The organism is Gilliamella sp. ESL0405, assembly GCF_019469205.1.
Taxonomy (GTDB): Bacteria; Pseudomonadota; Gammaproteobacteria; order Enterobacterales; family Orbaceae; genus Gilliamella.
Genome location: NZ_CP048265.1, coordinates 1,384,112 through 2,306,857, shown reverse-complemented (window position 1 = coordinate 2,306,857; position 922,746 = coordinate 1,384,112). Strand labels below are relative to the sequence as shown.

At 36.7% G+C, this 922,746-nt stretch carries 772 protein-coding genes, 18 tRNA genes, 3 other RNA genes, 10 pseudogenes, 11 CRISPR repeat arrays and 3 riboswitches (2 of these 817 only partly in view); of the genes and pseudogenes, 468 read left to right on the top strand and 335 right to left on the bottom strand.

Annotated features, from left to right (window positions below):
• Both lptD and pcnB read right to left on the bottom strand, forming a co-directional pair.
• On the bottom strand, positions 1-1,095 hold the start of the coding sequence (gene lptD / locus GYM74_RS10040; protein ID WP_220218078.1) for an LPS assembly protein LptD. It extends 1,254 nt beyond the left edge of the window; 1,095 of the gene's 2,349 nt are visible here — the first part of the coding sequence; its start codon is at positions 1,093-1,095; the stop codon falls past the left edge of the window.
• Between the two features lie 75 nt (positions 1,096-1,170).
• Positions 1,171-2,499, bottom strand: coding sequence for a polynucleotide adenylyltransferase PcnB (pcnB, locus tag GYM74_RS10035; protein WP_220219654.1), 1,329 nt, complete (start codon positions 2,497-2,499; stop codon positions 1,171-1,173).
• A 418-nt stretch (positions 2,500-2,917) separates the two neighbouring features.
• Between pcnB and oxyR the strand changes: the two genes are divergently transcribed.
• Together oxyR and fabR are read left to right on the top strand one after the other, a co-directional pair.
• Positions 2,918-3,847 carry a DNA-binding transcriptional regulator OxyR gene (gene oxyR, locus GYM74_RS10030; RefSeq protein WP_220218077.1) on the top strand — a complete coding sequence of 310 codons (930 nt, stop codon included), beginning with the start codon at positions 2,918-2,920 and terminating at the stop codon, positions 3,845-3,847.
• Between the two features lie 28 nt (positions 3,848-3,875).
• Complete coding sequence (gene fabR, locus GYM74_RS10025; protein WP_220218076.1) at positions 3,876-4,520, top strand: HTH-type transcriptional repressor FabR; 645 nt, start codon at positions 3,876-3,878, stop codon at positions 4,518-4,520.
• Between the two features lie 369 nt (positions 4,521-4,889).
• Here the strand turns inward: fabR and pntB are convergent, their stop codons facing one another.
• Together pntB and GYM74_RS10015 are read right to left on the bottom strand one after the other, a co-directional pair.
• On the bottom strand, positions 4,890-6,278 hold the full coding sequence (gene pntB / locus GYM74_RS10020) for a Re/Si-specific NAD(P)(+) transhydrogenase subunit beta (RefSeq protein ID WP_220218075.1): 1,389 nt from the start codon (positions 6,276-6,278) through the stop codon (positions 4,890-4,892).
• Between the two features lie 15 nt (positions 6,279-6,293).
• A complete protein-coding gene (locus tag GYM74_RS10015) occupies positions 6,294-7,826 on the bottom strand; it encodes a Re/Si-specific NAD(P)(+) transhydrogenase subunit alpha (RefSeq protein WP_220218074.1) in 1,533 nt (510 codons plus the stop codon).
• Positions 7,827-8,191: 365 nt separating this feature from the next.
• Here GYM74_RS10015 and rbsK (GYM74_RS10010) point away from each other — a divergent pair, with 365 nt between their 5' ends.
• Genes rbsK (GYM74_RS10010) through GYM74_RS10000 form a run of 3 tightly spaced genes read left to right on the top strand, consistent with a single transcriptional unit; the run spans position 8,192 to position 11,748 of the window.
• On the top strand, positions 8,192-9,385 hold the full coding sequence (rbsK, locus tag GYM74_RS10010) for a ribokinase (protein WP_220218073.1): 1,194 nt from the start codon (positions 8,192-8,194) through the stop codon (positions 9,383-9,385).
• A gap of 21 nt (positions 9,386-9,406) precedes the next feature.
• On the top strand, positions 9,407-10,363 hold the full coding sequence (locus tag GYM74_RS10005; protein ID WP_220218072.1) for a nucleoside hydrolase: 957 nt from the start codon (positions 9,407-9,409) through the stop codon (positions 10,361-10,363).
• On the top strand, positions 10,360-11,748 hold the full coding sequence (locus GYM74_RS10000) for an MFS transporter (RefSeq protein WP_220218071.1): 1,389 nt from the start codon (positions 10,360-10,362) through the stop codon (positions 11,746-11,748). Before GYM74_RS10005 ends, GYM74_RS10000 begins: the two co-directional genes overlap by 4 nt.
• 66 nt (positions 11,749-11,814) lie before the next feature.
• Here GYM74_RS10000 and GYM74_RS09995 read toward each other — a convergent pair whose 3' ends face one another.
• Entirely contained in the window at positions 11,815-12,537 is a 723-nt protein-coding gene (locus GYM74_RS09995) for a DUF4198 domain-containing protein (RefSeq protein ID WP_220218070.1), read from the bottom strand.
• A 394-nt stretch (positions 12,538-12,931) separates the two neighbouring features.
• On the opposite strand from GYM74_RS09995, the gene mukF reads away from it, so the two are divergent.
• From mukF to GYM74_RS09945, 10 genes are all read left to right on the top strand, one after another.
• A complete protein-coding gene (gene mukF, locus GYM74_RS09990; protein WP_220218069.1) occupies positions 12,932-14,254 on the top strand; it encodes a chromosome partition protein MukF in 1,323 nt (440 codons plus the stop codon).
• A 43-nt stretch (positions 14,255-14,297) separates the two neighbouring features.
• Positions 14,298-15,026, top strand: a complete 729-nt coding sequence (gene mukE, locus GYM74_RS09985; protein ID WP_366518671.1) for a chromosome partition protein MukE — start codon at positions 14,298-14,300, stop codon at positions 15,024-15,026.
• A 2-nt stretch (positions 15,027-15,028) separates the two neighbouring features.
• Positions 15,029-19,447: a chromosome partition protein MukB gene (gene mukB / locus GYM74_RS09980; protein ID WP_220218067.1), complete on the top strand. Its 4,419-nt coding sequence runs from the start codon at positions 15,029-15,031 to the stop codon at positions 19,445-19,447.
• A gap of 1,133 nt (positions 19,448-20,580) precedes the next feature.
• Positions 20,581-22,992 (top strand): type VI secretion system Vgr family protein, encoded by a 2,412-nt coding sequence (locus tag GYM74_RS09975; RefSeq protein WP_220218066.1) that lies wholly within the window; start codon positions 20,581-20,583, stop codon positions 22,990-22,992.
• Positions 22,992-23,873, top strand: coding sequence for a hypothetical protein (locus GYM74_RS09970; protein WP_220218065.1), 882 nt, complete (start codon positions 22,992-22,994; stop codon positions 23,871-23,873). Before GYM74_RS09975 ends, GYM74_RS09970 begins: the two co-directional genes overlap by 1 nt.
• 15 nt (positions 23,874-23,888) lie before the next feature.
• Positions 23,889-27,575 (top strand): toxin VasX, encoded by a 3,687-nt coding sequence (locus GYM74_RS09965; protein WP_220218064.1) that lies wholly within the window; start codon positions 23,889-23,891, stop codon positions 27,573-27,575.
• Positions 27,576-27,600: 25 nt separating this feature from the next.
• Positions 27,601-28,434, top strand: a complete 834-nt coding sequence (locus GYM74_RS09960; protein ID WP_220218063.1) for a DUF6708 domain-containing protein — start codon at positions 27,601-27,603, stop codon at positions 28,432-28,434.
• Positions 28,434-29,255, top strand: a complete 822-nt coding sequence (locus GYM74_RS09955) for a DUF6708 domain-containing protein (RefSeq protein ID WP_220218062.1) — start codon at positions 28,434-28,436, stop codon at positions 29,253-29,255. The genes GYM74_RS09960 and GYM74_RS09955 overlap by 1 nt, the downstream gene beginning before the upstream one ends.
• A gap of 23 nt (positions 29,256-29,278) precedes the next feature.
• Positions 29,279-29,551 carry a PAAR domain-containing protein gene (locus GYM74_RS09950; RefSeq protein WP_220218061.1) on the top strand — a complete coding sequence of 91 codons (273 nt, stop codon included), beginning with the start codon at positions 29,279-29,281 and terminating at the stop codon, positions 29,549-29,551.
• A complete protein-coding gene (locus tag GYM74_RS09945; protein ID WP_220218060.1) occupies positions 29,551-30,789 on the top strand; it encodes a hypothetical protein in 1,239 nt (412 codons plus the stop codon). Before GYM74_RS09950 ends, GYM74_RS09945 begins: the two co-directional genes overlap by 1 nt.
• A gap of 296 nt (positions 30,790-31,085) precedes the next feature.
• Here the strand turns inward: GYM74_RS09945 and GYM74_RS09940 are convergent, their stop codons facing one another.
• The 4 genes from GYM74_RS09940 to secG form a co-directional block, all read right to left on the bottom strand.
• Positions 31,086-31,457, bottom strand: a complete 372-nt coding sequence (locus tag GYM74_RS09940) for a hypothetical protein (protein WP_220218059.1) — start codon at positions 31,455-31,457, stop codon at positions 31,086-31,088.
• Positions 31,458-31,655: 198 nt separating this feature from the next.
• Positions 31,656-31,916, bottom strand: a complete 261-nt coding sequence (locus tag GYM74_RS09935; protein WP_220218058.1) for an EexN family lipoprotein — start codon at positions 31,914-31,916, stop codon at positions 31,656-31,658.
• Between the two features lie 599 nt (positions 31,917-32,515).
• Positions 32,516-32,600 (bottom strand) — tRNA-Leu (locus GYM74_RS09930).
• Positions 32,601-32,608: 8 nt separating this feature from the next.
• Positions 32,609-32,983: a preprotein translocase subunit SecG gene (gene secG, locus GYM74_RS09925; protein ID WP_220218057.1), complete on the bottom strand. Its 375-nt coding sequence runs from the start codon at positions 32,981-32,983 to the stop codon at positions 32,609-32,611.
• 177 nt (positions 32,984-33,160) lie between these two features.
• Here secG and thiI point away from each other — a divergent pair, with 177 nt between their 5' ends.
• The 4 genes from thiI (at position 33,161) to trmL (ending at position 37,366) form a co-directional block, all read left to right on the top strand.
• Positions 33,161-34,609 carry a tRNA uracil 4-sulfurtransferase ThiI gene (gene thiI, locus GYM74_RS09920; protein WP_220218056.1) on the top strand — a complete coding sequence of 483 codons (1,449 nt, stop codon included), beginning with the start codon at positions 33,161-33,163 and terminating at the stop codon, positions 34,607-34,609.
• 126 nt (positions 34,610-34,735) lie between these two features.
• Positions 34,736-35,446, top strand: coding sequence for a response regulator (locus tag GYM74_RS09915; protein WP_220218055.1), 711 nt, complete (start codon positions 34,736-34,738; stop codon positions 35,444-35,446).
• Positions 35,447-35,484: 38 nt separating this feature from the next.
• Positions 35,485-36,861 carry an envelope stress sensor histidine kinase CpxA gene (gene cpxA, locus GYM74_RS09910; protein WP_255556237.1) on the top strand — a complete coding sequence of 459 codons (1,377 nt, stop codon included), beginning with the start codon at positions 35,485-35,487 and terminating at the stop codon, positions 36,859-36,861.
• Between the two features lie 19 nt (positions 36,862-36,880).
• Complete coding sequence (gene trmL, locus GYM74_RS09905) at positions 36,881-37,366, top strand: tRNA (uridine(34)/cytosine(34)/5-carboxymethylaminomethyluridine(34)-2'-O)-methyltransferase TrmL (RefSeq protein ID WP_305054779.1); 486 nt, start codon at positions 36,881-36,883, stop codon at positions 37,364-37,366.
• Between the two features lie 114 nt (positions 37,367-37,480).
• On the opposite strand, the gene efp is transcribed toward trmL, so the two are convergent.
• Positions 37,481-38,047, bottom strand: a complete 567-nt coding sequence (gene efp, locus GYM74_RS09900; RefSeq protein WP_034882790.1) for an elongation factor P — start codon at positions 38,045-38,047, stop codon at positions 37,481-37,483.
• Positions 38,048-38,079: 32 nt separating this feature from the next.
• On the opposite strand from efp, the gene epmB reads away from it, so the two are divergent.
• From epmB to nudC, 6 genes are all read left to right on the top strand, one after another.
• On the top strand, positions 38,080-39,105 hold the full coding sequence (epmB, locus tag GYM74_RS09895) for an EF-P beta-lysylation protein EpmB (protein ID WP_220218053.1): 1,026 nt from the start codon (positions 38,080-38,082) through the stop codon (positions 39,103-39,105).
• A gap of 304 nt (positions 39,106-39,409) precedes the next feature.
• On the top strand, positions 39,410-39,550 hold the full coding sequence (gene rpmH, locus GYM74_RS09890) for a 50S ribosomal protein L34 (RefSeq protein ID WP_034944344.1): 141 nt from the start codon (positions 39,410-39,412) through the stop codon (positions 39,548-39,550).
• A gap of 11 nt (positions 39,551-39,561) precedes the next feature.
• Positions 39,562-39,918 carry a ribonuclease P protein component gene (rnpA, locus tag GYM74_RS09885; protein ID WP_255556127.1) on the top strand — a complete coding sequence of 119 codons (357 nt, stop codon included), beginning with the start codon at positions 39,562-39,564 and terminating at the stop codon, positions 39,916-39,918.
• Between the two features lie 47 nt (positions 39,919-39,965).
• On the top strand, positions 39,966-40,208 hold the full coding sequence (gene yidD, locus GYM74_RS09880; protein WP_255556236.1) for a membrane protein insertion efficiency factor YidD: 243 nt from the start codon (positions 39,966-39,968) through the stop codon (positions 40,206-40,208).
• Entirely contained in the window at positions 40,208-41,836 is a 1,629-nt protein-coding gene (gene yidC, locus GYM74_RS09875) for a membrane protein insertase YidC (protein WP_220218050.1), read from the top strand. Before yidD (GYM74_RS09880) ends, yidC begins: the two co-directional genes overlap by 1 nt.
• A 66-nt stretch (positions 41,837-41,902) precedes the next feature.
• Complete coding sequence (gene nudC / locus GYM74_RS09870) at positions 41,903-42,706, top strand: NAD(+) diphosphatase (protein ID WP_220218049.1); 804 nt, start codon at positions 41,903-41,905, stop codon at positions 42,704-42,706.
• A 31-nt stretch (positions 42,707-42,737) separates the two neighbouring features.
• Here nudC and GYM74_RS09865 read toward each other — a convergent pair whose 3' ends face one another.
• The 3 genes from GYM74_RS09865 to hemB all read right to left on the bottom strand — a co-directional run bounded on the left by GYM74_RS09865 (position 42,738) and on the right by hemB (position 45,823).
• Complete coding sequence (locus tag GYM74_RS09865; protein WP_220218048.1) at positions 42,738-43,634, bottom strand: hypothetical protein; 897 nt, start codon at positions 43,632-43,634, stop codon at positions 42,738-42,740.
• Positions 43,635-43,735: 101 nt separating this feature from the next.
• Positions 43,736-44,506, bottom strand: coding sequence for a hypothetical protein (locus tag GYM74_RS09860; protein ID WP_220218047.1), 771 nt, complete (start codon positions 44,504-44,506; stop codon positions 43,736-43,738).
• Between the two features lie 306 nt (positions 44,507-44,812).
• Positions 44,813-45,823: a porphobilinogen synthase gene (hemB, locus tag GYM74_RS09855; protein ID WP_220218046.1), complete on the bottom strand. Its 1,011-nt coding sequence runs from the start codon at positions 45,821-45,823 to the stop codon at positions 44,813-44,815.
• 183 nt (positions 45,824-46,006) lie between these two features.
• Between hemB and rpsU the strand changes: the two genes are divergently transcribed.
• The 13 genes from rpsU (at position 46,007) to ribD (ending at position 61,433) form a co-directional block, all read left to right on the top strand.
• The gene (gene rpsU / locus GYM74_RS09850; protein ID WP_024495180.1) at positions 46,007-46,222 is read left to right on the top strand and encodes a 30S ribosomal protein S21; all 216 of its coding nucleotides are present in this window, start codon (positions 46,007-46,009) and stop codon (positions 46,220-46,222) included.
• 134 nt (positions 46,223-46,356) lie between these two features.
• Entirely contained in the window at positions 46,357-48,138 is a 1,782-nt protein-coding gene (gene dnaG / locus GYM74_RS09845; RefSeq protein ID WP_220218045.1) for a DNA primase, read from the top strand.
• An 83-nt stretch (positions 48,139-48,221) separates the two neighbouring features.
• Positions 48,222-50,060: an RNA polymerase sigma factor RpoD gene (gene rpoD, locus GYM74_RS09840; RefSeq protein WP_220218044.1), complete on the top strand. Its 1,839-nt coding sequence runs from the start codon at positions 48,222-48,224 to the stop codon at positions 50,058-50,060.
• A gap of 64 nt (positions 50,061-50,124) precedes the next feature.
• Positions 50,125-51,096, top strand: a complete 972-nt coding sequence (locus tag GYM74_RS09835) for a bile acid:sodium symporter family protein (protein WP_220218043.1) — start codon at positions 50,125-50,127, stop codon at positions 51,094-51,096.
• 68 nt (positions 51,097-51,164) lie between these two features.
• Positions 51,165-52,679 (top strand): inorganic phosphate transporter PitA, encoded by a 1,515-nt coding sequence (pitA, locus tag GYM74_RS09830; protein ID WP_220218042.1) that lies wholly within the window; start codon positions 51,165-51,167, stop codon positions 52,677-52,679.
• A gap of 66 nt (positions 52,680-52,745) precedes the next feature.
• Positions 52,746-53,198, top strand: coding sequence for a universal stress protein UspA (uspA, locus tag GYM74_RS09825; RefSeq protein WP_220218041.1), 453 nt, complete (start codon positions 52,746-52,748; stop codon positions 53,196-53,198).
• A 178-nt stretch (positions 53,199-53,376) separates the two neighbouring features.
• Positions 53,377-54,129: an SDR family NAD(P)-dependent oxidoreductase gene (locus GYM74_RS09820; RefSeq protein WP_220218040.1), complete on the top strand. Its 753-nt coding sequence runs from the start codon at positions 53,377-53,379 to the stop codon at positions 54,127-54,129.
• A gap of 146 nt (positions 54,130-54,275) precedes the next feature.
• Positions 54,276-54,605 (top strand): hypothetical protein, encoded by a 330-nt coding sequence (locus GYM74_RS09815; protein ID WP_220218039.1) that lies wholly within the window; start codon positions 54,276-54,278, stop codon positions 54,603-54,605.
• Between the two features lie 291 nt (positions 54,606-54,896).
• Positions 54,897-57,353 carry a bifunctional aspartate kinase/homoserine dehydrogenase I gene (gene thrA / locus GYM74_RS09810; RefSeq protein ID WP_220218038.1) on the top strand — a complete coding sequence of 819 codons (2,457 nt, stop codon included), beginning with the start codon at positions 54,897-54,899 and terminating at the stop codon, positions 57,351-57,353.
• On the top strand, positions 57,354-58,292 hold the full coding sequence (gene thrB, locus GYM74_RS09805) for a homoserine kinase (protein ID WP_220218037.1): 939 nt from the start codon (positions 57,354-57,356) through the stop codon (positions 58,290-58,292).
• Between the two features lie 112 nt (positions 58,293-58,404).
• Positions 58,405-59,694, top strand: a complete 1,290-nt coding sequence (gene thrC, locus GYM74_RS09800) for a threonine synthase (protein WP_220218036.1) — start codon at positions 58,405-58,407, stop codon at positions 59,692-59,694.
• Positions 59,695-59,856: 162 nt separating this feature from the next.
• Positions 59,857-60,309, top strand: a complete 453-nt coding sequence (gene nrdR, locus GYM74_RS09795; protein ID WP_220218035.1) for a transcriptional regulator NrdR — start codon at positions 59,857-59,859, stop codon at positions 60,307-60,309.
• 17 nt (positions 60,310-60,326) lie between these two features.
• The gene (gene ribD, locus GYM74_RS09790) at positions 60,327-61,433 is read left to right on the top strand and encodes a bifunctional diaminohydroxyphosphoribosylaminopyrimidine deaminase/5-amino-6-(5-phosphoribosylamino)uracil reductase RibD (protein ID WP_220218034.1); all 1,107 of its coding nucleotides are present in this window, start codon (positions 60,327-60,329) and stop codon (positions 61,431-61,433) included.
• Between the two features lie 156 nt (positions 61,434-61,589).
• Here ribD and GYM74_RS09785 read toward each other — a convergent pair whose 3' ends face one another.
• From GYM74_RS09785 to GYM74_RS09770, 4 genes are all read right to left on the bottom strand, one after another.
• A complete protein-coding gene (locus GYM74_RS09785) occupies positions 61,590-62,027 on the bottom strand; it encodes a PTS sugar transporter subunit IIA (protein WP_220218033.1) in 438 nt (145 codons plus the stop codon).
• Between the two features lie 66 nt (positions 62,028-62,093).
• A complete protein-coding gene (locus tag GYM74_RS09780; RefSeq protein ID WP_220218032.1) occupies positions 62,094-63,497 on the bottom strand; it encodes a PTS fructose transporter subunit IIC in 1,404 nt (467 codons plus the stop codon).
• A gap of 11 nt (positions 63,498-63,508) precedes the next feature.
• Positions 63,509-64,432, bottom strand: coding sequence for a 1-phosphofructokinase family hexose kinase (locus GYM74_RS09775; RefSeq protein ID WP_220218031.1), 924 nt, complete (start codon positions 64,430-64,432; stop codon positions 63,509-63,511).
• A gap of 8 nt (positions 64,433-64,440) precedes the next feature.
• Complete coding sequence (locus GYM74_RS09770) at positions 64,441-65,295, bottom strand: tagatose bisphosphate family class II aldolase (RefSeq protein WP_220218030.1); 855 nt, start codon at positions 65,293-65,295, stop codon at positions 64,441-64,443.
• A 332-nt stretch (positions 65,296-65,627) separates the two neighbouring features.
• Here GYM74_RS09770 and GYM74_RS09765 point away from each other — a divergent pair, with 332 nt between their 5' ends.
• Entirely contained in the window at positions 65,628-66,452 is an 825-nt protein-coding gene (locus GYM74_RS09765; protein ID WP_220218029.1) for a DeoR/GlpR family DNA-binding transcription regulator, read from the top strand.
• Between the two features lies 1 nt (position 66,453).
• Positions 66,454-67,419, top strand: a complete 966-nt coding sequence (locus GYM74_RS09760) for a sugar kinase (RefSeq protein WP_220218028.1) — start codon at positions 66,454-66,456, stop codon at positions 67,417-67,419.
• 240 nt (positions 67,420-67,659) lie between these two features.
• Here the strand turns inward: GYM74_RS09760 and hemW are convergent, their stop codons facing one another.
• Entirely contained in the window at positions 67,660-68,793 is a 1,134-nt protein-coding gene (hemW, locus tag GYM74_RS09755; RefSeq protein ID WP_220218027.1) for a radical SAM family heme chaperone HemW, read from the bottom strand.
• A 203-nt stretch (positions 68,794-68,996) separates the two neighbouring features.
• On the opposite strand from hemW, the gene GYM74_RS09750 reads away from it, so the two are divergent.
• The 21 genes from GYM74_RS09750 to yfbR all read left to right on the top strand — a co-directional run bounded on the left by GYM74_RS09750 (position 68,997) and on the right by yfbR (position 91,694).
• Positions 68,997-69,869: a D-hexose-6-phosphate mutarotase gene (locus tag GYM74_RS09750; RefSeq protein WP_220218026.1), complete on the top strand. Its 873-nt coding sequence runs from the start codon at positions 68,997-68,999 to the stop codon at positions 69,867-69,869.
• 186 nt (positions 69,870-70,055) lie between these two features.
• Entirely contained in the window at positions 70,056-70,340 is a 285-nt protein-coding gene (gene rplY, locus GYM74_RS09745) for a 50S ribosomal protein L25 (RefSeq protein ID WP_220218025.1), read from the top strand.
• 182 nt (positions 70,341-70,522) lie between these two features.
• Entirely contained in the window at positions 70,523-71,983 is a 1,461-nt protein-coding gene (gene zwf, locus GYM74_RS09740; RefSeq protein ID WP_220218024.1) for a glucose-6-phosphate dehydrogenase, read from the top strand.
• Positions 71,984-71,995: 12 nt separating this feature from the next.
• Positions 71,996-72,694, top strand: a complete 699-nt coding sequence (pgl, locus tag GYM74_RS09735) for a 6-phosphogluconolactonase (RefSeq protein WP_220218023.1) — start codon at positions 71,996-71,998, stop codon at positions 72,692-72,694.
• A 371-nt stretch (positions 72,695-73,065) separates the two neighbouring features.
• Positions 73,066-73,512: a division/cell wall cluster transcriptional repressor MraZ gene (gene mraZ / locus GYM74_RS09730; RefSeq protein ID WP_220218022.1), complete on the top strand. Its 447-nt coding sequence runs from the start codon at positions 73,066-73,068 to the stop codon at positions 73,510-73,512.
• 15 nt (positions 73,513-73,527) lie between these two features.
• Positions 73,528-74,466, top strand: coding sequence for a 16S rRNA (cytosine(1402)-N(4))-methyltransferase RsmH (rsmH, locus tag GYM74_RS09725; protein WP_220219652.1), 939 nt, complete (start codon positions 73,528-73,530; stop codon positions 74,464-74,466).
• A complete protein-coding gene (gene ftsL / locus GYM74_RS09720) occupies positions 74,456-74,818 on the top strand; it encodes a cell division protein FtsL (protein WP_220218021.1) in 363 nt (120 codons plus the stop codon). The genes rsmH and ftsL overlap by 11 nt, the downstream gene beginning before the upstream one ends.
• The gene (gene ftsI / locus GYM74_RS09715) at positions 74,818-76,590 is read left to right on the top strand and encodes a peptidoglycan glycosyltransferase FtsI (protein ID WP_220218020.1); all 1,773 of its coding nucleotides are present in this window, start codon (positions 74,818-74,820) and stop codon (positions 76,588-76,590) included. Before ftsL ends, ftsI begins: the two co-directional genes overlap by 1 nt.
• Before the next feature lie 12 nt (positions 76,591-76,602).
• A complete protein-coding gene (gene murE, locus GYM74_RS09710; protein ID WP_220218019.1) occupies positions 76,603-78,156 on the top strand; it encodes a UDP-N-acetylmuramoyl-L-alanyl-D-glutamate--2,6-diaminopimelate ligase in 1,554 nt (517 codons plus the stop codon).
• Entirely contained in the window at positions 78,153-79,508 is a 1,356-nt protein-coding gene (murF, locus tag GYM74_RS09705) for a UDP-N-acetylmuramoyl-tripeptide--D-alanyl-D-alanine ligase (protein ID WP_220218018.1), read from the top strand. Before murE ends, murF begins: the two co-directional genes overlap by 4 nt.
• Before the next feature lie 22 nt (positions 79,509-79,530).
• Positions 79,531-80,613, top strand: coding sequence for a phospho-N-acetylmuramoyl-pentapeptide-transferase (mraY, locus tag GYM74_RS09700; protein WP_220218017.1), 1,083 nt, complete (start codon positions 79,531-79,533; stop codon positions 80,611-80,613).
• 24 nt (positions 80,614-80,637) lie between these two features.
• Entirely contained in the window at positions 80,638-81,972 is a 1,335-nt protein-coding gene (gene murD / locus GYM74_RS09695) for a UDP-N-acetylmuramoyl-L-alanine--D-glutamate ligase (protein ID WP_220218016.1), read from the top strand.
• On the top strand, positions 81,969-83,120 hold the full coding sequence (ftsW, locus tag GYM74_RS09690) for a cell division protein FtsW (RefSeq protein WP_220218015.1): 1,152 nt from the start codon (positions 81,969-81,971) through the stop codon (positions 83,118-83,120). The genes murD and ftsW overlap by 4 nt, the downstream gene beginning before the upstream one ends.
• Complete coding sequence (murG, locus tag GYM74_RS09685) at positions 83,120-84,172, top strand: undecaprenyldiphospho-muramoylpentapeptide beta-N-acetylglucosaminyltransferase (protein WP_220218014.1); 1,053 nt, start codon at positions 83,120-83,122, stop codon at positions 84,170-84,172. Before ftsW ends, murG begins: the two co-directional genes overlap by 1 nt.
• Before the next feature lie 169 nt (positions 84,173-84,341).
• Complete coding sequence (gene murC, locus GYM74_RS09680; protein WP_366518667.1) at positions 84,342-85,790, top strand: UDP-N-acetylmuramate--L-alanine ligase; 1,449 nt, start codon at positions 84,342-84,344, stop codon at positions 85,788-85,790.
• Positions 85,791-85,792: 2 nt separating this feature from the next.
• A complete protein-coding gene (locus tag GYM74_RS09675) occupies positions 85,793-86,701 on the top strand; it encodes a D-alanine--D-alanine ligase (RefSeq protein WP_220218013.1) in 909 nt (302 codons plus the stop codon).
• A gap of 14 nt (positions 86,702-86,715) precedes the next feature.
• Positions 86,716-87,549 carry an FtsQ-type POTRA domain-containing protein gene (locus GYM74_RS09670; protein WP_220218012.1) on the top strand — a complete coding sequence of 278 codons (834 nt, stop codon included), beginning with the start codon at positions 86,716-86,718 and terminating at the stop codon, positions 87,547-87,549.
• Between the two features lie 21 nt (positions 87,550-87,570).
• Positions 87,571-88,824: a cell division protein FtsA gene (gene ftsA, locus GYM74_RS09665; protein WP_220218011.1), complete on the top strand. Its 1,254-nt coding sequence runs from the start codon at positions 87,571-87,573 to the stop codon at positions 88,822-88,824.
• Between the two features lie 92 nt (positions 88,825-88,916).
• Complete coding sequence (gene ftsZ, locus GYM74_RS09660; RefSeq protein ID WP_370634068.1) at positions 88,917-90,044, top strand: cell division protein FtsZ; 1,128 nt, start codon at positions 88,917-88,919, stop codon at positions 90,042-90,044.
• Between the two features lie 65 nt (positions 90,045-90,109).
• The gene (gene lpxC, locus GYM74_RS09655) at positions 90,110-91,024 is read left to right on the top strand and encodes a UDP-3-O-acyl-N-acetylglucosamine deacetylase (protein ID WP_220218009.1); all 915 of its coding nucleotides are present in this window, start codon (positions 90,110-90,112) and stop codon (positions 91,022-91,024) included.
• 79 nt (positions 91,025-91,103) lie between these two features.
• The gene (gene yfbR / locus GYM74_RS09650; protein ID WP_220218008.1) at positions 91,104-91,694 is read left to right on the top strand and encodes a 5'-deoxynucleotidase; all 591 of its coding nucleotides are present in this window, start codon (positions 91,104-91,106) and stop codon (positions 91,692-91,694) included.
• A 111-nt stretch (positions 91,695-91,805) separates the two neighbouring features.
• On the opposite strand, the gene GYM74_RS09645 is transcribed toward yfbR, so the two are convergent.
• The 8 genes from GYM74_RS09645 to GYM74_RS09610 form a co-directional block, all read right to left on the bottom strand.
• A complete protein-coding gene (locus GYM74_RS09645; protein WP_220218007.1) occupies positions 91,806-92,477 on the bottom strand; it encodes a response regulator in 672 nt (223 codons plus the stop codon).
• Positions 92,455-94,098, bottom strand: a complete 1,644-nt coding sequence (dcuS, locus tag GYM74_RS09640) for a DcuS/MalK family sensor histidine kinase (RefSeq protein WP_220218006.1) — start codon at positions 94,096-94,098, stop codon at positions 92,455-92,457. Before dcuS ends, GYM74_RS09645 begins: the two co-directional genes overlap by 23 nt.
• Positions 94,099-94,217: 119 nt before the next feature.
• Positions 94,218-95,375, bottom strand: a complete 1,158-nt coding sequence (locus tag GYM74_RS09635) for an NADP-dependent malic enzyme (RefSeq protein ID WP_220218005.1) — start codon at positions 95,373-95,375, stop codon at positions 94,218-94,220.
• Between the two features lie 84 nt (positions 95,376-95,459).
• Positions 95,460-96,755 (bottom strand): 2-hydroxycarboxylate transporter family protein, encoded by a 1,296-nt coding sequence (locus GYM74_RS09630; RefSeq protein ID WP_220218004.1) that lies wholly within the window; start codon positions 96,753-96,755, stop codon positions 95,460-95,462.
• 814 nt (positions 96,756-97,569) lie between these two features.
• Positions 97,570-98,013: a hypothetical protein gene (locus tag GYM74_RS09625; RefSeq protein ID WP_220218003.1), complete on the bottom strand. Its 444-nt coding sequence runs from the start codon at positions 98,011-98,013 to the stop codon at positions 97,570-97,572.
• A 234-nt stretch (positions 98,014-98,247) separates the two neighbouring features.
• Positions 98,248-98,691 carry a hypothetical protein gene (locus GYM74_RS09620; protein WP_220218002.1) on the bottom strand — a complete coding sequence of 148 codons (444 nt, stop codon included), beginning with the start codon at positions 98,689-98,691 and terminating at the stop codon, positions 98,248-98,250.
• Positions 98,692-98,789: 98 nt separating this feature from the next.
• On the bottom strand, positions 98,790-99,374 hold the full coding sequence (locus GYM74_RS09615; RefSeq protein ID WP_220218001.1) for a hypothetical protein: 585 nt from the start codon (positions 99,372-99,374) through the stop codon (positions 98,790-98,792).
• A 190-nt stretch (positions 99,375-99,564) separates the two neighbouring features.
• Complete coding sequence (locus GYM74_RS09610) at positions 99,565-100,269, bottom strand: lipopolysaccharide core heptose(II) kinase RfaY (protein ID WP_220218000.1); 705 nt, start codon at positions 100,267-100,269, stop codon at positions 99,565-99,567.
• A 530-nt stretch (positions 100,270-100,799) separates the two neighbouring features.
• On the opposite strand from GYM74_RS09610, the gene GYM74_RS09605 reads away from it, so the two are divergent.
• The 10 genes from GYM74_RS09605 to GYM74_RS09560 all read left to right on the top strand — a co-directional run bounded on the left by GYM74_RS09605 (position 100,800) and on the right by GYM74_RS09560 (position 108,750).
• Positions 100,800-101,534, top strand: a complete 735-nt coding sequence (locus GYM74_RS09605) for a GntR family transcriptional regulator (RefSeq protein ID WP_220217999.1) — start codon at positions 100,800-100,802, stop codon at positions 101,532-101,534.
• 9 nt (positions 101,535-101,543) lie between these two features.
• Positions 101,544-102,392 carry a class II aldolase gene (locus GYM74_RS09600; RefSeq protein ID WP_220217998.1) on the top strand — a complete coding sequence of 283 codons (849 nt, stop codon included), beginning with the start codon at positions 101,544-101,546 and terminating at the stop codon, positions 102,390-102,392.
• Between the two features lie 22 nt (positions 102,393-102,414).
• Positions 102,415-102,873, top strand: coding sequence for a PTS sugar transporter subunit IIA (locus tag GYM74_RS09595; protein ID WP_220217997.1), 459 nt, complete (start codon positions 102,415-102,417; stop codon positions 102,871-102,873).
• 11 nt (positions 102,874-102,884) lie between these two features.
• Complete coding sequence (locus GYM74_RS09590) at positions 102,885-103,172, top strand: PTS sugar transporter subunit IIB (RefSeq protein WP_220217996.1); 288 nt, start codon at positions 102,885-102,887, stop codon at positions 103,170-103,172.
• 2 nt (positions 103,173-103,174) lie between these two features.
• Positions 103,175-104,521: a PTS galactitol transporter subunit IIC gene (locus tag GYM74_RS09585; protein ID WP_220217995.1), complete on the top strand. Its 1,347-nt coding sequence runs from the start codon at positions 103,175-103,177 to the stop codon at positions 104,519-104,521.
• A 200-nt stretch (positions 104,522-104,721) separates the two neighbouring features.
• Positions 104,722-106,254: an L-fuculokinase gene (locus GYM74_RS09580; protein WP_220217994.1), complete on the top strand. Its 1,533-nt coding sequence runs from the start codon at positions 104,722-104,724 to the stop codon at positions 106,252-106,254.
• The gene (locus GYM74_RS09575) at positions 106,232-107,266 is read left to right on the top strand and encodes a zinc-dependent dehydrogenase (protein ID WP_220217993.1); all 1,035 of its coding nucleotides are present in this window, start codon (positions 106,232-106,234) and stop codon (positions 107,264-107,266) included. Before GYM74_RS09580 ends, GYM74_RS09575 begins: the two co-directional genes overlap by 23 nt.
• A gap of 82 nt (positions 107,267-107,348) precedes the next feature.
• Entirely contained in the window at positions 107,349-107,720 is a 372-nt protein-coding gene (locus tag GYM74_RS09570) for a hypothetical protein (protein WP_220217992.1), read from the top strand.
• 14 nt (positions 107,721-107,734) lie between these two features.
• Positions 107,735-108,370, top strand: a complete 636-nt coding sequence (locus tag GYM74_RS09565) for a histidine phosphatase family protein (RefSeq protein WP_220217991.1) — start codon at positions 107,735-107,737, stop codon at positions 108,368-108,370.
• 83 nt (positions 108,371-108,453) lie between these two features.
• Positions 108,454-108,750, top strand: coding sequence for a GIY-YIG nuclease family protein (locus tag GYM74_RS09560; RefSeq protein WP_065734823.1), 297 nt, complete (start codon positions 108,454-108,456; stop codon positions 108,748-108,750).
• Between the two features lie 89 nt (positions 108,751-108,839).
• Here GYM74_RS09560 and GYM74_RS09555 read toward each other — a convergent pair whose 3' ends face one another.
• The 3 genes from GYM74_RS09555 to GYM74_RS09545 all read right to left on the bottom strand — a co-directional run bounded on the left by GYM74_RS09555 (position 108,840) and on the right by GYM74_RS09545 (position 111,729).
• Positions 108,840-109,826: a serine/threonine protein kinase gene (locus GYM74_RS09555; RefSeq protein WP_220217990.1), complete on the bottom strand. Its 987-nt coding sequence runs from the start codon at positions 109,824-109,826 to the stop codon at positions 108,840-108,842.
• Between the two features lie 12 nt (positions 109,827-109,838).
• Positions 109,839-110,450 (bottom strand): ribosome biogenesis GTP-binding protein YihA/YsxC, encoded by a 612-nt coding sequence (gene yihA / locus GYM74_RS09550; RefSeq protein WP_065562307.1) that lies wholly within the window; start codon positions 110,448-110,450, stop codon positions 109,839-109,841.
• Between the two features lie 67 nt (positions 110,451-110,517).
• Positions 110,518-111,729, bottom strand: coding sequence for an aspartate aminotransferase family protein (locus GYM74_RS09545; RefSeq protein ID WP_220217989.1), 1,212 nt, complete (start codon positions 111,727-111,729; stop codon positions 110,518-110,520).
• A 217-nt stretch (positions 111,730-111,946) separates the two neighbouring features.
• Between GYM74_RS09545 and GYM74_RS09540 the strand changes: the two genes are divergently transcribed.
• The 5 genes from GYM74_RS09540 to pflA all read left to right on the top strand — a co-directional run bounded on the left by GYM74_RS09540 (position 111,947) and on the right by pflA (position 117,725).
• Entirely contained in the window at positions 111,947-112,216 is a 270-nt protein-coding gene (locus tag GYM74_RS09540) for an oxidative damage protection protein (RefSeq protein ID WP_220217988.1), read from the top strand.
• 8 nt (positions 112,217-112,224) lie between these two features.
• Complete coding sequence (gene mltC, locus GYM74_RS09535; RefSeq protein ID WP_220217987.1) at positions 112,225-113,295, top strand: membrane-bound lytic murein transglycosylase MltC; 1,071 nt, start codon at positions 112,225-112,227, stop codon at positions 113,293-113,295.
• A gap of 200 nt (positions 113,296-113,495) precedes the next feature.
• A complete protein-coding gene (focA, locus tag GYM74_RS09530) occupies positions 113,496-114,344 on the top strand; it encodes a formate transporter FocA (protein WP_220217986.1) in 849 nt (282 codons plus the stop codon).
• Positions 114,345-114,408: 64 nt separating this feature from the next.
• Complete coding sequence (gene pflB, locus GYM74_RS09525) at positions 114,409-116,691, top strand: formate C-acetyltransferase (protein ID WP_220217985.1); 2,283 nt, start codon at positions 114,409-114,411, stop codon at positions 116,689-116,691.
• 257 nt (positions 116,692-116,948) lie between these two features.
• Positions 116,949-117,725, top strand: coding sequence for a pyruvate formate lyase 1-activating protein (gene pflA, locus GYM74_RS09520; RefSeq protein ID WP_220217984.1), 777 nt, complete (start codon positions 116,949-116,951; stop codon positions 117,723-117,725).
• A 53-nt stretch (positions 117,726-117,778) separates the two neighbouring features.
• On the opposite strand, the gene rarD is transcribed toward pflA, so the two are convergent.
• Positions 117,779-118,675: an EamA family transporter RarD gene (gene rarD / locus GYM74_RS09515; RefSeq protein WP_220217983.1), complete on the bottom strand. Its 897-nt coding sequence runs from the start codon at positions 118,673-118,675 to the stop codon at positions 117,779-117,781.
• A 78-nt stretch (positions 118,676-118,753) separates the two neighbouring features.
• Positions 118,754-120,046 carry a serine--tRNA ligase gene (gene serS, locus GYM74_RS09510; protein WP_220217982.1) on the bottom strand — a complete coding sequence of 431 codons (1,293 nt, stop codon included), beginning with the start codon at positions 120,044-120,046 and terminating at the stop codon, positions 118,754-118,756.
• 593 nt (positions 120,047-120,639) lie between these two features.
• Here serS and GYM74_RS09505 point away from each other — a divergent pair.
• On the top strand, positions 120,640-120,921 hold the full coding sequence (locus tag GYM74_RS09505; protein ID WP_220217981.1) for a DUF4190 domain-containing protein: 282 nt from the start codon (positions 120,640-120,642) through the stop codon (positions 120,919-120,921).
• A 496-nt stretch (positions 120,922-121,417) separates the two neighbouring features.
• On the opposite strand, the gene GYM74_RS09500 is transcribed toward GYM74_RS09505, so the two are convergent.
• The 8 genes from GYM74_RS09500 to recA form a co-directional block, all read right to left on the bottom strand.
• Positions 121,418-121,494 (bottom strand) — tRNA-Arg (locus tag GYM74_RS09500).
• A gap of 19 nt (positions 121,495-121,513) precedes the next feature.
• A tRNA-Arg gene (locus GYM74_RS09495) sits at positions 121,514-121,590 on the bottom strand.
• An 18-nt stretch (positions 121,591-121,608) separates the two neighbouring features.
• Positions 121,609-121,685: transfer RNA gene (locus GYM74_RS09490), tRNA-Arg, on the bottom strand.
• 20 nt (positions 121,686-121,705) lie between these two features.
• A tRNA-Ser gene (locus GYM74_RS09485) sits at positions 121,706-121,798 on the bottom strand.
• A 121-nt stretch (positions 121,799-121,919) separates the two neighbouring features.
• A complete protein-coding gene (gene csrA / locus GYM74_RS09480; RefSeq protein WP_220217980.1) occupies positions 121,920-122,120 on the bottom strand; it encodes a carbon storage regulator CsrA in 201 nt (66 codons plus the stop codon).
• 140 nt (positions 122,121-122,260) lie between these two features.
• Positions 122,261-124,894: an alanine--tRNA ligase gene (gene alaS, locus GYM74_RS09475; protein WP_220217979.1), complete on the bottom strand. Its 2,634-nt coding sequence runs from the start codon at positions 124,892-124,894 to the stop codon at positions 122,261-122,263.
• 204 nt (positions 124,895-125,098) lie between these two features.
• Positions 125,099-125,599, bottom strand: a complete 501-nt coding sequence (locus GYM74_RS09470) for a regulatory protein RecX (RefSeq protein WP_220217978.1) — start codon at positions 125,597-125,599, stop codon at positions 125,099-125,101.
• Between the two features lie 2 nt (positions 125,600-125,601).
• A complete protein-coding gene (gene recA, locus GYM74_RS09465; protein ID WP_220217977.1) occupies positions 125,602-126,645 on the bottom strand; it encodes a recombinase RecA in 1,044 nt (347 codons plus the stop codon).
• A gap of 518 nt (positions 126,646-127,163) precedes the next feature.
• On the opposite strand from recA, the gene GYM74_RS09460 reads away from it, so the two are divergent.
• Genes GYM74_RS09460 through GYM74_RS09450 form a run of 3 tightly spaced genes read left to right on the top strand, consistent with a single transcriptional unit; the run spans position 127,164 to position 130,642 of the window.
• Positions 127,164-128,411 carry a PqiA/YebS family transporter subunit gene (locus tag GYM74_RS09460; protein WP_220217976.1) on the top strand — a complete coding sequence of 416 codons (1,248 nt, stop codon included), beginning with the start codon at positions 127,164-127,166 and terminating at the stop codon, positions 128,409-128,411.
• Positions 128,412-128,421: 10 nt separating this feature from the next.
• Positions 128,422-130,065, top strand: a complete 1,644-nt coding sequence (gene pqiB, locus GYM74_RS09455) for an intermembrane transport protein PqiB (protein WP_220217975.1) — start codon at positions 128,422-128,424, stop codon at positions 130,063-130,065.
• Positions 130,058-130,642 (top strand): membrane integrity-associated transporter subunit PqiC, encoded by a 585-nt coding sequence (locus tag GYM74_RS09450; protein ID WP_220217974.1) that lies wholly within the window; start codon positions 130,058-130,060, stop codon positions 130,640-130,642. The genes pqiB and GYM74_RS09450 overlap by 8 nt, the downstream gene beginning before the upstream one ends.
• 66 nt (positions 130,643-130,708) lie before the next feature.
• On the opposite strand, the gene pabB is transcribed toward GYM74_RS09450, so the two are convergent.
• Positions 130,709-132,445, bottom strand: coding sequence for an aminodeoxychorismate synthase component I (gene pabB / locus GYM74_RS09445; RefSeq protein WP_220217973.1), 1,737 nt, complete (start codon positions 132,443-132,445; stop codon positions 130,709-130,711).
• A gap of 1 nt (position 132,446) precedes the next feature.
• Positions 132,447-133,022 (bottom strand): aminodeoxychorismate/anthranilate synthase component II, encoded by a 576-nt coding sequence (locus GYM74_RS09440; protein WP_220217972.1) that lies wholly within the window; start codon positions 133,020-133,022, stop codon positions 132,447-132,449.
• A 532-nt stretch (positions 133,023-133,554) separates the two neighbouring features.
• On the opposite strand from GYM74_RS09440, the gene GYM74_RS09435 reads away from it, so the two are divergent.
• From GYM74_RS09435 to GYM74_RS09370, 14 genes are all read left to right on the top strand, one after another.
• Positions 133,555-133,905: a hypothetical protein gene (locus GYM74_RS09435; RefSeq protein WP_220217971.1), complete on the top strand. Its 351-nt coding sequence runs from the start codon at positions 133,555-133,557 to the stop codon at positions 133,903-133,905.
• 162 nt (positions 133,906-134,067) lie between these two features.
• Positions 134,068-135,579: an MFS transporter gene (locus GYM74_RS09430; protein WP_220217970.1), complete on the top strand. Its 1,512-nt coding sequence runs from the start codon at positions 134,068-134,070 to the stop codon at positions 135,577-135,579.
• 556 nt (positions 135,580-136,135) lie between these two features.
• On the top strand, positions 136,136-137,350 hold the full coding sequence (gene manD, locus GYM74_RS09425) for a D-mannonate dehydratase ManD (RefSeq protein WP_220217969.1): 1,215 nt from the start codon (positions 136,136-136,138) through the stop codon (positions 137,348-137,350).
• 16 nt (positions 137,351-137,366) lie between these two features.
• Positions 137,367-138,380 (top strand): Zn-dependent oxidoreductase, encoded by a 1,014-nt coding sequence (locus tag GYM74_RS09420; RefSeq protein ID WP_220217968.1) that lies wholly within the window; start codon positions 137,367-137,369, stop codon positions 138,378-138,380.
• Positions 138,381-138,443: 63 nt separating this feature from the next.
• On the top strand, positions 138,444-139,790 hold the full coding sequence (locus GYM74_RS09415; protein WP_220217967.1) for an MFS transporter: 1,347 nt from the start codon (positions 138,444-138,446) through the stop codon (positions 139,788-139,790).
• A 27-nt stretch (positions 139,791-139,817) separates the two neighbouring features.
• Positions 139,818-141,302 (top strand): mannitol dehydrogenase family protein, encoded by a 1,485-nt coding sequence (locus GYM74_RS09410; RefSeq protein WP_220217966.1) that lies wholly within the window; start codon positions 139,818-139,820, stop codon positions 141,300-141,302.
• A gap of 182 nt (positions 141,303-141,484) precedes the next feature.
• Positions 141,485-142,168, top strand: a complete 684-nt coding sequence (locus GYM74_RS09405) for a GntR family transcriptional regulator (protein ID WP_220217965.1) — start codon at positions 141,485-141,487, stop codon at positions 142,166-142,168.
• Between the two features lie 199 nt (positions 142,169-142,367).
• Positions 142,368-144,062, top strand: a complete 1,695-nt coding sequence (locus GYM74_RS09400) for a ShlB/FhaC/HecB family hemolysin secretion/activation protein (RefSeq protein WP_220217964.1) — start codon at positions 142,368-142,370, stop codon at positions 144,060-144,062.
• A 740-nt stretch (positions 144,063-144,802) separates the two neighbouring features.
• Positions 144,803-147,976, top strand: coding sequence for a filamentous hemagglutinin N-terminal domain-containing protein (locus GYM74_RS09395; RefSeq protein WP_220217963.1), 3,174 nt, complete (start codon positions 144,803-144,805; stop codon positions 147,974-147,976).
• A 235-nt stretch (positions 147,977-148,211) separates the two neighbouring features.
• Positions 148,212-148,490 carry an acylphosphatase gene (gene yccX, locus GYM74_RS09390; protein WP_220217962.1) on the top strand — a complete coding sequence of 93 codons (279 nt, stop codon included), beginning with the start codon at positions 148,212-148,214 and terminating at the stop codon, positions 148,488-148,490.
• A gap of 83 nt (positions 148,491-148,573) precedes the next feature.
• Positions 148,574-149,140 (top strand): LPS export ABC transporter periplasmic protein LptC, encoded by a 567-nt coding sequence (gene lptC, locus GYM74_RS09385; RefSeq protein WP_220217961.1) that lies wholly within the window; start codon positions 148,574-148,576, stop codon positions 149,138-149,140.
• 3 nt (positions 149,141-149,143) lie between these two features.
• Positions 149,144-149,698, top strand: a complete 555-nt coding sequence (lptA, locus tag GYM74_RS09380; RefSeq protein ID WP_220217960.1) for a lipopolysaccharide transport periplasmic protein LptA — start codon at positions 149,144-149,146, stop codon at positions 149,696-149,698.
• A 1-nt stretch (position 149,699) separates the two neighbouring features.
• Positions 149,700-150,425 carry an LPS export ABC transporter ATP-binding protein gene (gene lptB / locus GYM74_RS09375; RefSeq protein ID WP_220217959.1) on the top strand — a complete coding sequence of 242 codons (726 nt, stop codon included), beginning with the start codon at positions 149,700-149,702 and terminating at the stop codon, positions 150,423-150,425.
• Positions 150,425-151,840 (top strand): RNA polymerase factor sigma-54, encoded by a 1,416-nt coding sequence (locus tag GYM74_RS09370; protein WP_305054795.1) that lies wholly within the window; start codon positions 150,425-150,427, stop codon positions 151,838-151,840. The genes lptB and GYM74_RS09370 overlap by 1 nt, the downstream gene beginning before the upstream one ends.
• Positions 151,841-151,952: 112 nt before the next feature.
• On the opposite strand, the gene GYM74_RS09365 is transcribed toward GYM74_RS09370, so the two are convergent.
• The 5 genes from GYM74_RS09365 to leuA form a co-directional block, all read right to left on the bottom strand.
• Positions 151,953-153,068 carry a hypothetical protein gene (locus GYM74_RS09365; RefSeq protein WP_220217957.1) on the bottom strand — a complete coding sequence of 372 codons (1,116 nt, stop codon included), beginning with the start codon at positions 153,066-153,068 and terminating at the stop codon, positions 151,953-151,955.
• 174 nt (positions 153,069-153,242) lie between these two features.
• A complete protein-coding gene (gene leuD / locus GYM74_RS09360; RefSeq protein ID WP_220217956.1) occupies positions 153,243-153,845 on the bottom strand; it encodes a 3-isopropylmalate dehydratase small subunit in 603 nt (200 codons plus the stop codon).
• A gap of 11 nt (positions 153,846-153,856) precedes the next feature.
• Positions 153,857-155,257 (bottom strand): 3-isopropylmalate dehydratase large subunit, encoded by a 1,401-nt coding sequence (gene leuC, locus GYM74_RS09355; protein ID WP_220217955.1) that lies wholly within the window; start codon positions 155,255-155,257, stop codon positions 153,857-153,859.
• A gap of 143 nt (positions 155,258-155,400) precedes the next feature.
• A complete protein-coding gene (gene leuB, locus GYM74_RS09350; protein WP_220217954.1) occupies positions 155,401-156,483 on the bottom strand; it encodes a 3-isopropylmalate dehydrogenase in 1,083 nt (360 codons plus the stop codon).
• A gap of 70 nt (positions 156,484-156,553) precedes the next feature.
• On the bottom strand, positions 156,554-158,101 hold the full coding sequence (gene leuA / locus GYM74_RS09345; RefSeq protein WP_220217953.1) for a 2-isopropylmalate synthase: 1,548 nt from the start codon (positions 158,099-158,101) through the stop codon (positions 156,554-156,556).
• A gap of 461 nt (positions 158,102-158,562) precedes the next feature.
• On the opposite strand from leuA, the gene nfsB reads away from it, so the two are divergent.
• Entirely contained in the window at positions 158,563-159,207 is a 645-nt protein-coding gene (gene nfsB, locus GYM74_RS09340) for an oxygen-insensitive NAD(P)H nitroreductase (protein ID WP_220217952.1), read from the top strand.
• Between the two features lie 53 nt (positions 159,208-159,260).
• Here nfsB and GYM74_RS09335 read toward each other — a convergent pair whose 3' ends face one another.
• Positions 159,261-160,112 carry a YcxB family protein gene (locus GYM74_RS09335; protein ID WP_220217951.1) on the bottom strand — a complete coding sequence of 284 codons (852 nt, stop codon included), beginning with the start codon at positions 160,110-160,112 and terminating at the stop codon, positions 159,261-159,263.
• A gap of 232 nt (positions 160,113-160,344) precedes the next feature.
• On the opposite strand from GYM74_RS09335, the gene ettA reads away from it, so the two are divergent.
• Entirely contained in the window at positions 160,345-162,012 is a 1,668-nt protein-coding gene (ettA, locus tag GYM74_RS09330) for an energy-dependent translational throttle protein EttA (protein ID WP_220217950.1), read from the top strand.
• A 137-nt stretch (positions 162,013-162,149) separates the two neighbouring features.
• Here ettA and GYM74_RS09325 read toward each other — a convergent pair whose 3' ends face one another.
• The 3 genes from GYM74_RS09325 to GYM74_RS09315 are packed head-to-tail and all read right to left on the bottom strand — an operon-like array spanning position 162,150 to position 165,720.
• Positions 162,150-163,784 carry a DUF2813 domain-containing protein gene (locus GYM74_RS09325; RefSeq protein ID WP_220217949.1) on the bottom strand — a complete coding sequence of 545 codons (1,635 nt, stop codon included), beginning with the start codon at positions 163,782-163,784 and terminating at the stop codon, positions 162,150-162,152.
• A gap of 15 nt (positions 163,785-163,799) precedes the next feature.
• Positions 163,800-164,603 (bottom strand): lipopolysaccharide core heptose(I) kinase RfaP, encoded by an 804-nt coding sequence (rfaP, locus tag GYM74_RS09320; RefSeq protein ID WP_220217948.1) that lies wholly within the window; start codon positions 164,601-164,603, stop codon positions 163,800-163,802.
• Complete coding sequence (locus tag GYM74_RS09315) at positions 164,596-165,720, bottom strand: glycosyltransferase family 4 protein (RefSeq protein ID WP_220217947.1); 1,125 nt, start codon at positions 165,718-165,720, stop codon at positions 164,596-164,598. Before GYM74_RS09315 ends, rfaP begins: the two co-directional genes overlap by 8 nt.
• Positions 165,721-167,526: 1,806 nt before the next feature.
• Positions 167,527-167,786: a CRISPR direct-repeat array (repeat unit 20 nt; unit sequence CTTTAAAGCTGCATAAGCTG).
• A gap of 577 nt (positions 167,787-168,363) precedes the next feature.
• Positions 168,364-168,691: direct repeats of the CRISPR family, unit length 28 nt; unit sequence CTTTAAAGCTGCATAAGCTGTTTAGAAA.
• A gap of 680 nt (positions 168,692-169,371) precedes the next feature.
• Positions 169,372-170,239: a CRISPR direct-repeat array (repeat unit 28 nt; unit sequence CTTTGCAGCCGCATAGGCTGTTTAGAAA).
• 473 nt (positions 170,240-170,712) lie between these two features.
• On the opposite strand from GYM74_RS09315, the gene GYM74_RS09310 reads away from it, so the two are divergent.
• Positions 170,713-171,651, top strand: coding sequence for a DMT family transporter (locus tag GYM74_RS09310; protein WP_220217946.1), 939 nt, complete (start codon positions 170,713-170,715; stop codon positions 171,649-171,651).
• A 205-nt stretch (positions 171,652-171,856) separates the two neighbouring features.
• On the opposite strand, the gene GYM74_RS09305 is transcribed toward GYM74_RS09310, so the two are convergent.
• Positions 171,857-172,783 (bottom strand): TIGR01212 family radical SAM protein, encoded by a 927-nt coding sequence (locus tag GYM74_RS09305; protein ID WP_220217945.1) that lies wholly within the window; start codon positions 172,781-172,783, stop codon positions 171,857-171,859.
• Between the two features lie 233 nt (positions 172,784-173,016).
• Positions 173,017-173,424: a hypothetical protein gene (locus GYM74_RS09300; RefSeq protein ID WP_220217944.1), complete on the bottom strand. Its 408-nt coding sequence runs from the start codon at positions 173,422-173,424 to the stop codon at positions 173,017-173,019.
• Between the two features lie 291 nt (positions 173,425-173,715).
• On the opposite strand from GYM74_RS09300, the gene glyA reads away from it, so the two are divergent.
• Positions 173,716-174,972: a serine hydroxymethyltransferase gene (gene glyA / locus GYM74_RS09295; protein WP_220217943.1), complete on the top strand. Its 1,257-nt coding sequence runs from the start codon at positions 173,716-173,718 to the stop codon at positions 174,970-174,972.
• A gap of 48 nt (positions 174,973-175,020) precedes the next feature.
• Here glyA and GYM74_RS09290 read toward each other — a convergent pair whose 3' ends face one another.
• Positions 175,021-177,198 (bottom strand): phage holin family protein, encoded by a 2,178-nt coding sequence (locus GYM74_RS09290; RefSeq protein WP_220217942.1) that lies wholly within the window; start codon positions 177,196-177,198, stop codon positions 175,021-175,023.
• A gap of 205 nt (positions 177,199-177,403) precedes the next feature.
• On the opposite strand from GYM74_RS09290, the gene GYM74_RS09285 reads away from it, so the two are divergent.
• Entirely contained in the window at positions 177,404-179,335 is a 1,932-nt protein-coding gene (locus tag GYM74_RS09285; RefSeq protein ID WP_220217941.1) for an ABC transporter ATP-binding protein, read from the top strand.
• A gap of 18 nt (positions 179,336-179,353) precedes the next feature.
• Here the strand turns inward: GYM74_RS09285 and GYM74_RS09280 are convergent, their stop codons facing one another.
• Positions 179,354-180,529, bottom strand: coding sequence for a sugar transporter (locus GYM74_RS09280; protein WP_220217940.1), 1,176 nt, complete (start codon positions 180,527-180,529; stop codon positions 179,354-179,356).
• 131 nt (positions 180,530-180,660) lie between these two features.
• Positions 180,661-181,173 carry a thiol peroxidase gene (tpx, locus tag GYM74_RS09275; RefSeq protein WP_220217939.1) on the bottom strand — a complete coding sequence of 171 codons (513 nt, stop codon included), beginning with the start codon at positions 181,171-181,173 and terminating at the stop codon, positions 180,661-180,663.
• 438 nt (positions 181,174-181,611) lie between these two features.
• Here tpx and GYM74_RS09270 point away from each other — a divergent pair, with 438 nt between their 5' ends.
• A complete protein-coding gene (locus tag GYM74_RS09270) occupies positions 181,612-182,352 on the top strand; it encodes a phosphatase PAP2 family protein (protein WP_220217938.1) in 741 nt (246 codons plus the stop codon).
• Between the two features lie 110 nt (positions 182,353-182,462).
• Here the strand turns inward: GYM74_RS09270 and apbC are convergent, their stop codons facing one another.
• On the bottom strand, positions 182,463-183,530 hold the full coding sequence (gene apbC / locus GYM74_RS09265) for an iron-sulfur cluster carrier protein ApbC (RefSeq protein WP_220217937.1): 1,068 nt from the start codon (positions 183,528-183,530) through the stop codon (positions 182,463-182,465).
• Positions 183,531-183,780: 250 nt separating this feature from the next.
• Between apbC and metG the strand changes: the two genes are divergently transcribed.
• Entirely contained in the window at positions 183,781-185,808 is a 2,028-nt protein-coding gene (metG, locus tag GYM74_RS09260; RefSeq protein ID WP_220217936.1) for a methionine--tRNA ligase, read from the top strand.
• Positions 185,809-186,305: 497 nt separating this feature from the next.
• Here the strand turns inward: metG and GYM74_RS09255 are convergent, their stop codons facing one another.
• Together GYM74_RS09255 and GYM74_RS09250 are read right to left on the bottom strand one after the other, a co-directional pair.
• Positions 186,306-187,094 carry an SDR family oxidoreductase gene (locus GYM74_RS09255; RefSeq protein WP_220217935.1) on the bottom strand — a complete coding sequence of 263 codons (789 nt, stop codon included), beginning with the start codon at positions 187,092-187,094 and terminating at the stop codon, positions 186,306-186,308.
• 38 nt (positions 187,095-187,132) lie between these two features.
• The gene (locus GYM74_RS09250; RefSeq protein ID WP_220217934.1) at positions 187,133-187,795 is read right to left on the bottom strand and encodes an NADPH-dependent F420 reductase; all 663 of its coding nucleotides are present in this window, start codon (positions 187,793-187,795) and stop codon (positions 187,133-187,135) included.
• A gap of 122 nt (positions 187,796-187,917) precedes the next feature.
• Between GYM74_RS09250 and GYM74_RS09245 the strand changes: the two genes are divergently transcribed.
• Complete coding sequence (locus GYM74_RS09245) at positions 187,918-188,790, top strand: LysR substrate-binding domain-containing protein (RefSeq protein WP_220217933.1); 873 nt, start codon at positions 187,918-187,920, stop codon at positions 188,788-188,790.
• A 127-nt stretch (positions 188,791-188,917) separates the two neighbouring features.
• Here GYM74_RS09245 and tolC read toward each other — a convergent pair whose 3' ends face one another.
• Positions 188,918-190,264, bottom strand: coding sequence for an outer membrane channel protein TolC (gene tolC / locus GYM74_RS09240; RefSeq protein ID WP_220217932.1), 1,347 nt, complete (start codon positions 190,262-190,264; stop codon positions 188,918-188,920).
• Between the two features lie 137 nt (positions 190,265-190,401).
• Here tolC and nudF point away from each other — a divergent pair, with 137 nt between their 5' ends.
• Together nudF and cpdA are read left to right on the top strand one after the other, a co-directional pair.
• Complete coding sequence (nudF, locus tag GYM74_RS09235; RefSeq protein WP_220217931.1) at positions 190,402-191,031, top strand: ADP-ribose diphosphatase; 630 nt, start codon at positions 190,402-190,404, stop codon at positions 191,029-191,031.
• A 183-nt stretch (positions 191,032-191,214) separates the two neighbouring features.
• Positions 191,215-192,033: a 3',5'-cyclic-AMP phosphodiesterase gene (cpdA, locus tag GYM74_RS09230; RefSeq protein ID WP_220217930.1), complete on the top strand. Its 819-nt coding sequence runs from the start codon at positions 191,215-191,217 to the stop codon at positions 192,031-192,033.
• Between the two features lie 70 nt (positions 192,034-192,103).
• On the opposite strand, the gene cls is transcribed toward cpdA, so the two are convergent.
• The 5 genes from cls to fldA all read right to left on the bottom strand — a co-directional run bounded on the left by cls (position 192,104) and on the right by fldA (position 195,714).
• Complete coding sequence (gene cls, locus GYM74_RS09225; RefSeq protein WP_220217929.1) at positions 192,104-193,567, bottom strand: cardiolipin synthase; 1,464 nt, start codon at positions 193,565-193,567, stop codon at positions 192,104-192,106.
• Between the two features lie 5 nt (positions 193,568-193,572).
• Positions 193,573-194,031 (bottom strand): acyl-CoA thioester hydrolase YciA, encoded by a 459-nt coding sequence (gene yciA, locus GYM74_RS09220; protein WP_220217928.1) that lies wholly within the window; start codon positions 194,029-194,031, stop codon positions 193,573-193,575.
• Between the two features lie 25 nt (positions 194,032-194,056).
• The gene (locus tag GYM74_RS09215; RefSeq protein WP_220217927.1) at positions 194,057-194,599 is read right to left on the bottom strand and encodes an inner membrane-spanning protein YciB; all 543 of its coding nucleotides are present in this window, start codon (positions 194,597-194,599) and stop codon (positions 194,057-194,059) included.
• 65 nt (positions 194,600-194,664) lie between these two features.
• Positions 194,665-195,123, bottom strand: a complete 459-nt coding sequence (gene fur / locus GYM74_RS09210; protein WP_220217926.1) for a ferric iron uptake transcriptional regulator — start codon at positions 195,121-195,123, stop codon at positions 194,665-194,667.
• 78 nt (positions 195,124-195,201) lie between these two features.
• Positions 195,202-195,714, bottom strand: a complete 513-nt coding sequence (fldA, locus tag GYM74_RS09205) for a flavodoxin FldA (RefSeq protein WP_220217925.1) — start codon at positions 195,712-195,714, stop codon at positions 195,202-195,204.
• A 177-nt stretch (positions 195,715-195,891) separates the two neighbouring features.
• On the opposite strand from fldA, the gene sucC reads away from it, so the two are divergent.
• From sucC to hslU, 11 genes are all read left to right on the top strand, one after another.
• The gene (gene sucC, locus GYM74_RS09200) at positions 195,892-197,064 is read left to right on the top strand and encodes an ADP-forming succinate--CoA ligase subunit beta (protein WP_220217924.1); all 1,173 of its coding nucleotides are present in this window, start codon (positions 195,892-195,894) and stop codon (positions 197,062-197,064) included.
• 23 nt (positions 197,065-197,087) lie between these two features.
• On the top strand, positions 197,088-197,957 hold the full coding sequence (gene sucD, locus GYM74_RS09195; protein WP_220217923.1) for a succinate--CoA ligase subunit alpha: 870 nt from the start codon (positions 197,088-197,090) through the stop codon (positions 197,955-197,957).
• A gap of 104 nt (positions 197,958-198,061) precedes the next feature.
• Positions 198,062-199,633 carry a cytochrome ubiquinol oxidase subunit I gene (locus tag GYM74_RS09190; protein WP_220217922.1) on the top strand — a complete coding sequence of 524 codons (1,572 nt, stop codon included), beginning with the start codon at positions 198,062-198,064 and terminating at the stop codon, positions 199,631-199,633.
• A gap of 18 nt (positions 199,634-199,651) precedes the next feature.
• Positions 199,652-200,788 carry a cytochrome d ubiquinol oxidase subunit II gene (cydB, locus tag GYM74_RS09185; RefSeq protein ID WP_220217921.1) on the top strand — a complete coding sequence of 379 codons (1,137 nt, stop codon included), beginning with the start codon at positions 199,652-199,654 and terminating at the stop codon, positions 200,786-200,788.
• Positions 200,789-200,797: 9 nt separating this feature from the next.
• Positions 200,798-200,908: a cytochrome bd oxidase small subunit, CydX/CbdX family gene (locus GYM74_RS09180; RefSeq protein WP_220217920.1), complete on the top strand. Its 111-nt coding sequence runs from the start codon at positions 200,798-200,800 to the stop codon at positions 200,906-200,908.
• Positions 200,909-201,086: 178 nt separating this feature from the next.
• Complete coding sequence (gene ybgC / locus GYM74_RS09175; RefSeq protein WP_220217919.1) at positions 201,087-201,482, top strand: tol-pal system-associated acyl-CoA thioesterase; 396 nt, start codon at positions 201,087-201,089, stop codon at positions 201,480-201,482.
• Complete coding sequence (tolQ, locus tag GYM74_RS09170) at positions 201,483-202,163, top strand: protein TolQ (protein ID WP_255556124.1); 681 nt, start codon at positions 201,483-201,485, stop codon at positions 202,161-202,163. It abuts the gene before it with no gap.
• 2 nt (positions 202,164-202,165) lie between these two features.
• Positions 202,166-202,585, top strand: coding sequence for a colicin uptake protein TolR (gene tolR / locus GYM74_RS09165; RefSeq protein WP_220217918.1), 420 nt, complete (start codon positions 202,166-202,168; stop codon positions 202,583-202,585).
• Positions 202,586-202,615: 30 nt separating this feature from the next.
• Positions 202,616-203,716, top strand: coding sequence for a cell envelope integrity protein TolA (tolA, locus tag GYM74_RS09160; protein ID WP_220217917.1), 1,101 nt, complete (start codon positions 202,616-202,618; stop codon positions 203,714-203,716).
• 159 nt (positions 203,717-203,875) lie between these two features.
• On the top strand, positions 203,876-204,403 hold the full coding sequence (hslV, locus tag GYM74_RS09155; RefSeq protein ID WP_220217916.1) for an ATP-dependent protease subunit HslV: 528 nt from the start codon (positions 203,876-203,878) through the stop codon (positions 204,401-204,403).
• 27 nt (positions 204,404-204,430) lie between these two features.
• Positions 204,431-205,759, top strand: a complete 1,329-nt coding sequence (gene hslU, locus GYM74_RS09150; RefSeq protein ID WP_255556123.1) for an HslU--HslV peptidase ATPase subunit — start codon at positions 204,431-204,433, stop codon at positions 205,757-205,759.
• A 106-nt stretch (positions 205,760-205,865) separates the two neighbouring features.
• Here hslU and asmA read toward each other — a convergent pair whose 3' ends face one another.
• From asmA to mltA, 3 genes are all read right to left on the bottom strand, one after another.
• On the bottom strand, positions 205,866-207,746 hold the full coding sequence (asmA, locus tag GYM74_RS09145; RefSeq protein WP_220217915.1) for an outer membrane assembly protein AsmA: 1,881 nt from the start codon (positions 207,744-207,746) through the stop codon (positions 205,866-205,868).
• A 33-nt stretch (positions 207,747-207,779) separates the two neighbouring features.
• Positions 207,780-208,361 carry a dCTP deaminase gene (gene dcd / locus GYM74_RS09140; protein ID WP_220217914.1) on the bottom strand — a complete coding sequence of 194 codons (582 nt, stop codon included), beginning with the start codon at positions 208,359-208,361 and terminating at the stop codon, positions 207,780-207,782.
• Positions 208,362-208,429: 68 nt separating this feature from the next.
• Positions 208,430-209,524 carry a murein transglycosylase A gene (gene mltA / locus GYM74_RS09135; RefSeq protein ID WP_255556121.1) on the bottom strand — a complete coding sequence of 365 codons (1,095 nt, stop codon included), beginning with the start codon at positions 209,522-209,524 and terminating at the stop codon, positions 208,430-208,432.
• Positions 209,525-209,683: 159 nt separating this feature from the next.
• On the opposite strand from mltA, the gene cycA reads away from it, so the two are divergent.
• Complete coding sequence (cycA, locus tag GYM74_RS09130) at positions 209,684-211,084, top strand: D-serine/D-alanine/glycine transporter (RefSeq protein WP_324099764.1); 1,401 nt, start codon at positions 209,684-209,686, stop codon at positions 211,082-211,084.
• A gap of 55 nt (positions 211,085-211,139) precedes the next feature.
• On the opposite strand, the gene GYM74_RS09125 is transcribed toward cycA, so the two are convergent.
• Positions 211,140-212,171: a TerC/Alx family metal homeostasis membrane protein gene (locus GYM74_RS09125; RefSeq protein ID WP_220217912.1), complete on the bottom strand. Its 1,032-nt coding sequence runs from the start codon at positions 212,169-212,171 to the stop codon at positions 211,140-211,142.
• Between the two features lie 184 nt (positions 212,172-212,355).
• Between GYM74_RS09125 and dacB the strand changes: the two genes are divergently transcribed.
• Complete coding sequence (gene dacB / locus GYM74_RS09120; RefSeq protein WP_220217911.1) at positions 212,356-213,792, top strand: serine-type D-Ala-D-Ala carboxypeptidase; 1,437 nt, start codon at positions 212,356-212,358, stop codon at positions 213,790-213,792.
• Positions 213,793-213,872: 80 nt separating this feature from the next.
• Here dacB and GYM74_RS09115 read toward each other — a convergent pair whose 3' ends face one another.
• Both GYM74_RS09115 and GYM74_RS09110 read right to left on the bottom strand, forming a co-directional pair.
• Positions 213,873-215,708, bottom strand: coding sequence for an ABC transporter ATP-binding protein (locus GYM74_RS09115; protein WP_220217910.1), 1,836 nt, complete (start codon positions 215,706-215,708; stop codon positions 213,873-213,875).
• A gap of 252 nt (positions 215,709-215,960) precedes the next feature.
• On the bottom strand, positions 215,961-216,644 hold the full coding sequence (locus GYM74_RS09110; protein WP_220217909.1) for a LexA family transcriptional regulator: 684 nt from the start codon (positions 216,642-216,644) through the stop codon (positions 215,961-215,963).
• Positions 216,645-217,303: 659 nt separating this feature from the next.
• On the opposite strand from GYM74_RS09110, the gene tatA reads away from it, so the two are divergent.
• Positions 217,304-217,486, top strand: a complete 183-nt coding sequence (gene tatA / locus GYM74_RS09105; RefSeq protein ID WP_220219647.1) for a Sec-independent protein translocase subunit TatA — start codon at positions 217,304-217,306, stop codon at positions 217,484-217,486.
• 14 nt (positions 217,487-217,500) lie between these two features.
• Positions 217,501-218,685 carry an FAD-dependent monooxygenase gene (locus GYM74_RS09100; protein WP_220217908.1) on the top strand — a complete coding sequence of 395 codons (1,185 nt, stop codon included), beginning with the start codon at positions 217,501-217,503 and terminating at the stop codon, positions 218,683-218,685.
• Positions 218,686-218,788: 103 nt separating this feature from the next.
• Here GYM74_RS09100 and GYM74_RS09095 read toward each other — a convergent pair whose 3' ends face one another.
• From GYM74_RS09095 to raiA, 5 genes are all read right to left on the bottom strand, one after another.
• Complete coding sequence (locus GYM74_RS09095) at positions 218,789-219,829, bottom strand: NADH:flavin oxidoreductase/NADH oxidase (RefSeq protein WP_220217907.1); 1,041 nt, start codon at positions 219,827-219,829, stop codon at positions 218,789-218,791.
• Positions 219,830-219,977: 148 nt separating this feature from the next.
• Positions 219,978-221,171 (bottom strand): MFS transporter, encoded by a 1,194-nt coding sequence (locus tag GYM74_RS09090; protein WP_220217906.1) that lies wholly within the window; start codon positions 221,169-221,171, stop codon positions 219,978-219,980.
• Positions 221,172-221,238: 67 nt separating this feature from the next.
• On the bottom strand, positions 221,239-222,279 hold the full coding sequence (mutY, locus tag GYM74_RS09085; protein ID WP_370634067.1) for an A/G-specific adenine glycosylase: 1,041 nt from the start codon (positions 222,277-222,279) through the stop codon (positions 221,239-221,241).
• 4 nt (positions 222,280-222,283) lie between these two features.
• Positions 222,284-223,435, bottom strand: a complete 1,152-nt coding sequence (gene pheA, locus GYM74_RS09080; RefSeq protein WP_220217904.1) for a bifunctional chorismate mutase/prephenate dehydratase — start codon at positions 223,433-223,435, stop codon at positions 222,284-222,286.
• A 104-nt stretch (positions 223,436-223,539) separates the two neighbouring features.
• Positions 223,540-223,869, bottom strand: coding sequence for a ribosome-associated translation inhibitor RaiA (raiA, locus tag GYM74_RS09075; RefSeq protein WP_220217903.1), 330 nt, complete (start codon positions 223,867-223,869; stop codon positions 223,540-223,542).
• 315 nt (positions 223,870-224,184) lie between these two features.
• Here raiA and trmJ point away from each other — a divergent pair, with 315 nt between their 5' ends.
• Positions 224,185-224,865, top strand: coding sequence for a tRNA (cytosine(32)/uridine(32)-2'-O)-methyltransferase TrmJ (gene trmJ, locus GYM74_RS09070; protein WP_370634066.1), 681 nt, complete (start codon positions 224,185-224,187; stop codon positions 224,863-224,865).
• Between the two features lie 54 nt (positions 224,866-224,919).
• Here trmJ and cysS read toward each other — a convergent pair whose 3' ends face one another.
• The 5 genes from cysS to mog form a co-directional block, all read right to left on the bottom strand.
• Positions 224,920-226,311 (bottom strand): cysteine--tRNA ligase, encoded by a 1,392-nt coding sequence (gene cysS / locus GYM74_RS09065; RefSeq protein ID WP_220217901.1) that lies wholly within the window; start codon positions 226,309-226,311, stop codon positions 224,920-224,922.
• Between the two features lie 204 nt (positions 226,312-226,515).
• A complete protein-coding gene (locus tag GYM74_RS09060) occupies positions 226,516-226,761 on the bottom strand; it encodes a GlsB/YeaQ/YmgE family stress response membrane protein (RefSeq protein WP_220217900.1) in 246 nt (81 codons plus the stop codon).
• A gap of 360 nt (positions 226,762-227,121) precedes the next feature.
• Positions 227,122-228,483 (bottom strand): lysine-sensitive aspartokinase 3, encoded by a 1,362-nt coding sequence (gene lysC / locus GYM74_RS09055; RefSeq protein ID WP_220217899.1) that lies wholly within the window; start codon positions 228,481-228,483, stop codon positions 227,122-227,124.
• A gap of 78 nt (positions 228,484-228,561) precedes the next feature.
• A riboswitch (Lysine riboswitch) is annotated at positions 228,562-228,735 on the bottom strand.
• 109 nt (positions 228,736-228,844) lie between these two features.
• Entirely contained in the window at positions 228,845-229,303 is a 459-nt protein-coding gene (argR, locus tag GYM74_RS09050) for a transcriptional regulator ArgR (protein WP_220217898.1), read from the bottom strand.
• Positions 229,304-229,489: 186 nt separating this feature from the next.
• The gene (mog, locus tag GYM74_RS09045) at positions 229,490-230,068 is read right to left on the bottom strand and encodes a molybdopterin adenylyltransferase (RefSeq protein WP_255556120.1); all 579 of its coding nucleotides are present in this window, start codon (positions 230,066-230,068) and stop codon (positions 229,490-229,492) included.
• Positions 230,069-230,275: 207 nt separating this feature from the next.
• Here mog and GYM74_RS09040 point away from each other — a divergent pair, with 207 nt between their 5' ends.
• Entirely contained in the window at positions 230,276-231,220 is a 945-nt protein-coding gene (locus tag GYM74_RS09040; RefSeq protein ID WP_220217897.1) for an ABC transporter ATP-binding protein, read from the top strand.
• Positions 231,213-231,983 (top strand): ABC transporter permease, encoded by a 771-nt coding sequence (locus GYM74_RS09035; protein WP_220217896.1) that lies wholly within the window; start codon positions 231,213-231,215, stop codon positions 231,981-231,983. Before GYM74_RS09040 ends, GYM74_RS09035 begins: the two co-directional genes overlap by 8 nt.
• A gap of 51 nt (positions 231,984-232,034) precedes the next feature.
• Here GYM74_RS09035 and GYM74_RS09030 read toward each other — a convergent pair whose 3' ends face one another.
• From GYM74_RS09030 to accB, 3 genes are all read right to left on the bottom strand, one after another.
• The gene (locus GYM74_RS09030; RefSeq protein ID WP_220217895.1) at positions 232,035-232,673 is read right to left on the bottom strand and encodes a bifunctional 4-hydroxy-2-oxoglutarate aldolase/2-dehydro-3-deoxy-phosphogluconate aldolase; all 639 of its coding nucleotides are present in this window, start codon (positions 232,671-232,673) and stop codon (positions 232,035-232,037) included.
• Positions 232,674-232,740: 67 nt separating this feature from the next.
• Positions 232,741-234,087: an acetyl-CoA carboxylase biotin carboxylase subunit gene (accC, locus tag GYM74_RS09025; RefSeq protein ID WP_220217894.1), complete on the bottom strand. Its 1,347-nt coding sequence runs from the start codon at positions 234,085-234,087 to the stop codon at positions 232,741-232,743.
• A 41-nt stretch (positions 234,088-234,128) separates the two neighbouring features.
• Positions 234,129-234,590: an acetyl-CoA carboxylase biotin carboxyl carrier protein gene (gene accB, locus GYM74_RS09020; protein WP_220217893.1), complete on the bottom strand. Its 462-nt coding sequence runs from the start codon at positions 234,588-234,590 to the stop codon at positions 234,129-234,131.
• 372 nt (positions 234,591-234,962) lie between these two features.
• Between accB and GYM74_RS09015 the strand changes: the two genes are divergently transcribed.
• From GYM74_RS09015 to GYM74_RS08990, 6 genes are all read left to right on the top strand, one after another.
• On the top strand, positions 234,963-236,006 hold the full coding sequence (locus GYM74_RS09015) for a rod shape-determining protein (RefSeq protein ID WP_220217892.1): 1,044 nt from the start codon (positions 234,963-234,965) through the stop codon (positions 236,004-236,006).
• 140 nt (positions 236,007-236,146) lie between these two features.
• Positions 236,147-236,989, top strand: coding sequence for a rod shape-determining protein MreC (mreC, locus tag GYM74_RS09010; RefSeq protein WP_220217891.1), 843 nt, complete (start codon positions 236,147-236,149; stop codon positions 236,987-236,989).
• Entirely contained in the window at positions 236,976-237,461 is a 486-nt protein-coding gene (gene mreD, locus GYM74_RS09005) for a rod shape-determining protein MreD (protein ID WP_220217890.1), read from the top strand. Before mreC ends, mreD begins: the two co-directional genes overlap by 14 nt.
• Positions 237,462-237,472: 11 nt before the next feature.
• Positions 237,473-238,948: a ribonuclease G gene (gene rng / locus GYM74_RS09000; protein WP_220217889.1), complete on the top strand. Its 1,476-nt coding sequence runs from the start codon at positions 237,473-237,475 to the stop codon at positions 238,946-238,948.
• Between the two features lie 104 nt (positions 238,949-239,052).
• Complete coding sequence (tldD, locus tag GYM74_RS08995) at positions 239,053-240,510, top strand: metalloprotease TldD (protein ID WP_220217888.1); 1,458 nt, start codon at positions 239,053-239,055, stop codon at positions 240,508-240,510.
• 29 nt (positions 240,511-240,539) lie between these two features.
• Positions 240,540-241,238 carry a DedA family protein gene (locus tag GYM74_RS08990; protein ID WP_220217887.1) on the top strand — a complete coding sequence of 233 codons (699 nt, stop codon included), beginning with the start codon at positions 240,540-240,542 and terminating at the stop codon, positions 241,236-241,238.
• A 1-nt stretch (position 241,239) separates the two neighbouring features.
• Here the strand turns inward: GYM74_RS08990 and rnpB are convergent.
• The 3 genes from rnpB to GYM74_RS08975 form a co-directional block, all read right to left on the bottom strand.
• Positions 241,240-241,629, bottom strand: an RNA gene (gene rnpB, locus GYM74_RS08985) — RNase P RNA component class A.
• 168 nt (positions 241,630-241,797) lie between these two features.
• Positions 241,798-242,160: an outer membrane protein assembly factor BamE gene (gene bamE, locus GYM74_RS08980; RefSeq protein WP_220217886.1), complete on the bottom strand. Its 363-nt coding sequence runs from the start codon at positions 242,158-242,160 to the stop codon at positions 241,798-241,800.
• Positions 242,161-242,372: 212 nt separating this feature from the next.
• Positions 242,373-242,654, bottom strand: a complete 282-nt coding sequence (locus GYM74_RS08975) for a helix-turn-helix transcriptional regulator (RefSeq protein ID WP_220217885.1) — start codon at positions 242,652-242,654, stop codon at positions 242,373-242,375.
• A gap of 178 nt (positions 242,655-242,832) precedes the next feature.
• Here GYM74_RS08975 and GYM74_RS08970 point away from each other — a divergent pair, with 178 nt between their 5' ends.
• The 15 genes from GYM74_RS08970 to cas6f all read left to right on the top strand — a co-directional run bounded on the left by GYM74_RS08970 (position 242,833) and on the right by cas6f (position 258,373).
• Positions 242,833-243,189, top strand: coding sequence for a DNA-binding protein (locus tag GYM74_RS08970; protein ID WP_220217884.1), 357 nt, complete (start codon positions 242,833-242,835; stop codon positions 243,187-243,189).
• 63 nt (positions 243,190-243,252) lie between these two features.
• Complete coding sequence (proQ, locus tag GYM74_RS08965; protein WP_220217883.1) at positions 243,253-243,789, top strand: RNA chaperone ProQ; 537 nt, start codon at positions 243,253-243,255, stop codon at positions 243,787-243,789.
• Positions 243,790-243,798: 9 nt separating this feature from the next.
• A complete protein-coding gene (prc, locus tag GYM74_RS08960; protein ID WP_220217882.1) occupies positions 243,799-245,877 on the top strand; it encodes a carboxy terminal-processing peptidase in 2,079 nt (692 codons plus the stop codon).
• A gap of 32 nt (positions 245,878-245,909) precedes the next feature.
• Positions 245,910-245,999, top strand: coding sequence for a YnhF family membrane protein (locus GYM74_RS08955; RefSeq protein WP_220217881.1), 90 nt, complete (start codon positions 245,910-245,912; stop codon positions 245,997-245,999).
• A 70-nt stretch (positions 246,000-246,069) separates the two neighbouring features.
• A tRNA-Ser gene (locus GYM74_RS08950) sits at positions 246,070-246,157 on the top strand.
• Between the two features lie 150 nt (positions 246,158-246,307).
• Positions 246,308-247,198 carry a 50S ribosomal protein L3 N(5)-glutamine methyltransferase gene (gene prmB, locus GYM74_RS08945; protein WP_220217880.1) on the top strand — a complete coding sequence of 297 codons (891 nt, stop codon included), beginning with the start codon at positions 246,308-246,310 and terminating at the stop codon, positions 247,196-247,198.
• Positions 247,199-247,230: 32 nt separating this feature from the next.
• Positions 247,231-248,298: a chorismate synthase gene (gene aroC / locus GYM74_RS08940; RefSeq protein ID WP_220217879.1), complete on the top strand. Its 1,068-nt coding sequence runs from the start codon at positions 247,231-247,233 to the stop codon at positions 248,296-248,298.
• Between the two features lie 2 nt (positions 248,299-248,300).
• On the top strand, positions 248,301-249,056 hold the full coding sequence (locus GYM74_RS08935; RefSeq protein WP_220217878.1) for a TSUP family transporter: 756 nt from the start codon (positions 248,301-248,303) through the stop codon (positions 249,054-249,056).
• A 288-nt stretch (positions 249,057-249,344) separates the two neighbouring features.
• On the top strand, positions 249,345-250,298 hold the full coding sequence (cas1f, locus tag GYM74_RS08930; protein WP_366939855.1) for a type I-F CRISPR-associated endonuclease Cas1f: 954 nt from the start codon (positions 249,345-249,347) through the stop codon (positions 250,296-250,298).
• On the top strand, positions 250,295-253,657 hold the full coding sequence (cas3f, locus tag GYM74_RS08925; RefSeq protein ID WP_220217876.1) for a type I-F CRISPR-associated helicase Cas3f: 3,363 nt from the start codon (positions 250,295-250,297) through the stop codon (positions 253,655-253,657). The genes cas1f and cas3f overlap by 4 nt, the downstream gene beginning before the upstream one ends.
• A 421-nt stretch (positions 253,658-254,078) precedes the next feature.
• Positions 254,079-254,402: a hypothetical protein gene (locus GYM74_RS08920; protein WP_220217875.1), complete on the top strand. Its 324-nt coding sequence runs from the start codon at positions 254,079-254,081 to the stop codon at positions 254,400-254,402.
• A gap of 70 nt (positions 254,403-254,472) precedes the next feature.
• Complete coding sequence (gene csy1 / locus GYM74_RS08915; RefSeq protein ID WP_220217874.1) at positions 254,473-255,846, top strand: type I-F CRISPR-associated protein Csy1; 1,374 nt, start codon at positions 254,473-254,475, stop codon at positions 255,844-255,846.
• Positions 255,846-256,769, top strand: a complete 924-nt coding sequence (gene csy2, locus GYM74_RS08910) for a type I-F CRISPR-associated protein Csy2 (RefSeq protein WP_220217873.1) — start codon at positions 255,846-255,848, stop codon at positions 256,767-256,769. The genes csy1 and csy2 overlap by 1 nt, the downstream gene beginning before the upstream one ends.
• A 30-nt stretch (positions 256,770-256,799) precedes the next feature.
• A complete protein-coding gene (gene csy3 / locus GYM74_RS08905; protein WP_220217872.1) occupies positions 256,800-257,804 on the top strand; it encodes a type I-F CRISPR-associated protein Csy3 in 1,005 nt (334 codons plus the stop codon).
• 5 nt (positions 257,805-257,809) lie between these two features.
• Positions 257,810-258,373, top strand: coding sequence for a type I-F CRISPR-associated endoribonuclease Cas6/Csy4 (cas6f, locus tag GYM74_RS08900; RefSeq protein ID WP_220217871.1), 564 nt, complete (start codon positions 257,810-257,812; stop codon positions 258,371-258,373).
• 668 nt (positions 258,374-259,041) lie between these two features.
• Here cas6f and GYM74_RS08895 read toward each other — a convergent pair.
• A complete protein-coding gene (locus GYM74_RS08895; protein WP_220217870.1) occupies positions 259,042-259,284 on the bottom strand; it encodes a hypothetical protein in 243 nt (80 codons plus the stop codon).
• 774 nt (positions 259,285-260,058) lie between these two features.
• Between GYM74_RS08895 and GYM74_RS08890 the strand changes: the two genes are divergently transcribed.
• The 5 genes from GYM74_RS08890 (at position 260,059) to GYM74_RS08870 (ending at position 266,828) form a co-directional block, all read left to right on the top strand.
• Entirely contained in the window at positions 260,059-260,982 is a 924-nt protein-coding gene (locus GYM74_RS08890) for a LysR family transcriptional regulator (RefSeq protein WP_220217869.1), read from the top strand.
• Positions 260,983-261,132: 150 nt separating this feature from the next.
• The gene (gene rpsO, locus GYM74_RS08885; protein ID WP_220217868.1) at positions 261,133-261,402 is read left to right on the top strand and encodes a 30S ribosomal protein S15; all 270 of its coding nucleotides are present in this window, start codon (positions 261,133-261,135) and stop codon (positions 261,400-261,402) included.
• Positions 261,403-261,711: 309 nt separating this feature from the next.
• A complete protein-coding gene (pnp, locus tag GYM74_RS08880) occupies positions 261,712-263,829 on the top strand; it encodes a polyribonucleotide nucleotidyltransferase (RefSeq protein ID WP_366518721.1) in 2,118 nt (705 codons plus the stop codon).
• 24 nt (positions 263,830-263,853) lie between these two features.
• Positions 263,854-264,705 carry a lipoprotein NlpI gene (nlpI, locus tag GYM74_RS08875; RefSeq protein WP_220217867.1) on the top strand — a complete coding sequence of 284 codons (852 nt, stop codon included), beginning with the start codon at positions 263,854-263,856 and terminating at the stop codon, positions 264,703-264,705.
• 353 nt (positions 264,706-265,058) lie between these two features.
• A complete protein-coding gene (locus tag GYM74_RS08870) occupies positions 265,059-266,828 on the top strand; it encodes a DEAD/DEAH family ATP-dependent RNA helicase (protein WP_220217866.1) in 1,770 nt (589 codons plus the stop codon).
• 38 nt (positions 266,829-266,866) lie between these two features.
• On the opposite strand, the gene GYM74_RS08865 is transcribed toward GYM74_RS08870, so the two are convergent.
• Positions 266,867-268,261 (bottom strand): MFS transporter, encoded by a 1,395-nt coding sequence (locus GYM74_RS08865; protein ID WP_220217865.1) that lies wholly within the window; start codon positions 268,259-268,261, stop codon positions 266,867-266,869.
• Between the two features lie 266 nt (positions 268,262-268,527).
• Between GYM74_RS08865 and GYM74_RS08860 the strand changes: the two genes are divergently transcribed.
• Genes GYM74_RS08860 through recB form a run of 3 tightly spaced genes read left to right on the top strand, consistent with a single transcriptional unit; the run spans position 268,528 to position 272,745 of the window.
• Positions 268,528-268,824, top strand: coding sequence for a YfcZ/YiiS family protein (locus GYM74_RS08860; protein WP_220217864.1), 297 nt, complete (start codon positions 268,528-268,530; stop codon positions 268,822-268,824).
• Positions 268,825-268,834: 10 nt separating this feature from the next.
• Positions 268,835-269,293, top strand: a complete 459-nt coding sequence (gene sixA, locus GYM74_RS08855; protein WP_220217863.1) for a phosphohistidine phosphatase SixA — start codon at positions 268,835-268,837, stop codon at positions 269,291-269,293.
• Positions 269,272-272,745 (top strand): exodeoxyribonuclease V subunit beta, encoded by a 3,474-nt coding sequence (recB, locus tag GYM74_RS08850; protein ID WP_220217862.1) that lies wholly within the window; start codon positions 269,272-269,274, stop codon positions 272,743-272,745. The genes sixA and recB overlap by 22 nt, the downstream gene beginning before the upstream one ends.
• Positions 272,746-272,926: 181 nt before the next feature.
• On the opposite strand, the gene GYM74_RS08845 is transcribed toward recB, so the two are convergent.
• Complete coding sequence (locus tag GYM74_RS08845; RefSeq protein WP_220217861.1) at positions 272,927-276,013, bottom strand: beta-galactosidase; 3,087 nt, start codon at positions 276,011-276,013, stop codon at positions 272,927-272,929.
• A gap of 429 nt (positions 276,014-276,442) precedes the next feature.
• Here GYM74_RS08845 and GYM74_RS08840 point away from each other — a divergent pair, with 429 nt between their 5' ends.
• Positions 276,443-278,164, top strand: coding sequence for a carbohydrate porin (locus GYM74_RS08840; RefSeq protein WP_220217860.1), 1,722 nt, complete (start codon positions 276,443-276,445; stop codon positions 278,162-278,164).
• A 110-nt stretch (positions 278,165-278,274) separates the two neighbouring features.
• Here the strand turns inward: GYM74_RS08840 and galR are convergent, their stop codons facing one another.
• Both galR and GYM74_RS08830 read right to left on the bottom strand, forming a co-directional pair.
• Entirely contained in the window at positions 278,275-279,282 is a 1,008-nt protein-coding gene (gene galR / locus GYM74_RS08835; RefSeq protein WP_220217859.1) for an HTH-type transcriptional regulator GalR, read from the bottom strand.
• A 350-nt stretch (positions 279,283-279,632) separates the two neighbouring features.
• Positions 279,633-281,750, bottom strand: a complete 2,118-nt coding sequence (locus GYM74_RS08830) for an alpha-galactosidase (protein ID WP_220217858.1) — start codon at positions 281,748-281,750, stop codon at positions 279,633-279,635.
• A 227-nt stretch (positions 281,751-281,977) separates the two neighbouring features.
• On the opposite strand from GYM74_RS08830, the gene GYM74_RS08825 reads away from it, so the two are divergent.
• From GYM74_RS08825 to GYM74_RS08795, 7 genes are all read left to right on the top strand, one after another.
• Positions 281,978-282,592 carry a TIGR04211 family SH3 domain-containing protein gene (locus GYM74_RS08825; RefSeq protein WP_220217857.1) on the top strand — a complete coding sequence of 205 codons (615 nt, stop codon included), beginning with the start codon at positions 281,978-281,980 and terminating at the stop codon, positions 282,590-282,592.
• Positions 282,593-283,690: a hypothetical protein gene (locus GYM74_RS08820; protein WP_220217856.1), complete on the top strand. Its 1,098-nt coding sequence runs from the start codon at positions 282,593-282,595 to the stop codon at positions 283,688-283,690.
• Positions 283,691-283,807: 117 nt separating this feature from the next.
• Positions 283,808-283,884 (top strand) — tRNA-Met (locus GYM74_RS08815).
• A gap of 35 nt (positions 283,885-283,919) precedes the next feature.
• Positions 283,920-284,004, top strand: a tRNA-Leu gene (locus tag GYM74_RS08810).
• Positions 284,005-284,029: 25 nt separating this feature from the next.
• A tRNA-Gln gene (locus tag GYM74_RS08805) sits at positions 284,030-284,104 on the top strand.
• A gap of 75 nt (positions 284,105-284,179) precedes the next feature.
• A tRNA-Leu gene (locus tag GYM74_RS08800) sits at positions 284,180-284,264 on the top strand.
• Between the two features lie 22 nt (positions 284,265-284,286).
• Positions 284,287-284,361: transfer RNA gene (locus tag GYM74_RS08795), tRNA-Gln, on the top strand.
• A gap of 346 nt (positions 284,362-284,707) precedes the next feature.
• On the opposite strand, the gene GYM74_RS08790 is transcribed toward GYM74_RS08795, so the two are convergent.
• Entirely contained in the window at positions 284,708-285,508 is an 801-nt protein-coding gene (locus tag GYM74_RS08790) for a YdgH/BhsA/McbA-like domain containing protein (protein WP_220217855.1), read from the bottom strand.
• Between the two features lie 317 nt (positions 285,509-285,825).
• Positions 285,826-286,443 carry a CoA pyrophosphatase gene (locus tag GYM74_RS08785; protein ID WP_220217854.1) on the bottom strand — a complete coding sequence of 206 codons (618 nt, stop codon included), beginning with the start codon at positions 286,441-286,443 and terminating at the stop codon, positions 285,826-285,828.
• 89 nt (positions 286,444-286,532) lie between these two features.
• Between GYM74_RS08785 and GYM74_RS08780 the strand changes: the two genes are divergently transcribed.
• The 8 genes from GYM74_RS08780 to era all read left to right on the top strand — a co-directional run bounded on the left by GYM74_RS08780 (position 286,533) and on the right by era (position 295,958).
• The gene (locus GYM74_RS08780; protein WP_220217853.1) at positions 286,533-289,025 is read left to right on the top strand and encodes a class I adenylate cyclase; all 2,493 of its coding nucleotides are present in this window, start codon (positions 286,533-286,535) and stop codon (positions 289,023-289,025) included.
• Positions 289,026-289,230: 205 nt separating this feature from the next.
• Positions 289,231-289,806, top strand: a complete 576-nt coding sequence (gene rpoE / locus GYM74_RS08775) for an RNA polymerase sigma factor RpoE (protein WP_220217852.1) — start codon at positions 289,231-289,233, stop codon at positions 289,804-289,806.
• Between the two features lie 42 nt (positions 289,807-289,848).
• The gene (locus GYM74_RS08770; RefSeq protein ID WP_220217851.1) at positions 289,849-290,409 is read left to right on the top strand and encodes an RseA family anti-sigma factor; all 561 of its coding nucleotides are present in this window, start codon (positions 289,849-289,851) and stop codon (positions 290,407-290,409) included.
• A 6-nt stretch (positions 290,410-290,415) separates the two neighbouring features.
• The gene (locus GYM74_RS08765; RefSeq protein WP_220217850.1) at positions 290,416-291,417 is read left to right on the top strand and encodes a MucB/RseB C-terminal domain-containing protein; all 1,002 of its coding nucleotides are present in this window, start codon (positions 290,416-290,418) and stop codon (positions 291,415-291,417) included.
• A 134-nt stretch (positions 291,418-291,551) separates the two neighbouring features.
• Positions 291,552-293,348 (top strand): translation elongation factor 4, encoded by a 1,797-nt coding sequence (lepA, locus tag GYM74_RS08760; RefSeq protein ID WP_220217849.1) that lies wholly within the window; start codon positions 291,552-291,554, stop codon positions 293,346-293,348.
• A gap of 20 nt (positions 293,349-293,368) precedes the next feature.
• Complete coding sequence (gene lepB, locus GYM74_RS08755; protein WP_220217848.1) at positions 293,369-294,370, top strand: signal peptidase I; 1,002 nt, start codon at positions 293,369-293,371, stop codon at positions 294,368-294,370.
• 11 nt (positions 294,371-294,381) lie between these two features.
• Positions 294,382-295,056, top strand: a complete 675-nt coding sequence (gene rnc, locus GYM74_RS08750) for a ribonuclease III (RefSeq protein ID WP_220217847.1) — start codon at positions 294,382-294,384, stop codon at positions 295,054-295,056.
• The gene (gene era, locus GYM74_RS08745; RefSeq protein ID WP_220217846.1) at positions 295,053-295,958 is read left to right on the top strand and encodes a GTPase Era; all 906 of its coding nucleotides are present in this window, start codon (positions 295,053-295,055) and stop codon (positions 295,956-295,958) included. Before rnc ends, era begins: the two co-directional genes overlap by 4 nt.
• Before the next feature lie 95 nt (positions 295,959-296,053).
• Here era and GYM74_RS08740 read toward each other — a convergent pair whose 3' ends face one another.
• The 3 genes from GYM74_RS08740 to idnO form a co-directional block, all read right to left on the bottom strand.
• A complete protein-coding gene (locus GYM74_RS08740) occupies positions 296,054-297,046 on the bottom strand; it encodes a substrate-binding domain-containing protein (protein ID WP_220217845.1) in 993 nt (330 codons plus the stop codon).
• Between the two features lie 296 nt (positions 297,047-297,342).
• On the bottom strand, positions 297,343-298,596 hold the full coding sequence (locus GYM74_RS08735; protein WP_220217844.1) for an MFS transporter: 1,254 nt from the start codon (positions 298,594-298,596) through the stop codon (positions 297,343-297,345).
• A 102-nt stretch (positions 298,597-298,698) separates the two neighbouring features.
• On the bottom strand, positions 298,699-299,463 hold the full coding sequence (gene idnO / locus GYM74_RS08730; RefSeq protein ID WP_220217843.1) for a gluconate 5-dehydrogenase: 765 nt from the start codon (positions 299,461-299,463) through the stop codon (positions 298,699-298,701).
• Positions 299,464-299,719: 256 nt separating this feature from the next.
• Between idnO and purH the strand changes: the two genes are divergently transcribed.
• The 12 genes from purH to GYM74_RS08670 all read left to right on the top strand — a co-directional run bounded on the left by purH (position 299,720) and on the right by GYM74_RS08670 (position 313,428).
• Positions 299,720-301,315: a bifunctional phosphoribosylaminoimidazolecarboxamide formyltransferase/IMP cyclohydrolase gene (gene purH / locus GYM74_RS08725; RefSeq protein WP_220217842.1), complete on the top strand. Its 1,596-nt coding sequence runs from the start codon at positions 299,720-299,722 to the stop codon at positions 301,313-301,315.
• A 44-nt stretch (positions 301,316-301,359) separates the two neighbouring features.
• Positions 301,360-302,652, top strand: coding sequence for a phosphoribosylamine--glycine ligase (gene purD / locus GYM74_RS08720; protein ID WP_220217841.1), 1,293 nt, complete (start codon positions 301,360-301,362; stop codon positions 302,650-302,652).
• A 525-nt stretch (positions 302,653-303,177) separates the two neighbouring features.
• Entirely contained in the window at positions 303,178-305,577 is a 2,400-nt protein-coding gene (rnr, locus tag GYM74_RS08715; protein WP_220217840.1) for a ribonuclease R, read from the top strand.
• Positions 305,578-306,324, top strand: coding sequence for a 23S rRNA (guanosine(2251)-2'-O)-methyltransferase RlmB (rlmB, locus tag GYM74_RS08710; protein ID WP_220217839.1), 747 nt, complete (start codon positions 305,578-305,580; stop codon positions 306,322-306,324). It abuts the gene before it with no gap.
• 13 nt (positions 306,325-306,337) lie between these two features.
• Positions 306,338-306,946, top strand: a complete 609-nt coding sequence (locus GYM74_RS08705; protein ID WP_220217838.1) for a hypothetical protein — start codon at positions 306,338-306,340, stop codon at positions 306,944-306,946.
• Between the two features lie 192 nt (positions 306,947-307,138).
• The gene (locus GYM74_RS08700; protein WP_220217837.1) at positions 307,139-309,226 is read left to right on the top strand and encodes a PTS sugar transporter subunit IIA; all 2,088 of its coding nucleotides are present in this window, start codon (positions 307,139-307,141) and stop codon (positions 309,224-309,226) included.
• Between the two features lie 27 nt (positions 309,227-309,253).
• Positions 309,254-309,556: a PTS sugar transporter subunit IIB gene (locus GYM74_RS08695; RefSeq protein WP_220217836.1), complete on the top strand. Its 303-nt coding sequence runs from the start codon at positions 309,254-309,256 to the stop codon at positions 309,554-309,556.
• Positions 309,557-309,577: 21 nt separating this feature from the next.
• Positions 309,578-310,867 carry a PTS sugar transporter subunit IIC gene (locus tag GYM74_RS08690; protein WP_220217835.1) on the top strand — a complete coding sequence of 430 codons (1,290 nt, stop codon included), beginning with the start codon at positions 309,578-309,580 and terminating at the stop codon, positions 310,865-310,867.
• Positions 310,868-310,881: 14 nt separating this feature from the next.
• A complete protein-coding gene (locus GYM74_RS08685) occupies positions 310,882-311,289 on the top strand; it encodes a hypothetical protein (protein WP_220217834.1) in 408 nt (135 codons plus the stop codon).
• A gap of 11 nt (positions 311,290-311,300) precedes the next feature.
• Positions 311,301-312,158 carry a class II fructose-bisphosphate aldolase gene (locus GYM74_RS08680; RefSeq protein ID WP_220217833.1) on the top strand — a complete coding sequence of 286 codons (858 nt, stop codon included), beginning with the start codon at positions 311,301-311,303 and terminating at the stop codon, positions 312,156-312,158.
• Between the two features lie 12 nt (positions 312,159-312,170).
• The gene (locus tag GYM74_RS08675) at positions 312,171-312,782 is read left to right on the top strand and encodes an AAA family ATPase (protein WP_220217832.1); all 612 of its coding nucleotides are present in this window, start codon (positions 312,171-312,173) and stop codon (positions 312,780-312,782) included.
• Between the two features lie 235 nt (positions 312,783-313,017).
• Complete coding sequence (locus tag GYM74_RS08670; RefSeq protein ID WP_220217831.1) at positions 313,018-313,428, top strand: hypothetical protein; 411 nt, start codon at positions 313,018-313,020, stop codon at positions 313,426-313,428.
• Between the two features lie 74 nt (positions 313,429-313,502).
• On the opposite strand, the gene GYM74_RS08665 is transcribed toward GYM74_RS08670, so the two are convergent.
• The 14 genes from GYM74_RS08665 to GYM74_RS08600 form a co-directional block, all read right to left on the bottom strand.
• The gene (locus tag GYM74_RS08665) at positions 313,503-314,963 is read right to left on the bottom strand and encodes a catalase (RefSeq protein WP_220217830.1); all 1,461 of its coding nucleotides are present in this window, start codon (positions 314,961-314,963) and stop codon (positions 313,503-313,505) included.
• Between the two features lie 234 nt (positions 314,964-315,197).
• Positions 315,198-315,743, bottom strand: coding sequence for a 5-formyltetrahydrofolate cyclo-ligase (locus GYM74_RS08660; protein ID WP_220217829.1), 546 nt, complete (start codon positions 315,741-315,743; stop codon positions 315,198-315,200).
• 28 nt (positions 315,744-315,771) lie between these two features.
• A non-coding RNA gene (gene ssrS / locus GYM74_RS08655) (6S RNA) lies at positions 315,772-315,952 on the bottom strand.
• Between the two features lie 65 nt (positions 315,953-316,017).
• A complete protein-coding gene (gene zapA, locus GYM74_RS08650; protein WP_220217828.1) occupies positions 316,018-316,302 on the bottom strand; it encodes a cell division protein ZapA in 285 nt (94 codons plus the stop codon).
• A gap of 7 nt (positions 316,303-316,309) precedes the next feature.
• Positions 316,310-318,166 (bottom strand): 1-deoxy-D-xylulose-5-phosphate synthase, encoded by a 1,857-nt coding sequence (gene dxs, locus GYM74_RS08645; RefSeq protein WP_370634065.1) that lies wholly within the window; start codon positions 318,164-318,166, stop codon positions 316,310-316,312.
• A gap of 20 nt (positions 318,167-318,186) precedes the next feature.
• Positions 318,187-319,062, bottom strand: coding sequence for a (2E,6E)-farnesyl diphosphate synthase (ispA, locus tag GYM74_RS08640; RefSeq protein ID WP_370633971.1), 876 nt, complete (start codon positions 319,060-319,062; stop codon positions 318,187-318,189).
• Positions 319,049-319,294: an exodeoxyribonuclease VII small subunit gene (gene xseB, locus GYM74_RS08635; protein WP_220217825.1), complete on the bottom strand. Its 246-nt coding sequence runs from the start codon at positions 319,292-319,294 to the stop codon at positions 319,049-319,051. The genes ispA and xseB overlap by 14 nt, the downstream gene beginning before the upstream one ends.
• Positions 319,295-319,410: 116 nt before the next feature.
• Complete coding sequence (rmuC, locus tag GYM74_RS08630) at positions 319,411-320,760, bottom strand: DNA recombination protein RmuC (protein WP_220217824.1); 1,350 nt, start codon at positions 320,758-320,760, stop codon at positions 319,411-319,413.
• Positions 320,761-320,762: 2 nt separating this feature from the next.
• Entirely contained in the window at positions 320,763-321,737 is a 975-nt protein-coding gene (epmA, locus tag GYM74_RS08625) for an elongation factor P--(R)-beta-lysine ligase (protein WP_220217823.1), read from the bottom strand.
• A 68-nt stretch (positions 321,738-321,805) separates the two neighbouring features.
• A complete protein-coding gene (mdoH, locus tag GYM74_RS08620; RefSeq protein WP_220217822.1) occupies positions 321,806-324,166 on the bottom strand; it encodes a glucans biosynthesis glucosyltransferase MdoH in 2,361 nt (786 codons plus the stop codon).
• A gap of 20 nt (positions 324,167-324,186) precedes the next feature.
• Positions 324,187-325,749, bottom strand: a complete 1,563-nt coding sequence (locus GYM74_RS08615) for a glucan biosynthesis protein G (RefSeq protein ID WP_220217821.1) — start codon at positions 325,747-325,749, stop codon at positions 324,187-324,189.
• A gap of 18 nt (positions 325,750-325,767) precedes the next feature.
• On the bottom strand, positions 325,768-326,436 hold the full coding sequence (locus GYM74_RS08610; RefSeq protein ID WP_220217820.1) for a hypothetical protein: 669 nt from the start codon (positions 326,434-326,436) through the stop codon (positions 325,768-325,770).
• A 177-nt stretch (positions 326,437-326,613) separates the two neighbouring features.
• Positions 326,614-326,856, bottom strand: a complete 243-nt coding sequence (locus GYM74_RS08605) for a YecH family metal-binding protein (protein ID WP_220217819.1) — start codon at positions 326,854-326,856, stop codon at positions 326,614-326,616.
• Positions 326,857-327,031: 175 nt separating this feature from the next.
• A complete protein-coding gene (locus tag GYM74_RS08600; protein WP_220217818.1) occupies positions 327,032-329,041 on the bottom strand; it encodes an exoribonuclease II in 2,010 nt (669 codons plus the stop codon).
• Between the two features lie 61 nt (positions 329,042-329,102).
• On the opposite strand from GYM74_RS08600, the gene GYM74_RS08595 reads away from it, so the two are divergent.
• A complete protein-coding gene (locus GYM74_RS08595) occupies positions 329,103-329,855 on the top strand; it encodes an alpha/beta fold hydrolase (RefSeq protein ID WP_220217817.1) in 753 nt (250 codons plus the stop codon).
• Between the two features lie 26 nt (positions 329,856-329,881).
• On the opposite strand, the gene GYM74_RS08590 is transcribed toward GYM74_RS08595, so the two are convergent.
• Genes GYM74_RS08590 through GYM74_RS08575 form a run of 4 tightly spaced genes read right to left on the bottom strand, consistent with a single transcriptional unit; the run spans position 329,882 to position 331,649 of the window.
• Positions 329,882-330,208: a prepilin-type N-terminal cleavage/methylation domain-containing protein gene (locus tag GYM74_RS08590; RefSeq protein ID WP_220217816.1), complete on the bottom strand. Its 327-nt coding sequence runs from the start codon at positions 330,206-330,208 to the stop codon at positions 329,882-329,884.
• A complete protein-coding gene (locus tag GYM74_RS08585) occupies positions 330,201-330,581 on the bottom strand; it encodes a DUF2509 family protein (RefSeq protein WP_220217815.1) in 381 nt (126 codons plus the stop codon). Before GYM74_RS08585 ends, GYM74_RS08590 begins: the two co-directional genes overlap by 8 nt.
• A gap of 28 nt (positions 330,582-330,609) precedes the next feature.
• The gene (locus GYM74_RS08580) at positions 330,610-331,179 is read right to left on the bottom strand and encodes a prepilin peptidase-dependent protein (RefSeq protein WP_220217814.1); all 570 of its coding nucleotides are present in this window, start codon (positions 331,177-331,179) and stop codon (positions 330,610-330,612) included.
• Positions 331,173-331,649 (bottom strand): prepilin-type N-terminal cleavage/methylation domain-containing protein, encoded by a 477-nt coding sequence (locus GYM74_RS08575; RefSeq protein WP_220217813.1) that lies wholly within the window; start codon positions 331,647-331,649, stop codon positions 331,173-331,175. The genes GYM74_RS08580 and GYM74_RS08575 overlap by 7 nt, the downstream gene beginning before the upstream one ends.
• 217 nt (positions 331,650-331,866) lie before the next feature.
• Here GYM74_RS08575 and dapD point away from each other — a divergent pair, with 217 nt between their 5' ends.
• The 6 genes from dapD to GYM74_RS08545 all read left to right on the top strand — a co-directional run bounded on the left by dapD (position 331,867) and on the right by GYM74_RS08545 (position 340,670).
• Entirely contained in the window at positions 331,867-332,691 is an 825-nt protein-coding gene (gene dapD, locus GYM74_RS08570) for a 2,3,4,5-tetrahydropyridine-2,6-dicarboxylate N-succinyltransferase (RefSeq protein WP_220217812.1), read from the top strand.
• Between the two features lie 109 nt (positions 332,692-332,800).
• Entirely contained in the window at positions 332,801-333,292 is a 492-nt protein-coding gene (locus tag GYM74_RS08565) for a YajQ family cyclic di-GMP-binding protein (protein ID WP_220217811.1), read from the top strand.
• A gap of 230 nt (positions 333,293-333,522) precedes the next feature.
• Complete coding sequence (bglX, locus tag GYM74_RS08560; protein WP_220217810.1) at positions 333,523-335,796, top strand: beta-glucosidase BglX; 2,274 nt, start codon at positions 333,523-333,525, stop codon at positions 335,794-335,796.
• 53 nt (positions 335,797-335,849) lie between these two features.
• Entirely contained in the window at positions 335,850-337,550 is a 1,701-nt protein-coding gene (locus GYM74_RS08555; RefSeq protein WP_220217809.1) for a sensor histidine kinase, read from the top strand.
• Positions 337,544-338,260, top strand: coding sequence for a two-component system response regulator BtsR (btsR, locus tag GYM74_RS08550; protein WP_220217808.1), 717 nt, complete (start codon positions 337,544-337,546; stop codon positions 338,258-338,260). The genes GYM74_RS08555 and btsR overlap by 7 nt, the downstream gene beginning before the upstream one ends.
• A 262-nt stretch (positions 338,261-338,522) precedes the next feature.
• Positions 338,523-340,670: a carbon starvation CstA family protein gene (locus GYM74_RS08545; RefSeq protein WP_370633969.1), complete on the top strand. Its 2,148-nt coding sequence runs from the start codon at positions 338,523-338,525 to the stop codon at positions 340,668-340,670.
• Between the two features lie 332 nt (positions 340,671-341,002).
• Here the strand turns inward: GYM74_RS08545 and GYM74_RS08540 are convergent, their stop codons facing one another.
• The 3 genes from GYM74_RS08540 to GYM74_RS08530 all read right to left on the bottom strand — a co-directional run bounded on the left by GYM74_RS08540 (position 341,003) and on the right by GYM74_RS08530 (position 343,119).
• The gene (locus GYM74_RS08540; protein ID WP_220217807.1) at positions 341,003-341,617 is read right to left on the bottom strand and encodes a hypothetical protein; all 615 of its coding nucleotides are present in this window, start codon (positions 341,615-341,617) and stop codon (positions 341,003-341,005) included.
• 36 nt (positions 341,618-341,653) lie between these two features.
• Positions 341,654-342,115 carry an NfeD family protein gene (locus GYM74_RS08535; protein ID WP_220217806.1) on the bottom strand — a complete coding sequence of 154 codons (462 nt, stop codon included), beginning with the start codon at positions 342,113-342,115 and terminating at the stop codon, positions 341,654-341,656.
• A gap of 101 nt (positions 342,116-342,216) precedes the next feature.
• Positions 342,217-343,119 (bottom strand): SPFH domain-containing protein, encoded by a 903-nt coding sequence (locus GYM74_RS08530; RefSeq protein ID WP_294832873.1) that lies wholly within the window; start codon positions 343,117-343,119, stop codon positions 342,217-342,219.
• A gap of 633 nt (positions 343,120-343,752) precedes the next feature.
• Here GYM74_RS08530 and GYM74_RS08525 point away from each other — a divergent pair.
• The 11 genes from GYM74_RS08525 to truB all read left to right on the top strand — a co-directional run bounded on the left by GYM74_RS08525 (position 343,753) and on the right by truB (position 356,885).
• Positions 343,753-345,315, top strand: coding sequence for an anthranilate synthase component 1 (locus tag GYM74_RS08525; RefSeq protein ID WP_220217804.1), 1,563 nt, complete (start codon positions 343,753-343,755; stop codon positions 345,313-345,315).
• Entirely contained in the window at positions 345,315-346,946 is a 1,632-nt protein-coding gene (gene trpD / locus GYM74_RS08520; RefSeq protein WP_220217803.1) for a bifunctional anthranilate synthase glutamate amidotransferase component TrpG/anthranilate phosphoribosyltransferase TrpD, read from the top strand. The genes GYM74_RS08525 and trpD overlap by 1 nt, the downstream gene beginning before the upstream one ends.
• Before the next feature lie 14 nt (positions 346,947-346,960).
• A complete protein-coding gene (gene trpCF / locus GYM74_RS08515) occupies positions 346,961-348,352 on the top strand; it encodes a bifunctional indole-3-glycerol-phosphate synthase TrpC/phosphoribosylanthranilate isomerase TrpF (protein WP_220217802.1) in 1,392 nt (463 codons plus the stop codon).
• A gap of 13 nt (positions 348,353-348,365) precedes the next feature.
• Positions 348,366-349,559, top strand: coding sequence for a tryptophan synthase subunit beta (gene trpB / locus GYM74_RS08510; protein WP_255556117.1), 1,194 nt, complete (start codon positions 348,366-348,368; stop codon positions 349,557-349,559).
• Positions 349,556-350,362, top strand: coding sequence for a tryptophan synthase subunit alpha (trpA, locus tag GYM74_RS08505; RefSeq protein WP_220217800.1), 807 nt, complete (start codon positions 349,556-349,558; stop codon positions 350,360-350,362). Before trpB ends, trpA begins: the two co-directional genes overlap by 4 nt.
• 207 nt (positions 350,363-350,569) lie before the next feature.
• Positions 350,570-350,646 (top strand) — tRNA-Met (locus tag GYM74_RS08500).
• 189 nt (positions 350,647-350,835) lie between these two features.
• The gene (gene rimP / locus GYM74_RS08495) at positions 350,836-351,297 is read left to right on the top strand and encodes a ribosome maturation factor RimP (protein WP_220217799.1); all 462 of its coding nucleotides are present in this window, start codon (positions 350,836-350,838) and stop codon (positions 351,295-351,297) included.
• Positions 351,298-351,313: 16 nt separating this feature from the next.
• A complete protein-coding gene (gene nusA, locus GYM74_RS08490) occupies positions 351,314-352,789 on the top strand; it encodes a transcription termination factor NusA (protein WP_220217798.1) in 1,476 nt (491 codons plus the stop codon).
• A 17-nt stretch (positions 352,790-352,806) separates the two neighbouring features.
• The gene (infB, locus tag GYM74_RS08485) at positions 352,807-355,467 is read left to right on the top strand and encodes a translation initiation factor IF-2 (protein ID WP_220217797.1); all 2,661 of its coding nucleotides are present in this window, start codon (positions 352,807-352,809) and stop codon (positions 355,465-355,467) included.
• A gap of 66 nt (positions 355,468-355,533) precedes the next feature.
• Entirely contained in the window at positions 355,534-355,911 is a 378-nt protein-coding gene (gene rbfA, locus GYM74_RS08480) for a 30S ribosome-binding factor RbfA (protein ID WP_220217796.1), read from the top strand.
• Positions 355,912-355,982: 71 nt separating this feature from the next.
• Positions 355,983-356,885 (top strand): tRNA pseudouridine(55) synthase TruB, encoded by a 903-nt coding sequence (gene truB, locus GYM74_RS08475; RefSeq protein WP_220217795.1) that lies wholly within the window; start codon positions 355,983-355,985, stop codon positions 356,883-356,885.
• A gap of 40 nt (positions 356,886-356,925) precedes the next feature.
• On the opposite strand, the gene GYM74_RS08470 is transcribed toward truB, so the two are convergent.
• Complete coding sequence (locus GYM74_RS08470; protein ID WP_220217794.1) at positions 356,926-357,975, bottom strand: LacI family DNA-binding transcriptional regulator; 1,050 nt, start codon at positions 357,973-357,975, stop codon at positions 356,926-356,928.
• Positions 357,976-358,153: 178 nt separating this feature from the next.
• Here GYM74_RS08470 and GYM74_RS08465 point away from each other — a divergent pair, with 178 nt between their 5' ends.
• Genes GYM74_RS08465 through dnaB form a run of 3 tightly spaced genes read left to right on the top strand, consistent with a single transcriptional unit; the run spans position 358,154 to position 361,423 of the window.
• Entirely contained in the window at positions 358,154-359,173 is a 1,020-nt protein-coding gene (locus tag GYM74_RS08465; RefSeq protein WP_220217793.1) for an aspartate-semialdehyde dehydrogenase, read from the top strand.
• On the top strand, positions 359,160-359,951 hold the full coding sequence (gene truA / locus GYM74_RS08460; protein WP_220217792.1) for a tRNA pseudouridine(38-40) synthase TruA: 792 nt from the start codon (positions 359,160-359,162) through the stop codon (positions 359,949-359,951). The genes GYM74_RS08465 and truA overlap by 14 nt, the downstream gene beginning before the upstream one ends.
• A 47-nt stretch (positions 359,952-359,998) precedes the next feature.
• Positions 359,999-361,423, top strand: coding sequence for a replicative DNA helicase (gene dnaB, locus GYM74_RS08455; protein ID WP_220217791.1), 1,425 nt, complete (start codon positions 359,999-360,001; stop codon positions 361,421-361,423).
• Between the two features lie 71 nt (positions 361,424-361,494).
• Here the strand turns inward: dnaB and GYM74_RS08450 are convergent, their stop codons facing one another.
• The 5 genes from GYM74_RS08450 to GYM74_RS08430 all read right to left on the bottom strand — a co-directional run bounded on the left by GYM74_RS08450 (position 361,495) and on the right by GYM74_RS08430 (position 367,504).
• Positions 361,495-362,334 carry a metal ABC transporter permease gene (locus GYM74_RS08450; protein WP_220217790.1) on the bottom strand — a complete coding sequence of 280 codons (840 nt, stop codon included), beginning with the start codon at positions 362,332-362,334 and terminating at the stop codon, positions 361,495-361,497.
• The gene (locus GYM74_RS08445; RefSeq protein ID WP_220217789.1) at positions 362,331-363,197 is read right to left on the bottom strand and encodes a metal ABC transporter permease; all 867 of its coding nucleotides are present in this window, start codon (positions 363,195-363,197) and stop codon (positions 362,331-362,333) included. Before GYM74_RS08445 ends, GYM74_RS08450 begins: the two co-directional genes overlap by 4 nt.
• Entirely contained in the window at positions 363,198-364,094 is an 897-nt protein-coding gene (locus GYM74_RS08440; RefSeq protein ID WP_220217788.1) for a manganese/iron ABC transporter ATP-binding protein, read from the bottom strand.
• Complete coding sequence (locus GYM74_RS08435) at positions 364,094-364,972, bottom strand: metal ABC transporter substrate-binding protein (RefSeq protein ID WP_255556233.1); 879 nt, start codon at positions 364,970-364,972, stop codon at positions 364,094-364,096. Before GYM74_RS08435 ends, GYM74_RS08440 begins: the two co-directional genes overlap by 1 nt.
• Positions 364,973-365,377: 405 nt before the next feature.
• Positions 365,378-367,504: an autotransporter outer membrane beta-barrel domain-containing protein gene (locus GYM74_RS08430; RefSeq protein ID WP_220217786.1), complete on the bottom strand. Its 2,127-nt coding sequence runs from the start codon at positions 367,502-367,504 to the stop codon at positions 365,378-365,380.
• 219 nt (positions 367,505-367,723) lie between these two features.
• Here GYM74_RS08430 and GYM74_RS08425 point away from each other — a divergent pair, with 219 nt between their 5' ends.
• A complete protein-coding gene (locus GYM74_RS08425; RefSeq protein WP_220217785.1) occupies positions 367,724-368,644 on the top strand; it encodes an L-lactate dehydrogenase in 921 nt (306 codons plus the stop codon).
• 292 nt (positions 368,645-368,936) lie between these two features.
• Here the strand turns inward: GYM74_RS08425 and GYM74_RS08420 are convergent, their stop codons facing one another.
• The 6 genes from GYM74_RS08420 to ilvG form a co-directional block, all read right to left on the bottom strand.
• Positions 368,937-369,926 (bottom strand): Gfo/Idh/MocA family protein, encoded by a 990-nt coding sequence (locus tag GYM74_RS08420; RefSeq protein ID WP_220217784.1) that lies wholly within the window; start codon positions 369,924-369,926, stop codon positions 368,937-368,939.
• Positions 369,927-370,030: 104 nt separating this feature from the next.
• A complete protein-coding gene (ilvA, locus tag GYM74_RS08415) occupies positions 370,031-371,566 on the bottom strand; it encodes a threonine ammonia-lyase, biosynthetic (RefSeq protein ID WP_255556112.1) in 1,536 nt (511 codons plus the stop codon).
• A 1-nt stretch (position 371,567) separates the two neighbouring features.
• Complete coding sequence (gene ilvD, locus GYM74_RS08410; RefSeq protein WP_220217782.1) at positions 371,568-373,418, bottom strand: dihydroxy-acid dehydratase; 1,851 nt, start codon at positions 373,416-373,418, stop codon at positions 371,568-371,570.
• 122 nt (positions 373,419-373,540) lie between these two features.
• On the bottom strand, positions 373,541-374,470 hold the full coding sequence (locus GYM74_RS08405) for a branched-chain amino acid transaminase (RefSeq protein WP_220217781.1): 930 nt from the start codon (positions 374,468-374,470) through the stop codon (positions 373,541-373,543).
• Positions 374,471-374,636: 166 nt separating this feature from the next.
• Positions 374,637-374,867, bottom strand: coding sequence for an acetolactate synthase 2 small subunit (ilvM, locus tag GYM74_RS08400; RefSeq protein WP_220217780.1), 231 nt, complete (start codon positions 374,865-374,867; stop codon positions 374,637-374,639).
• 3 nt (positions 374,868-374,870) lie between these two features.
• Entirely contained in the window at positions 374,871-376,547 is a 1,677-nt protein-coding gene (gene ilvG / locus GYM74_RS08395) for an acetolactate synthase 2 catalytic subunit (RefSeq protein ID WP_220219643.1), read from the bottom strand.
• 485 nt (positions 376,548-377,032) lie between these two features.
• Between ilvG and GYM74_RS08390 the strand changes: the two genes are divergently transcribed.
• The 4 genes from GYM74_RS08390 to GYM74_RS08375 all read left to right on the top strand — a co-directional run bounded on the left by GYM74_RS08390 (position 377,033) and on the right by GYM74_RS08375 (position 380,181).
• Positions 377,033-377,464 (top strand): hypothetical protein, encoded by a 432-nt coding sequence (locus GYM74_RS08390; protein ID WP_220217779.1) that lies wholly within the window; start codon positions 377,033-377,035, stop codon positions 377,462-377,464.
• Positions 377,465-377,829: 365 nt separating this feature from the next.
• Positions 377,830-378,717 (top strand): SDR family oxidoreductase, encoded by an 888-nt coding sequence (locus GYM74_RS08385; protein WP_220217778.1) that lies wholly within the window; start codon positions 377,830-377,832, stop codon positions 378,715-378,717.
• Positions 378,718-378,854: 137 nt separating this feature from the next.
• Positions 378,855-379,382, top strand: coding sequence for a hypothetical protein (locus tag GYM74_RS08380; RefSeq protein ID WP_220217777.1), 528 nt, complete (start codon positions 378,855-378,857; stop codon positions 379,380-379,382).
• 400 nt (positions 379,383-379,782) lie between these two features.
• The gene (locus tag GYM74_RS08375) at positions 379,783-380,181 is read left to right on the top strand and encodes a hypothetical protein (RefSeq protein ID WP_220217776.1); all 399 of its coding nucleotides are present in this window, start codon (positions 379,783-379,785) and stop codon (positions 380,179-380,181) included.
• A gap of 104 nt (positions 380,182-380,285) precedes the next feature.
• Here the strand turns inward: GYM74_RS08375 and GYM74_RS08370 are convergent, their stop codons facing one another.
• From GYM74_RS08370 to pgpB, 6 genes are all read right to left on the bottom strand, one after another.
• A complete protein-coding gene (locus GYM74_RS08370; RefSeq protein ID WP_220217775.1) occupies positions 380,286-381,527 on the bottom strand; it encodes an MFS transporter in 1,242 nt (413 codons plus the stop codon).
• 289 nt (positions 381,528-381,816) lie between these two features.
• Entirely contained in the window at positions 381,817-382,932 is a 1,116-nt protein-coding gene (locus tag GYM74_RS08365; protein WP_220217774.1) for a cupin domain-containing protein, read from the bottom strand.
• Positions 382,925-383,707, bottom strand: a complete 783-nt coding sequence (locus GYM74_RS08360; protein WP_255556111.1) for a YchF/TatD family DNA exonuclease — start codon at positions 383,705-383,707, stop codon at positions 382,925-382,927. Before GYM74_RS08360 ends, GYM74_RS08365 begins: the two co-directional genes overlap by 8 nt.
• A 12-nt stretch (positions 383,708-383,719) precedes the next feature.
• Complete coding sequence (lapB, locus tag GYM74_RS08355; RefSeq protein ID WP_220217772.1) at positions 383,720-384,898, bottom strand: lipopolysaccharide assembly protein LapB; 1,179 nt, start codon at positions 384,896-384,898, stop codon at positions 383,720-383,722.
• An 11-nt stretch (positions 384,899-384,909) separates the two neighbouring features.
• Positions 384,910-385,215, bottom strand: a complete 306-nt coding sequence (locus tag GYM74_RS08350) for a LapA family protein (RefSeq protein ID WP_220217771.1) — start codon at positions 385,213-385,215, stop codon at positions 384,910-384,912.
• 82 nt (positions 385,216-385,297) lie between these two features.
• The gene (gene pgpB / locus GYM74_RS08345) at positions 385,298-386,017 is read right to left on the bottom strand and encodes a phosphatidylglycerophosphatase B (protein ID WP_220217770.1); all 720 of its coding nucleotides are present in this window, start codon (positions 386,015-386,017) and stop codon (positions 385,298-385,300) included.
• Positions 386,018-386,115: 98 nt separating this feature from the next.
• On the opposite strand from pgpB, the gene ribA reads away from it, so the two are divergent.
• Positions 386,116-386,721: a GTP cyclohydrolase II gene (gene ribA, locus GYM74_RS08340; protein ID WP_220217769.1), complete on the top strand. Its 606-nt coding sequence runs from the start codon at positions 386,116-386,118 to the stop codon at positions 386,719-386,721.
• Positions 386,722-386,911: 190 nt separating this feature from the next.
• On the opposite strand, the gene GYM74_RS08335 is transcribed toward ribA, so the two are convergent.
• The 4 genes from GYM74_RS08335 to zipA form a co-directional block, all read right to left on the bottom strand.
• Entirely contained in the window at positions 386,912-387,100 is a 189-nt protein-coding gene (locus tag GYM74_RS08335) for a 4-oxalocrotonate tautomerase (RefSeq protein WP_220217768.1), read from the bottom strand.
• A 9-nt stretch (positions 387,101-387,109) separates the two neighbouring features.
• Entirely contained in the window at positions 387,110-387,625 is a 516-nt protein-coding gene (gene luxS / locus GYM74_RS08330; RefSeq protein WP_220217767.1) for an S-ribosylhomocysteine lyase, read from the bottom strand.
• Between the two features lie 66 nt (positions 387,626-387,691).
• On the bottom strand, positions 387,692-389,776 hold the full coding sequence (gene ligA, locus GYM74_RS08325) for an NAD-dependent DNA ligase LigA (protein WP_220217766.1): 2,085 nt from the start codon (positions 389,774-389,776) through the stop codon (positions 387,692-387,694).
• Between the two features lie 191 nt (positions 389,777-389,967).
• Positions 389,968-390,885: a cell division protein ZipA gene (zipA, locus tag GYM74_RS08320; protein WP_370634064.1), complete on the bottom strand. Its 918-nt coding sequence runs from the start codon at positions 390,883-390,885 to the stop codon at positions 389,968-389,970.
• A 404-nt stretch (positions 390,886-391,289) separates the two neighbouring features.
• Between zipA and GYM74_RS08315 the strand changes: the two genes are divergently transcribed.
• Positions 391,290-392,486, top strand: coding sequence for an efflux RND transporter periplasmic adaptor subunit (locus GYM74_RS08315; RefSeq protein WP_220217764.1), 1,197 nt, complete (start codon positions 391,290-391,292; stop codon positions 392,484-392,486).
• A 19-nt stretch (positions 392,487-392,505) separates the two neighbouring features.
• Entirely contained in the window at positions 392,506-395,721 is a 3,216-nt protein-coding gene (locus GYM74_RS08310) for an efflux RND transporter permease subunit (RefSeq protein WP_220217763.1), read from the top strand.
• Between the two features lie 300 nt (positions 395,722-396,021).
• Here the strand turns inward: GYM74_RS08310 and ruvC are convergent, their stop codons facing one another.
• Together ruvC and GYM74_RS08300 are read right to left on the bottom strand one after the other, a co-directional pair.
• Positions 396,022-396,510 (bottom strand): crossover junction endodeoxyribonuclease RuvC, encoded by a 489-nt coding sequence (gene ruvC / locus GYM74_RS08305; protein ID WP_220217762.1) that lies wholly within the window; start codon positions 396,508-396,510, stop codon positions 396,022-396,024.
• Positions 396,510-397,253 (bottom strand): YebC/PmpR family DNA-binding transcriptional regulator, encoded by a 744-nt coding sequence (locus tag GYM74_RS08300; RefSeq protein ID WP_220217761.1) that lies wholly within the window; start codon positions 397,251-397,253, stop codon positions 396,510-396,512. The genes ruvC and GYM74_RS08300 overlap by 1 nt, the downstream gene beginning before the upstream one ends.
• A 368-nt stretch (positions 397,254-397,621) precedes the next feature.
• On the opposite strand from GYM74_RS08300, the gene rbsD reads away from it, so the two are divergent.
• From rbsD to rbsR, 6 genes are read left to right on the top strand one after another with little or no spacing between them, the layout of a single operon-like run.
• Positions 397,622-398,041 (top strand): D-ribose pyranase, encoded by a 420-nt coding sequence (gene rbsD / locus GYM74_RS08295; protein ID WP_220217760.1) that lies wholly within the window; start codon positions 397,622-397,624, stop codon positions 398,039-398,041.
• 31 nt (positions 398,042-398,072) lie between these two features.
• The gene (gene rbsA, locus GYM74_RS08290; protein WP_220217759.1) at positions 398,073-399,575 is read left to right on the top strand and encodes a ribose ABC transporter ATP-binding protein RbsA; all 1,503 of its coding nucleotides are present in this window, start codon (positions 398,073-398,075) and stop codon (positions 399,573-399,575) included.
• Positions 399,575-400,525, top strand: coding sequence for a ribose ABC transporter permease (rbsC, locus tag GYM74_RS08285; RefSeq protein WP_220217758.1), 951 nt, complete (start codon positions 399,575-399,577; stop codon positions 400,523-400,525). The genes rbsA and rbsC overlap by 1 nt, the downstream gene beginning before the upstream one ends.
• A gap of 36 nt (positions 400,526-400,561) precedes the next feature.
• Complete coding sequence (gene rbsB, locus GYM74_RS08280; RefSeq protein ID WP_220217757.1) at positions 400,562-401,458, top strand: ribose ABC transporter substrate-binding protein RbsB; 897 nt, start codon at positions 400,562-400,564, stop codon at positions 401,456-401,458.
• Between the two features lie 46 nt (positions 401,459-401,504).
• Positions 401,505-402,434 (top strand): ribokinase, encoded by a 930-nt coding sequence (gene rbsK, locus GYM74_RS08275; protein ID WP_220217756.1) that lies wholly within the window; start codon positions 401,505-401,507, stop codon positions 402,432-402,434.
• A 26-nt stretch (positions 402,435-402,460) separates the two neighbouring features.
• Complete coding sequence (gene rbsR / locus GYM74_RS08270) at positions 402,461-403,444, top strand: ribose operon transcriptional repressor RbsR (RefSeq protein WP_220217755.1); 984 nt, start codon at positions 402,461-402,463, stop codon at positions 403,442-403,444.
• Between the two features lie 123 nt (positions 403,445-403,567).
• Here rbsR and fis read toward each other — a convergent pair whose 3' ends face one another.
• The 5 genes from fis to GYM74_RS08245 are packed head-to-tail and all read right to left on the bottom strand — an operon-like array spanning position 403,568 to position 407,452.
• Positions 403,568-403,864, bottom strand: coding sequence for a DNA-binding transcriptional regulator Fis (gene fis, locus GYM74_RS08265; RefSeq protein ID WP_034883623.1), 297 nt, complete (start codon positions 403,862-403,864; stop codon positions 403,568-403,570).
• A 7-nt stretch (positions 403,865-403,871) separates the two neighbouring features.
• Positions 403,872-404,879, bottom strand: a complete 1,008-nt coding sequence (gene dusB / locus GYM74_RS08260; protein WP_220217754.1) for a tRNA dihydrouridine synthase DusB — start codon at positions 404,877-404,879, stop codon at positions 403,872-403,874.
• A gap of 36 nt (positions 404,880-404,915) precedes the next feature.
• Entirely contained in the window at positions 404,916-405,782 is an 867-nt protein-coding gene (gene prmA, locus GYM74_RS08255; protein ID WP_220217753.1) for a 50S ribosomal protein L11 methyltransferase, read from the bottom strand.
• A complete protein-coding gene (gene panF, locus GYM74_RS08250; RefSeq protein WP_220217752.1) occupies positions 405,757-407,208 on the bottom strand; it encodes a sodium/pantothenate symporter in 1,452 nt (483 codons plus the stop codon). The genes prmA and panF overlap by 26 nt, the downstream gene beginning before the upstream one ends.
• A 7-nt stretch (positions 407,209-407,215) precedes the next feature.
• On the bottom strand, positions 407,216-407,452 hold the full coding sequence (locus GYM74_RS08245; RefSeq protein WP_220217751.1) for a YhdT family protein: 237 nt from the start codon (positions 407,450-407,452) through the stop codon (positions 407,216-407,218).
• A 177-nt stretch (positions 407,453-407,629) separates the two neighbouring features.
• Here GYM74_RS08245 and ilvC point away from each other — a divergent pair, with 177 nt between their 5' ends.
• Positions 407,630-409,108 (top strand): ketol-acid reductoisomerase, encoded by a 1,479-nt coding sequence (gene ilvC / locus GYM74_RS08240; RefSeq protein WP_220217750.1) that lies wholly within the window; start codon positions 407,630-407,632, stop codon positions 409,106-409,108.
• Between the two features lie 295 nt (positions 409,109-409,403).
• Entirely contained in the window at positions 409,404-409,985 is a 582-nt protein-coding gene (locus GYM74_RS08235; protein WP_220217749.1) for a cell division protein ZapC, read from the top strand.
• Positions 409,986-410,048: 63 nt separating this feature from the next.
• On the opposite strand, the gene GYM74_RS08230 is transcribed toward GYM74_RS08235, so the two are convergent.
• From GYM74_RS08230 to greB, 3 genes are all read right to left on the bottom strand, one after another.
• Positions 410,049-411,710 carry a hypothetical protein gene (locus tag GYM74_RS08230; protein ID WP_220217748.1) on the bottom strand — a complete coding sequence of 554 codons (1,662 nt, stop codon included), beginning with the start codon at positions 411,708-411,710 and terminating at the stop codon, positions 410,049-410,051.
• 75 nt (positions 411,711-411,785) lie between these two features.
• Positions 411,786-412,877: a YcbX family protein gene (locus GYM74_RS08225; protein ID WP_220217747.1), complete on the bottom strand. Its 1,092-nt coding sequence runs from the start codon at positions 412,875-412,877 to the stop codon at positions 411,786-411,788.
• A gap of 156 nt (positions 412,878-413,033) precedes the next feature.
• Complete coding sequence (gene greB / locus GYM74_RS08220) at positions 413,034-413,516, bottom strand: transcription elongation factor GreB (RefSeq protein ID WP_220217746.1); 483 nt, start codon at positions 413,514-413,516, stop codon at positions 413,034-413,036.
• 44 nt (positions 413,517-413,560) lie between these two features.
• On the opposite strand from greB, the pseudogene GYM74_RS08215 reads away from it, so the two are divergent.
• A pseudogene (locus GYM74_RS08215) lies at positions 413,561-415,726 on the top strand (Tex family protein); the annotation flags it as partial.
• A gap of 704 nt (positions 415,727-416,430) precedes the next feature.
• Positions 416,431-417,900 carry a hypothetical protein gene (locus GYM74_RS08210; protein ID WP_220217744.1) on the top strand — a complete coding sequence of 490 codons (1,470 nt, stop codon included), beginning with the start codon at positions 416,431-416,433 and terminating at the stop codon, positions 417,898-417,900.
• A gap of 217 nt (positions 417,901-418,117) precedes the next feature.
• On the opposite strand, the gene GYM74_RS08205 is transcribed toward GYM74_RS08210, so the two are convergent.
• From GYM74_RS08205 to GYM74_RS08160, 10 genes are all read right to left on the bottom strand, one after another.
• Positions 418,118-418,987 carry a YjjW family glycine radical enzyme activase gene (locus tag GYM74_RS08205; protein ID WP_220217743.1) on the bottom strand — a complete coding sequence of 290 codons (870 nt, stop codon included), beginning with the start codon at positions 418,985-418,987 and terminating at the stop codon, positions 418,118-418,120.
• Positions 418,962-420,509: a YjjI family glycine radical enzyme gene (locus GYM74_RS08200; protein WP_370633962.1), complete on the bottom strand. Its 1,548-nt coding sequence runs from the start codon at positions 420,507-420,509 to the stop codon at positions 418,962-418,964. The genes GYM74_RS08205 and GYM74_RS08200 overlap by 26 nt, the downstream gene beginning before the upstream one ends.
• 144 nt (positions 420,510-420,653) lie before the next feature.
• Entirely contained in the window at positions 420,654-422,339 is a 1,686-nt protein-coding gene (gene ushA / locus GYM74_RS08195; RefSeq protein ID WP_220217741.1) for a bifunctional UDP-sugar hydrolase/5'-nucleotidase UshA, read from the bottom strand.
• Positions 422,340-422,370: 31 nt separating this feature from the next.
• Positions 422,371-423,672: a pyrimidine-nucleoside phosphorylase gene (locus tag GYM74_RS08190; RefSeq protein WP_220217740.1), complete on the bottom strand. Its 1,302-nt coding sequence runs from the start codon at positions 423,670-423,672 to the stop codon at positions 422,371-422,373.
• Positions 423,673-423,839: 167 nt separating this feature from the next.
• On the bottom strand, positions 423,840-424,235 hold the full coding sequence (locus GYM74_RS08185) for a cytidine deaminase (protein ID WP_220217739.1): 396 nt from the start codon (positions 424,233-424,235) through the stop codon (positions 423,840-423,842).
• A gap of 29 nt (positions 424,236-424,264) precedes the next feature.
• Positions 424,265-426,241, bottom strand: a complete 1,977-nt coding sequence (locus tag GYM74_RS08180; protein WP_220217738.1) for a bifunctional 2',3'-cyclic-nucleotide 2'-phosphodiesterase/3'-nucleotidase — start codon at positions 426,239-426,241, stop codon at positions 424,265-424,267.
• Positions 426,242-426,265: 24 nt separating this feature from the next.
• Positions 426,266-427,435 carry an adenosine deaminase gene (gene add, locus GYM74_RS08175; RefSeq protein ID WP_220217737.1) on the bottom strand — a complete coding sequence of 390 codons (1,170 nt, stop codon included), beginning with the start codon at positions 427,433-427,435 and terminating at the stop codon, positions 426,266-426,268.
• 367 nt (positions 427,436-427,802) lie between these two features.
• Positions 427,803-429,047 (bottom strand): nucleoside permease, encoded by a 1,245-nt coding sequence (locus GYM74_RS08170; RefSeq protein WP_220217736.1) that lies wholly within the window; start codon positions 429,045-429,047, stop codon positions 427,803-427,805.
• 239 nt (positions 429,048-429,286) lie between these two features.
• Positions 429,287-430,003 (bottom strand): purine-nucleoside phosphorylase, encoded by a 717-nt coding sequence (gene deoD / locus GYM74_RS08165; RefSeq protein ID WP_220217735.1) that lies wholly within the window; start codon positions 430,001-430,003, stop codon positions 429,287-429,289.
• Between the two features lie 55 nt (positions 430,004-430,058).
• Positions 430,059-431,288, bottom strand: a complete 1,230-nt coding sequence (locus GYM74_RS08160) for a phosphopentomutase (RefSeq protein ID WP_255556109.1) — start codon at positions 431,286-431,288, stop codon at positions 430,059-430,061.
• A 584-nt stretch (positions 431,289-431,872) separates the two neighbouring features.
• On the opposite strand from GYM74_RS08160, the gene murB reads away from it, so the two are divergent.
• Genes murB through birA form a run of 3 tightly spaced genes read left to right on the top strand, consistent with a single transcriptional unit; the run spans position 431,873 to position 434,984 of the window.
• A complete protein-coding gene (gene murB, locus GYM74_RS08155) occupies positions 431,873-432,883 on the top strand; it encodes a UDP-N-acetylmuramate dehydrogenase (protein ID WP_220217733.1) in 1,011 nt (336 codons plus the stop codon).
• Between the two features lie 30 nt (positions 432,884-432,913).
• The gene (locus GYM74_RS08150) at positions 432,914-434,038 is read left to right on the top strand and encodes an MFS transporter (protein ID WP_220217732.1); all 1,125 of its coding nucleotides are present in this window, start codon (positions 432,914-432,916) and stop codon (positions 434,036-434,038) included.
• Positions 434,031-434,984, top strand: coding sequence for a bifunctional biotin--[acetyl-CoA-carboxylase] ligase/biotin operon repressor BirA (gene birA, locus GYM74_RS08145; RefSeq protein WP_220217731.1), 954 nt, complete (start codon positions 434,031-434,033; stop codon positions 434,982-434,984). Before GYM74_RS08150 ends, birA begins: the two co-directional genes overlap by 8 nt.
• Positions 434,985-435,059: 75 nt before the next feature.
• On the opposite strand, the gene GYM74_RS08140 is transcribed toward birA, so the two are convergent.
• The 5 genes from GYM74_RS08140 to GYM74_RS08120 are packed head-to-tail and all read right to left on the bottom strand — an operon-like array spanning position 435,060 to position 440,553.
• On the bottom strand, positions 435,060-436,175 hold the full coding sequence (locus GYM74_RS08140) for an ABC transporter permease (protein WP_220217730.1): 1,116 nt from the start codon (positions 436,173-436,175) through the stop codon (positions 435,060-435,062).
• Between the two features lie 19 nt (positions 436,176-436,194).
• Positions 436,195-437,313 carry an ABC transporter permease gene (locus tag GYM74_RS08135; RefSeq protein WP_220217729.1) on the bottom strand — a complete coding sequence of 373 codons (1,119 nt, stop codon included), beginning with the start codon at positions 437,311-437,313 and terminating at the stop codon, positions 436,195-436,197.
• The gene (locus tag GYM74_RS08130) at positions 437,310-439,040 is read right to left on the bottom strand and encodes an ATP-binding cassette domain-containing protein (RefSeq protein ID WP_220217728.1); all 1,731 of its coding nucleotides are present in this window, start codon (positions 439,038-439,040) and stop codon (positions 437,310-437,312) included. The genes GYM74_RS08135 and GYM74_RS08130 overlap by 4 nt, the downstream gene beginning before the upstream one ends.
• Before the next feature lie 11 nt (positions 439,041-439,051).
• Positions 439,052-440,041 (bottom strand): secretion protein HlyD, encoded by a 990-nt coding sequence (gene hlyD / locus GYM74_RS08125; protein WP_220217727.1) that lies wholly within the window; start codon positions 440,039-440,041, stop codon positions 439,052-439,054.
• A gap of 17 nt (positions 440,042-440,058) precedes the next feature.
• Positions 440,059-440,553: a MarR family transcriptional regulator gene (locus GYM74_RS08120; protein WP_220217726.1), complete on the bottom strand. Its 495-nt coding sequence runs from the start codon at positions 440,551-440,553 to the stop codon at positions 440,059-440,061.
• A gap of 331 nt (positions 440,554-440,884) precedes the next feature.
• Between GYM74_RS08120 and GYM74_RS08115 the strand changes: the two are divergent.
• Together GYM74_RS08115 and GYM74_RS08110 are read left to right on the top strand one after the other, a co-directional pair.
• A pseudogene (locus GYM74_RS08115) lies at positions 440,885-441,184 on the top strand (type II toxin-antitoxin system RelE/ParE family toxin).
• Complete coding sequence (locus GYM74_RS08110; RefSeq protein ID WP_065561131.1) at positions 441,181-441,483, top strand: addiction module antidote protein; 303 nt, start codon at positions 441,181-441,183, stop codon at positions 441,481-441,483. Before GYM74_RS08115 ends, GYM74_RS08110 begins: the two are co-directional and overlap by 4 nt.
• Before the next feature lie 247 nt (positions 441,484-441,730).
• On the opposite strand, the gene GYM74_RS08105 is transcribed toward GYM74_RS08110, so the two are convergent.
• On the bottom strand, positions 441,731-444,058 hold the full coding sequence (locus GYM74_RS08105; protein ID WP_220217725.1) for a zinc/cadmium/mercury/lead-transporting ATPase: 2,328 nt from the start codon (positions 444,056-444,058) through the stop codon (positions 441,731-441,733).
• 142 nt (positions 444,059-444,200) lie between these two features.
• Here GYM74_RS08105 and GYM74_RS08100 point away from each other — a divergent pair, with 142 nt between their 5' ends.
• Positions 444,201-445,409, top strand: coding sequence for an MFS transporter (locus GYM74_RS08100; protein WP_220217724.1), 1,209 nt, complete (start codon positions 444,201-444,203; stop codon positions 445,407-445,409).
• Positions 445,410-445,452: 43 nt separating this feature from the next.
• Here the strand turns inward: GYM74_RS08100 and surE are convergent, their stop codons facing one another.
• Positions 445,453-446,235, bottom strand: a complete 783-nt coding sequence (gene surE, locus GYM74_RS08095; RefSeq protein WP_220217723.1) for a 5'/3'-nucleotidase SurE — start codon at positions 446,233-446,235, stop codon at positions 445,453-445,455.
• Positions 446,236-446,246: 11 nt separating this feature from the next.
• Positions 446,247-447,113, bottom strand: coding sequence for a neutral zinc metallopeptidase (locus GYM74_RS08090; RefSeq protein ID WP_220217722.1), 867 nt, complete (start codon positions 447,111-447,113; stop codon positions 446,247-446,249).
• A 534-nt stretch (positions 447,114-447,647) separates the two neighbouring features.
• Here GYM74_RS08090 and proP point away from each other — a divergent pair.
• The 3 genes from proP (at position 447,648) to dld (ending at position 452,673) form a co-directional block, all read left to right on the top strand.
• Positions 447,648-449,153 carry a glycine betaine/L-proline transporter ProP gene (gene proP / locus GYM74_RS08085; RefSeq protein ID WP_220217721.1) on the top strand — a complete coding sequence of 502 codons (1,506 nt, stop codon included), beginning with the start codon at positions 447,648-447,650 and terminating at the stop codon, positions 449,151-449,153.
• Between the two features lie 242 nt (positions 449,154-449,395).
• The gene (gene rlmF / locus GYM74_RS08080; protein WP_220217720.1) at positions 449,396-450,361 is read left to right on the top strand and encodes a 23S rRNA (adenine(1618)-N(6))-methyltransferase RlmF; all 966 of its coding nucleotides are present in this window, start codon (positions 449,396-449,398) and stop codon (positions 450,359-450,361) included.
• A 617-nt stretch (positions 450,362-450,978) separates the two neighbouring features.
• A complete protein-coding gene (dld, locus tag GYM74_RS08075) occupies positions 450,979-452,673 on the top strand; it encodes a D-lactate dehydrogenase (RefSeq protein WP_220217719.1) in 1,695 nt (564 codons plus the stop codon).
• Between the two features lie 98 nt (positions 452,674-452,771).
• Here the strand turns inward: dld and mutS are convergent, their stop codons facing one another.
• Positions 452,772-455,330, bottom strand: coding sequence for a DNA mismatch repair protein MutS (mutS, locus tag GYM74_RS08070; RefSeq protein WP_220217718.1), 2,559 nt, complete (start codon positions 455,328-455,330; stop codon positions 452,772-452,774).
• 244 nt (positions 455,331-455,574) lie between these two features.
• On the opposite strand from mutS, the gene GYM74_RS08065 reads away from it, so the two are divergent.
• The 5 genes from GYM74_RS08065 (at position 455,575) to gapA (ending at position 461,358) form a co-directional block, all read left to right on the top strand.
• The gene (locus GYM74_RS08065) at positions 455,575-455,850 is read left to right on the top strand and encodes a hypothetical protein (protein WP_220217717.1); all 276 of its coding nucleotides are present in this window, start codon (positions 455,575-455,577) and stop codon (positions 455,848-455,850) included.
• Between the two features lie 532 nt (positions 455,851-456,382).
• Entirely contained in the window at positions 456,383-457,594 is a 1,212-nt protein-coding gene (locus tag GYM74_RS08060) for a DUF3644 domain-containing protein (protein ID WP_220217716.1), read from the top strand.
• A gap of 126 nt (positions 457,595-457,720) precedes the next feature.
• The gene (locus tag GYM74_RS12420; RefSeq protein ID WP_220219642.1) at positions 457,721-457,936 is read left to right on the top strand and encodes a DUF4365 domain-containing protein; all 216 of its coding nucleotides are present in this window, start codon (positions 457,721-457,723) and stop codon (positions 457,934-457,936) included.
• A 421-nt stretch (positions 457,937-458,357) separates the two neighbouring features.
• A complete protein-coding gene (locus tag GYM74_RS08050) occupies positions 458,358-459,743 on the top strand; it encodes a hypothetical protein (RefSeq protein ID WP_220217715.1) in 1,386 nt (461 codons plus the stop codon).
• A 619-nt stretch (positions 459,744-460,362) separates the two neighbouring features.
• A complete protein-coding gene (gene gapA / locus GYM74_RS08045; RefSeq protein ID WP_220217714.1) occupies positions 460,363-461,358 on the top strand; it encodes a glyceraldehyde-3-phosphate dehydrogenase in 996 nt (331 codons plus the stop codon).
• A 138-nt stretch (positions 461,359-461,496) separates the two neighbouring features.
• Here gapA and GYM74_RS08040 read toward each other — a convergent pair whose 3' ends face one another.
• From GYM74_RS08040 to yjgA, 3 genes are all read right to left on the bottom strand, one after another.
• Positions 461,497-461,706, bottom strand: coding sequence for a cold shock domain-containing protein (locus GYM74_RS08040; protein WP_025315032.1), 210 nt, complete (start codon positions 461,704-461,706; stop codon positions 461,497-461,499).
• A 395-nt stretch (positions 461,707-462,101) separates the two neighbouring features.
• Positions 462,102-462,632 carry an inorganic diphosphatase gene (gene ppa / locus GYM74_RS08035; protein ID WP_220217713.1) on the bottom strand — a complete coding sequence of 177 codons (531 nt, stop codon included), beginning with the start codon at positions 462,630-462,632 and terminating at the stop codon, positions 462,102-462,104.
• 72 nt (positions 462,633-462,704) lie between these two features.
• Positions 462,705-463,241 (bottom strand): ribosome biogenesis factor YjgA, encoded by a 537-nt coding sequence (gene yjgA / locus GYM74_RS08030; protein ID WP_220217712.1) that lies wholly within the window; start codon positions 463,239-463,241, stop codon positions 462,705-462,707.
• A gap of 77 nt (positions 463,242-463,318) precedes the next feature.
• On the opposite strand from yjgA, the gene pmbA reads away from it, so the two are divergent.
• From pmbA to uvrD, 13 genes are all read left to right on the top strand, one after another.
• Positions 463,319-464,671, top strand: coding sequence for a metalloprotease PmbA (gene pmbA, locus GYM74_RS08025; RefSeq protein ID WP_220217711.1), 1,353 nt, complete (start codon positions 463,319-463,321; stop codon positions 464,669-464,671).
• Between the two features lie 8 nt (positions 464,672-464,679).
• Complete coding sequence (locus GYM74_RS08020) at positions 464,680-466,419, top strand: SulP family inorganic anion transporter (RefSeq protein ID WP_220217710.1); 1,740 nt, start codon at positions 464,680-464,682, stop codon at positions 466,417-466,419.
• 43 nt (positions 466,420-466,462) lie between these two features.
• Positions 466,463-467,686, top strand: coding sequence for a CinA family nicotinamide mononucleotide deamidase-related protein (locus GYM74_RS08015; RefSeq protein ID WP_220217709.1), 1,224 nt, complete (start codon positions 466,463-466,465; stop codon positions 467,684-467,686).
• 141 nt (positions 467,687-467,827) lie between these two features.
• Positions 467,828-468,118, top strand: a complete 291-nt coding sequence (gene rpoZ, locus GYM74_RS08010) for a DNA-directed RNA polymerase subunit omega (RefSeq protein ID WP_220217708.1) — start codon at positions 467,828-467,830, stop codon at positions 468,116-468,118.
• Between the two features lie 19 nt (positions 468,119-468,137).
• Positions 468,138-470,246 (top strand): bifunctional GTP diphosphokinase/guanosine-3',5'-bis pyrophosphate 3'-pyrophosphohydrolase, encoded by a 2,109-nt coding sequence (gene spoT / locus GYM74_RS08005; RefSeq protein WP_220217707.1) that lies wholly within the window; start codon positions 468,138-468,140, stop codon positions 470,244-470,246.
• 5 nt (positions 470,247-470,251) lie between these two features.
• On the top strand, positions 470,252-472,345 hold the full coding sequence (gene recG / locus GYM74_RS08000) for an ATP-dependent DNA helicase RecG (protein ID WP_370634063.1): 2,094 nt from the start codon (positions 470,252-470,254) through the stop codon (positions 472,343-472,345).
• 1,619 nt (positions 472,346-473,964) lie between these two features.
• Positions 473,965-474,099, top strand: coding sequence for a lipoprotein (locus GYM74_RS12415; RefSeq protein ID WP_220217705.1), 135 nt, complete (start codon positions 473,965-473,967; stop codon positions 474,097-474,099).
• Positions 474,100-474,116: 17 nt separating this feature from the next.
• Entirely contained in the window at positions 474,117-475,364 is a 1,248-nt protein-coding gene (gene lysA, locus GYM74_RS07990; protein ID WP_220217704.1) for a diaminopimelate decarboxylase, read from the top strand.
• Positions 475,365-475,489: 125 nt separating this feature from the next.
• On the top strand, positions 475,490-476,314 hold the full coding sequence (gene dapF, locus GYM74_RS07985) for a diaminopimelate epimerase (RefSeq protein ID WP_220217703.1): 825 nt from the start codon (positions 475,490-475,492) through the stop codon (positions 476,312-476,314).
• 104 nt (positions 476,315-476,418) lie between these two features.
• A complete protein-coding gene (locus GYM74_RS07980; RefSeq protein WP_220217702.1) occupies positions 476,419-477,153 on the top strand; it encodes a DUF484 family protein in 735 nt (244 codons plus the stop codon).
• A gap of 9 nt (positions 477,154-477,162) precedes the next feature.
• Positions 477,163-478,086, top strand: a complete 924-nt coding sequence (gene xerC, locus GYM74_RS07975) for a tyrosine recombinase XerC (protein WP_220217701.1) — start codon at positions 477,163-477,165, stop codon at positions 478,084-478,086.
• On the top strand, positions 478,086-478,799 hold the full coding sequence (gene yigB / locus GYM74_RS07970; RefSeq protein ID WP_220217700.1) for a 5-amino-6-(5-phospho-D-ribitylamino)uracil phosphatase YigB: 714 nt from the start codon (positions 478,086-478,088) through the stop codon (positions 478,797-478,799). Before xerC ends, yigB begins: the two co-directional genes overlap by 1 nt.
• A gap of 198 nt (positions 478,800-478,997) precedes the next feature.
• Positions 478,998-481,220 (top strand): DNA helicase II, encoded by a 2,223-nt coding sequence (uvrD, locus tag GYM74_RS07965; RefSeq protein ID WP_370634062.1) that lies wholly within the window; start codon positions 478,998-479,000, stop codon positions 481,218-481,220.
• Positions 481,221-481,297: 77 nt separating this feature from the next.
• On the opposite strand, the gene cyaY is transcribed toward uvrD, so the two are convergent.
• The 6 genes from cyaY to GYM74_RS07935 form a co-directional block, all read right to left on the bottom strand.
• Complete coding sequence (cyaY, locus tag GYM74_RS07960; protein WP_220217698.1) at positions 481,298-481,609, bottom strand: iron donor protein CyaY; 312 nt, start codon at positions 481,607-481,609, stop codon at positions 481,298-481,300.
• A gap of 105 nt (positions 481,610-481,714) precedes the next feature.
• A complete protein-coding gene (locus GYM74_RS07955; RefSeq protein ID WP_220217697.1) occupies positions 481,715-482,254 on the bottom strand; it encodes a surface-adhesin E family protein in 540 nt (179 codons plus the stop codon).
• The gene (locus GYM74_RS07950; RefSeq protein ID WP_220217696.1) at positions 482,254-483,027 is read right to left on the bottom strand and encodes a hypothetical protein; all 774 of its coding nucleotides are present in this window, start codon (positions 483,025-483,027) and stop codon (positions 482,254-482,256) included. The genes GYM74_RS07955 and GYM74_RS07950 overlap by 1 nt, the downstream gene beginning before the upstream one ends.
• Positions 483,028-483,099: 72 nt before the next feature.
• Positions 483,100-483,735, bottom strand: a complete 636-nt coding sequence (locus GYM74_RS07945; RefSeq protein WP_220217695.1) for a thiamine diphosphokinase — start codon at positions 483,733-483,735, stop codon at positions 483,100-483,102.
• 19 nt (positions 483,736-483,754) lie between these two features.
• The gene (gene rimI, locus GYM74_RS07940) at positions 483,755-484,216 is read right to left on the bottom strand and encodes a ribosomal protein S18-alanine N-acetyltransferase (protein WP_255556107.1); all 462 of its coding nucleotides are present in this window, start codon (positions 484,214-484,216) and stop codon (positions 483,755-483,757) included.
• Positions 484,191-484,592, bottom strand: coding sequence for a DNA polymerase III subunit psi (locus tag GYM74_RS07935; RefSeq protein ID WP_220217693.1), 402 nt, complete (start codon positions 484,590-484,592; stop codon positions 484,191-484,193). The genes rimI and GYM74_RS07935 overlap by 26 nt, the downstream gene beginning before the upstream one ends.
• An 89-nt stretch (positions 484,593-484,681) precedes the next feature.
• Between GYM74_RS07935 and rsmC the strand changes: the two genes are divergently transcribed.
• A complete protein-coding gene (gene rsmC, locus GYM74_RS07930; RefSeq protein ID WP_220217692.1) occupies positions 484,682-485,719 on the top strand; it encodes a 16S rRNA (guanine(1207)-N(2))-methyltransferase RsmC in 1,038 nt (345 codons plus the stop codon).
• A 218-nt stretch (positions 485,720-485,937) separates the two neighbouring features.
• Here the strand turns inward: rsmC and hemN are convergent, their stop codons facing one another.
• Together hemN and yihI are read right to left on the bottom strand one after the other, a co-directional pair.
• On the bottom strand, positions 485,938-487,338 hold the full coding sequence (hemN, locus tag GYM74_RS07925) for an oxygen-independent coproporphyrinogen III oxidase (protein WP_220217691.1): 1,401 nt from the start codon (positions 487,336-487,338) through the stop codon (positions 485,938-485,940).
• A gap of 289 nt (positions 487,339-487,627) precedes the next feature.
• Positions 487,628-488,128 carry a Der GTPase-activating protein YihI gene (gene yihI / locus GYM74_RS07920; protein WP_220217690.1) on the bottom strand — a complete coding sequence of 167 codons (501 nt, stop codon included), beginning with the start codon at positions 488,126-488,128 and terminating at the stop codon, positions 487,628-487,630.
• Between the two features lie 165 nt (positions 488,129-488,293).
• On the opposite strand from yihI, the gene coaA reads away from it, so the two are divergent.
• The 9 genes and pseudogenes from coaA to ndk all read left to right on the top strand — a co-directional run bounded on the left by coaA (position 488,294) and on the right by ndk (position 500,550).
• Positions 488,294-489,229 carry a type I pantothenate kinase gene (gene coaA / locus GYM74_RS07915; protein WP_220217689.1) on the top strand — a complete coding sequence of 312 codons (936 nt, stop codon included), beginning with the start codon at positions 488,294-488,296 and terminating at the stop codon, positions 489,227-489,229.
• Between the two features lie 17 nt (positions 489,230-489,246).
• Positions 489,247-489,684, top strand: coding sequence for a DUF1090 domain-containing protein (locus tag GYM74_RS07910; protein ID WP_220217688.1), 438 nt, complete (start codon positions 489,247-489,249; stop codon positions 489,682-489,684).
• A gap of 256 nt (positions 489,685-489,940) precedes the next feature.
• Positions 489,941-489,985: riboswitch (PreQ1 riboswitch) on the top strand.
• Positions 489,986-489,987: 2 nt separating this feature from the next.
• Entirely contained in the window at positions 489,988-490,461 is a 474-nt protein-coding gene (gene queF / locus GYM74_RS07905) for a preQ(1) synthase (RefSeq protein WP_220217687.1), read from the top strand.
• A 27-nt stretch (positions 490,462-490,488) separates the two neighbouring features.
• Positions 490,489-491,148 carry a 7-cyano-7-deazaguanine synthase QueC gene (gene queC, locus GYM74_RS07900; RefSeq protein ID WP_220217686.1) on the top strand — a complete coding sequence of 220 codons (660 nt, stop codon included), beginning with the start codon at positions 490,489-490,491 and terminating at the stop codon, positions 491,146-491,148.
• Positions 491,149-491,169: 21 nt separating this feature from the next.
• Positions 491,170-491,487: pseudogene (locus GYM74_RS07895) on the top strand (heparan-alpha-glucosaminide N-acetyltransferase domain-containing protein); the annotation flags it as partial.
• A 153-nt stretch (positions 491,488-491,640) separates the two neighbouring features.
• Entirely contained in the window at positions 491,641-492,327 is a 687-nt protein-coding gene (locus GYM74_RS07890; protein WP_220217684.1) for a 7-cyano-7-deazaguanine/7-aminomethyl-7-deazaguanine transporter, read from the top strand.
• 279 nt (positions 492,328-492,606) lie between these two features.
• Positions 492,607-497,694 carry an alpha-2-macroglobulin gene (locus GYM74_RS07885; protein WP_220217683.1) on the top strand — a complete coding sequence of 1,696 codons (5,088 nt, stop codon included), beginning with the start codon at positions 492,607-492,609 and terminating at the stop codon, positions 497,692-497,694.
• 120 nt (positions 497,695-497,814) lie between these two features.
• On the top strand, positions 497,815-500,112 hold the full coding sequence (pbpC, locus tag GYM74_RS07880; RefSeq protein ID WP_220217682.1) for a penicillin-binding protein 1C: 2,298 nt from the start codon (positions 497,815-497,817) through the stop codon (positions 500,110-500,112).
• Between the two features lie 15 nt (positions 500,113-500,127).
• On the top strand, positions 500,128-500,550 hold the full coding sequence (ndk, locus tag GYM74_RS07875; protein ID WP_220217681.1) for a nucleoside-diphosphate kinase: 423 nt from the start codon (positions 500,128-500,130) through the stop codon (positions 500,548-500,550).
• 94 nt (positions 500,551-500,644) lie between these two features.
• Here the strand turns inward: ndk and GYM74_RS07870 are convergent, their stop codons facing one another.
• Genes GYM74_RS07870 through GYM74_RS07860 form a run of 3 tightly spaced genes read right to left on the bottom strand, consistent with a single transcriptional unit; the run spans position 500,645 to position 503,714 of the window.
• Entirely contained in the window at positions 500,645-501,406 is a 762-nt protein-coding gene (locus GYM74_RS07870; RefSeq protein WP_220217680.1) for a DeoR/GlpR family DNA-binding transcription regulator, read from the bottom strand.
• A gap of 31 nt (positions 501,407-501,437) precedes the next feature.
• Positions 501,438-502,418: a 4-hydroxythreonine-4-phosphate dehydrogenase PdxA gene (gene pdxA, locus GYM74_RS07865; protein WP_220217679.1), complete on the bottom strand. Its 981-nt coding sequence runs from the start codon at positions 502,416-502,418 to the stop codon at positions 501,438-501,440.
• 12 nt (positions 502,419-502,430) lie between these two features.
• Positions 502,431-503,714, bottom strand: a complete 1,284-nt coding sequence (locus GYM74_RS07860) for a four-carbon acid sugar kinase family protein (RefSeq protein WP_220217678.1) — start codon at positions 503,712-503,714, stop codon at positions 502,431-502,433.
• 227 nt (positions 503,715-503,941) lie between these two features.
• On the opposite strand from GYM74_RS07860, the gene GYM74_RS07855 reads away from it, so the two are divergent.
• The 6 genes and pseudogenes from GYM74_RS07855 to GYM74_RS07830 all read left to right on the top strand — a co-directional run.
• Positions 503,942-505,078: an iron-containing alcohol dehydrogenase gene (locus GYM74_RS07855; RefSeq protein WP_220217677.1), complete on the top strand. Its 1,137-nt coding sequence runs from the start codon at positions 503,942-503,944 to the stop codon at positions 505,076-505,078.
• Between the two features lie 25 nt (positions 505,079-505,103).
• Entirely contained in the window at positions 505,104-505,982 is an 879-nt protein-coding gene (locus GYM74_RS07850) for a dihydrodipicolinate synthase family protein (protein WP_220217676.1), read from the top strand.
• A 41-nt stretch (positions 505,983-506,023) separates the two neighbouring features.
• Positions 506,024-507,412, top strand: coding sequence for a sodium:solute symporter family protein (locus GYM74_RS07845; RefSeq protein ID WP_220217675.1), 1,389 nt, complete (start codon positions 506,024-506,026; stop codon positions 507,410-507,412).
• Between the two features lie 28 nt (positions 507,413-507,440).
• Complete coding sequence (locus tag GYM74_RS07840; protein WP_220217674.1) at positions 507,441-508,625, top strand: exo-alpha-sialidase; 1,185 nt, start codon at positions 507,441-507,443, stop codon at positions 508,623-508,625.
• A gap of 76 nt (positions 508,626-508,701) precedes the next feature.
• Positions 508,702-509,166, top strand: a complete 465-nt coding sequence (locus tag GYM74_RS07835) for a YhcH/YjgK/YiaL family protein (RefSeq protein ID WP_220217673.1) — start codon at positions 508,702-508,704, stop codon at positions 509,164-509,166.
• 25 nt (positions 509,167-509,191) lie between these two features.
• Positions 509,192-509,287: pseudogene (locus tag GYM74_RS07830) on the top strand (YhcH/YjgK/YiaL family protein); the annotation flags it as partial.
• Positions 509,288-509,480: 193 nt separating this feature from the next.
• Here the strand turns inward: GYM74_RS07830 and GYM74_RS07825 are convergent.
• The 16 genes from GYM74_RS07825 to GYM74_RS07750 all read right to left on the bottom strand — a co-directional run bounded on the left by GYM74_RS07825 (position 509,481) and on the right by GYM74_RS07750 (position 533,834).
• On the bottom strand, positions 509,481-510,026 hold the full coding sequence (locus tag GYM74_RS07825; RefSeq protein ID WP_220217671.1) for an imm11 family protein: 546 nt from the start codon (positions 510,024-510,026) through the stop codon (positions 509,481-509,483).
• Positions 510,027-510,311: 285 nt separating this feature from the next.
• A complete protein-coding gene (locus GYM74_RS07820) occupies positions 510,312-510,902 on the bottom strand; it encodes an imm11 family protein (protein ID WP_220217670.1) in 591 nt (196 codons plus the stop codon).
• Positions 510,903-511,169: 267 nt separating this feature from the next.
• Positions 511,170-512,438 (bottom strand): hemagglutinin repeat-containing protein, encoded by a 1,269-nt coding sequence (locus GYM74_RS07815; RefSeq protein ID WP_220217669.1) that lies wholly within the window; start codon positions 512,436-512,438, stop codon positions 511,170-511,172.
• 481 nt (positions 512,439-512,919) lie between these two features.
• The gene (locus tag GYM74_RS07810; protein ID WP_220217668.1) at positions 512,920-513,276 is read right to left on the bottom strand and encodes a hypothetical protein; all 357 of its coding nucleotides are present in this window, start codon (positions 513,274-513,276) and stop codon (positions 512,920-512,922) included.
• Between the two features lie 4 nt (positions 513,277-513,280).
• Positions 513,281-513,607, bottom strand: a complete 327-nt coding sequence (locus tag GYM74_RS07805) for a hypothetical protein (protein WP_220217667.1) — start codon at positions 513,605-513,607, stop codon at positions 513,281-513,283.
• Complete coding sequence (locus tag GYM74_RS07800; RefSeq protein WP_220217666.1) at positions 513,608-513,862, bottom strand: hypothetical protein; 255 nt, start codon at positions 513,860-513,862, stop codon at positions 513,608-513,610.
• A gap of 509 nt (positions 513,863-514,371) precedes the next feature.
• Positions 514,372-514,779, bottom strand: a complete 408-nt coding sequence (gene cdiI, locus GYM74_RS07795; protein WP_220217665.1) for a ribonuclease toxin immunity protein CdiI — start codon at positions 514,777-514,779, stop codon at positions 514,372-514,374.
• A 28-nt stretch (positions 514,780-514,807) separates the two neighbouring features.
• A complete protein-coding gene (locus GYM74_RS07790) occupies positions 514,808-519,646 on the bottom strand; it encodes a hemagglutinin repeat-containing protein (protein ID WP_220217664.1) in 4,839 nt (1,612 codons plus the stop codon).
• A 735-nt stretch (positions 519,647-520,381) separates the two neighbouring features.
• Complete coding sequence (locus GYM74_RS07785; RefSeq protein WP_220217663.1) at positions 520,382-520,750, bottom strand: hypothetical protein; 369 nt, start codon at positions 520,748-520,750, stop codon at positions 520,382-520,384.
• Positions 520,751-520,752: 2 nt separating this feature from the next.
• The gene (locus GYM74_RS07780; protein WP_255556232.1) at positions 520,753-524,151 is read right to left on the bottom strand and encodes a hemagglutinin repeat-containing protein; all 3,399 of its coding nucleotides are present in this window, start codon (positions 524,149-524,151) and stop codon (positions 520,753-520,755) included.
• Positions 524,152-524,383: 232 nt separating this feature from the next.
• Positions 524,384-524,731 (bottom strand): immunity 8 family protein, encoded by a 348-nt coding sequence (locus GYM74_RS07775; RefSeq protein WP_220217661.1) that lies wholly within the window; start codon positions 524,729-524,731, stop codon positions 524,384-524,386.
• A gap of 3 nt (positions 524,732-524,734) precedes the next feature.
• Positions 524,735-527,407 carry a hemagglutinin repeat-containing protein gene (locus tag GYM74_RS07770; protein WP_220217660.1) on the bottom strand — a complete coding sequence of 891 codons (2,673 nt, stop codon included), beginning with the start codon at positions 527,405-527,407 and terminating at the stop codon, positions 524,735-524,737.
• Between the two features lie 651 nt (positions 527,408-528,058).
• On the bottom strand, positions 528,059-528,658 hold the full coding sequence (locus tag GYM74_RS07765; RefSeq protein ID WP_220217659.1) for a hypothetical protein: 600 nt from the start codon (positions 528,656-528,658) through the stop codon (positions 528,059-528,061).
• A gap of 2 nt (positions 528,659-528,660) precedes the next feature.
• Positions 528,661-529,047 carry a hypothetical protein gene (locus GYM74_RS07760; protein WP_220217658.1) on the bottom strand — a complete coding sequence of 129 codons (387 nt, stop codon included), beginning with the start codon at positions 529,045-529,047 and terminating at the stop codon, positions 528,661-528,663.
• Between the two features lie 165 nt (positions 529,048-529,212).
• Positions 529,213-529,614 carry a hypothetical protein gene (locus GYM74_RS07755; RefSeq protein ID WP_220217657.1) on the bottom strand — a complete coding sequence of 134 codons (402 nt, stop codon included), beginning with the start codon at positions 529,612-529,614 and terminating at the stop codon, positions 529,213-529,215.
• A complete protein-coding gene (locus GYM74_RS07750) occupies positions 529,611-533,834 on the bottom strand; it encodes a hemagglutinin repeat-containing protein (protein ID WP_220217656.1) in 4,224 nt (1,407 codons plus the stop codon). Before GYM74_RS07750 ends, GYM74_RS07755 begins: the two co-directional genes overlap by 4 nt.
• A 99-nt stretch (positions 533,835-533,933) precedes the next feature.
• Here GYM74_RS07750 and GYM74_RS07745 point away from each other — a divergent pair, with 99 nt between their 5' ends.
• Entirely contained in the window at positions 533,934-534,089 is a 156-nt protein-coding gene (locus GYM74_RS07745) for a SymE family type I addiction module toxin (protein WP_220217655.1), read from the top strand.
• Between the two features lie 45 nt (positions 534,090-534,134).
• Here GYM74_RS07745 and GYM74_RS07740 read toward each other — a convergent pair whose 3' ends face one another.
• From GYM74_RS07740 to GYM74_RS07725, 4 genes are all read right to left on the bottom strand, one after another.
• A complete protein-coding gene (locus GYM74_RS07740; protein ID WP_220217654.1) occupies positions 534,135-534,524 on the bottom strand; it encodes a hypothetical protein in 390 nt (129 codons plus the stop codon).
• A 12-nt stretch (positions 534,525-534,536) separates the two neighbouring features.
• Positions 534,537-538,325 carry a hemagglutinin repeat-containing protein gene (locus tag GYM74_RS07735; RefSeq protein WP_255556231.1) on the bottom strand — a complete coding sequence of 1,263 codons (3,789 nt, stop codon included), beginning with the start codon at positions 538,323-538,325 and terminating at the stop codon, positions 534,537-534,539.
• A 329-nt stretch (positions 538,326-538,654) separates the two neighbouring features.
• Entirely contained in the window at positions 538,655-539,347 is a 693-nt protein-coding gene (locus GYM74_RS07730) for a hypothetical protein (protein ID WP_220217652.1), read from the bottom strand.
• A gap of 12 nt (positions 539,348-539,359) precedes the next feature.
• The gene (locus GYM74_RS07725; RefSeq protein ID WP_220217651.1) at positions 539,360-539,941 is read right to left on the bottom strand and encodes a hypothetical protein; all 582 of its coding nucleotides are present in this window, start codon (positions 539,939-539,941) and stop codon (positions 539,360-539,362) included.
• Between GYM74_RS07725 and GYM74_RS07720 the strand changes: the two genes are divergently transcribed.
• Positions 539,935-540,069 (top strand): SymE family type I addiction module toxin, encoded by a 135-nt coding sequence (locus GYM74_RS07720; RefSeq protein WP_220217650.1) that lies wholly within the window; start codon positions 539,935-539,937, stop codon positions 540,067-540,069. The genes GYM74_RS07725 and GYM74_RS07720 overlap by 7 nt on opposite strands.
• 51 nt (positions 540,070-540,120) lie before the next feature.
• On the opposite strand, the gene GYM74_RS07715 is transcribed toward GYM74_RS07720, so the two are convergent.
• From GYM74_RS07715 to GYM74_RS07705, 3 genes are all read right to left on the bottom strand, one after another.
• Positions 540,121-540,435: a hypothetical protein gene (locus GYM74_RS07715; protein WP_220217649.1), complete on the bottom strand. Its 315-nt coding sequence runs from the start codon at positions 540,433-540,435 to the stop codon at positions 540,121-540,123.
• Between the two features lie 3 nt (positions 540,436-540,438).
• The gene (locus tag GYM74_RS07710; protein WP_220217648.1) at positions 540,439-551,106 is read right to left on the bottom strand and encodes a hemagglutinin repeat-containing protein; all 10,668 of its coding nucleotides are present in this window, start codon (positions 551,104-551,106) and stop codon (positions 540,439-540,441) included.
• Positions 551,107-551,194: 88 nt separating this feature from the next.
• Positions 551,195-552,895 carry a ShlB/FhaC/HecB family hemolysin secretion/activation protein gene (locus tag GYM74_RS07705; RefSeq protein WP_220217647.1) on the bottom strand — a complete coding sequence of 567 codons (1,701 nt, stop codon included), beginning with the start codon at positions 552,893-552,895 and terminating at the stop codon, positions 551,195-551,197.
• A gap of 911 nt (positions 552,896-553,806) precedes the next feature.
• Here GYM74_RS07705 and GYM74_RS07700 point away from each other — a divergent pair.
• From GYM74_RS07700 to pmrB, 6 genes are all read left to right on the top strand, one after another.
• Positions 553,807-554,634, top strand: a complete 828-nt coding sequence (locus tag GYM74_RS07700; protein ID WP_220217646.1) for an ABC transporter substrate-binding protein — start codon at positions 553,807-553,809, stop codon at positions 554,632-554,634.
• Positions 554,635-554,636: 2 nt separating this feature from the next.
• Positions 554,637-555,362: an amino acid ABC transporter permease gene (locus tag GYM74_RS07695; RefSeq protein ID WP_220217645.1), complete on the top strand. Its 726-nt coding sequence runs from the start codon at positions 554,637-554,639 to the stop codon at positions 555,360-555,362.
• A 6-nt stretch (positions 555,363-555,368) separates the two neighbouring features.
• Entirely contained in the window at positions 555,369-556,052 is a 684-nt protein-coding gene (locus tag GYM74_RS07690) for an amino acid ABC transporter permease (RefSeq protein ID WP_220217644.1), read from the top strand.
• A gap of 248 nt (positions 556,053-556,300) precedes the next feature.
• A complete protein-coding gene (locus tag GYM74_RS07685; protein WP_220217643.1) occupies positions 556,301-556,837 on the top strand; it encodes a phosphatase PAP2 family protein in 537 nt (178 codons plus the stop codon).
• 130 nt (positions 556,838-556,967) lie between these two features.
• Entirely contained in the window at positions 556,968-557,630 is a 663-nt protein-coding gene (gene pmrA / locus GYM74_RS07680) for a two-component system response regulator PmrA (protein ID WP_220217642.1), read from the top strand.
• Between the two features lie 32 nt (positions 557,631-557,662).
• A complete protein-coding gene (gene pmrB, locus GYM74_RS07675; protein ID WP_220217641.1) occupies positions 557,663-558,751 on the top strand; it encodes a two-component system sensor histidine kinase PmrB in 1,089 nt (362 codons plus the stop codon).
• Here pmrB and GYM74_RS07670 read toward each other — a convergent pair.
• Positions 558,726-559,352 (bottom strand): YrbL family protein, encoded by a 627-nt coding sequence (locus tag GYM74_RS07670; protein WP_220217640.1) that lies wholly within the window; start codon positions 559,350-559,352, stop codon positions 558,726-558,728. The genes pmrB and GYM74_RS07670 overlap by 26 nt on opposite strands.
• A 277-nt stretch (positions 559,353-559,629) precedes the next feature.
• On the opposite strand from GYM74_RS07670, the gene rplM reads away from it, so the two are divergent.
• The 9 genes from rplM (at position 559,630) to GYM74_RS07625 (ending at position 573,101) form a co-directional block, all read left to right on the top strand.
• Complete coding sequence (gene rplM, locus GYM74_RS07665; RefSeq protein ID WP_220217639.1) at positions 559,630-560,058, top strand: 50S ribosomal protein L13; 429 nt, start codon at positions 559,630-559,632, stop codon at positions 560,056-560,058.
• 11 nt (positions 560,059-560,069) lie between these two features.
• Positions 560,070-560,462 (top strand): 30S ribosomal protein S9, encoded by a 393-nt coding sequence (gene rpsI, locus GYM74_RS07660; protein ID WP_034901366.1) that lies wholly within the window; start codon positions 560,070-560,072, stop codon positions 560,460-560,462.
• A 321-nt stretch (positions 560,463-560,783) separates the two neighbouring features.
• On the top strand, positions 560,784-561,416 hold the full coding sequence (locus GYM74_RS07655) for a glutathione S-transferase N-terminal domain-containing protein (protein ID WP_220217638.1): 633 nt from the start codon (positions 560,784-560,786) through the stop codon (positions 561,414-561,416).
• Positions 561,417-561,458: 42 nt separating this feature from the next.
• A complete protein-coding gene (locus GYM74_RS07650; protein WP_220217637.1) occupies positions 561,459-561,869 on the top strand; it encodes a ClpXP protease specificity-enhancing factor in 411 nt (136 codons plus the stop codon).
• Positions 561,870-562,061: 192 nt separating this feature from the next.
• Positions 562,062-563,018: an inorganic triphosphatase gene (locus tag GYM74_RS07645; protein ID WP_220217636.1), complete on the top strand. Its 957-nt coding sequence runs from the start codon at positions 562,062-562,064 to the stop codon at positions 563,016-563,018.
• A 422-nt stretch (positions 563,019-563,440) separates the two neighbouring features.
• Positions 563,441-566,323, top strand: coding sequence for an autotransporter outer membrane beta-barrel domain-containing protein (locus tag GYM74_RS07640; protein WP_220217635.1), 2,883 nt, complete (start codon positions 563,441-563,443; stop codon positions 566,321-566,323).
• Between the two features lie 160 nt (positions 566,324-566,483).
• Positions 566,484-567,422, top strand: coding sequence for a hypothetical protein (locus GYM74_RS07635; RefSeq protein WP_220217634.1), 939 nt, complete (start codon positions 566,484-566,486; stop codon positions 567,420-567,422).
• Positions 567,423-567,441: 19 nt separating this feature from the next.
• Positions 567,442-570,276, top strand: coding sequence for a bifunctional [glutamate--ammonia ligase]-adenylyl-L-tyrosine phosphorylase/[glutamate--ammonia-ligase] adenylyltransferase (gene glnE, locus GYM74_RS07630; protein ID WP_220217633.1), 2,835 nt, complete (start codon positions 567,442-567,444; stop codon positions 570,274-570,276).
• Positions 570,277-570,914: 638 nt separating this feature from the next.
• A complete protein-coding gene (locus GYM74_RS07625) occupies positions 570,915-573,101 on the top strand; it encodes an extracellular solute-binding protein (protein WP_220217632.1) in 2,187 nt (728 codons plus the stop codon).
• Between the two features lie 49 nt (positions 573,102-573,150).
• On the opposite strand, the gene GYM74_RS07620 is transcribed toward GYM74_RS07625, so the two are convergent.
• From GYM74_RS07620 to yeiP, 4 genes are all read right to left on the bottom strand, one after another.
• On the bottom strand, positions 573,151-574,374 hold the full coding sequence (locus GYM74_RS07620; protein ID WP_220217631.1) for an MFS transporter: 1,224 nt from the start codon (positions 574,372-574,374) through the stop codon (positions 573,151-573,153).
• Positions 574,375-574,388: 14 nt separating this feature from the next.
• Positions 574,389-575,216 (bottom strand): MBL fold metallo-hydrolase, encoded by an 828-nt coding sequence (locus GYM74_RS07615; protein WP_220217630.1) that lies wholly within the window; start codon positions 575,214-575,216, stop codon positions 574,389-574,391.
• A gap of 1,384 nt (positions 575,217-576,600) precedes the next feature.
• Positions 576,601-577,503: a tRNA 2-thiocytidine(32) synthetase TtcA gene (gene ttcA / locus GYM74_RS07610; RefSeq protein WP_220217629.1), complete on the bottom strand. Its 903-nt coding sequence runs from the start codon at positions 577,501-577,503 to the stop codon at positions 576,601-576,603.
• A gap of 8 nt (positions 577,504-577,511) precedes the next feature.
• Positions 577,512-578,084, bottom strand: a complete 573-nt coding sequence (gene yeiP / locus GYM74_RS07605) for an elongation factor P-like protein YeiP (RefSeq protein ID WP_220217628.1) — start codon at positions 578,082-578,084, stop codon at positions 577,512-577,514.
• 114 nt (positions 578,085-578,198) lie between these two features.
• On the opposite strand from yeiP, the gene GYM74_RS07600 reads away from it, so the two are divergent.
• Entirely contained in the window at positions 578,199-578,465 is a 267-nt protein-coding gene (locus GYM74_RS07600) for a YkgJ family cysteine cluster protein (RefSeq protein ID WP_220217627.1), read from the top strand.
• Positions 578,466-578,682: 217 nt separating this feature from the next.
• A complete protein-coding gene (locus GYM74_RS07595; protein WP_220217626.1) occupies positions 578,683-580,128 on the top strand; it encodes an amino acid permease in 1,446 nt (481 codons plus the stop codon).
• A 550-nt stretch (positions 580,129-580,678) separates the two neighbouring features.
• Here GYM74_RS07595 and infA read toward each other — a convergent pair.
• From infA to leuS, 5 genes are all read right to left on the bottom strand, one after another.
• Positions 580,679-580,897, bottom strand: coding sequence for a translation initiation factor IF-1 (infA, locus tag GYM74_RS07590; RefSeq protein ID WP_025315083.1), 219 nt, complete (start codon positions 580,895-580,897; stop codon positions 580,679-580,681).
• Between the two features lie 246 nt (positions 580,898-581,143).
• Positions 581,144-581,797, bottom strand: coding sequence for a nicotinate-nucleotide adenylyltransferase (nadD, locus tag GYM74_RS07585; RefSeq protein ID WP_220217625.1), 654 nt, complete (start codon positions 581,795-581,797; stop codon positions 581,144-581,146).
• Positions 581,791-582,795, bottom strand: a complete 1,005-nt coding sequence (gene holA / locus GYM74_RS07580) for a DNA polymerase III subunit delta (RefSeq protein WP_220217624.1) — start codon at positions 582,793-582,795, stop codon at positions 581,791-581,793. The genes nadD and holA overlap by 7 nt, the downstream gene beginning before the upstream one ends.
• A 9-nt stretch (positions 582,796-582,804) precedes the next feature.
• Positions 582,805-583,299: an LPS assembly lipoprotein LptE gene (gene lptE, locus GYM74_RS07575; RefSeq protein ID WP_220217623.1), complete on the bottom strand. Its 495-nt coding sequence runs from the start codon at positions 583,297-583,299 to the stop codon at positions 582,805-582,807.
• Positions 583,300-583,334: 35 nt separating this feature from the next.
• Entirely contained in the window at positions 583,335-585,917 is a 2,583-nt protein-coding gene (leuS, locus tag GYM74_RS07570) for a leucine--tRNA ligase (protein ID WP_220217622.1), read from the bottom strand.
• A gap of 239 nt (positions 585,918-586,156) precedes the next feature.
• On the opposite strand from leuS, the gene GYM74_RS07565 reads away from it, so the two are divergent.
• Positions 586,157-586,780 carry a hypothetical protein gene (locus tag GYM74_RS07565; protein WP_220217621.1) on the top strand — a complete coding sequence of 208 codons (624 nt, stop codon included), beginning with the start codon at positions 586,157-586,159 and terminating at the stop codon, positions 586,778-586,780.
• Between the two features lie 182 nt (positions 586,781-586,962).
• On the opposite strand, the pseudogene bamD reads toward GYM74_RS07565, so the two are convergent.
• A pseudogene (gene bamD, locus GYM74_RS07560) lies at positions 586,963-587,685 on the bottom strand (outer membrane protein assembly factor BamD); the annotation flags it as partial.
• Positions 587,686-587,778: 93 nt separating this feature from the next.
• Between bamD and rluD the strand changes: the two are divergent.
• Positions 587,779-588,753 (top strand): 23S rRNA pseudouridine(1911/1915/1917) synthase RluD, encoded by a 975-nt coding sequence (gene rluD / locus GYM74_RS07555; protein WP_220217619.1) that lies wholly within the window; start codon positions 587,779-587,781, stop codon positions 588,751-588,753.
• Positions 588,754-588,761: 8 nt separating this feature from the next.
• Positions 588,762-589,526 (top strand): peptidoglycan editing factor PgeF, encoded by a 765-nt coding sequence (gene pgeF / locus GYM74_RS07550; RefSeq protein ID WP_366915693.1) that lies wholly within the window; start codon positions 588,762-588,764, stop codon positions 589,524-589,526.
• A gap of 334 nt (positions 589,527-589,860) precedes the next feature.
• On the opposite strand, the gene GYM74_RS07545 is transcribed toward pgeF, so the two are convergent.
• Together GYM74_RS07545 and queD are read right to left on the bottom strand one after the other, a co-directional pair.
• The gene (locus tag GYM74_RS07545) at positions 589,861-590,475 is read right to left on the bottom strand and encodes a 7-carboxy-7-deazaguanine synthase QueE (RefSeq protein WP_220217617.1); all 615 of its coding nucleotides are present in this window, start codon (positions 590,473-590,475) and stop codon (positions 589,861-589,863) included.
• Positions 590,476-590,477: 2 nt separating this feature from the next.
• A complete protein-coding gene (gene queD, locus GYM74_RS07540; RefSeq protein WP_220217616.1) occupies positions 590,478-590,900 on the bottom strand; it encodes a 6-carboxytetrahydropterin synthase QueD in 423 nt (140 codons plus the stop codon).
• A gap of 3 nt (positions 590,901-590,903) precedes the next feature.
• Positions 590,904-590,949, bottom strand: a riboswitch (PreQ1 riboswitch).
• A 285-nt stretch (positions 590,950-591,234) separates the two neighbouring features.
• Here queD and clpB point away from each other — a divergent pair.
• A complete protein-coding gene (gene clpB, locus GYM74_RS07535; protein ID WP_220217615.1) occupies positions 591,235-593,805 on the top strand; it encodes an ATP-dependent chaperone ClpB in 2,571 nt (856 codons plus the stop codon).
• 100 nt (positions 593,806-593,905) lie between these two features.
• Here the strand turns inward: clpB and GYM74_RS07530 are convergent, their stop codons facing one another.
• Positions 593,906-594,499, bottom strand: a complete 594-nt coding sequence (locus GYM74_RS07530; RefSeq protein ID WP_220217614.1) for a hypothetical protein — start codon at positions 594,497-594,499, stop codon at positions 593,906-593,908.
• Between the two features lie 383 nt (positions 594,500-594,882).
• Here GYM74_RS07530 and GYM74_RS07525 point away from each other — a divergent pair, with 383 nt between their 5' ends.
• The gene (locus GYM74_RS07525; RefSeq protein WP_220217613.1) at positions 594,883-595,701 is read left to right on the top strand and encodes a Cof-type HAD-IIB family hydrolase; all 819 of its coding nucleotides are present in this window, start codon (positions 594,883-594,885) and stop codon (positions 595,699-595,701) included.
• A gap of 18 nt (positions 595,702-595,719) precedes the next feature.
• Here the strand turns inward: GYM74_RS07525 and GYM74_RS07520 are convergent, their stop codons facing one another.
• Entirely contained in the window at positions 595,720-596,481 is a 762-nt protein-coding gene (locus GYM74_RS07520) for a DeoR/GlpR family DNA-binding transcription regulator (protein ID WP_220217612.1), read from the bottom strand.
• Between the two features lie 726 nt (positions 596,482-597,207).
• Positions 597,208-597,474: direct repeats of the CRISPR family, unit length 27 nt; unit sequence TTTACAGCTGCATAAGCTGTTTAGAAA.
• Between the two features lie 681 nt (positions 597,475-598,155).
• A CRISPR array of direct repeats spans positions 598,156-598,484; the repeat unit is 23 nt; unit sequence CAGCTGCATAAGCTGTTTAGAAA.
• A gap of 622 nt (positions 598,485-599,106) precedes the next feature.
• Positions 599,107-599,495: a CRISPR direct-repeat array (repeat unit 28 nt; unit sequence GTTTAAAGCTGGATAAGCTGTTTAGAAA).
• A gap of 270 nt (positions 599,496-599,765) precedes the next feature.
• Here GYM74_RS07520 and GYM74_RS07515 point away from each other — a divergent pair.
• Genes GYM74_RS07515 through hisM form a run of 3 tightly spaced genes read left to right on the top strand, consistent with a single transcriptional unit; the run spans position 599,766 to position 601,993 of the window.
• On the top strand, positions 599,766-600,554 hold the full coding sequence (locus GYM74_RS07515; protein WP_220217611.1) for a lysine/arginine/ornithine ABC transporter substrate-binding protein: 789 nt from the start codon (positions 599,766-599,768) through the stop codon (positions 600,552-600,554).
• Between the two features lie 3 nt (positions 600,555-600,557).
• Positions 600,558-601,241, top strand: a complete 684-nt coding sequence (locus tag GYM74_RS07510; protein WP_220217610.1) for an ABC transporter permease — start codon at positions 600,558-600,560, stop codon at positions 601,239-601,241.
• A gap of 11 nt (positions 601,242-601,252) precedes the next feature.
• Positions 601,253-601,993: a histidine ABC transporter permease HisM gene (hisM, locus tag GYM74_RS07505; RefSeq protein ID WP_220217609.1), complete on the top strand. Its 741-nt coding sequence runs from the start codon at positions 601,253-601,255 to the stop codon at positions 601,991-601,993.
• A gap of 71 nt (positions 601,994-602,064) precedes the next feature.
• On the opposite strand, the gene GYM74_RS07500 is transcribed toward hisM, so the two are convergent.
• On the bottom strand, positions 602,065-602,445 hold the full coding sequence (locus GYM74_RS07500; RefSeq protein ID WP_220217608.1) for a hypothetical protein: 381 nt from the start codon (positions 602,443-602,445) through the stop codon (positions 602,065-602,067).
• A 51-nt stretch (positions 602,446-602,496) separates the two neighbouring features.
• Positions 602,497-603,123, bottom strand: a complete 627-nt coding sequence (lexA, locus tag GYM74_RS07495) for a transcriptional repressor LexA (RefSeq protein WP_220217607.1) — start codon at positions 603,121-603,123, stop codon at positions 602,497-602,499.
• Between the two features lie 361 nt (positions 603,124-603,484).
• Here lexA and coaE point away from each other — a divergent pair, with 361 nt between their 5' ends.
• From coaE to tsaD, 4 genes are read left to right on the top strand one after another with little or no spacing between them, the layout of a single operon-like run.
• Positions 603,485-604,102 (top strand): dephospho-CoA kinase, encoded by a 618-nt coding sequence (coaE, locus tag GYM74_RS07490; protein WP_220217606.1) that lies wholly within the window; start codon positions 603,485-603,487, stop codon positions 604,100-604,102.
• Positions 604,095-604,832, top strand: a complete 738-nt coding sequence (gene zapD / locus GYM74_RS07485) for a cell division protein ZapD (RefSeq protein ID WP_220217605.1) — start codon at positions 604,095-604,097, stop codon at positions 604,830-604,832. Before coaE ends, zapD begins: the two co-directional genes overlap by 8 nt.
• A 26-nt stretch (positions 604,833-604,858) precedes the next feature.
• The gene (gene yacG, locus GYM74_RS07480; RefSeq protein WP_220217604.1) at positions 604,859-605,077 is read left to right on the top strand and encodes a DNA gyrase inhibitor YacG; all 219 of its coding nucleotides are present in this window, start codon (positions 604,859-604,861) and stop codon (positions 605,075-605,077) included.
• The gene (tsaD, locus tag GYM74_RS07475) at positions 605,077-606,105 is read left to right on the top strand and encodes a tRNA (adenosine(37)-N6)-threonylcarbamoyltransferase complex transferase subunit TsaD (RefSeq protein ID WP_220217603.1); all 1,029 of its coding nucleotides are present in this window, start codon (positions 605,077-605,079) and stop codon (positions 606,103-606,105) included. The genes yacG and tsaD overlap by 1 nt, the downstream gene beginning before the upstream one ends.
• Before the next feature lie 91 nt (positions 606,106-606,196).
• Here the strand turns inward: tsaD and GYM74_RS07470 are convergent, their stop codons facing one another.
• Complete coding sequence (locus tag GYM74_RS07470; protein WP_220217602.1) at positions 606,197-606,541, bottom strand: DUF4282 domain-containing protein; 345 nt, start codon at positions 606,539-606,541, stop codon at positions 606,197-606,199.
• Positions 606,542-606,671: 130 nt separating this feature from the next.
• Between GYM74_RS07470 and ycaO the strand changes: the two genes are divergently transcribed.
• The gene (gene ycaO / locus GYM74_RS07465; protein ID WP_220217601.1) at positions 606,672-608,438 is read left to right on the top strand and encodes a 30S ribosomal protein S12 methylthiotransferase accessory factor YcaO; all 1,767 of its coding nucleotides are present in this window, start codon (positions 606,672-606,674) and stop codon (positions 608,436-608,438) included.
• 50 nt (positions 608,439-608,488) lie between these two features.
• Here the strand turns inward: ycaO and GYM74_RS07460 are convergent, their stop codons facing one another.
• Complete coding sequence (locus GYM74_RS07460; protein WP_220217600.1) at positions 608,489-609,319, bottom strand: shikimate 5-dehydrogenase; 831 nt, start codon at positions 609,317-609,319, stop codon at positions 608,489-608,491.
• Between the two features lie 72 nt (positions 609,320-609,391).
• Between GYM74_RS07460 and GYM74_RS07455 the strand changes: the two genes are divergently transcribed.
• The gene (locus GYM74_RS07455) at positions 609,392-609,718 is read left to right on the top strand and encodes a nitrous oxide-stimulated promoter family protein (protein WP_220217599.1); all 327 of its coding nucleotides are present in this window, start codon (positions 609,392-609,394) and stop codon (positions 609,716-609,718) included.
• 58 nt (positions 609,719-609,776) lie between these two features.
• Here GYM74_RS07455 and GYM74_RS07450 read toward each other — a convergent pair whose 3' ends face one another.
• Positions 609,777-611,924 carry a TonB-dependent receptor gene (locus GYM74_RS07450; protein WP_220217598.1) on the bottom strand — a complete coding sequence of 716 codons (2,148 nt, stop codon included), beginning with the start codon at positions 611,922-611,924 and terminating at the stop codon, positions 609,777-609,779.
• Between the two features lie 282 nt (positions 611,925-612,206).
• Between GYM74_RS07450 and alr the strand changes: the two genes are divergently transcribed.
• Both alr and mltG read left to right on the top strand, forming a co-directional pair.
• Positions 612,207-613,292 (top strand): alanine racemase, encoded by a 1,086-nt coding sequence (alr, locus tag GYM74_RS07445; RefSeq protein WP_220217597.1) that lies wholly within the window; start codon positions 612,207-612,209, stop codon positions 613,290-613,292.
• An 8-nt stretch (positions 613,293-613,300) separates the two neighbouring features.
• Complete coding sequence (mltG, locus tag GYM74_RS07440; protein ID WP_370634061.1) at positions 613,301-614,311, top strand: endolytic transglycosylase MltG; 1,011 nt, start codon at positions 613,301-613,303, stop codon at positions 614,309-614,311.
• 156 nt (positions 614,312-614,467) lie between these two features.
• Here the strand turns inward: mltG and GYM74_RS12410 are convergent, their stop codons facing one another.
• Complete coding sequence (locus GYM74_RS12410; RefSeq protein WP_370634060.1) at positions 614,468-614,767, bottom strand: YqcC family protein; 300 nt, start codon at positions 614,765-614,767, stop codon at positions 614,468-614,470.
• A 12-nt stretch (positions 614,768-614,779) separates the two neighbouring features.
• A pseudogene (gene ampD, locus GYM74_RS12405) lies at positions 614,780-615,337 on the bottom strand (1,6-anhydro-N-acetylmuramyl-L-alanine amidase AmpD); the annotation flags it as partial.
• 192 nt (positions 615,338-615,529) lie between these two features.
• Here ampD and ppdD point away from each other — a divergent pair.
• The 5 genes from ppdD (at position 615,530) to GYM74_RS07410 (ending at position 620,340) form a co-directional block, all read left to right on the top strand.
• Positions 615,530-615,961, top strand: coding sequence for a prepilin peptidase-dependent pilin (gene ppdD, locus GYM74_RS07430; RefSeq protein WP_220217594.1), 432 nt, complete (start codon positions 615,530-615,532; stop codon positions 615,959-615,961).
• A gap of 30 nt (positions 615,962-615,991) precedes the next feature.
• Positions 615,992-617,101: an ATPase, T2SS/T4P/T4SS family gene (locus GYM74_RS07425; RefSeq protein WP_220217593.1), complete on the top strand. Its 1,110-nt coding sequence runs from the start codon at positions 615,992-615,994 to the stop codon at positions 617,099-617,101.
• On the top strand, positions 617,098-618,273 hold the full coding sequence (hofC, locus tag GYM74_RS07420; protein ID WP_220217592.1) for a protein transport protein HofC: 1,176 nt from the start codon (positions 617,098-617,100) through the stop codon (positions 618,271-618,273). The genes GYM74_RS07425 and hofC overlap by 4 nt, the downstream gene beginning before the upstream one ends.
• Positions 618,273-619,052, top strand: a complete 780-nt coding sequence (locus GYM74_RS07415; RefSeq protein ID WP_220217591.1) for an A24 family peptidase — start codon at positions 618,273-618,275, stop codon at positions 619,050-619,052. Before hofC ends, GYM74_RS07415 begins: the two co-directional genes overlap by 1 nt.
• A 136-nt stretch (positions 619,053-619,188) precedes the next feature.
• A complete protein-coding gene (locus GYM74_RS07410) occupies positions 619,189-620,340 on the top strand; it encodes a M20 aminoacylase family protein (RefSeq protein ID WP_220217590.1) in 1,152 nt (383 codons plus the stop codon).
• A gap of 134 nt (positions 620,341-620,474) precedes the next feature.
• Here the strand turns inward: GYM74_RS07410 and ygfZ are convergent, their stop codons facing one another.
• Positions 620,475-621,368 carry a tRNA-modifying protein YgfZ gene (gene ygfZ, locus GYM74_RS07405; protein ID WP_220217589.1) on the bottom strand — a complete coding sequence of 298 codons (894 nt, stop codon included), beginning with the start codon at positions 621,366-621,368 and terminating at the stop codon, positions 620,475-620,477.
• Between the two features lie 286 nt (positions 621,369-621,654).
• Here ygfZ and ilvI point away from each other — a divergent pair, with 286 nt between their 5' ends.
• The 11 genes and pseudogenes from ilvI to GYM74_RS07350 all read left to right on the top strand — a co-directional run bounded on the left by ilvI (position 621,655) and on the right by GYM74_RS07350 (position 637,362).
• Entirely contained in the window at positions 621,655-623,373 is a 1,719-nt protein-coding gene (gene ilvI, locus GYM74_RS07400; RefSeq protein ID WP_220217588.1) for an acetolactate synthase 3 large subunit, read from the top strand.
• Entirely contained in the window at positions 623,373-623,870 is a 498-nt protein-coding gene (ilvN, locus tag GYM74_RS07395) for an acetolactate synthase small subunit (RefSeq protein WP_220217587.1), read from the top strand. The genes ilvI and ilvN overlap by 1 nt, the downstream gene beginning before the upstream one ends.
• A gap of 70 nt (positions 623,871-623,940) precedes the next feature.
• Positions 623,941-625,665: an IgaA/UmoB family intracellular growth attenuator gene (locus GYM74_RS07390; protein WP_220217586.1), complete on the top strand. Its 1,725-nt coding sequence runs from the start codon at positions 623,941-623,943 to the stop codon at positions 625,663-625,665.
• A gap of 320 nt (positions 625,666-625,985) precedes the next feature.
• Positions 625,986-628,187, top strand: coding sequence for an IgaA/UmoB family intracellular growth attenuator (locus GYM74_RS07385; RefSeq protein ID WP_220217585.1), 2,202 nt, complete (start codon positions 625,986-625,988; stop codon positions 628,185-628,187).
• A 229-nt stretch (positions 628,188-628,416) separates the two neighbouring features.
• Positions 628,417-628,551, top strand: a pseudogene (deoD, locus tag GYM74_RS07380) (purine-nucleoside phosphorylase); the annotation flags it as partial.
• 354 nt (positions 628,552-628,905) lie between these two features.
• Positions 628,906-629,598: a Crp/Fnr family transcriptional regulator gene (locus GYM74_RS07375; protein ID WP_370634059.1), complete on the top strand. Its 693-nt coding sequence runs from the start codon at positions 628,906-628,908 to the stop codon at positions 629,596-629,598.
• A gap of 78 nt (positions 629,599-629,676) precedes the next feature.
• On the top strand, positions 629,677-631,971 hold the full coding sequence (locus GYM74_RS07370; protein ID WP_220217582.1) for an IgaA/UmoB family intracellular growth attenuator: 2,295 nt from the start codon (positions 629,677-629,679) through the stop codon (positions 631,969-631,971).
• Between the two features lie 165 nt (positions 631,972-632,136).
• A complete protein-coding gene (gene pyrG, locus GYM74_RS07365; RefSeq protein WP_220217581.1) occupies positions 632,137-633,774 on the top strand; it encodes a glutamine hydrolyzing CTP synthase in 1,638 nt (545 codons plus the stop codon).
• A 47-nt stretch (positions 633,775-633,821) separates the two neighbouring features.
• Entirely contained in the window at positions 633,822-635,123 is a 1,302-nt protein-coding gene (gene eno / locus GYM74_RS07360; RefSeq protein WP_220217580.1) for a phosphopyruvate hydratase, read from the top strand.
• A gap of 229 nt (positions 635,124-635,352) precedes the next feature.
• Positions 635,353-636,297, top strand: a complete 945-nt coding sequence (locus tag GYM74_RS07355; RefSeq protein ID WP_220217579.1) for a VirK/YbjX family protein — start codon at positions 635,353-635,355, stop codon at positions 636,295-636,297.
• 159 nt (positions 636,298-636,456) lie between these two features.
• Positions 636,457-637,362, top strand: coding sequence for a lysine exporter LysO family protein (locus GYM74_RS07350; protein WP_220217578.1), 906 nt, complete (start codon positions 636,457-636,459; stop codon positions 637,360-637,362).
• Positions 637,363-637,995: 633 nt separating this feature from the next.
• Positions 637,996-638,323: a CRISPR direct-repeat array (repeat unit 28 nt; unit sequence CTTCACGGCTGCATAAGCCGTTTAGAAA).
• Positions 638,324-638,508: 185 nt separating this feature from the next.
• On the opposite strand, the gene GYM74_RS07345 is transcribed toward GYM74_RS07350, so the two are convergent.
• From GYM74_RS07345 to GYM74_RS07305, 9 genes are all read right to left on the bottom strand, one after another.
• On the bottom strand, positions 638,509-639,054 hold the full coding sequence (locus tag GYM74_RS07345; RefSeq protein ID WP_220217577.1) for a methylated-DNA--[protein]-cysteine S-methyltransferase: 546 nt from the start codon (positions 639,052-639,054) through the stop codon (positions 638,509-638,511).
• A gap of 312 nt (positions 639,055-639,366) precedes the next feature.
• Positions 639,367-640,131: a histidine phosphatase family protein gene (locus GYM74_RS07340; protein ID WP_220217576.1), complete on the bottom strand. Its 765-nt coding sequence runs from the start codon at positions 640,129-640,131 to the stop codon at positions 639,367-639,369.
• 15 nt (positions 640,132-640,146) lie between these two features.
• A complete protein-coding gene (locus GYM74_RS07335) occupies positions 640,147-641,484 on the bottom strand; it encodes an OprD family outer membrane porin (RefSeq protein WP_220217575.1) in 1,338 nt (445 codons plus the stop codon).
• A gap of 189 nt (positions 641,485-641,673) precedes the next feature.
• Positions 641,674-641,868, bottom strand: coding sequence for a hypothetical protein (locus GYM74_RS07330; RefSeq protein WP_220217574.1), 195 nt, complete (start codon positions 641,866-641,868; stop codon positions 641,674-641,676).
• A gap of 98 nt (positions 641,869-641,966) precedes the next feature.
• Positions 641,967-643,358, bottom strand: coding sequence for a glycoside hydrolase family 1 protein (locus tag GYM74_RS07325; RefSeq protein WP_220217573.1), 1,392 nt, complete (start codon positions 643,356-643,358; stop codon positions 641,967-641,969).
• Between the two features lie 3 nt (positions 643,359-643,361).
• The gene (locus tag GYM74_RS07320; protein WP_220217572.1) at positions 643,362-645,287 is read right to left on the bottom strand and encodes a beta-glucoside-specific PTS transporter subunit IIABC; all 1,926 of its coding nucleotides are present in this window, start codon (positions 645,285-645,287) and stop codon (positions 643,362-643,364) included.
• A gap of 192 nt (positions 645,288-645,479) precedes the next feature.
• Positions 645,480-646,322 carry a BglG family transcription antiterminator LicT gene (gene licT / locus GYM74_RS07315; RefSeq protein ID WP_220217571.1) on the bottom strand — a complete coding sequence of 281 codons (843 nt, stop codon included), beginning with the start codon at positions 646,320-646,322 and terminating at the stop codon, positions 645,480-645,482.
• A gap of 178 nt (positions 646,323-646,500) precedes the next feature.
• A complete protein-coding gene (htpG, locus tag GYM74_RS07310; RefSeq protein WP_220217570.1) occupies positions 646,501-648,375 on the bottom strand; it encodes a molecular chaperone HtpG in 1,875 nt (624 codons plus the stop codon).
• A gap of 278 nt (positions 648,376-648,653) precedes the next feature.
• On the bottom strand, positions 648,654-650,018 hold the full coding sequence (locus tag GYM74_RS07305; protein ID WP_220217569.1) for a sodium-dependent transporter: 1,365 nt from the start codon (positions 650,016-650,018) through the stop codon (positions 648,654-648,656).
• Between the two features lie 678 nt (positions 650,019-650,696).
• Between GYM74_RS07305 and ubiG the strand changes: the two genes are divergently transcribed.
• From ubiG to guaB, 3 genes are all read left to right on the top strand, one after another.
• Complete coding sequence (gene ubiG / locus GYM74_RS07300) at positions 650,697-651,401, top strand: bifunctional 2-polyprenyl-6-hydroxyphenol methylase/3-demethylubiquinol 3-O-methyltransferase UbiG (RefSeq protein WP_220217568.1); 705 nt, start codon at positions 650,697-650,699, stop codon at positions 651,399-651,401.
• A gap of 247 nt (positions 651,402-651,648) precedes the next feature.
• Positions 651,649-652,971 carry a gluconate transporter gene (gene gntT, locus GYM74_RS07295; RefSeq protein WP_220217567.1) on the top strand — a complete coding sequence of 441 codons (1,323 nt, stop codon included), beginning with the start codon at positions 651,649-651,651 and terminating at the stop codon, positions 652,969-652,971.
• Between the two features lie 499 nt (positions 652,972-653,470).
• Positions 653,471-653,857: a CRISPR direct-repeat array (repeat unit 28 nt; unit sequence CTTTACAGCTGCATAAGCTGTTTAGAAA).
• Positions 653,858-654,476: 619 nt separating this feature from the next.
• Positions 654,477-655,104: a CRISPR direct-repeat array (repeat unit 28 nt; unit sequence CTTCACGGCTGCATAAGCCGTTTAGAAA).
• Between the two features lie 367 nt (positions 655,105-655,471).
• Positions 655,472-656,938, top strand: a complete 1,467-nt coding sequence (gene guaB / locus GYM74_RS07290; RefSeq protein ID WP_220217566.1) for an IMP dehydrogenase — start codon at positions 655,472-655,474, stop codon at positions 656,936-656,938.
• Positions 656,939-658,219: 1,281 nt separating this feature from the next.
• On the opposite strand, the gene pgm is transcribed toward guaB, so the two are convergent.
• The 3 genes from pgm to GYM74_RS07275 all read right to left on the bottom strand — a co-directional run bounded on the left by pgm (position 658,220) and on the right by GYM74_RS07275 (position 660,659).
• A complete protein-coding gene (gene pgm, locus GYM74_RS07285; RefSeq protein WP_220217565.1) occupies positions 658,220-659,857 on the bottom strand; it encodes a phosphoglucomutase (alpha-D-glucose-1,6-bisphosphate-dependent) in 1,638 nt (545 codons plus the stop codon).
• A 91-nt stretch (positions 659,858-659,948) separates the two neighbouring features.
• Positions 659,949-660,452: a hypothetical protein gene (locus tag GYM74_RS07280; RefSeq protein ID WP_220217564.1), complete on the bottom strand. Its 504-nt coding sequence runs from the start codon at positions 660,450-660,452 to the stop codon at positions 659,949-659,951.
• A gap of 21 nt (positions 660,453-660,473) precedes the next feature.
• The gene (locus GYM74_RS07275) at positions 660,474-660,659 is read right to left on the bottom strand and encodes a hypothetical protein (protein ID WP_220217563.1); all 186 of its coding nucleotides are present in this window, start codon (positions 660,657-660,659) and stop codon (positions 660,474-660,476) included.
• A 167-nt stretch (positions 660,660-660,826) separates the two neighbouring features.
• On the opposite strand from GYM74_RS07275, the gene GYM74_RS07270 reads away from it, so the two are divergent.
• The gene (locus GYM74_RS07270; RefSeq protein ID WP_220217562.1) at positions 660,827-661,309 is read left to right on the top strand and encodes a glycine zipper 2TM domain-containing protein; all 483 of its coding nucleotides are present in this window, start codon (positions 660,827-660,829) and stop codon (positions 661,307-661,309) included.
• Between the two features lie 1,018 nt (positions 661,310-662,327).
• On the opposite strand, the gene GYM74_RS07265 is transcribed toward GYM74_RS07270, so the two are convergent.
• Positions 662,328-662,651 (bottom strand): hypothetical protein, encoded by a 324-nt coding sequence (locus GYM74_RS07265; RefSeq protein WP_220217561.1) that lies wholly within the window; start codon positions 662,649-662,651, stop codon positions 662,328-662,330.
• A 578-nt stretch (positions 662,652-663,229) separates the two neighbouring features.
• Positions 663,230-663,497: a CRISPR direct-repeat array (repeat unit 28 nt; unit sequence CTTCACGGCTGCATAAGCCGTTTAGAAA).
• Between the two features lie 619 nt (positions 663,498-664,116).
• Positions 664,117-664,445: a CRISPR direct-repeat array (repeat unit 28 nt; unit sequence CTTTAAAGCTGCATAAGCTGTTTAGAAA).
• A gap of 137 nt (positions 664,446-664,582) precedes the next feature.
• On the opposite strand from GYM74_RS07265, the gene gloA reads away from it, so the two are divergent.
• Positions 664,583-664,990 carry a lactoylglutathione lyase gene (gene gloA, locus GYM74_RS07260; RefSeq protein ID WP_255556104.1) on the top strand — a complete coding sequence of 136 codons (408 nt, stop codon included), beginning with the start codon at positions 664,583-664,585 and terminating at the stop codon, positions 664,988-664,990.
• Positions 664,991-665,094: 104 nt separating this feature from the next.
• On the opposite strand, the gene gmk is transcribed toward gloA, so the two are convergent.
• On the bottom strand, positions 665,095-665,724 hold the full coding sequence (gmk, locus tag GYM74_RS07255; RefSeq protein ID WP_220217560.1) for a guanylate kinase: 630 nt from the start codon (positions 665,722-665,724) through the stop codon (positions 665,095-665,097).
• A 304-nt stretch (positions 665,725-666,028) separates the two neighbouring features.
• Here gmk and GYM74_RS07250 point away from each other — a divergent pair, with 304 nt between their 5' ends.
• Entirely contained in the window at positions 666,029-666,724 is a 696-nt protein-coding gene (locus tag GYM74_RS07250; RefSeq protein WP_220217559.1) for an AzlC family ABC transporter permease, read from the top strand.
• Complete coding sequence (locus GYM74_RS07245; protein WP_220217558.1) at positions 666,721-667,044, top strand: AzlD domain-containing protein; 324 nt, start codon at positions 666,721-666,723, stop codon at positions 667,042-667,044. Before GYM74_RS07250 ends, GYM74_RS07245 begins: the two co-directional genes overlap by 4 nt.
• A gap of 54 nt (positions 667,045-667,098) precedes the next feature.
• Here the strand turns inward: GYM74_RS07245 and GYM74_RS07240 are convergent, their stop codons facing one another.
• The 8 genes from GYM74_RS07240 to GYM74_RS07205 all read right to left on the bottom strand — a co-directional run bounded on the left by GYM74_RS07240 (position 667,099) and on the right by GYM74_RS07205 (position 675,387).
• The gene (locus tag GYM74_RS07240) at positions 667,099-667,998 is read right to left on the bottom strand and encodes a heme biosynthesis HemY N-terminal domain-containing protein (protein ID WP_220217557.1); all 900 of its coding nucleotides are present in this window, start codon (positions 667,996-667,998) and stop codon (positions 667,099-667,101) included.
• 10 nt (positions 667,999-668,008) lie between these two features.
• A complete protein-coding gene (locus GYM74_RS07235) occupies positions 668,009-669,451 on the bottom strand; it encodes a uroporphyrinogen-III C-methyltransferase (RefSeq protein WP_220217556.1) in 1,443 nt (480 codons plus the stop codon).
• An 8-nt stretch (positions 669,452-669,459) separates the two neighbouring features.
• Positions 669,460-670,209, bottom strand: coding sequence for a uroporphyrinogen-III synthase (locus tag GYM74_RS07230; protein ID WP_220217555.1), 750 nt, complete (start codon positions 670,207-670,209; stop codon positions 669,460-669,462).
• A complete protein-coding gene (hemC, locus tag GYM74_RS07225; protein WP_220217554.1) occupies positions 670,206-671,126 on the bottom strand; it encodes a hydroxymethylbilane synthase in 921 nt (306 codons plus the stop codon). Before hemC ends, GYM74_RS07230 begins: the two co-directional genes overlap by 4 nt.
• A 136-nt stretch (positions 671,127-671,262) precedes the next feature.
• Positions 671,263-672,633, bottom strand: coding sequence for an adenylosuccinate lyase (gene purB / locus GYM74_RS07220; protein WP_220217553.1), 1,371 nt, complete (start codon positions 672,631-672,633; stop codon positions 671,263-671,265).
• Positions 672,634-672,684: 51 nt separating this feature from the next.
• Positions 672,685-673,335 (bottom strand): high frequency lysogenization protein HflD, encoded by a 651-nt coding sequence (gene hflD, locus GYM74_RS07215; protein WP_220217552.1) that lies wholly within the window; start codon positions 673,333-673,335, stop codon positions 672,685-672,687.
• Complete coding sequence (gene mnmA / locus GYM74_RS07210) at positions 673,328-674,455, bottom strand: tRNA 2-thiouridine(34) synthase MnmA (RefSeq protein ID WP_220217551.1); 1,128 nt, start codon at positions 674,453-674,455, stop codon at positions 673,328-673,330. Before mnmA ends, hflD begins: the two co-directional genes overlap by 8 nt.
• A 245-nt stretch (positions 674,456-674,700) precedes the next feature.
• Positions 674,701-675,387, bottom strand: a complete 687-nt coding sequence (locus tag GYM74_RS07205; protein ID WP_220217550.1) for a LexA family transcriptional regulator — start codon at positions 675,385-675,387, stop codon at positions 674,701-674,703.
• A 156-nt stretch (positions 675,388-675,543) separates the two neighbouring features.
• Between GYM74_RS07205 and GYM74_RS07200 the strand changes: the two genes are divergently transcribed.
• Positions 675,544-675,771 (top strand): helix-turn-helix domain-containing protein, encoded by a 228-nt coding sequence (locus GYM74_RS07200; RefSeq protein ID WP_220217549.1) that lies wholly within the window; start codon positions 675,544-675,546, stop codon positions 675,769-675,771.
• Positions 675,772-675,865: 94 nt separating this feature from the next.
• On the opposite strand, the gene tpiA is transcribed toward GYM74_RS07200, so the two are convergent.
• Positions 675,866-676,630: a triose-phosphate isomerase gene (gene tpiA, locus GYM74_RS07195; protein ID WP_220217548.1), complete on the bottom strand. Its 765-nt coding sequence runs from the start codon at positions 676,628-676,630 to the stop codon at positions 675,866-675,868.
• A 100-nt stretch (positions 676,631-676,730) separates the two neighbouring features.
• Between tpiA and zapB the strand changes: the two genes are divergently transcribed.
• From zapB to GYM74_RS07175, 4 genes are all read left to right on the top strand, one after another.
• Positions 676,731-676,976: a cell division protein ZapB gene (gene zapB, locus GYM74_RS07190; protein WP_220217547.1), complete on the top strand. Its 246-nt coding sequence runs from the start codon at positions 676,731-676,733 to the stop codon at positions 676,974-676,976.
• Positions 676,977-677,052: 76 nt separating this feature from the next.
• Positions 677,053-678,351: a DUF2868 domain-containing protein gene (locus tag GYM74_RS07185; protein ID WP_220217546.1), complete on the top strand. Its 1,299-nt coding sequence runs from the start codon at positions 677,053-677,055 to the stop codon at positions 678,349-678,351.
• Positions 678,352-678,355: 4 nt separating this feature from the next.
• Entirely contained in the window at positions 678,356-679,714 is a 1,359-nt protein-coding gene (locus GYM74_RS07180; RefSeq protein ID WP_220217545.1) for a DUF3482 domain-containing protein, read from the top strand.
• Position 679,715: 1 nt separating this feature from the next.
• Positions 679,716-680,195, top strand: a complete 480-nt coding sequence (locus GYM74_RS07175) for a C40 family peptidase (RefSeq protein WP_220217544.1) — start codon at positions 679,716-679,718, stop codon at positions 680,193-680,195.
• Between the two features lie 333 nt (positions 680,196-680,528).
• Here GYM74_RS07175 and nifJ read toward each other — a convergent pair whose 3' ends face one another.
• The 7 genes from nifJ to rsmE form a co-directional block, all read right to left on the bottom strand.
• Positions 680,529-684,071, bottom strand: a complete 3,543-nt coding sequence (nifJ, locus tag GYM74_RS07170) for a pyruvate:ferredoxin (flavodoxin) oxidoreductase (protein ID WP_220217543.1) — start codon at positions 684,069-684,071, stop codon at positions 680,529-680,531.
• Between the two features lie 334 nt (positions 684,072-684,405).
• Positions 684,406-685,443: a phosphoribosylformylglycinamidine cyclo-ligase gene (gene purM, locus GYM74_RS07165; protein WP_255556103.1), complete on the bottom strand. Its 1,038-nt coding sequence runs from the start codon at positions 685,441-685,443 to the stop codon at positions 684,406-684,408.
• Between the two features lie 100 nt (positions 685,444-685,543).
• Positions 685,544-685,954: a Holliday junction resolvase RuvX gene (ruvX, locus tag GYM74_RS07160; RefSeq protein WP_220217541.1), complete on the bottom strand. Its 411-nt coding sequence runs from the start codon at positions 685,952-685,954 to the stop codon at positions 685,544-685,546.
• A gap of 3 nt (positions 685,955-685,957) precedes the next feature.
• Positions 685,958-686,515: a YqgE/AlgH family protein gene (locus GYM74_RS07155; RefSeq protein ID WP_220217540.1), complete on the bottom strand. Its 558-nt coding sequence runs from the start codon at positions 686,513-686,515 to the stop codon at positions 685,958-685,960.
• Positions 686,516-686,534: 19 nt separating this feature from the next.
• Positions 686,535-686,987 carry a GNAT family N-acetyltransferase gene (locus tag GYM74_RS07150; protein WP_220217539.1) on the bottom strand — a complete coding sequence of 151 codons (453 nt, stop codon included), beginning with the start codon at positions 686,985-686,987 and terminating at the stop codon, positions 686,535-686,537.
• Between the two features lie 3 nt (positions 686,988-686,990).
• Positions 686,991-687,947 (bottom strand): glutathione synthase, encoded by a 957-nt coding sequence (gene gshB, locus GYM74_RS07145; RefSeq protein ID WP_220217538.1) that lies wholly within the window; start codon positions 687,945-687,947, stop codon positions 686,991-686,993.
• A gap of 203 nt (positions 687,948-688,150) precedes the next feature.
• Positions 688,151-688,876, bottom strand: coding sequence for a 16S rRNA (uracil(1498)-N(3))-methyltransferase (gene rsmE, locus GYM74_RS07140; RefSeq protein WP_220217537.1), 726 nt, complete (start codon positions 688,874-688,876; stop codon positions 688,151-688,153).
• A gap of 96 nt (positions 688,877-688,972) precedes the next feature.
• Here rsmE and folB point away from each other — a divergent pair, with 96 nt between their 5' ends.
• From folB to GYM74_RS07120, 4 genes are read left to right on the top strand one after another with little or no spacing between them, the layout of a single operon-like run.
• A complete protein-coding gene (gene folB, locus GYM74_RS07135; RefSeq protein ID WP_220217536.1) occupies positions 688,973-689,341 on the top strand; it encodes a dihydroneopterin aldolase in 369 nt (122 codons plus the stop codon).
• Between the two features lie 30 nt (positions 689,342-689,371).
• Positions 689,372-690,364, top strand: a complete 993-nt coding sequence (locus GYM74_RS07130) for an MBL fold metallo-hydrolase (RefSeq protein WP_220217535.1) — start codon at positions 689,372-689,374, stop codon at positions 690,362-690,364.
• Between the two features lie 59 nt (positions 690,365-690,423).
• Complete coding sequence (locus GYM74_RS07125) at positions 690,424-690,630, top strand: hypothetical protein (RefSeq protein WP_220217534.1); 207 nt, start codon at positions 690,424-690,426, stop codon at positions 690,628-690,630.
• Position 690,631: 1 nt separating this feature from the next.
• Positions 690,632-691,060 carry an EamA family transporter gene (locus tag GYM74_RS07120; protein WP_220217533.1) on the top strand — a complete coding sequence of 143 codons (429 nt, stop codon included), beginning with the start codon at positions 690,632-690,634 and terminating at the stop codon, positions 691,058-691,060.
• Here GYM74_RS07120 and moeA read toward each other — a convergent pair.
• The 3 genes from moeA to rsmI all read right to left on the bottom strand — a co-directional run bounded on the left by moeA (position 691,052) and on the right by rsmI (position 694,500).
• A complete protein-coding gene (gene moeA / locus GYM74_RS07115; RefSeq protein ID WP_220217532.1) occupies positions 691,052-692,278 on the bottom strand; it encodes a molybdopterin molybdotransferase MoeA in 1,227 nt (408 codons plus the stop codon). The genes GYM74_RS07120 and moeA overlap by 9 nt on opposite strands.
• Positions 692,279-692,434: 156 nt before the next feature.
• Positions 692,435-693,526: a redox-regulated ATPase YchF gene (gene ychF / locus GYM74_RS07110; protein ID WP_220217531.1), complete on the bottom strand. Its 1,092-nt coding sequence runs from the start codon at positions 693,524-693,526 to the stop codon at positions 692,435-692,437.
• Positions 693,527-693,666: 140 nt separating this feature from the next.
• Entirely contained in the window at positions 693,667-694,500 is an 834-nt protein-coding gene (gene rsmI, locus GYM74_RS07105) for a 16S rRNA (cytidine(1402)-2'-O)-methyltransferase (RefSeq protein WP_220217530.1), read from the bottom strand.
• Positions 694,501-694,870: 370 nt separating this feature from the next.
• Between rsmI and nlpD the strand changes: the two genes are divergently transcribed.
• From nlpD to GYM74_RS06910, 40 genes are all read left to right on the top strand, one after another.
• Positions 694,871-695,911, top strand: coding sequence for a murein hydrolase activator NlpD (gene nlpD, locus GYM74_RS07100; protein WP_255556102.1), 1,041 nt, complete (start codon positions 694,871-694,873; stop codon positions 695,909-695,911).
• Between the two features lie 117 nt (positions 695,912-696,028).
• Positions 696,029-696,781, top strand: a complete 753-nt coding sequence (gpmA, locus tag GYM74_RS07095; RefSeq protein WP_220217528.1) for a 2,3-diphosphoglycerate-dependent phosphoglycerate mutase — start codon at positions 696,029-696,031, stop codon at positions 696,779-696,781.
• 101 nt (positions 696,782-696,882) lie between these two features.
• Positions 696,883-697,461 (top strand): thymidine kinase, encoded by a 579-nt coding sequence (locus GYM74_RS07090; RefSeq protein ID WP_220217527.1) that lies wholly within the window; start codon positions 696,883-696,885, stop codon positions 697,459-697,461.
• Between the two features lie 121 nt (positions 697,462-697,582).
• The gene (locus GYM74_RS07085; RefSeq protein ID WP_220217526.1) at positions 697,583-698,791 is read left to right on the top strand and encodes an aldose 1-epimerase family protein; all 1,209 of its coding nucleotides are present in this window, start codon (positions 697,583-697,585) and stop codon (positions 698,789-698,791) included.
• Between the two features lie 295 nt (positions 698,792-699,086).
• A complete protein-coding gene (locus GYM74_RS07080; protein WP_220217525.1) occupies positions 699,087-699,680 on the top strand; it encodes a UbiX family flavin prenyltransferase in 594 nt (197 codons plus the stop codon).
• A 21-nt stretch (positions 699,681-699,701) separates the two neighbouring features.
• Complete coding sequence (locus GYM74_RS07075; protein WP_220217524.1) at positions 699,702-700,136, top strand: pyridoxamine 5'-phosphate oxidase family protein; 435 nt, start codon at positions 699,702-699,704, stop codon at positions 700,134-700,136.
• A gap of 424 nt (positions 700,137-700,560) precedes the next feature.
• Positions 700,561-703,089 (top strand): type VI secretion system Vgr family protein, encoded by a 2,529-nt coding sequence (locus GYM74_RS07070; RefSeq protein ID WP_220217523.1) that lies wholly within the window; start codon positions 700,561-700,563, stop codon positions 703,087-703,089.
• Positions 703,090-703,100: 11 nt separating this feature from the next.
• A complete protein-coding gene (locus GYM74_RS07065) occupies positions 703,101-706,457 on the top strand; it encodes an SH3 domain-containing protein (protein WP_220217522.1) in 3,357 nt (1,118 codons plus the stop codon).
• A 2-nt stretch (positions 706,458-706,459) separates the two neighbouring features.
• Positions 706,460-706,882: a hypothetical protein gene (locus tag GYM74_RS07060; protein WP_220217521.1), complete on the top strand. Its 423-nt coding sequence runs from the start codon at positions 706,460-706,462 to the stop codon at positions 706,880-706,882.
• 314 nt (positions 706,883-707,196) lie between these two features.
• The gene (locus tag GYM74_RS12320; protein WP_255556101.1) at positions 707,197-707,325 is read left to right on the top strand and encodes a hypothetical protein; all 129 of its coding nucleotides are present in this window, start codon (positions 707,197-707,199) and stop codon (positions 707,323-707,325) included.
• Between the two features lie 73 nt (positions 707,326-707,398).
• A complete protein-coding gene (locus GYM74_RS07055) occupies positions 707,399-707,554 on the top strand; it encodes a hypothetical protein (RefSeq protein ID WP_220217520.1) in 156 nt (51 codons plus the stop codon).
• A 53-nt stretch (positions 707,555-707,607) separates the two neighbouring features.
• Positions 707,608-708,147, top strand: a complete 540-nt coding sequence (locus GYM74_RS07050) for a hypothetical protein (protein ID WP_220217519.1) — start codon at positions 707,608-707,610, stop codon at positions 708,145-708,147.
• 153 nt (positions 708,148-708,300) lie between these two features.
• A complete protein-coding gene (locus GYM74_RS07045) occupies positions 708,301-709,770 on the top strand; it encodes a hypothetical protein (protein ID WP_220217518.1) in 1,470 nt (489 codons plus the stop codon).
• Between the two features lie 16 nt (positions 709,771-709,786).
• Complete coding sequence (locus tag GYM74_RS07040; RefSeq protein WP_220217517.1) at positions 709,787-711,205, top strand: hypothetical protein; 1,419 nt, start codon at positions 709,787-709,789, stop codon at positions 711,203-711,205.
• 327 nt (positions 711,206-711,532) lie between these two features.
• Complete coding sequence (locus GYM74_RS07035) at positions 711,533-712,486, top strand: hypothetical protein (RefSeq protein WP_220217516.1); 954 nt, start codon at positions 711,533-711,535, stop codon at positions 712,484-712,486.
• A 114-nt stretch (positions 712,487-712,600) separates the two neighbouring features.
• On the top strand, positions 712,601-714,091 hold the full coding sequence (locus tag GYM74_RS07030; RefSeq protein ID WP_220217515.1) for a hypothetical protein: 1,491 nt from the start codon (positions 712,601-712,603) through the stop codon (positions 714,089-714,091).
• 309 nt (positions 714,092-714,400) lie between these two features.
• The gene (locus GYM74_RS07025; protein WP_220217514.1) at positions 714,401-715,819 is read left to right on the top strand and encodes a hypothetical protein; all 1,419 of its coding nucleotides are present in this window, start codon (positions 714,401-714,403) and stop codon (positions 715,817-715,819) included.
• A 16-nt stretch (positions 715,820-715,835) separates the two neighbouring features.
• Entirely contained in the window at positions 715,836-717,254 is a 1,419-nt protein-coding gene (locus GYM74_RS07020; RefSeq protein WP_220217513.1) for a hypothetical protein, read from the top strand.
• 62 nt (positions 717,255-717,316) lie between these two features.
• Positions 717,317-717,748 (top strand): hypothetical protein, encoded by a 432-nt coding sequence (locus GYM74_RS07015; protein ID WP_220217512.1) that lies wholly within the window; start codon positions 717,317-717,319, stop codon positions 717,746-717,748.
• On the top strand, positions 717,712-718,056 hold the full coding sequence (locus GYM74_RS07010; RefSeq protein WP_220217511.1) for a hypothetical protein: 345 nt from the start codon (positions 717,712-717,714) through the stop codon (positions 718,054-718,056). The genes GYM74_RS07015 and GYM74_RS07010 overlap by 37 nt, the downstream gene beginning before the upstream one ends.
• A gap of 54 nt (positions 718,057-718,110) precedes the next feature.
• On the top strand, positions 718,111-718,653 hold the full coding sequence (locus GYM74_RS07005) for a hypothetical protein (protein WP_220217510.1): 543 nt from the start codon (positions 718,111-718,113) through the stop codon (positions 718,651-718,653).
• Positions 718,654-718,798: 145 nt separating this feature from the next.
• Complete coding sequence (locus GYM74_RS07000; RefSeq protein ID WP_220217509.1) at positions 718,799-719,008, top strand: hypothetical protein; 210 nt, start codon at positions 718,799-718,801, stop codon at positions 719,006-719,008.
• Between the two features lies 1 nt (position 719,009).
• On the top strand, positions 719,010-719,576 hold the full coding sequence (locus GYM74_RS06995; protein WP_220217508.1) for a hypothetical protein: 567 nt from the start codon (positions 719,010-719,012) through the stop codon (positions 719,574-719,576).
• A gap of 300 nt (positions 719,577-719,876) precedes the next feature.
• Positions 719,877-720,560, top strand: coding sequence for a hypothetical protein (locus GYM74_RS06990; protein ID WP_220217507.1), 684 nt, complete (start codon positions 719,877-719,879; stop codon positions 720,558-720,560).
• 447 nt (positions 720,561-721,007) lie between these two features.
• Positions 721,008-721,190 (top strand): hypothetical protein, encoded by a 183-nt coding sequence (locus tag GYM74_RS06985; protein ID WP_220217506.1) that lies wholly within the window; start codon positions 721,008-721,010, stop codon positions 721,188-721,190.
• Positions 721,191-721,250: 60 nt separating this feature from the next.
• Entirely contained in the window at positions 721,251-722,306 is a 1,056-nt protein-coding gene (locus GYM74_RS06980) for a T6SS immunity protein Tli4 family protein (protein WP_220217505.1), read from the top strand.
• 572 nt (positions 722,307-722,878) lie between these two features.
• Positions 722,879-723,328 (top strand): hypothetical protein, encoded by a 450-nt coding sequence (locus GYM74_RS06975; protein WP_220217504.1) that lies wholly within the window; start codon positions 722,879-722,881, stop codon positions 723,326-723,328.
• Between the two features lie 3 nt (positions 723,329-723,331).
• Complete coding sequence (locus GYM74_RS06970) at positions 723,332-723,646, top strand: hypothetical protein (RefSeq protein ID WP_220217503.1); 315 nt, start codon at positions 723,332-723,334, stop codon at positions 723,644-723,646.
• Positions 723,639-723,806, top strand: coding sequence for a hypothetical protein (locus GYM74_RS06965; RefSeq protein WP_220217502.1), 168 nt, complete (start codon positions 723,639-723,641; stop codon positions 723,804-723,806). The genes GYM74_RS06970 and GYM74_RS06965 overlap by 8 nt, the downstream gene beginning before the upstream one ends.
• A gap of 459 nt (positions 723,807-724,265) precedes the next feature.
• Positions 724,266-725,441 (top strand): pyridoxal phosphate-dependent aminotransferase, encoded by a 1,176-nt coding sequence (locus GYM74_RS06960; RefSeq protein ID WP_220217501.1) that lies wholly within the window; start codon positions 724,266-724,268, stop codon positions 725,439-725,441.
• On the top strand, positions 725,426-726,244 hold the full coding sequence (locus GYM74_RS06955) for a MetQ/NlpA family ABC transporter substrate-binding protein (protein WP_220217500.1): 819 nt from the start codon (positions 725,426-725,428) through the stop codon (positions 726,242-726,244). The genes GYM74_RS06960 and GYM74_RS06955 overlap by 16 nt, the downstream gene beginning before the upstream one ends.
• 2 nt (positions 726,245-726,246) lie before the next feature.
• Positions 726,247-727,266 (top strand): methionine ABC transporter ATP-binding protein, encoded by a 1,020-nt coding sequence (locus GYM74_RS06950; protein ID WP_220217499.1) that lies wholly within the window; start codon positions 726,247-726,249, stop codon positions 727,264-727,266.
• The gene (locus GYM74_RS06945; RefSeq protein ID WP_366518719.1) at positions 727,266-727,937 is read left to right on the top strand and encodes a methionine ABC transporter permease; all 672 of its coding nucleotides are present in this window, start codon (positions 727,266-727,268) and stop codon (positions 727,935-727,937) included. The genes GYM74_RS06950 and GYM74_RS06945 overlap by 1 nt, the downstream gene beginning before the upstream one ends.
• Positions 727,938-727,950: 13 nt before the next feature.
• Positions 727,951-729,309, top strand: coding sequence for an FAD-binding oxidoreductase (locus GYM74_RS06940; protein WP_220217498.1), 1,359 nt, complete (start codon positions 727,951-727,953; stop codon positions 729,307-729,309).
• 459 nt (positions 729,310-729,768) lie between these two features.
• Positions 729,769-730,989, top strand: a complete 1,221-nt coding sequence (locus tag GYM74_RS06935; protein ID WP_220217497.1) for an MFS transporter — start codon at positions 729,769-729,771, stop codon at positions 730,987-730,989.
• 358 nt (positions 730,990-731,347) lie between these two features.
• Positions 731,348-731,611, top strand: a complete 264-nt coding sequence (locus GYM74_RS06930; RefSeq protein ID WP_255556100.1) for an SWEET family sugar transporter — start codon at positions 731,348-731,350, stop codon at positions 731,609-731,611.
• Positions 731,612-731,987: 376 nt separating this feature from the next.
• Positions 731,988-732,212, top strand: coding sequence for a hypothetical protein (locus GYM74_RS06925; protein ID WP_220217496.1), 225 nt, complete (start codon positions 731,988-731,990; stop codon positions 732,210-732,212).
• 141 nt (positions 732,213-732,353) lie between these two features.
• Complete coding sequence (locus GYM74_RS06920) at positions 732,354-732,686, top strand: DUF1161 domain-containing protein (protein WP_220217495.1); 333 nt, start codon at positions 732,354-732,356, stop codon at positions 732,684-732,686.
• Between the two features lie 414 nt (positions 732,687-733,100).
• Positions 733,101-734,036 (top strand): hypothetical protein, encoded by a 936-nt coding sequence (locus GYM74_RS06915; RefSeq protein ID WP_220217494.1) that lies wholly within the window; start codon positions 733,101-733,103, stop codon positions 734,034-734,036.
• A 2-nt stretch (positions 734,037-734,038) separates the two neighbouring features.
• Positions 734,039-734,974 (top strand): hypothetical protein, encoded by a 936-nt coding sequence (locus GYM74_RS06910; protein ID WP_220217493.1) that lies wholly within the window; start codon positions 734,039-734,041, stop codon positions 734,972-734,974.
• Positions 734,975-735,268: 294 nt separating this feature from the next.
• Here the strand turns inward: GYM74_RS06910 and asnA are convergent, their stop codons facing one another.
• The 7 genes from asnA to allC form a co-directional block, all read right to left on the bottom strand.
• Entirely contained in the window at positions 735,269-736,261 is a 993-nt protein-coding gene (gene asnA / locus GYM74_RS06905) for an aspartate--ammonia ligase (RefSeq protein ID WP_220217492.1), read from the bottom strand.
• Positions 736,262-736,400: 139 nt separating this feature from the next.
• Positions 736,401-736,823: a hypothetical protein gene (locus GYM74_RS06900; protein WP_220217491.1), complete on the bottom strand. Its 423-nt coding sequence runs from the start codon at positions 736,821-736,823 to the stop codon at positions 736,401-736,403.
• Between the two features lie 1,058 nt (positions 736,824-737,881).
• Positions 737,882-738,931, bottom strand: coding sequence for an ureidoglycolate dehydrogenase (gene allD, locus GYM74_RS06895; RefSeq protein ID WP_220217490.1), 1,050 nt, complete (start codon positions 738,929-738,931; stop codon positions 737,882-737,884).
• Positions 738,932-738,970: 39 nt separating this feature from the next.
• On the bottom strand, positions 738,971-739,873 hold the full coding sequence (locus GYM74_RS06890; protein ID WP_220217489.1) for a carbamate kinase: 903 nt from the start codon (positions 739,871-739,873) through the stop codon (positions 738,971-738,973).
• A gap of 79 nt (positions 739,874-739,952) precedes the next feature.
• The gene (gene allE, locus GYM74_RS06885; RefSeq protein WP_220217488.1) at positions 739,953-740,732 is read right to left on the bottom strand and encodes a (S)-ureidoglycine aminohydrolase; all 780 of its coding nucleotides are present in this window, start codon (positions 740,730-740,732) and stop codon (positions 739,953-739,955) included.
• Positions 740,733-740,868: 136 nt separating this feature from the next.
• Positions 740,869-742,131: an MFS transporter gene (locus tag GYM74_RS06880; RefSeq protein WP_220217487.1), complete on the bottom strand. Its 1,263-nt coding sequence runs from the start codon at positions 742,129-742,131 to the stop codon at positions 740,869-740,871.
• 12 nt (positions 742,132-742,143) lie between these two features.
• On the bottom strand, positions 742,144-743,370 hold the full coding sequence (gene allC, locus GYM74_RS06875; RefSeq protein WP_220217486.1) for an allantoate deiminase: 1,227 nt from the start codon (positions 743,368-743,370) through the stop codon (positions 742,144-742,146).
• Between the two features lie 461 nt (positions 743,371-743,831).
• Between allC and fdrA the strand changes: the two genes are divergently transcribed.
• From fdrA to GYM74_RS06845, 6 genes are all read left to right on the top strand, one after another.
• Positions 743,832-745,499 carry an acyl-CoA synthetase FdrA gene (fdrA, locus tag GYM74_RS06870; protein WP_220217485.1) on the top strand — a complete coding sequence of 556 codons (1,668 nt, stop codon included), beginning with the start codon at positions 743,832-743,834 and terminating at the stop codon, positions 745,497-745,499.
• Positions 745,500-745,513: 14 nt separating this feature from the next.
• On the top strand, positions 745,514-746,770 hold the full coding sequence (locus GYM74_RS06865; RefSeq protein ID WP_220217484.1) for a DUF1116 domain-containing protein: 1,257 nt from the start codon (positions 745,514-745,516) through the stop codon (positions 746,768-746,770).
• Positions 746,771-746,773: 3 nt separating this feature from the next.
• A complete protein-coding gene (locus GYM74_RS06860; protein ID WP_220217483.1) occupies positions 746,774-747,730 on the top strand; it encodes a DUF2877 domain-containing protein in 957 nt (318 codons plus the stop codon).
• Between the two features lie 3 nt (positions 747,731-747,733).
• Positions 747,734-748,657 carry an HTH-type transcriptional activator AllS gene (gene allS, locus GYM74_RS06855; protein WP_220217482.1) on the top strand — a complete coding sequence of 308 codons (924 nt, stop codon included), beginning with the start codon at positions 747,734-747,736 and terminating at the stop codon, positions 748,655-748,657.
• Between the two features lie 65 nt (positions 748,658-748,722).
• Positions 748,723-749,955 (top strand): alanine--glyoxylate aminotransferase family protein, encoded by a 1,233-nt coding sequence (locus GYM74_RS06850; protein ID WP_220217481.1) that lies wholly within the window; start codon positions 748,723-748,725, stop codon positions 749,953-749,955.
• A 217-nt stretch (positions 749,956-750,172) separates the two neighbouring features.
• Positions 750,173-751,456: an MFS transporter gene (locus tag GYM74_RS06845; RefSeq protein ID WP_220217480.1), complete on the top strand. Its 1,284-nt coding sequence runs from the start codon at positions 750,173-750,175 to the stop codon at positions 751,454-751,456.
• Between the two features lie 223 nt (positions 751,457-751,679).
• On the opposite strand, the gene fabB is transcribed toward GYM74_RS06845, so the two are convergent.
• A complete protein-coding gene (gene fabB, locus GYM74_RS06840) occupies positions 751,680-752,891 on the bottom strand; it encodes a beta-ketoacyl-ACP synthase I (RefSeq protein ID WP_220217479.1) in 1,212 nt (403 codons plus the stop codon).
• Between the two features lie 281 nt (positions 752,892-753,172).
• Here fabB and GYM74_RS06835 point away from each other — a divergent pair, with 281 nt between their 5' ends.
• The 4 genes from GYM74_RS06835 to GYM74_RS12395 all read left to right on the top strand — a co-directional run bounded on the left by GYM74_RS06835 (position 753,173) and on the right by GYM74_RS12395 (position 755,722).
• A complete protein-coding gene (locus GYM74_RS06835) occupies positions 753,173-754,438 on the top strand; it encodes a putative DNA modification/repair radical SAM protein (protein WP_220217478.1) in 1,266 nt (421 codons plus the stop codon).
• Between the two features lie 3 nt (positions 754,439-754,441).
• On the top strand, positions 754,442-755,239 hold the full coding sequence (locus tag GYM74_RS06830; RefSeq protein WP_220217477.1) for a TIGR03915 family putative DNA repair protein: 798 nt from the start codon (positions 754,442-754,444) through the stop codon (positions 755,237-755,239).
• A gap of 86 nt (positions 755,240-755,325) precedes the next feature.
• Entirely contained in the window at positions 755,326-755,469 is a 144-nt protein-coding gene (locus GYM74_RS12400) for a DUF4130 domain-containing protein (RefSeq protein ID WP_370633948.1), read from the top strand.
• A gap of 112 nt (positions 755,470-755,581) precedes the next feature.
• Positions 755,582-755,722, top strand: a complete 141-nt coding sequence (locus tag GYM74_RS12395; RefSeq protein WP_220217475.1) for a DUF4130 domain-containing protein — start codon at positions 755,582-755,584, stop codon at positions 755,720-755,722.
• Positions 755,723-755,867: 145 nt separating this feature from the next.
• Here the strand turns inward: GYM74_RS12395 and GYM74_RS06815 are convergent, their stop codons facing one another.
• A complete protein-coding gene (locus GYM74_RS06815) occupies positions 755,868-756,626 on the bottom strand; it encodes an MlaA family lipoprotein (RefSeq protein WP_220217474.1) in 759 nt (252 codons plus the stop codon).
• A 125-nt stretch (positions 756,627-756,751) separates the two neighbouring features.
• Here GYM74_RS06815 and GYM74_RS06810 point away from each other — a divergent pair.
• Positions 756,752-756,823 (top strand) — tRNA-Arg (locus GYM74_RS06810).
• Positions 756,824-757,364: 541 nt separating this feature from the next.
• Here GYM74_RS06810 and GYM74_RS06805 read toward each other — a convergent pair.
• Positions 757,365-757,979, bottom strand: coding sequence for a type VI secretion system-associated protein TagO (locus GYM74_RS06805; protein ID WP_220217473.1), 615 nt, complete (start codon positions 757,977-757,979; stop codon positions 757,365-757,367).
• A 612-nt stretch (positions 757,980-758,591) separates the two neighbouring features.
• Here GYM74_RS06805 and GYM74_RS06800 point away from each other — a divergent pair.
• From GYM74_RS06800 to GYM74_RS06780, 5 genes are all read left to right on the top strand, one after another.
• Entirely contained in the window at positions 758,592-758,771 is a 180-nt protein-coding gene (locus tag GYM74_RS06800) for a hypothetical protein (protein ID WP_220217472.1), read from the top strand.
• A 3-nt stretch (positions 758,772-758,774) separates the two neighbouring features.
• On the top strand, positions 758,775-759,263 hold the full coding sequence (locus GYM74_RS06795; RefSeq protein ID WP_220217471.1) for a type II toxin-antitoxin system death-on-curing family toxin: 489 nt from the start codon (positions 758,775-758,777) through the stop codon (positions 759,261-759,263).
• Positions 759,264-759,748: 485 nt separating this feature from the next.
• Positions 759,749-760,354 carry a hypothetical protein gene (locus GYM74_RS06790; protein WP_220217470.1) on the top strand — a complete coding sequence of 202 codons (606 nt, stop codon included), beginning with the start codon at positions 759,749-759,751 and terminating at the stop codon, positions 760,352-760,354.
• Positions 760,355-760,954: 600 nt separating this feature from the next.
• A complete protein-coding gene (locus GYM74_RS06785) occupies positions 760,955-761,557 on the top strand; it encodes a hypothetical protein (protein WP_220217469.1) in 603 nt (200 codons plus the stop codon).
• A 146-nt stretch (positions 761,558-761,703) separates the two neighbouring features.
• On the top strand, positions 761,704-762,213 hold the full coding sequence (locus GYM74_RS06780) for a hypothetical protein (protein WP_220217468.1): 510 nt from the start codon (positions 761,704-761,706) through the stop codon (positions 762,211-762,213).
• 266 nt (positions 762,214-762,479) lie between these two features.
• Here GYM74_RS06780 and GYM74_RS06775 read toward each other — a convergent pair.
• A tRNA-Val gene (locus tag GYM74_RS06775) sits at positions 762,480-762,556 on the bottom strand.
• A gap of 293 nt (positions 762,557-762,849) precedes the next feature.
• Between GYM74_RS06775 and recQ the strand changes: the two genes are divergently transcribed.
• From recQ to ruvB, 7 genes are all read left to right on the top strand, one after another.
• Complete coding sequence (recQ, locus tag GYM74_RS06770) at positions 762,850-764,679, top strand: DNA helicase RecQ (RefSeq protein ID WP_220217467.1); 1,830 nt, start codon at positions 762,850-762,852, stop codon at positions 764,677-764,679.
• Positions 764,680-764,791: 112 nt separating this feature from the next.
• On the top strand, positions 764,792-766,009 hold the full coding sequence (locus GYM74_RS06765) for a hypothetical protein (protein ID WP_366518675.1): 1,218 nt from the start codon (positions 764,792-764,794) through the stop codon (positions 766,007-766,009).
• 169 nt (positions 766,010-766,178) lie between these two features.
• Complete coding sequence (locus GYM74_RS06760; RefSeq protein WP_220217465.1) at positions 766,179-767,357, top strand: M20 family metallopeptidase; 1,179 nt, start codon at positions 766,179-766,181, stop codon at positions 767,355-767,357.
• A gap of 466 nt (positions 767,358-767,823) precedes the next feature.
• Positions 767,824-769,914 (top strand): DNA polymerase III subunit gamma/tau, encoded by a 2,091-nt coding sequence (dnaX, locus tag GYM74_RS06755; protein WP_220217464.1) that lies wholly within the window; start codon positions 767,824-767,826, stop codon positions 769,912-769,914.
• 33 nt (positions 769,915-769,947) lie between these two features.
• Positions 769,948-770,286 (top strand): YbaB/EbfC family nucleoid-associated protein, encoded by a 339-nt coding sequence (locus GYM74_RS06750; RefSeq protein WP_220217463.1) that lies wholly within the window; start codon positions 769,948-769,950, stop codon positions 770,284-770,286.
• Between the two features lie 259 nt (positions 770,287-770,545).
• A complete protein-coding gene (ruvA, locus tag GYM74_RS06745; protein WP_220217462.1) occupies positions 770,546-771,154 on the top strand; it encodes a Holliday junction branch migration protein RuvA in 609 nt (202 codons plus the stop codon).
• 13 nt (positions 771,155-771,167) lie between these two features.
• Positions 771,168-772,172 carry a Holliday junction branch migration DNA helicase RuvB gene (gene ruvB / locus GYM74_RS06740; protein ID WP_220217461.1) on the top strand — a complete coding sequence of 335 codons (1,005 nt, stop codon included), beginning with the start codon at positions 771,168-771,170 and terminating at the stop codon, positions 772,170-772,172.
• Positions 772,173-772,271: 99 nt separating this feature from the next.
• On the opposite strand, the gene cysK is transcribed toward ruvB, so the two are convergent.
• The 3 genes from cysK to yfbV form a co-directional block, all read right to left on the bottom strand.
• Positions 772,272-773,237 carry a cysteine synthase A gene (gene cysK, locus GYM74_RS06735; protein ID WP_220217460.1) on the bottom strand — a complete coding sequence of 322 codons (966 nt, stop codon included), beginning with the start codon at positions 773,235-773,237 and terminating at the stop codon, positions 772,272-772,274.
• A gap of 188 nt (positions 773,238-773,425) precedes the next feature.
• Positions 773,426-773,935 carry a primosomal replication protein PriC gene (priC, locus tag GYM74_RS06730; RefSeq protein ID WP_220217459.1) on the bottom strand — a complete coding sequence of 170 codons (510 nt, stop codon included), beginning with the start codon at positions 773,933-773,935 and terminating at the stop codon, positions 773,426-773,428.
• Between the two features lie 12 nt (positions 773,936-773,947).
• Positions 773,948-774,403, bottom strand: a complete 456-nt coding sequence (gene yfbV, locus GYM74_RS06725; protein ID WP_220217458.1) for a terminus macrodomain insulation protein YfbV — start codon at positions 774,401-774,403, stop codon at positions 773,948-773,950.
• A gap of 194 nt (positions 774,404-774,597) precedes the next feature.
• Between yfbV and GYM74_RS06720 the strand changes: the two genes are divergently transcribed.
• The 4 genes from GYM74_RS06720 to GYM74_RS06705 all read left to right on the top strand — a co-directional run bounded on the left by GYM74_RS06720 (position 774,598) and on the right by GYM74_RS06705 (position 782,364).
• Positions 774,598-775,803, top strand: coding sequence for an acetate kinase (locus tag GYM74_RS06720; RefSeq protein ID WP_220217457.1), 1,206 nt, complete (start codon positions 774,598-774,600; stop codon positions 775,801-775,803).
• Between the two features lie 69 nt (positions 775,804-775,872).
• Positions 775,873-778,023, top strand: coding sequence for a phosphate acetyltransferase (gene pta, locus GYM74_RS06715; protein ID WP_220217456.1), 2,151 nt, complete (start codon positions 775,873-775,875; stop codon positions 778,021-778,023).
• 419 nt (positions 778,024-778,442) lie between these two features.
• On the top strand, positions 778,443-778,919 hold the full coding sequence (locus tag GYM74_RS06710; RefSeq protein ID WP_220217455.1) for a toxin-activating lysine-acyltransferase: 477 nt from the start codon (positions 778,443-778,445) through the stop codon (positions 778,917-778,919).
• Between the two features lie 136 nt (positions 778,920-779,055).
• Positions 779,056-782,364: an autotransporter outer membrane beta-barrel domain-containing protein gene (locus GYM74_RS06705; protein ID WP_220219638.1), complete on the top strand. Its 3,309-nt coding sequence runs from the start codon at positions 779,056-779,058 to the stop codon at positions 782,362-782,364.
• Positions 782,365-782,696: 332 nt separating this feature from the next.
• Here GYM74_RS06705 and GYM74_RS06700 read toward each other — a convergent pair whose 3' ends face one another.
• Positions 782,697-783,170, bottom strand: coding sequence for a MarR family winged helix-turn-helix transcriptional regulator (locus tag GYM74_RS06700; protein ID WP_220217454.1), 474 nt, complete (start codon positions 783,168-783,170; stop codon positions 782,697-782,699).
• A 3-nt stretch (positions 783,171-783,173) separates the two neighbouring features.
• Positions 783,174-783,605 (bottom strand): hypothetical protein, encoded by a 432-nt coding sequence (locus GYM74_RS06695; RefSeq protein WP_220217453.1) that lies wholly within the window; start codon positions 783,603-783,605, stop codon positions 783,174-783,176.
• A 308-nt stretch (positions 783,606-783,913) separates the two neighbouring features.
• Here GYM74_RS06695 and guaA point away from each other — a divergent pair, with 308 nt between their 5' ends.
• From guaA to GYM74_RS06680, 3 genes are all read left to right on the top strand, one after another.
• The gene (gene guaA, locus GYM74_RS06690) at positions 783,914-785,497 is read left to right on the top strand and encodes a glutamine-hydrolyzing GMP synthase (RefSeq protein WP_220217452.1); all 1,584 of its coding nucleotides are present in this window, start codon (positions 783,914-783,916) and stop codon (positions 785,495-785,497) included.
• A 1,492-nt stretch (positions 785,498-786,989) separates the two neighbouring features.
• Entirely contained in the window at positions 786,990-789,257 is a 2,268-nt protein-coding gene (locus GYM74_RS06685) for an AAA family ATPase (RefSeq protein WP_220217451.1), read from the top strand.
• Positions 789,258-789,260: 3 nt separating this feature from the next.
• Positions 789,261-791,408, top strand: coding sequence for an ATP-dependent helicase (locus tag GYM74_RS06680; protein WP_220217450.1), 2,148 nt, complete (start codon positions 789,261-789,263; stop codon positions 791,406-791,408).
• Positions 791,409-791,681: 273 nt separating this feature from the next.
• On the opposite strand, the gene GYM74_RS06675 is transcribed toward GYM74_RS06680, so the two are convergent.
• Entirely contained in the window at positions 791,682-791,978 is a 297-nt protein-coding gene (locus GYM74_RS06675) for a hypothetical protein (protein WP_220217449.1), read from the bottom strand.
• A gap of 640 nt (positions 791,979-792,618) precedes the next feature.
• Here GYM74_RS06675 and GYM74_RS06670 point away from each other — a divergent pair.
• From GYM74_RS06670 to GYM74_RS06625, 10 genes are all read left to right on the top strand, one after another.
• Positions 792,619-793,089: a YhcH/YjgK/YiaL family protein gene (locus GYM74_RS06670; RefSeq protein ID WP_220217448.1), complete on the top strand. Its 471-nt coding sequence runs from the start codon at positions 792,619-792,621 to the stop codon at positions 793,087-793,089.
• A gap of 26 nt (positions 793,090-793,115) precedes the next feature.
• Complete coding sequence (locus GYM74_RS06665) at positions 793,116-794,054, top strand: sugar kinase (RefSeq protein WP_220217447.1); 939 nt, start codon at positions 793,116-793,118, stop codon at positions 794,052-794,054.
• A 314-nt stretch (positions 794,055-794,368) separates the two neighbouring features.
• Complete coding sequence (uvrA, locus tag GYM74_RS06660) at positions 794,369-797,209, top strand: excinuclease ABC subunit UvrA (protein WP_370634058.1); 2,841 nt, start codon at positions 794,369-794,371, stop codon at positions 797,207-797,209.
• A gap of 45 nt (positions 797,210-797,254) precedes the next feature.
• Positions 797,255-797,860, top strand: a complete 606-nt coding sequence (gene plsY, locus GYM74_RS06655) for a glycerol-3-phosphate 1-O-acyltransferase PlsY (RefSeq protein WP_220217445.1) — start codon at positions 797,255-797,257, stop codon at positions 797,858-797,860.
• A gap of 262 nt (positions 797,861-798,122) precedes the next feature.
• The gene (gene recR, locus GYM74_RS06650) at positions 798,123-798,728 is read left to right on the top strand and encodes a recombination mediator RecR (RefSeq protein WP_255556099.1); all 606 of its coding nucleotides are present in this window, start codon (positions 798,123-798,125) and stop codon (positions 798,726-798,728) included.
• Positions 798,729-798,817: 89 nt separating this feature from the next.
• Positions 798,818-799,636: a pyridoxal phosphatase gene (locus tag GYM74_RS06645; RefSeq protein ID WP_220217443.1), complete on the top strand. Its 819-nt coding sequence runs from the start codon at positions 798,818-798,820 to the stop codon at positions 799,634-799,636.
• Between the two features lie 18 nt (positions 799,637-799,654).
• Positions 799,655-800,371 carry a tRNA pseudouridine(65) synthase TruC gene (gene truC / locus GYM74_RS06640; RefSeq protein ID WP_220217442.1) on the top strand — a complete coding sequence of 239 codons (717 nt, stop codon included), beginning with the start codon at positions 799,655-799,657 and terminating at the stop codon, positions 800,369-800,371.
• 298 nt (positions 800,372-800,669) lie between these two features.
• Positions 800,670-801,071 (top strand): DUF4878 domain-containing protein, encoded by a 402-nt coding sequence (locus GYM74_RS06635; protein WP_220217441.1) that lies wholly within the window; start codon positions 800,670-800,672, stop codon positions 801,069-801,071.
• A gap of 101 nt (positions 801,072-801,172) precedes the next feature.
• Entirely contained in the window at positions 801,173-801,778 is a 606-nt protein-coding gene (locus tag GYM74_RS06630; RefSeq protein WP_220217440.1) for a hypothetical protein, read from the top strand.
• A gap of 382 nt (positions 801,779-802,160) precedes the next feature.
• A complete protein-coding gene (locus tag GYM74_RS06625) occupies positions 802,161-802,574 on the top strand; it encodes a DUF4878 domain-containing protein (protein ID WP_220217439.1) in 414 nt (137 codons plus the stop codon).
• A gap of 345 nt (positions 802,575-802,919) precedes the next feature.
• Here the strand turns inward: GYM74_RS06625 and GYM74_RS06620 are convergent, their stop codons facing one another.
• From GYM74_RS06620 to GYM74_RS06595, 6 genes are all read right to left on the bottom strand, one after another.
• The gene (locus GYM74_RS06620; RefSeq protein ID WP_220217438.1) at positions 802,920-803,987 is read right to left on the bottom strand and encodes a tyrosine-protein phosphatase; all 1,068 of its coding nucleotides are present in this window, start codon (positions 803,985-803,987) and stop codon (positions 802,920-802,922) included.
• Positions 803,988-803,996: 9 nt separating this feature from the next.
• Positions 803,997-804,812 carry a PTS system mannose/fructose/sorbose family transporter subunit IID gene (locus GYM74_RS06615; protein ID WP_220217437.1) on the bottom strand — a complete coding sequence of 272 codons (816 nt, stop codon included), beginning with the start codon at positions 804,810-804,812 and terminating at the stop codon, positions 803,997-803,999.
• Positions 804,809-805,597 carry a PTS sugar transporter subunit IIC gene (locus GYM74_RS06610; RefSeq protein ID WP_220217436.1) on the bottom strand — a complete coding sequence of 263 codons (789 nt, stop codon included), beginning with the start codon at positions 805,595-805,597 and terminating at the stop codon, positions 804,809-804,811. The genes GYM74_RS06615 and GYM74_RS06610 overlap by 4 nt, the downstream gene beginning before the upstream one ends.
• A 43-nt stretch (positions 805,598-805,640) precedes the next feature.
• Complete coding sequence (locus GYM74_RS06605) at positions 805,641-806,114, bottom strand: PTS sugar transporter subunit IIB (protein WP_220217435.1); 474 nt, start codon at positions 806,112-806,114, stop codon at positions 805,641-805,643.
• A gap of 10 nt (positions 806,115-806,124) precedes the next feature.
• The gene (locus GYM74_RS06600) at positions 806,125-806,556 is read right to left on the bottom strand and encodes a PTS sugar transporter subunit IIA (protein ID WP_220217434.1); all 432 of its coding nucleotides are present in this window, start codon (positions 806,554-806,556) and stop codon (positions 806,125-806,127) included.
• 270 nt (positions 806,557-806,826) lie between these two features.
• Positions 806,827-807,669, bottom strand: coding sequence for a MurR/RpiR family transcriptional regulator (locus tag GYM74_RS06595; protein WP_220217433.1), 843 nt, complete (start codon positions 807,667-807,669; stop codon positions 806,827-806,829).
• Positions 807,670-808,069: 400 nt separating this feature from the next.
• Here GYM74_RS06595 and GYM74_RS06590 point away from each other — a divergent pair.
• Positions 808,070-808,143 (top strand) — tRNA-Cys (locus GYM74_RS06590).
• Between the two features lie 378 nt (positions 808,144-808,521).
• On the opposite strand, the gene GYM74_RS12390 is transcribed toward GYM74_RS06590, so the two are convergent.
• The 8 genes from GYM74_RS12390 to GYM74_RS06550 form a co-directional block, all read right to left on the bottom strand.
• Positions 808,522-808,773, bottom strand: a complete 252-nt coding sequence (locus GYM74_RS12390) for a GNAT family N-acetyltransferase (protein WP_370634057.1) — start codon at positions 808,771-808,773, stop codon at positions 808,522-808,524.
• A gap of 17 nt (positions 808,774-808,790) precedes the next feature.
• Positions 808,791-809,018, bottom strand: a complete 228-nt coding sequence (locus GYM74_RS06580) for a GNAT family N-acetyltransferase (RefSeq protein WP_220217432.1) — start codon at positions 809,016-809,018, stop codon at positions 808,791-808,793.
• A gap of 448 nt (positions 809,019-809,466) precedes the next feature.
• A complete protein-coding gene (locus tag GYM74_RS06575) occupies positions 809,467-809,670 on the bottom strand; it encodes a hypothetical protein (RefSeq protein WP_220217431.1) in 204 nt (67 codons plus the stop codon).
• A 638-nt stretch (positions 809,671-810,308) separates the two neighbouring features.
• Positions 810,309-811,211, bottom strand: coding sequence for a hypothetical protein (locus GYM74_RS06570; protein ID WP_220217430.1), 903 nt, complete (start codon positions 811,209-811,211; stop codon positions 810,309-810,311).
• Entirely contained in the window at positions 811,204-811,779 is a 576-nt protein-coding gene (locus GYM74_RS06565) for a hypothetical protein (protein ID WP_220217429.1), read from the bottom strand. The genes GYM74_RS06570 and GYM74_RS06565 overlap by 8 nt, the downstream gene beginning before the upstream one ends.
• Positions 811,780-811,856: 77 nt before the next feature.
• On the bottom strand, positions 811,857-812,060 hold the full coding sequence (gene yidD / locus GYM74_RS12330) for a membrane protein insertion efficiency factor YidD (RefSeq protein ID WP_220217428.1): 204 nt from the start codon (positions 812,058-812,060) through the stop codon (positions 811,857-811,859).
• Entirely contained in the window at positions 812,047-812,292 is a 246-nt protein-coding gene (locus GYM74_RS06555) for a DUF4177 domain-containing protein (protein WP_220217427.1), read from the bottom strand. The genes yidD (GYM74_RS12330) and GYM74_RS06555 overlap by 14 nt, the downstream gene beginning before the upstream one ends.
• A 386-nt stretch (positions 812,293-812,678) precedes the next feature.
• Complete coding sequence (locus GYM74_RS06550) at positions 812,679-813,014, bottom strand: helix-turn-helix transcriptional regulator (RefSeq protein ID WP_220217426.1); 336 nt, start codon at positions 813,012-813,014, stop codon at positions 812,679-812,681.
• Between the two features lie 126 nt (positions 813,015-813,140).
• On the opposite strand from GYM74_RS06550, the gene GYM74_RS06545 reads away from it, so the two are divergent.
• From GYM74_RS06545 to GYM74_RS06515, 7 genes are all read left to right on the top strand, one after another.
• Positions 813,141-813,350 (top strand): helix-turn-helix transcriptional regulator, encoded by a 210-nt coding sequence (locus GYM74_RS06545; protein ID WP_220217425.1) that lies wholly within the window; start codon positions 813,141-813,143, stop codon positions 813,348-813,350.
• Positions 813,351-814,074: 724 nt separating this feature from the next.
• Positions 814,075-814,533: a hypothetical protein gene (locus GYM74_RS06540; RefSeq protein ID WP_220217424.1), complete on the top strand. Its 459-nt coding sequence runs from the start codon at positions 814,075-814,077 to the stop codon at positions 814,531-814,533.
• 129 nt (positions 814,534-814,662) lie between these two features.
• Positions 814,663-814,896 carry a hypothetical protein gene (locus GYM74_RS06535; RefSeq protein ID WP_220217423.1) on the top strand — a complete coding sequence of 78 codons (234 nt, stop codon included), beginning with the start codon at positions 814,663-814,665 and terminating at the stop codon, positions 814,894-814,896.
• A 244-nt stretch (positions 814,897-815,140) separates the two neighbouring features.
• Complete coding sequence (locus GYM74_RS06530; RefSeq protein ID WP_220217422.1) at positions 815,141-815,647, top strand: hypothetical protein; 507 nt, start codon at positions 815,141-815,143, stop codon at positions 815,645-815,647.
• Between the two features lie 188 nt (positions 815,648-815,835).
• Entirely contained in the window at positions 815,836-815,994 is a 159-nt protein-coding gene (locus tag GYM74_RS06525; protein ID WP_220217421.1) for a hypothetical protein, read from the top strand.
• Between the two features lie 142 nt (positions 815,995-816,136).
• A complete protein-coding gene (locus tag GYM74_RS06520; RefSeq protein WP_220217420.1) occupies positions 816,137-816,403 on the top strand; it encodes a hypothetical protein in 267 nt (88 codons plus the stop codon).
• A gap of 44 nt (positions 816,404-816,447) precedes the next feature.
• Positions 816,448-816,645 carry a hypothetical protein gene (locus GYM74_RS06515; protein WP_220217419.1) on the top strand — a complete coding sequence of 66 codons (198 nt, stop codon included), beginning with the start codon at positions 816,448-816,450 and terminating at the stop codon, positions 816,643-816,645.
• 188 nt (positions 816,646-816,833) lie between these two features.
• Here GYM74_RS06515 and GYM74_RS06510 read toward each other — a convergent pair whose 3' ends face one another.
• Positions 816,834-817,979 (bottom strand): glycerate kinase, encoded by a 1,146-nt coding sequence (locus GYM74_RS06510; protein WP_220217418.1) that lies wholly within the window; start codon positions 817,977-817,979, stop codon positions 816,834-816,836.
• A gap of 16 nt (positions 817,980-817,995) precedes the next feature.
• The gene (locus GYM74_RS06505) at positions 817,996-819,297 is read right to left on the bottom strand and encodes a GntP family permease (RefSeq protein WP_220217417.1); all 1,302 of its coding nucleotides are present in this window, start codon (positions 819,295-819,297) and stop codon (positions 817,996-817,998) included.
• A gap of 312 nt (positions 819,298-819,609) precedes the next feature.
• Here GYM74_RS06505 and yegQ point away from each other — a divergent pair, with 312 nt between their 5' ends.
• Positions 819,610-820,953, top strand: coding sequence for a tRNA 5-hydroxyuridine modification protein YegQ (gene yegQ, locus GYM74_RS06500; RefSeq protein ID WP_220217416.1), 1,344 nt, complete (start codon positions 819,610-819,612; stop codon positions 820,951-820,953).
• 45 nt (positions 820,954-820,998) lie between these two features.
• Here yegQ and proA read toward each other — a convergent pair whose 3' ends face one another.
• The 7 genes from proA to gpt all read right to left on the bottom strand — a co-directional run bounded on the left by proA (position 820,999) and on the right by gpt (position 827,154).
• Positions 820,999-822,252 carry a glutamate-5-semialdehyde dehydrogenase gene (gene proA / locus GYM74_RS06495; protein ID WP_220217415.1) on the bottom strand — a complete coding sequence of 418 codons (1,254 nt, stop codon included), beginning with the start codon at positions 822,250-822,252 and terminating at the stop codon, positions 820,999-821,001.
• Positions 822,253-822,847: 595 nt separating this feature from the next.
• Positions 822,848-823,264, bottom strand: coding sequence for a hypothetical protein (locus GYM74_RS06490; RefSeq protein WP_220217414.1), 417 nt, complete (start codon positions 823,262-823,264; stop codon positions 822,848-822,850).
• A gap of 50 nt (positions 823,265-823,314) precedes the next feature.
• Complete coding sequence (locus GYM74_RS06485) at positions 823,315-823,584, bottom strand: hypothetical protein (protein WP_220217413.1); 270 nt, start codon at positions 823,582-823,584, stop codon at positions 823,315-823,317.
• 313 nt (positions 823,585-823,897) lie between these two features.
• Positions 823,898-824,188 carry a hypothetical protein gene (locus tag GYM74_RS06480; RefSeq protein ID WP_220217412.1) on the bottom strand — a complete coding sequence of 97 codons (291 nt, stop codon included), beginning with the start codon at positions 824,186-824,188 and terminating at the stop codon, positions 823,898-823,900.
• Between the two features lie 13 nt (positions 824,189-824,201).
• Positions 824,202-825,311, bottom strand: a complete 1,110-nt coding sequence (proB, locus tag GYM74_RS06475; protein ID WP_220217411.1) for a glutamate 5-kinase — start codon at positions 825,309-825,311, stop codon at positions 824,202-824,204.
• Positions 825,312-825,337: 26 nt separating this feature from the next.
• Positions 825,338-826,597: an esterase FrsA gene (gene frsA, locus GYM74_RS06470; RefSeq protein WP_220217410.1), complete on the bottom strand. Its 1,260-nt coding sequence runs from the start codon at positions 826,595-826,597 to the stop codon at positions 825,338-825,340.
• Positions 826,598-826,620: 23 nt separating this feature from the next.
• Positions 826,621-827,154, bottom strand: coding sequence for a xanthine phosphoribosyltransferase (gene gpt, locus GYM74_RS06465; protein WP_220217409.1), 534 nt, complete (start codon positions 827,152-827,154; stop codon positions 826,621-826,623).
• Between the two features lie 150 nt (positions 827,155-827,304).
• Between gpt and GYM74_RS06460 the strand changes: the two genes are divergently transcribed.
• The 6 genes and pseudogenes from GYM74_RS06460 (at position 827,305) to serC (ending at position 835,104) form a co-directional block, all read left to right on the top strand.
• The gene (locus GYM74_RS06460) at positions 827,305-828,771 is read left to right on the top strand and encodes an aminoacyl-histidine dipeptidase (protein WP_220217408.1); all 1,467 of its coding nucleotides are present in this window, start codon (positions 827,305-827,307) and stop codon (positions 828,769-828,771) included.
• 257 nt (positions 828,772-829,028) lie between these two features.
• Complete coding sequence (gene argC / locus GYM74_RS06455) at positions 829,029-830,039, top strand: N-acetyl-gamma-glutamyl-phosphate reductase (RefSeq protein WP_220217407.1); 1,011 nt, start codon at positions 829,029-829,031, stop codon at positions 830,037-830,039.
• A gap of 72 nt (positions 830,040-830,111) precedes the next feature.
• On the top strand, positions 830,112-830,891 hold the full coding sequence (argB, locus tag GYM74_RS06450; protein ID WP_220217406.1) for an acetylglutamate kinase: 780 nt from the start codon (positions 830,112-830,114) through the stop codon (positions 830,889-830,891).
• A gap of 105 nt (positions 830,892-830,996) precedes the next feature.
• Positions 830,997-832,214 (top strand): annotated as a pseudogene (locus GYM74_RS06445) (argininosuccinate synthase); the annotation flags it as partial.
• A 271-nt stretch (positions 832,215-832,485) separates the two neighbouring features.
• Positions 832,486-833,862, top strand: coding sequence for an argininosuccinate lyase (gene argH, locus GYM74_RS06440; protein ID WP_220217404.1), 1,377 nt, complete (start codon positions 832,486-832,488; stop codon positions 833,860-833,862).
• Between the two features lie 156 nt (positions 833,863-834,018).
• On the top strand, positions 834,019-835,104 hold the full coding sequence (serC, locus tag GYM74_RS06435) for a 3-phosphoserine/phosphohydroxythreonine transaminase (RefSeq protein ID WP_220217403.1): 1,086 nt from the start codon (positions 834,019-834,021) through the stop codon (positions 835,102-835,104).
• A gap of 64 nt (positions 835,105-835,168) precedes the next feature.
• On the opposite strand, the gene GYM74_RS06430 is transcribed toward serC, so the two are convergent.
• Entirely contained in the window at positions 835,169-835,528 is a 360-nt protein-coding gene (locus tag GYM74_RS06430; protein ID WP_220217402.1) for a DUF4156 domain-containing protein, read from the bottom strand.
• Positions 835,529-835,744: 216 nt separating this feature from the next.
• On the opposite strand from GYM74_RS06430, the gene GYM74_RS06425 reads away from it, so the two are divergent.
• The 3 genes and pseudogenes from GYM74_RS06425 to GYM74_RS06415 all read left to right on the top strand — a co-directional run bounded on the left by GYM74_RS06425 (position 835,745) and on the right by GYM74_RS06415 (position 836,960).
• Positions 835,745-835,821, top strand: a tRNA-Ile gene (locus tag GYM74_RS06425).
• 227 nt (positions 835,822-836,048) lie between these two features.
• Positions 836,049-836,270, top strand: a pseudogene (locus GYM74_RS12385) (P22AR C-terminal domain-containing protein); the annotation flags it as partial.
• Between the two features lie 93 nt (positions 836,271-836,363).
• Entirely contained in the window at positions 836,364-836,960 is a 597-nt protein-coding gene (locus GYM74_RS06415; protein WP_220217400.1) for a hypothetical protein, read from the top strand.
• 1,013 nt (positions 836,961-837,973) lie between these two features.
• Here the strand turns inward: GYM74_RS06415 and GYM74_RS06410 are convergent.
• The gene (locus tag GYM74_RS06410; protein ID WP_220217399.1) at positions 837,974-838,297 is read right to left on the bottom strand and encodes a YnfA family protein; all 324 of its coding nucleotides are present in this window, start codon (positions 838,295-838,297) and stop codon (positions 837,974-837,976) included.
• A 166-nt stretch (positions 838,298-838,463) separates the two neighbouring features.
• On the opposite strand from GYM74_RS06410, the gene GYM74_RS06405 reads away from it, so the two are divergent.
• The 8 genes from GYM74_RS06405 to GYM74_RS06370 all read left to right on the top strand — a co-directional run bounded on the left by GYM74_RS06405 (position 838,464) and on the right by GYM74_RS06370 (position 847,780).
• Positions 838,464-838,970, top strand: a complete 507-nt coding sequence (locus tag GYM74_RS06405) for a hypothetical protein (protein WP_220217398.1) — start codon at positions 838,464-838,466, stop codon at positions 838,968-838,970.
• Positions 838,971-839,252: 282 nt separating this feature from the next.
• Positions 839,253-839,786 (top strand): hypothetical protein, encoded by a 534-nt coding sequence (locus GYM74_RS06400; RefSeq protein WP_220217397.1) that lies wholly within the window; start codon positions 839,253-839,255, stop codon positions 839,784-839,786.
• A gap of 565 nt (positions 839,787-840,351) precedes the next feature.
• Positions 840,352-841,047 (top strand): hypothetical protein, encoded by a 696-nt coding sequence (locus tag GYM74_RS06395; protein ID WP_220217396.1) that lies wholly within the window; start codon positions 840,352-840,354, stop codon positions 841,045-841,047.
• Positions 841,048-841,451: 404 nt separating this feature from the next.
• Entirely contained in the window at positions 841,452-842,633 is a 1,182-nt protein-coding gene (locus GYM74_RS06390; RefSeq protein ID WP_220217395.1) for a nucleoid-associated protein, read from the top strand.
• Positions 842,626-843,864, top strand: a complete 1,239-nt coding sequence (locus tag GYM74_RS06385; protein WP_220217394.1) for a hypothetical protein — start codon at positions 842,626-842,628, stop codon at positions 843,862-843,864. The genes GYM74_RS06390 and GYM74_RS06385 overlap by 8 nt, the downstream gene beginning before the upstream one ends.
• Before the next feature lie 298 nt (positions 843,865-844,162).
• Entirely contained in the window at positions 844,163-844,783 is a 621-nt protein-coding gene (locus tag GYM74_RS06380; protein ID WP_220217393.1) for a carboxymuconolactone decarboxylase family protein, read from the top strand.
• A 572-nt stretch (positions 844,784-845,355) separates the two neighbouring features.
• On the top strand, positions 845,356-846,819 hold the full coding sequence (locus GYM74_RS06375) for a hypothetical protein (RefSeq protein WP_220217392.1): 1,464 nt from the start codon (positions 845,356-845,358) through the stop codon (positions 846,817-846,819).
• Between the two features lie 754 nt (positions 846,820-847,573).
• The gene (locus tag GYM74_RS06370; protein WP_220217391.1) at positions 847,574-847,780 is read left to right on the top strand and encodes a hypothetical protein; all 207 of its coding nucleotides are present in this window, start codon (positions 847,574-847,576) and stop codon (positions 847,778-847,780) included.
• An 82-nt stretch (positions 847,781-847,862) separates the two neighbouring features.
• Here the strand turns inward: GYM74_RS06370 and GYM74_RS06365 are convergent, their stop codons facing one another.
• Genes GYM74_RS06365 through nikA form a run of 6 tightly spaced genes read right to left on the bottom strand, consistent with a single transcriptional unit; the run spans position 847,863 to position 854,198 of the window.
• Positions 847,863-849,188 (bottom strand): MATE family efflux transporter, encoded by a 1,326-nt coding sequence (locus GYM74_RS06365; RefSeq protein WP_220217390.1) that lies wholly within the window; start codon positions 849,186-849,188, stop codon positions 847,863-847,865.
• Between the two features lie 4 nt (positions 849,189-849,192).
• On the bottom strand, positions 849,193-849,972 hold the full coding sequence (locus tag GYM74_RS06360; RefSeq protein ID WP_220217389.1) for an ABC transporter ATP-binding protein: 780 nt from the start codon (positions 849,970-849,972) through the stop codon (positions 849,193-849,195).
• Positions 849,973-850,839, bottom strand: a complete 867-nt coding sequence (locus tag GYM74_RS06355) for an ABC transporter ATP-binding protein (RefSeq protein WP_220217388.1) — start codon at positions 850,837-850,839, stop codon at positions 849,973-849,975.
• Positions 850,829-851,659, bottom strand: coding sequence for a nickel/cobalt ABC transporter permease (gene opp1C / locus GYM74_RS06350; RefSeq protein ID WP_366939815.1), 831 nt, complete (start codon positions 851,657-851,659; stop codon positions 850,829-850,831). Before opp1C ends, GYM74_RS06355 begins: the two co-directional genes overlap by 11 nt.
• A gap of 2 nt (positions 851,660-851,661) precedes the next feature.
• Complete coding sequence (gene opp1B / locus GYM74_RS06345) at positions 851,662-852,606, bottom strand: nickel/cobalt ABC transporter permease (protein WP_255556096.1); 945 nt, start codon at positions 852,604-852,606, stop codon at positions 851,662-851,664.
• 26 nt (positions 852,607-852,632) lie between these two features.
• Positions 852,633-854,198, bottom strand: coding sequence for a nickel ABC transporter substrate-binding protein (gene nikA, locus GYM74_RS06340; RefSeq protein ID WP_220217385.1), 1,566 nt, complete (start codon positions 854,196-854,198; stop codon positions 852,633-852,635).
• A 305-nt stretch (positions 854,199-854,503) separates the two neighbouring features.
• Here nikA and rhlE point away from each other — a divergent pair, with 305 nt between their 5' ends.
• Entirely contained in the window at positions 854,504-855,808 is a 1,305-nt protein-coding gene (gene rhlE / locus GYM74_RS06335) for an ATP-dependent RNA helicase RhlE (protein WP_220217384.1), read from the top strand.
• A gap of 26 nt (positions 855,809-855,834) precedes the next feature.
• Positions 855,835-856,176: a YggL family protein gene (locus tag GYM74_RS06330; protein ID WP_220217383.1), complete on the top strand. Its 342-nt coding sequence runs from the start codon at positions 855,835-855,837 to the stop codon at positions 856,174-856,176.
• 68 nt (positions 856,177-856,244) lie between these two features.
• Here the strand turns inward: GYM74_RS06330 and GYM74_RS06325 are convergent, their stop codons facing one another.
• A complete protein-coding gene (locus GYM74_RS06325; protein WP_220217382.1) occupies positions 856,245-857,837 on the bottom strand; it encodes an ABC-F family ATPase in 1,593 nt (530 codons plus the stop codon).
• A gap of 358 nt (positions 857,838-858,195) precedes the next feature.
• Between GYM74_RS06325 and GYM74_RS06320 the strand changes: the two genes are divergently transcribed.
• Entirely contained in the window at positions 858,196-859,056 is an 861-nt protein-coding gene (locus GYM74_RS06320; RefSeq protein ID WP_220217381.1) for a DMT family transporter, read from the top strand.
• Here the strand turns inward: GYM74_RS06320 and GYM74_RS06315 are convergent, their stop codons facing one another.
• Positions 859,057-860,016: an AEC family transporter gene (locus GYM74_RS06315; protein ID WP_220217380.1), complete on the bottom strand. Its 960-nt coding sequence runs from the start codon at positions 860,014-860,016 to the stop codon at positions 859,057-859,059.
• A gap of 18 nt (positions 860,017-860,034) precedes the next feature.
• Entirely contained in the window at positions 860,035-860,808 is a 774-nt protein-coding gene (yaaA, locus tag GYM74_RS06310) for a peroxide stress protein YaaA (protein WP_220217379.1), read from the bottom strand.
• Positions 860,809-860,884: 76 nt separating this feature from the next.
• Between yaaA and GYM74_RS06305 the strand changes: the two genes are divergently transcribed.
• Positions 860,885-861,112 (top strand): YccJ family protein, encoded by a 228-nt coding sequence (locus tag GYM74_RS06305; RefSeq protein WP_220217378.1) that lies wholly within the window; start codon positions 860,885-860,887, stop codon positions 861,110-861,112.
• A gap of 6 nt (positions 861,113-861,118) precedes the next feature.
• Positions 861,119-862,036, top strand: a complete 918-nt coding sequence (gene rnz, locus GYM74_RS06300; protein ID WP_220217377.1) for a ribonuclease Z — start codon at positions 861,119-861,121, stop codon at positions 862,034-862,036.
• Positions 862,037-862,060: 24 nt separating this feature from the next.
• On the opposite strand, the gene argE is transcribed toward rnz, so the two are convergent.
• The gene (gene argE / locus GYM74_RS06295) at positions 862,061-863,218 is read right to left on the bottom strand and encodes an acetylornithine deacetylase (RefSeq protein WP_220217376.1); all 1,158 of its coding nucleotides are present in this window, start codon (positions 863,216-863,218) and stop codon (positions 862,061-862,063) included.
• 267 nt (positions 863,219-863,485) lie between these two features.
• Here argE and GYM74_RS06290 point away from each other — a divergent pair, with 267 nt between their 5' ends.
• From GYM74_RS06290 to GYM74_RS06280, 3 genes are read left to right on the top strand one after another with little or no spacing between them, the layout of a single operon-like run.
• Positions 863,486-864,559: an HlyD family secretion protein gene (locus GYM74_RS06290; RefSeq protein WP_220217375.1), complete on the top strand. Its 1,074-nt coding sequence runs from the start codon at positions 863,486-863,488 to the stop codon at positions 864,557-864,559.
• A 13-nt stretch (positions 864,560-864,572) separates the two neighbouring features.
• The gene (rbbA, locus tag GYM74_RS06285) at positions 864,573-867,371 is read left to right on the top strand and encodes a ribosome-associated ATPase/putative transporter RbbA (protein ID WP_220217374.1); all 2,799 of its coding nucleotides are present in this window, start codon (positions 864,573-864,575) and stop codon (positions 867,369-867,371) included.
• Positions 867,372-867,376: 5 nt separating this feature from the next.
• On the top strand, positions 867,377-868,507 hold the full coding sequence (locus GYM74_RS06280; protein WP_220217373.1) for an ABC transporter permease: 1,131 nt from the start codon (positions 867,377-867,379) through the stop codon (positions 868,505-868,507).
• Between the two features lie 185 nt (positions 868,508-868,692).
• Here GYM74_RS06280 and GYM74_RS06275 read toward each other — a convergent pair whose 3' ends face one another.
• The gene (locus GYM74_RS06275) at positions 868,693-869,958 is read right to left on the bottom strand and encodes a Y-family DNA polymerase (protein WP_220217372.1); all 1,266 of its coding nucleotides are present in this window, start codon (positions 869,956-869,958) and stop codon (positions 868,693-868,695) included.
• The gene (locus GYM74_RS06270) at positions 869,958-870,401 is read right to left on the bottom strand and encodes a LexA family transcriptional regulator (RefSeq protein WP_220217371.1); all 444 of its coding nucleotides are present in this window, start codon (positions 870,399-870,401) and stop codon (positions 869,958-869,960) included. Before GYM74_RS06270 ends, GYM74_RS06275 begins: the two co-directional genes overlap by 1 nt.
• A 494-nt stretch (positions 870,402-870,895) precedes the next feature.
• Here GYM74_RS06270 and GYM74_RS06265 point away from each other — a divergent pair, with 494 nt between their 5' ends.
• The gene (locus tag GYM74_RS06265; protein ID WP_220217370.1) at positions 870,896-871,324 is read left to right on the top strand and encodes a hypothetical protein; all 429 of its coding nucleotides are present in this window, start codon (positions 870,896-870,898) and stop codon (positions 871,322-871,324) included.
• A gap of 248 nt (positions 871,325-871,572) precedes the next feature.
• Positions 871,573-873,915: a TonB-dependent hemoglobin/transferrin/lactoferrin family receptor gene (locus GYM74_RS06260; RefSeq protein WP_220217369.1), complete on the top strand. Its 2,343-nt coding sequence runs from the start codon at positions 871,573-871,575 to the stop codon at positions 873,913-873,915.
• A 124-nt stretch (positions 873,916-874,039) separates the two neighbouring features.
• On the opposite strand, the gene GYM74_RS06255 is transcribed toward GYM74_RS06260, so the two are convergent.
• Positions 874,040-875,953: a hypothetical protein gene (locus tag GYM74_RS06255; protein ID WP_220217368.1), complete on the bottom strand. Its 1,914-nt coding sequence runs from the start codon at positions 875,951-875,953 to the stop codon at positions 874,040-874,042.
• 725 nt (positions 875,954-876,678) lie between these two features.
• Between GYM74_RS06255 and GYM74_RS06250 the strand changes: the two genes are divergently transcribed.
• From GYM74_RS06250 to GYM74_RS06240, 3 genes and pseudogenes are all read left to right on the top strand, one after another.
• Entirely contained in the window at positions 876,679-878,202 is a 1,524-nt protein-coding gene (locus tag GYM74_RS06250) for a tannase/feruloyl esterase family alpha/beta hydrolase (protein ID WP_220217367.1), read from the top strand.
• Positions 878,203-878,529: 327 nt separating this feature from the next.
• A complete protein-coding gene (locus GYM74_RS06245) occupies positions 878,530-879,039 on the top strand; it encodes a ClbS/DfsB family four-helix bundle protein (RefSeq protein ID WP_220217366.1) in 510 nt (169 codons plus the stop codon).
• Positions 879,040-879,196: 157 nt separating this feature from the next.
• Positions 879,197-879,427 (top strand): annotated as a pseudogene (locus GYM74_RS06240) (aldo/keto reductase); the annotation flags it as partial.
• Positions 879,428-879,444: 17 nt separating this feature from the next.
• Here the strand turns inward: GYM74_RS06240 and GYM74_RS06235 are convergent.
• The gene (locus tag GYM74_RS06235; RefSeq protein WP_220217364.1) at positions 879,445-880,404 is read right to left on the bottom strand and encodes a YafY family protein; all 960 of its coding nucleotides are present in this window, start codon (positions 880,402-880,404) and stop codon (positions 879,445-879,447) included.
• A 126-nt stretch (positions 880,405-880,530) separates the two neighbouring features.
• Between GYM74_RS06235 and GYM74_RS06230 the strand changes: the two genes are divergently transcribed.
• Both GYM74_RS06230 and GYM74_RS06225 read left to right on the top strand, forming a co-directional pair.
• On the top strand, positions 880,531-880,911 hold the full coding sequence (locus GYM74_RS06230) for a VOC family protein (RefSeq protein ID WP_220217363.1): 381 nt from the start codon (positions 880,531-880,533) through the stop codon (positions 880,909-880,911).
• A gap of 242 nt (positions 880,912-881,153) precedes the next feature.
• Complete coding sequence (locus tag GYM74_RS06225) at positions 881,154-881,393, top strand: hypothetical protein (protein ID WP_220217362.1); 240 nt, start codon at positions 881,154-881,156, stop codon at positions 881,391-881,393.
• 340 nt (positions 881,394-881,733) lie between these two features.
• Here the strand turns inward: GYM74_RS06225 and GYM74_RS06220 are convergent, their stop codons facing one another.
• Complete coding sequence (locus GYM74_RS06220; RefSeq protein WP_220217361.1) at positions 881,734-885,258, bottom strand: AAA domain-containing protein; 3,525 nt, start codon at positions 885,256-885,258, stop codon at positions 881,734-881,736.
• Positions 885,259-885,879: 621 nt separating this feature from the next.
• On the opposite strand from GYM74_RS06220, the gene GYM74_RS06215 reads away from it, so the two are divergent.
• The gene (locus GYM74_RS06215; RefSeq protein WP_220217360.1) at positions 885,880-886,446 is read left to right on the top strand and encodes a hypothetical protein; all 567 of its coding nucleotides are present in this window, start codon (positions 885,880-885,882) and stop codon (positions 886,444-886,446) included.
• A gap of 710 nt (positions 886,447-887,156) precedes the next feature.
• Here the strand turns inward: GYM74_RS06215 and GYM74_RS06210 are convergent.
• From GYM74_RS06210 to GYM74_RS06140, 15 genes are all read right to left on the bottom strand, one after another.
• Positions 887,157-887,232: transfer RNA gene (locus GYM74_RS06210), tRNA-Gly, on the bottom strand.
• A 19-nt stretch (positions 887,233-887,251) separates the two neighbouring features.
• Positions 887,252-887,339: transfer RNA gene (locus tag GYM74_RS06205), tRNA-Leu, on the bottom strand.
• A 221-nt stretch (positions 887,340-887,560) separates the two neighbouring features.
• Positions 887,561-888,115, bottom strand: coding sequence for a CDP-diacylglycerol--glycerol-3-phosphate 3-phosphatidyltransferase (gene pgsA / locus GYM74_RS06200; protein ID WP_220217359.1), 555 nt, complete (start codon positions 888,113-888,115; stop codon positions 887,561-887,563).
• Between the two features lie 108 nt (positions 888,116-888,223).
• The gene (gene uvrC, locus GYM74_RS06195) at positions 888,224-890,059 is read right to left on the bottom strand and encodes an excinuclease ABC subunit UvrC (RefSeq protein WP_220217358.1); all 1,836 of its coding nucleotides are present in this window, start codon (positions 890,057-890,059) and stop codon (positions 888,224-888,226) included.
• Between the two features lies 1 nt (position 890,060).
• Positions 890,061-890,738, bottom strand: coding sequence for an arginine ABC transporter permease ArtM (gene artM, locus GYM74_RS06190; RefSeq protein WP_220217357.1), 678 nt, complete (start codon positions 890,736-890,738; stop codon positions 890,061-890,063).
• Positions 890,739-890,750: 12 nt separating this feature from the next.
• The gene (artQ, locus tag GYM74_RS06185; protein ID WP_366518659.1) at positions 890,751-891,479 is read right to left on the bottom strand and encodes an arginine ABC transporter permease ArtQ; all 729 of its coding nucleotides are present in this window, start codon (positions 891,477-891,479) and stop codon (positions 890,751-890,753) included.
• Positions 891,480-891,610: 131 nt separating this feature from the next.
• Positions 891,611-892,345, bottom strand: coding sequence for a transporter substrate-binding domain-containing protein (locus GYM74_RS06180; RefSeq protein ID WP_220217355.1), 735 nt, complete (start codon positions 892,343-892,345; stop codon positions 891,611-891,613).
• A 23-nt stretch (positions 892,346-892,368) separates the two neighbouring features.
• Complete coding sequence (gene artP / locus GYM74_RS06175; protein ID WP_220217354.1) at positions 892,369-893,097, bottom strand: arginine ABC transporter ATP-binding protein ArtP; 729 nt, start codon at positions 893,095-893,097, stop codon at positions 892,369-892,371.
• A gap of 440 nt (positions 893,098-893,537) precedes the next feature.
• Positions 893,538-894,185: an ElyC/SanA/YdcF family protein gene (locus GYM74_RS06170; protein ID WP_220217353.1), complete on the bottom strand. Its 648-nt coding sequence runs from the start codon at positions 894,183-894,185 to the stop codon at positions 893,538-893,540.
• A 1-nt stretch (position 894,186) separates the two neighbouring features.
• Positions 894,187-894,876, bottom strand: a complete 690-nt coding sequence (locus tag GYM74_RS06165; RefSeq protein ID WP_220217352.1) for a CidB/LrgB family autolysis modulator — start codon at positions 894,874-894,876, stop codon at positions 894,187-894,189.
• The gene (locus GYM74_RS06160; RefSeq protein WP_220217351.1) at positions 894,873-895,325 is read right to left on the bottom strand and encodes a CidA/LrgA family protein; all 453 of its coding nucleotides are present in this window, start codon (positions 895,323-895,325) and stop codon (positions 894,873-894,875) included. Before GYM74_RS06160 ends, GYM74_RS06165 begins: the two co-directional genes overlap by 4 nt.
• Positions 895,326-895,427: 102 nt before the next feature.
• Entirely contained in the window at positions 895,428-896,861 is a 1,434-nt protein-coding gene (gene sbcB / locus GYM74_RS06155; RefSeq protein WP_220217350.1) for an exodeoxyribonuclease I, read from the bottom strand.
• A 917-nt stretch (positions 896,862-897,778) separates the two neighbouring features.
• Positions 897,779-898,429 carry a S24 family peptidase gene (locus tag GYM74_RS06150; protein WP_220217349.1) on the bottom strand — a complete coding sequence of 217 codons (651 nt, stop codon included), beginning with the start codon at positions 898,427-898,429 and terminating at the stop codon, positions 897,779-897,781.
• 540 nt (positions 898,430-898,969) lie between these two features.
• Positions 898,970-899,476, bottom strand: a complete 507-nt coding sequence (locus GYM74_RS06145) for an SCP2 domain-containing protein (RefSeq protein WP_220217348.1) — start codon at positions 899,474-899,476, stop codon at positions 898,970-898,972.
• Positions 899,477-901,105, bottom strand: coding sequence for a Na+/H+ antiporter (locus GYM74_RS06140; protein ID WP_220217347.1), 1,629 nt, complete (start codon positions 901,103-901,105; stop codon positions 899,477-899,479).
• Positions 901,106-901,258: 153 nt separating this feature from the next.
• On the opposite strand from GYM74_RS06140, the gene recO reads away from it, so the two are divergent.
• Positions 901,259-901,951: a DNA repair protein RecO gene (gene recO / locus GYM74_RS06135; RefSeq protein ID WP_220217346.1), complete on the top strand. Its 693-nt coding sequence runs from the start codon at positions 901,259-901,261 to the stop codon at positions 901,949-901,951.
• A gap of 141 nt (positions 901,952-902,092) precedes the next feature.
• Here the strand turns inward: recO and GYM74_RS06130 are convergent, their stop codons facing one another.
• A complete protein-coding gene (locus GYM74_RS06130) occupies positions 902,093-903,181 on the bottom strand; it encodes a GntR family transcriptional regulator (protein WP_220219597.1) in 1,089 nt (362 codons plus the stop codon).
• 251 nt (positions 903,182-903,432) lie between these two features.
• Here GYM74_RS06130 and GYM74_RS06125 point away from each other — a divergent pair, with 251 nt between their 5' ends.
• The 15 genes from GYM74_RS06125 to GYM74_RS06055 all read left to right on the top strand — a co-directional run bounded on the left by GYM74_RS06125 (position 903,433) and on the right by GYM74_RS06055 (position 919,942).
• Positions 903,433-904,377, top strand: coding sequence for a sugar ABC transporter substrate-binding protein (locus GYM74_RS06125; RefSeq protein WP_220219596.1), 945 nt, complete (start codon positions 903,433-903,435; stop codon positions 904,375-904,377).
• 51 nt (positions 904,378-904,428) lie between these two features.
• On the top strand, positions 904,429-905,919 hold the full coding sequence (locus GYM74_RS06120) for a sugar ABC transporter ATP-binding protein (protein WP_220219595.1): 1,491 nt from the start codon (positions 904,429-904,431) through the stop codon (positions 905,917-905,919).
• A 2-nt stretch (positions 905,920-905,921) separates the two neighbouring features.
• On the top strand, positions 905,922-906,938 hold the full coding sequence (locus tag GYM74_RS06115; RefSeq protein WP_220219594.1) for an ABC transporter permease: 1,017 nt from the start codon (positions 905,922-905,924) through the stop codon (positions 906,936-906,938).
• 64 nt (positions 906,939-907,002) lie between these two features.
• On the top strand, positions 907,003-908,409 hold the full coding sequence (locus GYM74_RS06110; RefSeq protein WP_220219593.1) for a hypothetical protein: 1,407 nt from the start codon (positions 907,003-907,005) through the stop codon (positions 908,407-908,409).
• Positions 908,402-909,289 (top strand): carbohydrate kinase, encoded by an 888-nt coding sequence (locus GYM74_RS06105; RefSeq protein WP_220219592.1) that lies wholly within the window; start codon positions 908,402-908,404, stop codon positions 909,287-909,289. Before GYM74_RS06110 ends, GYM74_RS06105 begins: the two co-directional genes overlap by 8 nt.
• Positions 909,290-909,511: 222 nt before the next feature.
• On the top strand, positions 909,512-911,437 hold the full coding sequence (thrS, locus tag GYM74_RS06100; RefSeq protein WP_220219591.1) for a threonine--tRNA ligase: 1,926 nt from the start codon (positions 909,512-909,514) through the stop codon (positions 911,435-911,437).
• Positions 911,438-911,464: 27 nt separating this feature from the next.
• Positions 911,465-912,004 carry a translation initiation factor IF-3 gene (gene infC, locus GYM74_RS06095; RefSeq protein WP_065612958.1) on the top strand — a complete coding sequence of 180 codons (540 nt, stop codon included), beginning with the start codon at positions 911,465-911,467 and terminating at the stop codon, positions 912,002-912,004.
• Positions 912,005-912,088: 84 nt separating this feature from the next.
• Positions 912,089-912,286 (top strand): 50S ribosomal protein L35, encoded by a 198-nt coding sequence (gene rpmI, locus GYM74_RS06090; protein WP_065557738.1) that lies wholly within the window; start codon positions 912,089-912,091, stop codon positions 912,284-912,286.
• A 32-nt stretch (positions 912,287-912,318) separates the two neighbouring features.
• Positions 912,319-912,672 (top strand): 50S ribosomal protein L20, encoded by a 354-nt coding sequence (gene rplT / locus GYM74_RS06085; RefSeq protein WP_024496189.1) that lies wholly within the window; start codon positions 912,319-912,321, stop codon positions 912,670-912,672.
• 218 nt (positions 912,673-912,890) lie between these two features.
• The gene (gene pheS, locus GYM74_RS06080; RefSeq protein ID WP_220219590.1) at positions 912,891-913,874 is read left to right on the top strand and encodes a phenylalanine--tRNA ligase subunit alpha; all 984 of its coding nucleotides are present in this window, start codon (positions 912,891-912,893) and stop codon (positions 913,872-913,874) included.
• Positions 913,875-913,890: 16 nt separating this feature from the next.
• Positions 913,891-916,278, top strand: a complete 2,388-nt coding sequence (gene pheT / locus GYM74_RS06075) for a phenylalanine--tRNA ligase subunit beta (RefSeq protein ID WP_220219589.1) — start codon at positions 913,891-913,893, stop codon at positions 916,276-916,278.
• Between the two features lie 4 nt (positions 916,279-916,282).
• Entirely contained in the window at positions 916,283-916,576 is a 294-nt protein-coding gene (locus GYM74_RS06070; protein WP_220219588.1) for an integration host factor subunit alpha, read from the top strand.
• Between the two features lie 150 nt (positions 916,577-916,726).
• Positions 916,727-916,822: signal recognition particle sRNA small type (ffs, locus tag GYM74_RS06065), an RNA gene on the top strand.
• 192 nt (positions 916,823-917,014) lie between these two features.
• Positions 917,015-917,887, top strand: coding sequence for a protease HtpX (gene htpX, locus GYM74_RS06060; RefSeq protein ID WP_220219587.1), 873 nt, complete (start codon positions 917,015-917,017; stop codon positions 917,885-917,887).
• 111 nt (positions 917,888-917,998) lie between these two features.
• Positions 917,999-919,942, top strand: a complete 1,944-nt coding sequence (locus tag GYM74_RS06055; RefSeq protein WP_220219586.1) for a U32 family peptidase — start codon at positions 917,999-918,001, stop codon at positions 919,940-919,942.
• A 267-nt stretch (positions 919,943-920,209) separates the two neighbouring features.
• Here the strand turns inward: GYM74_RS06055 and GYM74_RS06050 are convergent, their stop codons facing one another.
• Positions 920,210-920,677 (bottom strand): hypothetical protein, encoded by a 468-nt coding sequence (locus GYM74_RS06050; RefSeq protein ID WP_220219585.1) that lies wholly within the window; start codon positions 920,675-920,677, stop codon positions 920,210-920,212.
• 1,126 nt (positions 920,678-921,803) lie between these two features.
• Between GYM74_RS06050 and fnr the strand changes: the two genes are divergently transcribed.
• Both fnr and GYM74_RS06040 read left to right on the top strand, forming a co-directional pair.
• The gene (gene fnr, locus GYM74_RS06045) at positions 921,804-922,517 is read left to right on the top strand and encodes a fumarate/nitrate reduction transcriptional regulator Fnr (protein ID WP_220219584.1); all 714 of its coding nucleotides are present in this window, start codon (positions 921,804-921,806) and stop codon (positions 922,515-922,517) included.
• A 53-nt stretch (positions 922,518-922,570) separates the two neighbouring features.
• A protein-coding gene (locus tag GYM74_RS06040; RefSeq protein WP_220219583.1) for a YdgH/BhsA/McbA-like domain containing protein crosses the window boundary here: on the top strand, positions 922,571-922,746 show its 5' portion. It continues 856 nt past the right edge of the window; only the first 176 of its 1,032 coding nucleotides appear in the window; it begins with the start codon at positions 922,571-922,573; the stop codon falls past the right edge of the window.

Sequence of the window (922,746 nt, the reverse complement as noted above, 5' to 3'; positions counted from 1 at the left end):
TTGTGTTAAATATCCAGCCGTTTGCGAAGCATAACGAGAGTTTAAGTCGGTTAAATATTTATTATCACTTACCCGTGTAACATCTGTGTAAAAACGCCAATTGTAGTTAATTAACTCATCATTTTTCCAATAGAATAACCATCGATTACTGTTATTGTCATAATTGTAACCGTTTAAATGTTTTTTTCTATCATGACGATACCGGTTATCATTTTGTAACCAATCAAATGCTAACGTACCTAAGCCTAATTCGTTTAAGTAGCGAAATTCAGTTTGTAGCTGTAATCCTCGATGTTGTAGTAATCTTGGGGTAATTGTCGCATCGTAATTTGGTGCAATGTTCCAATATACCGGCAAAGAAAAATCCACGCCATCAACACTGTCATACCCAAAATTTGGCATCAACAAACCTGAACGCCTTTTATCACCTGTCGGTAATTGTAGGTAAGGGGAGTATAATACTGGAATGTTACCCACTTTAAATATTGCATTCCAAACTTCTAAAAGCTCTTCTTGATTATCGTGAATAACTGTTGTTCCTCTTATACTCCAACTACTATCATCTACCGGGCAAGCGGTGAAACTGCCATTTTTTAAAATAATATACCGGCTTTTCTCCAGTTTTACTTCATCGGCATTACCACGTCCAAGTCGATTGACAAGATGATATTCACTCGGTTTGATATTGGCATCATTGTTATTTAAATTCATTGATGCATCTTCACCTTTCATTTTAATCAAATTATCTTGATAAGTAACATTGCCGTGTATGGTGACGATGCGATTATTTTTATCTTTAGTATCAATGGTAACTTTATTGGCAAGGACGGTACGATTGCCTTGTATTACAGACACATCACCCTCATAAATTGCCATATCCGGATAAATTCCTTCAAAACGATCGGCTTCGGCATTGACGGGTAGGGAATTGATGTCGCCATTGGCTAAAGCCCCTTCAAATCGAGGTATATTGATTAGACACTTAGGGTTAGTGGTATCATTTTTAGGTAAGCCTATTGCATAGCTGGGATGGTTATAAGCATATAAAGAAAATGTAACCGCTATAGCAATAAGTGAAGGCGCTAGTTTTTTCATCAATGATTAAAATGTCTTTATGATTATTTTAATTACGATATTATAGCGGTTATTTATAAAAGTGCGAATGAAAAATTAACGTTTGACTCTTCGCTTGTTTGTTTTGTTTAAATGTTTAACCATTGTTATTCTTTTTTCAACCGATGTATGTTGAAATTCATCCCACCATTTAGCCAGATCAAGCAGTTCACCTTTCTCAATGGAAGCTCGCATTTCCAGTAAGTCATAAGCTGCTCTGAATTTTGGGTGTTCTAAAATTGTGAAAGCTCGTTTACCTTCTCGCCTTTTCATCCGTAATTGTAAACGCCAAATATCACCCATAATGGTTGTTAAACGTCTTGGTATAGCAATGATACGACACTGTTCAGATAAAATATCATTGATTGCCATTGCAAAAGCGTCATGAAACTGTAAGCCACTTTCAAGGCAAGTTAATTGGGCTTGTTCGATAATTGGATACCAGAAAAATGATGCAAATAAAAAGGCCGGATTCACTCTTTGATTATTTGCTATACGGTAATCAGTATTTTTTAAAACCTGTTCGATGATTTTATCTAAATAACTATTTTGATTTTGAGTTGAGAATCGCTCAATCACCGGAAATAGCTGCTCAAACAGATGATGCGCTTTTAATAAGCCATAGGTTTTGAAACCGTTTCCAGACTGTAATAATTTTAGCGATTCATCAAAAAGTCGTGCTGAAGGAATATTTTTGAGTAATGGTGCCAGTGATTCGATTGGTTCAAGTGTCGCTTTATCAATTTTCATGTTGAGTTTAGCGGCAAAACGAATCGTTCTGAGCATTCGCACCGGATCTTCACGGTAGCGAGTTTGAGGGTCACCAATTAAGCGGATTATGCCATTTTTTAAATCGTTCAAACCGCCACAATAATCACGTATAGTGAAGTCTTTAATACTATAATAAAGCGCATTCATCGTAAAATCACGACGGATAGCATCTTGCTCAATTGTTCCGTAAACATTATCTCTTAATAACATTCCAGATTGCGAACGTTTAGATACATTCGTTTGCTCGTTTTGAGCACCATGATCACCACGAAAAGTCGCTACTTCAATAATTTCTTTTCCGAACATAATGTGGGCAAGACGAAAACGTCGACCAACTAATCGGCAATTACGAAATGTTTTTTGAATTTGTTCTGGCGTAGCGTTTGTTGCAATATCAAAATCTTTGGGGGTTTTACCCAATAAAAGATCTCGAATACAACCTCCGACTAGATAAGCTTCATATCCTTGTTTATTTAATCGATAAAGAACTTTTAGCGCGTTTTCACTTATGTCTTTACGAGAGATATTGTGTTCTTTACGGGATATGGAAACATAGTCTGATTGTTGTTCATTGCGAAAAATTCTACGACAAAATCGAGAAACTTGTTTAAAAATAGTTCACCTCAGAATTTTAATTGTCTTAATTGCAATCTAGCGCGGGATTATATCGCAATTACTTTTAACTTTCCATTTTTCTTGTTAACCGCCGTTTAAGCGGTGGTTGCAATGGTCAGTTTTTGTTAGATCACTTAAATATTCTATTTGATTTTTTGAACATAATTATCAACAATAGCAATTTATATAGTACAATTGACCATATTGGCTTTAAGGTAACAGAATCGATATTGCATATATTTTATCTGTAATTTAACTAGCTAATTAAAAATTAACAACACATATACTCTAAGTATTCTTATTTGATAATTTTTTTAAAACTCACTTAGTTTAAAAATATTTGATGTTATTTATTACTTTAATCTTAGATATAAGTTACTTAAGTATATACCATTAACGATAACTTATTGGGGACATTATGAATATTCGAGATTTGGAATATTTTGTTTCGTTAGCTGAATTTCGGCACTTTCGTAAAGCAGCTGATGCTTGTAATGTAAGTCAACCAACATTAAGTGGTCAAATTAGAAAGCTAGAAGATGAACTAGGCGTGATGCTATTAGAACGTACTAGTCGCAAGGTATTATTTACACAAACTGGAATGATGCTTGTTGAACAAGCTAAAGAAATTTTACGTAATATTCAAATATTAAAAGAAATGGCCAGTCGTCAAGGTGAAGAGATGTCTGGTCCGATGCATATTGGATTAATACCCACAATCGCCCCTTATTTGTTACCTCACGTAATTACTGTATTACATGAGTCTTTTCCACAATTAGAACTCTATTTACATGAAGCGCAAACAGCCAATATTGTTGCGCAATTAGAAAGCGGTAAGCTCGATTGTGCAATTGTTGCTCAAGTAAAAGAAACATCACAATTTATCGAACTTCCTTTATTTGATGAGCCAATGTTTTTAGCTGTTCCGGCTAACAGTGAATTAGCTAACCAAAAAACAGTTAAACTTTCGTCGCTAAAAGGTCAGAAATTTTTAATGTTAGAAGACGGCCACTGTTTACGTGAACATGCTATGGGATATTGTTTCCAAGTAGGCATTGATGAAGATAAGCAGTTTAAAGCGACCAGTCTTGAAACTTTAAGAAGTATGATATCAGCAGGAAGAGGTATTACATTATTCCCTGAACTTGCTGCACCAAATGAACGTATTAGGGATAATATTTGTTATATTCCTTGTACCGATCCTGTACCAACCCGTAGTATAGCGCTTATCTATCGACCTGGGTCTCCATTACGTGCGCGTTATGAAACTATCGCCAAAACAATTCGAGATCATATGCCAAAAGTGTTCGCCGAAAAAGAGCGATTATTAGAGCAAACCAACAAATAATTAAATCTACTTAAGTTAAAGTAACAGCATGAAAAATGTAAAAAACTGTGGAGTTCGAGCTCAGCAAAAAGAAAGGACTCGTCGATCGTTGATTGATGCGGCCTTTAACCAACTCAATGCTGAGCAAGGTTTTGCAAGTTTAAGTTTACGTGAAGTTGCTCGAGAAGCGGGGATAGCCGCAACTTCTTTTTATCGCCATTTTCGTGATATGGATGAGTTAGGTTTAGCGATGGTTGACGAAAGTGGTTTAACACTTCGTCAATTATTGCGCCAAGCTCGAAAGCGTATTGAAAAAGGGGGAAGTGTTCTTCGAACTTCAGTAACCACATTTATTGAATTTATTGATAAAAACCCTAAAGTATTTTTATTACTGCTTAGAGAAAAAGCCGGGACTTCTTCCGCATTCAGATCGGCAATCGCACGTGAAATACAGCACTTTATCGTCGAGCTTGTTGATTATTTAGATAATGCTAATCAAATGCCACATCATTATAATGAAGCTCAAGCCGAAGCAATGGTAACTATTGCATTTAATGCTGGTGCGGAAGCAATTGATTTTGACATTGTACAACGTCAAGAACTGATTGAAGATCTGATATTCCAACTTCGTATGGTTTCACGTGGTGCGTTTTATCTTTATCATAAAGAAAAAATCAAAAATGATAATGAATAATTATTATAAGTTGAAATCGGTAGCTTAATTTACAATCACCCCATTATATCACCTTGATTAAGATAGACTATTTACAACGATTTTTATGAAAGTTGTGATCATCTTAGCCTGTTATTTCAGATGTAATTCACTTTGGTTTTATACAAGTTGGTAAAACAGAAGCAATAGAGAATTTAAAGCAAGTATCGAAAGGAAAGGGCATTATTTGTTAGGCTGATGCGAGTAAAAGCAAAAACGAGATATATCACAAAGCAATAGAGTTAATATCGAATTTTTAAACTGAGCACAATTTGCCTTGAGACAATTATCTTTTTATTAAATTACTGCGGATAAACCGCAGTAATTTTTACTATCAACAATATAATGTTATTAAAGATTTTGTAGAACTTTTTCAACACTATCTTTAGCATCACCAAATAACATATAGCTATTTTCTTTAAAGAATAGTGGATTTTGTACTCCGGCATAGCCCGTATTCATTGAACGTTTAGAAATAATAACTGTTTTTGCTTTCCAAACTTCAAGAACAGGCATACCAGCGATAGGGCTATTTGGATCTTCTTCTGCCGCTGGGTTAACGGTATCATTTGCACCAATTACCCAAACAACATCTGTATCAGGGAAGTCATCATTGATTTCATCCATTTCTAATACAATATCGTAAGGTACTTTAGCTTCGGCTAATAATACATTCATATGCCCAGGTAAACGCCCTGCAACCGGGTGAATACCAAAACGGACTTCTATACCCATACCACGAAGTTTTTCAGTAATATTGCTTACCGCACCTTGTGCTTGAGCAACAGCCATACCATAACCCGGTACGATAATTACTGAACGTGCTTCTTTTAATGTTTGAGCAACTTCAGCTGGTTGCATTTCACGATATTCACCTTGCTCTTCATCAGAAGCGCTTGCTGAAGTACCGTCGCTACCAAATCCACCAGCGATAACACTGATAAATGAACGATTCATTGCTTTACACATAATGTATGAAAGGATCGCACCGGAAGAACCAACTAAAGCACCGGTCACAATTAACAGATCATTTTCTAACATAAAGCCGGCAGCAGCAGCAGCCCAACCAGAATATGAGTTAAGCATTGATATAACAACCGGCATATCAGCACCGCCGATAGATGCAACCAAATGGAAACCAAACACAAAGGCGATCACCGTCATTGCAATTAAGCAAAAACTCGCACCTGCGCCATTTTCTTGTTTGATAAAAATAAACATTAAAATAACAGAAGCAACAATAGCGGCTAAATTCCAGTAGTGTTTATTTGGAATAGATAATGCCTTTGAACTAATGCGACCGTTTAATTTACCGAAGGCAACAATCGAGCCGGAAAAAGTTACCGCACCGATAAAGACACCAACAAATATTTCAACAAGATGTACGGTTAATTCATTTTTTGGAATAAAATGGGTATTGAGATCCAAGAAACTATTGAAACCGACTAGTACCGCAGCCATACCGACAAAACTGTGCAGTAACGCCACAAGTTCCGGCATTTGTGTCATTTCAACTTTTTTGGCAAGATACAAGCCAATTGCCGCACCAATAATCATTGCAATAATGATCCAGTGTAATCCACCTTTGATACTTGCAACTGCTGCAATAAGCGCAATTGCCATACCAATCATACCGTAGATATTCCCCGATTTGGCTGACTCTTGATTAGAAAGACCGCGTAAACTGAAAATAAATAGTAATGCAGCAATAACATAAGCTGCTTGAATAATTCCTGACATTAGTGATCTCCTCCTTTACTTGCCACGTTGGAACATTTTCAGCATTCTTTGAGTAACAAAGAAACCACCAAAAATATTGATGCTAGCAATTAAAATAGCAACGAAGGCAATCGCTGTCGTTAGGCCATTATCATCACCGACTTGCAATATAGCGCCGACTAAAATAATACCCGATATCGCATTTGTTACTGACATAAGTGGTGTATGTAACGAGTGTGTCACATTCCAAACAACATAGTAACCAACTACGCAAGACAGGGCAAAGACAGTAAAGTGACCTAAGAAGCTTTCAGGCACTGAGTCTGCCAGCCAAAAATAAGCAAAAATAAGTAAGGCTAAAATGCCGTATTTTTTTTGCGGATCCATTGGTTTTGGTTCAGGCTTAGCAACAGGCGCAGCCGCTTTTTGTTGCGGTTGAGCAGATACTTGAATTGGCGGCGCTGGCCAGGTGATCTCTTTATCTTTCACGACCGTCACACCACGAAGAACAACATCATCAAAATTAATATCGATATTGCCGTCTTTTTCTTTGGTTAACAGTTTTAGAAGATTAACAATGTTAGTACCGTATAATTGAGATGCTTGTGCTGGCATGCGATTAGCTAAATCAGTATAACCAACAATTTTCACATTATTATCTGTTTCAAACACTTCACCTGGTTTTGTTAATTCACAGTTACCGCCAGTTAAAGCCGCTAAATCAACGATAACACTGCCTGGTTTCATTGATTCGACCATTTCTTTAGAAATTAATTTTGGCGCAGGTTTGCCCGGAATTAAAGCCGTTGTGATGATGATATCAACATCTTTTGCTTGCTCAGCAAATAGTGCCATTTCAGCTTCAATAAAAGCAGCTGACATCTGTTTAGCATAACCGTCCCCAGAGCCTGCTTCTTCTTCAAAATCGAGCTCGAGGAAGTCAGCGCCCATACTATTAATTTGTTCGGCAACTTCAGGTCGAGTATCAAAAGCTCTAACAATAGCGCCTAAACTCACAGCTGCCCCAATAGCAGCAAGTCCAGCTACGCCGGCACCAATGACTAATACTTTCGCTGGTGGTACTTTACCGGCAGCGGTAACTTGACCGGTAAAGAATCGACCAAATTGGTTAGCTGCTTCAATAACAGAACGATAGCCAGCAATATTAGACATTGAACTTAAAGCATCAAGAGACTGCGCACGGGAAATACGTGGAACACAATCCATTGCCATAACGTTAATATCTTTATTAGCTAATTTTTCTAACAGATCTTTGTGTTGCGCAGGATAGATGTAGCTGATAAGGGTTGAACCCTCTTTCATCAGTGCGATTTCATCATCATTAGGTGCATGAAATTTTAAGATTAAATCATTTTTCCAAATATCTTGGGTGTTTTCGATTGTGGCTCCTGCATCAATGAAAGCTTGGTCTTCAAAATTGGCAGCATGTCCAGCACCTTGTTCTACTGAAACTGTAAATCCAAGTTTTAACAGTTGTCCAACAGTTTGTGGTGTTGCTGCAACTCTTGCTTCATTGGCTAACCGTTCTTTAGGTATACCGATATGCATTGCGTTACATCCTTATGTTAAGTGAGTTTGTTCATGTTTTCCGATTTTAGCATAAATTAGCGTCAGTGCGAGTAGGGAATTTATATTTTATTATCGAAATCTTATTATAATTTTTTATGATAACTTGCTGCACATTTATCATTTAAATTTAAAATAGCGTTGTTTTGTTGATAACGATTAATAATCGATTAGGCAGTAATAAAATTAATGGTTTTTTTATTAAATTTTATTATTTTTAGAGCGCTCGATCGTGACCTGCCGTGGTTCCGTTTGCTTCTGTTTTATCTCATAAGATATGATTATCATCACTCTTTTTATGATTCAAGCAAGCTATACTTTGAATCAATCATTTAGAGGATTACTTGATGTTCTTAGAAGAAAGACAAAAAGCTATCTTAGCTTATTTAGATAAACATGAAAAAGGTAGTGTCCAATATTTTTCAGAAATATTTAAAGTATCTAAAGAGACGATTAGAAAAGATCTTGCAACGCTCGCTCAGCAATTGTTCGTTATTCGTTGTCACGGTGGTGCCATTATTAAAAGGCACAGATTAGTGAGTAATATTACTGATAAAGAATGTATTTCCTCGTTACTGACGGGATATGAAAAACAGAAAAGTAAAATACGAGGAGAAGTAATGAACGGTAACGTTTGTATTTTAGGCTCATTTAATATTGATATTGTTGCTCAAGTAGCAAGATTTCCAAAAGGGGGAGAGTCAATCCTTGCTCAAAAAAGTATGATTGGTCCTGGTGGTAAAGGGGCAAATCAAGCGCTTGCCGCAAGTTATGCCGATGCTAAGGTACATTTTGTTGCAAAAGTTGGCACTGACCAATTTAGTCAATTTGCCCATGAACATCTATCCTCGTCAAAAATTAATTCGTTTACTTTGTATCAATCCGATAAAGAGCCAACGGGCAGTGCGGTTATTTATGTATCTGAAGAAAATGGCGAAAATATGATTGCTATCTATCCTGGTGCAAATTTAACAATTACTGATAAAGAAATTGTAATGTTGGAAAGTTATCTTAAACAATCTGATATTCTATTAGTGCAACTTGAAAATAATATTGATGCTGTTTTAAATGCGATGAAATTAGCTAAAGCTATCGGGGTTAAAGTTGTGCTTAACCCGGCTCCTTATTCTCAAGATATTCAACAGCTATTAACTTATATTGATATCATTACGCCCAATGAAACTGAAGCAAGTTTAATGTCTGGAATTGAAGTTAATGATTTGGATAAAGCTAAGCTTGCAGCGGAAAAAATATACTCATATGGAATACAAACCGTCATTATTACTTTGGGGAGTAAAGGCGCACTCATATTTGATGGTAAACAACATCAACATATTAAGCCTTTCTTAGCTGTTCCTGTTGACACAACCGGTGCAGGTGATGCTTTTAATGGGGCTTTTTGTGCTTCATTGGCTAAAGGCGAGACGCTTTATCAATCCGCAGTATATGCTTCGGCTTTTGCATCTTTAGCTGTTGAGCGTGAAGGTGCATCAAATATGCCATCTCATCAAAATGTGCTCAAACGAATGGCAAATAAATAAATTTAGTAGAGGAACCGATTTATGATAAATCAGCCAAAAAAAATTATTCTTGATTGCGATCCCGGTCATGATGATGCTATCGCACTATTGTTAGCTCATGGCAATCCTAATATTGAATTGCTTGCGGTAACCACAGTTGTTGGTAATCAAACATTAGATAAAGTAACACGTAATGCATTATCTGTTGCACGAATTGCAAATATCACTAATGTACCTTTTGCGGCTGGTGCAGTAAGGCCTTTAGTGAGAAATATTGAAATTGCACCGGATATCCATGGCGACTCTGGACTTGATGGCCCGGTATTACCTGAACCAACCATTGAGTTGGATAACAGGCATGCTATTGATTTAATCATTGACACAATCATGTCTCATCCGCCTAAAACCGTCACGCTAGTTCCAACTGGTGGTTTAACCAATATTGCAATGGCGGTACGTAAAGAACCTAAAATTGTTGAACGTGTTAAAGAAGTTGTGTTAATGGGGGGCGGGTACCATGTCGGTAACTGGAGCGCTGTGGCAGAATTTAATATCAAAATAGATCCTGAAGCAGCGCATATCGTATTTAATGAAAAATGGCCATTGACGATGGTTGGATTAGATCTGACTCATCAAGCATTAGCCACGCCTGAAGTAATTGAGAAAATAGCTGCAATCAAAACCAAACCAGCTAAATTTGTATTGGAGATGTTAGAGTTCTTCGGAAAAATGTATAAACAAGCTCAAGGTTTTACTTATCCGCCTGTGCATGATCCTTGTGCCGTGGCTTATGTCATTAATCCTGAATTAATCAAAACTAAACGAGTACCGGTTGATATTGAATTGACAGGGACTTTAACTTTGGGAATGACAGTTGCTGATTTTCGTTTTCCTGCTGATGAGCGTTGCCATACACAAGTTGCAACAGAACTTGATCATACCGGTTTTTGGGATTTAATTGTTGATTCCCTAAAACGAATTGGTGAGGTAAATGTATGATTGAACAGAGTAAAGCTAAATCAAATATATTTACCCTAATGCTCGCTTTACTGGCTGCATGTGTTGCTTTCCAACTCAATGCAAGTATGTTAAGCCCCGTATTAGTTACCATTGCAAAAGAATTAGGGACAAATGATGCGGCGGTAGGGCTCTCCCAAACTTCTTTTTTTACCGCAGCAGCGCTATTTTCACTATTTTTGCCACGATTAAGTGATATAAAAGGAAGAAAAAAAGTACTAACCGGTATGCTGCTTATCATGACTACTGGTACGGTTTTAGCCGCTATTGCGCCAAATATTGAAGTTTTATATGCCGCACGGATTATTCAAGGGGTATCGGGACCAGTTGTGCCATTATGTTTGATAATGCTAAGTTATGAAGTTAAAGATGTAAAACAATACGGTATGTTAATGGGCATAATCACAGCCGTTAATGGCGGTATTGCTGGTGTGGATGCTATTGCAGGCGGATTCCTTGCTACTTATTTCGGTTTTCGGTCTGTATTTTGGGTTATTGCAGTTGTTGCCGCAATCTCAACTTTTTGTGTTCATCGTTTTGCGTCAGAATCTAAGCCATCTGAAGGTACCAAAATGGATTGGTTAGGCGTGTTGTTAATCGTTTTAACCATAGCAGCATTATTACTTGCGCTTAATGAAGCGGGTAAACTCGGTAATGCTAATTGGTTGGTTATTAGTGGATTAACACTATTTGCTATCTTCTGTTTTTTCCTGTTTTGGCAGGTGGAAAAAAGCAATAAACAACCTTTAGTTACCACCAATCATTTGAAAAAGCGTGCCACTTGGGCGTTATTATTAACCACCACATTAACCATGACAGGGGTTTTTGCCATTGTTAATGGTTTAGTCATGTCAATTGCTCAAAATCACGAGATAGGTTTTGGCTTAGAAGCGGATTGGGCATCATTAATATTTCTCACCCCTTATGCTTTAATTGGTTGGTTTGTCGGGCCATTTTCCGGAAGGTTAGCACCAACAATGGGCTATAACAAAGTACTTAAATTAGGTTTAGTCGGTTGTATTATCGGTATTTTGCTAATTATGTTTTATGGTATTCACTCTTTACCTATTTTATCGGTAGGTGTGATTGTACTAGGCATTTTCTATGCCGGAATGGCTAATATCATATTAAATGGATTAGGCGTTGTTTTATCTCCAGCAGAAAACCCGGGATTCTTACCGGGTATGAATGCTGGTGCATTTAACTTAGGTGCCGGTTTGAGTTTTGCGTTATTGCCTGCAATTCAAATGATGAATGGAAACTCAATGGATGGATACTTCAATGGTATGTTGTTAGGATTAATCATTACTATTTTAGCATTACTGTGTAGTTTTCTGATTCCAAGACCGACGAATGCTGAGGTTTAATTTAACTCAAAAAACGGGATAATACTTATCCCGTTTTTTTGTGGTTAATGCTAAACAGACACGCTTTTACTCTTCCGGCTGTAGGGTAAAGGTTAAGGTTGTGAAAAACTTATCTTGAGTAGCTAACTTGTTTGGTTCAAGTGGAAAACCAATTTCCACACCAATGACATTCAATCCTTGATTTGGAATGGTGATTGTTGCTTGACCTTTATCATCGGTATTGACCGTTTTATCTAAATTATTAATAACATCGACAATAACAGGCGTGTTAGTTAGCGGTTTACCATCTTTATAAACAGTTATCGGTAAATTGTCACCCCGTTTTAATTGGGTCGGATCCAAAGCCGGAACTATTTGTAACGGGATGTCTTCAATCATTTTCGGCTGTTCAACTGAAGATAAATAATTAACGCTGTATTTGATTGCATGTGTGCCAGCAGTTGCGCCTTTTACTTTATTCATTGGAAGATTGACATATTTTCCTTGCGAATTTTTAGTCCAATAGCCATAATCAAACCAAACTGCCACAACGGCTGTTTTTTCAGACGGGGTTATGGTGACAAAATTTTTATTGGCTTTTTGTGAAATAGACAGCGGTGACCAATTACTATTGTAAGCTCGAACTTTTTGGACATTTTGGGGGTTATAACCATTATCTAAAGGGCCTTCACCTAAAACAATCTGCTTTTGATCAACACGATTAGCAATCCAAATACCATGCGCCAATACGGAATTTGAAACCATTAAAGTTAGGCATCCTGATAATGCCACGAATATTAATTTACGCATATAACCTTCCTTTTTGAAAATGAGAATCATTATTATTTGAATGCCAAAGAAAAGTCAAGAAATTTGTATATTTATTGAGCGGGTATTTATTTAGACGAGAAAATCATTTAAAGTTTATATCAGGTATCATTTGCTAAATTTTATGGTACTTAAAATCTTTCCTACAGAAAAAATGACTAAACTTGTAAAATAAAACTAAAGTTTTAAATGATGAGAAACTTTTTTCATGAAATTCACCCTATTATAGACTAACTATTGTTAAAGTTAGCTATTTTTAACTACTACAAATTGTTATATAATCGGAAATATTTTGTTTTTAACACTATATATTGTGTTTATCAAATTGTTTTTAAGATATTTCTGCTGCGTTAATATCTTTAAATAAGGAACCCTTATGATGGATTTTTCCCAATCAGTGCCAGAACTGGTCTCTTGGGCAAAAAAGAATGATTTTTCGATCGCTTTACCAGTCGAACGTCTTGCTTTTTTATTAGCCATTGCCGTATTAAATAGCGAACGTTTCGATGGTGAAATGACGGAATCTGAGCTAATAGATGCTTTCAGACATGTATCACAAATATTCGAGCAAAGCGAAGATACTATCTCGGTGCGTGCTAATAATGCGATTAACGACTTAGTTCGCCAGCGTTTAATTACTCGTTTTGCCAGTGAGATGACTGACGGTTATTCTATCTATCGTTTAACGCCTTTAGGAATAGGTATTTCAGATTACTATATCCGTCAGCGAGAATTTTCGACATTGCGCTTATCAATACAGCTCTCTATCGTTGCTCAAGAGTTAAAACGAGCGGCCGATGCAGCGCTTGAGGGTGGCGATGATCTTCATTGGCATCGCAATGTTTTTGCACCTTTAAAATATTCGGTAGCGGAAATTTTTGATAGCATTGATATTACCCAACGGGTAATGGATGAGCAGCAGGCTGATGTAAAACAAAATATCTCAGCCTTACTAAGTCAAGATTGGCAAGCGGCTATTAGTAGTTGTGAAGGCCTACTGACTGAAACATCACAAACCTTACGTGAACTACAAGATACATTAGCTGCTGCCGGCGATAAACTTCAAGCCAGTTTGTTACTGATTCAAGATGCAACGCTTGATAATCCGGAGCTGGATAAAATTAACAATGTGGTTATTGATTTACAAGGTAAATTAGATCGAATTATTGGTTGGGGGCAAAAAGCCATTGACCTTTGGATAGGCTACGATCGGCACGTTCATAAATTTATCCGTACAGCAATCGATTTAGATAAAAATAGGGTCTTTTCTCAGCGCTTACGTAAATCGATACAAAGCTATTTTGATTTACCTTGGTCACTCACTTTTGCCAATGCTGAACGGCTACTTGATATGCGGGATGAAGAGTTAGCACTACACGAAGCTGAAGTAACCGGAGAATTGCCGTCCGAACTTGAATTTGAAATGATAGAAGAGATTCAAGAACATATTATTGCTCACATTGAACAAAACTTATTGATCTTTAAACAAGAAAATAAACCACTCGATATGAGTATTGCCATTCATAGTTATTTAGCACAGTTTCCTCGCGAACAACATTTTGATATTGCGAGGTTATTTATCGATCAGGCTATTCGTCTAGGTATTGCCGAAAAAGATTTGCTCGGTATTCCTGCTGAATGGAAACCTATTAACGATTATGGAGCTAAGGTACAAGCACATGTCATCAACAGATATTAAAGATTTAGAAATAGAACAAACCGCTCATCATCTTGATGAAGTCATGGGGCGCATTGCGGCCAGCTCTCAAGCTGCTATCGATAAATATATGCCAGTTAAATTGGCGCAAGCAATTGCTAATCCTCTTTTTCCAGAGCTTGATAGCTTATTACGTTCCGGGCGCCATATTGGCATAGATGAGCTTGATAATCATGCATTTTTAATGGACTTTCAACTCGAGCTTGAACAATTTTATCAACGCTATAATGTTGAATTGATTCGTGCGCCGGAAGGTTTTTTCTATCTTCGCCCACGTTCAACAACCTTAATTCCACGTTCGGTTTTATCTGAACTCGATATGCTGGTTGGTAAAGTACTTTGCTATTTATATTTAAGTCCTGAACGGCTTGCACATGAAGGTATTTTTACCTTACAAGAACTGTTTGATGAGCTTGTTTCGTTAGCCGATGAAAGTAAATTACTTAAATTAGTTAATCAACGTTCAACCGGTTCGGATTTAGATCGACAAAAACTTTTCGATAAAGTTAAAACGGCGCTTAATCGTTTACGTCGATTAGGAATGATATTTTTTATTGTGGGCAATGACAGTAGCCGTTTTCGCATCAACGAATCGATTTTCCGTTTTGGTGCCGATGTGCGCAGTAGTGATGATGCACAAGAAGCGCAATTACGCTTGATCCGAGATGGCGAAGCAATCAAAATCGAATCATCGCTTATGCTCGATGATAATAATGAAGAACAAGAAGACGATGTTAATGAGGAGATTGAATAATTATGATTGGACACGGTAAGTTTCACTCATTAACCCTAATTAACTGGAATGGTTTTTTTGCCAGAACATTTGAGTTAGATCAGCTCGTTACCACACTATCGGGGGGGAATGGGGCAGGTAAATCAACCACTATGGCAGCTTTTGTCACAGCGCTCATTCCGGATTTAACGTTATTACACTTTCGCAACACCACCGAAGCTGGTGCGACATCCGGCTCACGAGATAAAGGTTTACATGGTAAATTAAAACCGGGTGTTTGTTATTCAATGCTGGATGTGATTAATTCACGTAACCAACGAATTATTTGCGGCGTCCGCTTACAGCAAGTTGCCGGTCGTGATAAAAAAGTGGATATTAAACCTTTTTTAATACAAGGTTTACCGGTAGGAATCAGCCCAACTGAACTGGTCACTGAGCGATTAAATGACAAACAGGCAAGAATTTTGTCGTTACCGGAATTAAAAGATAAAGTCGAATCAATGGAAGGCGTTATCTTTAAACAATTTAACTCAATCACTGATTATCATTCGGTGATGTTTGACTTTGGTGTACTGCCTAAGCGTTTACGTTCATCTTCTGATCGTAGCAAGTATTACCGATTGATTGAAGCATCGCTTTATGGTGGTATTTCTAGTGCCATTACCCGGTCTTTACGTGATTACTTACTACCGGAAAACAGTGGTGTTCGTAAAGCTTTTCAGGATATGGAAGCCGCTCTACGTGAAAACCGAATGACGCTAGAAGCTATTCGTGTTACACAATCTGACAGAGACTTATTTAAACATCTTATCACTGAATCAACCGATTATGTTGCGGCTGATTATATGCGCCATGCTAACGAACGTCGAGTGCATATCGAATCGGTACTGGGTTTGCGTCGTGATATGTTTAAAACACAAGATTTGCTTATTAGTAATCAGTTCCGACAAGTTGAAATGGCAAAAGAACTCAAAGAGTATCAAGATGCACAAAACGACTTAGAGACCGACTTACAAGCGGCGAATGATCACCTTAATTTAGCGCAAACAGCGCTGCGCCAACAAGAGAAGATCGACCGTTATCAAGCGGATTTAGACGATTTGAATGTTAAACTTGAAGAGCAAAATGAAGTTGTCATTGAAGCAAATGAACAATATCAAACCTATCGTGATCAGGCTGAACATACCGAACAAGAAGTTGATGAAATTAAAACTCAGTTAGCAGATTATCAGCAAGCGCTTGATGTACAGCAAACTCGAGCCATTCAATATCAACAAGCTTTACAAGCATTGAAAAACGCCCAGTCTTTATGTCAGTTGCCTAAATTAGGTATCAGTAATATCGAAAATCACTTTGCGATTTTTGAAGAGAAACAAAAACAGATTACTGAGCAAGTTTTAGAGTTGGAACAACGATTAAGCGTCTCTGATGCGGCGATTAATCAATTTGACCGTGCTTATCAATTAGTTGTTAAACTGGTCGGCGATGTGGCACGTAGTGAAGCATGGAGTGCGGCTAAAGAAGCATTAAGACAATGGCCTTCTCAGTGTTACCAAGCTCAGCAAGCTGAACAATTACAACTGCAACTTGATGAACTGGAACAACGCTTTTTTGAACAAAAAGAAGCCGAGTCACTGTTAAGCCAATTTTGTAAACGTATTGGACGTCAGGTTGAGTATGATGAGCTTGACGAGTTGAAACAAGAGCTTGAAATGCAACTTGATGAAAATGCAGCAATGGCAAATGAATCGAGTGAAAAACGCATTGAATTTAGACAAGAACTTGAACAAATCCAATCAAAGATTGCCGACTATCGCCAAAAAGCACCAATGTGGTTAAAAGCGCAAGATGCGCTGATTGCTTTGCAAGAACAAACCGGGCAAAGTTTTACACACAGCCAAGCTGTCACCCAACACATGCAACAACTGCTTGAACAAGAAAGAGCGTTAGTTGCAGAGCGAGATCAAATCAATTTCAAACGGACGCAATTAGATAGCCAAATTGAGCAACTAAATCAACCAAGTGGCGTTGATGATGGTCGTTTATCGGCATTAGCAGAACGATTTAATGGCGTATTACTTTCTGAAATTTATGAAGATGTTACCATTGATGACGCACCTTACTTTTCAGCGTTATATGGTCCGTCTCGACAAGCTATTGTGGTGCCGGATTTATCACAAGTTAAAGCACAACTTGAAAACTTAACCGCAAGTGAAGAAGACTATCCTGAAGATATCTATTTTATTGAAGGTGATCCGTCATCGTTCGATGATAGCGTATTTGATAGTGAAGAGATGAACAAAGCCGTATTGGTCAAAACGGGTGATCGCCAATGGCGTTTCTCAAGTTTTCCAAAAGTGCCATTATTTGGGCGTGCAGCTCGAGAAGTTCACCTTGAAAAACTATCCGCTGAACGAGACGAACTGTATGAACGTTATGCGACTATCTCATTTGATTTGCAAAAATTGCAACGAATTGAGCAAAACGTAGGTCAATTTATAGGACAATACCTATCAGTCGCCTTTGATATTGATCCGGAAGCTCAAGCACAAAAATTAGCGGCAAGACGTAATGATATTGAACGTCAATTATCATCACAAGAAACCATTGATAAACAAAATCAACAGCAAGTGGCTAATTGTAAAGAGCAACTGGCAACCGTCAATCGGTTAGTTGCTCATATGCATTTATTGGCTGATGATGACTTAGCTGACAGGGTTGATGATTTACGTGAACAAGCAACAGAAGCACAAGACGCTGCCCAATACGTTAGCCGTCATCAACATACAATTAATGAGCTTGAGCCAATTGTTGCAGTTTTACAAAGTGATCCGCAGCAAAATGATGCCTTACGTGAACAATACAACACTGTTAAAGCTGAGCAACAAACTCTTCGCCAACAAGTCTTTGCGTTAACCGAAGTGATGCAGCGCCGGGCGCATTTTAGTTACGAAGATTCAGCGGGAATGTTAAATGAAAACAGTGATTTGAATGAAAAATTGCGTGCTCGATTAGAAGTGGTTGAAGCGCAGCGAACAGAGTCTCGCCGCCAAATGATGCAATATCAAGATAAGTATAATCAATATAATCAAACGCTTGCTTCATTAAAAAGTGCTTTTGAAACCAAACGTGATATGCTCAATGAACTGCATAAAGAGATTGATCAAATTGGTGTTAAAGCTGATGCAATCACCGAAGAGCGTGCCAGAGTTCGTCGGGATGAAATTCATCAAAAACTGAATAACAACCGTCAACATTGTACCTCGCTTGAAAAACAATTGATCATGTGTGAAAGCGAAATGACACAAATGCAAAAACGCTTAACACAAACACTGCGTGATTATAAACAACTACGAGAACAAGTAGTTGAAGCTAAAGCAGGGTGGTGCTTAGTCTTGCGTCTGGTTAAAGAAAACAGTGTTGAACGCCGATTACACCGTCGGGAACTTGCTTATTTAAGCGCTGATGAACTGCGTTCCATGTCGGATAAGGCGTTAGGTTCACTACGTTTAGCTGTCAACGACAATGAGCACTTACGTGATGTATTAAGATTATCTGAAGATCCAAAACGACCGGAACGTAAAATTCAATTTTATATTGCCGTTTACAAGCATCTGCGTGAACGAATTCGCCAGGACATTGTGAAAACAGATGATCCAATTGAAGCTATTGAGCAAATGGAAATTGAATTATCACGCTTAACTGAAGAGTTAACTTCGCGTGAACAGCAATTAGCTATCAGCTCAAAAAGTGTGGCCAATATTATTCGTAAAACCATTCAGCGTGAACAAAACCGTATCCGTATGCTTAACCAAGGTTTACAAGCGGTCGCATTTGGACAGGTTAATGGCGTACGATTAAATGTCACCATTCGTGAAGCTCACTCCACACTGTTAGCGGCATTAGCCGATGACCAAAATGAGCATCAAGATCTGTTTAGTAACAATCGCATTACCTTCTCTGAAGCGTTAGCAAAACTTTATCAGCGTTTAAATCCGCATATTGATATGGGACAACGTACAGCGCAAAATATCGGTGAAGAGCTGCTTGATTACCGAAACTATCTCGAGCTCGATGTTGAAGTGAATCGAGGTGCCGATGGATGGTTACGGGCAGAAAGTGGTGCACTATCAACTGGTGAAGCAATCGGTACCGGTATGTCAATTCTCTTAATGGTTATTCAAAGTTGGGAAGAAGAATCTAAACGCTTGCGTAATAAAGATATCTCACCATGCCGTCTATTATTCTTAGACGAAGCAGCCCGACTTGATGCCAAATCAATTGCAACGCTCTTTGAACTTTGTGAAAGATTAGAGATGCAACTTATTATTGCAGCGCCGGAAAATATCAGCCCGGAAAAAGGCACAACCTATAAACTGGTACGTAAAGTCATGAATAACCAAGAACATGTGCATGTAGTTGGTCTAAAAGGCTTTGCTTAATTTAATTAAACTTATTGTTTATGGTATAAATTCGCCGACATTTGTCGGCGGATTATTAATATGTAGTTATTAGTTTTATAATTCATAAAAACAGCGTTGTAAATGTTATCTATCTTTGACAAGAACTTTCAGAAAATATAGGTGTTTAAGTAAAAAAAACTAGGTAATTAACTTCTATTATTATCAACCATTAATAAAGCATTCTTCCCAATATAAAATAATCCAAACCTGACAAGAAGTTTCAGAAAATATAGGTGTTTAAGTATAAAAACCAGGTATCTTACTTCTGTTATTATCAACCAATAATAATGCATTCTTCCCAATATAAAATAATCCAATCTTGACAAGAAGTTTCAGAAAATATAGGTGTTTAAGTAAAAAACTAGGTAATTAACTTCTGTTATTATCAGCCATTAATAATGCATTCTTCCCAATTTAAAATTATCTAATCTTGACAAGAAGTTTCAGAAAATATATATGTTTTAGTATAAAAACTAGGTAATTAACTTCTGTTATTATCAACCATTAATAATCATTCTTTCCAATATAAAATAATCCAATCTTGACAAGAACTTTCAGAAAATATAGGTGTTTAAGTATAAGTCCGGCATGTCCTAACCCATTGTCCGATTATTTTATAAAAGCATTTCTATAATGCTTTTCAACTATAAGTAAACTCTAAGTTACTTTAAACTGAAATTTAGACTAATCTTTACCAAATGATTCATATCAATTAATTAAGATAACTTTTTATTTAGAATTGAAAAGTAAATGAAAAGCATATAACTCTTATATACTATTTTTGTTATCATTCCGGGTTATCGAATCAACTATAAAATATTTGGGTGTTATAAAATTAACTAAACTTGAGTCAGCCATAAAATAAGGATATTCAAATCGTTAGTCTGTCGATTTTGCAATGTATTGCATTAAACTCTAATTAATTTAAAAACTTTATAACCAACTAACATTAATATCCCTTCTTTGTTTATTGCTAAACAAATTTGCGACTCATCTTTTTTTATTTTAAATAGCCATTGATTGACCATGTCTGAAAATCGTTAATCAATAATAAATACACAAGGAGTTTCACCATAATTTAAGGTGAAGAAAGTGAATTAAAGGATTAAATAATGGCAAAAGGAATAAATAAAATTATTGACCAAATCGGTCATAGCTTAATAAACCAATCAATCGCTTCTATTAGCCATAATAGGTATACATTAACTGTCGATGAGCTCAATTCTCCCATTTCTATTTTGAATGTTACCGGTGAAGAACAACTAAACCACCCATGGCGTTATACTATTACTTTTACCAGTGTCGATAAAACAATATCAGTTGATAGCTTTTTAAATAAAAAGGCATCGTTTTCGTTCAATCCGGTTATGAGCGAAGCGTTAAGTTTAAATGCCGCTTTACGAGCTTTAGGGGATTTTATAGATGATGACAATGGCCGTAAGATTTATGGGATCATCACTGAATTTAGTCAAATATCGGTCAATAAAGACGAAGCGCATTATCAAGTTGTATTATCTCCAAGAGTTGCCAGATTAAGGCTTAATCGAAATTGCGCAATATTTCAAAATCAAAATATTGTTAGCGTCGTTGAAGAGGTACTTAGAAGCCATGAATTTACTGGCATAGACTACCGGCTGGAGCTGAAGGAACAATATCCAACAAGAGAATTTATCACCCAATGGCAAGAAAGTGATCTTGAATTTATCCAAAGATTGATGGCTGATGTTGGAATATGGTTCCGTTTCGAAAGCCATGCTGAACATGATTGCGAGGTCATGGTCATTAGTGATTATGAACAAGGATTTGAACACGTTGCAGAGATTGATTACAAACTACCAAGCGGCACGCATGACGGCAAAACAGAAAGTGTCTGGGATCTTTCTATGCAAAGTCAGATGGTCGAGTCGTCGGTACAAGTGCAGGATTACAACTATCGAAAAGCACGAACCGATTTACTCACCTCAGAAAACTCACAACCTGACGACCATACAACTTATGGTACTAACTATCGTTATGGTGAAAATCATAAAAATTTAAATAGTACTAATTCGAGCAATCAAGATAATAATATTACCGCTGAAAGTGGCAGTTGGTATGCACGTATTCGCCACGAATGTGCAATAAGTAAGCAGATAGTTATTACCGGTAAAACTAATCGTTATAATTTAGAACCCGGTCAAGTGATTCGTATTACTGATAATCAGCTAACCAATATAGATGAAGGTATCATCGTTTTAAGTGTAACGGGTAAAGGGAATCGCACCGATGCTTATGAACTTAGTTTTACCGCCATTCCGTTTAATGTATTAAAACCGTATCGTCCAGTACCAATTGTATATCCAAAAATTGGTGGAACATTACCTGCACGAGTAACAAGCCCCGACAATGATATCTATGGCTATATCGATACTCAAGGACGCTACCGGGTAAAATTTAATTTTGATTTAAAAAACTGGAAAAAAGGCAATGAAAGTTTATGGGTTCGGCTTGCCAAACCTTATGCTGGGGACACATATGGTTTCCACTTTCCCTTAATAGATGGCACCGAAGTTGCTATTGCTTTTACAGACAGTAACCCTGATCGGCCATATATTGCTCATGCCATGCACGATAGTGCTCATCCTGATCATGTTTCTGCTTTTAACAAACATCGAAACGTGATTCGTACTCCTGCCAATAACAAATTACGGATGGATGACAAACGTGATCAAGAGCATATAAAACTTGCCACTGAATACGGTAAAACTCAGCTTAACATTGGGCATTTAGTAAATAAAAATAAAGAAAAACGAGGCGAAGGGGTAGAACTTCGCACCGATGACTGGGGGGCTATAAGAGCGGGTAAAGGCCTATATATCACCAGTGAAGAACAGACACAAGCTGGTGGTTTGCAGTTGCAAATGGACAATGCTGTAAAAGAGCTCGCGCAAGCCTGTGAAATGGTAAAAAGGCTCAATGAACTTGCTCAAGCAGCTAAAACTGAGCTTGCGGATCTACAAGTTCAAAAACAGCTATTTGAACAAAGTTTAAAACAATTAAAACAACCCGGTATTCTCACTTATGCACCTGCAGGCATGGCTGATGTGACACCAAACTCAATTCAACACACCGCAGGTGAGAATATCATCCAAACCGCACAAAATAATATTGATGTCAGCGCCTTTAAACGTTTTATCGTAACGGCTGGCAACACAATAAGTTTATTTGCTAATAAATTGGGCATAAAAATCACAGCCTCAAAAGGTAATGTCGATTTACAAGCGCAGAATAATGAAATGTTATTAAGCTCTAAGCAAGACATGAAAATCACTAGTACTGACAGTGAAGTAATCATATCAGCCAAGAAAAAGCTCACCTTAGAATGTAATGGGGCTGCTATTATCATTGAAGGTGGTGGAGTAAAGATACTCGCTCCGGGGGATGTAAAAGTAGAAGCGGCAAGTTTTGGCGTATTTAGCCCATCAACTTATGATGTACCAAAAGTTAAATTACCTGAAGGGAAAAATTGTTCGGAATCAGCATAATGGAAAAACAATTATTAAACTTATTAGATAACCCAGACGCACGGAAACAATATCGATATTTACTCATTGATAATTTAGTATCTCTTAGCTATTTTCATATATTATCGATTCAAAGTTTGCAAGAAAATTTAGGAAAGGAAGCTGTCGAAGTGGTGCCAAGAACTGATCTTGCGCACGACTTGGCTCATTGCCCTAAACTTGTTGTTATTGCGAAACCCAATGAACCTATAAACAAAAAATTATTGCACCATATTAGTAATGAAATGCTGGACGATGGATCGATTGAAAAACGCTATATTTCGGCGTGTATTGTCAGTAAAAATGATCCGAAAAAGTTAAGCGAACAATTGATTAATATAGGATTAAAGTTAGCGAAATTAATTCAAACCAATTTTGTACCATTTTATGAACCATTCAAGACATTTCTGATGCTAGAAGGTAACAAAATTTGTCCTGAGTGGTTATCAACTTTATTAGGTTGCTGTAGTACATATTGTTTTACCTCATTTACCAATCATTTATATGTAATCCAATCATTAACCTATACCCCGAAACCACAAGATATTTTTGTTACCGAAGAAGTTAAATTCTATTTGAAAGAATCAAGCAATTTATATCATTTAGCTATCGCATGGAAAAATTTATGTGAGAGAAAAAATAAAAATGTAACAGATGATGACATTATACAATTAGCTGAATTTTATAAGACAGCAAAAGTATCGGGACTTGAGGATACTTACGACAGATTTTCTTTAGCGTTAGCGTTGATAAGTTATCCAAACTTATCTAAGCAAACAAAACTAAAAGATGCAATCGAAAAAGCGAAAGAAGAGCCTGGCACTTTAGCGAATTATTTAAGTGAAATAGACATAGCAGAATAATGTAAGGAATACTTTATGGAAAAGTTCGATATTAATATTTTGGGAGAAGCCAAGAATGCTTCAGGTATGACAAAAAACGGGTGCGGAACTTGTCAACGTAACGGCATGCCATTTTTTTTAGTTCGCCAATCGGTAATTAACCCAAGGATTGATACAAGTAAAGACTGGTCAGAAGGTGTACCCCAATTAACGGGTAGGCAACCTTCTGCACAATTAAAACAACATAAGTATGCACTAAGAATGTTACGTAAAGGTTATGTTTATGTATTAATGGAAAAAGATGGTGAAAGAAAATTACTTGGCTATGAAGTGACTTCAAAAGGCGCATTACGACATCGCTCCATTTATTATATGAAAAAGCATGAAATTGAAGATCTTGCTGAACAGTGTACAGCAATAAACCACTATGTTCCGGCCATTTTTGCCAATGTTGATATTTTAAATTCTACGGTATGGATAGCCTATAGTCGCCGTGCATGGTCAAAGAATGTGGAAGATTATTATCGTTCACCCGAAGCTAACTTAAAACGTTTTACCAAAGTCACTGTAAATGACAATACTCGTAAAGATCCAACTTTATTAACCGAAGGGCGGAGTTTTGCTTTCAGCGATTTATTAAACAATAATTCTGCCCCTTATTTGCCTGAATTTATATTCCAAAAAAAGGATTTTGATGTCAGATTTCCGAGCGCTCACGAATTTTATGACTATTCGCATAAAGATGATTTAGCAGCAATAAAACAGGTGTCGGAAACAATGGAAGAAAAATATCAATGTAAAATTGGTTGTATTGTTTTAGAAGACACTTTTGGCATAGCCGAAGAGCTTAATGCTCAACGCTTAAGAAATTTTGATCCAATCAATAATGCATTTTTAGAGCACGAACGAGCAATAGAAAAAGAATTAACCGATGCTTTCAATGAAAAAATAGCTGATTTTACTCCTTCAGACGAGTGGTTAACCTCGCCTGATAAAACTCAAGACTTATTTCCTTATGCTAAAGGTTATTTCGAAAGCATATTTACTCATAACATTGATAACGATCAAAGTGACACATCACAAGCGCAAACAACATCAGTTCCACTTAAACCTAATGAACATGAGCAAAAATATATTCATGAATACTTTTCCAGAGAGCGTGCTTACAAACGTAGGATTGTCTCTTGTATAGAGAGTTACAAAAAGGGATTAAAAAATCATTTTGCTAATAAAATAAATAAAGAAAATGAATTAACCGGTGCATATGATGAATCGCAATGTGAAGATTTATTTCAACCAATAATAGCCGCAACTCCTGAATCAGCTCTCGCATGGGAATCATACTTTAATAGGCTTCGACAGTTGAAATCACAAGGTTGGAAAGAAATTGCCTTATCCGATGAAGAAAAAACATCATTATTAAAGCAGAAAAATCATTACACTATTAAATATGATGATGTTCACCGATTTTTGTTGTCTAAAGAAGGCATAATACAATCAAACTTCGACAAAGAATGGGCTAAACTTGAAGCGCGATTAGACTTAAAAAAACTAGAGCAATTTTGTAAGGATGATAATCAAAAATTTAAAGAAATCATCGAAGATATCCGCAAAATATCTATCGATTATTTAATATATGTGACATGGCTTTTTGGTTCCAAAGATAAAACTTCTCAATATGCACCTTCTGAACTGACTGACTACAACCAAGTTGAGTTTTGGAAACATGAACAAGAAAACGACTATTCTAAAGATCACCTCGGCTATATGGAAGATATTATCACCATGCTTCAAGGAAATATTTCCATGGCAAATTTACCGGAACAGTTTGGTTTATGGGACAGCTTATTTAGGGATGAGAACTCGATCTACTTTTATGTGTTAAAAGGTCAGGATAATAATCTTTATGAATTGCTGCTAAAACAACGAATCGATGAAATGCAGCAAAATCAAAATTCTGCAAATAAAAATAGTAACGTAAGTAGTTTATATGATGTAGTTAGCACTATAAATGATGTTATGGATCTTCCGATTGATGCTAAAAATACAACCCTTTTTGTTGAGAGAATGGAAGAATTGTTTGATTGGAAAACAGCCGCTTTTGCTAATCGAGTTCAAAACGCTAAGCTAATTAATCAAGTATTAATGAAAGAGCAAAGCTTAGAACAACTTAAAATTTATTCCGGTGTGGAGCATAGGGTGATGAAAGTGCCGGTAAGAATTAAAAATTTGCCCAAAGTTTATGAATTTTTAATGGATAATTCGGATGTATCATCTGTCAGTATCGAAAAAAATTCCAAACTGTATGAACTATCAAGAGTATCTGATACTGATAAGCGCTGGCAATTCGAAAGCGAAATGACTAAATCACAGCTTGAAAAAACTGTAAATATGGAATTTATGATTGTGGCAGATGATATTGCTTCAATGGATGAAATGATTAATACTTTAAAAAAGGGGGGGAACTTGAAAGAAACAACACTTGCTAAAATCAAAAAAGTGTTAGGGGCTGAAATCAAGCACGCTCACCAATTTAGCGGAGAATTAACGATAGCTGATCTTGAAGCAGCGATTTCTCAACACCGAAAAAGAATTCGTTTTGATTCTACTAAAAATGTAGCTATTAATGCGTTAATGATTTTTCTGCAAGGCTATTTAGTCGGTGAAAATATGCAAATGCTAAACGAACAAGGGAATGATTTGCGGCAAGAAGTAAAAGAACAAATTCAAGCTGATATCGCCAAATCCTGTGTAATTTTATCATTAATATCAGCTGAAGTTGTAGCTTATACAATTAAATTAGTCGGTACTCTACCAAAAATAAATATTTTTAATACAATGATACCAAACTGTGACAAATTTTTAACAATAACGGGAAGAGCCTTAGCAATTATCACGATATTTGAGGGTGTGGCAAGTATTTATAAAGGATATTGTTACGGGAAAAATGGGGACAGTTCAGATGCAGCTTATTTGGTCTTTGGTGGTTTTCTGACAATGGGTTCCGGATATTTATCTTATATTGGTGCTAGTGGATCTCTTATACTGCCGTTTGCGTGTCTTGCTATCGTGATTGCCGTTATTGGTGCTATTTTAATTTATATTGGTTCTGAAGCAGATCGTTGGTCACCTATGGAAATTTGGTTTAACCGTTGCTACTTTGGTCAACAAAAACATCAAGAAAAAGGAGTACCTTATCCTCTTACAGCTGTTGGTACTAGTATGGTGTTAAATGACTATTTTGCCTATCTTTCAGGAGTTTATTTAGCTTTAAATTATAACTCAAATGATATAGGGCTATTTATTGAAGATATACGATCTGATTCTGATGAAAACTCTATTTTATTATATACTGGTGGGCTGCATGTACATCTCAAACTGCCCAATTTTGATGCGCAAAGTCGTTACACTTGTCTGGTCTCTGTAACTGACAATAGTGGCCAATCAGGTAGAGTCAAAATCCAGCAAGGTAAAGACAATCAATATTTGCAAGTTGAGATAGAATCTAATCAATGTGATCATAACCAAGTACGCTGGGTGGAATCGAAAGCTTATCCAATTATCTCAGACCCCATTAACAAGCAAACTGATTTATCAACCTTGGTAGTAGATCAAAAAGTTGCTGAATTACAGTCTAAAGCAAGAAAGGTCATAGGAATATTACATTATTGGCAAGGAAAAGACGCAAAATCACCATTACGTATTGAACATATTATTGATTAAAAGAATTAAAAAAGGAGAAATAGAAATGCACTCAAAATATCAACCTCAATTATCATGCTGGCGCGAAGATTTGCGTAAAGGTGTCTATACAACTAAATTGGCTTTAACAAGTAACAAAAAATTGCGTTATGCTAACGATGATTATTGTGAATTTTCAAGACAAACAGTTGGAATGAGAACAATAACCCGATCAAGTATTATTTTTTTTTCCGTTGTATTGTTAGGTATAGGGATTGGTATATTAGGAATGCTAATATACTTTTTGTTATTCATTGATGAAAATAAAGTATTATTTACATTTTTTATCTTCATATTAATAATATGCCTTCAGGCTTTTTCTCAAATCTTGTTGAATTTTGTATTTTCTCCTTTTGATTGCCCTATTCGCTTCAATCGTAAAACCGGTAAAGTTTATATTTATGATCATTTCATCTTATATCTTGGTTCATGGTCAACCTTTATACGTTCACCTTTTAGAGCTAAAGAAATAACCGTTAAAGAGTTTAATTGGAAAGATATTCAAGGCGTAATGACCTCTGTTTCTGCACCGATTGCCAGTGGAGGTATGGTTAGAAATTACCGTATAGAGTGCGTAGTATGCGAACCTAATACTACTTATGTTATCGACCATTTTTTATTGGATACAGGTAGCGCTTTGAATTACGACGTATGGATGTGGATAAATAGTTATATGGCATTTTCAGATAATAATTTGGATGCGGAATTTATGCCAGAGGAAGAATTTTCATGGCCAATAAAAATTAACTGGCCAGAAGAAATAGATAAAAAATCTAAAGCCAGCTCACTTGAAGAATATCAACGAATTGATGATGAATATAAAAAAATTAAGGAAGATTAATGCCGTCAAAGTACCAACCACAATTATCATGCTGGCGTGAGGATTTGTATAAAGGGATTTATACAACACAATTGCATTTAGGTAATAATGAAAGATTACGTTATGCAAATGATGATTATTGTGAATTCTCTAGGCGATTAACTGGAATGAACCCTTTACTTCGTCTACTTATGATAACTATTGCTTCCGGAATAATTTTAATATCGACTTTTGGATTATACATGGTAATACGTGATATTGTTGTCGGTGAAGAATATAGTCTCATGTTTTTACCATGTGGTTTTGTTGCAATATTTATTATTCATTTTTTTCTTTCAATGTCTTTAAATATTTTTTTCGCTCCTACAGATTTCCCAATTCGTTTAAATCGTAAGACGGGTAAGGTTTATATTTATGATCATTTCTTATTATATTTTGGTTCATGGTCTACCTTTCTTCGTTCACCTTTTAGAGCCAAAGAGATAACTATTAAAGAGTTTGATTGGATAGATATTCAAGGTGTAATGACTTCAGTATCTATGTCTTTAGCCAGTGGTGGTATGGTTAGAACTTATCGTATCGAATGTGTGGTATGTGAACCAAATAGTAACCATATAGTCGATCATTTTATTTTGTCTACTCATAACAGTTTATATTATGACGAATGGATGTGGATAAATAGTTATATGGCATTTTCAGATAATAATTTGGATGCGGAATTCATGCCAGAGGAAGAATTTTCATGGCCAATAAAAGTTAATTGGCCAGAAGAAATAGATAAGAAATCTAAAGCCAGTTCACTTGAAGATTATAACCGGATCAATGGTGAGTATAAAAATTAAGTATTAATAAGCAGGAAATAAAAATGATAAGTTTAAAAGGAATTATTCGATTAGGGGATTCGACAGATCACGGTGGTACAGTAATTACAGCTTCATCCACAATGACAGTTTTAGGTAAACCTGTTGCACGGGTGGGTGATTTAGTTTCTTGCCCTATTAAAGGTCATGGCGTTAATCCTATTATTGAAGGTCAGACAGCTTTTACTGACCAAGGTAAACAAGTTGCATTAGATGGACATAAAAGTGCATGTGGTTGTTCCTTAATTTCTTCATTATCAGAAGTAGGAATAGGATAATGTCTATAGATTTATCATCATTTACAAAGTCGGCGCCCAAAGTTAAAAAATTGAATTTGTGGTTGTGGGGACTATTGCTAATTATATTTATTTTGTTGGGATTTATTATAACCGGTACGCTAAGTTTTTTTCATAGTATGCCAAATGAGCTTTTTTTATCAGGTGTAGTTGGTTTTCCTGTTCTTATTTGGAGTGTGCTATTTGTATGTTGTTTTTTTGTCTATAAATATCGCAAGACTTATCATCAAGAATTGAATTTATTTCAACAACAGCGTAGGCAGGAACTGATAGATAAAGGCCAACAAGGGCTATATGTTTTGGGGTATTCTCTTACAACGGAAAGAGGAAGGCAGGGGAATGCGGCTGCTTTAATCAATAACAGTTTTTTAATAACTTCAAAGCCATATCCTACTTGCGCAGCTGTTATTCCTCATACTTCTTTATTTTTCAATAGCGAAATTGATATCAATGATATTAATGGATATTTAGCTTCTCTATTTAATCAATGGAAAAAAGATATCAAAAATCAATTTTCTAACCTATTATCACATAAAAATATTCACGTTCGTTTGTTTATTGAATTAGGTAAAAGTGTAGAAGTAGATAGATTAAAGACTTTATGGGCTGAAACAATCGGAACGGTTATTCTTTATCCGGCTAGCATTATATTTGATGAGCCAGGTAATTCGAATACATTTATAGAATCATGGTTAGATAATGAGGAATATAGTAACGATTTACTCTTAATACTAACCCTACACTTGTTCGATATTCCTACAAAAAATGAAGGTGAATTTGCTGCATGGTTTTTTTTAGCGGGTGAAAAAGTGAACCCTAAATTGTTATTGCACCGAGAACCAACATTAGTCAAAGTGCATCGTAGTGAACAAACTTCATCTTTAAATCAAACTATCAACAATGCGCTATTATGGGGTAGTACTGACAATACAAGTTATGATACCGTGTGGTATAACGGTGTATCTTCTGAGTTGAAAAATAATATTGTTAATCATTTTAATCAAATTGAATTTAAGCCAAAGAATCTTATGAATATTGAAGGTGCTTTTGGGTATGCGGGGCTTTGTTCCTATTGGTTAGGTTTGTCTTTAGCAATTGAAAATGCATTTTTGTCTAAAAATAACCAATTGATAGTAATAGGAAAACCAGAAGTTACCGCTTCTGCTGTTTCTTGTTTACAACAAAGTAATAGAAACAGTAACAATAATAGAAATGTTTAACATTTTTCAGATAGGTAAATTTGAAAGTTAACTAAAATGTAAACCCAAGTGGGTATAATTTTTTTTTACAAGCCTTTTGCTTGTGCTCTATCTATTCTAATTGTGTGATAGATAGCGCCTAAATAATTATTTAATGTTTGAATAGAATGCCCTATTGCTAGGGCATTAAAATTGCTTTAATAGATTTGTTAGATCTTTATGCTTGTTAACCTCATAACTGAAGCTTGTAGTTTTGTGATAATTTGATGAGTTTCGCTTTTCGTTTATTGTAAATCCAACTCATATCAATTAAAGTGTTATTTTTTGTAGGGCTTAAATTTCAATTTTCCCTCATGACTACTAGCGCCTGCGTTAATTATTCCATAATAGTTTTTATCCGTTGCCGATAAATCAATTTTTAAAAAAGCAGTTCCATAATCCTCGCAATGGAATCTTTGCTGCTCATCAATATAATCCCAAAATGTTGGGCACTCATCTTGACTGTTAAGCCATTCGCGATACTTATCAAGAAAAAGCGTTGCCGATAAAAACGCTTTATTATTTGTCTTTTTTTTCATTGAAGGGATTGGATGTGATAAAAATTCAGCCCCTAAATCAGAATAATCTAACAATTTAACAGGGCTAGGGTAATATAACTCTGAATTCTTACAATCTGATTCAATATTCAAAATAGAGTTATCTTTTATTGCTGCCACGCATGGCGATATATATTCACTGAAGTTTTCTTGTTAGGTATAATTCAATATATCCATTCTTGTCACTATTAAATCGCATTATTGATATAAATCTAGTGCTTTAAGTGAATTATCATACTTTTCGTGATCTAACCAATAAAATGTTTCCTTCGAATTTTTTATATTTAATTTTTATTTTTCTGAATCATATTCATTTAACCATTCTTTCCATTCTTCATAAGTATCTGGAAAAATTTTTATTTCAGAGCTAAAAAAAGCCTTTGAAAGATTTTTACAATTTCTAGAACGAAATATTCCTTGTTCATCTAAACATTTTTTTAAATATTTACTTCTCAATTGACGGTCATTTATGAATTCTTCAACTGAATATATTTTTTCACCACACCCAATAAGAAAAATACTCATTACTAAAAATAAATTAAATTTTTTCATGTATTAATATCTCTATTCAGGTTCTCAATCATCGCCAATCTGACAAACTCAGAACTGTTTTTATTGGCTGGATGACTTCTATTATGTTTAATATTACAGTCTATTTCATCATCTATTGATTGTTTAATCAATACAATTAACCTATACCTTGAAAATAACGATTAATCTTTTGATTTTTTGCTTCATTCTTTCCTAATGTATTTCTAAATTCTCAAGCTATATAGTACCATTGCTTTTTTATGTACTGACAAAATTATAATCCTAATCAGTCAGATGTAGTTACATTAATAAAAAAGTATTTTTTGTAAAAAGACGCTCTCTCATTAGAGGAGGGGATACTTTTGATTATTGAAAATGTAAATCAAATAGGATGTGCGTAGTGGTGTTAACAGTTCACTAGCTTAATTTTGCGCATTTGCAATAGTGGTAGTCCTAGTTAGGTATAGAGAATATAGATATATTCGAAGCATATAGCAAAAACATGCGGTTATAAATATGCTTATTGGATATTTTGAAAATAACAAATCAGGCTTTGCGCCTTAGCTTTTTTAATTTGATATGATTTTAAGGAATTGAAAGAATATTTCTGAATATTGATTTGGTGCCGTGGGCGGGACTTGAACCCGCACGCCGTGAAGCACTACCCCCTCAAGATAGCGTGTCTACCAATTTCACCACCACGGCGCCGTTATTTATTCAGGAATATCCGATGTAGGATTTACCGATTCCGGTTGTATAACAGGATCTGTTGTCGGTGCGGTTTCACCTGTGTTTTGTTGAGTCGTTGCAGGCGGTATATCATCGAAATTTGTAAATTCATCGCTAGAATTTATAGCACTACGACTACCAAGATTCGATAAAACGATACTTAGTATAAAAAACAAAACCCCAAGTATGGTTGTAGAACGTGTTAAAAAGTTCCCACTACCTGATGAGCCAAACAACGTCGCAGATGCTCCAGCACCAAAAGATGAACCCATGTCGGCACCTTTACCGCGCTGTATTAGCACTAAAACGATTATCACAACAGCGATAAGTAAATAACCTAGAATTAAAAGTTTATACATTTCAACCTGTCAATTTTATAAGTTATACAACAGAATTTATTGATGCGAAATATTAGCGAAAGAGTGAGCAACAAGCAAGAAGATTTTGTGATTTTCTGTATTTATCGTAATCAATTGTTCGTTTTTAAGGAAAAACCAGTATAATGTCGCCATTTTTATTCTAGTAAATTTAGTTGTATGAAATTCATTGTTAAGCTTTTTCCTGAGATTACCATTAAAAGTGAATCTGTTCGATTACGTTTTATAAAAATATTGACCAGCAATATTCGTAATATCTTAAAACATCATATCGAAGATGTCGCTGTTATACGTCATTGGGATTTTATTGAAGTACGCCCTAAAGTTGTAAATAGCGAAACTCAGATTTTACAATTACTCACCCGTATTCCTGGTATCCATCATATTTTGGTTGTTCAAGAGCACTCTTTTGTTGATATGCACGATATCTATGAAAAAGCTCGTGAGCATTATGCGCCTTTAATTGAAAATAAAACATTTTGTGTACGTGTTAAACGCCGAGGTAAGCACGATTTCTCTTCAATCGATGTTGAACGTTACGTGGGCGGTGGGCTTAATCAGTTTGTTGCCTCATCTAAAGTCAAATTAACCCGCCCTGAGGTTACTGTTAATTTAGAAATAGAGAAAGATGTATTATTGCTGGTAAAAGAGCGCCATGCTGGGATAGGTGGCTTTCCAACAGGTACACAAGAAGATGTACTTTCTCTTATATCCGGCGGATTTGATTCTGGTGTATCGAGTTATAAGCTAATTAGACGGGGTAGCCGGGTTCACTACTGCTTTTTTAATTTGGGCGGTAAAACCCATGAAATTGGTGTTAAGCAGATGGCGCATTATTTATGGGAGCGCTTTGGTAGTTCTCATAAAGTGCGTTTTATTGCGATCGATTTTTCAGATGTTGTTGGTGAAATTCTTGAAAAAATCGAGGATGGCCAAATGGGCGTTATTTTAAAACGGATGATGATACGTGCCGCTTCCAAAATCGCTCAACGATATAATGTTCAAGCACTTGTAACCGGTGAAGCACTAGGTCAGGTTTCAAGTCAAACGTTGACTAATTTACGTTTGATTGACAATGTGAGTGATACCTTAATTTTACGTCCGCTAATTACTCATGATAAAGAAACGATTATTAATCTGGCTCGTCAGATAGGGACTGAAGATATTGCTAAAACTATGCCAGAATTTTGTGGTGTAATTTCGAAAAGTCCAACGGTCAAAGCCGTTAAAGAAAAAATAGAGGAACAAGAGCTTAATTTTGATTTCTCAATTTTAGATAAAGCAGTGGAAGAGGCAGAAAATATTGATATTCGTGAAATTGCCAAACAAGCAAGTAACACGGTTATTCAAGTTGATACTGTGACTTCATTGGGTGATAATCAAATTGTGATTGATATTCGTGCGCCGGAAGAGCAGGAAGATAAACCGCTGGAATTAAATAATGTTGATATTAAAGTCATTCCATTTTATAAATTGGCTACACAATTTGGCGATTTAGATCAATCAAAACAATATCTTCTTTATTGTGCTAAAGGCGTTATGAGCAAGTTACAAGCACTCTATCTGATTGAGCAAGGGTTTTCGAATGTGAAAATTTTTAAAATATAATACTTAACAAATAGTTATGATATTGGTAGTATTTGGCTTTTATAATCATGATTTGATAAGATCAGATATTTTTTATAATCAAAATAATTACAAATTAATGATTTAATTAAGTTAAAGAGGAAGGCAATGAGTAAATTACTTGTAGTTGATGATGATCCTGAAATAGCCTCATTATTACGTGAATTACTTGAATTAGAAGGTTTTGACGTTGAAACAGCAAATAATGGAGTACAAGCTTTAGAAAAATTCGATAGTACCATTGATCTTATATTGCTCGATATAATGATGCCGGAGATGAACGGGCTTAGTATGTTATCTAAATTAAGAAATGACTTTACCGTTCCGGTTATTTTTCTGACAGCTAAAGACGACGAATTTGATAAGGTGATTGGACTTGAGTTAGGGGCTGATGATTATATTCTTAAACCTTTTAATGATAGAGAGTTGGTTGCTCGAATCAATGCCTTGCTACGAAGAACCCGTTGGGATAACTCAGAAGAAAGTGAAGAAAAACCGCTTCAACTTACTATTGATAAACTAACGGTTAATCGAAAGCAACAAACTGCTTTTTTTGATGACCAGTATCTCGAATTAACGGGTACTGAGTTCCAAGTATTACTTAAACTGCTTGAAAGTGCTGGTCAAACAATTTCCCGAGATACTTTAAGTGAAACTGTACTTGGTAAAGAGTTTATTCCGCTGGCTCGTTCAATTGATGTTCATGTGTCTAATTTGAGAAAAAAATTGCCACCACGCAGTGATGGGTTACCCTGGATAAAAACATTGAGATCGAAAGGCTACCTGTTTGTTGTCGATCAAAATGATAATGTACATTAAGGGTCGAATACATCTTATAAAGGTAAAATTATATGTGGATTTTTGACAGGTTAACTATTAGAATCTTCACAATATTTTTACTTACTATCGCTTTTTTTCTAATGTTGATTATGGCTTTGCCTAATCTTGACGCTCGAAATTTAACTTATTTAGCAAATAAAGATAAAGAAGCAGGCAATGTGCTTGCTAATCAAATAGAAAAAGAGCTTTCAAATGTACCTAAAGATAGTTTTCGTTGGTGGATGCGTTTTATCGTGGTGATGGACGGTCACCAAAAACCCGGGCAATTTTTATTCATTTTCACACCCAACAAACAAATAATTACCGCTGATACTAAAAATATTGATTTAGTTAGAAACTTTAGTGAAAAATCTAATAATGTCGCTGATCCGGCAAAGAAAATTTATGAATCTCAAGAGATTATAGGCCCTTTTCTGATTCATTATGCTAATGAAGATTACCAATTATACTTATTGCAACCAGCATCAGATATTCAATCTCAATTTGTTAACTTAATCTTTGATCATCCCTTTTTATTATTAACACTAACAATGTTAGCCAGCTCTCCTTTTTTGCTTTGGTTATCTTGGAGTATTGCAAAACCTGCACGTGGTTTAAAACTGGCAGCCGAACAAGTTGCCAAAGGGAATTTGCAACAATGGCCTGAGTTAGAAAAAATCGGATCTTATGAGTATAAAGCAACCGGAGCGAGTTTTAATCATATGTTAAGGGAATTAAAACGGATGCAGGAGTTACAACAACGCTTGTTTTCTGATATTTCTCATGAATTACGCACGCCTTTGACTCGTTTGCAATTAGCCACATCATTATTACGCCGCAAACAGGGCGAAAGTAATGAAGTGATTCGTATTAATGATGAAGCATTAAAACTTGATGCAATGATTGGTGAGTTGCTCTCTTTAGCCCGTCATCAATATGATAATAATGAAGTTCGCAACTACCATAAATTAAATGTTTTATTTAAAAATGTATTAGATAATGCTACGTTTGAAGCGGAGCAAATTGGCAAAACATTTTTAATTCAAAATCCGCCAACTAATCATGTTGTGTTGTGTTATCCGACTGCTTTATGTAGCGCACTGGAAAACGTTATTCGCAATGCATTTCGTTATTCTAAACACCAAATTGTGATTAATTTTATTCAACAACCACAACAAATGACAATTACCATTGATGATGATGGTCCCGGTGTGGCTGATAACGAACTAGAACAAATTTTCAGACCTTTTTATCGAACCAGTGAAGCACGAGATCGCCAGACGGGTGGTACCGGACTAGGATTAGCCATTGTAGCGAATGCGATCACTCGCGATCACGGAACTGTTAAAGCACAGAAAAGTCACTTAGGTGGGCTGAGAATTGTGATAGTATTACCGACAAGTCAAAAACATTAAAAAATAAAGAGTAGTAATTGTGTCAAATTCCGCATTGAATATTGTACTGTTTGAGCCAGAGATTCCTGCAAACACTGGCAATATTATTCGTCTGTGTGCTAATACAGGATATAATTTGCATATTATTGAGCCAATGGGATTTTATTGGGATGATAAAAAACTACGGCGAGCAGGGCTGGATTATCAAGAATTTGTCAATGTCAAACGTTACAAAAATCTTGAACAGTTCTTAGATGTTAATCAATTGGATTTGACTAAACAGGTTTATGCATTGACTACTAAAGGTCAAAAGCCGCATAGTGCCGTGAATTATCAATCAAATGATTTTTTAATGTTTGGGCCTGAAACACGAGGTCTACCAGCTGCAATACTCGATGCGTTACCACAGGATAATAAAATCCGCATTCCTATGTTAGCAACCAGTCGTAGTATGAACTTATCCAATTCAGTAGCGGTAGTTGTTTATGAATCTTGGCGTCAGCTTAATTATGCCGGGGCTAAGTAAATAGCTTTGATATTTTTAGGTCAATAATAGATAGCAGTTAGATAACAAAAAGAGAGGTAAGTCAATTCCTCTCTTTTTGTCGTGCAAGAAGCGTGATATTGATAATAAACACGTTTATTTTACACGTGAAACGTATTCACCTGAACGTGTATCAACTTTAAGCACTTCACCAATTTGTACAAATAGTGGAACACGTACAACGGCACCGGTTGAAAGTGTAGCAGGTTTGCCACCAGTTCCGGCTGTATCACCTTTCAAGCCCGGATCTGTTTCAATAACTTCAAGTTCAACAAAGTTTGGTGGTGTAACAGCAATCGGTTGACCATTCCATAATGTTAAAATACATTCAGCTTGATCGACTAACCATTTAGCATTATCACCCACTGCTTTTGCATCGGCAGAAAGTTGCTCAAAAGTATCGTTGTTCATAAAATGCCAGAACTCACCGTCGGTATACAAGTAAGTTAAATTCATATCGACAACATCAGCAGCTTCAACAGATTCACCTGATTTGAATGTTTTATCAACAGTTTTACCTGAAAGTAATTTTTTAATTTTAACGCGGTTAATTGCTTGCCCTTTACCTGGTTTATAAAACTCATTTTCAACAATTACACACGGCTCGCCATCTTGCATTATTTTAAGACCGGCTTTAAACTCATTAGTACTATAAGATGCCATAAAAGCTCCAACTATCATTCTGAATTACAAAAATGAGCCACATTATACAGCAAAAAGTTGAACAACCAAATAAAGAAGCATGGATTTTTGATCTTGCCAACGTTGTGACGGATATTAAAACCCTCTATCGTTGTTTAGATTTAGATCCTGATACGATTTCTTTGTCTATGTTACAAGCAAAGAAACAATTCCCGCTGCGTGCGCCTTTAGCTTTTATCAATCGTATGAAAAAGGGCGATAGTCATGATCCTCTTTTGTTGCAGGTGCTTTGTGATGATAACGAAATGTTGCAAGTCGCGGGATACAGTGATGATCCGTTACAAGAGCAAAATAATGCAATCCCGGGATTACTGCATAAATATCATAATCGAGCACTATTAATAACTAAAACCGCTTGTGCGATCAATTGCCGTTACTGTTTTAGACGTCACTTTCCTTATCATGAAAACCAGAGCAGCAAAAAAAACTTAAATATAGCGCTTAACTATATTGCCACTCATCCTGAACTCGATGAGATTATTTTATCCGGTGGTGATCCATTAATGGCGAAAGATAATGAGATCGCATTTTTGATAAGTGAATTAGAAAAGATTCCACATATCAAGCGGTTACGCATTCATACTCGTTTGGCAGTAGTGATTCCGTCAAGAATAACCCAACAATTATCTCGATTATTTGCGCAAAGTCGATTACAGATAATTGTGGTTACACATATTAATCACCCCAATGAGATTGATAATGAAGTTACCCGTGCGATTTGGCAATTAAAACAAAGTAATGTATTAGTGCTTAATCAAAGCGTGATGTTAAAAAATATTAATGATAATGTTGAGATTTTAGCCCAATTAAGTAATAAGCTGTTTGATAGCGGTATTTTACCTTATTACATTCATCTGCTTGATAAAGTTCAAGGCGCTGCGCATTTTTTCGTTGATGATAAAACCGCCAAACAATTGATGAAACAGCTTGCTGAAAAAGTATCCGGTTATTTAGTGCCAAAACTGGCTCGTGAGATTGGTGGAGAAAAAAGTAAGCGGGTACTTGCTGTTGCTGATTGATTTTGTTTTACTTATGGTATCAAATAATCTGGTGTTGATTGGATGATGATTTGTTCAATTGTCGCGCTGCTGATCGTCCATGCAGGTTAGCACTTACCGACATTTATTGATTAGGTATTATTCAATCGTCAGTTTTTATATTATTGTGCTATAAATAAATTTTAGATCGTATCTGTTACACTTAACTTTGAAAATCTCATTGACGAAAAATAAAATAGCTTCTATAATTCCGACCTCTTTAATTAATGATGTAGAGTTTTTACTCTGCAACCTGTTGATAAATTAGATTTGGATATAAATCGTCATGAAACGCACATTTCAACCATCAGTATTAAAACGCAATAGAACTCACGGTTTCCGTGCTCGTATGGCAACTAAAAACGGTCGTCAAGTTCTTGCTCGCCGTCGTGCTAAAGGCCGTGCTCGTTTAACTGTTGCTAGCTGATTTTAAGTTGAGTGATTAATTTCACTTTTCCTCGGGAGTTACGTTTGTTAACTCCCTTTGATTTCAATTATGTCTTTCAAGAGTCCGTTAGAGCTGGCTCACCCTTTCTTACATTAGTTGCACGAATAAATGATTTAGATCATCCTCGTTTAGGATTTGCTATAGCAAAAAAACAGGTTAAACGTGCACATGAGCGCAACCGTATTAAGCGTTTAACGAAAGAATATTTTCGTCTTCATCAACATCAGCTTCCTAATATTGATTTTATTTTAATGGCTAAACATTCTGTTATCGAATTGGATAATAAACAGTTAGTTGCAACATTAGATAAATTATGCCAACGAATTATCGCCAAACAAAAAGTTTGAATAAACTTAAATTGATTATCAAACAGCATGTCTATGCGGCTAAATCATTGATAATTAATTTTTTTATTTTATTTATTCGCGCTTATCAACGGATTATAAGCCCGTTGTTTGGTCCTAAATGTCGCTTTACACCTACTTGCTCTCAGTATGCAATAATTGCACTACGACGCTTTGGATTAGTAAAAGGTGGTTGGCTAACGGTCAAACGTGTATTAAAATGTCATCCTTTACATGAAGGAGGAGAAGATTTTGTTCCTCCAAAAACTAAAACCAATAGAGAAAAACATTAATGGGATCTCAACGTAATATCTTAGTCATTGCTTTACTTTTTGTCTCTTTTTTAATTTGGAAGGCATGGGTGGATGATCATGCACCTAAACCACCAATGACTAACCAAATGACTCAACAAATAAGTGATGATGATTCAACAGGCAATTTAGCTTTAGGTAAAACCATTACCATTAAGTCTGACGTATTGTTACTCACAATTAATACTTATGGTGGTGATGTTCAAGCAGCACAATTATTGAAATATGATCAAACGCTTCATTCAGGTACACCTTTCCAATTATTAACATCTCGTCCTGATTTTGTTTATATTGCTGAAAGTGGTTTAACAGGTAAAGACGGACCTGATAACGCTATTCAAGATGCGAAACGTCCGGTATACCAAACTGCGCAAACAGAATATGTGTTAGCTGACGGACAAAATGAATTACGTGTTCCGTTAACTTATCAGATTAATGGCATTACTTATACTAAATACTACATTTTACAACGTGGTAACTATGCTATTGATGTGCAATATGATATCAATAACCAAAGTAATGGACCGATTGATGTCGCGATGTATGGTCAATTGAAACAAACTATCAAATTACCAGAAGATGCTGTCACTGAAGGTGGGGGCGGACTTGGATTAAGCGCATTCCGTGGAACTGCATATTCAAGCTCAAGTACAAATTATAGCAAATATAGTTTTGATGATATTAAAGATAAAGCATTAGCGGTAGAAACGCAAACTGGTTGGATTGCTATGTTGCAACACTATTTTGCTTCAGCATGGGTGCCAACACAGGATCAAAATAACCTTTTTTATTCACGTGTAACTGCTAAAAATACTCAAGCAACTATTGGTTTCAAAGGTCAATCAACTGTTATCCCTGCAGGTGCTAGCCAATCAATTGGCGCTAAGCTATGGTTAGGTCCGGAAATCCAAAGTCAATTGAAAGAAACGGCAAATCATCTTGATTTGATTGTTGATTATGGTTGGTTATGGTTCTTGTCACAACCGCTATTTTACTTATTGAAATTTATTCAAGGTTTTGTCAGTAACTGGGGTGTGTCGATTATTATTATTACCTTTATTGTGCGTGGAATTTTATTCCCGTTAACACGTGCGCAATATCGTTCAATGGCTAAAATGAAGTTATTACAACCTCGTTTACAAGCATTAAAAGAGCGTTATGGTGATGATAGACAGAAGATGAGTATGGAAACAATGGCTCTTTATAAGCAAGAGAAGGTTAATCCTTTGGGTGGTTGTTTGCCATTGATTATTCAAATGCCTATCTTCTTATCGCTATTTTATATGTTAGGTAATACCGTTGAACTTCGTCATGCACCATTTGCGTTATGGATTCATGACTTGTCAGCGCAAGATCCTTATTATATATTCCCGTTATTAATGGGTGCGACGATGTTCTTAATACAGAAAATGTCACCAACAGCGGTCACAGATCCATTACAACAAAAATTAATGACTTTTATGCCGTTAATTTTCACTGTGTTCTTCTTATGGTTCCCGTCAGGTCTGGTTTTATACTATATCGTGAGTAATTTATTTACCATTGCTCAGCAACGTATTATCTACTGGGAGCTTGAGAAAAAGGGACTTCACGAAAAGAAAAAGAAATAGAAATCGTATTAGAAAAAGGAGGTGTTAAACCCTCCTTTTTTGTTTTGCTTTTAGGTAAGAATGGAAATGAATATACAGCAACAATTTAATTTAACCGGCAATGAAACCGGATACTGGTTTGTCAGCGCCAATGGACGATTGTGGTTACCTAATGGCGAAGTGCCAACGGGTTATGCTAAAGAGTTTGGTTTTACTAACCAATTAGCTCAGCCAATTGGCGAATGGAATGGTCAAACTGCTTGGCTGATTTGTCATGAAATGAAAAGCTCGATGAGTGTCATACGTCCACTGCTTAATAAAACTGATCAATCGCTATTTAATATGGCCGGTCGAGCGGTGCAATTGGCTGAGTTTTATCGCTCCCACAAATATTGTGGCTATTGTGGTCATCAAATGTATATTAGTAGTTCAGAATGGTGTTGTTTGTGCCATAACTGCAAAGAACGTTATTATCCTCAGATATCACCTTCTATTATTGTTGCAATCCGACATCAAAATAAAATTTTATTGGCTAAGCATGTCAGACATAATCAAGATGACTTATATACGGTTTTAGCGGGTTTTACTGAAATAGGTGAAACAATGGAAAATGCTGTTGAACGTGAAGTATATGAAGAGTCAAAAATCAAAATTAAAAATATCCGGTATGTAGGATCGCAACCTTGGCCATTTCCTAATTCACTAATGATGGCTTATTTGGCTGATTACGAGAGCGGTGAAATCTGTATCGACAAAAATGAGTTAGTACAAGCTGATTGGTTCCATTATTCTCAGTTACCTAAAATTCCAGAGTATGGGACGATAGCAAGGCGCTTAATTGAAGATACGATTGTATTATGCCGTGAATATGATGAGTTTGGTGAAGACTAATCATATTCACGAAGTTAATGGCCGTATTTGTTTACTGATAGTCGATAGTTCGGATTAAATTTGTTGTTTTTGATTCATCACCGGTTGTTACACAAACGGCCTTAGTCCAGTCGCTATAGACGGTATAATCAGAATATGAACAAGTTTCATTGATTTCAACTTCTTGTTCATTTTTATCGTTTACAATAATTTCACCACTTGATGAAAGTTTAAATGTTTTTGTAATCGATTTTTCTAACTGATTAATATTACTATAAACTAAAGTTTTCTCTTGTAGCAAAATAGGGAAATTGACTTTATTATCAACTGGCACATATGCGCTGTATAAAACTAGCTCAACGCGATCATATTGGTCATAAACAATTTTACTATTAAAAATGACATTATTTTCTGCAAAATGCGATAGTGTCATTTCAACCAAACGACCATCTTCATCAAATTCATTTCTTGCAACAATATCGCCTTTGCTATTTTTCATACCGAGTATATTTTTGCTGGCATCAAATGTGATTTTATAATCATTGCGGTTTTCTTTTGTTCCGTAAAAATATTTAGCGTTCTTATAATCGAGTTCGCCATAAAAACCTTCTAAATCATAATTAGCAACATAACCTTGTTCATTATAATTGATGAGCTTATCTGATGCTCCTTCAATTTTTTGTTGTTTAATTAATTTATGATTTGGTAGTAATTCCGGTTCATTATGGAAAAGATAACTATTGATTATAGTAACAGGTAAGTATGACAGGGATTGAACCTCTTCATCAAACGTGTCTGAACTTAGGCTATCAACATTTAAATTATTATTTTGGTTGTTGTTTGTTTGAGATGAAGATGCTATCTGCGATGACTGTTCTTCATCACATCCTGTTAATACTAATAAAAAGCTTAATGAACATATTGATAAATAAAATAATGATTTATTCATAATTTAGGCTTCTATTTCATGTTATTGTAAGAAAATGAATGTGATTAAACGTAGATTTTTTACCTAGTTCACTATTATGTTACTTCTATTAATGGCATTTATTAATGGCATTGACACCAATTTGCCAAATCTTCTAAGTTCCAACGTTTCATCATTTCACACCATGCGTTTCGCCAATGATTTACTGTATTACCATTAAAACCTAATTCAGTTTGGATTTGCATATTATTTTTTCCGGAAACAAGCAAATTAATAAATTCAATCCATAGTTCAGACTTAGGAAGACGATTAAGAATTGTGTCACTTAAAATGTTAAAGCTACGTCTGCAACGCTTACAACGATAACAAGTGCGTTTACCAACTTTGGTTGTTTCTGTTGAACTACAATATAAACAAACTGGCGATTGTTCATTTAATAAAGACGTGACTTTTTCAATCAGTGTTTGATGTTGTTTGGTAAGTGTCGGGGTGATTTTTAATTGTTTTGCACCGGTATACCATTTGTTTAGTAATGGATAGTAAGACTTCAAATGATCAACAATAGCTTGATCTCGCCGCATGACTTTTTCTAACGTACAGCCTAATTTTTTTGCAATAGTTTGGTAACTTTTGTTTGCTATACGGCTAGTAAATATCGTTTCTAACCAATCAAATGGTGATAATCGATTAAAAGAGGTGTTAGATGCTACATTGAAATATTTGTCACAAGCTTTGCAACGATAGGTATTTGTTGGTTTTGAACGAATCAGATAGAATTCATTTTGTTGGCAAAAAGGACAAACTTCTATATGTTGTGAAGCCATTTTTTCTAAATCATGACGAAATTTATTCAGTTCATCATGCAATTCAATTGGAACAAGTTCATATATCATTTTCTACTCCCAAATCGCTTAACTTTGTAAATATTATCAGATTTTTACACAAACATATAGTTTTACTGAAACTTTTTTACATTTAGAACTGCCAGATCGTTATTGAATTTAGGTCATTAACTAATTTGACTTTTAGGGCAGCTATTGGTGGGTTATTTATTTAAAAATGTTGAATGGATAATGTTAATAATCATTAGTCTAAAATTTAGTCATAAATAATAAACACTTTTTAGACAAATTTAGTTAATTTATGTAAAAAATCGACAGGGTTTTAGCCAGTCGATTTTAGTTTATAACTTGATGATATTATGGGCCCAGTAACCACTGGGCTGCTTGTTTGGCAAAATAGGTTAGCACGCCATCAGCGCCCGCTCGTTTAAAGCATAGTAACGATTCCATGATAGTCGATTTTTCATCTAGCCAACCATTTTCAATGGCAGCTTTGAGCATAGCGTATTCACCGGATACTTGATAAGCAAAGGTAGGTACGGCAAAAGTTTGTTTAACTTTCGTGACAATATCAAGATAAGGCAGCCCTGGTTTAACCATTACCATATCCGCTCCTTCGCTCAAGTCTTGATAAATTTCTTGTAGTGCTTCATCACTGTTAGCGGGATCGAGTTGGTAAGTTTTTTTATTGCCACCTTTTATATTCGATGCTGATCCGACTGCGTCACGGAAAGGGCCATAAAAGCTTGATGCATATTTGGCTGAATATGCCATAATTTGGGTATTCACAAATCCATGCGATTCAAGCGCATTACGTATAGCGCCGATGCGACCATCCATCATATCGCTAGGTGCAATAATATCGACGCCAGCTTGCGCTTGAACTAAGGCTTGCTTAATCAACGTTTCGACTGAAATATCATTTAGAACATAGCCTTGATCGTCAATAATGCCATCTTGCCCATGTGTAGTATAAGGATCGAGCGCAACATCGGATAAAATGCCTAGTTGGGGAAAGGCTTTTTTTAGGGCGCTAATTGCTCGGGGAACTAAGCCATTTTCGTTATAAGCTTCTTGCGCCAATAATGATTTTTTTGATGCATCGATAGCCGGAAATAACGCTAAAACAGGTATGCCTAATTTAACCACTTCTTCTGCTTCTTTTAATAATACATCGATACTCATGCGATTCACATTAGGCATTGATGAAACAGATTGAGTTATGTTTTTACCTTCAACAATAAAGACAGGATAAATTAAATCATTAACTGTTAAATGATTTTGAGCAACTAGACGGCGGCTAAAATCATGTGCTCGATTGCGACGTAAGCGGCGTTGAGGGTATTGACCGGTAAAAAATAATGACATAAAACACCTATTTATTTTGAATAACTATCGTTTATTATCTGACTGAGCTTGTAGATTAGCAAATTAATTTGCTCTGTGGTAATTATTCGATATTTTACTTTACAACATATATCGATTAGAGGTAAAATTGCGCACTAATTTTTAGTCCTTTGTGATATTAAACAAATTTGAGGTGAGAGGCACATGCCAGTAATTAAAGTACGTGAAAATGAACCTTTCGATGTAGCATTACGTCGTTTCAAACGTTCTTGCGAGAAAGCAGGGATTTTAGCTGAAGTTCGTAACCGTGAATTTTACGAAAAACCAACAACTATTCGTAAACGCGCAAAAGCAGCAGCTGTTAAACGCCATGCTAAAAAATTAGAAAGAGAAAACGCTCGTCGCACTCGTCTATACTAAGATTTATACTGAAAATTTTAATTGATACTAACTATCAATTTTATCTATTTTTAATATAAAGAGATTTTAACAAGCCGTACATTTCGATACGGCTTGTTGTCTTTGGGTAATACCAATATTGGTTGAATTTTATCATGAAAGGTCGTATTCCTAATGATTTTATTTTAGATTTAATTGCTCGCACAAGTATTCTTGATGTGATCAGTAAACGCGTTAAAATGAAAAAGAAAGGAAATAACTACTTTGGTTGTTGTCCTTTTCATGATGAAAAAACCGCCTCTTTTTCACTAAATGAAAAAAAACAAATTTACTATTGTTTTGGATGTGGTGCATCCGGTTCGGTAGTGAATTTTCTTATGCAGTACGACCGTTTATCTTTTCCCGAAGCAATTGAAGAAATCGCTAGCATGCAAGGGATACAAGTTCCTTATACTGATAGCGATAACAGCCAACTTGATAATTCAAAACAGATTGAATCGCGTAATGTTCGCCGTGACCTTTATACACTAATGGCAAAAATCACCAATTTTTACCAGCAGCAATTAACATTAACCACGTCAAAAGATGCGCAACAGTATCTTTTACAGCGAGGGCTTAACAGTGAAATTATTGCTCGGTACAAAATAGGTTACGCACCTAACGAATGGCGTTCAACTTTCCAAAGTGTGGCAAAAACGAAAGCGGAAACTCATCTTTATGATCAAGCTGGCATGTTAGTGACCAGTGACGGTGGTAATCAATATGATCGTTTTCGTGGTCGAATTATGTTTCCTATTCGAGACAGGCAAGGCAATGTGATTGCTTTTGGTGGGCGCACGATAATCAATGATTCGGCTAAATATATCAATTCGCCAGAAACCCCAATCTTTCATAAAGGATTCCAATTATATGGGCTTTATGAAGCACAAGAGATTAATCGTAACCCCGATAAACTCATGGTGGTTGAGGGGTATATGGATGTTGTTTCGCTAGCGCAATATGGCATTGATTATGCTGTGGCAGCATTAGGAACATCAACATCAGAACAGCACATCAAGTTACTATTTAGGGCAACTGATTCTGTCATATTTTGTTATGACGGTGATAAAGCGGGTCGTAGTGCAGCTTGGCGTGCGCTTAATGTGTTACTGCCTTGCTTGATTGACGGTAAACAAATTACATTTGTTTTTTTGCCACAGGATGAAGATCCGGATAGTTTTGTACGTAAAGTGGGCAAACAAGGTTTCGAATCGCATTTACAATCAGCGCCTAACTTATCTCAATTTTTATTTGATGAATTATTAAAACAAGTTGATTTAAGTAGTTCTGAAGGCAAAGCAAAATTGAGTGCACTTGCTATACCAATGCTTGAGCAAGTAAAAGCGAAAGCTTTCAGGTTAAATTTACTTCAACAACTGGGGCGTTATTTAGGCTTACTTGATGTTGCGCAAATTGAACAATTAATTCGTGATAATCGTCAAAAAAGTGAAGATAAGACGGCTGAAGTTAAGCCTTCAATTCAAATGAAATTAACAATTATGCGTATTTTAATTGGTTTGTTAATACAGTATCCAAACCTTGCTAAACAAGTCTCGGATATCAATATTATGCGTCAAGCCAAGTTAGCGGGGATTGATATTTTTATTGAATTACTTGAATTATGCCAACATTACCCAAATATAACTACAGCCCAGATATTAACGCAATGTATTGATAGACCGTTTTATAAGCAACTTAATCGTCTAGCAAGCTGGGAACACCATTATCAAGATGATGAAATAAGCACAATATTTTCTCATACTTTAAAAGAGTTATATGATAATATACTCGCCCAAAGGCAAGATGAACTGATCGCAAAAGAGAGAGTCTCCGGCTTAAGTACCGCAGAGAAAAAAGAATTAGCGACACTAATACTTGTTTTATCAAAAAAAGACTAAATATATAGGGTATATGGAGACAATATCATTTTGTCTTACATATATATTATACATTACCGAATAACTAAATGTGGATACCTTTTATGGAGCAAAATTCTCAATCACAGTTAAAACTTCTGATCATTCGAGGTAAGGAACTGGGATACCTGACCTATGCTGATGTCAACGATCACTTGCCAGAAGAAATTATTGATTCAGATCAGATTGAAGATATTATCCAAATGATCAATGATATGGGGATTCAAGTTCTTGAAGAAGCCCCTGATTCTGATGAGTTATTACTTTCAGATAATGTTCCTGATGAAGAAGCTGTTGAAGCAGCGACAGCATTGGTACTTTCTAATGTTGAATCAGAAATAGGTCGAACTACCGATCCTGTGCGTATGTACATGCGCGAAATGGGGGCGGTTGAACTTTTAACCCGTGAAGGCGAAATTGACATCGCAAAACGTATTGAAGATGGGATTAACCAAGTTCAAACCTCTGTTTCAGAATATCCAGAAGCGATTACTTATCTTTTAGAACAATATAATTTAATTGAAAGTGGTGAAGTACGTCTGTCTGATCTTATCACTGGCTTTGTTGATCCGAATGCTGAAGAATCAGCAGAAGAGTTACCGGAAGAGTTAGATGATAACGAAGAAGAGATCGAAATTGATGATAGCGACGATGAAAACGAAGAGGAAGACAGTGATTCTGCTGATGACGATGTCTCGATCGATCCGGAAGTTGCCAAAGCTAAGTTTGCTGAATTAAAAGAACAGCATGATAAAACTTCAGCCGCTATCAAAAAGTATGGACGTGCACATAAAAAAGCACAACAAGAGATCGAAAATCTATCCGAAATCTTTAAACAATTTCGTTTAGTGGGTAAACAATTCGATATTCTTGTAAATAATATGCGCAGCATGATGGATCGCGTAAGAGCACATGAGCGTGTGATTATGAAGATCTGCGTTGAGCAGTGCAAGATGCCGAAAAAACAGTTTATGACCCATTTTACCGGCAATGAAAATAACATGAGCTGGTTTAAAAAAGCCTTAACGGCTAAGGGTGCTTTTGCCGCAAATTTAAAAGAGTTTGAAGAGCCTATTGAAGCTGAAATTAATTGTTTGCAGCAAATTGAAACGGAAACTAATTTATCTATAGAACAGATTAAAGATATCAACCGACGTATGTCTATTGGTGAAGCAAAAGCTCGTCGAGCTAAAAAAGAGATGGTTGAAGCGAATTTACGTTTGGTTATCTCTATTGCGAAAAAATACACCAATCGAGGATTACAATTCTTAGATCTTATTCAAGAAGGTAATATCGGTTTGATGAAAGCTGTTGATAAATTTGAATACCGTCGTGGTTATAAATTCTCAACTTATGCTACATGGTGGATCAGGCAAGCCATTACTCGTTCTATTGCTGACCAAGCCAGAACGATTCGTATTCCGGTGCATATGATTGAAACAATCAATAAGCTAAACCGAATCTCTCGTCAAATGTTACAAGAGATTGGGCGTGAGCCAACTCCAGAAGAGTTGTCTGAGCGCATGCAGATGCCAGAAGAGAAAATACGTAAAGTGCTGAAAATTGCCAAAGAGCCAATTTCCATGGAAACGCCGGTCGGTGATGATGAAGATTCACACTTAGGTGACTTTATTGAAGATACAGCGCTTGAGCAACCATTAGATGCAGCGACATCAGAGAGTTTACGAAGCGCAACTCGTGATATCTTATCAGGATTAACACCGAGGGAAGCGAAAGTACTACGTATGCGTTTTGGTATTGATATGAATACTGACCATACACTTGAAGAGGTCGGTAAACAGTTTGATGTTACACGTGAACGTATACGTCAAATCGAGGCTAAGGCATTACGTAAATTACGTCATCCAAGCCGTTCTGATGTGCTTCGCAGTTTCTTAGAGTAAATCTTACTATCTTATCTATCGCCACTTTTGTGGCGATTTTTTTTAACTTATCACGATAGAAGCCATGAACTTACTACAACGTTTTAAAATCGATCCGTTTCTATTAATTTTAATTTGTGTGGTGCTGACTGCCAGTGTATTTCCTTGTGAAGGGCAAACTAAAGTTGTTTTTGAATACCTAACAACGTTTGCTATTGGCTTATTATTTTTTATGCATGGCGCTAAGTTATCATTTCAGGCCATCGTTGTCGGGATTAAAAATTGGCGACTGCATCTATTCATCTTTGCTACGACTTTTATTCTTTTCCCTATTTTAGGCGTACTAATGCAATTTTTAGTCCCTACTTTCTTACCTTATGAACTCTATCTTGGATTTGTCTATCTTTGTGTTTTACCCGCCACTGTTCAATCAGCAATCGCCTTTACATCCATAGCCAAAGGTAATGTTGCGGCTGCAATTTGTAGTGCATCAGCATCTACTTTATTAGGGGTATTTATAACGCCTGTATTAGTGGGTTTACTTATGCATACTCAAGCGGCAGGATCAATGAATTTGCTTGATGCTATCTCATCAATTATGCTCAAACTGATGTTACCATTTGTACTCGGTCATATCTCACGGCGATTTATTGGTAAATGGGTCGATAAATATAAAACAGTGATTGCTAAAACAGATCGCTTATCCATTTTGTTAGTTGTTTATGTTGCCTTTAGTGATGCGGTTGCTAACGGGATTTGGTCTAAAATTAGTTTGCTATCACTTATAGAGATTATCTTTTATTCTATCGTCTTATTAACCATTGTATTGTTGGCGACCACTTATGGGTCGCGACTATTAGGTTTTAATAAAGAAGATGAGATTACCATTGTGTTTTGTGGTTCGAAAAAAAGCCTTGCTAGTGGCATTCCAATGGCAAGTGTTATCTTCCCAATGTCGATAATGGGCATTATGATTTTGCCTTTAATGATTTTTCATCAAGTACAACTCATGATCTGTGCTGTACTGGCTGCACGTTATGCAAAGCGAAAAATGTAAAAATTGTTTTGCTCATTGCTTGATTCTCAAGGATAATAGCTGGGCTATTAACAACAGAAAGATATATTATGTTTCATCTATTTGCTGATTTAGAATTTACAACCATTGTATTATTAGTTTTGGCACTATTTTTTGTTCTTTTTTATGAGGCAATTAATGGTTTCCATGACACAGCTAATGCTGTGGCAACAGTAATATATACAAGGGCATTGAAAGAACAACTTGCCGTTTTTATGGCAGGTATGTTTAACTTTTTTGGCGTATTGCTCGGCGGGCTGAGTGTCGCTTATGCTATTGTTCACCTTTTACCGACAGATCTTTTACTAAATGTAAGCTCAGCGCACGGGCTTGCGATGGTATTTTCCATCTTATTTGCCGCAATCATTTGGAATTTAGGCACTTGGTATGTAGGTATTCCTGCATCAAGTTCACATACCTTAATTGGATCGATTATCGGTGTGGCACTGGCTAATGCCTTTATTACAGATACATCGATCATTGATGCACTTAATATACCTAAAATGATTTCAATCTTTTTATCATTGATTATTTCCCCTGTTGTTGGGCTTGTGATTGCCGGGTTGATGATCTTTTTACTAAGAAAATATTGGACTCGCAAAGGTCAAAGTAAAAAGAGCCGCAAAAAAAGAGAACGTATTTTCATGACGCCTGAACAGCGTGAAAAGCTTTATGGTAAAAAGAAACCGCCATTTTGGATCCGTATTATGCTAATTATTTCGGCGGCGGGAGTGAGTTTTTCTCATGGCGCTAATGACGGACAAAAAGGGATTGGTTTATTAATGCTGGTATTAATGGGTATTGCGCCGGCCGGCTTTATTGTTAATATGCAGGCTTCTACTTATGACATTACCAATACTCGTAATGCTATCCATAATATTGAAGAGTATTTTGTCACGCATAACCAAGAGCTTAATTCAGTGATTGGTTCACAAACTGCTGTTGATACAACTATTCCTGAAACTGATTTAAATAAATATCATTGCGATTATTCTCGCTCTTTTACCACCTTAGGTATTGCTAATAACTTATTTAATAAACTCAATGATTATGAAACGCTAACAGTAGACCAACGTTCACAAACCAGACGCATTTTACTATGTTTATCTGATACGGTATCACATGTGGCTAAACAACCTAATGTGTCTTCACAAGATAAGCAATACTTAAAATCATTAAACAATGATTTACTTAAAACTGTTGAATATGCGCCAATTTGGATCATTATTGCCGTTGCATCAGCGCTAGCTGTTGGTACCATGATTGGTTGGCGACGTGTTGCTATTACTATAGGTGAGAAAATTGGTAAAAAAGGCATGACTTATGCACAAGGCGTCTCAGCACAAATTACCACTGCTTTATCAATTGGGATTGCAAGTTATACCGGTATGCCGGTTTCGACAACTCAAGTGCTTTCATCATCAGTAGCCGGTACTATGATTGTTGACGGCGGCGGTGTACAAAGTAAGACAATAAAAAATATTGCGCTGACATGGGTTTTAACACTTCCAATATCAATTTTGTTATCTGGGTCACTTTTTTGGCTTGCTCAAAAATTGATTTAGTAGTAAAAATAGAGTACTGATTATCAATTTAACTAGGAAGTTAAAAATAGGAAGGAGTAAAGTATCATGGCTTATAAACATATATTAGTCGCAGTTGATTTATCACCAGAAAGTGAAGTGCTTGTCGAAAAAGCAGTTTCTATGGCCCGACCATATAATGCTCAAATCTCATTGATTCACGTTGGTATTAATTATTCAGATCTTTACACCGGTTTAGTTGATATCAATATGAATGATATGAAAGATCGTATTACTGAAGATGCGCACATTGCCTTAAATAAATTGGCTGATGAAGCAGGTTATCCAATTGCACATACCCTCTCCGGAAATGGTGAATTTGGTCAAGTATTAATTGAAGCTATCCACGAATATGGGGTTGATTTAGTTGTTTGTGGTCATCACCAAGATTTTTGGAGCAAATTAATGTCTTCTGCTCGCCAACTCATCAATAATACTCACATCGACACATTAATCGTGCCGTTAAAAGATGATGAGCCAGCGCAAGAGCCAGCAAAATGAAATGTTAAACATCAACCCGCTTTATAAGCGGGTTTTTTTATTAAAAAGATAATATTTTTGTCAAGAACTTTCAGAAATACTATACGTTTGAGTATAATTTAAAGAATAATTTTCTAGTTAACCTGTAAAGTATTCTAAAAAATACTCAGATAATTCTTAATATACAAGGAGATTGAGTATGAATATCGCTTTAGTTACCGGTGCATCTTCAGGGTTTGGTCAAGCAATCTGTCGTAAGCTTATTGCTGACGGTTATAAAGTTGTCGGTGCTGCTCGGCGTATAGATAAATTGCAAAAGCTGGCAACAGAGTTAGGTACCAATTTTTTTGGATTATCTTTAGATGTCACAAAGAAAGATTCGGTTGAGACAATATTATTACAATTGCCTAAAGAGTTTCAGCCAGTTGATATCTTGATTAATAATGCTGGACTAGCTTTGGGATTAGAAACAGCTGATCAAGCTAATTATGATGATTGGGAAACCATGATTGAAACCAATATTATTGGTTTAGTTCATTTAACCCATCAAATTTTACCGGGTATGGTTGAGCGTAATTTTGGTTATATCATTAATCTTGGATCGGTAGCCGGAACATACGCTTATAAAGGCGGTAATGTTTACGGCGCTACCAAAGCATTTGTTAAACAATTTAGTGCAAATTTACGTACTGACCTTTTGGGAAAAAAAGTCAGAGTGACAAATATTGAGCCGGGGTTATGTGGTGGCACTGAGTTTTCTAATGTCCGTTTCCATGGTAACAATGAACAAGCCGCAGCTGTCTATGAAGGTGTTGATTACATCACGCCGGAAGATATTGCCAATACGGTGTCATGGTTGGTTAACACACCTGCTCATTTTAATGTTAATTCCATTGAAATTATGCCTGTTGCACAAGCATCGGCAGGGTTAGCGGTGAGTAAATCACTGTAATAGTCAAACCAGCATTGGCATTTAGATTATGGATCTCGATGCTGTTAAATCGTAAAAAAATGGATTTTGTCAACAAAATAGACTTGCACTTATGCTAATGGATTGATATTCTTTCTTCTTGTAATTTTGATTGAGGTTTATGGGTAATGACATTTACTGAAGTAACAAATACATTTGCGACAAGTTTGCCAGGTACAGACAGTTATGTAAAACTGCGTAAAGCTATGCGAACTTTAATTCAAGAAGATCCAAAAAATGCATCGGTCTATTTTTTGATCTTTGGCTTTGCTCGCACTTATGTCATGTTATATGAAGATCAGGAAGTTTCGCCACAGTTTGCCGAAGATAATCAAAAATTGATGTTATCGTATCTCAATATTCTTGATGAAGCATTAAAGAAACAAGATGCTCAAAGTATCTACCAAGCTTTAAACAAGGTAGTCAATGAGTATGAAAACAGCAAAAAAGTTTTTTAATTAATACAGCCTGACATGAAAATGTCGGGCTGTTTTGTTTTAAGTTTAATATAGAATTTTATTCAAGGAAAAATAATGAACATTATCATGACCATTATTAGCATGATTGGCACCACAGGCACTATTATTAAATATAGGGCGGGTTGATTTTTCCTTAAAAATATTGAAAAACCCGCCAAAAAAGGCGGGTTTTTTACTTTATATACAAAATAGGTTCAAAATCTTAAAAGTTACAAACTAATATTTTGAATAAGAACTGGCATAAATTAGGATAATAAGTAAAGGTGTGATATGAAAGTTTTAAAATTTGGAGGTACATCTGTCGCTAACGCAGAACGTTTTTTGCGTGTTGCAGAGATTATTGAAAATAATGCAAAGCAAGAGCAGACAGCAACTGTTTTATCGGCACCCGCTAAAATTACCAATCATTTGGTTGCAATGGTCGAAAAAACGGTCGCAGGGCAGGATGTTGAAACTAACATTTATGATGCAGAGAAAATTTTTGCCGATCTATTAGAAGGTATCTCAAAAGCAGTACCTAATTTTGCCTATGACGAAATGAAACGGTTTGCACTCAATGAGCTTAATAATCTCAAACAGTTGCTAGAAGGGATTGGGCTATTAGGTCAGTGCCCTGACAGTATTAATGCTTCAATCATTTGTCGTGGTGAAAAACTTTCCATTGCTATTATGCAACAGTTATTAATAGCAAAAGGTCATGCCGTAACGGTCATCAATCCGGTTACAATGTTAATTGCTCAAGGCGATTACCTTGAATCGACTGTCGATATTGTTGAGTCATCACATCGAATTAGTGAAATGCATATTCCACCTGAAAATATTATCTTAATGGCTGGTTTTACAGCGGGTAATGACAAAGGTGAATTAGTCGTGCTTGGTCGTAATGGTTCAGACTATTCAGCATCCGTGTTGGCTGCATGTTTACGGGCAAGCTGCTGCGAAATTTGGACAGATGTTGATGGCGTTTACACTTGTGATCCTCGCATTGTGCCTGATGCTAAATTATTAAAAACAATGTCTTATCAAGAAGCAATGGAGCTTTCTTATTTTGGTGCTAAGGTGCTTCATCCAAGAACAATCTTACCGATAGCTCAGTTCCAAATTCCTTGTTTAATTAAAAATACCAACAATCCTGATGCACCCGGTACATTAATTGGGGCAAATGTTGTTGATTCAACAACACCGGTAAAAGGTATAACTAATCTCAACAATATGGCAATGATTAATGTATCCGGACCAGGATTAAAAGGTATGGTTGGCATGTCAGCCCGTGTTTTTTCAGCCATGTCCTATGCGGGTATTTCTGTTGTACTTATTACCCAATCATCATCCGAATATAGCATCAGTTTTTGCATTCCACAAACTGAGCTATATCGAGCGGAAGAAGCATTAAGTGATGAATTTTATTTAGAGCTTAAAGACGGTTTACTTGAGCCAATTGAGGTGATTGATAAACTAGCTATCATCTCCGTCGTGGGTGACGGAATGCGCACGTTGCGTGGTCTGTCGGCTAATTTCTTTACCGCATTAGCTCGAGCAAACATTAATATCGTTGCTATAGCGCAGGGGTCTTCTGAGCGTTCTATTTCAGTTGTTGTCGATAATGATGTGGCGGTAATGGGCGTTCGGGTCACTCATCAAATGTTATTTGGCACCGATAAAATGTTAGATGTTTTTGTGGTGGGTGTTGGTGGTGTTGGCGGTGCCTTAGTTGATCAAATTGGTCGCCAACAACAATGGCTCAAAAACAAACAGGTCGATCTGCGTGTCTGTGGTTTATTCAACTCTAAACATAGCGTACTTAATCGTGATGGTATTGATTTGACCAATTGGCGTGAGCAGATAAAACAGAGTCAAATACCTTATACATTAGACAGTATTATAGAGTTTGCGAAAAATAATCGATTACTAAATCCTATTTTAGTTGATTGTACTTCCAGTAATGAAGTTTCCGATAAGTATGCTGATTTTTTAGCAAACGGTTTTCATGTTGTCACCCCTAATAAAAAAGCCAATACCAGCTCCATGGCTTACTATTTACGCTTACGTCAAGAAGCGGCAAAAAGTAAGCGTAAGTTCCAATATGATACCAATGTAGGTGCTGGTTTACCGGTTATTGAAAATCTACAAAATTTACTTAACGCTGGTGATGAATTGATTAAGTTCTCAGGTATCTTATCTGGGTCATTATCGTTTATTTTCGGTAAGCTTGACGAAGGGATGTCATTGTCTGAAGCTACCAAATTAGCTAAGGAAAAAGGTTTTACAGAGCCTGATCCACGTGATGATTTATCGGGCACCGATGTGGCAAGAAAATTGTTAATTCTAGCGCGAGAAGCAGGATTACAGTTAGAACTTGATCAAATCAATGTCGAATCTGTTTTACCTGCAGAGTATGCGCAAGGTAGCATTGATGAATTTATGGCAAAATTACCTCAGCTCGATGCTCAGTTTAAAGCAAAATCTGAGCAGGCAGCCAAAGAGGGAAAAGTATTACGTTATGTAGGCAGTATTGATGGTAATCAATGTAGCGTTAAGATTGAAGCGGTGGATAGTGAAGATCCTCTTTATAAAGTCAAAAATGGCGAAAATGCATTGGCATTTTATACAAGATATTATCAACCAATTCCACTGGTTTTACGTGGCTATGGTGCTGGCAATGATGTTACCGCAGCAGGTGTTTTTGCGGATATTTTACGTACAACATCAGGTAAAATTGGAGGATAAATGAGCCATAAATCTATAACTGTCTACGCACCTGCATCAATGGCTAATATTAGTGTTGGTTTTGATATTTTAGGTGCTGCCATTAATCCGATTAGTGGAGCAATGCTTGGGGATTGTATAACGGTTGAATCGGCTAATGAATTTAATTTGATTAGCAAAGGGCAATTTGTAAAAAAACTGCCTCGTGATCCTAAATACAATATTGTTTATCAATGTTGGCAGCGTTTTTGTAAAGCAATGGGGAAAACGTTGCCGGTGAGCATCACACTTGAAAAAAATATGCCAATTGGTTCTGGATTGGGGTCGAGTGCTTGTTCTGTTGTCGGGGCATTTGTTGCTTTAAATACGTTTTTCGATAAACCTTTTAATGAGTTTGAAATGCTTTCAATGATGGGGGAACTTGAAGGACGGATATCCGGTAGTGTGCATTATGATAATGTTGCGCCTTGTTACTTAGGTGGCATGCAATTTATCCTTGATGAAATGGGCATCATTAGCCAAACCATTCCACATTTTGAAAATTGGTATTGGGTAATGGCTTATCCCGGCATTAAAGTATCGACAGCAGAAGCACGAGCCATATTACCTGCTCAGTATCAAAAAGCAGATTGTGTTGCGCATGGTCGTTATGTCGGTGGTTTTTTACATGCCTGTTATACTCAGCAACCAAAATTGGCCGCCGCGATGTTAGTGGATAACATTGCCGAGCCTTACCGTAAACAATTATTACCAAACTTTGATGAAACACAAAAACGGGTGAAACAACTTGGTGCACTTGCTTCGGGTATTTCCGGCTCAGGACCAACCATGTTTGTCATTACGGATAATCTTGATACAGCTGAGCAAGTAGAATCATTACTGAAAAGTGACTATTTGCAAAATGATGAAGGTTTTACACATATTTGTAAAATCGATACGCAAGGTGCAAGAGTTATTTAAGCTTGATTAAGAAAACAAAATATTAGTGAAATTAAAAGATTCCAATGGTTTTTGGTGAAGTTGAAATCCCAAACAACCCACAATTAAAGTATAAAGATAATCGGAACATATTATGAAATTGTATAACTTAAAAGATCACAGTCAGCAAGTTAGTTTTGCCCAAGCGGTTGAGCAAGGGCTAGGAAAAAATCAAGGTCTATTTTTCCCTGAGCAATTACCTAAATTCTCAGCTAATGAAATTGAGTCTCTGTTAAAACTTGATTTTGTTACTCGAAGTGCCAAAATTTTATCTGCTTTTATTGGCGATGAAATTAGTCATGAAGATATGCAACGATTAGTCAAAAATGCCTTTGAGTTTCCTGCACCAGTCAAATCAGTTGAAGAAGATATCGGAACGTTGGAACTCTACCATGGTCCTACCTTAGCATTTAAAGATTTTGGTGGGCGTTTTATGGCGCAAGCCTTAGTTCAAGTAGCTGCCGATAAAAAAATCACTATTTTAACCGCCACTTCTGGCGATACCGGTGCGGCAGTTGCCCATGCATTTTATCATTTACCAAATATTCGGGTCGTTATTTTATACCCTGAAGGCAAAATCAGCCCACTTCAAGAGAAACTATTTTGTACCCTCGGTGATAATATTCATACAATCGCAATTCAAAGCGATTTTGATGCTTGCCAGTCATTAGTTAAACAAGCGTTCGATGATGAAGCATTAAAATCAGCTATAGGGTTAAACTCAGCTAACTCTATCAATATCAGTCGATTATTAGCGCAAATTTGTTATTATTTTGAAGCGTATGCTCAGTTAACAACAAAACAGCGTGAGCAGTTAGTTATTTCGGTGCCAAGTGGTAATTTTGGCGACTTAACCGCAGGCTTATTGGCGAAAACCATGGGATTACCAGTTAAACGTTTTATTGCTGCCACCAATGCTAATGATACTGTTCCACGCTATTTAGACACGGGTAAATGGGAACCTCATGCTACTGTGGCAACTTTGTCTAACGCTATGGATGTGAGCCAACCAAACAATTGGCCTCGGATTGAAGAAATCTACAAAAGAGAAAACTGGGTGTTAAAATCATTAGGACACGCTGCCGTTTCCGATGAGGTTTCCAAACAAAGTGTCCGTGAATTAGCCCAAAAAGGTTATCTCTCTGAGCCACATGGCGCCATTGCTTATCGTGTACTTCGTGACCAGCTGCAAGAAGGTGAATATGGTTTATTTTTAGGTACAGCGCACCCGGCTAAATTTAAAGAGGTTGTGGAAGAGATTTTGGGGAAATCAATACCACTACCGAAAGAACTTGCTGAGCGTGCTGATATGCCATTACTTTCGCATTATATGTCCGATGATTTTACCAAATTACGCGATTTTCTAATTAAGTTAGATTGGTAGATTACTCTGAGATCGCCGCTAATTTAGCGGCGTTTTTTTATTATCACCATTCAAACAAAAGTTGAATAAACTAATGTGATGTGCATTAGATAACTGAAATCTTGTTTAAATCTATATTTTCAGCTATTGTAATGCCAATTATGTCATTATAAGGATATTATTATGTACTGTCCGTTTTGTAATGCAGATGATACCAAGGTGATTGATTCACGCCTGGTCGGTGAAGGATTTCAGGTGCGTCGTCGTCGGCAATGTGTGGTATGTAATGAACGTTTTACCACATTTGAAGTAGCTGAATTAATTATGCCGAATGTCATCAAAAGCAATAAAGTTCGTGAGCCATTTGATGAAGATAAATTACGTAATGGTATCAAACGAGCATTGGAAAAACGCCCGGTAAGTTTTGATGCAATTGAAGATGCAATAACCCGTATAAAATCAAAACTGCGTGCAACTGGCGAACGTGAAATTCCAGCTAAATTGATCGGTGATTATGTGATTGAAGAGCTAAAAAGTCTTGATAAAGTGGCTTATATCCGTTTTGCTTCTGTCTACTTTAGCTTTGATGATATTGAACAATTTAGTAATGAAATTGCCAAGTTACAACAGAAATAAACTGCAATATGACACTTATGAGCGATAAAGATCAGCATTACATGCAACAAGCTATCGAACTTGCTAAGCTCGGGCGCTTTACAACGACACCTAATCCAAATGTCGGTTGCGTTATCGTTAAACACGATCAGATTATTGGTAAAGGCTACCACTTTAAAGCAGGGCAGCCACACGCCGAAGTGTATGCGCTAAAAATGGCGGGCAAAGCGGCGCAAGGTGCAACTGTTTATGTCACGTTAGAACCCTGTAGCCATTATGGACGAACTCCACCATGTGCTGATGCTCTTATTAAAGCTGGAGTGGCTCGTGTTGTTATTGCGATGCAAGATCCTAATCCAACCGTTGCCGGTCAAGGCATAAAACGGTTGGTTGATGCGGGAATTTTGGTAACATTAGGTGTTTTGACCGAACAAGCCGAAGCGCTTAATAAAGGCTTTTTAAAACGCATGCGAACAGGTCGACCTTATGTACAACTTAAACTTGCCGCATCTTTAGACGGTAAGATCGCAATGGCTTCCGGTGAAAGTCAATGGATAACATCGATAGCTGCAAGGCAAGATGTTCAGCAATTTAGAGCGCAAGCAAGTTGTATTTTAAGCACCCGTGCAACAGTGCAAGCCGATAATGCTAGCCTCACTATACGCTATGCCGATTTGCCTAACGATATTAAACAGATCTATCTACCGGAAAACATCAGACAACCCGTTCGCGTTATTATTGATAGTCAAAACCAACTAACTGGCGATGAAAATATTTTTCAGCAGCCAGGTGAGACATGGGTTGCCCGCAAACAAGATATTGCCATTAATCAACCAAATACTCAGTTAATCATTGAATCATCAAACCATAATCATATTGATTTAACCCAATTATTCAAGCAATTGGCTGACAATCAAATTAATTCCGTTTGGGTTGAAGCGGGGGCTCATTTAGCTGGAGCTTTAATAGAGCAAGATTTAGTTGATGAACTTATTATCTATTATGCACCGAAACTATTGGGTCATCATGCACAAGATATGTGTATATTACCTAATTTACACCAGTTATCTATGGCGCCAAATTTCCAATTTGAATCAGTGGCAATGATTGGTGAAGATTTGCGTGTTATGTTGAAAAGAAAATAACGATCTTCTTTAAGAGAGTTAACAAATAACCTAGTATAGATTGGCATTTTTAAGCTTAATATTTTCTTTAACGGTTACTAAATAATATAAGCGATTTGAAATGTGACGAAAAAATCCCATGAGTATGAATAATTACGCTCATGGGATTATTGGCTATTAGTTGCCTTGAATAATCGCTAATAAATCTTCGGGTGTTTTAACCTGTTTGATTCTTTCAAGCGTATCTTCAGCAATCACAGCTCGGGTTAATTGACGTAATATATCTAAATGCTCATTCGCTTTAGCGGCAATACCAATCACAACGTATGCAGTATTATTGTCCTCATCCCAATTGATACCTTGCGGAAAGTAGATAACTTTCAATCCTGTTTTTAGCACACTATCACGCTTTTCTGTTGTCCCATGAGGGATAGCAATACCATTTCCTAAAAAAGTTGAGATTTGTGAATCACGGTCAAGCATTGCTTGAGTATAATCTTGCGCCACGAATCCGGCTTGAATCATATTGTTAGACACCAATTCAATTGCTTGTTGTTTGCTGTATGCACCTTCAATAATGGCGATATCCTCGGGGGTTAGTTTTAAATTACTCATATTTCCTTCCTTGTTTGAGTCGATATACCGATAAAATCGGCATATCGAATTGATTACCTAGCGAATTTATTCATTGCTCTTTCTTTTTTCATGAATACGTAATAAGCCTAATAAAATTGCGCCGACTAATGCACCAACAAAAATACAGCCTACCCATAATAGTGGTTTATTGACCAGTGGTAAGACTAAAAAACCTCCATGCGGAGCCGGCACTTGAATTTGACAGATAAAAGTTAATACCGATGCAATAGCTGAAGATAACATCATAATAGGGATAACTCGTAACGGGTCTTTAGCGGCAAATGGAATTGCACCTTCAGTAATGTGAGTCGATCCTAAAACGTAATTGACAATACCGGCTGCTCTTTCTTCTTCGTTAAAGGCTTTAGCACGAAATATTGTGGTTGAAAATGCAATAACAAATGGTGGGGCAATACAAGCAGCTGAAACGCCTGCCATAAAATAAAAATTACCTTCACCAAGTAACATTGTACCCGTGACATAGGCCGCTTTATTTACTGGTCCACCAAAGTCGAATGAACACATCGCACCAATTACAACACCTAACAAAATAGGGTTTGCAGATTGTAATGATTCAAGGAAAGATTTCATGGCATTATTAATACTGGCAATCGGTTCACCGAGTAAAAACATACCGCTACCAATCACAAATACACCAATAAGTGGCATTATAAAAATAGATTTTAAGCCTTCAAATGAACGAGGTAGGCCGTCTAATAATTTTTTGACAGCTAGCATTAAATAACCTGCTGCGAAGCCGGCAATAATTCCACCTAAGAATCCCGCTCCAGTGATATTGGCAATTAAACCACCAACAAAACCGGCAACCATTCCCGGTCTACCACTAATTGAATAAGCTAAGAAACCGGTAAAAATAGGCACCATAATACCAAATGCTTGCCCACCGATTTTCATTAGTAATGCGGCAAATTCATTATATTGTTCATTTTCTGGGTTAGCGGAATAGATACCCCATAAAAAAGATATTGCAATCAGCACACCACCTGCGACAACAAATGGCAGCATGTTTGATACGCCACTCATTAAATGTTTATAAATCTGGCGACCAATAGACTCTTTTACTTCGCTTTGATTGGCAGAATTAGATTGTTTGATACTTGCTTTATCTGCATTACGTATTGATACATTGCCTGAGGAAATTTGTTCAATTAATGCTGCTGCTTTGTGAATGCCGTCTTTAACGGGTACTTCAATTACGGGTAATCCATTAAAACGATCCGCATTGACATCTTTATCTGCGGCAATAATAACACCAATTGCGTCGGCAATATCAGCATCGGTAATAAGATTATCGATACCGCCAGCACCGTTTGTTTCGACTTTAATCTCAACCCCGGCTTTTTGCGCCGCTGATTTGAGTGCTTCTTCTGCCATATAGGTATGTGCAATACCGGTAGGGCAACCTGTTACGGCTAATATTTTTTTCATCGTCATCTCCCTTACTTGATTTGGGTAACTTCCAATTTATCCATATAAGTACTGATTTTATCTAATAGGCCTAATCCGTCGGATTCTGCAACATTAGCACCTGTTGCAGAGGCCTTTTTCATTGCTGTGGCAATGTTGTTTTGATCTGGCAGCCATTCGCTTAGAAATGCCGCAAGTGATGAGTCGCCTGCGCAGGCCGAACTGACCAGCTTTATGGCTACAGAATTACAAAACCAAATGTGTTCTCCATTTGAAAAATAAAGTCCTTTGTCTCCCATAGTTAATAAGATATTTTGCGCACCTTTCGCGTGAACAGACTCTAATGCCGAAACAACTTGTTGTGTTGTTTTACATTCAAAACCAAATATATCTTTTAATTCATCATCATTAGGTTTGATTAGTAGCGGTTGATAGCTCAGCAAGTTACTGAGTATTGGATGGCTAATATCTAAAATGACCTGAATATTTTTGTTTTTGCATTTAGCTAAAATTGTTTGGTAGTACTCTGGTTCAACATTATTTGGCAAACTCCCGCTTATGACTAAATAACTACCTGCTGTTAATGATTCAATCAAGGCTAACATTTCAGCTTTTTTATCATCCGGAACAAACGGTCCTTTACCCACTAATTTGTATTCATTTTGTCCGTCATTGATAAACACATTGATGCGAGTAATATCATCAATGAAACAAGGAATTGTTTGAATTTGCATTTTAGTTAGTTCATCAACAATGTATTTACCGGAAAATCCACCAAAGAAACCCAATGCGCAAGTTGGCTTGTTAAATTTATGTAATACAATTGAAACATTGACGGCTTTACCATTCGGACTGTATTGCGTGAGTGAAGTGCGGTTGACACAATTTGGATTGAGTCCGTCACAACGTATATTCATATCAATTGCAGTATTGAGGGTTAATGTGTAAATTAGCATATCGACCTCTATAATTTGCCAGCACATCCACAGGTAGTAATGATTTTTTTGACAATTTCTTTCATCGCCAATTTTGCCGGTTTCATATAATGGCGTGGGTCGTTAGCATCGGGATTTTCAATGAGATAACTTTTTAACGCATCAGCAAAAGCAATTTTTAGTTCGGTGGCAACATTGACTTTACAAATCCCTCGCTTGATACATTCACGTACATCTTTATCCGGCACACCCGATGCACCATGTAAAACAAGAGGTATATCAACTATTGAACGAATTTCAGATAAACGATCAAAGTCAAGCTTAGGATCTGACTTATAAAGCCCATGTGCTGTACCGATTGCGATAGCTAAAGAGTCAATTCCTGTTTTCTCAATAAATTCAACTGCCTGTTGTGGATTGGTATATAATGCATCTTTTGCATCAACCACTAGATCATCTTCAATACCACCAAGGCGACCTAATTCGGCTTCAACGCTAACATCGTAACGATGAGCATATTCAACAACTTGTTTGACAATATTAATATTTTCTTCAAATGGGAAATGGGATCCATCTATCATAACTGAGCGAACACCAGCATCAATTTTGTTGATAATATCTTGGTAACTTTCATGGTGGTCTAAATGGAGGGCTAACGGGACGTTATGTTTTTTGGAAAGTTCGTAGGCTATTGCGATGATATTTTCTGTCCCGGCATAGCTATAAGTTCCTGGTGTTCCCGCTAATATAACCGGCGATTGCAGTTCAGCGACTGTTTCGACCACAACTTGCATGGTTTCCAGATTGTGGATATTAAAAGCGGGGACTGCGTAGTTTTCCTTTTGGGCTTTTTTTAACATGTTATTGCTTGAAATAATAGACATTCGGCTACTCCTTAACTTTTTGTCAATACTATTTAAATTTTAATACACTCTTTCAAATCGAAAGTTATTTGGTCTAATTATTATTGCAAAATGAAGGTTATGCCAGCAGAATTAGAGTGATATAGATCACAAAATTGCACTTTTTATTGTCTAAAAAAAAGATTGATTACAAAATATCGAAAAAAAATTTACTTTCCTTTAACAAAAGTCAGCGCTCAAATATTAATATAAAAATAATATAATTTAGTAATTAAAGGTCTAGATTGTTTGTTATTGACCGCATGTATGTTAAATTTATTCGTACTATTTACCAATTACATAGGAAGTGAGAATTGGCTAGAGCATCTTCTACTCTATTAAAACGTCGATTGGATATCGCAGAAATTGTTCGAAAACAAGGTGAAGTTAAAGTCGACGAATTATCAGATCAGCTTCAAGTTTCGAATGTTACTATTAGACAAGATCTTACATATTTAGAACAGCAAGGATATTTAAAGCGCTCTTTTGGTGGTGCTATCTATATTTCTCCTAGCAAAATAACTAATAACTCAACTCTCCTAACGTCAAATTACCCTTCAGGTATTGAAGGTGGTGATATTGATTTAGTTAAAACTTGTTTAAATTATATCAATGATGGCGATACTATTTTTTTAAGTCATGGCGATTTAATTCGCAAACTTATCCCTTTTTTACATAGCAAAAAATCACTAAGAATCATTATGAATGATATTAATAATGCGCAATTGGTGAAAGAGTTCTCAGATGCAGAAGTGATTTTAATTGGCGGTGTATTACATGATGATATTGTGATTAAAAGTTATAATCAATTAGCGATTATATGTGAGCAATATCCTGTCACGCATTTTATTCTTGAGTTAGCGGCAATCAGTGTAAATAATCAATTAATTATTGAAAACATTGAACAAAAAGAAATTTATAAACGATTATTAAAACATGCTAATCATACAATTGGCATATTATCGCAAAGAGGTATTTCAGAAGATAATAATAGTATTGGAAAATTGAAACAAATGGATGTTGCAATCTTATCAAAACCAGCAGTGACAGAATATCATCAACAATTGTTAAAATCTAATTTTAAACAATATGCTATGAATAAATATTGCGTCAAGTATCATAATTTACCAGGAGCATAATATGAGTTTTAAAATTTGCACAATCGGAGAGCTACTTGTTGAATTTCTAGCTAAAAAACAACATCAGCGCTTTGATCAAACTGGTGAGTTTATTGGGCCTTTTCCAAGTGGAGCACCAGCAATTTTTGCCGATCAGGTGGCTAAATTAGGATTTCCTGTTGTATTTTTTAGTTGTGTCGGTAAGGACAGCTTTGGCCAGATGTGTATTAATCGGCTAAAAAAAGATGGTGTGAATATTGAAGGTATCACATCCCACAGCCGGGCTAATACTGGCAGCGCATTTGTAACTTATCAAGACTATAATGAGCGTGATTTCATATTCAATATACCTAATAGTGCTTGTGGCTTATTATCCTTTGATCATATCGATGAGGGTTTACTCAAAGATTGTAACCATTTACATGTTATGGGTTCATCGCTTTACTCATTTCGAGCGATTGATGCAATGCGCAAGGCTCTCGATAGAATCAAAAGAAAAGGTGGGACGATCTCATTTGATCCTAATTTACGCAAAGAGATGTTTAACATTCAAGAAATGGAACAATCTTTCGATTACATTTTGGAATATACCGATATATTTTTGCCTAGTGAAAATGAAGTCAGCTATTTTACTCATAATAATGAAAGCGAAGAGCAGACGATGAGAGCTTTACTCGAACGTGGTGTTAAGCATATCGTTGTAAAAAGCGGCGCTAAGGGCGCAAATTACTATGGCTTAGATGAAAATAGTAATTTAAAAAAACTTCATGTTGATGGTTTTCCTATAGATTCAATTGATCCAACTGGGGCAGGAGACTGCTTTTGTGCGACATTTGTTAGTTTGATGTTGGCAGGATTTTCGGTTGAAATGGCTTTACAATATGCTAATGCAAGTGGCGCTTTAGCGGTATCGAAAAAAGGACCAATGGAAGGCACTACAACATTGTTAGAGATCGAAGCATTCTTATCTAAATATCAAACCTGCTAAAATAGTTGTTTTCCTTATTTAAAAATTTTAGCGAAAAAAAATCCCAATAACAGAGTTATTGGGAAAACATAAGGAATAGGAAAACAATGAATTTATGCATTGTCGGATACTATTATGCACCCTTTTCCTCTAAAAGTATGTAAAGAGATACATATGATTGATTAAAAAGTAAGCGATTATTATGTAAAATTATAGTAAAGATTGGTTTTTGGCTTAATTAAAAAAACTTTTCAAGTGAATTTATAAAAAAAGCTCTAATAGCGAATTAAGAAATAACTTCCCATGATCGGTAATTTGCCAATGCTGGTTATCTTCAATAATATAATTTTTATCAATAGCTTGCGTTATTTGTTGATCTATAGTCTGTAAAGGTAAAAAAGTTCGTTGTTCAAATTCATGTTTCGGGGTCGGTTCAAATAGCCTGAAGCGATTCATAAAAAACTCAAATGGTAAATCGGCTTGTTCAACGGTATTTAGCTTATCTAAATAACGACCTTCAAGATAGCCTTTAGGGTGTTTGGTCTTCACTGTTCGAATTATTTTACCGTCAGATTGCGTTATTTTTCCATGTGCACCACATCCAATACCTATATAGTCACCAAATCGCCAATAATTAAGATTATGCTGACATTGATAATTCGTTTTTGCATAAGCAGATGTTTCGTATTGTTGGTAACCATTTTCCGTTAAAAGTTGATGACCTGCTTGATAGATCGCCCAAAGCATATCATCATCAGGTAAAACCGGAGGTTTAGATCCAAACAGTGTATTAGGTTCAATCGTTAACTGGTACCAAGACAAATGCGGTGGGGCAATATCAATTGCCTGTTTTAAATCATATAAAGCATCATCTAATGTTTGATTTGGTAAACCATGCATTAAATCTAAATTGAAGCTACGTAAATTTAAATTGTGTGCTAGTTTCCCGGCATCAATGGCTTCTTGTTGATTATGGATACGTCCTAACTTTAACAATTTATCTGCTTGAAAACTTTGTACACCAATTGAGATGCGATTTATCCCCGCTTGTTGGTATCCATTAAATCGTTCAACATCAACCGAATTTGGGTTTGCTTCTATAGTGATTTCGGCATCACTATCTATAGGAATAACTTTATTAATGTTCGCTAATAATTTATCGATCAGTTCGGCAGAAAAGAGGCTTGGTGTACCGCCACCAATAAAAATAGAATGAATAGATCGATTCTGACAAAGTGATACATCCTGTTTTAAATCGTTAATTAAATGATCAATGTAATTTTCATAGTCTGGGGTAGCTTTCAATGTATGAGAATTGAAATCACAATAAGGACATTTTTGTACACACCATGGCATATGTATATACAAACTTAAAGGGATTTTATACTCAAACATATACCTTTCCTGAAATCTTTTGACATGTTATTCAAATAGCCGCCTATATTACTCTAATTTACTAAAAAAAGCTGTTTTACATTTATTCCGTCTTTATAATGTGCCTAAAAAGCGTAAAATCAATGCCAGTTTTTAAATTTATTTTTTCAAGTTAACTTGCATAGTTAGCCAAAAAAGTTAGTAAAAATTATTCAGGAGTAGGTATGAGTATTATTAAGCAAATTTTAGAGAGTCATTCAGCAGAAAAATCATTAAGTCCGTCGGTTAATCAAATCACATTTGGTGAACTACCGGTATTAGTTATTACTCACAAAACTTGCCGTGCGGCTGTTGCCTTACAAGGCGCACATCTATTATTTTGGCAACCTTCAACCCAATCTTCCCCGGTTATCTGGTTGAGCCAAAAAACACATTTTAAAAAGCAAAAAGCTATCCGAGGCGGTGTGCCGATTTGTTGGCCTTGGTTTGGTCAACTAGGTGATCCTGCTCATGGTTTTGCTCGAATAGTTGATTGGCAACTTGATTCGTGTCATGAGGATGATAATGGCGTTGATTTAGTGTTATCGCTAACTAACAATCAGCAAACCGAACCATTTTTTACTAAACCTTTCCATGTTTGGCTAAATATTCATGTTGGACACACTTGTCATGTAACACTAAGTTGTCAAGGTGATTTTGATGCAACAAGCGCATTACATACCTATTGTGGTATTAATGATATTCATGATGTTGTGGTTGAAGGTTTAGGTGAAAACTATCAAGAACGTTTATCGGTTGAAAATAAACCAACAACGGCGGGTCAATTAACTTTCAATCAAGAAGTTGATCGTATTTATACTCACCCTAGTGACAAAATAACTATTGCGGATGGTAAAAGAACCATTGAATTGACCAATATCGGAGCCAGTGATGTGGTGACATGGAATCCATGGATCGATAAAGCCAAAGCTATGGCTGATTTTGCTGATGAAGAGTATCAATCAATGGTTTGTGTTGAAACCAGTTGTATCAACAAACCGTTAAAATTATCGCCAAACGCTAAAACAGCCTATGGTTTTAAGATTGAATTGATTTAACTGTTTTACCATTGCTTTTTAACGCAATCAAAGGTTAGCTTTATCTTGTTATGAGCTGATTATTTGATTGCGTTTATCAACATAACACTTTATAATCGCTAGCGCTTTTAAAGCACCAAATTGATAGCCAACTACTGGGTCGCCTGTAATTGGTTTTTTTATTTAAAATTATTAAGAGATTCAAACATGTTTAAATTTAAAGCAGAAGTAAGAAAAGAGCATGGTAAGGGTGCGAGCCGCCGCCTGCGTCACGCTGGTCAATTTCCAGCCATTGTTTATGGTGGAACTGAGCCTGCGATTTCTGTTGTGTTAGATCACAACCAAATTTTCAATATGCAAGAAAAACCAGAATTCTATTCTGAAGTACTTACTATTGAAGTTGACGGTAAAGAAATCAAAGTTAAAGTACAAGCAGTTCAACGCCACGCATTTAAACCAAAATTAGTTCATATGGACTTTGTGCGCGTTTAATCAACCGTTTGTTGGAATTTATCCAATATAGCTTCAAGTAAAGGTCACCTAAATGGTGACCTTTTGTTTTAGTGTAAAATAGGGCAAATACCTATTATTATGATTTATACTATTAACAGGGTGTATACTGGTAACAAAAAATAATAGAATAAGTCAATCAATACCATTTTTAGGAGAACACCATGTCTGATATCCCAGCCTGCGATTTAGTTATTTTCGGTGCAAAAGGGGATTTGACGAGGCGTAAACTTTTACCGTCTCTATACCAATTAGAAAAATGTGGAAAACTGCCAAAGCAGACCAAAATTTTAGGCGTAGGGCGAGCTGAGTGGGATCAAGCTGCTTACACTGAAGTAGCAAAAGATGCATTAACGACATTTATGTCAGAACCATTAGATGAAACAGTTTGGCGTCGTTTTAGTCAACGACTCAATTTTCATAAATTAGATGTAAATGACACCTCAGGTTTTCAAGCATTAAAAACTAAACTGGATCAGAATCATCCGGCTATCTTCTATTTTGCTATGCATCCAAATGCATTTGGCACCATTTGTCATGGTTTGGCTGAAGCTGGATTAAATCAATCCAAAAATCGCATAGTAATGGAAAAACCATTAGGGTTTGATTTACAATCTTCTCGTGAGATTAATGATTCTGTGGCAAAATTTTTCAGTGAATCACAAGTTTATCGTATTGACCATTATCTGGGTAAAGAATCGGTTTTAAATTTACTCGCATTACGTTTTGCTAACCCGATTTTTGCCTCTTTTTGGGATCGTAACTCAATTGATCATGTAGAAATAACCGTTGCTGAGCAAGTTGGTATTGAAGGTCGTTGGGGATATTTCGATAAAGCAGGTCAAATGCGGGATATGGTGCAAAACCATTTATTACAAATTTTAACTATGATTGCTATGTCGCCACCAGCTAATCTTGCCGATGATAGTTTACGCAATGAAAAAATAGCGGTATTAAATGCATTAAGGCCGATCAATAAAAGCAATCTTCATGAAAAAGTTGTACGTGGGCAATATACTGCAGGCTTTGTAAATGGTATTAATGTTCCGGGCTATTTAGAAGAAGACGGAGCAAATAAAGAAAGCCATACTGAAACATTTGTTGCTATTCGTGTTGATATTGATAATTGGCGTTGGGCTGGTGTACCATTCTATTTGCGAACCGGAAAACGATTGCCAAGCAAATGCTCAGAAGTTGTCGTTTACTTTAAGCCATTACCACTTAACTTATTTAGTGAATCTTATTCTAAGCTTCCACAAAATAAATTAACGATTCGGTTGCAACCAGATGAAGGCATGGATATTGAAATTTTAAATAAAGTGCCTGGTTTAGATAGTACTCATAATCTTCAAACAACTAAACTGGATTTAAGTTTTAGTGAGACTTTCCATCAACCTAGTGCGGATGCTTACGAGCGTTTATTACTGGAAGTAATGCGAGGGCGACAAGCTCTATTTGTACATCGTGATGAAGTAGAAGCTGCATGGAAATGGGTTGACTCAATCATTAAGGCGTGGAATGCTGATAACGAATCACCTAAAACCTATCAGGCTGGCACATGGGGCCCAGTTGCTTCAGTAGCTTTGGTTACTAAAGATGGTTATTCATGGCATGAATTTGAATAAAGGAACATAACTATGTTTACATTAAATAAATATGATAATAGCCAATTACTTAATAAAGACCTTATTTCACATATTGTCAATGCGTTAAAACAAGCGATTGCTGAAAAGGGGCATGCTTCTCTAGCTGTTTCTGGCGGAAAAACACCTATTCCTTTATTTACTATGCTCAGTGAGCAAGATTTAGAATGGAATCGTATTTTTATTACTTTGGTGGATGATAGATGGGTAGATGATACTGATGATGCCAGTAATGAAAAATTAGTGATGACTTATCTGTTGCAAAATAAAGCAAAACTGGCTAATTTTGTCGGCTTAAAAAACAGTTGCGATAACCCATTTGATGGTGCTCAATTGACTGAAAAAGAGTTAACTAAAGTGCCAATGCCTTTAGATGTAGTCATTCTAGGTATGGGAGAAGACGGGCATACGGCATCACTATTCCCTGGAGCGGCTAACTTAATGGCTGGATTGGATATGAACTCTGGCCGAAAAGTTATTGGCATGACTCCATTAACTGCACCTCTTGATCGCATTACCTTAACTTTACCAACCATTTTAGATAGTAAAAATATCTATTTACATTTAGTTGGTGAAAGTAAATTAGATGTACTTGAACGGGCAGAAAAAGGTGATGATATTGATGAGATGCCGATACGTGCAGTGATAAAACAAAATATAGTCAATGTTATTGGATTTTGGGCTGCTTCATAAATTAGTCAGATTAGCCGACAAAAGTCGGCTAACTAAATTAAATCCTCCTATCTCGATTGAACATTAAATCTAATCCAACTCTTTCTCATTAAGAAAATGTGATTTTTTATCTTGAATAAAATAGCCATTCGATATTTAGTAATATTTTGATTTTAAATAATTAATTTATAATTTATGTTTGAATTTTCTTAAATAAACATCAATCATGATCTTTATAAATAAAACGGCTGAAATTAATTGATTAAATACCTATTATTTTTGTTACTTTTGTGGTAAAAAGTGGGGTTAAGTGGTAAAAATATAAAAAATATTTAACTGTTTGATTTTAAATCATTTTAAAAATAATAAAATTAATAACAAATGGTGCTTTCATGTTTAGTGGTGCAATTTCGGTCAATTTAGATAGCAAAGGGCGAATGGCTATTCCCACTCGTTATCGTGAATTTTTGTCCGAAGGTATGGTATGTACCATTGGCTTATACCACCCATGTTTAACACTTTACTCACTTTCAGAATGGCAACAAATAGAGAAACAATTATCAACTTTATCCTCTGTTGTTGAAGCTGAACGGCGAATTAAAAGGTTATTACTCGGTTATGCAACAGAGTGCCCAATGGACAGTGCCGGAAGAATATTGTTGCCACCAACTCTACGCACCTATGCAAAATTAGAAAAACATACAATGTTTGTTGGCCAATCTAACAAATTTGAAATTTGGGATGAAGCGATTTGGTATCAACAAATTAGTGATGATATCGCTGCGATATCAGCAGATGTTGAAAACTTATCCGATAATTTAAAAAATTTAACAATTTAAAAGAGTAAAAGCGTGATGAATTATCAACATACAACGGTACTATTAAATGAAGCTGTTTCTGCATTAAATATCAAAGAAAATGGTATTTATGTTGATGGTACTTTCGGTCGTGGTGGGCATTCTCGTCTTATACTCGAAAAACTAGGTAAAAACGGAAAACTTATTGCGATAGATCGTGATGAGCGAGCACAGCAAGAGGCTGAAAAAATAGATGATCCCCGATTTCAATTTATTCGAGGTGAGTTTTCAAATATTTATCAATATCTCGATGATTTAGGATTAATCGGTAAAATAGACGGATTTTTGCTCGATCTTGGTGTCTCATCTCCACAATTAGATGATCCTCAAAGAGGGTTTTCATTTATGCGAGATGGTCCACTTGATATGCGTATGAATAATCATAAAGGCTTAACTGCTAGCGAATGGTTATTAAGAAGTGATGAAGATGATATTGCATGGGTATTGAAAACATTTGGCGAAGAAAAATTTGCCAAGCGTATTGCCCGAGCAATTGTGGAACAAAACAAAGTTACACCAATAACGCGCACATTAGAGTTAGCTAATTTAATTGAGAAAGCAACACCCAAAAAAGATAAGCACAAACACCCTGCTACACGTAGTTTTCAAGCTATTCGTATTTACATTAATAGTGAATTGGAAGAAGTTGAACAAGCATTAGATAGTAGCTTGTCCGTACTTGCCGATAAGGGAAGATTAGCCATAATTAGTTTTCACTCTTTAGAAGATAGAATTGTTAAACAATTTATTAATAAACAGAGTAAAGGGCCAGATATTCCTGCGGGATTACCATTAACTCAACAGCAGATAAAACAATATGGTACTGCTAAGTTAGCTTCACTAGGCAAAATTAAGCCAACTACTGTTGAAATTGATAATAATCCACGTTCACGTAGTGCAATATTGAGGGTAGCTGAAAGAAAACATGAACAGTAATCAAAATAATAGTCATTATGTAGACAACACAAAAAGACCAATTCAAAGTTTATTTGGTTTGATTGTAGGTGATCTTTTTGGTCACCAAAAATTGTCTCTATTATTGCTTATTTTTGTTGTTCTTTCTGCTGGTGCGGTTTTAATCACAACGCAACAAGTGCGTAAACAATTATTTGAAAGAGAGCAGCTTTTATTAGAACAGGATGTGCTAGAAAGCGAGTGGCGAAATTTAGTTATTGAAGAAAATGTTCTTGCAGATCCAAAACGAGTTGAAGATAAAGCGAAAAATCAATTAGGGATGTCTTATGTGACACCTCAAAATGAAACCGTTATTGTGATAAAGAGTAAATGATGAAATCTGTCACTAAACATAAAAAAGATAAGAACTCAGTAAGGACAAATAAACCGAATAAACTAAACAGTAAAAAACAGTTTTTTACACCTAATCGCTTTTATATAGTTTACGGTTTTATCATAGTTGCCATTGTTAGCTTGATTGTTCGAATGGCAATTTTACAGATTATTGAGCCTGAGAAATTAATTTCAGAAGGCAACAAACGTTCAATCCGTCATCAGGAAATGGACGCACCAAGGGCAATGATTACCGATCGTAATGGTCGAGCACTTGCTGTTAGTGTGCCTATGTATGATGTTTGGGCAGATCCAAAAATTGTTGTACAAAAAGGTGGTGTAAAAGCTGATGATATAAGGTGGCAAGGTTTAGCAAAAACATTAAATATACCTATGTCGACGCTTGAAGAGAAGTTAAGCAATCCCTCTATGCGTTTTGTTTATTTGTCTAAGCAAATAACACCGACAATATCGGATTACTTAAAAAAGTTGAAATTACCGGGAATTTCGTTTGCTAAAACATCAAAACGTTATTACCCCGCAGCGCAAAATATTGCTCAGTTAATTGGACTAACCGATATTGATCAAAATGGCACTGAAAAAGGTTCAGAAGGAATCGAAAAAAGCTTTAATAAGTGGTTAACTGGTGAGTCAGGACAACGTGTAGTTAGACGTGACCGACTGGGTCGTGTTATTGAAGAACTACAACGAACAGAAAGTGAAGTAGCTTCTGATTTAACATTAAGTATTGATGAACGATTGCAATCTTTAGTTTATAGCGAGCTTAGCCAAGCAGTTGAATTTAATAAAGCAGATAGTGGAACTGCGGTACTAGTTGATGTGCATACGGGTGAAATATTAGCTATGGCCACAAGCCCGTCTTATAACCCAAATAACCGATCATCAATTGATTATAGCTTACTGAGAAATCGTGCCGTAACAGACGCTTTTGAGCCAGGGTCAACAGTTAAACCTCTTGTTGTTATGGCAGCTTTAGAGAAAAAAATTGCAGATTTAAATACTGTCATTGATACCAGACCTTTTTTAGTTAATCGATATGAAATTAAAGATGTGTCATATCAGAAATCACTTAATCTAGCAGGTATTTTAGAAAAATCGAGTAACGTTGGCGTAAGTAAGTTGGCTTTAAAAATGCAGTCCGGTGACTTAGTCGAATTTTATAGTCGCTTTGGGTTAGGACAACCTACCGAGTTAGGCTTGGGCGGCGAAGTGAGTGGATCAATTGCAGCCGATAGAACGCGTAAATGGGCGGATATTGAACGTGCGACTTTTGCTTTCGGCTATGGATTAAGTGTAACTCCAGTGCAACTAGCCAGAGCTTATGCAACTATTGGCAGTTATGGTATTTATCGACCGGTTTCTATTTTAAAAGTAACGCAACCTGTTGAAGGCAAACGAGTGGTTTCTGAAAAAATTGCTAAAACGGTTGTTCAATTAATGGAAGCCGTAGCTGTAACTGGTGGCGGAACTAAAGCATCAGTGCCCGGCTACAGCGTTGGTGTAAAAACCGGTACAGCGAAAAAATTGTCGGGTGGCAGGTATGTTAATCAATATTTAGCTTATACAGCAGGTATTGCACCTGCTTCAGCACCCAAATACTCTTTGGTGGTAGTGATCGATAACCCAAAAGCCGGACAGTATTATGGCGGCTCAGTTTCCGCTCCAGTATTTAGTCGTATTATGGGCGGCGTACTTAGAACAATGAATGTAAAACCCGATCGCCAAGTCGATGGGCAAATGATTATATATTAATAGGTGGTAGTGATGGCTATAAACACTTTTAAAAATTTACTTAAATTATTGGGTGTAAATCAGAAAATCAAGGTCAATGATTTTCCACTCAATAATTTGAAAATAGATAGTCGCAATGTAAATAAAGATGATGTGTTTATTGCTATTAAAGGTTTCACCGTTGATGGTCGGGATTTTATACCGCAAGCTATTTCAGCCGGAGCAGTAGTTGTTTTAACTGAAACAAATAGAAAGTTGAATGATTTAAAAATCAGTTATATTAAACAAGACAACAAGCCAGTGGTTCCGCAAATTAGTGTTTATCGTCTTGCTCAAAAAGTTTCAACTATTGCTAATGATTATTATCACTCACCATCAAATCACTTATCATTGATTGGCGTGACCGGAACAAATGGCAAAACAACTATCACGCAGTTGATTGCTCAATGTACAGCATTATTAAATGAAAAAGTTGCAATTATGGGCACGATAGGTAATGGTATTTACGATAAACTTGAACCTTCCACTAACACAACTTTATCTGCTGTTGATATTCAATCTTTATTAGCTGATTTTGTAAAAAAAGATGTTACAGTTGCCACTATGGAAATATCTTCCCATGGCTTATCCATGAATAGAGTAAAAGGGTTACACTTTAGTGCGACTGTGTTTAGTAATTTAAGCCGTGATCATCTTGATTATCATAAAACGATGAATAAATATGCTAAGGCGAAATGGTCATTATTCAGTCCGGATGAGAAAGAAAGGCAAGTTATAAGTTCAGGAAAACCGATCATCAATTATGATGATCCGTATGGTAAACGCTGGATTGAAAAACTGTCACAGGTTACCGCTGTATCATGTCAACCTAAGTCATTACGACGATTAAAGGCACTTAATATGGAGTATGTTGGTGTGTCAATGATTGAATATCATGATAAGGGCGCCAAGATTCATATGGAATCGAGCTGGGGCAATGCAGTTATCAATAGTCGATTGTTAGGTGAATTTAATGTATCAAACTTATTATTAGCTGTCGCCACACTTTTAACGCTTAATTACCCATTTTATGCAGTTGTTAATATGGCTTCTTTTCTTAAACCTATCTGTGGGCGAATGGAAGTTATTCATGTTAACAATAGTCCAACAGTGATTGTTGATTACGCCCATACTCCTGATGCACTACAAAAAGCATTGCAAGCCAGCCGTATTCATTGCAAAGGAAATTTATGGGTGATTTTCGGTTGTGGTGGTGACAGAGATACTGGCAAAAGACCGCTGATGGCTCAAGTGGCTGAACAGTTTGCCGATAAGATTGTGCTTACTAATGATAATCCACGTACAGAAGATGAAATGAAAATTATCCACGATATTGAACAAGGTTTTCAAGCTGTTAAAAAAGATGTTCAAGTGATTACTGATAGAGTTCAAGCAATTAAACAAACATTGGCACAAGCGGATGTAAATGATGTGATATTAATTTCCGGTAAAGGACATGAAGATTATCAAATTATTGGTAAAACAAAACACCACTTTTCGGATCAACAAACAGTCAAACAGCTTTTAGGAGTAGAGAATCAAGTATGATTCCTTTAAATATTGAGCAGATTATAACAGTCGTTAATGGCGAAAGTTATGCTATAGAAGATCAAAGCGTTGCTATTGATAGTATATGCACTGATTCGAGAAAGATTGTTGCTAAATCATTATTTATTGCTTTAGTCGGGGAAAATTTTGATGGACATTTATTTGCCGAGCAAGCGATAAAAGCGGGTGCAATAGCTGTTATTGTCAATCATAAAATTGACAGTAATATTCCTCAAATTGTTGTAAAAGATACCCATTGGGCACTTGGCGCTATTGCTACTTATATTCGTCAACAATGCTCAGCTAAAATTGTTGCATTGACAGGATCATCCGGTAAAACTTCGGTTAAAGAGATGACTGCTGCTATTTTACAGTGTTGCGGGCCAACCCTTTATACACAAGGCAACTTTAATAATGATATAGGTGTTCCTTTAACACTATTTCGTTTAACTAAACAAGATCAGTATGCCGTAATTGAATTAGGGGCAAATCATATTGGTGAGATTGCCTATACCACCAAGCTAGTTAAACCTCAAACAGCATTAATTAATAATATTGCTGAAGCACATATTGAAGGTTTTGGTTCTCTTGCTGGTGTAGCAAGCGCTAAAGGCGAGATTTTTTTAGGACTACCAGAAAATGGCATAGCTATTATCAATTTAGATAGTTGCAGTGATAAATGGTTTGATCAGTTAAAAGAGAAAACAGTATGGACTTTTTCATTAAATAATTCATCAGCAAATTTTTATGCTAGCAATATTCAATTTGGTGAAAAGAGTCGGTTTACTTTACATACGCCTCAAGGTGAATGTGAAATTGTTTTACCTTTAGTTGGTAAACATAACATATCCAATGCTATTGCTGCTTCGGCTTTAGCGGTTTCTGTCGGGGCGAGCTTTTCTCAAATTAAGCAAGGTTTACAAACATTGCAACCGGTTAAAGGGCGGTTATACCCAATAAGATTAAAACAAAATCAACTAATTTGGGATGACTCTTATAATGCCAATGTTGGTTCGATGTCAGCAGCCATTGATGTTTTATCTACTCAACCAGGATTTAAAGTGTTAGTAGTTGGTGATATGGCTGAGCTTGGCAATGATGCAGCTAAATATCATCAACAAATTGGTGAATTGGCACAACGTCAAAAAATTGATTGTGTTGTGAGTGTCGGGCAGTTAAGTCAATATATTAGTGATTACAGTGGTGTTGGTCACCATTTTACCCACAAACAAGATGCTGTGAAATATCTGTTAACACTGTTACATCAACATTCCACTTTAACTATGTTAGTTAAAGGTTCTCGTAGTGCCAAAATGGAAGATGTGATAGAACAAATTAAAAATGAACAATAAAATATAAGTCAGGATTAAAACTATGTTGGTTTGGATTTCAGAATATTTAATTAAATATTTTTCCTTTTTTAATGTGCTCTCTTATTTAACAGTTAGAGCAATATTAGGGTTATTAACCTCATTAACCATTTCATTAATCTTTGGGCAAAAAGTTATTGATTGGTTGCAAAAATTACAAATCGGTCAAGTCATTCGTCATGACGGGCCTGAATCTCATTTAAGTAAAAAAGGCACACCAACCATGGGTGGAACGCTTATTTTAGCGTCAATTACATTATCCGTTTTTTTATGGGCAGATCTTCGTAATCCTTATGTTTGGGTAACGCTATTTGTTTTAATCGGTTATGGAATTATTGGATTTGCTGATGATTACTTAAAAGTGATTCGTAAAAATACTGACGGCTTGATTGCTCGTTGGAAATATTTTTGGCAATCGCTAATTGCATTAATTGTTGCTTTTGGACTTTATGCTTATGGTAAAGATACTTCAGTGACAGTACTGGTTGTGCCATTTTTTAAAGATGTGATGCCACAGTTAGGATTATGGTACATCTTATTAGCTTACGTGGTAATAGTTGGGGCTGGCAATGCTGTTAATTTAACTGACGGACTCGATGGGCTAGCCATTATGCCAACAGTTTTTGTTGCAGCCGGTTTTGCTTTGGTTTCATGGGCGACGGGTAATGTCAATTTTGCAGCCTATTTACATATACCTTATATCAAATTTAGTGGCGAATTAATGATTGTTTGTACAGCTATTATTGGTGCTGGATTAGGTTTTTTATGGTTTAACACTTACCCTGCAATGGTTTTCATGGGTGATGTTGGTTCATTAGCATTAGGTGGCGTGTTTGGTATTATTGCGGTTTTACTGCGTCAAGAATTTTTATTATTCATCATGGGTGGAATTTTTGTTATTGAAACCGTATCGGTGATTTTGCAAGTTGGTTCGTTTAAATTACGTGGTAAACGAATATTTAGAATGGCGCCAATTCATCATCATTATGAATTAAAAGGCTGGCCGGAGCCTCGAGTTATTGTCCGTTTCTGGATTATTTCGTTAATGCTGGTACTAATTGGTTTATTAACCTTAAAACTACGTTAGTAAAAACAAGAGTAGGATTGAATCATGGTGAGTTATCAGGGTAAAAATATTGTTATTATTGGATTAGGTATCACAGGGCTTTCTTGTGTTAATTATTTCCTTGCTCAAAATGTTATTCCAAAAGTAATTGATACTCGATTATCACCATCCGGTTTAGATCAACTAGATGAGCGTGTTATTTATCACTTAGGCGATTTAAATGTCGATTGGTTATATGAAGCTGATTTAATTATTGCCAGTCCCGGAATGGCTTTATCTACTCCAGAATTACAACTAGCTGCCGAAAAGGGAATTGAGATAGTCGGTGATATTGAACTTTTTTGCCGGGAAGTGAATCTTCAAACCAATAAAAAAATTGTGGCAATCACCGGCGCTAATGGTAAAACTACTGTCACTACATTAGTTGGCGATATTATCAAATCTGCAGGTATTAAAGTTGGAGTCGGTGGAAATATTGGTCAACCAGCTCTAACATTGTTACAGCAAAATTGTGATATATATGTGCTTGAACTATCGAGCTTTCAATTAGAAACCACTTATAGTTTGCATGCAACTGTTGCAACAATATTAAATATTACCGAAGATCATATGGATCGTTATCCGCAAGGATTGATGCAATATACACAAGCAAAACAACGTATTTATCAAAATGCAAAATATTGTGTCATTAACGCTGATGATAAACTAACTGTGCCTACGGTGAATCATCATCAATGTGTTTCTTTTGGGTTAATTCATGGCGATTACCACTTAGATAGTCAGTATCAACATTTAATTGCTCAACAATGTCCGGTGTTATCAACTAAGGATATGAAATTAATCGGTTGCCATAACTATCTTAATGCATTGGCTGCTTTAGCAATCAGCGATAAATTAAATATTCCTCGCACTTCAAGCTTGGCAACAATAGCTTCATTTCAAGGTTTACCGCATCGCTTTGAACAGGTATTTGAAGACAATGGTGTTATCTGGATCAACGACTCTAAGGCGACGAATGTCGGTAGTACTGAAGCCGCATTAAAAAGCGTTGTGTGTCATGGTAAGCTTTTCTTGCTCTTGGGTGGGGATGGAAAAGCGGCTGATTTTTCTCCATTAATTCCATACTTACAAAATAGAAATATTGAAATTTTCTGTTTTGGACGAGATCACAATTTATTAGCTAAATTATTGCCGGATAACACGACAGTTACCGAGACAATGGCTCAAGCGATAAAAATTATTGCTCAAAAAGTAGAAAAAAATGATGTGGTATTACTGTCGCCTGCTTGTGCGAGCTTAGATCAATTCAAAAACTATATTGATCGCGGAAATCAATTTACTCAACTTGCTAAGCAGTACGGTCACAGGAGTGGAAAATGACACTGTTTGCCATCAAAAAACAAGTTAATCCGAATATACCTTTTGATAACCAATTACTCTGGACGGTAATTGGCTTAATGATATTTGGGTTAATTATGGTGACTTCTTCGTCTATGTCATTTAGTGAAAGTAACCCTTTCTTTTATACGCAACGTGAACTTATTCAGCTGGGTATATCGCTGTTTTTAATGTTCATTACGCTCTATATCCCAATGCAACGCTGGCAACAATTTGGCTCAATACTATTAATTATCGCCATTATTATGTTAGTAATGGTGTTGGGGATTGGATCATCGATTAATGGTGCTTCTCGTTGGATTCCGCTTGGCGTTTTTAATTTTCAGCCAGCAGAACTTGCTAAGTTATCATTATTTATATTTTTAGCCAGTTATTTAACTCGAAAATCAGATGAAGTGCAAAATAGATTTTGGGGCTTTTTTAAACCAATGGTGGTTATGGCCGTCCTTTCTATTTTGTTATTAAAACAACCCGATTTGGGCACCGTTATTGTGTTATTTATGGTCACAATTGGTATTTTATTTATTGCTGGTGCACAATTATGGCAATTTATTGCGATATTATTAACAGGTGTTGGCGCCGTAATTTGCCTTATATTATATGAATCCTACCGTTTAACACGATTATTAACGTTTCTTGATCCATGGCAAGATGCAACCGGATCGGGGTATCAGCTTGTAGCTTCTTTAATGGCGATAGGTAGTGGCGGAATAAATGGCCAAGGCATGGGCAATTCTATCCTAAAATTAGGTTATTTGCCGGAATGCCATACAGATTTCATATTTTCAATTATCTCTGAAGAATACGGATATATCGGCGTAGTAGCGTTATTGTCATTATTATTTTTATTGACATTCAAAGCGCTAGCTATTGGTTACCGCGCACTCAATGAAGGTTCTCAATTTTCCGGTTATTTAGCTTGTGAAATTGGAATATGGTTTGGTTTCCAAACTTTTGTCAATGTCGGTGTGACATCTGGCATGTTACCCACTAAGGGGCTAACACTACCATTTATTAGTTATGGTGGTTCTAGTCTTATTGTAATGAGTATTGCGGTCGCAATCTTATTGCGAATCGATTTTGAATTTAGACAACAACAAGCGCAAGCAAGAATAAGGTCAATAAAATAATGAAAAAGTTATTAGTTATGGCTGGGGGTACCGGCGGTCATGTTTTTCCAGGAATTGCAGTTGCGCATTATTTAATGAAGCAGGGCTGGCAAGTCAGGTGGTTAGGTACCGCTGACAGAATGGAAGCACAACTCGTGCCTGAAAATGGTATTGATATTGATTTTATAGAAATTTCAGGCCTGCGTGGCAAAGGGATAATGGCATTATTAAAAGCGCCGTACAAAATATCAAAAGCGGTTTTTCAAGCTAGAAAAATTTTAAAAGCTTATAAACCCGACGTTGTGCTAGGAATGGGCGGGTATGTATCTGGACCCGGCGGTATAGCCGCTAAAACGTTAGGTATACCAGTTGTTTTACACGAACAAAATGGGATAGCTGGTTTAACGAATAAATCGCTCGCTAAAATTGCAACTAAGGTTTTACAAGCTTTCCCAACGGCGTTTGCTAATGCACAAGTCGTTGGTAACCCGGTGCGTCGTGATTTATTAACCGTTGCAGAGCCAACAGAAAGATTTAAACAGCGACAAGGTCCTATACGTGTATTAGTTATGGGTGGTAGTCAAGGTGCAAAAGTAATTAATGATGTTGTACCTCAAGTGATAACGAAATTGTCCGATAAATATATAGTCTGGCATCAAACCGGTAAAGGGATGCTTGATGAGGTCATTAAAGCTTATCAACATTGTGATATGACGAATAATAAAGTTACCGAGTTTATTACTGATGTGAAAGAGGCTTATAGTTGGGCAGACATTGTGATATGTCGTAGTGGTGCTTTAACGGTAAGTGAAATTGAAGCAGTGGGTATTGGTGCGATTTTTGTGCCATTTATGCATAAAGATCGCCAACAATTTTGGAATGCAAAATCGTTAGCCGATATTGGTGCAGCTAAAATAATAGAACAACCCGATTTTAATGTAGAGTCACTACTTAATTTACTTGCAAATTTGACTAGAGAAGATTTGCTTGAAATGGCGGTTAAAGCTAAAAGTTTGGCTGTCCTGGATTCCACAGAAAAAGTGGCGGAAACACTGGTATCAGTGGTAAAATAGTTAGTTTTATATCCAATTTTGTGTAATAATCTTGTCAAAAGATTTCAAGTTTAGTATATGTTTGAGTCAATAATAAATTGAGTTATCTCAAATAATAATTCTATAAATGCAAAATCGATTATATTAGATGAAAACTTCAGGCAAAAATAGACGAATTAGGGGTTAGATTGTGAATACAAAGGAATTAGCTGAATTAAGAGCAATTATTCCAGAAATGAAACGAGTCAAACATATCCATTTTGTCGGTATCGGTGGAGCCGGCATGGGGGGTATTGCTGAAGTTCTTGCTAATGAAGGGTATCAAATAAGTGGGTCTGACATCGCTCAAAATGCCGTAACAGAACATTTAGAAACTTTAGGTGCAAAAATCATTATAGGACATGCAGCGGAAAATGTACTTAATTCAAGTGTGGTTGTGATATCTTCGGCTATATCACAAGATAATATTGAAGTCATCGCTGCGCGTGAGGCACGTATTCCTGTCATTCAACGTGCTGAAATGTTAGCTGAGCTAATGCGTTTTCGCTATGGTATTGCTATTGCAGGTACACATGGTAAAACCACAACAACCGCAATGGTTACCGCCATTTATGCGGAAGCTAAACTTGATCCAACTTTTGTAAACGGTGGATTAGTAAAAGCGGCTGGAACGCATGCGAAATTAGGTACAAGCCGTTACTTTATTGCTGAAGCTGATGAGAGTGATGCTTCATTTTTGCATTTGCAACCAATGGTCTCAATTGTTACAAATATTGAACCAGACCATATGGATACTTACCAAGGTAGTGTTGAGAATCTTAAACAGACCTTTATTTCGTTTTTGCGTAATCTTCCTTTTTATGGTCTGGCAATTATGTGCTACGACGATCCGATTAATCGGGAATTATTGCCGGTAGTTGGACGTAAGATTATTACTTATGGGTTTAGCGAAGAAGCTGATGTTGTTATCAAAAATTACCGTCAAGAACGTGGGGTTAGTTATTACACGGTATGTCGTCCGGATCGTGATGATCTGCAAATTGAATTAAATGCTCCGGGTAAACATAATGCATTAAATTCTGCGGCTGCTATTATTGCCGCCACTGAAGATGGGATTGATGATCAATCAATTATCAACGCATTAGCAAAATTTGCCGGAACAAGTCGACGTTTCGATTTGATAGGCCATTTTCCACATGCTAATGGCAAAGATATTATGATGGTTGATGATTATGGACATCACCCAAGTGAAGTGAATGCTACGATTCAAGCAGCCAGAAATGGTTGGGCAGACCGCCGTTTGGTAATGATATTTCAGCCGCACCGATATACACGTACTCGAGACTTATTTGATGATTTTGCGCAAGTGCTTTCACAAGTCGATGCGCTGGTTATGTTAGATGTGTATTCAGCTGGTGAACAACCAATTGCTGGTGCAGATAGCCGATCATTATGCCGTTCGATTCGTAATCGAGGTAAAGTTGATCCTATTTATGTTTCTGACTTAGATCTGCTACCGGAAATAATGCAAGAAATATTACAAGGTGGCGATTTATTAATTACACAAGGTGCTGGTAGTGTTGGTCGAATTGCTCGCCAATTAGCCAACTCTCAATTATTTGCAAAAGAGGTTTTATAAAAATGGTTGATAAAGTTGCTGTATTGTATGGTGGAACCTCTGCTGAGCGAGAAGTATCGCTCAAATCGGGTAAGGCTGTATTAGCAGGATTATTAGCAAATGGTATTGATGCACATCTTATTGATACTAAAGATCACCCTATAACTAGCTTAAAAGATGAAGGATATACTAAAGCCTTTATTATTTTACATGGTCGTGGTGGAGAAGATGGAATTGCACAAGCCATTTTAACTTATCAAAAAATACCTTATACTGGAAGCGATGTTTTATCTTCAGCGCTTACAATGGATAAATTAAAAACAAAATTAGTCTGGAAAGCGTTAGGCTTGCCAGTAGCTAATTATGTCATGGTAGACAAGTCTCAATCTATAGATGTCAATGCTATTGTTAAACAACTTAATTTACCGCTATTTGTAAAACCAAGTCATGAAGGGTCAAGCGTTGGCATGACTCGTGTAAATGAAGTATCTGAATTAAAAGCTGCCATCGAGGTTGCTTTTCAATACGATGATGTTGTCATGGTTGAATCATTTCTAGCCGGTCCGGAATTTACTGTAGCAATAGTTGGTGAAGAAGTTTTACCTTCTATTTACATTAAGCCTGCTACAAATTTTTATGATTATGATGCAAAGTATTTATCTGACTCAACCCAATATTTTTGCCCAAGTGGTTTAACTGAAGATAAAGAGCGTGAAATACGCCAATTAGCACTTGAAGCCTATAAAGCTGTAGGCTGTCGAGGCTGGGGTCGAGTAGATATTATGTTCGATCAAAACGAAAAACCTTATTTACTTGAGGTCAATACTGCTCCGGGCATGACAGATCACAGTCTGGTACCAATGGCTGCAAAACAGCACGGTTGGTCTTTCAGTGAGCTTGTTAATCGTATTCTAAATTTGGCAACAATATAATTGGCTAAATCTTTATGAAACAAGTCAGACAAGCAGCGCATCGACGAGAAAGTAGAAATAGACGGCGGTTGCTTGTTTTTCGTAATACAGAACAGTTGATAGGTTTTTTGTTCTTTATTATGATTATATTTATCAGTACTTGGGTCGTACATAGTTTTAAAAATTGGATGGACGACCCTGAACAAATGGTTTTGTCCCAGTTAACACTAAGTGGTGAACATACTTATACAACCGAAGATGATTTAAGAGAGGCAATTTTAGGATTAGGATTACCCAATACCTATATTGGGCAAGATGTTGATGATATCCAGCAAGAAGTCATGCGATTTCCATGGGTAAAACAAGTAAGTGTTCGTAAACAATGGCCAGATAGATTAGTTGTTTACATCGAAGAGTACAAACCTGCTTTTTATTGGAATGACTTATTTTTATTAGATAAAAGTGGCAATGTGTTTAGTGTGCCACTAGATAGAATAGGTGAATTGCCATTACCAAGGATTTATGGGCCTGAAGGTAAGGCTAAGTCAATGCTTGAAACATATTATAGTTTAGAAAATCTTTCTAAGAAATTAGCTAATAATCAGTTAGCATTACAAATCACTGCTGCAATATCAGATGAACGTAATGCATGGCAACTGATGGTAAAACAATGTATAGCCGGTTTATGTTTAGAAAATCAGGATATTAAATTAATGCTAGGAAGCGAACATATTGAAGAACGTTATAACCGATTTATTAAATTATTCCCTGAAATTCAATCTAGAATACCGGTAGACGAAAAAATCACGGTGGCTGATTTACGTTATGAAAATGGTATATCAGTGCAAAGAGAAAAACTAGCGCAGTAAGGAATAAATAAAGGCTGAAGTATGAAAGCAACAGAAAAAAAATTGGTTGTCGGACTAGAAGTTGGTACATCCAAAGTTCTTGCCCTTGTTGGTGAAGTTCTTCCTGATGGTATTGTCAATATTATCGGCGTAGGTCATTGCCCATCAAAAGGTGTGGATAAAGGTGGTGTAAACGATCTTGAATCTGTGGTCAAGTCAATTCAACGCGCAATTGACCAAGCCGAGCTTATGGCTGATTGTCAAATATCTTCTGTTTATTTAAGCCTATCGGGTAAACATATTCGTTGCCAAAACGAAATTGGCATGGTGCCAATTGCTGACGAAGAAGTGACGGCTGAAGATGTCGACAATGTCGTGCATACTGCTAAATCGGTCAGAATTCTTGATGAACATCGGATATTACATGTAATAGCCCAAGAGTATTCAATCGACCTGCAAGAAGGAATTAAAAATCCAATTGGTCTTTCAGGCGTGCGGATGAAAGCAAAAGTTCACTTGATCACCTGTCATAATGATATGGCAAGAAACATTGTTAAGGCGGTTGAGCGTTGTGGACTAAAAGTTGATCAGCTCATATTTTCTGGACTGGCATCGAGTTATGCTGTATTGACCGACGATGAAAAAGAGCTAGGTGTATGTGTTATTGATATTGGTGGCGGTACAATGGATGTTACTGTCTATACTGGTGGCGCATTACGCCATTCGGTGGTTATTCCTTACGCTGGCAATGTTGTTACGAGTGATATCGCTTACGCATTTGGCGCACCGCCAATGGATGCGGAAAATATCAAAATTCGTTATGGTTGTGCTGTTGGTTCATTGGTCGGCAAAGATGAAGTTATCGATGTGCCAAGTGTTGGTGGACGACCTTCACGTTCATTACAAAGACAAACATTAGCAGATGTGATTGAGCCTCGTTATTCTGAGTTGCTTTCACTTGTGCAAAAAGAGTTACTTGTTTTGCAAGATGAACTGAAAAAACAAAATGTTAAATATCAATTGGCAGCAGGGATTGTTTTAACCGGTGGAGCAGCACAAATTAAAGGAATGGTTGAGTGTGCTGAAAAAGTTTTTCAAAATCAAGTTCGTATTGGGCAACCATTAAATATATCTGGTTTAACCGATTATGTACAAAAGCCTTATTGTTCAACAACAGTTGGGTTATTGCATTACGGAAAACAAAGTTTATTAAGTGATGATGCTAAAGATAGTCATAAATCATCATTAAAAGGGATAGCTAAACGATTGACCGGTTGGTTTAAAAAAGAATTTTAGCTAATATATTTAAGAACTTCGTGGACATTGTAGACCGTTATCTGTACAATGTTATTAGATCGTAAATTTGGAGATAAGTTATGTTTGAGCCTATGGTTGCAGATGATGAACCAGCAGCAGTCATTAAAGTTATTGGTGTCGGTGGTGGCGGCGGTAATGCTGTCGAGCATATGATTGCTGAGCATATTGAGGGTGTTGAGTTTTTTGCGGCAAATACTGATGCACAAGCATTGAAAAGAATAAAGGTAGGTCAAACTATCCAAATTGGTACTAATGTTACTAAAGGGCTTGGTGCAGGTGCTAATCCGGAAGTTGGTCGAAACTCTGCAGAAGAAGATCGTGAAGTCATTCGTAATGCGATTGAAGGTGCCGATATGGTTTTTATTGCAGCGGGTATGGGCGGTGGTACCGGAACCGGTGCAGCTCCAGTTGTCGCTGAAATTGCTAAAGAACTCGGTATCTTAACTGTTGCAGTCGTTACTAAACCTTTTGGTTTTGAAGGTAAAAAACGTATGGCTTTTGCTGAACAAGGTATCGCTGAATTAGCAAAACATGTTGACTCATTAATTACGATTCCAAATGATAAATTATTAAAAGTATTAGGTCGTGGTGTTAAACTGCTTGATGCTTTTGCTGCCGCTAACGGCGTATTAAAAGGTGCTGTACAAGGGATTGCCGAGCTTATTACTAAACCTGGTCATATCAATGTTGACTTTGCTGACGTAAGAACAGTGATGTCTGAAATGGGTTATGCTATGATGGGATCTGGTCGTGCAAGCGGTGATAACCGAGCCGAAGAAGCAGCTGAAATGGCTATTTCAAGCCCGTTACTTGAAGATATTGATTTATCTGGTGCACGTGGTGTTTTAGTCAATGTCACCGCTGGCTTAGATTTAGGTTTAGAAGAGTTCGAAACCGTTGGTAGTACAGTGAGAGCGTTTGCATCTGATAATGCAACTGTGGTTGTGGGTACAACTTTTGACCCTGACATGTCTGATGAGATTCGTGTTACTGTTGTTGCTACAGGTATTGGCATGGATAAACGTCCGGAAGCAAAAATCTCTAAGCCAATGGCTCATAATTCATTATTTACCCAAAGTAATACACTTGGGCAACAAGAAGAAAAATTAGCGAAAGTGGTTAATGAACCCGCTGTTTCTCCTCTTGAAGAACACAAAATTTTAGATATCCCTGCTTTCATCCGTAAGCAGGCTAATTAGTATTGAACTTATTTGGTTTTTTATTGTCAAATATCAATAGAAACAAATAAAAGAGTAGGTGCAAAGTGAAACAAAGAACCTTAAAAAAGACGATTCAAGCAACTGGTGTAGGTTTACATACCGGTAAAAAAGTTACTTTGACATTACGTCCTGCACCAGAAAATACAGGCGTTATCTATCGTCGTACAGATTTAAATCCGTATGTCGATTTTCCGGTTGATGCTAAATCAGTGCGTGATACTATGCTTTGTACTTGTTTAGTTAACGAAGATAATGTGCGTATTTCTACTGTTGAGCATATCAATTCGGCATTAGCTGGACTTGGTATTGATAATATTATTATCGAAGTTGATGCGCCAGAAATTCCAATTATGGATGGTAGCGCAAGCCCTTTTGTTTATTTGTTGTTAGATGCAGGCATTACTGAACAAAATGCACTGAAAAAATTCTTACGAGTTAAACAAACTGTACGAGTTGAGAACGGCGACAAATGGGCAGAAGTTAGACCATATAGTGGATTTAGATTAGATTTTACCATTGATTTTCATCATCCTGCTATCGATAGCAGTTCACAACGTTATCAATTGGATTTTTCATCTGAATCTTTTATTCGCCAAATTAGTCGCGCAAGAACGTTCGGTTTTATGCGTGATATCGAAGCATTGCAATCAAAAGGCTTATGCCTTGGTGGTAGCTTAGATTGTGCGATTGTAGTTGATGACTATAAAGTTTTAAATGAAGACGGTTTACGTTTTGAAGACGAGTTTGTACGTCATAAAATGCTTGATACTATTGGTGATTTATATATGAGTGGTCATAACATGATCGGTGAAGTGGTTTGTTATAAATCTGGTCATGCTTTGAATAATCAGTTATTACAGGCGTTATTAGCAAAACAAGAAGCTTGGGAATATGTTACTTTTACAGAAGATCAACCTGTTCCATTAGCATTAGGTACACAACAACTTGTTTTAGCCTAAATCAAATATAACGTTGATAACAATATAAACGCTTCCATTTGGGGGCGTTTTTTATTTTTAACCGCATGAGATAATTATTATGAATAATAGCCATTTTTTTGCTCATCTTTCACGATTAAAATTGATTAGCCGTTGGCCATTAATGCGAAATGTTCGTACTGAAAATGTTTCTGAGCATAGCCTTCAAGTCGCTTTTGTGGCACACGCATTAGCAATTATCAAAAATAAACGATTTAATGGCAAAGTCAATCCTGAGCGCATAGCATTGCTTGCTATGTATCATGATGCATCAGAGGTGTTAACCGGTGATTTACCGACACCCACTAAATATTACAATCCGCAAATCACAACTGAATATAAAAAGATTGAAAAAATTGCCCAACATAAACTTATCGATATGTTGCCACAAGAGTTACAAGACGACTTTAGAACGTTGATTGATGATGATTATTATGACGAGTCAGAGAAAAGTATTGTCAAGCAAGCTGATGCCTTATGTGCTTATTTAAAGACTATAGAAGAGCTTAGCGCTGGTAACAATGAATTTCGATTAGCCGAACAAAGATTGAAAAAAACATTATCAGAACGAAATAGCCCGGAAATGGACTACTTTTTGGAAGTATTTGTACCTAGTTTTAGCCTGTCATTAGACGAAATAAGTATGGAATAAATATGCCATTAAATAAGCGATTTTACCCACGAGTTAATTCAATTGTCATTGATTGAATCACTGATTATTATCATTGAATTCGTTCATAGGCAAATTGACAACATAAATACTTTATTTTTGATAAATATAACATTTAACCGGTCGGCCTATTGATAAGTAAGTTAAATGGCTTTCCAGTTCGCCAAGATCTTCCAAATAATCAAGATATTTTTTCAATGATATACGAGATAATGGGATTAATTCGACAATATCGCTCATTGAAAATTCTTTATTATATTCGATGATTACTTCCCGCACTTTTTTCAATGTCTGTCTATCAATCCCTTTGGGTAGACTTTTATTTTGGCTAACGGGTTTGGCAAAAATGCGATCATCTAACTGATCTTGATTTAATATTTTGCTTGAGGACAATAACCGTATCCGTTCTTGATAAGAAATAAGTGCTGTTCTGAGCCTGCCAAATGTGAATGGTTTTACGATATAATCAATCACGCCCAGACGTAAAGCTGCTTGAATATCATTGGTATTACAAGCGGCTGTTACCATAATAATATCAATTTTAGGGTAACTAATACGAATATGTTGTAATAGCTCAAGCCCGTTTAATTTGGGCATAAATACATCAAGCAAGATTAAGTCAACATGATTATCATGAATAAAATGTAAAGCTTGTTCACCATTAACCACATTAGCAACTAAATTAAAACCCGGTACCATATGCAAATACTTTTTATTTAATTCTGCCACCATTGGGTCATCTTCAACAATCAGTACGTCTACCATGACAGTTTTTTCCTCTATAAAGCTGTTTAAGTGGTAATGATACTTTAAAACACGTTCCTTTTTTATTAATTTGATCACATAATTGAATATGACCATTAAGCTCATCAATACTAGCTACAACTAAGTAGAGACCAATCCCTCGATTGTCTCCTTTGGTTGAAAAACCTTTTTTGAAGATATGCTGCATATCTTTTTCGCTAATGCCTTCTCCATTATCATTGACTTCAAAGATAAACGCTTCTTCATTAATCGATAAATTTACTTGAATCAGTTTATTATCTAAAAATTGGACTGCATCTAAGCCATTATCGATAAGGTTACCAAAAATAGTCACCAGACTATGGGTAACTTGAGAATCGGGAATCGGTGCTAAGATCCCACTCACATTAAAAGATAATGACACACCTAATTCACGTGCTCGACTAAATTTACTATTAAGAAAACCCGCCACGATCGGATCTTTAATTGCTTGGCTGATGATATTCGATTCAGCTTGTTTGTTACCAATTATCTCTTCAAGATAATCGATAAGTTCCTGTTTATTATTGTTAAATGCCAGTCCGTAAATTACATGTAATTTGTTATTGAATTCATGCGACTGTGAACGTAAAGCATCAGCATAACGATTGACGCCGGTAAGGTTTTCTGCCAGTGATCGAACTTCTGTCATATCTCTGAATGAGGCAATTGCCCCAACTAACGAATCGTTAACAAATAAAGGAGTACGATTAGTTAAAATTACAACCCCATTAATATTTTGTTCACAATCATATTCGGCTATGCCGGTCATCATAACTTCGTATAAACGGGTATTAGGGATCACATCAGCAATTTGTTGACCAATAATATTTTCTTTTTTACCTTCAATACGTAATATTCTTCTTGCCTCATTATTTATTTGAGTGATACAACCTTCTCGGTTAATTACAACAATTCCTTCTTTGACCGTTCTGATAATTGCATCTCTTTCTTCAAAAAGTTGAGCCATTTCTAACGGTTCAAGTCCATACAATATCTTTTTTATGTTACGGGATAATAATGAGGCTAATAAAATCGCAATGGCTAATGATGCAATAAGTGACAGCCATATAGGCTGACTTGTTCTGGCTACTAAATGATTAATTTTTTGCAGTGTTTGCCCAACTAAAACCGCTCCAATTTGTTGTTGTTGCTTATTATAAATAGGGCTAAATGCACGTATCGCATCACCTAACGTACCTTTGGCTATTGAAGTATAAGACTCGCCTTGTAACGCTCTTTGCTCGTCCCCGCCAACAATAAGTTGACCGATTTTATCTTTATTGGGATGAGAATATCGAATGCCTTGCATATTAAAAATAACGATATAATCTACTTGAGCAAATGTTCTGGCTTGCTCGGTATAGTTCTGAATAAATTCAAGATTATTGGCCGTCGGATTTTGTAAATTTTCAATAATGCTATCTGATGTAGAGATGATAGTGGCTATATTTTCGGTGCGCTGGCGAGAAAGGTTTAAGTATTCATCGTTAACAACATGAATAATATAAATATTCTGTGCAATAACTGATAATATAAAAACCAAACAAATTAAACTGATTAATTTGACTTTAAGCGATAACCGATTAAAAAAGTAGTTCATATTACAAACTCAAGACGAAATCCTTATGCATACTAATATAAACAGATTGATAAGAAAACCTACTAATAATTTGTTTTTATCAGTAGGTTTTTTTCAAGTTCAATTAAGGTCGGTAATGATTAGTCTACCGCTGCGTTTCTAACACTTTCGGCAACCACTTTGGCAACGTTAGGTTCAAATGCGTTAGGTAATATGCAGTTTTCGGATAATTTGTCTTGAGTAACAATATTGGCCAACCCTTTAGCAGCTGCTAGTTGCATAGCTAAAGTGATGTTTTTTGCTCTGGCATCTAAAGCTCCTCTGAAAATACCCGGGAAAGCTAACACATTATTGATTTGATTTGGATAATCGCTCCTTCCGGTGCCCACCACAAAAGCGCCTGCTGCTTTGGCTTCCTCAGGGAATATTTCTGGTGTTGGATTAGCCATGGCAAAAACTATCGATTTTTCTGCCATAGTTGATACCCATTCCGGTTTTAATACACCCGGCGCAGAGACACCAATAAACACATCGGCACCTTTAATGGCATCTTGTAAAGTGCCTTTTTGTTTTGAATGGTTGGTTCGACGAGCCATAGCCAAATGGTGTGGCGGTAACGATGCATCATCCTCCGATAAAATACCGATTTTATCGACAATTTTTAAATCGGTAACGCCTGCCGCCAAAAGCATATCAGCTATTGCTAAACCGGCTGCGCCACCTCCATTTATCACAATTTTTGCTGATTCAATCGTTTTCCCTGCAACTTTAAGTGCATTATGCAATGCCGCTAAAACTACAATTGCAGTGCCATGTTGATCATCATGAAAAACAGGGATATCTAGAATTTCCTGCAATCTTTTTTCTATTTCAAAACAACGTGGCGCACTAATATCTTCAAGATTGATGCCGCCAAAGGACGGGGCCAGCGCCGCAATATGGCTTACAAGTTCATCTGGGTCTTGAGTATTAAGCGATAATGGGATTGCATCAACATTGGCAAACTGTTTAAATAATATTGCTTTTCCTTCCATAACCGGAATTGCTGCTTCAGGCCCAATATTACCCAATCCTAATACCGCTGAGCCGTCAGTAATTACAGCAACTAAATTACGTTTGCTGGTATATTCATACACAGATTCGGGATTTTTAGCAATTTCGGTACACACCGCTGCAACGCCTGGGGTGTAAGCGACACTAAGATCTGACATTGAATTAACCGGTACTTTTGAGTGAACTTCAAACTTCCCGTGCATTTGTTTACTAATTGCTAACGCTTTTTCTTGAACTGTTGTCATGATTCTTCCCTTCTAATTACACTTAATAAATCCTAATCAAACTTAGAATATTTTACATTTAATCTACATTGTTAAATTTTGCTATTACATATGTAGGTATCTTAATAGCGCGGTAGTACAAATCACCATTAACGCTCCACCTAACCTTGTTGCAACCTGTGCAAAAGGCATTAAGTTCATTCGATTTGCGGTTGAAAGTATTGCTACATCACCTGTTCCGCCCATGCCGCTTTGGCAAGACGAAATAATAGAGGCTTCAACCGGATGCATTTTTAAGAAGAAGCTACAGACAAAACCAGTCATAGAAACGGTAAATACAACCGAGATAATGGTAATAAAATATGGGATGGTTAGTACTTTAACTACACTTGCTAGATCAATATATAACAAGCCTAATCCCGCCATTAATGGAAAGGTAAAGTTGCCTGAGATAAATTTGTACCATTGCTGGCTACCGCGCTCAACGCTTTGTGGTAATAAGCGAAAATATTTCACCACAGCCGTTGCAATAATCATTAACACTGGCCCCGGAAAGTGAGTGATTTTTTCTAAAATCATACCAAAAATAAATAGTGTAGCTAAAATCATAACAGCCCCACTCATTGCCCGAGCATCCAATGGTGTTTTGTCTTCTTTTAGGGCATCAGCTAGCCCGTCAAATTCGATTTTGACCAATTGACCTTGACCACTCAAATGAGGTTTAACTTCACCAATTCGGCTGATAATAGCGGTGAAGGTGATAGCAAAAAAGTTACCCACAACAGTTGCTGGTATTAATGCACTGACAAATGAATCATAATCTTGGTTTAAAATATTACTATAGGCATTAGAAAGTTGTAATACACCTTCACCAATTCCACCAGCCATAACCGGTGATACCGTATAGAAAAAAGCATGTTCCCACGTATCGCCAAACGCTACTGCGACTGACACCCCAACTAATGCTGCCAAGCACATGCCGAGCAACATTGGGATCATCATGCGAATAAAACCTTGTATCAAAATAACGCGATGCATGCCAAGAATACTGCCACAAACTAAACTTGCAATATAAAACAACAGAAAATTAGATTCCTTCATTAGCATTTTAGTTGCTGCTAAGGTATTGTCATCAAATACGCCATAATAGACTAATAAAGAGGGCACAATTAACGATAATATTGCAGGTGCACCAAATTTTTTGAAAAAAGGAATATTTTGTCCTAAGGTACCTAGGCACCAACCGAGTGGTAAAATCACCGCGAAACCACCAATTAATGTTCTTGGTAGCATATCTAATTGTGCGGCGATGATAACGATAATTGAACAAACGATAAAAATAGGTAGGGGTAATGATCCGATGTAGATTTTGTTTTCTTTTAACTGTTGCATCATGCTCATAGCTAAACCTCTTGTAAGATAGTTTTTTATAGTACAAATCTAGTATAGTTAAGGAACAAGAAATCAGAAGATTAAGAAAGTTAACTAACTAGTTTTGTAATTAATGTAAGTTAGTTTAAATAATTAGCAGCAGTAACAGTCATTAAAGTGGGTTTAATAAGTGTATAAAATTTAAATTAAATCAGAAAAATATTTAATTAGCCTGATTATTAGATGCAAAAGGAAAAGAGCAATAAGCTATATTTATATTGACAGTGCCAACTTGTTTTATCATAAGAGTGGCATAGGTGTTCGATTAATTTTATTACATGGTAATGGGGAAGATTATCCAATTTCTTAAAAAAAGATAAACATCAGAAACGAGAACGCATATTAGTCCATAATTTATACTGAAACGATTTTTTATAGCATGCAGTAAAGCAATGCAGAAAGAAATTATAAAAATAAGAAAGTTAGTATAATTAGTTAAGTAATTAAATTAAGTGTCTTATTAATTTTATGATTGATTTATCGAGACTTTTAAGTTTTAGCTATCTTTAAAATGGAAGAAATTAGTAATGACTAATGTAATAGAAAAGAAAGAGTGTTATAAGCATTTTAATTAAAAAATGGATTGATGCCTAATTTTGCCTATTTATCATTTAAAAACCATGCACCGCAAAATTTTAAATCAAATGTCCGACAGTTTTGCTTTTTTGTCCTGCAGATAATGAGTAATTAGGGAAGATGTAAAAATAGTTAAAAGTTTAGTTCAATTAATGTAAAAAAAAAGATATTTGCTTGCTTCTTAACTTATAACTGAATGACAAGTTTTTTATTCATCCCTTATTTTAATTAATTGAAAGCCATTTTCAGTTGGTTTAATTTCAAAGGTTCCTAAATCTCGAACTGTTTTATCTTCTACGCCTTCACAGTCGCCAGAACGCTGGAATAAATTGATCTGTAATCGAAGATGTGTTTCATCAATTTTTTCAAAAGTACCTTCCGAACCGGTAAAACAATCGTTACCACACCTAGCAGAGTATTTTGATAAGAAAGTACCATTAGTATTAAAAGTTAAAGAGTTACCGTAAATAAATTTCGTTCCATCCGAACTTATATGTAATCTTTCAGCGGGGGGATTGGATAACTCAAATAAATCCAATTCATGATTTACTACTTTATTAATTTGCCAAAGATCATTTTTCCAAAAGTCATTTATGTCATTTTGTGCAAAGCTATAAAATGGAAGCAATAATAAAAAAAGAATTTTTTTCATGATGAGTTTTACTTTTTAATAAGCCTTGATAAGAATTGTGTATAGATTTTAGACTAAAAAAACCGTTCCTCAACTTTTTATACATCAATGAATCAACTATTTTTGTATTATTTATCTAATAGATAAATAATAATTTAGGGAATAATAAATTAAGGAGTTAGTTTAATTAATATACTGAAAAGAAGGATATTACTTGCTTATTAGCTTCTTAGCTTATTATTTTATAGCTAGTCTTCATTCATCCTTTAATTTAACTAATTGATAGCCATTTTTAGTTGGTTTAATTTCAAAAGTTCCTAAATCTCGAACTGTTCTATCTTCTACGCCTTCACACCAGCCAGAACGCGCGAATAAATTGATTTGTAATCGAAGATGTGTTTCATCAATTTTTTCATAAATACCTTCCGAATGGGTAAAACAATCGTTACCACACCAGGCAGAGTATTTTGATAAGAAAGTACCATTAGTATTAAAAGTTAAAGAGTTACCGTAAATAAATTTCGTTCCATCTGAACGTATCTGTAATCTTTCAGCGGGGGGATTGGATAACTCAAATAAATCCAATTCATGATTTACTACTTTATTAATTTGCCAAAAATCATTTTTCCAAAAGTCATTTATGTCATTTTGTGCAAAGCTATAAAATGGAACCAATAATAAAAAAAGAATTTTTTTCATAATGAGTTTTACTTTTTAAAAAGTCTTGATAAGAATTTTGTATAGATTTTAGACTAAAAAACCGTTCCTCAACTGTAACTTTTTTTGAGGATGCAGTATTAATGTAATAAACAAGCTTGAATTTTATCGACTTCTTTATTGAGTGCATCAATAACTAAATCTGGGTGGGCTCTTTCTAAGGTTTTTACATTTTCAAACCCTTCATTGCCAATAGAACCAGTATATTGTTGAGCTTGTTTGATATTGCTAAATAGGTAACGGATATTTTTGGCATTGCGAGTTGCGGTTAATGTATAACTAACGAAGTATTTGGATTGTGATTGATAATTGGTAACAGCGTTAGCAACAACATTATTACCTTCAACTAACTTGATAGTATCGCCACCATTTATCGTAATTGCTTGTTGAGTGGGCATATTATAATATGGCCACCATGCTGAACTGAGATAGTTTTCACGGTTCAAAACCACTGGACTATTATCAAGTTCTTGCGCAATACAGAGTGATAAAGAAGAATGAAGGACGGTAATAGGTTGTGAAGTACTGTATTTATTTATGATATCCACACCAGACGTGTTTTGAGTAATTTCTACACCTTCTGTTTGATAGATTGACAGCATTTTCTGAGAAGAACAACCAGTTAGTAACGCAACTAAAACAGTAAAACCAATTAACTTTCTCATAACTCATCCTTCTTTGCTTGATTAGTTTAATTCTAAACGGTTATAAAAGTATTTACCAGTATTTAAAACAGAAGGATTTAGATATTTTTTAGCACTAGAAACTATCAAAAAAATTCTATTTATTATAGTGAATTAGTTATAATTTTTTAAAGAAAAATGAGAGAAGTTTGTTTTTCTCCCATTTGATTTATTAATCTTCTTTCCCGCGAATTTTACGTGATAACCGTTTAAATCCGTGAGTAAATTTTTTAATTGCCATAGCCAGGAAAGGAACGTTAATTTTAATGCCAAAACGCTCACGCAATTCGATTGCATCATTGGCTTTAGTTAACCAAATAAAACCGGAGTTAGTTAAGTCGATTGCTTTGATTTTACCCTCTGGAGTTAAAATAAAGTTACCACCATGAACATCGTTTGAAACAAGATTATAACTATGCAGTTTTTCAATACATGCTTTAACTTGCTCTCCATATTCACGCATTTCATCCCATGTTAATGAACGTCCTTCTATAAAATTAAAGATCATATAGTGGCGATTGGTGGTTTTATCAAAAGCGACTAAATAGAGTTCATAAGCGATATCGCATTTATCCAACGAAATTTTAGCCAGCTTACGAATTAGATTAAAATAAAAATCACCAGTGATTTTAGCGATAAGTCGACGTTCTAAACGATGCTCAACACCGCCATCTATTTTGAAAATAAATTTAGATTGATTGTGATTAATTAGATAAGTATATCTCTCAATTTTATCACTTGGATCGAGTAGCTCATGATGTCCTTCTTCGGACAAAAATTGGTCAAAAAGTTCCAAATAATTTATCTCATCATTTTGTACGTAAGCGAACTTCATATTGCCGCGCTCGATTTCAATAATGTTTGCAAAGTTATTCAAGTTTTAAAGTCCTAAGATACATCAAAAATGATGTTTATCTTAAACACTATCAAGCTTAAAGTAAATGAAACAGTCGATATTAACGGGCGATGCATACGAAAAGATATCGGTTACTAGCTAGCTCAAATGTAATTAGCTTAAAAATTGTTAAAGGTAAGTAACCCATTTGTTGGATGCCGTTTTTATTTATGCCTCCGTGTGTTTACTATTAATAATGTTAAATCTATCTTTAATCTGCCAAGTAATTTAGCCTGACTATCGAATAAAAATAAACTTATCGTTAAATAGCGCTTTGAAATATGACTTTTTTATTTGCAAAATAATTTTATTTCTTCAACAATTCCTTATTGTTATTTAGCATCTTATTATCTTTAAGTTATATCAGAACTAAATACAGTCAATTATCTAAATTTTATTGATAAATATTAAAATGTGATTAAACTCACATTTTGTTTAAAAACTAGTTGTCCATAGTTGTACATAGTTGTCTATGGATGTATATTTAACTTAACTAATATTTGGGGTAACCAATGAGTATCAACAAATTTTCTAGCACACCTCTTTATGTACAAGTCAAAGAGTGGATAAGAAATCAGATTTATCGTAATGATTTAAAAGCGGGCGACAGAATCCCGTCGGAAAACGAGATCATGAGCCTACTGTCTGTTAGTCGAGGCACAGTTCGAAAAGCGGTAGAGTTACTGATTAATGAATCTGTGCTGGAACAGATTCAAGGTAAAGGAACGTATGTAAAAGCTGAAAACATCTCTTATCAATTAGGTTATGGACTACAGTCATTTGCCGAATCGTTAGAAATGCAGCACGTCAAGTTCACCACCGAGGTTATCACCAAAAGAGTAGAGAAAGCAAACGAATATATTAGTGGAAAATTACAAGTTCCGCTTAACGCAAATATTTTTTATATGGAAAGGGTAAGAAGCGTCAATGGTGAAAAAATCATGTTTATTGAAAACCGAATCAATTTAGCTTTATGTCCTGAAATAGAGCAGGTCGATTTTACTAAACATAGTTTATTTAACCAAATTGAACGCATTACCCATAAAAAAATAGATCATTCGGACTGCCGTTATTCAGCCCGAGTGGTAGGTAAGGAGCGGGCAGATATATTAAATATTAGTGATATCTCCCCCGTTCTTCATTTAGAACAATTAGTTTACCTTGATAATGGTCTACCAATCGAGTTTGGTAATGTATGGCTAAAATCAAACGTAAACTACTTGGGGACAACACTTAGACGAAAGTAGGAGTTAGTTATGGCATTAGTCAATGGGTATACTTTATTAGGTGAAGCTAAAAAACAAAAAACATTAGCTGGCGCATTTAATACAACAAATTTGGAAACAACTTTAGCCATATTAGATGCAATTGAAGAGAGCAACATACCAAGCATGGTGCAGATTGCACCGACAAACATCGTGTTATCGGGTTATAAATATATTGTCGATATGGTTCGTAATCGAGCTAGTACCATGAAGACACCATTTTGTCTGCATTTGGATCATGGCAAAACTTTTGAAGATGTTAAGCAAGCGGTTGAGGCTGGTTTTACCTCAATTATGATTGACGGCTCTCATTTACCTTTTGAAGAAAATATTCAATTGACAAAAAAAGTGGTCGATTTTTGTGGTGGATACAACATTCCGGTAGAAGCAGAGTTAGGTGCCATCACCGGTAAAGAGGACGATGAAGTTAATGAAGCAGATCGTAAAACCGATCCTAATCAAGTTCAAGAATTTGTTAAACGAACTGGCTGTGCAACTTTGGCTGTATCAGTTGGTAATGTGCACGGTTTTGAACAACAGCCCAAAATAGACTTTGATTTACTTGGCAAACTATCCGACATATCCCCCGTATCATTGGTCATCCATGGTGGTTCAGGAATTGATGATCAAACTTTGCAAAAAATTAGCCAATATAATGTTGTTAAACTCAATGTCGGTGGTGATTTGCGTAGAGCTTATATCAGTTCAATTGGTAAACAATATGTCGCTAATAATAATGAATATAATCTTATTAAAGTATTGTTAAAAGCAAAAGGCGATGTGAAGCAAGTTGTTTACAACAAAATACTATCTATGAATTTATTAAACATTCATCGTTAAACTAACGTCATAGGTGGTAAATATGCAATTAGAACAATTGGATGACAATATTATTTTTTTAAACAAAAGCTTTGAAAGCCGTGAAGCAATGTTTGGAGCCATTAGCCATGTATTATTAGCAAATCATTATGTTACAGAACAATACTTACAAAAAGTTATTGAACGAGAAAATGAACATCCAACCGGATTTAAATTAAAAACCCTTAATGTTGCGATGCCTCATGTTGACAGTGAGTTTGTAAAAAAAGATGGCATGTTTGTTGTGACCAGTAAACAAGGCATTATTTTTAAAAATGCCGAAACTGATGAAGACCTCTCCGTCAATATCGTATTTGGTTTACTGTTAAAACGATCCGATACCCACTTAACTTTTTTAATGAAATTAGCATCATCGTTCAGCAATGATCAGATTTTGCAAAAAATAGTTGAAAGTAATAACAAATTTGAAATCAAAAAAATCTTAAAAGATATTTTGAAATAAGGAGCTTTATTATGAAAAAAAGAATCATTTTTGCCTGTACCAGTGGTATTGCAACTTCAACTATTGCAACTGAGAAAGTTAAAAATTATTGTGCCGAGCATGGTATCGAGGTTGAAAACATTCAGTCTGATGTCGCAACTGTACAATCTCAAGACGGTATGGCTGATTTAATTATCGTGACTTCTAAAGTGTCTTATCAATTAGAGAAAACACCAATTATCAATGGCGTACCTTTAATTACCACTATAGGTGAAGAAGAAGTCTTAGCCGAAATCGTTAGGATCTTGCAAGGAGATTGATTATGGCTGATAAGTTACTTGAAGTTGTCCAATATATTTTGGGCTTCGGGCCGACCGTCATGTTACCTGTTGTCATCTTTATAATGGCACTGTGTTTAGGGGTAAAAATAGGGCGGGCAATTCGTTCATCATTAACCATTGGAATGGGCTTTGTTGGTATCTTTGTTATTTTTGACTTGTTAGGAACCAGTCTTGGCAGTGCAACAACTGATTTAGTTGAACATGCCGGAATTGATTTACCCGTCATTGATCTTGGGTGGCCACCGTTAGCAGCAATTGCTTGGGCTTCACCGATTGCCCCTTTTGTAATTCCAATGACCATTATTATCAATATTGTGATGTTAACCGTTAATTGGACTAAAACTGTCGATATCGATTTATGGAATTTCTGGCATTTTACCTTTGTTGGTGCGCTGGTTTATAGCAGTACTGGCAGCTTTGTCTATGGATTGATTATAGCAGGGGTTACTGCTGTGATAACTTTTGTTTTGGCTGACTGGTGTGCGCCTATGATTCAAAAGTATTTTGAGTTACCCGGTATATCACTTCCGACACTATCATCTGTTATCTTCTTTCCTATTGGTGTGTTAGGTAATCTTATCTTAGATAAAATACCGGGATTACAAAAATTGCATGCCGATCCTCAAACGATACAAAAAAGATTTGGTATCTTTGGCGAACCGATGATGATTGGATTTGTCATAGGTGGCGCAATTGGTATAGCGGCGGGTTATGATGTTAAAGGGATTTTAAACTTAGCGATTAATCTTGGTGCTGTCATGTTAATTATGCCAAGAATGGTTAAATTACTCATGGAAGGATTGTTACCATTATCCGATGCAGTGAAGCAATTTTTAAATAAAAAATTTCCTAACCGGAAAAATTTATACATTGGTTTAGATATTGCTGTTGCTGTTGGGCATCCATCGGTGCTTTCTACTGCACTTTTACTTATTCCCGTTGGATTGATTTTATCAATCATATTACCCGGTAATAGGTTATTACCACTTGGCGATTTAACCAATATTTGGGTACCTATTTCCATGGTGGTATTAGCTTGTCGTGGCAATATTGTGAGATCATTTATTATCGGCATACCTTGCTTAATTGTGAATCTTTATGTTGCTTCAGCTGTGGCGCCGATAATTACCAACATTGCAAAAAGTATTAATTTCCCGGTAAAAACCGACGGTGAATTTTCAAGCTTATTAGATGGTGGTAATCCCTACCGTTTTTGGGCAGTGAAAGTATTTGAAGGAAATTATATCGCTTTAGCCTTAATTCCAATAATTTTCATCACTTGTCTTTTATTGTATCGCCACACTAAAAAAACATGGGATCTAGCCTAAAAAAATAACGTATACCCACTATAAATAACACTTTTAATTGAGGTAATGAATCTGATAAGGCAACTTATCGGAATGGAGACAGCTACACTTTTTTTCAAGATGAATAAATTTAACTATATGATTAATTTGTTATTTTATAGTGGGTGTGCACTCAATTTGCTTGAAAACTATCGAGCGAAAGGGTAAGTAAGGAGGTTAATATGTACTCGATTGGGATCGATATCGGGACAACAAATTGTAAATTATGTGTTTTTGAATTGCCTTCACTAAAACTGGTTGATAGCGTTGCTTTTCAAACCCCTAAAGTGATTTCAGAATATGGATCGGACTTTGATATTACATCGTTATATAAACAGCTTGAAAAGGCTATCATTACGCTTATTGGTTCATCTTCTCAAGCGCAAAATGTTAAAAATATCGTTATTGCAAGCGTAGGTGAATCAGGTGTACTGATTAATGAAAAAGGTGAGGTGGTAGGCCCGGCAATCACTTGGTATGACACCAGAACTAAGAAAAATGTAGCAGAAATTAATCAAAAATTCACCGATGATGAGCTTTATGCAATTACCGGTATTCCTGTGCATAGTAACTATAGTTTAACTAAAATTTTATGGATTCGAAAAAACATTGATTTGGATATCGATAAAGTTAAATGGTTATGTATTGCCGAATATATGGCTTATAAATTGACTGATGTAAAAAGAGCAGAGCCTTCACTTGCGTCAAGAACGCTGGTTTATGATCTGAAAAATCATTGTTGGTCACAAAAAATTGCGTCAGCTTTTGCGCTCAATCATCTATTTTGCGATCTTGTTCAATCCGGCAAAAATATTGCGAAACTTAAACCAGCGTTGGCCCAAAAACTCAATTGTAGTCAGTCAATCATGGTTTCAATTGGTGGTCATGACCATATGTGTGGTTCAATCGCAGCCGAACTTAAACCGGGTGAAATTTTAAACTCAACCGGCACCACTGAAGGATTACTGTTATTACGTAATCAAGCCAATTTTGACAACGGTTTTTTAGATAGTCATCTATCAAATGGGCAATATGTTATTGATGATTTATATACGCTTTATGCTTCTCTTCCGTCAGCGGGTTATAGCATTGAATGGTTTAAACGATCTTTTTCGGTGAGTGATGATGAATTTAATCAATTAATCGATTCATTGCTTGGCAAACTGACCGATTTACCTTACCTCAAAGCAAACCTATCAATCTTTATTCCGCATTTGCGGGGAAGTGGACCACCTAAGCGTAATATTGATGCCAAAGGGCTTTGGTATGGGTTTGATGAAAACAGCACTTTATCAAATATATTATTGGCTGTTTTTCAAGGATTGTGTTTTGAATTAAAAAATACCTTGACCACTATTGAGCAATTAACCGCAAGCTATCACCCCATAATAAAGGTAATCGGTGCGGCGGCAAAAAATCCACTGTGGTTGCAGTTAAAAGCCGACATTCTTGGTCGAGAAATCATATCGTGTAATATCAAAGAAGCGGTTTGCAAAGGTGCAGTCATGTTAGCCGGATATCAAAATCACTATATTGATAAAAATTCAGATAAGCAGAGTGATAACTATTTGGTTCGGTATATCCCCAATTTGCAAATAAATCACTATTACAATTCCGTTTTTAAACACTATTACCAGCCATTTTTTGATTTAAAAAACCGTTTAGAATTTAAAAGTAAAAAGGACAATAAAGATGAAAGCGTCAGTATGTTATAAACAAAACGATTTAAGAACAGAGGATCTTCCGATTCCTGATATTTCTGATAATGAAGTATTGATAAAAATGCTCGCCTGTGGTTTGTGTGGTACCGATATTCAAAAAATTAGGGGCGATAGTGTTAATAAGCCTACCGTGCTAGGACATGAAGTAGTCGGTGAGATTGTTAAAAAAGGCCAAAACGTTGATCGTTTTGAGCTAGGCGATAGAGTTATCACTGCAATACATGTTCCTTGTTTTACTTGCCACTATTGTAATAAAGGACATTACACAATTTGTGAGCAATTTAGAACAAATAATATCGATCCCGGTGGTTTTGCCCAATTTATTCGTATTCCCGAATTACATTTAAAGCATTTGACCCATAAGGTTTCCGATAGTGTTACAGATGAAGAAGCTACCTTAATTGAACCTATTGCTTGTTGTTTGCATGGTCTTAAGCAAGCAGATATTAGACCTAATGATAGTGTACTTATTATGGGCGCCGGAACAATCGGCATCTTACATGCGCAGTTAGCCAAAATTAAAGGCGCAAATAAAGTCATTATTAGTGATATGTCTGAATTTAAATTACAAACAACACTAAAAGTAGGATGTGATTATACAATTAATATTGCAGAGAAAAATATTTTTGAAGAAGTGAATAAAATTACCCATGGGCAAGGCGTTGATGTCATTGTTATTGCTGCCGGGGTTTCATCATTAGTGTCTGATGCAATTAATCTGGTAAGAAGGGCGGGGAAAATCATTGTCTTTTCCGGGTTTGATAAAAATAAAATGGTGAATATTGATGCCAGCCGTTTCTTTAAGGATGAAATTAGTATTATCGGCACTTATTCGGTGACACCTTATGAGTTCCCGGAAGCGTTAGATCTGCTTGAGAAGAAAAAACTCAACACTCAAGAAATGATAACCCACGTTTTTCCTTTAGATAAATTAAGCGAAGCGATTGATTTATCGACTGATCCTAAACAATCAGTATTAAAAGTTGTCATAAAAACTGAACTATAACAAGCCAATTACTTTGTTTAAAACAGCACAATCATTGGCAATGATGAGATGAGCAAAATTTAGTATTAATAAGGTAGAACAGATGAAAAAAGTATCGATTATTCTGATTTTAGTCGTGTTATTGGTTAACTTTTATTCTATCAGTTATGGTTTATATTCGAATTTTGCTCATTCTCAATTAGATGTTTTTTCAACACTGCTTTACTTGGTCATACTGTGCTGTATTGCGCTGTTGATTTATTTGATTATCAAAAAAAATCAGAACACGCCAATTTATCTCACTTTTTACTTTTTTCTTTGTTTAATTACCACAACGGTAGAGATTATCTATTTATCTTCACAGCAAATCGGTACAGGTAACAATATGATTTATTTTTTGATCTATTTTTCACTATTTATTTATGTCATCAAATCAATCAGCCTCAAAAAATATTTCTCTACTTCAAAAAAATGAAAGGGAACAACTTTATGTTTAAAAACATCAATCTTTATTTTGTCCGCCATGGTGAAACAAAATGGAATCAATTACAGTTATTTCAAGGATCATCAGATTCTCAACTCACTTTAAATGGTATTAATCAAGCAAAATTAACTGCTAAAGCAGTAGACAAGGTGAATTTTGTTAACGCTTACGTAAGCCCACAAAAGAGGGCTGTTGATACTGCAAAGCTTATTATTAATAACCGAGATATTTCCTTAAAGTTGCATGAAGGATTAAAAGAGATTGATTTTGGTCAATGGGAGGGTAAATTTGTGCCCGATTATTATGCTGACCCAAACTTTATCTATTTACAAACTGATGCCCAAAAATATTCAATAGCTGACAATCAAGGAGAAGATTTTAGAAGTGTATTTATGCGTTCCATACAGGCAATTGACGATATCATAACTGAAAATCATCATGGAAATATTTTAATTGTTTCGCATGGTTCATTGTTAAGACAACTGATTTATGTTCTTACGGGTGGAAATTGGCAAGAACATTTACAAAATACAGAAATTTTAGCAAATACCAGCATTAGCATTATTAATTATAAACAAGATGATATTGACTCGTGTGGTTATTTTACGTTGACATCGATTAATCAAACCGATCATCTCTAATAATAGGACGGGACTTTACTGATTAAATTGGTTAAACAGCGTATTATATCCATCTAAATTACATCTGCGTTTTAAATTTGGTTATGGGTAATCATTCTGCTATTTGGTTTTTGTATATTATCAGAACGGCTAAACACTCTTTATATACCGGTATCACAACTGATGTCGCCAGGCGTTTACGGCAGCATCAAAATGGTAAAGGTGCTAAACACCTTAAAGGGCATCATAATTTAACCGTTGTTTATCAAATCAGTGTCGGTGACAGATCAACCGCTTTGAAACTTGAGTATCGTATAAAACAGCTTTCAAAACAGAAAAAAGAGCAACTGGTAGCAAACGCCCCCGACTTAGTGAATTTATTAACCTTAATCAATCGATGATTTGCTCTCTTGCTGAATATTGAATGATACCATTGTCCCGATTTGCGATAGAGGTTATTTGGCGTGATTGATTCTTGATACTGCTCATTTTAAAACATTGACATCAATTGTAGCGGTGGTGCTTTAATGGCTTGACTTTGCCGATTAAATTCAGCTAATTGCTGATACCAAAAATCAGCATCGATTATCCAAGGAAATGCGATTGGAAAAGCTCTGTCTTGCCAACGCTGAACTATCCAAGCTAGGTAGTGCACCATTCTCATTGCTCTAAGTGGTTCAATTAAACTCAGTTGGTTCATATCAAAATGATAAAACTCTTGATAGCATTCAAGAATGCTATCAAGTTGCAATTGTTGCGCTTTTCGATCGCCATTGAGTAACATCCAAATATCTTGAATCGCTGGTCCATTACGTGCATCATCAAAATCGACAAACATGGCACTATCACGCCATAATATATTACCGGCATGGCAATCAGCATGCAGGCGAATTGGTTGCCAATCGGTATGCCAATGCTGCTCAACAATCTGTATTAAGTGGGTTAAACTGGTCTTGAGTTCGTCATGGATTTTCTTAGGGATCAAATTAGAGGTTAACAAAACTTCTTTAGGCTGATAAAGATATGCTTCCAGTCCAATTGTAGGGCGATAAATAAAAGGTTGTTTTGCACCAATTTGATGAATACGTCCCAGCAAAGTGGCTACCGATTCCATCTGCTCGATATTATCACTTTCATATTGCCGTCCTCCTACACTTGGGAACAGAGCAAATAGGTAGCCTTCATATTCATGCAAAGTTTGACCATTAAAGGTTAATGGCGCAGCGACAGGAATATCAGCTTCTGATAGTTGCTTAGTAAATTGATGCTCTTCAAGAATTTGTGCCTGATTCCAACGATAGGGGCGATAGTATTTGGCGACATATCGTATGCGATCCTCATCAGAAAATTGATAGACACGATTTTCATAACTATTTAAAGCAGTCAGCCCCGAATCAACCCGAATACCAACGGTTGCCAAACTAGCAAAAATAACGTCGGGTGATAATGATTGAAATGAAAAGGCTGAACTATCCATTTTAACGTTCCTTTATTGTTGGCTGAACCATTGGTCTAATTTCTGTTTCAAAGGCTCTAAGCCGATACGTTTTGGCGATGAAAACGGTGCAACAGTAATATCACCTTGAAAAGGTAAGATAGCTTCTTTAACCATGTTAACCTGTTTTTTTAATGCGCCTGAAGCGAGTTTATCGGCTTTAGTTAACAGTAGCATAACTGGAATATCAACTGATACAGCCCACTCAATCATTTGTTGGTCGAGATCTTTAAGCGGATGCCGAACATCCATTAATACAATTAAGCCTTTTAAACTTTCTCGTTTTTGCAGATATTCGCCTAATGATTTTTGCCATTTGCGTTTAATCGCTTCCGGAACTTGTGCATAACCATAGCCCGGTAAATCAACTAAACGACAATTTTCTTCCACTTCAAATAAGTTAATAAGTTGCGTTCGTCCCGGTGTTTTACTGGTTCTTGCTAAAGATTTTTGATTGGTTAATGTGTTAAGTGCACTTGATTTACCGGCATTAGATCTGCCGGCAAAGGCAACTTCAACGCCACTATCAATTGGTAAATGTGAAATATCGGGTGCACTTAAAATAAAATGCGTTTTAGCATAGTTTAATGGTCGAATGTCGGTCATAAAAAATGTCCTTTAAGTGCATTAACGGCACTTAATCACTTAAAATGCCGTTACTGTATAGAAAAACTTAGGAATTGACAACTTTTTCGACTGCTTTTGACAAGCGTTCCATTCCGGCTTGAATTTCGTTTTCACTGATAATTAAAGACGGTGTAAAACGCAATACATCCGGGCCAGCATTTAAAATCATTACTTTACATTCAGCTGCGGCATTTAAAAAGTCGCGGGCTTTACTGTGATATTCAGGTTGTAAGTAAGCACCTAATAATAGACCTTTGCCACGATACTCCCTAAATACGTTAAATTGTTGATTTATATTTTCAAGATGCTCAATAAATATTGCTCGACGCTTTTCTACACCTGCAAGTACTTCTGGTGAGTTGATAATATCAAACGCTTCACAGCCCACAGCGCAAGCTAAAGGATTTCCGCCATAAGTGGTGCCATGTACACCCGGATGCATAACTGATGCAATATCTTCGGTTGTTAACATCGCACTTATCGGAAAACCGCCACCTAATGCTTTTGCTGAAGTTAAGATATCGGGTATAACGCCATATTGTTGATAGGTATACAAGCTGCCGGTTCGTCCCATTCCGCACTGCACTTCATCAAATACAAGTAGCGCTTTATATTCATCGCATAACGCTCGAACGCTGGTTAAAAATTCAGTTGTTGCTGAATTTAAACCTCCTTCACCTTGTACCGGTTCCAGTACAACTGCACAAGTATGATCATCCATAACCGCTTTAACTGCATCAAGATCATTAAAAGGTACATGGATAATATCAGCCGGTTTGGGTCCAAAACCGTCGGAATATTTAGCCTGCCCACCGACTGAAACAGTAAAAAAAGTTCGCCCATGAAAAGACTGATTGAAAGCGATGATTTTGGTTTTATAAGGACTGTATTTTTGCGTGGCATAATAACGAGCCAATTTGAAAGCTGCTTCATTGGCTTCGGCACCTGAGTTAGCAAAAAAAACACGATCAGCAAAGGTATTATCGATAAGCTTTTTGGCTAAACTTAAAGCCGGTTCATTAGTAAACACATTGCTAACATGCCATAACTTTTCACTTTGTTGTTGTAGAGCTTTAATCAATCGTGGATGACAGTGCCCCAAGGCGTTAACTGCAATGCCACCGGCAAAATCAATATACTCTTCGCCATTTTGATCCCAAACACGACTACCACTTCCTTTTACCGGAATAAATTGAGCAGGAGCATAAACGGGTAATATCACTTTATCAAATAATTCTCGAGTCACATTGGATTGCATTATTCAGTCCTTATATTCTGTTTTAAGCCTTTTTATTCTATTTTATGCCTTTTTATAAGGGTGTAAAGTAAATATTTATTCATTTATTTTGAATTAAAATTCATTTATGTAACGATTCGGCATAAATTGAGATATTAAATAATTTTATTCTTTTCTCGATTTATTTTCGGTTATAATCAGCGCTTAACAAATAATAGTTTCTAAAACAGGATTAAATATGAGTCGTATTATTTATTGTCATTATTTAAAAAAAGATGCCGAAGGCTTAGACTTTCAGCTCTATCCTGGTGAGCTTGGTAAACGTATCTACAATGAGATTTCCAAAACAGCTTGGCAAGAATGGCTTAAAAAACAAACAATGTTAATTAACGAAAACAAACTTAATATGATGAATGCTGAGCATCGTAAAAAAATTGAATCTGAAATGGTTAAGTTTTTATTTGAAGGTGAAGATGTCGTTATTGATGGGTATAAACCAGAACATTGAGAGCTAACATGAAAAATAAAATAAAAATTATTACACTGCTGGTAACAGTAAGTCTTTTAACCGCTTGTCCCGGTCCTAATTCAAAGAAAGAAGATGAAGATTATTATGTTAAAGATACCAATGCATTTAATATCTTAATAAGTCAATATGCGAATAATATAGAACAGATTTGGGGACCAAAAGAAGTGCTTATTGCCGGGCCCAAAGATTATGTGCAATATGAAGATAATTTAAGAACACGGGTGCATATTAACTTTGTTTCCGGCGTTATTACCATTGAAACGTTATCCGATACGCCGGAAATTAATTTAAAAGAGGCAATTGTCTCAACACTATTGATGCCTGAACCGGTCGAGATTATTCGAAGAGATAAAGTTAGCCAAGATTTATCAGAAGAACCCTTTTTATATAATCAGGTATTAGACCAAGATCGCCAACCAATACGTTGGAGCGGGCGAGCCAATAGTTTTGCTGATTATCTAATAAGCAATAACATGAAAACCCGTAACTCCGGTTCACATAGAATCACTTACGTTGAAATTAAACTCGTTCCCAACCATATCAACCAACGTGCTCGAAAATTCCTACCGCTTGTCACTCAAGCTTCTAACCGCTACTTAATTGATGAGCGATTAATTTTAGCTATTATGGAAGTTGAATCAGCATTTAACCCATTTGCGGTAAGTCGAACTGATGCGCTAGGGCTTATGCAAGTTCAACAACATACCGCTGGTCGTGATATCTTCAAGTTACGGGGTAAATCGGGTGAACCGAGCCGACAATATTTACTTGACCCTCGTAATAATGTCGATATGGGAACAGCTTATTTGTCATTGCTGAAAACGAAATATTTAGCCGGTATTAATAATCCTATCTCATTAAGATATGCCATGATCACATCTTACAATGGTGGTGCAGGAAGTGTATTAAGAACTTTCTCAAGTGATCGTAATGAGGCTATTAATATAATTAACTCAATGACCCCACAACAAGTGTATCGAAAACTGGTAACATCGCACGTATCTCAAGAGTCACGTAACTATTTAATAAAAGTCAGTAAGATACTCGACAATAGATAATCTTTGCTAGTAACCGCCGTAAGCCATTTTATCTTCCCTAATCATGGTTAGATAAGGTGGTTATGCGGTTGAGCCTTGATTTTCGCTCTCACAATGTTTTTTTAAGTTTTAAAGTTTTTTAACAAAAAAAACGTGATCTGCTTCAAATTTTGAGTATACTATGCGTCTCATAAAACCCTAGTTTTTTTGAGGATGTCAACTTGAGTAATGATAAGCTTGTGGACTCGTTATCTCCCGCACAAATGACCCAAATTGCCGAAGAGATTGGCAATTACAAAGTAAATAAACACCCTAGTAGCACAATTCTTTCAGCCATCATTGCCGGTGTTTTCATTTCAATCGCTTTTGTTTTTTATATCACTGTTACAACCGGAACGGCAACCGTTGCTTTTGGTTTAGCCAAATTGGTTGGTGGTATCTGTTTCTCGTTAGGACTGATGCTTGTTGTTTGTTGTGGCGCTGATCTTTTTACTTCTACCGTACTGACAATTTTGCCGAGAATGACGCACAAAGTCAGTTGGTTTAAAATGATACGCAATTGGATTTTTGTGTATATTGGTAACTTTATTGGTGCTATACTGTTTGTTGCAGTTATCTGGTTTTCCGGACAGTATATGGTAGCTAACGGATTGTGGGGTTTGAATGTACTACAGACCGCTGATCATAAATTACATCACACATTTGTTGAAGCCGTATTTCTGGGCTTACTTGCTAATTTAATGGTGTGTTTAGCGGCTTGGATGAGCTATGCTGGTCGCAGTTTATTAGATAAGATGTTAATCATGGTATTACCGGTGGCGATGTTTGTTGCAAGTGGTTTTGAACATAGTATTGCCAATATGTTTATGATCCCTATGGGTATTGTGATTAATAATTTTGCTTCTCCTGAGTTTTGGACGGCAGTTGGCGTTTCACCCGATGCGTTTAAAGAATTAACAGTTGAGCATTTTATATTGAATAATTTAATTCCTGTGACAATCGGGAATATTTTGGGTGGTTTAGCAGTAGCGCTACCTTATTGGGCTTTATATTTACGTAAGCCACATTGATTTTATAATATCTGCCCTTATGTATGAGTAGATAGATATTTTTGTAAACCTGAGGTGAAAAACTATGAGTAATTTAAACGAAGTACAAGCAACTGCTTGGAAAGGATTTAAAGATGGTGATTGGCAAAATAATGTTAATGTCCGCGATTTCATTCAAAAGAACTACACGCCATATGAAGGTGATGAGTCTTTCTTAGCGGGCGCAACGGATGCGACAACTAAGTTATGGGCTAAGGTAATGGAAGGCATTAAAGTTGAAAATGCTACCCATGCTCCTGTGGATTTTGATACAAGTGTTATTTCGACAATTACTGCTCATGATGCAGGTTACATTGAAAAAGATTTAGAAAAGATTGTTGGCTTACAAACTGAAAAACCATTAAAACGTGCGATTATCCCGTTTGGTGGAATCAAAATGATCGAGAATTCTTGTAAAGCATACAACAGAACGCTTGATCCATTAGTCAAAAAAATCTTTACTGACTATCGTAAAACACATAACCAAGGTGTGTTTGACATCTATACTCCGGATATCCTTCGTTGTCGTAAATCAGGTGTTATTACTGGTCTTCCTGATGCTTATGGTCGTGGTCGTATCATTGGTGACTACCGTCGTGTTGCGCTTTACGGTATCGACTTTTTAATGCAAGATAAATTTGCACAATTCAACTCATTACAAGCTGATTTCGAAAATGGTGTTGACTTAGCTATGACTATGCAACGTCGTGAAGAAATCGCTGAACAACATCGTGCTCTTGGTCAAATCAAAGAAATGGCAGCTAAATATGGCTACGACATCTCTGGACCAGCTAAAACAGCTCAAGAAGCGGTGCAATGGACATACTTCGGTTACTTAGCGGCAGTTAAATCTCAAAACGGTGCGGCAATGTCTCTTGGTCGTACTTCTACATTCTTTGATATCTACTTCCAACGTGACCTTGAAGCAGGCTTAATTACTGAACAAGACGCTCAAGAAATTGTTGACCATTTCGTTATGAAATTACGTATGGTTCGTTTCTTACGTACGCCTGAATATGATGAATTATTCTCTGGTGACCCAATTTGGGCAACTGAATCAATCGCAGGTATGGGTGTTGACGGACGTACTTTAGTTACTAAAACTTCATTCCGTTTCTTAAATACACTATATACAATGGGTCCTTCACCTGAGCCTAACATGACTATTCTTTGGTCAGAACAGTTACCAAGTGGATTCAAAGAGTTCGCATCTAAAGTATCTATTGATACCTCATCATTACAATATGAAAATGATGATTTAATGCGTCCTGACTTCAATAACGATGACTATGCAATCGCATGTTGTGTAAGCCCGATGATTGTTGGTAAACAAATGCAATTCTTCGGTGCACGTGCCAACCTTGCTAAAACTCTTCTATACGCAATCAATGGCGGTGTGGATGAAAAACTTAAAATGCAAGTTGGACCAAAAGAAGATCCAATCACTGACGAATACCTTGATTTTGACAAAGTATTTGCTCGTTTAGATCACTTTATGGATTGGTTAGCAAAACAATACGTAACTGCACTAAATGCAATTCACTATATGCATGATAAATACAGCTACGAAGCATCATTAATGGCACTACACGATCGTGACGTTATTCGTACAATGGCATGTGGTATTGCTGGTCTATCGGTTGCTGCTGACTCATTATCTGCTATTAAATATGCAAAAGTGAAAACGATTCGTGATGAAGACGGTTTAGCTGTAGATTTTGAAATCGAAGGTGAATACCCACAATTCGGTAACAACGATCCACGTGTAGATGATATCGCAGTTGATTTAGTTGAACGTTTCATGAAGAAAATTCAAAAACTTAAAACTTATCGTAATGCAATTCCTACACAATCTGTTTTAACCATTACTTCAAACGTTGTTTATGGTAAGAAAACTGGTAACACTCCAGACGGTCGTCGTGCTGGCGCACCATTTGGACCTGGTGCTAACCCAATGCACGGACGTGACCAAAAAGGTGCGGTTGCTTCATTAACATCTGTTGCTAAACTACCATTTGCTTATGCTAAAGACGGTATTTCTTATACTTTCTCTATCGTACCAAATGCGTTAGGTAAAGATGATAGTGCACGTAAACGTAACTTAGCTGGTTTAATGGATGGTTACTTCCACCACGAAGCAACTGTTGAAGGTGGTCAGCACTTAAATGTTAACGTTTTAAACCGTGAAACATTATTAGATGCAATGGAACATCCTGAAAAATATCCACAATTAACTATTCGTGTTTCTGGATACGCAGTACGTTTTAACTCATTAACTAAAGAACAACAAAAAGACGTTATTACACGTACTTTTACTCAGTCAATGTAATTTAGTTAACTGATACTGACTTGAAATAGCGCCTCATTAAGGCGCTATTTTTTTATCAGCATAAGCTTAAGCTTTGCAAACACCATAAAAACGCTATAAAAAAATAGTGTTTTTTAACCGATATTGAGCGTTATTTTCATCATTGGTTTTAATAAGCGATTATCCGATTAATACAATTGGTGTAAGAAAGTATCATATGAGTTAAAATACCTAAAATGATAAAAAAAAGTAATATGAGCAATTACTAGAGAACTTTTATGGAACAAAATATTATTATGACAACAAAGCAACCAATCAAAGGTCGCATCCACTCCTATGAGTCATTTGGTACTGTAGATGGGCCGGGTATACGTTTCATTGTTTTTTTTCAGGGTTGCTTGATGCGTTGCTTGTACTGCCACAACCGAGATACCTGGGATTTAAAAGCTGGCCGTGAAGTCACTGTTGACGAACTGATGAAAGAGATCGTTACTTACAAAAGTTTTATTATGCCTAATGGCGGGGGCGTAACCGCTTCTGGTGGCGAAGCGACACTACAATCTGAGTTTATTACTGAATGGTTTAAAGCTTGTCATCAAGAAGGTATTCATACATGTTTAGATACCAATGGTTATGCAAGACAGTTAGATCACACAGTTGAAGCACTTATGGAAGTGACAGACTTAGTCATGTTAGATCTTAAACAAATCAATGATGAAATACATCAGAAACTAGTTGGCGTACCTAATAAACGTGTGCTTGAGTTTGCCAAATATCTACAAAAAATTAATAAGCGAACATGGATACGATATGTGGTCGTTCCGGGGTGGACTGATGATGATAATTCAGCACATCTTTTAGGGCAATTTATTCAAGGTATGGAGAATATTGAGCGAGTAGAGTTATTACCCTATCATAAAATGGGCGCTTACAAATGGGATACAATAGGGGATAAATATCAGTTACAAGGGGTAGAGGCGCCACCACGAGAAACCTTAGACAGAATACAACAGATCATAGAAAGTTATGGTCAATCGGTTACATTTAGTAAATAACATGATAATAAAAAAGGTACCAGCTAGGGTACCTTTTTAGTTACTGTCCTTTTTTATTTAATTCTTTTACGCTTTATTGCCCGCAAAACAAAAATCGTTCCCTCCAGCGCAAGTACACATACTGACAACCAAATAAAGCTGTAAGAGATAATATGTTGTGTCGAGATCGATTCATGCAAAAATAGGACTGACACAAGCGTTAATAAAACGGGTTCAACATATCCAAGCAAACCAAATAATCCCAAAGGTAATAGTCGTCTTGCTAAAAAGTACATAGCAAAAGCGATAGCAGTAATGATCCCCAGCATTGGGATAAAAATATGAAAGTGCGTAATATCTCTCACACTCTGGCTAAATGGGTAATTAAAGGCGAAATAAATCACGCAGCCAATAAATATAAAAAAGAAGTCGGAAAAGGTGCCACAAATCCCCTCTATTTGCAATTTACGGCGTGTAATAAAGTAAATGGGGTAACCCAATGCAACCACTGCTGTTTCCCACGAAAATGCGCCTGTGGTATAGATTTCAACGGCTACGCCGATAGCAGCAAGGCAAACGGCAATTTTTTGCAAAAAGCTGAGTTTTTCCTGGTAAAAAATCTGACCTGAAATCACCATGGTTAATGGTAATAAGAAATAGCCTAAAGAAGCCGATAATCCATGCCCATTAAGCGGTGCCCAAATGAAAATTAACATCTGAATAGTTAACAATAGGGAGGAAAAGATCAATCCGACTAAAATCATCGGTTGCTCTCTAATACGCTTAAATAGAGCTCCAATTGCAGGCCACTGGTGTTCAATAAAGACTAACACTACTATGGCTGGAAACGAGGTTAATAAACGCCAGCAAAAGATGTCAACCACAGGAAGAGGCTGTAGCAAAACCGGATAGTAGTAAAGTAAGCCAAAAAGGCATGATGCGAGTATTGAAAGAACAACACCTTTAATCATTTTTTCACCTTTCATAAAAAAATAGCGCTAATTAATAGCGCTAAAATGAAGTAAGCAAACTTTTAGTAAATAACAGGGTTAACCTATCACTTCAACACCATTCATATATGGCACTAAAACAGAAGGAACTTTAATGCTTCCGTCTGCTTGTTGGTAGTTTTCCATGATTGCCACTAAGGTACGCCCAACAGCTAATCCAGAGCCATTTAAGGTATGGACTAAATAGGTTTTGTTATCCGCTTTATTACGATATCGAGCTTGCATTCGGCGAGCTTGGAAATCCCACATATTAGAACAAGACGAGATTTCTCGATAAGTGTTTTGAGCCGGTACCCAAACTTCAAGATCGTAAGTTTTGCATGAACCAAAGCCCATATCGCCAGTACACAATACGATTTTACGGTATGGCAATTCAAGTAGCTGTAAAACCTTTTCCGCATGCGCTGTCAGCTCTTCTAAAGCTTTCATTGATTCTTCCGGTTTAACAATTTGCACAAGTTCGACTTTATCAAACTGATGCATACGAATTAAGCCACGGGTATCTTTGCCATAAGAGCCTGCTTCAGAACGGAAACAAGGTGTATGAGCAGTCATTTTCATCGGAAGCTGGCTTTCATCAAGTATCTCATCACGCACTAAGTTAGTTACCGGCACTTCTGCGGTCGGAATTAATGCATAATTACTGCTATCGGCCTCTTCATCTAAAGGTTTCGTATGGAACAGATCACCGGCAAATTTCGGTAATTGACCAGTACCAAATAGGGTTGCTTTGTTAACAAGGTAAGGTACATAGATTTCAGCGTAGCCATGTTGCTCAGTGTGCAGATCTAACATGAACTGTGTAATCGCACGATGTAAACGGGCAATTTGCGAACGCATTACAACAAAGCGTGCGCCGGTAAGCTTAACCCCTGCTGCAAAGTCGAGACCGCCAAAACGCTCGCCTAATGCGACATGGTCTTGAACAGGAAAGTCGAAAGTTCTTGGCGTACCAAAACGTGAGATCTCAACGTTATCATTTTCGTCTTTACCGTCCGGCACAGAATCATCAGGGATATTTGGTATGTTTGCGGCAATATCTTTGATTTGGTTAAGCAGGATTTCAAGCTCTGCTTTAGCGGTATTGAGTTTATCGCCGAGTTTATTCACTTCTTCACGTACGGCGGTAATATCCTCGCCACGTGCTTTAGCTTCACCAATAGCTTTAGAACGAGCATTACGCTCTGCTTGTAAGCTTTCAGTTTCAACTTGTAATACTTTGCGTTTCTCTTCTAGTTGACCTAGGGTATCAACATCTAACTTAAATCCACGACGTGCTAATTTTTTAGCGACAAGATCCAATTCATTTCGAAGTAAATTTGGGTCCAACATAAAAAAAGTCCATTATGATTAATTAAAGGTATCTATCTACTTTAATGGTTATTTTATTATAGCAACGAGTATATTTAAAATAAAAAAAGCAGACTAAATATAAATATTTAAAATGTGAGCTTAGTATACTCGATTTATATCGGGATTCAACCGAAGCGGTACACCCAAAAAAATCTAACTGATGTTCGTCAATCTATGTAGTTCAATTGGATAAAAATAATTTTTATAAAACTATTTTTTCTTACTTATACTGCTGAATATTTTATCTTGACTATTATTCATAAAAGAAAAAACAAATACAAGTTATTAACAATCATTTTTTAGTAAAATTTATAATACCAATGCTACATTCTGTAGTTGAAGTCTATTTTTCTGTATTTCAAAGTGTAAATCAACTTTTAACCCATTTATTTAATGTTATATGTATACTTTTGCTGATCCAAATCTTATAAAAATATTTAATGGAAAAAATAAATTATTATCATTTGCATTGGTAAAGTGGAATCTATCTTGAATTGATCTGCTAAACCGATAATAATATACTTAGTCACATTTTGTCTTACTTTTCGAAACCTTTACGGAGCAAAAGATAAGTGAATCAACGACACTATCAAGTAATAAGTGGTTTAGCTATAGCTGGGATGACTTGTGGAATTATATCACTAATTCCTCTCGGTCATATAAGCATTATATTAGCTGTTATAGCTATAGTATTAAGTGCAGTTGCTAAGAGTGATATAAAAGCTAGTAATAAAAGGGGTTCCGGTTTTGCAACGGTAGGAATAGTTTGTGGAGTCATTACCCTTGTATTTTGGTTTTTGTTCATTCTGGCAATAGGCAGTGTAATGCTTTCAGTTATTTCTTCTCATGCATAAAGAATAAAGTTACGGTGAATTAAAAGCTGACAACGTCAGTTTATTATAAATACAAGATTGTATTCTAATAAATACCCAACAGTTTCAGTGATAAATGCATTTCATATCAAATATTCAATATATTGGCTTCTCAATATTTAATTCTTTAATTTCATCATTGAAAGTATAAACAAAGCTTTTAAATAATTATTTTCGTTTGTCCTTGATGTTCTTTTTATAACTTTATTTTTTTAAGTCGATGTACTTTAATTTTATTATTGCCAATTTAAAATTTAAGCTTGTACGAAGCTTTTTAAGAGCGGGTAGGGTAATATTTAAGGGGAAACATAAAAAGCTTTGTATAGTGATTTATAGCATTCAACATTTTTAAAATAGTTTGTAGTCCTAATAAGCTATAAAAAGTAAATAGCATTGTTAATGAGTATAACCTTTTATGATATTCAATATAACGTTTAATTGGCATTATAAATCGAAGAAGATTTTTAGGATGCTTAAATGGCGCACCCGAAGGGATTCGAACCCCTGACCGCTCGGTTCGAAGCCGAGTGCTCTATCCAGCTGAGCTACGGATGCGTGCAAGTTCGTAAAAAAATGGTGCATCCGAAGGGATTCGAACCCCTGACCGCCCGGTTCGTAGCCGGGTACTCTATCCAGCTGAGCTACGGATGCGTTTTGAATTTTTTAAAATGGTGCATCCGAAGGGATTCGAACCCCTGACCGCCCGGTTCGTAGCCGGGTACTCTATCCAGCTGAGCTACGGATGCATATTTTAATTTTTTAAAAATGGCGGTGAGAGAGGGATTCGAACCCTCGATGCAGCTTTTGACCGCATACTCCCTTAGCAGGGGAGCGCCTTCAGCCTCTCGGCCATCTCACCAAAACAACTACGATTATGTTTGAACAAAATCATAATGTGTGGCGCACATATTACGTTCTAGAAAAAATAAGTCAAACATTTTTTCGCTTATGCGCGCTAGTTGTTTATTTCCTGCCCAATATTACTCTTTGGGCTCAGTAGATTCATCATTTTTGTCTTGCGATTGATGAATTCTATTGTAGATTTCTTCTCTATGAATAGAAACTTCTTTAGGTGCGTTAATACCAATTCTGACCTGATTACCCTTCACGCCTAAAATGGTAATAACAACATCGTCACCAATGATAAGTGTTTCACCTACTCTCCTAGTTAAAATTAACATTAGATCTCCTAATATCAGTTAAGTATATATCCAAACAATTTTAAGATATAGCTTCGTCAGCCTTCCATCAATAAGACAGAAAGACGGAATTTTACAGAATATACCCAATGTTTAATTAACAATCACTTAAGTATATCTGGCTAACTTGCTTGTAATTTATTACTGATTTCCTTTTTTACAGAAGATAACGCTTCTGGTAACGCCGAAAGATCCATTCCACCTGCTTGGGCGAAATCAGGCCGCCCACCGCCCTTACCACCTACTTTTAATGCTAATTGAGAAACTAATTCGCCAGCTTTAACAATACCGATTAAGTCATTGGTAACACCAGCCGCTAAATTGATTTTACCGTCGTTAACAGCCGCTAAAATAATAACACCGGTTTTTAATTGATTTTTAAGATCATCAATCATTGAGCGTAATAATTTAGCTTCGACGTTATCAAGTTTAGCAATTAGTATATTTTTATTATTAACTGTTATGCATTGATCCAGTAATTGCGCACTTTGTTGGCTAGCTTTTTGTGCTTTTAACTGTTCAATGGTTTTTTCTAACAGTTTTGTTTGTTCGAGCATTTGCTCAATTCGTGATAATAAGGCTGCTTTATCACTTTTTACCAATTGTCCAATTTGCGTTAACAAATGAGATTCATGGTGAATATAATCCATCGCATTTTGACCGGTTGTAGCCTCAATACGACGTACTCCTGATGCAATGCTTGATTCAGAAGTTATTTTAAATAATCCTATATCTCCAGTTCTATCTACGTGTGTTCCTCCACAAAGTTCAATTGAGAAATCACCCATTGTCAGAACCCTAACTATATCCTCATACTTCTCACCAAATAGCGCCATAGCACCTCTATCTTTAGCATCTTGAATTGGCATTAATTCAATATCTACTATCAAATTACGACGTATTTGTTGATTGACAAGGTTTTCAATTTCAGTGATCTGCTCCGGCGTAATGGCTTGATTATGTGAAAAGTCAAAACGCAGATAGCTGTCATTAACTAATGAACCTTTCTGATGAACATGATTACCTAAAATTTGTTGTAGTGCTGCTTGCAGTAAATGTGTTGCTGAATGATTACGACGAATACGATCACGTATTTCAATATCAATAGCTGCAGTCACTATATCACCAACTTTTAAAGATCCTTTAACGATCTTACCTATATGGCCAATGCTTTTACCATATTTTTGACTGTCGGTAACTTTAAACTCAAGGTTTGCAGCCGTTAGTAAGCCTTTATCACCCACTTGGCCGCCTGATTCGCCATAAAATGGCGTTTTGTCTAAAACAACAATGGCTTGTTCGCCGCTATCAATACTTTGAACTTTTTGGCCATTTTGGAAAATTGCGATCACTTTGCCGGATGCTTCTGTGGCTTGGTAACCTAAAAACTCTGTTTGGTCGTCGAGCTTAATGACGTTACTATAATCAACACTAAAAGAACTTGATTCACGAGCACGTTTACGTTGCTCTTCCATGCATCGATTAAATCCGTCTTCATCGATAGTGATATTTTTTTCTCGACAAACATCAGCCGTTAAATCTAATGGGAATCCATAAGTATCATAAAGTTTAAACGCCACATCGCCAGGTAAGACAGAATCTGAAATTTTACCTAGTTCTTGATCTAACATCAATAAACCGCGTTCAAGCGTTTTTAAGAACTGTTCTTCTTCAATTTTAAGGGTGTCTTCAACCAATTTTTGGTTTTTGGCTAACTCAACCGCAGCACTACCCATAACTTCAATTAGTGATTTCACTAATTTATAGAAGAATATATCTTTAGCACCTAGCATATGCCCGTGGCGTACTGCTCGGCGAATAATGCGACGTAAAACGTAACCACGACCTTCATTAGACGGCACCACACCGTCAGATACTAAAAACGCGCAAGAGCGAATATGGTCGGCAATAACACGTAATGATTTACTTTCTAAGTCGTTGGTCTGAATAATTTCAGCAGCATCTTTAATTAACTTTTTAAACAGGTCAATATCGTAATTAGAATTGACATGCTGTAAAACGGCGGCTATACGTTCTAAGCCCATGCCGGTATCAACCGACGGTTTAGGTAGTGGCTCCATGGTGCCATCTGGTAAGCGATTGAATTGCATAAACACCAGATTCCAAATCTCGATAAATCTGTCACCGTCTTCATCGGCACTACCCGGTGGACCACCATAAATATGATCGCCATGGTCATAGAAAATTTCAGTACAAGGACCACAAGGGCCGGTATCACCCATTTGCCAGAAGTTATCTGATGCATACGGCGCACCTTTGTTATCGCCGATGCGAATTATGCGCTCTTGTGGTACACCAATCTCATTTTGCCAGATATCGTAAGCTTCATCATCGGTAGCATAAACAGTGACGGTTAGTTTTTCTTTCGGTAAATTAAACCACTGTTTGCTGGTTAATAATTCCCAGGCGAAATGGATTGCGTCACGTTTAAAATAGTCACCGAAACTAAAATTTCCAAGCATTTCAAAAAATGTATGGTGACGAGCTGTATAACCAACGTTATCTAAATCATTATGTTTACCGCCTGCACGAACACAACGTTGTGATGTCGTTGCTCTGGTATAAGGGCGTTTATCAATACCGAGAAAAACATCTTTAAATTGATTCATTCCCGCATTTGTAAATAAAAGAGTTGGATCATTGTGTGGAACAAGGGAACTACTTGCGACAATTTCGTGTCCTTTGCTATGGAAAAAGTCAAGAAAACTTTGACGAATTTCTGCAGTACTTTTCATTTATGCTTCCATATTAAACGATAAATTTTTAAACATAGTAATATACCCGTTACAACTTAAGTTGAAAAGTAAATATTCTTATTACAGCGGTTGATCTAGTTACTTTTATAAGTAAATAAGGAATAAAATTAAATGATCTAGCGAGCTTTATTCGTAATGGGTACGGCTTAGTTTTATGTGTTGTATTGTAGGGACTATACTTATTTAAGTCAATAAAGTATACATAGTTTTTACATCACTTTGTGTATAACCACGGTAAATTAAAAACTGAATACTTTTTTGTTTTTGCAGATTATTTTTAAGATCGATTTGTTTAAACTTTTTCTGTAATTGTTGATAAGCCAGCGCTGCCCAATCAATATCCGATGCATTCAAAAGCTGACGGCTTACCTGTTCTGGTAAACCACGTTGTTTTAACTCAACTGCGATTTTTTGTCTGCCATAACCTTTGTTAGCGCGCATGGTAATGTATTTTTCGATATATTGTGTATCATTTATCCAATTTTGACAAATGCAATATTCAATTGTGTGGCTAATCTCTTGTTTTAATTGCTGTTTAAGTTCCGGATAATCTTCATCATCACGATTTAATTTTCGGGAAAAAAACAAGACGAGTTTTTGGGTTAATTCGTAGGATGAGTGATCACGCTGTGCAAGTAATTGCACAGCTTTATTTAAAATTGATTTATCGAGCTTTTGGTCCATTATTAAAAGCTTTCTTCCTCGGTTATTGTCTCTTGGTCGTCAGCAGAAAATACCGCTGGGCTGTTGAGTAATAAGTCACGAAGTTTGGCTTCTAGTTCGTTAGCAACTTCAGGGTGTTCTTGTAAAAACTTAATGGAATTAGCTTTACCTTGACCAACTTTTTCACCGTTATAGCTGTACCAAGCACCAGCTTTATCCACTAATTTATGTTTAACACCTAAATCAATTAATTCGCCTTCTTTGGAGATACCACAACCATAAAGAATTTGGAATTCAGCTTGTCTAAATGGCGCCGCCACTTTATTTTTAACGACTTTGACACGGGTATCACTACCAATCACATCTTCGCCTTCTTTAACAGCACCGGTACGACGGATATCTAAACGCACAGAGGCGTAGAATTTTAGGGCATTACCACCCGTTGTTGTTTCCGGATTACCGAACATAACGCCGATTTTCATACGAATTTGGTTAATGAAAACAACTAAGCAGTTGGCGTTTTTAATATTGGCGGTTAATTTTCGTAATGCTTGAGACATCAATCTTGCTTGTAAGCCCATATGAGAGTCACCCATTTCGCCTTCGATTTCGGCTTTTGGTGTTAATGCAGCAACGGAGTCAACAATAATGACATCAACAGCACCAGAGCGAACCAGTGCATCACAAATTTCTAGCGCTTGTTCGCCAGTATCAGGTTGTGAAACTAATAGATCATCAACTTGCACGCCTAATTTAGCAGCATAAATTGGATCTAATGCATGTTCAGCATCAATAAATGCACATGTTTTCCCTTCTTTTTGGGCTTGCGCAATAACCGATAAGGTTAGTGTTGTTTTACCGGAAGATTCTGGCCCAAAGATTTCAACGATTCTACCCATTGGCAAACCACCGATACCTAGTGCTATATCGAGTCCTAAGGAGCCAGTAGAAACCGCATCAACATCTAGCGTTTGAGTATCACCTAAACGCATAATTGAACCTTTACCAAATTGTTTTTCGATTTGACTTAATGCAGCTGAAAGTGCACGTTGTTTGTTTTCATTCATATTATAAAATTCCAATGAGTAAGGATATGAGGCATATTATACTGTATTGTTATACAGTATCAAGCTTTTTTTATACACATTAATCATTTAGTTAATGCTTATTGGTAAAGTAGGGGATTAATAGAGAGACAGGCTATATGTGATCTGACAAGCTAACGGATATTACGTGTAGAAAATCGAACCATTTTACCACAATTTGAACGGCCGTGATTGTAACAATATTTATCAACACGCCATTTAACCGTCACCTTTTATTGGTATTGAGATTGGATGAGCTAAAAGGTCGATAATCACCAAGCTAAAATAATCAATTTTGACGATTTTTACCGTTAACACTTTCTTTAAAAAACACCATTTGATATGATGAGTGAATAAGTTTTAATCATTTACAATCGATTAAAGTGGTGATCACTCTTCATTGCTGTATAAAATTTAATTATTCAGTTTTCTACATAAACGTTATACTATTCTGAAATATCTTTACATATAAATATCAATCTAAGAGATGAAATTAAATAATGGTCTTTGATAAACAACATTATGCTTTATGTTCGCATTGTGATTTAGTCATTGAACTGACAAATGTTGGTATGGGGCACAAAGCCATTTGCCCGCGATGTCATACCACCTTAGCCAAAAATAATATTCAGATGAAATTACGAGCAAGCATGTATGCAATTTGTTCTTTAATTATGATTATTATCGCCTGCGGCTTTATCTTTATTGATATACGATTAGTCGGTAATTTTAATGGCGTGAGTGTTTTAGACATTCCTCAGATCTTATATGTAGACAAATATAGTTATATTTCAGCGCTGTTTATTTTTTTCGTATTAGTTTTTCCTGTATTAAAATTATTAATTATTATTTTACTCTGCTCGAAGTTAACTTTAACAAAGTATCGTAAACGAGATTTTCTAATCGTTTATGAAAAATTTCAACACTGGTGTATGCCGGAAATTTTTCTGACTGGTGTTTTGGTGAGTTTTGTTAAATTGATGAGTTATGGCAATATCGGTGTAACCGGGACTTTTTGGGCGTTTTGTTTATTTGTCTTTTTTTATATTAAAGCCACGGTTATTTTTACGCCCGAAACGATTTGGAATGAGATTCTTACCAATAATTTTGCATCAGATACCTTAAAGACAGGCAAAACCGGTATTAGCCAACATTTAAAACTTTGTACCTGTTGCCAGGCTATTTTGCCGGCGCATTATGCTAAATGCCCAAGATGTAAACAAAAGAGTGAACTAAGAGGGCGAAGCAAAATACAGTGGACAATAGCGCTATTGGTTACCTCTTTAATTATTTACATCCCGGCGAATGTATTTGGGATTATGATAACTGTCGTGTTTGGCTCGTCATCTTCATCGACCATTATGGATGGGGTGATATATATGTGGCAAGCGGGCGATATCCCTGTTGCTTTGGTGATTTTTACCGCCAGTGTGGTGATTCCCATTTTAAAGATCATATCATTAAGCTGGCTTTGTTATTTTGCTTTAGCAGTGAAACATAAAAATAAACACGATTGCCTAAAAATGAAGAAATTATATAATGCGGTTGAATTTATTGGTAAATGGTCAATGATTGACATTTTTGTTGTATCAGTCGTCTGCTCATTAGTCAGAAGCCAACAAATGATGGGCGTTTATCCCGATATTGGTGTGACTTTTTTTGCAACGGTGGTCATTATTACTATGATCGCATCGCAAAAGTTTGATCCTCGTTTAATTTGGGATCACACCGATAAAAAAATAAAATAATAGGAACAATATGGTAACAACAAGTAAATCAGCAAAAATTATTAAAATTAGAGCCATTTCAGCAATATGGATTATTCCTATTGTTACAGCCATTGTTGGGCTTTGGATTATCTATTCTCATTTTGCTGACCGAGGCACCTCTTTTACTTTACTGGCAAAAGATGCAAGTGGCATTGTGGCCGGTAAAACGGTGATAAAAAATCGGAGTGTCGATGTGGGTATTGTCGATGAAGTTACCCTGTCTGACGATTTTAAACAAGTTGTCATCAAAGGTCGTATCTATAATGATATGGAACCTTTGTTAAAAAATGATTCTATCTTTTGGGTGGTTAAACCCGAAATTGGTCGCGATGGTGTGACCGGCTTAGGTACTATTTTATCGGGCGTCTATATTGAATTAGCCGCCGGCAATGATACGCATAATTTCAAAAATAATCCTTTTATCCTATCTGATAACCCGCCATTATCTGACCCAAGTATAAAAGGCATTCGATTATTTTTAGAGAGCGATCAAAATGGGGTTGTTCCTCGTGGTGCTTCGGTGATGTTTAAAGGTTATCGTGTTGGTAATGTCGAAACCTCTGAATTTGATGTCGAAAATCGAAGAATGAAATATCAAGTTTTTATCACTACACCTTATGACTCGTTAGTAACCGAAAATGTCAGATTTTGGAAAGAAGGGGGCGTTAATTTCTCGTTATCTTCTCAAGGTGCCAGCCTTGATTTACCTTCTTTAGATGTCCTTATGTCCGGTGGTATTAGTTTTGACTTACCTGACGGCGCAAAATTAGGCGACCCGGCTAAGCAGTACGATGTGTATAAATTGTATGAAGGTAAAAAATCAATTCAAGATTCTCAATATACCAATTATAAAGAGTTTCTTATCATGCTTAATGATTCAATTTCGGGATTATCTGAAGGAACATCCGTTGAGTATCATGGTATAAGACTTGGTACCGTGAGCAAAGTTCCGTTTTATACCCCGGATATGTTGAAAAACACGTCAATTTTAAATCAAAAAGTGCCGGTGTTAATTAGAATAGAGCCGGATCGTTTATCGGAATTAGTCGATGATAAAATTGACATTGCCAATTTGATTATTGAAGAGCAAAAAAATGGTTTAAGAGCTTCATTGAAAACCTCAAACATGTTCACTGGTGCGCTGTATATTGATTTGGATTTTTATCCTGACTTAAAAGATAAATACGATCCAAATTTAGCGCATCAATATGGTTATGATACCATTGAAGCAACGTCGACCGGATTTGCTCAAATACAAGCTAAAATATTGCATCTATTGGATAATTTTAATAATTTACCACTCAATAACACCATGACTGAGTTTAATCAATCCTTAGCGTCAAGCCAGCGTTTAATGGATTCATTAAATAAAATTATGGCGAGTAAAGAGATGCAAAATATGCCAAAAGAGTTACAAAAGACAATACGGTCTTTAAATGAAACCATGAAAGGATTGCAACCGGGTTCAGAACTGAATAACCAGATGAAAGAGAGTTTACAAAAAGCTCAACAGGTTATGGATGAATTAACACCGTTACTTAAGACGCTTAACAGTAAAAGTAATGCGTTGATTTTTTCAGCCCCAAATAAAAAAGACGAAGAACCTAAAGCAAGAGGAATAAACAATGAATAAATTTATCAAGACGTTAGTTGTCACGGCATGTTTAACGACAACCGGGTTATTAGCCGGCTGTTCATCGAAATCGATTGGTAAAAGTTATTATCAACTTTCCAGTAACATTAGTAATGTGCTTACCCAAACTATGCAAACCAAGAAAAACTTTATGTGGATTGAGTCAGTTGAAGTTGCTGATTTTCTCAATAAACCGGGCATTGTTTTGCAAACAAGAGACATAAATTATGTTACTGCCAATAACCATTTATGGGTATCAACACTTTCGCAACAATTACGCGATCGTTTAGAACAAGACTTAATGCGATTGTTGCCAAATTATTTGGTATCAAATCAAGCTATCGCAACGCCAACACTTAGAGTAAAACTCTATATTGATGCTTTTTACGGTAGTTATACCGGTGATGCAGTGATAAAAGGTCGCTGGGTAGTGGGTGATAGCAGAGATAGACTTTATACTAAAGCTTTTGAGCGCCATGTTCCACTAACAAGAAATGGTTATGATGCATTAGTTAAAGCCCTATCAAGAGGTTGGCAAGATATCGAGTTCGATTTTGCTAATTCGATTAGACAATAAACTAGCTCTAAACATTCCGTCAAGTGATTGACGGAATGTGCTACCTAATCAATATCCATTCAATTGTTATCGGTACGCTTTTTTAAACTCTTCAAACACGCTGTTATCAATCTCGACCCACTTTCTGACACTATTAATAAAGGCGATTTTTTCGGCTTGCAATAGTTCGTTTTTACTAATGGTTTTTTCCAATATTTTTTGGTTGTCTAAATAGTATTGCCGCATAGTACCCGGCAACAGCCCGCTACTGATTTTAGGGGTAAACCATTGTTGATTGATTAGTACAACAATATTGCCATTGACAAATTCGGTTATTTCGTCGTTTTGGTTGAAATTAATGTACTCTTTTCCTGTTGTTAACGTCGGGAAATGGTGGCGATTGCTGGTTTTGTGATAAAGATAAACATTATTGCTATTGACACACTGTGGTGCAAAAACCAGCTTATTGATCTGCATTGGCGCCGATATAGCATCGATAGTGATCAAAGCATTGCCTTGTGCAGGTTGCTCGATGCGCAATTTATAGCGACCTTGAGCATAACTATTAGCAATCTGAGCCAGTTGCTGGTTGATATTGGTAATATCACAGTTAAAGTCGAAATAATGCGCAGACTGAGTTAAGCGGGTTAAATGCTCATCCGGCAACCAAATTTGTCCGTTTTCAAGCAATAATGACTCGATAATCGCGTCCGGTGTGCAAGCGGTGCGAGTTAAAATGGCGCTTTTAGCCAAAACTTCGTCATATTCATCTTGTGATGTTGAATCCCAGGTGATCCCACCGCCGACGCCATAATGTAACTGCCCGTCATGTATGGTTAAGGTGCGAATAGGAATATTAAATATGGCTTTATTTTTTAACGGTTCAATATACCCAATAGTGCCACAGTAAACACCTCGTGCTGAGTTTTCAATATTAGCAATAATTTGCATGGTGCTGGTTTTGGGGGCGCCAGTAATTGAGCCACAAGGAAATAGCGCTTGAAAGATTTGATATAAATTGGTCTGCGGCTTTAATTGGCCTTCAACGGTAGAGGTTAGCTGCCAAACCGTTGGATATTTCTCGGCTGTAAACAGCTTAGGTACATGAACGGTACCGGGCTTGGAAATTTGGCTTAAATCATTGCGCAGTAAATCAACTATCATCATATTTTCAGCTTGATTTTTATCTGACATCAACAGCGCTAATTGTTGCTCATCGTGTTGATAACTCATGCCTCTTGGGGTTGTTCCCTTCATCGGTTTGGTGGTGATAGTTTGCTTATCTAACTTAAAAAAAAGCTCCGGCGAAATGGATAAAATACAATAATTATCAAATTCGATATAAGCACAATAACCAGCATGGTTATTTTTTTGCAAAAAATGATAATAATCAATAGGTTTATCATTAAACGGGGCAGTTAATTTAATCGTATAGTTAGTTTGATAAGTATTGCCGGAGGCGATTTGCTGTCGAATATAATCTATTTTTTGCTGATATTGATCAATCTTGGTATCACTGACTAAGTCAAACGCAGGCGGGGTATAGTCATCAAAATAGGGTGGTTGTTGGGTACTATAGCCGTCAAAAATACCAAATAGCACAAGAGGGGCATCATGCTTACAAGGGGATTTGGTTTTCATCGCCAAATTAAAACCTGTCGCACTTTCATAAGCCAGATAGCCAACCGCATAATAACCTTGATCGGTAAACTTTTCGATCTCATCAATCTGTTGTTTGATAGCGTTGGGATTATCGGTTTTAACTATTTTGATCGGATCGCAAAAATAACGACGCTCGCCTTCAAAATCGATATAAATTTTCATATTACGGTTGCTCATTAACAAAATTGTGGATCATTTGTAAACCAAACTCAGTTTTGATCGCTTCGGGGTGAAATTGTACCGATTCAATCGGCTGTGTTTTATGGCGCAATCCCATAATTAACCCTTGCTTATTTTGGGCGGTGACCATTAAAGGTGACTGATGAGGGGGTGCTTGATTATCCGCTATCAGTGAATGATAGCGCACCACAGACAATGGATTTTTAAGCCCTTTAAATAGTCCTTGCTCATCATGGACAATGGTATCAATCTTGCCATGCATTGGCATCGGCGCTTTGATAATTGAATAACCATAATATTGCGCAATGATTTGATGACCTAAACAGATCCCAAGTATTGGGCATTTTCCGGCAAACTCATCAACTACAGCCAGCGAGATGCCAGCACTATTTGGCTCGCCCGGTCCCGGTGAAATAACAATTTTAGAAAACGCGAGCTGTTTTAACTGTGCAATGGTTTTTTCATCATTTTTGATAACCCCAACATTGGCACCCGCTCGGCATAGGTAATCATAAATATTAAAGGTAAAAGAATCGTAGTTATCAATAAGTAGTATCAAAGTTTTATCCGTTGAAAATAGCAAATTAACGCGTTGTCGATGATTAATTTTATTTAATCCAAAATTAACCAGATAGCTTTCATTATACAAATAACGCCACTAAAAAAAGAGAGACGACCAATAATAAATACGTGTTTTATGGTTTTTTTACTTAAACGCCTATGTTTTCTGAAAGTTTTTGACAAGATTAGCGTCTTTTTTGTGATTGCTTTCACAAAAACATACAACTCTACTTGTATGGTAGTGTCTAGGTAGTTATTTTGTCATTGCTGAAATTGACACGAACGGTTTGAAATGAAACGGATCAACGCTGATAGCGCATCTGAAAGATTTGACTACTCTGGCATCGCTAAGTTACCTGCGTTTATCCCCAAATAACTGCTGTCTAAATATTAAATTGATTAATCAGGATTATTTGACAATTAACTCATCTTTCTGACGAATCAACCAAAGCGCAGATTGAAAAATAGAGGCGGTTTATTCATTTCATATTGAGTTAAAGAAAATGGTGAAGGTGTTAAAGGAGTAGGTTATGGCTTTTATTCATCAAACTTTTCGATTAAACAATCAAGTAGATCAAAAACCATGTCTGCCATTCCACCGACCTTTACTTCTGTTAGATTGCGGTTTTGATCGGAGCGTTAATTGTTACACAACCCCTATGGCTGATTTTCAAAAAATCAAAATAGCCAGATCGAACAGACTCAACCGTTCACAGCGGAGCTTTATTGATACTCAAACAACTGCGCAAACGCATTTCACCCTACTTACTGTTCCTAAACTATCGATGCCATATGTTCGCATGCGAACAGTGTTAGAGCGTTTAAGTGTTGGTGGTGCTGTTCAATATTCTCACTCAATTTTAGATAACTTTTTTAGATAAATAACTTTGTTGGTCAATTGGCTTGCGATTACCGCATTGCTTACCCTGACCGATTGCCTGGAAATACTCAAGCTGGTTTTACATTTTGAGTGGCTAGAGCAAGCAAAGCGATGAGAAGAGATAAATAGTCACAATGTTTTTGATAAACGGAAGGAATTAACAATGGACACTAAAATGATTAAAAATAGGAAAGTAACGCTTCCTATAGCAATTGGTTATGGTCTTACAGATATCATGGGCGGGGGCGCATTTACCATTATTGGTGCATGGCTACTGTTTTTCTACACAACCTTCGTTGGATTAACGCCACTTCAAGCGGCATCGATTGTGGCAATAGCAAGGATTGTTGATGCAATAATTAGCTTATTTATGGGGAGTTTTACCGATCACTTTTATCAATATAAATTGGGGCAAAAGTTTGGACGTCGGCGGTTTTTCTTATTAATTGGCTCGCCATTGATGTTACTTTATGCATTACTTTGGATAGTGGGCATGAACTTTTGGTTTTATCTTACTGCCTATCTCGTGTTTGAAATTGTAGCAGCAATTGTACTTATCCCGTGGGAAACACTCCCTTCAGAGATGACCAAAGATTATAATGACCGAACAAAATTATCTACCGGCAGAATGTTTTTATCTGCCTGCGGTACATTTTTAGCTACATTTGTTCCGGGGGTATTGATTCACTATTTGGGTGAAAATAATGCCTATGCCTATTTTATCAATGGATTATTATTTGCGGTTATTTTTGCCGTATGCGTCTTTATCTCATATAAAGTGACATGGGAAAGAGAGCCAACCGCCGAAATGTTAGCACAATTGAATAAAGCTCCCGTCAAAAAAAGCTGGGCAGAAAGATTGGATTTGTTAAAAAAACTATTTTCTCAATACTTTTCAACGTTAAATATCAAAGCATTTCGTCGCCATTTAGCGATTTATCTTTGTTCATTTACCGCAAAAGATGTGTTTAATACTGTCTTTGTATTTTTTTGCGTATATTGTTTAGCAGTCCCTTCATCTTTAGCCGCCAGTCTGCTTTCGCTCAGTATTATCGGCTTACCCATTACCTTAATTGCCGGTTTTGCCATGGTAAAATATGGTCCGGGTAAATTATATACATTCTCTTACTCGACAATGATTATTTGTCTCATCGGTTTTTATGGGGTTTATATCTTTAACCCGGACTCAAAAATATTACTGCTTTATGTGTTTGCGGTTTGTTATCAAGCAGGTCGAGCCGTTCTTGAGTTTACCCCTTGGAACGTGTTTCCATTTATTCCGGATGTCGATGAAATATTAACCCGACAACGACGGGAAGGATTATATGCCGCTGTAATGACATTCGGCCGAAAAACCACCGTGGCGATTGCAACCTTTATTGTCGGGCTGATTTTACAGCATGGCGGATTTGTTCAAGGTAGTGCTGTACAAAGTGATCAAGCTATCACCACCATTGGTTTACTGTTTTTAGGTGGAACAGGCGGATTATTATTGATCGCCCTAATCTTTGCCCTTACCTTCAGACTCAATAAACAGACTCATACCATATTAGTGCATGAGATCGACAGACTAAAAAACGGTGGTGCAAAGCAGGAAGTGACTGAAGAAACCCGAAAAGTGGTTGAAGATCTGACCGGTCACGAATATGAAAATGTTTGGCGAGCTGTTAAATAGTGCAAGAAAGTTTTAACCATTAACTTATTAAACTTGCTTTAGCGTATCGCTATACCGATACGCTATTTACTGAAAACCTAAACTATCGAACAATTTAATTAACTTATTGATAAAATTTTTTATTAAAAAGATCCATTATCAGCACATTCCTCTGTTTTTTACTTAAACGTCTATATTTTCTGAAACTTCTTGACAAGATTTGCTTGTTGTTTGAAATGTGTTTTACGCAATCAAAACAATCAAGCTTGCTCTAGCGCCCAACCTATTAATTGCGACATATCTTGCTTAAGCGTACGTGCTATACCGATACGCTATTTACTGGAAACCTAAACTATCGAACAATTTAATTAACTTATTGATGAAATTTTTTATTAGAAAGATCTATTATCAGCACATTCCTCTGTTTTTTACTTAAACGTATATATTTTCTGAAACTTCTTGACAAGGTTTGCTTGTTTTTTGTGATGCCTCTCACAAAAACATACAACTCTACTTGTATGGTAGTATTTATGTGTTTATTTTTATCGCACAGAAATCCAAAAAAAAGAGGTTTGAAATGAAAATAGTTAAAGCAGAAGTTTTTGTATGTAGTCCGGGAAGGAACTTTGTCACCCTAAAAATCACCACCGATGAAGGTGTGTATGGTGTTGGTGATGCTACGCTTAACGGGCGTGAGCTATCGGTTGCATCTTATCTTAAAGACCACCTATGTCCGCAACTCATAGGGCGTGACCCGCAGCAAATTGAGGATATTTTTCAGTACTTTTATAAAGGGGCTTACTGGCGCCGTGGACCGGTTACGATGTCGGCAATATCTGCCATTGATATGGCGCTGTGGGATATTAAGGGCAAACTTGCCAATATGCCACTCTATCAATTATTGGGCGGTGCTTCACGCACGGGCGTTATGGTTTATTGCCACACAACTGGCGCCAGTATTGATGAAGCGCTCGACGATTATGCCAAACACAAAGAAATGGGCTTTAAAGCTATTCGGGTGCAGTGCGGTATACCGGGTATGAAAACAACATATGGTCAAAGTAAAGGTAAAAATTTGGCCTATGAACCGGCAACACGTGGCAATTATCCGGAAGAGCAGTTCTGGGCAACCGATAAATATCTTGATTTTACCCCTAAATTGTTTGAAGCCGTTCGCAATAAATTTGGCTTTAACGAGCATTTATTACATGACATGCACCACCGCTTAACGCCGATTGAAGCCGCTCGTTTCGGTAAAAGTGTTGAAGATTACCGACTATTTTGGATGGAAGATCCCACACCGGCAGAAAATCAAGAATGTTTTCGCTTGATTCGTCAACATACTGTCACGCCAATTGCAGTGGGTGAAGTATTCAACAGTATTTGGGACTGCAAACAGTTGATTGAAGAGCAATTGATTGACTATATCCGAACCACCATAACTCATGCCGGCGGTATCACACATATGCGACGCATTGCTGATTTTGCTGCACTTTATCAAGTCAGAACTGGCTCACATGGACCGTCAGATTTATCGCCTATTTGTCATGCTGCGGCGCTACATTTTGATATGTGGGTACCGAACTTTGGCGTACAAGAATTTATGGGATATTCCGAGCAGATGCTCGAGGTGTTCTCGCCAAATTGGACGTTTAACGACGGTTATATGCATCCAAGTGACAAACCGGGATTGGGTATCGATTTCGATGAAAAACTTGCTGCTAAATATCCGTATAACCCCGCTTATTTACCGATTGCTCGTTTAGAAGACGGCACTTTATGGAATTGGTAATTTAACAGGAGCAAATATGAAAAGCGTAGTGATTAAACAACCTAACGAGTTGGTGATTGAAGAGCGAGAGCTGCCAAAACCGGCGAAAGGTGAGGTGAGAGTAAAAATCAAATTAGCCGGGATATGCGGTTCTGATAGCCATATCTATCGTGGTCATAACCCTTTTGCTAAATATCCAAGAGTGATTGGGCATGAATTTTTTGGTGTGATCGATGCGGTCGGTGAAGATGTAGATAGTAGCCGAATTGGTGAGCGAGTTTCGGTCGATCCGGTTATCAGTTGTGGACATTGTTATCCGTGCTCGGTCGGTCGTCCTAATGTTTGCACAAGCTTAACAGTACTGGGTGTTCATCGTGACGGAGGATTTAGTCAGTATGCAACGGTACCCAGTGCTAACGCCTACACAATTCCTGATGAAATAAGTGATGAATTTGCGGTTATGATTGAACCGTTTACTATTGCGGCTAATGCAACCGGACAGTTGTATCCCACCGAACACGATGTGGCATTAATTTATGGTGCAGGTCCAATGGGGTTAACTTCATTGCAAGCACTTAAAGGCGTATACAAGGTTAAACAAGTGATTGTTGTTGATCGCATCGATGAGCGTTTAAACATGGCGCAATTATCTGGCGCTGATCGCATAATCAATAACAGCAATTTAGCATTAAAAGATGAACTCGATAAATGCAATATCAAACCAACACTGATTATTGATGCCGCTTGTCATCCATCAATTTTACAAGAAGCTATCACCATTGCTTCGCCAGCAGCAAGAATTTTAATTATGGGCTTTTCAAGTGATCCTTGCCAAATCACTCAACAAGGGATCACCAGTAAAGAGCTATCTGTTTTTTCTTCTCGCTTAAATGCCAATAAATTCCCGATTGTGATTGATTGGTTGAAGAAGAAATTGATCGATCCGCAAAAATTAATCACGCATCAATTTGATTATACCAACGTGGCAGAAGCTATAGAGACTTTCGAGAAAGATCAAAAATCGTGTTGCAAGGTGTTATTAACCTTTTGAGTGATTTTAAACAAAGCCTAAAGCGTGACTTTGTTATATAGATAAATTATAAGTGAGTAGAATATGAGTAATATAGGAAATAATAAAAGTGAAAGAAACACTTCGGATCTGGTTAAAGCAGCGGTTTCTGGTTGGCTTGGTACGGCATTAGAGTTTATGGACTTTCAGTTGTACTCTTTAGGGGCAGCACTGGTTTTTCATGAAATATTCTTCCCTGAACATTCAGCAATCATGGCGTTGATTTTGGCAATGGGCACTTATGGTGCTGGTTATGTGGCTAGAATTATTGGGGCTTTTGTGTTTGGTCGAATGGGGGATGCCATTGGTCGAAAAAAAGTTCTGTTTATTACTATTACCATGATGGGCGTATGCACAACGTTAATTGGGGTTTTACCAACCTATGCGCAAGTCGGTATTTTTGCCCCGTTGATGCTGGTTATTTTACGTATTGTTCAGGGCTTAGGGGCAGGGGCTGAAATTTCTGGCGCCGGCACCATGTTAGCTGAATATGCACCAAAGGGGAAAAGAGGAATCGTCTCTTCATTGGTGGCAATGGGAACTAACTGCGGTACATTAAGTGCAACCGCAATATGGGCGTTGATGTTCTTTTTATTAGACAAAGATCAGTTAGTGGCTTGGGGCTGGCGAGTGCCGTTTATTGCCAGTGTTGTGGTGATGATTTTTGCCATTTGGTTACGCTTGAATTTAAAAGAAAGCCCGGTATTTGATGAAGTAAATGATAAACAGAGCCATCAACAAGTCGATAAGCAACCAGTTAAACCTATTTCTTTGCTTGAAATGTTTAAAAGCAAATCGTTCTGGTTGGCCACCGGACTGCGTTTTGGTCAAGCCGGCAATTCCGGATTGATTCAAACTTTTTTAGCCGGTTATTTAGTGCAAGCACTATTATTTAATAAAAGCATCCCAACAGATGCGTTGATGATAAGCTCGATTGTTGGCTTTTTTACCATTCCTTTATTAGGTTGGTTATCCGATAAAATTGGTCGCCGTATTCCCTATATTATTATGACGCTGTCAGCGATATTGCTTGCTTATCCGATGTTATCGATAATTGTTGATAAAGATAATTCAGTTAATACTATTACGTTATGTTTGATTCTTATTCATAATATTGCAGTATTAGGGTTATTTGCTCTAGAAAACATTACCATGGCTGAAATTTTTGGCGCCAGAAATCGATTTACGCAAATGGCGATTTCCAAAGAAGCCGGTGGTCTTATTGCGGTGGGATTTGGTCCAATTTTAGCCGGTATTTTTTGCAATATAGTTCAAGACTGGTGGCCAATTGTTGTCATGATTATTGTTTACTCGTGTATTGGTCTTATCTCGGCTATCTGTATGCCGGAAGTAAAAGATCGTAATCTAGCTGACTTAAATGATGCAGCGTAATAAAGTCAATTTTGGTGGAAAAGAACAATGAGATTATCAAATCAAACATTATCACAACTGCCACAACAAGTTGTGGTACCTAACTATGACAGAAACAAGCTGAAAACAAAAATTGTTCATCTCGGCTTTGGCGCTTTTCATCGGGCTCATCAAGCTGTTTACGCTGATATCCTTGCAAGTGAGCAGGGTAGTGACTGGGGCTATTGTGAAGTCAATCTGATTGGTGGTGAAAAGCAGATTGAAGATCTAAAACAGCAAGATTATCTATTTAGCGTGTGCGAGATGTCCTATGATGATTGGTCAACACGGGTGGTTGGCGTGGTTAAACAAGCGCTACATGCCGATGTCGACGGTATCAGTAAAGTTTTAGAGGTGATGACGCGCCCAGAGATCGCCATTGTCTCCATAACCGTTACTGAGAAAGGCTACTGTTACTTACCGACTACTGCATCAATCGATACGCATAACGAACTTATCAAGTATGACATAGCCAATCCTACCAAACCGAAAACCGTGCCGGGCGTAATTGTCGAGGCGCTACGTTTACGTCAAGAAAAAGGCTTACCTGCTTTTACGGTCATGTCTTGTGACAATATGCCTGAAAACGGGCATGTCACACGAAATGTGGTGTTAGCATTAGCCAAAATGCGTGATGCAAAATTGGCACAATGGATTGAAGAAAATGCCAGTTTCCCATCCACTATGGTTGATCGCATTGTGCCGGCTGCGACCAATCAAACTATGGAAAAAATCCAACAGCAACTTGGCGGCATTGACGATCCTGCCGGTATTGCGGGCGAACCATTTAAACAATGGGTTATTGAAGATAATTTTGTCGCCGGTCGTCCTCAATGGCAAAAAGCAGGGGCTGAGCTGGTCAATGACGTTTTACCTTATGAAGAGATGAAACTACGTATGTTAAATGGTAGCCACTCCTTTTTGGCTTACCTTGGCTATTTGGGTGGATATCGGCATATCGATGAATGTATGCAAGATGCAAATTATGTCAAAGCTGCTCGTCATCTTATGTTGCAAGAGCAAGCACCGACATTAAAAGTTAAAGGTGTCGATTTACAGGCATATGCTGATTCCTTGCTTGACCGTTATCGCAATACCGGATTGAAACATCGTACTTGGCAAATTGCAATGGATGGTACATTGAAGTTACCTCAACGTATGCTTGATTCGATCCGCTATCATCTGGCGCATAATACCGCTTTTGATTGCTTAGCTTTGGGTGTGGCAGCTTGGATGCGTTACGTCAGTGGCATAGACGATGCGGGTCATTTAATTGAAGTATGCGACCCTTCAGTTGATAAAATAAAAGCATTAGTTGCCAATAGCGCAGATAATCATGAACGGGTTAAGGCACTGCTTTCATTAACTCATGTGTTTGGTGAGGATTTAACTAATAACTCAAAATTCATTGATCACGTGACAGACGCTTACATTTCTTTACGTAATATTGGCGCTAAACAAACGGTTGAAAAATTGGCACAAAATTTCTCCTAGCGCCTAATTTCATTTCAAATAATGACAGTGTAATGCTCGCAAGACATTACACTTTTTATTTCGATGTAAATGGATCATGATTTATCTTCCAATATTTAACGCTATTGTTTAAAAAAACTTTTCTTATATTTAAAAATCCCCTACTATTCTCGGTTATCTAATCGCTTATATAAGAATGGTATATGTTTAAATCTATTGACTTAAATATTTCTGAACCTGTTAATCAACAAATTTATCGCACGTTAAGAAGAGCTATTATCACTTGTCAGGTATTACCGGGCGTTTTATTGTCAGAAAAAGAGATTTCGGGGCAATTTAATGTTTCACGGCAACCAGTTCGTGAAGCTTTTATAAAATTGGCTGAAGCGGGTTTAGTGCAGATCTTGCCTCAAAGAGGCACGTATGTAACAAAGATATCGATTAAAAAAGTGGTTGACGGGCAATTTATTCGTGAAGCGGTGGAATGTGCCATTATTAAACGAGTGGCACAGGAAATTAGCGATTTAGATATCGCTTTGTTACAGAAAAATCTTGATGAGCAAAAAGAGGCGAATGCACGTAAGGATATTCGTTTTTTCTTGCAAAAAGATGATGAATTTCATCAAATTTTAATGAATGTCATTGATTGCCAAATGGCATGGGAAACGGTTGAAAATATCAAAGCGATGATGGATAGAGCAAGATTTTTAACTTTAGGTGATATTTCCCAGCCGGAAGATCTGGTTAAACAGCATGAGAAAATTTTAGTTGCGTTAAAAAATCATGATCCGGAGCTTGCAGCGCAAGCCCAACATGAACATTTATCGGCAATATTACAAACAATTAAAATTATCTCACAGCAAAAAAATGAATGGTTTGTCGATTAGTTGATATAAATAAAATCATAAATATAAGTATTTAACTTATCGATATAACATATTTTTATTAATACATATATTAACGTTATACTTTTTCGTACTATTAATAAGGATTTCGATTCTTTACTTTTTTTTTATAGACTAAATGATTTAATCGAATTAACATAGGCACGCTCAAAAGTACAATATATTAATAATGGTAAATAAAATGGTAGATATCAGGAAGTTATCACTTATTTTAGCAGGTTTTTTTGCGTCATTTAATGCGGTAGCTGTATCTCAACCAACGGCACAAAATCAAAAAGTCAGCGATCAACAACTCATTTACCAACAAGAGAGGCAAAAAGCAACGGAAGAAGCTTTATCCACCAAAACACCGGATATCAATTTACAATCTCCCATGAAGAAAGTTCAAAGCATTGACTTTCCAGAAGAAAAGGTGTGTTTTCGTATTGATCATGTTAAGTTATTAGAACGTGATGCCTTACCTTTTTATATTCCTCTTAATCGTTTAGCTCAGCAAGCCGAAGGACGTTGTTTAGGTAGCAATGGACTTAATTTATTGATGACTGAACTGCAAAATCAGCTTATAAGTTATGGTTATATAACAACTCGCGTGGTGGCGCCTCAACAAGATATCACCAGTGGTACATTCACCCTATTAATCTTAAAAGGTACGGTTGGCAATATTAGCTACACTTCAGATAGTGATAGCCATTCAAGCTTATATACCAGTATTCCTTTAAAAACCGGGGATTTGCTCAATTTGCGTGCATTAGAGCAAGGATTAGAAAATTTACAACGCGTCCCTACATCGATTGCCAATATTGAATTAATACCTAGTAAAGAGCAGGGGCAAACCGACATTGTTATTAAACGTACCCAAGATAAGTATTGGCGATTAGGTGTTTCTTTAGATAACTCCGGCACTAAAGATACCGGGCGTTATTTGGGTGGTTTAACTCTTTATCTGGATAATCCGTTAGGACTCAGTGACACTTTTTATGTGTCTGGTGATCATGATCTGGAAAATAAACACAAATATGGAACACGTGATTATCTATTTTCTTATTCTGTTCCATATGGTTATTGGATGTTTGATGCCACTATATATGGCAACACCTATCATCAAAATATTCCCGGGATTGTCGATTATCAATATAAAGGAAGAAGTAAAAACTATAACTTCCAAATTAGCCGGATCATTCATCGTAACTCAACCCAAAAAACAACATTAAGTTATGGCATCAATTTACGAGAGTCACATAACTATATGGAAGATTTGGAGCTAGAGATTCAACGCCGAAAAACAACCAATTGGAAAATCGGGCTACAACATCGTCATTATATCGATAATATGACGTTGGATTTAGGGCTTTGGTACCAAAAAGGGGTACGCTGGTTTGGTGCGCAAAAAGCGCATGAAGAAGAAGTGGGTATTGCCAGTGCTTTGACCGATATTTTTAAATTCGATTTGTCTTTATATAAGCCCTTTAGCTTAGGTAATCAAAATTTTGCTTATATTTTTGAAACTCGTGGGCAAATGACTAGGCGCAATAAACTCACGCCGCCAGACCGTTTTTCAATTGGTAGTCGTTGGACTGTTCGTGGGTTTGACGGCGAGCGTATGTTAACAGCGGATAATGGGATATATATCCGTAATGAGTTAAATTGGCAAATGCCAACCAATCAGCAACTCTATTTTGGACTCGACGCTGGCCAGGTGTCTGGAGCGAATTCTGAAGATTTGGTTGGAAAACGATTGGTTGGCTCAGTGGTTGGTGTAAGAGGACGTCAGTTTGATATCTATTATGATCTGTTTGTTGGTGTACCACTTTACAAACCGAATAAATTCAAAACCAACCATTTAACTTTAGGGTTTTACTTGAATTGGACTTATTAATTAGTTAGTAAGTGTTTTTAAAAGGAAATAATTAAACTTAAAAATAACACTTTAGAAAATAATGAGTTATCATTTTTTTGACAAAGATTGTTATTTTTAATCAATAGATATTAGCATGCGAAACATGCAAAAGAAACTTTACATAAAACCTTTTGACCCGTTATTCATATAAAGATTATTATATGATAATGGCTATCAAATTGATGTAAAAGGTTTGATGATTTATTAGTGCAGTATGGTTAAAAATATAAGAATAAATACAAGTAGTTTGATTTTGGTAAAACAGTATTAAAAAGTGAATATGTGTTATATCAATTTATAACATCATAAATTAGTAACAAATCAGTTTTTAATGATAAGTCCGTAGGGCTTTAATACCTTTTTTGAGCAGCGAATTGAAGAGAATAGTTAACAATTAATTATACTCTAATTTACTTCATAGTTAACGTTGTTAACTTCACTAATAAATTTGGATTAAATGGCAACAATAATGCATTGATACTTATTCAGTTATTGAGTTGGCAGTTAATAGAATAAAATTCATTTGATTAATTGTACTTATACGATAATTAGTTGTTATATCAATTAGTTATAGTGTTTTTTATTGCGTTGAATAAATGATGTAACTGATTTTAGTTACTCAGTTAAGTCATTTGTGTTTGGAAATGGTTTTACTAAAACAAATTGCTCTTTAAATTCATAATTTGAGCAATATAAAATAGATGAAAGGTGAAAATACTATGAATAAAAATTTATATCGAATTGTTTTTAATCAAGCTCGTGGCTTGTTTGTGGTTGTGTCTGAAATTGTCAAATCACACCAAGCGGTTTCGGGAAGTGCTAAAAAAACAAAATCAATCAGTTCACAAAATGACTTAGCTGGTAAGAGTAAAACAAGTGCATTAAAGCCATTAGTATTCTTATCGTATGTTGCTTTAGGTCTGGTGAGTGTAGCCGGAACAAGCTATGCGTCAAATATTGTGGTGGATAAAAATGCAAGCCAAAATCAACGTCCAAACGTTCATCAATTAGGTAATGGTGCTACACAAATTGATATTGCCTCACCAACTAGTGGTGGTGTATCGCATAACAAATTTAACCAATTTGATGTTTCAAAAGAAGGGGTAATCCTTAATAACTCTCGTAATGGTTCAAATACTCAATTAGGCGGAGCAATAAATGGTAACCAATCATTAACCAATAGTGCAAAAATTATTCTTAATGAAGTTAACTCTAAAAATCCGTCTCAATTACAAGGTTATGTTGAAGTTGCCGGTCAAAAAGCACAAGTTGTTATCGCAAATACAGCAGGTATCACCTGTAATGGTTGTGGTTTTATCAACGCTGACCGTGCTACGTTAACTACTGGTAAACCAATAATCGAAAATGGCAGTCTGAAAGGTTATGACGTTCAAGGTGGTAAAATTGAAATCAATGGTAATGGTTACCGAGCATCTGGTCAAGATTATACCGATCTTATCTCTCGTAGTGTATCGATTAATGCTGAGTTATGGACTGATAATCAGTTAAATGTTGTCACTGGTAAAAATAAAGTCAGTGCTGATTTAAGCAAAATCGAAAAACAAGGTGCTGATTCGGCTTCCGGTAAGCCAGAATTCGGCGTTGATGTCTCAGCGCTAGGTGGAATGTATGCCAATAAAATCAAAATGGTCGGTACTGAGCTTGGTGTTGGTGTGCGTAATGATGGAAAAATTTGGACTAATGCTGGTGAACTCAATATTTCTGCTGACGGACAAATACTTAATCGAGGCTCAATTGATGTAGCTGACGATATAGTTATAAAAAGTGTAAGTAGAGGTGTTGAAAACCAAAATTATATCAGTAGCCGAAATGGCAGTGCTTCTTTTGCTAGTAACAAAGAGATTAAAAATAATGTGCATGGAATAATTAAAACAAGAGAGAATATTAATTTTAACTCAGGTGACTGGACAGGTAACGATGGTTTAATTCAAGCGGGGCAAACAGTTTCATCACAAGGTAACAATTTTACTAACGGTGAAGGTGGCACTACTAAGGGCAAAAATATTGAAGTTAAAACAAGAACTTCAAGAAATACCGGTGAAATGTATGCTGAAGATGAGATTAAGTTTGAAGTTACTCAAACATTATCAAGCCAAGGTAAAATGATTGCCGTCAAACAAGTCTCTATTTTAGCCAATGAGTTTTTTAATAGTTTCGAACCTGGTTTAATCGAAAGTGAAAATGTTCTTTTACAAGGTGTAATTTTCCGAAATGAAGGCAATATTAATGCTAAAAACCAAATAACTATTAAGGTCGATAATGCAGAAAATTATAGACAATTATTTGCCGGCAATAAGGTATCCATAGTTGCAAATCGTTTAATCAATCGTTGGGAAAACGGTAATATACTTGCAAAAGATATCGATATTAAGGCCAATATATTTAAAAACTATTTTAATGTTAAAGCAACCGATAAAGTAAATATTTTTTCTGATCATTTAGCTGTTATCTCTCATGGTATTATAGACGGTGAGAATGTTGACTTAAAAGGTCGCGAGTTTAATAACCAAGGTCAGGTTATAGCGAAAAATAATTTAAACATCAATATTTCGGATGTGTTAAATCTTAGCGGGCTAACAAGTGGCAATAAGATGTCAATCACTTCAGAAAAATTTGTCAATCGTTGGGAAAATGGGCAAATAACAGCTAAAGATATAGACATTCAAGCAGATACGATTGAAAATCATTTGTATATTTATGCAACAGACAGTATAAATATGAAATTTGATAGACTGTCAAATTATGCAACTTTATATACCGATGGGAAAATGAATCTTGAAGGTAAGATTTTTAATAATGATACTAACGGTAGTTTGCTTGGTAATCTTAATAACATTAATGTCTTAAAGGTAAAAAATGTTGGTATATTTAACGCGTTAGAAGGTATAAAAGTTAAAGGGAAAGAATTTATAAATTACGGTTTGATTAAATCTAAGGGGTATTTCGAATCTGAAGTATTGGAAGTTGAAAATGGTAAAGATGGAAGAATATTGGCAAATAAACATGCCACTTTAACCGGAGAAAAATTTCATAATGAAGGCGTAATACATACTAAAGATAATCTGACAATTAATACTGATCATGTTACCAATTGGAAGTCTCTGGTCTCTAGTAATGGCTCATTCAATCTAAAAGGCATCACCTTTAATAATGCATATGATTCTAAGATTGAAAGCGATAATGAGATTAATATTGATGCAGAACTTGTCGATAATTACGGAATAATGGAAGCGCCTAATTCGATTAAAATCAAAGCTAGCAAAGAATTCTATAACAGAGGTCGAGAAGGTATGGTTGATGGTGTTATGGAGAGTAAAGTGATTGATATTGATGCTGAAAACGCAAGTAATGACGGTCAAATGACTGGTACTGATAGAATTGTAGTGAAGGGCAATTATTTTATCAATAACTGGTTTGGTACCCTGAAAGGTTATGATATCAAACTTACCGGTAATAAATTCATGAATTTTGGCTCGGTTGATGCTACACATGAGATACTAATTGACGAAGTAGAGGCAGTAAATATTGGTAAACTTAATGCTAAAGACAATGTAATTGTTAAGTCGTCGGTAGAATTCAAAAATGCTTCAAAAGGTATAATTACGGCTGGTTGGCAAGCTGATTTTTCAGGTGGTTTGATAGAGAATGCTGGTTTAATTCAAACCGGTCATGCAATCAATATGAAAGCTCATGATATTATTAATGATGGCTTGTTAAAATCTGTAAAACATTTAAGGGTATCTGACGGCAGTTTTTTCAACCGAGATCTAGGTAAAGTTGACACTGAGACTGTTACACTCAAAAATGCTAAGTTAAAAAATAAAGGTGAAATAAATGGTAATATCGTTTATTTATCTAAACCAACTAATTAATTTTAATAAATTTTTATTTAGTAATTTTAATTAAATAATCGTAAGATCCTAGTCTGTTTGCATGAACCATAATGCAATAAACTAGGATCTTTTTTATCCATTTAGCGAAACTAACTTTTCAATAATCTCACCTTCAAACACTAGCACTATTTTATTAGATTGAAATTGATTTTAGTTTTACAATCTACCTAACAGTGGTTAACTTTTTATTAAACGTAGATGCAGTGGCGATATCATGATAAAACAAATTAAATTACAAGTAAGCGGTAGAGTTCAAGGCGTCGGATTTCGATTCTGTACCTATCAACAAGCCAAAAAACTTGGTTTAGTCGGTTATGTTAAAAATCTAGATAATGGTGATGTCGAAATTATTGCGCAAGGGGATACCACCCAGATAGCAAAGTTAATACAATGGCTTAACTGTGGCGGACCACGTTCTGCACGGATAGGGAATATAAATATAGATGAATTAATATCACTCAATGATTTAACTTCTTTTAATGTCCGATATTAATTTAGTGAAAAATAAAGTAAAATAAGCCAATTGTAGATGTTTCGAAAAACTGATTTATCTTCTTTGTGTGATTAACTTATGCCATGAATAAAAAAAATATAATCTGTTTATTGCTTCTGATTGTGGTTATCGGAGTTTATTATAATTACCAGAAAGGTGATGAAACTAAAGTTTTGCAATCTACTGCAAATTTATCTGACACGCCAATTTATCAGAGTGATAACATGGTAACCAATGTTTACAATTTAGAGGGTGAAATTGTCTATAAAATAGAATCGGGTAAGGTTAAACACTTTGACTCATCTGAAGTGACAGAATTTGATTTGCCCAATGTTACGCTTTATGATCAAGAAAATTCTGCTACATGGCATATTACTGCTCAAAGAGCAGCATTAACTAATGATAAAAAAATCTATCTGTATCGCGATGTTCAATTAACTAACTTAACACCTGATGCGCAATTACAGAAAGTACTAACTGATAATGCTGTTATTGATTTAACAACTCAACTTGTCACCTCAAAAGACCCAATAACGATCAAAGGGGTTGGATATTATTCAACCGGGCTAGGGTTGGCTGGTGATTTGCAGGCAAAAACAGCTAAAATACTTGAGAATGTCAAAACCTATTACCATACTGAGGCCGAATAAAACATGAGATCGCAAAAACAGATTATTTCTTCACTATTTTTAATTTTATTTGTTTCTTTTGGATCTATGGCTGTTGAATCCGCTAATAAAACGTCTGTTAATAAAGATGATCAAAAAGTATTTGTTGCCAACAAGCCTATTACGATTGATGCTGATAATCAGCAAATTGATATTGAAAAAAATATTCTGACATTTAGTGGTAATGTGCGCATTGTTCAAGACGGTTTAACCATAAACGCCGACAGAGTTACCATTACTGATATGCAAGATACATCAAAACAAAAAATTACCGGTTACGGTAATCCGGTTAACTTTAAGCAAATATTACCGAAAAATGACCGAATTGTTACCGGGCATTCTAATCAAATTATCTATAATGTAAAAGAAAATAGTGTTGTTTTACAAGGTGATGCCGAAATTATTCAGCAAGACAATCATATAAAAAGTTCTATTATTTCCTATGATGTTAACAAACAAGTGATAGTAGCTGAGCCCGGTAAAAATAATAGAGTAAAAACTACTATAATCCCAAGCCAAGTAAAAGGGATGAATAAATAATATGTCAATATTAAGAGCGGTTAATCTAGCAAAAGTTTATAAAAAACGACGTGTTGTCGAAGATGTGAGTCTGACAGTTAATTCAGGTGAAATTGTTGGCTTATTAGGGCCAAATGGTGCCGGTAAAACCACCACTTTTTACATGGTAGTGGGGATCGTGACGTTAAATGCAGGTAAAATTTATCTTGATGACCATGATATTAGTATTTTACCGTTGCATGAACGAGCTAAAAAAGGAATTGGCTACTTGCCTCAAGAAGCCTCCATATTTAGAAAACTCTCAGTTATAGACAATATCATGGCCATTTTGGAAACCCGCAATGATATCGATAAAAATGAAAAAATCGATCGGGCAGAAGAGTTACTTGAAGAGTTTCATATCACCCACATTCGAGACAGTATCGGACAATCCTTATCCGGTGGTGAACGTCGCCGGGTTGAAATTGCTCGAGCGTTAGCAGCTAACCCAAAATTTATCTTGCTTGACGAGCCTTTTGCCGGCGTTGATCCGATTTCAGTTATCGATATTAAAAATATTATTAAGCATTTGCGTGATCGCGGCTTAGGAGTGTTAATTACTGATCATAACGTACGTGAAACACTTGATGTTTGTGAACGAGCTTATATTGTCAATAAAGGACATTTGATTGCTGAAGGTACGCCAGATAGTATTTTAAGTAACGAGTATGTCAAACGCGTATACTTAGGGCATGAATTTAGATTATGATGAAAACTGGTTTACAACTGAAAGTCTCTCAACAATTATCGATGACCCCACAGTTGCAATTAGCAATTCGGATGTTACAGTTGTCAACTTTAGAATTAAGGCAAGAGATTCAAACTGCACTTGAAAATAATCCATTACTTGAAGTTGATGATCAATATGATGAAATTAACGTAGAGTCAGCAGAGTTAAATGAAAATATCGATACCAGAGAAGCTTTAGATAGTGAACAGATCCCGGAAGATATTCCGCTTGATGCTTCCTACGAGGATATTTATACTGCCGGAACGCCCTCCGGCACTAACTCGGATTATCGTAGCGATGAATTACCGATATACCAAGGTGAAACTCACGAAACATTACATGACTATTTAAATTGGCAACTTGATTTAACCCCATTTAGTGACACAGATAGAGCTATTGCAACCTCGATTATTGAAGCGATTGATGACCGAGGATATTTAACGGTTTCCGCTGAAGAAATTTTAGAAGAGCAAGGCAACGACGAGATTGAACTTGATGAAGTTGAGGCTGTGCTAAAGCGGATTTGGAATTTCGATCCTATTGGCGTGGGCGCCAGAACTTTACAAGAATGCTTAGCCATTCAAATTCAGCATTTAGCGACCCCACCATTAGTAAAACAAATCATTGATAACTATTTGGACTTGTTGGCCACACGGGATTATCGAACCCTTAAAAAGGTGTTAAATGCCAGTGATGAGCAATTAAAAGAAGCGGTGAATTTTATTCAACACTTACACCCTTATCCTGGTGATTCGATCAACACGACGCCGCCTGATTATGTTATACCGGATGTGATAGTGAAAAAAAGTGAAGGTAAATGGGTTGTTGATTTAAACAACGAAACCATACCGTCTTTACGCATAAACCAGCAATATGCCGCAATGGAAAAAGTAAGCAGTGAAAGTGATAGTCAATATATACGGTCACATTTGCAAGATGCTAATTGGTTTATAAAAAGTATTGAAAATCGTAATGAAACTTTATTAAAAGTCAGCCAATTTATTGTTGAGCATCAACAAGCTTTTTTTGAATATGGACAGGAATATATGAAACCGATGATTTTATCGGATGTGGCGTTGGCAATTGATATGCATGAATCGACAATTTCCCGTGTTACTACGCAAAAATATTTGCAATGTCCAAGCGGAATATTTGAACTTAAATTCTTTTTTTCCAGCCATGTTAATACCCAATCAGGTGGGGAAGCATCATCAACGGCAATTCGGGCGTTAATAAAAAAATACATTTCGGCAGAAGATAGTAAAAAACCATTGAGCGATAGTAAACTGGTCTCGATTCTTCAAGAGCAGGGTATTATTATTGCACGCCGAACTGTTGCCAAATATCGTGAAGCATTATCCATTCCACCGTCCAGTCAACGTAAACAACTTTAATGATATCATTTATTTTTAGCTATCACTTTATGAGTGATAGCTATACTTGCAAGTGATAAGTACAACCTATAAACCATTTAAAATGATCGCTAGATTGTTTAATCAAATTCAGTCATCGTGATATTTTATTGTTATATTTTTTGTAATTATTTATTACTATTAGTAGAGCAAATATCGCCGATATAACCCCAACTATTATCAAACCTATATCATATTCCGCTTCAAATAAATTAATAAGTATATAGATTGAGATTAGCAGTAATATCATTATCAAATAAGAGAATAGGATACTGGTTAAATAACGATAACCAGGAGCGACACAAGACGCTACTGAAACAGCTAATCCACAGGATAACATTAAGCCTAAAATGGCTTTTAAAGATATTGTTATTGGGTTACTTTGCGTATGTGTTAGGTTAGCAAAGATATAAAAGAATATTGAAACGCTCAAAAAACCGATTACACAGCCAATTATAAAACCAGGTAAAACACATAACCACCTTATCCAGGCTGGCCAATTCCTCATAAAATAAAGACCGCCATTGTCATCTAAATCTGCGCACCCTTTTTTCTTTGGTTCTAAATCAACAGATTCATTCCGTCTGGCATACTTATCTAACATTGCTTCAATATATTGATAATCAGCTAAATGATCAAAACACTCTTTGGTTAATTTATAGCGATCTGATTCTTGATTGATTGTTTTTTGTATTAAGCAAATGCTGTTATGGGTATGATTATATTCAATATTACACAAATTAAGATTTTCAATGCTCTGATCATGCTTCATTAGTTGAATTGTTTGATTGTCAATAACAACTTTACTAATGATTGGATGACGTTGAATGTGAATTGTATTTTCACACTCAATATTCTCATATCTTTTAAAGTAGACAATGTATTTATACACTATCTTGTTTTCTTGCAACTGAGCAATCTTGTTTACTCTACTGATTGTCAGCATTTCGCCTTCAATATTAAGCGTTTTACCGATATAAAATTGTTTTTTAAAAATTGAATCTTGTTTATTCGTTTGTTTCTGAAAGAATTTTGATTGGGCAATAATGACTTTTTGGTTTAACGACGGAATTTCAACAAGTTGCGTTTTGTATTCCACTTTTCCTTTTCGCTGTATCAAATAGATAATGAAAATAATGAGAAACAGAAGAACAATAGGAATTGATAGGTATTGGATATCATTCCATAGAAATTGTAAAGTTTGTTGCATGTTCCTTATTCCTTATAAACAGTTAATATTGGTATTTTTCTGATCTAAATGCCAGTGGTGGTAGTATATCTTGAAGTGGTTATCAGATAGAAGTTAAACTGAAGAACTGATGTGGAAAAAAGGTGAGATATCATCACTTAAATAATAGTAAGCGATGATATCTTAATTAAGCACTTATGCTAAAAAAGAGGGGATGTTATGTTCAAATGCACTAATGGCATCTTCATGTTGTAGCGTTAAACCAATATTATCTAATCCATTTAACAAACAATGGCGTTTAAACGCATCAATTTTAAATGGATATTGTTTATCGCCTGCAATCACAACTTCGTTAACCAGATCGATTGTAAATTCGATCCCCTCATTGGCTTCAACAATTTTAAAAAGTTCATCAATGTCTTCCTCTGAAAGATTGACTAACAATAATTGATTGTTAAACGAGTTGTTATAAAAAATATCGGCAAAACTCGATCCTATAATCGTTTTAAACCCATAATCTGCTAACGCCCATGGTGCATGCTCACGAGATGAACCGCAACCAAAATTTTCACGTGCTAATAAAATACTGGCGCCTTTATAACGGGGCTTATTTAAAACGAAATCGGGATTAGGTTGTTCGCCTAGGTCATCTAAAAAACGCCATTCATGAAAAGCGTGTTTACCAAAGCCGGTGCGAGTCACTTTTTGTAAAAATTGTTTTGGGATAATGGCATCGGTATCAACATTAGCCGCATCTAAAGGAACGACCAGTCCTGTATGTTTTGTAAATTTAGCCATGACCAGTCTCCTTAAAATGGTTTGCGAATATCAGTAAAATGCCCGGTAATGGCAGCAGCGGCAGCCATGGCCGGACTGACTAAATGGGTGCGAGCATCACGACCTTGTCGTCCTTCAAAATTACGATTACTGGTAGAGGCACAGCGATCGCCCGGTGCTAATTTGTCATCATTCATCGCCAGACACATTGAGCAGCCCGGTAATCGCCATTCAAAACCGGCATCAATAAAAATTTTATCTAACCCTTCCGCTTCCGCTTGTTGTTTTACTGGGCCGGAACCCGGAACGACCAGTGCTTGTACGCCTTCGGCGACTTTACGCCCCTTAGCAATTTTGGCTGCTGCACGCAAATCTTCTATACGTGAATTAGTACATGATCCAATAAAGACTTTATTGATCTTAATATCACTCATCTTAGTACCGGCAGATAATCCCATATAGGTTAAAGCACGCTGCGCCGAATGTTTTTCAATTGGATCAGCAAAATCATCAGGATTTGGTACCGTTGCATCAATCGATGTAACTTGACCGGGATTCGTTCCCCATGTCACTTGTGGGGCAATGTCTTTGCCTTCAAGGGTAACAACACTGTCAAAATGCGCCCCTTCATCAGTTTTTAAGGTTTTCCAATAAGCCACCGCTTTATCAAAATCCTCCCCTTTTGGTGAGAATTGGCGACCTTTTAGGTATTCAAATGTGACTTCATCGGGTGCTACCAGACCGGCCTTAGCGCCCATTTCAATTGCCATATTACATAATGTCATACGGCCTTCCATTGATAAAGATTTAATAGCTTCACCGCAAAACTCAACCACATGTCCGGTACCACCAGCACTGGTTGTTTTACCAATAATCGCTAAAATGATATCTTTAGCGGTAATGCCGTCGGCAACCTGACCTTTAACTTCAATTTTCATGGTTTTAGCTCGCCCCTGTTTTAACGTTTGGGTAGCTAATACATGTTCCACTTCCGATGTGCCGATACCAAAAGCAAGTGCGCCAAATGCGCCATGAGTTGCAGTATGTGAATCGCCACAAACAATTGTCATACCGGGTAGAGTCATACCTTGTTCTGGTCCTACCACGTGCACAATACCACGTAATGGGCTTTGTAATCCATATAAGGAGACGCCAAACTCTTCGGCATTTTTTGCCAATTCGGTTAACTGAATGCGAGCCATTTCACTACAGGCATTTAAATCATTACTTTTGGTTGAAGTATTATGATCCATGGTGGCAAACGTTTTGTGAGGCTGACGTACTTTACGATTCATGGCACGTAAACCGTCAAAAGCTTGTGGGGACGTCACTTCATGCACTAAATGACGATCGATATATAAAATCGGTGTTTCGTTCGGCGCTTGATAAACGACGTGTGCATCATATATTTTTTGATACAGTGTTTTCGACATTGCATATTCCTTGTTATTGTCACTACCGGTACTTAAAACATAGTTTTATCGTATTAATTTACTTAGATTAAGGTGACCAACATTGCGTATTTAAGGCCGATTGCCAACTAGCAAAATTACACAACTTGGTCACATAAAACGGTTTACGAAATAAATTTACAGATAATATCGCCCATTTCATCAGTCGATATAGGTTGCACATTACGGGCAAGATCTGCTGTACGATAACCTTTTTCTAATGCCTGATTTACTGCTGTTTCAATAGCGTTAGCAATATCGTCTCGTTTTAAGCTATAACGAACTAATAACGCCAAAGATAAAATTTGCGCTGCTGGATTTGCGATATTTTTACCGGCGATATCCGGTGCACTGCCGCCAGCTGGCTCATAAAGACCAAAGCCTTGTTCGTTAAGGCTTGCCGAAGGTAACATTCCCATTGAACCGGTGATCATGGCACATTCATCTGATAAAATATCGCCGAATAAGTTTGAACATAAAATGACATCAAATTGGGAAGGATCTTTAACCAGTTGCATAGTGGCGTTATCAATATACATATGTTCAAGCGCTACATCCGGATAATCTTTTGCGACTTGACTAACTACTTCACGCCATAAAATTGAGGTTTGCAACACATTAGCTTTATCAACTGAGGTCACTTTTTTGCGACGCAAACGAGCGGCTTCAAAGCCCATTTTGGCAATACGTTCGATTTCAAAACGGTGATACACTTCTGTGTCAAATGCTCGCTCTTGTGCACCGCTGCCTTCTCGACCTTTTGGCAAGCCAAAATAGATACCGCCGGTTAATTCACGCATACATAAGATATCAAAACCACGCGAGGCAATATCTGCACGCAATGGGCAAAGCTCTTCTAAACCTTGATATAAGCGAGCAGGGCGCAAGTTGGCGAATAATTTAAAGTGTTTGCGAAGTGGTAATAGTGCGCCTCGTTCTGGTTGCGCATCGGGTGGTAAGTGGCTCCATTTCGGGCCACCAACAGAGCCAAATAGAATCGCATCAGCCTTTTCACAACCTTCGAGCGTCTCTTTAGGTAACGGGCAACCATGAACATCGATAGCTGCACCGCCGACATCATACTCACTGGTGGTGATAGCAAGCTGATATTTTTGGCGAATCACTTCAAGCACTTTATAGGCTTGTTTCATCACTTCTGGTCCAATCCCATCACCCGGTAATACTGCAATATGGTAGTTTTGTGACATATTCTTATTCCTTAACAATCTAATTTAATTCTGCTATTTTGTTCCCGATGAACAAAACAATATTCGGTTTTTAATCATGATGTAATTTTTGTTTTTCTTGCGCAACTTGATTTGCTCTATAGACATTATTTAGAACATTGATTAATGCTAAAGCTGATGAATGAACAATATCGGTTGCCAGCCCCACACCATGAAATTTACGGCCTTTATAATCAGCCACAATATCAACTTGACCTAAAGCGTTCTCGCCTTGACCTTTTGAGGCTAATTGATATTTAATAATTGAAATTGGCTCGCCAGTGATACGGTTAATGGCTTGATACACTGCATCAACCGGACCATTACCGGTAGCTGCATCTGAAAATTTTTGATCGCCGATGATTAAACTGACCGATGCGGTTGAAACGACCGTCGAGCCGGATTGAACATTAAAATAGTCTAAAACATAATGCTCTTTTTCATCTTTTATTTGATTAATAAAAATTAAGGCTTCTAGATCGTAATCAAACACTTGTCCTTTTTTGTCTGCCAGCGCTAAAAACGCCTCATAGACTTGATCTAAGTTATAATCATTATCCTGATAACCTAACTCTTCTAAGCGATGTTTTACCGCTGCTCGACCGGAGCGGGAAGTTAGGTTTAATTGGATCTGATTTAAACCGATCGACTCGGGCGTCATAATTTCATAAGTTTCACGATTTTTTAAGATGCCATCTTGATGGATCCCAGAGGAGTGGGCAAATGCGTTACTGCCAATAACGGCTTTATTCGCCGGTATTGGCATATTGGTAATTTGGCTGACAATTTGACTGGTACGATAAATTTCCTGATGATTGATATTGGTGTGAACATTTAAGATATTTTGGCGCACTTTGATCGCCATAATCACTTCTTCTAAAGCGGTATTTCCTGCACGTTCACCTAATCCATTCATCGCCCCTTCAATTTGACGAGCACCTTCTTGAATCGCGCTAATCGAGTTAGCCACCGACATGCCCAAGTCATCATGACAATGAACAGAGATAATCGCTTTATCAATGTTCGGGACACGTTCAAATAAGGTATGAATAATGCCACCAAATTGATAAGGAACAGTATAACCGACAGTATCCGGGATATTGATCGTACTTGCCCCGGCTTTAATCGCTGCTTCAACAATTCGACATAGGTTATCAATTGGGGTACGGCCTGCATCTTCACAAGAAAACTCCACATCATTAGTATAATTACGTGCACGTTTAATACAGTGCACAGCCCTATCAACGACATCATCAAATGTCATTTTTAATTTATCTTGTACATGTAAGGTTGATGTTGCCATAAAAGTATGAATACGAAATTGGTCAGCAACCTTTAACGCTTCAGCTGCAACATCAATATCTTTATCTATACAGCGAGATAACGCACAAACACGGCTATCTTTAATCGTTTTAGCAATCGTTTGGACTGATTCGAAATCACCCGGTGATGAGATTGGAAAACCAACTTCCATTACATCCACACGCATTCTTTCTAAAGCTAGCGCTATTTGTAGTTTTTCTTTGACACTTAAACTTGCTTGTAAAGCTTGTTCACCATCACGTAATGTGGTATCAAAAATAATGACTTGATCGCTCATTGTTTATTCCTTATTAATATTTTGGCGCTATCTCGGTATTTCAAGTTATGAAAACAAAAAACCCGCACTTTTGCGCGGGTTCTTGTTTATTTTGTCGAGTTGTTTACTAAATTACTTATTTACTCCACACACAAGCTATCCGCGCAAATTGATGCGAGGAGGAGGCTGAGGTCGAGAGATAAAAATTTAGTAAACATAAAAACTCTAATTCCAGTTAACACTACAGATTTAATTGTTGATATTTTTACCAAATGATGTTTGTTATGTCAACGATTATTTACTCATGTTGTCGCTATTTTGTTAAAATCATGAATAATAAAAAAGAGATGCCATTAGTGTAAAACTGCTTTTTCAATTGACTATTATGACTAATAGTAAATCTATTAGATTAATAAGTTGAGCTAAGGTATATTCTTACTATAATTAATCGATAACTTATCAATGCTAACGAGGGCATAACGATGAATATTGTTGATATTTCGCAAAAACGCTATACAACTAAACATTATGATCCAACTAAAAAAATCCCGGCAGATGTGATAGAACAACTGTTAACCGTACTAAGAAACAGTCCGTCATCGGTTAACTCTCAACCGTGGCATTTTTATGTCATTGATAATGAAGCAGCCAAAAATAAAATTTTGCCGGCAATAGCTGATTTTAATCAACCACGTGTCACCGGCTCATCACATACTATTGTTTTTTGTATTAAAACCCCGTTGGACGAAGCCCATTTAGTTAATCTCCTTAATCAAGAAGAGAAAGACGGCCGTTTGCCTTCGGCGGAATTAAAGGCGTCTCAAGATCAGGGACGACGTTATTTTGTAAATCTAAATAGCAAAACACCTGAATCACAACAGTGCTGGGAAGGTAAACAAGCCTATATTGCATTGGGGCAATTGCTTTTTGCCGCTGCGGCAATTGGTGTTGATTCTACCGCAATAGAGGGTTACGATTCTGCTAAAATGGATGAAATCTTAGATCTTAAAAGCAAAGGATTGAAAAGCATTGTGGTTGCAACATTAGGTTACCGTGCTCAAGATGATGGTAATGCGCATCGTCCAAAATCACGTCTGCCGAAAGATCAAATCTTCACCTTTTTATAATCTGATTAACATCCCACCTCGTATTAGGTGGGATGAGTAATAAGGGTATGGTATTACTTCTGTGAATAATTGCTATAGTGTTTCAGTTTCTCTTCCAGCGCTTGTTGTTGTTCTAAACTAAACTCGTTATAAAAAAAGTAATACCCCGAACTCTCTTGTATGAAAAACACATAACCTTTTGATGTTTTCTCTATTTTATAAAATTCAGCATAGTTGATATTAGAAACTCCCACTTTTTTTATGTAACTGAAGGTTAGATGATCATTATAAAAAATACAGGTCATACTGCCAAAGCGTTCATTCAATGTTAAAACCTGCTTTTTTGATTGTTTTTTAAAATTAGCCAAAAATAAGGTAAGTAATAAAATAGGCAGTATGAAAATGAGTACTGATAAAGTAGGATTTTTTGGAAATAGCAACAAACTCAAAAATAAAAGGATAGTAGATAAAATAAACATCCTTTTTCTTGAATTTCGAAATTGATGACAAATAAACGCATATACACGTTGACAGTCAAATTGATAATTAATCATTGCTATTTTGGATTCTTGGTTTTTGCTCAAATAAGGCGCCAGATAATCTTTTAGGCGCTCTAACTCATCCGGTTGAAACAGATCATAACGAACAAATTCAAAAATAATCTTATTACTAAAAAAAAATAACCCAGTTTTAGCTTCATGTATTTGATACAGATCTGAGTAATAGAAAGTACTGACTTCGTTCTTATCGTTATTTAGCTGCACTATTTTTTCATTATCGAAGGTGAAGGTAAAATTACGCATATTATCAGCAATTGAATCATCTAATTTTTGTGTAAAATTATCATCCAAACAACCTTGCAGCGCGTAATAAGTATCGACTAAATATTGTCGATCAATATGGCAATGAACGGTGATGTTACTCATACTTGCTCCTAAAATGGTCTTTATCACTCATACTGTCAATTTAATAGGTTATTGATTATATATGAAACCGATTAAATTACATGTAAAAAACAAAACCGACAGTGAATAAATCTAATCAATTCGACAAATAACCCTAGACCCCATTGACAGAAACGTTACAATATACGGCATGACTTTTATAGCAAGTAAAATTAACTTAGCTATGATTAATTTAACAAACGGATGATGTTTTATGGCGCAATATGTTTATACCATGAATCGTGTTGGGAAGATTGTTCCTCCTAAACGTTATATTTTAAAAGATATCTCATTAAGTTTTTTCCCCGGTGCCAAAATTGGTGTTCTTGGCTTAAATGGGGCAGGTAAATCGACATTACTACGAATTATGGCTGGAGTGGATACCGAAATTGAAGGTGAAGCTCGTCCACAGCCGGACATTAAAATAGGTTATTTACCGCAAGAACCTAAACTTGATCCTAAGCAAACTGTACGTGAAGCTATTGAGCAAGCCGTTGGTGATGCCAAAAAAGCTTTGGCTCGTTTAGATGAAGTGTATGCGGCTTATGCTGATCCAGATGCTGATTTTGACAAATTAGCCAAAGAACAAGCTGAACTTGAAGCAATCATACAATCGCAAGATGCGCATAATTTAGATAACCAACTAGAGCGAGCAGCTGACGCCTTGCGTCTACCGGATTGGGATGCAAAAATCGAAAATTTATCCGGTGGTGAACGCCGTCGTGTTGCTATTTGTCAGTTATTGCTGGAAAAACCGGACATGTTATTAATTGACGAACCAACTAACCATTTAGATGCTGAATCTGTCGCATGGTTAGAACGCTTTTTACATGACTATGAAGGCACGGTGGTCGCTGTAACCCATGACCGTTACTTCTTAGACAATGTTGCTGGTTGGATTTTAGAGCTAGACCGTGGTGAAGGTATTCCATGGGAAGGTAATTACTCTTCTTGGCTTGAACAGAAAGATCAGCGATTAGCGCAAGAAGCGGCAACCGAATCGGCTCGCCGTAAGTCGATTGAAAAAGAGCTTGAATGGGTGCGTCAAAATCCGAAAGGGCGTCAAGCAAAAAGCAAAGCTCGTTTAGCACGTTTTGAAGAATTAAATAACAATGATTACCAAAAACGTAATGAAACTAACGAACTCTTTATTCCGCCTGGGCAACGTTTAGGGGATAAAGTCATCGAAGTCGCTAATTTAACTAAATCATATGGCGATCGAGTATTAATCGATAATCTTTCTTTTAGTATTCCTAAAGGCGCAATTGTCGGGATTATTGGTCCAAATGGTGCCGGTAAATCAACACTATTTAGAATGTTATCCGGCAAAGAACAACCCGATAGCGGTACAATTACGTTAGGAGATACCGTGCAATTGGCATCGGTCGATCAGTTCCGTGACAGTATGGATGATAAAAAGACCGTGTGGGACGAAATATCCAACGGACAAGATATTATGCGTATTGGTAATTTTGAAATCCCAAGCCGTGCCTATGTTGGTCGCTTTAATTTTAAAGGCGTCGATCAGCAAAAACGTGTTGGTGAGCTATCCGGTGGTGAACGTGGTCGGGTGCATTTAGCTAAATTACTTCAAGTTGGTGGTAATGTACTATTACTCGATGAACCGACCAATGACCTTGATGTCGAAACTTTACGTGCGCTGGAAAATGCGTTATTAGAGTTCCCGGGCTGTGCATTAGTTATTTCGCATGACCGTTGGTTCTTAGACCGCATTGCGACCCATATTCTCGATTACCAAGACGAAGGGCATGTTGAGTTCTTTGAAGGTAATTTTACCGAATATGAAGAGTGGAAAAAACGCACTTTAGGCGCAGAAGCAGTAGAGCCGAAGCGTGCCAAATACAAAAGAATCACAAAATAGCACTGATAATAATAAATCCCGCTGCGACAGACGGCGGGATCTCCTGCATGTTCAAGCTATTTTACATTGAGTTAAGATAACTTATAAACTCAATTCAAACCTAACCGATTAAGGTTAAATTTCCGATTAATCCTGCCTTATTTTGACACTAATTGCATTGAAGATTTTACAATTTTAGCAAAAGTATCAATCAATAAACGAGGAATGGCACCCACTCCCCGTGACTTAGCATCATCACAAACCGCTATGGCTAAATCGGGTTTTGAACGTCGATGAATTGCTTTTTGAATGATTTTTGGTACTGACATATCAATATGTTGCACTGTATTGTAAGCGGCGAGTTTATAAACATGACTAAAGCCATGTTTAAATAAAAAATTCTCAATATCTCGCGCCGGTAAGACCGTGAGGTACTCACTCGGATCTTTATCAGGCGGTGCCAGTGATTTAACAATATCGGCATACTTTTTACCCGCCATATCGCCGTCGGTGATGACATACCAATGGATGCCCATTTTATTGGCATATTTAATCAGCGGTTTTAAGCCACACTGAGCAAACTCAATAAATTGTACCCCTTCAGAGCTTAAGTGATAGCCACTTTGCTCGGCTAATTCTCGCAACAACCAAACTTCGGTTTCGCCTTCAACTAATAACCAACTACGGGCAAATATCGCACTGGCTCGACGGTAAAAAATATGGAACATAATTCGCCGGCTATCATCAACACTCAATGATTTAGGTGGAATATATTTTGTCACGATTTGATCGGGCATGCGAATCAATCGATAAATATTTTCCAGTGGGAATAATGCGACTAAATCACTTGAATTAGAGGTAATAATCTTTTGCGTCGGTAAGTTTTTAAGTAAACGAAACCCAACCGCTAAAATAATCGGATGAAGTTGGCTTTCCGGCTCTTCCAGTATCAAAATCGGCACGGCACTTTGTGACAAAGGATTATTGCCTTTGGCATCAATAATCGAGCCAAATATGCCTAACAACGCACTACGCAAATAGCTGTTATCAAGATCATCTAAAATATTGTTGATCCGCTCAAGCGAGTTCCAGTCCTCAATACGTGGACTGGCTTGTTTATTGGCTTGTTTGTAATGATAACGATGCTGATAATCGGCAAAATAGTACTCTAATAACGCACGAGCAGCATTAAGCCCACGACTTAATTCATCTTGACTCAATTGCGCACTATGGGTTTTTAACTGATTGGATAGTTGCTCGATATAGTATTGTGACAAAGGTTGATTGGTGATCGGCAAATTATCCGTATTTATCGAGTTTTTCAGCGCCATGACCGGATTAAGGCTAATTAAAATCGCAATTAATGGTTGCGATTGTTCAGTTGATAATGCCTTGCCGTGTGGGTCGATTAATCGATGCTGAGTGAAAATACCATTATCTTGTTTATCAGCGCTAATTTGGTAACAAAGACGGTACAAATGATCCGATTCGTTTGGCGAAGCCATTGGGCGTAAGCGGGCATACACTTCACTGTCGAGCTCAGTTGAATATGATTCGCAATAAGTGACGACAATACTGATCTTATCGCCATAGTTTTCATCTCTATCATGATAAAAATCGCTATCGACAAATTGATAAAATTTGTTATCGAGTGATAACAACTTTAAAGCGCTAATTAAGCTCGATCTTCCCCAACGGTTTTCACCAATAAGCACACTTGATTCCGGATTAAATGTTAAAGATAACTGACTAATCCCTCTAAATCCGGTAATCTCAATTTGTTCAATAAACATAGGATTTCCTTATTATTAAAGCTGATATTTTTCAGTTCGTTTTGCAATCCGCGCTGATTTTTTTTCCGCAGTTGTTAACAGTTTATGTTCATCATGCAAAATCGTTTTTAATGGTTTATTGAAATAAGTTTTTAAAAATAGCCAAATATCACGTTGAGTTAACCCGATTTTGGTCGATGAAAAATACAGCCCAATCAAATCTTTATCACGCCAACGGGTTGGCACTCGTTTTCGGGTTTGCGCCCGATGCAGATCAATGACGGATAATTTAATTTGCTGATGATGTTCAAATAACGGTAAATCCAATAAAAAATGGCATAAATAACAATCACGGTGATTGACCCCAGCGGCATGCATTTTGGCGGTCATTTTTGCCAGATAGATGATTAAAGAACGTTTCAGATGATAGCTAGGTGGCGTGGTTAACCAAGAGCGAGTAAAATCCTCTAAACTTACTGTCGGGTTAAGATCTTTGGTAATAATAAACGAGTGCCGTGTTAGTGGGTTTAACCCCTTACGACCAAAAGCTCGCCCGTCCATGGTATTTACCCCTGCTTGTGCTAAACGGTGAATGGCTGTCCATTCTTGTTTGGCGTCTAACACCGGTAATCTCAAGGACAATAAATTTTTGACGATCTCTTTTACCGTTATGCCACGGTGAATTTTAATAAAGTAAGATTCATCATCAAGTTTAAAATTTAACGTTTTGCGCTGTTTAACCGCCCGATAAACTTCACCGGAAATCTGCTCAACTTCGCTAAACGGATCTCTGCCTTTCCATAAATTCTCAAAAGGCGATTTGAGTATAATTTCATTCATAATGATGACAACCTAATATAATATCGGCAGCACGCTCAGCAAGGTGATATAAATCGGCGTTTTGCCCATATTCAATCGCATTATGATGCCATGCAGCTCGCTGTGCTTGATTAGTGATAGCATTTTCCAGTGTGCTATTTAATTCTGATTGATCAAAAGGCTCACTAAGTACCACACCTGCATTTGCATCTGTAATATGATAAGCATAACCGGCTATCCCGGTTACAATCACCGACACACCAGCAGCTAGAGCCTCGATTAAAACCATACCAGCGGCTTCTTGTCGAGCTGGGTGCAGTAGTAGATCTGCGCTAAAGAGAAAATCGGGGATATCATTTCGCCCAGAGAAAAAACGGACTTGATTAAAAATACCCAGCTGTTTCGCCATTTTTTGGTAATTATCGGGTTTATCTTGCCCGACAACCAAATAGCACACCTGTTTTTTTAACGCTTCGGGCAAAGCGGCAATCGCAATTAATGTGCGATCAACGCCTTTTCGTTTAAAGTCAGAACCAATTTGTACAATCACAAAAGCATCTTGCGCAATGTGATTGGCTTGCCTAAATTGCTGGCGTTTAATGGGTGAATCAATATGATATTGCCGATCTTTTGCTATACCGGGTGGCAGTAAAACAAATCTTGATGCTTGAGTATGGTAATATTTTTCAAAATCGCTAATTTGTTGCTTTGTTAGCACCATAATTTTGGTGTCATGCTGCGGATTAAATACCGCATCTTCAAATGCCAGATAGTGTTTACAGCGTTTAGACAATCTATAAAAAAAGCCTTTGTGGGAGACTTTCTCAGCAAAACACGTATCGCCGGCAAAATAGACATCTAACCCCGGCATTTTATTAAAGCCAACGACACAATCAACCGGATGTGTCTGTAAATGATCTTCGACCCAATGGTAATAAGCTAGATTCCGGCTATGATTTGATAGCCCCTTTTTCGGGACTAAAATAATGTCAAACTCAGTCGGTTTATCGCCTTGCCACTGCATAACATAAACACGAACTTTATGCCCTTTAGCGTGACAAGCTCGGGCAATTTGCAAGAAATCACGTTGCAAACCGCCGTAAGGAAAATATTTATAGATACAAAAAGCTAGTTGCATGCACATTGCCTCAAGTGTGAAAGGAGTATTATATACTTGTTGCTGCGCAAGGTACAAAAAATAGATTTGATCTTTTATTGGAAGTTGTCGCTTTTTGGTTTGTAGGTTTCGGACGCTGTTAGTTGGTTGATATTTTCATTTTGGTGTCTACGTCTGAATTAGGCGGATTTAGATATTTTAAAAATATCTTAAATTTTTGTTTTTATACTGAAACATGGGTGTTTTCTTAAACTTTTTGACAAGGGTTTGTGTTTTTTGCTTAAACACCTATATTTTCTGAAAGTTTTTGACAAGGTTTTTACTTTCTTTGTAAGGTGCGGGTTTTTAATCCGCAGGTTTCGGACGCTGTTAATTGGTCGATATTTTCATTACGATGTCAGCGTCCGAATAGGGGGATTTTATGCGAAATCCCCCTAATAACCCCCTCGCAGCACCACCCAAAGCGGTCTTCGACTGCCCTCCGCCTTCGTTCGGTCTTAACGCACCGGCGCTGATTTGTTCCGGACAAAGCAGCGCCTCGCCAAACATCCCTGTTTGGCGTGCTGACCTCTCTCAGTTGTCGGCGCTTTGTGAAGGTGCGGTCTGGTGCATTTGTTTGTTTTTGTGGGGAGGTAATGGTTAATCGTTTAGAATTAGTAATGAAGTTCAAAATACAAACTTTTTAAACCCTTTTTTTTAGCTAAAAATAAAACCATTAAAAATCAATATATTGTGGAAGCGTTAGAAAAAAGGGTTTTTAAACCTAAAATTGCCCTTTGTGTTTTTATAAACGATGTTTATAGTATGTAAGATTCTACTTCACGGCTGTATAAGCTGTTTAGAAAGGTAAAAAAAGTACTTCACTAAATGCATGTTCCTTCACGGCTGTATAAGCTGTTTAGAAAGATTGAAAGAGTGTTTTCACACGGCGGACTGGCTTCACGGTTGTATAAGCTGTTTAGAAAACGGCGTTTAGTTTTCGTTGGTACAACAAATCCTTCACGGCTGTATAAGCTGTTTAGAAAAGCAAAATGAAATAGCACCGAATATTGTATATCTTTAAAGCTGCATAAGCTGTTTAGAAAGCACCGTTTTCGGCATACATTAGCAACAAACTCTTGAAAGCTGCATAAGCTGTTTAGAAATCAGAACCTTTACCAAAAGCTTTATCTGGCATCTTTGCGGCTGCATAACGGATTTGGATATTTTAAAAATATCTTAAATTTTTGTTTTCATACTGAAACATGGGTGTTTTCTGAAACTTTTTGACAATAGTTTGTGTTTTTTGCTTAAACACCTATATTTTCTGAAAGTTTTTGACAAGGTTTTTACTTTCTTTGTAAGTTGCGGGTTTTTAATCCGCAGGTTTCGGACGCTGTTAATTGGTTGATATTTTCAATACGGTGTTAGCGTCCGAATTAGGGGGATTTGGTGCGAAATCCCCCTAATAACCCCCTCGCAGCACCACCCAAAGCGGTCTTCGACTGCCCTCCGCCTTCGTTCGGTCTTGACGCACCGGCGCTGATTTGTTCCGGACAAAGCAGCGCCTCGCCAAACATCCTTGTTTGGCGTGCTGACCTCTCTCAGTTGTCGGCGCTTTGTGAAGGTGCGGTCTGGTACACTTGTTTGTTTTTGTGGGGAGGTAATGGTTAATCGTTTAGAATTAATAATGAAGTTCAAAATACAAACTTTTTAAACCCTTTTTTTTAGCTAAAAATAAAACCATTAAAAATCAATATATTGCAAAATCGTTAGAAAAAAGGGTTTTTAAACCTAAAATTGCCCTTTGTGTTTTTATAAACGATGTTTATAGTATGTAGGTTTCTACTTTAAAGCTGCATAAGCTGTTTAGAAAATATTTTAGACACTCCGAGAACAGTGGGCGTTCTTTAAAGCTGCATAAGCTGTTTAGAAATTTAATGAACGTAGATTGAGAATATGCCCACGCTTTAAAGCTGCATAAGCTGCTTAGAAAATCGCTTTTTTAATAGCTAAATATCTATTTATCTTGAAAGCTGTATAAGCCGTTTAAAAATCAGAACCCTTACCAAAAGCTTTATCTATCATCTTTACAGCTGCATAAGGGGTTTAGGATATTTTGGAAATATCTAAAACTTTTGTTTTATACGAAAACATGGGTGTTTTCTGAAAGTTCTTGACAAGGTTTTTACTTTCTTTGTAAGTTGCGGGTTTTTAATCCGCAGGTTTCGGACGCTGTTAATTAGTCGATATTTTCAATACGGTGTCAGCGTCCGAATAGGGGGATTTTGTGCGAAATCCCCCTAATAACCCCCTCGCAGCACCACCCAAAGCGGTCTTCGACTGCCCTCCGCCTTCGTTCGGTCTTAACGCACCGGCGCTGATTTGTTCCGGACAAAGCAGCGCCTCGCCAAACATCCCTGTTTGGCGTGCTGACCTCTCTCAGTTGTCGGCGCTTTGTGAAGGCGCAATCTGGTGCACTTGTTTGTTTTTGAGAAAATTAATGGTAAGTCGTTTAGAAATAGTCGTGGAGTTTAAAATACAAACTTTATGAACCCTTTTTTTTGGCTAAAAATAAAACTATTAAAAATCAATATATTGCAAAAGCGTTAAAAAAAAGGGTTTTTAAACCTAAAATTGCCCTTTATGTTTTTATAAACGATGTTTATAGTATGTAGGTTTCTACTTTAAAGCTGCATAAGCTGTTTAGAAAATAACCAACTGAGTGCTGACTTTTCCGCTTTTCTTTAAAGCTGCATAAGCTGTTTAGAAAATTAGCGCCCCAGCTTCACGAATCGGATAACCCTTTAAAGCTGCATAAGCTGTTTAGAAAATTGTGACTGGGATAGTTTTTTACTACGAAAACTTTAAAGCTGCATAAGCTGTTTAGAAATCGCCTTGTTTTTTGCCAAATCCATTTATACCCTTTAAAGCTGCATAAGCTGTTTAGAAATTCTTGATATAGAGCGATTGCCATCTCCCTTACTTCACGGCTGTATAAGCTGTTTAGAAATGAAGCTGTTCACTGTCTAGGTCATGATATAGCTTTACAGCTGCATAAAGGGGTTAGGATATTTTTGAAATATCTAAAACTTTTGTTTTTATACTAAAACATGGGCGTTTTCTGAAACTTTTTGACAAAGGTTTGTGTTTTTTGCTTAAACACCTATATTTTCTGAAAGTTTTTGACAAGGTTTTTACTTTCTTTGTAAGGTGCGGGTTTTTAATCCGCAGGTTTCGGACGCTGTTAATTGGTCGATATTTTCATTACGATGTCAGCGTCCGAATAGGGGGATTTTATGCGAAATCCCCCTAATAACCCCCTCGCAGCACCACCCAAAGCGGTCTTCGACTGCCCTCCGCCTTCGTTCGGTCTTAACGCACCGGCGCTGATTTGTTCCGGACAAAGCAGCGCCTCGCCAAACATCCCTGTTTGGCGTGCTGACCTCTCTCAGTTGTCGGCGCTTTGTGAAGGCGCAATCTGGTGCACTTGTTTGTTTTTGAGAAAGTTAATGGTAAGTCGTTTAGAAATAGCAATGGAGTTTAAAATACAAACTTTTTAACCCTTTTTTTAAGCTAAAAATAAAACCATTAAAAATCAATATATTGCAAAAGCGTTAAAAAAAAGGGTTTTTAAACCTAAAATTGCCCTTTGTGTTTTTATAAACGATGTTTATAGTATGTAAGATTCTACTTTGCAGCCGCATAGGCTGTTTAGAAATGACGTTCTAGTGATTGATTTTCTAGTTCACGCTTTGCAGCCGCATAGGCTGTTTAGAAATTTCGACCCCAGAGAAGAGCCGAGCTTTCCTCCTTTGCAGCCGCATAGGCTGTTTAGAAAGCCTTCAACGTCTAATGTGCGATCGTCCGCCCCTTTGCAGCCGCATAGGCTGTTTAGAAAAATTTTGTCGGCTCGAAAGTGATATCTGTACCCTTTGCAGCCGCATAGGCTGTTTAGAAATGTGCGGTTTTTTATTGCCTTAACCCATTAAACTTTGCAGCCGCATAGGCTGTTTAGAAAAGGCTTTAAATCGTCTATCTAATAATTATAAACTTTGCAGCCGCATAGGCTGTTTAGAAAAACACGGAATCAGCTAAAACACAGTTTGGTGCCTTTGCAGCCGCATAGGCTGTTTAGAAAATGACCAGTAAAACCGCCCGGTTTAGCGCTGTCTTTGCAGCCGCATAGGCTGTTTAGAAACATACCGTTTGCTTTCGGTTTAAAAAACCATCCTTTGCAGCCGCATAGGCTGTTTAGAAATATCCAAATCAACAATGCGAAAATATGGAATTCTTTGCAGCCGCATAGGCTGTTTAGAAATTCCACCGCATCCCATGTTGCATTTAAAGATGCTTTGCAGCCGCATAGGCTGTTTAGAAAGCTTTGCTTCGGAAGAAGATAAGGGTCTGATCCTTTGCAGCCGCATAGGCTGTTTAGAAATATAAATAAAAGGGCACTTGATTTATCTCATTCTTTGCAGCCGCATAGGCTGTTTAGAAATTTTGGAGGCTTTCCAACCGCCTCAAAACTCTCTTTGCAGCCGCATAGGCCGTTAAGAAATCAGAACCTTTACCAAAAGCTTTATCTAACATATTTACAGCTGCATAAGGGGTTTAGGATATTTTGGAAATATCTAAAACTTTTGTTTTATACGAAAACATGGGTGTTTTCTGAAAGTTTTTGGCAAAACTTTATTTTTTTGCTTAAACACCTATATTTTCTGAAACTTCTTGACAAGGTTTTATACCTTAATTGAAAGTTGTAGGTTTTTAGTCCGCAGGTTTCGGACGCTGTGGGTTTGGTGGTTTTTTCATTACGATGTCAGAGTCCGAATAGGTGTATATTGAGCGAAATCTTCCTATACCCCCCCACGCAGTACCTTACAAAGCGTTTTGCTACAAAGTTAATTCATCGCTGAGATTATCATTATAGATAGAATTCAACTATTCAATATTTTTATAAGCTGACATAAACATCTATTTTATATTATATTATCGAGCATAGTGTTTACGAATGGATAAGTGAAGATTAGTATGAATAAGGAAATTTTTTTTAATAACAAATATGTTATTTTATTTCTCTTTCTGGTTGTGTGTTTTACATGGGGAACAACATGGATTGGGATAAAAATTGCTGTTGAAACGGTTAATCCACTTTTAGCTGCTGGTTTGCGTTTTGTTATTGCATTTCCTTTTTTAGTTTTAATTACAATTGTTGCTAAATCACCAATATTGTTTCCTCGAAAATCATTCCATTTTTTTCTACTTTTAACGTTATTTTATTTTACCATTCCTTATTATTTGATTAGTTTTGGTGAACAATATGTATCGTCAGGTTTAACGTCATTGTTATTTAGCACAATGCCGATTTTTTCAATTATTTTCGCTAAGATAATCTTAAAAGATAAAATATATTTAAATCAGGTGATTGGAATTACAGTGGGTTTTTTGTGTTTGATGTATATTTTAATCTCTGAAGGTTTTATTCTTTCCTATAGCGATTTTTGGGGCGTAATATCAATACTTTTAGCGGCATTGATGCATGGTTTTTTATATGTTTACTCCAAAAAAGCTGGCGAAGGTATAAATGTCTTTACCTTCAACACACTGCCAATAGGCGTTGCGGGTATCGCACTTTGTTTGTTGAGTTTTTCTTTTGAAGAAAATAATTTTCAAACTATCTCGTTAAATAGCTGGTTAGCATTAATTTATCTCGGTATTTTTGCATCCGTATTTGGCTTTATTGCTTATTTCTTTTTATTAAAACGAATGAGTCCGGTAGTATTGTCATTTATTTTCATTATTTTCCCGGTTGTTGCTATTTTTATTTCATCGATTTATGAGCATAAAATCATTTCAACTAATTTCATCGTTTGTACAATCATTATGTTGTGTGGTTTTGCTATAACAAAATTACCTGTCAATGTTTTTAAAAAGTGGATAAAGAGCGACAAAAATAGAGATAATCAATAAATCGTTACTTCAACAAAAAGTTAGTAGTAACTGAATTTTTGATTTAGCAACTCGATTGACTTTGCATTGTTTTATCAATTATCAACGTCAATGCTTATACACTACAAAATGGTGGTATCTTGATTGTTAATTATCTACATTATTTTAAATGATGATAGCGAGTTGTTAATAAATGATAGCTAAGTTTAGCTATTTGAATACGTTATTATAATTGGAAGTGATAAGTATCATTGATTGCACTACCTTGCGCACCAAATTGTCTTAAATTGTGATCGACCGCATTCATTGATTGCCAATGGTTTTCGCACCAATCAGGGGCAAGTAGGGTGGGTTTGCGGGCATTGGCGGAGATGCGGTGGTATAAAATATTGGCGGGTGTTTGTCTGATTATATCGCCAGCGATATCGACATACTGCTCTAAAGAGAGTATATCAAGTCGGCCTGCACGCCATGCCTTCGCCATGATGCTGCCTTCTACGATATGTAACGGGTGCAGTTTTAAACCATCTACTCCGCTGTTTAATACGCTATCAAGCGTAATTAAATTATCCTGTTTGGTTTCTTTAGGCAGGCCTAGAATTAAGTGAGTACAAACTTTTATGCCTAGCCTACGCGCTTTTTGCACAGTTTGATGATAGGCAGCAAACGTATGTCCACGATTAATATCGTGTAAGGTTTTATCGTGAGCGGTTTGTAAGCCAAGCTCAAGCCAAACTTCGAAGCCTTTGGCATGATAACTGGCAAGTAAATCCAACGCTTCATCCGGCACACAATCCGGACGAGTACCCACACAAAGCCCGACAATATCGGCGCTATTGAGCGCTTCTTCATACATATTTTTAAGTATTTCAACCTCGGCATAAGTGCTGGTATAGGCTTGAAAATAAGCAAGATAGCGTTTGGATTTTTTCATCTGGTTGGCTTGTTGGGCAAGTTGCTGTGTAATGGTTTTGACTTGAATGGACTCATCAATAATCGATGCGACATTACAAAAGGTGCAACCACCTACACCGATAGTGCCGTCCCGATTAGGACAGCTAAAACCGCCATGTAAGGTGAGTTTATAGATTTTTTCGCCATAACGGCGTTGCAGGTCAGCACCAAACGTATTGACCACTAAATGAAGTTGCATAATCAGCCAAAAATAAAATTTTGCCTATTTTACGAAGCGAATGAGTTAAATTCAACCGATGATAAATTTTTATATACAATTGACGTAACTTTAGTCGGCTTTTCTTTAAGATGTTTTGAAACGAACACTGTGGTGTAACATATTATGCCGTAATAAGTTTTATTGATGATTTTTAGAATCGCAATATTTTCAAAGCTTAATACTGAGAAAATTATACGAGTAATCTAATCTTTTTATTTTTCTGTAGCTAGAAAATAAGATGTTTCAGTTTCTACCTTACTATCATCTTTCCAATCTTCGATATCTCTTTCATATTGTATTAATTCGACCTGATCACCTTTTTTATAATTGCGTAATTGAAAGGCTTTTTCTAATCTTACTTCTAACTCGTAAGGTTTATCATTGGGTAAAAAACAACCATGATCTGCGCGCCCCCTCTTTTCCGATTTGGTAATTAACACCTTGATATCAAATACACTTATTTCATGTTCCTGTTCGCCTTCGCCAATAGAAAAAATACCGTGTTGTGGATCTTCTAATAATGTCCCGGTTAGCAAACAGAGATTTTGGAAAGAGGCAGTAGCTATCTGACTGAATAAAATACAAATAATAAAACTTATTATGCGGCAAATCGTTTTCATAGCGTTAATAGACTCGGTAAGACAAATTTTCAATATTATTCAATAAATTTAATTAAAAAAAAAGCGTTTTTCTGTCTAGTCCTGATACTTTTACAAGTCGTTTGATTTTTTATTAACTGGCTAAAAAACAATAATTGCGATCTTATGCTTTACTATAAATATTTTTTATAATTCAAAAAAAGGATTGAAATCGTTGGCTGATTAAGTAAGGATATTCGTTATGCTGTTTTCCATACTTGAAAACAATAATTAAGTCAAAAAGTCAATGTAATCCAAAAACAAGGAGTCAATATGTTTAGTAAAGAAATGACTATTGCCGATTATGATAAGGAATTATGGGACGCCATTAAGGGTGAAGAGCAACGTCAAGAAGATCATCTCGAATTAATTGCCTCCGAAAACTATACCAGTCCAAGAGTGATGCAGGCACAGGGTACTCAATTAACTAACAAATATGCTGAAGGCTATCCAGGTAAGCGCTATTACGGTGGTTGTGAATATGTTGATATTGTTGAGCAACTTGCTATTGAACGAGCCAAAGCGCTATTTGGCGCCGATTATGCGAATGTGCAACCCCATTCCGGATCGCAGGCTAATTTTGCTGTCTATAGTGCATTATTAAATATTGGTGATACCGTACTTGGAATGAATTTATCCGAAGGCGGGCATTTGACTCACGGTGCCCCGGTTAGTTTTTCCGGCAAGTTTTATAATATTGTCGCTTATGGCGTGGATGAAACAGGACATATTGATTATGACCAATTAGCGAAAATAGCGACTGAGTCAAAACCCAAAATGATTATTGGTGGATTTTCGGCTTATTCGGGCATCGTCGATTGGAAACGAATGCGTGAAATTGCCGATAGTGTCGGCGCCTATTTTTTTGTTGATATGGCGCATGTTGCCGGTTTAGTGGCTGCGGGCGTTTATCCTAACCCTGTTCCACATGCACATGTGGTAACAACCACAACGCATAAAACGCTTGGTGGTCCACGAGGTGGTCTGATTTTGGCGAAAGGTGGCAGTGATGAGCTTTATAAGAAATTAAATTCAGCGGTCTTCCCGGGCGCTCAAGGTGGGCCGTTAATGCATGTGATTGCAGCCAAAGCGGTCGCATTAAAAGAAGCAATGGAGCCGGCTTATCAAGCTTATCAACAGCAAGTGGTTAAAAATGCTCAAGCTATGGTTGATGTGATTTTAAAACGTGGTTATAAAGTGGTTTCCGGCGAGACACATAATCATCTATTTTTAATTGATTTAGTGGATAAAAAAATTACCGGTAAAGAGGCCGACGCCGCTTTAGGCAGTGCCAATATTACGGTTAATAAAAATAGTGTGCCTAAAGATCCACAAAGCCCGTTTGTCACATCCGGCGTGCGTATCGGTACACCGGCTATCACTCGCCGAGGATTTAAAGAAGAGCAGGCACGTGAAGTGGCTAATTGGATTTGTGATGTATTAGATAATATTGATGATGAACAAGCGATCCAATCTGTTAAACAAAAGGTGTTAGCGATTTGTCATCGTTTTCCGGTTTATCAACATTGATGTTAATCACTTTCGCCGGCAAGGTCGGCGAAAGTGAGGTATAAGCCATTATCGATATTGATTATTTTCTTCCTGTTGGCCATTTTGGGTTGATTGTGCTTGTGGCTGCTCAAAGTAACGCTGAAAATCACCTTGATACCATAACCAACCGGCAGTAATGCCAATCCCAAATACGATTGCACATAAAAGTATCATCATCGATTTTTTATTCTGGGTTTTTAACGGATCACGTAAATTCCGTTTGGCATTTTTCGGTAGCTCAGCTTTACTGGTCAGTAGTTTACCGAGTAAGAAGTTGATTTTAACTTGTCCGTTAATTGCCCAGCCCGAAGCTTCGAGCAGTGGACCAAGTGTTCTTCGTCTTAATTTCAACCATGCCAAAATAACCGAAGGCCCCGAAATAATCAGAAATAGCCCGATAAAGACCAGTGGGAATTGCCACCATGACAAGGAAAATATCGCTTGAAACAGTGTTGCTAAGGCGGTACCAATTGCCCCAATGGCTAAGCCGATAGCCGCAAAAATACCCACGCTTTTACCAATATCAAATTTATTTTCAGGCGATTGTAGAACCTGTGCACTGGATTTTTCGATATCCGCATCTTTACTGGTTGCCCATTTATTAATTTGTTCGGTAATTAAGCGACCAATACGCTGATAAGGTGCCCAAATAGCTTGTTGAATACTAATAGGTTTAGTGATCATCTTCACAACATTGGCATCCCAGTCATTGCCGTTATTATCGATAAATACGCCATTACGTCCTTCAATTAATAAATCGCCTTGACCGGCAGTCATCGCAGCTGCAATGAGCTGTTTTTGATCATGTCGGGTACATTCACAATAGAGTAAGCAAAGTTCTGAATAATTTGCCATATTGGAATGTTTAGCAATATTATCAACTGCTACGCAAAGCGTTGCACAGCGTCCGTCGATATAAAGTTTTCCTAGTTGGAAAGCCGCTCTTTTTTCTAACGAAAAGAAATCAGCAAAAGAGGCAACGTTAACCAGTAAGCGATAAAGATGTTTATGAAAAAGCACTAACTTTTCTAAAACAAGCACATCGGATGCTGAAATAGGGGTTTTATTATCTTGTTCAACCATTTGCTCAAAAACAGTTAATAAATCGCTTGATGCCAAAGAGTTAATTAACTTATTTGGGATATCTTCTAAACTTGAAGTTGGTTTGGTTGTAACATCTGCTTGCGCCATTTCCGGTTTTGCGGTAATTAAGCTGGTGTAAGCTTCAAGACTGTTTTGAATATTTAACCACTCTTGTTGGGTAAGCTGATCGGGATTTGCTAACTCAGATGCAACCAGCGTTTTAAATCGGCTAATTTTTGCTTTCCAAAGTGGATTAAGCCCGTTCACTAAATCGAGGGCGCTGACGGTATCAATCTTCGATAAAGGTAACTCAGCAAGGGCTTCATCAGATAATAAGCCGTTTTCGGTTGGGACAATATATTTTTCATCCACGTTTAAAGCGCCTTGTGCTTGTGGTGCGTATTGTGCCAAGGCTACACGAAGAAAATAGTCATCGATTTTTGGTTTTAAGGTTTGGACTAATTTCCATATTTCAGCTTGATTTTCACCAAACGGCGTTTGCGTATGACTAATATCGGTTTGCCACTTTTGCCACGTTTTTAAATTTTCAACAAACGTTTTAGCGATGTCCAAATCAATGCCGTCTTGCCCGCTCATATCTTTTTTGGCACCGGTGGTGTTTATCGCTGTTTGGATAAACGTTTGCATCTCTGATGACAACTCGGCAGAAGGGGGGAAAATTAAATCACCATTATACAGTTTACCAGCATTGATCTTGATCGATTGTTGCACATCTTCTTGCGTTAAATAGTCAGATTGGCTTTTGCCTAAGCTGGCTAAAATACTGTGTGCGGTAACCGATAGCTTTTTACCTTGTTCGCTCGATGTATCGATTTGCGATATCGGTAAGGTTTGCGATGATGCTAAAATACTTTTAAATGAGACGATGCGTTGTTGTGTCCAACTTATCGCATCTAATATATCGGGAATTCGGATCCGACCGTCCTTATCACTATCCAATAGTGCCAACGTTCTTTCATCAAAATCCAGTCCGGTTGTTGGGCAACTTAATGCTACCCATAATTTGGGATCTAAATTAGGTAAATTGATAATATCGTCGGCATTTTTAAATACAACTTGATCTAATCCGCCGACACGTTGAAATGTCCACATATGACTCATAATAACCTCCATACCCAAATATTATTAATATTTTCAAAGATTAATCAATATAGCTGTATATGTTTTTTATTAAAAAGAAGAGAAAATGGATTCTCACTCCTGTGAGGACTTAAAGTGTATCTTTGATAATTGATCTTAGTTGCTTACGACAACTTTGTGATAGAATAACGCCTTATGATTGAATATCCAAATAAAAACCACAAATATGTCATTAATTAATCTTACTAACGCTTATCTATCATTTAGTGATGCCCCACTGCTTGACCATATCGATATGTCGATTGAAGCTAATGAGCGAGTCTGTCTTGTTGGGCGTAATGGTGCCGGTAAATCGACCTTATTGAAAGTTTTAAATAAAGAAGTGCCTTTAGACGAAGGGCAAATTATTTATGAAAATAATGTTGTCGTTTCTCGCCTGCAACAAGATCCACCTCGAGATATTAAAGGCACTGTGTTTGATTTTGTTGCAGAAGGTTTACAACAGCAAGCTCAGTTATTAAAAGATTATTATGAGCTATCACATCAAGTTGAGCGTGATCCGAGTGAAAGTAACTTAGCCAAATTGGCTAAAATGCAAGAACAGCTTGATCAGCAAAATGGTTGGCAACTCGATAATCGAGTGCGAAATGTCATTTCATCCCTTTCTTTAAACGGCGATGATTTATTATCATCGCTGTCAGGCGGCTGGTTACGTAAAGCGGCTTTAGCGAAAGCGCTCGTTTGCCAACCTACAGTGCTATTACTTGATGAACCGACCAACCATTTGGATATCCAGACGATTAAATGGTTAGAAGAGTTTTTAAAAAGCTTTAACGGAAGTATTGTATTTATTTCGCATGACCGTTCGTTCATTCGTCAAATGGCGACACGGATTATCGATCTCGATCGAGGCAAAGTCGCTTCGTGGGGTGGTGATTATGATAGTTATTTGCTTGGTAAAGAAGAAGCATTACGGGTCGAAGAGCTACAAAACGCTGAATTTGATAAAAAATTAGCACAAGAAGAAGTTTGGATCCGTCAAGGCATTAAAGCCCGCCGAACACGAAATGAAGGGCGAGTTCGAGCACTAAAAGCGATGAGGCAAGAGTATTCACAGCGTCGTCAAGTCATGGGAAGCGCTAAAATGCAAATTGAAGAGGCGCTACGTTCAGGAAAAATTGTCTTTGAACTCGATAATGTGACATATCAAATTGAAGATAAATTACTGGTTAATCAATTTTCCGTACAAGTGTTACGGGGTGATAAAATCGCTTTAATTGGGCCGAACGGAATTGGTAAAACCACGTTATTAAAATTGATGCTAGGCAATTTAACGCCAACTTCGGGCACTGTTCACTGTGGTACCAAATTGGAAGTTGCCTATTTTGATCAATACCGTTTAGAGCTTGATCCGGAAAAAACAGTCATGGATAATTTGGCGGAAGGTAAGCAAGAAGTCATGGTCAATGGCAGGTCTCGGCATGTACTGGGTTATTTGCAAGACTTTCTATTTCCGCCTAAACGGGCAAGAACGCCGGTAAGAGCGCTCTCCGGTGGTGAGCGAAATCGTCTTTTATTAGCTAAACTATTTTTAAAGCCAAGTAATTTATTAGTGCTCGATGAGCCAACCAATGATCTTGATATTGAAACGCTAGAACTGTTAGAAGAGCTGGTTAATGATTATCAAGGTACGGTATTGCTGGTTAGTCACGATCGGCAATTTGTCGATAACGTCGTTACCCAATGTTGGTTTTTTGAAGATAACGGCAAAATTGGTATTTATGCTGGCGGTTATAGCGATGCTTTGCAACAACAGCAACAGGCAAAACCGGTTAATGCTCCAGCACCAACACCGGCAAATAATAGTGATGCTGCTAAAAAAACGGCATCCAACGGCGGGGCATCGGCCAGCGAATCGGTTGCGAAAAAGAAAGTGAAGCTTAGTTATAATGAGCAACGAGAGCTGGCGCAATTACCGGAAAAGATCGAAGCGCTTGAAACGGCGATTGATCAGTTGCAAACGCAAATTGGCCAAAGTGACTTTTTTAATCAACCGCATGAAGTAACCGGACCCATTTTACAAGCGTTAACTGACAAGGAAGCCGAATTAGAAGCGGTATTCGAACGTTGGGAGCAACTTGAATCGTTAAGCAAATAAGCGCTTGCTAAGCAGCGCTTATAATGGCTTTATCCAGGATTTTCTGGTCAAAACGAAAAACAGCAGTAGGGCGATGACAACAAAGATTGCGCCAATAAAGCCAATATAGTGAGTTGATAATACCACTAAAACTTGACTACCCACAAAGGCGCCGCCTCCTATACCGATATTATAGATCCCTGAATAGACCGATGTGGCAATATCTGCCGCATCCGGCGCAACATCAATCACTTTGCTTTGCATCACCATACCAATAATCGTGATCGCCAGTCCCCACACCATGCCTTGAATAATTGCGGTATAAAAGCTTAGCGCACAAACATAAAGCGATAATAAGCACAGCATTAAAAGTATCATTGGGATGACTAAAATGGCAGTCGGGTGTTTTTCAGCATATTTGGCAAAGATAACACTACCAATCATGCCCGAAAAGCCGACAGCCAGCAATAAGATAACCACCATATGTTGGCTAAAACCGCCCACTTTAAGCATAAAAGGGGTGATATAGGTGTAGGCGGTGAAATGACCCGTGATAATAATCGCCGTTAACAGATAGATATTAATTAAAACCGGGCGCTTTAACACCTTTGGAATATCTTTAAGGGAAATGGTGTTCATGCTTGGCACGCTCGGTAGTAAATAGAGCAGTAAAACCATAATACAAAACGCCAGTACCGCAATACATAAAAAGGTGATTCGCCAGCCAACTAATTGTCCTATCATGGTGCCAATTGGAATGCCTAAGACTGTCGCCATTGACGTGCCGACAACAATAAAGCCCATGGCTTTCGCTCGTTTACCGTTGGGGGCTAATCGTACCGCTAATGGCGTGGTAATGGCCCAAAACACGGCGTGAGCACAAGCAATACCAATGCGGGCGGTCATCAAACTGTAAAAATCCCACGCAAAGCCAGCTAAAATATGGCTGGAAATAAATAAACAGAACAGAAAAATCAGTAATTTTCGCCGTTCCATTTTCGATGTTAAAACCGTTAATGGAAGTGACAATAACGAAACCGCCCAGGCGTAGATAGTTAATAGCAATCCGGTGTGTGCCACATCCATTGAAAAGCTCTCGGCAATGTTGGGAAGTAATCCAACTGGCACAAATTCGGTCGTATTAAAAATAAATCCGGCAAAAGCCAGACAAAGAATCGATGACCAGATCCGGGAACGTTTATTGGCAGTATTCATGATTTATATTAAGTGGGGATAAATGATTGAATAATTATAACTGAATATTTCGGGTTGTTAAATGGTTTGCCACTACAAGCGAGAGTTAAAATGCCAACTTAAACAGCAAAGTCGGCATTGATTTGACTGATTTATTTTAAGGTGTTTATCACCGCTAACACTTTATCATAATCAGGCTCTTCGGATGTCTCTTTAACGTATTGGACATAAACAATGTTATCATTTTTATCCACCACAAAAACGGCGCGCGTAAGTAAGCGCAACTGTTCTATCACCACCCCATATTTTAAACCGAAATCGAGGTCTTTATGGTCTGACGTTACTTTAACTGCATCAATACCTTCTGCTGCACAGTAGCGATTAAGCGCAAAAGGCAGATCGACACTGACTGAAAATATCACCACATCTTTTAATTTCGCCGCTTGGGTATTAAATCGATGAACTTGGGCACTACAGACCGAGGTATCGATTGAGGGAACGGAATTAACTATTCTCACTTTACCTTTAAAATCGGATAATTTAACCGGCTTCATGGCTGAATCTTGAACAGTAAAATCTGGCGCCTTATCACCCACTTTAATATGCGTGCCCAATAGTGTAACCGGTACGCCTCGCATGGTGACTTGGTTGGTAATTTTTTGCATATGCCCCTCCCAAATATCGCTAGCAATAGTTAAGGTAAAATAAATCTTGTGCTACGGTTAATAGGTTTTTTTACTATAGACTGAGTTTTATTATACTGCAATGCACAATGGGCCGTGATGTCAATGATTTTACCGATTAATCAAATTGTGAATATTTTCTGTGATAAGCTATATTTATAAACCTTATTTTTAAATCTTATTGTGAATCTTTATTCTTTAATTTTAATGTGACGCTAGTCACAGCTAAATCAATATATTGTTTGTTTATTGCGCTATATCCTTTATGATTATCATTGTATTATTGCAGCAAAAATGAAAAATTGATCTAGATAAACCTATAATAACACCACGATTCCTTAGAAAATTTTTCACGCTATCGGTTTTAGTGCCGTAAACCCAATAAGCGCTCACTCATTTACTTTTCTTAAGGAGGTTATTATGCCTATACATTTTATTAAGCGTATTATTATTTGTAGTCTATTTTGTGCTCAAGCTTATGCCAGTGATGTGCTAGATGTGACAACTGATCCGACAAGTTTTTACCTTAAAGAGAGCGAAGCGCCGAATAGTTTACAACTATTACCGGCACCGCCCGACTTTACCAGCGTCGATTTTTTGCGAGACAAAGCAATGTATGATTGGGGTAAATCGATGCGTTCAACCGAACGGGGACATCAAGCTTATTTGGATGCTGATTCAAGTAAGGATAATGTCACTAAGCAATTTTCACCGTCGTTTGGTCATGATATTTCAGCAACCAGCACACCAGAAATTTATAAACTTATCACAACCATGAAAGAAGATGCCGGCGATCTGGCAACCCGTTCAGCTAAAAAATACTATAATCGAGTTAGACCATTTTCTTTTTTCAATGAATCAACTTGCCGACCAGAAGATGAAAAAGAGTTATCCACCAATGGTTCTTATCCTTCCGGTCACACCACAATCGGCTTTGCGATCGCACTGGTTTTGGCAGAAATCAACCCCGAACGACAAAATGAGATCTTAAAACGAGGTTATGATATTGGCGAAAGTCGGGTAATTTGTGGTTATCATTGGCAAAGTGATGTTGATGCAGCAAAAGTCATGGCTGCTGCGGTGGTTGCCAAATTACATACTAATGCTCAATTTACGGCGCAATTAGCCAAAGCTAAAGTTGAATTTAGTCAGTTAAAATAGCTTGTTATTGCCGATAAAAATGTAATTTGTATTGCTGTTATTAGCGTAAATGCGTGAATTATTATTTAACCATATTGGCTGTTTATAACAGCCAATATTGATGTTGCTTATTATAACGTTTTAAATGAAATATCGGGTAAAATCACCTCGCTTTGCCAATAGAGTTCGCTGGCAATCTGCCCGGCTATTTGTTGGTAAAGCTGGCTAAATTCGCTGTCGGGATGACTGATAACCGTTGGTTGACCGGTATCGAGATCCTGACGTAGCATTTTATGCAGTGGTATTTGCCCTAACAATTTAGTGTGATATTGCTGCGCTAACTGATTAGCTCCCCCTTCACCAAAAATAGCTTCGTGATGCCCGCAGTTCTCGCAGATGTGGTAACTCATATTTTCAACAATCCCCAGTGTTGGCACATTGACTTTATTAAACATAGCGATCCCTTTTTTAGCATCAATTAAGGCGATATCTTGTGGGGTGGTGACAATCACCGCGGCGGTTACCGGGATACTTTGCGCCAGCGTTAGTTGAATATCGCCGGTTCCCGGTGGCATATCAATCACTAAATAATCAAGTTCCGGCCAAAGGGTATCTTGTAGTATTTGCAACAGCGCTTTACTAGCCATAGGTCCTCGCCAAACCATAGCGCCGTCGGCTTCAACCAGATAGCCGATCGAGTTGCTGGCAAGCCCATGTGCCATAATTGGCGACATATGCTTATTATCCGGCGTCAAGGGCTGTGCGTTTTGAGTGCCTAACATGGTCGGGATAGAAGGACCATAAATATCAGCATCTAAAATCCCCACTTTTGCTCCTTGTGTTTGTAAAGCCAGTGCTAGATTAATTGCGGTTGAAGATTTACCCACGCCGCCTTTACCGGAACTAATGGCAATGATGTTTTTAATATTTTTGATCGCATGTTGGTTATTTGCCCGTTTTAAGGTGGCGATATTATAGTCAATTTGCCATTTAACCTCGTTAACGCCGTCAAGTTTAAGGAGCATTGGCGTTGTTTGGTGTTTTAGTGCATCAAAAGCCGTTTGCCAGGCAAACGGTAAAGTTAAATGAATCGATAAAACCTGATTATCAATTTCACAACGTTTTACAGCGCCAAATTCAATCAAATTTTTGGATAAAGTAGGATGAGTAAAATTCTCTAGAATTTTTTTTGCTTCCATGGTTATTAGCCTTAACTTTTATTAACGAGTTTTATACTCATAGTGCATCAAATAGATATGATTATCGATATTGTGTTAGGTTGTTATTGGTCAGAGTGATTCTTCTCTCTGATAAAATGATAACGATTCTGTGCACAATATCGCTCAAAGTCTATAAAGAATTTTTATCAAATTATGGCATAAATCTGGCGATAATCCCACGATTGATGTACTATTTCCGCCATTATGTAATAAAAGGTATTAATTCGATATGACAACTCAACGCAAAATATTGGTAACTTGTGCGCTTCCTTATGCAAATGGTGCAATTCACTTAGGTCATATGCTCGAACATATTCAAGCAGATGTATGGGTACGCTATCAACGTATGCGTGGCAATGAGATCTATTTTATTTGCGCTGATGATGCTCATGGTACGCCAATTATGCTCAAAGCGCAGCAATTAGGCATCACCCCGGAACAGATGATAGATGAAGTTAAAATTGAGCATCAACGTGATTTTGCCGGTTTCAATATTAGTTATGATAATTACCACTCAACCCATAGCCCCGAAAATCGTGAAATATCTGAAAAGATCTACAAACGATTAAAGGCTAATGGCTATATTAAAACCAAAGTGATATCACAGCTATTCGATCCCGAAAAAAAGATGTTTTTACCGGATCGTTTTGTTAAAGGGACTTGCCCTCGTTGCAAATCACCAGACCAATATGGCGATAACTGTGAAGTTTGTGGTGCAACTTATAATCCGATTGATTTAATTAATCCGCAATCGGTGGTATCGGGTGCAACGCCGATCATGAAAGATTCAGAGCACTTCTTTTTTGACTTGCCTGCGTTTTCCGATATGTTACAAGCGTGGATCCGATCAGGAACATTGCAAGATCAAGTAGCCAATAAAATGCAGGAGTGGTTCGAAGCAGGCTTACAACCATGGGATATTAGCCGTGATGCGCCATATTTTGGTTTTGAAATTCCCGATGCACCGGGCAAATATTTTTATGTTTGGTTAGATGCGCCAATCGGTTATATGGGGTCTTTCCTTAATTACTGTAATAAACACAATAAACCGATTTTTGATCAGTTTTGGAATAAAGATTCAACCACTGAACTTTACCATTTTATTGGTAAAGATATTGTCTACTTCCATAGCCTGTTTTGGCCGGCAATGTTAGACGGTAGCGAACATCGTAAACCTTCTAATATTTTTGTCCATGGTTATGTCACTGTCGACGGGGCGAAGATGTCAAAATCACGTGGCACCTTTATTCAAGCAAGTACCTATTTGAAACATTTAGATCCGGATTGTTTGCGTTACTATTATGCAGCAAAACTCTCGCCACATATCGATGATATCGATTTAAATTTAGAAGATTTTGTTCAACGGGTGAATAGTGATTTAGTTAATAAAGTAGTGAATATTGCTTCCCGTTCGGCTGGTTTTATCAGTAAACGTTTTGGCGGTAAATTATCCGACAATCTTGCAGAGCCGGAACTTTATGCTTTATTTGTTGAAAAATCAAAAATAATTGCTGATTATTTTGAACAACGTGAATCGGGTAAAGCGATTCGTGAAATTATGGCGTTGGCTGATGAAGCGAATCGCTATATCGATGAAAAAGCGCCATGGGTTGTGGCTAAACAAGAGGGGCAAGATCAGGCGTTACAAGATATTTGTTCTATGGGCATTCATCTTTTCCGCATTTTAATGACCTATTTAAAACCTGTCGTGCCGTCATTAGCGCAGCGCAGTGAGGCGTTTTTAAACAGCCAATTAACCTGGGACACGATTGATAAACCATTAACCGGGCACACGATTAACCAATTTAAAGCCCTGTTTAACCGTATTGATATGGATAAAATTACTGCTATGATTGAAGAAACTAAACAACAAGCCGCTTTAACAACCCCTGCCAAAGAAAAAGTTGCAGAGCCAATTGCTGACACTATCAATTTTGATGACTTTGCCAAAGTTGATATGCGAGTTGCGTTAATCAAAAATGCAACGGTGGTTGAAGGATCGGACAAGTTATTGCAGTTAACACTGGATATTGGTGATGAGACTCGCAACGTATTTTCCGGTATCAAACAGTTCTATCCTGATCCTGCAGTTTTAGTGGGTAAATTAACTATTATGATCGCTAACTTAGCGCCTCGTAAAATGCGCTTTGGTATTTCAGAAGGTATGGTACTTTGTGCAAGCGGTAAAGATGATAGTGAAGGTGTTTACCTATTATCGCCAGATAGCGGGGCAAAACCGGGCATGCGAATTTCGTAATCGGTTTTCCTCTAAATTATTGATATCTTAACAAGTTAAACACTTGTTAAGATGTATTTAAGATGATATTTGAATATAAAACTGGCTTTCGTGTTTAGCTAATTTGGTCAGTTTCATTAGAGATGTTGACTTAACCCGCTATCATGCAACCACTTTTGCGTTTGACGTCCAGCACGAATAAAGCCCCGTTCAACATCTCATTCAAACACCATGATCGTCTCATCGGGGGCAATAATTGTCCAGAAGTAAAGAACGGTGTTTAGATCACGGCATTTTACTTTCACACCGGTTAAACTCACTTTTTTCCCTCAACGATAATCTCTTCATCATGGGTATCTATCCAATTATTCTTATCGTTTTTTAGTCAATCCGGAGCATCAGTTTCAAGAAAGCTGAGCGTTATTGCTAATGCTTTATCTTTGCTTACTTGTGCTTTAGTGGATTGCTTTTGAGCGAAAAACCTCAACGATTATAGAGTGATATAAAATGTTATCCATTCACCTCTTTTGGTTTTCTGCCGGATTACCGGAATAAGGCAAAATGTTATCTTTTAGTGTAAACGAAAAATCTTTAGTGCTTATTTCACCTATGATTTTGTCACTTTCATATAGTGCAATTAAAAATTCGGCCATTTGAGTTGCGCTATGGTATTGGTTGAAACTTTTATCATAGTCATATTCAGTGACATTATTAGCTTTTTGTCCAAACTCCGTTTGCGTTGCCGCGGGTGCCAATACTTTTGCGGTTAATTTTGCATTAGCTTGTTTTAATTCCTGTGCTAATCCTTCGGTAAAAGCGCTTACATAAAATTTAGTTGCGCAATAGGTTACCGCATTAGGCACAATGGTATATCCACCTCTTGAAGAAATATTTATAAGTTGTGCGCCAGATTGGTTTTGATATTTCTGAACATAAAGCGTGGATAAAATGGTTAATGCTTTAATATTTACATGGAGCATGGTTTGTATTTTGGTTAAATCCTGATCCTGTACACTACCGTAATGACCAAAACCGGCATTGTTTATCCATGTTTCTATATTATAGCTCTCAAGCTCGGCAAAAAGCGTATATACACCTGCTGCTTGGGATAAATCACACACTTTGATAACAATATCAAGATTAGGATTTAATTCGGCAATTTTTTGTTTTAATGATTGCAATTGCGCTTCTCTTCTGGCAATTAAGATAAGGTTTTTATTGCGCTTAGCAAATTCAATTGCGGTTGCATAACCAATACCTGAGCTGGCGCCGGTTATCGCTGTGTATTTTTTATCATGATTATCCATTTTAGCTCCTTTTATTTTTTTACATGATGATTGTTAGGTTAGTTTTTCCATGAGTTATGAGGTAATTGTTGGTCTATTGATGTGTTGGTTAATGCGTCAATTAACTGGCTTCGATTCAGATAGACGCAATAAGCGGGCTTAGCTCGCTCAAATCGCCAGCTTTGAGCTAAATTGCCAACATCAACATAATCATATCCAATGTGCTTTAGTAAGTTGAAAATTTGCTGTTTGCTTGCCAGGTCATTACCTGCGACCGGAAGCGCTCGTCGATTAGCTTTATCATGCGGTTTGGCATCTTTTACGATATCTTTGGCTAAAATAGCATTAAACGCTTTTACTATTTTAGATTGATTAAGGTGCTGTGCGATAAGTTCACTGGTGGTGATTTGATGATTGTCTAATTGCTGAAAATTTCCGTCCCTATCCGGGTAGTAATTCATTGCGTCGATAATTATTTTGCCACCTAATAGGTCTACTGGTAACTGTTGGTAATTAGCCAGTGGAATAGCGACTAATATCATATCACTAAAAGCGATAGCTTCTTGCTGATTGCCGATTTGGCAACCTAATTGGCTTGCCACACTATAGAGTGTTTTTTTATCCCTTGAATTGCTTATCATCACTTGATATCCAGCTTGTAAAAATAATTTAGCACAAGCTTGACCAATAAATCCTGCGCCGATAATCCCTATCTTTTTCATATGACTATTTCCTTACTCTTAATAAATTCGTTTTATTATCTTTATAAAATAAAGGATAATAAATGGTATAAAAATTAATTGATTAACAACTGAGGGTTGATAATTTGGATCTGCTAAAATGTATGGAAGCATTTGTCTTGGCTGTGAAGACCGGATCTTTTGTGGCTACGTCGGTTTCGTTAAATACCTCTCCACAAATGGTGACCAAATATATCGCTTTTTTAGAGAAGCATTTAGGCTTAAAACTTCTTAATCGAACAACACGTTCACAACATCTTACTGAGTTTGGCAAACAGTATTACCAACGCTGCTTGTTAATTCTATCTGAAATAAATGAGACTAAAATATTAGCCCAACAGTTTATTGACGAACCAAACGGGCGATTAAGGATAAGTGCTCCGGTTAGCTTTGGACACTATAATTTGATTCCGGTAATTAGCCGTTTTATGAAACGCTATCCTAAAATTAATATCGATCTTCAATTAAATGATCGTTACGTTGATATGGTAAAAGAAGATTTTGATATGGTGTTTCGTATTGGACAGTTAAATGACTCTGGTTTGATAGGGCGAAAACTCAATGACTATCAACTTATTTTTGCCGCTTCCCCCGCTTATTTGGCGCAAAATGGTATTCCTGCGGTACCGGAAGAGATAAAACATCACCAGTGTTTGATCTATCAGTATGTTAATCGAAGTAAAAACGATTATGTTTGGCCATTTACGGTAAATGGCAAGGTTATTAATATCTCGATATCCGGCTCCTTACAAACCAATGATACTGCTGCTTTAGCGGTTGCGGCTGTTGAAGGGGTAGGGATAACAATGTTACCGCAATCGATGTTAGCGGAGTCTATCAAACAAAATAAGCTATTACCGATATTACAAAACTTTTTACCACCGGCTAGACCGGTGCATATGCTTTATACTGCCGATAGGCAGCGGTTACCTAAGATGAAGATGTTTATTGAATTTGTGGTTAATGCGATGTCTTAATTTGATAACGATGTGAAAATCAAAGTTTATTGGTGATGTAACTGAGAAATGACAGGGTGGGCTATTTTTAAATAAATAAGGCGATAATAAAATCGCCTTATTTATTTGGATATCGTTATATCATCTATTATTTTATTGTGGCTAATGTGCTCACTTCTTTACCTAACATATTGTTAAGGTAAACTAAATCATCAGCCGTTAAGGTACCAACAGCGTATTTTAACTGTAATAAACTGATTAAGTAGTTATATTTAGCATCCGATAAATTGCGTTTAGAGCTGTAAAGCTGAGTGGTGGCATTTAATACGTCCACAACAGTTCGCATACCTACATCATAGCCTGTAGTTGTTGCTTCTAACGAAGTTTGAGCTGATACAACTGCTTGTTGATAAGCTTTGATTGCGCTGATTGATGATGAAATATTATTGTACGATGAACGAACTTGATTATTCACGCTGCGATTAGTGCTCTCTAATTTTTCGCTAAAGCTGACATAGTTATGTTGTGCCTGATTGACTTTAGATTGAGTCGCACCACCGGAGAAGATAGGGAGGTTAACACTTACCCCAACATAATTACTACCTGAATAAGTTTTGCCATGACCGCCGTTTGCCGCATAATTATTACCATATCTATCGGTTTTATTAAGATTGGTTGAAGCATCTAAACTTGCAGTTGGTAAATGTCCGGCTTGTGATAGTTTAATCTGATCACGGGCGATTTCTTGGTTTAATTTCATTGTTAACAAATTGAGATTTGATTGCTCAGATTGTTTTACTAAAAGGTTTACTTGAGCTGGCATTTCAGTTTTGAAATTTTTAGTATCAATGCTAGCTAAATTAGAGTAAAAACGTCCACTGACCTGACGAAGATTTTCGATAGCATTATTTAGATCATTTAAAGCGCTAACTTCTTGAGCGACAGTTGAGTCATAGTTAGCTTTTGCATTTTCAATATCAACAGGCGCTTTTATACCCGCGTTAACTTGTTGACGAGTTTGTTCTAATTGACGACCAATAGCCTTTTTCTGCGCTTCAATAAAACTTAGTGCATCAAGTGATTTAAGCACATTAAAATAAGCAACCGATGTATTTAAAATTAAGGTTTGACCTTGATATTGATAAGCAATATCAGCAATAGTCGCTTGTTTTTTAGTAATATCTAAAGCTTTCCAATTGGAGAAATTAAAAATACTTTGTGATAGTGAAACTTGGTATAAGTTACCACTTTTTTGTTTTACACCGCTAGTATCTCTGCGACCATGGGTCACACCGTAAGAAGCATTTAAACCAATTTGTGGTAATAAACTTGCGCGAGAGCCAGAAATTGCTGAATATGCTTTATCTCTTTCAGCAAGAGAGCTCCGTAGATCCGGATTGGTTTGTTTTGCTTGTTCATAAACTTGAATTAAATTTTCAGCAAAGACAGATTGGCTTAATGCTAAGCCGATTAAAAAGGTTAAAGTTTTTTTCATCAATCTTCTCTTTAAAAGCATTAAAATATAATATTATTTTCAATTGCATAATTTTAACAGATAATTAGCATATAGTAAGTATTCAAGTTTGTTATTCGCACTTTTTATTAAAATTTAGCTTAAAATTGGGATTTGATATGAAATTTAAAAACACGCCAGTAGAGTTTGGTAAAAAAGATGTCTTTAATTTAACCAAAAAAGTGTTGTATAAAGGTTTTTTTTCGTTACTTGAATATCGTTTTAAATATCGAAAATTTGACGGTTCAATTAGCCAAGAGGTAACCCGTGAAATTCTAGAGCGTGGGCATGCGGTGGTATTATTGGCTTTTGATGCAAAACGTGATGAAGTTGTACTTATTGAACAGATTCGAATTGCAGCCATTGAAACGCAAGATAGCCCTTGGATACTTGAGTTGATTGCAGGTATGATGGATCACGAAAATGAGACTTTTGAACAAGTCGCACGGCGTGAAGCTATGGAAGAAGCCGGAATAAGTATCGGTCGATGTAAACCCATTATCAGTTATTTAGCTTCACCGGGCGGATTAACCGAGCAACTGCATATTCTAGTCGGTGAAGTTGATGCATCGACCGCAAAAGGCGTGCATGGACTAGCGGACGAGAACGAAGATATTAAGGTTCATGTGGTTAGCCGTGAACAAGCGTATGATTGGGTGGAGAAGGGTATAATTAATAATGCCGCATCGATTATTGCACTTCAGTGGTTACAATTAAATCATATAAAGTTAAAGAATGAATGGAAATAGTTTATTTTCACGAACATTACTATTTTATTTCTTTCATAAAAATGTGATCTACTTTACAATTTAATATAACGCTATGATTTAAAATAAAAATTGCAGCAATAGTTACAATGATATTTCATCTGCCAACATTATTGAGCATAATTATAGACTTATAAATTATTGAGGTAAATTTTGGAGTCACATTTGAAGCTTCAAGTAAGTAGAAAAAATTACGGAAAAATTTTGCATATTACCGATACTCATCTTTTTTCGGATGAGGAAGGTTGCCTACTTGGCATAAACTCAAACAAAAGTTTTTTATCGGTCATCGACGAAATTAAAAAAAGTAAGAAAAAGTTTGATTTGATTGTGGCTACTGGTGATTTTGTACAAGATGGCTCCCAAAAAGCTTACGCTCGTTTTGCTGAGCAAATAATTAAGTTTAATACTCCATGTGTTTGGTTAGCCGGAAATCACGATAATTATACTTTTATGCAAGATGTGTTTGCCCATTATCAGCTTGCCGATAACAAAATTGTTTTGTTTGGCGACAAGTGGCTTATCGTTTTATTAAATAGTCAAGTTGTGGGTCATGCTCATGGTTTTTTACCTGAGTCAGAACTGACATTTTTACAACATGCTTTGTTGCAGCACGCTGACAGACATGCCTTAGTCTTTTTGCATCATCATCCGATTCAGTCCGGTTGTCATTGGCTCGATCAACATACTTTAAAAAATAGTGAAGCGCTGGAGAAAATTATTCAGAGCCATACTCAGATAAAGGCTGTAGGTTGGGGACATATTCATCAACAGCAAGATCATCGTTGGCACCATTGTTTAGCGTTTTCAACGCCGTCGACCTGTTTTCAATTTAAACCGGCTTGTTATGATTTTCAATTATCGAATGACGATGCGCCTGGCTGGCGAGAAATAACGTTACACCTTGACGGTAGTCTCACAACCGAAGTTCATCGATTAGCCAATAACCCATTTGCCCCCGATTTGTCACAAAACGGCTATTAACTCTAGCTGTTATCGATGACATATCATCTTTTACCGATTTTAGATAATAAGTGATTTTGATTGCGTTGTTTTATAGCAACGGGGCGAAGAAGTAAAATAGCCGTTCAAACACATGTTGCCAGAATGGGCGTTTTTTCCATTCTTCAACATTAACTTCTTCTGATTGAGATAAATATTGCTGTAATAGCAACGATAAGGACTTAGCAAATTCAGCATCGTCAATAACCGTTGTAATTTCAAAGTTAAGCCATAAACTCCGCATATCTAAGTTTACGGTACCGACTAAACTCAATTGGTTGTCGATTAAAACGCTTTTCGTGTGTAGCAAATTATCATTGAATTGATAAAGTTTAACACCGCCGTCTAATAATTCAGAAAAGAAAGCACGGCTTGCCCATTTTACCATTAGTGAATCATTTTTCTTCGGAATGATAATAATCACTTCCACGCCACGCTGCGCAGCAGTACATACTGCATGCAAGATATCATCACTCGGGACTAAGTAAGGCGTTGTGAAAATTATCTGTTCTTGTGCAGAATAGATAGCGGTAAGTAGTACTTGGTGGATCATATTTTCCATATAACCCGGACCTGAAGCAATAAGCTGCATAATGTGTTTTTTCTCTTCCGGTGGTTCGGCAAAATCGGTAATTTTTGGTAAAGCAAGGTAATCGCCGGTTTCAAGTTCCCAATCACTGGCATAAATAGCGCCCATTAAGGTTGTGACAGGTCCTCGCATTCTTACCATAACATCAACCCATTCCCCAACATGCTTATTTTGTTTGAAAAATCTTGGATCGACAATATTCATACTGCCGGTATAAGAGATGTAATTATCAATGATGGCGACTTTTCGGTGTTGACGTAAATCAAGTCGTCTGAACATGAATCTTAGTAGGTTTACTTTCAGAGCTTCAACAATAATAATGCCAGCTTCACGCATCCTTTTGCTGGCATCCGTCCTAATAAAGTGTCGGCTACCGGCTGAATCGAGCATCAAACGGCATACTACCCCACGTTTGGTTGCTTGAATTAATGCCGCTTCAACATCATCGGCTCTTCCACCTTCATTCCAGATATAAAAGACCATTTCAATATTAGAGGTGGCTTGATTAATATCTTCGATAAGGCGATCAAAAATGGCATCGGTATCGCTCAATAGTTCTATATGATTGCCATTAATTCCTTCAAGTCCGGTTTGATGTTTGCAAAGTTGAAAAATTGGTTTACTGACTTGACTGACATTGCCAGTGAAAATGCCTTGCAATTCACTAATCTTATTAATAAAGTTAGCAATGGTTGGGCGCATTTTTTGCGCTCGTTTGACCCGTTGCTGCCCTAGATGCGCTTCACCGAGCGCAAAATAGAGAATGACGCCCAGAATAGGTAAGATATAGATAACTAACATCCATGCAACGACATACGTCGTCGGTCTACGTTTAAAGACGATACGTAATGTTGTCGCAACAATTATCAACCAATAACCAAGTAAGATCATTGTGCTAATTAATGCATGAAATGAAGTAAATTGCATAGTTGTTAACTGTGACTCAAGTTTAATTTGCTAATCGGATCTTTGTTACAGTCATAATGCTGAAATATTTCAGGCAATGGTTTTGGGTTGTTGTGTTTATCTACTGACACATAAGTGAATGTTGCATCAGTAATACAAAATCGCTGCGTTGCATCATCAGAATCGGTCAGTTTTTTTATCCAAACTTCAATTGCGATGGTAATTGACGTTTTACCCGTTTTAAGGCAACGAGCATAACAGCAAACCACATCCCCAACCATAGCGGGTTTATGAAAAGTGATACTACTAGCATTAACTGTAACAACTCTTCTTTTGGCTATCTCTTTGGCTAAAATACCGCCAGCAAGATCCATTTGCGACATTATCCACCCCCCGAAAATATGACCATGGGGGTTTGTATCAGCAGGCATTGCAAGGGTTCTTAGAACTAGTTGTCCATTAGGTTTGGTTGCGTTTTGTTTCATTTGTACGTACTCCTGCTAATAACTTTTACTCACTATCTGCATTTTTATTCATATTTTTATAAATGTAAATACCTGAAATTAAGGATAAGAGTAATGATGCGCCGGGTAAGACAAATACTTTAAAAATCCAGAAGACATAATCTGTCGCATAGTAAGTTGCTACTAAGCTTATGATACCGAAAACTACAAAAAAGCTTATCCATAATAAATTTAGTCTATTCCAAATATGGTTATCGAGTTGTAACTCTTTACCTAACATTTTTTGCAATAGATTTTTTTTGAAAAAATATTGGCTAACTAGTAGTGCTGATGCGAATAAAAAGTTGATGATTGTCACTTTCCACTTAATGATATTTGGCTCTCGGGTAAAGAGCGTAAAACCACCAAAAACCATAACCATTAAATAAGAGATAAGTTCAATTTTATCAATTTTTCTATACATTATCAGTATGGTAAGAAAACTTACCGTTGAGGCGATCATCAAAGCTTGAACGCCGACGAAAATATCATATATCGATAAAAAAATAAAAAAGATAACTAGCGGTATAAAATTGAGAAGTTGTTTCATTATGTTAATTAACCTAACAGAGAAATCACGATATTTATATAAATAAAAAGCCTATTAAAATAGGCTTATTTTTTTTGATGAAGTTCAGGGTGTGCTTTACAATTACCAGATTGACAGTGACCATAAAGATATAAACTGTGGAAAGTTAATTTAACACCATATTGTTCAGCTATCTCTTTTTGTCTTTTATTGATAATCTCATCACGAAATTCAAATACTTCACCACAATCAAGACAAATTAAATGATCATGATGTTGTTGTGTTGCAAGCTCAAAAACTGCTCTTCCGCCTTCGAAGTTATGGCGAGTTACGATCCCAGCATCATCAAACTGATTTAATACACGGTAAACGGTCGCAAGCCCGATTTCTTCACCCATATCCAGTAACTTTTTATAAAGATCTTCAACCGTGATATGTTGGCATGAAGGATCACGTAATAATTCTAAAATTTTTAATCGCGGTAACGTAACCTTTAAACCTGCGCTTTTTAACGCAGCATTATTATCATTATCATGATTTGTCATATTACATTCCAGTTTTGTTAATTAAAGGGAGACATTATAAGTATATGTACAGGAAATAAAAGAAATCATTGCAATAGATTAAATATTCATTTCAGTTTTAACTTGATTTACCCAATTATTAATACGGTCTTGAGTTAATTCTGGTTGACGATCTTCATCGATAGCTAACCCAATAAAGTGGTTATCATCAACAAGACTTTTAGACGCTTCAAAACTGTAGCCTTCAGTAGGCCAGTGACCGACAATTTTAGCTTCTTTCGGTTCAATAACATCACGGATAGTACCCATTGCATCACAGAAATATTCGGCGTAATCTTCTTGATCACCACAACCAAAGATAGCAACAGTTTTACCCTTAAAATCAATTTGTTCTAAACTCGGAAAAAAATCATCCCAATCAGCTTGTGACTCACCATAGTACCAAGTCGGGATGCCAAAAAATAGATAATCGTATTTTTCAATATGTTCTTTAGTGGTTTTTGCAATATCGAAAAGATCTGCGTTATCACTACCTAATATTTCTTGAATTCGCTGAGCTACCTTTTCTGTATTGCCAGTATCACTACCAAAAAAAATACCAACTTTTGCCATATTTTTACCTTTACTTTTATTACGCTATGAAAATATGTTTTGAGTATATCATTGTCACTTCTTATCAGCAATAATTCTCAATTACAATAAACAAGAGTTATTATTTACTACACAATTTATTCATCTTGGATTAGAATTATTACAATTTTATATCAATCTAAGTTGCGGAATTTATTTATGAACTTGCATGAGTATCAATCCAAACATCTTTTTAAACAATACAATTTACCTGTACCTGAAGGGTACGTTTGTAACTCAATTGATGAAATTCAAGATACATTAGCTGAATTGTCATCACAAACGCAGAAAGGTGCTTGGGTGGCTAAATGTCAGGTTCATGCTGGGGGAAGAGGTAAATCCGGTGGCGTAATATGTACCGAAGATTTTAACCAAATCAAAATTTTTGCTGAAAAATGGTTAGGTCAGCATCTGGTAACTTATCAAACAACCGCAAAAGGGCAACCGGTAAATAAAATCTTAATTGAAAAAGCGTCTGAAATTGTGAAAGAACTCTATTTAGGTGCCGTTATTGATCGTAGTACCAAACGAGTTGTGATTATGGCATCAACTGAAGGCGGGGTTGATATTGAAAGTGTTGCTGAAAAATCTCCTCATTTAATTCATAAAGTCTCCCTCGATCCACTTACGGGCGCAAATGCTTTTCAAGGTCGTGAGTTGGCTTTTAAATTGGGCTTAAGCGGTAAACTTATTAACCAATTTGCTAAACTTTTTGTCAATTTTGCTAACCTGTTTTTAGAAAATGATGTTTCACTGGCCGAAGTTAATCCGCTGGTGATTACTGGTTGTGAGCAGTTAATCTGTTTAGATGCTAAAGTGGTCTTAGATGATAATGCTATGTACAGACACCCCGATTTAAGCATTTTACGTGATACGACTCAAGAAGATGAACGTGAATCGATTGCGGCAAAGCAAGGCATTAGCTATGTATCACTTGACGGCAATATTGGCTGTATGGTGAACGGTGCGGGTTTGGCAATGGCGACTATGGACATGATCAAACTGTATGGCGGTGCACCGGCTAATTTTCTTGATGTTGGTGGCGGCACCACTAAAGAGCGTGTTGCTGAAGCCTTTAAACTGATTTTATCTGACCAAAATGTGAAGGCTATTTTAGTCAATATTTTTGGTGGTATTGTTCGTTGTGATTTAATTGCTGACGGTATTATCAGTGCAATTAAAGAAATTGGTCTGACTGTTCCTGTTGTTGTTCGGCTTGAGGGTAATAATGCGCAGCTTGCCAGAGAGATTTTAGCTGATAGCAAATTAAATGTTATTACCGCAGAAAGCTTAACCGATGCGGCACAAAAAATCGTGACGGTTGCACAATAAAGGAAGAGTGGAGAACAATAATTATGTCAATTTTAATCAATAAAGATACCAAAGTTATTTGTCAGGGTTTTACCGGCAGTCAAGGCACTTTTCATTCAGAGCAAGCGTTAGCTTATGGAACAAAATTAGTTGGTGGTGTTACACCGGGTAAAGGTGGAACGACGCATTTAGGTTTGCCAGTGTTTAATACTGTTAAAGAAGCCGTTTTAGCGACCGGCGCAACTGCTAGTGTTATTTATGTTCCTGCGGCATTTGGTAAAGATTCTATTTTAGAAGCAATTGATGCCGGTATTGAGTTGATAGTCTGTATTACCGAAGGCATTCCTACTTTAGATATGCTAGTGGTAAAAGAAAAACTCATTCAAAAAAATGTCACAATGATTGGTCCAAACTGCCCGGGCATTATTGTTCCGGATGAGTGTAAAATTGGCATCATGCCGGGACATATTCATTTAGCCGGTAAAGTTGGCATTGTTTCTCGCTCCGGAACGTTAACGTATGAAGCAGTTAAACAAACAACAGATATTGGATTAGGGCAATCGGTTTGCGTTGGCATCGGTGGAGACCCAATCCCGGGAAGTGATTTTATTTCTATTTTAAAATTACTTGAACAAGACCCTAAAACTCAAGCAATTGTCATGATTGGCGAGATTGGTGGTAGCGCTGAAGAAGAAGCGGCGCAATATATCAAACACAATGTTACTAAACCTGTTGTTGCATACATTGCTGGCGTATCGGCACCTGCCGGTAAACGTATGGGACATGCAGGCGCTATTATATCGGGTAACAAAGGCACGGCAGAAGAAAAAACGAAAGCATTACAAGCAGCAGGTATCACGGTTGTTAGTAGTCTAGCAGATATTGGTGAAGCAGTAAAAAAACGTATTAAATGATCAATTTTTGATATTTATCAATTTTTATTCTCTAAATATTGTTGTACAATAAGCGTAAATAACGTTATAAATTTTGTGGGCATTTAAAGGATTAGGGAGCACCTATGTTAGATATCGTAGAACTATCACGCCTTCAGTTTGCACTCACAGCAATGTATCATTTTATTTTTGTACCATTGACGCTAGGTCTAGCGTTTATGCTTGCAATTATGGAAACCGTCTACGTTGTTAGTGGTAAGCAAGTCTGGAAAGATATGACTAAATTCTGGGGTAAACTTTTTGCTATCAACTTTGCTGTTGGTGTGGCAACCGGTTTAACCATGGAGTTTCAGTTTGGTACCAATTGGTCTTATTATTCACACTACGTTGGGGATATTTTTGGCGCACCATTAGCTATCGAAGGTTTAATGGCATTTTTCCTAGAGTCAACTATGGTTGGTTTGTTCTTTTTTGGTTGGGACAGATTAAGCCGTGGTAAACATCTTATGGTCACTTGGTGTGTGGCATTTGGCTCAAATTTATCTGCACTTTGGATTTTGGTTGCAAATGGTTGGATGCAATTTCCAATCGGTTCAGATTTCAACCCGATCAACTCTCGTATGGAAATGGCGAACTTTTATGAGCTCATTACCAATTCAGTTGCGCAATATAAATTCGTTCATACTGTGGCCGCCGGTTACTTAACAGGGGCTATTTTTGTATTAAGTATTAGCGCCTATTATTTATTGAAAAAACGGGATGTTGGATTTGCTAAGCGTTCGTTTGCTGTGGCCGCCACATTTGGTTTTATCACCTCAATTGTTGTTGCTGTTATGGGCGATGAAGCCGGTCACGAAATGACGACCGTTCAGCCAGCAAAACTCGCTGCAATTGAAGCTGAATGGGAAACTCAACCCGCACCAGCATCATTTAATGTGATTGCTTTTCCTTCACAAAAAAATAAAGAAAATTTATTTGCTATTGAGATCCCATATGTAATGGGCTTAATGACAACGCGTTCAGTAGATACGCAAGTTATTGGTTTAAAAGATATCTTAGCAAGTAATGAAGCAAGAATTCGTAATGGTATTTTAGCTTATACCAATCTGGAGAAAATCCAACAAGGTAGCCAAGATCCTGAGGTTTTAAAAGCATTTGAAACTTATAAAGCTGACTTAGGTTATGGTTACTTAGTCAAGCGATTTACCGATCGTGATAACTTAACCATTCCGCAAGCAACCGAAGCGCATATTAAAGCGGCTACTGAAGACTCAATTCCGACCGTTTGGCCTTTATTCTGGGCATTTAGAGGAATGGTTGGCTTTGGCTTGCTGATGATTTTAGGAACAGGTCTGGCATTATGGACAACGTATAAAAACAAGATTGGCGAAAAACGTTGGTTATCTCGTATGTTAGTACTATTTTTACCATTACCATGGTTAGCTTGTGAATGCGGTTGGTTTGTGGCTGAATACGGTCGTCAACCATGGGCAATTCAAGATATTTTACCAACTGGTGTGGCAAATTCATCTTTAACACCGGGTGAAGTGTTATTTACTATGGTACTTATTTGTGGACTTTACACGCTATTTTTAGTTGCTGAAATGTTCTTAATGTTTAAGTTTGCTCGTTTAGGGCCTAGCTCTTTAGGAACGGGTAACTATCATTATGAAAAAACACAATCAGTAACAGAATAGGACATAGGAGTATACACAATGATTGATTACGAAATTGTACGCGTCATCTGGTGGGTGCTGATTAGTGTTGTTTTAATCGGTTTTGTTATCACAGATGGATTTGATATGGGCGTGGGTATCTTATTACCTTTTATCGGTAAAACGGATACTGAACGCCGAATTATGATAAATGCTATTGCTCCCCATTGGGACGGTAACCAAGTGTGGTTGATCACCGCTGGTGCCGGCATTTTTGCCGCTTGGCCAATGGCATATGCGGCTTCGTTTTCTGGTTTTTATATTGCGATGATATTAGTGCTTTGTGCGTTATTTTTCAGACCAATTGGTTTTGATTATCGCAGTAAATTAGAAAATTCGAAGTGGCGAAACATGTGGGACATTGCTATTTTTCTTGGTAGCTTTGTACCGGCATTAGTTTTTGGTGTGGCTTTTGGTAATTTATTAGAAGGTGTGCCGTTTAGATTTGATAACTCTTATCGAGTATTTTATGACGGCAATTTCTTCGGTTTACTTAATCCATTTGCTATCTTGACCGGTATTGTCAGCTTAATGCTATTTGTTGCTCATGGTGGTGCATGGTTACAAATGAAAACATCCGGTGAGCTCTATTTAAGAGCACGTAAAGCTACACAAATTGCCAGCCTTATTATGATAGTGGCATTTATACTAGCTGGAGTATGGGTAATATTTGGTATCAATGGTTATGAAATTACCAGTGTGATTGATTACAATGGCACTTCTCATCCATTAAGTAAAACCGTATCGACCGATGGTTCATGGTTAACCAACTATATGAATTATCCGATCTTATGGATAGTGCCTATTTTAGGTATTGTTTTACCATTGTTAACGATTTTATGCTCCGGATTAAATAAAAATGGTTTAGTGTTTTTATTATCAGCATTAACTATCGCTTGTGTGTTATTTACTTATGGTATTGCAACGTTTCCGTTTATCATGCCATCGAGCATCATGCCAAATGCTAGTTTAACGATTTGGGATGCTTCATCAAGTCAGTTAACACTTAATATTATGTTAGTTGTTGTTTTAATATTTTTACCAATAATTCTGCTCTATACCACTTGGTGTTATATCAAGATGTTTGGACGACTTGATAAAAATCATATTGAAAATAACAAGCATTCACTTTATTAAGGAGCAATTATGTATTATGTATTATGGTTTGTAGGTCTTATTGCTGCTTGTATGCTTGCTGTTGTAACCGGCCTGTGGGTTGAACGCAATAGTAATGAAAAAGAAGCTGACGATAAATAAACATTCATTAATCAGTTGAAAGGTGGCATTTTGTCACCTTTTTAATTTTTAACTGAGGTAAGATGAGAATAAGTTATAAATGATAATTGTTTTCATTTAACTATTTTTATATCATAGTGCAGCAAATTTTATATTCATATATAATGAGCGCTAAATTTTACGGGTTCAAATATTAAATATGAAACAGTTCGACTGGAATGCAAGAGTCTATTATGAAGATACTGATGCGGGGGGCGTAGTTTATCATGCTCGATATCTCGCTTTTTTTGAACGCGCCAGAACAGAAATGTTAAGAGCGATCGGTATCAGTCAGCAAAAGTTATTACAAGAAGGTATTGCTTTTGTGGTTAAAAAGTTGGATATTAGCTACGACTTTCCAGCTCGTTTAGATGACATGCTAACTATCAGCAGTAAAGTTGAGCTAATTCGCAAGGCGTCTATTATTTTTAAGCAGACTATTTTTAATCAAAATAAGCAGGCTATCAGCACCGCTGATGTGGTTATTGCTTGTGTCGACATGACAAAAATGAAGCCATGTGCGCTTCCTAAGTCATTAGTTTTGGAGTTTATATAAGTGGAAAATCTTAATATTATTGATCTATTTTTACAAGCAGGTTTATTAGTACAATGTGTAATGTTACTGTTGCTCCTGTTCTCGGTAATGTCTTGGGCTATTATTTTTCAGCGAAGTAAAATATTAAACAAAGCTAAAAAACAAGTAGAGCAATTTGATAATAGCTTTTGGTCTGCTGATGATCTAAATGTTTTATTTGACAGAGCAAAATTAAACAAAGAAGATATTTGTGGTACAGAACATATCTTTTATTCAGGCTTTAAAGAGTTTTCTCGTTTATATCAAATTAATCCTAATATGCCGGAAGCCGCTTTAGATGGCGCATCACGTTCAATGCGTTTAGCAATGAACAGAGAATTGGATAATTTAGAGTTACATATTCCTTTCTTAGGAACGGTTGGTTCTATCAGCCCATATATCGGTTTATTTGGTACCGTTTGGGGGATTATGCATGCGTTTATCTCTCTTGGTGCAGTAAAACAAGCAACGTTACAAATGGTTGCACCAGGTATTGCTGAGGCGCTAATTGCCACCGCTATCGGTTTATTTGCCGCAATTCCTGCTGTTTTAGCTTATAATCGATTATCACTTAGCGTTAGTCGAATGGAACAAAATTATCTTAACTTTATCGATGAGTTTTCAGCAATTTTGCAACGCCAAGCAGTGGCAGTTAGGAAATAATTATGAGTAGACGTTCACGTTATACAACTAAGTCTGAAATTAATATTGTTCCGCTATTGGATGTATTATTAGTTTTAGTACTTATTTTTATGGCAACTGCCCCAATTATCAGCCAAAGTGTTGAAGTTGATCTACCGGAAGCATCTGAATCTAAAACAGTTTCACCTACTGAGAATAAACCGATTATTATCGAAGTGTCAGGTGTTGGGATTTACACATTAATCATTGATCAAGATCGGCTATCAAACCTACCGGAAGAACAGATTGTTGCTGAAGTTAAACAACAAATGTCACTTAATGACAAAGCTGTTTTTTTAGTTGGCGGGGCTAAAAATGTTCCTTATGAAGAGATCATCAAAGCGTTGAATCTATTGCAATCTGCTGGTGTCAAATCTGTTGGATTGATGACTAACCCAATTTAAATAAACACAAACATATAAAAAGTGTCAGCGATGTCTAGTAAGTTAAACTCAAAATTAAGTGTGCCGGTTTTAATATCGATTATTTTGCATGGAATTATCATTGTTATTTTAGGTTACCGTTTTATGCAAGACAGCGATGCTAACTTTGGTAGCATTAATGGAAATTCTATTGATGCAATTATGGTCGATCCTTCGGTCTTAAATGAGCAATATCAAAGGCAATTACAATCACAGATTAATCAGCAAAGCGCTCATAATCAACGACAAGAACAAATTAATAGTCAGACTGACGAATTTTTGCAAAAACAATTCGAACAGCAAGAGCAGCTGAAACAGTTAGAAAAAGAGCGTCAAGAGCTTGCTGAGAAACAAAGGCTTGAACAAATCGCTGCCAATGAGGCCGCCAAAGAAGCGGAAAGAGCCGTCAAAGAAGCAGAAAAAGCAGTTCAAGAAGCAAAAGAAAGGGCTGCCAGAGAAGCAGAAAGAATCGCTCAAGAAGCAAAAGAAAAGGCCGAAAAAGAAGCGAAAGAAAGGGCTGAAAAAGAAGCAAAAGAAAGGGCTGAAAAAGAAGCAAAAGAAAGGGCCGAAAAAGAAGCGAAAGAAAGGGCTGAAAAAGAAGCGAAAGAAAGGGCCGAAAAAGAAGCGAAAGAAAGGGCTGAAAAAGAAGCGAAAGAAAAAGCCGAAAAAGAAGCGAAAGAAAAGGCCGCTAAAGAGGCAGCAGAAAAGGCAGCCAAAGAAAAAGCGGCCAGAGCAAGAGCAGAACAAGCTAAAAGAGATAAGGAGCTTAATCAACTTTTAGGCGGCCTAACTTCGGGATCTTCAAACTCGTCCAGTGGAACGCCTAATCGTAGAGGGGTTTCGAACGGGGAATTAGGTAAGTATATATCGTTAGTACAAACTGCTATCCGTAATAATTTTAATAATCCTAATGGGCTCTATAGCGGTAAAAATTGTATTTTAGAAATTCAAATTGCCCCTGACGGCTTACTTCTTAATGTCAATGCTAAAGGTGGAGATGATGCCCTTTGTCGGGAAGCATTAACAGCAACAAAATTAGCCGTGATCCCCAAACCAACCAGTGCGCTATATAATCAAGTAAAAACAATGACAATCGATTTCCAACCTAAATAGTTGTGATTTTTTTTACTTAAACGTAGAGTATTTCTGAAAGTTCTTGTCAAACAATAAAATTCAACATCTTGATTAACAGATGTTGAAAAACGATTAATCATCCCAATATATACGCTATTCATTCCAAATTAAGTTTTTATGTAAAAGAAGGAGCAGAATATGACAACAATTGTCAGTGTTCGTCGTAATGGGCAAGTAGTTATTGGTGGCGATGGGCAGGTAACATTAGGTGAACGTATTATCATGAAAGGTAATGCCAGAAAAGTTCGTCGTTTATACAATAACAAAGTAATTGCAGGATTTGCTGGTGGGACTGCCGATGCTTTTACACTATTTGAACTATTTGAACGCAAATTAGAGATGCACCAAGGGCACTTAACTAAAGCTGCCGTTGAGTTAGCGAAGGATTGGCGAACAGATAGAATGTTACGCAAATTAGAAGCTTTACTTGCCGTTGCTGATGAAACTGCATCATTAATTATTACCGGTACGGGTGATGTTATTCAACCGGAAGATGATTTAATCGCAATTGGTTCTGGCGGTCCTTATGCACAAGCCGCAGCACGCGCATTATTGGATAACACTTCACTTTCAGCGCATGATATTGTGCAAAAATCATTATCGATAGCTGGTGATATTTGTGTTTATACTAATAATTTCCAAACTATTGAAGAACTCAATTATTAATTAATCTGATTTAAGAGAACTACTATTATGTCTGAAATGACTCCTCGCGAAATTGTAAGCGAATTAAACCAACATATTATTGGACAAGATAAAGCTAAACGCTCTGTCGCTATTGCACTGCGTAATCGTTGGCGCCGTATGCAACTTGATGAAGCATTACGCCATGAAGTGACACCAAAGAATATATTAATGATTGGTCCAACAGGTGTTGGTAAAACTGAAATAGCAAGAAGATTGGCAAAATTAGCCCATGCACCATTTATAAAAGTTGAAGCAACAAAATTTACCGAAGTTGGCTATGTCGGTAAGGAAGTTGATTCTATTATTCGTGATCTAACTGATTCAGCAGTCAAAATGATTCGACAAGATGCGATTGAAAAAAATCGTAACCGAGCTGAAGAATTAGCTGAAGATCGTATTTTAGATGTCTTAGTGCCACCGGCTAAAGATGGTTGGGGACAAGTTGAAAACAATAACGATTCAACTGCAAGACAAGCATTCCGTAAAAAATTACGTGAAGGTGCGCTTGATGATAAAGAGATTGAAATTGAAGTTGCCGGCGTGAATATTGGCGTAGAAATTATGGCGCCTCCGGGAATGGAAGAGATGACTAACCAATTACAATCAATGTTTCAAAATTTAGGTGGACAAAAAACTAAACCACGTAAAATGAAAATTAAAGATGCATTTAAGCAATTGATTGAAGAAGAAGCCGCTAAATTGGTTAATCCTGACGATCTTAAACATGAAGCGATTGAAGCGGTTGAGCAAAATGGTATTGTCTTTATTGATGAGATCGACAAAGTTTGTAAACGTGGCAACTCATCTGGGCCGGATGTATCACGTGAAGGTGTACAACGTGATTTACTGCCTTTAGTTGAGGGTTGTACTGTTTCAACTAAACATGGTTCAGTAAAAACTGATCATATTTTATTTATTGCTTCCGGTGCTTTCCAAACTGCCAGCCCGTCGGATCTGATTCCTGAGTTGCAAGGTCGTTTACCGATTCGGGTAGAATTGCAAGCATTAACCAGTAAAGACTTTGAGCGAATTTTAACTGAGCCAAATGCCTCACTTACTGCGCAATACAAAGCATTGTTAGCCACTGAAGGTGTTAATATTGAGTTTACTGCAGATGGTATTGCAAAAATCGCTGAATCAGCATGGCAGGTTAATGAACAAAATGAAAACATTGGGGCACGTCGATTACATACTGTATTAGAGCGTTTAATGGAAGAGGTTTCTTTTGACGCCAGTGAACTTGGTGGGCAAACAATTACCATTGATGCTAAGTACGTCAGTGATCACTTAGATAAACTTGTTGCCGATGAAGATCTAAGCAAATTTATTCTATAAAACCTGATTTGTCAGTCATAAAAAAGGTGAGTTAAACTCACCTTTTTTTATATCTGATAAACGTTTATTTAATATTACCTTAAACGTTTACTTGGTTATCAAAACGTTACTTTTTAAGTAAACCACCTAAAATATCAAGCGCTTTTGATTTTGTATTTGATTTATCTTTAGATCCACCATTCTCAATTTTATTGCGTAGTTTTTCTAAACGATCTTGTAATTTATCGCTAAATACCTCAGTAAGCACTTTGGCGATATCGAGTTGATAACGTAAATTAGCAAATTGACCATAAATGCGTAATGGGATTGTTATTTTTTGTAGCTTGGCTATCGTATCGCTTTTACTGTTCCAGCCACCTAACATTTTGATATTTAAATTCACATCTAAATCTTTTGCCATAATGCCAATTCGACCCGATCCATTAACGATATCAAGTGTTTCAGAATTTGCATTGACGGTATTTAGTTGAATATTACCATTGCTTATCGATGCGCTGGTTGAAATATTATGAAACTCAGTATATTTTTTCTGATTTTCAGGCGTGATTGCATCTTTATTATATGCCGCTGCGGCATTTTCGATAATGCTTTGGATATTAAGATTATTAAGCCGAGCATTGTTAATACTAATATCAATATTACCTGCTAAAGAGCTGAGTAATTTTGCGCTTGAAAGTGTGCTGGCTTCTAATACCCCATTAGCGTTGACTGAACCTTCAAGATCATAAGCGGTTTGAATTTGATTAAAAAAGGTATTGAGATCAATATTAGTCGCTTTAGTGTTGAGTTTGATCAACGTATTTTTCTGTTTACCGTTAGCAACACCATTTGCCGAAACATGACCTTTGGCAAAGTCGAAATCGATATCTTTAATAGTTGCAATCCCGTCGTTATTTACCATATCAACTTTAAGATTATTTAGTGTAATCTTATCAGCGATAACTTGCTTAATATTAAGTTGTGCTTTGGCATTAAAACTATTAAGAAAGTCTAACTCATTACTGGATTTTGTAACTTGCGATACAACCGGAGGGGTTTGTTGGACGGCTACATTATCCTTCGATTTTTGTTTTTGCTGTGAAAAGGAAGCGACATCGAGCTTGTTAGAATTGAGTTGTAAATCGATATAAGGTTTACTCTCTAATTTTGCGATTAGTGCTCCGGCAAAATGGTTGTCATTAACAGAAAAAGCAATATTTTGACTGCTCAGTTGCATAGGCTCTTTTTGATAATTGATAACTGCATTCAAATTACCTTTAAACACTTGGTCTGAGCTGGTTACGCCTTTATAGGTGTAATCGAATCGATTTAATTTAATCGTTGCCTTTTGAGGAAATTGGCTCATCTCCACGTTAGCGTTAATGGAATAATATAAATCTTGTTGATTTTTATCAACGTTCCCGGTTAAATCTATCGAAATATTCTTATCGTTGGCTTGCTCAACTGTAAGGTTGATATTTCTAAAGTTTATCAAATCATCATTGCGTTGGAGCGCGATTGTACTATCTGCAACTTCAAATTTATTAAAGGCAAATTTCCAGTTTGACGCACTTTTTTCGTTATTAGTTGTTGATGATTGATCGGTTGAATTATTCGATGTGCTTTGCTCACGATTTTTGGCCATATCGCCTTTACTTTCATCGGTAATGTTGATCATTGCTGATTTAATAAAAACGTTTTTAATTTCTAATTTCTTAGAAAAAAGCGGCATGAGTTCAACATCTAACCGCATATTATCCGCAGTTAAAATAGGTTTTTGTGCACCATGATCAGACAATTTTACCGAATCGGTTAATATACTTACTTGAGGCCAGATATGCCAACGCAGATCGCCTTCAATAGTTAACTCATAACCTGTTTTATCTTTTATTGTGTTTGAAATAAACCCACGGAAATTGTTAGGATCAACAAAAACTATCAGTGAAGCAATACTGATTACAACAACCAGAATTAAAATTAATAAAATAACCAATATCTTTTTGATCATATTAATGTTCCTATAGTAAGGTTATAAACTGTATTAGTCTTTATCAATACGACTGGCGACTGCGCCATGTTGGTCTTTATATTTTGCATCTTCTCTACGATTGTATGGTCTTGCTGAGGGGCCTGTTAATGTTTCAAAACTTAATGCGCCAATGGTCATGCCGGGTCTTAGCGCTAATGGTAATTTTCCTGAATTGTAAAACTCTAATACGATTTGTCCTTGCCAACCGGGATCGATCCGATGAGCCGTGACGTGCACCATTAATCCTAATCTTGCCAATGATGAACGGCCGTCGAGCCAACCGACTAAATCATCGGGAATCGTCACTGATTCTAAAGTTACCGCTAATGCAAGTTCACCGGGGTGAAGATAAAAGGCATCACCTTCCGGTAATATCATTTCTTCGCTCATTACACGTTCTAGTACGGCGGATACTTCCTCCTTTGGACCACTTAAATCGATAAAAGGGGTGGTATGTTCCCTAAAAGTACGAAATTGATTGCCTAAGCGCACATCAACCGTTGCACCATTTATACAGCTTGCAGCTGGTTGTGGCGTAATTTTTAATTTACCACTTTGTAAATACGCTTCGATATCTCGATCGCATAATCTCATGAATTATCCTTAAATCTACTTTTTGGTCTATTTTAGCAGGTTCTTTAATTGGCGTCGATGCCGATAGTTTAAGGTTTTATTACCCATGCACGACCATAATGGTTATAAAATCCTGCAAGCTTGCCTGCTTTGTCGCCAATTCCTAGATAGAGATCAAAATGGTGTCCTTTAATCGCTCCGCCGACATCCAATGCCACCATTAAACGCACTTCACGTCTTCCTCGATATTGCCCGTCGCTATCGAGTAACGGTACATCGACTAACACCACTGATCCAGTTGGAATTAATGATTTATCTGATGCAACTGACGCATTAGCAATTAAAGGCACAGCAGCAGCCCCTTTAACTTCGGCGTTGTATTGTGGTTTGAAGAACACAAAAGATCGGTTTTGAATTAATAGCGCCTTAAGCTGTTTTTCATTTTTGGTTTTTGCCCAATTTTTAATTGCTTGAATTGACATCTTATCTTTATCAATTTCGCCTTGTTCAACCAGTAATCGCCCAATACTTGAGTAGCCATGCCCATTTTTGCCACCAAAGCAGAAAAATACTAAAGGTGTGCCATCTTCAAAATCAATATAAGCACTGCCTTGTACTTCCATAATAAAGTTATCCATTAGCGAGTCGCTGTAGGCAATTTCTAATCCTTTGCCATTTAAAGCACCATTATAGATCTGCTCACGGCTAGGTAATTGTCCTTTAAAACTATTGCTGGCTGGCATTTTATAGATTGGGTATTTAAATCTGCCTGTAGGTTTGTGCCGGGCTTTGATAACCGGTGTGTAATAGCCGGTTAAATGAACATTTCCATAGCCGTCTTGTCCGCCCATTTCGTAACTGTTTAGCCCAATTTTATCAAATTCATGTGCACCTAATGATCGGTTAATCCATGCATCAACCGCTTTATAAATATGTTCATTTTTTCGGTATAATGAAGGCGAGGTTAACTTTATTTTTTCAACTTGAATAATATAATCGGAAATATTAACTGGCGTATCTAATTTGGGGTGACTAATGTTCAAAGCTAACGGTAATTGACCGTCTTGATACTGCTTTGTTTGTTTACCTGAACCGCTTTGGCAACCGGTCAGAAGTGATAATACAAGTAAAAGACATACGGTATAAATACGGTAATAGTGGTTGTTTTCTTTCATCTTAGCCATTATTTTTAGTCAGTTATTAATCATAGTTAGCTATGCTACACAATTCCATTATAAGAAACTACCAATAATTATCATTGATCCATAAAAAGTTTTCATAACATTTCAGCTTGCGATCTGGCGCCATAGACTTTATAGTCCTATACTTCCAAAAATTCGAAAATTGTAAAACGAAAGGTAATCAAAGCAATGAGTATCACATCCACAAACAATGATCTTAAGCGTAATCTCTCTAATCGGCATATTCAGCTAATCGCAATTAGTGGTGCAATTGGTACCGGCTTGTTTATGGGTTCTGGTAAGACCATTAGCTTAGCGGGGCCATCGATTATTTTTGTCTATATGATTATCGGCTTTATTCTATTTTTTGTTATGCGGGCTATGGGAGAGATTCTTCTATCCAACTTAAAATATAAATCATTCAGTGATTTTGCCAATGATCTATTAGGGCCATGGGCTGGATTTTTTACCGGTTGGACTTACTGGTTTTGCTGGGTGATTACCGGCATTGCCGATGTGGTTGCAATTGCTGGCTATGCTCAACATTGGTTCCCGCAATTACAATCTTGGATCCCGATGCTGTTAACGGTTATTTTATTATTAACCTTGAATTTATTAACGGTAAAAATGTTTGGCGAAACCGAATTTTGGTTCTCGATGATTAAAATTGTGGCGATCTTAGCTTTGATTGCAATTGGTTTGGTTTTAATTATTACCGCTTATCATTCAGAACAGACCAATACGACAGCGGCGTTTTCTAATCTTTGGGATTATGGTGGGTTTTTTCCTCACGGCACTATGGGCTTTTTTGCCGGCTTCCAAATAGCCATTTTTGCATTTGTTGGAATTGAATTGGTTGGTACAACTGCTGCTGAAACCGTAGATCCTAACAAGAATCTTCCTCGTGCTATCAATTCTGTTCCGGCACGTATCATCTTTTTCTATGTTTTTGCATTAATTATTATTATGAGCGTAACGCCGTGGACATTTATTTCACCAAATAAAAGCCCATTTGTTGAGCTATTTACGTTGATCGGTCTACCTGCTGCGGCAAGTATTATCAATTTTGTTGTGCTCACATCAGCCGCCTCCTCAGCAAATAGTGGTATTTATTCAACTAGTCGGATGCTGTTTGGATTGGCTAAAAAACAAGATGCGCCTGAGCCTTTTGGTAAGTTATCACGTCGTTCAGTACCGGCAAATGGATTGCTGTTCTCGTGCATGTGCTTATTAGGTGGCGTCGTACTTATCTATCTGGTACCGAATGTAATGGAAGCGTTCACTATTGTGACCACTATTTCAGCTATATTGTTTATGTTTATTTGGTCGATGATTCTTATTTCTTATATTGCTTATCGCCGCAAAAAAGCCGATTTGCATCAACAGTCATCGTTTAAGATGCCCGGTGGGATTTTGATGTGTCTTATCTGTCTGGCATTTTTTGCATTTGTTATTGTGTTACTGACGTTAGAAGCTGATACTCGCCATGCACTAATTGCAACCCCTATTTGGTTTGTTATTCTTGGGGTAAGTTACTTTATTCGTTCATTAAAACGTCAATAAGCCTTTTTTGTATCGGCAGCTTAGCTGCCGATCGCCTTCAATAAGTTAGCAATTATCATTTATCTGTTTTAGGTGTTTTTTGTGGAAAGATAAAGCTTGCAACAATACCCATGGCTAATATTGCCAATACAACATAAAGGCTGACAGTTGGGCTAATATCTATACCATATCCGAAAAGATGATTGCTGGCATTTAGCGCTAATTTAATTGCAATAAAAAACAGTAGACAGACAACCGCTTTACCCAAATGCACTAAATATTGCTGCATTGCTTCGAGAACAAAATACATCGTTCTAAGCCCTAAAATAGCAAATATCATGGCACTGTACACAATTAAAGGTTCTTGGCTAACGGCTATAACGGCAGGTACCGAATCAAAGGCAAACATGACATCGCTCAGTTCGATAACCACAATACAGAGAAATAGAGGCGTTGCATAAAAACGGCTTTTCGGCAGTTTATCTTTTAATTGGCTATTTTCAGGTTTTGCCAGTTCAACCTTGACTTGCTCGCGTGTTAAAAAAAAGTGATGCCCAACAATTTTAGGAAAAGCAGGGAACAGGCGTTTGGCAATGCGATAAGCAAAATGGTTGGAGTAATCTTTTATCTGTTCATCATTGCCTTGATTTTTCAGCATCATAAAGCCCGTGAAAGCGACAATGACAGAAAACACAATTTCCATCCATGGTCCTAATGATAATAAACCGGTACCGATTATAACCAAAATAGCACGGAAGATAATTGCACCAATCACCCCCCAGTAAAGTAAACGGTGGCGATAATTATTTGGTACAGTAAACCATGAAAAAAGCGCCATGATCACAAAAAGATTATCCACCGAAAGGGCTTTTTCAAGTACATAGCCTGTGATAAATAGACTTGCCACTTCACCGCCATGATGAAGATATAAATAAAGCGCAAACACGAAAGCAACCGCTACCCAAAATAGTGACCATAAAATCGCATTGCTTAAGCTGATCGGTTTGTCTTTATGGTGAGCATATAAATCAATAATGATGGCAGTTAAGGCAAGCACAATAAATATAACAACCGTTTCTATTGGAAACCCTAATGAGTGTTGAATCATAATTTTATCACCTAATTTCGAATTCTTTTTTTGTAATAATTTAGCACGTTACGATAACGGATAATATTTAATTAAATATAATTATAAAAGTGGTTGAGTATATATTGATAGGCATATCAAAAAAAGATATATTTATTGTCCCTATTCCATTGTTTCATTTAATAAACTTTTCGAGCATATTGTAATGACAAATTTCAAAGTCTTTATTTTATTCCTGGTTTTATTCTTTTCTAATCTCTGTCTGGCTCAATCGGTCGAGCCGTATATTTCCACATTACCTAAGGGAAGTGATCTGTCAATCTTAGTGCAAACAGTGGATAGCAAACCTAAAACATTGGCAAAATATAAAAGCGACCAATTTAAACAACCGGCAAGCACCCAAAAAGTGATAACCGCTTTAGCTGCTGTACTTGAATTAGGCAACGATTATCGTTTTGTGACTAAAATGCAAACGAGTGGCAGTATTAGCAATAAGCAACTTAACGGCGATCTGATTGTGCAATTAAGTGGTGATCCAACGTTTAACCGAGAAAGATTGAAAGCAATGATTGGGCAATTACGTCAAAAGGGAATTGAAAAAATTTCAGGGAAAGTGATTTTAGACACATCAATCTTTACCAGTCACGATAAAGCAGAAGGTTGGTCGTGGAACAATTTAACCGCTTGCTTTAATGCACCGCCTTCAGCGGCGATAATCGATGATAACTGTTTTTATGCAACTGTCACGCCAAATAAAGTCGGTGCGACAGCTTCGGTTTCGGTATCGTCAGGTATTCCGGTTATTGTGACAAGTGAAGTTAAAACCATTGCGGCAAAAAGTAAAGATTTACAAGATAAATATTGTGAGCTTGACGTAAAATATGCTGATAAAAATCGCTATCATTTAAAAGGATGTATTGCTTCAAGCTCTGATAAAACCGCGTTAAAGTTTGCTGTCATCGATCCGGTTGATTACTTTAGCGCTGTTTTAAAAAGCGAGCTTCAAAAGCAAAAAATAAGCAACAGCGGGCAAATCATTGAAAGAAACCAAAAGAGTAATGCAAAACTTACCTTATTAGCTTCAAGCCAATCAGCGCCGCTATCTGAACTGTTAACCGTGATGCTTAAAAAGTCTAATAACTTATATGCTGATACTATTTTTAGAACATTAGGCGCTCATTACTATAATGTGCCGGGTACATGGCGCAATGGTGGTGATGCGGTGAAACAAATCTTACACAAAAAAGCGGGTATTGATCTGGAAAATCTGGTTCTTGCCGACGGTTCAGGCTTATCACGCCTCAATTTGGTAAGCGCTGATAAATTAATGGAAGTGTTGCAATATACTTTAGCGAAAAATAGTAGCTTAGGTTTGATTGAAAAACTACCGATTGCCGGCGTTGACGGCACATTGCAAAATCGTAAAAGTTTTAACCAGTCACCTTTCAAAGAGGCGATTATGGCTAAAACCGGTTATATACAAGGGAGCTATAATTTAGCTGGATTTATTAAAAAATCAGACGGTAAATATGTCGCTTTTGTGCAACTGCTAACCGGCTATCAAGCTGATACTAAAGGTGAGCCTAAAAATGGTGCGATTATGAAGTTTGAATCAGATTTTTATAAAAACTTTATCAAGTAATCTTAGCGAATAACTCAGAAAACATAGTTGTTTTTTACTAAAACGTATATGTTTTCTGAAACTTCTTGTCAAGCAGATGATTAAATGTTGTCTGCTAAAAATCCACCACTTTGATGTTTCCAAAGTTGCGCATAAAGTCCGTTTTTATCGAGCAATTGTTGATGTGTACCTTGTTCAATAATCTTACCTTGATCAAGTACGACCAATCTATCCATTGCCGCAATTGTCGATAATCGATGAGCAATGGCAATCACGGTTTTCCCTTCCATTAAAGTGTATAGAGATTCTTGAATGGCTTGTTCAATTTCTGAATCTAATGCACTGGTTGCTTCATCAAGCAGTAAGATCGGCGCATTTTTTAAGATCACCCGAGCTATGGCAATTCGTTGTCGTTGTCCACCGGATAATTTGATCCCCCGTTCTCCAACAAAGGCATCATAACCGGTTCTGCCATTCGCATCGACTAAGGTTTGAATAAAGTCATCGGCATGGGCTTTTTTAGCGGCGATGATCATCTCTTCTTCGCTGGCTTGATTATTGCCATATAGCAAATTTTCTCTCACTGAGCGGTGCAGCAATGACGTATCTTGGGTAACCATACCAATTTGTGAGCGTAAGCTCTCTTGAGTGACCGAAGCGATATCTTGCCCGTCAATGGTAATTTGTCCCTTTTGTAGATCGTAAAAACGCAACAATAAGTTAATCAGTGTTGATTTACCGGCACCTGAACGACCGACTAAGCCAATTTTTTCACCGGACCTGATTGTCAAATTAAGATCATCAATAATGGAGTTTTGAACTTTGCTATCATACGCAAAGTAGATATCTTTAAATTCAATTTTACCTTCAGTGACTTTAAGTGCTTTGGCATTAGGCTCATCCACCACTGTTTTCGCTGCTGAAAAGGTGTTAATGCCGTCTTTCACTACGCCAATATTTTCAAATAGTGAAGCCATTTCCCACATGATCCAGTGTGAAAAGCCATTTAATCGCAGTGCAACGGCTGTGGTAATGGCGATTGCGCCAATGCCGACAATTTGATTTGTCCAAAGCCAAAGCGCCACGCCTGTTGTGCCAAGTATTAATAATACTGAGAGTAAATGGTTGACGATTTCAAAACTGCTTACCAGTCGCATCTGTTTATTGACTGTGACTAGAAATTCATCCATTGACTCTTGAGCGTATTTGGCTTCATTGCCGGCGTGAGAAAATAATTTTACTGTCATAATGTTAGTATAAGCATCAGTTACTCGCCCGGTCATCGTTGAGCGTGCATCAGCTTGCATACTGGCAACTTTGCTTAAGCGTGGAATAAAGTAATACATCGAAATACCATAAAGCACACACCAAACTAAAAATGGTAGCAATAGCCACGGATCTAATTGACCGATGATAGCGGCCATGGTGATAAATGAGATCAGCACGTAGACAAATATATCTGCAACTAAAAAGCAGGTATCCCTAACTGCAAGCGCTGTTTGCATCACTTTTGCCGATATTCGTCCGGCAAATTCATCCTGAAAAAAGCGCATACTTTGGTTAAGGACTAAGCGGTGTAACTTCCAGCGCATTCTCATCGGAAAGTTACCGGCTAAAGATTGGTGTTTAATAATGGTTTGTAATGCAACTATGACGGTACTGGCTAAAATGATTAAGCTAATTAATATCAAGGTTGCTTTTTCTTGTTGCCAAAATTGGCTTGGATCAATTTCAGATAACCAGTCAACAACTTTACCCAGAACGGCAAATAAAAAGGCTTCAAATGCGCCACTTAACCCGCTAAGTATAATTAATAGCAGCATAAAAAGGCGTATACCTTTAGTCGATTGCCAAATAAAACTAAAAAAGCTGTTAGCTGTCGGTTGCGGTTCATCTTTTGGATAAGGTGACACCAATTTTTCAAAAAATCGATACATATAAGACCTAATGAGTAAAAAGGTTAGATATTGATGAGAGCATCAATAAAATAAAAACGTGAGAAAAGTGCAGATATTTTTCTAATTTACTTTTGCACTAATGAATATTATGAATTAAATAAAAAAATCAATTGAGTACACACCTATCATTACTGAAATTAAGAAAAATTAATGGCTAAGCGAGGAAAAATGTTTAATCTTTCCTCTTTAATTGATTATATATTCAAAGGCGATAGATTGCTAATTATTCTATTAATATACGTCTTTAATTATTTGTACCACACGACCAACGATATGATATTTTTCAAAAAGCGCTTTAGGTACTTCAATTGTTGGATATTGATCGTTATTACAAATTAAAATCCACTTTCCGAGGGTTAAACGTATTTTTCTTAATAGAGTAAAATTTTCATACTCGATTAAATAAATGGCGCCGTCAATAATTTCGGTCAGTTCAGTATTAATAATCAAGCCATTGTTATTTTCTATATCCGGTGCCATTAAATCACCTTTAGCCCAATAGATAATTAATTTTTTAATATCTAAGCCACGGTGAGAAGCCCAACCTTCAAGAACCGGATAATTCATAACTGGTGGTGTTTCACGCACATAGCGCTGACTTTGAGCCTCTTCTTTGGTGGGTAACTGTTTTTTATAAACTGGAATGCGATAGATATTTTCGTTGTGAACATCTTCATCATGTTTAGGATCTAATAAATCAAATTTATAGCCAGTTGCAAGCCAGTTAAAAGATACATTGCATTTTTCAGCAATCACCTCTAAACGGGTAAGCGAAGGGTAGGTTTTACCAGATAAATAATCACGTATGACAGTTTCTGACATATCACATTTTTTTGCGAAGGCAGAAACGGATAAACCTTGCATTGAGCTGTGTAATCTATCTTTAAATGTTTTGACATTGTTATTTTTAATCATACTCACTTCTATCTCGTTTTTCTTTTCTCATCCGTTCGTTAATTATAGTGCAAATTTTAGAACTTTTACATATTTGATTATATTAATAATTAAAAGATACGCTGTTTTTCTTAAATTTCTGTGATTAATTCGTTTTATATTGTGAGTTTTGGTGTTCTTTTCGTTTAAAAATAAAAAGTACCGAGTATTTTTAGAAAAAAATCGAATTATTTTTTTCCGTTCATAAAATTGTGTTTTTCTGTGCTTTTCAGGTTACTATATTGGTTTTTATTCTATTTTTGCTATTTATTTGACATTGATCAAATAATGTTGGGTGAATAAATCATCAAATCAAATATTTACAACTATATGTTTTTAAATAATTTATTTTGAATTTTGGCTGTTTTTATTAAATATAGCAAACATCAAAGAAAAAACGTTGACTTAAGCGAAAAAAAATGGATAATAAGCAGGGTAAGGATTTTTCATTGTTTTCTTTCCTTATATTCCTTATATTTCATGTTGGCCTGTATAGTTTTATACAGGTCTTTTTTTTTATTCTGTGTTAACTATTCCTGAAATCCTGCCCTAAAAAGAGTATAATCATTCACTTCATTGAAGATCTATTTTTCTAATCTAAACTCAAGCAAAATAGTGATATATCTTTATAAGAGGTTTTTATTATGTCATTTAGTATCCCACATCTTTTAGTGTTCCTTGCTGTAGTGGTATTAATCTTTGGTACCAAAAAATTACGTAATTTAGGAACTGACTTAGGTTCGGCATTAAAAGGCTTTAAAAAGGCATTAAATGATGATGAAACCGAAGTAAACAGTAATAATGATAAACTTGATAATAAATAACGATATTGCCGTTTATGAACAGACAATTTGATGTCGCTATTGTCGGTGGCGGTTTAGTTGGTTTAGCCACCGCTTGCGCCCTTAGCCACTATGATTTAACTATTGCTATCGTTGATAGCAAAATTGAGCAATACCAACATCTGGTTGCCGATAATTTGGGTGTTCGAGCTTCAGCTATTAATGGTGCAAGCCAACGCTATTTTGCTCAAATTGGTATATGGGATCAGTTGTATGCCAGTAATCGTGTTCAAGAATTTATTGAAATTGGCGTATGGGAAAAAAACGGTCAAGCTCACTTATCTGCGCATGCGAGTGATTATGGTTATCCTAATTTGGGTTACATCATCGAAAATCATGTTATGTGTCACTATCTTTATCAATATGCTAAAGCTTGCCCGAATATTGCAATTTATACCCATGAAGCTGTTGCCAGCGTTTTTGAGCAGGATAATGCGTTATTAACATTAGCTGATAATAGCGTTATACAAGCTAAACTTATAGTGGGAGCTGACGGGGCGCACTCATGGATTCGAAAACAAGAGAAGATTTCATTAATTGAACGGGATTATCTTCATCATGCTTTGATTACAACCGTTGAAACCGAATATCCACACCAATTGTGTGCAAGGCAAATTTTCTACCCTAATGGCATTGTTGCTTTTTTACCATTGTGGCAATCTAATAAAAGTTGTTTAGTTTGGTCAACAAAACCTGAAAATGCCGAAATGTTGAAATCAATGCAAGAATCGGTGTTTGCTGATGAACTGTTTCGCTTAACCGGTGATAAGGTTGGAAGATGTCAGTTGGTTAATCCAAGAATGATTTTCCCATTAAGAGCAAGGTTTGCTAAGCAATTTATTAAACATCGATTAGTGTTAATTGGTGATGCTGCGCATACTATTCATCCTTTAGCCGGACAGGGCGTTAATTTAGGTTTTCAAGATTCTGCGTTATTAGTTTCCACCATTAAACAATTGCAAGATGCCCGGCAAGATATTGGCTTAGTCGCTAATTTAAAAGCTTTCCAGTTCAAGCGCCGTAAAGATACGTTGATTATGTTAACTGCAATGCGCACCATTCAAGATATGTTTAATGGCGATAATTTATTGAAAAAGGCTTTAAGAACAGTTGGAATGAATGCTATTGATAACTGCTTACCGCTGAAAAAACAGTTAATTAAATATGCAATGCATATTTAATATCGTTTCTAAATTAACATCCTGTAGCCAACTATTAAGCTTAGTAGTCTAAAACTAAATAATACTAAGCAGCAGAGTTAGCAAGCTACAGGGGTAAATCAAACTATTTAAAAGCCACCTGATAAGATGACGGAATAAATGGTGATGCGGAGATTCGTAATGGCCAATAAGGATCACGTAGTAATCCCCGACCAATTGCCACCAGATCTGCATCGCCGGTACTTAATACGTAATCAGCTAAGTAAGGATCTTCAAGCATTCCTACGCAGATAATCGGTAAATTTGTGGTTTGTCGAACTGCGTGAGCTAAATAGACTTGATAACCGGCGTGAAAATCTGGCGTATTTACCGGATCAAGCTGTCCGTCGCCACCACCACTGACATCGAGCACATCAGCGCCGGCTTCCGAAAATCGTTTGGCGATCTGGCATCCATAATCTACACCATAGCCATTTTTTCCATATTCCTGCGCCGAAAAGCGAATAATTAATGGCATATCTTTTGGCATCACCGATTTGGCCGCTTTGATGACTTGCTCACCAAATAATAATTTGTCTTGACCATATTCATCGGTTCTTAAGTTGGTTTTTGGTGAGCTAAATTGATGAATCAAATAACCGTGAGCGCCGTGGATTTCAATTGCATCAAAGCCAGCTTCAACTGCGCGTTTGGTTGACTGTTTGAATTTTTCGATAATGTTGATAATTTCATCCTTTGAAAGCTCTCTTGGCATTTGATATTCCCACTGTTTATGCGCTTCGTTGGCGCCGTCATAGCGCACCGCTGAGCATGAAACAACATCATCACTCCCCAGCGCTTTACGACCCGCATGGGCAATTTGTATCGCAATTTTACCATTTTGTGCATGCACCGCATCGACAATCCGTTTAAATTGATCACGCTGCTCATCATTCCATAAACCGAGGCAGTAAGGCGAGATTCGCCCATTAGGCGCAACATTGGTCATTTCAACAATGATTAATCCTACACCGCCAACAGCTCGGGAGACGTAGTGGACATAGTGCCAATCATTAGGTAGGCCGTTGGTTGCTTGATATTGGCACATTGGTGGCATGACAATGCGGTTTTTTAATGATAAATTTTTGATAGTAAATGGAGTATTAAGATACGATATTTTAGCCATTTTTGACTCCTTCTCTAATCTTTTTGTCTAAAACTTATTTAATCTTGCTATCGATATAGTACACTGAGTTTGGCTATTTTAAATAGCTAAATGCCTATATTTTGATCGGCAAAAGAGAAATAAATCAGCCCGCATTGGTTAATTCTTGTCAAGAAGTTTCAGAAATTGTATATGTTTTAGTATAAAAATACCAAATAATAAGTCCTAAAATGCCTAAAATAGTGCCGGCTATAACAATGGCGATCCAACCATAATGACTAAAAAGATAAGTTGAGCCAACCGATCCCAGCATGCCTCCGGCAAAATAACTCACCATATATCCGGTATTGATTCGACTTCTGGCTTCGGGTCTGATTTGGTAGATTGCGCTCATACTTGATACGTGCGTCACTTGTACCGCAAAGTCTAATAAAATGACACCTAATATCAAAGCAATAATCGAATATTGTGCCAATGAAAGTGGTAACCATGAAGCTAACAAAAGCGCTAACCCGATAGTGGTTGCGGTTTTGCCTTTTCCTTTATCAGATAATTTACCGACTATAGGTGAGCCTAAAGCACCTGCTGCACCGGCTAATCCAAATAAACCAATAATAAAATCTGAATAGTGGTAAGGCGCATCGGTTAATAAAAAGGCTAGCGGTGTCCATAGTAGTGAAAATAGTGCAAATGAGGTAATGGCAAGTAAAGAGCGTATTTTTAATACTGGCTCTTGTCTGTATAGCGCACCAATTGATAATAGCAGTTGCAGATAATTGATACTGATATGATTGCGATAACGAGGCAGAGATAACCAAAGCAGGAAAGTAACAATGAGCATAATGCCGGTTGCAATCCAATAAACATAGTGCCAATCAGCAATGGTTGAAATGGCACCGGCAAAAGTTCGACCTAATAAAATGCCAAGTAGCATACCACTCATTAATGTGCCAACAATTTTGCCACGGTGCTCAGGTTTGGCTAAGGTTGCAGCAAAGGGAATCAATACTTGTGCAACGGTCGAAAATAGTCCGGTCATAGCCGTTCCGACAATAAGCATCCATAAATTTTGCGATGAGGCGCTGATGATTAATCCGCAGGTGGATAGCAGCATTAAAATTAAGATTAACCGCTTACGCTCTATCATATCGCCTAGCGGCGTAATAAACAGTAAACCAACAGCATAACTGAGTTGTGCGGTCATAATAATTGAGCCGGCGTGTTCAACAGCGATATGCAGATCATGGGTGATTGAGTGTAATAAGGGTTGCGCATAATAGTTACTGGCGATAGTCACGCCAATTGCAAAAGCCATTAGAAAAACTAGCCAGAAAGATAAGCCTTGAGAATGTGTGCTGTTCATAAATCTAAATATCTAAAATGATGAGCAATGTTATAGAAAATAAATAATCGATATATACCGGTTTTTATTACCTTGCTTGTTGTAATAAATTATAAATCGGCGTTGCTAAACCTATTTTACTATTTTCAGCCTTAAGATTGTACCAATAGCCGGCGCCGTCATCAAAACATGAGGTTATATTGGTTATCTTGCCGTAAATAGGGATAATGTCGAGATGAAAATGGCTAAAGGTGTGCCGAAATGCCACCAACTGTTTTAACGGGGTGGTTGTGATACCTCGTGCCACAAGCCAATCGACTAATGCTTGTTCGGTTGCAAATTGGGGTAAACAGTATAATCCTCCCCAAACTCCCGAAGGCGGTCTTTTTTCCAGCCAAATGGCATGATTATTTTCAAGCATTAAAAAATAGGCTGATTTTTCAGGTATGGTTGTTTTGGGTTTTTTAGTTGGGTATTGTTGCCAACTGTCGGTTTGGTAAGCGATACAATCACGGTGTAACGGGCATAAACTGCATTTAGGTTTTGATCGTGTACACACCATTGCACCAATATCCATCATGGCTTGATTGAACTTTGCCACATCTTGTTTGGGTGTGACTTGCTCACTCAGTTGCCATAGCTTGTTTTCTACCGCTTTATTGCCGGGCCAACCTTCGATCGCAAAATAACGGGTTAATACTCGTTTAACATTTCCGTCTAAAATGGCATAGTGTTGATTTTGTGACAGTGACAAGATAGCTCCAGCTGTCGATCGACCAACGCCCGGTAAGGCAACCACATCATCAAATTGAGTGGGAAACTGTCCATGGAATTTCTCACTGACTACTTGCGCAGCTTTGTGTAAATTGCGTGCACGGGCATAGTAGCCCAGGCCAGTCCAAAGATGTAATACATCATCGATAGGGGCGTGCGCTAAATCTGTGATCTGAGGAAAATGCTCGATAAAACGTTTAAAATAGGGAATAACTGTTGCCACTTGTGTTTGCTGTAACATAACTTCGGACAACCAAACGTGATAAGGGCTTTTTTCGATCTGCCATGGTAGTGTTTTTCTGCCGTACTGTTCATACCAATTAAGTACGGCAGTTGAAAATTTTTGCATATTGATAAATTTACATTACTGCTGTAATGGAATCACTTGGATAACAACCTAATACTTTACTATACAAAGTAATAGACGCTAACTCTTTAAGCGCAGTTTGCATTTCATCAGAATGGATATTACCTTGTAAATCAATATAAAACATCTCTTCCCACGGGGTGCCGTGTATTGGTCGAGATTCGAGTTTTGTCATCACTATATTATGGTTACGTAGCACCGATAAAGCATCAACTAATGCACCTGCTTGTTGACCTGTTTTCATTAATATCGTGGTTTTAGCTGGGATTTGATATGAAACATCAATCGGTTTTCGAGACAAGACTATGAAGCGAGTAATGTTCTGTTTTTGATTGGCAAAATCATGATCCAGTACTTGTAGCCCATAAAGTTCGCCGCCGTCTTTGTTGCCCATTGCGGCAATATTTGGCTTATTGAGTTTAGCCACGGTTTCGATCGCTGATGAAGTGCTATCACAGTAAACAATCTTCCAATGAGGGTAGCGCTCTAAAAAATTACTGCACTGTTGGAATGGTTGCGGGTGACTATAGATCGTATCGATTTGGTCTAGTTTGGCGTCTGCAATGGCAAGCACACAGTGATCAATCGGTAGTGACAGCTCACCTATAATGTGTAAATTGGTTTTTTGCAAAAGATCGTAAACTTCATTAATCGAGCCTGAACTTGAGTTCTCTATTGGTAAAATACCGTAGTCGACAACCTCTTTTTCGATCTGTTCAAAAACATCTTTGAATGTTTTACAGCTCGATTCGATCATTTTTTCAAGGTGAGCGCTTGCATAGCGTCTTGCTGCAGAATGCGAGTATGAGCCTATCGGACCTAAAAATGCTACTTTAGCCGTTGTAATCGTGCCCAAATTAAGTTTTTCTTGCAGAATTTTTTGTTGTAAAAGTACTGAGTCTTCAAAAATTATTTGATATAACCGCTTAATAAAAATATCGTCAAGATGATAACTTTTACCTTGCTCAATTAATGATTTTATTAGTGAACGCTCTCGCTCCAAATCACGCACAGGTATGTTAGCTTCTATTTTAGCTTCAATGATTTGAGTTGAAACTTCACGTCGCTCAGCGAGGATTTCTAGTATTTTACTATCTAGTTGGTTAATTTTATTACGTAAGGGCAACAAAGGATTTACAGTCATTTCAATTATATTTTTTTAAAAAATTTGAACAATATTATAGCAAGCAAAAAAATAAAGGCACCATTATTGTGCCTTTTTATTAGATGAATAACGTAAATTAATTATTAAATTTCTTCAGTTACTGTCCCTTTAATACTGTCAAACGCTCGTCTTGACTCGCCTTTATGTTGTATTTTATTGAGCTGTCTTTCCAGTTTTGCCACAAGATCATTGATTGCGGCATACATATCAATGTGTTTAGCTGAGGCAACTAATGGGCTTCCTTTGGTGGCAATGGTGGCATCAACAATAAATCCGTCAGGCTCTTTAGATAAAATAAAATGTGGATTAATCAACAGAGCTCTCCATTTGTCTAATTTCGAAAACTTATCTTCAAGATAGCTACGGATGGCTGGTGTAATATCCATTTGTTTACTGGTAATGCTTAAAGTCATATATGACCTCCATTATGTTTACTAACAAAAAAAGCTAACACAATTGAGTGTTTCCATAAATACATTGGCAAATTATTTTTGTTTCGTCAATAACTTATTTGTAATGAACTTAATTTTTGTGCGCTTTGTCTAAAATAATCTGATGTCTGTATTTGTTGGTTAACTGACATTGAAACTGCATTTAGATACATTTTTACGATATACTGTTTATCATTAAGTTATAAGATAAATGTGACACAAAAGTTTAATGAGGAAGCTGTGAGTTATTTAGATAATATAAAAATTGTTTTGGTTGAAACGTCCCATACCGGCAATATGGGGTCAGTGGCTAGAGCAATGAAAACCATGGGATTAACGAATCTTTGTTTAGTTAACCCAGTTATCAAACCCGATTCGCAATCGATTTCATTAGCCGCAGGGGCGAGTGATATTATTAAAAATGCACAGATTTTATCCTCGCTGGAACAGGCGATCGCCGATTGCCATTTGGTTATTGGCACCAGTGCAAGGCCACGCAGTTTACAGTGGCCAAACTTAACCCCTAAAGAGTGCGGTGATAAAATTATCCAGGAAGCCGCAACGGCGAAAGTTGCGTTAGTTTTTGGGCGTGAACGGGTCGGGCTAACCAATGATGAACTGCAAAAATGTCATTATCATGTCGGTATCCCAGCTAATCCTGATTATAGTTCGTTAAATTTGGCAATGTCGGTGCAGGTGCTGTGTTATGAGATTCGAATGTCGCTGTTAAATTTGCCAACGGATTTATCTAATCCAGTTGAAAATGATGATGCTATCACCTTCCCAAAAGATGGAGATATTGAACGTTTTTATCAGCATCTAGAGCAAACGTTACTTAAAACTGGCTTTATTAATTCCAATCATCCCGGTCAAATTATGGGAAGATTACGTCGGTTATTTACCCGTGCACGTATCGAGCAACAAGAGTTGAATATTTTACGCGGTATTTTAACCTCAATAGATAAAAAATTGGGATAAAGACTAAAAAAGGCATCGATGTAGCGATGCCTTTTTTGATGATTAACGATGTATTTAGCTCTTTTTACGCCACGTGGTGCCATTGGCGCTATCTTCAAGCACAATATTCATTGCATTAAGTTGATCACGAGCTTGGTCGGCTAGCGCCCAGTTTTTACTTGCTCTTGCTTCATTACGTTGTTTAATTAAAGATTCAATTAATTCACTGTCAACGTCATCTTGGTGTTCGCCCTGTAAAAATTTAACCGGATCTTGCTCTAATAGCCCTAGCACTGACGATAAATAACGCAATTCGGCAGCTAACTCATTGGCTTGTGCCATATCATTTTCTGCTTTTGCTTTATTGATTTCTCGCGCCAGATCAAAGAGTGTGGAATAGGCTTCCGGCGTATTAAAATCATCATTCATTGCTTGACAGAATTGGCGATAATAATTGCTGTCAGGCGTAGTGTGTGGATGATTAGGATCGGTGTCACGCAGTGCTGTATATAAACGCTCAAGCGCTACTCTAGCCTGTTTTAGATTTTCTTCACTATAATTGAGTTGACTACGATAGTGACCCGAAAGTAAAAAGTAACGCACTGTTTCAGCATCATAATGTTTTAATACATCACGAATAGTGAAAAAATTATTCAGTGATTTTGACATTTTTTCCTGATCAATCATCACCATACCCGAATGCATCCAATAATTGACATATTGGCCATTATGGGCGCAAGTTGATTGGGCAATTTCGTTTTCGTGATGTGGGAACATAAGATCCGACCCACCACCATGAATATCAAAATGGTGACCTAATTGGTAACTATTCATTGCCGAACACTCAATATGCCAGCCCGGTCGACCTTTGCCCCATGGTGAATCCCAACTTGGCTCATTCGGTTTTGACATTTTCCATAGTACAAAGTCCATTGGGTTACGTTTCACATCGACCACATCAACACGGGCTCCGGCTTGAAGTTGTTCTAAATTTTGGCGAGATAAAATACCGTAATTTGGATCGCTATCGACCGAAAACATCACATCGCCATTATCGGCAATATAAGCATGGTCTTTTTTAATTAACTCTTCTACCAGCGCAATAATTTGCGGCATGTGGCGGGTGGCACGAGGCTCAACGTCCGGACGTTTAATATTCAGTGCATCAAAATCTGCATACATCTCTTGTAACATTCGTTCGGTTAACTCTTCACAAGTTTCACCGTTTTCAAGTGCTCTTTTGATGATTTTATCGTCAACATCGGTAATATTACGAACATAAGTTAAATCATAACCTAAAAAGCGTAAGTAACGGGTGACAACATCAAACGCCACAAAAGTGCGCCCGTGACCAATGTGACATAGGTCATAAATGGTGACACCACAAACATAAAGACCAATTTTATTTGGCGTGATTGATTGAAAGGGTTCTTTTTCTCTGGTTAATGTATTGAATATTTTTAGCATTATGTTCTACAGTATTTTCAATTAAACTTTGCCTGTTAATATAGCAAAAATTAAGATAGGGCGGAATGATTTATTATAACCTTTAAGCTTAAAGATTTTAACCTAGGCATTCATCAATAGCGATAAAGGTTAAGGCTGATTTTAAAAGTGGTGAAGTTAGGAGAGAAGTTAAAAAAGGTGAGCACTTGCCCACCTTTTGCAAAGTTACTTAATAAGGCGATAAAGATAGATAAGTAAAATAGCGCCTAATACAGAAACTAACAGACTTGGAAAGTTAAACCCGGTTACACCACTTCCCCAATGGAAAAAAGTACTGATGTAACCACCTACTAACGCACCAGCAATACCAAGTAACATGGTTTTAATTACACCTACACGACCTAATGGCATAAAAAACTTGGCAATCCAACCGGCGATTAATCCTAAAATAATCCAACTCAAAATACCCATAATGATTTCCTTTGTTTGATTAAGTTTAAATTTATTTTACTTGCAAAGTTTTTAAAAAATTAACAGATGATAGTGATAGTATTGACTGTAATAGATGTAACCGATTTACTAAAACGTAAAATACTTAGCTATAAACTATTTATGACATTTGAAAAATAACAAATAAGAAGATAATGATTTTATCGAATGATTAAACTAACAATCATTTTAAGTTAGACATACAACAATATGCATAGCTGCATATAGCGCTAAGTCTACCTTTATTTTTGACAAGATGCCAGATTTTTTATAAGGCAATTTATTTAGCGCTAGCGTTTAAAAGTGTTTAAATGCGCACAAGAGGCATTCGCCTCTGTGTGATTATTCAAAAATTGTTTTATGAAGAATTTTTACAATGTTTTCTGCATCATGGCTTTTAGCTAACAAACATAGATTATGCGTACTTGCACCATAACAGCATAGCCTGATAACAAAATCATCTAAAGCACCAAATACCTCTTTTGCGATGCCTTTGGTTGTTGTTAAATTGTTACCAATAATGGCAATTAAAGCTAAATCTTCTTCAACATCGACATGACACAGGGTTGAGAGTTCATCAAACAGTGCTTTGGTTAATAAACTATTGCCATTGGTATTGGTGCCGGTCGTATCGATAGTTAAGGCAATGCTCACTTCAGAAGTTGTGACTAAATCCACTGAAATATTATGTTTGGCCAAAATCGTAAATACATTAGCTAAAAAGCCTTGAGCATGTAACATATTTAAGCTAGTTAATGTAAGCAATGTTTGCCTACGGCGAAGCGCTAACGCTCTAAAAGACGGCAGCTCGGATTTGATGCTATGGGTATTATAAACAATGGTGCCGCCGTCTTGTGGCGCTTTGCTCGATCCGACAAATACCGGAATATTACTTCTAACGGCCGGAACTAATGTGGCTGGGTGTAAAACTTTTGCACCAAAGGTTGCCATTTCGGCCGCTTCAGCAAATGAGATTTCGTCAATCCGTTTAGCGCCGTCAGTGATCCGTGGATCAGTTGTATAAATTCCCGCTACATCTGTCCAAATATCAATTTGTGTCGCATTTAATGCTTCGCCAAGTAATGCCGCGGTATAATCGCTACCGCCTCGACCTAAAGTTGTGGTTTTACCAGTGCTTTCACTACCGATAAAGCCCTGTGTTACAACAACATGGTTACTATTTAATGATTTTAAATGCGCACAGCATAGCTGTTTAATCTCTTCAATTTTTGGTACGGCTTTACCAAACTTGTCATCGGTACGCATCACTTTACGTACATCAAACCATAAGGCATTTTTTTGTTTTTGTTTTAATATTTCGACAAATAGTTTAGATGACATTATTTCGCCATGACTGACTAGCTCATCGGTTAATGCCGGCGAAGTGGCTAAACTGGCTGCTTCAGATAATGAAGCAATATTTGTGATAATTTGATCTATTTCAGCTCGTAATGAAGGATTTTCCGGTAGTTGTTCTAAAATTTCGTACTGAATAGATTGGATTTTTGCGATATGTTGCGCTCTAACTTCTGCATCACGACCTTCAGAGAGTGCGACCAGTAAATTTGTGATACCTGCTGATGCCGATAATACCACAACCCTAACACTGGGATTGGCGATAACAATATTTGCGCTATTTACCATTGCGCTATAGTTTGCAACACTTGTTCCACCGAATTTAGCTATTACAAATGATGTTTCCATGGATTCCTCATATTAAAAATTTTATTATTTTTAACAGAGATAGAGCGGGGTATGTTCTATTTACCGTTAAACAAATACACACCGCGAAGCGCTCCACCTGTTAAGGTGACAACCCAAGGGATTCAGCCCTTGCAGTCGATTTGATAACTTTCTGGAACGTTACCAAACCTCGGCATTACATCCCCTTAATCATTTGTTAGCAGTTCCAGTCCCTAAAATGATCTACCTGAGTAATGCGCCTCTTCGTTTTTGTAACTTAGGTTACAAAATCAGTGTTATATAGAATTAACGATTTAATCAAATGTGTCAATAGGTTAAACATTAAAAATTATCTAATTTTAACCCTTTTAGATTGATTGCGTTATAACGTTCGTTCAAACAGTTCGATAATAGTTTGATAAAGTTTTTTTACGCTGCATTCTTTGGTAGGGGTACTAAAAATGGTATCATCGCCGGCAATCGAACCTAAAATCCCTTCCGATTTACCAATTGAGTCCAGCAGTCGGGCAATAAGTTGCGCAGCCCCCGGACTGGTTCGAATCACCACCATTGAACTGTTGTAATCAATATCAATCACTAAATTTTTTAATGGGCTACTAGTGGTTGGTACACTCATTTCAGCCGGCAAACAGTAAACCATTTCCGCTTTTGCATTACGTGTTCTCACCGCCCCAAATTTGCTTAACATTCGGGATACTTTAGATTGATTAATATTTTCAAATCCCAGTTCTTGTAATGCTTGTACAATTTCAATTTGTGAACTGAATTTTTCTTGTAAAAGCATCTCTTTAAAGGCTTTAGTCAGATCTTTTTGTTTCATACTGTTCCTTGATATTTATTTTTTCACCCTGTGTGAATACCAAATAAAAGCATATATTTTCTTTAAAGCTAAGCTTGCCTTTAGAATTTTATGCATTTTTTATGCAATTTAAAATACCTAATATCGATGTGATGCAATTCAAACTGCTAAGTAATAGTGATAATTATGCATGAAATTTGCATAAGATTAAAGGTTAGACTTTATTGCATGTTTCGGACGAAAAGCTTTAACAATATGTTCATGGGTTTCTATATAGGGGCCTTCTAACAGATCAATACAATAGGGCACACTGGCAAAGATACCATGAACAAGCGTATTTCCTTTACTATCTTTTACCCCTTCTAAGGTTTCTTGGATTGATTTTGGTCTACCGGGTAGATTTAAAATTAGGCATTTTTTACGGATAACCCCAACTTGTCTTGATAAAATAGCGGTAGGCACAAAGTGCAAACTGATTTGTCGCATCTGTTCACCAAATCCTGGCATGACCCGATCAGCAATTGCTAAAGTTGCATCCGGTGTGAGATCACGTAAAGCAGGGCCGGTACCACCAGTTGTAAAAATGAGATCACATTGCAAATTATCGACCAGTTCACATAGTGTTTGCTCAATAATTGGTTGTTCATCCGGAATAACTCGACTTTCGGTTGCAAAAGGCGTTTTTAATGCCAATTGTAACCATGATATTAAAGATGGAATACCTTCGTCTTGATAAATGCCATTTGATGCTCTATCAGATACCGAAACTAACCCAATTTTAATCATAATAATTATTCCTTAATAAAAACACCTAAACTATTTAAACCCCATAAAGTTAAACCCGATAAAGGCTATAATAGCGAAGGATCTAATTTACATTCCACTGGTATTAAAAGTTATCTTTACAACCGCTCATTATATTACCAATATTGTCGATTGGCTAAACATGATATCATATCACTTAATCAGTCATTTATTTACTTAGGATATTTCATGTCATCAATTCCTGCACTTGAGTTAATTGCACTCAAAAAAATCTATAAAACGGGTGTAGAAGCGTTAAAAGGTATTAATTTGACCGTTGAGGCTGGGGATTTTTATGCGTTACTTGGGCCAAATGGTGCCGGTAAATCAACAACAATCGGTATTATCAGCTCGTTAGTGACCAAAACATCGGGGCAAGTTAAAATCTTTGGTTATGACTTAGATACCGATGTTGTTAATGCTAAAAGACAATTAGGGCTTGTTCCGCAAGAGTTCAATTTTAATCAGTTTGAAGAAGTGTTACAAATTGTGACAAATCAAGGTGGATATTATGGCTTACCCCGTAAACTAGCGTTAGAGCGAGCGGAAAAATATTTGCGAATTTTGGATTTATGGGATAAACGCCATAGCCGGGCTTGTATGTTATCCGGTGGTATGAAAAGACGATTAATGATTGCACGAGCGTTGGTGCATGAGCCTAAATTGTTAATTCTTGATGAGCCGACTGCTGGGGTAGACATTGAGTTAAGACGTTCTATGTGGGATTTTTTGCGAGAAATTAATCGTCAGGGAATCACGATAATCTTAACCACTCACTATTTAGAAGAGGCCGAAATGTTATGTCGGCATATTGGTATTATTCAACATGGTCAATTAATTGCTAACTCTTCAATGCGTGATCTGTTAGCCAAAAGCCAATCAGAGACGATTATCATTGATTATGTGCCAACTTCTAACCCAATCCAGTTACAAGGTTATAGTTACCATGATGTCGAATCCGGTATGTTAGAGGTGAAAGTTGATAAGCAACATGGATTAAATCAATTATTTGAACAATTGAATCAACAAAATATTAAAGTGATCAGTGTGCGTAATAAAGCTAACCGTTTAGAAGAGCTATTTGTTGATCTATTACATAATGATAATAAACAAAAAGGAGACATGGATGAATAGTTTATATTGGATCGCCTTAAAAAGTATTTGGCGTAAAGAAGTAACGCGATTTTTGCGGATCTGGATCCAAACATTGATTCCACCAGTTATCACCATGTCACTGTATTTTATTATTTTTGGTAACTTAATTGGTTCTCGTGTTGGTGACATGGGCGGCTTTAGTTATATGGCGTTTATCGTGCCGGGGTTGATAATGATGTCTGTTATTACTAACTCTTACACCAATGTTTGTTCATCCTTTTTTAGTGCTAAATTTCAGCGTAATATTGAAGAATTACTGGTTGCGCCCGTACCGACTCATATCATTATTTGTGGCTATGTGGGTGGGGGAGTAATGCGAGGTATTTTAACTGGCGTTTTAGTGACAATCGTTTCACTCTTTTTTGTTAGTTATCAAGTCTATTCATGGGTTTTTGTTATTTTTACCTTGTTGCTTACTTCGATATTATTTTCACTGGCTGGCTTATTAAATGCCGTGTATGCTAAGACTTTTGATGATATTAGTATTATTCCGACTTTTGTTTTAACGCCGTTAACTTATCTCGGTGGCGTTTTTTACTCAATTACGATGCTACCAACTTTTTGGCAATGGGTCTCTAAACTTAACCCAATTGTTTATATGATTAATGGCTTTCGCTACGGTTTTTTGGGCGTTAGCGATGTATCGTTATTGATTACTTTTTCAATGCTTTTTCTTTTTGTCATTGTGCTATATGCCATGGTTTGGCGGCTGATTGAAAAGGGTAAAGGATTAAGAAGTTAGTCACTCAATTAAAAGTGGAAAACCGCCGATGAGTTATCGGCGGATTGATGATTATTTAGCGCCAGCGACGGCTTCTTTCGCCAGTTGCGTAATTTTGGCAAAATCACCTTGAGCAATAGCATCAGTTGGAATAAACCAAGTCCCGCCAACACAAAGCACATTATCAAGTGCTAAATAGTCACGGTAATTTTTTGGATTCACCCCACCAGTAGGGCAAAATTTCATATAACCACATGGGCCAGCAAAAGCTTTTAGTGCTGCAACGCCGCCATTAATTTCGGCAGGGAAGAATTTTAATGCGGTTAACCCATATTCTTGCGCGGTTAATAGTTCCGAAATGGTGGCTATACCCGGAATCACCGGCACAGTTCCGGCAACGGCTTCTTTTAAGATAGAATCAGTAATACCCGGCGTAATGACAAATTTAACGCCAGCTTGAGTAACTTGTTTTAATTGTTCAACTGTTGTTACGGTACCGGCACCAACGACCGCTTCAGGTACTTCTTCAATAATTTTTTTAATTGCATCAAGTGCACATGCTGTTCTTAAAGTGACTTCCAATACTTTCACGCCACCTGCTATCAATGCTTTAGCTAGTGGTACAGCATCTTCTAAACGCTCAATAACGATGACTGGGACAACAGGACCCATTGTTAAAATTTCTTCAGCGCTTGTTTTCCAATTTTTCATCCGTTTTACCTATACTAATTTAATACTTCAATAAAACAATAATCCCCAATAAATGGGGATTATTTTGCTACTCGTAAATACCTAATTTCTTCTCTAAATAATGAATATTGGTGCCCCCTTTTTGGAAGCCTTCATCATTCATAATTTCAATGTGAAGTTCAATGTTTGTTTTTATGCCATCGATAACTAATTCGGCCAGAGCGTTTTTCATTCTTGCTATGGCAACTTCACGAGTTTCACCATAAGCAATGAGTTTACCAATCATTGAGTCATAATAAGGTGGCACAGTGTAGCCAGCATAAATATGCGATTCCCAACGAATACCAAACCCTCCCGGCGCATGGAAACGGGTGATTTTACCCGGTGAAGGCATAAATGTTTTTGGATCTTCGGCATTAATTCGGCACTCAATAGCATGACCATGAATGTGAATATCACTTTGCTTAATTGAAAGTGGTTGACCTGCCGCAATAAGAATTTGTTCACGAATAAGATCAACACCGGTAACCATTTCAGTAACAGGATGTTCAACCTGAATACGGGTATTCATTTCGATAAAATAGAACTCGCCATTTTCAAATAGAAACTCAAATGTACCTGCTCCACGATAACCAATTTCAATACAAGCATTGACGCAACGTTCACCGATAAATTTACGCATTTTTGGCGTAATACCAACGGCTGGTGCTTCTTCAACGACTTTTTGATGGCGTCTTTGCATTGAACAATCACGCTCACCTAAATAAACAGCATTGCCTTGACCGTCTGATAACACTTGAATTTCAATATGACGAGGGTTTTCAAGGAACTTTTCCATATAAACCATGTCATTATTGAAAGCGGTTTTTGCTTCAAGCTTAGTCATTTTAATTGATTGCTCAAGATCTTTCTCTTCCCGAACAATACGCATGCCACGACCGCCACCGCCACCGGATGCTTTGATAATCACCGGGTAGCCAATTTTTTTGGCGATCTCTTTATTGGTTTCGATGTTGCTGCTTAATGGACCGTCTGAGCCGGGTACGCAAGGTACACCTGCTTTTTTCATCGCTTCAATAGCCGATACTTTATCGCCCATTAAGCGGATAGTATCCGGTTTTGGTCCAATAAAAATAAAGCCTGAACGTTCAACTTGTTCAGCAAAATCAGCATTTTCTGATAAAAAACCATATCCCGGATGAATAGCTGCTGCACCTGTTACTTCGGCAGCAGAAATTAACGCCGGGATATTAAGATAGCTTTTGGCTGAAGCGGCAGGACCAATACAGACTGTTTCGTCTGCAAGTAACACATGTTTTAAGTCTTTATCTGCCGAAGAGTGAACAGCGACAGTTTTAATTCCAAGTTCTTTACATGCTCTTAAAATGCGAAGAGCGATTTCTCCGCGGTTAGCAATAAGAATTTTATCAAGCATATTCAATCTCTTAATCGTATAAGTTAATAAATAAATTCAGATTATTCAATGATGAATAGCGGTTGATCAAATTCAACTGGTTGACCATTTTCGACTAAAATAGCTTTAATTGTGCCTGCTTTTTCTGATTCAATTTGGTTCATCATTTTCATTGCCTCTACAATGCAAAGCACATCACCAACATTTACTGTCTGACCAACTTCTACAAAAGCCTTTGATTCTGGGCTTGGTGTACGATAAAACGTTCCAACCATTGGCGATTTAATTGTTGTGCCGCTGATTTCAACACTATTTGTGTCGCTTACCACTTCGGCTTGAACTGTTGGAGTAACAACAACTGGCGCAGGTTGTGGAATTTGAATATTTTGTACTGGCGCAGAATAGCTTGTAGTAGGCACAGAACGACTAATTCGAACTGATTCTTCACCTTCAGAAATTTCAAGTTCAGAAATACCTGACTGTTCAACAAGTTCAATTAATTTTTTGATTTTGCGTATATCCATGAATTACACCGTATTTATTTGATAATAAGTAACAATTATTTTAATGCATCCTTAGAATCTTAAAAGAAGTCTTTTAATGATAATAAGGCAGTAACTCAACATTAACGCGGAAGGATACACTGTAAAAGAACTTTTGTCATTATATATCTCTTTTACGATCACTTGATATACTATTTTCTAGGTATTATTTTATATTTGATATACAATAGTCACATTTAATAATTGTTGAGGCGGACTATGGTCTTAACGTGCTAAATAAGCTATTATTTAGCGACATGAAATGGCGATTATTTTATTTTCATTTTATGGTTTCCTTCTCAATATTCTAATACATACACTTTAACAAGATTAATTCTAGGAAGAGTTTTTATTATGTTCAAAAAAGTTCGCGGCTTGTTTTCAAATGATTTATCGATCGATTTAGGTACAGCAAATACCCTTATTTATGTTAAAGGGCAAGGTATTGTACTAAACGAACCCTCAGTTGTTGCTATTCGTCAGGATCGTACTGGGACGCCAAAAAGTGTCGCTGCTGTTGGACATGCTGCGAAACAGATGCTAGGTCGTACTCCGGGGAATATTGCTGCAATTAGACCGATGAAAGATGGTGTGATTGCAGACTTTTCAGTGACCGAAAGAATGTTGCAATATTTTATTCGTCAAGTCCATAGTCACAGTTTTTTAAGACCAAGCCCACGAGTGCTTGTTTGTGTACCTGTTGGTGCCACCCAAGTTGAACGCCGTGCGATTCGTGAATCGGCATTAGGTGCCGGTGCGCGTGAAGTGTATTTGATTGAAGAGCCAATGGCTGCCGCTATTGGTGCGGATTTACCGGTTTCTGCGCCTACCGGTTCAATGGTGGTTGATATCGGTGGTGGTACGACTGAAGTTGCGGTTATTTCATTAAACGGTGTGGTTTATTCTGCCTCTGCTCGTATTGGTGGTGACCGTTTTGATGAAGCGATTATCAATTATGTTCGCCGTAATTATGGTGCACTTATTGGTGAAGCAACTGCTGAAAAAATCAAACATTTTATTGGTAGTGCTTATCCTGGTGATGAAGTCCTTGAGATTGAAGTTCGTGGACGTAACCTTGCCGAAGGTGTACCACGCAGCTTTACCTTAAACTCTAACGAGATTTTAGAAGCACTACAAGAGCCATTAAGTGGCATTGTAAGCGCAGTTAAAGTTGCTTTAGAACAATGTCCACCAGAGCTTGCATCAGATATTTCTGAACACGGAATGGTGTTAACTGGTGGTGGTGCGCTATTACGTAATATTGATAAATTATTATCAGCAGAGACAGGTATTCATGTTGTTGTTGCTGAAGATCCACTAACATGTGTAGCTCGAGGTGGTGGTAAAGCCTTAGATATGGTTGATATGCATGGTGGCGATCTGTTTAGTGAAGATTAACTGATAATTTATTGTTAATCTGTTTGTTGATCAATATGATTAGAAGTTTAGACATCTCATTTATTTTCCGCCGACTTTGTCGGCGGAGTCATATCTTAAAATAATTAGATCTTGAGTATATAACAGGTAAATACCGGACAATGAAATTACTTTTTTCTAAACGTTCACCTCTTAGTGTACAGTTATTTATTTCACTTGCGTTAGCCTTAACGCTAATTGTAGTAGATTCAAATTATCGACCTTTCAAACAGATTCGTTATTATTTAGATACGTTAATTTCACCACTTTATTATATTTCAAATGCGCCTAAATCATCGTTTGATCTGCTATATGAAATGTCCAAAACACGTGACACATTGGTTAATGAAAACGAAAAATTGCACCAAACATTAATGCAACAAAAAAGCGAACTCCTATTATTGGAGCATTTGAAACATGAAAATGATCGGTTAAGAGGCTTGCTTGATTCCCCGTTACGCCATGATGAACATAAAATGGCGGCACAAGTATTATTGACTGATACCGATCCTTACGTGTATCAAGTCGTTATCAATAAAGGTAAAGATAACGGTGTTTATGTTGGGCAACCGGTAGTTGATGAAAAGGGCATTGTGGGTCAAATCTATGAGACTGCACAAAACACCAGTCGGGCTATTTTAGTTTGTGACTATCAACATGCAATACCAGTACAGGTATTAAGAAATGATATTTCAATGGTTGCAGTAGGAAATGGGTGTAGTAATGATCTAACCCTCGATTTTTTACCTAACAATGTCGATATTAAGGTGGGAGATGTTTTAGTGACTTCCGGTTTAGATGGGCGCTTCCCAGAAGGTTATCCGGTGGCGGTAGTCAGTTCAGTTAAGCTTGATATTAGTGATTCAACCCCCATTATCTCTGCAACGCCTACAGCTGATATAAAACGTTTACGTTATCTACTATTATTATGGGGAGATCAAGGAGCAACACATGAGGGGTCATAATAAAATAGTCATAATTTGGATAACGTTATTTATTGGTTTGTGCCTGCAAATCATCCCATGGCCACCAGCTTATGACATGTTTAAACCACATTTATTGATACTTGTATTAGCTTATTGGCTCATTATGGTTACGCATCGAATTGGTATGGGGACGGCTTTTGTTTTGGGTGCCATTATGGATCTTTGTTCCGGCTCAATACTGGGTGTGCATGCTTTTATTTTTTCAATTATCGCTTATTTATTAATGTTTAGGTTTCAATTGATACGCAATTTAGCACTATGGCAACAGTCGATTGTGATATTTGGCGTATCACTATGTTATAATTTATTGATATTTTTATTCCAAGTTGTCATTTATCACACTATAACGATTTCGCCTTTGATTTTACTCTCTAGTTGTGTTGATGGAGCATTATGGATATTTGTTTATTTAATGTTACGACTCATAGAACGGAGCTTTAATATCAATTAAAAGGAATCTTTATGTCTGTTGAACTATTGATGAATGTCACGCCGTCGGAGACTCGTGTTGCTTACATCGAAGATGGCGTATTACAAGAGATCCACGTTGATCGTGAATCAAGACGAGGGATCGTCGGTAATATTTACAAAGGTAAAGTGATTCGTATTTTACCGGGAATGCAAGCTGCATTTGTTGATATTGGCTTAGAAAAAGCGGCTTTTTTACATGCCTCAGATATCATGCCGCATACTGAATGTGTATCAGATACTGAACAAGAACAGTTTCAGGTGAAAGATATTTCAGAGCTGGTGCGTCAAGGTCAAGACTTAATGGTACAAGTAGTCAAAGATCCATTAGGTACCAAAGGCGCAAGGTTGACAACCGATATTACCTTGCCTTCCCGCTATTTAGTTCTTATGCCGGGACCAAATTCTGCCCATGTAGCAACTTCGCAACGTATTGAAAGTGAAGAAGAGCGAGAAAGGCTTAAAAAAATCGTTGAGCAGTATGTGACAGATGACGGTGGTTTCATCGTCAGAACGGCTGCTGAAGGTGCACATGCTCATGAGCTTGAACAAGACGCCAACTTTTTAAAACGCTTATGGAAAAAAATTCAAGAACGCATGGCTCGCCCAACCAGTAAAAACCTAGTTTATGGCGAATTAGCCCTGTCCCAGCGGGTATTGCGTGATTTTGTTGGTGATCCGATTGAACGAATTTTAGTGGATTCAAAGCAAACTTATGATCTATTACTCGAATTCACCCAAGAATTTATGCCCGAAGTTACCGATAAACTATCGCACTATCGCGGCAATATTCCAATTTTCGATCTTTATGACACGGAAAACGAGATTCAGCGAGCCCTTGATCGTAAAGTTAAATTGAAATCGGGCGGTTATTTGATTATTGATCAAACCGAAGCGATGACCACAATTGATATTAATACAGGTGCATTTGTTGGTCATCGAAATTTAGAAGAAACGATCTTCAATACTAACATTGAAGCAACGATTGCCATTGCCAGACAGTTACGTTTACGTAACTTAGGTGGTATTATCATTATCGATTTTATTGATATGCAAGAAGCCATCCACCGAGAACGAGTATTGCAATCGCTACAAGACTTTTTAGCTAAAGACCGTGCCAGAACAACGGTTAACTCGTTTTCAGCATTAGGGTTGGTTGAAATGACCCGAAAACGTACCCGAGAGAGCATTGGGCATATTCTGTGTGAACAGTGTCCGGCGTGTAAGGGGCGCGGGATTGTGAAATCGGTTGAAACTATTTGTAACGAAATTTTACGTGAAATAGTTCGTATATACAAAGCGCACCGCTCCGAATACTTTTTGGTCTATGCATCAGCAGCAGTGGCTAACGCATTAACCAATGATGAGTCGCATGCGCTTGCCGAGGTTGAAGTTTTCGTTGGCAAACGTGTCGAAGTTAAAGTTGAGCCGCTCTATATTCAAGAGCAATATGATGTAGTGTTGATGTAATTTTTTGACAAGAAGTTTCAGAAATACTATACGTTTTAGTAAAAAATGTACGAAATCTTCGGATAACAGTATAAATAGTAGGCAATATAGAAATTAAGGAATTTATGATAGTCAACCAAGTGAGTGAAAGGTTACTCAATCTTAATAACCTAAGCCAGAAAGATCTTATGCATTTACTTGATATGTTAAGTGCAAGGCAAATTGATTTTGGTGATTTATACTTTTTATCCGGCTATTACGAAAGTTGGTCGCTCGAAGATCGTATTATTAAAAGTGCTTCTTTTCATCGGGATCAAGGTGTGGGTGTTCGAGCTATTGTTGGTGAAAAAACAGGATTTGCTTATACCGATCAGCTCACTTTAGATCGTTTAGAACAAAGTGTCTCAGCGGCAAACTCAATAACTAAACAACAAACCCCTGTTGCTGTTACGCCATTTAAATCTGCTGACATTGTCGCAAAGTATCAATCCATTAACCCGATCAACTCGTTTTCTCAAGAACAGAAAGTGGCAATATTGAGACAAGTTGATCAACTAGCACGCTCAATTGATCCTAGAGTTATTGAAGTTTCGGCTAGTTTGACCGGTAGTTATGAAGATATCTTAATTGCCGCAACCGACGGTACATTGTGTGCTGATATCAGACCATTAGTGCGATTATCTGTTTCTGTAATTGTTGAGCAAGCAGGTAAACGTGAGCATGGCTCAAGTGGTGGCGGTGGGCGCTTTGGTTATGACTATTTTCTGACGAAAAACCCTCAGACAGGTGATAGCTATGTCGATAGTTATACCCGCGAAGCTGTTCGCCAAGCGTTAGTGGCTTTGTCAGCTAAAGATGCGCCGGCTGGCGCTATGCCTGTTGTGTTAGGTGCAGGCTGGCCAGGCGTATTGTTACACGAAGCAGTAGGGCATGGACTGGAAGGGGACTTTAACCGAAAAAATACGTCAGTATTTTCCGGCAAAATTGGTGAACAAGTCACTTCAACACTCTGCACCATTGTTGATGATGGGACGATTGATCATCGTCGTGGTTCGCTTTCGATAGATGACGAAGGCACACAAAGCCAAAAAACAGTGTTAATTGAAAACGGCATTTTAAAAGGTTACTTATTTGATAAACTCAATGCCAAATTAATGAATGCTCGTTCAACAGGTAATGGACGCCGGGAAAGTTATGCTTGTTTACCTATGCCAAGAATGACTAATACTTATATGCTGCCGGGCGATTCGACTTTTGATGAAATCATCAGTAGTGTTGATTACGGGCTTTATGCGCCTAATTTTGCTGGTGGACAAGTGGATATTACATCTGGTAAGTTTGTCTTTTCAACTTCCGAAGCCTATTTGATTGAAAAAGGAAAAATAACCACTCCAGTTAAAGGGGCAACGCTGATTGGTTCCGGAATTGAAACCATGCAACAAATTTCAATGGTCGGCAATGATTTGCAATTAGATTCAGGTGTCGGTGTTTGTGGTAAAGCCGGGCAAAGCGTACCGGTTGGTGTTGGGCAACCCACTTTAAAAGTCGATAATTTAACCGTCGGTGGTACTGTTAACCGCTAATAACTTAACATAATGAGAATTTAAAATAGATGGATACAATCATTACTCTTTATCAAGCATTTGTTAACATGGATATAGCAACGCTTTCAAATCCAAATGTGTTATGGATATTATATGGCATGCTATTTATCATCATTTTATTAGAAAATGGGGTATTACCGGCTGCGTTTTTACCGGGTGACAGTTTATTATTCTTGACCGGTGTATTAATTAGTCAAAATGTCTTTCACTTTGGATTGATTAACTTGATTTTGATTGCCGGAGCGGCATTAGGTACCTGGCTGGGTTATATTCAAGGTTTGTGGCTAGGTAATACTAAAGTTGTGCAAAATTGGATGGCACATATCCCGGAAAAATACCACAAAAAATCAGAAGTACTATTCCATAAATATGGTTTACAAGCGCTATTTATTGGTCGCTTTATCGCTTTTGTTCGTACAATCTTACCTATGATGGCGGGTCTATCGGGTTTACATAGCAAAAAGTTCCATATCTATAATTGGATTAGTGCAACTTTATGGATATTTTTGATTGTTACCTTAGGTTATTTATTTGGTCTATCGCCAGTATTTAAAGCCTATGAAAAACAAATTATGTCTTTACTGATGTTAATACCGGTGTTTTTATTAGTTATTGGCCTTATCTTCTCAATCGCACTGGCAGTTAAGCGCTGGTTAAATAACAAAAAGAAAGCTAAGAGTATAGCAAACGAGGCGAGCAAAAAGTAAAAGGTGAAATTAACCGATAAGCCGGGTTCTGTCGTGGACAATCATTCCTCTAGGCTAATACTCACGCATTAGCTCAAGCAGTCTACCCGGATTCAACGCGGGCCGCGCCAATGAATCCCTATTTGACCTTGCTCCGAGTGGAGTTTACCGTGCCACAACTGTTACCAGTTGCGCGGTGTGCTCTTACCACACCCTTTCACCCTTACCTGATCTTATATAATAAGCCATCGGCGGTATACTCTCTGTTGCACTAGTCGTGAATGTTCGCTCTCGCCAACACCCCCCAGGCGTTACCTGGCACTCTGCCCTATGGAGCCCGGACTTTCCTCCCCTCTGTTTGTCTCCCTTTTACAAAGGACAACAACAAAGCAGCGATTGTCTGGTTAATTTCGCAAACGAGTATAACTGAAAGTGTAATTTTGTCCAGTGTTGTCTGACTGTTTAAACGATAGACGGATAAAGTATAGACGTTTGAAAACGTTTTGAGCTAAATGAATTGGGTCAGGTATGTTGCCAGCACAATTTAGTTATGTGCTAGCAAATTGAGGTTAAAGACTGATTACCATTTTTTCTGTTTGATATTCTCATTATAATTAAACCAAATTACCATACCATTTGAAGTGATAACATCAAGTTTTCCTTCTAAAATATCGTACTGTGTTTCGCCAATAATAGGGTGACTGGTTGAACTTTTTTTGCTATACACATAGGTATACTGGGTTTCATTGTTTTTAAGCGCTACTTTGGTGGTTGGCTCACCAAAAAGCGACAATAGTTGAATTTCAGTAGTCGAGCCCTCAATAATTTTATTGACTTTTTGTTGGCTCAATGGCGTGCCTTGCTCAGAAAAATTTTTCTGAGTACAAGCAGATAATGCAACAAGTGAACATAAAACGATAAGAATTTTGGATACTTTTTTCATTGTGTTACAGCCCTTACATAATAAATTAGTCTTGATTGAAGCCAATGATAATAGCATATGTTTGATATCGTTCAAGATAGCGTTAAAAGTATCGTTCTAAAATAAGATCGATTTGGGACAGTGAAGGTGAATTGGCGAAATATGGAAACATTGATATTAATTTCTCTATGTTTCCATATGTTGATATTGAGTTGATAAATCTGTTTGTTATTTTAGTTGTGAATCTTTTTTAAATTATTTTTTTTTCTTAATACACGCTTGATCGGTTTTTGGGTAGATGGATTAATATAACGACTTGGCCAGATTTCTGAAGGTTTAACATTCAAAGCATCCGCTATAATTTTTTCACCTTTTGTCCATGGCCTAACTAACGTATTACTTAATGTCGATGAGCTTAATCCTGATTGGCGTGATAGTGCTGCAAGTGTTGTGCCATTCTTTTTCAATGCAGCGATAATATCTGCTTTATGCCAGTCCTTCAAGTTAATTTCCATTTTTTTATTCCTTCTTAGTTTATAACCTTTAATATCTATGTTATTCTTTCCTGTTATTAAAACCAGTAAGTTTATAATTTAACTTTAGTTACAGTAAAAATTTGTTTCTTAATATTGTATCAAAGTTTATTTAATTTCTATAACTTTTTTCTTGTTTCTTAAATGTAGGATTATTAAAATGAAAGAGTGGTTCTCATCGAAAGAGCTATTAAGCATTGCAGGGATGCCGTCAACGATACAAGGTATCAATCGAAAAGCAAGAGCTGAAAAGTGGACTGCCCGTAAACGTGCTGGAGTACGTGGTAAAGCACTGGAATACCATATTAGTAGTTTTTCTGTTGAGGTTAAAAAAGCGTTATCTATTGAAGAAGTAAGTGCCTCATATTTAGTTTCACCGATTGAACCCTTACAACTTTGGATCACGGCTTTTGAACAATTATCTACTGATGAGCAAGCAATTGTTTCTGCGTGGTTAATGCGCAATGGTATTAAAGATTTTATGTCATTTATTAACAAACACAAAAAAGATAGTTAGTGTTATTGTATAAGCTGATATATACTTTAACGTCACTGAAATTTAGATGCTATGGAATTACTAATGGAAAATCAGTTTCAATTAACAAATAGTAAAGAGATTATTGCTTATTTAGCCCAACAGTTTCCAAATTGTTTTACAATTGAAGGGGAAGCCAAACCATTAAAGATTGGAATTTTCCAAGATATCCTTTCTCAAATTGATAGCAATGAACTTTTAAGCAAAACCAAATTACGTGTAGCTTTGCGTGCTTATACCATGAGCTGGCGTTATCTATACTGTATTAAAGAAGGTGAATATCGTGTTGATTTGGACGGAAACAATAATGACATTATCACCAAAGAACAGATGGAACATGCGCAGCAACAGTTAAAAGAGAGCAAAGATAAAGCGAAAGCTCGAGCTAAAGAGAAACGTAAGTCATCTAAAGCACCTGTCAAAAAACCGAGAACTTTAAAAATCGGTGATTTTGTTAAATTATCTTTGGGTAACAAACCTGTAAAAGGGCAGATTATTAAGTTAGAGAAAGAACATATCAAAGTTAAAGTTGGGTCTGGTATGGAGTTAACTGTTAAACCAGAACATATCATTACTAAGTAGAGAATTTGAATGAATAAGTTATTGAAAGGTATTATTAGTCTAAGCTTTATTTTATCTGTTGTAAGTCCAAATGTTCAGGCAACATCGCCAGTTTATGAAAAAGTTCCTGTTTTAAAACAAGATGATATACATCAAATTGTCGCAAAACGTGTGACGAACTTTTTTACACAATCACATTATCGTGATTTTGCACTCAATGGAGCTTTTTCAGCTCAAATCTTTGATCGCTATTTTAAGCTATTAGATAGCAATAAAGCGATATTTTTACAAAGTGATATTGATAGTTTTCGAAGCAGACAAGAGTTGTTAGGTGAAGAGCTAATCAATGGCGATCTAAAAACAGCTTATGATATTTATAATCTTTCATTACAAAAACGCTACAACCGCTATAAGTATGCGCTTGATGTATTAAAACGTCCTATGGACTTTTCTGCTAAAGATGAAATCAACTTTAAACGTGAAGATTTAGCCTGGCCGAAAACTGAAAGCGAGCTTGATGAATATTGGAACAAACGTGTCAAATACGATGAGCTTAATTTGGCGTTGACCGGAAAAAATGAAGAGCAAATCCGTGAAGCATTAACCAAACGATATAATCGTGTTATAAAAACAATCATCCAATCGAATAATGAAGATGGCTTTCAAGTCTTTATGAATGCCTTTGCTCGAGAAATTGATCCCCACACCAGTTATTTAGCACCACGTAAAAAGCGTGATTTTGACTCTGATATGAGCTTATCTCTTGAAGGAATAGGGGCGACATTGGGTCAAAAAGATGATTATACTGAGATTATGTCATTTGTATCTGGTGGTCCAGCTGAAAAAAGCAAATCACTCGCTGTCGGTGATAAAATTATTGGCGTTGGTCAAAGTAATTCGCCTATCGAAGATGTCGTTGGTTGGCGTTTAGATGACATTGTAGATAAAATTCGTGGTCCTAAAGGCACTGTAGTTAAATTAGAAATTTTACCGGCAGACAATAATGGTAAACCTAAAGTTGTTGAGATCACTCGTGATAAAATTCATTTTGAAGATCGTGAAGCTAAATTAAAGATCATTAATAATGAACGCGGTAAAGTTGGTGTGCTTGAAATACCAAGTTTCTACATTGGTTTAACCAAAAAGGTTGAATCATTACTCATCACTGCCAATCAAGAAAATCTTCAAGGACTAGTGATTGATTTACGTGATGACGGTGGCGGTTCATTAGCCGAAGTTATTGAATTAACCGGTCTATTTATCGACACTGGGCCAGTTGTTCAAGTTCGCGACAATTTGCAAAAAGTGACGACCTATGATGACAAAAATCGAGGTATTGGCTTTAGTAAACCAATTGTTGTGATGATCAACCGTTATAGTGCATCGGCTTCTGAGATCTTTTCAGCAGCAATGCAAGATTATGGGCGAGCCTTAATCGTTGGTGAAACAACTTACGGAAAAGGTACAGTACAGACTTCTCGTAATATCTCCTATCCGGCTGATGCTCGATTACATCCGGATTGGCCAGAGTTAGGTGGCGCTCAGTACACAGTACAAAAATTCTATCGTATCAATGGCGGAAGTACCCAACTAAAAGGGGTTGATCCCGATATTGAAATGACTCAATCAAAATATATTGATGAAACAGGTGAGCGTTATTTAGATAATGCATTGCCATGGGATAAAATTGCGTCAGCAGATTATTTAACGGTTGCTAATATTAAACCATTGTTGCCGGAATTAAAATCGAAGCATATTGCTCGTATTAAAAAGAATCCTGAGTTTATCTATATCGAGGAAGATATTAAACGATTGAATGATAAAAAAGATCGTCAATATATCGTTTCCTTAAATAGAAAAGAACGGGAAACCGAGCAAAAAAGAGATGAAGATCGTGATTTGAAACGCATGAATGAGCGATTAAGTCGTGAAGGTCTCAAGCCGATTGCTAAATTAAGTGATTTACCTAAGGATTATAAAAAGCCCGATCCTTTTTTAGATGAAGCTGTAGAAATGCTTCTTGATTTGGCGCCTAACTATCCTGAAATAGAGGCAAATAAGTCATTAAGGGGTTTTCTACCACTTGATGGACCAATTGAAAGTGAATAAATTAGAATTAAGAAATTAATTGGAGAGAGAATATGAATACAGATTTAAAATACGGTTTAATTGCGACAGTACTTATTCTATCAATTATTGCCGCATTTGGCGTGATTGTTTGTATGAATTAAAATACTTGATTAATTGTGCTGAGATCATTATAGTATGCAGCCTGCTACAAAATGCAGGCTCTTAAATTAAGGTGAGGTGTCCGAGTGGTTGAAGGAGCACGCCTGGAAAGTGTGTATACGGCAACGTATCAAGGGTTCGAATCCCTTCCTCACCGCCATTATATTGATTTAATCACAGAAGGATGCGCACCACTGGTTTAAACTTAATTACCAGTTGGAACTTTCGACGTTTCTTTGGTAAAGCCTCTGTGGTAAATAAGCTCGAATAACCAGTAAACCCTTCCTCTCCTTGATCATTCGGAGCCAATATGGAAAACTTACGTACTGTTCAGGATTTTATTCGCTGGACTACTTCGCAATTTAGCCTGTCAGATATCTATTTAGGGCATGGAACAGATAACCCTATTGATGAAGCGAAGCAACTTATTTTATCTACTTTAGGCTTATCATTATTTATTCCTCCTGAATTTTACGCAGCTAATCTCACTAATGACGAAAAACTTCAGCTCATTGATTTAGTCAATAAACGAATTAATGATCGGGTACCTACGCCTTATTTGATCAATCAAGCTTGGTTTTGCGGACATAGTTTTTATATCGATGAGCGAGTATTAATACCCAGATCGCCAATTGGCGAGTTAATCGATAATCGATTTGAAACCCTATTAACAACTCAGCCACAAAATATTTTAGACTTATGCACCGGAAGTGGTTGTATCGGTATTGCTTGTGCGTATGCTTTTCCACAAGCACATGTTGATATAACAGATATCTCTTTAGAGGCACTCGATGTTGCCCAAACCAATATTGATTTGCATCAAATGATGTTTCAAGTCACGCCTATTTTGTCCGATCTGTTTAACGATATTCCAACTAAACAATACGATCTTATTGTGTCAAACCCACCTTATGTGGATGATGAAGATATGAATGATCTGCCGGAAGAGTTTGAGTATGAGCCTAAACTCGCGCTTGAAGCTGGTGATGATGGTTTGGATTTAGCAAAAAGAATATTACGTGATGCCGTTAATTATTTAGCACCAAACGGCGTGTTAGTTTGTGAAGTTGGTAATAGTTGGGTCAGTTTACAACAACAATATCCCGATGTACCGTTTAATTGGATTGAATTTGAACGTGGTGGACTGGGTGTTTTTTCCATAACACGTGAAGAGCTGATTAAATATCATCACTATTTTTAAGTAAGTTTTTCTCTAATCGGAATAAAAATATTATGTCAGGAAACTCAATCGGAAAATTATTTAAAGTGACGACTTTTGGTGAGTCGCATGGTACTGCATTAGGCTGCATAGTTGACGGCGTGCCTCCTGGTCTTAGCTTAACCGAAGCTGATATGCAACACGATCTTGATCGTCGCCGGCCGGGCACCTCCCGTTACACTACTCAGCGACGCGAGCCTGATCAGGTGAAAATTTTGTCTGGTGTTTTTCAAGGCATCACAACCGGTACCAGTATTGGTTTATTAATTGAAAATACCGATCAGCGTTCACAAGATTATAGTCAAATAAAAGATATTTTTAGACCAAGTCATGCTGATTTCACCTACCAAAAAAAATATGGTATCCGTGATTACCGTGGCGGTGGTCGCGCTTCTGCTCGTGAAACTGCTATGCGGGTTGCTGCTGGTGCTATTGCTAAAAAGTATCTATACGAAAAACTTGGTATACAAATTCGTGGCTATTTAGCGCAAATGGGTGATATTGAGTGTGAGCTTAAAGACTGGCAACAAGTTGAACAAAATCCGTTTTTTTGTGCTGATGAAAGCAAACTTGAAGCGCTTGACAGTTTACTGAGAAAGCTTAAAAAAGAGGGTGATTCAATTGGCGCAAAAGTGTGTGTGGTTGCGCAAAATGTTCCTGTTGGGCTGGGTGAACCTGTGTTCGACAAATTAGATGCAGAACTTGCCCATGCTTTAATGAGCATTAATGCGGTTAAAGGTGTTGAAATAGGTGACGGCTTTGCGGTAATTAATAAGCGAGGCAGTGAAAATCGTGATGAAATTACCCCTGAAGGCTTTTTATCTAACCACGCTGGCGGTATTTTAGGCGGTATTAGCTCCGGGCAAACCATTTTGGCAAGTATTGCTTTAAAACCTACGCCAAGTATTGAAATTGCCGGGCAGTCGATTAATGTTAATGGTGATAGCGTTGAAGTATCGACGCATGGTCGACATGATCCTTGTGTGGGGATCCGAGCAGTACCAATTGCTGAAGCAATGGTTGCAATTGTTTTAATGGATCATTATCTTCGACACCTTGCACAATGTAGTGATGTAAAATAATCATGAGTTACGAATTACTGGCTTTACTTTTTTTTATTGCCATGTTGGCTGGTTTTATTGATTCTATTGCTGGTGGCGGTGGGCTATTAACAGTACCGGCTCTTTTGGCGGTTGGCTTACCGCCAGCCAGTGCTTTAGCCACCAATAAATTACAAAGTACTGGGGGATCTTTTTCTGCCAGCCTTTACTTTATTCGTGAACGCATGGTTGATTTAAAACAGCAAAAATTCGCAATTACCTGTGCCTTTATTGGCTCGGCGCTTGGCACATTATCCGTCATGCATATACAAGCTGACTTCTTAAAATTACTCTTACCGATCTTAACTATTAGTGTTGGGCTCTATTTCTTACTCTCCCCGACCATTGGTGAAAATGATCGTAAAAGTCGCCTAACCATAATCCAATTCGCCTTATTACCAGCATTAGCTATCGGATTTTATGACGGTTTTTTTGGGCCCGGAGCTGGCTCATTTTACGCACTCGCCTATATCACTCTTGCCGGTTTTAATTTAACCAAAGCCACTGCACATACCAAAGTACTCAATTTTACCTCTAACTTAGCGGGCTTAATCTTTTTTATTGTTGGTGGAGAAGTGGTATGGTCAATTGGTCTTGTTATGCTTGTTGGTCAATTTATTGGCGCAAGATTAGGGGCCAAAATGGTTATCGCTAAAGGGCGAAAATTGATAAGACCAATGCTTATTACCGTTTCCACTATTATGAGTATCAAACTCATCTATGAAAACTTCTTCTCTTAGAGAATAAAAAGATACTTACGATTAATCACAAAACCCCGCTCCTGAAAATTTTTTGAGGAGCGGGGTTTTTGCGTTTTAAAATGCTCTTATTTTAATGGCTGGAATTGTCATTGTATTTTATTTAAACAACGAACATCTTAAACTGGTTAATAATTTATCATCTTATAATTAGTAAAGCGATTTATTGAATTAGCTTTTATAAAAATTGTTATTTAAAAAAACTCGTTTTTTACATAAAACAGTGTTAATTTGTCATTATGTAAAAATTGAATTTATTTTCTTATAATCATGGATTTGATTCACTCTTCTGATCTTAAAACCATTTTACATTCCAAGCGTGCTAATATTTATTATTTAGAACACTGCCGGGTTTTAGTCAATGGTGGTCGAGTTGAGTATGTCACCGATCAAGGGCAGCAATCATTGTATTGGAACATTCCGATAGCTAACACCACCTGCATTTTACTTGGTACCGGTACTTCATTAACGCAAGCTGCTGTCCGCGAACTTTCAAGAGCCGGGGTAATGATTGGATTTTGTGGTGGTGGCGGAACACCACTATTTGCTTCGACCGAATCAGAGTTTGCTTGTCAATTTTTTTCACCTCAAAGTGAGTATCGTGCAACTGAATACTTACAAAGTTGGTGCCAATTTTGGTTTGATGATCAGCGCCGATTACAAGCCGCTAAAATGTTACAACAGCATCGACTTAACATCATTCAATCGAGTTGGTTAGAATTTGATTGGACAGTAGATCAAAATCAATTAACTAACATTATCAACGATGCCAGAGAACAGTTTGATACGGCTAAAAATAGTCAATCTCTGTTAACAGCAGAAGGACGATTTAGCAAAAGATTGTATGCAATGGCAAATCAATTAACGTTGCAAGATGACAAATTTAAAAGAGAGCATGCCACTCGAGGTAACAGCCATGATCCTGCTAATCAATTTTTAGATCATGGTAATTATTTAGCTTATGGTTTAGGTGCTACGGCTTGTTGGGTATTGGGTTTGCCACATGGTTTAGCTATTTTACATGGCAAAACTCGACGTGGCGGCTTAGTTTTTGATGCTGCTGATATTATTAAAGATGGCATGGTTTTACCTCAAGCTTTTATATCTGCTATGCAAGGTGATGATGAGAAAACATTTCGTCAATCTTGTATTTCACAATTCGCGCAATTAGGCGCGCTCGATATGATTATTGATACGTTAAAACAAATTGCGGATAAAACATGAATATTTTACTTGTGAGCCAATGCAAAAAAAGAGCATTAACAGAAACCCGCCGAATCATCGATCAATTTGCTGAGCGTTGTGGTGAACGAACTTGGCAAACGCCGATGACTTCTGCCGGTTTACAAACGCTTTATAAATTATTACGAAAAACCGCTCGAAAAAATACTGCTGTTGCTTGCTACTGGACACATGGAAAAAATCTAACTGATCTCCTTTGGATTGTCGGCGATAAAAGCCAATTTAACCAGCAAGGACGAGTGCCGACTAATCGTACAAAACGAGATATTTTACGTAATAACTGCGAAGAGACTTGGCAATATACAACATCAATTCAACTTATTACCACCATTGCTGCTTTATTACATGATCTAGGTAAAGCGACTATCGGATTTCAAAATAAATTACGAGCGGAAACAGCAATAGCAGGTGATCCTTATCGGCATGAGTGGATTTCATTACAAATATTTTTATTAATGATTAAAAATTGTACTAGCAATCAAGCCGTATTGGAACGGCTAGCCAATTTTTCAGAATATCAAGAGCAAAATCCAAACTGGCATCAAGATTTAACATGCACCGAAAAAGGTGATTTAACTCAAATACCCTTATTAGCTCAATGGATTGCTTGGTTAATTGTTTCACATCATCGAATGCCTTTTTTATCAGAATCAATGGGTGGCGATAAGAAAAAAAAGCAGAAGAATGAACTATTACTTGCTAACTTCAAACAAGACAATTTTTATAAAACACTAAAAGCCGTTGAAGGTTGGGTTAAAAATAAAAATAGTCAACATGCTAATCCAAACTCTTTTTGGCAGCTTAAAGATGATATAACGTTAAGTAATGCATGGTTAAAAAAACTCTGTCGTTATGCAAGTAAAGCACTTAATCACCCGCCTTTAATGCAGCTAACTGCAATTGATGAATTTTTATTACATATATCTCGTTTGAGTTTAATGGTTGCTGATCACAATTTTTCAAGTTTATCTTTGGTAAATGATGAAGCAGGTAAAAACAAAGAAATCTTGATTGCCAATACCAATTATCAAAAAAAACCGAAACAGCGCTTAGATGATCATTTAATTGGTGTTGCTAACTTATCAGCTCGATTTGTTCGATTACTACCCAAAATGGCAATGGAATTACCAGCAATTAACCACCATAAAGCATTTACACAACGTACGACAATCAAACGTTTTCAATGGCAAAATCATGCATTTGATTTGGCTAAAAGTTATCAGCAAACGAGTGATGAAAACGGTTTTTTTGGGATAAATATGGCATCAACAGGTTGCGGTAAAACGTTAGCGAACGGCCGAATTATTTATGCATTAGCTAATCCTAAACGTGGTGTGCGTTTTACCATTGCGTTAGGTTTACGAGTATTAACATTGCAGACAGGTAAAGCACTTAGAGACAGACTACAACTGACAGATGAGCATGTGGCAACCTTAGTTGGTGGAAGTGCGTCAAAAACCTTATTTGAGTTAGAAAGTGATGCGAAATCAGAACAAAAGAGACGAGAAAATAACACCTATAACGAGCAAAATTCACAGAATCATAATCCTGAAAGTTACGGTAGCGAATCTATCGAATCTTTAATGGATGAATACGTTGATGTCGCTGAAACAGGCATTGCTGATACCGAATTGGGTACTATTATTGAAAACAGTAAAGCTCGTCAATTACTTTATACCCCAATTGTCACCTGTACTATTGATCATATTATTCAAGCTAGTGAAGGCACTCAAGGCGGTAAATATATTGCACCAACATTAAGATTGCTTACTTCTGATCTCATATTAGATGAACCCGATGATTTTGATCAACACGATCTTCCTGCTTTAGCTAGATTAGTTCATTTAGCAGGACTTTATGGTAGTAAAGTATTGCTTTCTTCTGCTACTTTAACCCCCGATCTGATAGCTGGTTTATTTGACGCCTACCAAGCCGGAAGGAAAATATGGAATCAAAATAATAGTAGTCAAAGCAGTAATCGTATTATCTGCGGTTGGTTTGACGAATATCATCAGTCAGTCATGCCAATTGATGATCTTAATCATTTCAAAAATGAGCATCAACATTTTGTTCACTCACGCATAATGCAGCTAGAAAAAGAAGCGATTCGTCGTCAAGGACATATTCTAAAATTACTGGATTATCAGAAAAATAAAAAAGCGAATGAAAAACTCAATTACCATATTTTAGCAAAGCAAATTCTGGAACAAGCAAGCCTATTTCACGAGCAATATCATCAGACTGACGAGACATCAAAAAAACAGGTCAGTATTGGTTTAATCCGATTTGCCCATACTGAAGATGTCATCGCAATTACTAAACAGATGTATCAGCAACAAACATTACCTGAAGATACTGTATTTCATATTGTAGTTTACCATGCCAGACAACTTTTATTGCTACGTAGCCAATTGGAAGAAAAACTAGATAGAATTTTAAACCGTAGCGATCCGAAAGCATTATTCAAGCAACCGGAAATTATTGAAGCAATAAAACACAGCAAAATACAGAATCACATTTTTATCGTCATTGGCACACCTGTTACTGAAGTAGGGCGTGATCATGATTATGATTGGGCAATTGTCGAGCCCTCATCTATGCGTTCAATTATTCAATTAGTCGGACGCGTTTGGCGACACCGTCCTGATAAATCTACGCATAGCCCAAATGTAGCAATCTTAGGCAGTAACATCGAATCGATAAAAAAAGGAAACAACTATGGTTCAGCGGAAGCCTGTTTTGCCAGACCGGGTTTTGAACAAGAGCCTAATTTTTTACTAAAATCACATAAAAGCGAAGAAATTATACCAAGCAAACAACTCGAAAATATTAATGCTATTCCACGCATAGTTTCATCACCAGAAGATGGTTTAACGCTTGCTGAATTAGAGCATAATGTCATGGCGGACTTATTTGCCATTAATGCTCATACAAGCAACTATGTTACTTGTTATTGGCAACCTAATTTGGCACATCATCATTGTGTGCATTTGCAAAAGATCTCGCCATTTAGAATGAAAAGCCCAAAAGAAGATGATTACGTCTGTCAGTTAGATGAAGATGGTAATCACAATTTTAGTTATGCTGAAAATGCATGGCAAAAACCAGATGAACAATGCCCTGAAACAGAAAATTACGCTATCCAATATCAAAATTGGCAGTTAGATAACCCAAAAGTACAAATATGGCTATCAAATACCGTACAACAAGCCATGGAAAAACTAGCCGAACATTTGCCAAATAAAAACCTATATCGGCTGGCAAACGAATTTTGCACAGTTAGTTTAGCAAGTGGAACACGCTGGTGCTTTAATCCTTGTTATGGGTTTTATAAAGAATAGAGGGTGGTCAAATCTTTTGAACCCAAAATTTAATGTAAGATATTTTCGTCTATCCAATAAAATATAGCTGTCATACCCTATGAAATGTAGTAATACAAAAGTAATTATTTTATAATAATTACTACTACCGCATAGGTAGCTTAGAAATATGAAATTACTATATATATATATCATAATTATAACCGCCGAATAGGCGGTTTTTCATTATTATTACTTACAAAAACTTTTAAAATTATTTTTAACATTGCCTATGATATTACAATAAAAGTTGACTTTGGTTTTTTATATTATTAATATGACAAACATGTAATCTAAATTACATAAAACAACATTTTTAATTAAATGTTGTAATGGAAAACCCCAGATGGACCAGATCTGAGGTTTAAAATTTTATCCAAACGAAGTTAATGAGGACAAAATTATGTCTAAAAATAAATCTAAGTTGATTCAATGTCAAATATCTATTGAAAAATTAGAAGTAAATGATTTACAGCAATTTGAAATTTATGGAAGAGCAGCGAATGATGAATCGTTTATCGTTACACAAGAACCTTCTAAATTTTACTCTATCAAAAAGTTAATGAATATTCTAGGTTGTTCAACAATTAAAGAAGTAGAATATTTAATAAAAAAATTAGGTTTAGATCATCCTAAATATAGATGTAATAATTTTTCTGATGAGTTGTTGTTTAATGAAAAAGCACTTAAATTGTTACATTTGTATATAAAATTTAAAGCATCATAATGGAGAAACTAAGGACTTATATTTAAATATAAGTCTTATTTATAATATTTTTATTAATATAGGAGGGCCAATGAATAGTATTTCTTGGCAAGATATTAGAAAGGTAATCATAAACTTTCTAACGCAACGGCTTGCTAATAATAGTAGCTACAAAAGTGAGCTTGTAAAATTAGCTAAAGCTAGAGAAAACAATGATTCATTAGCAATTACTGAATCACAACAAAAAATTAATGATTTATTAAAGCGTTATGATTTTGAAACTTGGATGGAAGATGCGGCAACCAGAAGGATATTCTGGATATCTATAGCTTCTCATATTAGCAAAGGGATCCATTCTTCAAGCCTCGGTGATAATTATTTGGCGCAAAATAATCCAATTAATCAGACAGTTATATCTTCCGCCACACTAACGGTGTTACCACTTGATTGTTCAGGCAATGCTGCAGCTTTAGATATATTTTCATTATTAAATCAAGTTGTAACCGGTGAAACAACACTATTGCAATTGATTGTAGAAGATCATCCTGCCGTTTTGGATGCTTTATCTGACGATAAACAAAAAGCATCGCTTTATTTAGCCAATTTAAAAAAAGCTATATTTAATGAATTTGAACATCCTAAAGCTTCAGAACTCAATAAACAATTTTATTGGCCAAATAGCCAAGAAAGCTATTTAGCTCATCTAGAAAATAATTATCGTTTATTAGTTCCATTGCATCCTAGTTCGTTATGTCATGTAGTTTATCAGAAAGTGCAAGAAAGGTTTTCCGAACAGAACAAAAAAGCCCGTGAACAAAGAAGGATAAAAGATGCAGTACATGAACCCTATTTTTCTTTTCAAAATTTAGCTGTAGTTAAGTTGGGTGGCAGTAATCCTCAAGGTGTGAGTCAATTAACAAGCAATCAAGGTGGTCGAAATTTCTTATTACCTTCAATACCACCCGAATTTAAAACTTCCAAATTTCCGTCGATTACCGTTCACAAACAAAATATTTTTGATAATTCAATGCAATATTTTTGTCGGTTTGGTTTTAGATTACTCTTTGATATGGTTCAGGCGCCTAATAATGTCGTTGAAGAAAGGGATAATCGTAAAGATGCTTTAGATATTATTTTATCTTATGTCCTTAAGTTTGCTAAGCATATCCAGCAAACCATGCCTGCTGGATGGAGTAGGGAATACTCTCTAGACTTAAACCAAAAGCTTTGGCTAGACCCTAAGCGAGCAGAGTTAGAAGATGAAGAAGATTTCAAACAATACTATGATAAAGGTGATTGGCTAGTTGGTATTAAACAAGATTTTGCTTTTTGGATTCAATGCGTGTTGAAAAATAAATTTAATGATATCAGTGAGCAATTTTCAGATCCTGAATTTAATGAATGGTGTAGCGAATTTAGCGCAGCGGTAAAAGCGAGTCAACGTAAAAAAGAGGGGATTTTCTAATGGCTTCGTTAAATTATTATCTACTTTTTGACCATGTTAAAATTCACAATGCTAATGCTATATCAAGCCCATTGACTTATGGTTTTCCGGCTATTTCTGGATTTTTAGGTGCTATTCACGCTTTAAATCGAAAAATTGAATCCAAAGAACCAATTTATCTTGACGGGGTATTAATTGCTTGTCATGAGTGTGATGTACAAGTTTATCGCCCTAATGATTATTCAGATTATATTTTTCGGTTAACTCGCAACCCATTAGCAAAAAATGGTGATACTCGCTCAATCATCGAGGAAGGTAAAGTTCATCTTGATGTGAGTTTATTAGTAGAAGTGAAAATCGAAAATATCGATACGCTCGATGATGAAGAACAACAACAAGCATTTGTTACGCAGATGAAGCAAAAACTTTATCAACAACGTATAGCGGGTGGGCACATAGTCTCAATTGAAAATGTAAAATTAATTTCTTCTGATGAATCAGATAAAACCTTAGCTAATATGTTGCTGCCTGCATTTGTTTTAGTTGAAGCACAACAAGAGTTAGAAGATATCACTGCTGAATTACAACAAAAGAATCCTAATGCCACGCAACTCGATGCTTTAGTTGAAACTGCAATGCTTCATCATCAACCGCAAGAAAAAGGTCATTGGCAAACTACTTCAATAAAGGAAGGGCGAGGTTGGCTAGTGCCTATCCCACTCGGATATCAAGCTATTTCACCACTATTTCCAGCCGGAATGGTTGAAAATGCACGTAGCAATGAATATGCAACACAATTTGTTGAATGTATCTATGGATTAGGTAAATGGGTATTTCCTTTGCGATTAAAGGGACATTTATCCCAAGCTTTTTGGCGTTATCAGTGTAGTAAATTGCAATCGAATAACGCAGACATTTATATGATTAATCAAAAAACTAATTAAAAATTTAGCATTACTAAAAAGGATGAAATTATGAGTAAAGATAAATTCGCAACCGCTTCAGTTTTAGCATTCGAACGCAGTTTTGATATTTCTGATGCCGTTTTTTTACAACAAGTTGATACAGACGATAACAATTTATATCCTGTTTTTATATCAGAAAAATCCGTTCGAGGGACAATTTCTAATCGCCTTAAAAATGCTGTTACTAATGATCCCGCAAAATTAGATGCCGAAATTCAAAAGGCTAATTTACAAACGGTTGATACCGCTGCGTTAGATACCGATAAAGATACATTAGTGGTTAAATGGAGTTGTAAAGTTCTGCCATTTTTAGGCAAACCATCAGTATGTAATAATATCGAGTATCAAGAAGAATTAATAAAAGTGACCAACGATTATATAAAATCTAACGGTATGAAAACGCTTGCTAAACGTTATGCCATTAATATACTTAATGGTCGTTGGTTATGGCGTAATCGCATGGCTGCTGAACAAATCACTATTTCGATCATTCACAATAATAAACCTGTTATTCATGTAAATGATGTTAAACAATATCAACTTAACTCATTTGAATACGAAGATAAAGCAATAGAAGATCTTGCTAAACTTATCGAAGCTGGACTATCTAACAAAGAATTTATTATCTTCGACATAGTAGCCAAATTAAAAATGGGCTTAGGTCAAGAAGTGTATCCTTCACAAGAGTTAATCTTAGATACTGGAAAAACAAAAAGTAAAGTACTTTATGAGAAAAACGAATGTGCAGCTACGCACTCGCAAAAAATCAGCAATGCTATTCGAACCATTGATACCTGGTATGATGAAAAAGCAGAGTTTCCAATTGCTATCGAACCTTATGGTGCCGTCACAACTATGGGGCATGCTTTCCGTCAACCTAAACAAAAACATGACTTTTACACGCTATTTGATAACTGGGTACTAAAAGGGGAAAAGCCATCACTTGAACAACAACATTATGTCATAGCGGTATTGATTCGCGGTGGTGTATTTGGTGCAAGTGGTAAGGAGTAATTATTATGCTCACTCACTATTTTGAACTAAGAGCAATCCCACAACTTGAGATAACCGAAACAGAAGTGATTAATCAAGTTATGCAATCACTTCATCAAGTTTTGGTTAATTATCAAGGTAATATTGCGGTCAGTTTTCCTTGTTATAATGTTAATCGCACATTAGGCGGAATTATTCGATTATTTGGTGATGAAGTTCAGTTACAACAATTTAAAACTGCCTTGCAGACGGTGGTTAGTGATTATACTATCGCCTTACCAATAACCCCGGTTCCAACTAATATTAAAGGTTACCTACGTTTAATTCGCGTTAATCCTAAAGGGCAAAGCGCTTTAAGACGAGCTGAAAAACGTTTAACCGCACAAGGTAAATGGTCAGATGAAGTAAAAAATAAAATGATTGAAAAGTGGGGTAGCGTTCAATTGAATTATCCTCATCTTCATTTCATTAGCAAAAGCACTGGTCAAAACTTTATCATGTGGATAAAACAAGAAAAATGTACAACACCTGTGCAGGGTATATTTAACAGTTATGGACTAAGCAAAACAGCAACCATTCCTGATTTTTAATTAAGTATTAAGGGTATTTTCATAATGCCCTTAACTTTTTTTATGCTCAGTAATATCAGCTTCGAAAATTTTTGAAGAAAGCTTCTTTTGAGTCCAAAAAATAGCTTAGCGTATTGCCAGTTACTTTAAACTAAGCAGCTTTTTAGGCGTTTAAGAGCTAAAAAGTTGAGGGGCGGGGGGTTGTGGAGTTTAAAATACACATTTTATTAACCCTTTTTTAGTTAAAAAATAAAATGATTAAAAATCATGATGTTGCAAAGGCATTAAAAAAAGGGTTTTTAAACCTAAAATTGCCCTTATCGGTTTTATAAACGATGTTTATAGTAGGTAGGATTCTACTTTAAAGCTGCATAAGCTGTTTAGAAAGTTGACTCGGCAAATGCTGCCTTTAAAGCTGCATAAGCTGTTTAGAAACGTTTTGTTCCTGAGTCAGATGTTAAGAGATTCTTTAAAGCTGCATAAGCTGTCAAGAAAATTAGAGTTTTTTATTTCATTCGATTCAGGTGCTTTACGGCTGCATAAGGGATTTTATGATATTTTGGAAATATCTAAAACTTTTGTTTTTATACTGAAACGCGGGTGTTTTCTGAAAGTTCTTGTCAATACTTTGTGTTTTTGCTTAAACACCTATATTTTCTGAAACTTTTTGACAAGGTTTTATACTTTAATTAAAAGCTACAGGTTTTTTGTCTGCGGGTTTCGGACGCTGTTGGTTGGTTGATATTTTCATTTCGGTGTCTGCGTCCGAATAGGGGGATTTTATGCGAAATCCCCCTATACCCTCTCGCAGCACCACCCAAAGCGGTCTTCGACTGCCCTCCGCCTTCGTTCGGTCTTAACGCACCGGCGCTGATTTGTTCCGGACAAAGCAGCGCCTCGCCAAACATCCCTGTTTGGCGTGCTAACCTCACTCAGTTGTCGGCGCTTTGTGAAGGTGCGGGTTGGTGCACTAGTTTGTTTTTGTGGAAGGTCATGGTAAGCCGTTTGAAAAAAGTAATGGAGTTCAAAATACAAACTTTTTAAACCCTTTTTTTTAGCTAATAATAAAAACATTAAAAATCAATATATTGCAAAAGCGTTAGAAAAAAGGGTTTTTAAACCTAAAATTGCCCTTTATGTTTTTATAAACGATGTTTATAGTATGTAAGATTCTACTTTGCAGCCGCATAGGCTGTTTAGAAAATGATAGTGCAACTCGTCACCTTTTTTTACAGCTTTGCAGCCGCATAGGCTGTTTAGAAAAGTGCAAAGCCATTGTAAGTTTGCGCCTGTTTCTTTGCAGCCGCATAGGCTGTTTAGAAAGTCAACCGCGGCTGATGCATCAGCAATGGCATCTTTGCAGCCGTATAGGTTGTTTAAAAATATACCATTTGCCACTGCGGCCGCTAGAGCTTCTTTGCAGCTGCATAAGCTGTTTAAAAAACGGTGATGCCACATCAACAATGCCGAACGGCACTTCACAGCTGAACAAGCCGTTTAAAAACATCGCTGTAGCACAGCAAGTTAGTAAAGTAACCTTAGGGCTGTAAAGCCCCAAAAGTTGAGTTATAAGTTTTTTAAAGCTCTAAAATCTCTGTGCTCGATAGCACAAAAATGCTATTTTGCTTTTTCTGTACAATTATTATTACAATGATTATAGTAGCTTATATTTTGAATTAAGATTAGTTTCGGTCGCTTGTAATATTATGAAACTTCAACAATTACGTTACATTTTAGAAATAGCCCGCTCAGGCTCGATTAATGAAGCGGCTAAAAATTTGTATATTACCCAACCCAGTTTATCTACTGCGGTCAAGGAGTTGGAGGCTGAATTTGGCATTGAGATTTTTGTGCGAACTTCAAAAGGCGTTTCGCTATCAACCGACGGTGTTGAGTTTTTAGGTTATGCCAAACAGGTTTTGGATCAGGCTGAATTATTAGAACAGCACTATGCAAAAAAAGAGCCGTCTAAACAGCTTTGCAGTATATCGACACAACATTATGCTTTTGCGGTTAATGCATTTGTTAATCTCATCAAAAAAAATCATACCGATGAATATGAATTTACCCTTAGAGAAACCCGAACTTATGATATTATTACCGATGTCGCTAATTTGCGTAGCGAAGTAGGCATTTTATATTTAACTGATTTTAACCAAAAAGTGATTTTACGATTGCTTAAAGAGCATCGTTTAACTTTTAATCCGCTTTTTGAAGCTGATCCTCATGTCTTTATTAGTACTCATCATCCTTTAGCAGCAATGAAATTGCTCACGCTTAACGATTTGGAAGATTATCCTTATCTCTCTTTTGAACAAGGTGAATATAACTCTTTCTATTTTTCAGAAGAGATTTTAAGTACCGTCTATCATAAAAAAAGCATTCATGTCAGTGATCGAGCGACGTTGTTTAACCTATTGCATGGGTTAAATGGTTATACAATTAGTACCGGTGTTTTAAGTACTGATTTAAATGGTTCTGATATTTTATCGATTCCGCTTGATGTCGAAGAAAAGATATTAATAGGTTGGATAACCTCTCAAAAAGCGCAATTAAGTCAGTCGGCGCAAAATTATATACAAGCACTTAAAAAATTGATTCAAGAAGAGTACGGTTTTAAACTTAAATAAGCTTGCTATTAAAGGAATAAATCGCATTGCTATTTCAATAATTTCAAGTATAATTGCGCACAATTCATATATTGATTATATGAATGCCGAGGAGTGTCTGAATTAGAGATCGGTCATTCCATTTTTTATTTTAATTTTAAGAGGTTTATTATGTCTCTAACTGTAGAAGCTAAAGCGAAAATCGTTGCTGAATATGGTCGCGGAACTAACGACACTGGTTCAACTGAAGTTCAAGTTGCTCTTTTAACTGCACGTATCAATGATTTACAAGGTCATTTTTCTGAGCATAAAAAAGATCACCACAGCCGTCGTGGTTTATTACGTATGGTTTCTAGCCGTCGTAAATTATTAGATTATTTACGTCGTAAAGATTTCGATCGTTATAACCAATTAATTCAAAGACTAGGTTTACGTCGCTAATTACTAATCTACTTGAAAAGAGGCTTAGGCCTCTTTTTCGTTGTGAAAAGTTTGGGCTCTGATATAATACTGAGCGCAAAAAATTAAGTTAATTTTTTTAAGAGTAAATCAATAAGGTAAAAGATTGTCTCCATGTTTCGCGCGACTAATGAGAGCTCTATAATTTATAGATTTGTCATTAGTCGTGACAGTGAAATAATCTTTTGTTGAATACCCCCACATTGTTGAAGTGAATATCCCTAAGTTCAGCTTGATGCTGCTTCCTGTCGAGATATCAAACTTCAGCATATATAACAAGAGGACATTATTTTGTTTAATCCGACATATCAAAAATTCCAATATGGTCGCCATACTGTTACTTTAGAAACAGGAATTATGGCACGTCAAGCAACAGCTGCCGTTATGGTTAATATGGATGATACTGCTGTATTTGTAACCGTTGTTGCGAATAAAAAAGTTAAAGAAGGTCAAGACTTTTTCCCGTTAACGGTTAACTACCAAGAGCGTACTTATGCCGCCGGTCGTATTCCGGGTGGATTTTTTAAACGGGAAGGACGCCCAAGTGAAGGTGAAACCTTAATTGCACGCTTAATTGACCGTCCATTACGCCCGTTATTTCCGGAAGGATTTGTTAACGAAATTCAAATTATTGCAACCGTTGTTTCAGTTAATCCTGAAGTAAGCCCTGATTTAGTTGCTATGATTGGTGCATCTGCTGCGCTTTGTCTATCTGGCGTACCATTTCATGGTCCAATTGGTGCTGCACGAGTTGGATTTATCAACGATGAATTTGTCTTAAACCCTTCAGTAAAAGAGCTTGCCAGCAGTCGTTTAGATTTAGTGGTAGCAGGAACTAAAAGCGCTGTTCTCATGGTTGAATCAGAAGCGGATATTTTAACTGAAGATCAAATGTTAGCGGCAGTGGTATTTGGTCATGAGCAACAACAAGTTGTAATTGATAATATTAACGAATTTGTTGCTAAAGCAAATCGTGAAAAATGGGATTGGGTTGCACCAGCTAAAAACGAAGCTTTATATGACGCCGTTTCACAATTGGCTAAAGCCCGTTTAGGTGAAGCTTATCGTATTACTGAAAAACAAGCACGTTATGCACAAATCGATCTGATTAAAGAAGAGGTTTTAGCAACTTTACAGGCTCAAGATGAAGAGCTTGATGAAAACGAAGTTTTCAATATTATTGTTGATTTAGAAAGCCAAATTGTTCGCCAACGTGTTATTGCCGGTGAACCACGTATCGACGGTCGTGAAAAAGATATGATTCGAGCGCTGGATATTCGTACCAATGTTTTACCAAGAACGCATGGTAGTGCTTTATTTACACGTGGTGAAACTCAAGCACTCGTGACAGCAACATTGGGGACTGAACGTGACGCTCAAATTATTGATGAGTTAACCGGTGAGTATACTGAACGATTCTTATTACACTATAACTTCCCGCCTTACTCAGTAGGTGAAACTGGTATGGTTGGTTCGCCGAAACGTCGTGAAATTGGTCATGGTCGTTTAGCTAAACGTGGTGTTGCTGCTGTAATGCCAAGTAAAGAAGAGTTCCCATATACTGTTCGTGTGGTTTCTGAGATTACTGAATCAAACGGATCATCTTCAATGGCTTCTGTTTGTGGTGCTTCATTAGCGCTTATGGATGCAGGTGTGCCAATCAAATCTTCTGTTGCCGGTATTGCAATGGGATTAGTGAAAGAAGGTGATAACTTTGTTGTGCTTTCTGATATTTTAGGTGATGAAGATCATCTTGGTGATATGGACTTTAAAGTAGCTGGTACCCGTGAAGGTGTGAGTGCTTTACAAATGGATATCAAAATTGAAGGTATCACTAAAGAGATTATGCAAGTTGCGCTAAACCAAGCAAAAGGTGCTCGTTTACACATCTTAAGCGTAATGGAGCAAGCGATTAACAAGCCTCGTCAAGAAATTTCTGAATTTGCACCACGTATTTACACCATGAATGTCAATCCTGATAAGATCCGTGACATCATTGGTAAAGGTGGCGCAACTATTCGTGCATTAACCGAAGAAACAGGTACAACAATTGAGATATCGGACGACGGTACAGTGAAAATTGCAGCTTCTGACGGCAATAAAGCCAAAGATGCTATGGCTCGCATTAATAATCTGGTTGCTGATGTCGAAATTGGCAAAATCTACACCGGTAAAGTGACACGTATTGTTGATTTTGGTGCGTTTGTTTCTGTTATCGGTGGCAAAGAAGGTCTTGTTCATGTCTCACAAATTGCTGACCACCGAGTTGAAAAAGTGGCAGATTATTTGAAAGTTGGGCAGGAAGTGAATGTAAAAGTTCTTGAAATAGATCGCCAAGGGCGCATTCGTTTAAGTATGAAAGACGCCGTCGAATCAACACCAGACGTTGCTCCGACGACAGCAGAATAAAAGATTATTCATCAGGAGTTCAATATGAGACTATTCAACCTGAAAATTATAGCCTGTTTATTGGCAGTTGCTATTTTATCAGGTTGTAGTAGTTCTTTTACTGTATTGGCTGTTCCGGAGCAAATTTCTTATGATGACGAATTGAAAATTGCTCAGCTCAGCCAACAGTTATCACGAAAAGATATTGACCCTGTGACACGAATGCAGCTTATTTTTGAACGGGGTATTGTTTACGATTCATTAGGTTTTAAAGCGTTTGCACAAAGTGATTTTAATCATTTATTAAGTATGAACTCTGATGTTGCAGATCTCTATAACTTTTTAGGCACTTATGCCTTAAGAGATGGGGAATTTGATACTGCGATAATGTTGTTTAATACGACTTTAGAGCTCGATCCTGCTTATGCTTTTGCTTATTTCAATCGCGCTATTGCGTTGTATCGTACCGGACATTATCAAACAGCTCAACGAGATGCAATAAAATTCCATCAATATGATGTGAATGAACCAATCCGAATTTTGTGGCTATATCTGATTGAAAAAGAGGCAGATAAACAAGCCGCACAAAAAATGCTACAAAAACGTTACGATCAAATTAGTGATAAAACTGTTTATAGTAGCGATATCGTTGCATTTTATTTAGGTAAAATTAGTCAATCTAAATTAATGCAAAATCTTCAACAAGGCGTTGAAAATAATCGGCAGTTAGCTGAGCGCCTTTGTGAAACATACTTTTACTTAGGTAAATATTATCAGAGTAAAGGTGACAACGAGCGTGCCAAAATGTTATTTAAATATGCTTTAGCCAATAATATTTATAACTTTGTTGAACATCAACAGGCACTTTACGAATTAAAGTTACTTGATGAAAAGTAACAAGGGTCATGCCAGTTTAAAAGTGAAAATATTGTTATAGCGTAGTTCTGATTTGCCAATTATATACACAACTATTTGATGATGCTGTTAATCCGTTTTATCTTTCATAAAGATTGTACCGATATAACTATGTTGCAAAAATTCGAATAGCCTTAAAGCGTATCGGCAGTTAGTTATTGGGGTGAGTTGTAAATTTTCCATTTAGTGAGCTGGCATAAATTGATTAAACTTTCTTTTTTAAAAGCAATACATCATTAAAAAACCTGACTGAGGGTTATCGTTATTGATAATCATCGGAATTGTTATTGCATAAAAAGTCAGTTTTGGTTTTCAAATTTTCAAAGCGAGTTTACATGACAACAGAAGTTTCTTTTACTGATCTTGGTTTATCCGAAGATATACTTAATGCATTAAATGATCTAGGTTTTACTAAACCATCACCTATTCAATCTGAATGTATTCCACTTTTATTAGCTGGAAATGATGTTTTAGGGATGGCACAAACAGGTAGTGGTAAAACCGCCGCTTTCTCAATTCCTTTTTTGATGAATATTGATGTCAATTTAAAGGCACCACAACTTTTAGTTTTAGCGCCAACTCGTGAATTAGCCATTCAAGTTGCCGATGCTTGTGCAGAGTACGCTAAATATATGAAAGGCGTTAAAGTATTACCACTGTACGGTGGTCAACGTTATGATGTGCAATTACGTGCTTTAAAACAAGGACCTCAAATTGTCGTTGGTACGCCAGGTCGTTTACTTGATCATTTAAATCGTAAAACGCTTGATCTTTCAAATCTTAAAGGATTAGTACTCGATGAAGCCGATGAAATGTTAAGAATGGGCTTTATCGATGATGTTGAAAGTATTATGGCAACCATTCCGGAAGATCATCAAACAGCACTATTTTCAGCGACGATGCCAGCGCCAATTCGTCGTATCACTAAGCGTTTTATGCATAACCCTAAAGAGGTACAAATCAAGGGTACGAATCAAACCGCTCCTGATATTGATCAAAGTTACTGGTTAGTTCGTGGTATGCGTAAAAATGAAGCGATTATTCGTTTCTTAGAGGCAGAAGATTTTGATGCTGCCATTATTTTTGTTCGTACTAAAACTGCAACTTTAGATGTTGCTGAAGTCCTTGAAAAACACGGTTATAGTTGTGCAGCATTAAATGGGGATATGACGCAACAGTTACGTGAACAAACACTTGATCGTTTGCGTAATGGTCGATTAGATATCCTTATTGCAACGGATGTTGCGGCACGAGGTCTTGATGTTGAACGTATTAGCTTAGTGATTAACTATGATATTACTTTAGATTCTGAATCTTATGTTCACCGTATTGGTCGTACTGGTCGAGCAGGGCGTGCCGGTCGTGCAATTTTATTTGTTGATAGCCGTGAACGTCGATTACTTAAAAATATAGAACAAACGATTAAAAAACCCATTCCGGAAGTGGGTTTACCGTCAAAAGAGTTGTTAGAGAAACGTCGTTTAGCTAAGTTTACTCAACAAGTACAAGCACAGCTTGAAAGTAGTGATTTGGATCAGTATCAAGCACTATTAAGCCAGATTCAAACAGAATGTGGCGCTGATCTTCAAACTATTTCGACGGCTATACTTAAATTAGCTCAAGGTGAACGCCCATTAATTTTACCACCTGATCCGGTGTTCAAACCTTCTCGCGATATGCGTGATCGTGATGGACGTAATGGCGAGCGTCGTTTACGTGGCGATAATCGAGAATCACCGAAACGCCGTGAACGTCGTGATGTTGGTGAAATGGATATGTATCGTATTGAAGTTGGTAAAGAAAACGGTATTGAAGTTCGCCACATTGTGGGAGCGATTGCCAATGAAGCGGATATTAGTAGCCGTTATATTGGTAATATCAAACTTTATGATACTTATTCAACCGTTGAATTACCAAAAGGTATGCCTAAGGATATCTTAAAACACTTTGAAAAAGTGAGAGTCCTTAATCAACCAATGAAGATGAGTTTAGTCAATGGCGCATCTTCTGATGCTAAGCGTGGTCGTCGTGGTAGTAGTAAAGTTGAATCGAAAGAGAAAGGCTTTACAAAAAAACGTGGTCGTGCGCCGGCACCTAAGTTTTAATTGTCAAAACCTCTGCTTAATGGCAGAGGTTTTTTTTATCAATGATTACCTCGAATATTTTCACCGGCACTTTTAGGAAGTGTCATAAAATCAATCATAGCGATAAGAGTTAACCCGGCAACCATTAATAATGCCAAACGAAAATCTTCAACTGTTAAATTGGTATTATTATGTCCATGAAAACAAGCTGCGATAAACAAGAATAATGCCCCTAATACTACCCCCAAAACATTGTTGATTTGTTGCGCAATAGTTGAAAGTATATTAGCGCTTTGTACTTCACTTTTATCAATTTGCGAAAAGCCTAAAGTATTTAGCGTTGTAAATTGAATTGATCTTGCCCCTCCGGATAGGAACAATACGGCTATCATCCATATCATTGGCGTTTGTGCCGTAAAAAAGGCGCATAAGACAAAACTGATTGATAACAATAGGCCGTTTATAATTAAGATATGACGAAAGCTATAGCGACGGATCAAACTTGTATTGACTAATTTAAGTGTGATGTTACCAGCAAATAAAACCAATAATAGCGATCCGGCCAATAATGGTGACCAGCCAAATGCAACTTGAAACATAAGCGGTAACAGAAAAGGTGCACTACTTAGGGCAATGCGAATTAATGATCCACCCAAAAAATTGGTTCGAAAAGTTCGTTTTGAAAATGCATGCAAGCTTATTAATGGATTATTTGAGTGGGTTAAATGATAACAAGCTATGGTCAATATCATACTGCCGGAAAAAACAATCGATAAGCACAGCCAGATACTGTTTTCGGTGTGTGAAATCATCTCCAGCCCGTAAACAAAAAGCAGTAAACCTAAACCGCACAATATAAAACCGATTCCGTCAAACGCCCGCTTTTGTGGTCGCTCTTTAGGAATTAATTTCCTTGCAAAAAATAGTGCGATAACCCCTAGCGGAATATTAAGAATAAAAATCCAATGCCATGTGAGATATTGGGCAAAAAATCCGCCAATCAAAGGTCCCATAACAGGCGCAATGAGACCTGGCCAAACTAAAATAGAAATAGTATTAACGAGTTGGTCTTTTTCGGTACGGCTTAAAACAACGGTTCGCCCAACCGGTACCATTAATGATCCGCCTAATCCCTGCAATAACCTTGCTGTGGTGAACATTGTCAGGTTAGTTGAAAGGGCACAAAATAATGAAGCTAACATAAATAGAACAATCGAAATGGAAAATACCCGATGCGCGGTAAAACGATTTGCCAGCCAACCACTGGCGGGTAGGCCAATAGCTAAAGCAAGCATGTAAGCACTAATGCCTATTGAAAGCGCTTGCGGGTTAACATAAAAAGATTTAGCCATATCCGGTATAGCCGTTGTGATGACGGTGGCATCTAAGTTTTCCATAAAAAATGTTGCTGCGACTAAAATCGCCATTTTTCGGACATGATTATTTTGCTGCATATGTTCACTAATAAAAAATAACTATAAATATATAGTACAAAAAATTTGAGTAATAAGAACGAGATTTTTAATTTCTTTATACACGATAGGATACTTAATTGCGCTTAGTTGGACTATTTTTTTGTTGGCACGATTAAGCCAATTTTTGGCAACCTTCCACGCTAATAAGCAAACAAATTGATAGGGTAAAATACTTGAGAATTTTGCCCTTAGATTTGATTGAGAGTATACTACTAGCAAATTAATCGGTATAACAGAGGTATAGCATGACAGATTCTTTAAATAAATGTAAAGCCAACGACACGCCAGCGTGTTGTTGTGTTGATGTGGGTACAATCATTGATAATGAAGATTGTAGCGCAGAGTACGAGCATGTTTTTGCAACACAATCAGAAGCTGAAGCTAAATTGGCATCATTAACTCAAGCTGCTAATGATGTTGCCTCAGAACCATGCGAAATCAATAGCAGCATTGATAAAGTTGAAAATGGTTTTAAATTAACAGCTAAGTTCACCTTTTGTTGTGGCGCTGAGTGCTTAATTTTTCAATTAAAATTACGCTAATCAGATATAAATGAAAGTTTGTATTATCAGACATGGTGAAGCAGGTTTTTCTGCTTCATCAGATGCTAGCCGTGCACTTACCGAGTTTGGTCAAAAGCAAGCAAAGCAAGCTGGCCTTTGGCTTAAACAGCAGGACTTTAGTTTTGACCTAGGACTAGTTAGCCCGTATTTACGTGCTCAGCAGACCTTTGCACAATTGTCTTCTCAAGTTTTTGTGGCAAAAAATGAAACTGAAAAGAATTTAGTGCCGGGAGGTAATCCGTCATATATCGCTGATTTATTAACTGCTCTTGCATCGACTCAATGTCAAAATGTTATGGTTGTATCGCATTTGCCATTAGTGGGCTATTTGGTTAATGAACTGTGTCCAGAAGTATCGCCCCCGATGTTCCCGACAGCAGCTATTGCTTGCGTTGATTTATCTTCAAATGCGGCAGGGAAACTTGAATGGTTTCATCAACCGGAATAAAAAAACTCAATCTATTTGATTTACCCTTAACTGGTCGAACGCTGATCGAAGCGTCGGCTGGTACGGGTAAAACTTATTCGCTTGCAATCATCTATTTACGATTGTTGCTTGGTATTGGGGAAAACAGTTATCCTAAACCGCTCGATGTTAGTCAAATATTAGTGGTGACTTTTACCAAAGCGGCAACACAAGAACTACGCTCACGTATCAGACAAAATATTCAGGAATTAAAACTAGCCATAATTGAAGGCAAGCATCAAGATCCGATTTATCAACAATTAATCGATCTTATTGAAAATAAACATATTGCTATCGAAAAGTTGACTCAAGCGCAACAATCGATGGATGATGCGGCTATTTATACTATTCATAGCTTCTGTCAACGTATATTAACCAGCCATGCTTTTGAATCGGGTGTTCTTTTTGAACAATCTTTGATTGCCGATGAATACGAACTAAAATTAAATGTAATTCAAGATTTTTGGCGCCAATATTTTATACCACTAGATAAATCGCTAGCTTATTTAGTGCTTGAAACATGGCAAGATCCAACGGCACTATTAACCGATTTAACGCCTTATTTAAATGTTGAGTTTGATGATTCAAATGATGAAGAACTGGAACTAATTGAGAAGATCAAAGCGTTTTATCAGCAAAATTTTGCAAAAATTGATGCTATTAAAAAAGCGTGGCTTACTTCGGTTAACCAATTGTCGGATATTATTACCCAATCCGGGGTAAATAAGAAATCTTATAGTAGTCGATATTTACCTAATTGGTTAAATAAGATCACATCTTGGGCACAAACAGCTACACAAACCTTTGGCTTACCAACAGAGCTTTCAAAATTTTGCCAATCTGTTTTGTTAGAAAAAACCAATAAAGGCCAAACAGCACCGACTCATCCAATTTTTGAACAGATTGAAGCACTGTGCAATAGTGTGCTTAATTTACGTAGCTTAATCTTAATGGACATCGTAAAAATTGTTCAAAAAGGGATCTATTACCAAAAGATTAAACGTGGAGAAATGAGTTTTGATGATCTGCTATGGCAACTTCATCGAGCTTTACGCGCTAAAAATGGTAAGCGATTAGCATTAAGTATTGCCAGCAAATATTGTGTTGCCTTGATTGATGAGTTTCAAGATACCGATCCGGTGCAATATAAAATTTTTGATTATATCTATCCTAAACATAGTTTAGATACTGGTTTACTGTTTATTGGCGATCCTAAACAAGCGATTTATAGCTTTAGGGGGGCTGATATTTTTACCTATCTCAAAGCGAAGCAATCCACTGGTGAAAATCATTTTACAATGCACATCAATCATCGCTCATCAGCATCAATGGTTGAAGCGGTAAATCAGCTGTTTGCCAATCATGATAATCCTTTTATTTTTGAAAATATCCCATTTCTAAACATGGATAGTGCTGAGCGTAATAGGCAAAAAGCGCTACTTATCGATAGTCAACCAACCAATGCGTTAACTGCCTATTTATTGCCTGAACAAGTGACAACGAAAACCGAATATCAGGAATATATGGCATCGTGCTGTGCTAAGCAAATTGTGGCGTGGTTAACTGATCAATCGATATCAATTCATGATGGAACTGCACCACGTAGAGTATCGACAGCTGATATTGCTATATTAGTTCGTACCGGGCGAGAAGCTGAAATTATTCAACAAAAGTTGCATCAAAGTGGTGTCAAAAGTGTCTATTTATCAAATCGCACTAGCGTTTTTCTATCCGATGAAGCGCAACAAGTTCTATGCTTATTACAAGCAGTGCTCATGCCTGAAAATGAATCAGCGTTACGCTTAGCATTAATGACCAAATTACTCGGGCAATCCATGGCAGAACTTGAGCAAATTAGCGATGATCAAGATAAATGGGAAAGCTTAATTGAGGAGTTTAAGCAATACCAAATTATTTGGCACTATTATGGCGTCTTAGTTATGTTACGCCGTATGATGAAAAAACGCCATTTGGCTGAAAATATTTTGGCAAGTGAAGGTGGTGAACGAATATTAACTAACTTTATGCATTTGGGCGAATTATTGCAAGAAGCCGCAGATGAATTAGACAGCCCTTACGCCTTGGTACGTTGGCTGACTAAACAAATTGTTAATCCGGATTTTAATATCGAAAATCATGAACAGCGTTTGGAAAGTGATGAAAATCTGGTCAAAATTATTACCATTCATAAGTCTAAAGGTTTAGAATTTCCGCTTGTATGGTTACCGTTTATTGCGCAATTTCGAGTCTCTGACAGTCGCTTTTATCATGATAAATCTAACGACTATCGAGCAACCTATGCCTGGCAGTTGACCGATGAAATTAAACAGCAGATAGAAGATGAGCGCTTAGCTGAAGATTTACGACTGTTATATGTTGCTATGACAAGATCGGTTTATCATTGTAGTATTGGTTTAGCCCCTTTGAAAAAAAGCCAATCTGCAATCAATTATCTATTGAAAGATGACTTAAATGCAGTAGGTAATTTTGCTCATTTGGTTAATGTTGAACTGCCAATTTCAACTGAGCAATATATTTCAACTCAACCATTGAATGAATCATTATCCGCAAATGTTTTTGAGCGTAAATTTACAACTAACTGGCGAGTGACTAGCTATAGTGAGTTGCAAAAACACTATACGGTTTTACCATATAATTCAGATGTGATTAGTAATTGGGATTTAGATCAAGAACAATCAATCGACAATCTTACTTACGAAGAGACGCAGTTGGATATTCACCATTTTCCTAAGGGTGCCTATGTTGGTACTTTGTTACATAAAATCATGGAAAATATTTCACCCACTAATATCAACCAATTGTGCGGTGATATGCTCAAAAAACTTAATTTAGAAGACAACTGGTTGCCGGTCATAACGACTTGGATTGAACGAATGTTAACCACTGAACTTCATCAAAAAGGTGCTACTTTAATGAATCTATTAAATGGTAAATGCATCAATGAATTACAGTTCTATTTGCCGATACGTCAAGCGGTGACCAGCGAGCAATTTGATAACTTATGTAAACAGTATGATGAGTTATCATTGCAGTGCCCCGAACTCGATTTTGAAACCATTAAAGGCATGCTAAAAGGTTTTATTGATTTAGTGTTTGAGTTCGAAGGGAAATATTATATCATCGATTATAAATCAAATTGGTTGGGTGAAAACGAACAAGCTTATGATCAAAATGCTATCAAACAAGTGATGTGTGAACATCGCTATGATTTGCAATACCAACTTTACTGTTTGGCGCTACACCGTTTTTTAAAAAGCCGTTTACCGAATTATCGCTATCAAGACCATTTTGGTGGTGTTTATTATCTCTTTTTGCGTGGAATGCCTGAACAAGGTGTTTTCTTCCATTTACCTCATCAACAGTTTATTGAAAAGCTCGATGAGCTATTTGACGGTCAAAATTCGCATTGTTAACAAAACTGAGTGTATGCACTAATTTATACTTATTATTTTAGTGCTGACATAACCAATATCCTTTTAATTTTCCCAATATCTTTTATAGTTTGCTCGTCGTTATGATCAAGTGGTAGATTTGTAAAAGGTAGTTAGAAGGCACAAAAATTGTGCCTTTTTATTTGGTTAAAATCGGCTTATCTCAACATCTAAATACCAGTTGATAACTATAATGTTTATCCGTGAGTAAATATTCTTGATGAACATTAGGTGTCCACGAGTCATCTCCGCCAATACCCATATGATAAGCATCGATACTCACATAAGCGGTGGTTTGCGGTTCGAGCAAGTGGCGATGTGATGTTTCCATTAGTTGTTTGGTACCGTATTGGTTAATATTAAATTTGAACTTTTGACCGGTGATAATCATGTCATTAAGTTGCAATTTCTTCACATCGCAACGTAAACCGTTTTCGCATGGATAAATATATGGGGTGTAGAGTGCTGAAAATGGTAATGACCACTGGGCAAAAATAGCCGAACTTTTACGGTCAGGGTAATTTTCATGAGGTCCTAAACCTAGCCATTTCACCTGTTTTGGTATCTGTCTTAATTGATAGGTCAGACCGATACGGGCAGGAGCCGGCATATCATTGTTTATATCAACGTGCACCGATATTGTTAAGTTACCTTGTGAATCAAATTGATGTAACCACCTACTTTGGATGACTCGCTGGTTTTTGACATAGTAGCCGTGCAAAGCTTCAATAACAATTTTATCAATTGATTGAGTAACATCAATACCTAAGCATTGGTGGGAAAGATTGTAGTAACCCGAAGCTTTCCATTGCTCAACCCAAGCAAACGGGTTATTGTTACTGTCAAAATCACCACTAATACCAATATCATTATCAATCGGAGCTCGTATAAATTGGTCAGCAAAAGGGGAGGCTAATAATGGCTTATTGGCTTTTAACCATTGACTTAATTGCCCGGTTTGTTTGTCAAATTGCCAAACTTGATTTTGAAAGTTGACCACATACAGATCTTGATTTTCGCTCAATTTGAGTTGATTTTTATTCGATACAAATGCGATCGGTGCAATGTAGTTATTTTTTAATTTCCACTGCTCCCATGCAACAATATGTTTAGCGGGTGACCAAGATGTCGCTTTGTTTTGTATCACCTGTACGGTTAAATATAAGTCTTCATCATTGAGCGCATCAGGTAATTTATCTAATAAAGTGATCGATACGCTGGCAGTTGGTTTAATATCGAGTTTAATTTTATTACTTAGTTTTTTCTTACCATTTAACGATAATTCCCAGTGCAAAACTTCATTATTGCTATGTTGGAATAGGTATTCGCTGGTAATTTCAATTATTAGTGGTTCTTGATTAATTAATTTAAATTGAAAAGGTTGTTGTATTTTTTTTGCCTCGATGACACTTGGGTGTAATTTGCGATCGGGAAAAACTAAACCGTCTAAGCAAAATTGTCTGTCATGGTATGCTTCGCCAAAATCACCGCCATAAGCCCAATAGCTGTCACCAGATTGAGTATGACAACGAATGCCATGATCAGCCCATTCCCAGATAAAACCACCTTGTAATCGAGGGTATTGTCTGAATGCTTGCCAATATTTAAAAAATCCGCCTAAGCTATTACCCATAGCATGGGCATATTCACAGAGTATCAAAGGACGTTTTTCATCAGGCATTGAAATCCATTTTTTTATCGCCCATTTAGGGACGTAAGGGTGTGGTTGATCTTGATCGACTCTTGCATACATCGGGCAAATAATATCGGTAGCAGCTGTATTCGCACCACCGCCTTCGTACTGAACCGGACGAGTGGGATCATGACTTTTTATCCAAGCATAAAGCGCATCGTGATTGGCTCCATGTCCAGATTCATTACCTAACGACCAAATGATTATAGATGGATGATTGCGATCTCGCTGTACCATGCGAGTGACTCTTTCACTGTAAGCGGCAAGCCACCTTGGGTCATCAGATAAGCGGGACATTGGAAACATACCATGCGTTTCAATGTTGGCTTCGTCTACTAAATACAGGCCATATTGATCACAAAGTTCATACCAGCGAGGATCGTTGGGATAATGGCTACAGCGAACAGCGTTAAAATTGTGCTGTTTAATGAGTTTAATATCTTGCAACATGGCTTCTTCGGTGAGTGCATAACCCATATCCGGATAGAATTCGTGTCGATTAGTTCCTTTTATCAGTAATGGTTTACCATTTATACAAAGTTGCCCATGCTTAATTTCAATAGTGCGAAAACCAACATTATAAGCTTCTGATTCGATTAATCCGTTCTTTTTGTGATATAAGCTGACAACCACACGGTAAAGATTGGGCGTTTCAGCACTCCATATCTGCGGTTTGGTAACGGGGATGCGGCAATATAAACGGTCATTATATCCGCCTTTTTCATCGATCGACGGTGTACCGATTGATTGTTGATGTTCGGCAATTAAAGTATTTTTTTGCCATAATTCAATATCGACCTTTAATAACTCGCTATCACCGTGATGTTTAACATCAATTTGTAGTGATAAATTAGCATTTTGATAACAATCATCAAATTGAGTTTGAATTTCAATATTTCGAAGATGCGATTTTGGTTTATTAAGTAATGAAACGCCACGAAAGATACCACTTAATCGCCACATATCTTGATCTTCAAGATAACTACCGTCACACCATTTTAAAACTAATACCGCAATGCGGTTTTTACCTACTTTTAAAAATGGTGTTAAATCAAATTCAGCAGCAATTCGACTATCTTGTGAATAACCAACCCAATGACCATTACACCAAAGGTGAAAAGCTGAACTCACGCCGTCAAAGATGATTCTTGTTTCACCTTCACCTAGCCACTGTTTTGTTATATCAACATAGGTTGAATAGCAGCCTGTTGGGTTTTCCTCGGGCACAAAGGGAGGATTATATGCAAAAGGGTAACGAATGTTAGTGTAAACCGGTGAATCATAACCCTGTAATTGCCAATTAGACGGTACAGGTATGGTTGTGGTATCGAGCTCTTTTTTTAACCACGATTCGGGGACAAGTTTTGGACTAGTAAAGTAGCTAAAAAACCAATCGCCATTTAACGATATTATTGCATCACTATGGCTATTGTTTTTCGCACTTTGTTTGTCTCGCCAGCTATGGAATAAGGGGTGCGTATCAAGTTTGTTAATACTCAAAACGGATAAATTATTCCAATCATGTCGGTTTATAATTTCATTAAAAGACGGATTCATATATTCTCCACTTATTCTTAAGCTATCAATTTTGGGTTAATTCATATACGTTTTTAAATCTCTTTAATTATAAATAACCAACGTTCAAAAACAGTGATCAACTTAACATTTATGTAATCGTATACACTTTTATTAAATAAGATTGTTTGTTGTTTTTTATCTTTAAAATTAATATGCGATTACACCTCCAGTTTTTGCTAACAACAAAAAAATTATTACTGTGATATAGTTCACAATATTGGCAATAAGTTTTTGAATAACCATTTTTATTCGTTATATTAAAAAGCGTCCATAAATGGATTTGGATTGTTACCGAGCATATATTATCGGGCAAAACCTAAAGAACAGCGAAAACTGTTCTTTAGGTTTTTTTTTGTCCCAAATTTACGGGGCTTTTAATTGTTCAGCAAAATAAATGAGTAGGGAAAAATGAAAAATTCAACAAAAACAGTATGTAAAGTAAAACTTAAACGAATCGTTTTAGTGACTTTGCTTAGTTTGTGTTATTTGCCAAATGCTATGGCTGCTACTCAAGATGAGTTAGAAGCAAGGCTTGCTGTATTAGAGCAGAAATTATTAGCACTTAGTGAAGAGTCTAATGATTTAAAAAAACAAGTAATAGCATCAAATAAACAAATTGCAAAATTAAATAGCGATCTACAAAAACAACAAGTAGTAATAAACAATCAGAAAAAAGCCCTTAAAGATAGTCAATCAACAGCGATTGTTAAACAACAAACGCCAGTCATTCCACAGCAACAGGTTAATACTAATAATCAAGTTATTATTGTGAGTAACAATGGCGAAGCTACACAACAAGTAGATCAACCAGTGAAAACGGCTTTCACTTTAGACGAATTTAAAGATTATATTAAAGAAGAAATTGGTTTTTCTTATAACGGCTATTTTCGTGGAGGATGGTCAACTTCCAGAAACGGAAAACCTAAAAACTATGCTGAAGGGGCATTAGGTCGATTTGGTAATGAGTATGGTGGTTGGTATGATCTTATCTTTAAGCAAAAAGTGTATGATCAAGATTCAAGGCGAGTTGATGCCATTGTCATGATTGATGGAAATGTGGCAACGAATAAAGCAGCAGGGCTATTTAATACTCAAGATGATAATATTATGCAGTTTTCAGATATTTATTTGGAAACTACAGGATTTGTCCCCTTCTTTCCTGAAGCAAAACTTTGGGTGGGTAAACACTCTTTACCTTATAACGAAATCCAGATGTTAGACTGGAAAACACAAAAAACCCCTGCCGGTGGTGGTATCGGTATCGAAAATCTCAAAGTGGGTGTCGGCGCACTTGATTTAGCATTAGTTCGAGCGGATGTGAATGTTAGAAATGGCAAAAAAGAAGTTATTGGAACTGATAGTGAGGGGAATGAATTAACCCAATATAAAAAAGAAGAAGTTGATTTGAATGAAATAGAGATTCGTTACCGTGATATCCCGCTGTGGAATGATGCAACGCTCGGTGTTAATGCACGTTATTCAGCGCCGAATAAATCAAAAATTCAAGATAGTGTGTCTGTCAAAAATGCTTGGTTAGCAAGTTTAGTTTTACGCCAAAATCAATTCTTTGGCGGGTTTAATCAGTTTACCTTACAAACGGCTACCAATTCGGTTGCTTCGCATTTTGCTAATATTAATACGAATAACCCTGAGTTTGCAGCTAATGCCGATAATGACTATATTGGCACACATACGGGCGGTAAAGCGTATCGTTTAGTCTCTGAAGGTGAGGCTTATTTAAGTGATGATGTTATTGTTGCTCATGCATTAGCATTAACCACAGGTAATGATGTTTATTCTTATGATCTTAATTTACCGCACACCGATTTTAGCAGCTTCAAATCCGCAATTCGACCTGCTTATATCTGGGATAATTATAATCAAAGTGGTGTAGAGATTGGTTATTTCAAACAGAAGAATAAAGCGGGTAACAAAACTTATCGAGAGGAAGGATATAAAACAACGCTTTATCACTCTTTTAAAGTTGGAAAAAGTATTTTATCTTCCAGACCGGATATCCGTTTTTATGCCTCTTATATTGAATCGTTGCAAAATGATATAAGTAAGTTTGATTTTAACGGTAAAGATCATCAATTGAGTTTTGGTGTTCAAACTGAAGTTTGGTTTTAGTCATTACGGCTAAAATCAAAAAAATTTCATCTGAACAATGACAAGGTTAATTTGCTTTGCTCAAATTGTTCAGATGATATTTGTATTTTAGGAAATAGGAAAATTTAAACTTATTCTTGAATAAAATTAACTGAATAGCGTTTGGTTAATGTTGGTACAAATACATTAACTAGATTAGTCGGAGGCTCTTCGCCTTTAGCTAATAACAAGGCAAGTTCAGCAGCTTGCTCAGCCATAGTTTGTAACGGATAGCGAACAGTGGTTAATTTTGGATGTAAGTACCTTGCCAGTAATAAATCATCAAAACCAATAATCGAAACTTCGTTAGGGATCTTAATATCGTTGTCATAAAGTACGGACATTGCACCAGCTGCCATGGAGTCGTTGTAGCAAGCTATAGCGGTAATCTGACGATTGCGTTCAAGTAATGACATCATTGCTTGCTCGCCACCGACTTCATTTGGTGATGCAAAAGTAATTAAATTTTCATCAACTTTTATATTATGTTCAGCTAATGCCTCTTTATAACCTTGTAATCGATCTGATGAGTCAGATATTTCATGATTAGAACATAAATAACCAATTTGACGATGACCATTTTGGATCAAATGTTTAACCGCTAAATATGACCCATAGCGATCATCAAGAGCGATACAACGTTTTTCAAAACCTTTTACTATTCGGTTAATTAAAACCATGCCCGGCACTTGTTGCATTAACTTTATTAATCTAGAATCTGGCAAAACTTTAGCATGGATAACCAGTGATGAGCATCGGTGTTCAATGAGCTGCGTGATAGCATTGTATTCTTGTTCTTCTTGATGATATCCATTACCAATTAATAAAAAGTTTCCTGTTCGTTTGGCCACTTTCTCAATTGTTGTGACCATAGCGCCAAAAAAAGGATCAGAGACATCCGCAACGACAATACCGATTGTATTTGAATTTTGCTGGGATAATGCACGTGCATTAGCATCTGGATAATAGTCTAATTTTTCCATGGCTTTTTTCACAATTTCACGTGTTTTATCACTGACATTGTCTGCGTTATTGATCACTCTTGATACTGTTGCAACAGATACTTTAGCTAATTGTGCAACATCTTTTATTGTCGCCATAAAAAAGACCCTTTATTTAATTACTTCTTATAAAATTATGTTTTTATGTATATTATTTGTCAATATAGAGCTTGTAGACTACCAACGATTAAAAACAAAAAGGGCTAGTAAAGCGGAAGGGGAACCTGCACTTGAATCATTTTACTTGCATCCTAAAGTTGATTCTGTTTGTAAAACATATTACTCCAAATATGTGACTTCACTATGCATGATAAGGCAAAACGTTAAGTTTGCCAAACCCTATCTAATCCTGAATCGTTTCAGTAAAAATAAGTTATTAAAGGGGACGTGGATATTTTCACCATTTCCCCTTTTTTTCATAAATGCTAAGTTATGGATTTTAAGTCATATTATTTAGCTGTTACTTTTATCAGCATTGCCGTAGCAGGATCTAGAACTGGCAATGGTAATCCGATATTCATTAACCAATCTCCAGATAATATGGTTTGTTGCTCCATCCATTTTGGTAATACTTTCATTGCATGACCACTAATTTTTGGATCAATATTATCCGGCATATCTAACACTTCAATGTGATATTGTTTATCCGGTAATAAACCTGTTAAACGTAAATTACCACTTAATGCATAAGTTGGTAGTGCTAATTGTGCGACAATGAAAGCGGCTTGTTTTTGGTCTTGGCTGACAACCCCATAACTTTGCATAGCTGGCGCATCGTCCACATCTAAACGAACGCTGTTACCATTATGCAGTAATGGCCGAAGTTGTTTATGTAATTTGATATAGTGCGCAAAACCTTGTTGCTCAGCGTCTGACTCTTTAACCGGGTCTAGCTCAACGCCCATATGTCCGAATAACGCTGTTAAGCCCCGTAAATTCATGTGTAATTGACGGAAAGTTGTATGGCATAATGCACCACCAATATGCGCCCCCATTACCTCTGGAGGGAAGAAATAACTCATACCACGTTGAATAATTTGTCGATCTAAGGCATCGTTAGAGTCTGAAGTCCAGAAACGTTGAGTTCGTTTTAAAATCTCATAATCAATACGCCCACCACCTGATGAACACGATTCAATTTCAACATGAGGGAATTTTTGTTGTAAGATATCAATCAATCGATAAAGTGCTTTTGTTTGTCCGACAATTGCCGGGTAGCCTTCATGACCAGCTTGAACGATTTCACGATTCATATCCCATTTAATGTAATCAATATCATAACTACTGAGCAACCAAGTCAATCTTTCCAATAGGTAATCAAAAACGGCTGGATTTTGTAAATCGAGTAAATATTGATGTCGCCCTTCTGGTTGATTGTAACCTTGTAACTCGAGTAACCAATCCGGATGAGCCCGATAAAGATCAGAATTTTTATTGATCATCTCCGGTTCGACCCAGATACCAAATTCCATACCGAGATCTTTCACATGTTTGATTACAGGCTCTAAACCATTTGGGTATTTTCGTTCATCTAAATACCAATCACCTAATGCTTGATAGTCATCGTCTCGTTTACCAAACCAACCGTCGTCAATAATAAAGCGTTCCACGCCCATTTGAGCTGCTTTGGTTGCCATTTGCATAATATACTCCGGGTTATGGTCAAAAAAGATCCCTTCCCAAGTATTAAGATGTACCGGACGTGGTTTATTTTGTACAAATTTAATGATATTTTGGCGTAAAAATTGATGAAAATTTTGGCTCATTTTATTTAAGCCTTCATCGCTATAAGTCGCATATAGCCAAGGCGTGCTGAGTGTTTCTCCTTTAGCTAAAGATATCTCACCTGAATAGTAGAGAGCTTCTGCTTGAATAAAACGTTTACCATTACTTTTTACGGCGACTTGAATTCGGTGATTACCACTCCAACCCAAATGAATTCCCCAAACTTCGCCAGTCTGTTCTTTAAATCCTTCTGCGCCTACAACCATTCCCGGAAAATATTCGTGCGATGTGCGCCCACGGCGGTTTTCCTGTAAATATCCACAATGTTCTATTTTTGTTCGGTGTGGGAAAAACTCTTTAATCCACCGCCCACTAAATGCCATTAGCTCCTGCGCTCGTTCCGGAATAGGTAGTGTTACTGATAGACGGCTAACTTGATAGGGTTCATCTGCTAAATTAGTCAGACTATTTTGACACTGCAAAACGCCGCTATCATCCAAAATTAATCTGCTAGTTAACCGGAGTTTTGCAATATTATCCTCACTGATTATGGTGATGTCATTACCGGATGTTTTAACTTCTTTGGTGACAAAAACAGGTGACCAATCTTGGCCATTTCGATGCCCTTCAAGCCCGGGGGTACTAAAATTACCTAAGCCTTCTTCGGGGCTAAGCGTAAAAGGTACGTCAACATCAATACGCGCATTAGGCACCGCAGGTATAAACATATCTATCGCATCCGGTGATTTGTCATGTAACCGTTTACCAAAATAACAAAGTTCTGCATAAGGTTTAGTGCGTAAGATAATATCGATATTATTATTTCTAAGATGATAGTTCATGTCTTCTCCCAAAGTTAATCACATCACGGGTATAAGATAATGAAAATTGAACTAAAATAGTATTATTAATTGTTAATTTTGTGATTAAGATCTCATAAAATGTAATCGTTTTCATTTTTGGAGTGAAAACTTATTATCTATTTATTCATAATTATTCTAAATGGTTATGCGAAAAGCCTATTTTTTATGTTATTATGTAACAATTATGAATAAATAGCAGAAATATTATGAAAAAACAGAATATTATTACTTTTGTTTCGCTTTTAACATTAGTCTTTAGTGCCAATGCTGTCGATAAATATGTATCTGACAATGTAGATGTTTATTTACGTCGAGGACCGAGCTCTAATTATGCTTTTTCTGGTTCGGTTAAAGCTGGCGATAAAGTTGTTGAATTAGAAAAAAGTGCTGACGGTAAATATACACGAATTCAGACTCGTAATGGTGGTTCTGCTTGGATCGAGTCGGCAAAATTGAGCGAAAATCCTAGTTATAAAGAGCGTTTTCCTGAATTAGAAGCCCAACTTGCTGAATATAAAGATAAAGTCGAAAATGCAGAAAAACATCAACAAGATATGGTTAAAAGCTATGTTGAAAAACTGCAAGTTTCTGATGAATTAGTTGAGACATTGCAAAATAAAAATAAAGCACTTGAAGCAAAATCAAAACAGCTTGAAAATCAACTTGAATCAATGTTAAATCAAGTTGATGACAAGCGCCGTGATCTGATTGTCACATGGTTCACTTATGGTGGGCTTGTTGCCGGTGGCGGTTTAATTTTGGGGCTTATTTTACCTCATATTATTCCTCGTCGACGCAATAAAGATCGGTGGATGCGCTAAATGAGTAAAATCTATCTTGTTGGTGGCTCTGTACGGGATAGATTGTTAAATCTACCGGTGACGGATCGTGATTGGGTGGTTGTAGGTGCAACACCCGATGAACTTTTATCATTAGGTTACCAGCAAGTTGGTAAAGACTTTCCTGTCTTTTTACATCCTGTCACAAAAGAAGAGTATGCTTTAGCTCGCACCGAAAGAAAATCCGGTAAAGGTTATACCGGATTTATCTGTGACTTCAATAAAACAATTACCCTAGAACAAGATCTTATTCGTCGGGATTTGACCATTAATGCTATTGCAATGGACGAAAACGGCAATATAGTTGATCCTTACCATGGTGTGGAAGATCTCAATCATAAATTATTACGCCATGTTTCCCCCGCTTTTCGAGAAGACCCTTTGCGTATCTTACGTGTTGCTCGTTTTGCTGCTCGTTATGCTCATTTAGGTTTTACCATTGCTCAAGAGACTCAAGATTTAATGGTTGAGATGGTGCAGGGGGGCGAGGTTAATTCCCTCACACCCGAACGGGTTTGGAAAGAGACCGAAAAGGCTTTAGCGACCCAAAATCCACAAATCTATTTTGAAGTTCTAAAACAGTGTGGGGCGCTATCAATCTTGTTTACACCTTTAACACTCTCTGAAGCGAATTTAGCGGCATTGAAACAATCAGCTTTAATTACTGACGAACTTGTGGTGCGTTTTGCTGTGTTATGTGCCAAGATGCCAACACGTCAATCTGTTGAGGCATTATGTTCACACATTAAAGCGCCAAATAACTTTTCTAAGACAGCTATTATGGTGCAACAAAACATTAATCGTGCCGTTTGTGCTGACAAACTGACAGCGCAACAACTTAATGATTTATTCAATAGTATTGATGTTTGGCGAAATCCGGCGCATCTTAATCAACTGATTGCTGCTGGCCAAGCTTATGCAACCAGCAAGGAGTTTACTCAAGCTCGATATCTTAAAGACGCTTATAAAATCGCTAGTAGTGTCAATGTGCAAGATATTATTGCAGAAGGCTTTGCAGGAAAGTTTATTCAAGTTGAGTTACAAAAAAGACGAATTGAAGCGTTATTAAACTGGATTTGATTGCATCTTAATCAGTTGCGACTTTTTTTTAAAATATCTAAAAAAAAGGGTTGACGATTTGGCTTAACACAAGCATAATGCGCCTCGCAGTGTTGGTTATGACGTTGCGAATGAAATGGCTACGTAGCTCAGTTGGTTAGAGCACATCACTCATAATGATGGGGTCACAGGTTCGAATCCCGTCGTAGCCACCATTAAGATTAAGTTTACTTTATTAAAAGTATATAATGCGGGTGTGGCGAAATTGGTAGACGCACCAGATTTAGGTTCTGGCGCCGCGAGGCGTGGGGGTTCAAGTCCCTTCACCCGCACCATTTTAATCTTAATGTTTATCCTTATTGGGGTATAGCCAAGCGGTAAGGCAGCGGGTTTTGATCCCGCCACGCCCAGGTTCGAATCCTGGTACCCCAGCCATTCCAATCTGCATATTTTGATATCTATTAGCTAATCTGTTTTGTCTTTGCTTTATACATTCTTGGTTATTCCTTTACGGGTATGGCGGAATTGGTAGACGCGCTAGATTCAGATTCTAGTTCCGAAAGGTGTGCGAGTTCAAATCTCACTACCCGTACCAGATATCTCTTCTCCATTATAATTGGGGTATAGCCAAGCGGTAAGGCAGCGGGTTTTGATCCCGCCATGCCCAGGTTCGAATCCTGGTACCCCAGCCATTTTTACCACATGCAAATATTTTCTAATCTGCTTTGAATCTCTCAATATACAATTATTACTCAACCTTCTTTTTATATTTCTGTATTGGTCCGAATAGGATATCGCTAATTTTCGGCAAACTAAGCATAGTTCAAATAACTTAGGTATCGAATAAGTTCATTATTACTTATCTGGATTTGATGCATGATCGGACTGAGTTTATAGGCTGACAGATGAAAGTTAATTAATGAAGAAGCTTTGTGAGTAGGAATATACGAGCGGATTTGATAGATAAACCTAAATTGCGTTAAAAAAGTCCACAAGCGATATTTATTGATGTCGCTTGTGGAGTTTGTTTATTTAAACTTATTTATATAAATTTAAATATACTGTTTGTGCAGTTCCTGCGCGGTTGGCTGAAACTTCTTTGACATAATAGAAATGGGCACCGTTAGCAATAGCATGTTTTTGAGCAGCAGCGCTTATTTCACTGGTGTTATTAAAGACACCATGGAAAGTAATGGTTTCATAAGGTTGCATTGTTTTAAATGCATCACTGCTAATTTCGTAAGCATCTTGACCTGCAATTGCTTTAGTTACGATGAAGTTTCTTACTGGCGCATCTTTTTTATAAAGTAATACATCAACATCTTGTGCACGGTTTTTGGTATCCGCCGCTGAAATTGAATCTACATAAAATGCATAAGCACCTTTTTCAGTTGCAAGCTTACTTGCTTCATCCATAATTTCAGATGTATTGTTGTAATTGCCTTTGAATTTGACAACTTCAAATGGAAGGTAATAAAGCGCTTTAGAGCGAGAATAAACTACGACATTATTATGTGTAATTGGCTCTTTACTAACGGCAATAGGGGCATTTTGTAAATAGATGTCGGCATACACAATGGCTCGATCAGATGAATCGCCAGCAGATGCGCTTTCGATCGCTTTGATATGATAATATTTTGCGCCTTCTTCATCAGCTGCTCTAGAAATGTCATCAGCTGCGTTTTGTGCTTGTAAATAAGAACCTGTCACTGAAATTTCTTTTAATGGAATTAAGTTTTCACTTTGTTGCTCAGTTAAAGGCTCTGCGGCATAAAGATTTGCAACAGGTAAAGATAATAATAAGGCTAGAGCGATAGATGATTTATTAAGATGCTTCATGTTAGTATCCTTCATATTTAGGTTAAAATTATAATCAATCTTTAACGCTTACTTAATGGCAGATATTACGGCATAGAAATGAGAGAGATTTACTTTAAGTACTCTCGGATTTTGTCTTTGTCTACTTATAAAAAGCGTTAGACAATAAGTTGTCCATGAGGGAATTGTTAAACAACTTATATTATATATATATGATTATTAGGCTAAAAATCAAGATATTTATATTAAAAAAATGTTTTTTCGCATAAATTGCAAAAAAATTACAGATAATTTAAGTGATTTTCAAGGAAAAATACTGTCTAATAATCAACCAAATTTTATCGATTAGTGTTAATTGTGTGAATAAAATTTTGGATGATCTGAGCAGTTAATCCCCAAATAACGTGATTATGGAATTGATAAAAATAGACTCGATGTTCAGATCTTTTTTGCCAATCAGTTGATCGATTAGGTAATAAATCAAAAGGAAAATCATTAGCCGGCTTATGACCGACTAACATGGTTGCTTGTTTCGGGGAATTATTGATAAACCATTGAATAGGTACAGTGAAAATATCTTCAACTTCATCTGTATTGAGCTGTAAATTATTTATAGAATCGATTTTACCAACAAAGGGATAGATAACCATTCCTAAACTGGCTATAAATTTTGGTAATTGACCTAAAATTGTGATCTGATTGGTATTAATACCGAGCTCTTCATTGGTTTCTCTAATTGCGGTATCTTGGGGTGTTAAGTCGTTTTTTTCCACTTTTCCACCCGGAAAACAGATATCGCCCGGCTGCCATTTTAGCGTTTTGGATCGAATTTGAAACAGCAATTGTAATTGATCATCGATCTCAACAATTGGAATCAATATTGCTGCTTTATGATTGATTTCTTTTTGAAAATTGGTGTTTTTTAAAATGTGAGCTATTTTTTCGATTGAGATCATAATATTTATTTTGTTTTATTTTTAATTTTACATTGTTTTTACGTTATAATAGGCAAATATTAGATTGAAGTTGTTCGTTAGTAGTAAATGTGTTTCACCTGAATAATGCTATGCAATACTATATTAAAAACATAAAAAAAGAACTTAAAGATCTTGCTTTACTGAAACACGAACGAGCACGAAGTGGTATGTCGGTGGAATTCCAACGAGTATTTTCTTTACTACCGGCTCTTTTTCATTATCATCATCCAAATTTACCCGGCTACATTAATCAAGAAGTACCGTCCGGCATTACTTACTATCAAATTCCTGATAAAACGGCTGAGCAACTTGAAGTTGATTTCAATTTTACTGCAACAGAAATAAATCCACGTTCTGACATATCGGCTTTATATTCAATGGGCAGTACTTGCTCAATAGGTCAATCAATTACATCTGATCTCGATATTTGGGTTTGTGTAGAAAATAATTTATCTGAAAAAAGAAAGCAAGTTTTAATCCAAAAATGTCGTTTGATAGAGCAATGGGCTCAAGAACTTGATGTGAAATTGACACTCTTTGTGGTTGATGTTGATCGTTTTATTAATAAGCATCATGAATGTTTAATGGGTGAAAATTGTGGATCAGCACAACATATATTACTGCTTGAAGAGTTTTACCGCTCTGCCAATTTGCTTGCGGGTAAATTTTTATTATGGTTTGCTGTTCCTGCAAATTTCACAATCAATGATACAAAATATCCAACGTATGAAGCCTGCGTGCAAGGCTTAATTGATTCTAAAATTATTCAACGTGAAGAGTGGATTGATTTTGGACCATTAACCGGATTATCAGCCGAAGAGTATTTTGGTGCTAGCTTATGGCAACTTTATAAAAGTATTGATTCGCCGTTCAAAGCGGTGTTGAAAACGTTATTACTTGAAGCCTATTCTTGGATTTATCCCGAAAATAGACCTATAGCCTTTCAAATGCGAGAGTGTATACAACAGTCTCAAACCCATAAAGGGAATTACTTAGATTCTTACTTATTGCTGTTAGAAAGGATCTCTGATTATTTGATTGAACTGAAAGATTTCGAACGATTGGAACTAGTAAGACAGTGCTTTTATTTAAAAGTGAATGAAAGTTTATCCGTTCCAACGCAAACGGCATCTTGGCGGCGAAAAGTGCTCGATGATTTAGTCAAACAATGGGGCTGGGGAAAACCGCTTATTGCTAAATTAGATGCTTATCAATCGTGGAAAATCGAGCAAGTGCGTGAAGTCCATGAAGTGCTTTTACACACAATGATGACAGGGTATCGTAACTTACTCAATTTTGGTCGTCGAAATAATTTAGATTCACGCATAAGCCCGCAAGATTTGGCCATACTTACTCGCAAACTGTATGCATCATTTGAGGTATTGCCGGGTAAAATTACAGCGTTAAAACTCAATATTTCTGATAATTTGCAAGAAAATGTTTTAACCTTTATTCATGTTAAAGAAGATAGAATAAATCGAGCGGGTTGGTATATTTTTAAGCAACAGCCTGTTTTAGAATCGATTATTGGGCATCAATATTTAGAGTATAGCAAGTATTTAGTTAAGCTTGTCGGCTGGTGCTATTTCAATGGTTTAATCTCTGACTCGACTGAGTTTTATTATTACGACGGTGATGAGCGAGATAATGGAAAAATTACCCAATTAATTGCAGATCTAAAAGCTTATTTTCCAATTGATGTGCCGGCAGCAACCGAAGAGCAGCTTTACGGGCCTTGTGAAATCCGCCATTTAGCCATTATGTTAAATCTTGAAAATGATCCAACTTCAAATCTTGCATTTGAAAATGAGATCGGCACAAATGTGTTAAATTATGGCACTGAAGAATTAAGTTTGATTGGTTCGATTGATTTACTATATCGAAATTCATGGAATGAAATACGGGTATTACATTTTAATGGTGCATTGTGTGTACTTGAAGCAATTAAAGCGCTACTTAATCGCATGCATAAAGATGCTGATTTACCTGATTCAATCGAAATCTTTTGTTATAGCAAATTTTTAAGTGATGAAATTAAAACGCAGGTAAAAAAATTAATGGATGAGTGTATTGATTTGCGTTTGACAACAACTCAAAATAACCTAACGCAAGTTAAACCGCTTAGAATCGATGGTCAATCTTGGTATCTATTTTTTGAACGGCTTGGGGTTTCGTTTCATCAATTTGAAAACGCTATTGATTTTTATGGTGCAGTATCCAATAATAAAGTTCAGGGACGACCTCTAAATATGCTCGATGAAACTAATGAATTGCCAAAAGAGATAGATACTGTCGCATATGTAGGGATTATTCAGTTCTTTTTTGAAGATACTGATACAGGATTTGACCTTTATATTCTCAATGAACATAATCAAGTTGAAATATATCGTAATTGTAATGGTACCAAAGAAAACATGGTAAAAGCGATTAATGATTTTTACGTTTTATCTGATGATCGTTTTACTTTTACCACTAGCAGTTCGGTAAATTTCAATTTACCTCAATTTTATCAGATCATATATAATGATGACGGTTGTCGAGAGATCCTTTTATTAAATTAAAAGATCTTTAAAAAGATCATGTTAAGAAGTTTCAGAAATATACTACGTTTCAGTATAAAATAGTGGAGATTCTGTTTTTCTGGTAAAAAAAATAAAATTTCTATTAAAATAATGGGAACTTTTTTCAATTTTAAGAATCTAACAGTTAGTGAGCACAATTTTGGGCCAACTAATTAGTTATTAACATAATGAGGAATGGCCTTAAATGGGGGAGCAATTAACAGACCAAGTTTTAGTTGATCGTGTTTTGAACGGAGATAAAAATGCGTTTAATTTGCTTGTCGTTCGTTATCAAAACAAGCTAGCTCATTTGGTCTCTCGTTATGTTTTACCTTCGGAAGTTCCCGATGTTGTGCAAGAAACTTTTATTAAGGCTTATCGTTCGTTAAGTCTATTTAAAGGTGAAAGTATTTTTTATACTTGGTTGTATCGAATAGCCGTTAATACAGCTAAAAATTATTTAGTTTCTCAAGGTCGAAGACCACCATCTTCGGACATTGACGCAAGTGAAGCAGAAACTTATGAAGGTGCAGACTCGTTAAGAGATTTTGATAACCCGGAAAGTTTAGTGCTTTCGAAAGAAGTTGAAAAAGTTGTATTTGAAGCTATTGAGGCATTACCTGATGATTTAAGAACCGCTATCACACTACGTGAGATCGATGGATTAAGTTACGAGGAAATAGCCGAAATCATGGATACACCTGTTGGAACAGTAAGATCACGTATTTTTAGAGCGCGTGATGCTATTGATGAAAAAATAAAGCCACTTATTAGTGGTTAACCTAAAATCGTTATAAGTAGTCATAAATTTAAGGTATCTACTATGCAAATAGAACAGAAACAGCAACTTTCATCACTCATGGATGGTGAGTTTTCAGATGATCGTGTCATTGATGCAGTATCAAATGATGAAAGTTTGCAATCTTGCTGGCACCGCTATCACATTGTAAGAGAAGCAATGCGTGGAGAACTGCACAGTAGTACATTAACTTTAGATCTTTCCGATCAAATTGCCCAAGCTATTGCGAATGAAGATTTATATACGCCTTTAGCTGAGCAACCTGATCAACACGAAGTGTCATTACCAAAACCTGAAAATCTATTCTGGATTCGTACCAAAGATTTGCTGGGAAAAGTAAGCCAAGTAGCTTTAGCTGCTTGTGTCACATTAGCAATTATTGCTGGTGTTCAGTATCATCAGGGTAAATCAGATGATACTAATGGTATTCCTCTATTAAATACTGTGCCTATGGGAGTAAATGTTGCGCCAGTAGGTGGCATTAAACAGCAAAATGATCAACAGTTACTTGATAAAAGGCAATATGATAAAATTAGGTTATTAGTTCAAGATTATGAATTACAAAAAAGGTTAAATGCCCAATAAATTATAATGAAACTGATAATTGATATCATAAATTCAATCTCTAAACAGAGTAAAAATTGTATTATTACTCTGTTTTTTATGTTGTGCTCGTTTTCATCATTTGCCACCCAAACTGAGCAAGCTTTAAAACTATTAAATAAAATGAGTGATGCGGTTCAAACCCGTAGCTATCAAATTCATTTCCTTTCGCAAGATAGAGATGATTATGTTAATACCTTCCAATACACCCATTTAGGTGCATCAAAAAAAGAGGATGTTAACGCTCATTTGCTCTATCTTGAAGGTCCTGCAAAAGAGATCATATTACACAACAATATCACGAGTTATTTTCAACCTGATAGCGCTTCGTTTTCAATCAATAGCCCTCGTATAACTGAAGCTTTTCCTGATGTCATTTATAATAATTTTGATGAACTAGTAAGCACTTATGATTTTATCTTATTAGGAAAAACCCGAACGGCAAACAGAAGTGCTCAATTGGTGAAAATGATCGCCAAAGATAAAGATCGTTACAGTTATGTTATTTGGATCGATGACGAAAACTTTTTACCTATTCGAATTGATCTGCTTGATCTTGATAGTGAAATTATTAATCAATTTAAGGTAATTGATTGGGATGAAAACTTTGATCAAAAAGCCTTTAAAAAATATATTGAAGGTCATACTTATCCAATTTTATTATCGATTGAAACACAGAATCACGTACTTGATGCATGGCGTTTAGCTTGGTTGCCAAAAGGATTTAAAGAAGTTGCAGCTTACAGTGTTAATTTTTATAATTCCGATATCGCCACTAAGTTGTTTTCTGATGGTGTGTTTTCCTTTACCGTCAATGTCTCGTCAGAACAAGCCAACCAACTTAATCAACTTATCCAACAAGGTGGACGGACTATTTTTTCAACCAATGTAGGTAATAAAAACATTATTATTATCGGCAATCTTCCCCAAAATACAGTTGAACGAATTGCACAAAATATTGTTGAGAAACCAAAGGAAACATCTCGATAACACTATGCTTAGTGACTATTAAAGTGTAAAATGTCCATTTTCTATTTTCGTGATTATCTAAATTGTTATTTTAAGCATTAACATTTCAGATGGTTAACAGTATATAACTAAAACACAAATTATAACTTATTGATATGAATAAAAATATCCGCAATTTTTCAATTATTGCTCATATTGACCATGGCAAATCTACACTTTCTGATCGAATTATCCAAATTTGTGGCGGGCTTTCAGATCGTGAAATGGAAGCACAAGTTCTTGACTCAATGGATCTCGAACGTGAACGTGGTATCACAATTAAAGCACAGAGTGTTACATTAGATTACCATGCTAAAAATGGTGAAACATATCAGCTTAATTTTATCGATACACCAGGACATGTTGACTTTTCTTACGAGGTATCTCGTTCGCTAGCTGCTTGTGAAGGTGCTTTATTGGTTGTAGATGCCGGACAAGGTGTCGAAGCGCAAACGTTAGCCAATTGTTACACTGCGTTAGATATGGATCTTGAAGTTGTCCCAGTTCTTAACAAAATTGACTTGCCAGCTGCGGAGCCAGAGCGTGTTGCCGAAGAGATCGAAGACATTGTCGGCATTGATGCAAGTAATGCGGTAAGATGTTCTGCTAAAACAGGGGTTGGGGTTGTTGATGTGCTAGAGCAGCTTGTTAATGACATACCAGCGCCTGAAGGTGATTCAAATGCGCCATTACAAGCATTAATTATTGATTCATGGTTCGATAACTATCTAGGTGTTGTGTCTTTAATTCGTATTAAAAATGGCGAATTACATAAAGGCGACAAGATCAAAGTGATGAGTACCGGCATGACTTATAATGTCGACAGGTTAGGTATTTTCACGCCTAAACAAGTTGATAAAACATGTTTACATTGTGGTGAAGTTGGCTGGGTAGTGTGTGCGATTAAAGATATTTTAGGTGCACCGGTTGGTGATACATTAACCTCTGCAAAAGCGCCTGCGGAAAAACCATTACCGGGTTTTAAAAAGGTTAAACCACAAGTTTACGCGGGTTTATTCCCAACCAGTTCTGATGATTATGAAGCTTTCCGTGATGCCTTAGGTAAATTGAGTTTAAATGATGCCTCACTGTTTTATGAACCAGAAAACTCAGGGGCATTAGGATTTGGTTTCCGTTGTGGTTTTCTTGGATTATTACACATGGAAATCATTCAAGAACGTTTAGAACGTGAATATAATCTTGACCTTATTACAACTGCGCCTACGGTTGTTTATGAAGTGTTGACAACCTCGAACGAAGTTATTTATGTCGACAGTCCGGCAAAACTTCCTGCGGTAAATAATATTCAAGAATTGCGTGAACCGATTGCAGAGTGTAATATTTTAGTTCCCCAAACTTATTTGGGTAACGTGATTACTTTATGTGTTGAAAAACGCGGTGTTCAGACCAATATGGTTTATCATGGTAATCAAGTTGCCTTAACCTATGAAATTCCAATGACTGAAGTTGTGCTGGATTTCTTTGATAAGTTAAAATCAACTTCAAGAGGTTATGCCTCATTAGATTATAGCTTTAAGCGCTTCCAGGATGCTGACATGGTCAGATTAGATGTTCTCATTAATGGTGAGCGTGTTGATGCACTAGCTTTAATTACGCATAAAGATAATGCACCTTATCGTGGACGTGAACTTGTTGAAAAAATGAAAGATCTTATTCCACGTCAACAATTTGACATCGCAATTCAGGCGGCTATTGGAAATCATATAATTGCACGTTCAACCGTAAAACAACTACGCAAAAACGTGTTAGCCAAATGTTATGGTGGTGACGTTAGTCGTAAGAAGAAACTTTTACAGAAGCAAAAAGAAGGTAAAAAGCGCATGAAACAAGTCGGTAATGTTGAGTTACCACAAGAGGCCTTTTTAGCTATTTTGCATGTAGGAAAAGATTAATCAGTTAAAGAGGAAACAAAATGGCTGGATCATTTGCCATCATATTGACATTAGCGACATTAATTACCGGCATCTTTTGGTTTCTGGAAAAATTTAAATGGAAACCAGCAAGACAACGTAAAGTTGAAGAAGTTCGCCAACAGCACAACGGCGATATTGACGGAAAAATTCTTGCTGAAGTAGGTAAACCAAAAGGCTGGATAGAAAGCTTGGCATCGTTTTTCCCGGTTTTATTTGTGGTATTTGTAATTCGTTCATTTTTATTTGAACCTTTTCAAATTCCGTCTGGATCAATGATGCAAACACTATTAGTAGGTGATTTTATTGCGGTGCAAAAATACTCATATGGTTTAAAAGATCCAATCACCAATACAGTAATCATACCAACAGGTCATCCAAAACGTGGTGATGTTGCGGTATTTAAACATCCTAGTATTCCACAAATGGATCTTATTAAACGAGTTGTTGGTATGCCGGGCGATAAAATTGTTTATCTGATAAAAGAGAAGAAAATCTTGATTTATCCGGCCTGTCAAACCAGTGATACTCATTGTGTCGGGCATCAAGCTGAACCACTTAATCTGCACTATACTGAGCTAAAGCAAAGTAACTGGAAAGAAGTGCATCAAAAAGGTATATCAAGCCCTATTTTTTACACATTAGAACAGTTTGCCAATAAGGGTATTGTTGATTCGACAACGACAATGGTACTCGATGTTAATATACAGCAAGAGACTTTGGGTGATAAGCCTCACGATATTTTAACTACTCAAGGTATTGAAGAAGATCCTCGCTATTTTTATCATCAAAATGGTCAGCCTGAAGCGACTTGGGTTGTTCCTAAAGGACACTATTTTATGATGGGTGATAATCGTGATAATAGCGGTGATAGCCGTTATTTCGGTTTTGTTCCGGAAGGAAACTTTGTAGGGCGGGCAACTGCAATTTGGGTCAGTTTTGAAAAACAACCAGATGAATGGCCGACAGGTATTCGATTCAGCCGTATTGGTGGAATACATTAATTATCATAGTTATGAAAAAATTAAGTCAAATACAACAATCAATTGGTTATCAATTTAAAAACTTATCCTATCTTGAATTAGCACTTACTCATCGAAGTGCTAATAAGTTACATAATGAGCGTTTAGAATTCCTAGGGGATTCTATCCTTAGTTTTGTCATTGCCGACGAACTTTATCACCGCTTTATACAACAAGATGAAGGTGATTTAAGTCAAATGCGAGCAAGTTTAGTTTGTGGTCAAACGTTAGCTGAAATCGGCAAAGATTTTAAATTAGGCGATTATCTCATTTTAGGTCAAGGTGAACTGAAAAGTGGTGGATACCGCCGTGAATCGATCATTTCCGATGCGGTAGAGGCAATTATTGGCGCTATCTACTTAGATAGTGATATTGAAACTATCCGCCAGTTAATTTTATCCTGGTATCAATCTCGCTTAAACGAGATTAAACCCGGTATCAGACAAAAAGATGCTAAAACACGTTTACAAGAGCATTTACAGGGGATTCGCCATGAGAGACCTTGTTACTTAATTCTCGAAGTGACAGGCGATAATCATGAACAAGAGTTTTTAATACAATGTAAAATTGAAAACGATGATCATCAATATTTAGGGCGTGGCTTAAGCCGTCGTAAGGCGGAGCAGGCCGCAGCTCAAGAAGCATTAGATCAATTAGGTATAAAATGACAAATACAATACAACATTGTGGATTTGTTGCCATTGTTGGCCGACCAAATGTAGGCAAATCAACACTTTTAAACCAATTACTTGGCCAAAAAGTCTCAATTACATCACGCAAAGCCCAAACCACACGTCATCGCATCGTTGGTATTGATACTCAAGGAGATGATCAAATCATCTATATTGATACGCCGGGTTTACATATCGAGGAAAAAAGAGCAATTAACCGCTTAATGAATCGTGCTGCTAGTAGCTCGATTGGTGATGTTGAATTAGTTATCTTTGTTGTTGAAGGTACACACTGGACTGACGATGATGAAATGGTTGCCAATAAGCTTAAAGGTTGTAAAGCTCCGGTATTATTGGTCATTAATAAAATCGATAATGTCGCCGATAAAACTCAGCTTTTACCGCATATTGAAGCAATCAGCCAAAAAGTTAACTTTCTTGATGTGATACCTATTAGCGCCGAAAAAGGTGAAGGTGTTGACATTATTAAAGATATTGTCAAAAAACATTTACCGGAAGGGGAGCACCATTTCCCGGAAGATTATATTACTGATCGCTCACAACGTTTTATGGCATCAGAAATCATTCGTGAAAAACTCATGCGCTTTTTAGGCGATGAGCTACCTTATTCAGTGACTGTTGAAATTGAACAATTCAAAGTTGATGAACGTAATGGAATGTATCGCATCAATGGATTAATTTTAGTTGAACGAGACGGCCAAAAGAAAATGGTTATCGGCAACAAAGGTGAAAAAATTAAAAAAATCGGCATTGAAGCGCGTAAAGATATGCAATCATTTTTTGATAACAAAGTTCATTTAGAGCTTTGGGTAAAAGTTAAAGCCGGCTGGGCAGATGATGAGCGAGCTTTACGAAGTTTAGGTTATAGTGATGACTAATCACAAATCCTTTTCAACTTATAATCGGGCATCAATAATGCCCGATTATTTTATAAATTAGCCTGCCAAATCAACATCCCTGACTTGATTTAATATTAAATTGTTTGCCCTTTATCGATTTTATAGCCTAAATTAACACTGGTTTTAACTTGCTTTCCATCTAATTTTTGAAGTAACAGCTCTATGGCTACTTTACCCATTTCAAAACGTGGTGTGATAACCGTTGCGACTTTTTGACTATTAGCTCGTCCAACCTCTAAACCATGAAACCCGGCAATGGCGATTTGTGCCGGAACAGGAATGCTATAATTTTGGCACTCTAACAGCACCCCTACAGCGATATCATCATTAGTACATAAAACACCGTCCATATCAGGGTAAAGTTGTACCGCTTGATAAAATAAGCTTTTACCTAAATCAATCGATGAGATTTGATCCGGCACAATTTGGTGAGGTTTTAATCCTGACTGTTTCATTGCTCGTTGATAACCTTGATAACGTTGCGTATCACGAGCATTGTCAACCGAATTGAAATAGATAATATTTTTTTTACCCGATGCAATCATCTCCCTTGTCATATCAAATGCAGCTTGCTCATTATCAAAACCCACTTGAATATCAAAGTAATCTTTGCTGATATCCATTAATTCAATTACCGGTATATTGGCTGCTTTTAAATATTCGAATGTCGTATCGGTATGCGCTTTTTCCATTAGTACTAAGGCATCAATATTATAAGATAGTAAATTGATGATCTTTTCTTCTTCAAGCTGTTTATCATAATTATAGTTGGTAATAATAGTTTGATAATTATTGGCTGAGGCAATTGATTCTATACCAGCCAGTACCTCTAAAAAGATTTGATTTTTAAAAGAAGGAATAACAATGCCTATGCAATGGCTACGAGAGCCTAACATAATTTGTGGTGCTAGATTTGGAATATAATGAATATCTTTTAAAACTTGGGCAATTTTTTGCTTATTTTTATCGGAAACCTGATCTGGATTTCTAAAATAGCGGCTCACCGTCATTTTAGTTACGCCCGTTAAATCAGCGATATCTTGTAAACTAATGCGTTTATCTTTCATACTTTATGATGTAATGTAAGAAAAGAATTTAGTTAGGATTGAAGCATTTTACCAGTAAAAGAAGAAAATCAATAACATTAGTTGTTTTAAGTCAGATTGAAAAATGTTGATTTGGTAGGCTAATTTATAAAATAATCAGGCATTATTTATGCCTGATAGTAAGTTAGATAGTGTTTGTGATTCGTCATCACTATAACCTAAACTTGGTAAAGCTCGCTCATCATCTGCCTAGCCGGCTTTAACTTTTATCTAAAAGTAAAAACAATAACCTTTACCTTCTTATGTCAAAATAGTCGCTATTCGTTTTTAGGCGCTTTTACGCTAGCCATGAGTATTACAGATAACACTAAAGCCATACCCATAAAAATATAAGAAGCTCCCGCACTACCCGTAACTGCATTGATTACACCCACTAACCAAGCTCCAATAAATGCCCCTAGTGCGCCAAAACTGTTTATCAAACCTATTGAAACGCCGGAGACATTAGCAGGCAAAAGCTCCGGAATTAATGCGAAAAATGGTCCGTATGGGGCATACATACAACCTGCGGCAATAGATAATAAGATAAAGCAGATCCAAAAATGTTCTGAGCCAAGTACATAGGAAGTAAAAAAGGCAATTGTGGCAATCAATAATAATGGCCAAACAAATAATTTGCGGTTTTGAAGTTTATCTGAGAAAAAAGAGACAATTATCATCATTGCTATCGCAACAAAGTAAGGAATAGCGGCAAACCAACCTACTGAAACAATATCAACATTACCTGCCGATTTTATAATTGAAGGCATCCACATAATAAAACCATAAACACCTATACTCCACAAGGCATGTACTGCACAAAGTTTGATAACATTGGCTGAACGAAAAGCCTCGCCATAATTGCGCATAGGTTTAATATTTTGTTGTTCTTTATCCATCACGGCTTTGAAGTCGGCTTTTTCTTTCGCGGTAAGCCAAGTTACTTCTGAAGGATTATCTCTTACTAAAACCCACCAGATAAAAGCCCATAATACGGCAGGCAAACCCTCGATAATAAACATCTCACGCCAACCATAAAGGTCGATCAGGTGAGCTGAGACAATGGACATCCATAACACGGTGACCGGATTTCCTAAAACTAAAAAGGTGTTGGCTTTAGAACGTTCTGCTTTGGTAAACCATGTACTAATATAAATAAGCATCGATGGCATCACAGCGGCCTCTACAACGCCCAAAACAAATCGAATAACCATGAGTGAGGCAATATTGCTTACCATTCCGGTTAAAGCGGCGCACAGTCCCCATAAAATTAAACAAACAAAAATAAGTTTTCTTACACTTTTCTTTACTGCATAAATCGATCCGGGGACTTGAAAAAAAAAGTAGCCTAAAAAGAATAAAGCTCCAATTAATGATGAAGTCCCTTTTGTTATTCCCAGATCATCATTGATCCCAGCCGCGGCTGCAAAGCCATAATTTGCCCGATCCAAATAGGCTAAACTATAAGTGATAAAAATGATCGGGATCAAACGCCACCAACGAGAAGGCGCAAGTTTATTTGTGGTATTCATATGTATTCTCATTACGAAATTTTAGTAAATATTAAAGAGGTAATGTATTTAGCCATTTAACCGTTTTAACGATGAATCAAATGACATTACCGTCAAACATCGTCAAACTGCAGCTAACATACCGCCATCGACGTAAAGAATATGTCCATTGACAAAATTTGATGCAGCCGAAGATAAAAATACCGCCGCACCGATCAACTCTTCAGGTTTACCCCAACGCGCGGCAGGAGTTCGTTGACACAACCATTTGGTAAATGCTTTATCTTCAACAAGTGCTTTACACATTTCAGTGTCGAAATAACCAGGACCGATACCATTGACTTGTATGTTATAGCGAGCAAGTTCGACGCACATTCCTTTCACTAACATTTTTACTGCACCTTTAGACGCGGCATAAGGGGTTATCGTGTCTCGACCTAGCTCACTTTGCATCGAGCATATATGAATGATTTTGCCTTGTTTGCGACTTACCATATACTTAGCCACTTGTTGCGATACTAAAAAGACTGCTTTTTGGTTTACATTAATTACCGCATCCCAATCAGCTTCCGGAAATTCTGTGAAAGGGTGTCGACGTTGGATGCCGGCATTGTTTATTAAGATATCAATTGGGCCGATCTCTTTTTCAATATGCTCGATAGCTTGGGTGACTGAATTTAAATTGGTTACATCAAATCCTATACCGATAGCATCAATACCTTGCTTGTTTAAATGATTGGCGGCTTGTTCGGCTCTTTCTTGCGTTATATCGTTAATAATGATACTGGCGCCATATTGCCCCAACCCCTTAGCTAACAAATTACCAATACCTTGTGCTGAACCAGTGATTAAAGCACGTTTACCTTTGAGTTCGAATAATGACTGCATTGTTTTCTCCTTTTTAAATAAAATAATGTTATGCGTAACTGTTACGCATAACATTATGCTGAAAAATTCAAAAAAGAAAGAGACGCAAGTCACACTTTATATGAAAATATGAATTTTGTGATCCAAGTCAAATATTACCGAACTAATGTTTTTTTTAGGATTTTTTTTGGTAAGTTTGTACTAAACATCTATCCCTGTTTTATATATAATAGCCACTCATTAAATTGGATGTAGAATATCAACTCGGAGCTTTCTCATGCAGCAGTTTCGTCCTATCCGTCGAGCTTTATTAAGCGTGTCTGATAAAACTGGCATCATCGAATTTGCCAAAGCACTATCAGAACGAAATGTCGAACTTCTCTCAACTGGCGGTACCGCTAAATTATTAATTGAACATCATATCCCTGTCACTGAAGTTTCGGATTATACGGGATTTGCTGAAATGATGGATGGGCGTGTAAAAACCTTACATCCCAAAATTCATGGTGGAATTTTAGGACGGCGTGGCGTTGATGATGAGATAATGGCTAAACACCATATTGAGCCTATTGATATGGTTGTTGTTAATTTATATCCATTTGCCCAAACGGTTGCCAAGCCAAACTGCACATTGGAAGAAGCTGTTGAAAATATCGATATAGGTGGACCAACTATGGTTCGTTCTGCTGCGAAAAATCATAAAGATGTCGCAATAGTGGTCGATTACCATGATTATGCAGATATCATTAATATCATGGATGAGCAGCAAAATGCACTTCCTTTTCAATACCGATTTAATTTGGCGATTAAGGCCTTTGAGCATACTGCCAAATATGATGGAATGATTGCTAACTATTTTGGGCAATTAGTGCCACCTTATTATGGACAAACCGATAAGCCGTCTGGCGAATTTCCACGCACGTTAAATCTTCAATTTATTAAAAAACAAGATATGCGTTACGGTGAGAATGCGCATCAGCAAGCAGCCTTTTATATTGAAGAAAATGCCGCTCCAGCGTCAATTGCGAAGGCTAAGCAGTTGCAAGGTAAAGCCTTATCTTATAACAATATCGCCGATACAGACGCAGCCCTTGAATGTGTAAAATCATTTCAAGACCCTGCCTGCGTTATTGTCAAACATGCAAACCCTTGCGGTGTTGCAGTCCGTGATAATATTTTAGATGCTTACTTAAATGCTTTTAAAACCGACCCGACTTCTGCTTTTGGTGGCATTATTGCATTTAACCGCCCGTTAGATGCCAAAACTGCCAAAACCGTTATAGATAATCAATTTGTTGAAGTCATCATCGCCCCTTCAATTGATCAAGATGCACTGACCATTACTGAAACTAAAAAAAATGTACGTGTGCTTGAAAGTGGTGAGTGGTCACACTCTTCTTTTGACACGAGTTTGGATTTTAAACGTGTGAATGGTGGACTTTTAGTCCAGGAGCGTGATTTGGGGATGGTTACTGAAGATAATTTAACGGTAGTAACCAAACGTAAGCCGACGGATAAAGAGCTAGCTGATGCGTTATTTTGTTGGAAAGTGGCGAAATTTGTGAAATCTAATGCGATTGTTTATGCCAAAGATAATATGACCATTGGCATAGGCGCTGGTCAAATGAGTCGTGTTTATTCCGCTAAAATTGCTGGGATAAAGGCGCAAGATGAAAATCTTGAAGTTGCAGGTTGTGTGGTAGCATCTGATGCATTTTTTCCATTCAGAGATGGTATAGATGCCGCTGCTAAAGTTGGGGTAACTTGTGTCATTCAACCAGGTGGCTCTATTCGTGATGATGAGGTCATTCAAGCCGCAAATGAGCATAATATTGCGATGATATTTACCAATATGCGTCATTTTCGCCATTGATTTTTGTATTAAGAGTTATTTGAGAACATGTTAAAGGATTGGGTATGAAAGTATTAATTATTGGTAATGGTGGTCGTGAGCATGCTTTAGCATGGAAAGCGGCACAGTCACCCTTGGTAACAAAAGTTTTTGTCGCACCGGGTAATGCAGGTACAGCACTTGAGCCTAATTTAGAAAATATTAATATTAAAGCAAATGATATTAGTGGATTACTTAATTTTGCCCAGCAACAGCAAATTGATCTAACCATAGTAGGGCCAGAAGTCCCATTGGTTCTTGGCGTGGTTGATAGTTTTCAAAAAGCCGGATTAAAAATTTTTGGACCAACTAAATCGGCAGCTCAGCTAGAAGGCTCTAAAGCTTTTACGAAAGATTTTTTAGCACGTCATCACATACCAACTGCTGAATATCAAAATTTTACTGAAATTGATCCTGCTCTTGCCTATATCCGTGACAAAGGCGCCCCAATTGTGATTAAAGCCGACGGGTTGGCGGCTGGTAAAGGTGTTATTGTTGCCATGACCCTTGAAGAAGCGGAAGATGCCGTACGTGACATGCTAGCGGGTAATGCATTTGGTGATGCCGGTCATCGAGTAGTGATTGAAGAGTTTTTAGAGGGTGAAGAAGCCAGTTTTATTGTCATGGTTGACGGCAAGCATGTCGAGCCAATGGCAACAAGCCAAGATCATAAGCGAGTCGGTGACGGTGATACGGGTCTAAATACTGGTGGTATGGGCGCTTACTCTCCAGCGCCTGTTGTGACAGATGAAGTATTTACTAAAGTCATGGAACAAATTATCTATCCAACTGTAAATGGCATGGCTCATGAAGGCAATGTTTATGTTGGCTTTTTGTATGCAGGCTTAATGATTGATAAACAGGGTAATCCAAAAGTGATTGAATTTAATTGCCGTTTTGGTGATCCCGAAACCCAACCCATTATGATGCGCATGCAGTCAGACTTGATTGAACTCTGTTTGGCGGCGATAAATGGTAAATTAAATACAGTTAAATCCAGCTGGGATCGAAGACCTGCATTAGGTGTGGTTATGGCTGCCGGTGGTTACCCGGGTGAATATAACACCCAAGATACAATCATTGGTTTACCTAACGAATCGACACCTGATTGTAAAGTGTTCCATGCGGGTACCAGTTTTGAAAAAGGGCATGTGTTAACCAATGGTGGTCGTGTGCTTTGTGTTACCGCTTTAGGAAATACGGTGTTGGAAGCTCAACAACGTGCTTATCAACAAGTTGATAAAATCCATTGGCATGGCTGTTTTTATCGTCATGATATAGGTTATCGAGCCATTGAGCGAGAAAATAACACTAAATAGATGGGTAAACAATAACTTGATTTATATCGGTTTTTTACCGGCTTAAAAGTGCCGAATTATATTCGTTTATGTTTTTAATCATTCATATTTTTTTATATGACTCAATCAGCATGAATTAGTGTTGTACATTGACAAAAATTATGATTAATAACATTAGGCAGTTTACTAATAATAGCTTGTGAAAAACCGTCTTATCAAAAAATCGTCCAACTCACTTATGATGAGTTTAACCCAACGGGTCACAAAGCTTTCTGTATGAAAGCGGATAACATTTCCTCATCAATGTACTCCTATACGATAAAGCACTTAGAAAATGGGGGCAGCGGATGAAACATATAAAGCTGCTAAGAATCGTTGACAAAAAATAATCAATTTCAAGAATATTAAAAAATACAATTAATCATTCAATTTTGTTTAGCAAGGTAAATTATATCGATAAAGATTCGTCGTCAAAAGCAATGTTTATTTTAAGTTACATGACTCTATGTTATGCTACCGACTATATATGATCACTGGATATTGCATATGATAAACGATCCATTTTATGAACGAGAAGCGAAAAAGTATGACTCTCCAATAGCTAGCCGCGAATTAATATTAGATTACCTAACCAAAGAAGCCAAGCCTGCTAATTTAGAAAAAATTGCCCAAGCAGTCTCTATTAAAAATCAAGAACAAAAAGAAGCGCTACATCGCCGCTTGCGTGCAATGGAACGAGACGGTCAAGTTGTATTTACGCGCCGTAAATGTTATGCACTTCCCGAAAAATTAGATATGGTCAAAGGTAAGGTGATTGCACACCGTGATGGTTTTGGTTTTTTACGTGTTGAAGGAAAACCCGAAGATTATTTCTTATCGCCGGAACAGATGAAAAAAGTCTTACAAGGCGATGTGATTTTAGCTCAGCCTCTGGGTAATCAATATCGAGGGAAAACAGAAGCACGAGTCGTTCGGATACTTGAACCACGAACCAATCAAATAGTTGGACGTTATTTTATTGAACAAGGCGTTGGGTTTGTGGTGCCCGATGACAGCCGTTTAAATTTTGATATTTTAATTGCAGGCAAACCCGATCGCACCGTTCGTATGGGGGCAGTGGTTGTTGTCGAGTTACAACAACGTCCGGAACGTGGTAAAAAAGCTGTCGGAATAATAAAAGAAGTACTGGGTGAAATCATGGGAACAAATTTAGCAATCGATATTGCATTGCGAAATCATGAAATCCCTTATGAATTACCTAAAGCGGTAGTAAAGGAGGTCAATAAATTTAAGGATCAGGTGCCGGAAAGTGCCAAAAAAGGTCGGCAGGATCTGAGAAATTTACCTTTAGTTACCATAGACGGCGAGGACGCTCGTGATTTTGATGATGCAGTATATTGTCAAAAAAATCGTGGTGGCGGGTATCGCTTGTGGGTGGCGATAGCTGATGTGAGTTATTACGTCAGACCAGGCAAAGCTATCGATAAAGAAGCGTGTTTGCGTGGTACATCTGTTTATTTTCCTTCTCGTGTTGTCCCTATGTTGCCGGAGGAGTTATCTAATGGACTTTGTTCATTAAATCCTCAAGTTGATCGGTTATGTTTAGTTTGTGAAATGACGGTATCAAATAGAGGGCGTTTGACGAGCTACCAATTTTATGAAGCGGTGATGAATTCACATGCACGATTAACTTATACAAAAGTAGCTAAAATATTAGAAGGCGATACTGAGTTACGCCAACATTACCAAGATTTAGTCCCTCATCTGGAGAATCTAAATGGCTTATATAAGGTATTAGATAAGGCAAGAATTGCACGTGGAGCAATCGGTTTTGAATCACAGGAACCAAAATTTATATTTAATGCAGATAAAAGAATCGAGAGTATTGAATTTGCTGAGCGCAATGATGCGCATAAGATCATTGAAGAGTGTATGATTTTAGCGAATGTTGCGGCTGCAAAATTTGTGATTAGTGCTCAAGTTCCGGCTCTGTTTCGTGTTCATGACCGACCAGATGAAGACCGAATAAACAACTTACGCAGTATTTTAAGTGAGCTGGGTCTAAGCCTTAATGGTGGCGCAACACCAACACCGAAAGATATTGCTCAGTTAATGGTTGCTGTCGAAGCAAGGCCGGATCACGAAATGTTACAAACGGTTATTTTACGGTCAATGAAACAAGCAATTTATGATCCTGAAAATCGTGGGCATTTTGGCTTAGCGCTACAAGAGTATGCCCATTTCACTTCACCAATTCGTCGCTATCCTGATTTATTATTACATCGTACAATCAAATGGATTTTGGCAAATGAAAAACACAAAACCAGTAAAACTGGTGGGCATTGTTACACTACCAGTGAAATGCTCTATTTTGGTGAACACTGTTCGATGACTGAGCGCCGAGCAGATGAGGCCGTTCGAGATGTAGTTGATTGGTTAAAATGTGATTATATGCAAGATCATGTTGGTGAGGTATTTAACGGTACCATTTCCAGTGTGGTGAATTTTGGTTTCTTTGTTCGACTTGATGATTTATTCATTGACGGGCTTGTGCATGTTTCTTCCTTAGAAAATGATTACTATTTTTATGATGCAGCCCGAAATCGGTTAATCGGCGAAAATACCCGTTTTAGTTATCGTTTAGGCGATAAGGTACAAGTCAAAGTCGATAATGTGAATCCTGAAGAGCGCAAAATTGATTTTTCTTTGGTTGGCAGTAATAATAAGCCAAAACGTCAAGGCAAAACGGCTAAAGATAAATCCAAACAAACTGACAAAAGCAAGGACATTGATTTACCGGTAAAACGCAAAAGTAGAAAAGCGAGTACTAAAAAAACGAGTACCAAAAATAGTGCCGGTGAAGCAAAGAAAATCAATAGTAAAGCTAAAAATAAAAAACGGACTAAGTCAAAATCGAGTAGCAAAAAACAAAAGAGTAAAAAATAGATGAGTGAAACAGTATATGGTATCCATGCCATTGAAGCATTATTAACACGAGCACCAGAAAGAATTATTGAAGTATATATTACTAAAGGGCGTGATGATAAACGCTTAAATGGGTTGGTACACGAGTTGGAACAGCTCGGTTTGACTATTAAAATCGCCAATCGCCAATGGTTAGATGAAAAATCGAACAATGGTGTGCATCAAGGAATTTTGGCAATGGTTAAACCAAGCCGCCGTTATCAAGAAAATGATATTCCTTTACTTATGGATAAGCAGCCTAATGCGGTGATTCTAATTTTAGATGGCGTAACTGATCCACATAATCTAGGTGCTTGTATTCGTACAGCTGATGCTGCTGGTGTTGATTTTATTATTGTACCGAAAGATCGTTCTGCGCCACTGAATTCTACCGCTCAAAAAGTTGCCTGTGGCGCTGCGGAAAGTGTTCCGGTGGTACGAGTCACCAACTTAGCCCGCACTATGCGTATGTTACAAGATGAATATCAAGTATGGATAGTTGGAACGGCCGGTGAAGCGCAAAGCACGCTATACCAAACAGACTTTTTTAAAAATGCAACTTCACTCGCTTTAGTTATGGGGGCAGAAGGTGAAGGTATGCGTCGCTTAACTAAAGAGCATTGTGATGAGTTAGTGAGTATTCCAATGGCTGGCATTGTGTCATCGCTTAATGTGTCAGTTGCAACAGGTGTTTGCTTATTTGAGATTGTTCGTCAGAAAAACCGCTAACAAGGAAGGTTATATGCTAGGATTGCTTAAAAAATTATTCATACGGAAAAAAGTTCAGCCCTTAACCGGGCGTGATCTTAACGGGCGTAATAATGTAGGTTATCCTACTATGCAGATTTCTCGTGAGATTGATAAGTTAGTTAAACCGAAATTTAAATCAATTAAGCCCGTTATTGATATGTATAAAGATACCCTGTTTTTTAAATGGATACCGAGTGTAATTAACGATAAATTATCTGATGAACAATTAGCACAACTGTCCGGGCGAAATTTACAAATGGTTTATCTGTTACTATTCCGCGATATGCTTCGCTATCTTGCTGAATTTGTAAAAATTAGAAACGTTCCTGATAACTGGCCAGACCTTTTTGCCCAAGAAGTTCTTAATTGCTGCAATATGCTAAGTGATGAAGATGATAAAGATGTTGCCAAAAAACAGGCGCTATTTGCCAGCCATGAGCGATACTCAATTGATAACCCTATTGATGAAAATAATCATGAAAATACTATCATTCCAAATTGGACAGAGCCGTTAGCTGAATTAATTATGCTGCCACCGGATATGATTTATAAGTGTCATCGTTCATTATTGGTTGCTATTAAGCGTCGCAAAAAGCGCTAACGTTAGTGGTTGATTGGGTTGAAGCCACAAGATCGATGCACTTAATCAATTTCGTTAGCGTAATTTACTCCCTTCCAAAATAACATCATTTATTACCAACAATTTTGCAATTTATCTTTGCAAAAATACCAACTAGGTAAGCAAATTCATCTCACTTATACTTAAATTAAGAAGTAAATAGGTGAGAAGTTTATGCGAAGTAGAACCATTGAATTATTTAAAAAATTCATTTCAGTCGACTACCCATTAACCATTGAAATGCTTACAGAAGAGTTTCAAATTAGCGCTCGAACTATTCGTAATGAAATTCAAGAAATTAATGAGTTCTTATCCCAAAGACATTTCACTTTAATCACCACTGTGCGTAATAAAGGATTTATTATCCATGCCGATCAAGATCAAAAACAGCTTATTCAACATGCATTACTTGGCTTGCCCACATCAGCCGTTTTGAGCAAAGATGAGCGCCAGTTTGATTTGTTATTGTCAATTGCTTTTGCTAAAACACCCGTTATTTTAAGCCATAAAGAAGCAGTCTATTTTGTTTCAAAAAGTGTGTTAGATGAAGATATTCGTAAAATCAGAGCACGATTAAAAAAATATGATATTGAATTAATTAGCCAACCTAAACAAGGGATGCAATTTGTCGGATTAGAGCGCTCGATTCGCTTAATGATGTATGAAGCTATTAACCAATTTGCCGCAAATTTAGATCTAGATAAGCCTCTACATGAACTCAGTTCGATACAACAACATTTGTTTAATTATATTCCTCAATTATTGATTGATAACTTATTGCAGTTAGCGCACCGAACTATCAGTCAGATACATGATGAAATTTATGTTCAACAAATTGTTATTTTTACCGCTATTTGGATTGTTCGTAATCAGCATCAACATCATCTGACAATGGTCAGATCTGATTTTAATAATAACGAACAGGGACAAATAGCTAACTTTATTCATTTGGTGTGCAAGCATTTCGCATTGCAGGTAAATTGGCAAGAGCGCCAATATATCATTTACATGCTGGAGGCATTTAATACTAAGGATATTAATAACTATGTCGAATGGCTCAATGCACAGTTATTAGCGATTAAATTGGTTAATTATGTTGAAGAAAAAACGCAAATCCCATTTTCGACCAAACAAGAACAGTTATATGAAAACCTTTGCAAGCACTTAGCCGGGTTAATTGCCAGAGTGAGTAATAATATTCACATTATTAATCCATTGCTTGATAGTATTAAACAAAATTACGGTGAAATTCATGCAGCTATTACCACTTTTATGCATGAGCTTGAAACAAAACTAAGCCATAAGATTTCTGATGATGAAATCGCTTTTTTGACAATTCATTTTTCAACCTTTGCCAGCGCCATTAATCAAGATCGCAGTTACTATTTTAAAGCTGTGGTGTTGTGTTGTCATGGTATAGCAACTTCTAATCTACTTGCACAGACACTCAAAGAGTTTTTTAGTATAGATGTTTTAGCGATTTTGGGTCGCAATGATTTAAATTTATTGGATCAGCTTGATTTTGATTTAATATTTTCTACTTTCCCTTTGCAGCATTTTGCTCATCCGGTTTTAGTGTTAGAACCCATATTAAAAGAAAAAAATCATCCAATCATTAAAGACTTTTTAACTAAACATCGTGCTAATCGGCGTATCAATCACCTAACAGATGCAACGGATCTGTTCTATTCACTTGTTAATTTAATTAAAGAAAGTGGCGGTATTGTGTCCGAGCCTATCTATAACCAACTTGAAAAGTGTTTAGCGCTTAATAATCTTAAAATCAATAAAAGGAAAATCCAGCCTATGTTGAAAGATATTCTTACTGATGATGACATTTTATTACATCAAGACTGCCATGATTGGCGAAAGGCTATCCAAATCGCTGCTGAACCACTATTAAACAAACAGTTTATTTTACCTTCTTACGTCGATGCCATGATCACATCGGTTGAACAGTATGGCCCTTATATTGTGATTGGTAAAAATTTAGCCCTAGCGCATGCTCGCCCTGAAGACGGGGTAAACCAATTAGGTCTGAGCGTAGTGACGATGCGTCAACCGGTTGATTTTGGTAATGATGATATGGGGCCAGTGAAAATTATATTTTGTTTAGCCGCTATCGATTCGTTTTCTCATCTCAACATTATGCGCAGTTTGATTGAATTAATTAATGATGAACAAAAACTGGAGCACTTAACCAAATGTCAAAGCATAACGCAATTTAAGTCAATTTTATTTAATGAAGCAAAATCGGATTGAATAGTTAAATCCGAAGGAGAATAGAACATGAGTAATTTAACCATTTTATTTGTATGTGGTGCAGGGTTAGGCAGTAGTTTTGCTGCACAAATGGCAACCGAAGATGTATTAAAAGCAAAAGGTATCGAAGCCAAGTTAGATCACACCGATATTTCATCTGCGGCCTCAACCAAGGCCGATATTATCATCACAGCTGAAAATTTCCGCCCTCAGTTTGCTAAATTCAATATCAGTGAACAAACCGCAGTGGTCTATCTTAAAAATATAGTATCAAAAGCGGAAATTGATGAGAAGTTAAGTCCAGTATTGCAACAAAAGGGATTGCTTTAAATCCACAAAAAGGAGACTACCATGAATGTGATTAACTTTATTATCGACAATATTTTAACTCAAGCTTCGATAACCATTAGCTTAATTGCTATGTTTGGGTTGATTTTGCAACGTAAATCCGTTGGACAAATTATTTCCGGCTCACTGAAAACCTTATTGGGTTTTCAAGTACTCAATGCCGGATCCAGTATCATTGTGGGAAGTTTGACCTATTTTGGGCATATCTTTACCGCTGGCTTTGATATGCAAGGCATTATTCCCTCAATTGAAGCAATTAACGGGCAAGCAATGAATCAGTTAGGATTAGGTCGTGATATTGCTCTAACGTTTTTGATGATCTTTATCTTCAATATTCTTATTGCTCGTTTTACACGTTGGAAATACATTTTTTTAACTGGGCAGGCTATTTTATGGATGGCAACAATGACAACGGTATTTGGTAGTTTTGCCGGACTGTCCGGAATAACACTAATTTTGGTTGGCGGGTTTATTGGTGCACTTTTTGCTGTATTTATGCCTGCCATTGCCCAACCCATTATTCGTAAAGTGACCGGATCCAATGACATTGCATTAGGGCACTTTTGTACAATTGGCTATTTATTCGAGGCTGGCGTAGCTTATCTGGTAGGGGAGCGAGGTGAAAACAAGCGTTCTATTGAAGATATGAAGTTGCCTAAATCATTTGAATTTTTGCAAGATACTTATTTATCCGTCATGGTGGTTATGATCCCGCTTTATATTATTACCGCTCTTTTCGCTGGTGAAGCGTATGCTTCAACCTTATCCGGTAGTCAAAATTACGTCATTTATGCCTTTACCCAAGCGATAATATTTGTCGTTGGAATCTATGTGTTACTTGCTGGCGTGAGGTTATTACTCGGTGAAATTGTTCCGGCATTTAGAGGTATCGCAATGAAAGTTGTACCGAATGCAATTCCGGCGCTTGATTGCCCGGTATTTTTCCCTTATAGCCCAAATGCGGTGATTTTAGGTTTTATTACCACCTCTATAGGTACCGTAATTGCCATGTTAACGCTACCTGCCTTTGGTCTGGCGATGATTTTACCGGGAATGTTAACCAACTTTTTTGCCGGCGGTACGGCAGGGATCTTTGGTAATGCAGTTGGTGGTCGCCGTGGTGCGCTTATCGGCGGTATTGCGCATGGGATATTTATTACTTTGCTGCCTGCTTTGCTTGTTACTATCTTTAATCAAATGGGGTTTATCAATGCAACGGCAACTGATGTTGATACTGTCACCGTGGCACTGCTTTATGCGTGGATATTAAGCCCGATATTGAAGCACTTTTAGTTTAGGAGTTTGACATGTTTAACTTTTTTAAAAAAAAGGCACCTAAAACAAATCTCGCTCCCGATTCAGAGGTTAAAAGCAGTCTGACAGCTCAGCAAATTGAACAGATTGAGCTAAAGATTAGCCCATTATTGGCGCAGATCGAAAAGACCGATGATTTGCTGATATTAGCCTCATCATGTGAACAAATCGGCTTGCTTTATCATCAATTAAATCATATTGATTTGGCTATTGAGTATTTAGAAAAGAGCCAACAGCATAAGAAATCAATTGGCGAGGGTTATAAAACATTAATGAATTTGTATAACGCTAAGCGAGCTTATGCCGCTCAGCATGGCTCATTGGCTGATATCGATATTTGGATGAATAAAATGGATGCTATGCGCAATATTGCTAAACAGATGACTATTCAACGAGATTAAAGGAAATAATTATGTACACCACACTTAAAGATGTGACTTTATTAGCTCAAAAATTAAATTTCACTGTTGGTGCGTTTAATACGCATAATTTAGAAATGTTACCTGCGATGTTACGGGCGGCAAAAGAGGTTGGCGCACCAATTATCATCCAAACAAGCGTTGATACCGCAAGGTATATTGGCTTTAAAGTTTTAGTCAATGCCGTAAAAGCTATTGCCGATGAAGAGATAGTCGATGCGGTATTGCACCTCGATCATGCTAAAAATTTTGATGATATAAAGCAGGCGATTGATAGCGGATTTACTTCGGTCATGTTTGACGGATCTTCACTACCATTTAAAGAAAACATTTTAAAAACCCGCGCGGTGGTGGAATATGCCCATGCTCATGGCGTATCAGTTGAAGGCGAATTAGGGACAATCGGCGGAACAGAGGAAGGTGTTCATGTTGATGCTAACGATAAAGTTTATACCAAACCTGAAGATGCACTGGCATTTGTAAAAGCAACGGGAATTGATGCTTTAGCCATTGCTATAGGTACCAATCATGGGCAATTTAAGTCAAAAACAGAGGTAAATATACCGTTATTGAAAGAAATTCATGCTAAGGTTGATATTCCTTTGGTCATTCACGGCGGAACAGGAGTCAAAGAGGAGGATTATCCGGAACTGATTAATAACGGTATACGTAAATTTAATGTTGGCACAGAGTTATTAGTTAACTGGACACAAGTTGCAAAAGATAAATTTTCCCAGACTGAAATTAATCAATCATTACGCCATAATATTATTCCAGCTAATGAGGCGGTTAAAGAGATAGTGAAGCATAAAATGCGTTTATTTCTCAATACCAATAATTGTGTAAACTAAGTGAGCGTGAGTATGCGTAAATATTTAATTTTACTCGCTGGCTGCCCTTGTACAGGAAAGACTTATCTGGTTAATAAATTGCAACAACAATTTAAAGATAGTTTCGTGATAACACCCGATGAAGCGAAAGTTTTATATGCTGACTCAGTTGGTTTTAATTCGAAAGCTGAAAAGCAGGCACTTGAGCACAAAGTTTGGCATTTTTATTATGGTGTTTTACAACTGTATATGGATGCCGGTAAACGCATTATTATTTCTGAATACCCCTTTAGTGATAAGCAAAAAAAGCGACTGAGTGAGTTGGCGCAAAAGTATCATTATCAAGTCATCACAATCCGCCTAATTGCTGATTTTGATGTGTTATGGCAACGTCGCTATCAACGAGACCGCTCGCCGGAACGGCATTTGAGTCATATTATGCAGCACTATCACTATGGCGATAAACTTGAAGATCGTAGTTTGGCCGACGATTTAGTCACTAAATCACAATTTTATCAAATCTGTCAAACTAGACAGTACGACGAGTTTGCTTTGGGGCAGTTGATCGAAGTGGATGTTACCCATTTTAATCAAGTTGATTATTCGGGTTTATTGGCAAAACTGAAACAAATCATTAAACAATAGCTTCATCAGATAATCAATGCCGATTAACGTTAATCGGCATTATATTTAGGGTGACAAAGCAAATGGATCAGATTTGATTGTAGGAATAGGCAGTTATGGATCAATAGTGAAATAGCTTAGTTTTATTTTTCGTTTATCTTCTCAATAACATTTTAAATACAAAAAATTCTTTCAATATAGCAATTAAAGATTTTAATAAGCCATTTCTAATCAATCAAGTTCAATGAGCTAAACCATGAAAAGACTGCTATTTATTTTTATCGTTTTTATGTTTGTGGTAAATGCTAAGCCTCATTTGGAGCATGAAAATTATGGCAAGTGGGTGATGTTGACCGAATTAAATAATAAAAATGTGATTGATGAGCCTTGTTATTCCGGTAATCGGTTTATCAATTATCAAAAAGGTAAACTGGATGATTATACCGGGCAAGAAATGATTTCATGTGAGATAAAATCAAGCTACTTTAAAGACGTCAAATATTTTATCGAGTTAGAACCAAAATGTAGCTACTCTGATAGCATAAGTTATGAAGTTAAGGCTGAAAATACTTTAATTTGGCATTTATACCATTCATTTTCTCTTGTAATGACTAATCAGCCCGATAAGTTTGACAAGGTCTATGAAACATGTGAGGAGATACAGTAAGGGTATTAACATTTATCTCTATCAAGACAAAGGCCAATGCCGACACAATGGTGTCGGCACTATTATTTGGCTTTTTAGCTTTTGATTAGATCAACTTCAACACCTAACCCTTTTGCTACACCTGAACCATAATCGGGATGTACTTTATAGAAATGTTTAAGCTGTCTAATTTGAATATCACGATCGACGTTTTTCATTGAAGTGACAATATTATCAATAAGCAGTTGTTTTTGATCCGGACGCATCAAATTAAATAATGCACGTGGGTGGGAGTAGTAATCACCGTCAACACGATGATCGTGTCTATCCATTGTACCAGCAGGGACATGCATCGGTGGCTCAGCATACTGCGGTTGTTGTTTAGGTGCGCTATCAACACTATTTGGTTCATAGTTTGGTGCATTATCCGGCGTATAAAAGCGCATAGCTCCGTCACGTTGATAATTGTGTACCGGACATTTAGGTGCATTGATTGGTAATTGTTGGTAGTTTGTACCAATTCGATAACGGTGCGCATCGGCATAAGCAAAAACCCGCCCTTGTAACATTTTATCCGGTGATAAGCCGGTACCGGGTACGAGATTACTTGGTTCAAATGCGGCTTGTTCTACTTCAGCAAAATAGTTTTCCGGATTACGATTAAGCTCCATAACACCGACTTCAATAAGTGGAAACTGTTTTTGCGACCAAACTTTAGTGACATCAAATGGGTTTTCCGGGTGGTTATTCGCTTGTTCTTCACTCATCACTTGTATATAAAGTCGCCATTTAGGATAGTCACCTTGTTCAATGGCATTAAAGAGATCTTCTTGTGCTGAATCAGGATTGCTACCGTCGAGTTCTGCGGCTTTTTTAGGATGAATATTTTTAATACCTTGTTCCGTTCTAAAATGCCATTTTACCCAAGTTCGTACATTGTCTTTGTTGATTAAACTATAAGTATGGCTACCAAAACCATGCATATGCCGAAACCCGTCCGGAATGCCTCGGTCAGAAAATAGAATCGTTACCTGATGAAGTGATTCTGGCGATAAAGAAAAAAAGTCCCACATCATTTGCGGATCTTTTAAGTTGGTCTTAGGATCGCGTTTTTGCGTATGAATAAAGTCCGGGAATTTGAGTGCATCACGAATAAAAAATACTGGCGTGTTATTACCGACGATATCCCAGTTACCTTGATCTGTGTAAAATTTTACTGAAAATCCACGTGGATCACGTGCCGTGTCAGATGAACCACGTTCACCGCCAACAGTTGAAAATCGAGCAAAAACGGGAGTTTGTTTGCCTACTTTGGCAAAGATACTGGCATAGGTATATTGAGTAATATCATTGGTGACGGTGAATGTTCCATGTGCACCGGAGCCTTTGGCATGCACTCGTCTTTCCGGAATATTTTCACGGTTAAACTGAGCGAGTTTTTCGATCAATTGATAGTCGTCAATCAATACTGGTCCACGAGGGCCTGCAGTGCGAGAGTTTTGATTGTCGGCAATAGGGGCACCATTATTGGTGGTGAGTTCTTTTTTTTCTGACATTGCAACACTCCTTCTGGTTATTAGATCGTACCTTTATAGTTAAAGAGTTGTGACTGATTTTATTGAAAAATTAATTTATTAAGGAATAAGATAAAGACGGTGATGCGTGTAAAAAAAGATATTGCTCGATTTATTATATAACTAAATTGGCTTTTAATTGTAGAAAAAACAAATTAATTATTTTTTAATCTCGCTATGAGCGGTAATGAATATGAGAATGACTCGTTAACTAGATTAAGCATAAATGATTTCCGGTAATTGAACATCCCAATGCTGATTATCAACATGATCAATTTTTTGGCAGGCAAATGCCAACCCGATAGGATAAATTTGCTGTTGTTGGTAGTTTTCAAGCAAGCGATCATAATAGCCACCCCCCATACCGATACGAAATCCTCGGTCGTCAAATGCTACCAGTGGTGTAAAAATAACATCAAGCTGTGGGGAGGGTAAAACGTTTGATACATTTAAGGCAGGTTGTAAAATGCCATATTGATTTTGGCTAAGTGGCGTATCGGGCGTAAACTTCAAAAATAATAAATGGTAAGGCACAAAAGGGTGAATTACTGGCAAGTAGACCGATTTATTTTGTTGCCATAAATATTCAATAATCGGTTTGGTGTCAACTTCGCCATCAAACGACAGAAAGATACCGATATTTTGAGCTGTTTTAATTACATCATGATTAGCAATTTTCTGATAAATCGCTTGCTGAGCAAGTTGGCGTTCATGGTTAGACAATTGGCGTCTTTTTTGACGGATGAACTGACGAATATTCATGATTAATCTTCAGCAACGTAAGGGGTAAAACACTCCAAGATGTCGTTAAGGTTGTAACCCTTGAACCCAAGGTTCAAGGTGAACAATATGTTTTAATTTTTAGGTTTCCTTATAAATAAGGCATACACACCAATTAAAAATCACACCGTTCTAAAATAAAGAATATCGGCTCAGGGGACTAACCCTTCTCGCGAACATCTCAGAGATGGTTAACATAATACAAAATTTAGAAAATCATACAATAGTATTTGTGTTAAATTTACAAATTATTTGGTTAGATGTTGGTATTAAGAGCTGAATCAAGCAATTGTTGTAACATTTTTAAACGATTACTAAATTCATTGCTTTTTTCTTTTTCTTTAGTCAATTCATAAGAAATATTGAGTGCTGCAGTCATGATAAGTTGATCGCTACCAATCTGGGGCGATTTTTCTCGTAAATTTGTTAATCGGGTTTCAAGATCTTGAGCGGCACTTTTTAATGCGTCAACTTCATCTACCGGACAGTTAAACTTTAAAGTTCGTCCAAAAATTTGAATCGTGACAGCTTGAGTTTCCATATTTAACCTATCGTTTTTTAAATTCATTAATTTTTTCGATTATATGTTCACAGTTCAATCCCATTTCTGAACGGATCTCATTTTGTGAGCCTTGTGGGATAAACTCATCAGGTAAACCGATGTTTAAAATATCACATTTTATTTTTTTCGATAATAAAAATTCATTGACGCCACTTCCGGCGCCACCTTTAATACTGTTTTCTTCAACAGTAACAAGTATATTATGGCTTTGGCTAATGTGCAAAAGGACTTTTTCATCCAATGGTTTGACAAAACGCATATCAATGACTGTAGCATTAATTTGCTCAGCGGCTTGTAAAATTTCAGGCAATAATGTGCCAAAGTTGAGTAAAGCAATGTTTTCACCTGTTCGGCATAATCTCGACTCACCTATTGGAATTGTTGTAAGTGGTGTCAAACTAGCGCCTGTTCCTTCTCCTCGAGGATAACGCACAGCAGAAGGTCCATTATGCAAATAACCGGTATTTAGCATTCGCCGACATTCGTTTTCATCACTCGGTGTCATTATGACCATATTTGGGATACAGCGCAAATAACTTAAGTCAAAAGCACCTTGATGTGTTTCACCGTCGGCACCAACAATACCGGCTCGATCGATCGCAAATAGTACCGGTAAGTTTTGAATGGCAACATCATGTATAAGCTGATCATAAGCCCGCTGTAAGAAGGTTGAATAAATTGCCACAACAGGCTTTAAATCACTAATAGCAAAACCTGCTGCGAGTGTGACGGCATGTTGCTCGGCAATGGCAACATCGAAAAATTGTTCGGGATAAAGGCGGGCAAATTCAGTCATGCCGGAACCTTCACTCATAGCCGGTGTGATTGCCATTAAGCGTTTATCCGTTTTTGCCACTTCGCACAACCAATCGCCAAAGATTTGACTATAGGTTGGAGTAATTTTATCGGCGGCTGGTAATACACCGTCAACAGGATTAAATTTAGGAACACCGTGCCACAAAGTGGGATTTTTTTCAGCCGGCGCATAGCCCTTGCCTTTTTGAGTGATCACATGAAGTAGCTGTGGGCCTTTTAACTGCTTAACTTTTTGTAACGTGCTGACTAAATTTTCAATATCGTGGCCATCAATTGGTCCAATATAGTTAAATCCTAGCTCTTCAAAAAGTATTGCCGGTGTGACTAAACCTTTTAAATGCTCCTCGGTCTTTTTAAAAAGTTCTTTTAATGGCGGAATATTTTCAAGCACGCGTTTTCCGCTCTCACGAAAAGATGCGTAGGTTCTGCTGGCTAAAATTTGAGTTAAATGTTGATTCAGTGCGCCAGTGTTTTCAGATATCGACATATCATTGTCATTAACAATAACCAGCATATCGGGCTTAATATGTCCTGCGTGATTCATCGCTTCAAAAGCCATACCGGCAGTTAATGCGCCGTCACCTATAATGGCAGCAACTTTTTGTCCAGACTGTTTTTTTTGTTCACTAATGGCAATGCCTAAAGCCGCACTAATTGAGGTGGAGGAGTGACCGGTTGTAAGGACATCATACTCACTTTCATCACGATGTGGAAAGGGACGTAAACCGTCTTTTTGACGTATGGTTAACATCTGATCACGGCGTCCGGTTAAGATCTTATGTGGATAAGCTTGGTGCCCTACATCCCATATAATTTTATCAAATGGTGTGAGATAGACATAATGTAAAGCGGTAGTTAGCTCAACGACTCCAAGTCCCGATGCTAAATGACCACTAGACTGGCTGACACTGGCAAGCAAGTATTGTCTTAACTCATGGCAGATAGCCGCTAGTTGCGATAGCGGATATCGTCTGAGATCCTCAGGCGAGTTAATGTGTTTTAATAACGGGTAATTGTCTAAATTCATTTTTGCCATTAAGTTATTGGTTAACTATTTCGATTAATAATATAATCAGCAAGATCTTGCAGTGGTTGACTATTATAAGGTATTTTCTTCAGACTATCGATAGCTTGAGTATGTAGCGCTTTAGTCATGTTAGTCGCAGTTTGTAAACCAACAAGTGCCGGGTAAGTACTCTTTTTAAGTGCAATATCCGATCCTTGAGGTTTTCCCATGATAGATTGATCGCCGATGACATCTAAAATATCATCTTGAATTTGAAAAGCTAATCCAATCGCTTGAGCATAGTTATCCAGCATCGAATAATAGGGTAGGGCAATATCACCACTGGCAAAAGCACCTAAGCGTACAGCAGCTTTGATAAGGGCACCAGTTTTAAATCGGTGAATTTGCTGTAGATGTTCAAGTGAAATAGTTTGGTGCTCTGCTTGCAGATCCAGTGACTGACCTAAGCACATCCCCGATAAACCGCTTGCACGAGCAAGCTCTGCTATCATATTGACTTTGATTTGATCATTAATATTTTCACACTCTGATATTAAACTAAAGGCCAACGATTGTAATGCATCGCCGGCAAGTATAGCTTGGGCTTGACCAAACTGGATATGGCAAGTTGGCTTTCCTCGCCGAAGATCATCATTATCCATTGCCGGTAAATCATCATGTATTAATGAGTAAGTGTGAATTGCTTCAATTGCCGCCGCAGCTGAATCAAGCTTAGTCAGTGGGCAGTTAAACATCTGACCGGTTAAATAGACTAACACAGGTCGAATGCGCTTACCGCCGGCTAGCAGGCTGTAACTCATTGCTTGTTGTAGGTTTGAGTGTTCACACTGCGATATATAATCGGTTAAGAAGGAATTGATTCGTTGCTGCAAAGGCTTAAGATTATTCATTATCATCAAGTTCAAATTCTGATAATTGTGCTTCACTATTTTCAGACAGTAAAATTTGAATACGTTGTTCAGCTTGGCTGAGCTGTTTTTGCCCGGCTCTAGCCAGTTTTATGCCTTTCTCGAATTCGTTTAACGCCTCATCTAATGGTAAATCACCATTTTCCAGTTGAGTCACGATAGTTTCGAGTTGTTTGATTGTTTCTTCAAAACTCGGTTCTTTATCCTGTTTTTTTGCCATAATGTACTCCTTCTTTTTGCTTTGCTAAATGAGTATACACGTATTTTTAATCATGGTGAATTACGATATTTTATACTGAAACGTAGGTATTTTCTGAAACTTCTTGACAAAAATAGTTAATTTTCGTTTTCTTGCTCCAGTTCATCTATCGATAATAGTGCTATATCCGGGTTTATTGGTTTTTTTACTTCGATGCCTAACTCTCGAAAGCGTTCGATTTGACCAATAACATTGCCACGACCTTTTGCTAATTTGTTCATTGAGCTTTGATAGGTCTGTTGTGCTTTATCTAAGCAATTGCCTAATCCTTCCATATCCTCAATAAAGCCTCGCATTTTGTCATATAATTTACTTGCTTTATCGGCAATCAGTTCGGCATTTCGATTTTGATATTCGTATCGCCATAAATTATGGATAGTCCGTAGTGCGACTAACAGCGTTGTTGGGCTAACTATCATTATGTTATTTTTTAGTGCATCGTTGATTAATGCCGGATCGTTATCAATTGCGGATAAAAACGCAGGCTCAACCGGAATAAACATTAAAATGTAATCAAGCGAATTGATACCAATTAATTTATGATAATCTTTTTGACTTAACTGTTTTAAATGATTTCGTACTGCGGTTAAATGTTCGCTCATGGCTTTAGCGCGAGCTACCTCATCGTCACTGTTAAAAAAGCGCTCATAAGCAACCAGCGTTACTTTAGAGTCGATAACCACATCACCTCCTTGAGGAAGGTGAACAATCACATCCGGTTGTAGACGTTGCTTATTTTCATTGGTTAAATTGACTTGAGTTTCATATTCATACCCCATTCGCAATCCGGAATTATCCAAAATTTGGCTTAGAATAAACTCACCCCAATTACCTTGCGTTTTATTATTACCTTTTAGAGCATTGGTAAGATTAGTTGCCTCTTTGGTCATCTGCTCATTAAGTTGTTGCAAGTTACGAATTTCGTGGGTTAAGGTATGGCGCTCTTTGGCTTCTTGTCCAAAACTGTCTTGAACTTGCTTTTTAAACCCTTCTAATTGCTCTTTTAGTGGTGAAAGCAGAAAATCCAAACTTTGCTTATTTTGTTGCTCAATTTTTTTACCACTGCTTTCAAAAATACGATTAGCCAGATTTTCAAATTGGGTGGTTAAACGCTGTTCACTTTGTTCAAGCAGGATTTGCTTTTCATGGGCAGAACTTAACGTCTCTTCTAACCGGGTTTTTAGCTCACTTATTTTGATATTTTGGGCAATATGTTGTTCACGATACTGATTCAATTGCGCATCAAGCTGTTTAACTTGTAAAATTAATGTTTGATTTTCTTGGTTTTTTTGCGTGAATTGCAGCTCAAATATTTGATCTAAATTATTTAAAGATAATTTAAGTTTAATAACCAGAATCAATAAAATCAGTGCTACTGCACTGATTGTTACTAAAATCCAGTCAATTGAGCTTAACGTTTCTAGCATAATTAAGCCCTTTCAAAAGTAAATGACATGACATCATCTAAACTATCAGCGTTGAGTGCTAACATGATTAATCGATCTAAACCGACTGCAACCCCAGCACAATCAGGTAGACCTGATTCCATGGCCGCTAGTAGTTCAATATCAATATTTTGAGGTGGTAAATTTTGATTAGCACGATCAATGTTGTTTTGCTCAAAACGCATTCTTTGTTCTTGTGGATTTGTCAGCTCTTTAAAGCCGTTAGCAAGTTCGACCCCTTTGTAGTAAAACTCAAAACGGCTGGCTACACGATGATCTTCTGAACTAATGGCGGCAAGTGCCGCTTGTGATGCAGGGAAATTAAACACTGCAACAGGCTTATCTTGACCAATGTGAGGTTCAATCCCGAAGGAGAACAAGCATTGTAGTAGTGTATCTCTGTCAAAATTATTAGCATCAATTTCAACATTGAGTTGAGTCAGCGCATTAACTAAAGTTGCATGGTCAGCTTCTAACGGATCGATGTTAAGATGACGTTGAAAAACTTTTTGGTAGCTAATTCGTTCAGCCGGTTCACAATCTAAAACTGTTTGTAGCAGATCATCAACTTCATTGATCATTTGCATCATATCAAACTGAATTCGATACCATTCAAGCATAGTGAATTCCGGATTATGAATTCGGCTAATTTCTTCATGGTTACGAAAACATTTAACCAGCTGATAAATCGGTCCACTACCAGCAGCTAGTAGGCGTTTCATATGGTACTCAGGGCTAGTAATTAATGACATCTTACGCCCTTGTTGCCCTTCATCTTCCCCAGGTTTTAAATATTGTGTATGAAAAGAACTTAAATGAACATCTGTTACTGCATATTGACTTAAAATCGGTGTTTCAACTTCTAATATACAGCGATCGGTAAAAAATTGTCTTATTTGAGAAACAATTTTAGCTCGCTTAAGTAAATTATTTATAGATGCAGTAGGTTGCCAAGTCATAAAAAATATCCATGGAATTGATCAGTTACTAAAAAAGAAGAGAAATAGGGTGTTACTCACCCTATCTCTTATTGTTGGCGTTCATTTTGCCACAATGTGAACAAATTGTCGTATTTTTCTTGTTGTAGCCAAATATGGCGATGTAGTGCAGAAAGTATAATAGGATCTTCTAAAATCATTAATTGCTGTTCTTGACTTATTTTTTCTAAATCAACTTGTTGATAGTGCTCGATAAGTTCGGCGCGTTTTTGTTGATTTTTGCTATTAGGTAAGTGCCTTGATGTCGACAATGCGCAAGTAAGCGCATTATAAACAGGATCGACAAGCGCCATAACAAAACCATGCTCGACAAAAGCAGCTCGAGTTTGGACTAAATATTCGCCAGTTAAACGCACTGCTTTTGCCGGATGAGTTTCTTCCGGTGTTAAAAATAGTCCTGCCTTTTTGGCTTTTATTCCTAAACTTGATAATCCCGATACTCGAATGACTAACGGCGAAATAGTTAGTGGTATAAGTATGGCGATATACCAATAAGTAAATTGCGGATTTAACCAAATAATAATTGCAAGCCAAACGATGCCTAATAGTGATAGTGGCCAGCAGAAATAGAATGATTCACCCCATGTTAACGCATCATCATTTCGTGAAGGCGATTTCCACTGTATTTTGCTGCCAAGCCATGCTTTTAATACAAATTTACTATGGAAAATCATGCGAATAGGCGCAAGAATCATCGACCAAAGCATTTCGATCAGTATTGATAAGGTTAATTTGAAAATGCCACCGACATCTTTTGCCCCTGTTCTGGCGATAATAATGCCGTAACTAAAAAATTTAGGTGCAAACAGTAATACCATTGTTGTCGATAAAAGCTGTATCGCTAATTGTTCATTCCACCGAGGCCAAGTAGGATAAAACTGATTCGATTGGAAAAAATACTGGGGTTCAGAAATATTAAATACCAGCAATAAAAGGGTAGAAAATATTAAAAACACTAACCACAGTAGTGACGAGATATAAGCCATGCCACTGGTTATAAACATCACGCGATGCGTCAGTTTGATACCACTTTTAAAAATTAATCTTAGGTTAATTAAGTTTCCCATACACCAGCGATTATCACGTTTGAGATCTTCTATCATATTGCCGGGTAGTTCTTCATAACTACCGTTAATATTGTAAGCGATCCAAACACCATAGCCGGCACGTCGCATTAAGGTTGCTTCAACCAGATCATGTGACAATATGTGTATTGGGCCTTTGCGTTTTTGGATTGGTGATAAAATGCAGTGCTCAATAAAAGGTTTTAAGCGGATCATCGCATTATGACCCCAATACTGCGCTTCACTTAATTGCCAAAAGTGTGTACCAGAACAGAAAATATCGCTGTAGATCTGGTTAGCAAATTGCTGAATACGACCATAAAGCGTTGTCATTCTGACCGATTTTGGTGGTGATTGTAAAATCCCGGCTTTTGGTGTTATCTCCATCATGGCGATCATTTTTAAAATACAATCGCCGGTCATTATGCTGTCTGCATCGAGGATCATCATATATTCATAAAGATGTCCCCAGCGACGGCAAAAATCATCGATATTGCCACTTTTGCGTTTCACACGGCGTTTACGGTGACGATAGTAGATGTTACACCCGTCATCTTGCTTTTGTGCATTGAACTGCGTCCATGCTTTTAACTCGTTGACATAGAGATCCGGATCGTTAGTATCACTTAAAATATAAAAGTCACAACAGCTCGCATGTCCGGTTTCGGCTAGCGATTGATAAGTAGCTTGTAGACCAGCAAAAACTCGAGCAACATCTTCATTACAAATCGGCATCACCAATGCGGTACGATGATTAGAATTAATGTGCTCGGCTGGGTTTTGGGGAATTGGAATGGTATAACGATCTTTTCTTATCACAGCTAGGATTAAGCCCATTATGCTAGTCCAAAACCCGATAGATATCCAGCAAAATAAAATGGCAAACAGGCCAATTATAAATCCTTGAATGATGTAAGGTATAATGCTGTAAATGGCAAGCTCCGGGTTGATATCCCAGTTAGCCATAAAATTAATTTTTTGCCAGCTTTGATAAGGTAGTAATGAAGATAAGTAAACCGTGCCATAGTAAGTTTGTGTCACAATAAGGGCAAACATGATAAAGCGACGGATTAACGCCATAATATTAATGCCAAGTTTTGATTTGGCTTTAAAACGCTCATTCCATTTTTGAGGTTGGATTGAAACTCGCTCAACTTTAGGGTAACTAGGCTGCTGCTTTCTTTCATCAATAAAAGCTGAAGTGTCACCAACTTGATCCAGACGGTACTTAATAAATTCAACATCGTCAGTTGGTGGAATATTGTTTTCAGATGTCTGACGCCAATTGTCGGCGTCAGGTAGATTCTTAAAGTAATCTTTTTTCATATTTTTTTAAATTATTATAATTATTGTGCAGGGTATTGCCCGCTCCAAGTTTCAGATAAGACCTCATTTGTTGCTTGTGATGCTAATTGAATACGGATATCGGTTGCTTTTTTACTGTCATCAACATTAAACCGCACAATTACACGCCATCCTTTGGTAACCGAATTATATTGGACATCACTGCTTACAATTGAGCCGTTGTTAATGCTTGAAATCACTTTAACTGGCACTTTATCGGATAACTCAGGCCCCTCAAAATCAATAACATAGGCATTAGATCCGTCGAGTTTACGAATTAAATTAGCTTGTTTAATATCCCCAAGTGATAAGCGTGTGCTGGTTGCTCTTGCGACATTATCAGGATAACGCTTGAGCTCATTTAACGTATAATGTAAACGATATTTAAACGATAAGCTATCTCCCGATTTATACTCTTTTTGAGGTACCCAAAAAGCGACAATATTGTCGTTAGTCTCATCAGCAGTTGGAATTTCGACCAATTCTACCCGGCCTTTTTCCCAATTGTTGAGCGTTTCAACCCAGACACTAGGACGTTTTTCGTAGTGATCATCAAGATCTTGATAGTCTTCAAAACCTTTATCACGTTGAATTAAACCAAATGCTTTAGGATTTTCTAAACTGTATGATGAAAAAGATAATCGTTTCGGGTTATTTAATGGTCGCCAAATCCATTCATTATTATTCGCCAAAATCGATAAACCATTCGAATCATGCATTGCAGGACGATAATTTAAGAGTGGCGATGGTTGGTTTGGTCCAAATAAGAACATGCTGGTAAGTGGTGCGATACCCAATTTTTTTACCGAATCACGGAAAAATATTTTTGCTTCAACCGTCACCGTTGTATCAATACTCGGGACGAGTACGATTTTATATGCGCCTGTCACTCGAGGTGAATCAAGAAGGGCATAAATTACCAGATGCTTTTGATTGGCTTCGGGTCTTTCGATCCAATACTCTTTAAAGCGAGGAAACTCTTCGCCAGACATTTCACCCGTGTCAATGGCTAAACCACGCGCCGAAAGTCCATAGCGTTGATCTTTACCGACCGCACGGAAATACGAACCGCCAAGCGCTGTAAAAATTTCGTCATCGGTTTTAGTTGGTGAATTAATTGGGTAGTGAACTTTAAATCCGGCAAAACCAAGATGTTTGTTTTCAATCTTATCTAATTTGAGTTGGCTTAAATCAAAGTAGCTAGGATCATACTGGATTTCATGTACTTCATTATTAACTATTTCATTGATTTTAACAGGTACGTCAAAGTACATACCTTCATGGTAGAACTCTAATTTAAACCGGCTTTTATGGTCGTTCCAATAAGCTTTATCATGGTTGAATAATATTTTCTGATAATCGGCAAATTGTAAAGAGGCTAATTCACTCGGTATATTTTTCGAAGGTTGGACGTAATCTTTTTTTGATAAATTCTCTGCTTTTTCAGCGACGTCATCGAACGAAAAAGCTAACGCAGAAAAACTCACGCAAGTCACAGAAGCCACAAATAGGAGTTTGCAAGTTAATTTTTTACTATATTGACTAATTGAAAATAAATTGTACATAAAAGACTCGCATTAGTATTATCTAAAAATATTAAAATAGTTAATAATGTTACTTTCAGGATCACTTAAGCATTTTTCAACATAGTCAGCCTTTATTTCTTGAAGAATGGTTGGATTTTCACTGATTAAAAATTGTGAATAGTTATCTTTAAGAATTTTATTTTGCAATGTTGAGACGTCTTGTTCAGTCATTTTGAACAATGGTTGATAATAATTTGCTATTTTTGATTTATCTTTGGCATAAATTGCTAAGGTAAAATCAGCTGATCTTTGGCAATAATTGTTAATATTGGTCGGGCTGGCTTTAATTTTGCTTAGTTCAATATTTTGTTGAGCTTGACTCTCTTCAATGACTTTCTTGAGTTGGGCGTCATATTTTAATTTATAATAATGGTTAAGATAAAAGCTCAACACACAAGACGATTGGTTGGTATCACTGGCACAGTTTAATAAACCATGCTTAATCACATAATTATTAAAATATTTATTACCCAACATTTGATGTAATTGGTTTTTCGCAGTTACAACGTAGTCATTATTAGATTCAGTTTGATGCCTGAGTAAAAGCAATTGTTCTGTTGCTGAGGTTTTCCCTTTAACGGTATTGGTTGGCGAGAGATTATTGTTAGCACAACCTGCGACAAGAATAGAAACAATGGCGCATGTAAGGATATTACTTATTTTCATATATCAAATTCCATGAACATATTCTTGAGTTGTAATTTCAAGGTATTTCACCTTGCCACATTGACTTGTATCATAGCAGCGGAAAATTATATACTCATATTCTTCTTAAATACACTAAATGATTAAATTAAATTTATATATAAAAAACAGATTAATTATAATTGGGTATTTAAATTACTAATGTCGGCATATTTTATCAGTATTGACTGTGAATGCAGTTTGTTGAATGTTGGCAGGTTTAAATTTGCCTTTCTGTTTTAGAAATTCGATAAGTTGCTGTGCGTTCATGTCAGTTTCTGAGCAGGTATGAAATTTAGCATCAGCGCCAAATTTTTCAACAATCGCTTTTAATAAAGAAGATTCGGTATAATCATTACCGTTCATCATTTGTAAAACTTCATGTCCGTGAATTGACATCATATTGTTCCTCACAGTAGCTAGTCAAATTAAGCATGAAAGATATCAGATATTATTAATAAAAAAAAGGGTTAATGATTAAAAATATCATCAATTTTTATTTATAGTTTACTCACTTATGTTAGAAAAAAATAAAGATAATTAATCCATTAATTCCGATTAACTATCTTATGTTTTTTTATTTAACTAATTTGGCAATAATTGATTGGTTTTCGCCTTTTATTTGATGAATAACAATTTGCACCGAATCAGCAAGTTTATAACAAACTTGATCGTTAATTTTGATGATACCATCTTCCGGTATTGAAACTATCTCTTCACGCACCGGGTGAATCATCGAAATAGGCACGAAGGCAAAAGCACCAATATCACTCATTCGTACTCTTATACCGCCACGATTAATGTCAATTATTTCAGCTTCAAAAGTTTGCCCAATTTTGTCCGATAGATATTGAGCATAAAGATTATCAGCGATATCACGTTCAGCGTAGCGAAGCATTTTACGGCGATCACTCATGAGTTTTAATTGATCATTATCCGGTTTGTTAAGCGGTTGTGAAAGCAAATAAGCTTTAATCAACCGGTGGTTAATCATATCGCCATATTTACGTATAGGTGAAGTCCATGTTGCGTAAGCTTCGAATCCTAAACCATAATGCGGTTGAGGGGTAATTGAAAAGTCAGCAGGGGTTTGGAACTTACGTAACCGTGTGGCAAGGAAATTATTATCTTCAGTCATGCGACGCAGTTTTACATAACCTTCAAAAGAGAGTAACGACTCTTTGTCAAATTCAGTAATGCCATTGTCGTTCAATACTTTTAAAATTTGTTCAATAAATTTATTGTCAAACCCAAGGTGGATATTAAAAATACCAAAACCGACTTTGTCTTTTAGTTGCATCGTTAACGCTTGATTAGCCAAAATCATCATCTCTTCAACAAGACGATTAGCTGTACGGCGAGGCTCTTTAATAATTGCTTTAACTTGCCGTTCCTCATCAAGCACAAATCGATAATCGTTGCTGTCTTTAAACACCAGTGCATTTTGCTGACGCCAATTTATTCGGATTGAAGCCAGATTGGATAATAATTTAAGTTGATCGACAATATTTTGATTATCAGTTGCCAGTTGGTTAGCGTTTTCTAAAAAGTCAGAAACATTGTGATAAGAAAGTTTGGCTTTTGATTCAATCCATGCTGGTATAAACATCACTTTATTCGGCGCAATATCACCATGCTGATCGATAGTTATTTTGCATACCATAGCAGGGCGTTTTTGATTTGCTTTTAAAGAGCACAGATCATCGGCCAACGCTTTAGGCAGCATCGGAATATTAAAATCGGGCAAATAAGTGGTAAAGTTTCGCTCTTTGGCGATATTATCGATATGACTGTCAGGTAAAATATAGGCAGTCGGATCGGCGATAGCGACATAGAGTTGATAATTGCCATTTTCATCTGTTTCAACGGCAATGGCATCATCCATATCTTGGGTATCTTCACTATCAATGGTGAAAAAGTCGATATCAGTTAAATCTTGTCGATTTTCCAGCTCACTATCGGTGATCGATAAATTGTCTTCTTGTGGTGCTTGTGCTTCTAAAGCATAACGGGCTAAAGTTTTCAACCACAATAGATATTTAGAGGTGCTGCTAGCAATAAATTGAGTGACCTCAGCAAAAAAGTAGCGCTTATCTTCCTCTAATGGATGTGAAGTCAGTGTAGCAACAACCCAATCCCCTTCGGTTAGACTTTCACTCACTTTTTTATTAATTTTACAGCGTATGGCGAAATTGGCAGGCATATTTTCAGGATAGATGACCATGACCTTGTCTTGAAACCCAATTTTACCAATAAATCTTTGTAGTGAACTTTCGATTAACGTTTCTGGTTCAAAAGATTCTTTATCATCATAACTGATGATCGTACCGGATACCTTATCACCGTTACAAACGGTTTTCATTTTTGCTACAGTGATAAAATAGCTGGTTTTATTATCAACATCTAAGAAACCAAATCCTTTTTCATTGGCTCTAACGATTCCTTCCACACGGGGAGTTTGTTGATGCAGTTCTTGTTTTAACTTTGCAAGTAGGGGATTATTTTGGAACATAGTACTTAACGCTATAAAAAAATAAGGCGTAAATTCTATCACATTTATGTGCTTTGGGGTTATTGAATTAATCATCTGTCACTTGCTAAAATTAACATCTAATGCGATTTATCAACATAATGAACAGAGTTAACCGATGAAATTAAATTATAAATTACAAGGGAGTGGACAACCGATATTGTTCATACACGGCGTATTTGGCAGTTTGGATAATTTAAATATGCTAGCTCGGGATTTTTGTTCTGACTATACAACAATTCAAATTGACCTTAGAAATCACGGCTTATCTCCTTGGTCAGATTCAATGAATTTTAAGGATATGGCGGAGGATGTGGCTGAACTTTCTCATCAGTTACACTTAGATAAATTAATCATTGTCGGACACTCTTTGGGCGGCAAGGTGGCTTTTGAGCTAACTCAAATTATGTCTGATAACATTGAAAAATTGGTCGCAATTGATATTGCACCTGTTAAGTATCCCACTTCTTCTAATGCTTTAGTTTTGAAGGCATTAGCACAATGCCTTATGATGCAACTGAATGATAAAAAACAGATTATTGCGATGATGCAGCAACAAGGCTTATCGGATATGACAATTCAGTTTTTATTGAAATCATTCAAAAATGGGCAGTGGCTATTTAATGCCAAAGTCATTATTGAACAGTATCAACAACTTTGTGATTGGCAGCCTCTTGCTACTGCGTGGACAAAACCAGCTTTATTTATTCGTGGTGGCGATTCACCCTATATTACCGATCAAGATTATCCAGCGATATTTGAACAGTTTCCCAATGCAATAATTGAACTTGTTGAAGGTGCCGGGCATAATGTCCACGCCGAAAAAACAGCACAAGTTTTGCAAATTCTTCATAGTTGGCTAATGAAATAACTAATTATAGTTAAAGTCATAAAAAGCTAATTGTTGCAAAAAAGGCGTTGTTGTTTAACTTGTTTTTGGTTGGGTGGCATTATTGTGATGCTAACCATTTTACAAGACGCAAGGTAGGATTCAGTATGAATGTGAAATTGCCAATTATCCGGAACAATATGACTGGCAATTTCGGGATAACTATCAAGTAATTGAAAGGCGATGTGTTGCGCTTGTTTAAAGTTGGATAGATAGTGTTGTTGGTGAAATAACACTTTCTGATAACCAACGAAACTTATCATGATGATTGACATTAATAAGCTAGCTATCATAACTTCGATAAGGCTAAAGCCTGTTTGGTGCGGCTTATTCACAATCGATACTCCTTTTTTCCGGGCAATAATCAAGCCAGTGACCTGGTTGGCTGATAAGTTTATGACTGTCATAATGGGTCAATTGGTAAAGATAAAAATGCTCCGCTTCGCCACGGACTAGAATATAGTCATCAATTTTTAATAGTGATTTTTTAATGCATGCTTTTAGTTGAAATCTTGCTTCAATTAAGCATTGCCATTGATCCGTTGGTGTCGGCCAATTTTGCGTTATAGCCCATTGTAAAGCTGAGCTTGCTTGATTAAATCGTTGATAATATTGCGTCTGACTAATAATTGTTTTTTGTTCGGAAATGATTAACGAATGAAATCCTGTTAATAATAGCAACCCAATAATGGTTAATATAATGACCATTGATATCGTACTGAAACCTGACAGCGAATTAGGGGGATAGTGGATTTTCATTTTTTATAAATTTAGTTATTTGATAATTAATTTTTTTGTTTTGTTTTAATTCTGCCGCAAGGGTAATTTCCAAACCATTTTTTTGCTGTTTAATTGAAAATTGCGTGATTTTCACTTCAGCAGGATCGAACAGTTTTTCCCATTGCGAACTTCGACAATTAAGCTCGCCTGTTTTGTACTCGATGTTTTTTTGATTATAACGATAGCTAAATATGTCTGAATATCGGGTGAAATTGGGGTTATAGATCCAATCATTACGTATTTCGCTATCATAACGTAGCGTTATACAGTAAGGATTTGAGGTAATATCGATCGGTTTTGCTGTCATTTTTGTTGGATCGTTAGCAATAAATCCAGCTCGTCTGATATCCTTTGATAAGCCTACTAGTCCTTGCTCAACAATTGTTTGTAAATGTTTTTTTTGATAATGATGATAAATATTGGTTTGCAATTGTGTGTAAAAAGAGCTTATGCCGAGCACCATTATCGTCGATAATGTTATACTGATTAACGCTTCTAATAATGAAAATCCTGACTGATTTAACATGGCGGCAACCCCGTTAGGTAGCTACTTTTTCGGCAAAATCGGATACGCCCTTGCGATGAAACAAAGATTTTGCTGGTACCGATACGATTACTTAATTCGAAAGAGATATTTTTGGCCATATTACGGCGTCCCCAAAATGTGGCGCTTTGGTTATCATTCAATCCGCTAATAACGACTGAATTGTCGGGCTTGATAAATTGCAATAAACCTTGATGACAAGATTGAGGTTTTTCACCTTGAGTAATACTTATGCACCAAGGTGAAACAAAAAGATAAAGATAGTAATTATCATTATTCGTGTAAGCTTTCACTTGAACTTCGCTCAAAAAAGAAGCTAATTGTTTGGTGGTTATCTCTAATTCATTACGCAACTTTTGGGCTTGCCAATGGTTAATACCCACACTAGCTAATATGGCACTAATACAAACAACAATGAGTAATTCAATTAAAGAAAATCCTAAATTTTGCATAGCTGAATTTGATTATCATAAGGTAGCGCTATGTTAACTGAAAGGAAGATGAGGGCAGATATTTGTTGTTATTTTGGAACAGATGCCACAAATCATTTTTTATTTTTACTTAAAAAAGTTAATGATATGACAAACCACTTAAAAATCACGACATATTATATTATACTGTTTGCCTATTTGAATTTGCTAACGGACTAAAAGTTAAAGGAAACGAGAGATGCAACAACTACAAACTATTATTGAAGCCGCATTTGAACGTCGTGCTGAAATCACCCCATCAAATGTTGATACGGTAACACGTGATGCCATTAATCAATGTATTCATTTACTCGACAGCGGTAAGATGCGTGTCGCAGAAAAAATCAATGGGGACTGGGTGACTCACCAATGGTTAAAAAAAGCTGTATTACTCTCTTTCCGCATTAATGAAAACCAACTTATCGATGGTGGGGCGACTAATTATTATGACAAAGTGCCATTAAAATTTGCCCAATATGATGAAGCTCGATTCCAACAAGAAGGCTTCCGTGTTGTTCCTTCTGCGATTGCTCGTCAAGGAGCCTATATCGCTCGTAATACTGTATTAATGCCGTCTTATGTCAACATTGGTGCATATGTCGATGAAGGTACCATGGTTGATACTTGGGTAACTGTCGGATCGTGTGCGCAAATTGGTAAAAATGTGCATTTATCCGGTGGTGTTGGTATTGGTGGCGTTTTAGAACCATTACAAGCTAACCCGACTATCATAGAAGATAACTGTTTTATCGGTGCACGTAGTGAGATTGTTGAAGGTGTTATTGTCGAAGAAGGCAGTGTTATTTCAATGGGTGTATTTATCGGTCAAAGTACTAAAATTTATGATCGTGCAACCGGTGAAGTGCACTATGGTCGTGTACCGGCTGGTTCTGTGGTGGTTTCAGGTAATTTACCAACAAAAGACGGTAAATATAGCCTTTATTGTGCTGTTATCGTTAAAAAAGTTGATGCTAAAACGTTAGGTAAAGTAGGTATTAACGAATTACTTCGTACCATTGATTAATTTTTACTAATCACTTCTTAATTTGCCGTCAAAGTCGTTTGGCGGCTTTTAACTACATCATTCATCTTTTATATTAATATCATTTATAACCATTAGAAGAGGAAAACTTATGCCTTCTTTTGATATTGTGTCAGAAATCCAAATGCCAGAAGTTAAAAATGGCGTTGAAAACGCAACGCGTGAATTAACTACTCGTTGGGATTTTAAAAATGTTGAAGCTTCATTTGAGCTCAATGAAAAAAATCAAACTATCAAAGCAACAAGTCAATCAGACTTTCAAGTACAACAATTACTGGATATTTTGCGTGATAAGCTAGCTAAACGAGGCATTGACGGCGGTGCTTTAGACATTCCCGAAGAGCTGGAACATAGTGGTAAATTCTATAGTATTACCGTTAAGTTAAAACAGGGGATTGATAAAGAATTAGCTAAAAAAATTGTCAAGTTGATAAAAGATAGCAAACTTAAAGTGCAAGCCCAAGTTCAAGGTGAACAAGTGCGTGTAACGGGTAAATCTCGGGACGATTTACAAGCGACCATGGCATTAGTGAAAAATGGTGAATTAGGCCAACCGTTCCAATTTACTAACTTTAGAGATTAATTATTTATCTTTGCCGATATTATTCGGCAAAGTTGCTTATTACCCATTTATATGGGTATTTTTTTGTCAAAAGATTTCAGATTTACTATACGTTTAAGTATAAAAATTTTCGATAGTAAATGCTGCCTTTCCTCCTTTCCTCTAATAAACTTCCTAAAAAACAAGATTTTTTGTAGTGGATACGTTATGCTATTGATCTGTCTAACTGCTTAATGATTGTACGACTTATTATGATGAAAAGAATCGTTCTTTTTTTAGTCTTATTTATATTTTCCGGATCGTTGATTGCGCAAACTCCTGATGAAGAAAAGAAAGTTTTTATTGATAACCTTTTATCGAAAATGACGATTAAGGAAAAAGTCGGTCAATTACGATTGATCAGTGTTGGTGGAGAATTAACTTTAAGTAAAGTTCTCGATCAAATTGAAGCAGGTGAAATTGGTGGTATTTTTAACACTGTTGTTGAACCTGATTTATCTCAAATGCAAGAACGTGCTTTGAAATCTCACAACCAAATTCCACTTTATTTTGGTTTTGATATTATTCATGGTCATCGCACGATATTTCCAATCAATTTAGCTATAGCATCGACATGGGATCGTTCAGCAATAGGTAAAGTTGCCGAAGTATCTGCTGATGAAGCAACCAGTGACGGTTTAAACATGACTTGGGCGCCAATGGTTGATATTACTCGAGATCCACGTTGGGGTAGGGTATCAGAAGGGTTTGGTGAAGATCCTTATCTGGTATCAGAAGCCGGTCGTATTTTTGTTGAAAAAATGCAAAAACAGTCTTTGCAAGATAAAAAATCTTTAGTGACCACGGTGAAGCATTTTGCTTTATATGGCGCTGTTGAGGGTGGGCGTGAATATAATAGTACTGATATGAGTGAACGCAAGATGTTTCAAGAGTATCTGGTTCCTTATAAAGCGGCCATTGATGCCGGCAGCCGTGCGGTAATGGTATCTTTGGTCAGTGTCAATGGTATTCCGGCAAGTGCTAATCACTGGTTATTAACAGAAGTATTACGTGACAAATGGCATTTTGACGGTGTTGTTGTCAGTGATCATGGTGCAATTCGGGAACTGATTAATCATGGTGTAGCCAGCGATCCTAAAGATGCGGTGCGTGTTGCGATCAAAGCCGGTATTGATATTAGTATGAACGATGAGTATTTTTTACGATTTTTACCGGAACTTGTTGATCAAGGGGTGATTTCTGAAAATGAAATAGATCGGGCTTGTCGTCGAGTTTTAGAATTAAAATATGATATGGGATTATTTAAAAATCCTTATCGTAATTTAGATCCGAATTTAGATATCGACACAATGTTTGCTGATAATCGCTTACATAGACAAGAAGCTAGAGATGTTGCCCGCCGTAGTATTGTATTGTTAAAAAATAACGATCATCTTTTACCACTGACAAAAGATATGAAAATTGCAGTCATTGGGCCTTTAGCGGATTCTAAACGAGATATTTTAGGTAGTTGGTCTGGGGCAGGGCGAGCTAATTTAGCCGTCACACCACTAGAAGGTATTAAAAATGCCGTAAAAGATCCTAAACAGATTAGTTATGCTTTTGGAGCAAATCTATCTGATGATCCGAACTTATTTAAATTTTTAAATTTATACGGAATGAGTAGCAAATTTGATGAAAGGCCGGCGGATGAGATGTTAGCACAAGCGGTTGCTGCCGCTAAAGAATCTGATGTTGTTGTGGTTTTTGTGGGTGAAGCACAAGGTATGGCGCATGAGTCTTCAAGCCGTACAGATCTTGCGTTGCAAGACAGTCAGAAACGGTTGATTAAAGCATTGAAGGCAACGGGGAAACCGGTTGTGATTACATTAATGAATGGACGCCCTCTGACATTGCCAGAAGAGTATGACCAAGCCGATGCAATGCTCGAAACGTGGTTTTTAGGTACAGAAGGTGGAAATGCCATTGCAGATGTCTTGTTTGGTGATTATAACCCTTCAGGTAAATTGCCAATGTCTTTCCCTATGAATGTAGGGCAAATACCTGTCTATTATAGCCATTTAAATACCGGACGCCCACGTGGTACCCAGAACATGGGTAAATATACCACTTCATATTTTGATAGCCCAAATGAACCTTTATTCCCCTTTGGTTTTGGTTTAAGTTACACCGATTTTACCATTGATTTTGCTTTATCAAGTGATCAGATGTTGCCGGGCGGTGAAATTGTGGTGACTGCCAATGTGGAAAATGTTGGTGATAAAACCGGTATGCAAACTGTTCAGTTTTATCTTCAAGATGTAACCGCGTCAGTAAGCAGACCTGTCAAACAGTTAATCGGCTTTGAAAATATTACTTTAAAGCCACATGAAAAAGGACAAGTTAAGTTTGTTATCAAATATGACATGTTAAAATTTTGGAACGATAAAATGCAATATGTTGCCGAACCCGGAAAGTTTAATGTGTATGTTGGTGATGACTCAACTACAAAAAATAAGCAAACGTTCACTTTGCTTGATAAATAAGTTAACAATCAACCGTCGATAGTTATCGACGGTTTGCATCTATGGTCAGCATCATGTTCGAATTTGATCTTGTATTACAGCTTTTACAACAAATGTGTATTTATTTAGTCATTGCTTATTTGCTAAGTAAAACACCCATTGTCATTCCGCTTATGCAAGTTACCGTTCACTTACCTCACAAATTAATCTGTTATTTAATTTTTTCACTATTTTGTATTATGGGTAGCTATTTTGGCTTACACATTGAAGACACTATTGCTAATACTCGAGCAATTGGCGCTATTTTAGGGGGGTTACTCGGTGGACCCATGGTTGGTCTGTTAGTGGGGATAACCGGTGGTGTGCATCGTTATACTTTAGGGGGGATCACCGCTGAAAGTTGCATGCTATCAACCATTTTAACCGGATTAATCAGTGGATTACTTCACTATATTTTAATGAAAAAAGGGCGAGTTGATCTTATCTACAACCCGTTATTAGTTGGGATATTAGGCTTAATTGTTGAATCGATTGAAATGATTATGGTGTTATTAATCTCTCGACCGTTTGATGTGGTTTTACATGCAGTTGGTAGCATAGCTGCACCGATGATTGTGGCTAACAGCATTGGGGCGGCAATGTTTATGCGAATCTTGTTAGATAGACGAGCTATTTTTGAACGTTATACATCGGCTTTTTCGGCTAAAGCGTTAAAAATTGCTGTTAGTACTGAAGGTTTATTGCGTGAAGGGTTTAATCAGATCAATAGTACAAAAGTTGCCGAAATTATCTATCAAGAACTCGATATTGGCGCTGTTTCTATCACAGACAGAGAAAAAATATTAGCTTTTATTGGTATTGGTGATGATCATCACTTGCCCGGCACGCCGATTACGTCAGATATTACCTTAAAAGCAATTGAAGAAAATGATGTGAAATATCTTGACGGCGTACATCAGCCTTATCAGTGCTCAATTAATAAAAATTGCCGTTTAGGCTCAACGCTCGTTATTCCCTTACGCGGTGAAAATAATACTGTAGTGGGTACCATTAAACTCTATGAAGCCAAAAATACCTTATTTAGTTCGATAAATTGTACTTTGGGCGAAGGGATAGCCAGTTTATTATCAGCCCAGATTCTTGCCGGTCAAAATGAGCGCTATAAGCAACTATTATCGAAAACCGAAATTAAACTTTTACATGCGCAAGTTAATCCTCACTTCTTATTTAATGCCTTAAATACTTTACTTGCTGTTATTCGTCGGGATCAAACTCAAGCTTCGCAATTAGTTCAAAATCTCTCGACTTTTTTCCGCAAAAATCTTAAACGAACCGAAGAAATGGTATCGCTAAAAGACGAGATAGAGCATGTCAATGCTTACTTACAAATCGAAAAAATGCGATTTATGGAACAGTTAACCGTCGAAATCGATATTCCGAGTGAATTAGAATATGTTCAACTTCCGGCTTTTTCATTGCAACCTATAGTTGAAAATGCGATAAAACATGGGACTTCTCAATTAATTGGCAAAGGAAAGGTAATTATCAAAGCCTACCAACAAGCTCAAACGCTAATATTAGAAGTCATTGATAATGCGGGTAATTATCGGGAAAATAGAAAAGATATTAATGGTCTTGGTTTGAATTTAGTTGATAAACGGATTAATATTCGCTATGGGGAGAAGTATGGGATAACAATTGATTGTATACCCGACAGTTGTACTAAAGTTCGACTGATCATACCGTTGCAAGAGGATGTGACTGTTCAATGCTAAATGTAATTATTGTTGATGATGAGCTACCTGCACGTGAAAATTTACGGTGTTTACTGCAAAACGATCCTGAAATTACCATTGTTGCTGAGTGTCAAAATGCTATGGAAGCGATTCGAGAAATTCATCGTCTACAACCTGACGTCGTGTTTTTAGATATACAAATGCCGAAAATAAACGGTATTGAAATGCTTTCAATGCTGGATCCTGATACGATGCCGCATATTGTTTTTTTAACGGCTTATAGTGAATTTGCTGTTAAAGCATTTGAAGAACAAGCTTTTGATTATTTGTTAAAACCTGTTGAGCAAGGGCGATTAAATAAGACATTAACCCGGCTTCATCAGCAATGCCCGTCAAATATTGAACAATTAGCGTCAATTGAGCAAGAATTTAATTATATTCCTTGTGTTGGTCACAATCGGATTTATTTATTAAATATGGATGATGTGTTTTATATCGCCTCAAAAGTCAGTGGTATTTATGTTTTTAATCATGAAAATAGTGCGTATTTCACCGAATTAACATTAAAAACATTAGAGGACAAAACCCCTTTGATTCGTTGCCACAGACAATATCTGATCAATCCTAAAAAATTAAAAGAGATTCGTTTTAATGATGCTGGCGGTGTTGATATCATTCTAATAAACGATATTTCAGTACCGGTAAGTCGTCGGTATCTTAAACCTTTCAAAGAGACTATTGGATTATAACAATTGAAATAATTCGACCGTTCATTGGCTAAATTTAACCACTTATCAGCTTGATTTAGCCTATAACTAAAATACTAATTTCTTTCAAATCAATAAAAAATTACTATACGCTTGGATATAAAGGAACCTTTAGTAAGCACTTAGGTCGCTAACTGTTAAAAGTTATCTTTTATGATGTACTTTTGATTTTTAACCAATTTTTAACTGGTTAAGGGTGGCTAAGTTTCTTACTAATTAATATAAACCCACAAAGAGAATCATTATGAATAATAAAGTTTTCAAACATATTCCATGGTTGATCCTAGCTTTTGTCGGTGCATGCTGTCTGGCGGTAGTTGCATTACGACGTGGAGAACATGTCAGTGCACTATGGATAGTTGCCGCTGCTGTTTCAATCTATCTTGTCGCATACCGTTATTACAGTATGTATATTGCAAAGAAGGTGATGCAATTAGATCCTACTCGAGCAACACCTGCTGTCATAAATAATGACGGTTTGAATTATGTACCAACCAATAAATATGTCTTATTTGGTCACCATTTTGCTGCTATTGCCGGAGCCGGACCGCTTGTTGGCCCTGTTTTAGCTGCTCAAGTTGGTTATTTGCCTGGTACCCTTTGGCTACTTGCCGGGGTTGTGTTGGCGGGTGCTGTACAAGACTTTATGGTGTTATTTTTGTCTTCTCGCCGTAATGGTTCTTCATTAGGTGAAATGATTAAAGAAGAGATGGGATCTATTCCCGGCACTATCGCATTATTTGGCTGTTTCCTGATTATGCTTATTATCCTTGCGGTATTAGCATTGATTGTAGTTAAAGCCTTAGCTGAAAGCCCGTGGGGGGTATTTACGGTTTGTTCAACCGTACCTATTGCCTTATTTATGGGAATATATATGCGATTTATCAGACCAGGTCGTGTTCTTGAGGTCTCGGTTATAGGGATTGTTTTATTAATTCTCTCAATTTGGTTTGGTGGTGTAATTGCTCATGATGCATATTGGGGACCAGCTTTAACTTTTAAAGCAACCACGATTACTTATGCACTAGTTGGTTATGCATTAGTTTCTGCCATGTTACCTGTATGGTTAATTTTAGCGCCTCGTGATTATCTTGCTACTTTCTTAAAAATTGGTGTTATTGTTGGGCTAGCCATTGGTATCGTTATTTTAAATCCTGATCTTAAAATGCCTGATATCACACAATATGTCGACGGAACAGGTCCGGTATGGAAAGGCGCATTATTTCCATTCCTATTTATTACTATTGCTTGTGGTGCGGTTTCCGGATTCCATGCATTAATTGCATCGGGTACTACGCCAAAATTACTGGCAAATGAAAACGATGCCCGTTTTATTGGTTACGGTGCAATGCTAATGGAATCATTTGTCGCTATGATGGCTTTAGTTGCGGCATCGATCATTGAGCCGGGACTTTATTTTGCCATGAATACGCCTCCGGCAGCTTTAGGTATTACTATGCCCGATCTTCATAAATTAGGTACCGATCAAGCTCCGATGATTATTGAACAGTTGAAAGAGGTAACCGTTCATGCCGCTGCAACGGTCAGTTCTTGGGGATTTGTGATCTCACCTGAAGAGATACTACAGACCGCAAAAGATATTGGTGAACCTTCAGTCTTAAATCGTGCAGGCGGTGCGCCAACTTTAGCTGTTGGGATTGCTCATGTATTTCATCAGATTATTCCTGGTGCTGATATGGGCTTTTGGTATCACTTTGGTATTTTATTTGAGGCTTTATTTATTTTAACAGCCTTAGATGCAGGTACCCGCTCAGGTCGCTTTATGCTTCAAGATTTGTTAGGCAATTTTGTGCCATTCTTGAAAAAAACTGATTCATTAGTTGCTGGTTTCATTGGTACGCTAGGTTGTGTTGGCTTATGGGGTTATCTGTTATATCAAGGTGTTGTCGATCCATTAGGCGGTGTTAAGAGTTTGTGGCCATTGTTTGGTATTTCTAATCAAATGTTAGCCGCAGTAGCCTTAGTATTAGCAACAGTTGTGTTAATTAAGATGAAACGTGCTCAATATGTTTGGGTAACGATTATTCCTGCTATATGGTTATTAATTTGTACAACATGGGCACTAGGATTGAAACTATTTAGCAACAATCCACAACTTGAAGGATTCTTCTATTTAGCGAATGAATATAATCGTCGTATTGCCGAAGGTAGCGATTTAACACCACAACAAATTGATAATATGCACCACATTGTAATAAACAACTACACCAATGCGGGATTAAGTATTCTGTTCTTAGTTGTTGTTTATGGTATTATCTTTTTTGGTATTAAAACGGCAATCAAAGCCTTCAAAAATAAACAAAGAACAGATAAAGAAAGAATGTATATACCAATTCCTAAAGGTGGTGTAAAAACATCAATGTCACATTAGTTTGAGCTAATTAGGATGTAGTAGCGATATTGCATCTCAACAGTAAACTCAAATTATTTTAGCTAAAGCCTAACAATCGAGCATTGTTGGGCTTTTTTATTTTGGCTTTAAAAAAGTGCTTCAACTATTGAAAATAACGAGCGCCAAATCAGGTAATTTAGCGATGCGCCTTAACTATCTATTTGTCATTTTGAGATTGATAGCAAGTAGCATGGATAGGTAAAAAGAATGTGAATAATTTATTTTTACTGATATGGCAAATATTTGCAGTTTATTCATTAAAAAATCAGCCAATAATTAATATTGGCTAATAAAATAAATTAATGTAAAAGTTAGTAGTATCTAATCAATGATTCTGCTTTGTTACACAATAACGATTGCATAAATTTTGGTGCATTTTTAGTATCATCAGTCCAAAAAGGGATTTTATTTTCTTTACAAATTTTAATCATTTTCTCAATGTCGGTTTTCTCATATTTGTTTTTCAATACAGATAGAGGCGTATATTGCCATTCATCGGCTGTGATATCCGGAAGTGGAAAATCGGGTATATCTTTAAACACTGGCGTGATCCATGCTTCACTATAGGCTGGATCAGGTGTAGTAGAAGTTTCATCTTGAGATATATGATAAAGTTTACTCATTATTTTTGCTTTGTTGCATATTTTGGTTTTCACCAATAATGTCTGATCACCATTTTCACTATAATCAGGGATTTTCTCTTTTTTACAAATATCGACTACTTTATCAATATCTTCTTCTTTGTATTTTAAAAGAAAGATATTGTTTTCAATATTCCATTCTTTAAGCGTAATATCAGGAAACGGAAAACCCGCTATATCTTTAAATACAGGTGTGACATAAGCCTCTTTATAATCATCTTTTGGATCCGCTTGAATATTAATGGAAATTAACAGCGCTAAAATTGGTGTGAATCTTTTCATCATTCTTTATTTTCCTACATGATTAAATATTGAAACCTTTTAAAGGATAGGTTCAACATTTAATGTTATTCCATCCACTGAAGTCACAATCACGACTTGTCCTACTGGTAAATCTTTATCACAGGTAGCTGACCATGTACCGTCTTTTATTTTAACTCGACCAGAACCATTAACAATGGCTTTTGTAACAACGGTTTTAGTACCAATTAAGTCTTGTTGTGGTTGATTAATCTCACCTTTACTCGATTTATCCTGTCCCTTCTTTTTGAGCCAACCCCACCAAATATAAGCTGAAACTAAAGTAAAAATAGAGAATAAAATCCAAAGGATAGGCCAAGAAAGAGGTAAACACCATGCGATTAAACCAACGATGATGGCTGCAATACCGCTCCAAAGTAAATATCCGCCAGAGCAAAGTAATTCAGCGATCAACAAAATACCGCCTAAAATAAAAAATACCCAATGAGGTGAATTATAGATAATTAGTGCAAAATCTGTCATGATCGATTTCCTACAAGACTTATTTGATTAAAAACTAATAATTATCTCCTTACATCAAGTCAATGATGTCAAGGAGATAGATTTTCTAAATCTTACGATAATTATTTAGTATTTTTGATAAGTTCAGCAATGCCGCCAATGCTACCCATTAAGCTTGCTGCATCGAGTGGCATCATGATAACTTTACTATTATCTGATGAGCCGATATTTTGTAGCGCTTCGGTATATTTTTGTGCAACAAAGTAATTAATTGCATTGATATTACCTGCGGCAATCGCTTCAGAAACCATTTGAGTTGCTTTCGCTTCAGCTTCAGCAGCACGTTCACGGGCTTCAGCTTGTAAAAATGCAGCTTGTCTTTCACCTTCAGCTTTTAATATTTCTGATTGTTTTTCACCTTCAGAACGTAAAATTGCTGCTTGACGAACACCTTCTGCTTCAAGAATTTCCGCACGTTTATTACGTTCAGCTTTCATCTGCGCATTCATGGCAGCGATTAGCTCAGCTGGCGGGCGAACATCTCGAATCTCAATACGAGTAATTTTAATTCCCCAAGGGCTTGTTGCGTCATCAACAATACTCAATAATTTTGAGTTAATATGATCACGTTGTGATAACATTTCATCCAGCTCCATACTACCAAGAACGGTACGAATGTTAGTCATCATTAAGTTTATTACTGCGCGCTCTAATTGGTTAACTTGATAAGCTGCTCTGGCTGCTTCTTGAACTTGTATAAAGCACACTGCATCAATTTGTACGTTGGCATTATCTTTAGAGATAACTTCTTGCGACGGAATATCAAGTACTTGTTCCATCATATTAATTTTACGACCCACACCATCCATAAATGGAATAATAATATTTAAACCAGGTTCTAGAGTGTGCGTATATTTTCCAAAACGTTCAATAGTATATTGAAAACCTTGTGGAACGATAGTAATGGCTTTTAGTACTGTTACAACTGCAAGTAAAACAATGATACCGATAAGAATATAAAACATTGGCATATATCTAAATCTCTCAAAATTTATGGTTGGTTTAGTAAGTGAGTCATTCTAATCGTTCTTACCCTATTTGACTAGTTTTAATTAACAATGTAAGTATATTTTTAATAATCTGTTAAATTAACGTTTGATTGGCATAAAATTATTCATCTACTAATAAAAATAAACCAATAAAGTTAAAGCGGCTTTATCGTGTAATTGATTGAAATATCTGTCAAAGGTTATACCATTGTGCCTAACTAACGTTAGACCTCCTTAAGCCTTGTTGAAACAAGATAATTTTTATTAGCAAAGCACGATTTTAATGAGTATCTTTGACTATATCATTTGGTTAGTTAAATCGATTAAAGTTAATTTTTATGCTGCACACAAAATATCCTCTTGACAATAAACCAATGAACTAGTTTAATAGTACAAAATTTATTTAAAACTGATAACTAAAATGAAAACACAATATTTACGCTTAACTACCCGTATGTTCACTAGCTTTGATTGGTGGCGCATTACTTATTTGCGGGTGATGTGATGAATTATTGTTTTTTCTTAAACCCGCTAACTGCGGGTTTTTTAGTTTCTGATAAGTTAAAAAATAAATTCTAAATAAAAATTTGCATAATAGGAGAGTCAACAATGAATAAGCCAACGTTAACCCAGATAACCAAGACTATTGATTATCTAAAAGATCCGACTCAAGTGTTTAATCAATTATGTGATAATCGACCAGCAACATTGTTGTTAGAATCAGCGGAAATTGATAACAAGCAAGGTATTAAAAGTGTGATGATTGTCGATAGTGCGATGCGCATATCGGCGTTAAATAACGAAGTGACTTTCGAGGCATTGACAACCAATGGTGAAAAACTGCTGCCTTTATTGCAAAATACTTTTTCAGATAGTGTCGAACAAAAGCTTGTTACTCCCCAAAAATTAACGTTGGTTTTTCCTGCTGTAGATGATCTGCAAGATGAGGATTCTCGCTTAAAATCACAATCCATTTTTGATGCATTACGGGCTTTGCTAAATCTGGTTAACATTCCACAACACAGCCATGCCGATGCCGTTTTTGTTGGTGGACTATTTAGTTATGACTTAGTTGCAGGTTTTGAAAACTTACCGATTTTACCAACGGAACAACATTGTGAAGATTTCTGCTTTTACTTAGCAGAAACCCTATTAGAAATTAATCACCAATCCCATGTATCAATTTTCAAAGCTACCGCTTTTACTTCTGACGACAAAGAAATTTCACGATTAACTGATAGATTTTCCGAATTACAGGCAATGTTGAATCAACCCGTTAAACCGATTAAGACCCAATCACTGGCAAATGTTAAAGTAATGTGTAATAAAAGTGATGATGATTTCAATACAGCGGTTAAAAAAATGCAGGATGCGATTGAGCAAGGTGAAATCTTTCAGGCTGTGCCATCCAGACGTTTTTCATTACCTTGTCCGGCACCATTATCGGCTTATCAAGTTTTAAAAGCCAGTAACCCAAGTCCATACATGTTCTATATGCAAGATAAGGATTTTGTGTTATTTGGTGCATCTCCTGAAAGTGCACTTAAATATACTAAGGCGACTAATCAAGTTGAAATCTATCCAACTGCCGGTACTCGCCCTCGAGGCTTAAAACAGAACGGCGAAGTCGATCATGATCTTGATAGTCGATTAGAGCTTGAGATGCGAACAGATAAAAAAGAACTGGCTGAACATTTAATGTTAGTTGATTTAGCACGGAACGATTTAGCGAGAATTTGCCAGCCCGGCACGCGTTACACCAAGGAACTATTAAAAGTAGACCGTTACTCTTTTGTTATGCACTTAGTGTCAAGAGTTGTGGGTCAACTGCGTCATGATTTAGATGCCTTACATGCTTATAGAGCTACGATGAATATGGGAACTTTGACCGGTGCTCCAAAAGTTCGGGCAATGCAGTTGATAGCTGAATTGGAGAAAGTTAAACGAGGGAGTTATGCCGGTGCTGTAGGTTATTTTACCGCTAATGGCGATCTTGATACTTGTATTGTTATTCGAAGTGCCTATGTTGAAAACGGAATTGCAACCGTTCAAGCTGGGGTTGGTGTGGTTTTAGATTCTGAACCTCAATTAGAGTCCGATGAGTCCCGTAACAAAGCACGTGCAGTCGTGCGAGCAATTATGGCAGCACATAATGTAGAAGGAGTATTTTAATGGCTAATATTTTATTTATTGATAATGTGGATTCATTCACTTATAACTTAGTCGATCAATTACGTAATAGCAAACATTGTGTGACGATTTATCGTAATACGATACCTGCCGATGTTATTATCGAAAAATTATCTCAAATGCATAACCCTATTTTAATGTTATCCCCTGGACCTGGTGCGCCCAGCGAAGCAGGCTGTATGCCAGAACTGCTTAAACGTTTAAAAGGGCAGTTACCAATCATTGGTATTTGTCTAGGTCATCAAGCCATTGTTGAGTCTTACGGTGGTACTATCGTGCCTGCTGGTGATATTTTGCATGGTAAAGCTTCGCTGATAGAACACGATGAACAAGCAATGTTTAAAGGGTTACCTAATCCATTACCGGTTGCTCGTTATCATTCATTAAAAGGGGAAAATATTCCTAAGACATTAACGATTAATGCCCTTTGCAATAATATTGTTATGGCTGTACGTAACGATCAAGACCGAGTTTGCGGTTTTCAGTTTCATCCCGAATCAATTTTAACTATTCAAGGTGTAAAACTATTAGAACAGACGATTGAATGGGCACTTAATCCGCCACAACCTCAAGTACAACCAAAACAAGAAGCGATAGTTAATAAACAAGAATACAATATTCAACCAATCCTTAATAAATTGTATTTAGGACAAGTATTAACTCAAGAAGAGAGTAAAATGCTGTTTAATCTGATTATTCAAGGGAAAATTGAGCCTACAGTACTTGCCACCGCAGTGATTAGTATGAAAGTTCGTGGTGAAAAACCCGATGAGATAGCGGGAGCGGCTCAAGCATTACTTGAAAATGCTGATAGTTTCGATATTCCGGATTATGATTTTACCGATATTGTGGGAACTGGCGGTGACGGAACTAATAGTATTAATATTTCAACAGCCAGCGCTTTTGTTGCCGCTGCCTTAGGCTATAAAGTGGCAAAACATGGTAATCGTGGGGTATCGAGTAAATCCGGTTCATCAGATGTCTTATCGGCTTTAGGGATTAAATTAAATATGCCAGCCGAAGCGTCACGAAAGGCGTTAGATGAGCTTGGTGTCTGTTTCTTATTTGCGCAACAATATCACACCGGTTTTCGCCATGCAGCCCCTGTTCGTCAACAGTTAAAAACAAGAACAATCTTTAATGTATTGGGACCGTTGATTAATCCGTCCAGACCAAAACGTATTTTATTAGGTGTTTATCATCCGGATTTGATTAAACCGATTGCCGAAACGTTAAAAATGCTAGGTTATACTCATGCTTATGTGGTTCATGGCGCAGGTATGGACGAGGTTGCTATTCATGGTGAGACTCAAGTTGCCGAAGTTAAAAATGGTGAAATCCGTTATTTTACGTTGACGCCACAAGATTTTGGACTCAATACGTATGCCTTAAAAGATATTGAAGGTGGCACTCCAGAGATGAATCGTGATATGTTAATCGCAATTTTACAAGGGCACGGCAAACCAGCTCACGAAGCGGCTATTGCAGCTAATGTCGCAATGTTAATGAGTTTGTTTGGTCAAACAGATTTAAAACAAAACGCTAAACAGGCCATTGATATGATGCGTAGTGGCAAAGCTTATTCGCTTTTACAACAATTAGCGGCGAGATAGGAAGGGAGAGTGTTATGGCAATTGCAGCATTGACCAAAAATGTTGAAATGGCGACGGTATTAAAAAAGATCATCGATGATAAACAGGTATGGTTAACCGAGCAACAAGCAATAAAGCCGTTAGAAACATTTAAATCGGCTATAAAACCGAGCGATCGTAATTTTTATCAAGCATTAAGTCAGCCTGAAACCGTGTTTATTTTAGAGTGCAAAAAAGCGTCGCCGTCTAAAGGATTGATTCGTGATGATTTTGATCCCGCTAATATTGCTAAAGTTTATAAAGATTATGCTTCGGCTATTTCGGTGCTAACAGATGAAAAATATTTTCAGGGTAGTTTTGAGTTTTTGCCAATAGTCCGCAATGAAGTTACTCAACCCGTTCTTTGTAAAGACTTTATTATCGATGAATACCAAATCTATTTAGCCCGTCATTATCAAGCCGATGCAATTTTATTAATGTTGTCTGTTTTATCTGATGATGAGTATCGTTATTTAAGTGAAATTGCGCTTCAACTCAATATGGGGATATTAACTGAGGCGAGTTGCGAACAAGAGGTCGAACGGGCAATTGCGCTTGGTGCTAAGGTGATTGGAATCAATAATCGGAATTTGCGTGATTTGAGTGTTGATCTAAATCGGGTAAAAACTCTTGCTAAAACTATTCCTGATGATCGTATTATTATCAGCGAATCGGGTATTTACACGCATAATCAAGTCAAGGAATTAAGTGCCTATGCCCATGGTTTTTTGATTGGTAGTGCCTTAATGTCTGAATCAAATTTAACATTAGCGATTAGAAAAGTAATGTTTGGTGAAAATAAAGTATGCGGTTTAACCCGAGCTGAAGATGCTGTCGCTGCTTATCAGTCGGGTGCGGTATATGGTGGTTTAATTTTTGCACCTACATCACCACGCTATATTTCACCAATAAAAGCTCGTTCTGTCATCGCAGCAGCACCACTTAATTGGGTTGGGGTCTTTAAAAACGAGAGCGTTAGTCAAGTTAGCCAAATAGCCCAGCAGTTATCGCTTTATGCTGTTCAGTTGCATGGTGGTGAAGATGATAACTATCTACAAGCTTTACGCCAACAACTGCCTCAATCGTGCCAAATTTGGCAGGCAATAAGCATTAGTAGCGTGATTCCTCAGCATCATAATCCTTTGGTGAGTCGCTATATTTTTGATAATGGTGCGGGTGGAACAGGTGAGTGTTTTGATTGGTCTTTGTTAAATGGTCACAATTTAGATAATGTGATTTTAGCTGGTGGCATTAATCCTCAAAATATAAAATCTGCCTTAGCAACAAATGTCATTGGTGTTGATCTTAACTCTGGTGTAGAAGTGTCACCCGGCATTAAAGACAAACAAAAAATTACAGCCGTATTTGAACAAATTAAATTAAATTAAAAAAGGAATGGTTATGTCTAAATTAAATCCTTACTTTGGTGAATTTGGTGGGCAATATGTTCCCCAAATATTAATGCCAGTGCTTGAGCAACTTGAGGATGCCTTTATATCAGCAATTAATGATCCCGGTTTCCAAAAAGAGTTTAATGATCTTTTAGTAAATTATGCCGGTCGGCCTACTGCACTGACCTTATGTAAAAATTTAACTGCCGGCAGTAAAACTAAACTTTATTTAAAGCGAGAAGATCTGGTGCATGGTGGGGCGCATAAAACAAATCAAGTTTTAGGGCAGGCGTTACTGGCTAAAAGAATGGGAAAAACGGAAATTATTGCCGAAACGGGCGCAGGACAACATGGCGTGGCTTCAGCTTTGGCTTGTGCTTTACTGGGCTTAAAGTGTCGAATTTATATGGGTGCAAAAGATGTAAAACGTCAAGCGCCTAATGTGTTTAGAATGCGATTAATGGGGGCGACAGTGATTCCGGTTGAAACTGGCTCAGCGACGTTAAAAGATGCCTGTAATGAGGCTTTGCGTGACTGGTCTGGCAGCTACGAAAAAGCACACTATATGTTAGGTACTGCCGCAGGCCCACACCCTTTCCCAACTATTGTACGTGAATTTCAACAAATGATTAGCCGTGAAGCAAAACAGCAAATCCTTGAAAAAGAAGGGCGGTTACCTGATGCGGTTATTGCTTGTGTTGGCGGTGGCTCGAATGCTATAGGCATGTTTGCGAATTTTATCGAAGATAAATCGGTTAGATTAATTGGTGTAGAGCCGGGTGGTCATGGTATTGAAAGTGGTGAGCATGGCGCATCGTTAAAACATGGAAAATTGGGTATCTACTTTGGAATGAAATCCCCAATGATGCAAACAGATGAAGGGCAAATTGAAGAATCATACTCGATTTCAGCCGGGTTGGATTTTCCGTCTGTCGGGCCACAGCATGCTTATTTAGATAGTATTGGCCGAGCAGATTATGTGTCGATTACTGATGATGAAGCTTTAGATGCGTTCAAAGCATTATCACGTAGTGAAGGTATTATTCCGGCGTTAGAATCGTCTCATGCATTAGCTTATGCACTTAAGATGATCAAAGAAAATCCAAATAAAGAGCAATTATTGATTGTCAATCTCTCTGGTCGAGGGGATAAAGATATCTTTACTGTTTATGATATTTTAAAAGCAAAAGGAGAAGTCGAATGAACCGTTATCAAAAACTATTTGATAAATTAAAACAAGATAAAAGAGGTGCATTTGTTCCTTTTGTGCCAGTTGGTGATCCTAATCCTGAGCTTTCATTAAAAATTATACAGACTCTAATCGATGCCGGCGCGGATGCGTTGGAGCTAGGAATACCATTTTCTGATCCTATGGCCGATGGACCAACCATTCAAAATGCCAATATTCGGGCTTTTCATGGTGGAATCACTGTGGATAAATGTTTTGCTATATTAACTCAAATCAGAAAAGATAATGCCGATATTCCTATCGGACTATTGATTTATGCAAATTTAGTTTTCAAACAAGGCATTGATAACTTCTATGCCAAATGCGCCCAAGCAGGTGTCGACTCAGTTTTAATTGCTGATTTACCGGTGGAATATGCTTCAGAATTCACTCAGTATGCAGAAAAACATGGCATTGCCCCAATATTTATCTGTCCACCGAATGCTGATGATGAAGTCATGAAAAAAATTGCCCAACAAGGTAAGGGTTATACTTATTTAGTGTCTCGTGCTGGTGTGACCGGCACAGAAAACAGAGCCAATAAACCGCTCACCCATTTATTAAAAAAATTGGTTGAATTTAATGCACCGCCGGCTATACAAGGATTTGGTATCTCCGATCCTAATCAAGTAAGCGAAGCGATTCAATCCGGTGCAGCAGGCGCCATTGCCGGCTCAGCTACTGTAAAACTAATTGAGAAAAATTTAGATAATCCTGAAAAAATGCTTGATGAGTTAGCCCACTTTGTTAAAAGTATGAAAATGGCAACCGCTCAGTAGTTTTTTAGCGAATTGGTCAGCTATGCCTGCTGACTTGAAAAGTGGAAAATAGCACCCATAATGAGATTCAGATATTGTTCAGTTATGGTTAAAATAGCAACAAAATTTGGGGTGCTATTTTTCACTTAGTTTAAGCGTAATTACCAAAATCACTGTGATTTTGGGTTGCATTTTTTGGAAAATACAGTATAATCTTCAGCCATCTATCGCGGGGTGGAGCAGCTTGGTAGCTCGTCGGGCTCATAACCCGAAGGTCGTTGGTTCAAATCCAGCCCCCGCAACCACTTTAAATTTTCATTCATATATTAACTATCCTATTATTGTCTGAAAGTTCATATCAAGTGGCTTCATTATAGTTTGTTTTGAATGTAGCCTCGCTTGTCGAGGCTTTTTTGTATGTAATAATTTAAGCGTAAGTTTAAAAGGAATGTTGGGCTTTATGCCCTTTTTTATTTTCTGCAGTGGAGGTTTGTTTGGCTAATATAGAACAGCAATTGACCGATATCATTCAAGAACCAGTCAATGCACTTGGTTTTGAACTGGTCGGTATTGAATACATTCGTGGCCGTTACCCAGTGTTACGAGTTTATATTGATAGTGAAAATGGTATTACTGTTGATGATTGTGCTGATGTTAGTCGACAAATTAGCGCAGTACTTGATGTCGAAGATCCTATCAAAGATGCCTACAATCTTGAAGTGTCATCGCCGGGTATGGATAGACCACTGTTTACAATTGAACATTATCAACGTTTTATCGGCGAAGAAATCACGGTTAGTTTGCGTATTGCAGTTGCAAATCGTCGTAAGTGGAAAGGACGAATTAAGTCTATCGAAAATGAAATGATTACATTGACCGTGGATGGTAGTGATGAAGTATTTGCTTTTAGTAATATTCAAAAAGCAAATATTGTACCGAATTTTAACCTTAAATAGAGTACGGGTGTAAAGGATGAATAAAGAAATTTTAGCTGTTGTTGAAGCGGTATCAAATGAAAAAGCACTAACGCGAGATAAAATTTTTGAAGCGCTAGAGACAGCATTAGCGACAGCAACCAAAAAGAAACATGCGGTAGATATTGATGTTGTTGTTAAAATTGATCACAAAACAGGTGATTATGACACGTTTCGCCGTTGGCAAGTGGTTAATGAAGTCACACAACCGACTAAAGAAATGACACTCGAAGCTGCGCAGTATGAAGACCCAACAGTGCAAGTTGGTGACTATGTGCAGGAACAAATTGAGTCTGTAGCATTTGACCGTATAACAACGCAAACGGCTAAACAAGTCATCGTACAAAAAGTCCGTGAAGCTGAACGTGCAATGGTAATTGACATGTTCAGAAATCGAATTGGTGATATTGTTACAGGTATAGTTAAAAAGACAAATCGCGATAGCGTTATTCTTGATTTAGGTAACAATGCTGATGCTATGATGTCACGTCATGATATGTTACCACGTGAAAATTTCCGAATTGGTGACCGTGTTCGAGGTATTTTATATCTTGTTGAACAAGATAATAAGCCAGCCCAACTATGTGTGAGCCGTTCTAATCCTCAAATGATGGAAGAACTTTTCCGCATCGAAGTGCCAGAAATTGGCGAAGAGATGATCGATATTAAAGGTGTGGCACGTGATCCTGGTTCGCGCGCTAAAATCGCTGTTAGCAGCAATGATCGCCGTATCGATCCGGTTGGTGCTTGTGTTGGGATGCGTGGTGCACGTGTTCAAGCGGTATCAAATGAGTTTGGTGGTGAGCGTATCGATATCGTTTTATGGGATGATAACCCGGCACAGTATGTCATTAATGCTATGGCACCTGCTGATGTTGTGTCTATCGTTGTTGATGAAGATAAACATACCATGGATGTTGCAGTTAATGCTGATACATTACCTCAAGCCATTGGTCGTAATGGTCAAAACATTCGTTTAGCTTCACAACTTACCGGTTGGACATTAAATGTGATGAGCACCGAAGATTTGCAAGAAAAACATCATGCAGAATCGTTTGCCGCTATCAGTAATTTAATGAAACATTTAGATATTGACGAAGGTTTAGCCCAACTTTTAGTAGAAGAAGGCTTTACCTCGTTAGAAGAACTTGCTTATGTGCCAGTTGATGAGTTACTTGAAATTGAAGAACTTGATGAAGAGCTGGTTGAAGCATTAAGAAACCGAGCAAAAGATGCACTAACAACTATTGCGCTTGCTCATAGTGGTGATAAAAGACCTGCTCAAGATTTATTAGATCTATCAGGTATGACACAAGAATTAGCCTATCAATTAGCCCAACATGATGTTATTACGTTGGAAGATTTAGCTGAACAAGGTACAGATGATCTTGCTGATATTGAAGGTTTAACAAGCAAACAAGCTGGCGATTTTATTATGGCTGCACGTAATATTTGTTGGTTTGCAAATGAATAATTGAGGGAAAGTAATACATGACCAAAGTATCAATCGAAACACTGGCTCAAGAAATAAATACTCCAGTGCAAACACTTTTGCAACAGTTTGCCGATGCAGGGATGAAAAAAACTGCATCTGATACTGTTACTCAAAAGGAAAAAGAGGCTTTGCTTGCGCACTTAAATCCTCAGCAAGGCCCAACTAAATTAACGTTGCAACGTAAAACGCATTCCACTTTGAATGTGTCAAGTGGCGGTGGAAAGAGTAAAGAAATTAAAGTAGAAGTCCGTAAAAAACGCACTTTTGTTAAACGTGACCCTGCTGAACTTGCCGCCGAGCAAGAAAAGGCTCGCCTTGAAGCTGAACAAAAAGCAAAACAAGAAGCGGAATTAAAAGCACGCAAAGAAGCTGAAGAAAAAGAAAAGCTAGCCGCACAAGAGGCGAAAAAGCGTGAAGAAGCAGAAGCTAAAAAACGCAGCCAGGAACAAAAGGCGAAAGTAGCACAAGAACAGCCAATTGATCCGAAAGTGAAAAAAGCACAAGAAGAAAAAGCACGTTTAGAAGCCGAAGCGAACGAAATCAAACGTAAAGCCGAGGAAGAAAATCGTCGTAAGCTCGAAGAAGAAGCTAAACGTATGGCTGAAGAAGCACGTAAATTAGCTGAGCAATATAGTGATGTTGAGGAAAGTGATAATGGTGATGAAGAAGATTATCATGTCACCACTTCTAAATATGCACGTGCGGCAGAAGATGATACTGATCGCGAAGTTGAAAGTGCTCGTGGCCGTGGTCGCAATACCAAGCAAACTAAACAGAAAAAAGGCAGTAAATTATCTGAAGGCAAAGCTGAGCGTGAAGAAGCTCGAGCGGTTACTCGTGGTAATAATAAAAAGAAAGGGAAAAGCACTTTACAACAAGGCTTTAATAAACCCGTTCAAGCTGTCAATCGTGATGTCATTATTGGTGAAACCATTACCGTTGCTGAACTTGCTAACAAAATGGCCGTAAAAGGTTCAGAAGTGATCAAAACTATGATGAAAATGGGTGCTATGGCAACTATCAATCAAGTTATTGATCAAGAAACCGCACAATTAGTTGCGGAAGAAATGGGACATAAAGTGGTTCTGCGTCGTGAAAATGAGCTTGAAGAATCATTGATGAGCGATCGTGATACAGGTGCTGAAAAAGTATCTCGTGCGCCGGTTGTGACAATTATGGGTCACGTTGACCATGGTAAGACCTCATTGCTTGACTATATCCGAAAAGCTAAAGTGGCATCTGGCGAAGCTGGTGGTATTACCCAGCACATTGGTGCTTATCATGTTAAAACAGCCAATGGCGAAATTACCTTTTTAGATACACCAGGCCATGCCGCATTTACTTCAATGCGTGCTCGTGGTGCAAAAGCAACCGATATTGTGGTATTAGTTGTCGCTGCTGACGATGGTGTGATGCCACAAACTATTGAGGCTATTCAACATGCGAAAGCTGCCAATGTACCTATCGTTGTTGCCGTAAACAAAATTGATAAGCCTGAAGCTGATCCCGAAAGAGTAAAAGGCGAACTTGCTCAATATGGCGTTATGTCTGAAGATTGGGGCGGCGATACGCAATTTGTCCATGTTTCGGCTAAAGCTGGAACAGGTATTGACCAGTTACTTGAAGCAATCTTATTGCAAGCCGAAGTTCTTGAGCTAACTGCATACGAATCGGGTATGGCAAGTGGTGTTGTAATCGAATCTTTCCTTGATAAAGGTCGTGGTTCTGTGGCAACGGTGCTTGTTCAATCCGGTACGTTACGCAAAGGTGATATTGTTCTTTGTGGATTTGAATATGGACGTATTCGTGCAATGCGTAATGAACTAGGTAAAGAAGTTACCGAAGCTGGACCATCTATTCCTGTTGAGATATTAGGTCTATCTGGTGTACCGTCTGCCGGTGATGAAGCAACTGTTGTTCGTGATGAGAAAAAAGCGCGTGAAGTTGCCCTTTATCGTCAAGGTAAATTCCGTGATGTTAAATTAGCTCGCCAACAAAAAGCGAAACTGGAAAACATGTTTACTAACATGACCGAAGGTGACGTTTCTGAGCTTAACATCGTACTTAAAGCCGACGTTCAAGGCTCAGTTGAAGCGATTTCTGATTCATTACTTAAACTTTCAACCGATGAAGTTAAAGTTAAAATTATTGGTTCAGGCGTAGGTGGGATCACCGAAACCGACGCATCACTTGCTGCTGCATCAAACGCCATTATTTTAGGATTTAACGTTCGTGCCGATGCATCAGCACGTAAAGTTGTTGAATCTGAAAACTTGGATCTTCGTTATTACTCTGTCATTTATGATTTGATTGACGAAGTGAAACAAGCAATGAGCGGTATGCTTGCACCAGAATACAAACAAGAAATTATTGGTCTTGCTGAAGTGCGTGATGTGTTTAAATCACCTAAATTTGGCGCGATTGCTGGTTGTATGGTAACTGAAGGTGTCGTTAAACGTCATAACCCTATTCGTGTATTACGTGACAACGTGGTTATCTATGAAGGCGAACTTGAGTCACTACGTCGCTTTAAAGATGATGTCAATGAAGTCCGTAATGGTATGGAATGTGGTATTGGGGTACGTAACTATAACGATGTTCGTGTTGGCGATACTATCGAAGTATTTGAAACTATCGAAATCAAGCGTACGATTTAATCATTACGCTATCATGTTATAAGCAAGGTTTACGCCTTGCTTATTCATATTTTAAGGAATATAGATATGGCAAAAACTTTTAATCGCTCATCTCGGGTAGGACATGAATTGCAAAAAGAGATTGCAATTATTCTTCAACGAGAAATCAAAGATCCTCGTTTAGGTATGGTAACTGTATCTGGCGTAGATATCTCTCGTGATCTCTCCTATGCTAAGATTTTTGTGACTTTTTTGAATGATGACGATCCGCAGGTTATTGAGCAAGGTTTAAAGGTTCTAAATGATGCTAAAGGATACATTCGGTCATTAATTGGCAAAGCAATGCGTTTACGAATTATTCCTGAGATTAAGTTTTTTTATGATGAATCACTTGTTAAAGGTATGCAGATGTCGAATTTGGTATCTGATGTGATCAAACAAGACAATGAACGTCATAAAGATTAACCGTTAAAGTATAGAATCTGAATTTTGTCAAAAGATTTCAGATTTACTATACGTTTCAGTATAAAAATAACATGAAAAATATAAAAAACACTCGCCGTGATCTTCACGGCGTTTTATTGTTAGACAAATCGCAAGGTATGACATCGAACGATGCTTTGCAAAAAGTGAAACGACTGTTGAATGCTAAAAAAGCCGGGCATACTGGTGCACTCGATCCTTTAGCAACTGGCATGTTGCCGATCTGTTTTGGTGAAGCAACTAAATTTTCTCAATATCTATTAGATTCAGATAAACGTTATAAAGTCATTGCTAAATTAGGTGAACGAACTGATACATCTGATGCTGACGGGCAGATTATTTGTACTAAACCGGTGTTAATCGATCAAGCACAAATCGAACAGGCGCTGACTCATTTTCGTGGTGATATTCTACAAGTTCCGACGATGTTTTCAGCTTTGAAGTATCAAGGTAAACCGCTTTATGAATATGCTCGCCAAGGCATTGTGATTGAACGTGAAGCAAGGCCTATTACGATTTATGAAAATCAATTTATTGAATTTGACGCAACGACTAACCAGTTAACGTTAGAAATACATTGCTCTAAAGGGACTTATATTCGAACGATTATTGATGATTTAGGTGAATTACTCGGCTGTGGTGCACATGTGATTTATTTAAGACGATTACAAGTTTCTAATTACCCTCTTGATAAAATGGTGACACTCGAGGCACTGGAAAATATAGTCGACAAAGATCAATTACTCTTGCCAGTTGATAGCCCATTGCAAGATCGCCCTAAGATTACATTAAACGCTGCGCAAGGTAGTGATATATTACTCGGCCGAACTATTATTATAGATAATAATACGCCAGTTGAAACATTGGTGAGGATTTATCAAGACAATCATTTTATTGGTGCCGGTATTTGGCAGTTCAATAAATTGTCTCCAAAACGGTTAATATCGACATCTTAGTTTCTTAAGCTGTTTATTATCTTGCTATTTGCATATTTGTTTAGTGTATAAATATTTTTTCGGTATCAATAATATGGCATTGCTGCGGTGATGCTATATTTTTTTTGATAGTTTCACACATTAGCAACGCAGCTTTTTCGCCCATTTTCAATAATGGTTTATTGATTCTACTTAATGTATCTAATTCATTATATTGCAACTCTTTAAAATGACTTATATAAGTTATAGCCAAAGGTTTTGCCAATTGAGATTGGCTCTCCTTTGCTTGATGTAATGCGCCAAAAACGGCACGATAATTTGATAGATAATTTTGGTTATGAATATATTTTTTATCCAGATAGTTCAGACTGAGCATATCATCACAAATAATAGCAGTAGGCGGATTGGTACTGTTAAGCAATGACTTTATCGCTAATCGGCCGTGTTCATAGGTAAAACAGTCTTGAATCAGATAATTAGGATCAAATGAGATGTTACCTCGATATAAAGCCTGTTGATAGCCTTGTAAAAGTAAACTTGTATTAAATTTGTTTTTATCATTAACTAAAATAGCGATTTTTTTATGATAATGATTAATCAAATATTGGGTGAGCTGATAACCTATCATTAAATGATCAAAGTAAACACATGAAAAATCACGGACAAAGTGGTTAATGAAAATTATGGGTGGTAACGCTTTTTTAAATGGATATAAAATTTCTAAATAGGGTGCATCATTAATAATAATAATCCCGGCAAACGCGTGTTGAGTTATATATTGTACTAAGTGATAAATATCTGCCTTACCATAATAAGAAAATCTTAAATACTCAAGTTGGTAATTTTCTTTTTGTAATAGGCTTTCTAAGCCAAAATTTATTAAACTTTTACTGATAAGCTGGTTATCAAGTATGAGTATTTTATTACTTTTAATCTCAGTTGTTTGAGCGGTAATGCGGTTAGATGCATCAATATTTAACTCTTCTATTGCTTGGTAAACTCGTGATTGTGTCTGAGCTGATGTGATGCTCGGCGTTCTTAAAACTCGAGAAACAGAAGCAATCGATAGACTCGCTTTTTTAGCAATAGCCGATAAAGTGACTTTGGACATGATAGATTGTTTAGATTGTTTTTTATTCCTATTACTTTAATAATGATTTGTTTTTTTGTAATGTTTAGAAAATTATTTTTTCGATCTTTGTTCCAAAATATTGGCACATCTTTTTTCCATTATCTTTAGTAATATAGTGGTATAATTACCACAAATTTTTTTTAATTTAGGTTTGATTATGTCTGCATGGAACATTGCCATTGTTGGGGCGACAGGACAAGTTGGTTCTGCGCTAATAGCGTTACTACAACAACGTAGTAGCCAAAACAATAGTTTTGAAATTGAAAATCTTTATGTCGTCGGTAGCGATAATAGCGCTGGCGAAATTATCCGTTTTGCGGGTAAAAATCTAACGGTTATTGATAGTGCGCAAATGGACTTTAGCCAATGCCATTTTGCCTTTTTTGTGGCTGGTAGTAAAACCAGTGAAAAATATGCACAAATTGCAGCAGAGTCAGGCTGTATAGTTATTGATGCCAGTGGTTATTTTGCTCAGCAAGATCATATTCCATTAGTGGTACCTAAAGTTAATAATAGTGTGTTAACTGAATACCGTAATGAAAATATTGTTGCTGTTGCCAGTGCAACAGTATGCCAACTTTTACGCTGCGTAGCATCGTTAACTGAGATTGAATTATTGACCAATCTGCATGCGACCAGTTTTATTCCTGCTTCGCTTTATGGTAAACCAGGTGTCGATGAACTTGCCGGACAAAGTGCTCGTTTGTTAAATGGTATGCCAGTTGATAATGAGTTATTTGACAAGCAACTCGCTTTCAATTTATTGCCTGTATCGCATGAGCATCAGGATTTAATGTTAGGTGAGAAAACACAAGTTGATCAAATTCGTAAAGTACTGAGTAACTATGATTTACCTGTTTCGATTGAGTCAGTTATCGTGCCAGTGTTTTATGGATTAGCACAAGCGATTAACGTTTCAAGCAGTTTACCTATTGAGTTAGATGTCGCTCGTTTTAATGAGTTTGGTGTAGAAGTGCAAGAAGATAATTTACCTACGCCAGTAACTGAGGTCAGTCCGGAATCTGAAGATCATTTGGCGATTAAAATTGCAAACTTAAGGCATAGCTACGGTCATTATGAACAAATTCAATTTTGGTCTGTGGCCGATAATGTACGTTATTTAGGTGCATTAATGCTAATTGAGACGCTTGAGATACTAATTAATGACTATCTCTAAAATTGCACTTGGTATACAGTACGACGGAAGTCACTATTTTGGTTGGCAACGCCAGCAGTCTGTAGATTCAGTTCAAGCAAGATTGGAGTCGGCTTTATCTGTTGTCGCTAATGAACCTATCTCGGTTTTTTGTGCTGGACGAACTGACGCCGGTGTTCATGCTACCGGGCAAGTTATTCACTTTGAAACACAAGCGCAGCGTTCAGATAGTGCATGGACAATGGGGGTAAATTCTCATTTACCCGCCAATATTGCAGTACGTTGGGCACTACCTGTTGAAGCAAGTTTTCATGCGCGTTTTAGTGCGACAGCCCGACGTTATCGGTATGTGATTTATAATCATCGTTACCGACCAGCGATTTTGGCTAAAGGTATATCGCATTACCATTTACCGTTGAATGAAAATTTAATGCATCAGGCGGCTCAATATTTACTGGGTGAAAATGATTTTTCATCGTTTAGAGCTGCTCAGTGTCAATCTTTAACACCTTGGCGTAATATTCATCATATCGAAGTTAGTCGACAAGGCGAATATGTAATTGTCGACATTAAAGCTAATGCTTTTGTGCATCATATGGTGCGAAATATCGTTGGTAGTTTGTTAGAAGTAGGGGTGGGTAATCAACCTCCACAATGGATTGATGATTTATTAAAAGCGAAAGATCGAACGCAAGCTGCTGCTACGGCTAAACCCGAAGGGTTGTATTTAGTACAAGTGGACTATCCACTAGAATATCAAATACCGAAATGTGATTTAGGACCGTTATTTTTACAGTAAGCTTACTGGCTTAATACGAATTAAATTTAAACAAAAAGATGAATGCAATGAATACTGATGAAACAATTTCCAGTAAAGATTCGAAAAATCAAGAAGCAAAGAAATCTAAGCTACATAATATAAAATTACCGCCTCATTCTATTGAGGCAGAACAAGCTGTGCTTGGTAGCTTAATGCTCGATAACCAGCGTTGGGATTTAGTTGCTGAAATGATTACTGAACGGGATTTTTATTCTCGTCATCACCAGTTGATTTTTTCCGAAATGCATACTTTAGTCGGTAAAGGTACACCGATTGATTTAATTACCCTTTCTGAAAGTTTGGAAAGTAAAGATTTACTGGCTGATGTGGGTGGTTTTGCTTATTTAGCTGAACTTTCGAAAAATACACCTAGTGCAATTAATGTCATTGCTTATAGTGACATTATTCGTCAGCAAGCTATTTTACGAGAACTAATTAGCGCCTCAAATGATATTGCTGACAACTGTTATGCAACTGAAGGGCGTGATAGTACTGAAATTTTAGATTTGGCTGAAAGTAAGATATTCCAAATAGCGGAAAGTCGAACTAAACAAGGCGAAGGTCCTAAAAGTATTACAGAAGTGCTAGAGGCCACCGTTGCCAAAATTGAAGAGCTGTTTCAACGTCCTCATGACGGTGTGACAGGGGTTTCAACCGGTTTCTTAGATTTGGATAAAAAAACGGCTGGTTTACAACGTTCTGACTTAATTATTATTGCCGCAAGACCGTCAATGGGGAAAACAACCTTTGCGATGAATTTATGCGAAAATGCTGCAATGATGCAAGAAAAGCCAGTGTTAATATTTAGTTTAGAGATGCCTTCAGAACAAATTATGATGCGTATGTTGTCTTCGCTTTCTCGCGTTGATCAAACCCGCATCCGTACCGGTCAATTGCAAGATGATGATTGGGCTAGAATTTCAAGTACGATGGGACTACTGCTTGAGAAAAAAAATATCTATATCGATGATTCATCCGGATTAACGCCAATGGAGTTACGTTCCCGGGCAAGACGTATTTATCGTGAGCATAAAGGTTTGAGTATGATTATGGTCGATTATTTGCAGTTAATGCGAGTACCGAACATGTCAGAAAATCGAACGTTAGAAATTGCTGAAATATCACGTTCATTAAAAGCATTAGCTAAAGAGTTACAAATTCCTGTCGTTGCACTTTCTCAGCTTAATCGTAGCCTTGAACAGCGTGCAGATAAAAGACCGGTTAACTCTGATTTACGTGAATCAGGCTCTATAGAGCAAGATGCCGATGTTATTATGTTTATCTATCGTGATGAAGTTTATAATGAAGCTTCCGAACATAAAGGCATTGCCGAAATTATTTTAGGAAAACAGCGTAATGGTCCGATAGGTAAAGTTCGCTTGAAATTCCAAGGGCAATTTTCACGTTTTGATAATTATGCTGACTCCAGTAAATATATGGATGATGAGTAATTTTTTATACTAAATTAGTAAGTGCTGCGTAAAGGTAAAAAAAGATAATCTTTTACCTTTACGCAATTTTATTATGATTTGGATTTGCGGTTAACCATTAACGAATAGCACTGAGCAGTGACAAAAATTGCCGCTTGTAAAATGACGATACAAGCACTGGTTGAAGCATCTAAATGATAACTAATTAATGTCCCGACAACCGTTGAAAAAACGGAAACCAACAATGCGATAATTAACATTTTTTCAAAACGTTTAGTCATTAAAAATGCCGTAATACCCGGCGCAATCAGCATAGCAATAACCAAGATAACTCCAGCAGCTTTTAGCGATCCGACAATGGTTAAGGCTAAAATACTCAAAAGCCCATAATGTAAAAGCCTCACCGGTAAGCCAACGACTCTGGCTTGCACCGGATCGAAGCAGTAGAGCATAAGATCACGGCGCTTGACAATAATGATTATTGAAACAATTGCAGAAATTAAAATAATTTGCTTAAGCTCATCATAACTTGTACCTAGTACACTACCAAATAGAATGTGGTTTAAGTGTTGTGAGGTATCGACTTTAGAAAATAGGACTAAGCCAAATGCAAACATACCGGAAAACACTATTCCCATTACAGTATCTTCTTTGATTCGACTGTTTTGTTTAATATAACCGGTTGCAACTGAACAAAAAAGACCCGATAAAAATGCTCCAATAATAATCGGAATACCAGCCAAAAATGCAAGAACAATACCGGGTAAAACCGCATGTGAAATTGCATCGCCCATTAATGACCAACCTTTCAAAACTAAAAAGCAAGACAATAGTGCACAAACAATGCCGGTAGCCATAGCAGCTAAGATTGCTCGTTGAATAAGCGGAATAGTTAAAGGGTGACAAAAAAATTGCCATAATAGATCTGTCATATTTTCACCCCACTATTTAGTTTACTTTGTCTGATTTTTCGACGGTTTGAAATTAATCCTTGTTGCGGTGCGAATAAAAATGCGGTGATAAAGATTAATGTTTGTAGAGTAACAATTACCCCACCTGTTTCACCGTCTAAAAAGTAACTGATATAAGCACCAATTGCACTGGTTAATGTTCCAATAACAACCGCAATTATCAATAAATGTGAAAATCGATTAGTTAGTAGATATGCGGTTGCGCCGGGAGTGACAACCATTGCAATAACTAAAATGGCTCCTACAGTTTGTAAAGCCGCTACAGTACAAGCGCTTAAAATAGTGAAAAAAAGGATTTTAAGTGGCAATGGTTTGAGGCCGATAGATCTGGCATGCGTTTCATCAAAAAAAACGACTAATAAGTCTTTCCAGCAAAATAGAAGCAAGGTAAATGATACTAGGATAATAATCTGAACTTGCCACATATCGTTATCATCAATACCTAAAATATTACCAAAGATAATGGTTTGAGCATTCACTGAAGTAGGATTTAACGAAATAATTAATAAACCGATTGCAAAAAACGTCGAAAAGATAAAACCAATAATGGCATCTTCTTTTAATCGGGTAATTGCTCTTACAATGGTTATGGATAACGCTGCCAGTAAGCCCGTAAAAAATGCACCAACAGAGTAGGGTAAACCTAGTGCATAAGCCCCGGCAACCCCAGGTACTACCGAGTGTGAAAGTGCATCCCCCATAAGTGACCAACCTTTTAACATTAAAAAGGCCGACAAAAATGCACAAGCACCACCAACAATACTACTAACCCAAATGGCTTTCAACATAAAACCATAGGTGAATGGTTCAAGGAGTAGTTCCATTTATTGTTGTCCTTTAGGTTCATGATCGTGATGTTCGATAAGTAAATCTTGATGAGGTGAATCATTTTTTCCTTCACCATAGAAAATTGCCGCTCGTTCATCATCTGTTAATATTGATACCTTGCGCGGGTCTTGATCATCATGTAATTTATCCCCTGATAAACTTAAATAACGTAAGGCACCACCAAAGGTTGTCATTAAATTTTGTGGCGTGAAAGTTGATTCAGTTGATCCAAACGCAAGTACAGTTTGGTTGATCAATACCACTTGATCACAAAACTCCGGCACACTGCCTAAATTGTGCGTTGAAACTAATATTAAATGCCCATCGTTGCGAAGATCTTTTAGTAAGTCGATAATTGCGTTTTCAGTTTTCACATCTACACCGGTAAACGGCTCATCTAATAATAAGACTTTTCCTTGTTGGGCTAATGCTCTGGCTAAAAATACTCGCTTTTTTTGCCCACCGGAAAGCTCACCAATTTGGCGATGCTTAAAATCCAACATATTGACACGATCAAGGGCAAGATCGACCTGTTTTTTGTCTTCTTGACTGGCGATGCGTAAAAAAGACATGTGCCCATAGCGTCCCATCATAACCACATCGGAAACTAATACCGGAAAATCCCAATCAACTTCTTCTGTTTGCGGCACGTAAGCAATAATATTTTGTTTTAAAGCCTGTTTGACCGGGATATCATTAAATGTCACTTTTCCTTTAGTTGGTCGTATCATTCCCATGATGCTTTTAAACAGTGTTGATTTTCCGCTACCATTAACGCCCACTAAAGCGCATATGGTACCGCCAGTTAAGCTAAAACTAGCATCATGAATCGCTGTGTGACCATTGTTATATGTCACAGTTATGTCTTGAACGTTTAGGCTGATTGGCGTCATTAGTTTTCAAACCCCTTAGCAATAGTTTCAACTGTAACTTTCAGTAAATCAATATATGTGGGTACCGGACCGTCTTGAGTTGAAAGCGAATCAACATATAATACGCCACCATATTTGGCACCGGTTTCTTTACTAACTTGTTTGGCAGGTTTATCTGAGATAGTGCTTTCACTAAATACAACCGGAATCTGATTTGCTCTAACGAGATCAATTAAATTTTTTACTTGTTTTGGTGTGCCTTGTTGTTCTGCATTGATTGGCCATAAATAGGCTTCTTTAAGATTATAATCCCTTGCCAAATAACTAAATGCCCCTTCACTGGTGACTAACCAACGTTGTGATTCCGGAATTTTGGCTAAACGTTCACGCAGTGGCGCATCAAGAGCTTTTATTTTTGCAATATATTCTGCGGCATTTTTATTGTAAGTTTCGGCATTTTTTGGATCATATTTAACCAAAGCTGCACGAATATTTTCGATATAAGTTAGCGCTAAAGTTGGCGACATCCATGCATGTGGGTTGGGATTGCCTTTATAGCTACCTTCTTGGATCGGCATTGGCTCGATACCTTCAGTTACAACAACCGATGGAACATCTTTGATATCGACATAAAATCGTTTAAACCAAAGTTCTAAATTAAGCCCGTTCCATAAAACGAGGTCGGCAGAAAGCACCTTAGTAATATCTTGAGGTGTGGGATCGTATTCATGAATTTCAGCGCCGACTTTGGTAATTGATTCGACATCCGCTGCATCGCCAGCCACATTTTGTGCAATATCTTGAATAACGGTAAATGTGGTAACAACTTTAAACTTTCTTTCTTCTGCGGTGGCTGAACCCGTGAACCCTGTAAGGATGATTAAAGAGCTAAGTAGCATCTTTAATAAAGATGCACGGCTTCTTAGAAAATTGAATTTCATTAGCGACTCCTTTTGTATAATATATTCTTGAGGTTAATCAAGATACAAAAAAACAGTAATTGAATTGAAGGAATAGGTAAAGTGAAATCCTTTTCATTACTACTCCAACATAACTATTTTAAAAAGTTAAAGCAATTGCTTTAAATGCTAATGAGAATTATTATCATTTAAGATATAAAAGTCAATTTATTTTGACTAAATGTGTGAAGCGCTTAATAAATTACTTCTTTTACTTATTATAAATTAATGTTTTAAAAAAAGAGAGATAGTTATGTCTATTTTAATGATAGATAATGCTTTGATTTATTTAATCACATTCCCGATAAATGGGAATGTGATTGATAATTATAACAGTGGTTTTATTTAGAAAGAGTAACGATATCCACCGTTAATTTGTAAAAGATCGAATCGATTTCCTTTTGAACTTTCTAAATCAAAATAAATAGTGTGTTGTTGATTGAGTTGCGCACTCATACCGACACTATTATTCCACCAGTTTCCTTTAAAAGAGTGGCTCTGTTTACTGGTATTGAGTTTATAGTAAGTATCACCATCAAATTCACGGATTATGCCTGTTTTGGCATAGAGATTGATTTTACTATTATCAGTATTAATTTCATAACCAAAAAGTGCCGATGCTCTGCCCATTAAAGAGTTATAGTTGCCCAACTTAACATTAAGTCCATTTGATGCATGAATTAATTTACCATTTTGATGACTATATGATAGTTGTGACTGTGGTTCAATATAAAAATTGTTGAATCTAAATTTCTTACCAAACTCAATCGATGCACTTAATCCATTGGTACGACCTGAACCTTGTATCACATCATTGGCAGTATCTTTTACTTTAAAATGATTCTTTTGACGAGCATATTTTGCAATACCATCAATATACCAGCCGTTATTATCTAAATAAGTTGCATACAAACCAGTGTTAAACGATCTTAAAGAGCCATCGCCTTTACGATAATTTGGATCTCCGTAAGTTTGACCGACAAAAGCACCAATTACAAAAGGAGATTGTTCAGATAATTGTTTATCAATACCAAATTGGAATCCATGATAATTCATATCAAATTTACTTAAATTACCACCGGCGAAAGAGTCTAATTTACCTGAAAAAGCTCTTAACCACACATCACCAAATTCGCCACTATTACGCATATCCCCTAAACGTTTAAGTAAGGTTTGGGTTTCTACATAACTCATTAAATAATTTGCATTAAGAAAATTTGCACTCGCATCAGCACTTGAGCTAATTTGCGGTTTTTGATTTATGTTTTTATCATCTTTTTTGCCCGTGCTGGCTAAGATCCACTCATTTTCTTGTTTATTTAACTGATAAACGTAACCACCCAATTCAATTGCGTGATTGGTTTTAAAAGTCGCAGTATTGGTTACGGCATTATTATCTATTTCAACTAAGGTTAATTTTTCCTTTCCGGTTGTTTCACTTGCACCATTATTCGTTAAGATTAAGGTGTGCACACCTTCGGCTGATGTATTGCGAGATATGGCTTCTGGGATTTTTGTAATGATAATTTTGTCGCCTTTTTGTGCCACAATATCGGTACGTAAATGAAAAGTTGTTTCCCCTTTTAAGCTCTCAATTTTTAGCTCACCATAGCGATCATCTGCACTATCATTATTGATAAATTTTACATCACCGCGACCGGATAATTCTGTTATTTCGGAAATTTTGTCATTAATCTCCCAAAAGGCGCCTTTGGCTAGATTCATTTTTATGATTCCGGTTCTATCTTCACCTTCCTCCGGTTCATCATCATCTGGATCGCCAAAACTTAAAACGGTGCCAGTAATTTTTGACCCTTTGGCTAAATCTAAGATGATAGTTCCGCCATATTCCGCAAGAATAGTGCCATTTATTATTGATTTATTATTTATTTTTGCTAAACCAGAACTAATTACATAAATGCTACCATCAATAACTGAATCGTCATTTAATGTTATAAAAGAGTTTCTAACAAACATTGCAGTATGGTCTTCATGGTTATTGCTAAAACTTATATTTGTTTTGCCATTAACAGTTAGCGAGGCTTGATTATCCAAATGAATTGTTGCAAATTCTTGATTAGATGAGTTAATTGTTAAATTTCCATTAACGGTTAAGTCACCTCCTTCCAAATCTATTGGAAAATTTTCAAACCCTTGCATATCAATTAAAAGATTACCTTTAATTAATGTTGAACTGATTTCTTCGGAATAATGTGAGCGTATGCCTATAAAAGTAGATTGATCCGGTAGATCATCTTGCTCCGTTTTTTTGATGGTGACATCTTTTTCAAAAATAGTGTTACTATTTTTGATTAAATCAATACCTATATGAGTACCATAATTGTTTACATCGTAATTATGCGTAATGGGAATATTTACATTTTCAGAAAAGGTTTGAGTTCCTTGCAAAGTTAAAGCCGTAGACGTGACTGGTAGGGTTATAGCTAATCCTGCTAATAATTTATATTTCATTGTTTCATCCTTTTTGTAAATCGGATAAATATTAACAAATGATCAAATAATTTACAAAAATATGATGTATGATGAATTAATTATTTATTTATAATAGATCATTATAAATTAGTTATTTTCTATCGTTTGTCATATCAAAAATATCCATTTTGAATCAGTATTAGTCGATAATTTAGTCATTTGCATTTCAATTTTTTTCTTAACTCCTTGGAGGTTAGCATGAAACTACGTAAAGTCATGATTATTGGCGTTGGTAATGTAGGTTCAACCACCGCATATACATTAATTAACCGTGGTATTTGTGAAGAAATTGTACTGGTTGATATAAATAAAGAGAGAACTTATGGCCATGCGCAAGATTTGTTGGATGCAGCTGCTTATCGACAAAATATGATTAAAGTTAGTTTACGTGAGTCAACTGATTGTGCGGATATTGATATCGCTATAATTACTGTAACATCAGGTTTAGCGCAAAAAAGCCGAGCTGAAGAGTTAGCTGGTACGTCTAAAATTGTTGCAACAATAGTACCGGATATGATGAAAAATGGTTTTAAAGGTATTTTTTTAGTGGCGACTAATCCTTGTGATGCGATCACTTACCAAGTTTGGCAATTATCGGGGGTGCCACGTCATCGGGTTATTGGTACGGGTGTTTGGCTTGATACAGTGAGGTTACGCCGTTTGTTAGGCGAACAAATGGATATTGGTCCACAAAGTATTGATGCTTTTATTGTGGGCGAGCATGGTGATTCACAATTTCCCGTTTGGTCGCATTCATCTGTTTATGGCATTAACCTTAATCATGTAGAAAAAAACCGAATCGATTTTAATGATATTGGCAGTAAAGCAAAAAATAAAGGTTTTGAAATTGCCAAATTTAAACATTGTACCGAATATGGTATAGCCAGCACGATTACTGAAATTTGCCAACATATTTTTACCAATAGTCATAGAGCGTTAGCGCTAAGTTGTATATTGAATGGTGAGTATGGTTACAAAGATGTGGCAATTGGTGTGCCGGCTATTTTAGATCAGCATGGTATCAAAAAAATTATCGAATTAGATTTTTCAGATAATGAAAAGCAGCTATTTAAAAATAGTGTCGAGATTATTAAAGGCTATATTGCGCATATTAAATAGTCGTGATTGAGGCATTGTCTATTTTATACTAAGTAAACGGCTTACTTGCTAAGAACGCTAATAACATTTAGCGTTCTTTAAAATAAACTTGTGGTAACGTTTCAGTCGTAAAAGGTATCGTCAATGTGGGCAGGCTCAGGTAAAGTTCATCACATAATGTAGTACTTTCGTTGTTGAGTTTCTGTCGATCAGTTTGTTTTTGAACTTAAAAGTAATTTGAATTGTAACAGATCAATATAAGCAAAATTGTGACTAGAAACGGTATTTTTAATTTTTTAATTTTTTAATTTTATTAAATGAGTAAATCTTGATCAGCAGGGAACACCACTCCCGTTTGTTTTCTTATTTCGATCAAAATTTTTGATGATAGTAACGAGTAGACTAAACCGTTATGATCTAATTTTCGTTGTCGGTAGAGTTTAGCGAATTCTTCCGCTTCATAATACATATCATTACTGTGTTGTTTTAGTGTGATTTCCTTTTTTTCACCTATTCTTGGTTGATAAATAATATTTTCACAACAGGAAAGGTTTTTAATAATGAGCGATCCCTTTTCACCTTGAATCTCACTTGGAAGGTAAGAGTTGCTCACTTTTGAATGCCAAATGATGACATCAAAATCGTCATAATTAAGTAAAACACTACCATGCGCATCGACGCCTGATTCGAGTTTTACCGCACTGGCACATATTCTATTTGGGCTTCCCCATAATCCAAGCCCAAAATTGAGTGGGTAAACACCAATATCCATTATGGAGCCATTTGAGAAGTTGGGGTTAAACGTATTTGGATTGTTGCCATTTAAATAACTGTCATAACGACTGGAGTATTGGCAATAATTCAATAGTGCTTTGCGAATTCTGCCTAATTTTGGCAGGTAATGCGCAATTAATTGATAATTGGGTAAATAAATGGTTTTGAGGGCTTCAAAAATCAGTTGTTGGTTTTGTTGCGCTATTTCAATTAAGAGCTCAGTTTGGGACAAGTTAGAGGTTAATGGTTTTTCACAAATTACATCTTTATTGTTTTCTAACATCAGTTTAGCTTGTTCAAAATGAAGCGAATTAGGGCTTGCAATATAAACGACATCGACATTTGAATATTGGGCAAGTTGAGTTAGTTGATCAAAAACCGTCTTTACTTGATATTTTTTTGCCAGTGCATCGGCTTTATGGATATCGCGGGAATAGATAGCGGTTAATTGGTATTGTTGAGTTTGTAATGCCGCATCGATAAATTTTTCAGTGATCCAATTGGTGCCAATCGTTGCTAATCTAATCATAGTTAATCTATCTATTATTCTTAATTGCTTAAAATATCCGACTTTTTAGTGACTATTCACTTTAACTGATAATGATTAAAGTGAATAGTTATCCTGAGTTAACGCTAATTGGTTAAAAACAGTTTTAACGATGGGTTTGCCGTTTCATTATGGTAACCGTAGCCTAAGTCGGTAAGATGTTTATCGAAATCATGACTATTGGTTTGGTCAATTTCAAATGCGGCAAGAACTCGACCATAATCAGTGCCATGGCTGCGATAATGGAACATTGAAATATTCCAGTTGGTACCCAGTGTTTGTAAGAATTTTAGTAACGCACCTTGCGATTCGGGAAATTCAAAGCTGTAAACTTGTTCTGCAATTGGCTTACATGGTTTACCGCCAATCATATAACGAACATGTAACTTAGCCATTTCATCTTCGGTAAGATCAACCACTTGATAACCAGCAGCAGCTAACTCTTGCATAATTTCGTCTTTTTCATTGGTTTTTGAAATTTTCACACCAACGAAAACGCAGGCTAAATTATCATCATGGTAGCGATAGTTGAATTCGGTGACTGAGCGTCCGCCTAAAAGCTGGCAAAATTTCAAGAAACTGCCTTTTTGTTCCGGAATCGTCACAGCTAGCAGAACTTCACGTTTCTCGCCAAGTTCACAGCGTTCAGATACATAGCGTAAGCTGTGAAAATTCAAATTTGCTCCGGATAAAATATGAGCAAGATTTTCACCGCTAATATTGTGTTGCTCGATGTATTTTTTCATTCCGGCAAGCGCAACAGCGCCGGACGGTTCAGCTATCGCCCGCACGTCATCAAACAAATCTTTTACCGCAGCGCAAATCTCATCACTATCAACAGTAACAATATCATCGATATATTGTTGGCAAAGTCTGAATGTTTCATCACCAATACGTTTTACCGCAACCCCTTCAGCAAACAGACCTACTCGATTTAAATCAACGGGTTTGCCAGCATCTAATGCGGCTTTTAAGCAAGCTGCATCGGCTGGTTCAACTGCGATCACTTTAATTGACGGCATAATTTGTTTGATTAATACCGCCACCCCAGCTGCCAGACCACCGCCACCGACTGGCACAAAAATGCGATCGAGTTTGGCATTTTGTTGTAACAGTTCCATAGCAATACTGCCTTGTCCGGCAATAACCAGTGGATGATCAAACGGGGGAATAAAGATGCGTTTTTGCTCTTTTGCTAATTCGAGTGCTTTTGCTTTTGCTTCATCAAAGTTAGCACCGTAAAGCAGTACATCGCCACCAAATCCTTTTACCGCGTCAACTTTGATATCAGCAGTCGTTAGTGGCATTACAATCAGTGATTTTATCCCTAATTTGTTGGCACAATAGGCAACGCCTTGAGCATGGTTACCGGCGGATGCCGCAATAACCCCGCATTGACGTTCTTCCGGGCTAAGGCTGGCAATCATCGCTTGTGCTCCACGTATTTTAAAGCTATGCACGAGCTGTCTGTCTTCACGTTTAACGTAAATTTGATTGTTTAATCTCGATGATATTTTATCCATTTTTTCTAATGGTGTGACTTGAGCCACATCATAGACAGCGCTACAAAGTGTGGCTTTTAAGTAGTCAGCGCCGGAAAGTTGAGTATTTTGTTGTTTCACATTAACCACCTAATTTACTTTTATCTCGAACTGCCCCTTTATCTGCACTGGTTGCTAAACTGGCATAAGCTTTAAGTGCATAAGATACGTATCGGTCTCGTTGATGTGGTGTAAATGCTTTATCCCCCCTTGCAAGTTCGGCAACACGGCGACGCTCAAGCTCATCTGCCGGGACATCTAACACTAATTTACGGTTTGGAATATCAATATCAATAATATCGCCATTGCGTACCAATCCGATAACCCCACCATTAGCCGCTTCGGGGGAAATATGTCCAATCGATAAGCCTGAAGAGCCACCGGAAAAGCGACCGTCGGTGATGAGAGCACAAGCTTTACCCAATCCCATTGATTTTAGATAACTTGTAGGGTAGAGCATCTCTTGCATACCGGGTCCACCCTTAGGTCCTTCATAAATAATCACAACCACATCGCCGGCAACCACTTGTCCACCTAAGATTGCATCAACAGCGTCTTCTTGACTTTCAAACACTTTGGCGGGGCCTCTAAATACAAGATTTTCAGCTGCAACGCTAGCGGTTTTAACAATGGCGCCATCTTGTGCGACATTGCCATATAAAGTAGCAAGTCCGCCGTCTTGGCTATAGGCATGAGCTTTGTCACGAATACAGCCATTTTCACGGTCATCATCTAGCGTATCCCAATAACAGTCTTGTGAAAATGCTTTGGTTGTGCGAATCCCTGCTGGACCACTACGGTACATTTTTTTTACTGATTCATCTGTCGTTTGGGTAATATCATATTTTGCAAAAGTTTCTTGCAAGTTAAGACCCAGCACATTGTGTACATTACGATTTAGTAGTCCTGCTTTGTCCAGTTCAGACATGATTGACACAACCCCACCAGCTCTATGCACATCTTCCATATGATATTTAGCAGTACTTGGCGCCACTTTACATAAATGAGGAACTTTGCGAGATAATCTGTCAATATCGGACATAGTAAAATCAATTTCGCCTTCTTGTGCCGTTGCTAGTAAATGCAATACGGTATTGGTTGAACCACCCATTGCAATATCTAGTGACATGGCATTTTCATAAGCCGCTTTTGTGGCAATTGAACGCGGGAGATAAGATTCATCGTCATGTTCATAGTAGCGTTTAGTGATCTCAACTATTCGTTTAGCGGCATTTAAAAATAGCTGCTCACGTTGCTTATGGGTGGCAACTAATGAGCCATTACCCGGAAGTGAAAGTCCTAATGCTTCAGTCAAACAGTTCATCGAGTTTGCGGTAAACATTCCGGAGCACGAACCACAGGTTGGGCAAGCAGATTCTTCAATCGCCTCACTGTCAGCATCACTTACATTCGGGTTAGCGCTTTGAATCATGGCATCGACAAGATCTAATTTGATAATTTGATCAGAAAGTTTGGTTTTACCCGCTTCCATTGGGCCGCCAGAAACAAATACGGTTGGGATATTTAATCGAAGTGATGCCATTAGCATACCGGGGGTGATTTTGTCACAATTGGAGATACAGATCATAGCGTCAGCACAATGTGCATTGACCATATATTCGACCGAATCAGCGATCAGTTCACGTGACGGTAGTGAGTAGAGCATACCACCATGCCCCATGGCAATGCCATCATCAACAGCGATAGTATTAAATTCTTTGGCAATCCCACCGGACTCTTGAATCTGTTTTGCAACTAACTGTCCAATATCTTTTAAATGAACATGTCCCGGTACAAATTGAGTAAACGAGTTAACCACTGCAATAATGGGTTTACCAAAGTCTTCATTTTTTACGCCCGTTGCACGCCATAAAGCGCGGGCTCCTGCCATATTCCGCCCTTCGACGGAGGTTGCTGAACGATATTTAGGCATTTCTTGCTCCCAAGTTTTTATTACGCAAGCGACCGATTTTTAACGGTACTTAATTTTGTATATTCAATCTAACTCTTTATGTCATCCGCTGACTTTACCAGCGGATTTTAAACAAACACATCTTAATTAATTGGATCTAACCAACCGTATTTATCTTCAGTTTTGCCATTGAATAAACCAAAGAATGCTTGTTGGATCTGTTTAGTTATAGGACCACAACGACCAATACCTACTTGAATGCGGTCAACACTGCGCACTGGGGTAATTTCAGCAGCAGTACCGGTCATAAATACTTCGTCAGCAAGATAGAGAGCTTCACGGGATAAGGTTTGTTCACGTACTTCAATACCTAAATCACGAGCAAGCGTTAATACCGCATCCCGAGTAATACCCGGAAGTGCCGATGATGATAAAACTGGGGTAAATAAAACGCCGTCTTTAATAATAAAGAGATTTTCACCGGCACCTTCAGATAGGTGACCATGTACATCTAAAGCAATGCCTTCTTGAAAACCATTAGCACGTGCTTCAGAACCAATTAATAATGATGATAAATAGTTACCGCCTGCTTTTGCCGCTGCAGGGATTGTATTTGAGGCAACGCGATTCCATGATGAGACCATTGCATCGATACCTTGATCTAAAGCATCTTCGCCAAGATAAGCTCCCCACGGGAAGGCAGCAATCATCACATCGGTTTTATAACCGGCTGGCGGGTTGACGCCCATACCAACATCGCCGATAAACACCAATGGGCGGATATAAGCACTTTCCAGTTTGTTTTTCTTGATAGTTTGACGAGTCGCTTCCATGATCTCTTCAAGCGTGTAAGGAACAGGAAAACGGTAGATTTTGGCTGAATTTAATAGTCTTTGTGCATGCTCTTTGTGACGGAAAATAGCTGGTCCTTTATGCGTGTTATAACAACGAACACCTTCAAATACCGATGTACCATAATGTAAAGCGTGGGACATGACATGTATTTTCGCTTCCGCCCATGGAACCATTTCACCATTTAACCAAATAAACTCAGATTTTGCTGTAGAACCCATTTTGTTTTCCTCTTAAATTTTACTATATTAAGTCTATGTACTGCTTAATGTTTTATCTTTCAACGGTTAAGCATTATACAATACTTTCAATTACGTTTAACTATATAAAATTGTTAATAATGTTAATTTAACTACTTGTTTCAACGAAACAAATCACTAAAAATTGTTATTCAACCGCAATGACATCGGCTAATTTTGCAACTTGATTTTGTAAAGTTGAAAGTGAACGTTCGGTTGTTAATAGTAAAGATAGAATTAACTGCTCATTTTCAACTGTCTGCATCTGCATTTTTTCAATATGTCCACCTCGATGACGAACTACGCGTAAAATACGTTCAAGTGAGCCCAATTTATCATAAGCTTTTATGGTGACTTGATACTGTGTTTTTGTGTTCATCACTTACTCCTTAGCACTTTTTTCAAGCATATTTTCATTAGCTGCGCCCGGTGGAACTAACGGCCAAACGTTTTCCAGTTCATCAATGCAAACATGTAAAAGGTAAGCGCCCGGCGCATTAAACATGGTATCGAGCGCAGGCTCAATTTCAGATTTTTTACTGATCGTTTGACCGGGAATATCAAACGCTTTAGCCAGCATTAAAAAGTCCGGATTGTCTGATAGATTCGTTTCACTGTATCTTTCATTAAAAAATAGCTCTTGCCATTGACGAACCATACCTAAGCGTTGATTATCAATTAGTACAATTTTAACGGGTAACTTTTTGCGTTTAATCGTGGTCAACTCTTGAACATTCATCATAAAAGAGCCGTCGCCCGATATACAGATAACTAAGTCATCAGGTCTAGCCATTTGTGCGCCGACAGCTGCCGGCAAACCAAATCCCATTGTCCCAAGCCCACTTGACGTAATAAAGTTTTGCGGGTGAGTAAAACGCATGTGCTGTGCAGTCCACATTTGATGTTGTCCAACATCGGTGGTGATAATGGTGTTTTGCGGTTTACGTTCTGAAATCCTTTTTAATAATGCAGGCGCATAAATTGCCTCACCGGGATGATCATAGCGAGTAGGGTGTAATGTTTTTAATTCTTCAACTCTTTTATGCCAATTGGCTATTGATACGGTAACCTCGAGTTGAGGTAAAACTTGTTTGATATCGCCTTGTAATCCTAAATGTGTTTGGCGTAATTTGTTTATTTCAGACTGGTCAATATCAACATGGATCACTTTGGCATGGCGAGCAAATTCATTTAATTTGCCTGTCACTCTGTCATCAAAGCGTACTCCCAACGCAATTAATAAATCGCACTCTTGTACCGCTAAATTAGCGGCTTTTGCTCCATGCATGCCGACCAACCCTAAATAGTAAGGATTAGTGAGATCAGCAACGCCAAGCCCTTTTAAGGTTGAGACACTCGGTATTTGTGTCAGTGACATAAAGTCTCTTAACTCGGTTATTGCGCCAGAAAGCCCCACGCCGCCACCAATATATAACATAGGTTTTTTGGCGTCGGTGATCATTTGTTTAGCAAGTTTTATCTCATCTTGAGAAATTGGGAATAATTGAGCATTATTAACAGAAGAATTTTTATTGGCAGGCGTTAAATAGTGTTGATAGTCAAGGTCGGCAAGCTGGATATCTTTCGGAACATCGATTAATATTGGTCCCGGCCTGCCTGAGTTGGCTAAAGTGAAAGCCTCCTGCAAAATATTGGGTAAATTTTGCGGATTATCGATTAAATAACTATGTTTAGTGCAGGCAAGCGATAAACCCAAAACATCAACTTCCTGAAAGGCGTCGGTGCCAATTAAATTGGTAGGAACTTGACCGGTTATTGCAATCACTGGGACAGAATCAATAAGTGCATCAGCAAGCCCAGTAATAATATTGGTCGCTCCGGGGCCCGATGTGGCAATACATACGCCAATTTTACCGGTAGAACGTGCATAACCAATTGCGGCCATTGCGGCACCTTGTTCGTGACGGCATAACACATGTTCAATACCGCCGTCATAAAGCGCATCATATAGAGGCATAATTTGCCCACCGGGATAACCAAAAACGGTGGTCACGCCTTTTTCTTTTAAGGTTTTTACTATCCACTGTGTTCCTAACATTTCTTCCTCACTTGTCATATTTTGCTCATCCATTGTTCATAAAAAAACCCCCGCTTTTAGGGGCGGGGGTTTTTGATTTAATGTATGAACATATTTTAATTCAAAAAACGCCCCCGCGCTGGAATAATGACCACGCTGACAATAATGTTGATGAGGACGATTTTGAGTGAAAATTTCATGATGTTAAATATTAATTTTTTGTCATTTTCTAAAATTATTTTTAAACAAAATACTCGATTTAAAAAAAAGTGCAACTGTTTTTTAACGCTTTTGTCATGTACCCACAAATGTTTGTCAAGAAGTTTCAGAAAATACCTACGTTTAAGTATAAAAATAACTATTTTTACTGTTTTTTTGGTAATTTGTCTAATATTGGTGTATAAATATTAATCAAAATAAGAAGCTGAGCAATGAGCTATTTTAAATTATTGCTTCTTAATGCTGGTAATAACATGAATAATAAATAACGAATAAGAGATATCAGTATGAAAAGTATTAAAATAATTTTCTTTTTGATGATCAATTTAGTTTTATTTAGTTGTGATAATGCTAAGCAATCTTCTGATAATAAAGCCAGTAATCATCCAAATGCCGCATTACAAGACTCGGTGATCGATCCGATAAAAAGTGCATTGCCTATCGAGATTGATAGCCTTACAACACTGTTTGGTGTATATAAGGATAAAGATACCATTAATTATCAATATCGAGTCATCAATACACCCGAACAAGCTTTATTACTCACCACCACACTTAGTACAATTCGTATGGAATTACTTAAGGCATATTGTGAAAATAACAAGGATATGCAAGATTTGAAAATAGCCTTTCCGCAAGGTGCAAATTATCATTATTTTATTGATGATAAAGAAGTTGTGATTATCGAGCTAACACCGGCAGATTGTCAGCTAAATTAACGCACATATATTTATCATTTATAATCGCTAGTTTAGTTAAACTTTATTTGATAAACTAAAGTGACTACATCGCGTAGCAACACCAATGGATCGACCATAATTATCCTAAGCATTACGGGATTAATTGTGAAAAGCCGTCTTTATTGTGGATTGAATTTCTACTTTATCTCTACCTATGATTTACAGCGTTTTTAAACTTTAAAAATAGATGATCTTTAATTATTAATAAATATAATTACTTGAATTAATTAAATATTTTAAAGATATAAAATATGCTTAGCAATAGGATTTTGTGATTATTAATTGATTTCATTTAAGTTATATTGAATTTGTCAACAAATACAAGCCTAACTTAGGAGAAAATTATGACTGAACAAACCTATGACCCAACCAAAAAATATCATCACACTAAATTCCCAAAACAAAAACAGACACCGCCGGGATTACAATGTGAAATGAAACCAATCCCCGATTGTGGTGAAAAGAGCTATCATGGTCACGGTCGCTTAGCTGGACGTAAAATGCTTGTCACTGGGGGAGATTCCGGTATCGGACGCGCAGCCGCAATTGCTTATGCCAAAGAGGGTGCAGATGTGGCAATTAACTATCTGCCATATGAAGAAAAAGATGCGAAAGAGGTTGCTAAAGTTATTGAGTCTGTAGGACGTAAAGCAGTTTTAATTCCCGGTGACTTAAGTGATGAAGATTTTTGTAAAAAGCTGGTTAAGCAAGCACATACTAAACTGGGTGGTTTAGATAATTTAACTTTAGTTGCAGGTAAACAAACTGCGGTTGAAGATATTATGAAATTGACTACAGAACAAGTTAAGAAAACTTTTGAGATCAATGTCTTTTCATTATTTTGGGTCACTAAAGCGGCGTTAGGCTATTTAAAACCAGGATCGACTATTATTACAACGTCATCTGTTCAAGCCTTCCAACCTAGTGCTAATTTATTAGATTATGCATCAACTAAATCAGCAATCATTGCTTTTACTCGAGGATTAGCTAAACAGTTAGGTAGTAAAGGTATTCGTGTCAATTGTGTGGCACCAGGTCCGGTTTGGACTCCATTACAAGTCTGTGGTGGTCAGCCAAGTGATGTTATCCCTGAATTTGGTATGCAAACGCCGTTAAAACGTGCAGGACAACCGGTTGAACTTGCTGGTGTTTATGTTCATTTAGCTTCTGAAGAATCTAGCTATACTACGGCTGAAACTTACGGTGTTACTGGTGGTATGCATACTAACTAATCATCATTTTAACAGCAAAATAACTTATGGTCATTTTGCTGTTATGTTGTGCTAGGAAGTTAACTTATTTCAATCGAGGGGCGATAGTGAGTCATATCATCATCGCCACAGTCAAAAATAAAAACAAGGGCAATAAAATGAAACTTTTTAAAGTAATCTCCTTAGCTGTATTGGGTCTTTTCTTAGTTAACTGTGATAATTCAAAATCAACTGTTAATGACCTTCAACAAAAAGCTGAACAAGCTGGTGCTGAAATTAGTGATAAAGCCAAAGATCTCTATCAACAAACCAAATCACAAACGCAAGATATTTTAGATAAAGTAAAAGAAGGTAATTATAATTTAGCGCAAGATTTAGCAATCAAAGGTATTAAGCAAGAATTACCACTGACGATCGATCAAAATACGGCATTAGTGGATGTATCAAAAGATGATAAAACAATTAGCTATAAATATGCCGTTAATGGGATAGCTAAAGAAGCATTTGACTCAGATAGTAATCAAAAAATGGTATTTAATAAATTACTTGATGTATATTGCAGTAAAGATGTTACGGTAAATGCGATAAAATTAGCATTCCCTAATGGCGCTAATCATAATTATTATATCAATGATGACAAAGTATTATCACTCAATGTTAAACCAAGTGATTGTGATAATAGATAGTTTCCAATATTTGATCGAAGAAAAAGGGCTGATAGTAGCCCTTTTTTTATTTGCGAAACATCAGCTATTATTCAAAGCCAACATTTTATTGCATGGCTGGTTTATATAAACTCATTAAGTTGATTTGAATAAACACTTTAAGGTATTGATCATTTTTAAGATGAGTTAATCGCTATTTTAATATTATTGATTGATACCTTGTATAAGTGATTACAGATAGCGATATTCAATCTATACTTACCTACAGATGATACTAAGCGTACTTTTTGCAAACAATATTAATTGTGCTCAAATTAATCATTGTAAAATCATGTTATAAGATTAAAATTGCATTGAGCACCATTGGTTTTAATCAACAATAAGTTAATCGTTAATTTCAATTGTAAGGTAATGAAATGAAATGAAATATTTAAAATTAGCCATAATAATGGCTAGCAGTTTGGTCTTATTTAGTTGTGATAATTTTCAAAAAAAGAACGCTCAACAACAATTAGCCATTAAAATGATAAGAAAAGAACTGCCGATAAAATATGACGAACATACAACACTGACAGATGTAGACGCAATTGATGATATATTAGTTTATAAGTATGATTTTGAAGGATTAGATGAAGAAACGTTGAAATCAAAAGCGTATCAAGATGATATCCGTGTAGAAACACTTGTAGAGTATTGTAAAGTTGATTCGGAATTGAATGCTTTTAAAGAAAATTTTCCAAACGGTCTAAGGTTCAGCTATTTTCTTAATAATAAAGAAGTATCATCTGTATCGATTAAACCCAGTGAATGCGATAAGTGATGACCCAAAAATTTGTTAGTTTATTTTTCTGGTAGCAAATTATTTGTTTATAAAAGGTTAGCCCTGTTAACACAGGGCAACAGTATTGTATTTGTATTAAATAATTAATCTAATTGTTTACCTTTGGTTTCGGGTATTAAAAACACAAATGCGGCAGCTGACAATAAGTAAGCGGCAGAAAGTAATGCCAGAGCATAACTAATAGAATATACCGTGGCAAAATAAGCAATAAGCACTTGCGAGACGCCGGCAATTCCACGTCCTACATTAAAAATAATATTTTCAGCGCTTGAACGAGCATCTGTTGGGTAATGTTCAGCGAGTAAAGCACCATATCCGCCCATCATACCATTAACAAAAAAGCCGATAACAGCACCGAAAATGATAAGTACCAGCATATCCGTTTGTTGAAAATAGAACCAGATAGATATCGCGGAAACGAGAAGAAATATAATATAGGAAGGACGCCGTCCGACTTTATCGCAAAGCCAACCAAAGATAATAATACCTAACGACATACCAATGGTGGTGGAAATAGTCCAAAACATCGTGTTTTTAAATGGTAATTGAAGTTCGGTGGCTATCATATTTGGCATCCAAACCATTAATCCATAAAAGCCAAAATTTTGTACGGCACACGCTATAGTTAATCCAATTGTGGTTGCGGTTGTTTTTGGGCTTTTAAAAAGTTTATGAATGGCAATTTTATTTTTATTTTGATCTTTTAAATTTTGCCAAATTTGTGGCTCTTTTAACCCTTTACGTGTCCAAGCAACAAATAATGCGGGCAAAACACCAATGGCAAAAACCCAGCGCCAGCCATAGATTTCGCCGACAAAATTAACTGATAATGCGGCTAAAATAATACCTAGTTGAAAGCCTAAGGCAACAATTGCTGTTGCTCGTGAACGTTTCTTTTTAGGCCAGCTTTCTGAAACAAGTGTCATGCCGATACCAAATTCGCCACCAAGGCCTAGCCCACTTAAAAATCGGAAAACTAAAAAGCATTCATAATTAGGTGAAATTGCGCAAAGACCGGTAAAAAAGGAGAAGATTAAAATAGTCCAGGAAAATACTCTTACCCGTCCATATTTATCTGCAAGGACGCCAAATAAGATCCCACCAAGCACAGCCCCTAATAGGGTAACAGACGTCAATGTACCTAAATCGGTATTTGTCAAATTAAAGGTAGCACCAATTAGGCTAAAACAGACGCCTAATATCATCATATCCATGCCATCTAATGCGTAACCTACAGTTGATGCAAAAAGTGTTCTTTTTTGATAAGGCGTTGTTTCAATGCTTTCATTTTCAGCTTGCGTGACTATGTCTGCTTGAGTTTTCATGAGTACCTCTAATTATTAAAAGATAGATGCTAAATATCAGCATTTTGGTGATGTTCTATTCGTCTTTAGACGGAGGGTGTTGTTAAGCGAGGCAAGTATATACTCAAAACATTTAAAAATCCAAATTAAAAAGCGAAAATAGTGATATTTATTCGACAATAAAGACTAAAAAGTACAATTATTATTAAAATCCAATTTAGAAAGACTCTTTTTGTTTTTTTACGTCAGTTTTTTAAGATAATGGAAAACAATATTTTCCGCCGATAGTCCATTCGGCGGAATTATGGTTTTATTCCTGATCTTGAAAATACCAGAATCCACAATTAACAAAATGAAGCATTACTTTAAGCGTTTCTTCATGGTGCAGTTGATCATAGCTCAGTGTTTCTGATTGACAAAGCAGATCAATTACTTCTATCGGTAGTGGGATTTTCTTGCCATGGATATAACCGGCATTTTCAATTTTAACTATCCGTATACTTGGTACTCGGTGTAGTTTTGCGCCTGATTTAAGTAGCGCTTTAAACTCATCTAAGTCATAAGTTGGTTCAACCGGTAGAATGTTAAGCTCGTGCATTGGTATGGTAATATGTTTTCCAAACCAATCGTTAAATAGCTGTGGATTTTTGATTAAATCAATCATCTGATTTTGTAATTTTTCCAGCTCATAAGGCTGAACTCGATAAGGATCTTTTGGTAGTTTCAAATCAGGGTCTTGATAAAAAATTCCATTGGGTAAATTATCAATAACATAATCGGCAAAACCACTGAGTAATTCTTGCGATGTTTGCGTTCTAAATCCAACTGAATAGCTTAACGATTCTCCGATTGATACGCCATTATGTGGAAAACCTATCGGGATATATAAGATATCGCCAGCAGTAATTTCTTCATCAATAATAGGTTGATAGCTTTCTACATGCAATAGGGCTTTATGGGCGCTAAATTGTTTATAGTTTGGATTACGATCACCAACTTGCCAACGGCGACATCCCATACCTTGAATAATAAATACATCGTAATTATCGATATGGGGACCCACACCAGCGCCTTGTGTTGCATAAGATATCATTAAATCTTCAAACTGCCATTGCGGTATACATTTAAAAGGTTCCACTAAGGTTGCTGCTTGTTCATGCCAATGATCGACTGCTTGCACCAATAAACTCCAGTGATCTTCGCCTAAATTGCTAAAATCAATAAAAGGTCCAAATTTGGCGTCCCATTTACCGTCTTTATTGGTCACAATTCGGCTGTCAATTTCTTCTTCCATTGCCAAACCGGCCAACTCATCCGGTGTGATTGGATCAACAAAGTGGCTAAAAGCATCTCGTAAGATAACCGGCTTTTTTTGCCAATAGTTGGTTAAAAAATCATTCCAATCAATGTTTAACTTGTTACTCATTTAATGCCCCTTGTAAATTAAATAATTGACAAAAGTTATGCGTTGTTTGCTTTGCAATTTCTTGTAGAGAGACCCCTCTAAGTATTGCTAAATATTGTGCAACTTCCCGAACATAAGCAGGTTGGTTTTCTTTACCTCGATAGGGAACAGGTGCCAAATATGGTGAATCGGTTTCAATTAATAGGCGATCGAGTGGAACAAATTTAGCGACTTGACGAAGTGACTCTGCATTTTTAAACGTAATAATGCCGGAGAACGAAATGTAAAAGCCTAAGTCCAATAGTTGTTTTGCTGTTGCTGTATCTTCAGTGAAACAATGTAGAACACCAGAATGGACATGCTCATCTTTCAATATTCTCAGTGTATCTTCTCGAGCATTACGGGTATGGACAATAATTGGTTTACTGAGTTTTCTTCCAAGTTCGATATGCGCTTTGAAGTTGGCTTGCTGTAATTCGATGTTATCTTGTTGGTAGTAGTAATCCAATCCTGTCTCACCTAATGCCACCACATTGTCTTGTTGGGCTAAGCTTAAAAATCGGTTGGCATCATAGGGCTCATCATCTAAATTTAGAGGATGAATACCACAGGAAAAAGAGCATTGAGACCGATACGGCATCAATAAATTTTTCATCGATTCATAGCCAGAAAGTGTGGTCGCTACACTTAAGCAGTGTTTAACATCGTTGTCAGTAGCGTGTTGTAAAACATCTTCAATGGACTTGTTGCTCAAGTCCAAGCTGTCCAAATGACAGTGCGAATCTATTAAAAACATAAGAAAACTCTTTTAATTATCAGAATATTGTTCAAAATCACGGACAGGTTTAATCGTTGACCAAGAGCGGCATGCAGGGCATAACCAATAGATTGAATTGACAGTAAATCCACATTTTTGGCAACGATAATTAGGCACAGCTTTAATTTGTTCGCCAACCATGTTACGTAAAAGTAATAAACTTTCTTTCGCTTTACCTTGCTCAGCATCAGCAACATGATAATTCATCAGTCGGTAAAAACCTTTTAAATTGGGGTGTTTTAATAAAATTCGATACAGATAATATTGAGCAGCATCTAAGCCATTTTTCTGTTCGATAAGATCTGCAAGCATTAACTCTGCAATATTGCCGGAATCTTGTTCGACACAAACTTCTAAAAACTGTTGGAATTCATATAAATTATTAATATTTATATAACACTCTTTAAGTAAAGGTAAAGCTTCACCAATAAAGGCTTTATCTTGATATAAAATACGTTTAAATGATTCGATAGCTTGCTCAGTTTTATCTTGAACCATTAAAACCCGACCTAGCATTAATGACGTTCGTGCACAGTTGGCATCGGCTAAAGCCGATTTTTGTAATAAATTATAGGCTCGATCGAGATCATCATTGGCTATCGCTAATGAAGCTAATTCACAATAAAACTGCGCAATATAGGTTTTATATTGGGTATAACCTAATTTAACTAGTTTAGTTGCGGCGTTGATAGCATTAATCCATTCACTGGTAGCTTGATAGATGATTATCAGTTGCTGTAAGGCATTTTGCTGAAAATCTTCTTCTTCAACCAGCTGCAAAAACATCTCTTCTGCTCGATCATAAAGCCCGGCAACCATATAATCACGCCCTAATTGCTGAATGGCTAATAAACGTTGATCAAATGATAGCGATGAACTTTCCATTAATGCTTGGTGTATTCGTATAGCTCGATCAACTTCGCCTCTGGAACGAAATAAATTACCTAAAGTAAGATGCGCTTCAAGCGTGCCGTCATCTTCTTTTAACATATCGAGGAAGAGATCAACGGCTTTATCTTTTTGATTCGACAAAAGGAAGTTAAGACCATCGACATATTCGCGCGATAATCGGTTAGATTGGTTTAAAAATTTTTGCTTTGCATTTCTATCCCCCATATACCAACCATAAGCGGCGGCAATCGGTAGTAATAGAAATAACAGTTCAAACATAATCGTTTATTCTAATTGATTTTAGTTAAGTTGGTTTGTTGCAAATTTGACATCTGTTCGTCATATTTCTTCTGTAAATTTATCAGTTTTCGATTCGTTGCCATATGTTTTATTTTATATTTTATAAGAAAATAGCCGGTTAATATCCAACCAACAATAAATCCAGAACCGAATACAATGGCGAGTAAAACAGAAAGTCGCATTTCTGATTTTGCAATAAGGTAGTTAAATGACACAACTTGATCATTGGCAGAACCAATAGCAATAGATAAGGCGAAAATAACAATTATCAAGATAATTGATATGATAAATTTCATAATGTTGACCTTTGTTTATATTTATTTTTACTTAAACGTCTATAGAATCTGAAACTTCTTTACAAAATTAATAATTTATAAATTATCTATCTAATATATGCCATTTTCTAGCATAAAAACAGCAGATTAATGAAATTAACCAAGCAAGTAGTAATCCACAGATCAAATCAATTGGGCAATGCATCCCTAACAATATTCGACTTAATTCAATGATTAAAGCCCAAATACCCAGCAAAGAAACAATAATGTAATGGCGTCTAAAGCTAAGCAGACTAATGGCTAAAAATGCCCATGTTGCTGAAAATAACGTATGTCCGGAAGGAAAAGAGTAACCCGTTTCACTTTGCCAATGTTTTGCTAACCAGTTTGGTATGGGGTGTGAATTGGCTAATAAATTTTGGATAACTGCTTTTCTTTCTGATTTTGGTAATGAGTAAAATTGTTTATCATTCAGATTATATTCTTTACCCAGCCATAAGACATAAGGTCTGCTTTGTGCTGTTTGCGATTTTATGATTGTTTTAACTATCTGACCGCCTAACATAGCCATGACTAATAGTAACCACAATAGTATAACATTTTTTTTCGTTTTTCTTGGAATTAACAAGCAAAACATAACAAAGAGCATAATCGAAGTGATGATCGCCCACGGGTAACTTGCAGTTTCAGTAATCCAAAAAAAATATTTGGAGGTATTATCTAATGACTCTGGTTGCCAATGCCAATTTGTGGCTATAATAGCAAAAGGAACTATTAAGAAAATAGTCAGTGCTGCTATTGTTTTTTTAATTACTAACCCCATTTAAGAACTCAACTAAGCATAAATTGCTATCTATTTTAGCATGGAAGGTAAGTTTTTTAAAAAATCTTATCTGTGTTTTATTTTATACGGAGACAATAATGCAATTAAAAAAGGTTGCCCAAGCTAAACTGCCAACACCATGGGGATGTTTTACGCTTATCGGATTTGAGGAAATTGCAACCGGAAAGGAACATGCAGCTTTAGTATTTGGTGATATTACCGACCAAACGCCAATCTTAACCCGAATTCACTCCGAGTGTTTAACGGGCGATGCCTTATTTAGTTTACGATGTGATTGTGGTTTTCAGTTAGAAGCTGCTTTAAAGCAAATAGCAAAACAAGGGCAGGGTATTTTAATTTATCATCGTCAGGAAGGACGTAATATCGGTTTACTCAACAAAATAAGAGCTTATGCGTTACAAGATCAAGGGCTTGATACTGTTGAAGCGAATGAGCAGTTAGGTTTTGCGGCTGATGAACGTGATTTTACGCTTTGTGCCGATATGTTAACTTTACTGGGGGTATCCCAGATTCGGCTATTAACAAATAATCCGCAAAAAATTAAAGTTCTTGAACAATCTGGCATTAAAATCACCGAGAGAGTTCCGTTAGAAGTGGGTGAAAATCCAAATAATGAACACTATTTAGAAACCAAAGCCAATAAAATGGGGCATTTGCTTCATCTACATCATTGTAATCATTAAATTCTGACCAGCGTGATTAATCACAATTCAATGTAAATTTAAGGTCAAAATGTTTTTAAAATGATATACCTCAAAAGTGTTTTAAAACATTTTTGAGGTTATTATTATCCAACGTGATTAGGGAAACCCAAACGACTTTGCAAACTAGCAAACTTAATTAACCAGGAAATCAACGAAGGAATTGACTGAGTTAATCATTGTCGCAACGTAACTGACCACCATTAGCCCATTGATCTTTTGACAACTCATGAATAATGATTTGTACCGCTTCGGGTTTACAATTTAACGTTTCAGCAATAGCTGCGGTTACTCGTTTTACCATTTCTCTTTTTTGTTCAATTGTACGACCTTCTAAAAAGTCTATCACGACATTTGGCATTGTTTTCTCCTACTGATTAAACGATGCAAGTTGTGCATCAGATAATGCGATTTCTTGATTGTGACAAATGCCAATACCAGATTGAATAATCTGTTCTGCTATCGCTTTGGCTTCATCTAGTGAATGCATTTTATAAGTACCACACTGAAATTCATTAAGCTCGGGGATCTGCGCTTGCGATGCAACGTTTAACACATCATGCATCGATTTTAACCATGCATCGACTACTAACGATTCATCAGGTTGGCCAATCAAGCTCATGTAAAATCCTGTACGGCATCCCATTGGTGAAATATCGATAATTTCAACTTTGTCACTATTTAGATGATCTCGCATAAAACCAGCAAATAGATGTTCGAGAGTATGGATGCCTTTTTCAGGTAATAGCGCTTTGTTTGGAACAGTAAAGCGAAGATCAAATACGGTAATGTTGTCACCTTTAGGCGTTACCATAACTTTAGCAACACGTACAAAAGGTGCTTTCATTTTAGTATGATCGACTTTAAAACTATCTAATAAAGGCATATTTTTCTCCTTGAGTTACTTTGTTTAGCTATTTTGATTCAATAGCTAAAGATATTCCAGCTTATTTTATCTTGATTCATTCAATAAATTTAACATTTCTTGTTCGTCAATAACTTTAACGCCTAGCGCTTGTGCTTTTTCTAATTTAGAGCCTGCTGCATCACCGGCGATAACCAAATCGGTATTTTTTGATACGCTACCGGTTACTTTTGCCCCAAGTTGTTTCAATTTATTTTTCGCTTCATCACGTGTTAATACCGATAAGGTACCGGTTAACACAACCGTTTTGCCGGAAAATGGTGAATCGGTGGTTACGGTTTGAGCTTGTGGGTTAACATCTTGCCAATGAATACCAATCTCATCACTGGTTAATTGCTCAATGACGTTGCGGTTATGAGGTTCTTGAAAAAAGTCGATAATACTTTCCGCGATAATCGCCCCAACATCGTTGACTGTTTGTAGTTGTTCCAGCGAAGCATCTTCAATCGCTTTTAAGTTACCCAGTTGATTGACTAAATTTTCAGCCGTCACTTCCCCAACATTTGGAATACCAAGCGCAAAAATAAATCGGCTTAAGGTTGTGGCTTTTGATACATCTAAGGCATTTAATAAATTTTTGGCAGATTTTTCCCCAACTTTATCTAAGCTGCATAAGGTTGGGACATTGAGTTTATAAAGATCTACCGGTGTTTTAACATAATCTTTATCAACTAATTGTTCGATTAATCTATCGCCCATACCATCTACATTCATAGCTCGACGGGAAACGAAATGTTTTAAGGCTTCTTTGCGTTGTGCCGGGCAAATTAATCCACCAGCACATCGTGAAACGGCTTGCCCTTCATCCCGTACAATTAATGAGCCACAGATAGGGCAGTGGGTTGGAAACACAATCGCTTTGGTATCATTCGGTCTACGGTCTTTAACCACAGCGACTATTTTAGGTATGACATCACCTGCACGGCGAACGGTAACATAGTCACCTTCACGGACGCCTAATCGCTCAATTTCATCACTATTATGTAGTGTAGCATTACTGACAATAACGCCAGCAACTGATACCGGTTCTAGCCTTGCAACCGGGGTGATTGCGCCAGTTCGCCCAACCTGAAAATCAACTTTATTCAGTCTGGTTACTTCTTCTTGAGCCGGAAACTTAAATGCGGTTGCCCAACGTGGTGCTCGGGCAACAAAACCAAGCTCTTCTTGTAATGCAATACTGTTAACTTTTATAACAACGCCGTCAATATCAAAACCTAACGACATGCGTTGTTCGCCGATTTGGTTAAAATAGTCTAACGCCGCTTGTGCGCCTAGGCGTTTTTCGACTTTATCGCTAACAGGTAGTCCCCATGCCTTTAATTGCATTAAACGTTGGTAATGGGTATCGGGTAACTGAGCGCCTTCAACAATCCCAACACCATAACAAAAAAAGGTTAATGGTCTTTTGGCTGTAATTTTGGGATCTAATTGTCTGAGTGAACCTGCGGCAGCATTACGAGGGTTTGCAAAGACTTTTTCATTACGTTTTTCTGCATCGCTATTGAGTTTAGCAAAGCCTTTATGTGTCATAAATACTTCGCCTCGCACTTCCAAACGTGCAGGAATATTCTCACCAAGTAATACTAGCGGAATGGTTTTAATGGTTTTGACATTAGCCGTAATATCTTCGCCTGTAGTGCCATCACCACGAGTTGCAGCTTGTACAAATTGACCATTTTCATAGAGCAAACTGACCGCCAAGCCGTCAAGTTTAAGTTCACAGCAATACTCGACTTCATGATTATCATCAAGATGTAAGCGATCTTTGACTCTTTTGTTAAATGCGATAAAGCTTGCTTCGTCAAACACATTATCCAATGACAGCATCGGTAATTCATGTTTAATAGAGGCAAACTGCGATAACGGTGTGCCGCCTACTCGTTGAGTTGGTGAGTCAGCTGTAATTAAATCCGGGTGCAGCTGTTCTAAAGATTGTAATTGTTTAAATAATTTATCATATTCTACGTCAGGAATTTGAGGGTCATCGAGCACATAGTAACAGTATTCATGATGTCTGATCAGATTACGTAAAGATGTTAACTGTGCAACGACATCCTGTGTTGATCCAGATTGATTTGATGAATGTTCAGTTCTATTTGATTGTGACATGATTGTTGGCTCTTAAATTGAAACGCAGGTTTTAAGGATTATCATTTAATTTGTATTAATATCAATAATATTAGATACAATAACGATTTATTATTAAAGGTTCTATAAAAGATTAATTAATAAGTTTCACTCCATGCACCAACATCAGTTGGTGGCATGGTAGTATTTTAGAATTGCTATTTTTTAAACGATTAACTTTCGTTACAGGCTTTTTTAATACGTTCTTTATAACTATCAATTTTCTGTGGTGTCATCATATGATGTTCATCATCTAATACCACGCCATTGACATCATCAGCGATACGTTGGGCTGTTTGTAGCATTAACTTGAAATTTTGTTGATTATTGCCGTGTGTTGGTGCAACCATAAAAATTGACACACCGGGTGTAGTAAATTCATGCATGGTTTCCGGATCTAAATAACCCGGGCTAACCATATTAGCTAAACTAAACAAGATAGGGCCATTACCTGCCGGGTCAAGGTGACGGTGGAATATTTTCATATCGCCAAATTGAAATCCTGATTGCATTATACTGGCAAGTAGGACATCGCCTTGTAATAATTGTCCTTTTAGACCTGTCACGTTTAATACAATAATCTCCATTGGATTTTCTTCGGTATAATCCACATTGAGTTTTTCTTGTTTATAGCTTTGTTCATTTGCCTTAGCCGTGTTTACTTCACTGCTAACACGCTGTTCAGCTTGCTTATTGAGTTTTGGTTCAGTTACCGGTGAGTCTTCAAATATCTCTTCTTTAAAGTTTACTGTAGATTGAGTTTGCTCGTCATCTTGTTCTTTATCTTCTTGAATATCATCAATAAATAAATCGACTTGCTGAGGTGTATTTTCGATTCTTTCTTCTTTTGGCGTCTCTTCTTGAGCCGTTTCTTCAACCGTTTTATTTTTCGGATTAAGTAAAATCACATCATCTTCTTCATTATTGTAAATATCTTCGAGTGCTTGAGTATTTTGCGGGACTTTATCCTTTTGGTCCGATTTAAATAGGGAAGAACGTTCTTTTTTATTGATCCAAAATCCATGAATCAATAGAGCAATAATGACCAAGGACGCAACAACAATTAGAACAATACGTAAATTATCCATAATACCCATCTCAGATTTAAATTAAATATAGACTCAAATTATTCAATAATGTTATTGAATAAAACTGATTTCAGAGTTTAACAATGTTAAATTTTTTACTTTTTATTAGTAAGCTATATTCGTACAAACTATAGCAGCTATAGTTATTAGTATAACATTTTATTTAAAATACTTTAATAGCACGAAAAATCAATAAATATATTACTTTATTTCTAGAAATAATGATAATAGATAAAATAATTTTTTTATTCCCTGTTTTTCTAATGCTAATTTTTAGAACTCTGTGCTATTAACTTGTAAAGATACTTACAATCTATGCATATTTTTTGTAAAATCCTCGGCTACTTTTAAATAAGATTTATTGTTATTAAAAAAATAATTATTAAGTTTACTGAGGTCATTTTTATATGAGATTTAACAAACTATTATTAACCGTACCAGTTGCAATAACTAGTCTGTTTCTACTAACCAGTTGTGATAATGGTAAATCGCAGGGCGGTAATAATCAAATTCCAAAGGTAACCGTTTTTAAAGTGGAACCGCTAAACTACACCTTAAAAATAAATTTACCAGGCCGCGTTGTTGCATCTCAAATCGCTGAAATTCGACCTCAAGTCAGTGGGATTGTATTAAAACGTGAGTTTGATGAAAGTTCTAATGTGAAAGCCGGACAGTCGCTTTATCAAATCGATCCTGCCATTTATCAAGCCAATTATGATAGCGCAGTTGCAAACGTTGCCAGCGCAAAAGCTAATGCCAAAATTGCTCAACTTACTTTAAAGCGTTATGCAGGTCTATTGACCAGTAAGTCAATCAGTCAGCAAGAATACGATAAAGCAAATGCTGATGCTCAACAAGCAGAAGCAAGTGTATTGGTCGCACAAGCTGCTGAGCATGCTGCTAAAGTGAACTTAGATTATACTAAAGTTTACTCGCCAATTGATGGTTATATCGGTCGCTCAAGTGTCACTGAGGGGGCTTTAGTTTCTGCGGGACAATCAGCGCCCTTAGCTTTAGTTCAGCAACTTGACCCAATTTATGTTGATATGACAGAAGCGGCGACTCGTTATAACAAATATCTTCAAGACCAAAACGTGATCTATGAACCGGCTAAAGGCAATAATGTTGAATTATTTTTTAATGACGGTTCTAAATATGCAGAGCCGGGAAGCATTAAATTTTCAGACATGACGGTTAATGAAACTACTGGTACCGTAACGTTACGTTCTCAATTCCCTAACCGTGAAGGCAAAATCTTACCGGGCATGTTTGTTAAACCACAAATGACGCTAGGGTATATACGAAATGCAGTACTGGTACCGCAACAAGGTATTACCAGTAACGCTAAAGGTCAGTACACAGCTAAAATCTTAAAACCAGATTATACAATTGAATACCGTCAAGGTATTAAAGTTTACACCGGTATCGGCGGATACTGGATCGTGACCGAAGGAATTAATATTGGTGAACAAGTCATTACAACCGGATTATTAAATTTAACCGCAGTTGAATCTGGTAAACCAATGCAAGGTTTAGTTGTTGGTACGCCGGCTACACTCACTCAAGAACAGTTAGATAATATCATCGAAAACAGCGTGAAATAAAACAGGGGTAGATTTAATTATGGCTAAGTTTTTTATTGATAGACCTGTTTTTGCATGGGTAATTGCTATCATGATGATGCTCGGCGGCGCTTTATGTATAAAGCTGTTAGCTGTTGAACAATATCCCGATATCGCACCACCAGCTGTTACTGTCTCTGCTGTATATCCGGGCGCTGATGCTCAAACAATTGAAAATACCGTTACTCAGTTAATTGAACAGAATTTAACGGGATTAGATAATTTAATTTATATGAAATCAACCAGTAGTGCTCAAGGGGTTGTGCAAACTACCCTTACTTTTGCGCCTGGTACTAGCCCTGACTTTGCGCAGGTGCAAGTGTTAAATAAAGTTGAAAGTATTAAATCACGGCTACCTGAAAGTGTGCAGAAAAATGGTGTGTCAGTTGCTAAAAATAATACTAACTTCCTAAAAGTTATCGGTTTTTATTCAACCAACCCACAAAAAACACAAGCAGATATCGCAGACTTTGTTTATTCAACCGTACAAGATCCTATACGACGGGTACAAGGTGTAGGTGATACCCAGTTATTTGGCTCTGAATATGCGATGCGTATTTGGCTTGATCCGAATAAATTGACCTATTTTAATTTATCAATTGAAGAGATCACTGCGGCCATTCAAGCGCAAAATGCGCAAGTAACAGCAGGTCAGCTAGGTGCTTTACCGGCAACTGACGGTCAAGAACTTAATGCTACTATTACAGCTCAATCACGGTTAAAAACACCTGAACAGTTCCAAAACATTCTTGTTCGTGTTAATACTGATGGCTCGAATGTGTTGTTAAAAGATGTGGCAAAAGTTGAAATCGGTGCTGCTGATTATAATTTTATTTCTCGTTATGACGGTAAACCGTCTGCTGGTTTAGGTATCTATTTAGCAACAGGTGCGAACCAATTAGATACTTCCGAACAAGTTGATAAGAAAATTGAAGAATTATCGAAAATTTTCCCTGAAGATATTAAATTTGCTTATCCGTACGATACAACACCTTTTGTTAAGTTATCTATCAGTAACGTAATCCATACATTAATCGAAGCAATAGTTCTCGTTGTTATTGTAATGTATGTATTTTTGCAAAACCTTCGCTCAACGCTGATACCGACAATTACTGTACCGGTTGTGTTGTTAGGTACTTTCGCAATCTTGTATATTTGTGGATTTACCATAAATACTTTATCCATGTTCGCCATGGTGTTGGCAATCGGTCTATTGGTCGATGATGCTATCGTCGTTATCGAAAACGTTGAACGTATTATGCATGATGAGGGACTTTCTCCTTATGCAGCAACGGTTAAATCAATGGAACAGATTACGTCTGCTTTAGTCGGGATAGCGGTCGTATTATCTGCGGTATTTGTGCCAATGGCATTTTATGGTGGTGCTGCTGGGGGAATTTACCGTCAGTTCTCAATTACCATTGTAACGTCAATGTCGTTATCTGTTTTAATGGCAATTGTGTTAACGCCAGCGCTTTGTGCTCAAATCTTAAAAGCGCCAAATAAAAGTAAGAATAAAAAAGCGACATTCGGTGAAAAATTATCAAATATCCCGCCATTTAGTTGGTGTGCACTTGCCACTAAATGGTTTTTTGAGCGTTTCAACCGAGTTTATAGTTTCAGCCTGCACTATTATGAAAAAGGCGTAATTAAATTCATTCGTTTCCCGCTGGTATCGTTTGTTTGTTATATTTTAATTATTGTAGGTTTATTCTTCGGATTTAATCGATTACCTACAGGATTTTTACCTAACGAAGACCAAGGTGTATTGATTGTCATGGTTGAATTACCACCGGGGTCAACATTAGAACAGACAATGGGCGTTTTGAATAAAACATCTAAATTCTATATGGAACAAAAAGCCGATTCAGTGAAAGAAATATTTACCGTTGCGGGCTTTAGTATGGTTGGTCGTGGCCAAAATATGGGACTCGGATTTGTTCGATTAAAAGACTGGGATGAGCGTAAACGTCCGGATCAAAAAGTTGATGCTTTAGTTGGAAGTGGTTGGCAATTTGCCTCTACCATTACTGAAGGGCGTGTAATTGTAGCAAATCTACCTGCGGTACCGTCTTTAGGTATGGCAAATGGTTTTTCTTATATGCTAAAAGATTCAGCTGGACTAGGTCATGATGCTTTAATGGGAGCTTTTTACCAAATATTAGGGCAAGCGTCTCATAATCCTCAACTACAGCAAGTCCGTCCGGGCAGTATGTTAGATGTGCCACAATACAAAATTAACGTTGATTTTGAAACAGCGCAGGCGCTTGGTGTTTCAGTAGGTAGTGTTAATACCGTATTATCAACGGCTTTAGGTTCAGCTTATATCGATGACTTTGTTTATAACAACCGAGTTAAAAAAGTCTACTTACAATCAGATGCACCTTATCGTATGCTGCCAGATGACTTTAGTTATTGGCATGTTAAAAATCAAAAAGGTGAAATGGTTCCTTATGATGCATTTGCAACAACCTCGAAAAGCTATGGTTCACCTTCATTAGTTCGCTATGACGGTGTGGCAGCAATGGGCATCAGTGGATCAGCAGCGCCGGGCTTAAGTTCTGGTCAAGCAATGGCAATTATGGAAGAGTTATCTCAACAGTTACCAAAAGGCTTCTCTTTCGACTGGACTGATATCTCTTATCAAGAGCGTCAAACCGGTTCACAAACCACGACTCTTTACATTATTTCTATTATTGTGGTGTTCTTGTCATTAGCCGCATTATATGAAAGTTGGACAGTACCAATCTCAATATTATTTGTTATACCATTAGGTATCTTAGGTACAGTATTTGCAACGATGTTTAGAGGACTTGATAATGATATTTACTTCATCGTTGGTCTATTAACAACCATGGGGTTATCGGCTAAAAATGCAATATTGATCGTAGAATTTGCTAAAGATGCATTAGAAAAAGAAGGGAAATCGCTTATCGATGCAACTCTTGAAGCATGTCGGTTACGTTTGCGACCAATTTTAATGACTTCTTTCGCCTTTATTTTAGGTGTATTACCATTAGCATTAAACACCGGAGCCGGTTCGGCAAGCCAAAATGCGGTTGGTACCGGGGTAATTGGTGGTATGTTAACGGCAACATTCTTAGCAATATTCTATGTTCCGTTATTCTTCTTGTTTATTACCAAACTATTTACTAAACATAAAAATAAGGTGGTATTACCAAGTAACCTATCAAAATCAGCAGATAAAAGTAATTAATCAATAAATGCATTCCCAGCTTAAAGTAGGGAGTGCATTTAACAAGTTAATTGTGATTTTATTTTTATTAATCTAATTGAAAAGCACCAATAATATTGGTGCTTTTTTTATTTCATTTTTTTTAGTAATCAAATAAATTGAAAATAAGTTATAGCCATAAAGTCTAAGCTCAACAAATTGTATGCGTAAATGGTAGAGTATGTAAAATAAGCGTTGATTTGAATAACAAGAAAAAGATCTAGTATTGTTGTGATGAGATAAATTGAAAATCACCAGCGTTAAATGTTAAATAATAAGGCATTACTTGAGTGATTTTATTAAGTGTTGTCCCATATGCGCATGAGTGATGGCTATTGCTAAAGCATCGGCCGCATCTGCTTGCGGGCTAGCGGGTAGTTTTAGTAATAATTTGACCATATGTTGTACTTGCTTTTTATCGGCAGCGCCGGTGCCAACCACACTTTGTTTGACTAAACGAGCCGCATATTCAAAAACCGGTAAATCATGATTTACCGCAGCGACAATCGCTGAGCCTCTTGCTTGTCCTAACTTTAAAGCCGAGTCTGCATTGCGAGCCATAAAAACTTGCTCGATTGCAAACATATCCGGTTGGAATTGAAGGATAATTTCGCTTACACCCGCATAAACGCGTTTTAAGCGAGTAGGTAAGTCATCGACAGCAGTACGAATACAGCCACTGCCAAGATAAGTTAATTGTCGTCCCGTTTGACGGATTACACCGTAACCGGTCAAACGAGAGCCGGGATCGATGCCAAGAATAATGGCCATTAGAGCGTAGCTGCAACCTCGTCAGATACTTCACCATTATGATACACTTCTTGAACATCATCACAATCTTCAAGCATATCAATTAAGCGAAGTAATTTAGGCGCAGAGTCGACATCAAGATCTACTTTAGTCGCTGGAATCATTGATACTTCTGCCGATTCAGCTACTAATCCTGCTGCATCTAACGCATCTTTTACTTCACCAAAAGATTCAGGTGTTGTAAATACATCAATTGCACCATCATCATAAGTTACAACATCATCAGCACCAGCTTCAAGCGCTGCGTCCATAACTTGATCTTCATCAGTACCACTAGGATAAGAAATTACCCCTTTTTTAGTAAATAGATAAGATACTGAACCGTCAGTTCCAAGATTGCCACCTGTTTTAGTAAATGCATGACGCACTTCTGATACTGTGCGATTACGGTTGTCACTTAAACATTCAACCATAACAGCTGTACCCGCTGGGCCATAACCTTCATAAATAATGGTTTCCATGTTGGTGTCATCTTCACCACCTACACCACGAGCAACAGCACGATTCATCGTGTCACGTGTCATATTATTTGAAAGTGCTTTGTCCATTGCGGCACGTAAGCGAGGGTTAGACGCTGGATCGCCACCACCGATTTTGGCTGCGGTTACAAGTTCACGAATAATTTTTGTAAAGATTTTACCGCGCTTAGCATCTTGTGCCGCTTTGCGGTGTTTGGTATTGGCCCATTTACTATGACCTGCCATAAAATTCTCCAGATTAAAATATTTAAAAATCGCTACATTTTAACAAACTTTTGTCTAAAATTCATTATCATTATGTTCATTCCTTTTTAACAGTCAAACATAGAACTATTTTTAATCAAAATTTAATTAAAAACGCGATATTTTGGTGGGATAACAATTAAATAGCCGATGCTAATTATTAGTTTACCCTCATAACTAAACCTATTTTATCGTGTTTATTCATGATTTTTTCTATAACTGAATCCATTCAGATTGATCCAGATCACAAGTTTGAATTTTTTACTATTGCCATAAACAATTTTTACAAGGATGATGTGTTATCGAAACGTTTCGATAGCAACTAAACGGATTATTTAAAGGATTATATTATGCATAAAGGGCAATTATTTAACTCAGAAATTGTTCAGGCTCTTTCCAAAATGGGGCATACCGATCAAATAGCCATTGGTGATGCGGGTTTACCCATTCCTAACGCAGTTCAACGAATTGATTTAGCATTGACCTATGGTATACCAACGTTTATGCAAGTTTTCGAATCATTATCAAAAGAGATGCAAATTGAAAAAGTCATTTTGGCGCAGGAAGTTATTGCCCAAAACCCAACTATTCATAACAAAATATTAAAGCAACTAAAAAAGATCAAACAGACTCAACAAAGCAGTGTTGAGATCGTTTATGTCTCACATGAAGAGCTAAAACAACAAACTCATCATTGTAAAGCGGTTATTAGAACAGGTGAATGCACCCCCTACGCTAATATAGTTTTACAATCAGGTGTAATTTTTTAATTTTAAATAGTCAAACATTGATGAGTGCGTTATGAACGACAACCTATTAGAGCTTACCAATATTCATAAATCTTTTCCGGGCGTTAAAGCATTATCTGGGGCGAGCTTAACTGTTAAAGCCGGTCAGGTTATGGCTTTGATTGGTGAAAATGGTGCGGGTAAGTCAACACTGATGAAAGTGTTAACAGGAATATATAAAAAAGATGCTGGTGACATTATCTATTTAGGCAAAGCAACTAATTTTAATGGACCAAAATCGTCACAAGAAGCCGGAATCGGTATTATTCATCAAGAACTCAACTTAATACCGGAACTCACCATTGCTGAGAATATATTTCTAGGGCGAGAATTTACCAATAAATTTGGTTGTATTGACTGGAACAAAACCTACGCCCAAGCCGATAAATTATTAGCGGAGCTACATCTAAAATATGATAGTCGACGTTTGATAAGTGATTTATCTATTGGTGAACAACAAATGGTTGAAATAGCCAAAGTGCTAAGCTTCAATTCTAAAGTTATTATCATGGATGAACCGACTGATGCCTTAACGGATACTGAAACGGCATCGCTATTTGAAGTCATCAGAAAATTAAAACAGCAAAATTGCGGTGTAGTCTATATTTCGCATCGGCTACAAGAGATTTTTGAAATTTGTGATGCAGTAACGGTGTTACGTGACGGCCAATTTATTGGCGAAAAAAAGGTGAGTGAATTAACTGAAGATACCTTAATTGAGATGATGGTTGGGCGAAAACTTCAAGATCAGTATCCTCGAATCGATATTCAACGTGGAAAAGAGACACTATCCGTTAAAAACTTAATCGGTAATGGTGTAAATGATGTCAGTTTTTCGCTGCATGAAGGTGAAATACTCGGTATTTCCGGACTTATGGGCGCCGGGCGAACAGAGTTAATGAAAATGATTTATGGCGCTAATCCGGCAAAATCGGGAACGATTGTTTTAAATGGTAAAACAATTAAGACTCAAACACCTAAAGACGGATTAAATCATGGGATTGTCTATATATCAGAAGATCGTAAAAAAGATGGATTAATCTTAGGTATGTCGGTGAAGGACAATATGTCACTTAATGCTTTAAGCTATTTTGTTAACCCCTTTAAAAAACTGCGATTGATAGATGAACAACAAGCGGTAGATGATTTTGTTGGCTTATTTAACATCAAAACCCCGTCAACTAATCAAATCATCGGCTTTTTATCCGGTGGTAATCAGCAGAAAGTTGCCATTGCTAAAGGGCTAATGACCCGTCCAAGTATATTAATTCTCGATGAACCAACTCGTGGGGTAGATGTTGGCGCCAAAAAAGAGATATACCAACTGATTAACCAATTTAAACAACAAGGATTAAGTGTCATTTTGGTTTCATCTGATATGCCCGAAGTGCTCGGTATGAGCGATCGTATATTAGTAATCTACGAAGGAAAAGTAACAGGTGACTTTTCAATAAGTGATGCAACACAAGAAAAACTTATGGCAGCTGCCGTTGGAAAAAATATAGGAGAGAACTGATGCTGCAAAATAAAACGCTCAAGAATTTTTTAGTTGAGCAAAAGTCATTAATTACTTTACTAGTGCTAATTGCGATTGTGTCGTGTTTAAGTGATAACTTTTTTACCTTAAACAATTTTTTTAATATTTTACAACAGACATCAATCAACGCCATTATTGCAGTTGGAATGACATTAGTTATCTTAACCTCAGGTATTGATTTGGCGGTCGGGTCAATTTTTGCTTTAGCCGGCGCTTTAACCGCTTCGATGATTAGTTCGGATATTTCACCCTTTATAGCTATCTCAGCATCATTAATTATCAGTGCGCTATTAGGTGCTTTTTCTGGTGTGATTATTGCTAAAGGGAAATTACAAGCCTTTATTGCTACATTAGTCATGATGCTTATTTTACGAGGCGTAACACAGGTTTATACCAAAGGAAGCCCAATCTCTACCGGCACCAATGATAATTCAGAAATATTTGAATCTATTGCCTTTGGTCGCATTTTTGGTATTCCTGTGCCAATATTGATAATGGCATTAGTATTTATTGCGGCATGGTATTTACTCAAATATACCCGTTTAGGTCGTTACATATATGCATTGGGCGGCAATGAGGCGGCAACACGGTTATCTGGCATTAATGTTGATCGTGTGAAAATTATTGTCTATGCGCTTAGTGGATTATTGTGTGCACTAGCAAGTACTATTGAAGTATCCAGACTCTCTTCGGCTCAGCCTACTGCTGGTACTGGTTATGAAATGGATGCTATTGCTGCTGTCGTACTTGGTGGGACAAGTATGTCAGGTGGACGAGGTAAAATTTTCGGTACATTAATTGGGGCACTCATATTAGGTTTCTTAAATAATGGACTAAATATGTTAGGCGTCGATGCTTACTATCAAATGATTGTAAAAGGCGTGGTTATTTTATTAGCGGTTTTGGTGGATAAAAAAACCAATAAGTAGTTGTGTTAAAAAAGAAGTAAATTTTAGGAGAATGTGATGAGTTTAAGAAAGATTTTGGCGACCGTTGTCGGCGTGGCTATGAGCTTTAGTTTAGTTTCTCAAGTATGGGCTAAAGAAAATATAGCATTGATTGTTTCAACACTTAATAATCCGTTTTTTGTTACCTTAAAAGAGGGTGCCGTTCAAAAAGCGAATGAATTAGGTTATGATTTAGTCGTGTTAAATTCGCAAAATAATCCGGCAAAAGAGCTGGCAAATGTAGAAGATACCCTAGTTAAAGGCACCAAATTAATCTTAATCAATCCTACCGATTCTGAGGCGGTTGGTAATGCTGTTCTTGCTGCAAATAAAGCCGGAATACCCGTTATCACGCTTGATCGTACGGCAAGTAAAGGCGAAGTTGTTAGTCACATTGCGTCTGATAATGTCGCTGGTGGTAAAATGGCGGGTAATTTTATCTTTGAAAAGTTAGGCGCTAGTGCAAAAGTGATTCAACTACAAGGCATTGTAGGCACTTCAGCATCACGTGAAAGAGGGGAAGGATTCACTCAATCAATCCAAGAAAACAACCTGACTTTGTTAACAGCGCAACCGGCAGATTTTGATCGTGCTAAAGGGATGAATGTCATGCAAAATCTATTAACAGCTTATCCGAATGTTCAAGCGGTGTTTGCTGAAAATGATGAAATGGCTTTAGGAGCGATGCGTGCTATTCAAACCGCCGGAAGAAACGATATTTTAGTTGTTGGCTTTGACGGCACCGAAGACGGTATTAAGTCAGTTTCACGTGGCAAACTCGGTGCGACGGTGGCTCAACAGCCGAACGAGATAGGGGCTATGGGCATTGAAATTGCTGATAAAGTGATAAAAGGCGAAAAAGTAGCAACTCAAGTTCCGGTTGAACTCAGACTTGTTACTCATATAAATGATTAAAAGGCAAATTAATGTGTCCTTTGGTTATAGCATTAGGAAAATACGAATGAAGGGTAAAAAATTAATTGTTTTAGGTAGTGTTAACGTTGACCATATCTTAAATGTACCTGCATTTCCACAACCGGGTGAAACTTTATCTGGTTCAAACTACCAAATATCATTTGGTGGTAAAGGGGCGAATCAAGCGGTAGCAGCAGGGCGCTTGGGAGCAAACATTCAGTTTATTGCCGCGGTCGGTAATGACCAATTAGGTAAGCAGATTAAACAGCAGTTACAAGAGGATAATATTGAGACTTGTTCGGTTTCAACTATTAATGGTGAAAATACCGGTGTTGCTTTAATATTAGTTAATCAACAAGGTGAAAACCAAATAGCGATTTATGCTGGTGCTAATTCTGCGGTAACGCCAGAATATTTACTTGAATTTAAAGATGATATCATTCATGCTGATGCGATTTTAATGCAACTTGAAACACCTTTAGCTACCATTAAACAAGCCGCTAAACTAGCTAGGGCGCATAACACGCAAGTGATTTTAAATCCGGCTCCGGCACAAAAATTATCTGATGATCTGCTTAAGCACATCGATATTATTACGCCAAATGAAACTGAAGCTGAACATTTAACCGGTATTAAAATTGTGACTGAGCAAGATGCTCATCAAGCGGCCAATATATTGCATGATAAGGGCGTTACTACCGTTATTATTACGTTAGGTAGCAAAGGGGCTTGGGTCAGTTCATCTGGTGTTGGTGAATTAGTCGCAGGCTTTAAGGTTGATGCAGTCGATACCATTGGTGCCGGCGACACATTTAATGGCATGCTTGTGACCGCACTTTTAGACGGCAAGCGTTTAAATGAAGCAGTTATATCTGCCCATGCTGCTGCGGCATTATCTGTCACTAAACCTGGAGCACAAACATCCGTTCCAACCCGTAAACAGGTAGATGAGTTTCTTCAATTACAAGGTAAATAACTGATGAGAATAAAAAATTGGCAACAATGAAAGATATCGCAAAACTTGCGAAAGTATCAACATCAACTGTCTCTCATGTTATCAATAACGATCGCTATGTAAGCCCGGCTGTTCGGGAAAAAGTTGAACAGGCTATCGCACAGTTAAATTACACGCCATGTGCGATAGCTCGCAGTTTGAAAAGCAATAAAACGTATACTATTGGTATGTTAGTGACCAGTAGTAATAACCCATTTTATTCCGAAGTAGTACAAGGCGTTGAACGAAGTTGCTATGAACTGGGTTACAACTTGATATTATGCCACACAGAGGGCGATCATCAACGTATGCTCGATAACATAGAACATTTACTGCAAAAGCGGGTTGATGGTCTATTGGCGATGTGTACGGAAACCCACTCAATTCCACAGCAGATATTTGCACGTTATCCGAAACTCGCTATGGTTATGATGGACTGGACGCCTTTTAGTGGTATTTGCGATACCATTCAAGACAACTCTTTTTATGGTGCAACTCTTGCTACCGAGTTTTTAATATCAAAGCAATATCAACGCATTGCTTGTATCACTGGCCCTTTGAATAATACCCAAGCTCAGTCACGGTTGCAAGGTTACCGAAAAGCGATGCACGACGCTAACTTAGCTGTTTTGGCGGGGTATGAAGCTCAAGGGGATTTTCAGTTTGCTTCGGGCATTGTTGCGATGCAAAGCTTGTTAGATCTTGCCACTCGCCCGCAGGCGGTATTTTGTTGTAATGATGCAATGGCAATCGGGGCTTATCAAACACTTTATCGTAATGGTTTGGTGGCGGGTAAAGATATTGCCATTATTGGCTATGATGATATTGAAATCGCCCAATACATGACACCGCCATTAACAACCATTCATCAACCTAAAGAAGAGCTTGGACAATTAGCGGTTGAAACCTTATTAAACCGGCTACATAACCCTACCGAACTTCCGCATAAACTGACATTGACGCCAACTTTAATCTTGCGTTCATCGGTTTGATATTTATTTTCCAATATTGAGCCATAGAATGATTAAGGCTCATAAATAATAAGTGACAAAAAAAGCGCCTTTTGACAGACGCTTTTAATTCATAATTTAATTTCAATATGCTAAAAGTATCGACTAACTCATACCATATTGTTTTAATTTTTTACGTAAAGTACCACGGTTGATACCAAGCATATTGGCAGCTCGGGTTTGATTGCCACGTGTGTATTGCATAACCATATCAAGGAATGGGTGTTCAACTTCCGCTAGCACTAATTCATATAGATCAGTAGGATCTTCACCATTTAATTGAGATAAATAGTTTTTCAAAGCTTGTTTTACTGAATCTCGCAAAGGTTTTTGTGTTATTTGGTCTTGAGAGTTTACAGTTGTAAATTTAAGTGCTGCAGCTGTAACGCGTTGTTCTGACATAGTATTTTTAACTCTTTTGTTTGTTTCTAATTTGACTAAAAAATGCTTTTAGTGTAGCTACTTGCTCACTTGTATTGCTAAGTACACTAAATAAGCGCCTGAATTGATCGCTATCAGCATAATTCTTGGTATACCAATTTACATGCTTTCTGGCAATCCGTAATCCTTTGTATTCTCCGTAAAACTGATAAAGATCTTCAAGATGTGTTAATACAATCTGTTCTACTTCTTCAATCGTTTTATCTTTTTGTAACTGTCCATGTGTTAAATAGAATGCAATTTCTTCAAATATCCAAGGTCGCCCCTGTGCCGCTCGGCCGATCATTATAGCATCAGCTTGCGTATATTTAAAAACTTCTTTTGCTTGTTCGGGAGTACAAATATCACCATTAGCAATGACAGGAATCGTTACATTTTCTTTCACTGCTTTAATAGATTCATATTCTGCCACTCCATTGAACAAACAAGCACGTGTTCTGCCATGAATAGTAATAGCCTTTACGCCACAATCCTGGGCAATTTGTGCGATTTCAATGCAATTTCTATGATTTTTATCCCATCCAGTCCGAGTTTTTAAAGTTACTGGTACATCGACTGCACCAACAACTTTTTGCAAAATCGTTTTAATTAGTGCCGGATTCTGCATTAACGCAGAACCTGCTAATTTTTTATTTACTTTTTTAGCCGGGCACCCCATATTGATATCAATAAGTTGTGCGCCATGTTTGACATTAAATTCTGCTGCTCTTGCCATTTCGTCAGGATCTGAACCGACAATTTGAACAGCCCGTATCCCAACATCATCCGATGAAATCATGCGTAATGAAGATTTATCTGTATGCCAAACATCAGAATTTGCCAAAAACATTTCTGACACGGTCATGCCAGCACCAAATCGATAACACAAATTACGAAATGGTCTATCGCTGACTCCGGCCATTGGTGCGGCAATTAAATTATTCTTTAATGTCACATCACCAATACTTAGCAAATTAAAGCGGGCTATATTACGCATTTTTTTTCGAAGATAAAAGGGGATAATGTCAAATTTTTACTTTTTTTTACCAGTTATTCGGCACCACTCTTCTTGTTCAACAATCGGATCAAGTTCAAAGTGGGCTTGATAGTGGTCATAAACGCTTTGGGATTGTGATTCTAAAATACCAGATAAACCTAAATTTCCGCTTGATTTCACAAGCTTGCTAATATTTGGCTCCAATTCCTTGAGCGGTCCAGCTAAGATGTTAGCAACAACGACATCAGCTTGTAAATTGTCGGGTATATCTTTAGCTAAATAGAGCTCCAATTGCTCACTGACATTATTGCGCATTGCATTGTCACGGCTTGCTTGTATTGCTTGTGGATCAATGTCAATACCAATTACCCGTTTGGCGCCTAATTTGAGCGCTGCAATTGCTAAAATACCAGATCCACAGCCATAATCAATCACTATTTTATCGGTCAGATCTAAACTATCTAGCCAAGTTAAACATAACGCCGTAGTTGGATGTGTGCCGGTGCCAAAAGCTAAGCCGGGATCAAGCATGACATTTACGGCATTAACATCGGGCACTTCACGCCAACTAGGGCAAATCCATAAACGCTTGCCAAATTGCATTGGATGAAAGTTATCCATCCATTCACGTTCCCAATCTTTATCCTCTAGCTGTTCAATTTTATAGGAAAATTGCGCTAGATTTAACATTGCTTTTAACTCTTCAATATCTGTTTGCGCATCATATAAACCAACGACATCGGTATTTCCCCAAAGTTTGGTTTCACCGGGTAGCGGCTCAAATACCGGGGTATCATAAGTATCTTGAAACGTGACAGATACAGCCCCTGATTCTTCCAATTGTTCGCTAATGCTTTCTGCTAAGTCGTTTGTAGTATTAATTCTCAGTTGAATCCAAGGCATAATTTTTTCCTGTGTTACCAAACTTGTTGGCAATAATAAAGGTTATCAATCCAATTATTAAAGATGGCACAATTGGATGAAAAGAGTAAATTTTAATATCATAAGCGGCAAGTAGCGTATAACTTATCGCACCGGCAAACATTGAGCAAAGTGCACCGGTTGCGTTGGCTTTTTTCCAATACAGTCCTAAAACTAAAGGCCATAAAAATACGGCTTCAAGCCCACCAAACGCTAATAAATTTAGCCATATTATCATTTCTGGCGGTTTCCAAGCTGCTAAAATCAGTAGCCCGCCAAAAATAAATGTAATTGCAATTGAGATGCGAGTTAGCACCTTATCACTACAGTTGGTATTTGGTTTAATACTTAAAAACAGATCTTTAATAATAACAGAAGATATTTGCAATAGTTGTGCATTAATAGTCGACATGATTGCTGCAAGCGGTGCAGCCAAAAAGATCCCTGCCGCAAGAGGCGGTAACACGTTGATGATCAATGTCGGTACAATTTGATCCGGAATGGTTAAATCACTAATAATTGCCCGCCCAAGCGCACCGGATAGATGCATGGTTAACATAATAATAGTGACCACAATTGTGCCGATAATAATACCTTGATGCACTGCTTTGCTATCTTTATATGCCATACAACGCACAGCGGTATGCGGTAAGCCAACTACACCAAAACAGACTAATACCCAAAACGAGGTCATAAAAGGGAAGTCCATAAAATTATTTGGACCTTTCGGCGTTAATAAGGCTGGGTCAATTTCATATAAACGCTCAACAATAGCGGTGATACCGCCGCCAGCATAGATGATGGCTATCAACAGTAAAATAGCGCCAATAATCATCACTAAACCTTGAAAAGCATCGTTTAAGATACTGGCTCTAAATCCACCAAACGCCGTATAAATGACCGTACCTATGCCGAAAATTAATAATCCAATATCGTAGGGGATCCCAACTGAGGATTGAAGTAAGCGAGCTCCGCCGACAAATTGCACAGTCATTGCGCCAACAAATGCAACCACGAGTGTAATACTTGCAAACCAAACAATCATTTTGCTTTTATAATGGGCATAGAGCATGTCACTTAACGTAATGGCATTATATTTACGCGCTAAAATAGCAAATTTTTTGCCCAATATACCAAGCGAAAGCAAGACCGTTGGTACTTGAATCATGGATAAAAGCACCCAGCCAAGACCATATTTATAAGCCGCACCAGGGCCACCTATAAATGAACTGGCACTGATATAAGTGGCCGCTAGCGTCATGGCTAGCAAAAAACCGCCCATGGTTCGGTTACCAATAAAATAATCGGTAAATTGATTAACTTTTTTCCTTTTTGTGTAAGCATAAATTGAAAGTGCAAATACAAAAATAAGATAGATAACCAGAGGAAGAATAATATCTAAATGCATTGTTTAATCACTTAGTTTGTTCCAGAGAGATATTTTTAAATTGAGATTTTACAATAATAAAGCACAATAAAATAAAACCAACAGGTGCCAATATACACGATAATTCAAACCATAATGGCAGACCTAATAAGCCCATTTTATCCTTAACGCAGTAAGCGCCAACACTCCATGCAATAAGATAGAAAATAGTTAATAGCAATGAAAGTTTTGCTTCTTTATTTGCTTGCTTATAACGTGTATCCATATTTAAGTTTTGGCCTATTCATTTTGGGTGGCTTAGAGTAAAAGAAAGTATTTAACTTAGCAAGTATATTGCAACTTATGCAACATAATATTCTAAATATATCAATTTTCGCAATTATAAATTTACTATATAGTGTAAAAAAATCGATTACCTGTTATTCAACTCATGGAGAGTATAATGTCAAACTATTTTAATACTTTAAATTTACGTGAAAAATTAGATCAATTAGGTCAATGCCGTTTTATGGCTCGTGATGAATTTGCATCAGAAGCTGATTTTTTAAAAGGCAAAAAAATTGTTATTGTTGGTTGTGGTGCGCAAGGTCTGAATCAAGGGCTTAACATGCGTGATTCGGGATTAGACATCTCTTATGCTTTACGCAAAGAAGCAATTGCTGAAAAACGAGCATCTTGGAAAAAAGCGACCGAGAATGGTTTTAAAGTTGGCAGTTATGAAGAGTTAATCCCAACAGCTGATCTGGTTATCAATTTAACACCGGATAAACAGCATTCAGCTGTGGTACAAGCGGTACAACCACTTATGAAACAAGGTGCCGCATTAGGCTATTCGCATGGTTTTAATATTGTCGAAGTGGGCGAAAAAATTCGTTCTGATATTACGGTTGTTATGGTGGCACCAAAATGTCCGGGAACTGAAGTCCGTGAAGAGTATAAACGTGGCTTTGGCGTACCAACTTTGATCGCTGTGCATCCGGAAAATGATCCAAAAGGTGAAGGTTTAGCGATCGCCAAAGCTTGGGCTGCGGCAACCGGTGGGCATCGTGCTGGTGTTTTACAATCTTCTTTTGTTGCTGAAGTTAAATCAGATCTAATGGGTGAACAAACCATACTTTGTGGAATGTTGCAAACCGGATCTTTACTTTGCTTTGATAAGCTTGTTGCTGAAGGTGTTGATCCAGCTTATGCATGTAAATTATTACAATTTGGCTGGGAAACAATAACTGAAGCATTAAAACAAGGTGGCATCACGCTAATGATGGATCGTTTATCTAATCCTGCTAAGTTACGTGCCAATGTTTTGGCTAAAGAATTAAAAATTGTAATGACCGATCTTTATCGTAAACATATGGATGATATTATTTCAGGCGAATTTTCATCAACTATGATGAAAGACTGGGCTAATGATGATGCAAATCTATTAAAATGGCGTAAAGAAACTGGGGAAACCGCATTTGAAAAAGCCGCTGAATATCAAGGTAAAATTGATGAACAAGCTTATTTTGATCAAGGTGTTGTTATGGTCGCAATGGTTAAGGCTGGTGTAGAACTTGCTTTTGAAACTATGCTTGAATCCGGTATCTTACCAGAATCGGCTTATTATGAATCATTACATGAATTACCATTGATCGCAAATACCATTGCCCGTAAACGTTTATACGAAATGAATGTGGTAATCTCAGACACTGCTGAATATGGTAACTACCTATTTTCAAATGCAGCCGTGCCGTTATTGAAAGAAAAATTCATGCCACTTTTACAAGCTGGTGATTTAGGTAAAGCGATCCCGGAAGGCAGCGTAGATAATGCCTTATTACGTGATGTTAATGATGAGATCCGCAACCATCCAATTGAGATCATCGGGCGCAAATTACGTAGCTATATGACTGATATGAAACGTATTAATGTTGCAAGTTAATTAATTTACTTTTCACTGTATAAGGCGCTTAATGGCGCCTTTTTTAATGTCTAAAAATGCTTGTCAAGAACTTTCAGAAAATATAGGTGTTTAAGTATAAAAAAGAATGATCTAAGTTGGATCCAAGATCCAATTTTAGATCCAACTTAGATCATTTGGATCCTGTTAAAATTTAATTAAAACTTTTATAAATTAAATAATTAAAAATTTTTTATTTTAATTTTATATTTATTTTTTTTAATATTTATGTTATCTTTTGCCTAATTTTAATGCAACTTAACAGGGAAACATGTCAATGAAAATGACTTTTCGACCAACAGATAGTTGGCGTTGGTTTTTTGATAGCGAATATGATAGCTTGATGCTTGAAGTTTCGTCTGATATGTTATTCCGTTCATGCTATTCCAGTAAAATGTTGATACCCGACGTTTTTACTGAATTTTCGTTTTCGGTAGGTGATGCTACGGCTTATTATCTATTTTATGATAGTTGCCAATCTTTAGCTTTAAGTGACTCTCAAAAAATTGAATTATCAATCAATGCAATCGTAGCTTCAAATTTTTTAAAACCACAAATGCCTAAGAGTTGGTATTTTTCTCAGCAACCTATGCTGTATAATCCGAAAGTTGCTGATATTGTTGAAGTAAACTTGCAAGAATCAGGTCAGCGAGTATGTTTATTGGTTGTTGAAGCTGGTGAAAGCGCATCGCTTTGCATTATAGCGCAACCTACGTTCATTGCTATGAACAAAACCTTCTATTTTTCAGAAGCAATTAAGGTGATGAATGATAGATTAGCTTTAGCTAAGTCATTCATAAAAACAGAAAACGCCATAGCTTTGGATGATGAGCAGTTTAAATTAAAAGCTATTTCTTAATTAACTTAGTTTAAAATGGGTAGTTTACTACCCATTACCCCTTTAAAACTTATCTTTTATTGTTTAATACATGATAAAAGGATTTTTATCCGACGTTAGCTGTAAACCTATTTTTGCATCAATAAGACCTTGATCTGCTGCTTTTTGTAAATAATCCCTTCCAGCTTCCCACAAGTCTAAATGTTGAGTAAACATCCAACCGACTATGGATTGAGCATTCATATCATTATTTTCTAAATCATGTTGTAATTGTGGATTTTTTCTTAACTCATCTAATGTTGAACAAGTTGACGATGTATATTCTCTCTCGATATCAAAGCAATATCTATTGTACCAATAAATTGCTTGATGAAAATCCTGAGGCAAAAGATAACCGACCATATACATTCTAGCTAATTCTTTTTGGGAAAACGGCGCTCCATACCTTGCAGGTTCTTTTATCCAATAAATTCTTTTATCATTATCCCTACTCATATGATAAAGTTTCTCCATAATTTTCGGATCTTTTACGTAATTCACATATTTAGTATAATTTTCCACAGTTTTTTTCTCTTTCTCATTATTAGTGAGTCTAGTCTTATAATATAAGTCAGCTATGTGAAGAAATAATTTAGGATCATTATCCGAAGCATAAGTGTAAAAATAAATGGCGGTTAAATATTTATGACGCTTTTCAAACCATTTAGCTATTTTCGTGGCGGTTTTAGGATCAGGTTTATCCTTGTCGAACTTTGCCAATAACGGATAGAGTTCTTTATGGTATGAATATTTGAGATTGTTCTTATAGATTTCACATGCTGGAGAATAAGACAATGCGCAAGCCTTTTTAAAATACATTAAAGCTTTGTTCATTTTAACTTCATTTAAATAGTAGCCACTCAAATAAAGTAAGGAAGGAATATCCCCTCGAAATGCATTATCCTGCATATCTTTCAAGATACTTTTATCAACCTCTGTGTTGTTATTTTTATAAATTTTTTCGTTAAATAGATATTCATTATTCAATAAAGTTTCAATTTGATCTTCAATTTTAGCAAGCGCAATAAAGTAGGGTAAAGATGGTTCACCAATATCTTTAGCTTGAGAAAAATTCCAAAGCGCTTTACTAGGAGATCTATCAATAGATTCACCAGTAAGATGTGCTTGACCAATTAAAAAAGATACATAACCATTTACTTTTTGATTATTTTCTTTTTCCATATATCCAATAAAATCATGAAAATAATAGTAAATTGGGTTTTTTCTACTAGCTTCTAAAGTCATTACTAATTTAATGGCGTTTAAATCACCATTCATTATTGCAATTCGAATTAATGATAATCCTTTATCTACTAATTTAGGTTTTATGAAACCATTTATTTTGTCAATTTCCAGATTTTTACATCTATAAGACCAGTAATTATTACGATCATCCTCTTCATCATAACCACCATAATAGATATCATTAGTCAAAACAAATTGATTTTTCCAAGTTGATACTAAATCATGAGTGTTATAGATTTTATTGCAACTTTTGTTGTGAAGTGTATTAGCCAATTCAATATAACTCATTCCTAGCTGAGTAAGATAAGTTAGGTTTGTTGTATTGCCTTCTTCTAATTCTTTAAGGACTTTCTCTTCTTTTTTTTTCTTTATATCGTCGAAAACCATTTTATAATGATTTAAAGAAAATACAGATGTAGAAAGGGAACCGAGAAGTATAAATAAAAATAATTTTTTTAACATCCACTGTAGCCTTATATTTATTCCATTATTTTAATAAATTAAATTCTTTGTCCTATAATAAAAATTATTATTTTTCTATTCTATAGTGATATCACCTTTTGGAACACAACTACAGGCTAAAATGTGTTTATTTTGTTTAATCGCTGATTGAGTTAAAGGTTTTACATTCCCTTTTGTTAATAATACTGAGCAACGACCACATACACCAGCCCGACAAGAGTTAGGAATTGAAATATTATGTTGTTCAAGTTGTTCTAAAATTGTTTGCTGATTATTACCTTTAATTTTTTCATCTTGGAAAGTAATTGTACAAGGTTGATAGTTTTTTATTGATTCTTTAGGAAAGTTTTTAATATAGTTTTTAGCTGGTTGGCGTTCGAGTACCTCAATTTTATCACCAATCGATACAGTACCCTGATTTCGAGCAATCATATTCATACCAAAATCGATCTGCCCTTGATCATCAGATCGAAAATAACGCAAAGTATTAAGCGGCTCATTGTTGGTAAGCGGTTTAGCGGAATTGACATTGATCGTAGTTAACACACAGCGAGTGCAGGGCTTTACAATATCAAAAATCACTTCGCCAATTTTGATCGTTTTCCAGCCGTCTTCGGCAAAAGGTAGTGCGTCTTTGATAATGATATTTGCCCGAAATTGGCGAATATCTAATTTTTCCGGACACTGCTTTTGAAGATAATTAAAAGATGCTTCATTTAATAATAGATAAGGGTAGCCGTCAGCAAAACTTACTGGCACATCTTGATAGCGTTTGGTTCTGCGTGATAATTGTCGCCCAACCCAACGAAGTTGTACATCTTTGTGTAGCAATTGGCTAAAAAATTGATTTACACTAATTGGTGCTATATGTGAAGTGAAATGGTTACCCCAAACTTCTGTTGGTTCATTGCTTTTAGAAAATTCATCGAAATTAATCGTGATTGATTCATCGTACGGTGTTGAAACAACGATATTGTTATTAACAATAGCTGTTTTTAGTTTTAAAAGCTCAGGAAATTGTCTTGCAGTAATAAATGTTCCGTCAGGTTCACTAATCATCAATACACGATCATATTTAAATCCCCCTTCAACGACATTCGAGTTATTTAGGGGAATACCTGCAAGCGATTTAATAGGATAGATAAATAGTTGACTGACAGCGCTCATAATAAATAAAGTGATGAGTAACGATGATCTTAATTGTAAACCGAATTCATTTTAATTTATAGGCAGTAGATAATACGTCTATGAATAATTGAATAACTACCTAGCAAGATCGTCTAAAACTTATCCCTAATTTTCATCGATTAAATGGTTAATATATTAAATTATTTGAGTATAGCTAATTTCTAAAATAAAAAAATAAGCTTTACCATTAGGTGTCATTACTGATATTTCATCATCAACTTTATGACCAATTAACGCTCTGGCAACAGGACTATTAATTGAAATCCAATTTTTTTTAGGATCAAATTCATCGGCTCCCACAATACGGTAAATTTGCGTGTTACCCGATTCATCTTCCAACTTTACCCATGCACCAAAAAAGACTTTGCCTTCTTGTCTTGGATCCGGATCGACAATAGTCAATATCTCTAAACGCTTAGTTAAAAATCTTACTCGTCTGTCAATTTCACGTAATCGTCGTTTTCCATAAATATATTCGGCATTTTCGCTACGATCGCCTAGTGCTGCCGCATCAGAAACAGCTTGAGTAACACGCGGTCTTTCTTCTTTCCATAAATATTTCAATTCACGATCGAGTGCCAAGTAGCCCTCTCTTGTTATATAATTAGCTTTTTGCATAATAAGATTACATTCCGTTAATCGACAAAATAAATAGAGATACCATGATAAATAATCAAATAAGTCATATTATAGCGGGTGAACTGACTGTAAAACCAGAACAAGTTTTATCAGCCATTCAATTATTAGATGAGGGAAGCACTGTTCCTTTTATTGCACGTTATCGTAAAGAAGTAACCGGTGGGTTAGATGATACCCAATTACGTACTTTAGACAGTCGGTTAGGTTATTTGCGAGAGCTTGAAGATCGTAAACAAACAATATTAAAGTCAATTGAGGAACAAGGAAAACTCACCCCAGAACTGAGTCAAAAAATTACCCAAACACTGAGTAAAACTGAACTTGAAGATCTTTATTTACCTTATAAGCCTAAACGCCGAACACGTGGGCAAATTGCAATTGAAGCGGGACTTGAACCTTTAGCAAATACTTTATGGGAAAATCCATCACTTGATCCTGATAGTGAAGCGGTAAACTTTTTGAGTGCGGATAAAGGAATCGCTGACACAAAAGCGGCCTTAGACGGTGCTCGTTATATTCTTATGGAACGCTTTGCCGAAGATGCAGCGCTGCTTGCTAAAGTGCGGCATTATCTATGGAATAATGCACATTTGGTTTCACAAGTCGTCGCTGGTAAAGAAGAAGAAGGGGCAAAATTCCGTGACTATTTTGCCCAAAGTGAATTGATTTCAAAAGTGCCTTCTCATCGTGCTTTAGCGATGTTTAGAGGGCGTAATGAAGGCTTTTTACAACTTTCACTTAATGCCGATCCGCAATTTGAAGAAACGCCAAAAGAGAGCTACTGCGAACAAATTATTACTGAGCATTTAGGGATCCATTTCAATGATCAACCAGCAGATAAATGGCGTAAAGCTGTCATAAACTGGACATGGCGTATTAAAATTTTGATGCACATGGAAACTGAATTAATGACTACCTTACGTGAAAATGCTGAGGAAGAAGCTATCAATGTCTTTGCTGCCAATTTACATGATATGTTAATGGCGGCACCAGCGGGTATGAAAGTGACCATGGGCATGGATCCGGGATTGCGTACCGGAGTGAAAATTGCGGTTGTCGATGCAACCGGTAAATTGATTGCCACTGAAACTATCTATCCTCATACCGGACAAGCGGATAAAGCCGCAATGGTTGTTGCAGCGCTCTGTATCAAATATCAAGTTGAATTAGTGGCAATAGGTAATGGTACTGCATCGCGCGAAACAGAACGCTTTTATCTTGATGTGCAAAAAAAATACCCTGAAGTCAAAGGGCAAAAAGTCATAGTCAGTGAAGCTGGCGCTTCGGTTTATTCTGCATCCGAACTTGCTGCGCAAGAGTTTCCTGATCTGGATGTATCGCTTCGTGGTGCAGTATCGATTGCTCGTCGTTTACAAGACCCACTTGCTGAACTGGTTAAAATTGATCCAAAATCTATCGGCGTAGGGCAGTATCAACATGATGTTAGTCAAACTCAATTAGCGAAAAAACTGGATGCAGTGGTCGAAGATTGTGTTAATGCTGTTGGGGTGAATTTGAATACGGCATCGGTTATGTTACTTGCACGTATTGCCGGATTAAATAAAGTCATTGCGCAAAATATTGTTCAATGGCGTGATGAAAATGGTCAATTTGACGATCGTAAACAGCTATTAAAAGTTTCCCGCTTAGGTCCTAAAGCGTTTGAACAATGTGCCGGTTTCTTGCGAATTATGGACGGTAAGAATCCTCTTGATGCATCAGCTGTTCACCCTGAGGCATACCCGGTGGTTGAGCGAATTTTAGAAAAAAACCATAAATCTTTAAAAGAGATTTTGGGCGATACTCATTACCTTAAATCTTTAAATGCTATTGATTATGTCGATGACCATTTTGGTGTACCGACCGTCACCGATATTATTAAAGAGCTTGATAAACCGGGTCGTGATCCAAGACCTGAATTTAAGACAGCTCAGTTTGCTGATGATATTCAAACCATGGAAGATTTAAAAATTGGTATGATTATGGAAGGCGCTGTCACCAATGTCACAAACTTTGGTGCATTTGTTGATATTGGCGTACATCAAGACGGTTTAGTTCATATCTCGGCGCTATCGGATAAATTTGTTGATGATCCAAGAACAGTTGTCAAAGCCGGTGATATTGTTAAAGTGAAAGTGATTGAAGTCGATATTGCCCGCAAACGTATTGCTTTATCGATGCGACTTGATGATCCAACAGCGTCAAAATCTGAAGGGGTTAAACCTAAAATGAACAAATCGGCTAACAATACCAAAAGCGCACAATCTACGTCGATGACAAATAGTGCAATGGGTCATGCTTTTGCTGCTGCCTTTAGAAAAGGAAAATAAAGACGCTAAAATTTACTCTGTAAACCACAGGGCGGTATTAACCGCCTTTTGGTTCAGCGTGAATTTGATAATATTTAAACAAAATTGCTAACTAACAATATGATGATTAAAAATAAAGCCCGTTAAATAATCTTGTCTAGTTTATTGGCGGTTTTATTAACCAATATTTATATTAATCCAATAAAATTTGAATAAATCTCTATTTAACTATTCCATATTACTCATATTATTATATACTATAAAAAGTTGGTGATTTTAGTTAAACCAACTCAACCTAATCTTTTTTATTTAGCACGCCTTATTTTTGATATTCTTAAACGAGTTTTTTACGACACTGGAATATTACACTGTTTTAACACGACCTAACGGTTGTTGAAAATATTCAATAAAATCAAGCCTTTATATGGATGAAATTTAGCGAGTTTGTCATAGTTTAATTGCTTATAAGCTATTTTTAACAAATTATAAATGTAATCGGTAACAATTTCTATTAATCCCTTGAAAATTGTGTTGTTCACTAAAGCTTCAAGTCAATAATCTTATTCCAACTTACGGAGAAGTTTATGAGTAGAGGAATTAGCATGAATAGTGATATCTCTGTTTCGAAAAAAATTTATTCGATGCAATTAATATTAAATATTGCCGTCTGTTTGTTTTTAGTTTTTTTTTGCCATAGCTCTTTTGCGGGATTATCTGTTGCCGCCACTACTGAGCAATATATTCACGGTAATCCACCTGATGTGCTTCCTAGTGCTGATACAAAAGTTTTAAACGGAATTCAATTCCAACTACAAATTGACGGCCTTGATCCGGCGATTGTCTCACCGGGTACTGATGATAAGATCTCTGTTGCCTACAGTAGTTCACCGAGTCTTTATTCATTTAGTATCGATACTTCAAAATTAAATGATAGTGATATCGATGATGTGGATGGCGATAAACTTGCTGCTGTCGATAGTTTTATCATACAAAATATCAATGCAGAATGGCGAGACCAAAATAATAATGTTATTCCTTCTGATTCCACCGCACCGCTGGGTAGTGATGTGTGCACTTCATCTACGGCTAATGCTAAATTATCGCTAAAAATAACAGTTCAATTTATTGCTAAAACCCAGTACGGTGATCCTAACCAGTCAGAACCAAGAGAAGTCTCTAAAACATTTCAAGTCAGTGCTGATGATGGTATCTGTTATATTAGGCCTGGTGTATTGGCTCTGATTATGCATAATGGATGGGATGAAGGGGATAACTATGCTCCTTATGGTGCTGATACGATAGATCTTGATGTTCCTTATAACGTAGACCAATTTACTATGCATAAAGGTTTTAAGGCCACCGCTAAAGATCATAACGGCAATTACTTCCCAACATATGGTTTCCCGGATGCACGTTTTAGAATTGTGCCGGTAAATCCAATTTCAGATTATAGTTATACCTTGGTTAAAAATCCGAATAATTCACTAATTAGTACTTCTCGTGCTTCAAACGCTGATTCTAAAAGTGAATTTAAATTTACCGAAAATGTACCAGCTAAAGATGATAAATTTGTAATATTAGTTACCAATAATCGAACGTTAGCACAGTTTTATTACACTTTCTCTATAAAACATTGGTTATATTTTACAAATAACTTGGTGGGCAATTGGCAAAGCGCAAATACATATTGTCAAAATAATAATGATAGATTACCAATACGAGCTGAGTTATCCAATTCTCCTTTTGCTACCGTTCCAACAAATAATGATAACTATTATGTAAAAAATAATGGATATAGAAGAGCAATCGGTGAAGGATTATTGCCAGAATGGGGTAAAGCCTACTTTTATTCGCCACTTGATTATATTGGGCGAGATATGATGTCTGGTGCGCCAAATTTAAGAAGTTTAATCAATTATGATTTCTACTTTACCAGTGAACCATCATCGGTAAAAGATGTTTTTGGTAATTATCGATATTACAGTGTAGGGATGGTAGAAGGTAATATTATTGTTGAACCAGATATAGCATATACCTTATGTGTTAAATATTAACGTTGATATACAATTAGCTATTTTTTAAAAAATCTAAACAGATATTAATGATTTATCTTAATCTTTGATTTTGCTGTTAATCAAATGAGCAGGTTTTCAACCTGCTCATTTTTATTTCAATAATCTCATGAGGTAAAAAATTTAAGCCATTATTTTGGAATTTTTATAATAAGCCTGTTAATGTTTTTTTAAGCACACACTCATTAAAAAAACGCTATTATGATAAATAAACCGCTGGCAAAACAATATTTTTCAGACCAAATTGTTTTAACTCCATAGCAAAATTTTCGATATGCTGTTTTGATGCGCTTTGCCATGTTTTGGCTACACCACTAACACCATGATTATGAAATGCATTAATTCTAATTTTTATATTAGCATCGAACTGCTTTAAAAAATTGGCTAAATGTTTGGCATTGTCCTGTAAGTCGGTGTGTTTGGGAATGATGAGAAATCGAACTTCATACAATTTATTGATTTTTGCAAGATATTCAATCGACTGTTTAACTCTTACATTATCTCTACCGGTTAAAGCAACATGTACTTGATTATCCCATGCTTTAAGATCAATCATGGCGCCGTCCATGACATTGGCTATTTTTTGCCAGCCCAGTTGGGGAAGATAGCCATTACTGTCAACAAAACAGCTAAGGTGTTTTAAATCATTGGCTTGTTTAATCGCTGTGAAGAGCTTTTCAATAAAGGGTAATTGTAGCGTTGCTTCACCACCACTGAGGGTTATGCCATTTAAAAAGGGCAGATACTTGCGAATGATGATTAAAATCTCTTCAACACTGTAACGATAAGTCATCGGCGTTGAATGGTATAAACAAGTATTTATACAAGTATCGCATTGTTGGCAAGCGGAGCTTTGCCAGATAACTTTATTATTACTGAATGTTAGCGCTTGGTGTGGACATGCAGTCACACAATCGCCACAATCCCGACAAAATGATATGGTATAGGGATTGTGGCAATTTAAGCATTTAAAATTGCATCCTTGTAAAAATATAACTAATCGGTTTCCTGGCCCGTCAACACATGAAAAGGGTAAAAGTTTATTAACGATTGCCCATGACTTGTTCATGACTTATAACCCGTGGTGTGCGGCATAAATAACTGTTATTCACTGTATCTTGTGCAGCCTCGCTACCTAAAAACGTGGTATTGATACGGGAACCTTCTTCTTTATATTTTTTAATATCAGATAATCTCACCATGTAGCCTGTTACCCGAACAAGATCGTTACCACTGATATTGGCAGTAAATTCACGAAAACCAAACTTAAATGCTGCTTTACAAATCTGTAATAACGCTGAAGGATTATTTTTAATCGTTTCGTCGATCGTTAAAATATCACTAATGCCAGAGGTATAGTAATGGTGATGTTTAAAAAGCGCCATGATATGAGTAACCGGATCTGGCTCATGGCCATAAGGAATACGTAATCCCGGTGTGGCGCCCCTATCAGTACTAATACCGGATTGGGCATGGAGCATCGCTTTGCCTTTCCATGCGTATTTAATATCATGAGTCTCGACAAAATCAGCAAGCTGTTTTGATATTGTGGTCGCTAATTCATTGGCATCTTCATCCTGACCATAGCGACCGCTAAGGCCCGATTTTTCCTGAAGAATATTAACTGCTTCTGCCATGGCGTAAATGCCAAACATTGGCGCAAATCGGTTAGCATCAATCAGCCCTTCTTTGATTAAGAAACTATTTTGAAAGAAGTTCGATTTTTCAAACAAAAATGCTGAACGGGCTTTGATTAAATTTAGTTGTAATTGGCAATACAAAGGTAAACTATTTTGTAAAAAGTCCTCAATATTTTTACTGCGTAGCGCAACTTCTTTTAAGTTAATTCTTGAAAGGGTACTGCCCCCTCCGGCAATTGGTAGAGAATTATAACAGCTGACAACGCCATAGCCTTTCTCATCAAAATCTTTTTTGATCATCTTATTATTGGCTATATGTGGTTTAGCCGTTTCACAAATGTTTTCAATCGCAACGGATAATAATGCTTCCGGCGTGATATCTTCGTCATAAATAAAAGTTAAATTAGGCGCAACTTGTTTAAGTTCTCGATCAATTCTTAAGATCAAACGGCAGATGATATTATCATAAGGACCAATATTTGCATGCATAAAGGCATCGGGCAAATTACGATCTAACATTATCCAGAAATGTCTTAATCGTTGATAAAGTTCATCTTCGGTTAAATCACCCACATAAGGGAGTAATACTTGATCTAAACACCCCAGATAAACGGGGATACCGGTGACAGACGGTACATGATGATAAGCAATGGTCAGCATATTTATTGCATCATCAAAGTTTTTGGCCGGCTCAAGTTCTAAATACTCAGACCCTTGTTTAAGAAATTTTGCATAATCCGGCAGGACATAACGAGGTTTGTAAGGCGCATGGCCTTCGTACATATCACAAATCACTCGCTCATTAAGGGCATTTTGTGTTTCGCTATCTAAATCAACATAAGGTAAATTATTTTCCGCCGCTAATGCCAGTAAATTGGCTTTTTGTTTAGGTGATAAATTGGGGTCGGTGACAATATCATAACAGTTTTGTTGAAATTCATTCATTTGCATAATTACCTCAGTGCACAAAGCAAGTATATTAAAATCTTGTTAATGTTCAATCCTTGATAGCAATCAGCCATGTTAGTTATTGGGTAAAATCAATCAACAACCTATCTGCAAGTTTGACTATCAAGGAGCGTTAAATCTAAAAATTTATTTATCAATAATAAATTGTGTTGGCTCGTAATCGGCTGCATTAATTGGCGAATGTTCTTCAAAATATTGACGCACCGCATCAGCCTCACGATAACCGGTATCAACAAACGTTGGTAGTTTATTCATGATCGGATAACCATCACCACCTGCTGCTAGAAAATCTAATGTTGCAACCCGATACATTTTCTGCAAGTCAATCGGCTCATTATTGATTTTTACCTCTTCTATATTATTGCCTGAACGCGTTAAGGTAATATTTTTTAAGTGGGTAAAACCGCCTGATCCCTGTTTTTTGCTTAACGCCACTTTCAAGTAATCAATTAATTCACTTCCTGTTAGTTCGAAATAAACCACACTATTACCAAACGGCTCAACTTTCAAGATATCACGATAAGTTATGTCACCTTCAATGAGTGAATCACGAATCATACCGCCAGCCATAATGCCAACATCAGCATGTGTTTTTTCAATAAAAGCGCTAAGTAATAACTGTCCTAGATTGCTTTGTTGATATCGAACAACACTGCGCTCGCCTTCGAGTCGACCAATTAACTCGCCACTTTTAACTAATAACTGTTGTTTACCTTGTTCTTGATAAGGTTTTAGTTTTTCAAATAGCTGTTCATCTTGCGCTATCTGCTTAGTATAGTACTCAAGCTTTTTCGTGTCGTTGCCATTATCGACTTCTTTTTTTAAATTAATTGGTATGAGTTGATAATTTTGTAATGTAATTTTGCCGTTTAAAAAGACAAAATCTGCTCGGCCGACATATTTACCCCACTCATGCGCTTGCACAATCCATGTACCATTTTGTTGATCCGGTGAACATGGTGTCCCCGGAACATATTCGGTAATACGCTTATTGCTACTTGCCATACAAACAGGATTTTGAGAATGACCGCCAACAATCATATCAAGATCGCCGGTTTCTAAGCCTCTGGCTAATTCAACATCACCCGGAGCCATTGTGCCGTGTTCACCATTTTCAAAGTGTCCCATATGGGTTACGGCAATAATCATATCCGGCCGTTCAGTTTTTTTGATCTGAGCGATAATTTTTTGCGCCTCGGGTAACGTTTGGCGAAATTCAACACCGTCGGTATTTTTAGGAGACGCTAAGTAAATCGTATCATCAGTGGTTAAACCAAAAACTGCCACTTTAATACCATTTAAGTCAAACATTTTATAGGCATCAAACACACGATTGTTTGTGCCTTTAAAGTAAGTATTGGCTGATAAAAAAGGGAAATGTGCCCATTTTTGTTGCTCACGAATAATCGATAAAGGGTGATCAAATTCATGATTACCCACTGCCATGGCATCATAACCAATTTCATTCATGCCAATAAAATCAGGTTTAGCTTGAAGCACATCTGATTCAGGAACACCAGTATTAATGTCACCACCGGATAGCAGCAATAACTTGCCCCCTTTGGCGGTTACCTCTTTTCGAATTTCATCCACTACTGTTTTTTGAGCTGCAAGCCCATATTCGCCAATATCATTTTGCCAAAAACGACCATGATGATCGTTAGTATGCAAAATTGTAAACGAGTAAGGCTTGTTTTTTTTCCAAGTAGGGGCGATTGATTGTTTGGTTGCTACAGCTGCAATCGCATTGACTGAAAAAAGCCCTAAGATAAACAGTAGTGATAATTTTTTATTTAATTTTAAACCATTCATGGTAGTGTTCCTAAATCCTTTTATAAAATGATTATTCAGTTATTATTTTATAAATTAATTGTGGTTCTTTAGCGCTATCACTGATTGTAATGTTGTCATACAATTTTTGTTTAATTGCATCAAGTTTATCTGTGTTAGCGTGGATAGTGAGTAACGCCTCGCCTTGCTCAACTTTATCTCCCACTTTTTTATGCAACACAATGCCAACAGCAGGATCGATAACATCATCCTTAGTGGCACGTCCGGCACCTAATTGCATAGCTGCAATACCGATTTGATCGGCAACAATACGTGAAACATACCCGGATTTTAGTGCCGGTAAAGCAATTTGGTATGGTGCTCTAGCTAATTTTTCAGGGTGATCAACCACAGAACTGTCGCCACCTTGTGCTTCAATCAAGGTTTTGAATTTTTCAATCGCTTGACCGTTTTGGATCACAGCTTGAAGTTTTTCTCTGGCTTCATCTAACGTTTTCGCTTTATCGGCAAGCACAACCATTTGACTACCAAGTGTTAACACTAACTCCGTTAAATCTGCTGGACCTTGTCCTTTTAACGTATCAATTGCTTCTTTAACTTCTAAAGCATTACCAATAGCAAATCCGAGAGGTTGTGACATATCGGAAATGATTGCCATAGTTCTACGACCAATTTGGTTACCGATGCTGACCATTTCACGGGCTAATTTTTCTGAATCCTCCATGCTCTTCATAAGTGCGCCGTCACCGGTTTTAACATCTAGCACAATGGCATCAGCGCCAGCGGCTAGTTTTTTACTCATAATGGAGCTGGCAATGAGTGGAATAGAGTTAACAGTTGCTGTCACATCACGTAATGAATAAAGCTTTTTATCTGCTGGAGTTAAGTTACCTGATTGTCCAATAACAGCTACACCTTTTTCATTAACTTGATTAATAAATTCTTGTTTACCTAATTCAATTTGAAATCCTGCAATCGATTCAAATTTATCATTTGTACCGCCGGTATGACCAAGGCCTCGTCCCGACATTTTCGCTACCGGTACACCTAATGCAGCAACTAATGGGGCAAGTACTAAAGTGGTAGTATCGCCAACGCCTCCAGTTGAATGTTTATCAACTTTGATACCTTTGATTGAAGATAGATCAACAGTTTCACCAGAATACATCATTGCACTGGTAAGGTCTGCACACTCTTTTGATGTCATACCTTGATAGTAGATAGCCATAAGTAAGGCACTGACTTGATAATCGGGAATGGTACCGTTGGTATAATTGGTGATGAAAAATTGGATCTCTTCAGTAGTAAGAGGGTTACCATCACGTTTTTTTTCAATAATATCTACAAATCTCATTAATATTCTCTCTTTATAACAATAAAACTAATTAGCTATTTGTTTGGTTTATATAGCGTGTTAATTACTTTGGATAAGCCGAAAAACATCGGCTTAATAGTAGCAACGACAATAAACACAGGTAATCGCTAAAACCTTAAATATCGTAGTGTCTTGTTTGGTAAAAACTAATCTAAATCACTTGGTGAAAAAGACCAAGGTAATAATTCGCCGACCGTTGTTTCTTGTATTTTGCCCTGCATATTAGTCAAAATAACCGGCATATCTTTGGCGCAAAATTCACTAATTACTTGACGACATGCGCCACAAGGTGAAATAGGTCCCGCCGTGTCACCTATAACCACCAGTTTTTTAAACTTACGCTTACCTTCTGAAACCGCTTTAAAAATCGCTGTACGCTCAGCACAGTTAGCTAATCCGTATGAAGCATTCTCAATATTACAACCTAAAATAGCTTCATCATCTTCAGTAATCAGTACAGCACCTACTTGAAATTTAGAGTAGGGCACATAAGCTTTAGAACGTGCGGTTTTAGCCAGTTCAATCAGTTTTTCAATTTGCATGGTAATAATCCTTTGAATCTTAAATTGTGCTATTTATTTTGTGGTTGATGACTAACCGCTGATTGCAAGTCTAATTGGTATACCCCAAAACCTAATTTATCTTTTTCCAGATAATTAATTTTATACAGTGAATTTTTTTCAATAAAAGCTTTAGCTTCATCAGTTGGGGACGACTCGAAACGAATATCCAATTTGGTTTTACTCTTTATTGGAGAAATTCGCCAATTATTATCAACCGTCACATTAACCACCCCGTCTTTTTTGGTGGTGTTGCTAATATAAGCAGAAAGAATAACTCTTAAGTCATCAGGTGAATTAAATTTAACATTTTTACCACCAGTACCCGGGAATGCACCGGTATAGGCTCGATAATTATTGGTCGCAATCAAAAATGCTTGTTTAGGATCAATCGGTTTTTGCTTATAAGTCAAGTTTTTGATTCGCTCAGAATCGGCATTAATTAACTGACAATTACCGTCATAACGAGCGGGTTTAGTAATGTCGATTTCGTAACTAACGCCATCGATCGTATCGAAATTATAAGTTCTGAAATGATCCCAATTTATTAAGTATTGTGGTTTGGTCGATTCAGTATCAATTTGATTATAAACGCCGGCTGAACACTCAAGCCACTCTTTTACCTCTTGGCCGGTAATTTTTACCGCTGACAATAAATTAGGATAGAGATAAATATCAGCGGCATTTCTAAACGTCAGATCGCCTTTTTTAACATCCACAAAGGCAGTTGGATCGTTTTTTCGCCCTCCAGCTTTAAACGGTGCAATAGCAGATAAAACAGGGAGATTATCCAGATCCGGATCACCTTGAATAAACTGTTTTACATAAGCAATTTGCGCATCACTAATAATTTGTAGCGCTGAGGTATCTTCAACTAAAGCTAGATAGCTATTGATATCAGTTGATACTTTACCAATCGGTTTGCCGACAAATTCACGGGTACCTTGATGATCTTCTTTAAGTGCATTGATAATTGTTGTATCAACATCGACCAGCGCTTGTTTAGTTTTGACATCATAAATTGGACGAGCTTGAGATTGACCAGCAGTGACTTGCCATTTTGCTTGATCACCTTCAAGCACTAAATCCACTACCCCTAAATGGCTGCCCCATTGTCCGGGCATTACTGCCGGCACATTGTTAATGTTGCCTGTTTTAATGTCGGTATTTGGCAGTGAGCTAAAATCCTCGCTTGGGAAAACGCCATGAGCATGACCGAACATAATTGCATTGATGCCTTCAACTTGGCTTAAATAGTATACAGAGTTTTCAGCTAAGGCTTTATAAGGTTCAGACGAAACGCCGGAATGTGGAATGGCGATAATGACATCAGCACCTTGTTTTTTCATTTCAGGAACTAATTTTTTAGCCGTTTCGGTAATATCTTTAACTTCGACTTTCCCTTCTAAATTTAACTTATCCCATTGCATAATTTGGGGCGGAACAAAGCCAATATATCCAATGTTGACGGTATGTTTATTCCCTTCTCTGTCAATAACAGGCGTTGGGATAATGATATATTGTTTAAAAAACGGTTTACCAGTTTTGGCATCATAGACATTGGCGTTAATATAAGGGAATTTAGCGCCGGCTAGGCTTTTTTGTAAAAAATCTAAGCCGAAATTAAACTCGTGATTACCAATGTTTCCAACAACATAATCCAGCGTGTTCATCGCTTTATAAACTGGGTGTATCTCGCCGTCTTTCAGTCCTTTTTTGACTGCATAATCAGCCATAGGACTGCCTTGAATTAAATCACCGTTATCGACCAATACGCTGTTTTTTACTTCACTTCGAGCTTGATGAATCAAATTAGCGGTTTTAGCTAATCCAAAGGTATCAATAGATTGGTCTTTAAAATAATCATAATTCATCATGTTGCCGTGCAGATCGGTTGTTTCAATAATTCTTAAATCAACCGTTGCGGCATGGAGAGCGCCAGAAACGAATAGTGTTAGTAAGGTTAAAGTTAATTTGTTTTTGGTCATGTACATCTCCTTTTCGCAATATTGTTATTCATTAACAAGTACTAATAATCTATTTTGATATTTGATAAATCGCTCAATTATGGCGGGGTGATATTGATGATTGTTGATTGCCAATTGTAAACAATGCTTATCATTTTCGGTAAAAAATGACAGTGCTAAATCGGTTAATCGCATTTTTTCCGCATCTTCAACAAAAGCGGCATCGATACCGCATAGCGTAATATCGAGTAATTCCAATCGAGTAAAGTTAAAAATCGATTGCGCCAAATGGTACTCTTTTTCAATATCAGTACCAAAAATGCCGGCATCATCAGTATTTAAGGTAATAGGCACGCCTTTATCATAAAGTTGTCGTACCGGATGATTGTGGATATCACCATGTAATTCATTGACTAAAATTCGGTTACTGGTAAGGGCGATTTCGAGTGTGATTTTTTTGCTGACTAACTCATCAATGAGTTTTTGATCTTCAATGGCACGAATACCATGCCCGATTCGGTCTGCACCATGTTTCAGTGCTTGAATAATACTTTCAGCACAATCAATCTCACCAGCATGATAAGATTTTTTTAAATTCAATTTAGACGCAAGTTGATGAGCCTTTTCAAAATCATCAAAATGGCCGGCTTTCTCATTACCAGCGATATTAAATCCGGTAATAAATGGATGAGGATTATTTTCAATAAATTGTAGTGTATCGTACACCACATCAACACCTAGATGACGTACGCCAATTACATGGTATCTGACAGTAATATTATGTTCTTTTTGAACATCAATAATCGCCTTATCCATTTGTTTTAGTGTTTGATGAAATCTTTGTTGATCCCAAATGACTTGATTATCGGTGTGCGTTGCACAGATATGATAGGGTGACAAAAACAGTTCGCAGTATATTAAACCTTGTTTAGCATTTCTGCTTAGAAAATCATAAGTAATGAGGTAGTAATCTTCGGGCGTTTTGACGAAATTTGAAACAGTGTCGTAGGTTTGAATAAATTGAACAAAATCAGTTTCATCATATTGATAGCGACCATTTTTATATTCATTTTTATCGTATTGGCCGGGTTGATAACATAAAGATTGGGGAAAAGGGAGATGATTTTTATCGGCTAATTTTTTAGCCATAAAAGGGGTAATGCTACCTTCGACATGTTCGTGGAGTATGACTTTAGGAACTATTTGCTTATTCATCGAGTATTTATCTATTTAAGTAAACTTCTTAAGTACTTAGAATAGTGAAAATTAAGTACTAACTAAGTGGCTTTTGTCACGATTAATCGCCAATTGCAATCTTGTGATATTTTACCTTGATATGGGGTATCTTTTCCATACATTTTGTGTGACTTAACGCTATTTTTGTGAAGCAGGTTGGTTTTTTTGAGAGCTGGCAACAATCATGATTGCTACCAGCATATTGGTACTAAGTTTAGTTGTATCTCAATATTTTATACATTAGCTAGCCATTTATTTTTTGTTACATTGGTTTAACAATGAAATGGCTAACGCTGTATAAGCATAAGTAAGTTTTTAGGCTTACCTCAGTATATTAATTGGCAGCTTAAGCGGTTTTTTGCTCTGCACTGTCATTTTTAAATATTAACATAAATATAATGGCTAAAACTAAAGAATAGCCAGCAAATACTAACCACACATTATGCCAATCGATGATATTTTCACTTGACGTAAAACGGTCAACAACAATACCACTAATCATCGAACCTAAATAAGCGCCTAAACCATTGGTCATGGTCATAAATAAGCCTTGCGCACTATTGCGGATACTGGTTGAAACGGTTTTTTCAACATACATTGAGCCAGAAATATTATAAAAATCGAAAGCACAACCATAAACTATCATCGATAAAAGCAATAAAATAAAGCCAAATGGCGAAGGATCACCGTAGGCAAATAAGCCAAATCGTGCAACCCAAGCTAACATACTAATTAGCATCACATATTTAATGCCTAAACGTTTCATAAAAAACGGGACAAATAAGATAAATACCACTTCAGAAATTTGCGAAATAGAGAGCAGTACTGAAGGATACTTGACCACTAAACTATCAGCATATTCAGGGATCTTCTCAAAATCGTGTAAAAATGGATTACCGAAAGTATTGGTTATTTGTAAAATACCACCAAGGAGTACGGCGAACAGAAAAAAGATCGCCATTTTAGGTTGTTTAAATAATACAAAGGCATCTAGCCCCAAAGAACTTAATAATGATTTTTCTTTGGTCTCATTTTTGGTGGTTTGGATTAAAGGCAATGTTAATGAGTAAAGGCTAAGTAAAATAGAGCTGCCGGCAGCAATATAAAGTTGCATGTTGCTCAATTCTAATTGCAAGAAGCTAACTAACCACATGGCGACAATAAAGCCAATTGTTCCATAAATTCTTATACCCGGAAATTGTGTAATAACATCCAGTCCTTGAGACTCTAAACAAGAGTAAGAAATCGAATTTGAAATAGCGATAGTTGGCATAAATGCTAAGCAGTGAATAAGCATCACAATCATCATTAAAAATGGTGAAGTGATTGAAGCAGCTAAAAATAGTGTTATCGCGCCGATTAAGTGGCATAAAACATAAAGGCGGTTAGCCGGGATCCAGCGGTCGGCTACTATGCCGAGTAAACTTGGCATAAATAATGAGGCAATTCCCATAGTCCCATATACAGAGCCAACTTCAATGCCGGTAAATTCCAATTTACGCATCATATAAGAGCCTAAAGTAATTAACCAGCTCCCCCAGATGAAAAATTGAAAGAAAAATATAACTTTAAGTTGTAACTTGGTATTCATTTCGATTCCTTATTAAATGAGATCTTTTATAACCTATCTATTAACTATTAATGAATAAATTTAAAACTTGTTACCACAGAATCAATCCCGATTTACTGGTGATAACACAATAAGCCTGAGTGACTAAAATTTTATAAGCACTTAACTCGATAAAAGTTGATTAACCAATAGTACCCAAAGTGATAATTTTAACACCTTGTAATTAATCAAAAAAAAATGGCAGAAATCTGCCATTTTTGTTAATTTTGGTTTAACAATACTGATTCGAGCGCAACAGTTATCATCTCTTTAAAGCCAAGCTGACGTTGCTCAGCTGACATGGCTTCACCTTTACGAATATGATCCGATACGGTGCAAATTGCCAAAGCTTTTGCGCCATACTCTGCTGCTACACCATAAATACCAGCGGCTTCCATTTCGACACCTAAAATATTATATTTTTCCATGACATCAAAAAGTTCCGGCTCAACGCTATAAAAAAGATCGGCTGAAAAAAGGTTACCAATTTTAACATTTACATCTAAGCTCTTAGCTGCATTGACTGCATGACAGATGAGATCGAAATCGGCAATCGCTGCAAAATCGTGATCTTTAAAACGTAATCGGTTTACTTTTGAGTCAGTACAAGCACCCATACCGATAATAACATCGCCCAACTTAACATCTGGGCTAATTGCCCCGCAAGATCCGATGCGAATGATATTTTTTACGCCGTAAAACTTTACCAGCTCGGTAGCATAAATAGAACAAGACGGAATGCCCATTCCATGCCCCATAACAGACACTTTTTTTCCTTTATAGTAACCGGTAAAACCTAACATAGATCTGACGTTGGTGACTTCCTTTGCATCTTGTAAAAATGTTTGCGCAATAAATTTAGCACGAAGCGGATCGCCCGGCATTAAAACAGTTTGTGCAAAATCATTTTCAGCAGCATTAATATGTGGGGTTGGCATCAAATTCTCCTGATGATATATCTAAAAAATGTATTACTAAAATAAAACTGGTTACTTATTTGCGGATAAATGATTCACCATATTCCATTGGTGATAAATCAAAATAATCAGCAACACTTTGCCCGATATCAGCAAAGGTTTTGCGATGACCTAAAGAACCAACTGGCACACGGTCACCATAAACAAGAACAGGAATATGCTCACGAGTGTGATCCGTTCCTGGCCAAGTTGGATCGCAGCCGTGGTCAGCACTGATAATCAATAGATCACCCGGCTCGATGAGTGCAAGCATTTCCGGTAAGCGTTTATCAAAATATTCTAACGCTGCTGCATAACCTGCAACGTCACGTCTATGCCCATAAGATGAGTCAAAGTCGACAAAATTTGTGAACACAATGGTATTATCTTTGGCTTGTTTAATTTCGTTAAGTGAGGCATCAAATAGAGCTTCGATACCGGTTGCTTTAACTTTTTTAGTGATACCAACTTGCGCATAAATATCGGCGATTTTACCGATTGAAACCACGGTGCCTTGTTTTTCATCAACCAGTTTTTTTATCATGGTTGGAGCAGGTGGCTCTACTGCTAAATCATGACGGTTACCGGTACGAACAAATTCGCCAGCTTTTTGACCGACAAAAGGTCTGGCAATAACACGCCCAATGTTGTAATCACCTTTATTGAGTTCATCACGAGCGATTTCACAAATTTCATAAAGTCTATCTAACCCGAATGTTTCTTCGTGACAAGCGATTTGAAATACCGAATCGGCAGAGGTGTAAAAAATAGGTTTGCCACTTTTCATGTGCTCTTCACCAAGATCATCAAGAATAATGGTACCCGAAGAGTGGCAATTGCCAAGGTAACCGGGCAATTTAGCACGAGTGACAATATTATCTAATAGTTCTTGCGGAAAACTGTTGGTGGTGTTGGTAAAATATCCCCAATCAAAAAGTACCGGTACACCGGCTATTTCCCAGTGGCCAGAAGGGGTATCTTTACCGGAAGAAATTTCACTAGCATAACCATATGATCCGATTATTTCGCTTTCGGTAGCCATGCCTTGCGGATAAGATCCGGTCGATTCATATGCAGCTTCAATTAAGCCTAATTTGCCTAAATTAGGTAAATGTAATGCACCTTTACGACCTTCATCGGCATTACCTAAGGCACACTCTTGAGCGATATGACCTAATGTATCTGAACCTTCATCCCCATATTTTTTTGCATCTTCTGCGCCACCGATCCCAAAAGAATCTAGGATCATAATAAATACTCTTTTCATAATTTCCTCTAAATCTTAACTACCACTGGTAACATATTAAAGAAATATGTCACCTAAAACCGTGATCTAACGCCCATTTGTCTATTTTATTAAAACTATTGCCAACATGGCGAGACTTTCAGAGCTATTGATGCTCATTTTAGCCTAATTTATAAAAAAGATCGTTCGAATAGTTATAATACATGATAAAAAAAACAAAAAAGATTTGCGCCTTTGTTTAATTGAATATATAGGCGACATCAATCTTTAAATGAATATTATTTAAATTCAATAGCTTATATCACATGGTTCAAAAAAAACGTTATGATACCTATTGGTATAAGCCGATTAAGTGAAAATGGTTTAACAATTGATAAAATATCTTGCCTCGTTGTGATAAAATAGTCGATCTAAATTGTAGATAAAAATTTATCGCTAGAGATTAATTTACGCCTTTTGACAAATTAACTTAAGACAGCTTGTAAAATCTAAAGCCTATCTCACTTAATTTTATAAAGTTTAACCCTAGTTGTTATATAAGTTGTTATATAAATCGGTAGATTTAACACGTTTTGCGTGTTTAGATAAAAATAAGGTCATTATTAATGAAACAAAAAATTCCTAATACTTTTGCGCTTGATGTTTGTGCTGACAATGTTGTAACTGCAACCACCATTTTACAGCTTAAGCAAATATGGGAAAATAATGTACCAAATCAACCTATCATGATAATTGGAGAGGGTAGCAATACGCTTTTCACAACCGATTTTGCTGGCACTATTGTGGTTAACCGTATTAAAGGAATCACCATTACCGAAAACGACACACATTGGCTTTTACGGGTAGGCGCTGGGGAGATATGGCATGATCTTGTTTCGCAAACTGTTGAAAAAAATATTCCGGGGCTGGAAAATTTAGCATTAATCCCCGGTTGTGTAGGATCCGCACCGATTCAAAATATTGGTGCATATGGGGTAGAGTTCCAAAAAGTGGCGGATTATGTAGAGTTACTGGAACTGGCTACAGGTAAAATAATTACTGTCACTGACGGACAGTATGGCTATCGGGAAAGCATTTTTAAACACCAATATGACGTCGGTTATGCGGTAATTGCTGTCGGCATTAAACTTGCCAAAAACTGGCAACCGGTATTGAGTTATGGGGAATTAAGAAATTTTGATCCGCAAACTGTTACCGCCAAAATGATCTTCGATAAAGTGTGTGAAATTCGCCGTAGTAAATTGCCCGATCCGAAAGTGTTAGGTAATGGCGGTAGTTTTTTTAAAAATCCGGTAGTCGATAAAATGGTGGCCGATAAGCTACTTGAAATTTACCCAACTATGCCTATATATCCACAGGTAAACAATCAAGTTAAATTAGCCGCAGGTTGGTTAATTGATCAGTGTGGTCTAAAAGGCTATCAAATTGGCGGTGCAGCTGTACATCAGCAACAAGCATTGGTATTAGTTAATAAAAATAACGCAACGGCGCAAGATGTCATTGCTTTAGCTCGCTATATCAAAAACGCAGTTTATCAAAAATTTTCGGTGCACCTGTCGCCAGAAATTCGATTTATTGGTGCAACAGGTGAAATTGATGTGGATAATTATTTATAATCAATAAAACTATTTATAATCAATAAAATTATGAGACATTCGTATTCATTTCCTATTTTATTAACCAGTTTATTATTTGTCACCATCGCCTTATCAGCTTTAAATACTCAAGTACCACTTTGGTTGGTACGTGAAGATTTTTCGCTAGGGCAAATTGGCTTAGTTGGATCAAGCTATTTTACTGGCAATTTGGTGGGTACTATTATGGCAAATTGGTTTATTAGCCGATTTAATGCCAGATATACTTACACCTATAGTTGCCTTATTTTTGCTGTAGCAACCATTGGGCTAAGTTTTTCAATGGATTTTTACAGTTGGGCGATCTGGCGATTTTTCATCGGTATTGCTTGCGCTGTCACTTGGGTCGTCATTGAAAGCTGTATATTAGTGACCGGTTCAGTGCGCACACGTGGCAAAATGCTAGCTATCTATCTCACCACTTACTATTTAGGAACAGTATTGGGGCAAGCGCTATTACAGTATTTTCCTCAAGATGTGCTCTATTTTGGTTTAGTCATTGCGCTGTTAATGGGATTAGCGATTTTATTTATTTTACTAACTCATTACAAATTACCGAAAAGAAAGCAAAACAGTTTCAATATTATACCGATGATTTTATATAAACCGTCTCGACTCGGTCTGATTGGTTGTATGATAGCCGGTATGCTAATTGGTTCGCTCTATTCGTTAATGCCGGCTTATTACTCTCATTTGGGCTATAGCGATAATCAAGTGGCAAATTGGATGATTTTATTAATCTTATCCGGCGTGATAGCGCAAATGCCAGCAAACTACTGTGCCGATAAATATGGTCGACGAATTGTACTACTGATTGAATCGTTGCTAACGGTGGTAGCTTGCTTGATGTTGGTATTTAATTTTTATTCTGTGCTCGCAATTATTTTATTAGGCACCACCATTTATACGATCTACCCAATCTCGATGGCTTGGGCGTGTTCGTGTGTTCGAAAACAAGAGATTGTGACGATGAATCAAGCGATGTTATTAACCAATACCATTGGTAGTTTAATCGCACCGGCTATTATCGCTTTTATTATGGATATGACCAATAATACCTATTTATTTGTCAGTTTTGCTATAATCTCACTCTATTTTGTCGTTTTATTACTAAGAGAGCGAGCCACTGATGCGTAGCCAACAAAATCCGCTTAAATTAATTGAAATATTGGCAGACGGTAAGTCTCATTCCGGCGAAGAGCTTGCCGCTGTATTTGGTATTACTCGTGCCGGAATTAATAAATACATTAAAGTCCTGCGTGAGTGGGGTATTACTTTAAACTCTATTCAAGGTAAAGGTTACTGTTTAACCTCACCATTGGATCTATTTAATAAAGCTAAAATTGACCACTATTATGGCGCTGATAGTGATGTTGAAATTTTACCGATCATTGATTCAACTAATCAATATCTACTCGATAGGATTGACACGTTACAATCGGGTCATAGCTGTGTGGCTGAATTTCAGTCTAAAGCCCGAGGGCGAAGAGGGCGCAAATGGTTTGCTCCGTTTGGCAGTAACCTCTATTTTTCCATGTATTGGCGATTAGAGCAGGGCATTGCAGCGGCAATGGGGCTCAGTTTAGTGGTTGGCATAGTGATAGCCGATACGTTACGGGAATTATCCGGGCAAGATATTAAAGTAAAATGGCCCAATGATCTTTATCTTAATGATCAAAAGCTCGCCGGCATTTTAATCGAACTTGCCGGAAAAACGGGCGATTATGCTCATGCTGTTATCGGTATAGGTGTCAATCTGAACATGACCAATCCCGATACCGACATTGTTAATCAAGCGTGGGCTAATTTAGGGCAGGTTGATCGCAATTTGCTGGTTGCCAAAGTGATTAAAGCGCTAAAAGTGAATCTGATTAAATTTGAGCAACAAGGATTAACCGCTTTTATGACTGATTGGAATCGTTTGGATAATTTTATTAATCGATCGGTTAAATTATTAATAGGTGAAAATATTATTCGAGGTATTGCCAAAGGCATAAACGATCAAGGTGCTTTATTGCTTGAACAAAATGGCACAATCAACGCCTACATCGGTGGCGAGATCTCATTACGCAGTGATGAGTAACGGGATCTGCCTGTTTCTACAGGGAGACCAGCATTGAATCGATTTAAACACCTTACGACTCAATACCGATTAGTTCTACACATACTTTTTAAAAAGATAATATGCAATTCCCCCTAATGAGAGGGTGATTGCATATAGCTTCCATAAACTTTGCCAGATGATTGTAAAACTGACATCTTTTAAATAAATCTGTTTAGTTAATTCGATAAAGTGACGAACTGGGTTTATTTCAGTTAAATACTGTAAACATTGTGGCATGTTCTCAATTGGCGCAATAAAACCCGAGAGTAAAATCGCAGGCACCATAAAGGTAATAATGCCAATAAAAGCTTGTTGTTGCGTTGAGCAAAGCGCTGAAATAAATAATCCAAATCCAACCAAAGATAATCCGTAAGTTATCATACATAAATAGTAATAAGGCAGTGAGCCTTGAAAAGGGATGTGATAGATCAAAACACTGGCGGTTAACACCATAGTACCTTGTAATGTGGCAACGATAATTGCAGGGATCGCTTTACCTATAAAAATTTGCCAAGTCATTAAGGGGGAAATACGTAATTGGTCAAGTGTGCCTTGTTCTCGCTCACGTGCCACCGATAGTGAGGTGACAATCATTACACCTATCGTCGTAATTAAGGCAACCAGTGACGGTAAGATGAAATTTTTATAGTCTAAATTACTGTTATAACGGTGACGGACAATTAATCCGGTATTATCTTGCACGTTATTTTGTTGTTGATATTGCATAATAATTTGCTGAATATAGTTGGCAGCAATTTGTGCACTATTTGATTTACGACCGTCTAAAATAATTTGGATTTGTGGTGATTGCCCGCTGAGTAACTTACGGGAAAAATCAACAGGTAATTGCACAACCACTAAGGCTTTTTGGTGATTAATGATGTCGGTTACTGCTTGCTTCGAATCTAATATAATCACTTTAGAAAAACTACTGGCATTAGCTAGCCGATCAATTAATTCCGTGGTGGGTTGATCTACCGTTGGTCGATAAATTGCAATCGTTGCATTATTAACATTCAACGTCGCTGCAAATGGAAAAATAAAAATTTGCAAAAGGACCGGTATAATTAAAATAGTGCGAGTTTGCTTGTCTTGCCAAAGTAGGGCTAGCTCCTTTTTAATTAATGTTACAGTTCGGTAGAAAGTCATATTGTAGATAAATCTTAGCATGGTCTTTATTCCTGTAACCTCAATCTAATTGCATATGAGTTTTTTTGAAGATCACCATAAATAACAGCAACAAACACATCAGTAAAAATCCAACATTAATCAACATCACTGAAAAAATATCGCCAGCTAAAAATAGTGTTTGTAAGATGTTGACGTAGTAACGTGCAGGAATGATATAAGTAATAATTTGGATGATAGCTGGCATACTATTAATCTCAAATACAAAACCTGAAAGCATGACCGCGGGTAAAAATGCAACATTTAACGCTATCATCGCTGCATTAAATTGATTTCGAGTAATGGTAGATATTAATAATCCCAGTTGCAAAATAACCCATAAATATAGGCTGCTTAGTATTAATAATAGCCAAAATGATCCTCGGAAAGGCACATGCATAATACCAACCGTTACCAGAAAACAGATAATTAAAGCAAGTAACCCAATGAAATAATAAGGGATCAGTTTAGATAATAAAAACTCCAACTTGGTCATCGGTGTTGATAGCAATGCTTCCATCGTGCCACGTTCCCATTCACGTGCAACGACTAACGAAGTCAAGATTGATCCAATAATAGTCATAATTATGGTTATCGCACCGGGTAAAATAAAATTCTTGCTAATCGCAGCAGAGTTAAACCAGACATGGGAAGTGATATCGACAATTGGCTTACTGTTAATTAATTGCTGTTGACTTTGTTGCTGTAACCAAATTTGCCAAATGCCGGTTAGATAACCTTGTACAAAATTAGCGGTATTCGGTTCACTGCCGTCGGTAATTAATTGAATTGTTGCTTGTCGATTTTGTACTTGTTGAGCAAAATTAACCGGAATAATCAGCATGCCTCGAATTTGCCCGGCATTTAATTTCGCCGACAATTGCGAACGATTATCCGAAAATATGGGTTCAATATATGGGGAGCCATTTAAGACCTGAACAAAATCATGAGCAGGTTGGCTAGTTTGCTCAACCAGCACGCCAATACGTACTTTATTGGCGTCTAAACTAATGCCATAACCAAATAAAAACAGTAATATCAATGGAATGATGATAGCCATAATCCAACTGCTGGGGTCACGGATAATCTGTTTCATCTCTTTTTGACAAAGTGTTACTGTTCGGCAGAGTGAAAAACTCATTTTGACGCCCTCAAGTTAGCATCGTTCACCAATTTAATAAAAGCTTGCTCCATAGTGGCATTGCTTGCGACCGATTGCTTAAGTTGGTTAGGCGAGCCTAAAGCAATTAACTTACCGCCATTAATTAATGCAATACGATCACAATATTCCGCTTCATCCATAAAGTGTGTGGTGACCATAACCGTAACACCTTTTTCGACTAAACTGTTAATATGGATCCAAAATTCACGGCGAGTGATAGGGTCGACGCCTGATGTTGGCTCATCGAGAAACACAATATCGGGTTTATGCATTAAAGCGCAGGCTAACGCTAATCGCTGTTTAAATCCTAAAGGAAGTGATTGCGGAGTTTGGTCTAAAATTGGCTCAAAGCTAAATGCCGTTATCATCTCATTAATGCGCTGTGTTTGTTCGCTACCCATTAAGCCATAGATGCCCGAAAAGAAGTTTAAATTTTGCTGTACGGTTAATTTGTCGTATAAAGAAAACCGTTGAGCCATATAGCCAATGCGCTCTCGCACTTGAGTAGCACTTTTTTTGAGGTCAAATCCCAATACTAATGCCTGCCCACTACTAATCGGTAATAAACCGCACATCATTTTAAATGTAGTGGATTTGCCCGCACCATTGGGACCTAATAAGCCAAAAATTTCACCACGCTTAATAGTAAAATTGACATGATCAGTTGCAATGAAATCTCCAAAAGTGCGGGTCAAATCCTTTGCTTCAATGACAATATCATCAGGCAAACCGGTAACATTCGGCATAATTTTAGTTAATATTGATTCTTTATTAGATATGCCGCCCAAACGATCAATAAAAGCATCTTCAAAACGCCCTGCGGTGGGTTGATAGCTAATATTAGCTATTTTAAGGTTTGCTATAACTTGATCAATAGACTCATTAAGTTTGAGTATTAAACGAATACGATCACCTTCAATCACACCGTCACTAATTTGTGGTAGTTTTAATGCCGCTCGCAATAATTGACGATGTGAAATTGGCGAAGAAAGTAGATAAACCCGATCTTTAACACGTTGAGTCAAACATTGTGGTGCACCTTGAAAAAGCAATTCTCCCTGATTCATAAGTAAAATTGTTTCACACTGTTCGGCTTCATCAAGATAAGAGGTGCTCCAGATAATTAACATTCCTTCGTTCGCTAATTGATGAACCATATGCCAAAGTTCCTGTCGTGAAATAGGATCTACCCCAACTCCGGGCTCATCAAGTAATAAAATTTGTGGTTCACCGAGCAAAGTACATGCTAATCCTAGTTTTTGCTTCATTCCACCCGATAACTTACCCGCCAGTCGCTCGGTAAACCTTGCCAAATCAGTAAATGTTAGTAATTTGTCAACCATTTGTTGACGCTCATCTTTTTTGATATGGCGCAGATCAGCAAATAAATTAAGATTTTCAATAACGGTCAAATCTTCGTACAGCCCAAATTTTTGTGGCATATAACCTAGCATTGCTCGCAATTGATCACGATCATCAATCGGATTGTATTGCGCAACTTTAATTTGACCGGAGCTTGGTGTTAGCAAGCCTGCTAGCATTCGTAATAACGTTGTTTTACCAGCACCGTCAGGTCCAACTAAACCTGTTACACCATGGGCAGAAATTGTGGTTGATAAAGGTTTTAGTGCAGTAGTGACTTGATGATCTTTATGCTCAAACTGTTTTGTTACCTTATCGAGTACTATTTGCTGACGGTTTTGCATAGATTCGCTCGTTATTGGGCAAATTTTATTGTTACCGGCATGCCTTGGCGCAACATATCATCAGCTTGACCTTGGCCGGTTTCATTGATTTGAATACGTAAACGGTAAACTAAATCAGTGCGAAGTACTGGGGTTTCAACTGTTTTCGGTGTAAATTCGGCCGTGGGAGACACAAAGCCAATTTGCCCAATATAAGGTTTATCCGGCTGAGAATCGGTAAAGACATAAACCGTTCTTCCGGGTATGGCTTGATGTAAATTAATTTCGTCGATATAGGCTCGTACCCAAACCGGCCGATCTAATGAAATGGCATAGATCGGTGAGCCGGCAGTCAACATGGTGCCGGATTCAACCGCTCGGGTTGAAATTGTACCTTGGGAAGGTGCATAAAGTTCGGTATCTGATAAATTAAGCTCAGCTTGGGCTAGCTCTGCTTGCGCAGCTTGCACGGTGGCTTGTGCTGCTTCAATCTCTTCTTTACGATAACCATTAGTAAGCTTTTCAAGCTTTTGTTTAGCGGTTTGTAAATTAGCTTTGGCTTGATCACGCAAAGTTAAACTGTTATCGAATTGATCTTTAGATATTGAAGATGATTTGATTAATTTCGCCATACGCTGATAGTTATTTTCAGCATAATCATAACTTGCCTGATACTGTAAAACTTGTGCAGCTGCTTGAGCCACTTCTTCTTTGCGATATCCGTTTATCATTAAATCAAGTTGCGCTTGCTTAACCATTAAATTGGCTTTAGCTTGATTAACGGCGTTTTGATAAGGTTTAGCATCGAGTTTGGCTAATAGATCGCCTTGTTTAATAGGATCACCTTCTTCATAATTCAATTGCATCAAACGCCCTGACACACGAAAGCTACTGTTTACTGTACGGATATCAACATTACCATATAAAACTAATGAAGAAGGGTTTTTATTAATAAACCAAATTGCACCGCTGATTAGAATTATTACTAACAATAATAGCGGGATAAGTCGTTTTTTTGTCATCGATATTCTCGTTTAGTTTACTGCTCAAGGTGTTTTAAAAGTTTCAGTAAGATTGAGCGCAATTGTTGACGCTCCTCTTGGCTGATAATTTGCCAGGCTTGAACAACCCTTTTTTCGATAGGGGGGATTTCATTTTTAAAAAAATTGATCCCTTTGTTGCTTAAAATTAAACAATGTGAGCGGCGATCATGCGGATCAGCTTGTCGTATAACTAATTCATTTTTTACTAATGTTTCTACACATCGTGTCACTTGCACCCGAGAAAAATGGGTTAATTCACTGAGTTGCGACGGTTTGACTCCTTCAGGGTGAAAGGTGTTTATGACTAATAAAACAGCAAATAATTTATCGTCCAGTTGGTATTGTCGGTAGGCTTGATTTAGGTTTTCTAAAAGTGCTTCAGTGCTAAACTGCAATAAACGACTTAAGAAGATCTCATCATAATTTGAAGACATTCCACGAGATTTAAATTTTTCAATCAGTTGTTCAACCGTTGCAATAGGGATTGCCATAATATTACCTTTTCAATATAGTTTCATTTGAAACTATATCAAATGAAATTATATTTCGCAACCAATTAATCGATTCATCAGTTAAATACCCAATTAAAAATTCAGCTAACGTTTGTGCTAATTTTTCCTTATCTTTTGTGGCTATTTCACGACATCGTTTGGTATACCTGTTTCAACATCGATTGTTTTATTCATTATTATTTTTATGATTAACATCAATATAAGCATTAGATAAGTTTTGGTAACAATATAAATAATTAAAATTGACAACTACAGTTGACATGTTGGTTGTGTAAGATAAAATAGTTTTAAATTAAAACAGGAATAAAGCATGATTACTGTAAGTTATACACCGCAAATGGAAAAATGGTAGAAGTCGCTTAAGGATAAAACTGCAGCAGCTAAAATTAAAGTTCGAATTCGTCGTATGCAAGAAGGTAATTTTGGTGACGTTAAATCTGTAGGTAGCGGTGTATCAGAAATGCGCATTCACTGTGGAAAAGGGTACAGGGTTTATTTTGCTAACCGCAATAATGAAATTGTTATTTTATTGTGTGGTGGTGACAAGGATACACAACAAACAGACATTAAAATTGCTAAAGAATTAGCAAATAAATGGGGTTTATTATGACTACAAAACTAAAAACTTTTGACGTAGTTGATTTTTTAAATACTGATGAAGAGATGCAAGAATATTTAAATGCCGCAATAGAAGAAGGAGACCCTAAATTTTTATTTATTGCACTTGGTGATATAGCTAGAGCTAAAAACATCAGTCAGCTTTCACGTGATACGGGTATAAGCCGTGAGGGTATTTATAAAGCATTATCAGGTGAGGGGAATCCTACTTTTAATACAATCTTTAAAATTGTTCAAGCATTAGGTTTGCAAATGCAGTTTTCCTCACAAAAACATGCAGATTGTTGTTAACTGAGCATGGAAAATCTAATCTTTTTTACTGTTTTTATAATCGTGAAAACCTGCCGATACATTGATAACCTGTTTATATATGAACGGCAGAGGCTAACTTAAAATAGTTACATTTAAATAATAAGTTACTAGAAGGGATTGCATACAATATCCCTTCTTTAATAGGTGTAACAATAAAAGATAGATTATGCCATTATGTAAAGCCGAAAACTTATCCTTTAAAAAAGTTAAAATTCGCTGTTCACCCTTATTTTTTAACCTTTAGCAATCTTAAAGCATTGGCTGTCACAATCGCTGTGGTACCCGAATCAGCTAATACTGCAAGCCAAAGCCCGGTTAAGCCAAAAAGACTGGTAATTAAAAATATCAACTTTATCCCTAATGCTATAGTGATATTTTGTTTAATATTTCGATTGGCAAAACGTGCTAAGCGAATTAACGTTGGTAAACTCGATAGACTATTTTTGCTGAGGGCGACTTCGGCTGTTTCAAGGGCAACATCGGTACCGCTTCCCATTGCAATGCCGATTGTTGCGGCTTTCATTGCCGGTGAATCATTGATTCCGTCCCCGACCATGGCAATGGTGGTAGTTTTGCCGATTTTTTCAATCTCGACCAGTTTGTCAGCAGGTAATAACTGAGCACGGTAATCCATCCCTAATTGTCCGGCAATCGCTTTAGCGGCTCGTTGATTGTCACCTGTGAGCATCAAGGTTTTAAGACCGAGTTGGTGGAGTGCCTTAATGGCTGGTTTTGCATCTGTTCGCAAGACATCTTGCAGCGCGATAATCCCCAGTAATGCTTGATCTGTGACGGCGACCACGACGGTTTTGCCGGCATTTTCCAGTTGTTCGATGAGCTTGGCATCGTCGTTTAACAAAGGGACCGAGACAGTGTCAATTTTATTGGGTGAAACAACATAATAGATTTTTTGGTTTAGCTCGCCTTGAATACCAATACCGGCAATGGCTTTACGATTTGTCGCTTCATTAAACGTGATATCGTGTTGTTTGGTGTAATCCACAATAGCTTTAGCTAAAGGATGATGTGAGCCGCTTTCAATTGATGCAACTATAGCAAGCAAGTCATTGACCGCTAAGCCTCGATTGATAATATCGGTCACTTGCGGTTTTCCTTCCGTTAGTGTGCCGGTTTTATCAAAGGCAATCATTTTTAGCGATCCAATGTGTTCCAGCGCGGCGCCCCCTTTAATCAATACTCCTAATTTGGCGGCACTCGATAATGCTGAAGTGATGACGGCAGGGGTTGAGATCACCAACGCACAAGGACAGCCAATTAATAATAGTGTTAATCCTCGATAGATCCATGTATACCAATCTTCGCCCAAAAGCAGTGGTGGTATAAGGATAACCAACAAAGCAAACAGCGCAATAGCCGGCGTATAATAACGGCTAAATTTATCGATAAAACGCTCAATCGGCGCTTTGCGCTCTTCGGCATCTTCGATCAATTGCAAGATGCGATCAACAGCGTTTTGCCCTGCTTGCGAAATCACTTTGAGTTGAATGGTATTATCAACCACCAGTGATCCGGCTAAAATCTTATCGCCATATAAGTAGTTGACCGGGATCGATTCGCCGGTTAAGGCGCTTTCGTCAATATTGGCTTGTTCACTCACTAAGATAACATCAGCCGGTAATCGCCCGCCGGATGAAATTTCGATAATATCGTCTGGCTTCAAACTGTGGCTGGCAACGGTTTTACGCTTACCGTCGATAATAATAACAGTCTCTTCAGGCATGAGCTTAGCAAGGGATGAAATGCCTTTCTTGGCTTTATTTGTTGCGATCCCTTCAAGCATTTCACCTATCATAAACAGAAAAATCACCATGGTGGCTTCTTCAGCTGCGCCAATAAATAGTGCGCCAATTGCCGATATACTCATTAACGATTCAATCGCAAAGGGTGTGCCACTGCGAGTCAATAAAATCGCCTCTTTTAATATCGGTATCAGCCCGATAATAGCGGTGGCAATAAAGGCGTATTGACCGGCTTGATGATTAAACAGCGTAATAAGATAACTGATAACAATTAACGCGCCCAATATGGCTAAAGGTAATAACGCTTTTTTATCGATTATATGAGAGTGTTCATGTTGATGATTATGATTGTCCGATGATTGGAAAATAGGGGTATAACCTAGTTCGACAACTTTATCTTCAATCTGTTTAATTATTTTTTGATCTTTCTGCGGAACTAACACAACCAACTTTTCAGTTGAAAATGTGATTTTTGAGTGAGTAATATTCGGAAGAGTTTTAATGCCATTTTCAATTTTTTTAGCGCAATGGGCGCAATCCATACCTTGAATTTTCCAGATAAGCTTAATGTGTTGGCTTTGCCTTTCGGGATCTTCGGGTGGATCACTAATGTCATTTTTGGCGCTACTATCTTGTTCTTGTCGCCCAGCACTCGCCACGCTGTTTTGCGTTTGATGAGTATCGGTACTCTGTGCTGATTGTTGGTGATGATTATGCGCAATATTATGACATTCACCTTGGCAATGATGATGACTATCATGATGTTGCTGCGTAGATTTGTTATTATATAACATAACGTTACCTCGTCTTGTTGATGATTTTGATTGTACGCTTAATTGTAGAAAAATAAATCATTTTTTAAGCTATTATTTTTTCAATACCTAAGCGTATGTTTTAAGTATATAATTAATGACACTTTCATGATTGAGATAAGATATGTCTAGTATTCCTTCGTTTCGCCAACGGCAAGGCGTTATTTTTTCGGCTTTTTTATTTGCCACCTTTGTCATTGGGGTAGCCGGTGCATTACAGTCACCAACCTTAAGTCGATTTTTATCGGTTGACGTTAATGTTGATCCTCGCTTAGTCGGTCTCTTTTTCTCGGTGAATGCTTTTGCCAGCATTATTGGTAGCTTTTTATTGGCAAAATATTCTGATAAAAGGGGCGACAGGCGCAATATTGTCATATTTTGTTGTTTAATGGGGGTTGCCAATAGCCTTATTTTTGCCTTTTCCCGTAACTATTACCTATTAATTACGCTCGGCGTACTATTTGCTGCGCTCTCGTCCGCAGCGATGCCGCAAATTTTTGCTTTAGCTCGTGAATATGCCGTGAAAAGCGGACGAAATGTTGTCGCCTTCAACTCGTTGATACGGGCACAACTGTCACTTGCTTGGGTCATTGGACCACCTTTATCGTTCGGATTAGCGATTGAGTATGGTTTTACCACCATGTATCTGAGTGCCATGTCGATGTTTATTGTCGCGATGATCTTTGTTGCCATTTTTTTACCTTCCGTTGAAAAAAATCCGACATCAGAGCTACCCAATAACGTTGATTTACAAGCGGCAAATCAACCCTTATTTAAAAATAAAAATGTAGTGTTTTTGTTACTATCAACGGTCTTTATGTGGACAGCAAATATGATGTATATCATCGATATGCCTCTGTACGTACAATCGGTATTACATCTTTCTGATTCTTTACCGGGATATCTAATGGGATTGGCTGCCGGGATTGAAATACCGGTTATGATCATTGCGGGCTACTTAGTGCCGATGTTAGGCAAAAGAAATCTATTTTTTATCGCCATAATCTGCGGATTGATCTTTTATATCGGTATGATTTTATTTACCGATGAGTGGATCTTATTTGTGTTACAGCTATTTAATGCACTTTTTATTGGCATTGTGGCAAATATTGGGATTATCTACTTTCAAGATCTGCTACCAACCCGAATGGGCGTTGCATCAACCTTGTTTAATAATGGTATCATCTGTAGCATTATTATAGCCGGTATGCTTCAAGGGTTTGTATCTGAATCTTACGGGCATGAAATTATCTATTCGATCGCCTTAATTATGGTCGCTATATCATTGATATTTTGTGCGCTGGTTAAAGAGGTGAGAACAAAAGTCGATTAATACTGGATAATACGTCTTCCTAAAAGGAAGACGTAACAATGCGCTATTTCGCCACAAAATTTTGCTTTAATACTTCATAAAATGCATTATCTGTTCGCTCATAACTTAAAGGCGTAATTGCAATAAAGCCGCCATTGGTGGCATCGAGCTCTTTACTTTCGTCAATAATTTGTTGATTACGTTTTGCTCTAAACCAAAAATAATCGTTTCCTTCAGGATCGGTTGTTGGCGCAACAATAAATTTGCTTACATCTGCTGCCCCTTGTTTGGTTATCTTCACGCCATTTATATTGTTAGCTTTACAAGCCGGAAAATTGATATTAAAGCAGATATTTTTAGGTGCCGATAACGCCAACAGTTGCCGAATAACTGATTCGGTATGATGTATTGCACAATCCCAATCGGTTGGCTGATTATCTTCGGTGGTTGATTGGCTTAATGCCATTGCCGGCACACCGAGTGTCATTGACATCATGGCGGCACCGACTGTGCCGGATAAAATGGTTTCAAACCCGACATTAGTGCCATTATTGATTCCCGACAAAACTAAATCGGGCAGATTGTCTACCATTAAATATTTAAGCGCATACAAAGCACAATCTGCGGGCGTTCCATAAACGGCATACTCTCTATCACCCCGCTGAGCAACCCGAAAGGGTGATTTTAAGCTAACGGCACATGAAACACCGCTTTGATCGAGCGCCGGCGCAACTACCCAAACTTCATGGGCAATTTTTTCGGCAGCTTCTTTTAAAATATTAATGCCTTTGGCATCGATACCGTCATCGTTGACTAATAAAATACGATTTACTAATTTATTAAACATCTTCTTTCCTTTTAATTTCCTTGCAGTGTGAAGGTATTACACTGATTAATCAAACCACTATCAAATCCTCGTTTAAACCATGTATAACGTTGTTGCGATGTGCCGTGAGTAAAGCTATCAGGTACTACATAGCCGGTACTTTGTTGCTCAAGCCGATCATCGCCAATCGCTTGCGCTGTCTGTAATGCTTGCTCAATATCGCCTACTTCTAACAGATTTTGTTGTTTAATCGAATTACCCCATAAACCGGCATAACAATCGGCTTGTAGTTCAAGTTTAACTGATAATTGATTTCTGGTAATTTCAGATTGTGACTGCTTTAATTGTTCAACTTTATTAAAGGTACCAAGCAGATTTTGCACATGATGCCCAATTTCGTGAGCGATGACATAACTTTGAGCAAAGTCGCCACCACCACCAAGACGCTGTTTCATCTCTTGATAAAAAGAGAGATCTAAATAGACGGTTTTATCTAAACTACAATAAAAAGGCCCCATTAAGGTTTGGCCGGCGCCACATGAAGTTTGGGTCGAGCCGGTATAAAGAACAAGTTTGGGTGGGATATACGTTTTGCCTAAATGTTGAAACTCTTGTCGCCAATAATCTTCTGTACTGGCTAGAATAACCGATGTAAATTTTGCGGCATCGGGATCGGGTTGCATATATGCAGCTGAGGATTGTTGGTTGTCGTTAATATCAATGATACCGGAATTGAGTAAACCGGATAAATCGATGCCATAATAACCGGCAACGATAACAACCAAAAATAGTACGATTTTACCTTTACCTCCAATTGGGATATTAATTCCCGTTCCACTTCCTGACTGTGAGCGGCGATCTTCAATATTATCACTCTCTCTTTGGTCTCTCCAACGCATAGGGATTACCTCATCAGTTTAAGTGAAATCATTGTAAAGGATAACTAACAAGGATTCTACATTAAGATAATATTATTAAACGACGCTAACTTAGAAAAGGGTTCAGTGAATGACCAAAAATGACCGATAGTGACAACTAAATCTATCACTGACTTGCCGGGGTTGCACGATCATGACTGGCGAAATAGGGGATTAAACGATATTTCATTTCTTTAAAAGCTTGCCGCGACAAAACTAAAATCGCCCACTTTTTTACTGTGCATGAATTTTACAAAATGGGATTAAGTCGCTATAATCAATGGCTAATTTCCCTTAAACGTCACGTTTTATCATTCGATAAATTATCGAATAGTGATGATAAAACCGTCGTTTTGCTAGTTATTTTCCTCTTTTTATTTTTGGGAATTTTCCCAATTTAATGTCAGAAAACACATGATCAATGTGAATTTATATTGTACTTGTTTGTATCATTAAGTAACCGATTCACCTTATTGCATAAATTTTCTTTTATTTGCATCAAAACAGGCGGTATTTATGAAAAGCATACGAAGTTCAAAAAATAAACCCTTAAATATTAACGATATTACCATTATTGACGACAGTAAATTAAAAAAAGCAATAACCGCTGCTGCGCTGGGTAATGCCATGGAGTGGTTTGATTTTGGTGTTTACGGCTTTTTGGCTTATGTTTTAGGTCAGGTGTTTTTTCCCGATGCTTCACCTAGCGTACAAGTTGTGGCTGCTTTAGCAACGTTTTCGGTACCGTTTTTAGTGCGCCCATTAGGCGGATTAGTCTTTGGTATTCTTGGTGATAAATTTGGTCGGCAAAAAGTCTTATCGGTCACAATCATCATTATGTCATTAAGTACTTTTTGTATTGGACTGATTCCTTCTTATGCTTCGATCGGTATTTTTGCGCCACTGTTACTACTTTTGGCTAAATTAGCGCAAGGATTTTCAATTGGCGGTGAATATTCGGGGGCAGCTATCTTTGTTGCGGAATACTCGCCGGATCGCAAACGGGGTTTTATGGGAAGTTGGCTTGATTTTGGATCGATTGCCGGTTTCTTAGTTGGTGCAGGTTTAGTTGTACTGCTCTCCTCTATTATGGGTGATGCCAAATTTCAAGCGTGGGGCTGGCGCATTCCATTTTTATTTGCGCTGCCGCTTGGCTTAATTGGTCTCTATCTACGCCACGCCCTCGAAGAAACACCGGCGTTTCAACAGCATACCGATAAAATGGATAACAACGATCAAAATCACATTGCCAATCCTCCTAAAATGACACTAAAAACAATCATTAAACAGTACTGGAAGAGTCTTTTAGTCTGTGTAGGATTAGTCATGGTGACAAATGTGACTTATTATATGCTTTTAACCTATATGCCGAGTTATTTATCGCACAATTTAAATTATCACACCGATCATGGGGTATTGATTATTATTGCTATCATGATAGGCATGCTATTTGTCCAACCGATGATTGGTTTAATCAGCGATAAAATTGGACGCAAACCTTTTATTGTCGGTGGAAGCGTAGGCTTACTTATTTTGGCCTATCCGGCTTTTGCCATGATAAACAGTGATATCATCGGTCTTATCTTTTTGGGATTATTGATTTTAGCTGTGCTATTAAACTGTTTTACCGGGGTAATGGCTTCAATTTTGCCGGCCATTTTCCCTACCAGCATTCGTTACAGTGCACTGGCAATTGCATTTAATATTTCCGTACTTATCGCCGGGGCGACGCCAACTGTTGCCGCTTGGTTGGTTGAAGAAAGTGGCAACTTATATATGCCTGCTTACTATTTAATGGTGGTGGCTATTATTGGATTGATAACCGGATTAAAAATGAATGAAACGGCCAATCAACCCCTACGAGGCGCCACACCGGCGGCATCAGATCGCAGTGAGGCAAAAGCGATCTTATCTGACCACTTTGATTCCATTGAACAAAAAGTTGAAGATATTGATGAACAGATTGAAAACCTACAAGAGCAACGTCAGGATCTAGTTGATCAGCATCCTAAATTAGATTAGGGCGCATTAACCTTTTCCGTTGATAGTGAGTTCTCTTAGCGGAAAAGTGACCTTTATAGGCTGCTGACAGGCTAAGCCCATTTTCCGGCTTTTGCTCTGAGCAGCCAATCTCGCCGACAAATAGAGATTGATTTGCTGGGTGTTATGCTTTTTTGTTACCGGCAATTGATTATTGCATTACTTTTTTTACTTATTCGGTTGAAAGCCGATATAATAGCGTGTTTTTTATCATTGGATTTGACATGCAAAAATCATCTACATCACCTAAATCATCACCTTTACATCATCGAAATAAGCATAATCATGGTTATGATTTTAAAACGCTGATCCAAAAATTGCCGGAATTTGCCCCTTTTGTAAAAGTTAATCAATATGGCAATTTATCGATTGATTTTGCCGATCCGATAGCCGTTAAAATGCTAAATAAAGCGTTATTAATGCAATATTATCATTTAAGTTATTGGGATATTCCGGATCAATTCCTTTGCCCGCCGATCCCCGGTCGAGCCGATTATATTCACTATTTGGCGGATCTATTAGCTAGCGATAATGCTAACCATATTCCAACTGGTCATCAGGTGCATGTGCTCGATATTGGTACGGGTGCTAATGTGATTTATCCGATTATTGGCTGTGCGGAGTATGGTTGGTCGTTTGTGGCAAGTGATATTAATCCTACTGCAATTAATGTGGCATCACTGATTGTCAAAGCCAATCCTATTCTTAACGGTGCTATAGCGTGCCGATTGCAAAAAGACCGATCGGCGATGTTTAAGCAAATCATTAAACCGAACGAATTTTATCTATTAACGCTCTGTAACCCGCCATTCCATGCCTCGGCACAAGCAGCATTAGCTGCAACGCAACGCAAGCTTAAAAATTTAGGTAAACTTACCGATCCGAAGCAAAAAACGATACTTAATTTTGGTGGTCAACATGCTGAACTTTACTGCCAAGGTGGCGAAGCGGCTTTTATCACTAAAATGATTCAAGAAAGTGTGCACTATAAAAAACAGTGTTTATGGTTTACTTCTTTGGTATCCAAAAAAGAGTCATTGCCGATAATCAAAAAACATTTGAAGCAAGTTGGCGCAATTGATAGCAAAATTGTCCCTATGGCACAAGGACAAAAAGTGAGTCGCTTTGTCGCATGGACTTTTTACACCCCAACAGAACGACAACAGCTTGTTAAGAAGTTTCAGAAATAACCTATGTTTCAGTATAAAAATAGCTTACTCGCGTAAGGAGTGATAACCGTGATGCTGTTAGTTTTAAAATGAAATAAGGATACTTTACTTCAATTTTTAGCGTTTAATCTGTTGCCCATTTCTGTCAAGAAGTTTCAGAAAATATATATGTTTAAGTATAAAAATAACTGATTAGTGTATTAAGCGAGAAACGCAGAATCAGTTATTTTTAAGATGAAGTAAGGATACTTCATTCCAATTTTTAGCGTTTAACCAGTTGCCTATTTCTGTCAAGAAGTTTCAGAAAATATATACGTTTAAGTATAAAATAACTGACAAGTGTACTTAGCGTAAAACGCTGATTATGTCATCTTTTTAAAATTAACTAAGGATATTTGCTCACCCATTTTTTGTGCTTTGTTACACCTTGATTTAAGCAAACAAAAGCTTATTGTTCTTTGAATTTTGACAGATAATCCCACACTAATTTTAATGATTAACTATATGATTAATTTTAAAATTTGATGAAGTGTAAATTATGCTTGTTAACGCACAAAATAGCTTTGCTTTCATTATTAATGGTTATAATATAGACAACTATATTTGATGTGATATTGCAACTTAAAAGGATAAAAAAAATGAGTCAAAATACATCAGCCCTTATCGATCAGTTAAAACGTATTGTTGGTGAAAAACATACCTTAACCGAACCCGCTCGCACCTTACCCTATCGCAAAGGTATTCGTTTTGGTGAAGGCGATGCCATTGCCGTGGTGTTGCCCGGAACGCTAGTTGAACAATGGCAAGTTTTAAAAGCTTGTGTTCAAGCCGATGTTATTGTTATCACTCAATCAGCTAATACCGGTTTAACCGGTGGATCAACCCCGGATGGAAACGATTATGATAGACCGATAGTGATTGTCAGTACACGTCGTTTGGACGGTATTCAAGTAATTGAAAACGGTGAACAAGTGGTGTGCTTGCCCGGTAGTACTTTGTTCCGGTTAGAAAAAGAATTAAAAAAATATCATCGTGGTCCGCATTCTGTTATTGGCTCATCCTGTATTGGTGCTTCGGTAATGGGCGGCGTGTGTAATAACTCCGGTGGCGCTTTAATTCAGCACGGTCCGGCCTATACGCAAATGGCTGTCTTTGCTCAATTGGATGAAAACGGCCAATTGCATTTGGTCAACCATTTAGGCATTAAATTGGGCGATGATCCGGAAACGATTTTACAAAATCTGCAAAATCATAACTACAGCGCTGATGATATTGAACATAATGCCGGCGCAGGGCATGATCACAATTATCGAGAACATGTGCGCCAAATTGATGCCGATACTCCAGCTCGTTTTAATGCTGATCCGGCTCGTCATTACGAAGCCTCTGGTAGTGCCGGCCGATTAATGGTTTTCGCTGTGCGATTAGATACCTTCCCACTAGAAGACGATACCGCCGTCTTTTATATTGGCACCAATGACACCAATGAACTTGATGATATTCGACGCCATATATTAGGCAATTTTGAAAATTTACCGGTTTCAGGCGAGTATATTCATCGTGATGCCTTTGATATTGCCGCTGTCTACGGTAAACATATTTTTCTGGCGATACAAAAATTGGGTACCGATACTATTCCTCGTTTATACGCTTTTAAAAATTGGGTAGATCGTATTACCAGTAAAATTCCTTTCTTTCCGAATAATTTTACCGATCGCTTTGCTGTGACGGTTTGTAAAATTCTGCCTAATCATTTACCGAAATCGATTCGTGCTTATCGTGATAAATATGAACATCATTTGATATTAAAAATGTCAGATAACGGCATTGCTGAAGCCGCCGCTTTTTTACAACAATATTTCCAAAACAGAAACGGTAGTTATTTCACCTGTAATAAAAAAGAGGCCGAAGCTGCCATGCTTCACCGTTTTGCCACAGCCGGTGCAGCAACCATTTATCGAAATGTGCATACTAAAACGGTCGAAGATTTAGTTGCCTTAGATATCGCTTTGCGCCGTAATGATAAACAGTGGTTCGAAACCCTGCCGGAGAGTATCAGCCAACACTTTATCCATAAATTGTATTATGGTCATTTCTTCTGTTCGGTATTTCATCAAGACTATCTAGCGAAAAAAGGCACAGATTGCAATCAGGTTGAACAAGAGATGTTAGCCATACTCGATCAGCGAGGGGCGCAGTATCCGGCTGAACATAACGTTGGTCATCTTTACCATGCAAATGATGATCTGAAAAAATTCTATCATCAGCTCGATCCTACCAATAGCTTTAATCCGGGTATAGGTAAAACCTCTAAAAAGAAAAACTGGCAATAAAATTAACCGCCTAATTAAACTTAATTAGGCGGTAATTATTTGCAATCTGCTAGTTTTAATCATTCTACCTTGATAAAGGTTTAATCAAGGTAAAGTGTTTAAAGTAACTTTTTAAGTTGATATAAAATCTCTAAGGCTTGTTTAGGGGACAACGCATCCGGGTCGATTTTTGCCAGCGCTAGTTCAACTTCTGATGATTCCGGTTCGGTGACAAAAGAGAGTTGAGATTGATCAACATGACTATGCGCCGTCTGTTTGGAAATCATTTCTAACTCTTTCAACTTCTGCTTGGCTCGTTTTAATATCACTTTAGGCACGCCGGCTAATCCGGCAACCGCAAGACCAAAACTTTTACTGGCAGCGCCTTCGGACACTTCGTGAATAAAAGCGACGGTATTGTCGTGTTCAATGGCATCAAAATGGATATTGTACACGCCTTGCATATGTTCCGGCAGTTGGGTTAACTCAAAGTAGTGGGTGGCAAATAGCGTCATGGCTTTGATTTCGTTAGCCAGATTTTCAGCACATGCCCAAGCTAATGACAGACCATCATAGGTCGATGTGCCTCGTCCAATCTCATCCATTAACACTAAACTCTGCTGAGTTGCGTTGTGCATAATATTGGCGGTTTCGGTCATTTCAACCATAAACGTTGAACGTCCGGAGGCTAAATCATCTGACGCTCCAATACGGGTAAAAATTCGATCCACTGGCCCGATAACTGCTTTTGATGCCGGCACAAAACTACCAATATAAGTGAGCAGCACAATTAATGCCGCTTGTCGCATATAGGTACTTTTACCGCCCATATTCGGACCAGTAATAATTAACAGTCTTCTATCGGGTGACAGCGTTAGTGAGTTAGCAATAAAAGGATTTTGTATCACCTGCTCAATAACTACATGGCGACCCTGATTGATCTCAATTCCGGTTTTATCCGAAATCGTTGGACGATGATAATTGAGTGTTAACGCTCTTTCCGCTAAATTGGTTAGCACATCGAGTTCGGCCAACGCATCGGCGCTCATTTGCATATTGGCAAGATCGGGCATTAACTGATCAAAAAGCTGTTCATAAAGCTGTTTTTCCAGCGCTAAGGCACGCCCTTTTGAGGTTAATACTTTATCTTCATACTCTTTGAGTTCAGGAATAATATAGCGCTCAACATTTTTCAGTGTTTGCCGGCGAGTATAATGGATCGGCGCTAAGTGGCTTTGTCCTCGACTAATTTGGATATAGTAACCATGCACCGCATTAAATCCTACTTTTAGGGTATCAATGCCTAGCGTTTCACGTTCTCGAATCTCTAATTGTTCAAGATAGTTAGTTGCCCCGTCAGCAAGCGCTCGTAACTCGTCGAGCTCTGCACTGTAACCACTGGCAATCACACCACCGTCACGAATAATAACCGGCGGTGCATCGACAACTGCTCGATTTAACAAATCGGCAATTTGATCAAACTGATTAATTTTGGCGCGCAAAGCAACAACATAAGGTGAGCTATGATGAGACAGCAATGTTTGTAATTCTGGCAAAAGATTGTAAGCATCTCGCAAGCGGGCAAAGTCACGAGGGCGAGCAGTGCGCAAAGCCAGTCTAGCTAAAATACGTTCAAGATCGCCAATTTGCTTCAATACCGGTTGAATCTGATCAAAATCATCTTGCAATTGACTAATTGCAGTTTGGCGATTTTCTAAAATCGTGACATTACGAATAGGCGAATGAAGCCAACGCTTAAGCATCCGGCTACCCATTGGCGTTTGGGTTTTATCCAGAATGTCGGCAACAGTATGTTGGGTACCACCGGAAAGATTTTCGGTGATTTCAAGATTACGACGCGTTGCAGCATCAAGCACCACAAAATCAAGGGCAGACTCTTTAATAATAGAACGAATATGCGGCAGGGCAGTGCGTTGGGTATCTTTAACATATTGAAGTAAACAACCCGCCGCACAAAGGGCATAACAACAATCATTAACGCCAAAACCGATCAAATCATTTGTACCAAACTGCAAATTGAGTTGCTGTTTAGCGGTCTCAAGATCAAAGTCCCAAATCGGACGACGCCTTAACCCCGTTCGATTTTCAATTAAAGACATGGTGGCGAAATCTTCCGGATAAAGTAACTCAACCGGACTTGTGCGCTGTAACTCCGCTTGCATCGCTTCAAGATTATCGCATTCAAAAATAAAAAATCGTCCCGAACTAATATCCAGCGTGGCATAACCGTAATGCGCTTGTTTTTGCCAAATGGCAGCCAGCAGATTATCTTTACGATCTTCAAGAAGCAATTCATCACTAACGGTGCCTGGCGTAACAATACGCACAATTTTGCGTTCAACCGGACCTTTCGACGTCGCCGGATCACCAATTTGCTCACAAATGGCAACCGATTCGCCGAGTGAAATAAGTTTAGCAAGATAACTTTCAACCGCATGATAAGGAACACCCGCCATAGGAATAGGCTGACCATTGGACGAACCACGTTTAGTCAACGAGATATCTAACAACTGCGAAGCACGCTTAGCATCATCATAAAACATCTCATAAAAATCACCCATTCGATAAAACAGCAAAATATCAGGATTTTCCGCTTTCAGTCTAAGGTATTGCCGCATCATTGGCGTGTGGTCGGTTAAATTTTCTTGATCGATCATGGTGATATTTCAACTTTTATTTTCAATGAATTAAATAAAGATAATTATCTGATTAACAATAGTGTAATTACGCTTACTTCTAGTAATAACAATAACCAAAAGCCACTTAAGCGCTATCATTCAATAAATTATATAGTAATCAGATTATTATAACAGATTATTGTTATTCAATAGAGGCTAATTTGTGGTAGCTGGGATTTAAAGGGTTTTGAAGTAGCAAGCTATAGTAGAAATTGAATGTGGAGTGAATGGTAAAATTTTATTCGTTTGCGTATTAATGCACAATTTAAAGAGAGTGTTTGAACTGTGTTATAAAAGTTCAAATACATTCAATTATTATTTTGTTTTAGAGGGTGCTACAAAAGATGACCTTAATTATAGTGAAGAAAGCCATGGTTTTACTTGTGTCAGTTTAGGTAGTTATAAATCAACAGTGCAAGTGGCTGTTTATGCAAAAACTTATTTTGAAGGGAATAATGTAGAACCCATTAATTTTACCCAGATGAACATAAACTTATAAAGCTTGAAGCTCGAATTAAACTTAAAGGAAGTAGTGAACTTAAGTTATCTAATTTATTTATGAATGAAAGAATATCAAACCAATTTGAACGATTATGTATTTATTAAGTATTAGAATCCAGCTACTTAAGTATAAATTTTTCATCATTTTTAAGGTAAATGGAAAATTTTTCAACGCTAGGAAAAATCGAAAAAGGGTATGCTGAACACAATACTTGTAAAGGCTTAAAATAGAATTTGTTTATTTACTGGTAAAGCGCTTTGGAAACAAGAAAAAAATAAAATATAAGGCATTTTAAGGGGGCAATAATGGAACATGGAAAATTGGATGCGATCTGCAAGAAAATTATTATTAATAGAAAATAATTGATATGGTATTCTGATAATATCGGAACAGGATATTATCAGAATGAAATCACTTTTTGTAATTGCTTGTTTTTTAGTAATTAATAGATTGTTAATCATATGTTAATTTATAGTTTCTTCTAATTATTAATTGATTTAGAGGTACTTAAAATTAAGAGGTTAGATAAATGGTTAAAAAGGATAAAAGAATCTTATTGTTAAATTTTTTCAGAGAACAAGAAGTAAAAAGTAGAATTTTTACATTTCAAGAAGCAGTCAATGCTACTGGTTATAAGTACAATAGTGTATCTAAATATGTTAGTGAGAAATTAAAAGGTAAGTATATTCATAGATCTGCTGAAGGTGGTTGGTTTTCAGTAGGATTATCTGGAATATCTAATGATGATTTCCTTCAACTTATGTCACAAAGTACCTCCGCAAGTCAGTTAAGCCAGAATAAAAAGATGTTTCAAAAATTGATAAAAAGAAGTTTAGATGCTTTTATTTTGGCTCTTGAAATATATAATCGGCCAAGTTTAAATAATAGAGTTGAAGCTTTTGTTATCATGATGATTAATTCTTGGGAACTTTTTTTAAAAGCTGAAATTTTAGATACTTATGGTGAAAAGAAGATATATTATGAAGATGGAAAAAGTATTACGATTACTGATACTCTTTCTTTATGTTTCCAAGATACTGATCCAGTAAAGCTTAATATTAAAGAATTAATTAAGTTAAGAGATAAAGCTATTCATTTATTGTTACCTGAACTACAATCGCATCTTTCCAGGTTATTTCAAGCTACAGTACTAAACTATCAAGATAGATATCATAATCGAATAGGTATTTCTCCTCTAGCTGGACAAAGTGTTGGTATGCTAAGTTTAGTTATAGATGGGCCTGAACCTGAGATTGGAATAATCAAAGAGTCTTACGGTGATACAACTGCATCTCAAGTTTATAACTTTATTAAAGAGTTTAAAGACTCATTAAAGATTATAGATTCTGAACGATATTCTATACCAATTGATTATAAATTAGTTTTAACTAAGAAACCTTTTGATGCCGATCTTACGTTAAGTGTTGGTAATAGTGGACAGCAGGCGATTATCATCAGAGAAGCAAAAAATCTTCATACTACTCATCCTTATACAACAAAATTGGCAATAAAAAAAATTAATGAATCTCTTGGAACACCTTTGATTAATACTTATTCGTTTCAAGCTATCTGTTACAAACATAAAATAAAACAGAATAATAATTCTCAATTACATAACTATACTGATAAACATCGTTATTCAGATGAATTTATTATATGGGTTGTAAAGAATATCAAAGAGCACAATGAATGGTTGGAATATTCTTTAAATGCCTATAAATCTAAAAAAAATAGTATATAAGAGAACTTGAATGAAAATTTTAATTAAAATAATAATATTTAAATATTCAAGTGTTGGAGATTAATTGAGATGAAAGCTCCTAAAAGTGAACTGGTTAGTAGAGCAGGTGTCCATTATGTATGATATATTTTTTCTTCAGGAGGAATAATTTTTAGAGAAACATCTTCTACAGATGTTGGTGTTGATGGACAACTAGAGTTAGTTACTCTAGAAAGAACTGCTACTGGTATGTTAGTTGGAATACAGATTAAAAGTGGCGATTCCTTTGTAAATAAAAAAATCAAGTTTTTCTTCTATTGGTATTGTGTATTCGCCCTCATTACGTATTACATCTTGGTTTGATTTAACTAAAATAGTTGATATATGAATTAAGAAAATTACAATATAAATTATATCGTATTAGTGTAACTGAATGTATAACAAATCTTATTATTTTTTAAAAAATCATTAATAATCAATGAAAAAACAAACAAACCCATCAATAACTTCCCCCAAACCTTCCTAACCAATTTTTTTAACCCATTTCACCAACGCCTAAAAATAATACTAACAATACAACATATTGTTTCATCTATCAAAAAATCTGATCTTCCTTCACCCAAAATAATACGAAACCACATATCCCCCTAATCCATAATTCCACTTTAAAAATTTAGCATTAAATGAAAAAAACAACGGGGTGTGATTTCATACAATCGCTCAATCAAACGATTTCTAGTCTAAATGTTTGATTGATAATTAATTAAATTTGAAAGGAATTAATATGCGGATAGTTTTAGCGATTTTGTTAGTATTTTGTTTAAACGCTTGTCATGTTCGTACGGCTGATAAAGCTTACCAACAAGGGCAATATGTAGAAAGTATTAGTTTATTAACATCGAACATTAATGAAAAAGGTGAAGCAAAATTTAATGATGAAAGTGCCGAAAAGTTACGCGTTTTGGTCAGTAATGTAATGGCACATTACGAAACAATCATTAATAGTAGTGTGAGTACCGATTATCAAGCACGTATTGATAGTTATGAATCTTTAAGAAAAATTAATTTATTGTTAGTTAATCGATTTTATAGTCAAACCGTCGCTTTCTTTAACGATAAATATGCAGCGAGTAAATTAGATCAACTTATCGCTAAAGAGTATTACGATTATGGTAATTCGATAAAAGGTACCGATAGTGACAGTTACAAAATAAAAGCTAACCTATATTTAAAAGGGTCAGAACGGTATAAATACAAAGATATTTTTACTTTATATAAAAATGCTAAAAAGCAACAATTAGATATTGAAGCAAAACATCACTATGATTTAGGTAAAACGTTTTCGCAACAAGGAAATTATAATGAAGCATCCTTAGAATATCTTAAAGCTTGGGAGGTTTATAAGCCATTAGGCGAATATAAAGATAGTTATAAACTCTATGAGGATAATAAAAGAAAACATGTTACTGCGCTAGCAAAAGAGTACTATGAAAGAGCGTCGCTACTGGAAAAAACAGCCTATAAACGAGAGACTTATCGTGAAGCGGCTAAAAATTATGAGGCTGCCAATTTAGCGTATCAACATTTTGGCCAATATCGTGATGCCAGTGCTAGAGCGAGTCGTTGTAAATTACAGGGACGTGTTAATGTGTATGTTAAAGATTCCGACTATCTTTATTGGGTAAAACAAGTTTTTAAAGAGGATTATATATACTTTGTTGATCGTAGTTCTCAAGCTAATGTCATCATAGATATTAATGCCACATCTGACTATATTCATATGAAACCGTATGAAACCAATGAAGCTAAAACAGAAAGGTACGTAGAGCGAATGACCGAAAAAACCGATGATAAAGGTAATAAGGTTAAAGTGCCGGTTTATAAAGAGCAACATTTCAATTTAAAGACCATAACCTATGCTAAAAAATATTCTATAACCACTCGAGTTGATATAAGTGGTGATATAAATTATTCCAGTCGATTTAGTAGTGAGGCAATTTCTACAAAAACCGATTATATCTATTCGGGAAATGTGCCAAGCAAATATCGTAACTCCTCTGAGGGTGAATCGAAATCTAAATCAACATTAAAATACGAAGCAGAGAGTGAACAAGGTGCGGATATTAGACAGTTTTTAAGTCGATTTGTTGACAGACTTTCTTCGATATAATCACTTCACAACAATTATTTTAAATACAATCCCATAAATTGAAGCTTATGGGATTGTTGATTGTTGTCGTCTTAGGGTAAGCAAAAGATCATTAAAAGCTCTTTCAAACGCTCTTAACTTATCAAATCTAATGGTGTTATGGTGATAATAATTGCCATTATCTTAACTTTCGCTTTTATCTGATTGATTATGCATGGCGAATTATCGGATATATAGCTTAAAGCAGGACGGTTTAATCTTTTTATATCGTTGAATTGAGTGTCAGCGATTAATAACAATTTGAATTGGCAAAATTTATTTAAACCTAAAAAGGCAAGTTTATGTAGATGAATATTACAAATTAGCCTGACTATCTCATAATCGGGTAGGGGATGTTAAGTTGTCTGATTATGATGAATTAAAATCGCGCAATTTCGTTAAAAATTATCATAGTTATTGTCCAATCCAATCGCAATCTTATCTAAAATATCAGTAACCTATATCGTATGATTATTAAGATAATTTTCTGTTTAATTTATTCTTACCAATTATTCTGAATCAGCTTGAATAAACCTTAAAAATTTGGTAGTTTAACTGCTAATTATTTTATCATTTAACACAAATAAAGAAGGTAATTGTTATGACAATCAAAGTAGGTATTAATGGTTTTGGCCGTATTGGTCGTATTGTATTCCGTGCTGCACAACAACGTTCTGACATCGAAATCGTTGCTATCAATGATTTATTAGACGTTGAGTACATGGCTTATATGCTTAAATATGATTCAACTCACGGTCGTTTTGACGGTACAGTTGAAGTTAAAGATGGCAAATTAGTCGTTAACGGTAAAACAATCCGTGTTACTGCTGAAAGAGATCCTGCAAATTTAAAATGGAACGAAGTTGGTGTTGATGTTGTTGCTGAAGCTACAGGTTTATTCCTTGATGACGCAACTGCACGTAAACACATTCAAGCTGGTGCTAAAAAAGTTGTTTTAACTGGTCCTTCAAAAGATAGTACCCCAATGTTTGTAATGGGTGTTAATGATAAAGATTACGCTGGTCAAGATATCGTATCTAACGCTTCATGTACAACTAACTGTTTAGCGCCTTTAGCTAAAGTTATCAACGATAACTTCGGTATTGTTGAAGGTTTAATGACAACTGTTCACGCAACAACAGCTACTCAAAAAACTGTTGACGGTCCTTCTCACAAAGATTGGCGTGGTGGTCGTGGTGCTGCTCAAAACATCATCCCTTCATCAACTGGTGCGGCTAAAGCTGTAGGTAAAGTTATCCCTGAATTAAACGGTAAATTAACGGGTATGGCTTTCCGTGTACCAACTCCAGACGTTTCTGTTGTTGACTTAACAGCTCGTTTAGCAAAACCTGCTAAATACGAAGATATCTGTAAAGTGATTAAAGCCGCTTCTGAAGGCCCAATGAAAGGCGTTCTTGGTTACACTGAAGATGCCGTTGTATCAACTGACTTCTTAGGTGAAGTTTGTACTTCTGTATTTGATGCAACTGCTGGTATCCAAATCAGCGATACTTTCGTTAAACTTGTTGCATGGTATGACAACGAAGTTGGCTACTCAAACAAAGTATTAGATTTAATCGCTGTTGTTGCTAAATAATTAACAGTAATTTAGATTATTAAAAAAAGTGACCTTTATGGTCGCTTTTTTTATTTCTGATAAATAAGTAATTTATCGGCATAAAAAAACGTCCATTTGAGTAAAATGGACGTTTTTTGCTTAGTATATTAATACTAATTAGATAACAACAACTTCAGCCGCTGCTGGTCCTCGAGGGCTATCTTGGATCGCAAATTCGACTTGTTGTCCTTCGGCTAAGGTTTTAAATCCATCGCCAGAGATAGCTGAGAAGTGAACAAATACGTCTTTGCTACCATCGGCTGGGGTAATAAAACCGAAACCTTTACTTTCGTTAAACCATTTTACTTGGCCTGTTTTCTTATTCATTTACTAGACATCCTAACAATAATTAATAATTTGCCTTTTCGGCTCGTGTAGGCTGTAACACAAGATTAATAGTCAAATTCTTACCTAAAATAATGTACAAAATGTAAATTACAGTAGTTAATCGTTTTCATAATAATGCTTTGTGTTGTTCGCCCATTACTATTACCGCATAATTTATAATCGAAAGCAAGAAATTAATGACAAATTTTTCATGTTAGGGTGAAGTTTTTTATAAAATTTTTGTATAAACCATGGTATTTTGATTTAAGGCAAATTGTTGTATCGTTGAGATTTTTAAGTTATTTCGAAAGTCAAAATAAGTTCAAAAATAAAAAAGCCATAAAAAATTTTTTATGGCTTTATCAAAACGTTTACTTTTTTGTCAAAAATAAGGGTTATTTATTTTTGGCTCTTTCGTAAGACTCAATAATCTCTTTACGAGCTGCATCGGCATTATCCCAACCGTCGACTTTAACCCATTTACCTTTTTCAAGCGCTTTGTATTGCTCAAAGAAGTGTTTGATTTGCGATTTTAATAATTCCGGTAAATCATCAACATCTTTGATGTGATCATATTCTTTTGAAAGTTTGGTGTGTGGAACAGCAACTAATTTAGCGTCACTACCTGCTTCGTCAGTCATTTTTAATACGCCTACAGGTCGACAACGAATCACTGAACCTGGTTGTAATGGGTAAGGAGTCGGAACTAATACGTCAACAGGATCGCCGTCTAGTGATAATGTGTGATTGATATAACCGTAGTTACATGGGTAAAACATAGCTGTTGCCATAAAACGGTCAACAAAAACAGCACCGGTGTCTTTATCAACTTCGTATTTGATCGGGTCAGCGTTGGCCGGAATTTCGATCACAACATAAATATCATCTGGTAATTCTTTACCTGCTGGTACATTTAAAAGTCCCATTATTGTATCCTCTATCTTTGATTTGTTAATAAATATTGATTAATGATTAGTAATAAGCACACAGTATAAAATTTATTCTGCGTCGCTCAATTCTTTTAGGTATTGAAAAATCTGTCTCGCTGTTTTAGGTGGTTTGTTCGCTTCTAACTCTTTTTTTGCTAAACGGGCAAATGTGCGTAACTGTTGTCTATCAGCTGAGGGGAATAGACCTATAATCGTTTCGGCATCGCCGGTTTGAATCAGATCATCACGCAACTTTTCAAGTTTATGCAGCATGGCAACTTGTTGATTGTGACGATTCTTCAGTTTATCGAGTGCCTGTGTAATGGGTTCGATATCACGGCTTCGCAAAAGTTTACCAATGTATTGAACTTGTCTTCGGTATCCCTCTTTTTTGATTTTTTGGGCTAACTCAATAGCGTAAAGGAGATCTTCATCGAGTGGAATTTTGGCAATTTCATTTTTGCTCAGATTGATCAGTTCAATACCCAGTTTTTTAAGTGCCTCAGCGTCTCTTTTTATTTCGCTTTTACTGACGTAAATAATTTCCTCATCAGTACTGTCTGGATCAAAATTTGGCGCTAGATTTGTCTCTTGATTGTTGTTCATATGATTTCTTTTGTTAACTAAAATTCAATTCTGGCTTATTATAACGTATCACTAGCAGAATTGTAGAAAATAATGAAATGAGTATTGATCAAATAAAAAAACAAGCTATCAAGCAAAAAGAGCATTTATCTAATGTGGTAGCTGATGCAATTAAACAAGCTAAATCCAGAGTTGATTCGGTTGAAGTGTCAATTAATCAAGCTACCGGCATTAATGTGAGTACTCGGTCAGGCGAAGCTGAAAATGTCGAATTTAATAGCGACGGCGCTTTAGGCATTACCGTTTATCAAAACCAACGAAAAGGCAGCGCCTCAACCAACGATCTTACGGCGCAAGCGATATCACAAACCATTGATATGGCGATTAATATTATGCAATACACCTCACCCGATCCTTGTTCGGGTTTGGGTGATGTTGAGTCATTGGCGTTTAATGCACCGGATTTAGATCTTTTTTACCCAAGTGATTTAAATGTTGATAAAGCGATAGAACAAGCAACCTTAGCGGAACAAATGGCGCTGAATCACTCTAATTTAGTCAGTAGTGACGGCGGTTATTTTAGCAGCCGATATGGGGTGTATGTTTATGGTAATAGTTTGGGGATGCTTGAGGGCTATTGCACTAGCTCTCACTCATTATCTTGTTCGGTCATTGCGGAGCAAAATGGGCAAATGGAGCGAAATTACGCTTATACCTCATCACGTGACCTCGATCTACTCGAGTCGGCGAAATGGGTGGGTGAGCAAGCGGCAGAGCGCACCGTATCGCATTTAGGCGCCAAACAGATTGCGACCATGCAAGTGCCGGTGCTTTTTGCTGCTGAAGTCGCTGTTGGGCTTATCCGGCATCTGTGCGGGGCGATAAGTGGTGGTGCTATCTATCGTAAATCCTCTTTTTTGCTAGATAGCGTTGGCAAGCAGATTTTTCCTTCATGGCTCACTATTTTTGAAGATCCCCATGTGTTAAAAGGTGTTGGTTCATCACCGTTTGATAGTGAAGGGACGAAAACAGTTGCGCGTAATATTATTCAAGACGGTGTATTACAAACTTACCTATTAGGTAACTATTCAGCTCGTAAGCTGGGCTTAGCCACTACCGGGCACGCCGGGGGTATTCATAACTGGTTTGTCTCGCCGAGCCAAACTGATGCCGATTTTCAGGCGATGTTAAAGAAATTAGATAGAGGCTTGCTCATAACTTCGTTAATGGGGCAAGGGGTAAATAATGTGACAGGCGATTACTCACGAGGTGCCAGCGGTTTTTGGGTCGAAAACGGCCAAATCCAATATCCGGTCAACGAAATTACCGTTGCCGGCAACCTGCGTGATATGTATCAACATATCGTTGCAATCGGCAATGATATTGAAACCCGAAGTAGCATTAAATGTGGTTCTATTTTGATAGATAATATGAGCATAGCCGGAAAGTAGGGATCATCATGGAAAAAGCGACCAACAAATCAATATGGCAAAAAATATTAATATGGATGCCCGGACTTGCTACGATGTTACACTATAAACGTCATTATTTTGGAAATGATGTTAAAGCCGGTTTATCAGTGGCAGCTGTCTCGTTACCGGTTTCTATCGCTTATGCTGAGCTGACGGGAGTCGGGGCGATTGCCGGATTATACTCAACCATTTTACCGCTAATTGTATATGCGCTTTTTGGATCGTCCCGACAATTAATTGTTGGTCCCGATACTGCAACGTGTGCTGTGGTCGCTGCCGTTGTGTTTCCTTTAGCCGCCAATGACCCAATATTGCGTTGGCAACTTGTGGTAATACTGACCATTATGATTGGGATTTGGTGCATTATCGCCGGTAAACTTCATCTTGGCGCATTGGCGGATTTACTTAGTCAACCTATTTTAATTGGTCTGTTAAATGGTATCTCTATTACCATAATGGTGGATCAGTTGGCTAAGGCGTTAGGTTTTCGCTACGATTATTCCTATTTGATTGAGCGAGTTGTCTATTTTCCATTTAAGATATCGCAAATTCACCTGTTAACAACGTTCGTCTCGTTTTTAACTTTAGTGATTTTAGTTGGCTTAAAACGGATAAGACCCCGTTATCCGGCGCCACTTTTTGCCGTTGTAATTATGACTTTCCTTTCATGGTTATTTAACTTTGACAGTTACAATGTTCGCATAATCGGTGATGTGACCAGTGATTTTATCCCAATGGAATCTTGGATTGATTTTGATAAAGGATTGATGCGGGATCTGGTGGTGCCGTCGCTCAATATCGCTATTATCTGTTTTGTGAGTATGATGATAACCGTGCGTAGTTTTGCCTCGAAAAATAATTATGAAACCAATGCCGATGTCGAATTTAAAGCATTAGGAATGGCCAATATTGCTGCCGGTTTATCGCAAGGTTTTGTGGTCAGTGGCACATCTTCCCGAACAGCCGTTAACGATGCCAATGGCGGTAAAACGCAACTGGTTTCAATTATCGCCGCTATTATTATTGGTCTTGTGGTATTACTGTTTTTATCACCCTTAAAATATATCCCAACTTGCGTTTTAGGCGTGATTTTGATCTACTCTTCGATTTCGCTAATTAACTTTCAAACCATAAAGCGCTTTTTTAAATTTGATCGTGATGCGTTTTACCTGAGTTTAACAACATTTATTTCGGTGTTAGTTATTGGCATTATTCCTGGCATGGCGTTAGCGGTATTGTTAGGGCTGTTTTTATTTTTGCGCCGAGTATTTAGACCAAAAGATCAGCTATTAGGTATGGATGAAAGCGGCCGAATTCACTCAATCGGGCAAGATGTACAGCCGTTAAAAAACACCCTTATTTATCGTTTTAATTCGCCGTTGACCTATTTTAATATCGCTTATTTTAAACGCAGAATTATTAGTTATATTGACGAGTCTGAAGAGCCGATTAATTATGTTATAGTCGATGCTATCCCTTGTTTTACCTATAAAGATGTTAGCGTATTATCCGGCATTGATGAGCTAGTGAAATCATTGAAAGTGCGAAACGTGACATTAATCTTATCCGGTCGACGAAAGACGTTGAAAAACTGGTTCAAACAGATGAATATTAAACCGGATAGTCATTATCTGGATTTTGCTTATGATCTCTATTTCGCCGTTCGATTAGTCCAAAGTAAAGAGCATATGGAAAACAAGACCGAAGATGAAATCGATGATGATTAAGTAAATTACTTTGCCGATTGTCAATGCATGATTAAGGAATGTTATGAAACAGCGAACAAATAGTATTAGGATTGAAATGCTTAGTACCGGTGATGAGGTTTTATACGGCCAAATCCTCGATAGCAATGCCGCTTGGCTTTCTGATTTTTTATTTCACGAAGGTATTTTGATAACCGCTCGTCATACTGTTGGCGATAACTTGCATCAATTGAGCCAGACACTACAAGAACGCACTTTGTGTAATGATATCTTGATTGTTAATGGCGGGCTGGGACCAACCAGCGATGATTTAACAGCGCAAGCCGCTGCAAACGCTAATAATGAGATGTTGCAACTTAATCAACAGTGGTTAATGCACATTGAAAATTACTATTTAAGCCGTGGCAAAACCATGCCAGCTAGCAACGTAAAGCAGGCGATGTTGCCGCAAAGTGCGAGCGTCATTGATAATCCGATAGGCACCGCTTGTGGGTTTAAGATGCAAATTAATGGCTGTCAGGTATTTTTTACCCCCGGCGTACCGAGAGAATTTCAGGAGATGATGCGCCTTTCAATCTTGCCACAGATAAAATCGACATTTCCAATCTTAGAAAAGCCACTGTGCTATCGGTTAACTACTATGGGACGAACAGAGAGTGACCTTGCCAGCGAAATCGAACAAAAGCTCGATATTCCGTCCAATATTGTGGTTGGTTATCGTGCCGCTATGCCGATTATTGAAATCAAGCTAACCGGCTTTGAGCATCTGCAAAACCAAATGGATCAAATATGGGCACAAATCAAACAGATTGTTGCCGACAATTTACTTTATGAAGGCGTATTGGCTGAGCATGGCGAGGTCGGTCTTGCTGAAGTGGTTGCAAAATTGTTGCATGAAACTAATCAAACTTTGATTGTGATTGAGCAGCAATCGGCCGGCATGATTGGCTATCAATTGTTTCAATCTGATGCACCAGTTGTGAAATCGGAAGTTGTCCCCATATTAACTGTAGATCCCGAAAGTTATTTGTTACAAGCTTTAAAACAACAACAGGCCGATATCGCATTAGGCATTGTTAATTTTAGAGAAAAAAACAGTCAATTTATGTTAATGATTGCAACCGCAAAACAGGTATGCACATTTAATTTAAAGTATACTGGTCGAGTATACAATCGATCAGTTGAGCAACGGATATTTTCTGCAATCGCTTTAGATAGCTTGCGTCGATTTCTATTAAAGATGCCCGAAATTGTTGGAAAAAATGCTTGGTTAGACATAATCAACTAGCTAATTCTGCTTTGTCTGATTTTATTACTCACTGATTTTGGTTATTCGAAACAAGATTAGTATGGACAATTCCATACAAAATTAAGTAGAATACTGGATCTTTCAATTGAAGCAATTAAGTAAAAAATATTAGAGGTAAAAATGGCACGTGTAACTGTCCAAGATGCAGTAGAAAAAATTGGTAATCGCTTTGATCTCGTTTTAGTTGCGGCACGCCGTGCTCGTCAATTGCAAGTCGAAAATAAATCACCCCTTATCCCCGAAGAAAACGATAAAGAAACCGTGGTTGCTTTACGTGAAATCGAAGATGGACTTGTTAATAAACAGATTTTAGATACTGCTGATTTCCAAGCGCGTCAGGATGAAGAGGCTGAAGTACGTTCAACACTTCACGAGTCAGTTCTTTTAGAAAATACTCCCTCGTACGAATAAGCTTTGCTGAGAATTGCCTATGCAATATTTTGATAGCTTAAAAGAGGTTGTGGCATCTTATCTTCCGGCTAAACAAGTTGAACTTATTCAAAATGCCTACCTCTTTGCTCAAAAAGCACATGAAGGGCAATTCCGATGCAGTGGCGAACCTTATATAACGCACCCGGTTGCGGTCGCAACCATTTTAGCGGATATGCGGCTTGATTATGAAACCATTATCGCCGCATTATTACACGATACAATCGAAGACACGCCTGTCACCTTTCAAGATATTACTAAAGAGTTTGGAAAACATGTTGCCATATTGGTTGAAGGTGTTTCAAAACTTGATAAATTAAAATTTCGTAACCGACAAGAAGCCCAAGCCGAAAATTTTCGTAAAATGGTACTCGCCATGACCGAAGATGTTCGTGTCATTCTAATCAAGCTTGCCGACCGAACCCATAACATGCGCACTTTAGGTGCATTAAGACCGGATAAACGCCGTCGTATTGCCAAAGAGACGTTGGAAATTTATGCGCCGTTAGCGCATCGCCTAGGGATTCATCATATCAAAACTGAGCTTGAGATCTTAGGCTTTACCGCCATGCACCCTAATCGAGCCAAAGTGCTGGAAAAGGTTGTTAAAGCGGCACGAGGCACCCGAAAAGAGTTAATCCAACAGATCTTATCTGAAATCACAGGTCGATTAGCTGAAGCCAACATTGAAGCACAAGTTGAAGGGCTGGAAAAAAATATCTATGCCATTTACCAAAAAATGCAACTTCGTGAACAACACTTTCACTCTATTATGGATATCTACATATTTCGGATTGTGGTGAAAGATGTCGATGCTTGCTATCGTGCGCTGGGCTTAGTACACAATTTATATAAGCCTCGACTCAATCGCTTTAAAGATTATATCGCTATACCTAAAGCTAATGGCTACCAATCTTTGCACTCTTCACTGATTGGTCCGCATGGTACACCGGTCGAAGTGCAAATTCGTACCGAAGATATGGACCAAATGGCTGAAATGGGTGTAGCTGCGCATTGGGTTTATAATGAAAACGATGAGTTAACCCACACCACCGCCCAAATTAAAGCGCAACGCTGGATGCAAAGTCTGTTAGAGTTGCAACAAAGTGTCGGTAATTCATTTGAATTTATCGAAAATGTCAAATCCGATCTGTTCCCAAAAGAGATCTATGTCTTTACGCCTAAAGGACGAATCGTTCAATTACCGGAAGGAGCGACGCCGGTAGATCTTGCCTATGCCGTTCACTCCGATATCGGTTATCAATGTATCGGCGCAGTTGTTGATCGCAAACCTTATCCACTTTCTCAACCATTAAGCAACGGGCAAACAGTTGAGATTATTACCTCGCCGGAAGGGCGACCAAATGCCAATTGGCTTAACTTTGTAGTGAGCGCTAAAGCACGTTCACGTATTCGCCAAGCCTTAAAAACCTTAAAACGTGAAGATGCGATCGAATTAGGTCGACGTTTGCTCAATCTTTCGTTAATCAAATCGGGTGGTATTGAATCGCTTTCAGGGAAGCAAAAATCTCGTATTGTTGAATTAGCGCAATTACAAACTTTTGATGATGTGTTGGCGGAAATTGGCTTAGGTAATATTATGAGTCATTTCATTGCCAAAGGTTTAGAGCATAAAGAGCTTTTGCACAATGACTCAGATTCAAATAAAACCTTAGTTATCACCGGCAGTGAAGGGGTGTTAGTGACATTTTCAAAATGTTGTCATCCTATTCCGAACGATCCGATAATCGGTCATGTTAGTCCCGAAAAAGGCTTAACGGTGCACCACGAATCTTGTCGTAATATCACTGGCTATCAAAATAACCCGGAAAAGTACATTAGTTTAAAATGGGCGCCAAATATCGAACAATTTTTTGTTGCTGAAATTTGGGTAGATATCTTAAATAATCAAGGTTCATTAGGTCATATACTGTCCATTATTAATGATGAAAAAGCGCATCTGCAATGGCTTAATACTGAAGAGAAAGATCGGCAAATTTACACAATCATTTTGCAAATTGAAGTCAAAAACGCTCAACAACTTAATGAACTGATGCGAAAACTCTCACTACAACAAGACGTGGTGAGTGTTACACGTAATATCAACTAGTGATGATGAACGATCGTTTTTTTAGCCGAGTCCCGTTAATTCAATTAAGCGGGATAGGCAATAACTTAGAAAAAAGATTTCATGCATTAGGGATTGATACCGTTCAAGATCTGTTACTGCATTTTCCGATGCGCTATGAAGATCGCTCCTCCACTTGCGCCATTAATCAAGCGGCTATTGGTGAGCATACCACTATTGAAGGTCGCATCATCAAAACTGAAGTTGTCTTTCGACGCAAACAGATGTTGCTGTGCTATATTCAAGATGAAACGGGCATGGCGGTTTTAAGATTTATGCACTTTAATGCCGGCATAAAAGCTTCTTTAGCGGTGGGAAGCTGGGTAAGTGCTTACGGTGAGATTAAAAGTGGTAAAACCTATCGGGAAATTATTCATCCGCAATATAAAGTGCACTCAAATCGTGATAGTCAGTCTTTACAAGCTGGCGCAACTCAAGAAAGGTACACGCCGATCTACCCAACAACCCACGGCTTAACCCAAAATGTTATTCGCAAACTGATTCAAGCCGCACTATTGCTATTAAAGCGTAATCCACCTCAAGAGGTATTACCGCAACCGTTAGCAAGCCAATTTTTACCGGCACTTGAGTCGTTAAATATCATTCATAATCCGCCTATTGATACCGATATCAACCAACTTACCAACGGCGAACATCCCGCTATCAAGCGATTTATATTTGAAGAGCTGCTCAGCTACCATTTAAGCATGTTGCTGTTAAAGACCGATAATCAAAAACAGCAAGCTTATCCGATGCATATTACTCGGCAGTTAATCAACCCATTTTTAGCCTCACTACCGTTTAGCCCAACTCAAGCCCAACAACGAGTAGTGCATGATATTTATCAAGATATGGCCAAACCGGTACCCATGATGCGGTTAATTCAAGGTGATGTGGGATCGGGTAAAACCTTAGTTGCTGCCTTAGCGGCGTTAAATGCGATTGAAAATGGCCAACAAGTGGTGTTAATGGCACCAACAGAAATCCTTGCCGAACAACATTATCATAATTTCAAACAATGGTTTATGCCACTGGGCATCAACGTTGATTGGTTATCCGGACGATTAACCGCCAAAAATAAAAAGCAACGTTATGAAGGTATCAAAAGTGGTGAGATCACTTTATTAATCGGCACCCACGCCGTATTTATCGACAAAGTCGAGTTTGCTAAATTGGGATTAGTCATCATTGATGAACAGCATCGATTTGGTGTTAATCAGCGTTTAACGCTTTGGCAAAAAGGGATCAAACAAGCCATCCACCCGCATCAACTAATCATGACCGCAACCCCGATACCACGCACACTGGCAATGACCATATATGCTGACTTAGATGTATCAATCATTGACGAATTACCACCCGGTAGAACGCCGGTAACAACAGTGGTGATACCAAATTCTCGCCGTGATGAAATTATCGAAAAAGTGAGCCAAGCATGCCTTGAAAATCGTCAAGTTTATTGGGTGTGCACATTAGTTGAAGAGTCCGAAACGCTCGATGCTCAAGCAGCGGAACAACTCCTTGAAGAGTTACAACAAAAATTACCGCATCTATCCATAGCACTAGTGCATGGCAAAATGAAATCGGATGAAAAACAATCCGTAATGCAAAAATTCAAAGAAGGACTAATTCAACTGCTGGTAGCAACAACCGTCATTGAAGTTGGCGTTGATGTCCCTAATGCAAGCTTGATGATTATTGAAAACGCCGAACGCTTAGGCTTAGCACAATTACACCAGTTACGAGGCCGGGTAGGGCGGGGAAGCGCCGTATCACATTGCATACTAATGTACCAAGCACCACTGAGTAAAGTGGCACGAGAACGCATGGAAGTCATGCGACAAAGTAACGATGGTTTTGTCATCGCTCAAAAAGATCTGGAAATTCGAGGCAGTGGCGAAATATTAGGAACAAGACAAATGGGCGTGGCCAATTTTAAAGTCGTCGATTTAATGCGTGATCAGCATCTAATAAGCCAAATACAAAACTATGCCCAAAACATCCAACAACACCACCCACAACAAGCCAAAGCACTCATCGACTGCTGGCTCCCCGAACGGCAAAAATACATCAATGCCTAAAAACCGCCAAAGCTTGTCAAAAAGTTTCAGAAACTGTATACGTTTCAGTATAAAAACAAAAATTTAAGATATTTCTAAAATATCCCAAAACCCATACCGTTACTTTTCCCAAAAGCAAACAAGTGCACCAGACCGCACCTTCACAAAGCGCCGACAACTGAGTGAGGTTAGCACGCCAAACAGGGATGTTTGGCGAGGCGCTGCTTTGTCGGGAACAAATCAGCGCCGGTGCGTTAAGACCGAACGAAGGCGGAGGGCAGTCGAAGACCGCTTTGGGCGGTGCTGCGAGGGGGTATAGGGGGATTTCGCAAAAAATCCCCCTATTCGGACGCAGGCACTGAACTGAAAATATCAACCAATTAACAGCGTCCGAAACCTACAAACCAAAAACCCGCAACTTTCAAAGAAAGTAAAAAACTTGTCAAAAACTTTCAGAAAATATAGGCGTTTAAGCAAAAAACCAAAACATTAACAAGAAGTTTCAGAAAATACCTACGTTTAAGTATAAAAACAAAAATTTAAGATATTTTTAAAATATCCCAAAACCCATACCTCTACTTTTCCCAAAAGCAAACAAGTGCACCAGACCGCACCTTCACAAAGCGCCGACAACTGAGCGAGGTTAGCACGCCAAACAAGGATGTTTGGCGAGGCGCTGCTTTGTCAGGAACAAATCAGCGCCGGTGCGTCAAGACCGAACGAAGGCGGAGGGCAGTCGAAGACCGCTTTGGGTGGTGCTGCGAGGGGGTATAGGGGGATTTCGCAAAAAATCCCCCTATTCGGACGCAGGCACTGAACTGAAAATATCAACCAATTAACAGCGTCCGAAACCTACAAACCAAAAACCCGCAACTTTCAAAGAAAGTAAAAAACTTGTCAAAAACTTTCAGAAAATATAGGCGTTTAAGCAAAAAACCAAAACATTGACAAGAAGTTTCAGAAAATACCTACGTTTAAGTATAAAAACAAAAATTTAAGATATTTTTAAAATATCCCAAAACCCATACCTCTACTTTTCCCAAAAGCAAACAAGTGCACCAGACCGCACCTTCACAAAGCGCCGACAACTGAGCGAGGTTAGCACGCCAAACAGGGATGTTTGGCGAGGCGCTGCTTTGTTCGGAACAAATCAGCGCTGGTGCGTCAAGACCGAACGAAGGCGGAGGGTAGTCGAAGACCGCTTTGGGTGGAGCTGCGAGGGGGTATAGGGGGATTTCGCAAAAAATCCCCCTATTCGGACGCAGGCACTGAACTGAAAATATCAACCAATTAACAGCGTCCGAAACCTACAAACCAAAAACCCGCAACTTTTAACGAAATAAAAACCTTGTCAAAAACTTTCAAAAATATAGGTGTTTAAGCAAAAAACACAAATCTTTGACCAGAACTTTCAGAAAACACCCACGTTTCCATATAAAAACCACTCCACCTTTAATCCCCTCACAATTTATCGCTCAAATATTAACCTATATTAGCCTATAACAAATGCCTACCAATTTACCAATTTCTGCCAAAAACCTTGATAATAAGTTAAGTTATCGAGATTTATTCTTTGCACGAATAGGGCTATCGTGTAATATAGATAACAATTATCAAATTGAATAAATTGTGAATAATCTATGCAATCTACAATAAAATTATTTTCTCTATGTTTAGTCGTATTGACTTTAGTTGGCTGTGGGTTAAAAGGGCCTCTTTATCATCCTACCAATAACTCTTATCAATCGAGCATTTCTTTTATGTTATTAAAATAGTTTAACAGGAAGCAAATATGGATTTTCTACATTATCGCAATGGCCAATTATTGGCTCAAAACATTGCTATAACAGATCTGGCTGAGCACTATGGGACGCCATTATATGTTTATTCGGCAGATGATATAGTTGAGCAGTTTAAGGCTTATCAAGCGCCACTATCAGAATGTAAGCACTTAATTTGTTATGCGATAAAAGCAAATAGCAATCTATCGGTATTAAGCTTATTAGCTAAATTAGGTGCTGGATTTGACATTGTTTCACAAGGCGAGCTGGAACGTGTTTTAAAGGCCGGAGCCGATCCGAAAAAAATTGTCTTTTCCGGTGTAGCAAAATCTGTTGCTGAAATCAAACGGGCTTTAGAAGTTGGTATTAAATGCTTTAATGTTGAATCCGAAGCGGAACTATACCGCATTAACGAAATAGCCGAACAGTTAGGTAAAATTGCCGCCATTTCGTTACGAGTTAACCCCGATGTTGACGCAAAAACCCACCCTTATATTTCAACCGGATTACGGGAAAATAAATTTGGAATCAGCTATCAATTAGCGTTAGAAACTTATCAAAAAGCGCAATTATTACCTCATATTAAAATAGTCGGTGTTGATTGCCATATCGGCTCGCAATTGACAGAACTATCACCCTTTGTTGATGCTGCTGATCGGATTTTAGCGTTAGTTGATAAGCTCAAAGCGCATAACATCACCCTTGAACATATCGATTTAGGTGGCGGCCTGGGCGTGTGTTATGATAACGAAAAGCCCCCTTCAATATCAGCCCTTATTACCGCATTAAAACAAAAATTAGCCCCTTATCCTGAACTGGAAATTCTCTTTGAACCGGGGCGATCTATTGTTGCCAATAGTGGCATATTGATTACTAAAGTTGAATATACTAAACATCAAGATGATCAGCATTTTGCTATTGTTGATGCGGGTATGAATGATTTAATCAGACCAGCGCTTTATCAAGCTTGGATGAAAGTATTACCGGCAAAAGCGCCACAATCTTGCGATCAAAGCTATGTTTATAATGTCGTTGGACCCATTTGTGAATCGAGTGATGTTTTAGCTTATCAACGTGAGCTTAGCGTTAAACAAGATGATCTGTTAGTGATATGCAGTGCTGGCGCTTATGGATTTAGTATGGCATCAAACTATAACAGTCATCCACGCCCCGCCGAAGTGATGTTGATTGATGATCAACATAAAATCATTCGTGAACGTGAAACGTTTGATGATTTATGGCGTGGTGAACAGGTTTAATGATTGTTTCAATGGTAGATTGACTTAGCAAACAATTGACAGTTTGTGGCTAAACAAAATAGGTGATAGCCATTAATTATAATAAAATAAAAAAAACAGTGTGTTAATACAGAAGGTAGACAAAGATGAACTTTTCAAAGATGCATGGACTCGGTAATGATTTTATGGTTATTGATGCGGTGACGCAAAATGTTCATCTTTCTGCTGAAATGATTAAACGTATGGCCGATAGATATACCGGCGTTGGATTTGATCAATTACTCATTGTTGAGCCACCTTACTCGCCAGAGAGTGATTTTCATTATCGAATCTTTAATTCGGACGGTAGCGAAGTGGAACAGTGTGGAAATGGTGCACGCTGTTTTGCCCGTTTTGTTCGATTAAAAGGCTTAACCAAAAAACGAGTCTTAAAAGTTAGCACAATGAAAGGCAACATCGTATTAACCGTCAACGATGATGAAACCGTGCGGGTCAATATGGGCACACCAATATTTGAACCGAATAAAATTCCTTTTAAAGCCAATAAAGAAGAGAAGACTTATATCATTCGGGCGCAAGAGCAGACTATTTTATGTGGTGTTGCCTCAATGGGTAATCCACATTGCGTTGTACAAGTGGATAATATTGTCACTGCCGCTGTGGCAACCATAGGGCCATTATTAGAACAGCATGAACGCTTTCCGGAGCGGGCTAATATTGGCTTTATGCACATTATCGATCGCAATAATATCAATTTGCGGGTCTTTGAACGTGGCGTTGGCGAAACTCAAGCTTGTGGGACGGGCGCTTGTGCAGCCGTTGCTGTCGGGATTAATCAAGGCTTATTAAATCAAAGTGTCAATGTGAATTTGCCGGGCGGTAAATTACTGATTGAATGGAAAGGCGATGATCACCCGCTGTTTATGACAGGTCCGGCGACACACGTTTATGACGGATTTATAGCAGTATAGTCGATTTTGTGATAATCAAATTTAGCCATATTTTGGTACGAAAACTGGCGTTTATCGCATAACGAAAATAAATCTTACTAATGATAAAACAATAGAAGTTGATTATGGTTGCTAAAGATACCCAGATAGAGAGCGCAAAATGCGCTGAGCATCAAAATTCAGCGATTGAATTAAATGATGAAATTGTCAGTCAATATATTATCGATAATCCGGATTTTTTTATCCGTAATGCGGCACGTATTGAACAGATGCGGGTACCGCATCCGGTGCGGGGGATTATTTCCTTACCCGAATGGCACATGGCAAGGCAGCGTAATAAAATCAGCCAGTTGGAATCTGAAATCACATTATTAATGGAGCACGCTATCGCTAATGAACGACTATTTAGTGATATGCTGTACTTACAGCTTCAATTAATCAAAGCCAATAGCTTAGATGAACTTATCCTCTCGCTCAATAGCTGGGCAAAAGCGCTAGGACTTAGCGGCGCTTATTTATATCTGTTTGATGACAAATGGTTACTAAATGCGCCGTCAAACTATCACAACCTCGCTTTAAACGCTTCACAGTTTGATTTTATCCGTGTTAGGCATCTACAATATAGCCAATATTATTTAGGCAGGTTAAATTCAACAGAAGTCGATTTTTTATTTCCAACACATGGTTATATTGGATCGGTGGCGTTATCATTATTTGGTAAATTTGGTGATTTAGGTCTTTTAATCTTTACCAGTCCGGATTCACAGCATTATCAAGCAGGACAAGGCACATTACTTTTAGAAAAAATCTGCGAAATATTACCCATTTTAATTGAAAGATGGGTAATGCGTAAAAAGTAAGGAATCGTAATGGATCAATCTGCACAACATGGTTTACCATTATTAACTCAGCCGGTTGAACAATTTCTAGATTATTTAAAATCTGAAAAACAGCTCAGTTTAAATACTCAAATTAATTATCGACGCCAACTTTATGCACTTATCAGCTTAATAAAAGATAGCGAGATAGCCCGCTGGCAAGATCTCGATTCATCAGCCGTCAGATTATTAATCAGTCAGAGTAAACGGGCTGGATTGCAGGCAAGAAGTCTGTCATTACGCTTATCCGCCTTGCGTAGCTTTTATGATTGGATGATTAAGTGTGATCTGGTTAGCGCCAATCCTGCTCGAAGTGTTTTAAATCCTAAGTTAGGGCAACATCTGCCAAAAAATATCGATATCGATGAAATCAATCAACTGCTTAATATTGAATATAACGACCCGCTCTCAGTGCGTGATAGAGCCATGCTTGAAGTGATGTACGGTTCCGGCTTGCGACTGTCTGAATTAGTCAACCTTAATTGTCGGGAGCTGAATTTGCAAGACGGTGAAGTACGGGTAATGGGGAAAGGTAATAAAGAGCGCAAATTACCGTTAGGGCGAGAATCGATTAAATGGATTAAACATTGGCTATCAATGCGGGATTTTTTAGCGCCACAAGATGATGCGCTGTTTATTTCCAAATTAGGTAAAAGAATTTCAGCCCGCAACGTGGAAAAACGATTTGCTCAATGGGGCGTGAAACAAGGTTTAAGCGCACATGTTCACCCACATAAATTACGCCACTCATTTGCTACTCATATGTTAGAATCCAGCGGTGATTTGCGAGCAGTGCAAGAGCTACTTGGGCATTCGGACTTATCAACAACGCAAGTCTACACTCATTTGGATTTTTCACATCTGTCTGAAGTTTATGATGCCGCACACCCAAGAGCCAAAAGAGGAAAAAAATAATGCATTTTTATCGTTCAATCCATTGCATCAAAGCCATCACTTTTGATCTTGACGATACCTTATATGACAATAGTTTGATTGTTGAAAATGCCGAAGCGCAGATGATTAAGGTTTTACAAAAATATGATGCCTTACAACATTTAACCTTAGCGGATTTTCATGCCGAAAAAAAAGCAATGTTAGCGCTTGATCCGGAAATTTACCATGATGTCATTGTTTGGCGAATTAAAACCATTAGCTCTGTTTTAACTAAAGCCAAAGTAAGCCCGGTGCAAATCCCGGCAATAACGGATGAAGCAATGGCGTGTTTTACTTTTTGGCGTCACAAAATGCATGTCCCCAACGTAACGCATCAATTATTAACTCAACTCGCAACAAAATATCCTTTAGCTGTCATCACCAATGGTAATGTTGAAATTGACAAAATTGGTTTAAATGATTATTTTCAGTTCTCATTACGAGGCGGTGCCGACGGGCGATCAAAACCCTTTCCGGAAATATTTGAGTTAGCAGCGCAAAAACTAGCACTGCCAGCTGACCAAATTTTACATGTTGGCGATAATTTATCAACCGATTTCAATGGTGCAATCAATAGTGGATTTTTAGCCTGTTGGATAAATATTTTTGCCAAAGATATTTTTCAACTCGCCGATGCCAGATGTTTGCCGCATATTGAAATAACACAATTGCCAGAATTAGATAATCTGTTATAATCTAATCGGTATCTGTATAAATAGACAGTGAAGTTAACAGTATTATGACGTTATTGTTAACCAGAAACCTATCTTAAGATCCCTTTTGATTAGATTCAACAAAACATTCAGAATTAAAAATATATATATTCATCGTTTTTATTAAATTAAGGCTAATTAGCGCTTGCTAATAGGGCAATAGGTTAAGATATAGTGGAAATAAAAACATCATTATTAGATGACCTCAATACTGAACAACAAAATGCCGTCACAACCGACAACCAATACACCATTGTGCTTGCCGGTGCGGGCAGTGGTAAAACACGTGTTTTAGTCCACCGCATTGCCTGGCTTTGTATTGAAAAACACTATTCGCCTAACTCCATTTTTGCTGTAACTTTTACCAATAAAGCTGCTGCTGAAATGCAAGAGCGGATACAAGCTATAGTGGGTGAAGGTTATTTCAACGGTATGTGGGTGGGTACTTTTCATGGTTTAACACACCGTTTATTACGCATGTTTGCTAAACAAGCGCATCTACCTTCTAACTTTCAACTGATTGATTCCGAAGATCAGATTCGGCTAATTAAACGCATCTTTCGTGAATTAAAAATTGATGAAAAGCAGTGGTCACCTAAAGAGTGTGCTGGTTTTATCTCCTCGCAAAAAGAGAAAGGGCTTAGAGCCAATGACATTGCCCCGGAAGACCCAAAACAAGTGATGTGGCAGACGATTTATCGTGATTATCAAGCGATTTGTGATCGTGTTGGTTATGTCGATTTTTCTGAATTAATCTTAAGGGCATATGAGCTATTATGCCGTGATAAAGACGTGTTGAATTATTGTCATCAGCGTTTTTCGAATATTTTAATCGATGAATTTCAAGATACTAACCAAATTCAATACCAGTTTGTGCAAAAACTAGCGGGCGATACCGCTAATGTGATGATTGTTGGCGATGATGATCAATCCATTTACAGTTGGCGAGGCGCCAATGCTGATAATTTACAACTGTTTATCCGAGATTATCCGGATACGGAGATTATTCGCCTTGAACAAAATTACCGATCAACCGGCATTATCTTACAGGCGGCAAATGAGTTAATCGCTAAAAATCAAAACCGGCTAGGTAAAAATTTATGGACTGATAGCGGTGACGGTGAAAAAATTTCACTTTATGTTGGGTTTAATGATATTGACGAAGCACGATTTGTTATTGGTCAAATCAAAAAGCGGCATGAAGAAGGGGAAAAATACGCTAGCTGTGCGATCTTATATCGCAATAATGTTCAATCTCGTATCTTTGAAGACACGTTATTGCAAAATGGCTTGCCGTATCAGATCTATGGATCTATCCGCTTTTATGAAAGGCAAGAGGTGAAATTAGCGCTAGCCTACCTACGTTTATTGCACGATCACAATAATGACATGGCATTTGAAGCCACCGTCAACACGCCTAGTCGTGGGATAGGACAAGTTACATTAGATAAGATCAGGCTGACGGCTAACCAACATCAAATCTCGCTATGGAATGCCTGTTTGAAGTTGATACAGATGAATGCATTAACGGAAAGGCAACGCTCAGGCATAAGTCGCTTTTTGGAACTGATCGACTCCATTTATCATGAAGTTGATAACCTGCCGTTTTATCAGCAACTTGATGTGATACTTAAATTATCCGGCGTACTGCAAATGTACGAACAAGAGCCGGGCATTAAAGGGCAATCAAGATTAGAAAATCTCGAAGAGCTGGTTTCAGCTGCTGAACAGTTTTATCGCACTAATGAAAATGCTGTGATTGAAGATAGCCAAACAGGTGAAACCCTTACCGTGTTAGAGTCATTTTTAGCTTATACTTCGCTTGAAAGTCGGGATGTGATAAAAGATCAAGATTGTGTGCAATTGATGACACTGCATGCCGCTAAAGGCTTGGAATTTGATAATGTCTTTATTGTTGGATTAGAAGAGGGGCTATTTCCGGCTCAGAAATCTTCGCAAGAAACCGATAGAATGGAAGAAGAGCGGCGTTTGGCTTATGTTGGGATCACCAGAGCGCGCAAGTGCTTAACCTTGACTTTATCGGAACTAAGACGTTTATATGGACGTGAAGAGCGTAATTTACCGTCAAGATTTCTTGCTGAATTGCCGGTTGATAATCTCAATGAAATTAGTTATCGAGGCAACTTAACCCATCGCTCTGGCGCTGGCCATGAGTTAACGAAAGATGAACAATTTTATCAAGAGCGTAAAAAATCTTATTGGGAAAAAAGCCGTGAAAGCGACGGTTATACTTTAGGACGCAAAGTCAAACATAACCGCTTTGGTGAAGGCACAATTGTCAATCTTGACGGTGAAGGTGACCACAGACGGGTACAGATCGCTTTTGTGAATGAAGGGATTAAATGGCTGGTGGTTAAACTGGCTAATCTAACCTTATTATAAGCTAATACACGAAAGTAAAATCGATTAAAAAAAGGGGAACAAATCGATCATATTTGTTCCCTTTTTGGCTTTGAGTTCTATTGTTCTGCTTGCTCTGTGACCGCTTGGCTAAAAATAGTTGTAAAGCTTTGATCGGAACGGTTACAGATAAACTGTTCATTGACATAATCAAAATGATAGCCTTGACGAGCTGTTGCCAGCCAAACTTGAAATAGCGGCTCTTGCGTGTTAATGATCATTTTACTGCCATTTGGAAAACTGATCGTCATCACATTGCCGTTAGTTTCATAATCAATATCGACATCATGTTTATCAGCATAATCATCTAAAAAGAGTTCAATTTCATTAAACAATTGTTCAGTAATAGCGTGGAATTGCTGGATATTCATACAAATACTGTTTTATCAAGATAATCAATGTATCGATATTAACATAAATGCCTACGCTCTGCCACCGCCCTGGCGGTCAGCGTAAAATAAGTGAAGGTATTAATGCTAGATTGGTAATGAACATGAAATAAGCAGTATCTTATGTTCATGGCTGTCATGTTTTGGCGAAATCCAACGATTAAGGAGATTAACACTTTCAATCAATTCGCCTTGACCATATTCAGCTTGGTACATCTCAGCTTTGCCTTTCGCTAACTCCATTTTATCGCAGTTAAGAAAATATTCGATTTTAATGGAACTATAATATTTTTTGCCTGTTTCATGGTTTTCTTGCACTAACGCCGGCGAGTAGTTGATATACTCGTCAATCATCCGTATTTTTGGATTATAACTGTGTAATTTGATCGATATTCGATCAAGATACGATTGCCCGACTGATTCACCTTGATTCAATTTTGTTAATGGAATGAAACGATGGATTATTGTTGTCAAATTTCCTTTATCCATTTCTTCTGTTAACGCTTTGCCGTGATTCTCTACTTCGATTTTATCTTGGAGATTTTCACTGATGTTTTCATCATCTGACATAACATGAGCTATTGCTGAAAAAGAGATCAGCATGAATAATAGACTTAGTGTTTTCATTAAATGTTGTCTCCGTCTTTAGGGATATTATTTTTGGGAGTCGAATTAGTTTGTGTTTCCGGGGCTTTTTGGCGTTCCTTTTGAATTCTTAATGCTTCAGATTTTTCACGACGTTCGCCTTCCAGTTTTATATCAATCGGTCTCATATCCGGGCGGCTTGCATAAAGGATACTTTTTTTCACATCACCTTGAATAGAGCACATTATTCGATTTTGATTATCGGTAAATGGTTCCAAATAAAGCGATTTTTCAACAGTTCCTTGTTTAGGAATGACGCCGTCAATAGAATATGGGTTGTCCTGCCATACTTTAGTATTAGAATTGTAAATTTTTGAATTGGCGATATACACATCGGTATTATAGCCATTCCATTTTATTTCACTTAATGCTTTTTTTATCTCATCTTCGCTGTTATCAAAGATAAAGCCCCAATAATAAAACTGGCCTGATAACGCTGTTGGGATATAAATATTTTGATAGCCGGTAATGGTTAAACCACGATAGCTTAAAGCTTTCTTAAACGTTGCTGTATATTTATCTGGTTCAACAACAGATTTTACCGGAATAAAGGTGACATTTTCTTCAGTAGTTAAATCAATATATTCATTGAAAAGTGTTTTATTATCCGCTAATTGTTCAAAAAACTGGTTATCACATGCAAGAAATGTATCAATGATCTTATCTGTGTGACCGTGTTGCTCATCTGCTTGAGCACTCACCGCATATGAAGCGAGCGTTGCACATATAAGTAAAGAATATTTTTTCAGACACATGGTTTAAAACCCTTAATTGATAATAAATTATATATATTGTAAGTATATTGTAAAGTAGTGTAAATGTTATTGTCAATTGCTTAAGTAAAAATTTTCAATAAAAATTAGTAACGTACCTGTTTCAATAACAACTTCAACTACGTCTGAAATGGCTTTATTGCGTACACTCACCAACCCACCAAAAGTTAAATTTTGATTAATTAATGGATAGGCAACACCGGTCACACTCACGCCGGTCGCTTGGCAAAATGGCAGTAAGGAAATAATCCGATCTTTTACTTTATGAATTGTTTGTCCGGATTTGGCAAAAAAGAAGTGACAACTATTGTCATAAAAAGTGATATTAAACTGCTGATGATATTGCAGCGCCACCGATAAATTACCTAAAAAATGGTCACTGCTGCGCCCGGCAGCGCCGTATACCGTAAAGGTTGTTATGCCTTTATCGGCAAGAAATAAGATCGCTTTTTCAAAATCAGTCTTATTTTGATCGGGAGTATAAATAATTTGGGTTGTGCAAGGCACGGAGCTCTTAGCATCAAAACTATCTAAATCACCAATAATAAAATCGGGGATGATTGCTGTTTGCGACAGATAATTATGGTAAGCGCCGTCAGTACAAGCAATATATTGATAGTTTTGAAGATCTATAGGGTAATGCTCTGGCGGCTCACCATTAACAAAAAGTAATGCCTGCTGTTTTTTCATCACACCCTCCTTGAACGCCTTATAGGGCTAATGTATATGCCATGATTATGGCATCTTCTGGCTTACCATCAGTGGTTGGATAATAATTTTTGCGGATAGTTATTTGGTTAAAGCCCAGTGAATGATATAAATTAATGGCAGCGGTATTTGATTGCCTGACTTCCAACCAAAGGGTTGAAATTGGCATTGGGGTCGTTATTGCCATTAACTGATCAATTAAGTGGCTAAGTAGTGCTTTAGCAAATCCTTGATTTCTGTAATCAGGATCAACAGCAATATTAAATAAATTCGCTTCATCGGCCACCTGTTGGCAAATACAAAAACCAACAATTTTATTATCGATAGTGATTTTAAAATTTAAATAGCGCTCTCCTTGATTCGAAAAAAACGTCTGTTGTGACCATGCAATAGCATGACAACGCTTTTCTAAAGCAAACGCCTCGTCTAAATCAGCTTCAGTTAGGGTGGAAATAGTCTTCATATTGACATAATTGATGCCATAGTTGGCGTTTTTGTTGTGGTGCATTAGCAAGTGTCTCTAAACTGGTGGTTGTGATAATTAACTGATTTTGCCAGCGCTCATCTGGTTGTGTATCAATAAACCAAACCACTTGTTTGATATCATCAGGCGATACGATTAACTGCGCAGGAGTGAGCACCAATACTTGGTCTTGGTCAAGATTAATGGCTTTTAAAATATCAAAATAGATTTTCTGCATCGGTTTTTGTTCGGCAACCACAATTAAACGGATTTGTTCGCTAATCTGTGTTGCCATTTCGCCTTTAAAAACAGTTGGTTTACGCAAAACGTACTGCGTAATTTGGCATTGTTGCAGATACCAATCTTGTTCAGTCATTATCAATTACGGTTTTTTTGTTAGAGATTAAGAGGGCTTAATTGTATAATCATCCACTAAAATTATAAAGGTTTTTTCATTGAGGTAATATGGCAACATCTGCTTACACTCCCGCCAGCCAGGTTATTGAACGACATCAAACATTTTTTAACGATAAAAATGTGATCATCGCTGGCGATATTCAAGATAGCTACCCAACTGTTTTATCCGCTAAACAGGTCAAAATTCATTGCACGCAGTTTCATACTTATTTGCGTTTAAAAAATAGTCATCGTGCACAGATCAGCTTCTCATTACTGCCCGAAGCTGAGTTTTATGTTGGCATGGATACACTTATCTATTATTGGCCAAAAACCAAAAGTGAAGCCCAGTTTCAGCTCTCTTATTTATTGCATAATATGCCTAAAGGCAGCGATATTTTTATCGTCGGTGAGAACAGAACAGGTGTAAAAAGTGTTGAAGCACTGTTGGCCGATTTTGGCACAATCCAAAAAATTGATAGCGCAAGGCGCTGTGGCTTGTACCATTTTCAAGCTGAAAGCCGGTTAGCATTCGAGCTTAGCCAATGGTGGTTAACTTATCATTTAACCATTGATAATCATGATATTGAAGTAAAAAGTTTGCCGGGCGTGTTTAGCCAAAAAGGGTTAGATGCCGGAAGTGAATTACTGCTAAATGCACTGCTTGACCGGCAAGATATTGTCAAAGGTCAAGTATTGGATGTTGGGTGCGGATCGGGGATCTTATCAACCGTCATCGGCAAACTCAATCCGGACGTTGATTTAACGTTATCTGATGTAAGTAGTGCAGCGCTTGCTTCAAGCAATGCGACGTTAGCTGCAAATCAGCTTAAAGGAACAGTGGTGGCCAGTGATGTCTTTTCCAATTTAACGGATAAGTATCATCTGATTATTTCTAATCCGCCTTTCCATGACGGCAAGGAAACCAGCTATACCGCTGTTAATACCTTGATCAAAGAAGCTAAAAAGCATCTTAAACTTAATGGCTATCTATGTATTGTGGCAAACTCATTTTTACCGTATCAAGCCATTTTAGATGAAACGTTTAAAAGTGTTGAATTGATTGCACAAACAACTAAATTTAAAGTCTATTTAGCCAGTCACTAAGAAGGTATGTTGCTTTGATTGAAAGTCAATTTAATCAAAGCAACAATTGGTCAATTTTCTCGATTGATATTAGCACTAAAGGCAATTGGAGAAAGTAGGGAAAAGATTTAGCAACAAATCTAAAACCGAAATCTTCAGTAGATAACAATTTGGGCTGTCATGCTTTACCTACTGCTGTGTTGCAATGATAAGGCTATCTAAAATTACTCTGTCTAACGTTAAATCACCCTTGAAAACTGTTGCTGACGAGCCATACGGCGCATATAGGTATCAAAGCACATACAGATATTGCGAATCAATAAATGACCTTTTGGCTGCACTTCAATAACATGTTGACTAATGGTGACTAAGCCGTCGCTTTCAAGCGGTTTTAACAAAGCGAGATCTTGAGCAAAATAGTCATCAAATACAATATGATATTGTTGCTCAATAGTGGTTTTATCTAAGTAAAAATGGCAAATGAGTTGCTTAATAACATCACGGCGGATCTTATCATCAAGGCTTAAATTAAACCCTTTCCATAAACCATTACCTTTTGTAGCAATCTGATTTTGATAAATCTTGAGATCTTTTTGATTTTGCGCATAACTATCGCCAAGCATACTAATCGCCGATACCCCAAGTCCTAATAAGTCAGCTTCTCCTTGTGTGGTATAGCCTTGAAAATTACGGTGGAGTTTATTTTGTTGTTGGGCAATGGCGAGTTCGTCGCTCGGTTTAGCAAAATGATCCATACCAATAAATTGGTAACCTGATTGCGTTAATTTTTCAATACTGGTTTGTAAGATTTGCAGTTTTTCGCTTGCATTCGGCAGATCATGGTCTTTAATTTTACGTTGAGCAGCAAAGCGTGAAGGTAAATGAGCATAGTTAAATACGCTTAGTCTGTCCGGCGAGATATCAATCACTTTATTTAACGTTTCGGTAAAACTTGCAACCGTCTGTTTGGGTAAACCATAAATCAAATCTAAACTGATTGAAGCAAAATGGTTTTTACGTGCTTGTTTTATCAATTGACGAATTAAGTTTTCGTCCTGTTCACGATTGATTAAATTTTGGATTTCATGATTAAAATCTTGAATTCCCATACTTAATCGGTTAAAGCCTAAATTAGCTAAATGGTCGATTGTATCGGGCGTTATTTCACGTGGATCGATTTCAATCGATAGCTCGGCATCATCAGCAAAATGAAAATGCTGCTTAAGCGATGCCATAAGTCGTGCTATTTCCTCATCGGTTAAAAAGGTAGGGGTGCCGCCTCCCCAGTGCATTTGTGATACGGTGCGGTTTTTAAATAGCGGGGCACGACTTTCGATCTCTACATCAAGCGCATCTAAATATTGGGTAACTTTGTGTGTTTGCCGGGTGATGAGCTTGTTGCATCCGCAAAAATAACAAAGTTTATGGCAAAACGGAATATGGATATAGAGCGATAATGGGCGATCATGATAGCGTGTCGCTGCGGTGATAAAATCTTGCTCATTGAAACTCTCATTAAACTCGAGCGCCGTTGGATAAGAGGTATAACGTGGGCCGGAATAATTGTATTTTTCAATTAATGCTTGATCCCATAACTGAGTTTGCGTGGGATTATTTTGATTTAAACCTGAATTTGACATTGCTTTTTTTATAACCTTTTTCAGTGGCTTTATATTTTGTCTTCGATCTGGTTTTCATTTTGATTCGATTGGTCTTATGTAAAAATAATAACACGCAAATAAATAACCCAAAATATAAACTTAACATAATTAACATTGGCATTATGATTGGCTCACCGGAATAAATTTATTCATAATCAAAATACCTATTTAAGGTGTAATTAACAGGTAGAATATAACTAACCGTCATTATATTCTACCCAATAATATTGATTATATTACAACTTAATTGAAAAATGGTTAAGATGAATTAATTGCGCTTTAACAAACTGACTATATCTTCTTTCTTGTCTAGCTCGTCTTCAAATTCGTCAAAATCTTCGTCGGTATAACCAAGCTCTTGCATCAATTGATCGATACGATTTAATTGCTTATCCAGATAATTTTGCTGTTCGGCAGTTAGCTTATGATCTTGTTCAACCAGATCGAGTAGCTGATCAAGTTTTGGATCATTTTCCAACTGTTCTAGCTCTTGCTGTGGTGTTAAGGTTTGCTTAACAGGCTTAGATTGTTTAACAGCCGGAGTGTGGGTTGCTTGTGGTTCAACCACTAATGATATCGGTTTTTTACTGCCTATTCGAGGGTCTTGACTAACTGAGTTTGCCTTTTTTTGGCGATTGTCACTATCGCCATTAAAGCGTGAGCCGCTCGGTAACCCTTTGTGTTTGCGTTTACGCTTCAATTCACGAGATGCTTCATTAATCTCTTGACGCGTTTTTTTGGGTTTTTGTTTCGATTTATTTTTTAACATACAATCTCTGTCTAATTTGACTAAATATTTACCTGCTATATTTTAACAGTAACTGATAAATATAGCTATGATGAACACGCTAAGTGAAATTCTGATTGTAAAAAATGGCAATTGTGTATAATCTGAGCCCAATAATTTGTTAGTGTGAAGCAGTGAGAATATAACATGAACAATCATTTGAGCCCTTATATGCAATTTAGCCGTCAAGAGTGGGCAAGCTTGCGTAATGCGGTACCAATGACTTTAAGCTCAACCGAGCTAAGCTCCTTACAAGGGATTAATGAAGATCTATCTATGGATGAAGTAAGTGAAATCTATTTACCTTTATCCAGATTGCTCAATTATTATATTAACAACTGTTTTAGTCGACAGGCAGTATTGGCCAAATTTTTAGGTAAAAGCCAAAAAATACCTTATGTCATTAGCATTGCCGGTAGTGTAGCTGTAGGGAAAAGTACCACAGCGCGCGTATTACAAGCGCTGTTAACACGTTGGCCTGAACATCGAAAAGTGGCATTAGTGACTACTGATGGATTTTTATATCCCAATAAATATCTCGAAGAACGAGGTATTATGAATAAAAAAGGCTTTCCGCAATCGTATGATATTAAAAAGCTGATCAACTTTGTGGCCGATGTAAAATCCGGTCAAGCGAAAGTTAAAGCGCCGGTTTATTCACATTTAGTTTACGATATTGTTGAAAACGAAGAGATTATTGTTGATAGCCCAGATATTCTTATTTTAGAAGGTTTAAACGTGTTACAAGGCACCATTAACTATCCGCAAGCGAATAATCGGGTATTTGTTTCTGATTATGTGGATTTTTCGATTTATGTCGATGCGGAGTTGTCGCTTTTACATGATTGGTATGTCAATCGTTTTTTAAAATTCAGAGCAGGGGCATTTAGTGATCCTAACTCTTATTTTAATCACTATTCTCAGCTCCCGGAACAAGAAGCGATTAATATCGCCAACCGGCTTTGGCACGAGATTAATGAATTAAATTTAATTGAAAATATTTTACCGACTCGTGAAAGAGCCAGTTTAATTTTAACAAAAGGTAAGAATCACCAAGTGGATTGTGTGCAGTTAAGAAAATAAACTTAAGAGGAAACATTATGAAATCAATAATTAAGTCGTCTGTAAGTAAGTTTACACTGCTTTCATTTTTAACAACACTTACCCTAGGTGTTTGTGCAGCAAACGTTGATGATCATCAAGGGCAGACTTGTGCCGGCAAAAAAGAGGCGATTGAAGCGCAAATTGCTGAGGCACAAAAAACCGCTAATCTTGAGCGTGTTCAAGGATTAGAAAAAGCATTATTAAATGTCAAAATGCATTGTAATGATGATAGTTTAGAGGCCGAATATAAAAAAGATATTAATGAAAAAACTGAAAAAGTTGCCGAACGACAAAAAGATTTAGCTGAAGCAAAACTCAAAGGCGATGAGCAAAAAATTGCCCAAAAAACCTCGAAATTAAATGATGCTGAAAAAGAGTTAGCGCAAGCTAAAGACAAATTAGACAATTTTTACAAAGAACTGAAATCGAAATAAACGCTATTTTTGCAAGCTTTAATCTCTATTATCCGACAAATTAGTCATCCTAAGCAGAATAACGGTGTGAGTTATTTTGCTTAAGATGACAACTCATTAACTTAATACGCATTGATATTGAATAAGCAAAATGACGGCGTTTTCTATGTAAATCCAGTGTCATTTAAATACTGTGTAATTTGCCTTCACACCGTTATAGTTAGTTATTCACAAGCAGGCTGGACTTTTAGAACAAAAAAAGGTAAGGTGTGCGCCTTATCACGTGGTTCGTAAACCTCCCACGCAAAAAAACTAAGGAAAATTATGAGTAACGTTACACTACTAGGCGATCAGTCTGTTCGCTATCCAACTACCTATTGTCCGGAAATTCTCGAAACGTTTGACAATAAACATCCCGGTAATGACTATTTTGTTAAATTTAATTGCCCGGAATTTACCAGCCTTTGTCCTATCACAGGTCAACCTGATTTTGCGACGATTTATATTTCGTATGTGCCGAATATTAAAATGGTCGAAAGTAAATCACTTAAGCTCTATTTATTCAGCTTCCGTAATCATGGTGATTATCATGAAGATTGTATTAATATCATCATGAAAGATTTGATTAAATTAATGGATCCAAAATACATTGAAGTCTGGGGTAAATTTACACCTCGTGGCGGTATTTCTATCGATCCATATGCAAATTACGGTAAACCCGGCACTAACTGGGAACAAATTGCGCTTAATCGTTTAGCTAATCACGATCTTTATCCTGAAAAAGTCGATAATCGTTAATCTCATCATCCTAACAGGAAATTTTTAATGCAACATCGTAAAGCACTTGTGATATTTTCTGGTGGGCAAGATTCGACCACTTGCCTACTGCAAGCAATTGCTGATTATGGGCGTGAAAACGTTGAAACAATCAGCTTTCAATATGGTCAACGACATGCCATTGAGCTTGAAAAAGCCAAATGGATTGCTGACGATCTTGGTGTAAAGCAAACCGTCATTGACACTTCAGTGATTAAACAAACGACCAATAATGCCTTGATTGATGACTCGCAAGAGATTAAATCAGCTCAAGAAGGGAATTATCCTAATACCTTTGTTGACGGGCGTAATATGCTATTTTTATTGTTAGCCGGGTGTTATGCCAAACAGCAAGGTATTAAAGATATCATTATTGGCGTATGTGAAACCGATTTCAGTGGTTATCCGGACTGTCGAGATATCTTTATTAAATCCATGAATGTTTCGATGAATTTAGCCTTGGATTACACATTTAACATCATCACCCCATTAATGTATCTGACTAAAGCGCAAACATGGGAAATGGCTGATAAACTCGGTTATCTTGATTATATCCGGCAACACACTCACACTTGTTATTATGGGGTTGACGGCGGATGTGGTCAGTGTCCTAGTTGCGAGTTACGTGAAAAAGGGTTAAATGAGTATCTAACCCATAGCACTAGATAGCATTATTTAAAGGGGAAATGCATGTCTGACAATCATCAACGATTAGTCTCATTGGATGTATTGCGAGGAATGACCATTGCAGGAATGATTTTAGTGAATAATCCCGGGTCGCCAAATGCTATTTATCCTTTACTTAGGCATGCTAAATGGAACGGGCTGACTTTTGCCGATCTCATCTTTCCATTATTTATGTTTATTATGGGAGTGTCGACTTATATTTCCTTAAATAAATTAGAATTTAAGCTTAATAAGATTCTGCTAATTAAAATTTTGAAAAGAACGCTGATCATTTTTGCTATTGGATTATTGATTGTCGTGATTTGTTGGTTGATTGCTTTTATTTTATATAAAAAGCATTTTTTTATAACAATTTAAAAATATTAGATATCGATGTAATTAAATTCGGCTTATCCGACATTTTTAACCTTAATTACATCATTTTTACGTTAAAGATTATGGGTTCTCTCACCCCATTTAAAAAAGGAAACGAATATGTATTTGAATATTCACTCTGAAACACTTCAGAACAAATTTAATTCAGCTCAGCAGCGCAAGGCGCTTTGCTGGCTCTCTTTTTTTCATATTTTAGTTATTGCATCAAGCAATTATCTGGTACAAATCCCATTTGATATCTTCGGTTTTCATACCACTTGGGGAGCATTTACCTTTCCATTTATCTTTTTAACCACCGATTTAACCATTCGGGTATTTGGTGCTAGTCTTGCCAGAAAAATTATCTTTGTTGTTATGATACCGGCATTACTGTTCTCTTATTCCATTTCGGTTGTGTTTTTTGAAGGGCATTGGATGGGATTTTCAGCTTTATCTGATTTTAATACTTTTGTTTTTCGAATAGCATTAGCCAGTTTTGCCGCTTATTTGGTTGGGCAGCTTATGGATATTACTGTGTTTAATTATTTACGCAAAAATAAAGCATGGTGGGTTGCGCCTTCGGCATCAGCGGTGTTAGGTAATGGTATAGATACTATCGTCTTTTTTGCCATTGCCTTTTATCAAAGTAGCGACGAATTTATGGCCAATCATTGGATCGAGATTGCTGCAATTGACTATAGTTTTAAAATTTTGATTTGTGGATTATTCTTCTTACCGCTTTATGGTGTAATTTTAAATTTGATCTTAAAAAGATTAATTTCGAAGCCTAAAGTGAGTCAATTTTAATTCTTTGCTTTAATTAAGTTAACTTACTTGAATTTAAACCGCTAAAATCATTAAAAAATCCTAAAAAACTCATCTTATGTTTTGCCCATTTAGATGAGTTTTCTCTCAAAGATTCGAATTCTAAATAATCTTTATCTCAAAAGGGTTATTCATTAATTCTCTTTTTTTCAAAATATTTTAGAAAGCGCTTTGTCTATTGGTCAGTACAGTGCATAATATATACAAAAAGTAGTATATATAATTCAAAGAAAATTAAAATAATTAAGGAACGGTGAAATAATGAAATTTATCAAGAAGTTAGCTGTTTTTAGTGTATTTCTGGCTCTTTCCGGTTGCGATGATAGCAATCAGAATCAAAATGTTGGAAGTGAGCCAATCGATAACAATTCCCAAATGCAGTCGGCTAGTAGTTCTATTGCACCCACTGAACAACAATCCACCAACAAACCGAATTTTTCGCCTACATCTGAATTAATTCAAAAGTATAACGGCAAACAATTGAAAGTTATTGATGCTTCTGAAGCAATTATTGATGGTTCAAGCACATTGGTCGTTACTTTCTCTGTTCCTATTAATCCACAACTCAATTTTTCTAATTTACTAAGACTAGTGGATACTGAAAAAGGGACTGTTGATGGTGCATGGGAACTATCAAACGATGGATTGCAATTAAGACTTCGATATTTAGAACCAAATCGTAGATTACTATTAACAATTGATAAATTGCTATCAGGCATCAATGACAGTCATTTACAAAGTGTTTATCAAACTTATTTGACGACAAGTTCTCGCGAGCCTATCATCAAATTTACTAGTTCAGGTATTTTACTACCAAGTAAATCAATGAGTGGAATCCCTGTAACAACGTTGAATGTCAATAAAGTTGATATTAATTTTTTTAAAGTGAAGCCAGAAAAATTCGTCTCTTTTTTTTCGAACATGCGTGGTCTATCAACTTCTGTTGATGCTTATGATTTTAATTATATGAAACAATATTTCGATTTAGTTTATTCCTCTCGCTTTGAGCTAAATCCTAAACCAAATGTTCAGGAAAATATGTTAATTAATATTTCTAATATACCTGAGCTTAAAGAAGAAGGTGTCTATTTAGCGATAATGACTAAGACTGGCGATCTCGTCAGAGCCGCTCCATCCTCTGTTTTTTCAATTAGTAATATTGGTATTTCAGTTCATAAGTATTCAAATAAAAATCTACTGGTAATGACCCATGCACTAGATGATGGAGCACCATTAGGCAATGTTAAAATAACATTACATAGCATTGATGATAGTAAAGGCCCTATCACTGTAAGAACTGATGCAGAAGGTTATGCAGAAATTGCAATGCCAGATAGCAGTTATTATTATTTGACGGCAAGCGATGATCAGCAAATTTCATTTGTTGACGTCAGATTTAATGGTTTAAATCTGACGGATTTTAATCTTTCCGGTGATCGATATAGGGATAAACAACTTTTTGTTTTTGGTCCTCGTGATTTATATCGTCCTGGTGAAACAATCTTTTACAATGCGCTATTGCGTAATGCCGACGGTCAGATATTACCTGATCAACCAATTGTTGTTGAAATAAAAACACCAGAAGGACGATCTATTGGGAGTGGTTCTATACCAAGTCAATCTGATAACCATGGATTATATCAATTCAAATATACTATCCCTCTTGATGCAGCAACCGGTAAATGGTCGCTTCAATTTAATGTGGGTGATGATAAAGAAAATATTACCTATTTTAATGTAGAAGAATTTTTGCCGGAACGAATGGCTTTGGACATTAATTCGTCGTCATCTAAACCTATATTAGCTAATGAAGATGTTAAATTTGATATTAAAGGTCGTTATCTATATGGGGCTCCAACTTCGGGCAATACGATTGAAGTAAGAGCATACATGAAAAAAATTGATAAGCTTGCCGGTTTAAATGATTTCATAATAGGTCAGTATATTGAAGATAGAGATTTTGATGAACTTTTCGATGAAGAAAAAAAATTAGATTCAAATGGTGAGACAGTAATAAAGACTTCATCAGAAGACTTTAAAGAACCAACATTAATTGGTTTGTCAGTTAGTTTACTCGATCCTGGCGGTCGACCTGTTACTCGTAACGCAACTCAACAGGTTTGGCCAACAGAAAACATGCCAGCTATCCGTCCAATGTTTTCTAAAAGCGAATATTATAATTATAGATCAGATAGTTATAATGAACGCTACACAATAGATAAGGATAAGACCGCTGAATTTGATATAGCGTACATCAATACCGACGGTGAAAAATTGGCGACCAATAATCTTACCACACGCATTATCAGAGAACGCCGTAATTATTATTGGTCTTGGGAGAATTATGGTGGATGGAGACAAGAATATAAAACCAATCAGTTTATCGTTCAAGAAGAACAATTATCGATTGCCTCTGATAATGTTGCAAGAGTAAGTTTTCAACCTAATGAATATGGTTCATATTTAATTGAGGTTGTTGATAACAAAACAGGTGCGAAATCAAGCTTGCGTTTTTGGTCAGGCTATGATTGGCAAGATAATACTGATGGTACAAATGCTTTACGCCCAGATCAAGTGAAATTAAGTATTGATAAAAAAGGCTATAAACCAGGCGATATAGCTAAAGTTCATGTTCAAGCACCAGTTGCAGGTTCGGGCTATATTTCACTCGAAACTAATGATGGAACGATTTGGAAGAAAGATATCACGATTGATGAACAAGGGCTTGAGGTTGAAATACCAGTTGAAAATTGGGAACGTCATGATGTTTACATTAATGCGATGATCGTACGCCCGACAACTGATAGTAAAGTTCAGACAGTAAAACGTGCAATTGGTTTACTTTATTTACCTATCGATACTAGCGAACGCCAATTAACTTTTACTATGGATTTACCAGCAAAAACAGAGCCTGAACAAACTATTCCGGTTAAAATTAAATTGGATAAACAATTTATTAAGGAAGATAGCAATATAACTGTTCTGGTATCAGCAGTGGATTCTGGTGTATTAAATATTACTAATTTTGCCACACCTGATCCTTATGCCTACTTCTTAGGTCGTAAACGTTTTGATGTTGATTATTATGATGTTTATGGCAGATTAATTGAAGGCTCGGGTCGAAATGTAAATCTCAGCTTTGGTGGTGATGCCGTATTTGAAAACAGTAAGAAGAAACCACTAAATGATGTTAAAATTATTGCTCAACAACTCGATACCGTTCAACTTGATGAGAATGGCGAAGGCATAATTGACTTACCATTACCAAAATTTAATGGTGAACTTCGCATTATGGCGCAAGCATGGGATGATGACCGTTTTGGTAAAGCTGAACAAACTATGACCATTGCAGCACCGATTGTTGTCGAGTTAACTAAACCGCGATTCATGGCTGGTGGCGATAAAGCATTATTAGCTTTGAAGTTACATAATATGACCGATGAAAAGCAAACTTTGCAAGTAAACATTTCAAGTGATGGGTTAATATTCCCGGATTTATCTCAAACAACTGAAGTGACACTTGATAGTCTACAAAAAGATATCATATACATTCCGGTTACCGCCGATTATGGTTTAGGGCATTTTTCTGTAAATACCAATATTAAACAAATAGGTGATGAAAATCATAAATATGAAACTAATGATCAATGGACAATCGGTGTCAGACCTGGTTATTCTCCTACTAACATAAATTATGTATTTGCACTTGATAGTGGCGAGAAGTGGAAAATGGATACTAATGTCTTAAATGATTTGATTAGTAATTCAGTTGATGCAAAATTGGTTGTCTCAACTACACCACCACTTAATATTGCACAATACATTAAAGAGTTATATGCATACCCTTATGGCTGTTTAGAGCAAACAGTCAGCGGATTATATCCTTCTTTATTTGCTAATAACTCCGCTCTTGCAGCGATGGGAATTGCTACAGAATCAAATGAAACTCGCCGTTCGAAAATTCAAAGAGGCATTTCACGCATATTAGGTATGCAACGAGATAATGGCGGTTTTGGATTGTGGAGTAGTGAAAGTGAAGAAGAGTTTTGGCTAACTGTGTATGCAACAGACTTCTTGTTGGAAGCGAAAGAACGAGGCTATGACGTTCCTTGGTATCCACTTGACAAAGCAGTTTCTCAACTTAAAAAATATGTTTATGACAACTCATCAATAGATGATAGAGATAATTATTATCGTAGTCGTAAAGTCATTCATTATAATCAACTTGCTATTAAAGCTTATGCCTTAATGGTATTAGCTAAACAAAATCAACTTGACTCATCGGTGCGTAACGAAATCAATTCTTTGTATCAACAAGTCAAAAGAAACGACGAGAATTTCGTAATATCACCTTTACCTGTCTTGCAGTTAGCTGTTGCGGCTAAAAAAGCGGGTTTTGAAACAATCTATGAAGATATGCTTCAAACAGCAATGAAGACTTCTTATCAAGATACAGATGAATGGGTTGGAGATTATGGCAGTGAAATACGTGATAATGCATTAGTATTGGCATTATTAGTTAGTAACCAAATAAGTTCTAATAATATCTCTGATTATCATGTTACTTTATCCGATTTACTCATGGATAATCGTTATTTATCAACTCAAGAATTGGGGGCTTTATTTATTGCAGGTCTGTCAGTTGAGGAAAATAGTGGTAAAGATAGCTTTACGTTTAAAATTAATTCGGAAACCGAAAATGCGGGTTCAACTTTAAACAAATCTTATGACTATGATGATCTCATTGATGGATTAACCCTAACCAATACAGAAAATGATAAACTGCTTTATGTTAAATTGACGGTATCTGGTTATAATAAAATTCCACCTGTACCAACAGAAACAGGTAATGAGATTAAAATTGAACGTAGTTATTATGATTTGAAAGGCAATAAAATTGATCCTTCTGAATTAAAAATAAATAGTTTAATGGCGGTTGTGTTAGAAGTATCAAGCAAAAAAGATATTCCTGATGCAATGATTATCGATTACTTACCTGCTGGTTTAGAACTTGAAAATCAAAACTTAACTAATAGCAGTATTAATCTATCATCACTACCTCAACTTGCTAACTTACTCGATGGTGAAGATAGCAGTAATGTGAAATATCAAGAGTTCCGCGATGATAGATATGTGGCGGCAGTTGATGTTGATGGCTACACAAGTAATGACCAATATACTTATCACAAGCGTGTCGCATATCTTGTAAGAGCAGTGACACCGGGTAATTTTGTGGTGCCAAATCCATATGTTGAGTCTATGTATCGCCCATCGATATTTGCTATTGGCCAATCACCGGAAATTATTACAATTACATCCGATCAAACGGAACAACCGGAAGTTGAATAATCAGTCAGTATCACTGAATTGAAGTGATTGAACGATACAAACAATTAAATACCCGCCAATAATAATTGGCGGTATTTTTATAATTAAAATAATTTTATTAATTAAATGTGACAGCTAAAAATGAAAAAGCGTCTTAAGAAAATTTTTCAGTTTTTTGTACTTTTTATCCTTTTTTTAATCGCTGTTTTTTTTATTGCAGATTTCCTTTTTCCAATTTCTGTAACAGCTAAGAAAAATACTCAAACGGTTGTTGCGCAAGATAATACACCCTTATGGCGCTTTGCTGATGAAAATGGCATTTGGCGTTATCCGGTCACTCTTGAAGAAGTACCCGATTACTACCTTGATGTGCTATTGAACTATGAAGATCGCCACTTTTACAACCATTTTGGTGTCAATCCGATATCCTTATTTCGTGCTGGTTGGCAAAATATCAGCAATAATCGAATCGTATCTGGCGGTAGCACGATTTCAATGCAAGTAGCCAGATTGTTATATCCTCATGATCGCACGCTAACGGGCAAACTTAAGCAGATTTTTCGAACGCTACAGTTAGAGTTACATTATAGTAAAAAAGAGATTCTTAACTTATACATAAACCATGCCCCTTATGGCGGAACTATCGAAGGTATCGGTGCGGCCAGTTGGTCTTATTTTGGCAAACCACCAAGTAAGTTAAGTCGTAGTGAAGCTGTTTTACTTGCGGTGTTACCTCAAGCTCCTAGTCGATTGCGTCCTGACAGGTATCCTGAGCGTGCTCAGCAAGCTCGAGATAAAGTTTTAGATCGTATGGAAGAATTTCAAGTATGGCCTAAAGAGATTATCGAGCAAACTAGACAAGATGAAGTTTGGGTTAAACCTCGTGAAGCGCCAAAAAATGCCCCGTTATTGGCTTATCGACTTTCACGACAGTATCCAAATGATGAAATTATCCATTCAACTATCGATTTGTCATTGCAAAGAAATTTAGAGGATATGGTCATTAACCGCAAAAAACAGTTACCGCCTAATGCGTCAATGGCTATTTTGGTTGTAGACCATACCGATATGAACGTTAAAGCTTACATCGGCTCTGTTGATTTTAATGATCAAAATAGGTATGGACAGGTCGATATGATCAGTGCTTTACGTTCACCCGGTTCAACCTTGAAACCTTTTATGTACGCCTTTGCTATCGATGAAGGTATGATCCATTCTGAATCGCTATTACAAGATGTTCCGCGTATGAGTACAGATTATCGGCCGACCAATTTTGATGACGGTTTTTATGGACCAGTTAGCGCTTCTGAAGCACTTAAAAAATCGTTAAATCTGCCAGCAGTGCAATTAATAGAACTCTATGGACCTAAACGGTTTACCGGTAAACTAGCTTCTGTTGGCTTGAATTTATCCTCAATCGAAAATATTCCTAATCTTTCCTATATTTTGGGTGGTGCTTCATTGAGAATGGATGAACTTGTGAGTGCTTATAGTGCTTTTGCTCGAAAAGGTAATGCCAGCTCACTGCGTTTTATCCAAAACGAACCATTAACGAGCCGTCCGCTTATCTCAGAAGGTAGTGCATGGATGATCCAGAAAATGCTGGGAAATGTCAAACAAATGGTATATAAGACCGGTACAAGTTATGGCTATCGTGATGCTTGGGCTGTGGGAATTAACCCACGCTATATCGTGGGTGTATGGATAGGGCGCCCCGACGGAACGCCAGTTTTAGGACAATATGGCTCTGTATCAGCCTTACCGATTTTATTGCAGGTAAATTCATTATTGCTTAATAAAGAAAGGCGACTTAATCGCCCACTTCCGGTGTTTAAACAACCCGATTCAGTGACGGTAGAGTCAATTTGTTGGCCAATCGGGCAACCATTGCCTGCTGATGACGAAAATTGTCACCGACAAAAAAGAGCTTTTGTACTTAATCATATGGTGCCACCAACACTTGCCACATTAAATCAACTGAAAAATAGTGCTTATCGTTCTGGCTGGGTAGATATTTGGGTCAATGAAGAAAATAAACGTGTTGCCTCTGACTGTGAAGGCGCTAAAAAGAAAACATTAGCTTTATGGCCTGTTTCACTGGATAACTGGTTATTATCGAAAGAACGTAGAGAAAACCTATTGCCACCGGTTGATCCCAATTGCCCTGTTATGGGACAAGATATATTTTCTCCTCTGAGCGTTGACGGACTGGAAGAAAAACAATTGATAAGAGCGCTACCGGGCGAAACTCAAGTGACTATTGATTTAATTTCCGATGGGGGGTATGGTAAAAAAACGTGGTTTTTAGATGGCAACTTTATTGTCCAATCTGAAGGTAATGAAAAGATTGCATTACCGATAACTAAACGAGGAAATCATAAATTGCTGGTAATAGATGAAAGCGGACAAATTGTTCGAATCAAATTTACCTTTGATTAACAGGATTGGTGAAACATGACAATAGAAAAAACACTATCAATCATAAAGCCTAATGCGGTGAAAAAAAACCTAATTGGTGAAATCGAAATGAGAATTTCACAAGCTAAATTCAAAATTGTAGCCTTAAAAATGCTTCGATTAACTAAAGAGCAAGCGGAAGGTTTTTACGGCGAACATCAAGGAAAACCTTTTTTTGATAATCTGATTAGATTTATGACATCCGGCCCAATTATTGTGCAGGTACTGGAAAGTGAAGACGCTGTTAAGCGTTATCGTGATCTAATGGGACCAACAGATTTATCTAAAGCTAATGCCGGCACTCTACGTGCCGATTTTGCTGATAGTGTAACTGAAAATGCTGTCCATGGATCTGACTCATTGGCAAGCGCTCAAAGAGAAATTGCTTATTTTTTTGTAGATAGTGAGATTGTTGCTTAATCAAGTTTTACTGCTAATTACAAATCTCTTTGACCGGTAGCATGGCGCTTATCATGATTGTATTTAGCATCATTGAAATTAAAGTAAAATCTTATTAACTTGCAATATGCAACTTAAACGGCTGTGATTGTAAAAGATGTTTCGTTTCAGCATCTAAGTGACTATCTGTAATAATATCGCTAAAGCGATTGAGGGCAATAGCAGTAAATAACGAGTGACAATTATATTTACTACTATCGGCGACCAATATTACTCGATCGGCTTTAGCGGCAAAGCTAGATTTAATTAAAGCCTTATCTTCAGTTGGTGCAGTAACGCCTTTATTAAGGCTCCATGAGTTACAACTAATAAATGCGATATCAGGATTAATTTGCTCCAATAGTGAACGCCCATGTTCACCGATACAAGATTGGCTGCTGTCATCAATTTTACCGCCAATAATCGTCACTTCAATCTGCTTAAACTCTGACAAAAAAAGAGCAATATGCAGATCAGAAGTGATAACTCTAACGGGTATTTGGGTAATTCTTTTGGCTATTTCACGAGTTGTGGTGCCGGCATCTAAAGCGATCGAATCTCCAGCTTTAATAAGCTGGGCTGCGGTCTTTGCGATTCGCTGTTTTTCGATAAAACTTTTATGTAGCTTTTCAGAAGTTGTTGGTTGCGCAGGAATAAATCTATTTAAGGTCACCCCACCATGGGTACGGCTTATTACGCCTTGTTGATCTAATTTAATTAGATCACGACGAATTGTGGCAGGTGAAGCTTCTGTTGCCACAACTAATTGTTCGACTGTCACCAGATTATGAATTTTAAGATACTCCATGATTTGATCAAGTCGATTATATTTTGCCACCGTTTAATCCTCATTATTAATCGATCAGTCGTTAAGATAATAGCTCTGCTAAGCGAATCGATTCTATCATACTATCTGCTTTAGCAACACCTTGCCAAGCAATATCATAAGCTGTGCCATGATCAGCGGATGTTCGAATAAAGGGTAAGCCGGCTGCAATATTCACCCCGTCATAAAAACCGAGCAGTTTGAGTGGAATATGTCCTTGATCATGATACATTGCCACAACTATATCAAACTTCCCTTGATGAGCTTGTAAAAAAACAGTGTCAGGTGCACAAGGCCCCACAACGTTTATGCCAATTTGTTGCATTTTCTCGACAGCCGGCGTCACAAATTTGATCTCTTCATCACCAAATAGGCCATGTTCTCCTGCATGTGGATTAACACCGGCAACCGCTATTTTAGGCTGATCAATACCAATTTTTTGCAAAAAATCGTTGGCAATGCCTATCACTTTTTCAATTCGTTGGCTGCTCAAAGTCGTTAAAAATTTCTGCAATGATACATGTGTTGTAACATGAATAACTTTAAGTGCTTCGGTGTATAACACCATGGCAACATCTTTACTATCGGTTAATTGAGCTAATAATTCAGTATGTCCGGGATATATATGACCGGCTGCGTGCAATGCTTCTTTGTTTAAAGGTGCGGTGGCAATGGCCGATACCTCACCATTTAAGGCCAGCTCAGTTGCTTTTTTAATACATCGGTATGCCAGATCACCAGCTTGCGGCTGAATTATTCCCGGTTTAAGAGCTTGAATGTCAGCTAACGCAATGTCAATCACATTAATCACGTTGGCACTAAATTTGGCATCAGTTACTTGCTCTATGGGGTTGATGATAACATGATTGAATAGTCCCATTTTTAACTGTTTTTTTAGCAAATCGACCGATCCAATAACAATTGATTGGGTGTTTTTTAAAACGTCGGATTGTAACGCCTTGATGATGATCTCCGGACCAATTCCGGCTGGATCGCCCATGGTGATAGCAATAATTTTTGACACAATTTTCCTCCTTTAAATAAATGCTAATGATTTCAATAAAATATTTTTAGCGCCAAAGCCGCCTGCTTTGGTAAATACTCGGTAGGGCAGTGGGGGTTGGCTAATCAATCTGCCATAGGGAACGCCATGGCAGACTTCTCCCTCTATGGTGAAACCTTTAGCACCTAAAGATTTCGCTACAGATATTGCCACATCGCCACCGGTTAAAAATAGATTATCAAACTTTAATTGGTTAACTAACTGGCCTAAAGCCGTAGCGATCTTTTCACCAAGCTCCATCCGCGATAGATTGTAGTGCTGGCAATGCAGATCAATTGCAAACCGATCACGATAACTGGCGCAAGTTCTGACAATACAGTGATGACCTGAGTCTAAGCTTGCTTGAATCTGGGTCTGGTAAGGTGTTAATTGGTGAGAAATAGAGTGGTTGAGTAAATCAATTATGTTGATAGTAAAAAGTCTCCAATTACTGCCACCATTCTCCATTGCGTAACTTATCTGCTGTTGAGTCATTTCGCTCATTGAACCGGCAATAACTAAAAGTGGTGCGTTGCTGGTTTTAGTTTTTTGCTGTTTGTTTTCTTCTTTTGCTTTGGGCATAAAATCCAGCAAACCGGCCGAACCAACTAATAATAGCTTATCAAGCAGTGGCTTTAACTGCCCTAAAATCAACTGTAAATCGTTGTCTGTTTCACTATCTACTATCAGAATTTTATAACCTGCAGAGATTAAATTTTCAATCGTCTGTTTTAGCTGATTATTTCTCAATGTTTCTAAATTAATTTGTGCAGATAAAAGGCGTGTTTGCTGGTCAATGTTATTTTTTACGTTTGAAGATAGCACTGGTGTTTTTGGATCGGTTGCAAATTCGGTGTTTTGTAACTCAACGCCGTTAACATAACATAGCCCATTTTTGACGATACGATTCATCTTCGGAAAAGCAGGTATAACTAGTGCTGCTTGGTATTCACTATGGTCTAATAATGTTTCAATTTCAGTACCAATATTGCCACGTAAAGTAGAGTCTATTTTTTTATAAATTGGTTTAAAGTGGGAAAAGTTTTCTAACACTTTTTTTATTCTTGCTTTGGTTTCAATCACTGAGGTTGAACGAGTTTCTGAATTGACCACAATGACCGCGTTGTTATCGTCTTGGCCGAGGTTTAGTGTGAAAGAATTTGCTAAGTCAGCATTTTGCCAATCAAAAACGACATTTACCGTTACTCCCTTATTGACCAGTTGCACACCGGCATCATTGGATCCGGTGAAATCATCAGCAATAATTAATCTAACCATTGATTATTTCCAATCATAAAATCTGTCATTTCTGCAATTATACCGATTTCCAATTAAAAAACACTAACATTTTGATTGAATGTAATCATTTTAATTGTATTGTGATCATGATCCCAATTTTAAATATTAAGTTTGATCAAAATTAGCACATAAAATAATATTAAATGATTAAATTAAATCAATGTGATTTAAATGTTTCATTTTATTTTGTGTTTTGGGAGCGAATTATGCACATAAATAGTACAATTTTAAGTGGGCAGGGGGTTTTAAACGATCTTCATTGGTTATTTAAAGCACATCATCATGTTGTCTTTATTACCGATAAAAATGTCATTAATTTACCCCAAGTATCCTCTTTGCTTGCAACAATTAAGACAATCGTACCGGTTGTAACCTGCATTGATGATATCCCGCCAGAGCCCAGCCAACATGATGTTGCCAACGTTTTAGCAAAATTATCGCTTCCTGTTGCGGATTTTGTAATAGGTGTGGGTGGTGGCAGTGTTCTTGATGTGGCTAAATTGGTGTCAGTTTTAACTGTAGCAAATAACAATTTGACCTTGAAGCAGCTATTAGACGGGGTGCAACCGCTAAGGCGTTGTGCATCATTGTTGATTCCAACTACTGCCGGTACCGGATCTGAAGCGACGCCTAACGCTATTTTAGCCATACCTGAAAAAGCCACCAAACAAGGTATTATTTCATCGGTAATGCTACCCGATTATGTCTGTTTAGCCCCCGAACTAACTAGCTCAATGCCCAAAATGGTTGCCGCTTCAACTGGTGTTGATGCATTGTGCCATTTAATTGAGTGTTTAACCTCTAACTTGTCCAATGCCGTCAGTGATAATTATGCGATGCTAGGTTTGTCAAAATTGTTTGCCGCTATCGAAAAGTCGGTTGTGAATAAAGATAATTTTGGCGCAAGGCTCAACATGCTTTGGGCATCTTATTATGGTGGTGCAGCTATTGCTCATGCCGGTACCCATTTAGTTCATGCAATGTCCTACCCACTAGGTGGCAAATATCATATTGCCCATGGCGTGGCAAATGCCATATTACTTGTGCCTTGCATGGCTTTTGTGCGTGATGCGGTTGTCGATAAATTTGCCTTAGCTTACGATTTATTACCCGATGCGCAGTTGGCACTGACTACAGAAGAAAAATCCTATGCTTTAGTTGACTATTTCAGCCAATTAATTGTTCGGCTTGGATTGCCGACTAAATTACAGCAATTAAACATTTCAAGCCATGACCTCCCTTACCTCGTTGATAACGCACTTAATGTAAAACGGTTAATGAACAATGTCCCCAAACCCATTACCGAGCAAGACGTATTGGCTATCTATCAATCGCTTTTATAAAAACTTTTAAGCAGGAGTAATTAACATGAGTAAAAAAATAGAAGGAATCTTAACCGCTATTGTGACAACGTTTGATGATAACGGCAATTTTTGCCCCAGTCGGATGCGTAAACAAGTTAAGCGCCAATTACACCATGGAAATAGTATTTTTTGTAACGGTACCAATGGCGAATTTTTCGTTTTAACTCAGCAAGAAAAAATCAAAGTTGCTGAAGTTTGTGTTGATGAAGTTGCCGGGCGCTTCCCAGTCATGGCGCATATAGGTGAGATCTCAAGTCAGGAAACAATAAAATTGGGTAAACAGATCGCGAAATTAGGCGTAGATGCCGTGTCGGTCATTGCCCCATATTTTATTCCATTAAAACAACAAGAGCTAATTGACCACTATACCAAAGTCGCCGATGCATTAACCGTACCGATTTATTTGTACAACATTCCCGCTCGAACGGGCAACAAAATCGAACCGCAAACCGCCGCCATACTGGCAGAACATCCGAATATTTGGGGTATCAAAGACAGTGCGGGCAGTATTGAAAGTTTGCAAGGGTTTATTGATATAGCCAAACAATTTGAAGGGTTTGATGTGTTAACTGGACCCGACTCTTTAATTTATCAAGGTTTTGTTGGCGGAGCCGTTGGCTCTATCTCAGGCCTTGCCAATGTCGTACCGGAACATATACAGGCGATTTGGCAACACTTTAAAGCCGGTGATCTTGACCACGCCAAAGCGGCGCAAGAGTTGGTCGGTGATTTGCGGCAGCGTCTTTATGCCACGGTATTTTCGCCGGCTGCTGTCAAAAAAGCGTTGTCATTAATGGGCGAGCAGGTGGGAGAAAGCCGTTATCCAATCCTATTTTCTGATTCTGATATTGCCACAATTAACGATCTTGTGAAGCGATTGTAATAACTATTTAACATGCACTGATAAAGTAAAGAAGGTGATTTATGCATTACTTTGGAACAATGGACACAATCATTATTATAAGTATTGTGGTGATTTATATTTTAGCTACTTCTGCAATGACCTATTTTTTAAGAAGTAAAAATAATAGTGATTTTATGGAAGGATCGCGTGCGGTACCTGCAATCGTTGTCGGTGTTTTATTAATGACCGAATATATTGGCGCTAAGTCGACTATAGGTACTGCGCAATCAGCTTTTGATAATGGGATTGCCGCGTCATGGTCAGTGATTGGCGCCGCAATTGGTTTTCCGCTGTTTGGTCTGTTATTAGTTAAAAAGATTTACAACACTGGGGAAATCACTATTTCAGCAGCCATTGCTCAAAAATATGGGCATTCAACTAAAAATCTTATTTCGATCATTATGATTTATGCTCTGCTATTGGTTAATGTGGGTAACTATATAAGCGGTGCGGCAGCGATTTCAACCGTGCTGCAAATTTCGTTACCGGTTGCCGCTTTTATTACCGCTGTTGTCAGCACATTCTATTTTGCTTTCGGGGGACTCAAAGGGGTGGCTTATGTCACTATCATCCATAGTGCCGTGAAATATTTTGGGGTGTTATTTATTTTAGCAACGGCATTGTATTTAACCGGTGGTATATCACCCATGATTGAACAGATGCCGCCACACTACTGGACTTGGGACGGTTCAATCGGTGCCAGTACTATTTTTGCTTGGTTAATCGGTACTATTGGCTCGATCTTTTGTACTCAATTTGTGATTCAAGCTATCTCGTCAACGAAAGATGCCAAATCGGCAAAACGTGCTTGCTGGTATGCTTTCTTCTTCTGCCTGCCTATTGCTATAGCTATTGCGGTAATTGGAGTTTGTGCCAAATTTCTTCATCCGGATATAAATAGCTTATATGCTTTACCGGTGTTTATACAGGATATGAATCCATTTATGGCCGGTGTGATTACCACTTCTTTAGTCGCTTCAATTTTTATTAGCGTCAGTACCGTTGCTTTAGCGATTGCCTCACTGATTGTTAAAGATTTTTATGTGCCATACTTCAAACCTTCACAAGAAAAAGAGTTTAAAGCAACCAAAGTGATTTCGGTTTTCGTTGGTTTCGCTCCTTTGCTGTTAGTACTGGCATTTCCGGAAGTGTTAAAGCTTTCATTTTTTACTCGTGCTATTCGGCTATCAATCACTATTGTGGCAATGATTGCTTTCTATTTACCTTTTTTAAATAGTACCCGAGCAGCAAATATGGCCTTGATTGGGGCGGCTATTATTACATCGGTTTGGTTTTACTTAGGCGATCCATTAGGCGTGAATAACATGTATATTGCGCTTCTTTCGCCTGCTGTAATCATGCTGTTAGACAAATGTTTAATTAGCCCTTTTGTTAAATCTAAAAAATAATGTTGATTGTTTATAGGGAGATTACCTCATGACCCAAATTAAACCGGACTGCAGCGGCAGATTGAGTATTAATAAAAATGATAGTGCCCGAATTGAGGCATTTCTACCAACCGAATGTGTACAAAACCATGCGGCTAATTTACTACCATTACCAAATGGTGATCTACTTTGTACTTGGTTTGGCGGTACGCAAGAGGGGATAGCTGATATTTCCGCTTATTATTCAAGACTAAAAAAGGGCAGTCAAACTTGGACTAAAGCGGTCAAGCTTTCCAATGACGCAACAAGATCAGAACAAAACCCACTGTTTTTTCTGGCTCCGGATAATGTATTGTGGCTACTGTATACCGCGCAAATCGCCGGCAATCAAGATACGGCAATTGTACGATATCGTCAATCGCATGATTTTGGTGAAACTTGGGGACCAATTAAAACGTTACTGGAAGATCCCAATAAAGGTATTTTTATTCGTCAGCCTATTACGGTAATGCCAAACGGGGATTGGTTATTACCGGTGTTTTACTGTATTGCAAAACCCGGTGAAAAATGGGTAGGAAGCTATGATACAAGTGGTGTGATGATCTCTAAAGATAACGGGAAAACTTGGCTTAATGTTGATGTGCCCAATAGTTTAGGCTGTGTGCATATGAATATTTTATTATTGAAAGACAACAGTTTGTATGCGCTTTTCCGCAGTCGTTGGGCAGATAATATTTATGCTTGCCGATCGACCGATGGCGGATATCATTGGTCTACACCAATAGCCACCAATTTACCTAATAATAACTCCTCCATTCAAGCCACCGTTTTAAATAACGGGCATATTGCCTTAGTGTTTAATCAATCGAGTGCTAAAGATGCAATTGCAAGGCGTATATCACTTTATGATGAAATTGAAGATGAAAGTTGTGCCAATAAAAAAGAGGCCGAAATTATTGACGGGCAAAAAAATGCTTTTTGGGGCGCACCACGAGCACCTATGTCATTAGCAATTTCAATGGATAATGGTGAAACTTGGCCTTATATCCGGCATCTGGATGAAGGCGACGGTTACTGCATGACAAATAATTCTAAAGATAGCTTAAATCGTGAATTTTCTTATCCCACTATTAAGCAAAGTTCAGACGGTAAATTACATATTGCTTATACCTATTTTCGTATGGCTATTAAATATGTTGTGATTGATGAAAATTGGGTTAAAAATTTCAACTAACCGCTTGTGCACTTATCGCATGATAGGTGCGCAACATTTTGACACTGTAGAATAATGCAGTATAAGGAGATGAAAGATGATTGCCGGTCACTTAAACAATCTAAAGTTAGCCACTTTACCAGATACATTATACACAATATTATCGAGCGCTGAGCTAAGCTTGAATGCACTTCAAAATCAGGCCGACGGACGTTATCAAATGGAGGGAGAACAATGGTTTTACACCATTGGTGATGCTTGGACTTCACCTAGGCAGGAGCGGCACTGTGAATTTCATAAACAGTTTTTAGATATTCAATTAATCCTCAGAGGTGAAGAGATTATTGCCTACAGTTTGCTCGATGCCTCACATTTACCTTGTTATGAAAAGAAAACTGATCTGTTTATTGTTAATCAAGCCAGCTTAAATAACTTTATTCATTTAACCGAAGGTGAGTTTGTGACCTTTTATCCGGGCGAGCTACATCAAGCGCTATGTATGGTTGATGAACCTAAAAAAGTACGTAAAGCGGTGTTCAAGGTACCGATTGACATTATTTAACTGTTTACCCGTTTCAGTTACGGCCTTTTATCCGGGCGAGCTACACCAAGCGTTATGCATGGTTGATGAACCTAAAAAAGTACGTAAAGCGGTGTTTAAAGTACCGATTGATATTATTTAACGGTTTACCCGTTTCAGTTACGGCCATTTTTTAGATTCATTAAATCTCTGTTTCTAAAGCAAGTGAAAATATACAACTTGCTTTATTAAAAATTAATTGGTGTTTTCCGCCTCTAATTCTCTAAATTTTTGCTGAATAAGATGCTGTGTATTTCGATATAAACTAACTTTATATCGAACCATGGTTAAGAATATTAATTTACTTCTAACGGTTTTCCGTCGGTTTCAATATTAATAAATTCCATACCAGTAGGATTTACCGCCATGATGGCTTTGGCTAATGATTCATGAAAAACGATGTGAAGCGATTCTCTTAATAAAAAAACTAATCTTTGTTCCAAAGGAATTTCATTTAAAATTTTTCTGTCCAAAATGAGTTTTTTTATAAAATATGTTCTTCTAGGCTTTTCATAATCGGATTTATCTTTATCTAAAGCCTCGATTATGTTGTCAGAAAGTAGACAAAAATAGTCCTTAATGAGTTTACCTTGTGGGGTTGTTAATTCAGTGTCAATAATTTTTATCCCTTTAGGCTTAAAGCTTTTAATGACATTGGCAATTTTATCGGTAATAAAAATCTCAGGACCAGACAAAAAATCAGACATAACGGGCTGAGAGGGTATAGTTCCATTAAATTCCAAATTTATTAAAGTGGGGTTTAAGTGATCATCACGATTGGTTATTCGAATCAATGGATAGGCTTGGTCTGATTTTCTTTGTATAAAATAATAATTTTCCATATTTTATTTCTCTTTAACAGGTTGTATTTTTTGGGGGGAGAAATTAGATTTGCTGATTGTTGGTTAAAATAGTAGCATGAAGTATGTTTTCTGAAGTGTTTATTTTTGTAATTATTTTACCTATCTATTATGTTTTTCAAAGCTTTGAATAACAAAATAAATAGGAGATTGGATTTAATCTCCTTTTATATGCTCTCTGTTGATATATTCATGAACGCTATTTGTTAGTCATATAACTGTTTAAATTGCGCTAAATGATAGGCTAATATTTGGCTGAGTAATGGCTTAAATATGCCAATCTTCTACTTTAATAAATTTTAAACCAGTTGGTTTAACAGTCATTAATGCTTCAACTATAGATCGGTGATAAAGCATTATTGTGTGATCTTCTCCTAATTTAAAAATTAATCTTTCTTCTAACGGAATATTTTTTAAAATATTTTCATCAAGCTTAAATTTATCGATAAAATAGCAATCATCCCCTTCGTCGAATTTAGAGTTTAGTTTATCCATTGCATTAATAATATTATAAATATGTATATAAAAGTAATCCTTAAAAATATCACCTTTATTACTTGTAATCATAGCTGGAATTAGTTGAATTCCAAATATATTGAGTGAAGACAATATTTTTTTTAACTTATCTGAGATTACTGATTCAGGTTGGGAAAAATAATCACCAATGTCTGGGCTGGCAAAATAGGGTTCACTAAATGTAAATTCCATCACTTTCGGTTTGGGAATTTTTTCATTTTCGTAATCATATAGATATTCTTCCGTATGTTCCGAATCAGGATCACACATAATTAATGGATAGGAATGACTTGGATTACGTTGTAGTACGTAATACTCAAGTTCGTCATTTGTACTATTCATGTTTCATATTCCTTTTATTTAATGTTATTGGTTTTTCATCATTATTGTTGAATCCAGTCTAATTTTCAATCAATATCATATTTGTTTATTAATTTAAATTAACTCAATAGTTTCTTTTAAATCTTGTAGTTGGCAGGGAATTTGGATCTCAATAACCATATTTATTTTTGAATATCAAATCGGTCGGTGGTGATTGTACAAAGAGAACTTTTATCAATTCAGATGATTTTTAGCATACTATCTATTTTACAACGTATTTCCTTTTTATTATTTTTCGATTGGTACCTTTCTACAATCCAGCCGGCACAAAAGTGCCAAGAAACACAGCTGGATTTTGTAATGTGTATAGGTTTTAAATGCTAAAAACCGAGTTATTTCATTACTAATAGATAATCGTGTACTACTGATAACATTATGTTGCTCCTGATTGACCTCCCGCTCAGTGCGCTGCGTGCCCACCATCACACTGACACCGATTGACGCCTGTTTTTGACCTTGCTGATTTTGCAGCTGCAAATCTTCAATCGCTTCAAGTGCGGTCAGCGCAGATTTAATCGATTGCAGGGCTAATAACTTATCATTGCCTTTCTCTTTCGCCCGCTCAACCGCTTTGGCGGCTTCATACATATCTGCTGCCGTACCGGTTAACGCAATGGTCAGTCCGGATTTCTCATACGTGTACTGCTCGTTATAGGTGGTTTTGGCATCAAGTGCCTCGATAGCCACATTCTCACCGGTTAAGTTCACATCCTGCTTAGCAATAATATCACTGCCTTTGACGGTGATATCCTTACCGGCCTGAATGCTCACATTACCCTCAGTGCTGCCGACGGTACTGCCTAAATAGGCTTGCTCGCTATCGGTCTGTTTCAGATTTTCTTTCTCATGACCAATTGTCACCCCGATACCGCCGCTACTCATCAGCCCGGATTTTTTCGTCTTCGTCTCTTGTTTACGGTAATAAGACTCCTCGGCGGCATCAATATCAATATTATTGCCCGCCTTCAGATTGACATCGTGAGTACCGACCACCTGACTACCGGTGACACTTAAATTATTCCCGGCGACAATGGTGACACTATCGCCATAGAGCTGACTGCCTTTTTCGGTGGTATTATCGATTTGCGTCTGCGTGGTGGTGGTCGTTTTATTTAAAAAGCCTTTGCTTGAACTCTTATGGAACTCATCTAACTCAAATCGCTCCGATGACGTCCCGATAGCGATATCATTATCGGCATAAAGCCCTAATTGCTTACCGGCAGCAATATCGACCGTTTTGGCATCAATATCATGCCCGGCACTTAACGTCACATTATTAGCGGCACTGATTTCACTGCCAACGACATTGTGTTCATGGCTTTTACGATAATGTTTGCCGCCACCTAAATCTAACTTCTCTTCAATCTCAGCGGCAGTAAAGCGAATATCATGCCCGGCGTGCAACGACGTATTACCTGTATCGGCATTATTAATAATCCAGCCGGCTTTAGCATGAATATCATGCCCGGCATCGATAACAATATTGCCATTATTCACCTGAATGATACTGGCCTGGTCGATATTGGTGGTGACATTATTACCACGAATTTGCGTGCGGGTACCGGACAGAAGATTGATATCATTATCGGCAGATAAATAAACCAGCTTATCACCGACTAATGTTGTTGGTTGACGAGCGGTATCCTTTAATATGAAATCTTGTAATAAATAAAGGGGAAGGGAGGTATTGTCTTTATTTTTAGGGATTTTGTTGGGGAAAGATAAAAAATATACTTAACCGTATTTAAAAATTATCTATTATGCTAAAGATAGCACAATGCGGAAAAGCTACTCCAAACCTCACTAACGGTTAAGGTGGGGTGGCTGGAGTAGATAGAATTTTATGTTGGTGTATACTACTGTTATTATTAAAGTGTGCATAACAAGTTGATTGTAGAGTTTGATTTAAAGATTTGAAAAACTGCAATAAAAATCCCTACTATAAAGTAGGGATGTTGTAACTTAATTTTTATATCGTTTAAGTAAGTTGATAACGTTTATCTTTAACAATATAAGGTTCAGCTATTTCATTCCAAACTACTTGCGCCATTTTTTGCCATTCGGTTGGATCTTTTTGTTTTGCAATGTAGTCTCTAATTAATTTTACGGATTGATCAAATTGTTCCTTATCTAATTCAACAAATGAATAAAACTTCAAGTATTCTCCTTCTTCTGATTTTATAATTTCGTGTAATTTAGGATAATTAGGCAAAAATACCGCGTCTAGCAAATCACCAAAAGCATTCCAATAACTTCCGTTTACATATGTTGATTTAAATTTATCTTCAATTTTTTCTATTGAATCATCCCGACTAAAAATTATAGATGCACCCATTGTATTACCTCATAATAATGATTTTATTTTGTTGCGTTTTAGGTAAGGTTTTTATGTAATCTAAAAATATTTTTTGATTAGATGGCGTTAATACTCTAAAGTCAACAGGGACAAAATCAGCTTTTTTCAAATGATCTTGGATAACGATTTTTCCATTACCTGTATTTATATCTTTTTCGTAAAATTTATTTAATCCATCTATTTCTTTTTGCGAAAGCTTATCTGTTGTATATAAAGCATCTACTGTTTTACCTTTATTAGGACCTGAGGTAATGACAAAGTCGGGAGATGCCCCCTGTGTTGCTCCTGACGGAGGAGTATAACGCTCCATTTAACTTAATGCATGTTCAAGCTGCGCAGCAGCAGCTGCTTCAGCTGGTTTTAATTTACCAATACCACCCAGATCTGGAGTATTGAGACGGTTTTGTCCTTCCAGTGGAGTTTGATTTATTTTTATTTCATTCAAACCATCACTATTTCTTATAACCGTAGTTTCAACTGTCGTTCCATGGCTGGCAGCTTGATGCATAAGTTGATTGCCTGTGGCGATATCACCGGAATTATAAGCCTTTTCAGCTTCTTTCACTAATGCTTGCCCAGCTTTCGTCTCTATTTTAATAATTTTTCCGCCAATTCTAATAATTTTACCAAAAGGTAAAAGGAATTATTCCCCGTCGTCCCTTTACCAGCATCCTATTTACTGGAAAAAGGTTAAGCCAAGCTATGCGGAGATATTCTGCTTACTTTTGATGGTTGATGAATTGGAATTGATTAACACTATAACCAGTAATATGATTGTTAGTATTTTGATATTTTGTGTTGCTGCTCGCAATAACTACCTTACTACCTGCATTATGTCCATCATCGCTAAATCTAAAAATGTCACAGAGCCTCGCCATAAATTTTTTATATAGCCAAATATCCTATTTTGTATCAATAGGTTATTATCCTTAATCATTATAATTGTTCTGCTTATAACTGATACTAAAGCCAAGAATAAAATATGACCCCAGCTAAATACTGGGGATAATATTTGAATGTTCAGTATCCAGAACAACACGAGAAATATATTTAGAATAGATATCATCACCATATCTACACTGGTATTTTAGCTAATAACTCATTAACCTTATCTGTATCCTCTGGGTGAAGATGTAGATACTTTTCACAGGCTAATCTAACATAATGATAACAAGTTTTTTCACTAACAGTTACCGTATCTTCTTCTGTTGGCGGATAACCAATTGCAAACTGAACCCCCTCAAAATGTTCATCTTCATAATAACTATTCATATCAGGGAAATTGCAATACACACCATCCTGTATAAAAGATTCTTTTTGAATAATATTTTCGATAGCATTTAGAAAACAGCCATCATTATACATAAGATCAAAGTAATTTTTTATAATACTACTAGGTTTTGAAATACTAAGAGGTCTCTCAAACAGATGCTTATTTAGCTGTGAAAATCCATCTGTTTCAATATTTATAGAATCTTTCAAAATATACTCCTCAAATATTTATAATATACTATTTCGGGTGAAAATTAGTAACGGTACCGGTTTTAGGGTCTATATAAACCCTAAATGTTACACCTCCGGCAGTCGCATTATATGCTCTTTCCCCTCGAGCGATTGCTTGCTTATAACCACTAGATGCTGCTTGTTGACCAAGTTCTAGCATTTTTTGATCTGTAAATATCTTTGGGTCATAAATTGTCTTTGTAAATGGTTTCGAACCATTACCTTTATAATCCCCAGTGAAGTTTCCTGCCCTATCTTTCGCAGGTATTTGATACTCAATCTTAGTAATGCCTGGAGTTCCTGTCGGTGTCTCATTCAAAATTTTAACATTATTTTGCTTAGCTGCATCATAAAAAGCATTAGCATTATGCCCACCTGAAATACCATTTTGACTAAATCTATCCACAGTTGCTAAATGCTTTGGTTGCTCAATATTAAAACTAATACCATCTGGAGTTTTGACTGTTGTCGTCCCCTTACCAGCATTAATTTCTTGCTCTTTCGCTACATGCTCACCAAATTTACTACTTTCGTTTGCTTTCTGATTGGCAGCCTGATTATCAAGTATTTTATCCTTAGTCTCTTTATAATTTCCACCACCTTGTTCAACATTTCCTTTTCCGTGTTGTAGCTCTAAGTCTGTTTTGTCTAATGGTTTATTGGCAGTAGGTCCCTTTCCGGTCTCCAAACTACCAATCTTAACTGGGGTCCATTTCCCGTCAATCCATTGTATAATCTTACCGCCTAAAGCAGCCGTTGCCGTTCCCGCAACAGTATAGAATGACGCTTCACCAACATCATGCCCAGTCATACTTGCTAAGTTAGTCAATGCTGTTTCAAAAGAATCTGCTGGGATCTCTTTATTTAACCATTCTCTTGGAATGCTTGCTATTTTCTTTCCAAACTCCCAAGCGTCATCTGCAATTTTTCCTAGTGAGTTGTCATCAATGTAGCGAATAGCTTTATCGCCACCTTCAACAATGTTATCAACCAACTTGCCAGGCGCATTTTTCATTCCTTCCCATAAGGATTGAATTTTTGTGTCATCAGGATAATATCCAAAACTCAGATCATCTGGTGATGCACCATCAGTAACTATATTATAAAAATCACGATATCGATTATCTATCTCTTCCTGCAACCAATCTCTTCTTTCTAACTGACAAGTTGTATAGCCTTCACAATCCGCTATAATTTCTCGATATCTCTCAGCATACTCTTCTAACAATTGATTTTTATATTCTTGTAATGCTCTGATCTTTTCTTTATCAAGCTCATTTGTTTCTTTTACTACCTGCATTTGGCATTTTCTATCACCATTACAGGCTGCATATTTCTTGTCTGCTTCAGCAACATCCGCAGGGCTTAACAAATTATTCTCAACCGCATTCTTCCCGGCAGCCATTGCCGCACCGGCAGCGCCGGTATCACCGCCACCGGCGGCAATCGCCAGGCCGGCTGCCAGCTGGGCGAGGGCGCTGATGTTTTGTTTTTCAGCTTCGGTTAAGTCTTTAACGTCTTTACCGTAGAGTTGTTCACGAATCAGTTTCGCCGCCAGCTCACCGGCAACCGCACCAACCCCACCGGCAATCGATGGACCTCCTTGCAGCTCCGCAACAACGGCGCCGAGTATCGCATGGGCAATTAAGTTGCCGGCGATATCATCGGTTACCCAGTTACCTTTTTCATCTTGATGACCGGTATGCAGTTTGATTTGCTCGGCAATCCACGGCGCACTGGCACCGGCCAGACTACCGGTAATATCACCGGTAATCACCCCGGTCACAATCGCCATAGCGGTATCAATCCCTTTACTGACATCACCGCCCATGGTGCCCAGGTTTTTATCTTTATTTTTATTGATTTCCAGCTGCTTATCAACCAGCGCGTAATAAATGGAGTCTTCATTCGCGCTATAATATTGTTCAAATGAGGCGTATTTTGCTTTTTCCTCATCACTTAAATATTTATATCGCTTTTCTGCTTCCGCCCGGATTAACGCATCCTTATTTTTATCCACCTCTTTTTGTGCCTCAATGCGGTCATATTTCTTCACCACACTTTTAGCTTGTTGGGCAATATCTTTAATCAGCTCAACCGTCTCAATTTTATCCAGCTCTTTTTGCTTATCAAAAATCTGTTTGAGCGGATTATTGGCACTGTCCGTATCCCGGCTTAAGCCGTTAATATCCTGTTTTTGCTGGTCCTGATTGCGGATGATTAACTCGCCTTTTTCCACCGCTGATTTGGTGGTACTTGAGTCACTGTCACTGTCTTTAAATGCCGTTGGCGCACCGGGACCGGCGGTGCCACCACTAATGGCAACATGGGTCACTTTAAAGTCAGCTTTATTTTTAATATCACTGAAGCTGATAGTGCCGGTATCAAGTTTGTTTTTACTGGTATCTTCCGCTTTCGAGGCAATCACCGCGCCTTTTAAGTCCGTGTTATTGCCGACCGTAATATCATAGCCGCCTTGACCGGCAAAGATACCCGACTGGTCAGTCACGCTTGCCCATTTACTTTCCATTTCAGTGGCCGATAACGAGCCGTTCGCACTCACCCCACCATAACCGGCGGTGCCGCTGACTGAAGCACTGATTTTTTCATAATCATAATTATCGGTATCTTGCAGTGACTGAATGTTAAGATTATTGCCCACATTCATCTTCACCGTATCCCCTTTTAACTGACCACCGACCACATTCACATCATGACCGGTTTTGATATTGAGTTGATTCCTGGCATCAATCACACTCTCGGTCCAGGCACTGCCGTCAGCATTTTCCCGCTCCCGACTAAAGTTACCGTTGGCTTTAAACCGCAGACCACTTTCATCGCCACCAAACTGAAGCTGAATGCCCACGCCACCGCCGTAGCTTTTCTCATCCCGGTCACTGTGCTGCGTATTGACCGCACCAATCACATTCACATCCCGGTTAGCGGTCAGATTAATATCATTGCCGGCTTTCACCTCACTGCCTTTTAAGGTGATATCCCCGCCTTGCTCATTTGCATCACCGGTTGCGGTGATATGAATATTCTGCCCGGCAGAGACCCCGCTACTGATAACATTATGTTGCTCCTGATTGACCTCCCGCTCAGTGCGCTGCGTGCCCACCATCACACTGACACCGATTGACGCCTGTTTTTGACCTTGCTGATTTTGCAGCTGCAAATCTTCAATCGCTTCAAGTGCGGTCAGCGCAGATTTAATTGATTGCAGGGCTAATAACTTATCATTGCCTTTCTCTTTCGCCCGCTCAACCGCTTTGGCCGCTTCATACATATCTGCTGCCGTACCGGTTAACGCAATGGTCAGTCCGGATTTCTCATAAGTGTACTGCTCGTTATAGGTGGTTTTGGCATCAAGTGCCTCGATAGCCACATTCTCACCGGTTAAGTTCACATCCTGCTTAGCAATAATATCACTGCCTTTGACGGTGATATCCTTACCGGCCTGAATGCTCACATTACCCTCAGTGCTGCCGACGGTACTGCCTAAATAGGCTTGCTCGCTATCGGTCTGTTTCAGATTTTCTTTCTCATGACCAATGGTCACCCCGATACCGCCACTACTCATCAGCCCGGATTTTTTCGTCTTCGTCTCTTGTTTACGGTAATAAGACTCCTCGGCGGCATCAATATCAATATTATTGCCCGCCTTCAGATTGACATCGTGAGTACCGACCACCTGACTACCGGTGACACTTAAATTATTCCCGGCGGCAATGGTGACACTATCGCCATAGAGCTGACTGCCTTTTTCGGTGGTATTATCGATTTGCGTCTGCGTGGTGGTGGTCGTTTTATTTAAAAAGCCTTTGCTTGAACTCTTATGGAACTCATCTAACTCAAATCGCTCAGACGACGTCCCGATAGCGATATCATTATCCGCATAAAGTCCTAATTGCTTACCGGCAGCAATATCGACCGTTTTGGCATCAATATCATGTCCGGCACTTAACGTCACATTATTGGCGGCACTGATTTCACTGCCAACGACATTGTGTTCATGGCTTTTACGATAATGTTTGCCACCACCTAAATCTAACTTCTCTTCAATCTCAGCGGCAGTAAAGCGAATATCATGACCGGCGTGCAACGACGTATTGCCTGTCTCAGCATTATTAATAATCCAGCCGGCTTTAGCATGAATATCATGCCCGGCATCGATAACAATATTGCCATTATTCACCTGAATGATACTGGCCTGGTCGATATTGGTGGTGACATTATTGCCACGGATTTGCGTGCGGGTACTGGACAGAAGATTGATATCATTATCGGCAGATAAATAAACCAGCTTATCACCGACTAATTTCCCGTAATTGGTAATATCATTTTTCGCATCAATTGCCACCCGCTCACCGAATACCGTGCCACTATTGGTGACATTATTGCCGGATAACTGAATATCTTTTTTCGCATTAATTAATCCACTGCTATTAAGCGCCTGACCTTTAATAAAGACATTATCACCGGCAATTAACGCACCGTCATGGCTGAGCTCAGTGCGGTTAACAATGTAAACCTGCGGAACTAAAACATCGATAGCTTGATGATTAATGACCACCTGCTTTTTCACCAACAAGACCATATCAGTGGTTAACGCTTTCATCTGCTCAGCAGACAGCTCCACCCCTGGCGCAATACCGTATTGATTAGCAAAGCTAATACCGGCATCCATTAAGGCTTGATACTGCGCTAAATCATTTTCATAGCCTTGCAAATAGCGATGACCGGTCAAACCAACGATTTGTTCCTTAATCAGTTGTTGCTCATAATAACCGTCACCTAAGCGCTTAAGCACCGAGTCCGGATCGGCTTTTAAGCGACTTAACATATAGTCTGAACTTAACCATTTCTTACGCTGAGTAAAGTTAGGGTCGGTTTCAATAATATAATTTTTATCGGTATCTTTATTGACGATCCATAAACTGTTATCCGGCAGGGTTAAATTAGGCTCATAAATGTTGATAGTTTTAGGCGGGGTAATATCCTTATCGGCGGTGGCTAAATCGGCATGATCTGCCTGCTGGCTTTGCTGATTTAAATGGTCATCAATATTATTATCGACAGGGGTATTTGCAGAGGTGATAACCTCCTGTTTATCGATTGTCGCGTTAACCGCCGTTGTATTATCGTGCCCAAAATGCGGGTTATCAATCTGTTTTTCGTGTTGCTTAGCTGAATCTTGAACAGGCTGATTAATATCAACATGTTGATGGGTATTTTCAACCGCTGTTGGTTGACGAGCGGTATCGTTTAATATGAAATCTTGTAATAAATAAAGGGGAAGGGAGGTATTGTCTTTATTTTTAGGGATTTTGTTGGGGAAAGATAAAAAAATACACTTAACCGTATTTAAAAATTATCTATTATGCTAAAGATAGCACAAGGTGCAAAAGCTACTCCAAACCTCACTAACGATTAAGGTAGGGGCCTGGAGCAGATAGGTTTTTATGCCGGACGGCCGGTCATCATTAAGGTTGAGTAAAATAAACTCATTATTGAACTTACAAGCAATTTTTAAAAAACAATAAAAAATCCCCATACAAATTAGGTGGGGATTTGATACTTAATCATGATTGATATATATTGCATCGGCTTTTGCTGGTACAACATTTTCCCAATTCATGATGAGCAATATATCAATCGCCATTTTCCTCATTTTTTGCCACTCAACGCTTTCACAAAGCGCGTCATTATTCCAGTATTGAATATTAGCTGCTCCACTTATAGATAACATATAATCATCTAATTTTTTTAGTGCTAGTTTTTGTTCTGATGTAAGAGAAGATGCCACTAGAGGATCATTAAGTTCATCTAAGGCCATCTCCCACTCAACTGCTAATTCATCAGCTATATTTGCAAAATCCGGAAACAAACTTTTTTGTATTTCGCAAGGCTGTGCTATTGCCTGAGTTACCCATTTAATCTTATTCATATTTATTCCTTTGGTTTATTGATAATTGTCGCTTTTTCTCCCGCACTTGATTTATATGTCTTTGGATCAACAACTTTTAACGTACCTTGTGTTGTAGTTGATACTTTATAATAGCTACCACCATGACGTCCTCCACCAGGGTGTATCTGTATCTGGCTAATTTCAGGATGACCTTTAACTTCAATAATGACCGCCTGTCCTGAACCTCTTGTTGATTGTCTAACATTAACTTGATAACCTGCTGCCTGAAAATCTTTTGCAATATCATCAGCAGATCTACCCCAAATAGATTGAGGCGATTTTGTAAAATCATTTGCAATATTAATTTTTATAGGTGCTGTTGGATTGGTTTTCCCCTTACCAGCATTAATTTGTTGCTCTTTCGCTACATGGTCACCAAATTTACTCGACGCATTGCCTTTTTGATTTTTTGCGACATTGGATTCTACATTACGTTTGATTATACCTTGAAGTTGTTTATTTTTACTACCCGCAGCTAATCGACTTATCATCATATCGAGTGCAGCCATTGATTCTGAATTATCTAAGCCAGATAAATGATCCTTGCTTGCCTCAGTTAATAATTGTACCAGATTAGCTTTATCTGTATTTGTTATGGCAACATCAGCTAAGGCTAAAATTTCCATAGCTATACCGATTGGTCCGGGCAAATATTGCCCAATTTGTTCGGGTGCACGCATCCATAATTCAGCATAATCGCTACCATTAGGCATTCCTTTACCTTTTATTAAGCCACTCAGTGCTTGCTCGGTTTCTTCTGCCGTTAAATAATTATTAGCATATGCATCAAGTGTTGCATCGTATTGAGCCCCGGTATCATGATGTATATTAAGCCAAGCACCCCAGTTACCACCATCACTCGTGCTTACGGCATTATTCTCAACCGCATTCTTCCCGGCAGCAATCGCCGCACCGGCAGCGCCGGTATCACCGCCACCGGCGGCAATCGCCAGGCCGGCTGCTAGTTGGGCGAGGGCGCTGATGTTTTGTTTTTCAGCTTCGGTTAAGTCTTTAACATCTTTACCGTAGAGTTGCTCACGAATCAGTTTTGCCGCCAGCTCACCGACAACCGCTCCGGCCCCTCCGGCAATCGATGGACCACCTTGCAGCTCCGCAACAACGGCGCCGAGTATCGCATGGGCAATTAAGTTGCCGGCGATATCATCGGTCACCCAGTTACCTTTTTCATCTTGATGACCGGTATGCAGTTTGATTTGCTCGGCAATCCACGGCGCACTGGCACCCGCCAGACTGCCGGTAATATCACCGGTAATCACCCCGGTCACTATCGCCATAGCGGTATCAATCCCTTTACTGACATTACCGCCCATGGTGCCCAGGTTTTTATCTTTATTTTTATTGGTTTCCAGCTGCTTATCAACCAGCGCATAGTAAATATAATCTTTATTATCTTCATAATATTGTTCAAATGAGGCGTATTTCGCTTTTTCCTCATCACTTAAATATTTATATCGCTTTTCCGCTTCCGCCCGGGTTAACGCATCCTTATTTTTATCCACCTCTTTTTGTGCCTCAATGCGGTCATATTTCTTCACCACACTTTTAGCCTGCTGGGCAATATCTTTAATCAGCTCAACGGTTTCAATTTTATCCAGCTCTTTTTGCTTATCAAAAATCTGTTTGAGCGGATTATTGGCACTGTCCGTATCCCGGCTTAAGCCGTTGATATCCTGTTTTTGCTGGTCCTGATTGCGGATGATTAACTCGCCTTTTTCCACCGCTGATTTGGTGGTGCTTGAGTCACTGTCACTGTCTTTAAATGCCGTTGGCGCACCGGGACCGGCCGTGCCACCACTAATGGCAACATGGGTCACTTTAAAGTCAGCTTTATTTTTAATATCACTGAAGCTGATAGTGCCGGTATCAAGTTTGTTTTTACTGGTATCTTCCGCTTTCGAGGCAATCACCGCCCCTTTTAAGTCCGTGTTATTGCCGACCGTGATATCATAGCCGCCTTTACCGGCAAAGATACCCGACTGGTCAGTCACACTTGCCCATTTACTTTCCATTTCCGTGGCCGATAACGAGCCGTTCGCACTCACCCCACCATAACCGGCGGTGCCGCTGACTGAAGCACTGATTTTTTCATAATCATAATTATCGGTATCTTGCAGTGACTGAATGTTAAGATTATTGCCCACATTCATCTTCACCGTATCACCTTTTAACTGACCACCGACCACATTCACATCATGACCGGTTTTGATATTGAGTTGATTTTTAGCATCAATCACACTCTCGGTCCAGGCACTGCCGTCAGCGTTTTCCCGCTCCCGACTAAAGTTACCGTTGGCTTTAAACCGCAGACCACTTTCATCACCACCAAACTGAAGCTGAATCCCCACGCCACCGCCGTAGCTTTTCTCATCCCGGTCACTGTGCTGCGTATTGACCGCACCAATCACATTCACATCCCGGTTAGCGGTCAGATTAATATCATTGCCGGCTTTCACCTCACTGCCTTTTAAGGTGATATCCCCGCCTTGCTCATTTGCATCACCGGTTGCGGTGATATGAATATTCTGCCCGGCAGAGACCCCGCTACTGATAACATTATGTTGCTCCTGATTGACCTCCCGCTCAGTGCGCTGCGTGCCCACCATCACACTGACACCGATTGACGCCTGTTTTTGACCTTGCTGATTTTGCAGCTGCAAATCTTCAATCGCTTCAAGTGCGGTCAGCGCAGATTTAATTGATTGCAGGGCTAATAATTTATCATTACCTTTCTCTTTCGCCCGCTCAACGGCTTTGGCCGCTTCATACATATCTGCTGCCGTACCGGTTAAGGCAATGGTCAGTCCGGATTTCTCATAAGTGTACTGCTCGTTATAGGTGGTTTTGGCATCAAGTGCCTCGATAGCCACATTCTCACCGGTTAAGTTCACATCCTGCTTGGCAATAATATCACTGCCTTTGACGGTAATATCCTTACCGGCCTGAATGCTCACATTACCCTCAGTGCTGCCGACGGTACTGCCTAAATAGGCTTGCTCGCTATCGGTCTGTTTCAGATTTTCTTTCTCATGACCAATGGTCACCCCGATACCGCCGCTACTCATCAGCCCGGATTTTTTCGTCTTCGTCTCTTGTTTACGGTAATAAGACTCCTCGGCGGCATCAATATCAATATTATTGCCCGCCTTCAGATTGACATCGTGAGTACCGACCACCTGACTACCGGTGACACTTAAATTATTCCCGGCGGCAATGGTGACACTATCGCCATAGAGCTGACTGCCTTTTTCGGTGGTATTATCGATTTGCGTCTGCGTGGTGGTGGTCGTTTTATTTAAAAAGCCTTTGCTTGAACTCTTATGGAACTCATCTAACTCAAATCGCTCCGATGATGTCCCGATAGCGATATCATTATCGGCATAAAGTCCTAATTGCTTACCGGCAGCAATATCGACCGTTTTGGCATCAATATCATGTCAGGCATCGATAAGGGTAGGGGGCTTTAGCTGCTAGGGTTTTATGTCGGTTGCCCTGTTATTATTAAGATTGAACAGGGCTAGTTGATTGTTGAACTTGCGATGCAAATCTAAAAGATAATAAGTAAGTTCCACACAGATTAGGTGTGGGATTTTACTATGACTGATAATCCTCATATTCCCAAGCAAAGTACCTTGATAGTTTCTGAGCTGTTTCCAACCAAGTATCACAAGTACACTTTTCGATACATTTATTTATTATGTCTTTTATTTCGTCAAGATCATATTTGCGAACTATTAGCATGTGACGAATTAATTCAGGTTCCCAAATACTTTTTGATAACCATTCAGGAGTACAGACCAATAGGTCGAAATAATCTGCTCCATTGCTATCTGCTAGACCTATAGATAAATTTAATGTAATACTAAAAATATTACTTTCTTCTGGAAGATATGTTGCTGGGTCATAGTCTATTGAACCAACTGACTTTAATAAAACTTTCATCTTTTAATCCTTAATATTCAAATGTCCGTTGCCTACTTTTATTCTATTCCCATCAACATCGAACTTATATGTTTCAAAATTGGCCTGGATTCCTGTTGTTGCAAATGGACTATCCTTACTTGATGGAGGTCTATATCCTCTAGTGCCATCAGCGCTAATCCATCCTCCGTTAGACGTTTGTTTAGCTCCTTCACCAACCCATTGCATCCCTAATTCGTTCGCTTCCGCAGTAGTACCTGAGCCAATACCATAATTTAATTTTCCATTATGACCGTTAACTACAGCATTTAATCTAGGATCTTTTTTAGCTATGTTTTGTAGATTTTCATTTGATAAATCTTCTTTTAATTTTTGTTTATTTGAAGCATTGTGCGCCTGATTGGTATTATTCCAATTTTCAGTCAGCTTATTTTCATTTTTTACATGTTCACCAAAATTACTACTTTCATTTGCTTTCTGATTGGCAGCTTGATTATCAAGTATTTTATCCTTAGTCTCTTTATAATTTCCACCACCTTGTTCAACATTTCCTTTGCCGTGTTGTAGCTCTAACTCTGTTTTGTCTAATGGTTTGTTGGCAGCAGTTCCCTTTCCAGCTTTAGTTTGTTTAACGATAGTGTTATTAGCTCTATCATAAACAATTTTATAACTCCCGTTTTCACTAAGAGTCGTTTTTATTTCATTTAATACGACAGATGGATTTTCAATACGATTATTTTTATATAATTCCATTATAGCAGCAAGTTCATTCAGTTCAGACTTACTTAATGAATTAACTAATGAGCCAGCAGTCATTCCTAACCCTGCCGCCGGGTAACCTTCAAATCCAACAGTTTCGATTAACCAAGTTCCTACATTATTGGCACACAATACAGGATTGGCAGTACAAGAAGCAATAGCAGGACCGGCTATATCAATTGCGATAGGTGCGGCTATCAGTCCGCCTATCACAATCACTTGCGGTTCGCCGTACTCTATTATCGTTTCGTTATAACTGTTTATTCCTTCCCAGATAACCTTATCTTCACAAGCTTTATCGCCGTTACATGAAGCCTCTGCGGCCTTTACAATGGCTTGACCAATATGATTATTCTCAACCGCATTCTTTCCGGCAGCAATCGCTGCACCGGCAGCGCCGGTATCACCGCCACCGGCGGCAATCGCCAGGCCGGCTGCCAGCTGGGCGAGGGCGCTGATGTTTTGTTTTTCGGCTTCGGTTAAGTCTTTAACGTCTTTACCGTAGAGTTGCTCACGAATCAGTTTTGCCGCCAGCTCACCGACAACCGCTCCGACCCCACCGGCAATCGATGGACCACCTTGCAGCTCAGCAACAACGGCGCCGAGTATCGCATGGGCAATTAAGTTACCGGCGATATCATCGGTCACCCAGTTACCTTTTTCATCAGCATGACCGGTATGCAGTTTGATTTGCTCGGCAATCCACGGCGCACTGGCACCGGCCAGACTACCGGTAATATCACCGGTAATCACCCCGGTCACTATCGCCATAGCGGTATCAATCCCTTTACTGACATTACCGCCCATTGTGCCCAGATTTTTATCTTTATTGGCTTTTAGCTGAGTATCAACCAGCGCGTAATAAATGGAGTCTTCATTCGCGCTATAATATTGTTCAAATGAGGCGTATTTCGCTTTTTCCTCATCACTTAAATATTTATATCGCTTTTCCGCTTCCGCCCGGGTTAACGCATCCTTGTTTTTATCCACCTCTTTTTGTGCCTCAATGCGGTCATATTTCTTCACCACACTTTTAGCCTGTTGGGCAATATCTTTAATCAGCTCAACCGTCTCAATTTTATCCAGCTCTTTTTGCTTATCAAAAATCTGTTTGAGCGGATTATTGGCACTGTCCGTATCCCGGCTTAAGCCGTTAATATCCTGTTTTTGCTGGTCCTGATTGCGGATGATTAACTCGCCTTTTTCCACCGCTGATTTGGTGGTACTTGAGTCACTGTCACTGTCTTTAAATGCCGTTGGCGCACCGGGACCGGCGGTGCCACCACTAATGGCAACATGGGTCACTTTAAAGTCAGCTTTATTTTTAATATCACTGAAGCTGATAGTGCCGGTATCGAGTTTGTTTTTACCGGTATCTTCCGCTTTCGAGGCAATCACCGCGCCTTTTAAGTCCGTGTTATTGCCGACCGTGATATCATAGCCGCCTTTACCGGCAAAGATACCCGACTGGTCAGTCACACTTGCCCATTTACTTTCCATTTCAGTGGCCGATAACGAGCCGTTCGCACTCACCCCACCATAACCGGCGGTGCCGCTGACTGAAGCACTGATTTTTTCATAATCATAATTATCGGTATCTTGCAGTGACTGAATGTTAAGATTATTGCCCACATTCATCTTCACCGTATCACCTTTTAACTGACCACCGACCACATTCACATCATGACCGGTTTTGATATTGAGTTGATTTTTGGCATCAATCACACTCTCGGTCCAGGCACTGCCGTCAGCATTTTCCCGCTCCCGACTAAAGTTACCGTTGGCTTTAAACCGCAGACCACTTTCATCGCCACCAAACTGAAGCTGAATCCCCACGCCGCCGCCATAGCTTTTCTCATCCCGGTCACTGTGCTGCGTATTGACCGCACCAATCACATTCACATCCCGGTTAGCGGTCATTAGGGCTATTAGCTGCATTTTTAAGCAAGATAGAGGTTTCTGGCTCTTTTGAACATTTGTCTCTTACTAATCGACCTAAAGCATCAATAAAAGACGCTGTGGGATTCAATAAAAATTGCTCTACTAAATTAGCTTCTAACTCATCAGGAATAAGCAAGTATAGTTTGCCGCAAACGGAATAAATATAATCTATCGCATCATGATTTTCTGGATTATCTATATGTGAATAACGAATAATGTCAAAATATCCATTTAATATTAGACGCTTTTCTATTGCTGTAAGTTACTGCTGTTTATAATTTTTTAGCCCATCTAAACCATAATCACTATCATATATAAGGGGTTTAATAAAACCAGCCCTCAGTCCTATTAATATGCTAGTAACATCTTTGCGCTTAGAGCATAAATTACAAATATTATCCATAGATAATTCTTTTAAACTTACAAAAGACTCAAGCCATTACTTCAAGATCACCAACCACTCTTGGTTTGGAAAGATCTAATGTTTCTAAATAATTATCTATGTTCATCTTTGACGATAAATCAGATTGCAATTTATTAAGAGCTTTCTCTAATAAGTAAATTGAAAACGCTGATCTTGAATAATATTAGGCTCTACTATTTCATTCCAAACAACCTAATCCATTTTTTGTTATTCGATTAGTTGTTTTATAAAAAATGATTTATAGCATTCATTCTTTCCACATCTTCTTTTAAAACATTTTTTGCTGTATCACTCAATGCTCCTGACGTTTTTTCTGCAAAATGTTCAAGTAATCGAAATGTTTCTTTTGTTATAGAACCCTTGACCTCATGACCAACTAATACTCCTAAAGCATCAATTAAAGAGGGTGTCGGGCTTAACTTTAATTCTTTAACTATCTCTTCTTCTGCTTTATCAGGGGAAATTCTATACAAAGCAATACAGGCTGCATAAATAAAATCTATTGCATCAACTTCTTCATGAATTTCAATGTGCGAATATCTTATTACATTAAGTAAACCAAAAATAATTAATTGTTTTTCTTCAGATGAAAATTTTCCATCTTTATATGCTCCCCATTCTGTTGAATTAAATTGTGGAGATTTTAAAAAAAATAATGCGCATAGTCCTACTAATATGTAACCAATATCTTTTCTTTCTGGGCATATGTTAAAAATTTGCCTCAAGGACAAATTTGGCATATTCGCTAGAGAATGGAGAATAATATCAACTTCAGTAATTGCCCCTGGTTTTGAAAGATCTATTTTTTTTAACTCATTAACCATAATCAATTGATAACCTCGCTAGTTGATTTGCTTTTAATATTCATATTTGACAAGTGTGATTCTAATTTTTTTAATGCATCACTTGATTGTGCACGATAGCGACCTGACTGATTATTTATTAATAAAGTCCCGTCAGAATTCATTTTTAGCTCTCCGGCACCTTTTACCGCCTCACCACCACTAAGTTGAGTATGTTTTACTCCTGTTCGTCCAGCGCTACCTCTAGGTGCTATTTGTATATTATTATTTGTATCAATGATATAAATATATACTTCATCTTTGTTTAGCTTTGTTACACTTGTTTTATCGAGAACAAACTGTCCTGGTGCTGGGTCTATTTTATCTATAGAACGAGGCTTGACTAAAGGTAATTCATCATAGCGATACAACAAGCATCTAAAAAATGGACTATGCCTATTCAAAACTGGAAGAGTGCGATGAATCGATTTATTATAGAATTTGGTGACAGAATGACTCGTCACCTCTAACTGGCAAATACACACAAAATTTAGGATAGGGTCCCCCCGTCGGTTAGGCGAGGAGCTTATTTTCACTTACTTTTTATCAATAATATATTTATCATTATCTAGTTCATCTGAATCTAAAATAACGGATTTTTTCGAGCCATCAGGTGAAATCATGATCCATGTAAGAGGGCTTAGACTATCATCAGGTATTAAACATGTAGAACCCAAAATACAACTTATCTTTTTTGATATCATCTCCGGACAGTTTTCTATTGATTTATCTCTAATAAAAAACTGACAAACTAATAAAAAATCACCTTGCGTTTCATTTGCCATACACCATAACTTAACATCATCAGTTAATGGCGTGTCAATGTAGTCATCGGTAATTACTATTGATTGTTCCGGAATATTAAAACTTTCAGATATTGCCTTTTTCAATTCTGTTTTTGATACTTTTTTTTCAAGTATTAAGTCAAATCCACTCATTTATTATTTTTACTCCATACTTCAAGTGCTTTTGCTCTAGATTCTGCACTCATACCCATACTATTTAAAATATCCTCAGCCCGTTTCGTATTACCAAATTGATTATAAACCCCAAGAGATTTAAATTCACCTCTATTTAAAGTTGTAAATCCATTCCCTGATATCGGCGCTAATGTACCGTTGGCTTCTCTCTCATAGATTCGACCATTAACTGTTATCTGATTTCCTTTTATTGAGGCTTGTCCATTTTTAATTGCCGCCATATCCGCAGCAACATCTACAGATGAATCAATGACTGTATTTAGAGGCTTGGCCGTTGTCTTTTGATTTATGTTATTAAAGTAATGGCGACCGTTAGGCGAGTTTATATCAGATATCCACTCAGGTAGATTCTGTGTTGTCCCCTTACCAGCATTAATTTGTTGCTCTTTCGCTACATGTTCACCAAATTTACTACTTTCGTTGGCTTTCTGATTGGCAGCTTGATTATCAAGTATTTTATCCTTAGTCTCTTTATAATTGCCACCACCTTGTTCAACATTTCCTTTGCCGTGTTGTAGCTCTAACTCTGTTTTGTCTAATGGTTTGTTGACAGCAGTTCCCTTTCCGGCATTGGTTGCAGTTTTTCCGATCAACTGCTTGGTGTTACCGAATACTTTTTGTATTCTAGGCAGAGTAATCCCAGCTCCAACTACACCATGAACTGTCATCATGCTACCCATATAATAGCCAGCCATTTTTTGTGCATCTTCTTCGTTGTAACCCCAACGCTGAAAAGATAACACCACGCCATCATAGATACTGCGCAATTCATTTGCTTCTTTTGATGTTGATTTTAATAAATGGTTTATTTCCTGATAACCTATTTGAGTTTCCACAGGATATAAATAAGTATATTGTTGGTAGGTCTTCAATGCATCATAAGCATTTTGGCGTTCTGTTGCACATGCCTGACTATTAGCATCAACACAGGCTTCTAACAAAGCATTTGTCGTGCTTTCATCTTTTATTTGAAGCTCTAATAATTTTAGTTTTTCAGAATCAGTTATTGTTCCATTTTTTTCTTTATATTTTAGACTTTCTTTAGTCTGATGATCTGACGAATTTAAATAATTATTCTCAACCGCATTCTTCCCGGCAGCAATCGCCGCACCGGCAGCGCCGGTATCACCGCCACCGGCGGCAATCGCCAGGCCGGCTGCTAGTTGGGCGAGGGCGCTGATGTTTTGTTTTTCAGCTTCGGTTAAGTCTTTAACATCTTTACCGTAGAGTTGCTCACGAATCAGTTTTGCCGCCAGCTCACCGACAACCGCTCCGGCCCCACCGGCAATCGATGGACCACCTTGCAGCTCAGCGACAACGGCGCCGAGTATCGCATGGGCAATTAAGTTACCGGCGATATCATCGGTCACCCAGTTACCTTTTTCATCAGCATGACCGGTATGCAGTTTGATTTGCTCGGCAATCCACGGCGCACTGGCACCCGCCAGACTACCGGTAATATCGCCGGTAATCACCCCGGTCACAATCGCCATAGCGGTATCAATCCCTTTACTGACATTACCGCCCATTGTGCCCAGATTTTTATCTTTATTGGCTTTTAGCTGAGTATCAACCAGCGCGTAATAAATGGAATCTTCATTCGCGCTATAATATTGTTCAAATGAGGCGTATTTCGCTTTTTCCTCATCACTTAAATATTTATATCGCTTTTCCGCTTCCGCCCGGGTTAACGCATCCTTGTTTTTATCCACCTCTTTTTGTGCCTCAATGCGGTCATATTTCTTCACCACACTTTTAGCCTGCTGGGCAATATCTTTAATCAGCTCAACCGTCTCAATTTTATCCAGCTCTTTTTGCTTATCAAAAATCTGTTTGAGCGGATTATTGGCACTGTCCGTATCCCGGCTTAAGCCGTTAATATCCTGTTTTTGCTGGTCCTGATTGCGGATGATTAACTCGCCTTTTTCCACCGCTGATTTGGTGGTGCTTGAGTCACTGTCACTGTCTTTAAATGCCGTTGGCGCACCGGGACCGGCGGTGCCACCACTAATGGCAACATGGGTCACTTTAAAGTCAGCTTTATTTTTAATATCACTGAAGCTGATAGTGCCGGTATCAAGTTTGTTTTTACTGGTATCTTCCGCTTTCGAGGCAATCACTGCGCCTTTTAAGTCCGTGTTATTGCCGACCGTGATATCATAGCCGCCTTTACCGGCAAAGATACCCGACTGGTCCGTCACACTTGCCCATTTACTTTCCATTTCCGTCGCCGATAACGAGCCGTTCGCACTCACCCCACCATAACCGGCGGTGCCGCTGACCGAAGCACTGATTTTTTCATAATCATAATTATCGGTATCTTGCAGTGACTGAATGTTAAGATTATTGCCCACATTCATCTTCACCGTATCACCTTTTAACTGACCACCGACCACATTCACATCATGACCGGTTTTGATATTGAGTTGATTTTTAGCATCAATCACACTCTCGGTCCAGGCACTGCCGTCAGCGTTTTCCCGCTCCCGACTAAAGTTACCGTTGGCTTTAAACCGCAGACCACTTTCATCACCACCAAACTGAAGCTGAATCCCCACGCCGCCGCCGTAGCTTTTCTCATCCCGGTCACTGTGCTGCGTATTGACCGCACCAATCACATTCACATCCCGGTTAGCGGTCAGATTAATATCATTGCCGGCTTTCACCTCACTGCCTTTTAAGGTGATATCCCCGCCTTGCTCATTTGCATCACCGGTTGCGGTGATATGAATATTCTGCCCGGCAGAGACCCCGCTACTGATAACATTATGTTGCTCCTGATTGACCTCCCGCTCAGTGCGCTGCGTGCCCACCATCACACTGACACCGATTGACGCCTGTTTTTGACCTTGCTGATTTTGCAGCTGCAAATCTTCAATCGCTTCAAGTGCGGTCAGCGCAGATTTAATTGATTGCAGGGCTAATAACTTATCATTGCCTTTCTCTTTCGCCCGCTCAACGGCTTTGGCCGCTTCATACATATCTGCTGCCGTACCGGTTAACGCAATGGTCAGTCCGGATTTCTCATAAGTGTACTGCTCGTTATAGGTGGTTTTGGCATCAAGTGCCTCGATAGCCACATTCTCACCGGTTAAGTTCACATCCTGCTTGGCAATAATATCACTGCCTTTGACGGTAATATCCTTACCGGCCTGAATGCTCACATTACCCTCAGTGCTGCCGACGGTACTACCTAAATAGGCTTGCTCGCTATCGGTCTGTTTCAGATTTTCTTTCTCATGACCAATTGTCACCCCGATACCGCCACTACTCATCAGCCCGGATTTTTTCGTCTTCGTCTCTTGTTTACGGTAATAAGACTCCTCGGCGGCATCAATATCAATATTATTGCCGGCCTTCAGATTGACATCGTGAGTACCGACCACCTGACTACCGGTGACACTTAAATTATTCCCGGCGGCAATGGTGACACTATCGCCATAGAGCTGACTGCCTTTTTCGGTGGTATTATCGATTTGCGTCTGCGTAGTGGTGGTCGTTTTATTTAAAAAGCCTTTGCTTGAACTCTTATGGAACTCATCTAACTCAAATCGCTCAGACGACGTCCCGATAGCGATATCATTATCGGCATAAAGCCCTAATTGCTTACCGGCAGAGATATCGACCGTTTTGGCATCAATATCATGTCCGGCACTTAACGTCACATTATTGGCGGCACTGATTTCACTGCCAACGACATTGTGTTCATGGCTTTTACGATAATGTTTGCCGCCACCTAAATCTAACTTCTCTTCAATCTCAGCGGCAGTAAAGCGAATATCATGACCGGCGTGCAACGACGTATTGCCTGTCTCAGCATTATTAATAATCCAGCCGGCTTTAGCGTGAATATCATGCCCGGCATCGATAACAATATTGCCATTATTCACCTGAATGATACTGGCCTGGTCGATATTGGTGGTGACATTATTGCCACGGATTTGCGTGCGGGTACTGGACAGAAGATTGATATCATTATCGGCAGATAAATAAACCAGCTTATCACCGACTAACTTCCCGTAATTGGTAATATCATTTTTCGCATCAATCGCCACCCGCTCACCGAATACCGTGCCGCTATTGGTGACATTATTGCCGGATAACTGAATATTTTTTAGTAAGTTATCGGAAGAAGATAAAACCGTGATTAAGATATTTTTAGAAGACTTTTTAATCAAGAAGCAGATTAAATTATAGGCTAGGTAGGACAAATAAAAAGTAACATAGTAGTAACAGGCGACAACCTGCTACTACTACAACTATACGAAATGGTTATTATGATTAAGATGCATTTCTACGCTAAAATCAACCCCAGACCACAACTGACAATTAAAGGCAGGTGGCTGGAGCAGATAGGCTTTTATGTAGGATGCCCTGTTATCATTAAAATCGAGCAGGGCAAGTTGGTTGTTGAACTTGCGATGCAGATCTAAAAATAGATAAGAAGAGCCCCGTTGGTTAGGTGGGAGATTTACTATCTACCACCACTTAGGATAATTAATAAATTCATTTTTGATGACAGAGTAAACATCATCAGTAATTTTACTGCTATAATCTGCAGTCATAACATTTCCTTCAGGATCTCGTCTCTTAATTGACCATGCAAACTCTATGAACTCATTACTTTTTATTATCTTTATGATAAAAGTATCATCCATATCATTTAATATAGTGTTTTTTCCCTCATTAAGCCCTTTAGAGAATCGATCCCAGACGCTACATTCAATCCAAATTTCTCCACTATATGCTAAAAGATGAGTGAACTGATTTATATTAATATCAATTTTGAATTTAATTGACGGTAAATAATCATCTATTTCTATCTCATCAAAAATAATCTTGATAGGATCACTTAAATTAATACTCATTAATACTCCTACTTATTTAACTGGTCGAGCATGAATTACTGCAGGAAGCTCACCTAGTTGACGAGGTGGTGCTAATTTTAGCTCCCAACCGTCGATTGTAATTAACTTATTATATTCAACGCCATTTTTTGTTGCTGAATTAAGAGCCCCTTGCAAACTGTTCAATTGTTGTTGTGACGATAACCTTACAGCTTCTGGCGTATAGTCTTTCGCTTTAAATTGAGCATATTCGGCAATATGTTCTGTTGCATTACCATGAATCCATACTTTCTGCCCATTAGGTAAAGTCATCTCAAATGATTTAGGAATAACTGAACCAGGGTAATTCGGTTGAGTTGCCTTCACTGAATCCCATACGGTACCAGTTGTTCCATTATTTATGTTAGCACTCGTTCCCTTTCCAACATTAATTTCTTGCTCTTTCGCTACATGCTCACCAAATTTACTACTTTCGTTTGCTTTCTGATTGGCAGCCTGATTATCAAGTATTTTATCCTTAGTCTCTTTATAATTTCCACCACCTTGTTCAACATTTCCTTTTCCGTGTTGTAGCTCTAAGTCTGTTTTGTCTAATGGTTTATTGGCAGTAGGTCCCTTTCCGGTCTCCAAACTACCAATCTTAACTGGGGTCCATTTCCCGTCAATCCATTGTATAATCTTACCGCCTAAAGCAGCCGTTGCCGTTCCCGCAACAGTATAGAATGACGCTTCACCAACATCATGCCCAGTCATACTTGCTAAGTTAGTCAATGCTGTTTCAAAAGAATCTGCTGGGATCTCTTTATTTAACCATTCTCTTGGAATGCTTGCTATTTTCTTTCCAAACTCCCAAGCGTCATCTGCAATTTTTCCTAGTGAGTTGTCATCAATGTAGCGAATAGCTTTATCGCCACCTTCAACAATGTTATCAACCAACTTGCCAGGCGCATTTTTCATTCCTTCCCATAAGGATTGAATTTTTGTGTCATCAGGATAATATCCAAAACTCAGATCATCTGGTGATGCACCATCAGTAACTATATTATAAAAATCACGATATCGATTATCTATCTCTTCCTGCAACCAATCTCTTCTTTCTAACTGACAAGTTGTATAGCCTTCACAATCCGCTATAATTTCTCGATATCTCTCAGCATACTCTTCTAACAATTGATTTTTATATTCTTGTAATGCTCTGATCTTTTCTTTATCAAGCTCATTTGTTTCTTTTACTACCTGCATTTGGCATTTTCTATCACCATTACAGGCTGCATATTTCTTGTCTGCTTCAGCAACATCCGCAGGGCTCAACAAGTTATTCTCAACCGCATTCTTCCCGGCAGCCATTGCCGCACCGGCAGCGCCGGTATCACCGCCACCGGCGGCAATCGCCAGGCCGGCTGCCAGCTGGGCGAGGGCGCTGATGTTTTGTTTTTCAGCTTCGGTTAAGTCTTTAACGTCTTTACCGTAGAGTTGCTCACGAATCAGTTTCGCCGCCAGCTCACCGGCAACCGCACCGACCCCACCGGCAATCGACGGGCCACCTTGCAGCTCAGCAACAACGGCGCCGAGTATCGCATGGGCAATTAAGTTACCGGCGATATCATCGGTCACCCAGTTACCTTTTTCATCTTGATGACCGGTATGCAGTTTGATTTGCTCGGCAATCCACGGCGCACTGGCACCGGCCAGACTACCGGTAATATCACCGGTAATCACCCCGGTCACTATCGCCATAGCGGTATCAATCCCTTTACTGACATCACCGCCCATGGTGCCCAGGTTTTTATCTTTATTTTTATTGGTTTCCAGCTGCTTATCAACCAGCGCATAATAAATGGAGTCTTCATTCGCGCTATAATATTGTTCAAATGAGGCGTATTTTGCTTTTTCCTCATCACTTAAATGTTTATATCGCTTTTCTGCTTCCGCCCGGGTTAACGCATCCTTATTTTTATCCACCTCTTTTTGTGCCTCAATGCGGTCATATTTCTTCACCACACTTTTAGCCTGTTGGGCAATATCTTTAATCAGCTCAACGGTTTCAATTTTATCCAGCTCTTTTTGCTTATCAAAAATCTGTTTGAGCGGATTATTGGCACTGTCCGTATCCCGGCTTAAGCCGTTAATATCCTGTTTTTGCTGGTCCTGATTGCGGATGATTAACTCGCCTTTTTCCACCGCTGATTTGGTGGTGCTTGAGTCACTGTCACTGTCTTTAAATGCCGTTGGCGCACCGGGACCGGCGGTGCCACCACTAATGGCAACATGGGTCACTTTAAAGTCAGCTTTATTTTTAATATCACTGAAGCTAATAGTGCCGGTATCGAGTTTGTTTTTACCGGTATCTTCCGCTTTCGAGGCAATCACTGCCCCTTTTAAGTCCGTGTTATTGCCGACTGTGATATCATAGCCGCCTTTACCGGCAAAGATACCCGACTGGTCAGTCACACTTGCCCATTTACTTTCCATTTCAGTGGCCGATAACGAGCCGTTCGCACTCACCCCACCATAACCGGCGGTGCCGCTGACTGAAGCACTGATTTTTTCATAATCATAATTATCGGTATCTTGCAGTGACTGAATGTTAAGATTATTGCCCACATTCATCTTCACCGTATCCCCTTTTAACTGACCACCGACCACATTCACATCATGACCGGTTTTGATATTGAGTTGATTCTTGGCATCAATCACACTCTCGGTCCAGGCACTGCCGTCAGCGTTTTCCCGCTCCCGACTAAAGTTACCGTTGGCTTTAAACCGCAGACCACTTTCATCACCACCAAACTGAAGCTGAATCCCCACGCCACCGCCGTAGCTTTTCTCATCCCGGTCACTGTGCTGCGTATTGACCGCACCAATCACATTCACATCCCGGTTAGCGGTCAGATTAATATCATTGCCGGCTTTCACCTCACTGCCTTTTAAGGTGATATCCCCGCCTTGCTCATTTGCATCACCGGTTGCGGTGATATGAATATTCTGCCCGGCAGAGACCCCGCTACTGATAACATTATGTTGCTCCTGATTGACCTCCCGCTCAGTGCGCTGCGTGCCCACCATCACACTGACACCGATTGATGCCTGTTTTTGACCTTGCTGATTTTGCAGCTGCAAATCTTCAATCGCTTCAAGTGCGGTCAGCGCAGATTTAATCGATTGCAGGGCTAATAACTTATCATTGCCTTTCTCTTTCGCCCGCTCAACCGCTTTGGCGGCTTCATACATATCTGCTGCCGTACCGGTTAACGCAATGGTCAGTCCGGATTTCTCATAAGTGTACTGCTCGTTATAGGTGGTTTTGGCATCAAGTGCCTCGATAGCCACATTCTCACCGGTTAAGTTCACATCCTGCTTGGCAATAATATCACTGCCTTTGACGGTGATATCCTTACCGGCCTGAATGCTCACATTACCCTCAGTGCTGCCGACGGTACTGCCTAAATAGGCTTGCTCGCTATCGGTCTGTTTCAGATTTTCTTTCTCATGACCAATGGTCACCCCGATACCGCCGCTACTCATCAGCCCGGATTTTTTCGTCTTCGTCTCTTGTTTACGGTAATAAGACTCCTCGGCGGCATCAATATCAATATTATTGCCCGCCTTCAGATTGACATCATGGGTACCGACCACCTGACTACCGGTGACACTTAAATTATTCCCGGCGGCAATGGTGACACTATCGCCATAGAGCTGACTGCCTTTTTCGGTGGTATTATCGATTTGCGTCTGCGTGGTAGTGGTCGTTTTATTTAAAAAGCCTTTGCTTGAACTCTTATGGAACTCATCTAACTCAAATCGCTCCGATGATGTCCCGATAGCGATATCATTATCGGCATAAAGTCCTAATTGCTTACCGGCAGCAATATCGACCGTTTTGGCATCAATATCATGTCCGGCATCGATAAGGGTAGGGGGCTTTAGCAGTTAGGATTTTATGTCGGTTGCCCTGTTATCATTAAGATTGAACAGGGCAAGTTGGTGATAGAGATTAATTTACTAGTTTAATTCCAAGCAATCAATAAGATATTTTCATTTATATTTTATTATGTGGAAATACCCTATATTTTATAAGCTTTAATGAATATATTATTCTGAAAATATTAAAATATTTTTCTCTTAATATTTTAAAGTTCAATGCATTAAAGTTATGCAATATAATTTTTATATGCAATATTACCTTTTTCACTACTACTAAAATAATTTTTGGAAAAATCATATTCTAAAAAATTAGATGAAATATTATTTAGATCTAGTTGAGTAATATTTCTATTTTTTAATTTTACAATTAATGCTTGGTATCTATTAATAATATCAACTTCATGATCTGTAATATAATCTTTAAAATCTATTGTTTGAATTAAAATATCTGATTCTTCAAAAATAAAATTTAATCTACCTGAAAAAATAATTTTTAGCTTAACTTCTTTATTGAAATAATCAGCACTTTTTCCTGCCAACCAAATGTATTTATCGCCTATATTAAAATTAGAATCTACAGAATGAAAATATTCATTTTCTCCATCATTTATTTTCAAATATAAGTTTTTTTGCTTTTTTATAATTAATTTCGCTTTTCTAATCAAGACAACTAATATACTACTTAGATCATTTAAATCAATTTCATTTAAAGCATTATTCAGGATAGTTTGAGGGTTTTGCTTTATGATAGGTAAATACCAAAAGTCCTCGCTCATATTAACCGCTATATTCTCTAATATGATTTCAAAATCATCAGTGTTATTTTCTAAGTCAAATGATAAATAGTTTTCTATTCCTATATCATTATCTAAGCATATGAACTTTTGATAACTATCAGTTATATCTAATTTATATTTCATAATAAACCTTCATTAATTTCTAATAAATTTATATTCAGTAATAGTAGGATTCTGTATTGGTTTACCGTTTGATTGTAAATAACCTTTACTCGGAATAATATTTTTTTCAACTAAAGTAAAACCTTTGCTCTTTGCAATTTTTTCTATATTATTCATAGACGGATTATTCCAACAACCTTTGACAATAATTGTTCCATTTTTATCTAAAACTCTTAATACCTCATCATTAAAAGGCTTATATTTATATGGATTTTCCATAATAATGACTTTTTGAGAACCTGTTGCAATATTTGTCAAATCATTAACATTGCCAGGATAAACATTTTTTCCCATAGGATAATCAGGATGAGATATATTATAAGCGCCTTCAATTGGTTTATTTCCTGCACCAATATTTAATGTTCCCCCTTGTTCGGGTTTGTTTAAATATCCTCCAGTCCCCTTACCAGCATTAATTTGTTGCTCTTTCGCTACATGCTCACCAAATTTACTACTTTCGTTTGCTTTCTGATTGGCAGCTTGATTATCAAGTATTTTATCCTTAGTCTCTTTATAATTTCCACCACCTTGTTTATACCGCCAGTTACGTGTCACAAGGCACAAAACCACAACTGACCATTAAAGGCAGGTGGCTAAAACAGATAGGCTTTTATGTAGGCTGCCCTGTTATCATTAAGATTGAACAGGGTAAGTTGGTGGTTGAACTTGATTTGCAAGTCTAAAAATAAATGGTTGATTTTCCCCGCTACTATGTAGGGATTTTTAATAAATAACTATGTTGTATGAGGATAATTTATAGAGCAATTCGCACTAACTAAGGACAAATCTACCCAACCTTGCATTTTCAAATAATATAGCCTATTATCAAGATTCTTTGATATTTCAAGTTCACCGATATATGCAGGTAAAATATCCTTTTCATCGATATTATTTTGATATTGTAATGTAATGATGTTATTTATATTGATGGTACAAACTTCGCTACCATTATCCATATTTAAAATTTCAATAATAACTTCGTTTTTATCTAAATTAATAGAAAACATAGATAAATTAACATCAACCAACTTTAAATAATGATCTTTCATATATTATTTGTCCTTATCGATAAAATGGTTAGTAGAATGACTTTGATCTTCTAATCTATTAAATTCATAGTCAGTTCTTTCATTATATTTTTTACCATTTTCTGCAATCTTAGGTTTTGTTGGGATAACCTCACCAGTAGGTTTTATTGTAACAATACGCCCATCCGGATGCTTATAAGTCGTATATCCCCCCCCACTAGTACCTTTTAACTGAAAGCCTTTAGAAATAAGATCAGAGTTTAATTCACTCAATGTGTTTGGTCTGACTGTATTTATTACTCCACTCGTCCCCTTTCCAACATTAATTTGTTGTTCTTTCGCTACATGCTCACCAAATTTACTACTTTCGTTTGCTTTCTGATTGGCAGCCTGATTATCAAGTATTTTATCCTTAGTCTCTTTATAATTTCCACCACCTTGTTCAACATTTCCTTTTCCGTGTTGTAGCTCTAAGTCTGTTTTGTCTAATGGTTTATTGGCAGTAGGTCCCTTTCCGGTCTCCAAACTACCAATCTTAACTGGGGTCCATTTCCCGTCAATCCATTGTATAATCTTACCGCCTAAAGCAGCCGTTGCCGTTCCCGCAACAGTATAGAATGACGCTTCACCAACATCATGCCCAGTCATACTTGCTAAGTTAGTCAATGCTGTTTCAAAAGAATCTGCTGGGATCTCTTTATTTAACCATTCTCTTGGAATGCTTGCTATTTTCTTTCCAAACTCCCAAGCGTCATCAGCAATTTTTCCTAGTGAGTTGTCATCAATGTATCGAATAGCTTTATCGCCACCTTCAACAATGTTATCAACCAACTTGCCAGGCGCATTTTTCATTCCTTCCCATAAGGATTGAATTTTTGTGTCATCAGGATAATATCCAAAACTCAGATCATCTGGTGATGCACCATCAGTAACTATAGTATAAAAATCACGATATCGATTATCTATCTCTTCCTGCAACCAATCTCTTCTTTCTAACTGACAAGTTGTATAGCCTTCACAATCCGCTATAATTTCTCGATATCTCTCAGCATACTCTTCTAACAATTGATTTTTATATTCTTGTAATGCTCTGATCTTTTCTTTATCAAGCTCATTTGTTTCTTTTACTACCTGCATTTGGCATTTTCTATCACCATTACAGGCTGCATATTTCTTGTCTGCTTCAGCAACATCCGCAGGGCTCAACAAGTTATTCTCAACCGCATTCTTCCCGGCAGCAATCGCCGCACCGGCAGCGCCGGTATCACCGCCACCGGCGGCAATCGCCAGGCCGGCTGCCAGCTGGGCGAGGGCGCTGATGTTTTGTTTTTCAGCTTCGGTTAAGTCTTTAACGTCTTTACCGTAGAGTTGCTCACGAATCAGTTTTGCCGCCAGTTCACCGGCAACCGCACCGACCCCACCGGCAATCGACGGGCCACCTTGCAGCTCAGCGACAACGGCGCCGAGTATCGCATGGGCAATTAAGTTACCGGCGATATCATCGGTCACCCAGTTACCTTTTTCATCAGCATGACCGGTATGCAGTTTGATTTGCTCGGCAATCCACGGCGCACTGGCACCCGCCAGACTACCGGCAATATCACCGGTAATCACCCCGGTTACAATCGCCATAGCGGTATCAATCCCTTTACTGACATCACCGCCCATGGTGCCCAGGTTTTTATCTTTATTTTTATTGGTTTCCAGCTGCTTATCAACCAGCGCATAGTAAATATAATCTTTATTATCTTCATAATATTGTTCAAATGAGGCGTATTTCGCTTTTTCCTCATCACTTAAATATTTATATCGCTTTTCTGCTTCCGCCCGGGTTAACGCATCCTTATTTTTATCCACCTCTTTTTGTGCCTCAATGCGGTCATATTTCTTCACCACACTTTTAGCCTGTTGGGCAATATCTTTAATCAGCTCAACCGTCTCAATTTTATCCAGCTCTTTTTGCTTATCAAAAATCTGTTTAAGCGGATTATTGGCACTGTCCGTATCCCGGCTTAAGCCGTTGATATCCTGTTTTTGCTGGTCCTGATTGCGGATGATTAACTCGCCTTTTTCCACCGCTGATTTGGTGGTGCTTGAGTCACTGTCACTGTCTTTAAATGCCGTTGGCGCACCGGGACCGGCGGTGCCACCACTAATGGCAACATGGGTCACTTTAAAGTCAGCTTTATTTTTAATATCACTGAAGCTGATAGTGCCGGTATCAAGTTTGTTTTTACCGGTATCTTCCGCTTTCGAGGCAATCACCGCGCCTTTTAAGTCCGTGTTATTGCCGACCGTGATATCATAGCCGCCTTTACCGGCAAAGATACCCGACTGGTCGGTCACACTTGCCCATTTACTTTCCATTTCAGTGGCCGATAACGAGCCGTTCGCACTCACCCCACCATAACCGGCGGTGCCGCTGACCGAAGCACTGATTTTTTCATAATCATAATTATCGGTATCTTGCAGTGACTGAATGTTAAGATTATTGCCCACATTCATCTTCACCGTATCACCTTTTAACTGACCACCGACCACATTCACATCATGACCGGTTTTGATATTGAGTTGATTTTTAGCATCAATCACACTCTCGGTCCAGGCACTGCCGTCAGCGTTTTCCCGCTCCCGACTAAAGTTACCGTTGGCTTTAAACCGCAGACCACTTTCATCACCACCAAACTGAAGCTGAATCCCCACGCCGCCGCCGTAGCTTTTCTCATCCCGGTCACTGTGCTGCGTATTGACCGCACCAATCACATTCACATCCCGGTTAGCGGTCAGATTAATATCATTGCCGGCTTTCACCTCACTGCCTTTTAAGGTGATATCCCCGCCTTGCTCATTTGCATCACCGGTTGCGGTGATATGAATATTCTGCCCGGCAGAGACCCCGCTACTGATAACATTATGTTGCTCCTGATTGACCTCCCGCTCAGTGCGCTGCGTGCCCACCATCACACTGACACCGATTGACGCCTGTTTTTGACCTTGCTGATTTTGCAGCTGCAAATCTTCAATCGCTTCAAGTGCGGTCAGCGCAGATTTAATTGATTGCAGGGCTAATAACTTATCATTGCCTTTCTCTTTCGCCCGCTCAACCGCTTTGGCCGCTTCATACATATCTGCTGCCGTACCGGTTAAGGCAATGGTCAGTCCGGATTTCTCATAAGTGTACTGCTCGTTATAGGTAGTTTTGGCATCAAGTGCCTCGATAGCCACATTCTCACCGGTTAAGTTCACATCCTGCTTGGCAATAATATCACTGCCTTTGACGGTGATATCCTTACCGGCCTGAATGCTCACATTACCCTCCGTGCTGCCGACGGTACTGCCTAAATAGGCTTGCTCGCTATCGGTCTGTTTCAGATTTTCTTTCTCATGACCAATGGTCACCCCGATACCGCCACTACTCATCAGCCCGGATTTTTTTGTCTTCGTCTCTTGTTTACGGTAATAAGACTCCCCGGCGGCATCAATATCAATATTATTGCCCGCCTTCAGATTGACATCATGGGTACCGACCACCTGACTACCGGTGACACTTAAATTATTCCCGGCGGCAATGGTGACACTATCGCCATAGAGCTGACTGCCTTTTTCGGTGGTATTATCGATTTGCGTCTGCGTGGTGGTGGTCGTTTTATTTAAAAAGCCTTTGCTCGAACTCTTATGGAACTCATCTAACTCAAATCGCTCAGACGACGTCCCGATAGCGATATCATTATCCGCATAAAGCCCTAATTGCTTACCGGCAGCAATATCGACCGTTTTGGCATCAATATCATGCCCGGCACTTAACGTCACATTATTAGCGGCACTGATTTCACTGCCAACGACATTGTGTTCATGGCTTTTACGATAATGTTTGCCGCCACCTAAATCTAACTTCTCTTCAATCTCAGCGGCAGTAAAGCGAATATCATGACCGGCGTGCAACGACGTATTGCCTGTCTCGGCATTATTAATAATCCAGCCGGCTTTAGCATGAATATCATGCCCGGCATCGATAACAATATTGCCATTATTCACCTGAATGATACTGGCCTGGTCGATATTGGTGGTGACATTATTACCACGGATTTGCGTGCGGGTACCGGACAGAAGATTGATATCATTATCGGCAGATAAATAAACCAGCTTATCACCGACTAACTTCCCGTAATTGGTAATATCATTTTTCGCATCAATTGCCACCCGCTCACCAAATACCGTGCCACTATTGGTGACATTATTGCCGGATAACTGAATATCTTTTTTCGCATTAATTAATCCACTGCTATTAAGCGCCTGACCTTTAATAAAGACATTATCACCGGCAATTAACGCACCGTCATGGCTGAGCTCAGTGCGGTTAACAATGTAAACCTGCGGCACTAAAACATCGATAGCTTGATGATTAATGACCACCTGCTTTTTCACCAACAAGACCATATCAGTGGTTAACGCTTTCATCTGCTCAGCAGACAGCTCCACCCCCGGCGCAATACCGTATTGATTAGCAAAGCTAATACCGGCATCCATTAAGGCTTGATACTGCGCTAAATCATTTTCATAGCCTTGCAAATAGCGATGACCGGTCAAACCAACGATTTGTTCCTTAATCAGTTGTTGTTCATAATAACCGTCACCTAAGCGCTTAAGCACCGAGTCCGGATCGGCTTTTAAGCGACTTAACATATAGTCTGAACTTAACCATTTCTTACGCTGAGTAAAGTTAGGGTCGGTTTCAATAATATAATTTTTATCGGTATCTTTATTGACGATCCATAAACTGTTATCCGGCAGGGTTAAATTAGGCTCATAAATGCTGATAGTTTTAGGCGGGGTGATACCCTTATCGGCGGTGGCTAAATCGGCATGATCTGCCTGTTGGCTTTGCTGATTTAAATGGTCATCAATATTATTATCGACAGGGGTATTTGCAGAGGTGATAACCTCCTGTTTATCGATTGTCGCGTTAACCGCCGTGGTGTTATCGTGCCCAAAATGCGGGTTATCAATCTGTTTTTCGTGTTGCTTAGCTGAATCTTGAACAGGCTGATTAATATCAACATGTTGATGGGTATTTTCAACCGTGGTTGGTTGACGAGCGGTATCGTTTAATTGAGCCTGCTCAAATATTTGATGATCTAAAATATTGGTATTTAATGCATTATCAATAAACGCTTCATCGGCTTTTGTATAATTATAGGATCTAAATCTATATTCACCTTTACTTTTTTTTCTATGTAAATTAACCCTTCCCGAATAGACATATTTTGATAAAACTTCTTGCGAGATATTGTTTAACTGATCGACATTAATATTGACATTTTTACCGGCAATAATTTTACTGTCGTGATTATTTAACGTTTGTCCTTGTATCGTAATATTACCGGTAGCGGTGATTTTACTTGGATCTGTTTCAATCAATACAGTACGATATTTTTGTTTATAGATGTCATAATGCCAGGAATTTTCCGCCCCGTATACGCCTTTACTTGGAACATACATTCTTTGTAAATTCATGGTATTACGTAAATTCAATGGAATATCATTCCATTTGTACAAACATCGACTATGTTTGTCACAAGACACGCCTTGAGCATGACTCATATATTTACTCTTAATGCGATAAAGCACATCATCAGGCGAGTATTTGGTTTTCCCTTCCCCCTCAGACGTTTGAAAATAGACTTCATGTTCCGGTGGCTCGTCACTTTGGCGCATTTCAGTGACAATATGGTCATTAATATTATTAATGCGCTTAGCATTAATCAATAAATTGCCGTGTGATTCAATGGTTGCTGAATGGTTTTCAATCAGTTCGGCTTGACCTTTTACATTGTAATGTTCATCAAGTTCACCGCCAATAATAAAATCACCCAGACTCAATAACTGAGCATGCGCATAGTTATTGAGCGTATTGACCCCTAAATGAAAATTTTGTCGGGCAGCAATGACCGGCGCAGTACCATTTTGTGCCCGATTATTCAGCGTTATGGCGTTAATGGCTAAATTATCGGCATAGATTCGACCGGTTTGTAAGTTATTTAATGTGTTACTGTCAATAATTGCGGTTGTGCCATTAATTAGGCCATAGTTGGTGGCATTTTGATGATTTAATGCCAGATAATCGGCACTAATTTCTGCTTGTTGTTCATTGATAAGTTGTTGGCTTTTTAAGCTGACTTGTTTGCCGGCTGTAATTTTGTTTTTATTGATGATGTCATTTTCACTGCTAATCGATAAGTGACCATTCGCGGTAATTTCACTGTCATTAACAAAACTGTCTTCTAACTCAAGCGATAAATCATTTTTCGTTTTAATCGTACCATTACCACGAAATGATTTTGTTTTGAGCAATAAGTTGTCAGAGAGTAAATAACCTTGATCGTTATCAAAGTCCTTAGCATCAATAATAATTTTATTATTGGCGGTTAAACTGGCTAACTGATTGTTTAAAGCGTTGCTTTCGAGCAGGATATTTTCTGCCACATAGTGAGATTGGCGGTTATTAATTTGCTGTGCCTTAATATCAACAAGACCATTGGTTTTAAACGAGGCGGATTGGTTATCAATATTGATTGCCTGTAATGAAATACCGTTATTAGACAATAATTTGGCATGTTGATTTTCAATATGACCATTTAATGAAGCGAGTTTAATGGCGCCACTGGCGGTCAGCTCAGCAAAACGGTTGTTGATACCGTTAGCAACATCGAAAGTAATAGTGTTTTCCGACACCACATTAGCCAACTCATTATCAAGCGTTGCCGCATTAATGTCGATATTGCCTTTGGCTTGTAAATCAGCTTGTTGGTTATTGATTTGATTGGTTTGAATCGATATCGCTTTATCCGCCACTAATTTGGCATTTTGGTTAGCAATGTCGTCAGCCTTAATGGTCAAATCGCCTTGCGTTAATATTTTTGCTTGTTGGTTATTGAGTGTTTGGCTTTCAATATTGGTACCGTTTTTACCGGAAAGCAGTAAGGCGGACTGATTGTCAAATTGATCGGCTTTGACCGCAATTTCTGTTTGCGATTGTAATGTTGCATTAGCATTATTCAGTGCTTTGGTGGCTATTTTTATGGCCGCATTCGCCACTAAAGTCGCATTAGCGTTGTTAAACGCCTGATTATTGATCGTTATTGCATTATCGGCTTTAAACACGGCGTCTTGATTATTGAGTTTAGTTGAATCAACGGTAATTGATTGACCGCTAAATAATTTAGCCTCGGCATTCTCGACGGTTTGTGCCTCGATCGTCATATTGTCTTTAGCACTCAACGCCGCTTGATCATTATTCAGTTGCTGGCTGTGAATAGTTATGGATTGATCTGAAACAAGTTGAGCCCCTGAGTTATCAAATTGGTTAGCGTTAATGTTGATATTCTGCTTTGCCTGCCATTTAGCCTGGTTATTAATCAGCGTTGAGGCGTCAACATCGATATTGCCTTGTGCGCCAATTTCACTTTCCGTGGTATTGATTTGCTCAGCGCGAATTTGCATATTTTTTTCAGCAACCAGTTGGGCATTTTGTAACGCTAAAACGTGCTGTGTATTAATTTGCATATTGCCTTTACTACCAAGCGAGGCTTGATTGAGTGAGGCGTTTTCACTGTTGATAGTGAAATCACCTTCAGAAACATACTGCGCAAGGTCACTGCTAAGTTGCTTGCTTTTAATCTCAATGCCTTGTTTAGCCTGAATCACACTCGATCGATTATCCATAACATCGCTGGTTAGATTAATGATGCCATTACTGGATAATTGCGCTTTTTGATTATCTAACTGGTTGGATTTTAGGGTAATAGATTGCACTCCCCAAAGTCGAGCAGCGCTGTTGATGATGTTATTGGCATTAATATCGATACCTGCCGTTTGGGCAATGAATATACCGGCATTATTGTTAACGTTTCCGGTTGCATTAATACTTATTTTACTTGCCTGAATTCGCGCTTTTGTGTTGTCGAGATCCTGGGTATTTATGGCCAGATTTTTGAAAGATATTAAGGTTGCTTCACGGTTATCTAACTGCTCACTGTCAATAGTCAGGTCTTTTTCAGCCTGAATATTGGTGTATTGGTTATTAAAGTATTTGGCGAATATTGCAACATGACCGCCACTGATCCATTTGCCGTCCTGGTTATTGAGTTCGGTCGTGTTGATCGTCATGCCATTTATGGCATAAAGCGTTGAATGATGGGTGTTGGCTTGCGCCGCTGTCAGATTCAGTTGTTGGTTAGCGTACAATTGACCACGGTTGAATGATGCCAGCTTTAAAGCTTTAATGGATAGATCTTTGGCCGCTCTGATAACCGCATCGTCAGCCTCAATGGTCGTGGCGTCCAAATTGATTTGACCGTTGGATAAAAACTCACTTTTGGTTAAGTTCTGTTGCTGACCACTAACGTTAATATCGTCCTTAGCACTGACAGAAGCATCGGTTAAATCAATTTGCTCACTGTCTAATGCAATGATGCCTTCGGAATAAAGAGTTGCACCTTTGGCACTCAATTGCTTTTCCGCATCTAATGTTATGTTAGTATACCCATACAAATAACTGTTGTTGGTCGATAACTGCCGGGCAGAGAGTGATAAGCCATTATTGGCGATCAATTTAGCGTTATCATTGTTGATTTTTTCAGAATAAACCATGATTGATTTATCTGATAAAATTGTACCAAATTGGTTGTTAAATAATTGATAAGCTGAAATGTGAATGTTGCCGGTACCTTGCAATTTACCCTTTTCATTAAACAGGTTATCACCGGTCAGGCTGATTTCCCGGCCGCTGACTAAGGTGGCGCCTTGATTATTTAAGCGATTAAAGTAGTAATTAATCGGCCCATTCGATCGGATAAAGCTTGAAGCGTTTTCGATGGTATTGGCTTCAACATAGATATCTTGCCCGGCTTGTATATTGGCTTCTTGCGTGGATAACGTTTGAGCGGTAATTGCTAATGATTGCTCAGTAACGGCCTGTAAATTATCCATAATGGCGTTATTTGCCGATAGTGAAATTTCCCCTTTAGCACTTAAGTTACCCGATTGCATCTGCACATCATTGGCCTGGATATCAATGGTACTATTAGTGTTAAGGTCTGCTGCTTGCGCTTTTATTTGATCTGCTTTTAAGGTGATAGACTCTTGCGCTAACAGTTGGCTATGGTCGGCGGTGAGCTTATTGGTTTGTATTTCAATCCCTTGTTTAGCTTGCACTGTGGCGTTATCAATATCGATTTGTTGGTTATTTGATAACTGTAATTGTTGCTCTGTCTGAATTTTTGCCGAATTGAGAGAAATATTCTCTTCACCGGTCAAATGCAGCTTATTGGCATAAGTTTGACTGTTGTTCAGATTCAGATTGTTCTTTGCATTGAGCGATAGTGTCTGGCCGGCACTGTTTTTACCGTTGAAATTGATGTCATTTGCGGTGCCGGAAATATTGCCTTTATTATGGATCAGTTTTCCTTGCTCATTAATGCCGGCGGCAACTCGACTTGCCTCAGTGCTGTCGATTTTTTTGGCATTTAAGGTAATATCATGTTGAGCGATGATTGCCCCTTCATTGGTGATCGCATTTTGACTATTTAATTTAATATTTTGTTTACTGTAGATCTGACGGCGATTAGTGATATCTTGTTGACTGTTTAAGGTGATATCTTTCTGCGCTTGTAATGTACCGGTATTAATAATTTTTCCGTCTGCACGAATCACGATATTATCTGAGCTTGCGCCAAGTTCGCCGGCATTGTGTACCCCAACGCCTTTTTCGGTACCAATCATGTTGATTTGACCGGCATACATGCCGCCAAATTGTGAAACATCGATCGATACTTCGGGTTTATCTTCGGTATGAGTACTGTCTAACGCAGTAACGTTTTTGGTATCACGGCTGACTTGATTTTTACCGGTGATAACATTGGCTTCATTTGCCCATACCGCAGCATTAATCGATACTGAGCGGGCAATTAAATCGGTATAGCTTTGCGTTGAGCCATCGAGCCCTTTACCGGTGACATTAATATGTCCTTGTTCAACCCGGTAACCGGTTAATTCACCATTATCGATAGTCGGGGTACCGGTGGTTAAGGTGCCTCGATTCGCGTTAATAAAGCCACAACCATGACAGGTAATACCCGAAGGGTTAGCGATAATCACTTGCGCTTTTTGTCCGGCAACTTCAATCACGCCATTTAGTTGGCTTGGATTACGTGAATTGACTTCATTTAAGATAATTTTAGCCGGACCGGTTGTTTTTAAGTTTTCATTACCTTGAACATAACCGCCAATCTGGGTTTGATTGATTTTGCTGCTGTTGTTTAAAATTACCCCTTGCTGTGAGACATCAAATTGGGTGTATTTATTGTGTGAAAGACCTTTATTATTCGGCGTTTGTATATTAATTTGGGTGACACCATTTGCCGCCGAGATCACTTGCGGTTGCTGATTTTTATTTGCCTGATTATCAACAACAATATTATTACCATAGGCTGGTGAGATGATGGATACAAAGCCTAACGTGATAGATACGAATAAGCTTATCGGTTGCAATGCAAATAAACAGGATTTGAATAATGATTGTTTATCTTCTTTATTGGCTTTTTCATGACCATTAGGCGTTTTAGCAATATCGGCGACAACCATTTGGATACCGCGTTTTTTATTAAAAATGACTCGATATAGGTGCTTATTCATTTTTTAATTCCTTCATTCCATTCTGTTTATTACTTATTTCCATGTATAACTGGTCGGGTATACGATGTGTAATTCACGCAATACTCAGTTAATAATTCCAATTGATATTAAAGCCTAACGTCAATGGATTGGTTTTAAATCCTTTCGGTTTGCGAATTGGCTTACCGGCAAAGAAGTCATAATAGAATCCATAATTATTGCCCCGCACACCAACAACGCCACCGGTTAAATGTCGGCCAAGCAGGTACTCACTTTTGGTACCGGATACTTCACCGGTATCAATACCCAGATAAGGCTCGTGATTAAGCGGTGCTTGCCAGGCAAACTCATTACGTAAATACCAGCCTCGATCGGCTTTCAAGGTAAGCTCGCCATCAAAACCGCGTACACTCCAACGTCCGCCGATTGAAAACTGTTCAGGTGAGGTTAAATCCCCGCCTCGGGTATATTGCCCTTGATAATCTAATCGATAGCGAAACGGTTGCTCAGCCAAACTAAATGGGACATTGGCTGAAAAGTTAACTAAAAAGATCTCAGACAGGGGACTGCCGCTATTTTCCGGGCTTTTTTCTTCCGGTGCTTTTTTAGCATTAAACCAACGTACGCCTTTTTGATAAGTTATACCCGCATCTAACGTGATATCTTTAATATAGTGTCGATGCTGTAAACCCAATTGCCAATGTGTGGTTTTGCGCTGTTGAACTTCAAGCTCCGTATTATTGATATAGTTATGCGATTGGCGCAGTGAAAGGCCATAGCTTAAGGTTGTTTTTTGTGACTCATTACGGTGAATAACGCGGCTAAGTTGGATATTGGCATTACGGCTGCGCCCACTGTACTGATAATTGACATTTTGCCCGGCTACAGTTTGATGATATTTATTACCGGATAATGATGTATTGAGCGTCCAATAGCCGAAAGGTACCGAATAGGACAATAAAAAGTTACGGGAGCCGTATTCGCCTTTTCCGTTTAAATCATGTCCTACTGATCCATAAAACGAATCACTCAATGATAACAGGTTGTCCAGATATAAAGTGGCACCACCCTGATCACGACCGGTAGCTTTGGTGCCCGAGTCATCAATCGATAACCCTAATCGCCACATTTTAGTCTGCTTGCGACTAATCATAATATCGCTTTCACCCGGCTTATCACCCGGGACTAATTGCATTTGCGTGCTGACTGTCGGTATGCGCTGAAGATTTTCAAGCCCTTGCTCGATATCACGTAAATTTAAGATTTTCCCTTCTCTTGCCGGCATCGCGGTGTAAAGTTGCGCATATTTATCACTGTCATCGGTGTAACGTACATGTCTCACTTTACCTTCAACCAGGAGTAATTTTAACACCCCTTGGGTTAAATCCTGCTCCGGCACAACCACTCTTGTAGTAATATAGCCATAACTGACTAAGCGATCTTGAATGGCGCTCATTAAAATGTTCACCCCTTTAGCGCCTAAACAGCGATGCTCTGCTTGTTGGGCAAGCTTGTTTAAAGGAACAAACCAGGGTAATTTATCACGCTCAAGCAATTGAACCTGATCAATATTGAAACATAAAGACTCTTGCGGAAAATTTAACTCGTTGACACTGGTTGTCGGCGGAAGCAAATGAATATCGGGAGCAGTGGTATTTAATGATTCTTCTAAAGCCTTTTGACGCTCTTGTTGATGAATCAGTTGCATATCACCCAACTGTTGCGTAGCAGGCAATTGAGCTATTGCTATGGGTGATGTTAATACGATTGTTACAGCCGCAATACAGCTATATTTAAATAAAAAATCCATATAAAATCAAAATCTAATAAAAATCCTTTTTTGAAATATTAACATATGACTAATAAATAGTCTATTTAAAAACGATAAGTGTTTTTATATAAAAAGAAATAGGTAATCTGTTCGGTATAAATGTATTTATAGGGGGGCATTATTGGTTGTAAGTTAGGCTTAGGATAATTTGAAGTATTTTCTTGAGCAAAGAGCAAGAATTTATCCTGCTCTTTTTGTAGTGGGAATGAAGTTTATTTTTAACTAAATTTCATCATTCATATAAAATTAACTCTCGGATATTTTCATCCTCGTTGTTTCAGTTGGATTAATATCTTCAAATCTTCTCGAAAATTAGAAAGACCAATCTTCCACTTTTGTAAATAACACACCTTTAGGATTAACTTTCATAATAGCATCAACAACGGTCTTATGGTAAAGATGATTGTTGAATTCAGTCTAATTTTCAATCAATATCATATTTGTTTATTAATTTAAATTAACTCAATAGTCTCTTTTAAATCTTGTAGTTGGCAGGGAATTTGGATCTTAATAACCATATTTATTTTGAATATCAAATCGGTCGGTGGTGAGTGTACAGAGAGAACTTTTATCAATTCAGATGATTTTTACCTTACTATCTATTTTACAATGTATTTGCCTTTTATTATTTTTCGATTGGAACCTTTTCACAATCCAGCCGGCACAAAAGTGCAAAGACACTCAGCTTGATACTATGATGTGTAAAGGTTTTAAATGCTAAAACCCGAGTTATTTTATTGCTAATAGTACAATGGTGTACTATTTATAAGTTATGGGTCATTTTAAATATAACTTTAAGTTATAAGCACCTAAATAATTGTTATTTATTAACCCAAATACTTTATTGATAGACTGAAACCCTATACAAAGTCCAATGGGGGATAATAACAATGAAATTTTTAACTAAATCACTGACGGCGGTTGCCTTAATTGGCTCATTATTTGTTGCGAGTTCGGTCTATGCCGATCGCTTAGATGATATTGAAAAACGCGGACAGATCAAAATAGCGGTATTTGATAGTAATCCGCCGTTTGGCTATATCGATGAAAAGACTAATCAAATTGTCGGGCTTGATGTTGATTATGCTAATGAAATCGGTAAAGCTTTAAATGTAAAAGTTGAGTTAGTTCCCACTAATCCAGCCAATCGTATACCTTTATTAACTTCACAAAAAGCCGATTTAATTGTGGCTAATTTTACAGTGACTGAGGAGCGTGCCAAAGCGGTCGATTTTAGTGTGCCTTACTTTGCAACCGGACAAAAATTTGTTGCTAAAAAAGGCGTGTTAAAAACGGCAGATGATCTTAACAATCTTCGTATTGGCGCAGATAAAGGGACGGTAATGGAAATTACCCTACGTGAAAAGTATCCTACTGCTAAAGTGATTTCGTATGACGATACGCCTTTTGCCTTTGCTGCCTTACGTAATGGGCTAGTTAATGCTATTACTCAAGATGATGCTAAGCTAATTGGTTTATTGGCTAATGTGCCGGAAGATCAACGTGCAGAATTTGAAATTTCACCATTTAGTATCACTCAAGAGTATCAAGCCGTCGGCATTCCAAAAGGTGAAACACGTTTAAAAGATAAAGTGAATCAAATTTTATTAAATCTTGAAAAAGACGGCGAGGCTGTCACTATTTATAATCGTTGGTTTGGACCAGATACTAGATCGGCCATGCCACGTGGTGATTTTAAAATAGGTAACGGTCAGTAACCATGTTTGAGCAACTACTTGAGCCTCGATATTTATGGTGGTTATGGGATGCTTTTTTAGTCACCTTAGCGATTTCATTTCTCACCATTATTTTATCAACGCTTTTAGGTTTTTTATTAGCTATTGCAGAGCAAAGCCACTTTAAATTGATTAAAGGGGTAATAGGGGGATATAACGCTATTTTTCGTTATTCACCATTATTGCCTCAACTGTTTTTTTGGTATTTTGGCGTAGGCAACTTGTTGCCGGCTGAATTGAAAATGGCGTTATTAGATGAACCACAAATCTCTTGCTATTTTTTCACGTTAAAAATGCCTTCTTTTGAATTTATCATCGGTTTAATTGCGTTAACATTTTATTCAAGCGCTTTTATTGCCAAAGAGTTTCAGGCTGGGATTTCCGGCGTGGCAAAGGGTCAACAGCAAGCCTCTTTAGCATTGGGGTTAAGTTGGTGGCAAAGTATGCGATTTATCATATTACCGCAAAGTTTTCGTATCGCCTTTTCGCCTTTAATTGGTCAATATATGAATATCATCAAAAATTCATCATTAACCATGGCTATCGGGGTGCTTGAGCTTTCTTATGTATCACGGCAGATTGAAACAGAGTCACTAAAAACATTTCAAGATTTTGCTATAGCAACATTGTTATATATTTTAGCCATTGTGATAGTTGGTACCCTTGGCAATATTTATCAAACAACAAGATTATCAACCAGTAAGGTTTAGAAAATAATGGAACTTAAAGGATTAACGGTTATTTGGGATAATTTGCCTTATCTTATGTGGGGTAACTTTCCCGGCGGTATATTTTTAACGCTAATGATGAGCGTTATTGCGATAATCTTCTCAACGCTATTAGGCATACTCGCCGGTATCGGTCTGACCGTTCTTAACGGCATCGCTCGTCAATTACTCATCATTTTACTTGGTTTTTTACGGGCTATTCCGGTCATTATGCTGATTTTTTGGACTTATTTTCTTTTGCCGGTTTTGTTAAATATTGATGTACCGGCAATTGCAACCGTGATCTCGGCCTTAACCTTCATCGGCGCTGCTTATATTGGGCACTCTGTGCATGCTGGCATGGTGGCGATAGCTAACGAGCAGTGGCAAGCAGCTTACTCGCTTGGGCTGACAAAACGACAAGTGATTGGCTATATTATTTTACCTCAAGCGTTGAAAATGATGTTGCCGTCGTTTGTCAATCAATGGGTATCATTAATCAAAGACACCTCGTTAGCTTATATTGTTGGTGTTGCTGAATTTACCTTTATTGCTACGCAGATTAACAACCGCAGTATGGTTTATCCGACCGAAATCTTTTTATTTGTTATTTTGGTCTATTTTGTGATTTGCGCATCACTCGATATTTCTGTTTCGCGATTGACGCAAAAACGATTCAATCAGAAAAATTAAAAAATAGGGTGACTAAGCTTAAACTATCTATCAACAACTACGTTAATAACAAATACGATATCGACAATTACGCATTGATAACGATACATCGACACTTGCTGTTTGCTCCTTTGCTTAAACGATTTTATCGTATCATTACGCCATACAGATTGCTTAATATGGTTATTGGCTTGATGATTTATTAAGGTTTTTTTAAGATTTAACGATTAAATTATTCAAAAGTAATCAATAATTCAAGTGGATGCGGTATGTGGCGCGATTTAAATACTCAACTTTTTTTGTTAATCAATGCTTCTGATCATGCATCGAAGCTGTTTATCTCTTTTGCTATCTTTTGTGCCAACTATCTGGCCTTTCTACCGATTATTGTGCTCATTATCGGTGGCGCAATTAATAAAAGTTATCGCTTGTTGATTATTAAGATTGTTGTCACTTTAATCGTAGCACTTAGCATCACATTTTTAATTCGACATCTGATCTATTCACCCCGCCCGTTTGCACTGGATATTGGTACGAATTATCTATATCATGATAAAACCAGCTCATTTCCTAGTCAGCATGCAGTATTTGTTTGGGGAATTTGTTGCACTATATATTTCAACTATCAATCTCAATTAAAAACCTTGCTTTACTTTTGTACAATTGTTGCCTTGCTGGTTTGTTGGAGCCGTATTTATCTTGGAATACATTGGCCACTCGATATCGTAACCGGATTTTTATTGAGTTTGATATCGGCATACATCATCAATAAGATTTGGTTGTTGCGTGCGAATAAATCCCGATAGCTGACTCAATAGATAATAATAAAACGTTTATGGCAACTAACAATAATGATTTGGTATATGTGCAGCAAAGCATATAATAAATGTCAAAATATGCTCATGATTCTAATATCGATAACTGGGGTGATTCCTAATGAAAATACTGATTGTAGAAGATGATAGTCTATTACAAAAAGGGCTTTATGACGGTATTACCTCTAATGGTTATGTATGTGAAGTGGCATCAAATGGCAAGCAGGCGGAAGATCTTATCCAATTTTCTCAATTTAGCTTGATCATATTAGATTTGGGGTTACCCGATTGCGACGGTTTAGAGCTGTTGATGCGCTGGCGTAAAAATCATATTGATATCCCTGTGCTCATATTAACCGCTCGTGATACGATTGAAGATCGCGTCGAAGGTTTAGATCAAGGAGCGGATGATTATTTAATTAAACCCTTTGCATTGACCGAACTCCTTGCCAGAGTGCGAGCATTAATTCGCCGAAATCAAGGAACGGCTGATAATGTAATAACTTATGGTGCAATTACTATTGATATCAAACAACAAAAAGTGACATTGGATGATAAAGAAGTGACCCTTACGCCCAAAGAGTTTATTGTTTTATCCCGTTTGATGCTTAAAGCGGGCGAAAAGGTTCATCGTGATCTGTTACAAAATGATTTATATGATTGGCAAAGTGACCCTAGCTCCAATGTGCTAGAAGTGTATATTCACGGTTTACGGACTAAACTAGGCCGAAAAACCATTCGGACTGTTCGTGGTTATGGCTATCAACTCGATGTTAGTCAATAATCAGTTTTCTCGCTTTATGGATAAAATCAGATATGATTCGTCAATCCCTCAGTAACATTCGCCATAGTATCCGTTGGAATCTCTTTTTCACGCTGGGCGCAATTATGCTGATATGTCAAATTATCACGGTATTATGGTTATGGCATGAAAGTAAAGAGCAAATCGATGTCCTTGTCAATTTAACGTTAAGTCAAAATAAGATTGATGAAGTTGTTGAGCACGAAGAGCTAGAAGCCATTTTTGCCTTATTTTGCTCAGCGTTTTCGATGATGTTAGTCACGCTATTTTTGGCTTATAAAGCGATCAAATGGATCACAAAGCCGCTTGAAATACTTGAACAAGATTTAAATCAACGTACAGAAGATAATCTTAAACCCATTAGCCAAATTAGCCACATGCGGGAAATCAAATCAATCACTAATGTGTTAAATAAACTCTTTGTCCGATTAAGTAATACATTGGTACAAGAACGCTTGTTCACAGCGGACGTTGCTCATGAAATGCGCACGCCATTAGCCGGCATTCGCTTACATTTAGAACTTTTAGAAAACAAAAATAAGATTGATTGCCGTGAATTAATTGAACGGATAGATCGACTGGTCAATACGGTTGAACAATTGTTAATGCTGGCACGGGCAAGTCAAAAATTCACTATTGGGCAATATCAGAAGATAAATTTTTATGACGACATCATCATCCCACTTTCTGATGAACTGACCGAATTAACTGAGCAAAAACAGCAACAGCTAGTATGGTATTATCAAGATAATCAGCTATTTTTTAATGGTGATGCTACCTTGATTCGATTATTGATTCGCAACTTAGTGGAAAATAGTTATCGTTATAGCCCGGCAAACAGCAAAATAACGGTAAGTTGCTTTAAACAAGCCGATATGATTGTGATAACAGTAGAAGATGAGGGGAGTGGTATTGATGAGTCAAAAACGGAAAAACTGACACAAGCGTTTTTCCGTATGGACAGGAAACATAATGGTATCGGGCTTGGTCTGAGTATTGTCAACCGTATAACCAAATTACATCATGGGCAATTTACGTTAAAAAACAGAGCAAACCAGCAAGGTACCATTGCAGAACTTAAGCTGAGTGATTCACATCATTGACCAGATTTGTGATCAAAGGATTATGGGTATTTTCTCTGATTAGTGATTTTAAAAATCGTTGCCAAGTTCGTTCAATTTTGCTTTTAGCAAAAAAATCGATGTAGTTGGCAATGGGAATAAAGGTTGAATTGCCGATATTATCAATAATGACTAATCGGTTTTGATCGGCAGATTGATGTTGAAACAAAATATTTTTGCTTTTAATGGTCATGGTAATAATGCGATCACGCAATAAATCGGCTTTTAATTTTTTCAAAGCGGTTACCAGCGCTGAATAGTACTGCGAAGTCAGTTGCTCATCAGCAAGATATTTTTCAAGGGTAGTTGATGTGTTACCGTCTTGATCTCGAATCAACTCAAAAACTTGACCTTCGCCAAGATTAGTATTGACCGCACCATAATACTGCGCCAATGCGTCCCACGCGATATGACGTTTGATAAGGTGTTTATAATACGCTATCTCACGGCTGGTTTCTTCTTGCGCACCTTCGTTATAATTAACTTTGATACATTTATTGGCATCATCAGGATGATGATAACATTTGCGGTGTAAGCCTTTGCTAATATACTCTTTATCGGTAAGTTGGATTAGATTTTTCATAGATATTGATATTGGCTAATTGAGTTTTTTAAAGAGTTTAACAGTAACTGTTTTTTCTCGCTACGATTTTTTATGATAAACGCTAGCGCTTTTTATATATTTCTGTATAATATCGCCACCCACGTTACGACAGCGTTCTTCCCAACGCTGTTTTCGGTTGTCAAAATTAGTATAACAACTCGAAGGGGTTAGTTAATTAATAGCAGCAATCAAAAAAGTGTAAATAAATCATATGATTTATTAACGTGAGATTAATTAAATTATTGGATAATTACGAATGAGTACTTTTTCAGCTAAACCAGAAACAGTTAAACGCGACTGGTATGTTGTGGATGCAGAAGGCAAAACGTTAGGTCGTTTAGCAACTGAAATCGCAAGCCGTTTGCGTGGTAAACACAAAGCAGAATATACACCACATGTTGACACAGGTGATTATATTATCGTTATCAATGCCGAGAAAGTTGCTGTAACAGGCAAAAAACGCACTGATAAGATCTATTATCGTCATACTGGCTACATCGGTGGGCTTAAAGAAGCGACTTTCAAAGAAATGATTGAACGTCATCCTGAACAAGTCATCGAAATCGCTGTAAAAGGCATGTTACCGAAAGGTCCTCTAGGTCGTGCAATGTACCGTAAACTAAAAGTTTATGCTGGTAGTGAGCACAATCATGCGGCACAACAACCGCAAGTATTAGATATTTAAGGGGATAAAAGATGGCTGATAATCAATATTACGGTACAGGTCGCCGCAAAAGTTCTGCTGCTCGTGTGTTTATTAAACCAGGTAGTGGAAATATCGTTATTAACAAACGTTCTTTAGAGCAATACTTTGGTCGTGATACTGCTCGTATGGTTGTGATGCAACCACTTGAGTTAGTTGAAATGACTGACAAACTTGATCTTTACATCACTGTTAAAGGTGGCGGTATTTCAGGTCAAGCTGGTGCGATTCGTCACGGTATTACTCGTGCATTAATGGAATATGATGAAACTTTACGTTCATCATTACGTCAAGCGGGCTTTGTTACTCGTGATGCACGTCAAGTAGAACGTAAAAAAGTGGGTCTACGCAAAGCACGTCGTCGTCCACAATTCAGCAAACGTTAATTGTATTTTACAAAAACGTTATCAAGTTGTACCAAAAACCCGGCATTGGTCGGGTTTTTTTATGTTTAACGTGCTTGCTGAAAAATAGTGAAATAACTTTACTGATATTTCCCGTCAAAAAATCTTATCACAACGCTAAAATCTTAAATCTTGATCACTTTTTTTGCTTAAACACCTATAAAATCTGAAATTTCTTGTCAAAATCGTCATATTTCGGCGATTCTTAATAAGAAAATTCATTTTTTTTAACAAATTTGTTATCCAATTTGCTAGAATAGAACTTATCTAAACTAAAATTTAATTTTAATATTTGGAGTGAACATGGTTGTTGCTGTTAATAAACGTTCTGTAATGACATTATTTTGTGATACAACTGATATTTACGGCCATCAGATTCGTTTTGTGCTGGCGGAAAAAGGCGTAACTGCGGAGATTGAGTTTGTCAAAGCTGACAACTTACCCCAAGAACTTTTGGATCTTAACCCATATAGCTCTATCCCAACCTTAATCGATCGTGATCTCACGTTGTTTGAGCCTCACATTGCCCTCGAGTATCTTGATGAGCGATTCCCGCATCCACCGTTAATGCCTGTTTACCCAATTGTGCGTGCAAATTCTCGATTGACAATGTACCGTATCAAACGAGAGTGGTACAGCGCCTATGAAACCATTATTGCTGATCCGGATAGTGATGCAGCAAAAGTCGCTCGCAAAAACTTACTTGATGATCTTGTTTCTATCTCGGTCATGTTTAAAGAAAAAGACTATTTTATGAGTGATGATTTTACCTTATGTGATTGCTATTTTGCACCACTATTATGGCGTTTACCTGTTATGGGCATTGAATTGCCTAAAGTGGCTGAAAAGAATTATTTAAGCTATATGGCACGTATTTTTGAACGTCCTGCTTTTGTCAGTTCGTTAACCGATGACGAAAAGAAAATTAGGGCATAATCAACCCTTTTAATTGCAATTGAAATCAACAAGGTAACCTTTATGGAATATGAACAAATGTTGCCACGTCGCCCGTATCTTTTTCGGGCTATTTATGATTGGATTTTAGATAATCAATTAACCCCGTATATTCTCGTTAACACAACCGTTCCGGGGGTACAGGTGCCACGGCAATTTATTCAAAATAATCAGATCGTGTTGAATATTGCGCCCCATTCAGTTGGGCAATATTTAGCAAACAATGATCGGATTGAATTTAATGCCCGTTTTTCAGGCGTGTCCGAACATATCATTGTTCCAATGGAAGCGTTAGTTAGTATCTATACTCGTGAAAATGGCATGGGTATGGGTTTTCATGATGAACCGCAATATGAAATGCAACGTGAAAAGTCATCTAACCCGACAACACAAACCGATAAAAAGCCAGCCAACCCGTTTCGTGTGATTAAGTAATTATTACATAAGCATTAAATAATTATTATCCATTTGTTAAATAATAGCTTTTTAAAAAAGCTATTATTGCATATGCTGGCAAGATTATTTGAAACCTTAATCAAGCAGGCAACTTTTAGCAAGTATTGTCATTTGTATTTTCTTGTCTTTTCGATATATGATATAGCAAACTAACTAACAAATTAAATCTGTATGAGCCATGAAATTGAATTAAAGTTTCAAATTAATCAAGAAGATATTGCTAATCTTCAAGCCTTTTTAAATCAATGGGCGAGTAGTGATGAGCTTGAGTTTTCGAGCTTATCGAAAAAGCAGCGTACATTTTCAACCTTATCTTTGGCTAATAGCTATTATGATACAGCCGATAACTATTTGCGCAATCATCATTGTGGATTAAGACTAAGATCGACGGAAAACAACCAGACTAAACAGTACGAAATGACGTTAAAGCGTGATAGTCACGCTATCGCCGGTTTACATGAGCGTGCTGAATACAATGTTGATTTAAGTCAACCACAACTCGATTTGTCTCTTTTTCCGGCGCAAGTGTTCCCTAAAGCGTGTGATATTACAACGCTACAACAAAATTTAAAACCACTTTTTACCACCAACTTTACCCGTCAAGTCTGGTTGATCTCGTTTGCCAATAGTGAAATTGAAGTTGCCTTAGATCAAGGTGAAATCACCTCTAATGGTCAAACTATACCAATTCAGGAAGTCGAGTTAGAGATCAAACACGGTAATAAACACGATCTTTTAAACTTTGCCAACGAACTGAGCCGATTCCATTTACACTTATTTTCACAAAGTAAAGCTGCCCGGGGATATCGTTTGTTAAATAATCAAAAACTATCACCTACGGAGTTTGAATTAACGCAACAATCAAGCTTGTTTGATATCATCAAATATTGGCAAAAAAACGAAGAGTATGCGTTATCAATTGATAATCTTGATTTTTATAAGCGGGTACTTGATCAAGTTAATCATCAGTTAATGAATAAAGCAGATAAATTCAATCCCGAACTTACACAGTGGCAAATGGCATTATCGGCGATAAATACGATCAAAACATTTGCATTTAGTGAAATTAATACAACACTCAAACTTATGCTGATTGCACAAATCGATAATGAAGTTAAAAATGAGTGATTTAAAAAGTATAAAAATATGTTTAAATATAACTTTTTTGAAATCACCATTGTGGTTTGTTATCGTTTTTGGGTTGTTAAATAGTATTGCTGTTGTGGTTATTTATTACAGATTGTTCAACGATAATTTTGTTAAACAAGCTTTGAAATTCCAGGCAAATTGATTGTTTAAAAATTTATCATCTTACTCAATTCTCTTTTTCCTCCATTTTTATCAAGCTATGACCACATTTCCCTGTTTTAAGTAGGGGGAAATGGTTGGCAGTTAGGCAAAGCAACTTAATGAAAAATAAAAGCAAGATAAAGTTTGATTATTTGATAGACAGTAAAAATAACATTTGCTATTTTACCATTGATTTGCCATTAAATTACATTTCTTAGTAAATAAATTTAAATAACTCCATGGAATAGTAAGGAAAAAACATGAAGAAATTAAAATTAAATAAAATCACACTACTCGTTAGTGTGTCGTCCACCGCTTTATCGCTATTTCCATTGTCAGCTAACGCACTCTCAATCGACCACACTAATATCACAAATTATCTCAATAGTGGTATTTCAACCGATCGTGAACAAGATTCCATTGATATTGATACTTCTTCAGCAGCAGGGCCCCATATCATTAAAGATAGTGGTAAAGCCTTAGAAGCCAACAACGACCAATCAATTTTTATTTATGGTGATAATTCATTTGATATTCAAAGCCATTCTAATGGCAATTACAACAGCTTTAACGGGGTGAATGTTCGAAACGGTGGAAGATTTTATTTTCATACCGATCTAAATATCGCGCAAGGTGCAGGTACCGGTATTTATATTGCAAGTGAGGGTAGAGTGCTATCCTACAATAAAATTAACATTGATAGTACCAGCTCAAATAGCAACGCTTTTATTGGTATCCGAATGTACAACTCTAGCGATCAATCTCACTCCGAAGGCGATTTTCATAACAAAGTTAACATTAATTCAGCCGGACAAAATAGCTATGCTATTTATTCGCTTAAATCCAATAATCCTAACGCTGTCCGTACTTATTTAAAGTTTAGAGATCATGTGTCAATCAATATGACTGGTCAACAAAGTCATGGTATAGCGTTTAACCAACAATCAATCAACTCAGTAAATCCTGATCCAATTGAAAATAATTTTATGGAATTTGGCAACGGTGTTGATTTAATGATTGCCAATGGTATCCCTATTAACATGCAACAGCTTAATGGGTCTTTAAATATTTATACTTCGGATGATGTTAAAAACCGAATTGTGAGTAAATCGAATCAAGAATTTAATGCAATTCAATCGTTAGGGGGCGAAATTGATATCGCTGGTCAAACGCTTATTGAAGGCGATATTTATGCGAAGAAAGATCGCATGGGTGATGCTCTTATAAACTTCGTTCTTTATGATGGATCGTATTTATTAACCTCAATGGATAACAATAATCAATATGCCAATAATAAAGGCGAGATAAATCTTATCCTGGAGGGTAATCAAAGTCAGTGGAAGATGACCAATAATTCGTATCTTGATCATTTAACCTTAGATCAAGGAGCTAAAGTCTCTTTTGGTTATTCTTACACAACCCCGAACATGCCATTAACGCTCGATAGTCACAATAAAATGGAGCTTATCGCTCAATCATTAGATGGTGAAGGTTTGTTTGAAATGCGAACTGGCATAGGTCAAACGCTTGCGGGCGATCTGCTTAAAATTACTGGCGTAAGGCAAGCTTGGGGCGATCATAAAATTGCCCTCATTGACAATAAAACTGGCGCCAACCGGGTAAACGGTACCGAAAAAATAACTTTAGTTGAAACCCAAGGCGGCAATGCCAATTTTGCTATGGCATCTTCTTTTGATATCGGGCCTTATTTATTTAACACGCTAACCAAAGTCAGCGGTGAGCGTGATACAACCTCTGAAGATTGGGTATTGTCGGCAATTAGCAATCCAAATGTTGTAAATGACGATAACAGTGATGACGACGACAACAACGACGGCAACACCGACGACAATAACGGCAACACCGACGACAACAACGGCAACACCGACGGCAACAACGGCAACACCGACGACAATAACGGCAACACCGACGACAATAACGGCAACACCGACGACAACAACGGCAACACCGACGACAATAACGGCAACACCGACGGCAACAACGGCAACACCGACGGCAACAACGGTAACAACGACAGTAACAACGGTAACACCGACGGCAACAACGGCAACACCGACGGTAACAACGGTAACAGCGACGGCAACAACGGTAACACCGACGGTAACAACGGCAACACCGACGGTAATAACGGCAACACCGACGGTAACAACGGTAACAGCGACGGTAACAACGGCAATAATAACGATACCGGCAAAGATAAAACAAAACCAACTTTGACTAATACCGCAAAAAATGCCGCCAATATCCTGAATTCAAACTATTTAATGAATTATGTCGAAACGCAAACATTACTACAAAGAATGGGGCAGCTACGTACAAATAACGGTGACGGTGGCGATGTCTGGGGTCGAATTTACACCGGTAAATTAAGCTCATTTAATGATAATCGCTTATCTAATTTTGATATGCGCTATTATGGATTGCAACTCGGCGTCGATCGAAAAGTGGATAATGATAATCTTGATATCTATTACGGTATTATGGGCGGATTTACCCGTGGTAATACTGATAATCATGTCGGAGATGGTCATACCAAAAGCTATTCAGTTGCGTTATATACCTCATTACAAGCACACAATGGTTTATATTTTGATGCATTAGTCAAATATATGCACATGTCACATAAATTTAACACGAAAACAGGTGGTGGTTATGCGGTTAAAGGCGACGGTGATACTAAAGGCTTTTCAATTGGTGCCGAAATCGGTAAACGCTTTTATATCAACCAATGGTATATCGAACCACAAATGCAGCTTACCTATTCACAACAAAATAGCGCAACAATCAAAGCCAGCAACGGCTTAAAGACCAAATTAAGCCGTTATAACTCACTGATCGGTCGAACCAGTGCAATTTTAGGATACTCAACACAGATTGATGACAACCCAATCGATATTTATATCAAAACAGGATTCCTAAAAGAGTTTGACGGCGAAACGGCTTATACCTTTAATCATGTCGCCAAAGAAAAATATGATTTTGGGGGTAACTGGTGGGATAACGGCATCGGTGTAAATATGCAGTTAAATCAAAATCATCATCTTTATGGTGATGCTGTTTACTCAGTGGGTAATAAGTTTGATCAAAAACAGATCAATCTAGGTTATCGATATTCATTTTAATTTAACCACTATTTAAAACAACAAATTATCTCTGGTGGACGAGGGTAATTGGCAAATAATAAAAAATTTGCTAAATAATTTTCGCTCCACCTACTTTTTTAGACTTGAGCGATAACAACATAACTTTAAATAAAAAAATAATTGATAAGGATAGGTAGGAATGAAGGTATCTTATTGTAAATTGCCCTTGATGTATGTGTTATTTTTCTGGCTATTTAGCTTAAGCTTTTGGATTATCGATGCGGTTTTTGTGTCTGAGATACAACGTGGAATCTTTGAAATTTTTTGGTCTCAAGACCTTATCTATAAAGTTAGATTCCTATTATTTATTTTTATAGAATATCTTCCTGCTTCAATAATGATTTTTATTGTCTCATTGATCCTATTAAATAAATATTCTATCCATCAAATTACCAGAAAAAATAGCTTTCAAGGTGGATTGATTATGTTTATCACCACTGTTTTTATTAAATTAATTTCCTATATCTATTTTAGCAATTCAATGACACCGCTACCGCTATTACAATCTTTATCACTATTACTATCTAACGCTGTGATTATTTTGGTTTGCATTCCACTGATATTCTATCTTATGGTTAGATTCTTTAACCCCGATATGACACCTATTGACACTGCGATAGCCTGTCAAAACAGCCCAAAGCTTCATTTAGTATTGTTTATCTTATTGTATAATTATTATTTTATAGCATTATGTGTTTATGGGTATTTACATCAATATTCATTACTTCTTTTTTTAGTGATTTTAACGATTTGTAATGTACTGGGCTATCTGTGCTTACGTGGTTTATTTCAAAAAGTAAATGAAAAATTACAGTGGCTAAAAGTCGTTACTAGTTCATTTTTACTATTCGTATTAAACGGTCTGCTCATGTTTGGATTAACTGTTTTAACCGGATTTTTCGTCAGTAAGATCTTTCATCTTCAACAGAGCTCTTATCAGGAGGTTGAATTTTATGATCATCATCATAACTCCCTGTTTACGGCTAATCTTTTGATATTAATGCTGTTAAGTTGCGTTATGGTAAGAGTTGGCGTAATGTTATTTTTTGGCAGGCAAAAACCTCAAAAACAATCTTAATTCGAATGGAATGACCAGCATGACAGAATTGAAAAAAGTATTTAATCAACAAAAACAGAAAGTCCTGGCAAATTTGTCAAACATTGATCGTGATTGTTTACAAGCAAGCCTTGATATTTTAATTCAGAGTGATTTTCTGATTGATACATTTAATCGATATCCTAGCTGGTTATCGCAATTGATTAGCGCTCCCCCACAAGCTGATGAAAGACGATTTTATCAAACTTGGCTGAATGAACAATTAGCATCGGTCACCAATGAGGAGCAATTGATGAAAACATTAAGATGTTTTCGTCGTTTTATCCTGACTCGTCTTGAATGGTCTCAATTGACTAAGATCAGCACCGATGAACAAATACTATTGCAACTGAGTGAACTTGCTCAAGTGATCATTATCACGGCTCGAAATTGGCTCTACCAGTTAAGCTGTCAGGAATGGGGTACGCCTTGTAATGGGCAGGGAATTGCGCAGCCTTTACTAATTTTAGGTATGGGTAAATTAGGGGGGGGTGAACTGAATTTTTCCTCCGATATTGATCTTATATTTACTTATCCCGAACACGGTCATACTCAAGGTGGACGACGAGAGCTGGATAATGCGGTTTTTTTTACTCGTTTAGGGCAACGCCTAATCAAAGCGCTCGATCACGTCACCGAAGACGGCTTTGTTTATCGGGTTGATATGCGTTTGCGCCCACTTGGTGACGGTGGCCCGTTAGTGCTCAGTTTTTCCGCTATGGAAGATTATTATCAAGAACAAGGGCGAGACTGGGAACGTTACGCCATGGTGAAAGCTAAGGTCTTAGGTGATCAGCAAGATCCTTATACCTTAGAACTCTATCAAATGCTAAAACCTTTTGTTTATCGTCGTTATATTGATTTTAGCGTATTACAATCATTGCGTAATATGAAAAGCATGATTGAACGAGAAGTGCGTCGTCGAGGTTTGAAAAACAATATAAAACTCGGCGCTGGCGGGATTCGAGAAATTGAGTTTATCGTACAAGTCTTTCAACTTATTCGAGGCGGTCGAGTAGTGGGGTTACAGACTCGTTCCTTATTACACGCTTTACAGGTGATAGAACAAGAAGGATTATTGGATGTTGAGGAAGTGATTTTATTGCGGGAAAACTACCTATTTTTACGCCGCTGTGAAAACATTTTGCAAGCCATTAATGATGAACAAACCCAAACCTTGCCTGAAAACGAACTCGATCAATTACGTCTGGCGACCAGCATGGGCTTTGATAACTGGTCAACGTTTAGCGATGATTTATCTAAACGAATGCAACTTAATCGACAAATATTTAATGAATTAATTGGCGAAGATACACCAGAATCGAGCCAATCTAAACACGATAATGATCCGTTTGATGATCTATGGGTGCCGGATTTACAATTGACTGATGTCAAAGCCGTATTACCCGGCTTAAACGAGCAAGATGCGCAGCAGCTATGTCAATTGTTGCTGCAATTTCGAGATGATATCGGCAAACGAACAATCGGCGTGCGAGGGCGTGAGATTTTAGATCAGCTAATGCCACGATTACTCGCTTTGACTTGTCATGAACAACAACCACTTATTTTACTGCCAAGAATTTTTCCATTACTGGTAAACATCGTTAGTCGTACCACCTATCTGGAGCTACTGCTTGAGTATCCAACCGCACTGAAACAATTGATCCGCTTATGTAGCGCATCGCCAATGATCAGCGACCAATTAGCCCACTATCCCATTTTGTTAGATGAACTGATTGATATCAATTCGCTCTATCAAACGGCTGCCCCTGATGCTTATAAAAGTGAACTGTATCAATATTTACTGCGTATAGCGGTTGATGATGAAGAGCAACAACTCGAAGCCTTACGTCAGTTTAAACAGATGCAACTACTGCATATTGCTGCTGCTGATGTGCAGCATGTATTAACCACCATGAAAGTGAGTGATCACCTAACTTATGTGGCAGAAGCGTTACTGGATTTCGTTGTACAAATGGCATGGAATCAAATGGTAAGCCGTTATGGCAAGCCGGATTATCTCACTGACAACCAAAAAGGTTTAGTGGTGATAGCTTACGGTAAATTAGGTGGCTGGGAGCTGGGTTATGGTTCCGATCTGGATTTGGTCTTTTTACATAACTGCCCGGCCAGTAGTGTCACCAATGGTGAAAAACAGATAGATAGTCGGCAATTTTATTTACGACTGGTACAACGTATTATCCATTTATTTAATGTCCGTACCAGCTTTGGGATTTTATATGAAGTTGATGTACGCTTGCGCCCACAGGGCGATGCTGGCTTATTAGCCTGTAGTTTAACGGCGTTTGAAGATTACCAAATGCATGAAGCATGGACATGGGAACATCAAGCCTTAGTGCGAGCTCGTGCAGTTTATGGTGAGGCTGAGCTAATTGAACAATTTAACCAAATTCGCCGCCAAGTACTTTGCAAAGCACGGGATGAAAGCCAATTAAAAACCGACGTCAGACAGATGCGTGAAAAAATGCGCCTACATTTAGGCACTACCCAAGCGGATTGGTTTAATTTAAAAATTGATGAAGGTGGCATTGGCGATATTGAATTTTTATCACAATATCTTGTGCTAAATTATGCCAATCAATATCCTAAAATAACCCATTGGAGTGATAACGTACGTATTTTAGAATTAGCAGCCAATTATCAAATTATGGATGAAACCGAAGCGCAAGCGCTCACCAACGCTTATATTGATATGCGTAATGAAATACATCAATTAGCATTACAACTTCGCCCAAGTTTGGTTGAAAGCGACAGCTTTAAGCAAGAAAGAGAGATAGTCAAACATAGCTGGGCTAAATGGTTAAGCAACAATTAGCTGTTTTATACTTAAACATAGGTATTTTCTGAAAGTTTTTGACAAGAAATATGCCAGTATAATATCGCTGACGTTAGGCAAGCAAAATGATTGCCTTGCTAAAGCAGGCTAAATGGCAAAGTAAAATAATTCAGTTTTATACTAAAACATAGGTATTTTCTGAAAGTTCTTGACAAGAAATCTACCTGTATAATATCACTGACGTTAGGAACCAAAATGATTGCCTTGCTAAAGCAGGCTAAATGGCAAAGTAAAATAGTTCAGTTTTATACTAAAACATAGGTGCTTTCTGAAAGTTTTTGACAAGAAATCTACCTGTATAATATCGCTGACGTTAGGCAAGTAAATTTGATTGCCTTGCTAAAGCAGGCTAAATGACAAAGTAAAATAGCTCAGTTTTATACTGAAACATAGGTGTTTTCTGAAAGTTTTTGACAAGAAATCTACCTGTATAATATCACTGACGTTAGGAACCAAAATGATTGCCTGGCTAAATGACAAAGTAAAATAGCTCAGTTTTATACTTAAACATGGGTATTTTCTGAAAGTTCTTGACAAGATAACGGCGTTAGCGATGATATAACATCGGTTTAAAAACTTTTTATACCGATTTAGATTTTATTGGAGTTTTAAATTTAATGGCAACGATCAAAGATATTGCGAAATTGGCGGGAGTATCGCACGGCACGGTATCAAATGTGCTTAATGGTCGGGGTAATGTCAGTGTCAAAAAAATCAAATTAGTTGAACAAGCCGTACAACAGTTAGGCTATCAACTTAACTTACAAGCCAAAATCTTAAAAGAGGGCAGTGCTAAAACCATATCGGTAATTTTGCCCAATATCACTAAAGAACAGTACGCTTACCTTTATGAAGGTCTGTTTAATTATGCCAACGAGCAGGGTTACGAACTAGCACTCTATTTGACCTATGACTCAAAAGAGCTTGAATTACAACATATCTCAAAAGTGGCCGTCAAACGTGATCACGCTGTTATCACCATTAGCGCTTTAGCTGATGCGCAACCTTATTATCAATCGATTAAAATAGCCGATGAAAAAATCATTTTTGTCTATCGCAAACCGGCTCAAGCAAAGCAATTTATCACTTTAGATTTTGAACAGGCAGGCGAAGATATCGCCGCACAAATGATAAAGCATCACTATCGGCATATCGGCTTATTTTGCTGTAGCTATCAACATCATCATGCGAATTTGTTCAAGCAAGGGCTGGAAAATGCTTTTGTCCAGCAAAATTATTCAGTGCAATTAGATACCATTGCTTCAGCGCCGTCAGAAAGCAGTTATAATTTAGCTTTTCAATTTTTTACTGAGCAACACCCTCAATATCATGCCATTATCACCATGGATATGGAGCAGGCGCATTTTATCAGAAACGCTAACTTTTTTGGCAGTTTAGATAAGTGCCCACCCATTTACACATTAGCCAATAACCGTTTTTATTATGAAAGTGACTTTTACCAATACCATATGAATTATGGGATGTTGAGCGAGCAGATCATTAAATTAATTGAAGATAAACCAATCACGCCGTTAGCTAATAAAGGCTTTTCATTATTACCCGCTATATTACCGACTAAATTACCCGATAGCGCAGTAAGGGGCTTATCGCAAACGGCGCAAGTGATTAATTTTCTGATTTTACCCAGCCCGTCGACTGAAGCCGTTAAAAAATTGCTACCCCACTTTAAAAAAGTCAGCGGTATTGATGTCAACTTAATTGTAAAACCCTTTGATGAGATTTACGACATTGTTGAGAATTTTGACCAGCACCCACAAATCGATATTGTTCGACTCGATATGGCAGGTTTACCTTGGTTTGCGCCTTTCATATTTAAGCCGTTAATCGAGCTTGATCTCAATGTGGCATCACTGTTTGAACGCTATCAACCGGAGATTGTTGAGCGATTTAGTTATGTGGATAACAAAGCCTATGCCATACCATTTGATCCGAGTGTGCAGATGCTGTTTTATCGTAAAGATTTATTTGACGATCCGTTGATCAAACGCGCTTACTTTGAAAAGTATCGACAGTACTTGCAGATCCCGACAAATTTTAAAGATTTCAATCAGATCGCCACATTTTTTAATCAACAGTATAATAGTGAATCCCCAATCGAGTATGGTAGTTGCATTACGCTGGGTAATGACGAGATTATCGCATCAGAGTTTTTACTTCGTTACTATGCGCAAGGTGGAAAATTATTTAATGAAGATAAACTGTGTTTAAATCACTCGATTGCGCTAAGTACCTTAACCCAATTACAGACCTTTATTCAGTCAGCAAACAACATTGATGCCAGTTGGTGGCAACAGTCGGTTAATTTATTCGAACAGGGTAAACTGGCAATGCTAATTGTCTATACTAATTTGTTTAGCTATATCAATCATCGGGATATTTTACCATTGATTGGCTATAGCAATGTGCCGGGTAATCGTGCATTATTTGGTGGTGGATCGCTGGGTATGTCTAAATATAGTCAAAAAGACAAAGCGGTAAAAACCTTTTTTGATTGGCTCTATTCGGCTGAAATCAATGAACAAATTGCTTTACTGGGCGGTGCAACGGCGCAAAAAAATATTATGCAAAATCAGCCGATTGTTAATCAATCACCCTGGCTACCGGTTGCCCAATTGCAATATGCTAATGGTATACGGGAAAACAGTATCAATGGCAAAGCAATTAATCTGCACTTAGTTGAACATATTATCGGTCAATATTTATCGGGTTGGATAAGCGGGCAATTTAGTGCTAAGCAAGTGATTGCGCTTATTAATGAGTCAATCAGCGAGCAATATTGCTAATAAAGGCATTATCAGCAATATTGCAATCGATAGGTTAAAGGCTACTTGCTTAGGATTTTGCTTTAGATGTCATAATCACATCTTTATCGTTAAAGAAGAACCAGAATCCGACCGCCACAATGGCCGCAACCACAGCCGGATAGATCCAAAACTGCTGCCATTGAGGTCCGGCTTGCTCTAAAGACTTTTCAGTTACAACCCGATTATTGATAAATCCACAGACTGACGCTGCCATAAACAGACCAAAACCATTGGAAACAATAAAACGTAATCCTTGCGCTTGAGCTTTAATTTCAGTTCCGGCTTTTTTATCTACATAAATATCCCCGGCTGTAAAGAAGAAGTCCCAACAGATACCTTGTAACAGAAGTGTACCAATAATATAGAAATACATCTCAACACCTCCTGCCGTGGCGGCTAAGGACAGCATTAAAGAGCGAATTACCCAACAAATGGCACCAAATAAGATGATCTTTTTAAATCCATAACGACTTAATAAGAAAGATAACATAAACATAAATATGACTTCGGTAGCAATGGCAATTTGCATCATGGACGCCGGCTCAATACCTAATACCGGTAAATAGACAGGTAGATAAGCACTATAAGCTGTTTTGGTTATCATCAGAATAAAGGTTGATAGCATAAAGATAGTAAAGTATTTATCTTTAAACAGCGATAACGCATCTAAACACAAAACATCACGTAGCGAGAATTTTTTGTTTTTGCCACTTGGCGGTGTATTAGGTAGCATAAAGCAATATAAGCCATATACCACAGAGGCACCAGCGGCAAGTAAAAACGAATTAATCGAAGTTGAAAAACCGGTAAACCCGAGAATTAATCCGGCTACCATAAAACCAATGGTACCAAAGACCCGAATAATTGGGAACCAACGAACACCGTCAATATGTCTGAAGCTTACGCTATTGGCTAAGGCAGTAGTTGGGTAAAACAGCAAGCCAACAATAAAGATCATAATTAAAAAGCCGGTCACATTACCGCTGAGAATAAAATTGGGAATAGTAAATAAAACACAAGCATTAATAATGTGTAACACGCCCATGACTTTTTGCGAGGCGATAAATCTATCGGCAACCATACCCACAAACAGTGGCGAAATAATGGTAGCTATGCCCAAAACCGAATAAGTTGAACCGACAATCTCTTTTAAATCATGAGCAGCAAGTACTGCGCCGATAACCATATTCCATGCACCTTGCACAAAATATTGTAAAAACATCATAAGTAGCAAACTGGGTATTTTTGACATATAAAACTCCAATATTAAATTGTCTTAATTAAGCCGTCGTAAGCGACTTGAATATGATAAGGTTCAAATATTTCAACTAATTGGTCGTGCATAAATCCACTACTATGTGAGTGATGCGAGGTGATAAGTTGGGTTGAAGAGTCGAAGATCGCATCATCTAACATACGTTTTTGCGCAGCAATGACCGTTTCAATACTCATATGATTATTAGTGCGATCATTTTGCTTATAGCCATAAGTACATTCAAAAACCGCTAAATCGATTTTTTTACCACTTGCTTTTAACCATTGCCAGGTGAGCTCCGGAAAATAGCCGGAATCGTGTCCGTGCAGTACCGTTTTGCCGTCTTTTTCGATCAGGTAAATATAACAAAATTCCCATTTGGCATGATTCGCCAGCAATGGGGTAATACGATAGCCGGCCGAACTGGTTACCGTTTGATATGGCACCAGCAAATTAAACACAAACCGCTCCGAGCTATAACCGGGTAGAACGTTTAAACAGCCATTTATCGCAATATCATTGCCATAAACAGACAGCGGATGATCGATATTAAAACCATAATCGACCATACGACTAAATAGATCACCGACATTAAAATGGTCGGGGTGGGTATGGGTAAAAAGAAGATCTTTGATTTTGGTCACGTCAATATTATCACGCATAACTTGATAACTAAACTCTGGGGCAAAATCGATTTGCAAGATATCATCGATAATCACTGAACTTCGGGTGCGGATATTTTTACCTTTTTGTATTCGTGTCTTTTGACAAATATCGCATTTACAAAAAGGATTGGGAATACCTTCAGAAGCAGCGGTACCCAAAAACTGTAGTTTCACATTGTTCTCCTATTATTTAGGTTGTTTAAACGGGTCAAATTACAAGTTGTGTTGTAAAATTGGAACGTTTCAATTTTATGTGAAGGTAGGTTATTCCACAATAAAATTAGCTTACTTTTTTGTTAATTCGTGAGCAGGATCAAAGTTTTAAATTAACGCTAAATGATCGGATCAAATAAATTGATTAAGAAACAGATTTTCTTTAATTGATGTGTTAATAAGTTAATTTAGATACTAATTAATCGATCAGTGATCATTGCGCATACCACCGCTGATCTAACACTGACAAATCAATAATTAATCGCTATTTTTCTACGATAAAATAGGACGATCTTTTGATAAACTTATCATTACAAATAGTATCTTAGATAGACTTTAAATCAATAATTAATTAGATAAAATCCTATATATGGAAACTAAAAACACTTAATGGACATTTTAGGAAACAAATTTATACGCCAATTTAGAAAACTGTTAAACAATTCTGGTGATAGTGCAAGCTTGTATCAAGGCAAGCTGTAGCTTCGCTAACCAATAGATTATATTATGCAATCAAGCGTGATGATATTTGTTATTTATCTGTTACACATCAACCTTTTATTAATTATTTAACAGTACGATTAAACAAATTAATTTAGGGGTATAAGAAATTTAAGAAATACATTAAGAAACAATTTCTGTCGACTGATCGAGACAAAGATAAGTTTTGAATTGGGTACTAACGGTTTATATATCATAATGGATTGCTTTAATAGCTATCTACATTAATCAGCCGGAATAATAGTTTAGATAAACTTTGAATATTATGATCACAAAGTCTAATTTAGCAATATAGGAAATTAACTGAACAATTTAAGAAACAATCTGTCGAGTTAGTTATTGATAGCGATACACGGGATTAACTTAAGTTGCTAGCGGGTTATAATCGATAATGAAATTTGATGATGTGAGTATTAATTAATTGGCAGGGTAATCATATCAATGATATTAATAATTAAGTATTTTGGCGATATTGGAAATTAAAGAAATGCTATAGTAAATCATCTATCATAATAATTATTGATAGCGGTAAACGGTGTTAACTTCAGTAATTATCAGGCTATATCTCATAATAAATGACAATATATGTTTTTTCATTGATTAGCAAAGTAAACCTTTTAGATAAGTGTAAAATGATAGTGAAAAATAAGTTGATTTGGAAATATTGAAAATAAAAGAAACCATGATTGGAAATCATCGGTAAGAACAGTTTTTGGTTGCGATAAATGATATTAACAATTAAGTTAATTTGAAAATATAAGAAATAAAAGAAAGTATTTAAGAAACTACCGGCGTTAGTAATAACTAGCGCCGATATAGCGTAATAGCGTTGATCAGTTTAAGCTTAATTTGCCTCTTTCCAAAGGATCATCTCTTGATCATCAAGCTCAGCAGCATTAAAACCAACTATTGGTGGTAACTCTTCCCGATCAAAAGCTAAATCGCCACCATTTTCATCGATATCACCTTTTTTAATTCCTTTAAAATCGAAAAGGTGAGTATCACAAAGGTGTGATAGGGTGATATTTTGTGTTGCACGGAACATGGTTTCAATTCGTCCGGGGAATTTCTTATCCCACTCGTTAAGCATCTCTTTAATCACTTGTCGTTGTAAATTAGGCTGAGAGCCACATAAATTACAAGGAATAATTGGAAACTGCTTAATGTCGGCATATTTGGCGATATCTTTTTCTTTGCAATATGCCAGCGGACGAATAATGATATGTTCGCCCGTGTCGTTAACCAACTTCGGTGGCATCGCTTTAAGCTTTCCGCCATAAAACATATTAAGAAACAGTGTTTCTAATATATCATCACGATGATGACCGAGCGCAATTTTGGTCGCCCCCAGTTCGGTTGCGGTGCGATATAAAATCCCTCGACGCAAACGAGAACAGAGCGAGCAGGTTGTTTTGCCTTCCGGAATTTTTTCTTTAACGATGCCGTAAGTGTTTTCCTGCACAATTTTGTACTCGATACCTAACGATTGCAGATATTCCGGCAAAACATGCTCAGGAAAGCCGGGCTGTTTTTGATCTAAATTGACGGCAACCAATTCAAAATTGACCGGTGCGCTTATTTTTAGATTAATCAGAATATCAAGCAAAGTATAACTATCTTTACCGCCGGATAAACAGACCATAATACGATCACCCTCTTCAATCATATTAAAGTCGGCAATCGCTTCGCCTGTTAGACGACGCAATCGTTTATGCAATTTATTTTGATTATATGTACTTGTCACCATACTATTAATTATTCCGCTCGTCCCATATAACGACGTTCAGCGATATGAATTTTCACTTTTTCGTTGTTATCGATATATTCAGGCACTTGAATAACTAAACCTGTTGATAAGGTCGCTGGTTTGGTGCGAGCACTGGCCGAAGCGCCTTTGATACTCGGTGAAGTTTCGATAATTTCTAAATCTACCGTTTGCGGCAACTCTAATGCGACAACTTCACCGTCTGCCATTAAAACTTGGATGCCATTCATGCCACCTTCAGGAATAAACAATAATTCTTCTTCAATTTGTTCTTTTTTGAAGATAAAAGGAGTGTAATCTTCATTATCCATAAACACGTATTCATCACCGTCAATATAAGAAAAGCTGACCGGACGGCGAAATAGTTCGATAGTGTCGATAATATCATCACCTTTAAAGCGTTCTTCAACTTTACCGCCATTTCTGACATCGGTAAAACGCATTTTATAAAGAGTGCTTGCTCCACGTGCGCTTGGGCTTTGAACGTCAATTTCTTTGACCAGTAATAATTTACCGTTATAAGTGACCGCATCGCCTCGTTTTATCTCATTTGCTTTTGCCATAATATTTTCTTCGCAATTAATAAGGGGGTTAAAAAATTAGCTCGCTATTTTACCGCTATCTTGCTATTGTCTCCAACAAAATTTATCGATGATCGTTAAATAAAAGGTAATGCGATGACTGATTCATTTAAATGCCGTGAAAATTGTGGCGCTTGTTGTATTGCGCCGTCGATCTCATCGGCTATTCCTGGCATGCCTAACGGTAAACCGGCTGGCGTTGCCTGTATTCATTTGGATGAAGATTTTCACTGTCGCTTATTTGGGCAATCATCCCGACCTTCTGTCTGTGGCCGTTTAAAGCCTTGCTTTGAGATGTGCGGTAACTGTCGCCAGCAGGCACTCGATTATTTATCTCAATTAGAACAGCTAACTAGGGTATAAGTATTGCTTATATTTAATAAACTGGTCTTATTATTAGAATTATTTATCTCGCACTGCTGTTTTTTTGCTACACTTCACCGCACTTTATTTGTATAGATAAATAAACACAAACTGTTAAGTTAGATTTTCTCAGTTATTGGTTGATATTCAAAAGCAAAGCCGACTATGACTGAATTTTTTTATGTAATTTAATCTCTTTAAAAAGAAGAATATTGTTATGAATTATAAATTAAAACGGGATTTAAAAGCTCGTCATTTAACCATGATAGCAATCGGTGGCTCAATCGGTACCGGATTGTTTGTTGCTTCGGGGGCGACCGTTGCAACTGCTGGGCCCGGAGGCGCACTGCTCTCCTATGCGATTATTGGCATTATGGTCTACTTTTTAATGACCAGCCTTGGCGAGTTAGCCGCTTACCTTCCGGTTTCCGGCACTTTTGCCACTTATGGCGCACGTTATGTCGATGAAGCGTTTGGTTTTGCTATCGGCTGGAACTATTGGTATAACTGGGCGATCACCGTTGCGGTTGATTTAGTGGCGGCGCAACTGGTTATTTCGTATTGGTTTGATGTTGGTGAATATAGTTGGCTGTGGAGCTTGCTATTTTTAAGCATTATTTTTTGTTTAAACTATATATCGGTAAAAGGTTTTGGTGAAGCTGAATTCTGGTTCTCATTAATTAAAGTAGTCACTGTAATTATCTTTATTATTATTGGGATTGCGATGTTTTACAGTATTTTACATCATGATGGAGTTAAAAGCGCCTTTGGCAATTGGCGGTATGGTGATGCGCCTTTTGTCGGTGGTTTTTCATCCATGATTGGTGTGGCTATGGTCGTTGGCTTTTCTTTTCAGGGAACTGAACTTATCGGCATTGCCGCTGGTGAGTCAGAAGATCCGAAAAGAAATATTCCTAAAGCAATGAGACAAGTGTTTTGGCGTATTTTACTGTTCTATATTTTCGCAATTTTTATCATCAGCGTATTGATACCTTATGACGATCCTAATTTATTGCGCAATGATGAAACCGACATCAGCGTCAGCCCGTTTACCTTAGTGTTCCAGCATGCTGGTTTATTATCGGCAGCGGCGGTGATGAATGCGGTGATTTTGACCTCGGTATTATCAGCTGGTAACTCAGGCTTATACGCCTCTACCCGTATGCTGTACGCCTTAGCTAAAGAGGGTAAAGCGCCAAAAATGTTCTCTCGATTATCTTCATCGGGCGTACCACGCTTTGCTTTAATAGCAACAACCATTATCGCTATGTTATGTTTCTTAACTTCGATGTTTAAAGACCAACAAGTTTACTTATGGTTACTCAATATGTCAGGTATGACCGGCTTTATTGCTTGGTTAGGTATTGCCATTAGCCATTACCGTTTTAGAAAAGGCTACATGGCGCAACGATTAGACTTAAACAAATTGCCTTACTTTTCGAATTTCTTCCCATTCGGACCGATTTTTGCCTTTGTACTTTGTTTAATCATTACCTTAGGTCAAAACTACGAAGCATTCTTGCAAGATACCATTGACTGGAATGGGGTGATAGCAACTTATATCGGTATTCCACTGTTTTTTGTGATCTACTTCGGTTATAAAATCGTCAAAAAAACCAAATGGATTAAATACGAAGATATGGACTTTTCACAAGTCGATTAACTCAATTATCGGATGTCGCAATTTGAATTGTTGATAAGCCGATAGATTGGCTTAATGAGAATAAAATATAATGGCGCCGCTTACTATCGGTGCCATTTTTTTTTAGTATAAAGCGCTAAGCAATGTATTGGTTAGCCAACTAAAAAAAGCTTAGCTATTTAAATAAAATCAATTTTGCCAAAGGCGGATAACTCAATTAGCCTAGGTCGCAATTTGAATTGTTGATAATCCGATAGATTGACTAATTTCAAATAAAATACAATGGCGCCGCTTACTATCGGCGCCATTTTTTTTAGTATAAAGTGCTAAGCAAAGTAGTCGTTAGTCAATTAAATATCAATTAAGCCACGATGATAAAATCGATTTTGCAGAAGTTGATATACTTAATTACTACCGATTGCGGTTTGAATGATCAAGAATCAAATAGACAGGCTAATTTTAGATAATAGAAAAGCGCTTGCGTCGACATCAGTCGACGCAATTGTATTAAAAAAAGAGAAATAACCGATTAGGTGGTTAATTATTTAAAAAACAATAAGTCTGATAACGATTAGCGACTACGGAAGATGATACGAGCTTTTGAAAGATCATAAGGCGTCATTTCAACCGTAACTTTGTCGCCAGTTAGAATACGAATATAGTTTTTTCTCATCTTACCGGATATATGTGCAGTAACGACATGACCATTTTCAAGTTCAACACGAAACATCGTGTTTGGAAGAGTATCAAGTATAGTACCTTGCATTTCAATGTTATCTTCTTTTGCCATTGGGGCCTCTTATTAATAAATACAACAAATTAATTATACTCATTGCACTCACGACAATACACATGTTAATCAATGTGAGTACGAAAAGCGGTAAAATTAGACATTGCAAGTAAAGCCTATTGGATTTTTGCTAATGCCAATTTAGTGATTTTGAGTATAAACACAGAAAACTGAATTTAGAATATATAAATATATAAATGCAGCGGCAAAATAATGCCGAAAAAAGTGCCAGATGTAAAGTCCTTTCTAAATTTTCTTTGCATTATAAAGCCCATGCTGATGAATATAGCGCCAAACTGGTGGTGGTAGCAAGTTTTCAACGTTTTTAGGGTCGTTAATATTTTGTCTGATTTGGGTTGCCGATATATCCTCAAGTGGCGTATGGGCAAAATAGATATAGCCCGCCGGCGAAGCATGCAGATCAGCCACATTTGTGGTTTGGTGCTTGGCAATCCATTTGGCCAAAGTCGGATCGGTAATTTTTTCACTATAATGCGGGCGCGCGCAGATAAGTAGGTGGCAATAATCAAGTAAGTTTTGCCACTGTTTCCAGCTTGGTAAACTAAGCAAGGAATCTTGACCCATAATAAAGGCAAGCCCTTTTTGGCTGCCGTTTTGTTTACGCCACTGTGCCAGCGTATCGATAGTATAAGACGGGCGAGCCGCCTCGACGTTTAACTCCCTTGTATCGATTGAAAACAGCGGTAAATCAACGATCGCAAGCTCTAACATTGCCAATCGCTCCGCCGTTGTGGCATCGGGCTGAGGTTTATGCGGTGGAATATGATTCGGTAGCAGGCAAATTTGCGTTAAACCGACCTCTTTTGCCAATGCTTTTGCCGGCCGGATATGTCCATAGTGAATCGGATCGAAGGTGCCGCCCAGTAGTGCTGTTAACATTGCTTAAAACCCATAAACTGCATCGATAAACTCGACAGCGCATCCCAAATTGCTAACTGATTATCATGCTTTAAACTGATTTCAATTTCAGTCAGTTTGGCCAATACTGCATAGAGATCGTTAATCGTAAAACGATTTAAAAAAGCGGTATAGATTGTTCTTTTGTTTTGCCAGACTTTATATTCATCAAATATCTGCTTGAAGTTTTTGTGCTGTAAGCCTTTTTTTAAATTGATGACTAAAATAAGCTCTCGTTGAATAGTGCGTAACAATATCAACGGCTCAACATCGTTAACTTTAAGTTGTTGTAATATATGAATCGCTCGTTTAGTTTTTTGAGCAAGCATGGCATCAATCCAATGATAGGGGGTAAAAATAGCCGAATCATTGATATTGTTTTCTATCTGTTCATAACTGATAGTTTGGTTGGGGAACAATAACTTAAGCTGCTCAATAATTTGGGTTAAGGCTAATAAATTACCTTCGTAATAGTAACACAAAAGTTCAATGGCTGATTTTTCAATTGTTACCTCATTTTGTTGTAAATGGTTATTTAGCCACTGTGGTAATTGAGAAAAATCAGGCGTTGAGCAGTTGACCACCACAAGTTTATCGGATAGTGCTTTATACCATGGTGCGTTTTCTTGCGCTTTGGTGATCTTACTCAAACTGATGATAAGCGCGACATCAGCGGTTAGCTCTTGGCTAAGTGTGTTAAGTTTGCTTGCAATAGCAGCATTTAAGCCACTTTCGCCAAAATCTAATAAGATCAGGGTTTTGCTGGAAAACAGATTTAATGACTGACAGCAGTCATAAATTTTGTTCCAATCGGTTTGGTTATCGATCGTAAAGAGGTTTTGCTCTTCATAGCCCGCTTGTTGCATCGCTTTGCGAAGCGTGGTTTGCCCGTAGTGTTGTAAGTAAGGATCGCTACCTAATAACAGATAGTAGGGCGATCCTAATTGGTGGCTGATTTGATCTGCATTGATTCTTATCATAACAATATTTTAATTTACAGCATCAACCGATTTTAATTTACGGATAATTTGTTTAGCTGCTTGTCGATACATCTCATCTTCAATTAAATTTTGTTCTGCTGTTTTTGCCAATGCCGCAGCAGGATTATCAAAAAATGTTCTAAAGACTCGTACATTAATCGGGTAGATATCTTGTCCGGCAATAATCACTTGCGCTTGAATGGTCAGCACAAGTTGATATTCAGCCGCTTTACCGTCTTGATAAATCGAGATAGTGCTACGATTAAGCGAGTCACTGATAATTTTTAATGAAGGTATCTGCCCGCCGTTATCTTGATTGACTAACGTGACGTTATTGTCTTTCAATAGCTCTTTAATATCTCGTGACAGTCGACCATAAGGGTCGTAACTGACATAAGTTAAAGTTTTAAAACGCTCGGGCACTTCTGTATCATATTGCAAATGAAATCCACAGCCAGTAAGTGATACTGCCAATAACATGAGTAATGCAAAATATTTTTTCATCGTATTACCACCTGTAGTTTAGTTATCTAACAATATCAACCCACCACCAAATTCAATAATTTACCCGGTACATAAATGACTTTACGAATTGTCACATCAGCTAAATATTTTTGAATATTGGCTTCTTGTTTGGCTTGTTCAAGCACAAAGTCTTGATCGGCATCTGCCGGAACAGTGAATTTACCACGTACTTTACCGTTAATTTGCACAACAATCAGTTTTTCATCTTCAACCATTGCAGATTCATCAGCTACCGGCCAAGTGGTGTCGTCGATTGATTCACTGTGTCCTAACGCTTGCCACATGATAAAACACACATGCGGAATCATTGGATAGAGTAATCGTACAATCGCATTTAATGCTTCGTTCATTAACGCACGATCTTGTTCGGTTGCTTGTGGTGCTTTTTGCAGCCGATTCATAAATTCCATTACAGCAGCAATGGCGGTATTGAATGTTTGGCGACGCCCGATATCATCACTCACTTTAGCAATTGTTTTATGCAATTCACGGCGTAGTGTTTTTTGCTCTGCATTTAATTGCGCAACGTCAAGTTTGGCACAGGCACCTTGTTGGGCATGTTCATAAACTAAACGCCATACACGTTTAATAAAGCGGTTTGCACCTTCAACACCAGATTCTTGCCATTCAAGGGTCATATCTGCTGGCGAGGCAAACATCATAAATAGTCGAACAGTATCTGCGCCATATTTTTCAACCATTTCTTGTGGGTCGATACCGTTATTTTTTGATTTCGACATTTTGGTCATACCCGCATGCACCAGCTCATTACCTTTGCTGTCGGTTGCTTTGCAAATGCGGCCTTTTTCATCACGTTCAATGGTCACTTCGGTCGGTGATACCCAAATACGTTCGTTAGTTGGGCTGGTGTAGTAAAATGCATCAGCAAGCACCATACCTTGACAAAGTAAACGTTTAGCCGGTTCATCGGAATTGACTAAGCCAAAATCACGCATCAATTTATGGAAGAATCTGAAATAGAGTAAATGCATAATAGCATGTTCGATACCGCCAACATATTGATCGACTGGCAACCAGTAGTTTGCCGCTTTTTCATCTAACATCCCTTTGTCGTAATGCGGACAAGTATATCGTGCATAATACCAACTTGATTCCATAAATGTATCAAAAGTATCGGTTTCACGCAGCGCCGGTTGCCCGTTAACGGTTGTTTTTGCCCAGTTTGGATCGGCTTTAATTGGGCTGGTGATGCCATTCATTTCGACATTTTCCGGTAAAATAACCGGTAGTTGATCTTCCGGCGTTGGAATGGTGGTGCCGTCTTCGAGTGTCACCATTGGAATTGGTGCACCCCAATAACGTTGACGGGAAACCCCCCAATCACGCAAGCGATAATTGACTTTACGTTCACCAATACCTAATGCCGTGAGTTTGTCGGCGATAGCATTGAATGCTTGATCAAAATTAAGCCCGTCAAATTCACCCGAATTAAATAATATACCGTGCTCGGTGTAAGCTGTTTGAGAAAGATCCGGCGCGTTGCCTTGCTCATCTAAAATCACTGGTTTTATTGGTAAGTCATATTTTGACGCAAATTCATAGTCACGCTCGTCATGACCCGGTACAGCCATAACCGCACCTGTGCCATATTCAATCAAGACAAAGTTGGCAATCCATACCGGTACTTTATTACCCGTTAATGGATGAATAGCATAAAATCCGGTGGCAATGCCTTTTTTCTCCATGGTTGCCATATCGGCTTCTGCCGTTTTGGTATTTTTGCATTCTGCAATAAATTCCGCAATTTTCGGATTATCTTTCGCTGCTAATTGTGCCAGTGGATGCTCGGCAGCAACTGATACAAAACTCACGCCCATTAACGTATCAGGACGAGTTGTGTAAACACGCAATTTATCATTGTAGTTTTCAACTGCAAAATCAAACTCGACCCCTTCAGAACGGCCAATCCAGTTACGTTGCATGGTTTTTACTTGTTCTGGCCAGCTTTCAAGGGTATCTAAATCATTAAGAAGCTCTTCGGCATAGTCAGTGATTTTAATAAACCATTGTGGGATCTCTTTACGCTCAACCGGCGTATTACAGCGCCAACAACAGCCCTCAACAACCTGTTCATTAGCCAATACAGTTTGATCGTTAGGGCACCAGTTAACAGCTGAGGTTTTCTTGTAAACTAAGCCTTTTTCATACAGTTTAGTAAAGAACCACTGTTCCCATTTGTAGTATTCCGGTCGGCAAGTGGTGACTTCACGATCCCAATCGTAACCAAAACCTAATAACTGTAATTGCTTTTTCATATAAGCAATATTTTCATACGTCCATTTGGCTGGTGCGGTATTATTTTTGACTGCCGCCCCTTCCGCCGGTAAACCGAAGGCGTCCCAACCAATAGGTTGTAATACATTTTTGCCATTTAGACGTTGGTAACGTGAAATAGTATCGCCAATGGTGTAATTTCGGACATGACCAAGATGCAAACGTCCCGAAGGGTAAGGTAACATTGATAAACAGTAGTATTTTTCTTTTGAAGGATCTTCAGTAACATGAAATGTTTTGTTTTCTAGCCAATGCTGTTGCACTTTGGCTTCAATCTCGTCGGGGCGATATTGTTCTTGCATGATGAATATATGTCCTATCTATTATTGCTAATAAAAAATAATTTGCTAATTGTATTGGTTATTGGCACGTTTTACAAACGATATGTGAATCAAGCACAATGATTTGAGCATCCATATTTATTATGAGTTAAGATAGATAAAGTGAATAATATACATAAAAAAGAGATAAATTATTCAATATCGATATAATTAAAAAAGTCTTTAGACTATAGTTCTAAAACAAATATAAGGAATAGTTAATGCAAAATCGTACATTTGAATTTCGTTGTTTCACTCGGCGCTCATTTAAAAATTTAATGATACTCACTTTGTGCTTTGGTTTTTTAGTCGTTTGTTGTCTCACTTATTTATTTGTAATTTTCTTTGATGCGATCATGCCGATGATTCCCAACCAATACTTTGAGGTCATTTATATTATTGGAATGCTTGTTCCGGCATTATTTTCTATCTTTTTGTTTGCTATAAGTATTGTGAGTTTCTTCCGTAAAAAAATGACGATTAATGCCAATTCATATTCGATTAATATTGATGACCATAAAAAATTGAATCAAATGTTTCAATGGTCAGCATTACAAAAAGTAATAAGATTGAAAGTCGAAAACACTGTTTGGGTTAATCAAACACTTATCCTTGAGTTTGACAATAAGCGTATTAAGATGCTGACAGTAAAGGGGAAAATTGCTCTATTATCCAAAAAAGATATCGATCAATTTTTTGAATTCACACAATATCTTCATGAACAAGTTCTCAAACCAGATTTTACATTAATCTCGGTGGATCAAACTTTATCTTCTAAAACAGCTGAATTTCTAGTGAATGCTTCACATGATTTAGAAAATCGTTACCTTTATGTCAGAAAGTAGGTCATGCGCATTTATTTTTTATACATTGTGATAAAACAATGGCTATTTAAATGTTTAAATAGCCATCAACTGTTTTGATAAACTTTAACTGCCCTTAATTGGTGAGTATATTAGCCACCATTAAACACACTTAAGAAACGTGAGAAGAAAGATTTTTTCTCTTCAGCTGGTATATTTTCGATATTGGCTTGAATAAGTTGATCAACTTTTTTGGCTTCATCAACTAAACCCAGTTCGTTATAAGCATTACGCATTAATAATAATGCTGATTTAGTTGAGTCTGTATCAGGGAACATTGCCAGCATTTGGGTGACACGATTGATAACTGCAACATAAGCGCCACGTTTAGTATAAAATTGGGCTACTTTTAATTCATATCGAGCCATGCGATTTTTCAAAAAGACTAATCGTTTTTTGGCATCTGCTGCATATTGGCTAGTTGGAAAACTGGAAACTAAATAAGTAAAATCTTTAAATGCGGCGGCAGCGAATTCTGGATCACGATCTGAACGGTCAACGTTAAACCATCCCTGAATCATATTATCGTCTTGAGCCATATTGGTAATACCACGCATATAAATAACCCAATCGATGTTTGGATGCGTTGGATTCAATTTTAAAAAGCGGTCGATCGAGGCTATAGCAAGGGGTAAGTCAGCAGATTTGTAATAGGCATAAATTAAATCGAGTTGCACTTGCTGGGAGTACGGACCGAATGGATAGCTTTTATCCATTGCCTCTAAAATCGTGATACTGGATTTGATATTGCCATTTTCAAGCTCTGATTTAGCTTTACTGTGCAGTTCAATCTCTGGTACATATTCAACTTCGGGTTTGGTTGAGGTACAGCCTATTAGCGCACCACATAGAGCGATAGCTAACAAAGAGTGTAAATGTAATTTCATTCAGTTTTCAATCCAAAATATAATTAAACATTAAAGGCTAGGATTAGTATATAATACTCTAAAACAGATGAGCTTAAAATAGATAAATTACACATGCAAGAGTTAAAATTATCAACTGAAATTGAAGCAAGCCAACTGGGAATGCGTTTAGATCAAGCATTATCAGAGCTTTTTCCCGATTATTCACGCTCAAGAATTAAAGATTGGATCGTTAACAATAAAGTGATGGTTAATAACGATATTGTTAACAAACCTAAAGAAAAAGTACTGGGCGGTGAAAAAATAACGATCAATGCTGAAATTGAAGAAGAGACCTATCATCAACCGGAAAATATTCCACTTGATATCGTTTATGAAGATGATGATATTTTAGTTATCAATAAACCTCGTGACCTTGTTGTGCACCCTGGTGCCGGCAATCCAAATGGTACGGTTTTAAATGCGTTGCTTTATCACTATCCGGAGATAGCACGGGTACCACGAGCGGGTATAGTGCATCGGCTTGATAAAGATACCACCGGACTTATGGTTGTGGCTAAAACCATTGTTGCTCAAACGCATCTGGTTGAATCACTCCAATTACGGGAAATTACACGTGAGTATGAAGCGGTTGCTATGGGGATTATTACCGCCGGTGGGACAATCGATCAGCCGATTACTCGTCATCCGACTAAACGCACTCATATGGCTGTTTTTCCAACCGGCAAGCCTGCTACTACCCATTATCGTGTTATGGAAAAGTACCGCTTACATACTCGTTTAAGACTGCGGTTAGAGACCGGTCGAACTCACCAAATCCGTGTCCATATGGCGCATATAGCGCATCCTTTAGTGGGCGATCCTCTCTATGGCGGTCGTCCAAGACCGCCAAAAGGAGCGAGTGAATCGTTTATTCAAACTTTACGTAATTTTGACAGACAAGCTTTACATGCTACTATGTTAAAACTGTTTCATCCGGTCACTGGTGAACAAATGCAATGGCATGCACCTATTCCGGATGATATGCAAAAATTAATACAAGCATTACAAGAAGATACAGAACTTCATAAAGATGAAATAGATTGGTAACAAATATGATTAAATCGATTTACCCCTACTGGTCAGCGCCAAAAAATATTCGGGCATTTACTTCAACACGAATCGGAGGCGTCAGTAAGGCGCCTTATGATAGCTTAAATTTAGGTAGTCGAACGGCTGATAATTTAACCGATGTTTGTCAAAATCGTCAGCGTATAATTGAAGCCGAGCATATTCCCAGCGAGCCATATTGGTTAAATCAAACGCATAGTAATAAAGTCCTTGATATCTCATCGATTCCCCTTCAAGCCCCGAGCGGCATGATAAATCAAAACGAAGCTCAAGCAGATGCTTCTTATACCAGTCAAGCTAAACAAGTAAGTGTTGTGTTAACCGCTGACTGTATGCCGGTACTCTTTTGTTCAATCAAAGGCGATGAGGTTGCCGCTGCTCACGCCGGTTGGCGAGGGCTTTGTAATGGTATTTTAGAAGAAACCGTGAAAAAGTTTTCTTGTCCGGTCAATGAAATTTTAGCGTGGCTTGGGCCGGCTATTAGTCAACAAAAGTTTGAAGTCGGGGAAGAAGTCAAGCAAGCCTTTGAACAAGTTGACGCTAAAGCCAGTGCGGCTTTTAAATTAATTAATGCAAATCAGCAAAAATATTTGGCTAACCTTTATTTAATTGCCAAACAACGTTTGCAAGCAATGGGCATTTTAAAAATTTTTGGTGGTGATTATTGTACCTATATCGAGCAAGACAAATTCTTTTCGTATCGTCGTGATCAGACCACCGGCCGAATGGCAACGATGATTTGGTTTGAATAACATTACGATTGGATTCAACTTCATTATTTTTTATATCGAAAGCCTAATTATGCTCTTACATAGAGTCTTCCGATTATTGCGTTTTTATCGCTGATAAAAGCGGCAGTAGCTCATTTTCCTATCGTTTATACTTCATCTTGATAAACGGTATTTTTTGATTCAATCTATAAGGCTAAAATAACAAATCCAATTCGCCTTCTTGTTCCACTTAGGCGCTTGAAAGATTAATTTAAATCCGCTTCAAATAATAAAAACAAGATATGCCTCTTAGCTATTGCCGAACATGTTTTTTAGTTGTCAGATAAAGCGTGCGACTGAATAGGCTTTAATGCAATTATTCGATGCCGGCAAATTTATGAGTCTGCAAACTTAACAGCCATTTATTATTTTCGCGACCCTCATTAATTTTGCCTAACAAGGTAATAGTGTCATGCATATTCATCACGCCATTATTTTCACAAGGGGAAAGATAATAGCGTTTTGCATCAATTTGCTTTTCAATATATTGGCAAAATGGTAGAAAATCGGGGTGATTTTCGACAACAATTCGCACTTCATCGGCGAGCGGTTGGGCGATTTTTTGATAGCGAGATTGATAGCAAAATTTAGGGCTTAGTGCGATATAGTCAATCAGCAGATCGACTTTGCCCAGACCATTACTCTCAATGGCAATAAAATAACCGGCTTGTTTGAGTGACAAGAGCAGCTCCGGCAACGCTTTAACCATAGTTGGCTCACCGCCGGTGATAATAATATTTTTGCTTTGATACTGCTTAAGCGTTGCTAATAGCTGCGTTAAGGTAAATCGGCTAAATCGGCGAAAATCGGTATCACACCATGCACAATTTAAATTACAACCGGCAAAGCGAATAAAAATTGCCGGCATACCAGTATTGTAACCTTCGCCCTGTAAAGATTCGAAGATTTCAACAATGCGAAATTCAGTCATTTTTAGCTCCGGCGGTACTCGCAGTAAGATGTCGGGGTTTCCCAAAGTTTGATCATCGAAACGGGTAGATATTGCGCTAAGCAATCGAAGATGTATTGACACATTCCTTCAGCAGTTGTACGGCAAGGAAAGGCAAAAATTTTACGATCCATCTGCTTTAATAAATCGGCAATCCGGCACTCGTTAGCGTTATTTTGGTTGTATAAATAAGCATGATCGAGCGGATCAACAATATGTTGTTTAACAATTGCTTTTAAATCAGCGTAATCCATGACCATATCAGCACTTGAGCCGCTGGTAATAAGTTCACCACTGATCTCAACTAATAAGCGATAGGTATGACCGTGCAGGTTATGACATTTTTTATTATGCCCGTCTAACATATGACAAGCATCAAATTGAAACTCTTTAGCTATTTTGAACATGATATTATCCTAGTTTTTTTACGTGGGATGGGTTACGAACCACGGTTAGATGACCTAACAAAACGAGCGGCTAATATAATCGATAAACGTTGATTTGTCATCTTTCAATTGTCATTTAATGATAGTTTAAGTAAACTGATGCGGTGATTTTCATCACGTTTTCTAATACAAGGTTAACTGTGTCTTATTTGCGTTGTTTTGTTGTATAAATTCTGTAAAAAAATATTCTCAATCAGCTCTTGAAATTTCATCTTCCACACTCATTTAGTGATCATGCAAATGGATTGAATGCTTCGCCATTTGATCCAAATCTATTGCACAGGAGATAAATAATATGAGGTTAGACAAACTCACAAATAAATTTCAACAAGCTTTAGCTGATGCGCAGTCTTTAGCATTAGGTAAAGATAATCAATATATCGAGCCTGTTCATGTACTTTCCGCCATGCTCAATCAAGAAGGCAGTAGTGTTAAACCATTATTAGCTTCGGCTGGCGCTAATATCGCTCTATTACAACAAGAATTAACTCAAGCGATTGATCGTTTGCCGCAAGTACAAGGTGCCGGCGGTGATGTGATACCTTCACAAGATTTTATTCGAGTACTAAATCTTTGTGACAAATTATCGCAAAAAAATGGCGATAGTTATATCTCATCTGAACTATTTATTTTAGCCGCTTTAGAAGATAAAGGCAGTTTAAGTGACATACTTAAACGTAGTGGCGTGACGAAAGATAAATTTAATCAGGCGGTAAATCAAGTAAGAGGTAATGATAACGTGAACGATCCTAATGCAGAAGATCAACGTGGTGCGTTGAAAAAATATACTATCGATTTAACCGAACGTGCTGAACAAGGCAAACTCGATCCGGTTATTGGTCGTGATGAAGAGATTCGCCGTACTATACAAGTATTGCAACGTCGTACCAAAAATAACCCGGTACTTATTGGTGAGCCGGGGGTCGGTAAAACCGCTATCGTTGAAGGTTTAGCACAGCGTATTGTTAATCGTGAAGTACCGGAAGGGTTACGTAACAAACGTGTTTTATCATTAGATATGGGTGCTTTGATTGCCGGCGCTAAATATCGTGGTGAATTTGAAGAGCGTCTTAAAGCAGTACTTAAAGATATCGCCAAAGAAGAAGGCCGTATCATTCTATTTATTGATGAGATTCATACCATGGTTGGGGCAGGCAAAAGTGATGGTGCGATGGATGCCGGTAATATGTTAAAACCCGCATTGGCTCGTGGTGAATTGCACTGCGTGGGCGCAACCACTCTTGATGAATATCGTCAATATATTGAGAAAGATCCTGCGTTAGAACGCCGTTTCCAAAAAGTCTATGTGGCTGAACCAAGTGTTGAAGATACGATTGCCATTTTACGTGGTTTGAAAGAACGTTATGAAATTCACCACCACGTACAGATTACCGATCCGGCTATTGTGGCGGCGGCAACGTTATCGCATCGTTATATTTCAGACCGTATGTTACCGGATAAAGCAATCGATTTAATTGATGAAGCGGCTTCGAGCATTCGTATGCAAATGGATTCTAAACCGGAATCATTAGATCGCCTTGAAAGACGCATTATTCAGCTAAAACTTGAGCAACAAGCGCTTAAGAAAGAGTCTGATGATGCAAGTAAAAAACGACTTGAGATGCTAAATGATGAACTTGCTGAGAAAGAAAAACAATATGCGTCACTTGAAGAAGAATGGAAGTCAGAGAAGGCAGCAGTTTCGGGCACTCAAACTATCAAAACAGAGTTGGAGAAAGCTCGCACTGAAATAGAGCAAGCACGCCGTGCCGGTGATTTAAACAAAATGTCAGAATTACAATATGGCAAAATCCCGGAATTGGAAAAGAAACTTGCCTCAGCAACACAGTTAGAAGGCAAAACCATGAAGTTATTGCGTAACAAAGTCACCGATAACGAAATTGCCGAAGTATTATCGAAAGCAACCGGTATTCCTGTTTCCAGAATGCTCGAAAGCGAAAAAGATAAATTACTACACATGGAAGATGCGTTACATAAACGTGTTATTGGTCAAGATGAAGCGGTGGTTGCGGTGGCTAATGCGATTCGTCGTAGTCGTGCCGGGCTTTCTGATCCAAATAAACCGATCGGATCGTTCTTATTCTTAGGTCCAACTGGTGTAGGTAAAACTGAGCTTTGTAAAGCACTGGCAAACTTTATGTTTGATAGTGAAGATGCCATGGTGCGGATTGATATGTCAGAATTTATGGAAAAACACTCAGTCGCTCGATTAATTGGTGCGCCTCCGGGATACGTTGGTTACGAAGAAGGTGGCTATTTAACCGAAGCGGTAAGACGTCGACCATATTCAGTCATTTTACTTGATGAGGTTGAAAAAGCGCATCCGGATGTCTTTAATATTTTATTACAAGTATTAGATGACGGTCGCTTAACCGACGGGCAAGGTCGCACGGTTGATTTCCGTAATACGGTAATTATTATGACCTCTAATTTAGGCTCAGATCTTATTCAAGGTCAAGTCGAGTTAAGTTACGACGAAATGAAAGCGTTAGTGATGACTGTTGTCACTAAACACTTTAGACCGGAATTTATCAATCGTATTGACGAAACAGTGGTCTTCCACCCACTAGGTCAAGAAAACATTAAAGCGATTGCTAAAATTCAATTGGCACATGTTGAAAAACGCTTAGAAGAACGAGGCTATGAATTAGAAATCTCTGATGCCGCATTAGAACAGCTTGCGAAAGTTGGCTTCGATCCAATTTATGGTGCAAGGCCGTTAAAACGTGCAATTCAACAAGAGATTGAAAATCCGTTAGCTCAACAAATTTTAGCAGGGAAATTAGTACCGGGTAAAACCATTCATTTGGACTTAGTCGGTGATAATATTGAAGCTAAACAGTAATTTGTGTGGTTGAATAATGAAAATAAAAACCGGAAAACATGATGTTTTCCGGTTTTTTTATTGGTAATGATTACTGAACAAATTATCTTAAGTAGCCTAATTATAAAGGACTGACTTTAGAGAATTTAAAGATAAATTCAGGCTCTTTGACTTTACCGTCTAAAGTCAAACTTGATTCATAAATACAAGTATCGCTATCATCAAAGAATTGACCGGAAAATTTCACTTTTTGACCTTTCTTTAAGTTGGCAACAGCATCAAACAGTGGTGTAGAAGGTTGAATTAATGTGTTATGGAAACTATCCGAAATTGCGTTATTCCAAGTTTCGACATAAACATTTTTAGCTATCTCAATCTTTAAAATGCCCAGACCGTCTGAATTGGAATCAATTTTGCTTACCGTTCCAATCCAATCTTCGACCGTTAATGGTCCCATATTGGCACAAATCGTTTTGTTTCTTTCTCTTAGCGCATTACCTTTTTGCATATCATTATCAGCTTTTTTGGCTTTATCAATAGCGAGTAATGATGCATCGATTAAAACAGTTTGATTAGCGGGATACTGAATTTCCGGCTCAGACTCCTTTTTGCTCTCACTGCTATTACCGGCAAAAATGGCTAAGACTAAGAAGCCTACGCCGGCAATAACTATTTTTTTGCTTAAAGACATCTTCTTTTTGGTTGCGTCAGTCATAAAACATTCCTTTTTATTTCCATTGACTATAAAAAAAAGCGATCACAGTTTAGATGAATCTCATTTTTTCTACAACACTGTTTTATTAATCGTGGCTAAGCATTTTGTTCGTTTTACCATGCTCGATGTTGATGTATTGTTGATATTAGCAGTTAAACTTAGCTGTTTTATTGACTTGTCATCTGACCGAAATGTGATATCAATGCTTAAGATATCATCAGTATCAACACCATTAAAAGATAGCGTTGAGATTGCTCTATTAATAAGGATTACAATAACTCATCAGAAATAGAACAAGCATTAATCTTGCCAAATATTGCATAAAATTGCATAATCAATCACAGTAATGATCTATCTCGTAAAATAAGTGAAAGGAAAAATGTATGATTAAGTTAATTATCAGTGATTTAGATGGTACTTTTTTAAACGACAGGGGCGATTATGATCGACAGTTATTTGCTAAAGTGTATGAGCAAATGGCAAAACAGGGTGTCCATTTTGTCGCTTGTACCGGTAAGCAGTGTGAACGGGTAGAAGAGCTGTTTGGTGATTATCGTGATAAAATTTGGATTGTTGGTGATAGTGCGACGGCAATTAAATTTAATGGTGAGTTTATCTACCGCTCATTTTTAGCCAATCAGTTAGGTCAACAAATTATTGCCACTCTCGAACAAGTTAATAAAAATCATGTTATTATTGCCTGTACTGCAAATGGTGCGACCATTAAAGCCAATTTGCCGGATCGGTTAAAACAAAAAGTACGACAATCTTATGCGGCAATGATTGAAGTTGATGATTTTAAAACTATTACTGATGATTTTATTAAAATTACCGTTTACGATGAAAACCAACAATGCCCGCAAACTCGCACCCATTTAACCCCTTATGAAAACCAAGCCTATATTGTGGTATCTGAAGCAGCATGGATAGATATTACAGAACATAATGTGCATAAAGGTAATACCATTAAAAAATTACAACAACTATTAAATGTTGATTATGGGCAAACCATGGCATTTGGTGACGGTTATAACGACATTGAATTGCTCCAGCAGGCTCAATATAGTTTTGCTATGCGTAATGCTTTTGATGAAACCAAAGCGGTTGCTAGATTTATTACCGGTTATAATGATGAAAGTGCAGTATTAAAAACCATTCAACTTATGTTGGATTTGCAGGCTCAGCCAAAAGCCGAATCTTAGGTTAAAAAGCGCATGAACTTAAACCAGCTCAATTTGTAAATTGACTTGTTCAAAGCCTTCAATTTTTGATTCACGACTGGCAATAACAATATCAATATCTTCACAAGTTGCCACTTTATAGCGTGCAACTTGCAACATTTTATCGGCAATTACCGCAGCGATTACCTCGTTACTTTGCGCAATCAGCTCTTTTTTAAAGCAAGCATCTTCATAATAAACCGCACTTAACCCGGCTTGCGGATCGAGTCCGCAAACGCCAATAAAAGTTTGATCAAAAATCATATTACGAATTTGATTGACGGTATCGGCGCCCATGGTGCTGCCGGTTTGTGGATTGACTTTGCCACCGACTAAAATCAGCTCACCTTTGTTACGGCTACTTAAGACGGTGGCGATTTGCGGGGAATTGGTGATAATGGTTAAATCCATATCTTGAGGGATGTAACTTGCCATAGCAAGATAAGTCGAGCCGGCATCGATAAAAATACAGGAATGGTTTTTAATCAACATAGCGCATCGCTTAGCGACTTTGGATTTTTCATCGACACTTTGCGTCATTCTGGTTTCGAAGCTTGCTGACTGTTTTAACTGACTGACCGCACCACCATACACACGCTTACAGATTCCGTTGCGAGCAAGTTTTTGCAAATCTCGACGGATAGTGTGCTCTGACACGCCAAGTTGCGAGATTAAATCAGCACTCACCACCCGGCCTTTTTCAGCTAAGAGCTGCTGAATGTAAGCTTGTCGTTGTTCCGGAAAGGCATTAAAGTCAATCATTTAAAGTCCTTTTGTGAATATTTGTATCGGTGAAAGATTATGATTGATAATCATACCGATATCGTAGGGAAATATCAAAGGTGATTAAGGGAAGGGGGGAGGTGTTTTTTTTAATAGGTTAAAAGTGTGTTTTTATACTGAAACGTAGGTGTTTTCTGAAACTTTTTAACAAGAGTTTGTGTTTTTACTTAAACACCTATATTTTCTGAAAGTTCTTGACAAGGTTTTATACTTTTATTGAAAGTTGCGGGTTTTTGGTTTACAGGTTTCGGACGCTGTTGATTAGTCGATAATTTCAATACGATGTCAGCGTCCGAATTAGGGGGATTTTGTGCATAATCCCCCTAATAACCCCCTCGCAGCACCACCCAAAGCGGTCTTCGACTGCCCTCCGCCTTCGTTCGGTCTTAACGCACCGGCGCTGATTTGTTCCGGACAAAGCAGCGCCTCGCCAAACATCCTTGTTTGGCGTGCTAACCTCGCTCAGTTGTCGGCGCTTTGTGAAGGTGCGGGTGGGTGCACTTGTTTGTTTTTGGGAAAGGTAATGGTAAGCGGTTTAAAAATAGTAGTGGAGTTTAAAATACAAACTTTATAAACCCTTTTTTTTAGCTAAAAATAAAATATTAAAAATCAATATATTGCAAAAGCGTTAGAAAAAAGGGTTTTTAAACCTAAAATTGCCCTTTGAGTTTTTATAAACGATGTTTATAGTATGTGAGATTCTAGTTTACAGCTGCATAAGCTGTTTAGAAAGTCAGCCGCAGCTGACGCATCAAGAATTGCATGTTTACAGCTGCATAAGCTGTTTAGAAATTGCAGCTTTCGAGTAACTCTGAACAAATCATGTTTACAGCTGCATAAGCTGTTTAGAAAAGCAGCGGGTGTTTTTTGCCCATGTTCGTGCTCTTTGCAGCTGCATAAGCTGTTTAGAAAAAGCATCATGCTAATACCGATCCCCGTTAATACTTAGCAGCTGCATAAGCCGTTAATAAATCAGAACACTTACCAAAAGCTTTATCTAGCATATTTACGGCTGCATAAGGAGTTTATGATATTTTTGAAATATCTAAAACTTTTGTTTTTATACTGAAACGTGGGTATTTTCTGAAACTTTTTTACAATGGTTTGTGTTTTTACTTAAACACCTATATTTTCTGAAAGTTCTTGACAAGGTTTTATACTTTTATTGAAAGTTGTGGGTTTTTGGTTTGCAGGTTTCGGACGCTGTTAATTGGTTGATATTTTCATTACGGTGTCAGCGTCCGAATTAGGGGGATTTGGTGCGAAATCCCCCTAATAACCCCCTCGCAGCACCACCCAAAGCGGTCTTCGACTGCCCTCCGCCTTCGTTCGGTCTTGACGCACCGGCGCTGATTTGTTCCGGACAAAGCAGCGCCTCGCCAAACATCCTTGTTTGGCGTGCTAACCTCGCTCAGTTGTCGGCGCTTTGTGAAGGTGCGGTCTGGTGCATTTGTTTGTTTTTGCGAAAGGTAATGGTAAGTCGTTTAGAAATAGTCGTGGAGTTAAAAATACAAACTTTATAACCCCTTTTTTTTAGCTAAAAATAAAAATATTAAAAATCAATATATTGCAAAAGCGTTAGAAAAAAGGGTTTTTAAACCTAAAATTGCACTTTGTGTTTTTATAAACGATGTTTATAGTATGTGAGATTCTAGTTTACAGCTGCATAAGCTGTTTAGAAAGATTTCGGTTACTTTTGATTCTGCGCCGGTTTGTTTACAGCTGCATAAGCTGTTTAGAAATTGCAGCTTTCGAATAACTCTGAACAAATCATGTTTACAGCTGCATAAGCTGTTTAGAAAAGCAGCGGGTGTTTTTTGCCCATGTTCGTGCTCTTTGCAGCTGCATAAGCTGTTTAGAAAAAGCATCATGCTAATACCGATCCCCGTTAATACTTAGCAGCTGCATAAGCCGTTAATAAATCAGAACACTTACCAAAAGCTTTATCTAGCATATTTACGGCTGCATAAGGAGTTTATGATATTTTTGAAATATCTAAAACTTTTGTTTTTATACTGAAACGTGGGTATTTTCTGAAACTTTTTTACAATGATTTGTGTTTTTACTTAAACACCTATATTTTCTGAAAGTTCTTGACAAGGTTTTATACTTTTATTGAAAGTTGTGGGTTTTTGGTTTGCAGGTTTCGGACGCTGTTAATTGGTTGATATTTTCATTACGGTGTCAGCGTCCGAATTAGGGGGATTTGGTGCGAAATCCCCCTAATAACCCCCTCGCAGCACCACCCAAAGCGGTCTTCGACTGCCCTCCGCCTTCGTTCGGTCTTGACGCACCGGCGCTGATTTGTTCCGGACAAAGCAGCGCCTCGCCAAACATCCTTGTTTGGCGTGCTAACCTCTCTCAGTTGTCGGCGCTTTGTGAAGGTGCGGTCTGGTGCACTTGTCTGTTTTTGTGGAAGGTAATGGTAAGTCGTTTAGAAATAGTCGTGGAGTTAAAAATACAAACTTTATAACCCCTTTTTTTTAGCTAAAAATAAAAATATTAAAAATCAATATATTGCAAAAGCGTTAGAAAAAAGGGTTTTTAAACCTAAAATTGCACTTTGTGTTTTTATAAACGATGTTTATAGTATGTGAGATTCTAGTTTAAAGCTGGATAAGCTGTTTAGAAAAGTCGATGCCAGCTCAGGAGCGCCGTTTGATGGTTTAAAGCTGGATAAGCTGTTTAGAAAATTAGCAACACTACAAACACTGAACGCAAATCGTTTAAAGCTGGATAAGCTGTTTAGAAAATTGACGGCAGATTCAAATATGAATATATAGGGTTTAAAGCTGGATAAGCTGTTTAGAAAAACGCGCTTTAACGCTTCTGATGTCAATATGTGTTTAAAGCTGGATAAGCTGTTTAGAAATCATCCAAATCCGCTGAATTATCACCAGAGCCGTTTAAAGCTGGATAAGCTGTTTAGAAATACTGTAGGGGGCTTTCAATCTTTCACTAATCTGTTTACAGCTGCATAAGCCGTTTAGAAACAACAATTTCCTGTTTTTTTACCAGACAAAAACTTTACAACTGCATAGGATTATGGATATTTTTGTAATATCTAAAACTTTTGTTTTTATACTAAAACATAGGTATTTTCTTAAACTTCTTGTCAATGTTTTTTAGGCTTTGCTTTTATATCACATTGCTTTGTATTAGTAATTTTCGTTGCTGGGTAGGGTTGATAATTTTTTTTTATTATTAAATTGTTAAATATCACGTTATATTATTTAGCCAAAATTTAGTCACGAGAATTTATTATGAAAACATTAGTAAAAGCATTGTTTATAATGGGTGGTTTTATTTTTCCTTTGGTTAGTCATGCGGCTTTGCCTGAGACGATTAAAATTGGGGCTGATACGTCTTATGCGCCTTTTGATTTTATCAATGCCGAGGGGGAGATCACCGGTTTTAATATTGAGATTACGCAAGCTTTATGTGAGAAGGCTCAAGTTAAGTGTATTTTTCAGTCGACTGATTTTGATGCGTTGATTCCGTCTCTTTTAGCCAGGAAGATTGATATGATTTCTTCTTCATTAATGATGACCGAGAAGCGCAAAAAGCAGATTGCTTTTTCTGATGAAATTTTTCGCACTCAATCACGTTTGATTACGAAGGAAGGAGCGGATTTATTGCCGACGGTTGAATCTTTAGCCGGGAAACGTGTCGGGGTTGAGCAAGGTACTGCGCAGGAGCATTTTGCCAATGATAAATGGCGATCGCATGGTGTGACTATTGTGCCATATCAAAATCAATTACAAGTATTTTCTGATCTGGCAGCAGGGCGGTTAGATGCAGCTTTGCAAGATGAAGTGACCGGTAGTTATGCATTTTTAAAACAGCCACAAGGTAAGGGTTTTGCCTTTGCTGGCGAGGTTTTAAGTGATAAGGACTATTTTGATGTGGGTGTTGGTTTAGGTTTTCGTAAGAACGATGACCAATTGCGTGAAGCATTTAATCAAGCTTTAAAGGCGATTATTGCTGATGGCACCTATAAAAAAATTAACGATAAATATTTTGATTTTAACGTCAATAGCCAACTTAAATAGTCGATGCAAGGTTATAGTTCATTAATTTTTCATGGGGCTTGGTTGACCATTAGTTTAGCTTTAGCCTCATTAGTTTTGGCAATGATGATAGGGATTATCTGTGCGCTGGGTAAGTTATCTAAACGCAGAGTGATTAGGTTAATTTGTCAGGCTTATACGTCGTTAATTCGTGGCGTGCCGGATCTAGTGTTAATGATGCTGATCTTTTTTGGCTTGCAGTTTGCGTTAAATAATCTGACCGATTTTTTACAGATCGATATCATTGAAATCGATCCCTTTATTGCCGGCATCATCACTTTAGGTTTTATTTACGGGGCTTATTTTACTGAAACATTTCGTGGCGCTTATCTGTCGGTTTCAAAAAATACCTTAGATGCCGCAACGGCGTTGGGATTAACTCAAAGACAAGTGTTTGTTAATGTCATGTTTCCATTGATGATGCGCTTTGCCTTGCCGGGGATTGCTAATAACTGGTTAGTGGTATTAAAAGCGACAGCTTTAGTTTCGTTACTCGGGCTATTTGATTTAGTTAAAGCAACCAAAACTGCTGGTGAAGCCACCTATCAACCTCTCTATTTTGCCCTCATTGCTGGCGGTTTCTATCTGTTTTTTACCTCAATTTCAAATATCGTATTATGGTGGCTGGAAAAGCACTATTCTATCGGTATGAATAAAGCTAAATTATAAAGAGTTTTATTATGATAGATATTTTGCAAGACTATTGGAAAGCCTTATTATGGACTGACGGTTATCATATTACCGGGCTTGCGATGACACTTTGGATCTTGATTGTATCAGTAAGCTTGGGTGGTATGTTAGCGCTAATTTTAGCGGTCGGGCGTAATTCGCAATATCGTGTGATTAAGTTGCCAATCTGGTTATTTACCTATATTTTTCGGGGAACGCCACTGTATGTGCAATTGTTGATTATCTATACCGGTCTTTATACCCTAAGTATCGTTAAGGATAATGCTTGGCTGGGTGATTTTTTTCAAAGTGGTTTAAATTGTACTATTTTAGCTTTTACCCTTAATACCTGCGCTTATACGACTGAAGTTTTTGCTGGCGCTATCCGAAATGTGCCACAAGGTGAAATTCAAGCTGCTATTGCACTGGGCTTTAATCGGTTTGATCTTTACCGCTATATTATTTTGCCTAGAGCATTTGGCATTGCGTTGCCAGCTTACAGTAATGAAGTGATCTTTATGTTACATTCTACCGCACTTGCTTTTACGGTAACCGTGCAGGATGTGATGAAGATAGCAAGGGATATTTATGCCGAAACTTATCAACCTTTCCATGCTTTTTCGATTGCGGCGGTCATCTATTTATGTGTCAGCTTTACACTTATTTTTGCTTTCAAAAAGTTAGAACAGCATTGTTTAGCGTATATGCGCAAAGATGAAACTGAATTTAAGGAAAAATCTACATCTAAATAGAAATAAACAATCAGACAGCGTATAAATCATTGCCTGATTGTTATAACGAGTGGGTAGGACAAGTCACTTAATTATTCAGCTAAACCGTCATCATGATCCAAATCAGTTCCGCCGTCGACACCATGCTCGTGGGCTCCCGGTAAAGCACGGGTACGATCGATTGGAACATAGCTACCACTCGGCGTTTCGACTTGACACTCACCTAAATAGATCGAATATTTTGTATTGGTGTGCATACTTATACCACGAAAATAGCAGTGTGTTGCATTATATAAGTCATGCCGACAAAGCACGATTATAACCAGCCAAACGATACCAATTGATAGTGCGACCCACTTTAGATTATGCCAAATAAAAGACCAAAACCCTCGACCACGAAAACGACAAAATCCAAAAATTGCCAGCAAAACTGCTACAAATCCTAGAAATTCATATAACCAAAATATCCACATATTGTTATCTCCAAAGCAATAGTTAGTTGGTATTTTATCCTAACTTTGCCTTTACATCCATGTACCGTTGCGAATAATCCCAACAGCTAAGCCTTCAATGGCAAAATTTTGTTGTTCAAGATCGACTTCAATTGGAGCAAACTCTTCGTTTTCAGCTAATAACTGAACATGTTTGCCTTTTCGTGATAGTCGTTTAACGGTAACTTCATCATCAATACGCGCCACAACGACTTGACCATTTTTAACCTCTTGAGTTTTGTGCACTGCAAGTAAATCACCGTCTAATATACCTATGTCTTTCATCGACATGCCTTGAACACGTAATAAAAAGTCGGCGTTAGGTTTGAAAAGTGAAGGGTCAACTTGATAATGGCTTTCGATATGTTCTTGAGCAAGAATAGGGGAACCGGCAGCGACTCTACCAATTAACGGCAAGCCTTCAAACTCATGTTGCTCGGCAGCATTTTCCAGCAATAGGCGAATGCCACGTGACGATCCGGCAATCATCTCAATCGCGCCTTTTTTGGCTAAAGCTTTAAGGTGTTCTTCTGCTGCATTGGCTGAGCGGAAACCCAACATTTGGGCGATTTCGGCACGTGTAGGTGGCATACCGGTTGTTTGGATGTTTTCTTTGATCAAGTCGTAAATCTGTTGTTGGCGTGCGGTTAATGGTCTCATTATCATTTCCTGTGTTTATATACAGATATATGTGATTATATACAGCTAGGAATATAAAACCAACTGTTTTATCTGATTTTTTTACAAAAAGGCCATAAAATTTATCCGATAGTTTGAGCGATAACCGCATCATCGTTAATGTTTTTGTAAAAATAGACACAAGATTAAAGCGATAGCGGCTGCGGTTTTTGGGTCTCAATAGGTTTTATTTATTCAATTGATTTATCATAACTTTCATTAACTATTGTACATCTTTTTAAAATTTAAATATTTCTTAATTTAAAGGTTATTTGCTATGTATTATGAAAGAAACTTGTATGATATACTAAAGCCAAAATAGTCATTAATTGGAATGTGTTTTATGCCTTATGTTGTTGCACTTAGTGGTGGTGTTGCTAGTGGTAAAAGTACCATTGCTAACTTATTTGCTCAATTAGGCGTACCAATTATTGATGCTGATATCATTGCGCGTCAAGTGGTCGAGGTTGGAACAGATGCTTTGGCTCAAATCGTAAAACATTTTAGCACTGAAATTTTGTTACCAAATGGCGAACTTGATCGCAGTCAGTTAAGAGAAATTATTTTTAATAATGATCATGAAAGGCTTTGGCTCAACAATTTGTTACATCCAATAATTCATCAAATAACTCAAATGCAAATTGCAAAGCAGACCGCCCCTTATGTTATTTGGGTTGTGCCATTATTAATTGAAAATAATTTACATCAATTAGCTGATAGGGTACTAATGGTTGATGTACCTGAAACGTTACAAATGGAACGTTTAATTTATCGAGATAAAATTAGCGAGTCATTAGCAAAACGAATGATACGTACGCAAGTACCTTTAGCCGAGCGCTTATCGTATGCTGATGATATTATTGTCAATAATGGTAACTTAGCCTCGTTAAGTGAGCAAGTTAATAAGTTGCATCAACAATATTTGAACAACTTTAAAATAAAGAATAACAAGTATGAATAGTATCATTTTTGAACATCCATTAAATGAAAAAATGCGCACGTGGCTTCGTGTCGAATTTCTATTGAATCAATTAAAGACGCATAGCCAGTTAGATGAAACAAATGCGTTAATGTTTTTCCATGCATTATCCGAACTATTAGAAATTATTGAACGTAATGACGTGAAAGGCGATTTAATTAAAGAGATTGAAGCGCAAAAGCAAAAGCTTTCGTCATGGCTGGATATTGAGGGTGTCGATCAAGAATTATTAAATCATCTGATAAGTAAATTTCATGATTACCTCACTCAATTTAATGCGATTATGCGTTTAGGGCAACCGTTAAAAGATGATCGTTTTCTTACCGCCCTTCGTCAACGGTTAACCATACCGGGCGGCTGTTGTAGTTTTGATCTTCCTTCTTTCCATTTATGGCTTAAACAGCCACAACAAAAACGCGATGAACAAGTTCACAATTGGTTACAACATTTAATCCTACTTGATCAAGCCCTAGCTTCTTGTATGCAATTGATTCGGCAGTTGGGCGAATTTCAATTTTATACCTGCACTAATAACTTCTTTCAAGAAACTAACGGCGAAGTTAATTTGATTCGGATTCGGGTTGATTTAGATAAAAATGTCTTCCCGCAAGTATCCGGGCATATGTCACGTTATAGCATCCGTTTTTTACCTCTTGACGCGTATGATAATATGAACACTGATAGTATTGAATTTGAATTAGCCTGTTGCTAATACCGTTTAATTAAAAAAGAGTTTAAATGAATAAAAATCCTGTCACATTTGTTAAATGTCCAACTTGCCAAATACAAGTTGAATGGTCAACACAAAGTCCGTTTCGTCCATTTTGTAGCAAGCGATGTCAGCTTATCGATCTTGGTGATTGGGCAAGCGAAGAGCATCGTATTGCCGATAAAGCACAAATTGAAGAAGATCTTTGGAGTGAAGACAATATTGATGATTTGAGGGATAAGTATTAATGAAAGTACTGGGTATTGAAACCTCGTGTGATGAAACTGGCGTGGCGATTTATGATGATAAACATGGATTAATCGCCAATCAACTTTATTCGCAAATTGAGTTACATGCTGATTATGGCGGCGTGGTGCCTGAACTCGCGTCACGTGATCATATCCGTAAAACGGTACCTTTAATTCAAGCTGCACTTAACGAGGCGAATTTGTCAGCCAGCGATATTGATGCTGTCGCTTATACTGCCGGACCGGGGCTAATTGGTGCATTAATGGTCGGTGCATCAATTGGGCGTTCGTTAGCTTATGCATGGAATGTGCCAGCTATTCCTGTGCATCATATGGAAGGGCACTTGCTTGCTCCTATGTTGGAAGATAATCCCCCACAATTTCCCTTTGTCGCTTTGCTGGTTTCAGGCGGACATACTCAGTTAATTAAAGTAACTGGCATTGGGCAGTATGAATTAATGGGGGAATCGATCGATGATGCCGCAGGTGAAGCGTTTGATAAAACGGCAAAACTCCTTGGACTTGATTATCCCGGTGGGGCTAAACTATCGGAATTGGCTAAGCAAGGCGATCGATTACGATTTCAATTTCCAAGGCCGATGACTGATCGCCCGGGGCTCGATTTTAGTTTTTCAGGTTTAAAAACAGCCGCAGCCAATACGATCAATCAATATCGTGATGAAAGTGGTGAGATTGATCATCAGACTAAAGCTGACATTGCCAGCGCTTTTGAAGATGCATTAGTCGATACTTTAGTGATTAAATCTCGTCGTGCTCTTGAACAGACTAATTTCAAAAGATTGGTTGTTGCCGGTGGCGTGAGTGCTAATAAAACATTAAGGGATAAACTATCAAAGCTTATGCAACAACGTAAAGGCGAAGTTTTTTATCCTCGCATCGCATTTTGTACGGATAATGGTGCGATGATTGCCTATGCTGGCATGATTCATTTGGCTCATTCACAACGCGATGATTTAGCGATAAATGTTAAACCCAGATGGCCTTTAAATGAGCTTAATGGTGGCTAAATAAGAGAATTATTTGTTATATTATTTGTCAGCAAAGTGAGGATAAACCTCACTTGCTTATAAAATTAAGCATTAAAATAGTGCTATTAGCTTATTGATTGTTAGATTCGGATTTCTCAGTATCTTGAACTTTGTCAGCAATGATATCAATATCTTTAGGGTCAATCTTGAACAAAATAATAATTGTTTCGCAGATAACTCGTGAAGACATAATTCCTACAACTATAATGAATAACCCCATTATAATGTCATATAAAGCACCAGAAAAATTATAAGAAAAAGATTTAAATCCTCCCAGAATTGTCGCTATTCCCATAAATGCAAAGAAGATTAATAAAATCCAATAATAAAGTGTTAAGAACATGGGGGTGAGAGGTTTTTTTAGCTTTAGAAGATCGGTGACTTTAACATTATTCAAGTTTGCTATGTTTTTCATTGTGTTTCCTTTTATTTCCTCAGTTATGTTTCGGTTTTTTACTACATTGACTATAATACAACTAAAACGATTTAAAAAAACAATCGGTACAACGGTAACAATTTTAACATAAAATTTCTTGAGATTAAATATGAAAACTTTTATCCCTGGCAAAGATGCCGCGCTTGAAGATTCAATTAGTTACTTTCATCAACAATTGGCTAAATATGGTTTAGATGTTAAAGAAGCATCTTGGCTTAATCCGGTTCCTAATGTTTGGTCAGTACATATTCAAAACATCAACTGCCCACTCTGCTTTGCAAATGGTAAAGGAGCAAGTAAAAAAGCGGCACTAGCTTCAGCGTTAGGGGAATATTTTGAGCGTTTATCGACCAATTATTTCTTTTCGGATTTTTATTTAGGTAAACAGGCTGCCAATGCTGAATTTGTTCATTACCCGTCAGAAAAATGGTTTTCAATTCCTCAAGATAATCGCTTACCGAAAGGCTTACTTTCTGAAAAACTGCTGAAATTTTATAATCCGGATAACGAATTGACCGCCAGCGACTTAATCGATTTGCAATCAAGCAACCACGCTCGTGGGATATGTGCGTTACCTTTTGTGCAACAATCGGATCAACAAATTATTTATGTTCCGGTTAATTTGATTGCTAATTTATACGCTTCTAATGGTATGTCGGCCGGTAATACCCGTAATGAAGCTCGGGTGCAAGCGTTGTCGGAAATTTTTGAACGTTACGTAAAAAATAAGATTATTGCCCAGGCAATAAGTTTACCGACGATTCCTGCTGATGTGATTAATCGATATCCTTCAGTCTTATCTGCCATTCAAGCGCTGGAAAGTGAAGGCTTTCCTATTTATTGTTTTGATGCATCGCTAGGCGGACAATTTCCGGTTATTTGTGTGGTGTTGTTTAATCCGCAAAACGGCACTTGTTATGCCTCTTTTGGTGCGCACCCTAACTTTGGCGTAGCATTAGAAAGAACAGTGACTGAATTATTACAAGGGCGGAGTTTAAAAGATCTCGATGTGTTTTCGCCGCCAAGTTTTGATAATGATGAAATAGCTGATTTAAGCAATTTAGAAACGCATTTTATTGATTCAAGTGGTTTGATCTCGTGGGATCTTTTCAATGAGCAAGCCGATTTTGACTTTGTCGATTGGGATTTTTCCGGAACAACCGAACAAGAGTTTGAAAATTTAATGGCAATTTTCACCGCTCATCATGTCGAAGTTTTGATTATGGACTATGAGCATTTAGGTGTATATGCTTGCCGAATATTGGCGGTAGGCATGTCAGAGATCTACCCACCAGAAGATCTGCTGATTGCCAATAATAATATGGCCATTGAACTTCGTAAGTTAATTTTATCTTTACCAAATGGCAAATACACCAGCAAACACTACCTTTCCCTTATTGAGCAGCTAGATGATGCCGGTTTAGATGATTTTGCCCGTATAAGAGAATTATTAGGTATAGCAACAGGCAAAGATAATGCATGGTTAACCTTAAGAGTGGGTGAGTTAAAAGCCATGCTCGCCTTAGCCGCTCAAGACCTTGAGCAAGCTAAATTGTGGATCGATTGGACGGTTGAAATGAATGAGTCAATCTTTACCGCTCAGCGTAACCATGCTTATCGCTGTTTGCAAACGTTAGTAAACTTTATACTTGAACGTGATATCGAGCAGTTTAATCAATATCAAAATGCTTTTAATAAGATGTATGGCAAAGCTTGTGTTGATGAAATGTGGCAGTATGCAACCGGTAAAAAACGATTCTTCGGTTTAGCGGATTTAACAACCAATAATCCGGCCGAAAATGACAATCTTGAACAGTTCGCGATGCATCAATCCTTGCTGGCGGTTTATCATAAATTACATCAAACCATGTCATAATCCCGTTTTATTGCGGCGTCAGCGACCGTTTTTTATGACGCCGCAATAGTTTAGCCTTGTCGGGCAAATTCAGCGGCTTGCAAGACTAACTGTTGGTTAGGCGTGATGCCGGTATATAAGATAAATTGCTCAAGCGCTTGCAACACCGCAACATCGGCGCCGGATATAATCTTTTTATTGACACATTTGGCATATTTTATCAACGGTGTTTCAACCGGTAATGCAACGACGTCAAACACAATATCAGATTGTTCAATCAGGGTTTCACTAAACGCCAATTGATCTGCTTCAATGCCACCTTGCATACCGATAGGGGTAACATTAATGATTAATTTTGCTTGCTCGGGTGAAATACTCGCTTCATCTGCAACCCACTGATAACCATAACGGTTTGCCAGCGCTTGCCCTTTTGACTCATTACGAGCTGCAATTATGCCATGTTTAAACCCTTTGTCGTAAAAAGCGCCAATGACCGCATTAGCCATTCCGCCACTGCCTTTTAATACAAATGGCGTGGTTTTAGCAATTTGATTGCTTTCGATGAGTTTTGCAACAGCAATATAATCAGTATTGTAGGCTTTTAAATAGTGATTGGTATTTACTATGGTATTAACCGATTCAATGGATTTAGCTGAATTATCCAATTCATCAATAAACTCAATACAAGCTTGTTTATAAGGCATTGATATGGCACATCCTCGGATTGCCAGCGCTTTTATGCCATATATTGCATCTCTCAAATTATTGGTGGTAAAGGCTTTATAAATATAGTTAAGGTCGAGCTTTTCATATAAGTAATTATGAAAGCGGGTACCGAAATTACCGGGGCGAGCTGAAAGAGACATGCACACGGTTGTATCTTTGTTAATCATTCTTACCATGATGACTAATCCTTGTGTTCAAAGTGATATTACTTTAGTATTTTAGCATTTTTTTTATGTATGTATTGAAATATGGTTGCCAATAATACTGGTCCTAAAATAGAACAAGAAAAATCGACAGTGAGCGTGATGATCCATTTATATTGCCAGAAAAAACATCACTCAAAAGCCAATCAATTGTGCGATGAGTGTCAAGATTTACGGCAATATGCGATGCAACGTTTAACCATGTGTCGTTTTGGTGAAGCGAAAACCACCTGTGAAAAATGTCCTCGCCACTGCTATCGTAAAGATTATAAAGAAAGAATAAAACAGGTTATGCGTTTTGCCGGTCCCAGAATGATGATCTATCATCCGGTTAAGGCGCTAAAGCATCTGTATAAAAATCTTATTAGTTAGATTTTATTATGACTATGTGATTCATCACATAGTCATTTTGCTTAATTTAGACTACTGATTAAAACTTCATACTTGCACTGATAACCGCATTAAATTTTGCTGCCGGAATACTTTCATAAGCAGTGGTATAGTTTTTGTTTAAAATATTATTCAGATCAACGCCTATTTTATATTGCCTGTTGGCACCAAATGAGGTGGTCGTTGATAAGTTTACTGTTGACCAACCGCTATAGCGATAAACCGATGACTCACTGCGTTTAGTTGCATTTGTTGCCATGCGCATAAACAGATCGGCATCGATATCAACGTGATCAAAATAGGCAGTGTGTTTTAATCCAATATTGCCAGCAAAGCGTGGATTGCCGGTATCATAAGTGGTGTATTTATTGGTTTTTATTTGCCGACGTAAATAGTTACCTTTTATATAAGGGGTAACGGGTAAATCAACATATTCAACCATAAATTCTAAACCATAAGTTTTGGCTTTATTGGCATTATCATAATAGCTAAAATTACTACCAATAGCGCCATCACAAATCGCTGAACCATCACAGCTCATCTCGGTGATATAGTTTTTCGCCGCAGAATAGTAGATAGCCGCATCGGCTAAAATTTTGTTATTGTTATAACGCAAGCCAATTTCGTAATTATTCGATTTTTCCGCTTTTAATTTGGAATTGCCATAAAGCGTTTGGTCAGATGCCGTGGTGACTGCATACAGGTGCGAAAGGGTAGGATAGACATATCCTTGGGCAAACGATGCTCTTAACTGAGTATCACGGATACCAGAATAAGTCAGCCCGGTTGATACAACAAAATTGTTATCATGATCGCTTTTTTTGCCGTCGGTTTTAACCGTTGACGTTGCCGATCCAACTACTGGCGTTTTATCAATAATTGACGATCCTTTTTTTAGTTTCGAAGTCACCCAATATTGGCGCACACCTAAATTCCATGAAATATCCTCGGTGATATCCCAATCATTTTGCCCAAATAAAGCAATGCTCGATTGTTGCCATTTGTTCGAGGAGAATTTATTTTGAGTATAGCTTTTAATTGGTACCGGCATTTTTGACACAACGACATTATGCGAATTTTGATCGACATTATCTTGCTGATATTGAAGCCCGGCAATCAAATTCATGTTTTTAGCCGGCACAAAGTCAGCTTGAAACGTCATACCATAAGTTTTTTGTTCATCATCAGTTGCCGTGCGGGTATCAACGTTTATTCTGGCATTCGGCGCTACGTTAATATGGTTACGAAATTGTCGATTTAGTTTTTGCGCATAAGCATCATAATGCAGTTTTTTAAGAAAAGTGCCGTCAGCTTGATAGTCATAAAACAGTCCGATTTTTTCACGTTGTAATTTAGGAATTTCAACCGAGAACTCTTTAATAGCAGGATTATTTTTTGACTTATCATAGTAGGTTTTGGTATCTAATTGATAACGATCTAAAGATAGCCCCAATTTATGTTGATCAAGATTAAAACCAAACCATGAACTTAAACTATTATTACCAAAGTCGGTGTTGTGAAGTTTGCCTTGATACGCTTTACGGTCATTGTTTTTCGCATTGCTACCACTGATGCGATAATCAAAAATATTGTCGATTGAACCATTAATAGTGCCCATTTCGGTAAAGCCGTCGGTTGCGCCATTGTAGATCACTTTAGCGTCACCGCTTAACGGCGACCCGTCTTGGCTACCTTTACGCGTAATAAAATTAACTACGCCACCAATCGCTTGCGAGCCATAAAGCACAGAGTGAGGACCTTTAATCACTTCGATGCGTTCCACCGATTCCATATCAATTAATACTCCAGCGCTTGAGCCATGCCCGGAACGATGATAGGTGACTTCTTGCCCGTCAATTAACATCAAAATACGTGAGGGCGCTTCACCTCGTATCATAATTTGTTTTCGGCCGGCTAAAGCATTATCCATAATTTCAACGCCGGGAATATCGCGTAATGCTTCAACAACTGAATCGCCATTTTGATTTTCAATTTCATCTCGATTAACTGCCGTCACCGAAACCGAACTATCCCAGACGGTTTTTTCGTTTCGATCAGCGGTCACAACAATGGTATCTTGCGGGGTGGGTTTTTTGGTATCGGCAAAAGTTTGATCAATGAAAAGCAAATTGGTTAATGAAATGCAAATCGCTGTTGCGATATGAGTTTTGGTAATGTTTAAATCCATTATTAACTTAATCCTATTCTTCTCTTTTTTTATAGGTTTTTGAATAAAGATTGAATGATAACCATTATCATTTAAGCTGTAAATAGCATTATGCAAATTAATCGATATTGATCACACTCTTTGCCTCAATTTTGCTCACAAATACTGCTCTATAAAGGAAAATGGCAGTTGTTATCGATTAATAAAACAGAGTGAATTGACCAATTTATTAAAATAAATATTTGTGATTATCCATAACAAAACTTACAATAGCCATTTGATATATAAGTTAGGTTAAATACAATGTCTGTGGCAGTAGTTGAAGTTAATCGCAAATCACTTTTACATAATATTGACTATTTTAGAAATAAATCACCTAATAGCGCCTTAATGGCAATTGTCAAAGCCAATGCTTATGGACATGGTATGTTAGGGGTGGCGAAGTTATTACAAGATAAAGTCGATTACTTTGGTGTAGCACGGGTGGGTGAAGCGTTATTATTACGGCAAGAGGGCATTAATACCCCAATTGTTTTATTAGAAGGTTTTTTCCCGCATGATGATGTTAATGATTTAATCGATTTTAATTTACAACCGGTTATTCACGCAAGCTGGCAAATTGATGCATTAAATGCGATTGATGTTGAAAATCAAATTACCGCCTGGTTTAAATTAGATACCGGTATGCATCGCTTAGGTTTTCACCCCGATGAGGCTGAGCAACAATTTATTAAGCTAGCAAATTGCCGGGTAGTGCGACCTTCTATCAATATTATCAGCCATTTTAGTTCGGCCGATGATTTAGCCTCACAGCAAACGGCTAAACAAACTGCGTTGTTAGATCAATTTATTTTATCCATGAATCATCACCCAGCTATCAATAAACAATCTATTGCGGCATCCGGTGGCATTCTTGCTTGGCCTAAGTCGCATCGTGATGTTATTCGGGTTGGCATTGCTTTATATGGTGTATCACCGTTTGATGAGGCGATTTCAGCGCTTAAACCGGTGATGACACTTAAATCAGAGTTGATAGCTGTTAGAAAGCATAAAAAAGGCGAAGCTGTGGGATATGGTCAAACTTGGGTCAGTCCAAACGATACCACCTTAGGTGTGGTGGCAATGGGATATGGCGACGGTTATCCTCGGGGTATTAGTCCAAATACGCCGGTGATGATCAATGGTCGTCAAGTGCCGATTGTTGGGCGGGTCTCAATGGATATGATTGTGGTTGATTTAGGACTTCATTGCCATGAAAAACCTGGCGATGAAGTTATCTTCTGGGGGCATCAGCTACCGGTTGAACACATTGCTAAGCACACAGGTATTAGTGCTTATGAATTATTAACGCGCCTGACGTCACGGGCTAAAATTCACTATGTAGATTGAGAGTTATGATTAAGAAAATCGTTTTATGTACTTTACTTACTTTGATATTAATTGTGGGTGGTTCAATTGGTATTGGCTACTACTTTTTGCATCAGTTTTCCAAACAATATCTAAATGTCACTGATGATAATAAAGTCTTTGTGCTAAAAAAAGGCACAACATCACATCAGTTAGCTCAGCAAGTTAAAGAGAGTAATTTACTTGAGCAATCACATTTATTGCCTTATCTATCTAAACTCAATCCTTCGTTAAGATCGATTAAAGCCGGCACCTATCAACTGCATCCGCATATGACGGTTGAGGAGTTTTTAGCGTTATTGGTTTCGGGCAAAGAGAGTAATTTTTCGATCCAATTTGTCGAAGGAAAACGAGCGAAAGATTGGCTTAACGTGATTAAAAATTCACCTTATATTGAACAGACACTTGACGGCAAAACCGATGAAGAGATCGCCAAATTGTTAGGGATTGAAGGATCGATCGAAGGTTGGTTATCGCCAGATACTTATCTTTATACAGCTAACACGGTCGATATTAATCTATTAAAACGTGCGCATATGACCATGAAAAATAATTTACAAAAAGTCTGGGAAAATCGAGATAGCGATCTTCCTTACAAGTCGTCTTATGAGCTGTTAATTATTGCTTCAATTATTGAAAAAGAGACCGGACTAAGTTCGGAGCGAGCTAATGTGGCATCAGTTTTTGTTAATCGCTTGAAAGCCAAAATGAAATTACAAACCGATCCGACAATTATTTATGGTTTAGGTGACAAATATACCGGCACCATTCGTCGAGTAGATTTAAATGATACTGAAAATCCTTATAATACTTATGTGATTGAAGGATTACCACCAACACCAATTGCAATGCCTAGCCTTGCCTCGTTGGAAGCGGCTGCGCATCCAGCTAAAACTAACTATCTGTTTTTTGTTGCTAATGGAACAGGCGGTCATACCTTTTCAAGCAACTATAACAGTCATCAACAAGCCGTTAATCAGTATCGACAGTTAAATCGGTAACATCACTGATTGAAAAAAACGTGCAGATTGGTGAAGTGACCCCCAAGAGTTGGACAACCAATTACTTGGGGGTTTTTTTATATCAAATCTTTTGCAGAGCCTTTTCGCAGAACTTTTTCTTAGAACATTTTCACAGAATCTTTTACACAAAGTCTTTTACTCAGAATCTTTTATTGCAGATAATTGATCAAGCTGCTTAATCAGATCTAATAGCTGTGTTAGGTCTTGTTCCTGCTGTTTAAATGCTTCTTCAAAATAGGGATGAAGGGCAAATTGTGGGATAGCGGCATTAGCATCAATAAGAGCATAAATTCGAGGAATAAAAATCCATTGTAGCCACTCATGCGCTTGCATGGTGTCGAGCGCAAACGGTTCTTGACTTAAAAAAGCATCGGGATGCGGTGGTGCTGATTGCCATAATTGAGTGTCTTGCAGTGCCTGTTTTATCAATTCCAGTTGCTTAATTAACGACTGTGTCTGCGATTGCTGGCTTAATAAATCCCGGTAATATTGCCAGTCAAAACAAGGACCCGGATCGGTTTTACGCATCGGGGCGATGTCACTATGCCCGGTAATATTTTTAATGGCATAAGTTTGTTGGAGAATCAAGGTTACTGCGGCTAACTGCTCATATTGCACTGGGGTGAAATTTTCACTGTCGCAGCCTTCTAATTCAATGCCAATTGAGAAATCATTACAATTTTCTTGCCCTTCAAACTGTGATTGTCCGGCATGCCAGGCTCGTTTATCAAACGGGACAAACTGGATAATTTCACCATTACGACGAATAAAAAGATGTGCAGAAACTTGTAATTGATAAATTTTAGCAAAATAGGGATCAGCATTCGGATCAAGTTTGCCGGTAAATAATTGTTCCACATAAGGGCCACCATACTGATTTGGCGGCAAACTAATATTGTGAATGACCAATAATGAAATAGGTTTATTCGCCGGGCGATCATTATAAAAAGGCGATAAAACTTGCTTAACACCTTGTAACCAACCATTAATGATGTTTAAGGGCATATTAACTCCAACAATTGTTTAGGTAATGCGAATGAAGTTTGTGAACTATTGCACAACGATTTTGACATGACCGAAATAATTAACGTGACGATTGTATTTCAAATCCCAAAATACTAATTGGCTTATTATTTCATTTTTTTGTTTCGCTATAAAGACATCACTCAAATCATTTCTATCAAAGAGTGTAACAAAATGTCTAATCAATCGGGATTTACCTTATTCGAACTTATGATTGCTATTGTGGTGATAGCTATTTTAACCGCAATCGGTCTACCAGCTTATCAAGGTTATGTAAAAAAAGCGGCTTTAACTGACATGCTTCAATCGATGAGCGCCTATAAGTCAGCCGTTGAAATTTGTGCCATTGAAAAAGGGGCATTAAATGGATGTAACAATGGCAGTAATGGTATTGCGGTGACCAAATCGAGTAACTATGTTGCTTCTATTACGGTAAGTAATGGGGTTATCACTTTAGTGGGATCAAACGCTTTAGCTGGCTTAACCACTACGCTAACGCCGACAATCAATACCACCCATGGTCATTTGGATTGGAGCAGAACTTGCATAACAACGCCGCCGGATGCCGGTTTAACTTCCGCTTGTGAAGATATTTTTAAATTTTGATTATGATAAAGCCAACATTAGAGAGCGATTATGCAAGAAGATAAATTGGTTGAACGTATTAACGACATATTATTATCAGCGCTTGAAAAGCGAGCTTCAGATATTCACTTTGAACCTTATCAAACCTATTACCGCATCCGGATGCGTATTGACGGCGTTTTACAAAACAAGGCAAGTGCACCTTTGTCTTTAGCTAAGCAGATAACGGCAAGACTAAAAATTATGTCCAATTTAAATATAGCCGAACAGCGATTGCCGCAGGACGGTCAATTGGTGATTGACCATTTTGCCATGCGCATTGCCACTTTACCGGTCATCAATGGCGAAAAAATCGTATTGCGGGTTATGGATAACGAGCAGTTAGACTTAAGCATTTATGATTTGGGATTATCGCCGCAGGATCTAATAACTTTCGAAAAAATCCTAAGTTATCCGCAAGGCTTGATTTTGGTCACCGGCCCAACAGGTAGCGGTAAAACGGTCACCTTATACAGTGCACTAAAACGACTGAATAAAGAAGATTGTAATATTTGCAGTGTCGAAGATCCGATCGAAATTCCACTCGACGGCATTAATCAAACCGCAATCAATCCAAAAGCAGGGTTAACTTTTTCAGTTATCTTACGTGCTTTGCTCAGACAAGACCCTGACGTGATGATGATTGGTGAAATTCGTGACCAGCAAACCGCTGAAATTGCCATTCAAGCATCACAAACAGGGCATTTAGTTCTATCAACCTTACACACCAATTCAAGCATTGAAGCTATTACTCGCCTTAATCAAATGGGCATTGAAAATTATCTGCTTGCATCAAGTTTAAAACTGGTGATTGCCCAACGGTTAGTGCGTAAACTTTGTATTGAATGCAAAACCGCAGCCAGTGAATACATATTATTAGGCAATGAGTTCGTACCACATTATTTAGCCATTGGTTGCCAACATTGTGTTGGCGGGTATTCGGGGCGAATTGGTTTGTACGAATTATTAGTTATTACGCCGGAAATTCAACAGCAAATTTTAGCGAAGCAAACAATCACGCCAACCAATATGACTAGCTTGAAAAAAGCGGGTGAAGAGCTGGTAAAAAATGGCATCACAAGTCTTGCTGAAATAGATCGGGTGTTAGGGGATAGCGAGTGAAACGGCTCTATTATTGGTATGATCTCAACTTTGAGCAAAACAACATTATTGCCCGTTCAAGGCAAGAAGCTCAAAAACAGTTGTTAATACAAGGCAAGGTAGCAATAAAATTTAAAGCAGGGCGATTTATCAGCAGCAAAAGTTTTAGTCGCAACGAATTATTGCTGGTAACAAAACAGATAGCCACGCTATTAAAAGCCGGTTTATCACTGATTGATGCGCTCGAGCTGCTGATTGAAGATCAGACCAAAGCGCATTGGCAATATTTGCTTAACGATGTGAAAAGCCAAATTACACAAGGCGAAACATTATCGCAGGCGCTAGCCAATCATCATTTGGTTTTCCCTTCGCTTTATTGCCAAATCATTGCCACTGGCGAGCTAACTGGTCAGCTCGATACCAGTTTTGAACAGTTATCCCTACAACTTGAAAGATCGATTGAACTCCACAAACGAATTAAAAAGGCGGTGCGTTATCCGCTCTTTCTTTTAGTGGTATCGTTTGTTGTGGCATTGGTGATGTTACTTGTTGTTTTACCCAAATTTAATGAGATATACCAAAGTTTTGATGCCCAGCTCCCTTATTTTACCCAATGCATGATTGAACTTTCAATTTCTCTGGAAAGAAACTGGATCATACTGAGTTTTATTCTGCTATTAAGTTATCTCACTTACCAACACTATGTGAAAGCTCGTTTTCAAGCTGAAATCGATAGGTGGATATTGCGTTTGCCGTTAATTGGCCAGCTAATTACCAGTAGCCATTTAACCCAGATTTTCCAAACGCTTGCTATTACCCAACAAGCCGGCATTCCTTTATTAACCGGTTTAAATTCAGCCGTTAATACGGCAAGTAACGCTTTTTATCAAGACAGTATTAATCTGATTATCGAGCAAATCAAGCAGGGGCAGTCGTTCAGTTATGCCTTGCGTCAGCAAGCCGGTTACCCCAATATTTGCCGGCAATTAGTTCATGCCGGCGAAGAGTCGGGAACGCTGGATCTGATGTTAGATAATTTAGCCCACTATTTTCAGCAACAACATCAAAGGTTAACCGATAACTTATCTTCGACCTTAGAACCGTTATTAATGCTGTTGTTATCGCTGATAGTCGGCAGTTTGATTATGGCTATCTATTTGCCAATATTTCAACTCGGCGATGTGATACATTGATGTTAGTGTTCATTATCTGTTTAGGATTATCCGTAGGTAGCTTTATTAATGTTGCTTATCGCCGGTTTTCACCTTCATTGAGCCATATAGAATATTTGCAGGCAATAAGTGTAAAACGGTCAAAGTGCTTAAATTGCGGTAGTACACTGGCACTGTGGCAGTTAATTCCGGTGATTTCTTGGTTGATATTAAAAGGTCGTTGCTACTATTGCCACTATAAAATTTCGCTGCATTATCCGGTATTAGAGTTATTGCTTGCTACTTTGTTTACCTTAATTTATATCGATCGAGGATTAAACAGCCACAGTTTGCTAATGATGATGCTGAGTGGTTTTTTTATTCTGCTTGCATTGATTGATTTTAAGTATTATCTGCTTCCCGATTTTTTTACTCAACCGTTGATGTGGTTGGGATTAATTGCAAGCTATTTTGAGCTGACCAGTGTTACCCTTAACGATGCCTTTTTGGGGATTTTTCTCGGTTATAGTTTACTAAAAATTCCGGCAACGTTATTCTTCTGCATTTTTAAAAAAGCAGGTTTGGGCGGTGGGGATATTAAACTACTGGCTGCATTTGGCGCTTGGTTACCGTATTATCTTCTGCCTTGGTTAGTGGTAATTGCTTGCCTACTTGGTATTATCTATTATCTTTGTTTGCGATATCTGCTGGCAAAACATCAAGTGCGGTTAATTCCTTTTGCACCTTTCTTATCGTTTTCAGGTTATTGCTTAAGCTATTTTTGTCAAGAACTTTCAGAAATACCCTACGTTTTAGTATAAAACCTTAAATTAATCTTGTGATATAACTAAAATCGATAACGATATTAAAAAGAGTTATTTTTATCATAGTAAAAATAGCAGTATAGTAAATCCCTATTTACTGACACTAACATAATAATAAATGAAGGAATTAACCATGAGTTCTATCCCTGAGTTGAAACAAGATATGATCGCTTGGCGTCATCACATCCATGCGCATCCCGAAACCGCCTTTGAAGAAAAAAATACAACTCAATTTATTATTGAAAAACTTCAATCTTTTGGTATTACCGAGTTATTTACTGATTTTGCCCCAACCGGAGTAGTTGGTCTTATTCATGGTAAAAAGCCGGGGCGCTATATTGCATTGCGTGCCGATATTGATGCGTTGGATATTGTTGAAGAAAATAACATCGAATATTGCTCAACAATCCGCGGCAAAATGCATGCCTGCGGTCATGACGGACACACTGCAACTTTATTGGGTGTTGCCAAATACCTGAGTGAGCATCGGGATTTTACCGGTACGGTGGTAGTCATTTTTCAGCCCGCTGAAGAAAACGAAGGTGGCGCCCGAGTAATGGTTGAAAACGGATTGTTTGACAAATTGCCTATTGAAGCTGTTTATGGGATACATAACCAGCCGAATATGAATTTAAACCATTTTTATATCAACCATGGACCAATGATGGCATCTTACGATGTCTTTGAAATTAAAGTGACCGGACAAGGCGCCCATGCAGCCGCTCCTCATTTAGGCAAAGATACCATTTTAACTGCTACCCAAATTGTCAACGCTTTACAAAGTATTGTTAGTCGAAATCTTGATCCGATCAGCTCATTAGTCATTAGTGTGACGCAGATTCATAGTGGCGATACTTGGAATGTTTTACCGCAACAAGCGGTAATACGGGGTACCGTACGTTCGTTTAGTGCGCAAGTGCAAGACCTTGCCGAAAATCGCATTAAGCAGATCGCCAGTGGTATTGCTGCAACATTTGACGCTAAGGCAGAGGTGGATTATCAGCGCCGTTATCCGGCCACGATCAATTATCCAACGCAAGCGGATATTGCTATTGAAGCGGCTAAAAAAGTGGTTGGGCAAGATAATATTGTGGTTGATCCTCAGCCGTCTATGGGATCAGAAGATTTTGCCTTTATGTTACAAAAAATACCGGGTGTTTATGTTTGGCTCGGTGCCGGCAAAGGGGCTAATTTACATAATCCGGCATACAATTTTAATGATGAAGTGTTAACAACTGGCGCCCAATATTTTGTTGAGATTGTGAATCAAGAATTGGGACAATAAAATACACATGTTGGAATAGATCGGAAGACCATTCCAGCATTTTAAAAAAATGGTATGGTAATCTTGCGTTTTAATTTAAATACGTGATAGCAATTAACCGCTAGTAACTAACGGTTAATTGTGTTTTTTTAAGTTTAATTGAAAGTAAGTTGACTATCTGGTTGGTCTTTGACTCTAAATTGGGTATTAATATCGATACCATTAGCGAGAACAACTTGTACATAAATAGCGTTGTCTTGGTTGAGTTTTACCGCCGCCAACACTTGACCGCTTTCTCGCCAGTTACCGTCAATCTCATACTCAAGCTTATCGCCAATTTTTGGTAATGTTGCGCTTTTTCCCGATAACAGATAGAGTCCTCGATTATTCGCACCACGATACTCTGCTCTGGCGACCATTTCTTGCCCACAATAACAACCTTTATCAAAGCTAATGGCATCGAAATGTTGTAAATTACATGCTTGCGGTAATAAGCTCTCTATATTCGGCGCATCGATAATGGCATAGCCTGCTTCTAAATCAAGTTTCACCCAATCATCACATGGTTGCAAATCATCAGGAAGGGCATTTGGTGTAACCATAATAAAGCGCATTTGCGGTAACGGTAATTTGATATAAGTGATGTTATCGACAGTCACGCAGTTGTTAACTGCCAGTGGTGAAATTATCGATTCTAAAGCCGGTTGTCCGGAAATCGCTTCTGGCGGTATACCGACGATATTGAGATCGTTAACGATTTCAATAGTAAGATTGGCAAAGACTGCATATTTTTTTAATTCAGCGATTTGTCGCTCAACAACGCTTTTGCGGACAATGTAGTAAATATCTTGCCCACGTTGGAAAATTAATAAATTACTCCACATTTTACCTTTGGCATCACAATGCGCACCGAAAAGCGCACGTTGTTCAGTCAATTTATTGATATCGATGGTGACTTGTCCTTGCAAATATGAGTGATTATCTTCACCGGAAATTTTGACTAGTTGCCAATCAGCAAGGGAGGTTAGTTTACTAAAAATATTGCTCATGATAGTACCTTTGGGAAATGGATAATTCTAAAACCATATTGGCTAGAATCATTAACTTTTGGAAAAGTGTATATAAAAAATAACAAGATAACAATAACATCAATGGCTAATATTGCACTTTTCAAAGAATTAATGATTTTTATGGAAGATATCTCACAAAAATGAATTTTTTATTCGGATTAAAGTCAGAGAATCATCTTAGCTTATTGACTTTATTGATTTTGTATAAAAGTTAATGCACAATGAATAAAAAATGACAAATATGTAATACTGGAGGCAATAACTTATGGCAAAGCTGTCAGGTGCGGAAATGGTCATTCAATCATTGATTGATCAAGGTGTGAAACAGATATTTGGTTATCCCGGTGGTAGCGTTCTTGATATCTATGATGCCATTCATACGTTAGGTGGAATTGAACATATTTTAGTTCGTCATGAGCAAGCGGCTGTCCATATGGCTGATGGTTATGCAAGGGCGACAGGAGATGTTGGGGTGGTTTTGGTGACATCCGGACCCGGTGCGACCAATACCATTACTGGTATTGCAACCGCTTATATGGATTCGGTACCACTGGTTATTTTGTCGGGGCAAGTGGCAAGTAATTTAATCGGTAATGATGCCTTTCAAGAGTGTGATATGGTGGGGATTTCACGCCCAATTGTGAAACATAGTTTTTTAATTAAAGATAGTCAGGATATTCCCGAAACGATCAAAAAGGCATTTTATATCGCCTCGACTGGTCGACCAGGCCCGGTTGTGATTGACTTACCAAAAGATGTCGTTAATCCGGCGAATAAGTATAACTATCATTATCCTAAATCGGTTTCAATGCGGTCTTATAATCCGACCATTCAAGGCCATAAAGGGCAGATCAAAAAAGCATTAACCACGTTAATGGCGGCTAAAAAGCCAGTCCTTTTTATTGGTGGTGGGGTTATTAGCGCCGGCGCAAGTGAGGCGATTAAAACTTTAGCGGATAAATTAAATCTGCCGGTAGCTTCAACATTAATGGGAATTAGCGCTTTTCCCGGCACGGATAAAAAGTATTTAGGCATGATTGGCATGCATGGGGTTTATGAAGCCAATATGTCGATGCATAATGCGGATGTCATTTTTGCTGTTGGTGCACGCTTTGATGATAGAACCACCAATAATGTGGAAAAATATTGTCCAAAAGCGAAGATTATTCATATTGATATCGACCCAACTTCGATTTCAAAAACTGTTCCGGCTGCTATTCCGGTGGTGGGCGATGCCAAAGTCGTTGTTGAAACGATGTTATCACAAATAGATGAAATCAAGGCTGAGCGAGATCTTGATGCATTAGTCGATTGGTGGAAACAAATTGATCATTGGCGTGCTCGTCACTGTTTAGCTTATAGCCATGAAGGCGAAAGCATTAAACCACAAGAGGCTATTGAAGTACTGTATAAGTTAACTAAGGGTGATGCTTATATTACTACCGATGTGGGACAGCATCAGATGTTTACTGCGCTTTATTATCCGTTTGATAAACCTCGTCATTTTATCACTTCTGGCGGACTTGGTACCATGGGCTTTGGCTTGCCGGCAGCGTTAGGGGTTAAATTGGCTTTCCCGAAAAAACATGTGGTTTGTGTCACCGGCGATGGCAGTATTCAAATGAACATACAAGAGCTTTCAACGGCTTTACAATATGGCTTACCAGTGCTGGTATTAAATCTCAATAACCGCTTTTTAGGAATGGTGAAACAGTGGCAAGATATGATTTATGCCGGTCGACATTCAAGTTCCTATATGGAATCACTGCCGGATTTTGCCAAAATTGCCGAAGCTTACGGCCATGTCGGTATCAGTATCACTAAACGAGAAGAACTTGAATCTAAACTTAAAAAAGCGTTGTCAATTAAGGATCGTCTGGTATTTGTCGATGTGATGACTGATGCCACCGAGCATGTTTACCCAATGCAGATTCGTGGCGGTGCAATGAATGAAATGTGGCTTAGTAAAACGGAGAGAACATAATGCGTTATATTTTATCAATTCTAACTGAAAATGAGCCGGGCGCTTTGTCACGAATTATTGGTTTATTTTCTCAACGTGGATTTAATATTGAAACGATTACCACAGCGCCAACCGAAGATCCAACCATGCACCGCATGACCATTCAAACAACTGGGGATGAGCATGTCATTGAGCAGATCCAAAAACAACTGCATAAACTGGTCAATGTTTATCGAGTGAATGATTTAACCGAAGGTCCTCACGTTGAACGTGAAATCATGCTGGTTAAAGTGGCGGCGAAAGGTTCCGATGCGCGTGATGAAGTTAAGCGCTGTGCTGATATTTTTCGCGGCTCGATAGTTGATGTGACTGCGACCCATTACATTGTACAGTTATCGGGAACGAGCGAAAAATTAGACTCGTTTTTAGCCTCAATTCGTGAAACGTGTAATATTGTTGAAATTGTGCGTTCCGGAATTATCGGTCTATCCCGGAGTGAAAAAACCGTCAATCATTAATTTTGTAGTAAAAAATTAACAGTTAACTTTTTACATTATAATAAAACAAGATTTATAAGGAATAAGTTTCATGCCGTTTTTTGCTTTTTTCACCATAATTCACTTATTTATTACATTGATTCGTTCTATTATTTTTTATCCAATAAAAAAGTTTAGAAATAATAAATATAAAAATAAGCTAATAGCAGGTAGTTCGGTTACAGACCTCAAAGCTTTTAGAATGTTAACTGAAGAGGAAAGAAAAGGTGTAGAAACTTATTTATCGATGGCTTGTGACCAATCTTCAGGGAAAAAAAAGTCATCTTTAGTTTCCCGAGAAGTGATGTCAATCTCCGGTAGTTGTGTCAAACAAACTGATTTTTTGCCTTCCGAAAACACGTGTTCCTATAAAATCCATAATATTGATATTGTATTTCCTTTCAACATGGATCGTTACCTCAGTGATTATAACGAAGTTGAAATTGCGCTTACGCAAAATTTTGCTATTGCGGTTAAGTTAAATGATCACAAAATTGGTTCAGCATTATATGCGACCTATTTGGCAGATGAAAAAAAAGATAAACAAAGTTCGGCATATTGGCAAAGCGGCGTTTCAAAATTCTCACAAGGTGAAAACGTCGATGACGATGCTATTCATAAAGTAAGTCCACACGATAAACTGAGTGAAAAATTGGGTTACGAAATTTTATCAGTTCGAAAAGAAACATCGCAAGAATCAGCTTCCCGAAATAAATTAAATCGAGGGATACTCACGGCATTTTTTTGTTTTTTTGTCGTAAGCTATTTTAATCGTTTTTGGAATACAAAAGAGTTAAACGATCTGTTTTGGTTTGGAGTGAATTTTCTGGCTGCTACTTACTTTTATTTTCGAAAACCAAAATATAAAGCTAAAGTGCGATTTATTAATCAAGTAAAAGGAAGAATAACGAGAAAAATTGTTAAATCCAATGAGATTATCATTGGTCATGGTTTGAAATTAAAGTATCCCAAAAATTGGCAATCATTTATCCCTGAAAGTAGCACTTTTGATGTTGATTTAGATGTTGATGTTGACAGTAAAAAAATTGTTCGTTATGGCTACGACTTGTCAGTTAGTAAAGAGGTTGAACAATTCGGGCCACCAAAATTTTGGGGACGAAATTTATGGCTTTTTTTAGTTGGCGCGTTTTATGTTTATGGTGTTAATTATCAAGCAGATGTGAGTGACAATTTCTCATTTGTTTATCATCAATACAATCACGATTCTAAACGTTGGTTTTTTGATGATCCCTCAAAATTAGTCACCAGTGACATCAAGTCGGGTGATGTAGTGAAATTAAATTTTTTAGATGTGTCATTAACATGTGAAGTACCTGTTAAAAATCAATATGATAAATGTATTGAATCATTAATTCACAGTGCAACTACCGATACCTCTTTTCATTTAGCCAGTTCCACAAGATATTTTCTTCTAGCTGGTTTAAAAGATAAGACAAGTTCTCAATCGGGTGAAAGTGTTGATCCACAATCTGACAAAAACTTTCATATAGATCATATCGTGGTCACGATGTCGGGATTCGTTTCAAATGTTGATCATGATCCTAATCATACCATTTCAACATTAACCATAAATACGCTAGAGTTATACCAAAAAGATATCAGCGAAAATCTATTGCCAATTTGTGTAAACCTGCTGTTATTTTTGCTTTTAGCTTCAGCGACCATTATTAATGGTATGATGTTCTTGTTGAAACCAATTTTGAATATAATTCGTAACGTTAAAATTAAAAATTTCAATACGTATCGTATACATTAGGTTGGTTGTTACCATGATTGATATTATTTAATAAAAAAAATGGCAGATTAAAGATTGAATTAGTCGGTTGAATCGAATTATTCAATATGATAAAGATAGAACTTTTTAGGCTTAATTTACACGCTCAACGTGAAAAGCCGCAAATTTAAAGGTAATCTAAGCTAAAGGCGCATTAAGCGCCTTTTGTCTCAGTATTAAAGCGATTCAATAAAGTTTTCATAAACTGAAGAGAGAAAATAAAATAATCTATTTATCAGTTTCAAATTGTTTTTAGTTGTTTTTAGTAATAAATGAAAAGGAAATAAAGGAAATAAAGGAATATGTTTGAACTGTACATAATTTTACAGATTGGGATATTGTTATTTGGGACTTGTGTTTGGCTATCTTATCGAAGTGATCGCAGTAATAATAAGCAAAGATTAAAAAGATTTATTCAAACTCGAGAGTCATCGCGAGAGCTAACGCAAGAAGAGTTAACACTCTTAGAACCTTATTTAACGAAAAAAAAAGCTGTTCGACCTTATAAACTCAAACCATTAATTGATTATAAAGTATCACAGATTGAAGGTAGCTGTACCCACCATGGATTGTTATATAATGGAAAAGTTAACGACTATTATTATGAAATCGACAATATTGAGGTTTTCTTTCCCTATCAAATGTCTATGTTTATTAAAAAGTTCAATAAAGTCGATGTGGTTTTGACTAAGAATTACGCCATAGTAGTCAATATTAATACTTGTGATCTTGAATTTGCGTTCAATAATTATGATCCAAATTTTACCAGTGGTATAAAAACGATCGAGATGCCTGAATCTTTTTACGCTGACGATGAGTTAATCGATGATAAAGATGATCATGCTATTAATTACAATATTGAAGAAGATGAAGAAGAAAAAATTGAATACGAAACCTTGTCCACAAGAGATGAAACACCTTTAGAGGCGCTTACCCGTAATCAACATAACAATGGTATTCTAACTGCTATCTCCCTAGTCGTTGCCACTCTTTTGTTTATTGTCTTATGGGCAAATCAAATGGAGCTTAGCTATGGTTTAAGCGCAATTATTACTATAAGCCTTATACTAGCGGTTGTCTGTTTGTTCGTTAAACCTAAACGTTTAACAAATTTGAAGCAGGTCAACATTATTAAAGCCAATATATTTGATAAAGATACTATAAATAATACTGTGGTTGTAAGTGAAACAACTAATTTAAGTTATCCTAAATATTGGTCAAAATTTTTACCGAGTTCTACTCCAACGCCGATCGAGATGGAAATGGTAGAAGAGAGTAAAAAATTGCTTCGTTATGGCCATACGTTGTCAATTAATCGCGAAGTAGAAGAATTTGGACCGCCTAAAATCGTCGAACGAAATATACTTTTAGTTATTATTGCGGGGATTTTATCGCTTGCGCTTATTTGCTTTTCAGAGCCTATTAACAATACTATTTTGGCATATCGCTATTACAATAACCAATTAAAAAATTGGCAGATTAACGATTTAACTAGCTTAAATCAAAGTGATATCAAACGTGGTGATTTGATCAATATGACTATCAAAGGCACATCATGTGATGTTGAGAATATAAATCAAGAGAATAAATGTAATCACTTTTTTATCAATACCAAACCATTCGATGCTAAAGATAATAAAATTATGCTCAATGCGCAAATTATTAAAAGAGTATTTAATAAAGATTCGGTTAAAACTGTGCGTGATGATGAGATGTTGCTTTTTGAAAAATACCAAAAGGAATTGGTTGATGAACTTAATAAACAAAGCAATATGTTCTCTTTTGATCGCTATGAAATTAATCCTTTTGTCAAATTAAAAGATATTGGACCGATGATAATTGATATTAATGATGTTTGTAATATTTTTGATTACGAATGTAAATTTATCAAAATGAGCTTACTCAATCTACATGATACAAGGGATTATGAAGAAGAATATTGGGATGATATTGTTAAAGAGGCTAAATCAGATCCAACGTATTCGCTTATTTTAGAAGAAAAGAGGTTCGATTCATTTATTAATGATCTTCACAGATTGAAAGAAGAGTTAATGTTTAAAATCAAAAGAACGGTTTTACGTTATCAACTTGATCAGTCCGATGTTGAGATTACCTTAGCCAATGTTAGCTATATTGAAATACCTCAATCATATAATATTGATCATCTACAAACGGATAACGATTTGAACGAATCTCGAAATTATTATTACAATCTTCTAACTAATAATGATGAAGGTAATATTAATTTGATTGGAATGATCGACGATATTAGCTATCGACAAGATAACACCATTTCAGCGCTCAAAATTAACTCTAAAGAATATTATCGAGCAGAACAGCAAAAAATCTATTCGTTAACTTCGCCAGTTATTGTCAATATTTTTATGTTCGCGATTTTGATATTTGTGTTTGTACTTAATGGCATCTTACTAATTAAAAAAGTGATATTTAATCGGAAACGGTTAAATCAAATTACTCAATATTATAAAGATAGAATTTTTTAGGCTTAATTTAACTGCTCAACGTTAACGGCGAGCAAATTTAAAGTCGATAAAATTTAAAGACAATCAAAGCTAAAGGCGCATTAAGCGCCTTTTTTTATCAATAGTCATTCATTTCCAAATTAATTTCTAAAAATGTGGCATCGAACATTGGCTACGGACTTATGTCCTAGTCAAATGAAAAATATCCTTATTATAATTGAGGCAACTCACTCATTATTCAGGAAATATTATGACCGCACATATCAATGCTAACCCCAACGACTTTGCACAAACCGTTATCATGCCAGGTGATCCTTTAAGAGCAAAATTTATTGCCGAAAATTATTTAACCGATGCCAAAGAGGTTTGTAATGTACGTAACCTTTGTAAAAAAAGCATCAAGCAAAAATGTTTCATTTATTTTAATCACTGGCAGTGCCGGGGCGATGTTTAGCCCGGCTATTAGCTCAATATTGTATAACTATTTAGGTATTTATATTATTATGAAAACCATACCAATATATTATGCCGTTATTATCGTTATGCTGGCTATATCGATGTTCTTAAAGAAAAAAGCCCAAAAAAATAATGAATGAAATTAACTTAGGTTATCGCTTTTATGACAATGGTTGACTATAATGACGCCTCTTCAGAATAAGGTAACGCGATAGATAATTAAGTATCAATACGTTATCGATTCTGATGTGGTATATAGTTTGTGGTAAAAAACTTCGTTGATATGCAATTAAAATCATTAAATAAAGGTCGATTTAGCCGTTATTGGCAGGAAAACAATAAGTTATTCGAATCAATTATAGAACAATGCATTATAGAAAAGAAAATCGTTGATGAAAAAACCACTCTTTTTCATCAAGGGTGTAAAGTCGATCATTTAGTTGTTGTTTATAATGGTACGATTTCGATACGCTATCAAGCCAATAATGGTCGTCGATTTCATCTTGGTACAGTAGATTGTGATGAGCATATTTTCGGTGAAATGGAGTTTTTTACCGACTATTTATGTCAATTTGATATCATTGCCGAAGAAGCCCTTACTGTCGCTATCGTCAGCATTAATAAATTATATCAATCATTACTCAAATACCCTCAATTAGCACTGTTTTTTGCGAGTGCTATTGCTTTTGATTATCAAGAAACATTAGATATCTTCTTAAAAAGAAATTTATATTCAATCAGTTATAACATTGCTTTTGATATGTATCAGCATCATCTAAATATTCAACCCGTTAATCATTTTCAAAAAAACTACTTGGAAGCAGAACGTTTTGGCACTACCGATCGTGTCTATCGTCGAGCGGTTAATGAATTGATAAATTTAGATATCATCCATAAAGTTGCTGGTAAATTGGCAATTAAGGATATCGATAATTTAAAAGATTTTATCGAATTTAAAGGAAAATTCGCAAAATAGAGTAGGAATTGATTAACAATAAAGTTGTTTTAAAAACGCATTTTTTCAATAAAGGAATAATTGGATTAAGGAATTACTATGGAATGGTTTACACTTGTTAAAATAGGTCTTTTAATTTTTGGATTAACTAGCTGGATTCTTTTTAAAGGTGAGCGCAGTATAAAAAAGGATAATTTAGACGACTACTTAAGTCTACGTGAACCAATACGAGATCTCACGGATGAAGAGCTAGCACTATTACAACCGTTTTTAACCAGTAAATGGGCGGTTTATCCCTATAAATTTCAATCCTCATTAGTTGATAACAAAGTATCGCAACTACAAGGGATTTGTAATCGTCATAGTCTTAACTACAATACTGAAGAAATAAACTATTATTATGAAATAGGCGATATAGAGATATTTTTTCCATATAATATGCATAAGCATATTGATCAATTCAATACCATTGATGTCGTATTTACCAAACAGTATGCGATTGTCGTTAACATTAATGGCAACGACCTCAAGACCGCACAGGAAAACTATGATCCAAACGAGGAATATGAATTTGAAGATTTTGGGGATTTAAAAGACAACACTTGCATTGACAAGTTTTATGAAAAACGCAACGATAATAGAGATGCTTTTGATATTGAGTCACTCACTCTTTATGATGATGATGAGCGCGATTATACGCAAATTGATCAAGAAAATGATTTGAAAAGCATCGACGGCGATAAGGTAAATTCAGGCGTATCAATTAATAATAACCTCTACCAACGAGAAGAAACAGCATTCGAAGCCACCATTCGAAGTAACTTGAGCAATTGTTTATCCATTTCGATATGTTTATTATTAGCCACTTTTTTATTGACATTATCATGGCATAGTCGTGATGATAATATATCTTTTTTAATTTTAATGTTTCTTGGTGGCGTTGCCTTTTTGGCATGGCGTAAACCTAAATTTGAATCAACTCCACAGCAAGTGAAAGTCATTGAAGCTACAATTCATGATAAATATTCTAATATCGTGGAGGTAGGCGAAAACACGGTATTAAAATACCCTAAGTATTGGTCAAATTTTATTCCTAAAAGTTCAGATTCTGCTACCGAAATGGTGATTAGTGAAGATGGTAAAAAATTACTTCGCTATGGTCACACGTTATCTATTCATGACGAAGTAGAGCAATTTGGACCGCCTAAATCAGTTGGGCAAAATAAAATTTTATTGGGGGTTGGGATAATCTTATCTTTTACACTCTTATATTATACTGATCCAATTAATAATGGATATTTTGCTTATCGATATTACTCGCAACAATCTAAAAATCTACAAATTAACGATCTCACTACTTTACATAATAGTGATATCAAGCATGGTGATATTGTGAATATCTCGATTAAAAACACATCGTGCGATGTTAATGATTTAACTGAAGATTTTCAATGCCATAACTTCTTTATCAATAGCCAACCAATAGTGGTGAAAGAAAGGGATGTTATGAGCATCGAAACCTCATTAAAACATATATTTTCGCCCGATTTTATTCAATATAAACATGATGAAGAATTTAAACATTTTGAAAAATTGCAACAAGTAGCTGTTGCGAGAGCTAACTATGAGTTAGGTTATGAGGCTTTTACCAAAAACCCTTTTTCTAAAATAAAAAGTCTTGGTCAAATGGTAATTGATATCGACAATAGCTGTAATATTTTACCTGTTGAACAATGTGATCAAGTTAAATTCCGAATTACTGATTTATTTTATACGGGCGATATCTTTAGGCGTGTTGGATGGGATAAATTGCTTGAGCGATCTAAAAAAAATCCTGATCTAGATATCATCGCTGAATCTATGGAAATATTGGAACTTTCAAGTACATTAGATTCATTTAACCCCGCATTGCAAAAAGAGATAAAAAAAATTGTTTCTCAATATCAGTCTGGAATAGAAATTACTTTAACCAATCAAAGCTATATTGACATGAGACCATTAATCAAAATTGACATAGAATCACCATACAATTCGATGAAATTGTACGAATATAAAACGGTGAATTATTATTTTGATATCTTAAATAGCACTATCTCGCCTAATGTTAATATTGTTGGTGTAGTAAGTGATATTCGTTATGGTAAGGATCAAAATTCTAAAACGATTTCTGCTTTAAAAGTTAATGCAAATCATCGCTATAATTTGGATGAAAATCAAACAATATCATTTTTTTCTTTAATTAATATTAATGTTATCGTGTTTATTGTCATGATATTAACCGCAGTGATTAATGGCGTCAAACTAGTTAAAAACACTAAAGTTAACCAACGTCGAATTGATGAAATTAAAAAATATTATGAAAATAGATTAGGTACTATCGTTAATCTTGAATAAATAGACAAAGTGATTAACTAAACAATTAAACCTAATTATTCAATTGTGAGGGAAGGCATATTCTGTTATACTAACTTCCCGTCTGATTCATCATATATTGCATAAGTTTTTATGGTTTAAATTTCTGCAATATTATTCTATTAAATTAATAATGGTCTGGTATTAATGGTCACGAATTATATTTTTGTTACAGGCGGTGTCGTTTCTTCCTTAGGTAAAGGCATTGCCGCAGCATCGTTAGCTGCAATTTTAGAAGCCCGCAATTTAAAAGTCACCATGCTAAAACTTGATCCCTATATTAATGTTGATCCCGGCACAATGAGCCCGATTCAACATGGTGAAGTTTTTGTGACAGAAGACGGTGCTGAAACCGATCTTGATTTGGGGCATTATGAGCGTTTTATACGCACAAAAATGACGCGTAAAAATAATTTTACAACTGGACGTATTTATTCTGATGTATTACGTAAAGAGCGCCGTGGTGATTATTTAGGGGCTACGGTTCAAGTTATTCCTCATATCACTAATGAAATAAAATCACGGGTAATTGAAGGCGCAAAAGGTTTTGATGTTGCCATTGTTGAAGTTGGTGGCACCGTTGGTGATATTGAATCACTACCATTCTTAGAAGCAATTCGCCAATTGGCGGTTGATGTTGGTCGTGAACATACCTTATTTATGCACTTAACATTAGTGCCTTATCTTGCATCGTCAGGTGAAGTTAAAACCAAACCAACACAGCACTCAGTAAAAGAGTTATTATCAATTGGTATTCAACCTGATGTACTAATTTGTCGTTCAGATCGCGCAATTCCTGCTAACGAAAGAGCTAAAATTGCACTATTTTGTAATGTTCCTGAACGTGCAGTGATTTCTCTTAAAGATGTTGATTCGATTTATAAAATCCCAGCATTATTGAAATCACAAAATTTAGATACCTACGTGTGCAATCGTTTCCATCTTGAATGTAAGGAAGCCGATCTATCTGAATGGGAACAAGTCATCTATGAAGAAGCTAATCCTGTCGGTGAAGTTACAATTGGTATGGTAGGTAAATACATTGAATTACCTGATGCGTATAAATCAGTAAACGAAGCATTAAAACATGGCGGTTTAAAAAATCGGTTAACTGTTCACATTCGCTATATTGATTCAGAAGATCTTGAATCACGTGGTACTGATATATTAAAAGATTTAGATGCTATATTGATACCGGGTGGATTTGGTTATCGTGGCGTGGAAGGCAAAATCATGGCAGCACGTTATGCCCGTGAAAATAAGATCCCTTATTTAGGTATCTGCCTTGGATTACAAGTTGCTTTAATTGAGTATGCACGTAATGTTGCAGGTATTAAAGATGCGAATTCAACTGAATTTGTCAAAGATTGTGCAAGTCCGGTTATTGCGCTTATTACCGAATGGAGCGATGAGTCGGGTAATGTTGTGCAACGTAATGAAAACAGTGATTTAGGCGGCACCATGCGTTTAGGTTCACAAATCTGTCATCTTGAGCCAAATTCGTTGGTATCTGAGATGTATCAGAAGGAATCTATCACCGAACGTCACCGTCATCGTTATGAAGTGAACAATAATTTATTACCGGAAGTTGTAAAAGCAGGATTAAAAGTCACCGGTCTTTCAACCGATAAAAAATTAGTCGAAATTATTGAAATTCCTGATCACCCATGGTTTGTTGCATGTCAGTTCCACCCGGAATTTACCTCAACACCACGTGACGGTCATCCACTGTTTAGTAGTTTCGTGAAAGCTGCCAAAATTTATCAAGAGCAGCAACAAAAATAGTTTTGGATTAAATTTAGTAATATATCTGTCATATAGAGGAAAATAACATGGCAAAAATCGTTAAAGTACATGGTCGTGAAGTCATCGACTCTCGTGGTAACCCAACTGTTGAAGCCGAAGTTCATTTAGAAGGTGGTTTTGTTGGTCTAGCAATCGTTCCATCAGGTGCGTCAACAGGTTCACGTGAAGCGTTAGAACTTCGTGATGGTGACAAATCTCGCTTTTTAGGTAAAGGTGTATTAAAAGCGGTTGAAAACGTAAATGGCCCAATTGCTAAAGCAGTTGTAGGTAAAGATGCGTTAGATCAAGCAGCTATCGACCAAATCATGATTGATTTAGACGGTACTGATTTCAAATCTAACTTAGGTGCAAACTCAATTCTTGCTGTTTCTTTAGCAACGGCTAAAGCTGCTGCTGCGGCGAAAGGTGTGCCACTTTATCAACATATCGCTGATCTTAACGGAACTTCAGGTCAATACTCTATGCCTTTACCAATGATGAACATCATCAATGGTGGTGAGCATGCTGATAACAACATCGATCTACAAGAATTTATGATTCAACCAGTCGGTGCCAAAACAGTACGTGAAGCGATCCGTATGGGTTCTGAAGTATTCCATAACTTAGCTAAAGTGTTACACGCTAAAGGCATGAATACCGCAGTTGGTGACGAAGGTGGTTTTGCTCCTAACTTAGGTTCAAATGCTGAAGCATTAGCTTGTATCAAAGAAGCGGTTGAAAAAGCAGGTTATGTACTAGGTAAAGACATTACTTTAGCGATGGACTGTGCTGCATCTGAATTCTATAACAAAGAAACTGGTAAATATGTATTAAAAGGTGAAGGAAATAAAGAGTTCACTGCTCAAGAATTTACTCACTATTTAGAAGGTTTAACAGAACAATATCCGATTGTTTCAATCGAAGACGGTTTAGATGAAAGCGATTGGGAAGGTTGGGCATACCAAACTAAAGCATTAGGTCACAAAATCCAATTAGTTGGCGATGATCTATTTGTGACTAATACCAAAATCTTCAAACAAGGTATTGAAAAAGGTATTGCTAACTCTATCTTAGTTAAAGTTAACCAAATCGGTACATTAACTGAATCTATCGCAGCGGTTAAAATGGCTAAAGATGCTGGTTATACAGCAGTAATTTCACACCGCAGTGGTGAAACTGAAGATTCAACAATTGCTGATTTAGCTGTTGGTTTAGCTGCGGGTCAAATCAAAACTGGTTCTATGAGCCGTTCTGACCGTGTTGCTAAATATAACCAATTAATCCGTATTGAAGAAGCTTTAGGCGCTAAAGCTCCATTCAACGGACTTAAAGAAGTTAAAGGTCAATAATAAGTTTTTAACAACTTAATTTATTGTCTTGATAAGAAACGGTGACAAGTTCACCGTTTTTTATTTTGTTTCCAAATACATAAATGACAAAGGTTGCGTTGCGCTAGGTTGTGTTGTACTCTTAATGCTTTGTATTTATGACTAATCATTGATATCTATTGATATTTTATAATTTAGCCACATATAAATTTTTTAATCAATTAACTAACTCGATTTAAATTTTCTGCTTATGAATAATATTACGAATATGTCCCAGCCTAAAAGCAAATGGCAACTTTTTAACTGGCTTTGCAGCGGTAAACTACCGTTAAATGAATTATGGCGTAATCGGACTTATCGTTATAAATTTTTCTTAAGAACTTTGTTCTTAAGCCCAATTACCCTTAAATGGCTGGATAAGCTAAGACAGTATCCACGGCTTGGCGACTATTTTTCTTGCCAAACTAATTTACCGTGTAAATTGCAAAGACCTTATTTATCATCTTGCTTATCCCAGCAAGAACGATTTGATGCGTTAGTTTATCATTATGATTTTTTAGCTAAGCATAGCGATAAGATGACCAAAGCATTTTACGATCCTAATTCGCCATTTGTGTTGGCTGATGTCACAGTCAAAAATGATGCAAATATTCAGATCGCCATACAAGCGCGTAATAAATTTGCTCGAGAAGGGGAGATCAGCCTTTATTTTTATGATCAAGACGGCATCGATTTAGCCACCTTAACTTTTTCGATTATCCAGTATCAACAAAAGCCAACATTATTTATTGCTGGTTTACAAGGTACCGGTCATCAAGAGGCTCGCATACGGGTGCAAAAGGCGACAAAACAGTGTTACGGTCTGTTTCCTAAACGGGTTGCGGTTGAAGCGGCTTTAATTATTGCCAACTATTTTCAGCTACCGCAAATAGTTGCTGTTGGTAACAAAACTCATGTGTATAACAACTGGCGTTACAATAGCCGGCAAGAGCGAATTTTATCGGATTATGATGATTTTTGGTTAACTATTGACGGTAAACAAGATGAACGTGAATTATTTATCTTACCGAACGAAATCAATCGTAAATCGATTGAAGAGATAGCCAGTAAAAAACGTTCAGAGTATCGCAATCGTTATGCATTATTGGATCAATTAAAAGTGGCGATACAAGCGCAGTTAGCCTCTTTAAACTAACAGTCAACTCATCTTGGCATTAAGCGTGCCATTTTTTGTTGCATATTGCCGGTTAACTACCGCAATGAAAGCGGCAAGCAAATTCGAGATTATTGGATTTGCTTGAAGCGCTGAATTAACAGGATAATAATATAAAAAAATAAGAGTAGGGAATAAAATATGTATTTTGGTATTTTAATTGCATTGGTACCATTGTGTATTGGTTATTTGATTAAATTCAAACAAGAAAAATGGCTAGCCAAAATTAACCAAATCCTTAGTTGGATGGTCTATTTTATTCTCTTTATTATGGGTTCTGAGCTGGCTCAGTTAGATGATCTAACCACCAATTTACAACATATCTTATTTTATACTGCCATTATTTTTGTCTGCACATTCGGTAGTAATTTTATTTTCTTAATGTTATTCGATCTCTTCCTGCCTTGGAGAACTTCGCACACTAAGCAAAGCTATGATTCTCGTTTTAAAATGATATTGGAGTCGCTACGGGTCTGTATTGCTTTAATCTTGGGTTTTATTGTCGGTCTTTTTCCATTATTTATATGGCAATACAGTGAAAACATTATTCAAGTTGTGTTAGTGTTTCTGTTGTTGCTGATTGGTATTTCATTGCGCAGTAACAATATTTCACTCAAGCAAATTTTACTTAACAAGGTGGGTATTGCAACAACCTTAATTGTTATTATTAGTACCTTTTTAGGTGGAATTATTGCGGCATTAATTTTACATCTACCATTGCCAGTTGGATTGGGGATGTCGTCCGGATTTGGTTGGTATTCCTTGTCTGTTATTTTAATGACTAAAGCACAAGGTCCAATTATTGGCAGTGCCACTTTCTTAAACGATATTTTACGTGAACTTTGTGCCATTATTGTTATTCCAAGCTTAATCGGACGCTATAAATTGACCGCACTTGGGTTGTGTGGTGCCACCTCAATGGATTTTACTTTGCCCATTTTGCAAAAAGGGGCGGGGATAACCATTGTGCCTCCGGCGATTGTACAAGGTTTTTTATTGACGTTGTTGATGCCGATTTTTATGACTTTGTTTAATTATGGGTTTTAAAGTTGAGGTTTTTAAAATTACGGTTTTTAAAACGGTGGTTTTATACTGAAATGTGGGTGTTTTCTGAAAGTTCTTGACAATGGTTTGTGTTTTTTGCTTAAACACCTATATTTTCTGAAACTTTTTGACAAGGTTTTACTTTTTTTGTAAGTTGCACGTTTTTTGTACGCAAGTTTCGGACGCTGTTGATTGGTCGATATTTTCATTTCAGTGTCTGCGTCCGAATTAGGGGGATTTTATGCGAAATCCCCCTAATAACCCCCTCGCAGCACCACCCAAAGCGGTCTTCGACTGCCCTCCGCCTTCGTTCGGTCTTAACGCACCGGCGCTGATTTGTTCCGGACAAAGCAGCGCCTCGCCAAACATCCTTGTTTGGCGTGCTAACCTCGCTCAGTTGTCGGCGCTTTGTGAAAGTGCGGGTTGGTGCATTTGTTTGCTTTTGGGAAAGGTCATGGTAAGCCGTTTGAAAAAAGTAATGGAGTTCAAAATACAAACTTTTTAACCCCTTTTTTTTAGCTAAAAATAAAAACATTAAAAATCAATATATTGCAAAAGCGTTAGAAAAAAGGGTTTTTAAACTTAAAATTGATCTTTGTGTTTTTATAAACGATGTTTATAGTATATAAGATTCTACTTCACGGCTGCATAAGCCGTTTAGAAAATTTAGTAATAATTTTACTTTATGAAGTATATCTTCACGGCTGCATAAGCCGTTTAGAAATCTAAGGTAACATATTAACACAATATAAATCACTTCACGGCTGCATAAGCCGTTTAGAAAGTCATTCATTTCAACATGAACATCTACAACCACTTCACGGTTGCATAAGCCGTTTAGAAAAGCATCAAGATTCACAGCATTAAAAAATGCCTCTTCACGGCTGCATAAGCTGTTTAGAAAGGAAGCGTCTTTATTGTCGAGCGGTAGCGAAACTTCACGGCTGTATAAGGGGTTTAGGATATTTTTGAAATATCTAAAACTTTTGTTTTTATACTTAAACATGGGTTTTTTCTGAAAGTTTTTGTCAAGGCGGGTTTTTGGTATCGTGGTTGTTTTGGTGATTTTGGGTTGGTTAACTTTATCGCTGGTTGTGACTTTGCGATAAAGTTTTGGTTTTGGTGTTGTGCCGGTTAGTTTGTGTGGTTTTATTTTTCTGGGGTGTTTGGTTGTCGGGGTAGGGTTAGGTTGCTGGTGTCTACGCCTTCAATTTGCAGTAATTTTATTTTTTTATCGATGCCGCCTGCATAGCCGGTTAGGTTGCCGTTTGTTCCTATCACTCGGTGGCAGGGGATGATGATTGAGATTGGGTTGTGTCCGACTGCGCCACCAACCGCTTGGCTGGACATCTGTTGTTTATTTAGCGCTGATGCGATTTGTTTGGCTATGTCGCCATAGGTGATAAGTTGTCCATAAGGGATTTTACATAAGATATCCCAAACTAAATAGCGAAACGGGGTGCCTTTTGGGGCTAGTGGTAATTGGTTGATAGCGGGGTTTTTGCCGGCAAAATAGTCATCTAACCAATGTTTGGTTTGATTAAAGATCGCTAAATTTGCTTGTTCTTGCCACTTTTTTACCGCCATATCGCCAAAATATTTTTGTCCTTCAATCCATACACCAACTAATTTATTTTGATGACTAGCTAGGGTGATGTTGCCCATTGGTGAGGTGTAGTTGGTCGAGTAGTACATGATCTTTCCTTGTTATCTAGATTAGCTGTTGGCAAGTTATTATAGCCTGATCTTAAGATTAAGGTGGTTTGTTTTTTATTTTTTATGAAAGAAGATTATTGGTGTTTGATATCTTTTTATTTTGATTATTTGATTAACGCTATCGCTATAACTGCCAGCAGAACAATAATCAATAAACGCTTTTATTATCCAGCATAATATGAGTGCAATAAGAAAAGTATGCGGTCTGCGATTTTATTGGTGGTGAGAGTTCGGCGGTTTTGGCTGATAAGTCAATGACTCACTGGTGTGAGCCATTGGTTATTGTACTTTTTACTTGCTTAAGGTTTTGCCTTTTTCTACGTAGCTCATGTCGCCTAAACTTTCTACGATAAATTTACCGTCGTCGGTGTAGCGAATTTTGGTCACACTGGCGTTACCTAATCCGGCGGTAATCGGTTGGTCTTGCATCTCTTCGACCATTGCCATGATCGCCATGCCATGAGTCACAACTAATACGTTACCACCGCCTTGCGCTTGTGCTTGTTTTGCAATAGCTTTTAATGCGGTTTGCATACGTGTTTTGACTTTATTGTAATTTTCCGCTTCGCCGGATTTTTCAACTGCTGCAATGGCATCCATCATTTTGTTTAAGGTGATTTTTCCTTTACCAAAATCTTCCATTAACGCTTTATCCGATTCGTAGCCTAAATGCTGAGCAGCGGGCGTCCACATGTTGGGATCGAGATCACCTTCGAAGTCACCAAAACAGGTTTCTCGTAGTGCTTCCATTTCGTTTATGTTTATCGGATCGCCTTTGGTTTCTAAAATGATGCGGGCAGTTTGTCTTGCTCGTCCTAGATCGCTTGAGTAAACTGCAATAAATTTCATATCGCCTAATCCGCGTCCAAGTTGCTGTGCTACTTCAATCCCCGGTTTGGTTAATGGTGTGTCAGACCAGCCTTGAGCACGATGTACGTTGTTAAACATTGTTTTACCATGACGAGTAAAATATAAGTTGACCTCTTGCGCAAAGGCTTGCGATGCTAAAGAGGCTGCCACAACGACAATACTGATAAGTTTGATAATTTTTTTCATACTTTCATCCTTTTCTTAAAATAAATTAAATCGATAATCAATCACGGTTTCAGCCGATAGCGTTGGTGAGCGTTGTGCTTTGCCGTCTCTGAGTTTTGGGGTGACATCAGAACTGCTGATTGTTTTGTATGACCAGCCATAACCTGCTTTAGCTAAAATCGATAAGTTTTTGAAAGTGCCACTGGTCGGTTTAAAGATATTAAAGACGTTAATTTCACCGTTTTTTAGGGTTTGGTGTTTATAGTTAAATCTGCCGTAATTCATATACAAACCGGTAGTGTTATCTTGCACAAAGTCGTAACCTAATACCGCTGATAATACCAGTTCGCCATCTCGCATATAATCAGCCCCGGCGGCGGCAAGTCCGTTAAAGCGTCCACGGGTATTTTTGCCTAGATGTCGACCGTAAAAGCCAATTGCATTATGTTTGTTGGCATCGGTATAAGCCAGACCGAGTTTGACGCTCCAATCATCTTCTTTCCATTGGGCATCGGCGGCATAGTGCCATGCGTGATCTTCAAACTCTTTTTTGCTTTTTGACATGGCATCATAATTTTTTAAAGCATAACTACCGTATAACTGCGAGCCTAAGGTTAATTTGTTGGTTGGCTTGTAAGTTAGCTCAATAGCATGACGTCTTAAATAGTCTTTAGCGACACCATATGAGTAGTCGATTTTTGTGGTGCTATCTTGATAAGCGATTTCAGCCGTTGAGATATGGTCGATGACACTTTTGCGATCATTACTCATAAAATGCAGTTTTTGGGCTGATTCACGGGGAAAGGCACTGTTAATCCGAGCAAATGAGAAAGCGAGCTTGTCAACGTTAAAAATCCCACTGTAACCGAGGTAGCTGTTACGAGTTAAATGCTGGGATGAGCTGATAATGCCCAGATCTTTTAAACTTTGCCAGCCAACTTTACCGTTGAATTTGATGTTGTCATTTCCCAGTTTGATTTTGATATAGCGCTGGGTGAATTTATTAAATCCGTGGGCGTTATGTTTGCTGTAGCCTTTGCCGTCGTTATACAGTAAATTACGGGTGGCAAAGTAGTCACTTGCGCCAAGTTTTATCACATTGTCATAAGTGACATCAAAACCTAGGGTATCAAATAGGTATCCCGATTTATAATTGAGGGTAAATGCTTGCCCCCAAGCGCTGTGAACTTCTTTGGGTTGGGATGCGTTCTCTTTTAAGTATTTCCAATGATTACGGGTGGAAAAATCGAGCTTGCTATCGTTAAAAAAGTGATTATCGAACATACCGGCTGATGAACTTACGTCATTGGCCAGTACTGAACAGCTCAGTAGGCTTAAAAGTGCCAGTGGTAGGTATTTCAGTTTTGTCGTCATATCCTTTGTCCTTGTTTCCTAAAATAAACCTAAATGCCAACTTGTGAGAGGGCTAACTCCTTAAGTTAGGATTAAGGTGTTATCTGCTAAGTGCAGTCATCATTCAAGATAAAATTGATTCGTGCGATGTGTTTACCTGTTTTTTGTCTGTTCTTGCCTTATGTTAACGAGTGTTTAATGCAACGTTTTTTAGTCGCTATGATCGATTGAGATCATCGGCGCTAAACTTGCTGCATTTGCCCATTGCTGGTAAATAACCGGATGATGCGACTTCCTAATCTTTGTCTGTACTTTCAAGCTTTCGATAATCTGCAAGTCGCTGGTATTTCCCCTTTTGGCGTTATTTAAAGCAGCTATCGATCGGCTTTCGGTTTGTTGTTCCATAACAATTTATTCATCCGGTTTAATTTTTCGATCCTTTGCGCTTGATGCGAAAAAGATTGGTAAGCCGATAGCCCATAACTTAGGCTATCGGGCTAGTGTTATTTTAGTACCGCTCCTTTTGATGCAATGACCGATTTGTACCAGTAAAAACTTCTTTTCTTATATCGTTTTAAAGATCCGGTGCCGTCTTGGTTAAGATCAACATAAATAAAACCGTAACGTTTTGTCACTTCGGCTTTAGATGCACTAATTAGATCAATTGGTCCCCAACTGGTGTAACCCATGACCTCGACACCGTCTTCAATAGCTTCACGGATTTGAACTAAATGATCATTCATATAGTTAATACGATAATCATCGTTTATGGTGCCGTCGGTTTCTAATTTGTCTTTTGCGCCTAATCCGTTTTCCACAATAAAAAGCGGTTTTTGATAACGTTCATAGAGCATATTTAATAGATAGCGAATGCCGACAGGATCGATCTGCCAACCCCATTCAGATGCTTTTAGATAAGGATTCGGTACCATATCTAAAATATTACCTTTGGTTTTAAGCGACGGATCCGCCGTTGCACAGCAACTCATGTAATAGCTAAATGAGACAAAATCGACAGTGTTTTTGAGATCTTGAGCATCTTGCTCAGTAATGGTTAACTCAATACTGTTTTGTTTAAAGTAACGATGCATGTAGGTTGGATAGTAACCACGGACTTGAACATCACCAAAAAATAGCCAGCCGTGGTTTTCTTGATGAGCTGCCCATACATCTTCAGGTTTCGGGGTAAGCGGGTAGGCGACAGCGCCTAATAACATGTTGCCGATTTTGGCATCCGGTATGATTTGATGACACAATTTTACCGCCCGTCCACTGGCCACCAGTTGATGATGAATGGCTTGATAGATTTGCTGTTTACTGCTGTTACGATCTAAGCCCACGCCGGTAAACGGTTCGTGCAATGACATGTTAATTTCGTTGAAGGTTAACCAGTATTTGACTTTGTCTTTATAGCGTTCAAATACAACTTTGGCATAATGGGTGAAAAATTCAATCACTTGCCGATTACCCCAACCACCATATTGCGTGACTAAGTGATAAGGCATTTCATAATGCGATAGTGTGACTAATGGTTGGATGTTGTGTTTAGCCATTTCGTCAAATAATTTGTCATAAAAAGCTAAACCTTGTTCGTTTGGCTGTTGTTCATCCCCGTTAGGAAATATCCGCGTCCATGCAATAGATACTCGTAAGCAGCTAAAGCCCATTTCAGCAAATAGCGCTATATCTTCCGGATAGCGATGATAAAAATCAATCGCTGTATCTTTTATGCTGTTGATCTGATGCTGATTGCGATCGATTATTTCGCCAAATAAGCCGTTTGGTGTACAGTCGGACGTTGATAGACCTTTACCGTCTTGACGATAAGCACCTTCCACTTGATTGGCGGCAATTGCGCCCCCCCAAAGAAAATCGTTAGGAAACGTTGTTGACATGTTTTACTCCTTATTTGCGATTAATGCTAGTAATGCGTCACCACTTTCAATGTTGCTTTGCTCTGTCATGCAAAAGATATCTTGATAATTATCTGTATTGGTAATAATGATTGGTGTAGTCATGGCAAATCCGGCTTTTTTTATGGCCTCAATATCGAAGCTGACTAATAGATCACCTTTTTTGACTTTATCACCTGCTTGGACATGCGATTGAAAATGTTGACCGTCTAATTTAACGGTATCAATACCAATATGAATCAATATTTCAGCGCCACTTTGGGTTTGTAAACCAATAGCGTGTTTAGTTCTAAATAGCGAAACGACTTCACCGTCGTCCGGGGCGAGCGCTTGTCCAACCGTTGGCTCTATTGCGATACCTTTACCCATTAATTCGCCTGCAAAGGTTGGATCGTTCACTTCGCTTAAAGGCAAAATGTTGCCGGTTAACGGGCTAAAAATGGTGGTTGCATTGGCGCTCGCTTGTGCATGGCTGTGTTGACTGGTGTTATTAGCGTGCGCATTATCTGTGTTTTCATTCTCACTATTTGCATCTTGTAAGATCGATTTATCTTTAGGAATACCAAATAGATAGGTCACAATTAAGGCTAAAGTAAATGACAGCACACAACCAATGACCACGGCATAAAATTGCTCATTAATGCCAGTTTTAGGGATCAGTTGTAAGAATGAAAAGATATTAATAAAGCTAAAGGAGTAAATCACACTGTGGTAGTAACCGACAATGCCACCACCGACAACGGCGCATAAACAACCGATGATAAACGGTCTTTTTAACGGCAGGTTAACCCCGTAAATAGCCGGCTCAGTCACACCAAAGATGCCCGATAAGACCGAAGAGCTGGCTAATGCTTTAAATTGTTTGTCTTTGGCACGTAACATCACCGCTAACACAGCACCGACTTGGGCAAATACTGCTGGGAATAAGATTGGTAACATAAAATCTTCTTGATAAACGGCAAGGTTATTTAAGGCAAATGGAACCAGTCCCCAATGAATGCCGAAAATAACCATAACTTGCCATATTGCCGCTAAAATCATTGAGGCTATAATCGAGTTCAGTCCATAAACAAAGATAATGCCGTCGGCAATAAGATTACTGACGTAAGTCACCAAAGGTCCAATTACCGCAAAGGTGAGTGGCACAGTGATGATAATGCCCAGTAGTGGCGCAATAAACTTTTTAAACGAGTCATGCATAATTTTATTAAAATTGCGTTCTAAGAGTGAATAGAACCATGCAGCTAAAATTATTGGAAAGACAGATGACGCGTAAGGAATAAGCTTAATCGGAATGGCGAATAGTTCAGTATTTAATGAAAATGCACCTGCCGGCATCATGCTGGCTATGGTTGGGTGGATGAGGGCACCACCAATTGCCATACCCACGTAAGGGTTACCACCAAATTTTTTCACCGCCGAAAATCCTAAAATAATCGGTAGGTAATATAAAGGGGCGTCACTTATTGCAAATAAAAATTGATACGTTGAGGTATTTTCCTGCACGATATTGCTGATAAGCAAAACCGATAATAGACCTTTTAATATCCCGCCGGCAACTAATACTACCAGCACCGGAATAAAGATCCCCGATACTAAATCGATTAGTTTAGAAAATAGTCCTGTTTTTTGTTTTGAGGAAGCTTGCTCATTATTTTTGTCGTTTAAGTTGGTCAGTTGCATAATGTCATTAAATACATCTGCAACGTTATTGCCAATCACAACTTGAAATTGTCCGCCACTTTGAACAACCGTTATAATGCCGTTTTGTTTTTTTAATGTATCGGCATCGGCCAGGCTTTCATCTTTTAAGACAAATCTTAGTCGAGTAGCGCAGTGTACCAGGCTGATAATATTGTCTTTGCCACCGATTTGGTTAATGATTGATTCGGCAAGTGCTCTGTTTTTCATACCTTATCCTTATTTTTATGCAAAAAAAAACCCAGCTCCCTTTTATTCAAGGAAGCTAGGTTTTGCTTGCAAAGTAGAATCATTCTATTTTGCAATAACAATCCAAAAACTGATGTATTTAGGCTAACATAAATTTTGCGACCTAGGTATTAATTCCGATATTGTGTTTTGGAAATTGTGATTTATATCACATTATGTTTTTTTTAATTCATTGCGCAGTCTTTCGATATGAATGGTTAGATATAAACTTTCGTCATCGCTAAGGGGATGTGAATAGTGTTGGATTAAATGCAGATCAATTTGTTTAGTGCATTGGTAAGCTTGTTCGTATTTTTTTCGAATTAATTCATATAGCGAGGCGTCTTGTTCGGGGTGTTCGGTTTGGCTCAGTATGCGATGTGAAAAGAATTTCAAATGAGTGATAAACCGCTGATAGGACAGACAATCTTCATCATACTCAAACTGAAAGTGATATTTTACAATGTTTAAAATTTCACGCATGATTTTGGTCATTTTAACAATGTTGGGCATGGTGTCATTGAGCTGTGCATTGATAATATGAAAGGTAATAAAGCCGGCTTCGTCTTCCGGTAAATCGACATTTAATCGTTGTTTTATCACTGATAATGCATATAAACCGATTTGAAACTCTTTAGGGTAGAGTTTTTTGGTTTCCCATAAAAAACTATTTGGGATATCAAACCCTTGTTTATGTCGTTCTATGGCAAAATGGATATGATCGGTGAGTGAAATATAGATACTATCTTGCAGTTTGCCTTCTAATAACTGCTTTGCATGATTAATAATCACTTCTGTTGTTGTTAATATTTCAATGGGAATTTCAGAGAGTAATTCAGCAAATCGGGGGAGGGTTTCGTTATTGGTTAATGAGAACTGTTTTTCAATCAAATCACTATCAATTAAGTCGCCTTCTCGCTTTTTAAAACCCACGCCACGACCGGTAACGATGAGTTCATTACCCTTCGCATCTAACGTAACAACGACATTATTATTAAGAATTTTATGAACTTTCATACACTGCTGCTTGTTTTTTCTATATCGGTATTATGTATAGTGAGCAAAAAATAGGAAGTAAAAAATTGAAAAAATGTGATAGGTGTCATATTTTTAGTGAAATTTTGTTGCTTATTTCAAAAAAAAGCTAACAAAAAACCCGATACCGTTAACGGCATCGGGCTGATATTTGCAAAGATTATTGCGCAAGGAGTTTATTCATCGTTTGAATAAATTTACTTGGATCATTTAGTGAGCCTTTTTCGGCCAGTAGTGCTTGATCTAACAATAGTTCGATCCAATCATTAAACGCTGTTTCATCTTGCGTGTCGGCAATTCGTTTCACCAATTTATGATCAGGATTAATTTCAAACGTGTAGTTGATCTCAGGTGCTTTTTGGCCGGCTGAGGCTAGTAATTTTGCCATTTGAGTCGACATTTCATCAGCACTTGTGGTCACAATTGCTGGGGTATTGGTTAAGCGGTGGGTTAATTTCACCTCTTTAACTTTATTACCTAAAACGTTTTTAACCCGTTCAATAAATGGCGCTAACTCTTTTTCAACTTCTTTTTGATCTTCACTATTTTGATCAGCAAGTTTTTCGATAGATTCGTCTGATTTACTGATTGATTGGAATTGTTTTCCGTCAAATTCAGTTAAATTACTCATCATCCACTCATCAACACGATCAGAAAGCAGTAATACTTCAATGCCTTTTTTGTTGAATAATTCAAGATGAGGACTATTCTTTGCTGCGCCGTAGCTGTCAGCGGTAATATAGTAAATCTTGTCTTGACCGTCTTGCATGCGGCTGATGTAGTTCTCTAAACTGACTGTTTGCGCATCGCTGTCGTTGTGCGTTGAGGCAAAACGTAATAATTTAGCAATTGCTTCACGGTTGGTGAAGTCTTCACCGGTACCTTCTTTTAACACTAAGCCAAATTCACCCCAGAATTTTTGATATTTTTCCTGATCGTCTTTAGCTAATTTTTCTAGCATTTGTAATACACGTTTGGTACAGGCATTACGTAAACTTTGCGTTACTTTGTTATCTTGCAATATTTCACGTGATACGTTTAACGGTAGATCATTTGAATCAATTAAGCCTTTCACAAAACGTAAGTAATTAGGCATAAATTGTTCAGCATCATCCATAATGAAAACACGTTGCACATAAAGTTTTAATCCGTGTTTATTATCTCGATTCCACATGTCCCATGGTGCATTTGCCGGGATATAAAGTAAGCTGGTATATTCTTGTTTACCTTCTACACGGTTGTGGCTCCAACTTAGTGGATCGGCAAAATCGTGTGACAAGTGTTTATAAAACTCTTTATATTCATCATCGGTAATTTCTGATTTGCTACGTGTCCAAAGCGCTTGCGCTTTATTGACTTTTTCCCATTTTACTTCTTTGCTCTCTTCATCGGTCGTTTGAACTTCGACAGATAATGAGATGTGATCAGAATATTTACTGATAATTGAGCGTAAACGCCAATCTTCTAAAAACTCTTTTTCATCAGCTTTTAAATGTAAGGTGATCTCTGTACCACGAGTGTCTTTAGTGGTATCAGATAGGGTATATTCGCCTTCACCGGTAGACTCCCACATCACTGCTTCATCAGCTTGTGCGGTTGCAGCGCGGGTTTTTACAGTCACTTTATCAGCCACAATAAAGGCGGAGTAAAAGCCAACCCCAAATTGACCGATTAATTGGCTGTCTTTGGCTTGATCACTGCCGATAGATTCTAAAAATGCTTTGGTGCCTGATTTGGCAATGGTGCCTAGATTTTCGATGACTTCATCACGGGTCATCCCGATACCATTGTCAGAAATGGTTAAGGTGCCGGCCTCTTGATTTGTCCAAATTCGAACACCGAGATCAGCATCACCGGCATAAAGATTTGGGTTTTCCAGCGCTTTAAAACGTAGTTTGTCAGCCGCATCCGATGCATTGGATATTAATTCTCTTAAAAAAATCTCTTTATTGGAATATAAAGAGTGAATCATTAAATGGAGAATCTGTTTAACTTCGGATTGAAAGCCTCGTGTTTCTGTTCCTTGCTTACTCATTAACTAGTACCTCAATTAAAATTAATAGTCTCAAATAACAATTAGGCGAAAACTGATTGTGACAACAAAAAGACAATCTTACTCGCCGTAAGCTATGTTAAATGATTAACATTGATATAATGATTTGATTTATTGTTGTATTGTTATATGGGAATAAAATGAATGTTTTCAATAGCGGTAAATCAATATTGTTAACTGGTTGATGTTTTTTTGTTAAATCGCCGGCATAAAAAAAGCCTTGTATAGTACAAGGCTTTTAATATTGTGTTTAGATTTGATTAATGTTGTAATCCAAAAACAAGAATAGCAACAATTGCGATAGGGATAACAATTGAGGTTAACATTCGCCAAATTTTAAACCAGAAATTAGTTAAGTTTAACTCTTCTTGGATGCGTTTTTGTTTCATCATATAAGCACCAAAAATCACCGTACCTAAACCGGTAATAGGTAACATGATTTTACTGGTGAGGTAATCAAGTGAATCAAAAATGTTTTTATCAAAGAATTTCACATCAGCCCATTTATTAAATGATAGGATACAAGCAATACCCAGCGCCCAAATCAGGATACTGATGACAATGGTTGCCGTTTTGCGTCCCATATGGGTTTTTTCTTCCAATAATTCGACCGTTGGTTCAAGTAGTGAAATCGAAGAGGTTAACGCCGCAAAGGTTAAAAAGATAAAGAATAAAATACCTAAAACGGTGCCGCCAATCATATTACCAAAGGCGATCGGTAGTGTAACGAAGATAAGACCTGGTCCAGCGGCAGGCTCTAAACCGTTGGCAAAAACCAATGGGAAGATGGCTATTCCGGATAATACCGCAACAACGACATCGAGTATCACCACTGTTCGGGCTGTTGATAATAAATCGACATCTTTACCAAGATAAGAACCATACGCCATCATAATGCCCATACCTAGTGATAAGCTGAAAAATGCATGGCCTAAGGCCGCTAAAATTGCGGTGCCGTTTAAGGCCGACCAGTTAGGGGTAAACAGGAAGTCACACGCTTTATAAAATGCAGGACCACTAGCATAGATAGCATAACCCACGAGTACTAACAGTAAAATACCTAAGCCTGGCATCATTAGTTTACAGCCACGTTCTAAGCCGGCACCAACGCCTAAGGCGACGATAAAGGCGGTCGCAAACATAAATACTGTATGCCATGTTAAAAGGCTACCGACATCAGCTTTGAAATTATCGAATATCAGCGCTGTTGTTTTGCCATTGACGCCTTCAAAAGTGCCTTTTGCTGCTAACACAATATAGTCAGTCGCCCAACCACCAATTACACTGTAGAATGATAAAATTAAAAATGAACCGAGAACGCCAATTATACCAACCCAACGCCAAGATTTTGAATGACCTTCAGAAACCGCAACATCTTCCATAGTATGGATTGGGTTTTTTTGCCCTCGACGACCGATGAGCCATTCTAGAACTAAAATAGGCATGCCAATAATAAACATGAAAAGTAAATAGGTGAGTACAAAAGCTGAACCACCCATTTGACCTGCCATATAGGGAAATTTCCAAATATTACCTAACCCCACCGCAGAGCCTGCCGCTGCAAGCATGAATCCCATGCGTGAGCTCCACTGTGAGTGACTTTTCTTCATAGTACCTGTACTCATGAATTTTCCTTTGATTCTTATTAAATAGTTTAATTTGCGTTTAGTTAAATTATGTATTAATTAAAAACTTTTAATCATGCCATGAAATTAGGCTATTCACAAGAAATCATTATAGCGATGAATTTTAGTTGTTTAAAAATTTAGCTGAAATGTAACTCAATATTAAAATGTAGCAGATGGTCTATTGGAGCGTTTTGAGAATATTTAATAAACCGTAAAAGGTAAAAAAGAACCAGCATGGGCAAAAGAAAATGCTGATTCTGATTTTAAAAAAGAAAGTCAAAATGATGTTATAAATACCGAATACCACGTACATTTTACTCTTTTCAAGATTTTCATAACCGAGCGCTAAAAATGCATTGACTACCATTAAAACAAAGAATGGAAATGTCGCAATTAACATCAAAACAGCGTCCCCTAAAAATGGTATTTTCGCTATTTTCATTAACATACGTCGATCGGATTTTAGCGTGATAAACATTCTTCCAATTCCTTTTATTGATACCCGCTTTATCAATTATTGTTTATTTTTTAATGCTAAATTGTACACCATTCAACCTATTAGATTAAGAAGATTTTTTTGTCGATAAAAAGATGACAATGTTTGTGATTTTATTGATAATCAATCGTAGTTAGCATATAGTAAAATCCAGTTTTCAAACTTTATTAACGCCAAACATGTCACAAAATATCGATATAAACGAAATCAATAAATTTTCACAATTAGCCGCACAATGGTGGGATCCAAATGGGCAATGTAAACCGTTGCATATCATTAATCCATTACGTGTTGATTATTTACTGCAACAATGCCAGTTGCTCAATGGTAAAAAGGTATTAGATGTGGGGTGTGGTGGTGGCATCTTGTCGGAAAGTCTTGCTAAGTTGGGCGCACAAGTCACCGCTATCGATCTGGCTGATGAGTCTTTAAATGTTGCCAAAGTGCATGCTGAGCAAAATGGATTAACTATTGATTATTTAAAACAGACGGTTGAAGCGCATGCTGAGCACTACAGCGCAAGCTATGACATTATCACTTGTATGGAGATGCTTGAACATGTGCCCGATCCTGCATCAATTATCGATGCCTGCGCCAAATTACTTAAACCGCATGGCAAACTCTTTTTATCCACCATTAATCGTAACAATAAAGCTAAATTGCTGATGATTTATGGTGCTGAATATTTAGCCCGATTAGTGCCGAAAGGTACCCATGATTTTAATCGATTTATTCGTCCGTCTGAATTAATGCTTTGGGTTGAGCAGGCGGGATTAACGGTTAAAGATATCATTGGTATGGAGTACCATTTACTGAGCAACCAATTTAAGTTGGGATCGAATGTTGATGTAAATTACATCTTAATGGCGCAAAAATCAGAATAATATTAAAAGTGTGATCTAATTCTCATTTTAATGTTTTTTTCTAAAATTTTTCTTAATTTCCTCTATAATCGCCAAAGTTACCGATAACATGCGTTTTTTAACTGTTCAATCACAATAGCGCAAGTTAAAAACGCATTAATGATATGCAAAAGGTTAATTAAACGGTTAAATATCGGTTAACTAAACGCTATCTTAATCATAACGCTGTTACCTGAAACATAGCATTGTTTTTTTAGAGGAATAAAATATGCCGTTAATTATTATTGCCATAGGAGTGGCACTATTACTTATTTTAATGCTCCCACTTCGCCTTAATGGTTTTATTGCATTAATTTTGGTTGCACTGAGTGTTGGTGTGCTCGAAGGGATGCCGGTAATGGAAGTGGTCAAATCCATAAAAAATGGCGTAGGGGGAACGTTAGGTAGCCTGGCGTTGATTATGGGATTTGGCGCCATGCTCGGTAAACTTTTGGCCGATTGTGGTGGTGCACAACGAATCGCAACCACGCTTATTGCAACCTTTGGTGACAAAAAGATTCAATGGGCAGTCACCCTTACTGGCTTTATCGTGGGCTTTGCGCTTTTTTACGAAGTCGGTTTTGTCTTATTATTACCTTTAGTGTTAACCATTGCCGCTACGCTGCGCATTTCACCGCTTTATATTGGTATTCCAATGGCGGCTGCGTTATCGGTCACCCATGGATTTTTACCGCCACATCCGGGGCCAACGGCGATCGCTGAAATCTTCAAAGCCGACATGGGGCGCACCTTACTTTACGGCACAATTATCGGTATTCCAACGGTTATTTTAGCTGGCCCGATGTTGGCAAAATTGCCGTTTATTCGAGCCATTAATCATCCTATTGAAGAAGGGTTATACAATTCTCGTCAATTTACCGACGAGCAAATGCCAAGTTTTAGTGTCAGCGTGTTTACGGCATTAATTCCGGTGATATTAATGTCGATCCGGGCAGTTTGTGAAATGACGCTTGCTAAAGGAAACGTCATTTTACCTTATGTAGAGTTTTTTGGTGATCCGGTGATTGCCACGCTGATATCGGTGTTAGTTGCGGTATTCACATTTGGTCTTTTGCGTGGACGCTCCATGGCTGAGATCAATACAACAATTGTCGATTCGATTAAAATTATCGCCATGATGCTGTTAATTATTGGCGGTGGCGGTGCTTTTAAACAAGTATTGGTTGATAGTGGTGTCAAAGTTTATATCGAGCAGATGATGCACTCATCGACTGTTTCACCGCTAATTATGGCATGGTTAATTGCGGCATTACTGCGTTTAGCGTTGGGATCGGCAACGGTTGCGGCTTTAACTGCTGGCGGGATTGTGTTTCCGTTAATTGCGACTAGCGGCGTCAGCCCTGAACTTATGGTAATTGCCACCGGCGCCGGTAGTGTGGTGTTTTCACATGTTAATGATCCGGGTTTTTGGCTGTTTAAAGAGTATTTTAATTTAAGCATTACCGAAACGATGAAGTCATGGTCTTTATTAGAAACGGTGATTTCGGTTTGCGGATTAGTTGGGTGTTTAATTATTGAGATGTTTATTTAATAATTTAGATCTTCAATAGTGTAGGTTTTTAGTCCGCAGGTTTCGGACGCTGTAATTGGTTGATATATTCAATTCGGTGTCTGCGTCCGAATTAGGGGGATTTGGTGCGAAATCCCCCTAATAACCCCCTCGCAGCACCACCCAAAGCGGTCTTCGACTGCCCTCCGCCTTCGTTCGGTCTTAACGCACCGGCGCTGATTTGTTCCGGACAAAGCAGCGCCTCGCCAAACATCCCTGTTTGGCGTGCTAACCTCTCTCAGTTGTCGGCGCTTTGTGAAGGTGCGGTCTGGTGCACTTGTTTGCTTTTGGGAAAGGTAATGGTTAATAGTTTAGAATTAGTAATGAAGTTCAAAATACAAACTTTTTAAACCCTTTTTTTTAGCTAAAAATAAAACTATTAAAAATCAATGTATTGTAAAAGCGTTAAAAAAAAGGGTTTTTAAAACTAAAATTGCTCTTTATGTTTTTATAAACGATGTTTATAGTATGTGAGATTCTACTTTACAGCTGCATAAGCTGTTTAGAAACGCGAGGTATATAATGATATTGATTATTCAGTCTTTACAGCTGCATAAGCTGTTTAGAAAATTTATCAAAAATGGCTAAAGTCGTAGCAATTCTTTACAGCTGCATAAGCTGTTTAGAAAAACCGCATTCACAGCGTTAACGCCGTACCAATCTTTACAGCTGCATAAGCTGTTTAGAAAGATCACCACTTCGGGCAAAGTCCTGCCCGTACCTTTACAGCTGCATAAGCTGTTTAGAAAATTCTCGTGAAGTTTTTTCTGTTGTTAGATCCTTTAAAGCTGGATAAGCTGTTTAGAAAACAGTCGTATGTTTCTGCCGTAAGATAGAGCGCTTTAAGGCTTAATAAGGGGGTTAGGATATTTTTGAAATATCTAAAACTTTTGCTTTATACTAAAACGTAGGTGTTTTCTGAAAGTTTTTGGCAATGTTTTGTGTTTTTGCTTAAACACCTATATTTTCTGAAACTTTTTGACAAGGTTTTTACTTTTATAAAAGTTGCATGTTTTTGATCTGCAAGTTTCGGACGCTGTTAATAGGTTGATATTTTCATTACGGTGTCAGCGTCCGAATTAGGGGGATTTAGTGCGAAATCCCCCTAATGACCCCCTCGCAGCACCGCCCAAAGCGGTCTTCGACTGCCCTCCGCCTTCGTTCGGTCTTAACGCACCGGCGCTGATTTGTTCCGGACAAAGCAGCGCCTCGCCAAACATCCCTGTTTGGCGTGCTAACCTCTCTCAGTTGTCGGCGCTTTGTGAAGGTGCGGTCTGGTGCACTTGTTTGCTTTTGGGAAAGGTAATGGTTAATAGTTTAGAATTAGTAATGAAGTTCAAAATACAAACTTTTTAAACCCTTTTTTTTAGCTAAAAATAAAACTATTAAAAATCAATGTATTGTAAAAGCGTTAAAAAAAAGGGTTTTTAAACCTAAAATTGTCCTTTATGTTTTTATCAACGATGTTTATAGTATGTGGGATTCTACTTCACGGCTGCATAAGCCGTTTAGAAATGTTGGCTTTATTATTTAATATTTTTTTCAGCCTTCACGGCTGCATAAGCCGTTTAGAAAAGCCCGTAGTAGTAGATGCGGTTCTATGCAGACTTCACGGCTGCATAAGCCGTTTAGAAAACCTGAAATCATTTCAAATTCAGCATTTGCAACTTCACGGCTGCATAAGCCGTTTAGAAATAGCGCTAAATCAAAATGTAACCAGTCATCAGCTTCACGGCTGCATAAGCCGTTTAGAAAGGACGCAACATAGGAAGAACGGGTATTTCTATCTTCACGGCTGCATAAGCCGTTTAGAAACTGTAAGTTCTTATGAACTGTCTACCAGAATACTTCACGGCTGCATAAGCCGTTTAGAAACTCCGTTAATAAAACACTCACTCGAACAATACCTTCACGGCTGCATAAGCCGTTTAGAAACAATCCTGATTTAGTTATGTATGTCTATCCTCCTTCACGGCTGCATAAGCCGTTTAGAAATCTAGAAAAAGTAATTTTTCTGTATAGTTCGCCTTCACGGCTGCATAAGCCGTTTAGAAATGCCCACGCTTTCCCCCCACGCTGGAGCAACTCTTTTACGCTGCATAAAAGGTTTAGGATATATATTTGAAAATATCTAAAACTTTTGTTTTTATACTTAAACGTAGGTGTTTTCTGAAACTTTTTGTCAATGTTTTGAGTTTTTTTCTTAATCAATTATATTTTCTGAAATTTCTTGACGAGATTTTTTAATTTTATGCCTAAACATCTTGTTTACTTAATGCCTTATTGGTTTTTTTATCGATGTGGTGATGCGTCTTTTTAATAGTGATTATTTGTTCTGTTTTTCGATAAATAGCTGCTTTATTCAGTTGAATGGTGATGAGTCAATCATTATTACTAAATTTTGCTAGTCTTTTAATGGAAAGATAGGTAGAATGCTTCGGCAATATTTTATCAACAATTCAACTCAATGGTGAATATTGTCATGTCTCGTATAGTAAAAGAAGCCCTCACGTTCGATGATGTTTTATTAGTTCCTGCTCATTCAACTGTTTTACCCAATACTGCTGATATCAGCACTGAGCTTACCCAAACCATTAGATTAAATATTCCGATGCTGTCAGCAGCGATGGATACGGTTACTGAATCTGATTTAGCCATTGCCTTAGCGCAAGAAGGTGGTATTGGTTTTATTCATAAAAATATGCCGATCGAGGCGCAAGCTAATCATGTTAGGCGAGTTAAAAAACATGAAAGCGGGATTGTGCAAGATCCGGTCTCAGTTCTTCCAACTGCAACCATTAAGCAAGTTATCGATCTGGCAAAAGAGTATGGCTTTGCCGGTTTTCCGGTGATTACGCAGTCGCAAGAGTTAGTCGGGATTATTACTGCTCGTGATGTGCGATTTGCTACCGATCTCTCTTTACCAGTAACCGCAGTTATGACGCCAAAAGAGCGTTTAGTTACGGTTAAAGAGGGTGAAAAGCGTGAAATCGTGCTTAAAAAAATGCATGAACATCGGGTTGAAAAAGTACTGGTGGTGGATGATAAATTCCATTTAAAAGGTATGATCACAGTTAAAGACTATAATAAAGCTGAACAAAAACCAAATGCTTGTAAAGACGAGAAAGGTCGTTTACGTGTTGGCGCAGCGGTTGGTGCTGGTGCCGGTAATGAAGAGCGAATTGCGGCATTAGTTGAAGCAGGGGTTGATGTGTTGTTGATTGATTCCTCACACGGGCATTCAGAAGGGGTCTTAGAGCGTATCCGTCAAACTCGACAAGCTTTCCCTGATTTACAAATTATCGGGGGCAATGTGGCAACTGCTGAAGGGGCTAAAGCATTAATTGAAGCTGGCGTAAGTGCGGTTAAAGTGGGTATTGGTCCCGGTTCAATTTGTACTACCCGTATCGTCACAGGTGTTGGGGTGCCTCAAATAAGTGCCATTATGGATGCGGTAGGAATGGCTCAAAAATATAATATTCCTGTGATTGCCGATGGCGGTATCCGTTTTTCCGGTGATATTGCAAAAGCCATTGCCGCCGGCGCATCGTGCGTTATGGTTGGCTCAATGTTTGCCGGCACTGAAGAAGCACCGGGCGAAATCGAACTATTTCAAGGTCGTGCTTATAAATCTTATCGGGGTATGGGATCACTTGGCGCAATGGCAAAAGGCTCATCTGACCGCTATTTCCAATCCGACAATGCAGCCGATAAATTAGTACCAGAAGGGATAGAAGGGCGCATTGCTTATAAAGGCATGTTAAAAGAGATCATACATCAACAAATGGGCGGCTTACGTTCTTGCATGGGCTTAACCGGTTGTGCAACGATAGAAGCCCTACGTACACAATCAAAATTCTATCGCATCACAGGTGCTGGTATGAAAGAGAGCCATGTACATGATGTTCTCATCACCAAAGAGCCACCTAATTACCGTGCTGGTGCTTAATAAGCACACTTTAAACCACAAAAGCAAATCCAAATGGATTTGCTTTTTGTTAAGAAGTTTCAGAGAATACCCGCGTTTTAGTAAAAAATCAGTTTTTAATCTTGTTAAATAGATCCCAACAGCATTCCCAAAATACTAAAACACCTAATTTACTCAAAACTCCCCAAACAGAAGAATAATAGTCAAGTTGGTATTAACGAAAATCCTTGTCAAAAACTTTCAGAAAATATAGGTGTTTAAGCAAAAACACAAAGCCTTGTCAAAAAGTTTCAGAAAACACCTGTGTTTTAGTATAAAAACAAAAGTTTTAGATATTTCCAAAATATCCCAAAACCCATACCATTCCCTTCCTCAAAAACAGACAAGTGCACCAGATTGCACCTTCACAAAGCGCCGACAACTAAGTGAGGTTAGCACGCCAAACAAGGATGTTTGGCGAGGCGCTGCTTTGTCAGGAACAAATCAGCGCCGGTGCGTCAAAACCGAACGAAGGCGGAGGGGAGTCGAAGACCGCTTTGGGCGGTGCTGTGAGGGGGTTATTAGGGGGATTTCGCACAAAATCCCCCTAATTCGGACGCAGACACCGTAATGAAAATATCGACTAATTCACAGCGTCCGAAACCTACAAACCAAAAACCTGTAACTTTCAATTAAAGTATAAAACCTTGTAAAGAAGTTTCAGAAAATATAGGTGTTTAGGTAAAAACACAAAACATTGACAAAAAGTTTCAGAAAACACCTACATTTCAGTATAAAAACAAAAGTCTAAGAGATTTTTAAACTATTTACTAACCCAAATCGTTGCATATCACAAAAGCAAACAAGTGCACCAGATTGCACCTTCACAAAGCGCCGACAACTGAGAGAGGTTAGCACGCCAAACAAGGATGTTTGGCGAGGCGCTGCTTTGTCAGGAACAAATCAGCGCCGGTGCGTCAAAACCGAACGAAGGCGGAGGGCAGTCGCCAGACCGCTTTGGGTGGTGCTGCGAGGGGGTTATTAGGGGGATTTCGCACAAAATCCCCCTAATTCGGACGCAGACGCCGTAATGAAAATATCGACAAATTAATAGCGTCCGAAACCTGCGGACTAAAAACCTGCAACTTTCGAAGAAAGTAAAAATCCTTGTCAAAAAGTTTCAGAAAACATAGGTGTTTAAGTAAAAAACACAACCCAAACAAAGATGTTTAGCAAGGCGCTGCTTTGTCATGAACAAATCAGCGCCGGTGCGTTAAGACTGAACGAAGGCTGAGGGCGGTCGCAAGACCGCTTTAGGCGGTGCTACTTAATCGCTTTAGCGACAATTTCCTGTGCTTCTTCCTGCAACGTTGCTAAGTGCTCATTACTGATAAAGCTTTCAGTATAAATTTTATAAGCATCTTCGGTGCCAGACGGGCGAGCGGCAAACCAGCCGTTTTCTGTCATCACTTTCAGTCCGCCAATCGGTGCATTGTTAGCCGGCGCAGTTGTTAAACATTGCGTGATTTTTTCACCCGCTAAGGTATCGGTGGTTAATTGGCTTGCATCAAGTTTAGATAACTTTTGTTTTTCGCTAAAGGTTGCCGGAGCTTGAATTCGACCGTAATAAGAGACACCAAATTTATCTTCCAGAGTTTGGTATTGCTCTTGTGGATTTTTACCGGTTTTTGCTGTCATTTCTGCTGCTAGTAAGCATAAAATAATACCGTCTTTATCGGTCGCCCAAACTTTACCGTTAGTGCGTAAAAATGATGCGCCCGCACTCTCTTCACCGGCGAAGCCTAACTGACCGTTATACAGTCCGTCAGCATACCATTTAAAACCAACCGGATACTCTAAATAGGTTTTATGTAAGCTATTTGCCACCCGATCAATCATTGAGCTGGTGACTAAGGTTTTACCGATAGCGATATCTTTATGCCATTGCGGGCGGTTTTGAAATAGATAATTCACACACGCTGAAAGGTAGGCATTTGGATTCATCAAGCCTTTTGGCGTAACAATGCCATGTCGATCCGAATCGGTATCATTACCAAAGGCGAGGTCAAATTGATCTTTTAACTTCAGTAAGCCAGCCATTGCCCAACGGCTTGAACAATCCATTCTGATGACTTCGTCATGATCAAGATGCATAAAGCTAAAGGTTGGATCGACTTTATCATTAACGATATCCAGATTGATGCCATATTTTTCAGCAATGCGTGGCCAATAAGTGACGCTTGCGCCACCTAGCGGGTCAACACCAATACGTAGCGAAGAGGATTGAATTAATGACATATCAACGATATTTTCCAGATCATTAATATAATCGGTCTCGTACTCTTTGGTGTGAAGATAATCTGAATTCAGCGCCTTTTCTAAGCTGACACGTTTAACGCCGTTTAATTGGCTTTTGAGTAATTCATTCGCTCGATTTTCGATCTGTTTGGTGATGTCGGTATCGGCTGGTCCACCATTGGTTGGATTATATTTTATCCCGCCGTCTTCCGGTGGATTGTGGGAAGGCGTAATGACAATACCGTCAGCAAGTTGCGCTGTTCGGCCTTGATTGTAAGTTAAAATTGCGTGTGAAATAACCGGCGTTGGCGTATAACCCCAATCACGAGCCATAACCACTGTTTGTTCATTGGCAACAAATACTTCAAGTACACTTTTTAAAGCAAGTTCAGACAAAGCATGGCTATCTTGACCAATAAAGCAAGGCCCTGTGATATTATTGGCTTTGCGATATTCGGCAATTGCTTGGGCAACGGCTAAAATGTGGGCTTCGTTAAACGTCCCTTTATTAGAACTACCACGATGACCAGATGTTCCAAAAATAACTAATTGGCTAGCATCATCCGTATCCGGTTTGATCTGATAATAGTTATTTTTTAAAGTTTCAACATTAATAAGGTCAGAAGCTTCAGCTAGTAATCCCGCGCGGCTTTGCTTTGCCATTTTATACTCCTTTTTCATATATAGTATTTTTATATTTTGCTAAACCTGTCAAACAGTGAACAACTCGATAGAGTGCTTTTAGCCTTTCATTTTAGGGTAAAAAAACATTAATAACTTGATTAATCATGTTTTCTGATATGCCCATATCACTCATGATTGATTCAATAATATAAATTTTTCTAGCCGTATTGGTATTACTGATAACCCAATAAGGAGTACCGACGATTTCTCGTGGTTTGGTATTTTTTCCCGATGTTTCTAATGACTCTTTGTCTTTAGCCAAATATTGTCTTTTGCTGCCGTGTAAAGAGGTTGCTGCAATTGCAAAGAGTGCGGGGTTGTAGTTATAAAGCGCACCTAATAATAATAAAAAGCGACTAATAATTGATTTTTCGTTGGTAAACGTTTCACTAGTCAATAAATTATTGAATATAGGATAGTGATTATCTGAATTCGATAGTTGATTTTGTTTAGCCGGTGAAGTTTGATTGATATTCAATAAACGCCGTAAAATACTCGATGCATCTTCGCCAATATGTTTAGTTTGACCTGCAATAAATTGGTATAGTTCTTCGTCGATTTCGATAGTCTTCATTAGTTACATATGCCTATTAAATTAGTTAACCGGACAACTTTCTACTGGAAGGTTGTTCAGATCTAAATGGTTTGCTGGTTTATCATTTAAACAATCTGAGCTGGGTGGCTCAGCAATTGTTGCCTCTTTATTTGTCTGCTTTTCATTAACTTCGTGACAGGCGGTTATCATAACCGATAATACTATTTGAAAAAATAACCGTTTCATATACTTATTGTATGGTAGATAAACTATTAAACGAGTATAACTCAAGTTAGCCATAAATTGTATTGTCGAATGCTAAAATAATGAAAATCATGTTGTTGTTTTGATAAAACAATATTATCCTTATGATGTTATAAAAAAATAATCTCAATCTATATGAGGAATTCAATATGAAAAAGATCATCGCGCTAACTATTTTAGCTACAATAATTACAGGATGTAGCAATAGTGATATCTATTCTGGCGATGTTTACACAGCAGATCAAGCCAAACAAGTTCAACATGTCAGTTATGGTACAGTTGTTTCGGTAAGAGCGGTTAAAATTCAAGCAAATTCAAACGGTAACAATCAAAATGTAATCGGTGCGCTTGGTGGTGCTGTGCTTGGTGGTGTTTTAGGTAATACTGTTGGTGGTGGTACAGGTCGTGTTTTAGCAACAGCAACCGGTGCTATCGGCGGTGCGGTAGTGGGTAATGCCATTGAAAATAAAGCAAATCAAGCAAATGCAGTTGAATTAGAGATTAGACCTAAAAATAGTGATTCCAATATTGTTATTATACAAAAAGGCTCGGTTAAAAATTTCTACGTCGGGCAACCTGTTCGTTTAGTTACTAACGGTAAACGTATTAGCGCCTCTCCGCGTTACGATTAATCTATTTTTAACTATCATGTAAAATAGCTTTCGCTCTTTTATCCTCGAGCGAAAGCTTCTCAGTCACACGCTATCCTATCTAATCACCGCAAGGCTTACAAAGCCGTTTAGACACTACCCGTTGATGCGCTGGAGTGGAATTATCCTTTACAGCTGCATAAGCTTTTTAGAAAATCCCTAAATTTAATCAATTTAATTCTGTTTTCTTTACAGCTACATAAGCCGTTTAGAAAAAGACTTGCAACCGAAGTCATGACTGGTCGCACTTCACGGCTGCATAAGCTGTTTAGAAAAAAGTCGTATGTTTCTGCCGTAAGATAGAGCACTTTAAGGCTTAATAAGGGGTTTAGGATATTTTTGAAATATCTAAAACTTTTGTTTTTATACTGAAACGTGGGTGTTTTCTGAAAGTTCTTGTCAGTGGTTTGTGTTTTTGCTTAAACATCTATATTTTCTGAAAGTTTTTGACAAGGTTTTTATTTTTCTAAAAGTTGCGGGTTTTTAGTCCGTAGGTTTCGGACGCTGTTAATTGGTTGATATTTTCATTTCGGAGTCTGCGTCCGAATTAGGGGGATTTAGTGCGAAATCCCCCTAATGACCCCCTCGCAGCACCGCCCAAAGCGGTCTTCGACTGCCCTCCGCCTTCGTTCGGTCTTAACGCACCGGCGCTGATTTGTTCCGGACAAAGCAGCGCCTCGCCAAACATCCTTGTTTGGCGTGCTAACATCGCTCAGTTGTCGGCGCTTTGTGAAGGTGCGATCTAGTGCACTTGTTTGTTTTTGCGAAAGGTAATAGTAAGCCGTTTGAAAAAAGTAGTGGAGTTTAAAATACTAACTTTTTAAACCCTTTTTTTTAGCTAAAAATAAAACCATTAAAAATCAATACATTGTAAAAGTGTTAGAAAAAAGGGTTTTTAAACCTAAAATTGTCCTTTATGTTTTTATAAACGGTGTTTATAGTATGTGAGATTCTACTTCACGGCTGCATAAGCCGTTTAGAAAGTTATATATTTAGGGGTTTAACCCTCTTTAACTTCACGGCTGCATAAGCCGTTTAGAAAAAACCAACATGCAAGTTTATTCATTGCTGAACCTTCACGGCTGCATAAGCCGTTTAGAAAAGCCAGCAGCAGGGGTTTTTCGTCCGTGTTCACTTCACGGCTGCATAAGCCGTTTAGAAAAAGTAAATCAGTTACCGCTTGTAAATTTTTAGCTTCACGGCTGCATAAGCCGCTTAAAAAAAAATCGTATGTATCTGTCGTAAGATAGAGCCTTTTATGGCTGCAAAAGGGGTTTAGGATATTTTTGAAATATCTAAAACTTTTGTTTTTATACTTAAACATGGGTGTTTTCTGAAAGTTCTTGTCAACGCTTTGTGTTTTTGCTTAAACACCTATATTTTCTGAAAGTTTTTTACAAAGTTTTTATTTTTCTAAAAGTTGCGAGTTTTTAGTCCGTAGGTTTCGGACGCTGTTAATTGGTTGATATTTTCATTTTGCTGTCAGCGTCCGAATTAGGGGGATTTAGTGCGAAATCCCCCTAATAACCCCCTCGCAGCACCACCCAAAGCGGTCTTCGACTGCCCTCCGCCTTCGTTCGGCCTTAACGCACCGGCGCTGATTTGTTCCGGACAAAGCAGCGCCTCGCCAAACATCCTTGTTTGGCGTGCTAACCTCGCTCAGTTGTCGGCGCTTTGTGAAGGTGCGGTCTGGTGCATTTGTTTGCTTTTGGGAAAGGCAACGATAAGCCGTTTAGAAATAGTAGTGGAGTTCAAAATAGAAACTTTATAACCCCTTTTTTTTTGCTAAAAATAAAACCATTAAAAATCAATATATTGTAAAGGCGCTAAAAAAAAGGGTTTTTAAACCTAAAATTGCCCTTTATGTTTTTATAAACGGTGTTTATAGTATGTGAGATTCTACTTCACGGCTGCATAAGCCGTTTAGAAATCTAAGCACCGCTGACAAATTTAAAATTTCCGCTTCACGGCTGCATAAGCCGTTTAGAAAATACGTCTTCGAGCGATGCACGTTCGCTGCGCCTTCACGGCTGCATAAGCCGTTTAGAAATTTTAAAGAGCACGCTATAGGATAGATTATGCCTTCACGGCTGCATAAGCCGTTTAGAAAAGCAATCACCTTCGTGCGATAGATTTTTTTCACTTCACGGCTGCATAAGGGGTTTAGGATATTTTTGAAATATCTAAAACTTTTGTTTTTATACTTAAACGTGGGTGTTTTCTGGAAGTTCTTGTCAACGCTTTGTTTTTTGCTTAAACACCTATATTTTCTGAAAGTTTTTGACAAGGTTTTTACTTTCTTTGTAAGTTGCGGGTTTTTAATCCGCAGGTTTCGGACGCTGTTAATTGGTTGATATTTTCATTACGGTGTCAGCGTCCGAATTAGGGGGATTTTATGCGAAATCCCCCTAATAACCCCCTCGCAGCACCACCCAAAGCGGTCTTCGACTGCCCTCCGCCTTCGTTCGGTCTTAACGCACCGGCGCTGATTTGTTCCTGACAAAGCAGCGCCTCGCCAAACATCCTTGTTTGGCGTGCTAACCTCGCTCAGTTGTCGGCGCTTTGTGAAGGTGCGGGTTGGTGCACTTGTTTGTTTTTGTGGAAGGTCATGGTAAGCCGTTTGAAAAAAGTAATGGAGTTCAAAATACAAACTTTTTAAACCCTTTTTTTTAGCTAAAAATAAAAACATTAAAAATCAATATATTGCAAAAGTGTTAGAAAAAAGGGTTTTTAAACTTAAAATTGCTCTTTGTGTTTTTATAAACGGTGTTTATAGTATGTGGGATTCTACTTTAAAGCTGCATAAGCTGTTTAGAAAAACGACGACGGAAAAGGTACGCATACCGAACTCTTTAAAGCTGCATAAGCTGTTTAGAAAATAGTATACTCCCCTGTAATCGACTATTACTTCTTTAAAGCTGCATAAGCTGTTTAGAAATGGCCTATTAACTTTTGACCCTGTGATTTTATCTTTAAAGCTGCGTAAGCTTTTTAGAAATTGCTTAGATAAATCAACTCTTTTGAGTGATTCTTTAAAGCTGCATAAGCTGTTTAGAAAAATGTACGATCGTCTGCCCAATAAATTCCGTTCTTTAAAGCTGCATAAGCCGTTTTACTCTGGCATTGAAACACCTTCAATATTCACTCAGTTAGGCTTAATTTAAAGGCAATTTTCCGAAAAAAATTTGCCTGCCTATAAGCTTAAGTATAAACTCAATAAAAAATGTAAAATTAGCAAAAAAGGAACATTAAGCAATGCGTATATTACATACAATGATTCGAGTAGGGGATTTACAACGTTCAATTGATTTTTATACCCGTGTAATGGGAATGCGGGTGTTAAGAACGAGCGAAAATACCCAGTATCAATACTCGTTAGCTTTTTTAGGTTATGGTGATGAATCAACTAGTTCGGTGATTGAATTAACCTATAACTGGGGAACAGATAAATATGACCACGGTACCGCTTTTGGGCATATCGCAATTGGCGTTGATGATGTGGCAAAAATGTGTGAAGAGGTTAAGCAAGCCGGCGGTAAGGTAACGCGTGAAGCGGGACCAGTCAAAGGTGGCAGTACCATTATCGCTTTTGTTGAAGACCCGGACGGTTACAAATTAGAGTTAATCCAAAATGATCAGGCCGATAAAGCGCTTGGTCACTAAAATCCTATCTGATGAGATATCGCCGAAGTTCGGCGATATTCCCTTTTTATTTGATCTAACAATGTGTAAGCAGTGCAATCGGCACGAGACTGACTAGAAGTTACTTATTTTTGCTCAGCTAACAGGTCAGATAACAATGTTTTATGAACGATAGCTTGCTTTGATTGTTCTAAGCTGGATGCTGTAATAATGGCATTTAAAGCTTGCAGTGATACATCAAAATCATCATTGATAATGACATAATCATATTCATTATAGTGAGATATCTCAGCTTGGGCTTTTGCCATTCTTTTATCGATGACACTGGCGTCGTCTTGTCCCCGTTTTATTAAGCGATTTTTAAGCTCTTTAAGTGAAGGGGGCAAAATAAAGATACTTTTTGCTTGGGGGAGCTGCTCTCTGACTTGTTGAGCGCCTTGCCAATCGATATCTAAAAAAACGTTAACGCCTTGTAGTAAACTTTGTTCTATTTCCGCTTTAGATGTACCGTAATAGTGATCAAATACCTTAGCATATTCGACAAAAGCATTTTCGTTAATCAGTGACTGAAAATGTTTAGGATCGACAAAATAGTAATGTTCACCATGCGTTTCACCAGGCCTAGGATCACGGGTGGTGTGTGAAATAGAGACTTTGGCCGGATAGTGATTTTTTTGCGCTAAATAAGCACGAATTAAACTCGATTTACCTGCACCACTTGGCGCAGAGATTATAAATAGGGTTCCAATATACATAGGTGTTTGCCACTTTTAATTTTGATAATCAGTTATTTAGATTGTCATTGAGACAGATTAAACGCTATTATAGCAAAGTTTAATCATAGATTGTGTCATATTATAGTTAAGCATCGCTGTTTATCGTATTGATAGGTGACTGAAATTTTACTTTTACGTAGGGTATTTCTGAAACTTCTTGACAAAAAGTGACCCGGTTTAACTCACAAAATGGAAAATCAATAATTACAAAACCTGTAATTATAAAAACAATAATCACAAGAACAATCAATTACAATAACAATGTTATATTTGAGGGAGAATTATGTCATTGTCATTTAAAGATGGCGTTTATGCCTGTATTCCAACGCTATTAGGCTATATTGGGATTGGTATTGCTGCCGGTGTGGTCGGCAAATCATCCCATTTATCGGTACTGGAAGTGACGTTACTGGCGGTAATTGTTTATGCCGGCGCGGCACAATTTATTATTGCCGGATTAATGCTGGTCGCAACGCCAATTACTGCCATTATTTTTACTGTTTTTTTAGTTAATTCTCGCCACTTTTTAATGAGCATGGCAACGGCGCCTGCTTTTCGTCAATATTCATTACTGAATAATATCGGAATCGGCACGTTATTGACCGATGAGAGTTTTGCGGTGGCGATGAATGCATTAAGTAATAAAGAGCCGATAAATGCCTCATGGATGCATGGGCTTAATCTTACTGCTTATATTGCCTGGATTTTGTCTTGTCTGATTGGGGCGTTAATTGGTGAATGGTTGCCAAATCCGATGCAATTTGGTTTAGATTATGCGCTGGTCGCTATGTTTATTGGTTTACTCTATTTACAGTTGATCAGTGATAAAACTAAAAGCCTCAAAAATCGGTTGATTGTCATGTTAACCGTTGCGGTTATGTTAGTTTTATTGATGCGTTTTGTGTCACCCGAAATGGCGATTTTAATCAGTACTTTTGCTGGATGTTTTATGGGAATAGCAATGGAGCGTAACGCATGACAATTTATAGTTTACTTATTATTTTAGGATGCGGCATTGTTACTTGGCTACCGAGGGTGATTCCGTTTATGTTGGTGCGCAAATTACAATTACCGGATATCGTTATTCGGTTTTTATCCTACGTTCCTTTATGTATTTTAACAGCGCTGTTTGTGCAAAATCTGTTTGTTGCAAAACAAGGGCAATTTCCCGATTTAAATATTGAATACTGCTTAGCAACAATTCCCACAGTTATTGTGGCGATTGTGACTAAAAATTTAATGTGCATTGTGGTTTGCGGTGTGGTGGCTATGGCACTGATTCGTTATTTTATGGTTTAAACGTTTATTGAAGATAAAAAAACAGGGCTATTGCCCTGTTTATCTGATTTGTGTTTATGTTCTTTCTTTATATTCAAGCTTTTCAATCGATTTTAGCATCTTAGCTGATTCGGCTGTTTGACCTAATTCGTTAAGATAGAAAGACATCGCTTTTTGATAAGCCACATTATTCAAGATTGCTTTTGGTTGCGACTTCCACCATTTGATTAACGCAAGTGGATCACTATTTTTAGACAACTGTTTAATGCGGCCAATGTAAGCGGCTTGTTTTAGCTGGTCTAAGTGAGAGTCACTATAGGCGTTGGTTTTATACATAGTCGGTAATAAGTCGATTATGGCTTGATAATCGCCAACTGAGTAATAGAGCTGATCGGCCAATCTTAACACTTCGTTGTTACGTGGTTTTTCATTTAACAGTTTATCGATTAAGACTCTGGCTGAACCATATTCATGATTTTTAAGTTGTAGTCTGACTTGCACTAATTGGAAAGCAAATAACTCTTTATCATCAACTACTTTGGCGGCTTTTTCTAATAACTGATTGGCGGAAATGATTTGATTGCTGTCAATTTGTGCTTGCGCTGCAAGTAGATAAGACAGTGCACTATTATTGGCGCCTTTGGCACTTTTGGTAAAGAGTTTAGCGGCTTGTTGATAATCCCCTTCAAGTAAGGCAATCTGCGCTTGTTCTAATTGCTTTCTTGATTTTTTAGGCGATTTAAAACGTAACCAATTACCTAATGCGGTTTTTGAATTGAGGATCTTTTTAAAAAGATAATTTAATATATAGAGAATCAGCAGGGCAAATAATACGAGTATCACAAATGTATTAAAAGACATGCTAATTTTGTATCCCGCCACTTCAAATATGGCAGAGCCTTGATGTCCCTGTAATAGTGGTCCGAGGAAAAATCCGCCGACTAATACTAAGAAAATAATCAATATTTTTATCATTATTATTCTCCTATTTGCTCAGCATCGCACGTACACGAGTTTGCATTAATTTTTCCAGCTCGCTGATACTGGTCAGTTGATTAGGAACATCTTGATTACTTATCGATTGATTTTGTAATTTTGTTAAGCTATCTGTGAAGGCCTTAACACTTGATGCATTGCTGTCAAAGTAGGCATTGACCCATGTCGCAGTGTCATTTAATGCTCGCTGATAAATAACATCTTGATGCCTTGGCACTGCTTGGGCGGCAATTAATAATCGGAAACGAATATTTTCACGCAGATTAAGCGACTGATCTAATGTTAATGGTGTTTGTAAGATTTGGCATTTTACAATCTTTTTTTCATCGCCGTCGGCTTTATCTAAACAAGTAGCAAAATTGTTCTCGGTTGAATCTATTTTTTCAATTGTAATAAATTTACTCATAAATGATGCGGCATTACTGGTTAAATTGTTCGACCAATCTTTTACTGATGAGCTTACTTGGTTATCTTCGCTTGTTTGATCCGCTGATTGGGTAACTGATTGTAATTCTGTCATATTTTCACCAGTAGCAGATTGTTGCGGCTCTTGAGTTGACTCTGTTTTGCCTTTATCATCCTGCGTATTATTACCCACTAACGGCAGGTCGGTAATTGACTCAGATAAACTCAGGAGATTTAAAATAATGCCGTCAGTGTCAATAAAGCTGACGTGAGAGAGGGCATTTATATCATTAGTGATCGCTTGTCGGGCAGGCAATAAATTGGAATCGTCAATTTGTGCTAAGCTTTCATCGGCACTTTTTAGCAGTAATCGGGCGGAAGTGTAATCTTGATCATTCCATATCTTTCTACCGGCTAAATGGACTAGGTAGTTAGCTTGAGAAATCAGCCAAACATGATGATCGGTTGTGGACATTGCTGCTAATCGTTCATTGAGATTATGAAAGCTTTGTTCGTATAACTTGGTTGAGTCGTTAACTTGATTAACCAATAATTGTTGCGTTTGTTGTTGTTCATTGAGTTTACGATCAACACGCTGTTCAAGTGAGGTTATTTTTTGATTCTGAGTATTTTGTGCTGTGGTGAGGGTATTTTGCAAATCATTTAAAATACTCTCTTTGGTGTTTTGTTTATAGTTAGCTAATTGGGCTTTAAGTGCTGAAATCGTTTTTTTCTGTTCTTTTAACTGATCATATCCGTAATAACCCATGGCACCGGCAAGGCAGACAGTTAACGCAATAGCTACTAAAGAGAGTTTTGATACAGGCACTTTAGCTTTATTGCTTTGCGCTGATGCTGAAGTGGTTTGTTCCATTTTAGCGTTGGGTTGCGTATCATCTACTGGATTTTTTTTATTCTCTTTCATAGTCGGTTTCGCTTTGTTGTTAGACATTTTGGGCGGTTGGTTAAATGAAGTTGTACTAATATTGGAAAGTGTTGCATTAGCGCTGTAATGTCTCAATGGCATAACTTACCTCATTTAACATTTTTAGTTTCATTTATGACATTATGGCATAGAGTTAATACTGTTTTAAACAAAATTTGATTATTTGCGCAGTCAATAGGCAAAACTTTTTGCCATTTTAGTTGTTTGGCTCGATGATAAATTCGCTCACTGCTTACAATTAATTGAGCGTGATTTTTATGCGCTGTTTGGCAATATCTTTCCAGTTGCATCAAATGTTCAATACTGGTAATGACGATAAGTTGTTGGCTGATATCTGTTGCTAAGATAGTTGCCGGATAGTGAATTGCTTGTCGATGATAACATGCTAAACGCGTAACGTCCATGTTGTGTTTGCATAGCTGTTGGGCTAATAATTCCCGCCCGCCATTACCACAAAGTATCAATGCTTTGCGACCCGCTAATGGTTGTTTTTCAAGTAAAGCTAGAAGTCCTTCGCTGTTTTCGCAAGTCGGGTAGTGGACAGTTGTTTGGCTTAATTGACGAAATAAAGTCGCCGATCTTTTGCCGACAGCATAATACTTAATCTGCTTAGGAAAGTTAATCGACACCGCTTGTTGTTTAAGGATATGGCTAACTTGCGGTGATACCACAATTACTATGGCTGAGCTGTCTAATTGCGCAAGTTGAGCCGGTAATTTATCTAAATCTTGACCGGCTGAAATAGCAAAAAAAGGCAGATGTGTTGCCGCTAAATTGGCTTGGTTAAGTTGCCTTGTTAACAACTCGCCTTCAGGTGAAGGTCTGGTGATGTAAATCATCCGCCATTTAATTCCGCTAATATTGCTTTAGCACCTTGCGCTAATAAGTTATCGGCTAATTGGCGTCCTAATGCTTCAGCTTGAGTGGAATGACCGGTAATTTCGGCTTTGATCATTTCGCTGCCGTCTATTCGGCCTACCAAACCACGGAGGGTTAAACTATCATTCTCTAGTTGGCTCAAACAGGCAATCGGCACTTGGCAACCACCTTGAAGTGCAAGATTCATGGCTCGTTCTGCCTCAATACAAATTCGGCTTTTTTTATCCTCCAGTGGCGTTAGCAGTTCGGATAGCGTTTTATCATCGGCTCGGCTCTCAATACCAATTGTTCCTTGCCCAACTGCCGGTAAGATGAGATCGGTATCAATATATTGTTTAATTCGATTTTGCAGACCTAACCGTTTCAACCCGACTGCCGCTAAAATAATGGCATCATACTCTTGATTATCCAATTTAGTTAATCGTGTACCGACATTGCCTCGCAGATCTTTAATTTGTAAATGCGGATATCTCGCCCGCAATTGACATTGGCGACGTAAGCTAGAGGTGCCGACGACTGCGCCATGAGGGAGTTCATCAAGATGTTGATACTGGTTAGAAATCAAAGCATCGCGCATCTCATCACGTTGACAAACAGTCGATAGGGTTAAACCCTGCGGAAATACAGCCGGAATATCTTTGATTGAATGCACGGCAATATCTGCTTGGCCATTCATAATGGCTTGTTCAAGTTGCTTCACAAATAGCCCTTTACCGCCAATTTTTGACAGTGGGCTTTCTAACAATACATCACCTTGAGTGACCATTGGTACCAATTCGACAACCAAAGAGGGGTGAAATGTTTCAAGTTGTTGTTTAACAAAATTGGCTTGCCATAGCGCTAATGGGCTTTTACGGGTTGCAATACGAATTTTCAATTGATTTCCCTATTTTATCGATAATGTTATTGTCATTTCTTACAAATTAGCCTGCTATTTTCTAATTTGATTATTATTTTATTGGTCATGATGACGCTAGCAGGCGATATTGTTTCCCGCTAGCGCCCGGGAATGGTTATGATAAGTTATCAACAAAATTAACGGCATAACCAATATAGTTAGCCGGTGTTAACTGCTTAAGACGGGCTTTTTCTGCTTCCGGTATATCTAACGATTCGATAAATTGTTGCATGCCTTGCGCATCAACTCGTTTACCTCGAGTGAGCTCTTTTAATTTTTCGTAAGGTTTTTCGATACCATAACGGCGCATAACAGTTTGAATCGGCTCAGCTAATACTTCCCAGTTACGATTAAGCTCTTCAAGCAGAAACTCGTGATTGACTTCAAGCTTATTTAAGCCTTTTAAGGTCGATTGATAAGCAATAATGGCATAGCCAATGCCCACGCCTAAATTACGTAATACGGTTGAATCGGTCAAATCTCGTTGCCAACGAGAGATCGGTAATTTGCTTCCTAAATGGCTCATTATTGCATTAGCAATACCTAAATTACCTTCTGAGTTTTCAAAATCAATCGGATTCACTTTATGAGGCATGGTAGAAGAGCCAATTTCGCCGGCTACGGTTTTTTGTTTAAAATGGTTGAGTGAGATATAACCCCAAACATCCCGATCGAAGTCAATTAAAATCGTATTAAAGCGAGCAACACAATCAAAAAACTCCGCGATATAATCATGCGGTTCGATTTGGGTGGTGTAAGGATTCCACTTTAATCCTAAAGAATTGACAAATGATTCACTTAATTGATGCCAATTAACTTGCGGATAAGCAACCATGTGCGCATTGTAGTTACCGGTTGCGCCGTTTATTTTGCCCAGGATATCAACTGATTCAAGTTGTTTTAGTTGGCGTTGCAAACGGTACGCTACATTGGCAAACTCTTTGCCAATTGTTGACGGGGTGGCCGGTTGACCGTGGGTGCGTGATAGTAGCGGTAAATCACGGTAAGCTTTCGCTTGTGCGGTTATGCTATCAATCAGTTTTTTCCAATAGGGGATTAATACTGTTTCTCTGGCTGTTTTTAGCATCAATGCATAAGATAAGTTATTAATATCTTCTGAGGTACAAGCAAAATGGATAAACTCATTAATGGCATGTAGCTCTTCATTGGTCATGACTTTTTCTTTTAAGAAATACTCAACGGCTTTTACATCGTGATTGGTGGTTTTTTCTATTTCTTTAATTCGCTGCGCATCTTGTAAGTTGAACTGTTCAACAATTTGATTTAGATGCGTCATGGCTAGTTGACTTAAGGCCGGAACCTCGGCGATATCTGCTTGTGAGGCTAACATTTGTAACCAACGAACTTCGACTTGTACACGGTACTTTAATAATCCGTATTCACTAAAAATGGTGCGTAATTCGGTTGTTTTATCACCATATCGCCCGTCTATCGGTGAAAGGGCAGTAAGTGCAGATAATTCCATCGGTTTAACTCCGTTACGATTTTTAAAATATGATTTATAAAATTTAGATAATTAATCGTTTTGATTAATCTGTTGTAATAATTCCTGAGCCGCAACACAAATTCGTTTTCGACAAAAAAGAATTTGCAGACGACTGCCACCAACTTGATACCATAAAATAGCTGAACGCACGCAGCCTAGCAGTGAAGTTCTTACTTTAGCCTGAACCAGTGAATTTTGTAAAAATTCAGCTTTACCTACTACTTTTATTTTGGTTGATAAAGGGCTGATAATGTCTGAATAGATTCCGGCTAATGAGTAAGACAAATCATCAATGTGGCTTTCAATGGTTTCAAAGTCCATATTGTTTTGGTAAAGCCCTGAAATGCGTGTTAAACGCTGATCAATTTTATTTAGCGCTTCACTATTTTTTAGTAATTTATTAGTTACACTCAACGAGCCAAATAGATAACGAATAATTTCTACTTGCTCTTTTTGTCCGGACGTCAAAAGTTGTACCAGAGTGTGTAAACCTGTTCGAATATTTTTTATACCATCATAAACATCATCGGTGGTTAAAGGCGAAGTATTAAATATGCTTTTAATTGATCGTTGATAAAGTTCATTACTACAAATACCTGTATTAGCTAATTGTGGAATTAAAATTGCACTTTGGGTAACCCCGGCTAAAGCCATTGCGATATGATGATACTTGTTATTCACACTCACACTCCTTACTACTGACTATTCTTTGCTCGATAATGCCACCGCCAAGGCAGACTTCTCCTTGATAAAACACCGCTGATTGTCCGGGTGTGACCGCTGCAACTGGTTGATCAAATAACACTTCTATGGTGTCTTCGCCTAATGGGGTGACTTGACAAGCAATATCTTGCTGGCGGTAACGTGTTTTTACGGTGCAACGAAACGGTTGGGTAACCACTTGTCGATCAACCCAATGTAATTGCTTAGCTATCAAGCCGTTGGAAAATAGAGCAGGGTGATTGTGACCTTGCGCAACGATTAGTTCGTTATTTTCGATATCTTTATCGACCACATACCATGGAGTATCATCGGCTTGTTTTAGCCCACCGATACCCAGCCCTTTACGTTGTCCTAAGGTGTGATACATAAGCCCTTGATGCTTACCAATCACTTCACCATCAACGGTGCGAATAACGCCTGATTGAGCCGGTAAATAGCGTGCTAAAAAGTCACTAAATTTACGCTCACCAATAAAACAGATACCGGTAGAATCTTTTTTCGCTGCTGTTGCTAATCCTAACTGCTTAGCGATTTCTCGCACTTGCGGTTTTTCCAGTTCTCCTACCGGGAATAAACTTTGACGAACTTGATCTTTACTAAGTGTATATAAAAAATAACTTTGATCTTTGTTGTTGTCGATTCCTCGTAACAATTGAACTTGATCACCGTTTTCCCGTTTGCGAACATAGTGCCCGGTTGCAATATAATCGGCGCCAAGATCTTCGGCCGCATATTCCAGAAAGGCTTTAAATTTAATCTCTTTGTTACACAAAATGTCGGGGTTTGGTGTTCGACCCGCTTTATATTCTGATAAAAAATGTTCAAACACATTATCCCAATACTCGGCAGCAAAGTTGATAGTGTGTAATTTTATGTTCAATTTATCGCAAACAGCTTGAGCATCGGCTAAATCAACCGCTGCTGAGCAATATTCTTCCGTGTCGTCTTCTTCCCAGTTTTTCATAAATAATCCAACAACATCATATCCCTGTTGTTGTAATAGATATGCTGAGACCGATGAATCGACGCCACCAGACATGCCGACCACGACTTTTTTTCGAGAATTTATATTAGACATAATAACAAAATTAATAGGCAAAAAATTTTGCTAAATTTTATCATAATTACGGTAAAAAGTATAAAGTTATGCTGGTAGCGGTTTATCCAGTGTCAAATTTTTATACTCAAACCTTTGATAAATCAGCGCAATCTTAGCCAAATTTCAATCGTCAGAGTTCGCATAAAAAAACGAAAATCAGTCAAACCAACAATTGCCATGTATTTTATCAATCAAATTGTTGGTTTGTGTTAATGCGTTTTGTACTAAATTAAATCTTTTAACAAGTACACGACATGACCAACAATTTCATACTCTTTCGATTTATATTTATTACCAACAATCGTTGGATATTTAGGATTATCATGTATAAATACTAAATTCGAACCATGATTTTGAATTCGTTTAATACTAATCTGATCTTCATACTGTATCGCATAAAGATAACCGTCAATTGGTTTACAGTTTGCTTGATTAACAATCAAAATATCATGATTAGATATCGTTGGCTCCATACTATCGCCTTTCGCCCAAACGGCGGTAAGGTCTTCTATATTACATCCTTGTCGCTTAATTAAGCTTATATCAAATGGGATTGATTCGATATGTGAGAAAGCGCTACTACTTTCATTTAAGTGGTGCAGAGGTATATGAACTGAGTTACGACCTTTACTTTCTGGCACTAAGCGACATTCGCCTTTACCGGTGGCTAACCATTCTATAGGAACATCACATTTCACAGCAATGATTGCTAATCGATTTAAAGAGGGATATGTTTTTCCGCATAAATAATCTCTTATTACTGCTTCTGACATGCCGACTTTTTTAGCAAAAGCGTTGCCGGATAAACCTTCTAAAACAAGCATTAATCTATTTTTAAAGTTAATTACTCCTGTATTAGTTAGAGCTCGTGTTTTTTCCTGTTCGTCTTGTGTTTTTAATTTGTTTTCCATTGTTTTTCATTCCGTTTTCTGTTGCTTTTTTTATTTTTATTGTTTTAATTCGTTTTTTTATGTGTTATTCTTTGTTGGTAACTTATTAACAATTTGATATTGTAATACCGATAATCTCTACAATAGCAAAAAAATTAACCAATAGAGGATCTCATAATGAGAGAACAAGATCAAGACTGGTCACCATCAAGAGTCGTTGGTGAAATCAAAATTAGAGGTGGAAATTTAAGAGCTTTATCACGTTCAAGTGGTTTACAAGCCGATACATTAAGAAATGCGTTATACCGCCATTGCCCTAAGTATGAACGGATTATTGCGGATTATTTACAAGTGCCAGTTGAGAAAATTTGGCCAACAAGATATGAAAACAAAAGAAAAAAATAATTTTTTTGATTTAAATAAAAAAAGACACAATTTAAGTGTCTTTTTTTTTAAATATCGTTTTATCGATAAAAATTTGCAGATAAAACTTTATTGACTACTTTTTAGCTTGTTCAGCGGCCTTAACAATCACTGCAAAAGCATCGGCTTTTAATGATGCACCACCAACTAACGCACCGTCGATGTCTGGTTGAGTAAACAGTTCTGCTGCATTTTTATCGTTGACTGAGCCACCATATTGAATAATCACTTGCTCAGCGACTTTGGCATCTTGTTTAGCAATATGATCACGAATGAATTTATGTACAGCTTGTGCTTGCGCAGGAGTGGCTGATTTGCCTGTACCAATTGCCCAAACCGGTTCGTAAGCAATAACTGCACCATTGAACGCTTGAACGCCTAATGCGTTAATCACTGCATCAATTTGACGTGCACAAACTGCTTGAGTTTGACCCGCTTCGTTTTCTGCTTCAGTTTCACCGATACAAAGTACAGGCACTAGACCGGCTTCTTTCAACACGCCAAATTTTTGTGCGATAAATTCGTCTGATTCTTTGTGATAAGTACGACGCTCAGAGTGACCAATAATCACATGCGTAACGCCAACTTCTTTTAACATGGTTGCAGATACTTCACCAGTGTAAGCGCCGGAAAGATGAATATCGACATCTTGCGCACCTAAAATAATATTCGATCCACCTAATTGGTGTTTAACAAAGTCTAAATAGACAACCGGTGGGGCAATTGCAACATCACAATCGACATCAGTCGATAGCTCGTTTCTTAGTCCTTCTACTAAGCTTTTAGCCATTTCGATACTACCATTGAGTTTCCAGTTACCCATAACGAGTGGTTTTCGCATAATTTTCTCCAACTTATATTTTAAAAAGGTGTTGATTTCAGAATGAATTCGTTATAATACTACCTATTATATACCAAATAAATTGAGTTTGAGGAAAAATATGTCATTAGAAATATTGAATCAATTGGAAAGTAAAGTCCAACATACCGTTAATACTATCAATACATTACAACATGAAATTGCGACGTTAAAGCAAGGTAATCAAGAGTTGGAGCAACTGATCAATGATAGTTCTGATGAGATTAAAACCTTACGCGCTGAAAACGAAAAACTTAAGCAAGATCAACAAGTGTGGCAACAACGTATTCAAACTCTGTTAAGTAAAATTGGCGAAATAACACAATAGTTGTTGTGACTTACTCTCGAACGCGACTTATGTCGCGTTTCTTTTATCGATTCATTAAACGTGAAGATCAAATATAATGCGAGATAAACTTGAGTCATTATGGCTGACCGAAACCATTCATTTAATTGAAAGCGAATCCGGGCGATTTGCTGACCAAGATATTAATCGTCAAGTGAGATCGCTACAAACTTCGCCGATTGATCGTATTGTGATGCGTGCAGAAATGTTAGCTAAGCAAAATGGCTTATATACCATTGTAAAACGGCTATTACGTTCGGCTAAAATTTCCTTTTTTTTGTTATTAATTGTTTCGGTTTTTCTAGGCGCATCGCTTGCTTTTAGCGCATTAAGTCAAAATCCTGTCAATCTGTACTGGGCGCTATTTAGTTTGTTGGGTGTGCACCTTATTACTCTGTTTATTTGGCTTTGCTCGTTTTTTTTCCTTTCAAATTTTGGTGGCAGTTTATTAATTCACTGTTGGTTATGGTTAGCCAAAAAGCTTTATCAAAAAAAGACCGTTGAACAGCTTATTCCCGCATTTGTTAAGCTATTTGGTGCTCGCATTCGTTGGCTTATCGGTTTTGTTCTCAACTTGTTTTGGACGGTGATTTTAACCAGTGCTTTATTGCTGCTTTTAGTGCTGTTTTCAACCCAGCATTACAGTTTTGAGTGGAAAACGACCTTATTAAGTTCGGATACCATTATCCATTTAACTCATTATTTAGGCTTCTTACCGTCATTACTCGGATTTGATATTCCAAATGCTGATGTGATTAAAATGAGTGAACACGCTTTAAGTGCCGGTGAAATTCGTTCCGCATGGGCTGTTTGGCTGTTAGGGGTGTTTATTGTTTATGGGTTAGCTGTTCGCTTTTTGTGTATGGTTTTTTGTGGTATTAACTGGTTGATAAGTCGCCGTAAAATTGAGCTCGATATGGATGATCCCGATTACCAAATCCTTGCCAATCAACTGCAACCTTTAGATACCCAGATTGAGGATGAAGACCAAAAAGGGCATAGTCAATGGCGCTTGGCAAGTAAGCAAATAGAACAAGGCAATGGGGCATTTTTAGTTGCAGTAGATATTCAAGACAATTGGCATCCGCCGGAAGATGTACACTTTTCAGGTTTTCTTAATACCCGTGATAGTCGCACGCAAATGTTAGATTATCTTCAGTTATCACCGGCTAAAAAATTGTTAATAGCTATTGATACTGACCGATCGCCTGATAGAGGTTTATTAAACTTTATTAATCAATTGATGAATAAGTCGCAGCAGTGTCGAATTTGGTTTATTAATCAAGGTAAGCAGTATCATAATTGGCAGTCACTTTCTTTGATGCAGGCGGATCCTGTCTGGTTAACTGAGGATTGATAATATGCTGACAACTTTAAAATTAGCCGTGGTGGGGCATGCAAACGTTGGCAAAACGTCACTATTACGGGCATTAAGTCGCAACAGTCATTTTGGCGATGTTTCCGATAAACCCGGTACAACCCGACATGTAGAATCAATTAAATTACCTTTAGCGCACGATCAATCTATTATTTTTTATGATACACCCGGTTTAGAAGATAGTTTGGCACTTTATGAATATATTAATCAGATAGTGCCGGCTAATGCTAAGCTTGACGGCGTTGACAAATTAACGTTTTTTTTACAAAGCCCGGAGGCAGAAAATCTCTTTAATCAAGAAGCTAAAGTGATTCGACAAGTGTTAAATAGCGATGCGGCGATTTACGTGATAGACGTGCGTGAGCCTATATTAGACAAGTATCATGACGAGCTGGCAATTTTAGCCAATAGCGATAAACCTATTTTAGCAGTGCTTAACTTTACTGCCGAAGAAAAACAAAATGAAAAGGATTGGAAAAGATTGCTATCTCGAATAGGGATTCATGCTATCATACGCTTTGATGCTATTTTCCCACCACTCGATGGTGAGGAGCGTTTATACCAAAGTTTAGCACTTTTGGTTGAACCAGCAAAAGAGATTTTAAACCATTGGTTAGCTAAGATTGCTCAAATGCGTCAATCTCGTAATCAAACCGCTAATCGGATTATTGCTGAAGCCTTAGTTGATGTGACAGCTTTTTATGAAATGGCTAAAGTTGATGATAAACAAGCCATTACCGATATGCAAAATAAGGTTAGACAACGAGAGCAAACAGCAATCAACCAATTGTTAAAGCTGTATCAATTCGATTCATCGCAAGAGAGTGAAGAGAATTTACCTTTAATCAAAGGTCGTTACAAAGCCGATCTTTTTAATGTTGATGCTTTAAAAACTGTCGGTATGCATTTGACTAAAGGTTTTGTATCAGGTGCTACTATCGGCGCCAGTATTGATTTGGCAACAGGTGGTATTACCTTTGGCTCTGCTGCTTTAATTGGCGGGGCGGTTGGTAGTTTGATGCAAACAGCTAAACATTATGGTGCCAGAATGCGCTATCAGCTTTCTGGATATAGTAAATTAAGCGTCGATGATGTGATTATTTGTTTTCTTTCTTTACGTCTTATTCGACTGAAAGAAAGCCTAAATCATCGAAGCCATGCGAATTTATCGCCGATTATGTTGTCTAAATTAGACCAGAGCGAATGGGAAAAAGGACAGTTACCTAAATCTCTTAAGGTAGCAAGACGATATTCACAGTGGTCGACTTTAAACAAGGGAACAAAAAGAAATGATAAGAAGAGACAATCAACAATTAGGAGTGTTGCCGAGCAGCTCTTTTAATTTGAATAAGCGTTTTTTAATCACTGCATTACTTTTTTGCCTTTTTACTTTATTTGGTTGTAGCACTAGTCAAGGGCAAGTGTCGACAAAAAACTCTAAATCTGATCCACAAATGTTGGCTAAAATTGAGTCACACTACAAAAAGTGGAAAAAAACACCTTACCGCTATGGTGGAACAACGTTAGCAGGGAGTGATTGTTCCGGTTTAGTGATGAATTTTTTCAAAAACCGACTTTCTAAAAACTTACCAAGAAGCGCGGCGGAGCAGGCTAAATTGGGCTATAAAGTTACCCAACCAAAAGCAGGGGATTTAGTATTTTTCAAAACTGGACGAAGCCGTAGTGGTTTACATGTCGGTATCTATTATGACAATGGTAAATTCTTACATGCTTCAACTTCCAAAGGGGTTATCTACTCAAATCTGAATGAAGATTATTGGAAAAAACACTATTGGATGACTCGCCGAATAACCGATAAATAATTATTATTTATTTTCGCAAGATTTGTTAAAAGCGCTTTAATTGCTGTCAGTTAAAGCGCTTTTTTCTATTCTAACCTAACCATTTGTCAATCAAACCTTCTTAATCATATCTTATCGTTTATCCATTCTTATTTTTTAACCATACTAATTATTTACCAATAGTTATATTTTGATCAGAGTTATTGTTCATCTATATCATCTGAATTGTAGAGCATAATAACAGTGGTTTTTGCAATCCTATCCGCCGTGTAAAACGAAAAGAATAAGCCATGTACTTACTTTATTAATTGATAAGTACAGGGCTTATGATTGTTAATCAGATATTATCTTAAGCTAGCTATCAGCTGGTGTTTCGATATCTGAATAAGTTGCTAACATTTGTAGGAATTTATATTTAGACTCTACCATTTTGGTCGAGCGTTCGTGTAAAGTATCAGCAACTTGCGGCTCTAATGTTTCTAAGCGACGGAAGCGTTGCTCTTTCAGCAAGATGTTGGTCAATGCTTCACTGTTTGGCGTTTTAGAATCTAACACCAGTCCCGGTTTACCCTCTGCCATGCGGCGAGGATCGTATCGGTAGAGTGTCCAGAAGCCCGATTTGACGAGATCTTTCATCTGTTCGTGTGATTTAGACAGATCGTAGCCGTGCTCTTCACAAGGGCTGTAAGCGATAACCAGTGAAGGTCCACTATAAGCTTCGGCTTCTTGTAAGGCTTTTAGTGTTTGGTTGAGTTGTGAACCTAATGCGACTTGTGCCACATACACATGACCATACATCATCACGCTAACACCTAAATCTTTACGCGCTTTATGCTTACCTAAATCAGCAAATTTAGATACCGCTCCCATTGGCGTTGCTTTGGATTGTTGACCACCGGTATTAGAGTAACATTGTGTATCTAACACTAAGATATTCACATTTTCAGTTAAGCTCATCACATGGTCAAGCCCACCAAATCCGATATCATATGCCCAACCGTCGCCACCAATTGCCCAGACTGATTTGTCAATTAAATAATCGGCGTTTTGTATCAGCTCTTTTGCTTCATTGGATTCGATATGGGCAAGTTGTTCACGTAATATCTTAACTTGCTGACGTTTTTCGTCAATTGGGGTTTCGGCTGATTGTAGCGCTAAGACAATTTCAGGTGATATTTCGCCGGCAACATGTTCCAACAAACGCAAACTGCGTTTTTTGTGTTGATCGTAGCTAATACGATAGCCTAAAGCAAATTCAGCGTTATCTTCAAACAATGAGTTTGCCCAAGCCGGACCTCGCCCATTACGATCGGTGGTATACGGGGAAGCCGGTAAGTTACCACCGTAGATAGATGAACAACCCGTTGCATTAGCGATTGCCAGATGATCACCGTACAGCTGAGTTAATAGTTTAATGTAAGGCGTCTCACCACAGCCAGCACAAGCGCCGGAATATTCAAATAGTGGCGTAAGCAGTTGCGAAGTTCGAATATCGATCCGTTCGAGTGTTTTCATTTCACGATCAGGTAACGCGGTAAAGTAATTATAGTTAGTACGCTGGGTTTGTAGGTTATCGATTCGTGATTGCATGTTAATTGCTTTTATCTCGAAGTTATTTCTGTCTCTTGCCGGGCAAACCTCAACACATAAGTTACAGCCTGTGCAGTCTTCCGGAGCGACTTGCAATACATAGCGTTGTCCTTTCATATCTCTTGCTTTCACTTCAAGCGACTGTAAGGTGTCAGGTGCATTTAACATCTCATCGGGTTGAACAACTTTGGCACGGATTGCCGCATGCGGACAGGCAACAGCACAATGGTTACATTGGGTACAAAGTTCCGGTTGCCAAATTGGGATTGCTTCGGCAATATTGCGTTTTTCCCATTTTGTTGTGCCAACCGGCCAAGTGCCGTCAGGCGGAAATGCCGATACCGGTAAAGTGTCCCCTAAGCCAGCTAACATTGCTGCTGTGACCGTTTTAACAAAATCAGGTGCATTATCCGGTACGGCCGGTGGCATTGATTGACTGCTTTGATCAACACAACTTAATGGAATTTGTTCAAGCGAAGCAATGGCCAAATCAAGCGCTTTCCAGTTGTTTTCGACTAAATCTTGTCCTTTGCTACTGTAGCTTTTTGCTATCACCTCTTTTAATTGAGCAATACTAAAATCATTTTTGAAGATTTCAGACAGGTGAAAGAAGGCCGCTTGCATTACGGTATTAATTCTGGCACCTAAGTTGCATTCACGGGCAATTTTTGCCGCATTAACGATATAAAAGTGTGCCCGTTTTTTAATTAATTGTACTTGTACCTCTTTGGGTAAGCGGTGCCAAACTTCCTCTTTACTGTAAGGGGTGTTAAGTAAGAAGATACCGTCATCTTTTAATTTATCAACGATCTGATATTTATCGATAAACTGATCTTGATGACAGCCAATAAAGTGAGCACTGGTGATCAAGTAAGGCGAATCAATCGGTTCTAAACTGACTCGCAAATGCGAGGTTGTTAACCCGCCAGCCTTTTTAGAGTCATATACAAAGTAACCTTGAACATAAAACGGTGAACTATCACCAATAATTTTAATATTGTTTTTGGTAGCCGAAACCGTGCCGTCACTACCGAGTCCATAAAATAGCGCTTCAAGTGCCGATTTTTGGGCGATGGATTCGGTCGGTAATGGTAAAGATAAGCCGGTGATATCATCATAAATACCCACGGTAAAACGTGGTTTTGGATTGTCCGATACTAGTTCAGCAAAAATAGCCAATACGCAACGTGGATCAAACTCTTTTGAGGATAAACCATAACGTCCGCCGATAATTTTCGGTAGTGTTTGCCGTTCTCCTTGAGAAAAACTTTCAGCAAAGGCCGTCATAATATCTAAATAGAGTGGTTCGGCTTGTGCTCCTGGCTCTTTGGTGCGATCTAATACAGCAATTTTTTGTACCGTTTCGGGGATAACTGCCAGTAGATGTTTAGCTGAAAAAGGGCGGAACAATCTAACAATCACAACCCCAACTTTTTCGTTATTTTGCAACAGATGATCGACTACTTCTTTTGTGGTGCTGGCACCGGAGCCCATAATCACGATAATACGTTCAGCATCATTTGCGCCGTAGTATTCAAAAGGTTGATATTTGCGGCCGGTTTGTTTTGCAAAAGCCTGCATCGCATCAACAACATGTTGATAAGTTTGATGATAATAAGGATTAACCGCCTCTCGACATTGAAAGAAGGTATCGGGATTGGCCGATGTGCCTCGAGTAACCGGTTTATCAGGCGTTAAGGCACGAGCACGAAATGCGTCAATGGCATCAGTTGGTAATAATTGGCGGATATCATCATCGCTAATAGGGTGAATTTTATTCACTTCATGAGAAGTTCGAAAGCCGTCAAAAAAGTGTACAAACGGTACACGACTGTTTAAGGTGGCAATTTGTGAAATTAACGCCATATCCTGCGCTTCTTGAACAGAGCTTGAGCAGAGCATAGCAAAACCAGTTTGTCGCACTGCCATGACATCGGAGTGATCACCAAATATTGATAAAGCATGCGTGGCAATGCTACGTGCTGCCACATGCAGTACAAATGGTGTGAGTTCCCCGGCTATTTTGTATAGCGAAGGAATCATTAATAATAAACCTTGAGATGAGGTGAAAGATGTCGATAATGCACCGGTCATTAACGCACCGTGTACGGTCGAAATTGCGCCCGCTTCAGATTGCATTTCAACCACTTTAGGGATATCACCAAATACGTTTGGTTTATCAAATTCTGCCCATGTGCTAGCTTGCTCAGCCATAGATGAGCTAGGGGTTATTGGATAAATGGCAATGACTTCGTTTGCCCGATAAGCGACGGATGATACCGCACTATTAGCATCTGATATGATCATTAAAAAACCTTGTGTTTTATAGTGTTACGACATTACTTAGTTATTATAATTTTTCGCTATTGTACCAGAAAGTAAGATAGCTTTTAGTTATTTTTATGTTAAATTTTTTGGATAACTTGTTGAATTTGCCTATTACAAAAAGCGTATGAGTTAGGATCAGGAAGCCAATGGCTATTACTAAAAAGATTGCTTGTTTGTTGAGTATTTTGCTTGTTATCGCTGCTGATTTATTGGCGTTGTATAATTAATAAGCCAACTGTTTTTGACACTTGTTAATGACATGGTTCAATATTACTCAATCTTTGACAGATTGAATAATATTGAATGAATAAAACTACTTGATAACAACTCGTTGGCTATCGGATGATTGGATAATCTCGCCTATCACCCACGCTTTTTCGCCGTGGCTGCTGAGTATATTAATTGCTTTTTCAGCAAGCTGTTTCGGTAAAGCGATGATTAAACCAACGCCACAATTAAAGGTACGATACATTTCGTGGCGCTCAACATTACCGGTTTTTTGAAGCCAATTAAATACGCTTGGCCATTGCCAACTACTTTCATTGATGACTGCCTGGGTGTTATCCGGTAATACTCGTGGGATGTTTTCCCAAAAACCACCACCGGTAATATGGGCAATGGCGTGGACATCGATTTGTGCGATTAAATCCAACACCGATTTTACATAGATTTTAGTTGGGGCTAATAGATGATCGGCAAGGGGCTTGCCGTCGAGTTGTTCAGTCGCCGGATTGACACCACTGACTTGAAGAATTTTACGAATTAAAGAGTAGCCATTAGAGTGGGCGCCCGAAGAGGCGAGGGCGATGAGAGCATCACCGTGTTGTACTTTGCTTCCGTCAATCATTTCGGCTTTTTCAACGACGCCGACACAAAAACCGGCTAAATCATAATCATTGCCATGATACATACCGGGCATTTCAGCCGTTTCACCACCAACTAGCGCACAGCCCGACTGTTTACAGCCTTCGGCTATACCTGTTACAACCGTTGTTGCCACATCGACATTAAGTTTACCTGTTGCATAATAGTCTAAGAAGAATAGCGGCTCAGCACCTTGAACAATCAAATCATTAACACACATTGCCACCAAATCGATACCAATTGATTCATGACGGTTTAAATCCATTGCAAGGCGTAATTTGGTGCCGACGCCGTCAGTACCGGACACTAAAATCGGCTCTTTATATTTTTGTGGAATGGCGCAAAGGGCGCCAAAACCACCCAGACCGCCCATAACTTCAGGTCGCTTGGTCTCTTTTACGACAGATTTAATGCGATTAACCAGTTCATTACCGGCATCGATATCGACGCCGGCATCTTTATAACTTAAAGTATTGTTGTTTGACACGGGGAGCAATCCTTACAATAGAAAAATTGGTCATTATTTTAGCAAGGAAGATGTTGATTAGCGAACAAATATTTGTAAAATAACTTTTTAATTCTTAAGATTAATTATTGTCGAACCAACTTTCTAAAATAATGATTGCCGAAGTGGCATCGACTCGACCTTTCTCCAGCGCTTTATATCCACCGGAAGCAAAAATATGCGATTTGGCTTCGACTGTTGATAATCGTTCATCTTGCAAATGAACTTGATAACCAAACATGCCATGTAGTCGGTTAGCAAATTTACGAGCACGGGCCGTTAAGGGTTGTTCTGTTCCGTCCATGTTAAGCGGTAGCCCGACAACTAAATAATCGGGTTTCCACTCATTTAATATTTTTTCGATAGCTTGCCAGTTGGGGATGCCGTCCCGTGCTTTAAAAGCACAAAGCGGACTGGCTGTTTTAGTCACATCTTGACCAATAGCGGCGCCAATGCTCGCCGTTCCGAAATCAAATGCAATAATGGTTGCCATTGGTTAAGCATTTCCCATTAGGTGTGAAATCGTATTAATATTAACACCTAATGATTCTGCCGCTTTTTGCCAGCGATCGTCAATCGCTACTTCAAAAATAATTTGCGGATCAGCTTTGGTGACCAGCCAATCGTTACTGGCGACTTCATCTTCCAGTTGTAAAGAGCGCCAACTGGAATAACCCAATGTTAGCAAGAGATCTTTAGGTTGTTCAGGCGAGCCAATCGATTTTAGTGCATCAAGCGAGGTGGTGATCATCACATCATCAGAAATTTGAATACTTGATGCAAACCCTTTTTGTGGGGTATGCAAAATAAATCCTTGCTCTTCTGCAAGTGGTCCGCCGCAAAAAACCGGATGCTCTAACTCAGCACAATTTTTGCTTGCGGTGATTTCTAAACGTGACAAGACTGTTTCAACGTTCAGATCTAAAATAGGTTTGTTAATAATAATACCCATGGCACCATCACGGTTATGCTCACAGATATAGACAACTGAACGACTGAAAAACGAGTCTTCAATCGTTGGCATGGCGATAATAAAATGATTTTTTAAGTTCATATGCTCACATTTTTTTAGTTTATAAGGCGCATTGACCAATTTTAACTTTGTGCTCAACCACACAGCGCATTAATAATTCAGCTTCTTGGGTTTCTTCATTGAGAGATTTTGAAACTATTTCAAAATTTTGCGCTAGATAAAAATCAATAGCGGCTGTGTTTTTTTCATAGACGTGAACCAGTAGTTCATTAAAACGTTGCTTTGCTTTATTCACTAGCGCTTTTCCTGTGCCTTGTCGTTGATAAGCCTGCTCAACAAATAGGCCAGAAATATAGTTTTCGGTAAGCCCAATAAATCCTTTTACACCATTAAGGTCTTGCACATAGACCGTTGACATCGGGATGAGCATCTTAACTAATTGGAAATTTTGTTTAAAAAATTCAGGATCGATAAAATCATGTGCTTGTAGATTTGCTTCAAGCCATATTGACATTACTTTATCTAAATCGGTACTTTGGAATTCTCTTATCATTTTTTAACTCTTTTTATTTAAACGGTGTTCGATTGCATCCATTAACATTCCGGTAATTGAAAGACCGGGATTTGCCGCTTCAATTTCGCGAACACAAGTTGGGCTGGTGACATTGATTTCAGTTAATTTATCACCAATAATATCAAGCCCTACAAATAGTAGGCCTTTTTGTTTTAATGTTGGCGCAACACTGCGGGCAATATGCCAATCGCTCTCACTTAATGCTCTAACTTCGCCATGTCCACCAGCGGCAAGATTACCCCGGGTTTCGCCTTTTTGTGGAATGCGAGCCAAACAATAAGGCACCGGTTCACCGTCAACAACTAATACACGTTTATCACCGTCTTTTATTGCGGGTATAAAGTTTTGCGCCATGCAGTAACGGTTATTGTGTTCAGTTAAGGTTTCAATGATCACCGACACATTAGGATCATCTTGTTTAATACGAAAAATGGAAGATCCCCCCATACCGTCGAGCGGTTTTAGAATGATATCGCCATGCTGTTGGTGGAATTCCTTAATCTGTTTGGTTTGACGTGTCACCAGCGTTTCCGGCGTAAATTGAGCAAACCAAGCCGTAAAGAGCTTTTCATTGCAATCACGTAAACTTTGTGGCTTATTGACCACCAGTACGCCTTTGTCTTCTGCTCGTTCTAAAATATAGGTTGCATAGATAAACTCAGTATCAAAAGGTGGATCTTTTCGCATTAAAATAACATCAAGTTCACTAAGTGCGATTGTTTGTTCATCACTGGTATCAAACCAATGTTCGTCATTATTGTAGACAGTTAATTTGCGTGTTGTTGCACAAGCTTCACCATTACGTAAAAAAAGATCATTCATCTCCATATAAAAAATTTGGTAATCTCGTTTTTGTGCCTCAAGTAACATGGCAAAACTGGTATCTTTTTTAATTTTGATATGACTAATACGATCCATAACAATACCAAGCTTAATCATGGTCTCTCCTTACTGATTTTTTTGTTTTTTACTGAAATTATGGTGGTGACTTGTACTATCTTGTTCTTGCGTTTAGATTTGACTGAAACATTAGGATAGATAGTGGTTTATCACTATTTATAAAGTGTGATATCCACTATCATACCTGTTACAGATTAAGATGCAAATATTAAACATCTATTATCTTGTCTATTTAGCTTAAATTACCCTAAATCACCAAAACAGACTTGTAAGGCGGTAATTGCGGTAAGAGCGGCGGTTTCGGTACGTAATACACGAGGTCCAAGTAAGATATCGGTGAATTGATGTTGATGAGTCATGTCAATTTCTTCATCTGAAAGCCCGCCTTCAGGCCCGATGAGTAAGTTAATGGTTTTATTATCGCACGGTAATTGGTTTATTGTTTGCTGAGCTTTAGGATGAAGGTTGAGTTTTAAGCCTTCGGTTAAACTGGCGCACCAATGGGATAATTTCATAACTGGTTTGATTTCCGGGATGATGTTTCGCCCGCACTGTTCACAGGCTGAGATAACAATTTTTTGCCATTGCTGAACTTTTTTTTCAAGCCTGTCTTGATCGAGCTTTACGCCACAGCGTTCTGAAAGTAGCGGGGTAATGGTGTTAACCCCAAGTTCAACCGATTTTTGGATAGTAAATTCCATTTTTTCACCACGGGATATGACTTGCCCGAGATGAATATTTAATGGCGATTCTCGATTATCCAAAACGGTGCTGGCCGTTTTGACCGTCACGGTTTTTTTGGTGATTTCGCTAATCGTTGCTGGGGTTATCTGATTAGAGCCGTCAAACAGGATAATATTTTCACCGACTTTCATTCTTAGAACACGGATCAAGTGATTAAATGCATTATCATCAAGAGTAATAGAGCTGTTTTGAACAATGGTATAGGGCTGAAAAATTCGAGTCATAGTTGTGAATAATTTGCTTAATTTAAAATAAATTATAGCGTAATTTAATAAGATTCGGTAATCTCTATTCAATACTAATTAGTCAGTGGAATAAGTATGAATACAAATTGTAAAGATCGAGTGTTAATTGAAGGATTAACGCTATTTACCACAATCGGTGTTTATCAATGGGAAAAGAACATTAAACAAAAGTTAATTCTCGACCTTGAAATGGCTTGGGACAATCAGCCGGCAGGCAAAACTGATGATGTGTCACTGTGTTTAGACTATTTTGCGGTTAGCCAAACAATTACCACCTTTATACAGTCAAACCAATTTGAACTAATCGAGTGTGTTGCTGAGCGTATTGCGGAACTGGTGATAGAAAAATTTGGTGTGAATTGGTTAAGAATTAAAGTTTCAAAACCCGATGCCATTGCAAATGCGGGTAATGTAGCTGTTGTGATCGAGCGCACAGCCAATTGATTGACTAATTAAGAGTAAAATAATCTGATCATGAACAAAAAAACACCGTCGATTGCCAATCATCATAAGGGCAAGGGCTTTGAAAATCAGGAACCGTTTAAAATTAAATTAGTCGATACGTGGCGTTGGCGTCGTCAGCGCAAGGTGTTACCGCCTAAAGGGGGATATCAAGTATTTAATCAAACTTGGTGTGAACCGATTGATGTGACATTAACGGATGATCGAGTTTGGTGGATTGGTCATTCAACCACCCTAATTCAACTTGACGGTAAAAGGATTTTAACCGATCCGGTGTTTTCCAAACGCGTCTCACCCTCCCAGTTTATCGGCCCTAAGCGCCGTACCTTGCCGGCAATCACGCCGGATCAATTGCCAACTATCGATGTAATCGTCATTTCGCATAATCATTATGACCATATGGATTATCATAGCATTCGCCAGCTGTTGGCTCGTTTTCCGAATGTTGTGATGTTAGTTCCTTTAGGTTTAAAAAAGAAATTATCTAAGTGGGGCGCAAAGCAAGTCATCGAATTAGATTGGTGGCAGTCGGTAAACGTGACAGGGTTAACGTTTACGGCAACGCCAGCCAAACATTGGAGTAATCGTGGGCTTTTTGATGTAAACAAAGCTTTATGGTGTGGCTGGATGATTCAATCAAATGTGGATGATAAACAACAATGTAAAACTGTCTATTTTATGGGGGATACCGGCTATAGTCCGATTTTAAAACAGATCGGCGAATGTTTTGCACACATCGATTTAGCATTAATCCCGATAGGGGCTTATGCGCCACGTTGGTTTATGCAATCTCAACATATCGATCCCAATCAGGCGATTTTATTGTTTGATCAGCTTCACTGTCAGACCGCAGTAGCTATTCATTGGGGAGCATTTGAATTGGCTGATGAACCGTTAGATGAACCGCCAGCGTTATTAAATGAGTTAAAAGGTGATCGTGCGTTTTATCTTTTAAAAATAGGTGGTAGTCATACTATCAATCGCTTAGGTTATGGATTAAAATAGTTTATCTGTTTACAGCAAATAGACGTTATCTAACCACATTTTTAACAAAGGAGAAAAGGATGAAATCAGCATTACTTGCGTTATCTTGTATCGCTTTGAGTGTCGTTTTAGTTGGTTGTGGTGGTAAAAACGATCAGGGTAAAAAATATCATTGGTCTAAAGCTCATGGCGTTTTGGAAGATTGCCGTGGTGTAATGAATAAATCACAACAGTGCGAAAGCAACTCAAATAATCAGCAATACTTGTTTCAAATAGACAGGTATTAGTATGAGTGCTTGGTTGATATATGCATTGCTTTCGGCAATTTCGGCTGCTTTTGTTGCAATTCTAGGTAAGATAGGCTTACAGCATCTTGATGCAAACACGGCCACTGCAATACGTGCGATTGTGATGGCTGTTTTTTTGGTTGGCGTGGTTATTGTTCAAGGTAAGATAAATCTCATTAATACCTTTTTTAACGATAAAAAAGCATTACTTATTATTGCGTTAAGTGGGATTGCCGGGGCGTTATCCTGGTTGTTCTATTTTATGGCAATCAAAGAAGGTAAAGTTTCACAAGTTGCCCCGATTGATAAACTCAGTGTCGTTTTTGCCGTTGTTTTTGCGGTGATCTTATTTGGCGAAAAGATTTCATTTCTCGCCGGTATTGGCGTTGCTATGATAGCTGCAGGCGCTATTTTAGTGGCACTATTTTAATAGTGCATCAAACAGTGCCACTGTTACCCACTCACCTTGACTGACATTGCCACGCTGCTGTTCAAGTAAAATAAAACAGTTTGCTTGATTAAATGATTGGGTCAAGTGTGAACCTTGTTGCCCAGTTGAACTTACTTCTAACTCACCGCTTGAATTGATTTGCAATATGCCACGTTGAAAATCTAATCGACCCACACTTTTTTTAAGATTAGTTGCCGTTTTAACTTTAAAAGTAAGATCATTATTTGTAATTTTTTGACCACAAAGCGCAAAAATAAGCGGTCTGACTAATTGGTAAAAGGTGACCAGTGTCGAGACCGGATTTCCGGGCAGACCACAGAAAAGGGCTTTATTAATGTTTCCGAAAGCAAAAGGTTTACCGGGTTTGATTGCCAGTTTCCAAAAATCTACCTGTCCCAGCGCTTCAAGGACCTGTTTAGTATAATCCGCATCACCCACCGAAACCCCACCACTGGTGATAATTAAATCAGCTTGCTGCGCTGCGCAATCAAGCGCTTGTTTGATTTTGATTGGATCATCGGCAATGATGCCTAAATCGATAATCTCGCAATGTAATTTGCCTAGCAGTAACTTTAGAGTGAAACGGTTACTATCATAAATTGCGCTATGACTGGCTAACGGCTCACCCATTGCAGTAAGCTCATTACCTGTTGAAAACAGTGCAACTTTTAATTTTCTATAAACGATAATTTCACTTAAGCCTAAGGTGGCAAGTGTCGAGAGGGTTGGAATGGTTAATCGTGTACCTTTATCAACAATAATGCTACCTTGTTTAACATCTTCACCGGCAAGGCGAATATTATCACCGGATTTAATATCATTTAAAAATCTGATGCCTGTTGTGGATTTTTCAGTATGTTCTTGCATAACAACCGCATCGGCCTGAGCAGGTAACGGTGCGCCAGTCATAATTCGTAAACATGTTCCTTCTGGCCACTGTAAATTGGCGATATCATCACCGGCAAAAATTGTGCCCGCTAAAGGTAGTGTTGTGGACTGATTTACATCCGATAATCTGACAGCATAACCATCCATTGCAGAATTATTGAAGCTTGGTACGTTCATTGGCGAAATAATTGGCTCAGCCGTAATTCGATCCAGGGCGCTTTCTAAACTCACTTTCTCGCAACTAAGTGGCGAAGTCATTGCAGCGGTTTGAAGTATGGTTTTTGTGGCTTGTTCAAAAGTCAGTAACATTGATGTCCTACCTTAATTAAATTGTCCTTAGGTGATTTTTGTCAAGAAGTTTCAGAAAATTACTACGTTTCAGTATAAAAGATAGGATAAAGAACTTGGAAACTTAGGTTTAATCGCTTGAAGTTTGCGCCACCTTAAGGCGGCGCAATTTTATTGCTAAACGTTAAATAAAAAGTTCATTATATCGCCGTCTTGTACGACATAGTCTTTGCCTTCTGAACGCATTTTACCGGCCTCTTTTGCGCCTTGTTCACCGCCATATTTAATAAAATCATCAAAAGCGATAGTTTGCGCCCGAATAAAACCTTTCTCAAAATCAGTATGAATTTTACCGGCTGCTTGTGGCGCAGTATCACCAACTGAAATTGTCCATGCTCGAACTTCTTTTACACCAGCTGTAAAATAGGTTTGTAAATTCAATAGGCTATAGCCTGCACGAATTACCCGATTTAATCCCGGTTCGGTTAAGCCTAAATCTTGCATAAACTCATCACGGTCAGCATCGTCAAGCTCTGCAAGCTCAGCTTCAATTGCGGCACAAACTGGCACAACAACCGATTTTTCTTCAGCTGCAATCGCTTTCACTTTTTCTAAAAACGGATTATTTTCAAAACCGTCTTCGTTTACATTGGCAATGTACATGGTTGGTTTTAAGGTTAAAAAGCTTAGGTATTTAATGGCATCAAGCTCTTCTTTACTTAAATCAAGTAGCAAGAGTTTTTTACCTTGCTCTAAATGGGGTAAACATTTTTCTAAAATTTCTAACTCAAATTTGGCATCTTTATCGCCACCTTTTGCCCGTTTTTGTAAACGAGTGATCGCTCGTTCACACGCTTCAAGATCGGATAGCGCGAGTTCAGTATTGATAATTTCAATATCTTCAGCCGGATCAATTTTGCCCGCTACATGGACAATATTTTCATTTTCAAAGCAACGAACTACATGCCCAATGGCTTCGGTTTCACGAATATTGGCTAGGAATTGATTACCTAAACCTTCGCCTTTTGATGCGCCTTTTACTAAACCTGCAATATCGACAAATTCCATAGTGGTTGGCAATGTGCGCTGTGGTTTGACAATTTCAGCAAGCTGATCTAAACGCGGATCCGGCATTGGCACAACACCTGTATTTGGCTCAATTGTACAAAACGGAAAGTTAGCCGCCTCGATACCTGCTTTGGTTAGTGCATTAAAAAGAGTTGATTTACCAACATTTGGTAATCCGACAATCCCACATTTAAATCCCATACTGTATGTTACCTTTTATCATTAAATATCTTAAAAAATTAAGGGCTAATTATATACTAAATCACGCTAAATGTGCCAATGTTCTTATTTATGATGAAATCTAATTAAAAATCAATCATTAAGCTATTTGGCAGGTAGGCTTAATTTGTCTTTTCAAAGGTCAAACCAAGCTGATAAAGTTGATTTTTTTTCAGTCCATAAATTTCGGCCGTTAATGCTGCTGCTTGTTTTAATGGTAAGGATTTAAGTAATAATTTAAGGGTGCTAATAGCTTTGGCATCGATTTCATTATCGGTTTTAGCTTTTCCTTCCACAATTAAAACAAATTCCCCTTTCTGGCGTGCTGTATCCGTTTGCAGCCATTGAATCAACTCACTTACTGGATAGCTCACAATAGTTTCCCATGTTTTGGTTAACTCTTTTGCCAGCACCACTTGTCTATCTGCACCAAAGATAGTTTGCATATCTTGCAATGTATCGATTAATCGATGTGTCGATTCATAAAAAATCATGGTATGTGGCTGGTCAATGAGACTGGTTAAGTAATCTTGCCGGGCTTTTGCTTTTGCGGGTAAAAAACCTTCATAGCTAAATTTATCTGAAGGTAATCCTGCTACGCAAAGCGCAGCAATAGCAGCGCAAGCACCGGGTATTGGTACAACTTTGATATCATTTTCACGGCATGCTTTCACTAAGTGATAGCCCGGGTCGTTGATTAATGGTGTGCCGGCATCAGATATCAGTGCTATAGACAAGCCGGATTTTAGCTTATCTATCAATTGTTGTGCTCTGTCTTGTTCATTATGGTCATGGAGCGCAAACAGTTTAGCTTTAATGCCAAAATGCTGTAAAAGCAAACCACTATGGCGGGTATCTTCAACAGCGATAAGATCAACTTTTTTGAGTGTTTCAATTGCTCGAAGTGTGATATCGTCTAAATTTCCAATAGGTGTTGCAACAATATATAAAGTCATTATTTTAAATCACATTAAATTTTCGTAGAAAATACGTTAAAGAGACTGTACGAATGCCTATTTTATTGTATATACTCATGGCTTTCAAAATTAATTCAATTTAAGTCTTTTTTAAAACTTAAAGTAAGATTTTTAATCATTTGTTGTCTGTAACAAATATTCACTTAACAAATGATATAATTATGTTAAATCGTCGCAAAAGCGATGCTTTGCAACTTGCTAAAAAAAGTGCGCTATATTAGGTGATAAATAGCTTAATGCTCAGTGACTTGCTCAATTTAGCATAACATGGAATCAATATAATAGCTTTTTACAACAAAAGCGATAAAATATATTCATAAAACAATATTAAAAAATGAAAGGTGTTGCTGTGAAAAAAATTCTAACATTAAGTTGTTTAAGTTTGATGATTGCTGCTTGTACTCAAACTGATCAAGCCGAGATCGAAGATATTTCCGGTTCTTCTGGTGGATCAATTTCATCTGTATATACTAAACCGCCGTCAAATATTTCTACAGGTTCTCGCGTTTATTCAACGCCAACATCTTATAACCAACCGACTCAAACAACATCTTCGATTCAAAATACATCAACAACCACCAGTAGCAATGGTACGGTGACGACTAATGAACGAATCACTTATAACCGTAATTATGAGGATATTCCCAAAGGCGGATATCAAGGCAATACTTATACCGTTAAACGTGGGGATACTCTGTTTTACATTGCTTGGGTGACCGGTAATGATTATCGTTCGTTAGCAGCGAAAAATAATATCAAAGAGCCTTATGCTGTCAATGTTGGGCAAGTTTTAGATGTGAGCGGTGGAACAACTATTGTGACGCAACAGACAACTACTTCTCAAACTGCAAGCACAAATAGTGGTAGTAGTAATTATGGTGGAGGCCAATTAGATAATCACCCAGCTTCTACCACCACAACAACCACCACCACAACAACGATTGATGAGGGTAAACCACCTAAAACAACGCAAACAACCAATACGGTCACCACAACGCCACCACCAGCAACAGGCACTGTGTCAAATAATAATATTGCATGGCAATGGCCAGCCAGAGGTAAGATCATTGAAAAATTCTCAAATGCAAGTAAAGGGATCGATATTTCAGGTTCGTTAGGTGATAAAATTGTTGCGGCAGCTGACGGTCGAGTTGTTTACTCAGGTAATGCATTACCGGGATATGGTAATTTAATTATTGTCAAACATAATGATGATTATTTAACCGCTTATGCGCACAATCAAACTATTTTAGTGAAAGAGCAACAAGCTGTTCGCGCGGGTGAACAAATTGCTACAATGGGGGCAACAGGTACCTCATCAGTGAGATTACATTTTGAAATTCGTTATCAAGCTAAATCTGTTGATCCTTTAAAATACCTTTCAAATTAATTTAAATTTGAAAATATTAGATTATTTAAAACCAAAATGCACAGTTAACTCTGTGCATTTTGATAGAACAGAATTCATTTAACCGTTTTTATTTTAAGCAACAAAGGAGTTAAATTCATGGCAGTAAAAAAATTAGTTCTTATTCGACATGGAGAAAGTGTTTGGAATCAAGAAAATCGTTTTTGTGGTTGGACTGATGTAGATTTATCTGAAAAAGGTAATAAAGAAGCAGCAGAAGCAGGGCAACTACTTAAACAAGAAGGTTTCCAATTTGACTATGCTTTCACTTCAGTTTTAAAACGTGCAATTCACACTTTATGGCACGTGCTTGATGAAGTTGATCAAGCATGGTTACCTGTTGAAAAAAGCTGGAAGTTAAACGAACGTCACTATGGCGCATTACAAGGTTTAAATAAAGCTGAAACTGCAGCAAAATATGGTGATGAACAAGTTAAATTATGGCGTCGTGGTTTTGCCATTACTCCTCCTGCGCTTGAAAAATCGGATGAACGTTTTCCAGGACACGATTCACGTTACCGTAATTTACCAGAATCTGAATTACCATTAACTGAAAGCTTAGCGTTAACTATCAAACGTGTACTTCCATACTGGGAATCAACTATCGCACCACGTGTTGCTAAAGGTGAACGTGTTATTATCGCTGCTCACGGTAACTCTCTACGTGCATTAGTTAAACATTTAGATAACATCAGCGATGATGATATTATCGATTTAAATATTCCAACTGGCGTACCATTAGTTTATGAATTTGATGACAATATGAAAGTTATCAAACATTACTATTTAGGTAATGCCGATGAAATTGCCGCTAAACAAGCAGCAGTAGCAAACCAAGGTAAAGCGAAATAATTTCGTTTTTAACTATTTAAAAACGAACTATTAAAAAAGGTAAGTGATGGTTACTTACCTTTTAAATCAAGATTGTTTATTTTATTTTCGAGAGTGTTATTTTGTCTAAAATTTATTATATTTATGCTGTAATGAATGCGGGAAAGTCTACTGAGTTATTACAGATTGATCATAATTATTTAAGTAACAATATGAAGACATTACTGTTAAAGTCATCGGTAGATACTCGTGATTCAGCAGTAGAAATTGTGTCTCGATTAGGGCTGCGAAAAAAAGCATTACAACTTGATGATAACAGTGTTGATGAGATTATTGAACACATAAAACAAAGTAATTATGCTTGTATTTTGATTGATGAGAGTCAATTTTTATCATCCAAAACGATTTGGAAGTTATCCGATGTTTGTGATGAATATGGCGTTCCTATGATGTTTTTTGGATTAAAGACCGATTATATGGGACAGTTATTTGAAGGGTCCAAAACATTATTAGAGATTGCAGATAATTTTAGAGAGCTTAAAACAGTTTGCTGGTGTGGCAAAAAAGCCATTATGAATTTATTAGAAGGCCAAGACGGCCAGATTGTTAAATTTGGTAATTCTATTCATTTAGGTGATACGGAGTTTCATTCTGTATGCCGTAAGCATTGGAAAACCGGTCAAGTAAGGCCAAATTGTTAATTTAGTTGCTATTTTTTAGTAAGGTATAAATTAGTTGGGTTTAGAAATGCGTTTTAAATTTGTTAAAAGAAGATAGTTATTTCCATATTGAGTACAATTTCATTAATTATAAGGAATCGTTATGAAAACCAAAATCAGTTCACTAGCATTAGCGCTAACTTTCATCACTGCTACCGCCCAAGCTCAAGAATATGTTCTTATCGACAAGGAAAAAGATATCGATAAAGGATTTTGGGTTGTTCACAATACCGATATTGGATTAAAAGATACCAATTTTAGAATACAAAATAGAGTGTTAACTGGTGGTAAAGAAGAGGGGTCTCAACTGCTTTCAATTACAAGTGGTAATTTCAACATCTATTTAAGCCCAACCCGTGGAATGGGCATTCTCTCTGTGGAAGGTGACGGCATTCGTTTGGGGTGGGATGCTCCTGTTAAAGGCGTTATTAATCCTAAATTTATCGATCTTGAAAGTCGTGATGGCTTAGGCTGGTTAGATGGTTTTGATGAGATGCTAGTACGTTGTGGTTTTGAATGGAGTGGTCACCCTGTCAAAGCAGACGGTAAAATATACTCACTTCATGGACGTGTTCAAAATATTCCAGTGTCAAAATTACTTGTCAATATAGAAGATAAACCGCCATATACCCTAACAATCAAAGGGCTTATTGAGGAAAAATCAGATAATGATAAAAATTTAGAAACTTGGACGTCATTAACTTATGTTCCGGGCACCAAAGAATTCACTATTCACGATGTTGTGACGAATAAAGGTAAGGCGACCAGTGATTATCAAATCATCTATCATAGTAACTTTGGTACGCCAATTTTAGAAGAAGGGGCTAAGTTTGTTGCACCTGTGAAAGAAATTTCTCCGTTTAACGATTATGCTAAAGGTGGTTTAAAAACTTGGGAAACCTATTCCGGTCCAATCAATGATGCCAGCGAAATGGTATTTAACATCTATCCTTATGCAAAAAATGACGGGCAAACTCAAGTCATGTTAACGGACAAAAATGGCGACAAAGCTGTTGGTATTGCTTATAACATCAAACAATTACCGGTATTTTCATTGTGGAAAAGCTTCGATCCAATTAAACAAGGTTATGTTACCGGTTTAGAGCCAGGAACTAGCTTCGCTTATCCTGTTACAATTGAACGTGAGCAAAAACGAGTCCGTCAATTAGAACCCGGACAAAGCACTGAATTCACTTTAACTTATAGCTTATTGTCAAATAAAGAAGCTGTAAGCAAATATGCAGATCAAATTAAGGCTATTCAAGATAACAGAAAAACTGATATCGTTGAAACGCCAATGGCGCAAGAATAATCACTCACTACCATTGCCTACTTTCTTAGTAGGCAATGTTTCAATAGAATGCTTGTTATAATCTTTAACTCAAAACACCGTTTCCCTTATGCTTTTCGATAAAATTCCATATTAAACTGTGTATTTTACGCCTTCTACTATTAAATAGTTAACTACTGCAAAAGAAAAGCTGTTGAGCACACTTATGTTTGATAATATAACGAGATATTTTTACAATGGTCTTTAAAACCCGTTCAATTTTCTGTTTTAAGATAAAATACCTTTTACCCAAGATCAAATAACAATAGGAAACAAAATGACAGCAAGGCGGATAATTATTGGTATCAGTGGCGCAACCGGATTTGCTTATGGCATCAAAGCGCTAGAATTATTAAAACCAATGGATGTTGAAACGCATCTGGTTATTTCAAAAGCCGCCCAAATAACCCAATCTTATGAAGCACCCGACTACAGTATAAAACAGATCGAATCGCTTGCTGATAAGGTTTACAGTGTCAACAACATTGGTGCAGCAATTGCCAGTGGCTCATTTAAAACTATGGGAATGTTGGTTGCGCCTTGTTCGATGCGCTCTTTGTCGGCTATTGCCAATAGTTTTAGTGATAATTTACTCACTCGGGCGGCAGATGTGGTCTTAAAAGAGCGACGACGGTTAGTGTTAATGGTAAGAGAATCTCCTCTGAACTTAGCACATATCAAAAATATGGAAGCGGTCACCTTAATGGGCGGAGTAATTTTCCCTCCGGTACCGGCACTTTATCAACACATTGAAAGTATTGATGATGTCATAACTCATAGTGTTGCAAGAGCATTGGATCTGTTTGATCTTGATATTCCCGCTTTACCACGTTGGGGAGAAGATATGCACTTAAACCGTCATCCCAAATAACGCAGTAATAAATGTTAGCCAATGAAAATAGATAACAATATCATTGAATTTATTAAAAACCAGCATGTGCTTTCGCTCAGTGTACTTTTGCCTGACAATCAGCTATCGGCGTGCAATGTGTTTTATGTGTTTGATGACCAACAGATGTGCCTTTATTTTCTTACCGAATTGAAAACGCAGCATGCTAAAGCGATGTTAACTCATCCCCAAGTCGCTGGTACTATTAACGTGACGCCAAAAAATATACTACACATACAAGGTATACAGTTTAAAGCAGTAGCAACGCAGCTCACCGATCAGCCAGCAAAGCAGGCTTATTCTCACTATTATCGAGCCTTTCCCTTTGCTCGGATAATGCGAGCGCCAATATGGTCGTTAACGTTACAACAAATCAAAATGACTAATAATCTACTTGGCTTTGCGCATAAAACCTATTGGCAACGTCAAAGCAGTTAGTTTTTAGCATTGATAAAATAGTTTTGGGAAACTTACTATTTTAGATAACTTATTTACTGAATTCCCCTCAATATCATCTGCCGATTTGTTGCTTACTCTGCTTGATGTATTATTTAATTGCTATACAAACGTTTTTACACTTATCAATTGCTGATAATATCGTCATTAAAATCCTGTCTAACGTTGATCAAATCAGTTGTATTAATCCAGAAGTCTTAGATAAAAACAGTTGCAAAATATATCGAAACCACGTAAGTTATTAGTGGTATAACAATAATATTATTTGTTGTTTTATACACTTAGGACAGACATAGCATCATGGATAGTTTGCTAATCGTTTTTACACACTTTATATCAAATGCACTTCCCATGATCTCCTTATTGTTGGTCTCTATTTTGTTAAAATCACCGAAAGGAGCACATCATGGCGCAGAATCCGATCAACCAGATTCCAAACGACCCCGTCAAACAGGTACAGCAATTTGGTAAACAGTTACTCCATGGACTCCATGAACTGACAGGCTTAGCTGTCAGTCATAATCGTTATACCTTAACGGTTGACGGGTTAAATGCACCTGTTTCAGTATTAAAGGTTAATGGTGAAGAGCAGTTAAACCAGCCGTGGCAATACACAATAGAATTTACCTGTACTGATAAACAACTATCGATTGAAACCCTGCTGAATCAAAAAGCTTCGTTCTGCTTTAATCCGTTTACCGGTAATTTGCTTAATACAGCGATACGCTCCTTAACGGACTTACCGACAACAGGACAAGCCCGCACTCTTTATGGGGTAATTACTGCATTTAGTCTGCTGTCGGTCAGCCGGGATGAAGCGCATTATCGGGTGGTGTTATCGCCAAGATTAGCCCGACTGTCACTGAGCCGTAACAGCGCTATCTTTCAAAACCAAAGTGTCATTAGTGTGATTGAAACAGTGTTACGCAGCCATGAATTTACCGGTGTTGATTACCGTTTGGAATTAAAAGCGGCCTATCCGGAAAGAGAATTTATCACCCAATGGCAGGAGAGTGATTTAGCCTTTATTCAGCGACTGTTAGCCGATATCGGTGTCTGGTTTCGTTTTGAAACGCATACCGAGCATCATTGTGATGTCCTTGTTATCAGTGATGATGAACAAGGTTATCATCAGGCGGCCGATATTGAGTACAAACAGCCGAGCGGTATGACCGATGACGGCGTTGAAAGCGTATGGGATATCCGGTTAGACAGTCAGGTAGTCGAGTCCTCAGTCAAGGTGCAGGATTATAACTACCGGGATGCCAAAGCCAGTTTACTCAGTGATGTCAACAGTCAACCGAAAGAGACCACCACCTACGGAACAGATTACCGCTATGCTGAGCACTATAAAGGCTTAAATGCAAATGGCGAAAAAACCGCGCAGGGTGATGATGAAAGCCAAGCAAGTGACAATGATGGCAGCGCTGATGAAAAAGAAAATAGCCGCCATATTGAAAGCGGGCAATGGTATGCACGTATTCGTCATGAACGTGCAATCAGTGAAAAAATCATCATCAGCGGCGCCAGCAACCACTACAATCTGGCACCGGGACAACGGATTCACATAAAAGGCAGCCCGCTGGCTGATATCGATGACGGCGTGATTATTTTAAGTGCGGAAGGACATGGCAACCGCACCGATGCTTATGAGCTACGCTTTACGGCGATACCGTATCAAGCCTTTAAACCTTACCGGCCAAAACCGATAGCCTGGCCGACAGTCGGGGGAACATTACCGGCACGGGTCACCAGTCCGGATAATGACACTTACGGTTATATCGATACGCAAGGTCGCTATCGGGTCAAATTCAACTTTGACTTAAAAAACTGGAAAAACGGTGAAGAGAGCCTGTGGGTCAGATTAGCCAAACCGTATGCCGGCAACACCTATGGCTTTCACTTTCCGTTAATTGACGGCACAGAAGTAGCGATAGCCTTTACCGACAGCAACCCCGACAGACCGTATATTGCCCATGCCATGCACGACAGTGCCCACCCTGACCATGTCACCACGATAAACAAACACCGTAATGTGATACGTACTCCGGCCAATAATAAATTGCGCATGGATGACAAACGGGGGCAGGAGCATATCAAACTGGCAACCGAATACGGTAAAACGCAACTTAATCTGGGTCACTTAGTTGACCAAAACAAAACACCACGGGGTGAAGGGTTTGAACTTCGCACGGATGACTGGGGTGCCATTGCGGCCGAAAAAGGCTTATACCTGACCAGCCAAACCGAGCCAAAAGCGCAAGGCAAACAACTGGATATGCAAGGTGCGATTACCCAGCTGGAAAATGCCTTATCGATAGCCAAATCACTCCAGCAAGCCGCTCAACAATCGGAAGCCCACGATGCCGATACCGACAGTCAGGACCAGCTCAAGGCCAACTTAACTGAACTGGCCCAAAGTGGCATCTTAGCTTATGCGCAAGAAGGTATTGCATTAACCAGTCCGGAAAATATCCAGCTATCAACCGGTAACAGCGTGAGTATCACGGCGGAAAACCAAACCGACATTACGGCATTAAAAAACATCACGGTATCTTCGGGAGAAGCGATAGGGCTATTTGCCCACAAATCGGGGATGAAGGTCTTTGCCAATCAAGGGGATATTGACATACAAGCCCAAAATGCCAACCTGAATATGGCAGCAAAGCAAGATATCCACATTGACAGTGTTGACGGCAAACTGACCATTACCGCCAGCAAAGAGTTAACCTTAATCTGTGGCGGCTCGTATATCAAAATCAGCAGTAAAGGCATAGAGCTTGGCACACCAGATAACGTTAAGCTTAAATGTAATGTGATGCAGAAGATGGGGCCGGCGAGTATAGATACCGACAAATTAAAATTCATATCCAGTGATATTGATGTAGCAATCATGCGATTAATCAATACTGAACTCATCAATTTTTCAGGCTAAAGGAATAAATAATGGCTTTAACACCAATAAAAAAATGGAAATACCCGATAGTTGTCAACGAAAAAAATCAATCCGGCACTAACCGTTATCATGAAGCATTAATGTTAGCGCAAACCGGTTTTTATCCTGTGAGCGTTAATAAACTTGTGCATGGTGGTATTCATTTTGATGCAAATGTTCTTGTTAATTTAGGCATTGTTGTTGATAAACCAAGTAAAGTGCACTGTATAGCCGATGGTGAAGTCATTGCTTATCGGGTGAATGACAATTATCAAAAACTTGACTATGGCGATAAGGTTGGATTTTACTCAACCGGCTTTGTCTTGGTTCGCCATCTACTTGAAATGGAACGTATTGAAGAAGCAACCCCGGCAACAACTCCGACAACAACAGAAGGTCAGGCATCAACCGAAGCAGATGCAAATAACTCAACTGAAAATTTAACAGCGCCGGCAGCCAATGCATTGCCGTTGTCAAATACTGCACCGGCTACTACAACACCGGCAACGACTGAGTCAACGACCACTCAGACAACAAGCACGGATACCAATACGCCAACTACCCCAACGACAACAGGTGAATCATCAACAGTAAGCACTCCGCCTGCCACAGAGACGGCTAAACCCAAACAGCCCGGTCATCAACTTTATTTTTATAGTTTATATATGCATTTGGCTGATACAAAATTTTACGATGATAACCCAACAGAGCCAGCTCCGGCATTTTGGGAGCAAGATATTTACCGGGTCATTGATAAAGGTTTAGATTTTGTTGAAGGATTAAATATTCGAAAATCGCCTGACTCAAAAAAAGGCGAGATTCTTGCTGTATTACAAGCCGGCACCAAAGTAGAATTGCATCTTGATTTACATACCGAAAATTATAAATGGTATGCTGTCAAATCATTTACTGAGGGATATTCATCAATCCCGCCATTAACCCCTTATAAACATGAAGGAAAAGAAATTCTGGGTTGGGTTTTTAATCACACTAAAATTCAATTGACTGAATCGGTATTTGATATAAAAGGTAAAGATAGTAAATTAGCCAAATCAAAAGGACTGAGAGTCAGGGATGAAAGTAAGAAAAATATACTTTCTATGTTACCAAAGGGTACCCAAATAAAAATAAGCGGTACGAAAAAAACTAAAACTTTTGTTGAATTAGCTGAGATAGTCCGTGACGGAAAACCAACCATACCGTTGCAAGAGGGAAAAAAAATGGTTTGGTACGATAGTCTTGAAAATGTCATCCGGGGCAAAAAATACAATGAGGTAGTGGTATTAGATAAACCGTATCCAATCAAAGCCGGTGATTTAGTGGGGCATATTGGCCATAATCAAAATAAAGGCATCAGCAAACAAAAAGATAAAGACGGTAATTATATAGAGATGGCGACTTTACCGCTAAAAACAGGTTTAACAGCAAGTCAATATAAACCAAGTTTACACGTGGAATGCTTTACTTGTGAAGATTTGCCAACGTTCATCACCCAAACGCAGACAGAGGCAAGCAAAATTCCTGATGAAGATAAAACATTGGTTGGCATATGTAAAGGTGCAAAATTACTGGCATCTCCATCAAAATCGGATACAACGGTAGGTCAAGTACTTAAAGACACCAAAATAAAAGTATTGAGTAAACAAGTTAATATCAACTGGTTACAAATTGAGATTAACACATCGGAGACCGAAACTAAAAGGTTATGGGTAGAAAATAGTGAGAAGATAGCCGAAAAAGCCAAACTTGAAGGAGATATAGAATTAGCCGAAGCCACCCCAGCCTGGAGCCAACATCCTTTACAGCAAAGTGAATTAACCGGCAGCCAAAACGTGGTTCAAATGCCGATGATACTGAGTTTGAATGATGAGGCATATCAAGCAAAGCAGACCCGTGCAGTTGACGACAAAGGTACGTTATGGATTTTAATCCAAAAAGATGTTTTAGGCAGTAAGAATCTACCTGTCCATGGTTGGGCAGCCATCGGCAGTGAAGGCGTAAAAAATGTCAGTTGTTGGGACTGGTTTGATTTTAAAGAGATTATAGAAACCAGCAGTTTGAAAGAATTTTACCTGAGTGCGAAAAAAGCGGAAACCCGAAACAAAGATAATGCCTCACTTGAGCAATATAAGCCAACCATTAAAGCGACCTTAACAATATTAGATAAACAATATACAAATAATGAATGTGCGGCATTAACAACTGACTGTTTTAATAAAATATCCGAAAAACCAGCCTTAACAACGGCACTCGGACGCTTGTTAGTCAATTATCAAAGTGAATGGTACGCCGAACAAAATACTGAAGGTAAACGGCCGGAATGGGAAGAGTTAAACAGTGAAATGACAGATGATGCGGAAAACTATTTGGGTTATATAAAAAACGGTGATGAAGCAAAACGTGATGCATATGTTAGTAAGCAGGACGAAAGCAAACAAGAATCAATAAAACAAGGCTTAGAACAGCAAAGAAAAGATTATCAACGTTTTCCCCCTGATTATAAAGATGCACCCGATAAGAAATTAACATCGGAACAACTTAGATTATACGGAAAAATCCAAGAGTTAGAAAAGAAATTAATCATATGGGAAAATACCAAAGAAAAAGCGACAAAAATGCTCTGGTGGAAAGAGGTGGTAGAAGGTTTAGCTAAACAAAGTCAACAGAAAGAAAAAAGTGACACTGACACTGAAAAAGATAAGGCAGAAGACAGCTCAAAGCAACAAACAGAAGCTTCATCAACGCCAGCCACCTTGAGTCAAAATGGAAGGGCATGGTTTATGCATCCTGTGGTTATGGTGGATTATTTTAATATTATTGAAATAAATAAAGGTTGGGCAGAAAGCCCATTTGCTTTGCTATTAGGTAAAGTTGAATCCAATAATGATTATTCAGCTTATAATCAAACTAAACCAAAATTAAGAGCTTTTTTTAATACTAACTTAACGTCTATGACGCTAAAGGAATTAATTGATAAACAAGCAAAAAGAGAAATATTTGCTGCTGGACGCTTCCAAATTATTCCTGAAACATTAAAATCAGCTCTAGATTATTTAAAATTAGATTTATCATTGAGATATGATAAAGAGACACAAGATATTTTATTTGAAGAATATTTAATAAAAATTAAAAGGAAGAACATAATAAAATATTTAGAGCATGATGGTGATGTTGAGGATGCTATTTATGATTGGGCTAAAGAATTTGCTTCAGCAGGAGTACGCAAAGGTAAAACAATCAGTAAGGGGAGAGTTGCAGCTTTTGAGGGGTCGTCATATTATCAAGGAGATGGGCTGAATTCCGCCCATATATTACCTGACGAAATGGTTGAAGCCTTAAAAGAATCGAAAAATGGAAATTGGAGATGAATATGAAAAAGTTAAAGTTTGCTATTCTATGTTTCATTATATTTTCAGTTAGTTACTCTTTTATGGCTGAAAGCAAAGAAGCTAGTAAATTAGATTTTAACAATTTTGCTATCAATACTAAAATAAAAATTAAAAATGCAAACTTTGCATATCAATATTTGATTAAGGTTTATGGTTGTGGTGGTGGGGCGATTTGTGGAGAAATTCGAAACTTGCTATCTAACAAAGTTATTGGATTTCCTAATGCTTATTTAATAGAAGATGAAAATGGAGAAAATGGGTTTTCTATAGAGTATCATTTAAATAGTAGTTTAATCATTATTTCAGGAATAATAGCTGATCCTGATGAAAATGAAGTTAACGAAGGATATAGAAGAAGATATTATAATTTCATAAATGAAAAGTTTGAGCTTTTAGAAAAATGATTAACATTATTTTGGGTCTATGAATTAACTATTAGATGTTAAGATGTTAATAATCGTGATGATATTAAAGTATGCACAATTCAATTTATTGATATAAATTGAAAAAGTTCTCGATGAAAAAAATTTTTTATGCCGTTGAAGTATTAAGTAATGCTAAGATGTGAAGAAAGTCAGTTGATCGTACACAAAGATTGGAACAACAAAGAAGAGAATATTAGCGTTTTCCGGAAAAGTATAAAGAAGCTCCCAAAAAGAAATTAATACCTGAATAACTTAAATTATTTGGTAAAATTAAAAAGTTAGAAGGTAAGTTAATGTTATGGGATAAAAACAAAGAAAAAGCGGAAAAAATGCTCAGGTGGCATTATATAGCCAAAGGTTTAGCTAAGCAAAACCAGCAAGCAGAACAAAGTGACGCTAACATTGAAAAGTGTAAAACATAAGCCCCCTTCAACTATACAAGCCTAATTTTTATCAATTCTTGTCACCTAAAGTCAAAACGGTAAGGCATTGATTATGCATCCTGTATCTATGATAAATTATTTCTCTGATAATAAGATTCTTTTCCAAAAAGGCGATAAAGATGAAATAATTCGAGAAATCAATATCCGCCTTGCCGGTTTTGGTGGCAATGTCCCGACTGATAAGCTACGGAAAGAACGGAAAACATGATCAAACAGTTTCAACGTGATTATATGAAAGTTGAAGAAACGTGAGTTGTTGATATGCAAGTAATTGAAGCGATTGATAAGTTTCAAGAGGAATACCCAATAGAAACATATTTTGCTCAAGCTAAGTGTAAATGTTCAACTTTTACTAATCTAAAAGAGCCAACTTGTGATGGATTTGGTTTAAATAAAACTAATAATGGAAAAACAGGTAAAAATTATGCATCAGGAATTGAATATCCAGGCTTACATAGAACTTTGTTTTGGGTATTACGAAGCATTATGTTTTATATTGATTCAGATGAAAGATATCAACATTTGACAGTTGATATCGTATCTTCTGGTTATAGATGTTGGACGGATAATAATTATCATAATCGAGTAAGTACTAATCATATGGGTAAAGCGCTCGATATCCATATAATTAAAAAAGAAAAAGCGAAATCTGAACACACCAACGATGAAAGAATAGTTTGTTGTGATTTAGTTAGAGATATTTTGACGGAAAAAACAAATGCGGAATATAGATGGTTTCATTCTAATGGCATTGCTTTAGAAAATAGTTATACAAGGTATCATCCAAAAAAAAGGACGTGATAATAATAGTATAGCGAGCAATTAATTGGGTTCATTATGGTGTTCTCGTGTTTGAAAGTAAATTTTTAGAAAATCAGTTTTTGGTGAAAACAGAAAAAGATGCCAATGGTAAATATTTAAAAGAGTTGGTTAAAAATTAGAGGAGCTAATAATATGCATGGGTTTTATCTTTCTTTAATTAAAAAGAATATAATGTTAATAAGAATTATATGTTTATTATATGTTTTTTTTAATTTTTCTAATGTTCATGCTAAAGATATTGAGCAACCCGACTGGATTTTAGATAAATATGTTGAAAATTATAACCTAATGAACAAAAATAATTATAACTTTGATTATTTAAACAATTTGAGAGTTAAATTAGTTAATAACATCATTTATATTAATAATAATCAATATAATGTTAGTGTACGTCAGATATCTGATATATCCCAATTACTGTCAAAAGACCTAATAGAAAAAACAATCATTAACGAATTTATTTTACCAACAGGGGGGATAAATTATTTACAATTCGAGAGTGTTTTAGATATTAATTTAGCTAAATTATTATTACCAAAAGGCAGATTGATTTTAGGCAAAGAACAGTTGTTATTTATAAATGAATCTTTAGTTGCGTCTTTTTTAAAACCTAAAGACAAAAATTCATTTCTAACATTAGCTAATAAATTTCCTGCATTAGATCTACCAATTAATTCTCAAAGCTCAACAGATTTTATTAAGGATGAGAATTATCACAATTATCCTCAAAATATATCAAGAAGTTATCTATACTATTTAAAATTATTTGATAACAATAGTTTATATGAACAGTTAAATAATTATTTAACTAATTTAAATGGAATAAAATTACCAAAAATAAATAATGTAATAAATCCAATCTTAATCATTGGCACTCAAGAGAATGAAGAGAAAATAGTTTATCTTTACCTTTTCTCCGAACAATTTAATTTTTCCGATAAAATTATATTGTCTTCTCAAATTGGTATGACAAGACATAATCCTGCAACAGGTGATTTACCATTCGGATTTATTTATTACAATATTGATAAAAACTATTTTATTGAGCGTCGACAACGTTTTGAAGATGAAACAATAGAAGTACAACATTTTCAAGTGACAAAAGAAGGGAAGTTTAAAGAGTTACCTGTCACTTCAAATTGCTACAGTGAATTAGCGGTTAAAGATAACAAAATACATTCAACAAAAAGCCTTTTACTAACTAGTAAACAAGCAAATAATTATATGCGCTTTGAAAGCAACATATTTAATGAGCTTTATGATATCACACTAACCTTAAATCCTGCTGAGAAAAAGCTTTGTGTTAATTATCAACAAGCCTATTCATTTACCTTTGGTAAAGCAAAATCAAAACAGTTATTTGGTAATGAAAAACGCTATCAACAGCAAGTTGAAAATTTTAAAAAGTTTAATATAGATATTAGTAATGAGTTGGAATATATCACATTTGACAATATTGACAAATCACCATTATCTAAATTTCTACTAAATGGAAATAAAGCGATTTATATGAATGAAATACTCTTTATTGTGGGTGAAGATTATCTCGCAGTCTACAGACAGCCTACAGAAAGTGAATTAACCTATCAAGAAATGAATTAGGATTAAGGTTAACAATATGAAACAAAGTAATTACTATTTTGTATTATTTTCTCTAATATTGAATTTAATAGCATCATCAGCGATAGCTGATGAAAAAAAAGCGCCAGATAATTGGGGAATTATTTATGATATTAGTGATTCATTAGTAAATGAAACAACGATTGATTTTGATATAAAATTACGTAGTAATAAATTTCATTTTAATAATCAGTCGTTTTTGATTGAACGTAATACGATGCCTGCAGAAGATTTTTTTATAAGCAATAATATAGAAAAAACATATTTTGCTTTAAAAAAGCAGCAAGCATTATTAGAGTATAATTATAATATTAAATTAAAAGATAACATTACTTATCTTCAATTTGATAAAAATATTGATAATAGCCTATTAAAACAGTATGTAACACAAAACCGGCAGGTAGTATTATTGGATGATATGCTGCTTTTGTTTGGAAACGAAGGTAAGCCAGTATTTTATTCAAAACCTTATTTTGAAAAAGAATTTATTAAACAAGTTCCTCAGTTGCCCATAATCAATGTTCCGTTTAATGCAAACGATGCTTTTATTTTATATCGAGACGATGTATTAAAAAATTTATCCATTCATTTTAAAAATTTTTTAGATCTTCCTTGGTTTGCAACAGATATATTCGGAGCAAAGTACCCTTCTATTTCACCTCTTATAAATCCAATATTTATTGATGTAGGTTGGGATAGTGGTGAGTCGGATTCATATTTATATCTGTTTTCTAATGATTATAAAGTTCTAGATAAACTGGTATTATTTGATTATCGGACTACAACTCGAGGCGGACCTGGCGGTAGCGGTTACACGGTGGGTTATCGTTATTTTACGATAGATAAAAACTATTTAATTGAGCGTCGACAACGTTTTGAAGATGAAACAATAGAAGTACAATATTTTCAAGTGACAAAAGAAGGAAAGTTCCAAGAGTTACCTGTCACTTCAAATTGCTACAGAGAATTAGCGGTTAAAGATAACAAAATACATTCAACAAAAAGCCTTTTACTAACTAGTAAACAAGCAAATAATTATATGCGCTTTGAAAGCGAGAGATTCGATGAACTTTATGATATCACACTAACCTTAAATCCTGCTGAGAAAAAGCTTTGTGTTAATTATCAACAAGCCTATTCATTTACCTTTGGTAAAGCAAAATTAAAACAGTTATTTGGTAATGAAAAACACTATCAACAGCAAGTTGAAAATTTTAAAAAATTTAATATAGATATTAGTAATGAGTTGGAATATATCACATTTGACAATATCGACAAATCACCATTAGCTAAATATCTACTAAATGGAAATAAAGCCATTTATATGAACGAAATGCTCTTTATTGTGGGAGAAGATTATTTCGCAGTCTACAGACAACCTACAGAAAGTGAATTAACCTATCAAGAAGTGAATTAACCTATCAAGAAGTGAATTAGGATTAACGTAATGAATCTTTTCCTATTATAAGTTTATGCGGTTTTGTCATATTAAAAAGTAAAAACAAGTCAAAAAGAGTTAATTAAGTAATAAAAGAAGATGCGATTAACTAAGTTTGAAGCTAAATAAAATGTTGAAGAAAGGCATTATAAATGGAATGAGCGAAGAAATTTAAGAAAAAAAGTAAATAGCAGAAAATTTTCATAACAAAAGAATTCGATGAATGTTTTTGTACTGATGCTACAACTTTACATAAAGAAAAATTAATTACATTTATTTATTGTTAATTTATGGTTGAGATTAATAATGTTTAAAATTATAAGTAGGTTTGTCGGGTTATTTTTGTTTTGTTACATCGCAATAATAGCCAATACAGAAGCAAAAAATAACGCCAATGATTCGGTAAAAGATGAAACAATAGAATGGCAATTCATTAATATTAACTACCAATCTAATTCTACAACTGACTTTGAGCTAATTGACCAAATTTACAGAAGCTTAAAAAAAATATCTGTTAAAAGTAATAAATATCAATTAATATTTGATGATAAATACTTGTTAAATATAAAACAAAATAAAGCCAATTTTGCAGCAAATATTCAGAATTTATTACACAAGGAATTGAAACGACTAAATTTAACTAATGATCAGCAAGATAATCAGAATTTTATAATTGAAACATTACCAGATCAATATAGTTTAAATGAATCATTAGTGTTAAATTCTGACTATCTTTTCTTATTTTATAATAACAATATTATTTTAACATACAAAAATAAACAGAAGGTGCGCAATGGGTTGGCAAATGTATATAATCAATTACATACTGTTACTCTTCCATTAAATGATAGTTATTGGCCACCAGAAGAAAATGATGGTTTTACACCTATACCCAATGAGTTTAATTATTTTTTTAAAGGTATGCTCGATGACGATTACCTTAAAGCAATAAAATTAAAAGAATATAATAATATAAAATTACTTTTATTATCTTCATATTCTCTTTCGGGTTCACCCCAATTATCATTAGTCAGCCTTTCCAATGAGTTTAATTTCATTGATCGATTGGAGTTAGGTGAACATTTTGAATTAGAGGATGGGGGTGTTTGGAACAAATTCCTTATTGATAAAAATTACTGCATCACAATACAAAAAATCGAAAGCCCTTATGATGGCTCTAAAAGACAAACAATTTTATTAAATCGAACAAAATATGTTATTAATGAAAAAGGAGTTTTTATTAAGTTAAAGAGACAATAAATTTTGTTTGGCTGTTAAATAAATTTTAAAGGTTAAGCAATTAGTATAAGTTTGCTAATTAATGAATAACTATGGAATGAAGATTTAAAAAAATGGGAAGAGGGATGTGCCGATATGATAAGTACAAGGAAATATTATTGGTTAAAGAAATTTTTTTGTTTAATTCTCATTTTTATTTTTTATCCTTATTGTTATGCCAAAAATATAAATAGAGATCAAACATACTGGATTTTGGACAAATATGTCAAAAATCATGAGATAAAAAAACACAGTAACGAGGATTATTTAAATAACCTCAGAGTTAAGTTCGAAAATAATATATTCTATGTAAATGATAGTAAGTATTCAGTCATTCTAGGAAAAGCTGAAAACATATCTAAATTAGTACCAGAAAGCTTATTGCATACTGATTTACTTGAATATTTCACTTTACCCAAAAACGAAATAAATTATATACAGTTTGATTCTTCAGTAGATAGTGAGTTTTCTGAGCTATTATTACCAGATCTTAAGGTAATTTATTTGAATGAAGAGTTAATTTTTATTAATCAGCAAATGGCTTTATCTTTTATAAAATCAGTGGGTCAAAATTCATTTAAAAAGATTAGTAAAACATTTCCATCTCTAAAACTACCATATAATTCCCGAATTACGGGAAATTATGTATGGGATAGCAACTATAATGATTTTTATTATTCTATATTCAACGAAAATAAATTTTACACGCAAAATATTCCCCGAAATTTTCTTAATTACCTAGAATTAACTAGTAATAACAATTTAAGCGCACAATGGAACAATTATATAGCTAATATTTCAGGTATAAAACTTCCCTTTATTCACAACAAAATTAGACCAATTTTAATTGAAGGGATTCAAGAAAATGGCGAGAAAATAACTTATCTCTATTTATTTTCAGATAATTATATGTTGCTTGATAAGCTTCTTTTAAGAAAAGTAGATGGATTAACTAGAAAAGAATCTCAAATAGATGATCTTGCCCAAGGATTTATTTATTTTGAAATTGATGAAAACTATCTCATTGAACGTCAACAACGTTTTGCAGATGAGACAATTGAAATACAACATTACAAAATTACCAAAGATGGAAAGTTTAAAGAAATACCCGTAACATCAGATTGTTATAAGAAATCTACCTCTAAAGACGATAATCCTCAATCTAAAAAAAGCCTTTTGTTAACGAGTAATCAAGGGAATAACTATTTGCGTTTCGCTGATGGCTTAGAATATGATGAATTTGAAAGTACGATATTAACCCTTATGCCAAATGAAAAAGTTTTTTGTATCGATTATCAGCGATCTTTTCCTATTACTTTGGGTAAAATGAGTTCAAAGAAATTTTTTAATAATAATGAATTATATCAATGGTATATTGAAAAATTTAAACGTTACAACATTGATATAAGTGAAGAGTTGCAATATATAACAATTAATAATATTGAAAAAACCCCCATTTCAAAATTTTTATTAAATGGAAATAAGGCGATTTATATGGAAGATACTTTATTTATTGTGGGTGAAAATCATTTCGCAGCTTACAGACAACCAAATGAAAAGCAAATAATTAATCAGGAAAACAATTAATACATTTAAAAAATAGATAGCTGAAGATTTTTATCAATTAACTCACTAAACAGGTGATACTGCTGACAAGGATTGTGCTTTAGATGAAAAACGCCATTAAGAACGGAATATTTGTCTTAAATTGCCCAAAACAAGTTAGACAGAAAAAATAACTAAAAAGAGTTTTTAACAATGAGGCAACATCATGGGTACATTTTGATGTCAGAAGTTTTCAATTAGTTTATTTGAAAGATGAATATTTTGCTCAAAGCGTTGAACAAGTCAATGGCGCATCAATGCAAACATTAATTACTAATAAAGGTTAACAATATGAAACACAGTAATTACTATTTTGTATTATTTTCTCTATTATTAAATTTAATAGCATCATCAGCGATAGCTGATGAAAAAAAAGTGCCAGATAATTGGGGAATTATTTATGGTATTAGCAATACATTGGTAAATGAAACAACGATTGATTTTGATATAAAATTACGTGGTAATAAATTTTATTTTAATAATCAGTCGTTTTTAATTGAACGTAATACGATGCCTGCAGAAGATTTTTTTATAAGCAATAATATAGAAAAAACATATTTTGCTTTAAAAAAGCAGCAAGCATTATTAGAGTATAATTATAATATTAAATTAAAAGATAACATTACTTATCTTCAATTTGATAAAAATATTGATAACAGCCTATTAAAACAGTATGTAACACAAAATCGGCAGGCAGTATTATTGGATGATATGCTGCTTTTGTTTGGAAAAGATGGTAAGCCAGTATTTTATTCAAAACCTTATTTTGAAAAAGAATTTATTAAGCAAGTCTCTCAGTTGCCCAGAATCAATGTTCCGTTTAATTCAAACGATGGTTATATATTATATATTGATCGAGTTTCAAAACAAATATCTCTCCATTTTAAAAATTTGTTAGATATTCCTTGGTTTGCAACAGATATATCTGGAGCAAAGTACCCTTCTATTTCATCTATCATAAATCCAATATTTATTGATTTAGGCAGAGATAGTGGTGAGACGGATTCATATTTATATCTATTTTCTAATGATTATAAAGTTCTAGATAAACTGGTATTATTTGATTACCGGACTACAACTCGGGGCGGTCCTGGCGGTAACGGTTACCCTGTTGGTTATCGTTATTTTATGATAGATAAAAACTATTTTATTGAGCGTCGCCAACGTTTTGAAGATGAAACAATAGAAGTACAACATTTTCAAGTGACGAAAGAAGGTAAGTTTAAAGAGTTACCTGTCACTTCAAATTGCTACAGTGAATTAGCGGTTAAAGATAACAAAATACATTCAACAAAAAGCCTTTTACTAACTAGTAAACAAGCAAATAATTATATGCGCTTTGAAAGCAACATATTTAATGAGCTTTATGATATCACACTAACCTTAAATCCTGCTGAGAAAAAGCTTTGTGTTAATTATCAACAAGCCTATTCATTTACCTTTGGTAAAGCAAAATCAAAACAGTTATTTGGTAATGAAAAACGCTATCAACAGCAAGTTGAAAATTTTAAAAAATTTAATATAGATATTAGTAATGAGTTGGAATATATCACATTTGACAATATTGACAAATCACCATTATCTAAATTTCTACTAAATGGAAATAAAGCAATTTATATGAACGAAATGCTCTTTATTGTGGGTGAAGATTATCTCGCAGCCTACAGGCAGCCTACAGAAAGTGAATTAACCTATCAAGAAGTGAATTAGGATTAAGGTTAACAATATGAAACAAAGTAATTACTATTTTGTATTATTTTCTCTATTATTAAATTTAATAGCATCATCAGCGATAGCTGATGAAAAAAAAGTGCCAGATAATTGGGGAATTATTTATGGTATTAGCAATACATCTGTAGATGAAACAACGATGGATTTTGATATAAAATTACGTGGTAATAAATTTTATTTCAATAATCAGTTGTTTTTGATTAAACGTAATACGATGCCTACAGACGATTTTTTTAAGAGTAATAATATTGAACAAGCATATATTGATTTAAAAGAACAGCAAGAGTTATTGGAGCATAATTATAATATTAAATTAAATGATAACATTACTTATCTTCAATTTGATAAAAATATTGATAACAGCCTATTAAAACAGTATGTAACACAAAATCGGCAGGCAGTATTATTGGATGATATGCTGCTTTTGTTTGGAAAAGATGGTAAGCCAGTATTTTATTCAAAACCTTATTTTGAAAAAGAATTTATTAAACAAGTTCCTCAGTTACCCACAATCCATGTTCCATTTAATGCAGATGATGCATTTATGCTATATCGAGACGGCGTATTAAAAAAGTTATCTATTCATTTTAAAAATTTTTTAGATCTTCCTTGGTTTGCAATAGATATATTCGGAGCAAAGTATCCTCCTATTTCATCTATTATAAATCCAATACTAATTGATGTATTCTGGGATAGTGGTGAGTCGGATTCATATTTATATCTGTTTTCTAATGATTATAAAGTTCTAGATAAACTGGTATTATTTGATTATCGGACTACAACTCGAGGCGGTCCTGGCGGTAGCGGTTACACGGTGGGTTATCGTTATTTTACGATAGATAAAAACTATTTTATTGAGCGTCGACAACGTTTTGAAGATGAAACAATAGAAGTACAACATTTTCAAGTGACAAAAGAAGGAAAGTTCCAAGAGTTACCTGTCACTTCAAATTGCTACAGTGAATTAGCGGTTAAAGATAACAAAACACACTCAACAAAAAGCCTTTTACTAACTAGCAAACAAGCAAATAATTATATGCGCTTTAAGAAAATTACATTCGATGAACTTGATGATATCACACTAACCTTAAATCCTGCTGATAAAAAGCTTTGTGTTAATTATCAACAAGCCTATTCATTTACCTTTGGTAAAGCAAAATCAAAACAGTTATTTGGTAATGAAAAACACTATCAACAGCAAGTTGAAAATTTTAAAAAATTTAATATAGATATTAGTAATGAGTTGGAATATATCACATTTGACAATATTGACAAATCACCATTATCTAAATTTCTACTAAATGGAAATAAAGCGATTTATATGAATGAAATGCTCTTTATTGTGGGTGAAGATTATCTCGCAGTCTACAGACAGCCTACAGAAAGTGAATTAACCTATCAAGAAATGAATTAGGATTAAAGTAATGAATTAGGATTAAAGTAATGAATCTTTTCCTATTATAAGTTTATGCGGTTTTGTCATATGTTAGTAAGTTAGACGCAAGCAAACAAGAATCAACAAAACAAGGCTTAGAGCAACTAAGAAAAGATTATCAAAGTTTTCCGAAAAATGATAAAGAGGAGTCTGAAAAGAAATTAACATCGGAACAACTTAAATTATTGGGTTATATAAATAAGTTAGAAGAGAAATATAAGTTATGGGAAAAAACCAAAGAAAAAGCGACAAAAATGCTTTGGTGGGACGGTGTAGCCAAAGGTTTAACTAAGCAGAGTCAAAAGACAAAACAAAGCGACACTGAAAAAGATAAGACAGAGGACAGCTCAAAGCATCAAACAGAAACTTCATCAACGTCAGCCACCTTGAGTCAAAATGATAAAATAATTGAAAACTGGCTTTTTACCGAAAAAATGTGTGGGCAACTAAAGCTGAATCTTGGCATAATTTAAAAAGAAGAATGTTCCATGTCGAACTTAATTATAAAAGTCCAGATGTTCCTACTGATAATCAATATCAAGCCCTTGCAGATTTTTATATTGAGGCTTCGGATATTGAAGGATGTTGGCCAATAATAGTACCTCATATAGAGGTTGATAGGGGTATTGCAAATGGTCATGGTGATCTTACTGATTTTGATTATAATAAATTTTACTCTATTTTAAGGAGTAGAAACGTACCCATAGATGATATTCCACATTTTGAACATGACAGATATTGGGGATATAACAAATCAAAAATCCCATTTGCTAACGATTAATATTCATGGCCACCAGTTTTAAAAGGCAACCCTCACGGTAAATAAGGATATTATATGAAACAATTAATTTTATTATTATTGATATTACCTAACTTATTATTTGCTCAGGAAATATATAAAAATTCTTCTAATCAACAATATTTATCTTTAGGTAGTACGGAAAATGGTAAGCAAAATTTTTTAAATCTTAAAAATGGGATGATTGATTGGATAAGTCAGTCAGAATTACTGCAAATGCAACAAGTAGATATTTTATCACCACATGTTTTTTGGGATAAAGTCAACAAAAATTCTATAGGGTTCCATGCGAGTGGTTATGAACCTTTTTGGAATGCCATAATAAGTAAGAATAAATTGCAATTTCAGTTTAATAAAGAAGAAAACGTAAATATTTCTATGGATATAAAGTCTTCTTCTTTAACAAGTAATTTTGTGACAATTTTTCATTCTAATAATGGAATATATGGTTTAATTCGTGGCCTTCCAAATGGAACTTTTTGCGAAGCAAATCTTGATAAACCGGCTTCAATCTATGAAGTTTTTATCGACTATAAAGGTGAAATATTTGAGGGTTGTGCACATTTAGATAAATTATAAATAAAATAATAAAAGTTAATACACCTAATCTGTTTTATATCGATTCATCTCAAAGCTTGGTTTATTTACCCCGTCGCAATGGTGGATTATTTTCCTGGAGCGGGAATTGTGACTTATCATAATTATCTTTCCAAGTTCTGAACATGTGAATGGAAAAAGTATTGATACTTTATATTTAAATGATGATGATGAGCAAAATTTTATCAACGCAATGCATAAATTCAATTTTAATAAACAAATAACAGGAAAAAATAAAAAGAAATTTGATAATGCAACACAAGAAAAGAAAGGTACTCTCCATGATTCTCATTTACATTCAGGTTTTGATGATAGCTCTGTAAAGGAAATAAAATAATATGAAAAATTTAATCTATATTTCACCATTGTTCATATCTGTAATATTTACTCAGTTTAATATTAATTCCGTAAATGCACTAAATCAAAACAAAGATTTATTATCATTTAGTGAGTTACAAGGAGAAAAATTGGTATCAAATAAAAAATTTATATTATCTGTTAATAAAACTTGTAAAGGTGAATCTGAACTATGCACAATCGTTAAAATAAAAAACAATTATTATCTTCAATTTAGTAAGTTAGATGATAATGAAATAACCATTTCTAAACTAAAAAATAATGTTGAGTTAAAATTGAAAAGAAAAAAGAATGACAATCAATTTTTTATAGAAATAGAATTATTATCTTATAAAAATAATGAAAAGGTAGATTCTATAATATGTTACGAATATAAAAATGATCCCAATGACAGTTTGGCTACAGAGAAATTATATTATTTAAAAGATTATGAATTATGGACATTGGATTTTACTTATGATTTAGAATCAACAACAGCAGAAAATTGGAAAAAGTATAAAATAAATCAAAATTCTGGAAAATTTGAATTATTGAAAAATACACAATAGCACTTTTGTTCCAAAGAGACATACATGATAAAAAATTTGGTTAGATTTCAATACTATGTAAGGAAAGGTAATAATAGGCTAATTATTCAAAAAATAAGTACCAATACTGCGATGCATAAATTTAATTTTGATAAATAGATAATTAGTTGTTACCCCTAATACAACTGATGAAATATATGTTTCTTATATTCCTCACTATAAGAAATTAATCATTCTTGGTGGAAAAAATGGTGAAGAATTACATAATGGTCATATGCACTTTGAAAACTTTCAATACGAAATAGCCGAGGTCTATCTATAATGCAGATAAAGTCTTTAATTTATGGTTTATTATTTTTACCTATTTTAGCATGTTCGCATTCGTTAAACGCTTTAGTTCATACTAATCTATTACCTGTGGGAACGCCTCAAATTATAAATAAGAAGCTAGTTAAGGAAATCAACGATAATTGTTGGATTGACGATTATTTTTCTTATGTAAAAAATGGCTGGAAAGAATATGATAAAAGATGCAAATTATCGACCTTTTCTTCAACTCAGAATGTTAAAAATATATTTGAAGAACTACAAAAAAATAAAATTGTCTATTTATATCAATCCAATCAATTTAATATTTATTTAAAAAAAACGACCGATACAAAAAAATGCCTTGTTGAAGAAAAACAGCTTGAAGGTGAATGTGCAGTTTCACCCTATCAGTATATTATTACCATGTTTATCGAATCATCGGGCAAAATAATAAATCAACTTATTGTTTATTCTAATGAAGATCATGGAGGTGATTTGATTAAAGTGAAATTAGATTTTTACATCGATAAACAATTAAATGTTTGGTTATTTGAACATCTGTTAGTAGAAGAAGGCGCATCTGCAACTTTGTGGCAACATTACAAAATTAATAACAAAGGAAAAATTAATTTGCTGGATGAAATAAAATGTCAGTTCGAAAATGGCGGTCTTAAATTGGTTTGTAAAAATAAATAGTCAGCTTGCTTTAATTGAGTAAAGAGCTATATCAATTTAGGGATATAAATCTCATAGTTTTAAAGTGAATTATAAGCCAATCTGAGTATGATCATCTCTTTAAGGGATATCTACCGATACATATAGAATGTATCCACTAACGGTAAAGCCTTGTTTATTCATTCGGTAGCAATGGCGGATTAATTTTGTGGGATTAGATATTAAGACTTATTTATCATGATGTAAAGATCGAAAACATGAACAAAATAGTTGCAAAATTTATCGAAACCACGTAACTTATTAGTTATATTTCGGTAATATTATTCTTTGTTTAAAACACTTAGGACAGACATAGCATCATGGATAGTTTGCTAATTGTTTTTAAATACTTAATATCAAGTGTGCTTCCTCCCCATACTTCCCTTATTGTTGGTTCCTATATTGTTAAAATAACTGAAAGGAATACACATGGCAAAGGACCTGTCCAACTTTATTCTAAATAAAAAAGAGGGTCATAATCCATGGTTACAACTTCTAGTAGTTGGGAAACAAAAAGAATCAAAAGGGAAAACACCTTTAACTAAAGATGAAATCTACCAAATAGCGAAAACCATTGAAGCGTCAATAAAACTTAGAGAGACAGAACAATAGCTAGCAATTAACGTAAGCAATAACATGGAATGTAAGGTAAATAAAAAGGGAGAAAATGAGATGAAAAAGGCGCTCCTTTTAATAGGTTTATTAAGCCTAAGCACAACAGCCCAAGCGGTTGAACTCACCTATAAAACCGAGTGTATTGGCTCCTATACCTTAGATTTACCCGATAATCTTGAAGTGGCACTTTACCCGACAAATAAGTACCTTAAACCTAAATCTCGTTTTCCTGTCTATTTTCAAGATGGTAAATGGGCAATATTATCTGCTTTTAATTATAATCGAAATAATTTATCGATTACTGCAAAATGGAACGATGAAGAATTAAAAAATGCAAAACAACAAATAGCTATAGAAAATCAGATTGTTAAAACTAATAATTCTAATGATATGGTGGAATTGTGGAATGAAAATAATAATTTGGGTTTTTATGCAAAAGAGGGAGCATCTGTAACTTTTATTAAAAATAATACAATATATTCATTTTTTACAACTAATCGCTACCAAGGCGAAAAAAAAGATTTTGAGTTTTATAAACAAAACGCCGAAGCAATTATTAATGGTTTTTCCACTCGTGAACTGTTTGAGCTGCCACAAACCGCAGGTAAATGTATTCCATTTGGCTTTGTCGCCGGTAATGATGCCTCCATACCCCTTATTTTAACCGTCTCTTTTCGGTTAAAAGAGCACCCTGATATCGTTATTTCGTTTACTGAAAATACACGATCATTTACCAATCTCTTGCGCTATGATGCCAAAGAAGAAATCAATCTATTTTGGAACAGTAATTACGATATAAGTAATCGAAATATTAAAAATATTAAATTACTAGGCTTCCCCATAAAGTATCGGGATATCAAAATGGATGGGCGTAATGGCTTAGCGAGTTTTGTTGAAATACGTTATAAAGATAATTCACCGTCCGACTATGGTTATTATGCTGTAGTTGAACCTTATCAAACTAAAAAAGAGGGTCATAATCCATGGTTGCAACTTCTAGTAGTTGGGAAACAAAAAGAATCAAAAGGGAAAACACCTTTAACTAAAGATGAAATCTACCAAATAGCGAAAACCATTGAAGCGTCAATAAAACTTAGAGCGACAGAACAATAGCTAGTAATTAACGTAAGCAATAACATGGAATGTAAGGTAAATAAAAAGGGAGAAAATGAGATGAAAAAGGCGCTCCTTTTAATAGGTTTATTAAGCCTAAGCGTAAATACCCTCGCACTCAAACTCACTTTTTATATTATGAGGCCTAGTCTCTAGGAAAATACCATAATGGACAATAAAAAAATCAATATTTAATAGATAACTCATCATTTCATTGTATTTTTTTATTGATAGGTTATATCGTTGCTACGCAAATAACTATAATGTCTTATAAGTTAGCAAAAGGTATTATAGTTAAAATTTATTGTGATCTAATTAATATTCGATGAGATTTTCAAACAATTTTTACTAAATATTTCAGCGGAAAATTTATCAAAAAACACTGGATTTGAATTCATATTCCCTGAAATAGATAGTAAGATTGGATATAATTATTAAGCAGTGAAAGGGATCCCAAAAATCACGAGTATGCCTAAAATTATCCTTAAAAGGAGAATGTTTCCTGCAATCTGATATAAGCTGACTTTTTACTAAAAAATTTGCTGGATAACGAAAATAAACGGAATTTAACTATGCCCTATGCCAAATATGACGGAACAGATAAAACCTATAAAGATAAAGAAGAGTTATTAAAAAAAACGGGTATTAGTATTTCTGATCCTATACTCCCACCTAAAAAACTGGTTAAACTAACCGGTACTTTGACTGATTTTAAAGGTATGTTTTGTCAAGCTCCACTCTGTGATGGTGCTTATATGAGTAAAGAAGAAAGAAAAAAACAACAAGCAAAAATGCGCAGCGGAGCAGCGTCGGCAACGGTAGCAGGTAATACCACCATAGCACTGGCAGCACTTGGTCATGGTGATGATATTCATCGGAGTAACTATTTTGATGGGCAATATATTACAGCTAAATTAAATAATAATATACGTTTAAAAGGTTGGCTTGGTTTTTATCAATTTAAAGAAGGAGATGAGGTCGAAGTTGTGGCCGAAAAGCATGCTGACCATTATGAAGTATAAGCAGTGCTCAAACCCAGCGAACAAATTATCTGCATTATTCCGCCTTGTACAGGTGGCCGCAAGCAATCTTTGAAACGTAATTTATTACCGCTTATTATAATTTATATACTCTTTACGGTTTGTATGGTTTATTTAGTTGCGCCATTTACAGTAGATAATTTGGTTACAGCTTTTGTCGGAGCTGGAATGATATTTATCCCGGCAATGTTTATTACCTATAAAAATAGTATTGTAACCTTTGTGACATTAGCCGAGAGAATATTTACAACTCTAGGTTGGCAAAATGTTAAAAATATTGATTTGATTTTTTATGAGTAAACAGCAAGTCAAACGACGTATAGCCGAAGGTAAATATACTGATGATTATGATAATAAAACAAATGATTTTTATACAAGACCTCCAAAATCAGGCGCTGGTTGGTGCTTGTTCTATTACGACCCTGAAGTTGTTTGCGAAAAGAGCTCTAGAAAAAATTGATGAATACTTTTTGAGTCGCTAAGACTATCGTCAGTAAGCGATATTAAATTGCTCAATTGGATCTTTAACGGGGTTTTATACTGAAACACATATAAAATCTGAAACTTTTTGACAATCAACATCAAGTTTGTCGAGTCGTGCCGTTATCATATTGGTATTATTTTTTAAACAAAGTTAATGTTATTTTTCTGACTGTATAGAGTTAAATTGCTGTAACTAACCGGGGTTATGAATAATGTTTAGGTAAATTGTTTTTTGATTTGCATCTGTGTTGTTTCTCTGCCATATATTTTATTCAAGCTTGCACAGCTAGTTGAATTGCAATTAACCATATACGTTAATAATCGTGGTTATAAATAAAAATTATAAAGATATATAAATATATTATTTAACAGTAAAAATAGAGTTTTGTATTATACTTGCTAGCCTTATAATTTATAAATATAAATAAAGAAAATAATGCATAAACTCGCTAAACGACTCGACCATTTTTCTGATTCGGTTATTCGCCGAATGACCCGAATAGCCAATCAGTATCAAGCTATCAACCTTTCACAAGGATTTCCTGACTTTGACCCACCGCAAGCCTTGATTGAAGCACTGAAACAAGCCGCACAGCAAGGTCCGTATCAGTATGAAATAACGTGGGGGTCGCATGAGTTTAGGCTGTTGTTGGCTAAAAAACAGCAAAGATTGATGAATATTGAGATCGATCCTGAGGAAAACATTCTAGTCACATGTGGCAGTACTGAAGCCATGATGTGCGCGGTGATGACGATCTGTGATCCGAAAGATAAAGTTATCATCTTTTCTCCTTATTATGAAAATTACGGCGCAGATGCCATTTTATCTGATGCTACTCCCATTTATGTTCCACTAAAACCGCCGACATTTGAATTTGATAAACAAGAGTTAAGGCAAGCTTTTGAGCAAGGCGCTAAAGCATTAATTTTATGTAATCCTAGCAACCCTTGCGGTAAAGTATTTACTCAAGACGAACTTGAATATATCAGTCAATTAGCGATAGAGTTTGATGCTTATGTGATCACCGATGAGGTGTATGAGCATATTGTTTATCCGCCTTATCAACATCTTTATTTAGCCAACTTTCCCGGAATGCAGCAACGCACGATTAGTTGCAGTTCATTATCGAAAACCTATTCAATCACCGGTTGGCGTTTGGGTTATATCATTGCTGATAAATCGATTATTGATGGATGTAAAATGATCCATGATTTTTTAACTGTGGGCGCAGCTGCACCATTGCAAAAAGCTGCTTGTGCAGGGTTGGCTTTAACTGATGATTATTATGTGCAGCTAACACAAACTTATATGGCTAAACGTCAGCTGTTTTTGCAAGGTTTAGATAAGATTGGGCTTAGCTATTATCCGCCGCAAGGTGCTTATTATGTGCTGGTAGATATTTCAGCATTTAACCCATTTAAAACTGATTTTGAATTTTGTGAATGGTTAATTAAAGAGGTGGGAGTCGCTGCGGTTCCCGGTTCGGCTTTTTTCAAACATCCTGAATATCGTTATATTCGTTTTCATTTTGCTAAACAACAACAAACCTTGATTGATGCTTTAGAAAGATTATCCAAATTTAAGGAAAAATTATTATGTTTAAAAAAATAATCGCATTCGCTTTTGCCGTTTTATCAACAGTGGTACTGTTAACAGGCTGTGACAACAGTAAAAAAGAAAATCATATTATCGTTGGTGTTGCGGCGGGTCCTTATGGTGATATGTTTGAGCAAGCGATAGCGCCCGGATTGGTAAAAAAAGGGTATAGTGTTGAGATCCGTGAATTTAGTGATTACGTTCAACCTAATCTTGCTTTAGCAAATAAAGAGATCGACGTTAATTTGTTTCAACATCTCACTTATTTGAATAATTTCAAACAAGCACGCCAATTAGATATTGTAGCAATCGGTTTTGTCCCGACTGCTGGGGCGGGTATTTATTCTAATAAAATAACCGATTTTTCGCAGTTAAAAAACGGTGATCAAGTGACGATTGCCAATGATGTCACTAACGAAGCGCGAGCGCTACGAATTTTACAAGCAGCTGGATTAATTAAGCTTGATCCAACTATTGATAAAAGTAACCTTACAACAAGCAATATTATCGAAAATCGGTATGGATTAAATATTGTTCCTATCGAAGCGCCACAAACGCCACGCTCTTTAGATAGTGCGGTATTGTCAGTTGTAAATGGTAATTATGCTATTGGTGCCGGCTTAGATTTGTCTAAAGCGCTTTATACGGAAGTATTAGATAAAGACCTTAAAAATGTCATTGCCATTCGCACCGAATCGAAAGAGACATTAGGCAACGATCTGATTGAAGTGCTTAAATCGCCGGAATTTAGCCAAGTGATTGAAGATAAAAATGGTATTTTTTACACCTTTCAAAAACCTGATTATCAATTATTCTAACTATGCAAACTACACCTCTTATTGAAGTAAAAAATGTGTCGGTGCATTTTAAGGCAAAAAATCAGTTGATAGAAGCGGTCAATAATGTCTCATTTGATGTTTATCAAGGCGATATCTTTGGCATTATCGGCTCCAGTGGAGCCGGTAAAAGTACACTGGTGAGAACACTTAATCGACTTGCTGAACCGTCCAGCGGGCAAATCATAATTAATGGTATTAATATCAATACGTTAAAAGGCCGTCATTTACAAGCCTTTCGTTTTCAAGTCGGTATGATTTTCCAAAATTTTAATTTGGCTTCATCAAAAACGGTATTTGAAAATATCGCTTTTGTACTTAAAGCGGCGGGTAAAAAAGGCGATGCGGTTAAAAACAGAGTTAAAGAGCTACTTGCCCTTGTCGGATTAAGCGATAAAGCTGATGCTTATCCGGCCGAACTTAGTGGCGGGCAAAAGCAACGGGTTGGGATAGCTCGTGCCTTAGCTAATGAGGCTAAAATACTGCTTTGTGATGAAGCAACCAGCGCTTTAGATCCAACAACGACAAGCGCAATCTTAGATTTACTCAAAGCGCTTAATCAAAAGTTTGGTTTAACTATTGTGCTTATCACCCATGAAATTGATGTGGTAAAAAAAATCTGCAACCGTGTTGCGGTCATGTCACAAGGTCGGATTGTTGAGATGAATACAACATTTAATCTTTTTGCTTGTCCAAAACAGCCTTTTACTCAAGATTTTCTTAACATTGATGAAAACACCCATTTGCCGGATCTAATCAAGCAAAATGCACAAGGTAAGTTAGTGCGTCTACGTTATATTAATGAAAATACTACGCAACCTATCTTGTATCAAACAGCCTTAGAAACGCAGGTCGCATTTAATATTTTGCATGGATTTATTGAATACTTTGATGATCAAGCATTGGGCAATTTAGTCATAGCGTTGATAGGCGAGCCGGATAATATTAATCATCTTATTACCAAACTTGCTAATCAAGGTGTCATTATTGAGGAGATAATTTGATGATCAAACTGACTATCGCCCAAATGGCTCAAATGTTATGGCAAGCTGCCTATGAGACTTTTATCATGGTAAGCTGGTCTTTGGTTGCCGGTATTGTGTTTGGTACCCTAATTGGTTTACTGCTTTTTTTACTCTCCAGCCCGTTCTTTTTTAAAAATAGCGTGGTGAATAATATTGCTAATTTTATCATCAATGCGACACGTTCAATACCCTTTTTAATTCTCATGGTCACGGTTCTACCGTTAGGTGCGCTTATTGTGGGCACAACGGTAGGGCCTAAAGCGGTGATCTTTCCTTTATCTTTAGCTGCGATCGCATTTTATGCACGATTAGCTGAAAATGCCTTTAGTCAGATTGATAAAGGGGTAATTGAAGCAGCGGTTGCAAGTGGTGCTTCACATATTCGAATTATAGCCGGAATACTATTTCCTGAAGCCATGGCGCAATTAATTCGCCATGCAACAGTAACAACCATTTCGTTAATCAGTTTTAGTTCAATGGCGGGGGTAGTTGGTGGCGGTGGTATAGGTGATTTAGCTATTCGTTATGGCTATCAGCGATATGTGACTGAAATTCTTGTTCTATGTATTATTATTCTGATTATGATTGTCATGCTAATACAATTTTTAGGGGACAAGCTCGCTAATCATTTTGATAGAAGTTACAAGTAGTGAGTATAAGAATATGAAAAACTTAGCAGATCTTATTGCAGATCCTCAGCGTATTGTTTACCAAAAAGCGATTGCGCAATCACAGCTTAGTGATGGCTTAAAATTGAAATTTGGTCAAGCCGATGTGTTGGTCTATCCACTAACCACGGCAGAAGTCGCAGCCATTGTAAAATATGCCAATGATAACGCTATTAATATTACAACACGAGGCGCAGGTACCAATTTAGTCGGTTCAACTATTCCCAATGGCGGGATTATTATTGATCTCTCATTGATGAATAAGTTGATAGAATTGGATAAACAAACCTTTACCGTCACAGTGCAACCCGGCATGTTATTAGAAGATCTGCAACAATTTGTTGAGCAGCATGATCTTTTCTATCCACCCGATCCGGGGGCAAAAAATGCCACAATTGGTGGCAATATTAGCACTAATGCCGGTGGGATGCGGGCGGTTAAATACGGTGTGACTCGGGATTATGTTCAAGCAATTGAAGTTGTCATGGCCGACGGCACTGTTTTAAATTTTGGTAGTAAAAATGTAAAAGATAATACCGGGTTATCGTTAAAGCATCTATTTATTGGTAGTGAAGGGACACTTGGGATTATTACTCAATGTACCTTAAAGCTAATTGCAAAACCTAAAGTTTTTGAAACGGTAATTTTAGGATTTGCCAGCCTTGCACAGGCCGTTGCCAATATTACCACTATTTTGCAAACATTAACGCCAACCGCATTGGAATTGGTAGAACGGCAAGTTGCTCAGTGGGGGGAGCGTTATTCAGGTTTTCAATTTCCGCTTGCTGATGCTAAGGCCTATTTGATTATTATGTTAGATGCCTTAGATACTCAATCTATTTTGCAGCAACGTCAACTGTTATTAGCCAATCTAAGTGATTGTCGTTATTATGTTGCCGAAACAGCCCAACAAGCCAATCAAATTTGGGCAGTAAGGGGCTCGTTGGTTCGGGCAGTTGAAGCTGTAACAGAACAAGATCCGATTGATACAGTTGTACCAATCAATCGAATTGCCGACTTTATCACATTTACCAAACAGTTATCAGAAGAAACCGGCGTACGTATGCTCGCTTTTGGGCATGCCGGTGACGGTAATATTCATTTATGTATACTTCGTGACGGGCGTTCAGATTCAGTGTGGCTCACTCAACTAACACAGATTCATGAAGCCCTTTATCAAAAATGCCATGAATTAGGGGGATTACCTTCCGCTGAGCATGGAATTGGAACAGCCAAAGTAAACTATTTTAAGCAGGCGATACCTGAAAAAAATCGCCATTTAATGCAGTTAATTAAACAGCAGTATGATCCAAAAAATATACTTAATAATCAGGTGTATATCACCCAAAATTAGTCGAAGATTTTAGCTGATTGTGATATCAATCGCTGCTTTAAATACTCACAAATAATGGGTTTGCAGTTCGTTTTTGGGACTAGAAAATGTGTCATCTGTTTCAATCATCTAAAATTAACCAAATCGTGTCTAATTTGGTTATCAACATTAAAACCAAGGTTAAATGTGCTTAATCATTAGCTTATTTTGCCGAGCCATAACGCAACATTGATCCTTAAAAGCCATAGGGGGGAACGATTAACCAACCATTTTAATCTCTATATCCAAAGCAATAGTATCATTTATCTGGTTTAAAATAGGCTTATCAAATCGCATATTGAAACTAATATTCAGCTAAAGAATGACTGTTGCACAAGCATGAAATTTTTCTAAAATGCCGGTTAAATTCGATTAAGTTATGGACATTTTAATCAAAATTTGATTTGATCCAGTTACGTTTACCATTTTTTTATATCGATTATGCAACGTTCTAAAACTTTATCACTAACGACCAACAAACTGTTACTTATTGCCGGTACCGGCTGGCTATTTGATGCAATGGATGTTGGATTACTTTCTTTTATTTTAGCGGCTTTAAAACAAGATTGGGGCTTATCTGCCACCCAGTTAGGTACAATTGGAAGTGTCAACTCAATAGGTATGGCGGTAGGGGCTTTCGTTTTTGGTCTCTATGCGGATAAAAAAGGTCGCAAAGCCGCTTTTTTATTTACCTTACTGATGTTTAGCATCGCCAGCGGCTTAAGTGCTTTTGCTTGGGGGCTATATAGCTTGCTGGTGCTTCGATTTTTCATTGGAATGGGACTAGGGGGTGAATTACCGGTTGCCTCTACCTTGGTGAGTGAAAGTGTTGCGCCAAATGTACGTGGCCGTGTTGTGGTGTTACTGGAAAGTTTTTGGGCTGTTGGTTGGATATTGGCAGCGTTGATCGCCTATTTTTTGATACCATTACCGTCAGTAGGGTGGCGAGGCGCAATGATTTTATGTGCCATGCCAGCTTTTTACGCACTCTACTTGCGGTTTAACCTGCCTGATTCGCCAACTTATAGCCATTCAAATGAGATAATAAAAAAAGAAACGGTTATACAAAAGATTCGATTACTTTTTTCAAAATCATTTCGTCAGCAAAGTGTTATGTTATGGATAGTTTGGTTTTGTGTGGTATTTTCCTATTACGGTATGTTTTTATGGCTACCGAGTGTCATGATGATGAAAGGTTTTGATATGGTCAAAAGCTTTCAATACATCTTAATTATGACACTGGCGCAGTTACCTGGCTATTTTACCGTTGCATGGTTAATTGAACGAGTAGGGCGTAAATGGGTTTTAGTTTCCTATTTATCCGGCACATTAATCAGTGCTTATTTATTTGGACAAGCCGATACAGCCAACCAGTTGCTCATTTACGGCGCATTATTGTCATTTTTTAACTTAGGTGCTTGGGGAGCCATGTACGCTTATACACCGGAACAATATAGTACCAATATTCGGGCAACCGGATCGGGAATGGCGGCATCTGTTGGTCGAATCGGTGGCATTTTAGGTCCATTAATGGTGGGATTATTAGTGGCGAAAGATTTTAGTGTTAGCGCCGTTTTTGCTTTATTTAGCCTATCAATTTTAGTGGCAATTATGGCCATTGTGATATTGGGCAAAGAAACAAAGCAAACCGAATTAACTTAACGAAACGAAGTTAACGATAAAACCTATGGGGCAAATCCCATAGGTTGACAAGATGATAAATCCATTCGTTGCGCTAACTGTAACATTCATATCTTGCATTGCAACTGATCTATGTTATTAAGCCTCACGGATTTTAGCGCTTTTATTAAGCTAAGCCGTTAATAATACTCCCTAAAGTATGTTTTAAACCGGTTAGGTAGGTGTCGGTTGGAGGGGGGTAAAAGCGAATAACTCCGCCAGCATTATGGTCAATATTTAATGATATTTTACTTTTTCACATCTTATCGCAAGTTTAATTTTTATTAGATATATGCTAGAGTTTTATGCCTCCATTCATTTTTGAGCAGGCAGGTAGATCTTGAATCTCTCACCGAAAGCTTTTCATTATTTGGGCATCATTGCAACCATTGCATCATTAGGTATGTATGTTTCTTATATCCCACAAATCATTGATAATCTTCATGGGTTTAAATCTAATCCAACACAACCCCTAGCCGCCGCGATAAACTGTTCATTATGGGTCTGTTATGGCTTATTACGTGAAAAGAAAGATTGGCCAATTGCTATTGCCAATTCTCCCGGCGTTATTTTTGGCTTAATGGCTTTTTTTACCGCTTTATAAATTCCAATAATAGTCTGTGTCACAGCAAATCACTATTTGCTGTGACACATTGGCTAATCTTTTGCGCTTTTCGTTTTATATTGGGCTAATATTTTCTGATTTCTTGTCTTAATCGATACTTAATAAAAATAGGTTATTTTTTAACCGCATCAAAAAATCAATAATAATTAGAGCATTATCAAGTTATCAACAGGTTTGTTAATCACTTATCAAATTAAGCAGTGCATAAATGTGCTCCTTGCAGTGAATAAAATCATCTAAATTTAAAATTAACAACCATTGTCATTGCTTAAATATTAGCATATATTGAAAGTGCTATAGAGATAGGCTTATTTCCAGCTTACTGATAGATCAAATAATAAATAAGGAAATTACGATGAAAAATCTCAATCTTTCAGATGAATTAATTAAAGACTTTATTTATTCAATGTATCGTAAAGAAGTCTTATTAAACTTAAAAGGCGTTGTGTTAACTGAAGAAGACCGTAATAAACTTCACAAAAAACGTGATTTTGTCAATAGTTTATCACAAGCCGATATCGAAGATATTCGGTCTTGGATCTTAAATAAATTGAAAACGTTAGAAAACAGACATAACTAAACTTGCTGCATCATCTTGAAAACAATATTTTTAAAATCGCTAATTGCACTACCACTTTTTAATTAGATAAAAAGTATATTATTAGATTTATCAATAGGCTGATATTTTATTGATAAATATGTATACATGAAAGGAAAGAAAATGAAAAAATTAGTCTCTGTTTTACTGCTGAGCTTACCGATGATTGCAGGTGCATCAAATTGTGAAGAAGTTAGTGCAAAGATTGCCGATAAGATTCAAAATAATGGTGTTGATGCCAGCCGTTTTGAACTTAAGCATGTATCGGTTGATGAATCACAACAAGTTGAAGGGAAAGTTGTCGGATCTTGTGACGGTGGTCGTCAAAAAATTATTTATGTGCGATTAAATGATGTATCTGCTTCATCGCCAACAGAGTCAACAGCCCCAGCTAAACCGGATGAAATATCCCCAACTCCCGAGAAATCAGTACCCGATGAGGATGTTCAATCGTAATACCTAATCAATTAAGCATCTTGCTAAAAAGCTAAATATTAGGGCGAAAGCCCTAACTGGCCTTTTTCTCATTATTATCATATCTTTTTGCTCAAATAAATGGCATTTTTTATTTGTTTTGAGATTCATGATAAATAGCCAGATGTGTTGATAACGTTATTGTTAAAGCGCTAAAACCTCCAATTGGGAATGAAAAAGTATCTAAATTATGAAGATAAAAAGTAATACCATAATATCATTACTGAGTAATAATAGGTTTTTGAATTCAATATGGATGGTAATGACATGTAGTTTTGGGGTATTCCTTTTAAAGGTAAATATAAAGGCAATAATACAAACTTTGAAGGATCATTCAATTTCCGTTTCCATATCCCCGAAGGCTCAGACGAATTAGAAGTTATAAGATAGGTAATCATGAAAAGATTAATCAGTTTATTTTTAATTAGCAGTTTTTTGTTTTCTTGCGGACAAGAAAACCAAGAAAAACAAATGGAAGAAATCATACAACAAGAATTAGCCTTAACGCAAAATTACACACATCGCCCGGCATTCGGCGCACAAGTTACCAAAAATGGATGCAAACTCATTATTGAAGTCGAGGGAGCACAAGATTATCGATTTATTGATAATAATGGACAATCAACCATGCTTCCTTTAAATGTTTTATTATTCAATGCCGGTAAAAAAAATGTCATCATCAAAGTCTACCCAAGAGATGGAGAAGATTATCTATCTAAATACGCTAATGCATCTGTTACCGTATACCGAGCAGCCGACAAGGATACTTCTTTAAAAGATTATCAACAAATTGCCGAATTTAACTTGCCACAAGGGTTGGAAGAGCAAAAGTTACCTTATTATGAAGCTAAATTGATGATTGATGTTGATGTGCCCTTTACTTACGATCAGGAGCTTGCAGCATCAGTTAATTTAAAAAATGTCCCAAATATCGAACAAAAAATTGTCGAAAAATATAATCAAATAAGAACAATATGCATTAACAGAGATGAAATTGTATATCATAGGGAATTTCTTCATTCTTCAGGTATTGTATCAAACACAACCTACGAAAATACTTATGAGGAAATAAAAAATTCATATAAAATGAAGCCTATGTTAATCGATTCGGATTCTAGAATAACGAATCACGAATTTTTGCCTATCGAAAACTATACTATACAATATTATGCCAACGGTAAAATTGTGGCACTTTGGCAAAAAAATCTATGTCCAATGCTTTATATGAAAGCTAGTGTAAAAAATGATGAAGGAGAAGAAAGAAATATAGAAGGAGGTCGGCCTATTTTCTTATATATGCCACAAGGAAGCAATGAGTTGAAGGTATGGTAACGATGAAAAAATTAATCAGTTTATTTTTAATTAGCAGTTTTTTGTTTTCTTGCGGACAAGCACAAAAAACAGATAAACAAATAATTCAAGAAACTATGCAAGCAATTGAAATGCCAAAGCAGTACCAGCAAGAACCGTTCTATTATGTCGGAATTTACAGTGCTAATATTAAATGGGAACTATTTGTTAATGATGTACAAATATTTGCCCATTATCAAGGTAAAATTACCAGTCCCATTGTCCCATTAAACTATCGAATATTGGGCAGTGGTAAACAAAAATTAACCATTCGCATTTATCCCCCGAATGGACAGGCTGTTTTAGGCGAGTATGCCGCTTTTAGAATGAGATTATTTTACAATAAAAATTTTAGGGATAAGGAAGATCCTGAAATAAAAATACTAAACTTCGAACTTCCTTATGAACAGACTAAAGATTTACCTTCTTTTGAAAAATCGTTTGAATTTGAAGCGGAAGTGCCTTATCAAATAACAGGTTGGACAAAATCTAAAGATTTAACCAAAGTCTCCGATTTGGAACAAAAAGTAGTTAAAAAAATAAAGGCATTGCGTACTATTTTAGAAAATAAGGATACAGAAGCTTACTTTCAAGCAGTTATGCCTAGATGGAAAGAACAATTTATCTTTTTATATGCCACTCAACAAGAAATTGAAAATTATCTTCAAGAAAACTCTTTAACAAATGGAGAGGTTTCAAATATATTTGATGATATACAAATTTTACCGATTGAAGACTATCAGATAATACTTGAACCCAATAATAGGCTTGTAAAATTAAGACAAAAAGACGATGATAGTTTTACAGACGGAATTAAATTTAAAGCAATTGATAAAGAAGATAAAAAGGAGACTACTGGAAGTTATTTATTCCGTTTTCATATACCCGAAGGCTCAGACGAATTAGAAGTTATAAGATAGGTAATAATAAAAAAATAATCAGCTTGTTTTTACTTAGTTATTTTTTGTTTTATTACGGATAAGAAAAAAATAGAAGAAACTAAGAAAAAGGGAATTATGCAAAATTCCCTTTTGTTTAAAAAGGTTAGTAACGGCAGTGTTGTAATTGTTAAGCGCGTTACCGTAGAACGGTAACGCATTTTTATAACTTACCTTACAATCACATGTTAAAAAGCGTGATGCTATCGATTAATCAATTTTCCTTTCAATCGATCCTATTAATATCTCTAAATGTCATAAAGATATCCACATCAATTAAAGTAAATTTGGATATTGTTGGCTTGTGGTGTTGTCCCAAACACTGGCTTGTACTTGTCCAATATGGTTTTGCTGTAAAAGTAACATCACTAAACGAGATTGCCCAATGCCACCACCAATAGTTTGCAATAGTTCGCCGTTTATTAGAGCTTGATGCCAAGCATAATTTAAGCGATCTTCATCATTAGTGATCTTTAATTGGCGCTTTAATGTTTCTGGATCGACACGAATACCCATTGATGAAATTTCAAAAGCGCTATTTAATACCGGATTCCACACTAAAATATCGCCATTTAAGCCTTTAGAACCTAAATCATTATCGCTACTCCAATCGTCATAATCCGGTGCACGCACATCATGTTTTTCGTTATTTGACAGTTTGCCACCGATGCCGATTAAAAACACTGCGCCTAGCTCTTTAGCAATAGCATTTTCACGCTCTTTAGGGGTTAAATTAGGGTAGCGTTTTAATAATTGTTCACTATCCATAAATGTAATGGTTTCAGGGAGGAAACGTGATAAGTGATATTTTTGTGACACCGCATTTTCGGTTGCTTTAATAGCACTATAGATTTTTTCAACAGTCTGTTTTAAATAGGTTAAATTTCTATCTTGTGGGCTGATTACTTTTTCCCAATCCCATTGATCAACATAAACCGAATGAATAGGTGATAATTGATCTTCATCCGGGCGTAAAGCTTTCATATTAGTATAAAGGCCTTCACCGACGGCAAAGTGGTGACAACTTAAAATTTTACGCTTCCATTTAGCAAGTGAATGAACCACTTCAAATTGGCTATCCGGTATTGTTTTTACCTTTACTTGTACCGCATTTTCTGTTCCCGATAAATTATCTTGAATACCGTCGCCAACTCTGCTTAAAATCGGCGCTTGTACTTCTATAAGTGATAAATTTTCGGCCAATTTATCTGCAAAAAATTGTTTTACAAAACTAATCCTTTGTTGTTGCTCTTTGAATGATATTGTCATGTTTACTCTCTAATTTTGTGTTTAAGTTTGAATATAAATTGAATCGAAAAAGCATGAAGCAAATTAGTTTAAGAATGCTTTTTCAACTTCATTAACAATCAAGTTAGTATTAAGCAAAAATTTTATAAGTATTATAAATTTAATTTGTTTTTGCTGATAAAAAATAATCGTTAATAATTTGTTTTAAATTAGCTTTTTGCCATTTTCCGACCAACAAAAGATTGGGCAGTTTAAATTCGAATTTTTGATTATCTACCATGAAAGATAATTTACTACGTATAGTGCCCCGTTTGAATTGTAGATTGGTAATCTTTTCCATTGGGATTTTTTTTATATTTTTGGTTAAGTCACCTAATAGAGTTAACTTAATTAAAATAATCTGATTGGGTTGGAAGTAAATTAAATAGTGTTTAATCAATAAAGTAGCAAAAAAATTAAAAAGTATATATTGCCAAAGTGAGGCATCTTTCAAAATATATAGTATTGATTTATCGTCAAATTCTGGTAATTTTTCGAGCTCGAAATAGTCTTTTATTTTGTCTAATTTAAAACCATTATTCATTTCAATCCTTATTCCTATTCAACATTGATTTACGATAAATTGAGCAATATATTACCACTCTTTTCGTGAATTTTTCATTAATAAAATTCGCAAATAAATTGAATATTCTGCATTGAAGGCTTGATATCGGATTGGATAAAAAATAGTCTTGTCAAGAAGTTTCAGAAATACCCTATGTTTAAGTATAAAACTATTTTAGTTTATGCATTAAACAATAAAACGCTAAAGGCGTGTTGGTAGCATAAATAAGGAAGCGTAAGCTGGTGAGTTTAGTTACACAGGACAATAGGATAAATAAAAACCTTGTCAAAAAGTTTCAGAAATACCCTATGTTTTAGTATAAAACTATTTTAGTTTATTCATTAAACAATAAAACGCTAAAGGCGTGTCGGTTAGTATAAATAAAGTAGCATAAGCTGGTGAGTTTATTTAAACAGATTAATAGAATAAATAAAAACCTTGTCAAGAAGTTTCAGAAACACCCTATGTTTAAGTATAAAACTATTTTAGTTTATGCATTAAACAATAAAACGCTAAAAGCGTGTTGGTAGCATAAATAAGGAAGCGTAAGCTGGTGGTTTTATTAAATGGATTAATGGAATAAATAAAAGTCTTGTCAAGAAGTTTCAGAAATACCCTATGTTTCAGTATAAAACTATTTTAGTTTATGCATTAAACAATAAAACGCTAAAAGCGTGTCGGTTAGTATAAATAAGATAGCGTAAGCTGGTGGTTTTATTAAATGGATTAATGGAATAAATAAAAGTCTTGTCAAGAAGTTTCAGAAATACCCTATGTTTCAGTATAAAACTATTTTAGTTTATTCATTAAACAATAAAACGCTAAAAGCGTGTCGGTTAGTATAAATAAGATAGCGTAAGCTGGTGAGTTTAGTTACACAGGACAATAGGATAAATAAAAACCTTATCAAAAAGTTTCAGAAATACCCTATGTTTAAGTATAAAACGGATAGTATCAATAATAACAGGGTAATACCAAATTAATTATGGGGAGCTATAGTGCTTATTCGGTATTCCCTGTATAGACAGTAAACGACTTTACTCGGCGAATTTATTTTTATGATCATAGCGGTTGTAATGAATATCATCACTAATGAGATATTGATAAATATCATCCACTATTTCGATGCCATTTTTTTGATAATCCGCTTCGCGTTTTTTGCCTCGCTCACCCGGGAAGTATACTTCACTGTTGCCCTTAGCCGGTTTGACTTGCTTAAGTTGATCAAGCATTGCTGACATGGTTTTTTTGAAGGTATCTAAACCAATGAAATATTCAGGGTTGATAACAATATGAAGATGTCCCAAATCGCGCCCTTTTGATAAATCGGCATACATCGAAGAGACATTTTTACCAAATGGTAGACCAAGTAATATGCCCGACAAAATATCAACCATCATCATTAAACCATAGCCTTTAGCTCCAGCAATAGGTACCAATGCATTAACTTTATGTGAATCGGTAGTCGGTTCGCCATTTTCATCTACTGCCCATGTTGGTGGAATTGGTTCGCCTTTGGAACGGGCATAAAGTACTTTACCCCATGCTTGTACGGTGGTTGCCATATCAAATGATACGATACGCTCATCGGCTGTCGGGGCGGCAAAAGCTATTGGATTGGTACCGAAAAATGCTTGTGCACCGCCAAACGGTACTGCCATGGGGTCGGATTGACACATCGATATTGCCACTAAGTCTTGTTCGGCTGCCATTTCGGTAAAGTAACAAAGTGATCCACTGTGTGACATGCGCTTGATGCCAACAACAGCGACGCCATTTTTTTTGGCCATTTCGATTGCTTTGTCCATTCCCATTTTTGCTGCCACCAAACCACAGCCGTTATCGAAATCTAAAATGGCGCTTGACGGCCCGGTTTCTGTATAGGTAATTTGTGGATTGTGGGTCATGCCACCTTTAGCGATACGCTCAGAATAATACTCTACTCTCACTGCGCCGTGGGAGTGGATTCCTCGTGCATCGGCAAAAGCTAATGCGTCTGCGGCAATATCTGCATGTTCTTTGCTTAATCCGGCTTTATGCATTTTTTTGGCGATTAAGTCATGTAATGTTTTTCTGTCGATTCTCATAATAAAACTCCCATTTGTTGCTTATAACTGTTTCTGTCTCTATTTGGTGACAATCGTGCCTTTAATGCCGGCGAGTAATGACTCGATATCGGTTAAATTGCCAATATAGGCTTTATTGCCGGTGTTATTAACAAACTCAATGACGGATTTGACTTTAGGTCCTATTGCGCCGTCATCAATTGCCAGTGGTTTTAAACGCTCGGTATTAACATGTCTTAATGCTGTTTGTGCTTGCGTTCCCCAGTTTTCATATACTGCATCGGCGTCGGTCAGTATCATCAGATGATCGGCTTTGAGTTGTATAGCAAGTTGCGCAGCACTGTGATCTTTATCGATTACCGCTTCAACGCCTGTGTATCCGGTTTTTTGTTTAATAACCGGAATTCCGCCACCTCCATTACAAATAACAATATTATCATCGGTCAGCAGTTTTTTTATGGTGTCAATTTCCAGAATTTTTTGCGGTTTGGGTGAGGGCACAACGCGGCGAATTGCCTTGCCGTCTGCTTTGAATGTCCAACCATATTGGCTTTGCAGATGTTGTTGATCTTTTGGATCATACACGGGTCCTATAAATTTGGTTGGGTTACTAAATGCAGGATCATCACTTGCGACTTCTACCTGAGTGAGTAGCGTGACAACCTGTTTAACTGTTTCTTGTTGCTGTAAGCTTTGCCCAATCATATAGCCAAGCATGCCTTGAGTTTGCGCAACGAGTATATCAAGTGGATAGGCTGGCACGGCTTGATAGGCGGCATTTTGTAATGCCAGTAGTCCCACCTGTGGACCATTGCCGTGAACAATAACCAGTCGATATTTTCCCGCTAATTTAGCAATCAATTTGGTTGTAGCATGAATGTTTCGGTATTGATTTTCAACCGTTAATGATTCGTTGCGTTTGGAAATGGCATTACCACCTAAAGCAATAACAATTAGCTCCATAGTCGATCCTTGCTATTTGGGTTGTTGGTTAAGTATTAATACAATCTGTTTGATGTTTCTGTTTCGTTTGTTTAATTGATTAAATATCGATATCTCGATGACAATCTTTTGAGTAAATATAACTCAGTGGCTCTTTGCCAACGGCATAACAGGCTTGTAATGCATAGGCTCCCATAAAAATGTAGTCATCTTTTTTGACCGGTATCCAATGGTTATCTAATAAATACATGCCTTCGCCACTTAGCAGATACGCACCATGTTCTTGTACGTGAGTTTCAATATAGCCATGACTTGCGCCTGGTTTGAACGTTAAAATGTGAAAGTTCATATCAAATCCTAAGTCTTTAGGTAATAGATCTTGCACAAATACGTTATCCATATCTTCATAGTTAATCGTATCAAGGTGCTGAACATGATTGGAAACCACCCGTGTTTGATATCCATTAAGCGGGATATAACGTCTTTTATATAAAAATAGCCGTGAGCTTTGTGCTTGATTTTGCAAGTATAATTTTACCCCTGCCGGGCAGTACAAGTAACCACCGGTTTGTAATGGGAAAGATTGTTCGTCGGCTTTGGCAATCACCTCGCCGCTAATGACATAAACAAATACTTCAATATCTTTACCACCAAAACCTTGTTGGTTTTTTCCGTCTTGATGCATGGTGACAATATAGTCGACAAAACTGGCACCGAGTTTTGGGGTCGATAGGATTGTAATATCACAATTTTCAAACCCGGGAATGATATTTTTGACCAGTCCGTCCGGTGGAATTAACGCATAATTATGGCGTTTGATGATAGCTCGTGAAGCTAACAAATCTTTAGGATAACCGGTGTTGTTATTGATGTATCCCATGTTTATCTCCTTGTAACATTTAGAGTTTTGTTGTGCTTTTGATATTACTTTAGGTAATAGAAAGCCCCGCCTTTAAAAAACAGCATGTTTTCAATTTTGTTGTTAAGCCGACTATCGCAAATAGTCGGCAGTGATTTTATTTGTTATTTGTGCTTTGACGCATGTTGATAAGGAAGAAGATCACAGTAGCAACAATTAATATGCCAATTGCTACATAAAATCCGGTTATTTTGGTGCCGGTAAGATCTGCCAGATAGCCGGTTAATGGTGGCGCAATGACCGAAGAACTCATACCGAAAAAGTTAAATACGCCAAATGAGGTACCGTAATTGGTTTTCGGGGCGGTTTCGGCAACGTGCGATATCAAAATTGGCTCAACGGTTAATTTTCCAAATAGACCATAAAAAATTAGCCCAGCCAGTAAAAAAGTGATCGTTGCTGATTGAACAGTGGTAAATAAAGTTGCTGCTGCAATTAATTCAAGCGCAATAATAAATATTAAGCGTTTATCTCGGAATTTATCGGAAATTTTACTAATAATTAGTGCGCCCGGTATAGCGGCAAAAGCAACCAATGATGAGGCCGAACCGATACTACCGCCGGTAAAGCCACGTTCAGTTTCAAGAAAATTAGGTAGCCAGTTGACAATCATGTAATAACCGTAACAAGTAGCAAAATACATAATATAAGAGGCAATCATCTGAGGACTAAAGAAGCTGTGTTTTTGCGTTGTCGCTTCTGGCTCATCGATAGTTTGCTGCGCTTTGGTCTCGTTATTTGCTGCCGCTTTGAGTTTTGGATTTTCTTTAATAATGATGGCAAAACCGGCAACTAAGCACAGTAACAGGGCTGCGATGATGTATAGCATGTATTCCCATGGCATTCCCCACGATTTTACTAAAAAGCTGGTAGCCAGTAAGCTTATCCCCATACCTAACGCCGAACCGGTATTAATAATAGCTGAGGCGAAACCGCGATGCGCTGAAGGAATATTTTCAGCTGAAAGTGACCATGCAGCACCATAGTAAGATCCACAGCCTAAACCAGCCAGTAAACTACCGATGTAGATCATCATAATTGAGTGCGCATTACCGATGATAAGTGCCGCAATGGTAAACAGTAAAAAGCCGGGAATGACAACCGCTTTTTTACCAAATCTATCAACCAGCATTCCGGCAGGGATTTGCATGGCGGTGTAGGCAAAAAAGTAGCAACTGGCGATTAAACCAAGTTCTGTGTTTGATTGTGGCCCTATGGTTTGTTGGACTTCAGGAAAAATGGCCGTTAAGACCGGACGGTAGATCCACATTACTGTCCAGCCTAAGCATAAAAGTACCACAATTTTATGCCAGTATTGTATACCGCCGGTTTTTTCTGTTGTTGAGTTAATAGTTGTCATGCTAACTCCTTATTACTCTTGATATGCTAATTGATAAAGTGCATAGGTTAATGCTTTGATGCCTTCAACCAGATCTTCTGTTTTGGTGTCTTCGGCAGTATTGTGACTGATACCTTTTATACTCGGCACAAATAACATTGCAGTCGGTACGAATGGCGCAAAGATTTGTGAATCATGCCCAGCTCCACTATGCATGACCCGATAACTTAATTGTTCTTTTTGGCAGATCTGCTCTAGCATCTTGATCAATTTATCATCCATTGGTATGGGATCTTCATCCATCCAGCGATTAATTTCGATTTCAAGTCCAAGCTCTGCTGCAATGCGTAACATGTCCGCTTCTAACTGTTGAGTAAAGGCGACTAATTCGGCTTTATCGGTGTGACGACAATCAATGGTAAAAAGTACTTCACCGGGCACTACGTTAACCACATTTGGTACCGGTTCAACGTGACCAAAGGTTAAAACTAGTGGGTCACCCACTTTAAGGGCTTTATCGATTGATTCATTGCAGATCCGGCTAAAGGCATAGACGGCATCTTTGCGGTAACCCATTGGGGTTGTGCCTGCGTGGTTGGCTTCGCCAATCAGTCGGATGTTGTAGCGTCTTTGTCCGACAATACTGGTTACAACACCAATACTTTTTTGCTCTTTTTCCAGCACGCCACCTTGTTCAATGTGAATTTCAAGGAATGCTTTGATATCGTCTCGTGCAGGTTTGGTGTTAAATTTAAATCCGCACGCTTTCATGGCATCAACAAATTTTATGCCGTTGCTATCTTCAATCGATTCGACATCCTGATGATTAGCAATGGCAAACACGTTTTTACTTCCCCAAAAGACATAAGGAAAACGGCTGCCTTCTTCTTCTGCCATTGAGATAAGTTCTAAGGTGCGTAATGGCTGTCCATAGTGTTTTTTTAAATACTCCATAGCCAGTAATGCGGCAATAATACCTAATTGCCCATCGAGTTTACCGCCGTTGACAACGGTATCGACATGTGAGCCTGACATAATGATCTGATCGGGATATTTGCTTCCTTCAAATCGACCATATAAATTACCGATGTCATCAAAATAACTCTCCATGCCGATTTCGGTCATTTTATCTTTTAGCGCATTTTGTGCGTCAAGCCATTCACTTGTGTAAAGTAAACGTGTTGTTCCGCCTTGTTCTAATCCACCAAAACTTGATATCCATTTCACTGCGTTAGCAACATCATCATATAAGATATTCATAAGCATTTACCTATTATTCAACTTTCGATTATTAACAATTTTTCTCTCAACTTGCTAACTACGATACTATTAATAGCAAATAATAATGTGATCAAACCAGCTTTTTTGATTTTGTAAAATTTAATTAAATTAATGAGTTATTATTATAAAAAATTTTTTAATAATAATTTATCTATATGATTTTAAATGATTTTATTTTTTTAATTCAATTGCCAATTTGTGACATCTAACCTACTTATTCAATCATTTTTACGTAATATATAAATACAGTCTGATAATTAGATTTAATAGATAAACTCATTACCAGTGTAATGACACAGATCCAAACGGGTATCAGAATTCGCCTTGTGAAGTTATTTTATTCCGTCATAGAGATGTTTCAAAACATGTGATGAGTGGCTATTGAGTTATATTCAATCAGTGTTTAGATAACTATTTTTATAACTGAGAGGCAAATTCTCATGATTCAATCTTTTATAAAAAAAGGAAGCTTTCAAGACTCGGTCAGTTTGATGTTAATCTCGAAAAAACTCAGTAATCTTGAAGAAGTTGATGAAGTTTCTGTCATGATGGGCACTCCTGCCAATAAATCGTTGCTAAATGCCACCGGTTTTTGGAGTGATACTTTCAACGATGCCACCCCAAATGATATCTGTGTTGCTATCAAAACCCATGATGATTCGACAAACGTTATAGCGCTGATTAGTGATCAGTTAGAAGATGAATTGAAAAACATTGCTCAGCAACAACAAGGCGGAACAAAACTACTTAAAGCCCGACGCTATGCCAGTGCCACCGAAAAGCTACCCGATGCTAATCTTATCTTAATTTCCATTGCCGGCGAGTATGCAGCTGAGCTAGCCGATCAAGCGTTAGATGATAATAAAAATGTGATGATATTTTCCGATAATGTTTCGGTCGATGATGAAGTCCGTTTAAAAACTAAAGCTGATAAAAAAGATCTGATCGTTATGGGGCCTGATTGTGGTACTGCAATTATTGCCGGCGCCCCTTTAGCCTTTGCTAATGTGATCCCGAAAGGAAATATCGGCGTAATTGGCGCATCCGGTACCGGTATTCAAGAGGTGATCTCGCAAATTGCCTTATTAAATCAGGGCATTACTCAAGCGATCGGTTTAGGTGGTCGTGATCTGTCTGAAGAAGTAGGCGGTATTAGTGCGCTTACGGCACTAAAAATGTTAGCGGCTGATGAATCGACTCAGGTGATTACTTTTATTTCTAAACCGCCTGCAGAAAATGTGCGTAAAAAAGTTATTGCCGCAATGAAACAGATCAATAAGCCAATTATTGCTCTGTTTTTAGCCTCAAAAATTGATCAGCCACAAGAAGATAATATCCATTTTGCCAATACCTTAGATGAAGCGGCCAGATTGGCTTGTTTATTGGCGAAAGTTGAAGCGGCTGCCTGTCAGTTACCAACGGTTGCAGGTAAAACTATTAGTGGTCTTTATACCGGCGGAACTTTAGCGGCCGAAGTGGCAATGTTGTTAGCTAAAGCGCTCGATCTTGCTGTTAGCCACAGCCATGATAAAGGCATAATGTTAGATCAAAACGGACATAAAATTATCGATCTAGGCGATGATTTTTATACAGTTGGCAGACCACATCCAATGATTGATCCTTCAATTCGTGAAGAAGAAATTGCGCAACTTGGTCAACAGCCTGCGGTTGGCGTTGTGTTGATGGATCTGGTTATTGGTTATGGCGCGAATGCCGATCCAGCCGAATCAGTAATTAGTGGCTTTAGCCGTGCTTGTGCTGCGCGATCTGCTGATAATCCGTTAATTGCTATTGTGACTGTTACCGGATCGGAGCAAGATCCGCAGTCGCGTCATCAACAAATTGAAGCACTCAAATCAGCAAATATCATTGTCATGGACAATTTACCGGAAGCTGTATTACTTGCCAAAAGACTTATCACCACTGGTCAAGCGTCAACACCGGTTAGATCCTATCCTTTATTAAACCATATTAGCGTGATCAATGCCGGGCTACGTAGTTTTGCTGAAGATCTTCAAGCATCAAATATTCCAGTGGTGCAGTATCAATGGGCGCCAATAGCGGGTGGAAACAAGAAGTTAGCGGCTATTTTGAAAAAATTAAATTAAGAGGTTTTGATAATATGAATACATCAATCAATGAAGCAAACCAAGCAATTATTGAGCGAATTAAAGCCGCCAGACCACACTGGATAGGGGTTATTGCGGCAAAAGAAGCCGTGCCAACGTTAGCACAAGGATATAAATTATTACATGCAGGCCCACCGATTGTTTGGCACGATATGACCGGACCAATGCAAGGGGCGTGCATAGGCGCTTGTTTATTTGAAGGCTGGGCACAAGACGAACAGCAAGCCTTGCAATTGCTCGAAAATGGCAAAGTTGAATTTATTCCTTGTCATTCAGTAAATGCAGTAGGCCCAATGGGGGGAATTACTTCGGCAAATATGCCAATGGTGGTGGTTGAAAATATCACACATGGTAATCGAGCTTACTGTAATTTAAATGAAGGTATTGGCAAAGTGATGCGTTTTGGCGCTTATGGTGAAGAAGTGCTTAATCGTCATCATTGGATGAAAGTGTCATTAGCTCCCGCATTAAATGAGGCATTAAAGCTTTTTGATAACGGCATTGATCTGACGGCACTAATGGCACAAGCTATTTCAATGGGTGATGAGTTCCACCAACGCAATATTGCCGCTTCCGCACTTTTACTGCGCACTTTATCGCCTAAATTAGCTTTACTTAACCGTGATAAAGCGGAAATGGCGAAAATTTTTGAATTTTTAAGTGTCACCGATCAGTTCTTTTTGAACATAGCAATGGCATTTTGTAAGTCAGTTATGGACAGTGCGGCACAAATTCAAGCCGGCACAATTGTGACTGCTATGACCCGTAATGGTAAAGATTTTGGTATCAAAGTCAGTGGGCTAGGTGATCAGTGGTTTACTGCACCGGTTAATACGCCGCAAGGGCTATTTTTCACTGGCTATTCTCAAAAAGATGCCAACCCCGATATCGGCGATAGCGCCATTACCGAAACTTTTGGAATTGGTGGGGCAGCTATGGTTGCGGCGCCGGGGGTAACTCGATTTGTTGGCGCAGGTGGCGCAGATGTTGCATTAGAAATATCAGAAGAGATGAGTGAGATATTTTTAGCGCACAATATGCTATTTCAAATCCCTTCATGGAACTTTCAAGGTTGTTGTATGGGATTGGATATTCGCCGTATTGTGGAAACCGGCATCACGCCTCTTATTAATACAGGAATTGCCCATAAACAAGCAGGCGTGGGTCAAATTGGTGCAGGCACCGTACGTGCTCCATTAGCGTGTTTTGAAAAAGCACTCGAGGCGTTAGCAGAAAAATTAAAAGTGTAATTTATGAATCAAACACATGCAGTAAACGCAAAATTATTAAAAGCGATGACCCAATCGCAACTCAACGTTAAGTTATCTGCCGATGAATATCGGCAGCGCTGCATGTTATTGATGCCAAATTGTTGCTCTCCTATAAAGCCATTAGTAAGCAGTTCACAACTGCCTTTGCGTGAAGGCAAATTGACTGTTTTTAGTCAACATCGACATACCATTAATTTGATTAATCAGCAGCAACAATTAATTACTCTTCATCGCTATGGAAGTGGATTTGCGCCAATGGGTAGGGTGCTGAAAACCGCAGATTTTGACACTGTTCAAGCCGCACTAACGGATAGTCATTTAACTATCAATCAAACCATTAACGGCGAATTAAAGATTGGTCATATCAGCATCGATCAGGCGAGCCATGTTTGCCATTTAGAACTCAAGCCCGATCCTGCTCTATCCTTTGATAAAAAGGGTGTTGCTCAATTACTGCAACAGATCAATAATTCTACTGGGGTACACGGTCAGTTAGGCAATCTGATTCTAACGCCGTATCAAGCAGAATTAGAAAATTTATGTCTCCAATTATCGAATTTACTGGCAGGTAATCGCGCCGATCTCACCCCTTATATCGGTTTAGGCGTAGGATTAACCCCGAGTTATGACGATATTATCGTTGGGATCTTAGCGGTACTGGCGTGTGATGAGCGTTTTTATGCGCCGTTACAACGATTGCAAAAAGCTATGCAGTCTATGCCGTTAGATAAACTGACCACCACCATTAGTGCCACTTTTTTACAGTATGCGTTAAAACGCCAATTTTCTTTACTGGTTATGCAAGTGGTTAGAGCATTAGCACAAGGTAAATACCACCATGTATCGATCCATAAATTATTAAATTATGGTCATACATCCGGTGCCGATCTTTTACTTGGCATTTGGCTAGGTATCGATCGTTTTATTATTAGGGATTAAATCATGTTAGATACTGAAACAATGCGAACATTTACTAAAGTGGTTGAGTGCAATAGCTTTTCAAAAGCCGCTAAACTTTTATATAAAACCCCTGCCGCTATTAGTTATCGCATTAAATCATTAGAAGCAGATCTTAATACCCAGCTCTTTGAAAGGACAACTCGCACAGTCAGTTTAACCCTTGCCGGTCAGCATTTATATGAGCATTGTAGCCAGTGGTTGTTGTGGTTGACCACCATGCCTGATGAGTTACAACAGATTCGGGACGGGGTTGAACGTAAGGTGAATGTTACCATCAATAATTTGCTTTACGATGTTGATGCTGTGACCGATTTGTTAACCCATTTGAAAGAAAAATTCCCGTTTACTAATTTTAATTTTACCCGCCAGGTTTATATGGGGGTTTGGGATTCGTTGCTTCACGGTGAATGTCATCTTGCTATTGGTGCAACAGGTACTGAATCATTAGATAACATGGTAAATATATTTCCATTGGGCGAAATTAGTTGGGTTTTTATTGCGGCAAAAAATCATCCTATTACTCAATTAGAAGGTCCGTTATCCAACGAAATACTCCGTAAATATTCTGCTGTTAATATTGAAGATACCTCTATTCATATGAATAAACGTGTTGCATGGTTGTTGCCAAGTCAGTCTGAAATCATTGTACCAAATATCACCACCAAATTAGCTTGCCATTTAAAAGGCTTAGGTATTGGCTTTTTACCTAAGTCGATCTGTCAACCTTATTTAGATTCGGGTGAGTTGGTTCAATGCCAAGTGATTAATGAGCGCAAGCCTTCGCCGCTTTCATTAGCATGGAAAAAAACGCATATGGGTAAAGTGATGAGTGAAATTGTGAATCTGTTTAAGTTTCATCACCCCATTACCAATAATTTTTTGAAAAATATCGATAAGAAAAGATAGTCACCGCATCACAATGTAATGTGAATGTTAACAAGATTAAATCGAAATCAATAAGGGAAAAATACATGTTAGACCTAGACAAATATGATCAAATTAATCCGCCGTCTCGATTACTTATGGGGCCTGGCCCAATTAATGCAGATCCGCGTGTAACAAGGGCTATGGCTGCGCCATTAATTGGACAGTTTGATCCCGTGATGACAGATTATATGAATCAAACTATGGCACTTTATCGTGATATTTTTAAAACAAAAAATGAACAAACGTTCGTTATTGACGGTACTGCTCGAGCCGGTATTGAGGCCGTATTAGTTTCAACCATTCGCCCGGGTGACAAAGTGCTTGTGCCTGTATTTGGTCGTTTTGGTTTATTACTGTGTGAAATTGCACATCGGGCAAGGGCGGAAGTTCATACTATTGAAGTGCCATGGGGAGAAGTTTTCGATCCAAATGTTATTGAAGATGCAATCAAAAAAGTTAAGCCTCGATTATTACTTTGTGTGCAAGGCGATACTTCGACAACTTTAATCCAACCATTAGATAAAATTGGTGAAATTTGCCGTCGCCATGGCGTACTTTCTTATGTCGATGCAACTGCCTCGATTGTCGGTAATGAGCTTGAAGTTGATAAATGGCAACTTGACGGGGTTTCAGTCAGTTTACAAAAATGTTTAAGTGGTCCGCCGGGCGTTGCGCCTTTAACACTTAGCCCACAAATGGTAGATATTATTCAGTCTCGTAAATGTGTTGAACTTGGTATTCGTGCTGAAGGTGATAGTAGCGGAAGTGATGAGATGATTTACTCTAACTACTTTGATATCGATATGATCATTCGCTATTGGGGCGCTGAGCGTATCAATCATCACACCGAAGCAACCTCAATGCTCTATGCGGCAAGAGAGTGCGCCCGTATCGTGCTTCAGGAAGGGTTAGATAATGTTATCGAGCGTCACCGAATTAATGGCGCAGCAATGGTTGCCGGCCTGCAAGCTATGGGACTGGAGTTATTTGGTGATCTTAAACATAAAATGAATAATGTGGTTGGGGTAAAACGTCCCGATAATATTGATGATCTGCAAGTGCGCAATTTGATGCTAAACGATTTTGGCATTGAAATTGGTGCTTCCTTTGGGCCTCTTAAAGGCAATGTTTGGCGTATTGGTACTATGGGTTATAACGCAAGAAAACCGTGCGTACTGCAAACATTAACCGCATTTGAAGCAGTGCTTAATCGTGTTGGATTTAAAACTACGCAAGGTGCCGGCTTACAAGCAGCTTGGGATGTTTATCAAAAATAGTTGGTCATTAACATAATAATAAAAGCTCACAACAAGTGAGCTAGCTTTATACCCAGTGAAGTTATTGCTAGATGAGTTACTTCAAATGCGGCTGCATGGGCTAACGTTGGTAGCATAAAAATCAGGTTATTAACCATATTACCTTATTGCAACAAAAGGTAACCCTTTTTGCAGCAGGTTATTTGGGATGTTACTTTAAAATGCATAAGGAGATTCAATGAATATCTCAGCTAATAAAATGCCTACATCTGGGTATAATCAAAAAAAATGGAAAGGGCGTTATACCATTTTATTATTATTGTGGTCGGGTTGGTTATTATCGTTTCTTGATCGAATGGTCATGAATGTTTCGTTGCCTTTTATCGGCAGTGAGCTTGGTTTAGATAAAACCGTGCAAGGCTCGATAATCAGTGCTTTTTTTATTGGTTATGCGCTGTTTCAAATTCCCGGTGGCTATTTATCCGATAAATTTGGGCCCCGTAAAGTTATGGCATTTGCCATTATATGGTGGTCAATTTTTACCTTCTTTACCGGGCTGATCTATTGGTTGCCTTTGATGTTGTTGGTACGATTCCTATTTGGTGCAGGTGAGGGTTGTTTTCCGGCTTCATCGTGGAAAGTCATTGCCACTTATTTTCCCCCTCATGAACGAGGACGAGCAACCGCCATTCAATCTTCTGTTAATACCTTAGGTCCGGCAATTTCTGTTGTTGTGGCCGTGACTATCATTGAGTGGCTAGGCTGGCGAGAGGTTTTTGTCATTTTAAGTGTACCGGGTCTTATCTTAGGCTTGCTTATTTATCGCTATATTCGTAATCATCCGGCAGATAATCGCTTAATCAGTGCCGATGAGTTACATCTGTTAGAAGCTGATCAACAAAACGATAAGAAAAATATTGAGATGCAAACTCGATCGTTTTCATTGCTTGCGGTATTAAAATTGCCAATCCTTTGGAAGTTATCGCTGATTTGGTTTTTATTTGATATCACCTTTTGGGGATTTACGACCTGGTTACCCAGTTATCTACTTGAGGCAAGGGGCTTATCACTGTCTAAAACAGGGATTTGGGCTGCCATTCCGTTCTTATTTGGGGCTTTAGGCACCTTAGTTGGCGGGTATTTTGCCGATAAGTTTCAACAACAACTAAAATATCTTTATGGCATTACAGCACTGTTATCCGGCGCTTTTTTGTTTTTAATGTATCAGGTTGAAAATCTTAATGCTGCTATTGTCTTCCAATGTATTTCAGCTTTATTTATGTTTATCGCCTTTGCGATTTTTTGGGGAATGTTGATGCATCTTATCCCAACCGCCATTATGGGCAAAGCATCGAGTGTTGTTAACTTTGGTGGACAAGTTGCCGGCGTGGTTTCACCGTTTATCATCGGCTTTCTAATTGATAATGCCAGTGGTGGATATCATCATGCCTTTTTATTTATGGTGCTATCACTTATAGGATCAGCGGTTTTGACCTTTTTTATCCAAAAAATAACACTTTAAGGCAATTTAACTTAGGTTGTTATTGAAGGATTTTTAGAGGGAAGTAGCCAAAGATTAACAATTTAGCCAACGGCGCAATATATGCAGGCAACAATTAGACTGAAGATTTAATACTTAGCTTAATTGAAATTAATCAATGATTAGCATTTGAAGATAATATACCAACAAAAAAACCGTTCTTATGAAGTGAACGGTTTTTTTATTTTGCTAATTGATTAAAGCATTAGCCTTGATATTTTTTCATGACAATTGATGCGTTAGTTCCACCAAAACCGAAGCTATTAGACATTACTGTGGTTAATTCACGTTCAGTCGGCTCGGTGATAATGTTCATGCCGATAGCCGCTTCATCAAGTTCGTCGATATTGATACTTGGCGTGATAAAGCCGTGCTCTAACATGAGTAATGAATAGATAAGCTCTTGTGCACCTGTTGCACTTAAAGAGTGACCAGTCATCGATTTGGTTGATGAAATTGCCGGGATATTATCACCAAATACTTCCTTGATAGCCCAAAGCTCTTTAACATCACCAACTGGAGTTGATGTACCATGAGTATTGATATAATCAACCGGTGCATCTAAATCCGCAATCGCCATTTGCATACAACGCATTGCACCTTCACCAGACGGCGCTACCATATCATAACCGTCAGAAGTAGCACCATAACCAACCAGTTCACCATAAATGTGAGCGCCACGGGCTAATGCATGTTCAAGCTCTTCAACGACCACCATACCGGCACCACCGGCAATAACAAAGCCATCACGGTTGGCATCGTAAGCACGTGAAGCTTTTTCCGGTGTATCGTTATATTTAGTCGATAAAGCACCCATTGCATCAAACTCACATGACATTTCCCAGCACAGTTCTTCACCGCCACCGGCAAAAACAATGTCTTGTTTGCCCAGTTGGATCAGTTCGGCAGCATGACCAATACAGTGAACAGAAGTTGCACAAGCTGAGGTCATTGAATAACTCACACCTTTGATTTTAAATGGTGTTGCTAAACAAGCCGAAATAGCAGATGACATCGATTTAGTCACGGCGTAAGGTCCAACGCCACGTAATCCTTTTTCTTTCATACCAGCCACAACATTATATTGTGTTTTTGTCGATCCACCGTAACCGGCAATCAATCCTGTACGAGGATTAGAAACTTGTTCCGGGGTCAATTTAGCATCTTCAATTGCTTGTTGTAATGCCAGATAACCATAGATAGAAGCATCATTCATAAATCGGACAATTTTTCGATCAATTAGTCCTGTCGTATCCAGTTTTACATTTCCGCATACATGGCTACGCATTCCACTATCTTTCATTTCTTGTGAAAAAGTAATGCCGCTTCGACCTACTTTTAATGATTCGAGAACTTCTTTAGTATTGTTCCCTATGCTTGATAGAATCCCTAACCCTGTAATAACAACACGTTTCATTTAATGCTTTACTCCTAAATTATCTGGCTTTATATGAAAACTTCCGCTGATTATAGCGTACAGTTGTAAGCTGAACAATACCTTAACTCTTTTTTTATAATCAATTTCATATCAACTAGTTGATTAATCGAATTAATATTAAAAAATTTAATAAAACAAAATTCTATTGTCGCTTCATTTTTATGATTTAAACAACGCTTTTAATACACAATATTTACTTGCGATGCGAATACTCATTACGTTATACTGTACAAATATACAGTTTATGAGTGAGTGAATAAATGAATGAGAAAATGATAGCTAAGCTTGAAATATTAGCCGAATCGGCAAAATATGATATTTCTTGCGCTTCGAGCGGCACTTCTCGAAGTAATAAGCATAAAGGCATTGGTAATGCTAGTAGCTGTGGCATTTGTCACAGTTTTACTGCCGACGGTCGTTGTGTTTCTTTGCTAAAAATCATGCTCACTAACTACTGTATGTTTGATTGTGCTTACTGTATCAATCGACAAAGTAATGATATCCCTCGTGCCGGATTTACGCCAAAAGAGTTGGCTGATTTAACGATTGAATTTTATCGCCGTAACTATATTGAAGGGCTATTTATTAGTTCCGGAATTGTCAGAAGCCCGGATCACACTATGGAAAAGATGATTCGTGTGGTCAAAATTTTGCGCAATGAGTATCATTTTAATGGTTATATTCATATGAAAGCTATACCCGGCGCAAGTAATGAATTGATCACCGAAGCGGGACTATTGGTTGATCGGATGAGTGTGAATTTAGAAATTGCCACCGAAAAGAATTTAAAATTATTAGCGCCGGATAAAGATCATCAAAGCATCTATCAACCGATGCGCCATATCCAGCAAAACTTATTAGAGAATATCGAAGATCGCAAAAAAATTAAATCGACCCCAAAATTTGTTCCGGCAGGGCAAAGTACGCAAGTGATTATTGGTGCGACCGATGAAACCGATAATCAGATTTTGCAATTAACCGCCAAATTATATAAGCGACCTAGCATGAAGCGGGTTTATTATTCGGGTTTTATTCCGGTAAACAGCTATGACAGCAGATTGCCGGTTGTGCAAGAAGTGCCAAGAGTTCGTGAAAATCGATTGTATCAAGCCGATTGGTTGCTACGATTTTATGGTTTTGATGTGAATGAAATTGTAAATGAGCAATATCCTGATTTAGATTTAACGGTTGATCCTAAACTTGCATGGGCAATACGTAATCCACAATGTTTTCCGGTTGATGTAAATCGTGATAGCTATCAAAAAATTTTACGGGTGCCGGGCATTGGGGTTAAGTCCGCTAAAATGATAGTATTAGCTCGACGTCATCGTAAACTGAATTTAGAGGCGCTTAAACGTATTGGCGTGGTATTGAAACGAGCACAATTTTTTATTGTTTGTCATGAAATGAAAACATTTAAATTGCTTGAATCTTCAGCCGAATACATCCGCCTTTCCTTGCAAGAACCGCCACTGCTGGAAGCGAAAAATCTAAATGTGCCGCAACAATTGGTTATGGGGTGGTAGTTGATGCTTGCCTTTAGTTATGACAAAAGTTTTGAAGGTTTACTTTGTGCTGTGTTTGATGCTTTTAAACTCAAACAAATGCCGGAATGCTTATTAGGGCAGGGTGAGGTGGCGCCTTTATTGGTTTCTAACATCCATGATGTCGAATTTCGTAATAGTAAATATGAACGAGTGATGAGCGCGCTAAATAAAAAATTAGCGAAAATCTCACTCAATCATTTAATGTACGTGTGGTTATCCGAAATTCCGGAAAGTGATTTAATTATCTTTCGCTATATTTGCAAAGTGTTTAAGTCTCAGCAATCAATCGAAACCGATTTTGCCGATCCGGATGTACTTGCAGTACATGAAATTGCCAAAAAAGTCAGCAAAGAGAGACATCACTTAATTCAATTTGTCCGTTTTAATACTATTGAAAGCCCCACAGATCAGAATCATGCTAAAGAGAAAATCTATTTTTCTGTTGTGGCGCCTATTTATAATGCTTTGCCTTTGGTTTTGAAGTTTTTTAAAGATCGCTATGCCGATCAAAAATGGGCTATTTATGATGAAAAACGACAATACGGATATTTTTATGATTTAGAAAAGATCGAACAGATATCCTTAACTGATCAAGATGATTTGTTGGTTAACAGCAAAATTAATCAAAAATACTTAACGGAAGATGAAGTTTTGTTTCAGACTATGTGGCATCGTTATTGTCAAGCTTTGACGATTAAAGAAAGGGTTAATCCAAAATTACAACGGCAACAAATGCCTAGACGCTTTTGGCATTATCTACCGGAAATGCAGGGTTTATAAGAGTCTATTGAAATATAAATTTTGAGCGAACTAAGTAGAAATTGAGCTTTTATCGTAAATTGTGCCCCAACTAATAGTCAGTACTGTTGAAAGATGAAGTTTTTTTTCAGACTATGTGGCATCGTTATTGCCAAGCCTTAACGATAAAAGAAAGGGTTAATCCAAAATTACAACGGCAACAAATGCCTAGACGCTTTTGGCATTATCTGCCGGAAATGCAGGGTTTATAAGGGTTTATTGAAGTATAAATTTTGAGCGAACTAAGTATAAAATTGAGCTTTTATCGTAAATTGTGCCCCAACTAATAGTCAGTACTGTTGAAAGATGAAGTTTTTTTAGACTATGTGGCATCGTTATAGCCAAGCCTTAACGATAAAAGAAAGAGTGAATCCAAAATTACAACGGCAACAAATGCCTAGACGCTTTTGCATTATCTGCCGGAAATGCAGGGTTTATAAGGGTCTATTGAAATATAAATTTTGAGCGGACTAAGTATAAAATTGAGCTTTTACCAATATTGTGCCCAATTAATAGTCAGTACTATTGAAAGCGGTTTAATGATCATTAAAAGTGATATAAACAGAAACCGCCGAGCTTGTCGGCGGTTGTTAATGTTGATTCATCATTATTATTGTGAATCGATATCATTAATAAAGCTGTTAATGCTTTCTTCTCGTTGTTGTTGTTTCTGTTGATCGACTTTACCACCGGAAGCATTAAAATCATTACGTTGGAAATACGCATTTCGCATGAAGTTATAAGGATCATCACTATTTTTAAGCATATCTTCATATTCAATCGCAACGGCGCGAGCTTCAATACCGTCAACTACGCCACGGGCTAGTGCCCATTGCCAATCTAACCAAACCAGTGGTGGGTAAAGGGTATCGACAAGGTCACCACCTTCTTGTCTAAGTGTCGCTGATCCATAAAATGGTAAAACGACGTAAGGTCCGTAAGGAACATCATAATGACCTAACACATCACCAAAACTGCGTCTGTTTCCTTTCTTTAATTGCGGATCAGCCATGCTGGCAACATCAAATACCCCTGCAACACCAAAAACAGTATTGATAAAGAATCGGGCTAAATGGGTACCGGCTTGATGAACTTCGCCTTGAAGCAAGTTATTCACCATAGATGCCGGTTCAGATAAGTTAGATGAAAAGTTAACGACGCCTTTACGTACAGGAGACGGGACATAATCTTTCCATACTACTGCTGCTGGACGCAAAATATAGGGATCAAGCGCATAATAATTGACGTTGAACATCGCTTTATTAACCCCAGACAACGGGTCGCTATATGTATTGGTTTCAGGCTGATATGTAGCGCAACTGGTTAGCGCTAATGCAGTAATCATCATTCCAATTATTCTTTTTTTCATAATATATTCTTCTATTATTGTTAATATTATTGATAAGCTAATTGTATCATGTTTGTATAAAATGGAAAATTTTTGTTATTTAATTGGTATTATTTGTTTAAATTGATTAGAATAACCGACCCGGTGACCTCATAGTTAAATGGATATAACAAGCCCCTCCTAAGGGCTAGTTGCAGGTTCGATTCCTGCTGGGGTCGTATTCGTTCAATCAGGTAAAATCGATAACCCGCCTTTACAACCTTATCGGAACTTATTTTTTTCATTGATAACATATCTAAAAAAACGCCTTCAATTATTTCAGATTGATAACTTTTCTAAACTGTTTACGGTATATTTGAGGGTATTTTGAGATAACCTATCAAAAATACCGTGATTGGACTTATTCATAGAAGCAATTAAATTAACAAAGCATAATGATAAATTGTATAACATACCAAAAGTCGAAAGCTAAATTTCAAATAATTGTTTTATATGCACTATGAATTAACAACGTCATCAGTGTCTAAAAGGTTATGATCGTCGTTTGATCTGAATCTGTTTTTAATAGAATAATAAATATTACTTTCAATTGTTGGTTAGGAAGGATCTTTTATAAGTTAAGATTTATGATCATAATGATGAAATTGATCTTTGTATTTGAAGCGAAACGGATCAATTTCATCTTTGCTTAACATTTAATGTTGAGATTTGTGTTTAAGGTAATCTAATATATTTTAAAGAATTTAGTTTTCCATACCATTACCAACCACATGTTTCCCTTAGCGGTTTTATTGCTTCATCAAGCCCGGTTAATGTAAATGTTGTATTTACTGCTGACTCACCGTATGGTGTGACTTGAATAAATAATTTATTTTTTCCGATTAATTCCTTAATAAAATCCGTTGTCTTTTTTGATCGGGTGCTTGAATAGAATATTGCTTTATGATCATTTGAAATATCCCATCTTCTATTCGATACCGCTTTTTCAGAGTCAATACGTGTTATGGGCGTTAAACCATTAGAACGTAAAAATGTATCAAAATCGATATATAATTCAGTTACATTCTCTTTACATCTGATATATAAATGAGGTGTTATTAAATTATATCGCGCGTTTATTGGACGATCAGCATTCAGTCTTATGGTCACAGATTTACTATCATCAACGGGTGATACGCCTTGTTGGACAAACCATTTGCCCATGGCATTTTTATCTATCGAGCTTTCAGTTTTTTTCTCGAATATCTTATCGTAGCATGCAAGTCTTTGAGTTGAGTCAGTCAGCGATTTACAGCTGTCGATTTCTTTCTCAAGTTGATCATTAGCGAGGGCTAAAAAAGGTAAAGCAATTAAGGTAAATAAAGTCTTTCTCATAATAAAAATCAATAAGTTAAACGCTCTTTAATAGTATTGTATTTTTTGGGGGAAATCAATGCTTAATTGTATGGAATCTATTAATGATTTTAAGAATAATTGGCAATGGTGTGATCCATGTTTATCTGCGTTAATTCATATTTTTCTCAGTGATAACAATATTTGTTGATATAGATATTAAAATAGTTATACAGACATCCGGTGATTATAATAATCACAATTGATACTGAATAAGAAAAGTACATATTTGACCTATAGAAATTGAAAGTAATAAGCAAATAGTCTTATTAGTCATAAGATTAATCACTGTATTTAAAACTCAACAGCCTAATCTCAAGGATTGTTTATCATCAGCTAGTTTCTCCATTATGGAGACCGCTTAAAGTTGATATATCAATTTGTAAGTTAAACCAAATTTAGATGACGGATAGCACGTCATTGAATAGGCGGTTATTATGTGAAAAATTTAATAGTCAAATATATAGCACCTATTAATTTTTTAAATTTGTCTAAATTGCCTTTACTCTTTACCTTATGGTAATTATAATCAACTTAAGGTTGAGATCTTATTTTTCTCAGCCATTTTTATATAAAAACTTATGAGGTGAGTTTATGGGTCACGCACAAATAAAGGAAGTTCGTCTTTACATTCCTCCACGTGACAAACACATAGAGGTGAAAGCAAAACCTGCGCTAAGTGAGGACTGCAAGCACAATGATCAAGTTTTAAATGCCTTTGTCTTAGGGTTTGCTCGCTACAAAAAAGCTATGAAAGACTTATCAAAGGTTTGATGAATGTCTGTGTCACAATTTGGAGAGATAGTTGAAGGAATCAATTTTCTTTCAATTGATGACTTAAAGCTTATCAATTCATTGCTAATTAAACTTCAGACACCTAAAGAGCCTATATATATTCGTGACGAAAATGCCCTAGGCTCATCCCAAGCTAGACCAAGTATTTGTAGATATTACGAACAAAACGAGGATATTTTCAGGTTAACAGCTGTTCTTATTGAGAGTTTAATTGAAAATCATCCTTTTGCTAATGCTAATAAAAGAACTGCTATGTTTGCTGGCTATCTATTTTTACTATTAAACGGGCAAGAATTAAAAGCACCTGATGCAGAAGTTGTTGAAATGGCGGTTGGAATTGCTACTAAAAAGTATAATGTGGATGAGTTAGAAGACTGGCTTTTTAATTGGTCACACGAATTTGATTCCCGTAGTCTTTGCATTCGAAATGTGCACTCTATCGAAGACTTAATAATTTCTATTAAAAATTAGTCATAGAAGAAATATAACCTAAAGCTCGTATGCAAATGCGGGCTTTTTTTATTATTAGAAAAAATATGCAACATTCCATAAGTGGGTGAAAAACAATTCTACAACACCACAGTCGCAAATATTAAGGTTATTAAGTTTTGGAAAAAGCAATAAATAACGGAAATCGGAAGTATTAAAATTACTTCCCTACATAAAACGTTACGTTCGTAGGATAAATTAAAAACATTAATATATTCGAGATTTTCTAAGCCAGCATAATGCTTTTGAAGCATTTTTATGGAAAGAACGTTAATTAAGAGATTTTTTCAGAATTAAAAATAAAATTTAACAGCATCAAGTTAAATTGAAAATGTTAAAATTTGTGTTTGTTCCTGCATGTTAATTAAAGCTATACCTTAACATAAATTTTAAAATGTCGTTTCAAATGATAATAAATGTGTTATTTTATATAAAATGGTTTTCCACCATTATATAGGAAATAATTGATGGTTAGATTAGTCAAAATTTTTGTTGTCACTATGATTGCTTTCAATGTAGCGTCTTGTTCGAGTGACGGTGAGTTATGCGTGTTTGGTACATGGGTTAGTGAAGATTCTAATTATAAAAGGAAATATTGGCGATCGACTTTATGGAATAAATCTAAAGCTTCAAAGCATGATTTAGAAAAATGTAATCAAGAAGCAGAAAATATAAAGGTTAATCTTGAAAAGATCTTCCTCGATATATGTTCAACTGGGCATATATCTCAAGAGAATTTAGCATATGCAATCTCGATTCAGCACAATTATCTTGAGGGTTATCATTTTGGTAAAGACTCTGAAGAGATGAAAGGAACTATAGATCAGATTTTCACCAGATTTTTCATAAACAACGACAGTAAAAAAGCTTCTGAAGCTTATAAACTAAAACTGGCGTGCGCTCGTTATATACCAAAAGATGGTATTTACTATGATTATAAAGTTGTAGGTCCCGATTCTCTATTTTATAAAAGTTTTAATGAGTATAATTTTGAACAATGTATGCTTAAAAATAACTTTGAGCTAATTGTACCCACTAAAAAGACAACATACTGCAAGGGCATTATGTGGTAAATTTATGTGGGTAATCTTATGAGCTAATTTATTGTTATAACTGAGCGCTTTAGTTAAATAAAACTAATGTTTCTTAAAAGTTTTACAACAAACTATTTAAAGCATAATCGAGTAAGTACTCAATTTATGGAAATGAAGGACGCAAAAGTTTACTATAAAATAGTATGAGTTTTACCCTAGAAAAAAACGAGGTGATGATGAATTCTTGCTAAGCCTTTTCGGATAAGGCTTTAGAATGGTACGCCCGGGTGGACTCGAACCACTGACCCCCACCATGTCAAGATTAAGTCCTAATTTAGATTATATTCAAATAAATCAATTAATTATAATTTATTTACATGTGCATAAAAACAGTGATTTGAGTTAAAAAAGATATTAAAGATATCAATAACTTAGGTAGAGTTTTACCCCACCTAAATTACGATTTGAGCGTGGGGAACTTCTACTCATTCAATGTGATTTTTAGTATAAACCTTTAAAATATTGTTGATATATAGATAATATTTATCTAAAAATTTAAACCTTTGCTGATAAAGTATTGTCCTAAATGAGAATATTAATATAAAATCTATTTTACATGAATTATTTAGGAAATAATTAATGGCTAAATTAATAAGAATTTTTATTTTAACGCTGATGGTTATTAGCGTGAACTCCTGTTCAAGTAGAGGTGATTTCTGTTTGTTTGGCTATACTGACAGTGAATTTCCAGATTATGATAAAGAATATTGGCGATCAGTTGTAAAGAATAGAGCAAAAGCTTCAAAAAGTGATCTTGAAAAATGTAATCAAGAAACAGAAAATACAAGACTAATTATGGTTAATATCTTTACCGAGTTGTGTTCAAGTGGGCATATATCTCAGGAAAATTTACCTAATGCAATTGCGATTCAGCACAATTATCTTGAAAACCGTTTTAGATCAAGACCTAAAAATTTGATAGGAACAACGGACCAAATTTTTCTCCGGCTCTTAGGCGAAAATATCGAAAATAAACCGCTTAATCCAGATATACTTCATAAAGCATGTGCTCGTTTTATACCCCAAAATAACACATTTTATCATTATCAAGGAATAGGTCCCGATACTCTTTTCTTCGAATTTTTTAATAAGTATCATTTTGAACAATGTATGCGCAGAAATAACTTTGAGTTAATCACTCCTACAAAAACAGAGAGATGGTGTAAGGGAGTTATGTGGTAAATTTGCTATGCTATTATTTCGCTTTAGTTAATTTGGCCTGTTGTTTTAATTGGACTTAACTGCATTAATGACAACTTTAGACTTTGCGATATAAAAGTCTGGGACTTGCTTACTCAATCAATTCTATATCGACAGCATGAAGCTTTATGCATTTAACTTTATTCCCCGTAAATACTTTATTGAGAGATATCGATTGCAATAAATTAGAAATCAATTTCTTAAACACTACCGGTAAGGATACTCTGCCTTTTTGTGAATTTAACACAGTAAACCCTTTTAGTCATAAAGTTGATAGAAAAAAATTTCAAGATAATTTGCATACATTGCAGGATAAAATTATAGAAGGCTTTAAAAAACAGACTCCTAAAGATTTAGATGAATACACAGTATTGCAAGATGTTTATAAAAATAATAATGAATTGTTCTTTAAATTAACCATAAAAAATACTTCAATAAAAGACTCTAATGATGAAACATTAAAAGCTTTTTTAACCGTATTTGCGGTAGATAAATACTGTAATATTGATAAGTCTGACAATAAAGTACTGCAACGTATAAAATTTATATTCTCAAATGGGGCATCTTATGTATATTCTATTGATAATGGAGAGCCTTTAATCATTCATGTGGATAATAGTAATTGCCAAAAACAATGAAATAAATTGAGAAGCATATTTAATTAAAATAAAAATGAGCCTGAACTAAAGTTGGGCTTTTTATTGTTTTACTAAGAATCAAGGCGCCTAAAGTCGTTTTGTATTTTATTCATAATAAATTAATCTTCTAAAGTGTGAAGCAATGATGTGAAATTATGAATTAGTGGGTCGCAAAAATTTGCTAAAAATGGTGTGGGTTTTACCCCTTTAATAAAATTGAGGAAAAGATTAATTCTTTCGAGGCCTTTTCGTATAAGGCTTTAGAATGGTACGCCCGGGTGGACTCGAACCACTGACCCCCACCATGTCAAGGTGATGCTCTAACCAACTGAGCTACGGGCGTATATTTGAAACACGCAAATATTAGCTGGCAATTGGATTTGTAGCAAGTAAAAAAATTGAAAAATAGTTGAATTTTTAGTCTGTTGAATAAAATTGTATTTAAAATAAGCATTTTACGGTTAACTTTAAGATTAAATCTTAATATTGTCGATTATTTTTGGTGGTTGCAGAAAATTTTTCAGTATTATTTTTCAATTTTGGAATGAATAAAGGAATAAATATAAGTTGGCGGTAGTTTGTTATGCTTAAATTGGCTATACTCGCTGCATTAATTTATGCGTTATTTAGGTTAGTATGTCAATAAAAGATCAGATTGAAGATGTTTTACACAATACATTCGGTTATAAATCATTTAGAAATCAACAAAAAGAGATCATCGAGTCGATTATTGACGGTCGAGATATATTGACTATTATTCCTACCGGAGGGGGTAAATCGTTATGTTATCAAATTCCTGCTGTTTTGTTGCCCGGTACTGCATTAGTCATTTCACCGCTGATCTCTTTAATGAAAGATCAAGTCGATCAATTATTAGCTAATGGCATTTCGGCCGCATTTCTCAATGCCAGTCAATCTAATGTCGAGCAAAAACAGGTTATTGAAAAATATCTTAATAACAGTATCAAACTGCTTTATATTTCGCCGGAACGTTTAGCGTTATCCTCCTTTTCTTCTTTGATTGATACCCACCCGCCATCATTAATCGCAATTGATGAAGCGCATTGTATTTCACAGTGGGGGCATGATTTTAGGCCAGATTATCGGCAGTTACACCATTTATCCAATCGTTTTCCGCAAGTGCCGATTATTGCATTAACCGCGACTGCCGACAAAATGACCCAAACAGATATTATTCATCAACTTAATTTAGTTGATCCTTTGGTTGTGGTGCGTAGTTTTGATAGACCTAATATTCGTTATACTGTGGTTGAGAAATTTAATTTGACCGAACAACTTGTCTCGTTTATTGAAACGCAAAACGGTAATAGTGGCATTATTTACTGCTCGAGTCGATCTCGAGTTGAAGATATGACAACAAGACTTATCGCCAAAGGATTTTCGGCTATCGCTTATCACGCCGGATTAACCAATCATGAACGGCAAAATGCTCAAGAAAAATTTATAAAAGATGATGTACAAATTATTGTGGCTACCGTAGCTTTTGGTATGGGAATTAATAAACCCAATGTCCGATTTGTGGTGCATGCTGATTGCCCTCGAACTATTGAAAATTACTATCAAGAAACCGGCCGGGCAGGGCGTGATGGGGTACCAGCTGAAGCGCTTTTAATTTTTAATAATAATGATCTCAATTGGTATTATCGTCAAACAAACGAGAAAATGGATGGGCAACATAAAGACGTTGAACTGCATAAAATTAGTGCTATGGAATCTTTTGCTCAAAGTTTGACTTGTCGGCGAATAATGTTGCTTAACTATTTTGGCGAAAATCGCAGTGAGCCCTGTAATAACTGTGACATGTGCCTTTATCCACCTGAAATTTATAATGGGCTGGTTGATGCACAAAAAGTATTATCGTGTGTTTACCGTGTAGAGCAACGATTTGGCGCTCAATATATTGTAGATATTTTGCGTGGTTCAAAACGCTCAGCAATCTTAGAAAATGGTCATGAAAAATTGTCGGTTTATGGTATTGGTAAAACTCATCCGGCAGAGTATTGGTTAAGTGTTATTCGGCAACTGATTCATTTAGGGTATTTGCAACAAAATGTCTCAACCTATATCACTCTTCAACTTACGGAAAAAGCACGCCCAATCCTGCGAGGTGAAGTCGCCTTGTCGTTAGCAAAACCTCGATTAGAAATTGTTAAAAAGAGCCGTTTAAATCGCTATGCAAGATCAATTAATTTATCGACAATTTTATCTTATGAAGAGAGGATATTATTTACTAATCTCAAACGATTGCGTAAAAGCATTGCCGATGCTGAAGATATTCCACCCTATATTGTGTTTAGTGATGCTACCTTGCTGGAAATGGTTCAAACCAAACCTGAAAGTAAAAAGCAACTGATCAATGTCACCGGTGTGGGTAATATCAAACTGGAAAAATATGGCAATCTTTTTTTAGATGAAATTAAGGAATTTATAATAAAAAATAGCTAACAATGTAAAAAATTTAAAATATAATACATTTTTTGGTCTAATTGATTAGCTTTATTTGATAGTGAAATAATCTTTAAAGTAAAATGGAGTTTTTATGTCACCGATGATTGACATGCCACAGATGCTGGCACTGGTCTTGTTACTTATCATTTTATATCTGGGCGATGTGGTTTCAACACGCACTAAAGCTTGGATTCCTTCTGTCTTCATTTGTGCAGTCTTATTTTTAATAGGTTACTGGACATTCTTTCCAAAAGATATCGTAGCCCGGGCGGGTATACCGCCAGTTGTTGCTGTCATGTTTATGTACCTGCTCATCGTTAATATGGGAACGCTATTATCAGTCAAAGAGTTATTGTTACAATGGAAAACCATATTAATCTCGTTAGCCGGTATTGCCGGAATCATTATTGTTGCCATTATAGTTGGTTATCTGTTCTTTGATTTTAATACGGTCGTTGTGGCTATTCCGCCGTTAGTTGGTGGGATTGTTTCAGCCATTATAATGGCGCAAGGTGCAACAGATGCCGGATTGGCAGATCTTGCCGTTTTTGCCATTATTATTTACGTCATGCAGGGCTTTGTCGGTTATCCGTTGACATCTATCATGCTTAAAAAAGAGGGACGCAGAGTACTGGAACTCTATCACGCTGGAAAATGGAATTCAAATAACGATCCCAAATCCCCTGTCGAAAAAGAAGAAGCCAATTCATTAGATGAAAACCCGATGCCAAAATTATTTGGCAAAATTCCTGCCAGTTATAACTCATCTTATTTTATCTTTTTACGGATAGCTATTGTCGGGTTCTTAGCTTATTTTGTTGCTGAAATTTTAAAACCATGGGTCAGTGTAAGCCCGTTTGTGTTGTGTTTATTATTTGGCGTCATTGCCTCTTCAATTGGTTTTTTAGAACGTCATCCATTAAAAAAAGCCGGTGGTTTTGGATTGGCAGTAATGGGGTTGATGTTATTTATTTTTGATACATTGAGCCGCGCAACGCCCGAAATGCTTGTTCGCCTTATTACGCCGTTAGTGGTTTTCATTCTTGCTGCGGTGGTAGGCATGTTCATTTTCTCAGTTGTAGTAGGTAAGATTTTAAATGTAAGTCGAGCAATGGCATTTTCTATAGCGCTTACTGCATTATATGGTTTTCCTGCTGACTATATTATTACTAACGAAGTCATTAATAATCTATGTAAAAACCAAAAAGAAAAAGAGATTTTAACCAGCCATATGTTACCACCAATGTTAATCGGCGGGTTTATCTCGGTGACAATTGTATCAGTGGTTTTAGCAGGCATTATGGTCAATATGATTGTGAAAGCTTAAAGTTGCATTGTTATTTGATGTCATCTTTTTAGATTTATAGTAGAAGATGACATCTTCGATACGCTTATAAATGCAGATGCTAATGGATTTAAACGCTGTCTGTATCATTTAAATTATCCGCTCTTAAATTGTTGAGATCGGATAAAAATTGGAATAAAAAGGTCGTACTATGATAAATCAAAATATAAAAACATTAGTTAAGCAAAACATTGCTGAGATGATCGCCTTTCGTCGTGATTTGCATCGTCATCCCGAATTGCCATGGGAAGAGTTTAGAACTACTGATAAAATTGCTGAAGAGCTGGATAAAATAGGCATCCCTTATCGTCGTACAGAGCCAACCGGTATTATTGCAGAAATTCAAGGTGGAAAACCCGGCAAAAGGATTTTGCTTCGCGCGGATATTGATGCGCTACCGGTGCAAGAATTAAGTCAAAATATCGATTATCAATCAACCATTGCCGGCAAAATGCATGCATGTGGACACGATACCCATGCCGCCATGTTGCTCACTGCGGCAAAAGCCCTTTATGCCATACGTGATCAGTTAAAAGGTCATGTCAGATTGGTTTTCCAGCCCGCTGAAGAGGTTGCGCAAGGCGCAAAAGAGATGATAAAACAAGGAGTCCTTGAAGGTGTGGATAGTGCTTTTGGTATGCACATTTGGTCACAAACGCCAGTTGGTAAAGTGTCTTGCGTGGTTGGTTCAAGTTTTGCTTCAGCAGATTTATTAACGGTGCGATTCAAAGGTAAAGGTGGTCATGGTTCAATGCCGCATGATACGGTCGATGCTGTTATGGTGGCATCCGCTTTTGTGATGAATGTACAATCGATTGTATCACGTGAAATTTCACCACTTGAACCTGCGGTGGTAACAATTGGCCGAATGGAGGTGGGTACTCGTTTTAACGTTATTGCTGAAAATGCGGTGTTAGAAGGGACAGTTCGTTGCTTTAATGTTGCCGTTCGTGACAAAATCGAAGCAGCTATTCGACGTTATGCTAATCAAGTTGCTGCCATGTATCGAGCAACGGCCGAAGTGGAATATATTTATGGCACTTTGCCGGTTATTAACGATAAAGAGAGCGCTTTGCTAGCGCAAAAAGTTATCGTAGAGTCATTTGGTGAAGAGGCGCTTTATTTTGAGCCGCCTACAACCGGCGGTGAAGATTTCAGTTACTACACTGAAAATATTCCGGGAGCATTTGCCTTAGTTGGCTCAGGTAATCCGGATAAAGATACCCAGTGGCCACATCATCATGGTTGTTTTAATGTTGATGAGGACGGTTTGGCAATTGGTGCAGAGTTTTATGCACAATATGCATGGGCATACCTCAATCAAAACTAATCATAAACAATCCAACCATTTATTGGTGGTTGGATTGTCTATATAAAGGTTAATTCTTTTAGGCTGAAAATAGAAAACGCCAGTTATTGCGTAGCAATTTTATCGTTATGGTTTTTACATCAGAAAGGTTTTAATCGGTTATTTGGCGCAATAATGACAGTCGTGACTAGTCAAAGCATGATTGAAATATCGTCATTTAACTTTTGAGCCATATGAGTTTATCTGGATAAAAAAATAAATCTGTTTAGCGGTAGTGTTAACAAAATTTAAAAATTTATTAAGCTATAAAACCCTATTTGATTTAAGTATCAAAGGGTAAAATCCTTGTCAAGAAGTTTCAGAAATACCCTACGTTTCAGTATAAAAATTATCAGATCTACAGCCCACTTAATCGGCAAATTAAAGACTAATTTAACTCTTTATGTTATTATTAGCGCAAATTTATTGGCGATATATAATGGTGATCATGAGTTATCAAGTTCTGGCGCGCAAATGGCGACCAAAATCATTTACTGAAGTGGTAGGGCAGCAACATGTCCTTAAAATTTTATCAAATGCCCTTTCGTTAGGACGAGTTCATCATGCTTATCTATTTTCCGGCACACGAGGCGTGGGTAAAACGTCAATTGCACGATTATTAGCTAAAGGATTAAATTGTGAAAAAGGTATCACTGCAACGCCCTGTGGTGTTTGTGATAACTGTCGTGATATTGAACAGGGTCGATTTGTTGATTTACTTGAAATTGATGCCGCATCAAGAACAAAGGTTGAAGATACTCGTGAAATCTTAGATAACATTCAATATCTGCCAACTAAAGGTCGTTTCAAAGTTTATCTTATCGATGAAGTACATATGCTTTCTCGAAGTAGTTTTAACGCACTGTTAAAAACACTTGAAGAGCCGCCTGAACACGTTAAATTCCTATTGGCAACAACCGATCCGCAAAAACTGCCGATCACCATACTGTCTCGGTGTTTGCATTTACATTTAAATATGCTTGATACTTCTCTTATTGCCCAGCAATTAGCGCATATCTTGCAATTAGAAAAAATTGATAGTGAACCGAAAGCGTTACAGCTATTGGCTAAGGCGGCTAATGGCAGTATGCGTGATGCGTTAAGTTTAACCGACCAAGCAATCGCTTTAGGTAATGGTCAGGTTGATGCTGATTCGGTTGCGGCAATGTTAGGCACATTGGATAAATCTATCCCATTTTCGCTAATTGAAGCGCTTTATCATGGTGACGGCAATGCGATGATGCAACAAATTGAATCTGCGGCTATGCAAGGTGCAGATTGGGATAATTTGTTAGCAGAAAGTATCGCCTTATTACATCAAGTTGCGCTCCTGCAAATAGTGCCAACAGCATTAGGCGAATATACCGATAATGAGGAGCGAATACGATTTTTAGCTCAGTATATGGCACCTAATGATGTACAGCTGTTTTATCAAATTTTATTAATGGGTCGAAAAGAGCTTGCTTATGCGCCCGATAAAAAAATTGGTGCTGAGATGAGCTTTTTGCGCGCGTTAGCTTTTATGCCAAAAGCGGTTGGTGCTACACCAGCGGCAACCAATAACGCTAACTTTAATCAGCCGCAAGTTGCGCCAGCAAAGCAGGCTCAGCCTGTGCACGTTCAACCTAAAATCGATAGCGAAGTTAAAGCCAAATTAGCTGCGCCTATAGCACCAACGCCCGCTTCTGCAAAACCGGCAACAACAAACGAGGCGTTATCTCAGGCTCAGTCTAGTGTAGCAAATAATAATGTAGAGCCTATGCAAAATGTTATGACAGCAGATCTATCGATTCCCGATGATGCACCGTCTCTTACCAAAAATATTTTAGAGATGCGCAGTAAATTAATAAAAGAGGAACAAACACCAAAAAAGTCTGAATTGGTTGATACTAATCAACCAAAAAACAGGTTGATTAAAAAGGTATCATCATCCGCAACACAATCCGAGCAATCAACCAATGCCAATGTTGATAGGCAAAGCGATAGTATCGAAAATGATGATGAGCCAGAAATCACCGCTGAAAACTATCAATGGCAATCTTGTGGGCTTGTTGAAACCAAAGATGAGTTAGCTATTGATACCAAATCATTTCGGGAATCGCTAAATGGTGATAAAACCCCCGAAATGATAAAAAAATTAATTGATGAAATGGCACAAAAAGATGCATGGTGTGCCGAAATTGAGCAGTTAGATATCGCGCCATTAATTAAACAAATTGCTATCAACTCTTATATTGAACAACTTGATGATGATAATGTTGTGTTACATATGCGCTCTTCGGTTAAACATCTCATTAATACATCAGTAAATACAGTGAAATTAGAAAAAGCTTTAAGTGATAAACGTCAACAAAATTTGAAAGTCAAAGTGATTATTGATGATAATCAAGCGATAAAAACGCCTTTAGAAATGCGTGAAGCGTTGTATCAACAAAAATTAGCGCAAGCGAAGCAAACTATCATCGAAGATCCAAAAGTTGCGATGATTTGTCAATGTTTTGAAGCAAAGATTGATGAAGCGAGTATTCGTCCTGTATAATCTAAGGCTAACTGTTATTAATGAGGAATAATTATGTTTTCAGGTGGAAAAGGTGGCTTGGGCAATTTAATGAAACAAGCCCAACAAATGCAAGCTAAAATGCAACAAGCTCAGGAAGAGATTGCCAAACTTGAAGTGACGGGTGAGTCCGGTGCCGGTATTGTTAAAGTGACTGTTAATGGTGCACATAACTGTAAACGTGTTGAAATCGATCCTTCACTTCTTACCGAAGATGATAAAGAGATGTTAGAAGATTTGATTGCGGCGGCCTTTAATGATGCAACCCGTCGCTTAGAAGAAGCGCAAAAAGAGAGAATGGCGCAAGTTACTGGTGGGATGCAATTACCGCCGGGCTTTAAAATGCCTTTTTAATTAATGCATTAACCTATTTATCCAATATTATTTTGCCGACTTATGTCGGCAAAATTGTTTTGGGTTTTCCTGTCTATTTATACAGTTTATCTTTATTAATTTTTTTCTATCAGGTAAACTAATCGATAATCATCAACGGTTAAAATTAAGTGATTAACATTTAAAAATATGCAGTGCAAATGCGTAAAACATTTAGCATATTTAGCAACGAATGCCACATCGCTTATATTATTCAACCCTAAATTATTAAGGATAAATTGTGATAGGTCGTTTACGTGGGATCATAATTGAAAAACAGCCACCTAAAGTGTTAATCGATGTTGGTGGTGTCGGTTACAATGTTTTTATGCCGATGACCTGTTTTTATGAGTTACCAGATAATGGGCAAGAAGTGATTGTTTTAACCCATTTTGTTGTGCGAGAAGATGCGCAATTGTTATATGGATTTAATCATGAACAAGAACGAGAGCTATTTCGTGAACTGATTAAAGTCAATGGTATTGGTCCCAAATTAGCTTTAGCAATTTTATCCGGCATGTCAGCAGCACAATTTATTGCAGCGGTCGAACAAGGTGAAATTAAAACCTTAGTCAAATTACCTGGCGTTGGGACGAAAACAGCAGAACGCTTAATTGTCGAAATGAAAGATCGGGTAAAAAATATTGGCGAAGGGTTATCATCATTAAAAACTGTGATTGAGCAAGGTGATGTTAAAAAATCGGCAAATCAAATTGAAAGCGAGGCTATTTCGGCGCTTATTGCTCTCGGTTATAAGCCTCAAGAAGCAAGCCGTATTATTAGCAAAGTGATCAAACCGGAAATGGATTGTGAAATGCTCATACGTGAAGCTTTAAAATCAGCATTATAGATAGGAAATAATTATGATCGAAGCAGATCGTTTAATTGCTCCACAAGCTCAAAAAGAAGAAGAATCGTTAGATCGTGCTATTCGTCCAAAATATTTAGACGAGTATATCGGGCAACCGCAAGTTCGTGAGCAAATGAAAATCTTTATACAAGCGGCTAAGCAGCGTTGTGATGCGCTTGATCATGTTTTGATCTTCGGCCCGCCGGGGCTGGGCAAAACAACGTTAGCCAATATTGTTGCCAATGAAATGAACGTTAATTTACGTACCACTTCCGGACCTGTATTAGAAAAAGCCGGTGATTTAGCGGCAATGCTGACCAATTTAGAGCCGAATGACGTGCTTTTTATTGATGAAATTCACCGCCTTTCGCCTGTTGTTGAAGAGATTTTATATCCGGCAATGGAAGATTACCAGCTAGATATCATGATAGGTGAAGGGCCGGCGGCTCGTTCGATTAAAATTGATCTGCCACCTTTCACGTTAATTGGTGCCACGACTCGAGCCGGATCGTTAACTTCGCCTTTACGTGATCGTTTTGGCATTGTTCAGCGCCTTGAATTTTATCGTGTTGAAGATTTAGAGTATATCGTTGGTCGCAGTGCTAAATTTTTAGGTATGGACTTATCGAGTGAAGGTGCCCACTTAATTGCTAAACGCTCTCGAGGTACGCCTCGTATTGCCAATCGTTTATTACGCCGTGTTCGTGATTACGCTGATGTTAAATCAAAAGGTATTATCGATGAAAAGATAGCAACCTTAGCATTGGATATGCTTGATGTTGATAATGAAGGATTTGACTATATGGATCGTAAACTATTACTTGCCATTATTGAAAAATTTATGGGAGGTCCGGTTGGATTGGATAATATTGCTGCGGCAATTGGTGAAGAGCGGGAAACGATCGAAGATGTGCTTGAACCGTTTTTAATTCAACAAGGCTATATTCAAAGAACACCACGAGGCCGAATTGCCACACCACACGCTTATCGGCATTTTGGCATTATTTATGAAAGCTAATTGATTATTTTTTAAATTAGGTTAGCAAATCATTATAAAGACTAATTAAACCGAAAAAGCGCAATAATAGATTTATTGCGCTTTTTTGGTGAATAATAATTAACCTAGCTCTTTTTCAGTAAAAATGCCACTAAATAAGTCAGTACTTAAATAGCGTTCACCGGAAGAAGGCAAAATCACAACAATGGTTTTATTGGCATTTTCAGGTAACTTCGCTAGTCTATCAGCGGCAAATACGGCTGCCCCTGATGAGATGCCGGCTAAAATACCTTCTTTTTCCATTAAGATACGAGCTGTATCAATGGCTTCTTCATTAGATACTTTTTCGACTAAATCAACTAAGCTTAAATCGAGATTCGACGGAATAAATCCGGCACCAATACCTTGGATTTTATGTGGACCCGGTTTTATAGGCTCGCCCGCTAATGCTTGCGAAATAACTGGGGAGTTAGTTGGCTCGACAGCCACGGCTGTAATATTTTTTCCTTGAGTTTTTTTAATAAAACGGCTTACCCCGGTAAATGTACCGCCAGTGCCTACACCGGCAATAAAAATATCTATTTGGCCGTCAGTGTCTAACCAAATTTCAGGTCCGGTGGTTTTTTCGTGGATTTCGGGATTAGCTGGATTGCTAAATTGTTGTAGCATAATATTGCGTTGCGGATTGCTGGCAACGATCTCTTCGGCTTTTTCAATTGCCCCTTTCATGCCTTTCGCAGCTTCGGTTAATACCAGATTAGCACCTAACGCTTTTAACAATTTTCGGCGTTCAATGCTCATACTTTCTGGCATTGTTAAAGTTAATTTATAACCACGAGCAGCGGCTACTGCTGCAAGAGCGATACCGGTATTACCGCTGGTTGGTTCAACTAATTCAACATCGGGGGTTAATAAGCCACGTTTTTCAGCATCCCAAATCATGTTTGATGCAATTCGACATTTAACACTGAAACTCGGGTTACGTGATTCCACTTTGGCTAAAATGTTACCATGACCAAAATGCTTTAATCGCACCAAAGGCGTGTGGCCAATAGTTTGTGAATTATCATCAAATATTTTACTCATATCAGAATCCTTATTAAAAAACATTAAACGGAACAACACCAAAGTATTACCACAAATTATCGTTAATATTATAAATATAACTCAAAAAGATGATACTAATTAATAATTATAACAATATGCATTTTGGTAATAAGCAGAATATAAATGCTAGCAATTCGATAAATAAATTGATTAGCATAAAGTGGTAATTACTTGGTATTACCCGCGCTTTCCATTTCTAACTCAATCGCCTCAATGGCTTTTTCGCAACGATAAATACGATTATCCAGTGTTGCGATTTTTACATGGTCAATAGATTCGGCTGATAGTTCCAGTTCATACTTCATCTCTTGTAATCGGCGTAGGTAATCAAGATGCCTTGAGTGTTTTTCATAAAGTGTTTCGTGAAACACTGTATCGCTCTTGTTTTGGCGTAATTGGTGGGTGGCTAACTCTCGGGTTAGCGCTGTCATTTGATTGATCAGCTTGTCAGATAAAAAGGTCATCTGTTCAAGCTTATTGGAATGTACACTATCGCACAATGCCTGATAGGTTTGCTTAATTTTTTCTAAGTAATAATCACAGTTAGTGGCGATTTTAGGCTGATTAAACAGTTGTTCATCAAAATAGTGCTCTTGAAAAGGTTGTTGATCTGATAGTTTGATCTGTTGTTCAAGAGCTGTAATTTGTGCATCTAATTGGGCTAGAAATTTTTGCATTGTTTTTTAATCTTAAATATCAAGCTTATTGTCATCATCTTGACCAAAATAGCTGCCAAAATGGGTTTTTGATAGTTTAATTAGCTTCATGAAAGATTCAAATGTTAATTTTTCACGGTTGTTTTTATTTTCTTCGAGTACTTTTTTTTCAATAAGCTGAGCTTTGATGTGATTATAACAGTCCACCAAATTTAGCGGTAACGGGGATTGCGATCGTTTACCCAACCAACAGATACCTTGAATAGGTAAACTCAGTGCAAAAAGAATAGTTATCACTGTTACGGCTAATTGTGCCGGCATAAAATATTGCCAAACAGCAATAAAAACAATGATAGGCGGTAAATATTTTTTTGCGGTTTTTATGTGGTTTATGATTTTTAATTCAGGAAAAGAATAAGAAAGCGCTTTATCCATTGGGCAAAGCGCCATATATCTTTGACCTGCCTTAAAATTTTTAATTAAATTCATCTGTTGGGGATTCCTCGACATTCGTATTTTATTGTCTTAAAATAGTGCCATTCAAATTGGGGACTCTCTTTATTCTATCTCAAAACACAAGATATCAGAAGTCACCTTATAAAATCGCATCGATTGTTAAATCATGTGTTGAGTTACCAATTTTGATTGGTATATATCTTTTTATTCAATATATAGGAATTACTATGTCATCAAGTAATAACGCTCTTGTTCTTAACTGTGGAAGTTCATCATTAAAATTTGCCATTATTAACCCTGAAAATGGTGATGAGTTTTTATCTGGGTTAGCTGAATGTTTTAATCTTCCTGATGCTCGTATTAAGTGGAAACTTGATGGTGTTAAGAACGAAGCTTCTTTAGGTGCAGGTGCTGCACACAGTGAAGCAATTAAGTTTATTGTTAATAGCATCTTCCCACAAAAACCAGAATTATTAGATAGTATTAAATCTATTGGTCACCGAATTGTACATGGTGGTGAAAAATACACTCAATCTGTTGTGATTGACGATTCTGTTTTAAAAGGTATTGAGGAAGCCTCTGCCTTTGCTCCACTACATAACCCTGCGCACTTAATTGGTATCCGTGAAGCGTTTGCTGCTTTCCCTCATTTAAAAGATAAAAATGTTGCTGTGTTTGATACTGCATTCCACACAACCATGCCGAAAGAAGCATACTTATATGCGATTCCAAACGAGCTTTACACTAAACACGGTGTACGTCGTTACGGTGCACATGGTACTAGCCACTATTATGTTAGCCGTGAAGCTGCTAGATTATTAAATAAACCTGTTGATGAAACTAATGTGATTACTTGTCACTTAGGTAATGGTGCGTCTATTACTGCGGTTAAAAATGGTAAATGTGTTGAAACGTCTATGGGTCTAACGCCATTAGAAGGGTTAGTTATGGGGACTCGTAGTGGTGATATCGATCCCGCTATCATGTTCTTCTTACATGACAATTTAAATATGTCTGTTGCAGATATTAATAATCTTTTAAACAAAAAATCAGGTTTATTAGGTTTAACTGGTGTGAGCAGTGATTGCCGCTATGTGACTGATAACTATGACACAGATGAAAATGCTAAAAATGCTTTAGATGTTTTCGTTCATCGCTTAGTGAAATACATTGGTGGATATGCCATGTTATTAGACGGTCGTTTAGATGCAATTATCTTTACCGGTGGTATCGGTGAGAATGCTGAAGAAGTTCGTCGTATGGCACTTCAAAAATTATCTATTCTTGGATTTGAATTAGATCAAGAGCGCAACTTAGCTGCACGTTTTGGTAAAGGTGGTACAATCACTAAAGATGGTTCAGCAATTGCAATGGTAATTCCAACTAATGAAGAATTAGTCATTGCGCAAGATGCAGCGCGTCTAACTGCTTAAAAGACAAATAAAACCGCCTTCATGGCGGTTTGTTTTTATATTTAATAAAGAATTAAGAGGAAATCGATTATGTCTCGTACTATTATGCTCATTCCGACCGGAACCAACGTTGGGTTGACAGGTGTGAGCCTGGGTGTTATTCGAGCTATGGAGCGTCAAGGAATTAACCTAAATGTATTTAAACCGGTTGCTCAACCACGAGCAGGTGGCGATGCGCCAGATAATACCACCACTTTAGTTAGCCACAATACATCAATTCCGGCATTAAAACCGCTTAAAATGAGCCATGTTGAAAACTTGTTAGGTTTAAATCAACAAGATGTGCTTATGGAAGAAATTGTCGCTTTATATGCTGAAAATACGAAAGGCGCTGATGTCGTTTTAGTTGAAGGTATTGTACCAACCAGCGATTATCCTTTCGCAAATGAACTCAATAATAATATCGCTAAAACCCTTGGTGCTGAAATTATTTTTGTTGTTAATATGGGTAAAGATACGCCTGAACAACTTAAAGAGCGCATTGAAATTGCTCGTTCAAATTTTGGTGGCATTAAAAATGAAAAAATTGTTGGCGTAATTGTTAATAAAGTTAATGCACCGGTTGAAGAGCAAAGCCTTGCTCGTCCGGATGTAGCCGAAATCTATCATACCCCTAAATTTGATGATAAAAAAATTACCATTAAAGATTTAAGTGAACACAGCCCACTGCCAGTGTTAGGTTGTATTCCGTGGAATATCGATCTTAGCGCTTGCCGTGCTATTGATATTGCTAACCACTTTGATGCTAAAATCATTAATGAAGGAGGCATTAAAAGTCGCCGTATTAAACATGTTTCATTCTGTTCACGTAGCGTGCCTAACATCATCAGTCATTTACAACCCAATGCGCTGTTAGTTACCTCTGCTGACCGCTCAGATGTATTGGTGACTATCTGTTTAGCCGCAATGAATGGCGTTGCTATTGGTGGTGTATTATTAACGGGTGGCTATGAAATCGATGATACAATCTACAAGCTATGCCAACCAGCATTTGATACAGGATTGCCGGTATTTACTGTCCAAACCAATACTTTCCAAACATCAATCAATTTACAACAATTTAATTTAGAAATTCCGGTTGATGACAAAGAGCGTATGGAAAATACCCAAAACTTTGTTGCTGATCATATTGATACAAATTGGATTAAATCACTTAATGAAGTGGTAAATTCTGCACGTCGTTTATCGCCTCCGGCTTTCCGTTATCAATTAACTGAACTGGCACGTAATGCGAAAAAAGTGGTGGTTTTACCGGAAGGTGATGAGCCACGAACTGTTAAAGCAGCGGCAATTTGTGCTGAGCGTCATATTGCTAAATGTGTATTGCTTGGTAATCCTGATGAAGTTCGTAAAGTCGCCGCTCAACAGGGTGTGACTTTAGGTGAAGGTGTTGAAATTGTTGATCCGGAAACTATTCGTGAAAAATATGTTCCACGTTTAGTTGAACTACGCAAAAACAAAGGTATGACTGAAGTTATCGCACGTGAGCAACTGGCTGATAATGTGGTACTTGGTACTATGATGCTGGAAGCTAACGAAGTTGATGGTTTAGTCTCTGGTGCAGTGCATACTACTGCTAATACCATTCGTCCGCCATTACAATTAATCAAGACAGCGCCGGGTAGTTCATTGGTATCATCTGTGTTCTTTATGTTAATGCCTGATCAAGTCTATATTTATGGTGACTGTGCGATTAATCCTGATCCAAATGCGCAAGAACTTGCTGAAATTGCGATTCAATCAGCCGATACTGCTATTGCCTTTGGCATCGAACCGCGTGTTGCGATGATCTCTTATTCTACAGGTAGCTCCGGACAAGGTGCTGATGTTGAAAAAGTGAAAGAAGCGACCAAAATTGCTCAAGAAAAACGTCCTGATTTAATGATCGACGGACCTTTACAATACGATGCAGCGGTAATGCCTGATGTGGCTAAATCTAAAGCGCCTAACTCTCAAGTTGCCGGTAAAGCGACAGTGTTTATTTTCCCTGATCTTAATACTGGTAATACCACTTATAAAGCGGTACAACGTTCTGCCGATCTTGTGTCTATTGGACCAATGTTACAAGGCATGCGTAAACCGGTGAATGATTTATCACGTGGTGCGTTAGTTGATGATATTGTCTATACAATTGCCTTAACTGCAATTCAATCAGCACAAGAACAAAACGTTAATAAATAATTTTAACGGGTCAAATGTTGATAACAATAAGAGGTGAATATTTTCACCTCTTTTTATATCAATCTAATGGAACTTATAACATTTATTTTTGATTCCTACATTTTGTATAAAGATTTTCTTCACCAATTAAATTGGCATTTTATAGCTCACTCATAATTTTAAACAAAGCGAGTTTTCCAGCGAATTGTGCCTAATGTTGCACAAAATGAATTTTTATTCATAAATGAAATATTTGAAAGAAGAGAAGCTGTTATGTTTGATCATAATACTGGCTTTTTAAATACTTTAGCTACTTATAACCAAAGTAATATGGAAAGAACCCACTTAACTTATTGATTATGATCATTATTATTTATTTAATGAAGTTTTGATCATTCTGTAATACAATTGTAAATAAAAGTTAGCAATGGTAAAGCTATATGAATAGTGTTGCAAAAGACGTTATTAGAGTTATAGCACCTAGTTTATATCCAGATACCTTAAGTAATGAAGCCGAGGTGTTAGGGGCTATGATTTGGTTATGGAATCAAAATCCTAAATATAAAAATGTCGCTTTAGATTCGGCTTTAAGCGTATTATTACCTATCATCCAATCTAAGAATTATGTTTTAGTTATTAAAAATAATCAGCCATTAGGTTATATTAATTGGGCTTATTTTAATAGCGAAGAAGAACAACAATATCTTAATAAAGAAAAGCCTTACATCGATTTTGTAAAATATCATCATCCGGCGGCGACTAAACGCCTATGGATTTTATCCTTCTTTTGTCCATTTGGACTCAGGGATGTATTGTTAACGAAATCTATCTGTAAAAAAGTGTTGAAAAACAATCTTTGTTTCTTTGGTTATCACAAGTCAAAAGCTCAAACAGTCGTTAAAAAAGTTCAATGTTAGCATTTTACATTTTAGCTGCTATCGATATCTATTTTTAATCTTGAATTTAAGATCTATCTAAAATAAATCATTGTCATTGTCGATTGTTACTAAGTGGTCGTACTTATTTTTTATCATTAATTTGAAGGAAATTGATATGAACCAAATTTATCTAACAAAATTTAATGTTATCACCGGCACTACTGTAGTTTGTTCTGAATTAGCGCGACGTGCTAGTAAAGCGATGATAACTGTATGCGTTTTAGTTAGTTCTGCTTCAGCTTTTGCTCTAGATTGTACGGCGAGTGCCGATGGATCTTATTTGGTAGGGCAAAATAGCCCTAGCTGTAATAACATCAATGCCGCTACAGCCACCCAATCAGGTAATGCAGGTTTTTACATCCTTACTAGAAGTAAATTACATGAACCCCTTTATGTGGGAGATACAACCCTGACCGCCAATGTTTTAGGTGATTATACCGCGCTTGGAAATCAATATACTTATGGCGTATCTGGCGGACGAATTGAGGCCGGTAATTTGAATTTCACTCTCAGCAACAACGGTAATATCTTCGGTCTTGCTACTTATCACAATGTTGACATAACGGCCAAAAATGTCGAGATGAATATAAACGACAATTATACACGAGGCCGTAATTCAAGCGGAGGTGTTGCTGCATATGGTATATTAGTTGGTTCTGCTGCAAATTCCGGTGAAAATGGTAATTATAATGGAAAATACAGTACAATTACCGTTGATAATTTGAAAATCAATCAGACCACTCAAGGCGGTAAAACTCAACCAATTTTAAATAACGGTATTCGTGCTATTCAAGGCGCTTATAATAATTCTGGCGAAGGTTCAGCCGGTCAAGTTATCGTTAATAATAATTTGGATATGACACTAACCGGAAACCGTTCAATCGGTATCTATGTTTCAGGCAATCAAACCAACCATGATGCTGCTGATAGTGTCGGTAGCCAAGGTCAATTGACACCTAAAGTGATCTTAAAAGGCGAAAAAAACACAATCACTATTAATAAAGGTAGCGATAATTCAATGCTTAAATGGGATAGCATTGGTGTTAAATTGGGAAAGACACGTAATACTGGTGAAGGTCCAGGAATTATTGAATCTTATGGAGAATTAACCATAGATACGACTAATGCTACAGAGGGTAGTGGTATAAAAATGGTTCGTAATTCTCAATTTAAAGCCGATTATAATAAAAGTTCAACCATTGTTAAAACCAATGGCTATGCGTTAGAAATTGGTACGCATGATGATGCAACGCCAAGTGGGGTGCTTGAACAAGCGGCATCGCATGGATTAAATGCCAGTTTTAAAGATGCCATATTTACTACTACCGGAACAAGTAACGATCCGGTTATCAGCAACTCTCTTGGACGTAAAGATCTGATTTTTGTCGATCAGGGGCAAATTGATACGCTCTTAACTTTTACTGGTGATAAAACCAATCTGACTGCTAACGATAGTGGCTATATTATTAATGTCAGTGGTAATTATTCTGCACCTAATTATGTATTCTACTCTAATACTTATGATTCTAGTGGGGTTGAACAAGGGCTAGATGCTTATCAAGGATCTTCTGTAACTTTTAACGCTTCAGGAAAAGGGAGTATGACTGGGTTGATCTCTAAAGGTGCGGTGAAAGTTGAAGAGGGGGAAGTTATTAATAATAACCTTACCCAAACACTCAATGTTAATATAGCTGACGGTTTTAGCTGGAATTTGAAAAAGAAGGACAACGAGAACATCGCTAAATTTAATACTGTTATGCTAACAAATGGGGCAACAATTAATGGCGCTTTTGAAGATGCAGGTTCAAATGATTTTATTTTACAAGGTAATGTTATTAGTGATTCCGGTCTGATTGATTTAGATAACACATCACATCATCAATATAATGATGTATTAACTATTGACGGCAACTATAGTGCTTCAAATGATGCTAAATTAAAAGTAAATACACTTTGGAATGAAACCACAATAAGGTCTGCAAATGATTCGCAATCTGATGTTTTAAAAATCACCGGTAATGCTAGTGGTTTGACAAAAGTTATACCAATAAATTCCCAAGGTGTGGAAAATATTATTGATGGTAATATAAAGGAGGTTGCTGAAGTAATTAGCAGTGCAGCCTTCATTTTTGTTGGAACAGCTGGTAGTGGAAATAACTTTATTGGTGAAGCGCATACAAAAGGCGCCACTGAAGTTCAGTTAGCTAAACGACAAACAGCTAATGGCGATGAATATTTCTGGACAATGCAAGCCGCTACACCGCCAACACCACCAACACCACCAACACCACCAACACCGCCAACACCACCAACACCGCCAACACCGCCAACGCCACCGACACCGCCGACACCGCCAACGCCGCCAACACCGCCAACGCCGCCGACACCACCAACGCCGCCGACGCCAGCTAAGCCTATACCTATTTATGCAAGTCCAATAGCAGGTTATGTTGCTATGGCGAGAGTAAATCAGGAACAAGGGCTTTTAAGTATCAGTTCTTTACATGAACGTCGGGGAGAATACACGAATTTTGACTTGTCGAATTGTAACACTTGTGACGGCATCTTAAGCGAAACATGGGGCAGGTTAATCGGTAAACATTTAAAACAAGATGGTAAAAATCGGTTAAATGTCGATTCTGATATTTATGGATTTCAATTTGGGCATGATTTATTAAATAATATCAGTGATGACGGTAGCCATAACTATACTGGTATATATATAACTTACAGTAAAGGGCATACCGATTTTTCAGATAAATATCGAGCTGAGCATGGTTTAATTGCACACAATAAACGAACCGGTAAAGGGAAATCAGAGTCTGTAAGTTTGGGATTAACCAATACTTATTTCTCAATAAATAATAATTATTTGGATTTGGTCGGTCAGTTTTCATATTTGCGCAATAAATATGAAGCTCGTAACGGTAACAATCCGCATGCTCAAAATGGTTGGGGAGTTGCGCTTTCTGCTGAAACAGGGCATTTATTCAAATTTTCTCAAAACGATAATGATTTAAATTATTGGATCATTGAGCCTCAAGCGCAACTTGTTTATCAACATGTCGATTTAGATAGTTTTACTGATAAATATCGTCGGGTAAATCAAAATAATCAAGATTTACTACGTGGACGAATTGGCGTTCGAATGGGCGATAATAATCAAACCGTGGAACAACAAATTACATCAATATACGCTATTGGTAATATTTGGCACGATTTTGTTAAACCAAGTCATGTCACAATAGGTAAAGATAGTATTAAAGAGAAATATGCTCGTACATGGGGCGAATTGGGCTTAGGTGCTAAAACCCCAATTGCGCAAAACCTCCATGTATATGGTGATGCTCGTTATGAACACGATCTGGGTAACACAAAGCGTCAAGGGTATCGAGGAAATATAGGTATAGAGCATAAATGGTAAATTGGATAATTCAATTTAGATCGAATTGATCGTTGCCAATTTATTCAATCTGATTATCTCAATATACGCAATGGCTTGTTATGCATTGCGTATATTTTTTGATAAAAAGACAAATGAAATTTGAAAATCAACAATGCTTAATAAGATTTACCAATCAGGTTTGTTGGTCGCATAATGCTTTAATTGTATTAGACATAAAGCGCTTTAAAAACTGCAATTGTTACTATTTTAACCTTACCTTTTGAATATTTTTGTCATAAAGAACGACGTTGCGTTTTATATTTAATCTCACCATAAAATGGCAAATATCTGGATAAGCATATAATGATTAATTATGCAGTTTCTTCATCATGATTTTTTAATAATGTTGAAAGCATTTCCATAAATTTTTGTTTCTCATCTTTTAACGCGGCAAAAAATTCTTTATCAATTTGTTCAACTAAAGGGACTGTTTCATTAGCCTTATCAAGGCCTTTTTGAGTTAATTGTATCGATTTTGCTCGACTATCCTTGATTGAGCAAGAGCGTTTTATATAATCCTTTTTTTCTAAATTGTCTAATATTTGAGAAATGGTCATCACATCGATATTTGTTTTATTAGACAAAATAACTTGCGTAATTTCATCAGGATATTGAGACAGATAAGCAAGAGTGGCAAGCACAATAAATTGAGGATGCGTAATAAGCTGTTTTTTTAAACATTTTTTTATATTCGTGTGCCAGGACGAATAAGTTTTCATAAAAATAAAACCAATTGATTCAGCGTCATTTTGGAATTGCGTTAAAAACTTATTGTCCTTCGTCATAATTTACCTTTCTACTAAACTGTTTAGTTTGTAAGTTTTATCAATAATATCATCTGAAATCTGTTTAATAAAATCATACGAGGCCTTAGTATCCAATTGAGGGTCGGGTTTTAGCGAAATTTCAGCTTTAAGTGCATATTGATTTTCAGCTATTTGAATTATTTGATGTGAGAAAAAAAGTAATCCGATACCCGGCATATCAAATTGCTCAGTAAATTCCTGTTCGTTAATCACCTTTGATAAAGTCACTTCCATTTCGGGCATGTTTTGTAATTTAAAAATACCTTTAGTCCCTGTTTTTAGTTCACCGATTATACGAAAGTCTTCAAGGTCGGTTTCCCATAATTTTCTTAAATTAAGTTCGATAAAGTATTGCCAAATTTGTGCTGGATTGGACTGAGTAGGTAAGGTAAAAGAGATTGAAATAGCGTTCATTGTTTTGCTCCTTTTTAATAAGTGTTTTTATTATAAGTATACTTATTAATTAAGTAAAGCGATATAGATACCATTAAAAACGTAATCAATCAAACAGTTAAATTTAGTTGTGAATAAAGTTTAAGTGAATCATTACCAATAAAGTCAATCGTATTAACGCTGATATTGAATGATATATTCGATAGGTTTAAAATTTAACAAATTAAATTTTTTACAATTGTTTTTTCATTTAATCAATTCAATTGAATCAGTAAATGATACAATAGCATCCCAATTTTGTAATAGTTCATAGTTTAGGAATAAATTTGATGAAAAATGATATCCACCAGCAACGTATTTTAATCCTTGATTTTGGTTCTCAAGTTACCCAGTTAATTGCTCGTCGTGTCCGCGAAATTGGTGTTTATTGTGAACTTTGGCCGTGGGACGTATCGGAAGAAAAAATCAAACAATTTAATCCTAAAGGTATCATTTTATCCGGCAGCCCTGAAAGTACGACAGAACAAAATAGCCCAAGAGCTCCTCAATACGTCTTTAATGCAGGCGTGCCTGTCTTAGGTATCTGCTATGGAATGCAAACAATGGCTGTTCAAATTGGTAATGGCGGACAAGTTACAGGTTCTAATCAGCGTGAATTTGGATACGCCAAAGTCGATATTGTTGGTCACTCAAAATTGACAGACGGCATCTTCGATAGCAAAAACGAAGCAGGCTTAGAGCAGCTCGATGTCTGGATGAGTCATGGGGATAAAGTAACAGCTTTACCTGAAAGTTTTACCGTTATTGGTCGCACTGAAACATGTCCTTTTGCAATCATGGCAAATGATGAAAAACAATTTTATGGCGTTCAGTTTCATCCGGAAGTTACCCACACGGTTAAAGGTTATGAATTACTTCAACGATTTGTCATTGATATTTGCCATTGTCAAAAACTATGGACACCTTCTTCAATCATCACAGATGCCGTTGCCCGAATAAAAGAAAAAGTGGGAAATGACAAAGTTTTATTAGGTTTATCCGGTGGGGTGGATTCCTCGGTAACTGCACTATTGTTACATCAAGCTATCGGCGATCAGTTAACCTGTGTTTTTGTTGATCATGGACTATTACGCTTGAACGAAGCAAAACAAGTTATGGACATGTTTGGCAATAAATTTGGTTTAAATATTATAGCGGTTAATGCCGAAGATCGTTTTTTAGCCGCCTTAAAAGGCGAAACCGATCCCGAAGCGAAGCGCAAAATTATTGGTCGTGAATTTGTTGCCGTATTTGATGAAGAGGCTGCAAAACTCAAAGATGTTAAATGGTTAGCTCAAGGTACGATCTACCCCGATGTAATCGAATCGGCAGCAGCTGATACCGGCAAAGCGCATGTGATTAAATCGCATCATAATGTTGGTGGTTTACCTGAAGATATGAAAATGGGATTAGTAGAGCCACTTCGTGAACTATTTAAAGATGAAGTACGTAAAGTGGGCTTAGAACTTGGATTACCTTACGATATGTTATACCGCCACCCATTCCCGGGGCCCGGTTTAGGAGTAAGGATTCTTGGCGAAGTGAAAAAAGAGTATTGCGACTTACTGCGCAAAGCTGACGCCATTTTTATTGAAGAACTCTACAATGCCGACCTATACCACAAAGTCAGTCAGGCCTTTACCGTATTCTTACCGGTACGCTCTGTTGGGGTAATGGGTGACGGACGCAAATATGATTGGGTTGTCTCATTGCGTGCGGTAGAAACTATCGACTTTATGACTGCACACTGGGCGCATTTGCCTTACGACTTCTTAGGGCGAGTATCAAATCGTATTATCAACGAAGTCAATGGCATCTCACGTGTTGTCTACGATATCAGCGGCAAACCGCCAGCGACGATTGAGTGGGAGTAAAAATTTACCGCTCTATCAACATTCTTTAATCTCTAAAAAAGCCAGTGAATTCTATATTGTCACTGGCTTTTTTTTATTCATTTCCATTTAGCGAAATCTTAATATTTTTTTAAATAAAAAATAACCATTGAATTTAATTAGTTTTTTAAACAAGGTTAATATGTTGATTAATGTAAAGGATGAAGTTAATAAGATCTTAAATGGTAAAGAACTTTAACTAGCGGTTTTTATTGATAACTTTTATTGGCAAAAGCAGGGTAAAGCGTTAAGAGCTTCAATAGCTCTTAGTGTTTTATTAATTGTAGAGTTTAATTTTGATCGGTAAAAAGAAAATCATTGCGAATATGTAGCTTTATCGAACATAATCGAATGGAGTATACAACACAATATTACCTGTAATGGTATGAGATTAAATGGGGGATATGTTGGGCTACGGAGGGGGCTATTTTAAAAATATGTGACAGCATTCAAATTTTTTATAGATAATTATAAAAGGGATTGATCCCCTTTTATCCTATAATTAGATGTAGCATTGAATTTAAATGACCAAGTCATTTTCATCATAGAAAAACTGTACATTGTAATTTTATTACTGGTGTTGATGAGTTTGAAAATGAAATTATATCAAATGCAAACACATCTAATCTTGATTATTTAGCTCCTGATTGCTTTAGAAAAAAGTCCTTGATAAGTATTATTCAGAACCTCGTAAATATTCGGTTGAAGAATCGTAGTTACGAGTAACTAATTTATGGGGAATACAAATAGATAACCATCATGACGATAAAATCTTTTTTTGGCAGAGTGATTTAGGTCGAGACTTAACTTATGAAGAACAATTATATTGGCGTTCATTTAATATTGCGCCAGAAAGGAGAATAAGTAAAGAATTTACTCAACAACAATTAATGACTATTGCAATTAACTCTGAAAACCTTAGCTATAAATTTAAACGTCAATATAAAGCATTGTTGAATATCAGTAATGATATCCTAGGAAATCACACATTACTCTCCTTAATAAAAGAAGATTAACATCATTTTGATTCTCTAAGAATATTTTCTAATAATGAACAAAAACAATTTGATGAGCAAATACTTAGTTTTACCAAAATACTTATTGATTCTTTAAATGAGAAATACCTCAATACATTTCTTAATAAAGAGCAATTTGAAACTATTAGAGGTAGCATTACTCGCTTGAATGTGATGCTAACCAATTGTAATATTACTGATTGTGAAAGCTATATTTCATTTTAAAAAAGCTTCAAGAATTAAGATCTAAAGGTGTGGTTCATAGTAAAGGTCGTGGTTACCAAAAATACACTCAAAATCTTGATTTTGAAAATAGGAGTTTACAAGATTTATTTTTTGAAATTATTAAGCAAGCTGTCGATTTTTTAAATTTCCTTTATGAACAAACAAAGCAAAAGAACTTTGTGAAAAAAATATAAACAAAATGTTAAGTTGATGTAGTACAAGGGAGAATAAGGATGTATTTGGAAAGTTTTACAATAAAAAATTATCGAAAGTTTGGTGAAAACGATAATACAGTATATTTTGTCAATGCTAGTGAGATCCATCATTCATCCAATAATGACGATGATAGAGAATCAAAACCTTCAATATCTCCGTCAAGTACATTAATTATTGGTAAAAACAATACTGGAAAATCAACAATTACTAATGCGTTATCTTTCATTACTGAAGAAAGAAACAAATCTCTTAAATCGTCTGATTTCAATATATATTATTTAAAAAAATTACTTAATAAATATCTAAAAATTTATAAAGCAGATGAGTCATTCGAAAACCTTCCAACTCCTGAGTTAGAGTTCATACTTAGGGTAAAAATCGACTTTAATGGACATCAAGATCTTATTACAAACCTTTCCCATTTAATCACATTAAGTCATAATGAAATAGAAGAACCAATTGAAATAAAAGTTATATATGAATTAAAAGATACCCAAATTTTTCATGATCATATAAAAAAAATAATTGAAGAAACCGAAACCGAAACCGAAACCGAAACCGAAGAAGATCAAATTAATAATAATTCAAAAAATAATTTACTGTTAGAAAAACTATGTGAGCTGCTTGATGATAAATCGGTTATTGAATATAAAGTTACATACAAAAATAAAAATGATACTGATATTAATCCCTTTTCATTGCATAACCTATTTTCAATTAGATATATCAGAGCGAATCGTCATTTAAATGAAAATGTACTTACAAGTGTTTTTCAACGAGTTGTCTCTTCTCAATTCAACGATGAGAGTTCTAAAGATTTATTTAAGAACGATATTAAAAGCATCAATGATACCATTACAAGCAGAGTTCAAGGCAAAAATGAATCTGTTTCTACAATTTTACAGAAGATCGAACATGAAAATCACGTGGGTATGCAATTAAGAGGAAATGTTACGCAAAAAAGTATTCTAAAAAATTTAATTAAATATAGCTTTACTGATGGTGATGATTTCATACCTGAAGATCAATTTGGTTTAGGTTATATAAACTTACTCAATATCATCGGTGAAATAATTCATTATATTGATACTTATGAAGAAAATTGCCATCAAAGCCGAATAAATTTATTATTTATTGAAGAACCAGAAGTATTCATGCATCCACAAATGCAAGAGTTTTTTATTTCTCGAATTGATAATGCCGTTCAAAAAGCTTTACAATTAGCTAATAATGAGTCAGAAAGTATGAAAACACTTCAGTGTCAAATCATAGTAACAACGCACTCCTCTCATATTGTAAATAGTAAAATTCATGGTTCAAATTCTTTCAATAATATTAATTATTTAACAATTAAAAATAAATATTCAGTTGCGATACCTTTAGATGACAAGAATATTTTAGAAGAAGATAGCCCAACGAGAGAGAATGATATTTTATTCTTAAAAAAACATATTAAATACAAAGTATCTGAATTGTTTTTTTCAGATGCGGTTATCCTTGTGGAAGGAGTAACAGAAGAAACATTGTTACATTATTATTTAGAACAGAATAAGACATTAAATAATTACTATATCTCAATATTTAGAATCGATGGAGCTCATAGTAAGGTCTATTTGCCTTTAATTCGAAAATTAAATATTCCTTGCCTAATTATTACTGACTTAGATATCAAAAGATATAGCTGCGAGAAAAATAAAAAACACAAAAAAGATCAACAATGCCCTATTTGTATTAACGAAGATTCTTATCAAATAAATTATGCACAAATAAGTTCTCTGGAAAATAGACATACCACTAATCCAACATTAATTTATTTATTAAACAATTTAAATAACTCAGATAACACAGATACATCAGATAAAACCATTTGCCTCATCGATTTAAAAGATTATTTTGAAGAAGGTTTGCTCTATGCTGTCTATCAAAAAGATCCCATCGAGGGGCAATTTGCAACAAGTTTTGAAGAAGCCATCATATTAACTCATTACAAAAATGCTCTTTTGAATAAAGTAATATCTAATATTAGACCAAATATTTATAACGACATAACTGAAGACGGAAAAAAAATGGAAAACTTAATACAGAATTCATTTAGATTACAGCGAAGTCTTAGCAATAATGATGGCAAATCTGAATTTGCGAGTCAGTTACTTTATAAACTCATTACATCTGATAACTGTACATCTGATAACTGTACATCTGATAACTGTATAAAACGGGAATTACCTAAATATATTAAGGATGGTTTTATATGGTTGGAAAATAAATTAAGCAATAAGGTATAAGTTATGACATTAGAGCAAAATCTTAAACAAGAGCGTGAAATACAAGATAAAATTTTTGATTCAATTAACAAGTTTAAATGTTTTCGATTCAATGCCGGCGCAGGTGCGGGAAAGACTTATGCCCTTATCGAATCTATAAAATATATTCTGAATACAAAACAATTAGAACTGAGAAAAAATAATCAAAAAATCATATGTATAACGTATACCAATGTAGCCGTTAATGAGATTAAAGAACGTCTTGGCAATACACAATTTGTTTTAGTTTCAACTATTCATGAAATGTTATGGGAACAGATAAAATTATATCAAAAGAGCGAATTAATCGACTTACATAAGGAAAAGCTAGAAATTGAATTAACTAATATTCAAAATAAAATAGAAGAATATAGAGAGGATCAAAATCTATCAGCCATTTTTAATGACAACTTAGAGTTATTTTTATCCATGATTCAAGAAACAAAAAATTGCTTTTATGAAAAAAGAGATTATTCTGCAGATAAATTTAGGGAATGTTATACAAGCTATCAATCTGAACACGCTTATCTCTCCTCAGCTTTAAACAATGTAAGTAACTTTAAGAAACTTGTAGAGCTTTTTTATAAAAAAGAGCGTTACACAAATGCGTTAGATAGAATTAATGATCCTCTAGAACGAAAAAAGATTACAATTCTTTATGACAGTAAATCTAATTCAGATCAATTAGCCTCTATGAGGTTTAGTCATGATACATTATTGGAATATAGCCTGTCGTTGGTTGGTAATTATCCAATGCTTGGAAGAATTCTTGTGGATAAATACCCCTATATTTTTATTGATGAATATCAAGATTCTCACGAGAATGTTATAAAGTTAGTTCAAATATTGCACTCTTATGTGCTCAAAAACATGAAAAGGTGGCTAGTTGGTTACTTTGGAGACACAAAACAAAATATCTATGATGATGGCGTCGGTAGTAATATTCAGAAAATTCATTTAGGAATTGAAAATATTGATAAAGTATTTAATAGACGCGCTAATCTACCACTTATTAATCTTATTAATAAAATTAGAAATGACAGTATCCAACAAAAACCGATAGATCCCAGCCGTAACAAGGGGGACATCCAGTTTTTCTATTTAAAGAAAACGGATGAAGAAAATAAAACTAGTAATATACAAAAATTCATAAAACAATATTATAGCACAATTCAGCAAGATGAAAAAATTGACTGTTTGATTCCTCTAAATCGTTCATTAGCCAGTCTTGGAGGATTTGAAAATGTTTATAAATCAATTAGTGATTCTAAAATTATTTACTATAAAGATTTTAATTCTCAACTTCTGTCACATCAACTAGAAAAACTTCATCCTGCTGTGCTTATTTTTTATCATTTAGTAATGTTTTATAAAAAGTTAAATGATGAGAATACAACATATTATGATCTGTTAGGAAAGACTAATAATGATATTACATTTGATAATGCTAAAACAGTAATTGATTTATTTTCTGGTATGAAAGTGAATACTTTGGAAGAGTTACTAAAAAATATATCGGAAATTATTCAAAGTCATCACGCTGATTATACTAATTTGGCAATTAACTATTGTATAAATAACATTTTTTCAATACGTTATTCCGAAATCCAAAAATATAATTCATTTTATGGATATATCAAAAATATGATTTATAAAACAATGTTTGAAGAATCTAACGAAGTTGAAGAGCTAAAAATTGAAAATGACAAAAAAATTCAGAAAATTCTCAACGTTGAATTAACTGAATGGTTGAAATGGGTTTCATTTATCAATGAAGATAGAGATGCTAACGCGAAGGTAATTTATCATACCTATCATGGAACTAAAGGAGCCGAATATGACAATGTAGCTATTATTATGGAACATAATTTCGGCAGTACTGGTCCTGGGCAAAATAAGTTTAAAAATTATTTTTCACATATTCAATCTACTCAAGAAGAACAAAATAGAAAATTGCTGGATAACAATTATAAAGGACAAATAGAAAATACTCAGAATCTAATTTACGTGGCTTGTTCTCGGGCCAAGAAGAATCTATATATTTTATACTTGGATGATATATCTGAAATTAAAGACGGCATTAAAAAGTTGTTCGATAATATACAAGAATTTAATATCGTAAGCAAAAGATAAACTCTTTGATACGAAAAAATGCTTACAAAAGACTTTCACCTACTAAAGAAAACCAACCTGAAAAACTGGCCAAAACTAATAATTTTTTCAAAAAAGTGATTAGATAGGTGGTTAACTGATACTAATTATACGGTAAGAGTTAGGAATATTGTTGGCGGTGTAATAAAAAGATGTGGCACAAATAAAAAGAGGTAGGATTATTTTTAATCCACTCGAAATTAACAAAACATCGCTTCAAGTAAAAAATTGTATTAAAGTAATTGAGATTAGCTATTAGTGATTAATGCCTGGAAAACTAGATACATATTGGATAGTAAAATCAGGGAATGAGTCGACGATTTGTATTTTGTAGTCTGGAAAACTATCGACTATTTGCCATTTACCCACGCTATTTGCAAACGCATCGACTTTCTGAACTTTTAAATCAGGAAAAGAATTCACGACTTTAACTTTATAATCAGGGAAGGAATTAACAATCTTAATTCTTCCATAAATTTTAGACACATCAACTTTGGCAAGCGATACAAATGAAAGACAAATCATAAACATAATAAGCATTATTTTTTTCATAGCATCACCTTTAAGTAAATATTATCTTACTATTTTATCACACCTTACACTAAGGAAGCTTTTTTTAATAATAGTAGACTGGGACAATAAATAGCCTGTTTGCTAAAACGTATCAAATGATATTAACGATGCATTTAAACGCATAGAAGTAAAAAGAATTTACGTAGTTAAAAGCAATGGCGTGATGCTTTTATGTCATTAAATTAAAATAGAAAAAGAATCAGTATGACAACAGGGGTAAGAATGAATAGGGCGCTAAATGAAGTCGCTCAATGTTTAATTAAAGCTACAGAACATTAGTTTGGTGGTTAAGTAACATTAGGGAGTGTAGTGCCAAAAGTTGTAAGGCTAGCTGATTATATTGGTATTCATACGTTATCGACGGTATTTTGACCGTTTGTGAGACAAGTTTAGTAGAAAGCCAATTGTCATTTTTTCTTTCACTTTCAAACCTTTTAGCAATGTTTGCATATTGTTTAAAACATAAAAACCTTTAAAAACTTATTATTAATTGATCTACAAAAATGACTGACTTAAGTATATACTTCTTTTTTAAGCAAAGGTTTCTTCGCTATTTAGTGATAGCGGATAAAGCTAATTTAAGTTATTGCCTCATTTAAGAAATTAAGGATCATTGAGTATGATTTTAGGTAACATTCATCATTTGGATTTAGTCCCTTATTTGCCCGCCAAAATAAAGCAATCGATTGAGTATATTAAAGACAATGTTAATCAAAATACACCTGTTGGGCGTTATGATATCGACGGAGATAATCTTTTTTTTATGCTTTCTGATAATACTTTACGCTTAATTAATGAGGCTAATCCTGAATATCATCATAAGTATATCGATGTTCAAATTGTGTTAGAAGGACAAGAGGGCATGGCGATTTGCACTTTGCCACCACATACCAAGATGCTGGAAGATAAATTAGCCGATAATGATATTGCGTTTATTCAAACCCCTAAAGAAGAAACCATGCTGGTTTTGCAACCCAACGATTTTATCGTATTTTTCCCAAACGAAGTGCATAAGCCGCTTTGTGCGATTGGCAATAAAATTACGGCAGTTCGCAAAATTGTGATAAAAATTGCTTTGGACTATTTATAATTAGAGTAAGGACAATAGGTAACACTATGACGACAAAAATTGCTGTTATTGGCGAATGTATGATTGAATTGTCGATTAAACAAGATTCGACGACCCGCAGTTTTGGTGGAGACACTTTAAACACTTCAGTTTATTTATCCCGTCTTTTAAAAGATAAAGATTTTTCCATTCATTATGTTACTGGGCTCGGTACTGATCCCTTTAGCCAAGAAATGTTAGAAAGCTGGCAAAAAGAGCATATACAGACTGATTTAGTGCAAAAAATGGCAGATAAAATGCCCGGGCTTTACTCTATAGTTACCGATGAGCATGGTGAACGTTCTTTCTATTATTGGCGTAATGATGCCGCTGCGAAGTTTTGGCTAAAAACTTCGCAAAGTGAAGAGATTATTAAAAAAATTGCCCAGTTTGATTATGTGTATTTAAGTGGGATTAGTATTGCAATTTTAGATGCTGAAAGTATTCTTAAATTGTTAGACCTGTTAAAACAGGTGAAAGCAAATGGTGGAAAAGTCATTTTTGATAATAACTTCCGCCCGCGCTTATGGAGCAGTTTAGATTTAGCCCGAAGCGTGTATGCAGATATCTTATCTTATACTGATATCGCATTTTTAACACTGGATGATGAAGATTTGTTATGGGGAGCGCTTCCTTATGAGAAAGTCATCGAAAGAACGCAAAACTTTGGCGTGAGTGAAATTGTCATCAAGCGGGGTAGTGATAGCTGCATCATTCAATCAGCCGAAGGGCGTTTTGATGTCCCTGCTAACAAGATTTCCAAAGATAAAGTTATCGATACCACTGCTGCTGGCGATTCATTTAGTGCCGGGTATCTCGGTGCTCGTTTAACGGGAAGAAGTCCGGCACAATCTGCCGTACAAGGACATTTAGTTGCAGGTACGATCATTCAATACCGTGGAGCTATTATTCCTTTAGAGGTGACACCAAAATTAATTGAAGATTAATTAGCTTATAAAAACGGTCATTTATGACCGTTTTTTTATTGAATTTTGTAACAATGAGTACTTGTCTATTAGTGGTAAAACTTCATTATAATTGATATTTTTTGTCAAAATCTTTCAGATTTTATATACGTTTTAGTATAAAATAGTAAATTGTGCTATATTCATGGGAAATTATCCGTGCATCATTGAAATTGTCCTAACCGACCATATTCAGTTATATAATAGTATATTTACTTCAAAAACACTGGTATAATATACAGTTAATTTTTTATCTAATCTGCTTAAAAAACACACAAAAGAAGAGATATATGTCAATTAAAGATATCGATATTCGTGGTGCGAGAACGCACAATCTAAAAAATATTAATGTTGTAATACCTCGAGATAAGCTTGTTGTCATTACTGGTCTATCCGGATCAGGGAAGTCTTCGCTAGCATTTGATACCCTTTATGCCGAAGGGCAACGACGTTATGTTGAGTCGTTATCGGCTTATGCTCGTCAATTCTTATCTTTAATGGAAAAACCGGATGTGGATCATATCGAAGGTCTGTCGCCAGCTATTTCGATTGAACAAAAGTCGACTTCGCACAATCCGCGCTCAACGGTTGGAACAATTACTGAAATCTACGATTATTTACGTCTATTGTTTGCCCGTATTGGTGAGCCGCGTTGTCCTAATCATAATTTACCTTTGGCTGCTCAAACTGTTTCGCAAATGGTTGACAGCATTATGGCGTTACCGGCTGAAAATCGCTATATGTTACTGGCACCGGTAGTCACTGAGCGTAAAGGTGAGTTTGTTAAACTTTTTGAGCAACTGGCTGCAAGTGGATATATTCGGGTAAGGGTTGATGGTGATGTTTACGATCTTTCTGATCCACCTGAGCTTGAGCTTCAAAAGAAACATACCATTGAAGTAGTGGTTGATCGTTTTCGTATTCGTGATGATCTAAAATTGCGATTGGCCGAATCCATTGAAACTGTTCTGTCAATTACTAACGGGATTGTTAAAGTTGCCAATTTAGATGATCCAAAAGCGCCGGAGCAGTTGTTCTCGGCTAATTTTGCCTGCCCGATATGTGGCTATAGTATATCTGAACTTGAGCCAAGGCTATTTTCATTTAACAACCCTGCCGGGGCTTGCCCTGAGTGTGATGGTTTAGGTGTGCAACAGTATTTCGATCCAAAACGCATAGTACAAATGCCTGAAGTCTCTTTAGCTGCTGGTGCAATAAAGGGTTGGGATCGTCGCAATTTTTACTATTTTCAGATGCTCAAATCGTTAGCTGAACATTATAAATTCGATATTGATACGCCTTATGAAAAATTACCCGAAAAAGTAAAAGATATCTTATTAAATGGTTCTGGTAATACTGAAATTACTTTCGTTTATACAAATGATCGTGGTGATGTGGTTAAACGTAAACATAGCTTTGAGGGAATTATTAATAATTTAACTCGACGATATAAAGAAACCGATTCACCAACAATTCGTGAAGAGTTGGCTAAATATATAAGTCATCGTCCTTGCCCGTGCTGTGAAGGATCTCGTTTATGTAGAACGGCAAGACATGTCTTTATTAACGATACCAATTTACCAACGATTAGTAATTTAAGCACTCAACAAGCAAAAGCTTTCTTTGATAAGTTATCCCTAACCGGACAACGAGCGCAAATTGCTGAAAAAATTCTAAAAGAGATCAACGACCGTTTACAATTTTTGATTAATGTTGGATTAAATTATTTAACGCTTTCACGATCAGCAGAAACGCTATCGGGAGGGGAGGCACAGCGTATACGACTAGCCAGTCAAATCGGTGCCGGATTAGTTGGGGTGATGTATGTACTTGATGAGCCTTCAATTGGTTTACATCAACGTGACAATACTCGATTGATCGATACCTTAACGCATTTACGTGATTTGGGTAACACCGTTATTGTGGTAGAACATGATGAAGAGGCCATTATGGCTGCTGATTATGTGATTGATATTGGGCCGGGAGCAGGCGTGCATGGTGGTGAAGTGGTTGCTCAAGGAACGCCGAAACAGATCATGGCAAATCCTTCATCGTTAACCGGAAAATATCTATCCGGTAAAGAAAAAATAGCGATACCAGCCACACGAACGAAAGTTGATAAGAAAAAGATGTTATCGTTAATTGGCGCCACCGGTAATAATTTAAAAAATGTGACTCTTAATATTCCGGTTGGACTATTTACCTGTATTACAGGGGTATCTGGATCAGGAAAATCAACGTTAATTAATGATACTTTATATCCTTTAGCGCAAAACGAGTTAAATGGTGCTGAAAAAAGTGATATTGCGCCTTATAAATCAATTAAAGGACTTAACTTTTTTGATAAAGTCATTGCGATAGATCAAAGTCCTATCGGGCGAACACCACGCTCAAACCCGGCAACGTATACCGGATTTTTCACCTCAATTCGTGAGCTATATGCTGGCGTGCCAGAATCTCGTGCTCGAGGTTACACGCCGGGTCGATTTAGTTTCAATGTAAAAGGTGGACGCTGTGAAGCTTGTCAAGGTGATGGACTGATCAAAGTCGAGATGCACTTTTTACCAGATATTTATGTCCCATGCGATCAGTGTCATGGGGCACGTTATAATCGTGAAACGTTAGAAATAAAATATAAAGGCAAATCAATCAATGAAATCTTAAATATGACGGTTGAAGAGGGGCGTGAATTTTTCGATGCTGTCCCAATGATTGCTCGTAAATTACAAACATTGATCGATGTTGGGCTTTCTTATATTACAATTGGGCAGTCGGCAACGACCTTATCCGGCGGTGAAGCGCAACGAGTAAAACTTGCAAAAGAGTTATCAAAGCGTGATACTGGTAGCACATTGTATATTTTAGATGAGCCAACAACGGGTTTACACTTTGCTGATGTAAAACAGTTGCTTGCGCAGCTCCACTCATTAAGAGACAAAGGCAATACCATTGTTGTTATTGAGCATAATTTAGATGTGGTTAAAACAGCAGATTGGATTGTCGATTTAGGACCGGAAGGGGGGAATGGTGGTGGTGAAATCATTGCCGATGGAACACCTGAAGATGTAGCTAAATCAAAAATTTCTTACACCGGACAATATTTAAAACCGTTACTTGAAAAAGACAAGGCGAAGTAATATAAGTTAGTACGGATAATTTAAGTTATCCAAAGGAGAAGCAATTTGGCATTTGAAATTATATTGATGATCATTATTGCTTATCTTTGTGGTTCGCTTTCCGGAGCAATCATTATTTGCCAGCTAATGAAATTACAAGACCCGGTACAACATGGCTCTCACAATCCCGGAGCCACAAATGTACTACGCATTAGCGGCAAATTACCTGCTTTACTGGTATTACTTTTCGATATGTTAAAAGGTGCAATACCGGTCTATATTGCTTATCGACTGGGTATTTCACCTTTCTTTTTAGGCATTATTGGCATATCAGCGTGCCTTGGTCACATCTTTCCCTGCTTTTTTCATTTTCGAGGCGGAAAAGGTGTCGCCACTGCATTAGGTATGATGATGCCAATCGGTCTAGACTTTACCGGCTGTTTTGTCCTAACTTGGTTAACCACGCTACTGCTTACCGGCTACTCTTCGGTGGCGGCTATTGTGGGTTTTTTATTAGCGCCATTTTATGTATGGCTATTTAAACCTGAGTTGACCTTGCCGGTAACCATGCTTTCGTGCCTTATCATTATTCGTCATAATAGTAATATTATGCGTCTATTTAAGGGGAAAGAGCCTAAGAGTTTTATACGAAAACGACATAAATTATACTGAAACGTATATATTTTCTGAAGTTTCTTGTCAAAAATTAATCGTAATTCGTTATAATAGTAATATTATGCGTTTATTTAAGGGGAAAGAGCCTAAGAGTTTTATACGAAAGCGACATAAATTATACTGAAACGTATATATTTTCTGAAAGTTCTTGTCAAAAATTAATCGTATTGACTTAATCGTGTAATTCTTGTTTTATCGATTTTTGAAACAAGGTATTATAAATAACATAATCTTTAATATGTGGTAACAAAATTAATTCATGCAAATAAGCCCATTACTTGAAACTCTTATGGAAGCATTGCGATGTCTTCCCGGTGTTGGTCCCAAATCTGCACAACGTATGGCTTTTCACCTATTACAGCGCAATCGACAAGGTGGCATTAAGCTAGCACACGTTTTACATGAAGCAATGATCAATATTGATCATTGCAAAGAGTGCCGAACCTTTACTGAACAAGAAATCTGCACTATCTGTGCCAATAGGCATCGTCAACAAAGTGGACAATTATGTGTTGTTGAAACACCCGCTGATATTGTTGCTATTGAACAAACCGGCCAGTATAGTGGTCGTTACTTTGTGTTGCTTGGACATTTGTCACCGCTTGACGGAATAGGGCCGAGTGATATTGGTCTGGATTTATTGAAATCAAGATTGGCAACCGAATCGATTAACGAAGTGATTTTAGCCACCAATCCAACCGTTGAGGGCGATGCAACCGCTAATTATATTGCTCAAATGTGTGCTGAGTTTGATGTTATCGCAACTCGCATAGCGCATGGTGTACCTGTCGGTGGAGAGCTTGAAATGGTTGACGGCACAACATTGTCGCATTCATTTGTTGGGCGGCAAAAAATAGATTTTTAGAGATTTTAATGTTGGCAACGCTAAAAATTAAGTGTGTTAACTTTTATGTTGCTAGCAAAATTTATGAAAGTAAAAGGAAGAGGATTGGTATGAAATATAAAGCAGTTGCCTTTGATATGGATGGTACTTTACTTAATAGTAATCGTTTAATTTTGCCCGAAACCGTGAATATTCTTGAAAAGATCAGCGCCAAAGGCGTAAAAGTTATTTTGGTATCCGGTCGACATCATTCCGTAATTTACCCTTATTATTATCAACTTAAACTCTCAACACCCGCTATTTGTTGTAACGGATCTTATTTATACGATTTCGAAAAACAACAAGCATTTGCCGCTAAACCGATGAGCAAACAGCAGGCCAAAACGCTATTAGACTTAGTTAATCAGTTTGGTATTCATACTTTAATTTATACTGATAAAATGATGACTTACGAAGTGTTAGACGACCATTTAGCCGGCTTTTTTAAATGGGTTGATTCACTACCGGAATTTTTACAACCCGAAATTAAAAAAGTGGATAGTTTTGAGAAAGTTATTGAGCAAGCCGGAGCGATCTATAAATTTGCTACCAGTAGCTATAACATTCCGGCTTTACAGCAATTTTCAGATGCAGTTGATGCGCTGGGGGAATTTTCATGTGAATGGTCTTGGTCGAATCGTGCTGATATCGCAATTAAAGGTAATACTAAAGGTAATGGTTTAACCCATTGGGCTGAACATGAAAACATTGACCTAAGTGAAATTGTTGCTTTTGGTGACAGTTATAATGATATTAGTATGTTAACCATTGCCGGTTTGGGTATTGCTATGGGCAATGCTGATGATGAGGTGAAAGCGAAAGCGAGTTATGCTATTGGTGATAATAATAGCACTAGCATTGCCACTGAACTTAAAAAACTGTTTTTATAATGGATTTAAAAAATAGCTGTGTTTGAAATCCTTTATCAAGATAATGAATTAATTGCGATAAACAAGCCATCCGGTTGGCTTGTTCATCGTAGCTGGTTAGATAAAAATGAAACTGTCGTTGTGATGCAAACACTGCGTGATCAGATCGGGCAGCATGTGTATCCGGTGCATCGACTCGATCGCCCAACATCTGGCGTATTATTGTTTGCGCTTTCAAGTGAAATTGCCCGTTTGATGTCACAGCAATTTACCACAAAACAGATTGAAAAAATTTATCATGCTATTGTTCGTGGCTATCTATTTGATGAAGCGATAATTGATTATCCGCTAATTGAACAACTTGATAAAATAGCTGACAAATTTGCCGATAAAAATAAACCAGCGCAACAGGCAGTCACTTTTTATCGCGGTTTAAGTCATATCGAAGTGCCGATCAAAGTAGGCAAGCATGAAACAGCCAGATATAGTTTGGTTGAATTAAAACCGCAGACAGGACGCAAACATCAACTACGTAGGCATATGAAGCATATTTTTCATCCCATTTTAGGTGACAGTAAACATGGGGATCTTCATCAAAATCGTGCTTTTAGTCAGTATTTTGGTATTAAACGACTAATGTTACATGCCTCTACCTTAAATATTGTTCATCCAACCAGTTTGAAACCAATTAAAATTGAAGCAAAATTAGATCAGCATTGGCTAGAAATCTTATCTCATTTTCAGTCCAATGATTAGGGTTGCTATTTTCAATAATAGCTAACTCATTAAGCGTACATGACCGCCGTATGTAAAAATTTTGTTATTACCATTCACTGTTTCAATTCCAAGCTCTACATGCCATAAATATAACTACTTATGATAATTAAATGAATAACAAGGAAAAATATAAAGATAAAAATCAATGTTGCTTTGCAATTTAGCAATTGCATAGTATTATTTTTGTACCTTTCCTCGTTGCGGAGTTTTTTTGAGGAAAGTGTTTAAATAACGTTTATATAAATTAATCGAAATGGAAATGAAAATGAAATTAATAATGAAATTTTGTAGTATTTTTCTAATTGCTGTTTTCCTAAGTGCTTGTTCATCAGACGACTCCCCTGAAAAAGTAGCCGAAACCTTCATGAAAGCTGGTTACAATAAAGATATCGATACAGTCATCGATCTTATGTATATTCCAAAAGAAGATGTTCCTGAAGGAATCGACATGAAGGCCATGCTTAAGTCTAAATTGGGTGCAGCACTCGAAGCCTCATTAGAATCAGCAGAACGCAATGGTGGGCTTGATAAAATTGAAACCGCGCCTATTCAATATACCAATGATGACAAAACTAAGGGCACCGTAGATGTTACCGTTGTTTTCAAAGATAAAACTAAGCTTAATAAAAAGTTAATATTAATCAAAGATAATGGCAAATGGTTTATCGAAATGGATTAATATTAGATTAATTAAATTTAATATTGAATTTATTAATGAGTAAAAGGGTAAATTATATTTACCCTCATTTATGTAACATTTCACCTTTTGAAAATACTATTATGAGATCTTTTCGCTATTTTTTAATTATATGGCTACTATTTGTCAATGTTTCGGTGGTCAATGCCCAAGAATCTAGAAATGACTCGATTTCTCAAATTAGCAGTACTTTAAAAATTGGGGATTGGATTTTTAGACAAGGGACAGCCATCGATAGTTTATTAGTTAAACAATTAGGTGGTGGTGAATTTTCACATATTGGCATGGTAATATCAGTAGCGCCTGAAGTTAAAATTATCCATGCTACAACCGATGATTTTGAAAATCGGCCTAGCCAAGTGTTGATATCAACATTAGATGAATTTATATCGCCAGATCTCGCCCAAACCTATGCTATTGCAAGACCTCTTTTTTTGACGGATGAACAAAAGCAACAAGTAGCTGATATATTACAGACAAAATTAGGTGAAAAATTTGTATTAGCATCCCGTGAAAAGCCTCATCTATATTGTACAACGTTGCTTTATGATGCCATTATTCAAGTCATGCCTGATTTTAATGTTGAGTGGCAACACTCTGATTTTGCGCTTTTTTATGGGAATTACCTTTATCCCAACGCATTTGCTAAATATAAAGATTTGATCTGGATCTATAAATATCCGAATTAGTAGAGGTATCAATAATCCTGATTCTTCAAGGTAAATTTGATCATTATTTTTGTGATAAAGTTTGATTTTGGATTATCTCAACAAAATGAATTAACTTAGTCTTTACTAAGTGGTAATAAAATTCATTCATACAAATAAGTCATTGCTTGAAACGCTTATAGAAGCATTGTGATCGACTCCCGGCATTGCTCTTAAACTTGCACAAGGTAGGACATTTCACCTGGCACAATGTAATCGATAAGGTAAAAAAATCAAAGTTGCTTTGCAATTTAGCGATTGCATAGTATTATTTTTATACCTTTCCTCATTTGACCTTTTGCGGTTGTTTTGAGGAATGTGTTTAAATAACGTTTATATAAATTAACTGGAAATGGAAATAAAAATGAAATTAATAATGAAATTTTGCAGTATCTTTCTACTTGCGTTTTTCCTCAGTGCTTGTTCATCAGGCGATTCCCCTGAAAAAGTAGCCGAAACCTTCATAACAGCTGGTTACAATAAGGATGTCGATACGGTGGTTGATCTTATTTATCTTCCGAAAGAAGATGCACCTGAAGGAGTCGACGTGAAAGCTATGATTAAGAGTAAATTAGCAAAATCAATGGAAACTTCTTATGAAAAGACTCAAAGTCATGGTGGACTGGATAAAGTGGAATGTGCACCTATCCAATATACCAATGATGACAAAACTAAGGGCATCGTAGATATTACCGTTGTTTTCAAAGATAATACTAAGCTTGATCAAAAGCTAACGTTAATCAAAGATAATGGTAAATGGCTTATCTCGATGAAATAGTAGAGTCGATTGGTTAAGTTTAAAATTGATTCTATCAATGAGTAATAGGGCAAATTATATTTGCCCTTTTTTATATGCCATATTACCTTTTAAACTGCCAGTATCAGCGCTTTTCACTGCTTATTATTATATGACTACTACTTATCACTGTTTTGGCGGTCAAGGCTTAAGAATATCGAAATGACGCTATTTAGCAAATTAATAGTACTTTAAAAATCGAGGATTGGTTTTTTAGATAAAAAAAAGCAATCGCCAGTTTGAATGTTTTAAGACAGAATAAAAATCTAAATCAAATATAACGAAAATTTAAAGCGCAATATCATTGCGCTTTAATATAATGGTAGGTTAATCAGATTCTAAATAGATAGATTGCATTAATCGGAAATCTTCATCAGTAAATCCTAAAGCCTGTTTAATATAATTACTTGGTGTACCGGAAACTTCTTTCATGGTATTGAGGATTTCAACAACAAAACTTTCACGGGTATCGATTAAGCTAAGTAAATAGCCTAATACATCTTCGTTATCCGTAATCTTACGATAAGCGGCCATTTTGATTTTATTGCGCTCTAAGCGATTATCGTGAGTTAGCATGTAATCGGCAATAATATCTTTTTCAGATACACCGAGCATAATCATAATTAATAATACGCCATAACCCGTTCTGTCTTTTCCGCCTCGACAGTGTTGTAAACTCGGGCTATTGTTGGCATCTAATAAGACTTTAAGCATTTGTCGATAAGCATTTTTCGATTTTTCGCTTAAGACAAAATTACGATATTGCTCAAGCACTTGAATGCCATCACCATTAACTAACTCTTTCGGTATATCACGTAGCACACTTTCAATCAAAGCACGATCTTCATCACTAGGATCAGCGGCAAATTGTGCTGCTAACTCTGCGGTTTGGGCTGATGCATCTAAATGAAAAGTTTGCTTTTCGCCGACAAACGTATTGGGACTGGTTTTGATTTCATTAGTACTGCGGTAATCGATAATTGTTTTTATTCCTAACGCTTTGATATACTCTTGTGCATCCGGTTTTAAACCATACAGATGATTAGAACGATACAACTGTCCCCATTTGACCCGTTTACCTTCATGCCCCAGATAGCCGCCGAAATCACGAAAATTATTTAATCCGGTGATCGGTAAAGTACGTTCGGCAAATAAAAAATTGGGTTGTCCTTCAATCTCTAAAATAAGATAAATTCGTTGTTTACCATTTAAAGGATCATCAAAAATAAAAGGGCTTTGAATTTGCTTACCTATAAGTGTTTTGTCATTGGTATTGGCATTAGCATAGCTTGTCCAGTATAAGCTAGCTGCTTTGCCTTCAATGTTATCAAAAGTGACCTCTAATTGGCCGGCTTTATTACGCATTACTGAAGCTGTTTGAATTGTCGTTGTCATGTTTCATTCCTACTTTAAAATACCTAACATTGAAAAGATCACACCGATTACCATTACCGCCAGTATTAACGCAACGGTATATTTACCTTGAAACTTCTTAACCAAAAAGAATGTGCCTAGAGCAAAAATTAAGGTCAGAAAATTTGGCATGACTTTATCAAACATCTCTTGAACTTGAATCGATTGATCGCCAACATTTATCTGTAGCGGGGTGACCACTTTTACCGTAGTGGCAATGAGTGATCCAAGTACCATTACCCCAACAACATTAGCCAGATTACTAATTCTTTGAATGATGTTGGAATTTTTTGACTGTTCAATCAGATCGACACCTTTGTTATAGCCATAATGAATAAAAAAGTATTTAGAAAGCACATTAACCAGATTGTAGATCAAAAACATTAAAATTGGACCTATGATATTTCCTTGTAGCGCAAAGGCAGCGCCAATACTGCCGCATATCGGCATCCAGGTAAATTTGAGCAAGCTATCGCCAAGTCCGGCAAATGGTCCCATTAATCCCGCTTTTACTGAGACTACGGCTTCTTTTTCAGCTTCGGTCGTTTTCTCTTCCATGGCGGCAGTGACACCTAAAATTAGTGCACCTGCATTTACTTGCGTATTAAAAAATTCTAAATGGCGTTGCATGGCAGTAACACGGGTTTGCTTGTCTGCATCTTTATAAAGACGTTCTAAGACAGGCGTCATACAATGCGCAAAGCCAATCATCTGCATTTTTTCATAGTTGTAAGAAAAAGACATAGTTTGTAAATTCCAAAAGATGCGATTAAGATCTTTTTTGGTGATTTTGTTTTGATTGGTCATAGATCATATTCCTCTTCGGTATTATTTGATGTTTGATTATTATCTGATTGTTCTTGATGATTTTTACTACCACTTGATGCCATGTCATAAAGCACGGCAAACGCCAAAGCGATAAAGGTAATTGGAATAATTGGCAGTTTTAGATAAGTGGTTAACATAAAACCGAGCAGGAAGAAAAACCACATACGTCCTTTTAATAACATTAACAGTAAAATACAAATACCTACCGCAGGAATTAATTTCGAGGCTACCCCCATGCCATCAATGATGCTTTGTGGGATAGCATCAAGAATGGTTTTAACCAGATCGCTACCGAAATAGATAGCAATAAAACAAGGTACTGCTCGAATTAAAAACCAAAGAGGTGTTGAAAAGAAGTGAACTCGTGCTAATCCTTTATAGTCACCGTTTAAAATAGAGCGTTCAGCCCAAGGATTAAGAAAGCAAGCGAAAGAACGCCATATAATTAACAATTGTTGACATAATAAAGATACAGGAACGCCAAGCGCAATACCGGTTGCAATGCCTCCACCGGTGGTGATACCGAGTGACACGCCAATGATTGCACCAGCAACAATATCGGGTGCTGAGTAGGCGCCTACGTTTCCGATACCCATCCACATCAATTCCAACGTTGCACTAATTGCCAAGCCTTGAACCATATCACCCATTATGATGCCTGCTATGGTACCGGTTAACAATGGCCTACGTAACATTTGTGGTCCGACGTCATCCATCGAACAGATTCCCGCCCAAATGGCGACAAGAATAGCCTGTGTTAACATAAGTTAACCTCCAAATTTTTAGATAAAACTTTAAATAATTAGATTAGTTAAGTAGGGTTTTCAGATCGACAACAGGATCTTTGGGTACCATCTGAACTTCAACTTCGACATTATTGGCTATAATATTTTTAAATGCTTGTTCTTCCTCAGCTGTCACCGATACCGCCCTTGATAATTGATGTCGACCATCTTGCATTCGCATGCCGCCGACATTGAGCTTGTCAATTTTCAGACCACCTTCGATCAATTTGTTGACATCAATACTATTTGTAAAAAGTAACATCGTACGTTTTTTAATTTCGGTTTTTTTCAATATGTCGATAAATTGTGAAACGCCAAAGACTAATACTTTTAAATCTGGTGGGGCAGACATGGTAAGTACCGATTGCTGAACTTTATCAGCGGCAACTTTATCATTAATAATCAATACTTGTTCAATATCAAAATTTTTTACCCAAGTTGTGATAACTTGTCCATGAATCAAACGATCATCAATTCTTGCTACATTAATTGGCATGGTGTTCTCCTTACAAATCTATAGATGTTTCACGCTGAGAATCTAGTACTTGTCGTACGTCAATACAGCTTTGTGGAAAGACTTCTTCAATGGCTGATTTAACATCATCAAGCGTACCTTCTCGATTATTTAAAACTTCAAGCAAAACCGGAATATTAAAACCACAAAATAACAGGACATCATCATGATTTAACAACAGTTCGCCAGCCAAATTACACGGCGTTCCTCCTAAGATGTCGACCAAGATAATTACACCTTTACCGCTATTAAGCTGATGATAACTGTCATGCATTTGTTGCCTTAAATTGTCAACATTACTATCGATCAAAACCGATATAACGTCGATATTTTGCTGTTCCCCCATTAGCATCTGCGCACATTCAAGCGCTCCTTGAGCAAATGGTCCATGGCTAGCTAAAATAATGGGAATTTGTGTTTGCATTTTTATTTCCTTTTTTTAACTACATTTGAAATCTTTGTAATAATGTTACTTTAAATATTATTTAATTTAGTAATAAAATTACATCTAAGCAAAATATAAGTCATCTCTTTTTTGTGAGATTTTTAGAAATTTGTGAAGTTGATCATGTTTATTGAAATTTTTTAATCGATTTTTATCAGCGCTAAAAATTAGCTAATTTGATGAGCATGCAGAAGATGAGTTTATGTGATTTCTATAGCAAAGACAGAAGGGCACTTATCACGTTTAAATTTAGCGATGAGGATATTTACGCTCTTCACGATTTTGGGTTTGTAACAACAAGCGTTCATCATATTTTCGGATAAATAGATTGGTAACCAGCATATTGATGACTGAAAGTTGAGAAATTTTTGAACGAATCGGAATTAAACGGGAAGCATGTTCCGTTGATGTAGTATGTAAAATCACTTCCGCTAATAAAGAGACCTGACTTTGTCCCATTTTGGTAATTGCAATCGAAGGAACACTATTTTTTCTGGCCAATTTCAATAAATCGATACATTCCGGTGTTTCGCCCGAATGTGAAATAATGATAACAAGATCATTTTTGTCTAATGTATTCGCGATACTTTTTTGAATATGCGAATCGAAATGACAGCTAACATCTTTTTTAATTTTAATTAATTGATATTCCAGTTCTTTTCCAACCAATCCACTGCTACTGGTGCCATAAATAATAATCTTATTACTTTTAATAATAAGATCGATTGCTTTATTTAGCGATTCGATATTCACCATAGAGTAGGTTTCATCAATTGAGGATTTTTCCATAGCTTGTACTTTGCTATTAACGTCTTGTAAGGAGTCATTAAGATTGATGTCGTCTTGAAGTATTTCAGCATTGATTTTTCGAGGAATTGAAGAGATCAGATCAACTTTAAAATCACTAAATCCGTTATAACCCAATTTATTGCAAAGGCGTAGAATTGTTGTGGTGCTGACATGATTTAATTTGGCTAATGACTGTATGCTCATATTTTTAAGCGCTTGTGTATTCGCTTGAATATATTGAGCGACGGCAAGCTCTTTTTCTGAAAGATCTTTTTTCACCTCTCTAAGTTTTAAATCAATCATGGCTTACCTCAAATTTAAATATGGCTATGTGGAGTATACAAAATTAGCGAGTAAATTGTAAAAAATTATAAGATAAAAAAGTTGTCTGTAATATCTAAATTTAAATTAAGTCCCTTTTGCTCAATATGGCAATGCTTAAGTTAACAGTCGTGTTGGGGTAAAATAATACCTAAAACAATCAGGGCAAATTATTTATTTAGATGAATTTAAACGATATGCATGCCATGCGATGTGTATTTTTATACTAAAACGTATATAAAATCTGAAACTTCTTGACAAAAAAGCCTATATTGTAAAATTTATTGCGAAAAACGATGACTGCTGTAATTATAAGCTATTTAAACTTGACGTCTAAACAAGGCGATGCTAATATTTGCCACCTATTCAGATAGACCTTAACGGCGCGTTGGCAGAGTGGCCATGCTGCGGATTGCAAATCCGTCTACCTCGGTTCGACTCCGGGACGCGCCTCCATCGAAATATCAAATAAATCAATAAATTAAAAAAGTAACTGATTTTCCAGTTGTTGATATCCCTCAGCCTAATAATATCGTGGTAATTGTTTTGGCTAACTTGTATTGCATATTTGTCAATTTCACTAGAATAGTATTTTGTAACTGGAATATTGGCACGTTCGAGCGCAACACGCCCACAACTTATGACGTCGAATAGTAATAGTACGTTCATTATTTTTTAAACTTTAGGTAATAGTAATCGCACACTAAATAATCATCGTGATAATTGAATTTAAATTAATGGGATAGGGTAGATATCAAACGAGTTATTAACAGATGCAGGGAATAAAAAGGACTTTATGTCCTTTGTTGGATATTTCAGAGTATAATATAAGGGCTATGAATAAAATGCGGGATGAAATTTTATTTCACCCGAAAGTACAATATCATTTTTAAACAATAGTTTCATGAAATAACGCTTTTCAACACCTGAATATACAAGAGGGTCTGCTGATATAAAGCCTAGTTTCTGATAAAAATCAGGAAACCCTACTAATACACAACCATCAAACCCTTGTTTTTTAATTTGAGTTAGTGTGCTATTAATTAACGCAGAGCCTATACCTTTCCTTTGATATTTTGGTAATATTGCAATGGGAGCAAGCCCTAATAGATTAGTTTTTTTCCATCAATTGTTATTGGGCTAAATGCTATATAACCAACAATTTTATCATTAATTATTGCTACATAACTAAGTGCTAATGCATTTTCCTTTCTTAATTTCTCCACTAGCAAATATTCATCGTTATTGCTATATGGTTGATTAAAAAACGCTAGCCTTAACAAATCTGAAATGACTGGGATATCATTTTCTTTTTCTGGACGAATTATCAATTGGTTAGCCTATTTAATATTTTTACAAATAAAATATTAGTATACTAGAAAAGCTTTAAAAAAGCTCATCATCAATGTCCGTCGGTGGCTCGTTTTGCGGTTGCGGAGCAGGGCAATTATTAGGTTGCTCTGATTGTCGCTGGCTAGAATCACTGCGAGCACCTAAAATCCGCAATGTTCCACCAATAGGATTGATAACAACTTGTGTTATGTAACGATTGTTACCGCTTTGATCTTGCCATTTACGAGTTTGTTATTGGCCAGAAACATAAAATAAAAATCTTTTTTTACATACTCACTTGTTATTTCGGCTTTTGATTTCTTTTCGCCAGTATTGTTATCTTTTCATTCTTCATTTGTGGCGATTATAATTTATGCTATTGTTCTATCGTCAGTTGTATATCTGATTTCAGGGTCTAGAGTTGAGTAACCAACTAAAATAACCTGATTAACGCCTCTTGCCATTTTCTTTCTCCAGTTTGATTTTTGGCAGTTCGATAATTTGCCAATCATTTTCATTACCCAAGTTTTTGATTAGCTCTTCAGCTCGGCTTTCAATCCATTCTTCTTTAGCATCTTGCATTTTAATATTTTTTAACATATTGCAGTAAGTGCTTTCGTAACCATTTTCAACCAATTTATGTAACTGCATAACTCTCCTCGTAGCAATCCATAGCATCTAGTAGAACAAGCCAAATAATCCACCTAAAATCACTAATTATGTGCAAAGGAGGGCAAACTTAATTTCGCTGTCTATTAACTCATAATTCTTGTGAAATCTATCTTTGATTTTCACATTAACAAAATCTTTGTTAGTCACTATCACTTTGAAAAAAAACCTCAAGTGAGGGCAATAGGATGTAGCGATGTACTTGTCTTTCTGAGCTGTCAATATTTGCTCAAACTCAAACGCACTCAGTGAATGCGCTTTGATTTGAACTTAAATCGCAATCTTTATTTATTAAAGAACTTGATGGCTAGTCGATCCCTTGATGGCGCTAGTAGTGATTTAGTCGCTCACCAGATGCGTACTGCTGTGATTGTTTTACAAAACCGCTGTACTTTCATATGCCTCAGCTAGCTACTTGAATCCTCTTAACTAGTTAAATAACTCTTAGCCTTGTATGACTTTGTTGTTAAGTTATATTATTTTGATGCGGTAGCAGTACAATATGTAATACTTGCAGGTTGGTTTTTATACAATTTAAGCGGGAAAAGGTTTTATATGCAGATTTTAGGCATGATAAAACCCGCACTGGGCGGGTTGTGTTGATTTGCTGAAATTTGTTACTACCAAGAAGTCGGGATGTCCAGTAATAAATATTTTTTAGACTTATTTTCAATCTGAGAGGTCTTAAAATAGACATTAGTATAAGAGCCTAAATGCTTATTAATAAGCTCAGGATCTTTGATTTTCTTATCAATACTTGCAACATAAACATTGTCATCATCTTTTAATCTAAATTCGCATTTCCTTTTATTAGGCAATACGCCTAAAAACATTACATTTAGTTCTACATTTTCATCTAATTTTTTTGCTATATCTAAATGAGACAATGCTGTTTTCACTTCATTGTTGTTTTTGAACGAAAATGAGTGATTATCAAAATTAATTGCACATACAGCATTATTTTTATCTAATATTTCGACAAAATCTTTAATTTTATTTATTGAGTTAAGATCTAATTCTATTATATTTTCAATTAATTCTGTTGAGTCAGAATTGCTTGCAAAATTTAAAATTTCTTGAAGTTTGTTAATTGCTTTATTTGTGGGTTTATCATCATCAGTTATTAAAGAAAGAGACTGATTTCCAAGATCTTCCATAACAAAACCAAAAGAACCTTTTGCAGTTCCTGTAATCATCAAATTAGCATTTTCACTTCTTCCAAAGTAGAGAGATTTTAAAATACTGTTAATAGCATCTGTTAATGCTTTTATAGCATTGGTACCGAAAATGCTTGAAATGCCTGTTGTACCTAATACAGGTGCTCCGCGAAAAGTTATTTTTAATTGTGATGGAGAATGCAGAATATCTTTATTTATATTTCTTAATTTATTTTCTACTTTTATTAATCTTGAATTTAAGCTCATCTTTTGAAGTTTGAATTCAAGCGTATCTGGTGTTTTTTCTATTAATCCAGCTAATGTGTTTTTTTCACTCATAAGAGAGAAATATTCGTTTCTATCCATTTATTTCAATCCTCTTATTTGCGATTAATAACTTTGCGTTATTATAGTTATCAATATGAAAATTGTCTAATTCAATAAAGCCTTTCCATTCCCCGCTTCGTGTATGTGACCATAAGCTACTCCAGTACGCAGTTATATTCATAAAGTTGCAGTGAATATCAATGTTTGCATCGCCAGTAGGAAGGTGAATTAAATATGAATCAACTTTAAATGTTTTTTTAACTAATTCATTCGATAAACAATTTATGTTTATTTCATATAATTCTACATTATTAACAGTATAAAAAAATACAGCATCAATATCATTTGGAGATCTATTTCTAGTCATTTCACAGTGTTCACAAAAACTACCATTAACCCACTGTTTATGAATTAACAATCCAGAATCCAATAATTTTTTTTGGAAATCGAGAAAACTATCTAATAATTCCAATCTTTTTTGGGAGAAACCAAATATATTAATAAAATCAAAAATGGTGATTTTATAAGGCGATCTATTATTTGATGTTGGGTTTTGTTGATCAATAGGCGGAATAAGACCTCTTTCATCCCAAATATTTGTAACCATTTTCACTCCTTATATAACATTCCCTATATTATTCCAAGTACCTATTTTTCACTCTGATAAAACCGCCGAAGCGGTTGTTACGGATAATCTTTGCCGCCATTTGGTGGTTTACATCTCATTAATCTACCTAATGTCATTTTCCACCCTTTTAATACGCCATATTTTTCAATTGCTAATAAGGCATATTCTGAGCAAGACGGTTCGAATCTACATGCTGAGCGAATGCGATTGGGGGCTATCGCTCTATATAGATATATTAATTTAAAACTAAGCCACTTCACGTCTAAAGATAATCACATAATAAATAGAATATTCTTCTTTCTTTCCTAAAAGAGCAGCAAGACACCCTGGAGATGTTCTTACTCCAACGCTCTCAACGCTTACAAATTCCCAATTATCGTTGGCTTTGTTATTTATTATTTCACGCAAATAAGCTCCAGCTTCATTGCCTTTATCCTTTTTTCCTACATTAATATTTGGTGGGATTTGAACTGTTTCATAAATATAACTCACTGTTTTCTCCTTAAATTATTATTTAATATATATCTAATCATGATTATAGTTTTGTTAAACAAAAACAATCGAAGTGGTTAGCCGTGTTTTCTCAATAATATTGATTGACTTAGCATTACTTTACCATTTATATAAAGTTGGTCAATTCATCTTCGCTTATATCCCATTCTTTGTATTTTTTATTATTTGTAATCGCTTAACATACAAAATTTTACAAAATGTAGATACATATATTGCATCTTCGTTAAATTCTTTTTTTGGAACATCTATATAGATCGAGTCGCCACTTAAAACGTGCCTTGCATTGAATCGCCCGATATATTTATAACTTTTAAATTTTCAGTATTCACTCCATTAAATAGGTCTTTTGCTTGCTCTGAATCATATTATACTAATTTAATCACTTCCTTTATATCCGAATTTAGGTAGGCCGCTCCTACGCTAGCTTTAATATCTAAACCCTCAATTTGAAAATTATTTTTATTGAGTTTGTTTTGCATATTATTTTCTGATGCTGAGCCATCAGCATTTATGATTAATTCCCTGATTCCAACTGCATTAAGCATTGAGGCGATAATATCAGTGTCCGGCTTTCTTCCTCCGGTTCCGGATAGCCAATGCGCAATACTTCCTTGAGATACACTCAATTTTTCGGCAAGGCTTTCTTGTGTTTCGCCAATATCTTGCATTCTTTTTTTAATTATATTTTTACAAGTATTCATAAGCTCCTCCAGCTTTAATTATTACGGAATGTATTAAATTAACAACCAACAAAATGTAATTATCACTGAAATAATAAATTACATAATGTAATACTTATGCTCATAACAATAATTAAGGTATCTGTTATGGACAAAATTAAGGAATTTAGAGAGCAGTTGGGTATCACTCAAGAAGAGCTAGCCAAAGCAATAAACACGTCTCAAGGTGCGATTTCATATTATGAAAATAGTCGTCGAAATATTGACTTCAAAACATGCCGAAATATTACTGGCTTTTTTATCATCTTAGGATTGAACATTTCTTTGGATGATGTTTTTCCACCCGACGCCGCCTAATTAATACTATATGTAATATCTATTTTAAAAGTAATCCAACGGAAAAGGTAAAAAGATGGGAAACCAAAGAGAACTTGTAATTGAAATGCTTAAGTATGTTAAGGGGGGAGCAAGCTGTTGCTGCATCTTACCTATGAATTTCGCTTCCTGTTTTTAAAGATCGTCTATATGAAAACAAAGGGACACGATTTTTTACTTGTGATGAACTTTTAGCATTACAAGAGTTAAGTGAAACAACATTGGTTGCAGATTATTTTGCAAGAGCAGTGGGCTGCATAGTTATAAAAAAAACTAATGTTGCTAAAGCAGGAAGTTATGACCTTTTTGAATCAATGTTAAGTATTGGAATAGCAAGAGGTGAGTATGGAGCATAAATTCAATGTACCGAGTCGGTGAAGGTGGCAAACAGTATTTAATACCAGGCGAAAACGGACGAGTATTAAGCAATCGACAAATCACTTCCAATCAAGGTCAAAACATACAATGGAATTTTATGTAGAAAACTATGCAAGTGGTGTTGAAGTTAGTAAGCCATCAATTGATTATGAAAATTAAATTATCAGAACCGCAGTAACACAAGCAAAACGAGAGATCGTTAATGATATTAAAGAGCATACAGGCGAAGTTTGGCAAGCCATATCGAGCGCAACAAATGTCCAATCTAAATTATAATTGATATTAAATAATAAATTTCATACCATTACCTAAAATTTAAGGAGATGATATGAAAAAAATTGCATTGCTTGGATTAATTGGGTTTGTTTTAACTGGCTGTGGAGATGATGAGGTTACTAAAGAGTATCTTGTTGGTAAATGGAAGTGTGATCTTACAAGTTATAGGATAAAGTTCCAGAATGAAAAATTTGTCGACTATGTAAAAGACGGCCTTAATGTTTCACTTACTGAAGAATATAAAATTGAAAATGAGAAATTATATATATTTGATGAGGAAAATAATAACTGGATAGAAAGTGATGTAATTGATGAATATTCAGGGAAACTTAAATTACATGAACAAGAAGATGTTAATCATAGCTTTACACACACAATCAAAAAAGAATCACAAAATAAATTTACTAAAACAGAAGAACAGATAGCAACCCATAAAAATAATGAATTGAACCAAGATAATAAAAAAAATTATAAGATAAATGCAGTAGCAACTTGCAATAGAATAGAATAATTGACTGCCAAAAAAAGTTTACCGCCGAGTAGGTGGGTTAGAAAAGTTATTAGAAATAATTAGTTAATTACAATTTATATCAACCCGCTTCGGCGGGTTTTTTATTATCTAAAAAAAACAGGAGTGATAATGAATGATTATCCATTAGAGCAAAAAACAGTGCAGCTAAGTACTTATTCAATACAACAAAAGGCTCAGTTTTCAACAATAGAAGCACGAAGCGGTAAACTCTATTTTAAACGTATAGCGCAAGAACAGACTATTTTAAGAGATATTAGTTTTGTTTTATTAGATTATGGAGCACAAATTTTTTTAAACTGGTTTAATAACGTTTTAAAAAAGGTTTTTTACCATTTGATATAAAATTAGCGACCGAGTGGGATACATCACAAACATTGAATTGTCGTTTTTTACGCGATTCACTATTGAACACAACAAGAAATAATCATCTTCAATGGAGCTACAGCGCAAAGATATTAATTAATAATTACGCACCACCAGATTATATACCTCTTGATATTATCAATCATCAAGCTTACTACTCAAATAAAGCACGTAGTCAGTTTGATCAGATTATTAATGTCAATATGAAAAATATAGGTTAGACATGACTATATCACAAGAACAACGTGAATTTTTCACACAGAAGAACCCTGCTGAAGAATACGACACTATAACTTTTCATCACCCGGAGTTTAAAGCACCATTGAGATTGATCTTGAATCAATTTAAGCCTTTAACGTTTGCCGGTAATGAATTTATACTTGTCGCAGCAAAAATCAATTTGCCAGATCAGGGTTCTGAGTTAACTCCAAAATTAAATTTACAGTTTTCACGCATTCATATTGGTGATGAAATCAAAAAAATTGTGAATTCGATATCCCCCTTTGGCTGGCAAGAGCCTATATCTATGATTTATGAACAATATAAAGAGCTATCAATGAATAAACCAATACAACGCCACTCACTTTATATATCAGAAGAGGACATAAGATTTAACCGCACTACCGTTGAAATTAAAGCAACGGATGATAATCCAATGGTTCTGGCAAAACCTAGGCATACAGAGAGCAACCCAATTTATACGCTTGAAGAATACAGAGGACTGGGTTAAGCATAAAAAAATGACAGTTAATGAATTTTTTAACAAGGTGATTGGTATAAAATGGGTAGATAGAGCATGTACTTTCTATCGAATTAAAAACAATAATCGGTTATCAATCAAAGAAAACGACAATTCAAAATGAAGCCATCCCAGAATCACTTAGAAACTGGAAACCATGCGAAAAGAGTAACAATGCAGTGTTTCTTGCTTATGTTGGTGATCTTCCGTCTCATGTGGGTGTTGTGATAGATACCCATATGTTGCACGCTAAAGGAAATGAAATTCAAGGCGGACAAGTTCAATATAACAAGCTGGAAGCAATAGAAAAAGCCTATACAAAAGTGGAGTACTACTAATATGCTGATATATCATAAAGACCCTAACGGACTGACCGAAAAAAAATATATCAACTCGACACCTCTCTTTCACTTCTCCAAAATATTCGTAATAAATTTCCAAAAGGCTTTGATAACAACATTACAGATGTCTATTTAAACAATGAAAAAAAAAACGCTTGATTATGATTCATCCAGAAAAGCGAGTATTTTTGATAAAGTTGTCATTGTTAATCGTCAGCAAGCGTCGGTCGTTGTTAGCATAATTGTTGCTGTAGTCGCCGCTGTTGTTGCATATGCAGTAACACCAACACCAAAAACCACAAATGCTATTGGGGATCAGAAAGACAGTATTAATTTAGAATATATCGTTAGAATTAATTTCCTAGATGTCATTGATCAACAAATTCAGGCGTGGTACAAATATTAATCTATTATTCTAATGCTAACTTAAACTAATTATATAACCCGCATATGAGCTATTTTAACTATCATGCAAAAGCAAAAAAATTAATCAATGAAGGCTTTTTGGTGCGCTATGAATTTGTTGATAATTGGAATGGTATTAAACCAGCTTTAGTGTTGTATTTCGAAAATGCTAAACCTATGCCAATTCGAGAATACCGTTGGAATGAATATCTACCATTAATTTATAAAGATGATTCGTTATAGCGTTTAATAATCAAACGTGTTTTAATTGATTATTGCTTTTTTGCTTAATCTATCATTTGGCATCAATTAAATAATGTTTTTAGTTTTATTAATTATTTTAAAAATAAAAAATCTTTCGTTTGTCCTTATCGAATGGGTAATAGTACGATGTTGCGTATTATTACCCATGAAGACTAATCGCTTTAGTTTTATGTTTGGCTAATTTTGATTAAACGAGCAATATTTTCACTTGTTTGCTCAATATTTTTAAAACCGTTTAATAAGAGTTCTTCAATTGGTGATGCGGAAGGAATAATACCGAAAATTGCATCAATTCCATTTGGATAGAGCTCTTCAATATTTTTCCCGATAGTCCCCGCTAGTGCAATCACTGGCACATTTTGCGCTTTAGCAATTTGCGCAACACCATAAGGTGTTTTACCAAATTTAGTTTGATAATCAATGCCGCCTTCTCCTGTAAAACAAAAATCAGCACCTTTTAATTTTTGGCGTAGTTCACTGTAATGGATAACAATGTCGATTCCTTTTTGCATTTTACTGTTTGTAAATGCCATTAAACCTGCACCAAGCCCGCCGGCAGCACCTGCACCGGGAATCGTTGCTACCTCTTTACCTAGCTGTGATTTAATGATTGAAGCATAATGTTGTAAATTCTGATCTAATTGTTTAACCATTTCAGCCGTCGCCCCTTTTTGTGGACCAAATACGCAAGATGCGCCTTTTTCGCCACATAATGGGTTGCTTACATCACTGGCAACAATGATTTCGATATTGCGTAAAAGTGGGTTAACTTCCGTTATGTCAATTTTGGCCAATTTACCCAATGCACCACCACCTTTAGGCAGTTCTTTACCTTCATTATCATAAAATTTTATACCCAATGCTTGAGCCATTCCTGCGCCACCGTCATTAGTCGCACTTCCACCAATACCCAGTATAATTTTTTTAACGCCATGTTTTAGGCATTCAATGATTAACTCTCCAGTGCCGAAGGTTGTAGTAATGAGTGGATTGCGCTTTGTTTTTGGCACAAGATGAATCCCACTAGCGCTAGCCATTTCAATGACGGCGGTAGTTTTATCTCCTAAAATTCCATAATGAGCTGTGATTTTATCACCTAGGGGACTGGTGACTTGGCAAGCGTGTAATGTTCCATTTGTGGCATCAACTAAAGATTGAGTGGTTCCTTCACCACCATCAGCCATGGGAACATGGATAAATTTTGCATCAGGGAACACTTTTTTTAATCCTGACTCCATTGCCTGGCAAACCGCTTTAGCGGTCAAACACTCTTTAAAAGAATCGGGTGCAAGTACAAAAGTTTTGTGTTTCATAATATTAATCCTGATATTAATAAATAAATGCATAGAAAATTGTTGCAACTAATGTCATTGTGCCACCAACAAGCGCCTCATAGGGAATCAGCTTCATTCGTTGTTTTATTGACATGTTCATGCTATTGGCTGTGACATGGAAATAGTTGCCCTGTGGTAAGGAGTCAATAACTGTAGCGCCAGTGTGCATCATCACGGCAGCATTAATTGTTGGAACGCCCATATCCATAATGGTTGTGCCAAAAGCGCCTGTTGCAATAATGACGCCTGTTGATGTCGAAGCTGTAGCGGCTGCCATTAAAATTCCCGAAATGGGGGATAAATAGTAACCTGAAATACCCATTGATTCGATCATTGCTATAACTTGACTGGCTAAATTTGATGATGCGATTAATCCAGCGATTGCACCTGCACCAATTAAAATTAGTACGGTTGGTGTCATTTTTTCAATTCCAGATTTGGTAAATAAAATAATTTTGCTCTGTTGTCCCATTGCTAGCATGCCAATCATTCCAGCGAGTGGCAATATAAATAAGGCGTCTATTTTTAAATTGGCAAGGAATTGAATATGTAAAATATTACCGATAGGGTTAAGCATTAATAATAAAATTGCCGTGGCCGGTGCCACAATCGCTTTCGCTAATGATGGGGTGTCTAATTTATCTTGCTCTTGATTTTTTAATGCCATGACTTCTTGATTTGTAATTGTGTCACTTTTATTTTTAATCAAAGAAGCGATCAGTACTGTTGCTAATAGTCCAAATAGTGCCGGTAAAAAGCCTGCAATCATGACATCGCTTAAGCTTAAATTAAATCCATTAGCAACAGCAATGGTATTGGGATTGGGTGAAATAATGTTTCCTGCTTTTCCGCCACCGGATAAGGCTAATAACAGCGCTAAACGAGATATCTTCATTTTATTGCCAACAGATAGCGCAATTGGTGCAACAATTAAAACAGCAACCGGTATAAACACCCCTGAAGCTGTAATAATGCCAGTTGCTAAGGCTAAAGCTAGCAGTGCTTTTTTTTCACCTAATTTTTTTACAACAGCTTGCGCTATTGTTTCAGCGGCACCGGATTCCATCATCACACCAGCAAGGATGCCGGCAGCTAGTACCCGTATCACTGTGCCCATGATGCTTTGTGTTCCGTTAGTTAAAATTGCAACAGTTTGAATTAAATTCGCCCCACCAATAAATGCTCCAATGATAGCGCCAAAGAATAATGAGTAGACTGGATTTATGCCCCTTAAAATTAACAATATAGCCAGGAATAATCCAATCAGCGCACCATACCAGTTAATCAGTTCTGACATTTGTGTTCTCCTCAACAATATAATTACAATAAATTATGTGTATAAAATAATTGATGCTTGGATTTGTTATTAACTTTAAGCGTTTAGTTAAAATACATAAAAAATTTTTGATACAACTGAATATTGTGAATTGATGTGAGTATTGTCATACTTTAATGTAAAAATCGTTTTCTTTACATCGAACATTTGTGATGTTTTTGGCATTTTTAAATATATTTGCCAAGCACAATGCTAAAGCGTAAAATGCCCAACTTATTTTGCTTAACCTATTACGAATAAGTAATACTGACTTGAAATCAGAGGCATTTTTTAATGACAAACTTGTATACAAAACCAGAGTTACTTTCTCCTGCTGGTTCTCTTAAAAATATGCGTTATGCTTTTGCATATGGCGCTGATGCTGTTTATGCAGGGCAACCACGTTATAGTCTACGTGTTCGCAATAACGAATTTAATCATGAAAATCTCGCTATCGGGATTAATGAGGCGCATGCTCAAGGTAAAAAGTTTTATGTTGTAGTAAACATTGCGCCGCATAACTCAAAGCTTAAAACGTTTATCCGTGATTTAGAACCGATTGTCAATATGAAACCGGACGCTTTTATTATGTCAGATCCTGGTTTAATTATGCTAGTTCGGGAACATTTTCCTGAAATGGAAATTCATTTATCGGTACAATCCAATGCAGTAAATTGGGCGACAGTTAAATTTTGGCACAAAATGGGATTAACCCGAGTTGTGTTATCCCGTGAGTTATCGCTTGATGAGATTGCTGAGATACGAGAAAAAGTTCCGGAAATGGAATTAGAAGTGTTTATTCATGGTGCGCTTTGCATGGCTTATTCTGGCCGTTGTTTATTATCGGGTTATATTAACAAACGTGATTCAAACCAAGGTACATGTACTAACGCTTGTCGGTGGGAGTATAAAGTTGCTGAAGGTAAAGAAGATGAAGTAGGGCAGATCGTTCATAAATGTGAACCCATACCGGTACAACAAGTTGAACCTACTTTAGGCATTGGTCCTACAACTGATAAAGTATTTATGCTTGAAGAATCCGGTCGACCGGGTGAATATATGCAAGCTTTTGAAGATGAGCATGGTACTTATATCATGAATTCTAAAGATTTAAGAGCTGTTGAATTAGTGGAAGATTTAACAAAAATCGGTGTTCATTCTTTGAAAATTGAAGGTAGGACTAAATCTTACTATTATTGTGCCAGAACAGCACAAGTTTATCGACAAGCAATTGATGCGGCAAGCGAGGGCAAACCTTTTGATCCGCATTTATTAGCTGAACTTGATTCATTGGCTCATCGAGGATATACCGAAGGCTTTTTGCGTCGTCATAAGCATGAAGATATGCAAAATTATGTACATAGCCATTCGGTTTCAGAACGACAACAGTTTGTTGGTGAATTTAGTGGTGAGCGTTTAAATGGGTTAGCTGAAATTATTGTTAAAAATAAGTTTTCAGTGGGTGATAGTGTTGAAATGATGACACCAAAAGGCAATATAACCTTTGTTATTGAACGAATGGAGAACAAAAAAGGTCAACCGGTGCCTGCCGGATTAGGTGACGGTCATATTGTTTACATCCCAATTCCTGAAGATATCGATTTAAATTATGCATTGTTGATGCGTAATTTTGACTAGATCAAGCCAAATAGCTGTTCGGCTTTGCCGAACAGTGTGCTAGATTCATTCTCGTATTAAATCATCACCAAAACCTATCCATTTATAGGTTGTTAATGCTTCAAGTCCCATTGGACCTCTGGCATGCAATTTTTGAGTACTAACCGCAACTTCTGCACCTAACCCAAATTGTCCACCGTCAGTAAAACGTGTAGAAGCATTGACATAGACGGCAGCAGCATCAACTTGGTTAACAAATTGCTCAACTTTGGCTAAGTTACGGGTCAAAATAGATTCTGAATGGCCACTCCCATATTCTCTGATATGTTTTATTGCACAGTCAATTGAGTTTACCAACACCACATTGAGATCTTTTGAGAGCCATTCTTGGCGTAATTGTTCGTCACTGACAAGTTCGACTGTCGCTTCACCCGATTTTAATCGTTCATAAGCTTTTTTATCAGCATGTAAATTTACCTGATTATCAGCCATTGTTTGACTTAATTTAACTAAAAATTCCGGCGCAATGTTTTGATGAACTAACAGTGTTTCAACGGTATTACAAGTACTTGGGCGCTGAGTTTTAGCATTGACAATTATGGGTAGCGCTTTTTCTATATCGGCACTTTCATCAACAAAAATATGGCAGACACCAATCCCACCGGTGATCACCGGAATTGTGGATTGCTCTCGACATAATTGATGTAATGCTGCTCCACCTCTTGGAATAATCATATCGACATATTTATCTAGTTTGAGTAACTCAGTGATATATTTACGATCAGGATTATCGATTGATTGAATGGCAGATTCAGGTAAGCCTGCTTGATTTAATGCTTGTTGAATAATCGATATGATAGCCGCATTAGTATTAACCGTTTCTTTTCCACCACGAAGTATCGCTGCATTACCTGTTTTTAAACAGAGAGCCGCAATATCTATAGTAACATTAGGGCGAGCTTCATAAATTACACCAATCACCCCTAGCGGTACTCTTTGGCGTTGTAACTTTAAACCACTTTCTAATGTTGAGCCATCAATAATTTGCCCAATAGGATCGGTTAAGGTGACAACTTTGCGAACATCATTGGCAATAGAGGATAGTCGCTCTGGAGTTAATAATAAACGATCAAGTATTGCCTCACTTAATCCTTGATTTTTTGCTATAGCAATATCTTTTTGATTAGCCTCTAAAATACTTTGAAAGCTTTGCTCCAATAAATCAGCAATACTAATTAAAGCCTGATTTTTGATTTTAGTTGGGCACTGTGCTAATTGATATGAGGCTTGTTTTGCTAACTTTCCAATTTGGTTTATCATTACTTAACCTTAATAGATTTTACTCTCAACTGTGTTTGACAGAATACAGATTCTCTAAAAAATAATTTATCTAATGATATTATACAGATTATCCCACTCTAATCCTTATTAATAAAACGTATATAATAATTAATAGATTTAAAGAGGTAAGCACTGTCACTTTAAACAAATTTTGCTAATAGGAATCAATTTATTCCAACAATAATGTATTTTTCAGGCGATTGTCAATTATGAAGCTTAAAGGCAAGCTGAGAGAAGAAGGTATTTGATGTAAAAAAAAGCCAATATAGCAAGTAAAAAAATTTATCTGTTATAAAGGCTGTGATATATATGTTAATGAAGTACTCAAATTTGATCATCTATCGCCAATTTACACAATAGTTCTCAATACTCATTAGGTAACTTTTTAATTATGTTTTATTGATAAGCTGCAACCATTAGTTAAGTATTTAAATTCATGATCTATATCATTCAATAATAATTAATTTCAATTACAGCATTGGCAATATATTATAAATTCATAAAATAAACTTTTAAATTAATAAAAAAGGTATGGCAAAGATCCCTTTTTTACATAAAATTATAATTTTATAGTTTATTTTTCTTTATCTTTCAATATGATATGTAAAGTGCTTATAAGCTTCTCTTTTTCCGCGAGTTCCATAACTGATAAAGGTATCTTTACAGTGTATTGCTTGTTACTAATTTTATTTATGTAATTGATTATCACTTTATTATTTTTATAACTAACTGATGTGATTTCCTTAAAAAGTATACTTATACTACTTCTTATTGGAGCAGCAGGTCGATAAGTAATAAAATCTTCCCCAATTGAAATATAAACCAATTTGTATTGCCAAAAAGCACGAATAACTAGGATTATGGGCAATCCTAAACTTATCTTTAGCTCATCAGGTAAAGACAAAGCAACAAACAAAGTAACAATACTTAATATAATTAACAGTATGACGTGTCGTCTGGCATGAAAACATTTTCTATTTTGAGAGTCCATTCATGTCCTTAAAATTAATATCCAATTTTCTATAAATTACGTTTTTCTTCTCATATTTTTTCATCAACTTTGTTAATTATTTTTCTTCCACCAAAAACCCCTATTAAACCTAAAGGGATAAAGGGTATACTGCCAATAATAATAAAAATACTCGCTATTTTTTGATGATATCTTGCAAATAAAATACCTAATGTACTAATTAACGCAGATATTATTACATACGGTAATATTATTCGATAACTTGAGTTGTATAGTGAATTCGAGTAAATAATTAATACACCAAACCAGTTGGCTATTACGCCACCTATAGCCAGTTCCATTTTAACCTCCTTATTATTTGATAATCATATCATTCCAATGTACGGCTACAAAGCCATATTCATAGCTAATAATTTGACTAATTTCTTGTGAGTGATGTCCTGATATTTGTTTAGAACATCACTATTATAACGGCTTACACCTCTTTAGATTTGTTTTTCTGACCTGAACTTATATTTAGGTTATTTGGTAAAGACAAAGAAACGAACAAAATAATTATACTTAATAGAATAAACGGTATAACATGTCGTCGAGCATGAAAACATTTTATGTTTTGGAGTCCATTCATAACCTTAAAATTAATATCCTATTTTTCTAAAAATCACGTCTTTCTTCTAATGATTTTTCATTAGCTTTGTTAATTATTTTTCTTCCACCAAAAATCCCTACTAAACCTAAAGGGACAAAGAGTATACTGCCAATAATAATTAAAATACCTGCTAATTTTTTATTATTTCCTGCAAATAAAATACCTAGAGTACTTATTAATGCAGATATTATTGTGTACGGTAATAATATTTGATAACCTAATTCATTTAGTGAATTCAAGTAAACAATTAATACACCAAACCAGTTGGCTATTACACCACCTATAGCTAGTCCCATTTTAACCTCCTTATTATTTGATAATCATATCATTCCGATGTACGGCTACAGAGCCATATTCATAGCCAATAATTTGACTAATTTCTTGTGAGTGATGCCCGGCTATTTGTTTTAGCGCATCACTATTATAACGGCTTACACCTCGTGCGATTTGTTTTCCTGATTTATCACAGATGTTTATTACTTCTCCGCGCGAAAAATCTTTTTCAACCGCTATAATTCCTTTTGGTAAGAGCGAACTACCATTATTCAAAATAGCATTTATAGCACCATTATCAACTAACACCTTTCCTGCATTAGGTGCACCATATAGCCAATGTTTTCGATGCTCTAGTGGGGTTTTCTGTGGTAAAAAACGCGTGCCCACCGATTGATTATTGACTGCATCAATAATCACATTTTCTTTATTCCCAGCTGCAATAATTACTTCTATTCCTGCACTACCTGCTACTTCAGCTGCTTGAATTTTTGTGCTCATACCGCCGGTTCCCAGCCCTGAAACACTATCACCAGCTATGTTTCGTAAACTCTCATCAATATGAGAAACTTCTTTTATTAATTGAGCATTGCTATTTGATCTTGGATCGGCAGTATATAATCCTTCAATATCTGTCAGTAATATGAGTTTATCGGCTTCAGCTAAAATTGCTGCTAGTGCTGATAGGTTATCATTATCACCCACTTTAATTTCGGCTGTAGCTACAGCGTCATTCTCATTGATAACAGGTACAATATGATTATCTAGCATCGCTTTTAGTACATCTTGTGCATTTAAAAAGCGTTCACGATCTTCTAAATCAGCTCGTGTCAGTAACATTTGTCCAATAAAAATTTTATATATTGAAAACAACTGTTCCCAAAGCTGGATAAGTTTACTTTGCCCAACAGAAGCAAGTAATTGTTTTGATGCTACAGTATTTGGAAGGCTAGGGAAGTTTAGATACTCTCGACCAGCAGCAATTGCTCCCGATGTAACTATAATAATTTTGTGACCAATTTGATGTAAATAAGAGCATTGCCGAATCAGTTCAACTATTCGAGCACGATCTAGCTGTTTAGTTCCACCAGTTAAAACACTGGTACCTAACTTAATAACGACAGTTTGCTTTTTTTTATTAGTCATAGCAATAATCTTATTTAAATCATCTATTACAAAATAGATTCCATCCATTTGACTGATTGAGTTAAAGCGTTTTGTAAGCCTTTTTGTAACGGTGTTTTAGGAATAGTCACAATTTTGCTTTGCTTTGAAGATTGGATTAATTTTGCTTCAGTTAAATTACTCAACTTGTCCTCTTCAAAGATGACATTCATGATTGGCACAGGACAAGAATGAGTTAATAATCCCTGATTTTTTAAAGAAAAGTAATTTAATTCAGCTGCTAACTGCTGATTTGATACTGATGTTAAACCTAAACGACAAGCTAACATATCTTTGTAACAATTTGGTAGATTTTGTTGTAAGGCTTTATCAACAAATATTTGATGCACAAAAGGTGTGAAGTTGAAAAGTCCCTTTATTTTATTTGGCATCAAATAAGCAAGACGTGTTGCAATGTGTGAACCAAAACGGAATCCTGCAACAATTACACGATTGCTATCGACCCAAGGTACTGTCGCTAGTTGTTCAATTATAGCTTGATGAATTTGGCTACTATTTTGAGTTAATACAAAATTGCGACTAAAGCCCACTGTTGGCAAATCTACTGTTAGCATTGCAAAACCTTGTGGAGCTAAGTATTCACTAAAGTAGCGATAATAGTCGATTTGTAAATTACCTAATGCATTACAGACTAACACGACAGGGCATACGCCATCACAGTTTTCGGGTAAATGTAAAAATGTTTTAACACTGCGATTTTCAACTTTAAATTCAATCTGTTTTGTTGTGTAAGGCGAAAACTCAAGTGCTTTTAGATAAGATTGATATGCACAAGTTTGGGCATACATGGCCAGTTCGTCATTTTTAAAATGCGGATAACTCGCAATACTTGAATATTCACTGGCTATTAAAAAATAATCATGTAATTTTTTTCTATCTTCATCAGTCAGCGTTGCCAGATCGAAACTATCTGCTTTAGCTTGCCATTCGGCTGCTTGGTTTAAAAATTCATAAATCCAATTACCGGGTTGATATCCAATGACTGAATCAAGCCATTTATCATTGGTGTGACGTTTGGTTGAAGCAGCGATCTTTGATAACACGGCTTCAATTTCTAATTTGGGTAAACCACGCCAGAACCATAAAATAGGGTTGATGATTCGGTACCATCTGGAATCAACATCCCCGTCAAGCGGACTTATGCTACTACCGTTACTACTGTCTAACCGATTGATCAGTGATGATGTTTCTGGATAATCATACTGTGGTTTAAATATTTTTTCAGATAAGTTTTCGGTAGTAGCCATAATAATGATTGATTCCTTGTTGACTATTTATGATCGCTGATTGGTTTTACAAACATAACACCTGTGTCCCAAGGTTGTTCAATCCATGTATCTTGATCAATATCAACAATATAATCATCGACTAATGGTTTGCCGGCTGGTTTGGCAAAAATTGTAACAAAACGTGCTTTAGGGTACATATCACGAATTGTATGTGCGGTGCTACCTGTGTCGACTAAATCATCAACAACAATAAAGCCTTCACCGTCGCCATTAGCTTGTTTAAGAATTAATTTTTCACGTTGATGATCATGGTCATAACTTGAAATACATACAGTATCAACATAACGGATACTTAATTCACGAGCTAAAATTGCTGCTGGAACTAAACCACCGCGGCTAACGGCAATAATGCCTTTCCATTGATTAGCGGGTAATAGACGTTTAGAGAGTTGGCGCCCGTAGGCTTGTAGCATTTCCCAAGTGACAGTGAATTTTTCTTTTTCAGCAATAAGCTCTGCTTTGTGCTGTTTTTTTGCTTGAATTTCGTCTTCTGTTAATGTTTGTTCTATTGACATGAGTAACCTGCAATTTTAATCGAATTTACGATTTTAATAAATTAATATTAATGGACTAGAAATAGATGTAAAATTGCACCTTATTATAGAGTGATTAGACAAAAAAAACCACTCATTAATTTATTAGCTATCTAATATTGAGGATAAAATATGCTTTCACACTTAAATCCAAAATTTGTTTGGCAGATCTTTAACGATATTTGTAAAATTCCACACCCTTCTCATTATGAGCAAATGATAACTAAATATATTGTTGATTTTGCCATTTCTCATCATATTGAACATAAGATCGATAAAGCAGGTAATATTTTATTAACTAAATCTGCCACCAAAGGTATGGAATATTGTCCTTCAATTGCCTTACAAGCTCATATGGATATGGTACCGCAAAAAAATGAAGGAACTAACCATGACTTTTTTACCGATCCTATTAATGCTTACGTTGACGGTGAATGGGTTAAAGCAAAAGGTACAACGTTAGGCGCAGATAATGGTGTCGGGCTAGCCTCTGCATTGGCTGTATTAATCGATCCTGCTGTTGAACATGGGCCAATTGAAGTGTTAGTCACCACATCAGAAGAGACAGGTATGCATGGTGCATTTGGTTTGCAACCTAATTGGTTAAAAAGTCAGTTTTTAATTAATACTGATTCTGAAGATGAAGGCGAAATATTTACCGGTTGTGCTGGTGGTGTTGATTTTTCGACCACTTTTGCTGTGACTTATGCCGTTATGCCGGAAAAACATGATTGTTATATGCGCATTTCTCTTAAAGGCCTCAAAGGTGGTCACTCAGGCTGTGATATTCATCTAGGACGCGGAAATGCGATTAAACTAATGGCAAGATTTTTAGCTGAATATGCTCAAGATATCTCGTTTAGGTTAGCTGATATTCAAGGTGGCTCATTACGCAATGCGATTCCAAGAGAAGCATTTGTCGAAATCACACTAAGTAAAGAAGATTTACCTAAACTTAAGTCAATCATTGAACAGTATCAGCAAGTGTTACAAAATGAGTTTGGGCAGGTAGAACCATCATTATCAATTACGTTATCTGATGTTGAATCGGACAAAATTAAACGTGTTTTAACTACTGAACATCAAAATAAAATCATTAATTGGTTGAATGCAGCGCCTAATGGCGTGATTCGCATGAGTAATCAAATTCATGGTGTTGTTGAAACTTCATTGAATTTAGGTATTTTAAATATTTTAGATAATCAACTTAATGTTCATTTCTTGATTCGATCTCAGGTTGATAGTAGTAAAGATGCCGTTGTTTCTACATTGGTTTCGCTTAGTCAATTGGTCAATGCTAATTATGAAATTAGTGGTGGTTATTCCGGTTGGGAACCAAATTTGAATTCGAGCCTTTTACAATTGGCTAAAGATAAATATCAAGAAATTTTCTCTCAAAAAGCGAAAATAATGGTTATTCATGCAGGTTTAGAGTGTGGTTTATTTAAAAAATCTTATCCGGATATGGATATGATTTCGATTGGACCAACAATTGTATCGCCTCATTCTCCTGATGAGAAAGTGAATATTCAAAGTGTTTATCGTTATTGGGAGCTACTTATTGCGATATTAAAATCAGCCAGTCTTTTGAAAAAATAACCTTGTACTTCCAACCTGCTGAATTTTCAGCAGGTTGATATCTTTTTAAACTCATAAAAAGATTCCCATAATTAATATCAACGTTATCTGAGTTGCTCATAATAATGTTGCTTATGATAAAAATCGTTTATCATCCATAACACACCAAAGTGAAAATAAATTCATTAAAAGTGAATAAAAATTCAATTTGTACTTGTATTTATTTTCTAAATGACCTACTATATCTTAATAATTATTCAAGAAAGATAAGGAATAGTATGTTAAAAGCAATAATTGTTGGAGCGAGTGGTTATGCAGGTGCTAAATTAGCTTATTATTTAAATAAGCACCCAAATGTCGAACTGGTCGCATTGACGGTATCAGAAAATAGTCAAGATGGCGGTAAGCTACTTTCTAATTATGACTTATACCCACAATTAAAAGGTGTCGTTGATTTACCTTTAATTGCCACTAAAGACTACACTTCGCTCATTAAAGATATCGATATTGTTTTTTTAGCAACTGAACATTCAGTTAGTCATGATATCGCGCCTTTTTTCTTATCGCATGGTTGCACTGTTTTTGACTTGTCGGGCGCTTTTCGGGTCAATTCTTCCTCTTTTTATACTGAATTTTATGGCTTTACACATAAACATCAAGAGTGGTTAGAAAAAGCAGTATATGGATTAGCGGAGTGGAATTTCGAAGCAATTAAACAAGCGCAATTGATAGCCGTTCCGGGCTGTTATCCTACCGCCTCACAATTACCTTTAAAGCCTTTACTTGAAGAAGATTTACTCGATAAAACGCAATGGCCAATCATTAATGCCATAAGTGGGGTAAGTGGTGCCGGGCGCAAACCTTCACATAATAATTTGTTTTGCGAAGTGAGTTTGCATGCTTATGGATTATTTACTCATCGTCATCAACCTGAAATTGCTACCCATTTAGGGCAAGACGTTATCTTTACCCCGCATCTTGGTAGTTTTAAACAAGGTATCCATGCAACAATCAATTGTAAAGTAAAAGAAGGGGTGACATCTGACGATGTTCTTGGGGCATTAAATAAATATTATGACAATAAACCCCTTATCCGGGTTTATCAAAAAGATTGGCCAGCTTTAAAAGCCGTTGTCGATTTGCCATATTGCGATATTGGATTTGTATTAAAAGGGCGCCATTTAATTTTAATTTCTGTTGAGGATAATTTGTTAAAAGGGGCTGCTGCACAGGCAGTGCAATGTATGAATATTCGATTCGGGTTTGATGAAACAACATCGCTGTTATAAAGGTAGCTGATAGTAAATGTTAAATTCAAACAAAATGTGATTAACGATAACCCAAACTAATAGGAAATTGAAATGAAACCATTAATTATCAAACTTGGTGGCGTGTTGCTCGATAATCAAGATGCTTTAAGTAAGTTATTTGTTGTTATTGGTGAATATAAAAAGAGTTTTGCACGCCCACTGATTATTGTTCATGGTGGTGGTAGCCTGGTTGATTCTTTAATGGATCGTTTATCAATGCCAGTTGTTCGGCGAAATGGGTTGCGTGTGACACCAGCAGATCAAATTGATGTGATAGTTGGTAGCCTTGCAGGAAGTGCCAATACAAAGCTTCTTTCAGAAGCTAAAAAACAACAAATTCCAAGTGTTGGGCTCTGTTTAGCTGACGGTAATAGCGTGAAAGTTAAACAGATTTCAGAAGAGTTAGGTTATGTTGGTCAAGCTGATGCGGGGGATGCGACTTTAGTCAATCTGCTTATTGATCATGGCTATTTACCAATTATGAGTTCTATCGGCATTACCGAAGAAGGAAAAATGATGAATGTTAATGCCGACCATGCAGCTGTTGCTTTAGCAAAAACATTAGATGCAGATTTGATTCTTCTGTCAGATGTTGTAGGTGTATTAGATCAGAATAAAAAACTTATCGAATCATTAACCCAGTCACAAGCGGATCAGTTAATCGCTAGCGGCGTGATTACAGACGGCATGATAGTAAAGGTAAATTCTGCATTTGAAGCCGCTAAATCATTAGGCAGATCAATTGATATAGCAAGTTGGAAAGAAGCTGATAAGCTTGGAGAATTATTTAATGGTAAATCAGGAATAACCGGCACAAGAATTATTGCTTAAATATAAATCAACCAGTATATTAAACTGATAATTTATATTTATAAATTGACACAAAAAATCTTTAACGCATTTAACTATCGAAAGTTAATTTAGAAAGGGTATATCATGAAAAAAAGTGGAACTAAAAAGGTTGTATTAGCCTATTCAGGTGGTTTGGATACATCAGCAATCATTCCTTGGTTGAAAGAAAATTACGGTGGTTGTGAAGTGTATGCTTTAGTGGCAAATGTTGGGCAAGATCCCAAAGAGCTCAAAGATGTAGAAAAGAAAGCTAAAGCATCGGGCGCGGTTGCTTGTAAAGTTGTTGATCTACGAGAAGAGTTTGTTAAAGATTATGTTTACCCTGTATTAAAAACCGGCGCTTTATACGAAGGAACTTATTATCTCGGAACATCAATGGCTCGCCCAATTATTGCTAAGGCTCAAGTTGAATATGCTTTAGAGGTTGGGGCTGACACACTTTGCCATGGCGCAACCGGAAAAGGTAATGATCAAGTTCGTTTTGAAACAACTTATACGGCACTTGCTCCACAACTTAAAGTTATTGCTCCTTGGCGTGAATGGGATTTGCGCTCGCGAGAGGCTTTAATTGATTATCTAAAAGTCCGTAAAATTCCAACTACTGCAACCGTTGAAAAAATCTATAGTCGTGATGAAAATGCATGGCATATCTCAACTGAAGGTGGAGTGCTTGAAAGTACATGGAATCAAGCTAATGCTGATTGCTGGGCGTGGACTGTATCGCCGGAAGATGCACCAAATAAACCGGAGTTTGTCACTATTGGAATCGAAAAAGGGGAAGTTGTTTCAGTTAATGGTAAAAAACTTTCGCCATATAACTGTGTTGCAACACTCAACAAAATTGGTGCAAAACATGGTGTAGGTCGGGTTGATATTATTGAAAATCGTTTAGTCGGTATTAAATCTCGTGGTTGTTATGAAACTCCGGGTGGTACTATTATGATGACCGCATTACGTGGTTTAGAGCAGTTAATTTTAGATCGTGACAGCTTTAAATGGCGTGAACAATTAGGTATTGAAATGGCTTATGTGGTTTATGATGGTCGTTGGTTTGCGCCATATCGCCGTTCAATTCAAGCTGCAGCCGACGTTCTTGCAGAAGATATGACCGGTGAAGTCGTCATCAAACTTTATAAAGGTAATGCAACTGCTGTTCAGAAAAAATCGCCAAATAGTTTATATAATGAAGAATTTGCGACTTTTGGTGAAGATGAGGTTTATGATCATAGTCACGCAGGTGGTTTTATTCGTCTATTCTCTTTATCATCACGAATTCGTGCCTTAAATGAAGAAAAGAAAAAACAACCGGCAAAAAAAGCGGTAAGCAAAAGCGTGAAAACCGATTCTAAAACGAAGACAACGACAAAAACGTCTGCTAAATCTAAGTCTGTAAGTAAAACTAAAAAGTAATATTAAAACTTTTTAGTGTGCAACTTTAAATGATATATACAGGCATAGTCCTGTATATATTTCTTTTAACGTATCGAAACAATTTAGCATCAAAATCAGAATGAATAAAAGTTGATAATTACAATCATTTTGCATTAATTTAAAGATTATATTTGAGGTATTTATGGCATTATGGGGTGGGCGTTTTAGCCAAGCAGCAGATCAAAGATTTAAACATTTTAATGATTCGTTGCGCTTTGACTATCGTCTTGCAGAGCAAGATATTATAGGATCCATAGCTTGGTCTAAAGCATTGGTGACCGTTAACGTTCTATCTTATGATGAACAAAAGAAATTGGAAAAAGCTTTAAACGAATTACGCATATCGGTTAATCAAGACCCTGAACAGATTTTACGAAGTGATGCAGAAGATATTCATAGTTGGGTTGAACAACAATTAATTGAGAAAGTGGGTGATTTAGGTAAAAAATTACATACTGGTCGTAGCCGAAATGACCAATCAACAACTGATCTTAAACTATGGTGTAAAAAAGAGATTAATCATTTGATTGAATCTGTAGATCATTTAAGAAAGTCTTTAGTCATTACAGCTGAACAACATCAGCAAGCTATTATGCCGGGTTACACTCATTTACAACGAGCTCAGCCCATTACTTTTGCACATTGGTGTTTAGCTTACTATGAAATGCTGACTCGTGATAAAGATCGTCTGCAAGATACACTTAAACGCTTAGATATAAGCCCGTTAGGTTCAGGTGCTTTAGCCGGAACAGCATATCCTATGGATCGTGAAGAGCTAGCGCAATGGTTAGGGTTTGCTAAAGCAACGAATAATAGTTTGGACTCGGTTTCAGATCGTGACCATGTGCTTGAATTATTAAACACGGCTTCAATTAGCATGATCCACTTATCTCGTTTTGCCGAAGATTTAATTATTTTCAATAGTGGCGAAGCCAATTTTGTTGAACTATCAGATCGCGTTACATCCGGCTCTTCACTAATGCCACAAAAAAAGAATCCCGATGCATTAGAATTAATTCGTGGAAAAGTCGGTCGAGTAGTTGGCGCGTTAACCGGTTTAATGGTCACTTTAAAGGGATTGCCACTTGCTTATAATAAAGATATGCAAGAAGACAAAGAACACCTTTTTGATGCAATTGATACCTGGCATGAATGCTTAGATATGGCTTGTTTAGTTCTTGAAGATATCAAAATAAACTATGAAGTCTGTTTAGAAGCTGCAAAACAGGGCTACTCGAATGCAACTGAATTAGCTGATTATCTTGTGGCTAAAGGGATTCCATTTAGAGAAGCACACCACATTGTTGGCGAGGCTGTTGTTGGTGCAATAGCTAAGCAAAAGGCATTGGAGGAACTCTCTTTAGACGAACTTAAATCATTCAGTCATGTTATTGAAGATGATGTTTATACTATATTATCGTTGGATTCTTGCTTAGCAAAACGGTGTGCTAAAGGCGGTGTTTCACCACAACAAGTAAGAATCGCTATCGCAGCAGCCAAACAACAACTCTCCTTATAGTTTAAATTTTATTTCTTGTTTGCCGGTTTATGCCGGCTTTTTTATGCCAAAACGTATAGTAAATCTGAAAGATCTTGTCAAAAATTTGATTGTATATACTTTAAGACAGTGTAAAAATATAACTTTATTTTTATAAATGGATTAAAGTGAATTGCAATGAATAAAAGTTACAACTTTAGTGCCGGTCCTGCTAAATTACCTGCTGATGTTTTAAAACAGGCACAAGCTGAGTTATTAGATTGGCAAAATACTGGCGCATCTGTTATGGAGTTAAGTCACCGTGGTAAGGATTTTGATGCATGTGCAATTGAAGCTACTAATAATTTACGAGACATACTAAATGTCCCCGATAATTATAAAATTTTATTTTGCCAGGGTGGCGCAAGAGCACAATTTGCCGCTGTGCCACTAAATATTTTAGGCGAAAAAACGCAGGCCGATTATATCAATAGTGGCTATTGGAGCCAATGTGCTGCTAAAGAAGCAGGAAAGTATTGTAACGTTATCGAGCAAAACATCGTTGTTAAGACCGATGGAGTTACTTCGCTAAAACCTATGTCGGCATGGCAACTAAATGATAATGCCGCTTATATACACTATTGTCCAAATGAAACTATTGATGGGGTTGAAATATTCGAACAGCCTAATTTTGACGATAAAATTGTTGTAGCTGATTTATCATCGTGCATTTTATCTCAACCAATTGACGTCAGCCGTTATGGAATTATCTATGCTGGTGCTCAGAAAAATATTGGTCCTTCAGGTATTACTATTGTCATAGTTAGGGAAGATTTGCTAGGGCACGCTAAAAAGGTGTTACCGTCGGTATTAGATTATAAAACTCTTTTCGATAACGATTCGATGTTTAATACACCGCCAACTTTTGCATGGTACTTATCTGGTTTGGTATTTAAATGGATTAAAAATTTGGGCGGATTAAATGCGATGCAACAACGAAATCAAGCTAAAGCTCAATTGCTTTACCAGTTTATCGATCAGTCTGATTTTTATCGTAATTGCGTGGCTACCCCTAATCGATCAATCATGAATGTAACCTTCTTATCCCCAAATGAGGAACTCGATAAAAGGTTTGTTAGCGAAGCAACACAAGCAAATATCATTGGAATCAAAGGTCACCGAATTGCTGGCGGAATGAGGGCTTCGATTTACAATGCGATGGATATTGAAGGAGTCAAGTATTTAATTGATTTCATGAAAGCTTTTGAAAAACAAAATGGCTAATTATATTGGTAAAGTTCAATAAAAAAGGGATAGTATAATATCCCTTTTTTCATTTTACGATTGTTTACTTACAACTAAACACTTCACCAGTCATCACTGCATCTGTTGGCGCTATATCTGAAACATATTGTAATGATGCATCTTGAGCGTTATAAATCACATTACCACCCATTGACGCAGCTTTATTCATAAGATCGGTTGCTGCATCACGAATAAGCTCACTATGTGTTTTTAAACCTGAAAAAAGTGTATTACGGCGGCCTTCAGCTTTACCCAAAAATTGGCAGCTAGCCGCAGGTTTAGTATCAATAAATTGAACGTGTTGACCTGCTGATGTGAGTTGATAATTAGAATTGCTACAGGCGTTTAAAAATAAAGCACTAGAAAAAGCCGCACAGATAAATAGTAATTTTTTTAAAGACATAATATTTCCTCAACCAGTAAAACGATAAATAATGATAAGCGTTGTTATTGTATCAGTTTAATAAAATAAAAAGTATCAGTTATTGTTAATGATTAGAATGCATTAAATTACAGTTTAATAATTAACCAAATCAACCCATTTAGTTAATTAATTGTAGCAAATTAAAATTTTCTCCATTATAATCGCAACCCTACCAAGTCAGTAGATCCTCAAAAAGGCCCCTTAGCTCAGTTGGTCAGAGCAGTCGACTCATAATCGATTGGTCACTGGTTCAAGTCCAGTAGGGGCCACCAACTCCAAAAATATATAGTCAACAAACTGTTAATGAGTAAACTTACCGAGCAGGTGAAAGACATCAAAGGTTTATTCAAAGTTTCTCCAGCAATTCAAAATCCCACGTTATCAAGATTTACCAGCCAGTAGATTGAGGAAACCTTTAAGTGGCTTGGCGGGTTACACCCAGAATTGGCTTATCAGATGAAGATTTATATGATTTAGCAAGTTATATAAAACTGCTGAAACAATGCGATATCAAATAGAATCGATAGAGCCTGTATTACGTGTGATTAATTCAAGTTTTAGCGGAACTTTTTACTCTATAGCTCGTGAATATAAGCGAACTTTAAATGATACTAGAAGAATAATCGAACGAAAAACAGAGCATATACAATCTAAAGGAATAGCCGATAATTGGAATAGAGTTTTACCGATCATTAGGTTAAAAATGTCTAAATTAGCATAATCAATTATTATAAAAATAAAACAACCTAAGGGTAGTTCTTATTGCTTTAACTCGTTAAATAACATACCATTAATGAAAAATTAAGGAGATGGTATGCAGAAAAAATTATTTATAATTCTGTTTTGTTTTCTAAGCATTGGTTGCAATAAAAAAGAAACTAAAATTGAACTACCAAACCAACTGAAATGGGGAATGAGTGTTGATGATGTAAAGCATATGGGGGTTAATATTTTTTACAAAGGGGAAAGTGAGGATCATAATTTTCAGTATTATTTAATTAAATCCGATTCTTTTCCTGAGCTGGATTTTAAAACGGTTGTATTTAAAAAAAATGATGGATTAGTTAGTTATAGTCATAATAATAATTACTATTCCTCGCCGGGACTGGATAGTGATACTAACTATGATTCAACAGGTGAAAAAGCTATATCGTTATATAACTCGTATATTAGTCAATTTGATAAATTATATTATTCGAGTTCAGCTCACAAAAACGTTGAACCTTATAATAATTTTTGGATTAACCCCATTTGTGAAGAAGAGGAACTCTGTATAATTTCAGAAAAAACGTACAAAGATAATATCGATACTGAATTAAAAATCGCCATATCCGTAATCAAAGCGGAAAACAGCATAAATAACATAGGTATTGTTCGGATTTCTTTTATAAAAAATGATAACTTTAATTAAATATTAAACTCTTTTGTTAAAAGCCGTTCCGGCGGGCTTTTTTCATGTCTAGAGAAATCAAAATTATGGAAACATTTCACTGGAGACCGTGCGGTTTAGAAAACAAAGCACTTGAAAGTTTAAACGGATATATATGACTATAATGCGGTTTCAAACGCATAAAATATAAGCTCACTTAATAGATGGGCTTTGTATTATTCATATGTGAGTAATTTTATGAGAACAAGAGCATGTAGACGACATCAAGTTAAGTAACAGTTTCAAATGAGTGGCAACAAAATATAAGCTTTTACACCTAAACTTTAAAAAATTCACGAGCAGTTATAAAAAATAACTGCATATTTAATCAACAGTCGTCTTGTGTGGCTTTTTATTTTTAAAGGTAGCATATGACAAAGGGCGAAAAGAAAAAATAGGTCGCCCAAGTGAGCTACCGATTGTTTGACTAAGGTTAAGGAGTATTTACTTGGAGGCAATAAAAAATTTGGTGATGTAGTTCTAAGCTTTAGAGGTTTAGCTTGTTTTCTTGGTAAGTATAAGTCTTCAATGTACAGCAATACTGAGTAAAGTAAGGAATTTTCCGACACGTTTGAAGCAATTAAAACGTTAATAATTTATTGGTCACTGGTTCAAGTCCAGTAGGAACCATCAACTCAAAAAGTATGTAGTTAACAAATTATTTATAATCATATTTTATAATAATCTAATCCGATAAATTCAAAGTAATTTTATTCTTTTAATTTTATATAGTTACTGAAAATAGATTAATAAACTTTGTCATCTTTGTTAATCTTACAATTAAGGAGAGATATAAAAAGCATGGGTTAAATTGCCTTTTAATCAAGAAAAGTGAATTTATAAAACCGGTTAATTCGCGAAAAAAATAACTATTTAATACCAAAAAAATTTGCAACAATCGTAAATTATTACTAATGCAATACAGTGAATATAATGGAGTATGCTTATATTTTTGTTAAAAGAGTAGGGTATATTAATTTAATTAAAAATTAATTTTATGTTTTCCAACCCCAAATAATAACTAGGGTCCCGAGTAGGATAATCATGGCACCAATTAAATCAAATGTTGATAATTTGACATGATCAACTAACTTAAGCCAGATAATAGATGTTACCACATAAATACCACCATATGTTGCATAAATTCGACCACTAGCTTCAGGGTGTAAAGTAAGTAGCCAAGCAAATAACATAAGACTTAATGCGGCCGGTATTAGAAACCAGGCAGAAACCACTTTTTTAGCCCAAATATAAACAAAATAACAGCCTGAAATTTCAGCTAAAGCGGTAAATATAAATAATATGATAATTTTTATCATAATTAAACTACTATTATCATTAATAAAATTTAGTTTAGTATAAACAAATTTAGATTGGTTTGAACATTATTTCTGTTTTATTTTATAAACTTTTAAAGTTTAAATTGGAAGTTAGTTATTAACTAATGTTAATATCAAATTAATAAATTAAAGGGAAGATTGATTTATGGCTGTAAAAAAAAATTGTGAATTAGGAATGATTCATTTTCTATTCAAAGATCGTAACTTACTTTATGCACACGGTTTTTTTTATGTACTTATGTTTATAATTTTTAGGATTTCCATGGAGTTCGGCAGAGGCGGTTTTCATAGTTATTCTGAAAAGTTTGATCCTTTTATTATTATTTTTCTAGTTGCTACTCTAACCGTGCAAGTGATTTTATTTCTGTCGATGCTAATAAAACTCTTCACCAAACCAAATACTCACAAACTAACTTCTTTTCTTGGATTATATATTGGTATTTTTGTATGTTTTATTTGGTTTGCTATATTGGTAGCCTATTTTGAGAATAATGACAATAGTTGGGGATTTAATGGGCTTGCTTTTATGTTATTATCAATTTTGCCAAGCGTTTCAAGCATTTGTGGCTATATTTTGTTAATTCTTATTAAAGCGATTAGAAGTGGTATTTGTTTGTTAATCAATAAGCAAAATAGCGAGGATATGAAATAGATATTAATGCTATAGATAGAAAATAGCTTGAATTAGATATATAGCTTCCAGTGAATTTTTTAATGTTTCGAGTGGTGTGTATGTTTGTACATGGTAACTTGCCTAAGTATGTCGCAGATCAGGAAAATGAAATATCTTAATTCCAGCTCTTTTTTATAAATTAGATTGACAAGAAAACCTATATTCAAGTTTTTTCACAGAAATATGTATAAGATAGTTTTGATGGATAAATAATATATGCTATTATGATTACTCGCAGGAAGTGTATTTTGTAGGCGCATCATGGGACGATACCGTACTAATCCGATGAAATCTTTAGTGTTCAAGTTCATTAAGGAAGAGGATTTCCAAAATAAATTAAATATTATTTCAGAATTTAATTTTGTTCACTTTGAAAAATGGTTCCAAATCGAATTGGCATGTTATTTTAAGAAGAAAAAATTTTTCAACTATTGTCCTTTTACATGGACAGCAGAATATTCTCATACTAATAAAAAAGGAAAAATTATTCCTGATTTTACTATTTTTTATAACACAAGTGGTAATGAGTTTTATACTGAAATAAAGCAATATGATAGTTTTATAACATGCTTTAATAAAATGGTTGATGACTTTTATAAAGTGAAAAATGCCGTTGATAAAAAAAATAGTGAGAATATTAATTGTATTGGTGTTTTTAAAACAGAATATTTTAGCGAAGATAAGTTATCAAATTTAAAAGATGGTTTTAAAAAAGATAAACACCTCATTACCAAAATAGAAGAAATCAAAATTAAAGAAATACCTAATACAAAGTATTCTTTAATGTATTTTTAGATTCTAATATGAAAATCTGATTTAGATGTAAGTCAAAAAAGAATTACATCATCTATAAAATTTTTGGACTGAATTTGTGTATGTTAGATAATTGGTTTTGGCTATTGTGATTATTATTGGCTAGACATTACTAACAGAATCTCAAGTTAGTAATAAGGCACCAGTAGGATTAATAATAATTTCTGTAGTTTAGTGATCTTGCCGATACTTTATATACTTAAGAGCCGTCTAAGGATGATGTTTCGGCATTCTACTTAAAAGAAGTTGATTAAGCAGATGAATATCTAGAATATCGCAATTTAATTCATATATTTTAAATTAATGAAGGCAATATTTACTCAATGGCGTACAAGCATTGGTGTTGTCACAGGGCTTGATCACAATTGCCTCATGTGGTTAATAAAAATTAATTATATCTGTAAAATAAACGCATTTTTTGATCTACAAATCATGGAAGAAGAGTCAGTGAAATTAATAAATAAAAGTAAATAACCACTTTCGAGTGGTTTTTTATTGCCCCAAACCTTTAAATAACATACCATTATCAAAAACTATGGAGAATGGTATGAAAAAGATTTTACTAGCTGGCTTAATTGGTTTCGCTTTAGTCGGATGTGTGAGCGATATTAAGTATAATTATGTGCCAGAAATTACTCAAAAAAGCTATCCTGATCTTAATGTAGTTACAACCACGTATGTAGGTGATGACATGGTTCGTCAAGGCAACGTTAAAACAATGGATGTGATATCTTTTCCAGTAACAACTCAAGTTAATAAATTTTGGTACTCTTATATCATTGATGCAGGCGATTATCCAAAGTTAGGTGAAGATAAAAAATATTTATTTTTTGCGATAAGAAGTGTAAACGGTAATTCTATTGTGAAAAGTTTCAATGTTGCTGTGGCTCCGGTAGGTATAAGAGTTAGTAAAGATTCATCTAAGAATCAAGTCTGTATATCTTTTCCAACAGGGACTGATTTTTGTGAGAATAATAAACAGTTTACTTATAAAAAGGTTAATGTGACGAGTCAGGATGGATTCCAGCAAACATTAATTTATAACGGAAAGGTTGGTAATAAAATTAACATAGGGTATCGAGAATTTAATAACGATATTGCTCGTCCTGCATTTTCCAATAATGTTGAATATGATTTATCGGAGTCAAAAATTATAAGATACAAAGGTGCAGAGTTAGAAATAATAAAAGCAACTAATCAATTTATTCAATATAGAGTTTTTAGAAATTTCAATAATAAATAAAAAAAGCCCTTTCGGGCTTTAATTTTATCTATCATTTATATGATCAATTCTAGATAAGTACTTATAAGAGAAGAGCAGTATACATTGTCTTAAGCATATAACAGAAGTCACAATAGAGTAATTTTATAGGGCTTCTTCACATATACAATCCAAACCAATAGCAAATAATTCGCATAGCGTATTGCCTGTGAATAGAGACATTAGTTCAAAATGCAACAACTCGATGAAGTGAGTTGTGTCCTATTTGAATTAAATTTTCGTAGATCAATTAATCCAATTAAAAGGTAAATTTCATCATATTTTATAAAAATGAATATGTGTACTGTTAGCTGTATTTATTATCATGTAAGGGTATCTGTTGTTTATATTATCATTAATTGATTAAATTATTCGGGATAAACAATATGACAGATGCTTTTAAAAAAATATGTACCAATTGTAATAGTGATTTAGATGTTAGTGGTGTTTGTAGTGATTGTGGGTATGATTCATCAATAGAACAAGGAGCAGTTGAATATTTGCCTCAATTTGCTATTACAGCAGATCTGAAGCGAGAAAATTCTAATTTTAGCTTTATACTTGGTAAATTATGGAAATTAACAGATAACGATATTTTGGAATTCATCGCTAAAGTAGATGAAAAATTCAAAAGGCATAAAAAAAATCATAGTTACATCTATAAAAGTATAACTAATACTAGTGTAGCTGTTAATTTATCTAAATATTCAAAAAGAGAATTAGAATTTGAATCTCTAGTTTCAACCATAATGGAAAAACTTTGTTCCGAGGCTAATGCTGATAGGCGAAGCAAAAAGGGAGGTTCAATAATATTTATTCATTACAATATTGAAAGTGAAGAAGATTCTTTAGGTAGATTGTTTATTTTGATGGTTGATAATAATAATGGGTTTAATTTTGATGATGATTTAATCCCAAAAATGTTTTCAACTATTAACTTGGATTCGTTGAGACAGGCTGCAATGATTGATTTAACTTTATTTGATGCTACTTATCCTGATAATAAAGGAGAGCCTTACCTTCAGTTTATCACAGGTAAATCAACGAGTAACTTCTTTAAGAGAGCTTTAGGGTGTAACGAAACACTTGATAGTACTCTAAGTATTGACGAGGTTAAATGCGCTGTTATAGATTTTTTGAAACATTTTAATGTTAAAAAGAGAGATAAAGATAATGTTCAAGAAGCAATATCAAAATTATTGGAAAATACATTAAAAAGAAAAGCTGATAGGAAATTATCGATAGAAAATTTTCAAAACATTATAGACAGCACATTAGATGATGAAACAATTAAAGGAAAATTTAGTGATTTTGTTGCATCTAGGGATTATAAGATTAATGAATTTTTTGAACCTACTCCATCATCTAAGAAAATTTTTGAAACGCTAACATTGGAAGATGCAGAAAAAGATTATTGTTGTCAAATTTCTTATAGTGCTTTAGGTATAAATAATAAAGAAAACAAAAAAATCACTTATAACCAAACGGATGGCACCCTAACAATTAAGTTAAATGAAAATGATATTAAAAATCTTAATGATTACTTTGGTGTAAGTAAAAATGAATAAAGATATATTAACTCAAGATGAAATAAAGAAACTAAAGTATCTTTTTGCGCAATTGTCATCTTGTGGAATTAAGATCGAGGGCGGATGGGCTGAGATTTCTTTGGGGCAAAATGTCAATGGTGAAAATTTAAAAGAACTTTTAAGGACTTTTGGGGTTAAAAGTGAAGAATTAGATTATTCCTCATTTCATAATCTAGTTAGCTTTCCAATAAAAAAAGGCGATTTAGCTGAAAATACTGTGATTTTTCCTACGTTAGACAGCTTTTGGGTAAAAGCATCTTCACTGGATCATGAATTGCCTTATTACATTATTCTTGATGGCGGAGAGCGAGTAAATAATGGCATGATATCATTCTTAATGCCTGAACCTATTATCAAAAAAATCAACTTATTTTTAAAATGGAGTAGGCTAATAAATAATATATCAAGATATTCTTTTTATGATAAATGTATTTATTATGTTCCAGATAAAAATAACATAAAAGAAGTTGAGATTATTATTCCATCTAACAATCTATCTATAATAGATGAAATAGTAGAAATAAATAAAATTAATTTTGACTTTGTAAGTGAACTTTTAAATATTATTGAAGTAGATGATGTCATGACATCGGAAAGGCAATCTATATTGAGAGTTGCTATTTCAGATTTTGTTGATAATAAATGTGTATTAACTGAAATAATCGAAAAAGATAAACAAATTTATAAGCGTTATAAAGATTTAGTTGATTTATATACGAAAAAATTTTCTATAGATAAAGTGTTATCTGAAATAGAAAGCAAATATATCGAATATACTTCAAAAATAAATGATATTATTTCCTCAACTCAAAATAAGGCTTATGCAATACCTGGTGCTCTTATTGCTGCCTCGGCATTAATTAAAGCAGGTAATCTTCTTATAGGATCGTTAGTAATCATTGGATTATTTATGATTTTCTTAATTACATTTGTCTCAAATCAATCATATAAAGATTCATTAGATGAGTTAAATACAAGTTTAGAAAAATCATTTAAGCGTTTTCAAATTTTAGAGAAGAGAACACAAATTTATAAAGAAGCTGGTGATACTAGTACAAAATTATCTGATAAAATAACCAAAGTTAAACGTCGATTGATATTAGTCAATGCCATGAATTTTATAATGCTAATAGTTGGAGGGATTGTTCTTTATTTTAATAATCAAGATGAACTTTATAAAATTTTTTTTGAAAAATTGAGTTTGTCATAATGCAAGTAAATATCCTATTCATAGGGCTGCGTACTAAATTGAATTACCTGTCGATAAGCAAGTGAATTATCAAACTCTTCATAAGGTAATTTACTGTAGTTTATTTTGAGATATATTGAATTAAAAATCATATAAATGCAAAAATAAAACAAATCCTGATAGATTAATGTTTTATATGCACTGGCTCTAATATTAATAACTCATCTATCATTTTTAGGCACACAAATTTGTAAACATCCAGGGTGGTTAGAAAAAGTAACCGATTACAGTATTAACTATTTATGCAAAGGTAAATGCTATGAATACTTTAACACCAAAACAAGGATCAATTGTGACTATTTCCGCTTCTATGTCTAAGGGCGATATGATTGGATTAAAACAAGCTTTAATTGATGGTTTAAACCAAGGGTTAACCATTAATGAAATTAAAGAAATTTTAGTTCAGCTTTATGCCTACGTTGGTTTTCCTAGGAGTTTAAATGGGCTGAGTGTTTTCAAAGATCTGCTTGAAGAACGTCAAAGAGAAGGCATTACTGACACAGTTGGTTCTACGTCAGCGCCATTACCCACTAATATAAGCGCTTTAGAGTTGGGGACTAAAATTCAAACAAAAGTTGTTGGCAAACCCGTTACCGGCGGCATTATGGATTTTTCACCTGTTATCGATCAATTTTTAAAAGCCCATCTTTTTGGCGATATTTTTGGTCGAGATATTTTAAGTTATGAAGATAGAGAGATTGCGACATTAGCTGCGCTATCAACATTGGCTGGTGCCGATAGTCAGATTAAATCTCATATTCAAATTGCGCAAAATGTCGGGGTATCTTTTACTAAATTAGATGCCATTGCTAATATTTTAAAATCAAAAATTGGTGAAATGGAATTTGAACGGTTTAACCGTGCAGTAAAAGGCCAATAAAAAAATTATAATTAAATGGATATATCAATATTAAATATGCCCATTTTCCACAGAATAAGTTCTTTTACACGAATAACTTTAAATCATTTCCTGACGAGGATAGTTATTATGAAAATAATCAGTCAATCTGAATTTGAAAAAAATAATATCTTTGGCAAGGGCGAACCTAATGTAATTATGCTAAATATTTTATTGGTCATTCATATCTTTATTAGAAGAATACCAAAAATTAAACAAATTTTCTAAACCCCAAAAATGTAAAGGATTACTTTAGCCTACGATCGAAAATATTTTAATTTTCATAGATAGAATAATTAAATCTAATCTGTCAAATTAATACTTCCCTTATCTAGATTTATCTGTTTGATATGCCTTACAAAGTCGTAAAATTCTTAACAACTCTTTACATAAAATTCAGATACAAACTACCTTATCTAATTTATTATTGTGAAACCGATTTCAGGTTTGCTCATATCCTATTCTTATGTCAAACAAATCGTTTTAGTACTACCTCGAGATGGATCTTGTTAATTCAAAAAAAACATAAAGAGAATCAAAAGGAGTAGTAATTCATGATAGCATTAAGTTGTACACTGTCTTCAGATATTTCAAGCATTAATCAAAAATATTCACCTCATGTTAGACATATCAGAAAGCGAAAATATACCACCGTTCTTTTTTATTTATCAAGTTATTTAACCTTAAGCATCGTTGCTAATTCTGTTTCCGCACTATCAAACCAAACAGCAAAATTTATTAATGGTACTGCACCTTACTTAACTTTTGATAATGGTCAAACAAAAAGTACAGATACTAAAGCATTATCTTGGATCAGTTATATGGAAAATGGTCAAGAGGTTAAATATAATCAACCACCCAAGGATTCTAATAATAATCCCTTACCTATTGCCATTCCAAATAGTATTGCTACCTTTGCTGATATACAAACAATCGTTCCGGTTAGCTCTTCTATGGATAGTGATAAAGTACAATCAATCGATTTCAGTGCGATATTGCAAGCACCTTATAATTATGGTCGCGATGATGATGGTGATTTGGTAAATGCAGGGACCGGTAAAATTTCTATGAGAATTACAAATTCTCTAGGCCAAAATGTAGCGCGGACTGATGCTGTCGACAAATGTTTAGCGCCATATTATATCAATTTACATATCGAAAACAGTAGTATTAAGACTCAATATGGTGTTCCAGATTCAACAACATTTAGTGATCTTAATGATAATTATTTCCTTCATGTTGGTTCAAGTTCATTTTATACTTGTTTTGTTCAACCGAAAACATTAACACAAAATAACGGTGTTTCTGGTCAGTGGGATTCAGATAAAAATGTTTTTTTAGTTCAAGATGTTAATAATCCTGAAACTAATTTTCCTGCAACAGGCGCCAATGATCTTAATTTCAAATTGATTGTTGCCGGGCTTAAAGATTACCGTCAACTTAGTTATAGCAAAGTGCCTAACAATTCTAATGTTGATTTAGAATTCAGTGAATCTAAAGGGGTGGCCGTAGTGAAGTTAAAAGGACCAAACTCTAATTCTCCTTCATCTAAAATGAGTTTTGTGCCAACACAATTTACGATTTATGCTGACCAAGCAAAAACTATTCCAATTTATCGTTTTAAATTGCGCCACTGGTTTATTCCTCAAGCGGATAGTAATGGTATCGATATGGTAGAAAACAATTATAATAACGCTGAAAATTATTGTGCAAGCTTGCCAAATTATAGATTGCCAATTGTGTCAGATCTGACTAACGGTAATATTCCTAATTGGTGGGAAGGCGGCTATCCTGGAAATGGTGAAAAGAAAATTAGGCAAATAAATGGTGGATTGCTTTCAGAGTGGGGGTCGTTAAGCAATAAAGGTTATGGCGATGCTTGGACTCCATTTGCTTTTTGGACCAGTTCACCATCCCCAAGTCCAATTCCAAATCAACATTTTATTGTGGATGTAACAGGTGATAAAATAAGTGGCACAAAAACTCAATTTACTCAGGCGATTTGTGTTTCACCTTAAATAAAATTTAAAAAATATTTCCAGAAGTATCATTTTTAATATTAGTCAAAAAGGGGGGAGAATAATATCCCCTTTTTTAATTTTGTTATATTATTAGATAATTAACTATCAACGCTATCATTAAAAGTAATTAGAGAATTTTATAAATCAATTCAATCATCTCTATTTATCACCGAAAGCTATTTGCTTGGCTGTTGACACAAATTGTACATTATCTTTTTTCAGCCTCCGGCTTCAAGATAGATTTTAGGAAAAGTTAGTTTATTTATTTAATGAAATATAAAATCTAAATTATCGAAGAATAATCTACTCAATTAATATTGAAAACGATTTTTTGCGTTATTTTTAACAAACTAAAATGGTCTTATTACAACAAACTTATAGATGATAAAATCTTAAAATTTAGCAACCTAACGAAATTTTGGAATTATAAAATTATCCAATGTATTTTAAATAATACCCATAATCGTTTTGTTGATAAAAATTTTCTACTTCCTCAATTTTTATACTGAAACGTAGGTATTTTCTGAAAGATTTTGACAAGATTTTTTATATTATTATCAAAAGATTGATGGTGAAATAGTGCTTAAATTGTATTTTTGTTTTAAATATAGATGTTAAATTCATTTAATAAAAAAACGGTAAAATCGGGTATGATTAAAAAACATACTTGCTTTTTTTTTAATCAGAGCTTATAAATATCACTGATAAGTATTAGCTTATCTTAAATATAACTATACTGGAGGAGCTTATAATGGTACAAAAATTTGCTGCATACGGTAGTGATGTTTCAGCCGGCACTTATAAATGTGCTGACTGTGGATATATTTATTCCAACCAAAGTAAGAAATCGTTACCCCCTTGTCCGGATCATAATAAAAAACCACATAGTAAAAATGGTTGGTATATAGTTAGTGGGCAAGGTGATTCAGTTAAAGATCCTCATCCATCTAAAAAATAGTTTGTATATTTTTAAATCAAAAGGTAACCGGTTGTGTTACCTTTTATTTTCTGATCAATTTGATAAAATATCTAACAACAACTTAGATCAATACGTAGCCTTTAGATTTTTTGATCCAGATGACTAAGAACAGCGTCCTTCCTAAACTGAATAAAATATATGAAAACCATAATCCATTATTTCCCCAAATTGGCACGCATATATATTGGGCAATTAACCAAAGTAAAAGTGCGAGAATCATTGAATCTCGGATTGATGATGTATAGCTGATTCCAGAAAAAACGCCATAGTAAATCAAACCACCTGCAACTGCTATTGGAAATATCATCAACCATAATTGATATTGCTGACATAACCCTATTATTTCTGTTTGATTCGTCAATAATTTTATAATTGCGGTATCGAAAGCTAACCAAATGGCAATTAAAATTATCGGACAGATAATGCATGCCTGCAATGACCATCTAAGGGTTTGATTATATAACGTAATATTTTTCGTCCCTTTAGCTTTGCCACTAAATACGCTCGAAGCATTAGCAAACCCGTCAAAGAGATATGCCATTAAATAGTGAATTTGGAACAATACAGCATTGGCGGCAAGCACTTGAGTGCTGAAGCTAGAGCCAATTGATATAAAATGGTTAGTGACAATTAAAAGACAAATAGTACGGATCATCAAGTTAGTATTAACTAAAATTACCCCTTTTAATGACTGCCAAGATAATATTGCTTTTAAATCGGTTTTTTGTTGTGTTTTTGGTAGATAACGATAGATATACCAAAATCCTAATAAACTACAGCTGATCTGTGCGCTTAAGGTCGCAGAAGCTACCCCTTCAATGTTTGAATGAAATCCCCAAACTAAGATTATAGCTAAAATAATGTTAAGTACATTAATCAGTACTTGTAAAAACAAAACCGCTTTTATTTTTGCCATTCCCATTAGCCAACCGACTAATACATAGTTGATAAGCACAAAAGGGGCGCCCCAAATCAAAATTGAATAGTAGGTCTTTGCGAAATGAGTGACTTCCTTATTCGGTTTAATCACTTGCATTGCCGCATCAAAAATAGGTTGCTGTAGAATAATAAATAAGATACCTAAAACTATAGCAATAAATAGCGGACGAATAAGCGAAGAACGCAATAATATAGGATCATTTAAAGCTTGTGCAGCAAAACCAGTTGTACTGACTCGCAAAAAGCCAAATAACCAATAAATGGTATTAAAAATGACTGCGCCAACAGCGATACCGGCTATAAATGCAGGATTAGGTAAGTGCCCGACTAATGCTGTATCAACTACTCCAAGTAGTGGAGTTGTAATGGTTGAAATTATAAAAGGGATCACCAAAGCTAAATAGTCTTTAAAATAAAACTGTTTGTTGTTGTCTAATTCGGTTGTCATAAATTTAAAAACCTAATACAGATTCAAGAAGTTGCTTAGAATAAGCATTTTTAACATTGCCTAATTGTTCGATATTATCAACATGTTCAACAATTTGTCCCCGATAAAAAAACATGGCTCGATCACAAAGATAAGTGATTGTCGTTAAGTCATGTGTAATAAAGATACTGGTTAAATTTAATTGTTTTTGTAATTCGGACAATAACGATAAAATTTGTGCTTGCACTGAGATATCTAATGAGCTGACCGCTTCGTCGAATAAAATGAATTGAGGCTGACAAGCAATTGCTCGGGCAATACAGATACGTTGTAATTGGCCACCACTCATTTCATGAGGAAATCGGTTAGCAAAAGTATAATTTAAACCAACTTGCTCTAACAGTTCATCAATTCGTTTTTTACGTTGTTTATTAGGTATTTTTTCATAAATATCAATTGGTTCTGCAATAATATTCTCAACGGTAAAATAAGGGTTAACCGAAGCATTATAATCTTGAAATACTGCGCTAAGATTACGTCGCATCACTGACTTTTTCCAGGCTTTTTTTGAAATGTCTTGCCCATTGAAATAGATTTTACCACTGTCGGGTTTTTCCAGTCCAAGGATCAATTTCCCGAGTGTACTTTTACCGCTACCGCTTTCACCGATAATGCCCAGACACTCACCGTGTTTTAACGATAAAGAAACATTATTGATCACTTTAGTTTTTTTTCGACTAAATAATCCTTGATCGGGTTGGACAAATGATTTGTTTAAATTTTCAACTTGTAGTAAAACGGTCATTTAAATGCTCTCCAAGCTAACATTAAGAGGTTTAGGCTTAACTGCAGCGTTGAATTTTGTTACTAATTGTTTTCGAGCATTGATTAAGTACTGGGTATATTGATTTTTAGCATGATAAAAAATCTCATCTCGCGTTCCCTGTTCAACAAGAGCGCCGTCTTTCATTACAATGATTTGATCTGCTATATGATGAATCACACCTAAATCATGTGAAATAAAGATCATGGCTGTTTTTGATTGTTGCTTAATTTGTTCAAACATCTTAAGGATATGATATTGACTAATCGAGTCTAAAGCCGTTGTCGGCTCATCGGCAATAATAAGCTCGGGTTCTAGCATTAGAGCAATTCCGATCATAATTCTTTGCAGCATGCCACCACTTAATTGATGTGGATACTTGTTGTAAATTATCTTAGAATTATCTAAACCGATGGTTTCAATCATGCATAGGGTTTTATTAATTGCTTCACTTTTAGTCATTTTACGGTGAGCAAGTAGCGTTTCAACAACTTGCTTGCCAATACAATAAAGTGGATCAAAAGCATTCATCGGGTGCTGTAGGATAACTGAAATAGTGTTGCCACGAATATTACGTAATACTTCTTTACGTTGTTTCAATAGATCAGCACTTGATGAAAAATGTCTATTTTTTTGTTTTGGAGAAAATAAAACTTCGCCCTTAACTCGAAAATAGGGTTCTAACAAGCCTATAATTGCTTTACATGTTAAGCTTTTACCGCTTCCACTTTCACCCACAATACCCATGCATTGATAATGATCTATACTAAAAGATAGATTATCTAATAGCGTTTTGCCATTACTAAGGGTTACGTTAAGATCCTTGATCTCAAGTAATTTATGACTCATTTGATTTGTCCTTTGGATCGAGAATATCTCTTAAACAGTCGCCTAACATATTAAAGGCTGCCACCACAATTAAAATAGCTATTCCGGGAAAAACCATTTGCATTGGGTGTTGGATCATCACATTTTTTGCCTCGCTCAACATAAGCCCCCATTCAGCCGTAGGGGCTTGAACCCCCAATCCGATGAACGATAACGCCGAAATATTTAAAATAACCCAACCAGTATCTAAAGTTGCTAATACCACCAATTCAGACATAATATTTGGCAATAAATGACGGCGTATGATGAAGGTATTGGATGCGCCAATGGCTCGTGAAAAAAGAATATAATTTTTTCGACTGTGTTTGATTACCGAACTTCGTATCATACGACTATACCAAGCCCATTTAACGACAATATTAGCAATAATAACATTTTCAATTCCAACTCCTAGCACCCCAACTATGGCCAGAATCATCACTTGACTAGGAAAAGACAGCATAACATCACAAAGGCGCATAATGCATTCATCAAGCTTACCACGTTGATAACCTGAAATCAGACCAATAACGGTACCAATGACAATGGTGATTATCATCGTAAGCAGTGATAAAAATAGGGTAGAGCGGATACCATAAAGTAAACGAGAAAAAATGTCTCGTCCTAAATGGTCACAGCCCAGCCAATGTTCGCCAGACATGCTAGCATATTTACGCACTATACGAACTTTATTCGGATCAAATGGGGCAATATAGGGTGCTAAAATCCCAAGAATAATGATTAAAGTAATCAAAACGATACAACACAAAGCCGTTTTATTTTTGATAAGTTGCTTTAGTATAATCATCTGATACCACCACTATCTCGTAAACGAGGATCGAGCAATTGATGAACGACATCAACAATGAAATTACACACCACAAATAAAATCGCCATAATTAAAATATAAGCTTGGATAACCGGATAATCTCGATTCATAATGGCTGAAATACACAAACGTCCAAGCCCCGGCCATGAAAAAATATATTCCACAACAAAAGATCCCGCTATTAATTGGGGAATTGTCATACCTAATGCCGTTATGGTGGTATGTAATGAATTAACTAAGACATGTTTTAAAATAATTGAGCGTTCTTTCAAGCCTCGGCTACGTGCATAAAATACGCTGTAGTTATGCATATTTTCGAGCATATTATTACGAATAAATCGGACGTAGGTTGAGATATAAACGAAAGATAATGTTAAAGTTGGCAAAATTAAATTTTGCCATGTGCCATAGCCGTTAGTGGGTAAAAGATCTAAATAATTGGCAAACAACCAGATAAAAAGCAGACCAAGCCAATAACTTGGCATAGCGGTACCTAAAAATATGATTATCCGTACAATATGATCGAATACCGAATTGGCGAAAATAGCACATAATACGCCTAAAATAACACTTACAATCAATGTAAAGATAAAAGACGAAATGGCTAAAACAACTGTTGGAACTAGGCTACGTAACATTTCATCCCAAACTAATCTGTCACGATGTATAAACGAACGCCCAAAATCAAGGTGAAAGACGTTATATAGCCAGGTAAAGTAACGATTCCAAAAAGGTTTATTTAATCCGAGTTCCTCTCGCATACTTTCAATAGCATCGGGTGTTGGCATGATTTCATTAAGACGCAAAGCAACTTCAGCAGGATCGGAAGGCGCTAAATTGATAAGTAAAAAAGCGATAAATGAGATACCAAATAAAATTGGTATCATCATTATTAAACGTTTTAAGATATAACTTAACATGCTAATTGATCAATAAAACCAGTAGATTAATAGTGCATTTTTTCAAATGGTATATCAAACTGTGAAGGTGCAAATTCGATCCCTTTTAATGATTTTACTGCAATAGCACGATTTCGTTCATATGTTAGTGGGATATAAACCGCTTGATCATGCAGGGTTTGCAGTACATAACGATACAAGTTTTGACGTTCTTGCTCATCAGTCGAAATCAGCGCTTTACTAATACTGGCATCGATCTGAGGTTTGTCTTTTAATCCTTGTTGTGCCATATAGTCGCCGTAAACCGGAAGTTTCATGCCAGATAGGAATGATTGAGGGTCATAAGGCATTCCCCATGAGATATCAAACACCATATCAAAATCGCCGGCTTTTTGACGATCACGATAGCCTTGTTCTTCCTCGCCATGAATATTGAGCTTTAATCCAACTTGCTCAAATTCGTCTTGCATGTATTGTGCAATGGTTTTTTGTGACGCAGTATTACTATCATAGTAAAGGGTAATTTCAAAAGGTTTGCCATCTTTTTGACGGTAATTTTCACCGTTTGCCTTAACCCAACCAGCCTGATCAAGTAATTGTTCAGCTAATTTAGGATTATACTCATACGGTTTCAGCCCTAGATTGGCATAAGGTATATTTGTTGCCATTAAGGTATCAGCTGGCGCCTCACTATTGTTAAATATACCTTCCGATATATCTTTTTTACTAATGATATGCTCAATAGCTTGTCTTACATGGATATCACTTAAAGCTGGTCTTGTGGTATTCATTAAAACAATACGGCTTGAAACAGGCTTAGACATTAATGTCTGAAACTTATCCATTTTGGAAAACCGCTCATAAGAATCAGCATCAACCATGTTTTTACCATAAATGAGATCAATTTCACCTTTTTCCAGTGCCATTAAGCGACTCTGATTATCAGCAATTACTTTCATGGTGACTTTTTTGATTTGCGGCTTATTGCCCCAATAAGTCGGATTAGCGGTAAATATGGCATACTGATCTTTTTTATGATCAGTTAATACATAAGGACCAGTTCCGATATAAGCGTTAACTCCATCTTTGGTTTCACCGTTTTTCATTGAATTTGGGGAAATAAAACGCATAGGGCGTGTCACTGCAATTTCAATCAAAAATGGATAATAAGGTTCGGATAGATTCACCTGCAACGTATAATCATCTATTGCTTTTATATCGGTAATTAAACGCACCATTTCAAGCCATGTATGACGAACTTTATTCGATAGTACAGCATCCCAGTTAAGTTTTGCGCTATGTGCATCGAATTTTGCACCATCACTAAAGGTGACATCTTGTCTCAATTTGAAAGTATAGGTTTTACCTTGATTGGTAATTGTCCAACTCTCAGCTAACCAAGGCGAGAATGTACCATCTTCATTGTAGTGTACTAAAGATTCATAAAGCATGTTTTGTGCCCACATTTCACCGGAATAGAGATGAGGGTTTAAATCACGAATATCACGAAAGTTTGCAAAAGTGATATCATCTTTAGCAAAGCAGTTAATACTAACGGTCGTTAAAATTAACGCTATTAGTATTTTTTTTGTACGGCTGAAATTAAAAAGCATACATAGTCCATTAATCAATTACAATTGGGTGCGAGATAGTAGCATAAATGGAAATGATAATAAATATCATTTAGCTGGTTTTTTATAAAAAACATTTTAAAAATCAGGGTGTTCATTTTTTATAAATTGCTATTTATTGAGTTAAAGCGAAGTAATCGTTACAAAAAATAGTCTTATCTTTTCGACTGTTATTGTTTGATACACAATGTTTTCAATCAGTATCGGTAAATAATCAAACAATTATAGTCGAATTGTTTTATAATAATTTTCGACAATTCAATTTTCGTTTATTTAGGAATCATTTCATGTCATTTGACTCTCTTGGCTTAAATGTCGAGATTTTAAAAGCAGTAAAAGAACAAAACTATACCCATCCCACTCCAATCCAACAAAAAGCCATTCCAGTTATCTTATCAGGTAATGATCTTATGGCTAGTGCACAAACAGGAACAGGTAAGACAGCAGGCTTTGCATTACCCATTTTACAAAAGTTAGTTGAGCAACAAAATAATGCACCACAAAGAACGACAGGTAGAAAAGGTAAACGCCCGTTGTATGCCTTGATCTTAGCGCCAACAAGGGAACTTGCTGCGCAAATTGGCGAAAATATTCGTGATTATAGCCGCTATTTAGCGGTGCGTTCGTTGGTGGTATTTGGTGGGGTAAGTATTAATCCACAAATGATGAAACTTCGAGGAGGAGTTGATATTTTAATTGCCACTCCTGGACGGTTGCTTGATTTGGTTCAACAAAATGCGGTTGACCTTTCAACTGTTAAAATGTTAGTACTGGATGAAGCTGATCGTATGCTTGATATGGGCTTTATTCATGATATTCGACGAGTGATTGCAAAATTACCCAAAAAGCGCCAAAACTTACTGTTTTCAGCGACATTTTCAGATGAAATTAAATCATTAGCAAATACAATTTTACATTCGCCCGAATCGATCGCTGTAGCAAAAACTAATAGTGCATCTGAGCAAATTACTCAATATATTCATCGGGTTGATAAACGGCGTAAACGTGAACTTCTTTCTTATTTGATTGGCAAAAACCAATGGCAGCAGGTGTTAATTTTTACGCGTACTAAATATGGAGCTAATCATCTTGCCGAACAGTTAACTAAAGATGGTATTAAAGCTTCTGCGATTCATGGTAATAAAAGTCAAGGGGCTAGAACCAAAGCCTTAGCGGACTTTAAATCGGGACAAATACGAGCACTCGTTGCTACCGATATAGCTGCGAGAGGGTTGGATATTGAACTATTGCCTCATGTAGTCAATTATGAATTGCCACAAGTAGCAGAAGATTATGTACATCGTATTGGTAGAACAGGGCGGGCATTAAATCAGGGTCAGGCAATATCATTAGTTTGTATTGATGAGCTTCCTCAATTAAAATCAATTGAGAAATTGATTAAAAAAACAATCCCGGAAATTTTTACTCAAGGATTTGAAGTTGATCCTCGAATTAAAGCCGAACCAGTAAAAAAAGCGACAGCCAAACAGGTTCCGGCAAAAAGAAGACGTGTTAGTCAAACACGAACTTCTAAAAATAACCAGAATAGTATGAAGCAATCTAGTCATCATACATATTCTAAAACTAACTAAATTATCTAAAGTAGAAGGATATCATTATGGCTAAGGTTAATCGCAGTCGTCGTTTAAGAAAAAAATTACATATTGAAGAGTTTAAAGAGCTAGGTTTTACTGTCAGTTGGACATTTGACGAAGGCACTAGCGAAGAAACTATTGATAACGTTGTCGATCAATTTATCATTGAAGCGATACAAGCAAACGGTTTGGCTTACGAAGGTAGTGGATATTTAAATTGGAAAGGTATCATTTGTACTCAAAAATTGGGTAATTGTACCGAAGAAAATCGTGACGTTGTCACAAAATGGCTTGAAAGCCATGGGCTTAAAAATGTTAAAACCAGTCCATTAATAGATATTTGGTGGGATGAGTTAGAGTTTTAATTTATCTAAACATAATTAACCTAAAAAATAGCCACAGATGTGGCTATTTTATTAATCAGACGATATCTTTATTCGATCCCTTGGCTGCGCAAGTAATCTTCATAATTACCGGTATAATCAATCACTTTTTCCGGCGTTATTTCAACAATACGAGTTGCTAATGAGCTAACAAATTCACGGTCGTGCGACACAAAAAATAAAGTTCCTTGATATAGCTCTAATGCCATATTTAATGATTCGATCGATTCCATATCCAAATGATTTGTTGGTTCGTCCATGACAATGATATTTGGACGTTGCATCATCAATTTACCAAATAGCATACGGCCTTTTTCACCACCGGAAAGCACTTTAACTTGTTTTTTAATATCGTCTTGAGAAAACAGTAGTCGGCCCAAAATACTGCGAACGGCTTGCTCATCATCGTTGGGTTGTTTCCACTGACTCATCCAGTCAAATACAGTTAAATCTTCTTCAAACTCATATTCATGATCTTGGGCATAATAGCCAATATTGGCATTTTCCGACCACTTTATATCGCCTTGTTCAGGGATAATCTCCCCCATTAATGTTTTTAATAATGTTGATTTACCTATCCCGTTAGTACCCAAAATTGCGACTTTTTCACCCACTTCAACCATGAGATTTAAGTTTTTAAATAACGGGCCATTATCAAAACCTTTGGTAAGGTTTTCCACTACCAAAGCATTACGGAAAAGTTTTTTATCCTGTTCAAAACGAATAAATGGATTTTGCCGACTCAATGCTTTGACTTCTTCGAGTTTGATTTTTTCAATCTGTCTTGCTCGTGATGTTGCTTGCTTAGATTTTGAAGCGTTGGCACTAAAACGACTAACAAATGATTGTAATTCACTAATTTGCGCTTTTTTCTTAGCGTTGTCAGCTAATAGTCTTTCTCGAGCTTGGGTTGACGCTGTCATGTAATCATCATAATTGCCCGGATAAATACGAAGTTCACCGTAGTCCATATCCGCCATATGAGTACAAACCATATTTAGAAAATGGCGATCATGAGAAATAATGATCATGGTACTTTCACGTTCATTTAATGTCTCTTCTAACCAACGAATAGTATCAATATCTAAGTTATTGGTTGGTTCATCGAGTAATAAAATATCTGGATTAGAAAATAGGGCTTGGGCTAATAATACTCGCAGTTTCCAACCCGGAGCGATTTCACTCATTAAGCCGTAATGTTGCTCGATTGGTATACCGACACCGAGTAATAATTCACCTGCACGTGATTCAGCGCTGTAACCATCCATTTCTGCGTATTGGGTTTCTAAATCTGCGACTTTAAAACCGTCTTCCTCACTCATTTCAGGTAATGAATAGATACGATCCCTTTCTTGTTTAATTTGCCATAATTGGGTGTGCCCCATAATTACAGTATCTAGCACGCTAAATTCTTCAAAAGCAAATTGATCTTGGCGTAGTTTACCTAATCGCTCATGTGGATCAAGTGAGACATTGCCAGAGGTTGGCACAAGATCGCCGCCAATAATTTTCATAAAAGTCGATTTGCCGCTCCCATTTGCTCCAATCAGTCCGTAACGATTGCCGTTACCAAACTTAACTGAAATATTTTCAAATAGCGGTTTACTACCAAATTGCATGGTGATGTTGTTTGTACTTAACACAAATGTTTACTCTCTTTAACATGCGCTTGTTCGTAAAAGTTATCAAAAACTTTTTAGCAAAGTCGCAAAAATATAATTTGGCGCACATTATGCCATAATTGAACTTTTTTGAGGATGATTGTTTTTGAAGATGATTGTTTTAAAAATTGCTATTTGTTTAGCAAAGTTTAGGTAATATGACTTATTCGTCGGATTTATAATCCAATATATCAGAAATTATTGTTCTTTATAAAAGCAATCAGTAAATATTTTCATTATTATTTTATCTGTTGTACACAATTCAAATCCCATAATGTTTACAAGTGTAAGATGAATTGATACGATGCAGCCCATTTATCATTCTTTATTGTTATCAATTATGTCTTATCTTATTTTCGTGACCATTGTTTGGTCATTTTCATTTAGTTTAATTGCGATTTATATAAGTGGGCAGGTGGATACTTGGTTTGCTGTTGTGATTCGAGTGTTATTGGCTTTTCTAACCTTTATTCCTTTTTTACGCTTTGGCAACATTTGCCTTAAACAAATGCTGTTATTAATGGGAGTAGGGGCGTGTCAATTAGGGATTATGTACTTTTTTTATTATAACTCTTTTCAATACATATCCGTGCCGGAAGTTTTATTATTTACAATTTTTACGCCAATTTACGTGACTGTCATTTATGATTTATTGCAAGGACATCGTCTCAGAGTAAATTATCTACTTACCGCTGTTTTAGCAGTCATTGGTGCAGCCATTATTCGCTATGATCATATTAGCCAGGATTTTATTATTGGATTTTTACTTGTTCAAGGTGCAAATATTGTCTTTGCTTTGGGGCAGGCTGGTTATAAACGCATTATGGAACTCTATCCTTTACCGCAACATCAAGCATTTGCTTGGGTTTACCTTGGTGCGGTAATTGTCGCAAGTTTAGGGTGGTGGTTATTTGGTGATTCATCCAAATTACCCACAACCAATATACAATGGATAGTCATTGTCTGGCTAGGCGTAATTGCATCAGGGTTGTGCTATTTTTTATGGAATTATGGGGCGACAAAAGTTGATTCCGGTACGTTGGCTATTATGAATAATGTCGTTATCCCGTCAGGCATTTTAGTTAATGTTATTGTTAGTCATCAATCTATTGATTGGGTGCGGTTTTTAATTGGTAGTGCAGTCATCGTTTTAGCATTAAAATTACACTACAAAGTGAAAAGTAATGCTAGCAAGGGTTAATTAAGTAAAAGGTAGTTGCATCATAATCGATAAAATCAACGGTGTTGTAATAGACGACAATGCCGTTGAAATTAGCAAACTCGACGCAATAGGTCCTTGAAGTACTTCAAATTGTCGAGCCATCATATAACAATTTATAGCTATCGATACTGAGCTTAATAAAACAACGACTTGCAGCTCTAGTGTTGGCAATCCGATTATTTTAGCTAAAATATAAGTAACAATCGGTAATATGGCTAATTTTAATATACAAATAGAGCCGGTAAGTAATAATTCATCCCGAATTTTATATTCTGCCAGCCCCATTCCTAATACAATCAATGACAATGGCGCAGTCATATCACTAACCATTTTGGCTGATTTATCAATAAATTGAGGTAATGGTATGCCGGTAAAGTTGACTACAATTCCTACAAAAATACTTAAAATAATTGGGTTTTTTGAGACATTTTTAAAGGCTTTAACAAAACCTTTAGTTGAAAGTTTCCCCATTTGAACAAACTCAGTGCAAACTGTGGCAAGTGTCCAAAGTATCAATGCATTGAAAATAACAATTATGGCAACAATTGGAATGGCGTTATCGCCTAACAACATTTTAATTATCGGTATACCGACAAAGACGGTGTTTGTGTAAATACCGCCCATTGCAAACATAGTGCTTTGAGTTCCATTTAATTTAAAGCATTTCGAAGCAATGATGCAGCCCAATGCAAAAACAATAAAGGAACTTCCAAAAAAGACCAACAACAATTTAATATCGATTTGCGAATGCTCAGAAAAATGGCTCATAATTTGAAAGAGCATAATTGGAAAAGCAATATAAAAAGTAAATTTAGTTAAACTATCGGTTACTGTTTTTTGCCAACGCCCAATTTTAATCGCTAAGTATCCTAATAAGATCAGGACAAATAGGGGCAAAGTCGCTAAAAACTGTTGTCCTAATGTTGTGAAAAATTCCATCTATCTTTGTCTATCGTGTTATGCATGGTTTCGAATAAAGAACCATTCTAATTCAGTTGAACGTTTTGAATCAAACTGATAACCTTCTAAATTAAAACTTTTAATATCATTACTTTGATTAATATTATTTTTGATAATAAATCGGCTCATTAACCCACGGGCTTTTTTGGCATAAAAACTGATAACTTTAAATTCACCTTTGCTTTTATCTAAAAATATAGGGTGGATGATGCTTGCTTTGAGTTGTTTTGCTTTTATTGCCTTAAAGTACTCGTTAGACGCTAAATTGATCAAAGTTGGAGTGGCTGATTGAGCAAGTTCCTTGTTGAGATAATCGGTTAACTTATCACCCCAGAACTGATAAAGATTAGAATTATGACCGTTTTTTAATCTTATGCCCATTTCCAATCGATAAGGTTGGATCAGATCAAAAGGTCTTAATACACCATAAAGCCCTGATAATATTCTTAAATGGGATTGAGCAAAACTCAAATCTTTATCCGTAAAATCTTCGACATGAAGACCTTCGTAAACATCGCCTTTGAATGCTAATATTGCTTGTCTGGCATTATCAGGGGTGAAATTAGCATGCCAATCTTGAAATCGTTGATAATTCACTTCAGCCAACTTAGGACTGATGGACATTAATTTAGCTAATTCATTAGCTGAAAGTTTTTTACACACTTCAACCAACTGTTGAGTTTCTGGCATAAATTGTGGTTTAGAATAATCAGAAGTGATTAATGGACTTTGATAGTCAAGCGTTTTTGCAGGTGAGATGATTGTTAACATAAAGCTATTGCCCTATTGTAATTTGGATGAATTGGGGTTATTTTACACTTAATCTAATCAAATAAGGAGTCTTAATATGAATTCTACCAAAAAAGAAATACATGATATTCGTTCTTGGGCAAGTATTCGCGAAACTTCTATTGAAATTGCAGAAGCTATTTTTGAATTAGCAAACTATGATGAAAAATTGGCTGAGCAGATTTGGTCGGAAGGCAGTGATGAGGTTTTACCGCTAGCATTTTCGAAAACCAAAGCAGATAAACTATTTTGGGGCGAACAAACTATTGAACGCAAAAATATCTAAAACATTATGAAATTAACTTTTTTGGGAACCAGTGCAGGGTCGCCGACACAAGAACGTAATGTCAGTAGTATTGTGTTAGATCTGCGGGAAGAGAGAGGAAAATTATGGCTTTTTGATTGCGGTGAAGGAACGCAATTGCAAATGTTAAAAGCTAAATTAAGCCTTTCAAAACTTGAAGTTATTTTTCTTACTCATCTACATGGCGATCACCTGTTTGGTTTACCCGGTGTACTTACCAGCCGTTCTTTAATGCAACACCAATCTGCTTTAACGTTAGTTGGACCTAAAGGAATTAAGCAATTTATTCAAACAGTTATTGACTTGAGTTATTCATGGCTATCTTATCCGCTTAATATTATTGAATTAGAGCATGATTGTCTGGTTTTCGATGATAATAAGTTTTTTGTCGAAGCAAAATTATTGCAGCATCGAGTACCAAGTTTTGGTTATCGAATTATCGAAAAAGATTTGCCGGCCAGATTAAACATCGATAAATTAAGAGCAGATAATATTGATATTGGCCCACTTTATTCACTTTTGAAAGCGGGGCAGAGTGTAACGCTTAATGACGGTCGAGTGATTAATGGTTTTGACTATCTGGATGAAGTGAGGAGCGGGAAAAAGATTGCTATTTTAGGCGATACTATCCCTTGTGATGCCTCGATTGAATTAGCAAAAGAAGTAGATCTATTAGTTCATGAGGCAACGCAAGAACATGCACTTGAAGAAAAAGCACTTGAGCGAGGGCATTCTACCACTATTCATGCAGCAACGATTGCTAAGCAAGCCAATGCTAAACGACTGATTATGACACATATTAGCCCTAGATATAGTTTGGAGAAAAATGAAAAATTAGTGAACGAAGCAAAAAGCATATTTAATAACAGTGAAATAGCTATAGATTTTGCTTCATTCAATATTTAATTTCTTTTACTTAGATCCGGCTAATTAAAGGCAAAAATCTTTAATCAATCTCTCAAGTGTCATTTTTGTTGGTTTCAAAAAGTCCATTGAAATAAATTCATCTGGTTGGTGTGCTTGTTCAATTGACCCTGGACCGAGCACAATGGTTGGCGAAATTTGATTTAGGTAGGGTGCTTCAGTACTGTAATTGACAGTTTGTGCACTGTGACCAACCAGTTTTTCAATATGCTGTAGAGCCGGATGATCTTTTTTACATTCATAGCCGGGAATTGGTGAAACTTCGTACTCAATAGCAACCCGATTTGGGTATTGTTCCATAACTGGTTTTAGCGCTTCACAAAGTGCGTTATATAACGAATCAACATCATTATTTGGTAAAACACGAATATCAATAATAAGTTCACAGCATCCACATATACGGTTAGCCGCATCTCCTCCATGAATAACACCCAAATTAAGCGTTGGATAGGGCACGCTAAACCCGTCATTATGATATTGCTCTTTGAATTTTTGTTTAAGGATTAATAAACGTTCAATGACTAAATGCATTACCTCAATAGCATTAATTCCTTTATCGGGATCACTTGAATGTCCCGATTTACCAATCACTTTTATCGAGTTAGAGATAAATCCTTTATGTGCTCGTATCGGAATTAATGAAGTCGGTTCGCCGATTATGGTACAGTCGGGTTGAAGTTGGGTATTTCTGGCGAAAAATGATGCACCGGCCATGGATGTTTCTTCATCGGCAGTAGCAAGAACATATATTGGTTTAGTTAATTTTTTTAGATCAATATCGCGCAGCGCATCTAAGATAAAAGCAAAAAAGCCTTTCATATCGGCTGTACCTAAACCATACAATTTATTGTCTTCTTCAGTTAATTTAAAAGGATCTTTAGTCCATTGACCGTCATCAAACGGAACAGTATCACTATGTCCACTTAATAATAATCCACCTTGTGTTTTATTATCGCTGTTGGAGTAGGTTGCTAACATATTGAATTTTTGGCGCGTATTAGGAACGGGCTGAATTTCAATTGTAAAGCCTAACTCTTCAAACCATGTTGCTAATTTGTCGATTAAAGGTTTATTGGAATAATCTAATTTTTCATTAGAAACATTGCTAATTGTTGGTGTTGAGATTAATTCGTTATAAAGCGTTAAAAAAGAGGGTAAAGCCATGAAATTCACCTTTAAATATAAATATACAATAGATCCATTTAGAATTATCTAAGCATAGCATTTACTTCATTATTTGCCTATAACTAACCGATAGAGTTTAATCGCTTAGCTAAAATTAGCTTTTATTGCGCTTATTTCATGTCTTGATTTAATTTATAATAAACATTTGCTATTATTTAACAAATTATGGACAAATAGCATATAACGATTAATTCTTTCGTTAAGCTTGATATTAAAAATTAATCAGTTTAAAACAAGGTATTGGTTATGAAAAAAATAAGCAAAAAATGGATTATTATTGTACTTGTTATTATTGCTATTAGTTTTATTTTATGGCAACAATTTAAACCTGAAGGTTATGGCGCCGATTTTACCAATGGAAATGGGCGTATTGAAGCAACTGAAATTAATATTTCAACTAAATTAGCCGGAAGAATTGAAAAAATTAATGTCGATGAAGGCGATTTTGTTAAAGCAGGCCAACCGCTTGTTGTGATGCAAACTGATACTTTGCAAGCACAATTGAATGAGGCTCAAGCGCAGCTTTTGCAAGCAGTCAGCAATGAAACTAGTGCGAAAGCTCAAGTCGCCATTAAAATCAGTGATAAAGCAGTCGCATCAGCAGTAGTGAATCAATATGCCAGTGATTTAGATATCGCCGAAAAACATCTTCAACGAACAAAAACCCTTTCCCAAAAAGGGGCATTATCCATACAGCAATTAGATGATGATACGGCGAAAGTAAACAGTGCCAAAGCTACCCTAGATTCGGCAAAATCCAAAGTAGTTGCTGCCGATGCAGCAATTGACGTTGCTAAAGCTGAATTACAAAGCGCTCAATCTGCTATCCAAGTTGCTCAAGCGAGTATAAGACAAATTCAAGCAGACATTGATGATAGTACTTTAACTGCGCCTGTTGATGGACGTATCCAATACCGTATCGCTCAATTAGGGGAAGTTTTACCTTCTGGAGGTAAAGTCTTAAATTTAGTCAATTTATCTGATGTTTATTTAACCTTCTTTTTACCTGAAACGATAGCCGGGAAAGTAGCCATTGGTGATGAGGTAAGACTGGTACTTGATGCGCTACCTGAAAAACCAATCTCAGCCAAAATCTCTTTTGTTTCTAGCGTCGCTCAATTTACTCCGAAAACAGTGGAAACCAAAGATGAGCGTCAAAAATTGATGTTTAGAGTAAAAGCCCAATTAAGTCCGGAATTATTGAGATGTTATATCACTCATGTTAAAACAGGATTACCTGGCGTTGCTTGGGTTCGACTTGATCCTAAAACTGAATGGCCAGCCGGCTTATCTGATATTGCTAAATGTCCAACAAAATAATTGGAGATAGCTTATGTCAGAATCAGACAAACAGGATTTAGTGAACTCCACAGAAACTAGCTCCGATGATGATGCTGTCGTCAAAATCAGCGATGTTAGTTTGCATTATAAGAAAAACTGTGCGTTATCCAATATTAATTTAGCTATTCCACCTCGATGCATGGTTGGATTAATTGGTCCTGATGGTGTTGGTAAATCTAGCTTACTTTCACTCATTGCAGGTGCTCACGTTATTCAAGAAGGATTAGTCTATGTTTTAGAAGGTGATATGCGTGACAAAAACCATCGTAAATCGGTTTGTACTCGTATCGCCTACATGCCACAAGGGCTTGGAAAAAATCTTTACCCCACCTTATCTGTTGAAGAAAATCTTCAATTTTTTGCCCGCCTGTTTGGCAATGATGCAGCAGAGCGACGCCGTCGTATTGATGAGTTAACACGAAGTACCGGATTATATCCTTTTTTATCGAGACCTGCTGGCCGTTTATCTGGTGGTATGAAGCAAAAAGTCAGTTTATGCTCTGCTTTAATTCACGATCCGGATTTGTTAATTTTAGACGAGCCAACCACCGGTGTTGATCCACTTTCAAGAGCGCAATTTTGGCAATTAATCAATAAAATTCGCAAACAAAGACCGCAGATGAGTGTCATTGTTGCAACGGCTTATATGGATGAAGCACAAAACTTTGATTGGCTGGTTGCTATGTATGGGGGAAAAATCTTAGAAACCGGCACGCCTAAATCATTATTAGCTAAAACCGGTAAAGATAATTTAGATGATGCGTTTATTCAGCTAATGCCTGAAAGTGCCAGACAAGGTTATCAAGCGGTTGAAATTCCACCATTAGATCTAAATAAAGATTTGCAAATAGCTATTGAAGCTAAAGGATTGACTAAACAATTTGGCGATTTTATAGCTGTAGATCACGTTAATTTTTCTATTAAGCAAGGTGAGATATTTGGTTTTTTAGGCTCAAATGGTTGTGGAAAATCAACGACAATGAAAATGCTGACCGGGTTATTGCCCATTTCATCGGGTGAAGCATGGTTATTTGGTAAACCTGTAGATGCCAGTGATATTAATGTCAGACGACATCTTGGCTATATGTCGCAAGCTTTTTCTTTATACAGCGAATTAACTGTCGAGCAAAACCTTGTTTTACATGCTCGCTTGTACGGTATCAATGAAAGTAAAATTCCTGCACGCGTACAAGAACTACTTAAACGTTTTGGTTTAGTGCAAGAAGCGCAATATCTACCCGATAGTTTGCCTTTAGGTGTCAAGCAGCGATTATCTTTAGCCGTTGCGGTAGTGCATAATCCAGAAATTCTTATTCTTGACGAGCCCACTTCCGGTGTTGACCCTATAGCACGTGATGACTTTTGGCGTTTGATCATTGAACTTTCTCGCAAAGATAAAGTTACCGTTTTTATAACCACACACTTTATGAATGAAGCAGCAAGATGTGATCGCATCTCATTAATGCATGCCGGTAAAGTGCTAGCCAGTGATACGCCAGATAATATTATTGCTGCTAAAGGGGCAAAAACGCTAGAAGAAGCTTTTATAAACTACTTAATCGATGCAGGCGCGGACGATAATCATACTGAAGAAAATTCAACCACAGCCGAGAAATCTTCGCCAGAAAATCAAACACAAAAAACGCAAAACCCGCATTTTAGTGGCTTTAGTTTAACACGGATGATTGGGTGTTTATGGCGAGAAACGCTTGAATTATCGCGCGATCCCTTGCGAGCTCTATTGGCTTTGTTAGGTTCGGCTATCTTAATGTTAGTCATGGGGTACGGTATTACAATGGATGTTGAAGATCTACGTTTTGCTGTTCTTGATCGTGATCAAACAGTGGTTAGCCAAAATTACACGCTTAACTTATCGGGTTCTAAGCGATATTTTATTGAAAGGCCGCCGCTGACTAATTATGACGACATGGATGCACGATTACGTAGTAATGATATTGCGCTGGCGATCGAAATTCCCCCTAATTTTGGACGAGATATACAACGTGGTGATCCGGTTGATATTGCTGTATGGATTGACGGCGCTATGCCACTACGAGCTGAAACGATTAAAGGTTATGTTCAAGGCATGCATCTTGCGTGGTTAAGCCAAAAAGTGAAAGAAACCACCGGAAGTGATTCAACTAGTTTGGCCAATATTGAAACTCGATATCGTTATAATCCTGATATCAAAAGTTTGCAATCAATGGTGCCAGCCGTTATTCCTATATTACTTCTTATGATCCCTTCAATGCTTGCAGCATTATCTGTTGTTCGTGAAAAAGAGATGGGATCTATTATTAATCTCTACGTGACGCCAGTGACAAGAGCAGAGTTTTTATTAGGTAAACAGGTACCATACATTATCATTTCGATGTTGAGTTTTCTGTTACTACTTTTTATGGCTATCACTATTTTTGGTGTGCCGATAAAAGGAAGTCTCTTTACTTTATGCCTTGCGGCTTTTGCATATTGTATCATTTCAACAGGACTAGGCTTACTTGCTTCAACCGTCACTCGTAGCCAAATCGCCGTTATCTTTTTGACCTGTGTAGGCACAATGTTACCAGCAATTCAATTTTCAGGATTACTTAACCCGGTTGCTTCTTTAGAAGGAAGTGGTCGTTATATTGGTGAAGTTTATCCAACCACGCATATGTTAATTATTGCCAGAGGCGTATTTAACAAAGCACTAGGGCTTATTGATTTGCACCATTCTATTTTGGCTTTAATCATCACAATTCCAATTGTGCTTGGTGCCAGTATTTTGCTTCTTAAAAAACAGGATGGATAGATATTATGCAAAGTTTAATTAATATTTATCGTTTAGGTATTAAAGAGCTTTGGGGACTACTACGTGATCCTATCATGCTGTTGCTCATTGCTTATTGTTTTACCTTTGATATCTATATTGCTGCTACCGCAACATCAGATTCATTACATCACGCCTCAATAGCTGTTGTCGATGAAGATGATTCGCCATTATCAAGACAAATTACTGCCGCTTTTTATCCACCGATGTTTAACAAACCTGTTAAGTTATATTCCATGGATGAAGTGGATCGTGGAATGGATACTGATAGTTACACTTTTGCGTTAAATATTCCACCTAATTTCCAACGTGATGTTCTAAATAATCAAAGCCCTGAAATTCAACTCAATATTGATGCAACGAGAATGGGGCAGGCTTTTGTTGGAAATGGTTATATTACTCAAATTATTACTGGTGAAGTTACACAATACGTTAATCGTTATAGTCAAGCAACTAATTTACCTGTTAATATTCAAGTTCATACAGCTTTTAACCCCAATTTAAGCCGATCTTGGTTCGGTTCTGTTATGGAAATTATCAATATTGTCACAACGTTATCGATTATTCTTACCGGTGCGGCTTTAATGCGAGAGCGAGAGCATGGCACAATTGATCATCTTCTTTCCATGCCGGTGACGCCATTTGAAATCATGATCTCTAAAGTTTGGTCAATGGGGTTAGTCGTCTTGATATCAACATGGGTAGCTTTGCTGTTAGTTGTGCACAGTTGGCTAAATGTACCAATTGCTGGCTCGATTACGTTGTTTCTTGTCGGGGCGGCACTGCATTTATTTGTGACAACGTCACTTGGAATATTTATGGCAACGGTTGCTAAATCAACAGCTCAATTTGCGATGTTACTTATTTTGATATTGCTGCCACTGCAAATGTTATCTGGCGGTAGTACACCAAGAGAAAGTATGCCTGAAATCGTTCAAAATATTATGATGTTTGCCCCTACCACTCATTTTGTCGAATTAGGGCAGGCAATATTGTATCGAGGAGCTGGTCTAAATGTCGTTTGGACTTCTTTTGCATGGTTATTGGCAATTGGGACAGTTTTCTTTTTATTTGCTTTAAAACGTTTTCGTAACTCTATTGTTAATATGGGATCCTAAAAGCGTTGATATAAATGTAAACCAACAATCCGGTATTGTTGTTATTATTGCGCCATTATGAAATGCTGATTTACCTTTATGATTTGAAAATGCCTATAGTGAACTAGAAACATCAGCCAAAATTATTTGGCGCATTGCCATAATCGAGTTATTTGTAGAATATGTTAAGATTGTTTAGGAAAATATTATCTCACTAATGGTAATTCGTTCCAACGAGTAGTATAACGTTTACTTAATAGCTCTCGTTTAATTTGCCATGGTGCTGCTTTTCTGGTTCCACCTAATGAAATGGTATTTTTCCCCATTTTTTGATTTATCAGATCAATTGTTTTCATTAACTGATCATTCTTATGTTGTAAAGTTATTGATTGTTCAGTAATAAATAAATCAGACTGACAATAGTTATCTTTCGCCTTTAGATCAAGTAACATCACGCCAGATTTCATAAACATAAATCCCTTTTTATAAATTGTTTGTAACCCTTTTTGTGCTGCACGAATAATTAATCTTGAATCGTCAGTTGGCGAACTAAGCGGTACAACTATCGATGGATTATATTGAGCTAAATCCTGACGAAAGTGGTTTGTTTTTAAAAAAACAAGTACAGCATTTGCGATTGATTTTTGTTGCCTTAGTTTTTCTGCCCCTCGGCTTGCATGAATACGAATAGCTTCCTGTAAATCAAATAATTCGCCAGTTAATTGACCAAAACTACGAGATGTCATAATGTTTTTTTTCGGGGTAGAAAGATCATCCAATTCTATACAGCTTATTCCATTTAGTTCAAGTATTGTGCGTTCAAGTACGACTGAAAATTGTTGCTTAATTTGTTTTAAGTTAGCACGACGAAGATCTAACGCAGTAGTAATACCTAGGTTTTGCAATTTTTGAGCAATACGCCTACCAACTCCCCAAATTTCATCAATAGGAAATGTTTTTAATATATTATCCAGTAAGTTGGGATCATCAGGAAGACAATAAACGCCTTGATGAATGGGTTGTTTTTTAGCAATATGATTTGCTAACTTTGCTAAAGTATGGGTATGACCAATACCGATACTCACTGGAATGCCTGTATCACGCTTTACAACTGCTCTTAAGTTTTTGCAATGTGTTGTGACATTTGTAAATCCGGTTAATTGAATAAACGCTTCATCAATAGAGTAGGGTTCAATATCAGCAGTATAATGACGAACTGTATCAAATACACGCTCACTCATATCACCATAAAGTTCATAATTAGAACTCAATAATTTAATTTTTCTTCTAATTTTGGGTTCAATTTTGTAAGCTGGCATTCCCATTGGCACTAAAGGTTTGAGCTCATTAGAACGAGCGATAACACATCCATCATTATTGGATAAGATACCAATGGGTTTTCCTTCTAATTTTGGGTTAAAAACACGTTCACACGAAGCATAAAAATTATTACAGTCAATTAATCCTATCATCAATGGCCTCGTTTTCGTAACGAATGAATGGTATGTATTACCACTCCCCAAATGTGGACATCTTTACCGGTTAGTGAGATAGGAGGATACAGTTTATTGCCGGATAATAAGTAGTATTGTTCTTCAATTATACTTAAGCATTTACAGGTTAATTCACCGTCAACAGCAGCAACAACTATATCGTCTATTTTGGGTTCTAAAGATCTGTCGACAACTAATAGATCTCCACTGTAAATACCATAATCAATCATTGAGTCACCTACAGCTTTAATATAATAAGTCGCACTAGGATGTTTAACTAAATGCTGCGTCAAATCAAGCTTGGTTTCCAAATAGTCATCGGCCGGTGAAGGAAATCCTGCTCTAACCGGTGTATCAACTAAAGGTAAATAGTTTTTGATTGAATTATCTACAATCCCTAATACTACACAATATTTATTCAAGAAAATTCTCCTAAAAACAACACGAAATTCATCAAATATTTTTATATCTGCTGATATCATGTATAAATATACAGTATTTGTTGTCTGATTCAATAAAAAGAGTGTAAAAAAAAAGAAATCCAAAATAATTACTGTTTAGTAAGTTTTTTTCCTTATTAATAAATTTTGTTATATGCTGTAGATTATAAAAAAATATATTGCTTAAAATCTAAACGCCAAATAACTTAGATAAGCTTTATTACTTAAAATTTTCTGCTGTATAGCTAAACTTTTATTATGATGATAAACAAAAAGGGTAAATAGGGATTGTTACTTAGAAATGATGATTTTTAGTGCCTATTTGATTTGAAAAAAGTTAAAATATATCCCAAATAAAAAATAAATTAATTGAGAAATATATCGGTTTACGGTCTAACGTAAAAAGTAATGCACTGCTGTCTATTCGTTTTTTAGGTTCTATACTTTTTTAATTCATTAACAAAAGGAATAATACCATGAAAAGATTTTTGAGATTAGCATTATTGTTTTCTTGGATTTTTACCATTTCTTATGCTTATAGTGCTCAATTGCCACCTGTTGCTAATATTACAAAAGGGTTAGCTGATAGTGCTAAAAATTCACTATTAGGTCCTAAGGAAAAATTCCCGGTTAAAGTCGAAGGCGGCTATGAAGTGGCTAATATTTTTTCTTATCTCAATTATGTTATTTTTGAATATAATATGCCAACAGATAGTCAAAGTATGTCTATTAGCGATTTTTCAGAAAATATTCGACAAGGTCTTAGTGACCAATTTTGTGATAAGCCAGATGTGATTGACGCATTAAGATTATATGATATTCGTTTTTTATTTCGCTTCAAATTTACCGATAATCGCAATATACCTTCCACGTTATCAATTGATGAAATTTGTGACAATAAATAGATTGGAGCAGATTAAAAATCCAAAAAATAGATATCGCCCTCATGTTAAACAGAGGGCTTTTTTATGTTCAGCGTATTTTTTAAATTTATCGAAGATATAAATTAATTTCAAATTTTGCTATTTATTTATACCCAAAAAACCTATACTTCCTAATCCTCATATGATAATGATTATCATTATTATTTGTGTGGGTAATATTAATTTAGTTGTGTTTATTTAATAACTATGCTTTTTAAAAGGAACTAAGTATGGGATATAAGAAAATAAGTATACTGTTACTCTGTATGAGTTTTTCTCTTCAAGCAGAATCTTCAACTGGTGAGAATATTTCATCAGAAAACAAAGATGAGCAAGAATTACAGACAAAAAGGAATAAAAGTAACGTAAATAGTGAAGATATCGATGATGTTATTACCGTTATAGCAAGATCAAACTCACAAGATCAATTGAAAAAAATTAATAGCGTTATTGCGGGGCGATCAACACTTACATCAGGTTTGATAGATCAAAAACAAGCAGATAATGTAGCTGAATTACTCAATACATTACCAGGCGTGAGCGCCGCCGGTTCGGTTAGACCCGGTGGACAGACGTTAAATATTTGGGGATTTGGTAAAGTAGAAGATGTAAAAATTATTGTTGATGGCGCACAAAAAGGTTTCCAAAAATACCAACAAGGCTCGGTTTTTGTTGAACCGGAATTGCTTAAACGGATTGAAGTGAATAAAGGCCCGCATGATGTCAAATTTGGTAATGGTGGATTTGGTGGGGTAGTAACTATGGAAACTAAAGATGCGATTGATTTACTCGATCCTGATAAATATGTTGGTGCTTTAGTTAAATATAGTTTCCATTCAAATAATCATCAAAATATGGTAACAACTGCTGTTTACGGTAGAACAAAAGATGATATGTTTGATGGACTGTTTTACTACACTAACCGCGATAGTGGCAATTTTAAAAGACCGGATGGTTCTCGATTTGTATTCTCAGAAGATGATATGGACACCTATATGGGGAAATTAAATTTTAGACCTAATGAAGAGCATACGTTCACGATATCCGGTATCCGCTCAAAACGAGATTCATGGCAGCCATGGGCAGCAAAATATGTCGAAAAGATGACGCCGCCAACACCTGCTCAAATTAAAAAATATGGATATAAAGCAGCTTGGCTAAGAAAATTAGTCAAACGTGATCAAACAGATGAATCAGCGCAATTTAAATGGAACTATCAACCAACTTATAATCCATTAGTCGATTTTACCTTACGTGCCACATATTCAAAAACAAAGCAACATGACACGAGGCCAGCCAAATATAATCCGGTTTCTTCTTTAGGTACCATGGGCAATGAGAGTTGGGTCAGTTACACTGATAAAACCGTTGAGCTTGAAAATAACAGTATTTTTACTACAGGGCCAATTGATAATGTTCTAAAAATTGGTGCGCAAGTGCATTTGCATGATCGTGATACGTTGATGTATTACAAAAATTATGAGAAAAAACCAAATTATAATCATGGTTATTTCCAACCTGCTTATATGCCTTCCGGAAAACAACAAAATTATAGTTTTTATCTACAAGATGAATTATCGATTAGCAATTTTGTCTTAACGCCAAGCCTTCGATACGATTATGTTCGTAATCACGGTAAGAAAAATTATGCATCAGCTTATAATGATCCGGATACTCGTTATGGACATAATTATTCGCCTGTTACCTATGCCGGTTGGACACCTAGACTGGGTTCATATTGGCAAGCGACAGAAAATATCGGATTTTTCGGTGATATCAGCTATGCATGGCAAGCACCGACTATTGATGAAACTTATGAGGTTCAATTCACACCTAAAAATGGTGGTAGTGGTAAAATCTCTGCAACCAGTCGCAATTTAAAAAAAGAGCGTGATTTGTCGATTCGAGTGGGAAATATCCTCGATTTCAATAATCTAATGTTAGACGATGATAAATTACAAGTTCGAAGCACTTTATTTAGACAGCGTGTTACTAACGAAATTTTTGTTACTCGAGGTTTTAATGGCTCTATTTGTGGACCCGGTAAATCGTGTCCGGTTGGTCAATCTAATTATCGAAATCTGCCCGGAAAGTTAGTGGTAAACGGATTTGAACTAGAAACCTTTTATGATAGTAAATATTGGTTTGCCAGTGCAACTTATTCCATCCAAAAAGGAGAGCGAGACACCGCGCCACAAGCTCCATGGATGCATAACAAAACTTATGTTGCGACAATTTCACCTCGTACAGCAACTTTAACTACTGGTTTTAAAATTCCTCAATGGAATTTAAGAGCAGGTTGGAATGCTCAATTTGTCAGAAAACAAGATCGAACAGGGTCAGAAGATAGAAATCATGATGGACTTGCTGATCTTGGCGCGTATGGTTTAGGTCGTTCATCAGGTTATTCATTACATAATTTATTTGCAACCTGGCAGCCAACATTTTTACCAAAAGCTGAAGTTAAACTGGCCGTTGATAATATCTTTAACAAAGATTATCGACTATATTTAGGTGAAAATACTTATGGTTTAGCACGCAACTTTAAAGCAAGTTTTTCATATAAATTTTAATACTTATCAAACGTTAAACAGTTAATTGATAAGTTCAAAATAGGTGAAAAAAGAGTTGCAAGATAGCAAGTGAAAGAAAGAAGTATTGATGCCTTGTTTATACTAAATAAGGCATCATTTAAAATTACTGCGGAGTTAAAGACATAATAACTGTTTCAAAAGGATCGAGTGTAATCATTGCTGATTTTTCAATTGATGTCGGCTTTTGAGCATAAGATTGACTATGATAATCAATGCTAATTTTGAAGGTCTGACCGGCATTTTCGGGTAACTCTAAATCATTTTGTAAATCAAGGTAATAAACTTGTTGTTTATCTGAAGGATTGCGTAATGTGATAATCGATTTATCCGGTGTCCAACCAGCCCAGCCATATACGCCTAGTTTTGTAGGATCTTTTCCAATCCAATGAGTGTCAAATAAAACCTTTTGATTATCTCTCGACCATTGTGCGGCAGCGGCAAGCGTATCCCAATCTTGAGCACTTAATAGTTCCGGTGTGATATACAACTCTTGTAATTGCGTTCCGGTACCAAAATAACTCCAAACTTGATCGGCGAAATCATTAGCACTTTCCTGTTGTAAATGTTTAGCCTGTTTAGCATAAACAATACCGTGTAACATTAATGAATTTAAAGGAAATAATGGACCTTTCAATACTATTGATCGGTAAGTTTCTGCATCACGATAAGTTAACCACTGTTGTACTTTACTACCCGGACCATAATAGTTTACATCATCGCCGCCTCGCCAAATTGAATCGGCATAAAACAGCCAAGAAGGTGTCGCTTGAGTACCGGTCGTTAGATTAATATATAAATTATGATTAGCTTCACGCATATCTTTAATTAAATGAATCGCAGCATCGAAATCACTGGTAAATTGACTGCCTTTAATTACTTTATCGGCATTACCAGTACCATCAAGTTTGAACATGGTAATATTTTGATTATTGATTAATTCTAAAATACGTTTATGGAAATTCGCATAATACTTTGGACCAGATAGTGCTAATTTACCGTCCATTGTCTCATAACCAAAAGTTGCAGCATTAGCGACTCGAGTATCACGTGGTTTATTATATCCGCCCCATGGTGATAACCAAATGCCAAGTGAGGCGTGATATTTTTCTGATGCTACCTTTAACTTTTTAAACTCATCAGGAAAATTATCACCAAAGCCCCAGTTACTCTTCAAGTTATCCCATCCATCATCAAACAGATAACCATCTAGTTTAACATGACGTTTTTCAACTAATTCTTGACCATATTGATCAATACGTAATAGGGCTTCTTTTTCAGTATAAGGGTTGAAAAATCCAATATCTAGCCACGAATTATAGTGTAGATAAGGTTGGTAAGGGCGCTCTCTAACATTATTAATAAATTGATTTATATTACGTCTTAACTGACCATTTTCATAAGTACCAATATAAGTTTTATAACTTAGAGTATGGTTGGCTTGTAGCGGGATTGCTTGAGGAATTTTTTGCGAAACACCACCTTCGTAAGCCACAGTATTGGTTAATGGATTTTCAGGAATGATAAAAAAGGTGTCGCTAATTATTGGAGAGCTAACCACAGAACCATAAACAAAAGGGGCTTGAGAATGAAATGGCATCAATGAAATAGATGTCATTGAAAGCGCATCTTTTTTAGGGGTAATTTGTAATTCGTAGCTGGCAAAATGCTTGTCGTCTTGTAAATTAAGAACCGTTTCAATGGTCATATTATGGCCATTATAGTTTAAATAAATACTATTATCTTTTTGCTGTAGGCTGTCTAAACTAAAGTCTTTATCCGTTAATTTCTGACCGGAATCTAATGTGATTTCAAATAATGTTTTGACATCAATTAAATCGTTGTTTTTGGGGTTAATAATTTTAAAAACAGTAATACTTTTTTTATCATCACTATTGCTAATCTTGATTTGAGTATTTTGACCAGATAATTGATAATCATCTGCGAAAGCAGAACTTATGGGCAAACATAATGAGGAAAGTAATCCCAGTTTGATCCATTTTTTTAAAGATTTTTTCATTTCAATCTCCTTAATATTAAACAAAGTTTGGTGACTTCAACTACCAAAGTTATCTGTAGTATAGGCACAGGTGCATTATGAAATTGTGATCTTTATTACAAATTATTAGGATTTTAAAAAATGGAAAAAATACTTTTGTTTAACAACAAATGAAAAATAACTATTCAGACTTTAAAAAAACAAAAAATGATTTTTATTAGAGCTAACCTATGAATTAGAGAAGATTTGGCTTATAAAAACTGAAAGAAAATGACATCAACTTACCAAATCCTGCTTTTAATATCTAGCGTGATGAAGATCACAGTTCGAAAAAATTTTGATTTTTTTTGCCCGGAATTTAATTTTATAGGTTTATTTTTTTTAGAATTGACTATAAATGCATATTTTATTGATAAAGAAAAAAGGCGATGAGCAGAGGGAAATATTTTCTCTATATCGATATTTATTTTATTAACATATCAACAAACTCACATAACATTAAATCTCTCTGTAACAGAGATTTTCCTTTTCAAACAGTTATAAACATTTAGGTTATTTGATATTCTAAATTCATAATAATAATGCGTTGACTCAATCACTGATAAATTCCCCCTTATTTCCTTCGCTAAATTAATTATTTGAAGTCGCGCATAGTTTATGCGCATTTTTATTGTCAGCAATATAGTTAAAGACTAATATGAAATCATCTTGAAAAGGTTTTTCATAAATTAGTAGGAGGATAGGGAATGATGAAATATAGTCTGTTATTTATTTCGTTATTAAGTCAAATCAGTAATATAGCTTTAGCTGTGTCACCCGATTCAATCGTTGAGCGTTGTAATGCGTTGACGGAAATGAAATTTGACAATGCTAAAGTCATAAAAAGCGAGCTTATTGAAGAGCGATTTACGCCTTTAACAAAATTAGCTGATACGCTGAGGGGCGCAGAAAATAACGTGATAACGGGGCTTCCACAGTTTTGTCGAGTGGAATTAGCCATTCAGCCGGAAATTAATATAGAAGTTTGGTTACCGACACAGTGGAATCATCGGTTACAAGCTATTGGAGGAGGCGGTTATGCAGGTTTTATTCCTTTTGATGAGTTAGCTGTAGCTGTTAAGGACGGTTATGCAACTGTTGCAACAGACACCGGACATCAAGGTAATCTTTTAGAGGGAAATTTTGTATTCAAAAATAACCAGCTACAAGCAGATGCTATTGCCGATTTCGCTTATCGTAGTGTGCATGAAATGACAATTAAAGCCAAGCAGGTTATTGAAAACTATTATGGTCAAATGCCAAGTTTTTCTTATTGGAATGGTTGTTCAACTGGCGGTCGTCAAGGGTTAATGGAAGCACAAAAATTTCCAGCTGATTACAATGGATTATATATTACCGCACCGGCCATACAATGGGATAAATTTCTTCCTTCAGAATTATGGCCACAAATTGTCATGCAAGAAGAGCTAGGGCAGCCAATTGATTCAGCGAAATTAGATAAAGTACGCCAAGCAATTATAAATTTAGCCGATGAACAAGATGGGATTAAAGACGGCATTATCGACGATCCAGCTTCGCTTGAAATAACTGATGAATTTTTAAAACAGCAGGGATTAAATAATAATGAAATTGTCGCATTAAAAAAAATTTGGCAAGGCCCAACGACTAAAACAGGACAATTTTTATGGTATGGCATAGAGCCGACTGCACAAATGGATGCTTTAGCCGGAAGTACACCTTTTCCTATTCCGGTTGATTATTTGAAATACTGGATCAACCAAAATCCTACTGTTGATTGGAAACAATTAGGTTATAAAGGATTTGAAAACTATTTTAATGACTCAGTCGATCTATATAGACCCATTATCGGTACTGATAATGCTGATTTAAGCCAATTTAAGCATTTAGGCGGAAAAATGATTATTTGGCACGGTTGGGATGATAAGTTGATACCACCGAAAGGAACAATTCATTATTACAATCGGGTATTAAAAATAATGGGCGGACAGAGTGATACAGACGAATTTTTGAAACTTTACATGGCACCAGGTGTTGATCATTGTAAAGGTGGGGAGGGTGCAGATAGAATTAATGGTTTTCAATCACTGGTAAATTGGGTCGAAAACAAACAGCCGCCAACAACACTTACAGCCCAGAAAATAGAAAAAGGTCAAATTACTTTACAACGACCATTATGCCCATATCCGCAAAAAACAGTTTATAAAGGAAAAGGAGACACCAATAATCCGACTAATTTTGAGTGTCAGTAAATACCCTAATTAGATACAATACTTAAGGTTTATTTAATATTAATCTAACAGTTGGCGATATATCAGCTTTCTGTTAGATTAGATTTTATCCTATAAAAACTCCTGCAATCATCATCACAGACGGATATAAAAATATTATGAGTCAAATCATGGTTGATTCTGATTAATGAAAAATTTTCATTAGTCCATATTGTTTTACCTACATTATCATTATTGTTTGTTGGCTTATGTTCTTCCTTAATTTGACAGTATCGGTTTACTTGATTAATGGGTAAGATACTTATAACATACAATAGCTAAGTTAATTGGGTTAACGGAGAACTAACTATGATCTATCAGGACAAAAAGCAATTATTAGATGAAATCAATAAAACGGCTGAGTTATTTATTGAAGAGTTTAAAACGGTCCCTGAAGATAAAAAAGATAATTTAGTGGATGGTGTTGATAAAACACCGGCTCAAATGATTGCTTATCAACTAGGTTGGTTAGCGTTAGTAAAGTCATGGGATGATACCGAACTCTCGGGAGAGATTCCCATTTTACCTGCCAAAGGTTACAAATGGAATCAATTAGGTGAGCTTTATCAGTCATTCTATCAAGCATATAAAGAATTATCTTTAAAAGAGCTTATACAGCACTTTGAACAAGCGGTCGATATTTGGACTGGCTGGATTGGTTCATTGTCGGAGGAGACACTATTTATAAAAGATAGCCGGAATTGGACTAAGCCTTATCCTGAAAGCTGGACTGTTGCAAGATTTATTCACATCAACTCGGTTGCTCCCTTCAAAAGTTTTCGGACTAAAATCAGAAAATGGAAAAAATTAACGCAATAAGTGTGTATCTGATAAAAAATACCTACATATAGTAGGTAAATTAAAAGACATAGCCATTTTTGGTATTTGGGTAATAGAAAGATGAAAAGTTACCCTTTAGGTCCTTTAGGCTTATATAAAATCTTTACATATTAGCTCATCGCCGAGTATTAATAGTAAGACAATAGGGCAAGTGGTATTGCGTTGGTTAGCACAACGAGGCATTGCAAGCTTGGCTAAATCTGTGCGTAAAGAGCGTATAATTGAAAATCAAGATATTTGGGATTTTGAGCTTTCGGATAATGATATGCAACAAATAGCAGCGCTTGATACAAATACAAGTCAATTTTTTGATCATCGAGATCCGGAAAAAGTAAAATGGTTAACGAGCCGGAGATTAGATGTTTAAATTTTTAGTTATTGAGGCTAATTTGACATAAATGGATTGACAGTTTCTTTGTAAGATTTAACTAATGTTTCCGCTCGTTCAATGAGTTTTTGACGTATATGCTCAGGCTCTAAACAAATACATTTATGACCTAAGCCTAGTAAAATGCCATAACTGTAGTCATCATCAATAAAGTTAAAATCTACAAGATACTGTTGTCCATTTAATTTCTTAATATCTTTTTCATCACAAAAATCTAAAATACGTTCCAAAAGCGATTCATCTATTAGCAATTTTATTTTAAAAATCTTTTTTTTCATATCCGCTTGGAATAAAGAGAATGCTTCAGGCGTTGTCTGCTTAATAAATTTAGTGTTTGTTTTTCTAATGTTTGACATTTTTGACAATTTAAATACACGAAAGTCATTTTTAGTTAGACAAAAAGCTTGTAAATACCATTCTTTTTCCTTAAAAATAAGTTTATATGGCTCAATTAAACGTGAGGCTTGTTTATTCCTAACACTTAAATAATCAAACGATAAAAGCATTTGCTCTTTCAGTGCCAGTCTTATAATAGATATTTTGTTATCAATATTTTGTTTGGAAAACCAAGGCGATAAATCAACAATAAGTTGATTTAAGTTATTTGTCACTTCATCAAGTTCTTGTTCTGATAAAAAACTCTTTATTTTCTCGAGTGTTCTTAAATTTTCACTTTCTTTTAAAACCGGTGAGGATAATAAGTTGAGGCCTTTTAATAAAACAATGACATCTTCTTTAGTGAATAGACCTTTACTAATTTTATAATTTTTTAAAATACTTATTCCACCGGCACTTCCTTGATAGGTAATAATGGGTATACCGGCTCCCTCAATAACTTGTATATCTCGGTAAATAGTACGCAATGATACATTTAATTTTTCTGCTAATTCTTTACCAGTTATTTTTTCTCTTTGTAGCAATACCATGATGGTAGTAATTATACGATTAATTTTCATGCTTTATGTTTGCAAAATAATTTAGATTGAATTTTAAATATGACATACAGTTGTCAGCAATGCTACATCAAAATAGAGATAACTAAAATTAATTGAACTAATTTTTATCACTAAAAGGAAAGAAAAATGTTTAAACCTAATAGCGTTATTGTTTATGTCAAAGATGTCGATGCTAGCACAGAGTTTTACACAAAAATACTAGGGCGTCCACCTGTTGAAACTTATCCTGCCTTTGCTGTATTTTTATTGAATGATGGTTTTATTTTGGGACTTCAAGAGGCCGATAAAATAACACCAAAGGCACCTAATCATTATGGGGGTTTTGAGTTGTCTTTTAGTGATGTAACAAAAAATGATGTAGATGCGATTTATTCTGCATGGAAAAAACTAAACGTTAAAATTGAACTTGAACCCCAAATGCTCGATTTCGGATACACATTTGTAGGAAATGATCCTGATGGTCATCGACTCCGTGTTTGTGCTACCGACACTTCAAAATTTGAATAAAAAATTATCTTAAGAAATTAAAACAATTGGTGCTTTAAAAAATTTATTTAAGTCATCTTAAAATGAAGCTACAATTCTAAAAAACTGATTGGCTCCACCACCAAACCTAATGGCGAGACAAGCAGCAAAAGATTAAATTGATCCTTCAAAGTTGTGGTAATGTCAGTTTTTTAGAATGGATTATGGCGCCTGATAAAAAAGACGATGCTATCAGGAGCAAGAAAATTTAACATGGTGATTATATGAGAACATTTTTATTCTTCATACAAGATGAAAAATTAGTGATTCTTGATAAAGATGAAATAGATACAAATAAATTAGACAGTAATATTTATAAAAAATTAGATATTGAGATTCAAGCTGAAAACGAAAAGGATGCCATTAAAAAACTGAAGAAAGAAAATACAGATAAATATAATGAATTAAAAGAATTTATTAGTGATGTTACATTTTCTTCGATTATTTCCTCTTTTTTACGGTAATGTTCATGGTGCGTAAGCGCATCATTCAGCAGGTAAAACTCGAGCTATTGGCGTAAGTAATTTTTAACCTGATCGATTAGCCAATTTAACTACAATCATTCCTGCTGTTAATCAGATTGGATTTAATCCATTCTAATAACAGCAAGAAGCTGTACCTATTATGCAAAGATTTACTATCAATATCTACTTTATAGAGTTTCTTTTCTTCATAGAGGCGAGCAAGATAGATTGCAAAGATTCAATATCTATTTTGCTTCCATTTGTAAATAATTCTTATATTAAAAAATATTGCCTACCACCATTGTTTTTTTATCATTGATTATCATTTCTAATGCAAATATTATTCAGTTGTTGTAAAAAAACGACTTTCAAAGCTACCCTTGAGAAGTTTAATTTCATTGACAATATTATTACTTTTACCTTGATAAACGATAGACGTTTCATGCCTTACATATTTACCTTGTCTTTGAGCGCCAAGCCAGTTAAATGAACCTACACACAGCAGATCATTGTCTTTAATCAATAATTTACTATGTACATTGTTAACATATTTAGCTTCGATACCTTTATTTTTAAACTCTGTCATAATGTTAGACAGTTCTTTTTTTAGTTCTTCTCGTTTTTCATTATTACAGTAAGAGAAATTTAGTTGTTTATCTGTATAGACAGAAACTTTGACGCCTTTTTTTACAGCTATTTCCATGATATTTAATATATTGGTGCTTTTAATAGCCGCTAATCTAACCCATGGTGAGACAATAAGTATCTCTTTTTGAGCATTTTTAATAGAATTTTGGAGAAATGCATCATGTTCTTTTACACCATTAAGAACCAGATAATCCACATTGCTTGAATTAGTTAAATCTTCCCTAGCGATATAGTTAAAAGACAATTCATTATCTTGATTGGCGAACAAGTATTTGGCTAAAATACCTCTCGGTGTTTTTAAAATGGGATCGAATATATCCATATCACCAAAGACTAGAAAGCTATCCCTTGCTCGTGAAATCGCCACATTCAACTTGCTAGGTTTCTTATCAATGAAATCGCCATTGGCATGTTTTGAATAAACAGGTGAAAAGATAATGAGCTTTCTTTCTGCTCCTTGTAGGGAGTTAATTGTGCTGACAGTTAATGAATCTTCTTCATCATCAATGTTTATACCGCATTTTGATTCCCTAATTACTCTTTTTATTTCTGCTACTTGAGCACCAAAGGGGGTAACAATACCAACAATTTTATTTATTGGCTCCTTGTATTGGTTTTCTAATATCTCTTTATTCTCTGTAAGCCATTTGGCAATGACTGTCGCTTCAAGCTTATTGATACGGCTTCCGGAACTGACCTTTTGGCAGATACCATCAATATGTAAGTAACCTAACGCAGGAAACGCTGTCTTTTCAGATGCGCTTCCCCGCATTGGTTTAAGTTTGCCTTTATAGACTAATTCATTGCAAAAAACAATGATTTCATCGTAACAGCGGCGATGCTCATACAAAAACATTCCCGGCTCCATATCTTGATCATAGTGATATTTTGAAGCTTGTTGAGCAATTCTCATCACACTACCGGAGGAGGCCGTTTTTCCTAAATGTTTCAGAAATTCATATTCTTTTTCAATATCTGCACTACAAATAACTTTAGCGCTTTGCATATTACCGATATCGACTTTAGGTGGGATTGACCAAATAGGCTCAATTTGGAATGTATCGCCAATAACCAATGCTTTTTTACTTAAAGAAAATGATGCTCCGGCCACCTCAGGTAAAACTTGCCCAGCTTCGTCCACGATTAATAAATCAGCAAAATTATATAGATAATTCTTTTTATACTCTGCTCCAATGTAGGTAAATTTAGCTGGTAACATAAAAAAGGTGGAGACAATACAAGGGGTGATCTTCATTCGCAAATGCCAACGTTTCTTAGTAGGTTTATAGCCAGTTTTTCTTTTCCACTCTTCTAAGTATGGAAGCAGTTCTTCCATATCCATTAACCAACGACCTTCCCAATAATGAGTTGTCAGTAAGAATACTTTAAAACGAATTTGAAGATCTGTAATACTGTCAACTTGGGTTAATGTTATTTCTTGGTTTTTATCAGTTATACCTAAAGGCTGTAATGCAACATTCCAATCATACAGAGACTTTTCCAACTTCAAGCAAAAATCATCTATCTCTTTTATAACTTTTTTATTTTTTTGTATTATCAGCTCCTGTGAGTCAATTTTACCTTCAACAAACAGGGAAATACTGCTTATCGTTTGCCATTGCCGTTGTGCTTGTTCGGCAGGCCATATCTTTTTAAGAAAAAGCTTGGCTTTTAATAAACGTTTTTGAGCTACTGGTGGTATCCATGAAAATAGTGAATACCATATGCTTTCATTAGCAAGATATTTCTGCCAAGATGTTTCTACATTTTGCCAGTTACTTTTTGTTTCTTGTTCAGTTTGCAACAGTTGTTCATATTTAGCTTTAGTTTGTGTTATAGGCTCACCATAAAGCTGTTGTATGGTTTGGCGTATGTTTGATAAGTTTAGCCATGAATTTTCAATTTGTTCTAATTTAGCAACTTCTATTTTTAAAATTTGGTGGAGTTTATTAATGATATCTTTGACAGAACAATCTTTTGCATTCAACTCAGGAAAAGCATTTAGAGCGCAATTGATATAGTGCTGTTTTGCCTTATCATAGTATTGATGAGTTTCAATATGATTGAAGAAAGATTCGGTCTGATATATATTTTCAACTTTATCAGCTTTACTTAGAGAAGGGTAATAGGCGCCAAAGCTATCAATGTCGGGTAACCATCTTCCTGCAAAAAATCCTTTCCCTACAGAAAAGTCTTTTCCAAAAGCATCGATGACGTTGGTAACAGCTTGATTATTGGTGGAAGCAGCTACGATGACCGGAGGTTCACTTTCATCTAATGCATGTTTTGCCCATAGTGAAGCCACTACAGAAAGTAGCATTGTTGTTTTTCCTGTTCCTGGTGGACCATTCACAGCTAAAATTTCACCATTTTCTGTATTTAATAAATGATTCAGTGCATCTCGTTGTGCATCAGCTAAAGGAAATTTATCGCCTGAATGAGCCAAACGTTTTGAAAAAAGACTATTGCTAGCTAAACAAGGTTGTTTTATGGTTGCCTGTTTTGAGGCTAATTTGCTAAAAAGAGGGATGTCATCAGTAGATTGACGTAATTGATCATATAATGAAACTATATGCATTGCTGCATTTTTGACAATATCTTTCTTGATAATGTAACCATAATTCAACAACTCAAAAGTATTATCGCTTTCAAGCCAATTTTGAGCAATGGCTTTTAGTAGTGAATCACTATGTTTTAAATAGGTATTCCAAGCAACAGCATATTTCTCATCGGTTAGTTCACAATTACCTTGCTCATCTTCTTGATAGCCAATACCAGACACAATATTGGATGTTAAATAACTATCAAGACTATCTACTGAACCTATTGAAAAGGATCCTTTTACCAGCGGCTCTAAAATGTCGCGGGATATGATAGTATGATTCCTAAGGGGATATAGTCGGCCATTTCTCGCCAACAATGCATTGGTCGCTATTGGTACAACATATTCGGGGATATCTTTTTTGGCATAAGCATGTTCAGTTCTATTTCGATAAATTCGGGGTCTTAATACAATCTCAATAGTTCTGCAATCCTTTGACTCATCTTGAAAAAGTTTTTTAGTTAACTCATCACTAATCTGACCTTTTTCCCATACAATTGAATCACATGTGATAAACTGCTCAATGTCCTTGCTATCTAAGCCACCTTTGGCAAAAACAGCATCGACTAAAGAATTTCGCCAATAACCAGCAAAAAATTGAGCATTTTTGTCCATAAATTATCCTTTTTTATCTAGCATCCATTTAAAAAACATCTACGATAGTACGTAAATTTTATTATTCATTAAATTAATAATTCTTCTATTGCTTTATTAAATTTATACATTAATTTTTTTTTAAATAGTTGAAATTACTCTTATAAATATAGCCGTTTCTCAGAATAATAGGTTGAGAATCGACTTTTTAAATCTAAAACCTTATATATTTTGCAAAAGCGCTTAATTATTACTGCTTTCGATTATCTGTTTTAGAGTGGTTTTATTTGTTGTTTTTAGACGTTTTATAGAAGACTTCAATCTAATTTTTCAGTATTTTTTGAAAATTATCCATATAAAAATGATTGTTCTATCTTCTATTATGACTTACATCATATTCACTATCAAATCTAATGTAAAGAATGCAAAAACGGTATTTTTAGTTTGATGTTATTTAGAATATGTTATTTATGATGACCCATTAGGAGAGATATTGCTACAATTTTGGCACCACTAGGTGTAACATGTGATTTGTTGTACGATTTACCTAAATCTCATCCGGCATCAGAATAGATAAAAGCGTTAAACAACGGTATCATAATTTGTTATTTGTAAGATAGCGCTTTTAATCATTTTACCGAAATGGATGAAAACATTGCAAATAAAATCCCATTTTTTAGAGAAAACTTAATTATTAATAATATGAAAAATTTAATTTTAATTTCTTGTATATGTATGTTTTTTATTGGGTGTAGTGAAAACAAGACTGCACATGAATTTACTATTAATGGTGGAATGATAACTTTAGATACTAAAAAGAACAATGAAAATATATTCAATATCGAGTTTGGAGATGATATTGTACTAAGTTGGGATAGTCTTGAAGATAATTTTATTATTGATCAATATTATATGGATCTTAAAAAAGATAAAAAAAAGATAAAAGTCCTTCTAGACAATATTACAAACAATCAATTGGTTAATGTAGAAACAAAATTAAAATCAACAAAACTTAAGAAGGGTGATTTAGCGTTTTTATATTTAATAAAACTTGATAAAATATATTATTTCGAATGCTTACAAATTCAGTTTGATGTTTTTTCTAAAAATTCTTTATATCCAGATTCTCTTGTAGATTATTTAGAAAATAATCGTAAAGAAGCTCAGAAAAAAATGAGTATATGTTTGCATAAAAAAGGCTATATCTAGATAAATTTACTTTTTTCCTTCCTTCGTGCCAATCTTACACAGGTATGACCTGCGTAGGATTCGATAACGAAGCATAGTGAGGCGTTAGTTATACGGAATTGTGCTATATGTTGTCCCAGTTTTTAGCTTATCCTGCCTGTCTGACTTGTTAAGTTTTGAGGATCAATTCCTTGTAAAAGTTTCTGCCGTATCTCAAAAACTTTAATATATACCTTTTTTGAAATTATTTTAGAATATTCAATAAAACAAATCATTTGTTGTTTTTTAGCCAATAATAACGTAAATGCCAACGACTTCAATTAGTATCGACTAATAACTAAAGACCGTTACCATCTTTAAATGTTTAAAGTTTGTTTTTTAGATTCCGTTTTCCAAATCATTAAACCGCATGAAAGGGGCGTATTAACAACTATTGTGTTGAAAATTATCATTTATCATTAAAGAGTTCAGACTGCATCAGCCATGAACTTGATGATACTATTCAATAATAAAATGATTATTACCTTAAAATAAACAACATAAACAACCCAGCAATAGATAGAGAATTATTACTGGGTAATAAAGGAACAGAACAGATACTCATACAAGTAACAATTCATTTTATCTTAAATGTATCGATATTAATAAAAACCTATACGGACAGATAAAACGTAAACCGCTCGATTTCTTAATGAATAAAAGATGTATAGAGAAGTTTTTAAACGCGATATTGGAGCGGGAAACGAGGTTCGAACTCGCGACCTCAACCTTGGCAAGGTTGCGCTCTACCAACTGAGCTATTCCCGCATAAGAGAAGTGTTTTAAATGGTGCCCGGGGCGAGACTTGAACTCGCACGGCCAAAAAGGCCGAGGGATTTTAAATCCCTTGTGTCTACCGATTTCACCACCCGGGCTCAAAACTTATTACGTAAGGTAATTCGCTTTGAATGCAGTGCATTTTACCTATCTTGAGATTTCAGTCAACATAAATTTTGGATTAATTGTTTAATTGCTCAATGTTTAGCTTATTGTTGGTTTAATATTGAGTTTTTGGGGATTGAGAAGTGTAATTTTGTGAACTTACAGAAGATAACAAAATTACACTAAAACTAACGATTATCGACTTTCCGATAAATTATTCTTCATCTAACAAATCACTTTGTGCTATCCATAAATATTGGAACATGGACAATAAAGTTAGAACTGTAGCAAAGAAAAGCGCTGCCAGCCCCGCATAGATGACAAGATCACATGGACGCCAAAGTAGCCAGGTTAGTGCGGTCATTTGGGCAATGGTCTTGATTTTACCTATCGATGAGACGGCAACGTTATTGCGTTTACCAATTTCAGCCATCCATTCACGTAAAGCGGATATAATAATTTCTCTGGAAACGATAATGATTGCCGGAATTGAGATCCACCAAGCTTGATAATATTGGGTAATGAGAACCAAAGCGATAGTGACCATAATTTTATCAGCAACAGGATCAAGAAAAGCACCAAATTTTGTCGTTTGTCCTAAACGACGAGCAAGATATCCATCTAACACATCAGTAACAGCAGCGATTAAAAATATTAATGCTGAAAAAAAACCAGACCAATCATGAGGAAAAAGGTAAAAAGCTAGCACAAAAAAAGGTATTAATATAACGCGAAACAGTGTTAAGAAAGTAGGGAAGTTGATTTTCATGTGACATAAGCTCTTTTTTTTGTTTTATTAATCAATAGAATAGCGATAATTAAAAAACAGTGATTCTTTATGATTATGTTGCCTGAAATATGTTAATTTTTCAATGTGCTATTGTTGTAAATTTAGATAAATTTTTTCAGCTAAAGATTTTGAAATACCTTGTACTTGAGCAATTTCATCAATACTTGCATTTTTCAACTCTCTTAATCCGCCAAAATGTTTAAGAAGAGCTTGTCGTCTTTTACCGCCTATGCCTTCAATATGCTCTAAAGCACTATCAGTTAGCTGCTTCACGCCTTTTTTGCGTTGCCCAACGATAGCATGATCGTGTGAAGCATTGCGAATTTGCTGGATAAGCAACAGAGCAGGGGAGTGATCATCAAGGTAATGACCTGTTCCATGTGCTTCAAAGAAAAGTGTTTCTAATCCCTCTTTGCGTTCCGCACCTTTGGCAACACCAATTAAAATAGGATGATTTTTATCCCAATTAACACTCAAGTTTTCAAAAACTTGTAATGCTTGATTGAGTTGTCCTTTTCCGCCGTCAATAAAAATGATGTCCGGAATTTTCTCTTCCGGTAAATCTTTTTTGTTATATCGACGAGTAAGAACTTGTTCCATAGCCGCATAATCATCGCCTGGCGTAATGCCGGTGATGTTATAACGGCGAAATTCCGATTTAACCGGGCCTTTATCATCAAACACAACACAAGATGCAATCGTATTTTTCCCCATAAAATGGCTGATATCAAAGCATTCCATACGCTTAATTTTTTCAATTCCTAAAAACGCTTTTAAGGCATCATATTTTTGCTTAATGGTCGAGTTTTCTAATAGTTTATTTTTCACTTCGGTTCGAGCGTTAACGGTGGCTATATTTAATAGCTTAAGATTGTCACCTTTTGGCTCATCAACCAGCTTAACTTGGTGTTCTGCGATAAGTGACAGGGTCTCTTCCATTGGCTGTTTATCAGACAATGAAAAATTAAGTAAGATCTTTTTCGGGATATTTCTATTTTGGTTACCCTGAAGATAGAATTGCCCTAAAAATGTTTCAATAACTTCTTCAAGCTCAGTGTTTGAAGGCACCTTAGGGAAATAAGAACGGTGACCAAAAGTTTGCCCGTTACGAATAAATAACACGTAAATACAAGCTAAACCCAACTCATAATGGAATCCAATCACATCGAGGTTATCATTATTATTATAAATTGCTTGTTTTTCATTTATGTGCTTAATAGCTTGTAGCTGATCACGTAACACAGCTGCTTTCTCAAAATTTAGATCACTGCTTGCCTTTTGCATATCTTCAGTAATTTTCTGCAAGATTTGCTCTGATTGCCCGGACAGGAACAGTCTGACATAGTTAACTTGTTCATTATAATCCTCATCACTGACCAATCCCGCTACACAAGGCCCAAGACAGCGTTTGATTTGATATTGCAGGCAAGGGCGAGTTCGATTTCGATAGGTCGTATTAAGGCATTGCCTTATTGGAAAGGTTTTCTGTAATAAGGCTAATATTTGTTTGACCGCATATCCACTAGGATAAGGGCCAAAAAATTCATCTTTTTTCCGATTAACTGCACCTCGATACAGCGATAGTTGTGGATGACGTTCCTTGCTTAATTTGATAAAAGGATAGCTTTTGTCATCTTTTAACAAAACATTATAACGAGGCTGATGTTTTTTAATATAAGTCTGTTCAAGCAGTAAGGCTTCGGTTTCGGTATTGGTAATAGTAAATTCAACCCGATTGATATGGCTTACTAGCATATCTGTTTTTAATGTTTTTTTACTGCTGTTAAAATAGCTTTTTAATCGGTTATTAAGATCTTTAGCTTTTCCCACATAAATAATCGTATCTTTATCATTAAACATCTGATAAATACCCGGTTTATGCGGGACTGTTTTTAGAAAAGATGTAGAATCAAATTGGCTCATATTAGTTTTCGAATGTGAGGGCTTTTTTCTCTATAATCCTCATAATGGTGCTTAAAATACCATTTATCAAGAGGTAGATTAACCCAGCGACAATAAAAATAGAGAAATCGTAATAATCTCCATTGAGCTCATTGCTGTATCCCATAATATCCATTACTGGAATCATGGAAGCTAACGCAGTGCCTTTGACCACAAAGACCACTTCATTGGAATAGGTGGAAAGTGAACGTTTTAAAGCATATGGCATAACTATTTTTAAGCTTTGTAGCTTATTCATGCCTAAGGCTTCACATGCTTGCCATTGTCCCTTAGGCACCGATTTTAGTGCACCGTAAAATATTTGGGTGGTATAAGCCGCACTATTTAAGGTTAATGCCAAATAAGCACAGAACCAAGGGGATGAGATGAATGCGTAAAAATTTGGCATTTTACTTAAAATATCACCAAATTGAGAAGGCCCGTAGTAAATTAAAAACAGTTGCACTAATAAAGGCGAACCGGTAAAGATGATAATGTAAGTTCGAATAACCTTAGTTAAAATTGACGAATTTAATGATAATAAGCAAGAAAAACAGATAGCTAAAAGTCCTGCCGATAATATCCCCAAAATTCCCAAACTCAATGTATCAGGAAGTCCTTTAAGAATAACGCTAAGATAATAGATAAAATTATCAGACATAATATGACCTTACTAACTATTTGTTGATGTTGGTTGTTCGAAATAAGTTGCTCGTTTTTCAATTCGTGTTATCACTTTCTGACTCAAAATCGAAATAATCAGATAGATAATCATTGCAATGAAATACCATAAAAACGGTTGATTAGTCCGGGCTATAATGGTTTTGGTTTGCATCATAAGATCATCGATTGCAATTGCCGATACTAAAGCGGTATCTTTTAATAAAATTAGCCATTGATTACTTAAACCCGGTATGGCATGGCGCCACATTTGCGGCATAATAATGCGAAAAAATGTCCTTGTTTTGCTAAGCCCTAAAACTTGAGCTGCTTGCTTCTGTCCGTTTGATATGGCTTTAAAAGCGCCACGAAGTGTTTGAGAAGCGTAAACTGCATAGAGTAGCGACAACGCTATAACACCACACAAAAATGGAGACGGTTGAGTGTTTTCAATGTGCATTTTTACAGTAAAAGAGGTAAAACCGAGTGAAACAGTGAAACCGTCATCTAATGCGATTAACAATAGAGGCAAACCAGTGTAGATAGCGACAACGATCAATAATTCCGGTAACGCTCTAATTGTCAAATTAAAAAGAGACATCAGCCATGCAACCGGTTTAACCGGTACCGATTCTAAAATGGTAAATATAAAGGCAAAAAACATTCCAATAATCAGCGACACAAAAGCCAATGATAATGTGATTGCTGTCGCTTGGGTAAGCGGCAATATATACCCATCCATTGAAGAGAGTATTGAGTCTATACCGTGTGCAAAAAAATCTGACATAAAAAAACCGTAGTTAAATTAAAAAATAAACTCGCCGCAGAATATGCGGCGAGATCACAATAAGACAGTAGCTAACTGGTTAATAATTATTTATTAAACCATTTTTTATAAATCGCATCTAATTCGCCATTGGCTTTCAGTTTATCAATGGCGTTATTAAATTGCTCAAGTAATTGATCATTACCTTTTCGTAAGGCAATACCTAAGCCTTCACCAAAAAATTCATGGTCGGTGATTTTATCGCCTAATGCAACAATATCCGCATCTTTACCTAACCAGTCACCAGCAACAAAAGAGCTTGAAACAATAGCATCAATACGTTTGGCTTTTAAATCTAAGAAAGCAAATTGATAGCTATCGTAGCTTACTGCTTTAACATCCGGGAACTTTTCAGCTAAGTATTTTGAATAAGTTGTCCCTTTTTGAATACCAACACGTTTACCTTTTAATTGATCAAGGCTAGTTAATGTATCTTTTAATGTGATGAACTGGATCGAACTGTCATCATAATAGATTTTCGTGAAATCGACCTGTTTTTGACGCTCAGGAGTGATGTCTATGCCGGCAATTGCCGCATCAATACGACGGGTTTTTAAGCTTGGAATTAAACCGTCAAAAGATTGATTAACAATTTTGCAAGATACTTTCATCTCTTCACAAACTTTGTTAATTACATCAATATCAAATCCAACAATTTCATTTTTATCATTGGTAAATTCAAACGGCGCATAAGTTGCTTCTGTACCGATTGTTAAGTTTTCTGCTGCTTGAGCTGTCAATGCAGCACCGGCAAGAAAAATGGCTAGTAATGTTTTTTTCATATATCCACCCAAATTGAATATTATTAATGTGATAAATAAGCTTTAAATGCTTCGGTTTTTGGATGAGCAAAACATTCAAGTTGTCCTTGCTCAACAATTTTACCATGCTCCATGTAAATTACTTGTGATGCCACTTTGCGAGCAAAATCAACTTCATGCGTGACAATAATTTGAGTAATACCTGTTTGCGACAGCTCGTTAATAATTTCCGCAATTTGTGATGTAATTGCGGGATCTAAAGCCGCAGTAGGCTCATCAAATAATAATATTTGTGGCTCCATCATTAATGCTCTAGCAATCGCAACTCGTTGTTGTTGTCCTCCGGAAAGGTGGAGAGGGTAGCGATCTGCCATTTCTGCAATCTGTAACCGATTTAAAATTGCCATCGCTTTATCACTTGCTTCTTTTTTTGAAAGCTTTAATACCTGACAAGGTGCTTCAATTAAGTTTTCAAGCACAGTTAAATGTGGCCATAAATTATAATTTTGAAAAACCATGCCAACATTTTTACGCAATGATCGAATCGCTGATTCGCTAATTTTTTTGGAAAAATCAAAATGTGAATCGGCAATTGTCATTTCGCCTGAGGTTGGTATTTCAAGCAAATTAAATACTTTTAATAACGAGCTTTTACCTGCGCCACTTTGACCAAGTAATACGATCGTTTCACCTAATGGATAACACAGTGAGACATCATTCAATGCCTGATGATCACCATAAAAACAGTTAATATGGCTTAATTCAATATTCATTATTCGTTTAACATAAATTTCAATTGACTAAATATTACTTTTTTTTGCATAAAAATGCAATCTAAAATTTGAGACTCAATAAAATTTAAATTGGTTTTTATACTAAAACGCATATATTTTCTGAAAGTTCTTGACAGGATTTTTTGTTACTAGCAAGTGACGATTATTAATAATAGTAAAGGCATTGCCAGTTATTTTGATTGTTTAGGTATCATGGAGCTTTCAATTGATGTGTTAACCTCAGTTGCTAATTGTGAAATATGCATTAAATTCAGTCGTAGAACTTATAAAGCAGTCAACCGTTATCCTAAGATTCCTTAAACATAAAAGCTGGAAGTCAATTTTCAAGATTAAACCTTTTTAATTGCGATGATTTAACCATTTTTATACTTAAACGTATATATTTTCTGAAAGTTCTTGACAAGATTTTAACGCTCTAATTATTGATCATCAGTAATGATAGGCATGGCAGGTCCAAGGTATTTCGGTTGATTATCCAGTATGTACAGATCAATAAATGCTTTAACTCGCGCAAATATTTCACGGATTCGAACTAATTTCATGCTGCTAGGCGACGGAACAGCAAAACACTGTGCTTGAATCCCTTGAGCAAGGGCAATAAAGATTGCTCGTTCACAATGAAATTCTTGAGTGATAATAGTGAAATCATCAGCATTAAATACTTTATTGGCTCTTACCACTGAGTCTAAAGTTCGAAAACCGGCATAATCTAAAACAATCGATTCTTGAGGGATCCCGGCTTTTATTAAATCTTTTTTCATCGTAATTGGTTCATTATAACTTAGCAGGGCGTTATCACCGCTAAGAATTAAATAATCGACTTTTTTTTGCCAATAGAGATTGATCGCTCCCTCTATTCGGCTTCGATAAAAACCGTTAATACCGCCACCTTGAACATATTTTGACGTGCCGAGAACAACGCCGATTGCTCGATGAGGTAGTTTGTCTGCATCATGATAGATGTATGGCGCTGTTTTATAGCTAATCCAGCGATCTAGGCCGATAATTATCACTATGATTAATATGCAAAACCCGACCAAACAGCCAATAAATTTTTTCAACGTCATACTAAAACCAATTAAAAATAAATACCATTATTGGAAATAAAAAAGGTGCTGTCAATGATGTCATGATACCGCAGAGAACTAATGACAAAGAGCTATAGGCACCTTCATTGTAATTTACCTCAATGCAACGAGCTGTACCAACAGCATGTGATACTGCACCTATTGATAAACCTCTTGCTGACGCTGATTTTATTTTCGCAAAATTGAGTATTTGATGTCCGAATATACCACCAAGCGTACCGACAAGTATTACGCACAATGCAGCAATAGACGGAACACCACCTTGATCACTTGCAATCGTCACGGCAATGGCAGTTGTCACTGATTTAGGTAAAACTGATGCCGCCACTTCATTATCTCCACCTAACCAAAATGCAATACAAACACCTGTAATCATTGAAGCAATGGAAGCCGTGAAGGTGATTATCATTATCGATTTCCAGCGAGCTTTGATTTGAGGTATTAACTCATACAATGGATAGGCTAAGGCAACTACGGAGTAAGGCAGCAAATCGTTGATAATTTTTACATTGCTTAGATATTGTGTATAGGTGGTTTGGGTTACAAGTAAAATTGGAATTAAAACAATGACTGAAATAACCAAAGGATTAAATAATGGTGTTTTAATTTTAAATGCGATTTTACGGATAATAAGAAAAATAAATAGTGTAAGAGGTAACATCCATATCATGATTGTTTTTCCTCGTTTGGTGTTTGATGAAGTGATGATTTTTCTGGTTTATGTAAAAACTCAGTTAAATAAGCAGTTAAGAGCAATACTATAAATGAACCACCAACACTAGCAAAGATAATCGGTACCCAGTTTTTTAACAACAAAGCGTAATTATCCATGATGCCCATAGCTGCGGGAATAAAAAGCACTGTCATATAACGCATAAACAGATTACAACTGTTTTTAATCCAACATGTTGGGATCAATTGAAAAGCCAATAAGAAAAATAAAATTAATAAACCGATAATACTGCCGGGTATCATGATCGGTAACAGCTCAGAAAGAATATTCCCTGCCCACAAACAAAGGGTTAATATGATTAGCCCTCGTCCGTAACTGAAAAGTGTATAGTATAAAGAATAAAGCCGATGTTTTACCGTGGCATGTTTGGCTAAAAAATGTTTCATAACGTCAATGCTATTATTTTTAAACTTTAATGATGATCATCATTCCGGTTGCTGTGAATGACACAAATATTTTTAGGCGTATGATACGCCCGTAAAATTGAATTATCCAACTAAATAATGGCAATAATGATAAAGTTGTTTAATTATTGCGATTTTATCCGGTTGTTGATAGCTAGCTTCTGCAAGCTGTTCGAGTGTTAATAGATAGTCTTGGACTTTTGCTGATGTGAGCTTGTCACGACAATGATCTCGCCAAATCATTTGTTCTTGTTCTGTTAAAGTTTGAGGATAATTTCTCGCTTTATACCTAAAAAATAGCTTACTCAGACGAGGATCATCAAAATCCAATGATAAACTTGTCAATAATTCAATAGGTGTTGTTCGAATAGTCTGGCAACGCAGTTTATCCTGACTATTTAAAAAACCGTTATAAATTTGGGCATCGACATCATCACTTATCGGGTAGTCCTGCTGAGTATCAAATAATGCGCGCATTTTGTCTTGCAGTACAATTTGATGTTGTAATAGTTTTTGTTGCTTTGCTAAGCACTGGTCAATATCGATATTAAATCGCTGAGCATTTTGTGGTAACAATGTTTTTAACGGTGCCACAATAGGGCATTTGTTGCTGTGTATTAATTTTAGCGGAATGCGAGATTCATTAAGTTCTAAATCTTCTGTTTTGGTATAAAGCTTTTCTTTAATTTGCTCAACGGGTAAATTGATGATTGAATCCACATCCCCGGTGAGATCACAAACAATAACGGCATTACTGTTACTTGGATGCCAGGCGATAGGGCAGACTAAAGACAGATTGCCTCGATAGCTGCCTAGCATTCCTGAAACATGGACTATTGGTGTCATATTGATTACATCAATAAGTTCGGCAACTTTGTTTTTATGTCGCATTGAGAGAAAATATTGAAAAAGTTTCGGTTGTTTCTCTTTTATCAGTTTCGCCATGGCAATGGTGGCATAAACATCTGACATGGCATCATGCGCATGTTCGTGAGCAATATTATTGGCTTTTGTTAAATGTTCTAACCTAAAGCTGGGTAAACCTAAATCGTTAGTTGGCCAGTTAATTCCATCCGGTCTTAAGGCATAACAAGCTCGAACAACATCAAGAAGATCCCATCTGGAATTGCCATTTTGCCAACTATACGCATAGGGATCATAAAAATTACGGTATAAAATATTACGAGTAACTTCATCATCAAAGCGAATATTGTTATAACCCAAAATACAGGTATTAGCTTTGCTAAACGCTTGATAAATTAATTGGGTAAATTCAGCTTCGCACACACCTTTTTGATTGGCAATTTGTGGTGTAATACCAGTAATTAGTGCAGCTTCTGGATTGGGTAAATAGTCTGGCGCTAATTGGCAGTAAATGACCAAAGGCTCTTCAATTATATTAAAATCACAATCGGTTCTAACGCCGGCAAATTGAGCGGGGCGGTCTAAAGCAGGGTTGATACCAAAAGTTTCATAATCATGAAAATAAAATGTTGGCTGTTCTGAATTGTTTTTCATTGTGTAACTTTGCCCGTGATTGTTATTTTTATTTATATTTTATTAGATATAATCTGTTTAGCACATTTTTGTTTTTTGGCTGTTTAACTGTTTTTATCTGTTCACTTGCAAATGTGTACAAATTGAGTTCCGAACTAGCTTTTTAATACCCGATAAAAACTGAAAGTCTATGGTATAACATGATAGCTATTTGACTTAATAATGATTAAGCATGTTTCGCCGTATTATCAGTATAGAATACTAGTTATTCATTGACGCTAAGCATAGCATAAAATGTCACAATTGCCTTTCAAATTTGTCATTAGAAGAGTTTGAGTGCCGTTAAATAGCCAGATTAAATCCCTTTGCTATCAAAAAAAGCCCTCATTAACGAGGGCAAAAAGGATGTAGTATATCGCTGTCTTTCCAGCTGTCAGATTTTTCAAGCTATTTTGGAAGGATAGCTTTTATCGGAATGAAACTCGTTTTGATTTCAGAAATGACTAACGAAAAGCGCATAATAAAGAATAACTCATTAACTGATTTTGTTTTTCTTTCATTTTTCACTTTAAGTAAACCTATCTAAAATTCAAAACGAGTTGTCTATTTAAGACATCTAAAATTAAATGTCAATAATAAATTTAAGATTTCTAAATTTAATTAACATTTTTATCAAATTTGAAAAATAAATAAGGGATTTTTATAAAAAAAATGTTAAAAGTATAAAACGCTGTTTGAAATTGAACGGAATTAAATACGATTTTTTAAATAATTATCTAAAATGATAAGCACATAACTCCCAGTTTTGTTGGAGTTATGATCTATACTTTTTAGTGTTGGTTATTTGAAGTGATTTGTTGGTATGGGGTATGTTTTTGATTTGATATCTTTATCATTAAACTATACCGATTATCTGTTTTGGTGTAATAAAAAAATTTTTATCTTTTTCTTCTAAATATTCTATGCTCAACCATTGTGCCAACAATACTAATTTGTTGTTTTTTATTGCTCATTGCCGTGTAATCGCGATTAAGTGGCATAATTTCAAACAGCATTTTTTCGTCGCTATCCTGACCTAATTCACGATATTTTCGAAAAGTGGCTTGCCACTCCGGAATAATTGCTACGATAAATTCGCCGGGGGTAGGTTGTATATCGGGATCAATGATAACAACATCACCTTCTTTAAATTCTGGCTCCATTGAATCGCCAACTATTTCAATGGCAAATGCTTTATTGGATAATTTCAATGATGTCATAATATGAGTTAAAACAGTGACATTTTTCTGTTCTTTTGAATCTATCCATATTCTAACTTGGGAGTAATCGATAAGCGGGACTTTATGGGATTTGAATGAAGCAGGGATCACGCTTGATTCTTCACCACCATTAAGTAACCACACAAAATCGCATTCTAATGCTTTAGATAAATCATATAAATTTTTGGCACTTGGTGATGTTGTATCTGATTCCCATTGAGATATAGAACCATGAGTTGCGTCATTTAATGTTTTTGCTAAGTTTTTTTGCGTTAAATTTAAAGCTTTTCTTCGTTTACGTATTCGTTGACCTATTGTTTCTGTTGCCATATGACACCTCATTTAATATTTGAGATATCTTAAATCATGTTGACTTAAGATTTCTAATAATATGATTTTTAAGAAAACTAAAATGAAAGTACTGAAAATGTCACATAAACCAGCGTTTATTCGTTTTCAGAGAGTTGAAAATAATGATGTTCACATGATTCGAAATAGGGTCACTTTTATGTATTAATGGCAATAGTTATAATTATCTGATTTTGACCATATTATATCGTCTCAGATTATTGGTATCTCCTCTCTTTATTATTGATAAAATTTATTGTGGTGGCTTATCTGATCAGTAAATGATCAAATGTTTATTATTTTTTTATATATTTTATTTTAGCCAAATGGTAAGTTTTCAAAATTAATTGATTTAACAAAAGCAGGCAGATAATCAAGATCAAAAATCATTAATCTTCGTTAAAACACCTAAGAAAAATAACCTTTAGTTTATGAGTATAGGGTGTTAAAAAACTATTTAAATCGTTAAATAGAAAAGGGGAGTTTAGTGTCACATAGCCCCCAATAACTGAGGGCAATATATTAATGGATTGGCGAGGTTTGGATAATATCTGCTAGTTTTTCAAGCGTGAGCCTTAAGAATTTAGGCATTGCTTCGAGTTCAATAGAATCCATTAGGTTTTTCACATATAACCCTAATTCAGTGTCTCCTTCAACAATTAATCGGCGTTGAAAGAAAAGGGTATCCGGGTCTTGGCGTCGGGTGGCTATCATGATTAAATCATTAGCATTACCGATAAAAGAGACATCTGCAATTTCTTCCCGACTGACTACCAATTTGTTTTCAATAAGGCTAACAAACCAAATAAGATCTAAATCGGTCACTTGAATTTTCAACCAACGATCTTCTAAAAAATCAAGGTCACCATCTTCAAGCGATTGTTTAAATTGCAACTGTAATAATTGCTCAATAGTGCGTTTTTTAACTTCAAAAGGCACACATTTGAGTGTAAGCCCCAGCATTTGAGGGGCTTTATCGACAAATTGTGAATGGATTTTGCTTAGAAATTGATGCTTGTTTCCAATCATTTAGGCATCTCCGGAAATCATTTTTTCATAAATATCTAAGTCAGTATTTAAATGTTCAAATGTTTCTTCACTTACTTCATTACGAACTTTCATTTGTAATAAAGCTGTACGCTCAGCACCGATAGCAACTAAACGCATACGTCTTTCTAAGTTTTCTGCTTCTAACGCCTTTTGTTCTAAATCTTTAAGACCCGTTCTTCGTCTTAATGAACCAATAACACGTGAACCAACTTCATGGATAATTTCTTGATCCAGACCCGCTTCAGAAGTTTCTTGCAGTAAATTGCTTTGCATCTTTTCCAGACTAACAATCGCTTCTTCTGCCATTTGGCCTTTGACGGTTAAAATTTCATTATCTTGTTCTGAATTATCTAAAATCACGCTACCACGTAATAAAATAGGTAATACAATGACCGCAACTATCAATGAAACTAAGATAATACCCGTTGCAATAAAGACTAACTGGTAACGACCACCAATAGTCATCGGAATGGATAAAACACCAGCCAATGTAATGGCACCGCGCACACCAGCAAAGGTTGAAACTAAAAGATCTCTTGTCGTGTATGATCTAAATGCAAGAGGGCGTTTTGTACCAAATGGCATCGTCGGCATGTGTTTCATTGCCCATAACCAGGCAAATCTGGTGGACATTAACACAATAAATACAAACAATACAATTAAGCATAATTGCCATAATTCAATTGAGGCATCAGTTTGGTTTTCAGCAAAAGTATTATCTAAAATACTCGGTAACTGAATGCCTAATAAAATAAACACAAATCCATTAAAGACAAAGGTTAACATAGACCAAGTGCTATCGGATTGTAACCGTGCAGTTAATGGAGCATTTCGCATCATATTGGAGTGGTTAACTGTCATACCGGCACTCACTGCGGCTAAAATGCCTGAACAATGGCACTCTTCAGCGATGATATAAGCGGCAAAAGGGAGTAAGAATAGTAGAACAATTTGAATTGCCGGGTCATTGTGAGTGAGCTGATTAATTTTACGTAAAATACGTGCATATAACCAGGTAAATAATACACCGACAGCCAAACCACCAATAGCAACAATAAAGAATGTAATACTAATTTGAATTAAATTAAATTGTAATACTCCAGCGGCAATGGCAATAGCAAATTTTAACGATACCAAGCCTGAAGCATCATTCATTAACGCTTCACCTTCAATGATTTCCATTTTTTCTTTATCAATGCGGCCTTTACCCACAATACCACTTAATGCGACCGCATCGGTTGGGGATAATACTGCTGCTAAAGCTAAAGCTGCCGCTAATTGTACGTTTGGTAACATCCAATATAAAAAATAGCCTAAAGCGATAATCGATATAACAACTAAAACAAGTGCTAGTCCAACAATCTCTCTAAAATTGTACACAAAGTCTTTAACTGAAGTTTTTCGACCATCAGCAAAAAGTAATGGTGGAATAAATAAGACAAGGAATAGTTCCGGATCAAATTTCAAATAAACACCAAAAGCAGCTAACATACAACCTAATAGGATTTGCATTAGCGGTAGTGGAATTTGTATTGGTAGCATTTTTATAACGACACCGGAAAGTGATACAATTAATACAAGAAGTAAGATTGTTGAAAATAGTTCCATAGTTTTTAATTTTTCTTTTAGTTATCCCATAATTAGTTATTGATTATATCGGATTTTCAGCAGAAGTTCAGTTGAAAATTTCATAAAATTACTCAAATTTTGGTCAGATACTATTTTTAATTAAATAAACTAGGTAATTAAAAGGTTTTTTGAATGGAAAATTGGCAAAGAGCATTTGTGCTACATACAAGAACTTATAGCGAAAGCAGCTTATTGGTTGACTTGTTTGTAGAAAATGTCGGGAAAATTACCATATTGGCAAAAGGTGCAAGGCGAAAAAAATCGTCTCTTAAAGGCATATTACAACCTTTTACGCCATTAATTGTGCAGTATTCTGGGCACGGTGAAATCAAAAACTTACGTCAGGTTGAGGCGATTTCGCTCACGCTACCTTTGGTCTCGATTTGGCTATATAGCGCTTTTTATCTAAATGAATTATTACACCGGGTGTTAGTCGCTGAAACCGAAATGACAACCCTGTTTGATGATTATCTTAAAAGTATCCAACAATTGGCTCAACAAACGCCTGCTGAAAAGGTATTAAGAGTTTTTGAATTAGCATTATTAGAGAATCTGGGTTATCACGTTGATTTTTTTCATTGCAGTGTAACCGGCGATGAAATTGTTGAATCAATGTCCTATCAATATCAATCAGAAAAAGGATTTATCAGTAGCTTAATGCAAAATAGTACCAGTTTTACAGGTAAACAAGTATTAGCATTAGGTCATAGGCAGTTTGATGATGAAGATACCCTCAAAGCGGCCAAACGATTTACCCGTATGGCGATGAAACCTTATGTCGGTTCAAAGCCGTTCAAAAGTAGAGAATTATTTTTAAAAATTTAGCTGTTTTAATCGAATGTTTTTTAAACCTGACTGTAAAAGCTGCTTATTGTGGTGACACTGTCACTTTATGTTTAACATGATTATCACATATTTGCTGCATATCGGTATTTTTATTAAGAGCCGATATCAATACGGGCGATATTAAGTTCCACTTGATGCCCGAATCACTAATTCTCCATTGACATAGATAGTACGAATCGGTAATGCTGGGTTATTGACTCGCTGAATTAGCGTTTCAACCGCAGTTAAGGCAATACTTGCCAACGGTTGCCTGTATGTTGAAAGTGGGGTAGCAAGATGACAAGCGTAATCTGCATCATCAAAGCTGATGGTAAATAATTTATGTTTTGGATTGATTCTCTGATTTAATGAAATTAATTGCATTGCGGTGAAGTCGTTACCACAAACAACATGCTTAATATTTAATTTTGCTAATTGATTTATTACTTTTTCATCTATTTGCGGAATTTGAATAATCCAATCTTTGGTAATTCCTGCATCAACCAGCGCTTGTTTATAGCCGATAATTCTTAATGCAATAGTATTGGCAGAATCACTTTTGGAAACGAAAGCAATTTGCTTATGATTCTGTTCAAGAAAATGCTGAGTAACAATATATCCGGCAGCAATATTGTCAATACTGACTAAGTCGGCCATGCCTCGATGAGGAAACCGACAATAATCACGCTCAAGCAATATACAAGGTATCTCATATTGATTAAGGAGATCGATAATTTTTTGATTAATAACGCTTGCATAAGGATGAAATTCTAAAGGTGTAAAAAAGATGCCATGAATATTATTTTTGGTGTAATTAATGATAACCTTCTCTACATCATTCAAAATAGATTGAATATTTTGGCTTTTAGTTAGCATACCCGCCCATAAAAGAGAAAACTGATAATCATTTGCTAAACTAGCGATTTGAGAATATAAACTATCAAGAATCATGCGGCTTTCATCTTGTTCTAGCCTTGGTGCTAAGATGCCGCAAATATATTTTGTTACCTGTTCATTTTCCGGTTGTCTAACATAAAACTTTCCGCCTTGTTTGCCTTCAATATAGCCCTCATTTTTTAACTTTGAAAATACTTTGCTTATTGTTGGTCGAGATGTTTTATAAAACAGGCTCAAATCGGATGAAGAGGGCAGAGCACTATGACAATCTAAAACGCCACTTTTGATTTGCAACAATATTTCTTGATATATCTGCTCACTTTTATTTGCCATAGTAATCCCTAATCAATTTTGAATAATATATATAGTATGACATAACCGCTAAACTTGATAAATTACATTTTACAAGTTTTTAAAAAAAGTGACTTTGATATCATAAATAATAAAAAAGTAAAGATTAATATTGTCAAGATCATCTCGGATAATTAGGCTGGATTTGCTCAAAATATTTCAGCATTATTTTAATGCTTTAACTTTATGAGTAAATTTTGTTTATAAATCATTTGATTATCCGAGGTGGCTTTATGAAAAAATTCATAACAACATGCTTAACAATTTTAATTGTATTTTTTACAGGTTGTTTTCAACTTGTAAATGCTGATGATAATAAGCCGATCAAGTTTGCTTTTATCACTTCAACTTTGAACAACTCATTTTTTACTGCTATCTCCGATACTTTTTCTGAAATAGCTAAACAAAATAATGATCAATATATTCTGATTGACCCTCAATATGACCAAGCCAAACAGATATCTATGATGGAAGATGTTATCAATCAAAAAGTAGACATCATTTATTTAATTGCTGTCGATTCAGAAGGAATCAGACAAGGCTTACTGGCAGCTAAACAAAAACAAATTCCTGTTGTCGTTATTGATAACCCGATTAGTGATGATGACTTAGTTGTCAGTACTGTAGCGTCAGATAATTTCCTTGCAGGTAAAATTAATGGTGAACAAATGGCCAAAGATTTTCCAAATGGTGCAAAAATTGCAGTAATTGATTGCCCGTTTAACCGTGCCAGTGTGTTAAGAGCGGATGGTTTTTATGCCGGCTTAGGTGATAATAAAAGTAAATTTGAGGTTGTATCTCAACAAAATGGAAAATGTGCTTTAGAAGTAACTATGCCTATTGCTGAAGATATTATTCAAGCTCACCCCGATTTACAGGCTTTCTTTGCCGTAAATGATCCTTCTGCATTAGGTGTCGTTGTTGCTTTAAAAGCATCTAATAAACTAAAAAATGTCAAAGTTTACACAGTTGATGGCTCACCCGACGGTAAAAAAGCGTTCAGCGATGGTGATTTAACATTAACGGTTGCACAAGCACCAATTCAGTTGGCTAAAGAGACATATAAAATCGGCAAGCAAGTCTTAGCAGGAGAGCCTGTAGCTAAAGAGATCTTAGTACCAACTTTTCCTATCACTAAAGAGATGATTGAAAAAAATGGCGTAAAAGTTTGGCAATAGCAATCTGCTTAAGCTTTTTCCAGCGATTGCTATCAATAAGGTGATATTACTATGGAACAAGTTGTATTACGACTATCTCATATCGAAAAGAAGTTTGCTGGTGTTCATGCATTAAAAGACATGCATTTTAATTTAAAACAATGTGAAGTGCATGGATTATTAGGCGAAAATGGTGCCGGCAAATCAACATTAATCAAAATTATCGGTGGCATCTATAAACCCGATGCCGGTGAAATTATGATTTACGGTAAAACCGAAATAATTAATGGTATTAAAGATGCGCAATTAAGAGGAATTAATGTCATTCATCAAGAAATTGTATTAGTTCCTTATATTAGTGTATATGAAAACATCTTTTTAGGGCGTGAGCCTAGGACTAAATTAGGTTTTAAAGATCATCGTCAAATGATCGCCAAAGCACAAATCATGATGCAAAGCATGGGGTTAACCATTGATGTATTGCGTCCTGTTCATGAATTAACCATTGCACAACAACAACTTATCGAAATCATTAAAGCCATTTCATTTAATGTGCGCATACTAATTATGGATGAGCCTACTTCTTCTTTAACCGATAAAGAAGTCGCACAGCTTTTTGTAATGATTAAAAAGTTAACCGAACATAACGTTAGTATCATCTATATTTCACACCGTATGGATGAGTTATTTGCTATCACTGACCGAATTACTGTTATACGTGACGGAAGTTATGTCGATACAGTCAATACCAATGAAACCAATATTGATGAATTGGTCAAAATGATGGTCGGTCGTCATTTAAATAATTACTATCAACGACATTATCAATCAAATGGTCAATGCCTATTAGAGGTAAAGAATTTCACTAAGAAAGGGTTTTTTAGTGATGTCAATTTCAAATTGAAGAAAGGAGAAATTTTAGGCTTTTCTGGCCTTATGGGTGCAGGAAGAAGTGAAATCATGCAGGCCATTTTTGGTGCAGACAAATATGATAGTGGAGAAATTTATTTTGATAATAAGCTGGTTAAGATAAATTCTCCTCAAGATGCGATTGATATTGGTATCGCATTAATACCTGAAGATAGGAAAAAACAGGGGCTGATATTATCTCATAGTATAGCATTTAATCTCACACTCACGGTATTACAACAATTTATGCATGGTTGCTTTGTTAATCAACACAAGCAGAAGGAGATGATTCAATACTATATTAAAAAACTCAATATAAAAACGCCAAGTGCTGACAAAATAGTTGGCCAATTAAGTGGTGGTAATCAACAAAAAGTGGTCATAGCCAAATGGTTAGCCACTCACCCTAAAGTCATCATTTTAGACGAACCGACTCGCGGAATAGATATTGGCGCCAAAGCTGAAATCTATCAAATCATCGATGAACTTTGTTCAAGCGGTATAGCCATTATTATGATTTCATCAGAACTACCCGAGATTATCAATATGTGTGACAGAGTTTATGTGGTCGCTAATGGCCAAATCCAAGGTGAACTATCTCATGATGAACTTACACAGGAAAAGATTATGAAATTAGCAACAGGGAGAGCTTAAAAATGGCTAGCCAATCTATCAAACAATCAGATGATACGCTCTATCATCGATCGGTAATAACCAATAATTTTATTATCAGAAGTTTTAAAAATTTCATTACGCATAATATAGGGATATTAATTGCGCTTTTATTGATTAGTGTCATTTTAACTTTTGCAAGCCCTGTATTTCTGACTCAAGAAAATATGTTATCTGTGTTACGACAAGTATCTACCAATATGTGCTTAGCATTAGGAATGACGTTGATCATCATATTAGGTGGAATCGATTTATCGGTGGGGTCTATTGTTGCAATGGCAGGCACGCTGACGGTTGGATTTATCTCAATAGGCGAAATGGGCATCATTCCGGCAATTTTCTTAGGCTTGCTTATCGGTACGCTTTGTGGTGCAGCTAACGGCGTTGCTATTGCTTATACCGGTATTCCGCCCTTTATCGTTACTTTAGCGATGATGATGATCGCACGTGGTGTTGGTTACATTTATAGTGGCGGTCAATCCATTCGCATTTTTGATGAGAGTTTTACTCGCATTGGTACGGGTTATTTGGGAATGATTCCATACCCGGTAATTTATATGTTGGTATTTATTGTCATTATGTTAGTTCTGGTAAATCGTACTCGTTTAGGCACCTATATTTACGCGTTGGGTGGTAATCGTGAAGCAGCAAGATTATCTGGTATTGCTATTAAACGGATTGAAATCGTTGTTTATACCATTGCCGGTTTTTTAGCAGCTTTCGCCGGAATCGTTCTTGCTGCTCGAATGTATTCCGGGCAACCTTCAGTGGCACAAGGATATGAAATGGATGCAATAGCCGCTTGTGTACTTGGCGGCATATCTATGTCAGGCGGAATAGGTCGGATTAGTGGCACCATTTTAGGTGTCATTGTTATCGGTATTATTAATAATGGCTTGAATCTATTAGGTGTCAATTCATTTTGGCAATTGGTTGCCAAAGGCGTAATTATCTTCTTAGCGGTATATGTCGATATGTTAAAACGAAAAAGATCTCAATAAGCCATAAAAAATTGATTTCTTTGCTTATGTGAATAATACCCAATTTAATTAATAGGACAATAAAATGAAAAAATGTACGTTGATGTTAAACAATCCGGACGGTATCTGTCGACATAATGAACCTGTCATTACCCGCCTTTTTTTTAAGCAACAGCCAGTTGATCCTGCTCAAATGAAACTTATCAATGAGCAAGGAGAGGTTGTACCACATCAATTATTCGATATGGTTTATGATCAAACGAATAAATTTATTACGGCTTGTTCCATTGCTTTTATCGTAACTAATTTAAATCAATTGGTTGAAAACTATACGTTGCATTTAGATGCAAACACGCAATCAAATACTTTTACAGGAATAAAACAATTAGCGCCTACATTAGCAGACGGAATTAAAAGATTGGATACCGGGCATTATATTTTAGAATTATGTCGTGGCACGGCTGATGGTACATCATATGGAAAATGGGGGATTCGCTATTTTGCAGCGAAAGCTCAAGGACTCAATTTGATTAAAGATTGCTCTAATGCTATTGGTGGATTTTATGGACCATTTTTTACACCTGCAAATGGCTTAATCAATCCGCCAGAACATACGGTCGTTGAGTGTGAGACAGAAGTTGAAGGTGCGATTTATTGTCGTTATCGATTTAATGGTCAAATACCTAATGGATTAGATCCCGCTTTACGCAATAAATCATTCTCAATTGTGTGGGAATTTTTCTATCAATCACCCTGGTTTAGACGTACTTATTATGTTGATGACTTTGAAACCTATGTTGATGGCATGCCGGTCATAAATAAGATCACTGTGGGCGATGAGTATGAAAGTGGTCAAAATAATTTGGTATTTTCTCGTTTTGCTAGTTACGGCGGCACTTATTATCGACAAGGAGATCGTTATGCCAATATTTTAGCCGATGAAGTTAACCGAATTTTATCCCAACCTCTTGATAAACTTTCTCCAAATGCGAGAAGTTATCGACAGTCAATTGGTGATAACATTAATGCCGTATCGTGGGATTACTTCTGGCGGCTATTTTGTGTGAAAGAGGGTATTTTAAGTGATGAAGAAATAAAAGCGCATGTTGAGACTATTTTGCGTAAAGCACATCATGTTGTTCATAACAGTGAACGTAATAAAGAAATATTATTTGCCAAAGAAATTGATGTTAATCATGTACCAGATCAAACGATTTTTCCTCTTGCTGCAAATAAAACGGCTGAAATTAATCCGGAAACAGGGTATTGTATGGTTTGGTATACAAGCAATATTGTTGGACGTTATCAAATTGTTCAGCGTAAAGATTCCGGTTGGGTGAATTGGGGGACCAATGGTGAAAATGAATACCCAGAATTACCAACTGGATCGACTATATATACTGCATATGATCAATTTGATGATTGGCAAAAGCAAGCCGACAGTATGGAAAAAAACATTGATGTCAAACAAGGACTAATTGAAGATGAATGATGTAAAAGTTGTCGCAATAGGTGAGTTTTTATGGGATTGTTTACCAAATGGCAAAAAAATTGGCGGGGCGGCTGCCAATTTTTGTTACCATGCTAAATCAGCTGGGGCAAATGCTATATTAGTTTCTGCTATTGGAAATGATGAAAACGGTAAAGAATTAAGTAATGAGCTTGAGAAGCTAAAAATTCCACATCAACTCCAAATATCAAACAGTTATCCAACAGGAACGGTATTAGTTGAATTAGATTCAGCAGGGAAACCCACTTATGACATAGTTAATCCTGTTGCGTGGGACGATATCGCCTTAACCGAGCAATTATTAGCGCTTATCAAACAAAATGATTTAGATGCAATCTATTTCGGTAGCTTAATTCAACGCAATCCACACAATCATGAATTACTAAAAGAAATTATTGCGCATCTATCGCCACAAACCAAAATTATTGTTGATATCAATCTACGACAAAATCATTATAATCCTTCAACATTACTTTTGTGTATTGAGCATGCCAATATCTTAAAGTTAAATGATGAAGAATTACCTATTATTTGCCAATTGTTGAAAATAAAATCTGATCCAAAAGAGCTGTTTAATTACCTTAACCAGCATTATCAATTAACGTTATTAATTTATACTTGTGGCAGTGAGGGCAGTCATCTGATCACCCAAAGTGAGCAAAATTATCAACCGGCTGAAAAAATCACAGCGATTGATACTGTTGGTGCCGGTGATTCATTTATGGCAATAAGTAGTATTTTATATTTGAAAGGTAAAGCGTTGCAGGAAATTAATAGTAAAGCAAATCATATAGCTGCTTACGTTTGTACGCAAAGTGGTCCAATGCCAATTTTGCCTGAAGCCTATTTATCTGAATTATAATTTATTATCACGCCTGGCTTTTTTCCCAAATGATTAAAGCTAGGCAATTTCACTTCTACTATGTCTTTTCACTTTATACTTATACGATAAGTTAAAAATCTATTTTTAAATCAAGTTTAAGCCTATTTAAAATGATTATGATAAGTGATAGTATACACGGTCTATTTATTTATGTACGCATGTGCGCTTTCGTGTGGCGCACCACTGTTATAAGGATTTATTATGCCAATTATTACTCTTCCTGACGGAAGCCAACGTCAATTTGATAAACCCGTAACTGTTTTAGAGGTTGCCCAAAGTATTGGTGCCGGACTGGCTAAAGCGTGTATTGCAGGTCGTGTTAATGGTGAACGTAAAGACGCTTGTGATGTTATCGATCACGATGCAACGGTAGCGATTATTACGGCTAAAGATGAAGACGGACTTGAAATCATCCGCCATTCATGTGCGCATTTATTAGGGCATGCTATCAAACAATTATGGCCAGATACTCAAATGGCTATTGGTCCAACAATTGACAATGGCTTTTATTATGATGTCGATTTAGATCACTCTTTGACTCAGGAAGATCTTGATGCATTAGAAAAACGAATGCATGAACTGGCTAAGAAAAATTATGATGTCATTAAAGAAGTCGTGAGCTGGGAACGAGCAAGAGAAGTCTTTTGGGAACGCCGTGAACCGTATAAAATCGCTATTTTAGATGAAAATATTCCAAAAGATTCAACCCCTGCGCTTTATCATCATGAAGAATATATTGATATGTGCCGTGGTCCACATGTACCAAATATGCGTTTTTGCCACCATTTTAAACTACAAAAAGTAGCCGGTGCCTATTGGCGTGGTAATAGCGAAAACAAAATGTTACAACGTATTTATGGTACTGCATGGGCTGATAAAAAACAGCTTGAAAGCTATTTACAGTTTTTAGAAGAAGCGGCAAAACGAGATCACCGTAAAATAGGTAAACAACTAGACCTTTATCATATGCAAGAAGAAGCGCCAGGCATGGTGTTTTGGCATAACGATGGCTGGATTATTTTCCGCGAACTTGAAGTATTTGTGCGTACCAAATTAAAAGAGTATGACTATCAAGAAGTTAAAGGTCCATTTATGATGGATCGGGTTTTATGGGAAAAAACAGGCCATTGGGGTAACTATAAAGAGTTAATGTTTGTTACGTCATCTGAAAATCGTGAATATTGTATCAAACCGATGAACTGTCCGGGACATGTTCAAATTTTCAATCAAGGTTTAAAATCTTATCGCGATTTACCACTAAGAATGGCTGAGTTTGGTAGTTGTCACCGAAACGAACCGTCAGGCTCATTACATGGTTTAATGCGTGTTCGTGGTTTTACTCAGGATGATGCACATATTTTTTGTACTGAAAATCAGATCCGCAGTGAAGTCAATAGCTGTATCAAAATGGTTTATGATACATATAGTACATTTGGCTTTACCGACATTACTGTTAAATTATCAACTCGACCAGAAAAACGAATTGGTAAAGATGAAACATGGGATCTGGCTGAAAAAGATTTAGCAGAGTGCCTAACGGAAAACGGAATTGAATTTGAATATTTACCGGGTGAAGGTGCATTTTATGGTCCAAAAATTGAATTTACCTTACATGATTGCTTAGGCCGTGCATGGCAATGTGGTACTGTTCAACTAGACTTTATGTTACCTGAACGCTTAGATGCGACCTATGTAGGTGAAGATAACGAACGCCATACCCCTGTTATGATCCACCGAGCTATTTTAGGTTCAATGGAACGCTTTATGGGGATTTTAATCGAAGACTGTGCCGGATTCTTCCCAACATGGCTTGCACCGTTACAAGTATCGGTTATGAATATCACCGATAAACAAGCTGATTATGCTAAACAATTAGCCGAGGAATTGCAAAAAGTTGGAATTAGAGCAAAAGCAGACTTGAGAAATGAGAAAATTGGGTTTAAAATTCGTGAGCATACTCTAAAACGTGTTCCATATATGTTTGTCTGTGGTGACAAAGAGATGGAATCTGGTACGATTTCAGTTCGAACTCGTCAAGGTAAAGATCTTGGTAGCTTTGAAGTGAAACATGTTATAGAATTGTTGCTTAACGAAATTCATACTCGTTCATTAGAACAAATGAATTAAAGATAAACTACTTTGGAGGAATGAGATATTAAAGTCAGTAAACGAATTCAGTCAACACGCGCGCATAAAATTAATGATGAAATAACTGCTCGCGAGGTGAGGTTAACCGGCGTTGACGGTGAACAGCTCGGTATTGTTAGCTTAGATGAAGCTTTAAAACAAGCTGAAGAAGCAACATTAGATTTAGTTGAAATAAGCCCTAATGCAGAGCCGCCTGTTTGTCGAATTATGGATTATGGCAAGTTCCTCTATGAAAAGAGTAAAGCAACAAAAGAACAGAAGAAGAAGCAAAAGGTTGTTCAGGTTAAGGAAATTAAATTCCGACCTGGTACAGATGAAGGCGACTATCAGGTAAAACTCCGCAGCCTGATTCGCTTTCTTGAAGATGGCGATAAAGCCAAAGTCACGTTACGTTTTCGTGGACGTGAAATGGCTCACCAACAGTTAGGAACTGAAATGCTTGATCGCATTAAAGAAGACTTAGCTGATTTGGCAATCATTGAATCTTATCCAACTAAGATCGAAGGTCGTCAAATGATTATGGTGCTAGCGCCGAAGAAGAAATAGTGGTTCAACAAGCTAATTTTTAGTTTACTAATCATTACACCATTATTTTATTTTTATTAACAATGCGAAGTGGAAATTATTAAAATGCCTAAAATTAAAACTGTAAAAGGCGCAGCAAAGCGCTTTAAAAAAACAGCTTCTGGTGGCTTCAAGCATAAACAAGCGAACAAAAGCCATATCCTAACTAAAAAATCAACTAAGCGTAAACGTCATTTACGTGGTTTGACTACTGTGTCAAAAGGCGATTTAGGTTTAGTTGTTGCGTGTGTTCCATACGCTTAATTTATTGGTTAATTATTTAGAGGATATAGTTTATGGCTCGTGTTAAACGTGGTGTTATTGCTCGTGCACGTCACAAGAAAATTTTAAAACAAGCAAAAGGTTATTATGGTGCTCGTTCACGTGTATATCGTGTTGCTTTCCAAGCAGTAATCAAAGCAGGACAATATGCTTACCGTGACCGCCGTCAACGTAAACGTCAATTCCGTCAATTATGGATTGTGCGTATCAATGCAGCTGCACGTCAATGTGGTCTTTCTTACAGCCGTTTTATTAATGGATTAAAGAAAGCATCTATTGAAATCGATCGTAAGATCCTTGCAGATATCGCTGTATTTGATAAAAATGCATTTGCTGCATTAGTTGAAAAAGCAAAAGCTGCACTTTAATAGCATTATAAGAGCCGAGTTATCTCGGCTTTTATGTTTATATTGAGAGTAAAATATTTTATTAAGAGTAGATTAAACATGAAATTAGTTATTTTTCGTTTCTTTTTTAGCTTTGTTAACAATCATCGTTCGTGAGGCATAAATAAAAAACGAAAAATAATTATAAAAGCCTCAGAAGAGGCTTTTTTTATGTAATGAACAATAAGCAGGAGAACTGTATGTCTCAATTAGTTGAACTGGTAAACAACGCCAAATCCGCTATTGAAAGTGCTAATGACATTAATACTATCGAACAGATTCGGGTGGAATATTTTGGTAAAAAAGGCTATTTTACAATGCAAATGGCTTCATTACGTGATGTTCCTGCTGATCAGCGCCCGGCTGTCGGTCAAAAAATTAATGATGCCAAACAAGAAGTCGTTGAAATATTAAATCAAAAACGCAGCTTTCTAGAGCGTCAAGCCCTTGATGCAAAATTAGCTAATGAAACAATCGATATCACCTTACCGGGTAAAACGCTTGAATTAGGTGGATTACATCCAGTTACTAAAACAATAAATCGTTTAGTTGAGTTTTTTGGCGAATTGGGATTTGCTGTTGAAACCGGTCCAGAAATTGAAGATGATTATCACAACTTTGATGCATTAAATATTCCTGCTCATCATCCTGCACGTGCCGATCACGATACATTTTGGTTTGATGCAAAACGTTTATTACGTACTCAAACTTCAACGGTACAAATTCGAACAATGGAAAGTCAAAAACCACCGATTCGAATTATTGCACCAGGAAGAACTTACCGTAATGATTATGATCAAACCCATACTCCAATGTTTCATCAAATGGAAGGGCTATTAGTTGATAAAGATATCAGCTTCACACACTTAAAAGGCCTTTTACATGATTTCCTCCATTGCTTTTTTGAAGAAGATATGGAAATACGTTTTAGACCGGGATACTTTCCGTTTACTGAACCGTCTGCCGAAGTCGATATTAAGGCTAAAAATGGTAAATGGCTAGAAGTGCTTGGTTGTGGAATGGTACATCCAAATGTCTTACGTAATGTGGGGATCGACCCAGACGTATATAGTGGTTTTGCCTTTGGTATGGGTATTGAACGGTTAACTATGTTACGTTACGGTGTCACTGATTTACGTTCTTTCTTTGAAAATGATTTACGTTTTTTAAAACAATTTAATTAATTCTGGAGATCAAAACATGAAATTTAGTGAAAGTTGGCTACGTGAATGGATCAATCCAGAAATTAGTAGCGAGATGTTAGCCGATCAATTAACCATGGCAGGATTGGAAGTCGATGATGTTGAAAAAGTTGCCGGTGATTTTTCGGGTGTCGTTGTTGGAAGGGTAGTTGAATGTAAACAACATCCTAATGCCGATAAACTACGTGTAACGAAAGTTGATATTGGCAAACCTGATTTACTGGATATTGTTTGTGGTGCACCAAATTGTCGTCAAGGTTTAACTGTTGCTTGTGCAACCATTGGAGCGGTGCTACCGGGTGATTTTAAAATTAAAGCGGCCAAATTACGTGGCGAACCTTCAGAAGGTATGCTTTGTTCATATTCAGAATTAGGTATTTCTGAAGATCACAATGGTATTATTGAACTGCCTGATGATGCACCTTTAGGACAAGATATCCGTGAATATCTAAACCTTAATGATGTTATGATCGATATTAGTGTTACGCCTAATCGGGCTGATTGTTTTGGTATCATTGGTGTTGCCCGAGATATCTCCGCAGTTAACAATATTTCAATGAAACAGCTCAATATTGATAGTGTTCCAGCTACAATTGCTGATATATTGCCAATTAATATCAATGAACCTAAAGCCGCTCCACGTTATCTTGGCCGAATAATAAAAAACATTGATGTTACTGCAACAACGCCACTTTGGATGAAAGAGAAATTACGTCGTGGTGGCATTCGCTCAATTGATGCGGTTGTTGATATTACTAATTATGTATTATTAGAGCTAGGTCACCCGATGCACGCATTTGATTTGGCACAAATCGATTCAGGCATTATTGTTCGTTATGCTCAGCAAGGTGAAAAACTTGTTTTATTAAACGGTAACGAAGTAAAACTAAATGATAAAACACTTGTTATTGCCGATCATCAGAAAGTATTAGCAATGGCCGGTATTATGGGGGGCGATAAATCGGGCGTAACAAACTCAACCAAAGATATCTTCCTTGAATCAGCATTTTTTGCACCATTGGCAATAACCGGTAAAGCTCGTGAATATGGTTTACACACTGAAGCTTCACATCGTTATGAACGTGGGGTTGATCCGTATTTACAACATGCTGCAATGGAGCGAGCAACTCAGTTGCTTATCGATATTTGTGGTGGTGAGGTAGCGCCTATTGTTGATGTTACTAATCAAAATGAACTACCAACACAAGCAACCATAAAACTGCGTCGTGAAAAGATAGATCGCATTATTGGTTATGCAATTGAAACGCAAAAAATTACTGATATTTTAGTAAGATTGGGCTGCATTGTTGAATATACCAATGATCTTTGGACAGTTACTTCACCAAGTTGGCGTTTTGATTTACAGATTGAAGAAGATCTTGTTGAAGAAGTTGCTCGTATCTATGGATATAACAATATTCCGAATGAGCACATGAAAACTGAATCTGTCATGAAACCGAAACCGGAAAGCCAAATTTCATTGCGTCGAGTGAAAGATTTACTCGTAGATATGGGCTATCAAGAAGCAGTGACCTATAGTTTTGTCGATCCTAAAGTTCAACGAACGCTACACCCGGCTCAGCAAGATATAGTTTTACCTAACCCAATCTCAAGTGAAATGTCAGTAATGCGTTTATCATTATGGTCAGGATTATTAGACGCAGTAGCATATAATCAAAATCGTCAACAATCACGTATTCGTTTATTCGAAACGGGCTTGCGTTTTATACCGGATGAAAAATGTGAGTTTGGTGTTCGTCAAGAATTAATGTTATCCGGTGTTGTAACCGGTAATGTATATGATGAACATTGGGCATTACCTAAACAAAATGTTGATTTTTTTGATGTAAAAGGGGACTTAGAATCTATCTTTTCATTATTAGGTTGTACCGAAGAGATTGAGTTTAAGAAATCTGATCTTGAAGCACTACATCCGGGACAAAGTGCAGCAATTTACATAAACAACGAACTTATCGGACATTTAGGGGTTTTACATCCAGAAATCGAAAAAAAATTATCTTTAAATAGTAAATCGCTTGTTTTTGAAATAAATTTAGCTAAAATTAATGGTAAAGAAGTACCTGTTGCTCAAGACCTTTCTAAGTATCCGTCAAATAAGCGAGATATTGCTATTGTAGTTTCTAACAAAGTTCCAGCAGCAGATATTATTGCTGAGTGTAAGCGTGCCGGTGGCGAGCAACTTATCAAAGTTAGTTTATTTGATGTATATCAAGGTGATAATATCAAAGCTGATCAAAAGAGCCTTGCTATCAGTTTGATTTTACAAGACAAATCACGTACACTTGAAGAAGAAGATATAACAAACATTGTAAGCAAATGCGTTATTGCTTTACAAAATCGTTTCAAAGCCATATTAAGAGAATAATCATATGACATTAACTAAAGCTGATATAGCAGATCGTCTTGCCGAGAAATTTGATATCGATCGTCAAGAAGCTAAAGTCCTTGTTGAACTTTTTTTTGAAGAGATTCGAGTCGCTTTAGAAAAAGGTGAGCCAGTTAAATTATCAGGTTTCGGTAATTTTGCCATACGTGATAAAAATTCACGTCCTGGACGTAATCCTAAAACAGGTGAAAGTGTTGATATTTCAGCTCGTCGAGTGGTTACATTCAGACCTGGCATTAAATTTAGAGAGCGTATAGAAAAAAATCTAACAATTTAATATTGTTGAATTAATTCTATAAGCATTCTTGCAAATAATCGCCTTTCTTTTGTTTAAGGCTTAAGAAAGGCCGATTAGTCTTTTTATTCAAAAAAATAGTTGTAAAATTTCAAATATTCAAGCATAATACTGCCTCTTCTATGGAGGCTCTATGGGTCCTCTTGCAACATTTCTTTGCTCATCAGGTCAGGTCCGGAAGGAAGCAGCCAAAGTAAAAAATATGTGTGTGGGATGTGGCTGATAGAGTCTCCACCCAACCTGTTTAATTTTGAATTTATTTCCTCCTTCATGCATCTAATCATCATTGCATAATAAATCCGCAAATAATTAATTATATTTAAATTTGAAATTAAATCAGTTGTCGCTTTTGACCTTTTTTGAGATCATATAAAAAGCTAATTTAATATATTAATAACAACAATTATTGAGGATATGTTTATGATGCGAGTTGGATTATTTATTCTAACTAACTTAGCTGTTATGTTTGTATTTGGTATCATTTTAAGTTTATTACATGTTGATGCCCATAGTACCTTAGGATTGCTTATCTTTGCTGGCATTTTTGGTTTTGGTGGCTCTTTCATTTCTTTACTATTATCCAAAAAAATCGCTTTAAGTTCTGTTGGGGGGAAAATCATTACTCAGCCAAGAACGGCTCAAGAACAATGGTTAATTGATGTTGTGCGCCGTCAATCATCTGAGCTTAAGCTTAATATGCCCGATGTTGCTATTTACAATGCCTCTGATATCAATGCTTTTGCAACCGGTGCAACCAAAAATAACTCGCTTGTTGCGGTCAGTTCTGGTCTATTAAATTCAATGACTCAAGATGAAGCCGAGGCAGTAATTGGCCATGAAATGAGCCATATAGCCAATGGTGATATGGTAACAATGACTTTGTTACAAGGTGTGCTTAATACTTTTGTGATTTTTATCTCTCGCTTATTATCTTTTGCTGTTTCTCAAGCGCTTAATGAACGTGACAGCAAAGTTCCTTCTCATTTAGTTTATTTCCTAATTGTTATGGTATTTGAAACCATTTTTGGTATTTTAGCGAGTCTTATCGTAATGTGGTTTTCACGTTATAGAGAGTTTAAGGCTGATGCCGGGTCAGCGAAATTAGTCGGCGCAACAAAAATGATCGCTGCTCTTGAAAAATTGAAAGTCAGCCATGAACCAACTGAACAAGCTTCAATCCTCGCATTTTGTATTAATGGTGCTAAAAAGATCAAATTTTCAGAACTGTTTATGTCACATCCACCTTTAGATAAACGTATTGATGCTTTACGTAATCAATCATTTATCGGTTAGTTTTTTACTTAAACGTATATGTTTTCTGAAACTTCTTGGCAAACATGGGTAATGTTCCCAATGTTTGCCAAATTGTATCTGTCCATTATTTACCATTCATGAGACGTAACCATGTTGCATCCTAAAAACGCTACGAATACATTAGAACTACTTAGCCCGGCTAAAAATATCGAAATTGCCAAACAAGCCATTTTACATGGTGCAGATGCTGTATATATTGGTGGGCCTAATTTTGGTGCACGCCATAACGCCGGTAATTCAGTTAGCGATATTGCGCAATTAGTCGAGTTTGCTCATCAGTATTACGCTAAAGTATTTGTCACTTTAAACACCATATTACATGACAATGAGCTAGAGCCGGCAAGGAAACTAATTTGGCAACTATATGATGCAGGCATTGATGCGTTAATTGTACAAGATATGGGGATTTTAAATTTAGATATTCCACCAATCGATTTACATGCCAGTACGCAAATGGATATCCGAACACCGGAGAAAGCAAAATTTTTATCGGATGTTGGTTTTTCTCAAATCGTTTTAGCCAGAGAGCTTAACTTAACCGAAATAGCAACCATTCATCAGCAAATCGATGCCAATATCGAGTTTTTTATTCATGGCTCACTTTGCGTGGCTTTTTCCGGTCAGTGTTATATTTCCCATGCACAAACAGGGCGGAGTGCAAATCGTGGTGATTGTTCTCAAGCATGTCGATTACCTTTCACTTTAAAAGATGATCAAGGGCGAATTGTCGCTTATGAAAAACATCTTTTATCAATGAAAGATAATAATCAGTCAAATAATTTAAAACAGCTTATAGAAGCAGGCGTAAGATCGTTCAAAATAGAAGGGCGGTATAAAGATGTAAGTTACGTCAAAAATATTACGTCATTTTATCGGCAAAAATTAGATGATATCTTATCTAATTCTACCGATTTTTGTCCTGCATCAAGTGGAAAAACTGAACACTTTTTCACCCCCGATCCTGATCGAACATTCCATAGAGGCAGTACCGATTACTTTGTTCGTGGCCGACAGCCAGATATAGGAGCATTTGATTCTCCAAAATTTGTCGGCTTACAAATTGGCGAAATAATTAAAGTAACAAAGCAAAGTATCGACATCAGCACCAGCAAAAACTTAACCAATGGTGATGGGCTTAATGTACTGATTAAGCGTGAAAATTTTGGTTTTCGAGCCGATCGCGTGGAAAAACTATCAACTAATCTTTATCGAGTATTTCCTAATGAAATCCCAAAACCTCTTTTTTCGGTTAAATTGCCCTATGTCATCAATCGCAATTTAGATCACCTATGGCAACAAAATCTACTTAAAGATTCCAGCCAACGCCGTATAGGCTTAACCTTTACATTACGTAATTGCGATAAAGGTATCCAATTAGTCGCTAAAAGTGAAGAGGGGATAAACGTTCAATTAGAGCTCCATGGCGAATTTGATCTTGCCCAACAACCCGAGAAAGCGATAAAAAATATTAAGGATAATTTATCCAAACTTGGACAGACTATTTATTATTTATCGCATTTAGAGATTGAACTTGAAACGGTCTATTTCATTCCTAGTAGCCAACTTAATCAACTAAGACGAGATATTATTACTAATCTCACTACAGCACGATTAGCAAATTATCAACCGAAAAAACGTAAACCCGAAATTCAACCAGCGCCAATATATCCGGAAAATCAGTTAACTTTTTTGGCCAATGTTTACAATCATAAAGCCAGAGAATTTTATAATCAGCATGGCGTGACATTGATTGAAAGTGCTTATGAAGCGCATCAAGTTAAAGATGATGCGCCGTTGATGATTACCAAACATTGTTTACGATTTGCGTTCAATTTATGTCCAAAACAAGCCAAAGGAATTCAGGGCGTTAAAACCAAAGTTACGCCAATGAAATTAGTTCAAAATAACGAAGAATTGATTCTAAAATTCAACTGTAAAGCTTGTGAAATGCAGGTTTGGGGCAAAATCAAAAAGCATATTTTAAAAATGCCATTGCCTGGTAGTGAAGTTATTTTACTGACAAGTAATGATTAACATATTGATAATTATCGGATTATTATTTATTCGATAATTATTATAACCAATCATCTATTTAAGAATTTTAGCGATAAATAGCGAATATAAAAGGTGTCATTTTAGTTCGTAATAATTTCATTATTTAACATAATATACATTATTTGAATTTTAACTATTTGATTTAATTACAATTATTAAATTAAGTGCGTAATAATGGAAAATAGGGGACTTACTAACGTTTTTTTAAAAGAAAACACGCTAAAAAATTTCTATTCATCTGCGAATTTAATTTATTTTTTCAATATGTATTGCTTCTTTCAAATTATCAAATTCATTAAAAATATATTCAACAGTTGAATCAAAAGACATATGGGGAACATATAGATGGATAATAGTTTGGTCATCTGTGAATGTAGCATATTGATTGTCTACGAATATTAATTTGTATTTTTTTGATAAATTTTCATACAATGATTCAAATTTAGATTTATTAAATGTTGCTGAAACAGATAGTAGTATATTTTCATCTTTTGAAAAAATAAGCGTTACTTTTGAGGCATCAAGTGGTAGTTCGCTGTCTTTTATCGTATACATTGGTCCTTTGGAATAATAATTAATTCCATTGTCAATTAAAGTATATTTTTCCTGTGCTTCTTTTAATGTAGTTTTATGAATTTCAAGTCCAAATGGAGCTGGGTTGGCATAAAGTATTGAGCTGAACATTAAAGTAATTATAATTAATATTTTTTTCATTCCTAATTTCCTTTTATTATATGACTTTATAATTTTAGAACGTTTATAAAAGATCGAAATTTTATATCATAGTATAATTATTTTTTAAAGAAAAATGGATGTGGAGAATGATTCTATTTAATAATTTAAGAAAATTAATAGAATCAGATAATTTCTATAAAAAAATAGTTCGCATAATGTTAATGCCGTTAAGTTTAATTCGTAGGCTGTATAATGTTGGCCACCGCAGGTGGCTAACAGTCAAGAATTTAGCATAACGGCAGATTATGCGTACTAATTATGATATTGTTTCTTTCTTTTTGAATTATATTTCCAGCTTTTTGACATCTTATATACGTAGGATGGGTAATCATCCCAAGGATTGGCTATATTACTTCCCCTTGACGGCCTAATTTTTAGTTTATACTGTTTATATTCAATCATGTGAATGCAATAGGCACTTTTTTCTTGTTTAGTGCTGAAATGTTTATGTGACTCACTATGAACATAAGTATAATATTCAATGTCGCCTATACTAGTTTTATGTATACTACGTCTTGAAAATTGTTTTTTTAGTTTTAACATACTTTCTCCTAATTTATTAAATAGTTAGAAGAAAGCCTCCTTATAATAATTCATATATATACCTTATTAATTTTGGGGGGGTTAGAGTTCGGATGTTCAGTGACACCCGAACTTTAACGTGGTTTCCCACGGTAAATAATTTAAATTCAAGAGTAAACAGTAAAATTTATTGCTTATTTTCATGAGCAATTTATTAACTTTTATTTATTATATATTTTACAGCATCATCCAGATAGCTAAATTTAGTCCAGTTGCTGTACGTGAAATTAGAAAAGTTGAAGTTTCTGATTGTCCGATTCCAGATTGGTATCAAATGCCACAAATTTTTAAATTAGTGGCATGATTTGGCCCTTTTCTTATGAATCTATATTAGTGCGCATAATGTATATTATGTTAAATAATGAAATTAGAAGTTAAATAATATCATTTCGTTTTAATCGATACTATCTCCGCAATCTGTCACATCATTTAGTTAAATAAACATGATCGAACAAATTTCGTTTTATCTCAAAATATGGTAACCTTATCACCAAATTTAGAAACCACTCCCCTTAAGGATTGTATGCAAACTATAAATAAGACATTACGTTCAAAAAGTTGTGCTGTACCATGCGAGTTATGCAGTATGGGAGCATTTTGTATTCCAATGTTGCTTAATAATACGTTGGATAGTGTTTTAAAACGTAAGCAATCTTATTTAAAAAATGAAATTCTTATTAAAGCCAAAACACCTTTTACTAAATTCTTTATCATTCATTCCGGTGCATTAAAAACATTTGTTGTAACACCTGAAGGAAATGAACAAATTAATGGCTTTTATTTACCCGGCGATATTGTTGGCTTAGATGCTATTTCAACTAAGGTATATAACAACAATATTCAAGCTTTAAGTAATACTTTGGTTTGTGAACTCAATTATGATGAATTAATGTCGCTATTCCATACTCACAAAAATGTTAGAGATATGGTTTTAAACTTATTGAGTGCTGATATTCATAATTTTCAGAAATTAGTGCTATGTTATTCTCAGAAAAAATCTGATGAACGATTGGCGACTTTTATATACTCTCTTTACACACGTTACGAACAACGAGGCCATTCATCTTTAAACATTAAATTGTCGATGAGTCGTGCTGATATTGCTAATTATTTAGGATTAACCATCGAAACTGTTAGCCGTAATCTATCAAAATTTCAAGAGCAGAATATTTTATCGGCGAAAGGAAAATATATATTTATCAATAACCTAAATGCTCTAATGGATTTGGCTAAATAAATTTTTATTTTTATGCTAAAATTATCAACATATTTATTGTAAGGTCTTTATTTATGACAAGTTTAAAGAAAACATTTATTGCTGCTACACTCGCACTAGTCCCTATCTCTTCGTTTGCTGCCCAGCAACTAAATGAAGAACAAGCAAATAGCATGCAATCATTTAAAAGTATCACTATTCGTGGTGCATTTTATACAGATAGTGATTATATAATGGCTATGTCTAAAGC

Excerpts from the sequence above, each read along its gene's own strand:
- raiA (WP_220217903.1), bottom strand. The coding sequence starts at position 223,869 with ATGACTTTAAGCATTACCAGTAAACAAATGGATATTACACCAGCCATC.
- GYM74_RS06355 (WP_220217388.1), bottom strand. The coding sequence starts at position 850,839 with ATGAGTCATAAATTACTTGAGATCAAGGATCTTAACGTAACCCTTAGT.
- GYM74_RS08335 (WP_220217768.1), bottom strand. The coding sequence starts at position 387,100 with ATGCCAAATGTCGTGATAGACTTTTTAGAAGGTCGTACAATTGAACAA.
- GYM74_RS06365 (WP_220217390.1), bottom strand. The coding sequence starts at position 849,188 with ATGACAACCGAATTAGACAACAACAAACAGTTTTATTTTAAAGACTAT.
- GYM74_RS06960 (WP_220217501.1), top strand. The coding sequence starts at position 724,266 with ATGCATAAACTCGCTAAACGACTCGACCATTTTTCTGATTCGGTTATT.
- GYM74_RS06485 (WP_220217413.1), bottom strand. The coding sequence starts at position 823,584 with ATGGAACTGGCTATAGGTGGCGTAATAGCCAACTGGTTTGGTGTATTA.
- artP (WP_220217354.1), bottom strand. The coding sequence starts at position 893,097 with ATGAATATTGAATTAAGCCATATTAACTGTTTTTATGGTGATCATCAG.
- csy2 (WP_220217873.1), top strand. The coding sequence starts at position 255,846 with ATGGCTTCGTTAAATTATTATCTACTTTTTGACCATGTTAAAATTCAC.
- GYM74_RS09435 (WP_220217971.1), top strand. The coding sequence starts at position 133,555 with ATGGCTTTTATTCATCAAACTTTTCGATTAAACAATCAAGTAGATCAA.
- rbsC (WP_220217758.1), top strand. The coding sequence starts at position 399,575 with ATGCTGCAAAATAAAACGCTCAAGAATTTTTTAGTTGAGCAAAAGTCA.
- GYM74_RS08050 (WP_220217715.1), top strand. The coding sequence starts at position 458,358 with ATGCGGATAGTTTTAGCGATTTTGTTAGTATTTTGTTTAAACGCTTGT.
- rpsO (WP_220217868.1), top strand. The coding sequence starts at position 261,133 with ATGTCTCTAACTGTAGAAGCTAAAGCGAAAATCGTTGCTGAATATGGT.
- GYM74_RS07030 (WP_220217515.1), top strand. The coding sequence starts at position 712,601 with ATGATAAGTACAAGGAAATATTATTGGTTAAAGAAATTTTTTTGTTTA.
- recG (WP_370634063.1), top strand. The coding sequence starts at position 470,252 with ATGAACGATCGTTTTTTTAGCCGAGTCCCGTTAATTCAATTAAGCGGG.
- GYM74_RS07845 (WP_220217675.1), top strand. The coding sequence starts at position 506,024 with ATGCATTACTTTGGAACAATGGACACAATCATTATTATAAGTATTGTG.
- gntT (WP_220217567.1), top strand. The coding sequence starts at position 651,649 with ATGCCGTTAATTATTATTGCCATAGGAGTGGCACTATTACTTATTTTA.
- lptE (WP_220217623.1), bottom strand. The coding sequence starts at position 583,299 with ATGAAAAAATATTTTGCATTACTCATGTTATTGGCAGTATCACTTACT.
- GYM74_RS08865 (WP_220217865.1), bottom strand. The coding sequence starts at position 268,261 with ATGCAGCAAAATAATCATGTCCGAAAAATGGCGATTTTAGTCGCAGCA.
- GYM74_RS08310 (WP_220217763.1), top strand. The coding sequence starts at position 392,506 with ATGGCTAAGTTTTTTATTGATAGACCTGTTTTTGCATGGGTAATTGCT.
- leuA (WP_220217953.1), bottom strand. The coding sequence starts at position 158,101 with ATGAGCGATCAAGTCATTATTTTTGATACCACATTACGTGATGGTGAA.
- argC (WP_220217407.1), top strand. The coding sequence starts at position 829,029 with ATGTTAAAAGCAATAATTGTTGGAGCGAGTGGTTATGCAGGTGCTAAA.
- GYM74_RS09820 (WP_220218040.1), top strand. The coding sequence starts at position 53,377 with ATGAATATCGCTTTAGTTACCGGTGCATCTTCAGGGTTTGGTCAAGCA.
- rimI (WP_255556107.1), bottom strand. The coding sequence starts at position 484,216 with ATGAAGACTATTTCCACCCTAACTGAAGCTGATTTAGACGAGGCGTTT.
- pmbA (WP_220217711.1), top strand. The coding sequence starts at position 463,319 with ATGAGTATTGATCAAATAAAAAAACAAGCTATCAAGCAAAAAGAGCAT.
- GYM74_RS09100 (WP_220217908.1), top strand. The coding sequence starts at position 217,501 with ATGAACAGACAATTTGATGTCGCTATTGTCGGTGGCGGTTTAGTTGGT.
- guaA (WP_220217452.1), top strand. The coding sequence starts at position 783,914 with ATGAAAAATGATATCCACCAGCAACGTATTTTAATCCTTGATTTTGGT.
- GYM74_RS06165 (WP_220217352.1), bottom strand. The coding sequence starts at position 894,876 with ATGATATGGATGTTACCTCTTACACTATTTATTTTTCTTATTATCCGT.
- nudF (WP_220217931.1), top strand. The coding sequence starts at position 190,402 with ATGAAATTTAAAAACACGCCAGTAGAGTTTGGTAAAAAAGATGTCTTT.
- GYM74_RS07640 (WP_220217635.1), top strand. The coding sequence starts at position 563,441 with ATGAAGAAATTAAAATTAAATAAAATCACACTACTCGTTAGTGTGTCG.
- cls (WP_220217929.1), bottom strand. The coding sequence starts at position 193,567 with ATGCAATTTACTTCATTTCATGCATTAATTAGCACAATGATCTTACTT.
- mukE (WP_366518671.1), top strand. The coding sequence starts at position 14,298 with ATGGGGCGCATTGCGGCCAGCTCTCAAGCTGCTATCGATAAATATATG.
- GYM74_RS09095 (WP_220217907.1), bottom strand. The coding sequence starts at position 219,829 with ATGGCTAAAATATCGTATCTTAATACTCCATTTACTATCAAAAATTTA.
- rpmH (WP_034944344.1), top strand. The coding sequence starts at position 39,410 with ATGAAACGCACATTTCAACCATCAGTATTAAAACGCAATAGAACTCAC.
- GYM74_RS06380 (WP_220217393.1), top strand. The coding sequence starts at position 844,163 with ATGAATACTTTAACACCAAAACAAGGATCAATTGTGACTATTTCCGCT.
- GYM74_RS08670 (WP_220217831.1), top strand. The coding sequence starts at position 313,018 with ATGAAAAGACTGCTATTTATTTTTATCGTTTTTATGTTTGTGGTAAAT.
- GYM74_RS08445 (WP_220217789.1), bottom strand. The coding sequence starts at position 363,197 with ATGGAACTACTCCTTGAACCATTCACCTATGGTTTTATGTTGAAAGCC.
- GYM74_RS06835 (WP_220217478.1), top strand. The coding sequence starts at position 753,173 with ATGAATGAGAAAATGATAGCTAAGCTTGAAATATTAGCCGAATCGGCA.
- GYM74_RS09950 (WP_220218061.1), top strand. The coding sequence starts at position 29,279 with ATGATAAGTTTAAAAGGAATTATTCGATTAGGGGATTCGACAGATCAC.
- argR (WP_220217898.1), bottom strand. The coding sequence starts at position 229,303 with ATGAAACAAAAAGATCTGACTAAAGCCTTTAAAGAGATGCTTTTACAA.
- GYM74_RS06625 (WP_220217439.1), top strand. The coding sequence starts at position 802,161 with ATGAAATTAATAATGAAATTTTGCAGTATCTTTCTACTTGCGTTTTTC.
- dapF (WP_220217703.1), top strand. The coding sequence starts at position 475,490 with ATGAACTTTTCAAAGATGCATGGACTCGGTAATGATTTTATGGTTATT.
- GYM74_RS09430 (WP_220217970.1), top strand. The coding sequence starts at position 134,068 with ATGGACACTAAAATGATTAAAAATAGGAAAGTAACGCTTCCTATAGCA.
- csrA (WP_220217980.1), bottom strand. The coding sequence starts at position 122,120 with ATGTTAATTTTAACTAGGAGAGTAGGTGAAACACTTATCATTGGTGAC.
- GYM74_RS06680 (WP_220217450.1), top strand. The coding sequence starts at position 789,261 with ATGACATTAGAGCAAAATCTTAAACAAGAGCGTGAAATACAAGATAAA.
- GYM74_RS06860 (WP_220217483.1), top strand. The coding sequence starts at position 746,774 with ATGAATCAAACACATGCAGTAAACGCAAAATTATTAAAAGCGATGACC.
- pabB (WP_220217973.1), bottom strand. The coding sequence starts at position 132,445 with ATGAAAATTTATATCGATTTTGAAGGCGAGCGTCGTTATTTTTGCGAT.
- mreC (WP_220217891.1), top strand. The coding sequence starts at position 236,147 with ATGAAATTACTTTTTTCTAAACGTTCACCTCTTAGTGTACAGTTATTT.
- GYM74_RS08450 (WP_220217790.1), bottom strand. The coding sequence starts at position 362,334 with ATGACAGATCTATTATGGCAATTTTTTTGTCACCCTTTAACTATTCCG.
- GYM74_RS07565 (WP_220217621.1), top strand. The coding sequence starts at position 586,157 with ATGCAAAATCGTACATTTGAATTTCGTTGTTTCACTCGGCGCTCATTT.
- pgm (WP_220217565.1), bottom strand. The coding sequence starts at position 659,857 with ATGGCAAAGCAAAGCCGCGCGGGATTACTAGCTGAAGCTTCTGACCTT.
- GYM74_RS06145 (WP_220217348.1), bottom strand. The coding sequence starts at position 899,476 with ATGATTGGAAACAAGCATCAATTTCTAAGCAAAATCCATTCACAATTT.
- GYM74_RS09395 (WP_220217963.1), top strand. The coding sequence starts at position 144,803 with ATGAATAAAAATTTATATCGAATTGTTTTTAATCAAGCTCGTGGCTTG.
- gshB (WP_220217538.1), bottom strand. The coding sequence starts at position 687,947 with ATGATTAAGCTTGGTATTGTTATGGATCGTATTAGTCATATCAAAATT.
- GYM74_RS09450 (WP_220217974.1), top strand. The coding sequence starts at position 130,058 with ATGAATAAATTTATCAAGACGTTAGTTGTCACGGCATGTTTAACGACA.
- cydB (WP_220217921.1), top strand. The coding sequence starts at position 199,652 with ATGATTGATTACGAAATTGTACGCGTCATCTGGTGGGTGCTGATTAGT.
- GYM74_RS08830 (WP_220217858.1), bottom strand. The coding sequence starts at position 281,750 with ATGAACTATCATCTTAGAAATAATAATATCGATATTATCTTACGCACT.
- lepA (WP_220217849.1), top strand. The coding sequence starts at position 291,552 with ATGAATAAAAATATCCGCAATTTTTCAATTATTGCTCATATTGACCAT.
- cysS (WP_220217901.1), bottom strand. The coding sequence starts at position 226,311 with ATGCTAAAAATATTCAATACATTAACCAGAGAAAAAGAACCCTTTCAA.
- thrB (WP_220218037.1), top strand. The coding sequence starts at position 57,354 with ATGAGCCATAAATCTATAACTGTCTACGCACCTGCATCAATGGCTAAT.
- moeA (WP_220217532.1), bottom strand. The coding sequence starts at position 692,278 with ATGTTACTGACTTTTGAACAAGCCACAAAAACCATACTTCAAACCGCT.
- htpG (WP_220217570.1), bottom strand. The coding sequence starts at position 648,375 with ATGAGTAAGCAAGGAACAGAAACACGAGGCTTTCAATCCGAAGTTAAA.
- GYM74_RS06430 (WP_220217402.1), bottom strand. The coding sequence starts at position 835,528 with ATGTCTTTAAAAAAATTACTATTTATCTGTGCGGCTTTTTCTAGTGCT.
- GYM74_RS09180 (WP_220217920.1), top strand. The coding sequence starts at position 200,798 with ATGTATTATGTATTATGGTTTGTAGGTCTTATTGCTGCTTGTATGCTT.
- GYM74_RS08465 (WP_220217793.1), top strand. The coding sequence starts at position 358,154 with ATGTCTGCATGGAACATTGCCATTGTTGGGGCGACAGGACAAGTTGGT.
- recR (WP_255556099.1), top strand. The coding sequence starts at position 798,123 with ATGCAAATAAGCCCATTACTTGAAACTCTTATGGAAGCATTGCGATGT.
- GYM74_RS06945 (WP_366518719.1), top strand. The coding sequence starts at position 727,266 with ATGATCAAACTGACTATCGCCCAAATGGCTCAAATGTTATGGCAAGCT.
- GYM74_RS06520 (WP_220217420.1), top strand. The coding sequence starts at position 816,137 with ATGAAAAAAAAAACGCTTGATTATGATTCATCCAGAAAAGCGAGTATT.
- GYM74_RS08600 (WP_220217818.1), bottom strand. The coding sequence starts at position 329,041 with ATGATTAATTCAATAACCCCAAAGCACATAAATGTGATAGAATTTACG.
- GYM74_RS06975 (WP_220217504.1), top strand. The coding sequence starts at position 722,879 with ATGCCCTATGCCAAATATGACGGAACAGATAAAACCTATAAAGATAAA.
- GYM74_RS06305 (WP_220217378.1), top strand. The coding sequence starts at position 860,885 with ATGAATTCTACCAAAAAAGAAATACATGATATTCGTTCTTGGGCAAGT.
- GYM74_RS07600 (WP_220217627.1), top strand. The coding sequence starts at position 578,199 with ATGACTGATTCATTTAAATGCCGTGAAAATTGTGGCGCTTGTTGTATT.
- dld (WP_220217719.1), top strand. The coding sequence starts at position 450,979 with ATGAGTCAAAATACATCAGCCCTTATCGATCAGTTAAAACGTATTGTT.
- mreD (WP_220217890.1), top strand. The coding sequence starts at position 236,976 with ATGAGGGGTCATAATAAAATAGTCATAATTTGGATAACGTTATTTATT.
- infB (WP_220217797.1), top strand. The coding sequence starts at position 352,807 with ATGACCAAAGTATCAATCGAAACACTGGCTCAAGAAATAAATACTCCA.
- GYM74_RS07690 (WP_220217644.1), top strand. The coding sequence starts at position 555,369 with ATGGAACTTAAAGGATTAACGGTTATTTGGGATAATTTGCCTTATCTT.
- ushA (WP_220217741.1), bottom strand. The coding sequence starts at position 422,339 with ATGAATGGTTTAAAATTAAATAAAAAATTATCACTACTGTTTATCTTA.
- GYM74_RS08740 (WP_220217845.1), bottom strand. The coding sequence starts at position 297,046 with ATGAAAGATAAACGCATTAGTTTACAAGATATCGCTGATTTAACGGGC.
- GYM74_RS09300 (WP_220217944.1), bottom strand. The coding sequence starts at position 173,424 with ATGAAAACGATTTGCCGCATAATAAGTTTTATTATTTGTATTTTATTC.
- GYM74_RS09570 (WP_220217992.1), top strand. The coding sequence starts at position 107,349 with ATGAAAAAAGTATCGATTATTCTGATTTTAGTCGTGTTATTGGTTAAC.
- GYM74_RS07120 (WP_220217533.1), top strand. The coding sequence starts at position 690,632 with ATGAGTGCTTGGTTGATATATGCATTGCTTTCGGCAATTTCGGCTGCT.
- ilvN (WP_220217587.1), top strand. The coding sequence starts at position 623,373 with ATGCGTTATATTTTATCAATTCTAACTGAAAATGAGCCGGGCGCTTTG.
- nudC (WP_220218049.1), top strand. The coding sequence starts at position 41,903 with ATGAATATACAGCAACAATTTAATTTAACCGGCAATGAAACCGGATAC.
- GYM74_RS06815 (WP_220217474.1), bottom strand. The coding sequence starts at position 756,626 with ATGAAAAAAAGAATAATTGGAATGATGATTACTGCATTAGCGCTAACC.
- GYM74_RS07060 (WP_220217521.1), top strand. The coding sequence starts at position 706,460 with ATGAAAAAGTTAAAGTTTGCTATTCTATGTTTCATTATATTTTCAGTT.
- GYM74_RS08430 (WP_220217786.1), bottom strand. The coding sequence starts at position 367,504 with ATGAAATATAAATTATTAGCAGGATTAGCTATAACCCTACCAGTCACG.
- pntB (WP_220218075.1), bottom strand. The coding sequence starts at position 6,278 with ATGTCAGGAATTATTCAAGCAGCTTATGTTATTGCTGCATTACTATTT.
- GYM74_RS07250 (WP_220217559.1), top strand. The coding sequence starts at position 666,029 with ATGTCATTGTCATTTAAAGATGGCGTTTATGCCTGTATTCCAACGCTA.
- rsmC (WP_220217692.1), top strand. The coding sequence starts at position 484,682 with ATGGCAACATCTGCTTACACTCCCGCCAGCCAGGTTATTGAACGACAT.
- GYM74_RS06940 (WP_220217498.1), top strand. The coding sequence starts at position 727,951 with ATGAAAAACTTAGCAGATCTTATTGCAGATCCTCAGCGTATTGTTTAC.
- nrdR (WP_220218035.1), top strand. The coding sequence starts at position 59,857 with ATGTACTGTCCGTTTTGTAATGCAGATGATACCAAGGTGATTGATTCA.
- GYM74_RS09415 (WP_220217967.1), top strand. The coding sequence starts at position 138,444 with ATGAGTAATATAGGAAATAATAAAAGTGAAAGAAACACTTCGGATCTG.
- GYM74_RS09190 (WP_220217922.1), top strand. The coding sequence starts at position 198,062 with ATGTTAGATATCGTAGAACTATCACGCCTTCAGTTTGCACTCACAGCA.
- ilvM (WP_220217780.1), bottom strand. The coding sequence starts at position 374,867 with ATGAACACAAAAACACAGTATCAAGTCACCATAAAAGCTTATGATAAA.
- GYM74_RS08870 (WP_220217866.1), top strand. The coding sequence starts at position 265,059 with ATGACAACAGAAGTTTCTTTTACTGATCTTGGTTTATCCGAAGATATA.
- GYM74_RS09460 (WP_220217976.1), top strand. The coding sequence starts at position 127,164 with ATGGTCTTTGATAAACAACATTATGCTTTATGTTCGCATTGTGATTTA.
- recQ (WP_220217467.1), top strand. The coding sequence starts at position 762,850 with ATGTCAATAAAAGATCAGATTGAAGATGTTTTACACAATACATTCGGT.
- sucD (WP_220217923.1), top strand. The coding sequence starts at position 197,088 with ATGTCAATTTTAATCAATAAAGATACCAAAGTTATTTGTCAGGGTTTT.
- GYM74_RS06955 (WP_220217500.1), top strand. The coding sequence starts at position 725,426 with ATGTTTAAAAAAATAATCGCATTCGCTTTTGCCGTTTTATCAACAGTG.
- GYM74_RS08610 (WP_220217820.1), bottom strand. The coding sequence starts at position 326,436 with ATGAAAATAAGTAATATCCTTACATGCGCCATTGTTTCTATTCTTGTC.
- GYM74_RS06530 (WP_220217422.1), top strand. The coding sequence starts at position 815,141 with ATGACTATATCACAAGAACAACGTGAATTTTTCACACAGAAGAACCCT.
- GYM74_RS07840 (WP_220217674.1), top strand. The coding sequence starts at position 507,441 with ATGACCCAAATTAAACCGGACTGCAGCGGCAGATTGAGTATTAATAAA.
- GYM74_RS06315 (WP_220217380.1), bottom strand. The coding sequence starts at position 860,016 with ATGGAATTTTTCACAACATTAGGACAACAGTTTTTAGCGACTTTGCCC.
- pgpB (WP_220217770.1), bottom strand. The coding sequence starts at position 386,017 with ATGGGGTTAGTAATTAAAAAAACAATAGCAGCACTGACTATTTTCTTA.
- gpt (WP_220217409.1), bottom strand. The coding sequence starts at position 827,154 with ATGTCAATAGAACAAACATTAACAGAAGACGAAATTCAAGCAAAAAAA.
- rplT (WP_024496189.1), top strand. The coding sequence starts at position 912,319 with ATGGCTCGTGTTAAACGTGGTGTTATTGCTCGTGCACGTCACAAGAAA.
- GYM74_RS08120 (WP_220217726.1), bottom strand. The coding sequence starts at position 440,553 with ATGGCAATCCCTATTGCAACGGTTGAACAACTGATTGAAAAATTTAAA.
- rfaP (WP_220217948.1), bottom strand. The coding sequence starts at position 164,603 with ATGAATGAAATTATACTCAAATCGCCTTTTGAGAATTTATGGAAAGGC.
- GYM74_RS06055 (WP_220219586.1), top strand. The coding sequence starts at position 917,999 with ATGTTGCATCCTAAAAACGCTACGAATACATTAGAACTACTTAGCCCG.
- GYM74_RS08840 (WP_220217860.1), top strand. The coding sequence starts at position 276,443 with ATGAAAAATTCAACAAAAACAGTATGTAAAGTAAAACTTAAACGAATC.
- GYM74_RS06515 (WP_220217419.1), top strand. The coding sequence starts at position 816,448 with ATGAGCTATTTTAACTATCATGCAAAAGCAAAAAAATTAATCAATGAA.
- GYM74_RS09595 (WP_220217997.1), top strand. The coding sequence starts at position 102,415 with ATGCAATTAGAACAATTGGATGACAATATTATTTTTTTAAACAAAAGC.
- GYM74_RS06620 (WP_220217438.1), bottom strand. The coding sequence starts at position 803,987 with ATGACAACGACAATTCAAACAGCTTCAGTAATGCGTAATAAAGCCGGC.
- GYM74_RS08990 (WP_220217887.1), top strand. The coding sequence starts at position 240,540 with ATGGATACAATCATTACTCTTTATCAAGCATTTGTTAACATGGATATA.
- rarD (WP_220217983.1), bottom strand. The coding sequence starts at position 118,675 with ATGATTAAAGGTGTTGTTCTTTCAATACTCGCATCATGCCTTTTTGGC.
- GYM74_RS09675 (WP_220218013.1), top strand. The coding sequence starts at position 85,793 with ATGGTTGATAAAGTTGCTGTATTGTATGGTGGAACCTCTGCTGAGCGA.
- ilvC (WP_220217750.1), top strand. The coding sequence starts at position 407,630 with ATGTCAAACTATTTTAATACTTTAAATTTACGTGAAAAATTAGATCAA.
- GYM74_RS09250 (WP_220217934.1), bottom strand. The coding sequence starts at position 187,795 with ATGAAAAAGATAGGGATTATCGGCGCAGGATTTATTGGTCAAGCTTGT.
- GYM74_RS07650 (WP_220217637.1), top strand. The coding sequence starts at position 561,459 with ATGGAATATGAACAAATGTTGCCACGTCGCCCGTATCTTTTTCGGGCT.
- ilvG (WP_220219643.1), bottom strand. The coding sequence starts at position 376,547 with ATGTTAGGAACACAGTGGATAGTAAAAACCTTAAAAGAAAAAGGCGTG.
- argB (WP_220217406.1), top strand. The coding sequence starts at position 830,112 with ATGAAACCATTAATTATCAAACTTGGTGGCGTGTTGCTCGATAATCAA.
- GYM74_RS07460 (WP_220217600.1), bottom strand. The coding sequence starts at position 609,319 with ATGGTAAGAATGATTAACAAAGATACAACCGTGTGCATGTCTCTTTCA.
- GYM74_RS07355 (WP_220217579.1), top strand. The coding sequence starts at position 635,353 with ATGAATAATATTACGAATATGTCCCAGCCTAAAAGCAAATGGCAACTT.
- nifJ (WP_220217543.1), bottom strand. The coding sequence starts at position 684,071 with ATGATCATATCAGATGCTAATAGTGCGGTATCATCCGTCGCTTATCGG.
- GYM74_RS09090 (WP_220217906.1), bottom strand. The coding sequence starts at position 221,171 with ATGAACAGCACACATTCTCAAGGCTTATCTTTCTGGCTAGTTTTTCTA.
- allD (WP_220217490.1), bottom strand. The coding sequence starts at position 738,931 with ATGAGAATCGACAGAAAAACATTACATGACTTAATCGCCAAAAAAATG.
- mltA (WP_255556121.1), bottom strand. The coding sequence starts at position 209,524 with ATGGCTAAGATGAAAGAAAACAACCACTATTACCGTATTTATACCGTA.
- GYM74_RS06605 (WP_220217435.1), bottom strand. The coding sequence starts at position 806,114 with ATGCCAATTAATGTAGCAAGAATTGATGATCGTTTGATTCATGGACAA.
- GYM74_RS10005 (WP_220218072.1), top strand. The coding sequence starts at position 9,407 with ATGATAAATCAGCCAAAAAAAATTATTCTTGATTGCGATCCCGGTCAT.
- purB (WP_220217553.1), bottom strand. The coding sequence starts at position 672,633 with ATGGAATTATCTGCACTTACTGCCCTTTCACCGATAGACGGGCGATAT.
- GYM74_RS07150 (WP_220217539.1), bottom strand. The coding sequence starts at position 686,987 with ATGATAAGAGAATTCCAAAGTACCGATTTAGATAAAGTAATGTCAATA.
- rpsU (WP_024495180.1), top strand. The coding sequence starts at position 46,007 with ATGCCAGTAATTAAAGTACGTGAAAATGAACCTTTCGATGTAGCATTA.
- GYM74_RS07270 (WP_220217562.1), top strand. The coding sequence starts at position 660,827 with ATGAAAAAGATCATCGCGCTAACTATTTTAGCTACAATAATTACAGGA.
- GYM74_RS06110 (WP_220219593.1), top strand. The coding sequence starts at position 907,003 with ATGAAAAAATGTACGTTGATGTTAAACAATCCGGACGGTATCTGTCGA.
- GYM74_RS09580 (WP_220217994.1), top strand. The coding sequence starts at position 104,722 with ATGTACTCGATTGGGATCGATATCGGGACAACAAATTGTAAATTATGT.
- GYM74_RS06675 (WP_220217449.1), bottom strand. The coding sequence starts at position 791,978 with ATGAAAAAAATAATGCTTATTATGTTTATGATTTGTCTTTCATTTGTA.
- GYM74_RS07235 (WP_220217556.1), bottom strand. The coding sequence starts at position 669,451 with ATGCCATTGAGACATTACAGCGCTAATGCAACACTTTCCAATATTAGT.
- GYM74_RS08845 (WP_220217861.1), bottom strand. The coding sequence starts at position 276,013 with ATGAATCCGTCTTTTAATGAAATTATAAACCGACATGATTGGAATAAT.
- GYM74_RS07710 (WP_220217648.1), bottom strand. The coding sequence starts at position 551,106 with ATGAATAAGCACCTATATCGAGTCATTTTTAATAAAAAACGCGGTATC.
- hslU (WP_255556123.1), top strand. The coding sequence starts at position 204,431 with ATGTCTGAAATGACTCCTCGCGAAATTGTAAGCGAATTAAACCAACAT.
- GYM74_RS06230 (WP_220217363.1), top strand. The coding sequence starts at position 880,531 with ATGTTTAAACCTAATAGCGTTATTGTTTATGTCAAAGATGTCGATGCT.
- GYM74_RS07740 (WP_220217654.1), bottom strand. The coding sequence starts at position 534,524 with ATGAGTATTAATTTAAGTGATCCTATCAAGATTATTTTTGATGAGATA.
- GYM74_RS07860 (WP_220217678.1), bottom strand. The coding sequence starts at position 503,714 with ATGGTTAGATTAATTATTGCTGATGATTTCACCGGATCCAATGATGCC.
- uvrC (WP_220217358.1), bottom strand. The coding sequence starts at position 890,059 with ATGAGCCAATTTGATTCTACATCTTTTCTAAAAACAGTCCCGCATAAA.
- rbsK (WP_220217756.1), top strand. The coding sequence starts at position 401,505 with ATGAAGGGTAAAAAATTAATTGTTTTAGGTAGTGTTAACGTTGACCAT.
- ruvC (WP_220217762.1), bottom strand. The coding sequence starts at position 396,510 with ATGGCCATTATTCTTGGCATCGATCCCGGCTCTCGTTTGACCGGTTAC.
- GYM74_RS09785 (WP_220218033.1), bottom strand. The coding sequence starts at position 62,027 with ATGAGTAATTTAAAACTAACCCCCGAGGATATCGCCATTATTGAAGGT.
- GYM74_RS06265 (WP_220217370.1), top strand. The coding sequence starts at position 870,896 with ATGAAAAGATTTTTGAGATTAGCATTATTGTTTTCTTGGATTTTTACC.
- GYM74_RS07530 (WP_220217614.1), bottom strand. The coding sequence starts at position 594,499 with ATGACTGACGCAACCAAAAAGAAGATGTCTTTAAGCAAAAAAATAGTT.
- GYM74_RS08575 (WP_220217813.1), bottom strand. The coding sequence starts at position 331,649 with ATGCAAAATTTAGGATTTTCTTTAATTGAATTACTCATTGTTGTTTGT.
- truA (WP_220217792.1), top strand. The coding sequence starts at position 359,160 with ATGACTATCTCTAAAATTGCACTTGGTATACAGTACGACGGAAGTCAC.
- GYM74_RS06710 (WP_220217455.1), top strand. The coding sequence starts at position 778,443 with ATGAATAGTGTTGCAAAAGACGTTATTAGAGTTATAGCACCTAGTTTA.
- GYM74_RS06910 (WP_220217493.1), top strand. The coding sequence starts at position 734,039 with ATGAAAAAATTAATCAGTTTATTTTTAATTAGCAGTTTTTTGTTTTCT.
- GYM74_RS09615 (WP_220218001.1), bottom strand. The coding sequence starts at position 99,374 with ATGAGAAAGTTAATTGGTTTTACTGTTTTAGTTGCGTTACTAACTGGT.
- GYM74_RS10000 (WP_220218071.1), top strand. The coding sequence starts at position 10,360 with ATGATTGAACAGAGTAAAGCTAAATCAAATATATTTACCCTAATGCTC.
- GYM74_RS08470 (WP_220217794.1), bottom strand. The coding sequence starts at position 357,975 with ATGTCCAAAGTCACTTTATCGGCTATTGCTAAAAAAGCGAGTCTATCG.
- dusB (WP_220217754.1), bottom strand. The coding sequence starts at position 404,879 with ATGCGTAATATAGCCCGCTTTAATTTGCTAAGTATTGGTGATGTGACA.
- GYM74_RS09310 (WP_220217946.1), top strand. The coding sequence starts at position 170,713 with ATGAATAAGGAAATTTTTTTTAATAACAAATATGTTATTTTATTTCTC.
- GYM74_RS12395 (WP_220217475.1), top strand. The coding sequence starts at position 755,582 with ATGTGGCATCGTTATAGCCAAGCCTTAACGATAAAAGAAAGAGTGAAT.
- GYM74_RS08665 (WP_220217830.1), bottom strand. The coding sequence starts at position 314,963 with ATGTCAGAAAAAAAAGAACTCACCACCAATAATGGTGCCCCTATTGCC.
- rbbA (WP_220217374.1), top strand. The coding sequence starts at position 864,573 with ATGTCAGAATCAGACAAACAGGATTTAGTGAACTCCACAGAAACTAGC.
- GYM74_RS07200 (WP_220217549.1), top strand. The coding sequence starts at position 675,544 with ATGAGAGAACAAGATCAAGACTGGTCACCATCAAGAGTCGTTGGTGAA.
- cas1f (WP_366939855.1), top strand. The coding sequence starts at position 249,345 with ATGGATTTGATTCACTCTTCTGATCTTAAAACCATTTTACATTCCAAG.
- GYM74_RS08705 (WP_220217838.1), top strand. The coding sequence starts at position 306,338 with ATGCTAGGATTGCTTAAAAAATTATTCATACGGAAAAAAGTTCAGCCC.
- GYM74_RS08425 (WP_220217785.1), top strand. The coding sequence starts at position 367,724 with ATGAAACTACGTAAAGTCATGATTATTGGCGTTGGTAATGTAGGTTCA.
- lptC (WP_220217961.1), top strand. The coding sequence starts at position 148,574 with ATGAATAAAAAAAATATAATCTGTTTATTGCTTCTGATTGTGGTTATC.
- GYM74_RS08225 (WP_220217747.1), bottom strand. The coding sequence starts at position 412,877 with ATGAGCGCTGTCAGTCAACTATTTATCTATCCTATTAAATCGCTTGCA.
- galR (WP_220217859.1), bottom strand. The coding sequence starts at position 279,282 with ATGGCGACAATAAAAGATGTTGCACAATTAGCTAAAGTATCTGTTGCA.
- GYM74_RS07205 (WP_220217550.1), bottom strand. The coding sequence starts at position 675,387 with ATGGAAAACAAATTAAAAACACAAGACGAACAGGAAAAAACACGAGCT.
- GYM74_RS06570 (WP_220217430.1), bottom strand. The coding sequence starts at position 811,211 with ATGGATAGAAACGAATATTTCTCTCTTATGAGTGAAAAAAACACATTA.
- GYM74_RS08675 (WP_220217832.1), top strand. The coding sequence starts at position 312,171 with ATGCGTAAATATTTAATTTTACTCGCTGGCTGCCCTTGTACAGGAAAG.
- GYM74_RS06550 (WP_220217426.1), bottom strand. The coding sequence starts at position 813,014 with ATGAATACTTGTAAAAATATAATTAAAAAAAGAATGCAAGATATTGGC.
- zwf (WP_220218024.1), top strand. The coding sequence starts at position 70,523 with ATGTCTGATATCCCAGCCTGCGATTTAGTTATTTTCGGTGCAAAAGGG.
- rnc (WP_220217847.1), top strand. The coding sequence starts at position 294,382 with ATGAAAAAATTAAGTCAAATACAACAATCAATTGGTTATCAATTTAAA.
- GYM74_RS08160 (WP_255556109.1), bottom strand. The coding sequence starts at position 431,288 with ATGAAAAGAGTATTTATTATGATCCTAGATTCTTTTGGGATCGGTGGC.
- GYM74_RS06405 (WP_220217398.1), top strand. The coding sequence starts at position 838,464 with ATGGCTGTAAAAAAAAATTGTGAATTAGGAATGATTCATTTTCTATTC.
- GYM74_RS06490 (WP_220217414.1), bottom strand. The coding sequence starts at position 823,264 with ATGGACTCTCAAAATAGAAAATGTTTTCATGCCAGACGACACGTCATA.
- GYM74_RS07705 (WP_220217647.1), bottom strand. The coding sequence starts at position 552,895 with ATGGATTTTTTATTTAAATATAGCTGTATTGCGGCTGTAACAATCGTA.
- cysK (WP_220217460.1), bottom strand. The coding sequence starts at position 773,237 with ATGAGTAAAATATTTGATGATAATTCACAAACTATTGGCCACACGCCT.
- csy1 (WP_220217874.1), top strand. The coding sequence starts at position 254,473 with ATGAATAGTATTTCTTGGCAAGATATTAGAAAGGTAATCATAAACTTT.
- GYM74_RS09585 (WP_220217995.1), top strand. The coding sequence starts at position 103,175 with ATGGCTGATAAGTTACTTGAAGTTGTCCAATATATTTTGGGCTTCGGG.
- GYM74_RS07325 (WP_220217573.1), bottom strand. The coding sequence starts at position 643,358 with ATGTCAACAACGTTTCCTAACGATTTTCTTTGGGGGGGCGCAATTGCC.
- GYM74_RS09815 (WP_220218039.1), top strand. The coding sequence starts at position 54,276 with ATGACATTTACTGAAGTAACAAATACATTTGCGACAAGTTTGCCAGGT.
- ilvI (WP_220217588.1), top strand. The coding sequence starts at position 621,655 with ATGGCAAAGCTGTCAGGTGCGGAAATGGTCATTCAATCATTGATTGAT.
- GYM74_RS06920 (WP_220217495.1), top strand. The coding sequence starts at position 732,354 with ATGAAAAAATTAGTCTCTGTTTTACTGCTGAGCTTACCGATGATTGCA.
- GYM74_RS06400 (WP_220217397.1), top strand. The coding sequence starts at position 839,253 with ATGGGACGATACCGTACTAATCCGATGAAATCTTTAGTGTTCAAGTTC.
- GYM74_RS06170 (WP_220217353.1), bottom strand. The coding sequence starts at position 894,185 with ATGACGTTGAAAAAATTTATTGGCTGTTTGGTCGGGTTTTGCATATTA.
- GYM74_RS06990 (WP_220217507.1), top strand. The coding sequence starts at position 719,877 with ATGCAGATAAAGTCTTTAATTTATGGTTTATTATTTTTACCTATTTTA.
- pgsA (WP_220217359.1), bottom strand. The coding sequence starts at position 888,115 with ATGAAAATCAACTTCCCTACTTTCTTAACACTGTTTCGCGTTATATTA.
- proQ (WP_220217883.1), top strand. The coding sequence starts at position 243,253 with ATGGAAAATCAGTTTCAATTAACAAATAGTAAAGAGATTATTGCTTAT.
- pflB (WP_220217985.1), top strand. The coding sequence starts at position 114,409 with ATGAGTAATTTAAACGAAGTACAAGCAACTGCTTGGAAAGGATTTAAA.
- GYM74_RS07700 (WP_220217646.1), top strand. The coding sequence starts at position 553,807 with ATGAAATTTTTAACTAAATCACTGACGGCGGTTGCCTTAATTGGCTCA.
- GYM74_RS08300 (WP_220217761.1), bottom strand. The coding sequence starts at position 397,253 with ATGGCAGGTCATAGTAAATGGGCCAATACCAAACACCGCAAAGCGGCA.
- hslV (WP_220217916.1), top strand. The coding sequence starts at position 203,876 with ATGACAACAATTGTCAGTGTTCGTCGTAATGGGCAAGTAGTTATTGGT.
- hemB (WP_220218046.1), bottom strand. The coding sequence starts at position 45,823 with ATGTCATTATTTTTTACCGGTCAATACCCTCAACGCCGCTTACGTCGC.
- GYM74_RS08585 (WP_220217815.1), bottom strand. The coding sequence starts at position 330,581 with ATGGTCATTATATTAACCATTATTGGGTTGCTATTATTAACAGGATTT.
- GYM74_RS09365 (WP_220217957.1), bottom strand. The coding sequence starts at position 153,068 with ATGCAACAAACTTTACAATTTCTATGGAATGATATCCAATACCTATCA.
- opp1B (WP_255556096.1), bottom strand. The coding sequence starts at position 852,606 with ATGTTAAGTTATATCTTAAAACGTTTAATAATGATGATACCAATTTTA.
- GYM74_RS09630 (WP_220218004.1), bottom strand. The coding sequence starts at position 96,755 with ATGAGCATGATGCAACAGTTAAAAGAAAACAAAATCTACATCGGATCA.
- dacB (WP_220217911.1), top strand. The coding sequence starts at position 212,356 with ATGACAAATTTCAAAGTCTTTATTTTATTCCTGGTTTTATTCTTTTCT.
- apbC (WP_220217937.1), bottom strand. The coding sequence starts at position 183,530 with ATGGAAGCAAAAAAAATTCTAGAGAATTTTACTCATCCTACTTTATCC.
- GYM74_RS06600 (WP_220217434.1), bottom strand. The coding sequence starts at position 806,556 with ATGCAAACACAAATTCCCATTATTTTAGCTAGCCATGGACCATTTGCT.
- GYM74_RS09860 (WP_220218047.1), bottom strand. The coding sequence starts at position 44,506 with ATGATATATGAACTTGTTCCAATTGAATTGCATGATGAACTGAATAAA.
- GYM74_RS06535 (WP_220217423.1), top strand. The coding sequence starts at position 814,663 with ATGAATGATTATCCATTAGAGCAAAAAACAGTGCAGCTAAGTACTTAT.
- GYM74_RS09865 (WP_220218048.1), bottom strand. The coding sequence starts at position 43,634 with ATGAATAAATCATTATTTTATTTATCAATATGTTCATTAAGCTTTTTA.
- gapA (WP_220217714.1), top strand. The coding sequence starts at position 460,363 with ATGACAATCAAAGTAGGTATTAATGGTTTTGGCCGTATTGGTCGTATT.
- yacG (WP_220217604.1), top strand. The coding sequence starts at position 604,859 with ATGAATAAAAATCCTGTCACATTTGTTAAATGTCCAACTTGCCAAATA.
- recB (WP_220217862.1), top strand. The coding sequence starts at position 269,272 with ATGGTTTCATCAACCGGAATAAAAAAACTCAATCTATTTGATTTACCC.
- GYM74_RS06685 (WP_220217451.1), top strand. The coding sequence starts at position 786,990 with ATGTATTTGGAAAGTTTTACAATAAAAAATTATCGAAAGTTTGGTGAA.
- GYM74_RS06795 (WP_220217471.1), top strand. The coding sequence starts at position 758,775 with ATGTCTGTGTCACAATTTGGAGAGATAGTTGAAGGAATCAATTTTCTT.
- GYM74_RS09560 (WP_065734823.1), top strand. The coding sequence starts at position 108,454 with ATGGGTAATCATTCTGCTATTTGGTTTTTGTATATTATCAGAACGGCT.
- GYM74_RS08685 (WP_220217834.1), top strand. The coding sequence starts at position 310,882 with ATGTTTAACTTTTTTAAAAAAAAGGCACCTAAAACAAATCTCGCTCCC.
- GYM74_RS08785 (WP_220217854.1), bottom strand. The coding sequence starts at position 286,443 with ATGATCTCAATCGAAAAAATAGCTCACATTTTAAAAAACACCAATTTT.
- GYM74_RS08770 (WP_220217851.1), top strand. The coding sequence starts at position 289,849 with ATGCAAATAGAACAGAAACAGCAACTTTCATCACTCATGGATGGTGAG.
- GYM74_RS09960 (WP_220218063.1), top strand. The coding sequence starts at position 27,601 with ATGCACTCAAAATATCAACCTCAATTATCATGCTGGCGCGAAGATTTG.
- GYM74_RS07595 (WP_220217626.1), top strand. The coding sequence starts at position 578,683 with ATGAATTATAAATTAAAACGGGATTTAAAAGCTCGTCATTTAACCATG.
- ftsL (WP_220218021.1), top strand. The coding sequence starts at position 74,456 with ATGAACAGTAATCAAAATAATAGTCATTATGTAGACAACACAAAAAGA.
- GYM74_RS09770 (WP_220218030.1), bottom strand. The coding sequence starts at position 65,295 with ATGTCTATTATTTCAAGCAATAACATGTTAAAAAAAGCCCAAAAGGAA.
- GYM74_RS06850 (WP_220217481.1), top strand. The coding sequence starts at position 748,723 with ATGTTAGACCTAGACAAATATGATCAAATTAATCCGCCGTCTCGATTA.
- GYM74_RS06370 (WP_220217391.1), top strand. The coding sequence starts at position 847,574 with ATGGTACAAAAATTTGCTGCATACGGTAGTGATGTTTCAGCCGGCACT.
- clpB (WP_220217615.1), top strand. The coding sequence starts at position 591,235 with ATGAGGTTAGACAAACTCACAAATAAATTTCAACAAGCTTTAGCTGAT.
- GYM74_RS12320 (WP_255556101.1), top strand. The coding sequence starts at position 707,197 with ATGTTATGGGATAAAAACAAAGAAAAAGCGGAAAAAATGCTCAGGTGG.
- GYM74_RS08525 (WP_220217804.1), top strand. The coding sequence starts at position 343,753 with ATGAATAAGCCAACGTTAACCCAGATAACCAAGACTATTGATTATCTA.
- GYM74_RS08820 (WP_220217856.1), top strand. The coding sequence starts at position 282,593 with ATGAGTAAAATCTATCTTGTTGGTGGCTCTGTACGGGATAGATTGTTA.
- ppa (WP_220217713.1), bottom strand. The coding sequence starts at position 462,632 with ATGGGACTTTTAAATGTACCAGCAGGTAAAGAATTACCAGATGATATT.
- GYM74_RS09645 (WP_220218007.1), bottom strand. The coding sequence starts at position 92,477 with ATGGTAGACGTACTGATTGTTGAAGATGACCCAATGGTGGCAGAATTA.
- pmrB (WP_220217641.1), top strand. The coding sequence starts at position 557,663 with ATGATTCGTCAATCCCTCAGTAACATTCGCCATAGTATCCGTTGGAAT.
- GYM74_RS09255 (WP_220217935.1), bottom strand. The coding sequence starts at position 187,094 with ATGGATAATCATGATAAAAAATACACAGCGATAACCGGCGCCAGCTCA.
- queC (WP_220217686.1), top strand. The coding sequence starts at position 490,489 with ATGCAACATCGTAAAGCACTTGTGATATTTTCTGGTGGGCAAGATTCG.
- GYM74_RS08440 (WP_220217788.1), bottom strand. The coding sequence starts at position 364,094 with ATGACGCCAATCAGCCTAAACGTTCAAGACATAACTGTGACATATAAC.
- GYM74_RS06665 (WP_220217447.1), top strand. The coding sequence starts at position 793,116 with ATGACGACAAAAATTGCTGTTATTGGCGAATGTATGATTGAATTGTCG.
- serS (WP_220217982.1), bottom strand. The coding sequence starts at position 120,046 with ATGTTGGACCCAAATTTACTTCGAAATGAATTGGATCTTGTCGCTAAA.
- GYM74_RS07765 (WP_220217659.1), bottom strand. The coding sequence starts at position 528,658 with ATGGTTAATGAGTTAAAAAAAATAGATCTTTCAAAACCAGGGGCAATT.
- GYM74_RS07455 (WP_220217599.1), top strand. The coding sequence starts at position 609,392 with ATGGTTGCCAATAATACTGGTCCTAAAATAGAACAAGAAAAATCGACA.
- GYM74_RS06225 (WP_220217362.1), top strand. The coding sequence starts at position 881,154 with ATGAGAACATTTTTATTCTTCATACAAGATGAAAAATTAGTGATTCTT.
- ispA (WP_370633971.1), bottom strand. The coding sequence starts at position 319,062 with ATGATAATGAATAATCTTAAGCCTTTGCAGCAACGAATCAATTCCTTC.
- GYM74_RS09915 (WP_220218055.1), top strand. The coding sequence starts at position 34,736 with ATGAGTAAATTACTTGTAGTTGATGATGATCCTGAAATAGCCTCATTA.
- GYM74_RS07670 (WP_220217640.1), bottom strand. The coding sequence starts at position 559,352 with ATGAAAAATCTAATCCAACTTACCGATAAAGAGTATATTAGCAAAGGC.
- rmuC (WP_220217824.1), bottom strand. The coding sequence starts at position 320,760 with ATGCTAGAAACGTTAAGCTCAATTGACTGGATTTTAGTAACAATCAGT.
- murF (WP_220218018.1), top strand. The coding sequence starts at position 78,153 with ATGATTCCTTTAAATATTGAGCAGATTATAACAGTCGTTAATGGCGAA.
- GYM74_RS07125 (WP_220217534.1), top strand. The coding sequence starts at position 690,424 with ATGAAATCAGCATTACTTGCGTTATCTTGTATCGCTTTGAGTGTCGTT.
- GYM74_RS07805 (WP_220217667.1), bottom strand. The coding sequence starts at position 513,607 with ATGGAGCGTTATACTCCTCCGTCAGGAGCAACACAGGGGGCATCTCCC.
- ligA (WP_220217766.1), bottom strand. The coding sequence starts at position 389,776 with ATGTCACAATCAAATAGAACTGAACATTCATCAAATCAATCTGGATCA.
- GYM74_RS09060 (WP_220217900.1), bottom strand. The coding sequence starts at position 226,761 with ATGGGTATTTTGAGTTGGATTATTTTAGGATTAATCGCCGGTTGGATT.
- GYM74_RS06925 (WP_220217496.1), top strand. The coding sequence starts at position 731,988 with ATGAAAAATCTCAATCTTTCAGATGAATTAATTAAAGACTTTATTTAT.
- thrS (WP_220219591.1), top strand. The coding sequence starts at position 909,512 with ATGCCAATTATTACTCTTCCTGACGGAAGCCAACGTCAATTTGATAAA.
- GYM74_RS07070 (WP_220217523.1), top strand. The coding sequence starts at position 700,561 with ATGGCGCAGAATCCGATCAACCAGATTCCAAACGACCCCGTCAAACAG.
- fur (WP_220217926.1), bottom strand. The coding sequence starts at position 195,123 with ATGACAAATCATGATAATGATAATAATGCTGCGTTAAAAAGCGCAGGT.
- proA (WP_220217415.1), bottom strand. The coding sequence starts at position 822,252 with ATGATAAACCAAATTGGAAAGTTAGCAAAACAAGCCTCATATCAATTA.
- GYM74_RS09335 (WP_220217951.1), bottom strand. The coding sequence starts at position 160,112 with ATGAGTAACATCACCGTTCATTGCCATATTGATCGACAATATTTAGTC.
- GYM74_RS06890 (WP_220217489.1), bottom strand. The coding sequence starts at position 739,873 with ATGGAGCTAATTGTTATTGCTTTAGGTGGTAATGCCATTTCCAAACGC.
- GYM74_RS07055 (WP_220217520.1), top strand. The coding sequence starts at position 707,399 with ATGCATCCTGTATCTATGATAAATTATTTCTCTGATAATAAGATTCTT.
- manD (WP_220217969.1), top strand. The coding sequence starts at position 136,136 with ATGAAAATAGTTAAAGCAGAAGTTTTTGTATGTAGTCCGGGAAGGAAC.
- GYM74_RS07855 (WP_220217677.1), top strand. The coding sequence starts at position 503,942 with ATGCACATAAATAGTACAATTTTAAGTGGGCAGGGGGTTTTAAACGAT.
- GYM74_RS09575 (WP_220217993.1), top strand. The coding sequence starts at position 106,232 with ATGAAAGCGTCAGTATGTTATAAACAAAACGATTTAAGAACAGAGGAT.
- purD (WP_220217841.1), top strand. The coding sequence starts at position 301,360 with ATGAAAGTATTAATTATTGGTAATGGTGGTCGTGAGCATGCTTTAGCA.
- rbsD (WP_220217760.1), top strand. The coding sequence starts at position 397,622 with ATGCATAAAGGGCAATTATTTAACTCAGAAATTGTTCAGGCTCTTTCC.
- yfbR (WP_220218008.1), top strand. The coding sequence starts at position 91,104 with ATGAATAATAGCCATTTTTTTGCTCATCTTTCACGATTAAAATTGATT.
- GYM74_RS09945 (WP_220218060.1), top strand. The coding sequence starts at position 29,551 with ATGTCTATAGATTTATCATCATTTACAAAGTCGGCGCCCAAAGTTAAA.
- GYM74_RS06670 (WP_220217448.1), top strand. The coding sequence starts at position 792,619 with ATGATTTTAGGTAACATTCATCATTTGGATTTAGTCCCTTATTTGCCC.
- nadD (WP_220217625.1), bottom strand. The coding sequence starts at position 581,797 with ATGTTAACAGCACTACTGGGCGGCACCTTCGATCCGATTCACTATGGA.
- GYM74_RS08100 (WP_220217724.1), top strand. The coding sequence starts at position 444,201 with ATGTCTAGTATTCCTTCGTTTCGCCAACGGCAAGGCGTTATTTTTTCG.
- GYM74_RS08140 (WP_220217730.1), bottom strand. The coding sequence starts at position 436,175 with ATGCTAAGATTTATCTACAATATGACTTTCTACCGAACTGTAACATTA.
- GYM74_RS09955 (WP_220218062.1), top strand. The coding sequence starts at position 28,434 with ATGCCGTCAAAGTACCAACCACAATTATCATGCTGGCGTGAGGATTTG.
- pitA (WP_220218042.1), top strand. The coding sequence starts at position 51,165 with ATGTTTCATCTATTTGCTGATTTAGAATTTACAACCATTGTATTATTA.
- prc (WP_220217882.1), top strand. The coding sequence starts at position 243,799 with ATGAATAAGTTATTGAAAGGTATTATTAGTCTAAGCTTTATTTTATCT.
- mukB (WP_220218067.1), top strand. The coding sequence starts at position 15,029 with ATGATTGGACACGGTAAGTTTCACTCATTAACCCTAATTAACTGGAAT.
- GYM74_RS08680 (WP_220217833.1), top strand. The coding sequence starts at position 311,301 with ATGTACACCACACTTAAAGATGTGACTTTATTAGCTCAAAAATTAAAT.
- eno (WP_220217580.1), top strand. The coding sequence starts at position 633,822 with ATGGCAAAAATCGTTAAAGTACATGGTCGTGAAGTCATCGACTCTCGT.
- gpmA (WP_220217528.1), top strand. The coding sequence starts at position 696,029 with ATGGCAGTAAAAAAATTAGTTCTTATTCGACATGGAGAAAGTGTTTGG.
- GYM74_RS08735 (WP_220217844.1), bottom strand. The coding sequence starts at position 298,596 with ATGAATACCACAAATAAACTTGCGCCTTCTCGTTGGTGGCGTTTGATC.
- GYM74_RS06460 (WP_220217408.1), top strand. The coding sequence starts at position 827,305 with ATGCTTTCACACTTAAATCCAAAATTTGTTTGGCAGATCTTTAACGAT.
- ettA (WP_220217950.1), top strand. The coding sequence starts at position 160,345 with ATGGCGCAATATGTTTATACCATGAATCGTGTTGGGAAGATTGTTCCT.
- GYM74_RS07945 (WP_220217695.1), bottom strand. The coding sequence starts at position 483,735 with ATGAAAAAACAGCAGGCATTACTTTTTGTTAATGGTGAGCCGCCAGAG.
- artM (WP_220217357.1), bottom strand. The coding sequence starts at position 890,738 with ATGTCTGATAATTTTATCTATTATCTTAGCGTTATTCTTAAAGGACTT.
- rsmE (WP_220217537.1), bottom strand. The coding sequence starts at position 688,876 with ATGACTCGAATTTTTCAGCCCTATACCATTGTTCAAAACAGCTCTATT.
- proB (WP_220217411.1), bottom strand. The coding sequence starts at position 825,311 with ATGACTAATAAAAAAAAGCAAACTGTCGTTATTAAGTTAGGTACCAGT.
- thrC (WP_220218036.1), top strand. The coding sequence starts at position 58,405 with ATGAAATTGTATAACTTAAAAGATCACAGTCAGCAAGTTAGTTTTGCC.
- GYM74_RS07835 (WP_220217673.1), top strand. The coding sequence starts at position 508,702 with ATGATTGCCGGTCACTTAAACAATCTAAAGTTAGCCACTTTACCAGAT.
- yidC (WP_220218050.1), top strand. The coding sequence starts at position 40,208 with ATGGGATCTCAACGTAATATCTTAGTCATTGCTTTACTTTTTGTCTCT.
- efp (WP_034882790.1), bottom strand. The coding sequence starts at position 38,047 with ATGGCATCTTATAGTACTAATGAGTTTAAAGCCGGTCTTAAAATAATG.
- GYM74_RS12415 (WP_220217705.1), top strand. The coding sequence starts at position 473,965 with ATGCAATCTACAATAAAATTATTTTCTCTATGTTTAGTCGTATTGACT.
- coaA (WP_220217689.1), top strand. The coding sequence starts at position 488,294 with ATGAACAATCATTTGAGCCCTTATATGCAATTTAGCCGTCAAGAGTGG.
- GYM74_RS07785 (WP_220217663.1), bottom strand. The coding sequence starts at position 520,750 with ATGAATAAGATTAAATGGGTAACTCAGGCAATAGCACAGCCTTGCGAA.
- GYM74_RS08380 (WP_220217777.1), top strand. The coding sequence starts at position 378,855 with ATGAAACTTTTTAAAGTAATCTCCTTAGCTGTATTGGGTCTTTTCTTA.
- GYM74_RS08150 (WP_220217732.1), top strand. The coding sequence starts at position 432,914 with ATGAGACATTCGTATTCATTTCCTATTTTATTAACCAGTTTATTATTT.
- GYM74_RS08360 (WP_255556111.1), bottom strand. The coding sequence starts at position 383,707 with ATGTTTTTAATAGATTCGCACTGTCATTTGGACAGCTTGGACTTGAGC.
- folB (WP_220217536.1), top strand. The coding sequence starts at position 688,973 with ATGAATACAAATTGTAAAGATCGAGTGTTAATTGAAGGATTAACGCTA.
- GYM74_RS06130 (WP_220219597.1), bottom strand. The coding sequence starts at position 903,181 with ATGGCAAATAAAAGTGAGCAGATATATCAAGAAATATTGTTGCAAATC.
- GYM74_RS07280 (WP_220217564.1), bottom strand. The coding sequence starts at position 660,452 with ATGAAGACTATCGAAATCGACGAAGAACTATACCAATTTATTGCAGGT.
- GYM74_RS07240 (WP_220217557.1), bottom strand. The coding sequence starts at position 667,998 with ATGATAAAAATATTGATTATTTTCTTAGTATTAGTCGGCGGATTTTTC.
- GYM74_RS08015 (WP_220217709.1), top strand. The coding sequence starts at position 466,463 with ATGAAACAGCGAACAAATAGTATTAGGATTGAAATGCTTAGTACCGGT.
- GYM74_RS08040 (WP_025315032.1), bottom strand. The coding sequence starts at position 461,706 with ATGAATAAGAAAACAGGCCAAGTAAAATGGTTTAACGAAAGTAAAGGT.
- GYM74_RS07005 (WP_220217510.1), top strand. The coding sequence starts at position 718,111 with ATGAAACAATTAATTTTATTATTATTGATATTACCTAACTTATTATTT.
- GYM74_RS08110 (WP_065561131.1), top strand. The coding sequence starts at position 441,181 with ATGACTACAAAACTAAAAACTTTTGACGTAGTTGATTTTTTAAATACT.
- GYM74_RS08190 (WP_220217740.1), bottom strand. The coding sequence starts at position 423,672 with ATGAGATTTGTAGATATTATTGAAAAAAAACGTGATGGTAACCCTCTT.
- nusA (WP_220217798.1), top strand. The coding sequence starts at position 351,314 with ATGAATAAAGAAATTTTAGCTGTTGTTGAAGCGGTATCAAATGAAAAA.
- GYM74_RS07185 (WP_220217546.1), top strand. The coding sequence starts at position 677,053 with ATGCGAGATAAACTTGAGTCATTATGGCTGACCGAAACCATTCATTTA.
- GYM74_RS08235 (WP_220217749.1), top strand. The coding sequence starts at position 409,404 with ATGAAAATGACTTTTCGACCAACAGATAGTTGGCGTTGGTTTTTTGAT.
- GYM74_RS06150 (WP_220217349.1), bottom strand. The coding sequence starts at position 898,429 with ATGGCAACAGAAACAATAGGTCAACGAATACGTAAACGAAGAAAAGCT.
- GYM74_RS06765 (WP_366518675.1), top strand. The coding sequence starts at position 764,792 with ATGCCACAGATGCTGGCACTGGTCTTGTTACTTATCATTTTATATCTG.
- GYM74_RS09305 (WP_220217945.1), bottom strand. The coding sequence starts at position 172,783 with ATGCAACTTCATTTAGTGGTCAATACGTTTGGTGCTGACCTGCAACGC.
- GYM74_RS07410 (WP_220217590.1), top strand. The coding sequence starts at position 619,189 with ATGAGTTCTATCCCTGAGTTGAAACAAGATATGATCGCTTGGCGTCAT.
- murB (WP_220217733.1), top strand. The coding sequence starts at position 431,873 with ATGAAACAAAAAATTCCTAATACTTTTGCGCTTGATGTTTGTGCTGAC.
- GYM74_RS06785 (WP_220217469.1), top strand. The coding sequence starts at position 760,955 with ATGGCTAAATTAATAAGAATTTTTATTTTAACGCTGATGGTTATTAGC.
- zapB (WP_220217547.1), top strand. The coding sequence starts at position 676,731 with ATGTCATTAGAAATATTGAATCAATTGGAAAGTAAAGTCCAACATACC.
- murE (WP_220218019.1), top strand. The coding sequence starts at position 76,603 with ATGGCTATAAACACTTTTAAAAATTTACTTAAATTATTGGGTGTAAAT.
- GYM74_RS09555 (WP_220217990.1), bottom strand. The coding sequence starts at position 109,826 with ATGGATAGTTCAGCCTTTTCATTTCAATCATTATCACCCGACGTTATT.
- rbsA (WP_220217759.1), top strand. The coding sequence starts at position 398,073 with ATGAACGACAACCTATTAGAGCTTACCAATATTCATAAATCTTTTCCG.
- GYM74_RS08565 (WP_220217811.1), top strand. The coding sequence starts at position 332,801 with ATGCCTTCTTTTGATATTGTGTCAGAAATCCAAATGCCAGAAGTTAAA.
- trpD (WP_220217803.1), top strand. The coding sequence starts at position 345,315 with ATGGCTAATATTTTATTTATTGATAATGTGGATTCATTCACTTATAAC.
- tpiA (WP_220217548.1), bottom strand. The coding sequence starts at position 676,630 with ATGCGAAAACCACTCGTTATGGGTAACTGGAAACTCAATGGTAGTATC.
- GYM74_RS06220 (WP_220217361.1), bottom strand. The coding sequence starts at position 885,258 with ATGGACAAAAATGCTCAATTTTTTGCTGGTTATTGGCGAAATTCTTTA.
- GYM74_RS07425 (WP_220217593.1), top strand. The coding sequence starts at position 615,992 with ATGCAAGAAGATAAATTGGTTGAACGTATTAACGACATATTATTATCA.
- accC (WP_220217894.1), bottom strand. The coding sequence starts at position 234,087 with ATGCTTGATAAAATTCTTATTGCTAACCGCGGAGAAATCGCTCTTCGC.
- GYM74_RS08390 (WP_220217779.1), top strand. The coding sequence starts at position 377,033 with ATGAAAAGTATTAAAATAATTTTCTTTTTGATGATCAATTTAGTTTTA.
- GYM74_RS09125 (WP_220217912.1), bottom strand. The coding sequence starts at position 212,171 with ATGATTCAACACTCATTAGGGTTTCCAATAGAAACGGTTGTTATATTT.
- GYM74_RS07755 (WP_220217657.1), bottom strand. The coding sequence starts at position 529,614 with ATGAGTGGATTTGACTTAATACTTGAAAAAAAAGTATCAAAAACAGAA.
- uspA (WP_220218041.1), top strand. The coding sequence starts at position 52,746 with ATGGCTTATAAACATATATTAGTCGCAGTTGATTTATCACCAGAAAGT.
- cas6f (WP_220217871.1), top strand. The coding sequence starts at position 257,810 with ATGCTCACTCACTATTTTGAACTAAGAGCAATCCCACAACTTGAGATA.
- GYM74_RS08605 (WP_220217819.1), bottom strand. The coding sequence starts at position 326,856 with ATGATGTCAATTCACGGACATGAAGTTTTACAAATGATGAACGGTAAT.
- mraZ (WP_220218022.1), top strand. The coding sequence starts at position 73,066 with ATGTTTAGTGGTGCAATTTCGGTCAATTTAGATAGCAAAGGGCGAATG.
- lysA (WP_220217704.1), top strand. The coding sequence starts at position 474,117 with ATGGATTTTCTACATTATCGCAATGGCCAATTATTGGCTCAAAACATT.
- GYM74_RS07655 (WP_220217638.1), top strand. The coding sequence starts at position 560,784 with ATGGTTGTTGCTGTTAATAAACGTTCTGTAATGACATTATTTTGTGAT.
- rplM (WP_220217639.1), top strand. The coding sequence starts at position 559,630 with ATGAGTACTTTTTCAGCTAAACCAGAAACAGTTAAACGCGACTGGTAT.
- GYM74_RS07245 (WP_220217558.1), top strand. The coding sequence starts at position 666,721 with ATGACAATTTATAGTTTACTTATTATTTTAGGATGCGGCATTGTTACT.
- GYM74_RS07850 (WP_220217676.1), top strand. The coding sequence starts at position 505,104 with ATGAGTAAAAAAATAGAAGGAATCTTAACCGCTATTGTGACAACGTTT.
- GYM74_RS09470 (WP_220217978.1), bottom strand. The coding sequence starts at position 125,599 with ATGGACCAAAAGCTCGATAAATCAATTTTAAATAAAGCTGTGCAATTA.
- pflA (WP_220217984.1), top strand. The coding sequence starts at position 116,949 with ATGGAACAAAATATTATTATGACAACAAAGCAACCAATCAAAGGTCGC.
- rpsI (WP_034901366.1), top strand. The coding sequence starts at position 560,070 with ATGGCTGATAATCAATATTACGGTACAGGTCGCCGCAAAAGTTCTGCT.
- GYM74_RS09760 (WP_220218028.1), top strand. The coding sequence starts at position 66,454 with ATGAGTTTTAAAATTTGCACAATCGGAGAGCTACTTGTTGAATTTCTA.
- GYM74_RS06260 (WP_220217369.1), top strand. The coding sequence starts at position 871,573 with ATGGGATATAAGAAAATAAGTATACTGTTACTCTGTATGAGTTTTTCT.
- GYM74_RS06410 (WP_220217399.1), bottom strand. The coding sequence starts at position 838,297 with ATGATAAAAATTATCATATTATTTATATTTACCGCTTTAGCTGAAATT.
- GYM74_RS06565 (WP_220217429.1), bottom strand. The coding sequence starts at position 811,779 with ATGGTTACAAATATTTGGGATGAAAGAGGTCTTATTCCGCCTATTGAT.
- GYM74_RS07790 (WP_220217664.1), bottom strand. The coding sequence starts at position 519,646 with ATGTTAAGTCGCTTAAAAGCCGATCCGGACTCGGTGCTTAAGCGCTTA.
- argH (WP_220217404.1), top strand. The coding sequence starts at position 832,486 with ATGGCATTATGGGGTGGGCGTTTTAGCCAAGCAGCAGATCAAAGATTT.
- GYM74_RS07075 (WP_220217524.1), top strand. The coding sequence starts at position 699,702 with ATGAAAATAGATAACAATATCATTGAATTTATTAAAAACCAGCATGTG.
- mraY (WP_220218017.1), top strand. The coding sequence starts at position 79,531 with ATGTTGGTTTGGATTTCAGAATATTTAATTAAATATTTTTCCTTTTTT.
- GYM74_RS08920 (WP_220217875.1), top strand. The coding sequence starts at position 254,079 with ATGTCTAAAAATAAATCTAAGTTGATTCAATGTCAAATATCTATTGAA.
- GYM74_RS09040 (WP_220217897.1), top strand. The coding sequence starts at position 230,276 with ATGTCATCAATTCCTGCACTTGAGTTAATTGCACTCAAAAAAATCTAT.
- GYM74_RS07645 (WP_220217636.1), top strand. The coding sequence starts at position 562,062 with ATGAGCCATGAAATTGAATTAAAGTTTCAAATTAATCAAGAAGATATT.
- GYM74_RS06360 (WP_220217389.1), bottom strand. The coding sequence starts at position 849,972 with ATGACCGTTTTACTACAAGTTGAAAATTTAAACAAATCATTTGTCCAA.
- GYM74_RS09405 (WP_220217965.1), top strand. The coding sequence starts at position 141,485 with ATGTTTAAATCTATTGACTTAAATATTTCTGAACCTGTTAATCAACAA.
- GYM74_RS06390 (WP_220217395.1), top strand. The coding sequence starts at position 841,452 with ATGACAGATGCTTTTAAAAAAATATGTACCAATTGTAATAGTGATTTA.
- htpX (WP_220219587.1), top strand. The coding sequence starts at position 917,015 with ATGATGCGAGTTGGATTATTTATTCTAACTAACTTAGCTGTTATGTTT.
- pyrG (WP_220217581.1), top strand. The coding sequence starts at position 632,137 with ATGGTCACGAATTATATTTTTGTTACAGGCGGTGTCGTTTCTTCCTTA.
- GYM74_RS08595 (WP_220217817.1), top strand. The coding sequence starts at position 329,103 with ATGAAATTAAATTATAAATTACAAGGGAGTGGACAACCGATATTGTTC.
- GYM74_RS08170 (WP_220217736.1), bottom strand. The coding sequence starts at position 429,047 with ATGAATACCAAGTTACAACTTAAAGTTATATTTTTCTTTCAATTTTTC.
- GYM74_RS08385 (WP_220217778.1), top strand. The coding sequence starts at position 377,830 with ATGACTGAACAAACCTATGACCCAACCAAAAAATATCATCACACTAAA.
- GYM74_RS06540 (WP_220217424.1), top strand. The coding sequence starts at position 814,075 with ATGAAAAAAATTGCATTGCTTGGATTAATTGGGTTTGTTTTAACTGGC.
- GYM74_RS07065 (WP_220217522.1), top strand. The coding sequence starts at position 703,101 with ATGGCTTTAACACCAATAAAAAAATGGAAATACCCGATAGTTGTCAAC.
- GYM74_RS07035 (WP_220217516.1), top strand. The coding sequence starts at position 711,533 with ATGTTTAAAATTATAAGTAGGTTTGTCGGGTTATTTTTGTTTTGTTAC.
- prmB (WP_220217880.1), top strand. The coding sequence starts at position 246,308 with ATGGAAAACTTACGTACTGTTCAGGATTTTATTCGCTGGACTACTTCG.
- GYM74_RS06915 (WP_220217494.1), top strand. The coding sequence starts at position 733,101 with ATGAAAAGATTAATCAGTTTATTTTTAATTAGCAGTTTTTTGTTTTCT.
- GYM74_RS06050 (WP_220219585.1), bottom strand. The coding sequence starts at position 920,677 with ATGAAAAAAATATTAATTATAATTACTTTAATGTTCAGCTCAATACTT.
- GYM74_RS09975 (WP_220218066.1), top strand. The coding sequence starts at position 20,581 with ATGGCAAAAGGAATAAATAAAATTATTGACCAAATCGGTCATAGCTTA.
- GYM74_RS08970 (WP_220217884.1), top strand. The coding sequence starts at position 242,833 with ATGAAAGAGTGGTTCTCATCGAAAGAGCTATTAAGCATTGCAGGGATG.
- GYM74_RS06595 (WP_220217433.1), bottom strand. The coding sequence starts at position 807,669 with ATGATTGATTTAAAACTTAGAGAGGTGAAAAAAGATCTTTCAGAAAAA.
- sucC (WP_220217924.1), top strand. The coding sequence starts at position 195,892 with ATGAACTTGCATGAGTATCAATCCAAACATCTTTTTAAACAATACAAT.
- rnr (WP_220217840.1), top strand. The coding sequence starts at position 303,178 with ATGATAAACGATCCATTTTATGAACGAGAAGCGAAAAAGTATGACTCT.
- pgl (WP_220218023.1), top strand. The coding sequence starts at position 71,996 with ATGTTTACATTAAATAAATATGATAATAGCCAATTACTTAATAAAGAC.
- GYM74_RS09270 (WP_220217938.1), top strand. The coding sequence starts at position 181,612 with ATGCCTATACATTTTATTAAGCGTATTATTATTTGTAGTCTATTTTGT.
- GYM74_RS06330 (WP_220217383.1), top strand. The coding sequence starts at position 855,835 with ATGGCTAAGGTTAATCGCAGTCGTCGTTTAAGAAAAAAATTACATATT.
- allC (WP_220217486.1), bottom strand. The coding sequence starts at position 743,370 with ATGAATATCTTATATGATGATGTTGCTAACGCAGTGAAATGGATATCA.
- GYM74_RS06720 (WP_220217457.1), top strand. The coding sequence starts at position 774,598 with ATGTCATCAAGTAATAACGCTCTTGTTCTTAACTGTGGAAGTTCATCA.
- murD (WP_220218016.1), top strand. The coding sequence starts at position 80,638 with ATGGTGAGTTATCAGGGTAAAAATATTGTTATTATTGGATTAGGTATC.
- GYM74_RS09965 (WP_220218064.1), top strand. The coding sequence starts at position 23,889 with ATGGAAAAGTTCGATATTAATATTTTGGGAGAAGCCAAGAATGCTTCA.
- GYM74_RS07820 (WP_220217670.1), bottom strand. The coding sequence starts at position 510,902 with ATGAATAGTACAAATGACGAACTTGAGTATTACGTACTACAACGTAAT.
- argE (WP_220217376.1), bottom strand. The coding sequence starts at position 863,218 with ATGGCTTTACCCTCTTTTTTAACGCTTTATAACGAATTAATCTCAACA.
- guaB (WP_220217566.1), top strand. The coding sequence starts at position 655,472 with ATGTCTCGTATAGTAAAAGAAGCCCTCACGTTCGATGATGTTTTATTA.
- GYM74_RS06865 (WP_220217484.1), top strand. The coding sequence starts at position 745,514 with ATGAATACATCAATCAATGAAGCAAACCAAGCAATTATTGAGCGAATT.
- yigB (WP_220217700.1), top strand. The coding sequence starts at position 478,086 with ATGCATTTTTATCGTTCAATCCATTGCATCAAAGCCATCACTTTTGAT.
- GYM74_RS07470 (WP_220217602.1), bottom strand. The coding sequence starts at position 606,541 with ATGAAAAACATAGCAAACTTGAATAATGTTAAAGTCACCGATCTTCTA.
- era (WP_220217846.1), top strand. The coding sequence starts at position 295,053 with ATGACAAATACAATACAACATTGTGGATTTGTTGCCATTGTTGGCCGA.
- GYM74_RS09285 (WP_220217941.1), top strand. The coding sequence starts at position 177,404 with ATGTCATTAATTAATCTTACTAACGCTTATCTATCATTTAGTGATGCC.
- zapA (WP_220217828.1), bottom strand. The coding sequence starts at position 316,302 with ATGGAAACTCAAGCTGTCACGATTCAAATTTTTGGACGAACTTTAAAG.
- thrA (WP_220218038.1), top strand. The coding sequence starts at position 54,897 with ATGAAAGTTTTAAAATTTGGAGGTACATCTGTCGCTAACGCAGAACGT.
- GYM74_RS09280 (WP_220217940.1), bottom strand. The coding sequence starts at position 180,529 with ATGAATACTGCCAATAAACGTTCCCGGATCTGGTCATCGATTCTTTGT.
- GYM74_RS07155 (WP_220217540.1), bottom strand. The coding sequence starts at position 686,515 with ATGAACTTAAAAAATCATTTTATTATCGCCATGCCAACGATTGAAGAC.
- GYM74_RS07525 (WP_220217613.1), top strand. The coding sequence starts at position 594,883 with ATGATTAAGTTAATTATCAGTGATTTAGATGGTACTTTTTTAAACGAC.
- GYM74_RS06235 (WP_220217364.1), bottom strand. The coding sequence starts at position 880,404 with ATGAAAATTAATCGTATAATTACTACCATCATGGTATTGCTACAAAGA.
- GYM74_RS07230 (WP_220217555.1), bottom strand. The coding sequence starts at position 670,209 with ATGATTTACATCACCAGACCTTCACCTGAAGGCGAGTTGTTAACAAGG.
- GYM74_RS08210 (WP_220217744.1), top strand. The coding sequence starts at position 416,431 with ATGAGTAGAGGAATTAGCATGAATAGTGATATCTCTGTTTCGAAAAAA.
- GYM74_RS07415 (WP_220217591.1), top strand. The coding sequence starts at position 618,273 with ATGTTAGTGTTCATTATCTGTTTAGGATTATCCGTAGGTAGCTTTATT.
- ppdD (WP_220217594.1), top strand. The coding sequence starts at position 615,530 with ATGTCTAATCAATCGGGATTTACCTTATTCGAACTTATGATTGCTATT.
- GYM74_RS06965 (WP_220217502.1), top strand. The coding sequence starts at position 723,639 with ATGAGTAAACAGCAAGTCAAACGACGTATAGCCGAAGGTAAATATACT.
- GYM74_RS06985 (WP_220217506.1), top strand. The coding sequence starts at position 721,008 with ATGGCAAAGGACCTGTCCAACTTTATTCTAAATAAAAAAGAGGGTCAT.
- fnr (WP_220219584.1), top strand. The coding sequence starts at position 921,804 with ATGCAAACTATAAATAAGACATTACGTTCAAAAAGTTGTGCTGTACCA.
- mltC (WP_220217987.1), top strand. The coding sequence starts at position 112,225 with ATGAAAAATAAAATAAAAATTATTACACTGCTGGTAACAGTAAGTCTT.
- ftsZ (WP_370634068.1), top strand. The coding sequence starts at position 88,917 with ATGGTTGCAGATGATGAACCAGCAGCAGTCATTAAAGTTATTGGTGTC.
- GYM74_RS07450 (WP_220217598.1), bottom strand. The coding sequence starts at position 611,924 with ATGGATTTAAACATTACCAAAACTCATATCGCAACAGCGATTTGCATT.
- dcuS (WP_220218006.1), bottom strand. The coding sequence starts at position 94,098 with ATGAACTACTTTTTTAATCGGTTATCGCTTAAAGTCAAATTAATCAGT.
- GYM74_RS06545 (WP_220217425.1), top strand. The coding sequence starts at position 813,141 with ATGGACAAAATTAAGGAATTTAGAGAGCAGTTGGGTATCACTCAAGAA.
- GYM74_RS09565 (WP_220217991.1), top strand. The coding sequence starts at position 107,735 with ATGTTTAAAAACATCAATCTTTATTTTGTCCGCCATGGTGAAACAAAA.
- GYM74_RS08205 (WP_220217743.1), bottom strand. The coding sequence starts at position 418,987 with ATGAACAAGTCATGGGCAATCGTTAATAAACTTTTACCCTTTTCATGT.
- rsmH (WP_220219652.1), top strand. The coding sequence starts at position 73,528 with ATGAATTATCAACATACAACGGTACTATTAAATGAAGCTGTTTCTGCA.
- GYM74_RS07335 (WP_220217575.1), bottom strand. The coding sequence starts at position 641,484 with ATGACGACAAAACTGAAATACCTACCACTGGCACTTTTAAGCCTACTG.
- ribA (WP_220217769.1), top strand. The coding sequence starts at position 386,116 with ATGCAATTAAAAAAGGTTGCCCAAGCTAAACTGCCAACACCATGGGGA.
- GYM74_RS07025 (WP_220217514.1), top strand. The coding sequence starts at position 714,401 with ATGAAACACAGTAATTACTATTTTGTATTATTTTCTCTATTATTAAAT.
- tolR (WP_220217918.1), top strand. The coding sequence starts at position 202,166 with ATGAGTAGACGTTCACGTTATACAACTAAGTCTGAAATTAATATTGTT.
- rbsB (WP_220217757.1), top strand. The coding sequence starts at position 400,562 with ATGAGTTTAAGAAAGATTTTGGCGACCGTTGTCGGCGTGGCTATGAGC.
- alr (WP_220217597.1), top strand. The coding sequence starts at position 612,207 with ATGTCTGTGGCAGTAGTTGAAGTTAATCGCAAATCACTTTTACATAAT.
- pheT (WP_220219589.1), top strand. The coding sequence starts at position 913,891 with ATGAAATTTAGTGAAAGTTGGCTACGTGAATGGATCAATCCAGAAATT.
- mutS (WP_220217718.1), bottom strand. The coding sequence starts at position 455,330 with ATGATCGATCAAGAAAATTTAACCGACCACACGCCAATGATGCGGCAA.
- prmA (WP_220217753.1), bottom strand. The coding sequence starts at position 405,782 with ATGCCTTGGATTCAACTGAGAATTAATACTACAAACGACTTAGCAGAA.
- trpCF (WP_220217802.1), top strand. The coding sequence starts at position 346,961 with ATGGCAATTGCAGCATTGACCAAAAATGTTGAAATGGCGACGGTATTA.
- GYM74_RS07620 (WP_220217631.1), bottom strand. The coding sequence starts at position 574,374 with ATGTCAAAAATACCCAGTTTGCTACTTATGATGTTTTTACAATATTTT.
- GYM74_RS07040 (WP_220217517.1), top strand. The coding sequence starts at position 709,787 with ATGAAACAAAGTAATTACTATTTTGTATTATTTTCTCTAATATTGAAT.
- GYM74_RS08420 (WP_220217784.1), bottom strand. The coding sequence starts at position 369,926 with ATGATTAGATTAGCAACGATTGGCACCAATTGGATCACTGAAAAATTT.
- yfbV (WP_220217458.1), bottom strand. The coding sequence starts at position 774,403 with ATGAATTTAATTAAAAATTTTAAGGCAGGTCAAAGATATATGGCGCTT.
- GYM74_RS08090 (WP_220217722.1), bottom strand. The coding sequence starts at position 447,113 with ATGCGTTGGAGAGACCAAAGAGAGAGTGATAATATTGAAGATCGCCGC.
- GYM74_RS07180 (WP_220217545.1), top strand. The coding sequence starts at position 678,356 with ATGCTGACAACTTTAAAATTAGCCGTGGTGGGGCATGCAAACGTTGGC.
- dxs (WP_370634065.1), bottom strand. The coding sequence starts at position 318,166 with ATGAATTTAGACAATTACCCGTTATTAAAACACATTAACTCGCCTGAG.
- GYM74_RS08060 (WP_220217716.1), top strand. The coding sequence starts at position 456,383 with ATGGTTAAAAAGGATAAAAGAATCTTATTGTTAAATTTTTTCAGAGAA.
- GYM74_RS06900 (WP_220217491.1), bottom strand. The coding sequence starts at position 736,823 with ATGAATAATGGTTTTAAATTAGACAAAATAAAAGACTATTTCGAGCTC.
- dnaX (WP_220217464.1), top strand. The coding sequence starts at position 767,824 with ATGAGTTATCAAGTTCTGGCGCGCAAATGGCGACCAAAATCATTTACT.
- GYM74_RS07520 (WP_220217612.1), bottom strand. The coding sequence starts at position 596,481 with ATGATTGACTTTAATGCCTTTCCGGAACAACGACAAGCTTACATTCAG.
- ftsI (WP_220218020.1), top strand. The coding sequence starts at position 74,818 with ATGAAATCTGTCACTAAACATAAAAAAGATAAGAACTCAGTAAGGACA.
- lexA (WP_220217607.1), bottom strand. The coding sequence starts at position 603,123 with ATGAGACCATTAACCGCACGCCAACAACAGATTTACGACTTGATCAAA.
- GYM74_RS09420 (WP_220217968.1), top strand. The coding sequence starts at position 137,367 with ATGAAAAGCGTAGTGATTAAACAACCTAACGAGTTGGTGATTGAAGAG.
- aroC (WP_220217879.1), top strand. The coding sequence starts at position 247,231 with ATGTCAGGAAACTCAATCGGAAAATTATTTAAAGTGACGACTTTTGGT.
- GYM74_RS06830 (WP_220217477.1), top strand. The coding sequence starts at position 754,442 with ATGCTTGCCTTTAGTTATGACAAAAGTTTTGAAGGTTTACTTTGTGCT.
- licT (WP_220217571.1), bottom strand. The coding sequence starts at position 646,322 with ATGAAAGTTCATAAAATTCTTAATAATAATGTCGTTGTTACGTTAGAT.
- GYM74_RS07330 (WP_220217574.1), bottom strand. The coding sequence starts at position 641,868 with ATGGAACAACAAACCGAAAGCCGATCGATAGCTGCTTTAAATAACGCC.
- GYM74_RS09315 (WP_220217947.1), bottom strand. The coding sequence starts at position 165,720 with ATGCAACTAGCTTTTTGTATCTATAAATATTTTCCTTACGGCGGTTTG.
- GYM74_RS06120 (WP_220219595.1), top strand. The coding sequence starts at position 904,429 with ATGGAACAAGTTGTATTACGACTATCTCATATCGAAAAGAAGTTTGCT.
- GYM74_RS08130 (WP_220217728.1), bottom strand. The coding sequence starts at position 439,040 with ATGCAAAACCGTCAGCAAATAGTACTCGATAAGGTAACAAAACAGTTT.
- GYM74_RS06415 (WP_220217400.1), top strand. The coding sequence starts at position 836,364 with ATGCAGAAAAAATTATTTATAATTCTGTTTTGTTTTCTAAGCATTGGT.
- surE (WP_220217723.1), bottom strand. The coding sequence starts at position 446,235 with ATGTTTAATAAATTAGTAAATCGTATTTTATTAGTCAACGATGACGGT.
- GYM74_RS06935 (WP_220217497.1), top strand. The coding sequence starts at position 729,769 with ATGCAACGTTCTAAAACTTTATCACTAACGACCAACAAACTGTTACTT.
- tolA (WP_220217917.1), top strand. The coding sequence starts at position 202,616 with ATGTCTAGTAAGTTAAACTCAAAATTAAGTGTGCCGGTTTTAATATCG.
- GYM74_RS08765 (WP_220217850.1), top strand. The coding sequence starts at position 290,416 with ATGAAACTGATAATTGATATCATAAATTCAATCTCTAAACAGAGTAAA.
- GYM74_RS08615 (WP_220217821.1), bottom strand. The coding sequence starts at position 325,749 with ATGTACAATTTATTTTCAATTAGTCAATATAGTAAAAAATTAACTTGC.
- frsA (WP_220217410.1), bottom strand. The coding sequence starts at position 826,597 with ATGGCTACTACCGAAAACTTATCTGAAAAAATATTTAAACCACAGTAT.
- ribD (WP_220218034.1), top strand. The coding sequence starts at position 60,327 with ATGAGCGATAAAGATCAGCATTACATGCAACAAGCTATCGAACTTGCT.
- GYM74_RS07370 (WP_220217582.1), top strand. The coding sequence starts at position 629,677 with ATGGAATGGTTTACACTTGTTAAAATAGGTCTTTTAATTTTTGGATTA.
- GYM74_RS09835 (WP_220218043.1), top strand. The coding sequence starts at position 50,125 with ATGAACTTACTACAACGTTTTAAAATCGATCCGTTTCTATTAATTTTA.
- GYM74_RS07825 (WP_220217671.1), bottom strand. The coding sequence starts at position 510,026 with ATGGAAAATTATTATTTTATACAAAGAAAATCAGACCAAGCCTATCCA.
- GYM74_RS07265 (WP_220217561.1), bottom strand. The coding sequence starts at position 662,651 with ATGTTTAAGTATAAAAACAAAAGTTTTAGATATTTCAAAAATATCCTA.
- GYM74_RS07305 (WP_220217569.1), bottom strand. The coding sequence starts at position 650,018 with ATGAGTACAGGTACTATGAAGAAAAGTCACTCACAGTGGAGCTCACGC.
- yciA (WP_220217928.1), bottom strand. The coding sequence starts at position 194,031 with ATGAAACAAAACGCAACCAAACCTAATGGACAACTAGTTCTAAGAACC.
- lapB (WP_220217772.1), bottom strand. The coding sequence starts at position 384,898 with ATGTTTGAACTGTTATTTCTATTACTACCGATTGCCGCCGCTTATGGT.
- nfsB (WP_220217952.1), top strand. The coding sequence starts at position 158,563 with ATGAATATTGTTGATATTTCGCAAAAACGCTATACAACTAAACATTAT.
- GYM74_RS07950 (WP_220217696.1), bottom strand. The coding sequence starts at position 483,027 with ATGTGTCTGAAAAAATATTCTTTACTTATATGTGCAACGCTCGCTTCA.
- GYM74_RS07810 (WP_220217668.1), bottom strand. The coding sequence starts at position 513,276 with ATGGGTGCATCTATAATTTTTAGTCGGGATGATTCAATAGAAAAAATT.
- GYM74_RS08135 (WP_220217729.1), bottom strand. The coding sequence starts at position 437,313 with ATGAGTTTTTCACTCTGCCGAACAGTAACACTTTGTCAAAAAGAGATG.
- gloA (WP_255556104.1), top strand. The coding sequence starts at position 664,583 with ATGCGTATATTACATACAATGATTCGAGTAGGGGATTTACAACGTTCA.
- GYM74_RS06275 (WP_220217372.1), bottom strand. The coding sequence starts at position 869,958 with ATGATAGGATTAATTGACTGTAATAATTTTTATGCTTCGTGTGAACGT.
- GYM74_RS06700 (WP_220217454.1), bottom strand. The coding sequence starts at position 783,170 with ATGACGAAGGACAATAAGTTTTTAACGCAATTCCAAAATGACGCTGAA.
- deoD (WP_220217735.1), bottom strand. The coding sequence starts at position 430,003 with ATGCCAACCCCACATATTAATGCTGCTGAAAATGATTTTGCACAAACT.
- GYM74_RS06215 (WP_220217360.1), top strand. The coding sequence starts at position 885,880 with ATGGATGAAAACATTGCAAATAAAATCCCATTTTTTAGAGAAAACTTA.
- GYM74_RS07910 (WP_220217688.1), top strand. The coding sequence starts at position 489,247 with ATGAAATCAATAATTAAGTCGTCTGTAAGTAAGTTTACACTGCTTTCA.
- GYM74_RS08955 (WP_220217881.1), top strand. The coding sequence starts at position 245,910 with ATGAATACAGATTTAAAATACGGTTTAATTGCGACAGTACTTATTCTA.
- GYM74_RS07020 (WP_220217513.1), top strand. The coding sequence starts at position 715,836 with ATGAAACAAAGTAATTACTATTTTGTATTATTTTCTCTATTATTAAAT.
- GYM74_RS08230 (WP_220217748.1), bottom strand. The coding sequence starts at position 411,710 with ATGTTAAAAAAATTATTTTTATTTATACTTCTCGGTTCCCTTTCTACA.
- GYM74_RS09110 (WP_220217909.1), bottom strand. The coding sequence starts at position 216,644 with ATGATTAAAAATAACAATGTCAAAACATTTAAAGATAGATTACACAGC.
- oxyR (WP_220218077.1), top strand. The coding sequence starts at position 2,918 with ATGAATATTCGAGATTTGGAATATTTTGTTTCGTTAGCTGAATTTCGG.
- GYM74_RS08935 (WP_220217878.1), top strand. The coding sequence starts at position 248,301 with ATGAGTTACGAATTACTGGCTTTACTTTTTTTTATTGCCATGTTGGCT.
- GYM74_RS07545 (WP_220217617.1), bottom strand. The coding sequence starts at position 590,475 with ATGACTGAATTTCGCATTGTTGAAATCTTCGAATCTTTACAGGGCGAA.
- GYM74_RS07730 (WP_220217652.1), bottom strand. The coding sequence starts at position 539,347 with ATGAAATATAAATTAGATATAACTGATAGTTATCAAAAGTTCATATGC.
- GYM74_RS08580 (WP_220217814.1), bottom strand. The coding sequence starts at position 331,179 with ATGTTAAATCAGTCAGGATTTTCATTATTAGAAGCGTTAATCAGTATA.
- btsR (WP_220217808.1), top strand. The coding sequence starts at position 337,544 with ATGCTAAATGTAATTATTGTTGATGATGAGCTACCTGCACGTGAAAAT.
- GYM74_RS06695 (WP_220217453.1), bottom strand. The coding sequence starts at position 783,605 with ATGAACGCTATTTCAATCTCTTTTACCTTACCTACTCAGTCCAATCCA.
- GYM74_RS09750 (WP_220218026.1), top strand. The coding sequence starts at position 68,997 with ATGAGTATTATTAAGCAAATTTTAGAGAGTCATTCAGCAGAAAAATCA.
- GYM74_RS06610 (WP_220217436.1), bottom strand. The coding sequence starts at position 805,597 with ATGTTAACACAGGCTATTCTTGTCGCCATTTGGGCGGGAATCTGTTCG.
- GYM74_RS06245 (WP_220217366.1), top strand. The coding sequence starts at position 878,530 with ATGATCTATCAGGACAAAAAGCAATTATTAGATGAAATCAATAAAACG.
- cyaY (WP_220217698.1), bottom strand. The coding sequence starts at position 481,609 with ATGAATATCCAGCAATTCCACGCTATTACTGAACAATTGTTTAATGAA.
- yeiP (WP_220217628.1), bottom strand. The coding sequence starts at position 578,084 with ATGGCAAAAGCAAATGAGATAAAACGAGGCGATGCGGTCACTTATAAC.
- rnz (WP_220217377.1), top strand. The coding sequence starts at position 861,119 with ATGAAATTAACTTTTTTGGGAACCAGTGCAGGGTCGCCGACACAAGAA.
- GYM74_RS09030 (WP_220217895.1), bottom strand. The coding sequence starts at position 232,673 with ATGAAAAATTGGAAAACAAGCGCTGAAGAAATTTTAACAATGGGTCCT.
- GYM74_RS09290 (WP_220217942.1), bottom strand. The coding sequence starts at position 177,198 with ATGAGTCATATGTGGACATTTCAACGTGTCGGCGGATTAGATCAAGTT.
- GYM74_RS07635 (WP_220217634.1), top strand. The coding sequence starts at position 566,484 with ATGAAGGTATCTTATTGTAAATTGCCCTTGATGTATGTGTTATTTTTC.
- rbfA (WP_220217796.1), top strand. The coding sequence starts at position 355,534 with ATGGCAAAAACTTTTAATCGCTCATCTCGGGTAGGACATGAATTGCAA.
- GYM74_RS06180 (WP_220217355.1), bottom strand. The coding sequence starts at position 892,345 with ATGAAAAAAACATTACTAGCCATTTTTCTTGCCGGTGCTGCATTGACA.
- yccX (WP_220217962.1), top strand. The coding sequence starts at position 148,212 with ATGATAAAACAAATTAAATTACAAGTAAGCGGTAGAGTTCAAGGCGTC.
- bamE (WP_220217886.1), bottom strand. The coding sequence starts at position 242,160 with ATGAAAAAAGTATCCAAAATTCTTATCGTTTTATGTTCACTTGTTGCA.
- GYM74_RS06510 (WP_220217418.1), bottom strand. The coding sequence starts at position 817,979 with ATGAAACACAAAACTTTTGTACTTGCACCCGATTCTTTTAAAGAGTGT.
- GYM74_RS07045 (WP_220217518.1), top strand. The coding sequence starts at position 708,301 with ATGCATGGGTTTTATCTTTCTTTAATTAAAAAGAATATAATGTTAATA.
- rlmB (WP_220217839.1), top strand. The coding sequence starts at position 305,578 with ATGAGTGAAACAGTATATGGTATCCATGCCATTGAAGCATTATTAACA.
- accB (WP_220217893.1), bottom strand. The coding sequence starts at position 234,590 with ATGGATATACGCAAAATCAAAAAATTAATTGAACTTGTTGAACAGTCA.
- GYM74_RS06880 (WP_220217487.1), bottom strand. The coding sequence starts at position 742,131 with ATGACAACTATTAACTCAACAACAGAAAAAACCGGCGGTATACAATAC.
- ruvX (WP_220217541.1), bottom strand. The coding sequence starts at position 685,954 with ATGGCAACCATTATTGCATTTGATTTCGGAACGGCGAGCATTGGCGCC.
- GYM74_RS08370 (WP_220217775.1), bottom strand. The coding sequence starts at position 381,527 with ATGAAAACTCAAGCAGACATAGTCACGCAAGCTGAAAATGAAAGCATT.
- queF (WP_220217687.1), top strand. The coding sequence starts at position 489,988 with ATGAGTAACGTTACACTACTAGGCGATCAGTCTGTTCGCTATCCAACT.
- GYM74_RS06280 (WP_220217373.1), top strand. The coding sequence starts at position 867,377 with ATGCAAAGTTTAATTAATATTTATCGTTTAGGTATTAAAGAGCTTTGG.
- GYM74_RS06140 (WP_220217347.1), bottom strand. The coding sequence starts at position 901,105 with ATGGAACTATTTTCAACAATCTTACTTCTTGTATTAATTGTATCACTT.
- GYM74_RS08405 (WP_220217781.1), bottom strand. The coding sequence starts at position 374,470 with ATGGGTTCTACAGCAAAATCTGAGTTTATTTGGTTAAATGGTGAAATG.
- GYM74_RS09935 (WP_220218058.1), bottom strand. The coding sequence starts at position 31,916 with ATGAAAAAATTTAATTTATTTTTAGTAATGAGTATTTTTCTTATTGGG.
- serC (WP_220217403.1), top strand. The coding sequence starts at position 834,019 with ATGAATAAAAGTTACAACTTTAGTGCCGGTCCTGCTAAATTACCTGCT.
- GYM74_RS08535 (WP_220217806.1), bottom strand. The coding sequence starts at position 342,115 with ATGACAGATTTTGCACTAATTATCTATAATTCACCTCATTGGGTATTT.
- GYM74_RS08105 (WP_220217725.1), bottom strand. The coding sequence starts at position 444,058 with ATGTTATATAATAACAAATCTACGCAGCAACATCATGATAGTCATCAT.
- GYM74_RS06705 (WP_220219638.1), top strand. The coding sequence starts at position 779,056 with ATGAACCAAATTTATCTAACAAAATTTAATGTTATCACCGGCACTACT.
- pbpC (WP_220217682.1), top strand. The coding sequence starts at position 497,815 with ATGAAAAAGCGTCTTAAGAAAATTTTTCAGTTTTTTGTACTTTTTATC.
- yjgA (WP_220217712.1), bottom strand. The coding sequence starts at position 463,241 with ATGAACAACAATCAAGAGACAAATCTAGCGCCAAATTTTGATCCAGAC.
- epmB (WP_220218053.1), top strand. The coding sequence starts at position 38,080 with ATGAGCCACATTATACAGCAAAAAGTTGAACAACCAAATAAAGAAGCA.
- GYM74_RS06105 (WP_220219592.1), top strand. The coding sequence starts at position 908,402 with ATGAATGATGTAAAAGTTGTCGCAATAGGTGAGTTTTTATGGGATTGT.
- fabR (WP_220218076.1), top strand. The coding sequence starts at position 3,876 with ATGAAAAATGTAAAAAACTGTGGAGTTCGAGCTCAGCAAAAAGAAAGG.
- GYM74_RS08690 (WP_220217835.1), top strand. The coding sequence starts at position 309,578 with ATGAATGTGATTAACTTTATTATCGACAATATTTTAACTCAAGCTTCG.
- GYM74_RS08315 (WP_220217764.1), top strand. The coding sequence starts at position 391,290 with ATGAGATTTAACAAACTATTATTAACCGTACCAGTTGCAATAACTAGT.
- pmrA (WP_220217642.1), top strand. The coding sequence starts at position 556,968 with ATGAAAATACTGATTGTAGAAGATGATAGTCTATTACAAAAAGGGCTT.
- ruvB (WP_220217461.1), top strand. The coding sequence starts at position 771,168 with ATGATCGAAGCAGATCGTTTAATTGCTCCACAAGCTCAAAAAGAAGAA.
- GYM74_RS07955 (WP_220217697.1), bottom strand. The coding sequence starts at position 482,254 with ATGAAAACACTAAGTCTATTATTCATGCTGATCTCTTTTTCAGCAATA.
- dnaG (WP_220218045.1), top strand. The coding sequence starts at position 46,357 with ATGAAAGGTCGTATTCCTAATGATTTTATTTTAGATTTAATTGCTCGC.
- rbsR (WP_220217755.1), top strand. The coding sequence starts at position 402,461 with ATGAAAGATATCGCAAAACTTGCGAAAGTATCAACATCAACTGTCTCT.
- leuS (WP_220217622.1), bottom strand. The coding sequence starts at position 585,917 with ATGCAAGAACAATATCGCCCCGACGAGATTGAAGCCAAAGTGCAACAG.
- nikA (WP_220217385.1), bottom strand. The coding sequence starts at position 854,198 with ATGCTTTTTAATTTCAGCCGTACAAAAAAAATACTAATAGCGTTAATT.
- idnO (WP_220217843.1), bottom strand. The coding sequence starts at position 299,463 with ATGCAGTCATTATTCGAACTCAAAGGTAAACGTGCTTTAATCACTGGT.
- truB (WP_220217795.1), top strand. The coding sequence starts at position 355,983 with ATGAAAAATATAAAAAACACTCGCCGTGATCTTCACGGCGTTTTATTG.
- GYM74_RS07695 (WP_220217645.1), top strand. The coding sequence starts at position 554,637 with ATGTTTGAGCAACTACTTGAGCCTCGATATTTATGGTGGTTATGGGAT.
- rlmF (WP_220217720.1), top strand. The coding sequence starts at position 449,396 with ATGCAAAAATCATCTACATCACCTAAATCATCACCTTTACATCATCGA.
- allE (WP_220217488.1), bottom strand. The coding sequence starts at position 740,732 with ATGGGATACATCAATAACAACACCGGTTATCCTAAAGATTTGTTAGCT.
- GYM74_RS06805 (WP_220217473.1), bottom strand. The coding sequence starts at position 757,979 with ATGAGAAAGACTTTATTTACCTTAATTGCTTTACCTTTTTTAGCCCTC.
- mnmA (WP_220217551.1), bottom strand. The coding sequence starts at position 674,455 with ATGTCTAATATAAATTCTCGAAAAAAAGTCGTGGTCGGCATGTCTGGT.
- GYM74_RS07715 (WP_220217649.1), bottom strand. The coding sequence starts at position 540,435 with ATGAAAGATCATTATTTAAAGTTGGTTGATGTTAATTTATCTATGTTT.
- sixA (WP_220217863.1), top strand. The coding sequence starts at position 268,835 with ATGAAAGTTTGTATTATCAGACATGGTGAAGCAGGTTTTTCTGCTTCA.
- GYM74_RS09775 (WP_220218031.1), bottom strand. The coding sequence starts at position 64,432 with ATGCTAATTTACACATTAACCCTCAATACTGCAATTGATATGAATATA.
- GYM74_RS08200 (WP_370633962.1), bottom strand. The coding sequence starts at position 420,509 with ATGCAAATGAATGAATTTCAACAAAACTGTTATGATATTGTCACCGAC.
- trpB (WP_255556117.1), top strand. The coding sequence starts at position 348,366 with ATGTCTAAATTAAATCCTTACTTTGGTGAATTTGGTGGGCAATATGTT.
- pheS (WP_220219590.1), top strand. The coding sequence starts at position 912,891 with ATGTCTCAATTAGTTGAACTGGTAAACAACGCCAAATCCGCTATTGAA.
- birA (WP_220217731.1), top strand. The coding sequence starts at position 434,031 with ATGCGTAGCCAACAAAATCCGCTTAAATTAATTGAAATATTGGCAGAC.
- alaS (WP_220217979.1), bottom strand. The coding sequence starts at position 124,894 with ATGAAAAGTACTGCAGAAATTCGTCAAAGTTTTCTTGACTTTTTCCAT.
- rhlE (WP_220217384.1), top strand. The coding sequence starts at position 854,504 with ATGTCATTTGACTCTCTTGGCTTAAATGTCGAGATTTTAAAAGCAGTA.
- GYM74_RS06790 (WP_220217470.1), top strand. The coding sequence starts at position 759,749 with ATGGTTAGATTAGTCAAAATTTTTGTTGTCACTATGATTGCTTTCAAT.
- xerC (WP_220217701.1), top strand. The coding sequence starts at position 477,163 with ATGGATCAATCTGCACAACATGGTTTACCATTATTAACTCAGCCGGTT.
- GYM74_RS09625 (WP_220218003.1), bottom strand. The coding sequence starts at position 98,013 with ATGAAAAAAATTCTTTTTTTATTATTGCTTCCATTTTATAGCTTTGCA.
- ilvD (WP_220217782.1), bottom strand. The coding sequence starts at position 373,418 with ATGCCTAAATATCGTTCAGCAACCTCCGTCGAAGGGCGGAATATGGCA.
- gmk (WP_220217560.1), bottom strand. The coding sequence starts at position 665,724 with ATGTATATTGGAACCCTATTTATAATCTCTGCGCCAAGTGGTGCAGGT.
- GYM74_RS06070 (WP_220219588.1), top strand. The coding sequence starts at position 916,283 with ATGACATTAACTAAAGCTGATATAGCAGATCGTCTTGCCGAGAAATTT.
- GYM74_RS09035 (WP_220217896.1), top strand. The coding sequence starts at position 231,213 with ATGAATAGTTTATATTGGATCGCCTTAAAAAGTATTTGGCGTAAAGAA.
- luxS (WP_220217767.1), bottom strand. The coding sequence starts at position 387,625 with ATGCCTTTATTAGATAGTTTTAAAGTCGATCATACTAAAATGAAAGCA.
- GYM74_RS07320 (WP_220217572.1), bottom strand. The coding sequence starts at position 645,287 with ATGAAAAACAGAGCACTTGCCGAATCAATCATTAACCAAATCGGTGGC.
- nlpI (WP_220217867.1), top strand. The coding sequence starts at position 263,854 with ATGAGACTATTCAACCTGAAAATTATAGCCTGTTTATTGGCAGTTGCT.
- GYM74_RS08530 (WP_294832873.1), bottom strand. The coding sequence starts at position 343,119 with ATGTTTTATATTCTTATCGGTATCATTGTTTTACTTGCAGTTGTAACA.
- ybgC (WP_220217919.1), top strand. The coding sequence starts at position 201,087 with ATGAAACAGTTCGACTGGAATGCAAGAGTCTATTATGAAGATACTGAT.
- GYM74_RS06950 (WP_220217499.1), top strand. The coding sequence starts at position 726,247 with ATGCAAACTACACCTCTTATTGAAGTAAAAAATGTGTCGGTGCATTTT.
- yihA (WP_065562307.1), bottom strand. The coding sequence starts at position 110,450 with ATGACCGACATTCGACCATTAAACTATGCTAAAACGCATTTTATTTTA.
- xseB (WP_220217825.1), bottom strand. The coding sequence starts at position 319,294 with ATGGCAAAAAAACAGGATAAAGAACCGAGTTTTGAAGAAACAATCAAA.
- GYM74_RS07515 (WP_220217611.1), top strand. The coding sequence starts at position 599,766 with ATGAAAACATTAGTAAAAGCATTGTTTATAATGGGTGGTTTTATTTTT.
- lepB (WP_220217848.1), top strand. The coding sequence starts at position 293,369 with ATGGCTGGATCATTTGCCATCATATTGACATTAGCGACATTAATTACC.
- GYM74_RS08790 (WP_220217855.1), bottom strand. The coding sequence starts at position 285,508 with ATGAAGCATCTTAATAAATCATCTATCGCTCTAGCCTTATTATTATCT.
- GYM74_RS07890 (WP_220217684.1), top strand. The coding sequence starts at position 491,641 with ATGTATTTGAATATTCACTCTGAAACACTTCAGAACAAATTTAATTCA.
- GYM74_RS08180 (WP_220217738.1), bottom strand. The coding sequence starts at position 426,241 with ATGACCAAAAACAAATTAACTTTAACCTTACTAACACTATTCGTTTCT.
- mog (WP_255556120.1), bottom strand. The coding sequence starts at position 230,068 with ATGATTAAAATTGGGTTAGTTTCGGTATCTGATAGAGCATCAAATGGC.
- GYM74_RS06645 (WP_220217443.1), top strand. The coding sequence starts at position 798,818 with ATGAAATATAAAGCAGTTGCCTTTGATATGGATGGTACTTTACTTAAT.
- GYM74_RS07050 (WP_220217519.1), top strand. The coding sequence starts at position 707,608 with ATGCAAGTAATTGAAGCGATTGATAAGTTTCAAGAGGAATACCCAATA.
- GYM74_RS09620 (WP_220218002.1), bottom strand. The coding sequence starts at position 98,691 with ATGAAAAAAATTCTTTTTTTATTATTGGTTCCATTTTATAGCTTTGCA.
- add (WP_220217737.1), bottom strand. The coding sequence starts at position 427,435 with ATGAATAAGCAAATAGTTCCTAAAGTCATACTCCACGAACATGTCGAA.
- ychF (WP_220217531.1), bottom strand. The coding sequence starts at position 693,526 with ATGGGATTTAAATGTGGGATTGTCGGATTACCAAATGTTGGTAAATCA.
- GYM74_RS06160 (WP_220217351.1), bottom strand. The coding sequence starts at position 895,325 with ATGAAACATTTTTTAGCCAAACATGCCACGGTAAAACATCGGCTTTAT.
- dcd (WP_220217914.1), bottom strand. The coding sequence starts at position 208,361 with ATGAGATTATGCGATCGAGATATCGAAGCGTATTTACAAAGTGGTAAA.
- GYM74_RS07130 (WP_220217535.1), top strand. The coding sequence starts at position 689,372 with ATGAACAAAAAAACACCGTCGATTGCCAATCATCATAAGGGCAAGGGC.
- GYM74_RS08375 (WP_220217776.1), top strand. The coding sequence starts at position 379,783 with ATGAAATATTTAAAATTAGCCATAATAATGGCTAGCAGTTTGGTCTTA.
- purH (WP_220217842.1), top strand. The coding sequence starts at position 299,720 with ATGCAGCAGTTTCGTCCTATCCGTCGAGCTTTATTAAGCGTGTCTGAT.
- GYM74_RS09970 (WP_220218065.1), top strand. The coding sequence starts at position 22,992 with ATGGAAAAACAATTATTAAACTTATTAGATAACCCAGACGCACGGAAA.
- GYM74_RS08860 (WP_220217864.1), top strand. The coding sequence starts at position 268,528 with ATGACAGATTCTTTAAATAAATGTAAAGCCAACGACACGCCAGCGTGT.
- GYM74_RS09605 (WP_220217999.1), top strand. The coding sequence starts at position 100,800 with ATGAGTATCAACAAATTTTCTAGCACACCTCTTTATGTACAAGTCAAA.
- GYM74_RS08975 (WP_220217885.1), bottom strand. The coding sequence starts at position 242,654 with ATGGAAATTAACTTGAAGGACTGGCATAAAGCAGATATTATCGCTGCA.
- hemN (WP_220217691.1), bottom strand. The coding sequence starts at position 487,338 with ATGTCAAATTCAGGTTTAAATCAAAATAATCCCACGCAAACTCAGTTA.
- GYM74_RS06750 (WP_220217463.1), top strand. The coding sequence starts at position 769,948 with ATGTTTTCAGGTGGAAAAGGTGGCTTGGGCAATTTAATGAAACAAGCC.
- greB (WP_220217746.1), bottom strand. The coding sequence starts at position 413,516 with ATGCAAAAAGCTAATTATATAACAAGAGAGGGCTACTTGGCACTCGAT.
- pheA (WP_220217904.1), bottom strand. The coding sequence starts at position 223,435 with ATGACTGTAAATCCTTTGTTGCCCTTACGTAATAAAATTAACCAACTA.
- proP (WP_220217721.1), top strand. The coding sequence starts at position 447,648 with ATGAAAAGCATACGAAGTTCAAAAAATAAACCCTTAAATATTAACGAT.
- GYM74_RS09215 (WP_220217927.1), bottom strand. The coding sequence starts at position 194,599 with ATGAAACAACTTCTCAATTTTATACCGCTAGTTATCTTTTTTATTTTT.
- GYM74_RS08365 (WP_220217774.1), bottom strand. The coding sequence starts at position 382,932 with ATGAGTAACAAGTTAAACATTGATTGGAATGATTTTTTAACCAACTAT.
- GYM74_RS09015 (WP_220217892.1), top strand. The coding sequence starts at position 234,963 with ATGTTCAAAAAAGTTCGCGGCTTGTTTTCAAATGATTTATCGATCGAT.
- metG (WP_220217936.1), top strand. The coding sequence starts at position 183,781 with ATGACAACTCAACGCAAAATATTGGTAACTTGTGCGCTTCCTTATGCA.
- ndk (WP_220217681.1), top strand. The coding sequence starts at position 500,128 with ATGACAATAGAAAAAACACTATCAATCATAAAGCCTAATGCGGTGAAA.
- queD (WP_220217616.1), bottom strand. The coding sequence starts at position 590,900 with ATGTTCAAAATAGCTAAAGAGTTTCAATTTGATGCTTGTCATATGTTA.
- pta (WP_220217456.1), top strand. The coding sequence starts at position 775,873 with ATGTCTCGTACTATTATGCTCATTCCGACCGGAACCAACGTTGGGTTG.
- GYM74_RS09325 (WP_220217949.1), bottom strand. The coding sequence starts at position 163,784 with ATGTTTATTGAACAAATTGAGATTACCGGATTTAGAGGGATTAGTCAG.
- panF (WP_220217752.1), bottom strand. The coding sequence starts at position 407,208 with ATGCATTTAGATATTATTCTTCCTCTGGTTATCTATCTTATTTTTGTA.
- leuC (WP_220217955.1), bottom strand. The coding sequence starts at position 155,257 with ATGTCGAAAACACTGTATCAAAAAATATATGATGCACACGTCGTTTAT.
- lptB (WP_220217959.1), top strand. The coding sequence starts at position 149,700 with ATGTCAATATTAAGAGCGGTTAATCTAGCAAAAGTTTATAAAAAACGA.
- mukF (WP_220218069.1), top strand. The coding sequence starts at position 12,932 with ATGATGGATTTTTCCCAATCAGTGCCAGAACTGGTCTCTTGGGCAAAA.
- tolC (WP_220217932.1), bottom strand. The coding sequence starts at position 190,264 with ATGAAAAAAACTTTAACCTTTTTAATCGGCTTAGCATTAAGCCAATCT.
- coaE (WP_220217606.1), top strand. The coding sequence starts at position 603,485 with ATGCCTTATGTTGTTGCACTTAGTGGTGGTGTTGCTAGTGGTAAAAGT.
- tsaD (WP_220217603.1), top strand. The coding sequence starts at position 605,077 with ATGAAAGTACTGGGTATTGAAACCTCGTGTGATGAAACTGGCGTGGCG.
- murG (WP_220218014.1), top strand. The coding sequence starts at position 83,120 with ATGAAAAAGTTATTAGTTATGGCTGGGGGTACCGGCGGTCATGTTTTT.
- asmA (WP_220217915.1), bottom strand. The coding sequence starts at position 207,746 with ATGATCAAAAAGATATTGGTTATTTTATTAATTTTAATTCTGGTTGTT.
- GYM74_RS06320 (WP_220217381.1), top strand. The coding sequence starts at position 858,196 with ATGTCTTATCTTATTTTCGTGACCATTGTTTGGTCATTTTCATTTAGT.
- fis (WP_034883623.1), bottom strand. The coding sequence starts at position 403,864 with ATGTCAGAACAACGCGTTACAGCTGCAGCACTTAAATTTACAACTGTA.
- GYM74_RS08545 (WP_370633969.1), top strand. The coding sequence starts at position 338,523 with ATGAATAATAAAGTTTTCAAACATATTCCATGGTTGATCCTAGCTTTT.
- GYM74_RS07375 (WP_370634059.1), top strand. The coding sequence starts at position 628,906 with ATGCAATTAAAATCATTAAATAAAGGTCGATTTAGCCGTTATTGGCAG.
- ttcA (WP_220217629.1), bottom strand. The coding sequence starts at position 577,503 with ATGGTGACAAGTACATATAATCAAAATAAATTGCATAAACGATTGCGT.
- GYM74_RS06375 (WP_220217392.1), top strand. The coding sequence starts at position 845,356 with ATGATAGCATTAAGTTGTACACTGTCTTCAGATATTTCAAGCATTAAT.
- GYM74_RS06505 (WP_220217417.1), bottom strand. The coding sequence starts at position 819,297 with ATGTCAGAACTGATTAACTGGTATGGTGCGCTGATTGGATTATTCCTG.
- holA (WP_220217624.1), bottom strand. The coding sequence starts at position 582,795 with ATGATAAGAATCAATGCAGATCAAATCAGCCACCAATTAGGATCGCCC.
- GYM74_RS06115 (WP_220219594.1), top strand. The coding sequence starts at position 905,922 with ATGGCTAGCCAATCTATCAAACAATCAGATGATACGCTCTATCATCGA.
- GYM74_RS09635 (WP_220218005.1), bottom strand. The coding sequence starts at position 95,375 with ATGACAACAGTTCAAGAAAAAGCGTTAGCAATTAGTAAACAAATGCAC.
- GYM74_RS07510 (WP_220217610.1), top strand. The coding sequence starts at position 600,558 with ATGCAAGGTTATAGTTCATTAATTTTTCATGGGGCTTGGTTGACCATT.
- GYM74_RS09545 (WP_220217989.1), bottom strand. The coding sequence starts at position 111,729 with ATGCAATCCAATGTGACTCGAGAATTATTTGATAAAGTGATATTACCC.
- GYM74_RS06630 (WP_220217440.1), top strand. The coding sequence starts at position 801,173 with ATGAGATCTTTTCGCTATTTTTTAATTATATGGCTACTATTTGTCAAT.
- GYM74_RS08540 (WP_220217807.1), bottom strand. The coding sequence starts at position 341,617 with ATGATGAAAAGATTCACACCAATTTTAGCGCTGTTAATTTCCATTAAT.
- hemW (WP_220218027.1), bottom strand. The coding sequence starts at position 68,793 with ATGTTTGAGTATAAAATCCCTTTAAGTTTGTATATACATATGCCATGG.
- GYM74_RS09410 (WP_220217966.1), top strand. The coding sequence starts at position 139,818 with ATGAGATTATCAAATCAAACATTATCACAACTGCCACAACAAGTTGTG.
- GYM74_RS08660 (WP_220217829.1), bottom strand. The coding sequence starts at position 315,743 with ATGAATATTCGTCAGTTCATCCGTCAAAAAAGACGCCAATTGTCTAAC.
- GYM74_RS06980 (WP_220217505.1), top strand. The coding sequence starts at position 721,251 with ATGAAAAAGGCGCTCCTTTTAATAGGTTTATTAAGCCTAAGCACAACA.
- GYM74_RS07390 (WP_220217586.1), top strand. The coding sequence starts at position 623,941 with ATGCCGTTTTTTGCTTTTTTCACCATAATTCACTTATTTATTACATTG.
- yaaA (WP_220217379.1), bottom strand. The coding sequence starts at position 860,808 with ATGTTAACAATCATCTCACCTGCAAAAACGCTTGACTATCAAAGTCCA.
- GYM74_RS09540 (WP_220217988.1), top strand. The coding sequence starts at position 111,947 with ATGAGTCGTATTATTTATTGTCATTATTTAAAAAAAGATGCCGAAGGC.
- GYM74_RS09995 (WP_220218070.1), bottom strand. The coding sequence starts at position 12,537 with ATGCGTAAATTAATATTCGTGGCATTATCAGGATGCCTAACTTTAATG.
- GYM74_RS06385 (WP_220217394.1), top strand. The coding sequence starts at position 842,626 with ATGAATAAAGATATATTAACTCAAGATGAAATAAAGAAACTAAAGTAT.
- GYM74_RS07685 (WP_220217643.1), top strand. The coding sequence starts at position 556,301 with ATGTGGCGCGATTTAAATACTCAACTTTTTTTGTTAATCAATGCTTCT.
- GYM74_RS08350 (WP_220217771.1), bottom strand. The coding sequence starts at position 385,215 with ATGAAATTTATCATATCAATTATCTTGATAATTGTTATTTTCGCCTTA.
- recA (WP_220217977.1), bottom strand. The coding sequence starts at position 126,645 with ATGAATGAAAACAAACAACGTGCACTTTCAGCTGCATTAAGTCAAATC.
- ygfZ (WP_220217589.1), bottom strand. The coding sequence starts at position 621,368 with ATGAGCAATATTTTTAGTAAACTAACCTCCCTTGCTGATTGGCAACTA.
- rpoZ (WP_220217708.1), top strand. The coding sequence starts at position 467,828 with ATGGCACGTGTAACTGTCCAAGATGCAGTAGAAAAAATTGGTAATCGC.
- epmA (WP_220217823.1), bottom strand. The coding sequence starts at position 321,737 with ATGACTTGGCAACCTACTGCATCTATAAATAATTTACTTAAGCGAGCT.
- sbcB (WP_220217350.1), bottom strand. The coding sequence starts at position 896,861 with ATGAAAAACAATTCAGAACAGCCAACATTTTATTTTCATGATTATGAA.
- rpmI (WP_065557738.1), top strand. The coding sequence starts at position 912,089 with ATGCCTAAAATTAAAACTGTAAAAGGCGCAGCAAAGCGCTTTAAAAAA.
- csy3 (WP_220217872.1), top strand. The coding sequence starts at position 256,800 with ATGAGTAAAGATAAATTCGCAACCGCTTCAGTTTTAGCATTCGAACGC.
- glnE (WP_220217633.1), top strand. The coding sequence starts at position 567,442 with ATGACAGAATTGAAAAAAGTATTTAATCAACAAAAACAGAAAGTCCTG.
- GYM74_RS09780 (WP_220218032.1), bottom strand. The coding sequence starts at position 63,497 with ATGAAAAAAATATTAGCCGTAACAGGTTGCCCTACCGGTATTGCACAT.
- asnA (WP_220217492.1), bottom strand. The coding sequence starts at position 736,261 with ATGACAATATCATTCAAAGAGCAACAACAAAGGATTAGTTTTGTAAAA.
- GYM74_RS07770 (WP_220217660.1), bottom strand. The coding sequence starts at position 527,407 with ATGCAGCTAATAGCCCTAATGACCGCTAACCGGGATGTGAATGTGATT.
- GYM74_RS07935 (WP_220217693.1), bottom strand. The coding sequence starts at position 484,592 with ATGACTGAACAAGATTGGTATCTGCAACAATGCCAAATTACGCAGTAC.
- GYM74_RS07625 (WP_220217632.1), top strand. The coding sequence starts at position 570,915 with ATGGCAACGATCAAAGATATTGCGAAATTGGCGGGAGTATCGCACGGC.
- GYM74_RS06780 (WP_220217468.1), top strand. The coding sequence starts at position 761,704 with ATGCATTTAACTTTATTCCCCGTAAATACTTTATTGAGAGATATCGAT.
- GYM74_RS06290 (WP_220217375.1), top strand. The coding sequence starts at position 863,486 with ATGAAAAAAATAAGCAAAAAATGGATTATTATTGTACTTGTTATTATT.
- GYM74_RS07500 (WP_220217608.1), bottom strand. The coding sequence starts at position 602,445 with ATGTGGATATTTTGGTTATATGAATTTCTAGGATTTGTAGCAGTTTTG.
- rbsK (WP_220218073.1), top strand. The coding sequence starts at position 8,192 with ATGTTCTTAGAAGAAAGACAAAAAGCTATCTTAGCTTATTTAGATAAA.
- priC (WP_220217459.1), bottom strand. The coding sequence starts at position 773,935 with ATGCAAAAATTTCTAGCCCAATTAGATGCACAAATTACAGCTCTTGAA.
- GYM74_RS06395 (WP_220217396.1), top strand. The coding sequence starts at position 840,352 with ATGAAAAAGATTTTACTAGCTGGCTTAATTGGTTTCGCTTTAGTCGGA.
- artQ (WP_366518659.1), bottom strand. The coding sequence starts at position 891,479 with ATGGATGGGTATATATTGCCGCTTACCCAAGCGACAGCAATCACATTA.
- thiI (WP_220218056.1), top strand. The coding sequence starts at position 33,161 with ATGAAATTCATTGTTAAGCTTTTTCCTGAGATTACCATTAAAAGTGAA.
- GYM74_RS08555 (WP_220217809.1), top strand. The coding sequence starts at position 335,850 with ATGTTCGAATTTGATCTTGTATTACAGCTTTTACAACAAATGTGTATT.
- zapD (WP_220217605.1), top strand. The coding sequence starts at position 604,095 with ATGAATAGTATCATTTTTGAACATCCATTAAATGAAAAAATGCGCACG.
- rsmI (WP_220217530.1), bottom strand. The coding sequence starts at position 694,500 with ATGACTTTATATATTGTTGCAACACCTATTGGAAATTTAGACGATATC.
- GYM74_RS06250 (WP_220217367.1), top strand. The coding sequence starts at position 876,679 with ATGATGAAATATAGTCTGTTATTTATTTCGTTATTAAGTCAAATCAGT.
- lptA (WP_220217960.1), top strand. The coding sequence starts at position 149,144 with ATGAGATCGCAAAAACAGATTATTTCTTCACTATTTTTAATTTTATTT.
- GYM74_RS09400 (WP_220217964.1), top strand. The coding sequence starts at position 142,368 with ATGGTAGATATCAGGAAGTTATCACTTATTTTAGCAGGTTTTTTTGCG.
- secG (WP_220218057.1), bottom strand. The coding sequence starts at position 32,983 with ATGTATAAACTTTTAATTCTAGGTTATTTACTTATCGCTGTTGTGATA.
- tpx (WP_220217939.1), bottom strand. The coding sequence starts at position 181,173 with ATGCAAAAAATTACCAACCAAGTCACCATGCGAGGCGTACCGGTTACA.
- GYM74_RS07085 (WP_220217526.1), top strand. The coding sequence starts at position 697,583 with ATGAAAACCAAAATCAGTTCACTAGCATTAGCGCTAACTTTCATCACT.
- fdrA (WP_220217485.1), top strand. The coding sequence starts at position 743,832 with ATGATTCAATCTTTTATAAAAAAAGGAAGCTTTCAAGACTCGGTCAGT.
- rng (WP_220217889.1), top strand. The coding sequence starts at position 237,473 with ATGTCTGTTGAACTATTGATGAATGTCACGCCGTCGGAGACTCGTGTT.
- lysC (WP_220217899.1), bottom strand. The coding sequence starts at position 228,483 with ATGGAAACATCATTTGTAATAGCTAAATTCGGTGGAACAAGTGTTGCA.
- rplY (WP_220218025.1), top strand. The coding sequence starts at position 70,056 with ATGTTTAAATTTAAAGCAGAAGTAAGAAAAGAGCATGGTAAGGGTGCG.
- GYM74_RS06575 (WP_220217431.1), bottom strand. The coding sequence starts at position 809,670 with ATGCAGTTACATAAATTGGTTGAAAATGGTTACGAAAGCACTTACTGC.
- trmJ (WP_370634066.1), top strand. The coding sequence starts at position 224,185 with ATGGGGTCAGTGGCTAGAGCAATGAAAACCATGGGATTAACGAATCTT.
- GYM74_RS07350 (WP_220217578.1), top strand. The coding sequence starts at position 636,457 with ATGTATTTTGGTATTTTAATTGCATTGGTACCATTGTGTATTGGTTAT.
- GYM74_RS08245 (WP_220217751.1), bottom strand. The coding sequence starts at position 407,452 with ATGGATACACGTTATAAGCAAGCAAATAAAGAAGCAAAACTTTCATTG.
- GYM74_RS10015 (WP_220218074.1), bottom strand. The coding sequence starts at position 7,826 with ATGCATATCGGTATACCTAAAGAACGGTTAGCCAATGAAGCAAGAGTT.
- GYM74_RS09115 (WP_220217910.1), bottom strand. The coding sequence starts at position 215,708 with ATGTATCGATTTTTTGAAAAATTGGTGTCACCTTATCCAAAAGATGAA.
- allS (WP_220217482.1), top strand. The coding sequence starts at position 747,734 with ATGTTAGATACTGAAACAATGCGAACATTTACTAAAGTGGTTGAGTGC.
- yihI (WP_220217690.1), bottom strand. The coding sequence starts at position 488,128 with ATGTTAAAAAATAAATCGAAACAAAAACCCAAAAAAACGCGTCAAGAG.
- GYM74_RS07885 (WP_220217683.1), top strand. The coding sequence starts at position 492,607 with ATGAAATTTATCAAGAAGTTAGCTGTTTTTAGTGTATTTCTGGCTCTT.
- cas3f (WP_220217876.1), top strand. The coding sequence starts at position 250,295 with ATGAATATTTTACTTGTGAGCCAATGCAAAAAAAGAGCATTAACAGAA.
- hlyD (WP_220217727.1), bottom strand. The coding sequence starts at position 440,041 with ATGACAAAAAAACGACTTATCCCGCTATTATTGTTAGTAATAATTCTA.
- GYM74_RS08185 (WP_220217739.1), bottom strand. The coding sequence starts at position 424,235 with ATGCAAATTGAAAAACTGATTGAACTGGCTAAAACCGCACGTTCTAAA.
- trpA (WP_220217800.1), top strand. The coding sequence starts at position 349,556 with ATGAACCGTTATCAAAAACTATTTGATAAATTAAAACAAGATAAAAGA.
- GYM74_RS08700 (WP_220217837.1), top strand. The coding sequence starts at position 307,139 with ATGCGAAGTAGAACCATTGAATTATTTAAAAAATTCATTTCAGTCGAC.
- GYM74_RS08020 (WP_220217710.1), top strand. The coding sequence starts at position 464,680 with ATGGAAAAAGCGACCAACAAATCAATATGGCAAAAAATATTAATATGG.
- GYM74_RS06255 (WP_220217368.1), bottom strand. The coding sequence starts at position 875,953 with ATGAAAAAATCTTTAAAAAAATGGATCAAACTGGGATTACTTTCCTCA.
- GYM74_RS08890 (WP_220217869.1), top strand. The coding sequence starts at position 260,059 with ATGAAACTTCAACAATTACGTTACATTTTAGAAATAGCCCGCTCAGGC.
- recO (WP_220217346.1), top strand. The coding sequence starts at position 901,259 with ATGGAAAATTGGCAAAGAGCATTTGTGCTACATACAAGAACTTATAGC.
- bglX (WP_220217810.1), top strand. The coding sequence starts at position 333,523 with ATGATGAAAAGAATCGTTCTTTTTTTAGTCTTATTTATATTTTCCGGA.
- dapD (WP_220217812.1), top strand. The coding sequence starts at position 331,867 with ATGCAACAACTACAAACTATTATTGAAGCCGCATTTGAACGTCGTGCT.
- rluD (WP_220217619.1), top strand. The coding sequence starts at position 587,779 with ATGCAAGAGTTAAAATTATCAACTGAAATTGAAGCAAGCCAACTGGGA.
- GYM74_RS07775 (WP_220217661.1), bottom strand. The coding sequence starts at position 524,731 with ATGAAAGTTTTATTAAAGTCAGTTGGTTCAATAGACTATGACCCAGCA.
- fldA (WP_220217925.1), bottom strand. The coding sequence starts at position 195,714 with ATGGCAAAAGTTGGTATTTTTTTTGGTAGTGATACTGGCAATACAGAA.
- infA (WP_025315083.1), bottom strand. The coding sequence starts at position 580,897 with ATGGCAAAAGAAGATAACATTGAAATGCAAGGTACTATACTTGATACT.
- spoT (WP_220217707.1), top strand. The coding sequence starts at position 468,138 with ATGCAATATTTTGATAGCTTAAAAGAGGTTGTGGCATCTTATCTTCCG.
- GYM74_RS08825 (WP_220217857.1), top strand. The coding sequence starts at position 281,978 with ATGAAAAAACAGAATATTATTACTTTTGTTTCGCTTTTAACATTAGTC.
- GYM74_RS09590 (WP_220217996.1), top strand. The coding sequence starts at position 102,885 with ATGAAAAAAAGAATCATTTTTGCCTGTACCAGTGGTATTGCAACTTCA.
- rpoE (WP_220217852.1), top strand. The coding sequence starts at position 289,231 with ATGGGGGAGCAATTAACAGACCAAGTTTTAGTTGATCGTGTTTTGAAC.
- ubiG (WP_220217568.1), top strand. The coding sequence starts at position 650,697 with ATGTCACAAAATATCGATATAAACGAAATCAATAAATTTTCACAATTA.
- ycaO (WP_220217601.1), top strand. The coding sequence starts at position 606,672 with ATGAAAACTTTTATCCCTGGCAAAGATGCCGCGCTTGAAGATTCAATT.
- GYM74_RS07745 (WP_220217655.1), top strand. The coding sequence starts at position 533,934 with ATGATTAAGATGCATTTCTACGCTAAAATCAACCCCAGACCACAACTG.
- GYM74_RS07980 (WP_220217702.1), top strand. The coding sequence starts at position 476,419 with ATGGTTGCTAAAGATACCCAGATAGAGAGCGCAAAATGCGCTGAGCAT.
- GYM74_RS07340 (WP_220217576.1), bottom strand. The coding sequence starts at position 640,131 with ATGAAAAAAATTATCAAACTTATCAGTATTGTCGTTGTGGCAGCCTCT.
- pqiB (WP_220217975.1), top strand. The coding sequence starts at position 128,422 with ATGGTAACAACAAGTAAATCAGCAAAAATTATTAAAATTAGAGCCATT.
- yegQ (WP_220217416.1), top strand. The coding sequence starts at position 819,610 with ATGACAAACTTGTATACAAAACCAGAGTTACTTTCTCCTGCTGGTTCT.
- GYM74_RS06635 (WP_220217441.1), top strand. The coding sequence starts at position 800,670 with ATGAAATTTTGTAGTATTTTTCTAATTGCTGTTTTCCTAAGTGCTTGT.
- GYM74_RS06760 (WP_220217465.1), top strand. The coding sequence starts at position 766,179 with ATGATAAATCAAAATATAAAAACATTAGTTAAGCAAAACATTGCTGAG.
- GYM74_RS06125 (WP_220219596.1), top strand. The coding sequence starts at position 903,433 with ATGAAAAAATTCATAACAACATGCTTAACAATTTTAATTGTATTTTTT.
- GYM74_RS09370 (WP_305054795.1), top strand. The coding sequence starts at position 150,425 with ATGAAAACTGGTTTACAACTGAAAGTCTCTCAACAATTATCGATGACC.
- ftsA (WP_220218011.1), top strand. The coding sequence starts at position 87,571 with ATGAAAGCAACAGAAAAAAAATTGGTTGTCGGACTAGAAGTTGGTACA.
- tldD (WP_220217888.1), top strand. The coding sequence starts at position 239,053 with ATGATAGTCAACCAAGTGAGTGAAAGGTTACTCAATCTTAATAACCTA.
- GYM74_RS09245 (WP_220217933.1), top strand. The coding sequence starts at position 187,918 with ATGGAAGCATTTGTCTTGGCTGTGAAGACCGGATCTTTTGTGGCTACG.
- GYM74_RS06845 (WP_220217480.1), top strand. The coding sequence starts at position 750,173 with ATGAATATCTCAGCTAATAAAATGCCTACATCTGGGTATAATCAAAAA.
- leuD (WP_220217956.1), bottom strand. The coding sequence starts at position 153,845 with ATGGCTAAATTTACAAAACATACAGGACTGGTCGTTCCTTTAGATGCG.
- GYM74_RS08695 (WP_220217836.1), top strand. The coding sequence starts at position 309,254 with ATGAGTAATTTAACCATTTTATTTGTATGTGGTGCAGGGTTAGGCAGT.
- rpoD (WP_220218044.1), top strand. The coding sequence starts at position 48,222 with ATGGAGCAAAATTCTCAATCACAGTTAAAACTTCTGATCATTCGAGGT.
- hisM (WP_220217609.1), top strand. The coding sequence starts at position 601,253 with ATGATAGATATTTTGCAAGACTATTGGAAAGCCTTATTATGGACTGAC.
- GYM74_RS06480 (WP_220217412.1), bottom strand. The coding sequence starts at position 824,188 with ATGGGACTAGCTATAGGTGGTGTAATAGCCAACTGGTTTGGTGTATTA.
- GYM74_RS06615 (WP_220217437.1), bottom strand. The coding sequence starts at position 804,812 with ATGACCAATCAAAACAAAATCACCAAAAAAGATCTTAATCGCATCTTT.
- dnaB (WP_220217791.1), top strand. The coding sequence starts at position 359,999 with ATGAATACTGATGAAACAATTTCCAGTAAAGATTCGAAAAATCAAGAA.
- GYM74_RS07275 (WP_220217563.1), bottom strand. The coding sequence starts at position 660,659 with ATGAAACGGTTATTTTTTCAAATAGTATTATCGGTTATGATAACCGCC.
- GYM74_RS09600 (WP_220217998.1), top strand. The coding sequence starts at position 101,544 with ATGGCATTAGTCAATGGGTATACTTTATTAGGTGAAGCTAAAAAACAA.
- GYM74_RS08435 (WP_255556233.1), bottom strand. The coding sequence starts at position 364,972 with ATGCTACTTAGCTCTTTAATCATCCTTACAGGGTTCACGGGTTCAGCC.
- GYM74_RS07080 (WP_220217525.1), top strand. The coding sequence starts at position 699,087 with ATGACAGCAAGGCGGATAATTATTGGTATCAGTGGCGCAACCGGATTT.
- leuB (WP_220217954.1), bottom strand. The coding sequence starts at position 156,483 with ATGTCACAAAACTACCATATTGCAGTATTACCGGGTGATGGGATTGGA.
- ftsW (WP_220218015.1), top strand. The coding sequence starts at position 81,969 with ATGACACTGTTTGCCATCAAAAAACAAGTTAATCCGAATATACCTTTT.
- fabB (WP_220217479.1), bottom strand. The coding sequence starts at position 752,891 with ATGAAACGTGTTGTTATTACAGGGTTAGGGATTCTATCAAGCATAGGG.
- GYM74_RS06800 (WP_220217472.1), top strand. The coding sequence starts at position 758,592 with ATGGGTCACGCACAAATAAAGGAAGTTCGTCTTTACATTCCTCCACGT.
- GYM74_RS07385 (WP_220217585.1), top strand. The coding sequence starts at position 625,986 with ATGTTTGAACTGTACATAATTTTACAGATTGGGATATTGTTATTTGGG.
- GYM74_RS06995 (WP_220217508.1), top strand. The coding sequence starts at position 719,010 with ATGAAAAATTTAATCTATATTTCACCATTGTTCATATCTGTAATATTT.
- mdoH (WP_220217822.1), bottom strand. The coding sequence starts at position 324,166 with ATGAAAAAAGATTACTTTAAGAATCTACCTGACGCCGACAATTGGCGT.
- GYM74_RS07345 (WP_220217577.1), bottom strand. The coding sequence starts at position 639,054 with ATGTACTACTCGACCAACTACACCTCACCAATGGGCAACATCACCCTA.
- glyA (WP_220217943.1), top strand. The coding sequence starts at position 173,716 with ATGTTTAGTAAAGAAATGACTATTGCCGATTATGATAAGGAATTATGG.
- GYM74_RS09670 (WP_220218012.1), top strand. The coding sequence starts at position 86,716 with ATGAAACAAGTCAGACAAGCAGCGCATCGACGAGAAAGTAGAAATAGA.